Consider the following 908809-nt stretch of genomic DNA (forward strand, 5'->3'; position numbering starts at 1 on the left):
GCGGCTTAGGCTCGCCTCATGATCAGTCCGCTGAGTGCGGCGCTCACCCTGACCCTGCTGCTGGGTTCGGCGCCGAGCGCGTCCGCCACCACCACCACCACCCGTGATCCGGTTGCCTCGGACGTCGTGACCCCCGTGTCCGCAGGCAAGAACGTCGGCCCGGCCACCGCCGTGTCCGGCCGCGTCTACCTCGCCGGCCGCGATCCCGAAGGCCTGGCGGCCTATGCCGCGGACGTGTCCGATCCGGACTCGAACAACTACGGCCACTACCTCTCGGCCACGCAAGCCCTGCAGCGCTTCGGCCCCACGACACAACAAGCCGACCGGGTCACCGGCTGGCTGACCTCGAACGACCTGCACGTCACCGCCCGGACGCAGAACTACGTCACGTTCGAAGGCCCGGCGTCGGCTGTGGACACCGCGTTCGCGGTCAAGCTGAAGAGCTACACCAGGCAGGGCAACACCTATCGCTCCGCCGGAGAGACGCCTTCGGTCCCCGCCCCGATGGCCCACGACATCCTGGCTGTCACCGGACTCGACAACACCCCGCGGCGGGCCGCCCCGTCGACACCCGGCAGCACCCTGCCGGCGAACCCGTCCGCCGTCGACAGTGCGCCGGCCCCGGTCATCACCGACACCGTGCTGCCCACCGACGCCAAACCCGAACCGGTCTTCCGCAACTCCGGCCCGTTGTCGGACTACTACGGCGAGAACGTCGCGACGACCCTCCCCGCGGTCGACGGCGCCAAGGTGCCGTACGCCGTGCGCGGTTACAACGGCCGGCAGCTGCGCAGCGCCTACGGCGCGACTCCGGGAATGACCGGCGCCGGCGTGAAAATCGCCGTCATCACCGCCTACGCCTCACCCACGCTGCTCCCGGACCTCTCCCAGTACACCGCCCGCAACGGCGACGCCGCCTACCGTCCCGACCAGGTCCGGCAGGTGACTCCGGCGGCCTACACCAACCTCGACATCTGCGACCCCGGCGGCCAGTTCGGCGAGCAGACGCTGGACACCGAGGCCGTGCACGCCATCGCCGTCGTCAGCTCCGCGTCCTGCCACAGCGAGGACTTCTACGACTCGATCGCGACGGTGGTCGACCACCACCTCGCGGACATCGTGTCGAACTCCTGGTACGCGGTCGATCCCGTCACCCCGGCCCAGCAGACCACTGTGGACAACCTGCTGCAGCTCGGCGCCGTGCAGGGCATCGGCTTCTACTCGGCGTCCGGTGACAACGGCGACCTCGGCGACTTCCGGCTCGACGGCACCCACACCGGCGAGGTCGACTTCCCCGCGCGCGACCCGTGGGTCACCGCGGTCGGCGGCACCACGCTCGCCATCGGCGCCGGCGACCACGAACTGTGGGAAACGGGCTGGGGTTCGCACAGCACGGCGCTGAGTGCCGACGGCTCGACCTGGGCCTCCCCGCCCAGTGGCTTCATCAACGGCACCGGCGGTGGCGCCGTCCCCGGCACTCCGCAACCGGCTTACCAGCGCAGCATTGTCCCCGACGCACTGTCCCATCCGGACGGTTCGGCCACCCCGGTCCGGGTCTCGCCGGACATCGCCGCCGTCGGTGACCCCACGACCGGCTTCATCACGGGTGACACCCAACTGTTCCCCGACGGCACCGCGCAGTACAACGAACACCGCATCGGCGGGACCTCGCTGGCCGCACCGGTGATCGCCGGCATCCAGGCGCTGGCGCAACAGCTCACCGGCAAACCGCTCGGCTTCGCCAACCCGTTGATCTACCAGAAGTACCGCAGCCTGCTGTTCCGCGACCCGAACGGCAACCCGTTGGGCACCAACCGGAACCCGGCCGTGGTGCGCGTCGACTTCTCGAATTCCTTCGACGCGAGCCAAGGTCTCGTGACGACGCTGCGCACGGCCAACCTGGACACTTCACTGACCACGACTCCGGGCTACGACACCACCACCGGCGTCGGCACTCCGACCGCCGCGTACCTCGCGTCGTTCGCCCGCAGGTGACCGGGCCGGCCCCGGAAGCGGCATCCGGGCCGGCCCGGTCAGCTCGTCGGCAGGGTGATGCTCGTCAGGTCGGGCTGACGGCCACCCGTGAGCACCGGCGGCCGCGGGCTGCCCACCGAACCGTCGGCGGCCAGCGGGTAGCTCGTGACGCTGCCGTCGCCGTCGGTGTTGAAGTTGGCGTTGTAGAGGCTGCGGCCGTCGTGGGACAAGGCAATGCCCTCGGCGCCGTTGCCGCCGGTCGCCAGTGCCGGGCCCGCCAGGCTGATGCCGGTGGCAGTCACCCTGAACGTGGTGATGTGGCCGGGGCCGGTACCGTTCGCGAAATTGGCGACGTAGGCGCGGTCGCCTCGGGCGGTGAGGACGATGCCGCGGGGCTCGTCGGCCGGATTGGGTACGGTGCTGACCGGCGTGGGCCGGGAATCCGCGCCCAGGTTGAGGAAGCTGATGCTGTCGGCCAGCGAGTTTGTGACCAGGACGTGCGAGCTGTCCGGCGTGATGGCGGCGAAGAACGCGCCCTTGCCCGTGGCGACGGTCGCCACCCACGTGAGGCTGCCGTCGGCGGCGATGGTGAACGTCGAGACGTCACCCGAAGCGCTGTTGGCCGTGACGAGTGTGCGGCTGTCGGGTGAGACCGCCAGTGCCGTCGTGCCCCGTCCGTGGGCGGGGATCGTCGCGACGCCGTGCGGCAGGCCGTCGGCCGAAACGCGGTAGTGCGAAACGGTTCCGTCGCCGCCGTTGCCGAAGTTGGCCGTGTATAGGTTCTTGCCGTCCGGGCTCAGCGCGATGCCGGACGGGGTCACGGGCTCCGGCGCCGGACCGTGCGCGGCGGGAAACGCGGTGAGGCGCCCGTCGGCTTCGATCCGGAAAGGAGCGACGTCCCGCGTGCCCCAGTTGCCTACGTAGAGCCATTTTCCGTCGTGCGAACGGATCGACGCCTGTGGGTGGGTGTCGCCCTTCCCTACCGGCAGCGAAATCGCCGGTGCCTTCAGCGAACCGTCTTCGTTGAAGCCGAACTCGGCGACGGTGTCGGAAGCCCAGTTGGTGACGTACACCGCGCGGGGCCCCGGGGCCGCGGGCGCGGCGGGCTCGTCCGACGAACAAGCTGCGAGCCCGACCGCGACCACGGCCGCGAGACCGCCGGCCACCACGCGTTTCACCATGAATTTTTCCTTCGTCTTGGCCGGGCTGATCGAAACCAGACTAATCGCCGACGAAGGCGTGGCAGTAGTTTCCGATTCCTTACGGCACCGGAACCCTCCACTTCGGACGCGTCAGTGCGTGAGCGCGGTCGGCGCGTCTTCCGGGCGTTCGGCCAGCGGCTCGAACTCGTTCACGCCCGCGAGATCCGCGCCCATCGAGATGTTCGTGACCCGCTCCAGGATGACCTCGACGATCACCGGCACGCGGTACTCGGCCGCCAGCTGCCGCGCCTTCTCGAAGCCCGCCCTCAGATCCTCGGGCCGGCGCACGCGAATGGCCTTGCAGCCCAAGCCTTCGGCCACCTTGACGTGGTCCACTCCGTACCCGGCCGTCTCGGGCGAGTTGACGTTCTCGAACCCCAGCTGCACGCAGTAGTCCATGTCGAACGACCGCTGCGCCTGCCGGATCAGGCCGAGGTAGGAGTTGTTGACCAGGACGTGGACGTACGGGCGGTTGAACTGCGCGCCGACGGCCAGCTCCTCGAGCATGAACTGGAAGTCGTAGTCCCCGCTGATCGCCACGACCTCGGCGTCGGGGTCGGCGGTGGCCACGCCCAGCGCCGCCGGGACCGTCCACCCGAGCGGCCCGGCCTGTCCACAGTTGATCCAGTGCCGCGGCCGGTACACGTGCAGGAACTGCGCCGCGGCGATCTGCGAAAGCCCGATGGCCGAGACGTAGCGGGTCTCCTTCCCGAACACCTGGTTCATCTCTTCGTAGACACGCTGCGGTTTGATCGGCACCTCGTCGAAGTGCGTCTTGCGTTCCATCGTGGACTTGCGGCGCGCGCAGTCACCGGCCCACGCCGAACGATCCGGCAGGGTTCCGGCCTCGCGTCGCTCACGGGCCACCGTGACGAACTGCTCCAGCGCGGCCTTCGCGTCGGACACAATCCCGTAGTGCGGCGCGAACACGCGGCCGATCTGCGTTGGCTCGATGTCGACGTGGACGAACGTGCGCTCGCCGCGGTAGACGTCGAGGTCACCCGTGTGCCGGTTGGCCCAGCGGTTGCCGATGCCCAGCACGCAGTCGGCTTCGAGCATGGTCGCGTTGGCGCCGCGGTGGCTCGTCTGGATCCCCGCCATCCCGGCCATCAGCGGATGGTCGTCGGGGATGGTGCCCCAGCCCATGAGAGTGGGGATCACGGGAATGCCGGTCAGCTCGGCGAACTCGACCAGCAACTCGGCCGCGTCGGCGTTGATGATTCCGCCGCCGGCCACGATCACCGGCCGCTCCGCCGCGCCCACGAGGTCCAGCGCGCGGTCGACCTGGGCCCGCGTCGCCGCCGGTTTCGCGACGGGCAGGGGTTCGTAGGAGTCGATGTCGAAGTCGATCTCGGCCAGCTGCACGTCGATCGGCAGGTCGATCAGCACCGGGCCGGGCCGGCCGGTGCGCATGAGCCAGAACGCCTTCTGGAACGTGCCCGGCACCTGCGCCGGCTCCATCACCGTCACGGCCCACTTGGTGACCGGAGCCGCGATGGCCGAGATGTCGACGGCCTGGAAGTCTTCCTTGTGCAGCTTGGCCACCGGCGCCTGGCCGGTGATGCACAGGATCGGGATCGAGTCCGCGCTGGCCGAGTACAAGCCGGTGATCATGTCGGTGCCCGCCGGGCCCGAGGTGCCGATGCACACACCGATGTTCCCCGGCTGGGTCCGGGTGTAGCCCTCGGCCATGTGCGAGGCGCCTTCGACGTGGCGGGCCAGCGTGTGCGCGACGTTTCCGTCCCGGCGCAACGCGGCGTAGAACGGGTTGATGGCGGCGCCGGGCAACCCGAAAGCAGTTGTGATGCCTTCGCGGCGCAGCACTGCGACGGCGGCGTCGGCTGCGGTCATTCTGGGCATGAGTCCACTCCTGACAAGTGACTGTCCTACTGGGTCCGGCCCGCGAGCTCTTCGGTGAGCTTGAACAGACCGGAATGGTCGAGCCCGCCGTCGCCGCGAGCGACGAGGGAGGCGATCAACTGGGCGACCGCACTGCCGAGAGGGATCGCCACCCCGGCTTCCCGTGCGGCCGCGGTGACGATGCCCATGTCCTTGTGGTGCAAGGAGAGGCGGAAACCGGGTGTGAAATCGCGCTTGAGCATGTTCTCCGACTTGCGGTCGAGGACGGTGCTGCCGGCCAGCCCGCCGCCGAGCACCTCCACGGCGATCACCGGGTCCACATCGGACGCCTCGGCGAGCACGAGCGCTTCGGCGAGGAGCTGGAGGTGGCCGGCGACCATGAGCTGGTTGGCGGCTTTGACGGTCTGGCCGGCACCGTGCGGACCGACGTGCACGATGGTGCGCCCGACGGCTTCCAGTACCGGCTTGGCAGCGGCGAAGTCCTCGGCGGCGCCACCGACCATGATGGACAGCACACCCTCGACAGCACCGGCTTCCCCGCCGGACACCGGCGCGTCGAGAACGCGCACCTCCACTTTCGCGCCGGCTTCGGCGACCGCGCGGGCCGTGGCCGGCTCGATGGTGCTCATGTCGATCACCAGCTGACCGGAGTGCGAGTTCTCGAAGATGCCGTCTTCGCCCATCGCGACAGCCACCACGTCCGGCGAGTCCGGCACCATCGTGATCACGACGTCCGAGCCCTTGACCGCCTCGGCGATGCTCGACGCGCCACGGCCACCCGCGGCGACCAGCGCGTCGACCCGCCTCGCGCTGCGGTTGTAGCCGACGACGTCGTACCCGGCCTTGACCAGGTTCTCGGCCATCGGCAGACCCATGATGCCCAGGCCGATGAAACCCACCGTGCTCATGTGAAATCTCCTGTGAAAACGACGCGGTGAATCAACGCCGGGACAATCGGCGCTGCGAAACGAAGCTATGAAGAACTGCGAAAAACGACGCTCAGGAACGCGTCTGGGGTGGATCGAGTGGATCTACGTCACGAATGGACGCGTCGAGCAGCTGGATCGGGTGCACCACCGGGATCCCCTGGTCGAGGAACCGGCGGATCTGCAGCAGGCACCCGGCGTTCGCGGTGGCCACCACGTCGGGTTCGACGTCCGCGAGGTGCTTCGCCTTGCGGCGACCGAGTTCTTCGGCCGTTTCGGGCTCCACCAGGTTGTAGATCCCGGCCGATCCGCAGCACAGCTCCGCCTCGGCGATGTCGTGCACGGACAGCTCCGGGATGCTGCGCAGAAGTTCGCGCGGTTGCCGGCGGATTCCTTGGGCGTTGGCGAGGTGACAGGCGTCGTGGTAGGCGACTTTGGTCTTCATCGGGTGCCGGGTGGCGCGCGCGGGGAGGTCCGCGATCAGTTCGTTGATGTCCCGCACCCGCGAGGCGAAGGTCCGCGCTCGCTCGGCGTACTCGGGAACGTCCGCGAGGAGGTCGCCGTACTCCTTGAGCGTGGACCCGCAGCCGGCCACATTGGCGACGACGACGTCGAGGTCGTAGCGCTCGAACATCTCGATGGTCCCTTTGGCCCGGGTGAGGCCGTCTTCCTCTCGTCCCGCGTGGACCGACAGCGCACCGCAGCACTGGTTGTCCTGCGGAACGTAGACGTCGCAGCCTTCGGCGGCGAGCACACGGATGGTGGCGGCGTTGACGTCACCGAAGAAGACGCGGTTCGCGCAGCCTGCGAGCAGCCCCACCCGCAGCCTCGCCTCGCCGGCCGGCTTGAGGGTGCGTTCCGGCGTCTTCGTCAGCAACGCCCGCAGCGTCACCGGCGGCAGCAAGGCTTCCAACGCACTGAGGCGGGGCGGCAGCCGCTTCAGGATGCCCAGCCGGTGGACGAGCGCCCGAAGGCCGAGCCGGGTGTAGAGCAGACCGCCGAACGCCGCGAGCCGCAACCGGCGCGGATACGGGAACAGCGAGAAGACGAACGCGCGGAACACCTTGTCGAAGAAGCCGCGCGGCACCTGGCGCTCGACCTGCGGGCGGACCGACTCGATGAGCTTGTCGTACTGCACTCCCGAGGGACACGCGGTGGTGCAGGCCAGGCAGCCGAGGCAGGTGTCCATGTGGTGGCCGAACGTCTCGTCCAGGCCGATCTCGCCCTTGGCGGCCAGGTCCATCAGGTAGATGCGCCCGCGCGGCGATTCCATCTCCTGGCCGGTGACCACGTAGGTCGGGCACGTCGGGAGGCAGAATCCACAGTGGACGCAGTCGTCGAGGAGCTCCCGTTTCGGCGGGTGGTGCTCGTCGAAGGAGCTGCCGAGTGTCGACGTCATGACGCACGCTCCTCGTCTTCGAGCCAGGGTGAGAACCGGCCGGCACCGAACCGACCGGCCGGGTCGAACTGCCGCTTGATCGCCCGCATCACGCGCACCGGCGCCGGTGGCGGACCCCATCCGCGGCCGGCCGAGAGGCCGTCGCGGCGCAGCACGGTCACGGCCGCGCCGAACTCCTGGTGCAACTGGGCGAGGAGCTCGTCGTGGTCACCGCCGTTGAACTGCACGGTGTGGACGCCGATCGCCATCGAACTGGCCACCGAGGCTCCCGCGGCCACCATCCTCGTCACCAGAGCCGGCCCGGCGACCGGCATTGTCCCGATTCGCACAACTGTTGTCCCTCGAACACCATCCGCGCTCGCGGCAACACCTGCCCAGGCCGCGGCCGCCTCCTCGACCGCGAGCACCCGGGCCGTGGTTCCCCCGAGCCGGCACAGCTCACGTTCACGCTGCTCGACGCCCTCCGGCGTCCCTTCGAGCTTCACCAGCAGCCGCCCACCGGACCATTCGAGGGCGGACGCTTCCAACCCGGTCATGACGACCTTGCCGGCCAGGTCGAACGCCTCGCCCGCGTCGGCCTCGACCGCCACCGTGCGCACCGCCAGGGGAAGCGGGTGCAACCGCAGCACGACTTCGGCCACGACCCCGAGCGTCCCGAGGGAACCGTGGAACAGCTTCGCGAGGTCGTAGCCGGCGACGTTCTTGATCACGTGCCCGCCGGACCGCGCGACCGTGCCGTCACCCAGCACGACGGTCGTCCCGATGACCAGGTCACGCAGGCTGCCGAACGCCGTGCGCAGCGGCCCGGCATCCGCCGTGGCCAGCAGCCCGCCGATCGTGGCACCCCGCCAGGCCCGGGCCGGGTCGAGCGCCACGCGCTGGCCCCCCTCCGCGAGCGTCTCCTGAACGGTCGTGAACGGCGTGCCCGCCCGAACCGCGATCGTCAAGTCCGAAGGCGCGTACTTCAGCACCCCGGTCAACGACGTCGTGTCGATGACCGCGTCGGCCGGCGCGGCAGGCGCGCCCCAGCCCGAGGCGGTCTCCGCGCCGGTCACGAGCAGCCGAGGGTGGCTCGCGCGGGTGTCCGCCACCGCGGCGCGCACTTCCTCCACAGTGGACGGAGCGAACGTGGTCTCCTGAGTCACGCCGTCACATCCGCTCGATCAAGCCGGCGGATTCGAGGGGATGCGGCTTGTAGACGCCCGGTCGTTCCCCGCACAGCCGCGGCGTCGGCAGCAACTTGCCCGGGTTGCAGATCCCCGAGGGGTCGTACGCGTGCCGCAGCCGCGCCATCGTCGCCAGGTCGTCCTCACTGAACTGCCGCGGCATCGAACACGCCTTGTCCGTCCCGATCCCGTGCTCCCCGGACAATGACCCGCCCAGGTCCACGCACAGTTCGGCGATGGCCCGCGAGAGCGCCTCCGCCCGCTCGTGCTCACCGGCGGCCTCGCTGTAGAGCACCAGCGGATGCAGATTCCCGTCGCCGGCGTGGAACACGTTCGCCACGCGCAGCCCGGCCCCGGCGGCCAGCTCGGAGATCCGGGTCAACGCCGTCGCCAGCTGGGTGCGCGGGACAACCCCGTCCTGCACGAAGTAGTTCGGGCTGATCCGCCCCACCGCGGCGAACGCGGCCTTGCGGCCCTTCCACACCAGCGCCCGCTCCTCGGCACTCGCCGGAATCCGCAGCTTCGTCGCCCCGAACTCTTCGCACAGCTGCTTCACCTGTGCGAACTGCGCGTCGACCTCCGCCTGCGGCCCGTCGAGCTCCACCACGAGCGCGGCGGCCGCGTCGCGCGAGTAACCGGCGTCGACCGCGGCTTCGACAGCCTCGATGGCCAGCGCGTCCATCATCTCCACCGCCGCGGGCACGATCCCGGCCTCGATCACGGCGCTCACCGTGTCACCCGCCTGCTCGACGGACGGGAAGTCGGCCACGAGCGTCTTCACCGCGGCCGGCTTGGCCAGCAGTTTCACGGTGATGCGCGTGGCGATGCCGAGCGTGCCCTCGGACCCGATGAACGCGCCCAGCAGGTCGTACCCGCCCAGCTGCGGGCTGTCGCCGCCGAGAACCGTGGTCGTGCCGTCGGGCAGCACGACTTCGGCCGAGTGGATGTGGTGGACGGTGAAGCCGTACTTGAGACAGTGGGCGCCCCCGGAGTTCTCCGCGACGTTGCCGCCGATCGTGCACACCTGCTGCGACGACGGGTCCGGCGCGAAGTACAGCCCGTACGGCGCCGCCGCCCGGCTGATGTCCACATTGGTCACTCCGGGCTCGACGATCGCGCGCCGGTTCACCACGTCGATCTCGACGACGGACCGCAGGCGCTGCAACGAGATCACGACCCCGTCGGCCACCGGCAGCGCACCGCCGGACAACCCGCTGCCGGCGCCGCGGGCGACGAACGGCACGTCGTGCTTCGCGCAGACCCGCACGGCCGCGGCGACCGCCTCCGCCGTGCGCGGCACCAGCACCAGCGACGGGACGACGCGGAAGCCGGTCAGCCCGTCGCATTCGTAGGACCGCAAGGCGACCGGGTCGGACACCACCGCGTCGGCGCCCACGGCTTCGACGAACTCGGCGTGCAAGCCCTGCGGCACCGTGCCACCTCCACCAGGTCATCCAGACCTCCTCCTGTGCTCGGAGGAGGTCTGGAACATGACTGAGATACAAGTCGTAGCCCGACCAACGCTAACTCTCAGCCTACCGGGCCACAAGCCCTGAAGGCCAGAAATTTCCACCAAGTGTAATTGATCTTCCGTATAGTGGAAGTTATCGAACGGCCGCGCCGCCCTTCGCCGCAGCGCGCAGCCGGCCCGCGAGGTCGGCGAAGCTCACCGCGCTGAGGTCGCAGTCCGTGGTCTCGGCGGTGTCGACGGGCCGGTCAGGGCCCTTTTCCCCCGGTCGCTCGACGAAGGCCGTGCGGAACCCGGCGTCGCGCGCGCCGTGGATGTCCCAGGTGTGGGCGGCGACCATGAGGATGGTGCGGGGCTCGACGTCCAGGAGCTTCGCGGCGTTGGTGTACGCGCGGCGGTCCGGCTTGTACGCACCCACGTTCTCGGCCGACAGGATCGCGTCGAACCCGAGGCCGGCGCCCTTCACCACGTGGATGAGCTGGGCGAACCCGCCGTTGGACAGCGCGACCACCACGAAGTCGCGGCGCAGCTCGGCCAGCCCTTCGACGGCGTCCGGCCACGGCGGCAGCGCGTCCCAGGCCCGGACCATGCGCTCGCGCGCCTCGGCGCCGAACTTCCCGGCGACGCCGAACAGCTCCAGACACTCGTCGAGCGCCTCGCGGTGCACGGCGTCGAGGTTCGCCCATTCGCGCTCGCCGCGGTTGATCTGCCCGACCGCGGGCAGGTAGCGCTCGCGCCACGCGTCCACGAGGGCGGGGCAGTCGAACTCGGTCTCGTGGTGTTCGGCGATCGCGGCCACGCCGTCGATCACGCCGGTGCGCCAGTCCACAGTGGTCCCGAAGACGTCGACGGCGACCACCGCCACCTCGCTGACATCGAACATCTCGCTCCGATCTGGCGTTGAACAGCAACACTTACGCCGGGTCGACACCCAGCCACTCGCGCAGCTCACGCCGCCCGGCCTCGGTGAGGTCGACGGCGCGGCTCGCCTCGAGCAGGTCGATCCAGCCCAGTTCGAGCAGCCGGCTCTTCACCGCGGCGCCGAGGCTGCCCGCGAGGTGGTGCCGGCGTTCGCTCCAGTCCATGCACGGCCGCGCCAACGGCCGGGCGCGACCGCGCAACCCGTCGACGTCGATCCCGTGCACCGCCAGTTCGGCGTGGCCTTTGGCCGAGACGCCGTAGGAATCGTGGTCCTCGATCAGAAACCCCTTCGCCAGGAAGGCGTCGTTGATGGCCACGCCGACGCTGCCCGCGAGGTGGTCGTAACAAACCCTGGCCTCGCGCAGCTTGCGCCCGCGCGTCGCCTGCCGCAACGACTTCGCCGGCCCGGGCGGCGCGAGCAGCAGCAGGCCCTCGATCGCGTCGGCGACAGGGCTCGCGAGCCGGTACAGCCGTTGACGGCCGGACACCTCGACGACGACCAGGCCGCCGTCCTTCAGCTTGCGCAGGTGGGTGCTCGCCAGCGACGCCGAGATGCCGACCTCCGCCATCAACGCCGAAACCGGCTGCGGCCGTCCGTCGAGGAGCAGCAACAGCATCGCGGCACGGTTTCGGTCGGAGAGAAGGAATCCGATCCGGGCGAGATCCGCGTCACCTGCCATGCGGCCACGATAACTCCGGAACAGTTGAGCCCCGGTTGAACAATGGCCGGGCTTTCTACAGCCCCGCGTCCTCGGTGACGCCCAGGGCCCGGCGGGTGCTGGACAAATGCACCCGGACCGTCTCGCACGCCCGTTCGCCGTCCCCCGCGTGAACGGCTTCCGCGATTTCCCGGTGCTCCTCGAGGATCACGTCGAGGCGGTCGCGCGCGCCGTCGCGGCCGTTCACGGTGGACTCGCCGACCATCCGCATCTGCCGATCGCGCAGCGAGCCGTACACCGAGCCGAGGATCGGGTTCGCGGCCGCGTCGACCAGCACGGTGTGAAACGCGCGATCGGCCTCGAGGAACTCGCCGAGGCCGGCCGCCGCCTGCTGCTTGGCCCGCTGCTCTTCCATGCCCGCGAAGACGGCTTCGCGCACCTGCGGCCCCGCGGCCGCGACCTTGCCGGCCGCGAACTGCTCCAGCACGAGCCGCGCCTCCAGCACCGCGCGGACCTCGTCGGGCGAGACCGGCACGACCAGCGCGCCACGCTGCGGGTACAGCCGCAGCAGCCCCTCGCCTTCCAGCCGCAGGAACGCCTCGCGCACCGGCGTCCGGGACATGCCCAGCGCCTCGGCGACCTCGCCCTCACTGATCAGCTCGCCGCCCGGGAACCCGCCGGACAGCACCTGCTCCTTGACGTAGGCGAGCGCACGATCCTTCGCGCCGACGCGCTCGCTCGCCATCGATCCCCCGTGAGGTCGGAAGAAATTCCAGTCGTATCTTAGCGGCCGGTCAGCCCGGGACGAGCGCAGCACGGAAGGTGGTCCGGTAGCTGCCCGCAGTGGTGCCGACCTGGCGTTCGAAGTGACGACGCAGGGTTTCCGCGGAGCCGAACCCCACCATCGCGGCGATTTCGGAGATGCGGTGCTCGGTGGTTTCGAGCAGCACCTGCGCGCTCGCGACGCGTTCGCGGTTGATCCAGTCGAACACGGTCATCCCGGTGGCGTGGCGGAATTTCCGCACGAGGCTGCGCTCACTCAGGTGCAGGTGGCCGGCGAGCGAGCTGAGGGTGAGCGGCTCGTGGAGGTGCTCCCGCAGCCACGCCAGGAACGACCCGAGCGCCGGCTCGCCCGCGATCCGGATGGAGTCCTTCACGAACTGAGCCTGCGCGCCCGGCCGCCGCGGCGCCATCACCAGCAGCCGGCCGACGTCGCCGGCGTAGGCCTGGCCCAGGTCTTCGGCCAGCAGGTGCAGCGCCAGGTCGGTGGCCGAGAAGACCCCGCCCGAGGTGTGCACGGGACCGTCGTCGAGGTAGAGGCAGCCGGGTTCGAGGCGGACGTCGGGGAACTCGCGGCGGAACTCCTCGGTGAACAGCCAGTGCGTGGTCGCGCGGCGTCCGTCCAGCAGCCCGGCGCGAGCCAGCAGGAACGCGCCGCCGCAGAACGACACCAGCCGCGCGCCGTTCCCGGCCGCGCCACGCAGGGCCGCCAGCACCGGCAGCGGGCGCTCGGCCAGCGGATCGTCGACGCCGGGGACCATCACGGTGTCGGCGGTCAGCAGCGTCGCCAGCGGCGCGAGCTCGCCGAAGTCCACGCCGGAGGGCAGCACTTGCCGGGGCTGCTCGCCGCACAGCACCACCTCGTAGGCGCTCTCGGCGTCGTCCGTCAGCTCGACGATCGCGGACATCCGCGGCCCGAAGACCTGGTGCACCACCGCGACCTCGAGCGCCACCGAATCGGGCACCACCAGCACCGCGATCACGTGCTTGGCGCGGCCACGCGAGGTGACGGGCGTCTTGGCGGGGTGCACGAGTTCACGGTAGCGAGCGTGACTTGAACATTCAAGTCATTACCGTCACAGTTCACCGGGGTCGTTCCGCACGACGAATCAGCTCTCGGTGCCGAAGGCGCTGCCCAGGACGCCTGACCGCAGTTCGGCGAGTACGACATCGGCGGTCTCAGCCGGCAACTCGGGCTTCGCGCCCGTGCCGCTCGCGACTACGACTGTGGCGACGTGGTGCAGTTTCACGTTCGTGTGCTGCGAGACTTCGCGCAGGGCCTCGAAAGCCTCGTCCTCGGTCCAGCTCCGCACCAGCATGAGCATGCCCTTGGCCTGCTCGATCACCGGGCGCGTCGCGAGCGCCGCCTCCAGCTGCTCAACCTTGGCAGCCTGCCCCACCGGCTCCCGATCAGAACTCACGGCAAAATTCCACCACAAGATGGTGGGACCACACCACTTCCGGCCGCCGCCGGTCACCCTCACGAACCGGTGCCGGTGCCCGACCCCAGCCCGAGCTCGGCCCACACGGTCTTGCCGGTCGCCGTGACGTGCTGACCCCACGCCACACACAGCGCGGCGATGAGGTGCAGTCCGCGGCCACCCTCGTTGTCCGGCGGCCGCGGCGCCGCGCGGACCGGGGTGCTGTCGTCGACCTCGACGCGGACCAGGCCGGGCAACCGCAGCAGGCGCACGCACTGCGGCGGCCCGCCGTGGGAGAGCGCGTTGGTGGCCAGCTCGTCGACCACCTGCACGACGTCGATCAGCACGTCGGCATCGACGTCGAGCAGGTGCTCGCGCGTCCAGCACCGCACCTGGTGCAGCTCACCGCCGGCGCCGGTCAGCGGCAGCGCCGTCATCGCCGCGTCCGGCTCGAGCGCACGGGACAGTCCACCAGCGGTCAGCGCTCCTTCTCCGAACTTCGGCATGATCCAACGTCCTCATACCCCGATCCGCAGGAGTTGAAGCATCGCCAGGCCGGAGCGCCCTTCGGCGCCCGTCACCGGTCGTTGGTGATGGCGGTGTCCGCCCGGTGACGCCGAATGGTCGAAAACGAACGCAAGAGGATGGGCTCCCACCACGCCTAGGCCGCCCACTCGTTCTCCGCGCAGAGCAAAGCCACCAGACTCCCTCGGCGAGCCCGGTGGATCCACTGTGGATCATCAGCTCTTGCTGGTCCCCGGCGTGGCGTTCTTCGTGGGAATGTTGCCGCAGAGGATCTTGGCGCCGTTCACGGTCATGTTGTCACCAATGCCCTCGATCTTCACCGGGCCGCCGGCGGTGTTCAGCGACATCACCGAGCCGGCTGACGCGAGGCCCTGGACGTCGTACCGCTTGCCGCACTCTCAGCCGAAGCCCTCATCGCCTCAACGAATGCCGCCACGCCGCTGCCCGCCGCGACGACAGCCCTCGCCCCGGTGTGATCCCCATCGCGACCAGCCGACCAGCGGCGCCAGGACAGTAGGGTCGACCGCCATGGGGTTTCGGCGGGGGTTGGCGCTGCTGGTGGCCGCCACGTTCTTCATGGAGATCGTCGACGCCACGATCATCGCGCCCGCGGCGCCGCTCATGGCGGCCGACCTCGGGGTGAGCTCGGTGGACGTCAACGTGACCATCACGGCCTACGTCCTCACCCTCGGCGTCCTCATTCCGATCAGCGGCTGGCTCACCGATCGCTTCGGCGCGCGCCGCGTGTTCGCAACCGCACTGATCCTGTTCACACTTTCATCATTGGCGTGCGCACTCGCACCAAACCTTGTGCTGCTGACAACAGCGCGAGTGGTGCAGGGCGTCGGCGGCGCGATGATGGTGCCCGTCGGCCGGCTGGTGGTCCTGCGCGCCACACCTAAGAAAGACCTGGTCAAAGCGGTCGCCTACCTGACGTGGCCCGCGTTGCTCGCGCCCGTGGTGGCGCCGGTCGTCGGCGGGTTGCTGGCGCAGTACGCATCGTGGCGGTGGATCTTCGTGATCAACCTGCCCCTGGGCATCGCCGCGCTGGCCGTGGCGTGGGCGATCGTGCCGGACCTGCGCGCGGAGCGGCCCGCGCAGTTCGACCGGGTCGGGTTCGGGTGGGTGGCCGTCGGCACCGCAGCGCTGGTCGTCGCGCTTGAAGGTCTCGGCTCGGGCTTCGGCCCGGCAACGGCCGTGGCGCTGATCGTGGCCGTCGTCGGCCTCGGCTGGGCGATCCGGCACCTGCTGCGCGCACCGAATCCCCTGCTCGACCTGCGGATCCTCCGCATCGCGACCTACCGCATCACCGCCGCCACGGGCTCCGTCTACCGCGGCGTGATCACTGCCATCCCCTTCGTCCTCCCGCTGCTCTTCCAGCTCGGCTTCGGCTGGAGCCCCGCCCGCGCCGGCCTGGTGGTCATCGCGCTGTTCGTCGGCAACGTCGGCATCAAACCCGCCACCACCCCGCTCATGCGCCGCTTCGGCATCCGCACGGTGCTGCTCGCGTCGATCCTCGTCGGCGCCGCCTGCCTCGTCGGCCTGGCCTTCGTGCGGGCCGACACCCCGTTACCCGTGCTGCTCGCCCTGCTCCTCATCAGCGGAATCTCCCGCTCCACCGGCTTCACTGCCTACAACAGCGTCGCCTTCGCCGACGTCGACGAGCCCCTGATGAACCACGCCAACACCCTGCTCTCGACCCTGCAGGAACTCGGCGCGGGCCTGGGCGTGGCCTTCGGCGCACTGCTCATCCGCGCCGGCGGCCTGGTCGCCACCGACGCGCCCGGCCCGTTCCGCGTGGCAATGGCGCTGCTGGCCGTCCTGCTGGCGATCCCGCTCGTCGCCGCGATCCGGTTGCCCCACACCGCCGGCAACGCCGTCACCGGGCGCGAATCCCGGCGAGGATGAGGTCGATTCCGGTCAGGAACTGCTCGCGGTCGTCGTGTTCACGCGCCTGGCGGGCGACGGCCCGGGTGAAGGGGTAGTCGTCCGGGTCGAGCTCTTCCCAGGCCGCCGACACCGCGTCGAGGAACTCCTCCCGGTCCGCCACTGACCCGGCGACGCGGGCGTTCGAAGCGTTCTGCGCGGCGGAGCCGAGGATGTAGTGCATCAGCGCCGACGCCACGGTGAACCAGCTGTCCTCAGGCACGCCCAGCGCGCCGACGTGCCGGCCGATGCCTTCGAAGATCCGCAGCGGCACCGACTTCGTCGGACCGTGCGACAGCTGCAGCGACACCTGCGTGGCGAGCCACGGGTGCTCGGCGATCGCGTTGAACAGGCCCAGCGCGACCGCGCGGATCTCCTCCCGCGGTGACCCCACGGCTTCGGTCGGCTCGGCCAGCGCGGCGGCGACCACGGCATCGGTCGCGGCCTCGAGCAGCTCGCCCTTGTTCGCCACGTGCCAGTAGATCGCCCCGGGCCCGGTGGCGAGGTGCTCGCTCAGGGCCCGGAACGTCAGCCCGCCCTCGCCGGACGCGTCGAGCAGCTCGACGGCGGCCTCGGTGATGCGCTCGCGGGAGAGCGCCTCTGTACGCCGCTGAGCTCGGCGGGTCCGCGCAACCATACGTCCATCTTGACACATCTGGAATCTCGTTCCAACATTGGAACGACATTCCATAGCGCTTCGGAGGAGTCATCTTGAACACCGTCACGATCATCGGCGCCGGCCTCGGCGGCCTCACCCTCGCCCGCGTGCTGCACGTCCACGGCATCCCGGCCACGGTCTACGAAGCCGAGGACTCCCCGTCGTCCCGCGCACAGGGCGGCATGCTCGACATCCACGACTACAACGGCCAGATCGCCATCGAAGCCGCCGAACTCTCCGACGAGTTCCGCGGCCTGATCCTCGAGGGTCGCCAGCAAATGCGGGTCCTCGATCCCGACGGGACCGTCCTGCTCGACCAAGCCGACGACGGCACCGGAGGCCGACCCGAAGTCCAACGCGGGGAGCTGCGGCAGCTGCTGCTCGACTCGCTCCCCGCCGGCACCGTCCGCTGGGGCGCCAAGGTCGCCGACGCCCGCCCTGTGGGTGAGGCTCGCCACGAGGTGACCTTCACCGACGGCAGCGTTGTCGCGACTGACCTGCTGGTCGGCGCGGACGGCGCGTGGTCCCGCGTGCGACCGTTGCTGTCGGGTGCGGTCCCCGAGTACGCCGGCACCTCGTTCGTCGAGGTCTACCTCTACAACGCAGACACCCGCCACCCGGCGGCCGCGAAAGCTGTCGGCGGCGGATCACTCATCGCACCGGCACCCGGCCGCGAAATCCAGGCGCACCGGGAAAGCGGCGACACGCTGCACACCTACGTCGTCCTCACCCGGTCACAGGAATGGTTCGCCGCCATCGACTTCACCGACGCCGACGCGACGGCCGCGCGCATCGCCCGGGAATTCGACGGCTGGGCCCCGGAACTCACCGCCCTCATCACCGACGGCGACACCGCACCCTTGCTACGCCCTCACTTCACACTGCCCCTCGACCACCGCTGGGACCGCGCGCCGGGCGTCACCCTCGTCGGCGACGCCGCCCACCTCATGCCGCCCAACGGCGAAGGCGCCAACCTCGCCATGCTCGACGCAGCCCGGCTCGGCCAAGCGCTCGCCGCCCACCCGGACAACGTCGAGACAGCCCTGTCCGAATACGAACAGGAAATGTTCCCCCGCAGTCAGGCGGTCGCAGTCGAGGGCGTCGAGATGCAGGAGCTCTTCGCGGGCAGCAACTCGGCCCGCGATCTCGTGGCCATGTTCACGGGCGCCGAGTGAGCGGCAACGGTTCCGCCGGCTTTACCGCCGCGGCACACCAAAGCCGCAGCCGAGCCGCCGGCGGAACCGGCGCCAACACCGTCCGCGTGGTCTCGGTATCAGCAGCACCCGGCGTTTCCGGACAATTTGACCGAAGACAAACCGGCCAACGCGACGCGGCAAGCACCGGCCGCGTCGGCTCGCGGAGGCGGCGTCTAACGTGAGTCTGCCACCGGCCGCTCGCTGAGAGCACGACCGCGTTCCGACTCCGGGAACCGCTCCAGCATCGCCCGCAGCTCGACGGCCTCGACGTTCGCCCCGAAGGTCTCCGCGCCCGGCTCCAGCCGCACACCTTCGGCCAGACCGCCGGCCGGCACGGGATCGAAGCCGAGCGCATCGACCACAGTGGACACTTCCGCCACGGCCGCGGGGTCGTCGCCGACGAGGGCGATGGCCTTGCGGCCGGGCGTCCCGGCGGGGCGGGCCTCGTCTTCCAGGTCGTGGTAACCCATGTGGTTGAACGCCTTCACAACGCGCGCGCCGGGCAGGAACTTCTGCACCGTCTCGCTCGTGGAGACCTCCAGGTCGGCGCGGTGACCGTCCACTTCCCACCAGTAGTTCATGGCGTCGATCACGAGCTTGCCGTCCAGCTCCGCCGCCGGGATGCTGCGGTACTTGCCCAGCGGCAGCGCCAGGATCACGACGTCGGCCGAAGCGGCGTCGGCCGGCGTCGTGGCGACGGCGCCCGGCGCGAGGACTTCCACGGTGAGCGCGATCTTCTCCGGCGCGCCCGAGCCGGCGATGAGCACGCGGTAGCCGGCCGCCACTGCGAGCCGCGCGAGGACGGTGCCGACTTTGCCCGCGCCGAGGATGCCCAGCGTCTCCGTCATTTCCCCTCCGCCAGCAGGTCCCGCACCATCGGGATCACCTTCGTGCCGTACAGCTCCACCGCGTGCATGCGCGCGCTCGCCGGCTGCGAACCGCTGGAGTAGATGAGGTCGAACCGGCCGACGTCGAGGTCTTTCACCGCGCCGGCGATCTTGCGCGCGACTGTTTCCGGCGAGCCGATGTACATCGAGCCGTGCTCGATTTCGCTGTCGTACTCGGCGCGCTGGATCGGCGGCCAGCCGCGCAGCCGGCCGATGCGGTCGCGGATCACGCGGTAGCGCGGCCAGAACAGTTCACGCGCTTCCTCGTCGGTGTCGGCGATGAAGCCGGGCGAGTGCATGCCGACGGGGTGCGCGGTCGTGCCGAATTCGGCGGCGGCGCGGCGGTAGAGGTCCACGTACGGTGCGAACCGCTTCGCCGGCCCGCCGATGATCGCGAGCATCAGCGGCAGCCCGTAGTGGGCGGTGCGGATCACCGACTGCGGCGAGCCTCCGACGCCGACCCAGGTCGTCAGGCGACCCGACTCCGTCTTGGGGAAGACGTCAGCCGCGTCCAGCGCCGGACGCAGTGAACCACTCCACGTCACGGGCTTCTCGTCGAGCAACTGAACGAACAGGTCGATTTTCTCTTCGAACAACTTGTCGTAGTCGGAGAGGTCATATCCGAACAGCGGGAACGACTCCGTGAACGAACCACGTCCGAGAATGATCTCCGCGCGGCCGTTGGAGAGTGCGTCGACGGTCGCGAAACGTTGGAAAACGCGCACGGGATCGTCGGAACTCAACACGGTCACCCCCGACGACAGGTGGATCCGCGACGTGCGCGTGGCGATGCCAGCCAGCACCGTCTCCGGGGTAGTGATCGAGTACTCCGGCCGGTGGTGCTCACCGAGCGCGATCACGTCCACGCCGATCTCGTCGGCGAGCACGGCCTCGTCGAGCACGTGCCGGATCGCCGCGGCGTAGGACATCGGCGTGCCGGAGTCGTCCTCCGGGACGTCGCCGAAGGTGTCGAGGCCGAAAACCAAGTCAGACATGGGAAGGCGCCTTCGTGAGCAGTTCGCGAACCCGCGGCGCGACCTCGCGGCCGAACAGCTCGATCGACCGGGCGCGAGCTTCTCGGGGCAGGTTCATGATGTCGTACTTCAGGTCGAAACGGCTGAGGCGCAGGTCACGCGCCACGGTCGCGATCTTGCGCGCGACGGTGTTCGGCGAGCCGACGAACAGCGCGCCGCCGTCGATCTCCGCCAGGTAGCGGCGGCGGTCCGGCTTGTAGAAACCGCGCTCGGCCGCGAGGTTCGCGACCACGGGCTGCCAGTACTCCCACCACGTCTCGACGGCTTCGGAGTCGGTGTCCGCGATCAGGCCGAGCGAGTGCTGTCCGACGGGCAACACCGGCTGTTCGAATTGCGCCAGCGCGCGGTGATAAAGCTCCACGTGCCCGGCGAACCGCTGCGGTCGGCCACCGATGATCGCCAGCATCAGCGGTAGTCCGTACTTCGCGGCGCGCACAACGGAATCCGGGCTGCCGCCCACGCCGATCCACGTCGGGATCCCGCCTGGGCGCATCCGCGGGTGCAGCGTCTGGTCCACCAGCGGCGCGCGCACGGTGCCCGACCACGTCACGGACTCCTCGCGTTGTAAGCGCATGAACAGTTCGAGTTTCTCTTCGAACAGGTGCTCGTAATCGGCGAGGTCGTATCCGAACAACGGGAACGACTCCGTCGCCGACGCCCGGCCCAGCACCAGCTGCGCGCGGCCGTTGGAGACGGCGTCGACGGTGGAGAAGTCGTGGTAGAGGCGGACGGGGTCGTTGGTGCTCAGCACCGTCACGGACGTGCCGAGCTTGATGCGCTCGGTCGCCGTCGCGACGGCCGCCAGGAGCACCGGCGTCGCGCTGTCGTTGTGGCCTTCGCGGTAGTGCTCGCCGACGCTGAAGACATCGAGGCCGGCTTCTTCGGCGAGGCGTGCCTCGTCGACGAGCAGGCGGACGGTCTCCGCGTCGCTCAGTGTCCGCGCTCCGTCGGTGGCGACTTCGCCGAAGGAGTTCAGCCCGAACTCGAAGCCGGGGTTCTTCGTCATGCCACCAGGATGCGTCGGCGCGGGGGCCGCCTGCCGCTCCCTCTCATGGAGACCTTCAGCCATCGGCTTCGATGCGCCGGGTGATCTTGTCGGCCGCCGTGCGCAGGGTGCGCAGCTCCGTTTCGGACAGCACGTCGTACACGAGCTCGCGCACGCGCTCGACGTGGCCGGGCGCGGACTCGAGCACGTGCGCGTAGCCGGCTTCGGTGAGCACGGCGTGGGTATAGCGGCCGTCCTCCGGGTCGGGCTCGCGGTAGAGGAACCCGCGTTTCTCCAGCCGGCTGATGAGGTGCGACAGGCGGGAGAGCTCGGCGTTGGTCAGGATCGCCAGCTCGCTCAGCCGCATGCGCCGACCGGGTTCCTCCGACAGCCCGGCCAGCGCGTAGTACTCGACGTAGCTGAGCTGTGAGTCTTCCCGCAGCTGCTTCTCCAGCTCGGTCGGCAGCCGGTGCAGCAGGTACGTGAACGAGCGCCACGTCTGCAGCTCTTCGGAGTCGAGCCACCGCGGGGCGGCCTGCCGGTGTGTCATGCGTCCCAGTCTAGCGCGTGACTTGAATGTTCAAGTTCGGGTGTTCATTATTTGACATGAAGATTCAAGTCATCCTCGGAAGGAAACCGGCAAGTGAGTGACCTCAAGATCGCCGTCATCATCGGCAGCACCCGCCCGGGACGCAACGGCAAGCAGGTCGCCGACTGGGTCTTCGCCAAGGCCAAGGCCCGCACCGGCGCGGACTACGAGCTCGTCGACCTGGCCGAGTTCCCGCTGCCCCACCTCGACGAGGCCCTGCCGCCCACCCTCGGCCAGTACGCCGGCGAGCACACCAAGGCGTGGGCCGCGAAGATCGACTCCTACGACGGCTTCATCTTCGTGACGCCCGAGTACAACCACTCGACGTCCGCCGTCCTGAAGAACGCCATCGACTACCTCTACGCGGAGTGGAACAACAAGGCCGCGGCCTTCGTGTCCTACGGCTCACTGGGCGGCGCCCGCGCGATCGAACACCTGCGCGCCATCTGCAGCGAGCTCCAGATCGCCCACGTGCGCCAGCAGCTGTCGTTCTCGCTGTTCACGGACTTCGAGAACTTCGCGTCCTTCACCCCGGCCGCCCTCCACGACGACGCGGCCACCACGCTGTTCACCCAGCTGGAGACCTGGTCGGGCGCCCTCAAGGCGATCCGGGACTGAGGTCTTTTTCAGGTGGCGCCGCGCCGGTATTCCTCCGGCGTGGCGCCCACTGTCCACAAGACACTGACGGTCGGCTCTTCTTCCAGGCGCACCCACCGGAGGATTTGAAGAACTCGCCCTTCTTCAAGGTGATTCGCGTAGGTCCGGCGATGTTGTCGTCGGCGATGATCGCGTGACCGTGTCGGCGAGCCGGTGCTCCGCACAGCCGCGGGAGTGGCAGGCGCGCTGCGGGTCGCGCCGCGACAGGCACCTGTTACACGCAAAGGGACACGATTCGGACGAGCGCCCGTCCGCCGCCGCCCATGGCGACGGTGTTGGCAGCTGGGGTTACTCCAGGTTTACGCTCACGACCATGCGATTCGCCATCAAGACTTCGCCCCAGAACACCGTCTGGGAGGACATGCTCGCGGTCTGGCAGGCGGCCGACGAGATCGAGCTGTTCGAATCCGGCTGGACGTTCGACCACTTCTATCCCATTTTCTCCGATTCGACCGGCCCCTGCTTGGAGGGCTGGGTCACGCTGACCGCGCTCGCGCAGGCCACCAAGCGGCTGCGCCTGGGCACGCTCGTCAGCGGCATGCACTACCGGCACCCCGCGCTGCTCGCGAACATGGCCGCGACGCTCGACATCGTGTCCGGCGGGCGCCTGGAGATCGGCATCGGCGCCGGGTGGAACGAGGAGGAGTCCGGCGCGTACGGCATGGAGCTGGGCACCATCAAGGAACGCAGCGACCGTTTCGAGGAAGGCTGCGAGGTCCTGATCAGCCTGCTGACTCAGGAAACCACCACCTTCAAGGGCACGCACTACCAGCTCACCGACGCCCGCAACGAACCCAAGGGCGTCCAGAAGCCCCACCCGCCCATCTGCATCGGCGGCAGCGGCGAAAAGCGCACCCTGCGCACGGCCGCGAAGTACGCCGACCACTGGAACTTCACCGGCGGCACGCCCGAGCAGTTCGCCCACAAGCGCGACGTCCTGCACCGCCACTGCGCCGACATCGGCCGCGACCCCAGCGAGATCACGCTGTCCTCGCACGTGCGCCTCGAACCCGACCTGGACTACGCCGCGGTCGCCAAGCAGACCGAGGGCCTCGGCGAGGCCGGCCTCGACCTGGCCATCGTCTACCTGCCGCCGCCCCACACTCCCGCGGTGCTGGAGCCGCTGGCGAAGGCGCTCGAACCGCTGCGCTGATCTTTCACCGGGGCCGCGCATTCACTTGTGCGCGGCCCCGTAGTGGGAGATCGAGGCTTCGGGATACCGGGCCTTCACCACTCGATCCTTGACTGTCCACAGAAGATCTTTCTGCAGCGTTTCGAACACATCCGAAAGCACTCACTCGCTCGATCCATTCAGGACGGATGAGCGCCGCACTTCAGAATCCGGAACACGCATCACGCGATGCTAAAATTCCACCATGCCCGCTGACGAAAACGAAGACCTCCGGAAACGAGCCCGCATCGTCATGGCGGACCTCGCGCGTGAAGGCAACACGAAAGAGCTCGCGGAGTTCATCGAGCACGGCCTGGACGTCAACGCGCTCGACGAGGCCGGCAATTCACTCCTCATGCTCGCCGCGTACCACGGGCGGGGCGAGACCGTGGAGTACTTGCTGCAGCACGGCGCCGATCCCGACATCTGCAACGCCCGCAACCAGTCGCCGATCGCGGGCGCGTTGTTCAAGGGCGAGACGGAAATCGTCGCGGCGCTGAAAAGGGCGGGGGCCGATCTGGACGCCGGGACGCCGAGTGCGCGGGAAGCCGCGAAAATGTTCGGGCAGAGCCTGTAGAAAGCCGTTGCCCCCGTCGCGACAACGAGCGACGGGAGCAACAGCCACAAAGGACTTAAAGAGCGCCCAGGGCCTCGCAGGCCTTCTGCACACCCTCACCGTAGGCCGGGTCGGCCTTGGCGCAGTTGTCGATGTGCCGCTGGACGGTTTCCTTGCGCGCACCCTTGATCGCGCGCGCCGTGTTCTCGAACAGACGCTGTTGTTCGTCCGCGGACAACAGGCGGAACAGGTTGCCCGGCTGGGTGAAGTAGTCGTCGTCGTCTTCGCGGAAGTTGAAGTGGTCCGCGGTCGAGCCGACGGCCTGCGCCGGGTCGGCGTACGCGGGCTGCTCCTGCCAACGGCCGAAGTTGTTCGGCTCGACGCCCGGGACGCCACCCTGGTTGCCGTCGACGCGCATGGCGCCGTCGCGGTGGTAGGTGTTGACCACCTTGGCGCCGCGCGGGTAGTTGACCGGGATCTGGTGGTGGTTCACGCCGACGCGGTAGCGGGCGGCGTCACCGTAGGAGAAGAGGCGGCCCTGCAGCATCTTGTCCGGGCTGAACGAGATGCCGGGGATCAGGTTGGCCGGGGTGAAGGCGGCCTGCTCGACGTCCTGGAAGTAGTTGTCCGGGTTGCGGTTGAGCTCGAACTCGCCGACCTCGATCAGCGGGTAGTCCTTCTTGCTCCACACCTTCGTGAGGTCGAACGGGTGGAAGCGGTAGCTCGCCGCGTCGGCATCGGGCATGACCTGCACGAACAGCTTCCACTTCGGGAAGTCGCCACGCTCGATGGCGTCGAAGAGGTCGCGCTGGTTCGACTCGCGGTCGGCGGCGATGACGGCGCCGGCTTCCTCGTCGGTCAGGTTCTCGATGCCCTGCTGGGTACGGAAGTGGAACTTGACCCAGTTCCGCTCGCCCGCGGCGTTGATCAAGCTGTAGGTGTGCGAGCCGAAGCCGTGCATGTGCCGGTACGACTTGGGGATGCCGCGGTCGGTCATGATGATCGTGACCTGGTGCAGCGCCTCGGGCAGGTTCGTCCAGTAACCCCAGTTGTTCTCCGGGTCACGCAAGTTGGTGCGCGGGTCACGCTTCACCGCGCGGTTGAGATCAGGGAACTTCAGCGGATCGCGGTGGAAGAACACCGGCGTGTTGTTGCCGACGACGTCCCAGTTGCCCTCTTCGGTGTAGAAACGCAGCGCGAAACCACGGATGTCGCGCTCGGCGTCGGCCGCGCCGCGCTCACCCGCGACGCTCGAGAATCGCGCGAACATCTCGCACTCGTTGCCGACCTTGGCGAAGATCGCGGCCTTCGTGTACTGCGAAATGTCGTGCGTGACGCGGAAAGTGCCCCACGCGCCGGAGCCCTTGGCGTGCATGCGGCGCTCCGGGATGACCTCGCGGTCGAAGTGCGCCAGCTTCTCGATGAGCCACAGGTCCTGCAACAGCACCGGGCCCCGCGGGCCGGCGGTGACGCTGTTCTGGTTGTCCACGACCGGCGCACCCGCCGCCGTCGTCAGCGGTTTGGTGTTTTCCTCGAAAGCCACTTCATCTCCTTCAGGTGGTGGACAGTCAGTTTTCGTTGCAGGAAGGGCAAAGGCCCCAGTAGGTCACTTCGGCTTCGTCGATGACGAACCCGTTGGTGCTCGCGGGTGCGAGGCAAGGCCGCTCCCCCACCGCGCAGTCGATGTCGGCGACCGCACCGCAGCGGCGGCAGACCACGTGGTGGTGGTTGTCGCCCGTGCGCACCTCGAATCGCGCCGGCGACCCGGCCGGCTCGATGCGCCGCACCAGCCCCACCTCCCCCAGCGCGGCGAGGATGTCGTACACCGCCTGCGTCGACACGGCGCCGAGTTCGGAGCGCACCGCTCGGACCACCGCCTCGACGTCCGTGTGCGGCCGCTGCGCCACGGCGTGCAGCACAGCGGTCCGCTGCTTGGTGACTCTTAGTGAGACACCCCGCAGACGGTCCGCAGGATCAGTGGCCGGCATGAGGGCATCAGACCATGTTTTCTGGAACAAGTCCAGACTAGAGACTGGACACGTTCAAGTGAACTGAAGTGCTCATCTGAGCAAGGCGTGTGACTTCAGCAACGCCTTGACCAGGCAGGACTGTGCGCCAGTGATCAAGGGTTAGTGTTTTGGCGACGGAGCCGTGGTCGGATTCGCACATCCAGTGAGATGGTAGTCACAGAATTTGATCACTGACGAGAGCTGAGTGTGCGTCTTCGCGCCTGATTACATAAAGTGATGATCGTACTGACGGTGTGTGCGCCCGTCGGACGGCCGCACCCTCCACCAGCGGCGACGCCCTACGACGCCGTGATTCGCTGCTTGGCGATCTCCGTCGCCCAGGCCAGGAACGCCACCGGGACAGCGCCTCGACTGGGATTGATGGTCACGGACGCGTCGGTCCACGAGCTACCGCGCGGCACGGAAACGACGAGAACGGCCGCGTCCTCACGCCAGGCGGCATCGCGGAACTCGATCAGGCGTTCCCCCGCGGTGACGACATCGAACAGTTTGATTTCGCTGCCGTTGAACGTTTCCTTCGTCGCGGTCACCGTTCGGAAGTCTTCGCCCCGCGCCGGCCGGTCGATCCGTTCAGCTCCCTCGAGCAGAAACTGGGGAAGTTTGCCCCGAGCATCCAGCACCTCGACACCCAGGACACGACCGTCCGCCAGGAAATCGAGATTGATCATGCCGCCCACACCGATGGGATCGCACGGATACATGTGCACCGACCGCGGCTCCGTAGCCGGGTCGGTGAAGTAGACGTACGCCGCATTCGCTGAAGCGTCGTAGGTGACCTTGAGGTTCGCCACTGTTCGGCGTGTCCCTTCCCGAACATTCCGCGCGCCACGACGACCGCGCCTGCTCAAGGTAGCGGCAACCGGCCGTCTCCATCAGAACCCTTCAACCTCCCCCTTCAACGCCGCCGCGCGAAAGGCCTCCGCGAGACGCACCGCGGCGTCCGAAGGGCGGCCCGGGAGGCGGGCAAGCAAGATGCGCCGCCGTTCGGAAGGCCCTCCCCGGACGGGAAGGACGCGGACGCCGGACGGGAGGACCGGAGTGAGGACGGTAGGCACGGTCGTGATGCCGCAACCGGCGGCGACGAGGTGGAGCTTGGCGAGCCAGTCGCGCGCGGTGTGGGCGATGTCGGGGCGCTCGTCGAGGCCGGGCCAGACGCCCATGACGTGCTCGTTGCGCGAGCCGGCGATCCAGCGCTGGCCGGACAGGTCGGCGACGTCGATGAACTCGCCGCGTGCGAGGGGGTGGGTGGTGGGCACGGCGACGCACAGGCTGCGCTCGGCGAGGGTCTGCACCTGCAGCGCCGGGGTTTCGCTGTCCGGCGGGCGGAAGGGCGGCGTCGACGCGATCAGCGCCAGGTCCAGCGTGCCCGCGCGCAGTGCGCGGACCAGCGCGGGGGTGCTGCCTTCGCGCGTGGTCACGGTGATGCCCGGGTGCGTGCGACGCAGTTCCGCCAGCGCGCGGGGCACCAAGGCGGCGCCGGCGCTGGCGAACCAGCCGAGCCGGACGCTGCCGTGACCGTCGGGCAAGCCGACGAGGTCGCGCGCCGCGGCGTCCACCTCGTCGACGACGGTGGCCGCGCGGCGCACGACCAGCCGACCGGCGGGTGTGAGGCGCACACCGTCGTGACGGCGTTCGACGAGCGGGGTGCCCGCGGCGCGCTCCAGTGACGCGATCTGGCGGGAGACGGCGGACTGCGTGTAGCCGAGGGCGGCGGCCGCGGCGGTGAACGAGCCCCGCTCGGCCACCTCGCGGAACACCCGCAGCGCGGTGAGCGACGCGTCGGTGAAGGCCATGACTATTACGCATAGCAGACTTGACGAACTTTCGCTGGCAGCATGCCCGGTGACTGCTTAGCGTGAAAGTATGACCTTGATCCAGACTCCCTTCGGCTTCGCCAGCACAGCGGCGGACGTGGCCGAAGGCATCGACCTCAGCGGGCGACGCGCGGTGGTGACCGGGGCGTCGTCCGGAATCGGCGTGGAGACCGCTCGCGCCCTGGCCTCGGCCGGCGCCGAGGTGACCCTTGCCGTCCGCGACGTCGCCGCCGGCGAACGCACGGCGAAGGACATCGCCGCGAGCACCGGCAGCACCGCGGTGCGCGTCGCGGAGCTGGACCTCACCGACCCGGCCTCGATCGCCGCCTTCACGTCCACTTGGGACGGTCCGCTGCACATCCTCGTCGCCAACGCCGGCGTGATGGCGAGCCCCGAGCAGTACACCGAGCACGGGTGGGAGTGGCAGTTCGCCACCAACCACATCGGACACTTCCTGCTCGCCACCGGACTGCACCCCGCGCTGGCCGCAGACGGCTCGGCGCGCGTCGTCGTGGTGAGCTCGAGCGGGCACCAGCTCTCCCCGGTGGTGTTCGACGACGTGAACTTCGCCTTCCGCCGCTACGATCCATGGCTCGCTTATGGACAGTCCAAAACGGCCAACGTGCTCTTCGCCGTAGAGGCCACGCATTGCTGGGCTCGGGACGGCATCACGGCGAACGCCGTCATGCCGGGCGGGATCTTCACCAACCTGCAGCGCCACACGAGCGGACGCGGCAGTGGGACCGTCCCGCCCGAACTGATGAAGACCCCCGAACAGGGTGCGGCGACGTCGGTCCTGGTCGCCGCGTCACCGCTACTGGAGGGAATCGGCGGTCGGTACTTTGTGGACTGCGCGGAGACCCCGACCATCGACCGGCGCGGGGAAGCACCGCAGTTGCACGGTGTCGCGCGCTACGCCCTCGACCCCGATGGCGCCGCGCGGCTGTGGGAGCTCACGGAAGGTCTGGTGCGAGCATGACCGTCGCACTGGTCACCGGAGCCACACAAGGGCTGGGCCTGGCGCTCGCCGAGGGTCTCGCGCAGCGTCTGTCCACCCAGGACACCGTCTACCTCACGGGACGGGATCTCGGCCGGGTCGGTGAGGCCGTGGAGTCGCTGCCCGCGGGCGGGGCGACGGTCCGAGGCGAACTGCTCGACGTGGCCGATCCCGCGTCCGTCACCCGGCTCGCCAAGGTGCTGAGCGATCGCTACGGCGGGGTCGACGTCGTGTTCGGCAACGCCGTGATGCGCGTCGGTCCCGACGACGACCCGCGGGAGATCGTGGGCCCCTACACAGAAGTCAACAACTTCGGTACGACGAGGCTGTTGCGGGCGTTCGCCCCACTGCTGCGGGACGGCGGCAAACTGCTCGTCGTCGCCAGCTCGCTCGGCACGCTGCACTACCTGGCGCCCGTCCTGCACGATCGCTTCGACGGCCTGGCCTCGCTGGACGACGTCGACAAGGCCGTCGCGAGCTGGCGCGACGCGGTCGCGGACGGCAGCGCCCGCGCCGGTGCGTGGCCCGGGTTCGTGAACATCCCGTCGAAGATCGGGCAGGTCGCGGCTGTACGTGCGCTCGCCGCGGTGCACCGCGCGAGCGACGCGGAGCGCGGGATCCTGCTCGCGGCGGTGTGCCCGGGGATGATGAACACGCCGACGTCGGCGCTCTGGTGGGACGTCAGCACGGCGCCCACTCCGGCCGCGGCGGCGGTGCCGCTCCTCGACCTCGCCCTTTCGCCCACGGACCCCGATCACTACGGCCAGTTGATCCGCTACGGAGCCGTGTTGCCGTGGGCGCCGGGCTAACGTGGTCGTAAAGCGACAGCGGGATTCGCGCCGACGAAGGGCGCGCGCGCCGCGTGGTTGGCCGATAAGCAGGCGAAGAGCGCCGAGCCGATCGACCTCGTCGGGCACGACGGGGGTGCGCTGCTGGGGCGCTGTCACAGGATCGTGACGTTCCGGTCGAGGTGCGCGCACACAGGGTGAGGAGTCTGAGCGGGTTCTGTGATCCACAGGTGAGAGGGAGCCCGGTGAAACTCCGAAGTGTGCTGGCCGTCGTGGCGGCAGCGTTGTCCGTGACCGCGTTGGGTGTTGCTCCGGCATCAGCGATTGTTGGCGGAGTCCCATCGCCGCGTGCGTATCCGTTCACCGGGTCGCTGAACCGGCCGGCCGACTCGCCGCGGCCCGACGGGCACGTGTGCGGGGTGACGCTGGTCGCGCCGCAATGGGTGGTGACGGCGTCGCACTGCGCGCGCAACGATCTCGAGACCCAGGTCGGTTACCCGCACGACTGGTCGGTGCGGCTGGGCTCGGTGAGCGCGACGTCCGGCGGTGAGGTGATCGCGGTCGAGAAGTTCGTGCGACGTTCGAACGGCACCCTCCCGCACATCTTCGGCAAGGACATCGCGCTGCTGAAGCTGGCACACCCGGCGAAGGCTGCGCCGATCAAGATCAGCGCGAAGGCCCCGGCGCCGGGCACGGGCGCGCGCATCATGGGCTGGGGCATGACCTGCGACCAGTCCGCCCCGCAGTGCTACCCCGACCACCTGCTCGAGGCCGACACTGTTGTCCAACCAACATCGACGTGTCTGGTTTCGCTCAGCGACCTGTGCATCGGCGCACTCGACGGCAAGGTGGGCCCCACCAACATGGACTCCGGTGGCCCGGCGCTCGTTAAGGAAGGCGGCGCTTGGACGTTGGCCGGTGTCGTCAGCGGTGGCGACAACGGGCCGGGGATCTACACGAACGTGCCCGCGTATGCCGACTGGGTGCGCGAGACCATCGCGGAACGCCACCCGACGCTCGAGGGCGCCGTGAACCTGGGCTCGTGCGCGGGGTCGCTGGTCCGCAAGGCCGGCGCCAGTCCGGACGACCCCGGCCTGCTGCTGACCAACGGCCACTGCATTACCGGCGACCACCCCGCCGTGGGCTCGGCGGTGACGGAGCGCACGGAGGCCCGCGATGCCGCGGTGGTGTCCGCGTCGGGCGGGATCAAGGCGACCCTGCGCACCACGAAGCTGTTGTACGCCACCATGACCGGCACCGACGTCGCCCTGTACCAAGTGGACAAGACCTACGCGCAGCTCGCCGCCGCCGGCGCAAAGGTCTTCGAGCTCGGCACGCGCGAACCCCAGCAAGCCGACCAGCTCGACGTGCTTTCGGGCACACACCTGAAGGCCTGGGCGTGTTCGGTCGCGAACATCGTCCCGGAACTCCGCGAGGGCGGCTACACGCAGCACAACGCGATCCAGTACAGCGAAGACTGCACCCCCGGCAGCGGCGACTCCGGCTCGCCGGTGCTCGACCCGCACACCGGCAAGGTCGTGGGCATCCACAACACGTCCAACAGCTTGGGCAAGGTGTGCGATGTGGACAACCCCTGTGAGGTAGACGAAAACGGCATCATCACCGTCCACATGGGCCGGTCCTACGGGCAGCAGACCGCCGGGATTCCGGCTTGCCTCGGGGCTGGGTCGACGGTGGATCTTTCGTTGGCGGGATGTGGGTTGACGAAGCCGAAGGCATGAGTTGCCGGGGTGGCCCCGGGCCTTTCATGGCGCGGGGCCACCCCCATTTTGCGGTGGGATCCCCGCATTCGACGGTCACGGAACCCTGCCGCAACGCGATTTCGTGGGAACACCCGGTGTCGGTCGGCAGGATCTCGTCGAGGAGGACCGCACCGAGGAGCTCCCGGGTGGACCTGGTGGAGAACGACAGGCCGGTGACTCTCGTCCCAACGCAGCGAAACAAACCTCATCAACGAAGCCTTCCTGCCTGGCCGAGGCGCTTCCTCGGGAGCCCGGATCACCCTACAGTGCTCCAAAAGGGACAATTGGGATGATCGCGAGTGGATCTCCGAGACCGGGATCTCCCCGAAGAGCGGGCAGGATTCGGGACATGCGTTTACCCAGGAGACTCATCGCCGTCGCCTTCGCGGTGGCGGCCGCCGCGGGGTGTGCCGCCGGCGGTGCGGCGACCACACTGGAGGGACCCTCCACGACGTCGTTCGTGGCGGCGTCGCCGGAACGGCTCAGTGCGGCGTGTCCGTTTCTGGACTCGGGCGAAGTCCAGCACGCACTCGCGGACGGCAACAGCTTCGAAAGCACTGAGGAAGAACCCGATACGCAGAGTGGTGTCACCCTGTACGCCTGCTCGTATCACCGCGCCCTCGATTCGCATGCCACCCTGGTGGAGCTGGGCGTCGGCGATGCGCCGGGTTTCGACTCGCCGAAGGCTGCTTTCCAGGGTTCGGCCCGAGGCTGCGCCGACGAGCCCAAGCCGTTCACCGACGACGCCGTCTACTGCACCACCTCCCAAGGCAGTACCACCATCACCATCGCCAAACGGAGTCACGGCCGGATCCGGGTCGCCCAGCTGGGATTCCGCCGCGCTCCCAGCGACGCGTTCCTCGACGCCTACGCCGCGCTGGCGAAGACCGTCGCCGGGAGGTTGTAATCAGCGGAGCGCCGGGGCCAGCGACACGAGGTGGTCGATGCCCGGGCCGAATTCCGTGCCCACTGGGGAAAGCAGGGTGACGTGGTCGGCGCCGGCGTCGAGGTGGGCTTGGACGGCGGCGGCGACGTGGTCCGGGCCCTCGAACGCGACAAGGGTCCGGACCAGGTCGTCGGTGGGCTCGGCCGGGTAGCCGAGGTCCGCGAGTGTTGTGCGGAAAGCGGTGCGGCTGAGCCAGTTCGAGACGGTTTGGCGGGCCGTCTCGAACGAGTCCGCGATCGATTGCGCGACGACGAGGAGTTTGTCCGGGCCCAGGACCCGTCGGGCGAAAGCCGTGTGCTGCGGCGGCAGGCCGGCGGGGAGCGCGCCGTCGGCGAGGTCGGCGGCGAGGGTGAGCATCTTGGGGCCGTTGGCGCCCAGGATGAGTGGGTACGGGGCATCCGCGGCGGGTGGCCGGGTTTCCGCCGCCATACCCTCCACATAGGACCGCATGGTGGCCAGCGGAGTCCCGAACGGACGGTCCACACTCGATGCCTGCTGCGGGTAGCCGACGCCGAGGCCGAGCGTGAACCGGCCGGGGAAAGCCTGCGCCAGGAAGGAAGCGGCTGCGTGCGCGGTCTGGGACGCCCGGGCCCAGATGTTGGCCACGCAGGTGCCGAACGCCAGCGTCTCGGTGGCGCCGAGGAGCACCGCCAGCTGGGCGAGGGCGTCTTTGCCGATGACCTCGTTGGTCCACGCCGCGTGGTAGCCGGCGCGTTCCAGGCGGCGCACGGCGGTGCGCTGGTCGTCGGCCGAAGGGGTGCTGGTGAAGGTGACCGGCAGGCACACGCCGACTGGGCCGGCTCCGAACGTCGCCATCAGCGGGAGAAGTAGTGGCCGGCGTCCAAATCGGACAGCAATCCGGGATGAGCGGGGTGCCAGTCGAACAAGTCCTGGGCGCGGGCGCTCGACGCCGGCATGTCCACGGCGAAGATCGGCCCCAGCCAGCCGAAGTGCTCGGCCGCCTGCTCGACCGGGACGGACTCGACTGGCAGGCCGAGGTGCTTGCCGATGCGCTCGGCGATCTCGCGCACGGGGATGCCCTCGTCGCCGACGGCGTGCAGGCGCGTGCCCGCCGGGGCGTGCTCGAGGGCCAGGCGGTAGAGGCGCGCGGCATCCAGGCAGTGGACGGCAGGCCAGCGGTTGGCGCCGTCGCCGGGGTAGGCCGAAACCTCTTGCGTTCGAGCGGTTTCGATGAGCAGGGGGACGAAGCCGTGGCGGTCCTCGTCGCTGTGGACCGACCGCGGCAGGCGCACGACGGAGCCGCGGACTCCCTGCGTTGCCAACGAAACCACGATCTCTTCGGACGCGAAACGACCAGCCGCGATGCTGCCGCCTTCGGGGATGGTGTCCTCGGTCGCCACGCCGTCGGGGGTGGCCGGGGTGCCGGAGCTGATCACGAACGGGCGGCCGGTGCCGGCCAGGGCTTCCCCGATCGTCTCGATCGCGAGGCGGTCGGTGCCGACGGAGCGCTCGAAGTCGCTGAAGTCATGGACGAACGCGGTGTGGACCACCCCGTCCGCCGCGGCGGCGCCGGTGCGCAGGCTGTCGAGGTCTTCGAGGCTGCCGCGGTGGGCCTCGGCGCCGGCCGCGGTCAGCTTGGCGGCCGACGCGTCGGAGCGGGCCAGGCCGAGCACCTGGTGGCCGGCGCCGAGCAGCTCGCGAACGACCGCGGAGCCGATGAACCCGGTCGCTCCGGTAACAAACACACGCATGGTGTTGCTCCTCAAACAAGGGATGTTCTGGTCCTTCCACCCTGCCGTCGTATTCCGCACATCGGCCAATGAAACCTTCGTATCGCGCAATACGCTTCGTGCATCACCGCAGGTAGAATAACCACATGCCCGAACATCCGGTCGACCTCGACCTCCGGCTGGTGCACTGCTTCACGGTCGTCGCGGAGCACAAGCACTTCGGCCGCGCGGCCGAAGCCTTGCACGTGACGCAGCCTTCGCTAAGCCGTCAGATCCGCCGTCTCGAGCAACAGCTCGGCGCGCGGCTGCTGGACCGCACGCCGCAGGGCAGCCGGCTCACGGAGGCGGGTGAGGTGTTCCTGCCGCAGGCGAAGGCGTTGCTGCGCACCGCGGCCCAGACCATCGCGCGCACGCGGGCCGCCGCGCAGCCCAGCCGGCTGGCCGTCGGGTACGCGGGCGGGCTCATCGTCACGCCCGCCGTGCGGGAGATGCGCCACCGGCATCCGGACGCCGACGTGCAGACGCTGCACGTCGCGTTCGACGACGTGCCGACTGCGCTGCTGGAGCACCGCGTCGACGTCGTCGTGAGCCGGCTGCCGTTCGCGACCGAGGGACTGCACGTCACGGTGCTTTACGACCAGCCGCGTGTGGTTATTCTCCCACTGGATCACCGGCTGGCCGGCAAGGAATCGGTGAGCATCAACGACATCGCCGACGAACCCCTGCCCCGCGTGCGCGACTCCGATCCGGCGTGGAGTGCGTACTGGCGCGTCGAACCGCGGCCCGACGGCCGGCCGGCGCCCGACGGGCCCGTGATCGAAGCCCTGGAGGACAAGTTCGAGCTCGTCGCGGCCGGTCAGGCCGTGGCCATCTCCGCAGGCCACGACGTGCGCTTCCTGCGTCCCGACCTGACGTCGGTGGTGCTGGAGGACGTCGAACCGGCGCACGTCGTGCTCGCCACCCGCGCCGACGACCGCAGCCGCCTCGTCGCCGCTTTCCGGAAGTACGCGCAAACACACCTCACGGGCCGCTAAAGTGAACGGGAGTTGAACGAAAGGGTTGCCACCGTGCGCTGACTCCCCGCTCTCGCGGCCGGACCGCCGCTCTCGCGACACGACCCCGTTCCTGCGCACCCCGAGGGACCCCGATGAGCACCGAGAACGACACCGTGCGGCAGTGGCGAGCGCCGAAAACGGTGGCAGAACTGGTAGCCGGCCCGGCCTGGACCGTCGAGCGCAGCCCCACGACCGGCCAGTGGAGCACCGCGGAGTGGCGCCACGGCTCCTGGCAGATCGGCCTGACGCCCGTGCGCCAAGGCGTGGTCGCGGCCATGCTGTGGTCGCAGGACAAACTGGTGGAACACACGCGCGGCGGCGAGGCCACGATCTGCGCGACGGTGACCGGCTGGCTGGAGGAGATCGCGCGCAAAGCGTGACTCGGGAGTTGCCGCGGCTGTCGCTATACGCCGGATGCGGCTCGTGGATGTCGGGGGCGGGCGGGGGCGTAAACGGCAGGCCCTCAGCCAGGCAGTCGCGCTTTCTTCGCTGTGCCCCGCACAGGTTCGCTCGCGACTCATGGAACCCCATCAAGCAGCGGGGTGAACGTCGGAACTTCAGCGAGGCAGTTGTGCCGGCTTCCTGCGCCTGGGGCCAGTTCGCTCGCGGTTCACGGAATCCGATCAAACGGAGCGGTGAACGTCGGAACTTCAGCGAGGCAGTTGCGCCCTCTCCAGCGGCGCCCCACGCAGGTTCGCTCCGAGCCCGCGGAACCCGACCGAGCGGCGGCGGGAACACCGGGACCGCGACGAGAAGCGGTTACGCGGGCTCTCCCGCGCCACACGCCAGTCCGAGGCCTGGCTCGCCGCGCGGCGCTGACCGCGTCAGCCGGGGAGGGTGGTGCGGGAAACCCCGCACCACCTCCACCTCAGCGGTCGCCAGCGGTTCTCAGTACGCCTCGGGGTCGTCGACCACGTGGACGGCGGCTTCCTCCGCGGAGGCGGCGCCGCCGTCGATGCCGACGTCGGAGGCGTACAGCTCGTCGTCGGAGTCTTCGCCGGAGCCCTCGTCGGCGGCGACGAGGCGGCCCGCGCGGAAGTCGCCGAGTTCGCCGTCGATGAGTTCGCCGTCGGTGTCCTCGCTGTCGCCGAGGTCGTCGCCTTCCTCGGGCTGCACGTCGGGCACCTCGCGGGCGAGGCGGCCCTCCCAGCTTTCGCCTTCGCGCTCTTCCTCGGGCGTGGTGCCGAACTCGTCGACCTCGTACGGCTTCTCCGGCGGCGAGTAGCCCTCGTCGTACGGATCGCCGTCCTCGAGGGTGTCTTCAGGGTCGAGCACGCCGGTGTCGGCGTTGTCCTCGATGTCGTCGTCCACGGACGGCTCCTCTCTCCGGGCGCACCCAGTCTCGCGCCCGAGTCGGGAAGTTACCAGGCGAGCCCGCGGGCGCTTGTTCAGCGCGGCTGGAGGATGCCGGACGAGATCGTCGACGCGGTGAGGTGCTTGTAGCCCACGCTGGGGAAGTAAACGAGCAACTCGTGTTCGTCCTGGGACAACAGTTGTCCGTCTCCCCACAGACGGTGGTGCACGGGGGCACCACCGGAGACCTCGGCGCGCTGGCGTTCGGTGGTGTGTGCCGCACGGTCGTTGTCGCAGTTTTCACACGGCGGTGTGTAGTTCTCACCGAAGTATGCGAGAAGTTCCGCACGACGGCACCGCGTGCTTTCCGCGTATGCGCGCGCGGCCTCGATCCGGCTGGTGAGCACGGCCTGGCGGCGCCGGTCGAGGTCGACGAGCTGGTCGGCGAGCTCGGCCGGTGGTGTGAGTTCTTGTTCGCACTCCACCACGCGGTGGTGGCCCGACCCCGTGACGCCGACGAAACCCAGCTCCGCCAGCTCGTTGACCACCCGCTCGACGGCGTGGGCGGCCACCCCGGCGCTGGCGGTCAGGTCGGTGAGCGTCGCTTGCCGAGGCGAGTTCTCGACCGCGTCGACCACCAGGTGCACGGTCTCCTCACTCAGGTGTGTGCGGGCGGCGAGCAGGCGTGGGATGCGGATGGTGCGCGGGTCGTGCACGAGGACGGCCACGGCGGGCTCCCCGTCGCGGCCGGCGCGGCCGATCTCCTGGTAGTAGTCGTCGATGCTCGCGGGCACACCGGCGTGCACGACCGTGCGGATGTCGGGCTTGTCGATCCCCATCCCGAACGCGCTCGTGGCGACGACGACGTCCAGCTTGCCGGCGAAGAAGTCGTCCTGCACCTGCGCGCGGGCGGCCGCCGTCATGCCGCCGTGGTAGGGCGCGGAGCGGAAAGCGTCGAGGCGCAGGCGGTCGGCGAGGGACTCGCAGCGGGCGTGGGTGAGGGCGTAGACGAGCGCGGGGGTGTCGTGCTGGATGAGGACGTCGACGCACCGGTCGTCGACGGCCCGCGCCTCCGGTTTGCTCGGCTGCGTCGGGCGCATCGAGAGCGAGATGTTGGGCCGATCGAAGTCGGCTACCACCACCTGCGCGTCGCGCATCCCCAGCCGGCGCGTGATGTCCGCCTGCACGGGCGGCGACGCCGTGGCCGTCAACGCGAGGACCGGCGGCCGGCCGAACTCGGCGATCGCGTCGGTCAGCCGCAGATACTCGGGGCGGAACTCCTGTCCCCATTCGCTCACCAGATGTGCTTCATCCACCACGAACAACGTGACATTGGTGATCGCCGCACGCGTCTCGGCGTTGGTGAGCTGCTCGGGGCCCAGGAAGACGAAGTCCAGCTCGCCCTTCTCCAGCCGCGCCAGCGTCTCGCGGCGCTCGTGGACCTTCTGGCTGGAGTTGAGGAGCTCGGCGTTGATGGTGCGGTCGCCGTAAGGGCGTCCCGCGATGGACCGCAACTGGTCGCGCTGCAACGCGATGAGCGGAGAGATGACCAGCGTCAACCCACCGAGAGCGAGGCCGGCGACCTGGTAGATGGCGCTTTTTCCGCTACCCGTGGGCAGCACCGCCAACGTGTCCTGCCCCGCCACGACCGCGCCGGCCGCCTGCACCTGTGAGGGCCGAAGTGCGAAATCGAACAACGCATCCGCGACGTCGGTGGGATTCGGACGTGAGCTGGTCATGGTGTCGAAGGTACTGCCCGCCCGAGCTGCCCGGCCGTCACCACGATCAGGCAGCCCGGAACCCGGTCAGTGAAGCTGCTCGGCCCAGTTCGCCGGCAGGCGGTCGGCCGGGCCGGGGGCGGCCTGCGTGAGCGGGTGGTGCGTCGGGGCGGCCAGTTCGGGGCCGCGTTCGTACATCACTTCCTCGACGTAGTCCCAGAACCACTCCTCGCCGGGCTCGTAGCTGCGGACGATGCGGTGGCCGGACGAGGCGGCGTGCGCACTGGCGTGCTGGCCGGGCGACGAGTCGCAGCAGCCGATGTGGCCGCACTGCGCGCAGCGGCGCAGGTGGAACCACCAGCCCTGCGGACTGGCCGCATCACACTCGGCGCAGCCGTTGCCGCTCGGCGCCACCGCGGGGTCGACACCCTCCACGTGTTTCTCCTTTGCGCGAAAAGTCCTGTGGCACCAGCTTAATCACAACCGCGGCGCCTGCTCGGCCAGTTGCCAGAGGTACAGGCACGCCAGCGTGCGGTACGGCCGCCACGGCTCGGCCAGGCGCGTGAGCTCCGCGGGCGTCGGCCGGGCGGCCAGCCCGTAGGCCCGCTCGACGCTGCGGCGCAGCTCGAGATCACCGGTCGGCAGCACGTCAGGCCGGTGCAGGTGGAACATCAGGAACATCTGCGCGGTCCACACGCCAATGCCCTTGACCACATCGAGCTGCGCGATGACGTCGTCGTCGGGCAGCTCGTTCAGCGCGTCGAGGTCGAGGCGGCCCGCCAGGATGCAGTCGGCGAGCGAGCGCAGCGACACCGTCTTCGCGCGCGACAGGCCGGCGGCCGGGCGCAGCTGCTCGGGATCGTCGGCCAGCAGCTCCTCCGGCGTCGGCAGCCGGCCACCGAAGCGGTCCTTCAGCTTGCGGAAGATGGAGCGCGACGCGTGGATCGAGATGTTCTGGCTGACGATCGCGCGCACGAGCACGCCGTAGTTGTCCTTCGGGATGTCCGGGTCGCCGGCCAGCGCGGGGTCGGGCGGCAGCTGGGGCGGCGGCCCGACGATCTCGTCCATGACCCGGCCGAGGACCGGGTCGGCGTGGCGCAGGTGCTCCTCGGGTGTCATCAGCGGGATGTTACGCCAGGTCAGACGGGGTCTAGATCGTCTGCGTCATGCCGCCGTCGAGGATGATGTCGGCGCCCGTGAGGTTGCCGATGCGACCACTGGCCAGGAACGTCACCAGGTCCGCGACCTCCTCGGGCCGCGTGAACCGGCCGGTCACGGAGTCGGCGGCCGCCTTCGCCGCGACGTTGCCGGGCTCCGCGCCCACGGCGCCCCCGACCGTCTCGGCGACGCCGCCCTTGCCCAGCCACAGGTCCGTGGCGACCGGGCCCGGGCTGACCGTGTTCACGCGGACGCCGCGCGCGCCGACTTCCTTCGACAGGGACTTGAAAAAGCTGAGGCACGCCGCTTTCGCCGCGCTGTAGTCGATCACCAGAGGGTCGGGCAAGGTCGCGTTGACCGAGCACACCGTGACGATCGCGCCGGTCCGCTCCAGGAGCGACGGCAGCGCCGCCCGCGTGGTGCGCACGGCCGACATGAAGTCGAGGTTCAACGTCGCCAGCCAGTCTTCGTCCGTGACGGAGGCGAAGCCGTCGGGCCGGGGCCGCACGGCGCCGACGTTGTTGACCAGGATGTCGATCCCGCCCACGCGCGCCACGGCCTCCTCGACCACCCGCGCCGCGCCGTCCGGCGTGCCGAGGTCGACCGCCACGGTCTCGGCGGGCAGTTCCTTGAGGTCCCCGTCGACGCTGCGCGCCGCCGCGACGACCTGAACGCCCTCCTCGACCAACGCCCGCGTCACCGCCAGCCCGATCCCCCGGCTCGCACCGGTGACGAGCGCCGTCTTGCCGCGCAGCAGCAGGTCCATCGGAGACTCCTTCAAGCGTCGGTCGTGCTTCTCGGGCTTAGCCTAGGCGGGGTGCCAAGCCGGGGGCCACTGCTGCTGAATACCCGCTGCAATCGTTCACAATGGGAAGGGCAACGGCAATTCGGGTCAGTTCGTGCGCAAAGGCGCCGTGGAACGCCGGTTGACCAACTCGACCGGCAGCACGATCGACCGGGGACCCTGCTCGGGGTTTTCGAGGTTGTCGACGAGAAGTTTCGCGGCTTCGCGACCCAAGTCGTACTGCGGAATGCGGATGGTCGTCATCGGCGGGGAAACGTGGTCCATGAACGGGGTGTCGTTGAAGCCGATGATGCTCACGTCGTGCGGGCACGTCATTCCGTGTTCGCGCAACGCGTCGTAACAGCCGAGCGCGATCAGGTCGTTTCCGGCGACGATCGCGGTGAAGTCGATCTTCTCGTCGCGCAGGAGTCCACTGAGGGCACGGTGACCCTCGCGTTGCGACCACGCGTCGCACTGCGCCACACGTTCGGGCCCGCGGTCGAGGCCGTGATCGGCGAGGCCCTGCACGAATGCGCGCTTGCGGTGCACACCGGTCGACAGATCTTGCGGACCCGCCAGGTGGACGATCTTGCGGTGGCCCAGCTCCACGAAATGACTGAGCGCGAGGCGGACGCCGTGGTCGTCGTCGGCCGTGACCGACGGGATGTCGCGGCGGTCGACGGTGCGGTTGACCAGCACGAGCGGGTGGCCCTGGCCGGCCATCTGCTCGACGGTGTCGTCGTGGAGGCGCGACCCGGCGGAGATGAACCCGTCGACGCCGCGCGAGAGGAACGCTTCGATCGACGCGGCCGTGATCTTCGGGTCGTCGTCGGTGTTGGCGATCCACGTGCTGTAGCCGCGCTCGCGCAGGATGTCCTCGGCGCCGCGCACGATCGGCGGGAAGATCGGGTTGGTCAGGTCCGGCAACAGGATGCCGATCGCCATCGACCGGGCGGTGCGGAGCGTGCGGGCGCTGAGGTTGCCGGAGTAGCCGAGCTCGGTGGCGGCGCGGAGCACGCGGTCGAGCGTCGCGCTGTTCACCAGGTGGCGACTGGTCTCGTTGAGGGCCCTCGACGCGGTCGCGACGTGGACCCCGGCGCGCGCGGCCACGTCCTTCAAGGTCGCTCTTCGCACGACGGCAGTATACGCAGAGGTGCCGAGCGGCCCGCCCATTTCGGGTGCGATTTCCGCGCCGGTCTCGACGCAACGGGCGCGAGTGCCGCACATTGCCCTGCAAACGATTGCAGTCAGCGTGGAGTGCTCGCCCAGCGCGCCGACTCGTTGATCAGCCGTGCACTGATGAGGCCAGCCGCGTTGGTCACCGACGCGCGGGCCGACGCCACGACGGCCGTGGTGAACATCGTCGCGGGGCCGGCCAGCGAGACGCCGCCGACCGCGTGGCCCGACGCGTCGAAAATCGCCGCCGCGACGGACATCCGGTCCTTCTGGAACGACCTCGACGCGAGAAACCCGTCTTGCCGCGCGCGGACGAGCTCGGCTTCGAGCTCGTCGAGGTCGGGCGGCGGCGTCGAGCTCTCCGCACAGCACTTCTCCACGTGGGCCACGACCTTGTCGAACGGCAGCCACGACAGCGCCGCCTTGCCGCACCCGGTGAGGTGCGCGGGGGCGCGCTGGCCGACGCGGTTGTGCATCGGGACCTTGCAGGTGCTGGCGTTGCGATCGAGGTAGACGACCCAGCCCTGCGTGAGCTGGCCCAGGTGCGCCTCCTGCTCGGGCGCGCGGACCAGGCGGTCGAGGATGCCTTCGGTCGCGCGGACGAGGCCGGTGCGTTCGATGATCTGGCCGGCGAGCTCCAGCAGCAGCGGGCCGAGCTGGTAACCGTTGCCGGAATCCTCCAGCATGCCCTCGGCGACGAGGGTGCGGCACAGCTCGTGGGCGGTGCTCCGCGGGATGTCCGCGCGGGCCGAGACCTGCCGGACCGACAGGACACCCACCGTGGGCGAGAAGGCGCGCAGCACCTTGCAGGCCTTCACCACCGAAGCGACGCCACCACGCGTTTCATCCATCTGCCCACGATAGGTGGGGTGCCGGTGTTTTCGCCGGGAAGTGTCCGGCTCTGCCGGACTGCTTCGGCAGTGTTCGCCGATCACAACCAGGTGTTCATTCCCGAACGCCAGATGTCCCCATCGCACCATTCTTGGCGGAGACACCACAAGGAGCCGCATCGCTGTCACAGATCGCGGCCACGTCTTGTCTCAGCTCTCGGAAGGACAACCGATACCAGGTCCGTGAAGGAAGCTCATGAGCGTGGAACATTCGCACCACCTGCCGAACCCCAAGTCGAGCGCGCCGCCGCCGAAGATCGAGCTGGTGGCGACCGCGGAGGGGGCCCCGGCGGCGCCCGAGGGGGCCGTGCCGATGACCATCCTGGTCACATTGCCACCCGGGAGTGACGGGGCACCGCCGCACCGGCATTCCGGGCCGGCCTTCGGGTACGTACTCAAGGGTGAGATCATCTTCGAGCTCGAAGGTGACCCGGAGCGCGTCGTCAAGGCCGGGGAAGCGTTCTGGGAGCCCGGGTTCGACGTGATCCACTACCAGGACGGCAACAATCTCGACGACGCCGAGTCCCAGTTCGTCGTTACGATGTTCTGCGCGCCGGGACAGCCGATGCTCATCCCGGTGAGCGACGAGGAGCTCGAGCAGCGCAAGCACCTGCGAGCGCCCCGCCCGTGACCTGGAACGGGGGTCGGCCATGAAGCCGGCCCCCCGCGGCAAGGAGCACCATGAACCTGATCACCCTCGCCAAGACCCACGCCGGGCTCGCGGCGCAGGCGTCCTCCGGGCGCAGCGCGGTGACCGTCCACGGTGGACACGAGCACGCTCTGCGCCAGACCGTGATGGCACTGAGCGAAGGCGAACAACTGCACGAACACGAACACCACGGCGGCGAGACCACCGTGCTCGTCCTGCTCGGGCACATCCGCCTGGTCACCGGTACCGAAAGCCAAGGCGCGGCACCCGGCGATTTCCTCGTGCTCCCCGAGGGACGGCACCGCATCGAAGCCGAGACCGACGCGGCGATCCTGTTCACGAACGTCGTGCAACCCCAGTAAAAAAGGGGCTCTCCCGACCGGGGAGAGCCCCCTCAGGTCACTCGACCAGTTTCCCTTCCGAGGAAACCTCCCGCATCAACGCGGCGATCTCCGCAGGCACCGGCGGCAACGCTTCCCGGTCGATCCGCCCGGGCCCGGACCACACGAGGTTCACCCGCATCGACTCGTCCAGCTCCGGATAGTCCGAGCGGTTGTGGCAACCCCGCGTCTCGCGCCGTTCCACCGCGGCCTCCAGGGTCGCGCGGCAAGCCAGCGCCGAGGACTTCAGGTCGAACGCGTGCGCCAGGTCCTGGAACCCGGCCAGGTCCGGGTGGACCCCGACGTTCTTCATCCGATCCTCGAGCGCGTCCAGTTCGGACAGTCCCGCGAGCAGACCCTCCTCGTCACGTACGACACCCGCGTGCTCGGTCATCGTGTTGCGCAAGGAACGCTGCAGGGCCCGGACGTTCTCCGGACCGTCGGCCGCCAGGAGCTCGTCGACCTCACCGCGAGCCTCCGCCAGCGCGCCGGCGGAACGGCGTTGCGCGGAAAGCGAAGCCGAGTACTCCGCCGCCGCCTCGCCGACGATCCGGCCGTACACCAGCAGCTCGATCAGCGAGTTGCCGCCGAGCCGGTTGGCGCCGTGCAGACCGCTCGCCGCCTCACCGATCGCGTACAGGCCTTCGACACCCGTGCCGTGGTCGGACGAGCGCACCCAAACGCCACCCATCGAGTAGTGCGCCGTGGGCGCGATCTCGATCGGGCTCTTCGTGATGTCGAGCATCTGCAGTTCCAGCAACGTCTGGTACACCCGCGGCAGCCGCTGCATGATCGTCTCGCGCGGCAGGTGCGACACGTCGAGCCACACGCCACCGTTCGGCGTGCCACGGCCCGCCTTGATCTCGGTGTACGCGGCCAAAGCCACCCGGTCGCGTGTGGACAGTTCCTTCCGCTCCGGGTCGTAGCGGTCCATGAACCGCTCGCCCAACGCGTTGCGCAGCTGCCCGCCCTCGCCGCGAGCGGCTTCCGACACGAGTGTGCCCGCCGCGTTTTCCGGCTCCAGCAACCCGGACGGGTGGAACTGCACCAGCTCGGGGTCGCGGATCCGGCCGCCGGCCAGCACGGCGAGACGGAACGAGTCGCCCGTGTTCTCGTCGCGCCGCGAGGACGTGCGGCGCCAGATGCGTGTGTGCCCGCCGGCGGCCAGGATCACCGAGTCGGCGTGGATCACGTAGCGGGTGCCGTTGTCGAGGTCGAAGCCGTACGCGCCGAAGACCACGTTGTCCTGCACGAGGATTCGCGTGATGTAGACGTTTTCGAGCATCCGCACGTCGAGCTGCGCCGCCCGGTTCACGAGCGTCCGCTGGATCTCCAGCCCGGTGTAGTCACCGGCGAACGCGGTGCGCCGGTAGGTGTGCGCGCCGAAGAACCGCTGGGAGATGCGGCCGTCGGCCTCGCGGGCGAAGGGCATGCCCCAGCGTTCGAGGTCCTCGATGCCGCGCGCGGCGTTCTGCGTGACGACCTGCACCGTGTCGGGGTGCGCCAGGAGGTAGCTCTCCTTGATGGTGTCGGCGGCGTGCTGCTGCCAGCTGTCCTCGGGGTCCATCGTCGCCAGCGCCGCGTTGATGCCGCCGGCGGCCAGCGTGGTGTGGGCGTCGCCTTTGGACCGCTTGCCGACCACGAGCACGTCGACGCCCCGCTCGGCCAGCTCGATCGCGGCGCGCAACCCGGATCCGCCCGTGCCGATCACCAGTACCGACGTCGCGACCTGCTGTTCTGTCATCGAGTTCCCTCCTAACGGGATGCGCGGGTGGCACCGGAACGGGACCACCCGCGCGAGGAATCACTTCCTGGGCGGGTTGGCCGGGAGCCAGTCCGCGAACTTGATCTGCCCGAGCTGGGCCCCCGCGTCGGGCAGCAGGCCCTTCGGCCCCGGCTTCTCGCCGAAGTAGCGGGCCTCGGGGTCGACGGTGACCTCACGCGGGTCGTTGCGGAAGGTCAGGGCCTCGCGCACCCAGCTCTCCATGGTGAAGACCTCGGGCCCGCCGATCTCGGTCATGCCGTTGAGCGGCGAGCCGGCGGCGACCTTCGCGACGGCACCGGAAACCTCGGACGCCGCGATCGGCTGGATGCCCGCGGCGGGGAGCTTGACCACGTTGCCCTCGGTGCCGCCGTCGGCGATCGCGCCGACGAACTCGAAGAACTGCGTGGCCCGCACGATGGAGTACGGCAGGCCGGAGTCCTTGATCAGCTCTTCCTGGGCGACCTTCGCGCGCAGGTAGCCGGATTCGGGCAGCCGGTCGCTGCCGATCACCGACAGCGCGACGAAGTGGCCCACTCCCGCGCCCTTGGCGGCCTCGGTCAGGTTCGTCGTGGCCGCGCGGAAGAACGCCATCACGTCGTCGTCGGCGAACGACGGCGAGTTCGATACGTCCACCACCACGTCAGCGCCCTGCAGTACTTCCTTGACGCCTTCGCCCGTCACCGTGTTCACGCCGGAGTTGGGCGACGCCGGCACCGCCTCGTGGCCGTGCTCAGTCAGCAGGCTCACGACCCGCGAGCCGATCAGGCCGGTACCGCCGATGACGACAATCCTCATGATGCGCCTTTCGCTGGGTGTCCCCGGCCGGCCCGGGGACTTCGCACCAGCCTCGACAAGGCGGACCGCGGATCTGTGACAGTGCCGCCACGGATCACCTGATCGGGTCACCTCCGGACACGAACGCGTCGCGCGGGTGCTCGACCGAGGCGAGCGACACGATGTCGCGGCCGAAGAACGCCGCCGTGAGCCAGATCGCGAGCACGCGGACCTTGCGTTCCCAGCTCGGCACGGCCAGCACGTGGTAACCGCGATGCATGAGCCATGCCAGCACGCCCGTGATCACGATCCGGCGGTACTGGAAGATGCCCTTGCCGATGCCGAGCGTCGCGACGGAACCCAGCCCGTGGTGCACGTACGGCTTCGGTGTGCGCCCGCGAACATGCGCTGTGAGGTTTCGAGCAAGCAGCTTGCCCTGGCGCAACGCGTGTTGTGCGTTCGGCACCGTCCGCGCCCCCGCCACCGGCGACGCGAGGTCCGGCACGGCGGCGTCGTCACCCGCGCCCCACGCTCCGGGCACCGGGTCTGTCTCGGTGCCCACCCGCAGGTCGGCGCGCACGACCAGCAGGCCGCGCTCGTCGATCGGCAGGTCGGTGTGGTTGTGCACCACGGGGTTGGCGGCGTTGCCCGCCGTCCACACGATGAGTGCGGAATCGAACTCCTCGCCCGTCGAGAGCACCACGTGCCCGTCGACGGCCGAGCGCAGCTGCGTGTTGAGGTGCACGTGGGCGCCGCGCTGTTCGAGCGAGCGGACCACCCACCGCCCCGGCTTGTCGGTGACCTCGGGCAGGATCCGGCCTTGCGCCTCCACGAGGTGGAAGCTCAGCTCGTCGCGGCCGATCTCCGGGTACGACTTCAGCAGCGCCGTCGCCAGCGACAGCAGCTCCGCGAAGCCCTCGACGCCCGAGAAGCCGCCGCCGACGAACGTCACCGTGAGCAGCTTCCGCCGCGCCGGCCCCGGCTCGAGCGCCGACGCGCGGTCGAACGACGTCAGCAGCCGGTCGCGGATCGCGACGGCCTCCTCCACGTGCTTCATCCCGATCGCCTCCTCGGTGACGCCGGGGATCGGGAACTTGCGCGTGACGGCGCCGGCCGTCACCACGATCTCGTCGTACTCCAGCTCGAACTCCGGCCCCTCGACCGGCCGCACGACCACGCGGCGGTTCGCGTGGTCGATCTCCGTGACCGCCCCCGCCACGATCCGCGTGCGCTTGAGGTGCCGCCGCAGCGACACCGCCGCGTGGCGCGCCTCGATCGATCCGGCCGTGACCTCGGGCAGGAACGGCTGGTAGGTCATGTACGGCCGCGGGTCCACGACAGTGAGCTCCGCCTCCGAAGGCCGCAACCGCTTCTCGAGTCCCCAGGCCGCGTAGAAACCCGCATACCCGCCGCCGACCACCAGGATCCTGCGCATTTCGCTCCTCGCTCTCTCGCCCTGCACAGGAGAGACAAGACAGCGATGCCGGATGTGACAGGTTTGCCCCGTTCGAGTGGGCGCCGTCACGAGGTGGGCGCCCAACGGCGTCAGACCGAGGCAGGAGCCTCGGCGGCCAGGCCGGCGAGTGCGCCGTCCGCGATCGTCTGCAGGGTGATGCGGCCCGGGTTGGTCTTGGCGAGCACGTTCATGCCCTGCACGACGGCCACCAGCAGGGGCGCGGATTCAGGGCCCGCACCCCGACGGAGTTCGCCGGCGGCGCGGGCGCGGGTGAGGGCGCCGGCGAAGCTGGTGCGGAGGTTGGCGAGGTGCTGTTCGAACATCGCGGCCAGGGCGGGGTCGCGGTCGGTGAGTTCGACGAGCGAGTTGGTGACGAGGCAGCCCCAGCGGCGGCGGCCGTCGACCATGGCGTCGACGAGGTGGGCGAAGTAGTCGCGCAGGCCGTCCATCCCGCTGGGGGCGACGTTGAGCCGCTCGACGGCCTCGGCGGACACGGTTGCCGCGTAGGCGCGGAGTGCGGCGACGAACAGGGCGTGTTTGTTTCCGAACGCGGCGTAGACACTGCCGGGCTGGATGTCCATGGCCTGGCACAGCGCCTGGATCGACGTGGCGTCGTAGCCGCGCTGCCAGAAGATGTCCAGGGCGACGCCGAGGGCTTCGTCGACGTCGAAGGTGCGTGTGCGTCCCACGCCGTAATAGTAGAGTAAGCGTTCAAGAATATCGACAGCGCTGAACCAGCATGGTAGAAATCCAGGGCACGCAACTTGGATGAGCGACCAACTAAGGGGATCACATGCGGGTCGTGGTGATGGGCACCGGCGGAGTGGGCGGCTACTTCGGGGCACGGCTGGCCCAGGGCGGCCACGACGTGAGCTTCATCGCCCGCGGCAAGCACCTGGAAGCGTTGCGCACCAACGGGTTGAAGGTCGAGAGTGCCTTCGGCGACCTGCACCTGCCGAAGATCGACGTGACCGACGACCCGACACAGCTCGCCCCCGCCGATCTCGTGTTGTTCGGGGTGAAGCTGTGGGACACCGAGACGTCCGCGGAGCTCATCAAGCCGTTGCTCACCGAGCAGACGGCCGTGGTGTCGTTCCAGAACGGTGTGGTCAAGGACGACATCCTGCGCCGCGTCCTCGGGCCCGAGCACGTGATCGGCGGCGTCTGCTACATCGCCGCCACGATCGCCGAGCCGGGCGTCATCCGCCACACGGGCACGCTGCAGAAGCTGGTGTTCGGCGAGTACGACGGCACCATCTCGGCGCGTGTTCAGAAATTCCACGACGCGTGCGCGGAAAGCAACATCGACGTGGAGATCAGTACCGGCATCGAACAGACGATCTGGGAGAAGTTCGTGTTCCTGGTCGGCCTTTCGGGCACCACGAGCACCGCGCGCACCACGATCGGCCCGATCCGCGCCAACCCGCGCTCGCGGGCGTTCCTGCACGACGTGATGGCCGAGGTCGTCGAGGTCGCGCGCGCCCAGGGCGTGGCGCTGCCCGCCGACTACGCCGACGACCGGCTCGCCTTCACCGACGGTGTGCCCGAAGGCATGACCTCCTCGATGCACCACGACCTCGAACGCGGCAACCGGCTCGAGGTCACCTGGCTCAGCGGCGACGTCGTCGAGCGCGGCAAGGCGCTGGGCGTGCCGACGCCGTGCAACCGCGCCATCACCGACATCCTCGCCGTGCACAGCGAAGGCCACCGCTCATGAGTCTCACGGTCCGCTCGGTCGAAGCCACGCTCGTGCTGGTGCCGATGCGCCGGCCGCTCGGTACCAGCGCCGCGCGCGTCTCGGCGGCGCCGTTGCTGCTACTCGACCTGCACACCGAGGAAGGCGTGACCGGGCGGGCGTATTCGTTCTGCTACCTCGAAGCCGCCGGCCACGCCGCCGCCGCACTGGTCCGCGACGTGCACACCACGTTGGCCGGCACCGCGGCCGATCCCGCGGCCGTGCGGTCGACGCTCGAAGCGAGGTTCAAACTGCTCGGCGTGCAAGGGCTCGTCGCCGCGGTGGTGTCGCTCGTGGACACCGCGTGCTGGGACGCGCTGGCCGTCGCCGCGGGCCTGCCCCTGGCGCGGCTGCTCGGCGCGCCGCTGAAGCCGATCCCCGCGTACAACAGCAACGGCCTCGGCCTGATCGAACCGGCGGCCGCGGCCGACGAAGCCCTGGAACTCGTGGCCGAAGGCTTCCGCGCGGTCAAGATGCGGCTCGGTCGCCCGGCCGCCGACGATCTGGCCGCCGTGCGCGCCGTCCGTGCGGCGGTCGGCCCGGACATCGAGGTCATGGCCGACTACAACCAGGCCCTCGACCTGCCCGACGCCCTCGCCCGCTGCGGCGCGCTCGACGACGAAGGCCTGTCGTGGTTCGAAGAACCCGTGCGCCACGACGACTACGCGGCCAACGCCCAGCTCACCGCCACCCTGCGCACCCCCGTGCAGATCGGCGAGAACTTCGCCGGCCCACGCGCGATGGCCGTCGCTCTGGAGCACGACGCGAGTGACCTGGTCATGCCCGACCTGGACCGCATCGGCGGCGTCACGGGCTGGCGCGACGCCGCCGCCCTGGCCGGCACCCGCGGCATCCCGCTGTCGTCGCACCTGTTCCCCGAGGTCAGCGTGCACCTGCTCGCCGCGACACCGACCGCGCACTGGCTCGAGTACGTCGACTGGGCCGCCCCGATCCTGCGCGAGCCGCTGCGGATCGCCGACGGCCACGCAACGCCGCCCGACCGCCCCGGCAACGGCCTGGAGTGGGACGCCGAAGCGGTCGCGCGGTACCGCGTGGGCTGAGCTTTATAGTCCGGCCATGAACATCTGCGTCTTCCTCTCCGCCGCCGACCTCGACGAGCGCTACACCGAGCCCGCGCGCGAGTTCGCCGACCTCGTCGGCAAAGGCGGCCACACGCTGGTGTGGGGCGGGTCCGACCGCGGCCTGATGAAGGTCGTCGCCGACGGCGTGCAGGCTTCGGGCGGGCGCCTCGTCGGCATCTCGGTGGAGCTGCTGCGCGCCGCCGCCCGCAAAGACGCCGACGAGATGGTGATCACCGCGGACCTCGCCGAACGCAAGGCGCTGCTGCTCTCGCGTTCCGAAGCCGTGGTCGTGCTGGCCGGCGGCCTCGGCACGCTCGACGAGGTCACCGAGGTCCTGGAACTCAAGAAGCACGGGCTGCACCACAAGCCGATCGTGCTGCTCAACACCGACGGCTTCTACGACGGCCTGATCCTGCAGCTGCGCCGCATGGAAGACGACGGTTTCCTGCCGCTGCCGCTCGACGACCTCGTGCACTTCGCCGCCGAACCCGCCGACGTGCTGGCGTACCTCGAGTCCTGACTCAGACGTCGGCGGCGGTGCGAAAACCCGTGTTGCCGCTGGAAGAATCGGGAGTGTTGCCCGTCCGGGCGGCGACGCGGTAGCGGTTGCAGTAGGACTCGTGGCACAGGTACGACCCGCCGCGCATCGACCGGTTTTCGGGGTCGAACCGGTCGGCGCACCACTCCCAGACGTTGCCGGACACGTTGTACAGGCCGAAACCGTTGGGCGAGAACGCACCCACGCGCGCGGTGCCGACGTGGCCGTCTTCTTCCGTATTGTGCGCGGGGAACCGGCCCTGCCAGATGTTGCACCGGTGCTCGCCGCAGGGGGTGAGTTCGTCGCCCCACGGGAACCGCGCCTGGTCGAGCCCGCCGCGCGCCGCGTACTCCCACTCGGCCTCGGCCGGGAGCCGACGCCCGGCCCACGCGCAGTAGGCCAGGGCGTCGTTCCAGGACACGTGGACAACGGGATGGTCCCACCGGTCGTCGACACTGCTGTGCGGTCCTTCCGGCGCCCGCCAATACGCGCCCGCGACCCCGCACCACCACGGCGTCTGCTCCGGCCGCGGCGAGATCTTCCGCAGCGTACCGGGCACGAACTTCGCGAACACGTACGTCCAGCCGAAGTCCTCGGCTTCCGTCCGGTGCCCGGTGGCCTCGACGAACTCGGCGAAGCGTGCGTTGGTCACCGCGTAGGCGTCGATGGCGAACGGCGCCACCGTGACTTCCCGCACCGGGCCCTCCCGGTCGTCGGGGAAACCGTCGGCGTCGTCGGTCCCCATCCGGAAGCTGCCGCCCGGCAAGGTGAGCAAACCGTCCGCGTTGGTCGCGGGCCCGGCCGGAACCTCGGCGGCCACGGAATGGTGCGAAGAGCGCGAAGGCGGACAACATTCGGACACGGGATGGGAACCTCCTCACCCGCACAGTAACTTCCCGAACACCTGCCGACACTTCCCGCACAACCAACGGCAGCTTCCGCACATCCGCCGACTCGTCAGGCGCGGTACCCGATCTCCTGCACCACCCACGTGTTCCCGTCCGGATCCGCGAAGTCGAAGGCGCTCGCGTAGTCGCGGCGGTCGGCGTCGAGGCCGGGTGCCCAGTCGCCCTGCCAGTCGGCGAGGCCGGCCTTGTGGCGGAAGTCGCCGACGGGGACGCCGCGGCCGGCGAGCTCGCCGCGGGCGGCTTCGAGGTCGGTGACGACGAGGTAGGTGGTGCGCGCCGAGCCCGGGGCGGCGTCGGTGAGGCCGGTGCCGAGCTGGACGGAGCAGGCGGAGCCGGGCGGGGTGAGCTGGACGACGCGGTAGCCGTCCTGCGGGTGGTAGTCGACGTCGAGGGAGAACCCGGCCTGGTCGGTGTAGAACTTCAGCGATTTGTCGACGTCGCCGACGGCCAGGGTGAGGACCTCGAGAGCCCAGTTCATCGTGGTGTTCCTTTCGAGCACGGGGTTACATGTCCAGGACGAGATCGGCGCGCGGGGTGGAGCAGCACACCAGCGCCTGCCCCGGATCCGGCGGCTCCAGCGGCGAAGGTGAGTAGTCGACCGAACCGGAGAGCACGGGCGTCACGCACGTGTGGCAGACGCCGCTGCGGCAGCTCCAGCGCGCGGGCACGTCACACGCCTCGGCGAGCTCCAGCAGGCTGCCACCGGGGAACGGGGCCGAGATGCCGCTGCGCGCGAACGTGACAGTCGGCCCGGTTCCGGGCGGTCCCTCCGGCGCGTGCGGCGGGCGCGCGGTCTGGCCGACAAGGCCGGGGTTGATGGCGTCCAGCGCGCCGAACAGCTCGCTGTGGATGTGGGACGCGGCCAAACCCGCCGAGGTGAGGGCGGCGGTCATGTCCGTCATGAACGCCACCGGGCCGCAGAGGTACGCCGACGCGTCGGCGGGCAAACCCAGCTTCACCAGCGCGTCTTTGGTGAGCCGCCCGGAATGGGCTCCCGCCGCGGTCCGTTCCTCCGCCGTCGCCGCACTGTAGAAGATGTCCGCGCGGCCACCGGGCAACGCGGCGACCAACCCCCGAGCCTCGGCGGCCAGCGGGTGCTCCGCCGGCCCGCGCGCCCCGTGGATCCACCACACCGCGCGGGTGCTGCCCTGCGCGGCCAGCTGGTGCAGCATCGCCAGCACCGGCGTCGCACCGATCCCGGCGGACACGAGCAGCACCGGCGAAGAACCGTCGCCGAGCACGAAGTCGCCTCGCGGCGCGGCCACGTCCAGCACCGCGCCTGCCGCCAACCGCGCGGTCAGGAACGTGCTGGCCACGCCCTCGCGCTTCACGCTGATGCGGTAGCCCTCGGAACCGGGCGCGGAGGAAATCGAGTAGCTGCGCACCGGGGCCGGTGTGGCGGCGCCCGGGACCCGCAGCGTCAGGTACTGCCCGGGCCGGGCGGCGGGCAGCGCGCTGCCGTCCTCGGCCTCGAAGTACACAGACGTCACCGAGGTGCTCTCGGGCCGCACTGCCGTGACGCGCAGCGGACGGAAGCCGTCCCACGCGGGTCCCTGAGCGACGGTCCCGATACCCAGCAGCTCCTCGAACGACTGCCGCCATCCCGGGCTCAGCGCCGGGATCCCCGCGGCGACGCGCAGTTTCTCGCCGTCCTTCTCAGGCAGGTACAGCAACGCATCGGTATCGGCCACGCTCAGCGCGCCCGGCCCGGTGCGCGTCTTCACGATCGGGTCGCCGGCCGTGAGGTGGCCCTCGCGGATGACGCGGAAGTAGAACCCCGGCCGGTGGTGGGCCACGAGCAGCGCGGGCAGCTCCGGCTCGCCGAGCCGCATGCCGACGCGGTAACACGTGACCCGCGGCTGCGTGACCTCGAACTCGGCCTCGCCGATGCGATAGCGGTCGCCGATGCACACCTCGTCGTCGGGCAGGCCGTCGACGGTGAGGTTCTCGCCGAACGAGCCGTACTCCAGGCCGTCGCGGCCGAAGTGCTGCTCCCAGTGGCGGTACGAGCCGATCTGGTAGACGAACACGGCTCGCTGCTCGCCGCCGTGACCGCCCTTGTCTCCCTGGCCGTCGCCGTCGATGTTGAGGCGGCGAACCATGGCCGGGCCGTCGACGGAGTGCTTCCACACTCCCGTGTAGACGGTCTTGCCCTGCCAGGACACGTTTTTCGGCAGGCCCACGTTCACCGAGAGCACTTTTGCGGTCATGCCAGCACCTCCTGCGCCGCGACGACGTACCACTGTGACACGGTTCCCATCGGTTTCCCCGGCTCGTTCGGATTCGGTAAGGCTCGCCCGTCAGGCGGTGCGCTTCTCGATCTCGTCGGTGTCGAGGCCGCGGTCGACACCGTGCGCGATCACGGTCTGGCCGGGCTCCAGCGACTGCCGCACGCCGTCGAGGTAGACCTCGATCTTGTCCGGTTCGAAGGACACCAGGCCGGAGACGCGTTCGACCTCGGTCCAGGCCTGCTCGTACGACCAGGCGGCGCCGGCGTGGGAGCCGATGTCGTAGTAGCTCGCGAGTCCCTTGTACGGGCAGAACGTCTGTCCCTCGATCGGGGTCAGCGCTCCGTCCACGATGTCCTCGCGCGGCACGTACCAGCGCGGCGCGAAGCCGGACTCGTACAGCACCACCGGGTTGTGCGTGTCGGCGATAACGCGGTCACCATCGCGGACCACGAGGTGACGCGACGTGCTGCGGATGTCGTTGCGGTGGTAAAGGTCCGCGGCGTGGCCGACGATCCGGTCGTCCTCCTCGTAGAAGGCCTCCATGGCGCGCCACGCGAACGCGACGCGATCCTTCAGCACGTCGGCGTACTCCGGCAACCCGGTGTACTCCCACGCCGCGCGCTCGGCGCGGCCTTCGCCGGCGGCAACCGTGTACCACGTGGTGTCGCCCAGCTCGCGGTGCTTCGTCACGCGGCCGCTCGACTCCAGCACGCCGTCGGCGATGGCGGTCTTCGGGAAGAACGCCACCGGGTAATGGCCCGGTTCGTGCAGGAGAAGCACGTCTTCACTGTCGACGATCCACTCACCACCGAAGCGGACCCGCATCCGCCTGCGCAGCGGCTCCACGAAGAGCAACCGCTCGGGCAACGGCTCCGGGGTGAGGAACCTGCCGACCGACCTGGTCGAAAGCGGTCCCTGCTGCCATGCCAGTCCCATGACTTTCGCCTTCCTTCTCGCTAACGGATGTGCAGACTGTATATCCGTTAGTTCGACGAGCACAAGACCTCTTCAAAAACTTGTCGACGGCGATGACTAATGCGTACACTCATGCCATGAGCAGTAGTGTCAGCCTGGAGGACATGCAACGGGCCGGCTTCCCGATGGGCGGTGAGCCGCTGGTCGCGCTGGATCTCGCCGACACGCTCGCGGCCGAGACGGAGCCGGGCGACGGCGACCTCCTCGCCTCACCCGAGCGCAGCGCCGCCTGGTGGCGGCTGGAGCTGCCGCGGCTGCCGGGGTCGGCGGCGCCGGACCTCGTGCCCACGCGCCGGCTGCGGTCCGCGATCCGGGACCTGCTGGAAGCGCACCTCGACGGCCGCGGGCCCGCGCCCGCGTCGCTCGAGGAGGTCAACGCGGTCGCGGCGGCCGTGCCGACGAGCCCGCGGCTCGAAGCGCACGAGGCCTGGGAGACGCACACGCGCTGGCACAGCGAGCACGGCGGCAACGTCGCGCTGGCGGCCATCGCGCGCGAAACGATCGAGCTGTTCGCCGACCCCGCGCGCCTCGCCCGGCTGCGCCGCTGCGCGAACCCCGACTGCACGATGTTGTTCCTCGCCACGAACCGGCGTCGCCAGTGGTGCGCGGGCAACGTCTGCGGGAACCGCGTGCGGGTCGCCCGCCACTACCGCCGGACCCACGACCAGCAAGCCGGATGAAAGGGCACACATGACCACCCAACCGATCACCACCGGGTTCCACAGCGGTGAGCTGAGAGTGCAACGGCAGGCCGGGCTCGAGTTCGAAGCGGCGCGGCTCGAAGGCATGCTCGCGCCCGCGCACCTGAGCCGCGGGGCCGAGGGTTTCCTCGCGCAGCGCGAGTTCGCGGCCGTCACGGCGCGCGACGCCGACGGGACACTGTGGACGTCTCCCCTGCTCGGGCCCGCCGGTTTCCTGGAGGGTTTCGACACGACGTTGGTCGTGCACACGCGCCCCGGCGCCGGCGATCCCCTGCACGAGATGCCCACGGGCGAGCCGGTCGGCCTGATCGCCGTCGAGTTCGCGACCCGGCGCCGGCTGCGGGTGAACGGCACCGTCGTGGCCGAGGCCGAGGGCGGGTTCCTCCTCGACGTGGAGCAGGCGTACGGCAACTGCCCGTCCTACATCCAGCAGCGCCGGCTGGAGATCGACCCCGAGCCGGCACTGGCCGCCGTCGAACGATCGGACGCCCTGACCGACGCCCACCGCGCCCTCATCCGCCGTGCGGACACGTTCTTCCTCGGCACGATCCACCCGACGCGCGGCGCCGACTCGTCCCACAAGGGTGGCGAGCCCGGCTTCGTCCGCCTCGACGGCGACGACGTGTGGTGGCCGGACTACGCGGGCAACAACCTGTTCAACAGCCTCGGCAACATCACCACCGACCCCGAAGCGTCACTGCTGTTCCTCGACTTCACCACCGGCACCACGCTCCAGCTGACCGGCACCGCCGCGCTCGAATGGGTCACCCCGGGCACCGCCGGCGAGGACGACGCCACGGGCCGCCGCGTCCGCTTCCATCCGACGCGGGTGGTGTCGCGCACGGGAGTGCCGCTGCACGCGTCAGACGTGGTGCTGTCGCCGCACAATCCGCGAGTGACTACTTAAGAGTCCACAGTAGACACTGCCCGTTCCCGGAAGGCCGCCGCTTTGCTGCTGTTGCCACAGCGCTGCATGGAGCACCAACGGCGCGGGCGGCCGCCTGGAGTGTCGAGAAAAAGCATGCGGCACAACGGCGAGTCGCAGGCGCGGAGGTGGGTTCGGCGGGCCGAGTCGGTGACGACGTCGATGGCATCACGGGCGACGGTGGCCAGCACCTGGGCGGACGTGCGGAGGCGGGGGCTTGAAGCCAGGCGGCCGTCTGCGGCCAGCTCCAGACGCGGTGGTTCCGTGGCGAGGACGGCGTACGCCTCGACCGTCGCGGCCGCGGTGGGGTCTACCGGGGCGTCGGCCATGACGTCCGTGACCACGCCGAACACGGCTTCCCGCAAGCGTTGCGCGTCGGAAAGCGCGGCGTCGTTTGCCTCGCCCGGGAGCAGCGGCAGGCCGACGCCGGTGGCCCACGCGTCGAGGCGGGCGGTGTCCCCGAGGCGCTCGATGGCCGCGGTCGGGCGACGGCCGAGGGTGGCGACGAGGTCGAGGGCTCGGGAACCGGCGTCGAAGCGAAGTTCCTTGAGCTGGGCGGTCACGCGGACGCGGGGCTGGGTCACCGCGATCACCGCGCCACGCGAGCAGGGAAGGGCGCGGTGACGACGACCAGCACCACGCTCACTCCGGCGGCGACCACGAAGGCCACGGGCGCCGGGATCACGACATCGACCGCCGCGAACAGGTACGGCGCCGCGAAACCGAGGTACGCCAGGCAGTAGAACACCGCCGTCACGCCGGCGAGATCGGCTGCCTCCGCGACCGCTTCGACGCGGCTGAGCCCACCGACCAGCAGCATGCCGTAAGCCGCGCCCAGGACCACAGCGGCGGGGAGCGTCAAGAGAGCCCGCCCCAGCTCCGTCGACAGCGCGGCGAGCAGGAACCCCGCCACGGTCAGGCCGAGGCCGCAGGTCAGCACGAGCGGGCTGCGCCGTCGTTCCAGAGCGCGGGCCACGGGCTGGACGAGCAACCCGCTGCCCAGCGTCAGCCCCGCGATCACACCGCTGCTCGCCACGGGCGCGACCGGCGCGGGCAACAGCGTCGGCAGGACCGCGAAACTCGTCGTCGCCACGCCGAACACCAGCGGCGCGCTCGGCACGATCCGGCGGAGGAACTCGGGACTGGCCAGTGCGTGCTTGAGCTCGCGACGCCGTCCTCCGGAAGAAGCCGCGCCCGTCACGGTTTCCGGAACGTTCCACACCAGCACGCCGACCACCACCGTCACCGCGATGTGCACCAGGTACGGCACCACGGCCGGCGCCGGCAGCCACTGCGCGAGGACCCCGGCGACCAGCGGCCCGCTCCCGAACCCGACCGACAGCGAAATCGCGGCCCGGCGCGCACCCGCTCCCGGACCGGCGTCCGCGGACAGCTCCTTGATCCACGCGCTGCCCGGCCCGAACGCGGCACCCGAAGCGACTCCCGCGACGAGCCGGCCGAGCGCCAGCACCCACGTCGATCCGGCGCCGAACAGCAGGATCACCGAAGCCAGTGCCGAAAGCACCAGCACCGGGCGCATCACGCGGCGCCGGCCGAACCGGTCGGAGAACCTCGCGCCCAGTAGCAGTGCCGGAATCAGCCCCACCACGTACGCGCCGAAGATCGCCGTGACGATCGTCGGCGAGAGGTGCTCCTGGTCGCGGTAGACGATGAGCAGCGGCGAGAACTGGTTGGCTCCCCAGCCGACCGCGAGCACCGCCGCGCCGACCCTGGCCCACGGGCTCATGGCTCCTCCAGTCCGCTAGTAACCTCAGTATGAGTTACTAACAGCGCCCTGACCACCCCGCGACGGTGTGACGGATATCGTGGAGCCATGACCGCCGGACCGACCCTCGAGGACGTGCAGGCAGCCGGGTTCCCCATGGGCGGCGAGCCGCTCGTGGCCCTCGACCTCGCCGACACCCTCATGACGGCGGTGGACCCCGCCGTCGACCTGATCGAACCGACGGACGGTTACGAGACCTGGTGGCGGCTGCAGCTGCCCCGGCTGCCCGAGGCGAGCGTCCCCGCCGCGGCGGCGACGCGACGGCTGCGCGCGGCGATCCGCGACCTGCTGGAGTCGCACCTGGAGACCCGGGCGCCGCAGGCCGTTTCGATCGAAGACCTCAACGCGTTCGCCTCGGCCGTGCCGCGAAGCCCGCGGCTGGCCTTGGACGCCGAAGGCGCGCTGACCGCGACCACGCGCTGGCACACCGAACACGGCGGCAACGCGGCGCTGGCGGCCATCGCCACCGAGGCGATCGACCTCCTGTCTTCCCCGACACAGCTGGAGAAACTGCGCCGCTGCGCGAACCCCGCGTGCTCGATGCTGTTCGTCGCGGAGACCAAGCGGCGGCAGTGGTGCACGGGCAACATCTGCGGCAACCGGGCGCGGGTGGCGCGCCACTACCGGCGGACGCACGCGCCTTCGCCTTCGCCTTCGTGAGCACAGTGCCTTCCCAGGACACAGTTTCTTTCCAGGACACAAAAAGTCTTCCAGGACACAAAAAAACAGGCCCGGACCAAACGGTCCGGGCCTGTTTTCAGTTGGAGCGGTGGAACTCAGTGACCGAGCAGCGGCAGGTGGCCGAGCGCGTCGGTCGCGGTGTGCAGGTCGAGGCCGTGGGCCAGGTCCTGCGCGTGGGTCTCGACGCCACCCAGCGGCGAGCCGGCGTGGGTCGCGTCCGCGACGTCGGCGATCGGCGTGTGCTGGATGCCCGCGGTGTCGGCCTGGCCGACGGTGTCGAGCACGTGGTGCACGGTGTCGCCCACGACCGGGGCCTGCGGCGCGGCGGCCGACAGGGTGTGGGTCACGGAGCCGACGGTGCCGGTGACGTTCGGGACGGCCGGCAGAGCCGGGACGGCCGGAACACCCGGAACCGCCGGGAGGGCCGGCAGCGCCGGGACGGCGGCCGCGGCCGGGACGACGTGGTCCAGCGTGTGCGACAGGTCGCCCGCGGCACCGAAGTCGGCGCGCTCGTCGCCGTGGATGCCGACCGGGGTGGAGCCGATGGCGTCGTTGACGTGGCCGAGCAGGCCGGCGCCGGTGACGCGGACGTCCTCGACGAGACCGGACACCGGGCCGCCGACGAGCGGGACGTCGTTCAGCGCGGCCACGGCGGCCTTCGGCATGAGGGCGTCGCCCAGGTGGTTGGTGACCGCGTCGACCGCGGAGCCCACGAGCTTGCCGTCGAAGACGTGCTCGCCCACCGCGTCCACGGTGTGCTCGAGGTCGATCGCACCGGCGGCCACGACCGGGCCGGCGATCGGGACACCGTTGACCGCACCGGCCACGTGGTCCACGACGTTCGAGACGGTGCCGAGGGTGGAGTGGGTGAGGGTGTTGAGGCCGGTCTGGTCCGCGAAGTCGCTGACGGTCTCGAACACGCCGCTCAGGTTCGGCAGGCCGCTGGCCAGGCCGGTCACGTTCGGCAGGTCGGCGCGCTCGCCGGCCGCGTGCGAGAGCACGTTGCCGAAGACCGGCAGGCTCGGGGCGGCGGCCAGCGGGGCCGTGTCGGCCAGCAGCGGCATGATGTCCTGCACATCGGCCGGCGAAACGTCGGCCAGACCAGCAGTGTCGAGCAGGCCCTGCGGGTTGGCGGCGTAGGCGGCCGCGGCCTGCGGGTCGCTCAGCAGGGTCATGGCGAATTCGTGCAGGTTCTGCACCGCGTCCATAGTTTGTTGTCTCCTGTGCACTGATTGATTCGGCCGTCGTGGGCATGCCGCGAAGTCGAAGGGGTTCGGGACGAAGATAGGGCGCGGCCGTTCGGCGGCCATCGGGGGCCTCCCCGGGGGTTCGACGCATCGGCGTTAGGGATTTCGGGCCCCGCCCCATTAGGGGGACTAGGGAAATTCGCCACTGCGCGGCGATTAGCCGTGGTCAGCGAGGTGCGGCCGATTTCGCCCGCTTCGCCTGTGGGGCGGGGATCCTGGCCGCTCGTTCGGAGACACGCGGTACTCCTCGGAGTGATCGTCGGAGAAACCACCCGTTGGTGTGACAACCAGGCCCGATTTCACGGCCGCCAGACATCGACGACGAACTCACGCATCTGCTCACGGAACTTTCCGGATGGACTCGCGGCGGTGAGAAGGCTCCGCAATTCGGACTCGAAAGCGCCCACGCGATCGCCGAAGAGGTGCGGTGCGGAACTCGACAACGAGAACACCGTGGCGACGACGTCGTCGATATCCCGGACGACGGCGGAGCCGGGTACCTCGATCCGCTGGGGGCCGGTGAATCCGGCGCCGCGGTAGATCGCCGTCTCCCCTCCGGCCGTGCCTTCGGGGAGGACACCGCGGCCCGCGCGTCGGGTTTCGCCGAGGTATTCGCGCACGAGCTCGGTGATCCGCTCGTGGGGTGGCGCCGATTCGGTCGTGGTGCCGCGGTGGGTGGTGGCGTGCACGTGGAGGCAGGCGCCGCCGGGCTCGAGCATTCCGCGCACCGCCGCGGCGACGCGGGGGCGGTCGAGCCAGTGGAAGGACTGGGCGAACGTGACGAGCCGGAACGCGCCGAGTCCGGCCGGCAGGTCCTCGGCCCTTTCGTGGGCCCAGCGGGTGGTGGTGATTCCTTTCGCGGCGGCCAGCCGGGAGGCTTCGGCGAGCATGTCGGGGTCGGCGTCGAGGCCGACGGCTGCTTCGAAGCGAGTGGCGAGCAGCAGCGTCAAGGAGCCCGGGCCGCAACCGACATCGAGGAAGCGGCCGGAACCGTCGAGCCGCAATGCGTTGGCGAGCGCGTCGGCGAGCTCCGGCGGATACGCGACGCGGCCTCTCGCGTAGTAAGCCGCGCTGCCCGAGTACAGCGATTCGTCCCACTCCCAGCCCGCCATGGCCGTGAGCCTAGAGACGGGGATCAGTGCTGCACCGGGAAATACGTGAGCACCTCGCCCGTCGCCGGGTCGTGGTAGCCGGCGATCTCCAGGTCGGCGAAGGTGCCGGACCAGGCGCCCGTGGCGGGGTCGCGCAGGACGTCGGGCGAGGACCACGCGGCGGTGCCGGCCGCGGACACGGCCTCGGGCGTCCAGTCCGGCGGGAAGTAGGTGTGGTCGACGAAGGAGAAGCGGCCGTTCTTCAGGTTGCGGTACTCGGAGGCCCTGCGCGTGATCCCCGTTTCGGCCGGGGTCACGCCGGACGCGAGCAGGAAGCGGTGCAGGGACTCGAGTGCGGCGAAGAACACCTGCTGCGGCACGACGGCGCGTGGCCAGGTGCCGTAGAGGCTTTCGAGCACCACGCTGTCGCCGGTGAACGCGACGGAAGTGCCGTTGCCGAGCCAGGCCTTGGCTTCGCGCTGGGCTCGGCGGAGCAGGCCGGCGAGCTGCCCGACGGTATGGGCGTCGGCTTGCGCGTCGGTGTAGAGGAAGGCGGCCAACGGCAGCTGGTCGGCCGGCGCCGAGATGCGCAGCCGGCGGGACTCGTCGAAGGCGAAGGCGAACGAATCACCCGTGCCGAACAAAACCATCGTGGAGCGGCTTTCTGACTGGACCGATCGGCCGGGCGGGTGATCTTTGTGCCACGGTATCACCCGCACTGACCTGCGAAGACTTCTGTGACACGGATCGTGGCACCGGCCAGGTTCAGCCGAGAGACCCAGCCCACGCCACGAACCATTCACGGGGCCGCAACCCGCTGAAGCTCCGGCCGCCGGCCACCCAGGCGGGAGTGCCCTCGACTCCGTTCTCGTACGCGAGGATCGCCGAGCGGCCCACGGCTCGGTCCGCTTCGCCCGATTCCCAGGCGGCGCGGACGATCTCGGGGTCGCCGCCGGCTTGTTCGGTCAGCTTGAGCAGCAGGTCGCGCGATTCGAGGTCCTGGCCTTCGCCGAAGTACGCGTTGAACACGGATGTGGCGAAGCGGTCGGCGACTTCGGGATCGTCGAGCGTGGTGTACGCGCCCAGCGCCGGCAGCGAGTAGGCGATCCGGTCCGTCCACTCGAGGGGCAGGCCCGCGGCTTCGGCCTCGCGGGCGAGGAACTCGTAGGTCGGGCCCACGCGAGGGCCGGCCAGGCTGCCGCCGGGGCCGATCTCGGGGTGGATCTGAAGCGGGTGTTCGTTTACCACCACGCCGTGTTCGCGCAGCACCCGGTTGCGGTCCTGAGCGATGTAGCAGAAGGGGCAGAGGAAATCGAACCAGTGCTCCACGGTCGGGGTCGTGGACATCGCGGGCTCCTTCACGTTGTTTCGATACGTTCATGATCTGTAACGAAACGACCGGGCTCCTTAGTCCCGGGTGGTCACGGGTGCCGCAGCCGGCACTCGCGTGCGTTTGTCAGGCCAGAACGGCGCGCAGCCACGCCGCCGTGGTCGCGAGGTTCACGGGGCCGTCGAACGCGGCATCCTCGTGCCCGGCCCCGCCGAGCAGCACGAAACTGCTCCTCGCCCCGGCCCGCACGAGCGCGTCGTGCAGCGCCCGGCCCTCCCCCGGCGGCACGATCCGGTCGCGGTCGCCGTGCGCGATCAGGAACGGTGGCGCCGCCGCCGAAACCCGCGCCAGCAGCGAATGCCCCGCCGGGTCGGCTCCGCCGAGGAAGTCGGCCTCGAAGTGGAACGGCAGCAGCTTCGCCTCCAGCTCACTGCGCGCCGCCGTGGCCGCCAGGTCGGCTTGTCCGAACCAGTGCACCACGGCCTGCACGGCACTCGACTCGTCGACGTTGCCGCCGACCGTCCCCTCCAGCTCCTCATCATTCGGCGACAACGCCAGCAGCGAACCCAGATACGCGCCGGCGGACGCGCCCCAGACCCCGAGCCGCCCGGTCTCGAGGCCGAGGCGCGCGCCGTTCGCCCGCAGCCAGCGCACGGCGCCCTTGACGTCGTGCACCTGCTGCGGGAACACCGCCCCTGGTGCCAGGTGGTAATCGACGGACACCACGGTCACACCGTGCTCCGCCAAGGGTGCCTGCCGGCGTGCGGCCTCGCCGCGCCGGTCGCCGCGGGTCCACCCACCGCCGTGCAGGTAGAGCACGACGGGCGCCCCCGTGGTGGGAGCGTGGTGGATATCCACCATCAGCCGGGTGCCGCCGACCGTCGCGTAGACGAGATCGCGGTCGACCGTCACGCCGGTTCCACCTGGCGGGTCACGGCGGCGGACTCGTAGAAGGTGACGAAGGATTCCACCGGCTCCCGCGTTGTGCGATATCCACCAAGGCGGTGGTCGTCGTCGGCATACCCGAGCGCGATTCCGCACACCACTAGGTGGTCGTCCGGAATGACGAGGTGGCGGCGCAACACCGGGTGGTAATCGATGAACGAAGCCTGTGCGCAAGTGTGCAGCCCGGCTCCGCGCGCGGACAACATCAGTCCCTGGAGGAACAGACCGGCGTCCACCAGCGCACCCTGCAGTGGTGCCCGGCTCACCGTGAGCACCAGCCCCACCGGTGCGCCGAAGAAGTCGTAGTTGCGCCGGTGGTGGTCGCTGCGGCCGGCGGTGTCGCCGGCCGCGATGCCGAGCGTTTCGGAATACAGGCCTTCACCGAAGCGACGGCGGCGCGAGCGGAACGGCTCGGGCCACGAGTCCGCCGCCGGCTGGTAGGCGAACTCGCCGACGGCGCGGCGGCCCTCGTCGTAAGCGCACAGCAGGTCGGCCGTCAACGCGCGCTTGGCAGCGCCCGTGAGCACGTGGACCTGCCACGGCTGGCTGTTGGAATTGCTGGCCGACGACGATGCCAGCGCGAGCAGCCGTTCGACCTCCGCGCGCGGCACGGGCGTCGGCAGGAACGCCCGGCAACTGCGCCGCGTCGCCATCGCTTCCTCGATCGTGGACGCCGGGTTCATGGCGCTGGGCTCCCCGGGTTCAGGCCGCGGGCGGCTGGATGTCGTAGGAGATCCGGCCGGCGGGCAGGTAGAACAACGCGATCAGCGCGCCGTCCTTGACCTCCGGGTAGTGGTGGCTGCCGGGGCCGGGCGCGGTCCAGCCGGGGCCGCTCCAGCCGTTCGGGCCCATCAGCTTCGCGCCGGGGTCGAGCGGCACCACGAGGTTGAGCTCGCCGTACGGGTGCTGGTGGTACTGCCCGCGGAACGGCTCGACGCTGTCCATGTACACGGCCGTGATGCTGAAGTAGTTGAGCACATCCTGCGGGTCGGCGATGCGGCTGCGGCGGTACTTCTTGCCCTCGACCTCGATGTTGGCGGCCCAGCCGGCCTCGACGCCCTCGGTGATCATGCGCGCCAGGTCCTGGTAGAGCTCACTGTCCGGCCCGTAGCGGGTGTTGAGCCAGGACTCGAGCTCCCCGCCCGCGGTGCGGTTCTTCACCTCGTTGAGGAACGGGATACTGCGGTCGATCAGCTCCTGGGGCGTGGTCATCGTCGACTCCGTTCGGTCCGCTGTGGTTCGGCGTTCCCAAACCGTACGTCCACATTTAGTTACAGTCAAGTACTGTAACTAAACTTGCCGCATAACAACACCTTCGTGTAACGGATCGGATATGCTTCGCAGATCGGTTTTTTCTCGGCGAGGTGGAGCCATGGCGCGGACACGCGATACGACGGCGGACGAGCAGGTCAGCACCGAAGACGGACCCAGGCCGGGCGGGCGCCCCCGGGACGCCGCGCTCGACGAGGCGATCATCCTTGCCACGCGCCGGCGGCTCGTCCTCGACGGCTACTCCCGCATGACGATCGGCGACATCGCCACGGACGCGAAGGTCAGCCGCCCCACGCTCTACCGGCGCTGGGCCACGAAGTTCGAGCTCGTCGTCGACGCGCTCGACTACGGTTTCCGCAAGCAGCGCGACATGTACGCGTTCGACCTCAGCGGACTCGAGCCGCGCGAGGCGCTCACGGAAGCCGTCCGCCGGCTCGACCCCGCGTACTTCAACCCGGACGCCATGGTGCTCATGGGCAACTTCGCGGGCGAGGCGATCCGCACGCCGGAGCTGCTCGACATCCTGCGCAAGCACGCCGTCGAGCCCCGCGTGGAGCTCGTCGAAAGTGTGCTGACACAGCTACAGGACCGCGGCGCCGTGCGGGACGAGATCGACAAGCACACCATCGCGACGATGTGCTTCGGCAGCTACTTCGCGGCGTTCTACCGAGGGGAAGCCAAAACGGAGATCCCCGAGGCGGTCGTCGCCGTGCTCTGGCCGGCGCTGGAGAAGAAGCCCGCGCCGCGGCGGCGGGCGTCCACTTCGGGCAAACGGTGACAGGCATCCGTTCCGATCATTGACTGTAACGTAAATCGAGGCATAATCGGCTCCATGCCGCCTGTGCCCTCGATGGACGTCCACGAAGCCCTTTACACCACGCGAATGATGCGGCGCATGCATCCGGACGCGATTCCCCTGGACCTGCAGGCGCGCATCCTCGACGCCGCGATCCGGGCGCCGAACGGCGGCAACACCCAGCGCTGGCACTTCCTGGCCGTGGACGATCCGGGCATCAAGGCCGAACTCGCCCCGATCTGGCGGCGCTGCCGGGACAAGGAGTACGAGGACATCGCGGCCGGCACGTTCGCCCAGCCGATCCACGACCCCGAGAACCACCGCGAGACGATGAAGCGGATCTCGAAGTCCGCGGGCTTCCTGACCGACCACTTCACCGAGATCCCGCTGCTGCTGTTCGTCTTCTCCATCGACGACCACGGCGGAGCCAACATCTACCCCGCCATCTGGAGCGCGCTGCTCGCCGCGCGTTCGGAAGGGGTCGGCGGGGTGCTCACCACGATGCTGCGCCTGGAGTCCGATCGGGTCATGGAGTTGCTCGATGTACCCGAGGACGAGGGCTGGGAGCTCACGGCCATGCTCGCGATGGGTTATCCGCGCGGCAAGTGGGGCGTGGCCGCGAACCGCCGCCCCGTGCACGAGGTGAGCAGCCGCAACCGATGGGGCAGCGAGTTCGGCATGTCCGTTCCCGAACCACTCTGGTCCGAAAAGTCACACACCTGAGTCGTCCGCTGAGAGCGGGCCCACGGTGAGTTGCCGGGGTTCGCGTCGGCTCATTACAGTCGAGCTCGGTGACCGACCGCGCCGCCCGGAAGCCCGCCGGGTGCCGCGGAACCGGCTCGGCGTGTGCGCACCACGGGCGGAAATCCCGACTACGCAGGGGAAGTCTGAGCACAGTGCCCGACACCGTCACCACCCGCCGCCTCCCGCAAGGCTGGACGGCCACCGACCTCCGCGCCGTGGACACCGTCCGCGTGCTCGCCGCCGACGCCGTCGAGAAGGCCGGCAGCGGCCACCCCGGAACGGCGATGAGCCTCGCACCGCTGGCGTACACGCTGTTCCAGCGCGAGATGCGCCACGACCCGGCCGACCCGTCGTGGCCGGCGCGCGACCGGTTCGTCCTGTCCGCCGGGCACACCAGCCTCACGCTGTACATCCAGCTGTTCCTCGCCGGTTATGGCCTCAAACTGGAGGACCTTCAGCAGCTGCGCACGTGGGGTTCACTCACCCCGGGGCACCCCGAGTACCGCCACACCCAGGGCGTCGAGGTCACGACCGGTCCGCTCGGGCAGGGCCTGGCCAACGCGGTGGGTATGGCCATGGCGTCGCGCCGCGAACGCGGGCTGTTCGATCCCGAACCCGCGCCGGGGCAGAGCCTCTTCGACCACTTCGTGTACGTGATCGCCTCCGACGGCGACATCCAGGAGGGCATCACCTCCGAGGCGTCGTCGATCGCGGGCCGCCAGCAGCTGGCGAACCTGATCGTGTTCTACGACGACAACGACATCTCCATCGAAGACCACACCGACATCGCGCTGTCCGAGGACACAGACGAGCGCTACCGCGCGTATGGCTGGCACGTGCAGGTGGTGGAGGACGGCGAGGACGTCGCCGCGATCCAGGACGCGATCGCGGCGGCGAAGGCCGACCCGCGCCCGTCGTACATCCGGCTCCGCACGGTGATCGGCTACCCCGCGCCGACCAAGATGAACACCGGCAAGATCCACGGCTCCGCGCTCGGCGCCGACGAGGTCGCTGCGGTGAAGCGCGTGCTGGGCTTCGACCCGGAGCAGCACTTCGTGGTCGAGGACGAAGTGCTGGCCCTGACGCGCGAGGCCGTCGCGCGCGGTCAGGCCTGGCGTGCGGAGTGGCAGGGCGAGTACGACAAGTGGGCCGCGGCGAACCCCTCGCGGCACGCGCTGCGGCAGCGCCTCTCCACGCGTGCGCTGCCGGAGGGCTGGACCTCGGAGCTCCCGTCGTTCGAGGTCGGCGCTTCGCTGGCGACGCGCAAGGGATCGGGGGCGTTCCTCGACGCGGTGGCCGACGTGCTGCCCGAGCTGTGGGGCGGTTCGGCCGACCTCGCGGAGAGCAACAACTCCACGATGACGGGCGCCGACTCGTTCGGCCCGATCGCGGCGGCGACGAAGATGTGGGCCGCCGAACCGTACGGGCGGACCCTGCACTTCGGCATCCGCGAGCACGCGATGGGCGCCATCCTCAACGGCATCGCGCTGCACGGCGGCACCCGGCCGTACGGTGCGACATACCTCGCGTTCAGCGACTACATGCGCCCAGCGGTGCGGCTGGCGGCACTGATGCGGCTGCCGGTGGTGTACGTGTGGACGCACGACTCCATCGGCGTCGGCGGCGACGGACCCACGCATCAGCCGATCGAGCACCTCTCGGCGCTGCGGGCGATTCCGGGCCTGAACGTGGTGCGTCCGGGTGACGCGAACGAGGCCGTTGCGGCGTGGCAGGCCGCGATCGAGGACGTCGATCACCCGACCGCGCTCGCGTTGACCCGGCAGCCGGTGCCGGTTCTGCCGGGTACTTCGGCCGAAGGCGTCGCTCGTGGTGGCTACGTGCTGGCGGAGGCGTCGAATGGCGCGCCTGAGCTGGTGCTGATCGGGACCGGCTCGGAGCTGCAGCTCGCCGTTTCGGCGCGCGAGCGGCTGGAGGCCGAGGGCGTGCCGACGCGCGTGGTTTCGCTGCCGTGCTTCGAGTGGTTCGCTTCGCAGGACCAGGCTTACCGTGATTCGGTGCTGCCGCCGTCGGTGAAGGCGCGGGTCGCGGTGGAGGCCGGGATCGCGTTGCCGTGGTATCCGTTCGTGGGTGATTCCGGCGAGATCGTCTCGATCGAGCACTACGGCGCTTCGGCCGACTACGCGACGCTGTTCCGCGAGTTCGGGTTCACGCCCGAGGCCGTGGTGGCCGCCGCCCGGGCAACGCTGGCCAAGGTGGCCTGATGACCACGCCCGGCCGGGACGACAACGCTTTCGCACTTCACGTCATCCCGGCCGGGTCACCCCGACCCGGCGCGGGGCCGGCTCGAACGGGTGGGTGACATGGGCACGACTTCACACGCGATCACCGATCGCCTCGCGGCGCTTCTCGACGAGGAACACGACCTCCGCACCCGCGCCATGCACCACGGCGGCGGCCTCTCCCTCGACGAACAGGCGCGCCTGACCGAACTCGAGTCCGAACTGGACGCGGTCTTCCGCCTCCTCCGCCAGCGCCGCGCCCTGGAAGTCTTCGACGACGGCGCCGACGACACGGCGGACGCGTCGAACTGACCGGTTTGGACAGACCGCCTCAGTGGCTGGGCACGTCGAGGTCGTAACGCCGGACGACGTCGTCCAGCCAGTCGGGGATGCCGTAGGTCAGGCCGTACTTGGTGGCCAGGCGGGCGAACTCGTCGGTTTCGTGGAGGTTCTTCGCGTCGCCCAGGGTGCCGTCGGTGTGGGCGAGGAGGAGGTCGCTCAGTTCGCGGAAGTAGGTTTCGAAGCCGCCGGGGGTGATGACCTCGACGATGCGGCCCGGGGTTGTGCCGGCGTTCCACATGGCGTGCATCTCCCCGCGGGGCTTGGTGATGAAGCCGCCCGGGCCGAGGACCACTTCGGCGTCGTCGGAGCGGAAGCCGATCTGGCCGGCCAGCACGATGGAGTGCTCGTCCTCACGGGTGTGGCGGTGGGGCGCGGTGATGGAGCCGACCGCGAACGGGTGCTCGAGGATCGCGACCTCGCCACCGTTGTTCTGGTGCGTCAGCTTGAACACCGCGCCGAACCCGGGCAGCGCCACCTGGTCCGACTCGTCCCCCGGTTGCACCACGGCGACCTTCGTCCGGTTTTCCTCGCCCACCTGGTTTCCCTCCTCGTAGTACGGTTACAGGTCCAGTACGAGCTTGCCGCCGCAGGCCCGGCTCACGCAAGGGAAGAACGTCTTCCCGGCCGCGCGTTCGGCGTTGGACAGCACGACGTCGCGGTGATCGGGCGTTCCCTCCAACACCCGGGTTTCGCAGGTGCCGCAGTAGCCCTCTTCGCAGTCGGACTCGACGCCGACCCCGGCGTCGCGGATGGCCTGCAGCAGGGTGATGTCCGCGTCGGCCACGACGGTCAGGCCGGACTGGCGGAGTTCGAGTTCCACCGCGTCGTCCGCGGCCTCGTCAGGAGAAGGCGAGGCCGCGGCGAAGTGTTCGGTCTCGCACCGCACGCCGGCGGCCTCGCAGACTTCGGTGACGCTGTCGAGCAACCCGACCGGGCCACAGCAGTACACGGCCGCGGCCGGGGCCAGCCCGCCGATCAGCTCTTTCAGGTCCGGCCGTGGCTCGACCGCAGTGTCTACGAAGGACACCCGGTCACCACCGATCGCCGCCAGCTCCGCGCGGAAGGCCATGGTGGCGCCACCGTGTCCGCAGTAGACCACCGAATAGTCAACTCCACGCTCGGCCAGAGCCCGCACCATCGGCAACAGCGGCGTCACACCGATTCCGCCGGCGATCAGCAAGTACGACTCGGCATCCGCCAACGGGAAGTGGTTGCGCACCCGCTCGACCACCAGCTCACGCCCGACCAGCGCCGTGCCGTGGATCTCGGCCGACCCACCGCGGCCGGCGTCCTCCAACCGCACCGCGATGTCGTAATGCAGCCGGTCGGCCGGGTCCCCGCACAGCGAGTACTGCCGGCCCAACCCCGAAGGCAGCTTCAGGTCGAGATGCGCACCCGGCTCCCAGGCCGGCAAAGGAGAACCGCTGGACAGCCGAAGGCCTACCACCCCCGCGGCTTCCCAAGTCACGCGCGTGACCCGCAGCGACAGATCAGTAGAGGTCGAAGTACTCACGATGCTCCCAATCGGTGACCGTCCGCTCGAACCGCGCGACCTCGGCCCGCTTGATCGCGGCGTAGTACGAGACGAACTGCTCGCCCATCACCCGTCGCAGCCCGGCATCGGCCTCCAGGGCGTCGACGGCCGCGGCCAGGTTCGCCGGCAGCCGCCCCGCGTCGGTCGTGTACGGATCGTCGGCGGAAGGCGGCAACGACAACGACGTCTCGACGCCGTTCAGACCCGAATGCAGCTGCGACGCCATGTACAGATACGGGTTGGCCGCCGACTCCCCCACCCGGTTCTCGATGTGCGTCGAGCCGTCCTCGGCCGAGCCGACGAGCCGGATCATCGCGCCCCGGTTGTCCCGCGCCCACGCGATCCGGTCAGGCGCCATCGAATACGGCTGGAACCGCTTGTACCCGTTCACCGTCGGGTTCGCGAACACACACGCCGCGCTCGCGTGCTCCAGCTGACCGGCGATGAACTGCTTGCCCACCAGCGAAATGGCGCCCTCGCCGTCGGCCGGGACGAAGGCGTTGCGCCCACCGTCCGGCGAGACCAGGCTCTGGTGCAGGTGCCAGCCGCTCGACTTGCTTTCCGCGATCTGCGGCCGGCACATGAACGTCGCGTGGTAACCGTTTCGCCGCGCCACTTGCTTGACCGTGCTGCGCAACAACACCATCGCGTCCGCCGAAGCGAGACCAGCGGCCGGATCGAGCGTGACCTCCAGCTGGTTCGCCCCCAGCTCCACCTCGATGCTGCGCAGCTCGATACCCATCCGCTCCAGCACCTCGCGGATTCGCCGCGTGGCCGGCTCGACCTCGTCGCCCAGGTTCTCGCTCAGCAGCTGGTTGCCCTGGTTGATCGGCTCGACCGGCGTCGGCGTGGTGCAGCGGCCGATCCCGTCGTCGTTGGGGAAGTGCGAAGCCCGCCGGTAGAGGTGGAACTCGATCTCCAGCCCCGTCACGTAGGTGAACCCGGCGACGCTCGCGCGCTCCAGCGCCGTGCGGAATACGCCGCGGCTGCAGAACGGCACCTGCTCACCGTTCTGGAACCGCAAGTCGCACAGGATCCGCGCGGTGTCCTCGGCCCACGGCACCAAGTGGAACGTCGTGGGGTCCGGCACCATCACCACGTCGGCCGCACCGGCCATCTCGGCCACGCCGAGCCCGCCGTCGGCGTTGAAGGCCGAGAACACCGTGGTGCCGGACGTGTCCTTCGACAGCAGCGTCGACACACAACTCAACCCACTGCGAAACGCGGCGGCCAGCCCGCTCGCCGGGATCGTCTTGCCGTGCAGGATCCCGTGCTGATCCACAAAGGACACGCGAATCGTCCGCAGTCCCTCCGAGCCGACCCGCGCCAGGACGGCTCTCGCCGCTTCCTGCTGTTCCTCGGTCCACAGCCCGAACTTCTCGATGAACCCCATGGCCGGCCTCAGTCCCGCGCGCGGTCGTAGGCGTCGGGCGACGAAGAACGATCCGGCTCGACCGCCGAGCCCGGCACGCCCGCCGGCCCCGTCGCGAGCGCCGCCTGCAGATGCGAGGCCCACGGGCTCGCCTTGCGCAGGTCGGCGATCGAGTTCGCCCAGTAGTCCTCCCACTCGCCGGTGGGGCCGATGCCGTCGAGCGGGATGGGGCCGCGGCTCTCGACGTCGGCGGAGTCCTTGAGCAACAGGTCGGGGCTGCCGCCCTCGGCGACGGTGTCGATGGCCTGCAGCGCCATCCGCCGGTAGGTGACGATCGCGCGGTCGGAGCGGCTGAGGTTCTCGCGGCTGCGGTCGTAGATGAAGCCCTGGCCCTCGACCGCCATCTGGTCGTGGACGTTGATGTCGCGCCCCAGCCCGGTGTAGGTCTGCGTGCGCTGCTCCTCGAAGTCGAAGCGGTAGTTGTTCGCCCGGTTTCGCACCGGCTTGTAGTCCGGGAGCGTGATGCCGTCGAGGCGTTGCGCGCGCATGGTTTCGGAGTCCACGGGCTCGTCGAGGCTGGTGAACATCGCGTACCAGTAGCAGGAGACGTCGTCGATCGGCACGTGCCACTGCGTGATTGCCATGGTGGAGCTCAGCGGGATCGTGATGCCGTGCGGGAACACCTGGTGCGTGATGCGCACGTGGGTGGACGAGCCGTCGAGCCCATCCTTGTCGAGTGTGCGCAGGGCGACGATGCGCTGGCCGTATTCGGTGCGGGCGTTGAGGATCTCGGGCCGGCCGTACTCGCGCAGGATCTTCGTCATCGGCAGGTTCGTGCCGAGCGACGCGCCGCGGAACTGCTTGCCGTAGCTGTCACTCGTGTCCTCATCCTCGGCGAACCGGTGCAGGTAGGAGGCGTGCGCGGGGTCGATCCCGACCTCCAGCGCCTGCAGCCAGTTGCAGTCGAGGTAACCCTTGAACGCGAACGTGTACTCCGGCGGCGCCACGAAGCAGTCGAGCGCGGGCAGGTTCGGCGGCTCGCCGTCGCCGAGGTAACCCCACACGATCCCGTTGCACTCCCGCACCGGGTACGAGCGGATCTTGACCTTGGCCTTGAGCTTGCTGTCCTCGGGCTCGGCCGGAGTGTCCATACAGGACCCATTGCGGTTGAAGAGCCAGCCGTGGAAGTAGCAGCGCAGGCCGCCGTCTTCCAGGCGCCCCAGGGAAAGGTCGGCGCCGCGGTGGGCGCAGCGGCGGTCGATGAGACCCAGCGAGCCGTCGGCGTTGCGGAACAGCACGAGGTCTTCACCGAGCACCCGCAGCGGAACCACCGGACGTTCGGTGTCGAGCTCCTCGGTCAGCGCCACAGGCTGCCAGTACAGCCGCATCCAATCGCCGCCCGGAGTGCCGGGCCCGGTCTCGGTGATCTTCCGGTTGTCGTCCGCGCGCATGGCAGCGTTCTCCTCGCGACTTCGTCGTCCAGCGTGGTGGGGGCCGGCAGTCTTTTCACGTGTGTTCAATTAACGAACACTTGGTTCTGATGTGAGCACTGTAGGCAGCCGCGACTGGTCACCGCAAGGTCTTCGGCGGCGTTCGTGCTACATTTCGTGACAAGGTGTGCGTTAATCGAACGGAGCTGGTGGAGTGTCGAAGCTCAACGCGCGGGACGAAGCCCGCCGGGCGGCCCGCGAGGTGGACGGCACCAGCCGCTCGGACTACTCCGAAGCCCTCGAACGCGGCCTGCTCGTGCTCACCGCATTCGACGACACCGCCGAGCGGCTCACGCAGGCACAGCTGGCCCGCAAGCTCGAACTCCCCCGCGCGACCGTGCGCCGCGCCCTGCTCACCTTGGCGCACCTGGGTTACGTCGTCGCCGACGACAAGGCCTACCGCCTGGCCCCCAAGGTGCTCACGCTCGCGTCGGCCTACCTCACGACCAACCCGGTGAGCCAGGTGCTGCAGCCGCAATGCGACCGCCTGGCCGAGGTCTTCCAAGCCTCCTGCACCGCCGCGGTCCTCGACGGACCGGCGGCCGTGATGATCGCGCGAGCGCTGCCGCGCCACACGCTGCCGATCGGCGAGGGCATCGGGTTCCAGGTGCCCGCCGCGCAGTCCGCGCTGGGTCTCGTGCTGCTCAGCGGCCTCGACGACGAGCGCCGGCACCGCCACCTGGTCGACCTCGCCGGTCTCGACGACGCCCGCGTGGCCGCGCTGGAGAAGAAGGTCACCGAGGTGGCGGAGGCCGGGTGTGCCTACGTCGCGCACGAGGTCGAGGCCGGGTTCCACTCCGCCGCCGTGCCGCTGCGCCGCTGGGATGGCACACCGATCGCCGCGCTGAACATCGGGACCAGCGTGGAGCGGATCTCCGAGGCGGACATGTGGGAACGCGTGCTGCCCGTGCTGCGGGAAACCGCGGAAGAGCTGCAGCCGCAGCTCGTCTGAACCCCCGCCTTCGTTGGCGCGGTAGGACTTCCGCGCCGGCAAGCCGAGTACCGGACGTGCGGAACAATTACGTTGCAAGTGTTGACTGTAACGCAACTCCGACATACTGTCCCTCACACCGATCGCCAGGGCGCCGCGTGCGCCGCTCGACCGGCCACTTCGGACACTCCCGCTTCCTTCGGAGAACCCCACCACCGCGATGGGCGACAACGCCGTCGTGCCAGCGAAGGGAATCCCGTGACCACCTCAAGAGCCCCGGAGATCCCGCTTGTCACCGTCGACAGACCCGAGCCGCGCTACCGGCCGGTGATGGCGTGGACGGTGCTGCTCCTGCTCGCCGTCTTCATGGTCCTCAACTTCGCCGACCGCATCTCGCTCGCGCTCGCCGCCCAGCCGCTCATGAAAGAACTGCACCTGTCGGCGTCGCAGTTCGGGTTGATCAGCAGCTCGTTCTACTTCCTCTACAGCCTCAGCGCCGTCGGCATCGGGTTCCTCGCCACGCGACACGTGCCGTTGAAGTGGCTGCTGTTCGTGATGTCGCTGCTGTGGGCGGCCACGCAGCTGCCGGTGTTCTTCTTCGCGGGCGGCGGCGTGCTGCTCGCGACCCGCATCGGCCTGGGTGCCGCCGAGGGTCCGGCGACGGCGGTGGCCAACTCCACCGCGTACAGCTGGTTCCCGAAGCACCGCCGCGGACTGCCGACCGCGATCCTCACGTCCGGCGCGTCGCTCGCGAAGATCGTCGCGGCACCGTTGCTGACACTGCTCATCGTGCACTCCGGCTGGCGGTCGGCGTTCTTCGCGCTGGGTCTCGCCGGTCTCGTCTGGTGCGCGGTGTGGCTGTTCGCGGGACGCACCGGGCCGTTCGCGGTCACGCCGGAGGCACCGGACAAAGTGGACCGAGCCGCGCGGCGGCGCACGTTTCTGAAGGTGGCGCGGAGCCGCACGTTCATCGTGCTCCTGCTGGCCACGTATCCGATGTACGCGCTGATCTCCGTGGTGTTCAGCTGGTTCCCGTCCTACCTCGAAGCCGGACTGGGGTTTTCCACACTGACCTCGGGTGTCCTCTTCGGACTGCCGAGCGTCATCGGCATGGCGTTCATGCTCGGTTCCGGCTGGCTGACCGACCGACTGCTCGCGCGGGGTGTGTCCGCGCGCATCGCGCACGGCCTCGTGCCGACGCTCTCGCTCGCCGCCGGCGGGGTACTGCTGGCCGTGCTGCCGTTGGCGGGAAGCGCGCGCTACCTCGCCTACGTCATCCTCGTCGCCGGCTACTGCCTCACGCTCGTGGCGCAGCCGATCGTCTACGCGGCGATCGGCACGGCAGCCGCGCCTTCGCAGCGCACCAGTGTGCTGAGTCTGTTCATCGCTTTGCAGAGCACGTCGGGGATCATCGCGCCGTGGGCGACGGGCGCACTGATCGACGGCGCCGGCAACCAGATCGACGGCTACAACACCGCGTTCGTGGTGATCGGGATCCTGTGCGCGATCGGCGGGGTGGTCGCGGCGTTCTTCGTGGACTCCGGCCGCGACTCCGCGCACGACGCCTGAGCGCCCTCGCCGGTCTCGGCCGGCGAGGGCGCTCCGCGGACGGGTCAGACCCGCGCGATGAGCTTGATCTCCACGAGCTGCTCGGGGAAGGCGAGCCGCGTCGTGCCGACCAGCGTGCTGGCGACCTGCGGGTCCTCCCGTCCGTAGGCCGCCTTGCGCACGGGACCCGCCACGGCGAAGGCCGCGTCGATGTCGAGGACGTAGAGCACCTCTTCGACGACGTCGGCCAGCGTCGCGCCGAAGCGCTTCAGCAGCTCGGCGGCGTTCACATACGAGCGGCGCATCTGCTCTTCCATGGCGGAAAAGTCGGTGACGGCGCCGTTCTCGTCCACGGGCGCGGGCGCCACGAGCTGGTCGCCGTCGTGGGACAGCTGACCGGAGACGTAGATGGTGTCGCCGTGTTTCACGGCCTGGACGTAGCCGTAGATGCCTTCCCACGGGACCCCGAAGTTCGCGGTGGTCCTCTCGATCGGCTTGCTCATGGGGTTTTCAGCCTTCCTGCCGCGTGATCAAGACCGAACACTACGAGCCGGCAGACCGCTCTCACCAGCCGTTTCGATGCCAGAATGGGCAAGGATCGTGCCAGTGCGGGTAGCCTGGCGGCAGTTGGTTCCGGTGCGATCCGAGGAGACATCCGTTGCCCCGCACGCAGCTGGTCGTGGCGCTGCTGGCCGTGCCCCGGGTCATGGGGCTCGACTTCAGCATCCCCGCACACATCCTCGGCCGGCAAGAGGGTTACCACGTACTTGTGTGTGGCAAGGAGACCACGGGTTCGCCGCTGGGCATCACGCCGACGCATTCACTGGCCGACGCGCCGGAGGCCGACATCGTGATCGTGCCCGGGTACGACGAACCCGAGGTACCGCTGCCCGAGGAGTACCTCGACGTGATCCGCCTCGCCACCGACCGCGGTGCCCGCGTGGTGGCGATCTGCACCGGCGCGTTCGCGCTCGCGGAGAGCGGCGTGCTCGACGGCCGCGAGGCGACCACGCACTGGCGCTACCTCGCCGCGTTGCGCGAGCAGTACCCCGCGGTGCGCGTGCTGGAGAACCAGCTGTTCGTCGAAGACGGAAAAATCCTCACGTCCGCGGGGGCGGGCGCCGGCATCGACGCGTGTCTGCACCTCATCCGCACCGACTTCGGCGCGGCGGCCGCCCACGAGGCCGGCAAGGAGGTCGTGGCCTCCCCCGCCCGCGGCGGCGCGCAGCCACAGTACGTCGACGTGCTCACCGCCGCGCGCACGGATCTTTCGGCCACGCGCAGCTGGGTCATGGAGCACATCGGCGACCCGATCACCGTCGGGCGCATGGCCGAGCGCAGCAACCTGCCGCGCCGCACGTTCATCCGGCACTTCGAGCTCGAGACGGGCATGTCGCCGATGCGCTGGGTCGTCAACCACCGCATCCTCAGCGCGCGCCGGCTGCTGGAGACCTCCGACTGGCCCGTCGAGCGCATCGCGGCGGCCACCGGTTTCGGCACGGCGGCCAACTTCCGGACGATCTTCCGCCGCGAGGTTGGCACGACGCCGACCGGTTACCGGCGTACGCACAGCGCGCTCTAGATTTTCATCAACCATCTGTGTGCACTTGAATGATTGACAGCTTCGCGCTGCCCTGCCTACCCTCGCTTTCAAAGCACAATACTGTACTCTGAAATGAGGGAAGCCGATCGTGACTGCGCCCAAGGTCGCCATCATCTACTACAGCTCGACGGGCAGCGTCCACTCGCTGGCACAGGAGTACGCGGCCGGCGCCGAGGGTGCGGGTGCCGAGGTGCGCGTGCGGCGCGTGGCCGAGCTCGCGCCGCCCGAGGCGATCGCGGCGAACCCCGTGTGGCAGGCGCACTCCGACGCCGTGCGCGACGAGCCCGTCGCGACCGCCGACGACGTGCTGTGGGCCGACGCGGTCGTGTTCGGCACGCCGACGCGGTTCGGCAACGTGGCTTCGCAGCTCAAACAGTTCCTCGACACGCTGGGCGGGCAGTGGGCGCAGGGCCTGCTGGCGGACAAGGTGTACTCCGGCTTCGTCTCGACCGCGACGGCGCACGGCGGCCGCGAGTCGACGCTGCTCGCGCTGTACAACACGGTGCACCACTTCGGCGGCATCCTGGTGACGCCGGGGTACACGGACCCCGTGCAGTTCGCCACGGGCACGCCGTATGGGCCTTCGCACGCCGACGGTCAGGGCACCATCCCGATCAGCGATGAGACGAAGGCGTCGGCTCGGTATGCCGGGTCGCGGATCGCGAACGTCACGCGGGATCTGGTGAACGGCCGGGCTGCTTGAGTCCTGCCGGGACGGCACGGGTCTCCCCCGTGCCGTTTTTCCGTTGTCAGGGCGTGGTTTTCGCGGCGGCGACCATGGTGGCCATGAGCTTCGCGGCGTCGTTGGTGCTCAGGCCGGCTTCGCGCACGAGTGAGCGCCAGGTGTCGAAGGCCAGCGCGTGGCGCACCGCCGCGACCACGAACCGCTTGCGCCCGCGGGCCGGCGACCAGCCCGCGGAGAGCAGGCTCGTGGCGTCTTCGAGAAACGCCGCCATCGACTCGAGCGCGCGCTCGACGGCGGGCATTTCGACGGCGTCGCGCAGGGAGTTGACGAGCATCGGCTCCACTTCGGAGTAAAAGGCGTAGAGCTGCTTCAGCGCGTGCGTGATGCGCTCGGCCGGCTCGCCGACCGCCTGCCAGCTTTCGAGATCCGGGCGCGGGTGCAAGCCCCAGAAGTGCGCGGCGCACGCGGCGAGCTGGTCTTCCTCGGTCGGAAAGTAGCGGTAGACGGTGTGGCGCTGCACGCCGGCGGTCTCGGCGATACCCGCGATGGTCGTGCGCGCCGGGCCGATCGACCCGTGCAGCTCGACGATCGCCTCCGTGATCCGGCGGCGCGTGTCCTCCATGGCGTCGGCCCGCCGGCTCATCCGGTAGGTCCGGGTCGCCTTCTCCACAACCATCGTTTCGCTCCTCGCCGCACGGTCGTTCCAGGATAACCGCCGTTTCTGTCGGGGGTGGGTGGCACCATGGCGGGCATGTGGGGACGCAAGCAGAACGACCTGCCCGCCGACACCGCGGCCGAGGCCGTGGAGTTCGCGCGACCGCTGGTGCACGGCGGCTTCAGCACTCCCGACGACGTCGCGGTCGCGATCACGGAGTACCTGGAGCCCTCAGTGTCACTGCCGCAGGCGCGCTCCGTGGTCGACCGGCTCTGGCAGGCGCGGGTGGCGGAACAACGCACGTGGCCTCCGGTGACCGACCCGGATCGGGTGCTGGCGGCGTTCTCGGCTCTGGCGTCCGCGGGGGTGGTGGCTCGGGCGGACTTCGCGTGCTGCCAGAACTGCGGCCTGACGGAAATCGGCGCGGAAGCCGCCCCGGGCGACCGGGGGTTCGTCTTCTTCCACGAGCAGGACACGGCCCGCGCGGTCGAGGGAGGCGAACTTCTGCTGTCGTACGGCCGGCCGCCGGACTCCCCGGCCGACACGGCGGACGTGGGGCAGGTGGTGGCCGCGGCACTGCGGGCGCAGGAGCTGTCGGTGACGTGGGACGGGTCGCCGGAGGAGCGGATCCGGGTGGATCTGGAGTGGAGGAAGCGGCTGGGTTGAGGCTCACGGGCTGGTGACCACTTCGGACTCGCGGGTTTGCCGGGGAACGGATCCGATGTGTGCGAACCGCTTGCTGCTTTGGGCCGAGGTCTGGCCCGGGGCACGAATCCGAGGACGGAACGCGTGATGCCCGGAAGGTTCGCGCCGCCCAACGTCGGCCGCAAAAGTCGCGCCGCGCCACTCGCCTGTCTCTCGTGAGGGGCGGGTCAGTGGCATCCAGCCGCGGACTACGTCGCAACTCGACCCCCGGCGACCAAACGCGGCGGCAACTCCTTTCCAGAAGTTCCCACGTCCGGCCGACAAAGCGACCCCACCCCGACAATCACGCCGGACAACGCTCGTCCGGCCGCGGACTCCTGAGGAAGGCATCGGGACCCCTCCCGGGGTCCGTGGCCACAATCGGCGGCGGTCGTCGAGGGGTGCGGGAAGGGGTGCGATGGACGAGCCGCCGTGGGTGTCGGTGCGGCGGGCCAGTCCGGCCGCGGTGGCGGTCGGGAACGCGTCGTTTCTGGGGGTCGGGTACCTGCTGCTGGGGCGGCGGGGTCTGGCGGTCCTGAACGTGGTGGGCACGGTCGTGCTGGCGGTGCTGCTGGTGACGGCGTTCCCGACGGTGTGGTTCGAGATCGTGGTGCTGGTGTGGTGGGCGGCCGGGATCGTGCGCGGGTGGTTCCTCGCGGGCCCACCGGCGCGGAGCCGGTGGCGGGACTGGGTGGTGGCGCTGGCCGTCGCGGTGCCGGTGCTCGTGGTGGCCGCGCTGCTGAGGTTCGACGCCGTCTCGATTGCCCGCGACGTGGCCGACGCGCGCGACAGCGGCGACTGCGCCAAGGCCGAAGCGGCGCTCGACCGCGTGTGGTTCGGCCACCGCCTTGCCGACGCGCCGCTGGCCGCCGAGGGGGACGCGACAGCGGAGGCGTGCGGCCGGCTCCGCGCCGCGGCCGAGGCTCTCGCCGGCGGCCTGCCCGGCAACACTGGTCAGCTGAAGACGGGCTTCGACGCTCTGGCCGGGGTGCGCACCGACCTGCCCGGCCACGAGCGGATGGCCGACGTCGTGCTCGACGGGTTCCTGGCCAAGCTTCCGGCGCAGAACCCGTGCGACCTCGCCGTGGACACCGACTGGCTCCGGACCCGTCACGAGGCCGCCGACGTCGTCGACCGCACCCGGCCCGGCGCCCTCGTCGCGTGCGGCGACACCCTGCTGGCAGCCGGCGATTGGCAGAACGCCGGCACGCGGTACCAGCAGGTGCTCGACCAATACCCGCGCAGGGCCGTCGCCGCGAGGGCCACCGAAGGCGTCCGGAAGGCCAAGGTGGCGGGTGAGCTGGCGAACGTCCGCAGCCTCCTGTCGAACACCACCGCGCCCGAGTACTGCACCAAGCCCGCCCCGTACAGCGCCGCCCCGCCCTACGGCAAGGGCACGAACCACGCGATCTTCTCCGGCAACGACGACTTCACCAACCGCCTCCCCGCCGACTGGCGCGTGACCGACCCGACGAAGGCCGTCCTCATCGTCTGCGCCGGCGACGACACCAACGGCACCGCCGTCCGCACGTGCCAGTACGAGAACCACACGTTTCCCGAACTCCCCGACGACGTGACGTTCCACAAGATCGCCATCCCCCTCAAAGCCTACGAACTCCGCACCGGCAAGCTCGTCGCCGACACCAAAGTGGAGATCGGCGGCACAAGCTGTCCCCCGTCGGTCTCCTACACCTCCTACGGCTACACCGACCTGGGCCCGCCGTCCGACATGCCGGTCGACGCCTCGGACGCCGACGTGCGCGCCGCCTTCGCGTCCCTCATCACCCGCTGAACACGCGGAACTCACTTGAGGCAGGCGGATCCGCCCGCCAGACTCGGCTCGACGAATCTCACTGGAGCGCCAACCTCGCCGAGGTCGAGACGCTGATGCGGTTCACCCGGATCCTCCAGCGACTCGACTGGCCACAGTCCACAAGCGACTCATGAACCCTCCGGCCCCGCAACACTTTCCGGCAACGGCACATCCGGGTCGAGCGTGATGCCACCCGCGCGGAGGGCGTCGTCGAGGATGTGCCAGGTCCAGCGGGCCAGGAGGGTGGCCAGGTCGGCCTGGTCGAGGCCGCGGGGGTTTTCCAGCCAGCGCGCGGTGCTGGACTCGACGAGGCCGACGAGGGCGAAGGCGATCGTGTCGGCGACGCGCGTGTCCATGGCGTACGCGGCGAGGTAGCGCTCGAACACCACGGTCAGCTGGCGCGCGATCGCGGTTTTCACGTCGGCCACCACGTCGCGCGTGCCGGGGCGGCCCGACACCTGCGTCAGGTAGCGGTAGAGGTGGGCGTGGTCGGCGAGCCAGCGCGTGTGGGCGCCGATCGCGCCGCGGATCATCTGCATGGGGGTGCCGGGTGGGTCCCACAGGGGCGCGAACTCGGCGGTGATCAGCTCGCCCGCGCGGTCGGCGATGGCGCACTGCAGGTCGGTGGCGTCGGCGAAGTGCTTGTACAACCGCGTGCGCGCGACGCCCGCTTCCTCGGCGATCTGCTCGGTGGACACGTCCGGCCCGTGCCGCGCGATGGCGCGCAACCCGGCCTCGACGAACTCGCGACGGCGGCGTTCTCGCTGGCCCGCCCAGCGCGCCGCCCGGCCGTCAGCCTTGTGGGGGGTGCCCGGGGACGTCATCGGCGGAAAGTGTAGCGCTCCCCGCGATATCGGGTACACTTCTGTACCTGTTACTTTGGGTGCCTATTGAACACCGTCAGTATTCTTACGGAGAGTGTCCATACGATCTGGAGAACCGCGTGGGGAGTTGCGTGGACGACGAGCCGCCGGACCCGGTGCTGCTCGCGGCTGTCCGCGCCGGTGACCTCCACGCGAGCGGGGCGCTCTACCGCCGCCACGTCGAGCCGATGCGCCGCACGGCCGCGCGCTGGCGCCACCAGCCGGCGGAGTGCGAGGACCTGGTCGCCGAGGCGTTCACGCGCGTGATCACCACCGTGCGCGCAGGCGGTGGACCGCGTGACGACGCGCGGCCGTACTTGATCGTCACGATGCGGAACCTCGCCGCGAGCTGGAGCCGGCACGACAACCGCGTCGACCTGTACGAAACCGTCCCCGAGCCCGGCGGTGCGCGGGCGGTGGCCGAGGAAGAAGCGCTGCGCCGGTCCGACGTCGAACTCGTCTGGTCGGCTTACTGCACGTTGCCGGGCCGGTGGCGAACGGTCCTGTGGCGCACCGCCGCGGAAGGGGGCTCGACCGCGGAGGCGGCGCTGCTGCTGGGCGTCTCGCCGAACGGTGCCGCCGTGCTCGCCGGGCGGGCGCGCGAGGGCCTGCGCCAGGCGTACCTGCAGGTCCAGGTGCCGCACGCGGAAGATCCGTATTGCGCGGAGGCGCGCCGCAACCTGGGCGCCTGGGTGCGCGGCGGGCTGTCGCGGCGGCGTTCGACGGTGATCGGCGGGCACGTCGCGAGCTGCGCGCCGTGCCGGGTCGTGACCGCGGGGCTCGCGGAGGTCAACGACGAACTTCCGGCCTGAGAGGGAACGCAGGGGAACATCATGAGGAGGGGAACCATGGACGAGGAACCACTGGTGCGCGGCCACCGCGTCACCTACCTGCCGGGCAAGCGCAAGCCCGGCCCGCAACGCCTGTGCCGGCGCGGCATCGTGACCGGCCCGCCCGTGCTCGACACCGACACCGAGGTCACCTGGGTCCCCGTCCAAGCCGACGGCACCCACGACGCCGACGAATGGGTCCGCGCCGACGCGATCATCGACGTGGTGGCCCCGACATGACTCAGCCCGACACGCCGATCTTCGACACGCTGATCACGGAAGCCGGTCTCGACTGGCCGGAGGAGGCGCCGTCGGACGAACCCTCCTGACGCGGGAACCGGCGAGCGGTACGTTCTCGTTGCCAGGCAAGGAGAACGTACCGGGGAGGAACCCGCCGTGAAGATCGGTCTCATCGCGCCGCCGGATCTCGACGTCACCCAGTTCGTCGGGTACGCGCAGCTGGCCGAGCGGCTGGGGTTCGACGAGCTGTGGGTAGTCGAGGACTGCTTCTTCCGCGGCGGCGTCGCGCAGGCGGCGGTGGCGCTGGCGAAGACCGAGCGGGTCCAGGTCGGCATCGGGGTTTTGCCGGCCGGGGCGCGGAACGTCGCGTTCGCGGGGATGGAGCTGGCGACGCTCGCCGGGATGTTCCCGGGGCGGCTGCTGGCCGGAATCGGGCACGGGATGCCGGCGTGGCTGCGGCAGGCCGGGGCGTGGCCGGGGAGTCCATTGACGCTGCTGCGCGAGTATTTCACCACCGTCCGGGCGATCCTCGACGGCGAGCACGTCAGCTTCGACGGCGCCGGAATACAGCTGCGCGACGTCCGGCTGCAGAGCCCGCCGAAGGTCGTGCCGCCGTTGTACGCGGGGGCGCGCGGACCGAAGTCGCTTGCCCTCGCGGCCGAGGTGGCGGACGGGACGATCCTCGCGGAGCCCGTCACGCCGGAGTACCTGCGGGCCGTGCGCGAGATCGTCGGGGCGGAGCACGAGCTCATCGCCTACAACGTCGCGGCTGTCGACGACTCCCCCGACCGCGCGCGGGCGCTGGCCCGGCAGGCGCTCACGGCGATCGGCGAACCGGATTGGGCGCCGCACCTCGCGCCGTTGCCGTTCGCCGACGAGTTCGCGGCGCTGCGCAAGGCGGCCGGGTCACGGGAGGAGTTCGCGGCGGCGCTGCCCGACGAGTGGGTGGACCAGCTGGCGGTGGTCGGCACGCCGGCCGACGTCCGGGCCCGGCTGACCGAACTCGACGCCGCCGGCGCGGGCCACGTCGTGTTCATCCCCGCGGGGCCGGACCCCACGACGGCCGTCGAGGCACTGGCGCGGGTGCTGCCGTATCGCTGACCGGAACACAGTGGTCCCGAAAACGCCCCGGAAACGGTAAAGTGGGCGCCAGCTGGGCGCCAGCGCTCAGTTCACCCACGTTCCCACCAGCGGAACACAACCAGAATTCCGAGGACCACCGGTTTGAGCACCCAGAGTACCGCCGGGCGCAAGCCCGCAGCTTCGCCCGACAACGCCGGCACGGAAGCGGCCGCGCGCGTCGCCGACGTGCTGCTGCTCTTCACGGGCGGGCCCCGGTACCTGGGGGTGAGCGCGATCAGCCGGGAACTCGGGCTGGCCAAGGCCGTGGTGCACCGGATCCTGCAGTCGCTCGTCTCGCGGGAGATGCTCGCCACCGACCCTGGTGTGGCCGGTTACCGGCTCGGTCCGGCGGCGGTGGCGTTGGGGGCGAGTGCGTTGCGGAGGTTCGATGCGCGGACCGTCGCTACGCCGGTGCTGCGCCGGTTGCGGGATGAGACGAGTGAGACCACGACGTTGTCCGGGTTGGTCGGCGATGAGCGGGTGTATCTCGATCAGTTCGAGAGTCCTCGTGAGATCAAGATGACGGTCGATATCGGACGTCGGTTTCCGTTGCACGCCGGGTCTTCGGGGAAAGTGATTCTGGCGTTTCTGCCGGAGGAGCGGCAGGCGGCGGTGCTGGGGCGGGAGTTGCCGGCGTTGACGGAGAAGACGATCACGACGGCGGATGATTTGCGGGCGGTGCTGGCGGAGACTGCTCGTGAAGGGGTTGCGGTTTCGCTTGGGGAGAGGCAGCCGGGGGCGGGGTCGGTGGCGGCGCCACTGTTCGGGCCGGATGGGGAGATTCACGGGTCGATCAGTATTTGCGGGCCGCAGTATCGGTTCACGCCGGAGGCGGTGGGGCGGTATCGGGTGCTGGTGCGTGATGCTGCGGAGGAGATACGGCATAGCTGGGCTTGGCTCCGCGATTCGGGCGACACCAGCGGTCGCTGATTTTCGGTCGGCGGTTTTCCAGGTGGTGAAAGAAAGTGGGCCCTCCGTGCCGAAGCACGAAGGGCCCACGAACGGGGTGGGTCAGCGGCCGCGCTTGAGGTAGCGGCCGATCGGGTCGCCGGTGATTTTGCCGTCGGCGTAGACGTGGTGGCCGCGGACGAAGGTGTCGGTGACCTTGGCGGTCATGTCGAAGCCCTCGAACGGGGTGTACTCCTGGGTGGACTCCGAGTCGGCCGCGTGGACGGTCCAGCGGACGTCCGGGTCGACCAGGGCGAAGTCGGCGTCGTAGCCCTCGGCGATGGTGCCCTTGTTCAGCAGGCCGTAGCGGCGGGCGGGGTTCGTCGAGGTCAGCTGGGCGATGCGCTGCAGCGAAAGGCCCCGCTTGGTGCCCTCGCCGACGAGGCCGGGCAGCAGGTACTCGGCGCCGCCGAAGCCGGACTTCGCCAAGAAGACGTCGTCGCGGTCGGCGCCGAACTTGAGTTCGTCGCGGCAGCAGGCGTGGTCGCTGACGACCCAGTCGACGTCGCCGGCCAGGACGTGGCGCCAGAGGGCCTCGACGTCCTCACGTTCGCGCAACGGCGGGTTGACCTTGCCGCCGATGCCGGAGGCGGTGTCGACGTCGGCCAGCAGGTGGCCGATGGTCACCTCGCGCCGGAAGTCGATGTGCGGGAACGCCTTGCCCATGGTCAGGGCGGCCGAAAGAGCCTTCTCCGACGACAGGTGCAGCAGGTTGATGTTCGGCAGGCCCGTCTCGTGCGCCAGGTACGACGCGATGGTCACCGCGAGGCCCTCGGAGTGCGGCGGCCGCGAAGCGCTGTACGCGCGCAGGCCCGAGAGCGTTCCCTCCTGCTCCACCAGCTTCGTGTACGCGGTCATGATCTCGGCCGTCTCACAGTGCAGCGAGAGCGACAAGTGCGGCGCGTACTCGGTGAGGATCTCGCGCGCGTTCTGCACGCCGCGCATCACGAACTCGAAGTGCGCGATGTCGTAACGCTCGTCGGGCGGGATCATCAGGAAGTCGCTCTGGCTGGTCGAGCGGCCGTGCAGCCCGTGGCTGCCGTAGAACATGAAGATCTTGAACGAGGTGACGCCGTGTTCCTCGACGAGGTACGGGATCTCCGAGATGTGCTCGGAGCTCATCGGCGCGAGGTGGAACGCGTAGTCCACGTACGCGTTGCCCTGCGACGCCGAGAGGACCTCGGGGAAGAAGTCGCGGTAGCTGCCGCCCTTGTTCAGGTAGTACTGGCCCGTGCGCATGTACGTCAGCGATGTGGTGACGCCGCCCTGCGCGCTCGCCCGGCTCTCGGTGCGGGTGTCGGTGGCGAGCTCGTTGTAGATGCCCCAGTGCTGGTGCGCGTCGACCACGCCGGGGAAAGCCAGCAGACCGCGGCCGTCGACCACCCGGGCGGCGTCGTCCTCGGGCAGGTTCGGCGCCACCCGCGTGATCTTGCCGTCGTTGACGGCGATGTCCAGCAGTTCCGGCTGCGACCCGTCGGGGTCGTCGGGCCGGACGACCCGGACGTTCTTCACGAGCAGTTCCGTGGTTGCCATTCTTCTCCTCCGCTTGCGATGTAAGGGAAAGTCAGTGGTGACGGCGGGCGACGTCGCTCGCGGCCAGGTAGGCGAGGCCGAACGCGGGCAGCAGCCCGTTGCCCGGCAGGTAACCCGCGGCGCCGTGGCCGGAGATGCTCGCGGCCGCGCCGCCGGCGGCGTAGAGGCCAGGGATGCGTTGCCCGGAAGCGTCCACAACGGCCGCGTTCTCGTCGACCATCAGGCCGCCCTGGGTGTGGAACAACGCGGGCACCACGCGGACCGCGGCGTAGCGGCCGGAAAGCGGGCGTTCCCAGTTGGTGCGGCCGAACTCGTCGGGCCGCTCGCCCCGGGCGATCGCGGCGACACGAGACAGCTCGTCGGCCAGCGCCTCCGCCGGAAGCCCCGTCACGGCAGCCAGGCCGGCAGCGTCGTCGGCCCACACCAGCGCACCCGAGGCGACGGTGTCCTTGAAGTCCTGGAACGGCTGGCACTGCTCGAAAATCGTCTCGTCCAGCACGATCCAGCCGGTCGAACCTTCACGCGCGGCGAGCTCCGCGGCGTACTCCGAATAGCCGCGCGTCTCGTCGCCGAAGCGGCGGCCGCCGAGGTCGACGAGGAATGCGCCGTGGATGACCGTCGCCCAGCCCACGAGCGTGCCGGCGTTGGCCGCGACCGCGCCGTGGCCCTGGTACGCGTCGAGGAACCCGGTTGCGGCGCCCAGCTTCTCGCCGATGCGCAACGCGTCGCCCAGCGACTGGTCACTGCCCTGGTACAGCGCGCCCGCGATCTCCGGCAGGTGCCGGGCCACGAGGTCCTTGTCGGCGCCGAAGCCGTTGGTGGCCAGCAGCACCGCGCGCGTCGGGATCTCTTCCTCGGTCCCGTCCGGGTAACGCACCACGACCGCGCGCACACCGCCGGAATCGGACAGCACGTCGATCAGCTTGCCCGGCACCAGCAGCTCGATGTTCTCGTGCTCGGTGACGCGCCGGGCCAGGTGGTCGATCACGCCCGAACCGTGGCGGCCGGGGATCGAGTGGCAGCGCGTGACAGCGTGGCCGGGGTAGTTGAAGTCCGTCACCAAAGAAAGCGGCAACCCCGCCGAATCGGCGAGCCACTCGACGAGCGGTGCGCTCACCGAAGCGAGTGTCCGCGCCAGTCGCGGGTCGGCCTGCCCCTTCGTCTTCGCCATGATGTCGGCGACGAACTGCTCCGGCGAGTCCGCAACCCCCGCCGAAGCCTGCCAACGCGAACCCGCGCCGGGGAACATCGCCGTGGACATCGAGGTGTTGTTGCCCCGCCGGAAGTGCTCGCTCGCCTCGACGACGAGCACGCTCAGTCCCAGCTCGGCCGCCCGCAGCGCGCCCGCGAGCCCGCCACCGGCGCCGGCGACGACGAGGTCCGGTCCGTCGCTCACCGCACCCCCTCGACGGCCAGCAGCCGCATGGCCAGCTCCGTCGGGTCGACGATCCGCGCCGGCAGGTCGGCCGGCTCGACGTCGACCGCCGAGCAGCCGTTGATCACCGCCGTCGCGCCCAGCTCGGCCAGCTCGCGCACTGCCGAGCCCAGCGCCGCGTTCCACACCTCGGTCTCGGCGATCGCGGAGAACGGCAGGTCGAGCACGCGGATGCCGGCGAGGTACTCGTCGAGCCCGTACGCGGCGATCCGGCTGGCGAACTCGTCCTTGATCGCCTCGTTGCGCACCACGGCGCCGAACCGCACGCCCTTGCCCGCCAGGTGGGTCGCCGACAGCTTGAGGATGCCGTGCACCGGCAGTGCCGGGTCGGAGACGGCGTCGGGCACCGACGGGTCGAGCACGCAGTCCGGGAACGCGAGGTCGAAGCCGTCGGCGGCGGCCTTGAGCAGCGCGGCGACTTCCCGCTCCGAGTCGCGCATCGACCCGGCGGTGTCCAAAGTGGCCGGTGCGGTCGGGCCCACGTTGCGCAGCTCGATCTCCACGCCCGGCGGCGCGAGGCGGTCGTAGCGGGCCTGGCGCCGGGCGACCTCGTCGGGCGGCAGGTGGATGGGCGTCACCGCGAGGGCACGCATCAGTTCAGCTCCTTCTCGTCGGTCCCGGCCAGTTCGCGCAGCGCCGCGCCGACGCGGGGCAGGCCGGGCAGGTCGTGGCCCAGGGCGGCGGCCCGGTCCACGAGTTCGGGCTGCCGTGGCAGCCACGTCTTCAGCAGGCCGAGCACGTCCGGCTCGGTCAGCGGGTGGTGGTCGGCGTCACCGACCGGGTTGGGCACCTCGCTTGTGAGCGTGGCGCCGTCGTCGAAGCACACCTGCACGCGGGTCGCGCGCTCGTCGGGCAGGCGCGCGGTGAGGTCGGGCGCCTCGACGAGCCGCACGCGCCGCGCCAGCGCACGCACACCGGCGTCGTCGACGGCCGAACCCGGCCCGACCTCGCCGGTGAGCGCGGCCGTGGCCACCACGAACGGCGTGGAGAACATCGCCGAGAGCCGGTTCGACCAGTCCACTCCGGACAGTCCGGCGCCCAGCACGTGGCTCTCCACCACGATCTTCGTGATGCCTTCCGACCGGAACCGCGCATCAGAACGCAGCTCCAGCACGGCGTCGGCCGCCGGATGCGTGAAGGAACAGGACGCGTGCCGCTTGAAGTAGCCGCGCGTGATGTCCCACCGCGAGCCGAGTTCGGTGGTGAGCTCGGCCGCGTCGAACGACCCCAGCACCGTCCCCAGCGAGAGCGCGGCCGTGCCCGTCGTGCGCGCCATGCCCGCCGCCGCCATCCGCACGGCGGCGAGCCCGGACATCGCCGAGGCGCCCAGCCACGCGTTACGCACCGGGTTGCCCTGTGTCGCCGAGTCGAAGTGCCCGGCGATGGCCATCCCGGCCGCGGTGTCGATCGCCGCCGCGGCCGCGCCGGGCGCGAGGCCCAGCAGGCGCGCGCAGCCGGCCGCGGCGCCGGGCACGCCCCAGCTGCCGTGCGGGTGCGCGCCCGGGCGCAACGAGGTGGCCCGGCCGAAGCGCGACGCCACCTCGTACGCGGTCAGCAGCGCCGCCGCCGTGTCGGCGCCGGTGCTGTCCAGCTCGGCCGCGAGCGCGAGCACCGCGGGGAAGCCGTGGGCCGCAGGGTGACCCTTGGCGTACTTGTTGCCTTCGTCGAGCTCGAGCGACACGAGCGCCATCGCGTTGAGCCAGGCGGCGGCGTCCGTGGACACCCGCCGCCCGGCCCCGATCAACGGCGCAGGACCGTCCGGTGCCCGCCATGCGGCAGCCAGGGCTCGCTGTTCGGGCAGCGTTGCCCCGACCGCCGTCACGCCGATGACGTCGAGCAGCACCAGGGCGAGCCGGTCCAGCACGGCGGCCGGCACGGCCGTGACGTCCACTTCGGACACCCACCCGCCGAGAGCCGCGGTCGCCTCGGTGGCCTGTTCCGTTTTCACAGTCCCAAGTACGCCTTCCTGACCCGGCTGTCGTCCGCGAGCTCGGCGCCCGTGCCCGCCAGCACGGTCGACCCGCTCTCCAGAACGTACGCCCGGTCGGCGATGGCCAGCGCCTGCTTGGCGTTCTGCTCCACCAGCAGCACCGCCACGCCGGTGTCGCGGATCTGCTGCACGGCTTCCAGCATCGTCCACGTGAGCTTCGGCGACAGGCCGGTCGAGGGCTCGTCGAGCATCAGCAGCCGCGGCCCGGCCATCAGCGCCCGCGCGATCGCGAGCAGCTGCTGCTGCCCGCCGCTGAACGTCTGCGCGACCGTCGAACGGCGCTCGGCGAGCACCGGGAACAGGTCGTAGACCTCCTTCAGCGACTTCGTGGCCTGTGCCGCCGTGCGCGTCCACGCGCCCATGCGGAGGTTCTCCTCCACGGTGAGCGTGCCGAACAGCGCGCGGTCCTCGGGCACGTGCACGAGACGCTCGCGCACGAGCTGGTCGGGCCGCCGGCCCGCGGTCGGCTCGCCGTCGAGCGTGATCGTGCCCGACATCGGTTTCAGCTGGCCGCAGATGCTGCGCAGCGTCGTGGTCTTGCCGGCACCGTTCGCCCCGACGAGGGCCACGATCTCGCCCTCGGCCAGCTCCAGGTCCACGTCGTGGAGGATCCGCATGCGCCCGTAACCGGCGCAGACCTTGTCAAGCTTCAGCACGGGTCGGCTCCTCCCCGAGGTAGGCGTCGATCACCCGGGGGTCGCTGGTGACCTCTTCGGGCGACCCGACGGCGAGCAAGCGGCCCTGGTCGAGCACGAGCACGCGGTCGGCCAGCCGCATCACGGCGGCCATGATGTGCTCGATGAACACCAGCGTCACGCCTTCCTGCTCGCGCAGCGTGGCGAGCAGGTCGAGCACGGGTTCGCGCTCGGCGGGCACGAGCCCGGCGAGCACCTCGTCGAGCAGCAGCACCTTGGGCCGCATCGCGAGCGTGCGGGCCAGCTCCAGGCGCTTGAGCCCCGCCGTCGGCAGGTCCGGTGCCGCGCGGTGCGCCCACGGCCCGAGCCCCACGCGTTCGACGACGTCGAGCGAGTGTTTCCGCAGGTCTTTCGCCGCGAAGCGGTGGTGCTGCGCCGCCAGGCTCACGTTCTCCAGCACGGTCATGCTGGAGAACGGCCGCATCAGCTGGAACGTGCGCACCATGCCGGCCCGCGCGATCCGGTCCGGCGAGCGGCCCGTCACGTCGGCGCCCGCGAGGTGCACGCGGCCGGCGTCGGGCGTCAGCGCGCCCGACACCACGTTGAACAGCGTGGTCTTGCCCGCGCCGTTGGGCCCGATGATGCCGAGGATCTCGCCCTCGGCCACCTCGAAGTCCACATCGGACAGCGCGTGCAGCCCGCGGAAGGACTTGCCGACGCCCTTGACCTGAACCAAGTTCATCGCCGCCACCTCGTTACCAGAGTTCCGACGATGCCCTTCGGCAGCAACCGCACGATGAGGATCAGCAGCACGGCGTAGAGCACCACGTCGAGCCCGCTGCGGCCCTGCAGGAACCCGAGGAACCCGGGTGGGGTGCGCAGCAACGTCGCCGTGACGTCGGTGAGCGAGCCGACGATGATCGCGCCCACCACCGGGCCCCAGATCGTGCCGATGCCGCCGATCACCACGGGCACGATCGCCTGGATCGAGATCGCGGAACCGAACCCGAGATCGGGGTTCACGAACAGGTAGTACTGCGTGTAGAAGGCACCGGCCACGGCCGTGATCGCCGCCGAGAGCGCCACCGTCATCAGCTTGTGCCGCATCACGGGCGCCCCGAGCGACGACGCCGCCAGCTCGTCGTCACGGATCGCGGTGACGTACCGGCCTGCGCGCGAGTGCAGGAACCCGATGCTGACAGCGACCGCGGCCCCGGCCAGCACGAGCGCCACCCAGAAGTACGCGGGTGAGTCGGCCGGGAACTGGATCTTCCACAGCGACGAGCCCTGGATCAGCGGCACGCTGAAGCCCACCGACTTGTTGGCGAACGCGCTGCTGGTCACGATGAGCCGCAGCATCTCCGCGAACGCGAAGGTCGCCAGCGCGAAGTACGCGCCCTGCAGCTTGTAGCGGAACGAGAAGTACCCGATGAGCACGGCGACCGCGGCGGCCACCGCCATCCCGGCCAGCATCCCGATCCAAGGCGACACGTTCTGCTTCACCAGCAGGTACGCGCTGGTGTAGGCCCCGAGCCCGAAGTACGCGGCGTGGCCGAAGCTGAACATCCCGCCGAAGCCGCTCATGATGTTCCAGCCCACGGCCATGAGCAGGAAGATCAGGATGCGCACGGCGACCGCGCCCTGAGCTGCCGGCAGGATCAGCGGCAGCGGGATCGCGATGAGCACGAGCAGCGCGAGGATCGCGTACTGCCGGTTCTGCGGACGCAGCGGCGGTGCCTTGACCTTCTCTTTCGATGCCGGCGCCGCGATGGTGATGGTGCTCATGCTCGCCTCCCGAACAGGCCCTGCGGACGGAGGAACAGCACCAGCACGAACACCACGAACACGCCGAGCAGGGAGCTCTGGCCGCCGAGGTAGATCGTGGTGAGCTGCTCGACCAGCCCGATCAGCAGGCCGCCGACGAGCGCGCCGACGACGTTGCCCATTCCGCCGAGCACCACCACCACGAACGCGGTGATGTTGAACTGCTCGCCGAGCGTGGGCGTCACCGTGACGAGCGGTCCCGCCAGTGCCGCGGCGGCACCGGCGCAGGCCGTGCCGATCGCGAAGGTGACGGTGTGGATCCGCTTCACGTTGATGCCGACGAGCTCCGCGCCCGGGCCGTGGGCGGCGACCGCGCGGATCGCCGTGCCGAGCCGGGTGCGGCGCAGCAGCCAGAACAGCACCGCCCCGAGCAGGATCGCGCCGAGGAACGCGTACAGCCGCGAACCCGCGACGATCGCGCCCAGCAAGGAGAACTGGAAGTCGCCAGGCAATGCGATGCTCCTGGGCTCGGCGCCGAAGAACATCAGCAGCAGGTTCTCCAGCAGCAGCGAGAGCCCGAGCGTGATGAGCAGCTGGTTCTCCAGCGTCTTGCCCGCGGAACCCGACAGCAGCCCGCGGTGCACGGCGGCGCCGATGAGGAACAACGCCGGGACCGCGACGATGAGCGTGAGGTAGGGGTGCATGCCGGTGCCGGCCACCATGCCGAAGGAGATGAACATCGCGACGGCCAGCAGTGCGCCGTGGGCGAAGTTGACGATGTCGAGCACGCCGAAGATCAGCGTCAGCCCCATCGCGATCAGGCCGTAGAGCCCGCCGGTGAGGATGCCGGTGACCACCGACTGCCACACCACCAGGCCGCTGCCCGACTGCAGGAGCGCGACGACGATCGCGACCACGAGCACGACGGCGACCACGCCGGCACGCCCGAGGAAAGCCTTGCGCTGCTTGGCTTTGGTGTCGTCCGGAGGGGAGAATTCGGGGGCGAGTGTCGCCCCGGGGGAGAGTTCGCTCATGGCCGCCAGTTCACCGTGTAGTCGGGCCGGGATTCGGCTTTGTCCGGGGGGAAGACCTGCTTGACCTGACCGTCCTGGACCTGCATCAGGACGGGGAACGCGTTGCGGTTGTCGCCGTTGGCGGCGAAGGAGATCGGCCCGTGGCCCACGGTCAGGGGAGCGACCGCGGCCGGCATGGCACGCCACGGCATCACCGGCCCGCCGACCGTGCTGGAGGGCCGGTTCGGCTTCCTGCAGGCGTTCTGTGGAGACCAGGCCCACGTCGACGAGATCGTGACCGGGCTCGGCACCGACTGGGAGCTGCCCGGGATCTTCTTCAAACCGTATCCCTGCAACCACTTCACGCACGCGGGCATCGACGCCGCACGCCGGCTGCGGACCCGGGGCGTGGATCCGGCTTCGATAACCAGTCTGGAGCTCGGCGCTCCGACCGCCGTGCTGCGCACCATCGGCGAGCCGCGCGAGGACAAGATCCACCCGAAGTCGGGTTACCACGCGGCGTTCTCCGGCCCGTACACGGTCGCGGCGGCGTTCCTCGGCGGCGGCGGGCTGGGCGTGTTCCACGAGGACTTCACCGACTCCGCGGCGGCTGATCCCGCGCGGCTCGCGTTGGCGGCGAAGGTGACGTGCGTGCCGGACTCGCGGTGCGACGAGATCTTCCCGCACCAGTTCCCCGCCGTCCTGCGTGCGCGGCTGACCGACGGGACCGAAGTGGAGGAACGCGTGGACGTGAACCGCGGCGGGCCGGACAATCCGCTGTCGGCCGAGGAGCTGGCCACGAAGTTCCGTCTCAACGCCACGCGGGTGGTCTCCGCTGAGACAGCCGATCGGATCACGGAGCTGACCTACGGGCTGGCGGGCCTGGGCGACCTCTCCGAGCTGACCGGGCTGCTGCACTGATCCCCCGGCCGGGCGCGGCGGTTGCCGTCGCGTCCGGCCGGTTTCCAGTGTCCAAGGGCGGTGCTCAGCGCCGCTGGAAACTGCCGCGGTAGGCCTGCGGGCTGGTGCCCACGATGCGTTTGAAGCGGTCGCGGAACGACGTCGGCGAGCCGAAGCCGACCTGACCCGCGATGCGGTCGACGCCGTGGTCGGTGGCTTCCAGCAGGTGCTGCGCCTGGCGGATGCGGGCGCGCAGCAGCCACTGCAGCGGGCTGGTGCCGGTCTGTTCGCGGAAGCGGCGGTTGAGCGTGCGGCTGCTCATGCCGGCGTGGGCGGCGATGTCGTCGAGGGTGAGGTCTTTCGCGCAGTTCTCGTCGAGCCAGCGCAGCACCGGTTCGAGCACCGAGCCACGCGGGGTCGGCGGCTGGTCGTGGACGATGAACTGCGCCTGGCCGCCCTCGCGTTCGAGCGGCATCACGGACAGGCGGGCGGCGTCGGCGGCGACCGCGGAGCCGTGGTCGCGGCGGATGAGGTGCAGGCAGAGGTCGAGGCCCGCGGCGGCGCCGGCCGAGGTGAGGATGGTGCCGTTGTCGACGTAGAGCACTCCCGCGTCGACCTCGATCGCCGGGTAGCGGGCGGCGAGCTGCGGCGCGGCGACCCAGTGTGTGGTGGCGCGCTGCCCGTCGAGCAGGCCGGTGGCGGCGAGGATGAACGCGCCGGAGCAGATGGACGCGATGCGCGTGCCTTTCGCCGCGGCTGCACGCAGGGCATCTACGACGTCGGCAGGCACCTCTTCGAGCTCGTCGCGGCCGGGGACGATGATCGTGTCCGCTTCGGCGAGCGCTTCGAGGCCGTGCCGCGGCCGGATCGTGAAGGCGCCGGCGTCGATCTCCTCGGCCGGACCGCAGACGCGCACCTGGTAGGCGGCCCGGCCGTCGGGCAGGCGCGTGCGGGTGAACACCTCGATGGGCGTGGCCAGGTCGAACGGCACGACCTTGTCCAAGGCGAGGATCACCACGGAGTGCATGGCGGGATCCTAGTGGTCACCGGTGTTCTCGCCAAGCAGTGTGACTTCCCGAAGTTCACACCGGCTTCGCGGCGCGGGTATAGCGTGAGCCGCGTGACGCCGATCTTCCAGCTCTCCGACGAGCACGTGACCGCAGAAGCCGCCCTGGACCCCGTGGCCGCGACGATGCGCGGGATCACCACGCCCGACCCCGCCACGCTCACCGACTTCTCGCCCGACGGTTTCGACGCTCGCGCCGACCAAGCCCGCCGGACGCTCGAGACTCTGGCCACGCTCACGCCCGAGTCGGGCGAGGACCGCATCGGGGGCGCGCACCTGAAGGAACGGCTCGAGGCTCAGCTCGCGTGGCACGACCTCGGCGAGCCGCTGCGCACGGTGAAGGCGCAGTTCGGGGTACTGACTTCCTTGCGCGACACCGTGGACATGCTCCCGCGTACCGGCGACGACGACTGGCACGTGATCGGCGTGCGCCTCGCCGGCGTCGAGACGATGCTGGCGGCCTGGCAGACGTCGCTGCGCGCGGGCCTCGACCGCGGCCTCGTCGCCGCGCGCCGGCAGGCCCTGGAGACGGCGTCGCAGGCCGACCGGTTCGCCGGCGTGCACGAAGCGCTGGTGGAGGCGTACGGCGACGGCCCGCTCGCCCTCGACCTGCGCTCCGCCGCCGACGCCGCCCACCGCGGCTACGCCGAGCTCGCGCGCTTCCTGCGCGAGGACTACGCACCGCGCGCGACCTCTGTCGAAGGCGTCGGCGCCGAACGCTACGCGGCCGGCGCGCGCCTGAGCCTGGGCGCGGACATCGACCTGGCCGAGGCGTACGAGTGGGGCTGGGCCGAGCTGGAGCGCATCGAGCAGGAGCTGGCAGCGGAGGCGGCCCAGGTGCGTCCGGGTGCTTCGGTCGCGGAGGCCATGGCATTGCTCGACGAGAAGTACTTTGTGGACGGTGAACCGGCCTATGTGGACTGGCTGCGCGCCGCCCACGACGGCGCGATGGCCGATGCCGCCGCCCACTTCGACATCCCGGAACCGCTGCGCGCGATCGACGTGACCCTCGCTCACGGTTCGGCCTCGGGCGCGCCGTACTACACGGGCCCCAGCGAGGACGGCGTCCGCCCGGGCCGCACGTGGTGGCCGCTCGGCGGACGTTCGCGCTTCGCCGTGTGGTCGGAGCTGACCACGGTGTTCCACGAGGGCGTGCCGGGCCACCACCTGCAGATCGGCACCGCGAAGCTCGCCGCCGACCGCGTCAGCCGCTTCGCGCGCGTGCACTCCGTCAGCGGTCACGCCGAGGGCTGGGCGCTCTACGCCGAGCGCCTCGCCGACGAACTCGGCTGGTACACCCAGCCCGGCACCCGCCTCGGCATGCTCGCGGGCTCCGCCATGCGCGCCGCCCGCGTCGTCATCGACATCGGCGCGCACCTGGACCTGCCCCTGCCCGACGGGTCGCGCTGGGACTTCGACACGGCCTGCCGCGTGCTCCACGAACGCGGGCTGGCGGCCGAGCACCGCGTCCACCCCGAGGTGGTGCGCTACCTCGGCTGGCCGGGCCAGGCGATCGCGTACAAGCTGGGGGAACGCTCTTGGCTCGCGGCGCGCTCGGAAGCGGCTTCCCGCCCGGACTTCTCGCTGCGGCAATGGCACCACGACGCGCTCGCGGTGGGACCGGTGGGCTTGGCGGCTCTGCAGGACGCGCTGCGCTGATCACCCGGTGGACCCGGTGATCAGCGTGCGCACCAGCTCAGGCAAGGTGCTCGGCCGCCGAGGCGCGCACGGTGTCACGTTCGCCGGGATTCCGTACGCGCCGACGCCGGTCGGGGCACGGCGGTTTGCCGCGCCGGGGCCGCCGCCCAGGTGGGACGGCGTCAGGGGTGCGGCAAGGGCCACCGCGCCGCAGCGGATGCGGCCGTTCGGGCGGGCTGATCTGTCGCCGGTTCTCGGGACGACCACGGCACGAGGCGACTACCTCAGCCTCACCGTCTCCACGCCGGATCCCGGTACGAGGAACCTGCCCGTGCTCGTTTTCCTGCACGGCGGGGGCTTCGCCACCGGGACCGGCCACGCGCCCGTGTACGCCACCGAGGCCTTCCCCCGCGACGGGATCGTGTTGGTGACCGTGAACTACCGGCTCGGCGCGATCGGCTGGCTCGATCTGCCGGACGCGCCGGCCAATCGTGGACTGCTCGACGTGCTGGCCGCTCTCGGGTGGATCAACGAGAACATCGCGAACTTCGGCGGGGATCCCGGGAACGTCACCCTCGGCGGGCAGTCCGCCGGCGCCATGCTCGTGCTGGCGCTGATGACCACGCCCACGGACCTGTTCCGTCGCGGGATCAGCCAGAGCGGTCACGCCCTGTGCTGCTACCCGCCCGAACGCGCCGCGGTCACCACGCGAGCGTTCGGGGCAGCCCTCGGTCGGCCGGCCACGGCCGCCGCGCTGGCGGACCTCAGCGACGAGCGCATCCTCGACCTGACCGGGCACCTCGAGCCGGAGCACGACTTCCTCGACCCGTCGCTCGGCAGCAGCCCCTTCAAACCCGTCCTCGACGGCGAACTCCTGACGCGCCAACCCGCCGACGGCGTCCGCGGCGACGTCGATCTCCTCGCCGGCACCAACGCCGACGAAGCCAACCTCTACTCGATCCCCTTCGCGTTCGACACCACCGAAGCGAGCCTCCGCAAGGGTGCCCGACGACGCTTCCCCGACCCCGAGGCCCGCATCGCTCGGTGCCGGGAAACGCACCCCCACGACAACCCCGAGCAGCTCCTCACCCGGTTGATGACCGACGCCTTCAGAGAAGCCAACGAAAATCTGGGCGAATACACCTACGACTTCCGCTGGCGCTCACCCGCGTTCGACGGCCGCCTCGGCGCGTGTCACTGCGTCGAACTGCCCTTTGTCTTCGACTGCCTGGACCTACCCGGCCTGCGGGGCGAACACGCATTGCTCGGCCCCGGCGAACCACCCGCAGACCTCGCCCGAAGCACCCACAACGCATGGGTTTCCTTCATCGCCCGAGGAGACCCCGGCTGGACCGAGCCCGGCCCACACCGGATCGGCTGACCGCGTCACACAGTGCGTTTGCGCTGATGCTCCACTACATCGAACAGCACGGCCTTGAACTGCGTATAAACTTCACGCCCCAGCCGGCGCGCATGCCGCTCTTGCAAAGCCGTCATGATGCGGCCCGCCGCGCGCATCTCGGCCAGCCCGCGCTCCGTCGGGCAGATCAGCTTCGCGCGGCGGTCGGCGGGGTCCGGGCGGCGCTGGACGTACCCGAGGGCCTCCAGCTCGTCGATCATCGTCCCGATCACCTGTTTGTGCTGCCCCGAAAGGCGCGAAAGCTCGGTTGCCCGGACACCCTCGGTGTCCAGGTAGGCGAGCACGGCGCCGTGGCGCGGGTGGAGGTCGGCGAAGCCCTGGGCGGCCAGGGAGGTGAAGAGCTCGTGCTGCACGGCGAACAGCAGCCGCCCGGCGAGGACGCCCAGGTCGGGGTTCGATTCGTTCTTCTCGGCCCGGCTGACCAACCCTGCCGCCTCCTCCGCGTCGCCCCGGCGAGCCGCTCGCCCGGTGAGGAGGAAGTCTAGGTGAACGCGCTCACCCTCAGTCGCGGTCCTCGGGGTTGACGTACCCCTCTTCGAGCAGGCCGTGGCGCCGGACGACGGTGTCGAGCGCCGTCACCCAGTGCCGGTAGTACTCCCAGCGGCCCTTTTCGTCGTCGGGTGCGGACTGCCACGAGCCGATGGCCGCGATCAGCTCGCGCTGGAAGTCTTCCCACGCGTAGTGGCCGAACTCCGACAGCGCCACCGCCAGGCCGAACGCGCGCCGCTGCCACTCCGCGTCGAACACGGGCTGCTCGAGGTCCGTGGAGCAAGACGAGTGGAACTTGACGTGCCCGGTCTCGTCGTAGTCCAGCGTGCTGATGTCGATCGCCATGCCCGTCCTCACGCCGCCGGGCCCGCGAGGGCCACGCCGATCATCGACTCCGTCGTCACGAGCTCGGCGAGCTGTTCCTCGCTCCAGCCCTCCGTGCCCGAGGGCCGCGCGGGCACCACGAACCACCGCGAGTGCCCGCTCGAATCCCACACGCGCACCTCGGTGTCGTCGTCGAGCTCCACACCCAGCTCGGCCAGCACGACCCGCGGCTCGCGCGCCGCGCGGGAACGGAACACCGGGTCCTTGTACCAGTACGGCGGCAGCCCCAGCACCGGCCACGGGAAGCACGAGCACAGCGAGCAGATCACCAGGTTGTGCACACCGGGCTCGTTGACCACGGCCGCGATGTGCTCGCCCTCGGCGCCGGCCATGCCCTCGGGCAGGTCCAGCTGCGCGATCGCCTTGGGGGTGTCCGTGGCCAGCAGCCGCGCGAACTCCGGGTCGACCCACGCGCGGGCCACGATCTTCTTGCCGTTGAGCGGCGTCATCTCCGACTCGAAGTAGCCGAGTACCTTGTCCACAGTGGACCCGGTGATCACGCCCTTCTCGATCAGGAGCGCCTCGAGCGCCTTCACTTGCGCGGCGCTCGCCTCCTCGCGGTCGTCGGGGTAGGCGAACAGCTCGCTCATCGGTTTCCGTCCCTCGTCGATCCGGCGGACAAGTAGGTCTCGTACAGCTCGGCGTACAGCGGGCCGGCCGCGCGTTCGGTTTCCTCGCCCCACAGCTCCTCGGGCTCGAACCGCACGATGTACACCGACATCGGCTCCCCGAGCCCGTCGCCGCCGGTCGAGACGAAGTACGAGTAGTTGCCCTCGAACACGCGCTCCACCCGGCCACGGTGCCCGCGCAGGTACCCGGGCAGCCGCGTGTGCTCCGTGGCCGGCGGGTTGCGCACCACGACCTCGTCGCCCACCGCGAACGCCGGCGTGGCCGGGCCGCGCCTCGGTGTGTCGCCGCGGCGCAGGTAGTCGAGCACCTGGTCGTCGACGGCTTCGGCGGCGCGGTCCGGCAGCTGCGCCTGCGGCTGCTCGCGGAAGCGCTCCGTGGCGGCGTCCAGCTCCTCCTGCGTCAGGTAACCCTGCTCGACGAGGTACTCGCTGATGCCGCCCAGCCATTTCTCGTAGTAGCGGAACTTGAAGTACTCGAACGGGTGCATCGCCTCCGCGCCCGAACGCAGGTGGGCCCACGTCCACGTGGTGCGGAACGTGGTGGGCACCGCGTCGAGGTCGTAGCCGGCGACGGAGTCGCGCAAGGAGGCGCTCAGGCCCATCATCGCCGCGTGGATGCCGAAGATGCGCTTCTCCCAGTCTTCGACGAACACGCGCTTCTCGTAGTCCAACGGGAAACCCTCGAGGCCTTCGAGACCGCCGAGACCGTGTTGCAGCTTCATCCTGGGCACCGCCTTCGCGTCGACCGAGGAAAAGCTAACACCGGGTAACCGACCGGATGCGGACACGCAGCCCACACATCCGGCCCTTTCCTGTGACCGGGGGCCGCCGTAGATTCCCCGGGTGGGCCTGTCGAGACCGGATGTCCCGATCGCCGTCCTCGTGTTCGACGGCGTCCGGCTGCTCGACGTGACCGGGCCGCTCGAGGTGTTCGACGTCGCCGCCGAGCTCGGCACCGGCTACGTCGTCACGATGTGTTCCCCGGACGGGCGCGACATCACCACGTCGAGCGGCTTGCGCCTGGGCGTCGACCAGGCCGCGGCCGACATGACCGGCGTCGACACGCTGGTCGTGCCCGGCGGCGAATGCCTCGTGAAACCGGGGGCGAACGCCGAGCTGCTCACCTCGATCCGGCACCTCGCGCGCGGAGCCCGGCGCGTGACGTCGGTGTGCGCGGGCGCCTTCGCGCTCGGCGCCGCGGGCATGCTCGACGGCCGCCGCGCCACCACGCACTGGCGCCACGCCGACACGCTGCAGGAGCGTTACCCCGCGGTCGAGGTCGACCCCGAGGCGATCTACGTCCGCGACGGCCGCGTGCTCACCTCCGCCGGCGTCAGCTCCGGCATCGACCTCGCGCTCGCGCTGGTGGAGGAGGACGCCGGCGACATCCTGGCCCACGAGATCGCGCGCGAGCTGGTGGTCTTCATGCGCCGCCGCGGCGCGCAGCCCCAGCTCTCCGTGCCCGCCCGCACCCCGCGCCCGCGCCGTGACATCGTCCGCGCGCTGTGCGACGAGGTCGCCGCCGACCCGGCCGGCGACCACTGCCTGACGAGCATGGCGCAGCGCGCCGGACTCAGCACGCGCCACCTCTCGCGGCTGTTCAAGGAAGGCACGGGCCAGACGCCGGCAACCTACGTCGCCGCGGTGCGCCGGGAAGCGGCGATCGCGCTGGTGATGAGCGGCGAGACCGTGGCCGCGGCGGCGCGGCGCAGTGGTCTGGGCAGTGACGAGACGCTGCGCCGCCACCTACGGGCGCAGCCGGACGACTAGAGCCGGCGCCGCAGCGCTTAGCTGCTCCCGACAGAAGTGGTTCTTCCCGCGGGTGGAAACCCCGGGAGACGTGATGCCGCATGGCGTGGAGAGAAACTGACCGCGCGTGACGTGACAATACCGCCGACCCGGCGGCCGTCAGTCCGTTGTGGACGGAAGTCACTCAGCAGCGGAAGCGCACGCGTCGCACACGCCCCACCACGTCACCTCGGCCGATTCGACGCGGAAGCCCGGCGCGGTGACCGGTTCGAGGCACGGCGGGGTGCCGACGGCGCACGGCACGTCCTGGATCGCCCCGCAGCCGCGGCAGACGAGGTGGTGGTGGTTGTCGTGCCGCTGCGGTTCGAAGCGCGCGGGTGAGCCCGCGGGCTCCAGCGAACGCAGCAGATCGGCCGAAACCAGGTCTTCGAGCACGTTGTACAAACCCTGCCGGGAGAGCCCGCCGGCAACGCCGTCGGCTTCGAGGTCCACGGCGAGTTCGGCCGCCGTCGAGTGCGGGTGCCGCTCGACCGCGGCCAGCACCGCTCGCCGCTGCGGCGTGTTGCGCAGCCCTACCCGGCGCAACCGCACCCCGAACGCGTCCATGCCCGCAGCGTACCCCAGAATGGACTGCATCAACTCTGGCGTGGAGAAGCTCACAAATCACCCGCCGAACCCCTGCCCACCTGCCCTTACGCCGCTGCGCAACCCACACTTGACTCCATCTGACAATTGACTCCATCAACTCTAGGTACTAGAAAGGTCTTGTGCCCCCGACTCCCACGCTCCCCCAGCCGTCGCCCGGCCACATCGACGCCGGGGCCCGCCTGCGCCGCGCCGGCCTGCGCGTGACCACCGCCCGCCAGGTCGTGCTCGAAACCCTCGCCGAGCAGCCGCACACCACCGTCGCCGAGCTGCTCCCCCACGTCCGCGACCGCCTCCGCTTCGCCTCCACCCGCGCGATCCACGACGTCCTCGCCACCGGTGTGTCCGCCGGGCTCGTCCGCCGCTTCGACACCGTCGGCGTCGCCCAGCGCTACGAGCTGACCGGGCCCGAACACGGCCACCTGCTGTGCACGAACTGCGGCCGCCTCGACTCCGTCGGCACCGCCGAAGGCACGGGCGCGCCGATCCTCACCGGCGTGTGCTCGCACTGCGCTCCGGACGGGCACGCCCACCTCGAACCGGCCCGCTGAGCGGGATTCGGCCACAGCCCGTCGTCGCGCGGGTGCGGTCGGCCAGCGCGGGCGTTTCGAAACGATCTCGGCGCGCACTGAGGGGCAAACGCTTGTGTGAAACTCCTCGACATGCCGAGGAGGGGGTTGCCCACGCCGTGGTCGCGGGCCGTGCGGACGGGGTGGCGCAATCCGGCGGTGGTGATCGCCGTCGCGGCGGCCGCGGTTCTGGTGGCGCTGCCCGCCACGGCCGTCGCGTTGTTCCTTTCGGCGGCGGGCAATGCGACGCTGCAGCAGCAGACGTCGCTGGCGTGTGAATGGTCGGTCGGCGCGCAGTGGCAGGGCGGCCTGCCGATGCAGCAGCGCGACCCCGCCGTGGCCGAGCAGGTCGGGAAGAGCCTCTACGACACGCGCGCGAAGCTGGCCGGTCAGGCCACCGCCGAGGTGCCGCGGGCTTCGGCGCCGGTGTCGACCGTGGTCTCCGGCGCGTCGGTGGAAACGGCGACGGGCACGCCGGCGCACCCCGAGCAGACGGTCGTCAACCTCATCTCGCGCACCGGCTTCGAGAGCCACATCCAGGTGGTCCAGCGCGGGACCGGACCGGGCATCTGGCTGCCGGACCAGTTCGCCGCGCTCAAGAACCTCCACGCCGGCGACCTCGTGACCGTCCGCGGCGGATCCCGCAACGACCTCAAGCCCGCCGGCAAAGCCACCGCGCCGGAAGGCGGCAGCACGTCGACGATGCGCGTCGCCGGGATCTACCGCGACCTGCGTTCGCTGCCGGACCAGCAGTACTGGTGCAGCCTCGTCGGCCTCTACCGCGGCAGCCCGCTCTCCAACACCGGCACGTACCCGGTGGCGCTCGTGTCGCCGGACGATTTCTTCCACATCGCCACCCAGAACTCCGGCGTGCAGAACCTGGTGGAGAGCTCCGTCGACACCACGGGCATGACCACGGCGAGCGCGCCGCCCGTGGTGGCCGGGCTGGAGCACGTCCGGGCCCGCACCGAGAACCCCGGCGATCCGCTCGGGCAGGCGTTCCACCGCTTCGGCAGCACGGAGTACACGTCTTCGCTGGGCGGCATGGTGGTCCGCGCCGACCAGGTGGCCACGCAGCTGGCCACCACCGTCGTGCCGATGGGCGCGGTGGGCGCGCTGGCCGGGCTGGTGATCGCCGCGGCGGCGGGCTCGTTCTGGGTGGACCGGCGCCGCGCCGAACTGGCGGTGTTGTCGTCGCGTGGGGTGGGACCGCTCGCATTGGTGGGCAAAGCGGTGCTGGAGGTCGGCACGATCGTGGTGCTCGGCAGCGTCGCGGGCTGGTTCCTCGCGCGCTACCTCGTGGCGGCGCTGGGGCCGAGCCCGCTCGTCACGCCCGGCGCGCTGGTCGGATCGGTACTCGGCGCCGCCGCCGCACTGCTGGTGACGCTGGGGGCGATCGCCGTTTCCAGCGGGCGCCGGATCACCGCGTTGTTCGACGCGCGCACCACCCGCCGCCACAACTGGCCGTGGGAACTGCTGCCGCTCGGCGCCGCGGTGGTCTGTTATTTCGTGCTCGGTGACGATCCGGAGGCGGGTGTGGGTGCCTCGGGGACCGTCGCGCGAATCCCGCCGCGGCTGATCGTGGTGCCGCTGCTGCTGGTGATGGGCTTGGCGCTGCTGGCCGCGCGCATCGTGCGGTTCTCCGTGGTACGTCTGCGGCCGGTGTCACTGTCGCGCGCGGTCGCCTTCTTGTCCTGGCGGCGGCTCGCGTCCGCGCCGGCCGCCGCGGCCGTGCTGATCGGTGCGACGGCGATCCCGATCGCGCTGTCGGTGTACGCGACCACGGTCACCGGCTCGGTCGAGCGCACGCTGCACGCCGAGGGCCAGCTCGTGGTCGGCACCGACGTGGTCGTCGACCTGACCGGGCCCGCGCAGGCGCCGCCCGGGTTCCCGTCCAGCTTTGTCGAGCGCTACGACTCCGGCACCATCGGCCACACCACCGTCAACGTCCTCGGCGTCGACCCGGCGACGTTCACCAGCACCGCCTTCTGGGACAACCTCCTGCCCGGCCCGGCCCTCGACGACCTGATCGCCGGGCTGAACGCACCCGGCGCACCCGCCGGCGTGCTGGCCGGGATCCCCGGCACGTCCGGGCGGACGCAGGTGGAGATCAACGGCCACACCGTCGAGCTCTCCGTCACCAGCGTCGCGCAGCTGCCCGGGAAGAGCGCCGGGTTCCCGCTGATGTTCGTCCGCCGCGACGTGCTCACCCGGCTGGCCGGCGAGAACCTGCACCACGAGCTGTGGCTGCGCGGCGACCCGGCGCGGATCGTCCCCGCATTGTCGGCCGGCCACGTACCGGTCGGCACGCTGAGCCAGGCCCAGGACGTGACCGCGAACGGTGTCTACGCGGCCATCACCTACACGTTCCTGTTCCTCACCGCCGTGTCCGTGCTGGCCGGCGCGATCGTGCTCGTGGGGCTGTTGCTGTACTTGAACTCGCGGGCACGAGCGCGGCGCAGCGCGTACTTGTTGTTGCGGCGCATGGACATCGGACCCCGCGCACACTGGCGCGCCCTGCTCTACGAAGTCGGCGGCCTGCTCGCCACCGGCTTCGTCGCCGGCCTCGGCTTCGCCGCGATCGCCGTCGCCATCACCAGCGCCGGCTACGACCTCGACCCCGCCGCCGCGCCCGGCACCCTGATCGCCACTCCGTGGTCGCTCACCGCCCGCCTCGCCGCGGCGACCCTGCTGGCCGCCGTGCTCGCCACCCTCGCCGCCCAGCGCGCCGTCTCGCGCGCCCGCCCGTCGGAGGTGCTGCGTGACACGAACTGACGCACTCCGGTGCGAAGACGTGCACCAGACCTACCAGACCGCGACCCACGACGTCGTTGCCCTGCAAGAGGTTTCGGTGTCCGCCGCCCGCGGCCGCGTCACCGCGCTCGTCGGACCGTCCGGCTCCGGCAAATCCACCCTGCTACGGATCCTCGCCTGCCTCGAACGCCCCGTGCGCGGTCGCGTCGAGATCGACGGCGTCGACGCCACGGCCCTGTCCGCCCGGGGCCGGCGCGGACTCCGGCGCCGCCGCCTCGGCTACGTCTTCCAGAACCCCGTCGACAACCTGCTCGGTTACCTCACCGTCGACGAACACCTCGAACTCGCCACCCGCCTGCGCAGCACCGGCACCCCGTCGAGCGAGCTGCTCGCCACGCTCGGGCTCGGGCACCGCGGCGACAGCAAACCCAGCGGCCTCTCCGGCGGCGAACAGCAACGCGTCGCCCTCGCCTTCGCCGCTGCCGGCGATCCCGCCGCGCTGCTCGCCGACGAGCCGACGGCCCAGCTCGACCGCGCGTCGGCCCACCTCGTCGGCGACGCCGTTCGCCGGCTGGCGGCCCTCGGGCACGCCGTGGTGGTCGCCACCCACGACCCCGAACTGGTCGCCGTGGCCGACGACGTGATCGAACTCGTGGACGGACGCATCCGATGACCGTGCTCACCCTGACCGATGTTTCGAAGAGCTACCGCCGCACCCAAGTGCTGCGCCCGATCAGCTTCGAGCTGCATCCCGGCGAGCTCGTCGCGTTGACCGGCCCTTCGGGCTCCGGCAAAAGCACGCTGCTGATGATCGCCGGCGGCTGGGAGACGCCGGACACCGGCAGCGTCACGCCGGGGTCGTTGTTGCCGGACGTCCCCATGGCGCGAATGCCATGGCAGCACCTGGGTTTCGTGCCGCAGTCCATCGGCTTGTTCGACGAACTCACCGTCGCCGACAACCTCGCCTTCGCCGCCCGCACCGGCGGCAACGCCGACCTCGCCAAGCTGCTGGAAACCCTTGATCTCGCCAAGTTCGCCGACCGCCTCCCCACCGAAATCAGCCGTGGGGAACAACAACGCGCCGCCGTCGGCCGCGCCCTGGCCACCGCACCCACCCTCGTCCTGGCCGACGAACCGACGTCACACCAGGACCGCACCCACGCCGAAGTCGTCCTCGCCCGCCTGCGCACCGCCGCCGACGCGGGCGCCGCCGTCCTCGTCGCCAGCCACGATCCGCTGCTGGCCGCGCACACCGACCGCACGATCGCGTTGACGGGCGCCGCTCACTGAGGCCAGGCGAGCTCGCCGTCGCCGATGCGGTCCGCTGTGCGCCTCAGCCACTCGACGTCGTGGTGCAGCCGCGACAGCAGGTAGTGCGCCTCGATCATGTGGACCTCGAGCGTGGCCGCTTCGCGCGTGGCGGTTTCGAGCCCTGCGATCTCCTCGCGCACGAGCCCGATCCGCTTGCGCAGCACGGCTTGTGCTTCTGACGGCGGCAGAATCCCGAGGTACGCCAACGCCGTCACGAACGGCGGCCCACCGGTCAGATCCGCGCCGAGCTGCTTGCGCACGCGCTCGGCCAGCGCGGCCACGCCGTCGTCGGTCACCGCGAGCACGTCGCGCTCGGCCCCGCCCGTCGCGGCAACCCACCCCTCGGCCGTGAGCCGGTCCAGCAGCGTGTAGACGGTCGCGTTGCGCACTTCGAGGTAGCCGTAGCGGCTGCGGACCTCGCTGAACACCGCGTACGCGTGGCGCGGTTGTTCCACGAGCAGGCCGAGGATCGGCAGCACCAGCGGGTTGTCGAGCGCGTTCTTGGGCACGCTTGAACATTACCTCATTGCTCGTATACGGTTAGCCGTATACGGCTACGAGGAGGTACCTGTGATCTTCGGGATCTGGCCCGGTGTCGTCGACGCCGACCTGGTCGAGTTGAAGCCGCTGCCCTGCCCGCCGGAAGACCCCGGCGCGACGATGGCGGCCTTGAAGGAACTCCAAGGGGAAGCGCCGGAGTTCTACGTCCGCTGCTACCGGCACTTCGGGAACGAGTGGTCCCGCACACCCGAGCGGCCTGAGCTTTACGCGGGCGAGGGCCGGCTGATCGACCTGGTCGCGTGCTACCAGAGCTGCGAACCCGACCCAGAGGGCTTCGCCGGCTTCGTTCGCCAGGCCGTCCGCGACGTCGCCGCGTGGGGCGGCGGCAAGGTGCAGGTCGGCGAGGAGCTCAACGTGCCGGCCCCACTCGACGGCGGCAGCCCGGGTTGCTTCGAGGCCGTCGGCGCCGGCGTCGCCGCGGCCTTCGACGAACGCGAGCGCCTCGGCGTCGACGTCGGGATCGGGGTCAACTCCGCCGGCCCCGCCGATCCCGCGTTCTGGGGACGGCTGGCCGCGGCGATCGGCCCGGACCACTTGGCGCGCCTGGACTTCCTCGGCTTGGACGTCTTCCCCGACGTCTTCCGTCGCATCCCCCACGAGCAGCTCGCCGGCGCCGTGACGTTCCTGCTCACGGGATTCCGCTCGGTCACCACCGATATCGGCGTCCCCGAGACCACGCCCATCCACATCACCGAAACGGGCTGGCCCACCGGCGACGACCGCGACGAAGCCACTCAGCGCGTAGTGCTGGAAACCGTCGCGCAGGCCATTGTGGACTCCGACGTCGGCGTCGCTGCGTACGAACTCTTCGGCCTGCGCGACAGCCGCTCGGACGCCGGGTGGACCAGCGGCTTCGGCCTGCTCCGGGACGACTACTCGCCCAAGCCCGCGTTCGCCGCCATCCGCGACTTCATCCGCGAACACCGCGAAGGCTGATCTCTCACTTCCGTGAAGAAACCCGCAATACCAGCGCCAGCACTGCCGACAGACCCACCAGCACCACCGCGGAAACCACCGTGCCCATGCCCGCCACCGCTTTCTCGTTCAGGACCCTCAAGGTCTCCTGAACGACGGCGGGGCGGGCATGGGCACGACGAACGCTTGACACACCAACGCGTTTCCCTGATGTGCCCTTGACGCTCAGCTCTCCGCGGCCACGGCCTCACGCTGCTCGACCTCGTGGGCACGCGCCGCCGAACGCGACAGGCGATCCGACACCTTCGCCGTGGTCACGAAGGAAATCGCGATCAGGATCGCCAGCACCACGCCGATGCCGATGACGGTGCCGCTCAGCGTCGGGTCTTCGGGGTCGCCGGCCTCGACGCGTGCCGAACCGGTGAGGAACGAGAGCACGAACAGCACGCCGACGGCGAGCAGCACCTCGATCGTCACCAGCACGGGGAACGTGCGCAGCGCCAGGCGGAACACGGAACCCTCGGCGCCGGCCGCCCGGGCGCGGCCGATGCGCGGCATCATCACGAACTCATTGGCCGCGCCGATGCAGATCATCGTGAACACCAGCGACACCTTGATGACGAGGAACCGCCCGAAGCTCGTGGTGAACAGCTCCGACGGGCTGCCGACGAGCGAGTAGGCCAGCCACAGGCCGGTGATCAGGATGCAGCCCACGGCGACCATCGCCAGCGTCGAGAACCGCGTCCAGATCTGCGCGAACACGTCGCCGGCACCGAGGGAGAGCCTGCGCCGCGAGAACGCCAGGATCACCAGGCCCGCGATACCGCCGACCCACGTCGAGATCGAGAAGACGTGCAGGTGATCGAGCAGCGAGTTGGCGATGGTGTCGAAGGTGGCCTTGGAGAAGTTCGTCGGCAGCAACGTGACCTGGTAAGCCACGAAGTTGACGATGAGCGAGGTCAGTGTGAGCACGCCGAGCTTTTCCCGCAGCCGCGGCGAGAACGCCAGCATCAGCACGATCGCCGCGACGCCCCACAGCGCGTACTGGATCAACGCCTCGGCGCCGCTGGAGATCCAGTCGCCCTTCTTGCCCGGCACCGAGATGAAGCGCCAGATCGCCGCCGGCGACAGCGCGTCGCCGAACGGGATTTCCTTGCCCTTCACGCGGGCGCCCTTGCCGGCGATCTGGAAGTACAGCGCCACCAGGAACCACGTGCCGACGAGCGCGTAGTAGACGCCGGCGCGGCGTTGCAGCACTGCGCGGTCGGCGGGATCGACCGACGGCCGCCTCAAGACGGGTCGCAGCACGATCAGGTAAAGCATGCAGCCGCCGATCGAACCGATCAGGCCGGCGAAGTACGCCATTTTGGTGATGACCCGCCACACCTCGGGGGTCGGGTTCGCTTCGGCCGCGGACACGGCCTGGGTAAGCAGCAGGGACATCGGCAGCCATCTCCTCGAGCGGGGGGACGTGAGCCGTACAGGTGGGGAGGCTCTTGGCGGTCGAAGGTAGCTGATCCTACAACAGATGTGAAGACTGAAGCGTCCACTACATTGATGGTATATTGCTAGAGTGAAAAACCAGAGTCGGAACATCCGCAGTCGGAAGGAGTGTCCGTGAAAGTCCTCGTCCTGCCCGGCGACGGCATCGGCCCGGAGATCACGACGGCGACCCTGGACGTGCTCGGAGCCGCGGATCGGCGGCTCGGGCTCGGCCTGAGCTTCGAGATCCGCGACATCGGCCTGGCCTCGCTCGCGACCGACGGCACCACGCTGCCGTCCTCGGTCCTCGAGCGGGTGCCCGAGGTCGACGGCACGCTGCTCGGCCCGGTGTCGCACTACGAGTACCCGCCGCGCGACGAGGGCGGGATCAACCCGTCCGCCGCGCTGCGGACCACGTTCGAACTGTTCGCCAACGTGCGCCCGTGCCGGTCGCGCGAGGACCTGAGCATCCTGCGCAAGCCCATGGACCTCGTGATCGTGCGCGAGAACACCGAGGGCTTCTACTCCGACCGCAACATGTTCGCCGGCACCGGCGAGTTCATGCCCGACCCCGACCTCGCGCTGTCCGTGCGCAAGGTGAGCGCGCGCGGATCCGCCCGCGTCGCGCGGGCGGCGTTCGAGCTCGCGCGCGGCCGCCGCGGCAAGGTGACGGCGGTGCACAAGGCCAACGTGCTCAAGCTGTCCGACGGCCTGTTCCTGCGCGAGGTGCGCGCGGTCGCCCAGGAGTTCCCCGACGTGGAGCTGGAAGAGCTGATCGTGGACGCCGCCGCGGCGCTGCTGATCCGCGACCCGCAGCGGTTCGACGTGCTGGTGACCACCAACATGTTCGGCGACATCCTGTCCGACGAAGCCTCCGAGCTGTCCGGCAGCCTCGGCCTCGGCGGCTCGATCAACGCCGGGCACGACGTCTGCGTCGGCCAGGCGCAGCACGGTTCGGCCCCCGACATCGCGGGCCGGGGCGTGGCCAACCCGGCGTCGCTCATCCTGTCCGCGGCGATGCTGCTCGACTGGCGCGGCCGCCGCGACGGCAACGACGCACTCCTGGCGGGTGCGGAACTCGTGACCCGCGCGGTGGACACCGTGCTCGACAACCCGGCGACGCGCACCGCGGACGTCGGCGGAACACTCGGCACCGAAGCGTTCGCCGGCGCGGTTTCCGAGTCCGTCACCGGCCTTCCGGTGGGTGCTCGATGATCCAGTCCGTGAACCCGGCGACGGGCAAGTCACTGTCCACTTACGACTTGCACACGGCCGAAGAGGTCGACGCCGCACTGGATGCGGCCGTGGCCGCACAAGCCGAATGGCGCGAGAAACCGCTTTCCGAACGCGTGGAGCTGCTTCGCGAGCTGGCGGCGGTGCTGCGCGCCGGGAGCGCCGAGTACGCGCGGCTGATCACCGAAGAGATGGGCAAGCCGCTCGCCGAAGCCGAGGCCGAGATCGAGAAGTGCGCGCTCAACTGCGTGCACTACGCCGAGCACGCCGCGGAGTACCTGGCCGAGCGCCCGGTGCTGGCCGAGGCTTCCGTGGTGGCCGAACCGCTCGGCGTGGTGCTCGCCGTGATGCCGTGGAACTACCCGTTCTGGCAGTTCTTCCGGTTCGCCGCCCCGGCACTGGCCGCGGGCAACGGCGCGATCCTCAAGCACGCCACCAACGTGCCGGGTTGCGCGCTCGCCATCGAGGACGTGTTCCGCAAGGCCTCGGCGCCCGCCGGGCTGGTGCGGGCGCTGCTCGTCGACGTCGGCGAGGTCGCGAAGCTCATCGCCGACGACCGCATCGCCGCCGTGACGCTGACCGGTTCGACGCGCGTCGGCGCGCTCGTGGCCAGCCAGGCCGGCGCCGCGCTCAAGAAGCAGGTGCTGGAACTCGGCGGCTCGGACCCGTTCGTGGTCCTCGCCGACGCCGACGTGCCGGCCGCCGCCGAGACGGCCGTGCGCGCGCGGTTCCTGAACAACGGCCAAAGCTGCGTCAACGCCAAGCGGTTCATCGTGGACGAAGCCGTGGCCGACGAGTTCGCCGAAGCCTTCACCGCGGCGGTCGAACGGCTGCGGGTGGGCGATCCGGCCGAGGCGGGCACCACCGTGGGACCGCTCGCGCGCGAGGACCTGCGCGACGGGCTCGACGACCAGGTGCGCCGCACCGTCGCCGCGGGCGGCGTGCTGCGGACCGGCGGTGCGCCGGTGGCCGGGCCGGGCTACTTCTACGCGCCGACGGTGCTCGACCGCGTGAAGCCGGGCATGGCGGCGTTCGACGAGGAGACGTTCGGGCCGGTCGCGGCCATCGTGCGGGTCTCGGGCGACGACGAGGCCCTGGCACTGGCCAACGACACCGAGTTCGGCCTCGGCGCGGCCGTGTGGACGCGGTCTTCGGAACGCGCCCAGCGCTTCGCCAAGGGCCTGCAGGCCGGCGCGGTGTTCGTGAACAGCATGGTCGCCTCCGACCCGCGCCTGCCGTTCGGCGGAATCAAGAAGTCGGGCTACGGTCGGGAGCTGGGCGCGGACGGGATCCGCGAGTTCGTGAACGTGAAGACCGTGTGGTTCGGAGGAACCCGATGAGCGAGCAGAAGCCGTTCCCGTCCGTGGTGCTGCGGCCGGCCGAGCTGTCCGCGGCCGACCGCGGCGGCGGCGCGCGCACGATCCCGCTGGTGAGCAAGGCCCTGGGCGCCGAGGTGTTCCTCAACGGCCAGACCCTCTTCGACGGTGGTGCGGGAATCCCGCTGCACACGCACAACTGCCCCGAGAGCGTGGTGATCCTGGAGGGCGAGGCGATCGTGGAGATCGACGGCGCCGAGCACCACCTGTCCACTTGGGACACCACCTACGTTGACGCGGGCGTGCCGCACCGGTTCCGCAACGCCTCGGCGACGGCGCCGATGCGGATCCTCTGGACCTACGCCTCGGTGGAGGCCACCCGCACGATCGTCGCCACCGGCACCACCACCCGGGTGGATGCCGAGCACCGGCGCTAGCCTGGGTAAGTGGAACAGACCCCGACCCCGCTCACCCGGCAGGTCGCGGCGCGCATCGTGGGCTACATCCGCGAGACCGCGGCCGAGCCGGGCACGCGGCTGGTGGAGCGCACCCTGGCCGCGCACCTGCGTGTTTCGCGTTCACCCGTGCGCGCGGCGCTGCGCCTGCTGGCAGACGAAGGGGTGGTGGCCGTCGCCGAGCCCGGCGGCGGCCACACCGTGGCCCGCCCCGTCACCGAGCTCACCGTCGAGACCGGTGAGGAGGACGAGGAGCAGTACCTGCGCATCGCGTCGGACCGGCTCGACGGCGAGCTGCCCGACCGCGTGAGTGAGAGCGAGCTGGCGCGCCGCTACGCCCTCACGCCGGCCCAGGTGACGGCCGTGCTGCGCCGCATCTCCGGCGAGGGCTGGATCGAGCGGCTGCCCGGCTACGGCTGGGAGTTCCAGCCGATGCTGACGTCGCAGGAGTCCTATGAGGACAGCTACCGCTTCCGTCTCGCGCTCGAGCCCGCGGCGCTGCTGGAACCCGGCTTCGCCGTGGACCAGGCGGCCATCGAAGTCGTTCGCGCGCAACAACTCGAGCTCGCCGAGGGCGCCGCGCACACCGTGACCAACACCGAGCTGTTCGCCCGCAACCGCGCCTTCCACGAGGCCGTGGTGGCGTGCAGCCACAACACGTTCTTCATCGATTCGCTGCGCCGCGTGGACAACCTGCGCCGTCTGATCGAGTACCGGCGCACGCTCCCGCGCGACCGGGCCGCGGTGCGCTGCCGCGAGCACGTCGACATCGCGGACCTGCTGCTGACCGGCCGGACCGCCGACGCGGCGGAGTACCTGCGGAGGCACCTGAGCACCGTCGGCGTGGAGAAAACGGCCGGCCCCGGTTACTAATCCGGCCAAAAGTAGGCCGACCCCCGCGCGGCACGCAACCGATACCGCGAAAGCCATTCGGCCGTGACTGTGGCCGGATTAGTAACGATCGGCACTGCCAGCGACCCCGTCGCCCCGCGGCAAGCGCGGTGCGCGCAGATCACCGTTGATCAGGTCGGAACGCAGCGAAGTCAGCAGTTCCGACGTCTTCGTCGCGCGGTTTTCGTCGCGGGAGGCCAGGCGCAGCACCAACGCGTCGGTGAGCACCTCCGCGCTCAGCATCTCCCCGGTGAAGTTGCTGGCGCTCTGCGGGGCCGTGAGCGAGACGTCCACCCGGGAGCCGAACAACGGCCCCAGCGAGCTGGACACCAGCACCACGCTCGCGCCGACCTCCTCGGCGTGATCGAGCAGCACCTCGATCTCGCCGAGGATCCGGCCGGGGATGTAGAGCACGACGACGTCGTCCGGGCCGAGGCCGAGCAGGTCGTCGGCCAGCTGGAACCCCGTGGCGCCCGTGGAACGCGCACGTCGGCCCATCCGGACCAGGCGCATGGTCAGGTACCGCGCGACCAGGCTCGAGGCCCCCAGGCCGAAGCTGAGGACCTCGCGCGCGTCGTCCAACAGGTCGACCGCGTGCAGGAACTCGTCGGACTGCACGAGCCGCCAGGTGGCGGCCAGCCGCTCGGTCGCGTCGGTGAAGACCTTGTCCACCACGGCATCGCCCGCGGTGGCGCCGTCGGGCAGCTCGGTCAGCAGCCGGTGCGACGGGCTGGTCTCCAGCGCGACCTCGCGCGCCAGGCTGCGCCGCAGGTCCATCAGCCCCGCGAACCCCAGGGATTTCGCGGTGCGCACCACGGTCGCGTCGCTGGTCGCCGTCGCGCCGCCGATCTGCTCGGCCGTCGCGAAAATGGCGTAACGGCCGTGGTCGCGCAGGTACTCCGCGACGGTCCGCTCGGCCCGCGACATCTTCGGCAGGCATCGCGCGATCCGTGCGCGCAGCGACTCTTCCTCGTTCCCCATCCCACCCTCGTTTCCCGATCCACGTGCCCACGGGAAGGCCGCCACGGTGCGGCCGTGCCCCGTGAACCCGTCACGCGCTACGGCCGGCGCGCCAGCTCCCCGGCGATGAAGGCCTTCACCACCGGCTGGATCATCAGCCCGCGGTGCGCGACCCCTGGCACCACGTCGAACTGCACGTCGATCCCGTTGCTCTCGAAATTCTTGCGCAAGGTGGTCAGCCGCTCGATGCGCGTGTCACCACCGGCGTCGATCCCCGGCTCCGCGATCTCCCAGGTGTCCTTGTCCTCGCCGCCCACGATCATCTGCACCGGCAGCTTGCGCAGGCTCTCCACCTGCACGTCGGTGCCGAACAGCTCGCGCACGTCGGCGGTGCCCAGCCACCACGGGACGTCCGGGTCGATCCGCGTAACGCGGCCCGGAGCGCCGATGGACAACGCGGCCAGCCGGTCGGCGTGGAGGTAGGCGAAGCGGTGCGCGAACTGCCCGCCGCCGGAGAAGCCGTGCAGGTAGAAGCGCTCTGCGTCCACGCGGAAGCGCGCGGCGACCTCGGCGATGATGTCGAGCAGGATCAGGTCGTAGCGGATGCCTTCGAAGCTCAGGCGCTTGAAGCCGTGCAGGTCACCGGGCTGCGCGATGCCCGCCGGGAACAGCGGCGCGAGCACGATCGTGTCGTTCTCCTCCGCGAACTCGCGGTAGTCGTTGCGGTAACGCTCCGCGGTGCGCTGGGTGCCGTGCATCAGGACGAGCAGCGGCAGCGGCGTCTCGGAGGTGCGGTGGGCGCTGGGCACGTAGAGGCAGTAGGAAAAGCGCTGGTCGCTCTGCAGCGCGAAAAACGGCGTCGGCCCGCCGTAGTAGAACTCCGTCGGGTCGAGGACTCGGGCGGAGTCGGGCGTCGCTTGGGGGCTCGTCATGGAGCGGTTCTCCTTGGCATGGCGTGGGACCGTCCTGCACCGTCGTAACCATGTAGTAACGACGACAGGTGTTGACAACTTCGTAGCACGGTCTATCTTATCCGTAGCTGCCACTACAAGTTCCTGATGAATGTAGCGCAAACCTTCAACGAATCGCCAGCACCGGGAAAGAGGTATTCATGGCAGTCCGGTTGGTCCAGATCGAAGGTGGTCCCCGTGAGCGGGGACTCGCCTACGGAGAGGCCGCCAGGGCGGAGATCCGCACGTCGATCGCCTATTACCGCGAGGCCTTCCGGCTCTCGTCGGGTCTGGAGTGGACGGACGTGCAGGCCTCGGCCCGGCGCTGGCGCGCACCCGTCGCCGCCGTCGCACCGCACCTGCTCGAAGAGATGGACGCGATCGCCGACGGCGCCGGCGTGCACCAGGACGAGATCCTCGCGCTCAACGCGCGCGGCGAGATCGTCCGCAACCACGACAGTGCCTTCAACCCGGCTGTCGCCGAAGACGAAGAGCCCACCGACGGCTGCTCCTCCTTCGCCCTGCTGCCCGAGGCGACCGGCGACGGTCACGTCTACTGTGGACAGAACTGGGACTGGCGTGAAGGCACGCAGGACACCGTGGTGCTCCTGCGTGTGGTCCAGCCGCCCAAGCCGACCCTCATCATGCAGGTCGAGGCCGGCCAGATCGGCCGCCACGGCGCCAACTCCGCGGGCATCGCGCTCAACGGCAACGGGCTCAACGGCCGCTTCGGCACCCCGATCGGCATCCCGCAGCCGGTGCTGCGCCGCCTGATCCTCGACCACGACTACCTGAAGAACGCCCTGAAGGTGCCCTTCGACGTCCACCAGCACATCGCCACCAACCTGCTGGTGACCCACCGCGGCGGGGTCGCCGTGGACTACGAGACCACCCCGGTCGTGCACCGCTGGGGCGTGCCGCGCGACGGCATGCTGGTACACGGCAACCACTACCAGTACGGCATTCCCGAGCAGATCTCCGGCACGTACCGCGTGTCCCCCGTGGACTCGCTCTACCGCGTGCAGGTGATCGAACGCGGGCTCGCGGCCGCGCGCGCGGCCACCAGCTCCGCCGAAGTGCGCAAGGTCGTCGCCGCGACGATGAGCGACCACGTCGGGCACCCCGACGGCGTGTGCGCCCACGTGGACGAGCGGGCGCCGGAACTCAAGCGCTACAAGACGATCGCCTCGAGCCTGGTCGACCTGACCAGCGGCGAGTACCGCGTGGCGATCGGCAACCCCTGTGAGAACGACTACGAACTGCTGCCCTGGCAGCTCTACGACGGCCCCGGAGGTCACTGATGACCGGACCCGTGCTCGCCAGCCTGCGCGGTGTGAACAAGAGCTACGGCGAGGTGCAGGTGCTGTACGACGTCGACCTCGACATCCACCAGGGCGAGGTCGTGGTGATCCTCGGCCCGTCCGGGTCGGGCAAGTCGACGCTGTGCCGCTGCATCAACCGCCTGGAAAAGATCAACTCCGGCACCATCACGCTCGACGGCAAGCCGCTGCCCGCCGAGGGCCGCGACCTGGCGCGCCTGCGGGCCGACGTCGGCATGGTCTTCCAGTCGTTCAACCTCTTCGCGCACCGCAGCGTGCTCGAGAACGTGACGCTCGGGCCCATCCGCGTCCGCGGGATTCCCAAGCGTGAGGCCGAAGCGACCGCACGACGGCTGCTCGACCGAGTCGGGGTGGCCGACCAGGCCGACAAACTGCCCGCCGAGCTCTCCGGCGGCCAGCAGCAGCGCGTGGCCATCGCCAGGGCGCTCGCGATGAACCCCAAGATCGTGCTGTTCGACGAACCGACCAGCGCGCTCGACCCGGAAATGGTGAGCGAGGTCCTCGACGTGATGACCTCACTCGCCGCGGAGGGAACCACGATGGTCGTGGTCACGCACGAGATGGGCTTCGCCCGCCGCGCCGCCCACCGCGTGGTCTTCATGAGCGAAGGCCGCATCGCCGAACAAGGCACCCCCGAAGAGTTCTTCGACCGCACCGGCACCGCCCGGGCGCGGGACTTCCTGTCCAAAGTCCTCCAGCACTAGTCACTCCAGCACTAGTCCCTCCAGCACTGAATTCCGCACCGTAACAAGGAGAAAGCAATGAAGCTGACCAGAATGACCGCCGCCGTCGGCGCGGTGGTCGTCGCGGGCGCGCTGCTCGCCGCGTGCGGCAGCGCCCCGGCCACGGCCCCCGGCGGCGCCGCCCCGAAGCCGGCCGCCGCCGACGTCGCCAAGATGATCAGCCAGGACGACGCCGTCGCGGGTGCGCCGGTGGGCCAGAACCTGCCGCACTCGCCGATGCTGGACAAGATCCGCCAGCGCGGCGAGCTGGTCTGGGCCGGCAGCCGCAACACGCTGGGCTTCTCGCAGCTCGACCCGGCCACCGGCAAGATCTCCGGCTTCGACGCCGGGATCGCCGACCTGCTCGCGAAGTACCTGCTGGGCAAGCCTTCGGCGAAGATGCAGAGCGGTGGCTCCGACACCCGTGAGGGCCTGCTCGGCAACCACACGATCGACGTCGCGATCCAGACGTACACGATGACGCCCGAGCGCGCCAAGCTGGTGAACTTCTCCGGCCCGTACTACATGGCCGCCAGCGGCATCATCGTGAAGTCCACGGACACCACGATCAAGACCGCCAAGGACCTCGCCGGCAAGAAGGTGGCCACCGAGTCCGGCGCGGCGAAGACCGCTCTGGTCACCGAGGTGCCGACCGCGCAGCCGGTGCTGTTCGACACCACCGCGCAGTGCATCGCCGCGGTGGAGCAGGGCCGCGCCGACGCCGTGACGCTGAACAACGCTTCGCTGCTCGGCGCGATCCAGACGCGCTCGGACGTGAAGCTGCTCGACGCGACGTTCGGCTCCAACCCGTTCGGCATCGGCGAGCCCAAGGACGACCCGGTGTTCAAGCAGGTCGTCGATGAGTTCCTGCAGAAGATCGAGGCCGACGGCACCTGGACCAAGCTCTGGCAGGGCACCGTCGGCAAGCTGCTGAAGACCCCGCCGCCCACCCCGCCGAAGCTCGGCTCCGTCCCCGGCGTCTGACCCGAACCCCGAAATCGGAGACCCCATGTCCGTGCTCTTCGCGCACCTCGGTGAGCTGCTGACCGGTCTGCTGACGACCCTCGAGCTGGCCGCGATCGCGTTTCCGCTGGCGCTGGTGATCGGCACCCTGCTGGGTGTCTGCCGCGTCAGCCCGATCGGGCCGCTGCGGGCGGCCGCCGGGTTCTACGTGCACTGCCTGCGCAACTCGCCGATGCTGCTGGTGATGGTCATGGTGGTCTTCGGCCTGCCCTACCTCGGCGCGACCGTCCCGCTGTTCGGGTCGGTCGTGCTGGGGCTGGGGTTGTACTTCGGCGCCTACATCTGCGAAACGGTGCGCTCCGGCATTGCCGGAGTGCCGCTCGGCCAGATCGAGGCGGCGCGTGCCATCGGCCTCACGTTTTCCGGCGTCCTGCGGCAGGTCGTGCTGCCGCAGGCGTTCCGGTCGATGGTGCAGCCACTGGGAAACATCCTGATCAACGTGTGCCTCGGTTCGGCACTCGGCGCGGCGGTCGGCGTGCAGGAGCTCACCGGTTCGGCGCGTCAGTTCAACCTCGACTTCGCCCAGCCGATCCCGACCTTCATCGCCGCGGTCATCGGCTACCTCCTGATCACCCTGACGATCGGCCAGCTGACCGGCGTCGTCGAACGGAAGGTTCGCATCCGACGATGAAGTCGCGCTCCCCCGCCCTTTTCGACGAACTCGGGCCCCGAGGCCAGAAGCGGCTGAAGATCGCCACCGTCGTGGCCGTCATCGCGCTGATCGGTGCCGTCGGCGGCGCCATCGCCCAGCTCGCCCACGTGCAGCAGCTCACCGCGCGCCTGTGGGAGCCGCTCATCGAGTGGTCGAACATCCGCTACCTGCTGCAGGGCCTGCTGACCACGTTGGAGGTCGGCCTCACCGGCGCCGCGATCTCCCTGGTGTTCGGCACGCTGATGGGCCTCGGCCGGCTGTCCACGCACAAGTGGGTCTCGATCCCGTGCGCCGGGCTGATCGAGCTCTTCCGTGCGATCCCGCTGATCCTGCTCGTGTACTTCTTCCTCATCGGCCTGCCCATGTTCGGCTGGAACCTCCCGCCGTTCTGGGTGCTGACCATCCCGATCGTGCTGCACGCCGGGGCGGTCTTCGCCGAGATCGTCCGCGCCGGCGTCAACTCGCTGGACCGCGGTCAGTTCGACGCCGCCGCGGCGATCGGCCTGCGCCGCGGGCAGACGATGGTTCTCGTCGTACTGCCCCAGGTGTTCCGGGCGCTGCGGCCGGCGCTCGTCACACAGGTGATCCGCACGCTGAAGGAATCCAGCCTCGGCTACGTCGTCGGCTACCCGGAGCTGCTGCGCGACGGGCAGGTGATCGGCGAGTTCAACGCCAACTTCGTGCAGACGTACGCGTTCACCGCGGTCATCTACATCGTCATCAACTTCGGGCTCTCCCGCGTCGCCGAGCTGCTCGACCGGCCCAAGAAGGTCCGGCGCCGCCCGGACCGGCCGGCGCCAGAGCCCGACCCCGAACCGGCGGCCTCGCAGCCGGCCGGAACCCTCGTCTGATTTTTTCGAAGCGGAGAGAAATGTCCATCACCGGCGAAGAGATCGAACGCGCCGAAGCCGCACTGGCCCACAATTACCACCCGCTGCCCGTGGTGCTCACGGAAGGCAAGGGCGCGTGGGTGACCGACGTCGAAGGCCGGCGCTACCTCGACCTGCTCGCGGGCTACAGCGCCCTCAACTTCGGCCACGGTGACGACGAGCTGCTGGCCGTCGCCCACGCCCAGCTCGACCGGCTGACCCTGACCAGCCGCGCGTTCCACCACAACCAGCTGGGCACCTTTGCCTCCGAGCTCGCCGAGCTGTGCGGCATGGAGATGGTGCTGCCGATGAACACCGGCGCCGAGGCCGTGGAGACGGCCATCAAGACGGCGCGCAAGTGGGGCTATCGCGTGAAGGGCGTGCCCGCCGGGCGCGCGAAGATCGTGGTGGCGGGCGGCAACTTCCACGGCCGCACGGTGACCATCGTCGGGTTCTCCGACGACCCCGAGGCCACCGCCGACCACGGGCCGTTCACGCCGGGGTTCGTGACCGTGCCGTTCGGCGACGCGGAGGCGTTGCGGGCCGCGGTGGACGAGGACACGGTGGCGGTGCTCATCGAGCCGATCCAGGGTGAGGGCGGTGTGGTGCTGCCGCCTTCGGGGTATCTGCGTGAGGTTCGCGCCATTTGCTCTGCCGCTCAGGTGCTGTTCGTCGCCGACGAGATCCAGTCGGGCCTCGGGCGGACCGGGCGGACGTTCGCGTGTGACCACGAGGACGTCGTGCCCGACATGTACGTGCTGGGCAAGGCGCTGGGCGGCGGCATCATGCCGGTGTCGGCCGTGGTGTCCAGCCGTGACGTGCTGGGCGTGTTCCGGCCGGGCGAGCACGGCAGCACGTTCGGCGGCAACCCGCTCGCGTGCGCTGTCGGGACGGCGGTGGTGCGGAAGCTCAAGACCGGTGAGCCGCAGCGCCGGGCCGACGAGCTGGGCCGGGTCTTCGCTTCCGCCTTGGCCGAGTTGCCTTCGTCGGCTGTCGACGCGGTGCGGGTGCGTGGCCTGTGGGCCGGCATCGACGTGCGCGACCGCACGGGCCGTGACGTCTGCGAAGGCCTGCTTCGCCGTGGCGTGCTGGCGAAGGACGCGCACGGCAGCACGATCCGGCTGGCGCCGCCGCTCGTGGTGTCCGAAGAGGACCTGCGCTGGGGCGTTTCGCAGCTGGCAGCTGAACTTTCCTGACCCATCCCCCTGTGCCCGTCGCACCCTCTTCCGGGTGCGGCGGGCACAGTCATGTCCGCTTCGCATTTACATACAGACTGTACGTATGTATCTTGGTCGCATGACTTCCTCACTCGGACAGGACCACCGCATCCGCCTGCCGCAGGGCGAGGTGCGCTACTACGAACGCGGTGCCGGTCAACCGGTCGTCTTCGTGCACGGGGTGCTCACCAACGCGCTACTGTGGCGCAAGGTCGTGCCCGCCGTCGCGGAGGCCGGATTCCGTTGCCTGGCCCCGGATTTGCCGATGGGCGCCCACGAGATCCCGATGCGCGCCGACGCCGACCTGAGCGCCCCGGGCATGGCGACCCTGCTCGGCGATTTCCTCGAGACCCTCGACCTGCACGACGTCACGCTCGTCGCCAACGACACCGGCGGCGCGGTGACGCAGATCCTGCTTTCTCGCTACCCGTCGCGCGTCGCGCGGGTGGTGCTGACGCCGTCGGACAGCTTCGAGTACTTCTTCCCGCCGATCTTCAAACCGTTGCCGGTGGTGGCGAAGGTGCCGGGTTCGATGGCGGTGCTGGGGCAGCTGTTGCGGATTCGGGCGTTGTGGCCGTTGCCGCTGTTGTTCGGGTGGGTAACGAAGAAGCCGCTGCCTTCTTCCGTGGCCGAGTCTTACCTTCTTCGCCTGCGCGGGTCTTCCGGCGTGCGACGCGACCTGCGCAAGCTGCTGCGCTCGGTGCACCCCCGGCACACCTTGGCGGCCGCGGAGAAACTGCGGTCGTTTTCGCCGCCCGTTCTCCTGGCCTGGGCTTCGGAAGACAAGCTGTTCCCCGTGCGCTTCGCGTACCGGCTGGCCGAACTGCTGCCGGACGCTCGCGTCGTGGAGATCGCCGACTCGTACACCTTCGTCCCGGAGGACCAGCCCGACGTGCTCGCCGGGCACATCGTCGAGTTCGCGAGCGTCATGGCAGATTAGGCCGGGTGAGACGCACTCAGCAGGAACGTTCCGACAGCACGCGCGCGGCCCTCGTCGGCGCCGCCCGCGAGCTCTTCGGCACGCGCGGCTACCACGACGTGCCGGCCGAAGAGATCACCCGCACGGCCGGCGTCACCCGCGGCGCGCTCTACCACCACTTCGGCGACAAGCTGGGCCTGTTCCGCGCCGTGGTGGAAGAGGTGGAACGCGAACTGACGGCCGAGGTCTCCGCGGTGATGACAGCGTCTGCCGATCCCCTGGTCGGCATGACCACGGCGCTGGGGACGTTCCTGGAGGCCTGCCTCCGGCCGGAGGTCCAGCGCATCTCCCTGGCAGACGCCCCCGCGGTGCTCGGCTGGGACGTCTGGCGCGAGATCGAGGGCGAGTACGGGCTGGGGTTGCTGGTGTCGGCCCTGACTTCGGCACATGCGGCGGGGTTGATCGTGGACATGCCTATTCGCACTCTGGCGCAGCTGATTTTGAGCGCGGTGATGGAGGCGGCGCGGATGATCGCTTCGGCTTCGGATCAGGCTGCCGTGTTGGCTGAGACGCAGGTGGTTTTCGCGGGTTGGCTGGGTTCCTTGCTGCGGCCCGATCACCGGTAGGTAGTTACCGGAAGAGGATGTCGGCAGTCCTCGCTGAATAGTGCGACGACAATATCCTCCTTCGTCAACTTCATGGGGTCGATATAGCCGGGCCGCCCAAGAGGGACGGTGCAGAACGTCACGTTCCCCGTGAATTTATCGGGGTCGAGCATTGTCGGTCCAGCGGAGATATACGCAGCCATCCGGACGGCCGGCAAATCGTCGTTTTGTTGATGGAGGGCGGCCCAAGCGAACGCCACCCCTCTGCGGAGCAGGGGTGAAACCAGCGATTCGCCGATTTCAGTCAGATCAAGATCGGGAATACCGCGACCGTTGACCGCCGCCTCGTAGTCGATGACAGCAGAGAAGCGGTCCCGGTCGCCGAAATAACTTCGATACCACGCCTCGAGCAGGTGGGCATCATCCACTGTGATCCAGCCGCGTTCTATCACTCCACGAAGTTCCACGACTACGTCATTTTGCCTGAGGGCGTCAAGAACGTCCGACCCGGCAATTCGAGCGGCTTCCGAACTCATCCACGCCATGAAAAATTCCCATCCTTCGACATACGTCTCTCAATTCACCCACCTGGCAACCGTTCGGGGAACGGTCTACCGAAGTAACAGTCATTCCACTGATCTGGGGTTTTTGCGCCGATTGGCATTGAAGCGCGCCTTCTTCTCACGATTCCCGCACGTGTTCATGTCGCACCATTTGCGGGTGCGGCTTTGGCTGGTGTCGAAGAAGGCGGCTTGGCAGGTCGGCGATGCGCACAAGGCCAACTTTCCGTCTCGTTCGCCGGCGATGATGCTGATCGCGTCGGCGGCGATCACGCTGAGGGCATCTTCCACGCAGGAAGCCGAGCTGAGCTGCCATCGCCGCTTGCCCTCAGGCGTCAGGATCGCCGCGGCCCGGCCCTGAGCGCTGCGGTCGTTGATGACTTGGACAGCCGAGGCAGGGAGAGCGTCCTGGATCGCGGCCGCTGTCGCGGCGGCGTGAATCGACTCCCTCAGTTCCCGAGCGAGGTCGAGCTGGGCGGTGGTGCAGGAGTCCACGGCGAGGCCGTTCATCGCCAGCCAGTCGACGAGTCGGTGCGGCGCGGAAATGCGCTCCACAGCGTCGCCACGACGCTCCGTCAGAGTCGCCGTGAAGCTGGTCGCCAGCACGGTACCGAGGCGAAAGTCGGGGAACGCAGCACGCATGGAACCACCTTAGCTGGTTGCACGTCGGCCTGACGACATGCTAGAACCATCTAAGCCGGTTCCGCGATGGCCAGGAGGTCTCATGCCCCGTCCAACCAGCGACGTGCAAGCATTTGAAGCCCACGCACCTGACGCCGACCTCGACGATCTGCGCGCGCGGCTGGCCGCGGCGCGGCTGCCGGAGGCCGAGACGGTCTATCGCCCCGCGCCCGATCCTCGCCGATGGGAACAGGGTGTTCCGCTGGCCGACCTCGTCGATGTCGTGAACTACTGGCGCACCGGGTACAACTGGCGGTCGTTCGAAGAGCGCCTCAACCGGATCGGCCAGTTCCGCACGACCATTGATGATCTGGGAATCCACTTCCTGCACCGCCGATCCGCGCGCGCAGATGCCACTCCTCTGATCTTGACGCACGGCTGGCCGGACAGCATTACTCGGTTCATCGATGTAGTGGACGAGCTGGCAGATCCGAAAGATGCAGACGCGCCGGCGTTCCACGTCGTGGTTCCGTCGCTACCAGGCTTTGGTTACAGCGACAAGCCGGCCACGACAGGGTGGGGAACAGAAAAGATCGCGGCCGCATGGGTGGAACTGATGGCAAGGCTCGGCTACAGCCAGTTCGCAGCCCACGGCGGCGACTGGGGAGGCAATATCACCACGGTTCTCGCCGGCAGGTTCCCGGCGCACGTTCTCGGCATCCACACGACGTTCGCGGAGGGACCGCCCGGGTTGACAACGGACGGGCTGACGGCGGTCGAGCGCAAGTGGGCCGACGAAACCCGCGATTTCTGGCGCCACAACGCGGCCTACGCGAAGCAGCAGGCGACCCGACCGCAAACCATCGGCTACTCGCTCGTCGACTCACCGGTCGGGCTTCTTGCCTGGATCCTCGACAAGTTCGCCGAGTGGTCGGACACCGAAGACAGCCCGTTCGAGACGATTTCCCGAGACAGCGTTCTTGACGACGTCACCCTGTACTGGCTGACACACACCGGCGCATCGTCGGCCCGCATTTACTACGAAAGCCACAACTCGCTCGATCCCGAACTCCGGGTCGACGTCCCGGCGGCAATCACTATGTATCCCCGCGACCCCGAGAAGTGTCCGCGCCCCTGGGCACAGGAGCGGTACCGACAGATCGTCCGATGGAGCTCACCCGAAAGCGGAGGACATTTCCCGTCGCTGGAGGTTCCGGGGTATTTCGTCAAAGATCTCCAAGAGGGCCTCGCGGCAGTGCTGGCCGCGAATCGGTGATCGAGCCACTCGGCAAGTGGTTCCGAAAATCGACGACGCACCGCTACGCGGGGCAAGTTCGCAAATCAACTTCCCAATCGATCTTCTACTGTCGCGCGAATTTCATGCCAGGGGTCATATCGAAGAGATTCCAACGTCTCCCTGGAAGTGTTCTTATGCAGCGCAACCCTCATTCTAATCGACTCTTCTGCATCTTGAGCCAGGCGCTCGAGAAGACCCGATGTCAGCTTTCTCTTCATAGCCACCATGAAGCGTACGCGAGCATTAGGATCGTCGATAAGGACTTCCAGTACTGCGAGCGGAATAGTCTTGTTTAGGGCAACTCCCACTCGCCCTTCTGGATAGCGATCAACGATTTCCATCCACACTTGCTCGGATGCCTCCTCCAATGCGGCCCTGCGATACTCTCCTGGATCTAAACTCCTGCACAGTCGAACAAATTCATCAGCAGACTCGATCACCCCTTAACGCTCCTCAAATTGCCATTCGAAATGAACTTCCCCGTAGGATCTTTCACTTGTCGGTCGTATATTTGCCAAACTTGTCAGCATGCGCGGTCCAATCGCGTCAGTCCTACGTGAAGTACGGCTCACTCCGGTTGCTCAACGCGTGATCCATGCGGAGCCGGATCGACCGGTGGATGTTGAGCCCGGACAGGTCATCAGGGGTGACCCATGTGACTTCCTTGCTCTCATCGCTCGTCCTGAGCGTTCCACCGATGGCTCGGGCGCGGAAGCAGATCGAGAACTCCTGTCTCACCTCACCGTCGTCGTATGCCACCACGTGCTTGGGGTTCGAGTACAGCCCTACCAGGGAGATCACCTCGCACTCGATACCTGTCTCCTCGCGGACTTCGCGCACCGCTGTTTGCGACAGGGTTTCCCCAAGCTCCAGCTGACCACCGGGGATCGAGTAGAGGTCGTTGTCCGTGCGGCGGATCATGAGGATGTGGCCGCGCTCGTCCTGGATGAAGGCGGAGACGGCGACAGCGATGCTGTTCGCGGCGGGCGCATGGGGGTCGTCGAGGTAATCCGTGCGGGACATGTGGGCTCCTAGAACTGGGCGTCGCGGGAGAGGTTCCAGACGGATTCGAAGCTTTCGGAGTAGCTCTCGAAGAGGTCGCCGGCCGAGAGGCGGCGGAGGTGGAGGGCTGGGGCGTGGGCGCCTTGGGAGCCGAAGATGTGGGTGTTGACCACCATCTCGTCGTCGAAGCGGAAGATCGAGTTGTACAGGGTCGTGTTGTGGAAGCGGATTTGCACTCCGGGGACGCCGACGAGTGGCTTGTAGTAGGCGAGGGCGTTGCGAATCCGGGCTGGAAGGGTCCCGTCGCCCAGTTGCTCCTCGTCTCCACGGAGGGCGACAGAATCGCCTCCGGGGTCGCCGAACACGAGCCTGATGGATGTGCCGGAGTTGGCCTTCTTGGCGAGGTCCTTGATGAACCTCGGGCGCTCGATGAGAAACAGACCGGCGTGGACCAGGATCTCAATGTCGCTGGCGGCGTCGCCGATGATGCGGTCCCAGAGTTCAGCGGGCACAGCGTTGCGGTGCGGGAAGACTTGCACCAGCTCAGCCGTGGCGGTCGCCGCCTTGCGTTCCGGCGCGACCGCGTCCGGCCAGAGGTAGATCTCCGACTCCTTGATGAGCGCGGCCAGCTTGTGCCGGTACCTCGGGTACGGTGTGCGTCCCTTGCTGATCCAGCGCTCCACGGTCTTCTGGTCGACGTCGAGCGCCTTGGCCACCTGCTCCGGGTCGAGCCCGTTGCGCATGAGCGCGTCGCGCAGGCGTTCGTTCGGCAATGACCCTCCTCTGGACTTCTAGGGACGTCTTCAACGTACCAGGGACGTCCCCAGAGGTCCCGCCGTGAGGTGATCATGTCCCGGAGATTTCCGGAGAGTAGTGCCGGCAGCGCCGGAGTCCGTCCGGCCCGAGCAGGTTCGGGAGCAGCTATGACTGCGGAACAGTACGCGGCGAAAGACAGTGCGGCCGGGCCGACGACCCTCTACGGGGCGCACCAGTGGGCTCAGAGCCGGTACCCGCCGCCAGATGCGCCGCCCTCGACGGTGATCGCGTTCCACCAGGAGAACAAGCGGATGTACGAACGAATCGCGGACATGGATCGCGGGCACCACCACGAGGCGCTGTACTTCGTCGGCTACGAACAGCGGATGGTCGACGCGGCGCGTGAAGAAACGTTGCGTGGCGGGAAGATCCCTGCGGGGCAAGAGGCGCCTCCGGCATCCCGATGACCACCCGACACTTGAAACAGGAGACGGACGAGACCACGCAGCCCGCCAGGCCGTCCCGGACGAATCCGAGACGGCCTGACCAGGCCACGAATCACCACCCGGCAGCTCACAGCCGGATCGACTTCTTGTTCATGAACTCCTCGATCCCCAGCGGACCCAGCTCCCGGCCCATCCCCGAGCGCTTGATCCCGCCGAAGGGCAGGTCCGCCTGCGAGCCACCCGACTTGTTGAAATACACCATCCCCGACTCGATCCGGTTCGCCACGGTGCGCATGCGGGCCGGGTCGGTGCCGAAGACGCTGGCGCCCAGGCCGAAGGGGGAGTCGTTGGCGATGGAGATGGCTTCGTCGTCGGAGGAGGCGGGGAACAGCAAGAAGACCGGGCCGAAGATTTCGTCGCGGTAGGCGTCCATGTCGGGGGTCACGTCGGTCAGCACCGTGGCCTCTAGGTAGGCGCCCGGGCCGTCGACGCGGTGGCCGCCGGTACGCAGCACGGCGCCCTGGGAGATGGCGGTCGAGACCTGTTCGAAAACCTCGTCGGCGGCGGAGACCGAGGCCAGGGGTGGCAGCTTCGTCGAAGGGTCGGAAGGGTCGCCCGGCAGGTAGAAAGCAGCCACCCGCGCGGTCAGCTTCTCCACGAACGAGTCGTACAGCTCCCCCACCACGATGATCCGCTTGGGCGCGTTGCAGGACTGGCCGCAGTTGCGCATGCGGGCCGTCGCGACGGCGTTCACCGTCTCGTCCAGGTCGTCCGTGTCGAGGACGATCAGTGGGTCCGAGCCGCCCAGTTCGAGGACGCAGCGCTTGAGGTTCCGCCCCGCCTCGGCGGCCACCGAGATGCCGGCCTGTTCGCTGCCCGTCAGGGAAACCCCGACGATGCGCGGGTCCGCGAGGATCGACGGGACCTGGCGCGACGAGGCGAAAACGTTGACGTACGCGTCCTCCGGCACACCGGCGTCGCGCAGGACCTGCTCGATCGCGACGGCCGAGCGCGGGCAGATGGACGCGTGCTTGAGCAGAATCGTATTGCCCAGCACCAGGTTCGGCGCGACGAACCGCGCTACCTGGTACATGGGGAAGTTCCACGGCATCACGCCGAGCAGGGCGCCGATCGGCTCTTTCCGGATGACAGCGTCGCCGCCTTGAATTTTCAACGGCTCGTCGGCGATGAGGGACGGGCCGTGTTCGGCGTAGTAGGAGAAGATGTCCACGACGATGCCGACCTCGCCGCGGCCCTCGTTGACGCGCTTGCCCATCTCGAGCGTCATGATGGCGGCGAGCTCGTCGGACCGTTCGGCGAACAGCTCGCCCGCGCGCGCGACGATCTCGGCGCGTTCGGCGACCGGGCGTTCCCGCCAGGACAGGTAGCCGCGGTGGACGCGGGCGATCGCGTCGCGCACCTCCTGGTCGGTGGAGTTCTCGATCTGCTCGATCAGTTCACCCGTGGCCGGGTCGGTGACGGTGTACATCGCGGCGAGAGCCTCCGTGTTCGACGGAACGAAGCGGTCGGACGCACTCAGGCTACCAAATTGCATACAGTATGCACCAGTCCGGCGAAGGTCGTCCGACTGCTCCAGAGGTTTGCTACCTCTTGACCGAAACGCCCGGTTCACAGTATGGTCTAGACCACATTCTCCCTTTCCCCGCCCGCGCACCTCCCACGCGGTGGCTCGATCGCGCCCTCAAAGGCCATCCGTGGGAGCGGGCACCGCTGTCGAAGGAGCCCGGCATGAAAACGAACCGCAAGCTCGTGGCCGCCCTCGCCGGTGCGGCGATCGCACCCGTGATCGTGCTGGTCGGCCCCGTGGGCACGGCCAGCGCCCACGGCTACGTCAACGCGCCCGCGAGCCGGCAGGCGCAATGCGCGCAGAACATCGTGTCCTGCGGCGACATCAAGTGGGAACCGCAGAGCGTGGAAGGCCCGAAGGGCCAGCGCACCTGCAACGGCGGCGTCGCGCGCTTCGCCGAACTCAACGACAACAGCAAGCCCTGGCGTGCCACCGCGACCGGCGGCACGGTCACGTTCAACTGGACGTTCACCGCCCGGCACAAGACCAGCACCTACGAGTACTACATCGGCAACACGCGCATCGCGAGCTTCAGCGGCAACAACCAGGTGCCGCCGGCCACCGTGTCGCACTCGGTGGACCTGGGCAACCGCACGGGCCGCCAGACCGTGCTGGCCATCTGGAACATCGCCGACACGGCCAACGCGTTCTACTCCTGCGTCGACCTGCAGGTGAGCTGACGAAAGCGGCGGACGGGCCTCGAACACCCGTCCGCCGCTTCCGTCCACATCAGACTCGGCGATACGCCCCGGCCTCGGCGCTGCGCCGCCCCACCAGGAACCACAGCAGCGGTCCGAGGAACGGCGCGCAGAACGCGAACACGACCCACACCAGCTTCATCCCGCCGCCCAGCGGGCTCCCGAGCACGCTGACGAGCGCGGCGAGGAAGAACACCACCGGGATCAGGATCAACGCGATGATCCCGACTCCGACGGCGATGTTCGCGGCGTGGGGGCCGTCCTGGGCTGCGGCGGCCAGCGCGGTGGGGATGGTCATCGGTCCTCTCCCTGGTTCTCGTCGGTCCACATCGGACGCGATGGGTCCAGTATGAGAGCGTGCGCCGCCGGCCCGAATCGGCTCGACGGCTCGTCCCGCGTAATCCTTAAGTAGTAGCGGCGACGGGGATCACGCGCTCCAGCAGCCGCATGGCCAGCGCCGCGAACACGTTCACCACGCCCAGGACCAGCCACGGAAGCCAGTACCCGACCTCGAACAACGTGGTGAAAAACGCCGGCGCCACCAGGCTCGCGACCGTGAACGAGTACTGGAACACCGCCAGGTAACGCCCTCGCGCGCCGGGCGGCGACAGCTCCGTGGCCAGTGACTGCGACACCGGACCGTGCACGGTCTCCGCCGCGGTGAACAGGAACGTCGCGCCCAGCAGCACCGGCACCACCCACCCGAGCTGCCCCGGCACCAGCAGCGCGAACGCCAGGCACCACGCCGCCCACAGCACCGCCGAAGCCATCAGCACGCGCGTCCTGCGCAGCGGCGACACCAGCCGCACCGCCGGCGCGGTGAGGACCGTGAGCAGCACGGTGTTCCCCACCAGCATCGCGGGCGCGAGCCACGGCGGACCGTGCAGCCCCACGGTCACGAACACCGGCAACCCCAGTGCCAGCATCATGCTGGTCAACGCGAACACCGCGTTCAGCCCGGTGAACGCCAGGAACGGCCGCGCCCGCAGCATCCCCCGGTACCCGCCGGCGTCACCCTCCGCGCGCCGCGGCGCCCGCACGCGCACCGCGATCGCCGCGCCCGCGCAGAGAAAACAGGCCGCTGAGCCGTACGCGATCGCGCGATACGCCTCCGGGGTGCCGATCGTGACCACGACGCCGGTGATAAGGCCGCCGATGGCCAGCCCGGCGGTGCGGGTCACGTTCATCCACGCGAACCAGGAGTCCTTGCTCCGCGGTTTCGCGCTGCCGTCGACGAAATCCGCCACCGCGGTGAACACCGACGACCAGAAGAACCGCACCCCGATCGCCACGAACGCGGCGCTGAGGAAGATGCCGACGGGCCCGGTCACGCGCGTGAACAGCAGAAACCCGATCCCTTGCGCACCCTGCGCGGCAACCACCAGCACCCACGGACCCATCCGGTCGGCCAGCCGCCCGGCGATCAGCGGCACCGGCAGCGTCAGCGCGTTCGCCGCGCTGAGCAGCACGCCGATCAGCGCCAACGGCACCGTGGTCAGCTTCGCGAAGAACAGCACCGACAGCGGCTGGAACAACCCGTTGCCCACCGAGTCGACCACCAGCGCCGCCAGCAGCACCGCCCCACCACGGCTCCGCACGCCAGATCATCCCCCCGGGTCGGACGAGCCCCCGAGCGTAACGATCTTCAAGGCCGCGGTCGACGGAATTTCAGTGCCCTTCGAACACCGCAAGCACGCCGTCGGGCGCGTCCTCGGCGAACGACGTCACGAGGTTCTCCGCCGAACCCCGCGCGGCTTCCTCGCTGCGCGGGAACAGCGCCTTCTCGTACTGCGCAAGGGCCGCCTCGACGTTCCCGTCGGACTCGACCAGGGCCAACGCCAGCTCCGCACCGTCGATCATCGCCAGGTTCGCGCCCTCGCCGGCGAACGGCGACATCACGTGCGCCGCGTCGCCCACCAGCGTCACGCCGGGCACGCGCGCCCACTCGTGGCCCACCGGCAGCGCGTGGATCGGCCGCGGCACCAGCTCACCGTCGGCCGACTCGATCAGCGCCTTCAGTTCCGGGGCCCAGCCGGCGAATTCTTGCGACAGCTTCGCAGCCGCGTCCGACAAGTCGAGTGAGGAAACCCAGCCCTCGGGCACCTGGAGAGCGACGTAGACGTGCGCACTGCCGTCCGGCTCGCGGTGCGCCAGAATCCCCTTGCCCGGCCCGAGCGCCATGAACATTCCCCCGCCGACGAGCGCCGCGCTCTCCGGATGCTTCGCGGCGACGTCCAGCAGATCCAGTTCCACAAAGGAAATCCCGGTGTACGCGGGCACCTCGGCCGAGACGAGCGGCCGGATCCGCGACCAGGCCCCGTCGGCCCCGACGAGCACGTCAGTCTCCAGCGTCGAACCGTCGGCCAGCGCGACCTCGTGCCGGCCATCGCCCAGCGGACGGGCCGAAACCACCTTGGCGCCCCAGCGGACGGTGCCCTCCGGCAGCGACGAGAGCAGCAGGTCGCGCAAAGCACCGCGTTCGACCTCCGGCCGGGTCCCCTGGCCATCGTCCTCTTCGGACATTCGCACCACCGCGTGCCGGTCCAGCACGCGCATGGCCTCCCCGCCGCGGTGGATCAGCGGCAGGAACTCCTCGTACAGGCCGGCCGCACGTAACGCGGCCTGGCCCGTTTCCTCGTGGATGTCGAGCATCCCGCCCTGCGTGCGGGCCGATGCCGACGCGTCGACATCCAATACTGTGGCCTCGATGCCGTTGCGGTGGAGCACGGACGCGAGCGTCAGCCCGCCGAGGCCGGCTCCGATGACGGTGATCTTCATGGTCTTTCTCCTTCAGGTTCGTGGGGTGGCGGCGATTCCGGCGATCAGCGCGCGGAACGCCCAGGACAGCCGCTGCCCGGGCTCGCCGGACAGCAAGTCGGGCCCGGCGGCGGCCAGGTGCGGGTACTTCTCGGGTGACGCGTCGTGGATGACGGCCGCCAGTGCCCGCCATTCCTCGCGGTCTTCGGGGCGCTCGTCGGCGTGTTCGGCCGCCGTCGCCGTGGCGAGCTGGAGCAGCAGGTCGACGCCCCACGCCGCCTGCGCGCTCGGTACCCCGCCCTCGGCGAGCAACGCGAGCACCGTGTCCACCAGCCGCAGGTAGTTGTCCCCGCGCGGACGGGCCACGAGCGCCGACTGTGCCAGCCCGGGATAGCGGAACAAGACCGCCGTGTACGAGCCGAGCACAGCTTCGAGCCGCTCCGCCCACGTCCCGGCCGGCGGAGCCGGCTCGACCTCACCGAGCAGCTCGTCGAGCACCGCGGCGTGGAGCTCCACGGTGTTGCGGACGTAGACGTACAGCGACGCCGCACCGGTGTCGAGCTCCTGCGCGAGCCGGCGCATCGTCAGCCGGGACAGGCCTTCGGCGCGCAGGATCGCGAGCGCGGCGGTGATGATTCCGGCCCGGGTGAGAGCCGGCTTGGCCGGACGTTCCCGGCGGCTGCGTGGTGCGGTCATGACTTCACGATAACGAACATGTTCGTTCCGAACAAGGTCGTAACGAACATGTTCATCTTCACAGACGCCCAGCCCTTTCGAACGAAAGGGAGGTAAGTTCGGCAGTCATGCGAGGCAACCCCCGGCACGAACGCATCCTCGAGCGGCTCCGGCGCGACGGCCGCGTCGACGTCGGTGAGCTGGCCGGCGCGCTGGACACGTCGGAGGTCACCATCCGGCGCGACCTCGACTCACTGGCCGAGCAAGGCACGCTGCGCCGCGTGCGGGGTGGCGCGGTAAGCCTGCTGATGCGCGGCGAGGAGCTGCCGTTCGCGCTGCGCGAGGTGGAGTCCGCGGCGGCGAAGGACCGGATCGCGGCCGTGGTGGGCGGGCTGGTGCGCGACGGCGAGGCCGTGGTCGTCGACAGCGGCACGAGCGGGCTCGCGGTCGCCCGCGCCCTTGCCGGCCGGCGCTTGACGGTGATGCCGCTCGCCCTGCCGAGCGCGACGGTGCTGGCCGCAAGCTCGTCGGTGAACCTGCTGCTGCCCGGCGGAACCACGCGCTTCGGCGAGGGCTCGATGGTCGGACCGATCACCGAGGCCGCGCTCGCGGCGCTGCGGTTCGACACCTTCGTGCTCACGTGCTGCGGCCTGTCGCCCGACGACGGCGTGACCGCCCACGATCTGCAGGACGCTGCTGTGAAGCGCGCCGCGAAGCGGTCTTCGCGGCGCACGGTGCTGGTTGCCGAGAGTGCCAAGTTCTCGCGCACCGCGCTGGCGACCGTGTGCGGCATGGAGGACGTGGACGTGCTGGTCACGGACGCCGAGGCGCCTTCGGAGGCACTGGAACGGTTTCGCCGAGCCGGCGTCGAGGTCCGGGTGGCGTGAGGGGATCCGTCCACACTGGACGTCTCCCACTCTCAAGCTATAGCGCACCCCAGGGCTTGCCGCAAGACCCCCGTCGTGCCGCAGAATCGGCGGCCGTCAGCGAAATGGGGGTTCGAAGTGCACGACGTGATCATCGTGGGCGCCGGTGCGGCCGGCCTGGTCCTGGCCGCCGAGCTGCGCCTTGCCGGGGTCCGGCCGCTGGTGCTGGAACGGCAGCCGCGACGCAGGGAAGTGCCGCGGGCCAACGGTCTCGGCGGCCAGATCGTGGAGCTGCTGCGCTACCGCGGGGTGCTGGAGCGGCTCGAAGCTGCCGCCTCCCCGGCGCACGCGGCGCCGTCGTTGCCGTTCGGCGGGACGCAGCTGGACCTCTCACACCTGGCCGAACCGGCGTACTACGCGCTGAGCATCCCGCAGCCGGTGCTCGAACGCACGCTCGCCGAGTACGCGGCGGAGCTCGGGGTGCAGCTGCGGGAGGGGCACGAGGTTGTCGGCCTTCGCGAAGACGCCGCGGTGACAGTGGACGTGCGTGGCCCCGACGGGCCGTACCAGCTCACTGCTCGCTACGTCGTGGGGTGCGACGGCGGCCGCAGCCGGGTCCGCGAGTTGCTGGGCCTGCCGTTCCCGGGCACGACGTACCCGGAGGTGAACCGGCTCGTCGAGGCGACGGTGCCGGATTCGGTGAACCGGCTGGAGAACGGTGACCTGGACGTACCCGGACTGGGGTTGCTGCGCCAGGGTTTCACGCGGACTGACAGCGGGGTCTTCGCGTTCGGCGCGATCGGGCCGGAGGTTCTGCTGATCAACACCGTCGAGGAGGAAGCGACCGAGTACGACGACCTCAGCCCGATGACCGAGGCCGAGTTTCAGGCCAGCATCCGGCGCGTACTCGGCGGTTCGCTGCCCCTCGGCGAGGTGCGGCGCCTGTCGCGCTACCAGTGGCAGGGCCGGCAGGTCCCCCGGTACCGGGTTGGGCGCGTCTTCGTGGCCGGCGACGCGGCGCACCTGCTGGCTTCCTCGGGGGCGTCGCTCAACCTCGGCATGCTCGACTCGGTCAACCTGGCGTGGAAACTCGCCGCGGCCGCGCAGGGTTGGGCGCCGCCCGGCCTGCTCGACAGCTACCACGCCGAACGCCACCACGCCGGCTCCCGCGCCCTCCTGCAGACCAGCGCGCAGGCCGCCCTGCGCCGCGGCCACGACCCCGCCGCGGACGCGCTTCGCGCGCTGTTCCAGGAGCTCCTCACCGACGAACAATCGTTGCGCCGCCTCGCCGCCACCATCGGCGGCACCGACCTGCGCTACCCGGCTCCCGGTTCGGACCACCCCCTGGCCGGCACCTTCGCCCGCGACTTCCCTCTGACCACCGACGACGGCCCGTCGTCTCTCGCCTCGCTGGTGCGCCTGGGCCGGCCGGTGTTCGTCGACCTCGCCGGCCGCCCGGAACTCCGCGCGGTTGCCGAACCCTGGGCTCCCCGCGTGGGCCTCCACACCGCCAAGACCCACCTCCGCCCGGCCGACGCCCTCCTCCTCCGTCCGGACGCGCACATCGCGTGGGCCGCGCCGCTCGACTCGGCCGCCGATCCGGCCGGCCTCCGCGAAGCCCTCACGACATGGTTCGGCGCGCCTGAAGGGGCCCGAAACCGCCTCACCACACATGATCACCAAGAGTAAGTGTTCACCATGATCGATTCACCGTTTCGTGGACTGATCCTAGATCGACTTCTACCGCTAGTGTCACCGACAACCCGCTCAGCCTCGACATTCCCCCGACCGGGCGGCGGGCCAGGCCCCCTGGAAGCCCCCCTTCCGCGCCCAGGGGGCCACACAAACAACCACCCTCACTCACCCCCGGAGGAGAGCGCTTGCCACACGCGGTCGCCGGCTTTCGGCAGCAAGGTGAGCCACCTGCCGGTCGCGGTCTGGACCACGCGCAGCGCACCCGCCCGCTGCCGGCTGCGACGCGGGCCCGGCGCGCGTCGAAGGTCCCGAGCGGCGTGGCATCCGAGCACCCTTCGCCGACCGGAGTCACCTGGCCCACCGCCTGGCGAAGGTCTGCCAGCGCTCATTTCCCCTCTGCCGCCGCGACTTCCGCGTCCAGCCGCCCCTCATCGGCCGGCAGATGCAGCTGACCGACAGACATCTCCCACGCGAGTGGCAACGCCGGTAGCTCAACAAAGGGCGTCACCCGAACGGTCGCGATCCACATCACTCGCGGGCCGTGGAACATTCGGTGGCCGCCTGCGTTGTACTGGCTGTCGGTACGGAGGGGTCCCCGGGCTCCACAACTCACCTTCCCGGACAGCCGGTTCGCCGGCCCCGGGTTGCGTCACTCGCCGAGAGGCGACCCCCGTGCCGGCGCAAGACCACCCGCCCCGCTGCCCCGCGCTCCCCCAACGCGGTACGGGGCGGGCGCCAGTGCTCCTGCTCTCGCTCGCCGGACCCCCAGCCGGCGGAGCCGGGAGCGGGAGCACCCTCAGTACCCTCCATTGTGGATCATCGGGAATACCTCCGCACCGGCACTAGTTACAACCTTTGCCGGTGCGGTGGTGTCCCCGGGCTCCACCCACTGCCTTCCCGGACCGTCGCACAGACGCCGGGTCGCGCCAACCGCCGAGAGGCGACCCCCGCACCGGCCCGAACCCAACCTCCTCAGACCACCCCACCCCGCTGCGCCGCAGTTGCCTCGAGGCAGCGCGGGGCGGGCTCATGTGCTCCTGCTCCTGTCGCCGGACCCACTGCCGCGGCGGGAGCGGGGGCATCCAAACGTCCACAGTGGATCATGAAATCAGGATCATGCAAATCACCTGAGCGACCTGCGTCACAAGGGAAATCCGGAACACCGGCCACGCCCAGGCGTTGTACAGAGTGTCGGTACGGCGGGTGTCCCCGGGCCTCACCCACTGCCTTCCCGGGCCGTCGCAAGACGCCGGGTCGCGCCACTCGCCGAGAGGCGACCCCCCGTACCGACGCAAGCCACTCGAAGAGAAAGCTCCCGCCCGCACCCGCCGATCCCCCCATCGGCGCGGCGCCCGAGGCGGGAAACAGTGCCCCCGCTCCCTGTCCGCGCGAACTCCCTCTCCGCAGCGACGGGACCGGGGGCACGCCCTTATCCGGAGCCAGGCGCGGAGCCGGGCCAGGGCAGCGCGTCCTGCAGCAGCCCGAGCATCCCCGACACCAGCCGCATCTGCTCGACCGTGCGGATGTCGGCCTCGAGCAGATGCGGCGAACACACCAGCACCGCCACCGACTGCGCCCGCGACAGCGCGACGTTCAGCCGGTTGCGCGAGAGCAGGAAGTCGAGCCCGCGCGGGAGGTCGACGGCCGAGGACGACGTCATCGTCGTCACCACCACCGGCGCCTCCTGGCCCTGGAACCGGTCGACCGTGCCCACGCGGACGTCGCCGAAGCCGGCTTCGGCCAGCGCGCGCGTGACCACGCGGGCCTGCAGGTTGTAGGGCGCCACCACGAGGAAGTCGGCGTCCGTCAGCGGACGGCCCTCCCACGTGCGCCCGTGCAGCGCCGAGATCACCGAGACGACCTCGGCCGCCTCCTCCACCGAACGCGTCGTGTTCCCCCGGTGCTCCACCGACGCCAGGTACAGCCCCGACGCGAACCCGTCGACCGACCGCGACGCCGACGGGTGCGAGTGCAGCAACCCCGCGTAGGACAGCCGCGAAACGGGCGCGCACACCGCCGGGTGCATGCGCCGCGTCTGGTCGAGGAAGTAGCCCAGGTGCGCCGGCATGATGTCGGCGTCGCCGATCAGGTGCCCCAGCGCCGAGGCCTCCGCGCCCGCCGGGTGCGTGCCCTGCACCACCTGCGGCAACTGCTGCGGATCACCCAGCAGCACCACGTTCTTCGCGCACGTCGACACGGCCAGCGCGTCGGCCAGCGCGAACTGGCCGGCCTCGTCGATCACGAGCACGTCGAACGGCTCCGCGCGCACAGCCGCGTTGGCGAACGTCCAAGCCGTGCCGCCCACCAGGTGCCCGGTGTCGTGTTCCTCGCGCCAGCGCACCAGAGCGTTGTTGTTCTTCGGCTGTTCCCACGCCGCCGAGGGGTCCGGCGTCCGCTTCGCGCGTTTGGCACACGCCAGCGAAGGATCGTTGCCCAGCGCGGCGGAAAGCACGTTCTCCACGGCCTTGTGACTGTTGGACGTGACCCCGACCGTCCGGCCCGAACGCACGAGGTGCGCGATCAGCTTGCCCGCCAGGTATGTCTTCCCCGCGCCCGGCGGGCCCTGCACGGCGAGCACGGAACCGTCGAGCGCGTCGACGGCCTCGATCACCGTCGCGACCAGATCCTCACCCGCGGCAGGCAACGCGCCGCCGGTCCGCAACCGCGGCGACGTCCGGCGCAGGAGGTCCACACCAGGGTGCTTCGGCAGCACCGGCAGGGTTTCCCCGACGAGCCGGGCGAGATCGGCCACGGCCTCGTCCTTCGGCGACGGCCGCACCGGGCTGCCGGGCAGCACCGCGGCCGGACGGTCGTTCGACGTCGCGTCGGGCGCGCTGCTCTCCTCCAGCGTCAGCTCGACGGCCGAGGAAGCCACCACCTTCGCGTCGCGCGCTTCGGCGCCGTAACGCAGGCGCACGTCGTCGCCCGGTGCGAACGGGTGCGGCCGGTCCGGGTCGCACGCCACGACGAGCGTCCGCTTCGCCGTGCGCAGCCGGCCGGACGGCGGCACCCACTCGCCGACGGACACCGAAACGGGCACCGCGCACGTCGTGTCGATCTCCAGGTCACCGAGCGGCGCCGCCACCTGGCGGAAGAACTCCCACCATGCCGGGTTCGTCTCACGCCGGTGGTAGCCCACGGACGCGGCGAGCAGCGCACGGGCGTGGTCGTCCGGGGTGAACTCCGCCGGATCGTCGGGCAGGCCGTCGAGCAACGGGTCGACGAGCGCCGCCATCGCGGCCGCGCGCTCCGCCCGCCGTTGCGCCGCGACGTCTTCCTCCGTCTCCCGCAGCAGAGCGTCCACATCGGACTCGGGCGCCGGCTCGACGAGGTCGATGCCCTCGTCCACGCGCACCCGATGCAGGAACTCCAGCAGCCGCAGGGTGGACACGCAGTCGTACTCGTTGTACTCACCGATGCCGCGCAGCACTTCGTCGGCCCGCTCGGACTCTCCGGCGGCCGTGAGCGTGAGGTAGTCCTCGTACGCCTCGATGCTGGACGCGGCCGTCTTCACGTCGCCGTCGCGCGCGGCGGGCATGTAGAGCGGCTCGAGGTACTTGATCGAGTACGACCGCTGCCCGACCCGCAACGCCTTGCGCACCACCGCGTACAGGTCCACGAGCGCGCCGCACCGCAACAGCTCGTCCACGGCTTCCTCGCGTGTGCCGTGCACGGCGGCGAGACGCTTGATGGCGGTGACCTCATACGGCGCGTAGTGGTACACGTGCGCGCCGGGGTGTTCGGCCAGCCGCGCGGTGGCGAAGTCCACGAACTCCTCGAACGCGCGCTTCTCCTGCGCCCGGGAGTGGGCCCAGAACGGGGTGAACCGCTGACCGTCAGTGTCGTCGGGGGCGTCCGAGTCGTCCGTCACCGCACCGAACAGGTACTCGAGCCCGGAGCCCGCCAACGCGTACGGGTCGCCTTCCATGTCGAAGAAGACGTCGCCCGGGCTCGGCGGCGGCAGCTGGGCGAGCGCGGCGGGATCGATCACCTCGTAGGCGAGCTCGCCCGTCTCGTCCTGGCGCACCTGGATCGCGGCCTGCGCGCGCAACGTCGTGTACGTGGTCGCGGACATGTCGCGCGGCCGGTCGTCCGGCCCGGCGGCGGCGAGCTTGTCGATCGTCGCGAGACCGGCCGTCACGAGCTTGCGCCGCTGGTCTCCGCGCATGCCCGCGACGAGCGACAGGTCACGGTCCGCCTCCCGCGCCGTCGAGCAGTGCTGCGCGAAGCTGCAGGCTCCGCACGCCGGCCGTTCGTCGGCCCACAGCTGCAGCGGCAGCCGGGCCGGGCGGTCGCGCAGCCGCGAGCGCAGGCGGTCGAGCAGCGGGAGGAAGTCGTCGACGCGCAGCGTGCGCGTGGTGCCGTCGCCCAGCAGCAAGTGCATGTCCGGACCAGCCGGCCAACCCGCGCGGCGCAGCGCATCGGCGTACGCGGTCAGCTGGACCACCGCGGACGGCTTGGCGTGCCGGGCGAGCTTGGTGTCGTAGACCTCGTAGCGGCCTTCGTCGTCGCGCAGCAGGAAATCGGCGCGGCCGGTGAACTCGTCGTCGTGGAACACGGCCTGGTAGACCACGGGCGCGCCCGCGCGCAGCGCCTCCTCCGTCACCTTCGCGGCGACGACCGGATCACGCTCCTCGATCTCCACGACCTTGCGTTCGGCCCGCAGCCGCTCGAGCGTCGCCTCCTCGTGCGCGCGCCCGTGCTTCACGGCCAGCTGATCAGGTCCTGAACCGGGCCTCGGCGCGCCGGGCAGCCCCGCTGCCAGCGCCTGCGTGAGGACGCTCCGGTGCTCGCACTCGAGCAGATCGGCGAGATCGGACGGCGTGTACATCGCCCGGAAGTCTGGCACGACCGCCGGCGCGCCCCGCCCACCCCGGGCACCGACACGCCGACGGCCCAGGTCACGGCCGGTGAGCCGTCAGCGCCGGCGGGGCAGCGGAATCACGTCGAAGTCGCGCGCCACGTGGATCTCCCCGTCGAAGACCTCCGCCGCCTCCTCCCCGAACGCGTCGGCCTCCGCATAGGGGTAGCGCTGCGAGAAGTGGGTCAGCACGAGCTTGCGCACACCTGCCGCCGCGGCGAGACGGCCGGCGTCGGTGCTGGTGAGGTGGCCGTAGCGGGTGGCGATGTCGGCGTCGGCGGCGCGGAAGGTCGACTCGGCGACCAGCAGGTCCGCGTCGCGCGCGCAGTCCAGGGCTCCCGCGCACGGGCGCGTGTCCATGACGAACGCCACAACCTGTCCGGGCTTCGGCTCGCTGACGTCGGCGAGGTGAACAGTGCGGCCGTCGACCTCCAGCGAGCCTTCCCGCTGCAGCCGGCTGATGTCCGGACCTCGGACGCCGGCCGCGGCGAGGCGGTCGGGGAGCATGCGGATGCCGTCGGGTTCGGTGTAGCGGTAGCCGAAGCAGTCGATGCGGTGGTCGAGGACGTGGGCGGACATCGGGCCGTCGGTCCAGCCGTCGGCGAGCACCGGGCGCGGGACGACCTCGGCGCGCTCGTGGTAGACGGTGGAGTAGCGCAGGCGCTCGAAAAACGCCTGGCCGGAGGCCGGGTAGTGGCAGCGCACGGGCCGCGGCACGGCGTCGAGCGACAGCCGCTGCAGCACGGCGGAGAGGCCGAGGCTGTGGTCGCCGTGGAAGTGGGTGATGCAGATGCGCGTGAGCTCCGCGGCGGCAACGCCGGCGTGGGTCATCTGCCGCTGCGTGCCCTCCCCCGGGTCGAACAGCACGCCGTCGGTGTCGAAACGCAGGAGGTACCCGTTGTGGTTGCGGTGCCGGGTCGGCGTCTGGCTCGCCGACCCGAGCACCACGAGCTCACGTCGTGACATGCCGCCCATCTTCGACGATCACCGGCCGCCGGGAAAAGCGGACGGCCACCCGGTCCATTCCGGGTGGCCGTCATGATCGAAATTGCTGTGCGAATTCAAGCGGGCACTTTCCGCGTTATTCGATCTTCGAATCGCGTCATATTCCGCCGACGCGGTCGAAGAGCGTTTCGCGGTAGTACTGGGCCGCCTCGGCCAGACGCGCGACGAGGCCGGGCCCCGTCGGCACACCCGTGCGCGCCCAGACGCGGCTGCTCTCGTACCAGTGGTCTCGCGTGAGCAGGGAATACTGGTGATCGCTGAGCCACGGCAACGCTTCCCGCGTCCGCTCACGGTGTTCTCCGAGCGGCAGGTCCGCCGCGGGCAGCGGCTCGCCGAGCAGGTCGCACACGGCCGTGACCAGGCGCCGCATCCGCACCGGCCGCGGGTCGGCCACGTGGAAGACCTCCCCCGGCAGGCCCGGCCGGTGGATCAACGCGACGACAACCGCCGCGAGATCCGTGACCGAGACCACCGACGTCCGCGCGTCGCCGCCCGCCGCCCACGCCGGGACCGCGCGCAGCCACCGCACCAGCGCGGGGACCACGTGCCGGTCGCCGACGCCGTAGACCAGGTGCGGCCGAAGGACCGCACCGCCGGCCGCGCGCACGAGCCGTTCGGCCGCGAGCCGGCTGCGGCTCGTGGCCGATGCCGGACCCGTGACCAGCACCGACTCCGACGCGCCGCGGTGATCGCCGTCGCGGTAGACCGCGCAGGTGCTCAGGTGCAGCACCCGCGTGGTGCCGGCGCGCGCCGCCTCCGCGAGCAACGCGCGGGTGCCGTCCTCGTTGACGGTAGTGCACAGCTGTTCGTCCCCACCGACCTGCGCCGCAAGGTGCACGAGCGTGGTGACGCCCGCGCACACGCCGGCCAGGCTCGCCGGGTCGGCGAGGTCACCCGCCACGGGCCGCACGCCCGCGTCCGCCGGCCACGCCGCCGTCCCATCGGGCAGCGGCCGCCGCACGAGGACCCGCACGCGCGGGCCGCACCCGCTCGCGACGAGCTCCCGCACCACTGCGCAGCCGATGAAGCCGGTGGCGCCGGTGACCAGGATGTCTGTCGTACTGACCGCCCCCAGGTCGGCAGTCATGACAGACGCATCGCCAGCGTGGTCGTCACCGCGGTCTTGCCGTACTGCTCGAACTCCACGCGCACCAGGCGGCAGTCGTCCTCCGCCGGATCCAGCTCCGTGGCCACGACCCGGCATTCGGCCTCGAACTCCACGTAGGCGTGGAACTCGATCTCCGCCCGCAGCGGCAGCGCGTGCGGGTCGCCGACCGTGAGCAACGCGGCCTGCCGCGCGGCCTCGACCATGACCATGCCCGGCACGTGGTCCACCGTGTGGTCGAAGAGCACTGCGTGGTCCGGGTCGAACTGCAGCGCCCAGACGCCCGTCTCCGAAGTGGCCGCGACCAGCACGTCCTGCGTGTGGTTGCGCCCGACCTCGGCCGGTTCGACGGTGGGCAGCACCCTGACCTGGAACGGCGTCGCCGCGAAGTGCTCGCCGCGCAGCCGCCGGTAGACCGCCGACGAGACGCACCGCCAACGCTCCGAAGCCGTGCCGACGTGCGTGCCGTCGCGGAACATGTCGAACTCGTACCGCATGCCGCCGACGTTCTTGCCGCGGTACTGCACGTCGTGCGCGCTGACCTGCAACACCACGTTCACCGGACGGCAGTCGGTGGCCAGCCCCGCCTCGTCGACCTCGTACGCCTTGTGGTCGGAGAGGAAGTTGTGGCCGAGCGGCACCCCGTACGCGCGGTGGGCGAGCAGCATCGCGGCTTGGCGGCAGGTTTCGGTGTACAGCAACGGGTCGTGCGAAGCCGGGGTGCGCGGGCCGAAGAAGCCGTGGCGCCGCGGCCACTGCGCGCCGAGTTCGAAGCGGCCCGGCCCCAGGATGTTCAGATCGGTGACGAAGACTTCCGACACCGCCGCCCGGTGCACGAGGCTGCGCGGGATCGTCTGCTGGAAGTCGATCTGTCTCTTCGCCGGAATTTCATCGATCGTTTCAGTGGATGATCTTCCTACTGTCTCCGCTAGCAGTGTGCCGACCATGTCGGACCTCCCAGAAAGAAATTCCCCAGTTTCCCCAGTACTCCCCCGCTCAATTTCTAGCGGAATCCGAGAGGCAAAACCATACCTACCTACCGGTTTTTTTCGCTGGCTCTACGGCCCGCCGACCGGTACACTGGTCGCTTGCACCGGTCCACGACGGACCAGATCCCCTTGTGCACGAAGGAGTTAGGCGTGGCTCGCCAGGAACGCGCGGAGCAGACCCGGAAGACCATCCTCACCGCCGCGGCGTCGCGGTTCGATGCGGTCGGCTTCCTCGGGGCGAGCCTGTCCGACATCCTGGCCGAGGCCGGCGTCACCAAGGGTGCGCTGTACTTCCACTTCAAGTCGAAGGAAGACCTCGCCGACGCGCTGATGCAGGAGCAGTTCGCGGTGGCGGACTCGTCGCCGGCGCTGGCGAACCCGGGGCTGCAAACGGTGATCGACTGGTGCCACAGCCTCGCCGTCGGCCTGCAGAGCGACGTCTTCGTGCGCGCCAGCATCCGGCTCGTCATCGAGCAGGGTTCGTTCGTCACGCCGGCCGCCAGTGCCTACAAGCAGTGGATCGACCTCGTCCACGGGTGCCTGCTCGCCGCCAAGGCCGCGGGCGACCTGCGCAAGGAGATCAACACCCACGATCTCGCGCAGTACGCCGTCGGGTCGTTCACGGGGATCCAGCTGAGCTCCCAGGTGCTCACGGACCGGACCGACCTGCGCGAGCGCGTCACGTTCATGTGGGCGACGCTGCTGCCCTCGATCGTGCCGCCGCGCCGGCTGCACAGGTTCAACCCGGCCGGGAACCTCGAAGAGCAGCCCGCCTGAGCCGGCTCATCGCGCGGTGCTCGACACCGGCTCGGCCAGTTCGATCACGCGCCAGAGCTCGGAAAGCGTGCGCGAGAGGTCAGTGTCGGCCGAGATCGTGCCACTCGCGACCACCGACTCGAGGCCGACGCAGGTCACGACCACCAGCAGCGTCGCCATGTCGGGCAACACCTCAGCGCTGAGCTCGCCCGCGTCGTGTGCCTCGGCGATGTAGCGCCGCACCTGGGCGAGCCAAGCGCGCGTGAAGGCGACGTAGCGGGCATCCTTCGAACCCATCTCCCGCGTGAGCCGGAAACTGGCACCGACCTTGGGATCGGCGCCGAGCCAGTGCATGAGGGCCCGGCTGAGCTCGGCAAGCCTGCGCAGGGCAGGCACGTTGCTCGTGCGATCGACGCGGTCCACGTGCTCCTGGAGCACGGCGACCGCGGCGCCCTGGACCTCGTCGCAGACCTCGTCCTTCGAGGAGAAGTGGAAGTACAGGCCACCCTTGGTGACGCCCGCTTGGCGCGCGATGTCCACCATGCTCGTGGCCGCGTAGCCGTCGCGGTGCAGCAGCTCGGCGGCAGCGTCCAGCAACAAGAGCCGGGTCTGCTCCGCTCGCGCCTGCTTCGTCACCGTCGTCCCCATCCGCTCCGGCCGGGCACGTCCGCCCCGACCTGTTCAGAGTAAGATACCAACCGCCCGGTTTACAAGGATTCCGGGCACAATTCAGGGCCACTACCTGGACCGAGGCCCTTTTTCTTGATCAAAACAGACCGACCTCCCGGTTTTATCTTGAAAACCGACCTCCCGGTTTGGTAAGTTGCTCACGTGGGGCCAGGCAAGTCCGGCAGGCAGGGGCGCTGGGGGCGCCGCCGATGCCGGCCCCCCGACGACGCGGACACCGGAGGGCGTTCATATGAACTACGAAATTCTGGGGCAGATCAGAGTCAGCGGCCGGCCCGGTGTCAGCGCACCCAGGGCACGCAAGATCGAGACGCTGCTCGCCGCACTGCTGGCCAAGAACAACCAGGTGGTCACCACCGAGCACCTCATCGGCGAGATCTGGGGCGAAAACCCCCCGGCGCGCGCGAGCGCCGCGCTGTACGTCTACGTCTCCCAGCTGCGCAAACTCCTGCGCGGCACCCCGGCCGACGCCGAGGACAGCCCCGTGGTCACCAGCCCGCGCGGCTACTCCCTGCACGTCGGCATCGACGAACTCGACGCCGACCGCTTCACCCGCCTCTACCAGGAGGGCCGCGCCCTGCACTGGGACCGCAGCTACGGCCAGGCGGCCACCGTCCTGCGCCACGCCGCGGACCTCTGGCGCGGCCCCGCCTTCGGCGGCTTCACCGATTCGCCTGACGTGCAGGCGTACGCCACGCTGCTGGAGGAGACGCGCCTGGAGTGCCTCGAGCTGCTCATGGAGACCGAGCTGCTCATCGGCCGCCACCGCGAAGTCGTGGGCCAACTCTCGGCGCTGGCCAAGGAACACACCCTGCGCGAGACGTTCTACGAGTACCTCATGACGGCACTGCTGCGGTCCAACCGTCGCGCCGAGGCCCTCGAAACGTTCGCCTCCGCACGCCAGAACTTGGTTCAGCAGCTGGGAATCGAGCCCGGAGTGTCCCTACGCAAGCTTCACCAGAGCATCTTGGTGGGGGAAATGTCCGACGCGGTGTGATTCCGCACAGCAAGGAACGCCCGGCTACTGCTTTCGTTGCAGTAGCCGGGCTTCCTGTTGCTCGGTCTCTTTCGCTCGCCCGCAATACTTTCGTTCCGTCGCTCCAGCACACGCCGGCCGACGGAATACCGCTACCGCCCCCAATTGGGGCGCTCTGGCCCGTCATCAACTGCAGGCCGCCCACACAACCCGACACCCACCTGACTCCGGCGCCCCACCTCCCCAACCGCCGGCCGGCCACCCAACTCACCACCCCACCAACCCCTCCCCGAACCTTCCCCCGCCCGGCCCCCCGATGCTTTTCCACAACACGGTAGGGATCGGCTTGTCAAGGCACGCTTTCCCGCCTTGACAAGCCGATCCCTACCGTCGTAACAATCAAAAATCGGGGTTCCCCACCCGACACCCGGCAATGGTGTGCGCAGCACGCCGAGCCGGACCGAGCCGCAGTCGGAGCCGAGACCGCCCCCCTCAACTCCGATACACAGAAACCACCGGCCCACCACACTCAACCGGCTCCCCGTACCACCCACCCCACCGCGAATCCAACGCCAACTCCGCCAGCTCAGCCATCAAATCCAACTCAGCCGGCCACACATACCGCAACTCCGACCCACCCAACACCACAATCTGCCGAACACAATCCACCTCACGCACCCAAACATCCGAAGCCCACCGCCCCGGATCCGGCTGCCGCCCCTGCACCACCAACGCCCCACCCGGCCGCATCACTCTCGCCAGCGAACGAACAGCACGCACCTGCTCCCGCTGCCCCGAAAACCGTGACAACGCATCCCCACCGACGAAAACCGCGTCAAACCGCGCCCCCGACGGCAGCCCCCGGGAAGAAGAAGCCACCGTGACCGCGTAACCCTCCCCAGCCAACGCGTCCGCAACCGGCCCCCCACCCAGGACCAGCACCCGCCCATCCCCACGCCGACGAGCGACCCGATCGGTCACCTCGGCAAGGAATGCCACGGCTCCGGCCGGGTCGTCGGCCAGCGGGGCGAGCCACACGTCAAGAACGTCAGCCGGCAACTCATCGATGCGGGTCGGCATCACGCCACCTCACTTCACGCACTGGTCTTGTCTGCTCAACGCAGCGTTCCCGACCGACCTAAAGTCGACCTTGCACACGACGAAGGGGCGGCCCGCACCAGGCGGGCCGCCCCGAGAGAACAAGCTCAGACCGTCGCGCGCTGGTGGAACTTGCGCACCGTCAGGACCGCCGCGAGCACCGTGATCGGGATCCACCAGGCCAGCGCGAGCCAGCCCGTGGCGCCGAGCGCGGAGCCGTTCATCAGGTGTCGGGCGGCGTCGATCAGGACCGTCACCGGCTGGTTGTCGACGATGACCCGCAGGACGCTCGGCATCGACGCCGTCGGAACCAAGGCGCTGGTGGCGTAGGGCACGAAGACCAGGATCATACCCAGGCCGCTCGCGCCTTCCACCGTCTTGGCGATCGAGCCGAGCAGGGTGGCCAGCCAGAACACGCCGGTCGCGAAGAGCACCAGCAGGCCGACCGCGCCGAGCCAACCGAGGACGCCGCCGCCGGGGCGGAAGCCGATGGCGAGTCCGACGGCCACCATCACCACGAGCGAGAGCATGCTGCGCAGCACACCCGACACCACGTGGCCGACCAGCACGGCCGAGCCTGCCATCGGCATGGAGCGGAAGCGTTCGACGAGGCCGTTGGTGAGGTCGGCGGACACACCGACCACAGTGGACGTGGAGTTGAAGCCGACGCTGATCACGATCAGGCCCGGAATCAGGTAGTCGATGTAGTTCATGCCGGGCAGGTTGATCGCGCCGCCGAACATGAAGCGGAACAGCAGGAGCAGCACGATCGGCAGCGAAACCGCCTGGATCAGCATCTCCGGGTTGCGGGTGATGTGCTTGATGTTGCGCCCGATCAGCACCCGGTAGTCGGACACCGCGAGCGAGAGCGCCGAACGGGCGGGAGTGGCGAGGATCTGGGTCCCCTCCGTCTCCCTCGACAGGGTCTGGGTCATCTCACTTCTCTCCCGCGGTTGAGGTCAGGGTGTGGAAGACGTCGTCGAGGGTCGGCTCGGAGAGCTCGAGACCGGTGGTCTCGAGGCCCGCGTCGGCAACCTGGTTGAGCACCCGCCGGACCTGCGCGGGGTTGTCGATCGCGATGCTCACCGTCGTGTCGAGCAGCACGCCCTCGACGACGGTGTGCGCGCGTTCCGCCTCCACGGGGGTGGCGAAGGTGAGCTTGAGGCGTTCGGTGCCGACGCGGCGCTTGAGCTCGGCCGCGGTGCCCTCGGCGACCACACGGCCCTTGTCGATCACGGCGATGCGGTCGGCGAGCTGGTCGGCTTCCTCGAGGTACTGGGTGGTGAGCAGGATCGTGGTACCGCCGTCGAGCAGCTGCCGGATCGCGTCCCACATCGCCGAGCGGCTGCGCGGGTCGAGCCCAGTGGTCGGCTCGTCGAGGAACAGCACCGGCGGCGACGTGATGAGGCTGATCGCGAGGTCCAGCCGGCGGCGCATGCCACCGGAGTACGTCTTGACCTGCCGCGTCGACGCGTCCACGAGGTCGAACTGCGCGAGCAGCTCCGTGGCGCGCGCCTTCGCGTCAGCAGTCGAGAGGTGGAACAGCCGGGCCATCATCTCGAGGTTCTCGCGCCCGGTGAGCAGCTCGTCGACCGCGGTGTCCTGGCCGGTCAAGCCGATCTGCTCGCGCACCTTGCGCTTGGGGCCGTCGAGGTCGTGGCCGTTGACGGTCACCGTGCCGCCGTCGGCCTTCAGGAGCGTGCTGAGGATCCGCACGGTCGTGGTCTTGCCGGCGCCGTTGGGGCCCAGGAGCGCGAACATCGTGCCCCGCTCCACGCTGAGGTCGACGCCCTCCAGCACGTCGACGTCGCCATAGGACTTGCGCAGCCCCCGTGCTTCTATTGCGTAGCCGGTGACCATCGGTTACCTCTCCTCGTTCGGGTCAAGATCGATGAAGAACTTCTCTTCTCGGACACCGGCCGGGAGCCCGGTGAACTGTCCGTACCAGTGGGCCACAGGCGCCTTCGCAGCGGCAATAATGGCCGGGTGAAGCGGAGTTAGGGGTCGACTGCGCCTCAGTCGTCGTCGCTTCCCCCGATCGCCATGCTGATGAGGGCATCGGCGTCGAGCTCGTCGATCGCCGACGCGTCCAGCGCCGGCTGCTCGTCCTCGGGCTCAGGCTCGGGCACCGGCGTTTCGGCCCCCTGCGGCGCCAGCTCGCCGACGAGGTGCTCGGCCAGGATCCGCGGCGTCGGGTAGTCGAAGATGAGGCTCACGGGCAGCTTCAGCCCCGTGACGAGGCTCAGCTTGTTGCGGAACCCGGTGGCGGACAACGAGTCGAAGCCGACCTCGTTGAAGGAACGGTCCGCCTCCACCGCCTCCGGCCCGGCGTGGCCGAGCAGGGCGGCCGCGTGGGTACGCACCAGCGTCAGCATCGTCGGCACACGCTTGGCCACCGGCAGGGCCGAGAGCTTCTGCGCCAGCGACTCCGTGTCGTCCGCCGCGTCCTGCGCCGCCCGGCGGCCCGGCGCGTCGGCGAACTCGCGCAGCACGGCCGGAAGGTCCTCGACGCTCGAGGCCGCCAGCACGCGCGGTTCGAGCGCGATCGGCACCAGCAGCGGTTCCGCGGAACCCGCGGCCGAGTCGAGCAGTCGCAGACCGTCCTCAGTGGATAACGCGGTGATGCCTGTCTCGCCGATGCGGTGCGCGTCGGCGTCCTGCACGGCGTCACCCATGCCGCCTTCCCACAGGCCCCACGCGAGTGAGGTGCCGGTGAGCCCTTCGGCGCGGCGGCGGGCCGCCAGTGCGTCGAGGTAGGCGTTGGCCGCGGCGTAGTTGCCCTGGCCCGGTGCGCCGAGCACGCCGGCCGCCGAGGAGAACAGGACGAACGCCGTGAGGTCCGCGTCGCGGGTCAGCTCGTGCAGGGTCGCGGCGGCGTCGGCCTTGGGCCGCAGCACCTTGTCCAGCCGTTCGGGGGTGAGTGAGGTGAGCACACCGTCGTCGAGCACGCCGGCCGCGTGGACCACCGCCTGCAGCTCAACTCCCTGCAACAGCTCGGAAACCGCGTCCCGGTCGGCGACGTCGCACGCGGCGAGCGTGACGTCGGCGCCGAGGCCGGCCAGTTCCTCCCGCAGGTCCGCCGCGCCCGGTGCGTCCGCACCACGACGGCTGACGAGCAGCAGGCTCCGCACGCCGTGTTCGGTCACGAGGTGCCGGGCCACGGCGCTGCCCAACGCGCCGGTGGCGCCGGTGATGAGCACGGTGCCCTCGGCCCGCCACACCGGCGCGGCCGCTGCGTCGGTCGCCCGACGCAGCCGCGGCACGAGCACGGCACCGGTGCGCAACGCGACCTGGGGCTCGTCCGAAGCGGACACCGCGGCCAGCGTGCGGCCGGTCGGCGTGCCGGTGCCGAGGTCGACGAGCGTGATGCGGTCCGGGTGCTCGGCCTGCGCCGAACGCACCAGGCCGGCCACGGCCGACCCGACGGGATCCGGGTTCTCCCCGGCCTCCGTGGCAACCGCACCACGGGTGACCACGAGCAGCGAACCGTCCGGACGGGCCAGGAACTCCTGCAGGATGCCGAGGACGCGGTGCAGCTCGGCGTGGACGTCGTCCCCGCCGGCCGACACCACGAGCAAGCCGGACGCGTCGGCGAAGTCCACTGTAGTCTCCGCGCCGAGCTCGCCGGCGAGGCCGAACGGGTCGGCACCGACCAGCGTCCAGTCGGTGACCTCCGCGACGGCGTCGAGCTCCGCCGGCTCCCACACCACGCGGAACAGCGAGTCCCCGCCACTCGGCTCGGCCGCCTGCGGCACCGCCGACATCGGGCGCAGCAGCAGCGACTCGACCGAGACGACCGGCGCGCCCGTGCCGTCGGCGATGTCCAGGGCGACAGCCCCCGTGCCGACCGACTTCACGTGCACCCGCAGCGTCGTCGCGCCGACCGCGTGGAGCCGCACGCCTTCCCACGCGAACGGCAGCATCGGTTCTTTGCCGAGAGCACCGGAGACGCCGATGGTGTGCAGGGCCGCGTCGAGCACCGCGGGGTGGATGCCGTAACGGTCCACTTCGGACACCGACGCGGGTAGCTGGATCTCGGCGAACGCCTCGCCGTCGTGCTTCCAGGCCGCGACCAGTCCGCGGAACGCCGGACCGTACGCCAGGCCGTCTTCCGCCAGCTCCTCGTACGTGCCCTCCAGCCGCACCTGCTCGGCGTCGGCGGGCGGCCACTGGCCGAGCTCGAACTTCCCGGCCTTGTCCGCCTTGGCGAGCCGGCCGGTGGCGTGGCGGGTCCACGCGGTCCCGTCGCCCTCCGGTCGTGAGTGGACGGTGAACGTGCGCGTGCCGGTGGCGTCGGGCGCGGTGAGCGCGAACTGCACCCGCACGCCGCTGCGCTCGGGCACCACGAGCGGGTACTCCAGCGTCAGCTCGTCGAGCCGCGGGCAGCCGGCCTCGTCGCCCGCGCGGATCGCCATTTCGACGAACCCGGTGCCGGGGAAGAGGATCGAGCCGCCGACGACGTGGTCGGCCAGCCACGGGTGCGTGCCCACCGAGACGCGGCCGGAGAACAGGAGCCCGCCGGCGTCGGCCAGTTCCAGCGCCGAGCCGAGCAGCGGGTGGTCCTCCTGGCCCGGCGCCGACGCGGCGCTCTCCAGCCAGTAACGCTGCCGCTGGAACGGGTAGGTCGGCAGCGCGACCTTGCGCGCGCCGGTCGGCTCGTACACCGCCGTCCAGTTGACGTCGAGGCCGCTCACGTGCAGCTGGGCGAGCCCGGTCAACGCGGTGACCGCCTCGTCCTGGTCCTTGTGCAGCAAGGCGGCCAGCACCGGTCCTTCCGGTCGGTCGTCGAGGCACGCCGTGGCCATCGCCGTGAGCGTGGTGTCCGGGCCGAGCTCGAGGAACCGCGTGGCGCCGTCGGCCGCGGCGCGCGTGACCGCGTCGAGGAACCGGACGCCCTCCCGAACCTGCCGCACCCAGTACTCCGGCGAGGTGAGGTCCGCCGGCTCGCCGGTCACGGTCGAGATCACCGGGATCCGCGGCTCGGCGTAGGTCAGCTGCTCGGCCACCACGCGGAACTCGGCGAGCATCGGCTCCATGAGCCGCGAGTGGAACGCGTGCGAGACACGCAGTTGCTTCGTGCGCTCGAACTTCGCCGCAACCGCGGCCACGGCGTCGGCCGCACCCGAGATCACGACCGCGCTCGGGCCGTTGACCGCGGCGAGGTCCACCGTGCCATCCGCGGCTTCGCGCACCGCTTCGGGCGTCGCGTCGATCGCGACCATCGCGCCTCCGTCCGGCAGCGCCTGCATCAGCGCACCGCGGGCGACCACGAGCTTCGCCGCGTCGGCCAGCGAGAGCACACCGGCGCAGTGGGCCGCCGCGAGCTCGCCGATCGAGTGCCCGGCCAGCACGTCGGGCTTCACGCCCCACGACCGGACCAGGCGGAACAGCGCGACCTCCAGTGCGAACAGCGCCGGCTGCGTGTACCGCGTCTCGTCGAGCGCTTCGCCGCTGTCGATGACCTCACGGATCGGGCGGTCCAGGTGCTTGTCCAGCTCGGCGCAGACCTCGTCGTACGCGGCGGCGAACGTGGGCTGCTGCTCGGCGAGCCGCTTTCCCATGCCGGTGCGTTGCGAACCCTGGCCCGCGAAGAGAAACGCCGTGCGGCCCGAGGTGGTGACGCCGCTGACGACGCCGCGGGCCTCCTCTTCGTCGACCAGCGCCGCGAGGCCCCGCACGAACTGCGGCGACCGGCTGCCGATCAGCACCGCCCGGCGATCGAACGCGCTGCGGGCGGTGGCCAGCGAAAGGCCGATGTCCGCGAGGCTGCCTTCGGGCTCTTCGTCCACGTAGGACATCAGCTGCTCGGCCTGCGCCCGCAGCGCCGCGGCACCGCGGCCGGACACCGGCCACGCGACCGGGCCGTCGTGCTCGGGCACCCCGCCGCCGGAGACGACCTCGCGCCGGTCGCCTTCCTCCAGGATCACGTGCGCGTTGGTGCCACTGACACCGAACGACGAGACGCCCGCGCGGCGCGTGTGGCCGTTCGGCAGCCACTTCACCGGCTCGACGAGCGCCCGGACCGCGCCGGTCGACCAGTCGATCTCGGTGGACGGACGGCTGACGTGCAAGGTCGCGGGCAGCTCACCGTGCTGCATCGCCAGGACCATCTTGATGACACCCGCCGCACCGGCCGCCGCCTGTGTGTGACCGATGTTCGACTTCACCGAGCCGATCCACAGGGGGCGGTCGGCCGAAGTCTGCGTGCCGTAGGTCGCCAGCAGCGCCTGGACCTCGATGGGGTCGCCGAGCTTCGTGCCGGTGCCGTGCGCTTCGACCGCGTCCACTTCGGACGGTTCGAGGCCGGCATCGGCCAGCGCCGCCCGGATCACGCGCTGCTGCGCGGGACCGTTGGGAGCGGTGAGGCCGTTCGAAGTGCCGTCCTGGTTGACCGCGCTGCCCTTGAGGACCGCGAGCACCGGGTGCCCGTGGGCCCGCGCGTCGGCGAGCCGTTCCAGCACGAGCACGCCGGCGCCTTCGGACCAGGTGGTGCCGTCGGCGTCGTCGGAGAACACCTTGCACCGGCCGTCGGCGGCGAGCCCCTGCTGACGGCTGAACTCGACGAACGTCTCCGGCGTCGCCATCACCGTGACGCCACCGGCCAGCGCCAGCGAGCAGTCGCCGCCGCGCAGGGCCTGGGCCGCCATGTGCATCGCGACCAGGGAAGACGAGCACGCGGTGTCGATGCTGACGGACGGACCTTCCAGCCCGAGTGTGTAGGACACCCGCCCGGTGACGATCGAACCGGCACTGTTCGCGCCCACGTAGTCGTGGTACTGCACCCCCGCGTACACGCCCGTCGGGCTGCCCTTGAGCGACACCGGGTCGATGCCCGCGCGCTCCAGCGCCTCCCACGACGCTTCGAGCAGCAGCCGCTGCTGCGGGTCGATGGCCGGCGCCTCCTTGGGCGAGACACCGAAGAACGCCGGGTCGAAGTCGCCCGCGTCGTACACGAACCCGCCGCGCGCGACATACGTCGTGCCGGGGCGGCGGCCGGTCGGGTCGAGCAGACCCGCGACGTCCCAGCCGCGGTCGGCCGGGAAGTCACCGATGGCGTCGCGGCCCTCGGCCACGAGCTCCCACAGCTGCTCGGGCGAGGTCACACCGCCGGGCAGCCGGCAGGCCATGCCGACGATCGCGATGGGCTCGTCGGAGGTTCCCGATGCGACCGTGATGACCTCTTGCGCGGTGCCCGCCAGCTCGGCCAGCAGGTGCGTGGCCAGGGCCGACGGGGTCGGGTGGTCGAAGATGAGCGTCGCGGGCAGGCGCTGACCGGTCGCCGCGGTCAGGCCGTTGCGCAGCTCGATCGCGGTCAGCGAGTCGAAGCCGAGCGATTGGAACTGGGCCGCCGGCTCGATCTCGTGCGCGCCGCCGTAACCGAGCACGGTGGCGGCGTGGCCGCGCACCAGCTCCAGCACGGCGTCACGCCGGTCGTCCTCGGGCAGCCGCAACAGGCGTCCGGCGAACGAGTCCTCGGTCGCCTCGGCGTGCGCCGCGACGCGCCGGGCCGCGCGGCCGACGAGCTGCTCCAGCGTGCGCGGGATCCGGTCGAGTTTGCGCAGCACCGGCAGATCGAGCTTCGCCGGGACCGCGGTCGGCTGCCGGACGGCGAGCGCGCGGTCGAACAGCGCGAGACCGTCCGCAGTGGACAGTGGGACGATGCCGCTCGACGCGAGCCGCGTCACCTCCTCGTCGGTGAGCGTGCCGCCCATGCCGCCGACCTCGCCCCACAGGCCCCAGCCGAGCGAGAGGCCCGGCAAACCGTGGGCGACGCGGTGGGCGGCGAGGGCGTCGAGGAACGCGTTCGCGGCGGCGTAGCTGCCCTGGCCGGGTGCCCCGAGCACGCCGGAGACCGAGGAGAACAGGACGAACGCCGAGAGCGCGGTGTCGCGGGTCAGCTCGTGCAGGTTCACGGCGCCGTCGACCTTGGGCGCGAGCACCGTGTCGACGCGGCCGGGGGTCAACGCAGTGACGACACCGTCGTCGAGCACGCCGGCCGCGTGGACCACGGCGGTCAGCGGGTTCTCGGCCGGGATGTCCGCGAGGACCTGGGCCAGCGCGGCACGGTCGGCGACGTCGCATCGCGCGAGTCGCACATCGACGTCGAGCTCACGCAGGTCGGCGGCCAGCTGCTCCAGCTCCGGCGTGGTCCGGCGGCTGACGAGCAGCAATCGGCGCACGTCGTGCTCGGCGGCGAGGTGCCGGGCGAGCTTGCCGCCCAGCGCGCCGGACGCGCCGGTGACCAGCACCGTGCCGTGGGGGCAGAAGTACGGGCGCTCCAGCTCGGGTGCCGTGCGCACGAGGCGCGGCGCGAGGACCACACCGAGGCGGACGGCGGCCTGCGGCTCACCCGAGGCCAGAATCTGCGGGAGCACGTCCTCGGCCTGGGTTTCGGGATCGAGGTCGAGCAGCAGGAACGAGTCGGGGTTCTCCTCCTGCGCCGAGCGCACGAGACCCCACACGGCGGACGCGGCGAGGTCCGTGACATCGCCACCGGCCGCGACGGCGCCGCGGGTCACGATGACCAGGCGTTCGTGCTCCTCGTGACCTTCGGCGAGCCAGCTCTGCACCGCGGCGAGCACGCGGTGGGTCGGTTCGTGCAGGTCACCGGTGGTGGCGGTGCAGTCGAAGACCTTGAGGCCCGAGGTGTCCACAGTGTCCATATCGGACTCCGGAACCGCCGCCCGCTGCCATTCCACGCGGTACAGCGGCGCGGCCTGCTCGGACGCGATCGGGGTGGTGAACGCGCGGAACACGGTCTCGGCGACCGTCGCCACGGGGGCACCGGTGGTGTCGGCCAGGACGACCTCGAAGCCGTCGTCCGTGGTCGGGGTGAAGCGGACGCGCAGCGCGGACGCACCGGTGGCGTGCAGTTCGACGCCGGTCCAGCAGAACGGGACGCGGCCGACGCCACCGTCACCGCCGCCGGCGACGCGCAGGGCGTGGGTGCACGCGTCGAGCGCGGCCGGGTGCAGGCCGAACCGCTCGGCGTCGCTGTCCTCGGGCAGCGTGACCTCGGCGAACACCTCGCGGCCGCGCTGCCACACCGCGCGCAGCGACCGGAACAGCGGGCCGTAGGTGAGACCGGTGTCGGCGAAGTCCTCGTAGATCCCGTCGATCGCGACGGGCTCGGCGCCGGCGGGCGGCCACTCGGTCAGCTCGGTTCCACCCCGCGCGGACTGCGGGGCGACGGTGCCGGACGCGTGCAGCGTCCACTCGTCACCCTCCTCGGGTCGCGAGTGGACGGTGACCGTGCGGACGTCGTGCTCCCCCGCGGCACCGACGGTGACCTGCACTTGAACGCCACCGCGAGCCGGCAGCACCAGCGGGCTGCCCAGCGTCAGCTCTTCGATGCGGCCGGCGCCGACCTGGTCGCCGGCGCGCACGACCAGCTCCAGGAACGCGGTGCCGGGCACGGCCACGACGTCGCCGAGCCGGTGCTCGGCCAGCCACGCATGCGTCTCGACGGACAGCCGCCCGGTGAGGACGACCCCGTCGCTGTCGGCGAGCGCGACGGCCGCGCCGAGCAGCGGGTGACCCGCCGCGGTGAGGCCGGCGCCGGTGATCTCGTCGCGGTTGGCGCGGGCGGCGAGCCAGTACCGCTTGCGCTGGAACGCGTACGGCGGCAGGTCGACCCGCTTCGCGCCCCGGCCGGCGAAGACCTCGGCCCAGTCGGGCTCGAGGCCGCTGACGTACAGCTCGGCCAGCGCTGTGAGCGCGGCCTGCGGCTCGTCACGGTCGTTGCGCAGCATGGGAACGACGGTTGCGGCACCGGCCTGGCTGTTCTGCCGGACGAGCGCGGACAGCACGCCGTCCGGTCCGACCTCGACGAACCGGCCGACGCCGTGCGTGGTGAGCGTGCTGATGCCATCGTGGAACCGGACGGCGGCGCGAACCTGGCCGACCCAGTAGTCCGGAGTGGACATGTCGACATCCGCGCCGACGGTGGAGACGATCGGGATCGCCGGCGGCGCGTAGGTGAGCTGCTCGGCGACCGCGCGGAACTCGGCGAGCATCGGCTCCATCAGCGGCGAATGGAACGCGTGGGAGACCTTGAGCTTCGAGGACTTGCGGCCGTCGAACCGCGCGACCACGGCGGCGACGGCGTCCTCCGTGCCCGACAGCACGACGGAGTCGGGGCCGTTGATGGCGGCGATGCTCACGGAATCGGTCAGGTGCGGCGTGACCTCGTCCTCGGTCGCCTGGAGTGCGACCATCGCACCGCCGGCCGGCAAGGCCTGCATGAGCTTCGCGCGAGCGGCGACCAGCGTGGCGGCGTCGGCCAGCGACAGGATGCCGGAGACGTGCGCGGCGGCCAGCTCCCCGATGGAGTGGCCCAGCAGGTAGTCGGGCTTGATGCCCCACGACCGCAGCAGCCGGAACAGCGCGACCTCGATGGCGAACAACGCCGGCTGCGTGTACCCGGTCTGGTTGATCAGGCGCGGCTTCTCGAGCACGACCGTCTTGAGTGGACGGTCCAGGTGCCGGTCCAGCTCGGCGCACACCTCGTCGAAGGCCGACGCGAACACCGGGAACGCGGCAGCCAGCGAAGCGCCCATCCCCGCGCGCTGCGCACCCTGCCCGGAGAACAAGAACGCGGTCTGCCCCTCCGCCGACGAACCGGTGACCACTCCCGGCGCGGTCTTCCCCCCTGCCAGTGCGGCAATCGCCGTCGCCGGGTCTTCGGACAGCACCACAGCCCGGTGCGACAACGGCGACCGGGACGTGGCCAGCGAGAACCCGAGATCCAGCGCTGACACGCCGTCCACTTCGGACAGCCGAGCCGCCTGCGCCGTCAACGCGGCCGCCCCGTGTCCGGCCAGCGGCATCGGCACGGCAACACCGTCCGGCCAGCTCGGCGGGACAACCTCGGCCGCTTCGATCGAGGGAGCCTCCTCGACGATCACGTGCGCGTTGGTGCCGCTCACGCCGAACGACGAGATCCCCGCCCGACGCGGCCGTCCCTCCGCGGTCCAGGGACGCGCCTCCCGCAGCAGCTCCACGTCGCCGCAAGCCCAGTCGACCTCGGTCGACGGCTCCGTGACGTGCAGCGTCTTCGGCAGCAGCCCGTGCCGCAACGCCTGCACGACCTTGATCACGCCGCCCACACCGGCCGCCGCCTGCGCGTGGCCGATGTTCGACTTGATCGAGCCCAGCCACAGGGGTTTGCCCGCCGGCCGGTCCTGGCCGTAGGTGGCGAGCACGGCCTGAGCCTCGATCGGGTCGCCGAGCGTGGTGCCGGTGCCGTGGCCCTCGACGGCGTCCACGTCGGAAGCCGACAGCTGCGCGTTGGCCAGCGCCTGCCGGATCACGCGCTGCTGCGAGGGACCGTTGGGCGCGGTGAGGCCGTTGGACGCGCCGTCGGAGTTCACGGCCGAGCCGCGCACGACGGCGAGGATCGGGTGGCCGTTGCGGCGAGCGTCGGAAAGCCGTTCCAGCAACAGGGTTCCGGCGCCCTCGGCCCAGCCGGTGCCGTCGGCGCTGTCGGAGAACGCCTTGCAGCGGCCGTCGGCGGCGAGGCCGCGCTGGCGGCTGAACGCGAGGAACGGCCCCGGCCGCGACATCACCATCACGCCGCCGGCCAGCGCCAGCGAGCAGTCGCGCTGCCGCAGCGACTGCACCGCGAGGTGCAGCGCGACCAGCGACGACGAGCAGGCCGAGTCGATCGTGACGGCCGGGCCCTCCAGACCCAGCGCGTAGGCGATGCGGCCGGAGATGACCGAGCCGGCGTTGCCCGTGCTCAGGTAGTCCTCGACCTCACCGGCGAGCACCGCCGCCGGCAGCTCGTCGTAGTAGTCCTGCCCGCCACTGCCGACGAACACGCCGACCTGCTGCTTCGCTAGCGAATGCGGCGCGATGCCGGCACGTTCGAACGTCTCCCACGCCAGCTCCAGCACGATCCGCTGCTGCGGGTCCATGGCCAGGGCCTCGCGCGGCGAAATGCCGAAGAACGGCGCGTCGAACTCGCCCGCGTCGGCGACGAAGCCGCCCTCGCTGACGTAGCTCGTGCCGGGGCTGTCGGGGTCGGCGTCGAAGAGCGTGTCCAGGTTCCAGCCGCGGTCGGCAGGGAACCCGCCGATCGCGTCGCGGCCCTCGGCCACCAGGCGCCACAGGTCCTCGGGCGAACGGACGTCGCCCGGGTAGCGGCAGCCCATCGCGACGATCGCGATCGGCTCGGCGCCCGCGGCCTCGACCTCACGCAGCCGCTCGCGCGTCTCCTGGAGGTTGGCGGTCACCCGCTTGAGGTAGTCGACCAGCTTGTTTTCGTCAGTCATCGCCAGATTCCTCTTGTCGCTGCAGTGGGCGGGTGTCAGGCGCCGAGCTCGTTGTCGATGAGGGCGAACAGCTCGTCGGTGGTCGCGGCCTCCAGTGCGGCTTCCGCGCCACCTCCGCTGCCGGCCAGCGTCTTGTGCAGGGTGGTGACCATCGCCTGCAGCCGCGCGACGATGCGCGACCGGTCGATCTCCGCGGCGTCGAGCGAAGCGGCGACGGCCTCCAGGCGGTCGAGCTCCACCTCCAGCGGCACTTCGGCGTCGCTCTCGCACAGCTGTGTCCACAGGTGCTCGGCGAGCGCCTGCGGGTTCACGTGGTCGAACGCGACGGTCGCGGGCAGCTTCAGGCCCGTGGTGGCACCGAGCCGGTTGCGCAGGTCGACCGCCGTCACCGAGTCGAAGCCGAGCTCCTTGAACGCGCGGGCCGGCTCGACCGAACCGGCGCCGTCGTAGCCGGCGACGGCCGACACCTCGCCGCGCACCAGGTCCAGCAGGGTGCGCCGCTGTTCGGGGGCGGTCAGGCCGGCGAGCTTCCCGGCGAGGTCGCCGGTGGACTCGACCGGAGCTTCGTCGGCGGTGACCTCGGGCAGCGCGCGCAGCAGGGGCCGCGGCCGGGCCAGCTGGTAGACCGGCGCGAACGCGGCCCAGTCGATGTCCGCGACGACCAGGTGCGTCTCGTCGTGCGCGAGTGCCTGGCCCAGCGCCTCGACGGCGAGCTTCGGCGCCATCTCGGCCAGGCCCATGCGGCGCAGCAGGTCGCTCGCCTCGGCGTCGACCATGCCCCCGCCGCCCCAGGAACCCCAGGCGACGGCGGTGGCGGTGCGGCCGTTCGCGCGGCGGCGCCGGGCGAGGGCGTCGAGGTAGGCGTTGCCGGCGGCGTAGGCGGGCTGGCCTGACGTGCCCCAGACCGCCGCACCCGACGACATCAGCACGAAGGCGTCGAGCTCGGTGTCGCCGAGCAATTCGTCGAGCAGGGCGGCGCCGGAGACCTTGGCGTGGAGGGCTGCGGTGAACTGCTCGGGCGTGACGTCGTCGAGGGAAGGCTCGCGGGTGAGCACCCCGGCGGCGTGGACGACAGCCGCCGGCGGGTGCTCTTCGAGCAGGGCCGCAAGCGCTTGCGCGTCGGTGACGTCGCAGGCGGCGACGGTGACGCGGGTGCCGGACAGCTCCTCGACCAGCTCGCGCGCGCCGTCGGCGTCGAGGCCGCGGCGGCTGGTGAGCACGAGGTGTTCGGCGCCCTTCGCGGCGAGCCAACGAGCGACATGCACGCCGACCGCGCCCGTGCCGCCGGTGATGAGCACGGTGCCGCGCGGTGTCCACTCGGGAACGTCGCCGGTGAGCGGCGCGTGGACCATGCGTCTGGCGAAAACACCGGACGGGCGGATCGCGACCTGGTCCTCGTTGTCCACTCCGGACACGACGGCCGCCAGCTTCGCCGCGTCGCCGGGGCCGGTGAGGTCCACCAGGCCGCCCCAGGTTCCGGGGCGGTCGAGCGCGGCGACCGTGCCGAGGCCCCACACCATGGCGGCGGCCGGGTCGGCGTCGGAGAACGCGTCCACGGCGACGGCGCCCTGAGTGACGACCCAGACCGGCGCGTCGAGGTCGCCGAGGGCCTGCAGCAACTCGATCGTGGTGAGCGCGGGGTTGTCGGCGCCGAGGGCGAGCAGCGAGAGCACGCCGTCGAACGGCCGGACCGCGGTGGCCTCGGCGACCAGGGTCGCGAGGTCGTCGGTGCTCTCGACGAACACGCGGACGACGTCACCCTGGTCCGCGAGGGCGTCGGCCAGCTCGGTGGTGCCCGCGGGGGCGACGACCAGCCACGTGCCGGTGAGGCCGCCGGTGACGCCGCCGATCGGCGTCCACGACACGCGGTAGCGCCAGGAGTCCACGGTGGACAGTTCGGTGCGACGGCCGTGCCAAGCGGCCAGCGCCGGCACGACCTCGGCGAGCGGCTGCGCCTCGAGACCCAGTCGAGCGGCGAGCGCGTCGACGTCACCCTCGGCGATGTCCTGCCAGAACTCCTGGTCGGCGACCGGCGTGGTCGTCGGCTGGGTCGCGGCTTCGTCCTCGTGCCAGAAGCGCTTGTGCTGGAACGGGTACGTCGGCAGGTCGACGATCCCGGCAGCCGGGAGCAACGAGGGCCAGTCGACCGAACCGCCGCGGACCCAGTACTCGGCGAGCGAGGTCGCGAACCGCGTCAGGTCGCCTTCGTCGCGGCGCAGGGTCCCGGCGACGGCACCGGCGTGGCCCGCCTCGTCGAGGGTCTCCTGGATGCTCATGGTCAGCACCGGGTGCGGGCTGATCTCCACGAACCGCGTGTAGCCGGCGGCGGCCAGCTGCGCGACGACCGGCGCGAACCGGACTGTCCGGCGCAGGTTGGCGAACCAGTAGGCAGCGTCCACGGTGGAATCGCCGACGGGTTCGAGCGTCACCGTGGAGGTCATCTCGACCTCGCCGCGGCGCGGGGTGATCGGGCCGAGGTCGGCCAGCAGGCGGTCGGACAGGTGCTCGACGTGCGCGGAGTGCGACGCGTAGTCCACCGGCACACGCTTGGCGCGCAGACCCTCGGCAACCAGCTGGTCGCGCAGCTGATCGAGCGCGTCGCCGTCGCCGGAGAGCACGGCGGAGGTGGCGCCGTTGTCGGCGGCCACCGAGATCCGGCCCTCCCACGCGCCAAGGCGCGCTTCGAGATCGGTCACGGCCAGGCCCGCGGCGAGCATCCCGCCGCCGCGGCCGCCGAGGATCTCTCCGATGGCCTTGCTGCGCAGCGCGACCACGCGAGCACCGTCCTCAAGAGACAGTGCACCCGCGACACTCGCGGCGGCGATCTCGCCCTGCGAGTGGCCGATGACCATGTCCGGCTCGACGCCGTGCGCACGCCACACCGCGGCCAGCGACACCATCACGGCCCACAGCATCGGCTGCACCACGTCCACGCGGTCCGCGGGCGGCGTGCCCGGCTCACCGTGCAGAACGGCGAGCACCGACCAGTCGGTGAACTTGCGCAGCTCGGCGTCGCATTCGGCCATGCGCTCGGCGAAGGCCGGCGACTGCTTCAGCAGCCGCGTCGCCATCCCGGTCCACTGCGAACCCTGGCCGGGGAAGACGAACACCGTCTTGCCGCGGACGTCGGCGGTGCCGGTGACGACGTCGGACCGGGAAGTGAACTCCCGCAGTGCCTCCGCGGCCTGCTCCGGATTGTGCGCCAGGACCACGGCCCGCTGGTCCAGGCGAGCCCGGCCGGTCGCCAGCGTGTGCGACACCCCGGCGAGCCCGGCGTCCACGTGCGCCGCCAGCCGGCCGGCGGCATCGGCCAGCGCGGCCGAGTTCTTCGCCGACAGCACCAGCGGGTAGACCGGCGCCTCGGCCGGCTCGACGGCTTCGGTCTCCGGGGCCTGCTCCAGGATCACGTGCGCGTTGGTGCCACTGACCCCGAACGACGACACCGCGCCCCGTCGCTCCCGCGCCACCTCGGGCCAGTCGCGCGGTTCGGCGAGCAGCTCCACGGCGCCGGACGTCCAGTCGACGTGCTTCGACGGCGTGCCCAGGTGGATCGTGCGCGGCAGCTTGCCGTGCCGCAGGGCCTGCACCATCTTGATCACCCCGGCAACGCCGGCCGCGGCCTGCGGGTGACCCATGTTCGACTTGATCGACCCGAGCTGCAGCGGCTCACCCGACGTACGCCGCCCGTAGGTCTCCAGCAGCGACTGCGCCTCGATCGGGTCGCCGAGCGCGGTGCCCGTGCCGTGCGCCTCGACGGCGTCCACATCGGACACCGACAGTCCGGCGTCGGCCAGCGCCGCCTCGATCACGCGGACCTGCGAAGGACCGTTGGGTGCGGAGAAGCCGTTGCTGGCGCCGTCCTGGTTCACCGCCGAGCCCCGCACGAGGGCGAGCACACGGTGGCCGTTGCGCTGCGCGTCGGACAGTCGTTCCAGCACGAGGACACCCACGCCCTCGGCCCACGAGGTGCCGTCGGCGTCGTCGGAGAACGACTTGCTGCGCCCGTCGGCAGCGAGACCGCGGCGGCTGCAGAAGTCTACGAACATCTCGGGCGTGCCCATCACGGCCACGCCGCCGGCCAGCGCCAGCGTGCAGTCGCCGCGCCGCAGGCCCTGCGCCGCCATGTGGAGCGCGACGAGCGAAGACGAGCACGCCGTGTCCACCGAGACGGACGGACCTTCGAGCCCGAGCGTGTACGACACCTGGCCGGACACGAGGCTGCCGTCGGGGCTGCCGCCGCTGTAGTCGTGGTACATCACGCCCGCGTAGACGCCGGTGGGGCTGCCCTTGAGCGAGTGCGGGTCGAGCCCGGCACGCTCGAACGCCTCCCACGACGCTTCCAGCAGGATGCGCTGCTGCGGGTCGGCGCGGCGGGCGTCGCGGGGGCTGATGCCGAAGAAGTCGGCGTCAAACTCCGGGGCGTCGTAGAGGAAACCGCCGTGGCGCGTGTACGTCTTGCCCGGCCGTTCAGGAGTCGGGTCGTACACGCCCTCGACGTCCCAGCCGCGGTCGGCCGGGAACTCACCGATCACGTCGCGGCCTTCGTCGACGACGTCCCACAGGTCGTCCGGCGTGCGCACACCGCCGGGGTAGCGGCAGCTCATGCCGATGATCGCGATGGGCTCGGTGTCCCGGGCCTCCAGCTCGTGCACCCGCCGGCGGGCCTGCTGCAGGTCCGCGGTGGCGCGCTTCAGGTAGTCGCGGAGCTTGTCCTCGTTGCTCATGGTCTGCCTGTTCATCCGATGCCCAATTCGTCGTCCAGCACGGCAAAGAGCTCGTCGTCGGTGGCTTCGCCGAGGTCGGCGGTGGTTTCCCGGCCGGTGTGCGCGTCGGCCCACTTGCGCACGAGCGCGTCGAGGCGGGCGGTGACCTTGCCGGTCGAGCCGTTGAGCGAACCGGCGGCGCCCGAAAGCAGCGCCTCGAGCCGGTCGATCTCGGCCAGCACCGGGTCGGCCGGGCCGCGGCCCTCGCCCAGCAGGTCGTGCAGCCGGCGCGCGAGCGCGGCCGGCGTCGGGTGGTCGAACACGACCGTGGCCGTGAGCTTGAGGCCGGTCAGCGCGCCGAGCTGGTTGCGCAACTCCACGGAGGTGAGGGAGTCGAACCCCATCTCCTGGAACGCGCGCTCGGGCTCGACCGCGGCCGCGCTCGTGAAGCCGAGGACCGCGGCGACCTGCTCGGACACGACCTCCAGCAGGTAGGCCTCGCGCTCGCCTTCCGGCACCGTGGCCAGCCGGGCGGCGACCGCGCCGTCGGAACGGGCCGCTCGCTTCGGCGCGGAAGGGCGGACCAGGCTGCGCAGCACCGGCGGGAGCGCGTCTCGGCGAGCCTTCAGCGCCGCACGGTCGAGGCGCATGGGTGCGAGCACGGCGTCGTCGGCGGTGAGGCCGGCGTCGAGCAAGGCCAGCGCTTCGTCGGTCGCCATCGGCGGGGTGCCCAGGCGACGGAGGCGGCGCAGGTCGGCGGCGTCGAGCTCGCCGGCCATGCCGCCGTCCTCGGCCCAGGCGCCCCACGCGAGGGAGGTGGCGGGTTTGCCTTGCGCCCGGCGGTGTTCGGCGAGCTGGTCGAGGAAGGCGTTGGCGGCGGCGTACCCGGCCTGGCCGGCGGCGAGGACGGAGCTCGCGGCGGAGGAGAACAGGACGAAGGCGTCGAGGTCGCCGGTCAGCTCGTGGAGGTTCCAGGCGCCGTCGACCTTCGGGGCGAAGACGCGGTCGGTTTCCTCGTCGGTGAGGGTTTCGACGCGTCCGGCCGACGGGACGCCTGCGGCGTGGATGACGGCGGTGACCCGGGTGCCCTCGACGAGCGATCGCACGGAGTCGGGGTCGGCGACGTCGCAGCTTTCGATGGTGACGTGCGCGCCGAGGGCGGTGAGCTCGTCGCGCAGCTCTGCGGCGCCGGGTGCGTTGGCGCCGCGGCGGCTGGTGAGCAGCAGGTTGCGCACGCCGTGGTTCGTGACGAGGTGCCGAGCGACGACCGCGCCGAGCCCACCGGTGCCGCCGGTGATGAGCACGGTCCCGGTCCAGCCCAGCTCCCCGGGTTCCGGCGTGGCGGCGGTGAAGCGGGGCACGAAGGCCTGCCCGTCACGGAAGGCGATCTCGGGCTCGTCGGTGAGGACGATGGGCTCGCCGTCGACGAGGAGGAACCGGCCCGGGTTCTCGGCTTCCGCGGCGCGCACGAGGCCCCACGCCGTGGCGAGCGCCGGGTGCGAGTCCTCCCCTGCGACGGACACGGCGCCGCGCGTGACGACGGCCAGCCGGTCGGTGCCGTCGAGGGTTTCGCGGATCGCGGCGAGGACTTCGCGGGTGATCGCGCGGGCGGCGGCGGGCACGGGACCGTCTGGAATGGACAGTTCGAGAACTCGTACGCCGTCGAGCGCGGCCCCCGGAGTGGCCGGTTCCCACGTGGTCCGGAACAACGAGTCTCCGGCGAGTTTGTCGAGCGAGATCGGCCGCGCGGCGAGGGCGTCGACGGTGAGTACGGGAGCGCCCGTGGCGTCGGCGAGGTGCAGCGTGATGGTGTCGGGCCCGGTCGGTGAGACGCGCACCCGCACCGCGGCGGCCCCGGCGGAGTGCAGTGTGACGCCGGAGAACGCGAACGGCAGCATCGGCGCGGTGTCACCTTCGGGTGCGGGGCCGAGCAGCTGGGCGTGCATCGCGGCGTCGAACAGTGCGGGGTGCAGGCCGTAGTCGCGGGCTTCGGGGCCGTTGGGGAGCGTGACCTCGGCGTAGACGTCGTCGCCCTGGCGCCACACCGCGCGCAGGCCGCGGAAGGCTTCGCCGTAGTGGTAACCGAGGTCGGCCAGCGTCAGGTATGGATCGTCCAGCGCGACCTCGGTGGCGCCGGCGGGTGGCCACGCGGTGAGGTCGAACGCCGGAGCCGCGGCCGACGGCACGACGAAGCCGGTCGCGTGGCGGAGCCATTCGCCGTCGGAGCGCGAGTGCACGGCGACGGCGCGGCGGCCGTGCTCGTCGGCGGCCTCGACGGTCACCTGGATCGCGGCGCCACCGCGCTCGGCGAACGCGAGCGGGGCTTCGAGAGTCAGCTCCTCGACGGTGCCGCAACCGGCCTCGTCCGCGGCGCGGCGGACCAGCTCGACGAACGCGGTGCCGGGCAACAGCGTCGAGCCGAGCACGACGTGGTCGGCGACCCAGCCGGTGGCCGACAGACGACCGGTGAGCACGAGCGTGCCGTTGTGGGCCACGCGCACCACGGAGCTGAGCATCGGGTGCTCGCCGCGCTCCTGGCCGTGCTCGACTGGGTCGCCCGAGGCGGTGGTCGCGGGCAGCCAGTAGCGGGTGCGGCGGAACGCGTAGGTAGGCAGGTCGACGCGGCGGGCACCGGCGTAGAACGCGGCCCAGTCGACGTCGACGCCGCGGGTGTGCAGCGTCGCGACGGCGGTGACCAGCGCTTGTGCTTCGGGCCGGCCCTTGCGTTGTGCGGGGACGAAGGTGTCGTCGAGCGCGCTGAGGACCGCGGCGGGGCCGACTTCGAGGAACGTGGTGACGCCGTGGCTGATCAATGTCTGCACGCCGTCGTGGAAGCGCACGGCGGCGCGGACCTGGTGGACCCAGTAGTCCGGAGTGGACGGATCGCCGCCGGCCGTGACGACGATCGGGATCCGCGGTTTCGTGTAGGTGAGACTTTTCGCCACGGTCGCGAACTCGGCCAGCATCGGCTCCATCAGCGGCGAGTGGAACGCGTGCGAGACCTTGAGCCTCGTGGACTTGCGTGCGGCGAAGTTCGCGACGGCTGCGGTGGCGGCGTCCTCGGTGCCCGACAGCACGACGGAGTCGGGACCGTTGATCGCGGCGATGCTCACCCCGTCGGCGAGGTGCGGCGTGACCTCGTCCTCGGTCGCCTGCACCGCCACCATCGCGCCTCCGGACGGCAACGCCTGCATCAGCTTGGCGCGCGCCGAGACGAGCGTGGCAGCGTCCTCAAGGGACAGAATCCCGGCGACGTGTGCCGCGGCCAGCTCACCGATCGAGTGGCCCAGCACGTGGTCCGGCCGCACGCCCCAGGACTCGAGCAGCCGGGCCAGCGCCACCTCGAACGCGAACAACGCGGGCTGGGTGTATCCGGTCTGCTCCAGCAGGTCAGCGTCGTCCAGAGCTGCCTTTACTTCGGCGTCGAGCAGCGCACACACCTGGTCGAAGGCTTCGGCGAACACCGGGTAGGCGGCCGCGAGCTCCCGGCCCATGCCCGCGTGCTGCGCGCCCTGGCCGGTGAAGACGAACGCCGTGCGGCCCGTGCCCCGGACGCCACGCACACCACCGCCGGCCAGCAGCTCCTCGCGGTTCGCGCCGACGACAACGGCACGGTGGTCCAGCGCGGACCGGGTCGTGGCCAGAGAAAAGCCGACGTCGGCGATCGACAGCGCGGGGTCGAGGTGCTCGGCGAGGTGCCGTACCTGGGCGTCCAGTGCGTCCGAGGAATCGGCCGACAGCGGCCACGCCACCACCGGCACCGTCACCTCGGGCTCCGGCGAAGGCTCGGGCGACGGCTCTTCCGCCTGCTCGATGATCACGTGCGCGTTGGTGCCGCTGATCCCGAACGACGACACCGCCGCCCGCCGCGGCCGCCCGGTCTCGGGCCACTCGCGCGCTTCGGTAAGCAACTCGACCGCGCCCGAAGCCCAGTCGACGTGAGGCGAAGGAGCGTCCACGTGCAGCGTCTTCGGCAGCACTCCGTGGCGGATGGCCTCGACGACCTTGATGATGCCGCCGACGCCCGCCGCGGCCTGGGTGTGGCCGATGTTGGACTTGAGCGAACCCAGCCACAGCGGTTCCGTGCGGTCCTGGCCGTAGGTGGCCAGCAGGGCCTGCGCCTCGATCGGGTCGCCCAGCTTCGTGCCGGTGCCGTGGCCCTCGACGAGGTCGACGTCGGCGGGCGTGAGGCCGGCCGACGCGAGCGCGCTGCGGATCACCCGCTGCTGCGCCGGTCCGTTGGGGACGGTCAAGCCGCTCGAGGCGCCGTCGGAGTTCACCGCGCTGCCGCGGACCACGGCGAGCACGGGGTGGCCCAGCCGAACCGCGTCGGAAAGGCGTTCCAGCACGAGCATGCCCGCGCCCTCGCCCCAGCCCGTGCCGTCGGCCGCGGCGGCGAACGCCTTGCAGCGCCCGTCGTCGGACAGCCCGCGCTGCTCGGTGAAGTACACGAACGTCTCGGGCGTCGCCATCACCGTGACGCCGCCGACGAGCGCGAGCGAGCAGTCTCCGCGGCGCAGCGCCTGGCCGGCCCAGTGCAGGGCGACGAGCGAGGAGGAACACGCGGTGTCCACGCTGAGCGCGGGACCTTCCAGCCCGAGCGCGTAGGCGACTCGGCCGGACACCACGCTGCCGGCGGCCGCGTGGCCCGCGTAGTCGTGGTACATCACGCCCGCGAACACGCCGGTGCTGCTGCCGCGCAGGGTTTCCGGCACGATTCCCGCGCGTTCCAGCGCTTCCCAAGCCGTTTCCAGCATGAGCCGCTGCTGCGCGTCCATGGAAAGCGCCTCGCGCGGGGAAATGCCGAAGAATTCCGGGTCGAATTCGGCCGCGTCGTAGAGGAAACCGGCCTCGCGCGTGTTCGTGGTGCCGGGGCGTTCACCGGTCGGGTCGTGCAGGGTGTCGAGCGGCCAGCCGCGGTCCGCGGGGAACTCGCCGATGGCGTCGGTGCCGGTGGCGACGAGCTGCCACAGGTCTTCCGGCGTCCGGACTCCGCCCGGGTAGCGGCAGGCCGTGCCGACGATCGCCAGGGGTTCGCTGTCGCGGTCGCGCGATTCCTGCAGAGCGCGTTTGGTCTCGCGCAGTTCCGTCGTCGCGCGTTTGAGATAACCGAGCAGTTTGCGCTCATTCTCACCGGACGGGCTTTCGGTACTCACGGATTCGACCCACCTAACCGCGGAAAGGGGTGGAAGGTGCCACGTCGAAAACGCTACCGAGGCCCTGGTGGCCGCCCCACCCCTAACGGGGCCGGGCGGCCCCACAATCACCGGGTCAGCTCGGCCAGCACGGTGTGCGCGGCCGGCAGCGCGGCGATTTCTTCGCGCAGCGCCACGGCTTTGGCCCGCACCGCGTCGTCGGCCATCACGTCGGCAAGCCGGCCGGCGGCCCCGACGAACCCGGCGCCGGCTTCGGCGACGCGAGTCGTGAAAGCTGTGCTGGTCAGGGAAAGCTGCGGCAGGCCGTGGGCCACCGCCGCGAGCGCGAGGGCCGGATCGCCATCGTGGACGACCGCGGCGCACGTCGGCAGCACAGCGGCGGGCGGGGCCACGTCGACGAGCTTCACGTTGGCGGGCACCGTGGTCCCCGGGCCGAACGCGTCGGCGCCCGCCGCGCACAGCAGCTCGACGTCCACGGCGGCGACGGCGTCGAAGACCGGGCCGAACAGCGAGGTGTCGTCGAGTGAAAGCAGGATCCGGGCCCGCCGGGGCTTGCGGCGCAACCAGTTCGGCACCACGACGGGGCCGAAGTACGGCACGTGCCGCACGGATCGCACGCCCGAACCGTTGTCCCGCAATGAAGGCGGCACAACGTCGAACGTGGTGTCCACGTCGGAAGTGGACGGTTCGTCAACGGCGCCGAGCAGCCGCACCGCCACGGCCTCGCCCGCGCGGGCGGCGGCGGTGCCGGCGGGAGCCAGCGCGTCGGAGACCACGACGTCGGGCCGCCAGAGCTTCGCGAACTCGACCAGCGCGGCCGATTCGGCGAGCGTTTCCCCGTCACCCTCTTCGAGGTCCACGGCGACGCAGCCGGTGCTGAGGATCTCCTCGACGAACGAAGGCCGTCCGGCGATCTTCACGTCGTGCCCCGCGGTGCGCAGCGCCCACGCGAGCGGGGCGAGGGTGCGCAGACGGACGGGCGACGACGGCGCGGCCAGGAGTACTCGCATGGAAATCCACTCCAGAAAAGGGAAACCGGGCCGGCCCGGTGCGGATAGTCGAATTCGAGACTATCCACCCGGAACCGGCCCGCGTACCCCTAGAAACGTCACTGCCCGGGCAGCGACACCGCCTCGATCGGGCTGCGCCGCATGGCGAGCCGGGCCGAAAGCGCGGTGACCGGCCACACGATCACGAACACCGCCGCGATCACCGCGAAGAACACCCAGATCGGCCCGACCGGCACGATGGTCCCCGACGAGATCGCCATGGGCACCATGGTGAACAACGAGATCACCGTGCCGAGCACGATCCCGAGCACCGCCAGGATCCCGCCCTCGATCATGAGCATCGACCGGACCTGACGCCTCCCCGCGCCCGCCAGCCGCTGCACGCCGAACTCCCGCCGCCGCGAAAGCACCGCCACCGCAAGGGTGTTCACGGCCGCGATGGCCGCGTACGCGATCGCCAGCACGGCCAGCAGGTAGTGGATCATCGCCTCGACGTCGGCGCTGGCGGCGAAGCTCTCCGTCAGCGTGTCCGAGTCGCCGACCACGACCCCGGGCCAGTTGTGCGTGGCCGCAGTCACGGCCGAGACGACCGCCGAGGCGTCCTGCCCGTCCGCCGCGCGCACCAGCAGCCGGCTCGCGACCCCGGACGTCGTGTGCTGCGCGAGCAACGCCGCCGGCAGCACGATGCTCGGGTAACCCGAAGGGCTGTCCAGCAGCGCGACGATCCGCACGTGCGCCTGGCCACCGTCACCGAGGCGCATGGTGATGGTGTCGCCGAGCTTGAGGTCCAGGTCGTCCGCGATGTCCTCGGGCAGAGCCACGGTGTCGCCGGTGAGGTCGCGCAGCGTCCCGGACGTGACCGGAGTGGCGAGCACGCTGGTGTCACCCGCGTCGACGCCGAGCAGCCGGCCCGGGTCGCTGCCGTTGCCGTCGTAGGGCTCCTCGATCCAGCCCTGGCTCGTGACCAGCGGCGAAACCGTGCCCACGCCCGGCACCTGCTGCACGGCGCGCACCAGGTCGGCCGAGACCGCCCCGGTGCCGCTGTCGACCACCGCGTCGGCCTGCAGCTGCTCGGCGTAGGCGCCGACAATCGCGTGCTGCTGCGTGGTTTCCGCGTACACGTTGCCCAGCGCGACCGCGGTCGCGAGGGTGATCGGCGTGAGCACCGCGGCGAACGCCACGGCGCGCGTGCGCGAGTTGATCACGGCCAGCGTCGCGTCCCGGCCGCCGACCCGCCGGATCAGCGGGCCGAAGCGCGTGGCGACGTAGGCCATCAGCTCCGGGCCGATGAGCGCGACGGCGATCGAACCGGTGAGCACCGCCGGACCGCACGCGGCCGAGGCGATGTCCACGGGCAGGAACAGCGTCGCCACGGCCAGCAAGACCGTGAACCCGGCGAAGATCTTCGCGCCGAACTTGCGCACTTCGTTGACCTTCGCCGACGGGATCGACGCCTCCGCGAGCGCCTGCAGCGGACGCGACCGCGCGGCCGGCAGCGCGGCGAACCACGCGGCGGCGAACGAGATCCCGAGCGCCAGCACCAGACCGCCCGCGAACGCGATGATCCCCTGACTGAACTCCAGCTGCGGCGGCAGCACGCCGTCCTCGGTGGTGATCGCGAAGATCCGCGTGCCCACGAACCGGCCGAGGAACACCCCCGCGATCGCGGCCAGCACCGCGACCACCATGGTCTCCGAGAGCACCATGCGGTGCACCTGTTTCGGCGTCGCGCCGGTGGCCCGCAGCAATGCGAGCTCCTGCTGGCGCTGCCGCACGGTGAGGCTGATCGTCGCTGACACCACGAGCGCCATCACGACCAGCACCATGCCGCCGAAGACCCCGGCGAGCAGGATCAGCGGCAGCTGCGCGGCCTCGATGCCGGGGAACTCCGCGGAACCGCGGTCGGCGCCGGTCAGCACGGTCAGCCCCGGGACCTGCTCGGCGAGGCGGCCGGCCAGGTCGTCGGCGTCGACGCCGGGCGCCGGGAACACGCCGGCGAGGTCGACGGTGCCCGGGTGCGTGGCGAACTGCTGCACGTCACCGGCCGAGAAGAACAGCGCGGGTCCCGAAACGTCGGAGTGCGCGATGCCCGTGACGACGAAGTCGCGCGGCTGCGCGCCGTCCACGGCGATGGCCACCTGGGCGCCGACCTGGACCCCGGCGGCGGACGCCTCGTCCAGCACGACCTGTCCGGCGTTCTGCGGCGGCGTGCCGCTCGCCAGCGTGTACGGCGCGAGCGCGGCCGACTCCCAGCCGTGCCCGGCGAGCGCGTCGCCGCCCGCCTGCGGGCCGGCCGCGGTCACGAGGACCGCCGGGAACGAGACGTCGGGCACGACCTGGTCCACCCCGGGCACGCCGGCCAGCCGCGTCAGCTGGTCCGCGGGCACCCCGGCGCGTTCGCTGTAGGGCACGACTTGCGACTCTTCGTCGGGCAGCTTGAACCCGGCCGAACCGCCGACCACCACGGGCGCCGCGGCGAGGCGCTGAGGCTGTGCGTCGAGCGTGAGCGCGGTTTCGAACAGGCCGCCACACGCGATGAGCAGCGAGCAGCCGACGAGGATCGCGACGAACGTCGCCAGCGAGGCGGCGGCGCGGAACCGCAGGCTGGCCAGCGCCATCCGGAGCACCACGCGCCGCGGGCTCACTGCTGCCCCCTCGCCAGCTTGGCCTGGGCGCCGAGGCGCGCCAGCTCACCGGCCACGGCTTCCACGGCCGGGGCGGCCATGCGCGTCACGATCTGACCATCCACAAGGAACAGAACCGTGTCGGCGAAGGAAGCCGCGACCGGGTCGTGGGTGACCATCACGATGGTCTGGCCGGCGTCGGCGAGCTCGCGCAGCAGGCCGAGCACCTCGAGCGCGGTGCTCGTGTCGAGCGCGCCGGTCGGCTCGTCGGCGAACGTCACCTCCGACCGGCCCGCGAGCGCGCGGGCGATCGCCACGCGCTGCTGCTGGCCGCCGGAAAGCTCACCGGGACGGTGCTTCACGCGGTGCGTGAGCCCGACCCGCTCCACGACCTGCGCGATCCACGCCCGGTCCGGTTCACGACCGGCGAGCAGCATCGGCAGTGTGATGTTCTCCTCGACGTTGAGCGCCGGCATGAGGTTGAACGACTGGAACACGAACGCCACGTGTTCGCGCCGCAGCTCCGTCAGCTGCGTCTCGCTCTTGCCCTTGAGGTCGGTGCCGACGAGCGTGACGCTGCCCGAGTCGGGCCGGTCGAGGCCCGCCGCACAGTGCAGCAGCGTGCTCTTGCCGGAACCCGACGGGCCCATCACCGCGGTGAAGCTGCCGCGCGGGAAGTCGACGCTGACGCCGGCGAGCGCGACGACCTCGTTCTCCCCGCGCCCGTAGGTCTTCTTCACCGAGTCAAGCCGGACGGGCGACCCGGTGGCCGTCATCGTCGTCATGACCGGGTGGCCCTCTCCTTCGACCGGCCGCGGACCGCGAGCCACCAGGGCACCACGATCACGGCGCCGCCGATGAGCGGCCAGATAAAGAACGGCGAGTGGTTCAGGCTCAGCGTGACGGCACACATGATCAGCCAGATCAGCAGGTGCACACCGGTGGCTACCAGCCACACGATCGCCACCACCTTCAGAGCGGTGGTGCGCCCCCCGGCCGTCGAACTGTCTGTCGTTTCGGCCATCTCGGCCCCCGATCGTTGAACTGTGTATGGCTTGCACAGTTTAGCGGACCAGTTCGCCAAGGGGAACCCAGGACCCTTTTCACCAGGTCAGGGGTTGCGCGTCACTCGCCGGCGAGGCGCATTCGGCGGTCGCGCTCACGGGTGGACCACAGGCCGAGCACGATCAGGCCGCCGCCGAGCACGGGCCAGATCGGCCACGGGCCGTCCCAGTGGCCGCTGACCAGGCCGAGGATCAGGTAGACCAGCACGTTGACCACGCTCGCCACGGCCCACACGGCAGCAGCGACCCGCGGCGCGGCCTGCAGGATCGCCGGCACCGCGGCTTCCGCGCGGCCGGCCACCCCGGCGGTCAACGTGGCGTAGTCACCGGCCGATTCGACCCGGGCGAGCCGTTGCGCCGCCTCGGCTTCGTCGTACTGCCCCTCATCTCGTGCGTGCTCGATCCGCGTGACCGCGAGCTTGCGGTCCAGCTCAGTGACCTGCGTACGCTCCGGCCACAGCAGCCTGCCGATGGCCGAAGCCACCGGCTTGGTCTCGATCACGTCCGCTCGCCCTCCGCCCGAATCAGTGCAAGACTCTCACAGTTTACTGCCGGAGTACTCGCCAGGGAAGATGCGGACCATGCTGGACAGGGACACGACACCCGAACGGCCCCCGGGGCTCACACTCGCCTGGGGCGGCGCCCCGCCGCCGCGGCGCGGACCGCGGCCCGCGCACACCGTCGAACAGATCGTCGCGGCGGCCGTGGAACTCGCTGACGCCGAGGGCGCCGCGGGCGCCTCCCTGCCGAACATCGCGCACGAGATCGGCGTGACGACCAACGCGCTGTACCGCTACGTCAGCTCGAAAGAGGAGCTGACGGTGCTGCTCGCCGACGCCGGCTGGGGCCCACCGCCGCAGGCTTTGGTCGCCTCCGGCGACTGGCGCGCCGACGTACGGGCCTGGGCTCGCGCCGTCGTCGACCGGCTGCTGACCCGCCCGTGGCTGCTGGACCTGCCGCGCAGCGGCGACGCGATCACGCCGAACCGCCTGGCGTGGACCGAGCTCCTCCTGGCCGCCCTCACCCGCGCCGGCGTCCACAAAGGACACCTCCTCGGCTGCGTCACGATGGTGACGGGCTTCGCCCACGCGGCCGCCGCGCGCCTCGCGACCCCGGCCGGCCCGGGGGAGGCCGCCGCTGTGCGCGATCACCTGCTGCCCCACCTCGACCGCCTCGGCTCGACGCACCTGGCCGGCCTGGTCGCGGAAGGCCAGTACCCCGCAACACAACCGGAGGCGGAAGCTTTCCTCGAGGCCGGCCTCGACCACGTCGTCGCCGGGGTGTCGGGGTTCGCCGAGACCCGCTGACGAAAGAACTCCCGGCCGGGGCATCGAGGGCACCCGGCCGGGAGCAGGGGGTCACGCGAGTTCGGTGAGCCACTCCGAGACGGCGTGGGCGGTGGTCGGGGCGTCGGTGTCGATGAGGGTGAAGTGGTGGCCCGGGACGGTGCGGGTGGTGCCCGCGTGGGACCAGGTGGTCTGCCACGTCGTGGCGGCCGGGTCGAAGGGATCCGTGGGCCGCACGAGCAGCGACGGCGTGGCGAGGTCCGCGACGGTGATCTGCGGCAGCAGGTCCATGTAGCGGGCCATCGCCGTGAGCTTCGTACGGTCGAAGGAACCGTACTGCGATTCGTGGCGCAGCATGCCCTTCGCGAGGTCCGCGGCGGCCTCCTCGCTGGCGCGGACGTCTTCACCCACGCCTTCGTGGATCACGTAGGTGTCCAGGAGCACGGCGCCGGCGGCCGGGGTGCCCGTGCGTTCCAGAGTTTCGGCGACGGCGTGGACGAGGATGCCCGCCGACGAGTAGCCCAGCAGCGCGAACGGACGATCGCCCGCCGCCTTGCGCAGACTCTCCGCGAGGACCTCGACGATCGCCTCCGGGGTCGACGGCAGCGCCTCGCCGGGCAGGAAGCCCGGCATCGGCACCGCGTGCAGCTCGTGGTCGCCGGGGAAGCCGGCGGCGAGCTTCGCGTACTGGTACACCCCGCCCGTCGCGACCGGCGTCGCGAAGCAGAACAGCTGTGTGGCCGCCGAACCCTCCTTCAGCCGCACCGGTGCGGGCAGCCGGTCGACGTCGGCGGGTGAGGTGAACGCGGGACGCAGGTTCGCGACCGCGCCCAGCATGCTCAGCCCGTCCTGTACCCGGCCGGCCCGGACCGCGTCGGCGAAGAGCTCCTGCAGGGAATCGTCCTCCGCCGGAGCCGCGACCGTGGTGTCCAGTTCGGACAGCAGGTGCGTGGCCAGGCCGGCCGGGGTCTGATGGTCGAACACCACCGTGGCCGGCAAGCGCAGCCCCGTGTCGTCGTTGAGGCCGTTGCGCAGTTCGACGGCCGTGAGCGAGTCGAGGCCCGACTCCAGGAAGTGCCGCGACGCGTCGATCGCGGTGCCGCCGGCGTACCCGAGCAGCGCCGCCGTCCGGTCCAGGATCAGGTCCAGCACGGCCCGTTCGCGCTGCAGCGGTTCGAGCCCGGCCAGCCGCTGCTTCAGCCCCTCCGAGTCGCTCGCGGCCCGCGACGCCGTGCGCCGTGAAGGCGTGACGAGCGCGCGGAACACCGGCGGCACGTCTTCGGAGTCGCCGGTGAGCACCTTCATCGGCACGAGCAGAGCCTCCGGCCGCGCGAGGGCGGCGTCGAACAGCGCCATTCCTTCCTCAGTGGACAGAGGCGAGATTCCGTTGCGCACCAACCGGTCTCGGTCGGTATCGGAGAGTCCGGCGTTCTCCCACAGACCCCACGCGAGCGACTGCGCGGGCAGCCCGCGGAACCGCCGGTGCGCGGCGAGGCCGTCGAGGAACGTGTTGGCCGCGGCGTAGCTGCCCTGGCCCGCGTTGCCGAGCAGCCCGGCGACGGAGGAGAAGAGCACGAACGCCGAGAGATCCAGGCCTTCCGTGAGCCGGTGCAGGTTCAGCGCCGCGTCGGCCTTCGGCCGCAGCACCGCCGAGAGGCGCTCGCGGGTCAGCGACGGCACTGTCGCGTCGTCGACGACGGCGGCCAGGTGCACCACCGCGGTCAGCGGGTGCTCGGCCGGGATCGCGGCGAGCACTTCGGCCAGCGCGGTTTCGTCGGCGGCGTCGCAGGCCGCGACGGTCACCGAAGCACCCAGCTCGGTCAGCTCGTCGACCAGGCCGGAAGCCGAGCCTCGCCGGCTCACGAGCACCAGCCGCCGCACGCCATGTTCGGTCACCAGGTGCCGCACGAGCTGCGAACCGATCGCACCGGTCGCCCCGGTGACGAGCGTCGTCCCCTCAGGACCGAACGCGGCCTCCGGCTCGGCCGACGGTGCCGGCCGCGTGAGCCGCCCTGCGTACGCAACGCCCGAGCGGAGCACGAACTGCGGTTCTCCGGAGCCGGGAAGACCCGGCAGCAAGCTCAGCGAAGCCTCGTCGGTGTCGACGAGCACGAACCGGTCCGGGTTCTCCGACTGCGCCACGCGCACCAGGCCCCACAGCGCGGCCCCGCCGAGATCCGTGACGTCCTCACCACCTTCGCGCGCCACCGCACCGCTGGTGAGCACGACCAGCGTGGCCGCCGCGAACTCAGGCCGCGAAAGCCAGTTCTGCACATCCTCCAGCGCGTCGCCGACAACAGCCGAGGTACGGCGATCGAGCACCACGACGTCCGGCACCGGCCCGGTGGCAAGCACCGCGTCCAGGCTCGGGAACAGCGCGGGCACGTCCGCACCACCGGCCACCGGCACGGGCAACCAGGCCCAGCCGAACAGCGACTCCGGCGCCCGCGTGACCGCCGTGCCACCGGCACCCGCCCGCAGCACCAGCGAGTCCACCGACGCGACCGGACGCCCGGTCTGGTCGGCCAGCTCGATCGCCACGGAGTCCGCGGCCAGCGGCGTGATCCGCACCCGTAGCCGGCTCGCGCCCACCGCGTGCAGCCGCACGCCGGTCCACGCGAACGGCAGCCCGCCCTCGACCGTCACGCTCTCGGCGAGCCCGATGGCGTGCAGCGACGCGTCGAGCGCGGCCGGGTGCAACCCGAACCGCTCGGCGGCCGGGTCCTCCAGCACAACCTCCGCGAATACCTCGGCACCCGATACCCAGGCGGCCGTGAGCCCCTGGAACGCCGGCCCGTAACCGAGGCCTGCGGCCGCGAAGCCTTCGTAGAACCCGTCCAGCTCAACGGGTTCCGCACCCGCAGGCGGCCAGACGGACAGCCCGGCGGGCTCGGCCCCCGTCTCGGGAGCGAGCACCCCGGCGGCGTGGCGCACCCACGGCTCGGCGGCGTCGGCCTGCGAGAACACCGACACGGCGCGGCGACCCGAGCCGTCCGGCTCGTCCACGACCACCTGCAGCCGCACCTTGCCGAGCTCGGGCAGCACGAGCGGCGCCTCCAGCGTGAGCTCGTCGATCCGCGGGCAGCCGGCTTCGTCCCCGGCCCGCACGGCCAGTTCGACGAAAGCCGCGCCCGGGAACAGGATCGCGCCGCCGACGGTGTGGTCGGCCAGCCACGGGTGCGTGTGCACCGACACCTGGCCGGTCAGCACCACCTGCGCGGACCCGGCCACCGTCAGCGACGCGGCCACGACCGGGTGCTCCGTCGCGTCGAGCCCGGTCGTCACCAGGTCACCGGTGGCGTGCAGGGCCTCCATGTCCACCTCGGGCCAGAACCGCGTGCGGCAGAAGGCGTACGGCGGCAGCGGCACCTGCTCGGCGCCGCGGAACAGCCTTGCGGGCGCGAGACCGAGGCCGTGCGCGAAGAACCGGCCGGCGGCCAGTTGCGCACCCCGCAGCTCGCCCTGGGCTTTGGCGCGCAGCGGGATCACCACGACGTCACGCGGGTCGCCGGCGAGGCAGGTCTGCGTCATCGCTGCGAGCGTGCCGTCGGTGCCCAGCTCCACGTACCGCGCGGCACCGAACTCCTCCAGTGCCCGCACGCCGTCGAGGAACCGCACGGACCGGCGGCAGTTCGCCACCCAGTACTCCGGGTCGCACCAGCGCTCCGGGTCGACGACCGCACCGTCCACGGTGGACACCACGGGGAGCCGGGCCGGCTCGTAGGTGAGCTCTTCGGCGATCTCGCGCAGCTCGTCGAGGATCTCGTCGAGCAGCGGCGAGTGGATGGCCTGGCTGATCGCGAGCCGCTTGGTGCGCCGGCCTTCCGCCTGGAAGTGCTCGGCGATGCCCAGCACGTCGGTTTCGGCGCCGGAGACCACGAGCGAGCGCGGGCCGTTGATCGCGGCGATGCCGCAGGCCGGGGTGAGCAGCGGCGTCACCTCGGCTTCGTCGGCTTCGACCGCGAACACCGCACCGCCGGAGAGCTCCTGCATGAGCTGCCCGCGGTGCGCGACGAGCTTCGCCGCGTCCTTGAGCGACAGCACGCCGGCCACGTGCGCGGCGGCGATCTCGCCGACGGAGTGGCCCAGCAATACCCCTGGCCGCAGGCCCCACGACTCGACCAGCCGGTAGAGCGCCACCTGCATGGTGAACAGCGCGGCCTGCGTGAACGCCGTGCGGTCGAGCAGCTGCGCGTCGACCGAGCCCTCTTCGGCGAACATCACCTCACGCAGCGAGCGACCAAGGTGGTCGTCGAACAACACGCTCGCCTGGCTGAAGGCGTGCTCGAACACCGGGAACGCGGCGCACAGCTCGCGGCCCATCCCCGGCCGTTGCGTGCCCTGCCCCGGGAAGAGGAACGCGGTCGTCCCGCCGCGGGCGATGCCGCGCACGACGGCCGCCGAGTCCTCCCCCGCGGCGAGCGCGGCGAGGCCCGCCACCAGTTCGGCCCGATCGTCGCCGGCCACGGCCGCGCGGTAGGACAGCACCGGTTCGCGCACGGCCAGCGAGAACCCGACGTCGAGCGGGTCCAGGTCCGGGCGCTCTTCAAGGTGTGCCAGAAGAGCGGCAGCCTGCAGCGGCAAGGCTTCCTGCGTGCGCGCGGTGAGCAGCCACGGCGGAAGAGCCGAGCCACGCTCACCGGCGGCCCGCACCGGCTCGGGCTCGGCGACGGGCGGCGCCTGCTCCACGATCACGTGGGCGTTGGTGCCGCTGTACCCGAAGGCCGAAACGGCGGCGCGGCGCGAACGGTCCCGCTCGGGCCACGGGATCGTCTCGGCGAGCAGCCGCACGGTGCCCGGCGACCAGTCGACGTGCGGCGACGGGTCGTCGCCGTGGCGGGTCATCGGCAGCTCGCCGTGCCGCATGGCCAGGATCATCTTGATGACCCCGGCCGCACCCGCGGCGGCCTGCGTGTGCCCGATGTTCGACTTCACCGAGCCGAGCCACAGCGGGTCGTCGGCCGGGCGCTCGCGGCCGTAGGTGGCGAGCAACGCGTTGGCTTCGATCGGGTCGCCCAGCGTGGTGCCGGTGCCGTGGCCCTCCACGACGTCGACGTCCGCGCCGGTCAGCCCCGCGAGCTTGAGCGCGCGGCGGATCACGCGTTCCTGAGAAGGCCCGTTGGGCGCGGTGAGGCCGTTGGACGCGCCGTCCTGGTTGACCGCGCTCGCGCGGACCACCGCCAGGACCTCGTGGCCGTTGCGCTGCGCGTCGGCGAGGCGCTCGACCACGAGCAGGCCCACACCCTCGGCCCAGCCCACGCCGTCGGCCGCGGCCGAGAATGCCTTCGTGCGCCCGTCGGAGGCCGTGCCGCTGTTGTCGAAGTGCACGAACGGTTCCGGTGAGACGAGCGCGGACACGCCGCCCGCGAGGGCGAGTGAGCAGTCGCCCTGGCGCAGCGCCTGGATGGCGAGGTGCAGGGCCACCAGCGAAGACGAGCACGCGGTGTCGACCGAGACGGCCGGGCCCTCCAGCCCGTAGGTGTAGGCGACGCGGCCCGAGACCACGCTGCCGAGTGCGCCGGAGCCGCGGAACAGGCCGTTGTGCGCGAGCGTGCCGAGCGGGCCCGGGTCGTAGTCCGACTGCATCACGCCGGCGAACACGCCGGTGTCGGTTCCCTTGAGCGACAACGGGTTGATGCCTGCCGACTCGCACGCTTCCCACACGGCCTCGAGCAGCATGCGCTGCTGCGGGTCCATCATCACGGCTTCGTTGGGGCTGATGCCGAAGAAGCCGGCGTCGAAGTCGGTGGCGTCGGTGACGAAGCCGCCGTTGGGCTCCTTTCCCGCGGCTGCCGACATCCCGAGCCAGTAGTCGAGGTCCCACGCACGGTCCTCGGGGAAGCGCGACGTGCCGTCGCCGCCGTTCGCGACGAGCTGCCAGAACTCCTCGGGCGTGCGCACGCCGCCGGGGAAGCGGCAGGCCATGCCGACGATGGCGATGGGTTCATCGGCACCGAGGGTGACGACGGTCTGCTCGGGCTCGGCAGCGTCCCCGAGGTCGCCGAGCAGCGATTCGTGCAGGTGCGCGGCCAGGTCGCCCGCGGTCGGGTAGTCGAAGACGAGCGTGGCCGTGAGGCTGAGACCGGTGGCCTCGTTGAGCGTGTTGCGCAGCTCGACCGCGGTGAGCGAGTCGAACCCGAGGTCCTTGAACGCGCGGTCGGCGTCGACGACGTCGGCCGAACCGTGCCCGAGCACCGCGGCCGCGTGGGCGATGACCAGCTCACGCAGGTGGTCGAGCCGCTTGTCCGCGGGCAGCCGGATCAGCTTGCCCAGCAGGGAGTCCGCGCCCGCCTCGCGGTCGGAGACCGTGCGCCGCGCCGCCGGGACGAGGCCGCGCAGGAGGTCGGGCACGCCGCCCGCCTCGCGCCACGCGGGCAGGTCGAGCTTGATCGGCACGAACACGTCACCGGCCGAGCCGACGGCCGCGTCGAAGAGCGCGAGGCCCTCCTCCGCCGTGAACGCGCCGAGGCCGCGCTTGCCGTGCGTCTCGCCGGCCATGCCCGCGGCCGACTCCCACATGCCCCAGGCCAGCGAGTGCGCCGGCTTGCCTTCGGCCCGGCGGTGGGCGGCGAGGGCGTCGAGGAAGGCGTTGGCGGCGGCGTAGTTGGCCTGGCCGGGTGCGCCGAGCACGCCGGCGGCCGAGGAGAACGTGACGAACGCGGCGACGTCGCCGGCCAGCTCGTGCAGGTGCCAGGCGGCGAGAGCCTTGGGGTCGAAGACACCGTCGATGCGCTCGGGCGTGAGCGAGGGCAGCACGCCGTCGTCGAGGACGCCGGCCGCGTGGACCACGGCGTGGACCGGGTGCTTCTTCAGCAGCCGTTTCACGGCGGCCGCGTTGGCGAGGTCGCACGCGGCCACGGTGGCCTCGGCACCCAGCTCGGCCAGCTGCGCGACCAGCTCGGCGACACCCGGCGCCTTCTTGCCGCGGCGGCTGACCAGCAGGAGCTTCTTCGCGCCCTGCTGAGCCAGGTGCGTCGCGACGATCCGGCCCAGCGCGCCGGTGCCGCCGGTGAGCAGCACCGTCCCGGCCGCCCAGTCCACGGGTTCGGCCGGCTCCGGCACCGCGCGGGCCAGCCGCGGCACGCGCACGTCGTCGCCGGACACGCGCACGGCCGTCTCGTCGGCCACCGCGATCGCGGCGAGTTGCTCCGGGGTGGGCTCGCCTTCGACCAGCACGATCCGGCCGGGGTTCTCGACCTGCGCCGAGCGGACGAGACCGGCGACGGCGGCACCGGCGAGATCGCCGCGAGTCACCACGACCAGCTTGTCCTCGGCCGTCGACTGCAGCTCCGCCAGTGCACTGTGGACAGCCGCCCGGGCGCTCTCCGCGTCGTTGCCGGTGCCGGCTTCGTACACGGTGTAGTCGGTGCTGCTCGCTTCGGGCAGTGTTGTGGAGACCCAGTCGAGGGCGTACAGCGAGTCGGTGCTGCTCGGCGTCGAGCGCGCGGCCGCGAGCTGCTCCTCGCTGATCCGGCGCAGCGTCAGGCCGCCGACGCGGGCGACCGGCGCGCCGCTGGTGTCCGCGAGCCGGAGCTCCACGGTCTGCTCGCCCGTCGGGTGGACCTGTACCCGCAGCGCCGAAGCACCGGCCGCGTGAAGCTCCACATCGGACCACGCGTACGGCAGCGTCGTGCCTTCACCGGCCGCGCTGCTGAGGCCCACGGCGTGCAGAGTCGCGTCGAACGCCGCGGGGTGCAGGCCGAACGCCTCCGCGCTCATGCGGTCCTGCTCGGGCAGCGCGACCTCGGCGAAGACGTCGTCACCACTGCGCCACGCGGCACGCAGGCCGCGGAAGACCGGGCCGTAGGCCATGCCGTGGTCGGCGAGCAGGTCGTACATCCCGTCGAGGTCGATCACCTCGGCGCCGGCCGGCGGCCACGCGCTGAGATCGAACGCGGCGCCTGCGGAACTCGGGGCGAGCGTGCCGTCGGCGTGGCGGGTCCACGCGCTCGCCGTGGACAGGTCGTCGGGTCGCGAGTGGACACTGATCGGCCGCGTACCGTCGGCGGCAGGAGCGCCCACGCGGATCTGGATCCGTGCGGCGCCCTTCTTCGGCAGGACGAGCGGCGCGTGCAGCGTGAGGTCCCGGACACGGCCGCAGCCGACCTCGTCGCCCGCGCGCACGGCGAGCTCCACAAAAGCCGTGCCAGGCAACAGGATCGCGCCGCCGACGACGTGGTCGTTCAGCCACGGGTGCGTGGTCGCCGAGATCCGGCCGGACAGGACGAGACCCTCGGCGTCGGCGAGCAGCGTCGCCGCGCCCAGCAGCGGGTGGTCGACCGGGTCGAGGCCCATCGACGTCACGTCAGCGGAGTCGGACGAGACCTCCAGCCAGTAGCGCTGGTGCTGGAAGACGTAAGTGGGCAGTTCGGCGCGCGCGGCGCCGCGAGCGGTGAAGTGTGCCGCCCAGTCGGGCGAGATCCCGCGGACGTGCAGGGTCGCGAGCGCCGTGACCAGCGCGACGTCCTCGGCGACGTCCCGACGCTGCGCGGCCACCGCGACGGAACCGTCCGAAGAGGACTGCGGCACGACGGCCGTCAGCGGCGCGTCCGGGCCCAGCTCCAGGAACCGGTTCACGCCCTCGGCCGACAGCGCGCGCACGGCGTCGGCGAACAGCACCGGCCGGCGCACGTTGCGCACCCAGTACTCGGGATCCGTCAGCTCGGCGAACACCTCACCGCCAGTGACGCTGGAAATGACCGACAGCGTGGGCTCGGTGTAGGTGATGCTCCGGGCCACCGCGCGGAACTCGGCCAGCATCGGCTCCATCAGCCGCGAGTGGAACGCGTGCGACACCTTCAGCTTCGTCGTGCGACGCCCCGCAAACTTCTCCGCCACGGCGAGCACGGCGTCCTCCGCACCGGAGATGACCACGGACCGCGGCCCGTTCACCGCGGCGACGTCGACCGTCCCTTCGGGATCGTGCTCCGCGACCTCGTCGGCCATGCCTTCGATCGCCACCATCGCGCCGCCGGCGGGCAGCGCCTGCATCAGCTTGCCTCGAGCAGCGACGAGCTTCGCCGCGTCGGCCAGCGAGAACACGCCGGCGCAGTGGGCGGCCGCCAGCTCGCCGATCGAGTGCCCGCACACCGCGTACGGCACCAGACCCCACGACTCGACCAGCCGGAACAACGCGACCTCGAACGCGAACAGCGCGGCCTGCGTGTACCCCGTCTGCGCCAACTCGTCCTCGTCACCGGCCACGACCTCGCGGATCGGCCGGTTCAGGTGCCGGTCCAGCTCCTCGCACGCGGCGGCGTAAGCCTCGGCGAACACGGGGAACTTCGCGGCAAGCTCAGCGCCCATGCCGACGCGCTGCGAACCCTGACCGGAGAACAGGAACCCGAGCGTCGCCTCACCCCGCGCCAGCCCGCTGACGCCACCGGGCTCGCCGTTCGCCAGCGCGGTCAACGCCGCCAGCAGCTCGCCGGGCGTGTGCCCGATCACCGCGGCGCGGTGGTCGAGGTGCGTCCGGCCGACGGCCAGCGTGCGCGCCACGTCGAGCGGCAACGCGGGGTTCTCCACCAGGTGCTCCGCCAGCCGCGCGGCCTGATCCCGCAGCGCCTGCGGCGTGCGCCCCGACAGCACGAACGGCACCGCCGCGTCATCACGCGAAGGCCCGTCAGCGGCTTCGGGCTCCGGCGCCTCTTCGAGGATCACGTGTGCGTTGGTGCCACTCAGTCCGAAGCACGACACCGCCCCCCGACGCGGCCGGTCCCCTCGCTCCCACGGCCGAGATTCGGTCAGCAGCTCGACGCGCCCGGCGCTCCAGTCGACGTGCCGGGTCGGTTTGTCGACGTGCAGCGTCTTCGGCAGCACGCCGTTGTTCAGCGCCAGCACCAGCTTCAGCACCCCGGCGACACCGGACGCGGCCTGCGTGTGCCCGACGTTCGACTTGATCGACCCCAGCCACAGCGGCTCGGAGCGGTCTTGGCCGTAGGTCGCCAGCAGCGCCTGCGCCTCGATGGGGTCACCGAGCTTGGTGGCCGTGCCGTGCGCCTCGACCACGTCGACCTCGTCGGGGCTCACCCGCGCGTTGGCCAGGGCCTGGCGGATCACGCGCTGCTGGGCCGGGCCGTTGGGCGCGGTCATGCCGTTGGAGGCGCCGTCCTGGTTGATCGCGGTGCCGCGCACGATCGCGAGCACGGGGTGGCCGTTGCGACGCGCGTCGGAGAGCTTCTCGACGAGCAGCATGCCGCAGCCCTCGGACCAGCCGGTGCCGTCGGCGGAGTCGGCGAACGTGCGGCAGCGCGCGCTGCGGGCGAGCGTGCCGTCGAGCGAGAACTCCACGAAGGTGCGCGGCGTCGACATCACCGAAACCCCGCCGGCCAGCGCGAGCGAGCACTCGCCGCTGCGCAGGGCCTGAACCGCGAGGTGCAGCGCGACGAGCGAGGACGAGCACGCGGTGTCGATCGTGACCGCGGGTCCTTCGAGCCCGAAGGTGTAGGCCAGGCGCCCGGAGATCACGCCCGACGAGCCGTAGCTGCCCTGGTAGTTGTGGTACATCGTGCCGGCGAACACGCCCGTGGGGCTGCCCTTCACCGAGTGCGGCGCGATGCCGGCGCGTTCGAAGGCCTCCCACGACGTCTCGAGCAGCAGCCGCTGTTGCGGGTCCATCAGCAGGGCCTCACGCGGGCTGATGCCGAAGAGGTCGGCGTCGAAGTCCAGCGCGTCGTGCAGGAATCCGCCTTCGCGCACGTAGCTGGAGCCCGGGCGTTCGCCGCTGGGGTCGTAGAGGCGCTCGAGGTCCCAGCCGCGGTCGGCCGGAAACTCGCCGATGGCGTCGACGCCGCCGGCCAGCAGCCGCCACAACTCCTCCGGGGTGTCGGCGCCGCCCGGGAGCCGGCAGGCCATGCCGATGATCGCGATCGGCTCGCGCGCGGCCTCGGTGAGCCGGCGGTTCTTCTCGCGCAGCCGCTCGGTTTCCTTCACCGAGGCTCGGAGCGCACCGACCAGTTTTTCTTCGGAGTTGCCCACGTGTCCTCGTTCCTTCCCGGTGACGCTGTGTTGTTTGGTACCGATCCGGCCACAGTCACAGCGGGAACAGTTGCCCGATGCGGCAACGCCCGGCCGAGTCCCCGCCTACTTTTGGCCGGATCGGTAAGGCCAGACAGGCCGACGATAGAAGCGCGAGCGCGGCCGGACCCACCCCTAAGAGCCCCTGCACCAGGCTCTCCGCCGGGCACCAAGGTCCGCTTTAGACGGTCTTTAGGGGTTGTCGGTCGCGGCGGCCGGATGACAGATTTTCCCCACGTTCACAGCAATTCTCTCGCTCGTTTTCGCCCGAGGTTCGCCCGCTGGACTGAGACTGGGGATCGGTTATGCACAGGAAGATTCGGAAGCTTCTGGTCGTGGGGGCCCACGGCGACGACGAGACGCTCGGCGCCGGCGGCACCATCGCCCGCCTCGCCGACGACGGCGTCGTCGTGTCGCTCTGCATCCTGACCAACGACGACGGTTCGCGGTCGGTGAGCGGCACCGGTGTCGTCGACCGCACCGCCGCGATCGAGCTGGCCGCGAAGACGCTCGGCATCGAGCGCGTGAGCATCCACGAGTTCGGCGACAACCGCCTCGACACCGAACGGCACCTGGACCTCAACCGCGTCGTCGAGCAGGAGGTCCGGGAGTTCGAGCCGGACACGGTGTTCGCCACCAGCATGTGCGACCTGTCCACCGACCACGCGCTGGTAAGCCGCGCGGCTCGCGTCGCGGGCCGGCCGGGCCGCGGGCCGGTCAAGGAGGTCCGCACGTTCGAGATCCGCTCCGCCACCGACGTCGGAGAAGCTTCGGGGCTGCCCAACGCGTTCCGCCCGAACTACTGGCAGCTGCTCGACGAGTCGCACCTCGACCGCAAGATCGACGCGCTGCGCGCCTACGGCAAGGAGCTCGAGCCGTGGCCCAGCCCCCGCAGCGAACGCGGCGTGCGCGCCCTGGCCGAATACCGCGGCTCGCAGGTCTCGGCGGGGCTCGCCGAGGCGTTCGAAATCGTGCGGATCGTGCATTGAGCGCGTTTTCCCCAGCCTTCTTTCCTGCCTTTACCCTGCCCTGCAAGAAACGGGTGACGAGAAATGACCACAACTGTCGCTGAATTCCGGACCACCTCCGAGCTCACCAAACTGACCTCGGTCGCCGTGATCGGCATGGGTTACGTCGGGCTGCCGACGGCGCTCGGCCTGCACGCCGGCGGCGTCGAGGTGATCGGCATCGACCTGTCGCAGAACCGCCTCGACGCCATCCGCTCGTGCGAGGTCGACCTCATCGAGTCCGACCACCGCCGGCTCGAGAAGGCCGTGCACCAGGAGGACTTCCAGCTCACCGCCGACTCCGCGCGCATGGCCGAGGCCGACGCGGTGCTGGTGTGCGTGCCGACCGGGCTCGACGAGTACCTGATGCCCGACCTGGGCCCGCTGGAGAGCGCGTGCGCCGCCCTGATCTCCCACGCGCGGCCCGGCCAGACGCTGATCCTCACCTCGACCAGCTACGTCGGCACGGCGGAGCGGCTGCTGGTGAAACCGTTGACTGCCAAGGGCTTCACCGTCGGTCGTGACATCTTCGTCGCGTCCAGCCCCGAGCGCATCGACCCCGGCAACGTCACGCACACGCAGGCCGAGACGCCGCGCGTGCTGGGCGGGGTCACGCCGGTGTGCACCGCGATGGCGCAGCGCGTGATCAACGTGCTGACCCCGGCCGTGCACTGCGTCAGCTCGCCGGAGACGGCCGAGATGACCAAGCTGTTCGAGAACACCTTCCGCGCGGTGAACATCGCGCTGGCCAACGAGTTCGCGGAGATCAGCGACGGCTTCGCCATCGACCCCATCGAGGTCATCGACGCGGCCGCCAGCAAGCCCTACGGGTTCATGGCCTTCCACCCCGGCCCCGGCGTCGGCGGCCACTGCATCCCGTGCGACCCGCACTACCTGCTGTGGCAGCTGCGCGCGACGCAGAGCAACGCGCCGCTCGTCACGCAGGCCATGCACGCGATCGCCGAGCGCCCGAAGCAGGTCGTGGACCGCGTGCTCAACACGCTTTCCCGCGACGGCAAGGGCATGTCCGGCACCCGCGTGCTCGTCGTCGGCGTGACCTACAAGCCGGGTGTGCAGGACGTGCGTTCGTCGTCCGCGCTCGACATCCTGGACCTGCTGGCCGCGAAGGGCGCCAAGGTCGGCTACCACGACCCGCTCGTTCCGAACGTCCGCGTGACGGGTGGCTCGCTCGACAACGTCATCGACCCGAACGGCGGCGACTGGGACGTCGCCCTGATCCACACGATCCAGCCCGGGCACTCCTACGAGTGGCTCGCCCAGTGCGGCACGGTCATCGACGCCACCTACCGCTTCGACCGCACGCTGTTCGCGAACTGAGAGGACTCCTGACGTGCGTTACCTGATCACCGGCGGCGCCGGCTTCATCGGCTCCCACCTCACCGAGCACCTGCTGGCCCGCGGCGACGAGGTCGTCGCACTCGACAACCTCAGCACCGGCACCCTCGACAACCTCACCGCCATGGCCGGGCACCCCGGCTTCCGCTTCGTCCGCGGCTCCGTGACCGACCCGTCGGCCGTCGAATCGTGCATGGCCGGCGTCGACGCGGTGTTCCATCTCGCCGCCGCGGTCGGCGTGTTCACCATCCTCGACAAGACGCTCGAGAGCCTGCGCACCAACCTGCACGGCACCGAGAACCTGCTCGACGCCGCGCTGCGCCACGACGTCCCGATCCTCGTGGCGTCCACGAGTGAGATCTACGGAAAGAACACCGCCGACGGACTGTCCGAAGAGGACGACCGCATCATCGGCTCGCCGCTGAAGAACCGCTGGTCCTACGCCGAAGCCAAGGCGCTTGACGAGACGTTCGCCTACCTGTACGCCAAGGAGCACGGCCTGCGCACGGTGATCGTGCGCCCGTTCAACACCGTCGGCCCGCGCCAGACCGGCCGCTACGGCATGGTCATCCCGCGCTTCGTCACGCAGGCCCTGGCGGGCGAACCCATCACCGTCTTCGGCGACGGCCAGCAGACCCGCTGCTTCTGCCACGTGCACGACGTCGTGCCCGCCCTGATCGACCTGCTCGCCGACGAGACCGCGTACGGCAAGGTGTTCAACCTCGGCAGCAACGAGCAGACCACCATCGCGCAGCTGGCCGAACGCGTGATCTCCGCGACGGGCTCGACGAGCACCATCGCGAAGGTCCCGTACGAGCAGGCCTACGGCGAGGGTTACGAGGACATGCAGCGCCGCATCCCCGACTGCACCCGCGCGTACAACCAGATCGGTTTCGTCCCCACCCGCACGCTGGACGACATCATCGCCGCGGTTGTCGCCGACCGCACTGCTTGACCCTCGTCGTCACGCCACTCACCAGCACCGAAGGCCACCAGGTTCCGCACCTGGTGGCCTTCGTCGTGTTCACGTGCGCGACGTCAGGCAAACGCGAGCGGGGCGCCGAGCGCCACCCGGCCCGAGGTGAGTACCCGGGCCAGCGCGCCGAGGCGGTTGTCGTGCACGGCGGCGATCGTCTTGAGCACCTGGGAGGATCGCGGCAGGTCGGGCTGAGCCTCGTTGACCATGACGCAGCGTTCGCTGGACCGAACGAACTCGATCAGCGTTCCTCCGCCGAGCACGGCGGTTTCGCCGAGCCACTCGTCCTCGACGAAGGGCGCGGTGCCGGGCGGGGTGCGCAGCAGGATGTTCGGCCTGAACCGGCGCTCGTCGACGGCCACACCGGGCAGGGCCCGCCGGGCCCAGTCGAGGGTCGCCGTCGTCAGCACGCTCAGCGGCAACTCGTCGAAGTGCGACACTTCTCCCTCGCGTGCCAGCACCACGTCGTCACGGCGCAGGTACGCCCGCAGAAACGCTTCGCTGTCGGTCACCGCCTGTCCGGCCGGATCGAGCAGGTGCGGTTCGCCGAGTCCCTCCGGACAACGGGAACCCAGCAGGAGCAGCCCCGGCATGCGGCGGAACCGGCGGGTGTTCTTGCCGGACCCCAACTTCCCGTCGGCGTCCCGCACGGCCCACCCGCGGTCACCCGCGAACCCTCGTGACTCGACCACGACGTCGTCCAGCCGCTCCCCGCCGGTGGACTTGATCGGATACCGCCACAGCCGCTCGACCACTCCCAGCACCGCCTCACCCTATCCGGCCGAGGCCCGCTCACCCCCACGTGAAGTTCAGGCCACCGCCGGCCCGAGCTTGAGGTACACGGCCGTGAGGTGGTCGGCCACCGCGTTCGCGGAGACTCCCAGCAGGTCCGCGATCGCGGGGACACTCGTGCCGTGCGCGGCGAGGTCCGCCACCCGCAGCTCGATCTCGGTCAGCACCACCGGATCCCTCACTGCCCGCTGTCGGCGCCGGCGAGCTCGCCGGCCAGTGCGGCGCGCCCGGCGACGCCCAGTTTGCGGTAGACCCGGGTCAGGTGTTGCTCCACCGTGCTCACGGTGATGTAGAGCGTCTCCGCGATCTGCCGGTTGGTGCGCCCGTGGGCCGCCAGCTCGGCGACGCGCAGCTCGGCTTCGCTGAGCGTCGTCTGCGCGGGCGTCACCTCCGTGCGCGGGGCGACGGGCCGGGGCGGCATGGGTCTCGACGTCGCCGCGCGCGTGGCCTGGCGCGGCACGTGCACCGGCTTGACCAGGCCCGCGGAGCGTTCCGCGCGCTGGCCGAGCTGGTTGAGCGCCCGCGTCGTGCGGGCCAGCTCCAGCCGGTCGCCCGAGGCCTTGAACGCTTCGGCGGCCCGGTTGAGCAGACCCGCCCGGCCGGCGGAATCACCGGCGAAAGCCAGGACCCGCAAGGCCGAACCGCGCGAGTACGCGTCGGTCGGCGCCGCGCTCGCGAGCTGCTGCTTGGCCAGCTCGACGGCGAGCGTCGGGTTGCCCAGCTTCAGGTTGGCCTCGGCGAGGTCGGTGCGCCACGGCACGACTGTCGGCAGGTCGAGCTCCTGCTCACGCAGGATCCGTTGGCACTGCTGGAAATCACTGACCGCGGCCAGACCACGGTTGGTGGCCAGGTGGAACTGGCCACGGGCCCGCAGGTAGCGCACGCCACCGAGCGTGGCGAACACCGCCTCCGGCAACGGCTGCCGAAGCACGGCCGCGGCGGCCTTGAACGCTCCGGCCGCGGTGTGCGCCGAGAGCAGCGTGGCGAGCGGGTAGCTGATCGCGACGCCCCAGTTGGGCGCGTCGAGCAGGGCCAGCGCCCGGTTCGCCCGGTCCGTCGCCGCGGCGACGTCACCCCGGCGCAGCACCAGGCTCGCGCCGAGCGCGTCGAGCATCGCCTTCCACGTCACCGCGCCGCGGTATTCGGCCTCTTCGCTCAGCGACGTGCACCAGCCTTCGGCGCGGTCGGCTTTGTCGGCGTAGGCGAGCGCGACGATCGCGGTGCCCAGCGCTTCGAGCGAAGTGTCCGAAAGCCGGCAGTTCTGCAAGATCTGCTCCGCGCACGCCGACGTCGCCTCGGTCGCGCCCGTGTGCCACACCGAGGCGAGCGTGTTCGCGGTGTGCAGCCACGGGTCGTCGGCGCTCGGGGCCGCCGGGGCGACGCCGTAGTGCCAGTGCCCGGCCAACGTCAGCTCGGCGGCCGTGCGCGGGTCGAGCGGTTCGACGTCGGCGTCCAGGGCCGCGAAGGCGCCCTCGAAGGTGTCCCGCTCACCGAACCACAGCGACTGCCGCGCGAGCGCGATCCGGTCGGACAGGTCGAGCGCGTCGCCCGCCGCGCGCAGTGAAGCCAGATGCGGCGCCGCCGCGGCCGGGTTGACGCGCCAGGTGATCTTCGCGAGCAGCTGGGAAATCGTCTGCTGCTCCCACGCGGCGGTGGTCACGGACGCCGCGAGCTTGAGGCAGCGGGTCGCGAACTCGACGTCGTCGCCGAGCATCACCTGCTCCGCCGCTTCCACCAGCACCGGCAGCGCCCACTCGGGTTTCGCCTCGTCGGCGGCCACGAGGTGGCGGGCGACGTCGGCGGCCGGCAAGCCCCGGGCGTGCTTCACCTCGGCGGCGCGGGCGTGCAGACGCACCTTCTCCGAGCCGCGCAGCCCGCCGACCACGGCGGCCGCGGCCGGCTGCTGCCGGAACCGCACGCCGGCGACCAGGCCCGATTCGGCCAGCAGCCCGGCCGACGTCTCCGCGTCGAGCGGGTCCACGCCGGCGACGGTGGCCACGGCTTCGGTGGTGACGTCGGTGTCCAGCACCGCGATCGCGGTCGCGACCTCACGCATCGGTGAGCCGTAGCGGTGCAGCAGCCGTTGCACGGCCTCGGAGTAGGCCGAGCCGGAGTCGGTGCTGCTGCGGAACGCGTCCACGAGCGCGGTGACCAGCAACGGGTTGCCGGCGCTGAGCTCGTGGATCTGCTCGGGCAGCCCGTCATACGCACGGGGTCCGCCTTCCGCCACGAGTTCGGCGATCGCCGCGATCGACAGCGGCGTCAACTGCACGTGGCGATGCGGCTGCGACGCGAACTCGAGGCCGCCGTCGGCGTACCACGTGTCCGGCTGCGTCAGCACCAGCAGCAGTGCGGCCGAACGGGTGCGCCGCTGCAACCTCAGCAGCAGCCGTGCCGACGTCTCGTCCACGTGGTGGAGGTCGTCGACAGCCACCAGCACCGGCCGTTCGCGGGCCACGCTGTGCAGCGCGCCGCACAGCTCGGTGATCTTGTCTTGTTGTTGTGCCACGGCTTTCGGCAGCGCGGGACCGGCCAGTAGCTGGTCGATCACGCCGCCGTCCACCTCACGCTCGTCGGCCGCGCCGGTCGCGGTGAGCGTGAGGATGCCCAGCTCCTTCGCCCGTGCCACCACCTGGTTCAGCACCTGTGTCTTGCCGCTGGCCGGACCGCCGCCCACCAGCACGGTCTCCCCCGCACCGGCGTCGCATTCGATCAGCAGGCCTTCCAGAAACCCCACTGCCTCCTGCGGATCGGTTCGGCGGTTCTGCCCCCAGTTCACGCCCATCGCAAGCTCCTCGACCCACTGGTCATCTTCCTGCGACTCCGAGACTCGCAGTGACCCCCTAAGGGCAACCAACCCCGATCTAAAGTCACCCGAAGGGGTGATCACGTCACGTTCTGTCGCTGCGGGTTTCCTTGCGCCCCAACCACTTCCCGGGGCGGTAGGGGTTGCCCACGCGCGCGCCGGCCCGAACACTTCCTGAACTGTGACTGCCGTGAACGAAAAAACCAGTCGTTGGGTCCGGCGCTTCCACCCGGTCGAGGACGCTTGCGTGCGGCTGGTGTGCCTGCCGCACGCCGGCGGCTCGGCGACCGCCTACTTCCCGTTCTCCCGCGCGGCCATCGCCGCCGGGCTGCCCGCCGACGTCGTCGCCGTGCAGTACCCGGGCCGCCAGGACCGCCGTGGCGAACGCTGTTTCGACGACCTGGCCGCCATGGCCGACGCGCTCGCCGACGACCTCGGCCCGTGGTTCGACCGGCCCGTGGCGCTGTTCGGCCACAGCATGGGCGCGACGCTGGGCTACGAGGTCGCCCGCCGGCTCGAGGCCCGCGGCGCGGAGCTGATCGGCCTGTTCGCCTCGGCCTGCCGCGCCCCTTCGGCCCAGCGCATCGAGTACGTGCACCAGCGCGACGACGACGGCCTCATCGCCGCGTTGAAGGAGCTCAGCGGCACCGACACCGCCGTGCTGGGCGACGACGAGCTGCTCCGCATGGTGCTGCCCGCGGTCCGAGGCGACTACACGGCCGTGGAGACCTACCGCCACGACGCCGGTGCCGAGTTGCGGTGCCCCATCCACGTCCTCGTCGGCGACACCGACCCCGTGACCGACCTCGACGAGGCCGGCGCCTGGCGCGCCCACACCACCGCGAGCTGCGACGTCGTCGTGTTCCCGGGCGGGCACTTCTACCTCAATAGCCAGCTCGACGACGTCGTGGGCTCGGTCGCCACGACCCTGGCTCGGTGGCAGCGCGCAACCCCCGATCGGGCACCGCGGTAGGGGTGGGTAAACCCCACCTGGCGTTCAGGTGCCGACCCCATGGTCCGGCGGGCCCGGTTCCGCGAAACTAGGTACATCAAGGAAACACCCGGAACCACTTCCCTCGGAGGTAGTCATGATGGCCATCCAGACCGCTCCCGGCGTCACCCAGCGGATGCTCCCCAACGGCCACCTCGAGCTCACCTGCCGCGCCACCCGCCGCCAGATCGAGTGCGAGCCCGTCGCCGCGGCGATGTGGATCGCGCTGAAGCAGCAGAACGGTGACGTCGACCGGGCCGCGGCCGTCCTGTCCGCCCTGTGGGGCACCGACGAGGAGGACACGCGCTACGACATCATCGCGCTGGCCGGCTCGCTGTGCTCCCTCGGCCTGCTCACCGAGGCCTGAGCACCAGGGCGGCCGCGGCTGCCGTCGCACTTCTCCAAGCCGCCCCCTCCGGACGCGTCAGAACGCCCTGGGACACCACGGTCCCAGGCCCGCGATCCGCGTCCTTCCCCGAGCGTCGAGCGCTTGCCGCTCCGCTCCCCGGACACACGAAACGGGCCGCCCACAGCATCCACTGTGGACGGCCCGCTTCTCTCGGCTGATTACCGCGCGCCGAGCTCCTCGTCCAGCATCGCGAACAGCTCGTCGGCGCTGGCGTCTTCGACCTCGTCGTCCTCGGAGAACTCCCCCACGACGGTCTTCAGCCGCTCCAGGACCTTGCCCCGCACGTCGGCGTCGGCGCTCCGCAGCGCCGCCACCAGCTCCTCCACCCGCACCTCGACATCGGACGGGCCGTCCTCCACTGACTCCGCGAGGAACTCGGCCAGTACCTCCACCGAGGGGTAGTCGAAGATCAGCGTGGCCGGCAGCCGCAGCCCGGTCACCACGTCGAGGCGATTGCGCAGCTCGATCGCCGTCAACGAGTCGAAGCCGAGCTCGATGAAGCCCTTGCGCGGGTCGACGGCACCGGCGTTGTCATGTCCGAGCACCACCGCGGCGGTCCCGCAAACCAGCTCCACGACGGCCCGCGGACGTTCTCCGGCGGGCAGCGAGGAAACGCGGCCCCACGAGTCGTCGACCACCTCGACCCGACGCCGCGTCGACCGTTTGACCAGCCCCCGCAGCATCGCCGGCACGCTGTGCGCGTCGGCTCGCAGCCCGGACATGTCCAGCCGCACCGGCACCAACGCGGGTTCCGTCGTGCCGAAAACGGCGTCGAACAGCTCCAGACCGTCCGCAAAGGACAGACCGAAGACGCCGGAGCGGGCCATGCGGATGAGGTCGGTGTCGCCGAGCTCGCCGGACATGCCGCCCTCGGACCACAGCCCCCAGGCCAGGGAAACGCCCGGCAGCCCGGCCGCGACGCGGTGTTGCGCCAGCGCGTCCAGGAACACGTTGGCCGCCGAGTAGTTCGCCTGACCGGCCGCGCCCAGCGTGCCGCCGGCCGACGAGTACAGCACGAAGGCCGCCAGGTCCATCGACGCCGTCAGCTCCGACAGGTGCCACGCGGCGTCGACCTTCGGCCGCAGCACCGCGTCCATCCGCTCCGGAGTCAGTGACAGCAGCACGCCGTCGTCGACCACACCGGCCGTGTGGATCACCGCGGACAGGGAAACGCCGTCCAGCAGCGAAACCACCGCGGCACGCGAAGCCAGATCGCACGCGACCAGCGAGACGGAAGCTCCCAGCTCCTCCAGGGAAGCCACGAACTCCAGCGCACCAGGCGCATCGAGTCCCCGTCGGCTGGTCAGGAGCAGGTCCCGCACACCGTACGACGTCACCAGGTGCCGCGCGATCAGCTTGCCCAGCACGCCAGTCGCCCCGGTGACCAGCACGGTTCCGTCGAGGTGCACCGGCTTTTCGTCCGGCACGAACTTGGCCAGCCGGTGCACCAGCACCTGGCCGTCGCGCACGGCCACACCGGGCTCGTCGGCGTACATCGCCCCGAGGGCCTCGGCGACCGGCACCGGTCCGTCGTCCAGGTCCAGGACCATGAACCGGTCCGGGTACTCCAGCTGCGCGGTCCGCACGACACCCCAGAGCGCCGCGTGCGTCAGGTCGGCCACGGCCTCGTCCGGGCGGGTGCCGATCGCGCGGCGCGCCACGACGACCAGCCGCGACGCACTCAGCATTTCTTCTCCGACCCACGCCTGCGCCAGCGCCAGCAGCCGGTGCACGGCTTCGCGTGCTCCTGCCGGTGTGGCCTCCCCGGGCTCGGCAAACGGCACGAACACCACGTCCGCGACCGCGTCGCCACCACGGATCCCGGCAACCAGCGATTCGAGGTCCGCGAATGACTGTCCACCGAGACCGAAGACGTCCTCACCGAGCACCGCCGACGTCACGGCGGCGGCCGGCTCACCGGACCACGCCGGCCATTCGACGCGGAACAGCGAGTCGTCCACCGCCGAACGCCCGGCCGGCGCGAACGCGTCGTCGGCGATCGGCCGCAGCGCCAGCGCTTCGACGCTCAGCACCGGCGAACCGCTCGGGTCAGTCGCCGTCAGCGACACCGTGTTCTCGACGTCGGAGGAGATCAGCACCCGCAGGCTCGACGCGCCACCGGCGTGCAGCGACACCCCGGACCACGCGAACGGCAGCACCGGCTTGTCCTCCGTCGGTCCGGCGAGGCCGATCGTGTGCAACGCGGCGTCCAGCAACGCGGGGTGCAAGCCGAAGGCCTCGGCGTTCGCGTGCTCCGGCACGGCCACCTCGGCCGCGAGCCGGTCACCCACCTGCCAGACGCGGTGCAGTCCGGCGAACACCGGCCCGTAGTCGAAGCCCTGGGCCGCGAGTTCGTCGTAGCGGCCGGTCACGTCGATCTCGACCGCCCCCGCCGGCGGCCACTCGGCGGCTTCCGGAATCGCGTCCACAGTGGACGAAAGACGGCCGCTACCGTGCTGAACCCACTCGTCAGCGCCGTCGGCCTGCGAGTAGATCCCCAGCGACCGCGTGCCGTCTTCGTCTTCCGCGCCGACCGTGACCTGCAGCCGCACGCCGCCCTGCTCGGGCAGGATCAGCGGCGCGGCCAGCGTCAGCTCGTCGAGCCGGGCGCACCCGACCTCGTCGCCGGCCCGCACGGCCAGCTCCACGAACGCCGTGCCCGGGAACAACGCCGCTCCCTGCACCACGTGATCGCCCAGCCACGGCTGCGCGCTCAGCGAAAGCTTGCCCGTGAGGACCGCGCCACCCGAGTCCGCCGCGACCACGACGGCACCCAGCAACGGGTGCCCCGCCTCGCGCTGGCCGACCTCGGCCACGCCACGCACGCGGGCGCCGGTCGGGTTGTCGAGCCAATAACGCTTGCGCTGGAACGCATACGTCGGCAGCTCCACGCGGTGCGCCCCGGCGTAGAACGCCTCGAAGTCGACGGGCACGCCGGCCGTGAACAGCGTCGCGACCGCCGTGGCCGCGCTTTCGGCCTCCGGCCGGTCCTTGCGCAGCACCGGCACAAACGTCGCCCGCTCGTCGCCGGCCAGGCAGCTCTGCCCCATCGCCGTGAGGACCGCGCTCGGCCCGACCTCGACGAACGTGCTCACGCCGTCGTCCAGCACCGCGCGCAGGGCGTCGGCGAACCGCACCGCCTCACGCACCTGCCGCACCCAGTAGTCCGGAGTGGACAGATCGCCACCGGCCGTGGACACGACCGGAATCGCCGGCGCCGAGTAGCTCACCTCCGCCGCCACCGCGGCGAACTCGGCCAGCATCGGCTCCATCAACGGCGAGTGGAACGCGTGCGACACCCGCAACCGCGACGTCCGCGCGAACTTCTCCGCGACCGAGAGCACCGCGTCCTCGACCCCGGACAGCACGACCGAATCGGCCCCGTTGACCGCGGCGATCCCGACGCCGTCGGTGAGCAGCGGCCGGACCTCGTCCTCCGTCGCCCGCACCGCGACCATCGCGCCGCCGCGGGGGAGCGCCTGCATCAACCGCGCCCGCGCGGCCACCAGCCGGCACGCGTCGGCCAGCGAGAACACCCCGGCGCAGTGCGCGGCCGCGAGCTCGCCGATCGAATGCCCGACCAGCCGGTCCGCCCGCACCCCCCACGCTTCCAGGAGCCGGAACACCGCGACCTCGACCGCGAACAGCGCCGGCTGTGTGTAGCCGGTCTCGTCGAGCTTCGCCGCGTCCGCCAGCAGTTCGCGCAGCGGCGTGTCCAGGTGCGGGTCCAGCTCGGCGGCAACCTCGTCCAGCGCGGCGGCGAAGACGGGATACGCCGACGCCAGCTCCAGCCCCATCCCGGCCCGCTGCGCGCCCTGGCCGGTGAACAGGAACGCCGTCTTCCGCGGCGCCGCGACACCTTCGACAACTCCGGCCGGCGCGCGCCCGGCGGCGTACTCCGTCAACGCCCGCACCGCACCGACGCGATCGGCCGCCACGACACCGGCCCGGTACTCGGCCAACGTCCGCGTGGTCACCAGCGACAGCCCGACGTCCGCGGCCGAGCCCGAAACCTCCGCCAGCCGGCCCGCCTGCGCCCGCATGGCGTCGGGCCCGGTGGCCGAGAACAGCCACGTCACGGGCCCGCCCTCGGCCGAAGGCTCCGGAGCCGGGTCGCCCTGCTCCACGATCACGTGCGCGTTCGTGCCGCTGATGCCGAACGACGACACCGCGGCCCGCCGCGCGCGCCCCGTCTCCGGCCACGCCCGCTCGTCCGCGAGCAACGCGACCGTGCCGTCGGACCAGTCGACGTGCGGCGACGGCTCCGCGGCGTGCAGCGTGCGCGGCAGGACACCACGCTGCAGCGCCTCCACCACCTTGATCACACCACCGACGCCGGCCGCGGCCTGCGTGTGCCCGACATTCGACTTGAACGAGCCGACGTACAGCGGCCGATCGGGCGTCGTCACCTTGCCGTACGTCGCGATCAGCGCCTGCGCCTCGATCGGGTCACCCAGCTTCGTGCCGGTGCCGTGCGCCTCGACGAAGTCCACATCGGACAGATCGAGGCCACCGTCGGCCAGCGCCGCGCGGATCACGCGCTGCTGCGCCGGGCCGTTGGGCACGGTGATGCCGCTCGACGCGCCGTCGGAGTTCACCGCGCTGCCGCGCAGCACGGCGAGCACGTGGTGACCGTTACGGCGGGCGTCCGAAAGCCGCTCCAGCAGCAGCATCCCGGCGCCCTCGGAGCAGCCGACGCCGTCGGCGCCGCTGCCGAACGCCTTGCAGCGCCCGTCGGAGGACAGCCCGTGCTGCTCGCTGAAGTACACGAACATGTCCGGCGTCACCATCACCGTCACGCCGCCGGCCAGCGCCAGCGAACACTCGCCGCGCCGCAGTGCCTGCGCCGCGAGGTGCATGGCGACCAGCGAAGACGAGCACGCCGTGTCCACCGACACCGACGGTCCTTCGAGCCCGAGCGTGTACGAGACACGCCCGGAGATGAGGCTGCCGTCGCTGCTGCCCGCGCCGTAGTCGTGGTACATCACGCCGGTGAACACACCGGTGCTGGTGCCGCGCAGCGTCGCCGGCACGATCCCGGCGCGCTCCACGGCTTCCCACGCCGTCTCCAGCAGCACGCGCTGCTGCGGGTCGAGCGTGAGCGCCTCACGCGGCGAGATCCCGAAGAACTCGGGCTCGAAGTCAGCGGCTTCGTGCAGGAAACCGCCTTCGTTCGAGTACGTCGTGCCGGGCCGGGAACCACTGGGGTCGTGGATCGACGCGGTGTCCCAGCCGCGATCGGCCGGGAACTCGCCGATCGCGTCGACACCGCCGGCGACCAGCTGCCACAGCTCGTCCGGAGTCGTGACACCACCGGGGTAGCGGCAGCCCATGCCGATGATCGCGATCGGCTCGTGCAGCTGGGCGGAGAGCTTCTTGTTTTCCGCCTTGAGCCGTTCGTTGTCCGTCATGGACTGCCGCAGCGCGGCGACGATCTGCTCGGTCGACGGGGACTGGGTCACCGGGACTCACCTCGTTCGTCGGTCTGGTCGCCACCCATCGCGGAGCGGACCAGGTCGGCCAGGTCCATCGCCGCGACTGCGGACGCGGCTTCGTCGTTCTCCTCGATCGCACTGTCCTGTTCGGACTCCGGCAGCAGCTCCGCCAGCAGGTGACGGGCCAGCGGGAGCGGGCTCGGGTAGTCGAAGATCAGCGTCGCCGGCAGCCGCAGCCCCGTCGCCGCCCCGAGCCGGTTGCGCAGTTCCAGCGCCGCCAGCGAGTCGATGCCGAGGTCTGTGAAGCCCTTCTCGACCCCCACTGCGGACGCGTCGTCGTATCCCAGGACCGCCGCCGCGTGCTCACAGACCAGCTGCAGCGCCGCCGCTTCCCGCTCGCTCGCCGGCAGCGCGGCGACCCGATCGACGAAACCGGCTTCCGGCGCGGTGGTCACCGCGGCCGTCGCCGCTCGCCGGGACGGCGCCGCCACCAGGCCACGCAGGAGCGGGGCCACGCGGTCGGCTTCCTTCAGGTCGGCCAGCTCCACCGGCACGAGTGCCGGCTGCCGGGCCGCGAGCGCGGCGTCGAACAACGCGAGCCCGTCTTCCGCGGTCAGCTCCGCGACGCCGTACCGGGCGATGTGCGCCAGGTCGACCTCGCCGTCGGTGCCTTCCCACGGACCCCAGGCCAGGGAGGTCGCCGGCAGGCCCTGCGCCGCCCGGTGCTCGGCCAGCGCGTCGAGGAACACGTTGCCCGCCGCGTAGTTGGCCTGCCCCGCGGCCAGCAACAGGCCGCCTGCCGACGAGTAGAGGACGAACGCCGCCAGGTCACGTGACGCCGTGAGCTCGTGCAGGTGCCAGGCCGCGTCGACCTTCGGCCGCAGCACGGTCTCGACCTGCTCCGGGGTGAGGGCACCGAGCACCGCGCTGTCCATCTGCCCCGCCGCGTGGACCACGGCGGTGAGCTTCGGCAGCGTCTCCAGCAGCCCCGCCAGCTCGGCGCGGTCGGTGACGTCGCACGCGGCCACCGTGACGTTCGCGCCTTGCCCGGCGAGTTCCTCGACCAGCTCCCGAGCGCCCGGGGCGTCGAGGCCCCGCCGGCTCGTGAGGACGAGGTCCCGGGCGCCGCGAGCGACCAGGTGCCGGGCCAGCAGCCCGCCGAGCAGACCGGCGCCACCGGTGATGAGCACCGTGCCGTCCGGGTTCCACTCGAGCGATTCGCCGATCTCGGTCACGCGCACCAACCGCGGCACGCGCACCTCACCGGCACGGACGACCGCCTCGGGCTCACCCGAAGCCGCCACCGCGGGCAGCGCCTGCGCGGACTCGGCCTTGCCGTCCACGTCGACCAGCTGGATCCGGTCCGGGTTCTCCGCCTGCGCGGCTCGCACCAGACCCCAGACCGGCGCCTGCGCCAGGTCCGGCGTGTCCGCCTCGACCGCGCCGCGGGTGACGACCAGGAGCTTGCCGTCGTCGAACCGGCCGAGCCAGTTTTGCAACAGCGCCAACGTTTTCTGCACGGTCGCGTGGACGCGGGCCGGCACGTCGCCGTCCTCGGTCGCAACCGGCAGCACCAGCACGTCGGCCGCCACCGGCTCGGCGTGGACCGGCAGGCCGAGGCCGAGTTCGTCAGAAGCGCTGTCGTCGGCGCCGAGCACGGCCCAGCCGTCGATCGACGGCGCCAGCCGCACGCCCGACGCGGGCACCCAGTCGATGCGGTAGAGCGAGTCCGGCACCTTCGCGCCGAGCTGGCTCTCCGACACCGGCCGAGTGACCAGCGACTCGATCCACGCGACGGGCGCACCGGCCGCGTCGGCGAGCGCCAGCTCGGAACCGCTCTCCGTCTTGCGCACCCGCACCCGCAGCGCCGTCGCACCGGCCGCGAACAGCGAGACGGTGTTCCACGCGAACGGGATGGTCGTCTCGGTCAGCGCCTTCGGCCCGCCCGGCACGAGGAAGTCCGTCGCGCCCAGCGCGGAGTCGAGCAGCCCCGGGTGGAGGCCGAACTCGCCGGCCGCCGTGCCCTCGGGCAGCGCGACCTCGGCGAACACCTCACCTTCGTGCAGCCAGACCGCGCGCAGGTTCCGGAACGTCGGACCGTAGCCGAAGCCCAGGCCCGCGAGGTCGTCGTACAGCCCGGTCAGGTCCACAGCTTCCGCGCCTGCCGGCGGCCAGGCCGCCAGGTCGAACTCCGCGGCCGGTGTTCCGGTGGTGAGCGTGCCCGCCGCGTGCTGCGTCCAGGCGCCGCGTTCGGCGGCCCGCGAGTGCACCGAGAACTGCCGGCGGCCGGTCGCGTCCGGAGCCCCGACGACCACGCGCAGGTCCACGCCGTCCTCGGGCAGGAGCAGTGGTGCCTGCTGGGTCAGCTCTTCCAGCACCGCGGCCCCGACCTGGTCCCCGGCGTGCGCGGCCAGCTCGACGTACGCCGTGCCGGGCAGCATCGTGCGGCCCATCACCACGTGGTCGGCCAGCCACGGCTGCGTCGCCGTGGACAGGCGGCCGGTGAGCACCGCGCCACCGTCGGGCAGCTCCACCAGCGCGCCCAGCAGCGGGTGCGCGGCGGACTTGGCGCCCAGCGAACCCACGTCGCCGGTGCCCTTGGTCGCGTCGAGCCAGTAGGACTTGTTCTGGAACGCGTACGTCGGCAGGTCCACAGTGGACGCACCGCGGCCGGCGAACAGCGCCCGCCAGTCCAGAGTCGCTCCGCGCGAGTACAGCGTGCCGAGCGCGGTGAACAGCGTGGTCACCTCGTCGCGGCCGCGCCGCATCGCCGGCACCTGCACCACGCGGTCCGGCCGCTCGGCCGCCGCGGTGTCGCTCTCGCGGGCCATGCCCGTGAGCACCGCGTCCGGGCCCAGCTCCACGAACCTCGTGACGCCGGCGCCCAGCAACGTCGTGACCCCGTCGGCGAACCGCACGGCTTCCCGGACGTGCCCCACCCAGTAGGCGGGCGAGCACAGCTCGGCGGCCGTGGCGATCTGCCCGGTCACGTTGGACACCACCGGGATCGCCGGCGCGGAGTAGGTGAGGCTTTCGGCCACCTTCGTGAACTCCGCCAGCATCGGCTCCATCAGCGCCGAGTGGAACGCGTGCGACACGACCAGCTGCTTCGTGCGGCGGCCGGCGTCTGCGAACACGGTCATGGCCGCCCGCACCGACGCTTCCGGCCCGGAGATCACGACCGAGCGCGGGCCGTTGACCGCGGCGACGTCGACGTCGGACGGCAGTGCGGCTCGCACCTCGTCTTCCGTGGCGGCGATCGCGGCCATCGCACCTCCGCTCGGCAGCGCCTGCATGAGCCGGCCGCGAGCGGCGACCAGCGTGCAGGCGTCGGCCAGCGACAGCACCCCGGCCACGTGGGCCGCGGCGAGCTCGCCGATCGAGTGCCCGGCCACGTAGTCGGGCGCGGCGCCCCACGACTCGACCAGGCGGTAGAGCGCGACCTCGATCGCGAACAGCGCGCACTGCGTGTAGGCGGTCTGGTTGAGCAGCTTCCCGTCGTCGGAGCCCTTCTCGGCCCAGATCACCTGCTTGAGCGGTACGTCCGTCTCGGAGAGACTGCGAATGTCGCCGTCGAAGAGACCACAGATCTCGTCGAACGCGCCGGCGAACACTCCGAAGGCCTCATAGAGCCCGCGGCCCATGCCTGGCTGCTGCGCGCCCTGGCCGGTGAACAGGAACGCGGTCAGGTCGGCCGCGCTGATCGTGCCGGTCACGGTGCCCGCCGGGGTCCCGCCGGTGGCGAGTCCGTCGAGTGCCTTCAGCGCTGCCTCGCGGTCGGCGGCCAGCACCACCGCGCGGTGGTCGAGCGCCGCGCGGCCGGTGGCGAGCGAGTACGCGACGTCGGTCAGGTTCAGCTCCGGGTCGGCCCGCAGGTGCTCGGCGAGCCGAGCGGCCTGGTCGGCCAGCGCCTGGCCCACCGAACCCGCGAGCGGCAGCGGCACCACCGGCAGCGCCGGAGCACTGGCCCGCGGCGCCTCCACAGTGGACGGCGGCGCCTCCTCGATGATGATGTGCGCGTTGGTCCCGCTGATGCCGAAGGACGAGACACCGGCACGCCGCGGTCGCCCGTTCGGCAGCCACGGCCGGGCCTCGGTCAGCAGCTCGATGTCCCCCGTCGTCCAGTCGACGACCGGCGACGGCGCGTCGACGTGCAGCGTCCGCGGCAGCAGGTTGTGCCGCAGTGCCTGCACGACCTTCATCACGCCGGCCGCACCACCGGAGGCCTGCGCGTGGCCGATGTTCGACTTCACCGAACCCAGGTACAGCGGGTGTCCCTCGGGCCGGTCCTGGCCGTAGGTGGCCAGCAGGGCCTGCGCCTCGATGGGGTCACCCAGCTTCGTGCCCGAACCGTGCGCCTCGACGGCGTCCACTTCGGACGGACGCAGCCCACCGGCGGCGAGCGCCGCGTGGATCACGCGTTCCTGCGAAGGGCCGTTCGGGGCGGTGAGCCCGTTGGACGCGCCGTCCTGGTTCACCGCGCTCGAACGGACCACGGCGAGCACCTCGTGGCCGTTGCGCTGCGCGTCGGAGAGCCGTTCGAGCAGGAGCAGGCCCGCGCCCTCGGCCCAGCCGACGCCGTCGGACGCGGCGGAGAAGGACTTCGAGCGACCGTTGGGCGAGAGCACGCCCTGGCGGCTGGAGTCGACGAACAGGTCCGACTGCGAGAGCACCGTCACGCCGCCGGCCAGCGCCAGCCCGCACTCGCCCGCCCGCAGCGCCTGCACCGCGAGGTGCAGCGTGACCAGCGAAGACGAGCACGCCGTGTCCACCGTCATGCACGGGCCCTCGAGCCCCAGCAGGTAGGAGATGCGGCCGGAGACGACCGCGCCCGAGCTGCCGTTGGGGATGTAGGCGGCGACGTCGGCGGGCGCGCCGGGGGCGCGGCTGCCGTAGTCGTCGTACATGGCGCCGGTGAAGACGCCGGTCAGGCTGCCACGCAGCGCCGTCGGGTCGATGCCGGCGCGCTCGATGGCCTCCCACGCCGCCTCCAGCAGCAGGCGCTGCTGCGGGTCCATCGCCATGGCCTCACGCGGGCCGATGCCGAAGAACGCCGGGTCGAACTCGGCGGCGTCGTGCAGGAACCCGCCCTGGTTGGCGTAGGTCTTGCCGCGCTTGCCGCGTTCGGGGTCGTAGATGCCCTCGGTGTCCCAGCCGCGGTTGGTCGGGAAGCCGCTGACCGCGTCGACCTCGTCGACGAGCAGCCGCCACAGGTCCTCGGGCGACCGCACACCACCGGGGTAGCGGCAGGCCATGCCGACGATGGCGATGGGTTCCTGCATGGAAACACCGGCGGCGTTGGTGCGCGTGGTCGGCTTCTTGGTGACCGCGCCGAGCAGCTTGCCCTTCACGAAGTCGGCGACGGCCTTGGCGGTCGGGTGGTCGAAGATAAGCGTCGCCGGGAGCGACAGGCCCGTGGCGGTGCCGAGCAGGTTGCGCAGCTCCACCGCCGCCAGGGAGTCGAACCCGAGCTCCTTGAACGCGCGGGTTCCGTCCACTTCGGACTTGTCCGCGTAGCCGAGGACGGTGGCGACCTGCGTGCGGACGAGGTCCAGCAGCACGCGGTCGCGTTCGCTCTCCACCAGGGCGGCCAGTTCGTTCGCCAGGGCGTTGTCCCCGCTCGCGGCCTTGGTTTTGGCCACACGGCGTGCCTTCGGCGGGACGAAGCCGCGCAGCAGAGCCGGCAGCTCGTCCGTGCGCGCCTTGAGCGCCGAAATGTCAACGCGCAGCGGCGCGACCACGGCGTCTTCCGTGGCCACCGCGGCGTCGAACAGTGCCAGCCCCTGCTCCGCGGTGACCGCGGGCAGGCCGAGCCGGGCCATGCGGGCGAGGTCGGCTTCGGCGAGGTCGCCGCCGAGGCCGGTGTTCTCGGCCCATAGACCCCACGCCAGCGCGGTCGCGGGCAGGCCCGCCGCGTGGCGGTACTGCGCGAGACCGTCGAGGAACGCGTTGGCCGCGGCGTAGTTCGCCTGGCCCGCGGGCAGCACCTGGCCACCGGCGGAGGAGAACAGCACGAACGCGGACAGCTCACGCGAAGCGGTCAGCTCGTGCAGGTGCCAGGCGGCGTCGACCTTGGGCTTGAGCACGGAGTGCAGCTGGTCCGCGGTGAGCGAGTCGAGGACCCCGCTGTCGGCCGTGCCCGCCGCGTGGACCACGGCGGACAGCCGCGGCAACGCGTCGAGCAGCTCCGCGACAGCCGCGCGGTCGGCGACGTCGCACGCCGCGACCGTGACCGTGGCGCCGAGGTCCGTGAGGTCGTCGGCCAGCTGCGCGGCACCCGGGGCGTCGAGGCCGCGGCGGCTGGTGAGCACCAAATCGCGCACGCCGTGCTCGGCGACGAGGTAGCGCGCCAGCAGGCTGCCGAGCCCGCCGGTGCCGCCGGTCACCAGCACCGTTCCTTCGCCGAACGGGGAGACCCCGGTGGTCTCGGTGCGTGCGTACCGCGGCACGAGCACCGAACCCGCGCGAACCGCGGACTCCGGCTCCCCCGACGCGACCGCGGCCGCGATGTCCTCGGGTGTGGTCGCGGTGTCGGCGTCCACGATGAACACCCGGCCCGGGTGCTCGGCCTGCGCGGCGCGAGCCAGGCCCCAGAGGGCGCCTTCGGTGACGTCGACTCCTGCGTTTCCGGCTGCCGTCGCGGAGTGCGTGACAACCGCGAGCTTCGTGCCCGCGAACCGCGATTCGGCCAGCCAGGCCTGGATTTCCGCCAGCAGCCAAGCCGCGTTCTCGCGGGACACCTCGGGCACGTCGCCGGCGCGTTCCGGCACCGACAGCGTCACCAGCTCAGGCACCGGCTCACCGCGGTCGACGGCCCCGATCAGGTCCGCGAACCCGGCGTAGGTGGCGGCCACGCCGACCCGGCCGCGGCCGACGGCCACAACGGTGGTGTCGGCGGCGGGCGAGGTGACGGGCTGCCAGGCGATCTTCAGCAGCGAACCGTCCACAGTGTCCGGTGCGACCGAAAGCTCCTTCTGCACCGGCCGCGACACGAGCGACTCGATCGTCGCGACCGGCCGTCCCTCGCTGTCGGCGACCTCGATGGCCGAGAGCTCGTCGCCGTCCAGGCGGACGATCCGCACGCGCAGCACCGCGGCGCCGACGGCGTGCAGCGTCACGCCGTTCCACACGAACGGCAGCAGCGTCGCACCACTGGGGTCGCCGAGCAGGTCGGCGTGCATGGCGGTGTCGAGCAGTGCGGGGTGCAGGCCGTAGGCGCCGGCCGTGGCCGCGGCCGGTTCCGGCAGCGCGACCTCGGCGAACACCTCGTTGCCACGGCGCCACGCGGCCTTCAGACCCTGGAACGCCGGGCCGTAGCCGTAACCGCGGTCGGCGAGCAGCTCGTAGGCGCCCTCGACCGGGATCACGCTCGCCCCCGGCGGCGGCCACTCGGTGAGCCCGGCGGGCTCGGGCCGGCTGACGGCCGAGAGCGTGCCGAGCGCGTGCTGCGTCCACTCGCCCTCGGTGTCGGCCGGGCGGGAGAACACGGTGACCGGACGACGATCGTCAGCGGTCGGGCCGACCACGACCTGCAGCGCGACCGCGCCGTCGGGCGGCAGGACGAGCGGCGCCTGCAGCGTCAGCTCCTCCACCACCGGCAGGCCCACCTGGTCGCCGGCCGTCGCGGCCAGCTCCAGCAGACCGGTGCCGGGCACGAGGATCGCGCCCTTGACCACGTGGTCGGCCAGCCACGGCACCGACGCGGCCGAGAGGCGGCCGGTGAGCACCGTCGTGTCCGAACCGGACAGCGGCACGACCGCGCCCAGCATCGGGTGCGCCAGCGGCTGCTGGCCGACGGCCGTGACGTCGCCGGACGGCGTGGCGTCGAGCCAGTAACGCTTGTGCTGGAAGGCGTACGTCGGCAGGTCGAGCCGCACCGGGCCGTCGCCGAGCAACGGGCCGAGCTTGGCCGCGCCCCTCGTGTGCAGGCGGCCGACGGCGGTCAGCGCCGTGCGGACCTCGTCCTGGTCACGCCGGTTGAAAGGAACGAACACAGTGTTGGCGTGGCTGTCCTCGGCGCTCTGCGGACCGAGCACCGACAGCACGCTGTCGGGCCCGAGCTCGAGGAACGTCCGGACGCCGCTGCCGGCCAGCGTTTCGACCGCCGCGCCGAAGCGCACGGTCTCGCGGACGTGCGTGACCCAGTACTCCGGCGAGCGCAGCTCCTCGTCGGTGGCCGCGCGGCCGGTGACGGTGGAGACGATCGGGATCCGGGGCGCCGCGTAGGTGAGCCCGGCGGCGACCGCGGCGAACTCGTCGAGCATCGGGTCCATCAGCGGCGAGTGGAACGCGTGGCTCACGCGCAACCGGCGAGTCTGGATGTCGCCGGCCAGGCGCTCGATCTCCGCGACCACGTCGGCGTCACCCGAGATCACCACGGCGGCGGGCCCGTTGACGGCGGCGATGCTCACGTCGTCGTGCCCGGCCAGCAGCTCACGCACGGTGTCCTCCGGCGCGGCGAACGCGACCATTGCGCCCGGCCGCTCGGACAGCGCCCCCATCAGGCGGCCTCGGGCGGCGACCAGCTTGGCGGCGTCGTCGAGGGAGAGCACCCCGGCGACGTGCGCGGCGGCCAGCTCGCCGATGGAGTGGCCGGCGAGCGCGTCGGGAACGATCCCCCAGGACTCGGCGAGCCGGAACAGCGCGACCTCGACGGCGAAGAGGCCGGTCTGCGTGTACTGCGTCTGGTCGAGCAGCCCGCGGTCGGCGAGCGCGGTGGTGCCGAAGACGACGTCGCGCAGCGGCACGTCGGTGTGCCGGTCGACGGCGGCACACACAGCGTCGAAGGCTTCGGCGAACACCGGGTAGGCCTCGGACAGCTCACGGCCCATGCCCACGCGCTGCGCACCCTGGCCGGAGAACAGGAAGGCGAGCTTCCCGTCCGCGACCTGGTCCGGCTCGGCCGCTCCGGTGGCGACGGCGTCGAGCCCGTCGGCCAGCTCGGCCGCGGTCGCCGCGACGACCACCGCCCGGTGCTCCAGCGAAGCCCTGGTCGCGGCCACCGATCGCGCGATCTCCGCGACTCCGACGTTCTCGTGCTCGGCCAGCCACGTCCGCAGCCGCGCCGCCTGCCCGCGCACCGCGGCGGCGGACCGGCCGGACAGCGCGACCGGCACGACCGCCTGCGTCTCCGCCGGCTGCTCGCGCTCGATCTCGGGAGCCTGCTCCAGGATCACGTGGGCGTTGGTGCCACTGATGCCGAACGATGACACAGCCGCGCGACGCGGGTGGCCGTTGGCCGCCCAGTCCTGCTGCTGCGTGAGCAGCCGCACCGAACCCGCGGCCCAGTCGACCACAGTGGACGGACGGTCGACGTGCAGCGTGCGCGGCAGCTGCTCGTGCTGCATCGCCAGGACCATCTTGATGATGCCCGCGACACCGGCCGCGGCCTGCGTGTGGCCGATGTTGGACTTGATCGAGCCCAGCCACAGCGGCTCTTCGCGCTCCTGGCCGTAGGTGGCCAGTAGCGCCTGCGCCTCGATCGGGTCGCCCAGCGTGGTGCCGGTGCCGTGGCCTTCGACGGCGTCCACTTCGGACGGCGTCAGGCCCGCGTCGGCCAGCGCGCGAGTGATCACGCGCTGCTGCGAGGGACCGTTGGGTGCGGTGAGGCCGTTGGACGCGCCGTCGTGGTTCACCGCGGAGCCGCGCAGCAGCGCGAGGACCGGGTGCCCGTTGCGGCGGGCGTCGGACAGGCGCTCGACGAGCAGCATGCCCGCGCCCTCGCCCCAGCCGGTGCCGTCGGCCGCGTCGGCGAACGAGCGGCAGCGGCCGTCGGCGGAAAGCCCGCGCTGGCGGGAGAAGTCGACGAAGGTGTCCGGAGTGGACATCACCGTGACACCGCCGGCCAGGGCCAGCGTGCACTCGCCGCGGCGCAGCGCCTGCGCCGCCCAGTGCAGGGCGACCAGCGAAGACGAGCAGGCCGTGTCGACCGTGACCGTCGGGCCCTCCAGTCCCAGCGCGTAGGACACGCGGCCGGAGACGACGCTGGCGAGGCTGCCGTTGCCGAGGTATCCGGCGATGTCGTCGGACACCGTGCCGAGGCGGGTGCCCCAGTCGTGGTACATCACGCCGGCGAACACGCCGGTCGCGCTGCCGCGCAGGGAAACCGGGTCGATGCCCGCCCGTTCGAACGCCTCCCACGACACCTCGAGCAGCAGCCGCTGCTGCGGGTCCATGGCGGCGGCCTCACGCGGGCTGATCTCGAAGAAGTCGGCGTCGAACTCGGCGGCGTCGTGCAGGAAGGCGCCGTGCTTGACGTAGGAGTGGCCGGGTTTGCCGGGCTCCGGGTCGTACAGCGCGTCGACGTTCCAGCCGCGGTCGGCCGGGAACGGGGTCAGTGCCTCCTCGCCCTCGGCGACCAGCCGCCACAGGTCCTCCGGCGTGGTCACGCCACCCGGGTAGCGGCAGGCGATGCCGACGATCGCGATCGGCTCCTCCGGATCCACCGTGGTGACCGGCGCGATCGGCCGCGCCGGCGCGAGTCCGGCCAGCCGGCCCACGAGGTACTCGGCAAGCGCGCGCGGCGTCGGGTAGTCGAAGACGAGGGTGGCGGGCAGGCGCATGCCGGTGACGGAGTCGAGGATGTTGCGCAGCTCCACCGCGGCCAGCGAGTCGAACCCGATCTCGCCGAACGGACGGGCCGGGTTGATGGCGTCCGCGCTGTCGTGGCCGAGCACGGCCGCGACGTGCGTGCGCACCAGGTCCAGCACCGCGCGGTCGCGGTCGGCCTCACCGAGGTGGGCGAACCGGCCGGCGAACTGCTGCTCCGGCGTGAGTTCACCCGACACGACCGTGGCGGCAGCCCGGCGACGGCCGGCCGGCGCGAGGCCCCGCAGCACGGCCGGGACGTCCTCACCCCGGGCCCGCAGCGCGGAGCGGTCGATGCGCGTCGGCACCACGGCCGGCGCGCCCGAGGCCAGCGCCGCGTCGAGCGCGGCCAGGCTTTCGGTCACCGTCAGCGGCGCGAGACCCAGCCGTGCGATGCGGTTGCGGTCCACTTCGGACAGTGTGGCGCCCATGCCCAGGGCTTCGCCCGCGTCCGGCGCCCACAAGCCCCACGCAAGCGACGTGGCCATCTTGCCTTCGGTGCAGCGGTACTCGGCCAGCGCGTCGAGGAAGGTGTTGCCCGCCGCGTAGTTCGCCTGGCCCGCACCGTCGGCGAGGCCCGCCGAGGACGAGAACAGCACGAACGCGGAGACGTCACCGACGAGCTCGTGCAGGTGCCAGGCCGCGTCGACCTTCGGTGCCAGCACGGCGTCGAGCCGCTCTTCGGTCAGCGAGCCGATCATGGCGTTGTCCAGCACGCCGGCGGTGTGCACGACGGCGGACAGCGGCTGCTCGGCCTTCTTCAGCGCGGCGGACAGCGAGCGCTTCTTGCTCACGTCAGCCGCGGCCACCGTCACGCTCGCACCCAGCTCCCGCAGGTCCGCGACCAGCTCGGCCGCGCCCGGAGCGTCGGCACCGCGGCGGCTGACCAGCAGGAGGCTGCGCACACCGTGGTTCGTCACGAGGTGGCGCGCGACCTGCGCGCCCAGGCCACCCGTGCCGCCGGTGATGAGCACGGTGCCCTCGGCCGACCACGTCGGGCGCTCGGCGTCGGCGGTGAGCCGCACCAGGCGGGCCGCGTGCACCGCGCTGCCCTCGATCCGCAGCTCCGGCTCACCCGAGCCGAGCGCCGTGGCCAGTGTCCCCGGCGTGACCGCGCCTTCGATCAGCACCACGCGGCCCGGGTGCTCGGCCTGCGCCGAACGGACCAGGCCCCGCACCGCGGAGTCGGCCAGCTCACCGCGGGTCAGCACGACCAGCCGCGAAGAAACGTAGCGCTCGTTCTCCAGCCACGGCCGCAGCACGGCGAGCACCCGGTGCGCGGCCTGCTTGGCGGCCGTGGCGACGTTCTTGCCCCGCACCGAAACCGGCAGCAGCACGGCCTGCGGAACGTCCACCAGCGACACCAGCGCGTCGGCGACCGGCACGTCGAGGCCGGCGACGGAGCCGAGCGCGGCGAGCGTCGGAAGCTCGGCGTCGGACGTGACCGGCGTCCACTCCACGGTGTAGAGCAGGTCCCGCGCCTGAGTACCGAGGTCGGCGCCGCGGACCGCCCGCGAACGGAACGACTCGACCGACAGCACGGGCGCACCGGCCGGATCGGCGATCTCCAGCGTGACGCCACCGGTGGCGGGCGACGTGATGCGCACTCGCACCTCGGTCGCGCCCGACGCGTGCAGCCGCACGCCGGTCCACGCGAACGGAAGGCGGATCTCGTCGGCCTCCCTCGCTTCGCCCGGGGCGAAGTCGGTGGCGTGCAGCACTGCGTCGAGCAGCGCCGGATGGATCCCGAACGCGGCATCCTTCTCCGCCGGCAGCGCGACCTCGGCGTACACGACGTCGTCTTGTCGCCACGCCGTGCGCAGGCCTTGGAACAGCGGGCCGTAGCCGTAACCCTGCTCGGCCAGCTCGCCGTACAGCTCGGCGGTGGCGACGACCTCGGCCCCGGCGGGCGGCCACTCGGTCAGGCTCGCCGGTTCGACGACCGGGCCGGTCGCGAGGACACCCACGGCGTGGCGGGTCCAGGCGGCATCGGCGTCGTGGTCGGGACGCGAGTGGAACTCGATGGTGCGGCGGCCGTCGTCCTCCGGGCCGACGACGACCTGCAGCGCGACCCCGCCGGTCTCCGGCAGCGCGAGCGGCGCCTGCAGCGTCAGCTCGTCGAGCACGCCGCAACCGGCCTGCTCGCCGGCGTGCAGCGCCATCTCGACGAACGCCGTGCCGGGCAGCACCGCGGTGCCGGCGATGGTGTGGTCGGCCAGCCACGGGTGCGTCCTCAGGCCGACGCGGCCGGTGAACACGAGCCCGTCGCCCGCGAGGCCGATCTCCGCGGCCAGCAGCGGGTGGCTCGACGCGAGCTGACCGAGGTCGGCCGCGTCGCCGTGCGAAACGGGAGCGGTGAGCCAGAAGTGCTTGCGCTGGAACGCATACGTCGGCAGGTCGACGCGGCGGGCCGGGCCGAAGAACGCGGTCCAGTCGACCGCCACCCCGCGCGTGTGCAGCTTGCCGAACGCGCCGGCGAGGGTCGTGACCTCGGCGTGGTCGCGACGCTGCGCGGCGGTGAAGGCGATGGTGCCGGCGTGCGGACCGGTGGCGGCCATCGCCGAAAGGACGGCGTCGGGACCGACCTCGATCGCGGTCGTCACGCCGGCCTCGGCCAGCGTCGTCACGCCGTCGGCGAACCGCACCGCGCGGCGCACGTGCCACAGCCAGTAGCCCGGTGAGCACAGCTCCTCAGGCTTCGCGAGGCGGCCGGTCACGTTGGACACCACCGGGATCGTCGGCGGCGCGTAGTCCACCACCTCGAGGATCTCGCGGAACTCGGCCAGCATCGGCTCCATCAGCGGCGAGTGGAACGCGTGCGACACGCGCAGCTCGCTCGTCTTGCGGCCCTGCAGCCGGAACACGGCGGCGACGTCCTCGACGGCGGCGCGCTCACCGGAGACCACGACGGACGACGGACCGTTGACGGCCGCGATGCTCACGCGGTCGTTGAGCAGCGGCTGAACCTCGTCCTCGGTCGCGGCGAGCGCGACCATCGCGCCTCCCTCCGGGAGCGCCTGCATCAGGCGACCGCGCGCGGCGACGACCATGCACGCGTCGGCGAGCGACCAGACGCCGGCGATGTGCGCGGCGGCGAGCTCGCCGATGGAGTGGCCCAGCAGGATGTCGGGCTTGACGCCCCACGACTCCAGCAGCCGCGCGAGCGCGACCTCGACGGCGAACAGGGCGCACTGTGCGTACTGCGTGTGGTTGAGCTCCTCGGCGTCGTCACCGAAGAGGACGTCGCGCAGCGGCTGGTCCATCTGCACGTCGAGGTTGTCGATGGCCTCGTCGAAGACCTCGGCGAACACCGGGTAGGCGAGGTAGAGCTCCCGGCCCATCGCGAGACGCTGCGAGCCCTGGCCGGTGAACAGCATCGCGAGCTTGCCCGGCGTGCGCTCGCCGGTGACGACGGCGGCGTCCTGCTCCCCCGCGGCCAGCGCGGTGAGCCCGCGGACGGCGTCGGCGGCGTTCTCGGCGACGACGACGGCGCGGTGGTCGTGCGCGGCGCGCGTGGTGGCGAGGGAGAAGCCGAGGTCGGCCAGATTCTCGGCATCCACAGTGGACACCAATTTGGCGGCCTGCGCGCGCAGTGCGTCCTCATCGCGAGCGGACACAACCAGCGGCACCACCGGCAGCTGCTCGGCCGGCGTCTCCTCGGCGACCAGCGCTGGAGCCTGCTCGATGATGACGTGCGCGTTGGTGCCACTGACACCGAACGACGACACCCCCGCGCGACGCGGACGCTCGACCAGCGGCCACTCGCGCGTCTCGGTGAGCAGCTCGACGGCACCGGCGGTCCAGTCGACGTGCGGGGTCGGCGCGTCGACGTGCAGCGTCTTCGGCAGCACGCCGCGGCGCATGGCCTCGACCATCTTGATCACGCCGGCCACACCGGCGGCGGCCTGCGTGTGGCCGATGTTGGATTTGATCGAACCGAGCAGCAGCGGCGTCTCGCGCTCCCGCCCGTAGGTGGCCAGCAGCGCCTGCGCCTCGATCGGGTCCCCGAGCCGCGTGCCGGTGCCGTGCGCTTCGACCGCGTCCACTTCGGACGGAGTCAACCCGGCGTCGGCCAGCGCTCGCGTGATCACGCGCTGCTGCGAAGGGCCGTTGGGCGCGGTGAGCCCGTTGGACGCACCGTCGGAGTTGATGGCCGAACCGCGGACCACGGCGAGCACGGTGTGCCCGTTGGCCACGGCGTCGGAGAGCCGTTCCAGCACGAGCACACCGACCCCCTCGGCGAACCCGGTGCCGTCGGCCGCCGCGGCGAACGCCTTGCACCGCCCGTCCTCGGCGAGGCCACGCTGGCGGCTGAAGGCGGTGAACGTGCCGGGCGCGCCCATCACGGCCACACCGCCGGCAAGAGCGAGGTGCGTCTCCCCGCGACGCAGCGCCTGCACGGCGAGGTGCAGCGCCACCAGGGAACCCGAGCACGCGGTGTCGACCGTCAGCGTCGGGCCTTCGAGCCCCAGCGAGTAGGCGACGCGGCCGGAGACGACGCTCGGCGCGTTGCCGGTGAGCAGGTAGCCGTCGAGGCCGTCGGGAGCTTCGTGCAGGCGCGGGCCGTACTCCTGGGCCTCGGCGCCGATGAACACTCCGGCGGGCGTGCCGCGCAGCGTGGACGGGTCGATCTTCGCGCGCTCCAGCGCTTCCCACGCCGTCTCCAGCACGAGCCGCTGCTGCGGGTCCATCGCCGACGCCTCGCGCGGCGCGATGCCGAAGAACCCGGCGTCGAACTCACCGGCGTCGGGCAGGAAGCCGCCGGAGGCGACGTAGCTGCTGCCGGGCCGGTCGGGGTCCGGGTCATACAGACTGTCGAGGTCCCAGCCGCGGTCGGTCGGGAAGCCGCTGATCGTGTGCACCTCGTCCGCGACCAGCTGCCACAGCTGCTCGGGCGAAGCCGCGCCACCCGGGTAGCGGCAGCCGATGCCGACGATGGCCACCGGCTCGTCGTCGTCGCGGCCCCGGGCGATCAGTCCACTGTCGACAGTCTCCTCCCCGAACACCCGCGCGTGCAGGAACCGCGCGACCGCGGCCGGGGTCGGGTGGTCGAACGCGAGCGTCACCGGCAGGTCGAGCCCGGTGGCGTCGGTGAGCTGCGCGTGCAGCTCCACCGCCGCCAGCGAGTCGAACCCGTGGTCGGAGAACGCCTTCTCCGGGTCGAGGACGGCCGGCACCTCCGGCAGCACGGCCCGCAGCGCGGCCCGCGTGGCGCTGTGCACCACGTCCGCGACGAGCGCCGCCCGATCGCCCGGCGGCAAGTGCGTCAGCCGCTGGCCGAAACCGGATTCCGGATTCTTGTCTAACTCACGCATAACGCACTCCACCGCTGTAGCAAGGCAGCATTCATGGTCGTCGAACGGATCGTAAGTCGGCTCAGCGCCGCCGCGGATCCCCAGAAAAAGCCGCTAGGGGCAGGGAAATCACCACGCGAGGCGCAGGAGCGAAGGCCCGCGCACGATCACGCCGTATTCCCACTTCACGCCTTCGCGACCGTCCGCGAGCCGCATTTCCGGGAAGCGCGCGAGAATCGCCTTGAGCGCTTCCTGGAGTTCCAGGCGCGCCAGCTGCGCGCCGATGCAGTGGTGCGGGCCGTGCCCGAACGCCACGTGCGGGTTGGGGCTGCGGGTGAGGTCGACGGTGTCGGGGTTCGCGAACACCTCCGGATCGCGGTTCGCCGCGTGCAACGCCGGCAGCACCGGGTCGCCCGCGCGCACCACGACGTCGCCGAAGCGCACGTCTTCGGTGGCGTAGCGGGCGAACATTGCCGCGGTGTTGATCGGCACGTACCGCAGCAGTTCCTCGACGGCGGTCGGCATCAGCTCCGGGTCCGCCCGCAGCTGCGCGAGCAGCTCCGGCTGCGTCAGCAAGGTGAACAGGAAGCTCGGCAGCGCCGTGGACACCGTCTCTACACCACCGGTGAGCAGGCCCGCGCCGGCGATGGAAATCAGCTCGTTCTCGGTGAGCTTGTCGCCGGCGTCGCGCGCGTAGACCAGAGCGCCGAGCAGGTCGTCGGTCGGCTCCTCGCGCCGCTGCGCCACGAGCCCGGCGACGTAGTTGTCGAGCTGGTCGCCGTAGACGTCGAGCACGTCGTCCTTGGCCGTGGCGTCGCTGACCAGCGCCTGCGTCCACTCGCGGAAGATCTTGTGGTCTTCCTGCGGCACGCCGAGCAGGTCGCAGATCACGGTGACGGGCAGCGGACGCGCGAGTTCCTCGACGACGTCGGCCGAGCCGCCGCGCGCGACCATCCCGTCGAGCAGGTCGTTCACGAGCGTCTGCACGCCTTCGCGCATCTGCTCGAGCCGGCGCGCGGTGAACGCCTTCGACACCAGGCGGCGCAGGCGCGAGTGGTCGGGCGGGTCCATGCCCATGATGCCGTCGCCCATCTGCTGGCGGCGCATCCGCGGCTGGTCGAGGCCCTGCGCCAGCTCCCGGCTGAAGCGCTGGTCGGTCATCACGAGCTTCACGTCGGCGTACTTGGTGGCGAGCCACGCCGGTTCCCCGAAGGGCATCTGCACCCGGCTCATCGGCTCTTCGCGCTGCAACATGTGGTACAGCTCGGAAACGGAGATCTCCTGCATGTCGAACGGGTAGGCCCGGACGGTCCGGCGCGTACTCATCGCGAATCCCCTCCAATCGCGGTCATCGGCTGCTCCAATGCCTGGGCGTCGTGGGTGTGCTGGACGTACGAGAGCGCCGACATCAAGGTCGACGAGGTGATCGCACCGCCGTGACCGCGCTCGACCACGCGGCGCAGCGGCAGGGAACCGAGGTCGGACCAGCAGAGCCGGCCGGCCGGGTCGAGATAGCTGCGGGCCTGCCCGGCGTTGTCCGGGTGCAGGCAGAACGGCACGTCGAGCAGGCCGCGCTTGAACGCGACCACGATCGCGCGGCCGAGATCTTCGTGGCTGTTGAGCACGGCGTCGACCAGCGCGTAGGCCTCGCGGTAGACCTGGTTGTCCGCCTCCACGGTGACCTTCTCGGTGGCTCGCACGGCACCCGCGTGTTCGAGCGCCTGGACGTTTTCCGCGACGGTCGGGATCCGGTGTGCCTCGGCGACGGTCTTCACGATCAGCCGCTCCGAGCCGGTGCTCAGCGCCAGCTCGGCCGCCTTGCCGAGCAGGCTCAGCGAGCCTGCCGGCGTACGCGGGAACAGGCCCATGTAGGCGTAGATCACCACGTGCCACGACGCGCCGGGCAGCAGTTCCGTGCACAGCCGGCGCAGCGCCGCGACGGCTTCCTGGTCCTGGCGCAAGTTGGTCTGCTGCGCGTAGCTCACCGAGATGCTGCGCAACCCCTTGCGGTAGAAGAACAACGCCTCCAACGCGCTCAACGCCACGAGCTCGCTCGGTGGGCAGAGCTGGCCCATCATGCAGCCGCCGAACGTCTCCAGGTGCGCGCGTCCGCCCGGCAGCTCGGCGCCGGCCAGCAGTTCGCAGCAGGCGGACCAGTTGCGCACGGACTCGTCCAGCGGCGTGCGGCTGTAGGGCAGGCAGTACGACACCGGCCCGCCCTCGGTGGTGTGCAGGCCGGCGGCGAGCATCGCGCGGAAGATGTCCGCGGGCCGCGCCGAACCGTGGCGCACCTGCACCGGGAAGTCCGGGCCTTCGAGGCCGTCGAGCATCGCGCGCGTGACCTCGGCTGGGTGATTGACGATGGGGTAACCGTTGAGCGCGATGCCGTGGGCCAGGGCGTGCGCGACGGAATCGGTGTCGCAGACGCGGGTGTAGCTGTCGAGTGTGACGGTGCCAACGGTCGTGGCGGCGGCGTTCTTGGTCGCCGCCAGCCCTGCGCGCATCACGACCGGGTCGGCGAACCCCATACGGGGCTGCACGACCAGCTGCCCGGCCGCGTGCCTGCTCGCCACGAACTCTTCGAAGCTCACACCCCCTCCACCCGCACGGGGAGCTGGGCGGCACCGGCGGTCAACGTCGCGGCGAACCGGCGGAAGGACGCGTTGTTCTGCTGGTCGTCGAAGACCGCGTCGAAGCCGGCGAGCAGCAGCCGCGCCGTCTCCTCCTCGGTCAGCGGGCCGCCGACGCCGAGCTTGCCGCCGATCACCACCGGCAGCGCACGCAGCTCGGGGAAGGATCGCAAGCGCTGGATCACGCGCAGGCCGTCCTGGTAGCCGTGGCCGTTGACGCTGCTGATCACGAGCATCGTCGGGCGCCGGCTGAGGCATTCGGACTCCAGCAGCTCGTCGGGCACGCACGCGCCGAGGTTCACCACGTCGAAGCCGAGCTCGCCGACCAGCAGCTCCAGGTACACGAGGTTCCACGTGTGCGAGTCCGACGCCATGCTGCTCACGATCACCGTGCGCGGCGGTTCCGTGACCACGCCGCCGCGGTAGGCGTTCATCTCCTCGCTCACGGCGAAACCTCGTAGGCACGCTGGTAGTCCAGCCGCGACACGGACACGACCTCGTCACCGCGCACCATGACCTCCGTCGGCGCGGGCCGGCCGAGGAAGCTGATCAGGCTGGCGGTCACGCCGTACGCGCCGACGTTCGGCACAGTCACCACGTCGCCGGGCGCCAGCTCCGGCAGGCGCGCGGCCTTCGCCAGCGAGTCACCGGGAGTACACAGTGGACCGACGAGGCTGCCGGTCTCGCCGAACGGAGCGGTGTCTTCGATGCCGACGGCCGCGGGCAGCAGCCGGCCGATGCCGGACAGCCCGCCGACGACGTTGATGCCCGCGTCGAGAATCACGAACTTGCTGCCGCGGCTCTCCTTGACGTTCACGACCCCGGCGAGCAGCGAGCCACAGCTGCCGGACAGGTACCGGCCCGACTCGCAGGCCAGCTCGACCTCCCCCGTTCGCCATTCCGGCAGGTACAGGTCCAGCAACTGCTCCAGCCCCGCCCGCAGCTTCGGGTAGTCGGTGCGGGGGCCCGGGACCGCGTACGGCGAGGAGAAGCCGCCGCCGATGTCGAGCAGCTCCAGCGGCAGGCCCGCTTCCTGGTGCAACTGCGCGGCCGACTGCAGCACGAACTCGTACTCACCGAGCAGGCTGTCCTCGTCCTTGGCGTTGCTCATGGTGAAGAAGTGCGCACCGGCGACGCGCGTGCCGGCCACCGCCTTGAACACGGGCATGAGCGAGGGCAGCGTCTCGGCGTCGATGCCGAACTGCGAGGGCCGGCCCATCATGCGGATGCCGGTCGACGCGCTGCCCTGCGTGGTGTTCACGCGCAGCAGGCACGAAGCGACCACGCCGTGCTTCTCCGCTGCCGCACCGACGTGCTGCAGATCGGTGAGCGACTCGACGGAGAACAGCCGCACGCCGGTCTCGGTCGCCTGCTCCAACTCAGCGCCGGTCTTGCCGGGACCCGTGTAGAGGATCTCGCTCGGGTCGAAACCCGCCTCCAGCGCGTTGGCCAGCTCACCGGTGGAGCTGATCTCGGCGCGGCAGCCACCGTTGTGCAGCTCGCGGGCGATTTCCGGGTGCGGGTTGGCTTTCAGCGCGTAGAAGACCTGGAAGCCCTCGGGCAGCAGGCCGAAGAGCTGGTCGCGGGACTGTGCGACGACGTCGAGGTCGTAGACGTAGGTGGGGGTGCCGAAGCGTTCGGCGAACTGCTGGGTCATTTGTGCGCGCCTTCCACGAGCAGGGCCAGTTCCTTCGTGGCGTTCTTGCCGTGCGCCGTGAGCGGGAACTCGTCGACGACGTGACACAGGGACGGGACCTTCTGCGGTTCGAGCCGCTTCGCCAGCTCCCGCAGCACGGTGGTGGGCGGCAGGTCGCTCTCGACGCAGATGGCGAGATCGCGCGTGTCGCCCGGCGGGATCGCGCCGGCCGCACGGACGCCCGGGATGTCCATGGCGGCGGCCTCGATTTCCAAAGTGGACATCCGGATGCCCTTGCGCTTGAACATGTCGTCGCGGCGGCCTTCGAAGTAGAGGTACCCGTCGGCGTCGAGGCGGCCGTAGTCGCCGGTGTGCAGGCGCAGCTCGCCGGTGGCCTCGTCGCGCCTGAACGCGCGGGCGGACAGCTCCGGCGCGCGCCAGTAACCCGGCATCACGTGCGGGCCGGCGGCCACGATCTCACCGATGTCGCCGGCGGGCAGCTCCGTGCCGTCCGCGGCGAGGATGAGCACGGACGTGCCCGGCAGCGGCAGCCCGGACGCGCCGGGACGCTGGTCGTCCTCGTCGGGCGGCATGATCGTGATGCGCTTGCACTCGGTCTGGCCGAACTGGCGCACCACGCGGGTGCCGGGGAACGCGGTGCGCAGCTGCGCGATCGTGCTCTCGGGCAGCGCGGCGCCGGTGTTGGTGAACAGGCGCACGGGCGCGGCCGGTTCGGTCTCGCGACCGGCGAGCGTGGCGATCATCGTGGCGAGCGAGGGCACGATGGGCACGATCGTCGCGCCGACCTCGCGCATCCGCCGCAGCAGCCGCAGGTCGGACTCCGCGTCGGCGAGCACGATCTCGCTGCGCCCGAGCGTCGAAAGCAGGACCTTGTAGAGGCCGTAGTCCCAGGACATCGGGAAGCGGCAGAACACCACGTCGTCGCCGCGGTAGCCGAGCACGGCCTGGATCGCGCCGGCGGCGAAGGTGACCTGGCGGTGCGGGCCGATCACGCCCTTCGGCGCCGCGGTACTGCCGGAGGTGTAGATGAGCACGGCGACGTCGTCGGGGTCGACGTCCGTGGCCTCGATGCGTTCGCCGTAGGCCGCTTCGACCTCGGTCCACAGTGGAATCATTTCTTCCGGCGTGACCACGAGCACCGGCTCGGCGTTGCCCACCACCGAATCGAAGTGGAACGCCTTCATCGCCGGGTTCACCGGCACGAACACCGCGCCGCGGCGGGTGGTGCCGAAGAACAACGCGACCAGCTCACGCGTGGTGGGCAGCTGCACGACCACGCGGTCACCGCGCCGCACCCCGCGCCGGGCGAGCACCACCTCCACCGCATGGCTCCACGCGGCCAGCTCGGCGTAGGTCCACGCGCCGGCCCGGTCGCGCACCGCCGTCGACCCGGGTGCGTCGGCCACCGCCTCGTCGAGCAGGGAATGGACGAGCGAAGTACCGTTCACGACTGCTCCCACCAGAACTCGAGAACCGGGGCCTCGATCCGCCCCTCGACCCCGGGAAAACTAGCCGCGGCGGCGCGCGTGGCCACACCCCTAACCGCCCCTAAGCGCGCACGCGAAAACGGCCCGCCCCGCCCGGAAACCCAGGCGTAGCAGGCCGTTTAAGACAGGCTTCAGCTCAGTGCTTCGAACCCCGCGACCGGCACGACCCCGTCGAGGTCACGGGCGAGCTGCTCGTCGAGCGTCACGAACGCGTCGCCGTGCAACCGCGTCAACGCCACGTACTCGGCCACGAACGTGTCGGCCCACCCGAGCTCCTCGGCGACCTGCCACGCGGTCGCCTGCAGCACCCGATCACCGAGCAACCGGATCTTCAGCGCCCGCACGCGGTCGAGTCGCGCGGCGGCGTCCTTCTTGGTCAGCTTCCCCTCGCGCACCTGCGCGTAGAGCAGAGACAGCGCGTGCGACCGGATGAGCGTGGGCGCCAGCAACTGATGGCCCACCACGGCCCGCTCCTCGGCCAGCCGCAACGCGACCTCCGGCCCGATCACGTACTTCGCCACGCAGCTCAGCCTACCGGCGTGAGCAGCACTTCGGCTTCGACCGCGAGCGCCTTCCGGTCGATCTTCCGGTTGGAGTTCAGCGGGAACTCGTCGACGTGGCGGTAGTGGCGCGGGATCACTCCCTCCGGCAGGACCTTGCGCAGCGCGCGCACGAGCTCGATCGCCGGGCGCTCGCCGCCGGTGTAGAACACGAACAGCTCCAGACCGGCGTCGCCGCGCACTCCCAGGGCCACGGCGTCGCGGACGCCGGTCGCGCGCAACGCGTGCTCGACCTCGGTGAGCTCGATGCGCCAGCCCAGCACCTGCACCTGGGAGTCGAGGCGGCCCAGGTACGCCAAGTCGTCGCCGAGCCGGCGGACGCGGTCGCCCGTGCGGTAGAAGCGGCGGCCCTCGCGGTCGAGGAACCGGCCGCGTTCGTCAGCCGGGTCGAGGTAACCCGGCGTCAGCTGCGGGCCCGCGATGGCCAGCTCGCCTTCTTCGGCTTCCTCGACGTCACCCTCGCCCAGCAGCAGGTGGTCGTGCCCCTCGTGCACGGCCCCGATCGGCACCACCCCGTTGACGGCGATCCTCGGCGTTTCCTCGTCGTCCCAGCGGTAACCGGCGACGGTGATCGTGAGTTCGGTGGGGCCGTAGAGGTTCTCGGCGAGCGAGTTCACCGCCGCCGCGCGCCAGTCCGCCGTGTCGCGCACGGTGAGCGCCTCGCCCGCGAAAAAGCTCCACCGCAAGCCCGGCAACGCACCCGGCGTGAGCCCACCCGTGCGGCGCACCAGGTCGATCGCGCTCGGCGTGGAAAACCACACGGTCAGCCCGCTCTCCGCGGCGAACGCCGGCAGGTCGCGGTAGGCGCGACCGGGCAACACCACTGCCGGCGCCCCCGCACCCCAGGCACAGAACAGGTCGAACATCGCGCAGTCGAAGTTCAGGTCGAACGTCTGGGAGAAGACGTCGTCGGGCGTGAAGTCGTAGCGCGCGTCGAGCAGGCCGAAGTAGTGCTCGGTCGAACCGTGGCCGATGCGCACGCCCTTGGGCCGACCGGTGGAGCCGGACGTGAACAGGATGTACGCGGAATCCTCCGGCCGCACCTGCCGCGGCTCGACCAAACCCTGCACCCGCGTCTCCGGGGTGAGCACGGGAACCCGCCGCTGACCGAGCACGTCCGCCAGCAGCGCCTGGCCGCGATCGTCGACCACCAGCGCGTCGACCCCCGCCGCCTCGACCATCTGCGCGGTGCGAGCCGCCGGGAAGTCCGGCCGCAGCGGCACCACCGTGGCGCCCGCGTAGAGCCCGGCCAGGATCCCCGCGTACGCGCTGATTCCCTTGCCCGCCAGCACCCCTACGGTGCGCGCGCCCGCTTCGGCCAGCGCGCCGCCCCAGAGCAGCGCCTGCTCGTGAAGCCGGCCGTAGGTCAGCTCCTGGTCGCCGACCCGGACGGCGGTGCCGTTCTCGGAAAGGGCCAGGCCACGCAGGAAGCGCGAGTGCAGCCCGCCGGTGAAGCTCGTGTCCATCGTCGTCCTCCTCCTTGCTGTGCCGTTCGTTGCTAATCCGACCACAGTCACGGCGACGGCCCTCGGAGCAACTGTTACGTAGTGCCCGGGGGTCCGCCTGCTTTTGGTCGGATTAGCAATAGGGGTGCCGATGCGTCGATCCGGAACGACGACGCGCGGTAGAGTCCAAAACCGAACCGGGCGGTCGGTTTTCCTGCCTGGTAGATACCGATCTAGCCATCCGGAGTAGTCATGTGGGACAGCTCTTTCGACGAGACCCTTCGCACGTTCCTCCCGTTCCTCCCCGCCGAGGAGGCACTCACCGCCGAGACCCCGCTGCGCGAGTACGGCCTCGACTCGCTCGCGACCGTGGAACTGCTCGCCGTGCTGGAGCAGAACTACAACGTGCGCTTCGAGGACGACGCCCTCAACCTCGAGACCTTCGAGAACCCGGGCCGGCTCTGGGCGACGCTGGCCGAGCTGCAGCCGGCTAGCTGACCCGCGAAGGTCCTGCGCCCCGCCTCCGGGGCTGCAGGGCCAGCCGCGGGTTGACCGTCACCACCTCGAAGCGGCTCGTGGTCGCGCGGACGCGCCCGAACAGCGTGTCCGGACCGGCCACCCAGAGCTTGCGCACGCCCAGCTGTTCCAGGGAGGAGACGACGTGCGGCCACCGCAGCGGCTTGACGATGCTGTCGAGCAGCATCGTGCGCACCTGCTCCCCGGACCGCAGGATCGACCCGTCCTGGTCGGCGACGATCGGGAGCAGCGGATCGTGGAAGTCCAGACCGCCGATGACCTCGTCCTCCGCTTTCCGGCGCAGCGCGGCGAAAGCACGGGAGTGCAGGGGCGGGCGCATGGTGTACAACGACAACCCGCCCATGCTGCGCACCGCTTGCTTGAGCCAGTCGAGGTTCCGCTCGCGCAACGAGACCATGTAGAAGTCGTGGTCGATGTAGCACGAGATGTCGGACCACTCGCCGCGTCCGTCGAGGTCGTTCAGCGCGTCCAGGAGCTTCTCCTCGGGCGTGCGCACGAACGAGTGCGTGACCACGTCGGTGTACTCCGTGGCGAAGAACTCGGTGAGACAGCGCGCGAGCTCCGCCGTCATCCACACGGCGTCGGGGAACGTCAGCGCTCCGGCATACACACTGGCCGGCTTCTCGCCGAAGCTCGGGCCGGTGCAGTAGTCGGGGCTGATGTCGTACTCCTGCTCGGCCCACTCGGCGAGCGCGAGGCACGTGAGCATGAACCCGACCTGCGCGTATTCGGAGTAGTCCCCCTCCGTCTCGCGGAAGCGGTCGACCAGCGAATAGCCGAGCCGGTCGTTGGCTTCTCCGATCAGGCGGCGGGCGAACGGGTTGATGAGCAGGAACTTGCCGAAGTCGGCGAAGCGGCAGGGGCTCATCCCGGGGAAGACCACCGCCGATCCTCTGGCCTCATCCATGGCTGGTTGCCTCACTTTCGGCGTTGGCGGCGGGGTGGACTTCCCGCAGGAAGCTCAGCAGGACCTCGTGGAACCGTGTGGGTTCCTCGAGGTGCGGAACGTGGCTGGAGTCGGAGAAAACCTCCCAGCGCACGTCGTGGATCCGGTCGAAGTAGGGCTGGACGGTCTTGGGTGTGGCTTCGTCGTGCCGGCCGGAGATGAGCAACGTCGGCACCTCGATGTCGTCGAGGTCGTCGACCACGGAGTAGTCCCTGAGCGTGCCGGTGACGGTGAACTCGCTCGGCCCGTTCATCACGGAGTAGACGGTGTTGTTGTCCGCCATCTCCATGAACGAGGCCAGGTAGTCGCCCGGCCACGGGAGCACGCGGCAGACGTGGCGGTCGTAGAACACGCGCATGGCGTCGAAGTACTCCTGCGTGTCCGTGGTGCCGGCCGCTTCGTGCGCTCGCAGCTGCTCGTCGACACCGGGCGGGAGCCGGTCCCGGAGCACGTCCATTTCGGAGCGCCAGAGCTCGTAGGAGGCGGGCGAGTTGGCGATCACGAGCCCGCGCAATCCCTCGGGCCGCTGCGCCGCGTGGCGCGCGACGACCAGGCCGCCCCACGACTGTCCATACAGGACGTAGTTGTCCTCGATGCCCAGCCGGTGCACCAGGTTGTCGAGCTCGTCGCCGAACAGCTCGGGCGTCCAGAAATCCGCGCGCTTGTCCGGCAGCCGCGTGGAACCGCCGCTGCCGAGCTGGTCGTAGTGCACCACCGGAAACCCGTGCTCGGCGAGCGAACAGAGGTTCAGCAGGTAGTCGTGTGTGCTGCCCGGTCCCCCGTGGACCACGACGACGGCGGGCAGCTCGCCGCCGACGACACCGGTGACCCGGTACCACGTGCGGTGCTCGCCGAAGGGAACCCAGCCCTTCGCGGTGGGCGCCACGGCCATGCTCATCACCTCGTTCGTATCCCTCGCCCGGCGGGTGGTTGCCGCCGGACCCACGTTCATGTCTAGCCGCAGGGGCGCCGTCGTCACCAGCCCCTAAGGGGCGTCTAAAGCCGGTCTAAGTCCGCCCTGTCCTCTCTAGTCCGGCGGGCTTTTCGAGGGAAGGGCGCTAGGGGTGCACGACCCCTAGCGGCGCGTTGCCGGGTCGGCCGCGCGAGTTGTCCGCACTAACGTTTTTCCCGCCAGCAGGTCGAGCCAGTTCGGAGAGTGCGTCCCATGCGAGTCATGTTGATGGTCTTCCCGACGAGGACGCACGTCTACAGCATGGCGCCGGTCGGCTGGGCGCTCGCGGCCGCGGGCCACGAGGTGCGGTTCGTCGGCCAGTGCAACCCGCGCGAGGTGGCCTCGTTCGCCGAGACCGGCCTCGACGCGATGTGGTTCGGCACCGAGCTCGACATCGCGCGCCACCGCCAGTTGCAGGTCGAGGGAAACAACGCGATGCAGGGCGACTTCCGCATCTCCGAGAGCCGGCCCGAGCGGTACACCGAGGAGTACGTGCGCAACGTCTACGAGCACTGGGTCGACGTGTTCCGTTGGACCACGCCCGATTCGCTGCTCGACGAGCTCGTGCGCTTCGCACGGCAGTGGCAGCCGGACCTCGTGGTGTGGGACCCGATGATCTACGCCGCGCCGATCGTCGCGCACGCCATCGGGGTGCCGCACCTGCGGATGATGTACGCGATGGACCAGACGGCGCGCATCAACGCGCAATACCGCGATCTCCGTTCCGACGCGCCGGATCCGTTCGTGGAGTGGATGTCGGGCGCGGTGGCGCGCTTCGGTGCGGACTACGACGAAACCCTGCGCCACGGCGTGAAGACCATCGACTGCCACCCGTCCTACCTGCGTTACGACGGCGTCGACGTCGACTACCTGCCGGCGCGGTTCATCCCGCAGAACAAGCCGATGGCCATCCCGCGCTGGGTGCTCGAGGAGCCGGCGCGCCCCCGCGTGATGCTCACGCTCGGCATCTCCAACCGGCAGGTGCTGGGCGTCGAGGAGACGTCGGTGTCCGACCTGCTCGACGGCCTCGCGGACCTCGACGTCGAGGTGATCGCGACGCTCAACGCGAACCAGCTGGCGTCTGTGCGGAAGGTGCCGGACAACGTGCGCGCGGTCGACTTCGTACCCATGAACGAGCTGCTCGCGAGCTGTTCGGCCATCATCCACCAGGGCGGCGGGGCGACCATCGGCAACGCCGTGGTCAACGGCGTGCCTCAGCTCGTGATCCCCGGCACCACGTGGAGCGAGCGGGGTTCGGCCGTCGCGCAGGTGAAGCGGGGCAACGGGTTGCTGGTGGACCTGGAGGCCGTCACGCCGGGGAATGTCCGAACAGGACTGCTGAGACTCCTGGAAGAACCCTCGTTCCGCAGCTGCGCCCTGGAAGTCCGCGACGAGATGCTGGCGACGCCGACGCTCGACGACCTCGTGCCCGAGTTCGAGCGGATCGCGCGATGCCGATGACGCGGCGGCCCCACGCGATCCGCACGATCGGGTTCCTCATCGGGAACTTCCCGATCCGGATCTTCGCGTTCGTGGTCGTCCTCGTGTCGATGATCGTCGGGGTCGCGACGACGATGCTGTGGGTGGGCATCCCCCTGTCGCTGATCGCGACGGGCGTGATGCGTGGCTTCGCGGACCTCGAACGGCGGTCGGTGCGGAGGTTGCTGGGAGTCGAGGTGGCCCAGCCGCGGCGCAAGCAGCCCAACGGCAACGGTCTGCTGGCCGTGTGGCAGGCGCGGCTGGTCGACCCGGTGACGTGGCGTGAGCTGGTGTTCGTGCTCGTGGCGATGCCGCTGGGGATCGTCGAGTTCGTGGCGGGCATCGTCTCGGTGGCGGTGCCACCGTTCGGGATCTTCGTGGCGCCCCGGATCGGGGCGTTGCACGCCGAGTTCACGCTGTCGATGCTGGGGCCGGACCGCACGGCGCAGCTGGAGGAGCGCACGCAGCACCTGCAGCACTCGCGGGCGCGCGGCGTCGATGCCGTGGAGGCCGAGCGCAAGCGCATCGAACGCGACCTGCACGACGGCGCGCAGCAGCGGCTCGTGGCCGTCGCGATGAGCCTGGGGCGGGCGCAGCTGAAGCTCGACTCCGACGATTCCGCGGCCGTGCGCGAGCTCATCGGGGCCGCGCACGCCGACGCCAAGCTGGCCGTGTCCGAGCTGCGTGACCTCGCCCGCGGGATCTACCCGCCGGTGCTGCAGGACCGTGGCCTCGACGCCGCCCTGTCGTCGCTGACCGCCCGCATGCCGATCCCGGTCGACGTCGAGGTCTCCGTGGACCCGCGCCCGCCGGCGCCGGTGGAGACCACGACGTACTTCATCGTGAGCGAGGTGCTCACGAACATCACCAAACACGCCGGCGCCGACCGCGCCTCGGTGCGAGTGAGCCGCGACGACGACACCGTGGTCGTCGAAATCATGGACAACGGCCGCGGCGGCGCCTCGGTGCGCCCCGGCGGCGGCCTGGCCGGCCTCGCCGACCGCGCCGCCACGATCGACGGTGTGCTCACGGTGGTCAGCCCCATGGGTGGGCCGACTGTCGTGCGCGCCGATCTCCCTGTCCGCTGGTGATGCTGTTAAGGAGCCGTTTCATGCGTGTCGTGATCGCCGAGGATTCCGTGCTCCTGCGCGCGGGCGTGCAAAGCCTGCTCGCCGACGTCGGCATCACCACGGCCGCCGCCGTCGACAACCCGGACGCCATGCTCGTCGCCATCCGCGAGCACCGCCCCGACCTCGTCATCGCCGACGTCCGCATGCCCCCGACCTTCACCGACGAGGGCATCCGGGCGGCGATCGCCGCCCGGCAGGAGATCCCCGGCCTGCCGGTCCTGGTGGTCTCGCAATACGTCGAGGGCAGCTACGCGGTTGACCTCATCGCCGAAGGCACCTCCGGCGTGGGCTACCTGCTGAAAGAACGCGTCGCCGACGTCGCCGACTTCCTGGAATCCGTCCGCCGCGTGGCCGGCGGCGGCTCCGCCATCGACCCCGACGTGGTCGCCCAGATGCTCTCCCGCAGCCGCGATCCCCTGGACGCCTTGACCGCGCGCGAGACCGAGGTCCTGGGCTTGATGGCGCAGGGCCTGTCGAACGCCGCCATCGCGAAGACCCTGGTGGTGACCCAGGGCGCCGTGGAGAACCACATCAGCAACATCTTCGCGAAGCTGGGCCTGGAAGCCAGCCGGGACGAGAACCGCCGGATCCGCGCGGTGCTGACCTATTTGGACAGTACCGCCGTGCGCGCTTGATTCACTCGATCGATATCGTGCGCATGTTCGAGTGGGGTCGGTAGCTTGGGGGTATGGATCTTTCGCCTGCCGGCCCTGTTCGGATCTCGACCATTGTGGACGGTGTGCTCGCCACGCTGTGGAGAGCACACCTCGCTTCGGTGCGCCCGCGAAGACGGGTGCGGCTCAGTACTGCTTTTGTTGCACTGAGCTGCAAACCTGCGCTGCCCTCAGCGCTGATGCCTGCTCCTGACCCGCGAGGCGTCTTGGGCACGCCCTCGCCAGGTCGCGAGCCCACGCGCCCCGGCCGAAAGAGGACCACCGCGAGTGCTCAGCCATCCATGTCGCAGAAGGCAGCCGCACCCGTACCACCCGCGCGTCACGCATTCCGCTCACGCCAGACAGCCGCACCCGCGGGCACTTACCCATCCACCGCACAGGAAAAAGCCGCACCCGCGCCACCACCTCGTGGCACAGATGCGGCTCCCAGCACCGCTCTCAGCGCACCCCTTGCCAACTCGTCGCCGGCACGAATCGCACCGGCCGGCGCGGCCGCGGCACCGTCACCTCGGCCACCGGCTCGGCCGGCGCCTGCACCGCAGCCAGCACAGCCACCAAAGCCGCGAGCTCCTCGTCCGTCGGGTTGCCCCGCACGACCCGCACCACCGGCGTGCCCATCACACCGGCGGGTTTCCGTGCTTGCGCGCCGGGATGTCGACGTGTTTGGTGCGCAGCATGGTCAGCGCGCGGATCAGCACCTCGCGCGTCCGGGCGGGCTCGATCACGTCGTCGACCAGGCCGCGCTCGGCGGCGTAGTACGGGTGCATGAGCTCGGTCTTATACTCCTTGATCTTGAGCCGCCGGACGGTCTCCGGGTCGTCGGCCGCCTTGATCTCGCGGCGGAAGATCACGTTGGCCGCACCCTCGGCGCCCATCACGGCGATCTCGTTCGTCGGCCACGCCAGCGACACGTCGGTGCCGATCGAGCGCGAGTCCATCACGATGTACGCGCCGCCGTAGGCCTTGCGCAGGATGAGCTGCACGCGCGGCACCGTGGCGTTGCAGTAGGCGTAGAGCAGCTTGGCGCCGTGCCGGATGATGCCGCCGTGCTCCTGGTCCACGCCGGGCAGGAAGCCGGGCACGTCGACCAGCGTCACGAGCGGGATGTTGAACGCGTCGCACGTCTGCACGAACCGCGCGGCCTTCTCGCTGGCCTCGATGTCGAGCACGCCCGCGAGCGTCGCCGGCTGATTGGCCACGATGCCGACCACGTGCCCGTCGAGCCGGGCGAAGGCGCACACCACGTTCGTCGCCCAGCCGGCGTGCACCTGGAGGAACTCGCCGTCGTCCACGATCTCCTCGATCACGGCGCACATGTCGTAGGCGCGGGCCGAGTCGGTCGGCACGAGGTCGAGCAGCCGGTCCGTGCGGCGGTCGATCGGGTCGGTGGTCGGCTCGACCGGCGGGGCCTCGTTGTTGTTGGCGGGCAACAAGGACAGCAGGTACCGCACATCCTCGATGCACGACTGCTCGTCGTCGTACACGAACGCGGCCACGCCCGAGGTCCCGGCGTGCACGTCGGCGCCGCCGAGGCCGTTCTGCGTGATCTCCTCGCCCGTCACGGCCTGCACCACGTCGGGGCCGGTGATGAACATCTGCGACGTCTCGCGGACCATGAACACGAAGTCCGTCAAGGCCGGCGAGTACGCCGCGCCGCCCGCGCACGGGCCGAGCATCACGGAGATCTGCGGGATCACACCCGAACAGCGGGTGTTGCGCTGAAAGATGCCGCCGTAGCCGGCGAGCGCGGTCACGCCCTCCTGGATCCGCGCGCCCGCGCCGTCGTTCAGCGACACGAGCGGCGCGCCCGCGGCCGCGGCGAGGTCCATCACCTTGTGGATCTTCTGCGCGTGCGCTTCGCCGAGCGCGCCGCCGAAGATGCGGAAGTCGTGCGCGTACACGAAAACCGTGCGCCCGTGCACGGTCCCCCACCCGCACACCACGCCGTCCGAATACGGCCGGCGGTGTTCGAGCCCGAAGCCCGTCGCGCGGTGGCGCCGCAGGGCCTCCAGCTCGGTGAAGCTGCCGGGGTCGAGCAGCAGTTCGATGCGCTCGTGAGCGGTCAGTTTGCCGCGCTCGTGCTGCCGGACGGTGGCCGCGTCGTCGGGACCGCGCCGAGCTGCCTCCTTGATCTCGCGCAGCTCCACGAGCCGGTTGCCGAACGCTCCCTCTACGGCCAGTGCCTCAGACATGTACACGCCCCTTGTCGACGAGCCGATCAGCCAGATACCGGAGAATCACGTCTTGGTGGCGGGTCAGGAAGAAGTGCCCGCCCTGCAGCGTCACCAGCTCGAAGCCCGCCGCCGTGTGGTCGGCCCACGAGCGGACCTCGGCCACGGACGCGACCGGGTCGTCGGTGCCGGTGAACGCGACCACCGGCGCGGCGAGCGGAGTGCCCGGCACGTGCCGGTAGGTCTCCACGGCACGGTAGTCGTTGCGCACGACGGGAAGGATCATGCGCACGACGTCCTCGTCGCCGAGCAGGTCCATCTCGGTCCCGCTCAGGCGGCGCAGCTCGTCGAGCACGCCTTCGTCGGTGCGCGTGTGCACGCTCTCGTCGCGCTGCCGCGAAGGCGCGCGCCGCCCGGACACGAACAGCGTGTCCACCGAGCCGCCCGCCGATTCCAGCCGCCGCGCCACCTCGTAGGCGACCATCGCGCCCATGCTGTGCCCGAACAGCGCCAGCGGCCGGTCCGTCTTGTCCCCCAACAGCTCGGCGACGGCGTCGGCCATGGCGTCGATCGTGGTCAGGAACGGCTCGTGCCGCCGGTCCTGCCGCCCGGGGTACTGCACGGCGAGCACCTCGACGTCCGGCGCCAGCGCCCGCGAAACCGGGAAGTAGAAGCTGGCAGACCCGCCCGCGTGCGGCAGGCACACCAACCGCTCCCGAGCCTCCGGCGCCGCGTGGAACCGCCGAAACCAGGCGTCTTCCGCGTGGGCGACCATGTCGTCCCACCGCCTTTCCGTCTGTCACAACGGGACGAGGTCACGCCGACCGGGTCCCCCGACGCACCAAGCTAGCCCGGCCGGAAGCCGCCCAACGACCCCTAAGCGCCCCTAAAGGCGATCTGAACGGAGACCCTCCACAATGGACATCAACCCTGATCGGCTCCGGTTTGGAGCTGCTCCAGGAACGCCCGTGCGGCCGGCGACGCGCTCGCACTCACGGCCACCGCGACGGTCCGCGGCGTCCGTGGCACCAACGGCCGCAGCACGGTGCCGTCGAGACGCGGCACGCCGACCGACGGCAGGATGCTCACGCCCAGCCGCGCCCGCACCATCTCCAGCACGGCCGACATCTCGCGCGCCTCGAACGTCGCCTCCAGGTGAACTCCGGCTTGCTCCGCGGCCGCCGCGAACACCTGCGCGCAGCCGCCGGTCGGGCGGACGAACGGCTCCTCGGCGAGATCCGCGTAGGACACGGCCTCGCGCTCCGCCAGCCGATGACCGGCGGGCAGCACGGCGCACATCTCGTGGCTGTCGAGCAGCACCGTCCGCAGGCCGGGCGCGGGCAGCGTGACCACGGCGGCGTCGGCGACACCCAGGTCGAGCCAGTCCCGCACCTCCTCGTCGCTGCCCTCGATGAGCCGCACCGCGACGAGCGGGTGGCGTTCGGTGAACGCCCGCAGCTCGGCGGGCAGCCGGGTCCCCGTGGCAGTGGGCAGGCTGGCGATCCGCAGCGTCCCGGTGATCTGCCCGGCCACCTCGGCGACCTCCGCGCGCAGCAGATCGACCTGGCGCACGGCCTCGCGCGCTCGCCGGACGGCGCGTTCGCCGGCTTCGGTGAGGGTGACGCCCGTGCGCCGGCGGGTGAGCAGCGGTGCGCCGAGCTCGGCTTCCAGCGCGGCGACCGAGCGGCTCACCGCGGGCTGCGCCATCCCGAGGCGCTCGCCCGCGGCCGTGAAGCCGCCGTGGTCGGCCACGGCCAGGAGCACTTTGAGCTGCTGCATCGTCGTCACGAGGACCTCCCGCCATATTCGCCGCGGCATGCCGCCATAACGCGAAGGACATTTCCCACGGCTCACCCAGAACATTACCGTCATGGTGCAACCGAGCAAGACAAGAGGAGTCACCAGTCATGCGAGTGCTGATCACCGGGGCGTCCAAGGGCATCGGCCGGACGGTCGTCGACCGGCTGGCCGCCGAGGGCCACCACCCGATCGGCCTGGCGCGCACCGCGCCGGCCGAATTCCCCGGCAGCTTCCACGCCGTCGACCTCGGCGACCGCGACGCCACCGCCGCGACGCTCGAGAAGGTCCTCGCAGAAGGCCCCGTCGACGCGGTGGTGAACAACGTCGGCTTCGCCAAGCTGGCGCCGCTCGGGTCGATCGACCTCGACGACGTCGCCCACGCCTACGACCTGAACTTCCGCACCGCGGTGCAGGTGACCCAGGCCGTGCTGCCCGGAATGCTCGCCGCCGGGCGCGGCCGGATCGTGAACGTCACCAGCATGGTCACGCTCGGCACCGCGAACCGCACCACGTACGCGGGTTCGAAGGCGGCGCTCGAGACCGCCACCGCCATCTGGGCCGGGGAGCTCGGGACCAGCGGCATCACCGTCAACGCGGTCGCGCCTGGGCCGACGGAGACCGAGCTGTTCCGTCGTGGCACCCCCGCCGGCTCCGAAGGCGAAGCCCGGTTCCTGGAGAAGCTGCCGGTCGGCCGGCTCGGGCGTCCGGCGGAAATCGCCCACGCCATCTGCTTCCTGCTCTCCGAGGACGCGGGGTTCATCACCGGCCAGACCCTGCGCGTCGACGGAGGAGGCAGCATCGCCGCGGCCTGAAATCCTCCGCGGACCGAGCAAAACCGCTACGGCGACCTGACCGATTCGGGCAGAATCGCCGAGATGGCGCCCACCTTCGTCCTCGTCCACGGTTCCAACGCCACCAGCCGCTGCTTCTCCGTGCTGCAGCGCGAGCTCGCGCTGCGCGGCCACCGCTCGCTCGCGGTCGACCTGCTCGGCCATGGCGCGGCCGGGTTCTCGGCGGCGTACCAGGCGCAGGACCTGGCGAAGTTCGCCACCGAGCCGTCACCACTCGCGGAGGTCACCCACGCCGACGTGGTGGCGGCGGTGACGGACGTCGTGCGGCAGGCGCACGACCACGGTCCGGTGATCCTCGTCGGGCACAGCCGCGGCGGGCTCACCGTCACGAGCGTCGCCAACGCCGTGCCGGAGCTGGTGGACCGGACCGTCTACGTGTCGGCCTGGTGCTGCGTGGATGACACCCCCGCCGGCTACCTCCAGAACCCGGCGTACGCGTCGACGGCGCTGGCCGAAGCGGCGAAGGTCATGGTCGGCGATCCCGCGCAGCTCGGCGTGATCCGCATGAACTGGCGGTCCGCCGACCCGGCGCACCTCGCCGCCCTGAAACAGGCGATGCTCGCCGACGGGACCGACGCCGAGCTGCTGTCGTTCCTCTCCGGCATGGACCCGGACGAGTCCCTCGACGCCGGCAACGACCGGGCCGACGCCGCCACGTGGGGCCGGGTGCCCCACACCTACGTGCGGCTCACCCGCGACGAAAGCCTGCCGCTCGCGTTGCAGGACCGGTTCATCGAGGAGGCCGACGCGCTCACGCCGGCCAACCCGTTCGACGTCCATTCGCTGGACGCCGGCCACGTCGGCCCGTTGGTGCGCGCCGCGGACCTCGCCGACGTACTGGGGAGCCTCACACCCCGGTAGACGAACCCGGCCGCACGATCATCAGCACCGTGACCACAGCCCACAGCAGGTTGAACACCCCCGTCGTCATGGCCAGCCGCCCGGCGACGCGGGTGTCCAGCGCGGTCGCCACCGAAGACTCAGCAGACTCGGCCGGCACCGCACCGTCGCCCGAGGGTCCCGCCAACGCGGCCCGCTGACCCGGCAGCACGAACACCAGCAGCACCACCGCGGCCACCGCCGTCAGCGCGATCGAGACGAGGACCCACGTCTGGCCCGTCACCTTCATCGTCCCCGCGACGGCGAAGCCGAACACCGGCACGGCGATCGACACCCACGCGTACACGCGGCAGATGCGGTGCAGCAACGCCAACGTCGAGCGATCACCCCGCTTCAGCGCGGCGGGGAACATACTGGCGGCCACGGCCACGGGCCCGACGGCGAGGATCGCCGCCAGCACGTGGATCGACAGGAAGACTTTGCTCACGGCCCTGACGCTAGACCTCGCGTTTCACCGCCCGGAACCGGCTGGATCGCCGTGTTCCACCGGATTCTCGCCAGTCGCCGGAAACTAGCGCTTGTCCGCTTCGGGCACCTGCACCGCGAGGAACACCAACGTCCGGTTCAGCCGGAAGCCCAGGTGCTCGTACAGCCGGATCGCGCCGACGTTCGACGCGGCGGCGTGCAGGAACGGCAGCTCCCCGCGCTCACGAATGCCCGCCGCGACCGCGCGGATCAGCCGCGCCGCCAAACCCTCGCCGCGGACCGCCGGGTCGGTGCAGACCGCGCTGATCTCCGTCCAGCCCGGCGGGTGGAAGCGTTCGCCGGCCATCGCGATGAGGGCGCCGTCGCGGCGGATGCCCAGGTAGGTGCCCAGGGAGATGGTGCGCGGCAGGAACGGGCCGGGCTGCGTGCGGGCGACGAGGTCGAGCATCTCGGGCACGTCGGCTTCGGTGAGGCGGACGGCTTCCGCGTCGGGCGCCACCGTCAGGCCGGTGCCCTCGAGCTGCACGCCCGGCGTTTCCCCGAGCACGGTCCAGCCCGCGGGCGCGGGACCCGTCGCGCCGGCGATCACGGCCGTGGCTCCGGGCCCGGCGAGGTCGGCGACGTCACGCCAGACGTGCTCGTCCGGCTGATCCGGCAGGGCCACGAACGGCGCGACGTCCGCGGGGTAGCGCAGGACCTGGCCCTTCTGCTCGGCCAAGTGCGCGTGCGGTCCGGTCAGCGCTGCCCACACCGGGTTGTCGAGCGGCGACGAGCTCATCCTGCCTGCCATTTCGTAGACGGAGCGACACTCCAGAATGCGGCGGCGGCCAGGCGTTCTGCCACCCGATCCCACATGCTGGGTCTGGTCCGCCGAACTACGCGCGCAACGCCTCGAACGACTCCTTCAGCGCCGGGTAGTAGTCGTCGAACGACGGGCGGGGGGTGTCGTCGCGCGCGGCGACCAGCAGGTCGAGGTAGTACTCCCAGCCGGGCCCGATCTCGCCGATGCCGTCGGTGCCGGTCAGGTGGTGCACGAGGCGCAGCTCGGTCCCGTCCTCCACTTCGGACACCAGCAGTTCCAGCGGCCACCCGCCGGCGTCCTCCATGCCCAGCAAGGCCAGCCGCCGCGGCGCTTCACAGGCTTCGATGCGCATGTCGGTCCACGGCTTGCCTTCCTCGAACGCCAGCTGCACCCGGATCGTCTTCCCGGGTGCGCCCTCGCCTTCCCACGGCCCGAACCACAACGCCGTGCGGTGCGGCCGCGTCACGTCGGCCCACACGTCTTCGGGCGACGTCGCGAACGTGCGGCGCAGCACGAGGTCGACCCCGTCGTCGGTGCGCACCAGCTCTGCCATGAGGGACTCCTTCCGCTTCGAGGACGACAGGGTAGCCGCGAACCGGGCAAATCAGGCCGGAAACTGACCGGAGCGGGTTCTACCGTTCGAAACCACGACGTCGAAAGGATTCCGATGAGCCCCGTCGAGACCAACCAGCCGCTCGGCACGCCGACCTGGATCGACCTGGCCGTGCCCGACCTCGACCGCGCGCGGGCCTTCTACGGCGCCGTCTTCGGCTGGGACTTCGACGGCGGCGACTGCCTGCTGCGCGGCCTCCCCGTCGCCGGCCTGCACCACGCGGCCGACCCCACGCCCGGCTGGCAGGTCCACCTCGCGACGGACGACTGCGCCGGCACCGCCGAAGCCGTCACCGCGGCCGGCGGCACGCTGCTGCGCGAACCGCACGACGTCGGGGACCGCGGCCGCGCCGCCCTCGCCGCGGACCCGTCCGGCGCTCGATTCGGTCTGTGGCAAGGGCGCGCATTCCCCGGCGCGCGCCTGGTCAACGAGCCCGACACGCTCGTGCGCAACGACCTCATCACCCCTGCCGCGGCCGGCGCGCGCAAGTTCTACTGCACCGTCTTCGGCTTCACGCTCGACGGCAACGACGACCTGCCCGACGCCGACTTCACTTTCCTGCGCCGCCCCGACGGCCACGAGGTCGGCGGCATCTTCAACCTGCGCGACGCCCCGGCCTCGGCCTGGGCCACCACCTTCGAAGTAGCCGAGGCCGACACTTCAGCCGCCAAGGTTCGCGACGCAGGCGGCGAAGTCGCTTCAGTCGCGGGGACGCCGTACGGGCGGATGGCGACCGTGACGGACCCGTTCGGCACCGGCTTCACGATGATCGCGCGCCCCTGACCAGCTCGCGGCGCACGTGCTCCGGCACCCAGTTCGCGCCGGCCGGGCTAGCCCACCCGCGCCGCACGAACGCGACCAGCTCGGCCAGCCCGCGGTGACCGGTCCCCGGGCGCCACACCAGTGACCACGGGTAACACGGCACCGGCTCGACCACCGGAATGCGCTGCAGATCGTGCCGGTCGGGCCACGCGATGCGGATCTTCTCGCCGACGAACGTGAACAGCGTGCGAGACTCCGCCAGCGTGTCGAGCAGCGCTTCGAGCCCGAAGTTCGGCCCGGTCGGGTCGACGTCCACGCCGAACTCCGCCGACAGCTCCGCGTAGAAGCCCTCCCACTCGCTGCCGCGCCGGATCCCCGGCACCCACGCGCGGTGCTCGGCGACCTCGGCCAGGCGCACCTCCCGCCGTCCGGCCAGCGGGTGCCCCGGCCCGACCACGATCTGCAACGGCTCGAGGTATGCGTACACGTGCTTCAGCCCGTCCGGCGGCTCGCGCAGGTACGTGAACCCGGCGTCGACCGCGCCCGCGCGCAGCTCCCGCAACGTCTCGGCCGCGCCGCTGGAAGTGAGCATCTCCATCGGCACCTCGCGGTGCTCGCGGTGGAACTCCCGGAACAGCTCGGCGGCCGCCAGCCGCCGCCCCAGCACGTCCACGCGCAACGGCCGCGTCTCGCGCTGCACCGACTCCACCGCGTCGGCCACCGCACTCAGCACCGCCTTCGCGCGCGGCAGGAACGTCCGCCCGTCCACCGTCAGCGACGCCCCGGCCGCGACCCGCTCGAACAGCACGACACCCAGCTCGCCCTCGAGCCCCGCCACCCGCTTCGACACGGCCTGCTGGCTGATCCCCAGCCGCCCGGCCGCGAGCCGGAACTGCCCCTCCTTCGCGACCGCGACGAAGGCACGGAGTGCTTCGAAGTTCATGCCCTCCAGTGTCGCCTTCCCTGCGGCGTGACCCGTCCGGCCGTCACCGGTCCGCCAAGGGATAACCCATGCCGGCCTCCTGGATCTCGTCGAAGTCGTCCACCGTGAGCCCCCGGCCGGTGAACCGCTCGACGGCCACCAGGCCCTTCGCATACCGGTCCCACCAGTCGTCGAAGTCCAGCCCCTCGACGGCGGCGGCCACTTCCGGATCGGCGCCGAGCGGCCGGCCGATTTCGTCCGAAGCGAGGAGTTCGCCGTCGCGGGCGAAGGAGAGCCTCGTGACGGCGTTGACGTTCCAGAACATGCTCGCGGCGCGCCCTCCCCGCGACAGTTCGGCCAGCACCTCGCCCTGCACGCCGCGACAGCCGTTCTCCTCGACGGCCAGCACGATTCCGTCCACTTCGGACACCGCTACCCACGGGCCGAACTCGAGGTCGGAGTCGAGCAGGTCTTCGATCGGTTCCGGCTCCCGGATGTCCGCGCCGAACGCGTGCAACACCTCCCGCAGCGTCGACCCGGCGACCACAGTCACGGTGGCCGCCTCCGACAGCGCGCTCTGGCGGATCCACCGATACGCCGCCTCGGGCAGGTCGGCCACCGCGGGCTCCGGCTCGCCGCGCAGCCTGTGGCCCAGCCGGTCGGCTCGCGCGTGGACCACAGGCGGCGCCGGCGGCGCTTCCCACACGACCAGCTCGTAGGTCTCGGTCTCGACGTCGTCGCGGCCGTAGGCGAACACCCGCACCCGCAGGTCACCCGGCCGCGGCGGCGTCGCGATCCGGCGGTGGTTGTAGTGCTTCGGTCCCTCGAAGGTCGCGTCGCCGCGGCGAGCCGGCCAGCTGACCTCCACGACCTCGTGCCAGCCCTGCGTGTCGATTTTCACCGGCGGTTCGGCGAGCACCCGCATCCGGACCTCCAGCACCCCGGTTTCCCGGCCGGTCCGCACGAGCACCCCACCGTCGACGACTTCGACCAGTCCGTTGTCGGCGAATTCCCCAGGCTCGGGGAGCGATCCCTCGGTCAGCGCGAACACGTGCTCGCGCACCGCCACTTGCATGGAGCCGAAGGCCGGCAACCGGTACTCGACGCGTTTCTCGGCGAGCACCGCTTCCTCGTACACCACGGGCATGCTCCGGCTCGACAGGAGAGCCGACGCCACGCCCAGCCCGAGCCCGACCTGCGCCGCGACCTTGTCGCACCCCGCGTCGCCCAGCACCGCGGCCGCCGCCACCACGGCCACCGCGAGGTACGCCGCCCCGTGCGCCGCGGCGACGGCCTCTTCGTCTCCCACCGCATCGGCACCCAGCAACCCGGCGACGGCCTCGTCCCCGACCAGCCGCGACACCAGGCCGGCGATCACCTCGGCCGCACCCGGCCACCGCGCCTCGAAGAAGCGAGCCTCACGCAACGCCTCAGCCTCGGTAGACGCGGAGGCAAAGGCGAACGTGCCCGAAACACCGCTGCCCAGCCCCACCGACGCCCCCGCCACCGGCGGCAACGCGCGCACGGTCAGCTCCAACGCCCCGTGCACGCGTTCCACCAGCCACCCCGGCAGTTCCCGCAGGGCCCGAATCGCCTCGGGATCCGGAATCCCGGGCCGTACGCGACGGTCCGGCCGCCACCGCCCCAGCGCGGCCGCTGCCGTCACCGGAACAGCGGCCGCGACCCGCGGCGCCCGCCCGACAATCGCCTCCACCACAGCCGCCGTCACACTGTCTTCAGGATCCCCCATGGCGTCCATCCTGCCCGAACCCGGCACCGATCAGAACGGCACGACCTTCACCAACCTCGACGCGTGCGGAGCCAACGTCGCCGAGAAAGAACCTCGCGCGACACCCAGGTCGCGGTGGGCCCAGAGATCCCGGACCAACGCCGGCCCACGGACACCGAGGTCACTCCAGTTCGCGGTGACCGTCGCGGACGTGCTGCCCAGGTTGAAGAGCGCGACGGTGTAGCCGCCGTGGCCGTCGGAGCTCACCCACGTCTGCTGCGGCGTCGCCTGCGAGACCGGGTGGGCGGGGCGGCCGGCCTGGTCCACGGCGATCACCTCGCGGTTGGTGATGAGCGGGAGGTCGGCCGGGTCGAGCTTCGTCAGGTCCGTGCCCAGCAGCAGCGGCGCGGCCTCGATGGACCACAGCGTGACCACGCTCTGCTTCTCGTCGGCGGAAAGCCCGTCACTGGCACCGTTGCCGACCTCGACGGAATCGAGGTCGTTCCAGTGCCCGGGGCCGGCGTGGGGCACCCACTTCGGCACGTCGGTGAACCGCTGCTTCACCCGCACGTCCCAGTTGGTCAGTCCGACGCAATGGCTGTAGCACTCGATGTCACCCTCGATGCGCCAGCCGTTGCTGTAGCGCTGCCACGTGTCGACGTCGGCGAAACTGAGCGAATTGGACAGTTCCAAGTGGACCGGCCGACCGGTGGCGCGCAAAGCGGCCTGCCAGTGCTGGACGTCCGGGCGGTTGTCCGCCACGACGTTGCCGCCGCCGGGCCCGACGAAGTCCATCTTGATGTAGTCGACACCCCAGGAAGCGAGCAAGTCGGCCTGCGAGCGAACGTACGCGTCGGCGCCGGGCTTGCTGAAGTCGATGCGTGCGGACCCGTCGTCGGCTGTGTTGCCGGGCACGCTCGGGTCGGCGATATCGCCGACGTGGTACGGAGTTCCCTTGATCGCCGAGTTCGCGGCGACCGCCGCTTCGGGGACGCCGGGGACGAGGTAGATGCCGAACTTCAGGCCTAGCCCGTGCACGTACTTCGCGACGGCCGCGATGCCGTTCGGGAAGCGGGTGGCGTTGGCGGCGTTGCGGCCGTACTCGTCGACGTGGTCGGACCAGCCGGCATCGATGTTGACGTAGTCGTAGCCGTAACGCGCGAGCGAATCGTGCATCACCTTGGCCTGGGCTTCGATGGCCTGCTCGTTGATGGCCGTGCGCAGCGAACTCCAGCTGCTCGAGCCCATCGGTGGCGTGGCCGCGACGGGTGGCCGGTAAGCCGCGACGGCCTCGGGCGCCGCGACGACCCCACCCGCCAGAACCGCCATGACAGCGGCCAGGACTCTCACCTTGGTAACTCGGTTCATGCCGGACGACCCCTTCCGGATCCCCGGCGGCCCCGCGGCCGCACCGGGTTGAAAGCGTTTACCGTTGTACGCCCGCCGCAGTCGAGCGTCAACGATTCATCCGATGACTGGGCCAGCCAAACGCTCGAGCACGATGCGAATCGGTGACGTTTTCCCAGAACAACACCACCAGTTCACGCACCCGAACACCCTTTCACATATGGGAATTCCCGCGGAATCGGTCAAGGACCAGTAGACCAGTCGAGTTCATTCGGAAAGAGCCTCACCAAAAGCCCTCGACAATCACCGCGCAGAGATCCTATGTTTGCCCTGCCCACGGCTCGGTACATCACCCAGCTCGACGGAGGCCACGATGACCCGCCACACCACCACTCTCGCCGCCACGCTTCTCCTCGGCGCCGCCTTGCTGGGCCCGGGAACCGCTGCCGTGGCGCAGCCCGGCCGGCAGGACGTGTACGTCGCGCCCGGCGGTTCCGACAGCGCGCTGGGCACGGCCGCCCACCCGATCCGCACGGTGGCCCGAGCCCAGCAGCTGGCCCGGGACCGTGCACCCCACCTCACCACCGACCTCACGATTCACCTGGCCCCCGGCGTTTTCCGCCTCGACAAGCCGCTCACCCTCGACGCCCGCGACTCCGGCACCGGCGGCCACCGCATCATCTGGCAGGGCTCCGGGCGCACCGTGCTCAGCGGCGGCCGTCAGGTCACCGGCTGGCGCCCCGTGCCCGGTCACGCCGGTCTCTTCGCCGCGCCTGAACCCGCCGGCATGGACAACACGAGACAGCTCTACATCGACGGCGTCCGCGAACAACGCGCGCAAGGCCAGCTCCCCGTCAAGCTCACCGCCACCGACACCGGGTACACGGCGTCCGCCGACACGCTCGCCCACTGGCACGACCCGAGCGACATCGAACTCGTCTACACCGCGGGCGAAGCGCTGTGGAACGTCCAGCGCAACGGCCTCGGCCAGTGGACCGAACCCCGCTGCCCCATCGCGTCGGCGACCGGCACCACGATCACCATGGCCCAGCCGTGCTGGGACAACTCCACCCGGCGCGTCGAGTTCCCCGACATCCCCGGCCGCACCGTGAACATGGTCGGCCCGGGTGATCTCACCAACGGCCGTCAACCGTCGTTTGTGGACAACGCCCGCGAGCTCCTCGACACCCCCGGCGAGTGGTACCTCGACCGCTCCGCCCGCACGATCTACTACCTCCCGCGAGCGCACGAGGACCTCCGGCACGCCGACGTCGAGGTCCCGGCGCTGGAGAAGCTCGTCGACGGCCGGGGCACCGCCACCGCGCCGATCCAGGACGTCGCCTTCCGCGGGATACAGTTCTCCTACGCGACCTGGCTCACGCCGTCGTCACCGGAGGGCTTCTCCGAAATCCAGGCGGGCTACACGAACACCGGCGTGGGCGCGTACGCCACCCAAGGCCTGTGCGGGTTCGTGACCGGCGGCACCTGCCCGTACGCGAGCTGGACGAAGGAACCCGGCAACGTCTCGGTGTCGCAGAGCCGGCGCGTCGAGTTCAGCGACGACGTGTTCACCCACCTCGGCGCCGCCGGCCTCGACCTCGGCGACGGCGCGCAGGACGCGACGGTGCGGGCGAACGTCTTCACCGACATCTCCGGCAACGGCGTCGAGGTGGGCGGCGTCGACCAGCCGCAAGGAGGTGAGATGACCAGTGGCGTGCAGGTCACCGACAACCACCTCTACGGCCTGCCGCGCGAGTTCCACGGCGGCGTGCCGATCGTCAACGGCTACACGCAGCACGACACCATCGCGCACAACGAGATCGACCACGTCGCCTACTCCGCCATCTCCGTGGGCTGGGGCGGCTGGCCCGACAAGATCATGCAGCCGGCGACGCCGAACGTCTCGCACGACAACGTGATCGCGGACAACGCGATCCACGACTACATGCTCGCCCTCGACGACGGCGGCGGCATCTACACCCAGGGCATCACCGGCACGTCGCTCACCGACGGCGAAAAGGTGACCGGCAACGTGATCCACGGCCAGTGGGGCCTGGGCAAGGCCGTGTACACCGACAACGGCAACACCTACGAGACCATCTCGGGCAACGTCCTCTACGGCGCCGCGTACTTCGACGTCGGCACCCCGCACGTCGACTACCGCGACGCGCTCGGCAACAACGACCCGACGCTCATCCAGGGCAACTACTGGGAACAGGGCGATCGCGACGGCACCAACAAGGGCGTGATCACGACCGGCAACCACCTGCTGAGCACTCCGGCCGCGGCGCCGGCGTCGATCGTGTCCGCGGCGGGGATCGAGCCCACGTACCGGTGGGTGCTGCAACGACCGGTCGACGGTCGTTCCGCGCCAGACGCGCCTTCACGAGTGGGTACGTTCGCCGTGGCGGGGAAGCTGTACGTCACCTGGAACCCGACCGTCGCAGAGAACGGCTCACCCGTGACCGCCTACGTCCTCACCACGACGGACGGCACGCATCGGGTCACCACGACCGTCCCGGCGGCGGACTTCCTGCGGACCGGCTACGCGACGGTGCCAGGCCTCACGGACGGCCGCGCGTACACGGTCACAGTCGCGGCCCGCAACGCGCTCGGCGCGGGCTTCGCGTCGCTGCCATCGGCTCCGGTGACCGTCGGCGCACCCGCCGATTCACTCGCCGCGGCCCCGACCGGCGCGAAGGCCCTCCCGGCCGCCGACGCCGTGAGCCTGCACTGGACCCCGCCCAAGAACACGGGCGCGACCCCGGTGCTCGCGTACCGCATCACGGTCTCCGACGGCCGCACGATCACCGCCGTCGGCCGCGACGCCCTGGTGAGCCAGCCGACGGCCAAGGGCATGACGCGCGTGATCGACGGCCTGACCGCCGGCACCGCGTACACGTTCACCATCGCGGCGGTGACGGGCAACGGCGCCGGGGCGCCGGTGTCGGTCACGGCGAAGACCACCGGCTGAACTCGATTGCGCCGCCGGCCTCCCGGGCGCTAGACAGGCACCGTGGACATCCGCCTGCTCGAAGCGACCGCCGACGACGCCGCCGAACTGCTCGTGCTGCAGCGGTGTTGCTGGGTGCAGGAAGCCCTGCTCAACAACACTCTCGAAATCCCCGCGCTGCACGAAACGCTCGACGAGGTCCGCGAGGGCATCCGCACGTGGCGGGTGTGGGTTCTGCGGCAGGGCCCGCGCCTGGTCGGCGCGGTCCGCGGGCGGCTCGAGGACAGCGCCTGGGAGGTGGGCCGCCTGATGGTCGCGCCCGACCTCACCGGGCGCGGCCTCGGCCGGCGGCTGCTGGAGCATGTGGAGAGCGAGGCGCCCGCGCCGGCGGAACGCTTCGAGCTCTTCACCGGCGCCGCGAGCAAGCGCAACATCGCGATGTACGAACGGGCCGGATACCGGTTGACCGACCAGCCCGGCCCGGTCGACGGCCACATCCGGCACGCGGTTTTCCTGGTCAAGCGCCGGGCGTGATCGCTCACCCCGTGTGCAGGTGCGCCGCCAGCCGGATCCGCAACCCGCGCACGTCGGCCAGCGCCACCGAGACCGTCTCCACCGGCCGGTGCCCCGCGGTGTTGTTCCACCGTCCACACGGTCCGGTGACGTACGTGAACCCGTTACGCGTCAGGGGAACCGACCAGATCTGCTCGCTCCCGCGCCCCGCGCCGGAGCCCCGCGCGTGCCAGAACTGCGACGTCGCCATCACCTCACCCAGCGCCGCCACGAACGCAGGCACGTCCTCGTCGCGCAGCCCGAGCCCCCGCCCGGCCCACACGCGCGGCAGGTCCGCCTCGCCCTCGCCGGGCCGCAGCGTGCGCCCGAAGACCACCTCGGTGTCCCCGACGTGAACACTCCAACCCCGCGCGGTGATGGTCACCATGGTTCGACTCGCTTCCTGAGTTCCGGCGCCGAGTGAACCACGCCCCCACCGAACCCGACTGAGCGATCACCGCTTCAGGAAGCGGGTTCTCCCTGGTGCCCCCGCCCGCGGTGGCGCCGCCGCTTGCGCAGCTCCTGCCGCGGTGCCTTCGCGCCCCCGCGCCCACCCGCGCCTCCACCTCGGCCGCCGAGGGGCCTCACGACTGGGGTCGCAGTTACCGACCCGCACCTCCACCGCGCCACCGACGGACCTCACCACTGGGGCCGCGACTGACAGCTCGCGCTTCCACCCGACCGCCGCTGACACAGCCCCGCCCGAACACAGCCCCGCCCGAACACAGCCCCGCCCGAACACAGCCCCGCCCGAACACAGCCCCGCCCGAACACAGCCCCGCCCGAACACAGCCCCGCCCTCCCAGGGGGGCGTGCCCATGCCCAGTCTATCGGCCCCCACCGACAAAACCCCTTGGCGCAGCCGAGTTATCCACAGGCGCGCCCGAATCCGGCACCACTGTGGACAACTCGGCGAGAGCCATCACCGAGCCCACCCAGAACCACCCCTGCTGCAAATCGGAGACTCCTCCGGTCACCCTCCACACCGAGACAACCGGAGGATCCTCCGAACAGCAGAACGGAACCGACAATTCCCATCACCACCCCGTTCACCCCGGGACTCCACCGCCGCCGAGGTGCTCGACGGCGTCGATCTCACCGGGCGCCGGGCCGTCTTCCGCATCCTCGTCAACAACGCCGGCATCACGGCCCACCGGAGCCACACCGAAGCCCCGAAGCCGAACGGTTCGAGCGGCCCACGACGGCAGCCCCGAACGCTCCAGCGTCGCACCCGAAGCCCTCGACCCCGAAGCCGCGAGCCGCGAGTCGCTTGTGGACGGTTTCCGAACAGCTCATCACAACCTAAGGCACCAGCACGACCTTCCCCGGCGCATGACCCTGGGCCAGCAACCGCTGCGCGTCAGCCGCCTGTGCCAGAGGGAAAGTCCGCGCCACGCGCACCGAGATCGTGCCCGCCTCGGCCAGTTCGACCAGCGCCAGCAGGTCCCGCTGGTCGAGGCGAGCGAACACCGGAACCGTGCCGGGAAAGGAAAACTCCGCGATCGACGCCACCCGCACGTCCGGCGAGGCCAAGTCCGGAGTGGACGAAAGTGCACCCCGCCCGACAGTGTCGAGCACCGCGTCGACTCCGGAAGGAACCAACGCCCGAACCCGCGAGGCAAGACCGGAACCATAAGAAACCGGCAACGCACCCAATGACCGCAGGTACTCGTGATTGGCCTCCGAAGCCGTCCCGATCACCCGCACTCCACGCGAGACCGCCAGCTGCACCGCGAGCGAACCCACGCCACCCGCGGCCGCGTGCACCAGCAACGTCTCACCCGAGGACAACCCGAGAGCCCGAACCGCCTGCAACGCCGTCAGCCCGCCGAGCGGCAACCCGGCTGCCTCGGCCCATGACAGCCGAGAAGGCTTGCGCACCAACGTTCGCACGTCGACTGCCACCTTCTCCGCATACCCGCCGTTGCGGTGTGCGACCTCTCCGCGAATGAACCCGATCACCTCGTCGCCCGGCGAGAACTCGGGCGCCGCCGGCCCCGCGCGTTCCACCACGCCGGCGACGTCCCACCCCGGCACCGCGGGAAAGTACGTCTCCTGAGCCTCGGCCAGCGCGCCCGCCTGCACCCCGAGATCCGCGGGGTTCAAGGCCGCCGCCTTCACCCGCACCAGCACCCCGTCGAGGTTCATCTTCGGGTCCGGCAGCTCCGCGAGCTCCAGCACCTCCGGACCACCGAACCGGTGGTGCACCACGGCTTTCACGACTGCAGCCCCGCCGGGAGCAGGTCGTTCAGCACGTCGTGGCGCGAGATCTTCCACTCACCACCGACACGGCGCAGCTCGGTGTCGTAGTAGCCCGACTCGATCGGCCGCACCACCGGCGACGGCAGCGTCCGGGCCTCGAACACCACGTACTGCGCCGACAGGTGCGCCCGGTCGCCGTCGACCTCGATCAGGTGATCCGAGGTCACGTGGTGCCCGGAACCGCCCTCGGGGTGCGGGGGCATGAACTGCTCCACCGCGTGCCGCACACCGGCGCCGCCGATCAGCGGTTCGCCGACCTGGTCGTACGTACCGGGACCGGTCCGGACGAGGATCCGGACCACGGCGTCGTCGGTGAACAGCGTGCCCTGCGCGGCGCCGTCTCGCCGGTCGGCCGCGCGGACTTAGCGGGCCAGGACCTCCTGGACCGCGCGTTCGTCACTCATGGAAATGGCCTTTCTCTGGGGGACTGCTTCCAGAGAACGCCCCCGTGACCCGCGGAACGATGACCGTCCGGGCGACGATCATTACCCTGGAGGTATGGATCGCCTGGAGACGCGCGAGCTCGCCTACTTCGTCGCGGTGGCCGAGGAGCTGCACTTCGCCCGTGCCGCCGAGCGGCTCGGCATCGCGGCGCCGCCGCTGTCGCGCGCGATCGCCCGGCTCGAGCGGCGCATCGGCGTGCGGTTGTTCGACCGCACGAGCCGCCGCGTCTCCCTCACCGAAGCCGGCAAGGTCTTCTTTGCCGAAAGCCGCGCGGCGCTGGCCGCCGTGGACACCGCGGTGCGGCGAGCCCAGCGCGCGGCCCGGCCGGCGCGGCTCGTGGTCGCCGTCCGCTCCGGCACCGGCGCGGGTCTGCTGTCCGACCTGCTCGAGGCCTACGCGCACCGCCCCGCCGCCGCGCCGGTCGAGCTGCTGTTCACCACCGACCAGACCCAGGCGCTGCGCGAAGGCACCGCCGACGTCGCCCTGCTCTGCGCGTCCTCCGACGCCACCGGGCTCACGACCACGGAGCTGGCCGTCGAGTCGCCGGTCGCTCTACTGCCGGTGTCCCACCCGCTCGCGACACGCGCGGCCGTCCCGATCGAGGAGCTGCGCCGGATCGATGTCTACCGCGCGACGTGCCCGCCGGTGTCGCTCGACGAGATCGTCGATCGCGTCGCGCTCGGCCAGCTCGTGGTGGTCGTCGGCGAGAGCGCCGCGAGCCGGATCGGCGACGCCGTGGTGGCCGTCCCGGTGGTCGGCCAGGCGGGCACCACGCTCGTACTGGGCCGTGCCGCGGGCGCCCCGACGCCGGACCTGAAGGCCTTCGAGCGCACCGCGAAGGACGTCGCCGCGCGCCGCCTCGCCACCGCCGGCACGGCGTAGCCCGAACCCTCGAAGATCACCCCAAACCCTCTGGACCTGCACTTATGCACGTTCGTCGCGAAATCCTTGACTTCAAATTGAGCAAGTGATTTAGTCAATTCACTCGCAGAACGGAGTCACCGATGACCGAAGCGCACCCGAAACACGGGCTGTCCGAACAGCTCGTGGACGGGCTGCTGGAGCTGATCGCCGACGAGCGACTGGCGCCGGGCGACAGCCTGCCGACCGTGCGCGTGCTGGCCGAGCGGTTCTCCGTGACCACGCCGACGATCCGGGAAGCGCTGCGCCGGCTGCAGACCACCGACGCGGTGCGCATGCGGCACGGCTCGGGCATCTACGTGGGCGACGGCATCCACCGCACGCTCATGCCGAACCCGAACTCCGCGCCGATGAAGGACGAGCTGATCCTCCAGCTCGTCGACGCCAGGCTCACGATCGAACCCGGCATCGCGGCGCTGACCGCGGTCAACCGCAGCGAAGAAAGCCTGCAGCGATTGGAACTCGCGCTCGACACGGCCAAGCGCGACAAGACCGACCACCGGCCGCACCTGAACTTCCACCGCGAACTCGCCGGCGGTTCGGGCAACCAGGTGCTCTTCGAGGTCGTCGATTCACTGCTCGCCGCGCGTGGCCGGGAGCAGAAAGCCCTGCGCGCCCTCATCGAGGACCGCCGGCGCGACTACGAGGAGCACCTCGCCATCTTCGACGCCGTGCGCTCCGGCGACGGGGCCGCCGCGGAGGAACACACCCGCCACCACCTCGAACAACTCCGCACCGAAGTGGCCCGCCAGCTCGGGCGGGCCGAATGACCCGGAAAGACACCATGCCGATCGCACCACGTTCACACCGCCTCGCCGACCTCACCTGGCCCGAGATCGACGACCTGCGCCCGCACGCCCCCGTGGCGATCGTGCCGCTCGGAGCCACCGAGCAGCACGGCCACGGGCTCGCGCAGCGCACCGACACCACCCGGGCCGAGGTCGTCGCAGACCTTGTGGCGCAACACCTTTCGCCGAAGGTCGTGGTGACGCCGGTGATCCCCGTCGGGGTCTCCGAGCACCACATGGCCTTCCCCGGCACGCTCACGCTGTCGCCGATCACGCTGCAGCAGGTGATCGTGGAGCTCGTCACCAGCCTGCACCGCCACGGCTGGCGCAAGGTCTACGTGCTCACCGGCCACGGCGGCAACAACGCGACGGTCGAGGTCGCCGTCACGCGGCTGCGCACCGACCTGCCCGACCTGCACATCGCGTGGAGCGGGATCACGCCCGTGGTGTCGGACCTCGTGTCGAAGCTGTCCGAAAGCAGGATCGGCGGCCACTCCAGCGAAATCGAGACCTCACAGGCGATGTTCGCCGACCCGGACCTCGTGCTCCCCGAGCGGCTCACCCCCGGCAGCTCGACCTTCGACGACCTCGACCAGGCGGGCAAGCTCAGCCGCTCGCGGCCGGGGATCCACTTTCCACAGTCCTATCACGACCTGAGCAAGACCGGCACGCTCGGCGACGCCACCAAGTCGTCCGTCGAGATCGGTGCTCGGCTGGTGGAAGCCACCGTCGAGCGCATCAGCGGCTTCCTGCAGGAGTTCCTCGACCTGCCGGAACGCCAGTCCGCCCCCACCCTCACCCGCATTCCCCAGGAGACGCCATGACCGCCCCGACCCGACGCCGTCTCGGAGTGGCCACCCTCGTGCTCGCGGCCGGCCTCACGCTGACCGCCTGCGGTGGCAGCGACAACCAGGCCGCCAACCCGCTCGGCACCGCCACCCCCGGCAAGGTCCACTTCGCCTTCCGCTCCGACGACAAGCCGACGTCGTTCATCGACGGCGGCAAGCCCACCGGCTTCCTCATCGAACTCACGCAGGCGATGGCGCAGAAGATGAACTTGACCGCCGACTACACGGCGACCGACTTCGCGAGCATGCTGCCCAACATCCGCAACCACAAGTACGACTCCGCCGCGTTCGGCACGCTCGTCACGCCGCCGCGCCAGGAGGTCACCGACTTCACCACCGCGGTGAACTACGGGCAGGCGCAGCTGATCTCCCGCAAGAGCGCGCCACTGGCCACTGTGGACGCCTCGGGCGGCAAGACCATCGCGATCACCCGCGGCAGCGAGCTGATCCCGCTCGTGAAGAAGCGCGTGCCGACCGTGACGGTCAAGGAGTTCCCGAACATCGCGGCCAGCTCCAACGCGCTCACCGCCGGCCAGGTCGACGGGCTGTTCACCGGCGTCGCGACCACGAACGACCTCCTCGAGAAGCACCCCGACTACCAGGCCTCGCCGGCGATCACCAGCGGCATGACCGCGTTCCCCGTGGCCAAGGACAAGCCCGAGCTGAAGAAAGCGCTCGACGACGCGCTCAAGGCCGTGATCGCCGACGGCACGTACACGAAGCTGTTCGACAAGTGGAACCCCAAGGGCGTCGCGATCCCGTCGGACATGCTCAAGGCCTACCCCGGCATGCAGCAGCGCCCCGGCGTCACCGCCGCCGACGGGTCCTGAAAGGACAGCGCCATGGACGGTCTGAAACAAATCTGGGACACGTTCTTCGACCTCGACCTCATCGGCAGCACGCTCCCCACGCTGCTGAAGGAGGGGCTGCTGAACACGCTGTTCCTCACCGTGCTCGCGAGCGCGATCGGCCTCGTGGTCGGCATCTTCCTCGCCAGCGGCCTGATGTCGCGCTTCCGGGTGCTGCGCCTGCCGTGCCGCTGGTACGTCGACATCCTGCGCGGCCTGCCCCACATCCTGAGCATCTACCTCATCGGCCAGGGCCTGCCGCTGGCCGGGCTCACGATGTTCGGCAACTGGACGTACGGCTACGCGGCGCTCGCGATCGGGCTCATGGAAGGCGCTTACATGGCGGAGATCTTCCGCTCGGGCTTCCAGAGCGTCGACAAGGGCATCGTCGAAGCGTCGCGCAGCCTCGGGATGTCGCACACGAAGACCATGCGGCTCATCGTGATCCCGATCGGTTTCCGCCGCGTGCTGCCGGCGCTCACCGGCCAGTTCATCCTGGTCATCAAGAGCACGGCGCTGGTCTACCTGCTCGGCCTCGCCGCCGGGCAGCGGGAGATGTTCGCGATCGCCCAGGACACGTCCACCAACAACGCTTCGCTTTCGCCGCTGGTCGCCGCTGGCCTGTTCTACCTCGCGATCACGGTGCCGCTCACCTACGTGGTGAACAAGTGGGACAAGCGGATGCGCGAAGGCCGGCCCGCCGAGGCGACCGCGCCGGCGGCCGTGCGCACCGAGGAGGCACTGGTATGACGCAGGCGAGCACCGCGGCGACAGCTTCGTCGTCGACCGCCCGAACCACCGGGACGACCGTCCGCTACGAACACATCGACAAGACCTTCGGCAACACCCCGGTGCTGCACGACATCGTGCTCGAAGCCCCGGGCGGCACCACGACGTGCATCATCGGCCCGTCAGGCTCTGGCAAGTCGACGCTGCTGCGCTGCACCAACCTGCTGGAGATCCCGACAGCCGGGCGCATCTTCATCGGCGACCAGGCCATCACCGACAAGGGCGCCGACGTCGACCGCATCCGCACCCGCGTCGGCATGGTGTTCCAGAACTTCCACCTGTTCCCGCACCACACGGTGCTCGACAACGTGACGCTCGCCCAGCAGCAGGTGCTCGGCGTGTCTCGCGACGAAGCTGTGGAGACCGCGCGGGCGAACCTTGCGGCGGTCGGGCTCGCGGCGTACGAGAACCGCCGGCCCTCCCAGCTCTCGGGCGGCCAGCAGCAGCGCGTGGCCATCGCGCGGTCGCTGGCGATGAACCCCGAGGTGATGTTGTTCGACGAAGCGACGTCCGCACTCGACCCCGAGCTCGTGAAAGGCGTGCTCGCCGTGATGCGCGACCTGGCTTCCCGCGGCATGACGATGATCGTGGTGACGCACGAGATGCGCTTCGCCCGTGAGGTCGCCGAGCAGGTCGTGTTCCTCGACCAAGGACGGCTCGTGGAAGCCGCCCACCCCACCGAGTTCTTCGAGTCCCCCCGCAGTGACCGGCTCCGGTCCTTCCTCGACGAGGTGCTCTGAATGAGATTCGCCAAGCTCGCCGCTGTCGCCGCGCTTGCGCTGACCGCCACGGCGGTCGTGCCGCAGACCGCGTCCGCGACCCCCTCCGTGCGCAACTACCCCAAGGTTTCGATGGGCTGCACCGCGCAGTCGACCACCCTGCCGCTCGGGCAGACGGTCACGCAGACCATCACCTCCGGCGGGCTTTCCCGCGACTACCTGATCCACCTGCCCGCGAACTACCAGCCCGGCCACCCGAAGCCCGTGGTCATGGCGTTCCACGGCCGCAAGGGCGACGGCAGCGACATCGAAGAGTTCTCCGGCATCGACGGACTCGACACCATCGCCGTCTACCCGGTGGGCGCCAAGGGTCTCGACGACCAGCGCGCCTGGCAGAGCGCCCCGTACGCCGCGGAAGGCGTCGACGACGTCCGCTTCGTCGGCGACCTGCTCGACCACCTGCAGGCGACGCTGTGCGTGGACCCGCTGCGCATCTTCGCCACCGGCAAGTCCAACGGCGCCGGCTTCGTGTCGCTGCTGGCCTGCCAGCTGCCGATGCGCATCGCCGCGTTCGCGACGATCGCCGGCGCGTTCTACCCGGGCACCACGGTGGGCTGCTCGTCGAGCGTCCCCGCCCCGATCGTCGACTTCCACGGCACCGCCGACCCGACCATCGAGTACAACGGCGGCACCAGCCACAGCGAGCCCATCCCCTACCTGATGGACTGGGCCCAGAACTGGGCGAACCACAACCATTGCGCTGCCACGCCGGTCAGCACCCCGATCGGCTCCGACGTGATCCAGTTCTCGTGGCAGAACTGCGCCGTCAACGCCTCGGTCACCCACTACCGCATCCTCGGCGCCGGCCACACCTGGCCCGGCGAGCTCGTGGACAGCGGCCCGGGCTCGGCGACGCAGACGGTGAAGGCACAGCAGGTGATCTGGACCTTCTTCAACGCCCACACACTGGGTTCCGGCTTGTTCTGAGTTGTCTGCCCCGGCTCCGCCGAGGCGTGCGAGATCGCTTCAAGCCGACTTCTTCCCTCCCGGTTTTCGCGCGGCCCAGGGGCCGCGCGAAAACCGCTCAGTCCAGAAGTCGGCGCGATCTCGCGGCTGTGGTAGCCAGTGCGACGCTGTCTTGCGGGGGTGGTGGCCAGGCCGCCACCCCTGCGAAGGCTTACTCCTCCATCAGGTCGCGAACCATCGGGGCCACGCGCGTGCCGTACAGCTCGATGTTGCGCAGCACCGAGCCGCGCGGCAGGCCGGCCAGCCCGTACTTGAGGTCGAACCGCGTGGCCCCCACCGTCTTGAGCGACGCGGCGATCTTGCGCGCCACCGTCTCCGGCGAGCCGACGTGCCAGGCGCCGCGTTCGGAGACCTCCTCCAGGAACTGCTCCCGCGACGGCGGCCGGAACCCCCGCTCGCGTGCGACGCGGGTGAGCACGTCGACGTAGTGCGGGTACAGCTCCTCCATCGCGTCCTCGTCGCTGTCGGCGATGTGGCCGGGCATGTGCAGCCCGATCGCCTTCTGCGGTTTGTCCAGGCGGCGCTGCACGTCGCGGAACAGGTCCGCGAACGGCTTGAACCGCGCGGCCGGGCCGCCGATGATCGCGAGCATCAGCGACATCCCGTACTTCGCCGTCCGCAGCACGGACTCAGGGCTGCCGCCGACGCCGATCCACGCCGGGATCGGGCCCGTCTCCGTGTGCGGCACGACTTCCTGCCCGCTCAACGAGGGCCGCAGCCGGCCGGACCACGTCACGGGCTTCTCCTCCAGCAGGCGGGAGAACAGGTCCACCTTCTCGTCGAACAGCTCGTCGTAGTCGCCCAGGTCGTAGCCGAACAGCGGGAACGACTCGGTGCTCGACCCGCGCCCCAGGATCACCTCCGCCCGCCCGTGCGAGAGCGCGTCGAGCGTCGAGTAGCGCTGGAAGACGCGCACGGGGTCGTCGGAGCTCAGCACCGTGACGGCGGAGCCCAGCCGGATGCGCGACGTGCGCGCCGCCACCGCCGCCAGCACCACATCGGGAGCCGAGAGCGGCATGTCCACCGTGTGGTGCTCGCCGATGCCGAAGAAGTCGAGGCCCACGTGGTCGGCGAGCACACCGTGCTCCACCAGGCCGCGGATGGTCTCGGCGTGGCCGACGGGCGTACCGCCGTCGTCGGAAAGCACGTCCCCGAACGTGTCGAGTCCGAGGGTGACCGAATACTTCGTCATGCCCCGATGTTGTAACCACCACGGCAACCGCACCTCGCCACACGCTGGGTACCCACACGAGGGGACGGCAGCGCGCCAGCTCGCGGAGGAGGATGGACTCAGGTGAGGCCGCCGCGAGGTCGCGCCGGCTTCTGGACTGAGCGATTTTCGCGCGACCCCTGGGCCGCGCGAAAACCGGGAGGGAAGAAGCCGGCTTGAAGCGATCTCGCACGCCTCGGCGGAGCCGAGGCAGAAAACAGGGGATAGTCATGAGCGAGCAGCGCAACACCGAACTCGGGGACTTCCTGCGCGCCCGCAGGGCGGCGCTGACGCCCGCGGACACCGGGGTCCCGACCTACGGCACCCCGCGCCGCGTCCCCGGGCTGCGGCGCGAGGAGGTCGCGCAGCTCGCCGGCGTGAGCGTGAACTACTACACCCGCATCGAGCAGGGCGAGAGCCACCAGATGTCCGACTCGGTGATGGAGGCCATCGCCAACGCGCTGCGTCTCGACGAGAGCGAGCGGATGCACCTGCTGCGCCTGGCCTGGCCCGCCCAGGTGATGCGGCGGGAGGCAGGCCCGGAAATGGTGCGTGACTCGGTTCTCGCGCTGGTCGAGAGCAACCTCGACCAGGCGGCGATCATCGTCGGCCGGCGGACCGACCTGCTCGGCGGCAACCGGCTCGGCTTCGCGTTGCTCGGCATCGACCGCGACGCGCGGCCCAACCTGACCAAGCACATGTTCCTCGAGCCGGCGATGCGCGACCTCGTCGTCGACTGGGAGCGCCAGGCCCACAACGCGGCCTCCTACCTGCGGATGACCACCGGCGAGCAGACCGACGACCCGAAGATGGCGGAGCTGATCGGCGACCTGAGCATCCAGAGCCCGGAGTTCGCACGGATCTGGGCTGCGCACCCCGTGGCGCAGTGCCTGCACTCGGTGCGCGAGTACGACCACCCGCTCGTCGGGCGGCTCACCCTCAACGAGGAGAGCCTGCGGATGCCCGACGACTCCGGTCAGCGCATCATCTTCTCCGGTGCCGAGCCCGGCTCGCCGTCGGCCGAGCGCCTGAAGCTGCTCGACTCGCTGGTCTCTTGAGGCCTTACAACCTGAGGCCTCACAGCTCGTCGAAGACCAGCACGGTGTGCGTCGAGAGCACGTCCTTCATCGCCTGAAGCCGTTCGAAGACCAGGTCGCGCAGGCTGTCGGCGTCGCTCGTGCGCACGAACAGGATGAGGTCGTTGTCCCCCGAGACGAGCCCGCCGTGCTCGATCTCGGGGATGCTCTTGAGCGCCGCGCTCACGGTGCGCCACGAGTTCTGCGTGACCTTGAGGTAGACGTACGCCGCGAGCCCCTGCCCCATCCGGCGCGGATCAGTGACGGCGGCGTACCCGGTGATCACGCCTTCGCGGTGCAGCCGCTCCACCCGCGTGTAACAGCCCGCTCGCGAAATGTGCACGCGCTCGGCCAGCGCGCGCATCGACGCGCGCCCGTCGGCCTTCAGCTCGGCGATGAGTTTCAGGTCGACCTCGTCCAGGGCCGCCGCCATTCGTCCACCCGGCTCGGACATCCCCACACCTCTCGAAGCCAATCATCCGGCTCTTCTCGGCCGGTTGAGCCATTGTTCCACACTTGCCGTCGATACCTGGATCCCTGATCGGCGTGGAGCGAAGATCGGCGTTAGACGTCTTCCTCTGTCCCCCGTCGATCGGAGCTGCCGGTGACCACCACGGAACGCACCGCCGCGTCGTTCTTCCTCCCGAGCGACGAGCCCCTGGGCCTCATCACCGCCGACGGCGCACCCGTCGCCGACGCCGCCCTGGAGATGCCTGCCGACGACGTGCTGCTGCGCCTGCACCGCGCGATGGTGTCGGGCCGCCGCTTCGACGCGCAGGCCACCGCCCTGACCAAGCAGGGCCGCCTCGCCGTGTACCCGTCCGCGCGCGGCCAGGAGGCCGGCGAGATCGGCTCGATCCTCGCGCTGCGTCCGCAGGACTGGCTCTTCCCGACCTACCGCGACTCGATGGCCGTGGTCGCGCGCGGCGTCGACCCGGTCGAGGTGCTCACGCTGCTGCGCGGCGACTGGCACTGCGGCTATGACCCGTACCGCGCCAACGTCGCGCCCCAGTGCACGCCGCTGGCCACGAACACGCTGCACGCTGTCGGGTTCGCGCACGCCGCCAAGACCAAGGGCGAGGACACCGTCGCGCTCGTGCTGCTCGGCGACGGCGCCACCAGCGAGGGCGACACCCACGAGGCGCTGAACTTCGCGGCCGTGTGGCAGTCGCCGGTGGTGTTCCTGGTGCAGAACAACGGTTACGCCATCAGCGTCCCACTCTCGAAGCAGACCGCGGCGCCTTCGCTCGCGCACAAGGGCGTGGGCTACGGCATGCCGTCGGTGCTGGTGGACGGCAACGACGCGGCCGCCGTGCACGCCGTGGTGGAGCAGGCCGTCGCGCGCGCCGCTGCGGGCGGCGGGCCGACGTTGATCGAGGCCCTCACCTACCGCATCGAGTCGCACACCAACGCCGACGACGCCACGCGCTACCGCGACCGCGCCGAGGTCGAGGCCTGGCTCACCCGCGACCCGATCGCGCGGCTCGAGCGTTACCTCACCGACCGCGGCCTGCTCGACGACGTGGCGCGCGAGGAAATCGCCGTACGCGCCGAGGCCGAAGCCGCGTCGTTGCGCGAGCGCATGAACGTGGACACCGTGCTCGACCCGGCGGACCTGTTCCGCCACGTGTACGCCGAGCCGACGGCCGCGTTGCGCCGCCAGGCCGAAGACTTCACCGCCGAACTCTCCTTCGGAGCCGAAGAATGACCGCGACCCTGGAGTCCACTTCGGACGCTTCTGCCGAACCGGACACCGTCACCATGGCGGGCGCGCTCAACCGCGCCCTGGCCGACGCGCTGGCCGAGGACGAGCGCGTGCTCGTGTTCGGGGAGGACGTCGGCACGCTCGGCGGCGTCTTCCGCGTCACCGACGGGCTCGCCGCCCGCTTCGGCGAGACGCGCGTGTTCGACACCCCGCTCGCCGAGTCGGGCATCGTCGGCACGGCCATCGGCATGGCGATGAACGGCCTGCGGCCCGTGGTGGAGATGCAGTTCGACGCGTTCGCCTACCCGGCGTTCGAGCAGATCACCAGCCACCTCGCCAAGCTGCGCAACCGCACGCGCGGCGCCGTCGAGCTGCCCATCGTGATCCGGATCCCCTACGGCGGCGGCATCGGCGGCGTCGAGCACCATTGCGACTCCTCCGAGGTCTACTACACGCACACGGCGGGCCTGCGCGTCGTCACGCCGGCTTCACCTGCCGACGCATACGCGCTGCTGCGCCAGGCGATCGACAGCCCGGACCCGGTGATCTTCCTGGAGCCCAAGCGGCGGTACTGGGAGAAGGAGACCGCGCGGCTCGACCACCGATCGTCCACTCTGGACCGCGCGGTCGTCCGGCGCCCCGGCACCGACGTTACGCTGATCTCCTACGGCGGCGCCCTCGGCACGACCCTGGAAGCCGCCGCGGCGGCCGAGGAAGAGGGCTACAGCGCGGAGGTGATCGACCTGCGCAGCCTCGCGCCGTTCGACCTCGAGACGGTCGCCGCTTCGGTCCGGCGCACCGGGCGTGCGGTCGTGGTGCACGAGGCGAGCCGGTTCTGCGGCTATGGCGCCGAGGTCGCGGCCCAGCTGTCGGAGACGTGCTTCCACTACCTGGAGGCGCCCGTGCTGCGCGTCGGCGGGTTCGACATCCCTTACCCCGCCCCGAACCTGGAGAAGCACCACCTGCCGAACGTCGACCGAGTGCTCGACGCGATCGAGCGGCTGCAGTGGGACGACGCGACCCCGCTCGCGGGCGGAGGTGCGTGATGGCCGTCTTCAAGCTGCCCGACCTGGGCGAGGGCCTGACGGAGGCCGAGATCGTCGCGTGGCACGTGACGGTGGGCGACACCGTGACCGTCGACCAGACGGTGGTGGAGGTCGAGACGGCCAAGGCGAGCGTCGAGGTACCGGTGCCGTTCGCGGGCCGCGTCGCGACGCTGCATGGCGCGGCCGGCGACGTGCTGACCGTCGGAAGTCCGCTGATCACGGTGGAGGAGGCGCCGGCGTTTCTCGAGCCTGGAGTGGTGACGCCTACGCCTGTTTCTTCGGAGGGCAGTGGCAATGTCCTGATCGGGTACGGCACCGGCACGGCTCAGGCGCGGCGGACCCGTCGTGCTCGGGGCACTCGGCGTCCCGAGGCTGCGGTCGCGTCTGCGCCGCGGCCGGTGAACGAGCGCTTGCGCGTGGTGTCACCGCTGGTGCGGAAGCTCGCCAAGCAGTCCGGTGTGGACATTCACGCGCTCGCCGGTTCGGGTACCGACGGGATCATCAGCCGGGCCGACGTCGAGCGAGCAATCGCGGCGACCGTCGAGCCTGTTGTTCCTGCCACCTCTGACGAACGCCGGATCCCGTTGCGCGGCGTCCGCAAGACCGTCGCCGACAAGCTCACCCGCTCGCGCCGCGAGATCCCCGAGGCCACGGTGTGGGTCGACGTCGACGCGACGGCCCTGCTCGAAACCCGCGCCGCCCTCAACGCCGACGCCGCAGCCCCGAAGATCAGCCTGCTCGCGCTGCTGGCCAAGTTCACCGTCGAAGGCCTGCGTCGCTTCCCCGAGCTCAACGCGCACCTCGACGGCGACGAGATCGTGATCCCCTCGGCCGTGCACCTCGGGTTCGCCGCGCAGACCGACCGCGGCCTCGTGGTCCCCGTCGTGCCCGGCGCGCACGATCTGTCCGTGGAACAGCTCTCCGGCGCTCTCGCCGAGCGCACCGAGCGGGCCCGCTCCGGCTCGCTCGCCCCCGCCGAGCTCACGGGCGGCACGTTCACCATCAACAACTACGGCGTGTTCGGCGTCGACGGTTCCGCCGCCATCATCAACCACCCCGAGGTCGCGATCCTCGGGATCGGCCGGATCATCGACCGCCCGTGGATCGTCGACGGCCAGGTCGTGCCGCGCAAGATCACCGAGCTGACGCTGGCGTTCGACCACCGCGTCTGCGACGGCGGCACGGCGGGCGGGTTCCTGCGCTTCATCGCGGACTGCGTGGAATCACCGCTGCGGCTCCTGCGCGGCTTGTAGTGTTCCTCAGGCGAACGTGATCTCACTGAGGTCGATCGACACCAGCAGCGGTTCCGGGACCGGCCTGCCGTCCTCCCCGACGGGGTAGACGCGGCGCTTGGTCGGAACCACGATGCCGTCGACCTCGCGGTGCTCCGACGAGTAGTGCGCCGCGAGGCCGCCGGCGACCACCTCGGCGTCGTAGTCGTGGCGGCGGATGAGGCCGTCGGCGTCGAAGTAGAACGTCTGCACCTTGTTGTGCGTGGTGAGGTCGTCGGGGAACTCCACACGCAGGCGGCGCCACGTCTCGCCGTCCTCCTGCCACGGCTCGAGCTCCTCGGTGCGGAAGCCGGGGCGCGTGAGCGTGAACGGCGTGGTCAGGTAGGTCCACATCGCGTAGCCCGCGAAGTACGCCGTCTGCAGCCGGTCCCACTGCGACTCCAACGTGTGGCCGGCGAAGGACGCGCGGGTGTTGTCGCGCTCCTCCACGACTTCGCCGGCCTCGTTCTCGATCGCCACGTGCTCACCGCGGAACGCCGTGCGCAGCCCGGGCCCGCCGAACGGCGCGTGGCTCGTGAACTGTCGGTGCAGGTCGACGCGGACGGTGATGTCGTCGAGCAGCCCGGCTTGGCCCTTCAGCGGGAACACGACCCCGCCGTTGCTCAGGTGCGCGGTCACGCTGTTGAGCTCGTTCCAGCGCTTCAGCCCACCGTGCGCCTCGACGGCGATGTCCAGCAAGTCGCTCATTGTCCGTTCACTCCGATCCGGTCCCTGGGTGGCGCGGCTCCCGCGCCACTCGATGAATATGACCGGTCGTCTTAGTCCTTGTCAACCCCCTCCGAACTGGAAGGGGTCACTCTTCGCTACCGGCGACCGGCGAAGAACTCCCGGCCCGCCGGCACCCACAACAGGACCACGGAGGCAATCTGCAGCAACCCGACCACCGGGATGACCGCGTGGAACATCGCCGAGGACGACCACGAGAACACGCTGAACACCAACCCCAGCGGCTGCGAGACGGTGACCAGCCGGCGCACCCACGGCCGCCCGCCGCCCAACTTCCACGCCGGCACCAGGCACAACACCAGCAGCACCACGTGGAACACCACCGCCGACCCGACCGCGATGTCGGCCGAGCGCGCCACCTCGGCCGCACCGAACTCCGGATGCGCGGCCACGATCTCGTTGCGCAGCACCGCTTCCCGCGCCCACATCACCAGCGGCACCACGACGTGGCCCACTGCCACGATGACCAGCAGCACCCGCGAAACTTGAACGACGGTGGGCACTCGGGCCGGAGCTATCGCAGTCATTCTTGATCCTCCCCCTCGATCGGTTGCCGCTTCCTCCGCCACCGCGGCCCAGCCCCTCGCTGAGCCGCCGACGCCGCGTCACCGCGCGTCGCCCAGGCCTGGTTCAGCCGGGTGATCAACTCCCGCGCTTTTGCGACGTCTTCGTCCGACCAGTCGGAGATCACGTCGGCGAACACCGCCGCCCCGACGGCGACCGTGGCCTCGGCGTCGGCGCGGCCGCTTTCGGTCTGCCGCACCAGGAACGTCCGCGAGTCCACCGGGTCCGGCTCCACCGCAATCTGCCCGGCTTCCTCCAGTGCAGCCAGGTGCCGGCTGGTCGCCGACGCCGTCAGCCCCAGCTCGGCCGCGATCGCGTTCGGCCGCACGGGCTGCCGTGCCGCGACGGTGCCCAGCACGCGCACCCGGGTCAGGTCGAGGTGCCGCGAGATCCGGCGGTGGCCGGCGTCGATGAGCTCCATGACCGCGCGGGCCAGATCAGCTCTTTCATTTCGTTGCGGCATGAAACGACCCTAGCACGCACCATCGGCCCCGGGCACCAAAAAGCCCGAACCCGCTGGTCAGCGGGCCCGGGCCGGCAGCTACCGAAGGGTCACTCGACGCCGAGCATGACCTCCGTCGACTTCACCAGCGCGGTCACCGGCTTGCCGACCTCGAGCTCCAACTCCTCGGCGGCGTCCTTGGTGATCGAGGCGGTGACGGACTGGCCGCCGTCGAGCTGGACCGTGACCACGGTCATGACCGCGCCGGGCTTCACGGCCGACACGGTGCCGACGAGCTGGTTGCGGGTTGACAGACGCATGTGGACAGTCCTTTGTGCGGTGTGTGGAAGTGCGACAACGCCGCCACAGTAACCCTTTTCCACCGTCTCCGTCGCCGCTCCGATCACCCGCCGAACTGACCTGCGGCACCACTCATCCCCTTGACACCGCACTTGCACGCCCAGCGCCCCCGCCGAGCAGCACCCGCATTCCCCTGTGAATTTCACCGCCCGCGTGTCGCGCTCTCGCGGCCCCCAACCCGCGCCGCGAGCCTTCCACCACCGGACAAGCCCCCGCCTCCACGGCGATCGTCTGATCGGCCGCGTCGCCCCGCGGATGGATCGCGGGCGCGGGGTGCTCGAACTCGAAGGCGTCTACGCCGAACCCGGCGCGCCGGCCCGCGCGGGTACCGCTGTCCGGCGCGCGATCGCGGAGCTGGCGACGTTCACCGGCGCCGAACGTGTCGAGTATTCCGGTCCAGTACCCGAACCGTGGCGGGCGGCACTGATCAGGAATTGACGTTTTCCTTGCGCGACTTGATCATGCGCAAAACACCCGGTCCGTCGTACGGTAAAGCTTAGCTTTGACAAGCATTACCGCGAGAAAGGACCACCCGCCATGTGGGCGCCCCTCACCGTTGCGCTGCTGATCGGCTTCTTCGGGAACCTGACGCTGGACCGGACGGGGGCCGCGATCGTGTTCCTCGTGCTCGCGGCGGCCACGATCGCCACCACGGTGGCGTTGCGCAGGAACAAAGCCGCCTGAGTCAGGCGCGAACAGGCTTGCCGGGCAATGCGTCGGGCACGATGGAGCCGGCGCGGACCACCGGGGTGCCGTTCACGAGCACGTGCTCGATCCCCACCGAGGGTCGCGTTCCGTCCACATAGGACGCCTGGTCGGCGATCCGCGCGGGGTCGAACGCCACCACGTCGGCATCGCTGCCGGCGCGCAGGCGGCCCTTGCGCCGCAGGGCAGGCACGGCTTCGTCCAGGACCTGCGCGGGCAGCAGCGAGCAGCGCGCGACCGCTTCGGACAACGTCAGCTTCCCGCTTTCGCGGTAGAGCCGGCGGATGGCGCGAGAGAAGGTGCCCGCGCCACGCGGGTGGCCGAGCGCACCCGGCGGCAGCGGCCACGTCAGGGGGTCCGGCCGCCCACCCGTCCACGTCAGCGGCATGGCGTCGCTCGCGATGGCGGTGCCTTCGAAGAGCAGGGCGCGCTCCAGCGCCGGGTCGTCCTCGTCAAGGAAGTGCAGCAGCGCGAGCGCGCCCGGCGTGCTCGCACGGACCTCGGCGAGGCGCGCGGCGTCCGCGATGCGCTCCCCCGTGCCGACGAGCACGAGCGAGTCGGGCCGGATGCCTTGGCGCGCCAGGACTTCCGGGGCCAGGAACGCCGCGCCGATGGCCGTCGAGCCGGCGCCGTAGGGATAGGCCTCGGTGGTCACCTCGGCGCCTTCCATCCGGCAGCGCTCCACGAGCCCGAGCACGCGGTCGACCTGGCGCCCCGACGTGCTGTTCACGTGGCAATAGTGCAGGTGCACGCCGGTTTGCCCCGCGACGCGCGCGATCTCCTCGGCGCCGTCGACGGGCACGTCCGGGTCGGCTTCCACGAGCGGGCGCGCGTGCGTGAACGCGGGCAGCCCGGCCTCGGCGGCCAGCTCCGCCACGGCGACGAACTCGGCCGGGTCGAGGTGCGGCGCGTAGCCGGCGAGCACGCCGATGCCCAGCGCGCCGTCGGCCAAGTCCCGGGACAGGTGCTCAAAGATCCGCGCACGCTCGGCCGCCGACGCCTCGGCGCGCCACGCGGGCACGCCCAGGTGCGTGAGCACCGTGTCGGGCGGGCCGTCGAGCGGCGCGCCCGCGAGCACGGCCATGCGCGCCAGCGCCCACGACGTCGAGTAGCCATAGTTGATCGGCCGGCCCTCCGCGGCAGCCCGCGCATACGCCGCGCCGACCGGCGTGATGCCGGCCTCCAGCTCCAGCGCCGTGGTGACGCCGTCGAGCGCCTGCAGCCGTTGCTCGGGAATCGCCTGGCCGTGGCTGTGCAGATCGACGAACCCGGGCGCGACTACGAGGCCGGTCGCGTCGATCGTCTGCTCGCCGCGAAGCGGTGTTGCGGATACCACACTTACGGTGCCGCCGGTGATCCCGACGTCGGCCACCGCGTCGAAGCCGCTCTCTGGGTCGAGCACGCGGCCGCCGCTGATCACGAGCGGATAGCTGTCCTGTGAAGTGGTCACGATTCGCTCCTGGGAGTGGGCGACGGCACGCACAAGGTACTGCTGATTCACCCGGCCGTGGGAATGGCCCTCACCCCCGGTTTGTTGACACGTCCGCAGAGCTGAGACTAAATTGCGGACGCGTCATCAAACACCTCTGGATCAAGCCCTGACCAGTGCGACTGATCCGATGACCGTCCCCTCGAACCAGGAAAGTCGGACATGACCAAGATTGCGATCATCCTCGGCAGCACCCGTCCGGGCCGCAACGGCGAAGCCGTGGCGAAGTGGGCCCTCGACATCGCGAAGCAGCGCGGCACCGCCGAGTACGAGCTCCTCGACCTCCTCGACTACGAGCTCCCGCACCTCGACGAGCCGCTGCCGCCGGCCATGGGCCAGTACGCGCAGGCGCACACCAAGCGCTGGGCCGAGAAGATCGCCGAGTTCGACGGCTACGTCTTCGTGACCGCGGAGTACAACCACGCCATCCCGGGCCCGCTGAAGAACGCCATCGACTTCCTGGGCGCCGAGTGGAACAACAAGGCCGCCGGCTTCATCAGCTACGGGGCCAACCAGGGTGTTCGCGCCGTGGAGCAGCTGCGCCTCGTGCTGAGCAACCTGCAGGTCGCCCACGTGACGAGCCAGGTCGCGCTGTCGCTGTTCACCGACTTCGAGAACATGTCGACGTTCAAGCCGGCCGAGATGCACACCGGCTACCTCAACACCACGCTCGACCAGGTCGAGGCGTGGAGCAACGCGCTCGCCGGCCTTCGCAACGCCTGAGTCCCGTGTTTGGCTTCCCCGAAGCCGGGTAGCCGGTGGGCAGCCGACAAGGGAGGCGACACCATGACCGACAAGGCCGAGAACAAGGCGGAAGAGCTCAAGGGCCGAGCCAAGGAGGCCGTCGGCGACGCCACCGGCAACGAGCAGTGGCAGGCCGAAGGCAAGGCGGAGCAGGGCAAGAGCAACTTGAAGCAGGCCGCCGACAAGGTCAAGGACGCCGTGAAGGGCGTCAAGGACTGAGTTCGGGAAAGCCCAGGGTCACGTGACCCTGGGCTTTTCTGTACCCACCGAACTTGCGCATTACGCAGACTTTGCGTGATGCGCAAGTTTGCGCTAGCTTGGGGGCATGATCGAACGACCGAGCCTGCGTGAACGGCGCCGCCAGGAAACGCGCTCAGCGATCTCCTGGGCCGCGATCCGGCTCGCCGTCGAACGCGGTCTGGCGCACGTGACCATCGAGGACATCGCCACCGAGGCCGGCGTTTCGCCGCGCACCGTGAACAACTACTTCTCCAGCAAGGCCGAGGCCATCGCGGCCCGGCACCACGACCGCGCCCAGGGCATCGCCGACCTGCTGCGCGCGCGGCCGGCCGACGAACCGCTGTGGACAGCCATCACCGAAGCCGCGCTCGCCCGGTTCGAGGCCGACGGCGCCGACCACGCCGAGCGCACTCCGGATCCACTGTGGACGCAGGGTGTGCAGCTGATGGTGGCCGAACCCGCGTTGCAGGGCGAGTTCCAGAAAGCCAATGCCGCAGCCGAGATCGCACTCGCGCAGGCGATCGCCGACCGAACCGGCACCGACGTCGACCACGACCTCTACCCCGTGCTAGTCGCCACCGCCGCCGGCGGCGCGATCCGCGCGGCGACGGTCCACTGGCTGCAAGCCGAACCACCCGTGTCCTTCGGCTCGGTGCTGCGCACCGCTTTGGGCGCGGTAACCGTCTCACTTCCCTGATCTCCCAGCTTTTCCGATCCGCCAAGGAGAAACCATGCCCGCGATCGACGTTGTGATCGCCGGCGGTGGGCCCAACGGGCTCATGCTGGCGTGCGAACTCAGCCTGGCCGGAGTCCGGCCGCTCGTACTGGAACGGCTCACGGAACGCGGGGAGGAGCAGCGTGCCAACGGGCTCGTCGGCCAGGTCGTGCGGCTGCTGCACCGCCGTGGCCTCTACGATCGGCTCACCGGCCAGGCCGAGCCGGCACCCGCGCCGCAGTACATGTTCGGCGCGTTCCCCCTCGACCTCGCGCGGTTGCCGGTCAATCCCGTTTACGTCCTGCCGATTCCCCAGCGCGAGCTGGAACGCGCACTCGAGGAACGGGCGATCGAGCTGGGCGTGGAGATCCGTCGCGGGCACTCGGTGACCGGCTTCGAGCAGGACGGCTCGGTGCGCGTCACCGTGACCGGCCCCGCCGGCGAGTACACTATGGACACCCGATTCCTGGTCGGCGCCGACGGCGGACGAAGCACCGTCCGCAAGCTCGCCGGCATCGATTTCCCCGGTGTCACACGGGACAACGCCGTTTCGTACTCCGGGCACGCGAGTGTGCCGGACTCGCTGCGCGACCCCGCGACCGGCGGCCTGCGCCTCGACGGCATCGGCGTCATCCCGCCGTTTCGCCACTTCCGCACGGAGACGGGCCTGTTCGTGTTCGCCCCGTTCCCGAACGCGGCGCCGCTGATCGCTTCGTCCGAACGCGACCGTCCCAAAACACCCGACGAAGTACCGCCGACGCTCGACGAGCTTCGCGCCAGCGTCCGCCGAGTCCTCGGCGTCGATCTGCCGCTCGACGCGCCGACGGGCCCCGGGCCGCACCAGCTGCGCCGGGTGTCCAGCGGCAACACGCGGCTGGCGTCGACGTTCCGCGCCGGCCGCGTGCTCCTGGTCGGCGACTCCGCCCACGTGCACTCCGCGATCGGCGGGCCGGGCCTGAACCTGGGGCTGCAGGACGCCGTGAACCTGGCGTGGAAACTCGCCGCCGAGGTCCACGGCTGGGCACCGGCAGGCCTCCTCGACACCTACGACGCCGAGCGCCGGCCGGTCAGCCGCCGCGTCGTGATGCACACGCAGGCACAGGGCGCACTGACCGCGCCCGGCCCGGAGATCACGGCGCTGCGCGAGCTGTTCGACGAGCTCCTCGACTACCAGGACGTGACCCAGCACCTCGCGGATCTGTTGTCCGGCGCGGACATCCGCTACGGCGACGACCCGCACCCGCTCGTCGGCCGCTGGGCACCGGACCTGTCTTCGGACGCCCTCGCCAAGGCGTACCTCGCGGCGCGGCCGGTCCTGGTCGACCTCACCGCGGACGCCTCGCTCGCCTCCGCCGTAGCCGATTTTCAGGACCGCGTCGACACGGTGTCCCTCACCGCCGCGTCGATCGAAGCGACCGCGTTGCTGATTCGCCCGGACGGCTACGTCGCTTGGGCATCGTCCGATCCCGAACCCGACGTGGCCGGTCTGCAGCAGGCGTTGGCTCGCTGGTTCGGCGCCGTCACCGCAACCGCGTGACGGCCACGTCGACACACGCCGACGCGGCCAGCCGGCCCTCGGGCGTCACCAGGTTGCGCGTGGCCACGGTGAACGCGGTGCGCAGGCCCTTCCGGTGCGTGTCGTCGAGGGTGACCATCTGGTAGTAGGTGTCGTGGCAGGTTTGCCAGACCTCGTCGGGCGTGCCGCCGAAATCGACGACCATCCGGTCCCACGCGACGGGTTCGAAGCCGGCCGGGCCGAGCAGCTCGTCCAGACCTTCGCGCGTACGGGTCCGAGGATCGCCGGCCGCCGGCACCCGGCGTTCCTCCGGCACCACGGCGAACAGCGGCCGCGCGACCTTGAGGAAGATCTCCATCGCCTCCCGCCCGCCACCACCGACGCCGATCGCCAGCGTGCCGCCCGGGGCCAGCACCCGGGCGGCCTCGGCGACGACCTGCTCGACGTCGGCCATGAGCATCAACGCCATGAACGACACCACCGTGTCGAACTCGCCGTCCTCGAACGGCAGCTTCTGCGCCCGCCCTTCGCGCAGATCGGCTTCGGCCAGCTCGGGCCGGCGCCCGGCCGACGCCAGCTGCCCGGGCGAAAGGTCGACGCCCGCCAGCTTCGGCACCCCACGGCTGCCGAGTTCGGCGAGCAGCGCGCCGTCACCGCAGCCGAGGTCGAGCACGGCCTTGGCTGTGCTGACGCGGTCTGCGAACACCTCGTACACGGTCCGCCCGTCGCCCGTCACGCGCCCGCGCCCGGCCAGCTCGGACGCGGCGTCCGGGCGGGCGTCATGGTAGCTGCGCAGGAACTCCTCGGCGGACGTCATGGCGAGACGTTAGCGCGAATCGTCACTCCGCCAGGCGCGTTCGGGCGATGTTGAGCGGCACGGCCGCGGGCAGGATCCCGTCTGCGGTCACCAGCCCGCGCGTCGCCTCGGCGAACTCGGCGCGCAGTTCGGCGAGGTGCGCGTCGTCCAGCGTCGAGGCGGGGTAGAGCGTCTCGCAGCACGTGCCCCACACTTGTTCCGGCGGCGCGGCGAAATCGACCACGATCTGTTCCCACGCAACGGGTTCGAACCCCAGGGAGAGGCGGGGGCTGTCTGGCCGTCGCGGGCTGTCTGGGCCGGAAGACAGCGCCGGGCGAAGGGCGCTCACCTGGTGCCGGAATCAGGAGCACACCGGGCCGGCCGAAGATTCGCCCCGGTGCGTTCCCTGCGACCAGGAGTCCCGTCGCCGACAAAGTCGTCGCCGGTCCCTCGACGCCCCACGTGGAGATCGCCGCCGCCGACGGCGAGGACCTGGCAGGCGACCGATCACACGCACACAACCCGGCCAGACCAGACACCACCCCTCACAACGAACAACCCCGCATCCTCCAACGAGTGTCCCCACCAGACGACCACAGCGGGATTTGATACATCTCTCCCCATGAACGACAACCAGGTGGTCCTGGGCATCGACATCGGCACAACCGCCGTGAAAGTCGCCGCGTTCGGCACAGACGGCCGGGCGCGCGCGGTGCACAGCGAGGCCTACCCGATCACCCGGCCGCGGCCCGGCTGGGCGGAGCAGGACCCCGAGGACTGGTGGCGCGGCTGCGTCACCGCGATCAGCGCCGTCCTCGCCGAAGTGCCCGACGTCGTCGTGCGCGGGGCGGGGATCGTGAGCCAGGTCAACACGCACCTGCTCGTAAAGCAAGACCTCACCCCGCTGACGCCCGCCGTGATCTGGCAGGACCAGCGGTGCGCCGACGTCGCGCGGGAGCTGGACGCGCGGTTCACCCCCGAGGACAAGCTGCGGATCTGGGGCGGGCCGGTGGCGCTGGACGCGTCGTTCGTCGGGGCGCGGGCGGCGTGGTTCGCGGAGCACGAACCGGACAAGTGGGCGCGGGCGCGGTGGATCCTGAGCCCCAAGGACTTCATCGGTGCGCGCCTCACCGGCCGCGTGGCCACGGACAAGCTGTCCGGCGTCCGGATCGCGGGCGCCCAGGGTTATCTGCCCGAGGCCGTCGCCCTCGTCGACGGGCTGGGTGAACGGCTGCCGGAGCTCCTCGAGCCCGAAACTCCGTTGGGGCCGGCAAAACAACTCAACGGCGCGCCCGTCGTCGTGGGGACGATGGACGCGTTCGGCGCGGTTTTCGGCACGCGCACGACGGAGCCGGGCCGCGGCATGATCTCGTGCGGCACGTCGCTGGTCGTCGCGGGTGCGTCGCGTCACCGCGCCACTCAGCAGGGCATCGTGACGTTCCCGCCGCGCGGCGACCTCTACGTCCACGCCGGTCCGACGCAGGCCGCGGGCGAGGCCGTCAGGTGGTGGGCCCAGGCGTCGGGACAGACCGTGCCCGAAGTGTTCGATTCAGCGGCCGACGGTGCGGCCGGGATCGTCTTCACGCCGTACCTGCAGGGCGAACGCGCGCCCCTGTGGGACGCCGACGTGCGGGGCAGCTTCCTCGGGCTGACCTCGTCGGCGACGCGCGCGGACCTCTCGCGCGCGGTGCTGACGGGCGTCGCGTTCTCCGCGCGGCACGTACTGGAGCACGTGGAGCAGGCGTGCGGCTTCCGGCTGCCCTCCCTCACGTTCTCCGGCGGCGGCGCGCGCAGCGACCTGTGGACGCAGCTGCACGCCGACGTGCTCGGCCGCCCCGTCGAACGCCTCCGGGTGCACGACAGCGCCGCGCTCGGGGCCGCGCTGCTGGGGGCCGTCGGCGTGGGGCTGCAGCCGGACGTCGAGACGGCGGCCGCCGCGACCGTCGCCGTTGAGCGCGTGTTCGAGCCGCAGACGGACCTGACGCGGCTGTACGAGGCGTACCGCGCTTCGTACGAGGGGCTCGCGAAGGTGCACGAGCTGCTGCGGTGAACCAGCACCACGTCGGGTCCGTGTCCTCCGGCATGGACGAAGAACAGCCGGCCCCGGACTACGAGGTGCTAGCCGCGATCATCGGCTTCCCGCCCCGCGACCCTGATGTAATGGAGAAATGAGGACGATCCGCTACGGCGGCGAACCCAGCCAGTTCGTCGAGCTGCACGGCGACAACCCCGTGCGCGGCACGGCTTTCCTGCTCCACGGCGGCTGGTGGCGCGCCCAGCGCGACCTGCACCTGATGGACGCGCTCGCCGACGACCTCGTCGCCGCCGGCTGGCTCGTCGCGAACCTCGAGTACCGCCGCATCGACGGCGACACCGGCGGCTGGCCCCAGACCCTCGACGACGTCCTCGCCGCCATGGCCGCGGTGCCCGTTGCCGAGGACCTGCCGACGATCGCGGTCGGCCACTCCGCGGGCGGTCACCTTGCCCTCCTTGCCGCGGCGTCCGTGAAACCGTCCGCCGTCATCGGCCTCGCCCCCATCACCGACGTCCCCCGCAGCGCCGCCGAAGGCCTCGGCGAGGGCGCCGCTCGCCTGTTCCTGCCGTCCCCCGACCCGGCCGCCTCGCCCCTCACGTGCCTGCCGATCGGCGTGCCCCAGCTGATCCTCCACGGCGACGCCGACGTCCGCGTGCCCGTCGACCACAGCCGCGTTTACGTCGAAGCCGCCCGAAAAGCCGGCGACGACGTCACCTTCACCGAGCTCCCCGGCGTGGACCACTTCCGCGTGATCGACCCCGCCGACGACCCCTGGCAGCACGCCCGCACCTGGCTCACCACCCGCTTCGACTGAGCGGCGACAAAATCGGTGGGCACGGCGACGCCGCACCGCTATCGTTCCGGGGACCGTGACTCGACACCGGGAGGTGAGACCCATGAACGCTGTTTCGATGTGGGTGCTCCCCTCGTCGTCACGGTCGGGCGACTGACGTAGGGGTTGCCGGGAGCGCCTTGATCAGCCACTCCCGAAAGGTGACCACCATGAACACTCTGCGTTTCACCGCGGGCGAACCCGCGGTGAAGATCACCCACGTCGCACCGAGGCTGTGGCACGCGCTGGACGACGACCGGGTCACCGGCCGCGCCGAGGCCACCACGCGCCCCGACGGGCGGGTCTTCCTCAGCGTCGACGCCTGGCACCGCTCGGTTTTCGACCAGCTCGTCCACACGATGCTCACGACCCTGCCGGAACCGCTCCACACGGTGGTCGACGAAACCGACCACGAACTGCTGGCCGCCTGGCGCCAGGCCGGCTTGACGATCCGGCGGCGCGAGTGGGAGTACGTCGTGCCCACCGATCCGCGTGTCACCGGGCCGGCGCTCCCACCACCGGGCGTCACCCTCGTGCCCGCCGGGACCGTCGAAGACGGCCCGCTTCGGGAGGTGGACCGCGTCGTCCGCGCCGAGGTCGAAGCGAGCGTCGGCTGGCAGGAGATGCCGGCCGAGGTACTGGTCCGGCCCGGCGACACCATTGTGGACCCGGCGAGGTATGCCGTGGCAGCCGAAGACGGCGAGTACGTGGGCCTGGTCCGGGTCGTCCAGATGACGCGCCTGCCCCGGATCGGGCTGGTCGCCGTCCGCACTGCCCGGCGGCGCCGTGGCATCGCCCGCGCGCTGCTGGCCCACTCGCTCGGCGTCCTGCACCGGGCGGGGATCGAGGCGGCGTCGGCCGAGGTGAACGAGGCCAACGAAGCGGCGACGGCGTTGTTCGAGAGCATCGGCGCCCGGCGGGCGAACAGCACCTTGGAGCTGGTGCGCCATGGCCGGTAAGGGCGGGATCGAAGTCGAGGGAACCGTGGTGGAGTGCCTGCGCGACGCCCGGTTCAAGGTCGAGCTGTCGAACGGGCACCACGTGCTCGCCCACATCAGCGGCAAGATCAGGAAGAACTTCATCAAGATCGTGCCGTACGACCGGGTCCTGGTGGAGCTGAGCCCGTACGACCTGAGCCGGGGTCGGATCCTGTTCCGGTACCGGAACTAGGGCCGGGACGTTCCTGTCGGCGAGCTGGTGCACCTCGGTGCGCCGGCCGCTGCGGGACCGTCCGAAGTGGACTCCCTGCCCCGGTTTGCCCGAACACACCACCGACCGGGGCAGGAAGCGCCCGAAGGTCAGACGTTCGCTTCCACGAACTGGCGGCCCTCGGTATTCTCGACCACGATCGAAGCGACCTGAGAGGGGTCGACGAGGGCGGAACCGTTGAGGTCCGCACCGTCGTGGACAGCCTTCTGGGACACGAGCCAGCCACCGGCGATTTCGCGGTCGCCGTTCTTGCTGACCACGATCAGGCGGCACTTCTCGCCCGCCGGAATGCCCGTCACGGCGGCCTCGACGCGAACCCAGCCTGCGGCCGGGACGATGCTCGCGGTGAGCCGCGTTTCGCCCGAGGTGCCGCTGAGGAACTTGGTGCCGGGCACGGTGCTGGACGCGGTCGTCGGCACGGGCGCGGGCGGCGGCGGAACGGCGACGGCCGGGCCCGCGGGCGAACCCGCCTTGCCCACCACGACACCGACGCCCATCGCGGCGGCGGCGACCACGACGGCGGCCGTCGCGGCCAGGAACCGGCCACGGCCGGCCGAGCTGCGCGCTTCCGAACGCACCTGGCGCAGCGTGCGCTGCAGCAGCAGGTCGCCGCCCTCGGGTGGGCCGTCGAGCAGTGCCTCGGGCGGCACTTCGCCCAGGAACTCCTGCATCTCGCGCAGCGACTCGACCTCCGCGCGGCAGTCCGCGCAGCCGGCGAGGTGCGTCTCGATCGTCTGCTTCTCCTCCGCGGAGACTTCACCGGCGACGTAGCCGGCGAGGTCCGCGTGGTCGGGGAAGTCGCTGAACCCACTCATCTACGCCGCCCCCACCCGCTGATCCGCGAACTTCTCCCGCAATGCCCGTAACCCGTAGTACGAGCGGGATTTCACCGTGCCCGCCGGGATTCCCAGCTGCTCGGCGGCCTCGGTCACCGTACGGCCGTGCAGGTACATCTGTTCCAGGACTTCGCGGTGCTCGGGCGAGAGGCCCTCGAGCGCCGACAGGACCACCATCGAGTCCACGACGTGGTCGGCGTGGTCGTGCTCCACCGGCACGGTCGTAGGCGACTCCGCGACCTCCGCCGGACGCGCGTCCCGCGCGCGGACCTTGTCGATCACCAGGTTGCGGACGACGGTCAGCAGCCAGCCGCGCACGGAACCCTTGCCGTTGACGAGGCTGTCCGGGTTGCGCCAGGCGCGCACCAGGGCCTCCTGCACCACGTCCTCGGCGGCCGCGCGGTCGTTGAGGAGTCTCGTGGCGTAGGCGAGCATCGCCTTTCCGTGCTCCTCGAACAACGAGCGGACGAGCGCCTCGTCGGCCACCTGTTGGCGGTGACGAGTCCTCAACCCGGCCATTCCGGACCACCCTCCCCGAACCGGCAAGATCACCCTTGCCCTGCTGCGCAGAACTGTAGGACAGCACCCGAGGCCGTCCGCACGAGGTGCGCGATCGGCGACCACCACCCACAGTGGCCGCTTTGCACCCCGCGACAGTCAACCCTTCCCCTGAACGGACGATTGCCATCACGGGGGGCAACCGACACCTTCGGCCACGGACGGTGCCCGTTCGTCCCCCGTCGGACCCGGTTTCGGTGCGCTCACCGACCTCGCCACCACGTTCAGTGACGAAGGCGACCCGCTCGTCCGGCCAGGCCCCGGCCGTCGCACTCAGCCGATCGGACCACTCACCGGGACGAGCGTCACCGTGGCCGTTTTGCCGCCTTGACCGGCGACCGTGACGCGCAGTTTGTCGCCCGGGTGGTGGGTGTCCATGAGGGCGATCAGCGCCGTCGCCGAGGTGACCGGTTTGTCGTCGATGCCCACCACGAGCAGGTTGGCCTTCAGGCCCAGTTTGGCCGCCGGCCCGCCCGCGACCACGGACTTGATGAGCGCGCCCGTGCCGTTGCCGCCGTCGACCACGGTGAGGCCGACGAACGCGCTGGGTCCGATGTGGATGGTGTCGGACGCCTTGCCCTCGAGGATGCGCTTCGCGATGTCGGCGGCTGTCGTGATGGGGATCGCAAAGCCCTCGTGCGGGCGCAGGCCCTCGTCGAACACGTAGCCGGCGTTCGCGGCCGTGTCGACGCCGATCACGTGGCCCTGGGTGTCGGCCAGCGGTCCGCCGGAGTCGCCCGACTGGATGTCGGCGTCGACCTGCAGCAGGCCGGTGAGCGTCTCAGTGGCGCCGGTGATCTCGTCCGCCGCCGTGACCTGCCGCCCGAGCGCCGTGACCTTGCCCGGCGACGCGCTCGGCGGCCCACCCAGGCCGCCCGCGTTGCCGATCGCCACCACTCCGTCGCCGATCTTCACCGCGCCGGACTCGCCCAGCGTCGCCGTGACCAGTCCGGACGCGTCTTTCAACTTGAGCAGGGCGATGTCGTGGCTGCGGTCGTAACCCAGCACGGTGGCGTCGTAGCCGCGGCCGTTGCCGACGTCGGTCACGTGCATCGAGGTGGCGCCCTCGACCACGTGGTTGTTGGTGAGCACCAGGCCGTCGTCGCTCAGCACGATGCCCGTGCCCGCCGCGCCGCCGCCCTCGAGCCCCAGCTCCACATCGATGTCCACCACGGCGGGGCTGACCTTCGCGACCACCGACGCGACGTCGAACGCCGGCTGCGCCCGCACCGGGGCCGCCGGCGGCGCGGGCGGCGTCTTCGGCCCCCAGGCGTAGTGCCCGACGGCGACGCCGACGAGCGCCAGCAGCACCACCAGTCCGAGTGAGATCAGCACGGCGCGCAGGGGCCGCTTGCGCTTCGGCGGCTCCTGCGGGTTCGGCGGCGGCGCCGCGACCTGCGGGAGTGCCTCTTGCTGCTGGTGCGCCCACGGCGCACCGAGGGGGGCGTCGGTGTTCTGGCTCATCTTCGGTTCCCTGCCGCTCGCATCGGACAGCACACGTGCATTGTTCACACCGCCTCGATCGGGGAACAGTACTGGCAGGCCCGCCGGGGCGTGGGTTACGTTCGAAGTGATCTTCCCAGCCTGCTCCTCTCACCAGGTCGGCACACGCCGGCGGCTGTGCACTGGGATCACCGCCTCCGGCGCCCGACCGCCCGGCCGTCGGGAGTGCGGTGCGCTCACCGCTCTCCCGGCGGCCCCGGGTCGCCAACGTCCTTTGTGGACACTTTCGCCGATCCGCTGAATCCGCGGGTCTGGTGCCTCCTCGGGTGCGGACGTACCGTCCGAAGCGAGACCGAGGAGAGGTGGGCCATGCCCGAACACTTCAAGATGCTCATCGGCGGTCACGCCGTCGACGCGATCAGCGGCAAGACGTTCGAATCCCGCAACCCCTACACCGGCGAACCCTGGGCCGTGCTCCCCGACGGCGGGCCCGAGGACGTCGACGCCGCCGTGCGCGCGGCCCGCGCCGCCCTCGACGGCGAGTGGGGCTCCGCGACGGGCTTCACCCGGGCCGCACTGCTGCGCCGGCTGGGTGACCTGATCGGCGAGAACGCCGAACGGCTGGCCCGCCTCGAGGTCAACGACTCAGGCAAGCTCCTGCGCGAGATGCTCGGCCAGCTCACCGCCCTGGGCGGCTGGTACCACTACTTCGCGGGCCTGGCGGACAAGATCGAGGGGCGGCAGATCCCGTCGCCCAACCCGAACTACCTCGTGTACACGAAGCGTGAGCCGGTGGGGGTGGTCGCGGCGATCACTCCGTGGAACTCGCCGTTGTTGCTGCTGACGTGGAAGCTGGCGCCGGCACTGGCCGCTGGCTGCACTGTGGTGGTGAAGCCTTCGGAGCACGCACCGGTGTCGACGCTGGGGTTCGCCGCTTTGGTCACGGAGGCCGGTTTTCCACCCGGGGTGGTGAATGTTGTCACGGGCCTTTCGCGCGAGACGGGTGCCTCTCTGGCCGGCCACCCCGGCGTGAACAAGGTCGCGTTCACGGGATCGACGGCGACGGGCCGGGCGGTTGCCCGGGCGGCGGCCGAGAACCTGGTGAAGGTGACCTTGGAGCTGGGCGGGAAATCGCCTCAGGTCGTGTTCCCCGACGCGGACCTGGAGGCGGCCGCGAACGGGATCGTGGCCGGCGTTTTCGCGGCCACCGGGCAGACGTGCATGGCGGGTTCGCGGTTGATCGTGCACGCGGATGTCCACGACGAGCTGGTGCGGTTGGTGGCCCGGCGCGCCGCCGCGATCCGGCTGGGCGATCCGACGGCGGCGGAGACCGAGATGGGGCCGGTGGCCAATGAGCCGCAGTACGAGAAGGTGTTGTCGTACTTGGAAACCGCGCGAGCCGAGGGGGCGACGGTCGCGTACGGCGGTGTCGCGGATCCCGGCTTGGGTGGGTTGTTCGTGCAGCCGACGGTGCTGACCGGGGTCACACCGGAGTCGACGGTTTACCGGGAAGAGGTTTTCGGGCCCGTTTTGGCGGCGTTGACCTTCACCGATGAGGACGAGGCGGTGAAGCTGGCCAACGACACGCCCTACGGGTTGGCGGGGGCGGTGTGGACCAAGGATGTGCACCGGGCGCATCGGGTCGCGGGACGGATCCGGGCCGGCACGGTGTGGGTGAACGCCTATCGGGTGGTGGCTCCGTCGGTCCCGTTCGGGGGCTTCAAGAACTCCGGGCTGGGGCGGGAGAACGGGGTGCACGCGGTGGACGAGTACCTGGAGGAGAAGGCGGTCTGGGTGGAGCTCACCGGAGGGACGCGGGACCCGTTCACATTGGGCTGAGTCCATTGTGGATTGCGCTTCGAAAACCCGGTGCGCCGGGGACTCGGGCCTGGCAGGATCTTCGTGGTGTCCGGGACGATTGCGTGCGACGAGTCCGGCTCCGAGGGCGTGAACCTCATCGGGGCGAACACGGACGTCTTCGCGCACGCCGGCGTGCGGGTGGGCGTCGGGGCGGCCGCGGACTGCGTCGGGGAGCTTCGCGAACGAATCGGGTCACCGGCGCTGGAGTACAAGGCAAACCACCTGCTGCGGGCCAAGAACCGGGCGGCGCTGGTGTGGCTGCTGGGACCGTCGGGGCCACTGGCGGGGCGGGCCGGGGTCGTACTGGTGGACAAGGCGTTGTTCGTCACCGGGAAAGTGGTGGACCTCCTCGTCGACCGGGTGCCTTACCCCGACTGCCTCGCGCGCCGGCCGGACTCCCGAGCGCTGGCGCTGCACCACGACGGCCCGCGGCTTTTTGGGCCGCGGTGGAGTGAGTTCCTGCAGTCGTTCACCGCTCTGCTGCGAACCTCACAGCGGCGCGGCCCTGGGCTGGCGCCTTCGGAGTTCTTCGCTCAGTATGACGTGCTGAGTTCGCTTGCCCAGGTGCCGCAGTGCAGCGCTCATCTGCCAGCTGCCCCTTCGTCGGCGCAGCAGTGCTGGTCGCCCCATCTCGAGCACCCGCACATCCAGCCTCAGCAGCAGCGCTACTCAAACCACCTCGGGCACCCTCAGATCCGGCCTCCGCAGCGGCGCGAGTCAGCCCACCCGCGGATCGACCCACCGCCGGCCCGCGAGCACCTGACCGCACTACGAGAACAGCTGCGCGCGGACCCCTCGCTGGTACCACCACTCGACCCGCTCATGCCGGCCCTCGTCGACACGGTCACCCACTGGCACCCCACCACCGTCATCCACGACGAACAGCCCTCACTCACCCCCGCGCGCCTCGCCACCCTCCTCGGCCCCACTCGCGACATCCACTTCGTCGACTCCCGCGCCGACCCGCGCGTCCAACTCGCCGACTTCCTGGCCGGCGTCACCCGCCGCCTGGCCGAAGACGCCCTCCACCACCGCGGGGACCCCGAGCTCACGGCCCTGCTTCACCCCTACCTGCTCCCGACCTCAATCTGGGCCGGCCCGCGGTGAAGGGCAACGTCGTGGAGACTTTCGGACACTTCGCGAAGATCAGTCGGCCGGCCCGTGAGCGAACATCACCCGCCGCTGCTGTCTCGGCGGCTCGGTCGAGCGTCCCTTAACGACACCATCGACTACACAAAGTCACGCCTCTGCGCAACGCCCACTGGGACTCTGCCCACCAATCCGCGCGCGCCACGAAGGGACCGTTCGCGACAGCCAAGTCCGGCCGCGAAACCAACCCGACCACCTGCCAAGACCAGTCAGCAACCCGAGCCCGTCGTGACCGGTCCAGTCACCGCCCGGATCAGTCGCGCGGCGTGACGATGTGGACCGCGGCCTCTTCGGCGGACGCGGCGCCGCCGTCGATGCCGGCGTCGGAGGCGTAGAGCTCTTCGTCGGTGTCCGGGCCGAAGCCCGCGTCTTGGGCGACAAGGCGGCCCGCGCGGGCGTCGCCGACTTCGTCGTCGAGGAGTTCGCCGTCGGTGTCGGTGGTGTCGCCGAGGTCGTCGCCGTCGTCGGACGCCAGGTCCGGCAGCTCGCGCGCGAGGCGGCCCTCCCAGCTTTCGCCGGCGAGCTCCTCCGCGGCGGTCATGCCCCACTCGCGCACGGCCAGCGGCTTCTCGGGCGGCGAGTAGCCCTCGTCGTACGGGTCGCCGTCCTCGAGGGTGTCTTCGGGGTCGAGCACGCCGGTGTCGGCGTTGTCCTCGATGTCGTCGTCCACGAACGGCTCCTCTCTCCGTACCCTGCGCGTGCAGATTACGCACCGCTGCCAGTGTCCCTCGACCGGTGGGTCCCGGCGAAGATCGCTACTCTCGGGCGCGCCTACGGAGGTGGAGGGGTCAGTGACAGAGTGGAGCGGGCCGACGTTGCTGGCCCTGTTCGCCGGGTTCGGGCTGGCATTCGTGCTGGTGGTGCCCTACGCCGTGGTCAGCTACCGCCGCCGGGGCGAGTTCGGCCCGGGTCGCGCGATCGCGGCGCTGGGATTCCTCGTCTACTGCTGCGCGCTGATCACGTACACACTCATGCCGACGCCCGTCGTCGACGCCGCCTTCTGCGCGAGCCACGAGTCGCTGCGGCACCCCGTCGTGAACCCGCTGCAGTTCCTTTCGGACATGAAGCAGTTCCACACCGGACTGCTCAGCAACCCGGCACTGCGGCAGGTCCTGTTCAACATCGCGCTGTTCGTGCCGTGGGGCGTGTTCATGCGCCGCCTGTACCGGAAGGGCCCGGCCTTCGCGATCGCCACCGGGTTCCTCGTGTCGCTCTTCATCGAGACCACGCAGCTCACGGGCGTCTGGTCCCTCGTCGACTGCCCCTACCGCCTCTTCGACACGGGCGACCTCCTCTCCAACACCATCGGCGCCACGGTCGGTGCCCTGGCCGCCCCGGTGCTCGGCCGCCCCCACGAACGCCTCGACGCGAAGGCCCCCCGCCCCGTCCGCAGCGGGCGTCGCCTGTTCGGCATGCTGCTGGACCTCATCGCGGTGACGCTGCTCGGCGTGGCGCTGAACGTGGCTGTGGTCGCTATCCAGCTCCTGCGCGACCCGGACAGCCTTCGTGGTCCTGGCAATCCCGTTGTGAACGCGGTGCTCGGTGAGTGGTTGCCTGCGTTGGTCTTGCTGTTGGCGGTCCCCCTGGCAGGGAATGGCGCGACTCCTGGGCAGCGCGCGGTGCTCCTGACCGTGGTGAACGCTGCTGACGAGAAGTCTTCTGTGCTGCAGATGGTGGTGCGGTTCGTCTTCGGGTCGGGCGGGTATTTCGTCGCGCTGGGTGTTGCCACGGCCAGCGCGCAGCCGTCGACGTCGACTGGCGTGTGGATCGTGCTGAGCGGCCTGTTCGCGATCTTCACGCGCGGGCATCGCGGGCTGACGGGGTTGTTGGCGAGGCTGCGGGTTGTGGATGCCCGGCGTGAGAGGGAACGGGAGCGGGTTTCGGCCTGACTCGCTCAGCCCCGCCTGCAGCCCCCAGCCCCTCGACCGAACCGAGCGGGTGGCAAACACCACCACGCCCGGCTCCACCGCGACTCGACGAAACCTCGCCCACGTCGCGCGGCACATCCTCGAGCGACATGCCGACTTCCGCCGGCTCTTCCCGGGAAATTCGGTGTCACTGCTCGGCTCCAGTGTCACCACCGTCGCAGTGCCGCTCGCGGTCGTGCTGACGCTCCACACGTCGTCCGTCTACATGGGACTCCTCAAGGCGGCGTCCGCCGCCCAGACAAGCCGGATCCGGGATCTGTGAGCAGTCAGCTGGAGTAAGCCTCCAGTTCCACAATCCGCGAATACGCATGATCATTCGAATCCAACGCCACGATCTGCACCCCATCAGCCTGCACCGCCGGGAACGTGGACGTCACCGAACCCGAAGTGTTGCCCCGCACCGAAGCCACCGTCACCCAGGCGCCGGCCACGTGGGCCTGGACGTCGAAGTCGCGGAGGCCGTACTTCGCGGCCGGGTACTTCGTGGAGTCCAGGGTGTCGGTGACGACGCGGCCGACCGCGCCGACAGCGGGCAGGGTCACGGCATAGTTGTCCGGGAAGGCCGATTTCGTGCCGTCGTTCCAGCCGGTGGTGGTGGACCAGTGGTCGCCGTCCGCGTCGCCGTCGACGGCGCCGCACGGGGAGAAGCTGCCGTTGGTCGACGACGGGGTGGCTTGTTCGCCGAGGAGGAGGTTGTCGCCGGGGCCCTTGGGAGGTAAGGGAAGGACGTCTACCGGGACGGACAACCGGGCGCGGTCGGAAGACAAGCCCACCGTGTAGTGGCCGGGGCGAGCCGACCGCGGCACGGTGACGCCGACCCGAACCGAAACCGGCTGGCCGACCGGCAGCCAGGACGAGAACACCCGTCGGTCGAGAACCAGAGGCCGCGGCGCGGAAAGCTCCATGTCCGCGTACACCGGGCCGCTTCCGTTGTTCGTCATGCCGACGGTGAGGGCGCTCGGCAGGCAAGGCAGGCCGACGACCTGGATCTGCCCAGGGGTGGCGGACAGCGCCAAAGCGGGCGTGGCCGGGCTGCTCTGGGCGGCGGTCGCCAGTGCCACGCCGAGCACGACAGCGCCGGCGGCCACGGCGAGGTGACGTCGCTGCATGGGGGAACTCCTGTCAGTGGACGTGGATGGCGGGGACGCGGTCTTCGACGGTGAGCTTGGCGCGCGTGGTGACCTTGCCGTCGCGGATGGAGACCTTGTCGACCACGCGGTAGTCGGCAGTCCACTCGCGCGGGGTGACCTCGCAGCGCACGTAGCCGCGCTGGAAGTTGCCGAACTTCACGTGCGGGTTCTCGTCGAGGATCACCCTCCCCCCGGCGTCGAGGTCCATGCCGTCCTGACCCGACGTGATCGACGTGCCGACGAACTCCGTCGCCACCACCGGCGAGCTCGGGTCCGCGTAGTCCGGTCGCAGCTCCGAAGCGACGCTGCGGTGCAGGTCGCCCGCGATGCTCACCAGGTTGCGCACCTCGCGATCCTGCGCGCCGCCGAGGATGCGCTTGCGGGAGGCGACGTAGCCGTCCCACGTGTCCATCGGCACGAGCACGGGTGGGCCGGCGGCGGTGTCGAGCTGCGCGATCGCGGTCTGGTGCGCGAGCACCTCCCAGCGCGCGGAGTGCTGCGCCATGCCGTCGAGCAGCCACTTCTCCTGCGCGGCACCGGTGATCGTGCGGTTCGGGTCGAGCGAGTCCGGGTTCGTGGCTTTGGTGCCGTCGCCCGCGGCCTGGTCGTCGCGATACTGGCGCGTGTCGAGCACGTTGAAGCGGATCAGGTCGCCGTACTGGAACCGGCGGTACATCTGGATGTCCGGGCCGTTGGGCAGCTGCGTCGTGCGCACGGGCTGGTGCTCCCACCACGCGCGGAACGCGTTGGCGCGCCGCACGAGGAACTGCGCGACGGGGTCGTTGTTCTCGGAGATGTCGCCGGCCCAGTTGTTCTCGACCTCGTGGTCGTCGATCGTGACGATCCACGGCGCGGCGGCGTGCGCGGCCTGCAGGTCGGGGTCGGTCTTGTAGAGGGCGTAGCGGCCGCGGTAGTCGTCGAGCGTCGTGGTCTCGCGCTGGAAGTCCACGGCCATGTCCTGCTTGCGCAGCCCTCCGTCGGCACCCACGCCGTACTCGTAGATGTAGTCGCCGAGGTGGAACACGACGTCGTGGTCCTTCGCCGCCATGTCGCGGTAGGCGGTGTAGAAGCCCTCGTACCAGGCCTGGCAGCTCGCGTACGCCAGCGAGACGGCGGGCATCGACTGGTGCGCGGTCGGCGACGTGCGGGTGCGGCCGACCGGGCTGGTGTGCCCGCCGACGTGGAAGCGGTAGAAGTAGTGTCGCCACGGCCGCAGCCCGCGGACGTCCACGTGCACGCTGTGCGACTCCTCGCGTCGGGCGAGTGCGTTGCCGGAGCGCACGACGCGGCGGAACCGTTCGTCCTCGGCGACCTCCCAGCGCACCGACACCGGGCGGTCGTTCATGCCGCCGAACGGTTCGAGCGGCTTCGGCGCCAGGCGCGTCCAGATCACGACCGCGTCGGGCAGCGGGTCGCCGGAGGCGATGCCGAGCGTGAACGGGTAGCCGGGCACGCGGTCGGTGTCCACGGTGGTGGCGCCGGAGGCGGTGATGCCGGGCAGCGTGCCGGCGAGCGCCAGAGCGGCGGCGGCTCCGGTGACGGTGAGGAACTTGCGTCGCGTCGGGTTTTCCACGTCGCTCCGATCCAGTGCGGTCCCGGCGGCGCTCGTGCCCGCGGGAGGGCGGACGGCCGCACGGTGCGGCACGTGAGTTGTGCTCACCGTCGGCGGCTTCCCCAGTTCGCTTCCTCGCCGGTGGAGCGGGTTTTGAAACGTATCAAGACGGGACGGTTCGTGCGTGGTTCGTCCCGCGCTGGGCACGTTATCCGGCTGCCGGCGCGCCGTGAACGATCACGGCGGTGAATTCGAGCTGAAGTCTGGGGAAGGTTGTCAGGGGTAGCGCTGAGTGACCATCGGAGACGACAAATAGTGCCACCAGAATTGTTATCCGGTGACACTATTTGTGGTTCTGTCAGATCAGACGAACAACACGCAGCTGGCCTTGTTGTCGAAGTTGTTGTTCGAGAAGTCGGTGTCCACCGAGTTCTTCTTGGCCTCGTAGCCCTGGTTGCCGCCGCAGTTGCTCGAGTCGTAGAGTTTCACGACGTGGCTCGTGTTGTTCTTCATCGAGCTGGCACCGTTGGTGACGAATCCGTTGCCGCCCGCCCACGCGGTCTTGGACAGGTCGATCGCGCCCGCACGGTAGGCGAACTCGATGTGCTGGCCCTTGTAGTCGTCGTCCTCGAACAGGCAGAAGTGCCCGGAGGCGCAGGTTCCGGCCGCACTGGCGGACGGCGCCAGCGCGAGCATCGAGCCGGCGCCCACGAGCACGCCGAGGACCAGCGAAATGTGCTTCTTCATTCAATCGCCTTTCGATGGATAAACCCGGCCGACGGGCCGGATCCGAACAGGCGGGAACGTCCCCAGACGCGTATGGCGAACTTCCCCAGAACTCCCGCCAGTGCGAAAACTATAGCGATCGCTGTTCGGCACACACCGCCGAAGTGGTGATCGTCACCGACCAGTCGGTATGGTGTTTCGGTGATCGGGAAAAGTGCTCCGCCGCCTTCGCCGAGTGTGACGCTCGGTGGGGTGGTGTCGCATTCCCGCCAGGTTTTGTCGGTGCCGCCGGGCAGACTGGCGGGCGTGTACGAGGACATCGAACGCTGCGTGCGCGCGGTGCAGTCGAAGGACGCCCGGTTCGACGGGTGGTTCTTCACCGCCGTCGTCACCACCGGTATCTACTGCCGGCCGAGCTGCCCGGTCGTGCCGCCGAAGGTCGAGAACATGCGCTTCTACGGCAGCGCGGCGGCGGCGCAGACGGCCGGGTTCCGCGCGTGCAAGCGCTGCCGGCCCGACGTCACGCCGGGATCGCCGTTGTGGAACGAGCGCGCCGACGCGGTCGCGCGCGCCATGCGGCTGATCGCCGACGGGGTGGTCGACCGCGAGGGCGTGGGCGGGCTCGCGGCGCGGCTCGGGTACAGCGTGCGGCAGGTCGAGCGGCAGGTGTACGCCGAGCTTGGCGCCGGCCCGCTGGCGCTCGCGCGAGCCCAGCGCGCCGAAACCGCGCGGCTGCTGGTCGAGACCACCGAGATGCCGATGGGCGACATCGCGCACGCCGCGGGGTTCTCGAGCATCCGGACGTTCAACGACACCGTGCGCCAGGTGTTCGCCCTGACACCGAGCGAGCTGCGGTCGCGGGCGTCCGGCGCGCCGTCGTCGCCGGGGGCGCTGTCGTTGCGCCTGCCGTTCCGCGCGCCGCTGTGCCCGGACAACCTCTTCGGCCACCTGGCGGCCACCGCCGTGCCGGGCGTCGAGGAATGGCGCGACGGCGCGTACCGGCGCACCCTGCGCCTGCCGCACGGCCACGGCATCGTCTCGCTGGCGCCGACACCCGACCACATCGCGTGCCGCCTCAGCCTCACCGACCTGCGCGACCTGTCGGCCGCGATCAGCCGCTGCCGGCGCCTCCTGGACCTCGACGCGGACCCCATCGCGGTCGACGCCCAGCTCTCCTCGGATCCGGCGCTGGCCCCGTTGGTCGCGAAGAACCCCGGACGCCGGGTGCCACGCACGACGGATCCGGCGGAGTTCGCGATCCGGGCGGTGCTGGGGCAACAGGTGTCCACCGCCGCGGCTCGCACCCACGCCGCCCGCCTGGTCACGGCTCACGGCACGCCCGTCGACGACCGTGAGGGCGGCCTGGGTTTTCTCTTTCCCACTCCGGCCGATCTTGCGGATCTGGATCCTTCGTCGCTCGCGATGCCACAGTCTCGCCGGCGGACGCTGCTGGGCCTCATCGCCGCCCTCGCCGCGGGCGACCTCGACCTTTCGCCGGGCGGGGACTGGGCTCGCGCCCGGGCCGAGCTGTCGGCGCTGCCGGGGTTCGGGCCGTGGACGGTGGAGACCATCGCGATGCGGGCGCTGGGCGATCCGGATGCGTTTGTGCCGACGGACTTGGGGGTGAAGCTGGCGGCTGCGGCGCTGGATCTGCCGACGTCGCCTTCGGCGCTGACGCGGCATGCTTCCGTTTGGCAACCATGGCGGGCCTACGCGGTGCAGTACCTGTGGGCGACGGGTGATCATCCGATCAACTACCTGCCGGCCTAGGGGTGCCTATTCCTGCGGGGCGAGGAAATCCAGGAGGGCTGTGGCGACGGCGTCGGGAGCTTCGAGCCAGGGGACGTGGCCGACGCCCGGCAGCGTCACGCGGGTCGCCGTCGGGAGCGCGGCGTGCAGGGAGTCCACCGCCCAGCGGGGGCGGATGTCCTGGTCACCGTCGACGATGAGGGTGGGAGTGGGCAGGGCGCGGCAGGCTGCGATGAGCTCGGATTCGGTCGGGGCGTGGTGTTTTTCCTCGGCGTTGATGGCGGCGTTGCAGCCGTAGTTGATCGAGAACCAGGGCGTGGCCATCTGCTCGGCGTGGGTGAGGGCGGTCGAGGGATCGGGGAAGTCGGCGGACCATTGCAGGACAGCCAATTCTCGGTCCTCGGCCGGGGTTCGGGCGCGGGAGTTCAGCTCCCTGAGCCGTGAAAGGTCCTGGCCGAGGCGGCCGGCGAGGTTGCGTTCATACGACGGATGCCAGGCGCGACCGAGGCCGGTTCCGGACACGTAAACCAGCTTGGTGACGTAGGCCGGGTGGTCCAGGGCGTAGTGCAGTGCCAACGTCGCTCCCCAGGAATGGCCCAGAACGGCGGCACGGGTCAGCCCGTAGTAGCGACGGACGGCGTCCAGGTCGGCGATCGTCTGCGCGAGCGAGTACGGCCCGCGGCGTTCCGAGCGGCCGCACCCGCGCTGGTCCCAGCGGATCACGCGCAGACGAGTGGCCAGCGCGGCGGCGAGGCCGCCGAACATGTCCCACAGGCCCGGGCCGCCGTGGCACAGGATGAGCGGCTCGCCCCCGCCGACGGCCGTCGTCCAGAGGCGAGAGCCGTCATCCGCCGAGATCAGGTCCCCAGGGTGATCCGTAGGATTCAGTCTCGCGGGATCCACCTGGTTCGCGTCCGGATACTCCACGCCGGTCAGCCTCGCATCATCCACGTGCTTCGGCACCGGGCGAACCACGCCGCTCAGCTCCGCATCGTCCATGCGATCCGAACCCGCACCATCCAGCCTCGCGTGACCGGCGCGATCCGAACCCGCACGATCCGCGCGGTCCGGTCCGCAAGATCCATGCGGTTCAGTTTTGTCCCCAGCCGCGCCGAAACGGGTGGGGACAGAGCGTGGGTTACACGGCAGTCAGCTCCACACAGCCGAAGGCCCTCACTTGAACAAGCCGTTCAAAGCGCCGAAATCCATCGCAGAGTCCAGTTCGTCGTAGGTGCCCGCGCCGAGCATTTCCTGGGCCGCGCGGAGGGCCACGGCGTAGGCGCCCTGGGCCAGCGCTGTGCCGACGGTGACGCGGCGGACGCCGGCAGCCGCGAAGTCCGACGCCGAGGGCGCGCCCGGCCCGGCCATGGCGGCGACCGGCAGAGGAGAAGCGGCCGTCAGCTCGCGAAGCAAGGCCAGGTCCACCAAGCCCGGCACGAAGATGCTGTCCACGCCGGCCTCGGCGTACGCGTGGGCGCGCGCCACCACGTCGCCGAAGCGGGCCTCCGGCTTGCCGACGCCGAAGAGGTACACGTCCGTCCGGGCGTTGATCCACAGCTCCGGCAAGCCGGCCGATGCAGCGGCCGCACGGCCTGCCGCCAGGCGTGCGGCCTGGACCTCCGGAGAGAACAGCGAGAGTGTGCCCGCCCTGGAGTCCTCCAGGTTGACGCCGACCGCGCCGGCGGCGATGACCTCCTCGACGGTCGCGGCGACGTCCGCGGGATCGGGGCCGTAGCCGCCTTCGATGTCGGCGGTCACCGGCACCGAGACGGCCCCGACGATCTGCCGCACGGCAGCCGTCATCTCAGAGCGCGTCAAACCCTGGCCGTCACTGCGACCGAGCGCCCACGAGACCCCGCCGCTCGTGGTGGCGATGGCCTTCGCGCCGGCGTGCTGGATGACGGCCGCGCTGCCGGCGTCCCACGCGTTCGGCAGTACCACCATCGGCTGAGCGTGCAGCTCTCTGAACGCCTTTGCCTTGTCCTGCAACGATTCCATGCGATTCCTCCCAGTCGAACCCGAACAAGGGAGGACGCTAGCAGCGGGCACCGACAAAAACTCAGCTCAACGAGATCTCGCTCAGATCGATCGACACCATCACCGTCTCCTCCCGGTACGCGCGCCGCCGCGTCGGGAAGCTCAAGCCCGAGAACACGGCGTGGTCGTACACGTACTGCACCCCGGGAAACCCGCCCGCCACGTCGACGTTGTAGTCGTGCCGGCGCAGCAGCCCGTCCGGCCCGAAGAAGAATCGCTGCACCCGCGAGTGGCTCGCCACCGAGTCCGGGAACGTCGCCTCCAGCACGTGCCACCGCTCACCGTTCACGACCACCAGCGCGGTCTCCACGACCGAAAACCCCTCACCCGCCAGGAGGAACGGTGTCGTCAGGTACGTCCACAACGCGTACCCGTTGAAGTACGCGCGGTGCAGCGGGTCCCATGGCGTCGTCAGCCCGTGCCCCGCGAACGACTCGCGCGGGTTGTCGCGCGAAGCAACGACAGTGCCGTCCAGCTTCTCGATCGCGATGCGCCCCGGCTCGAAGCGCGTGCGCTGGTCGGGCGCGCCGAACGGGTGCAACGAACCCTCCTCGCGCACCAGCGACACCGTCATCCGCCGCGGGTTCGGGTCCTGCACGAGGCCCTTCATCGCCCAGAACTCGCCACCGGTCACGATCGTCGCGGTCAGCGAGGTGAACTGGCGCCAGCGGTCGAGGCCGCCGTGGGCATCGAGGACGTCGTCGAGCAGTGCCACGTCAGGCCGCCAGGTCGAGGACGACACGGAAGCGCGCCTGGCCGGACAGCATGCGCTCATACGCCTTCGGGGCGTCGGTCCACGGGACGATCTCGTTCATCGGCCGCACGCCGCGGGCCTCGGCGAACGCGAGGCTGTCCTCGTTCTCGACGGCCGAACCGGTGAGGCTGCCGGACACCGTGCGCGTGCCGAAGATCAGGTCCGTAGTGCCGATCGACAGCGGGTCGGGCGCCGCGCCGACGACCACCAGCCGCCCGCGCGGCGCGAGCCCCGCGACCAGCGGCGACATGGACGTGCCACTCGAGGCCGTCGCGACGATCGCCGCCGCGCCGCCCAGCTTCTGCAGCTGCGCGCCGGGGTCGGCGGCGGTGCTGTCGACGTACTCGTCCGCACCGAGGCGGGTGGCGAGCTCGGCCTTGTCCGTGCCACGCGCGATCGCCGCGACGCGGTAGCCCAGCGCCTTCGCGTACTGCACACCGAGGTGGCCCAGCCCGCCGATGCCCTGCACCGCGACCAGCGAGCCCGGACGCGCGTCGAGCTTGCTCAACGCGCTGTACGTGGTGATCCCCGCGCACAGCAACGGTGCGGCGTCCGAAGAGGACAGTCCACTCGGGACGCGGACTAGGCCGGTCGTACGGGCGTAGGCGTATTCGGCGTAACCGCCGTCGACGTGCGTGCCGGTCCACGGCTGGTCGGTGCAGTTGACGAAGTCGCCGCGCCGGCAGGACTCGCACTCGCCGCAGTGCCCGCCCAGGTAACCGATGCCCACGCGCTCACCCACGTGCCACGCCCGCACACCCTCGCCGACGGCGTCGATCACCCCGACGATCTCGTGGCCGGGCACCCGCGGCACGTCCGGGTCGGCGCGCATCCCCTCGACCGCCAGCACGTCGGAGTGGCAGACGCCGCAGTACTCCACTTTGACCCGCACCTGCCCGTGCGACGGCGCGACGAGCTCCCGCTCGCTGAGCGCGAACTGGCGGGTGCCGGTGACTTCCAGAGCTCGGTAAGTTGTCATGAATTGAATATGACCGGTCGTCTTACTCGCTGTCAAGGGTCACACCCGAATCGAGCACCCGCGTTTTTCAGGGCAGGTCGAAGCCCAGTTCCTTGGCGGCGTCGACCGGCGTCGGCTGCGCCCACCGCTGCGCGACGGACTGGTGCGTCGACAGCGAACGCAGCTCCGCACGGTCGAGATAGAGCACGCCACCGAGATGGTCGGTCTCGTGCTGGACGATGCGCGCCGGCCAGCCCGCGAACTCCTCGTCGACGGCCGCGCCCGTCTCGTCCTGCGCCTCAAGCCGGACGCGCAACGGCCGCGCGACCACGGCCTGCCAGCCGTTCACGCTCAGGCAGCCCTCGAAGAACGCGACCCGCTCCGAGCCCAGCGCCGTGTACCGCGGGTTCACCAGCACGCGAAACGGCAACGGCCCGATCCCCCGCACTGCCAGCACCTCGGGCGGCGTGTTCGGCCGCTCGTAGTCCTCGACCACGGCGAGCTGCACCGGGAGCCCGATCTGCGGCGCGGCCAGCCCGACGCCGGGCGCCGCGTGCATCGTCTCCTTCATGCCCTCGATCAGCCCGGCGAGCGCGGCGTCACCCAACTGGCCTTCGTAGGGCGCCGCGGCCGTGCGCAGCACCGGGTCACCGGCCTGGACGATGGGCCACGGGAGCGGCTGGGCGAGCAGTTCGTCCACCAGGTCGGCGAGCACGCTGGGGGCACCTTCCTACAGCAGGGAGCCGAACACCACGTCGAAGAAGTCGTCCAGCGGGGCGACGCTCTTGGCCACCTTGGTACGGATGATCGCACCCTCCCACGCGTCGAGTACGAACCGCCCGAGCAGCTCCGGGTCCTTGTCGCCCTTGACCTCGCCGGCGGCCTGCGCCTGGCGGATGGAGTCGGTGATGCTGTCCGACCAGTGCGTGAGGCTCTCCCCGACCTGCTTGCGGATCACGGGACTGTGGTCGGCGCGCTCGGAGCCCATGTTGCCGATGAGGCAGCCGCGGGTGAACTCGTTGTCCACCAGCACGTCGCGCATCACGGTGAACCGCGCGCGCAACGTTTCGAGCGGACCGAGGTCGCCGTGGCCGTCGCGCCAGCCGGAGCTTTCGGCGTAGCGCGCGACGACCTCCGCGCCGAGGTCTTCCTTGCTCTTGAAGTGGTTGTAGAACGACCCCTTGGGCACGCCGGCCGCCCGGGTGATGGTGTCGACCGAACACGCGGCGAAGCCGTAGCGGTGGAACTCGGTGACCGCGGTGTCGACGATCACCTCACGAACGCTGGGACGTGGCATCTGTCGATTATATGACCGGTCGTCTCAGCTGTCGACCAAGCTGCCCTGACCAGGGTCGGAGGCGGGATCCACGGCCGATCTCGCACCCGCCTGATCGCTTCCGGCATGCTGGGCTCCGTGGCCTATGACGTGAACGCGATCCGCAAGCATTTCCCCGCCCTTACCGAAGGGGCTGCGCACTTCGACGGGCCCGGGGGCTCACAGGTGCCGGACGTGGTGGGGGAAGCCGTGGCGGCCGTCCTCTGCTCCGCGATCGCCAACCGGGGAACCGTGACGCCGGCCGAGCGGCGCGCCGACGGGGTCGTGCGCGAGGCGCGCCAGGCGGTGGCCGATCTGCTCGGCGCGAAGCCCCAGGGCGTCGTCTTCGGGCGCAGCATGACGCAGGTGACGTACGACTTCTCGCGCACGCTGGCCAAGACGTGGGAGACCGGGGACGAGGTCGTGGTCACGCGGCTCGATCACGACGCCAACATCCGGCCGTGGGTGCAGGCGGCGGCCACGCGTGGAGTCACCGTGCGGTGGGCCGACTTCGACCCGACGACGGGTGAGCTGCCGGTCGAGGCGGTCACGGCGCTGCTGACCGACAAGACGCGGCTGGTGGCCGTGACGGCGGCGTCCAACCTGCTCGGCACGCGGCCGGACGTCGCGGCGATCACGGCGAAGGCGCGCGAAGCCGGGGCACTCAGCTACGTCGACGGGGTGCACCTCACACCGCACGCCACGGTCGACCTCAAAGCACTCGGCGCCGACTTCTACGCGTGCTCCGCGTACAAGTTCCTCGGCCCGCACCTCGGCGTGCTCGCGGCCGCGCCCGAGCTGCTGGAGACGCTGCGGCCGGACAAGCTCGTGCCGTCCAGCGACGCCGTGCCGGAGCGCTTCGAGCTGGGCACGCTCCCCTACGAGCTGCTCGCCGGCACGACCGCGGCCATCGACTTCCTCGCCAATCTGGTGCCGGCCGAGGGCACGCGACGCGAGCGCCTGGCCACGTCGCTGGCCGCGCTCGAGGTCCACGAGCAGGAAATGCTGCAGCGCCTCGACGACGGGCTCGCCGCGCTGCCCCGGGTGGTCCGCTACGGCTCCCCGAGCCGCGAGCGCACGCCGACCGTCCTGTTCTCCGTGAAGAACCACGAGCCCAAGGCCGTGTACGAACACCTCGCGAGCCACAACGTCAACGCGCCGGCCGCGAGCTTCTACGCCATCGAGTGCTCCCGCCACCTCGGCCTCGGTGACACGGGCGCGGTCCGCGCGGGCATCGCTCCGTACACGACAGCGGCCGAGGTCGACCGGCTGGTCAGCGCGGTAGCGGAGCTGTGACCGCCGTCCCGCGCACGTAGACCGCGCGGATGTCGTGGATGGCCGCCGGGTCGGTGAACGGGTTGCCGCCCACCGCGAGCACGTCGGCGTCGAAGCGCCAGGCGGCCCTTGCGGTGGCCCAGCCCGCACACCCCGGCGGCCACAGACGTCGCGGCACGGAAGGTGTCCACTGTGGACATCCCGGACAGTTCCAGCATGTGCGCGCACGAGTTGCCGGAACGGCCAGTACGGCGGATACCGGCAGTCGCGCCACCCCAGGCCTCGGCAGCCCGGCCCGGCGCACGACCTCGGCGGCCAGCCGGCTCTTGCCCACGCCCGGCTCGCCGGGCGATCAGCACGACGCGCCCCGATGCCGTCCGCTGTGGCCCGGGCGTGCGCGTCGAGCACGGACGGCTCCCGCTGCCGCCCCACGAAGCCGGCTTCGTCTGTGTTGCCTCCCGAGGTAACCGTCCACCCCGTCGATCGTCACCGCCGTGAGGAGTGTGTCAGTTTTCTCCGGTTTCGGGTCACGCGTCGGCGACGGTCCGGCGCACGGTCGTGCGCCGGTCGTCGACCGAGCCCCACTGGTCGCCGTACGTGCTGGCCTTGATCCGGTCGCTGCGCAGCACGTCGTGCGGGAAGCCGAGAGACGGCCGGCTGAGCTCGTCGAGCCGAGCAACCCGAGACGCGTCCAGCACGACGTCCGCGCTCGCCAGGTTGTCCCGCAGCTGCGCCTCCGAACGCGCGCCGATGAGCGGGATGATCCCGCGCTGCCGCAGCCACGCCAGCGCCACCTGCGCCGGCGACCAGCCGCCTTCCCGAGCGATGGCGACGACCTCCCGCACCACGGCGTCGTTGTCCTCGCCAGGTCGGAACGTGCCGCCGAGGTCGAGCCGGCCCGGTTCGCCACGCAGGTACTTGCCCGTGAGCCGCCCTTCGGCGAGCGGTCCCCACGCCAGCACCGGCAGGTCGAACACGTGCGCCATCGGCAGCAGCTCGCGCTCCGGCGTGCGTTCCAGCAGGTTGTAGCGGATCTGCAGGGCGACGAACGGGGACCAGTCGCGCAGCTCGGCGAGTGTGTTGGCCTGCGCGACCTCCCACGCGGGCCAGTCGGAGACACCGACGTAGAGGACCTTGCCCGCGCGCACCTGGTCGTCGAGCGCGCGCATCACCTCGGGCACCGGTGTGAGCGTGTCTCGCACGTGGACCCACAGCAGGTCGACGCGGTCCGTCCGCAGGCGGCGCAGGCTCGTTTCCAGGGAGTCGACGAGGTTCTTGCGGTGGTTGCCCGCCGAGTTCAGGTCGCCCGCGCGGGTCTGGGCCGTGTACTTCGTGGTGAGCACGAACCGGTCGCGGCGGCCGTCGAGCAGCTCGCCGAGGATGCGTTCGGACGAGCCCTGTGTGTAGGTGCTCGCGGTGTCGAGGAAGGTGCCGCCGGCCTCGGCGTAGAGGTCGAGCAGCCGCGCGCTGGTCTCGCGCGGCGCGCCCCAGCCCCAGTCCTCGCCGAAGGTCATCGTGCCCAGGGCGAGCTCGGAGACCCGCACGCCCGTTTTGCCCAGCAGTGTGTAGCGCATGCGTCCACGGTGCGGCGGCCGCGAAAGCCGGCGCCACGGCGCGTTCGTCCGTAGGACCACCAGTACCAGGCTGGCCGGTTCTCGCGCGGGCGCCGGCCGGCGTGATACTGCCGGACATGACCGAGCTCGCCGACTTCCTGCGCGCCAGCCGCTCGCGCGTGCACCCGGGCGACGTCGGGTTCGCCGCCGACGCCAAGCCGCGGCGGGTGCCGGGGCTGCGGCGAGAGGAGGTGGCGCAGCTGGCGAACGTGAGCGTCGACTACCTCGTGCGCCTGGAGCAAGGCCGCACCACCAACGTCTCGCGCGGGGTGCTCGAATCGCTCGCCGACGCGTTGCAGCTGGCGCCCGACGCGCGCGAGTACCTCCTGACCATCGCCGGCCCGGCCGACCCCGCCCCACCCGTCGGGGAGGTCCGGGACCAGACGCGGCGGCTGCTCGCGTCACTCGACCTGCCGGCGCTCGTGGTCGGGCGCGCGCTCGACGTGCTGGCCTGGAACCCGGTCGCGGCCGCGTTGTTCGCCGAGTTCGGCGCGCTGGAGCCGGAGCGGCGCAACATGGTGCGGATGGTGTTCCTCGACCCGGACTACCGCGCGATGGTCGCCGACTGGCCGCAGGTGGCGCGCGAGTGCGTCGCCTGTCTGCGCCGCGACGCCGGACACTATCCGGACGACCCGCGGCTGGCCGCGCTCGTCGAGGAGGTGTCGGCGGCCGACCCGGACTTCCGCACGTGGTGGGTCGATCACCGCGTGCGGATGGCGGGGTTCCGGCGCAAGACGTTCCTGCATCCGCGCGTCGGGCCGGTGACGGTGGACTCGCAGCGCCTCGGGGTGGAGACCGACCCCGGTCAGTTCGTGGTGGTGTACTCGGCCGAGCCCGGTTCGGCGTCGGAAGCCGCGTTGCGCAGCCTCGCCGAGATGGCGTTGACCGGCTGAGTTCCGTTGTGGAACTCTCGGGGGCATGAGCATCGACGTCGTGGCCGGCGAAGCCGTCACCACCGTGACGATCAACCGTCCGGACAAGCGCAACGCGCTGACCACGGCCCTGTACTCGGCCCTGGCCGAAGCGCTGGAGACCGCGGCCACACCGATCGTCGTCCTCACCGGCGCCGGCGGCACGTTCACCGCGGGCAACGACCTGGGCGATTTCCTCGCGCCCGACGAGGGCAGCGGGGACGACACACCCGTGCGGCGTTTCCAGGAGGCGCTGCTCGCCACGCGCGCGGTGGTGGTCGCGGCCGTCGACGGCCCGGCCGTCGGCATCGGCGCGACGCTGCTGCTGCACTGCGACCTCGTGTACGCGACCGAGCGCAGCTACCTGCAGTTCCCGTTCACGTCGCTGGGCCTGGTGCCGGAGTACGGCAGCAGCTTCGTGCTGCCGCGTCTGCTCGGCCCGCAGCGCGCCGCCGAGCTGCTGCTCTTCGGCGGCCGCGTGCCCGCCGCCGAGGCGCACCGGCTGGGGCTCGTCAACGAGGTGCTGGCCGACGCGGCGGCGCTGGAGGCCCGCGTCGCCGACCGGACGGCCGCGCTGGCCGCGCAGCCGGCTTCGTCGCTGGCGCTGACCCGCGAGCTGCTGCGCGATACCGAGAACACCAGCGTGCGCGCGCGGATGGACGTGGAGTCGCAGCACTTCGCGAAGCTGCTGCACGACCCGGCGACGGTCGCCAACCTGCGCGCGAAGCTCCGACGCCGTTACCAATCCGACCAGAAGTAGGCGGGAATCCAGCAGGACGTGACTGCGTCCAGCAACCGTTCCCGCCGTGACTGTGGTCGGATTGGTAACCGACAACGCATCAGGCGAGCTTGCGGCGGCGCTTGTCCACGGCGCCGTCAAGCAGCGGCCGCAGCTCCTCGACGATCGAGTCGAGCGGGGCGACGTCTTGCTCGGCGCGCGCGAGCACGATCGCGCCTTCGAGCGAGCTGATCATCAGCACGGCCAGCGAAGCCGCGCGCGTGGGAGATACGCCCATCTGCTCCAGTGCTTCCACGAGCGGTTTACGCCATTCGGCGAATGCGCCGGCCGTACTCTCCCGCAGCTTTTCGCTCATCGCGGCGGAATCGGCGACCGTGGCGACGATCGGGCAGCCGTTCCCGAATCCCTGATCGGCGAATTCGGCGCGCCACGGCGCGACCATCGCGGCGAAGAGGTTGCCCGGCGTCGCGTCTTCCAGCGATTCGGCGTTGCGGCGCACGCGGCGCGCGGCGTACCTGCCGGCCCAGGCGACCGCTTCGGCGACGAGCTGCTCCTTACCCCCGGGGAAGTAGTGCTGCAGCGACCCCCGCGGTGCGTTCGCGTGGGTCACCACGTCCCGCAGGCCCGTACCGCCGACGCCCTGCGTCCGCAGCAGCTGCGCGGCGCTGAACACCATCCGGTCCCGCGCCGGCCTCTCCGACTCCGCCACCGACAACCTCCTTCATGACGCTGGTCATGCTAGTCGGCACGACCCGTTCGAACTCCTTCTCGCCCCGCTCGAATGTCGCGACCGGGCGGAAGCCGTGTGCGCGCAGCAGGCCCTCGGCCGGCGCGTTGCCGACCTGGACGGTGGCGTGCAGCGTCCAGCCCGCCCATCGGACGTCCTCGGTCAGGCTGCGCACGAGCGCGCTCGCGATGCCGCGGCGGTGCCAGGCGTCGGCCACGAGCACCGCGAGCTCGGCCCGGCGCTCGCCTTCCGGCACGAGGTTGACCAAGCCGACCGCAGCGTCGTCGACCTTGGCGACGAGGGCCGCGCCGGCGAGCAGGAACGCGCGGTAGCGCACCAGGACCCAGTCGGGCGCCGGGCGCACGGGCAACGTGAAGCGCCACGCGAGGCTCTCCGGCGAGCACGCTCGCACGAGTCCCTCCACGGCACCGGCGGTCGCCGGCTCGACGGTCACTATGACAGCTGTCATGGCCCATGGGTAGCACGGTTTTCCTGATCGACTCACTATGACGGACGTCATAGTCGTGCTCACGCTACCGACACGGCCGGCCCCGACCGAGACCCACACCGCCCAGTCGAACGGTGGGACATGACCGGTTCTGGGTAATCCGATTTCACTTCCCGTGTGCGCCATCACCCAGTGCGCTGAAAAATGCCGGCAATTCATGCGTGGAACACAATCTGTCGCGCCGTGAGCCTTATCGGGTGAAAACCGTTCCCGAAACCTTCCGACCTCGTGATTCTTCTCTATCTTCTAATCTAATCTTCTCGAAACAGTGCACGAAGGGGACGCGGTCATGACCCAGTCGATCGAAGCTCCGGCGAAGGAATTCTGCGTCGACTGGGAGATGGAGGGAAACGACGGCGGCCGTGTGAACGTCACGCTGTCGGGTCACGTGAGCCTGCTCGACGGCAGCCGCTTCTACAAGGTCGACGGCGTGCTCTACATCGCGGAAGGCGCCGAGTACTGCCGCGAGGTCGGCAACCCGCGCCTCTACGTCCGGCGCAACGGCGTGGAAGCCAGCGGCCGGCACTGGGGCTGGGAGACGATCAGCTCGCGCAAGACCGCCAACCGCCTCTGCACGATGGACGGGTACTTCGTGCGCACCGGTTACTGGGCCCCGTCCGACCGGTCGATCCAGCTGAGCATCGTGGCGGAGCACGGCATCACGCGACGCAAGTCATACAGCGGTACGGCGACCGTCCGGCTCGTGGACTGACGCAGGTTTCCGGGCTCCGCATTCAACGCGTGGCGAGCATCGGGCAAGTCGATCACGACGTGAAGTGACGGCGTTCACCCACAAGTGGGGTGAAGACCTTGAGCGTGCTGAGGAACACACCGTTTTCCCAGGAAAATCAAAGAAAACGTTGTGCTGGACACAGCGCGCGCGGGCGTGTACGAGGACCATGGAGCCCATGCGGAACAAGGCTCGGGCTGGCAGACCACCTCTTCTCTTCACCCGTTTCCTACGACGACTGGGATTCGCGCGGAATCCGCTCGTGCGGCGCTCCGACCGGATCGAGGGTCTCCTCGCCGGCCTGGCCGCGCTGATCGCGATCTTGGCGCTCCCGCTCGTGGTACTGCTCGGCAATGCCGACGTCTCCCACGAGACCGCGGCGTCGGACGCGCAGCTGCACGCGCGCCACCAAGTCACCGCGACCGTGCTCGCGCCCGCGCCGAAGACGGCGTCGATGGGCGACAGCGCCCCGATCGCCCACAGCTCTCGAGTAACCGCCAACTGGCAGCTGCCGAACGGCTCGCCGCAGACCGGCGTCGTGACGGTGCCCGCGGGCGCCGGCAACCCCGGTTCGCAGGCGCCGATCTGGCTGGACGACAACGGCAAGCAGACCACCGCCCCGCTCACCCACGCCGACGCGGTGACCAACGGCGTGCTCGTGGGCACCTTCACGTGGCTCTGCGCGATCGGCCTGCTGGCCGGCGCGTTCTGGATCGCCCGGCGCGTGCTCGACCACCGGCGAGCGATCCGCTGGGCCGACGAATGGGCACAGCTCGCCGGCCCGGAGGCAGTTCGCTGAAGCCGGCTGCCTCCGGGCCCCGGCCGGCGGACCGGCGGAGCGACACCCCCAGCGCCGCCCCGCGGCAGTGCAACGCCTACCGCTAAGCCTGTGTTGGCGAGTTAACTAACAGCTAACTCGCACTGCTCACAGTCTTGTGTAGGGGAGCCCTGATTGTCAACTGTCAGCTAATCTGGGATAGTCGACCTAGCTGAGAGCAATCAGTCGCTGACCGGAGGGGGCGGACATGTCCAGTGACTCGAGTGATGACACTCGGCCGACGTTGGCCTCCAGGCTCGACGATCTGTTCCGCACGGTGCGCCCGCAGGGCAAGCACTGGACGAACGCCGAGGTCGTGACCGAGCTCAAGCGCGTGTCGCCGGAGCTGAAGGTCGGCTCGGTGTACCTGTCGCAGCTGCGGTCGGGCAAGCGCACCAACCCGTCGCAGGAGCTGTTGGCGGCGCTGGCGAAGTTCTTCGGGGTGTCCGTCGCGTACTTCTTCGACGAGAAGGTGGCGGGCGACGTGCTGAGCGAGCTGGCCGCCATCGAGGCGATGCGGCAGGCGGGCGTGCGCGCGGTCGCGATGCGCGCGGCGGGGATGCGCGAGGAGAACCTGCAGGCGATCACCACGATCATGGACCAGTACCGCCAGATGCAGGGCCTGCCGCCGGTCAGCGACGAAGCGGCGGGCTGAGCATGGCGGAGGAGCGTCGCGACCAGCTCAAGCGGATGCGCGAAGAGGGCGCCCGGCGGATCGCCGAGCTGGATCTGCCGAAGGGCTGCGACCTCCCGACTCTGTGCGAACGGCTGGGCACCATCCGCGAACGGCCGATCACGCTCGTGCCGATGCCCATGCCGGCCTCCCACCCGTGCGGCATGTGGGTTGCGGCGCAACAAGAAGACCTCATCTTCTTCGACGCCAACACCACCGGCGCACACCAGGAGCACATCATCTTGCACGAGCTCGGTCACATCATCTGCTGCCACCGCGGCTCGGGCCTGCTCGACGACGAGAGCGCCCGGTCCCTCTTCCCCAACCTCGACCCGGACATCGTCCGCGACATGCTGATGCGCGCCACCTACGACGACGCGCAGGAGCAGGAGGCGGAGATCATCGCGTACCTGCTGTCCGAGCGGATGGGCGTGGTGCCGGCTCCCGCCCCGGCCGCGAAGGTCCCGGCGGCGGAGGAGAAGCCGATCGACCGGATCGAGCGGATGCTGCTGTAGAGCTCACTTCTCCCGCAGCCGGGCGAGTTCCGTGGCCACCGTTGTCGTCGTGTATTCCAGCTGCGCCGCCTCGTGGTCGCTGGTGAGGAAGAAGCGCAGGCGGGTCTGGGATTCGTCGACGGCCGGGTGGAGGATCGGGTCGACGATGATGCCGCGGTCGTAGAGGGTGCTGGCCAGGCGGAGGGTCGTGGTGGAGTCGCCGATGACGCAGGGGACGATGGGCGTCGCGGAGGCGGAGCCGGTGGGCAAGCCGGCGGCCTGGGCCAGCCTCAAGAAAGACGCGGAGTTTTCGCGGAGGCGAGCCAGCCGCGAGGGTTCTGCGCGCAGGACGCGCAGGGCGGCCAGGGAAGCGGCGGCGCTGGCGGGCGTGAGGCCGACGCTGTAGACGAAGCCCGGCAATGAATACCGCAGCCACTGGACCGTTCGCGACGAGCCGGCCAGGTAGCCGCCGCAGCCGGCCAGGGACTTGGACAGCGTGCCCATCCAGAGGTCGACCTCGGATCGCTCGACGCCGAAGTGTTCGCCGACGCCGGCGCCCGTGGCGCCGACCGTGCCGATGCTGTGGGCCTCGTCGACCATCAGCAAGGCGCCGTAGCGCTTCTTGACCTCGATCAGGCCCGGTAGGTCGGCGAGGTCGCCGTCCATGCTGTAGGCGCCCTCGACCACGATGAGCACGCGGCGGAACCGAGCGCGCGTGCGGCGCAGGATGTCTTCGAGCTGCGCGACGTCGTTGTGCGGGAACGGGCGGCGCGTCGCTCCGGAGAGGGTGCAGCCCTGCAGGATGCTGTCGTGCGCGAGCGAGTCGTGCACGATGAGGTCGCCGGGGCCGACGAGGTGGCCGATGGCGCTGACGTTGGTGGCGTGGCCGCTCACCAGCGCGAGGCAGTCGTCCGTGCCGAGGAACGTCGCCAGCTCCGTCTCCAGCCCACGCGTGAGGTCGCGGTCGCCCGCGAGGAGGCGGCTGCCGGACACCGAGGTGCCATAGCGTTCCACGGCGTCGTGCACCGCGGCCGTCACGGCCGGGTGGCCGGAGAGACCCAGGTAGTTGTAGCTGGAGAACGACAGGTACTGCCGGCCGCCGACGGTCGTCGTGCTGGTCAGGAGACCTTGGTGCTTGCGGAAGTACGGGTTCGGCACGCCGAGGTCCGAGAACTCCCGCAGCCGCGCGTCGATCGCCGCGGCCTCGGGGAAGTCGTCGATCGACGCCGTGGCGGGGTCGAACGCGACGGTCTCCGAAGGCAGTGGCACGGGCACCGGCACGGCGGGCGTGATGAGCCCCGCCACCGCACCGGCCGTGACACCGCGCTCCTGCTCGATCTCGAAGCGCTGCCCGGGGAAGCGCTTGCGGAGGTTGGCTTCCAGCTCCGTCAGCATGAGGGAGTCGAACCCGAGATCGTCGATCAACGCGTGCCCGGCGCACAGGTCACCGACCGGGAACGCACTCGTGCGCGCGACCTCCTCCAGCACCACGGCCAGCACGTCCCGCGACGACGGAAGTCCCTGTGGCTCAACGGGTTCCGCGGACGAGACAGCACTCAGCGGCGGCAACGACTGCGCCTTCACCCGCTTCGCCTCGTCGACGACCCAGTGGTGACGCGGGCTGAGCGGGCTCGGCGGCAGCGTGCACGGCGGCGTCCGGCCGATCGCGGGCCGCAGCCCGGCGCCGGTCACGGCCAGCGCGGCCAGCTCCAGCAGCGGCAGTTCCGGCGCGGGCACCTCGGCGCCCGGCGCCACGACCCCCGCGTACGTCGCCGGCGCCAGCTCCCCCGCCGTCCCGGATTCCAGTGCGACGGACGCCGCCACCAGCTTCGACACCGCGTCGCCGGCATCGTCGGCCACCACGGCGAGCCGTTCGGCGAACAACGCGCGACGCGCCAAAGTGGACGCCACCGCGGCCAGCGGCAGCGGATCGCGCGAGAGCACCTCCGCGACCTCACGCGCGTGCCGGGCCAAGCCCGCCCGGTCGCGCGCGGTCAGCAGCAGCAACTGCGGACCATCAACAGAAACCGTTGGCACCGCAGGGGATTCCTCGAGCACCACGTGCACGTTCGTCCCACCGAAGCCGAACGCGCTCACCCCCGCGCGGCGCGGACCGTCGGCAGTCCACGGCGTCACCTCCCCGGCCACCCGCAGACCGGCCTCGTCGAGCGCCAGGTGCCCGGCCGGCTCGAAGTCCGGCTGCGGCAGGATCTGTCCCTTGTGGACCGACAACACCGACTTGATCAGCCCGGCGATCCCCGCGGTCCCGAGCGAATGCCCCACCACGGACTTCGCGGCGCCGAGGTACGCGGGAGTGGTCGCGTCGCGACGCAGCTCGCCCAGCGCGTTGATCTCCACGTCGTCGCCCACCGACGTCGCCGTGCCGTGCGCTTCCAGGTACCCGACGGAGCCAGGCTCCACGTCGGCGTCGCGGTACGCGCGGCGCAACGCCAGCAGCTGGCCCGACTCCTGCGGCATCATGCCGCCCTTGACCGTGCCGTCGTTGGACAGCCCGACGCCGCGGATCACCGCGTAGATCCGGTCGCCGGCGGCCTGCGCGTCGGCCAGCGGGCGCAGCACGAGCACGCCGGCACCTTCACCCAGCACGAACCCGTCGGCCCGGCTGTCGAACGGCCGGCACTCGCCGGTGCGGGAAACCGCACCGATGCGGCACAAACCCACCAGCAGGTCCGGCGTGAGCACCAGCTGCGCACCACCGGCCACGGCGATGCGGCAGCGGCCCGCCCGCAGCGCGAACACCGCGTTGGCCACCGCCGTGAGGCCGCCGGAGCAGGCTGCATCGAGCGCGTAGCTTTCGCCGTGCAGGTCGAACACGGAGCTGATCGAGCTCGGGCCCATGTTGAGCAGCAGCCCGGCCATGGCCGTGGCGTGCAGACCACCGACGGCCGAGCCCGCCTCCGCCAGCTCGGCGCCCGCCGAGCGGCCGAACTCGCCGCCCGCGAACTGGCGCAGGCGAATGTGAAGCGTGCTCATCTCGCGGTAGCCGCTCTCGGACAGCGACATGATCACCGACGTGTCTTCGCGCTCGAAGCCGCCGGCCTCCCAGCCGGCGTCCTGCAGCGCTTCGCGCGTGAGGTCGACCAGCAGCCGGTGCTGCGGGTCGAGTGATTTCGCGCGGCGCGGCGGGATGCCGTAGTGCCCGGCGTCGAAGTCGCCGACGTCGTCGAGCAGCGCCATCTTGTCGGAGTACGCGGCCGAGGTGTCCCGGAAATCGTCGTTGTAGAACGAGTCCCGGCACCACCTCGAATCCGGGACGGTCCTGAACTGAGGCTTCGGCTCACTGAGCAGATCCCAGTACTCGTTCACGTTCCGCGCACCGGGAAAACGGCACCCGATGCCGACAATAGCGATGTCCGGTCGATTTCCGATTTCTTGCGCAGCAGATCCCCAAGACGCCATGACAGAACTTCCTCGCGCCGATCGCCCACCCAGTAGGTGAGAGATTGCCCCGTGGCGATCGGATTTTCAAGAGCGTCCCGGAATTCGTGCGAAAATCCCCGACCGCAGGTCAACCCACGGTAGCCGACCGATCACGCCACCAGCTCACCGTCGCCGCCGCCTGCTCGCCGAGCGGGGTGGCTTCCTCGCCTGAGAATTCCGTGAACGCACGGGAATCCACCACGAACGGGCGGTCGAACTGGTAGCGAACCTCCTGCAGTTCTCGCAGCAAAGGCGAAAACGCGGCCGCCATCCGCAGCAGCGGCGCCGGAAGCCGTTGTACGCCGACCGGCGGCACACTCGCTGCTTCGCACAGCACGCCGACCATCACGCGCGACGAACGCGCCGGCAGCGTCGGCACGTGCCACGCGCGACCCCACGCCTTTTCCTCCGCGGCAACGCGCACCAGCGTGCGCGCCACGTCGGGGATGTAGGTCCAGCTGTGCGGCGCGTCCGGGTCGCCCATCACCTGAACCTTGCGTCCCTTCAGCACCGCCGGCACCACTCGCGCGCCCAGGTGCCCACCGTCGGTCACGCCGGGGCCGAAGAAGTCCGACGCCCGCACCTCGGCGGCGCGAATCCGGCCCTGCTCGTGCAGATCGTGCAGCTGCTTCCACAGCTGCACGCGCACGCGGCCCTTGGGGCCCGTCGCTTCGAGCGGCAGGTCCTCGGTGATCGGACCTTCGACGGGCCCGTAGGCGTACAGGTTCCCGAGCGCCACGAGGACGGCGCCGGTCGCCTCGGCCGCCGCGGCGGTGGCGGCGGCCAGCGGCGGCCAGTCGCGCGTCCACCGGTGATAAGGCGGGCTCGCGCACTGGTAAATCGCGTCAGCACCCTCAGCTGCGGCGGTCAGTGCGGCGCTGTCGGTGGCGTCGAGCACCACGTGCTCGATCCCCGCTTCCTCCGGTCGCGGCGACCTGCCGATCACCTTCACCCGCTCGCCCCGTTCGGCGAGCAGCCTCGCCGTCGCCGCCCCCGCCGGGCCGAACCCGATCACCACGTGAAGACTCATGCGCCACACCATAGTCAGCCCGGTGAGCGGGATTGGCTTTTCAGGTATCCGTAACTTCGGGTTCACCGCGAACTTCTTCGGACAGTTGTCCGTAAACCTCTCGGATGCCTCACGACACCCTCGTGAAATGACTCGCGATTAATCGGATTCACAGGGACTTCTCAGTGGTCTTCACTCAAGTCTTCACTGTGGCCGGAGCCGCTTTTCGGACCCTAGGCGGCCGACTGGCGTTGGTGTAAGGTCGCCGATCATGGACAGTTCCGACAAGGATGCCTATGTCTTCTGAAGATCTCCCCCGGCTCGTCAAGGACACGGCTCGCCGTCAGCTCGCCGAGACCGGTGCGACCGGTCTGACGCTGCAGACGGTGGCCGTCGAAAGCGGCGTGACCGTGGCCGAGGTGCAACCGTTTTTCGGAGATCGTGACGATCTCCTGACCGCATTGATCATCGACGCTTACAACGCCTCCGGCGGGGCCATGGAACAGGCCGATCCCGGCGAGCGGGAAACGGATCCCGGCGCGCGCCTGCTGGCCGTCACCCGCGCATTGCGCGAATGGTCGCTCGCGAACCCGGCCGAGTTCGCCTTGCTCTACGGCTCGCCCGTGCCCGGCTACGCGGCACCGGAGACCACCGTGGGCCCGGCTTCGCGCACGCCCGCGGCGCTCGCCGCGGTGCTGCGTTCCGCGCTGGCGGCGGGATCCCTCACGCCGCCGAGCCGGCCGCTGCCCGGTCCGACGCTTGTGACCGCCGAGGCCGTCGCGCTCTTCGGCGGACAGCCCGAGGCTCCGTACGGCGATCTGCTCGAACGCGGGATCGTGCTGTGGAGCAACCTGATCGGCCTGCTGGTGTTCCAGGTGTTCAGCCGTACGCACGACAGCGTCGCCGACCAGTCGGCCTTCTTCGACTACGCGGTGGCCGTGGCGGCGGAAGCCGTCGGCCTGGCCGTGCCGCTCGAAGGAAGCCGGCGCGAGGCCGTGAACGCCTGAATCTCGAGTTACTAATCCGGCCAAAAGCAGGCCGACCCCCCACGCGGCGCGTAACCGTTGCTACGAAGCCATTCGGCCGTGACTGTGGTCGGATTAGTAACAATCGATACAGAACACAACTGGGGTGGTCTGGTGTGAACGCGCTGAAGATCGTGCTCTTCGCGTCGTCCGCGGTGTCGTCGTACGCCGCGTTCCTCTACAAGCTCGCGTCGATCCGGCGCGGCTGGGGTGACATCGGGTACGTGACGATGATGGTGACGCTGGTACTGCAGTGCCTCACGTTCACGATGGGGGCGGTGTCGCTCAGCATCGTCACGTTCTTCGGCGTGCAGAACCTGGCCATCCTCGTGCTGCACCTCTCGGCGGTCGCCTACTGCATCAGCGCGCAGATCCTGCTGATGCAGTGGGCGAACCCGCTCTCGGAGGTGCGGCGCGCGATCCGGGCGTGGATCATCGCCGGCGTCGTGCTGTGCGTGGTGCTCACAGCGTTGTTCTTCATCGGCAATCGCCCCGGCACGCCGGCGTCGGCGTTCGGCACCGGCAGCAGCAATCCGGTCATCCTCGTCTACCTGCTGCTGTTCATCGTCTCGCAGGCGGTGCCGTGCGTGACGATCTACCGCCAGTGCATCCCATACGCGCGAAGCACCACGAAACCGTGGCTGCGCCGCGCTTTGCGGATGCTCGCGGTCGGCGCGGTGGTGCTGTTCCTCTACTGCGCCGCGCGCACGGTGAACATCGTGAGCCCCATGTTCGGCCTGTCGGTCGGACCGTGGGCCATCGCGGCGTCGCTGTTCAGCGCGCTCGGCATCGTGATCGTGTCGCTGGGGCTGACCATGCCGTCGTGGGGCGGGCACGTGTCGAACCTCCTTGCGTGGGGCCGGAACTACAGCTCCTACCGCGCGCTCTACCCGCTGTGGCACTCGCTGTACGAGTCGTCGCCGGGCATCGCGCTGGAGCCGCCGTCCGGTGCCGACCGCCAGTGGTCCGACCTGCACTACCGCCTGCACCGCCGCGTGATCGAGATCCGCGACGGCTGGCGGGCGCTGCGGCCGTACATGGACCGCGCCGAGTCCTCCCCGGCCGAAGCGCCGGACCAGGCCCTGATCGAGGCCACGAAGATCAAGCACGCGCTGCGGGCGAAGAACTCCGGCGTCACCCCCGCACACAGCCAGGACAACGGCAGCTTCGGCGACCACGACGCCAAGACCTTCGCCGCGGAAGTCGAGTGGCTCACGCAGGTTTCGGCCGCCTACGGCCGACTGGACTGAACCACTTTCGTCCGAAGTGGACCGCGGCTCAGGCCTGGACCAGTTCGCTGCGGTCGTGCGGCAGGTCGGCCAGCAGCGCGTCGCCCTTCACCAGCCACGAGACGCCGAACGCGATCACTGCGAGGGATTCCAGCCACACCGTCGGGTGCAGTGAAGCCGTGGCCGCGTCGAAGAAGAGCCCGTTGATCACGATCAGCACCAGTGCCACCAGCATCACGCCGCCACACACGCGGTAGACGACGTTGCGCACGGCTTTGCGCGAGGTCGGCGACGTCTCGTCGGACTTGGTGAACAGGAAGAAGCAGAAGAACGCCAGCGTGAGGAAGAAGATCGCGGCGAACACGAGGTGCGCCACTCCCACAGCCCGCTCGGTGCCCGTCGGCGAGGCCGGGCTGGTCGGGAAGAGCGCGACGCCGATGGCGGCGACCGCCGCGACGTTGCCGGCGATGTCGTCGATCCGCCCGTAGCCCCGGTAGGAGACGAGGAAAACGCCGATGGCGCACATCGTGCCGACGAAGACGTCGCGCAGGTCGCTGTAGTAGTAGCCGCTCAGCGAACCCTGCAGGCCGCCGCCTTGCAGCAGCTCCTTGCCGATGATCACGACGAACGGCAGCGCGAGGCCGAGCACCCCGATTGCTCGGCGGAGGAAGAGGAACGAGCGCACGAGGGTGTTCACGGTTGCCTCCCCGGTGTGGTCCACACTTATTTTTACCGGGTCGGCCTGGTTTTCACAGGGTGACTGGAGTCGTTCCCAAAACGTTGTCGAGCTCGGCGAGCAGCCGGGCCTTCGAGCGGGCTCCGACGATGGTGTGCACCGGTTCGCCGCCGCGGAACAGAATCAGTGTGGGCAGCGACATGACCTGGTACTTCCGCGCCGTCTCGGGGTTCAGGTCGCTGTCGATCTGGCGCACCGTCAGGGAATCCGCGCGCATCGCCGCGATCTCGGCCAGCATCGGCGCGATCATCCGGCAGGGCGGGCACCACTCGGCCCAGAAGTCGACGAGCACCGGCTTGTCGTGGTCGAGGACGTCGGCGGCGAAGGTCGCATCGGTGGTCATCGGATCTCCTCGGCAACACAGGGGTCGTGCCGGGCCGAAGCCTCGGCGAGCTTGTCCATCAACGCGGTCCGCACGGCGCCGAGGTCGGCCAGGCACTTCTCGACTTCCTCGAGCTTGCGCCGGTACACCTCGACCGAAGCCGGGCAGGCGTCGCCGGACTTGTGGCCGGTGCGCAGGCAGTCGACGAACGGGCGGGTGTCTTCGAGGGTGAACCCGACCGTGCGCAGCGTCTGGATCTCGCTGACCAGCCGTAGATCGTTCTCGTCGTACTCCCGGTACCCGTTCGCCGACCGCCCCGCCGGCAGCAGCCCCTGCGCCTCGTAGAAGCGCAACGCCCGTGGTGTCGTCCCCGCCCGCCGGGCGAGCTCGCCGATCCGCATGCGTCCGACGGTAGACCTTGACGTGCGCGTCAAGGCCACCTCTCAACCCGCGAGCTTGCCGGTGTACTCCTGGTACTGCACCGCGTTCGCCGCCCGGGTGCTCATGTAGTCGAACACCTTCCCGAACACCGGGCCGGTCAGCATGCGGTACATCCGGTTGCGGCTGCGCAGCTTCTTCTCGTTCTCCGGCACGAGGAACCCGCCCGAGCCGGCACCGTTCTTGTGGCCGATGTGCGCCGGCTTGCGCAGGCGCTGCTCGTACTTCTCGAACGCGGTCACGTGGTCGCCGTTCGCGGCCGCCAGCTCACCGGCGAGGATCTGCGCGCCCATCATCGCCAGGCCCGTGCCGGAGCCGCCGGGGCCGGCGCACCACGCGGCGTCGCCGAGCAGCACCACACGGCCCTTCGACCACTTGTCCATGCTGATCTGGCCGATGGTGTCGAAGTACAGGTCCGGAGCGTCGTCGACCGCGCCCAGCAGCCGAGGCAGCTCCCAGCCCGCGCCGGCGAAGACGTCGGCCACGATCTCCTTCTGCCGCTCGAGGTCCGGGCGGCCGTAGCCGCGCGGGTCGCCGCGGAAGAACAGGCCGACGTTCACGGTCTCGGAGTCGCGTCCGCTGTAGACCATCGCGCCGCGGCCCGGCTCGCTGTAGATCAGGCCGCTGTGGTCCAGTCCGAGGTGGTTCCGCGCGGTGAAGCCGGCGACGTGGTAGCCGAGGTCCTTGCGAAAGCGCGACTCCGCACCGAAGGCGGCCGTCCGCACGCCCGAGTGCACGCCGTCGGCGCCGACCACCAGGTCGAACCGGCGGGGCGCGCCGTGGCGGAAGGTCACCTCGACGCCGTCGGCCGTCTCGGTCAGCGACGTGACGCGGTCGCCGAAGACGTACTCGGTGTAGTCCACGGTGCGGTCGTAGAGGATGCGGGCGAGGTCGCCGCGCAGGATCTCGAGCTCGCCGCTGGCGAACGAGCTGGGCACGGTCACGATCGGCTTGCCCGCCGAGTTCAGCAGCAGCTGGTCGCCCATCGCGGTCTCGTACTTGCGCAGCTCCTCGGTGAGCCCCATCGCGTCGATCAGTTTCATCTGCTCGCCGCGGAAGTCCACGGCCTGGCCGCCGGGCCGCAGCGCCGGCGCCGCCTCGACGACGGTCACGGAGTAGCCGTGGTGGTGCAGCCAGAAGGCGGCCGACGGCCCTGCCACGCTGGCACCGGAAACGAGCACGGTCTTGGTCATCGCTGGAGTCCCTTCTCGGGGTTCGGCGTTTCGATGACGCAAGACTGCGGCCCGGCGCTGACCACGCCCGCACGGTGCGCTGACGGGGGTGGTGCGCGCTCGTCAGCAGGGGTCGAGGCGACCGTCAGCGCAAGCCGCGAACACCCGAAACCAGCAGGTCGACGCCTCGCTCGAAGTACGAGTCCTCGTCGCCGCACACGGCCAGCGCGTCAGCGGCGGCCGCGACGTTCGGGAAGCGCTCGGGCGGCAAAGCGGCCAGCGCGACCCGCTTGCGCTCCACTGCTTCGTCGCGCGAAGACGCGGGGTGGACGTCGGTGGCGCCGGGCTCGGCCGTCACGAGGGTGACGCCGGCGCACAGCAGGTAGCCGCCGAGCTCCGCGGCTTCTTCGGCGGTGAAGCCGGCTTTGCGCAGCAGGCCGAGCACGTGGTCGGCCACGGTGAGGCCGGCGTCGGACTCGAGGATGCGCGGCGGGACGAGGCCGGCGACCGCGGGGTGGGGGCGCACGGCGGCCAGCACCGCCACGAGCGCGGCCCGCAGCCGCGTGTCCCAAGGCCCGTCGGAGTCCGGCAGCGAGACGTCCGCCAGCAGGCGTTCGGCCAGGCCGGCCACGAGCTCGTGCTTGTCCTTGAAGTGCCAGTACAGGGCCATCGGCGTGACGCCGTGGTCCTGCGCGAGGCGGCGGATCGTCAGCGCGTCGAGGCCTTCGCGATCGGCGAGCGCGAGGGCGCCGTCGACGATCGTTTCGCGGCTGAGCTTCTCGCGAGTTTTGGCCACGAACCCGACTTTACCTCGTACAGGGGCCGTCTTCGTCGTCCGCGTTGAGGCGCGAGACCATGCGGTCGAAGACGCGTTCCAGCACCTCGAGCTCGTCGGGTTTGACCTGCTCGAAGAAGTACCGCCGCACGGTCTCCACGTGCTCGGGCGCGGCCGCCTCGATCGCTTCGCGCCCGGCCGGCGTGAGGCGCACCATGGCGCCGCGCGCGTCGTCCGAGCAGTCTTCGCGCGTGACGAGGCCGCGTTTCTCCATCCGGCTCACGTGGTGCGACAGCCGGCTGCGGTCCCACCTGATCTGCATCCCGAGGTCGCGCATGCGCAGCACGTCGCCGGGCGCCTCGGACAGCGGCACCATCAGCGTGTAGTCCGGGCCCGAAAGCCCCGCGTCGCGCACGAGCTGCCGGTCGATGGCGCCGTTCAAGGACCGCTGGAGCAGGTGGAACAGCTTCCAGACGTGCAACTCGCGCTCGTCGAGCCAGCGTGCGTCCGTCATGAAGTGAGTCTACCCAATTTGTTGACGTATCACTCTATTGTTTGCCCCGCCTCCGGCGGGGCGTGCGAGATCGCCTAGGAGCCGGCGTCTCGATCGGGCGGTCGGATCGGCCGGGGGCCGATCGCACCGCCCGATCGAGACGCCGGCGCGATCTCGCGGGTTGCCTCAAGCAGTGAGGGGCGGTCAGCCCGCGTCGCCCGATCGAGACGCCGGCGCGATCTCGCGGGTTGCCGGGCGGTCAGCCCGCGACGATCACCGCGGCGTCCGGTTCACCAGCGTAAAGACGCTCGACGAACGCCACCCGCCGGGCCAGCACGCGGCGCTGGTTGAGGTAGCCCTTGTCCGTGATCTCGCCCGCGTCGAGGTCCGGCGGCTCGGCCAGCACCACGAGCCGCTCGACTCGGCCCGCCGACCCGGCCGCCGCGTTCATCGCGGCCAGCAGCTTCCCGACGTGCGCGCGCAGCTCGGCGTGGACCACACAGCCGTCCGAGGCATCGAGCGAACCCGCGAACAACGCCCGCGCTTCGGCCTGGTTGAGCCAGGCCAGCGCACTGACGTACGAGCGGTTCTCCCCCGCGATCACCGCGTCGGACAGCAGCGGCACGGCCGAGAGCAGCGCCGTGCGCAGCGCGCCGACGCGGACGAACGTGCCCGTGTCGAGCTTGAAGTCCTCCGCGATGCGGCCACCGAACAGCAGCCCGGCGTTCGGGTCGGCCGAGGCCGGCACGGCGGCGTCGCCGGTGCGGTAGAAGCCTTCCTCGTCGAACGCCGCGTCCGTGAGGTCGGGCCGGTGCAGGTAGCCGGGCGTCACGGAGGCGCCGCGCACGCGGATCTCCCGCGCCTCGCCCACGGGCGCGAGCTTGACCTCGAGCCCCGGCAGCGGCACGCCGATGCACCGCGCGTCCTCGAACGGGAAGTGCGCGCTCGTCACCGCGGGCGCCGTCTCGGTCGCGCCCCACGAGCTCGTCAGCGGCACGTCGACGCCGGCTGCCCTGGCCGCGTCCGCCAGCCGCGTGCGCAACGCCGCCGGCAACGCGGCCGCCGCGTTGAACAGCAACCGCAGCCGCGAGAAGAACACGCGCGCGAAGTCGGGGTCCTGCTCCAGCACGGGTACGAGCTGTGCGTAGCCGGCGGGCACGTTGAAGTAGAGCGTGGGCTGCGCCGAACGCAGGTTCTCCAGGCTGCGGCCGAACAGCTGCGGCGCCGGCTTGCCGTCGTCCACGTAGAGCGTGCCGCCGTTGTGCAGCACCAGGTCCACGTTGTGGTTGCCGCCGAAGGTGTGGCTCCACGGCAGCCAGTCGACGAGCACAGGCCGCTCCTCGCCCAGGAACGGCCACGCCTGCCGGATCGACTGCTGGTTCGCGCACAGCATCCGGTGCGTGTTGAGCACGCCCTTCGGCGAACCGGTCGAGCCCGACGTGAAGAGCACCTTCGCTAGCGTGTCCGGTCCCGTCGCGGAGTACGCGGCTTCAAGCTCCGGGCCCGGCGAAGTGGCCAGCAGGTCGTCGAGGGATTCCGCGCCCGGCACAGTGTCGACCTCGCGCGCCAGCACAACACTGGGCCGATCAACACCGGGCGCCTCGACGGCGGCGAGCGCCTTCGCGAACGGACCACCGGCCTCGGCGAACACCAGCCCCGGCTTCAGTACCTTCGCGATCTCCCGGATCCGCGCGTGGTCGCTGCTGAGCAGGGAGTACGCGACGCTGATCGGCGCCACCGGCACGCCCGCCGTCAGCGCGCCGAGCGTGAGCACGAAGTGCGCGACGGAGTTGCCGGAAAGGATCATCACCGGCCGGTCCGGCCCCAGACCGCGGTCGAGCAGCGCCTGCCCGAGCGCGTCGGCGCGACGGCGGACCTCGCCGTAGGTCAGCGTCGCCCAGCCGTCGCCGTCGCGCTCGGCCACCAGCGGGTAGCCGGGGTCGACTCCGGCCCAGTCCCGCAGCATCGCGGCCACGCTGCGCGGGTAAGCACCCAGCGGGTCGCGGGAGCGGAAGACGACGCTCCCGTCCGGCCGGTCCTCGCGTTCGACGTCGGGTTCAGCGAACATTCGACCGTCTCCTCCTCGAGACCCGCTGTGTCTCCATCTGTGCTGCTGGTTATGAAGCCGACCACAGCCACGGCGGGAGCGGTTGCCAGACAAGGCGACCGCCGGTGAGTACCCGCCTACTTTTGGTTGGCTTCATAACTATTGCGGGCCGCGAGGAATTTGTCGAATGTCAGTTTCCGCGCCGTCGGTCATCCGGCGCAGCACCGCGCCCGCCTTGAGCAGCAGCTCGACCTCGTCCTGCTCGAGATCGCCGAACCGCTCCACGAGCACCCGAGACTCGTCGCGCACCACCGCGCCCAGCCGGCGCCGGCCCAGCTGGGTGAGGTGCACGTAGCTCACGCGCTTGTCGCCGGCGTCGGCCGCACGCGCGACGAAGCCGGCCTCCTCCATGGCGTGCACGACCTTCGTGGCCGTGGGCTGGGAACAGCCGACCTCCTCGGCGAGCGTCCCGATGCGCAGGGGTCCGGAGCGGGCCAGCTTGGCGAGCACCAGTAGCTGCGTGCGCGGGAGGTTGTCGGGTGGCGCCGCCCGGTGCAGCTCGCGCAGCAGCCGGTGCAGCGACAGCACGAACTGGAACGCTTCGTCGGCGTCGACGTCCGGCGACTCGCCCACCATGGCCCGCTCCTCACCCCTCGTGGTCACCTCACCGGATGCGCAGCTCCGGTGAGTACAGATCGAACCAGGTCGCGAAGTTCAGCACACGCTCCACGAGTGGCCGGAGGAAGGGCACGGTGTCCTCCCGGGCAAGCAGGCCCACGAGCAGGCCGCGGTCGAACAGGTCGAACACGGGGTGCGCCGGCGCGGCCAGCAGGTCGCCGACCTGGTCGCGCAGGGCTTCGAGGTACTTCGGGTCCTGCGTCGACGGGTACGGGCTTTTCACCCGTTCGGCCACCGACACCGGCAGCACGTCGCGGGCCGCCGCGCGCAGCAGGCTCTTCTCGCGACCGTCGAACGTCTTCGTCGTCCACGGCGTGTTGTAGACGTACTCCACGAGCCGGTGGTCGCAGAACGGCACCCGCACCTCGAGGCCGGTGGCCATGCTCAGGCGGTCCTTGCGGTCGAGCAGGATGCGCACGAACCGCGTGAGGTGCAGGTAGCCGATCACGCGCATGCGACGCTCATGCTCGGTCTCGCCGGGCCGTGTGCCGGCCTCCGCGACCGCCGCCGAGTACGAGTCCCGCAGGTGCGTGGCAAGGTCCAAAGAGGACCGCACACTCTCGGCGAAGATCCGGCTCACCCCGCGTTCGCCCGACTGCAGCCGCCGCGCGAGCCACGGGAAGGTGTCGGCCTGCTGCACCTTCGGGTCGTGGAACCACGCGTAACCACCGAAGACCTCGTCGGCCGACTCACCGGACAACGCGACGGTGGAGCGCTCGCGGATCGCGCGGAACAGCAGGTACAGCGAGCCGTCCATGTCGCCCAGCCCCGTCGGCAGGTCGCGAGCGCGCACCACGGCGCGGCGCACGGCCGGGTCGGCGAGCTCCGCCGAGTCGAGCACGATGTCCTGGTGCATCGAACCGACGTGCTCGTGGACGTCACGCACATACGGCGCGTCCGGAGTGGACCGCAACGCGTCCGGCACGAAGTTGTCTTCCTGCCCCACGAAATCCACCGCGAAGCTGCGCACCCGCTCGTCCTGATCGGCCAGCTGCCGTGCGGCCAGCGCGGTGATGACACTGGAGTCGAGCCCGCCCGAGAGCAGCACGCAGCGCGGCACGTCGGCCACGAGCTGACGGCGCACGATGTCGTCGAGCAGCTCGCGCACGTGCTGCACGGTCACGCCGATGTCGTCGGTGTGCTCGGCCGGCTGCAGCTGCCAGTAGCGGCGCACCTTCAGGCCGGTCCGGTCCAGCGTCACGACGGTGCCGGGCTCGACCTCGCGCATGCCCGCCCACACGGCCTGGCCGGGGTTCTTGGTGAACGACAAGAGCTCACGCAGGCCGTCCGTCTCCACGACGGGCCGGATTTCGGGGTGCGCGAGGATCGCCTTGGGCTCGGAGCCGAACAGCAGCCCGTCGCCGTGCGGCGAGTAGTACAGCGGCTTGATGCCCATCCTGTCGCGGATCAGGACCAGGCGCTCCTCACGCGGGTCCCAGATCCCGAACGCGTACATGCCGTTGAGGCGTTCGGCCAGGCCGGTGCCCCATTCCAGGTAGCCGCGCAGGACCACCTCGGTGTCGCTGTTCGTGGTGAAACGGTGCCCACGCGCCTGCAGCTCCGCGCGCAGCTCGGCGAAGTTGTAGACCTCACCGCTGTAGGTCAGCGCGACAGTGCCGCCGGCCTCGGCCGTCATCGGCTGCGTGCCCAGCTCGAGGTCGATGATGGCCAGGCGCCGATGGCCGAACGCCACGTGACGGTCGAACCACATCCCGCTCGCGTCCGGCCCGCGGCACGCCATGGTGGCCGTCATGGCCGCCACCGTCTCCCGCTCGGCCGCCAGGTCGCGGCCGTAGTCCACCCATCCCGTGATCCCGCACATGTCCAGCCCCCGGAACATCTTCAGAGAGAAACATTCATAGGGAATGAAACTGGCTCACGGGCGCGGACGCCACCCGGACGAATCGGACTTGCGCGTGCCGATCCGGCCGGGGCGCCGACGTTTGCGCTGCTGGAGCGAGCGCGGAACCGAGAGGGGTGACCTGCGTCACGAAGTGGGGTAGAGGCGGCCCATCAGCTCGAGGACCTCCTCGATCATCTGCCCCGCCTTCGCCTTCGACCCAGCGGCCGCGACCTCGCGGCCCGCCTCCGTCGACATCGCGGTGAGCGAGAGCACGAGCATGTCCGAAAGCGGCCGGGTGTGGCCGTTGACCAGCGTGGCGTTGGCCGTGAGCCACTCCCGGAACCGCTCGCGCGTGAGCAGGCCGAAGCCCGCCGGGCCGTTGCCGGACAGGAACAGCCGGGCGAGCTTGCGCTCCTGCCAGCACCCTTCGAGGTAGGCGCGCGCTCCGGAGATGTAGAGCCGGAGCGCGTCCTCCTCACCCTGCGCCAGCGCCGTGCGGAACGCCTTGGCGGACCGGTGCTGCTGGCGGCGGTTGTATTCGTTGTAGAGCGTGATGTACAGATCGGACTTCGCGACGAAGTGGTGGTACAGACTGCCGATGCTGGCGCCGGCCCGTTCGGCGATGGCGGCCATGCTCGCCTGCTCGTACCCCGACGCGGTGAAGACCTCACCGGCCGCCTCGAGCAGCGCCGCGCGGGTCGCTTGCGCCCGCTTGCTCCCTGTCGCCTCCGTCATGGCGTGATTGTGCCGGACGGACTCACGCCGCGGGGATGCCGTTGGCCGGAGCCGGAGGTTGCGGTTGTGTGTAGGGGGTCACGGGACCGTCACCGTCGTCCGTCGTGAGCGGCGTACCGGACGCCACCTGCTTGCCGTCCTTGATGGTCGCGATCTGCCCGCCGGTGTAGCCGGCGTGCGAATCCGCGCCGTAGCGGAACGGCACCAGGCCCGGCCCGGTGAGGCCGCCCTTCTTCAGCGCGTCGACCACGCCCTGGCGCGTCGGGTTCTGCCCGGCGCGGGCGAGCGCCTGCGTGAAGGTGTAGGCGTAGGCCATGGCGTAGTAGACGTTGCCGTCGAAGGGCACATTCGGGATGTACTGGTCGTGGATCTTCTTGAACAGCGCGGTCCACGAGTTGCTCGTGTCGTCGAGCGGCGGCAGGTAGGCCGACGTGACCAGGCCTTCGATGAGGTCCTGGCCCTTCACCGACGAACCCGCCTGCTTGGCGAAGTTCTCCAGCAGCCCCGACACCGTGATCGGGTCGGCGCCCACACTGGACGCGACGAGCGTCGGCGAGTAACCGAGCTTCAGCGACGTCAGCTTGAACAACGCGGTGTAGGCCGGGATCGCCTCGAGCACCACGACGTCGGCCTTCGACGCCGCGATCGCCGACACCTGCGCGGCCACGTCGGTGTTACCCGGCTGGTACGGCTGGCGCGAGACGACGAGGCTCTGGTCGATGTACTTGTCGAGGCCCTTCATGCCGTCGCGGCCGAAGTCGTCGTCCTGGTAGAAATACGCGACCTTCTTGCCGGCCAGGTTCTTCTTCACGTAGTCGCCGAGGATCTTGCCCTCCACCGTGTAGTCCGGCTGCCAGCCGAACGTGTAGGGGTTCTTCTGCGGCTGGTCCCAGCACGTGCAGCCGGACGCGACGAACAGGTCGGGCACGCGCGAGGAGTTGAGGAAGTCCACGACCTTCGTGTGCGTCGGTGTGCCGAGCGAGCCGACGATCGCGAACACCTTGTCCTGCAACACGAGCTGCTTGGTCAGCGTGACGGTCTGGGCCGGGTTGTAGGCGTCGTCGAGGTACTTGAGGGTGATCTTGCGGCCGTTGATACCGCCGTTGGCGTTGATGTAGTCGAAGAACGCCTTCGCGGCCGGACCCTGCTCGCTGTAACCCGGCGCGGCCGTGCCCGTGAGCGGGATGGTGGACCCGATGGTGACGGTGTCGGCGGTGATCCCGGGCGTGGACTCCGCGGCGTCGTCACCCGAGGCACAGGCGGTGGCCGTGAGGGCGACCACCGCGGCCAAGGCGACCGCGACGGATACTGGTCGGCGTACGGTCATCTTCTCGTCTCCTGACGGGTCTGGAGTGGACGGACGAAACGAGCCTGGAGCAAGGCGCCGAGTTTGCGGACTCCCGACTGGATGCCGCCGGGGAACGCGATGATCACCACGATCAGCACCAGCCCGTAGAGCACGAGCGGGATGTTCGCGTAGATCGCGCGGGGCAGGTCGGCCTGCTGCGCGAGGTCGGCGGTCCAGTTGGGCAGCAGGGTCACGATCACCGCGCCGTACACCGCGCCGGCGAGGCTGCCGAGCCCGCCGAGCACGGCCGCGGTGAGCAGGGACAGGGAAAGCGACAGCGTGAACGCACCCGGCGCGGCCAGGCTGTTGACGATCGCGAACAGCCCGCCCGCCAGGCCCGCGAACGCCGCGCTGATGCCGAACGTGACGATCTGCGTGCGGGCCACGTGCACGCCCGACAGTGCGGCGGCCTGTTCGTCTTCGCGCACCAGCCGCATGTCCCGGCCGATGCGGCTGCGCGTGAGGTTGGCGAGCAGGAACAACGTGACCACCAGGCAGAGGCCACAGATCCAGGCCTGCCAGCGTTCGAGCGGGAAGGTCTCGCCGAGGGAAAGCGGCGGCGGGTCGGAGGTCACGATGAGGCCGTTGGCGCCGCCGAGCAGGTCGCGCAGGCCGTGGTAGTCGGCCAGCGAGGGCAGGCCGACGGCGAGCGCGAGCGTCGCACCCGCCAGGTACGGGCCGCGCAACCGCGCTGCCGCCACGCCGACGAGCGAACCCAGCGCGCCGCCGACGACCACCGAACCGAGCAGCACGAGCACGAGCGGCCAGTCGAGGTGTTCCAGCAGCAGCGCCGTGGTGTAGGCCCCGACGGCCACGAACGCGCCGTGGCCCAGGGAGATCTGGCCGGACAGTCCGGAAAGGACGGTCAGGCCCGCCGTCGCGATAGCGGTGTAGCAGATCTGCGCGAACTGGAGGTTCGCGAACGAGTCGAGCGAGGTCGTCACGAAGTACAGCACGATCAGCCCCAGCACCGAGAGCGTGAGGTGGCGGACCAGCGTGGACCGCTGCCAAAAGCGGACCGGTGCCGCCGCGGCGAGCGCCGTCATACCCGCCTTCCCTTCGTCGATCCGAACAGCCCTTGCGGACGCAGCATGAGCACCCCGATGAGGACGACGAGCGAGGCCAGCGTGACGATGTCGGACCCGAGGTAGCCGGCCACGTAGCTGAGCACGATGCCGAGCGCGAGCCCGCCGACGACGGCGCCCGGCGGGCTGTCGAGGCCGCCGATCACCGCCGCGGTGAACCCGAACACCAGCACCGCGTCGAACGCCGTGGGGCTCACGAACGTGCTGGGCGCCACGAGCACACCGGCGATCGCACCGACCGCCGCGGCCAGGGCCCAGCCGACCGTGAGCATCCGCCCGACGCGCACACCCAGCAGGCGGGCGACTTCCGGCGCGAAGGCCGAGGCCCGCATCCGCAGGCCGAGGTTCGTCTTGCGGAACACCAGCGCCAGCACGGCCATCATGACCAGGACCACGAGCACGATCCACAGGTCGTTGGGCGCGAACAGCAGCTGCCGATCGCCCGCCTTGAACCCGGCGATGCCGAACGCCGGCGGGTACGAGCGCGGGGTGCCGCCGAAGAGCATGCCGGCCACACCCTGCAGCAGCACGAGCAGGCCGAAGGTGACCACCACCGCGTCGAGCGGCGATCTCTTCTCCACCGGCCGCACGAGCACACGTTCCACCACGGCGCCGAGAATCAGTCCACTGAGGACGGCCACGATCAGCGCCAGCCAGTACGAGCCGCCGTGGGAGACGATCGTGTAGGCGATGAACGTGGTGATCATCAGCATGCCGCCCTGCGCGAAGTTCACGATCCGCGTGGAGCGCCAGATCAGCACGAGCGCCAGCGCGACGGCCGAGTACACGGCCCCGCTGGTGAGCCCGGCGAGAGTCAGGTCGAGGAAGCGGCCCATCACACCTCCAGGTAGGCGCGGCGCACGCGGTCGTCGGCCGCGAGGGTGTCGGCGGTGTCGTCGGCGACCTTGCGGCCGAGGTGCAGGACGACGGCCCGGTCGGCGACCGACAGCGCGGTCGCCGCGTTCTGCTCCACCAGCAGCAGCGTGAGGCCGTTCTCCTCGCGCAGCGTCCGCAGCACGGCCACGATCCGGGCCGAAACCCGTGGCGCGAGGCCGAGTGAGGGTTCGTCGAGCAGGAGCAGCTCGGGCCGGCTCATCAGCGCGCGGCCGATGGCGAGCATCTGGCGCTCACCGCCGGAAAGCGCTTCCGCACGCTGGTGCCGACGGTCCGCCAACGGGGGGAACAGGTCGTACATCTCGCCGGTGCCCGCTTTGAGCCACTTGCGCTCGCGTCGCCAGAGCCCGCCGAGACGCAGGTTCTCCTCCACCGTCAGCTCGGCGATCACGCCGCGGCCCTCGGGCACGTGCGCGACCCCGAGGCGCACGAGATCTTCGGGCGCCAGGCGGGTGATGTCGCGGCCGTCGAGCTGCACGGCGCCGTCACGCGGGCGGTGCAGACCACTGAGCGCCCGCAGCAGCGTGGTCTTGCCGGCACCATTGGAGCCCAGCACGGCGGTGATGGATCCCTGCTCCACCACCAGGTCGACGTGGTCGAGCGCCCGCACCGGCCCGTAGTCCACGACGAGCCCGCTGACGTCAAGCATGCGCACCGCCCTCTCCCGCGGCGGCCGCCACGGGGTCGCCCAGATAGGCCCGCTGCACCTGCGGGTCGGCCCGCACCTGCGCCGGCGTACCTCGGGCGATGACCTCGCCGAAGTCGAGCACCACCAGCCGGTCGCACAGGTTCATCACGAAGTCCATGTGGTGCTCGACGAGCATCACCGTGGTGGTCGGCGCCAGGCCTCGGACGATGTCGGCCAGCTCCCCGACCTCCGTCGCCGACAGGCCGGCCGCCGGTTCGTCGAGCAGCAGCAGCCGGGGCTCACTCACCAGGACTCGCGCGAGGGCGACGCGTTTACGCACCCCGTAGGGCAACCCGGCGCAGATCCGGCCCGCGTCACCGTCGATCCCGAGCTCGCGCAGCACCTCCCTCGCGCGGCCGGCGAGGGCTCGTTCGTCGCGGTCGGCCCAGGGCGACGCGAGCAGCGCGCCGCCGAGGCTCGTGCGCGAGCGGTGCGTGGCGCCCGCGACCACGTTGTCCAGCACCGTCAATCCCGCGAACAGACCGAGTCCTTGCAACGTGCGGGCGATGCCGTGACTCGTGAGCCGCTCGGGCCTGGGCCGTTCGAGGGCGTGGCCGGCGAAGGTGATCGTGCCGGAGTCGGGCCGCACGAACCCGCAGATCGCGTTGAACAGCGTGGTCTTGCCCGCGCCGTTCGGGCCGATGACGCCGAGCACGCACCCGGCGTGAACCTCCAGCGAAACCTGCCTGAGCACCTCGAGCCCGCCGAAGGAGACACAGAGTCCCTCAGCGCGCAGGAGTACAGGATCCTCGACCACGCTCACCCCACCGCCTCGTTGCAGTGACACCGGCAAAGCAGAATCCGATTCGGACGCGACGAACAGTACAGACATCTCCCTTGCTTGCCCAGACCTGTTATCGGGCCGAGTTCGCGGTTACCGAAGCTTGATCGGGCAGACCTTGATCAACTGATGCGGCCGAATGTTGTTCTGGCTAAGTAATGCGTGCTATACCCGGCACTTGCGTGGCACCGCACCCGAGCGGTGCCGTGAGCAACGAGGTGCGAAGTTGAGAAACCGTACTTGGCGCTCGACCGCGGTAGTGGCCGCTCTGGCCGTGCCGATCCTCCTCACCACAGCGGCGACCTCGGCCGTCGCGCAACCCGATCACCACTCCCGGTTGGGAATCACGACCGTCTCCAACCCGCGGCCCGATCTGGTCAGCGGAGGCCAGGTCCTGGTCAGAGTCACGCCGCCGGACGCTCGCGCGGCTGTTCGCGTGTCCGCCGGCGGCCACGACGTCACGCGGTCGTTCCACGCCGAGCCCGACGGCAGCCTGCTCGGGCTCGTCACGGGGCTGCGAGACGGCTCGACCGACCTGGTCGCGACTGCCGGACATGATCGCGCGAGCGTGCGCGTGGTGAACCACTCGATCACCGGCCCGGTGTTCTCCGGGGCGCAGCAGAAGCCGTTCTACTGCGAGACCACCGCGTTCGGCCTGCCGCCGGCGACCATGCCGCTGTGCAGCGCGCCAACGCAGGTTACCTACCAGTACAAGAACACCGCGGGCAAGTTCGTGGCGCTGGCCGACCCGGCGAGCCGCCCGGCCGACCTCGCCACCGCGGCCGGCGGCGTGCCCTACATCGTGCGGATCGAACGCGGCACGATCGACCGCGCGGTGTACGAGATCGCCGCGCTGGCTTCCGGGCCGGCCACGCCGTCACCGTTTGTTGCCACTCCGGGCTGGAACGACAAACTGGTCTACACCTTTGGCGGCGGCTGCAACTCCGGCTACCACCAGGGCAATGGCACCGGTGGTGTGGTCAACGACCTGTTCCTCTCGCAGGGCTACGCGGTCGCGTCGTCGAGCCTGAATGTGCTCGACAACAACTGCAGCCCGATCATCTCGGCCGAGGCCGCGATGATGGTGAAGGAACACTTCGTCGAAACCTACGGCCCTGTGCAGCACACCATCGGCTGGGGCGGTTCCGGCGGGGCCATCCAGCAGTACGACATCGCCGAGAACTACCCCGGCATCGTCGACGGCATCATCCCCGGCGTGTCCTTCCCGGACCCGATCACCACGGCCGGCCCGGTGGCGGACTGCCGTTTGCTGAACCGGTACTTCGCCTCTGCCGCGTTTACTGATGCCCAGAAGCTCGCCGTGGCGGGCTGGAACTCGTACTCGAGCTGCCTCTCGTGGGACGCCACCTTCGCCAGCCGCGCGACCGCCACGGACAGCTGCAACTCGGCCATCCCCGTCGACGTGCGCTGGGACCCGGTGACGAACCCGCACGGCGTGATCTGCAATTCGAATGAGCAGTTCGCGAACCAGCTGGGCCGCGACCCGCGCACGGGTTTCGTGCGGAACACGCTGGACAACGTAGGTGTGCAGTACGGGCTGGACGCCTTGAAGGCCGGGAAGATCTCGGCGGCGCAGTTCGTGTCGTTGAACGCGTCGATCGGCGGGTTGGACTACACGGGTAAGCCGGTGGCCGCCCGGTCGTCAGCCGACCCGAAGGCCCTGGATGCTTTGTACCGCGACGACATCTTCAACACGGCGTCGCAGGGCTTGGCGTCGACGCCGATCATCGACCAGCGCACGGACCTCGACCTGGCGGGCGCCGGGAACGACATCCACACTTCGGAGTGGTCGTTCGTGCTGCGGCAGCGGTTGCTGTCCGCGAATGGGACCGCGGCCAACCAGGTGATCATCGCCAACCATCCGACTGGTGCGGAGCAGGCCGCGGCGAGCGCGTATGAGCTGGACGCGATGGACCGTTGGTTGACGGCGATTTCTGCTGACCACTCGAACCGCAATGCCGCTTCGAAGGTCATCGCGGCTCGCCCACACGACCTCTCGGACGGCTGCTACCTCTCAGCGACCCAGCGGGTGCAGGAGAAGCTGACCGACCCGTCGTCGGGCCAGTGCGGTGCGCTGTACCCGGTGGCGGAGAACACCCGGATGGCGGCTGGTGAAGGCTTGGCCATGGATGTGTTGAAGTGCCAGACACGCCCGCTGGACTTCGGCTCCTACCCGGTCAAGTTCACGGCGGCCGAGAAGGCTTCGCTGAAGCAGACCTTCCCGACGGGGGTTTGTGACTACCACCGCGACGGCGTCGGCGAGCGCGAGCCCGCCGGCGTGTGGCGGAACTACGGCAGCCGCGCGTAGGTACTGCTCGAAGACGGCTCCTCGCCAAGGTTCACGCCCTGACGAGGAGCCGTTTTCGTTCGTCGAGCAGGAGTGGGTCAGCCTCACGCAGCCGGCACGGTCCGCCGGCCGGCTTCGACGCCGAGCGTCATGCCATCGGCGACAACGACACCGAGGCCGGCCGCGCCTCGCGGACCGAGCGCGACGTCGGACGCGACGATGGCGTCGGACCTCAAATGCGATGGCAGGCGGCGAAATCCGCGTCACATCGAGCGGACCTACCGTGGGCACAGACGTGTTTGAACGGCTCCTCGCCAGGAATCACACCCCGGCGAGGAGCCGTTTTGTCGGTTGAGCGGTGTCAGAACAGCTTGCGCTTCGCAGCCTGGCTGATCAGCGTGCGACCGTCCTCCTGGAGGAGGAAGTGCTGGGTCTCCAGCCGTTGCACGACATCGGCCACCTGCTGCCGGTAGTCGTTATTGCTGTAATACAACGACTTCAGCTGAGCAGCGTCGAAGTCGCGGTGGGTGCCGTAGAGGACGCAGAAGGAGCTGAGCGGGTTGTCGAGGTTGGCGGGTGAGTTGATGCCGTCGTTGACGCCCGTGGGGACTTCCACGTCGGGCAGGCGGATGCCGCCCTGGGCGAGGCCGTTGGCGTCACGGGCGATACTCGCGGGCGGGCCCGGATCGATCAGAGCCAGCGGCGCAGCGCGGCGAGGCGCAATGCCGCGGCTGACCCATTTGTCGAGCGCGTCGTAGGCGGCGTGGAAGACCGTCCAGGATTCGACCTGGCTCGGGCCGGGGTTGGTGCAGGAGAATGGGGCCTGCTCGCCGAACTCGCGGGACTGGATGGCGCCGAGCGTGGTGCGGAAGTCGTTCGGGTCGGTGCCGGTCGAGTAGGCGGGCACGTGCGAGGCGCCGGCGATTTCCCATGTGCGCAGGGAATCGCTGTCGGGCGCGGTCTTGCTCGGCACGCCGGCGCCGCGGTAGACGTCGTTTTCGGTGTAGACGCGGATGGCCTTGGTGCCGACGCCCTCGCGCGGCGGCAGGGAGCTGTCGGAGAGGGCGAAGAGGAAGCCGTCGTAGACGTGGCGCAGGGGCTGCACCGTGTTGTAGTACACGCCGAGGTAGCGGCCGGACTGCGACGCACCGCCGGCGTACACGCGGTCGATGCCGAGGTCTGCCAGCGGGTTCTTCTTGCCGCGGCCCTTGAGCAGCTGCGCGATCTGCGTGTAGATGTCGAACGACTGCGAGTCGTCGAGCACGGCGCCGCCGTGGGTGACGTCGAGCGAGCCGTAGCGCTGCGGGCTCCACTGCGTGAGGCCGAGGCCGGCGGTCCCGCCTGTGGTGGCGCCGTTGACGCCGACGCGCTGCACCGAAGCACCCACCCACGTCCAGCCGTTGCGGACGTAGTAGTCGGCGCTCGTTCCCCACTCGGTGTCGATGTCGTGCCCGGCGGTCACGTTCTGCCAGTCGACCACCGCGACGCCGGCCGATTTCGCGGGCTTCACCGGGCGCCGCACCACGATCCGGGTCGTGTACGGCGTGGTGCCCAGCGGGGTGGCGACCTGCTTCTGCTCGTCGACGGTCGGGTTCGGGTTGTACCGCGTGGCGGTGCCGGAGATGAAGAACTCTTCCTCCTCGTAGCCGGCCTTCTTCAGGTCGTACGGCGTCGAGTAGAAGACGTAGTCGTGCGCAGAATCCCCAGGTTTGCCCTGCGCGGGGATGGGACCGGTGATCTTCGCCGGGCCGTTGCCCGGAGCGGAGGTCGGGGGCTTCGACGGCGGGGCCTTCGCGGCGGGAGCGGCGGGAGCGGCTGGAGCGGCGAGCGCCGGTGTCGCGGCGAGCAAGAGGGTGAGCGGTGCCAGGAGGATGGTGGTTCGCAGTCTTCGTTGAGTGCGGTTTCCGGACATGTACGTCCCTTCACGAGGGTGACAGCCTCTTTCCGGCGCCAGCCAGTGAACGCCCGCTTAGTCGGCCATGTCAAGAATCTGATTCGGTTTTGACCGGCGGTCACGGCCGCGCCGGCACCGAGACGAGCGGACACCCACCGCCCGGACCGGCGAACACGTTCCGTCACCCGAACAGGTACAGCCCGTCGCAGGGCACGGAACCCCTGTTATGTTTCGAAGGGAAGCGTGCTCACTGCCGAGCCCGATTCCCGCGGCGTTTCCGCCGCCTTCACTGAAAACAATTCAAGTTCCTCCCCGTGACCACAACTGCGGGCGGAAACCTGTCATTTTCCGGGGAGCGCTTGTTCGGAGGAACGGGAGAGCTCTGTGGCAAAGGCATACCTGGTGGGTAGTGGGATTGCGGCGCTGTCCGCAGCGGCTTTTCTGATCCGGGAGGGCGGTTTCTCCGGCTCGGACATCACCATTCTGGAGGAACAGGACCGCACGGGTGGCAGCCTCGACGCTGCGGGTTCACCCGACAGCGGCTACACGATGCGCGGCGGCCGCATGTTCGAGGTCCATTTCGACTGCACCTACGACCTCCTTTCCTCCATCCCTTCCCTCGGCGATCCGAGGAAATCGGTCACCGAGGACACTTTCGAGTTCCACGAACACTTCGCGTGGGACGACCACGCCCGCCTGATCGACAAAGACGGCAAACCCGTCGACGCCCATTCCATGGGATTCTCCGAACGAGAACGCCTCGAGCTCGTCAAGTGCGTGTCGACGCCGGAAAGACTCCTGGACGGCAAGCGGATCTCCGACTGCTTCCACCCCGAATTCTTCACCACGAACTTCTGGTACATGTGGTGCACGACGTTCGCGTTCGAGCCCTGGCACAGCGCGATCGAGTTCCGCCGGTACCTGAACCGGTTCGTCCACCTGTTCAAGACCTTCGACACGATGTCGGGTATCTACCGAACGAAGTTCAACCAGTACGACTCGATCGTGCGTCCCCTGCTGGCCTGGCTCGACGCACAGGGAGTCACCATCCAGCTCGGCACGACCGTCACCGACCTCGCGTTCGCCGCTGGTTCCGAGGTCACCGTCCAGGCACTGCAGTGGACCCGCAAGGGCGCCACCGAGCAGATCGCCCTCGGTCCCGACGACCTCGTCTTCGTCACCAACGGCTCGATGACCGCCGACTCCACGCTGGGCTCGACCACCACACCCCCGGCACTGGACACCACCCGTTCAGCGGGCGCGTGGAAGCTGTGGCGCACGCTGGCGGCCAAGAACGACGGCTTCGGCGACCCGTCGGTGTTCGACTCCAGCATCGACGAGTCGACCTGGACCTCGTTCACCGTCACCACCAAGGATCCGACGTTCTTCACGCTCATGGAAGAGTTCAGCGGCAGCGAAGCCGGCAAGGGCGGCCTGATCACGTTCAAGGACTCCAGCTGGCTGCTGACCATCGTGCTCAACCACCAGCCGCACTTCCACGAACAACCCTCGGACACGTTCGTCTGGTGGGGCTACGCGCTGTTCCCCCACAAGAAGGGCGATCACATCGGCACGACCATGGCCGAGAGCTCCGGGCGCGACATCCTCGCCGAGGTACTCGGCCACCTGCACTTCGACGACGTCCGCGACCGGATCCTCGACAGCTCCATCGTGCTGCCGGCGACCATGCCGTACATCACCAGCCAGTTCCTGGTCCGCAAGGCCGGCGACCGCCCGCAGGTCGTCCCGCCGGGCTCCACCAACCTGGCCTTCATCGGCCAGTACGCCGAAGTCCCGGACGACGTCGTGTTCACCGTCGAGTACTCCGTCCGCACCGCGTGGACGGCCGTCGCCCAGCTCCTGCACCTGGACCGGCAACCACCGGCCGTCTACAAGGGACAGCACAACCCCAAGGTGCTCGTCGAAGCGCTCGAGACGCTGCACCGCCGCTGACGCCCTGGCTCGCCGAGCTCCCCCGGTACGACAGGGGGACTCGGCGAGCCCCTTCTCACCGGGCCGGGACGACGTTCTTCTGGCAAGATCCACGCCCGAACGGTTGATCTTCACCACCGGAAGGCGTGGCGCATGGCCCTGGGCAGAAGGCTGACGGTCGTCACCGCGGCGGTCACCACACTCGCGGCTCTGCTCGCCGCCCCGGCCGGCGCCGCGCGCGAGACCGTCGACTGGAAACCGTGCCCCACCGCCGCCGGCGTCGACTGCGGCACGGTCACCGTCCCGATCGACTGGGCGAATCCCGGCGACGGCACGATCCAGCTCGCCCTCGCGCGGCGCAAGGCCACCGACCCCGCCCACCGCATCGGCTCCATCCTCATGGACCCCGGCGGCCCGGGCGGCGAGGGCGCGGGTGAGGTGCAGGACGGCTGGACCCTGTCGCCCGCCATCACCGCCCGCTTCGACACCGTGGGCTTCGACCCGCGCGGCGTCGGGCAGAGCAGCCCCGTGCGCTGCGGCCTCACCGAGGTGACGGCCCCGAACCCGCAGCTGCCGAAGAGCGTCGCCGAGTTCCGCCAGCTGGCCGCGCGCAACCAGGCTCTCGGCACGAGCTGCGCGAAAACCACCGGGCCGCTCGCCTCGCACGTCGACACCACGAGTGTGGCCCACGACATCGACGCCATCCGCGTCGCGCTCGGCGAAAGCAAGCTGACGTACTACGGCACTTCCTACGGCACGCTCATGGGCCAGGAGTACGCCGAGGCCTACCCGGACCACGTCCGCGCGCTGGTGCTCGACGGGACGATGGACCACTCCGTGCGCAGCACGTGGGAGTTCCTGAGCTCGCAGACTCGCGCGACGCAGGAGATGTTCGGCCAGTTCGTCCACTGGTGCGCCACCACCACGACGTGCGCCTTGCACGGCCAGGACGTCCGCTCGGTCATGGCCCAGCTCTACTCCCGCGCCGAACACGGCACCCTCGGCACTCCCGACGACACGCTCGACCCGGTCGCGCTGATGGGCATGATCACCCACGCCTTCTACGGCCCCGACTGGTCCGGCCTCGCCACGAGCATGGTCAACCTGCGCGACGGCAAACCCGCCGAGTCCGGGTTCGGCGACATCACCGTGCCCACCTCGTTCAGCAGCATCTTCTGCTCCGACTGGCGCCTGCCCGTCAGCGGCTACGGCGAGCTCGAAACCTTCCGCCGCTCGCTGGGCGCGATCGCCCCGGACATCCGGTTCTCACCCCTGGCCTGGACCTCCGCCACCGGCTGCCTCGGCTGGCCCGGCACCGTCCGCGACCCGCAGCGCGCACCCGGCTTCCTGGGCAACCTGCCCGTGCTGCTCCTGAACAGCCGCTACGACCCCGCCACGCCTTACTCCTGGGCCCAGCACGTCGCCCGCCAAACCGGCGCACCCCTCCTGACCTACGACGGCTGGGGCCACAGCGCATACTTCAAGAACAGCGACTGCATGGTGTCCACCACGGACAAGTTCCTCATCGACGGTGTGCTTCCCGCCCGCGGAACCCACTGCGCCGCCGTGACTCCTGGTCCATCGAAGTCCAGAATGGACGGACCTACCTACTGAACCGAGAAGGGCCTCCCAGGTTTCCTTGGGAGGCCCTTCTTCGATTGCCGGTCAGTAATCGTCACGTCCGGTGAACTGCTGCTCCAGCAACTCCGCCGACCCGGCCACCAGCTCCAGCGGGTCCGTGAACTCGTTGATGTCGAGGTTCACCAACGGCAACGAATGCCGCAGGACAACGTGCTCCCCCATCACCACGATCCCCCCGACCACGAGCGTGTGCCCCACCTCGGTCAGCACGTCGAGCAGGTCCACCTCGTCCACCCGCGCGAACGGCGTCGCGATCTGCACCCAGTCTTCCTTCTTGTCGAAGACCTCGTGCGCGACCACCACCACCTGCGCGCGCCCGGTCGTCTCCGCATCCTCCCCGAACGCCATGCGAATCCGCACCTCGTCGGGCTCCTCCCGGATCACCCGGTACTCCTGCCTCATGAACGCGACCAGATCGGCCCATCCCGCCACGCGGCTTCCTCCGTTTCGTGAGCGAACAGGGGGAAGCGTAGTGAAGGTCCGACGGTCGGGCTGGGAGTGTCTCCAATGTCCGTTTCTAGGCTGAGCGCTTCGGCTCGTACTTCATCGCGACCGCACCGGACTCGAACTCCGCCCGGTCCACCAGCCGCAGGTCGAGGTACTCGGGCAGCCCTGCGAACAACGTCGGCCCGTGGCCCGCCACGCGAGGATGTACGACGAACTCGTACTCGTCGATCAACCCCAGCTCTGCCAGTGCCATCGGCAGCTTCACGCCACCCGTGTAGATCCCTTCGCCCGGCTCTGCTTTGAGACGCCGGACTGCCTCACCCAGATCCCCGCGCACAAGCTCGGCGTTCCAGTCCACCTGCTCCAGTGTGCCCGACACGACGTACTTCTTCGCCGCACCGATCGTCTCCGCAAACGGCAACATCCACTCCGGCATCGCCGGATCCGGCTCCCGCCAGGCGGCTTCCATCATCTCGTAGATCACCCGCCCGAAGAGCAGCGCATCCGCCCGCGCGATGACCCCAGTCGCATGCCGATGGATCTCCTCATCGGGCGTACCCGCCCGATGATCACAACACCCGTCGAGGGTGATGTTGATCGAATACCTCAAAGGCCTCATCACGACAACCTACCCCCGGCCGACCCAGACGAGCGCGTAGTTTCTTCTAAAGAAGCTTCCAAGCCCCTGTCAAAGTCTCGCGGAGGATTTGTTCCATCTCGTCGAATTCCTTCTGACCGCAGATCAGCGGCGGAGACAACTGGATGACTGGCTCAGCGCGGTCGTCGGCACGGCAGTAAAGGCCTGCTTCGAAGAGGGCGTCGGAGAGGTAGCCTCGCAGGACCCGTTCGGATTCCTCCGACGTGAAGGTTTCCTTCGTGGCCTTGTCCTTCACCAGCTCGATCCCATAAAAGAACCCCGCACCTCGGACATCACCGACGATCGGGAGATCCAGCAGCCGGTCAAGCGTGGAACGGAAAGCTGATTCCTGAGCAAGGACATGACCGTAAATGCCCTCACGTTCGATCAGATCCAGGTTGGCCAACGCCACAGCACACGAAACCGGATGGCCACCATAAGTGGAGCCATGCATGAACGTCGTCGACCCGGTCTCAAACGGCTCCATCAACCGGTCACTCACGAGCACCGCACCCAGCGGAGCATAACCGGACGTGAGCCCCTTGGCCGTGGTGATGATGTCGGGCTGATATCCATACCGCTTGGCCGCGAAGTCATACCCGACCCGGCCGAACGCACAAATCACCTCATCCGAAACCAGCAACACATCATGTCGGTCACAGATCTCTCGAACCCGCTCGAAGTACCCGGGCGGGGGGACAAAACAACCACCGGTGTTCTGCACCGGCTCGAGGAACACCGCGGCAACCGTATCCGCACCTTCGAACTCGATGGCCTGCTCGATCTGATCAGCCGCCCACCGACCATAAGCCTCGTAGTCATCAGCATGCTCAGGAGCACGGTAGAAGTTCGTATTGGGCACCCGCAACGTACTAGGCACCAACGGTTCGAAGTCCGCCTTCGCACCAGGAATGCCGGTGATCGACAACGCCCCCTGGGAAGTGCCGTGATACGCGAGCGCGCGGCTGATCACCTTGTGCTTGGTCGGCTTGCCGACGATCTTGAAGTACTGCTTGGCCAGCTTCCAAGCCGTCTCCACGGACTCACCACCGCTGACGGTGAAGAAGACCCGGTTCAGATCCCCGGGCGCGGCAGCCGTGAGACGCTCGGCCAACTCGATCGCCGGCGGGTGAGCGTGACCCCACAGCGGGAAGTACGCGAGTTGCTTCGTCTGCCGGGCCGCCGCTTCCGCAAGCTCGTCACGGCCGTGACCGACCTGGACGGCAAACAGACCGGCGAGCCCGTCGAGGTAACGCTTGCCGCGGGAGTCCCAGATGTACGCACCTTCCCCACGCACGATCACGGGGACCTCCGAGGACTCGAAGCCCGAGTGGCGCGTGAAGTGCAGCCAGAGATTCTCGCGCGCGGACTCGGCCAGGCCGGTCGCGGCGGCGGCGTTGGGTTCGGCGGTGGTGGTCATGGCTCCTCGCAAGCGGACCTCGAAGTACCGGGCACGCATGGCGGTGCGAACCGGCCGGACCTATTCGTTATCGCACGAGTTGACCATTGGATGCAAGCGGATCAGTCGCCAAGAAGACCAATGTCGACTAATTCTAGGCCACCTACAACGCCAGACCTTCGGATTTAGTCGTCCGAGATCAGCGAGTGCCCCACTGGTACGACTGCTTGCGCAGCTTCAGGTACACGAGCGTCTCCGCGGTGCGGACGCCCGGGAGCGTGCGGATGCGGTTGGAGATCAAGTCCAGCAGGGCCTCGTCGTCGGCGCACACGGCTTCGCACAGCACGTCGAAGCGGCCGGCGCAGAGCACGACGTAGTCGATTTCCGCCATCTCCGCGAGCGCGTCCGCGACGGGCTCGAGCGGGCCGTCCACGGTGATCGCCACCATGGCCTGACGCAAAAGCCCTACCTGCAAGGGATCCGACACCGCGACGATCTGGATCACCCCGGAATCGGACAGGCGCTGCACGCGCTGGCGCACCGCGGCCTCCGACAGGCCGACGGCCTTGCCGATCGTCGCGTAGGCGCGGCGGCCGTCCTCCTGAAGCTGAGCGATGATCTTCTTCGAGATGTCGTCGATCACCGGCGGCGCGGGCCGGGGGTGGTTCGGTTCCTGGCTGGTCACCCCCCGGATCATCCCCGACCCGCCCGACGCCCGGCAAGCCAGTGCGTGAGCCGTTTAACGCGACCGTCCACAGTGCGACAGGCGACGGATTTAGTCGTCTTGACGGCGTTGACAACACCGAATCAGTGCTGTTCCATCCGTCGAAACATTGCGCCGCCGACGGAGGGACATCGCCCCAATGCCCCCTGATCCGGCTCTCGCCGAGTCCACCACGACGGCCGATTACCTCGCCCCGATCGTGCACCTCGACCCCTCGCCGGCCGGCGCCGCGGTGATGCTGGCGTCGACTGTCATGGGGCTGGCGAACCTGCGCTCCAACGCGTGGATCACCGGCGTGTTCCTCGCCATCGAGCTCATCGCCGTGGTGGTCGTGTCGGTGCTCGGGTTCGCGCACGCCGACCGCTCGCCCGCGGTGCTGTGGACGCTCGGCATCAGCGCGCTCGTCATCCTCGTCCCCGTCGTCGCCATCACGCTCGCCGACACCGGCTCCCTGGGCGACGTCGACCTCACCGCCCTGGTCGTGAGCCGGAGCGGCTCGACGCTCGGCACCGTCATCAGCCTCTGCATCGCCGCCGCGATCGTGAACGCGGTGATCGTGATGGTCATCCAGAACTCGCGCGTGCTCTACGCGTCGGGCCGCGACCGCGCCTGGCCGGACCCGGTGAACCGTGCCCTGAGCGTGGTCAGCTCCCGCTTCGGCTCGCCGTGGGTCGCGACGCTCGTGGTGGGCCTGTCGGAGGCTGTGCTGTGTTTCGTCCCGGTCGAGACGCTGAGCGGCGTCACGGGTGTCGCCGTGGTCGCGCTCTACCTGGCCATCGCGATCACCGTGCTCGGCGCCCGCCGCGCTGCCCACCGCGGCCCGCACGTCTGGCGGATGCCGGGCTGGCCCGTGATCCCGGTGGTCGTGGTGCTGGCACTGGGGTACGTGCTCGTCGAGCAGACCGCGCTGGACCTGGGCATCACGGCCGCTGTGCTCGTGGTGTCGGGCGTGTACTGGCTTTGCTACCTGCGTCGGCGTTCCGGCCGGTGGCTGGTGACGGTTCCCGGCCACTGACCCGTCAGGTGATCGGGAAGTTCCGGTTGAAGACGCCGTCCGGGTCCCATTCCGCCTTGAGCGCGCGCAGTTTCGTGAGCACCGGCTCGGGGAACGCGTCGAGGAGGCGTTCGGGGCGGGTGTCCGTCTCGAAGCTCAGGTACATGCCGTCCAAGTGCGCGCGGAAGCCGTCCCAGTGGCGGTCCATCCTCTCGCGCAACGCGGGGGCGGTAGTAGCCAGCACGGAGAAGTTCTGCGTGCGGTGCGAGTAGGCCATGGCGTCGGCCGGCTGGTCGTTCACCGCGCCGCCGGCGGAGCGGAACTGGACCATGAGGATGTCACCCGAAGCCAGGAGATCGGCGGCGGCGTTCGCGACCGGCGAGGTCACGTGCGTGAGCAGACCGCTGCGGGTGTCGGACAGGCCTTGGCCGTGGTGCGGACTGTGGTGGGCCACCATGATCGCCGCGTACGGCACGAGTTGCGCCTGCTGTGCGAGCACCGGGCCGACGTCGAGGAAACGGCTGAAGACCTCCTGTGCGGCTTCGACGTCGTCGTTGGAGTAGATCAGGGTGATCTGCGCGGTGGGCGCGCCTCGGCGGCGCCCGGGCAGCAGAGCCAGGAAGCTGCTCAGCTCGCGCGGCGCGTTCTCGACGGTCGTGGCCCAGGCTTCCAGCAGGCCCGCGGTGTCGGTCGCGTCCACGGTGAGGTTGGCGAACGCGACATTGTCCACTTCGTACGCTTCGAGCTCGAACGCCGTGACCACACCGAAGTTGCCGCCCGCGCCGCGGAGGGCCCAGAACAGGTCCGGGTAGTGGGCGGCATCCACGCGCAGCACCCGACCGTCGGCGACCACCAGCTCGGCCGCGACGACGTGGTCGATGGTGAGCCCGTACTTCCGCGCCAGGTACCCGAGACCGCCGGCGGTGGCGAGGCCGCCGACCCCGACGTCGCCGTAGTCACCGGAGCTCATCGCGAGGCCTTCACGCGCCAGCACCTGCGCGACGTCGCCCCACCGCGCGCCCGGCTCGAGGCGCACCAAGCGTTTCGCGCGATCCAGGACCTCGACGGCGTTCATGCGGCCCAGGTCGAGCACGATCCCGCGGTCGAGCGTCGACCGACCACTGATGCCGTGGCCACCGCTGCGCACGGCCAACGTCAGGTTTTGCCTACGCGCGAAGGCCAGTGTGTCCACCACGTCCTGTGTGGACCGAGCGCGGACCACCAGGCTCGGCGACCCCGTGCGCACATACGTGTGCCGCACCTGCTCGTACGCGGAATCCCCCGGCTCTACAGCCTTGCCCGCCAACGATGACGGCATCGCGTCGTAGTCCACCCCGTGGTGCCGCTGAGCCAACGCAGCCGCCGAGCGCACCCCACTGCGTTCCTTCTCCACGGCCTCCCGCACCGCCGGCACGACCTCCTCGCCGAGGATCCGCATCACGCGCGGATCGTCACCCCCGAAGAGGAAGCCGGTGATGCCGACGTCGAGGATCAGCGGCAGCAGCTCGTCGACCCACTGTTCGGGCGGCCCCTGCAGAAACCCTTGCCGTGTGGGCGAGAAGCCGACGTTCATCACGTTCAGCAGCCGCCGCACCGCCGCCGGGTCGCGCCCGGCTTCGGCGGCGGCGTGGTCGATGCGCTTGATCGCCTCGGTGAGGCCGGGGTTCCGGAGGTACTCGTAGGTGGGCAGCCAGCCGTCGGCCGCGCGGCCGGTGAGGGCGAGCATGCGTGGCTGGTACGCGCCGAGCCAGATGCCGATGTCGTGCGCCGGCCGCGGACCGCGCTTGAGGCCCGGGACCTGGTAGTGCTTGCCGTCGTGGCGCAGCGGGCCGGAAGCGCCGGTGTCCCAGATACCGCGCATGACGTCGATGGCCTCCGTCAGCGCCTCGATCGACTCGCCCGTGCTGCGGCGCTGGCCGGTCATCCGGAACGCGGCGTCGGCGAACGCACCCGCGCCCAGCCCCAGCTCGAAACGCCCACCGGACAACAAGTCCAACGACGCCGCCGCCTTCGCCAGCACCTGCGGCGGGCGCAGCGGCAGGTTGGTGACGTTCGCCGCGACCCGCAGCTTCGTCGTCCTCGCCGCGAGCCAGGTCAGCAGCGTTTGCGTGTCGAGGTGGCCGGCGTTGTAGGGGTGGTCCTGCACGGTCACCAGGTCCAGCCCCGCGCGTTCGGTCTCGATCGCCAGGTCGACGACATGCTCGGGGTGGTGCGCGTCGGGCGTCAGAAAGGTCCCGAACAGCAGGTCGTGCATGGGTTGCCGCCTTCTCGTCTGTGCTGCAACTTATCTAACCCACAACTCATCTGTTTGACAACCTATTCCCAGGCAAGCGTCAACCAGGCAAGGAGGGCGAGAAGGATCAGCGCAGAGCTTCGGAGACGGTGCGGCACGAGTCCGCCACCGGGTCTTGCTCGTGGATCAGGCACGCGGCCTGGTAGGTGAGGTTCTGGAACAACGCACGCTGCTCAGCGGTCAGCCCGCCCAGCACGTCTTCCTCCACGGCGGCGACGCGGCGCTCGGCGTCGGCCAGCGCTTCGCGGCCCTGGGCCGTGGCGACGATGCGGCGCACCCGGCGGTCTTCCGGCGCGGGCTTGCGTTCGACGAGATCCGCGGCGACGAGCTCGTCGATGAGGTAGGTCATCACCGTGCGGTCGATGCCGAGGTGTGCGGCGAGCGCGGCCTGGGTCGGGATGTCGGCGTGGACGACGGCACCCAGGACCTGGAAGCCGCGCGGACCTTGGGGCAGGCCGGCGAGGACGTGGTCGACCTCGCCGTTCCAGCGGCGCAGCACCGTGCCCAGCGCCCAGCCCAGGTTGCCGGCCGGCCGGTCTTCGGGCCCGTGTGTCGCCATGTTTCGAGATTACCTCTCGCGCTCACGCGGCGAGCGCGGCCGGCGTGCCGAGCGACGCGGCGACCCGGGCGACGAACTCGGTGTTGGACTTCGTGGTGCGGACCTGGTCGAGGAACTGCTCGGTCGCGCGCTTGGGGTCCTGGCCGGACAGGGCGCGGCGGACCTCGTTCATGACCTGCAGCTCCGCGGCCGGCACGAGCAGCTCGTCGCGGCGGGTGCCGGAGCCGAAGAGCTCCACGGCGGGGAACACGCGGTTGTCGGCCAGCACGCGGTCGAGCCGCAGCTCGGAGTTGCCGGTGCTCTTGAGCTCCTCGAAGAACACGGTGTCGGCGAGCGAGCCGGTGCCGACGAGCGCCGTGGCGATGATCGTGAGCGAACCGCCGTCCTCGATGTTGCGCGCGGCGCCGAGGATCTTCTTCATCGGGTGCAGCGCACTGGCGTCGACACCGCCGGAGAGGACACGGCCCGACGTGCGAGCGGCGAGGTTGTAGGCGCGGCCGAGGCGGGTGAGCGAATCGAGCAGCAGCACGACGTCGCGGCCGCGTTCCACGAGCCGCTTGGCGCGCTCGACGGCCAGCTCGGCCACGGCCACGTGCTCGGCCGGCTTGCGGTCGAACGTCGACGCGACCACTTCACCGCGCACCGACCGCTGCATGTCGGTGACCTCCTCGGGCCGCTCGTCGGCGAGCAGCACCATGAGGTGCACGTCGGGGTGGTTCACGGCCACGGCTTGCGCGATCGCCTGCAGCACCGACGTTTTCCCGGTCCGGGGCGGCGCCACGATCAGCGCGCGCTGCCCCTTGCCGACGGGCGCGACGAGGTCGAGCACGCGGGTGGTGAGCTGATGGCGGGTGGTTTCGAGGACGAGGCGCTGGTCGGGGTGCACCGGCGTGAGCCGTTCGAACTCCGGGCGGTTCTGCGCCGGAGGAGCACCGTTGACCGAGACGACCTGCTCGCCCTCTACGACGATCTCGTCGCCGCGCCGCAGGTTGTGCTTGCGGATCAGTCCAAAGGGGACGGACGGACCGCCCGGCGTGTAGCCGAGGGCGGCGGTCTTGCCCTGGATGTCGAGAATTCCTTGGTATGACATGGTTTTGACTCCTTGAAGGATGGAAAGCGTCTCTCGGTGAGATCGCGAAACGAGCGAACGCCGCATCGAGGCGACGCAGCTTTCGTGAAAGTTGAGAACTCCCCCGGGCGGCCGTGCCGGCATCCATGGGGATCGAGGTGAGCATAGCGCAAGGGCGCCGAGGACCACAACACGCTATAATCGCGGCGACGGAGAAACGGGGACGTCGCCATGTACACGCTGCTGCACCTTGCTTCACCACTGCATCTGGCGTTCCCCGCCGTCCACGTCTTCGACCAAGCCGGCCCGGCCGCGATCCTCGCGTTCGCCTCCGTGGTGGCCGCGAGCCTGCTCGTGGTCCTGGTCGTCAGCAACGCCAACCGCGGTGAGCTGGCCGCGTGGACCATCCCGGTCCGCGCCCGCCGCACCGCGCTGAACCAGCGCGCCCGTCGCGCGGCTTTCCTGCGGCTGCGCGATCCCGGCGCCCCCGGCCGAAGCCGGCCCCGCGCACCCGGGTGGCACTCCCCGGCTGCGTAACCCCTTTCCAGGTCAGTCCGATCAGGACGGTCCGCAGCCGATTCCGCCTGCCCTGAACCGACTTTCCCCTGGAGTGCTGTCATGCCTGAAATCTTCGACGTGCCCGTCGCCGGCGCGTACCACCTCGTCCACTGGCTCGCCTCGGCGACCGAACCACTCACCGGCTCGTTCGCGGCCGCCGCCGCGATCGTGCTGTTCACCGTCGCCGTGCGGCTGCTGCTCGTACCGTTCGCCCGGGCAGCGGCTCGCGGTCAGCAGGCCCGCACCGCGTTGGCCCCGGAAATCCGCAAACTGCAGGAGAAGCACGGCAAGAACCGCGAAAAGCTCGCCGCGGAGATGGCGAAACTCCAGCAGGAGTCGGGCACGTCGATGTTCGTCGGGTGCCTGCCGATGCTCGCGCAGCTGCCGTTCTTCTGGGTGATGTACCACCTCTTCAGCACGGCCGTGATCTCCGGCGCACCCAACGCCCTGCTCGGCAGCACGTTGTTCGGCATCACCCTCGGCGCCCACGGACTGGCGGCGGCACCGGTCGTGTTCGTGGTGGCCGGCCTGCTCGCCGTGGTGGCGTGGTTCTCGATCCGGTGGCAGGACCGCCAGCGCGACCTCACCGCTCCCGGCGCTCGGTTCCTGCGCCTCCTGCCTTATGGAACAGTCGCGGTCACCGCTTTTGTTCCCTTGGCCGCTTCGCTGTACCTGCTGACGACTACGACGTGGACGGTGGTGGAGCGAGCGGTGCTGTATCGGGTGGGCTGAACTCACGACGCCGGGGTCCCCTGGTGCGGGGTCGCATCAGGGGACCTCGGGGTTCGTGGCAGTGCTTAGGCAGCCCGTCGAGGGCTGGCCTTAAGGCATCCGAGAAGTGCGGCGAAGCCGGCGGCCGGTACTTCGAAGAATCCTCCGTCAGGGTCCTTGCTGTCCCGGATGAGCCGCAGCTCGGCTTCTTCGGCCACCTCGACGCAGTTGTTGGTCTCCCCGCCGGAATACCTACTCTTCCGCCACTTTCGTTCGTCCATTGCCTTCTAGCGCCCTTACACGTCGATGGAGAAGGTCCCTCGTGTCATCGGTCGACAACGCGAGTTTCCGGGCGTCCTTGTGACTGGCAGTGAAGCGCCCGGTGTCTTTGGGGTTCTCGTACCATCGTCCGCCACCGGGAAACTCGATGTACAGGCCAGGAGGGGCGTCGGACTCCTCGTAGTAGACGATGTTGTAGCCGCCCGAGAGCAACCCGTACGCGCCCTGCTTGTGCTCGATCACCCGAATCGTGACGTTCGGGTACTCCATCACAGCGACCACATGGCGTAGCTGTTCCGCCATTGTCTGTGGACCGCCGACGTACCCGTTGACGACGGCCTCATCAACCAGGAACTCGGCTTTGAGCGGCTTCGGGTCGTTGGGCGCCAAGCGTTCCTGCCGTTCCAGGCGGCCCTTGATCACATTCTCGACTCTGGCGTTCGAGTCGTTGAAATGCGGAGCGGCGTCGAAGAGGGCAGAGGCGTAGGCCCGAACCTGAAGCAGACCAGGCCACATGGTTCGCTCGCACGCCCAAAGCTCGACGCCATCCCGCTCGGCAGCCAAGTAGCGGCGGAACTCGTTCGGCGCATCCGCGGGCAGCCGAACCGGAGGCGGCTCGTCATCGGCGATCCTGAACAACCGCTCCGCCTCGACGAACTGGTCGTCACTGGCGCCGTAGTGCCTGCACATGTCGCGGACGACGGAGATCTTCATGAGGACGTCGCCGTTCTCGTACCTGGTGACCGACGGCGCCGACATGCCCAGGTACTCAGCGACCTCCACGACCGTGCGCTTGCCCACGTCCTTGCGCAGAAACGTCAGGTAGGCACCCAAGAGGCGCCTCGCGCGGGTGCGGGTTTGAGCCATTCGCGCAGCATATCGCCGGGTCGTGGTCATTCATGTACATGAGCTTGCACCCATGAACATGCACGTGTTTAATGTGCACGTGTTGGTCCGGTCACCGCCCGTGAAGAGCTGCTTCCGATCCCGGCAGTGAAGAGCAGCTCTTCATCGTCACCGGCCAGCCGACGGCAGGCGGGTCCACTGTTCACAAGGTGGGCCTCGCCTGCCCGACCACTCGACGAGCAGCGTGGGAAGGGACAAGGCATGACCATCTCCGTGGACGACTACACAGTTGGTGTCCGAAGAGCTGTTCGAGCAGCTCACGCGACGGATCGTCAAGGAACAGGGGATGTCCGCCGAGTTCGCGGCCCGCATCGTGGACCAAGTCTTGGCGTTCCTCGCGGCCTGTGCCCGGTCGGAGGCACCGCTCTCGCCGAGCAGCACCGTCGACATCGGATGGCACGCGTTCATCCTCTACACGAAGGAATACGCGGATTTCTGCGACGGGATCGCCGGGCACTTCCCGCACCACGACCCGACACCGCTCGGCGTGACACCGAAGGGTTTTTCTCCGCAGAAGAACGTCGACCGCTCGATCCGGGCAATGCGTGACGCCGGGTTCGCGGTCGACTTGGCGCTTTGGGATGCGTCGGCGAGGTGCTCCCAGCGCCAGCAGGGCTGCACCCACTCCGGGGGCAACACCGGGTGCCATCACCGTTCGGTGCAAACGGAGACAATCACCTCGTGATCGAACGGTACGGATGGGACGCCCTACCGGAGCCTGTCCGGGGTGTGATCCGACAGCACCTCGGACAGCCAACGGTTCTTCGCGAAGTCGAGCAGGGGCAGAACTGCAATCTGGCGCTCGTCGTCAAAAACGACCGCGGGACTGCCTTCCTCAAGGGCGTGCGGGGTGTCAGTCCCCGGATGCGGTGGCTGCGCAACGAGGCCACGGCCGGCGAGCTGGCCACCGGGCTCGCCCCGGCGACCCGGTTCTGTGAGGACGTCGATCCGGACTGGCTCGTCGTGGGCTTCGAGTACCTTTCCGGCCGCCCGGCCGTTCTGGTTCCCGACTCCGCCGATCTGCCGCTGATCGCGGAGACTGTGACCAGGATCAGCGAGTTCGACGGCGGCACCGCTCAACCGCTCAGCGCGCGGTGGGCGGCGGCGGACTGGTGGACCAAGCTGGCCGAGGTCGCTTCGGAGGACGTCGTCGGCTGGGACCTCGACGAGGTGACGGAGTGGAGCCGGCGAGCGGCCCGGCTCGTCAGCGGAAGCGCGTTGCTCCACACGGATCTCCACGAGCACCAGTTCATGATCGACGACAAGACCGGCCGGGTCCGAGTGATCGACTGGGGTCGGCCCGCTTCCGGCGCGGCCTGGGTGGATGTCGCCTTCCTGGTCATCCGTCTGATCGCCGTAGGTCACCGACCAGCTGACGCAGAACAATGGGCGACCGACATGCCGAGCTGGAAGACCGCGACGAAAGAAGCCTTGACGGCGTTCGCGTGCTACGTCGCTGGTTTGTGGACCTACCGCGGTGTCACGAGTCCCTTCACCGGCTCCACCGAGCTCAGTTTCGCGGCGAAAGACTACGCCGCCCACAGGTTGGCCGGCTGGAATGAGCGGCCGCGCCGTGTGTAGAAAGAAGGTTCGTCGTGCGGGACACGCAAACTCTCAGCCCACGGGTCAGGATCCTCGGCGCCAGCTTGCGCGAAGCTCGCCAGGCTGCCCGGTTCGGCCTGCGTGAACTGGCGCGCCGCCTGGACGTGAATCCTTCGATCCTCGCGCACTGGGAGCACGGCACCCGAACTCCCGATTCGGAAGAGGTGTCACGGGTGCTCGGCGCGCTCGGCGTGCGACGCGACCAGGCCCGGCACATCCTCAACCTCGCACGCGGACTCTCCGACCCGAACTCGATCACCTTCGGGTCGAAGGCCGCCCTGGGCCACCACCTGGCCGAGACCGCGCACGAGGCCGTCGCAACCGCGATGACGATCTGGAGCCCCCTGCTCATCCCGCCTCTGTTGCAGATCCCCGATTACCTCCGCGCAACGGTGAAGGCCGCGCTGCCGACCGTCGTCGCCCGTGAGGCCTACCTCGCCGAATTCCTCGAACGACGGACGTCTTCTCCGGCAGGAACCCGCGTGCCTGTCGACGTGTTCGTCGGGGCGGCCGCGTTGCAAGAGACCGTCGACAACGACGACACGATGGTGCGCCAGCTGCGGTTCCTCGGTGACACCACGGCCATCAACGCCGCCGTGACCATTCGACTCGTGCCGAGCGACGTTGGTTTCCACCCCGGGCTGGCGGGCGCGTTCACCTTGTTCACGATGCCGCAAGGCGATCCCATCGTCCGGTGCGACGCCTATGACACCTCGGTCTTCCTCGTCGACAAGCGCGGCCACTATCGAACCGCCGCCGAGAACCTCGATGCGCGAGGACTTTCGCGCGAAGACTCAGTTGCAGCACTCGAAGCGTGCGTCGCGGAGCGGGAATCGCGCGTGCGACAGGATATTTCCGAAGTGTCGAGCAACGCGGAAGACGAGTTGTGGGCGCAGTTGATGACGAGGTAGGGATCGGATCAGCCGAGCCGCAGGCCCGGCGGCAGTCGCAGGTCCGTCACCGTCCCGTCGGCGGCCACAGTGACGTCCAGCGTGCCCCCGGCCAGCGGCAGGTCCGTTACGCGCAGGGCGCCCACCGGGCTTGGCCGCGGCGGGTCGAGGGTGACCACGCCGGCGGGCACGTCGACGCGCAGGCCCAGGAACGTGACCAGCAGCGTCACCGCGGAGGCCGCCGCCCAGGCCTGGGGGCGGCACGACGCGGGGTAGGGCAGCGGAGACGACACGTCGTCCGAGCCGTAGCCCGAGAACAGCTCCGGCAGGCGGTTGTCGAAGCCGCCGGCCGCGTGCACGAGCTGCAGCCCGAGCGAAGCGGCGCGCGATGACTGGCCCGCCGCGTGCAGGCCGCGGACGACGACGGCCGTGTCGTGGGGCCAGACGGAGCCGCAGTGGTAGCTCAGCGGCGAGAAGCCGCCCGCGGTCGAGGACATCGTGCGCAGGCCGAAGCCGGCGGCCATCGACGGGTGGAGCAGCAACTCGCCGACCGAAGCGCTCTCGGCCGGGTCCAGGATGCCCGTGCCCAGGAGGTGCCCGATGTTGCTCGTCAGCGAATCCACCGGTTGCTTCGCGCCGTCCAGGGCCAGGGCCGGGAAGTGGCCGTCCGAAGTGGACACCCAGAAGTGCGAGCGGAAGCGCGAGCGCAAGGCCTCGGCCCACGAAAGCAGCCCGTCGGCCGGTTCGCCGAGCGCGGCGAGCAGCTCGGCGGCGTGTACGGCGGCCTCGTATTGATAGCCCTGCACCTCGGACAGCGCGACGGGCGGTTTGGCGATCGTGCCGTCGGCGAAGCGCACGGCGTCGCCCGAGTCCTTCCAGCCCTGGTTGGCCAGGCCGCGGCCGCTTTCGTCGAGGTACTCCGCGAAGCCGTCGCCGTCGGTGTCGGACAGGCCGGTGATCCAGAACAACGCGGCGCGCAGGTTCGGCAGCAGCGCGCGGACCTCGGCCTCGGGCAGGCCCCAGCGCCAGGCGTCGTACAGCAGGCCGACCCACAGGGCGGTCGCGTCGACGGTGCCGTAGTAGCGCGCGGGCAGCGACATGCCGTGGACCTCGAAGCCGGCGCGACGGCGTTCGTGCAGAATCTTGCCGGGCGCCTCGCCGGTCGCCGGGTCGTGGCGCTCGCCCTGGGCCCGCGCGAGCGTGCGCAGCGTGCCGCCCGCCAGCGAAAGCGACAGCGGCAACGCCAGGCGCGCGGCCCAGAGGCTGTCGCGGCCGAAGAGCGTGAAGAACCACGGCGCACCCGCACCGGCGAACACGTCACCCGGGTGCTCGCGTTCGGCCAGCAGCAACGCATCCAGATCGTCGAGCGAACGGTTGAGCAACGCGGTGAACCGCCGGTCGTCGGCCTCCACCACGGGCGTCGGCAGCCGCGCGGCCGAGCCCGGCACGAAGGGCGCTTCCGGGTCCGTGGCGGTCAGCGTCCAGTGCAGCTCCACGCGGTCCTCGACGCGCACCCGCCACTTCACCAGAACGCGAGCACCGTCCACAGTGGTCCCGCCGTCGGTGGCGACCACGGCCTTGACCAGGCCCTGCTCCCACCGCACGCCACCGTCGACGCGCACCGGCTCCAGCGGGACCGTCGAGCCGCCGGACTTGATCACCTCGATCGACGCGAAGTCCGCCGCCAGCGCGAGCTCGACCACGCACTCCACGGCCTCGGACGCCGACGACACCAGCTCCAGCTTCTCCGTCACCCCGCTCGCCGTGACGCGGCGGTGGCGGCGCAGCCACACCGTCGGGTCCGGGCCGGGGTTGCCGAGGTGGCGCACCAGCCCGGTGAAGGTGCCGCGGTCCGCCGCCGGCTCCTCGAAGCCGATCGGTTCGGGCTCGTGACCGTCGACGGTCACTACCGCTTCGCTCACCAACCGCAGGTCACCGTGCAGCAGACCCTGCGTGCCGTTGCCGCGGATCTGCCCGTCGCGACCGGAGAGGACGACGGTCGGCGCGCGCAGGGCGATCGCGAGGTCGTGGAGCAGCGGCTGCATGGAAACGTCCTCCGGTGGGGTCGGGTGCCTTCGATTTGATCGATCAAACCGGGTTCGTGTCAAGTTGGATTGAAGTCTTGACAGGTCAGCGGCCAACGTTCAGAGTAGCCGCCAGATTGAACGTTCAAATCTGCACCTCGATCGAGGTGCGGGACCAGGTCACCAGGAGGCGGGATGGCGCAGCGGGCCACGCTGAACTCGGTCGCGGAGGCCGCCTCCGTCTCGCGCCAGACCGTGTCGAACGTGATCAACTCGCCCGAGCTCGTGAGCCCGGAGACCCGCGAACGCGTGCTCGAGGCCATCGACCGCCTCGGCTACCGCCCGTCCACCGCGGCCCGCCAGCTGCGCACCGCGCGCTCGCAGATCATCGGCATGCGCATCGCGCCGGTGGGCAACGGCGTGAGCGGCGTGGTCCTCGACCAGTTCCTGCACTCGCTCACGGCCACGGCCGAGGAGTACGACCACCGGATCATGCTCTTCACCGCCGCCGACGACGAAGCCGAGACGCGCGCGTACGCCGATCTCATCGCTTCGGTTGGCGTCGACGGCTTCGTGCTCACCCACACCCACCACGACGACCTGCGCACCCGCTGGCTCAAGGAGCGCGAGCTGCCGTTCGTCACCTTCGGGCGGCCGTGGGGCGACGAGCGGGCGCACGGCTGGGTCGACGTCGACGGCGCCCGCGGCACCCGCCTGGCCACCGAGCACCTCGTGCGCCAGGGCCACCGCCGCATCGCGTTCGTCGGCTGGCCCGCGGGGTCCGAGACCGGTGACGACCGGCGCGCCGGCTGGGAGGCCGGGCTCGCCGCCGCCGGACTGGCGGACCGGCCGCAGATCCCCGTGTTCGACGGCGTGGAGGGCGGGCGCTCGGCCGCCGCCCGGCTGCTCGACGAGCCCGCCGCGCCCACCGCGTTCGTGTGCGCCAGCGACTCCCTCGCGCTCGGTGTGGTCGGCGAGCTGCGCGACCGCGGCCAGCGCCCCGGCGCCGACGCGTCCGTGATCGGTTTCGACGACACCCCGACCGCCGCCGTGCTCGGCCTGAGCTCCGTGGCGCAGCCCATCGCCGAAGTCGCCGCCGAATGCGTGCGCCAGCTGCGCGCGACGCTGCGCGGCACCGCCGGCCCCGAACCCGCCTCGACCCTGCTCGCCCCCCGGCTAGTGCTGCGCACAACCTGACCGCACGACCTGACCTCTCCCCACCTGCACGATCAAGGAGGATCGATGCGTCACCCCCGTTCCCTCCCGCGCACGGCTGTCGCCGCTGCCGGCCTGTTGCTCACGCTCACCGCGTGTGGCGGCGGCTTCGACGACTCGACGGCGCCCGCCACCCAGCAGTCCGGCCCGGCGTCGCTCAAGCTGATGATCGCCTCCAGCGGCGGCGCCGAGCTCACGGCGGTTCAGGACGCCACCGCGAAGTGGGCGGCGGCCTCCGGCGGCTCGAAGGTGCAGGTGATCGCCGCCAACGACCTGCCGCAGCAGCTGAGCCAGGGCTTCGCCGCGGGCAGCCCGCCCGACGTGTTCGCCGTGGACGCCACCAAGTTCCAGAGCTACGCCGACGAGATGCTGCCCTACGGCGATTCGGTGTCCTACAAGGACGATCTCTACCCGACGCTGCGCACCACGTTCACCAAGGACGGCAAGCTCTACTGCGTCCCCAAGGACTTCTCCACGCTGGCGCTGGCGATCAACACCGACCAGTGGACCGCCGCGGGCCTGACCGACAACGACATCCCGAAGAACTGGGACCAGCTCAAAGCCGCCGCGCAGAAGCTGACCACCGGCGGGCACACCGGGCTCGTGTTCAACGACACCCGCGACCGCGTCGGCGCGTTCCTGGTCCAGGCCGGCGGCTGGCCGCTCGACGCGGACCAGAAGAAGGCCACGGCCGACACCCCGCAGAACCTGCAGGGGCTCACCTTCGTGCGCGACCTGCTGGCCTCCGGCGTCGCCAAGTACCCGAAGCAGATCGGCGCGGGCGACTCGGGTGAGGCGTTCGGCCAGGGCAAGGCCGCGATGAGCGTCGACGGCAACTGGATGGTCGGCGGGATGACCAAGGACTACCCCAACGTGAAGTACCGCGTCGTGCCGCTGCCGGCCGGGCCGGCGGGCGCGGGCACGCTCTCGTTCACGCAGTGCTGGGGCATCGCCGCGAAGAGCAAGTTCCAGGACCAGGCCAAGCAGCTCGTGGACGCGCTGATGCAGCCGCAGCAGGAGCTGGCGTTCGCGAAGACGTTCGGTGTGATGCCCTCGCGGCAATCGGCGCGGACGCAGTACCAGCAGGAGTTCCCGCAGCAGGCGGCGTTCCTCGCCGGGGCCGACTCGGCACACGGCCCGGTGACGCTCACCAAGATGGACCCGGTGCTCACCGACTTCGACGCCCAGATCCAGCAGCTGCCCGGCGCGGACCCGAAGCAGATCCTGAAGCAGCTGCAGACCAACACCACCGCCGCGCTCGGTCAGTGAGCTGGGCATGACGACCCTGCTCACCACCACGAGCACCCCCGCCGCGCCACCATCCCCGGCGCGGCGGGGGAAGGGCCCGAGCCGGCGTGAAGGCCGCGTGGGCTGGCTGTTCCTGGCGCCGACACTGGTGGTGCTCGCCCTGTTCTTCGTGCTGCCCATCGGGATGGCGCTGTGGGTGAGCGTGAGCGACTGGACCGGCAACGGCAGTCCGTTCTCGTCGCGCGTGCACTTCGTCGGCGGCGACAACTACGCCGCACTGCTCACCGAACCCGGTCTCACGCAACGCAACTTCGCCACGAGCATCCGCAACAACGGCTACTTCGTGCTGTTCGTGGTGCCGCTGCAGACGGCGCTCGCGCTGTTCCTCGCGATGGTGCTCAACCAGCGCCGCCTCAAGGGCAAGCAGTTCTTCCGCACGGCGTTCTACTTCCCCACCGTGACCAGCTCCGTCGCGATCTCGGTGGTGTTCCTGTTCCTCTTCTCCAGCACCGGCACGGTGAACGCCGCGCTGAAACTGTTCGGAGTGGACGGTCCCAGCTGGTTCGCCGATCCGCGCGGCGTCTTCCAGATCGTCCTCAACGGACTCGGGGTGCCGAAGAACCCGGCCGCGCTGACGTCGCACGGTTTCCTCGGACTGACCTGGTGGGACTGGCTCTCGGGCCCGAGCGTGGCGATGTGCTCGATCATCGTGCTCGTGGTGTGGACGACCACCGGCGGCTTCATGCTGATGTTCTACGCGGCGCTGCAGAACCTTCCGCCGGGCATCGACGAGGCCGCGTTGATCGACGGTGCCAACGGGTGGCAGCGCTTCTGGCGCGTGACCCTGCCGCAACTGCGCCCGACGTTGTTCCTCGTGCTCACCCTCGGCCTGATCGGCACGTGGCAGGTCTTCGACCAGATCTACGTGCTCAGCCGCGGCGCCCCCGCCAACACCACGCTCACCCCCGCGTACCTGTCCTATTCGACGTCGTTCATCGGCAAGGAATGGGGCCAGGGCTCGGCGATCGCGTTCCTGTTGTTCTTGGTGATCGTGGTGCTCACGCTCGTGCAGCGCTGGCTGCTGAAGGAGAAGGACGGAAAACGGAGGAGCCGGCGGTGAAGCGACGCGGATATCTGCGCTGGGTCGGCCTCGGCGTGCTGCTGCTGGTCGCCGTCGCCTACATCTACCCGTTCCTGATCCAGCTGGCGACGGCGTTCAAGACCGACGCCGACGCGACGGCCCACCCGCTCACCCCCTGGCCGCACGAGTGGTCCGTGGCCGTGTTCAGCACCCTCGCCCAGCAGGACTTCCCGCGCTGGGCGCTGAACTCGATCTTCATCTCGGTCACGATCACCGTCGGCCGGGTGGTGTTCAACTCGATGGCCGGTTACGCGCTGGCGCGGCTGCGGTTCCGCGGCCGGAGCGCGGTGTTCGGCGCGATCGTGGCCGTGCTCGCCGTGCCGAGCGTGGTCCTGCTCATCCCGAAGTTCCTGGTGCTCAACCAGTTCGGCATGTACGACACCTACGCGGCGATGATCATCCCCCTGCTGGCCGACGCGTCGGGCGTGTTCATCATGAAGCAGTTCTTCGAGAGCGTGCCACTGAGCGTGGAAGAGGCGGCCCGCATCGACGGCGCCGGACCGCTGCGCACGTTCTGGTCCGTGGTGCTGCCGATGTCGAAGCCGGCGCTCATCACCATGACGATCCTGGCGTTCCAGGGGTCCTGGAACGAGCTGCCGCACTACATCGTGTCGCGGCAGGACCCGGCACTGAACACGCTCACCACCGGCGTCGCCTCGCTCGTGTCCGGCGAGCTCGGGCAGGGCAACCAGTTCCCGCTCAAGCTCGCCGCCGCACTGCTGATGACGGTGCCGGTGGCGATCGTGTACTTCGTCTTCTCGAAGCGCTTCACGCGAGGCACGTACGAGGGTGTCGACAAGTAGTCAAGGCCCGATCGATTACGGCATCGCCCACGGCGCGTTCGGCAGCACGTGGCCGGTCTCCAGCAGCGACTTGAGGTTCGCGAAGACCGAGGGCCAGCCGCGGCTGATGTCCCGGTGCGCCTGCTCGTCGGCGAGGTCCTCGTGGGTCACGGTGAGCCGGACGATCGCCTCGTACTGCTCGATGTCGAACGTCACGCGCGAAGGCTGCTGGGTGTCCTCCTTGTTCGGGTCGAACCAGCGGGTCACGAGCCGCTTCGGCGGCACGGCCTCCACAACGTCGCCGTAGACGTCGGTGACGCCGGAGCCGTCCGTGCGCACGTGCTTCCAGCTCGAGCCGGGCTGCCAGTCGGACTCGTTGCGGTGCCCCCAGTACTGCCCGGTGAGCTCGGCGTCGGTGAGCGCCTCCCACACCTTCTCCGGCGTGCTTTCGATGTAAGTGACGTAGACGTAACTCGGCTTGTCGGTCATGGCTTCCTCTGCTCGGCGTTTGACGGCGCTCAGCGCGCGCAGCCGGGGGCGCTCGAACTTGTCCACCCAGCGTTCTTGCATCTCGTGCAACGGGACCGGGTTGAGGTAGTGCAGCTTCTCCCGCCCACGGCGCACCGTGCTGACCAGGTTCGCCGCCTCGAGGACGGACAGGTGCTGCGTGACCGTCTGGCGCGTCATGTCCAGGCGGGCGCACAGCTCGTTGAGCGTCTGTCCGTTGTCCTCGTGCAGCTGGTCGAGCAGGTGGCGCCTGGTCGGGTCGGCCAGCGCCTTGAACACCGCGTTCAAAAAACCCTTGTCCAGCTCCGGTTGCACACCCACAGTAAGGCAGTCAAATGACTGCATGTCAAGCCCTCGGGCATACTGGCCTGGTGAAGAGCGTGGTCAAGGCTTGGACAGTGGCAGCGACCGGTAGCGGGCTGCCGTCGACCCTGCACGCGGTGATCACGCGTGGTGATCCGCTGGCGGCGACGCGCGCGGCGGGCACGCTGGCGCCCGGCGGCAAGGCCGGGCTGGTCCGCGGCGCCTTGGTCCACGGGCTCGTGTCCGCCGGCTGGACGGCCGCGCTCGCCTACGTGGACCGCCGCCGGCCGCTCTCGGTCGCCGACGGGGTGGCCGCGGGAGCGGCCATCGCCGTGCTGGACCTGGAGATCGTCGGCCGGCACAACGCGGCGATCCGGGCGTTGCCGCGCGGGGCGCAGTGGCTTGACCACCTGGCCTTCGGCGCGCTGACGGCCGTGGCGCTCAGAGCAGCTCGGGCTTCAGCTGCGGGTCCGCCATCTCCGCGTCGAAGGGGAACATCGGCCGCTCGATCCCGGCGTGCCCGAGGCGCAGCAGGTCTTGGTCGACGCCCCCGGGCGTGAGGGCGAGCAGCCAGTCGGCGGCCATGTCGTACAGCTCCGGTTCCAGGTAGCCGATTTTCACGATCACCACGTCGGCTTCACGCGGGCGCAGGCCGAGGGCGAGGAAGTCGGACTCCAGGTGGTAGGGCTTGCGCCGTGCGGTGACGATCACGCGCAGGCCGCCGACGGCGAACACCACGGCCGTGCCCGCGACCGGGTCTTCGACGTCGATCGCCTCGACCCGCGCGGTCACCGGCACCGGGCCGTGCGGGCCGGAGTCGACCTTTCCTCCCAGTGCCACGGAAACCGTGGCACCCACCCCGGCCGATACCGCCGTGGCGACGGCTTCCGGGTCCACGATCGCGGCGTACAGAGTAGTGAGCGCGGAGTCCACAATGGCCGGAGTGCGCAGGAGGACGTCGAGGCTCCAGGAGGTGTCTCCGGCGCCACCGGCGGTCGGGTTGTCCCCGGAGTCGCTGACGAAAAACGGCCGCGCGGTCGAGGCGACGGCTTGCTCCAGGCATTCGGTCAGGGTTCCTGTCGGGGCGACGAAGGCGAAGTCGCGTCGTGCGTCCCAATAGGACTTCGCGAGCCGCTCGGCCTGGTGCACGAGCACGTCTTCGTCGTCGCCGGACACGACCACGGCCGCTTGGCAGCGCGGTTCGTCGGCCCAGGCGTAGCCGACCCAGATGGCGGCGTCGAGCACTCCGTCGAGCGCTTCGACCTCGTCGACCGCCGCGTAGACGCTCTTCGCGGGTTCGAGGCGGGTACTGGTCTTCTCGCCGGGCAGCAGCACCGGCACCTGCACCCAAGCCTTCTTCGGCTTGCCCCCGCGCCGCAGGCGAGCGGCGAGGTTGCGGGCCGCGCGCTCGCGCGTGTCCCATGCGTCGGTGTGCGGCGCCTTGCGGTAGCAGGTGATCAGGTCCAGCGCCGTGGCCAGCTCGCGCGAGACGTTGCCGTGCAGGTCCATCGACGCCGAGATGAGCACTGAAGGCCCGAGGATCGAGCGGATCTCCGTGGCCAGCGCGGCTTCGACGTCCGTCCGGCCGACCACACTCATCGCGCCGTGGATGTCGAAGAACAACCCGTCGAGCTGCTCCGCCGCGCGCACCCGCTCCAGGATCTCCCCCGACAGCTCCGCGTACGCCTCCTCGGTCACCGCGCCACCGGGCAGCGAACGGGCGTGCACGAGCGGCACCCATTCGACGTCGTCCGTCCACGAAGGACGGTCTTCACGCAGGAACGGGTAGCGGGCCAGCAGTTCGTCGCCCCGGGTCACGTGGAAGTCGGCCACGGTCGAGCGGTGCGGGGAGAACGTGCTCGACTCGATGGCGATCCCCGTGATCCCGATCCGCACCTTCGTCATCGTCTGCTCCGTATCGCTTCGTCGAAGACCTCGTCCAGCACCAGCGCGCCCGCGCCGTACAGCCCGGCGTCCGGGCCGAAGCGCACCCGATCGATGCGCAGTTCCCTGGTGGCCAGGGGAAGACAGCGTTCGTAGAGCGCACCGCGCACGGCGGCCACGAACGCCTCCGAACCCGACAACGCGCCGCCGAGCAGCACTTCGTCGGGGTTGCCGAAGTTCACCACCGTGGCCAGCACCTCGCCGAGCTGCAGGCCCGCGCGCCGCACGGCCGTGGTCGCGTCGGGGTGCCCGTCCTCCGCCGTCGCCATCACCTGCGCGGTGCTGTTCACGTCGACGCCCTGCTCGCGCAGCTGCGCCACGAGGGCCGCGCCGCTGGCCACCGTCTCCAGGCAGCCGCGGTTTCCGCAGGTGCACGGCCGATCTCCGGCCGCGGGCACGCGCACGTGGCTGATGTCGCCCGCGACGCCGGCCCGGCCGCGGTAGAGCCGGCCGGTGACGACGAGGCCCGAGCCGATGCCCGTGCCCGCCTTCACCACGAGCAGCGTGCGCCCGGGCGCCCCGGCGACGGATTCGCCCAGCGCCTGCAGGTTCGCGTCGTTGTCCACCGCCACGGGCAGGTCGAAGTGCTCGCGCAACGCGTCGCGCACCGCGAACCCGCGCCAGCCCGGCATGCGCGAGGGCAGCGTGATCGTGCCCGCGCCCACGTCGACCGGTCCGGGGAACGCGACGCCGATGCCCAGCTGCCGACCCGGGCACCGCGCCTCGGCCGCGACTTCCCGCACGGTGCCGGCGAACGCCGCGACAACCTGCGCCGGCTCGCGGTTGATGTCCAGCGGCCGCTCGGCGACGTGCAGCAGGTTGCCCGCGATGTCGAGCGCGCCGATGCGCACGTGCCGCGAACCGACGTCGGCGGCCCAGACGTGGCCGAACCCCGCGTTGACGGACAACAGTTTCGGCCGCCGGCCACCCGCCGAGCTGCCTTCGCCGGACTCGACGAGCACCCCGGCGGAGATCAGCGCCTGCGTCCGGACGGACACCGTCGACTGCGGCAGACCGAGCACGCGCGCGAGGTCCATTCGCGAAACGGCGTGCTCGTGGGCGACGAGCCAGAGCAGCCGCAGCAGACCGGCGGGATCCTGGGCCACGGCCGTCACCTACTTACTTCATGTCTGATGTAACTGTCCGGAAACTTGCCCCCGAAATCACCTCTTGGCAATTTCCAACACGCATGCGACATTACACGGCAACCAAGAACACGCCCAGTCCCTCGACATCGACTTACACCAAGGATGTTGGAAGTGATGCGGATGGCTCGACACCGGTGGCGCGCCGCGCTCGGGGTCACGCTCGCCGCCGCGCTGGCGCTCTCCGGCTGCGCGACGAGCCGCGAGCAGCACGGCGGCGGTTCGGGCAAACCGGTGACCGGTGGCAGCGCGCGGATCGCACTGCCCCCGTCGGCGACCCCGAACTGGATCCTGCCGATCTCGATCCCCGGCTACGGCGCGAGCTACAACGGCGCCATCCGGGCCGAGCTGTACCTGCCGCTGTACAACTACGACGGCACCTCGGGCTCGGTCGCGCTCGACGACCCCTCGAGCGCCGCGAACCCGCCGAGCTACTCGGCCGACGGCTTGACCGTGACGATCACGCTCAAGCCACTCACGTGGTCGACCGGCGATCCGCTGACCAGCCGTGACGTCGAGTTCTGGCTCAACCTGCTGCGCGCGGGCAAGGACAACTGGGGCAAGTACTCCGAAGGCCTGATGCCCGACAACATCAAGGCCTTCCACGCGCAAGACGACCACACGTTCACGCTCACCCTGGACAAGCCGTACAACGCCGACTGGTTCACCGCCAACCAGCTCAGCCTGGCGGTGCCGATGCCGCAGAAGGCGTGGGACCGCACGAGCGCGGGCGGCCCGGTCGGCGACTTCGACCGCGACCCCGCGGGCGCGAAGAAGGTGTTCGACTTCCTGGTGGCGCAGGCGAAGCAGCTCGGCACGTACGCGACGAATCCACTGTGGAAGGTCGTGAACGGGCCGTTCACGCTCGCCGGGTTCACCGCGTCGGGCCAGGTGACGCTGACCAAGAACCCGAAGTACACCGGCCCGGACCCGGCGAAGCTCGACACCGTGCAGTTCCTGACCTTCACCAGCTCCTCGGCGGAGTACAACGTGCTGCGCGCCGGCGGCGTCGACTACGGCTACGTGCCCACGTCGAACCTCGGCCAGCGCCCGAAACTGGAGGCGCAGGGCTACCGGATCGAACCGTGGAACGGCTGGTCGATCACGTACTCGCCCTTCAACTTCAACAACCCCCAGCTGGGCGCCGCGTTCAAGCAGCTTTACGTGCGCCAGGCCCTGCAGCACGCCGTGGACCAGGACAGCATCACCTCGGTGATCTGGCGCGGCACGGCCCGCGTGGACTACGGCCCCGTGCCGCAGGACAACGACGTGAAGTACCTGTCGGCGCGGCAGAAGACCAACCCGTACCCGTTCGACCTCGTCGCCGCCCGGAAACTGCTGACCGGTCACGGCTGGAAACCCGGCTCCGACGGCGTCCTCGAGTGCGCGTCGCCCGGCAACGGACCCGCGCAGTGCGGCGAGGGTGTCAACGCCGACACGAGGTTGTCGCTCACGATGCTGACCGAGTCGGGCTCCGACGAGACCGACGGGACGATGCAGGAGCTGCGCTCGGAGCTGTCGAAGATCGGCGTGGAGATGAAGATCAATGCGCAGCCACTGAACACCGTGCTGGCCAACGGAACCGCGTGCAAGCCGGAAGAACCGTCGTGCTCGTGGCAGCTGTCGTACTTCGGCACGCAGGGCAGCTGGTACTTCCCCGCCAACCCCAGCGGCGAGGACCTGTTCGCCACCGACGCCGGCACGAACTTCGGCAGCTACGCCGACAAGCACGCCGACGACCTGATCACCGCGACCAACCTGGCCACGGGCGATCAGCCGATGCTCGACTACAGCGCCTACCTGGCCGAGCAACTGCCCGTGCTCTGGCTGCCCAACCCGCCATACCAGGTGTCGGCGATCGACACCGCGCTGCGCGGGGTGACCCAGGATCCGCTGGCCGGGATTCAGCCGCAGCGCTGGTACTGGACGAGGTGAGGACATGACCCGCTACCTCCTCAAGCGGCTCGTGCTGGCCGTGGTCGTGGTGCTGCTGGTCACCGTGGTCACGTTCGTGCTGCTGCACCTGCTGCCCGGTGGTCCGGCGCGCGGCGTGCTCGGTGTGAAGGCCACGCAGGAGCAGATCGACGCGTTCAACAAGGCCCAGGGCTTCGACCAGCCGCTGCCCGTGCAGTACTGGGAGTACCTGGTGCGCTTGCTGCACGGCGACCTCGGCGACTCGTACACGCAGAACTCCCCCGTCTCGACGCTGCTGGAAGAGCGCGTGCCGAAGACGCTGCTGCTCACCGCGATCTCGACGCTGCTCGCGATCGTGGTGGCGCTGCCGGTGGGTGTGTGGCAGGCGGTGCGGCGCGGCAAGGCCGCGGACCACGTGACCACCGGCGTGACGTTCCTGCTCTACGCGACGCCGGTGTTCTTCCTGTCGCTGGTGCTGATCATCGTGTTCGCGCAGGTGCTGCCGTTGTTCCCGGCGCAGGCCGCGCAGGGCGACACGATCGGTGAGCTGCTGTCGCAACCCGGCTCGCTGGTGCTGCCGGTGGTGGCGGGTATGGGGGCGGCGCTGGCCGCGTTCAGCCGGTACATGCGGGCGTCCACTCTGGACAACCTCGCCGAGGATTACGTGCGCACCGCCCGTGCGAAGGGCACGCCGGAACGCACGATCATCTGGCGGCACGTGTGGCCGAACTCGCTGACGTCGGTCGTGTCGATGCTCGGCTACTACGTGCCGGTGGTGTTCAGCGGTTCGCTGGTGGTGGAGTCGATGTTCAACTACCCCGGCGTCGGCCTGCTGTTCTGGACGGCCGCGCGCAACGCCGACTTCCCCGTGCTGCTCGGGGTGGTGCTGGTGATCGCCGTGGCGACCGTGATCGGCTCGTTGCTCGCGGACGTCGTGCAGCTCGTGATCGATCCGCGCGTGCGGGTGAAGGGAGTGCGGTCGTGACCGTCCTTTCGCGAGTGTTCGCGCGGCGTACGGCGCTCGTCGGCGCGATCCTGCTGCTGGTGGTGATCCTGTTCTGCTTCTTCGGCCCGCTGCTCTACGGCACCGACCAGTCGCACACCGATCTCGCGGCCGCCCGGCTCGGGCCCGGCAGCGGCCATCCGCTGGGCACCGACGACCTCGGCTACGACGTGCTCGGCCGGCTGATGGTGGCCGGGCGGACGTCGCTGATCATCGGTGTGCTGGCCGGGCTCATCGCCACCGCGATCGGCGCGGTGTGGGGCGCGCTCGCCGCCTACACCGGTGGCTGGCTCGACACGGTGCTCATGCGCGTGGTCGACACGGGCGTCGCGATTCCCGCGCTGTTCCTGCTGCTGGTGGCGGCCACGCTGGTCACCCCGAGCGTCGGGGTCTTGGCGCTGATCATCGGCTGCGTGTCGTGGCTGGTGCCGGCGCGGCTGATGCGCGCGGAGACGGTGAGCCTGCGCGAACGCGACTACATCCGCGCGATCACGGTGCTCGGCGCGAGCCGCACGCGCGTGGTGTTCCGGCACGTGATCCCCAACGCCATCGGCACGGTGATGGTGAACGCGACGTTCCAGATCGCCGACGCCATCCTGCTCGTGGCGTACGTGAGCTTCCTCGGCCTCGGCGTGCCCGCGCCGGACACCGACTGGGGCGCGATGCTGTCGAAGGGCATCACCTACACGTTCGACGGCGCGTGGTGGCTGATCCTGCCGCCGGGCATCGCGATCGTGCTCGTGGTGTGCGCGATCAACTTCCTGGGCGACGGACTGCGCGACGCGTTCGCGGTGAAGGGACGGCGATGAGCGAGCCGGTGCTCGACATCCGTGGCCTGCGGGTGTCCTACGGGGACGGTGATCCGGCCGTCAACGGGCTGTCGCTGACGGTCGAGCCGGGTGAGATCGTGGCGGTGGTCGGCGAATCGGGCTCGGGCAAGAGCACGGCCGCGCTCGCGGTGCTGGGACTGCTGCCCGAGTCAGCCTCGGTGTCCGGGGCGATCGAGCTGGACGGGCAGAACGTGCTGGAGCTGCGGGGCGAGGAGCTGCGTAAGCTGCGCGGGCAGGGCGCGGGCATGGTGTTCCAGGAGCCGATGACGGCGCTGAACCCCTTGCTGCGTATCGGTTTTCAGCTCGCGGAGGCGATCCGCAACCACGATCCCCGGAAGCGGCGGCACAAGCACTACTACCCGCGGTGTCTGGAGCTGCTGGAACGCGTTGGGGTACCAGAGCCTGAGGCGCGGCTGAAGCAGTACCCACACGAGCTCTCCGGTGGGTTGCGCCAGCGCGTGATGATCGCGATCGCGCTGGCCGCACGGCCGAAGCTGATCATCGCGGACGAGCCGACCACCGCGTTGGACGTCACCGTTCAGCAGCAGATCCTGGACTTGCTCAGGGACATCCGTTCGACGGAAGGTACGGCGACGCTGCTGATCACGCACAACATGGGCGTGGTGGCGGACGTCGCCGACCGCGTGCTCGTGCTGCGGTCCGGACGGCTGGTGGAAGAGGCTCCGACGGCTGAGCTGTTCTCCTCTCCGCGGGCCGCGTACACGCGTGAGCTGCTGGCCGCCGTGCCACGGTTGGGTGCGGGCGAGCACGCCGACGCGGTGGCGGCGCCGGGCAAGCCGGTACTGGCGTTGACGGACATCGTGGTGGAGTACGGCGGGAAGCGGGCCGTGGACTCGGTGTCGCTGAGCGTCGGGCCGGGCGAGATCGTGGGGCTGGTCGGGGAATCGGGTTCGGGCAAGACGACGCTGGGCAACTGCGCGCTGGGCCTGGTCACGCCGAAGTCGGGCCGGGTGGAGGTGCTCGGCGGGCCGCTGCCACGCGGTACCGGACGCTCGGCGCGGGCGGTGCGGCGACAGATCGGGGCGGTGTTCCAGGATCCGGCGTCTTCGCTGGACCCGCGGATGACGGTGGCCCAGACCGTGGCCGAGCCGCTGATCATGCACACCTCGGCCGGGGGGTCCGAGCGGCGACGGCGCGTGCGCGAGCTGCTCGACGCCGTGGAGCTGCCGGAGTCGCTGATGGAGCGCTACGGCCACGAGCTGTCCGGCGGGCAGCGGCAGCGCGTGAGCCTCGCGCGGGCGCTCGTGCTGGGGCCGAAGCTGCTGATCGCGGACGAGCCGACGAGCGCGCTCGACGTGTCCGTGCAGGCCGTGGTGCTGGACGTGTTCAAGCGGCTGCACGAGGAGTTCGGGTTCGGCTGCCTGTTCGTGAGCCACGACCTCGCCGTGGTCGACAGCCTGTGCGACCGCGTCGCCGTGCTGCGCGGGGGCGAGCTCGTGGAGCAAGGGCCGGCCGCGCGGGTGCTGCGGGAGCCGTCGCACGCGTACACGCAGGCGTTGCTGCTGTCCTCGCCCGTGCCGGACCCCGCGGTACAGCGCGGCCGTCGGGACGCGCTGGCGGACGTGGATCCCGCGGCGTGAGCGAAGTGTGGGCCGGGGTCGACATCGGCGGGTCGAAAACGCTCGTGGTCGTGTGCGATGCCGACGGCCGGGAGGTGGCGTCGGCATCGGCGGACTCGGGTGCGCACCTGGGCGGCGCGGCGATCCTGGACGGGGCGGCCGCGTTGGTGTTGTCGCTGGCGCCCGGCGAGCCGGCGGGGGTCGGCGTCGGCGCGGCCGGCGTAGTGGAGCCGGAGACCGGGACGATCGTGGTCACCGGCGATTCGTTCACGGGCTGGGCAGGCACGGCCGTCAACGCGGGGCTGTCCGCCCGGCTGGGTGGCGTGCCGGTGGTGACGGAGAACGACGTGAACGCGTTCCTGCTGGGCGAACTGTCCACAACGGACCGGCACGTGCTCGGCGTCGCGCTGGGCACGGGTGTCGGCGGCGCGCTGTACGTGGACGGCACCCTGCTGCACGGCGGCGGCACGGGCGCCGGCGAGATCGGCCACGTCGGCACCTACGGCCCGGCGCCGTGCACCTGCGGGCAGACCGGCCACCTGGAGGCCTACGCGTCCGGCCGGTCCCTGGCCCGCCGCTACACGGAGGCGACGGGGGTTTCCCTGCGGGCCGAGGCCGTCGCGGCCGCCGCCCTGGACGGTGACGAGGCCGCGTTGGCGGTGTTCAGCGACGCCGGGCGTTTCCTCGGCGAGGCGATCACGCACGCGTGCGGCCTGCTCGGCATCGCGACGGCCGTGGTCGGCGGCTCCGTGACGAACTCGTGGGCGCTGCTGGAGAAGCCGATGCAGGAGGCGCTGACCGAGCACCCCCTGCTGTCGGGCTCTCCGGTGGACGTACGGCTGGCCCGGGGCGGCGCCAAGGCGGTCGCGCTGGGTGCGGTCGCCCTCGCGCGATCGACGTTCAGCCGAGGGTGACCTCAGCGCCTGGCTTGAGCAGGTGCAGCCGGGTCTTGCCGTTGGCGGCAAAGGCTTCCGCCAGCGTGTCCGGTCCCTGCGTGAAGTGTCCCCAGCCCTCGAAATGCAGCGGCACCACGTCGTCGGCGCCCAGGATCTCCGCGGCTTCGGCGGCGGCCGTGGACTCCAGGGTCAGGTAGGCGTCGATGAGCGGCGTGCGCGCGGCACCGGCGAAGAGGACAGCGATGGGCACGGGCCCGAAGCGGCCGGCGATTTCGCGGACACGGTCGAGCGAGGCGTTGTCACCACTGACGTAGACGGACGGCAGGCCGTCTTTCGACAGCAGGAAACCCGTGACCTCACCGACCTTGGCCTCGGCGCCTTCCGGCCCGTGTAAAGCGGGCAGTCCGGTCACGCGCACTCCCCCGACGTCCGCGTGCGTCCAGTTCGGCAGCGCCCGCGCCGTGCCGCCGAGCCGCTCGGCGCCCGACGTCGTCGTGAGGGTGAGCGGCGCCGTCGCGAGGTACTCGCGCCCGCCGCGGTCGAGGTTGTCCGCGTGCTGGTCGTGCGACAGCAGCACGGCGTCCACGGCGCCGACCTCGGCGGGGCTCGCCACCGGCTCGGTCGTCTTCACGAGCACACGGTTGCCGATCGGATACTCCCCCGGCTGGTCGAACGTCGGGTCGGTCAGGAACCGCACCCCGCCGTAGGTGATCAACGACGTCGGTCCGCCCAGGTGGCGCAGCGAGAAAGTGGTCATGCCGCCATCCTGCCCCGGTGCGCCGGCGAGGGGTGAGTGGCAGTCAAGTCGTTCATCGATGAGATCCTGCCAGTACTGTGGAGCCGTGCAGAAGATCGCGCTGGTGCTGTTCGACGGGGCCCGGCTGTTCGACACGGCGGTGGTCGACGAGGTGTGGGGCGCGCGCAGCGGGCCCGGGGCGGAACTGCGCCGGTGCGCGGCCACGAAGGAGCCGGTGGAGCTGGCGGGCGGGGCCGTGCTGAAGCCCGAACGGACGTTCGCCTGGTTGCGCACGGCGGACGTCGTCGTGGTGCCGGGCCTGGCGAACGTCGATGCCGAGCCCTCGCCGGAGCTGCTGGCCGCGTTGCGCGCCGCGCATCGGGCCGGGGCGCAGGTGGCGGGGTTGTGCCTGGGCGCGTTCGTGTTGGGTGCGGCGGGGTTGCTGGACGGCCGGCCGGCCGCCACGCACTGGCGCTTCACGACCGAGCTCGCGCGGCGGCATCCGTCCGCGCGGGTCGACCCCGGCGTGCTGTACGCGGGCGGCGACGGCGTGTGGACGTCGGCGGGCGTCGCGGCCGGCATCGACCTCTGCCTGCACCTCGTGCGGATCACGCAGGGCGCGGACGTCGCGGCGGGGATCGCGCGGGCCATGGTCACGGCGCCGTTCCGCTCGGGCGGGCAGGCGCAGTTCATCACGGTTCCCACGCCGCCTCGCGACGAGGAACCGCTGGCCGCCGTGCGGGAACGCGCGTTGCGGGAACTGCGGCGGCCGTTGACGGTCGCGGAGCTGGCGGGCTGGGCGTCGATGTCCGAGCGCACGTTCGCGCGCCGGTTCGTGGCCGAGACGGGCACCACGCCCGTGCGCTGGCTGCTGGACCAGCGCATCGCCCGGGCGCAGCAGCTGCTGGAAAGCTCCGACCTGCCCGTCGCCGAGATCGCGGGCTGTTGCGGGTTCGGCTCACCGGTGTCGTTCCGGCAGCACTTCACCCGCCACGTCGGCGTCGCGCCCAGCCGCTACCGCACGGATTTCCGGCCCTCGACCACGACGTCGGACCGGTCCGCCCTCGCTTCCGCCGGAAACCGGACGACGTAAGTCTTCCCCGGCGCACCCAGGCGGCCGGTGCGCAGCCGCGAGTGCAGCTCTGAGTTTGGTCCTTCGCCTGGCCACGACCCGACCCTGGGGCAGCCCTCCGAGACCGGTCCCGGCGTCACGACGTGAGCGCCCAGGTGACGGTGTCCGTGTACGAGTGTCCATTGCGGACTCCGGTCACCTTCACGACGTTCTTGCCGGGCTCGAGGGTGACCGGCCAGGTGTAGATGTGATCGGGTGACGCGGCGGGCGTGCCGACTGGGGTTCCGTTCAGGGTGAGCGAAACCGTGTCCACTCCGTTGCCGTACGCCTTTACCGTGGTGGCCGCGGTCGTGCGGTCGGTCCAGCGGCGGCTGGTCAGGTAGACGAACGGCGTGGTGGTCCAGTTGGCCTTGTACCAGTAGAACGCGTCCTTGCGGACCTGGCGGTCATAGGTGACCAGGCCCTTGTCGTTGCGGCCCAGGGTGTCGCCTTCGGTGCGGCCGTCGGAGGCGAAGTCGAACATGTTCCACACGAACGTGCCCCACAGGTAAGGCCGCGTCTCGATCTGCTTCCACGAGTTCTCGTGCACGAAGGTCTCGTACTCCTCCGGGTGCACGCGCGACGGGATCACCGGCGGCTTCACTGTGGAGTTCTCGACGTGGTCGTAGATGCTGCCGCCGGCGCCGTACTCGCTGATCGCGATCTTGCGCGCGGGATCGGCCGCGTGCAGCTGGTCGGTCCACGGGCCGGGGCCGGGCGCGGACAGGTCGTACCAGCCGTAGTACTTGTTGTAGGCCGCGAGGTCCGCGTGGCCGGAGACGGCGTCCTGGCCGCCCTTGTGGTTGGCGTACACGGAAAGCCGCGCCGGGTCCTCGGCCTTCACCTGGTCGGCGAGACTTTGGAGGATGCCGTTGGTGACGTCGTCGTTCTTGGCCTGCTCGTTGCCGATGCCCCAGAACGCGATGGACGGGTGGTTGTAGTTCTGGCGGATGAGCTCGGACATCTGCTGCGTCGCGTTGGCGCGGAACGCGGCGCTGTCGGTGATGCCGTTGACCAGCGGGATCTCCGCCCACACCACGTACCCGCGCTGGTCAGCGAGGTCGTAGACGTGCTGCGACTGCTGGTAGTGCGCCGTCCGCAGCGCGTTGACGCCCATCTCGTCCATGAGGTCGAAGTCCTGGTCGCGCTGCCGGTCGGCCACGGCCCAGCCCTCGTCGAGGCGGTCCTGGTGCGCGTTGACGCCGTGGAGGGCGACGTGCTGTCCGTTGAGGAAGAAGCCCTCGTCGGGGTCCACTGTGGATTCCCGGAGCCCCAGCGGTTGGCTCACAGTGTCGGTGACGCGACCGGTGCGCGCGTCCAGGACGTCGACGGTCGCGTGGTAGAGGTACGGGTCGGCTTTGCCCTGCCAGAGGTGGGGCTTGGTGATACTCAGCTGCTGCTTGATGTCGGTGTCGCCGGTGAGCTGCCGCGGCTCCGACGTGGCCTGCGCGACGACGTGACCCCGGGCGTCGGCGACGGTCGTGCGCACGGACGCCTCGCGGCCGGCGCCGGAACTGTTGCGCACCTTGGTGACCACCCCGACGGTCGCCGCCTCCGCCGTCACTGCGCTCGGCGTGAGGTAGACACCCGGGCCGCCGAAATCGTCCATCCGCACGGCGAGCGGGTCGACGGCCACCAGCGAGACGTCGCGGTAGATGCCGCCGAAGAACGTGTAGTCCGCGCTGAGCGGGGCGACATCGGCCGGCGCAGAGTTGTCCACGCGCACCGCGATCACGTTGTCGCGACCGGGTTTCAGGGCGTCAGTGGCGTCGAAGCGGAACGTCGCGTAACCCCCGCGGTGCTGCCCGAGGTGCACCCCGTTGACCCACACGTCGGCGACGGTGTTCACGCCGTCGAACTGCAGCCACAGCCGCTTGCCCTGCGCGGTTCGCGGCGGCGTGACGTGCTTGCGGTACCAGCCGGCGCCCCGGTAGTAGTTGCCGCCGCCATCCTGTCCGTCGAGCGCGTTCCACGTGTGCGGCACGCTCGTGCGCTCCCACGACCCGTCGGCGAACCCGGGCTTCTCCGCCCCGGGCACGTCGGCCCGCACGAACCGCCACCCCGCGTCGAGGTCCGTCTGCACCCGCCCCGCGTCTTTCGCGGCGCTCGAAACCGCCGGCGTGAACGCCAAACTCAGAGCCACGGCCAACACCACGGGCAACCAGCGCCGCACGACACACCTCGTCATTCACAGATATGAACGGGGTTCAACAGATTGAACGGACTGTAAGCGGCCGGTCACCGGGGAGTCAACGCGCGAAGCGGACAAAGGCGGGTCAAGCGCCGGAAGCAGTACCAAAGTTCTGGACCGCGCCCACGAACTGGTCCGAAAAGGCCTCACGGAAAGTGACCACATCATCACCACAAGTCGCCGACCTGAGGGAAGTCCGAACCGGAGGTATGGTCTGCCCGTCGGCGTAGGGAGGAATCGGCCTGGGCTGTGCGACGTAGCACACGGTGGGCTCGCAGCCTGCTGACATACGCCCACTTGGTCTATACCATTCAAAAGGTCAGTGATCCACTACCATGCAGTGGTCCGGGATCACGGCGGCGCAGCCCACGAGGGGGACCCCATGCCCGCCATCAGGCGAAACATCGTGCCGCTCAGGTACTCCGACCCGAGCGTGGTCGCTTACGTCCGCAGCCCGACCGACTGGCTCGTGTCCAACTGCGGCTGGATCCGCGGCCGGTCCGGCGTGATGCTGGTCGACACGTGCGGCACTGAGCGGGACACGCTCGACCTGGTCAAGGACGTCCGCAAGTACTCGACCGTCGAAATGCCGCTCACGCTCGTGCTTACCCACGCCCACGGCGCGCACCACAACGGCGCCGGCGTGGCGTTGCGCAACGGCGGGCGCATCCTCGCCGCCGAGTCGGCCGTGTCCGCGGTGCGGGCGGGGCCGCAGCGGTACGAGGACACGTTCGACTGCAAGAACTGGGGCACGCTCGAAGCGCCGAAACCCGAGGCCGTGCACGCCGTGACCACGCCACGCGAGGTCGATCTCGGCGGGGTGGTCGTGGAGGTCGTGCCCTTCCCCGGCGTGGCGCACACCGACGGCGACCTGGTGGTCTTCGAACCGAAGACCGGCACGCTGTTCACGGGCGACCTGCTCTCCGTCGGCTCCACGCCGATGGCGCTGCACGGCTCGATCCCCGGCTGGCTCGACGCGCTTTACTGGCTGGACAAGACTTTCCCGACCGTCCGCACGTTCGTGCCCGGTCATGGCGCGCTCAGCCACCCCGGCAGCTTCCCGGTCGCCGTGCTGCGCACGTACCTCAACTGGCTGCTCGACGCGACCACTCCGGAAACCCCCGACTTCGCCGAACTGGCCACGATCGCGCGCCGCCGGTGGCCGAACTGGAGCAACCCCGAGCGCCACATCGGCAACCTCATGCGCGCGCACGCCGACCAGCACGGCAGGCCGCTGCAGGAGAAGACGGCGCTGCGCGCGATCCTCGACGCGGTGGGCGGCAAGATCGACCTCGACGCGCGACTGGGCCTCTAAGACCCGGTCATCCGCCGCCGCAGCCCCGAAGGCGTCACCCCGTACTCCGCCCGGAACGCCCGCGAAAGCCACGGCTGGTCCGTGATCCCCCAGCGCGTCGCGACGGCCGCGATGCTGCGCCCCGCCAGCAGCGGATCGGTGAGATCCCGGCGCACGGCCTCGAGCCGCAGCCTGCGGACGGTGCCGCCGAACGTCTCGCCGGAGTCCTCGAACAGCCGGTGCAGCGAGCGCGGCGACATGTGCAGCGCCGCGGCCACCGTCGCCGGCGACAGGTGCGGGTCGGCCAGGTGCCCGCGGACGTGGTCGAGCACGCGCTCTCGCAGCGCCAGGTTCGTGTGCCCCGCCGGGAGGCCGGCGCCGCTGCCGAGCGTGGCCGCGAGCAGCGCCACGGCGGCCTCGCGCAGACGCACCGGCGAGCCGTCGGACAACGTCTCGCGCTGGTCGAGCGCGCTGCGCAGGCAGGAGGCGAAGACCTGGCCCACGCCGGTGCCGGTTACAAACCGGCGCTCCATCATCACCTCGAGCGCGGAGTCCGGCAGGCCGAGCGCCTCGCGCGGGAACGTCATCACCGCGCAGCGGAACGCGCCCTGCAACGTCAGCTGGTACGGCCGCCGCAAGTCGTAGAGCGCGAGGTCGCCGACCTCCAGCGCCACGCGCCGCCGGCCCTGCTCGACGAGCGCGCCCCCGCGTTCGATCAGGCAGATCTTCAGCTGCTCGGCGGTGTCCGTCCGCGCCGTGCGGGAGGTGCGGCGCACGATCTGCGTGGTGCCGCGGACGTCGTAGATCCCGACGTCGTCCAGCTGCACCGCGTCGAGCGTGCCGAGCGGGAGCAGGCCGTCGCGCCGTTCGGCGTGCAGCCCGGCGAAGGCGCGCGCGAGCTCGTGGCTCCAAGCGTCGGCCGGCTGACTTCGCCCCATCAGCATCTCCCAGCTCGTTCTGGGTGCGGTCGAGCGAGCATACGCCGAGGAACAACAAGTCTGGCGCGCTGCGACAACTGTTGTGTAGAACTTCGGTCCACCCTGTGGTTCGCGCCGCAACGGGGCGGCGCCGAAGTGGCCGAGGAGTTTTGCAGGTGAAGCACGTACACGACGCGCTGTTCATCGGCGGCGAATGGACCGCACCGTCCACCGACGCCACCATCACCGTGCTGTCGGCGAGCACGGAAGAAGCCATCGGGCAGGTTCCGGAAGCGGGACCCGCGGACGTCGACAAGGCCGTGGCCGCGGCACGCGCGGCGCTGCGCGACCCGCAGGGCTGGGCCCACTGGGAGCCGGCGAAACGAGCCGACGTCCTCGACCGCTTCGCCGCCGTGATGGCGGAGCGCAGCTCGGAGTTCGCGCGGCTGGTGAGCGCCCAGAACGGCATGCCGATCGGCAGCGCCGCGATGCAGGCGGAGACCGGCTACCCGGCCGGGCTCCTCCAGATGTACGGCGGGATCATCCGCGAGCAACCCGTGGAGGAGATCCGCCAGGGCGCCTTCGGCGGCAGCGCCGTGGTCCGCCGCGAACCGGTCGGGGTCGTCGCGGCGATCGTGCCGTGGAACTTCCCGCAGACGCTGCTGTTCTTCAAGCTCGCCCCGGCTCTGGCGGCCGGCTGCCCGATCGTCATCAAGCCGTCGCCGGAGACGGTGCTCGACACGTTCCTGCTCGCCGAGGTCCTCAAGGACCTGGGCCTGCCGCCGGGGGTCGTGAGCATCGTGCCGGGTGGCCGCGAGCTCGGCGCGTACCTGGTGAAGCACCCCGGCGTGGACAAGGTCACGTTCACCGGCTCGACGGTGGCCGGCCGCGCGATCGCCTCGGCCTGCGCCGAGCTGCTGCGCCCGGTCACGCTGGAGCTGGGCGGCAAGTCGGCGGCGATCATCCTCGACGACGCGGACGTCGCCGGCAGCGTCGAGGGCCTGTTCGTGGCCACGATGATGAACAACGGCCAGACCTGCTTCCTCGGCACCCGAGTGCTCGCGCCGCGCAGCCGCTACAGCGAGGTCGTGGACGTGCTCACGGACATGGCGTCGGGTGCCGTGATCGGCGACTCGCTCGACGAGAGCACCACGATCGGCCCGATGGCCAGCTCCGCGCACCGCGCCCGCGTGGAGGGCTACATCGCGAAGGGCAAGGCCGAAGGCGGCCGGGTGACCACCGGCGGCGGCCGCCCGAACGGCCGGGACGTCGGCTGGTTCGTGGAGCCGACGATCTTCGCGGACGTGGACAACTCCGCCACGATCTCGCGCGAGGAGATCTTCGGGCCCGTGCTGTCGGTGATCCCCTACGCCGACGAGGCTGATGCGATCGCCATCGCCAACGACTCCGACTTCGGGCTCGGCGGCACCGTCTGGACCACCGACCCCGACCGCGGCATGGCCGTGGCCCGGCGCGTCGAGACGGGCACGATCGGCGTCAACACCTACCTGCCCGACCCGGTCGCGCCGTTCGGCGGGGTGAAGGCCAGCGGCATCGGCCGCGAGCTGGGCCCGGAGGCGCTGGGCAACTACCAGCAGTTCAAGACGATCTACCGCGGCGCCTGACGCCAAAATCGGACAGGCCTCCCCGGGTTCGCCCGGGGAGGCCTGCTCGGTGTCCTGGCTCTCGGCGAAACGGCCTCAGCCGAGGTACTTCTTCAGGTCGTCGAGCACGTGGTCGGCGCCGATCGGGCCGAGCCCGAGGAACCACACCTCGTCGGAGACGCGGATGGCGTGCTGCGACTTCACGGCGCTCAGGCCGGCCCACAGCCCGCTGCTCGTCACGGCCTTCTCGTCCGCGTTCGGGCCCGCGCCGTAGCTGGAGTAGAAGATCCAGTCGCCGTTCGCCTCGTCGATGCGCTCGCGCGAGATCTGCTTGGCCAGCTCGTTGATGTGCTGGTTGTCCGGCCGCTGCAGGCCGACATCCTTGAAGATCACGCCGATGAACGACAGGTCGCCGTAGATCCGGATGCCCGTGGAGTGGAAGCGCAGCAACGAGATCTTGGGGTTGCCCTTGATCCCGGCCTTCACCTCGTCGGCCTTCTTCTGGTACGCGTTCAGCGCCGCCACGGCCTTGTTCTCCTGGCCCAGCGCCGCCCCCACCAGCAGCAGGTTCTCCTTCCACGGGAAGCCCGGGCGGATGCTGAACACCGTCGGCGCGATCTTCGACAGCTGCGGGTACAGATCGTTGGCGCGCAGCTTGCTGCCGAGGATCAGGTCCGGCTGCAGCGAAGCGATCTTCTCGAGGTTGAGGTTGTCGGTGTTGCCGATGGTCGGGATGCCCTTGGCGCGGTCGGCGAGGTAGCTCGGCACACCGGTCTGGCCGGCCGTGGTGGCCATGCCGACGGGCGTGACGCCCAGCGCCAGCACGTCGTCGAGCTCACCGCTGTCGAGCACGACCACGCGGGTGGGCGCCTTCTCGATTTTCGTCTGGCCCAGCGCGTGGGTGACCGTGCGCGGGAAGACGCCGGGGCCGACGTCGGCCTTCAGCTTGGCGGTCTCGGTGTCGGCGGTGGAGAACAGGCGGCCGCCGGTGGCGACGTCCTTGTCCCCGACGCCCGAAGTCGTCGTGTTGGCGGGCTGGCTGCACGCACCCAGGAGCGTGGCGGCGGCGAGAACGCCGACGACCTTGGTCCATCTGGCCATCGTGGGGTGTTCCTTCCTAGGGCTGGGTGGTGGGAGTAGCGGCGCGGTGGCGGCCGATCGGGACGACCATGGGGGTGCCGGACACGGGATCGGCGATGATCCGGCAGGGCATGCCGAACACGTCCTCGACGAGCTCGGCGGTGAGGATGTCGCCGGGAGCTCCCTCGGCGGCGATCGACCCGTTCTTCATGGCGATGAGGTGGTCGCCGTAGCGGGCCGCGAGGTTGAGGTCGTGCAGCACGATCACGACGGTGGTGCCGTCGTTGTGGTTGAGGTCCGCGAGCAGGTCGAGCACCTCGACCTGGTGGCTGATGTCGAGGAACGTGGTGGGCTCGTCGAGCAGCAGCAACGGCGTGCGCTGCGCGAGCGCCATCGCGATCCACACGCGCTGGCGCTGCCCGCCCGACAGCTCGTCGACGGGCCGGCCGGCCAGCTCCACGGTGTCGGTGGCCAGCATCGCGCGCGCCACGGCGTCGTCGTCCTCGTCGTTCCAGCGGCGGAACACGCCCTGGTGCGGGTAGCGGCCGCGGCCGACGAGGTCGGCGACCGTGATGCCCTCCGGTGCCGTCGGCGACTGCGGCAGCAGACCGAGCACCCGGGCGACGTCCTTGCTGCGCAAGGAGGAAATGCGCTCGCCGTCGAGGAACACCGCACCGGCCGAGGGCGCGAGCAGGCGCGCCAGTCCGCGCAGCAGCGTCGACTTACCGCACGCGTTGGTCCCCACGATCATGGTGACCTTGCCCTCGGGGATGCGCACCGAGAGGTCCTTCACCACGGTCACGGGCCCGTAGCCGAGCTCGAGACCTTCGGTGTGCAGGGTGGGTGTCGTCGGTTTCACGCGCCTTCTCTCTCAGACTCGGCCGGCCCGGTTCGCCGTGGCGAGGAGGTACAGCAGGTACGGCGCGCCGACGGCCCCGGTCACGACGCCGACCGGCAGCTGCGTGCCGAGCAGGTGCTGCGCGACGAAGTCGCCGAGTAACGTCACGAGCGCGCCGGTGAGGGCCGGCGCGACGAGGCCGACGCGGGCGCCGCCCACGAGCCGCGTCGCCACGGGATTCGCCACGAACGCCACGAAACTCACGGGCCCGGCCGCCGCCGTGGCGAACGCGGCGAGCGCGGTGGCGACGAGGAGCAGCAGCAGGCGCATGCGTTCCACGCGCAGGCCGAGCCCGGCCGCGGTGTCGTCACCCAGCTGCAGTCCGGTGAGCGCGCGGCTGAGGAGCAGCGCCGCCGGCCCGAGCACCACGAGGGCGATCGCGAGCGGCACCACCTTGTCCCAGCTCGCGCCGTTGAGGTTGCCGGTGAGCCACACCAGGGCCTGCTGCGCCAGCGTCACGTCGGCCCAGGTCATCAGGTACGACACGATGCTGGCGAGCACCGCGCCGACTCCGACGCCGATGAGCACGAGCCGGTAGCCGTTCACGCCGCCGCGGCGCGAGAGCACGTAGATGATCACGCCGGTGAGCAGCGCGCCGACGAACGCGGCGGCCGAGAGCACCGGACCGGACACTCCGAACAGGACCAGGCAGATCACCGCGGCGGCGCTGGCACCCTGCGTCACGCCGATCACGTCGGGGCTGGCGAGCGGATTGCGCAGCAGGCGCTGGAAAAGCGCGCCGCCGAGTCCGAACGCGACACCCACGAGCACGGCTGCCACAGCGCGCGGGAGCCGCAGCTGCGTGACGACGTAGGCGCCGCCGCCCGTACCGTCGCCGAAGAGGATGCCGGGCAGCTGTCCCAAGGGGACGTCGAAGTCACCGACAGCCAGGGACAGCGCGAAAACTCCGACCAACAGCACGAAGAGCACGATCGACACGAGCCACACCCGCGCCGCGCCCTGGCGGCGGGCGGCCGAGACCGCCTTCAGCGCGTCGGGGAGCGCCTGCGGCGGGTTCACACCTTCACCAGCTTCCGGCGCCGCACCAGCACGATGAACACGGGCGCGCCGATCACGGCGGTCACGATGCCCACCTGCACCTCGGCCGGGCGCGCGATGACCCGGCCGATCACGTCGGCCACGAGCAGCAGCAACGGCGCCAGCAAAGCGGAGTACGGCAGGAGCCACCGGTGGTCGGGCCCGGTGATCAGCCGCGCGACGTGCGGCACGGTCAGCCCCACGAAGGCGATCGGGCCGGCGATGGCCGTCGCCGATCCACAGAGGACGACCACGGCGAGCGCGCAGACCGCCCGCGCCACGGCGACGTTCTGCCCGAGCCCGCGGGCGACGTCCTCACCCAGCGCCAGCGCGTTGAGCATCCGCGCGGACACCAGCGCGAGCACCACGCCGACCACGATGAACGGCACGGCCTGCGTGATCGTCGACACGTCGCGCCCGGTCAGCGAGCCCACTTGCCAGAAGCGGAACTGGTCGAACGTGGTGGTGTCGGTGAGCAGCAGCCCGCTCGTCACCGATTGCAGCGCCGCGGTCACCGCGGCACCCGCGAGCGCCAGTTTCACCGGTGTGGCACCGACTCGCCCGAGCGCGCTGATCCCGTAGACGACCACGGCCGCGGCGGCCGCGCCGGCGAAGCCGAACCAGACGTATCCGGTGACGGTGGTGATACCGAGCGTGCTGATGCCCAGCACCACGAACAGCGCGGCGCCCGCGTTCACGCCCAGCAGACCCGGGTCGGCGAGCGGATTGCGCGTGGCGCCTTGGATCACGGCGCCGGACAGTCCCAGTGCGACACCCGCGAGCACGCCCACGAGCGTGCGCGGCAGGCGCAGCTCGTGCACCACGAGGTGATCGGGATTCGAGGCGTCGTAGTGGAACAAGGAGTCGAGGACGGTGGCGAACGACAGCCCGCGCGATCCGACGGCGATGCTCAGCGCGGCGGCGAGCACGAGCGCCACCAGGAGCACCACGAGCCCCGCCGTCAGCGAGAGTGTTCTCGGGCGGGCTCTCTCGGCCACAGTCGGTTACCTTCACTCACAGGACATTTAGGCTTGGCTACCCTACCCCGCGCGTGGCGCCGTCGTCGTGTGGCCATCACCACGGTCGTCGTGTGTCATCACCGCTACACCGCCTGGTGATTCCGCCATGGCGGGCGAAGCACCCGCGAAAGCCGAAAGGGGTCCGTCACCGTGATGACGGACCCCTTTGACGGAAAGCTCAGCTCAGGCGTTGGCCTTCTTGCGCGGCGCACGCTTGCGGGCCGGCTTGGCGGGAGCCTCTTCGACCTCGTCGATCTCTTCTTCACGCTCTTCGAACGCCTTCACGATCTCCGCGGGGAGCCGGCCCCGGTCGGACACCTTGAAACCGTTGACCTCGGCCCACTCCCGCATGAGGCGGTTGCGCTCCCGATCGGCGGCGGACGACGTCGCCCGCGGCGCCTGCCCGGCGGCCATGCGCACCTTGCGGCCCCCGACGCGGCGGGAAGCGGTGACGTAGCGCGCGAGCTCATCACGAAGCGCGGCGGCGTTGTCTTCGGACAGATCGATCTCGTAACTCACACCGTCGAGGCTGAAGGGGACGGTCTGATCGGCAATGCTGCCGTCGATGTCGTCCACCATCTCGACGTGAACCTTCTGCGCCATGGTTCGTCGTTCCTTCACCTTCTACAGGACGTGCCTGGGGGAACCCTATCGTGTCGACTAATGTCGCGCGGTGCTGGACACCCATTCCTCTCTGGACAGCGCGTACTCGACATCGCCGTGTTCCGCGCCTTCCAGGTATTCCGGCCACTCGAGGAAGAAGGTGCGCACGAGCTTGAGCCCCGCCTTCTCGAGCACGCGACGGGAACGGGTGTTGACCGTCATCGTCGTCGCGACGACCCGCTCGGCACCGAGTTCCGCGAATGCCTTGCGGAGCACCGCTTGCAGCCCTTCCGTCGCGAACCCGCGCCCCCACACCGCCGGCAGCAGGCGGTAGCCGACTTCGGTACCGCCTCCCCCGAGTTCGCGGCTCGCCGCCGGCCGCACCGAGAACCACCCGGCGAATTGGTCCGTCCCCGAATTCACGGCGGCGAAACACCCGAGTCCCGCGGGCAGATCCCGGTATTCCGCGAGGAAACCCGGAAGTGTCGTGTCCTCGACGACTTCACGCGACACCGGACGGCCGTCGTCGATGAAGCGCATCACCTCGGGATCACCGTGGAGATCCGCGAGCGCGCCGGCGTCGGCGGGCGTGAACCGGCGCAGCCGCAGTCGCGGCGTTTCGGTCCACGTGGCCATGGCGGGGATTGGACCAGTGCGGCCGTCCGAACGCAAGGGGCATTTCCGAACTGTGGCCCCCTGCCGGAAAAATCGTCGCGAAAATGTGTTCAGTCGCGCGTGAAGCCGCCCAGGTGCTGCGGGAAGACGGTGATCGGCACGCCCGCGCCGGCCAGGTCGCGCAGCATCGTCAGGATCGCCTCGGTGGGCGTGCCGTGGACGCGGATGTTCGTGGTGGCCGTGAGGTTCTCGCGGAACTCCGGGTCGGCGTGCTCGGTGAGCACGCGCATGTGGTGCTCGAACGAGTCGGTGTCCGGGTGGACCTGCACGAACTCGACCTCGGTGCCGTCGGCGCTCGCGTACTCGTGGAACGCGATCAGCCGCGGCTCGTGATCGTCCACGAACCGGGCCCAGCCGGGCGCGCGGCCCGACTCGGCGTCGAACCTGCCGGGGACCACGCTGTTGGTGGCGATGAAGACGAACGGTCCGGTCACGGTGACCACCTCCACCTACTATCCAACCAGTTGGTTACTTGATTCGCCACTGGGACGACCGTCGCGTCGGACACAGCAGGCAGGCCAGGAAACGGCCGAAGGCCACCGGGTTCGGAAACCCGGTGGCCTTCGGAACTGGGTACTACTGGTGTTCGGTCCTACGCGATGTTCAGTGGTGCCCGTTCTTGACGACCGCACCCGTCTTCGGGTCCAGCGGCAGCTTGCTCGCCTGCGGGTACCAGAAGTTGAACATGTTCCACAGCCCGCCGGCGCGGGAGTCGAACGACGACCCCCCGACGCGACCGGTGAACCAGTTGTCCTCCACGAACTGCAGCACCGAGGTCTGGTCGGTGCGGGTGTGGTCGACGAAGTTCACCTTGCTGTAGGGCGAGATGACCTGCAGCGGCAGACGCGGGCCGTAACCGCAGCGGTCCGCGGTCGTGCCCAGCTTGGTGTTGGTGCCGGTGCAGACCGACTGGTCCTGCGCGGCGTCGTTCGACCCGTTGATGATCGTGGACTTCTGGTGGTCGTACCAGCCGTCCGAGTCGTCGTAGGCGAGGACGATCGCGGTGGACTTCCACTCCGGCGACTGCTGGATCTTGTTGATCTCGCTGACCACGAACTGCTGCTCGTCGAGCGGGTCGGAGTTGGCCGCGTGCGCGTCCTCGTAGGCCGGGGCCTTGAGGTAGCTCACGGCGGGCATCGAGCCGGCCTTCAGAGAAGCGTCGAAGTCGCTGATGTCGTACTGGTGGTTGGCCTGGTCGGTCTGACCGATGGCCTGCACCGAGGACGGCGGCAGGTGGTGCGGGTTCGACGTCGACTTGTAGTACGAGAACGCGTTGTGGTGCGGGCTGTAGTCCGTCACCGGGATGCCGCCGACGTTGTTGTGTTGCTGGCCGCAGACCGCGAACCCGTTCTGGGTGCCGGTCGGCTTGAAGCCACCCTGGAACCAGCCCCAGGTCACGTGGCGCTGGTTCAGCATGTCACCGATGTTCTTGCCCTGCAGCGAGGCGAGGTTGTCGGTGGCGGTGTGGTTCTTGTCCGAGCAGTCGTCGTACGCCGGGTCCGGGTCGTTGATGACCGTGCCGATCCCCTTCTTGTCGGGGGAAACGACGGCGTACGAGTCGGTGGTCGGCTGGTGCGTCACCGAGGTGAGCGCCTGCGCCCCGCCCGTCTGCCCGGAGATCAGGTTGAGCGCACCGGGGGTCGACGGGCCGAAGTTCGTGTTGTAGGAGTTGTCGCTCATCGCGTAGTTCTGAGCGTAGTTCCACATGCCCGTGACGGTGTTGCCGTCGTAGTAGTCCATGACCAGGCCCGGCTCGCCGAAGAGGATCGGCTGCCCCGTGCACTTGTCGGTCTCGGTCTTCTCGACGAACTTGTCCATCTTGCCGCCGTTGAACGCCGCCTGCTCAGCACCGTAGCTGTGGTTCTGGTCGCAGGTGAGCGCCTGGTCGGGGGAAAGGCGCTTCGGGTCGTAGGCGTTGGGGTTGTTGTTCAGCAGCTTCTTGTCGAGGCCGTTGACCTTCGGGGTGTTCTTCGCGGCCTTGAACGGCGTGCCGTCCTGGTTGGTCGCGTTGGGATAGGTGCCGAAGTAGTGGTCGAACGAGATGTTCTCGCCGAAGATCACCACGACGTGCTTGATCGGGGTGAGCGTCGGCAGCCACGACGCCGGCAGCGTGTGCAGCGCCTGGGCGTCTGCGGTCGACGCCGCGGAGCCGGTGACGATCGCCAACACGGCGGCCGAAGCCAGCGCACCCGCGCCGATCAGCCCGCGTGAACGGCGACGCCGTCTGCCGATTCCTTTGTCCACTGGGGAATCCTCCTGATTTCGATGACTTCGTGGTGGGAACTGCAACTGCGGGAACACGGTCAGGCCAACAAAGCCCGGCCGTAGTGGTCGTCGGGACCGGTCACCCCCGGCAGCGCCAGGAAGTAGCCGCCACCGAACGGGGAGATGTAATCGACCAGCGGCTCGTCGATGAGCCGCTTCTGGACCGCCTCGAACTGACGCTCGAGGTCCTGCTGGTAGCAGGCGAAGATCAGGCCCATGTCCAGGTTGCCGTTGGTGTCCACGCCGCGGTCGTAGTTGACCGCGCGGCGCAGGATCCGGCTGGAATCCGTCTCCGGCTTGCGAGGGTTCGCCATGCGGATGTGGCTCGTGAGGGGGATGACGGTGCCGACGGGGTCGTCGGCGTACTTCGGCACGTCCTGTTCTTCGGCGCCGTCGAGGGGCGCGCCGGTGTCGCGACGGCGGCCGAACATGTTCTCCTGCTCGGTCAGCGACACGCGGTCCCAGAACTCGACGAGCATCCGGATCAGCCGCACGACCTGGTAGCTGCCGCCCTTGGTCCACGCGGGCTCGCCGCTGCCCTCGCCGAGCCAGACCAGCTTGTCGTACTCGGCGTCGGTCGGGTTCGAGATGCCGTCCTTGAAGCCCATGAGGTTGCGCGGGGTGCCGGAAGGCCGCGGCTGCGAGGCGAAACCGTTGATCTTCCAGCGCAGCTGCATCCCGCCGCGGGTGGCGCGGGCGATGTCGCGCAGCGCGTGAAGCACGGTGTCGGTGTTGTCCGCCGAAAGTACGAGCGACAGGTCCCCGTCGCACTGCGCGGCGTCGAGCGCGTCGTTGGGGAACATCGTCATCGGCTTGAGCTTCTTCGGCTTGAGCGCCGCGAGACCGTAGCGGTCGTCGAACAGCGACGAGCCCACGCCGAGCACCACGCCGAGGTTGCCCGCCGGCACGACCGGGCCCAGCACACCGGAGTCGGCGGGCGGCGCGGTGATGCCGAGCGCCGCCGGGGCGCCGCCGGTGGTGAGGAAGCGGGCGCGGTCGGTGATCTCCTTGAACAGGTCCGTGAGCTCGGCCTTGTTGTCGGCGACGACGTCGAACGACGCCACCACGCTCTGCGCGGGCGGCCGGCGCACGATCGCGGCCTGGCGGTCGCCGTGGAACGCGACGGAACCGGAGTCGGCGGCGCTCGCGGCGACCGAGCCGACCCCCACGCCCGCGGCGGCGGTCAGGCCGGCGCCGACGACGGTGCGGCGCAGGAACGTCCGGCGGGAAGACTCCCCCGGCTGGGCTGGTTTGGCGGTCACGAAACCCTCCTGGGTTCGGCGATGGCCGCGATCGGGGCGAGCCGCTCGGTGAGCTCGCTGACGTCGGCGTTGATCTTCTGGCGTTGCGGCGCGGTGAGCGCGGACACGGGCGTCCACGAACCGTCGGGCTTCCGGGCGCCGTCGAGGGTCGCTTCGGTCCGCTTCATCCAACTGTCCACACCGGACAGTTCGGGGTAGCGCGGGGCGAGCACCGGACGCAGGACGTCGAGCACGGTCTGCACGCCGTCGAGATTCGCCCGCGTGGTGGCGAGGTTGGTGCCGCTGCCGTAGTCGGTCTTGGCGGTGAGCTCGAACTGCAGGGCGTTCTCCACGATCTCGTGGGCGCGCAGGCCGAGGTCGTTCGAGTCGACCTGGCTCTGGGGGAAGGCCGTGCGCAGGTTCTGCACGTCGGAGGCCAACTGGTCGACGACGCCGCCGAGCGAGCCCATGTCCTCGTTGTGCCAGAGGCCGTACTCGAGGCGGTGGAAGCCGGTGAAGTCCGGGTCGGAGGTGCCGCCGGGCAGGCCGGCGGTCGTGCCGTTGATGGCGCCGTCGGAGTCGCCGAACGCGTCGTACGCGGCGCCGAGGCGCTCGTAGGTCAGGTGCGCAGTGAGCCAGGTGGACTCAGCGGCGCCGCGGTCGCCGCGGTGCACGGCGTCCTTGAGCGCGCCGACGTCGGTGACCAGCGTGTCGAGCCCCTGCGTCACCTTGGCCTCGTAGACCTTGAGCGGCTGCAGGAGGTCGTTCTGCGTCACCGCCGCGACACCCGGGCCGCGCTCGGCGCCGCCACTGACGGTCGTCGTCGGGCCCACGATCGCGGAGGAGTCCTCCGGAAGGCACCGGAAGGCGTACGGTCCATTACCGAGCGTCACTGACATCGGCCTGATCGTCCCCGTGCCGAGACCCTCGACCTCGCCGTAGATCACGCCGGTCTTCGGGTCGATCAGATCGACCTCCGACGTGACGGCGCCAGTGTTGTGGAGGTTGAAGATTTGCGGGCCCGGCTTGGGGTCCGTCCAGCCCTGACCACAGGCGGAGCGGGAGATCTGGATCTCCGGATCCTGCGCGGACGCCCCGTCGGGCCAGACCGCGAAGGCGATTCCCACGGCAGCGGCGGCGACCACGACACCCGCGGCCCCCACTACCCAACGGGCACGTACAGACCCCGGCACGCGCACACTCCTGCCACTCGATCGGACTACCGGGAGGGAATTATGCGTGCGGAACGTGAAGAAACAGGGGGTCGAGACCACCTCCCGCCCGGGAATTCACCAGGACTTCAACCAAAAACCGATGAAATCGGATATAAGGACCAAAGCACCGAGCGACGTTAAGTCCTTTTCAGCACATATGGTGGATTTCTGCGGCACGTGAACACCGCCACCACCGTCTCTGAACCAAGCGGCCTCCTCGCCTCGGCCACGCAGCCCAGGAATGGGTCCCTTTCCCGGAAGGTCAGAGAGCCACGGCAGGCGCACCCGCCAAAGCCGACCCACACGCGAGATCGCGCCGGTTTCCGGATTGGGGCGGTGCGATCGGCCGGCGGCCGATCCGACCGCCCCAATCCGGAAACCGGCTCAAAGGCGATCTCGCACGCCCCGGCGGAGCCGGGGCCAAAGACATTGCGCGCGCGTCGCGGACGCGGTTGGCTCGGGTGGTGACCCCGCCACCCGGCAACGTCTTCCAGCTCGCTGCGAGAAAGGCCTGAAGGAAATGAAAAACGACGAGCTGCGGCGCCGCTTCGAAACGCTCACCACCGCGCACCTCACCGACGGCTGCATCCGCGCGCGGCTGCAGGTGCGCTGCGCGCCGGCGGGGACACGGGCCGCGGTCAGTGGGCGCGTGGCCGGGCGGGTGTTGCCGGCGCGGCACGCGGGCAGCGTGGACGTGTTCCTGGAGGCGCTGATGAGCGCCAAGGAGGGCGACGTGCTGGTGGTGGACAACGGCGGGCGCCTCGACGAGAGCTGCGTCGGCGACCTCGTGGCGATCGAGGCCGCGACGGCGGGCGCGTCCGGCATCGTGATCTGGGGCCTGCACCGCGACACCGCCGACCTGCGCGCGATCGGGCTGCCTGTGTTCAGCCTCGGGTCCCTGCCGACCGGACCGTTCTCGCTCACCGACCGCGCCGCGAACGCGCTCGAATCCGCGCGCGTCGGCGAGTGGGAGGTCACGTCGGACGACCTGGTGTTCGGCGACGAAGACGGCGTGGTCTTCGTGCCCGCCGCCGAGGCCGAGGACGTGTTCCGCCTCGCGGAGTCCATTCGCGACACCGAGCGGCGCCAAGCCGAGCTCATCCGCGGCGGCAAGACGCTGCGCGAGCAGGTGCGCTTCGCCGAGTTCCTGCGTGCCCGCGAGGCCAACCCCGCGCTGACCTTCCGCGAGCACCTGCGCGCCGTGGGCGGGGCCATTGAAGAGTGAGCGCCCGGTCGCCCTGGTCACCGGTGTCGGCCGACGCGCGGGCATCGGGGCGGCCATCGCCGAACGCCTCTCGGCTGACGGCTGGCTAGTCGCGTGCACACACTGGCCGGCCTACGACGCCCGCATGCCGTGGGGTGCGGATCCGGTGCGGGCCGGGGATTTCTCGGTCGAAGCGGACTTGGCCGATCCCGCGGCGCCGGCTTTGCTGTTCGACCGCGTGGCTTCTTCCCTTGGCGACGTGACGGCTTTGGTGCTGGCGCACTGCGAGTCCGTCGACTCCGGTTTCCTCGACACGTCACTCGAAAGCTTCGACCGGCACTTCGCGGTGAACACACGCGCGAACTGGCTGCTCATGCGCGAGTTCGCAGTGCGCTTCGGCGGACCCCACGGCACCGGCCGAATCGTCGCCCTGACGAGCGACGCCGTGGTCCACAACGTCCCGTACGGCGCCAGCAAAGGCGCCCTCGACCGCCTGATCGTGGCCGCCGCCGCGGAACTCGGCCCCCGCGGCATCACCGCCAACGCCGTCAACCCCGGCCCGACCGACACCGGCTGGATGGACGGCCCCCTGAGCACCACCCTCCGCGACCGCACACCGCTGGGCCGCCTCGGCACCCCGCGCGACTGCGCCAACCTGGTGTCCTTCCTCTGCGGCCCCGACGGCACCTGGGTCACCGGCCAGCTCCTCACCTCCAACGGCGGCTTCTCATGACCACCAAGCTCCTCGCCTACGTCTGGCTCCCCCGCGGCGCCACGGTCCTGCTCCTTCGCCGCGCGCCCGGCACGTTCCTCGGCGAGCACTGGGAGCTCCCCGGCGGCACCGCCGAGCCCGGCGAAGCCCCGGAGACCACCGCGGTCCGCGAGGTGGCCGAGGAAACGGGCCTGCACGTCCACCTCCTCGGCGAACGCGCCCGCCTCTCGTGGCCCGACCTCGACGGCCGGCCGCTCACGATCCACGCCCGCGTCTACGACGCGACCGAACCCACCCCCGGCACGGTCACCCTCAACCCCGCCGAACACGACGACTTCACCTGGGCGACAACCGAAGAAGCCGCGGCACTCCGTCTGTCGCCCCACCTCCACCTGCTCGGGTAGGGCGGGCGTTGGCGGCGGCTGGTCACCGGGTGCCGCCGAGGGTGGTGAAAAGCGGGCGAATCCGGGGAAGAAGAAGCCGGTGCACCGCCTGCCCCGGGGGTCGCGATCGCGCTGAGATGGGTGTAGGCAGAGGTTGCGTCGAGACCGACAGTGTGTGGAGGTGTCGGGTGGGCACAGCTGAGCTACCGGGCCGAGATCCGGAGACCCGGGTCTCAGTACTTCGCGAGGACGCGCGCACGCGGATCGTCCGGCTGTTCCTCCCTGATCGCACCGTCGTCTGCAAACAGCCGCTCGGGCCGGACGCGCCGGGACGGCTGCGGCACGAGAAGGCGGTGCTGGAACAGCTCCGCGGGGTCTCGGGCGTGGCGCAGCTGGCGGACGCGCCGCAGTACGCGGGGGCGATCGTGCTGGCGGACGTCGGCGGCACGATCCTGTCAGGACTGTCGAAGCCGCTTCCCGTCGATGTCCTGGTCGGCGTCGCACTGGGGCTGGCCAGAGCCGTCGCGGCCATGCACCGCCGCGGAGTGCTGCACCGGGAAATCACCCCCGCGAACATCGTGATCTCCCGCGACGGTGCTCCGTACCTGGTGGACTTCACGTTGGCCACCTCGCTCGCCGACGCCGGCCGGCCGTTCTCCGATCGCAGCGAGATCGTCGGGACTCTCGCGTATCTCGCGCCCGAGCAGACCGGGCGGACCGGCCGTTCCGTCGACCAGCGGGCCGACCTGTACTCGCTGGGTGCGACGCTCTACGAACTGGCGACGGGGGCACCGCCGTTCGGCTCCGGCGATCCGCTTCGCCTCACCCACGACCACCTGGCGCAGGTCCCGGTGCCGCCGGACGAGGTGAATCCGGCTTTGCCGGCGGCCCTGCCCGAGATCATCCTTCATCTGCTCGAGAAGGAGCCGGACAGCCGGTACCAGACCGCGGAGGGCGTGGTCCACGACCTGGAGCGGCTGCGGGACGCCCGTGCGGGACCGGTCCGGGTCGGTGAACACGACTTCCCGCTCCGGCTGGTCGCGCCACCGAGACTGGTCGGGCGCGAAGCCGAGGTGGCCGTGCTCCACGCGGCGCTCGAGGACGCGCTGACGGGCCGGTGCCAGGGAGTCATGATCAACGGCGCGGCGGGGGTGGGCAAGACGGCGTTGGTCGACGAGCTGCGCCCGGCCGTGACGAGCCGGGGCGGCTGGTTCGTGGCGGGCAAGTTCGACCAGTACCGGAGGGATCTGGAGTTCGACGGGGTGCACCAGGTGTTCCGGGCGTTGGGAAGGCTGCTGCTGGCCGAGCCGGAGAGCGGGCTGACCGAGGTCCGGCAACGCATCTTCGCCGCGGCCGGCCCGAATGTGGGCCTGCTGACCGCGGTGGTGCCGGAGTTCGCCGCGCTGCTGAAGGTGCCGCCCGATCCCGGCGATCCGCTCACCGCGCAATCGCGGGCTCAGCACAACAGCGTCCAGATCCTGCGGGCGATCGCGTCGCCGGAACGACCGGTGGTGCTACTCCTCGACGACCTGCAATGGGCCGGGCGAGGCCCGCTCGGGTTCGTCGACCTCCTGCTCGACGAGGAGCCGATCGCCGGCCTGCTGCTGGTGGGCGTGCGCCGCGACGACGACGTGGCTTCGGCAGAGCAACCGGCAGGATCGGAAGACCGAGCCGGTGTGCGGTACCTGTGGCTGGGCAACCTGCCCGTCCCGAGTCTGGTCGCCATGGTCGCCGAGATGCTGCACGCCGACGAGGTCGCGGCGGCGGGCCTGGTCGAGGTGATCGAGCCGCGCACGTCCGGCAACCCGTACGAAACCGTGCAGCTGCTCAACGCGCTGGGCCGCCACGGTGTTTTCACCGCGAACGCCTCGGGGTGGCGGTGGGATCCGGCGCGGCTGCGAGCCCGGCTGGGTCCGTCGGAGGTCGGCGACCTGCTGGCGGCGCGGATCGAGGCCGTGCCGCCGCGGTCCCGGCGGCTGGTGGAGGCGATGGCCTGCCTGGGCGGGCAGGTCGAGGTCTCGGTGCTGCGGACTGCCACGGGCGAGCCGGACGGCGGGGTGGAGCGGCACTTGGCGCCGGCGCTGGACGAGGGACTTCTCGCACTGGAGAGCGGTGCCCACGGCGCGGTGCGGTTCCGCCACGACCGCGTCCGCGAGGCGATCCTGTCCACGCTCGATCGGGAGCGGCGCCGGGTTCTGCACCTGGCCATGGCGCGACGGCTGGCCGGGGTGCCTGACCTGTTCGCGGCCGCCGCCGACCAGTACCTGCCGGTGATCGACGCGGTCGACGATCCCGCAGAGCGCCGGCAGGTGACGAAGCTGCTGCGGCGCGGCGCCGACCAGGCCGCGTTGACGGGTGACGATGTGCAGGTGAACGCGCTCCTCTCGGCGGCGTTGCGGCTGGTCGACCCCGCCGAGATCGCCGTGGTGGTCGAGCTGCGCACTGCTCGCCAAGCGGCTCTGTTCGGTTCGGGGCGCTTGGCAGAGGCCGACGCGGAGTACCGGGTGATCGAGCGGCTCTGCGAGAGGATGCCGGACCGCGCGGGCCCGACGGCGATCCAGGTGCGCGGCCTCACGCACCAAACCCGGTTCGCCGAGGCAATCGCGCTGAGCCTGGAGTCGCTGCGGGAGTGCGGCGTCGTCGTACCTTCGGGGGATCGGCTCCCCGCCGACGTCGACCAGCGGTTCGAGCGCCTGTACCGGTGGGCGGCCGACAGCGACCCAGCGGATGACCTGGCCCGGCCGGACCTTGCCGACGCCACCGCGCTGGCCGTGACCCACTTGATCGACGCTGCCCTGCCGGCTGCCTACTTCGTCGCCGACCCGGCCTTGATCTCGTGGCTGGGTCTGGAAGCCTTCCGGATCTGGATCGAGCACGGTCCTGGCCCGAGCGTGATCGGCCCGGCAAGCCACGCCGCCTACCACGCGGGGGCGCAGCGCGGTGCCTACGAGGCCGGATACCGCGCGTTGCAGCGGATCGTGGCGCTGGGCGAGGCCCGCGGCTACGAGCCCGGCACCTCGCAGGCACGGCACATGTTCTCCGCTCTCAGCGGCTGGTTCGAGCCGATCGAGAACGGCGCCCGCGCGGCGCAGGAGGCCAGGACGGGGCTGATCGCGGGCGGTGACCTGGCCTACGCCGGTTACACCTACCAGCTCTCGGTGCCGTACCTGGCGGAGTGCGCGCCGTCCCTGGAGAATTTCGTCGCCGAGGTCGACCGGGGGTTCGCCTTCCTGCGCCGGACCGGCAACGAGCAGACCGGCCAATGGCTCGACAGCTACCGGTGGCTGGCCGACGTGCTGCGCGGCGAGAGTCCAGCCTCGAGCGCCGACCCGATCCCCCTCGACCGTTTCGCCGACAATCCGCTGGCGCTGTTCTACGCGCACCTCTGTCACGCGCTCGCCGCTGCCTGCTTCGGTGATCCAGTTCGCCTGGCAGAACACAGTGCGGCCGCCATGGCCCTTCTCCCGGCCGCCGCCGGCTTCTACTCCACCGCCGTGGCCCGCTTGCTGCACGGGCTCGCCCTGGCCGACCAGGCCCGCGCGGCCACTGCCGACGAGCGCGGAGCTCCACTGTCCGAATTGGACGAGGTGATGCGGTGGCTGGCCGCGCGGGTCAGGGACGCACCGGAAAACTTCCTCCACCTGGTGCGGTTGCTCGAGGCCGAGCGGGCCTGGGCGGTCGACGACTTCCGCGGTGCCGTGCGGGCGTTCGACGCCGCGCGGCGCGAGGTCGTCCAGCGTCAGCGCCCCTGGCACCGAGCCCTGATCGCCGAGCGCGCGGCGCGCTTCCACCTGGCACACGACATCGACCACACCGGCTTCGACCTGCTCGCACAGGCCCGCGACGACTACGCCGCCTGGGGCGCGACCGCGAAGGTGGCGCAGCTCGACTGGGCGTACCCGGCTCTGCGATCAGGAGCCGGCGCGACGGCCGGTCTCGAGGAGGCCCGACCGGCGGGTGCCGTCCGCCAGCGCTCAACGGTCACCACGGGCACCCTCGACCTGCTCGGCGTCCTGTCCGCGTCGCGGGCGCTGAGCTCCGAGACGAGCATCGAACGCCTGCATTCGCGGGTCGTCGACGTGCTCAGAGCGATGACCGGTGCCACCGTCGTCCGCCTCGTGCTGTGGAGCGACGACCGGCGGGACTGGCTCCTGCCCGCCTCCGCTCCCCCGAACACAGCGACAGGCGCCGATCATGACCACGCGGTGCCGATGTCCGTGCTGCGCTACATCCGCCGGACCGAGGCACCACTCGTCGTCGACGACGTCACCCGCGACGACCGCTTCGCCCACGACCCGTGCTTCGCGGGCCTCACGCGCTGCTCCTTCCTCGCCGTGCCCGTCCTCAGCCGCGGCGCCCCGCGGGCGGCGCTGCTGCTGGAAAACCGGCTGATCGGCGGCGCGTTCACCGCCGAGCGGCTCGACGCCGTCAAGCTCATCGCGGGCCAGCTCGCCGTCTCCCTCGACAACGCCCAGCTGTACGCCCAGCTCACCGCGTCGCGGGCGCGGATCGTCACGGCAGCCGACCAGGCACGCCGGCGCATCGAACGAGACCTGCACGACGGCGCTCAGCAACGGCTGGTCTCTCTCGCGCTACGGCTGCGCGCGGCACAGGCGCAGGTGCCACCGGAACTCACCGAACTCGCCGCCGATCTCGGCGACCTCGCCGCCGAAGCCACCAGCCAGCTGGACGAGCTGCGCGAGATCGCGCGCGGTATCCACCCGGGGATCCTCGACACGGGAGGACTCCAAGCGGCCGTGCGCACGCTCGGCCGCCGCTCGCCCATCCCGGTCGAGGTCGACCAGCAGCCGGGACTGTCGCTCCCCAAGCACGTCGAGGTCAGCGCCTACTTCGTCGTCGCGGAGGCGCTGACCAACGCGGCCAAGCACTCACGAGCATCTTCCGCCTCGGTGACCATTCATCTCGACGCCGCGAAGGCCCTCTTGCACGTCACGGTCCTCGATGACGGAGTCGGTGGCGCCGACTTCACCCGGGGCACCGGGTTGCTCGGCCTCAAAGACCGGGTCGAAGCGATCGGCGGCCGGATCGTCCTCCAGAGCCCGCCCGGAGCCGGAACCAGCCTCCACGCGGAACTTCCGCTCGCCGACCCCAGCCGATCCTCCGCGCTGGACCGTTGAGGCGTGGTCGCGGGCCAGGCGTTCGGCGAGGCGGCGCAGCAACGGCCCCGCGTTCGTCATGCAGCGCGCCGGGTCCGGTTCGAGGTCGGTGAGGGCGTGGACGGCGGTGAAGCCGGCCGCGCGCCACTCGGCCGGGGACAGCAGGCAGCGGCCCGCCACGGCAACCGTCGGGACGCCGGCGCCCGTGGCCGCACGCAGGACGCCGACGGGGGCCTTGCCGTGCAAGGACTGCGTGTCCAGGGAGCCCTCGCCGGTGATGACGAGGCGGGCGTCGCGGACCGCGATGGAGAAGCCCAGGAGGTCGAGCAGCAAGGAAATACCCGGCCGCAGGCGAGCGCCCAACGCCGCCAGCGCCGCGAAGCCCACCCCGCCCGCCGCGCCGGCGCCCGCGGCCGAGGCGGACGAAGGACCCAGCACCGAAGCCCAGTGGCGCAACCCGGCTTCCAGCACGGCAACATCCTCAGGGCTCGCACCCTTCTGCGGCCCATACACCGCCGCCGCACCCGAAGGACCCAGCAGCGGGTTGTCCACGTCGCAAGCCAGGTCGATGTCCACAGCAGACACACCGGACAAGTCCACAGCAGACACCGAAGCCAACCCGATACCGCCGAGAGGCACCGCGGCGCCGGAAGAATCCAGCACCCGCGCCCCCAATGCCGTCAGCATCCCGGCACCACCATCCGTGCACGCACTCCCGCCGACGCCCAGCACGATCCGCGCCGCCCCGGCCGCCCGCGCCGCCGCGATCAGCTCACCTGTGCCATAACTCGACGCAGTCAGCGGCGCAGGCAGCCCACCCGGCAACCGCTGCAAACCGGAAGCCTCGGCCAGCTCCACCACGGCAACGTCACCCCGCAGCGCGAAGAACGCCGTGATCCGCCGACCCGTCGGCCCGGACACGCGCACCGGCACCCGGCGGAACCCGGCGGCGACGGCGGCGGCCACCGTGCCGTCACCGCCGTCCGCCACCGGGAGCTCGACCACCGGCTCGTCGCGGGACACCGCACGCAAGCCGGCAGCGACCGCCGAAGCGACCTGCGCCGCCGTGAGCGAGCCCTTGAACTTGTCGGGCGCGACCAGCACTGTCATGACTGAGACCGGAACGACCGCCAGTCACCGATCTCGGTGATGTCGCGCAGCTGCACGTGGGACGTCTGCGGCCGGCGCAGCAGCATCGCGAACGCCGAGCTCCCGTCCGCCAGCTCGATCACGCCCAGCTCCAGCTCGGGCGGTTCCGCCGGCAGTACCCGGTCCCGCAGCGCGTCCAGGGACACCTCGTACACCTCGCCCGCAACCGCACCGCCGCCGTGGGCGACCGGGACCAAAGCCGGGCACTGGCCACCCACGGAGTAGAAGCGGTACTTCGGCGCGGTGGTCGTCGACGCGACGAGAGGGGCGCCGTCGAGCAGGTGGTGCAGCGGTTCGCCGCGCATGGCGCCGCCGTTGAGGAACATCAGGGTCACAGCAGTTCCTTTCCTTCGAGCTACCACAGCTACAAGATCGCCTTGACGACGTCGATTCCGAAGTAGACGGTGAACACCAGCGCCAGCACCGTGAGGATCCAGCCGGCCTCGCGCCACTTACCCTTGCACGTCTTGATGAGCACGAACGCGATCAGGCCCGCGCCCACACCGTTGGTGATGGAGTACGTGAACGGGATCAGCGCGACGGTGAGGAACACCGGGATCGTGTAATCACTGTCCTGCCACGGGATGTTGCGGCACTGCGCCACCATCATCCCGCCGATCACCACGAGCGCCGGCGCCGCGGCCTGCGCGGGGACGATGCCCGCGATCGGCGTGAACAGCAGCGTCGCGGCGAACAGCGCGCCGGTGACCACGCTCGCGAGCCCGGTCCGCGCGCCCTCCCCCACGCCGGCCGCCGACTCGAGGAACACGGTGTTGGGCGAGGAACCCGAGAGCCCGCCGGCGATCGCGCCCGCGCCGTCGACGAACAGGATCCGGCCCATCCGCGGCACGCGGCCGTCCTTCGACAGCCCGGCTTCGGCCGACACGCTGGTGATCGTGCCCATCGCGTCGAAGAAGCCGGACAGCACGAGAGTGAACAGGAAGATCGTGGCGGTCAGCGCACCCGCTGAAGCGAAGCCGCCGAACAGGTCGATGTGGCCCAGCAGCCCGAAATCGGGTACCGCCACCACGTGGCTCGGCAGCGTCGGGGTGGTCAGACCCCAGTTTCCCACATGGAATCCGTCGTGCAGCACCACGGCGAGCACGGTGGACACCGCGATGCTGATCAGCACCGCGCCCGGGACTTTGCGCGACATCAGCACCGTCATCAGCAGCAGGCCGAAGCAGAACACCGCGATCGGCCAGCCGTCGAGGTGCCCGTCGAAACCGAGCCGAACGGGCACAGTGGACTCGGCCGAGTCCGGCGTACGCGTGACGAACCCGGCGCTGACCAGGCCGACGAGCGCGATGTAGAGCCCGATGCCGACCGTGATCGCCATCTTGAGCGGCGCGGGGATCGCGTTCATGATCCGTTCCCGGATCCCGCTCACGGCCATCAGCACGATGCAGACGCCTTCGAGCACCACGAGCCCGAAGGCCTGGGGCCACGTCATCGCCGGCGCCATCTGGAACGCGACGATGCCGTTGATCCCGAGACCCGCAGCCAGCGCGAGCGGCGCGTTGCCGACGAGTCCCATGAGGATGGTCATCACCGCGGCCGCCAGCGCGGTGGCCGTGGTGACCTGGGCGGCGCTGAGCTTCGCGCCGGTGATGTCGGCGGAAGCGCCGAGGATGAGCGGGTTGAGCAGCACGATGTAGGCCATCGCGACGAACGTGGTGATGCCGCCGCGCACCTCGCGGCCCACGGTCGTGCGGCGGGCGGTGATGTCGAACAGTCTGTCCGCAATGGACTTGCGGGCCGGTCCTGGAGCCGGGGTCACAGCGTCGTCGATGTGGACCTGGATCATGCGTCCTCCCCTTGCCGGTGGGCGTGCTCGGCCGCGCCCCGCATTCGGACGGGGCGGGCAAGCCGGACGAATTTGCGTTTTTGTGGTGCTCCGGTCAGCACCGGGATGTGCCCGGGTACGGGCTTCCGGTGTCGGGCGTGTCTGTATCGGGCCTGTCTGTATTGGGCCTGTCTGTATTGGGAACTGCGGGGCCGGACCGGGGAGAACCGCCGGCCCCGAGTGCCTAGTAGTCGACGCGGTCGGGCCGGTCCAGCCAGGCGTCGAACGGTGCGAAGCCGTCCTTGAGGGACAGCCGGGAAACGGGTACTTCCCAGGTTTCGCGGGGCTTGTCGAACAGTTCGTAAAACGCGCGGTCGTCGAAACCGGCCTTGGCCGCGTCGTGGCGGTCGGCCGCGTAGACCACGCCGTCCACCCGCGCCCACAGCGCGGACGAAAGGCACATCGGGCACGGTTCGCAGGAGGACACGAGCACGCAGCCGGTGAGCTTGAACGTGCCGAGCGCCTGGCAGGCCGCGCGGATGGCGACCACCTCGGCGTGGGCCGTGGGGTCGAGCGAGGGGGTGACGCGGTTGACACCCGTCGCGATGATGTCACGGCCCTTGGCGACGAGCGCGCCGAACGGGCCGCCGCCGTCGGCGACGTTGCGGGTCGCGATGCGCACGCTCTCGAGGAGCCATTCACGCTCGAGGTCGGCGTCGAGGGAGAGGGTCATTTCGCTTGCGCTCCAGACAGTTCCAGTGAGTCGGCTCAGGTTCCGGTGATGTGCTCGGGCCGGATCGGGACGCGGGGCAGTTCGAGGCCGGTCGCCGCGCGTATGGCGTTGGCGACCGCCGGCGTCGAGGAGATCGTGGGCGGCTCTCCGACGCCGCGCACGCCGTAGGGCGCGTGCGGGTCGGGCCGCTCCAGCACGTCGATACGCATCGGCGGCATGTCCAGCACGGTCGGGATGAGGTAGTCGGTGAACGACGGGTTGCGCACCTTTCCGTCCAGCACCTGGATCTCCTCCATCACGGCCAGGCCGAGACCCTGCGCGGACCCGCCTTGGATCTGGCCGAGCACCGCGTCGGGGTTCATCGCCTTGCCCACGTCCTGCGCGCAGTCGAGCTGCACGACCTTGACCAGGCCCAGCTCCACGTCGACGTCCACCACCGCGCGGTGCGCGGAGAAACCGTACTGCACGTGGGCGTCGCCCTGGCCGGTCTCCGGGTCGAGCGGGTAGGTCCTGCGGTGGTGGAACTCCCGGGTCTCCTCGACAATCTCGTCGCCGAGTAGGTCCACAAGGGGCGTGACGACCTCACCGTCGCCGGCCACGATCTTGCCGCCCGCCAGCGACATCCCTTTCGCATCACGGCCCAGCCGGCGTTCGGCCAGTGCATAGACCGCGTCGGCCACCGCACGGCACGCATTGCGCACGGCACCACCGGTCACGTAGGTCTGCCGCGACGCCGAGCTCGAACCCGCGTCGCCGACGCTCGTGTCGGCCGGGTGCACGGTCACCCGCGGCACGCCCAGCTCGGTGCGCGCGATCTGCTGCTGCAACGTGACGAGCCCCTGGCCCACCTCGGCCGCGGCCGTGTGCACCATCGCCACCGGCTCGCCGCCGATCACCTGCAGCCGCACGCGGGCGGTCGAGTAGTCGTCGAGGCCTTCGGCGTAGGAGATGTTCTTGATGGTCACGCCGTAACCGACCCCGCGCACCACGCCTTCGCCGTGGGTCACATTGGACGCTCCGCCGGGCAGGTCGCGGATGTCCGCGTTCTCACCACGTTCCGGCGGCAACGGCATGTCCTTCAGCCGCTGGATCAGCTCGGCCACGGGAGCCGGGAAATCGACGAGCTGGCCGGTGACGTTGGTGGAGCCCTCGCTCATCGCGTTGCGGATCCGCAGGTCGGCGGGGTCCATGCCGAGCGCCGTGGCGAGTTTGTCCATTTGGGACTCGTACGCGTACGTCGGCTGCACCGCGCCGAGGCCGCGCATGGCGCCGCACGTCGGGTTGTTGCTGTACACGCCCCAGCCCTCGATCTTCGCGTTGGGCACGTTGTACGGGCCGACGCTCAGCGTCGTGCCGTTGCCGACCACCACCGGTGTCTTCGACGCGTAGGCGCCACCGTCGAAGTACAGCCGGGCGCGCACGTAGACCAGATCGCCCTCGCGTGTGGCGCCGTGTTCGTAGTACATCTTCGCCGGGTGCCGGTGTACGTGGCCGAAGAAGGACTCCTCGCGGTTGTAGACCATCTTCACGGGCCGGCCGGTGCGCAGCGCGAGCAGGCACGAGTGGATCTGCATCGACAGGTCCTCGCGCCCGCCGAACGCGCCACCGACGCCGCTGAGTGTGAGCCGCACCTTCTCCAGCGGCAGGCCCAGTGCCCGCGCAGTCTGCTTCTGGTCCACGTGCAGCCACTGCGTGGCGAGGTAGAGGTCCACGCCGCCGTCGTCGTCGGGCACGGCAAGGCCGGACTCCGGGCCGAGGAAAGCCTGGTCCTGCATGCCGATCTCGTAGACGCCGGACACGACCACGTCGGCCTTCGCGGCCGGGTCACCCTTCACGATGCGTTGGTAGCGCACGAGATTTCCGCCAGGGTGCAGCTTCGGCAGGGTCTCGTCGTGGGCCGCGCGCTCGGGATCGGTGACCGGTTCGAGCACCTCGTACTCGACCACGATGTGCTTGAGCGCCTGCCGCGCGATCTCCGGGTGGTCGGCCGCGAGGATCGCCACCGGCTCGCCCTGGTAGCGCACGCGGTCCTCGGCCAGCGCCGGCGTGTCCTGGTACTTGAGGCCGTAGAGGTTCTCGCCGGGCACGTCCTCGTGCGTCAGCACCGCGTGGACGCCAGGCTGCGCCAACGCCCGGGAGACGTCGAGGCGCACGATTCGCGCGTGCGGGTGCGGGCTGCGCAGCGTGGCGCCCCACAGCATGTCCTCGTGCCACAGGTCCGAGGAGTACGCGAACTCGCCGCGCACCTTGAGCGTGCCGTCGGGTCGCAGCGGGCTCGTGCCGATGCCGCCGGTGACGGTGTCGGCCAGCTCCTGCGGTGAGCGGGCCGGGGCCGGGCGCGTCATGCGTGCTCCTTCCGCGCGGCCGCGAGCCGGACCGCGTCGAGGATCTTCTCGTACCCGGTGCAGCGGCACAGGTTCCCGGCCAGGGCCTCACGAATCTCGGCGTCGCTCGGGTTTTCGGTGCGCGCCACGAGATCGTGGGCGGTCACCAGGAGCCCGGGTGTGCAGAAGCCACATTGGACGGCGCCGCATTCGACAAAGGACTCCTGGATCGGGTCCAGGTTCTCACCGTCGGCGAGACCTTCCACCGTGCGCACCTCGCGGCCCTCGGCCTGCCCGGCCGCGACCAGGCAGGCGCACGCCGGCACGCCGTCGAGGTACACCGTGCACGAGCCGCACTCGCCCTGCTCGCACGCGTTCTTCGAGCCGGCGAGGCCGAGCCGTTCGCGCAGCACGTAGAGCAGGCTTTCGCCTTCCCAGACGTTGTCCGTCTGGCGCTGCTCGCCGTTGACGATCACGTTCACACGCATTCCGTGCGCCTCCCTCCGCAGTATTCGGTCCAGGCCCAGCCGAGCGTCCGCCGCGCCAGCACCGACAGCGCATGGCGGCGGTAGTCGGCGCTGCCGCGCACGTCGTCGATGGGCGCGGCCGCGGCGGCCACCAGCTCACCGAAGCGGCGTTTCACCGAGTCGGCGAGCGCACGCGGCCGGTCCCACTGGTCGTCGGCCGCCAGCTCGCTCGCGAGGAACTCCTCGGCGTCGAACGCGCGGCGCGGTGTCGGGGCGGCCGAGCCGACACCCGTGCCCACGCTGCGTTCGGCCGGGTGCACCGCGAGGCCGAAGGCGCAGACCGCGATCACCATCGCGTTGCGGGTCCCCACCTTGCTGAACTGCTGCGGCCCGCTCGCCGGTGCCAAGTGGACGGCCGTGATCAGTTCGTCGGGTTCGAGCACATTTCGCTTCACACCAACGTAGAAGTCCTTCGCCGCCACGCGCCGGGTGCCGCGGGTGGACGCGATCTCCACCTCCGCGTCGGCCGCGAGCAGCGCCGGGTGCGAGTCACCCGCGGGCGACGCCGCGCCGAGGTTTCCGCCGACGCTGCCGCGGTTGCGGATCTGCGGCGAGCCGACCGTGCGGGCCGCCATCGCCAGTCCCGGCAGCCGGTCGCCCAGCTCCGCGATGATCCGCGTGTACGGCGTCGCGGCCGCGATCCGGATGCGGCCTTCCTCGACGTCGTAGCCGTAAAGCTCGCTGACGCGGTTGAGGTCGAGCAGCGCCGACGGGCGGCGGTGGTCGAAGTTGATCTCCACCATCACATCGGTGCCGCCCGCGATCGGTACGGCGTCGGGGTGCGCCGCCTTGGCCTCGAGGGCCTCGGCGAGCGTGGTCGGGCGCAGGAACTCCACTTCGGCCTCCGTCTCAGGACCAGGCCGGTCCGGCGGGCGGCGCGTCGTCGCGCAGCACGGTGCCCTCGATCAGCCCGTACGGCCGGTCTGCGGCGTGGAAGACCTCACCGGGGTTGTCGAGGCCGAACGGCGACAGGTCGGTGAGGAAGTGGTGCTTGTTCGGCAGCGCCAGGCGCACCTCCACGATCTCTGGCACCGTCTCGAGCACGCGCGAACCCATCGCGTAGAGCGTCTGCTGCAGCGACTGGCTGTGCGTTCCACCGAAGGCGTCGAGCAGCGAGGCCAGGGCCGTGTCGTGCGCACCGGCCCAGTCAACGTCTTCGCCGGAGAAGCGCCAGCTCGCGTTGACGGCCGTGGCGAGGATGCGGTCCTTGGTCTCCGGCAGCGTCGTGTAGCCGTCGCGTGGGAAGCCCCAGAACTCCGAGCCGGTGGTGTTGAGCACCGTGAGGTCCTCGACGCCGCCGAGCACCCAGGCCTGCGCGCCGTCGTAGTGCACGGTCGTGGTGCGCGTGCCGCCGCCCGAGCGCGCGAACGAGTGGTGGGCCGGCTGCCCGCCGACCGTGAGCCGCTGCCACGGGTACGACTCCACGTGGACGCGGGCGCCGTGGATGCTCTCCTGCGTGGTGACGAAGTGGCGCGCGAGGCGCAGCGCGTAGTCCTCGATCTCGCCGACGCCGTCGCGGGCGAACGCGAACACCGTGTTCTTCTGCGTGTCGGTGGCCAGCACCTTGTCGTTGGCGCCGGTGAGGTGAGTGTCGCTCATGTCGCCGGACAGCGAAACGCTGACGTTGAGGTCGGTGATCCGGTGCTCGTCGCCGTCGCGGTCGACGCGCACGACCCGGTTCTCCGCCTTTCCGTAGCGGTTGTCGCCCAGAACGATCGCCATGGTGTTCCTTCCCTTCGCTCGTCGGTCAGTAGACACGCCGTGACGTGGCGCGGACCACGGCAGATCCACCGAAACCGGGTGGGCGTCGAGGGTGGTTTTTCGTAGGTTCCTCCAAACGACGGCGGCCCTGGCGTGTGCGCTACTTGAGCCTGGAAGGAGGTGCCGCGTGCGGCTGGGTGCGCTGCTGGACACGCCGGAGCTCGGGCTGACCCTGCTCACCGGCGAGTCGGCGCTGGACCGCGAGTTCGGACGCGTCTTCCAGGCGACACTGCAGGACCCGACGCGGTACCTCAGCGGCGGGGAGATCGTGCTGTGCGGCATGCGCTGGCTGCCCGGGCCGTCCGAGGCCGAGGAGTTCGTGGGCGTGCTGGCGGCGGCGGGCGTGGTCGCGCTGGGTGCCGGGACGGCGGAGGTGGGCGGGCCCGTGCCCGAGCACCTCGTGGAGTCGTGCCGGCGGGTCGGGCTGCCGCTGTTCGAGGTCCCGCTGTCGGTGTCCTTCGCGACGGTGACCGAGCGCGTGATCCTCGGCCTGGCCGCCGAACGTTCCGCCCCCGCGCACGACTCGCACCGGCGGCTGGTCGCGGCCGTGACCAGCGGTGATGGCCTTCCCGCGCTCGTTTCCGCGGGCGCTTCCGAATTGGGCGTGGACTGCTGGGTGCTGAGCGCGACCGGCCGGCTGATCGCCGGCACGGGTTCGCCGCCTTCCGATGCGCGCCGGGCCGCCTTGGCGCGCCGGTTCCTCCGCGCGGAACGCCTCCCGTTGACCGTCCCCGGCGACGACGGTCCCGTCACGCTGCTGGCCGCCGCCAGCCGCTCGGGCCACCGCGTGGCGAGCTGGTTCCTGGTGGCCTCCGGCGACATCGGACGGTGGGCTGTTTCCCGGCGCGAACTCGCTCTGGAGCTGGCTCCGTTGATCGGGCTGGAGCGTTCCCGCGTCGACGAGGCCAAGCGCATCGAGAACCGGGCGGCCGAGCCGCTGTTGCGGTTGGCCCTCTCCGACGACGCTTCCCCGGCTTCGTTGTCCGCGCGGCTCGCGGCGCTGGACTTCCCACCTTCGGCGCACGTCGTGACCCTCTCCGCCGCAGTCGACGGCGGCGGCCCAGGCCTCACCCAGGTGCTGGTGGAGGAGCTGCTCGCTTCGGCCCCCGCCCCCACGCTGGTGGCCACCGTCGACGGCGAGACCTTCGGGTTGTTCCCGGCTCACGACCGCCTGGGCCGCCTCGCCGAGACCCTGCGCGAGTCCGTCCGCGCGGTCGAACCCGCCCTCGGCTCCGCCCGCCTGTCCGTCGGCCTCAGCCGCGCGCCCGACGCGGCCGGCCTGCGCTCCGGCCTCCAGGAGGCGCGCCACGCCCGCACGCTGGCCGCCCTTTCGCCGGGCCGCGCGGCCGTGCTGGCGGGTGACGAGGTGGCCTCCCACCTGCTGCTGCTGGCCGCCGTCCCCGACGACCTGCGCCGCTCCTTCGGCGAGAAGGTGCTGGGGCCGGTGCTGGCGTACGACGCCGCCCACGGCTCGGAGCTTCTCCCGACCCTGAAGGCTTTCCTCGAGCACTCCGGCTCCTGGACCCAGACCTCGGGCACGCTGCACCTGCACGTGAACACCCTGCGGTACCGGATCTCGCGCGTCTCGGAGCTGACCGGCCGCGATCTGGGCCGTTTCGCGGACCGGGTGGATCTCTACCTGGCGGGGTGTTTCACGCAGGACTGGGGTTGGTCGTGATCAGCACTTCCCGCTCCCAGACGCCCTGCGTGTGCAGGCGCCAGTAGTGCTCGGCGACGACGTCCGGGTCGAACGCCGTGCCCTTCTCCACGGTGCCGCCGACAGTGACCGTGGCGAAGTGCAGCGTGGGGTACTGCTCGGCGAACAGCGCCGTCACCGTGCGGAGGCCGGCCTTGCCCAGCGAGAGGCTGGTGTAGGCGGCTTTAGGCTCGGGCATCCCGCCGGTGGTGAGGAACGTCCCGTGGCCGCGCTCGGCCATCCGCGGCGCGAGGTGCGCCGCGGCGAGGTAGGCGCCGAGGACGTTGACGCGCCACAGCCTGAGGTGCTCTTCGGCGCCGAGCTCCCCCGGCGCGTCCCTGCGGATGACGGCGGCGTTGTAGACCACGACGTCGGGCAGTCCTTGGTCTTCGATCACCGCGTCGAGCGCCTGGCGCAGGGACTCCTCTTCTCCGACGTCGGCCACGTGGGTCACGGCGTCGACCCCGAGGTCCTTGGGCTGCCGCGCAACGGCCGCCACACCGAACCCCTCCCGCGCGAACCGCCGCGCGACCGCCGCCCCGATCCCCGGCCCCGCCCCGATCACGACGATTCCTGCCATGAGTCGACGGTAGCGCCGTGAAGCTCAGGCCTCGTCGATTTCCACCACGCTCGGCCGCCGCCCGGACGCGATGAACTCGTGCAGCCCGCGCCGCACGGTCGCCATCGGAACCACGACACTCGCCGGTACCCCGCTTCACGCCGGCGACCGACACCTGAACCATCGGCGGCACGACGTGCCCAGCCGTCTCCGCCACGATGCGATCAACGAGTTCATCCAGCTCGGCGACGGTGGGCACGCGGATGGCGACGTTGTCGTCGCCGCCGTTCGGCGTCCGGTCGTACCAGATGTCGAGCACTACCACTGATCGACTCCCAACTCGACGGGATCAAGCTCGCCGGGACTCGCCCGCATCTTCGCATCGGACAAAGCCGGCCGGCTGCCCTCTGAAGATGCGGGTTTCCGGCCTGCAGTGCCCTGCATGCTCAGGGTCAGGGCGCCGTGCCATGGCGGAGAGTTTGACCGGCCTGTTCGACGCGGCCGGCCGGCAGCTTGCCGAGCTCGACACTCACCCTTGCGTACGACGTCCTCGACCTGCACGCGCGTGACGTGGACGACCAAAACTCAACTCACCGACCAGTTGGTTGGTAACCTCACCGGATGGCGCGCGACGCGGAACAGACCAAGCAGCGGCTGCTCGAAGCCGCGATCAGCGAGTTCGCCGCATACGGGATCGCGGGGGCGCGGGTGGACCGGGTGGCCGCGGCGGCGGGGTGCAACAAGGCGATGATCTACTCGTACTTCGGCAGCAAGGAGGGGCTGTTCGACGCCGCGTTCGATGAGCGGACGGCGGCGTTCTTCGAGGCGGTGCCGTTCGACGCCGGGGATCTCGCGGGGTACACCGGGCGGGCGTTCGACTACTTCGACGAGCATCCCGAGACGTTGCGGCTCTCGACGTGGTACCGGCTCGAGCGGTCGGAGGCCGAGCACCTCGCGGCCATCACCGAGGTCAACGACGTCCGACTGCGGGAAATCGGGCGGGCGCAACGCGAAGGCGAGATCTCCGGGCACTTTTCGCCCGTGCAGCTGCTCGTGCTGATCCAAGCGCTTTCCGCGGCGTGGCACAGCACCAACCCGGAACTGGGGCCGCACCTGCCGAGCGCCCGCGCAGGGAGGCGGCGGACGCTCGTCGAAGCGGTTCAGGGATTGCTTGCACTGAAATAGCCAGCGGGGCTTTTCCCGCGAATTAACGAAAAAACAACGGTGCCGGCCAGAACGAGAGACGCCGAGGCCGAGAGCGCCAGTAAGAACCAAGGCGCGGCGAAGGGCGGAATTCCCGCGAAGGCCTCGACGCCGATCACCGCGGTGAGCACGGCGTCGGCGGCCACGGCGAGCCAGACGACGCGCAGGCGAGCCCGCTCGGGCAACGCGGTGAAGCGCAGCAGCCACGCGAGCCCGGGCAGTACGAGGATCGCGTGCATCGCCACGGCGTGCAGTGGTTTCAGCGAACCGGCGGTCGTGTAGGCCAGCTCAGGGGACCCGCCGCGTGCCTCGACGACACCGCGGGCGATCATCACCGCGCCGGTGGCGAGGGCGACCATCAGCACCAGCAGGCCGAAGCGCACGGCGACCAGCATGCTCGGCGCCATGCTGCCCGGCGAACGGAAAGCCGCAGCCGTGAAGCCCAAACCCGTCACCACGATCACGCCGCCGCCGGCCGCGAGCGACATCGACACCACCGTGTCGAAGCCGGTCTCGAAGTTGAAGTGCGACGGGACCCTTCGCCACGCCTGCATGGTCACGAGCACGACCTCCGCCACGCACGCCACGACGAACGCGCCGAGCAACCCGGCCCGGGCCCGCGGCCGCAGCACGACGTACGACGTCGCCCACGCCACCGACGCCAGCGTGAGACCGAACGACAACCCGAACGTGACCGCCTTGCGCAGCGACACCGGCCCGAGCCACGTGCCGCCGCTGGCCAGCAGCACCACCGCGTTCACGACGCCGCTCGCGAAGAGCACCGCCCCCACCACGTACGCGACGCGTTCCACGCGCCTGCCGTCCCGCCAGATGCGGCTCACGGCGTCCATCACCGGCTGAGTCATGACGTCAGTTTGGTGCTGTGACAACGTTTCGTCGTCCGCTCGGTGTCGACACCCGCGTACGCAGATTTACGTACACCGTCCATTGGGAAAACGCGAAAAAAGAGCACGTAAAGAACACATTGCAATTCCGGGATAACGCGTGGGCGCCGCCACTCGGCAGGAGGATGCGACTGCCGTGAGTGAGTTCTACTCTGAAGACATGTACATAGCCTTGCTCGCCTACACGGCGCCTCGAAACGAAGTCGACTACGCACTGGCAGAACACGCGGAGTGGTTGCGCACGCACTTCTCCCGCGGATTGTTCCTGGTTTCCGGAAAAGGGGACACCGAGCACGACCAGGTCATCCTCACCCGCCCCTGCGTGCGCGGCAAGCTGGACGCCGTGCTCGCCACCGACCCGCTCGTGGTCCAGCGCCTCGCGCACTACACCGTGATCGAATTCTCCGCCACTCGCACCTCCCACGAATTCCACGCCATCAACGAGGCACTCGCCTCCTGAAGTCGCCGGCCCGGGAGCAGGTGGCCTTCGGCGGTGTTGCCCGCCACCTGCCCGCCGTATCACCGTCGTGCGCTCGCCTATGATCGCGGGAACCGACGTTCCGGTACGGGAGAAGCCATGCACACGCCCGACCTCGTCTTCCGAGGCCGCCGCCTCACCAGCGATCGCGCGCTGGTGATGGCCATCATCAACCGCACCCCCGATTCGTTCTACGACAACGGTGCGACCTACCTCGAGACCCGCGCGCAGGACGCCATCCGCCGCGCGTGCGCCGAGGGCGCGGACCTCATCGACATCGGCGGCGTGCCGGCCGGCAAGGGCCCCGAGGTCACCACGGCGGAGGAGATCGCCCGCGTGGTGCCGACCGTCGAATGGGCGCGCGAGACGTTCCCGGACCTCGTGATCAGCGTCGACACCTACCGCGCCGCGGTCGCGGACGCCGTCTGCCGCGCCGGCGCCGACATTGTGAACGACAACTGGGCGGCCTTCGAGCCCGAGATCCTGGACGTCGCGGCCGAGCACGGCGCGGGGTACATCTGCTCCCACACCAACGGCCTCACGCCGCGCACCGAAGCCGCGAAGCCGCAGTACGACGACGTGGTCGGCGCCGTGATCGACGGCACCACCGAGCTCGCGAAGCGCGCGCTGGAGCGCGGGGTGCCGCGCGAAGGGATCATGATCGACCCCTGCATCGACTTCGGCAAGAACTCCTACCAGTCGCTGGAGCTGATGCGGCACACGCAGGCGCTCGTGGACACGGGCTGGCCGGTGCTGATGGCGCTGTCGAACAAGGACGTGATCGGCGAGACGCTCGACGTGCCCGTCGGCGAGCGCGTGATCGGCACGCTCGCGGCCACGGCCGTCGCGGCGCTGCACGGGGCCGCGATGTTCCGCGCCCACCAGGTCGTGGAGACGCGGCAGGTGGCGGAGATGGTGGCCAGCATCGTGGGCACGCGCCCGCCCGCGCACGTGGTGCGGTCGGTCTGATGCGCGAGATCTTCCCGGGCGCGCGCGACCTGGCCGAGGCCGACCTGGAGGCGCTCTACGCGTACCCGGCGCCCGGCAAGTGGCTCGCGGTGAACTTCGTGTCGAGCGCCGACGGTGCCGTCACCGTCGAGGGCCGCTCGGCGTCGCTGTCCACGCCCGCCGACCGCGTGATCTATCGGCTGGGCAACGACCTCGCCGACGTCGTGCTGGTCGGCGCGGGTACCGCCCTGCTCGAGGGCTTCAAGGGCATACGCCCCGACGAGCACTCCGCCGACCGGCGCCGCCGCCACGGCCTCGCGCCGATCCCGCCGGTCGCCGTGGTCACCGGCGGCGGCTCGCTGCGCGCGGACGCCCCGGTGATCACGAACGCCTTGGTGCCCACCATCGTCATCACCCACGCCGGCACCGACCCCGACCTACGCGCCGCCTGGACCGCCGCGGGCGCCGACGTGCTCGTGGCCGGCACGGACGCCGTCGACCTCCGCTCCGCCGTCTCGGCCCTCGTCTCCCGCGGCCTCACCCGCATCGACTGCGAGGGCGGCCCGCGCCTCTTCGCGTCCCTCCTGGCCGCCGACGCCGTCGACGAGCTCCGCCTGACGATCTCCCCCTTCCTCATCGCGGGCCTCGCCCCGCGCGCGGCTTTCGGCGACACCATCGACCCCGCGCGGCTCCAGCTGGCCTCGGTCCTGGAGGACGACGGGACGTTGATGCTGCGGTACCTGCTGCACTGACTCAGTCCACAGTGGATCGTCGACTTCACGCCAACAGCTCGAAATCCGCCTTCCCCAACGAAGTTCCGTTCACCTGGATCTCCAGCGCGTGCGCGCCCGGGTGGTAGACGCGGGTGGTGATGACGCGGAAGGAGTGGGTGCGGTCCAGGAGCAGCTCCGCGCCCGGGTCGAGGACGCGGGTGGTGAGCTTGAAGACCTTCGGTGTGGTGGTGCCGTTGGCTTTGCGGTGGTGCACGACGTAGTCGACGACCAGGTTCATCGGCGTGTCGCCCGTGTTGCGCAGCGTGCCGGTGAAGCCCAGTTCGGCGCCGATGGTCACCGAAGGCGCCGAGAGCACGAGACCGTCGAAGGTGATGCCGGACGGTGGCGCGAAGCCGAGCAGCGCCAACGCACCCGGGTCGCCTTGTTTGATCAGGGTGCGCAGGCCGTGTCGGACGAGTTGCGCAGTCTGTTTGTCACCGGAAGCACCCACCCAGCGGCCGGCCGCGGCCACCGCCGCCTCGGGACGCGCGCGGCTCAGATCGTTGAGGTGGTTGGCAACCGAACGCCGCACGTACGCCGAAGAGTCGCGGTGCAGCGCGTCGAGGATCGGCGCCGTGACGCCCGGCCGGGCGGTGATCGCCCCCACCCGGCGCGCCCACGGCAGCAGCGGCCGCGTGCCCTCCGAGGCCAGGCGGCGGACGTGCTCCGACGGGTCGGAAGTCCAGGTCAGCACCTTCGGCAACGCCCGGTCGAGATCCGCGTCGAGCAGCGGCCGGATGGCGAACTCCGCCGTGAGCCGCGGGGTCAAGGCGGCGAGCAGATCCAACGCGGCGTCGAACGCGACCGGCCCGCCGTCCGCCAGAGCCCGCGCCGAAGCCGCCTCCGAGACGGGCCAGATCATCCAGCCGGAGAACGATTCGTCGGCCAACGCCCGCTCCACGACGTCCGACAGCTCGCGGTAGCCGCCCGGCAGGTCGGCCAACAGTGCGTCGCGCACCGCGTCCGTGCGTTGCCGCAGCCCGAGCCCACCCAGGCGGACCCGGCGGAGCTCCCCGAACGCGACGCCGGGCGCGGCTGCCTTCATCGACGCGAGCAGCCCCCTGACGACCGCGTCGTTGAGCATCTCGTCAGCCAGCGGCATCCGCTTCTCCCCTCCATCAAGCGCTACATTCGTTACATGCCCATCCAGAACACCAGCGCCAAGGACCGGCTGCTCCTGGCAGCAGCCCAGCTCCTCGACGCGGCGGCCGGCGGACCGGTCTCGACCCGCGCGATCTGCGAGCGGGCCGGCGTGCAGGCGCCGACGCTGTACCACCACTTCGGCAGCAAGCAGGGACTGCTCGACACGGTGGTCAACTTCGGCTTCACCCAGTATGTGGAGAGCACCGACAAAAACCGCGCGGACGCCGATCCGGTCGAGCAGATCCGCGAGGGCTGGGACCGCCACGTGGACTACGGCCTGACCCACCCCGCCTTCTACGTGCTGCTCTACGGCCAGATCCAGCCCGGCGTCCCCTGCACCCTCACCTCCAGCGCCGAGGCGATGCTGCTGGAGCTGCTCACGCACGCCGCCCGCCAGGGCCGCCTGCGCGTGACCCCCGCCGAGGCCGCGCGGCAGATCGCGGCCGCCAACTCCGGCGTCACGCTCAGCCTCATCGCCCAGCCCGAAGACGCGCGCGACCTGGCGATGTCCCACCAGGTCCGCGACGCGCTGCTCGCCAAGCTGATCACCGACGAGCCCGCCGACGCGCCGTCGACAGTCGGCGCGCTGGCCGTCGCCCTCGCGACGGCGCTGGACGGGAAGAGCGAGCAGCTCACCCCGGTCGAGCAGACCATGCTGCGCGAGTGGCTGGACCGCCTCGCCTCCTAAGGCGACCCAGGTCACCTGGGCGACCTCATTTCACCCGAGTCGTGTCCAGCGGCGCCGGAGTTGGCCCGATGGATGCGGCAGGCCAGGGGCCGTGAACGAGGTGTTCCGCCTGATTAGGCGGTGAAACGGTCAGGCCGTGGCTGGATCGGCAGCTTTGGCCGCCCGCTCGATTTCCGCCCGCCGGCTCTCCCAGAAGGCTGCATCCTGCCCCCGCCGGGCCATGCCTGCCGCGTCCATCTCGACTTCGCCGTCCAACTGTTCGCGCAGGATGTCGGCGTGCCCGGCGTGCCGGCTGGTCTCCGTGAGCATGTGGACCAGGACGTTGAACAGCATCACGTCAGGACGTGGCCACCAGGGCACGTAGCCGGGCGAGTCGCCCCGACTCGCAACGACCTCTGCTGCCTGAACGTCCGCAAGGTTCAGGCCGGGTGGGGGACATCGAGGCCAGATCTATTGACCGCGGGCCAGATCCACTGACAAGGCTGGACCGCCTCGCTTCCTAACGTCGATACATTTGCTACAGTCCTCTATATAACAAATATAGAGGAGGATCCGGCATGCCAGCAGCACTCGGCCGGTACGGCGCGTGGATGAGCCCCGCCACCGACGACAAGACCCGCAAGAAAGTGGCCGTGGAAGCCGAAAAACTGGGCTACGCCACGGTGTGGTTCGGCATCGGCGCGAGCTCCGTCGAGGATCTGGGCTACTTCGAGGAAGTCCTCGACGCCACTGACCGGATCACCGTCGCCACCGCGATCGTGAACATGTGGACCAACGACGCCGGTCGCATCGCCGCCGCCTACCACCGCCTCACCGAGCGGCACGGTGAGCGGTTCGTTCTCGGCGTCGGCGTCGGGCACCCGGAGTCGATCACGACGTACCAGAGTCCGTACCAGAAGATGGTCGCCTACCTGGACCAGCTCGACGCCGAAGGCGTGCCCGCCGAAGCCCGCGTGCTCGCGGCGCTGGGGGACCGTTCGCTCGAACTCGCCGCCACGCGGACGCGCGGCGCGCACCCGTACCTCGTCGTGCCGAAGCACACCGAGCACGCGCGGGCGGTCCTCGGCCCGAGCGCGCTGCTGGCGCCGGAGCACAAGGTCGTGGTGGACGACGATCCCGTGGCCGCCCGCGCGATCGGCCGTCCGTTCGTGCACAAGCCCTACCTCGGCCTGCGCAACTACGTGAACAACCTGCGCCGCCTCGGCTACACCGATGCCGACGTCTCCGGTGAGGGCAGCGACCGCCTCATCGACGACCTCGTCCTCCACGGCACGCCCGCCGCGATCCACGGCCGGCTGGCCCAACACCTGAACGCCGGCGCCGACCACGTCGGGGTCCACGTGCTGGGGCCCGACCCGTTGACGGGCTACCGCCGGCTCGCCGAAGTGCTTTTGTGAGCGAACTGCTGCACGGCCTCGTCGGCCTTGTCGAACGCCGCCCGCGCCGCCGAGAGGTCCTCGGCCGCGCGGGCGGCTCGGGTTTCCGCGTCCGCCAGGCGTTCGCGTAGCTCGGCCAGGCGAGCGTCGGCCAGTTCGGCGATGCGTTCGGTGCGGACCAGGGTTCGTGAGGCTTCGGCTCGTTCGCGCGTGGCGGCGGAAGCCTTGCGCTGCCACTCTTCGCGGGCGACGCGTTCCCGTTCGCGGTCCGCATGGTCCTTTTCGGACTTCTCGCGCGCGGCCTTCTCGTCGGCCTGCTTGCGGCGGGTGTTTTCCTTGGCCGGCGCGGTTTTCCGCTCCGGAGCGGGCTTCTTCTTCCGTGGACCCGAAGCAGCGGGCAACGACAGCCACTGGTCCACATCCTGGTGCGCCACCGACGTCAGCCGCCCCGCCAGCACGAGCCGCGCGACGTCCGGGTCCGCCACGACCGTCTCCAGCGTCTCCTCCACCTCACGCGCGACGGAGTCGCTCAGGTCCGGCGCGTCGCGCAGGACCCCGCGCACCAGCTCGGCCCGCCGCTGCGCCAGCTCCCGCAGCTGCTCGCCGGCGAGGCTCGCGTGCGCGGCACGCAGCCGGTCGCCCAGCTCGGCCAGCTCCTCGAGCGCCGAGGAACCGTCGCGAGCCAGCCGGTTGACGAAGAAGGCCGCGGTCGTCGGCTTGCGCAGTGCCTGGATGCGGCGCGCGAGCTCGGCGTCGCCCGCTTGTTTGGCCGCACGGGCCGCGGCTGAGCGCGACGCGACGAAGTCCGCGGGCTCGCCCGCGTAGAGGTCATCGGCGACGGTGTCGAAATCCGGTGCTGCCACCGCACCACGGAACCACACCGGTAGTCCGAACGCGACGTATCACGTACGGTGGACGCCTCGGCAAAGCCGAAAGCCGCAGGTCAAGCGAGACAGGTCCAGGGACGGTGCCCATGACGCCATCGGGCAGGCTCGCGCTGACGGCCAGCCCCCTGGTCGCCGGCGCGCTGCAGGCGCTCCAGCGCGTGACCGGGCTGCCGGTCGCGATGGGCGGGCCCGTGTCGGCGGGGTCGAGGACGCTCGTGATCGACCAGCTGCGCGGCACGGCCACGGGCTCGCTGCAGCACCTGCGCGTCGACACCGGCGCCGGGCTGGGCGGCAAGGCCGTGGCGCTCGGGCGGCCGTCGACGGTCATCGACTATCTCAACGCGCAGGGCATCACCCACAAGTACGACCGAGCCGTTGCGCCGGAGCAGCTGCGGGCGATGGTCGCGCTGCCGGTGCGCGTGGGCGCGTCGACGCGCGCGGTGCTGTACGCGGCGACGCGCGATTCGATCACCTTCGGCGACCGGATCCTGCGCGCGGCGAGCGCGGTCGTCGCACGGCTGGAGCGCGACATCGAGGTGGAGGAGGAAGTCCGGCGCCGGGTGGCGACACCGCCGCCGGGTGAGCGCCACGACCTGCACGCCGAGCTCCTCGCGATCGCCGGTTCGATGCACGACGACGAGGCCCGCGCGCGGCTGCTCGAAGTGTGCGAACGCCTGCGTCCGGCCGAGGCACCGCCGGGGATCACGCTGTCGCCGCGCGAGCTCGACGTGCTGCGGCTCGTGCGCGAGGGCTGCACCAACGACGAGATCTCCGAGCGGCTCGGGCTGCTGCCCAACACGGTCAAGTCGTACCTCAAGCACGCCATGCGCAAGCTCGACGTCAGCAACCGGATCCAGGCGGTGAACCGGGCCCGCGCGGCCGGCCTGTTCGGCTGAGCACCCCCTTTGTGGGGTGGCCGGGTGGTCACCGCGCGGGCATCATCGCCGCACGGGCAGCGCTGCCCGTTCGACGCGAAGGGATCGGCACGTGTTCTACGACCTCGCTGTCCGCGATTTCCTCGACCGCGCGGAAACGGTGTACCCGGACCGGATCGCGGTGGTGGACGAACCCGACCAGCCCGCGGCCTCGTGGGGCGCGATCACCTACCGCGAGCTGGCCCGGCGGGCCCGCAAGCAGGCCGCGAACCTCGACGCGCTGGGCGTGCCCGTCGGCGGGCGCGTCGCGATCGTTTCGCACAACTCGGCGCGGCTGCTCACGTCGTTCTTCGGGGTTTCGGGGTGGGGCCGCATCCTGGTGCCGGTGAACTTCCGGCTCGCCCCGGCGGAGGTGCGCTACATCGTGGAGCACTCGGGCGCCGAGGTCGTGATGGTCGACCCGGAGCTGAAGCCGCTGCTGGACTCGGTCACCGCGAAGCACGTGTTCGTGCTCGGCGAGCACGACGAGCAGATCTTCGGCGGCGACGGCGAACCGCGCCCGTGGACGCCCGACGAATCGGCCACCGCCACGCTCAACTACACCTCGGGCACCACCGCGCGGCCCAAGGGCGTGCAGCTGACGCACCGCAACCTCTGGCTCAACGCCACCACGTTCGCCTTGCACACCACGCTCAACGACAACGACGTGCTGCTGCACACCCTGCCGATGTTCCACTGCAACGGCTGGGGCATGCCCTACGGCGTCACCGGTCTCGGCGCGCGCCACATCGTGCTGCGCAAGGTCGACGGCACGGAGATCCTGCGCCGCGTGGAGGAACACGGCGTCACGATCATGTGCGCCGCCCCCGCCGTGGTCACCGCGGCGCTCGACGGCGCCGCGAAGTGGGACGGCGAGATCCCCGGCCGCGACCGCGTGCGAATCGTCGTGGCGGGCGCGCCGCCGCCGACCCGCACCATCGAACGCGTGCGCGCCGAGCTGGGCTGGGAGTTCATCCAGATCTACGGCCTCACCGAGACGTCGCCGCTGCTCACGGTCAACCGCTTCCGCTCGGAGTGGGAAGACCTCGACACTCACGAGCAGGCGAAGCTCCTGGGCCGCGCGGGCGCGCCGGCGCTGGGCGTGCGCGTGTCGATCGACACCGACGGCGAGGTGCTCGTCCAGTCGAACATGAACCTCGACGGCTACTGGGAGAACCCGGACGAAACCGCCCGCGTGCAGGAGGGCAACTGGTTCCACACCGGCGACGGCGGCCGCTTCGAGGACGGCTACCTCTCCATCGCCGACCGCAAGAAGGACGTGATCATCACCGGCGGCGAGAACGTGTCCTCCATCGAGGTGGAAGACGCCCTGAACTCCCACCCGGCCGTGCGCGAGGCCGCCGTGATCGGCATCCCCGACACGAAGTGGGGCGAGCTCGTCACGGCCCTGGTCGTCACGGACGGCACCCCCGTGACGGCGGAGGACCTGATCACGCACTGCCGCGGCCACCTGGCCGGCTACAAGTGCCCGAAGCGTGTGGACTTCCTCGACGAGCTCCCCCGCACGGCGACGGGCAAGATCCAGAAGTTCAAGCTGCGCAAGCCGTTCTGGGAAGGCCAGGACCGGCAGGTGCACTAGGGCATCTCTGAAAAAGCCTTTTGTTTCAGAGTTCCGTTGCGGCTTCCCGCAGGTACGTCTCGAGCCGTCTGATCGGCGCGGTCACACCTCGCGTATCGAGTCGGCAGGTGTACAGACGACGGACGAGTGTGGGCTGCCGCATCGGGATAACCACCACGCTCGGGGGAGCGTCCGACAGCAACAACCGCGGCAGCAGTGCGACGCCGAGGCCCGCCGCGACAAGATTGAGTGCGGTGCGGAAGTCCATGCCGTCGAAGTCCAAACGATGTCCGCTTCCCCGGACGCCGCCGACGGGCGACGCGGCCAAGTCGCGGACGTCGACCGCGGTGTTGATCCACGCATCCGACGGCAGGTCGGCCGGGGTGACGCTGTCGGCTCCGGCCAGGGGATGACCGACGGGAACGACGACCATGATCGGATCGTCCATGAGGTGCTCTTGCCTGAGTCCGGCGGGCACTGGCTCGGGAGCGTGTTCGTAGTCGAAGGTGATGGCCAGGTCGATCTCACCCCGGAACAGCAGCGCATGCGTTTCGCGCTGCTCGAGTTCGCGGAGTGTGATGTGAACTGCCGGACGGGTCGACCGCAGGCGCGCGAGCGCAGCAGGAACGATGGAGGCTGCGGCGGAGATGAACGCGCCGAGCCGCACCTCGCCGACGGTTCCGTCCGCGAGCGCCGCGAGCTCGGTGGCGGCGTGGCTCATCGAGGTGGTGATCGCGGCCTCGGTGTCGAGAAGAACTTTCCCGGCCTCGGTCGCACGGACGGGCCGCCGGACCACGACTCGCGCACCGACCCGTCGTTCCAGTTCCGCAATCTGCTGCGAGACCGCGGACTGGGTGTAGCCCAGCTCGTCGGCGGCAGCGGCGAACGAGCCGAGCCGTACGACGGCCGCAAGGGTCACCAGATGCCGCGGATCGAACAGCCAAGACATGAAGTTAAGCGTAGCTTATCGACCGAGAAGAGATCATCGCTTGCGCTAATCCAGAGGCGTCGGTGACGCTGGACGCATGGACTTCACGCACTTCGACACCGCCATCGACACACTCCCCCGACGTCGGGTCGGGTTCTATCCCACTCCGTTCCACGCCTTGCCCAACCTGTCGGCGGCGTACGGGATCAACTTCTTCTTGAAACGTGAGGACCTGGCCGGCCCCAGTGCGATCAGCGGAAGCAAGATGCGTCTGGCCGAGTTCATCCTGGGGCGGGCGATCGAGGACGGGGTGACGCACGTGATCACCCAGGGCGCATACCTGACCAACTCGGGGCTGCAGTTCGCCGCCGCCTGCCTGAGCGCACGGATCACGCCGATCCTGGTGCTGACGCGGAACGTGCCCCGGCACGGTGAACTCGGCGAGCTCCGCGGCAACTACCTGCTCAACAAAACAATGGGGGTCGAAACCCACGTCATCAACGTCACCGGCAGCACCGGAGACGCCCCGCGGATCACCGGCACCATCGCGAACCGCAAGGCCGAGCTCGAGGCACAGGGGCACAAGGTCCTCGTCGTCGGAGCCGGCGGTGCACACCCCGACGGCTTCATCGCGCACGCCCTGACCTTCCGGGAGATGCTCGAACAGTCCGACGCCGCAGGGGCCGAGCTCGACTTCGTCTACCACACGATCGGTACCGGGACCGCGCTGCCGGGGATGCTGGCAGCCAAGCTGAGCCTGGGCCACCCGGTGAAGTTCCGGTCGATCTCCATCCTGAAGTACAACGACGAAGACTGGATGAACCCCGGCGTGATCGTCGAACGGACCAAGGCGGTTCTGGCCACCTTGGGTGCGCCCGTACCCGACGACGCGACGATCCGTGCCGAGATCGACATCGACCAGCGCTTCATCGGCGAGGACTACGCCGTCGCGTCCCCCGAAAGCTCGGCAGCCATCCGCGAGCTGGCCCGAGCAGAGGGCGTCTTCGTCGGCCCCGTCTACACCGGCAAGGGACTCGCGGGATTGCTCGACCACGCCCGCAGCGGGCGGATCCCCGCCGACAGCAACGTCGCGTTCCTGCACACCGGAGACACCGGCAACCTGTTCGAAATCCCCCAAGTCGTCGGCCACATCACCGATTGACCCCGTGGCCCCCCGATGTCGGCGAGTTCGATCGGAGCGGCAGGTGAACTAGCCGCGCGGCTCGGCCGGCCGGTAGACGAGCTGCACCACCCCGTTGCCGAACACCTTCGACCGTTCCAGCGCGAAGTCCAGGTGCGGACCGTCGGCCGGGAACAGGCGGCGGCCCGCGCCGACGACGACGGGGTGTTGCAGGAGGACCAGCTCGTCGACGAGGCGGCGGGCGAGCAGCCAGCGCACGAGCGTCGCGCTGCCGCTGGTGAGGATGGTGCCGCCGGGGGCGGCCTTGAGGTCGCGGATCGCGGGTTCTAGGTCGCGCGGCAGGAGGGTGGTGTGCTGCCAGCCGACGGCGGTGAGCGTGGTGGAGGCGACGTACTTGCGGACGTTGTTCATGAACTCCGCGCCGGGGTCGTCCGTGCGGCCGGGCCACGCTTCGGCGAAGCCCTCGAACGTCACGCGGCCCAGCAGCATCGCGTCGGCGTCGGACATGCCGGCGCCGACGATGCGCTCGAGCTCGGGCGTCCAGTGCGAAAGCGACCAGCGGTCCGGCGCTTCGACGACGCCGTCCAGCGACACGAACAACGTGGACACGATCTTGCGCATCGGAGGGCTCCTCGTTCGGGGAGCCCCACTATCCCGGAGACGACCGGGATCGCGCAGACAAACCGAACGATCAACCCACTTGCCGCACCAGGTCGAGCGCGCGGCCGAGCGTCGACAGCCGCGCGTCGAGCGAGTCGCCCGCCGGGTAGAGGCGGACCGTGTCGACGCCGGCGTCGCGCCAGACGCGCAGCCGCGTGCGGACCATGTCCTCGGTGCCGATGAGCGTGGTGCCCAGGACCATCTCGTCCGTCACGAGCGAAGCGGCGCCGTCGCGGTCGCCGGACTGCCAGCGGTCGCGGACCTCCGCGGCGACCTCGGCCCAGCCCTGGCGGCTGTAGGCGTCGTTGTAGAAGTTGGTGCTCGCGGAACCCATACCCCCCAAGGAAAACGCGAGTTCCTTCTTCCGAGATCCCACCATGTCGCGCAACTCGTCATCATTTGCGGCGAACGCGACTTCCGCGCCCTGGCACACGTCGAGGTCGCCCCGCACGCGGCCGGACTTCGCGAGGCCGGCGTCGAGGTGGCTGAAGTACGCCGAAGCGCCTTCGGGCACGAAGCTGGTGCCGAGCCAGCCGTCGGCGACTTCGCCGGTGAGCTCCAGCATCTTCGGCGACAGCGTGGCCAAGTAGATGGGGATGTCCTCGCATGCTTTCGACGACAGCCGCATCGGCCGCGCCTCGCCCGGCAGCGGGATCTCGAAAGCCTTGCCGGAGAAGGAGATCTTCTCCCCCGCGAACGCGCTGCGCACGATCTGCACCGTCTCGCGCATCCGCGTGAGCGGCTTCGCGAACGGCACGCCGTGCAGTCCCTCCATCACCTGCGGCCCACTCGGTCCGAGGCCCAGTGAGAACCGGCCGCCGGACATGTCGGCGAGTGTCAACGCCGCCTGCGCCACCGCGACGGGCGTGCGCACACCGACCTGCATGATTCCGGAGCCGAGCTGCAGCCGCGAAGTGCGCCCCGCCAGGAAGCCGAGCACCGACGGCGCGTCCGAACCCCACGCCTCGGCGACCCAGCACACGTCGAGACCGAGTTTTTCAGCCTCCAGCACGAACTCCAGCGTCTCCGCCCAGCCGCCCGAGGCCTCGACCGTGGTCGCGGTGCGCATCAGCGCGCCGCCTCGACCCGGTCCTTGATCGCCGCGACGGTCGCGATCATCGCGTTCTCGAACTCGCGCATGCGCACGAAAACGATCTTCTCCTCCTTGTCCGGCATGCGGTCGATGGCGAACGACAGACCCGATCGCGCCGGCCCCATCTGCATCCACTGCGTGAGCTTCGTGCCGCCGTTCTCGGGCTCGAGCGTGAAGCGCCAGGTCGCCGTGGGCGTCTCCGCGTCCGCCACCGCCCACGCGAACACGCGCGGCTCGTCGTACTCGACGATGAACGACGTCGTCGACCACTCGCCGAGCGCGTCGTGCTTGCTGTAGCCCACGAAGGAGACGCCGAGCTTCGGGCCGGTCGCCCCGTCGCACCACTCGACACGCTGAAGCTCAGCGCTCATCTCGGGCATGCGCTGCACGTCGGACACGAACGGCCACACCGTCTCGGGAGCGCTGTCGATCCAGGTGGCCGCCTCGGCCGTGGGCTTGTCCGCGTACCGCGCGCCGGTCCACTCCATCGTGGTGCGCCTCCTCAGCTTCGACCGTCAAGGTGCCTCTGACCACGATAGTTTCGTAGTGAGACCCTCGTGTCAACGCGAGGTCGGCTCAGTGCGCGGCTTCCTGCTTCGCGAACCGCGCCTCGACGTCGGGCCGGTGCGCGATCTTCTCGGGGAAGCCGGGGCCGCGGCGCATCCGCGTGTCCTCGGAGGTGAGCGGCTCGCCGCAGTGCGCGCAGACGACCTCGGCGTGCGTGTCGTGGCCGCACTTCTCGTGGTGCGTCGTGATCGGCGGGCCGGCCTCGCCGGCGAGCCAGCGGTCCCCCCACGCCGTCATCGCGATGAGGACCCCGAAGAAGTCCTTGCCCTTGTCGGTGAGCACGTAGTCGTAGCGCACCGGCTCGGTCTGGTAGGCCACCTTCTCCAGCAGACCCTCGTCGACCAGCCGGCGCAGCCGGTCGGCGAGGGTGTTGCGCGCGATGCCGAGCGCCTGCTGGAACTCGTCGAAGCGCGTGACGCCGTAGAACGCGTCGCGCAGCACGAGCGGCGTCCACCAGTCCCCGAGCAGGTCCATGGTCCGCGCGATGGAGCACGGCCACTGCGCGAAGGAAGTCCGTTTCATGGACGGGAGACTACGCCGTCTCAGTCTGAAACTCAGCTGTTGGAAGCTGTGATCAGGCGATTTCCACGCGGTGGCCGACGGTCACGTCCACGTGATCGGGCACCTCGTCGTGCTCGTCGCCGACCGAGAGCGTGCCCGCGGGCTCCACGAGCAGCACGGCCGCGCCTTCCTTCGAAGACGGCTTGTGGAACGTCCCGCGCGGCACCACGAACACCGAGCCGCGCCCCACGGTGACCACGCGCTCACCGGCGGGCTCCCGCAGGCCGATCCGGATCTCGCCGTCGAGGACCAGGAAGAACTCGTCGGTGTTCTCGTGGACGTGCCACACGTGCTCGCCGGAGAAGCGGGCGAGGCGGACGTCGTAGTCGTTGATGTTCGCGACGATGCGCGGGCTCCACACGGCGTCGAAGCCGTCGAGCACGGTCTGCAGATCGATGGGCTGGTTCATGCGATCGATCGTCGTCCTGTCGCCAGGCCACCGGGAGTGCTAGGAATAGCACATGTCGCAAGGATCCTCGCACCGCGTGGTGATGGTCGTGGACGACGGCTCGAATCCGTTCGAGATGGGCGTCGCGACGGAGCTGTTCGGCCTGCGCCGGCCGGAGCTCGGGCGGCCCTGGTACGAGTTCACGCTGGCCTCGGCGCGCGAGCGCGTGGGCATGCACCTGGGGATGTTCACGCTCTCGGGCATCGCGGGGCTCGGCGCGGTCGACGAGGCGGACACGGTGATCGTGCCGAACCGGCCGGATCCGCAGGTGCCGGCGGATGCCTCGGTGCTGTCGGCGATCCGGCGGGCGCACGCGCGCGGCGCGCGGCTGATGAGCTTCTGCACCGGCGCGTTCACGCTGGCCGAGGCGGGTGTGCTGGACGGGCTGCGCGCGACGACGCACTGGCGGTGGGCGGCCGAATTCACCGAGCGCTACCCCGACGTGCGGCTGGAGCCCGACGTCCTGTTCGTCGACGAGGGCACGGTGCTCACGGCGGCGGGCAGCGCGGCGGCGATGGACCTTGGCCTGTACGTGATCCAGCGCGACCACGGCGCGGAGATCGCCAACGCCGTGAGCCGCCGCCTGGTCTTCCCCGGCCACCGCGACGGCGGTCAGCAGCAGTTCGTGGAACGGCCGGTGCCCGTGGTGCCGGACGCGTCGCTGGCGCCGGTGCTGGAGTGGGCGCGCGCCAATCTCGACCGGGCGTTGACCGTCGCGGACCTGGCCACGCGGGCGGCGACCAGCCAGGCGACGCTGCACCGGCGGTTCCGTGGCGAGCTGGGCACGACGCCGCTGGCCTGGCTGACGACGGAGCGGGTGAGCCTCGCGTGCCGGCTGCTGGAACGCGGCGAGCTGCGGCTGGACCGCGTCGCCACCGAATGCGGGTTCGGGACGGCCGCCAACCTGCGGGCGCAGCTGCGGCGGCACACGGGGCTGAGCCCGTCGGAGTACCGGCGGCGGTTCGGGCCGGCCGCCTGATCAGTTCTCGAGCTCGCGCAGGGCGGCGGCGATCGCGTCGCGGTGAACGGCCGGCGGGTAGGTGGCAGGGTCGGCCGCGGTCAGGGCGTTGAGGCCTTCGACCAGGGCGATCAGGCGTTTCGCGGTCCGTTCGCGGCGCGGGTGAGCCCAGCGGGGGTGGCAGGCGCCGACGAGCCGCGTCACGCGGATGACGAACGAGCGGTTGTGCGCGCGGTGGCGGTCTGCCAGCTCGGGGTCGGCCAGGGCGGCGGCGAGGAAGCCGACCCAGACCCGGGCCTCGTCGGCGGCTTCTTCGGTGAGAGTGGCGGCGTGGCAGAGGACGTCGCGCAACACGGCGGTGGGTGGGCCGCCGACGGCTTCGGTGGCGTCGGCGCGTTCGGCGGTGCGCTGGTGCAGCTGGTCGCGGGCGTGCAGCAGCAGGGCCCGCTTGGTCGGGAACGCGTGCATGACCAGGCCCGTGGTGCAGCCCGCGCGCTCGGCGACGGCGCGCACGGTGAGACCGGGCAGCCCGTCGACGGCCAGCACTTGCCACACCGCGCCGGAGAGCAGTTCGCGCTGAGCGTCGACGTCGCGCTGTCTTGGCATGCGAGCCTCCTTTCCGTAACATCGGTTACGGTAACACTTGTTCCGAAACCACGCGTGAATTTTTGGGGGGTGGCGGTGATCGAGATCCTGCGTTCGGAGTGGGACGCGCCGGAGGCGGTGGCCCTGCGGACGGCACAACGGGCCGAATTGGACACCCGGTACGCGACCAGTGATCACGAAGCCGGCCCGGCGCCAACCGCCGAAAGTATGGCCGTTTTTGTCATCGCGTGGTCCGACGGCACCGCGGTCGGCTGCGGTGGCCTGCGGTTCCTCGGGCCGGGTGAGGCGGAGATCAAACGCATGTACGTGGTGCCGGCCTCGCGCGGCACCGGCGTTTCGACGGCGTTGTTGCGAGCGCTCGAAGAGGAGGCCGTGTCGCACGGCATCACGCGGCTACTGCTGGAAACCGGCGTCCGCCAGCCGGACGCGATGCGCTTCTACCAGCGGGAAGGCTACGAACCGATCCCGGCCTTCGGCGCGTACGACAGTGATCCACTGGCCCGATGCTTCGCGCGATTACTCCATTCGGCGCAGTCGTTGGAAAACCAGTCTGCACCTCCTGTTAAACCCCGGTGAAAATGTCCGATCGGCCAACTACGGATTTAGCGTGGATGGACGAGACCTCGCCGTCTCGACAGATTTGGCGCAGGCTCACAAAAGGCGGCCGTCTTCGGCTAGCTTGACGGAAGAGAGGGTCCGAAAGGCGAAACGGGGAGCGACGATGGCGAAACACCGGCCACGCCGGAGGTCTGTCCGCGGCAAGGCGGCAGCCGCCCTCGCGGGTGGCGCGCTCGTGGTGCTGCCGACGATGGCCGCTTCGGGTCTGCCTATTCCGCTCGCCGCCGCCCCGGCCCCCACGGCCGCGGGCACCTCGCAGTCGCCGATCGCCGCGCCGTGGCTCCCGCCGAACATCGAGCTCCCGCCGGTCGCCGTGGACGGCAGCCTGCCGCAGCCGCCGACCCCGTTGCCGCTGACCGTGCCGGGCTTTCAGGTGAGCACGGGTTCGGCCACGCCGTCCGGTCCACTGGGGATTCCGGGCAGCATGCTGAAGGCGTACCAGAACGCGGCCGACATCATGTCCCGCGAGCAGCCCGGCTGTCACCTCGACTGGGAGCTCATCGCGGCCATCGGGCGCATCGAGTCCAACCACGCGCGCGGCGGTTACGTCGACGCGCAAGGCAACACGCTCGAGCCCATCCTCGGTCCGGTGCTCGACGGTTCCGGCCCGTTCGCCGCCATCGGCGACACCGACGGCGGCAAGTACGACGGCAACGCGGTGTGGGACCGCGCCGTGGGCGCCACGCAGTTCATCCCGTCGACCTGGGCGGGCTACGCCTCCGACGGCAATGGCGACGGCGTGTCCAACCCGAACAACATCTACGACGAAACCCTCGCCACGGCGCGCTACCTGTGCTCCGGCGGCTTGGACCTTTCCAGCGACGCGATGCAGCGCGTGGCCGTGCGGCGCTACAACAACTCGCAGTCCTATGTGGACACGGTCATGGCCTACGCGGCGGCCTACCGCGGCGGCGTGTCGCAGCTGCCCGACAGCCAGGTCCCCATCGGCGCGCCCCCGGGCCCCGGCGCCATCGCGGCCGCCGCCGGCAGCCCCCTCGGCGACCCGGCCCCGCCGCCGCCCCCGGTCGTCACCCCGCCGGGCTCCCCCACGCAGCTCCCGGCGTCGACGACGCCGAGCTCAACCCCCACGACTCCGGCGGAATCCAGCACCACCCCGTCGGACTCCAGTACCACGCCGCCGCCATCCGACGGGTCGACCCCGCCGTCTTCGGACAGCTCGACTCCGCCGCCTGCCGAGAGCTCGACCCCACCGGCCGGCTCGACGACGCCGACCACCACCACCCCGTCGTCGTCCGGCTCGGACTCGTCTTCCTCCACGGGCTCGGACACCACCTCGCCCCCGGAGACGACGAGCACCACGCCGACCAGCTGATTCCCGTGGCGTGAGTGGTGAAGCCGGGCTCCACCACTCACGCGTCCGGCTGCGTCAGGAAGCGCGGGCCTCGTCGTAGGCGTCGCGGGCTTCGGTTACGGCGGGGAGCCTGCGCTCGACCCAGTGGGCCAGGCCGCGGACCTGTTCGGCGGCCTCGCGGCCCATCGGGGTGAGCGAGTAGTCGACGCGGGGCGGGATGACGGGTTTGGCGTCGCGGTCGAGGAAACCGTCGCGTTCGAGGGTTTGCAGCGTCTGCGCCAGCATTTTTTCACTCACGCCGCCGATTTCGCGGCGGAGCTCGCTGAAGCGGTATGAGCGTTCGAGCAGGGCGGCGAGCACGAGGATGCCCCAGCGGCTCGTCACGTGTTCCAGCACGATGCGCGACGGGCAAGTCGCGCGGTTGACGTTGGGCGCCTCGGGCAGTGCTGCGGTCATGTCACCCTCCTGGTTACCGGGCAGCTGGGCCGGCAGGTCGTCGCCGACCTCCTCGCGGCCGGCGTGCCCGCGGGTGAGATCACGGCCGTGGCGCGCAGTGCGGAGAAGGCGGCCGACCTGGGTGTGCGCGTGCACGTCGGCGACTACGACCGGCCGGAGACGCTGGCCGGGGCGTTCGCCGCCGGGGACCGCGTGCTGCTGGTGTCCGGCACCGAGCTCGGCAAGCGCGTCGGCCAGCACACCGCCGTCATCGACGCCGCGAAGGCCGCCGACGTCGCACAAATCGCGTACACGAGCGTCTTCGGCGGCCAGGACGCCGACTTCACCCTCGCCGACGACCACCTCGAGACCGAGCAGCGCATCCTTGACTCCGGGCTGCCGTACACGTTCCTGCGCAACAACTGGTACTCCGAGATGGTGGTCCTCGACGTCGCCGGGTCGCTCGCCCGCGGTGCCGTCGTGAACAGCATCTCCGCCGACGCGCGCATCGCCAGCGCGCCGCGCGAGGACTACGCCGCGGCCGCCGCCACGGTCCTCCGTACCGACGGTCACCTCGGCGTCGCCTACGAGCTCGGCGGCGACACCGCGTTCACGTACGGCGAGTTCGCCGCGGAGCTCGCGCGCCTCGGCGGCCGCCCGGTGGTCCATACCACCATCCCCGGCGCGGAGTACGAAGCAATCCTGACCGGCGCCGGTGTGCCGGCATTGATGGCGACGGTCCTGGTCGACGTCGACGACGCCATCTCGCGCGGCCGCCTCGCCGGCACCCCGGGCGAGCTGGCGAAGCTCCTCGGCCGCCCGCCGGCACCGATCAGCGAGACGATCGCGAAGCTGCTCGGCTGAGCCCGATTCCCCGCGCTCCCGCCTCAGGGACCGGCCGAGATCGCGCTATAAGCTGCAGGCGGTCCGAGCCCGAGGAGCGAACGTGTCCTGGAACCCCCAAGCGCTGCCCGATCTGTCCGGTCGCACCTATGCCGTGACGGGCGGGAACGCGGGGATCGGCTACTTCATCTCCGAACAGCTCGCCGGCGCCGGCGCACACGTGGTGATCCTCGGACGCACCCCGGCCCGGCTGGCGACCGCGGCCGACGCGATCAAAAACCGCCACGCGCAGGCCGAAATCAGCACGATCCGCCTGGATCTGGCCGACCTCGAGTCCGTCGCGGAAGCCGCCGATTCGCTCAATCGTCTCGGGCACGTGGACGGGCTGGTCGAGAACGCCGGCTCCACCTCCCCCGGCCGCCGACGCCGGACCACGCGCCAGGGCTTCGAACTCGCCGTCGGCACCAACCACCTCGGCCACTTCGCCCTCACCGCGCTCGCGATGCCGGTGCTCACCGCGTCCCACGCCCGCGTCGTGCCCATGGGCAGCCTGATCACCCGGCTGCAGCCGTTCGACCTCGACGACCTGCAGACCGAACGCAAGTACTCCGAGTTCCGCGCCTACGCCCAGTCCAAGCACGCCGTGCAGTCCTTCGGCTTCGAACTCGACCGGCGGCTGCGCGCGGCCGGCTCGAAGGTCACGTGCGTGGTGGCCCACCCCGGCTTCAGCCTCGACAGCGCCAGCCCGCGCCGCGACGGCATCACCGACCCGAAGCCGCTGATGCGCCTGTTCGCGCCCCTCACGCAGGGCAAGGACCGCGGCGCCTGGCCCGCCGTCCGCGCCGCCGTCGACCCGGAAGCCACCGGGGGCCAGTTCTACGGCCCCGCCCGCGGCGGCGTCGGCCGCCCCGCACCGAAGACGGCCGTCAAGGTCGACCGCGACCCCGAACGCGCGGCCAAGCTGTGGGCCCTGTCGGAAAAGCTGACGGGCACGACGTTCGACGTCCACTGATCAACCCGGCGGTTCAAGCCCTGTCGCCGGCATCCACCGCCTGGCCCAGCAGCACAGCCAGCTCGGATCACTGCCAGAGCTGCCAGCCTTAGGTCGCCGACACGGCACCAGCGCTCGAACGCCGCCGGGTTCAGTAACAAGTCGCCGGCCCTTGCCGGAGAAACTCGCCGGCGCTTTCTGCGCCCGGCTGATCAACCCGGCGGTTCAAGCCCCGAGTCGAGCGCGTCCATCGCCCGATTCAGCAGCGCCACCAGGTCCGGGTCGCTCCCCGGGTACCAGCACTTGAACGCCGCCCGGTTCGCGGCGAACGCGGTCTCCACCGTGAGCCGCACGTAGAGGTCGTCGACAGGTTGGCCGGTCCGCGCCGCGATGGACTCCAGGGCGGCCTCCTCCACGAGCTTGTTGACGTGCGCGAGCCGGCCCCACAACTCGGGGTATTCGCGCAGCATCAGGGCCCGCTCGCCGAAGGTGGGGTCGGCGGAGGCTTCCGTGAAGCGCTCCGTGAAGACCGCGCGCAGGGTCGCGAGTGGACGTTCCGAGGCAGGCCGCGCGGCGACGCCCGACCGGATGCCGTCGGGGGTGAGCGCCAGGGAGAAGACCGCGGCTTCCTTGCTGTCGAAGTAATTGAAGAACGTGCGCGCCGAGACGCCGGCCTTGTCGCAGATCTGGTCGACGGTCACCTCGTGCGGCCCGCGCGATCGGTACAGCGCGACGGCCGCCGAGCGGATCGCCTGTCGCGTTGCTTCCTTCTTGCGCTCGCGAAGCCCCGCCCCTGTCATCTTTCTTACACTACTGCACTTTTGCAGTACTGCAAGATAACGTGACCGCCATGGCGGAAGAACTGGCCAAACCCTCGACCACTCGCACCCTTGCCGAGAACCTTTGGTTCCCCGTTGTCCTTTTTCTCGGTTTTGCCGTGGTCTACCTGGCCGCCTTCCACCGGCCGCAGCCGCACGAGGTGCCGGTGGCCGTCGCCGACCCGGTGGCCGCGACCCGGGTCCAAGGCCGGCTCGACGAGGTCAGCCCCGGCGGGTTCCACGTCGTCGCCGTGCCCGACGCGCAAGCGGCCCGTGAAGCCGTGCTGGACCGCACCACCAGCGGGGCCTTCACCCCGGACGCAAAGCACCCCGTGCTCTACGTCGCCAAAGCCAACGGCTTCACCCTCCAGTCCCTGCTGACCCAGACCTTCACGCCGCTGGCCAACGGGAAGCTCACCGTCGTCGACCTCGCCCCGACCGTCGCCGGCGACCCGCTGGGCAACGGGCTGTTCTACCTGCTCCTCGCGTGGGGCCTGCCGAGCTACTTCGCCGTCATGATGCTGCTGCGCGCGGTCGGGCTCAGCCGTCGCGCGCGGATGGTCACGTTCGTCGGCTGGGCCGCGTTCCTCTCCGTGGCGGGTTTCCTCATCGCCCACGCCATGGACGTGATCCCCGGCAACCCGGTCGCGATCCCGCTCGCGTTCCTGTCGAGCCTCGTGGTTTCCCTGGTCTCCCAAGGCCTCGTGCCGATCTTCAAGCAGTTCTTCCCCGGCGTCGCGGTCATGCTGTTCGTCATCCTCAGCTCCGCGTCCAGCGGCGGCACCGTCCCGCCGCAGATGCAGCCCGCGCTGTTCCGCGCCCTGCACCCGATCCTGCCGATGGGCAACCTCAACGACGCACTGCGCGGCGTCTTCTACTTCCACGGCGCCGGCGTCGGCGGGCACGTCCTGGTGTTGTGCGCCTGGCTCGCGCTCGGCATCGCCCTCAACGTGGGCCACGCGCTGTGGCTTCGCCGGAAGCACACGCAAGACGAAGCACCGCCCGTGGAAGATCCCGTGCTCGAGATGCCGCGGCCCACCGCGCTCCCGACCCACGGCCACCGGTTCGGCGAGCTCGTGCCCATGCTGATCGGCACCGTCCGCTCCACCACCGGTGACCGCGTCGGCGGCGCGATCCTCACCGTCACCGACGGAAAAGGCCGGCAGCTCGTGCGGACCACCGCCGACGACGAGGGTGCTTTCGCCGTCGGCGGACTGCCCGAGCAGTTCGTGGACCTCGTGGTGACCGCGCCCGGCCGCCAACCCACCGCACGCCGGACGTTCTTCCGCGAAGGCGTCTTCCGGCGCGAAGACTTCGTGCTCGCCCCGGAGCCGGCGCTCACGCCGTCCAGCCACCGTCCACAGTGAGCGTCGAGCCGGTCGTGTACGAAGACGCGTCCGACGCCAGATACACCGCCGCACCACCGAGCTCCGGCGGCGAGGCCACGCGGTTCTGCGGGATGTTCGCCAGGATCCGCGCGCCCCACTTGCTCGTGACCAGGCCCTCGGACAGCTCGGTGTGGAAATAGCCCGGCGCCAGCACGTTCACGCGCACGCCCTTCGGCGCCCACTCCACAGCAAGCACGCGCGACAGCGCCTCGACACCACCCTTGCTCGCGGCGTACGCGGCAAAGCGGTCGAACCCGGTGCGCGCGTGCACCGACGACACCGTGATGATCGACCCCGCTCCCTGCGTGAGCATCTGCCGCCCGGCCGCGCGGGCGCAGTAGTACGTGCCCGACAGGTTGACGTCGAGCACGTGCGCCCAGTCGTCGTCGCTGCCCTGCTCGCTGCGCCGGAACGTCGGGCTGATCCCGGCCGCGGTCACGCACACGTCCAACCGCCCGAGCGAAGCCACGATCCCCGATACCGCACTGTCCGCAAAGGACGGATCCGACACCGAACCCGGGAGCACCAGAGCACCACCGACCTCCGCCGCCAACGACGTCAGGTCGTCCTCCGTCCGCGACGTCACGGCCAGCGTCGCCCCGGCCGCGGCCAACGCCACCGCGATCGCCCGGCCCAGGCCCTTGCCCGCGCCCGTGACCCAGACGACCTTGCCCGTCAGATCGAAGCTCATCCGCGAAGGTTCCTCTTCAGCACCTTGCCCGACGGCGTCCGCGGCAGCTCGTCGAGGAACACGAGATCCGCCGGCACCTTGAACTTCGCCAGCCGTTCGCGGCAGAACGCCACCAGCGCGTCGCGGTCCTGTGCCGCGCCCGGGCGCAGCACGACGAAAGCCTGCGGCACCTCACCCCACCGCGGGTGGCCCATGCCGACCACCGCCGCCTCGACGACGTCGGGGTGCTCGTACAGCACGCGCTCCACCTCTGGCGTCGCGATGTTCTCGCCGCCCGACACGATCATGTCCTTCTTGCGGTCCTCGACGTAGAGGTACCCGTCCTCGTCGAGCCGCCCGACGTCGCCGGTGTGGAACCAGCCGTCGCGGAACGCCTTCGCCGTCGCGGCCTCGTCGCGCCAGTACCCGATGCTCACCTTGGGCCCGCGCAACGCGATCTCGCCCAGCTCGCCGGTGGGCAGCGGCGCCCCGGTCTCGTCGACGATCCGGACTTCGAGGTGCACCACCGGCCGCCCGACGGAACCCACCTTGGCCAGCATGTGCTCGGGGTCGTTGAAGGTATCGCCCGACACGGTCTCGGTGAGCCCGTACGCGTCGGAGAACCACGCCTTCGGGAACGCGGCGAGGATCTTCTCCACCAGCGGCACCGGCATCTTCTCCCCGCCACCGATGATGAACCGGATCGACGACGTGTCACGTTCCAGGATGTCGGGCAGCTGCAGGATCGCGTTCATCATCGACGGCGCCAGCCAGATGTTGCTCGGCCGCTCGCGCTCGATCGTGTCCACGACCTCGGCCGCGTCGAACTTCCGCAGCACGATCAGTGAGCCGCCCGCGTGTAGCGTGCCGACGCCGGGCAGGTCGAACCCGCCGACGTGGTACAGCGGCCCGCACACCAACGTCGCGTCCTCGGCGGTGATGCCGAACTCGACGAGGTGGCCGAGGTTCTTCCACGCCAGGTTCCCGTGCGTGATCTGCACGCCCTTCGGCCGCGACGTCGTGCCGGACGTGTACATCAGCCGCTGCAGGTCATCCGCGCCGACCGACGCCGGCGTCACGGAACGGCCGAGGTTCGAGCCCACCAGGTCTTGGTACGACGTCCAGCCCGAAGCACTTCCACCCAGCAACAGCCGCTGCTTCAGACCCGGCAACGGCAGAGTGTCCACCGACGACTGGAACTCCGGCTCCGTCAGCAGCGCCACCGCGCCCGAATGCTCGAGGACGTAACGCCATTCCTCGGGCGAGAGCCGGTAGTTGAGTGGCAGGAACGCGGCCCCGATCCGGTTCACCGCGAAGACCGCCTCCAGGAACTCGAGGTGGTTGTACAGCAGCAGCCCGACGACGTCACCGCGGCCGATGCCCAGCTCCGTGAGCCCGGACGCCAGCGCGTCGACCCGGGTGAGCAGCTCGCGGTTGGTCAAGGACCGCGAACCCTGGCTGAGCACCACCTTGTCCGGATACCGGCCGGTGTTGTGGTCGAGGATCGTGGCGAAGTTCGACATCAGCGCTCCTGTGCGTGGAAGCTGTGCAGCTCGCCCCCGGCCGATCCCCAGTGGATGGTGCTGATCATGCCGCCGTCGGCGACCAGATCGGTGCCGGTGACGTAGTCCGCGCCCGGCCCGGCCAGGAACGCCACCACGCGCGCGATGTCGTCCGGCTCGCCGATGCGGCCCAGCGGTGTGTTCGCCACCGTTGCCGCGCGGATGTTCTCGTTGCCCAGTGTGTCGCGGTTCAGTCCGCTGTGGACGACACCGGGACTCACGGAGTTAATGCGGATCCCGTCGACGGCCAGCTCGGCGGCCAGCTGCTTCGTCAGCGCCAGCACCCCGCCTTTCGCCGCCGTGTACGACGAAAAGCCGTACCCGGCGTGCCCGGCGATCGACGCGATCTGCACGATCGAGCCGCCGCCACCCGCGGCCATCGCCGGAATCACCTGCTTGAGCAGGATGAAGTACCCGGTGAGGTTCACATCGAGCACCCGCCGCCACTCGCCCACAGTGGACTCCAGCAGCTTCTTGCGGATGATGATCCCCGCGGCGTTCACCAGTACCTTCGGCGGACCGAACCGTTCGACGGCCTCGCTCACCGCGTCGGCCACGGCGTCTTCGTCGGTGACGTCGACCGCGAACGCCGCCGCGGCCACGGAAAGTTCCTTCGCCGTGCGCTCGGCCGCGGCTCCGTCGGAGTCGAGCAGCACGAGCGGCCGGCCGTCCTCGGCGAGCCGCAGCGCGCAGGCGCGGCCGATCCCGGAGCCCGCCCCGGTGACGACCGCGCAGCCTGTCTTGTCCACAGTGGACCTCCTTCCGCGGGGCGCTCAGCCCATCGCGTAACCCCCGTTGACGTCGACCACCGCACCCGTCATGTAGCTCGCCGCGGGCGAGGCCAGGAAGGCCGCCACGCGCGCGATCTCCTCGGGCCGCGCCAGGCGGCCGAGCGGGTTGTAGTCGTCGGAATACCCCTTGCCCACGATCATGTCCGTGTCCACCACGCCAGGAGCCACGGCGTTGGCGACGATCCCGTTGCGGGCCTCGGTTTTCGCGAGCCACTTCACCACCGCGTGGACCGCGCCCTTGCTGGCCACGTAGTGCGGGCCGGCGAGCACGCCGCCGACCTTGCCCGCCACCGAGCCGATGCAGACGACCCGCGCGTCGTGACCGCGCAGGAACGGCAGCGCGCCGCCGATGCACCACAGCGTGCCCTTGACGTTCACGCCGAGCACCGCGTCCACTTCGGACTCCGGCAGCTCGTCGAGCCGCATCGTCTCGCCGTAGACGGCCGCGCACGTCACCAAGGCGTCGAGCCGGTTGCCCGGCCCCGCCGCCTCGGCCATGGCCGAGGCGGCGGCGGTGCGGTCGGTGACGTCGAGGACCAGACCCGCGGCGGAACCGCCGGCCTCGGTGATCTCGGCGACGGTCGCGGCGGGATCCCGGGCGTCGAGCACCGTGACGTGGGCCCCGGCGAGCGCGAGCTCGACGGCGATCCGGCTGCCGATCCCGCGCGCCGCACCGGTCACGACCGCACGCGCCCCGGCCAGGGATGCCGGGCCACGCGGGTCGAGAACTCCGTGGCTCACGCCGACTTCTGCTCGTGCGCCGCCAGTTCCTCCATCAGCACGGGGACCCCGAGGGTGCAGGTGTGGATCCCGAGCACGCTCGTGAGCTCCAGCACCTCCATGATCTCCTCCTTGGTGGCCCCGTAGCCGAGGGCATTGCGGATGTGCTGGCGCAGCCCGGGCTCGTAGAGGTGCGTGGTGGAGGCGTCGATCGCGGTGTAGATCAGCTCCTTGACCTTCGGCTCCAGCACCCCCTTGCGCCACGGCACCGCCGAGAAGTTCAGGTACGCCTCGAAGAAGTCCGGGTCGAGGCTCAGCAGCCCTTCCCAGAACGTGTTCCAGTACCCGCGCTCGGCGAGGAACGTCTCCCGCAGCTTGTTCTGCCGGTCGACGTCCGTCCCGTTCTCGGACAACGGTTCCTCCCCTACTTCGCGGCCAGCTCGGCGCGGCGCTTGGCGGTGGCTTCCTGGTCGATCTTCAGGTTCTCCGGGTCGCCGTGCGGGTCGCCGGAGATCACCACGCCGTAGTCGCGGTACGCGCCCTCGATGGTCACGTACTCGTCGCGCACGTCGCGGCACACGCGCTCGGGATCGCGCTGCAGCGGTGAACCCCAGCCGCCGCCGCCGTTGGTGAGGTAGCGGAACACCGCGTTGGGCTTGGTGTGCCACACCGGGGTGCTGGCGAAGTAGAAGTACTCGCCGTTCGGGTCCACGGTCTTGGTCTTCGGGTCGAGCATCCCGGCGACGGGCGTCGCGCCCGAGTAGACCTCGGGTTCGGTGCCGATGAGGTCCTTGTCCTTCGTGACGTTCTTGTAGTCCGGGTGGAACACCCAGGTCGCGCCGAGCGCGCCGGCCTCACCGCCGTAGACGCCGACGCCACTCGCGGTCTTGGTGTGCAGCGGGCTCGACCAGTGTTCCGCGTCCGTCAGGTACAGCGTGTCCTTGAGCACGGCCGCGCCACCGCGGTTGTCGCCCGCGCCGCCGCTGTCCGGCGCGTACTCCTTGCGCAGCACCACGGCCGGCAGCTCGGACTCGATGGCTTCCGTGGCCGGGTCCAGGTTGTTGGCCTGGTAGACCACGGAGTAGCTGTCGGCGTCGCCGTCCTGCGTCGCGCCCCAAGGCCCGTGCTCGCCGCCGCACTGCGCGGTGGTGACCCACGGGGTGCCATCGGGCAGGACTCCGTTGGCGTTGTGGATGTTCAGCGAGCCGTAGTCGCCGCCGACGGCCTTGCGGCCCAGCGCCTTCTCCAGCGCGCGGAACACCGCGAGCAGTACCGGCCCGGTGCTTTCCCAGTACAGGAACACCGCGCCGTCCGGTGGCGTGGCGCTGATGAACGTGCCGGCCGGCAGGACGATGTCGATCGGCCGGTACGCGCCGGAGGTGAACGGCGTGGCCGGGTCGATGAGGAACTTCAACGCGACACCGACGGCGGTCTTCGTGTCGAGGATGCCGGCGTTGATCGACGTGCGCGCCTGCGGCGAGGTGCCCGAGAAATCGAGCTCCATCCGGTCGGCGGCCTTGGTGATCCTCAGTCGGATCTTGTACTCGACGGTGTCGTCGACGCCGTCGCAGTCGATGCCTTCCTCGGCCTCGTACACGCCGTCGGGCAGCTCGGCCAGCGCGGTGCTCATGGACTCGGCCGACACGTCGGTGGAGTAGCGGATCGCGCCGAGGTACGCGTCGACGCCGTAGCGCTCCACGCTCTCGTTGATCAGCTTCTCGCCCAGCAGCAGGTTCTGGTAGATCGTCTTGATGTCGGGCAGCAGCAGCGCGCAGTAACGGGCGTTGTCGAAGATCAGGTTGAACGCCGACTTCACCGGCTTGTCTTTCTTGTACAGCTGCATCGGCGCGATCACGAGGCCGTTCTCGTACACGTTGCGCTTGGTGCCGGAGAAGCCCGCCGGGATCACGCCGCCCATGTCGAGCTGGTGCGCGCGCAGCGTGACGAGCGAGATCAGCTTGCCCTCGTGGAACACCGGGCGGATGAAGCAGATGTCGTTCACGTGGTTGCCCGCGCGGTACGGGTCGTTGCAGATCACCACGTCACCCGGTTCGAGGTTCTCCGGGCCGTACTCCTCGATGGTGTTGCGCACGGCCTCGGACATGGTGCCGAGGAACATCGCGAGGCTGTTGCTCACCGAGGACATCGGGTAGTTCTGTTCCGGCGGGCCGGAGATCGTCGCCGCGAAGTCGTACCAGTCGCGCAGGATGAGCGAGAACGCGTTGTTGAGCAGGCCGGTGCACATGTGCTGCACGATGTAGCGCATGCGGCTCGACAGGACCGACGCGGTGAAGCGGTCGGAGCCGTACAGCTCGGCGAACTGGGCGTCGTCGAGGTCCTTCAGAGAGGTCATGGTTCACGCCTTCCGGATGCGCAGCTCGCCGTAGGTCCCGACGGTCGCGACCTGACCCGGGACGAGGAACGTGGTGGACAGCGGTTCGCGGACGACCGCGGGGCCGGGGACCTTGTCGCCGACGCGGAGGTCGGCGCGCTGGTACTCGCCGGCGTCGAGCACGTCGTCGGTGAGGTAGCGGATCTTCAGCGTGCGCGTCGGCTGCAGGGTGTCGCCGGACGCGCGCTCCGGGATCTTCGGGTACTCGACCTTGTCGGCCTTCGCGACGGCCTGGACGCGGTAGGTGACGCCCTGCACGGGCAGGGCCTCGAACTTGTTGCCCGAGCGCTCGGCGTAGGCCTCGTGGAAGTTCGCGACCATCGTGGCGACGGCCTCCGCGTCGATCGTGCCGGCGGGCACGCCGATGAACGGCGTTTCCCACGTCTGGCCGGCCAGCCGTCCGTCGAAGCTGCGGACGAACTCGATGTTGTCGCGGTCCTTCTCCTGCAGGCGTTCGCGCAGCCGCTCCTCCATGGAGTGGTAGACCTTGTCGACCTGTTCGGCCGCCTCGGACGTGAGCAGCGTGTAGGCGCTGCGGCTGTCGGCGTAGACGAGGTCGGAGCTGACAAGGCCCAGCGCGGAGAACAGCCCCGGGTGCGGCGGCACGATGACCTCGGCCGCGTGCACCAGGTCGAGCACCGCGGGCAGCAGCATCGGGCCGGCCGCACCGTAGGCGACGAGGCTGTAGTCGCGCGGGTCGACACCGTGCTGGATGGCGATGTTCACGACGCCCTCGGCGATGTTGTTCACGCCGATGTTGAACGCGTAGCTCACGCGCTGCTCGAACGACAGCTTCGAGTCGAGCGCCTCGAAGGCTTGCCGGGAGAGGTCCGGGTCGAGCTTCATGCGGCCACCGGCGAACCCGTCGGGGTCGATGATGCCCATCAGCAGGCAGGTGTCGGTGGTTGTCGGCTGCCGGCCGCCCAGGCCGTAGCAGGCCGGGCCGGGGTCGGCGCCCGCGCTGCCCGGGCCGACCTTCAGCTCGCCCGCCGGGTTGATCGTGACGAGGCTGCCGCCGCCGGCGCCGATGCTGGAGACCTCGTTGGACAGTGCGTTCACGATCAGGTCGTGTTCGAGTTCGAACGTCGTGTTCACGAACGGCTTGCCGTCGCTGACCATGCTGATGTCGCACGAGGTGCCGCCGACGTCCGCGCACAGCAGGTTGCCGGCGCCGATCAGGCCGCCGAAGTGGGCGCTGGACACGGTTCCCGCCGCGGGGCCGGCGAACACGATGCGGAACGGGTGCTCCATCGCGACGTCGGAGCGCACCAGCTGCGCGGCGCAGTCGGCGAAGTTGAGGTCTCCGGTGAAGCCGAGGTCGCGCAGGCCGGCGTCGAGGCGTTTGGTGTAGGCGTCGTAAGTCAGGCGCATGAAGACGTCGATGACCGTGGTCGACGCGCGCGCGAACTCCTTGGCGAGCGGGGAGACCTCGCTGGAGATCGACACCGGGATGTCGCCGAGCTCTTCGTGCACGAGCTGGCGCAGGCGCTCTTCGTGATGGTTGTTCACGTATGCGTTGATGAGGCAGATGGCCACACCTTCGACGCCGCACTTGCGCAGCACCGCGAGCTCTTCGCGCGCGTGGTCCTCGTCGAGCTGGATCAGGATGCCGCCGTCGGCGGTCAGCCGCTCGCGGATGCCGCGCCGGAGGTACCGGGGCACGAGCGGCCGGTTCGCGTCGCCGTAGGAGCGGCGCCACGCCGGGTTCGTCAGGCCTTCGACCGGGCGCCAGGTGCGGCCGATGTCGAGGATGTCCCGGTGTCCCAGCGTGGTCAGGAAAGCGATCTTCGGCAGCCGCCGCGTGATGATCGCGTTGAGGCCGTGGGTGCTGGCGTGGTTGAAGACCGCGGACGCGCTCACGCCGACTTCTTCGGCACCTCGCAGCACACCGCGTTCGGTGGTGCGCACGTCCGTGGCGACCTTGACGGTCTTGATCTCGCCATCGGCGATCGCCACCACGTCCGTGAACGTGCCGCCGACGTCTACTCCGATCATGGAACTACCCGCCTTTCGGTGATTCGTGGTCAGTAAACGTCGAGGCCGTCGGAGGTGAGGACGATGGGGCCGAGCAGCGGGCCGGTTTCACGGCTCACCGATTCGAGCGTTTTCTGGTGCTTGACGACGGTGAACCAACCGCCTTCCGAGAGCACCGGGTAGCGGCGGAAATCCGCTGCGGTGGAACCGGGGAAATCCCGCTCGAGGTTCACGCCGAGCGCCTGCAGATCGGCGTCGGTGACCTCTTCCCGGGCTACCGAAAGTCCTTCGGGGACGGATGATTCGACTGCGTCCATGGGCCATCACTCCGGTGTGTTGTGCCGCTGCCGAGTTTCGTGTACCAATCGGTCTAAGAAACCGTGATGGGAAGCACTGTAGGACCCTGATCGCGGCCTGACAAGCCCGGACCGGGTGAGGTGAGGAGCTTCAGTGATGACGGAACGGGTACACGTCGAAACCACCGGCCGGGTCGTGACGGTCCGCCTGGACCACCCGCCCCTCAACGCCTTCGACACCGAGATGCGCCACGCACTGGCCGACACCGCGGCGCGCTTGGCGGACTCCGACGACGTCCACGCGGTGGTGCTCCACGGCGGCTCGCGGGTGTTCGCTGCGGGCGCGGACATCAAGCAGCTGGCCGGGTTCTCGTTCGAGGAGGTACTCGGCTGGAACCGCGCGCTGCAGAAGGCGTTCACCCGGTTCGCCGAACTCCCGATGCCGGTTGTCGCGGCGGTCAACGGATACGCCCTCGGCGGCGGCATGGAACTCGCGCTCGCGGCCGACTACCGCATCGCGGCTCCCGACGCGGTGTTCGGCCAGCCGGAGGTGCTGCTCGGCATCATCCCGGGTTCCGGCGGCACGCAACGGCTGGCGCGCTTGATCGGCCCGTCGCGGGCGAAGGAGCTGCTGATGACCGGACGACGAGTGCGTGCTCCGGAAGCGCTCTCCCTGGGGCTCGTGGATCGGATCGCTCCGGATCCCCTTGCCGCGGCTCTGGAGTACGCACAGGTTCTCGCGGCGGGCCCCCGGTTCGCGATCCAGGCGGTGAAGGAGGCCGTGGACCACGGGCTGGATTCGTCGATCGCCGCGGGCCTGGCCCTGGAACGCTCGCTCATCGCCGGCCTGTTCGCCACGCGCGACCGCGACACCGGCATGGCGTCGTTCCTGCGCGACGGACCGGGCAAGGCCACGTTCGACCGTGACGCCTAGAGTGGTGTGTCTGCCAGCAGCGGAGGGGAAAAATGCCGAGACCACCGGGACACGGCCCCGGCTACGAGGTCAAGCGCCAGGAGATCATCGACCAGGCCGCCGCGCTGTTCGCCAAGCAGGGCTATGCCGCCACCGGGATCGCCGAGATCGGTCAGGTCGCGGGCCTCGCGAAGGGCGCGCTGTACTACTACATCGGGTCCAAGGAGAACCTCCTGGTCGAGATCCAGGACCGCGTGCTGCGCCCGCTGCTCACCGCAGCCCGCCGCATCGCCACCCTCGACGAGGACCCGGTCCTGCGGCTGCGCCTGCTGTCCGAGACGCTGCTCGACATCATCCTCGAGCGCCTCGACCACATCTGGGTGTACGAACACGACTACCGCCACCTGCGCGGCGCCAACCGCGCCCGCCTGCTGCGCCAGCGCCGCGAGTTCGAGCGCATCGTGCTGGAGCTGTTGACGGCCGCGATGGACACCGGCGCGTTCCGCCGGCTGGACCCGCGGCTGGCGATGCTGCAGTTCCTGAACTTGCACAACCACACCTACCAGTGGGCACGCCCGGACGGACCGTGGGACGCGGCGTTCCTGTCGCGGGAGTACTGCGCGACGTTGATCTCGGGGTTCTGCAGTCCGGGTTACGACGTGGCTGATCTGGAGGAACGGGTGGCCGCGTTCAGAGCGCGGGTGCCGGTCTGACCTGCTCGGTTCGCTCGGTCACGCGCGGGCGGGTGCCTCCTCATCCGGCCCCGCCGTGATCTGCAAGGCCTCGCGGACTTGCTGGCGCAGCCCGAGCAGCAGCACACCCAGGTAGCGCTGCTTCTTCACGGCCGCACCCAGGTCCCGCAGGCCCAGCGCGTAGTCGTGGCTCTGGCGGAACTCGAGGTAGACCTCGTCGGCCGCGGCGGCGAGAGCCTGCGGACCGAAGATCATCAGTCCGGACAGCACCTGCTGTACCTGCTCGTCGAGTGCGCGCAGTTCGTCGACGCCGGCCGGCTCGTGGCCGGCCTCGCGCGCCGCGACCGGCTTCTCCAGCGCGCGTTCCCAGTCGCGGAAGGCGGTGAGCACCGCGATGTGCACGTCGAAGCGCTTCTCGCGCCAGTGGGCGTCGAGGTCGCGCCGGCGTTCCCGCGCCCAGCGCTGGTCTTCGCGCACGGCTTCGCGCGCCCACCGGCGCTCCTCTCGCCAGACGTTGATCAGCTGACCGCTCACCACCCCCAGGATGCCGAGCACCGCGACGACGATCGGGACCCACACCGAGACCTGGCCGGACTCCATGCGGGCAGCGTAGTCACGCGCGGGCGGATTCCCGGACAGCGGCAGCGATCCGTTCCTTCGACGGCAGCCACACCCGTTCCAGCGAAGGCGCATAAGGCGCCGGCGTCCCCGCCGCACCCACCCGGATCACGGGCGCGTCCAGCGTCCAGAAGCCCTCGCGGGCGGCCACGGCTGCCAGCTCGGCGCCCACGCCGAAGTCGCCGACCGCCTGGTGTGCCACCACAAGCCGGCCCGTCTTGGCCAGCGACTGCAGGACCGTGGCGGTGTCCAGCGGTGCGATGGTCCGCAGGTCGATCACCTCGACGCTGATCCCCTCGGCCGCCAGCTCCTCAGCCACGTCGACACAGTCGTGCACCAGCTTCGAGTAGGACACCAGCGTCACGTCTGTTCCCGGTCGGCGGATGGCGGCGCGGCCCAGCGGAACCAGGTGCGTGGGCGGTGGCTGCGGTCCCTTTCGCCCGTACATCAGGCGGTTCTCCACGAACACCACCGGATTCGGATCGCGAATGGCGGCCCGCAGGAGGCCGTACGTGTCCGCAGGCGTCGACGGCATCACCACGGTCAGGCCGGGAATGTGCGCGAGCAGCGCCTCCAGGCTCTGCGAATGCTGGCTCCCCGACGACTTCCCCGCGCCGAACTGCGTGCGCACGACCATGGGCAGGCTGACGGCGCCGCCGGTCATGAAGCGGAGCTTCGCGGCCTGGTTCATCAACTGGTCGAGGCACACGCCGACGAAGTCGAAGTACATCAGCTCCACCACGGGCCGCAGCCCGGCCATCGCGGCGCCCACGCCGGCGCCGATGATGGCGCTTTCCGAGATCGGCGTGTCACGCACGCGGCCGGGGTACTTCTCGGCGAGTCCCCTGGTCAGGCCGAAGACGTTGCCGCCGGCGCCGACGTCGATGCCCGCCAGGAACACCGACTCGTCGTGAGACAGCTCGTACTCCAGCGCCCCGCGGATCGCGTCCATGGTCCGGAAGATCTCGCCCGTCGCCTCGGCCGGCTCCGGCACGGGCTCCCGCGGCACGCCGACGTAGTGGTGCAGCGTGTCCGGCGACGGTTCGGCCGCGGCGCGCGCGGCCTCGACCGCCGCCTCGATCCGGGCGTCCACCTCGGAATCGATCGGGGCGACGTCCGTGCCCAGCTCACGCAGCCGCGCCGCCAGCCGCACCAGCGGGTCGCGTTCCTTCCACTCCGCCAGCTCCTCCGGCTCCCGGTACTTCTCCGGGTCGCCCTCGTAGTGGCCGTGCCAGCGGTACGTGTCGGCCTCGACCAGCACGGGCCCGCCGCCCTCACGCAGCTCGCGCACCAAACCGTCGACGAGCGAGGCAACGGCGGCGACGTCGTTGCCGTCCACGTGGTGGTAGTCCATCGCGTACCCCGGCGCACGATCTTCGAGCGAAGCGCGCGTCTGCGTGGCGATCGGCGAGAATTCGGCGTACTTGTTGTTCTCGCAGAAGAAGATGACCGGAAGCCGCCACACCGAAGCGAGGTTCGCCGCTTCGTGGAACATGCCCTGGGCCACGGCGCCGTCGCCGAAGAACGCCAGCACCACACCGCCCTGGGCACGCAGCTGCGCGGCCGTACCGGCGCCGACGGCGATCGGCAGCCCCGCGGCGACGATCCCGTTGGCCCCGAAGATCCCCTTGCGCGGGTCGGCGATGTGCATCGACCCGCCGCGGCCCCGGCACGTGCCGGTCTCCTTGCCCATCAGCTCCGCGAACATGCCCTCGACGTCGAGGCCTTTCGCGATGCAGTGGCCGTGCCCGCGGTGTGTGGACGTGATCACGTCGCGGTCGTCCAGCGGCCGGCACGCGCCGACGGCCGAGGCTTCCTGCCCGATGGACAGGTGCAGGAAGCCGGGGATCTCGTTGTTCCGGTACAGCCTCGACGCCCGGTCCTCGAACTGCCGGATCAGCCGCATCCGCCGGTACATCTCGGCCAATGCGCTCGGGTCACCGTCGAATGCCGTTGCCAGGTCGCTCACCCGGGTGGAAGTCATCACGCTCCTGCCCTTGCCGTTCACCGGTTTTCTCCCCGGCCCTTGACATCGCGCCGGGAACCACGATTCTTGTACCGACTGTTCGAAAAAACAACTCCAGTTCGGAGGTGGTCGCGTGCACGCGCTGCGCTGGCACGCCAAGGGCGAGCTGCGCCTCGACGACGTGCCGGAACCGCCGGCACCGGCGCCGGGTCAAGCGGTGATCGCCGTGTCGTACTGCGGCATCTGCGGCACCGACCTGCACGAGTTCGCGCACGGCCCCAATCTCATCCGCACGGGGCCACACCCGTTGACCGGCCTCGAACCGCCGTTCACCCTCGGCCACGAGATGAGCGGCACGGTCCTGGCGCTCGGTTCCGACGTGCCCGGTGTGAACGTCGGCACACGCGTGGCCGTCGACCCGTGCCTGCGCTGCGGCGTGTGCCGCTGGTGCACCCACGGCGAGTACCACATCTGCGCCAAGGGCGGCTCGATCGGCCTCGCCGCCGACGGCGGGTTCGCGTCGAAGGTGACCGTGCCCGTCGAGGGCCTCGTGCCGATCCCCGACGGTGTCTCCGACGAGCTGGCCGCCCTGGCCGAGCCGCTCGCCGTGGGCCTGCACGCCATCCGCCGCGCCGGCGTCCAGCCGGGTGACCACGTCCTGTTGCTCGGCGCGGGTCCGATCGGGATCGCCGCGCTGCTGGCCGCGAAGCTCGCGGGCGCCGCGGGCCTGTATGTGAGCGAGCCCGTGCCCGACCGCGCGCGCAAGGCCGCCGAGATCGGCGCGACCGAGGTCTACGACCCGGCGAAGACCGACGTGCGGCGTGAGGTCTTCCTGCGCACCGGCCGCGTCGGGCCCGACGTGGTGGTGGAGGCGACCGGCCGTCCGGAGCTGGTGGAGCTGGCCGTGAACACCGTGCGCCGGGGCGGGCGCGCGGTGCTGTGCGGGATCAGCGGTGCGAGCGCGTCCTTGCCGATCACGCAGATCGTGCCGTTCGAGCGCACGGTGCTGGGCTCGCTGGGCTACAACTTCGACATCCCGCGCGTGCTCGACCTCATGGCCACCGGCCGGCTCGACGCGACGCCGATGCTCACCGGGGTGCGGCCGCTCTCGGCCGGGCGCGACGCGTTCGCCGAGCTCGAAGCCGACCGCGGCAGCCACCTCAAGATCCTGCTGAAGCCGGAGGAGCACTGATGGACTTCGACCTGCCCGAGGAAACCGTCGCACTGAAGCAGCTCTGCCGGGATTTCGCCGCGAAGGAGATCGCGCCGTACGCCGCAGATTGGTCCGAGCGCAGCCACTTCCCCACGGAGGTGTTCCACGACCTGGGCAAGCTCGGGCTGATGGGCATGCTCGTGGACGAAAAGTACGGCGGTGCCGACGCCGGCTTCGTGTCCTATGTGGCCGCGATGGAGGAGCTGGGCGCGGCCGACCAGTCGATCGCGTCGGCGTGGAACGCGCACTCGACGATCGCGACGCTGCCGCTCGCCACGTTCGGCACCCACGAGCAGAAGGAACGCTGGCTGCGGCCGCTCGCCTCGGGAGAAGCGATCGGTGCCTTCGGCCTCACCGAACCCACGGCCGGCTCGGACGCGGCCGGTATCCGCACGCGCGCGCGACAAGCCGACGGCGGCTGGCTGCTCGACGGCACGAAGATGTTCATCAGCAACGCCGGCACCGAGATGAGCCTCGGCGTCACCGTGCTGGCCCTCACCGGCGAGAACGACGGCGGTGCGAAGCGCTACGGCACCTTCTTCATTCCCGAAGGCACCCCCGGCTACACCAAGGGACAGCCGCTGAAGAAGCTCGGCTGGCACGCGCTCGACACGCGTGAGCTCGTGTTCTCCGGCTGCTGGGTGCCCGACGACCACCTGATCGGCGAGGAGGGCAACGGCCTGCGCCAGTTCCTGGAAGTCCTCGACGGCGGGCGCATCAGCGTGGCCGCGCTGTCGTTGTCGCTGGCGCAGAAGGCCCTCGACCTCGCGGTGCGCCACGCGGGCGAACGCGAGCAGTTCGGCCAGCCGCTCACGCGGTTCCAGGCCGTGGGGCACAAGCTCGCGGACATGGCCACGGAGATCGCGGCGGCGCGCTGGCTCGTGTACAACGCGGCGTGGCTCGGCGACCAGGGCCGGCCGTTCAGCACGGCGGCCGCGATGGCGAAGCTGTACGCGTCGGAGGTCGCGAACCGCGCCGCCAGCCAGAGCGTGCAGATCCACGGCGGCTACGGCTTCATCCGCGAGTCCACCATCTCGCGCTTCTACGCCGACGCGAAGATCCTCGAAATCGGCGAAGGCACGAGTGAGGTGCAGCGCAACGTCATCGCCCGGGCTCTGGCGCGCGGCACCGCTTGACCTGCAGCTCGATGCCGTCGAGCAGCCGGTCGAGGCCGAACTCCCAAGCCTCGGCCGCCTGCTCGCCCGCGCCCTGGTCGAAGCCGCCGCCGAGCCACGCGCGGTTCATCGCCGGGTGCGCGGTCAGGTCGAAGTACTTGCCCCAGAAGGAAGAACGCTGGTCCCACCACGCGTCGTTCGACTGGCCGGTACTGCGTTCGAGGTGGATGCTCTCGGCTTCGAGCGCCGCGTTGGCGTCCACGTAGGCCGTGATGCTGTTCGCGGCGGCCACGGTTTCGCGCGGCGCGAGCCCCAGACCGTCCACGGTGGACAGCACGTACTCCTGGCCGGCGAGCTGACCCGGGCCGAGCGCAGGGCGCACTCGCGACATCTCGCGCAGCCACGGGTGGCGGCGGTGGGCTTCGCGCGTGCGCTCGGAGTAGAGCCGGATCTGCGCGCGCCAGTCGCCCGTCCGGGGCTGCCCGGGGCCGGGCAGGCCGCGCTCGACGAGGACGTCGTCCACCATCAGGTCGACGAGCTCGGTCTTGCCGGGCACGTACGTGTAGAGCGTCATGGTCCCGGCGCCGAGCTCCTTGGCGACCCGGTGCATCGACGTGGCCACAAGCCCGTCGGCGTCGGCGACCGTGATGGCCGCGGCCACGATCTGCCCGACGGTGAGCGTCGGCCGGCGCCCGCGCGCGGGTTCGGCCGCGGGCGTGGAACGTTCGCGCCACAGCAACGCGAGCGTGCGGTCGATCTGCTCAGCCTCCGCGGCGCGTTCGTCGCTGTTCTGCTCGACGGTCATCGTCGCAGCCCCCTCCCCTGCCCCGGCGGTGATCGGTTGCCGGGGATCCTACCTGCCGGTTCGGGACCTTCGACCCATCCGCGAGGCTCCGGTCGCGGCTACGCTGGGTGGGGATCGGAGGTGTTGGAGTGACCGAGCGCAAACCCCCCGGCGTGTCCTTCGGCTCGTGGGTCGACCGCCTGATCAACGCCGCCCAGTCGCGCGGCGAGTTCGACGACCTGCCCGGCGCCGGCAAGCCGCTGCCACCCGCAACGGGGCGCGACGCCGCCACGGACTGGGCCCTGCGCCGCGCCCGCGAAGGCGACCTGGACACGGGCTCGTTCCTGCCGCCGTCACTCGCGATCCCGCGCGAGATCCAGGACCTGCCGGCGAAACTCGCCTCGGTGCGCACCGAGAAGCGCGTGCGCGAGATCGTGGAAGACCTCAACGAACGCATCCGCGAAACGCACCGCCGGCCGCAGGAAGGCCCGCCGTTGCGCGCGATGCCGTTGGACGTCGACGAGATCGTGGAGAGCTGGCGCGTCACCCGGTGAACGCCGTGAGCGGCGCCAGCGGCAGCGTGATCGACGACGCGGGCGTCTTGACCTGGTAGATGCCGCCGAGCAGGCGGGGCAGCTGGGTGAGCGTCGGCGTGAGGTGCGGGGTGTCGGCCGTCGTCAGCACCACGCGGATCCGGTGCCCGGCCGCGAGCTGCGCGAAGGTGGGGAACACCTCCACGTCGTAACGCGTGATTTCGTTGGGTACCACCCACTTCTCCGACTGGCGCGTGTACGGGTGGTAGGGCATCAGGAGCTTCCCGTCGGGGCTGTACCAGCTGCGCGACGTGTCGGTTTCCCGCTGCGAACCGACCAGCGCGCCTTCGGTGAGCGGCTTGGACGAACCGTCCGGGCCGACGTCGGTCACGGTCACCACCCACATCGTGTCCAGGGTGTTGGCCTGCGCTGAGATCGACGCGGTGATCGGCCCGGCGAGCACGCTCGGCTGTGTCAGCGGCGCGGACGTGTAGACGAGCGAGCCGGGACCGTGTTCGCGGTCGAGGTTCGTGGTGTCGCACGCGGGGTTCGGCAGGAATCCGCCCAGCCACTGGGCGGTGGACCGCGTGCAGGTGCTCGACGTCGGCGTCCAGGTGATCCAGTCGGTGCCGCTGCCCGAGGGCGGGCTGGTCGTCAGCGTGCCGTCGTTGGCCGACCGCGGTGCGGTGCCGGTGCGTCCGCCGCCGAGGTAGTAGGTGGTGGCTTGTGCGCCGGCGAACGGGTACGTCGTGGTGTCGACCCAGTTGTCGGTGCCGAACACGTTGGCGTGCAAGGGTTTCGTGGTGTCGGTGATCCCGGTGTCGACGCCCTTGAGCCAGTGGTCGTACCAGGCCAGCTCGATCGGGTGCAGGTCGATGTCGCCGGTCGGATCGTGGTACCACGGGCCCATCATGAGCTGGTAGCGGCTGGTCGCCGTCTGGCCGGCGGCCATCGGCGCGTTCACGGGACGGCCGGCCCACGCGTTCTGCAGCGCCGCGTAGTTCATCAGGGCACCGCGCTGGAAGAGGTCGTTCCAGCCGCCGACGAGGTACGCGGGGATGCCGTTCGCGACGACGTCGCCCAGCACGTTGGCGGGGTTGCGCGACTGCCAGTAGTCCTCGTCGAACGCCTGCTCGCCGCCGGTGAACTCGCCCGTGAGCAGGGGCAACGTGCCCGCGCCGAGGCCGCCGAGGTGCTGCAGATCGGTGGTCAGCGCCGCCAGCAGTGCGGCCGGTGAACCGCTGTTCAGTGCGTCGAGCACGGGCTGGGTGACCGTGCGCAGACCGGTGAGCAGCTCCCACAGCGGCATGAACTCGGCGTTGGGCAACCCGCCCATCGCGGCGAGGTCGCGGTAGAGGTCGTTGCCCGCGACCACGGGGAAGATCGCCTTGAGCGGTGAGCCAGGGCCGACGGCGGCCGCGGTTGTCAGCTGGTTGATGCCGACGTAGGAGCCGCCGTTGAGGCCGACGTCGCCGTCGCTGCCGGGCAGCGCCGCGGCCCACCGGACCAGGGCGGCGCCGTCCTGGCGTTCGATCGGCGCGAACGGCACCCACTGCCCGCCCGAACCGCCGGTGCCGCGCACGTCGGAGATCACGGCGACATACCCGCGCTGGACGAAGTAAGACAGGTCTTCGTGCAGGTCAGCGCGACCATACGGCGTCTGCGCGAGCAGCACCGGGTACGTGCCGGGCGCGTCGGGGCGCAGGACGTCGGCCTTGATCACGGTGCCGTCCGCCATGGTGACCGGCACATCGTTCGTCTCGGTCACGGCGAACTGGGCCGGGCCCGGTAACCAGGTGGCCGCTTGTGCCGGGGAGACGAGCTGGGTCAGGAAGAGGACGAGCAGGCCGAAGAACGCCGTCGAACGCCGCATGCGGCCAGTCAACGCCGGCGCCCGTCGACGGGGCACCGCCGCCGGGGTGAGCCGTCGTCGACCGATCGTGGGCGGCAGTTTTCCCGCCAGGGCAACGGATCCGATGCTTTTCACCCGACCGCACCCGCCGTCGACCGGCGGGCATCCGGTCGAGCACCCGTCGAGCACCTGTCGAACCCGCCGCCTGTCGGCTGCAAACTGTTGACAGCAGACAGGCAACTACCTATCGTTCTCGCATCCGAGTCCCCCCGGTTCTGCCTGGAAGGCGGAAATCATGGAAAACCGCACGTCAGCGGTCGGCGTCGCCGCCCCCGCAGGCCCGGCGAGCATCGACCGCCGGGTCGTGGCCGCCGGGTTGGTCGGCTCGATCGTCGAGTACTTCGACTTCGGCATCTACGGCTACCTCGCGACCGTGCTCGCCGTCGTCTTCTTCGCCTCCGGCGCCGACCCCACCGCGTCCCTGCTGGCCACGCTCGCGACCTTCGCCGCCGCGTTCGCGCTGCGTCCGCTGGGCGGCCTGATCTTCGGTCACCTCGGCGACCGACTCGGCCGCAAGCGCATGCTGGCCACCACAGTGCTCGCCATGTGCGCCGCGACGTTCGCCGTCGGCATGCTCCCCACGTACGCGGCGATCGGCAGCGCGGCCGCGTTCCTGCTGGTCACGGCCCGGTGCGTGCAGGGTGTCGCGGCCGGCGGCGAGGTCGGCGGTGCCGCGTCCTACGTCGCCGAATACGCCCCGGCCCACCGCCGCGGCTTCCTCTGCTCCACCGTCCAGTTCGGCGCACTCGGCGGCGCGCTGCTCGCGTCCGCCGTGGTCACGACGCTGACGACCGTGCTCACCAAGCAGCAGATGACCGACTGGGGCTGGCGCCTGCCGTTCCTGCTCAGCCTGCCGCTGGGCGCGGTCGGCGTGTGGATCCGGCTCAAGCTCGAAGACTCGAAGCAGTTCCACAACCTGGCTGCCCAGGGTGAGGTCGCGAAGGCGCCGGTGCGCGAGCTGTTCGCTTCGCACCGCGGGGCACTGGTGCGCACGCTCGGCCTGTCGATCCTGCTGTTCGCCCTCTACTACGTGGTCTACGTGTACGCGTCGATCCACCTGCAGCGCGTGGGCGGGTTCAGCCCGAAGCAGGCCTTCTGGTCGACCACGGTCACGCTGATCGTCTCGTGCGCGGCCATGCCGTTCTTCGGCGCGCTGTCGGACCGGATCGGGCGACGCCCGATGTTCCTCGGCGCGACGATCGCGACGCTGATCCTCACCGTGCCGGTGTTCATGGTGATGAACGCGGGTCACTACGTGCCGGCTCTGTTCGCCCAGATCGTGCTGGGGCTGCCCGAATCCGCGCTGATGGCGGTGGCGTTCTCGACGTTCGCGGAGCTGTTCACCACCCGCGTGCGCTACAGCGGCATCGCGCTCGGGTTCAACCTGGCCAGCACGGCCGTGGGCGGCACCGCGCCCTACATCTGCACCTGGCTGATCGCCCGCACCGGCAGCAGCCTGGCCCCGGCCGGTTTCCTCCTCGTGACAGCGTTGATCACACTTGCGGCAGCAGTGCGGATGAAGGAGACCCGCGGCACCGCGCTGCGTGACAGCTGAACCACGACAACCGAAGAAGGCAGGACATGGCGACACCGCCCCCTCTGGAACGACGCACCGACACCTACGCCGGCCGCAGCCTCGACGTGCTGCGCGGCATGGTGCGCGACGGGCAGTTGCAGCCCGGGCAGCGGCTCAACGAGGTCGAGCTCGCCCGCGCGCTCGGCATCAGCCGGGGTCCGCTGCGCGAGGCGATCCAGCGGCTGGCCAGTGAGGGCCTGCTCAACGTCGTGCCCCACCGCGGTGCCTACGTGCGCACGTTCGACGCCGACGAGCTGCGCGATCTCTACGAGCTGCGCACCGCGTTGGAGACCCACGCCGTGCGGCTCGCGGCCCGGCGCGCGGACAACGAGGACCTGCGGGACCTCGACGACCTTCTGCGGGCCACCGAAGAGGTCCTGGAGTCCGATGTGGACACCGCGTACCCGGGCGAGTTCGACTTCCACCACCGCGTGGTCGCGCTGTCGGGCAACCAGTCCATCCTGCGCGCCTTCGCCGACGCCAACAACCAGATCCAGCTGGCCCGGTCGCGTTCCGGTCGCCAGCCGCGCCGGGCCCGCGACGCGTTCAAGGAGCACCGCGAGGTCCTGCGCGCGCTGGCCGCCGGCGACGCCGACGTGGCCGCGCGCCTGATGGACGAGCACCTGCAGCATTCGCTCGAAAATGCCCTGTCCCTGTTCGAAAACACCGTGCCCGACAGCCCGAAGGGGCTGGCGGGGCGGGGAGAAGACGAGGAGTTGTAAGCCCTGTGACAAGCTCTCTGGGTGCCCGGTTGCGCGAGCGGGTGGCGGCACGCGACCAGGCGCCGTTGCTCCTGGCGGGTGCGCCCAACGCGCTCACCGCCCGGGTCGCGGAAGAGACCGGGTTCGAAGCCGTCTACCTCTCCGGTGCCGGGATCACCAACACCTACCTCGGTGCCCCCGACGTCGGCCTGCTGTCCCTGCCCGAGCTGGCCGGCCACGTCGAGGCCACGCGTGACGCGGTGTCCCTGCCGCTCGTGGTCGACGCCGACACCGGCTTCGGCAACGCGCTCGGCGTGCAGCGCACCGTGCGCACGCTCGAACGCGCCGGCGCCACCGCGATCCAGCTCGAAGACCAGGTCTCCCCCAAGCGGTGCGGCCACTTCACCGGCAAAGAGGTGATCGAAGCGTCGGAGATGGTCGGGAAGATCCAGGCCGCCGTCGACGCTCGTGCCACCGAGGACTTCCTGATCGTGGCGCGCACCGACGCGCGCGCGGTGGTGGGACTCACCGCCGCGTGCGAGCGCGCGAACCTCTACCGCGAAGCCGGCGCCGACATCCTGTTCGTCGAAGCGCCCGGTTCGCCGGAGGAGCTGGCCGAGATCACCCGCACCGTGCCCGGCCCGCACATCGCCAACATGGTCGAGGGCGGGCTCACGCCCATCCTGCCGCTGGAAGAGCTGCGCACGCTGGGCTTCTCGGTCGCCCTCTACGCCAACACGGCCATGCGCGGCGCCGTCGCGGGGATGCGGATCGCGTTGCGCCACCTCAAGGAACACGGCGACACCACCGAGATCGGCGACAAGATCATCAGCTGGGCCGACCGGCAGAACCTGGTGCGCAAGCCGCTGTTCGACGCCCTCGACGAGAAGTACGCGGGAAGGACCACCGAATGAAGCCCTACGATCTGCGACTCCACGGCGGCCGGGTCGTGCTGCCCGGCACCGGCCTGAGCGAGGTCGACGTGTGCGTGCGCGACGGGAAGATCGCCGCGATCTGCTCGCCGTCCGACGAACTGCCCGCCACCGAGACCGTCGACGTCACCGGCCGCTGGGTCCTGCCCGGTGCCATCGACGCCCACGTGCACCTTGGCCAGGACCTCTCCGTGCCCAAGACCGTGGAGGACGCCGCACTCGAGACGGCTTCGGCCGCGGCGGGCGGCGTCACCACGATGCTGGCGTACCTGATGAGCCCGCGGCCCTACGACGAGCTGTTCCCGGCCGCGCGCGACCTGATGGCCGAGCACGCGCACACCGACTTCGGCTTCCACTTCTGCGTGGTGACGCCCGAGCACGTCGAGTCCATCGGGCACTACACGCGTGACCTCGGTGTGTCGAGCTTCAAGGTGTTCACCAACTTCCGTGGCAACGAGGGCGCGTACCTCAACCTGCCCGGCAACGACGACTCGTTCCTGTTCGACGCGCTGCAGGCCGCCGCCGACTCCGGCGCGATGATCGCGCAGCACGCCGAGAACATCGAGCTCGTGTGGCGGCTGCGCGAGCGGCTGAGCAAGGACCCCGACGCCGGCCTGGACGCGTGGCACGCCGTGCGTCCGCCGTATGTGGAGGCCGAGGCCGAGGGGCGGGTCGCGTACCTCGCGAGCGTGGTCGGCGCGTCCAGCTATGCGGTGCACGTGACGAGCCGGGAAGCGCTTTCGGCGTTGGAGCGCCAGCGGGCCGAGTACCCCGACGTGTTCGTGGAGACGTGCCCGCACTACCTCACGCTCGGCATCGACTCCGGGCTCGGCTCGCGCGGCAAGGTGAACCCGCCGCTGCGTACGCGTGACGACCGCGAAGCGTTGTGGGAAGCCGTGGCCGACGGCCGCGTCGACGTGATCGGCTCCGACCACGTGCCGCGGCATTTCAGCGCGAAGGACAAGGACCTGTGGAGCGCTTCGGCCGGTTTCCCCGGCACCGGAACGCTTTTGCCGCTGCTGCTGAGTGAAGGTCACTTCAACCGGGGCATTCCGGTGGAGCGGCTCGTCGACCTCACGGCCACGCGTCCGGCGCAGCTGTTCGGCCTGTGGCCGCGCAAGGGCGCGATCCGGATCGGCGCGGACGCCGATTTCGCTGTCATCGACCCGAACCGGCCGAGCACGGTCGCCGCGGCGACGCAGCATTCCGGTGCCGAGTACTCGGTGTGGGAGGGCTGGGAGTCGAAGGTGAGCGTGCAGCACACCATTCTCGGCGGCGAGTTCACCGTGCGCGACGGTGAGGTGCAGGGCCCGCGCGGGCGGTTCCTGTCCCGGCGCAACAGCGGGCGTGCCGCGCTGGCTGCCAGTGCGAAGCAGGAGGTTTCGGCGTGAGCGACCGTCCGTGGTCCGACGTGATCACCGCCGACGACGAAGCCCGCTACGAAGCCGCGGGGTTCGGCAAGCCCGCCGGCCTCGGCGAGCGGCCGGCGTTGCTGATCATCGATGTGCAGTACCGCACCGTCGGGAACTCGCCGAAGCCGTTCTTCGAGTCGGTGGCCGAGGACTACCGCACGAGCTGCGGCCAGGCCGGCTGGGACGCGGTGGCGAACATCAGCCGGCTGCTGACGACGTTCCGGGCTCGGGGCTGGCCGGTTCTCTACCCTTATGTGGCCCCGAAAGCCTCGTACGACTCGGGTCGGCTGGGGGCGAAGGTGCCGTCCATCATGGACGTTCCTTCGCAGGGATATGAGTTCGTGGCCGAGGTCGCGCCGGCCGAGGGTGACGTGCTGCTGCCGAAGCGGCACCCGAGCGCGTTCTTCGGGACGCCGCTGGTCAGCTACCTGATCGACCGGGCCGTGGACACACTCGTGGTCACCGGCTGCACCACCAGCGGCTGCGTGCGGTCCAGTGTGGTCGATGCGTTCGCGTACAACTTCCGCGTCGCCGTACCGCACGATGCCGTGTACGACCGCACGCCGACCGTGCACCAGGCCAACTTGTTCGACATGGCGCAGAAGTACGCGGACGTCGCCAGCACGGACCGGATCCTCGCGGCCCTTTCGGAGGTCTCGGCGTGACCGACGTCGACGTGATCGTGGTCGGGGCCGGCGGTGGCGGGCTCACCGCCGCCCTGGCGGCCCACGACGCCGGCGCCAGCGTGGTCGTGTTGGAGAAGGCGGAGCACGCGGGCGGGAACACCGCGTTGTCCACGGGCTCCGTGCCGGGCGCGGGAACGCGCTTCCAGGCCGCGGCGGGCATCGACGACTCCGCCGCCCGCCTCGCGACGGACCTGCTGGCCCAGTCGGGCAGCCACGACGCCGACGACCTCGCCCGCCTGCTCGCCGCCGGTTCGGCCGGGCTGGTGGAGTGGCTGATCGACACGCACGGCGTCGACCTGCGCCTGATCACCGACTACAAGCACGTCGGCCACTCCGTGCCCCGGCTGCACGCGCCGCCTTCGCGCAAGGGCCGCGACCTCGTCGCCGACCTGCTCGGCGCGGTGCGGGCGACGGACACCGAGGTGCTCGTGCACACGCCGGTGGCCGCGTTGCTCCACGACGAGGGCCGGGTCACGGGCGTGCGGGTCTCCGGGCCGCGCAGTGGCACCTACGAGATCACCTCCCACGCCGTCGTGTTGGCCGGCAACGGCTTCGCGGCCAACCGCGCCCTCCTGCGCGAGTGGGCCCCGGCGATCGCCGGCTTCGAGTACTTCGGCGCGCACGGCAGCACGGGCGAGTCGCTGCAGTGGGCCCTCGACCTGGGCGCCCGGCTGGGCAACCCGACGGCGTACCAAGGATACGCGGCCGTCGCGTATCCCCACGGCTCCATCACCTCGTGGACGACGGTGGAGATGGGCGGCGTGCTCGTGAATGGCGCCGGCCGGCGCTTCGGCGACGAATCCCGCGGCTACTCCGGCTACGCCGACGCCGTGCTCGGCACTCCCGGCCCGTGGCACGTCGTGTTCGACACGAAGATCCGCGACTACGTGGCGAGCCACGAGGAGGAGTTCGCGGACCTCGTCGCCATGGGCGGCGCGCGGGAGTGCGCGTCGGTGGAGGAACTGGCCACCTTCTGCGGCGTCTCCCCTTCGGCCCTCTCCACCACCCTGGCCTCCGCCGCGACGGTGGCCTCCGGCGACGACAAGGACGAGTGGGGCCGCACGGACTGGGGCTTCGGCCCGCTGCACGCGCCCTACGTGGCCGTCCGGTCGGTGCCCGGTCTCTTCCACACCCAGGGCGGGCTGCTCGTCGACGGGCACGCCCGGCCGACCACCGACACCGGCCCCATCCCGGGCCTCTACGCCGTCGGCGGCGTCGCCACCGGCATCAGCGGCCACACCGGCGGCGCCGGCTACAGCTCCGGCAACGGCCTCCTGGCCGCCCTCGGCCTCGGCCACCTCGCCGGCACCCACGCCGGCTCCCTCCTGCGATGAGGAGTTCGCCTGCCTTCCCTCCCCACCGCTCGGCCTGACCCTGCTGACACAGCCGCGGAGCGAGCGATGGCCCGGGACCTGCTCGGTACTCCCGTGTGGACAGTGCGGCCGGGCCCAAGTGTCCACAAGAGAGTGTCCGCGCCAGGACCTAAGTGACCCAGCGCCATTCGTGGCGGCCGGGGGTGAGTATTTCTGTGGCGAGGTGAGCTTGGGTGGCCGAGACGAAACCGGCGAGATAGGCGAGGCCGGCGGCGGTGATGATGTCGATGGTGCCGTTGCGGAGGGCGGTGAGAGTGGTCGGCAGATGTGACGCGAGGGCGGCGTGAAGAGCCGTGACGGCTTCGGTTTCGGTATGGGACAGGGCCAGACGGCGGGAGATCTCGGTGGCTGTGTGAGCAGTGGAGGACTTCATGCCAAAAACTGTATCGAACACCTGATCGACAACGCAGTCGCTGAATCGGGTGGTCTCGGCGCGGGTCACTGAATCAGCAGCGACGGCGATCGCGCAGTCGACTCTCACGACTGCCCTGACTCGGCCCACCGACACGGTTCGAGTAGCGGGGTCCTCTGACACGGCCCGCTCGCCCGCTCGCCCAACCCGGCTCGCTCGACCAACCCGGCTCTGGTTGCCAGCTCGGTCAAGCCGAATCGTTCGGCTCGCGGCCCTCCGGCTCGGTTCCGCCAACGGACTCAGCTCGACTCGCCTCGGCTACCGCACTCGGCAGGCCCGGCTCGATTCGGCCCGCCCGGCCGGGCTCCGTTCGACTTCCGGATCCACTGAGCCAAGCCTGCCCCAGGTCGAGCCGAGGCCGGCCGGCCTCGGCTCGACTGCCTCGGCTCAGTTCGACTCCGGCTCGGCCACAGGACTCGACCGACCTGGTTCGGTTCGACTCAACCAGCTCGACTCGGCCAGCTCGACCCGGTTCCGCTCGACTCGACCAGCTCAGCTCGGCGACTCGAAGCAGCCCTAACAGCCCATTGGGCCGTTAGCTTCAAGAGTCCGGCTACTCTGGGTAGACCATGTCGAAGGGATGGCGACCGTGATGCGTCGGGTTCGTCGGGCGGCCGCCCTGGTTGTTGCGTTGCTGTTGTTGTTCGGGGAGCCCTGGTCGGTGTTCGTGTTGTTGCCGGGGTGGCCGGTGGCGGGGACCGTCGCGGGGACGGTGGTGTTCGCGGGCGCGATGGTGGCGTTCCCGGTGCTGATGTTCCAGGGCCACGGGCCGAGGCAGAGCGATGCGGCGGCGCGGGCCGGGGACGTCATGCTGGGCACCGCCTGGGTGCTGTTCACCTGGAGCGTCCTCGGGCACGTGTTGCGGCTGGCGCTGCTGGTCGCGGGTGTCGACGACCCCGCGCGGCCGCGGATCGTGGCGGCGGCGAGCCTGGTGGTGTCGGTGGTGTTGCTCGTGGTCGGCAACCGGATCGCGATGCGGGTGCCGCCGGTGAAGGAAGTGGACGTGGTGATCCCGCGGCTGGGCGCGGGCGTCGACGGGCTGCGCGTCGCGGTCATCACCGACACGCACTACGGCCCCCTCGACCGCACCAAGTGGTCGGAGAAGCTGGTCGCCGAGGTGAACCGGCTGCAGGCAGACGTCGTCTGCCACGCGGGCGACCTCGCCGACGGGTCGGTCGCCAAGCGCCGCAAGCAGGTCGACCCGCTGGGCGGCGTGCAGGCCGGCCTCGGCCGTTTCTACATCACCGGCAACCACGAGTACTTCGGCGAAGCCCAGGCCTGGCTCGACCACATGGCGAGCCTCGGCTGGGACACCCTCCACAACCGCAGCACCCTCGTCGAACGCGGCGGCGACCGCATCCTCTTCGCCGGCATCGACGACCCCACCGGCGCGGCCTCCGGGCTGCCCGGCCACGGCCCCGACCTGCCCGCCGCCCTCGCCGGCGCGGATCCGGACGTCCCCGTCGTCCTCCTCGCCCACCAGCCCAAGCAGGTCAAACAGGCCCGCGAAGCCGGCGTCGACCTGCAGATCTCCGGTCACACCCACGGCGGCCAGATCTGGCCGTTCCACCTGCTCGTCCGCCTCGACCAGCCCACCCTCTCCGGCCTCACGCCCCACGGCCCCCGCACCCAGCTCTACAACAGCCGCGGCTCCGGCTTCTGGGGCCCTCCGTTCCGCGTGTTCGCCCCCAACGAGATCAGCCTCCTCACCCTCCGCCGCGCCGCCTGACCTGGGCACCACCGGCCCTCGACCGCCCGGCCTGACGCGAGCAACGACAGGCCGGGCGAGCGCTTCGAAGCGACCCGGCCAGGCCCGCCGTCGACGACCTCAACCCGGCCACCACGCCTGACCTGAGCACGGCCGACCGACTGGCCTGACGCGAGCAACAGCAGGCCGGGCAAGTGCTTCCACGGGACCCAGCGATCCGCCGCGCCGCCCGACCGGCCCCGCTCGCCCAAAAACTGGCCTGACCCCAACCCGGCGAGCACGCCTGACCTGAGCACCGCCGACCCTCGACCTCCCGGCCCGACTCGATCACCGACAGGCCCGGCGAGAGCTTCGGCGCGTCGCACGCGACCTCGTCAGGCTCAACCCCGGCGCACCTTCGCCTGAAATCACCAACGCCAACCCCCACGGCACCTCCTCAACTCGCTCCACCGACTAATTTTTTTGTCTTGACAACAACAACGATCGGTGACAGCCTTCTCCCCAAGCGACCAACCGAGGAGTCCCCACCAAGCGCACCATCAACCACTGAAGGAGGCAAAACCCATGCCCACCACCGCTTCCGCCGACGGCACCACCCTCGGCTACACCCGCGTCGGCACCGGGCCGTCGCTCGTGCTCGTCGACGGGGCGATGTGTTACCGCGGCTCGACGCCCAACGACGCCATCGCGAAGGAACTCGCCGGCCGCTTCACCGTCTTCACCTTCGACCGCCGCGGCCGGGGCGAAAGCGGGAACACGCTGCCCTACGACGTGGAGCGCGAGGTGGAAGACGTCGCCGCCGTCGTCAAGGAGGCGGGTGGCGAAGCCGGCCTCTTCGGGATCTCCTCGGGAGCCGTGCTCGCGCTCGAAGCAGCACAGCGCGGGGTGCCGACGAACAAACTCGCCGTGTACGAGCCGCCGTTCGTCGTCGACGGGTCGCGCAAGCCCCTCGAACGCGACTACACCGAGAAGCTCGAGCAGGCCGTCAAGGACGACAACCGAGCGGAAGCCGTCCGCCTCTTCATGCGCGTCGGTGTCGAACTGCCCGCGCCCATGGTCGCGATGATGCGCCTCATGCCCGCGTGGCCGAAGCTCAAGCGCGTGGCCCACACGCTCCCCTACGACAACGCGGTGATGGACGGCAACCAAGCCGGCCGGCCGCTCCCCGAAGGACGCTGGTCAGGCATCGCCGCGCCCACACTGGTCATCGACGGTGGCAAGAGTCCCCAGTGGATGCGCGCCGGCGTCTCGCAACTCGCCCGTACCCTGCCGGGCGCCACCTACCGCACTCTCCCGGGCCAGACCCACCTCGTGAAGGCCAAGGCGCTCGCCCCCGTGCTTGCGGAGTTCTTCACACCTCGCTGACACCGCGAACGGCCGTACGGCAAGCTGACCGGGTGGCCACGCGAGCGCTGATCTTCGACTTCGACGGAACGCTGGCCGACACGGAAGCCGCGGTGCTGCAGTCGTGGCAGGAGATGTTCCGCGACCACGGCACGGAGCTCCCGCTGGAGGTCTGGCACACCGTGATCGGCACGCAGAACACGGCCGCCACGATGTTCGAGCTGCTGGCCGAGCGCGTCGCGAACATCGACCCCGAGCAGCTGCGCCCGGGGATGCGCGCCCGCGTCCACCAGCTGCTGGAAGCCGAAGGCCCGCGCGAGGGCGTGCTCGGCTACCTCGACGAAGCCGCGAGCCGGAACCTCAAGCTCGGCGTCGCGTCCAGCTCCTCGGGCACCTGGGTCCACGGCCAGCTCGCCCGCCTCGGCCTCGCCGAACGGTTCGGATCCGTCGAGACCGGCGACCGCCACGCCGCCAAACCGCGCCCCGACACCTATCTCGCCGCGCTGGCCACGCTCGACGTCGTGGCCGACCAGGCCATCGCCTTCGAGGACTCGCCCCACGGCGTCAGCGCCGCCAAGGCCGCGGGCATTCCGACGGTCGCCGTGCCGAACGCCATCACCACCGTGCTCGACTTCGGTCACGCCGACCTGGTGCTGCCGTCGTTCACGGCCAAACCGCTGGCCGAGGTCCTCGACCTCCTGGGCTAGACCAATTCGGACAGCCGGTCGAGGAACGCCCGCTGCCCCTTCACGAGCTTCACCCGCGCGTCGTCCAGCCCGAACCACTCGACGCGGTCCACCTCCGGGAACTCCTGCTTGCGCCCCGAGCGCGGCGGCCACTCCAGCTCGAACGTCCCCGGCACGACCGCCGCCGGGGCCAGGTCCGCCTCCACGGCCCACGCCGTGACGACCTTCCCCGACTGCCGCACGTCACCCAGCGCGAGCCACTCTCCGTCGGGCGCGGGCAGGCCGAGCTCCTCCGCGAACTCGCGCCGGGCGGCGGCCACCGGCTCCTCGCCGTCCTCGAGCTCGCCCTTGGGCAGCGACCATGCGGCCTCGTCCTTCTTTGCCCAGAACGGCCCGCCCATGTGCGCGAGCAGCACCTCGACCTCGTCGCGCCGGCGGAAGAGCAGCAGCCCAGCGCTGTGTTTGGCAGCCATCGCGACAGTCTGCCGGAACCCCTCCGAAAAAGTTTCCGCACCCGTGTCGATCCGCGTCGAGCCGGTTCGACGCATCGGCAAAAGGGAAAAACACTCGGAGGGAACCGGAAAATGACCACCATCACCCGCACCCAGGCCACCCCGTCCACCGCGTCGGCCACGAAGCCGCAGCTCGTCGAGCGCGTCCGCCCGATCGTGCTGGCCCTGTTCCGAGTCGTCACGTCCGCCCTGTTCCTGATCCACGGCCTGGCCGGCTTCGGCTTCTTCGGCGGCATCGACGGGCAGGGCGGGGCCGTGCCGTTCGGCAGCTTCCCCGGCTTCTGGGCCAGCGCGATCGAGGTCGTCGGCGCCGTGCTGATCCTGCTGGGTGTGGCGACGCGACCGGCCGCGATCGTGCTGTCCGGTGTGATGGCCTACGCCTACTTCACCGTCCACGCGCCGTTGGGCCTGCTGCCGATGCAGAACATGGGCGAGCCGGCCGCGCTGTACTCGTGGATCTTCCTGACGATCGCCTTCACCGGTCCGGGCGCGTTCGCCCTGGGCAGCCTGCGAAACCGGGCCGAGAAAGCGCGTCAGTAGCCCGCGGCCGCCAGGTCGCTGTACTTCACCACGTGCTCCATGAGGATCGTCAGCACCTGCTTGGTGGACTCCCGCTCACGGGCGTCGCACAGCAACAGGGGAACGTCCGGGTCGAGGTCCAACGCGGCCCGGACCTCTTCCGTGCCGTAGCGGTACGCGCCGTCGAAGCAGTTCACACCCACGATGAACGGCAGGCCGCGCCGCTCGAAGAAGTCCACCGCGGCGAAGCACGATTCCAGCCGCCGCGTGTCGGCCAGCACCACGGCACCCAGCGCGCCCTCGGCCAGCTCGTCCCACATGAACCAGAACCGATCCTGCCCGGGCGTGCCGAACAGGTACAGGATCAGCTCGGGGTTGATGGTGATGCGGCCGAAGTCCAGCGCGACGGTGGTGGTGGTCTTCTGCTCCACGCCCGAGAGGTCGTCGACGCCCTCGGAAGCGGTGGTGATCACCTCTTCCGTGCGCAGCGGGGGGACCTCGCTGACCGACCCGACCATCGTGGTCTTGCCGACCCCGAACCCGCCGGCGATCAGCACTTTGACCGCGGTCGCGGTCAGCGCGCGCCGGGGTTCAGAGTTTCCGGATGCCATCGAGAACCGCCTGGAGTACGTGTTTGTTCGGGGCTTCGGTCGGTGGTGCAGCGGTGCGGAACAGCACCAGGTTCTGCTCGATCAGATCACTCAGCAGAACCTTGACCACAGGCAGGGGCAGGTCCACGCGCGCGGCCACCTCGGCGACCGACGTCGGTTTCTGGCACAGGCTCAGGATCTGCGCGTACTCCGGCTCGATCGCGGCCACCTCGCGCGCGGTGCGCATGGCGACCACGAGCGTGATCAGGTCCAGCCCGAGCGTGTCCGAGCGGGTGCGCCCGCCCGTGACGGCGTAGGAGCGGACCAGCGGCCCGGCCTCGTCGTCGAACCAGGACTCGTGCCGGCCGCTCATGGCGAGGTCCGCTGGACCACTCCGGCCCGCGGTGCCGCCGTGAGCACCGCGCCGACCCGCTTGACCATCAGGTTCATCTCGTACGCCACGAGCCCCATGTCCGCGTCGGCGCTCGCCAGCAGCGCGAGGCACGCGCCGCGGCCGGCGGCCGTCACGAAGAGGAACGCGTGATCCATCTCCACCATCGTCTGCCGCACGTTGCCGCCGCCGAAGTGACGTCCGGTGCCCCTCGCGAGGCTCTGGAACGCCGAAGCGACCGCCGACAGGTGCTCACCGTCCTCTTCGGACAGGTTGCTCGACCGGCCGATCAGCAGCCCGTCGGAAGAAAGCACCACTGCCCGCTCGGCACCGGCGACCCGCTTGACGAGGTCGTCGAGCAACCAGTCGAGCTCGTTGACGCCGTTGTTGGCCATCAGTCGCGATCTCCGTACCTGTTGTCGTCGTAGTCGACTTCCGTCTCCCGGGCGCGCCGGGTGCCCTGCTGGAACGCCGTGAGGCGGTTGCGGGCGAGTTCCGGCGTGTCCTCCCGGGCATCCTGGAGCTCGTGCGCCGGACGGTCCTCGCGCAGCTGGGGCACGAGGTTCTGCTGACGCCGGCGCTGAGGCAGCGCCGGGCGTCCGGGTGCTTCCGGCCGGTGCGGCTGCTGGGGGCGGCCGTTCTCCGGTGCCGGCCGCGGCTCGTGCGCGGGCCACGCCGGCTGGGGCGGGCGAGGCGGCCGGGCGGCACGCGGCGGAGCGGGCTGCTCGACCGGCGGCGCGGGCGGCTCGTACGCGGGCTGTTCCACCGCCGCGACCGGAGCCGGCTCGGGACGCAACCGGGCCGCCCGCCGGCCGACGCGGCTCATGCGCACCGGGTCCTGCACCGGCCGCTCGGGCACCGGCGCCGGGGCCTGCTCCTCGGCGACGTCCGGCGCCGCCTCGGCCAGCGGGGCCAGCAGATCCCTGCGCACCAGCACGATCGCGCGTGTGCCGCCGTAGGCCGACTCCCGCAGGTGCACGGAGATGCCGTGGCGCGACGCGAGCCGCGCGACCACGAACAGGCCCAGCCGGGGCTCGTCCGACAGCGCCATGATCCCGAAGTCCGGCGGGTCGGCGAGCATCGCGTTGAACTCGTCCGACTGCTCCTTCTCCAGCCCGAGGCCCTGGTCCTCGACCTCGATCACCACACCCTTGCCGACGATGTTGCCGCGCAGCTCGACGCGCGCCTCGGGCGGCGAGAACGACGTCGCGTTGTCGATCAGCTCCGCCAGCAGGTGCACGAGGTCGCCGACCACCGGCCCGCGCACGGCGATCGACGGCAGCGCGGCCGTCTTCACGCGCGAGAAATCTTCGGTCTCGGCCGCCGCGCCCCGCACCAGCTCCGCCAGGCCGACGGGGTTGCGCCACTGCCGGCCGGGCTGGCCACCGCCGAGGATGATCAGGTTCTCGGCGTTGCGACGGGCGCGCGTGGACAGGTGGTCGAGCTGGAAGAGCGTGTCCAGCTGGTCCGGGTCCTCCTGCTTGCGCTCGGCCGCGTCGAGCACCTTCAGCTGCCGGTGCACGATGACCTGGCTGCGGTGGGCGATGTTGAGGAACACCGTCTTGGTGCCCTCCCTCGTCTTCGCCTCTTCGACCGCGGCGGCGATGGCCGCCTGCTGTGCCTTGTTGAACGCCTCGGCGACCTCGCCGATCTCGTCGTCACCGTGGTCGAGGAAGTGCCCGCCCTCCTCGAGGTCCACGGGTTCGCCCGCCCGCACGCGCTCCACCAGCTCCGGCAGCCGGACCTCGGCCGCGTCGAGCGTGTCCTCCCGCAGCCGCGCGAGGCGCGCGATGAACCGGCGCGACAGGCGCAGTGCGATGAGCACCACGATGATCGCGATGAGCACCGCGGCGGCGCCGGCGATGATCGAGTTGGTGAGCGTGGTGTCGGCGTCGGCGATCGCCGCGTTGGTGGCGGCCGCGCTCTGCGTCACGAACATCGTCATCAACGTGGTGGCGACCTGGTGCGCGGCGTCGCGCCACTGCTGCTGCGGCACGGGCAGCTGCTTTTCGCCCGCCAGGAACGCGTTTTCGACCTGCGTGACGGTGCGCCAGTCCGGTCCGGCCACGAGCTTGTCGTAGCTCGCGCGCACCTGCGGCAGCATCTGCGGCACGGACTGTTCCAGCTGCGCGTGATACGCGCCGATCTGCCCGATGTACGCGCGCTGCTCGTCGCCGTTCAGGCCGCCCGAGGCGAGCCCGGCCGCCGACAGGGCGTCGCTGCGCTGCATCTCCTCGGCGGCGTTGAAGATCGGGATCGCCGACAGGCGCGCGAACGCGTTCTCCGCACCGCGCGCGGCCTGCGCGAGCCCGGCGACGCCCTGCGTGAACTGGTCGATGATCTGGTTGTAGAAGGTGAACGTCTGCAGCAGCGGCAGCTGCCCCGCGTCCACCTGCTGACGCACCTGCGGCACCTTCGAGTACAGCCCGGCGAACGTGGCGATGTTCTGCTTCACGCTCGCGGGCACGGTGTCGTCGTCGGCGAAGTTGCCTTCGAGGATCGAGCTGATCTGCGCGGCCGCCGCATCGGTCTTCGGCCGCGCGGCCTGCAGCGCCTGACGCGCGCCGCTCTGCCCGGCGAGCAGGCTCATCGACAGCTGCCGCTCCTGCTCGGCGGCGACGATGAACGGGATGCCCGGGCCTTCCGAACTGCGGATCTTCCGCGCGTAGTCGCGCGCCTGCAGCGCGTCGGTGATCAGGTAGCCGGCTAGCGCGACGCCGACGATCAGGAGAGCGAGACTCGGAATCAACGCGATCGCGAGCACGCGTGATCGAATCGACGAGCCGCGGTTGCGACGAACAGAATTCTGCTTCACCGTGGTCCGTTTTCCTTCCGGCAGTACAAGGTATTCGGGTCTCCCAGGGTTTTCTCACCCGGTTCCGACCAGCCGGATCAACTCACCGTGGTCCATCGCCCGCGACGACGTTAGGCAGGCCGGGCAGACACGTCAAGTCCGGATGCGAATCCAGGTCACGTTCCCGTGATCCACTCACAACTTCCCGCGGTACTTTGGAAAATCCGCCACGCTAAGGGTGAGCTTGGTCGCACGAGTAATGGGCCGGACGGCGGTGCCGCCGCGACCTGCAACGCGCTATCGGCGAGGTGATCGACGCGTGAGGAACACGAAATCATTCGGTGAGGTCCATCACGGAAGGCACGGACAGTCCGTGACGGTCACCTTACGCGCGGCCCTGAACTCCACGCGAGGACGAAAAGGCGTGAAATGGACTACACCGGCCGCGGAATCGCTGTTCGCACCGGCGCGATTACCACTTTTCAGCGCCGAACGCCGTTCGGATGCGAGTCGCCGTCGCGGTGCAGGATCAAGCGCGGCACGTCGGGCCAGTCGGGGTCGTCTTCGTGGTCGGCCCGGCGAGCGGAGCCGCCGGGCCGGCCCCGGCGGAGGAGGTCGTGCAGCATCTCCCGGCACGCCCAGCCGAGCACGGCCACGGAGCAGACCAGCACCAGCACGAGCACCGACTCCACCGGGAAGCGCACGAACAGGTCGCCGAATTCGGCGAGCAGAATTCCGATGATTACCCCGACCAGGAGTGTGCCGACATACGAAATCGGCACCTCGCGAACCCGTGCACCGGCCATCGCCGCCCCCTTCGCCCGGCAACCGCGCCGACGTTTCCCCGTGCCGCACGAGCACGGGATCGCGCCGGTCCGCGGTGCGCCCACCAGCGGAAAAGCAGGGTCCGATCATAGCGGGCAACCACGCGGAACTGTCCCGGTCGCTCACCCGAAGGGGCTATGCGTGGATCCATTCAGCCACGAAAACCGCGATTTTCCGTGAATTCAGTTCGCCTTTTCGTTCAGCTCAGCTCATGCAACGCCGTGACTGCGCGCAGCACTTCCTCGTACCTCGCGTAGAGCGGCGCGAGCCCGAACCTCAGCACGTCGGGCGGACGGAAATCGCCGAGCACGCCGCGTTCGTGCAACGCCGCCATGGTCCGTGGCGCGTCCGGCACCCGCACCGAAATCTGGTGGCCGCGCGCGTGGTCGCGCGGCGTCGGCACGTCGGCGCCGGGCAGCAGTACGTCGAGGCAGCGCAGGAAGAAATCGCCCAGTGCCAAGCCTTTCGCCCGCAACACGGCAAGATCGACGTCGTCCCACACGTCCAGCGCGGCGTCGAGCGCGAGCAGCGACAGGATGTCCGGAGTGCCTGCCCGCGCCCGCGAAATCCCCGCGCCCGCGCGGTAGCCGGCCTCCATCGCGAACGGGTCGGCGTGCCCGGCCCAGCCCGCGAGCGGTTGGTCGAACGACTCCTGGAGCCGGCTCGCGACGTAGACGAACGCGGGCGCGCCCGGCCCGCCGTTGAGGAACTTGTAGGTGCAGCCCACCGCGTAGTCGACCTCGTGCTCGTCGAGCCGCACCTCGATCGCGCCGACGCTGTGGCAGAGGTCCCAGACGACGGCGGCGCCGGCCGCGTGCGCGGCGGCGGTGATCGCGCCCATGTCGTGCAGCCGGCCCGACACGTAGTCGACGTGGTTCACGAGCACCGCCGCCGTCGCCTCACCGCACGCGGCGGGCAGCTCGGCGACCGGCACGCGCCGCACGGCGTGTCCGGTGAGGCCCCCGACCTGCTCGGTGACGTAACCGTCGGTCGGGAACGTCGCGGCGTCGAGCAGGATCTCGCTGCGGCCCGGGTTCGCGCGCACGGCGGCGACGAGCACCTTGAACAGGTCGACACTCGTCGAGTCGGCGACCACGACCTGCCCGGGCGCCGCGCCGACGAGCGGCGCGATGCGCATCCCGACCCGCTCCGGCGCGTCCCACCAGCCGTCGGTCCACGACCGGATCAGCCGGCCGCCCCATTGCTCGCGGACCACGTCGGCGAGCCGCTGCGCGACGTGCCTCGGCGGTGCGCCGAGAGAGTTGCCGTCGAAGTACGCGACGGCCGGGTCCAGGTCGAACTCCGCGCGCTTGGCGGCCAGCGGGTCGGCGGCGTCGAGCTCGGCCGCTTCTTCGGCGAGGGTCATGCCGGGAACTCGTCGGCGAGGGTGTCCCAGAACATCAGCTCGTAGCTCTGGAACAGCCGGGCGTACGTCCGCGCGCGATCCGCGTCGAGCCGCCCGGCGTCGAGCCCGGCCTGGATCGCGGCGAGCGCCTGCTCTTCGATTTCCGGGACGTCGGCGGCGAAGAAGTCGAAGAACGCGCACGCGTCGTCGGAGAAGCCGCCGTCCTCAAAACAGTAGTGCTCACGCATCCCCGCGGCGATGGCGGCGCAGTACCGGCCCCACGCGGTGAAGTTCGCGAAGATCGCGACGGCGACTTCAGCCGCTTCGCCATTCAGCGCCAGCCAAGCGAAGTACGCCGGATATGCCTGACAACCCGCACGCGGCAACTCGGTCCCCGGATCATCTCCGGCCGCCGCCGCCAACGCGTCGAGCTTGCCCAGCGCGAGCTGCTCCCCCGGCGCGAGGCCACCGAAGAACTCGCGCGCCCGCGGTTCGTCGGCGCGGGCGGCCAGCGCGTGGAAGCTGCGCCAGTCGCTGCGCACGATCCATCGCTCCTCGGCGGCGATCGCGGCGAACACCTCGCGCGGTGCACGGCCGGACACGACGAGCGGCACGAGCCGGTTGTCGTCGTCGCGCGGCGCGAGCTCGCGCTGGATCGCACTCAGCAGTTCACGAGCGGACTGATCACGAGCGGGCACAGGCTCTCCTTCGGCGGGGGCTTCCATTCAAGCAGGATCCGCCGAAGTGGATCTTTTGCTCGAGGCGTGAGGAATAGACCGTTTTGCGTAGTTCACGGTCAGGTCCACGCAGGCACGCGGAGTGGCCGCGATTCTCTATCCACACCGGCCGGGAGCCCCTACAGTGGTCGGTCATCCGCACCACTGGAGGAGGGCCAGCGTTGACCACCCCGCAGTCCGCAGCCGCACAGGCCGAGGGTCAGACGATCCCCCGCCTGCTGCACCACAACGCCACCGAGTACGGCGATCACCCCGCCGTCACCTCGCTCGACCTCGAGGGTCACCCGACGCTGAGCTGGAGCGAGTTCTGCACCGCGATCGCCGAGTTCTCGCGCGGCCTGGCCGGGCTCGACCTCGGCAAGCGCGACCGCATGCTGATCATGGCTGCGAGCAGTCCCGACCACCTGGTCGCCGACCTCGCCGCCGTGCACCTGGCCGCGATCCCGTGCACCGCATACGCGACGCTGAGCCCGGACCAGATCCGTTACGTCGCCCTCCACAGCGCCGCGCCCGTGGTCGTCCTCGGCGGCGCGGGTGAGCTGGAGCGCTGGCTGCCGGTGCTCGACGATCTCCCCGCACTGCGCCACGTCGTCGTGATGGACGCGGCCGCCATCCCGGCCGGCGACGAAAGGTTCGTTTCGTTCGCGGAAGTGCGCGCGGCCGGACGCGCGGCGCTCGCCGAAGACCCCGCCGCGTTCGAAGCCGCGTGGCAGGCGATCCAGCCGGACGACCCGCTCGCGATGATCTACACCTCCGGCACCACCGGCGACCCCAAGGGTGTCGTGCTGTCGCACCGCAACGCCGTCCACGAAGGACTCGCGGTGCAGAACCTGCACGACGCGCCCATGCACGCCAAGAACATCGCCTACCTGCCGCTGGCGCACATCGCCGAGCGCGAGCTGTCGATCTACCTGCCGCTGCTGTGGGCGGGCCACGTGCACACCGTCGCCGACGCCGCCGGTGTCGTCGCCGCGCTCGGGCAGGTGCACCCGGAGAGCTTCTTCGGCGTGCCGCGCGTGTGGGAAAAGATGGTGGCGGGCATGAAGAACATGCTCGGCGGCGTACCCGAGGACCGGCGCGAGGCGCTGCTCTCGGCCAACGCCCTGCTGCAGGAGGGCTACAAGCTGCGCTCCGACGGCAAGGAGGTGCCGGCCGAGCTCGCCGAGCGCATCGCGAAGACCGACGAGGCCGTGCTCGCCCCCGTGCGCGCGCTGCTCGGTCTGGACAAGGTGCTCGTCGCCTCCAGTGGCGCGGCGGCCCTGTCGGTGGAGGTCCTGTACTTCATCGCCGGCCTCGGCGTGGAGATCCAGGAGGTCTGGGGCCTGTCCGAGACGACCGGCGCGGCCACGTCGAACAGCGCCGGCGGCTTCCGCGCGGGCACCGTCGGCAAGCCGCTCGAGGGCGTCGAGGTGAAGGTGGCCGAAGACGGCGAGCTGCTCGTGCGCGGCCCCATCGTGTTTCTCGGCTACCTGCAGGAAGACGGCTCCATCGCCGACGCCACCGACGCCGACGGCTGGTACGCCACCGGCGACATCGGCACCATCGACGAAGACGGTTTCGTACGGATCACCGACCGCAAGAAGGAACTGATCATCACCTCGAGCGGCAAGAACATCGCCCCCACCCGCATCGAGGGCCTGCTCAAGGAACACCCGCTCATCGGCCAGGCCGTCGCCATCGGCGACGACCGCCCGTACGTCACCGCCCTGATCGTCCTCGACGACGAGATCGCCCCCGGCTGGGCCACGGCCCACGGCATCGAGGCGTCGGGCATCGACGAGCTGGCTGCCCACGACCAGGTGCTCGCCGAGATCGAACGCGCGGTGGAATCCGCCAACAGCCGCCTGGCGCGCATCGAGCAGATCAAGCGCTACCACCTGATCACGCAGGCGTGGACGCCCGAAACCGGCGAGCTCACGCCCACGCTGAAGCTCAAGCGCCGCGTCATCAACGAGCGCTACGACGCCGCGATCAAGGACCTCTACGCCGCCACCACCCCGGCGTCCTGATCCCCGGCCCCGGGCGGTTCGGATGAGCACCGCCCGGGGTGGGTCGTCAGGCGATCCGGCTGCTGTCCGTCCACTTTCTCAACCGCGGTGGCACCCGCTTCTCGAGCCCGTAGTTCTCCAGGTGCGCCGAAAACACCTCGTCAAAGGCGTTCTGCACTGTCTCCGTGTCCCACACCTGCCGCTCGAGGATCGGCTGCTTCAGGAACGGCTGCCCCATCACATGCAGCTGTGGCCCGTTGCACCGGATCATCTGCCCGGTGATCCCCGCCGACCCATCCCCGAGCAGGAACAACACCACCGGCGCGATCCGGGACGGCGTCCGCTCCGGCGGACAAGCCCGCAACGCCCGCTCCGACTTCCACACCATCCGCGTGTGCGCCACCGGGCAGACCGCGTTGGCCCGGATCCCGTGCTCCTCCAGGTCCAGGGCCCACGAATACGTCAACGAAGCGACCGCGCCCTTCGAAGCCGCGTACACGCCGAGCTTGCGCTGCCCCAGCGAAGCGCCCGACGAAATATTCACGATGGACCCGTGAATCCCCCCGGCGACCATCGCCTTGATCGCCGCCAGCCCCGTGTACATCACGCCCAGGACGTTGACCTCGACCAGCTCCCTGGCCTGGTCGACGTTGTCGTCCCACGGCAGGGACTCGTAGTTGAGCCCGGCATTGTTGACCAGGCCGTCGATCCGCCCGAACTCGCCCACGCACAGGTCCACGATCGCCTGGGCCTGCGCCGGGTCGGCCACGCTGTGTCCACTCGCGACGGCCCGGCCGCCGTGCTGCCGGATCGTCTCGGCCGTGCGCTCGGCGAGCCCGGCGTCGACGTCGTTGACCACCACGGCCCCGCCCGCGCGGGCCACGTGCACGGCGAACGCCTCGCCGAGTCCCCGGCCTGCGCCTGTGACGACCACGGCCTTGTCCTGCATGAGCCTGTCCATGACTATCTCCCCACTGCCAGGCACCGGCGGGGCGAGGGGTCGCTCCGCCGGGCTCATTTCCAGTGTTGGGCCATTCGGCACGGGATACAGGGCGACGGCGACGAACGGTGTCCGTCATGCGACGAGCGAGTTACGCACGATCAGTCCTCCGGTACCTCCGGACTGGTCAGCACCGACCGGGAATGGGTTCCGCCCGGCCTGGTCCGGGCCCCCTTGAACAGCCCAACCCGGGAGAACGCTGGTTCTACTGTTCGCCCGCGCGTAATCAGCGGCATACTGATTGTTGTCCCACTGCCGGGAACTGTGACTCCCTCGGGGTCGCCGTCACAGTCCAGGCAGAATGCCCACCGGACACGTTCACCCGATCGGGGAGGGGGAAGTGGTCACCCTGTGACGACCCACGCCACGCCACGGCTGACGGCGCCACTGCGGAACGTCGAGTACCGCGTTCTGTGGGCGGCCGAGGCCATTTCGAGCGCGGGCGACCAGCTGGCGAAGGTGGCGCTCGCCATCCTCGTCTACAACCGCACCGGCTCGGCCCTCTGGGCCGCCGTCGTCTACGCCCTCACGTTCCTCCCCGCGCTGGCGGGCGGGCTCGGGCTGTCCTTCCTCGCCGACCGCTACCGGCGCCGCGCGGTGCTGAGCGTGAGCGCCGCGGTGCAGGCGGTGCTCGTGGGGCTGATGAGCCTGCCGGGCATGCCACTGGCCGTGCTGTGCAGCCTGCTCGTGGCCGTGCAGCTGGCCGCGTCACCCGCCAACGCCGCGCAGAACGCCATCACGCGCGAAGTGTTCACCGACGATGAAATCTACCTGCGCAGCCAGGACCTGCGCGGGATCACCACCAACACGGTGATGCTGGTGGGGCTCGCGGGCGGCGGCCTCCTGGTGACGTTCGTGGGCACGTCGTGGGCGCTGGCGATCGACGCCGTGAGCTTCGCCGTTGCCTCGCTCATCGTGCGCGTGTGGGTGCACGATCGCCCGGCCGCGGGCGGCGAGCAGACGACGTGGTTCGGGGCCACGCGGTTCGTGTTCGGACAGCGCAGGCTGCGGGTGCTGATCGCGCTGTCGTGGCTGGTCGGGCTCGCGGTGGTCCCCGAAGGGCTCGCGGCTCCGCTGGCGGAGCAGCTCGGCGCGTCGTCCACGGCCGTCGGCTGGCTGCTGGCTGCCGACCCACTGGGGTTCGTGGCCGGTGCCTACTTGCTCTCGAAGTTCGCGTCCGCCCAGGTCAGGCTGCGTCTGCTGGGCATCCTCGCGACGACGTCGCTGGCCCTGCTCGCGCTGTTCCTGCTCCAGCCGAACCTGGCGCTGGCTCTCGTGCTCCTCGCACTGGCGGGTGCGATGGGCGCGTACATCATCACGGTCACCGCGACGTTCGCCACCTGGGTGCCGAACGAGCTGCGCGGCGGCGCCGGCGGGCTCTACCGCACCGGGCTGCGGGTCGCGCAGGGAGTCGGGGTCGCGCTGGGTGGGGTGGTTGCCCAGGTGACCGGGTCCGCGGTCACCGCCATCGCGCTCGCCGGTCTGCTCGGCGTGGCGCTGGCCATCCCCACCGCCTTCTCATGGACCCGGGTGCGGCACGCGGTCGCAGCCGATACCGGGCTCTGAGTCGTGGCCGGCTCGTTCACCGGCCGGGGCGATCCGGTTCTGACCTCCGGATCGAAGTCTCGGGGAGCGTCTTGTTCTCAGGCTTCGCGGTCACGCATCGCGACTCTCCTTTGCTCACGCTGTCACGAACTCTTGGTTGCCGGTCACCGGAATCACGCCTCGCGGTCACGCACGGTCGGACACCTCCTCGAACTGAGTGCACTGACAATTTCCGGGCAAACAGACAAGAACGATTCAGGCTTCGCGGTCACGCATCGGGAAAACACCTCCTGGAGGGCACGGCTCAGCGACTGGTGTTGCAATTCGCATTCAGGGTTCACCAGCCATCGGGGGAAGGCACCTCCGGGTAAGAGGCACACGGTTGGACGGAACACGAATTCAGCCCTCGCGGAGGGCCCACCGCCGGGAAGTCGGTGAGTGCGATGATACCGGTAAGCGATAACAGCACCACAGTGGATACCACCAGACCCGCACCACCCGAGAGACCGGAGGAGGCCGAGCCCGATGCCCGAGAACGGACACGCGCACGGTGAACCGACGGACTCCAATCGCGGGGTACCCACACCCTCCCATGATCACGCACCGAAGTCCCAAGATTCTTCCGGGGATGCACACAGTGCTACACAAAAAGCAACCGCGCGATCGCAGGGTGTCGGCAAACGGCTCGGTGAGTTGATTTCCGGCAATCCCGTGCGGTCGTGGGATCTGTGGACCAAGCCGCGGCCGATGATCGTTTTCCTGCTTTCCTGGGAAGCGCTTGCCGTCGGCCTGCTGACGTACGGGATCGTCACCGGCGGGCCCACCACGGCTCTGGACTGGGCCCGGTTCGGCATCCTCGCCGTGTGCGCCACGGTGCACATCCAGCTCACGCGCCGGCAGGAGGAGCGGCGGCGCAACCGCGTGACGGCCGTCCACATCGACCTGTCGGGGATCTGGGTGTTCCCCGGCGCACTGCTGCTGCCGATCCACTTGACACTGCTGCTGATCGTCATCGTCCGCGGGCAGCGGTGGTTCAACTCGCGGCGGCCTCCGCACAAGTTCGTGTTCACCTCGTTCACGCACGCCGTGTCGGCCTTGGCGGCGCACCAGCTCTACCAGACTTTCGCCTCGGCGGAGCTCGAGAACCTCTCCCCGGGCAATTCACTGAGGCTCTTCGGCATCCTCATGCTGGTCGGCTTCTGTTACGCGGCGCTGCAGGCGATCGTCATCGGCAGCTTGCTCGCACTGGGCGGAACTTCCGCCCCGACGCTGAGCAACGTGCTGGGCACCAAGGATGACAACCTGCTGGAGCTCTCGACAATCGGTCTCGGCACGATCGCCACGATCCTCCTGGTGAACTTCCCACCGGCGATCGTGATCCTGGTGCTCATCACCGTGCTGGGCAACCGGCTCGCCGAGATCAACCAGCTGCAGTCCGAGGCGCGCACGGACCCGAAGACCGGCATCTTCAACGTGCGCGGGTGGTCCGAATCAGCCGACCGCGCCTTGACGCGAGCCGCACGCAGCAACGAAATGCTGGCGCTGCTGATGATCGATCTGGACCATTTCAAGTGGATCAACGACACCTACGGCCACCCCGCGGGCGACGACGTCCTGCGCACCGTGGCCCAGACCTTGGACGACATCACGCGTCCCAGGGACATCATCGGCCGCTTCGGCGGCGAGGAATTCCTGATCCTGCTGCCGGACGTGGACCAAACGGCCGCCAAGGTCGCGGCCGAACGGATCCGTCTCGCGATCGCCGAACAGCAGATCGTGACCACCGACAAACGCGGCGGGCGCGCCCGCATCACCGGTCGGACCACCTCGATCGGAGTGGCACTGCTCGGGCCGAACGGATCGACGGTGGAACAGTTGCTGCACGCGGCCGACGCCGCCGTGTATACCGCGAAGGAAGGCGGCCGGAATCAAGTCCGGTTCGCCGACGCGGATCCGCCGCCGCGCGTGGCCTGAGCGAAATCGCCGCCCGCCACCAATTGCGATTAATCGCGTTGGACCGGCGACCCCCCGAAAACGGACGGCGAATTCAGTCGGAGCTCGCTCTCCGTGACCGAAAGTCGCGAAAAAGGGACTGTGATGCAATTCACCATCCCCTGAAATATGGTGCCCGGCCCGAACCCGGGGAGATCCCCACCCCTTCCGGGGGTCATCCCCATGCCGCCGCACGGGCGGGGCTGGCACCCTTGAGCGCATGCCCGCCTCCGACGACCGTCCTCCGGCCGCCGCTCGCGCCCGCCGTCCCTGGTCGACGTCGGGCTGGCTGCTGCTGGTGCTCTTCGTCGTCTTCGGCTTCGGGCTCATCGCCTCGCGCCCGGCGTCACCGCCGGACCAGGGACCGCCGACCGGCGACGTGCTGGCCGCGCAGAACGCCATCGCCGCGCTGACCCACCCCGGCCCGCAGCCCACCGCGCTGGCGCTCCTGCCCGAGGACTTCACCGCCGTCAGCGGCGTGACGCCGGGTGCGCTGGCGGCGCGCGACGGGACCGTTCGCGCCGTCCACGTCGACGGCGGGTGCTCCACCCCTTGGGGCGACGACAACACCAAGTGGGACTACGCGGTGCCGTGCAAGGCCCACGACCTGGGCTACGACCTGCTGCGCTACGCGGACAAGAAGGGCCACCCGCTCGACCAGAGCGTGCGGGCCTCACTCGACGCGCGGCTGTCGCAGGACATGCACCACGCGTGCGTGGTGAACCCGATGGGCTCGCCGGGCACCTGCCAGGTCGTCGCCACGCTCTACTCCGCCGGGCTCGTCGTGAACTCGTGGCACCAGCGGTGGGGACCGCCGGTCGCGGACCCGATCGGGCCGATGGTCGCCGGCGTCCTCGTGATCGGCTGCCTGCTCGTGTTCCGGCTGCGCGGCTGGCACACGGCCCGGCGCGTCACCCCGCGACCCGCTCGCGCCGCGACCGGTCCTCCCACGCGCTGGGCCGTGCTCGGCGCTGCCTCGGCCGTGCTGCTCGTGCTCGGCGAATCGGCGACGGCGCTGGCCGACTGGGCGGGCGCGCCCGAGTCCGCGTGGTGGCCGCTGACGTGGCTCGCGCAGCTCACGCCGCTGCTGTTCTTCGCGGGCGGCTACGCGAACGTCACCGGCTGGCTGGCCGAACGCGACCGCGGCTACCGCCACTACCTCGCCGAGCGCGCGAGCCCGCTGCTCCGCCCCGCGTTGATCTTCGCTGTGGTCGCCCTGCTCGTCCCGCTGGCGCTGGAGCTGCTCGGCATCCCCGCAGGCACGAACGCGACGGTCATGCGGATCGCGCTGCACCCGCTGTGGCTGCTGGGCGTGTACCTGCTGACGATCGTCTGCGCGCCCGCGCTGCTCGCGCTGCACCGCCGCGCCGGGCTGTGGTCGGTGGCCGGCCTGCTTGCGCTCGTCGTCGCGGGCGAGGCCGTCGCGGCCTGGTCCGGCTCGCCGCTGCCCGGTTACGGCGCCACCCTGGCGCTCGCGCTGCTGGCCCAGCAGGTCGCGTTCGCCCACGCCGACGGGGTGCGGCTCCCCCGGCCGGTGCTGGCAGGCGCCGCCGTGGCCGGGGTGGGCGCGCTGGCCGTGGCCACCTTCGCGCTCGGCGCGTCGCCGATCCTGCTGGGTAGCCCGGGCGCGCCCGCCGCGTTGTCAGCGCCGCCGTGGGAAGTCCTGCTGCTCGGCGTGACCCAGCTCGGCTTGGCGGGCCTGCTCGGCGGACGGCTGGTGCGCGTCGCGGCGCGGCCGCGGGTCAGCCGCGCGACCGGGTTCGTGCTGCGGGCGCCGATGAGCCTGTACCTGGCGTTCCTGGCGGCGATGCTGCTGCTCGTCGCCGTCGTCTACCTGCCGGGCCCGATCGCCGACGGGCTGAGTTGGCTCGTAAAGCCGCGCACCGCGATGGCGATCGCGCTGCTGCTCGTGCCGGCGGGGTGCGTGTTCTGGTGGTTCGAACGCCACCCGCGCGGCCACGGCGAACCCGCGCCGCCCCCGCCGAGACCCCGCACGGCCACCGGCTGGCGGCCGGTGCTGCTCACGAGAGCGGCCGCCGCGCTCGGCATCGGCTTCGCGACACTCGGCGTCTTCGGGCTCGCGCTGGCCCGCTTCGGCGACGTCGCCGCCGATGCCGATTTCCTCGGCCTGCACCTCGACCCGGTGCAGAGCCTCGTGCACCTGCTTCTCGGCGTGCTCCTGCTGCACACCGTCCGCACGGGCGCCACCGCGTCGGCGGGCACGTGGTTCGTCTGCGCGCTCGCCTGTGGCCCGGCGCTGATGGTCTCGTCGGCCGGCCCGCCGACCGTGGTCCTGCACGCGGCGACGGCGGTGTTTGCGCTGGTCGCGGCCGTTTCGTGCCTGGTTCCCCGGCGCCGCGCTGCGAGCGCGACTTCTTGACGAGAAACTCGAAACGCGACACGCACACAACCGGCCAGGCGAACGCGCCCGGTTTGGCGGACCATGGGTGGTGCAGGCCACACCGGCCGGGGGAGGTGCGAACCCGCCGCAACCCCGTCCCGGCACCATGCGTCTTCAAGGTCCGGGGAACCGGACAGTGACAGGCAGAAGGACGAGCAGAAGGAGCGGACCGCGTGGATCACCCGCCTCGGAACGGGCAAGGCGACCGACGCCCCGCCCGCCCCTGGCAGGACCCGCCGGGGCGCGCGAGCGGACGCCGGGTGCCGCCTCCCGCCCGTGACCGCGCCGAGCCGCGCGGCCCCCGCGACGCCGAGCACCGCCCGTCGCGTCCGCCGCAGCGCCGGTCCGGCCCGCCGCCGCGGCGCTCGAGCCGGCGCGGCTCGCACCGCGGCGCGAAGATCACCCTCGCCGTGGTGTCGCTGCTGGTCATGGCCTTCACCGGCTACGCGTGGGCGTCGCTGCAGGGCCTGGTCAACGGCCTGAACTACGCCGACGTGATCAATCCTCAGTCAGGCGGTGACCAGCCCGCCGACGGCGCGCGCGACATCCTGATGGTCGGTCTCGACAGCCGCACCGACGCACAGGGCAACCCGCTCTCCCCGCAGCTGCTCGCCCAACTACACGCGGGCGAGGCCGACGGCGAGCTCAACACCGACTCGCTGATCTTCGTGCACATCCCGAACGACGGCAGCAAGGCCGTCGCGATCTCGCTGCCGCGCGACTCGTACGTGAACATCCCCGGCTTCGGCGAGCACAAGATCAACTCCGCGTACCCCCGCGCGATGCTGCAGGCGCGCAAGGACCTGCAGCAGCAGGGCGTGACGGACCCGAAGGAGCTCGACGTCAAGGCCAACCAGGCCGGCGCGAAGGAGCTCATCACCACCGTCGAGGCGCTCACCGGCTCGACGATCGACAACTACGCGGCGATCAACCTGCTCGGCTTCAGCGAGATCACGCAGGCCATCGGTGGCGTCGACGTGTGCCTCAACAACAACGTCGACGACTCCTACTCCGGCGCGAAGTTCACCAAGGGCGTTCACACGATCTCCGGGGTGCAGGCGCTGGAGTTCGTCCGGCAGCGCCACGGCCTGCCGCGCGGTGACCTCGACCGGGTGGTGCGCCAGCAGGTGTTCATGGCCGGGATGGCGCGCAAGGTGCTCTCGGCCGGCACGCTCACCAACCCGGGCAAGCTCAACGCGCTCATCGACGCCATCAAGAAGTCGGTGGTCCTCAACCAGAACTGGGACATCTTCAGCTTCGCCCAGCAGATGAAGGGCCTCACCGGCGGACAGCTCGAGTTCCGCACGATCCCGGTGGAGAACGTCGCGTACAAGACGCCCAGCGACGGCGACGCCATCAAGGTCGACCCGCAGGCCGTGAAGATGTTCGTGCAGGGCCTCGCCGGTCCGCAGCCCGGCCAGCAGGCTGGTCAACAAGAACAGGCGCCGCCGGCGAACGACGCGAACAAGGGCACCACCGTCGACGTCCGCAACGCTTCGGGCCGCACGGGCCTGGCCGCGAGCGTGTCGAAGCAGCTCACCGGCAAGGGCTTCACCGCGGGCGACACGGCCAACGCGACCTCGCGCAAGACCACCGTGATCTGGGTGCCCTCCGGCGGCGAGGACTCCGGTAACGCCGTGGCCGACGCGCTCGGCACCAAGGCCACGGTGCAGGAGGACAAGAGCGTCGGCGCCGGTCACGTGATGGTGTTCCTCGGCTCGGACTACCAGCCGAGCGCCGACAACGCCGGCTCCGGTGCGCCGGCCGGCTCGGCCAACGCGCCCGCGTCGTCCCCGGCACCCCCGCCGGCCGCCGGCGACGACCAGAAGCCGATCACGGCCGACGGCGTTCCCTGCGTCAACTGACCTGTTCAGCGCACCGCGGTTCCTCCGTTCGGAGCAGTCTGCGAAATCGTCACCAAAGACTTGCCCGAAACCGCGTAAGGAAAAGCGCACTGCCCACTTTCATACACGTGAGACGTGCACGCGTTCGCAGTCACGAGAGCGGACGCCGCGTGTGAGAGCGTGAGCAGGGCAGGGGACGAGGAAGTGGTGATCGACGCTGAGCACTACCAGCGGATACTCGGTGACGAGCTCCGCAAGCTCCGGCGCAGGCGAGGCTGGACGCGCAAGGAGCTGAACACGCATCTGCAGAGTGAGATCTCCCTGCAGACGCTGGCGACGTACGAGCTGGGCACGCGGCAGTGTTCTGTGGTGCGCCTGGTCGAGCTGTGCGTCGCGATGGACGAGCTGCCCCAGGACCTGCTGGCCAAGGTCCACCGGCGCGTGTTCGTGGAAGAGCCCGGACGCGTGCGGGTGGACCTGCGGCGAGTGGTGGCCGAGGCCTCGCCCGAGCTGCTGCCGCTGCGCCGCTGGGCCGAGGACCGGCTGCGCCGCGGCGATCCGGGAGCCGGCGCGACCACGGTGAGCTCGGGCCCGGCCGAGGTGTCGCTCGACCTGGCCGCGCTCGAGCGGATGGCCGAGCTGTGCGACCTGCAGGTCGTCGACCTGATCAGCCATCTGCGCAAACTCGCACCCGCCTGAGCCACGGGCGGAGCTGACCCGGGCCGGTTCGCCGGTCCCGGCCGGGGGCTTTCGCGTTGTCGAGGGTCGCGAAAGCCCCCGCCCCCTCATCCCTGACCCGAGCACGCCCACCGCCGTCCGTGGGCTTGTTCGGCGCGCCCTCCTGCCCTCCCCACAAGCTACGAAGGGGACTTTCGCGCCTCCTCCCCTGCCGCGAAAGTCCCCTTCGTACCCCTTTTGTGCCCTGCCTTGTCAGCCCAGCAGCTCGTAGTCCTCCCGGCGGACCGTGCGCGTGTCGAGCCAGTACCGCCACGTGAAGCCGGGCCAGATCGTGCGGTTCACGCCCTTCGCGTCGAGGTACCAGCTCTTGCAGCCGCCCTGCGTCCAGATCCCCTTCGCGAGCTTGCGCTGCACGTCGGTGTTGAACGCCTCCTGCGCCTGTGGCCGCGGGTCGATCGCGCGGTCGCCCGCCAGTCGCAGCGCCTGCGCGATGTAGGAGATCTGGGACTCGATCATGAACACCACGGAGTTGTGGCCGAGTCCGGTGTTCGGGCCGAGCAGGAAGAACAGGTTCGGGAACCCGTTGACGGTGATGCCGAGGTGCGTGCGCATCCCCTCGGCCGCCCACTCCTTGGCGAGGTTGCGCCCGTCGCGGCCGACGATCTCCAGCGTGTCGAACGCGTCGGTGACGTGGAAGCCGGTGCCGTAGATGATCACGTCGACCTCGTGCTCCACGCCGGCGGCGTCGACCACGCTGTGCTCGCGGACCTCGGTGACACCCTCGGTGACCAAGTCCACGTTGTCCCTGGCCAGGGCCGGGTAGTAGTCGTTGGAGATCAAGACGCGCTTGCAGCCCATGGTGTAGTCGGGCGTCAGCTTCGCGCGCAGAGCCGGGTCGGCCACGGCCTGGTTGATGTTGCGCTTGGCGATCCGCTGGCCGAGCTGCATCACCCACGGCTGGCCGTTGAAGCCGATGGCGCGGGCCTCGAGCATCCAGTACAGGACGTCGCGATAGGCGCGCTGCGCGAGCGGGACCGCCCTGAACAGGCCGCGGGCCCAGCCGGGCATGTCGTGGTCGGCTTTCGGCATCACCCACGGCGGGGTGCGCTGGAAGAGCGTCAGGTTCTCGACCTGCCCGACGATCTGTGGCACGAACTGCACCGCGCTCGCGCCCGTGCCGACCACGGCGACGCGCTTGCCGGTGAGGTCGACGCCGTGGTCCCACTGCGCGGAGTGGAACGCCGGCCCGGCGAAGTTCTCGATGCCGGGCAGGCGCGGGATCTGCGGCCGGTGCAGCGCGCCGACGCCCGCGACCAGGGCCTTGGCGACGAACTCGTCGCCCGACTTGGTGGTGACGTGCCAGCGGTTCTCGTCGGCGTCCCAGCGTGCGCCGGTCATCTCCTGGCCGAAGCGCAAGAAGCGGCGCAGGCCGTACTTCTCCGTGACGCCGCGCAGGTAGCTCCAGATCTCGGGCTGCGGCGAGTAGGCGCGCGACCAGCCGGGGTTCTGCTCGAAGGAGAACGAGTACATGTGCGACGGGATGTCGCAGGCGCAGCCGGGATAGCTGTTGTCGCGCCAGGTCCCGCCGACGTCGTCGGCCTTCTCGAGGATCACGAAGTCTTCGCGGCCGTCCTTGCGCAGCTGGATGGCCATGCCCAGGCCGGAGAACCCGGTCCCGACCACGATCACCCCGGTCTCGGTGCGGTTGCCCATGCGCCCTCCTGTTTAGTGTTACTCGGAGTCCATCCTACTTGGAGTAGGTTACTGGCGGTAGAGTGTTCTCGTGACCACCGCGAAACGCAAGCGCGTGCCCCGGGCCGAGCGCGAACGGCAGATGATCGAGGTCGCCGAACGAGTGTTCACCGAGCGCGGCTACGGTGCGGCGTCGATGGACGAGATCGCCGAGCTCGTGGGTGTGTCGAAGCCGATGCTGTACGAGTACTTCCACTCCAAGGAAGGCCTGCTGCTGGCATGCATCCGGCAGTCGCGGGCGGCGCTGCGCGAGGTGACCGAACAGGCGACAGTGGGCGCGGTTTCCGCCGAGGACGCGCTGCGCCGCGGGCTGCTGGCGTTCTTCGTCTTCATCCGCGACCGCCGGGAGGCCTGGTCGCTGCTGCGGCACGAGATGGCACTGATCGGCACGCCTGCGGCCGACGAGATCGAGCAGACACGGCGGCAGCAGACGGACCTGATCGCGGCGTTGATGAGCGGCCACTTCGACGACTCGGACGAGCTGCGCGCCGAAGCCTCGGCCGAGTTCGTGGTCGGCGCGTGCGAGCGTCTCGCGATCTGGTGCGAGCGCTTCCCGGACGTGACACCCGAGATGGCGACCGACTACGCCATGAACATGCTCTGGTCCGGACTGTCACCGCGCGCCCGCTGAGGTGCGCGTGAAAATGCACGCGCGCTAGGCCATTCGGTCGTCACTCAGTGCGAATCCCCTCCCGTGTCTTGTGACACAGAGTTTCTTTACGGTATCGAGAACCCTGTAGAAAGACTGATGGACAGTCGCGGGTTGCGCGGGGGCGCAGAAATCACGTCATGAGTGTGCGGTGGCCGAGTCTCGGCCAGTGACGCATGCTGATGGCGAGAGGGGTGAGGTAGTGGAGACGATCACAGCGACGTACGCGCACGAAAACGACGACTGGACGATCACCGTCAGCGGCCGCGGCGGGGCACGGACCGCGAAAGCGCCGGGCATCATCGCCGCGCGTGACCGCGCGGACCAGCTCGTCGACGAGCTCGCCCCGGACGGGCGACCCACGGTCGTGCACCTGCTCAACGGGAGCGCCCTGGAGTTCACCAGCTCCTACATGACCGCGCGGCTCACCCTGCCGGACATCGAGCCGCTGGAGGTGCCGCCGTCGGGATCTTCGAAGCCGGCTGTTGCCGCCGCTTCGGCCTCGACTGGTGCTTCCTCCTCGGCTGGCGTTCCGGCTGCGGCTGCGGCCGGCGTTCCCGCTGCGGCCAAGCCTCAGCTTCCGCCGAGCAAGCAGCTGCCGAAGGAAGTCGAGGACCGCAAGGCCGAGGAGACGCCCGCCGTCCCCACCTCGAAGCCGACGGTCTCCCCGCGCGCCTGACACCGCCGTTCCTTCACGCCGGGCCAGTTGTCGCTTTGTCGATCTTTCATACCTGCATACGTCTGAGCGGACCCGTCTCCGGGCCCGCTCAGACGTATCGGTGGATCAGCGGAACAGCTTGCGGACCAGCAGCGCCAGGATCAACGCCCCGACGCCGATGAGCGGGTACTTGACCTTGGGGTTGTCCAGCTTCGCGCGGATGCCGTTCTTGGCTTGGTCCGCGAGCTTCTGGGGGTTGGCCTTGGTGCCCAGCTGGTCGAGCGTCGCCGTCAGAGCCGTCCTGGCCTGCTCGATCTCACGCTCGATGGTCTCGGGGTCGCGAGCCACGTGCCCTCCTCGCCGCGTCGGACTGTAGGCGCCCACGTTAGAGGACGACACCCCCCTCACGGCCACTGGCCACGCCGAGCCACCCCGAACGTGGCGCGCGCTACGATTCACCAGGCTTTCGCGGGGCCGTAGCCCAATTGGCAGAGGCACACGGTTTAGGTCCGTGCCAGTGAGAGTTCGAGTCTCTCCGGCCCCACAATCGAGACAGCACCCGAACACCCGCCTCCTTGGACAGGCGTGCTCGAGATGCGTCCCGATCGAAACGCCAGCGGTCATCGTCGCTGTATGCGGCGGTGGGCCTGGTCAGACGACGGGGCTGCGGCGTTCGAGGAAACGGTGTCGCACCAGGCGCCATCGCGTTGGGCGGAGTGTTCGTCCCGGCGCACTGGCCCAGCCGGAATCCCCAGCGGACCCTGGGCGTCGCGCTGGTCGAGGGTGCCGAACCGTACGACTGGCTCGACGCGGCCATGGAGCAGCGGATCCGCAAGCTGTTCAAGCGGATGAGCTGGTTCATGCCGCTGGTACGCCCGACCGGCCTGACCCCGAAGATGACCGCCGAACAAATGGCGACCTGCAACATCGAGCTCGGCCGGTTATCCCGCGAACGCGAACTCGGCCCCGTCCTCGACGCCATCACCGTCCCGACGCGATACGTCCTCGCGTCAGGCTCATCCTTCGGCAGCAAGGGCGACGAGCAGGAACGCATCCGCGCCGCCGTCGGCGCGGTCACCGCCCGCAACCCGACCATCCAGGTGAGCGCGAAGGTCACCAGCAACCACGCCGCGATCCTGAAGAAAGACTTCCGGGCCGTCGCCAAGGCCGTCCACGAAGTCGCCGCCATCGATGGTTGACAATCAGCGCCGAGGCGTCTTCGACAGCAGCCACCGTCAAGCCGGCTTCTGCGCGTCGAGTCGCGGACGACGTCGGGATTGTGGCCGTAGGGCGAACACGACGGTACCTGCCGCGGTGTTCAGAGCGAGGGAGATCGCGGCGAACAATCTCCGGTTCTCGGCCTGGGCGTGGAGATACTCGCCTGCGGTGATCGGGAAGTCACCGGTGCGGGTGTCCATGATGTAGCCGCCAGGGGTGGTCTCGGGGACACCGTCGGGCACCTGCGGGCCGGTGAGCACAGCGACGATGGCGGCGCCCACGATGACGACCGGAGCACCCCACCGCAACGCAGCAGGAAGCAGCCGCAGAAGGCGAGGCGCGATCGTCGCGACAGGCAACTCGGAGCGACGCAGGGCAACTGTCGCAACGACAATCGCGACCACGGGAAAGATCCCGACGACAGCCGTGAACAACACCGGACCCGGCAGATGCGGCGCGCCGGAGAGGAACGAGTCGACGAAAACGGCCAGGGAGGCGCCCAACGCCAGCGCGCACCACAGCGCGATCAGGCGCACGGCCAGCCCCCCGCAGTCGATCGATACGATGTTTTTCTCGGTCATAGACGGGTTTTCCGCGGTCGTGGGATTCCGTCGCCGATGCGGATGTCCCAGCCGACCCCGAACAGGCCGCCGTTGTTCGGATTGATGATCCGGACAGTGACACCGCGGGCCGTGGCATGGGTGTCGAGAGCATCAAGCAGGATCTGACGCGAATTCGCGCCAACCCACGCAGTCGCCGCGGAGGTCGGCGAGAGCGTTCCGTCGGCAAGCTCGAACGCGATGCCGTGTTTGCGGCCATACGTACCGAGCCCGATCGGGAGCGTGGCGGCGACTTCGTCGGCGGCGGTGATGCGGGCACCCCAGCGTTTGATCGTCACGGCGCTGAGGTCGTTCCAGGCGTAGCTCCGGCTGCGAAACAGATTGCGGAACCGGACACCGCTGTCGTCGACCGTGATCCGGACCCGGGACGAGAACGCCACACCGGCAAGCGCGAGCACCACTGCCAACGCACCGGCCGCGATGTTCGTGATGCCGGGCGACGCGCCGAAATATGTCACCATGGCGGCCAGTTTCACCACGAGTGCGCTCGGGCCGAGACACATACCCAAGGCCACGAGCCTCGAGCCCACAGGGTGGAAAGTCGTCATCGCTGGTTCACCCACCGAATAGTAGCCAGGTGTAGGTGGGCCCGTTCCAAAAACCCATCCCTAAGAGCGTGTCTTACGTGGTGATCGGTCGTTGGTGAGTGATGATCTTGCTGTGGTTGATCGGTTGTCGTTGCGGTTGGTGCCGGATGAACTGTGGGAGCTGGCGGAGCCGTTGATCCCGGTGTTCGGGCCGCGTCCGCAGGGCGGTGGCACTGCCCCGGTGGACGCTCGCGCGGTGTTCACGGCGATCGTGTACGTGCTGACCAGCGGGTGTGCATGGCGGGATCTGCCGCCGTCGTTCGGGGTGGCGTTCCAGACCGCACACCGCCGCTTCGGCCAGTGGACCAAGGCCGGGCTGTGGCGGCAGTTGCACCACGCGCTCTTGGATGAACTCGGCAGCGAGGGCCTCATCGACTGGAGCCGCGCGATCGTGGATGGTGCCTGCGTGCGGGCGAAAAGGGGGGATCTATGACCGGTCCCAGCCCGGTGGACCGCGGCAAGCCCGGCTCGAAGATCCACGCCCTGTCCGACCGCGCCGGGCTGCCGCTCGCAGTCGCGGTCTCCGCCGCGAATACGAACGACTCCCATGCGCTCAAACCACTGGTGATGGCGATCCCGGCGATCAAATCCCGCCGCGGTCCCCGTCGGCGCAAGCCGGCCAAGCTGCACGCCGACAAGGCCTACGACCAGCCCGGCTTGCGGTGCTGGGTCCACGACCGCGGCATCAAGGTCCGCATCGCCCGCAAAGGCGTCGAATCCAAGGACAAGCTCGGCAAGCATCGCTGGGTGATCGAGCGGACCATGGCCTGGTTCACCGGATACCGACGCCTGACGCTGCGCTACGAACGCAAAGCCGAGCACTTCCTCGCCTTCCTCATCCTCGGAGCCAGCCTCACCTGCCACAAGAAACTCCGCAAACTCACCACATGAGACACGCTCTAAGCCGAAAGCGAGGCCGAACACGTTGACGAATCCGTCGTCTGAGGGACCCCACGAATAGGAGGCACCGAACGGTCCGAGGCCGGATCCGGAGACGGACCCGAAGCCCGCCTTGAGATCGCTGATTTTCTTGGCGTTCGAGGTGAACCCCGTGAGACCGACTTCCTCGCTGACGCCGAAAATGATCCCGCAGCTTGCGGTGACTCCGATACTGGACCCCGTGGCCGCGAGGCAGACGCTGCCAGTGACTCCCACCCCGGCAGCGAGGGTGCCACCCAAACAGACGCCGCTGGTGCCTTGGCTGAAGGGGTGAGCCTGGTTCCAGGCCGCGTCCGCGCACCCGACATCGGCGTTGAATCGCGGGCAGCGGTTCGGGTCCGGCGTCTGGGTGGGCGCCTTGCAATCTCGGGCGATCAGAGCCGGGTCGTGCTTCTCTTGCGCGTACGTGCAGAGGCTGGCCAGTCCTCCGGGGTCGCTGGCGTTGACGGGGTTGTCGCCGGCGTAGGCGTAGGCCGCGTGGGTGGTGTCGACGTCGGGGTCGACGGTGAGGAACGTGGCGCTGGTGGGGTCGTAGTAGCCGGCGTGCAGGTAGAGGAATCCGGATTCGCTGTCGAGGTACTGGCCGGTGTACTGCAGCGAGGTGGTTGCGGTCCCGGTGTGGGAGGGCGTGCCGTAGGGGCTGTAGGCGTAGGTGGCACCGACGGTTCCGGTGTTGGTCAGCAGCGCGACGGTGGAGCCGATGTTGTTGTGCACGAACCAATTCGTGCCCGTCGGTCCGGTTTGTTCGATCGGCAGTCCGTCAGGGCCGTAGAGGTAGGCCGTCGTGCCGTCGAAGAGCAGGTTGGGGCTGGTTGATCCGTCCCACGTGAACTCGGTGGTCGAGGTCGCTGTGCTTTTCGAGGTGCGTTGTCCGAGCCCGTCGTAGTTGTAGGTGGAGGTCCCGGTGGGGCCGGTGAAGGTGGTGAGGTGTCCGGCTTGGTCGTAGGATGGTGACCTGCGCGGTACTGCTGCCGGGGTTCGAACCCGCGCTCGATCGACCGCTGGCCCGGCGAGCGGAGCGACCCGGCCTTGCGTACTCAGCCGAAGGCCCAAGTCTGAGGCGCTGCCGAAACCGAACCAGAAGACCCGCCCAGCCGAGCGCACGATGACCGTGTCAGCACCGGCCACAGTTGCCGGCTCCATGCCAGACGGTGCGGGCCAGACGATTGTCACACCGGTCATCAGGCGTCACCGCCCGGTCGCCCGAACGGAGCAACGCCCGTCGGCATCCGCCGCGAATTCACCCTCTTGATCACGATCTCCGGCCCCTCGACGAGGATCGAAGAGTTCGGATTGTGTTGCGTTAGGCCCACAACCCCGAAGCATCGGTAGCCCCTTCGAGCCTCTTGACCTGCGGATTTACGGCTCGAAGGGGTTACCGATCGCAACTCGCGAAGTGTGACACAACACGAAGGCCACACCCGACAAGCCTGACTCGGCCCACGGCATAGGCGTCGGATGTCGTGCTGGACTCCTGAGTCCTACTGCGAGCGCAACACCCAGATGTCGGTGTCGTTCACCGCGACGAGGTCGGTATCGCCGTCACCGTCCACATCGGCCGTGAGGGTGTCCCTGGTGCCGGAGAACGAGCCCGCGTACCACACTTCGGGCGCGGAATAGCCTGCACCGGTGGAGCGCATAACCTGCACGTCGGTGTCGTTGACGGCGATGAGGTCGGCCTTGCCGTCGGCATCGATGTCCCCGGTGAAGGTTTTCTTGGTGCCGTGGAACGGCGCGGTCGACCACTGCTGCGGCGAGGTGACGAACCAGCGGGTCTCGGTGGTGGCCGGCACCACGCGCGTACCGCCCGAGTCGACGAGGATGCAATCGGCCAGGCCGTCACCGGTCGCGTCCGCCGCCAGTGTCGCCTTCTCTCCGCGGAGGGTGTCCGGACCCCACGCTGTCAATAGCAGCATCGTGGTGCCGTTCGACCTGGCCGCCAGTGCTGGGGTCCCGGCGGACAAGCCGATCACGTCGGTACCCCCGTCGCCGTCCAGGTCCGCCGTCAGGTTCGCCTGGTCGCCGGCGATGTTGTTGTCCAGCCACTGTGTGGGGAACTCGAACCGTTCGTCGCCGGGGTAGTAGATGCGCGACCTCGCCACGAAGATGCCCCGCACGCTCGGGGTCGCAATCGTGTGCGGCCGGACCGTGATGGCGTCCGCGCGGCCGTCGTTGTCCACGTCGCCGAGGAAGTATCCGTAGTACGGACTGTCGTCGAGGCTATTCGCGCACAGGCTCCAATCCTGCTGCGGCTGGAAGCCCGAGCCGGTCGACAGCTTCACGTAGCACGCGTTCTGGAAGGCGTTGAAGCCGGCGAGGTCGTCCTTGCCGTCGCCGTTGACGTCCCCGGCCCTGACCGCGACCTGCGCGGTGAACGGTCCGGTCGACCACTGCTCCGGCACGCCGGACGCCGCCGCCGGCGTGGTGAGGGTCAAGGGCAGCAGACCGGCGACACCGGCCATTACAAGAGCTCGCATCACGTCCCCTTCGTGTCGGCTTTGCCGTATTGAGGTCGCGCGCGCAGCCGGGAAACGTTACTGCGGCACGCTGTCCGCGCCAATGTCACGTTCTCGGGGTTTACGGTCTGGACCATGCGGATCGGCTACGGACACATCCACGGGGCCGACTCACCGAGCAGGCCTGGTGGGTAGGTCGAGGAATGCCAGCAGCCGCAGGACTCCGGCCAGGTGGTCGAGGTCGTGCCAAAGCGCGATCACGTCTTGTGGTCCGCGCTGGGCCGCGGCTGTCACTTCGGCAAAGTCGTCGCTGCTCTGGCCGCAGTCGAGGTGCGCTTCGGGACCTTGGTGGATGTCGAACGCGGCGGCCAGGTCCACGTTCCAGTAGTAGTCGATGGGCACGTCAGCCAGGTTGATCTGATCGCCGAATCGGCGCTGTATCTCGTCCAGCAGCAGGGAACAGGTCTGGCGGAGGTCGGCGAGTTTGAGCACTGGGTTTCTCTGCGTCACGCGCATCATCATCGTTCTCCTCACCCCCCGGCAATCACCGGGTCCACATCCGTCGCGGCTGCCGCGGCCCGGCAACGCAGGCCCGAGTGGGCCTGCATGGGCCCGATGACAGGGCCCCTGCCTTGGGAGGGGAGTCCGGCCGGCCCCGCAAAGGGAGCAGATTGACCCCGATGCCGCCAGGCCAGAGTAGGAACCGAAGTTGATCGCCGTTACCCTCGCGGCATGAGCGAGGAGATGAAGCTCGCGGAGGCACTGGCGCTGCGTGCTGACGCGGCAAAGCGGATCGAGCAGCTGCGCACGCGGATCGTCGCGAACGCCCGCTACCAGGAAGGCGAGCCACCGTCCGAGGACGCGGCCGAGCTGCTCACCGAGGCCGGGACCGTCCTCACCGAACTCGAGGCGTTGATCCGCCGCATCAACCGGACCAACGCGCAGACCCCGCTCGGCGACGGCACCGTCACCGACGCCCTCGCCCGCCGCGACATGCTGCGCCTGCGCCACTCCGTGCTCACCGGGGCGGCCGACGCCGCAGCTGGACGCGGGCAGGCTATGGGGCGCCAGCTGCGGTCCGAGCTGAGGCAGCTGGCCGCCCTCCCGGTGGCCGAGCTGCGCGAGCAGGCCGACCGCGTCGCCCTCGAGCTGCGCCACCTCGACATCGACATCCAGCGCACCAACTGGGAGGCCGACCTCCTCCACTGACCGGCGGCACGGAAGCAGGTAACCGCCCGGGGAAAGCGAGCACAAGCCGAGGGCCGGCGGCCAATCCGGCTCCTGGCGCGTGGCGGGCAACGCAGGGGTTCAATTCCCCATCGGACAGCGCAGCCCAGCACCGCGCACAGGTGACCGCGCACGCGGCACACCTCACCACCACGTGCTGGTTCCCCGGGAAGGCGAGGGCGGGTAAGGGGTATTCCGTGTCAGGACAGTGCCAGGGGGTCGGCGACCCGGCATGGTGCATGGATGCGTGACTGCCCGGGAGAAGGCAGGGCTTCTCCCGGCTGCCCTCCCCCGGCTACAACTGCCGTGTCATACGTCGATCTGCTCGAAGATGTGCGGGTACGACACGATGTCGTCTGGGAACTCCGCCGCCATGCGCTGGAATTCGGGGCTGCCGAACGCCGTGGCGAGAGCCTCGGTCGACTCCCAGGCCGCGACGTTCATCAGAAGTCGACTGTCCGCCGTTCCCTTGTGCATCTGCAGGGAGACGAATCCCGGCTGAGCCTTCATGAACTCCGCCTGCCTCCGAAAGAGGGCCAAGAACGCTTCAGCCCCCTCCTTCGGAACGAAGAAGGTGTTGACCAGGACGATGGGTCCGGTCTTCTCCTTGAACTGCGCGAACATCGGCGTATTCGGGTCCAGGCTCTGCAGCTTGGCCATTCTCGGCACTTCCTCTCTCTATCATCGGTCAGTGGGTGTCGCCGGCGCCCGCGTCCTGGGGTTAACCGGGCGGGTGAGCCCGCAGGCTCAGGTGAGAGCGGCGACCAGCAGGGCGAAGGCGGCGATGATGACGGCGACGCGGACGTAGTGGTAGCGGTCCCAGCGGTCCATCTGCTGCTTCCAGTCGGCGGGCCGGTTGTCAGCGGTCCACGTCTTGCCCCGATTGTTGATCGGGACGAGCAGCAGCAGCGACATGATCACGCTCACGATCAGCAGCGCGGCGGCGATGACGACGAGACCGGTTCCAGGGTGCTGCCATCCGGTAATGGTCCAGACCGCGCTCAGGACCAGCGAGCCGATGTACCAGAACGGCATGAGCGCGCCGAGCATCCGGCCCCCGTGGGAGCGGGCGGCCTGGTTGCTGTCGTCGGGGAGTCCGCTGAAGATCCGGTTCATGACGAAGGCGACGGAGAATTCCACCCCCACCATCACCCCGACCACCACGATGGTGACGACCTCGAGCGTGCCGAGCATGATGTCCCTCCAGAAAATCTAGTGTTGCTAGCTGCTGAGGCAACGCTAGTACTACTGCCGCTCGATTGTCTAGCGGTGCTAGACTTCAACCATGTCGGTACAGGAACGCAAGCAACGCGAACGGGCGGACCGCGAACGCCTCATCGTGGCGACGGCCCGCGAACTCGCCGAGCAGCAGGGCTGGGACGCGGTCACCACCCGCCTGCTCGCCGAGCGCATCGAGTACAGCCAGCCCGTCCTCTACAGCCATTTCCGCGGCAAGCGCGAGATCATCGGCGCCGTCGCCCTCGAGGGAGCCACCGAGATGGCCGCGGCGCTGCGGGCCGCGACCTCCGCCGCGGACGGCCCGCGCGCCCGGGTCACCGCACTCGCCCGCGCCTACCTCGACTTCGCCGAGCACAACCCGGCGGTCTACGACTCCATGTTCCAGCTCGACGGCGGCCTGATGTTCGCGAACGAGGACACCCCGGAGCCGCTGAAGGACGCCTTCGCCACTCTGCTGGAGACTCTCGGCAAGGTCGCCGGGGACGGCGTCCACCCTGGACTGTTCACCGAGGCGTTCTGGGCGGCCCTGCACGGGCTGGCCACCCTGACCCGAGCGGGACGGCTGCCGCCGGAGGACACCGAGCCGAGGGTGGAACTGCTGGTAGACCGGCTCGCTGTGCTTTGACGCGCGGTCCCGACGGGCACCCAGCCGACGGAGGCGTGCGCCTGAGCTTCGTTGAGACCCAAGCCGTCCACGTACCGGAACCAGCTGCGTTCATCGTCCACTGCTTGACGGTGCACGACCGCACACGGCCTTGATGATGATCGCCGACCCCTCGACCAGGACCGAAGAGTTCGGATTGTGTTGCGCTAGGCCCACTCCCCCGAAACACCCGAACACCTGCCGCTTTGGACAGTCGTGCTCAAGACGCGCCCCCGTCGACACGACAGTGTTGTGGGCGTCGCCGACGGCGGTGGTGGGCTGGTCAGCTGACGGGGCTGCGGCGTTCGAGGAAGACGGTGTCGTGCCATTTGCCGTCGCGCTGGGCGATGCGTTCGCGGATGCCGACGGTGCGGTAGCCGGCCGAGTGGTGCAGGGCGAGGCTGGCGCGGTTCTCGGTGAAGACCGACGTTTGCAGGGTCCAGATGCCGGCGTCGTCGGCGGCCATGACTTGCTTGCGCAGCAGGGCTTTCCCGACGCCGCGGCCGCGGTGGGTTTCGGCGACGTAGACCGACGTTTCGGCGACGCCGGCGTAGCAGTCGCGCGACGACACAGGGCTGGCGGCGGTCCAGCCGACGACCTGGCCGTCGGCTTCGGCGATCCAGCGGTGCTCGGGCAGCCACTTCGCGTCAAGACTCGCGCGCGTGGGGACGGTGGTGTCGAAGGTGGCGATGCCGGTGGCGAGGCCTTCGCCGTAGATGCGGCGCACGGCGGCCCAGTCGCCGGGTTCGAGGGCGCGGACGGTGACGTCGGCCGGGATGTCGTCAGGGCAGCAGGGGCGGGGGCCGAGCAGGCCCATGACGGCGTCGGCGGCGTGCGGGAGGCCGGAGCAGCAGGCTTCGTTGACGGTGACGACGGTGGCGGTGCCGATCTTCTCCAGGTGCACGAACTCGACGTCGGCCAGCTTGCGCACGTGGTGGGACGTGGTGGATTGGCTGGTGCCGAGGATCTCGGTGAGTGCGCCGACTGTCAGGCCGCGCGGGGTGGTCGCCACCGCGTGCAGCAGCCGCACGCGCACGGGTTCGGCCAGGCAGGCGAACCACTCGGCGTAGGTGGCGGCGTCCGTAGTGGGCAGGACCTGGGCCCGGGGCAGCGCGATCGGCATGCCCGTCAGTGTATCGATCCGAATCGATGGTTGCATCCATCGATTTGCGTCGATACAGTCCGAACCGTATTAATCGAGCCCGATCGATGGAGCGTGGTGGGGATGAGCGAGTTGCCGGTGGTGGTGGTCGGCGCGGGCCCGGTGGGGCTCGCGGCCGCGGCGCAGGTGTTGGAGCGGGGGCTGGAGCCGCTCGTGCTGGAGCGGGGGGATCGTGCGGGGGCGGCGGTCGCGGCGTGGCGCCACGTGCGGTTGTTCTCGTCGTGGTCGGAGCTGGTCGACCCGGCGGCGGGCCGGCTGCTGGAACCCACCGGCTGGATTCGCCCGGACAGCAGCGGTTACCCGACCGGCCACGAGTGGGCCGAGTCGTACTTGCGGCCGCTCGCCGACGCGCTCGGTGGGCGGGTGCGGTTCGGCGCCGAAGTCGTGGGCGTCGCGCGCCGTGGCCGGGATCGAGTTGTCGACAGCGGTCGCGACGCCGAGCCGTTCTCGGTGCACGTGCGGGCAGCCGACGGCGCCGAGGAGCGCGTCTTCGCGCGGGCGGTGATCGACGCGTCCGGCACGTGGGTGGGCGTGAATCCGCTGGGCGGTGAAGGGTTGCCGGCGATCGGTGAGGCCGCGGCGGCAGACCGGATCGTCTACCGCGTCCCGGATCTGGGTGATACGGCGACGCGTGACCGCTATGCCGGTCGGCACATCGTGGTGGCCGGCAGCGGGCATTCCGCGCTGACAGCGTTGGTGGCATTGTCCGGGCTGACCGAGCAGGACTCCTCGACGCGGATCAGCTGGGTGCTGCGACGTGGTGGAATCGGGAACACCTTCGGCGGCGGTGAAGCGGACCAGTTGCCGGCGCGGGGCGCGCTGGGGAAACGCGCGCAGGCCGCGGTGGAGGCGGGGCTGATCACGGTGGTGACCGGGTTCCGCACCGAGACCGTCGAGCGCGACGCCGCGGGCCGGCTGACGCTGGTGTCGGCGGCCGGGCAGCGGCTCGAGGAGGTGGACGAAGTCGTGACGCTGACCGGGTTCCGTCCGCAGCTGGCGTGGCTTTCGGAGATCCGGCTGGAGCTGGACCCGACGTTGCAGGCACCGGTGCGGCTGGCGCCGTTGGTGGATCCGAACGTGCACTCGTGCGGCACCGTCTACCCACACGGCGCCAAGGAACTCGCGCACCCGGAGCAGGATTTCTACCTGGCCGGGATGAAGAGCTACGGCCGCGCGCCGACGTTCCTCGCCCAGACTGGCTACGAGCAGGTCCGCAGCATCGCCGCCGAGTTGGCCGGGGACCACGAGGCCGCCGCGCGGGTGGAGCTGATCCTGGCCGAAACCGGGGTGTGCGGCGGCGCCGGGCTGTTCGACGATGAGGATTCCGCCGCTGGTGGCTGCTGCGGTCCGGCAGAGCCGGAGGTGCTGACGCTCTCGGCGCCGCCCGCGCACGGGAACTGAACCCGGTGACGACCGAGTCCACCACGCACCCGGGCACGTTGCCGGCGTCGGGACTGCGCCGCGTGCTGGCGGTCTTGTGCCTGACCGAGATCACCAGCTGGGGCATCCTCTACTACGCGTTCCCTGTGCTCGCCCCGGATATCGCCCGCGACACCGGGTGGCCGACCACGGCGGTGATCGCCGCGCTCTCGGGGGCGCAGTTGGTGTCGGCGCTGGCGGGGATCCCGGTCGGGCGGTGGCTGGACCGGCGGGGCCCGCGGGCGGTGATGACCGCGGGCTCCCTGCTCGCGGTTCCGGCGGTGATCGCGGTCGCGACGGCGCAGTCGCTGGCGTGGTTCATCGTCGCGTGGGCCGTGGTCGGGGCTTCGATGAGCGCGGTGCTCTACGCGCCCGCCTTCGCCGCCCTGACCCGTTGGTACGGGCCGCGGCGGGTGTCGGCGCTGACCGTGCTGACGCTGGCCGGCGGACTGGCCAGCACCGTGTTCGCCCCGTTGACCGCGCTGCTCGCGGCAGATCTGGATTGGCGCCGGACCTATCTCGTGCTGCTGGTAATCCTGGCGGTGATCACGGTTCCCGGGCACTTCTGGGGGTTGCGCGGGCCCTGGCCACACGCCGAGCACCACACCGAGCAGCATCAGCACGCCGATCCTTCACAGGTCGCGCGCAGCGGGGCGTTCCGCACGCTGGTGGTGGCGATGAGCCTGGCGACGTTCTCGGTGTTCGCCGTCGTGGTCAACCTGGTGCCGCTGCTGACCGAACGTGGCGTCAGCGTCGGCACCGCGGCGCTCGCGCTCGGCCTCGGCGGCGCCGGGCAGGTGCTGGGCCGGCTCGGCTACGCCACCCTCACCCGGCGCACCAGCGTTCGGACCCGCACCGCGCTGATCCTGCTGGCGACCTCCCTGACCACCGCCCTGCTCAGCGTGCTCACCTCCACCGCCGCGCTCATCGCGGCCGCGATCGTGGCGGGCATGGCGCGCGGGATCTTCACCCTGCTGCAAGCCACCGCGATAACCGACCGGTGGGGCGCCACGCACTACGGCCGCCTCAACGGGCTGCTCTCGGCGCCGATGACCATCTCCATGGCCCTGGCCCCGTTCGCCGGCGCCGGCCTCGCCACCCTGTTCGGCGGCTACACCCCGGCGTTCCTCGTCCTCGCCGCGGTGAACGTCGCCGCGGCTGTCCTGGCCCTCGCAGCCACCCCGGCTCGGAGAACTCCCTGATCTCTCAGGATCCAGGTGCTGCCAGCCGGCCGGCCAATCCGTCCAGCGCCGCGCCTCGCGGCCGGTAGTGGATCGAGGTGCCGCGGCGCGACGCCTCGATCAGGCCGGCTTCGCGCAGCACCTTCAGGTGGTGCGAGATCGTCGGCCCGGACAGCGTGAACGCCGCGGCCAGATCACTCACGGACGTATCGCCATTCGACGCGCAGATCAGCGACAGCAGCCGCAGCCGAACCGGGTCGCCCAGGGCCTTGAACCCGGTCGCCAGGTCTACGGCGTGCTCGGCCGACAGCGGCGCCTTCGCCAACGGCGCGCCGGAGGCGGTGGGCGGAGGCGTCGAGTCGGGCATCAGGTGATCTTCGCAAGGCGTTGTCAGTCGCCGTGCTGCTGGGTCCAGGCGTGGGTGGCGACCTGGACCGCGTCGTACGGGCTACCCAGGGGCGGGGTGTAGGAAAGGTCGAGGTCTTCGACGTCGCTGACGGTCATGCCGTGGTGGATCGCCGTGGCGAGGACGTCGACGCGTTTGTGCACCGAGCTGTCGCGGTGCCCGACCAGCTGTGCGCCCAGCAGCCGGCCGGTCGTCGCGTCGCCGGTGATGCGCAGGTGGATCGGGCGGGAGCCGGGGTAGTAGGCCTTGTGGTCGTCGGCGACCGTCTCGTGGGTGACGGGGCGGAAGCCGACGGCGTCGCGGTCGCGGACGCCGGTGCGGGCGATCGCGAGGTCGAACACCTTCACCACCTGCGTGCCCAACGAGCCGGCGAACCGGCGGGCGGCGCCGAGTGCGTTTTCCCCGGCGACACGGCCTTGTTTGTGCGCGGTGGTGCCCAACGGCAGGTAGGTGTCGGTGCCGAGGAGGCGGTGGTAGGTCTGCACGCAGTCGCCGGCGGCGAAGATGTGGTCGACGGTGGCGCGCATCCAGCGGTCGACGGCGATCGCGCCCCGCACGCCGAGCTTGACTCCGGCAGTTTCGGCGAGCGCGGTGTCCGGGTGGACGCCGACGACCACCAGCACCACGTCGGTGGTGCGGATGAAGCCGTCGCTGCCGTGCACCCGCAATCGGCCCGCGTGCCGTTCGACGCGGTGCACCGTGGTTCCGGTGTGCACGTCGACGTCGTGGGCCCGAAGTTCGGCGCGCACAAGAGCACCCAACTCGGAGTCCACAGTGGACAGAACTTCGGGAAGCGTTTCGACCAGGGTGACCGCGATTCCGCGGGCGCGCAGTGCATCGACCATCTCCAAGCCGACGTAGCCGGCACCGACAACCACGGCCGACTCCGGCTGACGGGCCAGGGTGTCGGTGAGGGTGAAGGTGTCCTCCATGGTGTGCAGCAGGTGCACCCCGTCAGCTGGGCCGAGCGTGTCGATCCCTTCGATGCGTGGACGGATCGGGACCGCGCCGGTGCCGATGATCAGCTCGTCGTAGGGCAGTTGGTGGCGGCCGTCGTGGTCCACGACGGTGACGGTGCGGGCGAACGGGTCGATGCGGGTCGCGCGGGTGTTCAGCCGCAGGCCCAGACCCGCGGTTTCGAGGTCGGCGCGGGTGCGGTGCGCGAGAGCGCGCCAGTCGGGGACCTCGCCGGAGACGTGGTAGGGGATGCCGCAGATGGAGAAGTTCGGGTAGGCGTCGGCCACCACGAGCGTGGGCCGCACGTTCGGGTCCAGTTCCTGGATGCGCAGACCCGCGCTGATCCCGGCATCGCTGCCGCCGATCACCAGCACGCGGGTCATGGGTGTTCTCCTTCAGCCTGCGGGGTCGGATCGGCCCAGCGCCGGCGCAGCCACAGGCTCACGTACACAAGGCCGACGAGCACCGGTACTTCGATCAACGGCCCGACCACCCCGGCCAGCGCCTGCCCCGAGGTCACCCCGAACACCCCGATCGCGACGGCGATGGCGAGCTCGAAGTTGTTGCCCGCGGCGGTGAACGCCAGCGTCGTCGTGCGCGAATAAGAGAGCCCCGCAGCTTTGCCCAGCAGGTAGCCGCCGCCCCACATGATCGCGAAGTAGGCCAGCAGCGGCAGCGCGATTCGCGCGACGTCCAGCGGGCGCGAGGTGATGTTGTCGCCCTGCAGCGCGAAGAGCATGACGATGGTGAACAGCAGCCCGTACAGCGCGATCGGCCCGACCTTGGGCAGGTACTTGCCTTCGTACCAGGTGCGGCCCTTGGTCCGTTCCCCGATGCGGCGGGACAGGTAACCGGCGGCAAGCGGGATCCCGAGGAAGATCACCACCGACAGCGCGATCTCCCACGGAGAGAACGAGATGCTCTGACTTTGCAGGCCCAGCCAGCCGGGCAGCAGGTCGAGGTAGAACCAGCCCAGTACCCCGAACATGATCACCTGGAACACCGAGTTGAGCGCCACCAGCACCGCGGCGGCTTCGCGGTCGCCGCAGGCGAGGTCGTTCCAGATGATGACCATGGCGATGCATCGGGCGAGGCCGACGATGATCAGCCCGGTGCGGTACTCGGGCAGGTCCGGCAGCAGTAGCCAGGCCAGCGCGAACATCAGCGCCGGACCCAGAATCCAGTTCAGCAGCAGGGAGAGCACCATCGTGCGCTTGTCACGCGTGACGGTACCGACCTTGTCGTAGCGGACCTTCGCCAGCACCGGGTACATCATCAGCAGCAGCCCGAGCGCGATCGGCAGCGACACCTGCCCGATCTTCACCGCGTCCAGCACGCCTTGCAGGCCGGGAATCACACTGCCCAGCAGCAGCCCGAGCGCCATCGCGACGATGATCCACACGGGCAGGAACCGGTCCAGAAAGGACAGTTGGCGCAGGACATCGCCCTCGGCCGGTGTTGTTGTGTTGTCAGCGGTCTGGGTCACGGACCGGGCCTCCAGAAGTCGGGACGGGGATGTCAGGCGTCGAGCAGTTCGGCCATCAAGGCGCGGACACGGCGGTCGATCTCGTCGCGGATCGGGCGCACGGCGTCCACGACCCGGCCGGCCGGGTCGTCCAGCGGCCAGTCCTCGTAGCGCTTGCCAGGGAACACCGGGCACGTGTCGCCGCAGCCCATGGTGATCACCACATCCGACGCCTCGACGTCCTCTGTGGACAGCTTCGTCGGGATCTCGGCGGCGATGTCCAGCCCCCACTCGGCCAACGCCTGCGCGGCGGCCGGGTTGACCTTGTCCGCCGGCTCCGAGCCCGCCGAGCGGACCGCGACCCGGCCCAGGGCGTGGTGCTGCAGCAGCGCCGCCGCCATCTGCGAACGGCCGGCATTGTGCACACACACGAACAACACTTCGGGCACTCGGGTCACCGTGTTTTTCCTTTCAGCACAAGGGAACGTCAAGACGACAGCTCGCCGAGCAGTCCGCGCACGCGGGCATCGAGCCCGTCGCGGATGTGGCGCACCACCGCCAACGGCTGCCCGTCCGGATCTGGCACATCCCAGTCGAGGTAGCGCCGGCTCGGGTAGATCGGGCACGCGTCGCCGCAGCCCATCGTGACCACCACGTCGGCCGCGCGGACCACCTCGTCGGTCAGCGGCTTCGGGTACGCGCACGTCAGCGAGATGTCCAGCTCGGCCATCGCCTCCGTGACCACCTCGGGAATTCCGCGCGACGGCCGTGAGCCGGCCGAGCGCACCGACACCCGCCCGAACGCGTGGTGATCCAGCAGCGCTGCCGCCATCTGAGAACGGCCTGCGTTGTGCACACACACGAACAACACCTGCGGCACCTCGACCCGCACCAAACCCGTCGCGCGCCCACGATCCAGCAGCCGCTCCCGCGCGAACCGGGCCGTGAGCGTCGGCAGATGGGTCTGCACCGTCGCCGTCGCCTCCAGCAACGTGTACGACTCGTGCACGAACCGGGCGACCATTTCCCGCGCGAACGTCCCGCGGAACCGGTCGGCCAGCTCGTCCACGATCCGCTCGACCTGGGCGTCCGCCTCGTGCGCGGGCAGGCCCCGAGCAGGCTGCACCATGACGCTCTCCTTGGATTGACTTATCTCGATCCAAGTGAACGCGATTGGATCGAACTTTGTCAATCCACGCGGTATGGTCAGATGGGAGACACGCACGACACGACGGGAGGGCGCATGACGATCGAGCACCGGACCCCGGTCCCGGTCACCCTTCTGCTCGCCGAGCCCGCCGCCGTCGTCGCCGAAACCGACGCCAGCGACGCGGCCAAGCTCTTCAAAGCCCTCGCCGACCCGCTGCGCATCCGGCTGGTGTCCCTCATCCGCCATTCACCCGGCGGCGAAGCCTGCTTCTGCGACCTCGCCGAAGAGTTCGACATGCCCCAGCCGACGCTGAGCCATCACCTGCGCGTCCTCGTGTCCGCGGGCATCCTCACCCGCGAACGCCGAGGCACGTGGAGCTGGTACAGCCTCGTCCCCGAGCCGCTGGAAACACTTCAGGCACTGCTACGGGCCGGCGGCCCACTGGTGGACCGCATCGCGCCCGTCGACGGCTCGGAGCGCGCGCGCCGCTGCTGACAGCGTCCCGACTTCCGCACCGGAATCGAGAATCTCGGAGGGTGCGGTCGCGATCGTCGCGTGGTTGCACCCTTGAGCGCATCCGAGGGCTCGTCGGCCGCCGCGAGCTTGGCCGCGTTGTACTCGCACGCGGCAGGGAAACCATCTCAGCTCTTGATGAACTCCAAGATATCGGCGTTGAGTTGTTCAGCGTGGGTGACGTACAGGCCGTGCCCGGCAGTGGGATATTCCCGGTAGACGGCATGGGGCACCAGTTTCCGGGTACGACGGCCGGTGACGTCGATGGGTGCGGACTGGTCGGCCACTCCGTGCACAACCAGCGTCGGAATGGTGATGTGACGCAGGTCAGGGCGGAAATCGGTGTGGAAGTTCGAGTTGAACATCGCGGCCGTCGCGAACGGCGATGGCGACAGGCAGCGCCGGATCTCATGCTCGATCAGTGCCGGTGAGACGTCGTTGCCCAGATGCGTGGCGAAATACCCCTGCGCTCGATCGGCGAACCACTTCGGCCGGTCCTTGCGCAACTGTGCCAGCGTCGCCTCATTGAGCGCCTCGGGAATTCCCTCGGGATTGTCCTCGGTCAATTTGAGGTACGGCAACGTCGACGCCAGGAACGCGACACGGGAGACCCGCTCCTCACCGTGCCGGGACAGATAGCGTGCGGCCTCGCCACCGCCGGCCGAGTGGGCGACGAGCGTGATGCCGCGCAGGTCCAGATGCTCGATCAGAGCGGCCAGATCGTCGGCGCCGGTGTCCGCGTCGTAGCCGGAGGAGGGGCGGTCGGAGCGGCCATGCCCCCGCCGGTCCAGCAGGACACACCGGAATCCCTGTTCGACGAAGAACGGGATCTGATACTCCCACATTTCGGCGTTCAGCACCCAGCTGGAGACGAACACCATCGGCGCGCCCGCACCGTAATCCTCGTATGACAGGCGGGTCCCGTCACCGGCGTCGAAGAAAGGCATTTTCAGCTCCTCACCATTGGTTTATGACCCAATGTTCGCTGAAGCCGAGAGGCCAGTCGATTACCTGGCAGGTAATGATTCCTGCGGCTGGTCCCGGGCCCGGCGGAGCCTGACGAATACCGCGGGTTCGGTCGAACGGCTGCAACGGGCCAAAGCCGCCCGTGCCGGACTCGGTCGGGCGGCACTGTTCTTAAGCTCGGCCTGGTTTGAGTGGGGTGAGCTGCTCGATGTCGTGGCGGAACCGCAGCGCTGCGATGGCGGGCTGGTCGGGAGGCCCGTCGGCGGTGAGTAGCTCGGCGAGTTCGCGCAGGTACCGCTCGTGGCCGGCCGGCGTGACGAGGAAGAGCATCCTGGCTGGTGCCGGGCAGGGGTTGGCGAAGGCGTGCGGACAGCCGGCGGGCACGTACATCAGGCTGCCCGGACCGCCCCGAACGACTCGTTGGCCGCTGGCGGACTCCCAGCGTTGCCAGTCGCCCGCGGTGCGAATTCGCGGCTCGAATGCGAGCAGGTCGAGTTCGCCCTCGATGATGTAGAACAGCTCTTCGGCCTCACCGTGCCGGTGCGCGCCCACGTCGAACCCCGGCCCGACGTCCGCTTCGAACACCGACCACCGGGCCGACTGGTCGGCACCGACTTTGAGTGTCATCCCAGCGGAAGTGATCGACTGCCCGGATCCGCTTGGCAGCACCAGTCCATCGGTCATCTCGTCTCCCCCACCGACTGGAAACGTCGAGGTCCCACCCCTGCTTCGCTCTAGGCGCCCGACCGTACAGAGTCGCCGAAGACAGCGCCGTCGTTACGCCTCGGCAACCACCCTGCTCGCGCTCACTCCTATGTCCGACGGCGGACTGCGCACCGACCCGGTTCCGAAGCCACCGTCCAACACCGGCTTCGGCTACGGCGGTGGCGCCCCGCCACCACTTACAACCCACTCCTGCGATCCTTCTCGGTCGCAACGGCGGAGGCGGAGAGGAGCGTCGCGGCGGAGAGGCTGCTCCAGAGGGCGGCCGAGCCGTGGGAGGCGAGCGCGGTGATGGCCGCCGGGGAGACGGCGAGGCCGAATCCCGTGGAGAGCTGGAAGCGGGCGAGGGCGCGTCCCAGGACAGGGGCCGGGGCGAGGGCGGTGACGAGCGCGGTGGCGCTGCCGGCATAGATGATCTCGCCGATGGTGCAGACCACGGACACCGCGGCGATGGCAGGGGCGCCCCAGCCGTGTCCCAGTGAGGTGGCCGCGAGGAAGCCGAGGTAGGACGCCGTGAGTACCACGCCGGCGAGAGTCAGCACGGTCCGCCTGGGGAAGCGGGACAGCAGGACGGTGACCGGAACCTGCAGGGCGACCACCAGCACCGTGTTGGCCACGAAGATGGCTGCCGACCACACCGGGGATGCGTGCAGCTTTGTCACCAGGACCAGCGGCAGCGCGATTTCGGGGACGTTGAGGCAGAAGACGTAGACCACGTTGGCGGCCAGCAACGCGCGCATCCGAGGTGCGGGCTCGCCGGCCCTGTCCTCGGCCGGATCAGCGGCCGGATGTGTGCGCAGGTGGACCGACCATGCCAAGGCTGCCGCGGCGAGATAGGCGAGCCCGGTGACGGCTGCCAGCGCTTGCAGTGCGTTGGTGCCGCCCGTCAGGCAGGCGGTGGCGAGGAGGCCGCCCACGCCCAGGCCGGCGTTGCGCAGGGCGCGGCCTCCCGCAAGCGCCGCGTCCCGTTCCCGGCCGTGGGCGACCGTGGCCACCAGGGCCGCGTGGGCGGCCGGCCACGCCTGGTTGCCGATGCCGAGGAAGAGCGCCGCCGTCGCGAACAGCCAGACGTGCCCCGCCGGGGCGGCCAGCAGCAGCGCCACGCCCAGCACCCGCACCAGCATCGACGCTGCCACGACCGTGCTGCGGGCACCCCGGTCCAGCCAGCGGCCGACAGCGGGCATGCACACCAGACCCGCGACGGCGCCGACCGTCATGGCGATGCCGGTGACGGGCGGGGAGAGCCTGAGCACCGTCACCCCGTAGAGCAGCAGAAAGGGCCGCAGCAAGCCGGTGCCGAGCGCGTCCACGGCCAGGGCGACGGCGTAGCGGGGGCCTCCGGAAGCCCGGACGAGGGCACGCGGCTGGATCTTGGTGGTGGTTCCCATGGCGTCAACGGTGCGTCGCGTCTTCCAGCTCGCCACGTCGGTTGACGGACACCGTCAATCGACTCGGTCGCCGGCCATCCGACCAGCGATGATGGGGGGATGACGTTGAGGATCGACATCGGAGGTCTGCCGTCCGGGCGACTGCGGTTCGCTGCCTCCCCGCTGGCCGAGCTGACCGCGATGCTGCACGTGCTGGCCGAACCCGGGCATCACCCGCGGCTCGCCGGCTGGGCCGCGGACGTCTGGGCCGGGCTGCGGCCGGAGCTGGCCGAGCGGCTCAGGGAGGCGGAATTCCTCTGGCGTTCCTCACGAGCCGACTTCCTGGTCCCCGCTCGCCCCCGGCCGACCCTCGCCGAGGAGCTGGACGAGGTGGACCGGATCGACGACGAAACCTATGTGAACGCCGCGCTCATCACCACGTGCGGCAGCAACCGGGTCCACTTCGCCGCGCCGTCACCGCTTGCCGACGCGACGGCGCGACGGCAAGCCCTGGACCGCGCCCAGGCCCGCGGCGCGCTCCAAGAGGCCTTCGCGGAACGGCTTCTCGCGGACCCCACAGCCGTCCGGGCGCGGGCGCGCCACACCCTCGAACAGTGCGGCGAAGCCTTCTTCGACGCCGCCTGGACGGGCATCACCGCGCGGCTCGCCAGCGACCTGCGCCTGAAGAACGACCTGCTGAAACGCCAAGGCATGGGGGCGGCACTCGCGTCGGTCTCCGGCGCCGTGACCCTGGCACCGGACGGCAACTGCATCATCGTGGACAAACTGCAGGACAAGACGACCACCGCCCACGGCACTGGGATCACCTTCCTCCCCAGCGTCTTCGGCCGCCCGCACCTGGTGGCGATCCACGCGCCCGGATGGCAGCCGGTGGTGCAGTACCCCGTGGCCGAGGCGAGCCCATCGGAGCCGGTATCGCTGGAAACGGTCACCCTACGGCTGGAGGCACTCGCGCATCCGGTACGGCTGCGGCTGCTGCGCACCCTGGCCCGCGGCCCGCACACCACCGGCGAGCTGGCCCACGCCTGGGAGCTTTCTCCCCCGGAGGTCTCCCGCCACCTCGCCGTCCTGCGTCGCGCGGGCCTGCTCACGACCCGCCGGCACGGTCGTTACGTCCGCTACACCCTCAACCTCCCCGATCTGACGGCGCTGGGGGCCGACCTGCTGGCGGCCGTGCTGCGCTGAGCAGCCGAGGTACGGGAGCGCGAAGCCGAGAAGCTCACACTCGGCGGTGCCGCGCCGCTTCGCGTTGTCGAGGGCCGGTCCGGCGTTCCTGAACAGAGCATGGGCCGACCCGCGCGCACCCGCGCCTCAAGCCTCCACAAAGGAGGGTCAGGGCACAAGTTCCGCGTCGTGGCCGTAGATCCAAGCGTTGGCGGCCAGCGGATCCTGACCGGACAACGACGCGTCGCGGGCTTGCTGGTCCGGCCCGTCGGGCAGGTGGTTGAGGTGGGCGCGCTCGTGCGACACCGTCTGGAGCCGGGCGGTGCGGGCGCGGCGGGCGGACTCGTAGCGGCGCAACGCGCGGGCCGGTGCGGTGGCATCGGCCGCCAGGCACAGCGCGAGAGCGGCCGCGTCTTCGACCGCCTGCGCGGCGCCCTGGGCGAAGAACGGGAACATCGGGTGCGCGGCGTCGCCGAGCAGGGTCACCGGGCCGTGGCTCCACTGCGCGAGCGGGGCGCGGTCGAGCAGTGCCCAGCGGCCCGGGGTGCCGGCCGCGTCGATCAGCTCGCGCAGCCGCGAGTCCCAGCCCTCGAACTCGGCGGCGAACTCCTCGTGGGTCGCGGTGGCGCTCCAGGATTCGACGACGTCCTCACCGGCCGGGGCGAACGCGACGATGTTGATCAGCCTGCCCGCCGAGATCGGGTAGTGGACGAGGTGGTGGTCGGGGCCGAGCCAGAGCGTGTGGGCGTTGCGCAGCGCGAACGCGGGCGCGTCGGCGGCCGGCACGAGGGCGCGGAAGGCGCACAGTCCCGAGAACGTCGCGGGTGACGGCCCGAGCAAGGCGTTGCGGATGGTCGAGTGCACGCCGTCGGCACCGATCGCGACGTCGGCGGTCGTAGCGGTGCCGTCGGCGAACGACAGGACCGCGCCGTCGTCGGCGATCTCGACGCCCACGCACTTCGCGCCGAGCCGGAGCACGTCCGGCGCCACCGCGGCCCGGACGACGCTCAGCAAGTCGGCGCGGTGCACCGTGTATGTGCGCTCGCCGTAGAGCTTTTCGCACGACTCGGCGAGGTTCTCCGCCGACAGCACGGTCCCGTCCGCCCAGCGGCGGAACTCCCACCCGACGTCGATCGCCACGGCTCGCGCGAGCAGTTCGTCCAGGACACCGAGACGGCGCAGCAGGCGCACGAGGTTCGGGCCGGCGACGAGTCCCGCCCCGACCTCGCCGAGCTCGGCGGCCTGCTCGTAGACCGTGCACGCGAGCCCCGCCCGGCCGAGGAACGCGGCGGCGGCCAGTCCCCCGATTCCCCCTCCGACGACGGCGATTCGCAGTTCAGGCACCGGCGTTGCCTCCTTCGTTGGGTGTCGATGAGCATGACCGCACGCTAGGCGTTCGAGGAACGTCGATGTTCATCCAATGGACATCGACGTATGCTGCGAGCACCATGCCGCGCACGAACGAGCCCGGCCGAAGCGTCAGCTCGCGGCTGTTGCAGGTGCTGTTCACCTTCACGCCCGAGGACAGCGCACTGACCCTCGCCGACCTGACCCGCCGCACCGGGCTCCCGCACGCGACGGTCCGGCGGCTCGTCCACGAGCTCCTCAGGGCCGGCGCCCTCGACCGCACCCCGGACCGCCGGTTCACCGTCGGCCTGCGCCTGTGGCAGCTGGGCACACTCGCGCCGCTGTCGGTTCCGCTGCGCACGGTCGCGCTGCCGTTCCTGGAGGACCTGCACGCCGCGCTCCACCAGCACGTGCAGCTCGCCGTCCTCGAGGGGCACGAGGCCGTGGTGATCGAGCGCTTCTCCGCGCGCGACGCCGTCGACTTGGCCTCCCACGTCGGCGGCCGGTTGCCGCTGCACAGCTCGGCCGTCGGCAAAGTGCTGCTCGCGCACGCCGGCCGGACGCTGATCGAGGCCTACCTCGCGGCCGGGCCGGCGCGGTTCACCGCGCGGACCGTGACCGACCCGGCGGACCTGCGGGCCGAGCTGACGGCGTGCCGGCGGTCCGGCACCGCCACGGTGCGCGGCGAGATGACCGAGGGCGCGGACTCGGTGGGCGCCCGCATCACCGACGGCCACGGCCGGGTCGTCGCGGCGCTCTCGGTCGTCGTGCGCACGGGCTCGCTCGACCTGGCCACGGTCGTCGCGCCCGTGCTCGCCAGCGCGTTCAGCATCTCGCGCCGCCTGGGCTGGCGGCCCGGGATCGGCCTGCGCGACGCCGACCTCCCCATCCCGGGCGCCGGGCGGCCGGCCCTTCGAGACGCCGATGAGCAACCCGGTACCGTGCCATACCGATGACCGTGAACCTCGCCCGTCCGGTGCTGTCCGGCAGCCGCGCCGCTGTGCGCGAGAACTGGGTCGGCCGGCAGGTGCGGTTGCGCGAGATCCGACCCGACGACCGGCGGGCCCTGGTCGGGTTCGATCGCGACGGTGGCGGTGGTTACCGGCACTGGGCGACGCACCGGGCGGAGGTGGCCGGGTCCGGCGGGGATCGCCACCTGGCGATCGAGACGCTGCACGGCCGGGCGCTCGTCGGGTCGATCTGGGTCCGGACGGACCCCGCGGCGAGCCGGTTCAGCTACGGCGTCGGGATCGGCGCGCAGCACCGGCGGTGCGGGTACGCCGAAGACGCCGTCACCACGCTGCTCGCCGCGATGTTCGGGCCGGCCGGCTACCGCAAGTGCGAGGTCAGTGTCCACGGCCGCAACTTCGCCTCGCTCGCGCTGCACGCCAGGCTCGGGTTCCGCGAAGAAGGCCGGGTGCGCGACACCGAGGCGCTCCACGGACAGATCACGTACCCGGTGCTGATGGGTCTCGGCGCGGACGCGTTCGCCGCCCTGCGCCTGGACGTCGCCGACAGCCCTTGGACCGGGCGGCACTCGCGGACCCGGCGACGCGGGCGGCACTGGCGTACTCGCGTCCGGTACTGATCCCGGCGGCAGACCGGGCCGCCGGGAAACGCGACTCACGCCGACCGATCGCGTCTCGTCAGAACCACAAGGGAACCCCTCCCCCTCGCTCGGCGAGGATGACGTGGTTGCCTGCCCGGCCGCCGTCGGACGGCGGCCGGGCAGGCAACCACGTCAGTGGCCACCCGTGTCCACGACGTAAATCTGCTGCGTAGTGTCGCGTTGACCCCGAACAGCGTTACGGTCCGTGACGAAAGCCACGAGGCCCGCGGACACCGCGGGGTAGGTCGCGTTGCCCGCTTTCGTGAGCTGTACCGGAGCCGACCAGCCGGCCGGCGTGAGGCGCGCCGTGAAGACCTTCCAGCGCCAGTCCGTGGCGCGGGAGTCGTACCAGACGGCGCGGACGGTGCCGTCCGGGTCGTGGCTCAGACGCGGGCGCTGGCTCATCGCCGCCGACTCGAGGGCGAACGGCGTGCCGGCCGACCAGGTGCGGCCGTCGGCGGAGCGGGCCGAGCGCAGGGACAGGTTCGCTCCCGAGCTCTGCAAAACGCCGCTGTCCCAGGCGACGACGAAGGCGCCCGAGTGGTCGACGGCCGCGCTCGGGTGGCGGTCGGCGCGGTCGGTGGCGGCGCTGACCTGGGCCGAAGCGCCCCAGCCGCCGCGGGTGCCCGCGCGGGTGGTGGCGAGGATCTGCCAGTTGTCCGGGTCCGTGCCGCCGGACGCGGCCTGGCCTGCGGGCGGAGTGTGGCCCGTCCACAGTGGATCCGGGTCGAAGCGGTCGTCTTGCCACGCAACGAGAATGCGGTCGCCGTGGCCCACCGCGACGGTCGGGAACACCGAGGCCGGGTAGCGCGGCGAGCGGGCGTCGACGGCGCGGTTGCCGGCGCTGACCGTCTTGCCCGCGGCCGAGAGGTTGACCGGCTTGCGGTCGACGCCGACCACCTGGGCGTAGACGTCGAACGCGCCGGCGGTGTTGTCGGCCCAGGTGACGACGGGCTGTCCGCCGGAAAGCAGCGCGATCGCCGGGTGCACGGCGCGGCCGGTGCCGGCGTCGAGCCGCACGGCAGGGCCGAAGAGCAGGCCGCCGGTGCTGCTGTGGCGCAGGTAGATCGCGGGACGGTGGGGCTGCTCGTGGCCGCGCTCGTCCTGCCAGACCACCCACACGTCGCGCCCGGAAGCGGCGACGCGCGGCGCCGTGGCCGGGCCCGAACCGCTGGAGAGCTCGACCTCGAAGAGACCGAAGCCGCGCCGGTCCACGCGCTTGTAAACGATCCGGCTGCGGCCGTCGGAATGCCGCTGCGCGACCACGTGCACGTCGTTGCCGGCGACCGCGACGTCGGCGAACCCCGTGAACTCACCGGTCCCACCGAGCACCGCGGTCGCGTTGTCGTGCCCGGATTGCATGGCGGGCAACGGGATCTCCGGCGCGGGCGTGGCCACGCAGCCGACGGAGACGAACACGGGTGACGTCGCCGCGCGCAGCTGGTCGGGCAGCGTCGGGTCGGCGTCGGCGCCGGACGCGCTGCCGGGCGAGCGCACCTCGGCGCGGAACCACACGTGGTCGCTGGACAGGGTCAACGGCAGAGTGCGGGTGTCGTCGTTGCCGCGCACGGTGGTGTCCAGCAGGGCCTTGGCCGAGCGGCCCGGCGTGCCGTACACGAGCAGGTGTGTCCCGGCGCCCTGGCGGACCCGGACGCGCAGCGCCGCACGCCGCGGCAGCTTCCGCGAACCGACCACCGTCTCGTCGCCGCCGATGGCCTCGAACCGGCCGTCGCCGTCGAGGTCGGCTTCGATCGTCACGAACGGTCCCGACACGCCGGAGGACACCGTGGTCCGGCCGGCCTTCAGCGCGTCGAGGATCGAGCGGACGCTGCGGTCGCCGGCGAACACGCGCGTGGCCGGCTGGCCGGGGCCTGCGATGTCCCACAGCTCACGGAAGTGGCAGTCGCTGGCGGCGGTGACGCCGGTGACGTAACCGCGGTTCCAGCGCGTCTCGGCGAAGTCCATCTGCGCGTCGGGGTTCGTCGAGACGTTGAGCACCTCGATGTTGTGGATGCCCTGCACGCTGGCGTTGTCGTTCGGCCCGGCCGCACGGGTGTACTCACCGTCGTCGGGGTGCGCGATGTGCCACACCGCGTCCTGCGAACGAGCGTCCCAAATGGACTGCTGCACGTGCCGGAACGCCGCCGAGCCAGGCGGGTTCGCACCGTCGACGACGTTGTCCACCGCGCCGAGCACGATCGCGTGCGGCGAGCCGTTGGCCTCTTCGCCGGGAATCAGCAGCAGTCGTTCCGACGTCCACTGTGGATCCCAGTGCTGGTCGTACGTGCGGTGGTCGGTCAGCGGCAGGAAATCCAGCCCGGTCTTCTCGGCCTGGCCGATCTGGTCGCCGACGGGCAGGTTGCCCGGCAGCGCCTGCTTCGACGTCTGGCGCGGCAGGCTGCCGTCGGCCGAGTGGTCGTCGTGCACGTGCGTGTCGCCGACGAGCCACTGGCCCTTCGGTTCGCCACTGCCGAAGGGAAACCCGCCGAGCGGGAGTCCCTGGGTCGCAGCGACGGCCGGCGTGGCCACGAGGCCGGACGCCGCGATCGCGCCGCCCGCCACCATGAACTGTCTTCGAGTGAGGCCCATCTCTGTCCTTCTTCCGGGCACCGGCGCCGATGGTTCGGCGCGGTGGAACTCAAGGGAATTCAGGGGAGGGAAATCCCGTGCACGACACCGTTCTGATCGCCGGCCACGAGCGTCCGGCCGTCGATCACCGGGCGGCCGAAGGTGTAGACGAGGCTCTGCTGCAGCCAGCCCAGCCGGGCGCCGTCGGCGAGCCGCACGCCGATCACCTTGCCGTCGACTGTCAGGACCCACGCCGTGCCGTCGCTGATCGCGACACCGGCGTTGAACACGCGCAGCGCGAGGTTCGTCGTCCACAACGGTTTCCCCGTGGCGAGGTCCACGCGGGTCAGCACACCCCACTCCGTGGTCAGCAGCACACTGGTGCCGACGATCAGCGCGGGCGCGTACATCGCGCTCCCGGCCACCGTCCAGCGCAGCGCACCCGTGGCCCGGTCGAGCGCGATCGCACTCGAAACCGTGGCCAGGACGACCACGTCACCCCCGAGCGCCACCACGGCGTCCCACCCGCTGTACAGCGCGACCCGGTTCTCGACACCGGACACCATCTGGTAAGCCCACAATTCCTTGCCTGTCCGCGCGTCGTGTGCCCGCGCGTAACCGTCGGCCGCCGAGGTGTACACGCGCTCGCCGTCGCTCGCGGCCTGACCGGACGAGAACCCGCGCGCGGGCACGGACCAGCGGCGGCGGCCGTCGGTCCCGACCGCGAACAACGCCTGTCCGGCGGAGAACACGATCTGTTCGTTTCCGTCCACAGTGGAGACCAGTGGCGCGCTGACGACCGGAGCCTTGGCGTCGAACGCCCACACCCGCCGTCCATTCCGGACATCCAGCGCGTACAGGTGGTGGTCGGCCGAAGGGACGAAAGCCAGCGTCCCGTGTACCGCCGGACGCCGGTACACCGGGCCGAGCTGCGTACGCCACTCACGGTGGCCGCCGCGCCGCAACGCGGTCACCTCACCAGCCGACGAAGCGGCGAGCACCAGGCCGCTGCGCGCGTCCGCGAGGGTCACGCCGCCCTGCACCGAACCCGAGAGCTGCTGCTGCCACCGGTCGACGGGGTCGCCGGCCACCGCGGGCACCGTGAACAGCGCGACCTGCTCCCACCAGCTGCCGTCGGCCGCGTTCACGCGCACCTGAAGCCGCTGCCGCCCCGGCGCCAGCGCCGAGACGTCGACGCTGCCGGTCCAGCGGTCGCCCGAACCCGCGAGCGACTGCCACGCGCCGGGGCTCGTGCCGCCGAATACAGCCTGCGGGTACGGCTGCACGCCGACCTGCGGCGTGGCCGACGCGCGCACCTCGACCGGCAGCGAGCCGCCGGAAACCTTGCCCACGTGGACGTATCGCGGCCGCTGCTCGCGACCCTGCCCGCCGCCGGTCAGCGGCACGGTCGCGAACGGCGCCTCGGTGTCGGTCCCGTCCGCAGCGACGGTGACCCGCCGCACGTCGAGCACGGCGGTGCCGTCGGCGGCCGTCGTTTTCTCGGCCCAGTAGTAGATCGGGCCGTTGCGCACGGCGTTCAGCGTCACCTGCGTGAGCCCGTTGAACCGGGTGACGTCCTCGCGGTGCACGTGGCCCGCGATGACACCGCGCAGGTTGTGCTCCGCCAGCACGTCGAGCACCGCCGGCTGGTCGTCGACGTAGTAGAACTGGTTGCCGAACGGGAAGTGCTGGAACAGCACCACCGGCGTGTCCCGGTGCACGCGGCTCAGGTCGCGCTCGAGCCAGTCGAGGCCGGCGGGCCCGTAGTGCCCGGGCTCCTGCAGCACCTGCGTCGGGTCGAAGCCGACGAAGTGGACACCGCCGGCGTCGAACGAGTACGGCGTCGGGCCGAAGTGGCTGTGGAACTCCTCCTTGGCCGACGGGTCCCACCGCGTCTCGTGGTTTCCCGGCGAGTAGTGGATCTTCCCGCGCAGCGCGGCGGGCAGCACCTTGCCGTACTGCTCGTACTCGTCGGGCAGGCCGGTGTCGGTGATGTCGCCGCAGTGCAGCACGAGGTCGGGGTCACGGCGCGCGATCGAGGCGTACACCTGCGTGAGCCAGGTGGTCGACTGAGGGCTCGTGGTGTTCACGTGCGTGTCCGACACGGCGGCGAACGTGAACTTGCGGCCCGGCCGGCCGGGCGTGGCGCCCGCCGGCGCGGCGCCGAGCAACGTGGCCAGCGCCGGAGCCGCCACCGCCCCCGCGGCGAGCCCGAAAAACGCCCTTCGGTGCAATCCATCGTGCCGGCAGGGCTCGTCGACCATCGGGTTCCTCCATTCGAGAAGCTGAACCCTCAAACCTTCACCCGTTCGGGTAACGCCGATCTGACGCACCGACATGGGGAGGCTGAACGCCGGACCAAGCTCTGCCGGCGTCGTCGGTGTTACTGATCCGGCCAAAAGCAGGCCGACCCCCACGCGCCACGTAACCGTTGCTGCGAAGCCATTCGGCCGTGACTGTGGTCGGATTAGTAACGATCGGCACAGTACGTGAGACTGATCGCGTTTTTGGCGCGATCCACCGACTCCTCGGCCGCCGGACCGCCGGGGTTCTCCGTCGCCAGCGCCTGGTTCGCGGCGACGAACGGCCGCAACCGGGTCTCGTAGGCGGCGAACGCGGCTGTGTGGTCGTCGTGGCGGGCGAGCTCGTCGGCGAGCACGTACGCACCGACGAGCGCGAGGCTGGTGCCCTGGCCCGAGAGCGGCGACGCGCAGTAGCCCGCGTCCCCGAGCAGCGTCACCCGGCCGGCACTCCAAGAGTCGAGGTGGATCTGCTGCATCGCGTCGAAGTAGAAGTGGGGCGCACCGGCCATTTCAGACAGCAGACGCGGCACCTCCCAGCCCGTGCCGGCCAGCTGCTTCGCGACAATTTCCTTCTGCGCCAAAACATCGCGGTGGTCGTACGACAGCGGCGGCGAACCGAACCCGAGCGTGACCCGCAGTTCGGTGTTGTCCCGCACCGGATAGACGGCGCCGCCGGTCTCCGCGTCGCGGAACCAGACCTGCCAGTTGTCGAGGCCGAGGACGTTGGGCGCCGGGAAGATCGCCAGGTACTGCCCGAGGTGCTGCGCGAACCGCTCCTCCGGGCCGAACGCCAGCCGCCGGATGGCGGAGTGCAGACCGTCGGCGCCGACGACGAGGTCGAACGTGCGGAAGCCGCCGCGCTCGAACTCCACGCGCACGCCGTGCTCGTCCTGGTCCAGTGCGGTGACGGAATCGTCGAAGATGTACTCGACGTCGTGCTCGGTTGCCTTGTACAGCAGGGAAACCAGGTCATCGCGGACCAGCTCCACGTCGGGGCTGTCCAGGCGGCCGCTGCTGTAGGTGTGCTCCTCCGAGCGGAACAGCTCGGTGCCGGAACCGTCCACCACGGACATTCCGCGCATCCGCGTCCGCATCGCGCGCACCTGCTCGCCGAGCCCCATCCGGTCGACCACGTCGAGCGCCACCCCGCGCACGTCGACCGCCTGCCCGCCCTCCCGCAGGCCGGGCGAGCGCTCGACCACGGTCACGGAGAACCCGGCCCGGTGGAGCCAGTAGGCCAGCGTCGGGCCGCCGATGCCGGCGCCGGAGACGAGGACGTTACGCATGGTTTCCTCCAGGTGTTCGTCGTATCCTCACGGACCACACACTGGCTTCGGCCAGGCAACCATGCCAAAACTGACCTAGTACAAATGGTCAGCTGTACTGGTACAGATCGGAGCCGGGGATGGCCGAGCAGCGCTACCTGGAGATCGCCGCGGAGCTGCGCCGCCGGATCACCGACGGGGAGCTCGTGCCGGGCGCGAAGGTGCCGTCGACACGCCGGATCGCCGTCGAGTGGGGCGTCGCGACGGCCACCGCGGCCAAGGCGCTCGCCGCGCTCGGCCAGGAAGGGCTGGTGCGAGCCGAACCGCGGTCCGGAACCGTCGTCGCAGGCCGGAAGGCCGAGCCGAAGGCCCGCCCGCGGCCGCCGGGCCTCTCGCGCGAGCGGGTCGTGCGGACGGCCATCACGATCGCCGATGAGGAGGGGCTGGCCGCGCTGTCCATGCGGGGAGTGGCGGCGCGGCTCGGTGTCGCGGCGATGGCGCCGTACCGCTACGTCGCCGGGCGCGACGAGCTGGTACTGCTCATGGCCGACGCGGCGTTCGGCGAACGCGGTTACCCCGCGCGCCTTTCAGGCGACTGGCGAGCGCGGCTCGAGCTCACCGGGCGCACACTGTGGTCGCTGTACCGGCGGCACCCGTGGCTCGCGCAGCTGTCGCCGATCACGCGGCCGTTGCCGCTGGCCAACCTGGCCACGCACGCGGAGCAGGCGCTTTCGGCGCTCGACGGCTTCGGCCTGTCCGCGACGCAGCTGTGCGACCTGCACGTGCTGTTCTTCAGCTACATCCAGGGCATCGCCATCCACCTCGAACGCGAGCGGCACGCGGCCGGCACGTCCGGGCTGACCGAGGACGAGTGGCTGGCCACTCAGGCGCCCGGCCACACGGCGATCATGGCGGGCGGCCGCCACCCCGTCTTCACGCGGATGCTGACGACGTTGGAAGAGGACGGCTACGACCTGGATCTCGACGAGCTGTTCGAGCTCGGCCTGCGCTCGCTGCTCGACGGCGTCGCACTGCGGCTGACATGAGAAGGCCGGCATGAGAAAACGCGCCCACCCCCGGGGGAAGAGTGGGCGCGTTTTCGGACCGAGGCGTCAGTCCGCGATCTTGAGCACGACGCGGATGTTGGCCTTCGGCATGTGCTGGTAGGCCTCCTCGGCCTTCTCCAGCGGGAAGACCTCGTACACCGGCCGGATGCCGCGCAGCACGGAGAAGTTCAGCGTGTCCTCGCTGTCGCGGGCGACGCCGCTGTACCAGCCGGAGAGATTCAGCCGGTAGTCCGCCAGCGTGTGGCCGGTGACCTGGATCGGGTTCTGGCCTTCGAGCACGATCACCTGGCCGTTGGGGCGGATGCCGTTCATCAGCTCCGACTGCATCTCGGCGCGGTCGACGGTGCCGAGGATCACCGACGCGCCACCCATCTTCTTCAGGGACTCGCCGACACTGCCTTCGTTGCTGTCGATGTACTCGTCCGCGCCGAGCTTGCGGGCCAGCTCTTCCTTGGTGCGGCCGCGGTTGATCGCGACGGTGCGGAAGCCCATTTTGTTGGCGAACTGGACGGCGAGGTGGCCGACGCCGCCCACACCCTGCACGGCGACGAGATCGCCGGGGCCGGCCTTTGCATGGCGCAACGCGTTGAAGGCGGTGATGCCGGCGCACATCAGCGGCGACGCCTCTTCGAACGAGAGGCCTTCGGGGATACGGGCGACCGCGTCCTCGGGGGCGACCATGTACTCGGCGTAACCGCCGTCGAAGGACGTGCCCGTGATCGTGCGGCTGTCACAGTTGACGAAGTCACCGCGGCGGCAGTACTCACACGTGAAGTCGACGCCACCGGACCAGCCGACCCCGACCTTGTCGCCGACCTTCCACAGGGTCACGGCGTCGCCGACCGCGTCGACGACACCCGCGATCTCGTGCCCGGGCACCCGCGGCAACTTGGTGCCGAACAGGGCCATCCGGGGGATGATCTCACCGCCGCACACGCCGCACGTGTGCACCTTCACCCGCACCTGGTTGGGCTTCGGCTCGGGGATCGGCAGTTCGACCTGCACGAACGGGCCGCCCGCTTGCTGAACCTGAGCCGCGCGCATTGTCCCTGTCATTTTCCCACAATTCCTTTCGGTGGTCAGTGCATTCCGCCGTCGCAGACGAGCTGCTGTCCGGTGATCAACGCAGCTTCGTCTCCGGCGAGAAATGCCGTTACACCCGCGACGTCTTCCGTGGTGCCCAGTCGCCCGATCGGGACCATTTCGATCAAACTGCGCTTGTAATCGTCGTTGGCCGGGTCCGTGAAAATCCCCGCGCCGTCGATCGGGCCGGGCACCACCGTGTTCACGGTGACGCGGCGCGGGCCGAGCTCCATCGCGAGCACCTTCACGAGGTAACCGGTGGCCATTTTGCTGGTGCCGTAGAGGCCGACGCCCAGCTGCGGAACCGTCGTGGTGTTCGACGAGATGGTGATGATGCGGCCACCGTCGGCGATGCGGCGGGCGGCCTCTCGCAGCACGAAGTACGGGCCCTTGGTGTTCACCCGGAAGAGGAGGTCGAAGTCCTCTTCGGTGACGTCCGTGACGGGGATGTTGACCTTTTCCATGCCCGCGTTGGCGACGACGATGTCGATCTTGCCGAACTCGGCGACGGCCGCGTCGTAAAGGTCGACGATTCCGTCCACCTGAGACACATCGGCCGCGTGCACCAGTGCCTTCACACCGTGGGCCTCGGCCGCCTTTTTCACCTCTTCCGCGGCGGACGCGTCGCGGGAGTAGTTGATGACCACGTCGGCGCCCTGTTCCGCCAGCCGCAGCACGATAGCCCTGCCCAGGCCTTTCGACGAGCCCGTGACGAGGGCCACTTTACCGCTGAGATTCATAGGTGCTCCCCTGTGTCAATACAGCTATGGTCCGGCCGGGGTGCGGGAAAGGGAAACACCGGATCCTTGTGGTTGCCACAACGAACCGTTGTGACGAGGATCGTGCGGTGGACCTGAATCTGCGCCTGCTCAAAGCCCTCGAAGCCGTGGCCGACGAGGGCAGCATGACCCGCGCGGCCGGGCGGCTCATGATGACCCAGCAGGCGGTCAGCGGGCAGATCCGGCAGCTCGAGCGCGTGGCCGGCACCCCGCTGGTCCGGCGCCGGTCCAATGGCGTCGAGCTCACCGCGGCGGGGCAGGTGTTCCTGAAACAGGGGCGCGAACTGCTCACCGCGTGTTCGGCGATGGTCTCGGAAGCGCGGCTCGTCGGCTCGGGACTGTCCGGGCGGCTGCGGATCGCGTTCAAGGCGCAGAGCACCGCGCACTTCCTGCCGGACGTCGAGTCGTCGCTGCGCCGGGTCGCGCCCGACGTGGAGGTCGACGCCCTCGCGGTCCACACGCTGCCCGACGAGCTCGACGCCCTGGCCGCGGGCACCGCCGACGCCGCGTTCCTGTGGCTGCCCATCGGAGACGACCGCCGCTTCGTCACGCACTGGCTGCTCGACGAGCCACGCTGGGTCGCGCTGCCGCCGGGGCACCGCCTCGCCACTCGGGCGTCGCTGAAGGTGTCCGACCTGGCGTGCGAGCCGATCGTCGGGCCGCGCGACGGGATGCCCGAGGCGGTGGTGAAGTTCTGGTTCATCGACCCTCGGCCGGACGGCACCCGCGCGGTCTACGGGCCGCAGGGCCGGACGCCGGAGGAGTGCCTGCACCACGTGGCGGCCGGGCGCGGGTCTTGGATCGCGCCCGCGTCGACGGCCGCGTACTTCCCGTACCCGCGGCTGGTGTGGCGGCCGTTGGAGGACGCGACGCCGTTGGGGCTGGCGTTGATCTGGCTGCGGGAGAACTCGAACCCGCTGCTGGATCTGCTGCTGGAGGAGAGCAAGCGGGTGACGCGGCCGACGCCGGTGTGAGTCAGCCGGCCAGGACGGCGAAACTCAGCGCTGCCAGCGCGACGAACGCAGCCGCCAGCCTTGTCGCGATCGCGGTCAGTCCTTTTTGGACTGTGTTGCCCACCCAGTCTCTCAGGCGATGGCCTTGCCACAACAGGAGTGCCAGTACGACGAGGCCGGCGAACAGAAGCACGAACCAGCGTGGGGCGCCGGCCCAGTCGATGCCGTCGTTGCCGGCGAGGAGGACGGTCGCCGTCGAGGTACCGGTGTCGCGCGCTTCTTCGCGGACGGCGTTGACGGCGCCGACGACGACCAGGACGGCGATGGCGAGCGCGGTCAGCCGTCGGAGGATCTTGGTGGCCCGGCTTCTGCGGCGGTGCTTCTCGGGGATTTTCGCGACGTCGGCGACGAGGGCGATGGTGACAGTCAGGAGGACGAGACTGCCCAGGAGCCCCCACCACTTCACGGCGAGGCCCCAGAGGTACGCCTCGCGCAGGCCCGGGCTGCCGCCGGCCCACCACGCCCAGGCGTCGACGAGGTCGATCTGCATCGGCGCCCTTCCGGTCGGTTCTCGCCCAGCGTAGGGGCGTCTTCCGGGCGTCCGACGGGGCCGCGGCGAGAGTTCTCCCGGCTGCGACCGCCTCGTGATCGCGCTGGATTGTCGGGGGTGGCCTCTATGCTGTGCGTGTCCGGTTGATGACGGAGGGGGATCGGGCGTGGTTCACTCACCGACGCCGCAGGGGCGCGTGCTGGCTTTTGTGCTCGCGGGTGTTGCCGGGGTGTGCGAAGTGCTGCTGGTGTGGAATGAGGTCGCTGAGCTGAGCCGGCGTTTCGATCTGAATCCCGGCCCGTATTTCCACCTGGTGATCGCTTTGCTCGGCCTCGGCGTGCTCGTGGGCGCGGCGCTGCTGGCCGCGCGACGGCCACGGGTGGCTCGAGTGTTGATGCTGGGTGCGGTTGTGCAGGTGGTTCTCGCGGTACCCGGGTCGATGCGGATCTTGGGGATTCGGCGGTCGGGTGCTTTCGAGGACGTGTTCCTGCCGGCCGGCTTGGCGGCGGTGATCGCGGTACTGCTGTGGCTGCCCGCGGTGGCGGTGGCTTTGCCGGAGGTGATGCCGCGGTTCGCCGGTGGGCCGGGTTGGCAGCCGGGATACGGCGGGCCGGCCGGTTGGCAGGGTGCGGGGATGCCGGGGGCGGTTCCTGGGCAGCAGTGGCAAGGGGTTCCGGGGATGGCCGGGCCGGTTCCTGGGCAGCAGTGGCCGGGCGCTGGCGGGGCCGGCCAAGCCTGGCCGGGCGCGGTTCCGGGACAGATTCCCGGAGCCGCGATGCCGGGCCCAGCTCCCGGACTGCAGTGGCCGGCTGCCGTTGACCCCGGCCAAGCCTGGCAGGGCGGCGCGGTGCCGGGGCAGGTTCCTGGACAGGCGATGCCAGGGTCCGTTCCCGGGCAGCAGTGGCCGGGCGCTGGCGGGGCCGGCCAAGCCTGGCAGGGCAGCGCAGTGCCAGGACAGAACCCCGGACAGCCGATGCCAGGGTCCGTTCCCGCGCAACAATGGCCGGGCGCCGGTGAACCCGGCCAAGCCTGGCAAGCCGGCGCAGCGCCGCCCGGGCCGGCGTCGCAGGGGTCTGTGGCACCCGCTCAGGCGTGGTCCGGTGCCGTCCCGGCGCACGGTCAGCCCGGACAGCCTTGGCCGGGTTCGATGCCGCCAGGACAGCCGATGCCGGGTTCCGATGCGCCGGGGGCTCCGCAGCAGCAGTACCCACCGGCAGGGCCGTATCCGCCGGCGCCCCACTGAGCGATGTCCGGTCGGGGGCGGGAAAACCGGGGTTCGCCAAGCGGAGTGAGGCCTTAAGGTTCAGGACATGGGTCAGGTGCTGCCCGTCGAATTCAGTGACGGCGAGGTGCGGGAGCTCGAGCGACAGGCGGCCGCCGAGGGGCGGAGCCTTCAGGAGTACGTGCGGGAGACGCTGATGACTGCCGTGACTTCGCGGGCCCGCCAGCGCGCGACGGTGCTCGACCACGTGCTGGAAGCGAGCGCCGGCCTCAACGAGCGGCTGGCGCGATGACCGAGTACCTGACGATCCACGACTTGATGGTCGTCGCGCGCCGGGTGGTGCGGGGTGAGCTCGCGGTGCGCGACACGGGCATCCTCGCGGCCGCCGCGGCGCGCCCGCGCACGTCGGTCTTCGGCGAGGACGCCTATCCCGGCGTGTGGGAGAAGGCCGCCGCGCTCATGGAGTCGCTCGGCCGCGGCCACCCCCTCATCGACGGCAACAAACGCCTCGCCTGGACCGCCACCTGGTTCTTCCTCGGCCTCAACGACAAACCCCTCCGCACGCCCCTCGACGAGGACGCCGCCGAACCCTTCGTCCACGACGTCGTCCAGGGCCACCTCGACCTGCCCCGCATCGCCGCACGCCTGGCCGACTTCGCCTAGCCGCCCGGCAACGTCTCGCCGAGCAAGTCACCGACGTCGCCCATCGGCCCGAAGGCAGGAGCTCCGCGAGGCAGGCACGAAGCAGCCGTGCCCGACTCATGAGCGGGACCGAACCCTCTCGGTCGAACGAAACCCTGCCCCTGCAGCCAGGCGGATTCGCGGAAGTCTCACCGCGAAACCGCCTCCCACTGTGCCGTTTGCGCGTCGACCAGAGCCGTCAAGTCGCCCAACGTCAGGGAGAAGTCGTCGACATGGAGGCCGAGGCCGCCGCTGCTCGGAGGGCCCACCAGGGCGTCGCCGCCGGAGAGCTGGAGCCAGGACGCGGTGCCGCCGGGGACGGTGCGGAACTCGCACGCGCCGGTGAACTCGTCGGGATAGCGGGCGAAGCCGGTGGGGAACACCGGCAGCGAGGTGCCGAGGAGGACGGCGGTGAGGTGGCCGTTGGGGAGAAGAGCGTTGCCCTGCACCAAAGTCCGGGTGGGGAGCCGGGTGTCGAGCGGGGTCGTCGCGTCGGGCGCGGCGCCGGTCAGCAGGGCGGCCGGGTTGGTGCAGAGGATGCGGTGGCCGGGCGTCGAAGAGAGGCCGAAGGTGGAGCCGGGCGGCGGGACCGTTCCGGCCGGTTGCTTGTACGACGAGTAACTGGCCACGCAGCCGACCGGCACGGGCGCCGCGGCCGAAGCGCGAGCGCACACGGGCAGGTGCTGGAAAGCCGCGTCCGGATCGGAGCCGCCGCCGGCCGGGCGGTCGGTGGGGACCTGGACGTTGCCGCCGAGAAGCAGCGCGCTCACCAAGGAGGGCTGCACGTCGGGGTGGCCGTCCACGCGGTCGCGCAAGAGCGAGGCCGCGTCGGCGGCGCCCTGCGAGTGGCCGATCACGACCACCCCGCGGCGACGGTGCGTGACCGGGTCGATGTTGTAGTCGCGCCAGTACGTGTCCCACGCCTGTTCGACGTCTTCGAGGCCCAGCGCGTAGTCGGGTGCCGTTCCGGTGAGCACGCCGACGATGTGCGCGGCCAGCGGCGCCTGCCGGTACGCGGGCACGAACACGCGGCAGTGGTTGAGCAACGGACCGACCTGGGCGTAGGTCACGGCGGGCGCGGAGTCGTCCGGGCCGGGTGGCAGCGAGCCGATCTGCAGCGTCGGATTCGAGAGCAGGTCGACGGTCGGGTAGACGAAGAAGCAGTCCACCGGAGGGGCCGCCGGCGGCTCGAACGGTTCCACCACACTCGCGCCCGACTCCACCCGAGTGGTGTCGAACGTCACCCGACCCGGCGACGCGGGGTAGCCGACCGTGAAGCCGCCACCGGGCGTCGCGATCTGCGGGTCACCCGCCAGGTTCTGGTTGCACGGGTTCGCGGCCATGCCGGGCAGGCACACCCACACCGGGTGGTCGAGCGGCGCCGTGCCCGGCGGGGCGACACCAGACGCGGCGACGGCCGGGACGGCGGCCGCGAGGCCGAACACGGTCGTGAGAGCCAGCAGGATCACGCTTTTCCGCACGCTCGACGCTCCTTCACCGGGTGGGCGAGTCCCCCGTAGGCTGGCAGGAGCAAAGCCGATCCGGGAGGTGAGTCGTGCCGTCACGCAATCCGCTGCGCTTGCTGCGCAAGTGGACGGACTGGTTCGAAAACCGCGGCGTGTACATCCCGGGCGAGGAGAGCCGCGCGGTCGACCCGGTGCGTGACTTCGGGTGGCTGATGGTCGCGTGGGGCGCCGGCGTGGCGATCTTCATCCTGTTGTTCGCCTTCGCCGTTTAAGTGGCACATCGGTGACGACTGTCACCCGGAGTGCCCTTTCGGTCACGGATCGGCCACGGCTGTACACCAGGTCCGCGTCTTCGTGCGCGCGCACGTGCACATGCAGGGACAGTGGAGCGGGTCGCCTTCGGTCACTACGCCGAACGGCCTGAGCCCCCGCCCCGACTGGAGTAAACCGAGATGGCGCCCGCGCGCACCCCCAAGCTGTTGCTTTCCGCCTGTTTGCTGATGGCGGTGGCGGCCTGCGGGGTCGACGCGCAGGAAGGCACAGCGACGCTCGGCGGTGGTGGCGGCCCTGCGAAGGCCGCGGCCGCGCAGACGTCGCGTGACCTGCAGTTCGGCGCGGAACACCGGTTCGCCAGCGGCATCACGATCTCGGTTTCCGCCCCGCAGTCGTTCCAGCCCAGCCCCGCCGCGTACCCGCGCAGCTCGCGGGCGGCGTCGTTCGGCATCGAGATCACCAACAACGGCGCGGATTCCTACCGGCTTTCCGGCTTCACGGTCGCCGCGATGATCGACGGACGCCCGACCAAACAGGTCGTCGACGCCACCCAGGGCCTCGGCGGAATCACCGACGCGGGCAAAGACCTGCAGCAGGGCCGCTCCGCGCAGCTGACGCTCGCGTTCGCCGTGCCCGACGGCACCACGCAGCTCACGGTTCAGCTGCGACCCAGCGCGACCGAGCCCGCCGTGGCCACGTACTGCGGGGCCGTCTGAATTACAAATCCGGCCAAAAGCAGGCCGACCCCCGCGCGGCACGTAACCGTTGCTACGAAGCCATTCGGCCGTGACTGTGGTCGGATTGGTAACGATCGGCACAGTACGCTGCGTTCATGACCGAGCAGCGACTCTCCTCCGGCGACGCCGCCCCCGACTTCGCCCTGCCCGACAGCACGGGCAAGAGCGTCTCCCTCAGCGACTTCCGCGGCCAGGCCGTCGTCGTGTACTTCTACCCGGCCGCCGGCACCCCCGGGTGCACCAAGCAGGCCTGCGACTTCCGCGACAGCCTCGCCCAGCTCAACGACGCCGGCTACCAGGTCCTCGGCATCTCCCCGGACAAGCCGGCGAAGCTCGCGAAGTTCGTCGAGAACGAGCAGCTGACCTTCCCCCTGCTCTCCGACGAGGACAAGCACGTCCTCACTGCATGGGGCGCCTTCGGCGAGAAGAAGAACTACGGCCGCGTCTACCAGGGCGTGATCCGCTCGACCTTCATCGTCGACGCGGAGGGCAAGATCGCGAACGCCTTCTACAACGTCCGCGCGACCGGTCACGTCGCGAAGCTGATCCGCGACCTCGGCATCGCCGCCTGAGCCGCGAAGCCGGCCGCCCGGGTGAGCGGTTCACTCGGGCGGGCCGGCGGCCGGGAAGCGCAGCGTGAACGTCGAGCCCTCGCCCAGCGTGCTGCGCACCGAGACCGTGCCGCCGTGGGCGGCCGCCAGGTTGCGGACGATGGCAAGGCCCAGGCCGCTGCCGCCGCTCGCGCCGCGGGTGCGGGCTTTGTTCGCGCGCCAGAAGCGGTCGAAGACGTGCGGCAGATCGTCGGCGGCGATGCCGACGCCGGTGTCGGCCACGGAGAACACGACGTCCGAATCGGCACGCGTGGCGCTGACGGTGACGGAGCCGCCGCGGGGGGTGTGGCGGACAGCGTTGGACACGAGGTTGTCGATGGCCTGCCGCAGGCGCACGGGGTCCGCCGTGACGGCCGGGTCGGCCATCGACCGCACCACCAGCTGAACGCCCGCCGCGTCGGCGCGGGCGGCGTGGGCCGCGGCGAGCTGGGTGAGCAGGGAGTTGGCGTCGATGGGCTCGGGATGCACGCGCAGCGCGCCGGCGTCGGCGAGAGCGAGGTCCTGCAGGTCGTCGACGATGTGCTGCAGGTGCAGCGCCTCTTCGAGCAGCGACACGACGAGCTCGTCGTCGAGCCGACTCACGCCGTCCTGCGTGGCCTCCAGCCAGCCGCGGATGTTGGACAGCGGCGTGCGCAGCTCGTGCGCGATGTCGCTGACCATGGCCTTGCGCGCTATCTCCAGCTTCTCGCGCGCCTCGGACATGTCGTTGAACGCCCGCGCCAGCCGCGCGATCTCGTCCTTGCCCTTGACCTTCACGCGCGCCCCGGCCTCGCCCGCCTCCATGCGCTGCGCGGCGCCCGTGAGCGCGTGCAGCGGCCGGATGAGTCGGATCGACGCGAGCCCGGTGGCCACGACCGTGAGCACGAGGATCGCGCCCGCCACCTCGGCCAGGCGCACCTGGTTGTCCGACGACAGCGTGAACCCGCTCGGCGGCTGGTCACTGCCCTTCTCCGTGATGTAGAGCCACGCGGGGGGCGCGACATACGACGCCAGCTGCTCATGACGCGCGGACGTCACGCAGTTCTGCGCCGTCGTGTCCGTCGCGTCTGTCGCGCCGGTCTCGGGCCCGATGAACGTCCACGACAGCGACAGCTGCGCCGCCGGAGCGCTCTGCGCGCTGCGGCCGAGGCAGGCGTTCACGAGGTCCTGCAGCTTGTCGAGCGCGGCCTGTTCGGTGTCGGTGGGTTGCTCGAGGCTCGTGCCGTTGCACCGCGTCAGCGCGTACGGGTCGTCGGCCACCACTCGCGGGTGCCCACCGGGCGACACCTCGATGCTGCCGACGCTCCCGCGCTCTTGCACGCACCGCAGCACGCGCTGCGCGACGCCCGTCAGCCTCGCCTTTTCGTCCTGCGGCAACGCATACGGCCCCACCGCCTCCGGGTCGATCCGGTCCGGTGTGGACTGCACGCCCAGCCCTGGGTCGACCGACAACGGGTCGACCACCACCGAAGGCTGCGGCGGCAACCGTCCGGGGTCGGGGTCGGAACTCGCGATCACCTTGCCCTGCGGGGTCGCCAGCACCACGCGGCGGCCGGTGCTCTCGGCGTAGGTGGTCACGACCTTGCCGACGCCGTCCCAGTTCGGGTGCGTGGCCGCGTAGCCGAGCAGGCCCTGGTAGATGGTGCCGTCGTCGGCGAAGACCTGGCCCTGCTCCTGCCGGATCGCGCCCGTGGTGGTGCGCGCGGCGAGCCACGCCGTGGCCGCGATCGCGCACACCGCGACCAGCGCCGACACCGCGATGAGGCGGACCAGCAGGCTACGCCGCATCGGGCGGCCCAGCCGTAAGCTTGTAGCCGACGCCGTACACGGTCAGCAGCCGCTTGGGTTTGCGCGGCGCCGCCTCGATCTTCTTGCGCAGGTTCATCACGTGGACGTCGATCGCGCGCTGGGTGATGTAGCGGTCGAAGCCGTGCAGGTGCTCCAGCAACTGCCCGCGCGTGAACACCTGGTCCGGGTGCGCGGCCATCACCTCGAGCAGCCGGAACTCACCCGGAGTGGTCTCGATCAGCTGCCCGGACACGACCACCTCGTGCCGGCCGACGTCCACGGTCAGCGCGCCGACGCGCAGCGGGCCATCCGGGGGAACGGCAGTTTTGGTGCGGCGCAACAAAGTCCGCACCCGAGCCATCAGCTCGCGGGGGCTGTACGGTTTGGTGATGTAGTCGTCCGCCCCGAGGTCCAGACCACGCAGCATATCGTCCTCTGTGGACCGTGCGGTCAGCATCAGCACGGGCACGTCGGACTCCGCGCGCAGGATCCGGCACACCTCGAGCCCGTCCATGCCGGGCAGCATGACGTCGAGCACGAGCAGGTCCGGCGGGCGGCGGCGGACGAGGTCGAGCGTCTCGCGGCCGTCGGGCACGACCACCACCGAGTGGCGTTCCCGCTCGAGGTAGCGGCGGACGAGCTCCGCTTGCTTCGGATCGTCCTCCGCGAGCACGATGTCTGCGCACATGCTGCGAGCATAAGGATCTCCGCCGACGCGGGCGACCCAGCGCCGCGGGAACACCGGATCAGCACCGCTTCCTGACGGCTTCCTGACAATTCGCCTCGATAGTGGCCTCCGGACCCGCCGGATCAGTCCACTTCGGACGCGCCGGGTGAGTGGAAGCGGAGAAACGATGATGGAGGCCGTCAGTGGCCGGTAAGTCCCGGCGGCGCGCGATCGCCGTCTCAGCCTCGGCCGCCGTTGTGGTGCTGCTCGGCGTCGGCGCGTACGTGGCCATCGACCACGGCCGCGGCACGGCGGAAGCCGCGGCTCCCCCGCCCGCCGTGACCACCGTCGCCGTGGCCAGGACCGACCTGTCGAACACGCGGACGTTCACCGGCACCCTCGGCTTCGGCACGCCCGAGCCGCTCAAGGGCGCGGGCGCCGGCGTGGTCACGCAGCTGCCGGACGTCGGCACCGTGGCCCAGCGCGGGAAGCCGCTGTACTCCGTGAACGGTGTGGGAGTGCCGGTGTTCTTCGGCGACACCCCGCTGTTCCGCAAGCTCGACAACCCCGACCTGACCGGCCCGGACGTCGCCACGGTGGCCGACAACCTCGCCCGCCTCGGCTACTCCGTCGGCACGCGCGCGAAGGATCCGCAGAAGGCGAAGTTCACGTTCGCCGACGCGCTGAAGAAGTGGGAGAAGAAGGCCGGCCTGCCGGACACGGGCACGCTCGACGTCGGCCAGGTCGTGGTGCTGCCCGGCGAGGCGCGCGTGAACAGCGTGACGGCCCAGCTCGGCGACCCCGCCGCAGACCCGCTGCTCACCACGACGCCGACGGCGAAGGTCGTGATCGCGCCCGTGGACGCGGCCGAGGTCGGCTCGGTCAAGACCGGCATGGCCGTGACGATGGTGCGCCCGGACGGCAAGGAAATCCCGGCGAAGGTCACTTCGGTGAGCACCGCCGTGACCGGCGGCGACCCGTCGGGCGGCGACCCGGCGCAGGGGCCGCCGAAGATCAACGTGACCGTGGTGCCCGTGAACGCCTCGGACGTCGGCGACCTCGACTCGGCGTCGGTGCAGGTCCAGGTGGCCACCGAGACCCACGCCGGCGTGCTGGCCGTGCCGCTCGGTGCGCTGGTCGCCTTGCGCGAAGGCGGCTACGCCGTGCAGCTGCAGGGCGGGAAGCTCGTGCCGGTGAAGACGGGCATGTTCGCGCGTGACCAGGTGGAGATCAGCGGCCCGGGTATCACCGAGGGCCTGCGGGTGGTGACGACCTCGTGACGCCGGTGCTGGCTCTGCACGGGGTGAGCAAGCACTACCCCGGGGGTGTGAAGGCGCTCGACGACGTGTCGCTGGCCGTCGCCGAGGGTGAGCTGCTGGCGATCGTGGGACCGTCCGGTTCGGGCAAGTCGACGCTGCTGAACATCGTCGGCACGCTCGACCTCCCGACTTCCGGCACCGTCGAGCTCGGCGGCCAGGATGTGACGCAGCTGAGCGACCGGCGGCTGTCCGCGCTGCGCGGGCGGTGGCTCGGGTTCGTGTTCCAGCAGTTCCACCTCACCGACGGCCTCAGCGCGGCGGAGAACGTGGCCACCGGCCTGCTGTACGCCGGGGTGCCGCGCAAGCAACGTCGTCCCCTCGCTTTGGAGGCTTTGGGCCGGGTCGGGCTCGCGCACCGCGTGGACCACCGGCCGCACGAGCTTTCCGGTGGTGAACGCCAGCGGGTCGCCATCGCGCGGGCCGTGGTGAACGACCCCGCGCTCGTGCTCGCCGACGAGCCGACGGGCGCGCTCGACACCGCCAACGGCCACGCCGTCCTGGAGTTGCTCCACGGCCTCAACGCCGAAGGAACGACCATCGCGATCATCACGCACGACCGCGACATCGCGGCGAGCCTGCCGCGGCGCATCGAGTTCCGCGACGGCCGGATCGTGCAGGACCTCGTGGTGATTGCCGCGTGAGCACAGCACTCGACACGCGCCCGGTGCGCCTGGGCCTGCGCGACGTCCTGCGTCTCGGCCTGCTCGGGATCAGCACTCGGCGGCTGCGCGCGGCGCTGTCGGCGCTCGGGATTTCGCTCGGCATCGCGACGATGATCGTGGTCACGGGGATTCCCGCCTCCAGCCAGGCCGCGCTGCTGGACAAGCTGACGGCGCTGGGCACGAACATGCTGCGCGCCGAACCGCAGCCGAACCAGACGCCGCCGGTACTGCTGCCGGAGTCGTCCGTCGGCAGCGTCGCGCGGATCGGCCCGGTGACCACGGCGGCGGCCGTCGCGAACACGCACCAGACCGTGCGGCGCTCCGATCTGACCGACCCGCTCGACGGCTCGGGTCTCGCCGTGCTGGCGAGCAGCCCGGACCTGCTGTCCGCGCTCAACGGCACCGTGCAGAGCGGCAAGTTCCTCGACGCGGCAACGCAGAACCTGCCCGCCGTCGTGCTCGGGTACGTCGCGGCGTCGCGGCTCGGCATCCCCGCGGTGACGCCCGGCCGGCCCGCGCCGATCGTGATGATCGGTGAGCAGTGGTACACCGTGACGGGCGTGCTGGCGCCGATGCCGCTCGCGCCGGACATCGAGCGCGCGGTGCTCGTCGGCTGGGGTTCGGCCAAGCAGTTCCTCGGCTTCGACGGCCACCCGACGGTGATCTACGTGAAGGCGCGCGAAGACGCGATTCCCGACGTCCGCGCGGTGTTGCCCGCGACGCTGTACCCGCAACTGCCGGGGTTGGTTTCGGTGAGCCGGCCGTCGGACGCGCTGGCGGCCAAGCAGGCGAGCCAGACGACGTTCTCCGCGCTGTTCCTCGGGCTGGCGGGGGTCGCGCTGCTGGTCGGTGGTGTCGGCGTGGCCAACACGATGTTCATCTCGGTGCTGGAACGCCGTCGCGAGATCGGCTTGCGGCGCGCGTTGGGGGCGACGCGGGGGCAGATCCGCGGGCAGTTCCTCACTGAGGCGGTGGCGTTGTCCGGTCTCGGCGGTTTGGCGGGGACGGTGCTGGGGATCGTCGTGACGCTGCTTTACACGACGTACCAAGGGTGGCCGCCCGTGATCCCGCCACTGTCCGTGGTCGGCGGCGTGGCGGGCGCGCTGGTGGTGGGCGCGCTGGCGGGGATTCATCCGTCGATCCGCGCGTCTCGGCTCACCCCGACGCAGGCGCTGGCAACGACATGAGGGAGCTTCGAATGTCCAAAGTGGTCTGGCTCGCGGGGCTGGCACTGGTTCTCGCGGCGTGTTCGTCGCCCGTGCCGTCCAGCCCTCACGTCGCTTCGCTGGGTACGCCGTCGGTGACCGCGTCGTCCTCGGCGCCTGCCTCGACCGACGCCGATGGCGGCCGCCCCCGCCACCGCGTCGACGAATCGCCGGAAGACTCCCAGCGGCTCATCGAACCGTGGCGCACCTGCATGAAGGACCACGACGCGGACGTCGACCAGCAGCCCCACAGCATCGCGGGCGCCGAACAGTGGTCCAAGGACCACCAGGCCGCCGGCGACGCGTGCCGTTCCAAGCTGCCCCTGCTGCCGTGGGGCGAGGACCCGGCGAACCCGACGTACAAGGACAACCTGCACCGCTGGGTCGAATGCATGACCTCACAGGGCATGCACGTCGCCGAAGACCCGGACGACGACGAGTCCCCGTGGCACTACACGAGCAACAACCAGCCGCCGAACTCGGACAAGATCGAGCAGGGGTGCGAAGTCCAGGTGATGGGACCGAGCGACAAGTAGCGGCCCTGGTGTGGCGTTGGTTTCCTCAACCGCCACACCAGGGTCGGTACCGTTCGTCAGGCCTTGGCGAGGTCGCGTAGCGCCGGCAGCAGCGCCCGCAACGCGCGGCCCCGGTGGGAGGCCGCGTCCTTTTCGGACGGTTCCAGTTCCGCCGACGAACGGGACTCGCCGTCCGGGAGGAAGATGGGGTCGTAGCCGAAGCCGTTGGTGCCGCGGCGTTCGCGCAGCAGGGTGCCGCGCCATTCGCCGCGGACGATGGTTTCCTCGCCGGACGGAAGGACGAGGGCGGCGGCGCAGACGAAAGCAGCGCCGCGGCGGTCGTCGGGGGTGTCGGTGAGCTGGGCGAGCACCAGGTCGAGGTTGGCGTCGTCGTCGCCGTGACGGCCGGACCAGCGGGCGGAGAGGATGCCGGGCATGCCGTTCAGCGCGTCGACCGCCAGGCCCGAGTCGTCGGCGACGGCGGGCAAACCCGTGGCCGCGACCGCGTCGTGGGCCTTCGCGACGGCGTTGCCCTCGAAGTCCGGCGCGGTTTCCGGGGCCTCGGGGAACTCGTCGACGTCGGCGAGGCCCAGCACCTCGATGCCGGAGATGCCCTCGGCCTCGAGGATGCGCCGCAGCTCGCCGAGCTTCTTCTGGTTGCGCGTGGCCAGCAGCAGCTTCGTCACTTGGCGCCCTTCTTCCTGTCCGGGCGCGGCTGCGGCAGCTCACCCGGGTACGGCAGCGCCAGTGCCTCGTTCTGCAGCTGCGTGAGCGTCGCGCAGCCGGCGAGCGCCAGGTCAAGCATGGTGTCCAAAGTGGACCGTGCGAAGGTGGCGCCCTCGCCCGTGCCCTGCACCTCGATGAGCGTGCCGGCGTCGGTGGCGACCACGTTCATGTCGACCTCCGCGCGCGAGTCCTCCTCGTACGGCAGGTCCAGGCGCACGCGCCCGTCGACCACGCCGACACTCACCGCGGCGACGGAGGACGACAGCGGCTGCGGGTCGTTGAGCCGGTTGGCCGCGCCGAGCCACGTGATGGCGTCGCGCAGGGCGACGTAGCCGCCGGTGACCGCGGCGGTGCGGGTGCCGCCGTCGGCCTGGATCACGTCGCAGTCGATCACGATCGTGTTCTCGCCCAGCGCCGCGAGGTCGATGCACGCGCGCAGGGACCGACCGATCAGCCGGGAGATCTCGTGGGTGCGGCCGCCGATGCGGCCCTTCACGGCTTCGCGGTCGCCGCGGGTGTTGGTGGCCGACGGGAGCATCGCGTACTCCGCCGTGACCCAGCCGAGCCCGGACCCCGCCCGCCAGCGCGGCACGCCCTCGGTGACGCTGGCCGCGCACAGCACGCGCGTGTTGCCGAACTCGATGAGCACCGAACCGGCAGGCCACTTCTGAAACCCGCGGGTGATCTTGATGTCGCGGAGCTGGTCGTCGTTCCTGCCATCTTTCCTCGTCACGGGGTGCACTCTAGAAGGTGCGCCCGACAGTCCGCCGCTCAGATGTCGTAGACGGCGCCCTGCGTCACGAGCTCGCTGTCCGGGAACACCGCCGTGGCCTCCGCGAGCACCGCGCGGCTGTCGGTCCACGGCGCGATGTGCGTGAGCAGCAGCCGCCCGACGCCTGCGTCCTTCGCCAGCTCACCGGCCTGTTTTCCGGACAGGTGCACGCCATCGGGCCGGTCGGCGGCGTCCGTCCAGGAGGCCTCGGACAGCAACACGTCGACGCCGTCGGCCAGCTCGCCCAGCGCGGCACACGGGCCGGTGTCGCCGGTGTAGGCGAGGATGGCGCCGCCGTAGGAGATCCGCAGGCCGAACGCGGGCGTCGGGTGCTGCACCACGGCTGCCGTCACGTCGAACGGCCCGATCCGCACGGTTTCCTCACGCAGCGTGTGGAAGGCGTAGACGTCGGACAGGTCCACGGCGGCGCGCTCGTCGGCGTCGGCGGCGTACGCGTGGGCCAGCCGCGCGGGCGCGTCCGCCGGGGCGTAGAGCGGCAGCTGCCGCGGCCGGGCCGGGTACGGCGGCGCCGGGTGATAGCGGCGCAGCACCGTGAGGGAGTTGACGTCGGCGCAGTGGTCCGAGTGCAGGTGCGACAGGACGAGCGCGTCGAGGTCGAACGGGTCGAGCACCGTCTGCAGCTGCGCGAACGCGCCGTTGCCGAGCTCGAGGCCCAGCCGGAACCCCTCCGCTTCCAGCAGGTACCCGGACGCGGCGGCGTTCGGGCCGGGGACGCTGCCCGAGCAGCCGAGGATCGTCAGTCGCACGTGGTTCAGCCTAGGCGCTGGTCGGCGCGAGGACACCCGGCGCGAATCCCATGAACCGCGCCGCCAGCCGCGTGAACGGCTCCGGCGATCCCGTGGCCAGGAACTCGTGCTGCGGCGGCGTGTCGCGCTCGGCCAGGAGGTCGAGTTCGGTGAGCACGCGGTAGAGGTCCTTGGCCGTCTCGTCCGCGCTGGAGACGAGCGTGACGTCCTGACCCATCACGATCTGGAGCACGCCGGAAAGCAGCGGGTAGTGCGTGCAGCCGAGCACGAGCGTGTCGACCTCGGCTTCGAGCAGCGGCTGCAGATAGCCCTGCGCGAGGCCCAGGATCTGGCGCCCGGACGTGATGCCGCGCTCCACGAAGTCGACGAACCGGTGGCACGCGACGCTCGTGAGCTGCACGTCGGGCGCTGCGGCGAAAGCGTCGTCGTACGCACGCGAGCGAACGGTCCCCTCGGTCCCGATCACGCCCACGCGGCCACTGTGCGTGACCGACGCGGCGCGACGAGCGGCGGGCAGGACGACCTCGATGACGGGGACGTCGTAGCGCTCACGGGCGTCGCGCAGGCAGGCGGCCGAGGCCGTGTTGCACGCGATGACCAGGGCTTTCACGCCGCCTTCGACGAGGTCGTCGAGGGCTTCGAGGGCGTACTGGCGGGCCGTCGCGATGGGGAGGGGGCCGTACGGGTTGCGTGCGGTGTCGCCGACGTAGCGCAGCTGCTCGGCCGGCAGCAACTCGAGGATCGACCGGGCGACGGTGAGACCGCCGACGCCGGAATCGAAAACCCCGATGGGCGCGTCGGCGGTCGGGGTGCTCACACCTCGAGGCTACCGGCCGCCTTCTTCTTGGGACGGTCGCCCCGCGCCGTCAGCCAGGCCGCGAGAACACCGGCGAGCGCGCCGAACAGGTGGCCCTGCCAGGAGATGCCGGGGTTGCCCGGCAGCAGGCCCCACAGCATCCCGCTCCACACGCCCAGCAGCACGACCGCCACCACGATCTGCCCGAACGCCCGGTTGAAGATGCCGCGGACCAGCAGGAACGCCAGCCACCCGAACGCCAGCCCGGACGCGCCCACCGTGTAGGTGTTCGACGGCCCGACCAGCCAGACCCCCAGGCCCGACACGATCCAGATGATCGCCGTGACCACCGCCCAGCGCCCGATCCCCGCCGCCATCGCCAGGAACGACAGCACGAGCACCGGCACGGTGTTCGAGAACAGGTGCCCCCACCCGGCGTGCAGCAGCGGCGCCCACAGGATCCCGTCGAGCCCTGAGGCCTGCCTCGACACGATGCCCCCGTGGTCGAGGTTCGCGGGCAGGATCACGTCCAGCAGCTCCACCAGGTAGAGCACGAGCGTGAACCCCACCGCGACGATCGCTGCCGCCTTGGGGTTGGGCGGCAGGATGCGCTTCGCCACGTCGGTGGCTTTCGCCTTGTCCGCCGGCTGATCCCCGAACGGCATGGGCTGCGGTGGGAGTGTGCTCACGGGTTCCAGGCTACGTTCGTCCGGTCCGGGTGGCCTCGGGTGAATTCCCTGATGTTCGAGTTCAGGGCCGTTCTCACGACCGCCGCGACGGCCGGCTGATCATGTTTGCCGGCCCGCACAGCCGTTGCGGCAAGTAGTGGTGAGAAGCCGTCGTCCTGCCGTTGCGGATCGTGTCTTTCTCGTCATGTCCATTGCCGCGGTGAAGCACCGGGCGATGTTTCTCGCACGCCGTTCTCGACCGGAGCCGCCCGAAGCCACCCGCGCTCGACCGCTAGTGGCTGTGATCGAACGGGCTCTCCCCCGGCGTGAGTTCCGAGAAGACCTTGATGAGGTGCTCCGCCGTGGCCTCCTCGGTCTGGCCGGCCGTCGCCTCCTCGAACTCGGCGCTGCTGATCGCGATTCGGGCGCTGCGCGGGAACATCGCCTGCTCGTACTCGGACAGCGCGGCCTCGACGTCGCCCGGGTGGGCGGCGAGGGCCTGGGCGAGTTCGGCGGCGTCGAGCATGGCGAGGTTGGCGCCTTCGCCGTTGGGGGGCATGAGGTGGGCGGCGTCGCCGATGAGGGTCACGCCCGGCACGCGGTCCCAGCAGTGCTCGAGGGGCAGGACGTAGTGCGGGCGCAGCACGGGTGGGGTGTCTCCGTCGGTGATCAGTGCCGTCAGTTCCGGGGCCCAGCCGGTGAACTCCTGCGCGACGTGGGCGGCGGCACCGGCCGGGTCGGTGAAGTCGACGGCCGCGAACCAGTCGAGCGGCCGCGTCAGTGACACGTACGTGTGGATGGTGTCACCGCTTTCGCGGTGGGCCATGATGCCCTTGTCCTGCCCGATGGCACCCATCGAGCCGCCGCCGACGGCCTTGGCGGTGGCGGGGTGGCGGGTGTCGGCCTCGTACAGGTAGGTCTCGACCATCGCCGTGCCGGAGTACACGGGGACGGCGGACGAGAGCAGCGGCCGGACGCGCGACCACGCGCCGTCGGCGCCGACCAGCAGGTCGCTGACGACCACGCTGCCGTCGGTGAAGGTGGCTTCGTGCCGGCCGTCTTCCCGGGTGCGGGCCTCGAGAACCTTGTGGCCCCAACGAACCGTGCCGGCGGGAAGCGAGTCGAGCAGCAGCTGCCGCAGCTCCCCGCGTTGGACTTCGGGCCGGCCTCCGGTGCCGTCGTCGGCCTTGTCGAACAGCACGGTGCCCTCGCGGTCCAAGAACCGCGTCTGCTGGCGGCCGTCGAGGATGAGGCCGCGGAACTCGTCGGAGAGTTCGGCGGCTTCGATGGCGATCTGACCGTTGTAGTCGTGGATGTCGAGCATGCCGCCCTGTGCGCGGGACGACGGGGAGTCCTCGGCTTCATAGACCGTGGCCGGGATGCCGTGGACGTGCAGCACGCGGGCGAGGATGAGGCCGCCGAGGCCGGCGCCGATGATCGTGACGGTGTTCATGATGGCTCCTTCGGGTTCGGAGCAGCCGTTCGAGCTGCCCTCGAACCGAAGGTTGCCGTGATCCACTGGCACGGCGCGCACACCGCGCTGCCACCCACCTGGCACGCCCTGCCAGCACGCTGCCAGAAGCTCAGGCCGGAGCCGGTGGCAGCTCCCGAAGCGCCAACGCCCAGTCCACCGCGGCCTCCGCGTGCAGCCGCGTGGTCGGGAAGACCGGGACCGAGCTGTCGGACTGGTCGACCAGCAGCTCGATCTCCGTGCAGCCATAGATCACGCCCTCGGCTCCCGCGAGAACCAGCCGCGCGATCACCTCGCGATACGCCGCCCGCGAAGACGGCCGGACAACGCCGTGCACCAGCTCGTCGTAGATCACCCGGTGCACCAGCTCCTGGTCCACTTCGGACGGAACCAGCACCGAGAGTCCATGTGCCGCAAGGCGTTCACGGTAGAATGGCTGGCTCATCGTGAACGCGGTCCCCAGCAGGCCCACCGAGGAAATCCCGGCGGACAGCACCGCCGCGGCCGTCGTGTCCCCCAGGTGCAGGAACGGCACCCGCAGCCGCAAGGCCGAAGCCACCTTGTGCATCGTGTTGGTGCACAACACGATCACGTCCGCGCCCGCCGCTTCCAAGGCCGAAGCGGCGGCGGCCAGCAACTCCCCCGCCGCCGCCCAGTCACCCGAAGCCTGCAGCGCTTCGATCTCCGCGAAGTCTACGGAGTACAGCACCACCCGCGCGGAGTGGTACCCGCCCAGCGCCGACCGCACGCGCTCGTTCACCAGGCGGTAGTACTCCGCCGAAGACTCCCAGCTCATGCCGCCCAGGAGCCCGATCATCTTCACGCCCAGAGCTGCCCGTCCAGCCGCGCGGCGGCTTCGTCGAGCGAACCCGCGTACGCGCCCGTGGACAGGTACTTCCAACCGGCGTCCGCCACGACGAAGGCGACGTCCGCGGCCTCTCCGCGAGCGGCGGCCTTCTCGGCGACGGCCAACGCGGCATGCAGCACCGCGCCCGTCGAGATACCCGCGAAGATGCCCTCGTTCTCCAGCAGCTCACGCGTCCGCCGAAGCGCGTCGTACGCGCCGACGGAGTAGCGCCCGTTCAGCACGCTGGGGTCATACAGCTCCGGCACGAACCCCTCGTCGAGGTTGCGCAGGCCGTACACGAGCTCGCCGTAGCGCGGTTCGGCCGCGATGATCTGCACACCCGGCTTCGCCTCGTGCAGGTACCGCCCGACACCCACCAAAGTCCCCGTCGTGCCGAGGCCGCCGACGAAGTGGGTGATCGTCGGCAGGTCCTTCAGCAGCTCAGGGCCGGTACCGCGGTAGTGCGCGTCGGCGTTGGCCGGGTTGCCGTACTGGTAGAGCATCACCCAGTCGGGGTTCTGCTCGGCCAGTTCCTTGGCCCGCCGCACGGCTTCGTTCGAGCCGCCCGCCGCCGGTGAGAACACGATCCGCGCGCCGTAGGCCTGCAGCAGCTGCTTGCGCTCGGTGGAGGTGTTCTCCGGCATCACGCACACCAGGCCGTAGCCCTTGAGCTTCGCGGCCATGGCGAGCGAGATACCGGTGTTGCCCGAGGTCGGCTCGAGGATCGTCGAGCCACGCCGCAGGCGGCCCTCACGCTCGGCGGCCTCGATCATGGCCAGCGCCGGCCGGTCCTTGATCGAACCGGTCGGGTTGCGGTCCTCGAGTTTCGCCCACAACCGCACGTCGTGGGTGGGCGAGAGCCGGGGCAGCCCCACGAGCGGCGTGCCGCCGAGCGCGTCGAGCAGGGACTCGTAGCGGGCCATGGGTTTAGCGCGCGCCGCCGGCCACGGCGGGCAGGATGGTCAGCGTGTCGCCGTCCTTCACCTCGGCCGCGAGGCCGCCTGCGAAGCGCACGTCCTCGTCGTTGACGTAGACGTTGATGAAGCGGTGCAGCTTCTCCTCCTTGACCAGGCGCGCCTTCAGCCCGGAGTGGCGCGACTCGACGTCGTCGATCACCTCGAGCACGGTCTTGCCCGCCGCCTCGACGGACTTCTCGCCGCCGGTGTGCGTGCGCAGGATGGTCGGGATGGAGACGGTCACGGCCATGGTTTTCTACCTCCGAAGTGGGTTCTGTGAAGCTGACGCGCGGGACGCAGCCCTTATTCCGGCAGCTCAGTCGACGATCTCGACCGGCTCCTCGGTGATCTCGGCGTCCACGATCCGGTACGAGCGGAACTCGTGCGAATCGGGGTCCTTCGTGGAGACGAGCACGTAGTGCGCGTCGGGTTCGGCGGCGATGTTCGCGTCGGTGCGCGACGGGTAGGCCTCCGTCGCGGTGTGCGAGTGGTAGATCACCACGGGCACCTCGTCGTTCGCGTCCATCTCGCGGTAGAGCTTGAGCAGGTCACCCGAGTCGAACTCGTAGAACGTCGGTGACCGCGCCGCGTTCAGCATCGGGATGAACCGTTCGGGGCTGTCGGAGCCCACGGGACCGGCGATCACCCCACACGCCTCGTCGGGGTGGTCACGGCGGGCATGGGCGACGATCTCGTCGACGAATTCACGGCGGATCCGGAGCACATTCGACATCTTAGGTGGTGGACCCACCCTGTCCAGACTGTGAGACCTTCCGCTCAGGCACCTGGTCGGGGACAATTTCAGGCGTGCCTGTACCGCCGAAGGTCCGCGACCGCTGCCTGCCGTTCCTGCCCGACGGCGACCGGATCCAGTACGTGTTCGCCGGCAACTCGCTCTACCTCAACGGGATGGCGGCGCTCTACGGCTTCCTGGTGGTGGTCACCGATCGCCGCGTGGTCGTGCTCGCCTGCGGCCGCTTCAGGCGGCTGCGGCCGAAGTCGGTGTGGGAGGTACTGCCGCGCTCCACGGAGCTCGGGCCGGTGGAGGAACACCCCTCGCTGGGTCCGACGGTCTCGTTCGCGGACCTCGTGCTGGAGATCGACGAGGCCGACATCGTCGCGATCCGGGCCGCCGACCTCGAACGCGACGGCGTGTGGGCCCCGCAGGACCCGCTGCCGGACCTCTAACCCTCGAACGCCTCGGGCCACACGTCCCGGTACGCCGCCACCCCACTGGCCGCGGTGGCCGTGAGCAGCCCGTGGACCATCGCGCGGGCGAACACCCGCGCGGCTGCCGAGCACAACGCGTCGAGCGCCGCCGCGCGCTGCCCGTCGGCGAACGTGCCGATGCCGGCGGGCAGCTCGCGAGCCCCCGTGGCCAGGGCGAAGACCGTGTCGCCGTCGAACATCGTGTGGGCCGGGCGCACGGCGCGGGCCAGGCCGTCCTGCGCCGCCACCGCGAGCCGGCGCGCCTCGGCCTTCGACAGCGCCGCGTCGCACGCGACCACGCCGATCGTGGTGTTCAGGTCAGTCCGTGCCGGTGGCACCGCGCCCGGCCGCGAAGGCCAGCGGACGCCGAACTCGCCCGCGACCTCGTGGTCCGCGGCGAACGCGCGCCCGGTCGCGAAGTCCACGGCTTCGCCGCCGGCGTTCACGGCCGCCAGCGCCCCGACGGTCACGCCGTCGACCACCTCGCTCGCCGAGCCGATGCCGCCCTTGAGCGACCCGACCACGGCCCCGGTGCCGGCACCGACCGTGCCCGAGGCGAACGTCTTCGAGGCCGCTTCGCAAGCGGCGTAACCGAAAGCCGCGTCCGGCCGGTTGCCCCAGTCGCTGCGGGGAAGATCGAACAGCACCGCGCCGGGCACGATGGGCACGACCTCGTGCGGCTGGAGCCCGACGGGGAAGCCCAGGTTGCGCTCGGACAGCCAGCGCATCACGCCGTCGGCCGCGGCCAGCCCGTACGCGCTGCCGCCCGACAGGCACACGGCGTTCACGCGCTGCACCAGGTTCTCCGGCTCCAGCAAGTTGGTCTCGCGCGTGCCAGGCGCGCCGCCACGCTGGTCGACCGCGCCCGTCGCGCCGTCCGGCACGAGGACCACGGTGGTGCCGGTGGCCCAGCCGTCGCCGAGGCGGTGGTGGTGCCCGACGAGGACACCCGGAACGTCGGTGATCACGCGGTCAGCGCCTGGATCAGCGTCTCCTGCACCCAGGTCAGCCAGTGGTAGACGCCAAGGTGCGGGGCGCGCGGGTCGTCGTCGGGCAGCTCGTCGGGCATGTCCTCGGTGACGTCGAGCGCCGTGCCCAGCGCGAGGCGCACGTCGTTGAGCGCGCCCAGCCACGCGTCGGCCTGCTCGACGTCCAGGTGCACGTCGCCGCCGTCGCGCGGCAGCGTGTCGAGCACGACCTTCGCCACGCCGACCTTCGTCTCCAGCAGCTCGGGCTCGTGCAGCGAGCGCATGGCCGCCGCGGAGTCGAGGTCCTCGCGGGAGGGGTTGTCGGGGTCGAGCTTGTGAAAATCGGGCAGCAGCCTGGAGAGCACCGGGTCGTCGGGCGACTCCGACGGGCCGGTACGGATGCCGGTGAGCTCGGCCAGCTCGTCCTGCGGCGCTTCCTCGGCCCGCGCTTGGAGCATGTCCTCGAGCTGGCTGACCAGGCCGCGCAGCACGGCGGCCTCCTGCTGCTCGAACCCGGCGAGGATCACGTCGCCCTTGCGGCGCCACGCCTTCACGAGGGCTGCTCCATCGTCGCCCACAGCCCGGCGGCGTGCAGCTTCGCCACGTCCGTCTCCACCTTCTCCTTGGACCCCGACGACACGATCGCCTTGCCCTTGTGGTGCACGTCGAGCATCAGTTTCGTGGCGTGGTCCCGGCTGTAGCCGAACAGCTTCTGGAACACGTACGTCACGTACGACATCAGGTTGACCGGATCGTTCCACACGACGGTCCGCCAGGGCTTGTCCTCCTCGGCGACCTCTGCCCCGAGTGGATCAACCTGCGTCTGTTCGGATGCGACAGGCGTGGACATGCACCCCATGGTGTCACGGGGGTCACGGGGTACGCCGCGCCAGGTCCGGCCATGTGGGTGAATAGGCTGGCCCCATGGGTGCACCCGAGCCGGTAACCAGCGCCAGCACGGCGCTGCTCACCGACCACTACGAGCTGACCATGCTGGGCAGCGCGCTGGCCGACGGGACCGCGGAGCGGCCCTGCGTGTTCGAGGTCTTCGCGCGCCGGCTGCCCGACGGGCGGCGCTACGGCGTCGTCGCCGGAACCGCGCGCGTCCTCGACGCGATCGCCGACTTCCGGTTCACCGACGCTGAGCTGACCGTGCTGGAGCAGACGGCGGTGGTCGACGACGCGACGCTGTCGTGGCTGGCCGGCTACGAGTTCTCCGGCGACATCGAGGGCTATCCCGAGGGTGAGCTGTACTTCCCGGGCTCGCCGATCCTCACCGTGAGCGGCACGTTCGCCGAGGCCGTGGTGCTGGAGACGCTGGCGCTGTCGATCCTCAACCACGACAGCGCCATAGCCTCCGCCGCCGCCCGCATGGCCGGCGCCGCGCACGGGCGCCCGATCATCGAGATGGGCGGGCGGCGCACCCACGAGTACGCCGCCGTCGCCGCCGCGCGCGCCGCGTACATCGCGGGCTTCGCGACCACGTCGAACCTCGAGGCCGGGCGCCGCTACGGCATTCCCACGCGCGGCACCGTCGCCCACGCCTTCATGCTGCTGCACGACAGCGAGGAGCAGGCGTTCCGCGCGCAGGTGGACAAGATGGGCCCGGACACGACCCTGCTCGTGGACACCTACGACATCACCGCCGGCATCGAGACCGCCGTCCGCGTGGCCGGGTCCGAGCTCGGCGCGATCCGGATCGACTCGGGCGACGTCGGCCCGCTCGCGCGCAAGGCTCGTGACCAGCTCGACTCCCTCGGCGCGAAGGACACCCGCATCGTCGTGTCCGGCGACCTCGACGAACACGCCATCGCGGCGCTGCGCGCGGAGCCGGTGGACGCGTACGGCGTGGGCACCTCTGTGGTCACCGGCTCGGGCGCGCCGACCGCCGGCATGGTCTACAAGCTGGTGGAGGTCGACGGCCGGCCCGTTGCGAAACGCAGCGCGCACAAGGAATCCCGCGGCGGGCGCAAGCACTCGCTGCGGCGGCACCGCTCCACCGGCACGGCCGTGGAAGAGGTCGTGTGGACGGAGGCATCGGGCCGCCCGAAGCCCGAGGAACACGATCTTGACCTGCAGATCCCCCTGGTGCGCGGCGGCCGCGCGGTGGATGATCTGCCCACGCTGGACGACGCGCGGGCCCGGTTGCGGCGCGCACAGATCAGCCTGCCGTGGGAAGGGCTCAAGCTCTCGCACGGCGAGCCCGCGATACCGACGACGTTTCTGTAGAGGGAGCCGAGAAATGGGAACCGCGCTGATCGTGGTGGACGTGCAGAACGATTTCTGCGAGGGCGGCTCGCTGGGCCTGCCCGGCGGCGCGGCCGCCGCGGAGGCCATTTCGCGCCAGGCCGCCGAAGGGGGCTACGACCACGTGGTCGCCACCCGCGACCACCACGTCGACCCGGGCGACCACTTCAGCGACACGCCGAACTTCTCCACGAGCTGGCCGCGCCACTGCGTCGCGGGCACCGCGGGCGCGTCGTTCCACCCGTCGCTCGACGTCGTGCCGATCACGGCCGTGTTCTCGAAGGGCGAGTACACCGCGGCGTACTCCGGCTTCGAGGGCAAGTCCGGCGACGGCCGGTCGCTCGAGGAGTGGCTGCGCGCCAACGACGTGACCGAGGTCGAGGTCGTCGGCATCGCCACGGACTTCTGCGTGCGCGCCACGGCGCTGGACGCCGCGCAGGCCGGGTTCGGCGTGAAGGTGCTGCTGGACCTCACCGTCGGCGGTTCGCAGCCGACCGTGGACGCGACGCTGGCCGACTTCGACAAAGCCGGTGTCACCTACTCCGGCACCGCGGTGGTGCCCGCCGCGTCCTGAGTGGACGCTCAGCGCGTTCAGGCAGGCGGCTGCGGCGCGCCGCCCTTGCCGAACGGGTTGCAGGCAGCGGTGCCGAGGTAGATGTCACCGCTGGCCGGGCCGCCCTGCGGGAACAGCTGGATGTGCACGGCGTGCGTCACGAGGCTGCCGTCGGCGGGCTGCGGGGTCACGGTCTCGTTGATCGTGACCGCCGCCAGCGCCGTGCCCGCCTCACCGCCGGGAATCAGCACGCGGTAGTTCGCGGGGATCGACGACGGCACGGTGAACCCGCCGACCTCGCCGATCGAGACCGTGCCGCTGCTGCCGTTCTTGGTGGTCGAGCAGCCCGCGGAGTAGGTGCGGACGGTGATCGCCGGGCCGCCGAAGCGCTTGAGCACGTCGGCCTCGAACCGCTGACCACCCGTCGCCACGGTGGCCACGGCGCCGTTGCGGCCGCACGTGGTGGCGCCGAGGCCGAACACCGCGACGTCGCCGGTGTCGCCGCCGCTGGTGCGCGCGGTGGTGGGACCGTCGGCGTCGCAGCGGGCGAGGTCGCCGGTGACCACGTGCTGGTTGTCGACCAGGACGTCGACGCTGCCCGACGAGCCCCAGCCGGTGGAGGTGGGGCCGTCGGCGAGCGCCGGGGCCGGTAGCCCCGCGGCGGCCGCGCCCAGCAGTGCCGTCGCCGTGACCAAGACCCGTCCGCGCATCACCCGTGCTCCCTTCGACCTGTGGTTGCATCCTCGGCAGCAGGGCACCCCCACGAAACGTCACAACCCCTACACCACCCGGACGAGTGGTGTGGTGAGGAACGCAACTTGTCGGGGAAACCCGGGGTAACGAGCGTTAACCTCCTCGAACGTCCGTTTTCGATCGTGGGAGGTCTCCGTGTCGTCGCTGTCCCTCACCGGCCGCCGCCAGGTGCTGGCCGACCTCGTGCCCGGCGCCCTGGTGCGCGACCTGACGCTGGTCGCCGGCGGCGCCCTGCTCACCGGCGTGGCCGCGCAGCTGGTCATCCCCGTCCCGGGCAGCCCGGTGCCGATGACCGGCCAGACGTTCGCCGCGCTGCTCGTGGGCGCCTCGCTCGGCATGCGCCGCGGCGCCGCCTCGATGCTGCTGTACCTGCTCGTCGGCGCGGCCGGCGTGCCGTGGTTCCAGGGCGCGACGTCGGGGCTGTCCGGCGCTTCGGCCGGGTACGTCGTCGGGTTCGTTTTCGCCGGTGCGCTCGTGGGCGCGCTCGCCCGCCGCGGTGGTGACCGCACTCCGCTGCGCACGGTGGGGACCATGGTGCTCGGCAACGTCGTGATCTACGCGTTCGGCGTGCCGTGGCTGATGGCCGCCGCCGGCTTCGACTTCTCGACGGCGTTCGCCAAGGGCGTGGTGCCGTTCCTGATCGGCGACGCGCTGAAGATCGTGGTCGCGGCGGGTGTCCTGCCGCTCGCGTGGGCCGCGGTGGCGCGCCTGCACAAGGAAGACTGAGTGCGCGGCGCTCCGGCACGAGCGGCCCGTTCGTGCCGGAGCGCCAAACCTGTCGGCCCCGGCGGCTATCGTGTATCGCTGTGCCCGCTCGAAGTGATTTCCCCGGCGTCCTCGAACTCCTCACCCATGCTGTGGAGTCCGTGGGCGGAGCCGAGCGGCCGGGCCAGGTGAAGATGGCCGACGCCGTCGGCCACGCCATCCGCACCGGTGAACACCTCGCCGTGCAAGCGGGTACGGGAACCGGGAAGTCGCTGGCGTACCTGGTGCCCGCGATCCGCCACGCGGTGGAGAAGGAAGCCACCGTCGTGGTCTCCACGGCCACGATCGCGCTGCAGCGCCAGCTCGTGGACCGCGACCTGCCGCGCCTGGCGAAGGCGCTGAAGAAGCCGCTGGGCCGCGAACCGACCTTCGCGATCCTCAAGGGCCGCCGCAACTACCTGTGCCTGCACCGGCTCGACACGGGCGCGCCCGACGAGCCCGAAGACGCGCAGCTGTTCGACCCGTTCGCCGTTTCCCGGCTGGGCAAGGAGGTCACGCGGCTGCACGAGTGGTCTTCGGACACCGAGACCGGTGACCGCGACGAGCTCGTGCCGGGTGTCTCCGACCAGGCGTGGCGCCAGGTTTCCGTGACCGCCAGGGAATGTCTCGGCGCGGCACGCTGCCCGATCGGCACCGACTGCTTCGCCGAACGCGCGCGGGCCGAGGCCGGGCGCGCGGATGTGGTCGTGACCAACCACGCGCTGCTCGCCATCGACGCGTTGCAGGGCTACCAGGTGCTGCCCGACCACGACCTCGTGATCATCGACGAGGCCCACGACCTGGTCGACCGCGTCACGTCCGTCGCCACGGGCGAGCTGACCAGCGCCATGGTGTCCGCGGCCGCGCGCCGCTGCGGGCGGCTGATCGACGCCGACGTGGCCGACCGCCTGCTGGAAGCGAGCGACGGCCTCGCGCTGATCCTCGACGATCTCCCGGCCGGACGGCTGGATACGCTGCCGCAGGCGCTGAACGGCGCGATCCCCGCGGTGCGCGACGCGGCGAAGGCCTGCCTGACGGCGCTGGGTTCAGACCGCAAGGAAGACGTCGACGGGGCCACCGCGCGCAAGCTGGCGCGCTCGCTGCTCGAAGAGGTGCACGACACCGCGGCGCGCCTGCTCGACGCGTACGACGAGGATCTGGCGCACCAGCGTGACGTCGTGTGGCTCACGGGCGACCGCTACTCGGCGAACCCGAGGCCGCCGGCGTTGAAGGTGGCACCACTGGGCGTCGCGGGGCTGCTGCGCGAGCGCGTGTTCAACCTCAACACCACTGTGCTCACCTCGGCGACGCTGACCCTGGGCGGCGAGTTCGACACCATGGCGCGGCAGTGGGGCCTGCCGCCGGGCGGCGCGCGCGTCACGAAGGCGCCCGGTACGGCCACGGACAAGGAAGCGCCGGCCGACGAGGACAAGGGACCGAAGTGGACGGGCCTCGACGTCGGCTCGCCCTTCGACCACCGGCGCAACGGGATCCTCTACCTCGCCAAGCACCTGCCGCCGCCGGGCCGCGACGGGCTGGCGGAGTCCACAATGGACGAACTCGCCGGATTGGTCGAGGCCGCGGGCGGGCGCACGCTGGGGTTGTTCTCCTCGATGCGCGCGGCCAAGCAGGCCGCCGAAGCGATGCGCGAGCGGCTCGACTACCCGATCCTGTGCCAGGGCGACGACTCGATGCCCACGCTGGTGCGCCAGTTCACCGACGAGCCGCGTACGTGCTTGTTCGGCACGCTCACGCTGTGGCAGGGCGTCGACGTGCCGGGGCCGTCGCTGCAGCTCGTGGTGGTGGACCGGATCCCGTTCCCGCGCCCCGACGACCCGGTGCTGTCGGCACGCCAGCGAGCCGTGGAAGCTCGTGGTGGCAACGGGTTCCTCACGGTCGCGGCCACGCACGCGGCGCTGCTGCTCGCGCAGGGCACGGGTCGGCTGCACCGCTCGATGACCGACCGCGGTGTGGTCGCGGTGCTGGACTCGCGCCTGGCAACCGCGCGGTACGGCGGTTTCGTGCGCGCGTCGCTGCCGCCCTTCTGGCCCACCACGGATCCCCAGGTCGCACGCGACGCGCTGAAGCGGCTCGACGCGGCGGCGCCCGCGTGACGGCGCGCACAACCCGGGCGGGTACGGTGAAGAGAACGAACACGACAGGGAGCACCGGTTGACCCAGGATTCGTCCAGCGCACGATCCCGGACCGTCAGTGTCGACGACACCGGGGTGCGGCGCCGTCTCGCCGATGGCAGCGAAGAGGCCGTCCAGTGGGCGGAGCTCTCGTCCGTGATGGTCAGAGTGATCCCGGACGGCCCGTGGAACGAGGACGTGTTCTTCATGCTCGTCGGCAACGACGGCAGGGGCACGGCCGTCCCCAGTGGAGACCCGGCGGCCGACGCCCTCATCGAGCGCCTCCAGTCGCTGCCCGGCTTCGACAACGAGAAGTTCATCGAGGCCATGACCACGGACGCCGACCAGGCGTACGTGGTCTGGCAGAGCTGACTTTCCAGCACAGAGCAGAGCCGAGGCCCTCGCGTGGGGCCTCGGCTCTTGCTGCGTCAGGCGGTCGGGAAGGACTCCGTGACGGGGATGGCTTTCTTCAGCGTCCGGCTCACGGTGCACAGGCGGTCGATCGCGCGGTCCACCGCGGTTGCGAGGGCTTCGCGCTGTTCCGCGTCGAGCGAAGACACGTCGACGTCGAAAGTCACGTGCACGCCGTCGAGCTCCGAAGCACCTTCGCGGCGATCAGCCGTGACGCCGACGCGGAACTTCGAGTCCTCGCCGATGCGGCGCGTGATCAGGTTCTCCGCGGTCACGGCGGAGCAGCCCGCGGTCGCGATCTGCAGCAGTTCGGCCGGCGAGAACGAGCCTTCCGCGCCCTTGCGCCCGATTCGCACCTCCGCGCCGCGCTCGTTGCGTCCCACGAACTGGTGCTCGCCTTCGCGCTGCACTTCCAGGGTCATCGCCCGCTCCTCACGACGTCGTCTACTGATCAAAACCGCAAGCGGCACACCGGTGTTCCGCGTCGAGACGCACCGCACTCACGCCGGGTACTGCGCCAGCACCGTGATCGTGCCGGGATCGACCTCGGTGAACCCCGCGTCCCGGACGGCGATCACGCGGTCCTCGCGCCAGCCGGCCTCGGGGTCGTCCACGGGGCACAGTTCCTTCCACCGCGCGGGCGACGGCGTCCGCACGGCCACGCGGTAGTCCTGCGCCGCCCACGCCGCCAGCTCGGCTTCCGACAGCAGGGAGGCCAGGATCATCGTCCCGTGCCCGACCTGCGCGGAGGCCTTGCCGACGGTCATCGGCACCTCCGGGTTGAGCAGCAGCAGCGGCACGCCCTCGGGTGCCGGACCCGGGGTGTCGGGCGGCAGCTCACTGCCGGAGATCTGCAGGCGCGACACCTCCTTCGGCGTCTCGCTGACCAGTCCGGGCACGAGCGCCCGTACCTCGGCGCCGTCGACCTCGACGGTGATGCCCGGCAGGTCGAGCACGGCCTGCCAGTGCGTGCCCCGGGCTCGCCGCGCGACCTTGCGGATGCGGTTGTCCAGCCACGCGTGCATCGGCTCGGCCCATTCGCCGCCGGGCTCGGAGCGTTCGTCGAGGCACACGGCCAGCGCCGCGGCGGCGGCCGCCTCGAGCAGGGGCGTGCGTCCGGGCGGCTCAGCGCGTTCGATGCGCAGGATGACCGGCATCGCGCGCACCTGGGCCGGGTCCTCGTCCGAGGTGTCGGACGTGTCCTCCGCGGGCAACCCGAGCCAGTAGGCGTAGCGGCTGCCCAGCGGCTCCAGCACGTGGTTCACGGCCTGACCAGCTCCAGCCCGTCGGCGGCGTCGGCCGCCTCGACCTCGGCGCGCGTGACGCCCAGGACGAACAGCACCGCGTCCAGGTAGGGGTGCGAAAGCGCGGTGTCCGCGACCTCGCGCAGCGCGGGCTTCGCGTTGAACGCCACGCCCATGCCGGCCGCCGCCAGCATGTCGATGTCGTTCGCCCCGTCGCCGACGGCGACGCACTGGCCCAGCGGGATGCCGTAGTCCTCGGCAAAGCGGCGAAGCGCCTTCGCCTTGCCCGCGCGGTCCACGACCTCGCCGACTACGCGGCCGGTGAGCTTGCCGTCGACGATCTCCAGCTCGTTGGCCGCCGCGAAGTCGAGGCCGAGTTCGTCCACGAGGTGGTCGATGACCTGCGTGAACCCACCCGAGACCACGCCGCAGCGGAAGCCCATGCGCTTGAGCGTGCGCACGGTCGTGCGCGCGCCTGGCGTGAGCTCGATCGAGGCCGCGACCTCGTCGAGCACCGTCGCGGGCAGCCCGGCCAGCAGCGAGACGCGCTGTTCGAGCGACTCGGTGAAGTTCAGCTCGCCGCGCATGGCGGCTTCGGTGATCTCGCGAACCTGCGCCTCGACGCCGGCGTGCGCGCCGAGCATCTCGATGACTTCGCCCTGCACCAGCGTGGAGTCGACGTCGAACACCACCAGCCGCTTCGCGCGCCGGCTGATGCCCGCGCGCTCCACCGCAACGTCCACGGCAGCCGTCGAGGCGGCGTCGGCCAGCGCCGACCGCAGCTCGGCGTCGGCGGCCTCGGTGTCTTCGCGGACCGAGACGTACAGCTCCAGCCCGGTCACCGGGTAGTCGGCGACGCTGCGGATCGAGTCGATGTTCGCGCCGAGGGCGGCCAGCCGCGCCGCGACCTCGGAGAACGACCGCGCCGTCACCGGACGGCCCAGCATCACCAGCACGTGGGACGAGTCCTGCTTGCCGAGGGCGAACGGGTCGGCGCCGATCTCGTCGCCGATCTTCACCTCCACCTGCATGCCGACGGTCGCCATCGCCTGCTCCACGGACTCCTGCAGGCCCTCCGGGTCGCGGTAGACGCCGGCGAGAACCCCCAGCACGAGCTGTCCGCGGATCACGACCTGCTCGACGTCGAGCACGTCGACGTCGTGGCGAGTGAGCACGGCGAACAACACGGAGGAGACACCGGGCTTGTCGGGACCGGTCGTGGTGATCAGGACGGGCGTCTGGGTCACTGGGCTCTATCCCTCGTTCGGCGCTGTGCGAGCACGCTCAGTCTGGCGCGGATGACCGAGCGCAAAAAGGGCGCGTGCCCGGCTTCACACAAGCCGGGCACGCGCCCTGATGATCAAACGGGCTTTTACTGCTCGCCCGAGTTGTCCTTGCCGTGGTCGCCCGGCATGGTCGCGTCGACCAGCTTCTGCGACGGCGCGGCCTGGTGGCGCGGCTTGCCGAAGAAGCCGATCTCACCTTCGGCGTGCATGCGCTCCACCATGTGCGGGTAGTGCAGCTCGAACGCCGGGCGCTCGGAGCGGATGCGCGGCAGCTCGGTGAAGTTGTGCCGCGGCGGCGGACACGACGTGGCCCATTCGAGGGAGTTGCCGTAGCCCCAGGGGTCGTCGACCGTGACGATCTCGCCGTAGCGGTAGCTCTTGAACACGTTCCAGATGAACGGCAGCGTGGACGCACCGAGGATGTACGCGCCGATCGTGGAGATCGTGTTCAGCGTGGTGAACCCGTCGCTGGCCAGATAGTCGGCGTAGCGGCGGGGCATGCCCTCGGCGCCGAGCCAGTGCTGGACCAGGAACGTGCCGTGGAAGCCGATGAACGTCGTCCAGAAGTGCCACTTGCCGAGCTTCTCGTCCATCATCCGGCCCGTGATCTTCGGGAACCAGAAGTAGATGCCGGCGAAGGTGGCGAACACGATCGTGCCGTAGAGGACGTAGTGGAAGTGCGCCACCACGAAGTAGCTGTCCGACACGTGGAAGTCGATGGCCGGCGCGGCCAGCAGGATGCCGGTCAGGCCACCGAAGAGGAACGTGACGATGAAGCCCATCGAGAAGATCATCGGCGTCTCGAAGGACAGCTGGCCCTTCCACATCGTGCCGATCCAGTTGAAGAACTTCACCCCGGTCGGGACCGCGATCAGGAAGGTCATGAAGGAGAAGAACGGCAGCAGCACGGCGCCGGTGGCGTACATGTGGTGCGCCCACACCGCCACGGACAGGGCCGCGATCGCCAGCGTCGCGAAGACCAGGCCCTTGTAACCGAACACCGGCTTGCGGCTGAAGACCGGGAAGATCTCCGACACGATCCCGAAGAACGGTAGGGCGACGATATACACCTCTGGGTGACCGAAGAACCAGAACAGGTGTTGCCAGAGGATCACCCCGCCGTTGGCCGGGTCGAAGACGTGCGCTCCTAGATGCCGGTCCGCCAGCAGGCCGAACAGGGCCGCGGTCAGGATCGGGAACGCGAGCAGGATCAGGATGCTGGTGACCAGGATGTTCCAGGTGAAGATGGGCATCCGGTACATCGTCATACCCGGGGCGCGCAGGCAGACCACGGTGGTGACCATGTTGACCGCACCGAGGATCGTGCCCAGACCGGAGACGATCAGGCCGGAGATCCAGAGGTCGGCGCCGACGCCCGGCGAGTGGATCGCGTCCGACAGCGGGGTGTAGGCGAACCAGCCGAAGTCGGCGGCGCCACCCGGCGTCAGGAATCCGGAAAGGACGATCAGCCCACCGAAGAGGTAGAGCCAGTACGAGAACGCGTTGAGCCGCGGGAACGCGACGTCGGGCGAACCGATCTGCAGCGGCAGCACGAAGTTGGCGAACCCGAAGAGGATCGGGGTCGCGTACAGCAGCAGCATCACTGTGCCGTGCATGGTGAAGAGCTGGTTGTACTGCTCCTGCGACAGGAACTGCTGGCCCGGGCGGGCCAGCTCCGTGCGGATCAGCATGGCCATCGCTCCGCCCGCCATGAAGAAGGCGAACGAGGTGACCAGGTACATGATGCCGATCTGCTTGTGGTCCGTCGTGCGGAACAACCGCAGCAGGTACGAACCCTTAACCGTCTCGCGCGCGGGGTATGGGCGCGTTGCGATCGGCTTGGGGGCTACGGCCGTCACTCCTGCCTCCAACACTGAAACCTTGTGGTGGTCATCGTCCGGGTCGCCGCGGGTCGGGACAGGCCCGATCCGACGGCTAGAGGGATGGTAGCCCTCGCTACCCACCGTCGCTCGCACCGGCTGGTTAGATCACCGCATGGCCGACCCGTACACGGCTTCCGCGCTCCACGCGGCCCTCTCGGCGGCCCGCCGCCTCGGCCTCGCGACGGGGTCGGCCGAGGTCCTCCACGAACGCTCGAACGTGCTGGTGAGACTGGGTTCCGTCGTCGCGAGGGTGCCCGGGACGACACGCTTGCTGCGGCCCGACGCGACGGCCTGGCTCGAGCGCGACGTCGCCGTTTCGCGGCACCTCACGCAGAGTGGTGTGCTCGTCGTCTCACCCACCACGGATCCCCCGGCCGGGCCCCATTTCGCCGACGGGCTGCCGGTGACGCTCTGGCACTGGACGCCGCACGATCCGGACCATCGGCACACGCCGGGAGAAGTCGCGAGTTCACTCGCGACCGTCCACGCGGCACTGCTTGCCTATCCGGGTGAACTTCCCGTGCGCGGGCCCGTCGACGAGCTGCTGGGCGCGCTCGACCGGCACGGCGCCACGATGGACGGTGCCGCGGATTCCCTGCGCGCCGAGGCGTTGCGGCTCGCGGAAGCGCTGCCGGCGGACCGGATCCAGGCCCTGCACGGCGATGCGCACCCGGGCAACGTCATCGCGACCGCGGAAGGGCCGTGCTGGCTCGATTTCGAGGACACCTGGCGCGGACCGCTTGCCTGGGACCTCGCGATCCTGGCGAAACAGGGCGGACCGTCGTTCCTGGCGGCTTATCCGGACGCGGTGGATTCGGCTTCCGTCGAGGCGTGTCTGCGGTTGCGCGAGCTGTTCGTGGTGGTGTGGCGGTATTTGCTCGCGCTGCGCTGGCCCGCGCGGCTCGGCGAAGCGCGGGCGGCGCTGGCGGACTACTTCTAGGCGAACCAGCCGAGGATCGCTTCGACGACGCCCGCCGGGTCTTCGAGCGGCGTGAGGTGCCCGGCGCCGGGCAGGACGACGAGCCTGGCCTCGTCGAGGGCGTCGATCATCTTGCCGGCTTCCTCGACGGGGGTGAGCTTGTCCTCCTCGCCGACGATGACGAGCGCGGGCACGTCGGACTTGCGCAGCACGTCCAGCGAATCGGGCCGGTTGCGCATCGCGCGTGCCGCCCACGCGACCCCGGCAGGCGGCTGCGCGTCGATGAGCTCGCGTACGCGTTCGGCGGGTTCCTGGTTGTGCAGGAGGTTCGGCAGGTTCGCGTCGGCGAGCCAACCCTGGACGCCCTCGGCCTCGGCGCGCTCGGCGACCTTGAGGCGGTTCTCGGCCGCTTCGGGCGAGTCGGGCGTGGCTTTGGTGTCGATGAGCACGAGCCCCGCGACGCGCTCGGGGGCTGCTTTCAGCGCCGCGAGGGCGAGATAACCGCCCATGGAACAGCCGCCGAGCACCACTTCGTCGAGTTCCAGCCGGTCGAGCAGCGCGAGGACGTCGCGCGCGGCGTCGTCGAGGCTCGGCTCGCGGTCGGTCTCCGGCAGCGGGCTGCGGCCCAGGCCGCGCTGGTCCGGCGTGATCAGCCGCAGGCGCTCGGCCAGGGGCGCGCGGACGGGGTCCCACATGCGGGCGTCGAGGGGGAAGGCGTGCAGCAGGAGGAGCGGCAGTTCGGTCATGACGGCGATTCTGTCGGACCCCGCCGCTAGCGTGCCGGGTGTGCTGAGGGAGATGCCCAGGAAGATCGAGACCTCGCGGCTCGTGCTGCACCCGTTCACCGAGGAGGACCGCGCCGCCGTCGTCGCCATCCAGACGGACCCGGCGACGCACCGCTTCAACCCGGACCCACCGGACACCCCGACCGGCGACCTGCTGTTCGACTCGTGGCTCGCCCACTGGGCCGAGCACGGGTTCGGGTACTGCGCCGTGCGGGAGCAGGGCGGGGCCGAGGTGCTGGGCCTGACGGGGGTGCGGCTGCGGCTGTTCCGGGGCGAGCGGGTGCTGAACCTGGCGTACCGCTTCGCGCCGTCGGCGTGGGGCCGGGGGTACGCCGTGGAGGCGGCGAGCGCCGCCGTGGAGTGGGCTGAGCGGGAGCTGCCGGAGATTCCGGTGCTGATCAGCGTGAACTCGACCAACGCGCCATCGCTGCGGGTGGTGGAGCGGCTGGGGTTCACGCAGTTCGAGGAGGAGGTGTACGAGGGGGCGGTTTCGCGACATTTCCGCCGGTGAGCTTCGGTGTGCTTCGAGGTCTTAGAGGGTTCCGGCACCGGTTCCCCGGCCGTCACCCGTTGCGGTTTCGGGCTACCAGCGCCGGTTCGGGCGCCGCCGGGCACGGGCGTCCCAGCAGGTGCGGTGCCAGTGGCGGCGGTCGGCGACGGAACCGGTTTCGTCGGCGGGCCACACGACGACGTGGGGCGTGCCGGGCCGGATCTCGTGGTCGCAGCCGGGGCAGCGGTACGTCTTGGTCGCGTGCGAGCCGGGCACGGTGCGCACCAGCCACTCGCCGTCGGGGCCGGACTCGGCGTGTGCCCAGCCGCTGGCCGCGCCGAGGTCGGGCTGCTCGTCACGACCATGCCGGTCTCTGCCGGGGCGATTGTGTCGGGGCACGGGAAACACGTTAACCGGCGGGATCGGTGGGCTGCAGAGCGTGGTCCACCTTGCCGCTCCGGCCTGACCGCGGCCGGCTGATGCGAGCCACACCGCTGGATCTGGTCCGGCCAGATCGGCTTCCGCTCCGACGACGCCGAAGTGGTCCTCGGCCCGGGCGGCTTGATCACCAAGCCTCGCGGCGAGATGCACACCATGTGGATCGCCCGACCAGGTCTGCTGCGTGCCAGACCCGGTCGATCTGGCCGGCCTGGCGTGGTGCCGGTCGAGCAGCCCTCGCCGAACGCAGCCACACCGACCGATACTGGTTCGCTCCGCGCGACAAGCGGTTGCCGGCTGGGTATGCCAGGCCGGCAAGTGAAGCTGGAAACACGTTGCCGGGTTTCCCGATCGCGGCCTTCGGGGCTCGGATCAGGTTGGCCGGCCCGGCAGGCTCAGGTTTGCCGCGCCGGCGACAAACCCAGACCGAGTCGGCTCAGCCGTGCGCGGGCCGCGGGTACCAACTGATCGCCCTGCCCGAGTGCCAACGCCATGAACCGCGTCAGCCCTGCGCGAGGGCCAGCGGCACCAGTTGCTCAGCCTCCGTCAGCGAGCCGTGCTGGCCGATCAGGGACGTCTCGACCGCTTCGGCCAGGCCGCGGACCATGCCGAACGTGCCCTGGGCCGCGGCGACGACGTCGCCGATGCGGGGGCGCACGCGGTCGCTCACGGTGCCGAACCAGCCTTGCGCGATGGCCTCGTCGCGGGGCAGGACCCAGGCGGACGGGCCGAGGACGGACTGCCAGGCCGCCAGGACATCGGCGGCCGCGCCCGATTCGGTGTAGACGTGGCGGGCGCGGACCTCGCCGCCGAAGGCGCGGACGCCGTCCAGCAGCTCCGGGGTGTCCTCGAGGTCGAGTTTGTCGTCCACGGTCACCATGCCGTGGTCGGCGACGACGGCCAGCAGCGCGCCCGCGGGGAGGCCGTCCACAATGGACTCGACAAGGCGGTCGACGTGCCGAAGCTGCATACGCCAGGCGGTGGAGCCGGGGCCGTAGAGGTGGCCGAGCAGGTCGAGTTCGCTGTGGTAGGCGTAGCAGAACGACCGTGCCGCGAGCACCTCCAGCGTCCGCGCGGCGAGGTCGCCCAGGGCGTGGACGCCGGCGTAGCGGGCGCCGCTCTGGGTGGCGCGGGTCAGGGCCGTGTCGGAGAACTGGGCGGAGGACACGACGACGGCGTCGAGGCCCGCCGCGGCAGCGCGTTCGAAAGTCGTCGGAAGCGGCTGGACCGAGCGAGGCGGGAGGGCGCCGCGCAAGTCGCTGCCGTCTTCGTGGGAGCGCCAGCGCAAGGCGTTGAGCACGCCCGTGCCCGGCACCTCGAACGTGTACCCGACCATCCCGTGCTCCCCCGACGCCAGGCCGGTGCCGATCGCGGCGACGCCGGCCGCCGTCGTCGACGGGAAGCCGACGCGCAACGGGCTCTTCGCGAGCTCCGTGAGCACCGGCGCGTCGGCCGCGTGCTCGGCCAGGAGCTGCCAGCCGAGGCCGTCGATGAGCAGCACGCACGCACTGCGCGCCTCCGGCAACGCCAGCGAACCCGCCTCGCCCGGCACGCCGAGCGCGCCCAGCACCGCGGGGACGACCTGGCCGAGGTGCGGGAGGTCGGTGATCTGGGGAACGTCCACGAACACAGCTTCCCACCCGCCTGCGCGGCAGCGATAATCGACGCATGCCCACTTACGCCTACCGCTGCCGCGACTGCACCGACACGTTCGAGCTGCAACGGCCGATGAGCGAGTCCGGCGCGCCGGCGCCGTGTCCCGAGGGGCACACCGACACCGTGAAGCTGCTGACCACCGTCGCGCTCACCGGCTCCGCCGCGAGCCCCGCACCGTCGGGTGGCTGCTGCGGCGGCGGGTGCTGCGGCGGCTGACGGTCAGCAGGCCTTCAGCGCCTGGTCGAGGTCGTGCCAGAGGTCCTCGACGTCCTCGAGCCCGGCCGAGAGCCGGATCAGCCCGTGGGTGATGCCCGCCTCCTCGCGGTCGCTCTCGGCGACGACCCGGTGCGTGAGCGACGCCGGGTGCTGGATGAGCGTGTCGACGCTGCCGAGACTCACCGCCGGCGTGACCAGCCGGACGGCGGCGATCAGCGCGTGCGGATCGCCCGCCACCTCGAACGCGACGAGCGGGCCACCGAGCGTCGGGTAGTGCACGGCGGTCACCGCTTCGTGCTGCGCAAGGCGTTCGGCGAGCACGGCGGCGGTCTCGCTTGCCGCCGTCACGCGCAGCGGGAGCGTGGAAAGCCCGCGCAGCAACAGGTACCCCGCCAGCGGGTGCAGCACGGCGCCCGTGGCGAAGCGGATTCCCCGCAGCCGCGCGGCTTCCTCCGCGTCACACGCAACGACGCCACCCATCACGTCGCCGTGGCCGCCGAGGAACTTCGTCGCGCTGTGCAGCACGAGGCGCGCGCCGTGGCGGCCGGGGCGTTGCAGGACGGGCGTGGCGAAGGTGTTGTCGACGAGCACGGGCACGTCGCCGCACGCGTCGACGAGGGCTTTGACGTCGAGCTCGGTCAGCGTCGGGTTGGCGGGCGTCTCGACGAAGACCAGGCCCGTGTCCGGCCTGAGCGCCGCGGCCACCTCGCCGGGCGCCGCCCACGTGACCTCGATGCCGAGCAACCCGGACGTCAGCAGGTGATCCGTCGACCCGTACAACGGCCGGACGCCCACGACGTGCCGCTTTCCTTGCGACGCGGCGGAAAGCAGGCACGCGGACACGGCCGCCATCCCGCTCGCGAACGCCACCGCGTGGTCGAACCCCTCCAGCTCGGCCAGCGCGCGCTCGAACCGCTCGACGGTCGGGTTGCTGACGCGGCCGTAGATGCCCGAGACCTCGCCGCCGGTCGAGAACTCGTCGATCCGCAGGGCCTCGGCCGCGCTGTCGCGGGACGGGTACGTCGTCGAGAAATCGAGGGGTACGGCGTGCAGGCCCAGGTCGGTCAGGTCGTCGCGGCCGGCGTGGACGGCTCGGGTGCGCAGCGCGTTCGTCATGGCGTTGAGCGTCGGCCATCGTGCGATTTTGCCGCAACGGTTTCGGATATCATTCGCGGATGAGCGATTCCGTCGAACTGAGCACGGTGGACCTTGAGATTCTGCGCGTGCTGCAGAACGATGCGCGGACGTCGAACAAGGACCTCGCGGCCGCCGTCGGCGTCGCGCCGTCCACCTGCCTCGACCGCGTGGCCCGCCTCCGCTCGACGGGCGTGATCACGGGCCAGCACGCCTCCGTCGACGCCGCCAAACTCGGGCGGCCCCTGGAGGCGTTCCTGTTCGTACAGGTCCGGCCCCACCGGCGCGAGCTGGTGGACCCGTTCGTGTCCGACCTGCTCGCCCTGCCCGAGGTGCGCGCCGTCTACCACCTCACGGGCCCGGACGACTTCCTCGCCCACGTGGCCACCAGCTCCGCCGCCGAACTCCAACGGCTCGTGCTGGACGAGCTGACGGCCCGCGACGAGGTCGCGCGCGTGCACACGAACCTGGTGTTCCAGCACTGGAGTGGCGGGCCGCTGTTGCCGCCTACTCCGTCCGCACCTTGACGGGGTGCCGCGGGTCGGTGGGGCACAGGAAGATGTTCAACGCGCCCTGCTCGCCGAACTCCCAGCCGGCTTCCTCGTCGTCCCTCCGCTCGCACCCGCAGGGCACCTCGTCCTCCTGCGTCGCCAGCGCGATCGCCTGACGCAGGCGCGCGCCGCACTCGCGGCAGCTCAGGTCTTCCGGATCCCCTGCATACCAAGCCGTCCAGCCGCCGACTTTCGAGAACTGGCCGAGCTCGTAGTCGACGTCATCGCCGCTCGCCGGCAACCCGAGCTCCACGCGGCGGTCCAGGGGGAACTCGTCAACGTAGGGGAATTCCTCGAGCCGGCACGGATTGAGGACGCGTGGCTGGGGCAGGAACATGTCGTCCGCTTCTTCGGGCGGCTCCGGCGCTTCGGCGACTTCGCCGCCCGTTTTCGAGTCCCGCCAGACCAGGCGCACGGCGGGGCCGTAGTGGCGCTTGCTCGTGTGAAATGTCGGGCACAACAGCACCTGCGCGAGATCCGTGCCGTCGGGGAACGGCAGCTCCGGGAAGTCCCGGCGGTAGAACTGGGCGGCGCCGACCATCGCGGGCACCGGCTCGTCGTCCGGGTGCCCGCCGGTCCAACCATCGTCGGTCGCCTCGGCCTTCGGCGGCCAGGTGACGGGACACGTCGGCCACGGCTCACTCGCGGGCCACAGCAGGGGGCCGCCGAGATGGCTTTCGCCGACGGCGGGCTCGCCGTCCACGGGGTGGAGGCGCACCGCGGTGCGCGCGCGCTCGATCAGAGCGCTGAACTCGGTGGGGAGGTTCACCGCGCGAGGGTATCGCTCAGCACCGACAACTCCGGAGGACAGCGCGAATACCGACCGCGACGATTCCTTTCGATCGGGAATCGGTCAAAAACCCGGTCGTCGATTCCGGTAACGGACAACGCGGCCGGCCCGACGTCCGGACCACAAAGGATTTGCCGGTCGAGGGACGGAGGTAGCGCCATGACGAGCACGACCGGACCGGCCGCACAGAATTCCCAGGACTACTGGGGACCGCCGACGCAACCGATGCGACTGCCGCGCCAACCGGGGCAGATCAGCACGGTGATGTTGCTGCTCGCGGCGCTGTGCGGGGCGGCCGTGATCGGGGCGATCTGGCTGGGGATCGCACTGGCGGCGTGAGGGGATTCCGGTTTGTGAATTGCCGGAATGCACGAGTGGGCGGTGGCGGAGAACGCCCGGATCGCCTCAGTTGTCCACAGGCATGCCGAGTTGTGGACAACTGAGGCGATCCGGCGCTCAGTCGCCGAATTTGTCGGAGTGGGCCGATAGAATGGACATGGGCACGCCCCCTTGGGAGGGCGGGGGTGTTTTCCCGGCCGCCGCTACTCCCCGAAGTTCGACTCCACCAGACCGGTCACCTTGGCGAGCGCGTCCGAAGCCTCGGGCCCCCGGGCGCGCACCACGATGTGGTCGCCCTGGCGGGCGCCGAGGGACATGAGGGCCAGGACGCTGTGGGCGTCGGCTTCCTGGTCGCCCAGGCGGATCGTCACCTCGGCTTCCAGGGAGGCCAGGCTGCGCACCAGGACGGCGGCGGGGCGGGCGTGGAGGCCGACCTCGTTCGTCAGCGTGAGTTCCTTCTCCTGGGCATCACCAGGAGAGTCCACTGCGGCGAGGTCTGGAGCCAGGCCGGCACCCGCAGCGGCAGAGGCCACCGCCTTGCGGTCCGCCCCACCCTGAGCAGCGACGGCGGCCGCGATGGCGCCCTCCACCAGTGGACCGTCGGCGACCACGGCGGCAAGGCCGCCGGAAAGCGACTCCACCGCGAGCTCCGCCGTCATCTGCGCGCTGCCCAGGTCGTAGAGCAGCACCACGCCGTCGCCGGAGTCGGCGCGTTGGGTGGCGGCCACGACTTCGTCGTAGTCGGTGCCGATGCCGCCGTCGTCAGGGAGGCCGCCGGCGGGGATGATGCGGACGTCGGGGGCCATTTGGGCGGCCAGGTCGGCCAGGCCTTCGGCCAGTTTGGCGCTGTGCGAGACGAGCACGATCCCCACGGTCACCGGGCGGCCTCCGCGAACGCGCGCAGCAGCAGCGCCGTGGAGCGGGCGCCGGGGTCCATGTGGCCGACGGCGCGTTCGCCCAGATACGAAGCCCGGCCCTTGCGAGGCACCAGGTCCACTGTGGACTCGGCGCCGCGGTCGGCCGCGTCGGCCGCCGCGGTCAGCACGTCCGCGATCGAAGCGTCCGCGGGGCAAGCGGCGGCCGCGGAGACGGCCGGGATGAGCGCGTCGACCATCGTCGCGTCACCGCCCACCGCTTTGCCGCGCGCCTGCACACCGTCCAAAGCGGCCTGCAGAGCGGCCACCAGCAGCGGCACGTCGATCGAAGCCGCGTCGCCCAGTTTCGTCGACGCGCGCAGGAAAGCCGTGCCGTACAACGGACCCGCCGCGCCGCCGACCTTCGAGATCAACGTGGTGGCCGCCAGTTTGGCGACGCCCGCCGGGGTGGCGGGCACCTCCGTCTCCAGGGCGGACACGATCGCGGTGAACCCGCGGCTCATGTTCTCGCCGTGGTCGCCGTCGCCGATGGCGCGGTCTAGCTCCACCAGTTCGGAGCGGTGCTCGGCCACGACTTCGGCCGCGGCTCGCAGCGCGGCCGCGACTCCTTCGGAAGAACAACCCATCAGATCCCCCACCGCAGCGCGGACGTCCACACGGGCGCGTCCCACAGCTCGGTCAGCTCGTCGTCCAGCTTCAGCAGCGTCAGGCTCATCCCCTGCATCTCGAGACTCGTGATGTACGGGCCGACCAGCCTGCGCTCGACCACGATCCCACGCTCGGCCAGCAGCCGCTCGGCGATGCCGTGCGCGAGGTAGAGCTCCAGCAACGGCGTGGCACCCATGGAGTTCGTGAACAGCAGCACCTTGTCGCCCGCCTCGTACGGCAGATCCGACGCCACGGCCTCGACCATCCGCGCCACCAGCGCGTCGGCGGGCTCGGCCGGGATGCGCTCGCGGCCCGGCTCGCCGTGGATGCCGATGCCGAACTCGATCTCGTCTGGTCCCAGGTCGAAGCTCGGCTCGCCGACGTGCGGCACGATCGGAGCGCTCAACGCCACCCCGATCGACCGCACCTGCCCGACGACCTTGCGCGCCAGCGCCTCCACGGCGTCGAGCGAGTCGCCCCGCTCCGCGGCGGCGCCCACGATCTTCTCCAGCAGCACGGTCCCGCCGACGCCACGGCGGCCGGCGGTGAACGTGGAGTCCTTCACCGCGACGTCGTCGTCGATCACGACGCTGCGCACGTCGAGGTCCTCAGCCGCGGCCAGCTCGGCGGCGGTCTCGAAGTTCAGCACGTCACCGGTGTAGTTCTTCACGATCAGCAACGCACCGGACGGCCCGGTCGTCGCGGCGACCGCGGCCTGCACCCCGTCCGGCGTCGGGGACGTGAACACCGCGCCGGGCACCGCCGCGTCGAGCATGCCCCGCCCGACGAACCCGCCGTGCAGCGGTTCGTGGCCGGAGCCGCCACCCGAGATGACGGCGACCTTGCTCGGCACCGGCGCGTCGGCCCGCACCACGACGGCCGGATCGTCCTGGACACGGAGGATGTCGGCGTGGGCCACGGCGAGGCCTCTCAAGGACTCCGCGACCACTGTCGCCGGATCGTTGATGATCTTCTTCATGGCAGACCTCCGACACATCGGCGTGGTGGATGCCACCAACCTAGCCGCCGACACCGGCCCACCGCCAAGCTTCAGGCCCGCGGCAGGTTCCCCGCGACGCTTTTCGCCAGCGTGGTCGCCGTCGCACACGGGTCGCCGGTACCCGGCTTGAGGTCGTAGTCGGTGAACCCCACCTGGACGACTTCCACGTGGTCGCCCTGCCACGCCCGGTGCTGCCACTCGACCTTGCAGTCCGTCCCCGCCGTGCCCTTTTTCGCGTACGCCTGGTTCGCGCCGCCGACGTCGGCCTTCAGCCAGCCGTCGCCCTCCAGCGGTGGGAGGGCCGGGAAGAACATCACCGTGACGTTCGGGCTGTCGCCCCATTGGCAGCTGTGGAGCCCGGTCGCCCCGCCCTTCGTGCCCTTCAGCACTGCGTCCACGGCGGACTGGTCGAGCACCGCGCACGCGTCGGCTGTGAGCACGGATCCCTTGACGTCCGGGTATTTCAGCGGGGAGTTGTGCACCTTGTCCACGGCGGGAGCGAGCAAGGTTCGTCCCGCACGACACGGATCGCCACCCGGGTAATCGATCTCGAACGCGATGCCGAGGCTCGGATCGCGCGAGGTGAGCGCACTGACCTCACACGAACCGCCGGTGGTGTCGGGCACCTCGACCTGCGGCAGGCCGCCGACCTGGCCCGTGGTCTTGTCGGAGGCGAACAGCACGATCGCGCCGAGCTGCACGTCGACCGAGAGCTCCTTGCCACCGGCGTCGCGCACTTTGGCGCTGCACTCGTCGAACCGGACGCTCGACGCCGTGGGCTCGCCCTCGGGAGTGCCCAGCGCGGAGAGCGACGCCTTGTCGAGGAACTGGCACGGCAGCACCTGGCGCAGGGAACCCGCCGCGACCGCGGCATCGGTGATCGGCCCGCTGCCACCGTCCCCGCTCGCGGCGGGGACGGTGGTCCGGGGGAAGTTCTCCTTGCCCAGCTGCGGACCGCCACAGGCAGTCAGGACGAGGACACCGGCCACCACCAGGGGAAACAGCCGGCCGAGTTTGAGATCGCGCGCCACGCGGAGCACGGTAGCGGCAGCCGGCCCCGGCTGTCCGGACAACCCGCCTATCCGGCTGCCGGCGGTTCGGTGGTCTCGTCCTCGTCGGGCTGCTCGGTCTGGTCCAGCACGACGATCGGCCGCAGCCGCGCCCACAGGATGAACAACGCCGTGAAAATCAGCAGGGCGATGCCCGCCCACAGGTTGATGTTCACCCCGGACGACTTCACGCGGTCGGCCTCGGTCTCGAACGCCGCGCCCATCACCGTGAGGATGATGCCGTACACGCCGGTCAGCAGGGCGATGATCAGGCGGATGTCGAACGCGCCGGCCTTGCGCGCCCGCGGTGTGGATTCGGTTGCCATGGCGGCCGTCCTCCTAGAAGACGAAGTTCAGGACGAGGGTGAGGACTGCGGCGATACCGGCCAGCAGCACCGGCTTGCGGTACCAGCCCGCGTCTTCGCCGGTGGTCTCGTGCTTGAGCGAATCGCGCGGCGTGAGCGAGTAGACCAGGCCCACCAGCTCCGACTCCGGCTTGGGCGGCGTCAAGTACGTGACGCCCACGCTCACCACGATGTCGACGACGAACGCCGCGATCGCGGCCACGAAGCTGGCGCCCTGCCCGGGCAGGGAAAAGACGTCGGTCTTGTCGAGCACGAACACCACGATCGCCGCCGCCGTACCGAACACCAGGCCCGACCAGCCGGCCGCCTTGCTCATCCGCTTCCAGAACATGCCGAGGATGAACGTGGCGAACAGCGGCGCGTTGAAGAACGAGAACAGCGTCTGCAGGTAGTCCATCAGGTTCGCGTACGTCGACGCGATGAACGCCGTGCCGATCGCCAGGACGGTCGCGACCATGGTCACCACGCGGCCGGTGTTCAGGTAGTACTTGTCCGGCCGGTTCTTCACCATGTAGGTCTGGAAGATGTCGTAGGTGAACACGGTGTTGAACGAGCTCAGGTTCGCCGCCATGCCGGCCATGAATGACGCGAGCAGCCCCGCGATCGCGACGCCGAGGATGCCGTTGGGCAGCACGTCACGCATCAGCAGCAGGAGCGCGTCGTTGAACGTCGCGCCGCTGGGGGCGGGTTTGCCGTCGAGCAGGGCCTGCTTGTTCGCGCCCTGCAGCTCGGTCACGGTCACCGCGGCAACCATGCCCGGGATGATCACGAGGAACGGGATGAACATCTTCGGGAACGAGCCGATGATCGGCGTGCGCCGCGCGGCCGACATGCTCTTCGACGCCATCGCGCGCTGGACCTCGACGAAGTTCGTGGTCCAGTAACCGAACGAGAGCACGAACCCGAGGCCGAACACGAGACCCAGCACGGACAGGAAGTTGCTGCCGAAACCGGTCAGCTGGTTGCCAGGCCACGAGTGCGTCTGCGCGGCGCCGCCCGGGCTGTTGGTCACCTTCTCGATGAGGCCGTTCCAGCCGCCGACCTTGTACAGGGCGACGATCGTGAGCGGGATCAGCGCCGCGAGGATGACGAAGAACTGCAGCACCTCGTTGTAGATGGCCGCGGAGAGGCCACCGAGCGCGGTGTAGGTGAGCACGATGACGGCCGCGATGATGATCGAGACCCAGATCGGCCAGCCCAGCAGCAGGTTGACGACACTGGCCAGCAGGTACAGGTTGGCGCCCGCGATGAGGATCTGCGCGAGCGCGAAGCTGCTGCCGTTGACCCAGTGGGCGGCGGGGCCGAAGCGCCGGAGCATGAACTCGGGAACGCTGCGCACCTTGGAGCCGTAGTAGAACGGCATCATCACGACGCCGAGGAACAGCATCGCGGGGATCGCGCCGATCCAGAAGTAGTGCGCCGTCGGCAGGCCGTACTCGGCGCCGTTGGCGGACATACCCATGACCTCGATCGCGCCGAGGTTGGCCGAGATGAACGCCAGGCCGGTCACCCACGCCGGGAGCGAGCGCCCGGAGAGGAAGAAGTCGAGACTGCTCGACACCTGCTTGCGGGCGAGATAGCCGATGCCCAGCACCAGCACGAAATAGAACGCCAGCTCGATGTAGTCGATCGCACTCGCGTCGAGCCGCAGGTTCGCGTCGGCAAGGACCTCCACGCGAGCCACCTCCGAATTCAACAATTTCCCACAGGAAACACCAGCGTCCTGTTAGATCCGGACAGTACTGCATGGATTCCGGAGCGGCACCCCGACACGGGCGATCTTGGAAAACGCCTTCTCGCCACGGCGATGAGCTGGGGAAACGCGGGCGTTCGCGGAGTGTGATCTTGACGGCTCGGGCACCGGTGACCGGAACCTCACGAACGCGCAGATGCGCTCACAAGGCACCACATCGTCCACTCAGGACGGTCGTCGGGGGTTGCGCCGGCGGCTCAGAACAGGCGGAACTCGTCCGATTCGATGCCGCGCAGGGCGTCGTAGTCCAGGGTCAGGCAGCGGATGCCGCGGTCTTCCGCGAGGGTGCGGGCCTGGGGCTTGATGATCTGCGCGGCGAAGACGCCCTGCACGGGGGCCAGGAGCGGGTCGCGGTTGAGGAGTTCGAGGTAGCGCGTGAGCTGCTCGACGCCGTCGATCTCGCCACGGCGCTTGATCTCCACGGCGACGGACTTGCCATCCGCGTCGCGGGCCATGATGTCGACCGGGCCGATCGCGGTGGGGAACTCGCGGCGCACGAGGGTGTAGCCGTCGCCGAGGGTCTTGATGTGCTCGGCGAGCAGTTCCTGCAGGTGCGCTTCCACGCCGTCCTTCTGCAGGCCCGGTTCGGCGCCCAGCTCTTGCTCGTGGTCGTGGTAGATCTCGTCGAGCGAGATCACGAGCTTCTCGCCCTGCTTGTTCTCGACGATCCACAGGTTGCCGTCCTCGATGAGCCAGCAGGGCGGGCTCATCCAGTTCAGGGGCTTGTACGCGCGGTCGTCCGAGTGCACGGACACCGAACCGTCCGACTTGACGAGGAGCAGGCGCGTGGCCATCGGCAGGTGGGCGGTGAGGCGGCCGGCGTAGTCGACCTGGCAGCGAGCGATCACGAGACGCACCCGCCGAGGGTAGGACAGGCTCGGCGATACTGGGCGAGTGGACCCCATTCAGCGTGTCGCGACCCACGAGGTGTATCGGAACAACTGGATGACGGTGCGGGAGGACGCCATTCGCCGCACCGACGGCAGCGAAGGCATCTACGGCGTGGTCGACAAACCGACCTACGCCCTGATCATCCCGATGGACGGCGACCGCGTGCTCCTGGTCGACCAGTTCCGTTATCCCGTCGGCGAGCGCCGCTGGGAGTTCTGCCAGGGCACGGCCCCCGACCTCGCCGAAACGCCGCCCGCCGAGCTCGCGCGCCGCGAGCTGCGCGAGGAAACGGGCCTGCGCGCCGAAACCGTCACGGAGATCGGGATGCTGGAAGTCGCGCCCGGCATGTCGAGCCAGCGCGGCCACGTCTACCTCGCCACGGACCTGACCGAGGGCGAGCCGGAACGCGAGCTCGAGGAACAGGACATGACCACGGCGTGGTTCACCCGCTCTGAGGTCGAGAAGATGATCTCGACGGGCGGCATCACCGACGCGCAGTCGATCGCCGCGTACGCGCTCCTGCTGCTGCACGAGCGTCGTTGAACGCGGCTGGGACTTCTCAGTCCGGCCACTCGGCCTTGCGCTTCTCCAGGAACGCCGCCATGCCTTCCCGCGCGCCCGGCAGCTGCGACGCCGAGGCCATGACCTCCAACGCGATGGCGTAGGCGTCGGCTTCCGGGCGGTCGAGCTGCGCGTACAGCGTCTGCTTGCCCATGGCCTTGCTCGCGCGGCTGCCGCGCGTGGCCCGCGCGAGCAGGGCGGCGACGGCGTCGTCCAGCTCCTCGTCCGGGACGACGGAGTTGACCAGACCCCAGTCGAGCGCGGTGGCGGCGTCGACGACGTCGCCGGTCAGAGCCAGCTCCATCAAGCGTTTGCGGCCGATCGAGCGCGCCACCGGGACGGCCGGGGTGTGGCAGAACCAGCCGCCTTTGCCGCCGGGCAGGGCGAAACCCGCGGAAGACGCGGCGACGGCGAGGTCGCACGAGGCCACGAGCTGGCAGCCCGCCGCGGTCGCCAGGCCGTGCACGCGTGCGACCACGATCTGCGGCAGCGATTGCATGGTGCGCATCAGCTCGGTGCACAACGTCAGCAGCTCGCGCACGCCCATGAGGTCGCGCGCGGCGACGTCGCCGAAGTCGTGGCCCGCGGAGAAGACCGGGCCGGCGCCGGCGAGGACGATGCCCGTCGCGTCGGTGGTGCCGGCTTCGCGGAACGCCGCGAGCAGCTCGGTCAGGTGGTCGGCGGACAGCGAGTTGCGCCGCGCGGCGCGGTTCATCGTGATGGTGATCGTGTCTCCGTCGCGCTTCACGAGGATGTGCTCGTACTCGGCCATACCCCGACCGTAACGCCGCCGGGCGCGGAACGGAACGTGCGCCGGTACGAATCGGGCCCGACGCCGACCTCCGCGCGCAGCCGACGGCGCAGGTTCGCGGCCGTGCCCAGCCCCGACCGCTGTGCGACGCGCTCCACCGGCAGCTCGGTGGTCTCCAGCAGGCGTTGCGCCAGCCGCACCCGTTGCACGCGCAGCCACCGCCCCGGCGTGACGCCCGTGGCCGCGGCGAACTCGCGGTGGAACGTCCGCTCGCTCATCCCGGCCTGGCCGCACAGGTCCGCCACACCGATCTCCTCGGCCAGCCGCGCCAGCGCCCAGTCCATAGTGGACGACAGACCCGGCCGGGCAGGCGCCGCGGGCAACGGGTTTTCGACGTACTGGCGCTGGCCGCCCTCGCGCGCGGGCGGCATCACGAGGCGCCGCGCGAGTTTCGCCGCGACGTCCGCGCCGTGGTCGCGACGCACGAGGTGCAGGCAGAGGTCGAGACCGCCGACCACGCCCGCCGAGGTGAGCACGCCGTCGGACTCGGTGTAGAGGACGTCGCGCTGCGGTTCGGCCCGCGGCGCCGCGACGGCGAGTGCGTCGAGGTCCCACCAGTGCGTGGTCGCGGGGCGGCCGTCGAGCAGGCCCGCGGCCGCGAGGGTGAACGCGCCGGAGCACAGACCCGCCACGGTCGCGCCGGAACGGTGGGCCCGGCGCAACGCGGCCGACGCGGCGGGCGGCACCGGGGCGTGCGGATCGTCGCGGCCGGGCGCGAGGACGAGGTCGCAGCCGTCGAGTCCGGTCAATCCGTGCGTCGACGTGACTTCTCCGAACGGGGACAACGGGGTGCGCCGCCGGCCCGCCCCGCACAGCCGCACCGTGAACGGGCCGATGCCGCTCTCGCTGCGGTCCTGTGCCCAGACCTCGGCGATCACCCCGAGGTCGAACGCGCGCGTACCCGGCAGGAGCAGCACCCCGATCGTCCGCATGGCAGAAAAGTACCGGATCGCGCGCCTTCTGCCACTCCCCTCGGCGCCCGCGGCCCGGCGAGACTCACCGGTATGACCGCACTCATCCTCATCGACGTCCAGCGCGGGTTCTCCGACGAGCAGTTCTGGGGCCCGCGCAACAACCCCGGCGCGGAGGCCAACATCAAGGCCCTGCTCGACGCGTGGCAGCAGCGCCGCCTGCCCGTGGTGCTCGTGCACCACGACTCCGTGCACGCCGATTCGCCACTGCGGCCCGGCCAGTCGGGCAACGACTTCATGCCCGAGCTCGACGGCGCCCGCCCCGACCTGGTCTTCGGCAAGAAGGTGAACTCGGCCTTCCTCGGCGACGTAGACCTCGACGCGTGGCTCAAGACCCACGGCATCACGAGCTTCGTCCTCGCCGGGATCCAGACCAACTTCTGCTGCGAGACCACGGCCCGCACGGGCGGCAACCTCGGCTACGACGTGACCTTCGCGCTCGACGCGACCTTCACGTTCGACCTGCCCGCCCTCGACGGCACGACCGTGACGGCCGACGAGCTTTCCCACGTCACCGCGGCGAACCTGCACAACCAGTTCGCCACCGTCCGCAGCACCCAGGAAATCCTCGGCTAGCGCCGGTCGATCACCGCCCGCAGGAACTCCTTCGTCCGCTCGTGCGAAGGAGCGGTGAACAGCTTCTCCGGCGGCGCCTCCTCCAGCACCCGGCCGTGGTCGAACATCATCACCCGGTCCGAAACGTCCCGCGCGAACTGCATCTCGTGCGTCACGCACAGGATGGTGATGTCCGTGGTGGTCGCGATGTCGCGCAGCACTCGCAGGACGTCGGCGACGAGCTCCGGGTCCAGCGCCGAGGTGACCTCGTCGAGCAGCAGCACGTCGGGCCGCATCGCCAGGGCCCGGGCGATCGCGACCCGCTGCTGCTGCCCACCGGAGAGCCGCGTCGGATGCGCGTCGGCCTTGTCCTCGAGCCCGACCAGGCCGAGCAGCTCACGCGCCCGCTGCTCGGCCTCGGCCGCCGGCACCCCGAGCGAACGCACCGGCGCCTCGGTGATGTTGCGCAGCACGTTCATGTTGGGGAACAGGTTGAACTGCTGGAACACCATGCCGATGTGCCGCCGCATCAGCCGCAGGTGCTTCTCGTCCGCGGGCACCAGCCGGTCGCCGCGGCGAGTGTGGCTCAGGCACTCGCCGCCGACGTCGATCGTGCCGCCGTCCACCTTCTCCAACGTCATCAGCAGCCGCAGGATCGTCGTCTTGCCCGATCCGCTGGGACCGATCAGCGAGACGAACTCCCCCGGCGCCACGGTGAAGCCGAGGTCGTCGAGCACGACGTGGTCGCCGAACTTCTTGACCACACCGGAAAACCGGATCATCGCGGTGTCAGGCTCGTTCGGCACGGCGTTCCAATCGTCGGGCCAGCAGTGACGAGGGCAGGCTCACCAGCAGGAACAGCACCCCGGCCAGGGTGTAGGGCTCGACGACGCGGAAGGTCTCCGCACCGACCTCCTTGGCGCGGTTGAGCACGTCCAGCACGCCGATCGCCAGCAGCAGCGGCGTTTCCTTGAACATCGAGATCGTGTAGTTGCCCAGCGCCGGCACCACCCGCGGGATCGCCTGGGGCAGCACGACCGCCGTCCACACCCGCTGCCGTGGCAGGTTCAGCGCCACCGCCGCCTCCCACTGTCCTTTCGGGACGGCTTCGATCCCGGCCCGGTAGACCTCGGCGGTGTAGGTCGCGTAGTGCACGCCGAGCGCCACGACGCCGGTGACGAACGCCGACATCGTGATCCCCGTCAACGGCGGAACGAGCCAATACAGTACGAAGACTTGGATCAGCAGCGGCGTGCTGCGAATGAACTCGATGAAGAACAACACCAAGCGCGAAAGCACCGGGATCCCGGCCCGGCGCAGCAAGGCCAGCACCAAGCCGAGCGCGTACGCGACGGCCGAACCGAGCAGCGTGAGCTCGACCGTGACCAGCAATCCCTTCAGCAGCAACGGGATCGCGTCGGCGGCGGCCTGCCAGTCCCAGTTCATCCGGTACCTCCGCCCCCGACCGAGAGCACCGGGGCCGTGCTCGCCACCGGTGCGCGGCCGAGCCGGCGTGCCGCCCACCGCTCCAGCGCGCGCATCCCGGTCGTGATCAGGATGGCGAGCAGGAGGTAGAGCACCAGCTCGGTGCCGTAGATCCAGCCGATGTCCGCGCCGAACACCGGCCGCAACAGCTCACCGCGTTCGGTGATCTCGCCCGCGGAGATGAAGGACAGCAGCGCGGTGCTCTTCAGCAGCTGGATGAACAGGTTGTTGAAGGGCGGCAGCATCTCGGCGAACGCCTGCGGCAGGAGCACTCGCACCATCCGCTGCGCCGGCGAGAAGTTGAGCGCGACAGCCCCTTCGTACTGCTCCTTCGGCACCGACCGCACGGCGCCGCGCACGACCTCGGCCCCGTATGCCCCGTGGTTCAGGCCAAGGACCAGGATGCCGGCGAACAACGGCACCAGCTGGAGCCCGACGAGCACCGGAAGCACGAAATACAGCCAGAACAGCTGGACGACCTCGGACGTTCCGCGGAAAACCTCGACGTACACCCGCGCGACCGCGCGGACGGGCCACCTCGGTGAGAGCAGGGCGAGTCCGGCGATCAGCGCGACGACAATGGTGACGACGATCCCGCCGACCGCGGCCTCGATTGTGGTGCCCAGCCCGGCGAGGATGGACGAGATGATGTGCGGCACGTTCGACACGGCGCGCCGCCCGTCACGCGGCGCAGAGCTTCTCGGTCGTCACGTCCGGCTTCGGCAGGTTCGCCTGCGTGAAGCCGAAGGGCGCGACGATCCTCGTCCACTCCCCACTGTCGTGCAGCTTCTTCAGCTCGGTGTTGAACGCGTCGACCAGCGGCTTGTCGGCCGTGCGGAAGACGAACCCGCCCGCCGAGATCACCGGCACGCCGTTTTCGACCGGGTCGAACCCGGGCGTCACCTCGGCGGCGGCGCCGGGGTTCTTCTTCAGCACGTCCTTCAGCGAGATGTCGGTGAGCGCCGCGGCGTAGACGCGGCCGTCGGTGACCGCGCGCAGCATGTTGTCCTGGGAGTCCAGCGTCTGGATCTGGTCCTCGGACACACCGGCGCTGGTCGCGTAACCCTTCTCGACCGCCGCGGACAGCACCGCGACCTTGACCTTCTTCGCCGCGATGTCCTGGAACGTCAGCACCTGCTGCGGGTTGCCCTTCGGCACGAGCAGAGCGGTCAGCGCCGAGTAGTCCGGGATGGAGAACGCGGCCTGCCCGCAGCGTGCCGCGGTGATGTTCATGCCCGCCGCCACCACGTCGTACTGCTTCGCGTTGAGCGCCGGGATCAGCTGATCGAACGAAACAGCGCTCGCTTCGACGTTGTCGATCCCCAAGTTCCGGAATACGACTCGCGCTACTTCAGGGGCCTCGCCCGTGACTTTTCCGCTTTGATCGGTGAATCCGTAGGGGGATTCGTTCGCGATTCCGATTTTGATCTTCTTGGCGGACTGAGCCGCCTGCAACGCGTCACCGGACGACGTCGACGTACATGCGGAAAGAAGCACCGGACCACCCAGTACGGCTGCTCCCACCAGTGCGGATCTCCGGAACAACTGCCGTCGCGACCATTCGTCGTGCTTCATCACAGCACCTCGTTTCGATCACATTTCCGTGCGTCGAACGTAGGTGTCGACCGGGTACGAGGCACGCCGAGCACAGCCGATAAGCGCCAGCCGTTACCGTAAATTGACCGGCCGGAACAATGCGTGTTCGAGAGCTTTCAGTCCGTGGCCCGTTTGTCCTGGTTCGCGGGACGCACGATCGCCACGCCGCGGTCCAGGTCGATCATCCCCAGCGGCGGCGCGCCCTGAGCGTCCTGGTCGAGGGTCATCTCCACCGAGTCGCGGTGCTCGAGCTCGTTGCGCTTGGTGCCGTAGAGGAACGAGGTGACCTCGTCGAGGTACGTGGAGGACAGCCGCCGCTTCAGCCGCGACGGCTTGCGGCCCGGCCGCACTTCCCACGCGCCCACGATCACGAGCAGCAGCGTCGCGGCGGGCAAGGCGATCGACATGATGACCTGCACGTCTCACCCAACGTGCGACGGGCGGGCCGCGTTCCGCGCGATCAGGTCGGCGAGCTGGGCGGCATCGCGGACGGCGACCAGTTCCGGCAGCATCGGGTGCCACGCGGGCCGGGGCCGGTACTCCTGGTCCTTGACCCACTCCCACCAGGTCGGGCGGAAGTCGATCGTCCCGAGGCCGTCGCCGAGGTCGTGCACGCGGGGCGCCCGGAGAGCCGCGAGCGGCACCCAGCGGAACTCCGAGCCCGACCCGCCGTGGGCGACGAACACGAGCCGGCGGTCGGTGACGAAGTAGGTCGTGATGGCGAGCAACGCGCGGCGTTCCTTCGGGCGCTCGACCGCGAACCCGGCCACGAGCGCGAGCACGATGATCCACGCGTAGAAGGCCGCGTTCAGCACGTCGAACCAAGCGATCACGAAGCTGCCGCCGAACGCGAGGACGGCGAGCACCACCCACCAGTAGTAGTCGCGGAACCGCCGGTGGTAGCGCTGCGGCCGGCCGGACCACAACACCGTCTCGCCCTCTTCGATCGGAAACATCGCGCCCTCCCAGTCCTGAAATGAGCACGCTGCCCGGTTCGCCGAGGTTGCCCCGCGCGGCGAACTCACCCGACGACCGAGGAGTGTCCCGAGTTGCGCGAGATGAGCTCGGCGACCTCCTGCGCGTCGCGGATCCCCATCAGCTCGGGCAGCTCCGGGTACCACACGGGCCGCGGCCGGTACTCCTGGTCCTTGAGCCACTCCGACACGGTCGGCCGGAAGTCGACGATGCCGAGCTCGCCCCCGATGTCGCGGACCCGCGGCCGACGCAGGTACGCCAAGGGAATCCAGCGGAACTCCGCGCCCTGTGGCCAGTACACGACGAACACCAAGCGCCGATCAGTCACGACGTACGTGGTCGCCCCCACCCGGCTCGCCCGCTCCCGGTGCCGCGCGATCGCGGAGCCGACGATGCCCGACACCGCCACGGCCATGACCGGGATGCCGTACTCCGGTGCGTCGAAGATGCCCGTCAGGACGACGCCGACCACGATGATCACCACGACCACCACGAACCAGTGGTAGTCGCGGTAACGCCAGTAGTACCGCTGCGGCCGTCCCGTCCACAACACCGTCTCGTCCGGCTCGATCGGATGCATCGCGCTTCCCCCGCTCCCCGGAATGAGTACGTCGTCCGGTTCGCCGGGGTTGCCCCACGCAGCGAACTTCCGGGATTCACCCGACGACCGAGGCGTGCCCCGCGTTGCGCTCGATGAGCTCGGCGACCTGCCGCGCGTCGCGGATGGCCACCAGTTCCGGATGGATCGGGGCCAGACCGGGGGGCCGCCACAGGTCCCGCCGGCGCATCCAGTGCGTTACCGACCGGTCGAAGTCGACGGTGCCGACCCCGTCGCCCAGCTCGTGCACCCGCGGCAACCCGAGCAGGCCGATGGGGCGCCCTCCCTCTCCCGGAATGAGTACGTCGTCCGGTTCGCCGGGGTTGTCCCCCGCGGCGAAGTGCTGTGACCGAAATCCGCGAGACTCCGCCGTGAGCGGCGATTACCGTGGAACAACGTGACTTGGAGTGGGTACGGCAGTTATCTCGTCATCGTTGTCCTCATCGTCCTGGCGCCGGGACCGGACACGATGGTGATGCTGAAGAACGCGCTGTCCGGCGGCGCCCGCGGCGGGCTGCTCGCGACGGCCGGCATCTTCGCCGGCAACGCGTTGCAGGGCACCGCCGCGGCGCTCGGGCTCGGCGTGGTCATCGCCCGGTCCCAGCCGGTGTTCATCACGCTCAAGTGGCTCGGCGCGGCGTACCTCGTGTTCCTCGGGTTCCAGGCCCTGCGCGGCGCGTGGCGCGGCAACTACGCGCAAGTCGAGGAGACCCAGCGCAAGCGCACGAGCGGCTTCCGCCGCTGGCGCGAAGGGTTCCTGTCCAACGTGACGAACCCGAAGGTCCTCGTGCTGTACCTGTCGGTGCTGCCGCAGTTCCTCGACCCCGTGCGCACCACCACGTGGGACGCGCTCGTGCTTGCCTACACCGTTGCGGTGCTGGGCACGGTGTGGCTGCTGGTGCTGCTGTTCTTCGTGCACCGCGTGCGCGCGTGGCTCAAGCAGCGCAAGGTGCGCCGCGCGCTCGACGGTGTGACCGGCACCGCGCTCGTCGGCTTCGGGGCGGCCCTGGCCCTGGAGTCCTGACCCGGGTTAACGTTCGCCGCATGACGTGGGGTGTGTACGGCGGGTTCCTCGCCATGATGGTGGTGCTCGCCGTGGCGCCCGGGCCCGACAGCATGGTGGTCCTCAAGAACGCGCTGTCGGGCGGTGCCCGCGGTGGCGCGTGGGCGTGTGCCGGGATCGCCGTGGCCAACTTCCTGCAGGGCACCCTCGCCGCGCTCGGCCTCGGGGCCGTGATCACGAACTCGCGCCCGATCTTCGAAACCGTGAAGTGGCTCGGTGTCGCCTACCTCTGCTACCTCGGTTTCCAGGCGCTGCGCGGCGCGTGGCGTGGTGACTACCAGTCGCTCGCCGAGGCGAAACGCGCCCGCCAGAGCGCGTTCCGCCGCTGGCGCGAGGGGTTCCTCTCCAACGTGACCAACCCGAAGGTGCTGGTCCTCTACCTCTCGGTGCTGCCGCAGTTCCTCACGCCCGGAGTCACCACCACCGGCGACGCCCTGCTGCTCGCCTACACCGTCGCCGCCGTGGGTGCGGTCTGGCAGGTCCTGCTGCTCCTGCTCGTGCACCGCGTCCGCGGCTGGCTCGAGCGCCGCCGTGTGCGCCGCACTCTCGACGGCGTGACCGGCACGGTCCTCATCGGCTTCGGCGTGGGGCTGGCGCTGGAGGCCTAGAGCGTCTCGTCGAGCCAGTCGAAGACGCGGGCCGTCGCGAGCCGCTGCGCGCCGACGTGGCAGTGGGCGTCCGCGCCCTCCTCGGCGGTGAACGAGAGCAGCGTCTTCGGGCCGGTGAGCCGCTCGTAGAGCCGGCGGGGTTCGGGCTGCGTTTCGCCGTCGCCGTTGAAGAACAGGTCGTCGGCGGCCTCGCAGACAAGTGCCGGGCACTTGATGCGCTCGGCCACGCCGCCGTCGAGCGTGTAGGCCAGGTACTTCGCGAGGAACTCGCGGTCGGTCGCCGCGCCCGTCACGTACCGGCCGTGGTCGGTGGCCCAGCGCAGCGTGGGGCTCGCGGCGCGGCCGGCGGCCAGCAGATTGTCGAGCTCTTCGTCGTGCGGTGCGTTGGCGCGGCGTTCGATCTCCGCGCGGTCCCACGGCAGGAAAGCCGTGACCGCCGAGCCGGCGTCGAACACCCCGTCCACGGCGACGACCGCCTTGATGCGCTCGTCGAAAGCCGCGGCGCGGGGCGCGAGCATGCCGCCGAGGCTGAGGCCCAGCAGCGCGACCTTGTCCGGGTCGACGCCCGGGTCGGCGAGCACGAAGTCGAGCACCGGGCCCACCACGTGCTCCCAGTCGGGCCGGAAGACGAGCCCGTCGCGGTGGATCGCGCGCGGCTGGCCGGGGCCGTCGAACGCCAGCACGTGGTAGCCCCGCTCCTGTCCCCCGGCCGCGCCGAAGAAGTGCACCTCCTCCGCGCTGCCGTCGAAACCGTTGTGCGCCACCAGAATCGGGCAACGGCCAGTGCCGGGCGCGCGGTAGAAGTAGCCGCGCAGCACGTGTCCTTCATACGGAATCTCGACACGCTCGACGCCCGCGAAACCCTCGATCGCGCGGTGGAAGCACTCGACGCTGCGGTCGTAGGCGTAGGCGATGCGCGGGTCGGCGGGATTGCCGTGCAGGAAGAACTCCGCCGAGCGGTAGTAGGTGGACGCGCGCAGGTACGCGTCACGGGCGCTGATCGGGTGCGCAGCGGCCACCCCGTCGGCCTCGGCCGCCAGGCGCTCCGCCGCGGCGAGCCACTCGTCGTGCCAGCTGTCGTAGTCGCCGGGCTTGATGCGCGAGGCGGTGGCGACGACCTCGCCGAAGTCCGAACCGCCGTAGCTCGCGTGGCCGAACACGCGGAGCGTCTCGAACCAGAACTGGGGGTCGTCCTCGAACAGCAGCTGCTTCATCGAGCCCTCCTCATGACCGGACGATACGGTACCGTCCCGACGTCAAGCTACATGGAACGATACCGTCTCGTCCACCCGCTAGGATGCGATCATGACAACTCGCCGCACGCCCACCGGGGCGGCTGTGCTGCAGCCCGACGTCACGCAGGCGATCACGGAAGCGGTGCTCGACGAGCTCGCGGAAGTGGGTTACGGCCGGCTGTCGATGGAGGCCGTGGCCAAGCGCGCGGGCGTCGGCAAGAGCGCGCTGTACCGCCGGTGGCGCTCGAAGCACGAGATGATCTCGGCGGTGGTTTCGGAGTTCAGCGTGAGCCGCGCGCCGGAACCCGACACGGGCACACTGCGCGGTGACCTGCGCGAATCGGTGCAGGCGGTGTACGACTGGCTCGCGCACCCGCGGTTCGCCCGGATCCTGCCGGACCTCATCGCTCAGGGCGTCCGCGACCCGGAGCCGGCCGACGACCTGCGCACTCGCATCGGCGGCCCTCGCCGCGACGCCGCGCGGCCGCTGTTCGAACGCGCCGTCGAGCGCGGCGAGCTTCCGGCCGGTGTGGACGTGGAGCTGGGGCTCGACCTGCTCGCGGCGCCGATCTACTGGCGTCTGGTGGTACGCCGGGAGCCCCCGGGCCCCGAATTTCTGGACCGGGTCGTCGAGCACGTGCTCCGCGCACTCGACGCCCGCCCCGTGGACTGACTACGCGCGCTCGGGCTCCCCCGCCACGCGCTCGATGCGCGCGCCGAGGCGGTTGAGGTTCTCGACGAAGTGCGGGTAACCGCGGTCGATGTGGAAGACATCCCAGACCTCGGTGACGCCCTCGGCGCACAGGCCGGCGAGCACGAGGCCGGCGCCGGCGCGGATGTCGGAGGCCCAGACCGGCGCGCTGGAGAGCTGCTCGACCCCGCGGACCACGGCGTGGTGGCCGTCGGTGCGGGCGTCGCCGGAGAGCCGCATCATCTCTTCGATGAAGCGGAACCGGGCCTCGTAGACGTTCTCCGTGATCATCGACGTGCCCTCGGACACGGCCGACAGCGCGACCGCGAACGGCTGCAGGTCCGTGGCGAAGCCGGGGTAGGGCAGCGTCACCCAGTCGACCGCCTTCGGGCGCTCGGGCTGCACGACGCGGAAGCCCTTCTCGTCGAACGTGGTCACGTCGGCGCCCGCGAGCCGCAGCTTGTCCAGCACCAGGTCGAGGTGGTGCGGGTTGACGCCGCGCACGGTCAGGTCACCTCGGGTCATCGCCGCGGCGAAGGCCCAGGTGGCGCCGACGATCCGGTCGCCGATCACGCGGTGCTCGGTCGGGCGCAGCTGCTCCACGCCGTGCACGGTCAGCGTCGACGTGCCGGCGCCCTCGATCTTCGCGCCCATCTCGATGAGCATCGTGCAGATGTCGACGATCTCGGGCTCACGCGCCGCGTTGTCGATCACGGTCGTGCCCTCGGCCAGCACCGCGGCCATCAGGATGTTCTCGGTGGCGCCGACGCTCGGGAAGTCGAGCCAGACCTGGGCGCCGACGAGGGACTCGGCGTTGGCGACCACGCAACCGTGCTCGATCGTGCTCGTGGCGCCGAGCTTGCGCAGGCCGTTCTGGTGCATGTCCAGCGGCCGCGAGCCGATCGCGTCACCGCCGGGCAGCGCGACCACGGCCTTCTTGAGCCGTCCGACCAGCGGCCCGAGCACGCAGACGGACGCACGCAGCTTGCCCATCGCCGCCGAGTCCGCGCGGTGCGACAGCTCGGCGGGCGTGGTGATGCGCGCCGTGTCGCCGTTGATCTCGACCTCGCAGCCGACGCTGCGCAGAACGTCGCCCATCAGGGGCACGTCGAGGATCTGCGGGCAGTTCGTGATGGTGGTGGTGCCCTCGGCCAGCAGGGCCGCGGCCATCAGCTTCAGCACGCTGTTCTTGGCTCCGACCACGTCGACCTCGCCGACCAGCCGTGCCCCGCCGTGCACGTCGAAGTGCTCGCTCATGGCCGCCAATCATGCCCTCTCGCCCAGTTTCGGCACACGCGGGGCCGGTAGAGTCGAAGGCATGGTCGTTCGCATCAACCGCGTCTACACGAAGGTCGGCGACAGCGGCACCACAGCGCTCGGCGACGGCTCGCGGATCCCCAAAACCTCGCCCCGCCTGGGCGCCTACGCCGACACCGACGAGGCCAACTCCGTCATCGGGCTGGCCGTCGCGATGGGTTCCCTGAGCGACGAGATCGCCGGCGTGCTGAAGCGTGTACAGAACGACCTGTTCGACGTCGGCGCCGACCTGTGCCTGCCGATCCAGGAAAATCCCTCGTACGAGCCCCTGCGCATCACCGAGGCCTACCTCGAGCGCGTGGAGGGCTGGTGCGACGAGTTCAACGAGCGGCTGCCGAAACTCACGTCGTTCATCCTGCCGGGCGGCACGCCGGGCGCGGCTTACCTGCACCAGGCGCGCACGGTCACACGGCGTGCGGAGCGTTCGGCGTGGGTGCTCGTGGAGGCGGAGCCGGACACGACGAACCCGATCGCCGTGAAATACCTCAACCGGCTGTCCGACCTGCTGTTCATCCTCGGCCGGCTCGCCAACCCGGACGGCGACGTGCTGTGGAAGCCGGGCGGCTAGGGAGAGCGCGTCAGAGCCGCTCCTGGGCGGCCCAGTACCGCTCGTAGTCGACGTCCCACGTCGAATCGCGGCCTGGGTCCACGTCCTGGGTGGTGCTCATGTCCGCGAGCCGCACGGGCTCGGGCAGCTCGGCCCACCGGCGCTTGCGCTCGGCCTGCTCCCGGGCGTCCATGGTCCCAGGATAACCGCAGTTCAGGACGCGTGCGGCAGCATTCGTCCCGGCGGAGCCGACTCCAGCCAGGACAGGAACCCGGTGAGCGCACCGGGCCCCATCGCGATCTCGATCGCTTCCTGCGTGGGCGACTCACACCGCAGGACAGTGGAACCTTCAGGCACCGCGTACGCCTCTGTGCCGGACGGGTCCCGCCGGTCGGCGATCTGCATGCTCTCGCGCTGGAACACGCGGTCCGGGCCGGACCGGAGGCTCCAGACGCGATACCAGACGAACTCGTCGCCCTCGTAGCGCCCGAGACCGAGGTGCCAGCTGGCGCGCGGGTTGTCCGGACGCCACCGCAGCGCGACGCTCACGCCACCGCCGCGGCGCATCCGGATCCACCGCTGGCCGTACCAGGCCGCCAGCACGGCGAGCACGATCAGGAGCCCCAGCACCACGATGGCGATCTTCACGGCCCGGCTCCTGCTCGTCGCTCGATCAGACTGTCTGACCGGCCGCGCGGAGCTGGGCCGTTGCCCTCGTGCGCTCCGCCTCGTCGTCCGCGGTCAGGGCCGCCTTGGCCGCGTCGATGTCGATCTCGTCGGAGAGCTCGGCGCTCTCGGCGAGCACGCTCACCCCGGTGGCGGTCACCGACAGGAACCCACCGTGCACGGCGGCCGTGAGGATCTCGCCGCCAGTCGTGTTCACCTTCACCACGCCACCCTCGACGAGCTGGCCCAGCACCGGCTCGTGGCCGGGCATGATGCCGATCTCGCCCTCGGTGGTCTGCGCCACCACGAAGGTGGCGGTACCCGACCAGAGCCGGCGCTCCACGGCCACCAGCTCCACGGACATCTCAGCCACGTAGCACTCCTTCGCTCGGGGTGTCACCACCGAGTGTAATAGGTCCGGCTTCGGTTACGAGAACGGCGGGGGCGGGTGTCCACAGTGGACCCAGCCCCCGCCGCGCTCAGAGAATCACTTCTTGGTGATTTCCTTGTACTTCTTCTCGAGGTCCTCGAGGCCACCGATACCCAGGAACGCCTGCTCCGGGTAGTGGTCGAAGTCGCCCTTCGCGATGCGGTCGAACGACTCGATCGTCTCCGCCAGCGGCACGGTCGAGCCCGGGATCTGCGTGAACGCCTCGGCGACCAGCATGTTCTGCGACAGGAACCGCTCGATGCGGCGCGCGCGCTGAACGGTGAGCTTGTCCTCTTCCGAGAGCTCGTCCATACCGAGGATCGCGATGATGTCCTGCAGTTCCTTGTACTTCTGCAGGATCCGGATGACCTCGGAAGCCACGCGGTAGTGGTCCTCACCGACGATGGCCGGGTCGAGGATCGTCGACGTCGACGCCAGCGGGTCCACCGCCGGGAAGATGCCCTTCTGGAAGACACCACGCGACAGCTCGGTGGTGGCGTCCAGGTGGGCGAACGTCGCGGCCGGGGCCGGGTCGGTGTAGTCGTCCGCGGGGACGTAGATCGCCTGCATCGAGGTGATCGACCGGCCTCGGGTCGAGGTGATCCGCTCCTGCAGCTGACCCATCTCGTCGGCCAGCGTCGGCTGGTAACCCACGGCCGAAGGCATGCGGCCCAGCAGGGTCGACACCTCGGAACCGGCCTGGGTGAACCGGAAGATGTTGTCGATGAACAGCAGCACGTCCTGGTTCTGCACGTCGCGGAAGTACTCCGCCATCGTCAGCGCGGACAGGGCGACGCGCATGCGCGTGCCCGGCGGCTCGTCCATCTGGCCGAACACGAGGGCGGTGTCGTTGATGACGCCGTCCTCGGACATCTCCAGGAAGAGGTCGTTGCCCTCACGGGTGCGCTCGCCGACGCCGGCGAACACCGAGGTGCCACCGAAGTTCCGGGCGACGCGGGTGATCATCTCCTTGATGAGCACCGTCTTGCCCACGCCGGCACCGCCGAACAGGCCGATCTTGCCACCCTGCACGTACGGGGTGAGCAGGTCGACGACCTTGAGGCCGGTCTCCAGCATCTCCGTCTTGCCCTCGAGCTGGTCGAAGGGCGGCGGGTTGCGGTGGATGCCCCAGCGCTCGAGGTCGTCGCCGTAGCCGGGCTCGTCGAGGCACTCGCCGAGGGCGTTGTAGACGTGGCCCTTGACCTTGTCGCCCACCGGCACGGTGATGGGGCCGCCGGTGTCGGTGACCTCGGCACCGCGGACGAGACCGTCCTGCGGCTGCAGCGAAATCGTGCGGACGAGGTTGTCACCGAGGTGGCTGGCGACCTCGAGGGTCACGGTCTTGCGCAGCTGCTCGAACTCGATCTCGACCTTGAGCGCGTTGAACTGGTCGGGCACGGAACCACGCGGGAACTCGACGTCGACGACCGGACCGGTCACCGACACGATGCGCCCCTTGGCGCGCGGGGTTTCAGTACTGGTCATCAATCATCACTTCCTGCTGCGGTGAGCGCGTTCGCGCCACCGACGATTTCGGAGATCTCCTGGGTGATCTGCGCCTGGCGGGCCTGGTTCATTTCCCGCGTCAGGTTGCCCACCAGGTCGTTCGCATTGTCCGACGCGGCCTTCATCGCGGTGCGGCGGGCTGCCAGTTCGGACGCCGCCGACTCCAGCAGCGCCGAGTACAGGCGCGTGTTGATGTACTTCGGCAGCAGCGCACCCAGCAGCTTGTCGGCGCTCGGCTCGAACTCGTAGCTGGGGAGCAGCTCGCCCTCGGGCTTCTGCTCCTCACCCTCGGTGTACTCGACCTCGAGCGGGGCGACCCGCTTGGCAATCGGGCGCTGCGTCAGCATCGAGACGAACTCGGTGTAGACGACGTGGATCTCGTCGACCCCGGCGAGCGCGCCGGGCGCACCCGCGTCGGTGCCGGAGAGGAACGACTCCACCAGCGTCTCCGCCGCCGCGACCGCGTCGGTGTACGCCGGCTGGTCGGAGAAGCCCGTCCAGCTGTCGACGACTTCGCGGCCCCGGAACCGGTAGTAGTTCAGGCCCTTGTTGCCGGTGACGTAGACCTCGGGCTCCTTGCCCTCCTCACGGAGCAGGGCGAGGAGTTCCTCGGTCGCCTTCAGCACGTTGGTGTTGTACCCACCGCACTGGCCCTTGTCGCTGGTGACGACGAGGACCGCGGCCCGCTTCGGGTTGGGGCGCTCGACCAGGAGCGGGTGGTCGAGGTTCGCCGCCGCACCGGCCAGCGCCGAGAGCACCTTGGTGATCTCGTCCGCGTACGGCCGGGAAGCGGCGACCTTCGCACGCGCCTTGGTGATACGCGCGGTGGCGATGAGCTCCATCGCCTTCGTGATCTTGCCGATCGACTTGGTCGCCTTGATGCGCGACCGAAGTTCCCGGAGTTGTGCGGCCATGAGCTATCAGCTCACTTCTTCGGGGCGGGCTTGTTGACCTTGACGGTCTCCTGCCCGACCTTGTCGGCGTCCATCGCGTCGGCGTTCGACTCCAGGGGCTTGCCCTCGGAGGTGGTGAACTCCTTCTTGAACTCGTTCACCGCGTTCACGAGCGCGTCGCGCGTGGCGTCCTCGAACTTGCCGCTGTCGCGGATCGCGCCGAGGACCTCGGTGTGCTTGCGGCGGGCCGAGTCGAGGAACTCGTGGTTGAAGCGGCGCACGTCCTCGGTCGGGACCGAGTCGTAGTGGCCGTTGGTGCCCAGCCACACCGTGCAGACCTGCTCCTCGACCGGGATCGGCGAGTACTGCGGCTGCTTGAGCACCTCGTACAGGCGCGCGCCACGCTCGAGCTGCGCCTTCGACGCGTCGTCGAGGTCCGAGGCGAAGGCGGCGAACGACTCCAGCTCGCGGTACTGCGACAGGTCGATGCGGAGCGAGCCGGAGACCGACTTCATCGCCTTGACCTGCGCGGCACCACCCACGCGGGACACCGAGATGCCCACGTCGATGGCCGGGCGCTGGCCGGCGTTGAACAGGTCCGACTGGAAGAAGCACTGACCGTCGGTGATCGAGATGACGTTCGTCGGGATGTAGGCCGACACGTCGTTGGCCTTCGTCTCGATGATCGGCAGGCCGGTCAGCGAGCCGGCACCCAGCTCGTCCGACAGCTTGGCGCACCGCTCGAGGAGACGGGAGTGCAAGTAGAAGACGTCGCCGGGGAACGCCTCGCGGCCCGGCGGGCGGCGCAGCAGCAGCGAGATCGCGCGGTAGGCGTCGGCCTGCTTGGTCAGGTCGTCGAACACGATCAGGACGTGCTTACCCTCGTACATCCAGTGCTGGCCGATGGCCGAGCCGGTGTAGGGGGCGATCCACTTGAAGCCGGCCGAGTCGGAAGCCGGGGCGGCGACGATGGTCGTGTACTCCATCGCGCCCGCGTCCTCGAGCGACTTCTTGACCGACGCGATCGTGGAGCCCTTCTGGCCGATCGCGACGTAGATGCAGCGGACCTGCTTCTTCGGGTCGCCGGTCTCCCAGTTGGCCTTCTGGTTGATGATCGTGTCCACGGCGACGGCGGTCTTGCCCGTCTTGCGGTCACCGATGATCAGCTGGCGCTGGCCACGGCCGATCGGCGTCATCGCGTCGATGGCGGTGATGCCGGTCTGCAGCGGCTCGGACACCGGCTGGCGCTCGACCACCGAGGCGGCCTTGAGCTCCAGCGGACGCCGGGTCGTGGTCTCGATCTCGCCGAGCCCGTCGATGGCCGCGCCCAGCGGGTCGACGACCCGGCCGAGGTAGCCGTCGCCGACCGGCACGGACAGGACCTGGCCGGTCCGCTTGACCTGCTGGCCCTCTTCGATCGTCTCGAAGTCGCCGAGGATGGCCGCACCGATCGAACGGGCGTCCAGGTTCAGCGCCACACCGAGGACGCCGCCCGGGAACTCGAGCAGCTCGTTGGCCATGGCCGAGGGGAGGCCCTCGACGTGGGCGATACCGTCACCGGCGTCGGCGACCACGCCGACCTCTTCCCGGTTCACATCCGGGGCGTAACTCGAGACGTAGTTCTCGATCGCACTGCGGATCTCGTCCGAGGAGATCGTCAGCTCCGCCATTTCGTTCCCGCTCTCGCTTCTGTTCTGTCCAGTGTGCAAAGTCTGTGGTGCGGGCGCACCCGTCAGGCGCGGCTCAGCCTGCGGCGCACCGCCGCCAGCTGGCCGGCCGTGCTGCCGTCGATGACCTCGTCGCCGACGCGGACGACGAGCCCGCCGCCCAGCCGGGGGTCCACCTCGACGTGCAGCGCGAGGGTCCGCCCGTAGATGCCGTTGAGCTTCGACCCGAGCTGGGCCTGCTGCTCGTCGGTGAGAGCGTTGGCGCTGGTCACGTACGCGACCGAACGCTCACGCCGTTCCGCGGCCAGCGCGACCAGCTTGTCGAGCCCGTTGCCGACCCCGCGCCCCTTGGCGCGGCGCACGACCTGCTCGACGAGGGTCTCGGTGACCACGTCGACCTTGTCCGCGAACAGCCCGCGGACCAGGGTCCGCTTGGCGTCGGCGGGAGCGGCCAGGTCGGACAGCGCGGCCTCGAGCTCCGAGGAGCCCGAGACGATCCGTGCAACCTGGAACAGCTGGGACTCGACGGTCTCGACGTTCCCGGTCTTCTCGGCGGAGGTGAGCAGCGCCGAGCGGCCGAGGGACTCGATCCCGTCCACCAGCTCGCGAGGGCTTGACCAGCGGCTGCCCGCCACGGCGTCGAGCACCTTCAGGGCCGGTTCGCTCAGCTTTCCGTCGAACAGCCGGCGGACGAGGCCCTGGCGGCTCTCCGGGCTGGCCGAAGCGTCGCTGACCGCCCGGCGCAGGCCGATTTCGCGGTCAAGGAGGTCGACGACCGAGAGCAGCTCGTCCCCGGCCGTCGCGGGGTCGGTACCCGCGTCGGCCAGAACCTCGCCGAGACGGGTCTCGGCGAGGTCGAGCGCTTCACGGCTCGCAGCATGCAGCGTCATCTCTGGTTACTTCCCCGCTCCATTGGTGGCCGACGCGGTCTCGAGCTCCGTCAGGAACCGGTCGACGGTGCCGCGGCGGCGCGCCTCGTCTTCGAGCGACTCGCCGACGATGCGGCTCGCCAGCTCCACCGCGTTGCGGCCCATGTCGGCCCGCAGCTCGGCGATGATCTGCGCCCTCTGGGCCTGCAGCTGGGCCTGCCCCTGCGCGACGATCCGCTGGGACTCGGACTCGGCCTCGGCCCGCAGCTCCGCCTTGATCTGCTCGGCTTCGAGCCGGGCGTCGTCGCGGATCTTCGCGGCCTCGGACCGGGCCTCGGCCAGCTGGGCCTTGTACTCGGCCAGCGCGTTTTCGGCCTCGGCCTGGGCCTTCTCGGCCTTCTCGATGCCGCCTTCGATCTTCTGCGCCCGTTCCTCGTACGCAGTCTCGAAACGCGGGACGACGTACTTCTTCAGGATGAACAGCAGGATCAGGAAGGCGACGATGCCGAGGATCAGCTCCGGGATGTCCGGAATGATCGGGTTGGTGTGCTCTTCGGCCGCCAACACCAAGTCACTCTTCAGCACGACGTCTCCTTAGTGATGAGAGATGAGCGGTTCGCTCAGGAGGCGATGAAGAAGATGACGATACCGATCAGCGCGAGGACCTCAGTGAGCACGAAGGTCGAGAAGCCGATGCCCTGCAGCTTGCCCTGGGCCTCCGGCTGACGCGCGGTGCCGTTGATGACCGCGGCGAAGATCAGGCCGATGCCGATACCCGGGCCGATCGCGCCCAGGCCGTAGCCGATGGCGGCGAGGCCGGGGTTGATGTTGGTCGCGGCGTCGGCGGCCTGGGCGAGAACGATGTTGGCGCTCACTTGCGTTTCCCTTCACTTCGGTCCGCGCACTCGCGCGGATCGGGGGCTTGTGTGTTTCTCAGTGCTCCGACGCCAGCGCGGCGCCGATGTACCCGGCTGACAGCAGGGCGAAGATGTAGGCCTGCAGGACCTGGATGAAGGCCTCGAGGAAAGTCATCAGGATCGCCAGGACCCAGCCGAGGATCGACACCGGCTTGAGGGCCCAGCCCGTGGTCTCCGTGAGCAGGAAGGTGCCGCCCAGGGTGAACACGATGATGATCAGGTGGCCGGCGAACATCGCGGCGAAAACACGGATGGCCAGCGTGATCGGGGTGATGAAGAACTTCTGCATGAACTCGATCAGGCTGTACAGCGGAAGCACGAACTTCGGGATCCCCGCCGGCGTCAGCTGGTTCTTCAGGTACCCGCCCAGCCCGTACTTCTTGATGCCCACGTAGTGGTACACCGGGTAGACCACCAGAAGCGACATGGCCAGCGGGAAGCCGATCCGCGCCATGGTCGGGAACTGGAAGAAGGGAATGATCCCGAAGAGGTTGTTCACCAAGATAAAGGTGAACAACGCGAGAACCAGCGGGATGAACGGCTTGAACTCTTTCGAGCCGATCTGCTGCCGCGTGATGTTGTTGCGGCTGAAGTCATAGACGGACTCTGCGATGAACTGTCCCTTGGTGGGCACGATCTTCAGCTTGCGCGAAGCCACCAAGAAGTAGCCGGCGACGATGATCAAAGCGATGATCACCAGCAGCTTCGGCTTGTTCAAGCCCCAGTCGCCAGACCCCAAAAACGGCGGCAGCTCGAAGGCATCAGTACCAGGGGGCGTGAAAACAGCACCCTCGGTCAGTACCAGCGCGATCACTGCGCTCCTCCCGGTTCTCCCGGCCGGCGTTCACTCCGCCGGGGGAATCGTCACGATCTGGACTTAACGTACCCGATACGCACGAGCACGCCGGAGGCGGCCAGCCCCACCGCGCAGTGAATGATTCTCATGCCCTGCACAGAGGTTGGCTCGCAAGAGCACTGCCCTGCAATCCACTTCGGACCAGCGGCTGAGGGGCGGAACCATCGGGTCGCCACACTGCTGGTCGCGGTTCGTTTGAGGGAGTGCGCGGGCGAGGCCGCCACCCTTGAAGCGGACCCTACCAGCAGGTCAATCGGTGCCGTACACGCGTACTTCATACCAACCGATCAGCTCAGGACTTAGGTCCCGAGTCCATCCAGGACCCAAGTCCGGGACGCGCGCGACCGGTTTCGCAACACCACAGGTGAGCGCCTCGGCGAGGTGCGCCACCCACCCGAAAGTCGGCTGGTGTGTTTCAGGTCACACGCGGATGCCGCAGCGCGCTCTCACTGTTGGTAGCCGAGGGTGCCGGGTTCGCGTCAGGACGGGATGATCGTCGGGATCTTCGTCTTGCGGAAGGCCACGAACTCGGCCGCGGCGGACACCATGATCGCCACGATCATCGTGATGCCGAGCGACAACGGGTGCAGCTCGGTCACGCCCTTGAGCAACTTGAGCGCGATGAACAGCACCACGACCTTGATTACGTACCCACCGAGCGCGATCACCATGACGAACATGGGGTCCTGGCCCGCGCTGAAGCGCATGAGCCCGAGTGTCGACAGGGCCGCCAGGATCGCGAGCACCGCGCCGACCAGCGAGCCGAGGAAACCGTGCAGCCCGTAGATGATGCTGAACACCGCGATGCACACGATCACCGCCGGCAGCGTGACCAGCAGCGAAGCCTTCGTCATCGCGCGAGCAGCCTGCAGCACCACCTTGGCGTGCGGGTTCTCCGTCGCGTCGGTCGAGGTTTCGGTTTCGCTCACAGCTGGGCTCCCTACTCGGTTCGGCATCGAGTGTAGAGAACCTGGTGACCTGGTCTCCTGACCCCCGGCCTGCGGCCAGCAGCACAAGCGGCTGCCCCGGGTCCACGCCGGCGCGAACCCGGGGCAGCCGAATTCATTTTCGCGACAGAATGATCGGTCGCGGAATTGAACAAGAATGACCCGCGAGACAACTGCCGCGGCGAATTCATCGGAAACGGTTCACGCGGCCCGGGGACGGCAGGGATTGGTGCACGCCAGCGCGATCCCGCCGAGACTGGTCGCGGTCACGATGCCGACCGAAACCGTCCGATGGGGACTGACGTGGCCGAACGCGTTGCGGGCTGGGAAAAGCGGACCGAGAACCCGCACCGAGCGGCCGTCGTTCGGGCCGTGCCGGCGGCACCGAGTCCGACCACTTCAGCGCGAGCGACTCGCGTGCCCGATCGAGGACGCCTGGTCCACAGCACCGTTTTTCGTGATTCGGCCGGACTCGCCCCCGTCGGCTCGGCAGCGACGCCAGCCCCGGGAAAGGTCGCCATCATCGAACCCGCAGCCGACAGGACCACCGCGATTTGGCGCATTTTCACCTCGATTCCTCGCCCCACCGGACATTCACAAGGAGGCGCCGGAGACGTCGAGAGGAGGTGAACCGGAATTCGCGAACACTCAGCCCGCGGAACGGCGCCGCGCCCTCAACCGCGGCACCAAGGACACCAGCACGGCCACCACCAGACCCGCCCCGATGACCCAGAACACGGCCGTGTCGTCGAAGAGCGTCACGGACACCGCGCCGAAGGCCAGGATGCCGGCCCACAAGTAGATGAGCAGGACGGCGCGGCGCTGGGAGTGGCCGATCTCGAGCAGGCGGTGGTGGAGGTGCATCTTGTCGGCCGCGAAGGGGCTTTCGCCGCGGCGGGTGCGGCGGATGACGGCCATCACGAGGTCCAGGACGGGCACGAAGAGCACCGCCACGACCACGACCAAGGGCGACAGCAGGGCGAGCGCGTCGGAGGCCGAGAAGCGCGTGTAGCTGACGCGGCCGCTCGCGGAGGTGGTCGCGCCGGCGAGCACGAGGCCGATCATCATGGAGCCGGAGTCGCCCATGAATATCTTGGCGGGTTGGAAGTTGTAGGGCAGGAAGCCCAGACACGCGCCCGCCAGCGTCGCCGCAATGAGGGCCGGCGGGTAGGTGCCGAAGTCGCCGCCGGTGCTGTCGAGCAGGCCCAGCGAGAACGCGCACGTGGCCGTCGCGGCGATGAAGCCGAGGCCGCCCGCGAGGCCGTCGAGGCCGTCGACGAAGTTCATCGCGTTGACCATCACCACGACCATCACCACGGTCAGCAGCGCGCCCTGGTTCTTGTCCAGCACGAGCACCGAACCGAACGAGTCGCCGGTGCCGCCCCACGGCACCCAGAACGACACCCACTGCACGCCGAAGAGCACGAGGATCCCCGCACACATGACCTGGCCGGCCAGCTTCGTCCACGCGTCGAGCTCGAACCGGTCGTCCAGCGCGCCGATGAGCGAGATGACGCCGGCCGCCAGGAGCACGCCCACGGAGTCCAGCGAAGCGTCGAAGCCGTGGCTCAGCGCGGGCAACTGGTGCGCCAGGCCCATCGCCGCGGCCACGCCCAGGTAGATGCCGACGCCGCCCATGCGAGGGATCGGCGTCACGTGGACGTCGCGGGCGCGCGGGTTGGCGATCGCGCCGATGCGGATCGCGACGCGGCGGACCACGCCGGTGAGCAGGTAGGTCACCGCCGTCGCGGTCAGCGCGACGAGGAGGTACTCCCGGATGGGGAGAAGTCCTTGCACAGGGGGCATGACCGCGTCACGCCTGCCGGGGGGTCCGAGTCACCGCGTCACGCTACCGCGACCGGATGTGACGCGGTTTGGCGGAGCCTCCCCTGTGGACCGCTCAGGCGAGCGACTCGGCGGGCACGCCCATGACCTCGGCGATCGCCGCGCGCGTGACCGCGCCTTCGCGCAGCACCACCGGATTCTCGCCCGTGAGGTCCACGATCGACGACGCCACGGCCTCGCCGCTCGAACCGCCGTCGAGGTACACCGACACCGAGTCGCCCAGCTGATCCTGCGCCTCGGCCGCGGTGGACGCGGGCGGGCGGCCGGAGACGTTGGCGCTCGACACGGCCATCGGGCCGACGTCGCGCAGCAGCTCCAGCGCCACGGGGTGCAGCGGCATCCGCAGCATCACGGTGCCGCGCGACTGCCCGAGGTCCCACTGCAGGCTCGGCGCGTGCGGGAGCACGATCGACAGGTCGCCCGGCCAGAACGCCTCCACGAGCGCCCGCGCCTGCGGCGGCAGGCCGAGCACAAGACCGTCCACTGTGGACCACGAACCGACGAGCACACCCACGGGCATGTCCGGGCCGCGGTTCTTCGCGCGCAGCAACGCCTGCACGGCGCCCGCGTCGAAGGCGTCGGCACCGATGCCGTAGACGGTGTCGGTCGGCAGGACCACCAACCTGCTCGACCTCACCGCTGACGCCGCGGTGGCCAGCCCTTCGGCCCGGGACTCGCGCTTGCTGCAGTCGTACACCGCACTCATGCCGCGAAGCCTAGCCCTCGTCCCCGGCACCTGAATGCGGTGGTCAGGTGCCGGGGACGCCGGGTCAGAACCCGATGGCCGTGCAGGTGGTGGTGCTCGTCTTCGCCGGATCGCTCACCGACGTGGCGGTGAGCTTGACCCGCGCCGTGTACGGCGCGCCCGGTGCCCGTTTCGCGTAGGCGGCGATCTGGGCGGTCTGCCCGAACTTCGCCGTCGCCAGCTCGTTGGGCAACCGGACTTCCCAGCCCTTCGCGTCGGTGCTCGCGCTCAGCCGGTAGGTGTCGCTGTCGTACGGCGCCTTCGCCCCGCGCGGGGAACCGGTGTTGAGCAGCCGGAAGTCGCACGTGGCGAGCCCGCCCTTGGTGAACGCGGGCAGCGCCGGCCACAGGTGCGCACCGCGCGCCTGCGGGCCCGCACCGTCGAGCGAAGCGACGGTGACCGTGTACGACAAGACACCGCTGCGGTCACGCGCGAGGTCGGTGACCAGGAAGTGCAGCCGGTTGGCCTCGTCGGTGTACTCGTACGCGCCCGAGGAGCCCGTGCCGGCCTTGAACGCCGCGTCGTTGAGCTGCCGGTAGTCGCCGACGGTGATCTTCACCGGCGTGCCGTCCGGCTTCACGTAGTCGGTGAGGCCGATGTCCTGCGGGTTCGCGTCGACGATCCACTCGAACGGCGCCGCGTCCTTGTTCTTGGTCTTGGCCAGCAGCACGCCGGAGTCGGGCGCGAAGGAGTCCGAACCCATCCGGTCGACGACCTCGAGCGTGTAGTTGTCGTAACCGCCGCCGTCGCACAGCGGGTCGGTGTTGCGGTCGCACTTCGGGGATTTGTCGCCGCCCGGCAGCGCGATGTTCAGCCCCGTGTACGCGCCCGGTTCCGGTGCCGCCTCCCGCGCGGTGATCCGCGCCGTTACGGGACCGGTTTTCGCGAGCTGGTCGCGGTCGAGCTGCAGCACGTCGGCGGGGTCGACGATGCCGAGCTTGAGCTTGTTGCGCAGCATGTGGTGCGCGCCCATCGAGCCGCCTTCGGTGGCCGGGATCTGCCAGCGCGTGTGCGGGCCGCCGGGACCGTTGAAGCTGCCGCGCGAAAGCATCTCCCACGGGCCGGTGTACGCGCGCTGCGGCGGGACGCCGAACGGGTTGTTGTAGTTGTCGCCGATGCCCAGGATGTGGCTGAACTCGTGGGCGTAGGTGCCCTGGCCGGACGATTCGGCCTGCGTCGACGAGCCGTTCTGCGCGTTGGGCCAGATGCTCGACGCCGAGGCCCACGACGTCCACGGGACGTAGCGGGTGTCGGCCCAGTTGGGCAGGCTCTCGTCGCCGGGCGGGCCGAACTCGTCCGGCACGGCGTCCTGGCTGCCGAACTTCATCTCGCCGAACTCCTGCCACGTCGAGCTCTCGTCCTGGCCCGCGGAGAGGAAGAAGACGAAGTCGAACTGGTCGGCCAGGGCGCCGACGTCGGCCTTCCACGCGGCGCGCGCGTCGGTGCGCAGGTCGCGGTCGCACGTCGAGCCCTGTGGGCACGCGTTGTCCTGGAACTCCATGCCGTACTCGAAGGACTTGCCCGGCATGCGGTAGGGCCCGAACGCGGTGAGGTCCACGCCGAAGCGGCCGCCGGAGTCCTCCATCCAGTACTCGTTGATGGTGTGGCCGTGGTTGAGGGTTTCCGGCTTGTTGAGGAAGTCCTGGTAGTACTGCGCCACGTTCTCGCGCGCGAGGTTGCTGGCGGACGGACCGGGGTTGCCGAAGACGGTCGAGTGCGGCGCCTTCGTGACCACGAAGTCCTCGTCCGGGTAGTCCGCGAGCACCACGGCGCCCTTGAACGTGCGCTCGGTGGGCTCGAGCGACGGGTCGGCCCAGTTTGTGCCGGGGACCTTGCGGTAGTCGTTCCACGTCATGGCCGCTTGGTCGGCCCAGTGCGCGGAGTTCAGCGGCGCGGGCCAGCCGCGGGTGAACGTGTCGGCGTTCGCCGTGCCGGCGGTCAGCCCGGGCAGCAAGGCGACGGCCGCGACGACGGCGGCCACCTTCGAGACGCGCCTCGTCGTGCGCCGGACAGGGATCCAGGAGGGTCTCATCCACACTCCCCTTCACGATCGGGCCGCCCGGGGCGGGCGGGCCCGAAGATCGACGGTATTCAGTCGACCGCGGATCGTTAGGGTTGCGAACGAAATCCGCCCCATTGCCTCACGACGAAAGTCGGACAGAGGTGGCGTACCGGCCGAACCTGTCGTTCGAACGGCAGACGGGACGAGCCGGGCGCGGGTTCGAGATGGCCGCTCCAGCTCGGTTCAGCCGGCGGTGCTCGGGCTGCCCACCGCGTCGACCCGGCGGCGGAGCAAGCAGAACTCGTTGCCCTCCGGGTCGGCCAGCACGTGCCAGGACTCCTCGCCCGTCTGCCCGACGTCGGCCGGGCGCGCGCCCGCGGCGAGGAGGCGCTCGAGCTCCGCGTCCTGGTCGCGATCAGTCGGGTTGACGTCGAGGTGCAGCGGCAGTTTCCCGCGCTTGGGCTCGTCGCTGCGGCTGAGCACGAGGGTCGGCAGCGGCCCGCCGAAGCCGCCGGGCGGGCCGATCTCCAGGTCGGCGCCCTCCCAGCCGAGCTCGACGTAGCCGAGGACCTCGCACCAGAAGTTCCCCAGACGCTGGGGGTCGGCGCAGTCGATGACGAGTTCGGTGATCCGGCAGGCCATGCGCGAGAGACTACGGCGAACCGCGCGGTTTCGGCCCGGCTTCAGCCGAGGCGGCGGGCCGTGACGTAGCGGGCCCGGCCCGTGAAGTCGGGGTGGTCCTCGACCGCGGTGAGCACGCGGCGCGCCCGCACGAGCGCCGGCACGGCCGACCCGTGGGTGTCGTCGTGCTCGATCGCCAGGCCACCGCCGGGACGCAGCAGGCGGGCGCCGGCCGCGATGGCGTGGCGGATCACCGCCAGGCCGCTCTCCTCGGCGAACACCGCGCGCGCCGGGTCGTGCTCGGCGACCTCCGGGGGCACGGGCGTGCCTTCGGGGACGTACGGCGGGTTGCAGAGCACCAGGTCGACGAGGCCGTCGAGCTCGGCGAACATCGTCGGGTCGGCGATGTCGCCCGAGTAGAGGCGCACGGGGGTGTCCCCGGCGTCGGAGTGCACGTCGGCGTTGTGTCGGGCCCACGCGAGCGCCTGGGGGTCGACGTCCACGGCGTACACGACGGCGTCCGGCCGCTCGTGCGCCAGCGCCAGGGCCAGCGCGGCGGACCCCGTGCACAGGTCGACGACCACGGGGAACTCGCGTCCGTGGAGGAACTTCAGGCCCCAGTCCAGCAGCAGCTCGGTCTCCGGGCGCGGCACGAACACGCCGGGGCCCACGTTCACCGTGATGTTGCCCAGCGCGGCCCACCCGGTGAGGTACTGCAGCGGGATCCGCTTCGCGCGCTGCGCCACGAGCTGCCCGATCGCCTCGATCACGGGTGGGTCGACCAGCGGCACCATCGGCAACCGCCCGCGATCGACCCCGAGCACGTGCGCGGCGATCAGGTCCGCGTCCGTCCGCGGCGACTCCACGCCCGCCTCGGTGAGGATGCGGGTGGCCTCCATGATGGCCAGGCGCAGCGGCTGCCGATTCACAAGTTTTCCCTCACGTCGAAAATCCTCCGCCCAGCGTATCGACCTCCGGCGCGCTTCCGGAGCCGCCTGGCCGCAGGCGGGCCCGGATGCGGGCCCGAAGAAGCACCGTGAGCGTGATCTCTTAAGATCCTCAGGTCCTCCGGGCCGCGGATCAGCGCGTTCGCCCGATCCATTGAGTCAAACGGGAGTCCCGTCATGATTGGCGTGTCTTCGGAGCCCTCGAGCGACAGACGCCGGATCGCGTTCGTCTTCCCCATCTTCAACGAGGAAGGCAACATCGACCTGCTCCACCGGACCGTGGACGAGGTCACCAGGCCGCTGGCCGACCGGTACGAACTCAGCTTCCTCTACGTCGACGACGGCAGCCGCGACAGCTCGCTCGTTCTGCTCACCGAGCTGTCCCGCCGCGACGAGCGGGTGACCGTGATCGAGCTCGCGCGCAACTTCGGCCACCAGATGGCCGTGACTGCGGGCCTCGACCTGGTCGACGCCGACGCGACGATCATCATGGACAGCGACCTGCAGGACCCGCCGCGCGTCGCGCTCGAGCTGATCGAGCGGTGGGAAGAAGGCTACGACGTCGTCTACGCGCAGCGCCGCTCGCGGCAGGACAGCGCGTTCAAGAGGTTCACCGCCGGCGCGTTCTACTGGTTCCTGCGCAAGATGGCGGCCGTCGACATCCCCAAGAACACCGGCGATTTCCGGCTGATCGACCGCAAGGTCGTGGACGAGCTGCGCAAGTACCGCGAGCGCGACCGCTTCCTGCGCGGCCTGGTCTCCTACATCGGGTTCCGCCAGACCGCGGTGCTGTTCGACCGCGACAAGCGCCACGCGGGCGTCACCGGCTACCCGCTGCGCAAGATGCTGCGCTTCGCCGCCGACGGCATCCTCGGCTTCTCCGTCACGCCGCTGCGCATGATCAGCCGTCTCGGCTACCTGATCTCCGCGCTCAGCTTCGTCGGCGTGCTCTACGTGATCGGCGTGAAGCTGTTCGCGCCGGCGACCGCGGTGCCCGGCTGGGCGTTCATCACGATCGCGATGTTCTTCCTCGGCGGCATCCAGATCATCATGCTCGGCGTGCTCGGCAGCTACATCGGCCGCACGTACTCGCAGGTGCAGAACCGGCCGCTGTACGGCGTCGCCTCGGTGCGGACGGGTCTCGCCTCCGACGCTCGCGTCACCTCGAACCCGACCGGGCGCGCTGTGGACCCCATGGACACAGTCGACACCGTCGATGCGGTCCAGGCGGAGAGCCGGGCCTGATGAAGCTCCTGACTCCGCAGCAGATCCGCTTCGGTGTGGTCGGCGTCGCCAACACGCTCGTCGACGCGGTGGGCTTCGCGCTGCTGTACTCCAGCGTCGGGCTGCCGCTGTTCGTCGCGAACCTGTGCTCGACGACCGCGGGCATGCTGCTGAGCTTCGTGCTCAACCGCAACTTCACCTTCCGCGCCAAGGAAGGCGACGTCCGCAAGCAGGTGCTGCTGTTCTTCGCCATCACCGCGTTCGGGCTGTGGGTGGTGCAGGCGGCGGTGATCTTCGCGGTCGGGTCGCTGCTGCCCCACGTCACGGTGCTCGTGCCGAAGTTCGCCGGCATCGCCGTGGGTCTGGTGTGGAACTACGTGCTCTACCAAAAGGTCGTCTTCCGGCAGCGGACCCCGGTCCCGGTTGCCGCCACCGAACAGCCGGGAGGCACGGTATGACCGCCACGGCGACCGCCGAGGAGCTCACCTCCGAGGACGAACCGAAGCAGCCCGTCGCGGTTTCGCGCGTGCCGCGCTGGCTCACGGGCGACTTCGCCCGCGTGCTCGCCGTGGTGCTCGCGTGGAACGTCGTGCTGATCGCGGTGGCGTGGCTGTTCGGCCCGTCGTCCCCGGTGAGCGAGGGCGTGCCGAAGACGGGCATCGGCTCGACCTGGAGCCTGCTCGCGCACACCTACCGCTGGGACGCCGGCAACTACGGCGACATCGCGCAGCACGCCTACACCAGCAGCTACGTGCCCCTGCGCGCGTTCTACCCGGTGTTCCCGATCTGCGTGTGGCTCGTGCAGACGATCAGCTTCCACCTGATCGGGATCCTCGTCGCGGGCTTCCTGGTGAACGTGGTCGCGACATGGCTCGCCACCACGGCTCTGCTCAAGATCGCCCGCTTCTACTTCACCGGCGCCCGCGCCCAGTGGCTCGTGGTCGCCGCGTTCCTCACCGCGCCCACGGCGTTCTTCCTGCACTCGTTCTACAGCGAAGCGGTCTTCTGCGCGCTGGGCTTCTGGGCCTACCTGTTCGCTCTGCGGCGCCAGTGGCTGTGGATGGGCCTGTGCCTGATCCCGCTCACGGCCTCGCGGATCACCGCGGCGGTGTTCGTGGGCCTGTGCTTCCTGGAGTTCTGGCGCTCGAAGGACTGGAAGGTGCGCGGCCTGCTGAACTGGCGGCTGCTGTGGTTCCCCGCCGCGTTCCTCGGCCTCGGCGCGCACATGCTGTACATGAAGATCCAGACCGGCAGCGCCATGGCGAGCTTCAACGCGCTCAAGGGCGTGGCGACCTGGTCATACCACAAGTTCAACCCGAACATCTTCGCCACCGGCTGGACCGAGGCGAAGCTGACGGCTCACGCGCTGCTCGGCGACATCCCGATGGACGGGTGGACGCTGATGAGCCACGTGCTGCCCACCATCGGACTGGTGCTGCTGCTCGTGTCCTCTGTGTACATCTTCATCGCCTTGCGCGCCAAGGGAATCCCGCTCGCGCTGTTCGGCATCGCGTCGATCGTGATGCTGACGATCAACAACAACGTGGTGTCGGTGCACCGCTACCTGTTGCCGTGCCTGGTGATGTACGTGGCGCTGGTGCTGTTCGCCGAGCGCAGGCCGAAGCTGCGCGGCGTGGTCTACGGCGTGCTGTACGCGAACACGACGATCGGCGCGCTGATCTTCCTGCGCTTCGTGTCGGGGTACTGGGCCGGCTGAGCACGACGGGCGCCCCGGCACCGGCCTGGTGGCGGTGACCGGGTTGCCCGCACACACTGCGGCCCGGCACTCCCCTGCCTACACTCGGCCGGGTGCGAACCAAAGACCTCCGCTTCGGTCTCGCCATCTTCGGCGCTTCCCTCGCCCTGCTCCTGGTCCGCTTCCTCGTCCCCAGACCCATCGGCATGGCCGACAACGGCGACGGCTGGCGGCTGCTGTGCAAGCTCGGCGGCAAGCAGCTCGACCGCCCGGCGGAGGGCTTCGTCCGCTTCAACTACGGCGCCGGGGTCCCCTGCACGAGCGACTACGTCTCGAGCCAGAACTGGCTCGACTGGCTGGCGAGCAAAGCCGGCCACCTCTTCGGCTCGAACGCCATCCTGAACCTGATGGTCCTCGGCATCGGCACCTGCGTGCTCGTCGCGGTCGCCATCACCGCCGCCGTGGCCGGGCTCGACCTGAAGCGCCGCGGCCAGGTCATCGCGGCGGTCCTGCTGCTGCTCGTCATGGGCGACTCCGCGTTCTTCGGCTACTTCGCCTCCACGCTCAGCGAGGGCGCGGCCTTCCTCGGCATGCTGCTGATCTGCGGCGGCCTCCTGCTGATGCACCGCGACCGAGGCCGGCGTTACGCCGGCGCCGTCATCACCGTCCTCGGTGGACTGATCGGTATCAACGCGAAATCGCAGACCCTGTTGCTCATCCCCCTTTTCGTGCTCGCCGTTCTGCTGGTGAAACCCAACGGCGCGCACGGCAAGGCCCGCTGGTCGCTGCTGCTCGCGGTGCTCGTGTTCGTGGGCGCCGGGACGCTCGCGGTGCAGTCGCACGGCGACCCGGCCAACGCGGAGTACCGCGAGGCCAACGTGTACAACGCGATCTTCGACTCCATTGTGGACGGCAAGCACGACACGAACGCCGACCTGGCGGCACTCGGACTTCCACAATCGTTCGCGAAGTACGTCGGCACCGGCTGGTGGACTCCGGGCGCGGCCAAGACCGACCCGCTCTACCCGCGGTACCGCGACAAGATCAGCCGCCGCAACGTGGTGCGGTACTACTCGACGCACCCCGAGCGCGTCGCGCAGATCCTGCAGCAGGGCGGCGTGAACACGCTCACCGCACGGCCGGACAACCTCGGCAGCTTCGGTGAACTCTCCGGCCAGCCGCGGCTGTCGAAGGAGTACCGCGTGCCGGTGTTCTCGGGACTCGCCACGCTGGCCGCGCCCGCGGGGCTGTTCGTGCTGGTTCCCCTGTGGCTGCTGATGATCTGGGCCGCCGCGCGCGCGTTCCGGAGGGGGCGGCGCGAGTACGGCCTCGTGGTGCTGATGCTGACGTTGTTCGCCGTCGGGCAGCTCGGGCTGTCCGCGCTGGGCGAAGGCGTGGAAGGCGTGAAGCACCAGCTGCTCACGTTGTTCCCGACCGTGCTGGCGCTCGCGTTCGCGATCCTCAGCCTGCTGCCGCGCGCCGAAGAGGCGCCGACGCCGCAGGGGGAACGCGAGGACGACGAGCCGCTGACCGAGGAGATCGCGGCCGTCGTCTGAGCCGGCGTCGCTCAGCCGGACTGGCTCAACCCGACTGGGCCGCGAGCCGCTCTTCACGGTCGGCCGTCGCCAGGGCGTCCAGGACGCCGTCGAGGTCGCCGTCGAGGACCTGGTCGAGGTTGTAGGCCTTGTAGTTCACCCGGTGGTCCGAGATGCGGTTCTCCGGGAAGTTGTACGTGCGCACGCGCTCGGAGCGGTCGACGGTGCGGACCTGCGAACGGCGGGCGTCCGAGGCCTTCGCGGCGGCCTCTTCCTCGGCGATGGCCTGCAGGCGCGCCTGCAGCACCTGCAGCGCGCGGGCGCGGTTCTGGATCTGGGACTTCTCGTTCTGGCACGAGACGACGATGCCGGTCGGCAGGTGCGTGATGCGCACGGCCGAGTCGGTGGTGTTCACGCTCTGGCCGCCGGGGCCGGACGAGCGGAAGACGTCGATACGCAGGTCGTTCGGGTCGATCTCGACCTCGACCTCTTCGGGCTCGGGGTAGATCAGCACACCGGCGGCAGACGTGTGGATGCGGCCCTGCGACTCGGTCGCCGGCACGCGCTGCACGCGGTGCACGCCGCCCTCGAACTTCAGGCGCGACCAGACGCCGTCGACGTCGGCGGTCTTGCTCTTGATCGACAGCGTGACGTCCTTGAAGCCGCCGAGGTCGGACTCGGTCGAGTCGAGGACCTCGGCCTTCCAACCGTGGCGCTCGGCGTAGCGCAGGTACATGCGCACCAGGTCGCCCGCGAACAGGGCGGACTCCTCGCCGCCTTCGCCGGACTTGACCTCCATGACCACGTCGGAGCCGTCGTACGGGTCGCGCGGCAGCAGCAGCTCCGTGAGGCGGGACTCGAGGTCGGGGATCTTCGCGGCCAGCTCGTCGGCCTCTTCCGCGAACGTCGAGTCCTCGGCCGCCAGCTCCCTCGCCGCGGAGAGGTCGTCGCGCGTCTGGTCGAGCTCACGCACGGCGCGCACGACGGGGCTCAGCTCCGCGTAGCGGCGGCCCAGCTTGCGGGCCTTGGCCTGGTCGGCGTGCACGGCCGGGTCCGCCAGCTGCTCTTCCAGCTGGGCGTGCTCGGCGAGCAGCCCCTTGAGCGAAGTCGAATCCACTTCCGCGCCTTCTTCCGGGCCTAGTACCACCAACGACAGAATTTCACCGACGGACAGCAAACGGCGCCCACTCGCACGTGCGAGTGGGCGCCGTGGGCGAAGCTACTTGGCGTCGTTCTTCTGCCGCTTGCCGTAGCGCTTCTCGAAGCGCGCAACCCGGCCACCGGTGTCCATGATCTTCTGCTTGCCGGTGTAGAACGGGTGGCAGTTCGAGCAGATCTCGACGTGGATCGCGCCCGAGTCCTTGGTGCTGCGGGTGGTGAAGCTGTTCCCGCAGTTACAGGTGACCTGAGTCGTCACGTACTCAGGGTGAATGCCGCTCTTCATGGTGTCCTCTCTTGTTGGCCCCGGGTCCCCAGGATCGGGGTGAACCGGTGCCGGACTTCAGCGGGTCATTGTGCCAGACGGGCTGACGGTGAGTTCAACCAACCCGCCTGGCCTGGTATTCCTCGCCCCAGGAGCTGTCAGCCCCAGAAGCCGTGAAGGGCACCGTGGGGGAATCGGATTCCCTCACAGTGCCCTTCACGGACGGTGAAACGGTGGAGCTCAGTCCTCGTCGTTCGCGCCGAGGGCCGTCTTCGAGACCTGCATGAGGAACTCGATGTTGGTCTTCGTCTTGCGCAGGCGCGAGATCAGCAGGTCGATGGCCTGCTGCGAGTCCAGCGCGTGGAGCACGCGGTGCAGCTTGTGCGTGACGGCGAGCTCGTCCGGCGAGAGCAGCAGCTCTTCCTTGCGGGTGCCGGACGGGTTGACGTCGACCGCCGGGAACACGCGGCGCTCGGAGATCTTGCGGTCGAGCTTGAGCTCGGCGTTGCCGGTGCCCTTGAACTCTTCGAAGATCACCGTGTCCATCGTGGAGCCCGTCTCCACCATCGCCGTGGCGAAGATGGTGAGCGAGCCGCCGTTCTCGATGTTGCGCGCGGCACCCAGGAAACGCTTCGGCGGGTACAGCGCCGTCGAGTCGACACCACCGGACAGGATCCGGCCCGACGCGGGCGCGGCCAGGTTGTAGGCGCGGCCGAGGCGGGTGATCGAGTCGAGCAGCACCACCACGTCGTGGCCCATCTCGACCAGGCGCTTGGCGCGCTCGATCGAGAGCTCCGCGACCGAGGTGTGGTCGGCCGGCGGGCGGTCGAAGGTCGAGGCGATGACCTCGCCCTTCACGGACCGCTGCATGTCCGTGACCTCTTCCGGCCGCTCGTCGACCAGCACGACCATGAGGTGGCACTCAGGGTTGTTCGTGGTGATCGCGTTGGCGATGTCCTGCATGATCGTGGTCTTACCGGCCTTCGGCGGCGACACGATCAGGGCGCGCTGCCCCTTGCCGACCGGCATGATCAGGTCGATCACGCGGGTGGTGAGCTTGTGCGACTCGGTCTCGAGACGCAGGCGCTCGTTGGGGTAGAGCGGGGTCAGCTTGGTGAAGTCGGGGCGGCGCTTGGCCTCGTCCGGCTCCAGGCCGTTGATCGAGTCGACGCGCACCAGCGGGTTGAACTTCTGCCGCTGCTGCTCGCCGTCACGCGGCTGGCGGACGACACCGGTGATGGCGTCACCGCGGCGCAGGCCGTACTTGCGGACCAGCGAGAGCGACACGTACACGTCGTTCGGCCCGGCGAGGTAGCCGGACGTGCGCACGAACGCGTAGTTGTCGAGCACGTCCAGGATGCCGGCGACCGGCAGCAGGACGTCGTCCTCGCGGATCTCGGTGTCCGGCGAACCGCCTTCGACGCGACCGCCCCCGCTGCCCCGGCGACGGCGGTCGCGGAAGCGCCGGCCGCGACGGCCGCCCTCTTCGTCGTCCTCCGGGCCCTGCGAACGGTTGTCCTGCTGGCCGCGGTTGCCGCTGTCCTGCTGGTTGTTGCGCTGGCGGTTGTCGCGGCTGTCCCGGTTGTCCGAGCCGCCGCGGTTGTTGTCGCGGCCGCCCTGACGCTCGGCGCGGTCACCACGGTCGCCACGCTGCTCACGGTCACCACGCTGCTCACGGTCGCCACGCTGGCCACCGTCACGCTGCTGGCCACCGTCACGCTGCTGGCCACCGTCACGCTGCTGGCCACCGTCACGCTGCTCACGCTGCTCGCGCTGGCCGTCGGGCGCGCCCGCGGCACGGTTCGAGCCGCGGCGACGACGGCTGCGGCCGCCTTCCTCCTGCTGCCCGTCGGAGTTCTGCTGGCCGCCGTCGCGGTCCTGGCGCTCCTGCTGCGCGGGCTTCTCGGCCGGCGCCTCGGCTGCCGGAGCCGAACCGTTGGTCTCGGCCTTGGGAGCCGACGCCTCGGCGCTCGGGGTCTCCTCGCGCTTCTTCTCGGCCCGGGCCGGCTCTTCGGTCTTCGCGGCCTTCGAGGCCTTGGGAGCCGGAGTGTCGCCGACGCCGTCGAGCGGGAGAGTCTCCGCCGTGGCGGTGCGCTTCTTGGTCTTGCCCTGCCGCTCGCGGATCGCGGCGATCAGGTCACCCTTGCGCATCCCCGTGGTCTCGCCCACACCCAGTTCGCCCGCCAGCTGGCGGAGCTCGGCGATGACCATCCCCGACAGGCCCCCGGTGCGGCGCTTCGGAGCGGCCGCGGCCCCATTCGTCTCAGCGGCCGCGGCGGGGGTCTCCACGTCGCCGCTCAACAGATCGGTGTTGCTCACACATGTCCTTCCTGACCGATCCACGCCTCCAGGTGGATCAGCGGACTGCCGCCGATCGCGTCTGATCGCGAAACGGCATTTGCTTCCGATGCGGGCGAGTCGCGCCTAGCCGTGCGGAACACAGCGAGAGCGTCGCCAGCACAGGGATGTTTGCCTCCCCCAAACGGAGGAAACGGAATTCGGCACCGCCGAAACCGGAAACCCGCCTGCGTCCCTCCGCGTCCCGCTTGCCAGGCGGCGCAGAGCTGGCGGATCGACGAAGGATGCGGACCGGAGGCTCGCGAGGAGCGAACAGGACCGGCATCGGGTGCGGAAACGCACGGTGATCGAACGCCCCCGAGGGTAGACCGCCCTGTGGGCGGGTGCAACAACCACCCCCCGCGTGGCGCACGTTCCGCCCGCCACGTGACCGGGGCTTTACTGAGCCGCAACCTGAACACCCGTCAGGTCCACGCCCAGCTCGGCGACGTCGAACCCTTCAACGTCGCATTCCGGCGGCAATATTCCCGTCGTGGTGAGGGCGAGCACAGTGGGACCGGCGCCGGAGATCGTCGCCGCCACGCCGTGAGCACGGAGTGTGCGTACCAATTCGGAGCTCGCGGGGTACGCGCTGGCCCGGTACTCCTGGTGCAGCCGGTCTTCCGTGGCCGCCAGCAGCAGCTCGGGTCTGGTCGTCATGGCGAGCACCGAAAGCGCTGTGCGGCCCGCGCTGTGCGCCGCGTCGGCGTGCGGAACGTGCTGCGGCAGCAGGCCGCGCGTGGCGTCCGTGGACGACTTCAGCGCCGGGATCGCCACCACAGGACGGATCTTGGTGCTGGGCTCCACTCGTTCGGCGTGGAAGCGCCCGTTGTCGCACCACGCCACCACGAGCCCGCCGAGCAGGCTGGCGGCCGCGTTGTCCGCGTGGCCCTCGAACTCGGCCGCGAGCTGCAAAGCCTCGTCGTCGAGCGCGACGCCCGCCAGCGCGTAACCCAGCGCCACGCCGGACACCACGGCGGCGGCCGAGGAACCGAGCCCGCGTGCGTGCGGGATCTTGTTGAAGCAGCGCAGGTGCAGGCCCGGCGGGCGCACGTCGAAGTGCGCGCACGCGCGGCGGATCGCCCGCACCACGAGGTGCGTCTCGTCGGTGGGGACGTCGGCGACCCCGCCTGCGCCGGCGTCGACCACCTCGACCTTGAGGCCGTCTTCGATCACCTGCAGCTCGACGACATCGCGGCGCGCCAGGGCCAGGCCCAGCGCGTCGAACCCCGGGCCGAGGTTGGCCGTCGAACCCGGCACCACGGCCCGGAACGACGCGCCCGCCGACCGGCCCGAGGAGCTCGTCACCGCAGGTCCAGGGCCGCTGCGACCGCCGTGGGATCGACGGCGAGGGGCTCGACCTCGACGTTGCCCTCGAGCGCGGTCGCGGGGTCCTTGAGGCCGTGGCCGGTGACCGTGCACACGACCGTGCTGCCCTTCGGCAGCCGGCCGTCCGCGGCGGTGGCGAGCAGGCCGGCGACGCTGGTGGCCGACGCGGGCTCCACGAACACGCCCTCGCGTCCGGCCAGCAGGCGGTAGGCCTCGAGGATCTTCGCGTCGGTGATCGCCTCGAACAGGCCGTCGGACTCTTCCTTCGCCTTCACCGCGCTCGTCCACGAAGCCGGGCTGCCGATGCGGATCGCCGTCGCGATGGTGTCGGGGTCCGCGACCGGTTCACCCAGCACGAGCGGCGCGGCGCCGGCCGCCTGGAAGCCGAACATCCGCGGGGTGTTCTTCACCACACCGTCTTCGGCGTACTCCGAATACCCGGCCCAGTAGGCGGTGATGTTGCCCGCGTTGCCCACCGGCAGGCAGTGGATGTCGGGCGCCTGGCCGAGCGCGTCACAGACCTCGAACGCCGCGGTCTTCTGGCCCGCGATGCGCACCGGGTTCACGGAGTTCACCAGCGTCACGGGGTAGTCGGCCGAGGTCTTGCGCGCGAGCTCGAGGCAGTCGTCGAAGTTGCCGTCGACCTGCAGGATGCGCGCGCCGTGCAGCACGGCCTGGGCGAGCTTGCCCATCGCGATCTTGCCCTGCGGCACGAGCACCGCGCAGGTGAGCCCGGCGCGCGCCGCGTAGGCGGCCGCCGAGGCCGACGTGTTGCCCGTCGACGCGCAGATCACGGCCTTGAGCCCGCTCGCCAGCGCGTGGGTGATGGCCACGGTCATGCCGCGGTCCTTGAACGAGCCGGTGGGGTTCGCGCCCTCCACCTTGAGGTACACCGTGCAGCCCGTGAGCTCCGACAGGTGCGCGGCGGGCAGCAGCGGGGTGTTGCCCTCGCCGAGCGTCACCACCTGCGCGCCGTCCGGCACGGGGACGCGATCGCGGTACGCCTCGATGATTCCCGGCCAGGCAGTCAATCCGGCTGCATTCACTGGTCTTCACCCTCCACCCGCATCACGCTGACGACTTGGTGCACCACATCGAGTTTCGCGATCTCGTCCACAGTGGACTGCAGCGCCGCGTCGGGCGCCAGGTGGGTGACCACCACGAGGCTCGCCGTGTCGTTGGCGTCGCGCTGGCGCACGGCCGCGATGCTCACGCCGTGGCCCGCGAACGCCTGCGCCACCTGCGCGAGCACGCCCGCGCGGTCGGCGACGTCGAGGCTCACGTGGTAGCGCGTGGGCGTCTGGCCCATCGGCCGCATGGGCAGGGCGGCGTGCGCCGACTCGCGCGGGCCGCGGCCGCCGATCACGCGGTTGCGGGCCACGGCGACGAGGTCGCCCAGCACCGCGCTCGCCGTGGGGGCCCCGCCGGCGCCCTGGCCGTAGAACATCAGCTCGCCCGCCGCGTCGGCTTCCACGTAGACGGCGTTGAACGCGCCGCTGACCCCCGCGAGCTGGTGGCTGCGCGGGATCATCACCGGGTGCACGCGCGCCGACACGGACTCGGCGCCGTCGTCGGCCGTCACGCGCTCGCAGATCGCCAGCAGCTTCACCGTGCGGCCCAGCACGCGCGCGGCGACCAGGTCGGCCGCGGTGACGTCGGCGATGCCCTCGCGGTGCACGTCCTTCGCCGTCACGCGCGTGTGGAACGCGAGCGAGGCGAGGATCGCGGCCTTGGACGCGGCGTCGTAACCGTCGACGTCGGCCGTCGGGTCGGCCTCGGCGTACCCGAGGCGGCCGGCCTCGTCGAGGGTCTCGGCGTAGCCCGCGCCCGTGGTGTCCATGGCGGAGAGGATGTAGTTGGTGGTGCCGTTGACGATGCCCATCACGCGCGTGATGCGGTCGCCGGCCAGCGATTCGCGCAGCGGGCGCAGCAGCGGGATGGCGCCGGCCACGGCGGCCTCGAAGTACAGATCGACACCCGCGGCGTCGGAGGCCTCGAACAGGTCCGCCGAGTGCTCGGCGAGCAGCGCCTTGTTGGCCGTGACCACGGCCTTGCCGGCGCCCAGCGCCGCGAGCAGCCAGCCGCGGACCGGCTCGATGCCGCCGACCAGCTCCACGACCACGTCGACGTCTTCGCGGACGACGAGCGCGGCCGCGTCGTCGGTCACCAGCTCCTGCGGCAGCTCGGGGTGCTTGTCGGGGCGGCGCACGGCGATACCCGCCAGCTCCACCGCGGCCCCGGCGCGCGCCGCCAGTTCGTCCGCCTGCTCGGTGAGCAGCCGGACGACCTCGCTGCCGACGGTGCCGCAGCCGAGGAGGGCGACCCTGATCGCTCGTCCGTCCGATGGAGACACTGTGGACACTTCTCAAACCTCCAGGCGCAGCATGTCGTCCGTCGTCTCCCGCCGCAGCAGCACGCGGGCGCTGCCGTTGCGCACGGCCACCACCGCCGGGCGCGGCTGCCGGTTGTACCCACTCGCCATCGAGTAGCAGTAGGCACCGGTCGCCGCGACGGCCAGCAGGTCGCCGGGAGCAAGAGTGTCGGGTAGCCAGCAGTCTCGGACGACGATGTCGCCGGATTCACAGTGTTTTCCCACGACTCGGGACAGAGTGGCGAGCACGGGCTCGTCACCTTCGCTCGCGGAGCGGGAAACCACCCGGCAGTCGTACACGGCATCGTAGAGCGCCGTGCGGATGTTGTCGCTCATGCCGCCGTCGACGCTCACGTAGCGGCGGGTGCTGTTGTCACCCAGCGCGACGTCCTTGATGGTGCCGACCTCGTACAGCGTGATGGTGCCCGGGCCGGCGATCGCGCGGCCCGGCTCCCCCGCGATGCGCGGCACGGGCAGGTCGGCGTACGCGCACTCCTTGCGCACGATCTCGCGGATCTGCGTGATCATCTGCGCGGGCGGCGGCGGGTTGTCCTTCTCGGTGTAGGCGATGCCGAAGCCACCGCCGAGGTCCACGAGGTCGAGCTGGTCGAGCAGCTCACGGCCGTGCTCCTTGGCCAGGTCGCCCAGCAGCCCGACGACGCGGCGTGCGGCGACCTCGAAGCCGTCGGCGTCGAAGATCTGCGAGCCGATGTGGCTGTGCAGGCCCACGAGCTTGAGCGACGGCGCGTTGAGCACCCGGCGCACGGCCTCGGCCGCGTCGCCGGAAGCCAGCGAGAAGCCGAACTTCTGGTCCTCGTGGGCGGTGGCGATGAACTCGTGCGTGTGGGCCTCGACGCCGACCGTCACGCGCACGAGCACCGCCTGCACGACCTCGCGGCGCGCGGCGATCTCGGCGAGGCGGGCGATCTCGTAGTACGAGTCGACCACCACGGTGCCGACGCCGGCCTCGACCGCCGCGTCGAGCTCCGCGATCGACTTGTTGTTGCCGTGGAAAGTGATCCGCTCGGCCGGGAAGTTCGCGCGCTGCGCCACGGCGAGCTCGCCGCCGCTGCACACGTCGAGGCTCAGGCCCTGCTCGGCCACCCAGCGGGCGATCTCGATGGACAGGAACGCCTTCGACGCGTAGTGCACCAGCGCCGGGTCGTCGAACGCCTCGGCGTAGTCGGCGCATCGGGACTTGAAGTCGGCCTCGTCGACCACGAACAGCGGCGTGCCGTAGGTCTCGGCGAGGTCGCGCACGTCCATGCCGGCGATGCGCACGATGCCGTCGCCGGCGCGATAAGTGTTGCGCGGCCACACTTTCGCGGGCAGCTTGTCGAGTTCCTCTGCGCTCGCGGGCGGGAACCCGGAGGCGTCGGCATGGGGGTAGACGTCGGCGTGGCGGGGGCCCGCGGGGTGCGCCATTTCTTACATCCGTTCCGGAGCTGAGACACCGAGCAAAAACAGGCCGTTCGCCAGCACCTGGCGGGCGGCCTCGCACAGGGCGAGCCGGGCGAACGTGAGAGGGGTGGCCTCTTCGTCGCCCTGCGGCAGCACCCGGCCCACCGTGTAGAACTTGTGGTACGCGCCGGCCAGCTCCTCGAGGTAGCGGGCGATGCGGTGCGGTTCCCGCATCTCGGCGGCGCGGCGGACGGTGGCGGGGAACTCGCCGATGGTGCGGATCAGGTCACCCTCGGCGGGCAGGGTCAGGAGTCCGAAATCGACGTCCGCCGCGTCCTTTTCGGACCGCAGGCCGAGATCGGCGGCGTTGCGCTGCAAGGAAGACAGCCGGGCGTGCGCGTACTGCACGTAGTAGACCGGATTGTCGTTGCTGTGCTTGCGCAGCAGGTCGAGGTCGACGTCCAAAGTGGAGTCGACGGAGTAGCGGATGAGCTCGTAGCGCGCCGGGTCGACGCCCACGGCCTCCACGAGGTCCTCCATCGTGATCACGGTGCCCGCGCGCTTGGACATGCGCACCGGCTTACCGTCGCTCACGAGGTTCACCATCTGGCCGATGAGGACCTCGACGGTGTCCGGGTCGTCGCCGAACGCGGCCGCGGCGGCCTTCAGGCGCGCGATGTAGCCGTGGTGGTCGGCGCCGAGCATGTAGATGCACAGGTCGAAGCCGCGGTTGCGCTTGTCCTTGAAGTAGGCGAGGTCGCCGGCGATGTAGGCCGGGTTGCCGTCCTTCTTGATGACGACGCGGTCCTTGTCGTCGCCGTACTCGCTGGACTTGAGCCACCAGGCGCCGTCGGCGAGGTAGAGGTTGCCCGAGTCCTTGAGCTGCTGCACGGCGGCGTCGACGGCGCCGGACTCGTGCAGCGAGTTCTCGTGGAAGTACACGTCGAAGTCGGTGCCGAAGTCGTGCAGGCTCTGGCGGATCTCGGTGAACATCAGCTCGATGCCAACGCTGCGGAACGTCTCGTGCCGCTCGGCCTCGGGCTTCGACAGCGCGCTGGGCTCCTGCTTGAGGACCTCGGCGGCGATGTCGTTGATGTAGCCGCCGGCGTAGCCGTCCTCGGGAGCGGGCTCGCCCTTGGCGGCGGCGATCAGGGACCGGACGAACCGGTCGATCTGGGCGCCGGCGTCGTTGAAGTAGTACTCGCGCGTGACGTCGCCGCCCTGCGCGGCCAGGACGCGACCCAGCGCGTCGCCGACCGCCGCCCAGCGCGTGCCGCCGAGGTGGATCGGGCCGGTCGGGTTGGCGGAGACGAACTCGAGGTTGATCTTGCGGCCGGTGAGCGTGTCACCGCGGCCGTAGGCCTCCCCCGCGGCGAGCACCTGGCGCACGACCTCGCCCTGCGCGTCGGCGGCGAGGCGGAAGTTGAGGAACCCCGGGCCGGCGACCTCGGCCGCGTCCACGCCGTCGGCGGCCGCCACGACCTCCGCCAGCGCCTCGGCGAACTCGCGCGGCTTCAGCCCGGCCTTCTTGGCCACCTGGAGCGCGAGGTTCGTCGCGTAGTCGCCGTGGTCGGGGTTGCGCGGGCGTTCGATGGTCACCTGCTCCGGCAGCACGGCGGCGTCGACGCCTCGGGCGTCGAGCACCTGCACGGCGGAGGCGCGGACCAGGTCGGCGAGAGCGGCGGGAGTCACTCGCTGAATTCTAGGTGTGCCCAGGTCGGACGCTTACGCCGGTCCGACCTGCGGTTGTCGCACATCACCCTGAAGTGATCGTGAGAGGCGTTCACGGTGATCAGACGTCCGGTCTCTACACTGGCCGACGGGCAGGGTCCGTCCGGATCCCTCCATCATCTCACGAGGAGATCGCGGCAAACCATGGCGAAAGGGACAACCAGTAAGAAGGGGACGTCCGCCGGCGGAGCCCGCGGCAAGTCCGCGAACGCGGTGAAGGCCGCGCGTGGCAAGTCCGTCGTGGGTAAGAAGGGCACTCCGTGGGGCACCATCGTCGGTGTCGTCGTGGTGGTGGCCCTCCTGGCCAGCGTCGTCACCTACTACATGGTGAAATCCGCTCCGCAGCGCGACCAGAAGTCCCGCGAGGAGGCGGCCTCGTCGTTCGCGCCGACGGCCAGCGACCCCGACCCGTCCAAGAAGATCCCGGGCGTCATCACCGCGACCTACACCGGTTCGGTGCACGTGCTGCCCACCGAGCGCGTGGCGTACGACCACAGCCCGCCCTTCGGCGGCCCGCACGACGGCAACTGGGCGGCCTGCAACGGCGTCGTCTACCCGACCGCGGTGCGCACCGAGAACATGGTCCACACGCTCGAGCACGGCGCCGTCTGGATCGCCTACAACCCGGACCTCGTCAAGGGTGACCAGGTGGACCTGCTGGCCGCTCGCGTCAAGGGCAAGACCTACATCTCGATGTCGCCCTACCCCGGCCTGGACAAGCCGATCTCGCTGCAGTCGTGGGGCCACCAGCTCAAGCTGGACAAGGCCGACGACCCGCGCATCGACGAGTTCATCGCCGCGCTGCGGACGAACCCCAACGGCGTGTACCCCGAGATCGGCGCCTCGTGCGACGCGCTCGGCCCGGGCCAGTTCGACCCGAGCAACCCGCCGCCGTTCGACCCGAGCAAGCCCGGCCCCGACGCGAAGCCGATGAACTACGGCGGCAGCTCCGGTGCCGTGCCGGAGGGCGGCATGCCGGGCACTCCCGGCCAGCCCAGCGCTCCGGTGACGGCGCCGTCGGCTCCGGCAGGACAGTGATCTCGCGGTGAGCACCGAAGCCGACCTCGAACCGGACGTCGACGAGCCCGGCGAGCGCCCCACGTGGTCCCGCTGGGTCGTCATCGGCGGGTCGATGCTCGCCGTGCTGCTCATCGGCGTGGCGATCGGCGTGTTCGCCGCGCGGCTCACCGACGGCAGCGACGCCGCGCCGGCGACCCCCGGCGCGGGTTCGGTCGAGGTCGGCTTCGCGCAGGACATGTCGACGCACCACCTGCAGGCCGTGACCATGGCCAACTGGGCCCGCGACCACAGCACGGACCCCGAGGTGCGGCAGCTCGCGTTCGACATCGAGTCGTCGCAGACCGAGCAGGTCGGGCGCATGAAGGGCTGGCTCATGCTGTGGGACCAGCCCGAGCAGGCGCCCGGCGCGTACATGACGTGGATGACCGAGCCGATGGGCCACGCGGGCATGCAGATGCCCACCAGTTCGCCGGCCAACGGCGCCCCGATGCCGGGCATGGCCACCGACGCGGAGATCGCCAAGCTGCGTTCGCTGACCGGCCGCGCGATGGACGTCGACTTCCTTCAGCTCATGCTGCGCCACCACCAGGGCGGCACGGCGATGGCGGAGTACGCGCAGGACCACTCGAACCTGCCGGCGCTGAAGGCGTTGTGCCGCAGCATCCTCGTGTCGCAGGGCGCGGAGATCAACCAGATGAAGCTGATGTTGCAGGCGCGCGGGGCGGCTCCGCTTCCGGCGTCCTGAGGTATTTCTTGCCGGGGGCCGCTCCTTCTTGGGGCGGCCCCCTTTTTTCAGCGCTTGTCCCAGTCGGCGAACCGGACGCGCGGGATCTCCTTTACGTCGCCGACGGTGCCCCACTCGTCGCCGCCGAGGCGCGCCAGCGGCCGCAGCCGGCCGATCACGGGGTGGTCGCCGTCGAGCACGTCCTCGGCCACCGCGACGTGCACGACCCGGCCGAACACCACCGTCGACGTGCCGAACCCGACCGTGCTGTGCAGCTCGCACTCGAACGCCACCGGCGACTGCGCCACCCGCGGCGGCTTGACCTTCGTGCTGGGCTCGCGCGTGAGACCCGTGGCGTCGAACTCGCTGTGGTCGGGCGGGAAGTCGGTGCCCGTGTCGTTGATCTTCTCGAAGAGGTGCTCCGGCGCGAGGTTCACCACGAACTGCCCGGTGGCCTCGACGTTGCGCAACGTGTCCTTCCGCCCCACCGACGTGAACTGCAGCACCGGCGGCGCGGCCGAGGCCACCGTGAAGAACGAGTGCGGCGCCAGGTTGTCCACGCCGCTCGCCGAGGTGCTCGACACCCACGCGATCGGCCGCGGCACCACGGTCGCGGTCAGCAGGCGGTAGAAGGCGAACGGGGCGACGTCGGCGGGATCGAAGTCCTTGCGCATGCCCTTTGGTCTACCAGGTGGCCACGGTGGACGAGGTGCGCACCTCATCCACCGCTACCGGCTCCTGTGCAGAGGAAGAAGACGTCAGGACTGCTTCCCCACGACGTTCCACTCGCCCGGTTCGGCCAGCGCCAGGACATGGGCCAGACCGGCGTCGTCGAAGGCGGGGCGGAACGTGTCGATGCCCTCGGAGAAGTGGGCCCAGCCCTGGATGTGGGCGGGCAGGACGGTTTTCGCGCCGAGCACCGCGGCCACGGCGGCGGCGCGTTCGGAGGTGAGCGTCAGGGGGCGGCCGTCGAACTTCGCCGCGACGCGGGCGGCGCCGGCGAAGAGGACCGCGACGTCGATGGGCCCCACCTTGCTCGCGATCTCGGCCGCCACGCGGACGGAGGCGTTGTCGCCGCTGAGGTACACCGTCGGCAGGCCGGTGCCCGAGAGCACGAAGCCGATCACCTGGGAGTTGATGTGGCCGGTGTCGTCGCGGTCGCCGTCGGCGGGGCCGTGTTCGGCCGGAACGGCCTGCACAGTCAGGTCGCCGCCGCCGTCGCCGCGCGGGATGGTGATCGTCTCCCAGGCCTCGAGGCCCTTGGCGGTGGCGCCGAGCAGCTTCGCGGAGTTGGCGCCGGTCAGGAGCGTCTTGGCGGCCAGGGCGTATTCCTTGCCCCTGACGTCCAGGTTGTCGGGGTGGGCGGCGTGGCTCACGAGCACGACGTCGACGTCGCCGAGCCCGGCTTCGTCGACCGCCGGGCCCTCGAGCTTGGTCAAGTAGGCGCGCGGACCCGGTTCGTCGAACGTCGGGTCCATCACGAACCGCAGGCCCGCGATGTCCACGACGGTGGTCGGCCCCCCGATCACGCCGATCCCGAATTCCTGCCGCTGCGAACTGATGCGCTCACTCACGAGCATTCCCCTTGGTGGTCTGTTCGGCAGGCGCGCTCATTCCCGCCTGCTTATCTGTTGCGCCGCTTGAAGATTGCCTCGAACGCGGGGAACCGGCCACCGGTGAACGGGTCAGATCCCGCCGGATTCGGCTCAGCGCCAAGGCAGGCGTACGCCCATCCCGAGTCAAACCGGGCTACCAGGACAGTTCCTGGCACCGGCGCGCGCACTGCGGTCCTTCGACCTGCAGCGTCGCGTGGTTGATGGAGTACCGGGCGGACAGGAGGTCCTGCGCCTTGGTGAGCACGGTGGACTGCTCGGCCTCGTCGCTCATCGTGAGGTGGGCCGAGGCGACCTCCATGCCGGAGGTGAGGGTCCAGACGTGCAGGTCGTGGACGTCGGAGACGCCCGGCAGGGCCGCGAGCTCCGTGCTGATCGCGCCGACGTCGACGGTGTTCGGGGCGTGCTGGAACAGGATGCGCAGCGCGCGCCGGGCCAGGGTCCACGTGCGGGGCAGCACGAACAGGCCGATGGCGACACCGATGATCGGGTCGGCGTAGCGCCAGCCCGTGGTGAGGGTGATCGCGCCGCTGATCAGCACACCGACGGAGCCGATCAGGTCGGCGAGCACCTCGAGGTACGCGCCGCGGACGTTGAGGCTTTCGCGCGCGCCCGAGCGCAGCACGAAGAACGACACGATGTTGGCGACCAGGCCGGCTCCCGCGGCCAGCATCACCGGCAAGCCCGCCACCTCGGGCGGGTCGGTGATGCGGCCGATGGCCTCCACCAGCACGTATCCGGCGACGCCGAACAACAGCACCGCGTTGCCCAGCGCGGCCAGCACCTCGGCGCGGTACATGCCGAACGTGCGGCTGAGCGTCGGCCCGCTGCGGCGCGCCAGGACGATCGCGGTGAGCGCCATGCCGACGCCCAGGACGTCGGTGAACATGTGGGCGGCGTCGGAGATCAGGGCCAGCGAGCCCGTGGTGAAGCCCACCACGAACTCGAGCACCATGAAGCCCGCGCCGATGACGAGGGCGATCAGCAACGCGCGCAGGTAGCGACCGGACGCGCTCGCCGGGGCGGCGGTGTGCCCATGTCCGTGTCCGTGGCCCATGACTCCGCCTCCCATCGTTTCCGCAGGTCACCACCGGTGCAGGGCCCGTCGCAAGGTCCCCTTGGCAATATATAGTCGCATGCGCATATGTGCAATACAGGTAAGCCTAAGTGCACTGTAATCGGGCACACAGGCCGATACCCATCCCCCGGATGAGCACTCCCGCCTGGTGGGATCAGCGCACCAGGCGGAAGAACCCGCGCACCTGCTCGACGAGCGACTCCGGCTCCTCCATTGCGGCGAAGTGGCCGCCGTGCGACAGCTCTTCAAACCAGCGCAGGTCGGTGAACCGCAGCTCGGCCTCGCGGCGCGAGGGTCGCGTGATCTCCTTGGGGTACAACGAGATCCCCGAAGGCGCGGTGATCTTGTTCCGGAACCCCGTGCCGAAGCTCTCCCAGTACAGCCGCGCCGACGACGTGGCCGAGGCCGTGAACCAGTACACGGAGATCGCGTCGAGGATCTGCCGGCGGGTCAGCGCGTCTTCCGGGTGGCCGTTGTTGTCGGTCCACGCCCAGAACTTCTCGGCAATCCAGGCGGCCTGACCGGCGGGCGAGTCGGTGAGGCCATAGCCGAGCGTCTGCGGACGGGTGGACTGCTGCCCGGAGTAGCCGCGCCCGGTGCGGCCGAACTCCTGCGCCGCGGCGAGCGCGGCCTGCTCCTCGGGCGTCGGGTCGTCGAACTGCCCCAGCGGCGCGGCCGCCATGTTCACGTGGACGCCCGCCACCCGCTCCGGCGCGACCTCGCCGAGCGCTCCGGTCACGGCCGAGCCCCAGTCGCCGCCCTGCGCGCCGTAGCGCTCGTAGCCCAGCGAAACCATCAGGCTGTCCCACGCCCGCGCGGTCCGCTCCACACCCCACCCGGCCTTCGCCGGCTTGTCGCTCCACCCGTACCCGGGCAGCGACGGCGCGACCACGTGGAACGCGTCCGCCGGGTCTCCCCCATGGGCGCGCGGGTCGGTGAGCGGGCCAAGCACGTCGAGGAACTCGAGCACCGAGCCGGGCCACCCGTGCGTGATCACCAGCGGGAACGCGTCCGGCTCGGGTGAGCGCACGTGCAGGAAGTGGATCCCGAGCCCGTCGACGGTGTCGCGGAACTGCGGGAACTCGTTCAGCCTCTCGGCGAAGCCGAAGTCATAGTCCTCGGCCCAGGTGCGGCACAGCTCCTGCGCGTAGGCCAGCGGCAAACCCTGGGACCAGTCGTCCACCGTCTCGGCCTCGGGCCACCGCGTGCGGCGCAACCGTTCCCGCAGGTCCGCGATGTCGGCCTCGGTCACGTGGGCCTCGAACGGTTCCGCTGCCACCCTTGCTCCCTCCGTCGGCAAGATCAACGCTAGCAGTGTCGGCCCCGAAGGTGACCCCCTGCGGAACACCGGGCGAACCGGGGTGCGCTAAGCTGACGTCGTTGCGCAGCGATGCGCCCTTGTAGCTCAGGGGATAGAGCACTGCCCTCCGGAGGCAGGTGTCGCAGGTTCGAATCCTGCCAAGGGCACATTCTTCACGTAAACGAATCGGCGGTTCTCACTCGCGAGTGAGAACCGCCGATTTCGTTGTGGCGTCATTGTGGCCGGCTCGGCTCAGCTGCCGCTGATCAGTTCTTCCGGGAACGTGCCCACGAGGGTGTCGGTGAGGTTGCCGATCGTCGAGAGGGCTTGCGACATGCCCGGGATCGGGTCCTGGTTGTCGCCGAGGCCGGGGACGACGTTGCTGCTGCGCTGAAGCAGCGCGATGGCCGGGACGGCGGCTTGCACGACCGCGGCGTTGACCGCCCGTGCCGCCAGGCTCGGGGTGGGGTTCGGCGGCGTGGGGACGGGCGCAGCGGGACCGGGCGCGCTGTCGTGGACCGCGGTGCCGGCCCCGACGTACTTGTCCGCGAAGTCGAGCATGCGCGCATTGCTGTCCGGCGCGCTCTTCTCCAGCTGGAGGTCGTGGGCGGTGTTCGGGACGACGTCGGCGAGGACTGTCGCGTCAGGACCGTAGAAGGGGCGCTCGAAGTCGGCCAGGGCCGCGGAATCCGAGCAGCTCGGGCCGAGCAGACCGCAGATGAACGGGTCGTGCTGTCCGACGACCGTGTAGACGGGGATGTTCAGCGTGCGGTCGACGTTGAGGACGTTGTAGCCGGCCAACGTCGCCAGTTCGACGAGGTTGCCGGTTTCCTTGAGCTGCTCGTCCTTCGCGACCACACCCGGGTCGGTCGAGGTCGCGTTGCCCAGGTAGAAGCCGCGGCGGGTGTCGGGGTAGCTCGTCAGGTACGCGGGGTCGAGGCCGGCGCCGGAGAACTTCGGGTCGAGTGACGAGGGGTAATCGTCGGCGATGATCTTCGTGACGACGTTGGCGTAGTTGAGCGAGTGCGCGATGCCGGTCGGCATGATGGCGTCGACGTCCTTGTACAGGCCCGCTTCCGTCATCGTGAGGATGCCGCCCAGGCTGTGCCCGACCTCGATCACCTTGTCGAAGCGGGTGCCGAGCTTGCCGGCGCGCAGGGCGGTGATGACCTGGTGGACGGTGCTGACGTCGGCATAGAAGTTGTCGAACGCGCTCAACGGGTGGGTGGACTGGCCGTCACCGAGGCGGTCGATGTTCATCGTCGCGTAGCCGCGCCGGTTGGCCGCCCGCACGTAGGAGTAGGTGTCCGGCTCATACGGCAAGTCCCAGTAGTACCGCGCGTAGGACCAGCCGTGAACGAGGATTTGCACGGTGGTGGCGCCGGGCGGGACGCACAGCGTGCCGGCGATGGTGGCCGGCTGACCGGCCGCGGTCACCGCAACCGTGACGTTCTTGCAGTCTGTGGCTGGGTTTTCCGCTGCCGAGCCGGGCGTCACGACGCTTCCGGTGGCCACGAGAAGGGCGGCCAGCACGGTCGCTGCGCGCCGGCGCCGTAGTGAATTACCGTTCTTTACGACGGGCATGGTTGACCTCTTTGTCATCCTGAACCATGGACTTCTGCACAAGAAACCCTCTGAAGAGCATGAAAGCGGAGGGTTTTGGGAGGTGCGGCTAGCTAGTGAACTGTCATTCACTAGCTAGCGGACAGTACCACGCTCGAGCCCGGGCGCGATTCACGTGATCGGGTTGTTCTGCCCGGCAAAGCAAGAGTGACGCTCGCCCTGCGGCGGCTTGGGGCGCGCGTGTGCGAGGTACGATCGGAAAGTCAGCCGTGGAGGGAGGTACCGGTGAAAGAGGCGCAACGGCCTCGGCGCGATCCCGCGCGCAAAGCCCGGATCCTGACCGCGGCCGCGGAGCTGATCTCGCGCAACGGTTACCACACCGTGGGCATGGCCGAGATCGGGCAGGCCGCGGGGATCGTGGGATCGGGCATCTACCGGCACTTCGACAGCAAGTCGGCGATCCTCGCCGAGCTGCTGGAGCAGGTGATGGACCAGCTGTCCACCGCCGCTTCGTCCATCGTGGACGAAGCAGGCGACGACCGGCGCGCGGTGAGCGAGCTGATCGGCAACCACGTGCGCATCGCCATCCACGACCGCCGGATCCTCCAGGTGTACCACCGCGAAGCGCGCAACCTGCCGGAGAACGACCTCCGGCGCCTGCGCCGCGCCCAGCGCCACTACATCGAGGAGTGGGTCGGCGCGGTCGCCCCACTGCGCACCGACCTGGCCGACGGCGAGATCCGCGTCCTGGTCCACGCGGCGATCGGCAGCATCCAGTCCATTTTGTTCTTCAACTCCGGCCTGCCGGTACCGCAACTGGCCGCGTTGCTGGTCGGCGCGGCCCACGCCTGTCTCGGCATCGACGCGGCCTCGCCCGCGGTCGTCGTCGAGGCGGGCGACGCGGGCGAGGAATGGCCGGACGAGCAGGGCGCCTGAGCTACGCGGGTGGGCGTTCGCGCTCGCGGAACTCTGTCAGGCCGGCGCGGATTTCCGGGGAGTGCACGTAGGCCGCGAAGGTCTCGTACTCCAGGTCGAGGGCTTCGGCGGTGGGCAGGTCGCGGGCGGCGTTGGCGACGCGTTTGACTTCGGCCAGGGCGAGGGCGCTGTGGGTGGTGAAGCGGCGGGCGAGGGCGAACGCCGCGTCGAGCAAACCCTGCGCCGGCACGACTTCCTCGATGAGGCCCCAGGCGTGGAAGCGTTCGGCGGGTTCGAGGTCGCCGGTCAACAGCAGGCGGCGGGCGACGTTGGCCGGGAGCTTGCGTTCGATGCGGACCGCGCCGCCTCCGCCGGGCAGCATGCCGTAGCGGACGTGGCCGTCGCCGAGGAGGGCGCCCTCGGCCGCGACGACGGCGTCCGCGGCGAGGACCAGTTCGAAACCGCCGGCGACGGCGTGACCGTTGACGGCGGCGATGACCGGCAAGGGTGAGTTTTCCCAGCGGCTGAACAGGTTCCCGGCGCGCCGCACGAAAGCCAGCAGGTCCTCCTGGCCGCCGTCCAGCCGGTCGAGCACCTCGGGCAGGTCCGCGCCGACGCAGAACGCGCGCCCGGCACCGGTCACGACGATCGCGCGGCACGCCGAGGCGGCGATGCGGTCGAGCGTGGTCTCGAGGTCGGTCAGGAGCTGCTCGGAGAGGGCGTTGAGGCGGTCCGGGCGGTTGAGGCGCACGAGGGCGATCGAGTCCTGGTAGGTCAGGTCGACCAGGGTCATCAGGGTCCTCCACAAAGGACAGTGAAACGTCGGAGATCACGAAGAGGCAAGCGGGTCCTCAGCCGCGCGACCCGTAGAGGCCGGCGTGCCGGCCCCTCAGCTTGTACTTGAGGACCTTGCCGCCGACGGTCTCGGGCAGGGCGTCCTCGAAAACGACCGCCTTCGGGGTCTCGTAGCCGCCGAGCGCGGCGCGGCAGTGCGCGATGAGCGACGTCTCGTCGGCCTCAGAGCCAGGCCGCAACACGACGACCGCCGTCACGGCTTCGCCCCAGTGCTCGTGCGGCAGGCCGATCACCGCGGCCTTCTCGACGGCCGGATGCCGGTGCAGCACTGCCTCCACCCGCAAGCTGGACACGTTCTCACCGCCGGACTTCACGATGTCCTTGAACCGGTCGACCATCACGCGCAGGCCGTCCTCGTCCACCACAGCGCTGTCACCTGAGTGGAACCAGCCGCCGCGGAAGGCCTCGCGGGTCGCGTCCTCGTTGAGGTAGTACCCGGCCGTGACGGTCGGGCTCCGGTACACGGCTTCGCCGGGCACCTGCGGCTGGTCGCGCAGGGAGGTACCGGTCTCGTCGACGACGTCGGAGGCGAGCAGCGGACTCGGCACCCCGACGTAGTTCAACGCGGGAGCCGTGCGTTCATAGACCTCCGGCCACTTCGCCGGCCAGAACCGGTGGCACGCGATCGCCTCGGTCTGCCCGAAGATACCGAGCACGACCAGGCCGGGCGCTTTCCGTTGCAGGGTCTCGTAAACGGCCGGTTCGAGCGCACCCCAGCCGTAGACCAGCACGGTGAGGCTGGAGAGATCGCGACCGGATTTCTCCGCCTCGACGGTCAACGCGGCGACGAACTGCGGCGAGCCGGCCCACAGCGCGGTCGGCCGCTCCTCGTCGATGGCCAGGGCGACCTGGTCGGGCACCGGCCGGCGGCCGAGGACCAGCGAACCCCCGGCGAGGAACGCCGAGAAGGTGAACACCTGGTCGCCGACGTGGTAGATCATCGGCAGGTAGGTCATCACCTTCACCTCGGTCTCCACGCGGAGCCCGCGCGTCAGCGAGACGGAGAAGTTCAGCGCCGCCAGGTGGCTGGCCGAGTGCGAGATCATCGCGCCCTTCGGCATGGCCGTGGTGCCGGAGGTGTAGAGCAGCTGCCAGATGTCGTCGCCGTGGATCTCGACGTCGGGCTCGGTCACCGGCCGGCCGGCGAGGAAGGCGCCGAACGTCGGGCTGCCCGCGACCGCGCCGCCGCCGATCGTGATCGTCGCGGCGACCGGCAGCCCGGCGGTCTCGAAGGCCGCCCGAGCCCGCGGCCACAGTTCGGAGTCGACGATGGCCGCCTCCGGTTCGGCCTGGCCGATCAGGTATTCGAGCACGTCGGTGGCCAGTGCGGGGTTGATCGGCATGGCGACCATCCCGGCCTTCGCGATGCCGATCTTCGCCAGGTACGCCTCGACGGAGTTCTCGCAGAAGAGCGCGACCCGGGCGCCCGGTTCGAGCCCGCGCGCGGCCAGGGCGTGGGCGAGCTGGTTGGCGATCTCGTCGGCCTGGCGGAAGGTGACCGACGCGAACCGCTCCTCGCCGTACGCGCCAGGCCGGCCGGTGATCGCGACCTCGTCGGGGTAGCTCCACGTCAGGCGTTCGAACACGTCGCCGACGGAGGTCCGTTCCCAGCGGTTGACCGCGCGGCGGCCTCGCAACGTCGTGACGTCGATCTTCCCGAACAGGTCCACACCAGCCTCCTTGCCGAATGCCAGACGCCGCACAGCATCCAACTTGATGCGCGCACTGGCAAGACCAAAGTCACTAGCCATTCACATCGTTACCCGATCAGTGCAGCTTGCAAGGAAGCCGCGAGTGAACAACGATGCACTCACCAAATGCGCGTTCAGGAGGCCACCGAAATGCCGATCCCCGTGGGTGTCAACGTCGGCCAGTTCTTGCGCGGGTTGCCGGCGCGGTGGGACGAGCGCGTCCGGGAGATCGAGGACCTCGGCTTCGACGGGATCTGGTTCGCCGAGGCCTACGGCTCGGACGTGTTCACCCCGCTCGCCTGGTGCGCCGCCCGTACGACGCGCGTGCGCCTCGGCACGGCCGTCGCGCAGATCCCCGCCCGCTCCCCCGCGGCCACCGCGATGGCGGCGGCGACCCTCGACCACCTCTCCGGCGGACGCGTGGTCCTCGGCCTCGGCGCCTCCGGCCCGCAGGTGTCCGAGGGCTGGCACGGTGTCGCCTTCCCCCGTCCGCTGGCTCGCACCCGGGAGTACGTCGAGGTCGTCCGCCAGGTCCTGGCCCGCGAAGCCCCGCTCACCTACGACGGGGAGTTCCACCGCCTTCCGCTGCCGTCGGGCACCGGGCTCGGCAAGCCGCTGCGCTCGACGCTGCACCACCGGCGACCGGACCTGCCGATCCAGCTGGGTGCCGAGGGCCCGCGCAACGTCGCGCTCGCGGCCGAGATCGCCGACGGCTGGCACGCGATGTTCTTCTCCCCCGAGGCCGACGCGTTCTACCGGGCCGCGCTCGACGCCGGCTTCTCCCGCCGGCCCGGCGGTCGCCCGGCGCGCTTCGAGGTGATCGCCACGGTGCCGGTCGTCGTGGACGAGGACGTCGAGCGCGCGGCCGACCACGTCCGGCCGGAGCTCGCGCTGTACATCGGCGGCATGGGCGCCCGCGAAGCGAACTTCCACCACGACGTTTTCACCCGCCTGGGTTACGCCGACGTGGCGGCGCGCGTGCAGGAATTCTACCTCCGCGGCGAGAAGCAGGCCGCCGCGGCCGCGATCCCGACCGCGCTCGTCGAGGAGGTCGCCCTCGTGGGTCCGGTGGGCAAGATCCGCGAGGAGCTGTGCCGGTGGGAGTCCACTGTGGTCGATTCGCTCGCTGTTCAGGGACTGCCGGACGACCTCGCGCTCGTGGCCCGCGCCGTGCTCGGCTGACCTCGGCACGGCCACGCGCTCCCGGCTCACCCGCTCGCCTCCGGTCCGACCGGCGGCACTCCCAGGCAGGCGTGCGCCGCACCGCGCAGCAGCTCCGTCAGCCGGTCCGCGGGCAGGCCCGATTGGTGGAACAACACCGACTGCACGCAGCCGATCGCCGAGTGGACCAGCACCCTCGCCTCGCCTTCCGCCAGGCCCGGCCGCAGTGGCCGCACCGCCGCCGCCCAGCCCTCCAGGTACTCGCGCTGGGCCCGCTGCAGCCGGCGCAGGTCCTCGGCCGGGAGGTTGCGCGCCTCCAGGTGGTACACCTGCAGGATCCGCCGCTCCTCCACGGCCACGCGGACGTGGTGGCGCACCAGCTCGGTCACCGCGGTCCGCTCGTCCGGCGTGGTCGCCAGGATCTCGGCGGCCGCCGAGTCCAGCAGGTCCATCACCCGGTACAGCAGCGCGGTCAGAATCGCCGCCTTGCTCGGGAAGTGGCGGTAGACCCCGGTGCTCACGATGCCCGCCGCCGCGCCGATCTCGGCCAGGCCCACCGCGTGGTAGCCGTGTCGCGAGATCAGGTCGGCCGAGACGGCCAGGATCCGCTCCTTGCGGTCAGGGTCACGTCTCGGCGTACGCACATCGTCCACTGTGGACTCAGCTCCGCAGGAGGTGTTCCGGGACGTCCGCGAGCCGGCTGCGCAGGTACTCGCCCAGCCCCTTCGCCTGCGGGTCGGGCCGCGTCGCGGAGGCGACGCCCGCACCGAGGATGCCGACGACCACGAGGTTCACCGCGCGCAGGTTGGCCAGCTCGTAACGCCGGATGTCGAGCTCCGCGGCCTCCGGGAGCAGTTCGCGCACGCGCTCGCCGGTCAGATAACCGCGCAGCCACGCGTACTCCTCGTCGGTGCGGACCCACACCCCGATGTTGGCGTTGCCGCCCTTGTCCCCGGATCGGGCTCCCACGATCGTCCCGAGCGGCAGACGCCGGGTCGGCCCGGCGGGCACCTCGGCCACCACCGGCTCCGCGACCTCAGGAGCGAGCGCCGTCACCGCGCTGTGCGGGATGGTCCGCACGGTCCCGTCGGGCAGCGTGACGCGGTGCTCCACTTCGGACGCGGGGATCAGCGTCGGCCAGTAGACGCCGTACGCGCTTTCTGTGGACGGCGGCGTCGTGGTGTGGAAACCCGGGTAGCCGCCGAGAGCGAGCTCCATGGTGGTGTTGGAGAACGCGCGGCCGACCTTGCGCCGGTCGGGATCCTTCACCGTCACGCGCAGGTGCGCGGTGGCCTCGGCGTTGGTCGCCGCGTCGGAGTGGTCGAACCGCAGCAGCCGCACGTCGAACTCCGCGAACCGCTCCCGTCCGCCCAGTAGCTCGACCAGCTGCTGCTCGGCCCACGCCGCTTTCTCCTCGATGCGGGTGCCGGTCAGCACGAGCGTCATCGTGTTGCGGTACCCGCCCTCGTAGTTGAGCGCCACCTTGAGCCGGTCGGTCGGCGCGCTGCCGCGCACGCCCCGGATGCGCACGCGGTGCTCGCCGTCGGGCACGAGCTCGAGGGTGTCGAAGTGGGCCACGGCGTCCGGCCCGAGGTACGCCGGCTCGGCGATCTCGTACAACAGCTGCGCGGTCACGGTGCCCACGGACACGAGCCCGCCGGTATCGGCGTGCTTGGTGATCACGCTCGAGCCATCGGCGTCGACCTCGGCGATCGGGAAGCCCGGGTACCGGCGGTCGGTGACCTCCTCGAAGAACGCGTAGTTCCCACCCGTGGCCTGGGGCCCGCATTCGATCACGTGGCCGGCGGCCATCGCGCCGGCGATCTTGTCGTGGATGTCCGCGTCGTCGCGGGTCCAGCCGTGCCACCACGCCGCCGGGCCGACCACCACCGACGCGTCGGTGACCCGCCCGGTCACGACCAGGTCCGCGTCCGCCCGCAGGGCTTCGGTGATCCCCCACGCGCCGAGGTAGGCGTTGGCCGAAACCGGGCGCACACCGGCGTCGGCGAGCTTGCGGCCGGTGTCGAGGTGCGCGAAGGCGTGGCCGGCCGCCTGCAGCTCGTCGAGCCGGGGCACGAGGTCGTCTCCGTCGACGTACGCGATGCGTGGGTGCAGGCCGAGCCGTTCGGCCAACGCACCGAGTTCGGCCGCCAGCCCGGCGGGGTTGAGGCCGCCGGCATTCGACACGATCCGGATGCCGCGGTCGAGGCAGGTGCCCAGCACGTGCTCGACCTGCGTGAGAAACGTCTTCGCGAACCCCGTCGCCGGGTCCTTCTGCTTGGCCTTCCAGAGGATCAGCATGGTCAGCTCGGCGAGGTAGTCGCCGGTGAGCACGTCGATCGGGCCGCCCTCGACCATCTCGCGGGCGGCCTGCAACCGGTCGCCGTAGAAGCCGGAGCAGTTGCCGATGCGCACGGCGCGGCCGCCGGTCGTGGTCACGATGGTCCTCCCGTATGGCTCAGGGGCGCTCGCCCGGTTCCGGGGCTGCCGGCGAAGGTCTGGGCAACGGACAGCCACTCGGTCGCGACCGGGCCCGCCACCTCGAGATCGGTGTCGTCGCGGTGGCGGCGCTGGGTCACGACGAGGCAGAAGTCGAGCGCGGTCCCGGTGACGCGGTCCGCGGCCTCGGCCGGACCCCACGTCCACACGGCGCCGGACGCGGCCGTGAGCTCGACCCGGATCGGCTCGGCCGGTGCGGGTTTTCCGTTCAGGGCGAAGGAAAACGCGGCAGTCTGCACGCCGAGGTGCGCGATGTGGCGCAGCCGGTCGGTCGGCTCGCGGTCACGGCCCAGCGCGTCGGCGATGTCTTGTCCGTGCGCCCAGGTCTCCATCAGCCGCGCGGTGACCGAGGACAGGGCACTCATGTCCGGGCCGTACCAAGGGAGCCGCGCTTTCGGGTCGAGGTGGCGGAAGGCGGTGACGAACTCGTGGCGCGTCCGGTCGAACCAGGTGCGGACTGCTTCCGCGGGCAGCGTCGCGTGTTCGGCCGCGACCCGGTCGGGGAAATCCATGCCGCCGGCCACGAGAGCGTCGGCGGCGAGCCGGAACGCGGCCGGGTCGACCGCGGCTTGTGTCGCCGTCTCGTCGAAGTACGCGAGGTGCGTGAGCTGGTCGCGGACGGTCCAGCCCACCGCCGGGGTCGGCCGGGAGATCGCCGCGTCGTCGAGGTCCGCCACGAGGTCCTGCAGCACCCGGGTCTCGGCGACGAGGTCGTCGAGCACCTGCCGCATCGAAACGGCCACGTCAGCGGCCCTGCCAGACCGGCATGCGCTTTTCCTTGAAGGCCAACGGGCCTTCCTGCGCATCTTCGGACAGGTACACGGGTTCCCAGATCTCCTCGGCCAGGTCGTAGGCCTCGGCCCGGCTGTGGCCGGCCGACAGGTACGCGGTGCGTTTGGCGGCGAGCACGGACAGCGGCGCGTTGGCCGCGATGCGCTCGGCCAACTGCTGCGTGCGTTCGCGCAGGTCGGCCGCCGCGACGACGTCGTTGACCAGGCCGTGCTGCTGCGCCCGCGCGGCGCTGATCGGATCGCCGGTCAGCAGGATCTCCAGCGCGACCCGCGGCGGCACGAGCCAGGACAACGGCGCCGCCCACGGCGAACCGCGGCCGACCTTGACCTCCGACACGGCGAAGCGCGCGTGCTCGGCGGCCACCACGAGATCACACTGCTGGGCGAGCAGGAACCCGCCACCGTAGGCGATCCCGTTGACCGCGGCGATCGTCGGCTTCGGCACGTCGACGTTGCGCCCGAACTGGGGAAGGAAGTCCGGGGGCGGCACGGTCAGCGCGGTCTCGTTCATCTCCTTGAGGTCGCCGCCGGCGCAGAACGCCTTGTCGCCGGCGCCGGTCAGGACGAGGACTTTCGCGTCGTCGTCGGCGTTGAAGCGGTGCACGCCGTCGAACAGTCCTTTTCGGACCGCCTCACTCAACGCGTTGCGCGCCTCGGGGCGGTCGATGGTGAGCCAGGCGACGCCGTTGGTCACCTCGTAGCGCACGGGGGTCATCCGGCCTCCTCTTCGGTGATGACGGCGACGATCTCGCCCGATTCGACGGTCTGTCCCAGCTCGACGGACAGCTCGGCCACGAGCCCGGCGACCGGCGCGCGCACGGAGTGCTCCATCTTCATCGCCTCGAACACCACGATCACCGCGCCGGCCTCGACGTGCTGTCCTTGTTCCGCGACGACCCGGACGACCGTGCCCGGCATCGGCGCCAGCAACGAGCCGGGCGCGGCGTCCGTGCCGGGCTCGGGCAGCCGGGGTCGTTCGGTAAAGGTGGTGGCGCCCAGCACGCTGTCGCAGTAGACGGTGTCGCTCACCTGGTGCACGTGGACCGTGCGCCGGATTCCGTTCACGCGCAGGTCCACCCGGTCCGGACGCGCGTCGAGGACGGCGAGGCCGTCCACAGGGGAACCGTCCACCCGCGCGTCGAGTCCCTGGCGGGTGAAGCGGTAGGTGACGTCGACGTCGGTGTCCCCGAGGCGGTACTCGGCGCGCTGCGGGGCGCTCGCGACGTTGCGCCATCCCGTCGGCACGACCCGCTGCACTTCGGCCCGGCCCCGCCGGTCGGCCTGACTCGCGACGGCGGCCGCCAGCGCGTGCACGGTCACCGCCTCCTTGCCGGGCACGCCGATCAGCGCGGCGGGATCGTGGCGCGTGAGGTAACCGGTGTCGGTCGCGCCGGCGGCGAAGTCGGGTTCACGCAGGATCGCCACGAGCAGGTCGCGGTTGGTGACCAGACCGTGGATTTGCGCTTCGGCAAGGGCTCTGGCCAGTTTCCGCACGGCTTCGGCGCGGGTGCGACCGTGCGCGATGACTTTGGCGAGCATGGGGTCGTAGTGCGTGCCGACCACCGAGCCGTCGCGCACCCCGGTGTCGACGCGCACCCCCGGCAGGGCCGGGATCCGGAAGCGGTGGAGCGTTCCGCTGCCCGGCAGGTAATCGGCCGCCGGGTCCTCGGCGTACAGGCGCGCTTCGACCGCGTGGCCGGTGATCTCGGCTTCCGTCGCTTCCACCGGCAGCGGCTCGCCTTCGGCGACGCTCAGCTGCAGAGCGACGAGGTCCAGCCCGGTGATCTCCTCGGTGACCGGGTGTTCCACCTGCAGGCGCGTGTTGACCTCGAGGAAGAAGAACTCCCCGTTCGGCGCCATCACGAACTCGACGGTGCCCGCGCCGGTGTACCCGATCGCGGCACCCGCCGCAACCGCCGCGTCGCCGAGCTGCTTGCGCAGGGCCTCGTCCACGGCCGGCGACGGCGCTTCCTCGATGATCTTCTGGTACCTGCGCTGGATCGAGCACTCACGTTCGAAGAGGTGCACGACGGTGCCGTGCGCGTCCCCGAAGATCTGGACCTCGACGTGGCGCGGGTTCTCCACGAACCGTTCCAGGAACACGGTTCCGTTGCCGAACGCCGACGCCGCTTCCCGCCGCGCGCTCGTCACGGCTTCGACGACTTCCGCGGCCTCGCGCACGATCCGCATCCCGCGCCCGCCACCGCCAAAGGCCGCCTTGACCAGCAGCGGGAAGCCGATGTCCTCGGCCATCCCGGTCACGGTCGCGGCATCCACGTCGGCGGTGTCGTCGATGGTGGCACCGGGCAGAACGGGAACGCCGGCCTTCGCCATCAGCTCCTTGGCCGCGATCTTCGACCCCATGGCCTCGATCGCCGCGACCGGCGGCCCGACGAAAACCAGCCCCGCGTCGGCGCAGCGGCGCGCGAAGCCGGCATTCTCGGACAGGAACCCGTAGCCGGGGTGAATCGCGTCCGCACCCGTGGCCAGCGCGGCTTCGACGATGAGCTCGCCTCGCAGGTAGGTCTCGGCGGAGGACGAGCCGGGCAGGAGCACGGCTTCGTCGGCGGCCTCGACGAACAACGCGTCGGCGTCCGGATCGGAGTGCACCGCGACGGTGGCGATGTCCAGGGCTCGCGCGGAGCGGATCACCCGTTCCGCGATCTCGCCGCGGTTGGCCACGAGCAGCTTCCGGATCGGGCGGGTGCCCGGCGGGGTCCAGCTGGATTTCAAGGTGGTCCTCACATCCGGAAGACGCCGTAGCCACGCTGGCCGGCGACGGTGTTGGAGTGCGCGGCGGACAGCGCGATGCCGAGCACGGTGCGGGTGTCGCGCGGGTCGATGAGGCCGTCGTCGTAGAGCCGCGCGGTGACGAAGAAGGCGTGCGATTCCTTCTCGATCTGCGCCTCGATCGCCGCGCGGTTGCGCTCGTCTGCTTCGAGGTCGAACTCGCGCCCGTTGGCCGCCGCCGACTGCTTCGCGACGATGGACATGACGCCGGCCAGCTGCGCGGCACCCATCACCGCCAGCCGGGACCCGGCCCACGCGAACATCAGCCGCGGGTCGTACGCGCGGCCGGACATGCCGTAGTTGCCGGCGCCGAAGGACGCGGCGAGGTTCACCGTGATGTGCGGAACCTTGCTGTTGGCAACGGAGTTGATCATCTTGGAGCCGTCCTTGATGATCCCGCCCTGCTCGTAGTTCTTGCCCACCATGTAACCCGTGGTGTTCTGCAGGAACAGCAGCGGCGTGTCGGTCTGGTTCGCGAGCTGGATGAACTCGCTGGCCTTCTTGGCTTCCTCGCTGAACAACACGCCGCGCGCGTTGGCCAGGATGCCCACCGGGTAGCCGTGCACAGAGGCCCAGCCGGTGACGAGGCTGGTGCCCCACAAGGGTTTGTACTCGCCGAAGCGCGACCCGTCGACCACCCGCGCGATGACCTCACGCGGGTCGAAGGGCACCTTGATGTCCGAAGGCGCGATACCGAGCAGCTCCTCCGGGTCATACAGCGGCTCGTCGGCGGGCAGCGTCGGGCCGGGGCCGAGCTTGCGCCAGGTGAACTCGGCGACGATCTGGCGCCCGATCCGGATGCAGTCGCGCTCGTCGGCCGCGAAGTAGTCGCACAGCCCGGATACCTTGGCGTGCATGGCCGCGCCGCCGAGCTCCTCGTCGTCGGCGTCCTCACCGGTGGCCATCTTCACCAGCGGCGGGCCGCCGAGGAAAACCTTGGCTTGGCCGTCGACCATCACCGCGTAGTCGCACATGCCGGGCACGTAGGCGCCGCCCGCGGTCGAGTTGCCGAACACCAGCGCGACGGTGGGGATCGCCAGCGACGACAGCTCGGTGAGGTCGTGGAAGATCTTGCCCGCGTGCACGAACAGCTCCGACTGCGTGGGCAAGTCGGCACCGCCCGATTCGACCAGGTTGATCACCGGCAGGCGGTTGATCCGGGCGATCTCCAACGCTCGCAACGTCTTCTTCAGCGAGTACGGGTTCATCGCCCCGCCGCGCACGGTCGGATCGTGCGCGATCAGCACGCACTCGACCCCGGAGACGACGCCGATCCCGGTCACCACCGAGGCCCCGACCGAGAACTGCGTGCCCCACGCCGCCAGCGACGACAGTTCGAGGAACGACGCGTCGCGGTCGAGCAGCAGCTCGATGCGTTCGCGGACGAGCATCCGGCCGCGGTCGCGGTGGCGCTGCTGGTAGCGCGGCCCGCCGCCGGCGATGGCCGCCTGGATCTGCTCGGCGAGCTCGGCCAGCACCTGTTTCTGGTGCTTCAGGTTGGTCTGGAAGGTCTCGTCCGCGGTGTTCAACGCGGACCGCAACACGGTGGTCATCTCGCGGTGGTCCGTTTCTCTCGGCTCGCTTGTCTCGGGCTCAGTACGAACGGGGCAGCCCGAGGCTGTGCTGGGAGACGTAGTTCAGGACCATCTCCCGGCTCACCGGCGCGACCTGCAGCAGGCGCGCGATGCCCCAGTACGGCAGCAAGCCGTATTCGGTGGCGAACCCGTTGCCGCCGTGCGTCTGGATCGCCGCGTCCACGGCGGCGGCGGCCGCCTCGGCCGCCGCGTATTTGGCCATGTTCGCGGCTTCGCCCGCCGGTTCGCCGTGGTCGTGCTGCCAGGCCGCCTTCGCCGTCATCAGTGCGGCCAGATCGGTCTCGATCTTGGCCTTCGCGAGCGGGTGCGCGATGCCCTGGTGCTGCCCGATCGGCGCGTCCCAGACGGCCCGCGTCGACGCGTAGTCCGCGGCTTGGGCCAGCACGTGGCGGGCGATGCCGACGCACACGGCCGCACCGGTGATGCGCTCCGGGTTGAGCCCGTGGAAGACCTGGTGGAAGCCGTTGCCCTCTTCGCCGACCAGGGCGCTCGCGGGCAGGCGCAGGTCGTCGAAGTGCAGCACGAACTGCTTCTCGGGCAGCTTCGCCGACACCGGCAGCCGCGTCGCGACGAACCCGGGGGTGTCGGTGGGCACGAGGAACAGCGACAGCCGGGCGCGGCCGGTGGTCTCGTCGCGGCCGGTGCGCGTGACGAGCAGGACGGCCTCGGCCTCGTCGACGCCGGAGATGTAGTGCTTGGTGCCGTTGAGGACGAAGTCGTCGCCGTCCCGCACCGCGACGGTCGAGAGCCGGTGGGTGTTGGACCCGGCGTCGGGTTCGGTGATGCCGAAGACGATCTTCGTCTCACCGGAAGCCATGCGCGGCAGCCAGTGCTCTTTCTGCTCGGCGGTGCCGTAGTCGGAGATCATCTCGCCCGAGATGGCGGCGGACACCATGAGCAGCAGCAACGGGCAGCCCGCGGCCGCGGTCTCCTCGCACACCATCGCCAGCTCGGCCAGGCCGGCGCCACCACCGCCGTACTCCTCCGGCAGGTTGATCCCCAGGAACCCGTTGCGGCCCAGCTCGGCCCACAACTCGGCGGTGGGCTCGCCGGCCTCGGCGCGCGGGACGTAATACTCCGGCCCGAACTTCGCGGCGATCGCCCGCACCGTGTCCCGGAGATCCCTGTGTTCCGAGGCCTCCTGAAAGTCCACACCGACTCCTTCGTCCGTCCAGCGCCCTAGTGCATAGTGGTTCACTAGGGCGGCTTTGGCAAGCGAAGACATCGAAGTGCACTTGACCAGCTGGCGATCCAATTCGGTGATGGTCCAGCCTGTTCACCCGCCGTCGAATTCAGTGAATGACGGATAACTTGGGTGCGAAGTGGCTACGTTGGGCTGACCGCCTAGCCGCCGAGGGTTTCGAGCACGGTGCGCGCGACGCCGGTGGCCTTGTCCAGCACCGCGCGGGTGAGCGCAAGCATGTCCTCACCGGACGCGCGGGCCGGGCCGACGCCGGCTTCGAGGGTTTCGAGCATCGCGGTGCGGAGTTCGGTGTTGACGTTCACCTTGCCGACGCCGGCGGCACCGCAGCGACGCAGGTCGGACGGCGGCAGACCGGACGCGCCGTGCAGGACGAGCGGGACGGTGCCGGCCTCGGCACGGACGCGGGCCAGCCGCGGCCAGTCGAGAGCGGGCGCGCCGCGGTAGCGGCCGTGCACGTTGCCGACGCCGCACGCGAGCAGCTGGGCCCCCGAGGCGGCGAGGAACGGCCGGACCTGCGCGGGGTCGGTTTTGCCGGACACCTCGACGGCTTCCGCTCGGTCTTCGTCGCCGGGAACGCTGCCGAGCTCCGCTTCCACGACGACGCCGCGCGGCGCGGCGAAAGCCCCGACCTCGCGGACGAACGCCGCGTTCGCGTCCGGCGGCAGGTGGGAGCCGTCCGCGAGCACGGCGTCGACACCGTGCTCGATCGCCATGCTGATCAACGCCGCGTCCTTCGCGTGGTCGAGCTGCACGCACACCGGGACGGCCGCCGCGTCGGCGATCGCGCGCAGCGTCCGGATGAGGCGCGGCTCGGCGGCCGAGGGCGCCACCAGCAGGATCACGGGCAGGCCCGCCTCTTCCGCCGCGCTGACCACCGCCAGCGCGGTATCCGCCCCGTAGCAGGTGAACGCGGGAATGGCCGCCTGGTCGGCGAGTCGCCGGGCGACCAGGTCGTCGAGTGCCGCTCGCATCGGTCGAAAACTCCACTTCCGGGAGAGAGGTGCCGGGACCGTCCACGAAGGACGGTCCCGGCCGGGTCAGCGTCCGAGGTCTTCGAGATAGGCGTGGACGATGTCGTCGAACGAGAGCTGTTCCAGGCCGAGTTTTTCGGCGCGGGGCGTGTGGAACCGGGCCGGCCAGCTGCCCACGATGGCGCCGACGCCCGCGTCTTCGGTCCAGTCGATGAGGTCGCTCGTGCCGACACCCGCCACTCGGTCGAGTGCCGCGGCCATTTCCTTCGGCGTGGTGGTGAGCGCGGGCAGGTTCATCGCGGTGCGGCTGCCCCAGGTGGGGTCGTCCGCTTCCGCGGCGAGCAGGAGGCCTTCCAGGGTTTTGCGCGGCGACGACAACGCGATCGGCGTGTCCGGCGGCACCGGGCAGGCCGCGCGTTTCCCCGGCCAGCGGTTCGCGGATGATGCCGGACAGGAAGCTCGACGCGGCGGCGTTGGGCTTGCCCGGCCGCACCGACACCGTCATCAGCCGCACGGACCGGCCACGCACGAAGCCCTTGCGCGTGTAGTCGGCCACGAGCTGCTCGCCGATGAACTTCTGCACGCCGTAGCTCGCCTGCAGGCGCGGGAGCGTCGTGTCGTCGACGTCGCCGACCGGGCCGATCGCCGGGTCGCTGCCGAACACGGCCAGCGAGCTGGAGAACACCAGTACCGGCTGCGTTTGGAGACCTCGCGCGTATTCGAGCAACGCACGCGTGCCGTCGAGGTTGGTGCGCATGCCGAGGTCGAAGTCGGCCTCGGCCGCGCCGCTGACCACGCCCGCCAGGTGGAAGATCGCGTCGACCGGGCCGAGCCCGGGCAACGCGGTGGTGAGGTCGCCGCTGACCACGCGCACGCGCGGGTCGGCGACGAGGTCGGCCGGCGGCGGGAAGAGGTCGACGAGAACCAGTTCGCCGAGTTCTTCGGGGGCCGCGCCGCCGAGCGCGATCGGGGCCGCGAGCAGCCGGCGGGCGAGGACGGCGCCCAGGGAACCCGGCGCCGCCGGTGATGACGATGCGGGCGCTCATGCCGTCTCCAGACGTTCGATGACCTCGGCGAGTGCCGTCTCGCCGCCGACATTGCCCGCGAAGACCACGTACGGCAGTCCCTGCGCCGGCCCGGAAGCGGGCTCCCACAGCGAGACGATGCCCGGCAGCAGCGAGCCCCGGATCCAGGCGCGGGTCGATGCCGAGTGACTCCGTGGCGACGTCGGAGGAAGTGATGCCGCCCTTGCCGACCACATAGGACGGTCGGCGCGCGGCGACGGTCGAACCAGGGTGTGGGTGGTGCGCGGCCACGCGAACCGGCCGCCGGGCGCTGTCAGCCGCGGTCGGCGTTCGTGTCGTCGTCGCTGGTCGCACCCGGTCTCCTGGTCGTCGCCGCCGGCGAGGCAGCTGCGTCGTCGGCCGTGGTGGCCTGGCTCAGTACATCCTGTCGGCATGTCGACAGTCCGTCAAGCAACAGTTTTCCGCTAGACTGCTACCGGCCGCCCGCGATCGCACGTGGTGCTGGTTCGAACGGGGAGAGTGGCGTGTCCATCAACATCACGAGCAAGCCGATCAGGACCACGCTGCGCGAGTCGACCGTCGACCTGCTGCGCACGGCGATCTTCGGCGGGGACATTCCCGCGGGGACCCATCTGGCCGAGGTCAGCCTCAGCACTTCGCTGGGGGTGAGCAGGGCAACGCTTCGCGAGGCGCTGCGGCAGCTCCAGCAAGAGGGGCTCGCCGTGCAGGACTCGCGCGGCCGGGTGTCCGTGCGCGAAGTCTCGACCCAAGAGGTGGAAGAGCTCTTCGAAGTCCGCCTCGGCCTGGAAACGATCGCCGCGCGCCGGCTGTGCGAGCTGCCCGACCGGTCCTCGGCCGTCACCGAGCTGACCGAACGCCTCGACCGCCTGCGCCGGCCCGAGTCACTGGCCGCGGACCTCGACGCCGACCTGGAGTTCCACGGCACCATGTGCCGGCTGTCCGGCAACCAGCTGCTGTTGCAGTCGTGGGAAGGCATCAGCAGCCTGGCGCGCATCACCATGCTCGCGGCGGGCCCGGACTCGGCGCGCGCGAACATGGCCTACGAGCGCCACGCCCCCATCGTCGACCTCATCGCCCGCGGCGATTCCGCCGCGTGCAGCGAGTTCCTGGCCGACCACATGGCTTCGGCGCGCGACCGGCTCATCCGGAGCATCTCGACCTCTGCCGCGGACGAAACCGAGGTTCGTTCGTAGCGAGGGAAATCACGACACCTGCCCGTGACGCGCAAAACGGCGCCGCCGGGCGATTTTGCCCCGGCGGCGCCGTTTTCCGAACTGGTCAGCTGTGCGAGATCGTCAGCCCGTAGAAGGCGACGCGAGCGCCCTTCGTCGTGCTGCTCGACGAGGACTGGTTGTACGAACCGGCTTTGAAGTACTGCTTGTACGCCTTGAACGACGACGGAATGCTGTAATGCGTCGTGCTGCCGTTCACGGTGAGGTCGATGGTGTTGCCACCGGAGATCCCGATCGTGTAGGTCCAGGTCTTGCCCACCGCGACGTGGCCGACGGTGTGCAGGGTCTGGCCGCCGTCGGGCGAGTTCTCGGTGCCCAGCACGATGTCGCCGCTGGAGCGGTAGTACAGCTCCAGCAACGGTTTCGTCGACGAGCCGCCGGTGCCGAGGTGGACCTGGCCGACGCACACGTTCGACGTCACCGACACCACGCGCAGCGTGGCGCTGAGCTTGTGCGATCCGCTCAGCGACCAGTTGGCGGCCGAACCGTCGCGGTTCATCTCCCTCAGCTCGGATCGGGCGTAGTTCGAATTGGGGGTGGTGACGCCCTTTTCCGGCGCCCAGAACGTCATCGCGCCGTCGCGCGTGTCGGTGTAGAAATAGCTGTCCTGGAACCCGTTCGGCCCTTGCAGCCGAGACGACGAGATGGTGGTCGGCGAGCCCGGTGAGCCGACCGGCTCCTGGAGCTGCCAGGTCGACAGGTCGAAGTTGCCGCCAGGAGCCACGGACGGGCTGCCCAGCACGGATTGGCCGGTGGCCGGCGCTGCCTCCGCGGACAACGCGGTTGCAGCCACGAAAGCGGGAATCGCCAGCACGACGAGCGCGGCGCGCATGCGCATCGCAGTTTCCTTTCGCACGGTGGGGACCTCTGTGCCATTTATTCAGATATGTGAATTAATGTTGCGGAAACCCGGCGGCGAAAGGAAACGTTAAGGTTGCGGTCGCATCAAGTCAAGGATTGACATGATGCTCGACGTGCTTCGGCGGCCCGTCACCGCGAGGCGACGGACCGCCGAGTTCCGATTACCGGAACGAACTAGAACGCCTTGCCCGCGTCACGGGCGGCGGTCAGGGCCGCGGCGCGGTCCTGGTCCGGGGTGCCGGTGAGGATGGTCGGCTGGAACCGGACCTCGGTGACGTCGGTGACGCCGACGAAGCGCAGCCAGTCCTTCACGAACGTGGAGTGGAAGTCGGCGCCGAACTGGATGGGGACGCCTTCGGAGTAGACGCCGCTGGTGTAGATCGTGGCGGCCTTCTTGCCGTGGACCAGGCCCGAGTAGCCTGCGGCCGGGTCGAAGCCGAAGACCATGCCGGGCTGGGTGATGATGTCGATCCACTGCTTGAAGACGTAGGGCACGCCCGAGTTCCACATGGGAATGCTGAAGACGTAGGCGTCGGCCGAGGTGAACTGGTCGGCGAGCGTCTGGGCCTGCGCCCACACCTCGGCCTGCTCGCCTTCGGGTGCGCCGCCGGCGAACACGGCGAGCTTGGCGCTCGCGCCGGCCGGTCCGAACTGCGGCAGCGAGCCGTCCCAGAGGTCCAGCGTCTTCACGACCGTGCCGGGGTTGGCGTCCTGGTAGGACTCCAGGAACGCCGCGGCCAGCGCACCCGAGTCCGACGCGGCACCTCGCGGGCTGGCCGAGATGTGCAGAACGGTTGTCATGACAAGCCTTCCTGATGTGATTGCCCACCGGTTCGGGGCGACGACTGTAACCGGTAAAAGTGCAGATCAACAGTTACAACGCGCCCGGTAGCCTGTCAACGAACGCGGAACGGACGGACAGGAAAGGAGGGCCGATGGAACCGGAATTGCCCCTGCTCGGGCTGAGCGACCATCCGGCCCTCGCGTTCCTCAACACCGCGGCCACCACCGAAAGCGCCGAGCTGATCCCCGACGGAGCGGGTTACCTGCGGTGGCTCGAGCTCACCGGGCTGATCGACGAGCAGGACCGGGGCGCGGTGCTCGACCGGTTCGGTGGCGCCGAGCTCGACACCGCGGCTCTCGAAGCCGTCGAGTTACGTGAACGCCTGCGTCCGGTGGTTCAGGCCTGGGCGGACGGCGATCCCACGGCACCGGACGAGGTGTTCCTGGCCGCGTTGAACGCCACCTTCGCCGAAAGCAGCCTCAGCCGGCAGGTCCACCGGTCCGGCGCCGACCTCGATCTGGAGGACCGGTGGACGTGGACTACGCCCCGGTCGCTCCTCTCACCCGTCGCGGAAGCGGCGGCTGACTTGTTCGTCCACGGCGACCGGTCCCTGGCTCGCAACTGCGAGGGACCCGAGTGCCCGCTGTGGTTCTACGACCGCACCAAAGCGCACCGCCGCCGCTGGTGCTCCATGGCGACGTGCGGGAACCGCGCCAAAGTGCGCGACTTTCGGGCGCGGGCCACGAAAGACGTTTCGTAGCCCCGGATCACCGACGAGCGAACGGTTTTCAGCGCTCGACCGGCGTGATGCGGGTGTTGCGGAGGTGTTCGTAGACGATCGACGTGCGGACATCGGCCACTTCGGGGCGCGCGGTGAGCTTGTCGATCACGAAGGCGTAGAGGCTGGCGTTGTCGGGGACCGCGACGTGGAGGATGAAGTCCTCGGTGCCGGTCGTGACGTAGAGGCCGAGGATGTCGGGCAGCGTGGTGACCCAGTTGCGGAAGCCTTCGATGACGCGGCGCGACGGCGGGCGCACGCGGACCGCGACGAGGGCCTGGACCGAGCGGCCGATGGCGGGCAGGTTCACGTCGAGGGTCGCGCCCTGGATGATGCCGCGCTGGCGAAGCGCGCGGGTGCGGTCGAGGGCCGTGGTGGGTGAGACGCCGACGGCGGCGGCGACGTCGCGGTTGGTCTTCCGGACGTCCGACTGCAGTTCTCGCAGGATGGCCTTATCAAGTTCGTCCACGTCCGCCTCCAGGAAGCCAAATCCGATACTTGTACGGATCGTAGGCGACTCTGCTGGTTGTTCGTCTAGCTTCATGAATCAACCGCAGTACGAACAGGCAGGGAGGTCCGGCTTTGGCCGAGGAAAGTTCGCCGATCGGGTTCGCCCCGGACGAGGTCGATCCGACCGTGTCGACGCGGGCGGCTCGCTTGAAGTGGGTGGTGGTCGTCGACAGCAGTCTGCCGCCGGGGCGCGCGGTGAACGCGGCGGTCTGCGCAGCCGCGGCGACGGCGCCGAACATCACGGGGCTGCTCGGCGACGACGCCGTGGATGCCGACGGGCAGGCGCATCCCGGGTTGCCGCGGACGGGGTGTTCGGTGCTGGCCGCCGACGGTCCGACGCTGCGCACCATCCGCGCCAAGGCCGCGGCGTCGCCTGGGTGCTTCGTGGCGGACATGCCAGTGGTGGCGCAGCACACGCTGGTGTACGCCGACTACCTCGCCGGCGTGAAGGAAACCGCCGGCGAGGAGCTCGACTACTACGCGGTGAGCATCGTCGGGCCGCGCAACCGGGTGGGCAAGATCGTCGGGAAGCTGCCGTTACTCCCCTGATCCGCTAGCGCACAGCCGCCGAGGCGTAGTCCCACAGGCGGTCCGCCGCGACCGGGTCGAGGGCCCAGCGCGCGACGCCCACCATCGCGTCCACGCCGGCGGCGGCGAGGTGCGCGCCACCGTCGATGGCCGGCGATTCCTGGTTGTCCTCGAAGTATCGGCCGGTCACGCCGTCGAGCAGCGGCGACGCGGCGAGCAGCGTGGGTGTGGCGGCGCCCTGTTCCGGGGTCTTGAAGTAGGCCGGGGTGGTCGCGTTGCCGTCGGCGTCGAGGGCGCCGAGCAGGCGCAGGGCCTCGGGAGTGAGGTGGCGCAGGAGGTTCGTGCGGATGACCCCCGGGGCGCACGCGTTGGCGTGGATGCCTTCGCCGGCCCAGTGGCGGCTGATCCCGACGGCGAGCAGCACACTGGCGGTCTTCGACTGCCCGTAGGCGACGAGCGGGTCGTATGGCCGCTGCTCGAAGTGCGGGTCGGAGAAGGAGAAGTCCGTCAGCAGGTGCGCGCCGGAGCTGAGGACGACGACGCGCGCTCCGCCGCCGGAGCGCAGGGCGTCGCGCAGACCGGTGACGAGCGCGAAGTGGCCCAGGAAGTTGATGCCCAGGTGCATTTCCCAGCCCTCGGCGGTGACCTCGCGCTCGGGCAGCGCCATCACTCCGGCGTTGGCGACCAGCGCGTCGACCGGCCCTTCCCACTGCGCGCAGAACGCGCGCACCGAACCGAGGTCGGCGAGGTCTAGCGCGACGACGTCGACGTGCGGGAACTGTTCGACGAGCTGCTTGGCGTGCGCCGGTGTCCGGGTGGCGATGGTGACGTGCGCGCCGGCCGTGGCGAGCGCGCGGACGGTCTCGGCGCCGAGCCCTGAAGCGCCGCCGGTGACGATCACGCGGCGGCCGGTCAGGTCCACTCCGGCGAGGACCTCGGCGGCCGTGGCTCGCGCACCGAACGGGGTGGTGATGGTGGTCATGGGGTCCTTCGCGGGAAAAGTCCAGTGTGGACAGTGAAAGAGCTCGCTTCCGCGGGGAAGACGGAAGCGAGCCGGTGCGTCAGGACGCGCTGGGCGTGTAGTGGCCCGGCACCATTCGAGTCGACACGCCGAAGCGGTTGAACGCGTTGATCGTGGTGATCGCCGCGATGAGGTGGGCGAGCTCGGTCTCGTCGAACTGCTGCGCCGCCTTCGCGTAGACCTCGTCGGGCACGAAGCCGTCGGTGAGCACGGTGACGGCCTCGGTCAGCTCGATCGCCGCGATCTCGCGCGCGGTGTAGAAGTGCTTCGACTCGGCCCACGCGTCCAGCTGCAGGATGCGTTCGGCCGACTCGCCGGCCGCCAGCGCGTCCTTGCTGTGCATGTCGAGGCAGAACGCGCAGTGGTTCAGCTGCGACGCGCGGATCTTGACCAGGTTCACCAGGCCCTCGTCGAGGTGCTTCTTCGCCGCGGTGTCCAGGCGCAGCATGGCCTTGAACACGTCGGGGGCGAGCTTCATCCAATCCAGGCGCGGGGTGTGCTCGGGCAGGCGTTCAGTCGTCATGAGATCACGCTAAGCGCCGCTGCCCGCGCGCACGTGGTCCAATTCCGGCCGCCGATCGTGGGCCAATCGCCTATGGCGCAGTGCACAGTGGACAGCCCCGCGAACGTCCCTACAGTGGGAAGAACCGACTCCCCTGGAGGATCCCCGTCATGACCGCACCGTCCTGGAAGGACACCGGACCGTGGCTCGTCGCGCTGGACATCGACGGCACACTGATCCACGAGGACGGCTCCCTCAGCGACGCCGTGGTCACCGAGGTCCGCCGGCTCGACGCGGCCGGGCACCACGTCGTGCTCACCACCGGCCGGTCGGCCGTGAGCACCATCCCCGTACTCGACCGCCTGGGCATCACGCCACGGTTTCTGGTCTGCTCCAACGGCGCCGTCACCCTGCGCCGATCCGGATCCGGCTTCCGGCGCCACCACGTAGAGTCGTTCGACGCGGCCGAGGTCCTGCGCGCCATCCGCACGCACCTGCCGAACGCCCGCTTCGCCGTCGAGGACGAGCTGGGCCGCTACCGCTGCACCGAACCGTTCCCCGACGGCACGACCGGCCTCGACGACGCGCAGGCCGCGGTGCCGTTCGAGGCGCTGCTGACCACGAAAGCCACCCGGGTCGTCGCGTTCGCGCCCGGCCACGACATGGACGATTTCCTCGCTCTGGTAGCAAAAATGCACCTGCGGAACGTGAGCTTCGCCCTCGCCTGCACCCCGTGGCTCGACCTCGCCGCCGAAGGTGTGAACAAGGCCGCCGCGGCCGAACGCGTCCGCGCCGAGCTCGCGGTCCCCCGGCACCGCGTGCTCGCCGTCGGCGACGGCCACAACGACATCGAGCTCCTCGCCTGGGCCGCCGAACGCGGGCGCGGGGTCGCGATGGGACAGTCTCCCGCCGAGCTGATCGCCGCCGCGGGCGAGCTCACCGGTACCGTGCTCGAAGACGGCCTCGCGCAGGTACTCGCGACGCTATGACCGCGGCAGCACCGAGCACAACGCCGCCAACGCCCCCGACCACGCGCTGTCCGACGGAGTCGCGTACCCGACGACCAGCCCGTCGCGCCCACTGTCCTCCTGCAAAGACGGGTGCGCGAAATCCCCCAGCCCGTCGAGCGCCAGACCCACCCGCGCACCCGCGGCGATCACCGACCGCTCGGTGCCCGGCGGGAGGTCGAGCACCGCGTGCAACCCGGCCGCGATCCCCGAGACGCGGATGCCCGGCGCGTGCTCCGCGACGGCCGCCACCAGCTGGTCCCGGCGCCGCCGGTAGCGCAGCCGCATCGCCCGCACGTGCCGGTCGTAGTCGCCGGACGTGAGGAACTCGGCGAGCGTCAGCTGGTCGAACGAACCCGGCGCCCAGTCGACGTGGCCCTTCGCGGCGATCACCTCGTGCGTCACCGAACGCGGCAGCACCAGCCACCCGAGCCGCAGCCCCGGCGCCAGCGACTTGCTCGCCGTGCCGAAGTAGCAGACGCGCTCAGGATCGAGGCCCTGCAACGCACCGACGGGCTGGCGGTCGTACCGGAACTCCCCGTCGTAGTCGTCTTCGAGCACCAAACCGCCCGTCGACCGGGCCCAGTCGACCCCGGCCGCACGCCGGTCCGGACGCAACGCACCGCCGGTCGGGTACTGGTGCGCGGGCGTGAGCAGGACCGCGCCGGCGTCGAGCGAACGCAGCCCCTCGGTGCACGTGCCGTCCTCGTCCAGCGGCAGAGCCGGTGTCTCCAGGCCGGTTTCGGTGAGCAGGTCGTAGTACTGCGGCACGCCGTAGGTCTCGACGGCGACGGTCCGGACCCCGCGCGCCCGCAGCACGCTGCCGATCAACCGCAGCCCGTGCACGAACCCCGCGCAGATCACGATGCGCTCGGGCGACGCGTAAACGCCGCGGGCGCGCGCGAGGTAGTCGGCGAGCGCCGTGCGGAGTTCGACGCGGCCGCGCGGGTCGCCGTAGCCGAGAGCTTCGTGCGGCGCGGCCATGATCGCGCGCCGGGACGCCGCGAGCCATTGCGCGCGCGGGAAACTCGCCAGGTCCGGGTTGCCGGGCAGCAGGCTGAACCGCGTGTCCGACGTGCGGATCGGCGTCGGCCGGCGGAGCGCGACGCGGTCGGAGCCGGGCGTCGGCGCGCGGCGGGGCTCCGCCCGGCGGGCGACGCGCGTGCCCGAACCCTGCCGCGCGGTGAGCCAGCCTTCGGCCACGAGCTCGGCGTACGCGTCAGCCACGGTATTGCGCGCGATCGACAGGTCCGCCGCCAGCGTCCGCGACGACGGCAGCTGCGCGCCGGGCACGAGGCGGCCCGTGCGCACGGCTTCGCGCAACGCGTCCATCAGCGACGTCCGCAGGCCATGGTGGCCGCGAAGGTCCAGGTGGTCGAGGTGCAGATCGGCGCCGAGGCCCTCGGCGGAGCGTCTGCCCTCGGGTGAAGTGGCCCGTGTTCCCACCATGGAAATGGACCATACTCCTGACCCAATCGCAACCTAGCGTGGGTTTTGAGCCCAGCGCGCGGGCCACCAATCCGGTTGCCATTTACTACCACTACGGCCCGATATCCCTGAGGAACGCCATGACTTCCCTCGACGTCCGGGAAACCCCCGGACCACCACGCCCCGGCATCAGCACCGGGTTCGCCGTCCTGCTCGCCGTCGTCTGCGGCGTCGCGGTGGCCAACATCTACTACGCCCAGCCGCTACTGGAGGACATCGGCCACGACCTCGGCGTCGGCGCGGCCGGGCTCGGCTTCGTGACGACCGTGACCCAGGTCGGCTACTTCGCCGGCCTGATCCTGCTGGTGCCGCTGGGTGACCTGCTCAACCGCCGCGTGCTGATCCCCGTCGGCTCGGTGATCGCCGCGCTGGCGCTGCTCGGCGTGGCCGTGTCGCCCGGGCCGGTGCTGTTCTTCATCGCCAGCGGCGTGGTCGGCCTCGCGACGGTGGTGCAGCAGGTGATCATCGCCTACTCCGCCGTGCTCGCCAGCCCCGAATCCCGCGGACGCGTGCTCGGCATCGTGACCAGCGGCGTGGTGATCGGCATCCTGCTCGCGCGAACCGTGGCGGGCCTGCTCGCCGACGCGTTCGGCTGGCGCTCGGTGTTCGTCGTCTCCGCGGTGCTGATGCTCGGTGTCGCGGGCCTGCTCGGCCTGCGGCTGCCGCCGGAGCTGCCGGACCGGCCGTCGGTCTCGTACCGCAAGCTGATCACGTCGATCGTCACGCTGACCGCGCGCGAACGCGTGTTCCGCGTGCGCAGCCTCATCACGCTGTTCATGTTCGCCGGCTTCGGCGCGCTGTGGGGCTCGATGGCACTGCCGCTTTCGGCTGCGCCGTGGAACTTGTCGACATCGGCGGTCGGGCTCTTCGGCCTCGTCGGCGCCGCGGGCGCGTTCGGCGCCGCCCGCGCGGGCGCGCTGGCCGACCGCGGCCGGGCGCAGTGGGTCACCGGCATCACGCTGGTGCTGTTCGCGGTGTCCTGGCTGCCGATCGCCTGGCTGCCGAAATCGCTGATCCCGCTCATCGTCGGCATCATCGTGATCGACTTCGCCGGCCAAGCCATCCACGTGACCAACCAGCACCTCATCGTGGGCCTCGACCCGAACGCGAGCAGCCGCCTCATCGGCAGCAACATGGCGTACTACTCCGTAGGCTTCGGCGGCGGTGCCGTCGCGGCGACCACGGTGTACAGCGCGTGGGGCTGGACCGCGGTCTGCGTCCTCGGTGCCGGGTTCAGCCTGGTGGCCCTGCTGGTGTGGGGCGCGGACCGCCTCTCGGTGGCGCGCTCGGCACGCCTCACTCCGGCGGCCGCCTGAGTGTCCGCTGTGGACGGACGGGCCCGGGGAACACTTTCCCCGGGCCCGGTTTCACGCGATCCCCCCGGGCGGCGCCGAGCTGCCGTGCGCGGCGACCTCGTAACGCTGGCCCTGGTGGTCCAGGATCCGCACGCTTCTGCGCACGGCGTCAAGCGCCGCGCGGAACGGCTCGGACGCGTGGAAGCGGTCCACGGACTCCTGGTCCACCCAGCCTTCCGACAGGTGGATCGTTGCCGGGTCCAGCAGGTCCGCCGCGAAGACGTAGAACAGGCAGCCGGGCGATTCGGCGGCGAAGCTCAGGTGCGGCACGACCGCGTCGACGAACTTCTGGCGGTCGTCCGGGTGCACCCGGTAGTAGGCGTTGAACACGATCTTGGTGGGCGTGTCGCGGCTCGGCGCGGTGGTCATTCAGTCCTCCGGGTTCAGGGTCGACGCCGCGGCTTCCAGCGCCGGGGCGAAGTCGGTGCGCCAGGCGGCGGTGAGGATGACCTCGGTGGCGCCGGCGTCGAGGTGGTGGCGCAGGGACTCCCGCACGGTTTCGGCGTCGCCGAGGGCGCAGAGTTCGTGGATGAAGCCTTCGCCGATGGCGAGTTTCTGAGCTTCGACGTCGGTGGCCTTGTCGTACGCGGCGAGGTCGGCCGCGTAGCCGGCGGCGGCGAACATCGTGCGGTAGAAGGGCAGGCCGAAGTAGCGGTGGAGCTCGCTGCGGACGCCGTCGAGGGCACCGTCGCCGAGGGCCGTGGGGACGGCTGTGGCGATCGTGAAGCCCGTGAGGTCCTTGCCGGCCCGGGCGCGGCCCGCCCGCACCTCGGGCACGACCACGTCACGGACGTAGCTCGCCGGGCACGCCCACAGCACCACGCCGTCGGCGATCTCGCCGGCCAGCCGCAGCATGGCGGGCGACAGGCCCGCGAGCACGAGCTCGATGCCAGGCCTCGGCGTGAACCCCGTGAACGCGAACGTCGAGTTCCAGCGCTCGCCCGGCGGCGGCTGCTCGCCCGCGAGAACGGCGCGGACGACGCCCGCGTACTCACGCATTTCCGCGACCGGGCGGCCGATCTCCTGGCCGTGCCAGCCACCCATCGTCGAGCGGTGGCCGACGCCGAGCCCCAGACGGAACCGGCCGCCGGACAGGTCGTCGACGGTCGCGGCGGTCTGGGCCATCGACGCGGGCGAGCGGTGGTAGATCGGCGCGACGGCCGTGCCCAGCGTCACCGAGGTGGTCTTCATCGCGAGCGCGGCCAGCAGCGTGAACGAGTCGCGCGCCGCGATGTGCGAGCAGTTGATCGAGCCGAAGCCCAGGTCGTCGGCGAGGCGGGCCAGCCGGACCGCCTCGCCGAACGGCGCGAACGCCGGGATCTGGCAGCTGATCGTCATGCGTTCTGTTCCTTCTCGGTCCGGGTGCGCCGGTAGTGCTCGAAGACCGCGAGCAGGCCGGCGTCGTCCACCGAGCCCGGGTCGGCCACCTCGGCGGCCGGCGCGCCCTGCAGGACGCGTTTCACCGGCACCTCGAGCTTCTTGCCGGTACGGGTGTGCGGGAGCGCGGGGACGGCGACGATGTCGTCGGGAACGTGCCGCGGCGACAGCAACCGCTTGATCTCCGAACGGATCTTCTCGCGCAGCGCGTCGTCGAGCACGCCGTCGGCGGTTTTCACGAACAGCGGCATCCAGTAGCCGCCACCGGGACGTTCGGCGCCGATCACCAGCGCCTCGTCCACTTCGGACAGTCCTTCCACGATCTGGTGGATGTCGGCACTGCCCATGCGGATGCCGTTGCGGTTGAGGGTCGCGTCGGAACGCCCGTGCACCACCACGGAACCGCGCTCGGTGATCGTGATCCAGTCGCCGTGGCGCCAGACCCCGGGGTAGGTCGAGAAGTACGCCTCGCGGTAGCGGCTTCCGTCGGCGTCGTCCCAGAACCGCAGCGGCATCGACGGCATCGGCTTCGTGACGACCAGCTCGCCCTGCTCTCCGACCACCGCGTGGCCCTCGGCGTCCCACGCCTCCAGCGCCACGCCGAGGCACGGCCCGGAAAGCTCACCCGGCCACACCGGAAGGTTCGGCGCGCCGCCGGCGAACGCGCTGACGACGTCCGTGCCGCCGCTCGTCGAGACGACCTGCACGTGCGGGCCGACGTGCTCGGCGACCCAGTGGTACGCGTCGGCGGGCAGCAGCGAACCCGACGAGCCGATGGCCCGCAGCGCACTCAGGTCGTGGTCCCGCGCCGGCTCGAGGCCCGCCCGCGCGCCGGCGGCGAGCAGACCGGGGCTGGTGCCCAGGAACGTCACGCCGTGCTCGGCGGCCAGCGCCCACTGCAGATCGGGTCCGGGGTGGGTCGGGCTGCCGTCGTAACAGACGACCGTCGCGCCGACCAGCAGCACGGAGACGAGGTAGTTCCAGACCATCCAGGACGGGCTGGTGTACCAGAAGAACACGTCGCCGGGACCGAGGTCGCTGTGCAGGCGCAGCACTTTCAGGTGCTCGAGCAGGACGCCGCCGTGGCCGTGCACGATGCCCTTCGGTCGGCCGGTGGTGCCCGACGAGAACAGCACCCACAACGGGTGGTCGAAATCGACGGGCGCGGGATGGACGTGATGATCGCCCGCGACCGCACCGGCCCAGTCGACGACACCGTCCATAGTGGACTTCTGCGCAAGCCGGTTCACCACCACCGTGTGCTTCACGCTCGGCAACAGCTCGCGCAGCTGGGCGACCTCGGCGGACCGGCTGCGCTCACGGCCACCGAAGCGATAACCGTCGGCGGCGACGAGCACCACCGGTTCGAGCTGACCGAAGCGTTCCGCCGCCGCGTGAGGCGAGTAGTCCTGACCGCACGCGGCCCACACCGCGCCGATGCTCGCAGTGCCGAGGAAGGCGATCACGCTCTCCGCCGTGTTCGGCAGGTACCCGGCCACGCGGTCACCGGCCTGCACGCCGAAGCCCCGCAGCGTCCCCGCGAACGCGGCCACGTCACGGGCGAGATCGGCCCACGTGAGCTCGCGGCGCAGGCCGCTCTCCGTGACGTCGATCAGGGCCACGCCGTCGCCCGGCCGGTCGCGGAAGACGTGCCACACGTAGTTGACCGTCGTGCCGGGGAACCAGCGCACGCCGGGCATCTCGTCGCCGACCAGCACCGGACCGTCGCCGACCACGCCGAAGTACTCGCCGACAGCGCCCCAGAACTCGGCCAGCTCGTCGACGGACCAGCGCCACAGCGCTTGGTAGTCGCCCGTGATGGCGGCCGGCGCGCCGCGGTTGGTGACGCACCAACGCGCGAAGTCGGCGAGGGTCGTGTCCTCGTCCATCGGCGTCCAGATCGGCACACGCTCGCTCACGAATTCTCCCTCACGCCTCGGTCAGCCGAGTATCGGCCACTCGCGATCGTCAAGGCAAGACTTTATCGAAATTATCGAGTTCTATCGCTCGAACGTTGACCTCACGACTTTTTCTTGCTTCAGTGAAAGAGCCCGGGCACCGCCGCCCGGAACCCTCGGGGACGAAGGAGAAACCCATGCCGACGATGCCGCGAGAGGTCCCCGTGCTCGTGGTCGGCGCCGGTCCGGCCGGGCTGACGACGGCGCTCGCGTTGAGCCGCTACGGCGTCGGCCACCTGGTCGCCGAGCGGCACGCCGGCACCGCGCACACGCCGCGGGCGCACATCGTGAACCAGCGGACCGTCGAGATCCTGCGCCACCTCGGCGTCGAGGACCGCCTCCACGCGGTCGCGACCTCACACGAGCTGATGCGCGACAACCTGTGGGTCACGAGCCTCGCCGGGCGCGAGGTCGCGCGCTCGGAAGCCTGGGGCACCGGCCTCGCGCGCGCCGGCGAGTACGCCGTGGCGAGCCCGGCGCCGATGGCCAACTGCCCGCAGACGGTGTTCGAACCCCTGCTGCTCGACGCCGCTCGCGAGGCGGGCAGCGACATCCGGTTCGAGCTGGAGTTCGAGTCGGCCACCGTCGACGAAGACGGTGTCACCAGCACGCTCGTGGACCGCACCACCGGCGAGCAGCACGTGGTGCGCTCGCGCTACCTGCTCGGCGCCGACGGCGCGCGCAGCAAGGTCCTCGCCACCGCCGGCCTCCGCGTGGAGGGCCCGGCGGGCTGGCGCACGCGGTGAACGTGTGGTTCAAGGCCGACCTCACCCGCTATCTGGCGCACCGGCCGGGGGTGCTGATCTGGAACGTGATGCCCGGCCCGCTGCCCCCGTTGCGGCTGGGCGGGCTGATCTGCCACAAACCGTTCGAGGAGTTCGTGTTGTGCTTCATGCACGACCCCGCGCAGCGCTCGCTCGAGGAGTGGAGCGAGGACGAGCTCGTGGCGCGGGTGCGGGCAGCCGTCGGCGACCCGGCGCTCGACGTCGAGGTGAAGGGCGTGGCCGGCTGGCAGGTCAACGCGCAGGTCGCCACCGCGTACGCCGCCGGCCGGCTGCTGTGCCTCGGCGACGCGGTGCACCGCCACCCGCCGACCAACGGGCTCGGCCTGAACATGTCCGTGGCCGACGCGTTCAACCTGGCGTGGAAGCTCGCGCTCGTGCTGGCGGGCCACGCGGGACCGGAGTTGCTCGACACCTACTCGCAGGAACGGCAGCCGGTCGGCGACGCGGGCGTCCGGCGCGCCATCACCAGCCTCGGGGAGCTCGCGGCCATCGACGAGGCGCTCGGCTTCACGCCCGGCCAGTCCACTGAGGACGGCTGGGCCGCGCTGGAGCTGCTCGACGCGCCGGGCCCCGAGGGCGACGCCCGCCGCCTGGCCCTCAAGGAGGCCGTGGCCCTGACCGACCGCCAGTTCAACGCCCACGGCATCGAGCTCGGCTATCGGTACACCACGGGCGCGCTGGTCGCCGACCACCTGCCGCCCGTTCCGGAACCGCCGGACCCCGTGCTCCAGTACGTGCCGACCACCGCACCCGGCGCCCGCGTTCCCCACGCCCGCCTGGAACAAGACGGCCATGCACTGTCCACCTTGGACCTCGTCGAAGGGCTGGGGTTCGCGCTGCTGACGGGCGTCGGCGGCGAGGCGTGGCACACCGTGGCCGACGACCTCACCACCCGCACCGGCGTGCACGTCGACGTGCACGTGATCGGCGGGCACCGGCCCGGCGACCTCGCGGACCCGCTCGGCGAATGGGCGGACCAGCGCGAGGTCGGCACGAGCGGCGCCGTCCTCGTGCGGCCTGATCGGCACGTCGCCTGGCGCGCACCCGAGTGGTCCGCGCCCGAGGCCGCGAAGCTGTGCGCCGATTTCGACCGGATCTTGGCCGTGAGTCCACTGCATCCCCATCAGACAGGAGACCGATCGTGACCCCACCGACCCGCACGACCGTCGAGAAGTTCTACGAGCGCGTCGGCGCCGGGGACATCGCCGGCGTCGTCGCCCTGCTCGCCGACGACTTCCACTGGGACATCCCGGGCGACACCGAGACCGTTCCTTGGCTGGGCAAGCGAAACACGCCCGAAGCGGTGCAGGAGTTCTTCGCGCACATGGGGAACCACGTCGACCGCAAGTCGTTCGACATCGACCGCATCGTGGTCGAGGGCGAGGACGCCGTGGCGCTCGGCCGGGCGTCGGTGCTCGTGCGCGCCACCGGCAAGCTGATGGACACGCTCTTCGCCGTGCACGTCGTGGTCGGCGAGGACGGGCGCATCCGCCGGTTCGTGATGTTCGAGGACTCCTGGCACGTCTCGGCCGCCATGCGGCCTTGACCGAGGATGACGGCCGAAGGCGAGTATTGCCCGATTGGCCCACGGTTCTGGGGCAGTAATGGACCACGAACACGTGCCACATGACACGTAGCGTGGTTGCTGTCAGACAGTTCGCAGAACCAGGAGAAGTGATGAAGGTATTCCTCGCCGGCGCCTCCGGAGTGCTCGGGCAGCGGCTGATCCCGCGGCTGGTCGAGGCCGGGCACGAGGTCGGCGCCATGACGCGGTCGGCCGCCAAGATGGAACCGTTGATCGGCCTCGGCGCCGTCGCGATCCTGTGCGACGTCTTCGACCGCGACGCGCTCGTGCAGACCGTCCGCGACTTCAAGCCGGACGTCGTGCTCAACGAGCTCACCGACCTGCCCGACGACGTCACCAAGATCGGCGAGCACGCCGAGCGCAACGCCCGCATCCGCACCGAGGGCAACCACAACCTGATCGAGGCCGCGCGGGCGGCCGGCGCGCCGAAGATCCTCGCGCAGAGCGTGGCGTGGCAGCTGCCCGACGGCCCCGACGCCGTCGCGGTGAAGGACCTCGAGCAGTCGGTGCTGGCCGAAGGCGGCGTGGTGCTGAGCTACGGCCAGTTCTACGGCCCCGGCACCTACAACGAAGGTGCCTTGCCCGCCGAGCCCCGCGTGCACATCGACCGTGCGGCCGAGCTCACGGTCGAAGCGCTCGACGCGCCGACGGGTGTCGTGACGATCGTCGATTGATCCGGGATGACGCCGGCCGGGTCAGCCCGGCCGGCGTCATCCATGGAAAGTCACGCGAACGACGAGTCCAAGCCGTTTTCCTGCGCGTAGGCGATCAACGCCTGCGGCGCGCGTTCGATGTGCGCCCCGAGGAGTGCCACGGCCTGGTCGGTGTCGCGGTCCAGCGCGAAGTCCTTGAGGCGGCGGTGTTCGCCGGCGATGTCGCGCTGGTGGTCGTCGGTCAGCGCCCAGTACCAGCGCCGGTAGAGCTCGGCGCTGTCACGCAACGACGTGGCGATCGCCTCGAGCCGCGGGCTGCCGCAGCCGGCCAGCAGCGCGCGGTGGAAGTCGCGGTGGGCCAGCGTCCAGCCTTCGTTGTACGAACCGTCTTCGAGGATCACCGGCGTGCGTTCCAGCGCGTGGTGCGTGCCGAGCACCGACGTCTCCCAGCTGATGTCGCCCAGCTCGAACGACTGCCGCAGAGCCAAGGACTCGATCTGCACGCGAACCTTCGTGAGGTCGGCCAGATCGTCGACGGACAGCGGGCGCACGGTGAACCCGCGTTGCGGCGTGGAAACCAGCAATCCCTGCTCCGCCAGCCGCGTCAGCGCTTCGCGCACCACGGACATGCTCACGCCGAAGCGCGTGCTCAGCTCCTGGGACTTCATGCGCTGCCCCGGCTCGTAGCGCCCGCCGAGGAGGTCGGCTCGGAGCGTCTCGAAGACTTCCTCGGTCCGGCTGGCAGTAGGTTTCGTCACCACCCGAACATTCTACTATAAAATCGATATTTCACGACCATAACGGCGGTCCCGGCCGGGTGAGCCGGGACCGCGGCCGGCCTCAGTCGGCGACCAGGTCGTTGCGCAGCCGTCCGATGCCCTCGATCTCGCTGACCAGCGTGGTGCCGGGAACCAAGTAGCGCTGGGGGTCCCGGCCCATCCCCACGCCCGCCGGCGTGCCGGTGAAGATCACGTCACCCGGCAGCAACGGCAGGATCGACGACAGGTACGAAACCAGCGCCGGCACGGAGAAGTTGAGGTCGCGCGTGCGCCCGTCCTGCAACACCTCGTCGCCGACGGAGCAGCTCAGCGCGAGGTCGTCGCGGTCGGCGAGCTCGTCGGGCGTCACGATCGCGGGGCCGATCGGGCTGAAGCCGGGGTAGGACTTGCCGAGCGAGAACTGCGGCACCGGGCCGGCGAGCTGAACGTCGCGTTCGGACAGATCCTGCCCGATCGTCAGGCCCGCGACGTGGTCCCAGCCCTGTTCCTTGGTCACGTCCTCGGCTCGCTTGCCGATCACGACCACGAGCTCCACCTCCCAGTCGACCGACGCGCTGGGCAGCCGCACCGCGTCGTACGGACCGGTGATGCTGGTGACGAACTTCGTGAACACCGCGGGCCGGGTGACCGACGCCTCCAGGCCCGCTTCGGCCGCGTGCGCGTCGTAGTTCAGGCCGATGCCGAAGATCTGAGCGGGGCGCAGCACCGGCGGGCCGACCTCGACGTCGGTGAACGGCACCGCGTCCTCGAAGGACTGCCCGCGCGCCCACGCGGCGAACTCGGCCCAGTTCTCGAAGACGCCGTCGGGGTCCGGGCCGAACAAGCCGTCGCTGGCCTTCTCGACGTCGAGGGCGAGGTCACCGGAGATCAGGGCGGCCCGGCCGTTGATGTTTCCGTAGCGCATGGTTTTTCCTTGTCTGCGAAGAAGGTCAGCGAGGGCTGTGCGTGCCGGTCATGAGCGCGGCGAGGTCTTCGGGCTTGATGAACGAGGGCGGCAGCGGCGGGCCCCAGTTGTAGATGCCGCGGGTGCCGTCGACGACCGAGGGCTTCCACAGTGCGTCGTCGACGATGCAGTCGAGATCGCTGTAGTACTCGGAGAAGTTGCCGGCGGGATCCTTGAGGTACCAGAAGAAGTTGGACCCGATGTGGTGGCGGCCCAGGCCCCAGACGTGACGCTCGGGGTTGCCTTCGAGCATCTCGGTGGCGCCGCGGCCGACCTCGTCGACGTCGTCCACCTCCCACGCGGTGTGGTGCAGGAAGTCGACGGGCGCCTTCTGGATCAGCAGGTTGTGGTGGTCGGTCGAGCAGCGCAGGAAGCTCGCGAGGCTCGGAACGTGGTCGCTGGCCTTGAACCCGATGCCCTCGGTGAAGAACCTCTGCGACGCGTCCTGGTCCTTCGACCCGATCACGACGTGGCCCAGCTTCTTCGGCCGTACTTTGTTCGTGCGCTCCACGCCGGGCGCGCGGCCGTTGGGCCGCGAGGGCCGGCCGGGGCCGTTGTAGAGCACCTGCTCCACGGGCGCCTGCACGAGGTGCGGTGCGATCTCCAGCACCACCAGCGTGTTCGAGTTCGGGTCGAGCACCCGCAGCGACGTTTCGTCGCGCTTCCCGGCCACGTCGAGCTTCGCGAGGCTCGCCTCGATCCGGTCGAGGTCGTCCGGGTCGTCGACCCCCACGCCCAGCTCCACCAGCCGGCGCAGCGGCGAGTGCGTGATCTTCAGCTGCTCGCCCCCTTCGGCGGTGGCGAGCCGGTTCTCCACCTTCTCGCCCACCGGCGTCAAGCCGAAGTCCTCGTAGTACCCAGCGGTCGCGTCCACATTGGGCACACCCAGCGTGATCGACGTCAAACGATGCAGCGGCATGGCTTGCCTTCCTCTGTCCGGGACGACTCGACGGCTCCATCGCTAGACTAGCAAAATATCGATACTTTGCTAGTCTGTCGCTGAACCCAGTGACCGACGGCACCCTCGTTCGCGAGGCAGGTCCTCGTCAGCCGGCGGGCAGCGAAACCGTGACGGTCGTGCCCGCGCCCGGCGTGCTGGCGACGGTGACGATGCCGCCGTGGGCTTCGGTGAGGTGCTTGACGATCGCGAGCCCGAGACCGCTGCCGCCGGTGCTGCGCGAGCGTGACTTGTCCGCGCGCCAGAAGCGGTCGAACACGTGGGGCAGGTCCTCGGCGGCGATGCCGGCGCCGCGGTCGACCACGGAGAGCTCGACGCGGGCGCCGGCGCGGGCGCCGCGCAGCACCACGTGCTCCCCCGGCGGCGAGTGGCGCAGGGCGTTGGTGACGAGGTTGCCGATCAGCTGCCGCAGCCGCACGCGATCGGCCCGCACCGGCAGCGCGCCGGACACCTCGGCGACCAGCACGTCGGGGCGCGCGGCCGCGATCTGGCGCAGCACCTCCCCGGCGTCGACGTCTTCGAGGGACATCCGCAGCTCACCCGCGTCGGCGTGGGCGAGGTCCTGCAGGTCGTCGACGAGGTGGCGCAGCACCTCCGTCTCCTCCAGCAGCGACTCGATCAGCGCCGGATCGGGCTTCGCGAGGCCGTCCTGCGTCGCGATCAGCCAGCCGCGCAGGGTGCCGAGCGGGGTGCGCAGCTCGTGCGAGACGTCGCTGACCAGCTCGGTGCGCTGCCGCTCGGTGCGTTCGACGTGTTCGGCCATGTCGTTGAACGCCTGGGCCACGTCGGCGATCTCCCATTTCGCGGCGACGTCGGCGCGGGCCGTGCGATCGCCGCTCCGCATGCGCCGCGCCGCGTCGGCGAGCGTGCCCAACGGCCGCAGCACCCGGTTGGCGAGGAAGAAGCCGACCAGCAAGGTAAGGGCGAGCACGCCGACGGCCGCTGCGACGATCCGGAGCGCGCCCGCGGCGGGCAAGCCGACCACGGTCGGGCCCGGAGTGCCGGGAGCGGAGACGTAGAGCAACGCCGCGGGAGCCACGTAGGGGGCGAGCTGCCGGTGCCGCGCCTCGGTGAGGCAGATAGCGAAGCCGGCCGAATCGGAAATCGTCGCCGCGGGCACGAGCTTGCCCGCCGCGGAAAGTACGGCTTTCACCTGGTCCCGCTGTCCTTCGATGCACGGAATCAGCAGCCGGTTGAGCTCGCCCAGCGCCGCGGTTTCGGTGGGGGTGGGGTCCTGCAGCACGTCGTCTTCGGCCGGGCCGCCGATCACCGCGAGACCCAGCTGGTCGCAGATCCGGCGGGTCTTCGGATCTGCTTCGACGAATACGCGTCCGCCGGACGTCTCGACGATCTTCGCGGCGGCGGGCAGCTTCCCCGCGCACACCACTTCGTCGTCGGCGCGCTTGCGCACCACCTCCCGTTCCGCGGCGGGCAGGGTGAACGGCCCGATCACGCGCGCGTCGATCCGGTCGCCGGGGGCGTCCGGCTGCAAGGCCGGGTCGACGGCGAGCGGGTCGACGACCGTGGCGAGCTTGCGTTCGTCCACCGGCACGCCGTCGCCGCTGGCCGCGATCCGGGCGCCGGACGTCGTGGCCAGCTCGAGGTCGAGGCCGGTCGTGCGGTGCAGACCCTGCAATGTGTCAGCGACACCGGTCCACGTCGCGTGGCCGGCGGCGTAACCGAGCAAAGCGTTGTAGCTCAACGCGGTGCTCGCTGCCGTCTCGCCCTGTTCCTGCCGGATCGCGCCGGTGGTGGTGCTCGCCGCGAGCCACGCGGTGGCGGCGATCGCGCACACGGCGACGAGCACCCCGCCGGCGAGGAAACGCAGCCGAATGCTGTGCTGCCAGGAGGATTCAGCGGCCATCGCGGACCTTGTACCCGACGCCGAACACCGTGAGCAGGTACTCGGGGTTGCGCGGATCCACCTCGATCTTCTTGCGAAGGTTCTTGATGTGCACGTCGATCGTGCGCTCTGTGATGAACGCGTCGATCCCGTACACCCGCTCCACGAGCTGCGCCCGGCTGAACACCCGGCCCGGCGCCGAAGCCAGCGCCGTCAGGATGCGGAACTCGGCGGCCGTGCACTCCACCGGACGGTCGCCGACGCGCACCTCGAACCGCGCCGGGTCGAGCACGAGGTCGCCGACGCGCACCGGCGGCTCGCCCTGGTCGTCCGGATCCGCGCGGCGCAACAGAACCCGGGCCCGCGCGACGAGCTCGCGCGGGTCGTACGGCTTCACGAGATAGTCGTCGGCGCCCAGGTCGAACCCGCGGAGCCGATCGTTCACAGTGGACTTCGCCGTGACCATCAGGATCGGCACGGCCGACTCGCGCCGCACCTGCGTGCACACGTCCAGACCGCTCACCGAAGGCAGCATGAGGTCGAGCACGAGCAGATCGGGGCAACGGCGGCGAACCTCGTCGAGCGCGGCCTGCCCGTCGGTCACCAGCTGCACCGAATGGCCATCGTGGCGCAGGTAGAGCCGCACGAGTTCGGCCTGCTTCACATCGTCCTCGGCGACCAGGACGTAGGCGCACACCCGGTTTCTCCTCACCCCCGCGTCCACTTGGGAATCGCAGGCACCCATCGTATCCCGGCCCCGCGTGGTTGTCCCGGCGTCGATCACGGCCACCACATCCTCTTCACATCTGTCGGTCATCCTCGCCGCCATGACCCTTCGACCCCTCCTGGCCGGGACCGCGCTGGCGGCCGCGGCCCTGGTCCTCGCCGGCTGCGGCGGCGCACCGAGCGCCGGCTCCGCGCCGTCGGTGGCCGCGCTCCCGAGCAGCGCCTCGGCGGCCAGTCCGTCCGCGACGACGTCCGCCGACGACGCGCGGCCGCTGATCCGGCCCGACACCGACCCGGCGGAACGCGACCGGCTCACCCGGCTGTGGATCCAGTGCCTGACCGACCACGGCATCCCCGACTACAAACGCGACCACGACAACCCGAACCCGAAGTTCGCGGGCGCCCGCGAGGCCTGCGCGCCGAAGCAGCCGGAGGACCTCAAGGACCGCTTGGCGCGCAAGGACCCCGCGGCCTACCAGGACGGCATGCGCGACCTCGCCAACTGCATGCGCTCCCACGGCATCGAGGTCAAGATCGACGCCACCGGCTACACCTACGACCCGAACGGATCCGTGCCGATCGCGGACGCGATGGTCATCTCCGCCGACTGCGAGAAGGTGGCGTTCGGTGCGCGGTAGTCGTCGGCTGGTGCTCGCGGCGGTGTGCGTCGCCGTGGTCGCCGTCGGCGTGGTGGTGCTCCTGCAATCGCACGGCGACGGTCCCGCTCCGGCGAACGCGACCCCGGCCGCCGCGACCGCCGAGGTGACCAGAACCGACCTCACGTCCACGGTCACCCTGCAGGGAACCCTCGGCTATGCCGACGAAATCGCCGTCAAAGGCCACAGCGGAGGCCACGTGACGTGGTTGCCGACGGTCGGCACCACCGTGTCTCGCGGCGCGACGCTCATGCGCGTGGACGACCGCGCGGTGGCGGTGTTCTACGGCAGCACACCGTTGTTCCGCGCCCTGGACACCCCTGGGCTGGTCGGCCGCGACGTCCGGGTGGTCGCCGACAACCTCGCCGCGCTCGGCTACCGCATCGGCAGCCAGCCCAAGGCGGGCACCGTCGTCGACCTGCCGGCCGGCACTCCCGCACCACCTGCGTCTTCGGCCGCACTACCAACTTCCGACGCCCCGGCCAGTCCCGCGCCTCGCTACACCGTGAGCAAGGACGACGCGGTGCTCACCCCGGCCTTGACCGCCGCGATCCGCCGCTGGCAGCAGGACACCGGTCGCCCGCACACCGGCGAGCTCGGCGCCGACGACGCCGTGGTGCTCGCCGGTGAAGCCCGCGTCACGGCCACCAGCGCACAGCTCGGCGACGACGCCGGCAACGGCGTGCTGTCGGTCGCGTCGACGACGAAGGTCGTGCACGTGCCGCTGCAACCCGGTGACGCGCAACAGATCCAGAAATCCGGCCAGGTCACCGTGGTCCTGCCCGACGGCGCCACCGCGGACGCGACCATCGGCTCGATCAGCACCACGACACCCGCGCGCAGTGCCGGCAACCCGGCGGACGGCCAGCCGGCGCAGCAGACCGTGACCGTCGTGCCCACCGACGCGGCCGCGGTGCAGCACGTCGACCCGGCGCCGGTGCAGGTGAACTTCACTGGAGAGACGCGCAAAGGCGTGCTGGCCGTGCCGATCGGGGCGCTGCTGGCGCTCAGCGGCGGCGGGTACGGGCTGCAAAAGCCGGACGGCACACTGCTCGCGGTGACCACCGGCCTGTTCACGAAAGGCATGGTCGAGGTCACCGGCACCGGCGTCGCGGCGGGCCTGAAGGTGGTGACCACGTCGTGACGCCCGTGCTCGCCGTCCGCCACGCGGTGCTCGCCTATCCCGGTGGCGTGCGGGCGCTCGACGACGTCTCCCTGACTGTCGACGAAGGTGATTTCGTCGGCGTGGTCGGGCCGTCCGGATCGGGGAAATCGAGCCTGCTCAACATCATGGGCACCCTCGACCGCCCCACCGCAGGCACCGTGGAGCTGTCCGGGCACGACGTCACGACACTGTCGGACCGCCGCCTGTCGGCGTTGCGCAGCCGGCAACTGGGGTTCGTCTTCCAGCAGTTCCACCTGTCCAACGGCCTCAGCGCGGCCGAGAACGTGGCCACCGGCTTGCTGTATGCCGGGGTTCCGCGCCGCCGGCGCCGGCCGTTGGCCCTCGAGGCGCTCGCCCAGGTCGGCCTGGCCCACCGCGTCGACCACCGGCCCACCGAGCTTTCCGGTGGCGAACGGCAGCGCGTCGCCATCGCGCGGGCGCTGGTCAACAACCCGGCCGTGGTGCTCGCCGACGAACCGACCGGAGCGCTGGACACCGCGACCGGCCAGGCGATCCTGGAGCTGTTCACCACGCTCAACCGCGCCGGCGCCACCATCGTGATCATCACGCACGACCGCGACATCGCCGCGCGGCTGCCACGCCGGATCGAAATCCTCGACGGCCGCGTCACCGCCGACACCCGGATCGGAGCCCGGCGATGACGCGCGCGCAACCGATCCCCGTCGTCCGGCTCGCTCCCGGTGACCTGCTCCGCCTCGGTCTCGTCGGGCTTCGTACGCGCCCCGGCCGCGCCGTGCTCTCGGCGCTCGGGATCGCGATCGGCATCGCCACGATGATCCTCGTGACGGCGATCCCCGCGTCGAGCGAACAGGCGCTACTGGAACAGCTCACGCGGCTCGGCACCAACATCCTGCAGGTGACGCCCGTCGTGTCGGACCCTCCGGTGAAGCTGCGGCCCGAATCCGTCGCCATGGCGCAGCGGATCGGTCCGGTGACCGTCGCCAGCGCGGTCGCGAACACGAACACGCCGGTCGGGCGCAACGACCTCGACGACGACTACTCCGGCCTCACCGTGCTGGCCGCCAAACCGAACCTGCCGGAGGCGATCAACGCCCACGTCGGCTCGGGCCAGTTCCTCAACGCTGCCAACGAACGCTTCCCCACCGTCGTCCTCGGCTCGGTCGCGGCGAGCCGGCTCGGCTTCACGCGCGTCGACGCCGCCCGGCCCCAGCAGGTGTACGTCGGGCGGTCGTGGTTCACCGTCGTCGGGATCCTCGACAAAACGCCGCTGTCGCCGGACATCGACCGCTCCGTGCTCGTCGGCTGGGCGGCGGCGCAGGCCGAACTGCACTTCGACGGCAGCCCGACGGTGATCTACGTGAAAGCCGACGAGGCCCAGGTCGAGGCCGTGCGCAAGGTCCTGCCGGCCACTGTGGACCCGGAGCTGCCGGGCCTGGTCCAGGTGAGCCTGCCGTCTGACGGCCTGCTGGCCAAGCGGGCCACGCAGGCGACACTGTCCACTTTGTTCCTCGGACTCGCCGGTGTCGCGTTGCTCGTCGGCGGCATCGGTGTCGCGAACACGATGGTCATCTCCGTGCTGGAACGCCGCCGTGAGATCGGACTGCGCCGCGCGCTCGGCGCGAACCGCGGTCAGATCCGCGTGCAGTTCCTCACCGAGGCCGTCACGTTGTCGGCGATCGGTGGGCTGGCGGGGGTTGCGGTCGGGGCTTTGGCGACGCTCGCATACGCGACTTATCAGCGCTGGCCGGTCGTGATCCCGCCGGCCGCGGTCGTCGGGGCGTTGGTGGGCGCGGTCGTGATCGGCGTGGTCGCGGGGGTCTACCCGTCGGTCCGCGCCGCGCGGCTCACGCCGACCGCGGCGCTGGCGACGACGTGACCACCGGTCACGGGTGTGGGTGCGGGTGGTCGTGGCCGGCCGGGCGCAGGGCGAGCGCCTCGGCGCGCGAGGCGACCTCGCCGCCGGGCACCGCGCCGGTGTCGACGAGCACGTCCTCCAGCGCGGCGAGCCAGTGGTGGTAGTAGCTCCAGTCGCCGACGCGGTCCGCGTCCCACGCACCGATGCGTGCGATCAGCGCGGCCTGGAACCGCGGCCAGTCGAACGCGCCGGCTTCGTAGAGCGACACCGCCAACCCGAATGCGCGGCTCTCCCACGGCGCCGCGAAGAGCAGCTCACCGTTGGCGCGCGGCGGTGCTGCGATCCCGTCAACGCTCAGTGGCGCGCTCACGGGGCCGCCACCTTCGCGACGCCCACCATCGCGTCGCGCGTGACGAGCTCGACGAGTTCGTCTTCGGAAAGGCTTTCCGTGCCGGCCGGGCGCTCCGGCAGCACCAGCCAGCGCACCTCACTGCTGGAATCGCGGACGGTGATGCGCACGTCCGCGTCGAGGTCCAATCCCATCTCCGACAGCACCGTGCGCGGCTCACGGACCACGCGCGCACGGTAAGCCGGGTCCTTGTACCAGCTCGGCGGCAGGCCCAGCAGCGGCCACGGGTAGCAGGAGCACAGCGTGCACACCACCACGTTGTGCTCCTTCGCGGAGTTCTCGACCACCACGATGTGCTCGCCCTGCGGCCCGCCGAAACCGAGTTCCTTCGTGGCCGTCGTGCCGTCGGCCAGGAGGCGTTCGCGGTACGCCGGATCAGTCCACGCCTTCGCGACGACTTTGGCTCCGTTGAGCGGACCGATGTTCGTCTCGTACGTCGTGATGAGCCGGTCGACCACCGCCGGGTCGATCAGGCCGCGTTCGACGAGCAGTTGTTCGAGCGCCTCAGTGCGCAGCGCGGCCGACGGCCGTCCGGCGGTTTCCTCAGCAGTCACGCGATTTTCTCCAGGTACGATTCGAACAGGTCCACGGTGACGTCGAAGGGCTCGCTGTCCGCGCCCCAGAGTTCGCGCGAGGCGAAGCGCACCGTGTAGACGTACTGCGGGTTCTCCGCGACGAAGTGGGCGTTGGTGTCGGGCAGCACCGAGGCCGGCTGCACGGCCTCGACGACGCCGACGTGTCCGCGCACGTACTTGGCCAGCCGCGTGTGCCCGGGCGGTGCCATCGTTTTGGTGCGCACGTGGTCGCCGGCCGCCAACGCGGGCGGAACATCGAGGACCCGCAAGGAACCTTCGGCCGTGGGCGCGTAGCCGGGTTTGTGCGGCTCGGGAATCGGGGGCTCTTCGGCGGGGTCACCGGCGAGGCGGCGAGCGCGCGCGTCGACGGCTCCGGGCGCGAGCAGTGCGCTGTCGAGCAGCACGAGCTCACCGGCGTTGAGCCAGCGGCCCCAGTAACCCTCGCCGAGATACGCGTCCCGGTCCTGGCGTTCGAGGCCGTGGCGGAAAGCGTCGAGGTTGGCGCCGGCCGCGCGCCAGGCCAGCGCGCCCAGCGCGAAAGCCCGGGCGTTCCAGCGTTCGGGGAACACCGGCTCGTCACGCCGCGTCGGATGCACCGGACCCCAGCCTTCGGTGCCGCCCAGGTCGGCGATCCCTTCCAAGACACCACCTCTCCAACCAGTAGTAAACTGCAACCAGACTAGCCAGAGTGGTTTCAAACAGCAACCGGAGGTGGCTGCGGTGAGCGAGCGCACGTGGACGAGCCCGCGGTGCCCCGTGGCGCGGACGGTGGACCTCGTCGGCGACAAGTGGTCGCTGCTGATCATCCGCGACGCGTTCGACGGGATCCGCCGCTTCGGGCAGTTCCAGCGCAACCTCGGGGTGGCCAAGAACATCCTCACCGACCGGCTGCGCAGCCTCGTCGACGCCGGCGTGCTGTCCGTCGAACCGGCCTCGGACGGCAGCGCCTACCGTGAGTACGTGCTGACGAAGCGCGGCGAGGACCTGTTCGACCTGGTGGTGAGCCTGCGGCAGTGGGGCCAGGATCACACCTACGGACCCGGTGAAGACCACGTGCTGCTCGTGGACCGCGAGACGGAAGAGCCGATCCCGCGGCTCACCTACGTCACACCCGACGGCACGCCGATCCACGCCGACGACACGCGCGTCCTCAAGTAGCACCGTCCGCTTCGGACGGATCAGTACACCTCGGCCAACCCGGCGAGCACGGCGTCGAGGAATCCCGGGAACCGCGCGTCGAGATCCTCGCGGCGCAGGCACACGAAGTAGTTGCGGCCTTCGAGCTTCGTCCGCGTCAGCCCGGCCTCGCGCAGCACCTTCTTGTGGTGCGACAACGTCGACTTGTGCAGCGCGGCCAGCAGACCTTCCGGCCCGCACGGGTGGAACTCGCCGTCGGCGAGGGTGACCAGCACACGCATGCGCGCGTCGTCCGCGATCGCGTTGAGCACGTCGTCGAACCGGATGTCGGCGACAGCCGGTTCCTCCAGGTAGCGAGCCACAGCACCTCCTCGGCGACCTCAGTCACAATGGTACCAGATTCATCAAACCGTCCTTGACGCGAGCGGTTTCACCTTCTTATGGTTTGACGTACATCAAACCTTCCTCGAAGGGATTCTCCCGTGTACCGACGCCTGCTCGTTCTCGCTCTGGGGACGTTCGCCGTGGGAACGGACGGCTTCGTGATCGCGGGCATCCTGCCCGAGATCTCGCGCTCGTTGCACACGAACGCGGCCGCGACCGGCCTCCTGGTGACGATGTTCGCCTTCACCTACGCGGTGTCGTCGCCGATCATCGCCGCCACCACCGCGCACTGGCCGCGCAAGCGGCTGCTGATCGCCGGGCTGTTGATCTTGGCGGTCGGCAACGTCCTCACCGCCACCCTCCCGCTCTACGGGCTGGTGCTCGCCAGCCGCGTGATCGCGGGCCTCGGCGCCGGAATGTTCACCCCGACCGCCAGCGCGACGGCGGCGTCCCTCGTCGAGCCCCACCAACGCGGGCGCGCGCTCGCCGTCGTCATGGCCGGCCTCAGCTCCGCGACCGCGCTGGGCGCGCCGATCGGCACCGTGATCGGTTCGCAGACCAACTGGCAGACGACGTTGTGGTTCGTCGCCGCGCTCGCCGTGCTGGGTGCCGTGGGCGTCGCCGTGCTCCTGCCCGCGATCCCCGCCGCTCACGTCGCCGGGCTGCGCGAGCGACTGGCGACCATGAAGGACGCGCGCATCGGCTTCACGCTGCTCACGACGTTGCTGGTGTTCACCGGCCTGTTCACCGACTACACGTTCGTCGGCGAGTCGTTCAACCGGGCCACCGGCGGCAACGGCATCGCGCTCGCCATCCTGCTGTTCCTCTGGGGCGCGGGCGCCACCGTCGGCAGCGTGACGGCCGGGCACCTCACCGACCGCATCTCCGGCCAGCGCATCATCGCGGTGGCGGTCGTGGTCGTCGGCATCGACTTCGCGCTGCTCCCCTTCAGCAGCCGCACCTTCGCGACGGCGGCCGTCGCGCTGTTCGTCTGGGGTGTCTGCGGCTGGGCGACGCTGGTGCCGCTGCAGCACCGGCTGATCGAGGTTTCGCCCGAACACGCGCCGGTGAGCATCGGCCTCAACGCCTCCGCCACCTACCTCGCGACGGCCGCTTCGGGCCTCACCGGCGCAGCGGGGATTGCCGCGTTCGGCGCCTACAGCCTCGGCCCGTTCGGTTTGATCTTCCTCGTGCTGGGCCTGGTCGCGTCGATCGTGTCGGCCCGGTTCGTCCACACTCGCCGGCCGGCCCCGGCAGGTCCGGTTCCCGCGGCGGCCGAGCGCTGAGACGTCCGAGTGACCCCGCGACCATCCGGGGTCACTCGGGCTTCTCGGCCTCCTGCGACTCCACCGCGTCGAACGCCGCCTGGTTCCCGCGGATCCGCGCCTGGTGCTCGGTCGACCACGTGCCCAGCGCCAGCACCGCCGACAGCAGCGACGAACCCAGCTCCGTGAGGGTGTACTCCACGCGCGGGGGCACCTCCGGGTGCGAGGTCCGTTCGACGAACCCGGCACGCTGCAGCTGTTTCAACGTCAAGGTCAGCATTCGCTGTGAAATGGCCGGCACGGCCGCGATCAGGTCCGAGTAGCGCAGCGGGCCTCCCGCGAGCGTGCCGAGCAGCAGCACGCTCCACTTGTCACCGACGAGGTCGAGCACCTCGCGCACGAAGTCCGCGTCGCGGTTCGCCCAGTGCACACAGGGCTCGGGCACTTGCGCGACCCTCAGCCGCACGTCGGTTCCCACAGTTCTCACCCCTCCAGAGTAGCTCGCCGTCCGGCCTGGTCACGCACATTGATGTGCCTTTTGTAAGCCCTTCGAATCTGTTGCACCATCGGTGGAAAGCGGATCTCGAAGGGACCACAGTGGACGTCGAATTCTGGTCGGACGTCGTCTGCCCGTATTGCGGGCTGATGGACCACCGGCTGCACACCGCGCTCGAGCGGTTCGAGCACGGCGCCGAGGTGCGCCTGGTGCACCGTTCGTTCCAGCTGCACCCGGACCTGCCCCGCGAAGGCGTGACCCAGCGGCAGCTCCTCGTCGAGCACGGTGTTCCGCAGGTCGAGCACGACGTCCTGCGGCCGCTGGAACTCCTCGCGCAGGCCGAGGGCCTCACGCCGTACCACGTCCTCGACCGCACGCTCGGGCCGACGGACCTGGCGCACGAGCTGCTCGCCTTCGCCACCGAGCAGGGACGCGGTGCCGAGATCTGGACCGCGATGTTCCGGGCGCACTTCGGCCACGCCCGCAAGCTGTGGACGCGCGCGGAGGTCCTGGACTTCGCCGCCGAGGCCGGCCTGGACGTCGACGCCGCGGCGGACGCGCTGGACAGCCACCGCTACCGCGCCCGCGTGCTGGCCGACCAGGAGATGGCCCAGCGACTCGGCGCGCGCGGCACGCCCTTCCTCGTCCTCGGCGGCACCCACGCGCTCGCCGGCGCCGTCTCCACCGACGACCTCGTGTCGGCCCTGCGAACCGCCTGGGACGCCCGCCGGACCACGCCACTGGGTGTGGGCGACGTGTGCACGCCCGACGGCTGCGCCGCTCCGTCCGCCTGACACCCCACCTCTGGAGAGACCATGTCGTACCTCTTGCGCGTCAACGCCTCCGCCACCCCGGACACGTCGTTTTCCCGGCGCGTGGCCGACACCTTCACCGAGACCTGGACCGGCGACGTCGTGACCCGCGACCTCGCCCACAGCCCGGTCGCCCACCTCGACGCCGCCGGCATCACGGCGCGCGCCACCGCACCCGCCGACCGCACCACCGAACAGGCCACCGCGGCGGCACTGCAGGACGAGCTCGTCGAGGAGTTCCTCGGCGCGAGCACCTACCTGTTCGCGGTGCCGATGTACAACTACTCGATCCCGTCGGTGTTCAAGGCCTGGCTGGACCACGTCATGGTTCCCGGCCGCACCATCGGGCTCGGCCCGGGCGCCGCACCCACGGCCGGGCGCACCGCTGTCGTCGTCTCCGCCCGCGGCGGCGGCTACGGCCCGGGCGCGCCCCAGCACGGCAAGGACTACCTCGTGCCCGCCTTGCGGACCATCCTCAGCGACACCGTCCTCTTCGGACTCGAGGTGCACTTCATCACTCCGGAGCTGACCTTCGCCCCCACCGTCGACCAGCTGCGTCCCTTGCTGCACCTGCACAAGGAGTCCCTCGCCGCATCCCACGACCTCGCCCGCCGGCACGCCGAGAAGCTCAACCAACCGGTCCGTCACGGGTAGCCGGTTCGTCGGCTGCACCGAGAATTTCAGCGACAGCACGAACGGATTCTGCGCCTCGTATGGCATCGGCCCACCGGGTGGGTCCTGGTCCGCCCCGAACGGAGTGGTCGCGTGGCGCGCTTCGGGCGACACTCAGGACGCACCCGGCGCCCACCCTCCGGAGAGGAATCCCATGACCCACATCGAAGGCAGCCACCACGTCACGCTGTCCGTCGGCACCGCGCAGGAAGACGTCGACTTCCACGTGAAGACGCTCGGGATGCGCTTCATCAAGCGGACCGTGCTGTTCGACGGCTCGACGCCGATCTACCACCTCTACTACTCCAACGCCGCCGGCGATCCGTCGTCTGTGGTGACGTCGTTCCCATGGGCCCAGGCCGGACTGTTCGGGAAGCGCGGCACCAACCAGGCGCGGGAGGTCCAGCTGTCGGTGCCCTCGACGTCGCTGTCCTACTGGCACCAGCGGCTCACCGAGCACAAGGTCGAGGTGCACGACGCCGAGGTGTTCGGCGACCGCCGCCTGCTCTTCCGCCACCCCTGCGGCATCGAGTACGTGCTGGTCGGCAACGACGGCGACCCGCGCGTGGGCCACCCTGGCAACGGCGTGCCGCCCGAGCACGCGATCCACGGCATCCACGGCGTCGGCGTGCACGTGGCCACGCCGGACCGGATGGTCGAGTTCAGCCAGGAGACGTTCTTCGGCGACAGCGCGCTGACCGAAGAAGGCGACCGCGTGGCGCTGCGCATCGGCGGCGAGAAGATCGGCAACAACGTCGAGCTGATCGTCAACAACACCGACGAGCAGGGCACCTGGCGCTACGGCGCCGGCACGATCCACCACTTCGCGTGGAACCTCGGCACGCTGGCCAACCAGGACGAGGTGAAGTTCCAGGTCGAGGGCGCCGGCTACACCGACATCAGCGAGCTCAAGGACCGCAAGTACTTCAAGTCGGTCTACGTCCGCACCCCCGGCGGCGCGCTGTTCGAGCTCGCCGTGACCCACGCCGAAGGCGGCTGGACCTGCGACGAGTCGCCGCAGGAACTGGGCACCGCGTTCCAACTGCCCGAGCAGTTCGAGTCCCGCCGCGCGGAGATCTTCGAAAAGCTCGAGCACATCGAGGTCTGACGCGCCGACCCTCCGGCGAGACCTCCGCCGGAGGGCCGGCGCGGTCTTCAGAGGTGCACTTCGGGGCGAGAGGAACGAACGGCGTGTTCGACGACAAGCACCTGACCCACGCGCTCGCGGCCGTGCGGGCCACGCTCGCCGCCATCGAGGCCGACGGCTTCGACCGGCGGCGGATCGTGCTGTGAGGCTTCTCGCCGGGCGCCTGCCTGCTCGCGCAGTTCGCCGTGCACGCCCACCCTCGGGTGGGCGGCCTGGTCCTGTTCACCGGCGGCTATCTGAGCCCGGTCGAGGTCGACGGGCCGGTCACGGTCGGCGGCGGCTCGACGACCGGGACAGGCAAAGCCGTCGCCCTCACCACCGGGCTTCCGCTGGTCTGCGTGCCGACGACGTACGAGGGCCGTCGGAGGTGACGCCGGTCTGGGGCACGACGAGCGCGGCCCGGAAACAGACAGGGCGCGACGACCGCGTGCTCCCCCGCGCCGTCGGCTACGACCCGGACCTCACGGCCACGCTGCCGCGCCCGGTCGCGGTGTCCTGGGCGCTCAGCGCACTGGCGCACTGCGTCGAGGCGTTCTGGGCCGCCCGGCCGGCGGTTTTCGCCCCGCGCCGGCCAGCCCGTCCGGGCCCTGGCCGGTGTCGCCACCCGAACCCCTTCGGGCCCCGCACGGGGTCCGCCGGACCGCGGCGCGGCGGGAGGGTGGCCCCCGTGACGGGGCCCGGAAGGGGTTCGCTAAGCTGGTTTCCCGACAGCGCGCGATTAGCTCAGCGGGAGAGCGCTTCCCTGACACGGAAGAGGTCACTGGTTCAATCCCAGTATCGCGCACGTAGTCCGATGTGGACTCACCTGGAGGGCGATTAGCTCAGGGGGAGAGCGCTTCGTTCACACCGAAGAGGTCACTGGTTCGATCCCAGTATCGCCCACCACCACGATGGCCCCGGATCACTCGATCCGGGGCCATCGTGCTGTCCAGGGCCGTGCTGTCCAGGGCACCGGCGGGCTGGCCGCCGGCGCGATGTTGTGGTTGACGCGGAACAGGTTCTGCGGGTCGTGGCGCCGCTTGAGCTGCGCGAGCCGCTCGTAGCGCGCGGAACCGTACGCGGCGCGCACCTCGGCGGGAGTCGTGGCGTCGCCGGCGGCCAGCAGGTTGGCGTTCCGCTCGTCCTGCGACCACGGGGCGAGCGCCTCCACGAGCGAGTCCAGCCGAGTCCCGGCCTCCTGCCCACCGGACGCGACGAGGGCCCACGGCGCACCGCGGCCGGCGACGGCGTTCGGCACGGCGGGCTCGTCGGCCAGCGCCCCGCCCAGCGCCCGCAGCTCCACGAAACCCGGCTCGGTGCCGGAATCCGGGCCGGCCACGGCGAGCAGCGCGTCGGCCGCCTCGGCCGGGAACGACCGCAGCGCCGCCGAGCGCTCCAGCCAACCCACCGGCGCCGATGGGTCCAGGTGCAGGCGGTGGCCGTCGCGGTACGCGGTCTCGGCGACGGTGTCGCGCACGGCCGGGGCGAGCGCCCGCAGCGGCGCGAGCGCGGCTTCCGCCTCGGCGGGCGAACCGAGCGCCGAGAACCGCACGTGGACCGCGAACTCCGCCGGCCGAGAGCGATGCCGGAAGGCGATCGACGACGACATCTGCCGTGGCAGCGCCGTCACCCACTCCCGCCAAGTGTGCAGGACCGTCGAGGCGTGCTCGCCCGCGAAGAACAAGCCGCCGCCGTAGAAGGACTTCACGGCGAACAGTGCGAACTCCATCGACGTGACCACGCCGAAGTTCCCCTTGCCACCCCGCACGCCCCAGAACAGCTCGGGTTCGGCGTCAGCGGTCACCTCGCGCAGTGCACTGTCGGCAGTGACGAGCCGCAACGCGCGCACGTGATCGGCGGCGTATCCGTGCGTCCGCCCGAGAATCGGGCTGTGCCCGCCACCGAGGTGGTAGCCGGCGACCCCCACCGTGGGTGACGCGGCGCTCACCCCCGCGAGCCCGCTTTCGCCGGCCCGTTCGGTGACCTGGCTCCAGCGCGCGCCACCCTGCACACGAGCGATCCCAGCCACCGGGTCGACCTCCACGGCGTCCATTCGCGACAGTGTGATCAGCACCGCGCCGCGCGCTCGGTTCACGACCTGGTGCCCGGTGGTGAGCACGGCGATCGGCAGCGCCCGCTCGGCCGCGAACCCCACCGCCTCCCGCACGTCGGCCACTGTGGTCGCCCCGATGGCCACGGCGGGCCGCACCGGCGTGGCCAGGTTGAAGGTCGCACACTCCGCGTCGAAGCCCGCGTCGCCGGGCAACACGACCGGACCGGTGAGCCGCCTCGCCAGCCCGGCGACCTCGGCCGGGCTCAGCGACTCCGACGCCGCCGTCTCGTAAGGGCTCATCCGCTTCGCCTTTCGCGCTTGACGGACCCAGCCTCACCGGGTCCGTGAAACGCGAATCAGACTTGCGACGCAGGTCACCGTCGCGAGGGGACGATGGGGCACCTCACCGGGCCGGGACATCCCGCGGCAGCGGCGCCGTCCAGGAGCTGCCCAGGTCGGCACCTTCGGGGTCCCACTCGTGCGACGCCCTGCTGTAGAGCCGGATCGGCACGCCGTCGGGGTCGGCGGTCGCGACGAGCCAGCCGGTGATTCCCCGCAGCACTCCGGAGTTCGCCACTTCCAGCGCGTCGAAGTGCCGCGCCCACGCCCGCACCGCGGCCTCGTCCGCGACGGCCAGCGTCAGCGGGTCGAACCCCGCCAGGGCGGCCGCCGAGCCGGGCGCCAGCCGCAGCTCCACCGGGTCGGCCAACCCCGGCACCCGAAGCAGGTACGCGAACAGCACCCCCTCGGGCGTGCGGTGGTCCCATTCGGGCTGCCGCCGCGCGCCGAACACGCGCTCCCACCACGCCAGGCTCCGGGCGAGGTCGGTGACCGGGTACTTGTGGTGGTGCACGCCGTCGAGCGCGGGGAAAGTGCTCATGGCGCGGATCCTGCCAGTGCGCCCCGACCCCGGCTGAGCAGGCGGCTTGTATCCTTCACCCGGAGTTCGTCCGTATCCGGACGACCAGTCCGCGGGCGGGGGTGTTCGGCGATGGCGAAGTCCGATCCGGTCGAGTTCGACCTCTACGGGATGATCGGCCACCTGCTGCGCACCACGCAGCAGCTGCACGTCGCCATCTGGTCCGACGTGTTCCCCGGCGGCCTCACCTCGCCGCAGTTCGCGGTGCTGCACGCGCTGGCCCACGAGGGCCCGCTGACGCAGACGACGCTGCGCTCCCGCGCCCGCCTCGACCGCTCGACGGCCGCGGACGTGATCCGCCGGCTCGTCGCCCGCCGACTGGTCAGCCAGGTGAAGGACCCCGAAGACGCCCGCCGCCGCGTCGTGCGGCTGACGAGCGCCGGCCGGGCCCTGTACGCGGAGGCGGCCGAGCGCGCGGTGGAGGTCAACGAGCGGATGCTCGAAGGCCTCGACACCACCGAGCGCAAGCAGCTCGTCGACAGCCTGAAGTCGTTGCTGGCGCACCACCGCGGGCTGCTCGACTACCAGGACTGAGCGCTCAGAGCAGCTCTTCGCGGTACAGGCCGAGCGCCCGCACCACGGGCTCGTTGGAGTACGAGAACAGCACCGCGTCTTCCGATTTCGACGAGTTCACATGCTCATACGTCGCCCACGACGGCACCACGAAGATGTCTTTCTCGCCCCACGTGATCTCCTGGCCGTCGACGATCGTGGTGCCCTCGCCGCGCACGGCGTGCAGGATCGTGCCGGCGGTGTGCCGGCGGGCCGCACCGCGGAAGCCGGGGACGAGCCGCTGGATGCGGCACGACACCGTCGGCATCACCGGGCCGCCGGTCCACGGGTTCGTGTACTCCAGCACCATGCCGTCGACGTCGCTGCCGTCGGCGTTGTCCGCGATCGCGTCGAACGCGCGCTTGGTCTCGGCCCACGGGTAGTTGCCGATCGGCGAGTTCGCACTGCGCTCGCCGATCCACGCGGGGTTCAGACGGCCGTGGATGAACTGCGCCGAGGAAAGCCCGTCGGGCACGGAAACCTTCTGCGCGGTCTCCGAGTGGAGCTCGAAGAACTGGGTGTCGAGCGAGTTGACGAGCGGGAAGTCGAGCCCGTCGAGCCACATCATCGGGCCCTCGCCCTCGTGGTAGTGGTCGTGCCAGTGCCAGCCGGGCGTGAGCAGGAGATCGCCGGGGTGCATGTGGACGCGTTCGCCCGACACGGTCGTGTAAGCGCCGGAGCCCTCGATGATGAAGCGGAACGCGTTGGCGGAGTGGCGGTGCGCTTGCGCCTGCTCGCCGGGCAGGATGATCTGGATCCCGGCGTAGAGACCGGTGACCGTCGCGGATTCCTGCTGCAGCCCCGGGTTGATCAGCATCAGCACGCGCCGCTGCGCTTCCTCAATGGACAGTGCGTCGGCGAAGTGCAGCATGTAGGGGCGCAGAGCGCGGTAGGCCCAGTGGAACGGCACTGCGCGCTTGGTGGGTTCGGCCGGGAACAGGTCGCCGAGGTGGCGCCAGAGCGTGCCGACGCTCTGCGCGGCCAGCTGCTCGTAGGCCTCGTCGGTGGTCACGGTCATGAGGCCCTCCCTGGAGCCGCCGCGAGGGCTGGCTGGGTGCTGGTGGGGTCGAAGCCGTAGAGCCAGTCGACGATCTCGAAGTCGTCGGCGGCCCGGGGCTTGAGCGCGTGCGCGCGCAGCAGTGCGCCCACGCCGTCGAGGTGCAGGAGGTCGCCCCAGGTGCGGGCGGTCGTCTGCACGCGAGCGGTGCGCGGGGCGCGGATGTGTTCGTAGGCAAGGAAAGCCGTCTCGACGTCGGCGTGCGCGGCGAGGCTGTCCGCGAGTGCGACGGAGTCCTCGATCGCCTGGCACGCGCCCTGCGCGAGGTACTGCAGCATCGGGTGCGCGGCGTCGCCGACGAGCGTCACGCGGCCCTGGCTCCAGCCTGTCGCGGGCGGCCGGTCGAGCATGGCCCAGCGCCGGGAGCGGTCGATCAGGGCGATGCCGCGTGCGACTTCGGGGCAGGTGCCGCGGAAGGCGTCGTCGAGCTGGCGGCTGAGATCGCCGTGCCGCGCGGGGTAGCGGCGGGTGTCGAAGGTGGCGACCTGGTTGCACAGCTTGCCGTTGCGCACGGGGTACTGCACGAGGTGCAGGCCGGGGCCGACCCAGATCACCATGCTGTCGGGCTCGGTCAGGCCCCCGGTGACCTCCTCGACGGGCACGGTGCCGCGGTGGGCGACGTAGCCGCAGTCCTCGGGTTCGCCGTCGCCGATGAGCAACGCGCGGGTCGGTGAGCGCAGGCCGTCGGCGCCGACGAGGGCGTCGGCTTCGAATCGGGTGCCGTCCGCGCACTCCACAGTGGCGTCGTGCCGGACGGTGACGACTTGCTTGTCCGCCAGGAGCTCGACTTTTCCGGTGGCCAGGCAGGCGTCGAGGAGGGCCCGGTGCAGGTCCGCCCGGTGCGTCACGAAGTAGCGGTGGCGGAAGCGGCCTTCGAACGACGCTTCGGTTTCGAGCGACGTGATGCGCCCGCCGGTCATCGCGTCGCGGAGCACGAGGCTGCGGGGGAAGAACGCGTCGCGCGTCACTGCTTCGAGCACGCCCAACCGGTCGAGCACGCGGGACGCGTTGGGGCCGACCTGCAGGCCGGCGCCGATCTCGGCGAACTCGGGTGCCTGCTCCAGCACCCGCACCGCGTGGCCGTCGCGGGCCAGCGCGAGCGCGGCGGCCAGACCCCCGATGCCACCACCCAGCACCAGCGGCCCGCCGCGTCGCGAGGAAGTCTTCGTCAGCATACTGATGAATGTCGCAGACGTCTTCTGAGCCTGTCAACGGCTTGACTCTTGCCTGGCCAGGTCATACCGTCCGTATACAGATGGAATTCTCATCGGGCGGCTACTCGGTCGCCCCCGGGCACGGAACGGACACGCATGCGACTGGTGACCTACGACGGCGGACGGGTCGGCTACCTCGCCGACGACCGGGTGGTCGATCTCGGCGGTCTGGTGGGCGGTCATGGCGAGCCGGGCGCGATGCGCCGGCTGCTCGCGCGCTGGACCGAGGTTCGTGACTCGCTCCCCCCGCCGTCCGCGGCCAACAGTGTGCCGCTGGCGGACGTTTCTCTTGAGGCGCCGGTGCCCGACCCGTCGAAAATCGTGGCCGCGCCGGTGAACTACCGCGACCACAAGTCCGAAATGGAGCTGAAGGTCGATATCAGCGACCTGGCGGTGTTCCTCAAGGCGCCGTCGTCGATCATCGCGCACGGCGGCGTCGTACGGCTGCCCTACGCCGACCGCCGCGTGGACCAGGAGGGCGAGCTCGCGGCGGTGATCGGCAAGCAGGCGCGGAACGTGAGCGAAGCCGAGGCGCTCGACCACGTCGTCGCGTACACCGGCCTGCTCGACATCACCATGCGCGGCGGCGAAGACCGGTCCACGCGCAAGTCGTTCGACACGTTCACCCCGCTCGGCCCGTGGCTCGTCACCACCGACGAGGCGGACGCGGCCGACGCGATCGACCTCGACTGCACGGTCGGCGGCGAGCACCGGCAGTCGTCGAACACTCGCCACCTGATCTGGGGCGTCGCGAAGCTCGTGTCCTACATCTCGACGGTGATGACGCTGGAAGTCGGCGACGTGATCGCCACCGGCACGCCGTCGGGCGTCGGGCCGTTGACCGCCGGCGACAAGGTTTCCGTGACGCTGTCGAGCATCGGCACGCTCACTGTGACCGTGGCCGGTTCCGACGGCACGGTTTCGCCCACCGGTACCCGTCCGTCTGGAAAGGACTGAAGTGCCCTCGATCACCGACGTCACCACGGCCTGGTCGCGCCTTCCGCTCGGCGCCGGCCGCGGCGGGTCCGGCGCGACCAAGGTCGACCTCCTGCTCGTCACCGTCACCGACGACGAGGGCGCGACCGGCACCGGCTTCACCTACGCGCTCACCGGCGGCGCCGACGGCGTGCACGCGGTGCTCACCGGCACGGTCCGCGACCACGTCGTCGGCGCGGACCTCGACCACTGGCCGCGGGTGTGGCAACGCGTGCGCGACGACACGCACCGGCTCGGCCGCGGGCTCGCACTGCCTGCACTGTCCGCTGTGGACATCGCGGTGTGGGACCTGCGTGCACGCCGTGCCGGCTCGCCGCTGTTCCGCTTCCTCGGCGCGCACCACGACGACGTCGAGATCTACGGCAGCGGCCGGGCCACGCACGCGATGCCGGTGGAGCAACTGGTGGACGGCACGCGCGCGTACCTCGACGAGGGTTACCACGCCGTGAAGCTGCGGATCGGCGCTCGGCGGGCCGAGGAAGACGTGGCCCGCGTGCGCGCGGTGCGCGAGGCCGTGGGCGACGACGTGCGGATCATGGTCGACGCCAACGAACGCCTCGACCTCCCGACCGCGCTGTGGACCGGTGCCCGCCTGGCGGACTTGGGCGTTTACTGGCTGGAGGAACCACTCTCGTCGGACGACGTCACCGGACATGCGACGCTCGCCGCCGCCGTGCCGATGCCCGTCGCGGTCGGCGAGCACCTGCACGGACGTTTCGAGTTCGCCGCGTACCTGCACGCGCGGGCCGCTTCGGTGCTGCAGCCGGACGTGCCGCTGACGGGTGGCGTCACCGAATGGCTGCGGATCTCGGCCATCGCCGAGGCGTTCGGTGCGACGTTGAGCCCGCACTTCCTGCCGGAGCTGCACGTCCACTTGGCTGCGGCCGTGCCGAACTGCCCGTACGTGGAGCACTTCCCGCTGATCGACGATGTGCTGCAGGAGACTTTGACCGTCCACAACGGACGCGTAGCCCCTCCCGACCGGCCGGGTCACGGGATGTTGTGGGACCTGTCCGCTTTGGATGACCTGCGCGTCCGGTGAGGCGTGGTCAGAAGACGAGGACACCCTGGGTACTGGGCTGCAGTGTGCCGACCTTGACCGAGGTGACGTCGAACTCGGGGTAGCCGACCTTCTTGCCGTCCGTGCCGATCACGTCGACGACCGTCGCGCTCGTGCTGTGGGGCGGCGTGAGCTTGAGGGTGGTCGCGACGAACGTGTCGGTGCTGCCCTTGTCGCCTGTCTCCCACTTGACGCCGGCGAACGCGTTGGTGCCCGGGCGCAGCGTGATGGACGGGCCCGCGCCGGGGATGTCGACGTTCTGCGTCGGCACCTCCAGCGGTGAGTTGTCGGCGGCGAGGAACTGCAGCGCCGGCCAGCCCTGGATCGTCACGGGGTCCTTGCCGGTGTTCTCGAGGGCGAGCAGGCCGAGGCCCTGGTCCTGGATGGTGAGCTCGGCGTGGAAGGACTGCTGGACGTCCTTGTCTTGCTGGGTCTCTTGATGGACTGCCGGTTTTTCCGCGTTCACCGCCGACGACACGGGCGCGTTCTGGGCCGGCTGCGGCGCGCCGGCCGACGGTGGTGTGGTGCTCGAACAGGCCGTCAACGCGAACAGCACCGCGATACCCGGGACGATCGTCTTACCCCGCATGTTGCACTCCCCTTCGTGGGCGGCTCCCACGCCGCCTCCTCACTACCCAGGACGGCCGACCCCCGAAACAGGTTCCGGTGCTTCGAGGCATTTTCCGTGCCCTGTTCACTCCATAGAGGACACGAGCCGGGTCACCAAGGCCGTGAGGCTCTCCTCGTCAAGCGCCGCGAGCTCCGGCAGCGCACCCGACGTCCGCCCGATCAGCACCCCGACGAACGCCGCTGTCAGCAACTCCGCACGCGCCTGCGCCTGCTCGACCCCCTCAGAGGTCAGCCGACGCGCAAGCGGCGTCACGATCCGGCGATGCAGCTCTTCCCGCGAAAACTCGTTGGCTTTCACATCGTCGTGCGGCTGGAGCGCAACCTGGTACAGCGGCCCCGGCCCCTGCCTGACCGCCCGCCCGACCAGCCCGCGCAACCGCTCGGCGTCCCCCAGATCCGCGAGCTCCTCGTCCCCCGTCTCCTCCTGCAACACGGCGACGTACAGCTGCGCCTTCCCCCCGAAATACCGCGCGATCATCGCCGGATCGACACCCGCCCGCTCGCCGATGTCGCGAATCGTCGCCTGCGCATACCCGCGCTCCGCGAACAACTCCGCCGCGGCCGCCAGTAAAGCGGCCCGCGTCCGCCCGGCATCCCGACGGCGCGGTGTGGGTCGGTCCGTCATCCGCGCGCTCCTTCGGTCGTTTTTCCGGGCAGCAGCATGCCGAACACGGCGGCCAGCACCCACACCGCCACCCCGGCGAAGGCGGCGACCGTGTAGCCGAGGGCGTTCGGGAAGTGTCGGCCGCCCGGCGTGTGCCCGACGAGGATCGCGGCGCTGAGCGCGCTGCCGGTGGAGTAGCCGACGTAGCGCAGCACCTGGTTGAAGCTCATCGCGCTGCCGGTCTCGTGCGCGGGCGTCCCGCGCGTGATCATGCCGGGCAGCACGGCGAAAACCGTGCCGACGGCGAGCCCCGTGGCCGCCATGACGACGATGAGCACCACGTAGTCGTGGCGCACGAAGCCGAACACGCCGACGCTCACCAGACCGACCAGCGAAGCCCCGGGGATCAGCACGCGCCCCCGCCCCCGCCGGATCACCGGCGGCGCGATGCGGCTGGCGAGCAGGCTCCCGATCGAGAACGGCAGCAACACCAGCCCGGCCACCACCACGGACCCGCCGAGCCCGCCGTCGGCCGGCGGCGTCTGGACGAACTGCACCATCAACGACGTCAGCAGATACATCCCCGTGCCGGACAACAGCGCCGCGACGTCGGCCGCGAGCACCCCCGGCAGCCGCAACAACCGCAGCTCCACCAGCGGGTGGCTGCTGCGTCCCTCGTGCCACACCCACGCCACCAGCGCGCCCACCGCGATGATCACCGATCCGACCGACGCGCCCGAACCCCAGCCCCACTCCTCACCCTTGCTGATCCACAGCAGCAACGCGCCCAGCCCCACCCCCAGCAGAACCGCCCCCGGCACGTCGAGCCGCTTCGCCTCGGCGTTCACGGCATGGGGCACCACTTTGATGGCCGCCACCAGCGCAACCGCCGCCACGACAGCCCCGAACCAGTAAGCGGCCTGCAGCCCACCCAGCTCCGTGATCAGCCCGGTCACCGGATACCCGAGCCCGACCCCGGCGACCGTCGTGATCGACAAGATCGCCATCGTCGGCCGCGCCTTCGCGGGCACCAACGCTTCCCGGGCCGCCACGATCGTCAGCGGCGTCAGCCCCAGCCCCGCGCCCTGCAATCCGCGCCCCACCAGCAACGCCACGAACCCGAACGGCAACGCCGCCAGCACACACCCCAGCACCACCAGCCCCAGCCCGACCAGGATCACGCCCCGCCGCGCCGGCCCGTCGCCGAGCCGCCCCATCACCGGCGTGACCATCGCCCCGACCACCAACGTCACCGTCAACGACCACTGCGCATCCCCCAGCGACACCCCGTGCACCACGGCCACCGCCGGAATCAGCGGCGCCCCCAGGCTGCTGATCACCGCCACGACGAGCCCGAGGAACACCAACGTGGGCACCAACCCACGCGCGGCTCGCTCAGCCGCGCGACTCTCGGCTACTTCCCTTGTGGCGCGCACGGACCTCGCGGCCGGCACGTCAAGAACGGGCCCGCCCAATCCCGACCTCGGACCGCGCACCTGCGAGGCAGCCTCGCCCGCGCCGCTCGCGGAGCACTGCGGTGCGTCGCCAGACCCGGGCGCAGGGCACTCGGGCATCTCGCCCGACGCGCGTACAGAACGCTCGTGCTGCCCGCTCACAAAAGCCCCGCAGCGCGCACACCGAACGCCCGACGGTCCGCCAATTCACCCGCAGGCAAGTCGCCGAGACCGCACCCGGATCGCCCAGGCGACCGCTGCCCGCCAGGCAAGAACCCGCGCGACGTCACCTCACACGCCCACCCGGACGGCTCCCAGTTCGGGAGCCGCCAGGGTGTCCCACGCAGTTCGCCCATCTCGGACATCGCGACACACCTCAGTCATCAGTTGATGTCATCAGCCGATGACTTACTCTACTCCCGAGCCTGCCGCGCGGCGGCTGTGATCCCTGTCAGCCGAAGTGGACCACCTCGCTCGAGGCCAGAGAGGCGCCCGCGGTGGCCAGTTCGGCGGTAACCGCCGCGGAGGTCTCCGCAGCGGGGACGGAGCCGTCGTAGGTCGCGTGGGCGTCGGTGACCAAGGTGACCGGGTGGCCGCGCCGGAGGGCTTCCAGCGTCGTCTCGCGCACGCAGAAGTCGCTCTGCATGCCGGCGACGACGAGGGGCGCGCCGGCGGGCACGAGGGTCGACAGAGGGGTGTCGGCGAAGGAGTCGGGTGTGGTCTTGTCCACCACGTGTTCGCCCGGAAAGACGTCGTGGATCAAGGTCCAGCCCGGCGTTCCGGGCACGTCGGGATCGTCGCCGGTGCCGTTGTTGCGCACGTGCACCACCGGCGCGCCGGCGGCACGCGCGCGGGAAAGCACCGCGGCGATCGCCGGGGCGACGGTGGCCGCGGAAGGCACCGGTTCGGGCGGGAGGAGCATGTTGTTCTGGACGTCGATCAACAGCAGTACGGGGACCATGCCGGAAGCATCGCACCCACCCCCGACAAAAACGCGTCAGTCACGTCGGCGCACACTCGCGGTCGTTCTGCACGGCGAGGAAGCTGCGTGCCGCCGCAAACCGTGTAGTACAGCGGAAACCCGACCCACCCGGTGAGTGCGTCGAACGCCTCCCCGCGACCGGTCCGTTCGCGCTCGTACAGTGCCGGCGAGCGCGGGCACGCCGGTTTCCCACTGCACCAACAGGTCGTAGGCCCTCTTGTCGCGGTACAGCCCGGTGCCGTAGCCGGAATGCCGCAGACGATCAACCGCCGGCAACCGTCGCGCCAGGGTTACCTCAAGGAAGGCACATCAGCCGATCGGCCGGGTTTGTGACCCGATCGCCCGAGGCAGCCCACCTCCCGCGCCGCGATCATGATCATCATGAAGAAGCTCGTCCCGTTGCTGGCGGTCGCCATCGCACTGCCTGCGGTCGTCGCGGCCACGCCCGCGCACGCGGCCCTCGCCTGGACCCCGTGCCGCACCCTGATCAAGGAGTGGGACCAGACCGACGCGCGCACCGAGTGCGCGAAGGTCTCCGTTCCGCTCGACTACGCCCACCCCGACGGCCGCCGCCTCGACCTGATGGTCAGCCGGCTGAAGGCGACGTCGCCGGAGAAGCGCCAGGGGGTGATCGTCGTGAACCCCGGCGGGCCGGGCAACTCCGGGCTCGACATGCCGCTCACCCTGAGCCACACGACCGTGGCGGGCATGGGCGTGGACCACGACATCGTGGGCTTCGACCCGCGCGGTGTCGGGTTCAGCGGCGGCAAGGAGTGCGACGTCGCTCCGGAGGACGGCCCGAATCCCGACCCGAGCGCGCCGCCCGCCGAGCAGTACCGGCAGGGCTACGAGCAGACGGCCAAGCAGAACGCCCGCTGCACCGCGTACGACCCGGAGTTCATCGCGAGCCTGTCGACCGACGTCGTCGCTCGCGACCTCGACCAGATCCGGATCGCGCTGGGCGAGCAGAAGATCAGCTTCTACGGGGTGTCCTGGGGCACCGCTCTCGGCGCTGTGTATCGCAGCCGCTACGACCAGCACGTCGATCGCATGCTGCTCGACTCCGTGATGCCGCCCGACTTCAGCCTCCGCACGATGAACAACGGCCAGGTCGACGCCGCCGAAGCCAACTTCTCCCGCTTCGCCGCCTGGCTCGCCGCGCGCGACGGCCAGTACCACCTCGGCACCGACGCCGCGAAGATCCGCACCGACGTCACCGCCCTCGCCGCCGACCTCGACGCCCACCCGCGCCAGGTCACCGCCGACGGCAAACCGCTCACGTTCAGCGGCGGCAACCTCCGCACCGTGCTGACCTACCAGCAATCCCACTGGCCCGACATGGCCGACACCCTCACCGCCCTGCGCGACGGCAAGAACCCGCCGCTCGTCGGGAACGAGCCGGAGTTCACCGGGCTCGGCCTCGAGGACAGCCACTTCGCCGGCTTGCTCATGCAGGTTTCCGTGCTGTGCAACGACCAGGGCGCCGACCCGAGCGAACCCGCCATGTGGCGCGAGGAGCAGCAGCGGCAGGCTTCGTCACCGCTGTTCCACGGCATGGCCGGCTACCAGCACTGGTGCGCGGGGTGGCCGTTGCCGAAGCAGCCGTGGCACCTGGTTCGCGGGACGAGCCCGCTGCAACTGGTGGCCCACCGCACGGAGACGACCACCCCGGCGTCTTGGGCGCAGGACATGCGCCGCCACCTCGGCGGTTCGCTCCTGACCGTCGACAACGGCGCGCACGGCTCCCTCGACCTCGTGGCGTGCGGGTCGAAGGCGGTGGAGTTCTTCAGCACCGGGCGGACTGCCACGGGCAGCTGCCCGGGCGAGCCGGCGATTTAGTCCACACAGGACTGTGGCAGGGCCGGGCCCCGCAGTCGGGGCCCGGCCCGCGCCCGCCGCCGCAGAGGTGGGGGGAGGGACCACAGCGGCGGGCTATCCCTTACGTACCCGGCGGTAGCGCCCGTCAATCGTCCGGGTGACTGCGATCTCCGGAGCCTCGGGTCGCGACGGCTCTGATCTCGGCTGACCTCCATCACGACGCCGCCGAACACCGAGCGATTCCGATTCCTACCAAATCACGACGACCCTGATTCCGGCCGCCGTCAACCGCCGGAACTGCTCCGATCTCCGCGGCACCCGGACCAGCGCGGATCACCGAAGTGGCATGCAGCTCCACGGCCCCGCTCCGAAGCCGGGGTCGCCACGATCATCGTTCCGAAGTCAGATCTTCGTGGCTGGGAAACCGTCGTCAATCGTCGGGGCGGTCGCGGTCGCGGTCGCGGCGGGGCGGCCAGGCGCGCGGTTCCCGGTCCCGTCCGGACGGATCGGGAGCCGCCGGGCGGGACCGGGAAACCGGGGGCCCCGGCCAGGCCGGGTCGGTGATGATCTTGCCGGGGCGGGTGCGCCGACGGGTCGGCGGGGTCGGGCGCGGGGGCGCGGCTGCGGGCCAGTTCCGCGAGTCGGTGCCGCGGTTGCGGGGCTGCGGGAGCGCGAACGGTTGCGTCAGCGTCGAGTCCGGGCCGCCGAGGCGCTGGGCGACGGCGTTGGGCACCGGGCGTTGCCGCGCCATGGGGTAGCGCGCCAGAGGGTCGACCTCACCGCGGGAGCGCGCGGCCGGCTCCAGGCGGTGGCGGGCCCCGCCGCGCGGCGCGACCGCAACAGGCGGTTCAGGCGACAGCAGCCGCCGGGCCGAAGGCGCCTCGGCCGGCTGCCTGGGGCCGCGCGGCAGGGCCGAGCGGCGGAGGTGCACCAGGGCGAGCGCCGCGAACACCGCGGCGACCGTCGCGAGGGGCCACCAGGCCTGCATACGAGCTGCTCCCGTCGTGGAGGGTCCGCAGCAAGAGTGCCCGTTCCTCCCGGCGCCGAGCGGATGACCACACGCGTGGGTGTCACCCGGATCGGGGGCGCTTACTCATACACGACGTACGCGGGTTTCGGCGTGAGCGCGAGTACCTCGGACGGGGTCATCAGCGCTGCGCCGTGACGCGTGTCCTCCTCGTAGAACAACTTGAAGCCGGCCAGCACGTGCGCCGGTTTGGCCGCCATGAGCGTGCGCCAGGTCGCCTTCTTCGCCGCCGCGCTGCCGATGCCGTCGACGACCTTCACGATGGACACGCCCGGGTGCGGCCCCAACCCGGCCTCGTCGCGGACGATCGAAGCCGCGACCTGGTGGTAGGCCATGATCTTGTCGGGCAGCTGACGGTCCTGGGCGCGCTGTGCGAGGTAGGCCGCGACGCCGTCGAGCTCCGCGCCCGTCGTCCGCCCGAACTTCTCACCCGGCACCACCCCCGGCTCGACGGCCCACTCCGGGTCGAGCGCGACACCGACGTCCGGCTCGGCCAGCCACCGCTCGTACGCCCGCACCTCGGGCAGGAAATCCGCGCGGCCGGGCTGGATGTTGAGCAGCAGCACACCCTTGAGCGCCCGCGCTTCGGCGAGGTAGCCGGCGATCGTGGCGTCGGACGCGCGGGTGCGGTACATGCCGTCGGGCCCGGGCGTGCGGTGGGCGGCCGTCGCGATGAGCTCGACGACGGGCGTCACCGCCTGCCGGTACGCCCCCGCCTGCCCGACAAGCCTGCGCCCGGCCGCCGCGAGATCACCGGTCATCTCGCCGAGGGCTTTCGCGTGCGGCGCACCGCAGTAGCCGACGAGCAGGCTCGTGGCCAGCGCGTTCGGCGGTGGAGGGGGTGGCGGCGGTGGCGACAGTGGTGGCAGTGGCGGCTGCGAAGAGGACGGCGGTGGCGCCCCCGCCGGCACCCGTCGCGACACCGCCCCGCACGCGCTCACAACCATCCCCGCGAACGCCGTCGTGAACACCGCTCGACGGGTGAACCTCGGCTCGTGACGCATGCATCCTCCAAGCCGGCAGCGGTGGGGAATCCTTTGCCAGCGCCGGAAAAGTACCCGCGTGATCGACTTCCGAACCGGCGTTGAAACACGAGATTTCCCTTGAACCACAACGAATCGGCCAATTTCCCAGCCAGCGGAACACCTTCGTCCGAACGGCCCAATTACAACAGTACTTATATAAGTCCTGTTACACTCCCCCTCATGCCCGAGTTCACCGATCCCACCGAGCAGAGCCTCTGGCGCCCCATGCGCCTGCTCCAGCACGCGATGGACGACGACATCGGCCGCCTCTACACCGAGCGCGGCATCGAAGGTCTCAAACCGAGCTTCGTCATGGAGCTCCTGCGCCTGCACGCGCGCGGGCCGATGACGATCACCGAGCTGGCGGCGTCGGTCGAGCGGACGCACTCGGCGTTGAGCCAGAAGGTGGCCGCCATGCGCAAAGCGGGCCTGGTCATCACCACCACGGGCGACGACGCGCGCAGCAAGAAGGTGGTGCTCACGCCCAAGGCCGAGGAGATCGTCGGCCGGCTCGCGGCGGAGTGGCGCGCGACGGAGGCGGTGCTGGCCGACCTCGAGGCCGAGATCCCGTACCCGTTGAGCAAGGTGGTCGTGGACGTCGAGAAAGCGTTGGCGCGCAAGAGCTTCCACGACCGCATCGCCGAGAAGCTCGAAAACGACGAGGCCTGGCGATGAGAGCGCAGCTGCTCGACGTGACGCCGTTGCGCACGTCGCCGCAGTTCCGGCGGCTGTGGATTGGGCGCACGTGCTCGGTGCTCGGCGCGCAGCTGACGCTCGTGGCCGTGCTGTTCCAGGTGTGGGAACGCACGGGCAGCACCGTCTGGACGGGCGCCGTCGGTCTGGCGCAGGCGTTGCCGATCGTCGTGTTCGGGCTGTTCGCGGGCACCCTCGTGGATCGCGTCGACCGGCGGCGGTTCTATCTGGTGATGACCGTGGCGCAGGCCGCGTGCTCGGTGCTGCTGGTCGCGCAGAGTGCGGTGCCGGGGTTCCCCGTCGGCGGGGTGCTGGCGATCCTCGCGGTGCAGTCGTGTTTCGTCGCGGGCAGCGGGCCGGCGTCGCGCACGTTCATCCCCCGGCTGCTGCCGCGCGAACAGCTCGGCGCCGGGCTCGCGCTCAACCGGATTTCCTTCCAGGGCTGCATGTTGGTCGGCCCCGCGATCGGCGGCGTGCTCATCGGCTGGGTCGGCGTGACGGGCTGCTACGCCGTCGACGCCGTGACGTTCGGCTGCGCGTTCTACGGCGCCTTCGGCCTGCCGGCCATGCAGCCCGACGACTCCGCGCGCCCCGGCCTGCGCGGCATCGCCGACGGCCTCGCGTTCCTCGTCCGCACCCCCGCCGTCCGCGGCGCGCTCCTCACGGACCTCGCCGCGATGGTCCTGTCCATGCCGACGAGCCTCTTCCCGCTCGTCAACGCCGAACGCTTCGGCGGCAACCCGCGCACCCTCGGCCTGTTCCTCACCGCGATCGCCGTCGGCGGCGTGGCGGCGTCCGTGTTCTCCGGCGTCTTCACCCGCCTGCCACGGCCGGGGGTGGTGATGCTGGTGGGGTCGGCTGCTTGGGGTCTTGCGCTGACGCTGTTCGGGCTCACCACGGATCCGTTGCTGGGCCTGGGTTTCCTGGCACTGGCCGGCGCGGCGGACACGGTGTCGGTGGTTTCGCGGAGCACGGTCGTACAGCTGCACACGCCCGACGAGCTGCTCGGGCGGGTTGCCGCGGCGGAGCAGATCGTCGGACAGGCGGGGCCGGACCTCGGCAACCTGCGCGCGGGCTTGGTGGCGGCGCCGACGTCTGCGCTGGCGTCGCTCGTCAGCGGCGGGCTGTTGTGCGTGGCCGCGGTCGCCGCCGTCGCCGTGACGACGCCGAGCTTGCGGCGGTTCGCCGTTCGAGGCTAGGACAACCCCTTGCGCAGAGCCGAAATGCGGTCCACCGACGCCGTGAAGTCCGGGATCGAGCCGAGGTTCTTGGCGAGCGCGTCGGCAGCCGCGTCGCCCTGGTTGACGTCGCGGCCGGAGGCGAGGATGAGGTCGACGCCCGCCTTCGCGGCGAGCACGGCGCGGTTGCCGGTGTCGCCGTAGTCCTGGAGGGCGCCGGCCTCGAGGGCGTCGGTGATGGTGACGCCGCGGAAGCCGTCGCGGCGGCGCAGTTCTTCCTGCACGACCGTCGGCGAGAGGCCCGCCGGGCGGCTCGCGTCGAGCGCCGGGTACACGGCCCACGACAGCATCACGAGATTCGCGGCCGTCCCCGCGTACGGCGCTTCGTCCTTCGTACGCAGCTCCGGAAGCGGCACGTTCAACGTCACCGGCGCGACGTCCGTGTTGCTCCCCGCCGGCGCCGCCCCCAGCCCGGGGAAGTGCTTCGCCGTCGACGCGACGCCCGCGGCCTGCTCCGCGGCGACGAAGTCCCGGCCCAGCGTGCCCGCCTTGGTGGCGTCGCTCGAGTACGAGCGGCCGTATTCGTCGATGAAGTTCCCGGCCTGCCGGTAGACGTCGAGCACGGGCGAGAGGTTGACGTTCATCCCCACGCCCGCGAGATTCTTCCCGGCGCCCGTGCCGGCCGCTTTCGCCGCCGCCTCCGGGTTCGCCGACTGCCCCACCTGTTTCTCCGACAGCGTCGGCTCGCCCGGCAGCCGCCGGACCTGCCCGCCTTCCTGGTCGGTCATCAACAGCAACGGCCCGCGCACGGGACTCTGCGCCGCCGCGTCGCGAAGCTGCTTCACCACGCCCGCGATCTGGCTGCTCGACGAGATGTTCTCGCCGAAGAAGATCACCCCACCCGCTTCACCCGCGCGAATCCGCTGCAGCAGCTGCACCGGCGGCGTCAACCCGGCGTAGGAGTAAATGACCCGCTGCCCCGCCAGCTGCCTCGGCGTCAGCTCCCGGGCGCCGGCCGCCCCAGGCACCGCCCCCACCGTCACCACGGCCACCGCGACGGCGGCCACCACCTGCACGACACGCTTCATGGCACTCCCTCCAGTGGGCCCACGGTAACGCCTGCGCGTGACGGGCGAAAACTCTCCGACCGAAGGGTGCGCGATGTCCGAAATCTGCCAGTGCGGCGCCCTGGCCGAGTTGCCCCGATAAGCGCCCACCACCGACAATCGCGCCTGCACCGATCCGGCAACCCTGAATCGGCCGAATGGACTCACCGAAACCCCCGCCCTCCCGTCTTCGCCGCAAGGGTCGCCGGATCCGTCGCCGCAGGGGTTGCTGCCGCACCGCATGGGCCGGAACATCAGCAGATAGGGCTACCGTGCCGCACGTGAGCTACTTCCTGACCCGCGTCCTCACCATGCTCGACCAGGGTGGCGACACCGTCCTCTTCCACCACGAAGGGCGCGCCACGACCTACAGCGCGGCAGCCGACACGCTCCGCCGGATCCACACCGGCCTCAGCGGCACAACCGGCATCGTGGCGATCGACTCGCCCAACCGGCCCGAAGTGATCCTCGCGCAGGTCGCCGCCCAGTTGCGGGGGCTCGAAGTGCTGCTGGTGGCAACGTCAGCCAGCAAGCCGGCCAGGGAAGCGGCCCTCGAGCAGACCGGCGCCGCCCTCCTCGACCTCGACGAGCTCACCACTGGCAAACCGTCCACTCCGGACACCACCCCCGACCGGGTCACCGCGATCTTCCCCACCGGCGGCACCACCGGCACCCCCAAGCTCATCCGCCACACCGGCATCTACGACGGCATGGCCCACATCTTCACCCCCGACGGCACCCAAACCGTCCTCATCACCGCCCCGCTCACGCACATGACCGGCAACGCCGCCGCGCTCGGAGCACTCCTGAGCGGCAACAAAGTCGTGCTCCGCACAAGCTTCGACGCCGAAGAGCTCCTCCGCGACATCGAAAACCACCGCGTCACCAGCCTCTCCCTCACCCCACCACGCCTGGCAAAAGTCCTCGACAGCCCGGCGCTGGCCGGCACCGACGTCTCCAGCCTGAAATCCCTGTCCCTCGGCGCTGCCCCGCTTCCACCGAAAAGGCTCAGACAGGCGCTCGACACGTTCGGCGCAAAAGTCGGCCAGGGATACGGCCTCACCGAAGCACCGATGATCGCCAGCATCTCCGCCGAAGAGCTCACCCGGGACCACCGGCTCGGCTCCGTGGGCCGCATCGTCCCCGGCATGGAGGCCCGCACGGAGAACGGCGAGATCCTCGTCCGCGGACTGTCCATGATGGACGGCTACCACGGCGAACCCCCGATCGCCGACAGCTGGCTCCCCACCGGCGACCTGGGCCACTTCGACGACGAAGGCTACCTCTACCTCCACGACCGCATCGCCGACGTGATCATCACCGGCGAGCACGGCACCAAGGTCGCCTCCACCGCCATCGAGCACACCCTGCTCACCCACCCCGCCGTCAAAGCCGCGGCCGTCTTCGCCGTCCCGGGAAAGAACGGCGAGGGGGAACTGATTCACGCCGTCGTCGTAGCCCGAACCACAGAAGCCGAACTCCGCCACCACGTTCGCGAAGAACTCGGCGGAGACCACTTCGTACCGTCCACCGTGGACTTCACCGACGAGCTGCCCCTCACCCCAGTGGGCAAAGTGGACAAACGAAAGCTGGCCGAACCCTTCTGGTCCGGCCACTCCCGCCATATAGCTTAAACAGCGCCCATAAAAAGAAGAGCCGGTGTGTGCACCCCCCGTCGGTGCACACGCCGGCTCTTCGGCTACGGGTTACTTCACTTGTCGCCGAAGCGGATCGAGGCGACCTGCTTGTCGAAACCGATCTTGCTCAGGTCGGGCACGCTGGCCGTGATGACCATCGACTGACCGGTGCAGTTCGGGCCCTTCCAGAGCTTCACCGGGCCACCGCTGAGCTGGATCGAGGAAATCTGCGTCGGCTGCGGGTTGGCGACACAGCCCGGGCCCGCCACACCGAAGGAACCGTTGGGCTCGGAGAAGTTGATGCCGCTGTCGAGGATCGCGCTGCCGTTGCCGAGGGTCACGCCACCGGGAGGAGTCGTGGTGCTCGAGGACGGCGGCGTCGCGGTCGAGGAAGAGGACGCGGGCGGGGCGGCCTGGCCGCTGGAGGCGGGGGCGCCACCCTTCGGCAGGACCTTGCCACCGGTCGGCGAGATGGCGAACCAGGTGCCGCCGACGCCTTCACCGTTGATGTCGCCGGCCTTCTTGTCGCCGGAGAAGCGGTAGAGCGCCCAGCCGCCGATGGTGACCTGGCGGGTGCCGTCGGCGCGGGTCAGGATGCCGATCTTGGCGGCGGGAACACCGTTGACGAAGATGCGCGAGCCCGGCTTCACCAGCACCGGCGGCCACTTCACAGCGCAGTCACCGTTGCAGTTGGACGTCGGCGGCTTCGGGCTGTCCTTGTCGAAGCGGTAGAGCGTCATGCCGGCACCGTCGTGGACGATCGGGTTCAGGCCACCGGCCGAACCGCGGGTCAGCTGCACCCACTTCATCGCGGCGTCGTCGGTGCGCGGGCCCTTGTAGTCGTCGCCCTGGCTCAGGTCCGCGCCGTTTTCCTTGGCGGTACCGGTCTTGTAGTCGACGCCGGTCGTCGGGTCGGTGCCTTCCTGCGAGGCCTGGGCCTTGCCGCCCTCCGGCGTGACGCCGAACCACGTGCCGCCCACGCCCTGGCCCTTGGCCTGGCCCGGCTGCGAGTCGCCGCTGAACTTGTACACCGGCCAGTTGCCGATCGTGACCTGCAGCGTGCCGTCCTGGCGCTTGACGAAGCCGACGTCGTTCTTGTCGATACCGTTGAGGAACACCTTGCCGCCCGCCTTCACCGTCACCGCCGGCCAGGTCTTGGCGCAGTCACCGTTGCAGTTGGACGTCGGCGGCTTCGGGCTGTCCTTGTCGAAGCGGTAGAGCAGGAAGCCCTTTCCGTTCAGCACCACCGGGTTCAGGCCGGACGCGGACCCGGCGTCGAGCTCCACCCACTGCTCCGCGGCGTCGGTGTCGGACGGGTCGGCGAAGTCGCCGGTGTTCTGCGGCGCGCCGTTCTCCTGGGCCGTCCCGGTCAGGAAGTTGACCGACGACGCCGTGTCGGTGCCCCCGGCACCGGCCGGAGCGGCACTCGGCGTGCCGGCGGTGGAACCGCACGCCGTCAGCGCCGCCACACCCGTCGCCACCAGGGCGGCGAGCATCGCAACTCGAGTACGCAACATTTCGGGTTTCTCCCTGTCAGAGCCGGCTGCCGGAGATGGCGAGCCTTTGATGACCGGTACACGGGTGTGGTCCCCGTGAGGGTTCACCGAAGTTTCGTGACGGCGGTCACACGCAGCCAAAACGCGAACTCCGTGCCAGGACAGCAAAAAAGCGCTGCCCGTTCATCCAGTCCACACTGGACGAACGGGCAGCGCCCTTCGAAGAACCTACAGCGAGGCCGACACGAACTGGTGCCCGTCGGTGTTCTCCACGAGCACCGACGCGACGTTCGCCGGGTCGACGAGCGCCGAACCGTCGAGGTTCACGCCGTCGCTCGCGGCCTTGTCCGACACCAGCCAGTTGCCGGCGATCTCACGGCTGCCGTCCTTGCCGACCACCACGAGCCGGCACTTCTGCCCCTCCGGGATGCCGGTGACGGACGCGTTGAGCCGCACCCAGCCGACCGCCGGCGTGACGGCGACGTTCAGCCGCGCCCCGGAGGCGGACTCGCCCGCCGCGTTGCGGGTTCCTGGTGCCACAGTGGCCGGCGCGGACACCGTTGGCGCGGCGACGGCCGAACCTGGCCCACTGTCGCCCGACTTACCCACGAGCACGCCCGCGCCCAGCGCCGCCGCGGCGACGACGACCGCCGCCGACGCGGCCAGGATCCGGCCCCGGCCGCGGGCACCCGCCGACTCCGACCTGATCTGCCGCAACGTGCGTTGCAGCAGCAGGTCCGCGTCGTCCGGCGGCCCGTCGAGCAGCGCCTCGGGCGGCAACGCGCCCAGGAACTCCTGCATCTCACGCAATGACTCCACCTCCTCCCGGCACTCCGCGCAGGTCGTCAGGTGCTGCTCGACGTCCTGCTGGTCGGTTGTGCCCGCCTCGCCGGCCACGTAGGCCTCGAGGTCGAACCGGTCGCTGTGCGAAGTGTTCATCAGGCGGCCCCCACTCCCAGTCGCTGCGACCGGAACTGCTCACGCAAAGCGCGCAACCCGTAGTAGGAGCGCGATTTCACCGTGCCCGGTGGTATGCCCAGTTTCTCGGCGGTCTCGCCGACCGTCCGCCCGTGCAGGTACACGTGTTCCAGGACTTCGCGGTGCTCGGCGCTCAGGTCGTCCAGCGCCGCGAGCACCACCATCGAGTCCACGACCTGGTCGGAGTGGTCGCGCGCCACCGGCACGGTGGTCGGCGACTCCGCCACCTCTGTGGGCCGCGCGGCCCGCGCCCGGATCTTGTCCGTGACCAGGTTCCGCACCACGGTCAGCAGCCAGCCCCGCACCGAGCCCTTGCCGTTGACCAGGCTGTCGGGGTGTCGCCAAGCGCGCACCAATGCCTCCTGCACGACGTCTTCCGCCGCCGCTCGATCACCGAGCAGCCTCGTGGCGTACGCCAGCATCGCCTTGCCGTGCTCCTCGAACAGCGAGCGCACGAGAGCCTCGTCGGCGACCTGCTGGCGATGACGGGTCCTCAACCCGGCCATCCGCTACCACCCTCCCGAGTCCCGCAAGGTGCGGGATCTCCTCACCTCCACGAGGGGCACACGGATGGCGAGCGGGGTTCAGTTCAGCGGATACCGAACCGTGACCAACGCCACTGTCCGGCCTCGGGCGTCAGGCAGAGCAGTGCTTGCCGGAGTTCACGCAGTCGACGACCGTCGCCATCAGGGCGTCCGGCATCACGTCGATGAAGTCGGCGTGGTCGGAGACGGGGTTGTTCAGCTCCTCCGGGAACGAGTCGATCGCGTACTCCGCGCCGGCCGGCACGGTGTAGGAGATCTCCAGGTGCAGGCGCGGAACGGCGAACGTGCCGGCCTGGCACGCGCCGTTCGGGGCCGGGAAGACCAGGTGCGACTTGTGGTTGGCGCTGTCGGTGGTGCGGCCGTTCCAGCAGCTCGGGAAGTCGAAGAGCCGCACGACCTGCTGGCCGGCCGGGCAGCGCGGGTACTGGCGCCCGACGTGGTCGCGGCTGCCAGAGCACGTCCACTGCACGTGGTCGGTGCCGACGCCGCCCTGGGTGTACCCGTGCGGGTTGCCGGTGTTGGCGCGCAGGAAGCGGGGCATCTGCACGACGTTGGTGACCGGGCTGCCCTGGTACTCGATCAGCACCGAGTCCGGCACGAGGATCCGCCCGAACACGGTCTGGCGCGCGTCGCCGTGGGGCAGGCGCAGCACGGGCCAGTAGTAGGTCGACTTGTCGCCGGCCTGGCAGGTGGTGCCGGCGGCGGCGAGGGAAGCGTCGGTGGAGAACGCCGTGGTGGAGTCGTTGCCGACGTAGTCGTGCAGGTGGTGCGCCCCGCCGGCGACGCCGGGGCTGATCACGACGTTGTCGGAGTTGTGGCGCCCCTCCTCGTCACGGCCGCAGCCGATGCGCCAGGTGCCGCTCGACCCGCCCGGCTGCACGGCGGGCGCCGGCGGCGCGACGGGCAGCGCCGAGACGTCGGCGAAGTAAGCGGGGGAGACGGTGTGCTCCTCCTCGTGCGCGCCGGCCGTGAGCGTGTTGTAGCCGAACACGCTCGCCGGCACGGCGATCAGCACCAGGACGATGGTGAACACGATCCACCCGGGCGACCAGCGCCGCCGCGATTGCGAACCCACGTGGATCATTTTCACACTGTCAAGATCGCGACGTGCGCGGGGCTGTCAGTCCGGGACCACGACCCGCATCGGCAGCACGCGCTCGCGATGGTGCTCCTCGTGCAGGTCACGTCTGCGCGCGTGCAGCAGCTGCGCGAGCGTGACGACGCCGAGCACCTTTTCCGGGTCTTCGCGGTCCACCACCCTGGCGCGGGTGACGTGGCCGAGCGCGAGCTTGTTGGCAACCTCGCGCAGCGTCTCGTCGGGGAACGCGGTGACGCGCGCGGGCGCGGCCGGCCCCGGCGTCATCACCTCGTGCACGAAGAACGTCTCCAACGGGTCGGTCGTGTACTCGCGCGTGAGGTGCAGGCGCCGCCGCGCGATCTTCTCCGTGAGCACGGAACGCTTGAGCAGCAACACGGACAACGCGTACGCCGACACCGAGGCGACCACGAGCGGCAGCAGGTAGCTCCACGCGTGGGTGAGCTCGAGCGTGAAGACGATGCCGGTCAGCGGCGAGCGCATCACGCCACCGACCACGGCGGCCAGACCGCACGTCGCCCAGAACCCGGCTGCGACGTGCGGCAGCAGCGCCCCCTCGGCCGCACCCAGCGCGGCGCCGATCATGAACACCGGCGCCAGCACGCCGCCGGACGTGCCGGAGCCCAGTGACAGGGCCCAGATCAGCGTCTTGACCACGAGGATGCCCACGATCAGCTGCGTGGTGGCCTGGCCGGTGAGCAGCTGGTCGATCACGTCGTACCCCACGCCCAGCGCGTGCGGCTCGACCAGCCCACCCGCGCCGATGATCAGGCCACCGATCGCGGGCCACCACATCCAGTGCACGGGCACGCGCGCGAACAGGTCCTCGGCGAAGTAGACGAGCGCCGTCGCCCCGATGGCCAGCAGGCCGCCGGTGATGCCGGGGATCAGCGCCAGCCCGTCGGCCAGCGGCCCGGTGCTCTGCGGCGCCTGCACCCCGAACACCGGCCCGGTGCCGAGGAGGTAGCCCCTCAGTACGGTGCTCACCGCGACGGCCCCCGCGACCGGCACGAGGCTGCGCGGGCGCCACTCGAACAGCAGCAGCTCCACCGCCAGCAGGATCGAGGCGAGCGGCGCGTTGAACGTCGCCGCCATGCCACCCGCTGACCCGGCAACGAGCAACGTTTTGCGCTCGTCCGCACTGAGTTTCAGCAGCTGCGCGAGGATCGATCCGACGGCGCCGCCGGTCATGATGATCGGCCCCTCGGCCCCGAACGGTCCCCCCGTCCCGATGCTCACCGCCGCCGACACGGGCTTGAGCAACGCCACCCGCGGCGCCACGCGGCTCTCGCCCGTGAGGATGGCCTCGATCGCCTCGGGCATGCCGTGGCCACGGATTTTTTCCGAGCCGTACCGCGCCATCACGCCGATCACGAGCCCGCCGACGACCGGCGCGGCCAACACGAGCCACCACGGGTGGTGCACCGCACCCGGCGCCACCAGGTCCGTGGCGACGCGCTGGTAGAAGACGAGATTGGTGATCAACCCGATCAGCTTCAGCAACGCGAACGCCGCCACCGCGCTCGCCGCCCCCACGAACAGCGCGAACGCCGTGATCAGCAACATCCGCGGCCGCACACTGAAGTCCCCCAGGTGCGCCGCCCGCCCCGGCGCGCTCACAGCCGCCCCGGCCCGGCCGACGGCACCAGCGGCGCCTTCTCCGCTGCCGCCAGCAAGTCCTCGACGCTTGCCGCTGCTTGCTGACGTTGCTTCGGATCGAGCTGCCCCAACAACTCCCCGAGCGCCTCGTGCCTGCGCGCGAGCACGTCATCCACCACAGCCTGCCCCGCCTTCGTGACCTCAACCGTGACGACGGTGCGCCGGTGCTCGTCCTCCCCGCGCCGCACATAGCCGTGCGCCTCGAGCTTGTCCGCCAACCGCGTCACCGACGACGCGTTCACGCCCATCGCCGCCGCCAACCGCGAACACGGCACCCGCCCCACACTTGCCAACACGACCAGCAACCTCACCTGCGGAAACGTCACCCCCCGCGGCGCGGCGTGCGCACTGTCCCACGCCACCGCCACGAGCACCCGCGTCAGCCGCTCCAGGCGATCGAGATCGGAATCTTGCATAGGGCAAAACTTGCTATAGGCAAGGTCTTGAGGTCAAGAGAGTCCGCGCGTGGCCCGTGTCACCCACCGGAACACACCAGGTGAACGACCTGCCCGACCCCGAAGATCTCGTGCCGCCGCCCGCTGGCCCTGAACCCCACACGCCGATACAACGCGAGCGCCCGCTCATTGGCGACACCGGTCCACAACTGCAGCCGGCTCTGTCCCCTACCCGCAGCGCACGCTTTCAGCACACCCAGCAACGCCGCGCCCACTCCCGCACCCCAGCGCTCCGGCCGCACGAACACCATCGAGACGTGACACAGCCCCGGCTCCACCGGCCCCCGCCCGTCTTCCGCCCGCCCCGCCTCGGCCAACACCATCCCGACGACGCACCCGCCCTCCACCGCCACGAGCACCAGCGCTTCAGGATCCGCCAACTTCTCCCGCACCCGCTCCACCCGCTCCGTCCCAGGCACCTTGCCGCGCGCAACATTGGCCGCACGCCAACACTCCCGCGCCTCTTCAAGCTCAGCGACAGTCACTGCGACCCGAACTTCGACCATGGCCTCATCGACTCCACGTCCCATCAGCACCTCCCACCGCAACCCGACCACACCCCACCGCTGCCCATCACACAACGCCGGCCGGCGCCGCCCTTGCCACCCCTCAACCCCCACCCGGCAACACAACTCACCCCCCACCCACCCCTCCCCGCACCCTTCCCCCGGCCGGCCCCCGATGTCTTTCCAAAACGCGGTCTGACAATCAAAAATCGGGGTGCCCACCACCCACCAATCGGGCGCAATGGTGTGCGCAGCACGCCGAGCCGCCACCCGCTTCCCCCAAAGCCCCTAAACTCGACCACCGGCGACGCGGGAGGTGAGCCCGGTGGAGAACCACCCCTTCCGGGGCAACCCCGGAACGCACCACATCACCCGATCACAGCGCCCCACGCGAGGGCGGCACGCTGCGCGTACAAGACCGCGCGGATGAACGGAGAAAGAGTCACCCCCGCGTCGCCGACCAACCCAGCCAACCCAGCCGAGCACACAAAGCCGTTCGGCCCCCAAGAACCATCCCTCCTAGACCCCCTCCCCCCGATCTGGCGCTGGCAAGTCCCCCACTGGCCCACCTTCGAATCCTGCGCCGCAGCCCTGGACCTCACCCCAGGCGAACTCTCCTGGTTCTCCGACCCCCGCCACTGGAACGACCGCGCCAACCACACTCTCCGCCACTACCACCACCGCTGGATCCCCACCTCCACCGGCGGCCTCCGCCTCATCGAACGCCCCAAACCGCGCCTGGCGGAACTCCAACGGCGCATCCGCCGGCACGTCCTCACCGCCCTGCCGGTCCACGACGCCGCCCACGGCTTCCACCCCGGCCGCTCCATCCTCACGTGCGCGCAACCCCACGCGGGCCAGGACAAAGTCATCCGCATGGACCTCGAGCACTTCTTCCCCACCGTCTCCGCCCGCCGGATCCGCTCACTGCTCGAACTGGCCGGCTACCCACCCGCCGTCGCCCAGGCCCTGGCCGGAATCCTCACCACGACCACGCCACCGGTCGTCCTCAAAAACGCACCCAGAAAAGTCCGCGACCAACTCAAAAAACCGCACCTTCCGCAAGGTGCACCCTCATCCCCAGCCGTCGCGAACGCCGTCACCAACCGCCTCGACCGAAGGCTCTCGGGCCTGGCACAAAAACTCGGCGCGAACTACACCCGCTACGCCGACGACCTCGCCTTCTCCGGCGAAGCCACCCTCCCCCTCCACCGCCTGTTCCCCGGCGTCCGCCGAATCGTCGAAGACGAAGGCTTCCGCCTGCGCGACGACAAAACCTCCGTCGCAGCCAAGCACCAGCGCCAGCGCGTGGCCGGCCTCGTCGTCAACACCAAACCCGCGGCCCAGCGCACCTACTACGACGACCTCCGCGCCACTCTCCACAACTGCGCGACAACCGGCCCCCAGGCGCAGAACCACGCCGGCCACCCCGATTTCCAGGCCCACCTGCGAGGCCGCATCGCCTGGATCTCCGCGACGAGCGCGCCCCGAGGTGTCAAGCTGAAAGAGCTCTTCGACCGAATCGATTGGAGCTGACCGTGGAAAACGACAACGTGTTCGACGTCCTCGCCGCCCTGGACCGGCTACCCGACACGGCCGACACGATGCTGGTCGACGAGTACTTCGTGGACAAACCCACGGCCAGCGCGCGGATCTTCCGCATCTACCGCGAGCTGCCGCTGCACTACCACACGGAATGCGACGAGCACCTCTACGTGCTCAGCGGCCGCGGCACGTTCCACCTCGACGGCGAAGAGTTCGAAGCCCGCCCGGGCCTGCTGCTGCACTTCGAGAAGACCAAGGTCCACGGCTTCCCGCGGATCGGCGAGCACCCACTCGTGGTGCTGTCGGTGGACGTGCCGAGGCGGCGCCCGGACGACGTGGTCTTCGTGGACCCGTCGCAGGGCGACGCCGGCACGTTCATGGCGCGCAACGCGCCGGAACCACCGCGCTAGGCAGGCGTCACGCCAGCAGCGGGCAGAGGGTCCGCTCGAGCTCGGCCCACGAACCGACCGGCGCCGCGCCGGGGTCGACGTCACGCGCCTGGATGTCGCCGGCGCGCTGCGCCAGGTCGAAGCGGTTCTCGCGCCACGCGTAGGCCAGCAGGTCGTCGTACTGCGTGCGGGGCAGCCAGCCCTGCTCGCGCCCGACCTCGAGGCGCATCAGGTGGAACACGAGCTCGACGCTGCCCGGGTCCAGACCACGCAATCGTCGCGCGAACCCCTGCGCCGCGTCGAGGTTTCCCTCTTGGAACGCCGTGTAGGCCAGGAAAAGCGCCGTCGCGGCCATCACGTCGGAACGGTGCAGGCCACCTTCGGCTGCGAGGTGCTCGGCGATCCGGAAGCTGCGGCCGCCCTCACCGAAACCCCCGTCGGACTCCACCGCCTCGGCCAGCGCACGCTGCTGGCGCGTGAGGTAGTCGTCCGCTAAATCCACCCTGCTTGCATTCATCATCGAAACCCCTCCCCTCAGCCGAGCTTTCACCCGACTGCTCCTCTGCACAAGATGTTACGGCGGAGTGGCAGATACATCGAATGCCCCAACGCCTTCCTCCGTTAGAAGGTTGGGGAGTCACGAAGTGTGCTCAGAGGCCCGTGATTTGGCCCCTCCGGCCGACCGGATGGGGTAACTTCGGGCAAGATCAAAGCGAGCGAGGGCACCATCCCGGACGAAACGTTCACTTCCGCCGAAGTGGTCATCTCGCTGGTCGGTTGCAAGATCGGTCCTCTTCGGAACGCACAGATGGTTCGCAGGGGCAACGAAAATTCCCCATCCGACCCGGAGTCCTCCGTGGACTCGCCCGGCTACCGTGCAGTAATGACGACCACGGTGTTCCGCAGCGGCCGCGTCTTCACCGCCGACGCCGCGGGCACGATCTGCTCGGCCGTCGCCGTGTCCGGCGGCCGGATCGTCGCCGTCGGCGGCGACCGCACGGTGGAGCCGTTCCTGCGCGAAGCCGACGACGTCGTCGACCTCGCCGGAGGACTCCTGCTGCCGGGTTTCGGCGACGCCCATGTGCACCCCGTGCTGGGCGGGCTCGAACGGATCCGCTGCGACCTTTCGGGCGCCGCGACCGCCGACGCGTACGCACGCATCATCGGCGAATACGCCCGCGCCCACCCCGACCGGGAATGGGTCCTCGGCGGCGGCTGGGCCATGGAAGCGTTCCCCGGCGGCCGCCCGCACCGCGCCGCGCTCGACGCCGTCGTCGGCGATCGCCCGGTGCTGCTCCCCAACCGCGACCACCACTCCAGCTGGGTCAGCACGGCCGCCCTCACCCGAGCCGGGATCGACCGCGACACCCCCGACCCGGTCGACGGCCGCATCGAACGCGACGCCGACAGCGAACCCACCGGGCTCCTCCACGAAGGCGCCGCCGACCTCGTCGCCCGCGTCGCACCGGCCGACACGCAGGAAGACCTCGACGCCGCCCTCGCCGAAGCCCAGCGCTACCTGCACTCCTGCGGTGTCACGAACTGGCAGGACGCCTGGGTGGCCGTGCCGGGCGAAGGGCCGAACGTCCACGAGTCCTACCTGCGCGCCGACGCCGCCGGCACGCTGACCGCGAAGGTCACCGGCGCGCTGTGGTGGGACCGCTCGTGCCCGCCGGAAGCCGTCGCGGACCAGGTCGCACGCCTCGCCGAGATCCGCGCTGCCACGGCGGCGCGGTGCCGCAACTACCGCACGCCGTCGGTGAAGGTGATGCAGGACGGCGTGGTCGAGACGTTCACCGCCGCCATGCTCGAGCCCTACCTCGACGCCCACGGCCACCCGACCGGCGACCGCGGCCTCGGTTTCCTCGACCCCGCCCTGCTCCGCGCCGTCACCACCGCCCTCGACGCCGCCGGCTTCCAGGTCCACTTCCACGCGATCGGCGACCGCGCGGTCCGCGACGTCCTCGACGCGCTCGAAGCGGCTATCGCCGACAACGGCACGTCCGACCGCCGCCACCACCTCGCCCACCTGCAGGTGGTGCACCCGTCCGACGTCGCGCGCTTCCACCGCCTCGGCGCCACGGCCAACCTGCAGGCGCTGTGGGCCGCGCACGAACCGCAGATGGACGAGCTCACGCTGCCCTTCCTCGGCTATCCCCGCGCCGCCTGGCAGTACCCGTTCGGCGATCTCTTGCGCACCGGCGCCGCGCTCGCGATGGGCAGCGACTGGCCGGTCAGCAGCCCCGACCCGCTGGCCGCGATCCACGTCGCCGTGAACCGCGTCCTGCCGGGCGCGACCACTCCGCCCTTGGGTCCGGAACAAGCGTTACCGCTCGCGACCGCGTTGCGCGCCTACACCGCGGGCAGCGCCGCGGTGAACCACCTCGACGACATCACGGGCGCGCTCACCGTCGGAAAGGCCGCCGACCTGGTGGTTCTCGACCGCGACCCGTTCGACGGACCGCGCCAGGAAATCGGCGCGACGCGGGTGGTCCGGACGTACGTGGCCGGAACCGAGGTCTATCGGGCCTAGACTGCGCAGCCGGAGCTGTCGTTCTACCCAGGGTGAACCTGTTGCACCGAACGGGTGACAACCGCCGCTGCCGCGTCTGAGCTGCGGCCAAACGGGTTAGCCCGACGCCACCCGACTCCGCCAGAGGAGAGCCCGATGCCGATCCGCGTGCTGATCAGCCACGAGAGCACCGCGATTCCCTGCGAGAAGTGTGGTTACCCCACGTTGCACGTCGCCCACCTCGTGACCCCCGAAGGCCAGTGCATCGGCCAAAAGCTCGTGTGCACGCTGTGCCGAGACCGGGAAAGCCAGGAGCGGGAGACGCCCGAGAAGCAGCAGCTCTCCGCCGGCTGAGGTCAGGCCACTTCTCCGCGCCGGCTGTCCGCCGTGTGCAGCCCCAGCATGTCCAGCAGCAGCGCGCAGTCGTCGCCGTTGCGCGAGTTCGACGCCACGGCGAGAGTCGCCTTGCGGCGCACTTTTTCCTGGTGCGCCAGGTTTTCCTCGGTCATGAGGTCCGCGGCCGGGTGCAGCCCGGCGCTGATGTCACGCATGCCTGTTCTCCCCGAAGTGCAAAATCCCTTCCGTTGCAGATCTACCCGGGTGCGCGCGGGGTGAAACGCGATCAGAGCCAGTCGCGGCGCTTGAACGACGCGTAGAGGCCTACCGAGAGCAGCACAATGGCCACTGTGGACACCCAGAACCCGGACGTGGCCTGGAATCCCGGGTACGGCACGTTCTGCCCGTAGAAGCCGGTGACCGCCGTGGGCACCGCGATGATCGCCGCCCAGCTCGTGACCTTCTTCATGATGGTGTTGAGCCGGTTGCCCTGCAGGTTCAGCTGCGTCTCGCGCACGGTCGCCACCAGGTCGCGCAACGACTCCGTCCACTCCGACGCGCGCAGCACGTGGTCGTAGACGTCCTGGAAGTACGGCATCATCACGCTGTCGACCAGGTGCTGGTCGCGGCGCATCACCGTGTTCACGACCTCGCGCATCGGCAGCACCACACGGCGCAGCGCCGTGAGGCTCTTGCGCAGCCGGAACGAGCGCCGTTGCAGCTCACGCTGGTCGGGCCGCTCGTCGAAGACCAGGTCCTCCAGCGCTTCGATCTGGTCGTCGAGCGCCTGGACGCTGTCGAAGTGCCCGTCGACGATGTAGTCGAGCAGGCCATGCAGCAGGAACGCGACGCCGGACTTCGCGAGATCGGCCGAGGAGTCCCACCGCTGCGCCACGGCTTCGATGTCGAACCCGTCGTCCTTGCGCACGGTCACGAGCGCCTGCTTCGTGACGAACGCGGCGAGCTCCGATTTCGCGACCATGCCGGTGTCGACATCGAAGTGCGCCGAGTACGCGATGAGGAAGGAATGCGTGTCGTAGCGGTCGAACTTGGGCCGCTGGTGTTCCTCGGCCGCGTCCTCGACGGCCAGCGCATGGAGGCCGAGCTCTTCGGAGATCGAGGCGAGGTCGCCTTCGGTCGGCTCGCAGAAGTCGAGCCAGACGGTGGTGGCCGGGTCCTGCAGGTAGTCGGAGACCTGCTCGACCGGGAAGTTCTCTTCGACCAGCACGCCGTCGCGGTAGACCCGCGTGTGCGCCACGCCGTGCCACCTTCCGCCGGGGGTTGAACGTTTCGCCGAAAAGTACCCGCCGGCGACCTCCGCCGAACCCGCCCGGCTTCCACCGAAGGTGTTGTGTGGCTGGCGTCACCACGCCGGCTGCGGCACTGTTCACGCCGTGCGATCAGCCCGAGATCCCCGCCACCCCGTCCGCACCGCGCTGGTGGGGCTCACGGTGCTGGTGCTCGGCATCGTCACCGCGCTCAACGCCCGGAACCTGCCCGTGCTCGGCGACGGCACCACGTACGTCGCCGAGTTCACCGAAGCCGCCGGGCTGCAGAACGGCAACGACGTGCGCATCGCCGGCGTGGCGGTCGGGCGCGTGTCCGCCGTGACGCTCGACGGCGCTCGCGTGCGGGTGTCGTTCAAGGTCAAGGACGCGTGGCTCGGCAACAGCACCACTGCCGCCATCAAGCTGAAAACGGTGCTGGGCCAGAAATATCTCGCGCTCGACCCGGTGGGTGCCGGCTCGCTCGACCCGGACGTGCCGATCTCGAGCTCACGCACCACCGTGCCCTACGACGCGCTCGACGCGTTCCGCGATCTCTCGGCCACCGTCGACCACATCGACACGACGCGGCTCGCGCACAGCTTCGACACGCTCGCCACGACGTTCGCCGACACTCCCGCCGACGTCCGGACCGCGGTCGGCGGACTCTCCCGCCTGTCGGACACCATCGCCTCCCGCGACGCGCAGCTGACCGCGCTGCTGGCCAACACCCGCACCGTGTCCTCGACGCTCGTCGACCGCGACGCGCAAGTGCGGCGCCTGCTCGCCGACGGCAACCTCCTGCTCGACGAGGTGGCCCGCCGCGAGTCCGCCATCTCCACCCTGCTCGACGGCTCGCGGCGCCTCGCCACCCAGCTGTCCGGCCTCGTCGCCGACAACGACCACACCCTCGCGCCGACACTCGCCGGCCTCGACCAGCTCACGTCCTTGTTGCAGCGCAACCAGGATTCCCTCGCCCACGGTGTGAAAGCGCTTGCCCCGCTCCTGCGCCTCGGCACCAACCTCGCGGGCAACGGCCACTGGATCGACGGGTACCTGTGCGGTCTGGTCCTGCCGTCGATCGGGCCGCTGAACGAGCAGGGCTGCCACCCGCGTTAGGGCGTGATCTTCCGCAAGCCTTTCGATCCTGTCCGAAAAGGTCGACGGGAAAGGGAAAACGCCGGACCCGCCCTCGAGAACAGGCGAATCCGGCGTTTCTCGCGGCAAGCGTCAGGCTTGGTCCGCGGACACCTCGTCGTGTGAGGGAGCCTCGTACCCCGGCACGTGCGTGATCCGCACCGTCACCTGGTTGTCGTTGTACGTATAGGCCTCGTACGTGAACTCGATGCCCGTCTTCTCGATGTGTTCCATCCACGCGCGGTACTCGTGGCGCTTCCAGCCGGGAAAGTTGAAGAACTCGTCGAAGTGCACGATGCTGCCCGGGCGCAGGCGCGGGCCGACGTTGTCGAGCACGGTTTTCGCGGAGCTGTAGAGGTCGCCGTCCACGTGGAGGAAATCGACGTGACCCGGGTGCTTCTCCAGGAATCCGGGGAGGCTGTCGTTGAAGAGGCCGACGACGAGTTCCGCACCGGGGACGTCCGGCAGGTCCTCGCGGGCGAAGGCGCCGGCGGGCATGCCGTTGAGCCACGCCTCGGGCAGGCCTTCGAAGGAGTCGAAGCCGTAGACCTCGACGCCGCCGCGCGCAGCGGCGATGGTGCGCAGTGTGTTGCCTGACGCGACGCCGAACTCGAGCGCCATCCCACCCTTCGGGGCCAGGGACAACGCGAACTTCAGCGTCTCGGGCGGGCTGCCGAAGTGGCGGGCGCCGATGAGGTTCTCGCGGGCGAAGACGTTGCTCTCGAGCGCCGCGTCCTGGTCGCCGGCGTACACGATGTCGCGGCGGCTGCGGATTTCGAACTCCACCACCCGGTCGAGCAACCGGTCACCCTGGCGGACGATCTCCTCGCGGAGCTCGTCGCGGATCTGGTTCAACTGTTCGGTGTACGGGTCATGCAGGCGGGTGGCCACCCGGCGCAGCACCAGGCCGGCTTTCCGCCGCAGCGCCCCGCCCAAAGTCTTTGCCGTGAAACGATCTTGGTGCGGCTGGTTCATCCCGGGACGATATACAACAACCGGGCACTCTATCGAGGCGGCCGGTTTACCAGCCGGTAACGGCAAGCGTCCACTGTGTACCGATCAGCGGGCGAGGTGGCTGCCCGTGGCCCGAACGTCACCCGCCGCACCCCTACGGGCAGCTTGCCCGAAACCCCCAGGGCCGATCATGGGATGGTGGCGACCATGACGACACGAATGTGGTGGGCCTGGCAGACGGTCCGCTCGGCCGCGATCGCGTATCGCACCGGGCGCAGACGGGCCCGCGACTGAGACCGACGCCAGCGGGGCACCCGCCGGCGCGTCAGCGTTCCGGTGAGTCCCCGCCCTGCTCGGCCAGGAAGCGTTCGAACTGCGAACCGAGCTCCTCGGCCGTCGGCATGTGCTCCTGCGACTCGGCCAGCAGGCTGTCGCGGCCCGAGGCTTCGACGAACGTGTCGTACTGGCGCTCCAGCGCGCGCACGACGTCGGCGACCTCGTCGGACTCGGCGACCTGGCGGTCGATCTCGGCGGTGGCAACCTGCGCGGCCACGCGCAGCTCACCGTCGGGCAGGTGCAGGCCGGTTGCGCGCTCGACGGACTCCAGCACCAGCAGCGCTGCCGACGGGTAGGCCGACTGCGCGAGGTAGTGGGGCACGTGGGCGGCGAAGCCCATCGCGTCGTGACCCCACTCGCCGAGGCGGTACTCCAGCAGCGCGGAAACGCTCCCGGGCACCTGCATGCGGTTGGGCAGCGGCTGGTGGTCGCCGCCGATGAGGCTCTCGCGCGTGGCGTGGGCCGTGACGCCGAGCGGACGGGTGTGCGGGGCGCCCATCGGGATGCCGTGGAAACCGACGGTCAGGCGCACGCCCCAGCGCTCCACCAGGCTTTTCACGGCGGTGGCGAAGCGCTCCCACTCGTGGTCGGGCTCGGGGCCGGACAGCAGCAGGAACGGCACGCCGTCGGTGTCGTGCAGGAGGCGAACGGCCAGCTCAGGGGCCTCGTAGTCCTCCCAGTGGTCCACCGCGTAGGTCATCGGCGGGCGCCGGGAGCGGTAGTCGATGAGGCGGTCGACGTCGAAGCGCGCGATCACGCGGTTCTCGACCTCGTTCGTCAGGTGGTCGGTGACGAGCCTGCCGGTGGAGCCCGCGTCCATGAAACCGTCGAAGAAGTGCAGGAGCACGGCTCCGTCCAGGTCGGGGACGTCCGAGTCCACCTCGTACAGTTCCTCGGGATCGAATCCCACCGGAATCCTCCTGCTGCTCGCTGTCGTGCACAGACGTACTGTGTTGTTCGTTGGCGATCCGACCACAGTCACGGCCGAAACCGCCCGCACGCCCGGTGACGTCACCTTGGGCATCCGCCTACTTTTGGTCGGATCGCCGACGGGTTTCAACGCGACATCACCGCGAATCCATCCCGCCCGCGGCGGAAATAGTAACGCCACGCACTCACCGGGGCCCCGGATCGGGGCACAGTGACACTTGTCGTGGCCACGGTCACCGCGGTTCAGGCACGCTGAGCAGGTGACCGCACAAGAACTGAGCCTCAGCCTTCGGCCACCCGAGCATCGGGTGAGCCGCAAGGCGATCGGCCACTGGACGGCGTCGGCCGCGATCGCCTGGCTCGTCGTGATCGGCGTGCAGGCGGTGGTGGTGGCCACGAGCGACGACCCGCCGTCGTGGCTCTCGGTGACGCTCGTGCTCTGCTGCGTGCTCGGGCCGCTGCACCTGCTCGTGATGCCGCAGTGGCGCTACCGCGTGCACCGGTGGGAGGTCACCTCCGACGCCGTGTACACGCAGTCGGGCTGGCTCAAGCAGGAGTGGCGGATCGCGCCGATTTCGAGGATCCAGACCGTGGACATCGAGCGCGGCCCGCTGGAACAGCTGTTCGGGCTGGCCCGGATCACGGTGACCACGGCGTCGGCCGCGGGGCCGCTGCGGATCTCCGGCCTCGACCACGACCGCGCCGTGGCGCTGGCCGACGAACTGACGCGCACCACGCAGGCCGTGCGCGGGGACGCCACGTGAGCGCGGCGTTGCCGGCGACCACGCAGGCGTACGAAGGCACAGCGGAAGCACCTTGGCACCGGCTCGACCTGCGAATGCTGCTGATCCGGCCGGTGCTCGACCTCGTGCGGTCGCTGCCGGTGCTCGTCGGCGCGCTCGTGCTGGGCTCCGGCAACAGCTGGCAGTGGATCGGGCTCGCGTTCACGGCGTTGACGATCGCCACCGGCATCTCGCACTGCCTCACCTCGCGCTACCGCGTCACCGCGACGCAGGTGGAATGGCGCACCGGGCTGCTGCTGCGCAAGCAGCGGGCGGTGCCGCGCGACCGGATCCGCACCGTCGACGTGGTGTCGGAGCCGAAGCACCGCCTGTTCTCCCTGGCCGCGGTGCGGATCGGCACCGGGCGGCATTCGCACGGGAAGGGCCCGGGCAAGGACGAACTGGTGCTCGACGCCGTCACGCGCGAGGAGGCGCAACGGCTGCGGACCCTGCTACTGCACCGGAAAACGGTGCCGGCCGACGTCGTGGCGCCACCGGAGCAGCTGGTGGCGGCCGTCGACCGGAAGTGGCTGCGGTACGCGCCGTTCACGCTGTCCGGGATCGCCGTGGTGGGGGCGATGCTCGGCACCGTCTACCACTTCGCGCACGAGCTGAACCTCGACCCGGTGCGCTACGGGCCACTGCGCGAGCTGGCCGATCGCGTGACGCAGGAACCCCTGTGGCTCACCGTGGTCACGGCGGCGATCGGCCTGCTGCTGCTCGTGTCGGTGCTTTCGGTGGGCGGCTACGTGCTGTCGTTCTGGAATTTCCGCCTCACGCGCGAGCCTGGCGGCACGCTGCACATCCGGCGGGGGCTCATCACCACGCGGTCGGTGTCGATCGAGGAGGACCGGCTGCGCGGCGTCGAGCTGAAGGAACCGTTGCCGCTGCGGATCGCGGGCGGCGCGAAGTGCGTGGCGGTGGCCGCGGGCCTGCGCGAAGGCAAGGGCGCCGACAAGGGCGGCGGGCTGCTGCTGCCGCCCGCGCCGCTGGGACGCGCGCAGGAGGTGGCGGGCGAGGTGCTGGGCGAGGACGTGGCTCGCGCGGCGCTCGTGCGGCACCCGCGGCAGGCGTTGAACCGGCGGATCACGCGGGCGTTGACGAGCGTGCTGATGCCGGCGGCGGCGCTGTTCGGGCTGGCGTGGGCCGGCGCGTTGCCGGACTGGCCGTGGCAGCTCGCGCTGGTGCTGGCGCCGTTCGCGGTGCTGGTGGGCTGGGACCGTTACCGCACGCTGGGCCACGCGCTGGCCGGCCGCTACCTCGTCACGCGCTCGGGTTCGCTGGCTCGCACGACGGTCGCGGTGCGGCGCGACGGGCTGACCGGGATCGTCGTCGAACGCTCGTGGTTCCAGCGGCGCGCCGGGCTCGTCACGGTGGTCGCGCCGATCGCGGCGGGACGCGGCCGCTACCACGTGGTGGACGTCGGAGAAAGCGCCGGACTGGCACTGGCCGACGCGACGGTGCCGGGGTTGCTCACGCCGTTCCTGGTCACCGGGAAACGGGCCGAATAGCCGACCGTGATCATTCCGGTGAATTCGCCGCGCGCGATTGTTCCGGCCATGTGGTAATTTACTGACCTGTCGTGTTCGCGAGTCGGGTCGCAGACCACGAAGAGGATTCGAATGCCGCCTTCCGAAGAAAGCTCCGCGGGCCCGCGCCGAACGGCAGGCACAAGCAGTTCGCGCAAGGTTCTGCAGGTGCTGCTCGCGTTCTCCGAGCACCGGTGGGAAGCGAGCGTCGCGGAGCTGGCCGAGGTGATCGGCAGCCCGGTCGCCACGACTTATCGCTACGTGCAGTTACTGAAGGAACTTCAGCTGCTCGAAGAGGCCCGCTCGGGCCGCTACCACGTGACCAGCCAGGTGATGCCGCTCGCGCGCGCCGCGCGGCTGGCCAACGACGTCGCCCGGATCGCCCGCCCGACCATGGAGGAAGCGTCGCGCGAGCTCGGCGAGACGATCTTGCTGTTCCAGCACTTCGGTGACCTGGCCGTATGCACCGATCGGGTCGAATGCGACCGCGCCATGCGGTTCACGTTCCAGCCCGGGCACTCGATCCCGCTCGGCGCGGGCGCGACCGGCAAGATGCTGCTCGCGCTGCTGCCCGACGGCGAACGCGAGCAGCGCGTCGCGGAGATCGCGCGCGAACACGGGATCGAGGTGCGCGAGGAGCTGAAGCTCGCCCTGGCGAACCGCTACGCGCAGAGCTGGGGCGAGATCGAAGACGGTGTGTGGGCGTGTTCGGTGCCGGTGGAAACGGGGCGGACGCGGCCGAGCGTGCTTTCGCTCGTCGGGCCCGCCGCGCGCATCAGCGACGCCGCCCGGGCCGAGGCGATCAGCGCGTTGCAGGTGTATGCCGAGCGCATCAAGAAAGCAGTTTCGTCGTATTCGGTGTAGCGGGTAGGAATGGGGGATGATCCGGCTCGCCACTGCTGTTGACCTGCCGCTGCTGGGTGAGCTCGAACGCGCGGCCGGGGAGCCGTTCCGCGACCTGGGGATGGCGGCCGTCGCGGATGACGAACCGTTTTCGGTGGCAGAACTGGAGCCGTACCAGGTCGACAGGCGGTGCTGGGTGGTGGATGTCTCGGGTGTCGTGGCGGGGTATCTGGTGGCGGACGTCGTGGACGGCAATGGTCACGTCGAGCAGGTGTCGGTGCTGCCGTCTTTCGCGCGCCGGGGGCTGGGACGGCAGCTGATCGAGACGGCCGCCGCTTGGGCTGGTGCCCGTGGTCTGCCGGCACTGACTTTGACGACTTTTCGTTACGTGCCGTGGAACGCTCCGTACTACGCGCGGCTGGGCTTCCGGGAGCTTCTCGAGTCATCGTGGGGACCCTCGCTGCGCACCATCCGCGAGCACGAGGCCGCGCTCGGGCTGGACCACTGGCCGCGTCTCGCGATGATTCGCTGACCAGCGGTGTTACCCCTCCGGGGGACATACGTCGCCCACGAGGGGGACCCGATTTGCGAGCGCCTTCGAACACGTGTTCTACTGGTCGGGCCGGCCCCGGAGGGGGAAGCTCCGCGGGCCGGCACTCTCGGTTTTCAGCGTTTGGAGGCAGCGTGGCAGTCAAGATCACCCACCTCACCAACGGCCAGCAGGTGCGCTTCGCGAACGCCGACGGCGCCCGCCGCTACGCCGAAATCATGGGCGGCGGCGTGGACAAGTGGGCGTTCACCGACGTGCCGGGCGAGTCCGAGCTGCCGAAAATGTCGGGGTCGGTCGTTAATGTCCCGGTATGGCGTATGACTTCCAGGTGACCGTGGACTCCGCGGAACCACACACCCAGGCCGACTGGTGGGCCGAGACGCTCGGCTGGGCTGTCGAACCCAGCGACGAGGCCTTCATCCGCGAGATGATCGCCAAGGGCTACGCGTCGGAGGACGAGACCACGGTGCACCGCGGCGCCCTGGTCTGGCGCTCGGGCGCCGCGATCTCACACCCGGAGACGTCGCGGCGGGTCTTGTTCCAGGAGGTGCCGGAGGGCAAGACGGTGAAAAACCGCCTCCACTTCGACGTCCGCGTCGGCGGCTCGGAGAACATGGAGGAGGAGTTCGCCAAACTGCAGGCCAGGGGTGCGACGTTCCTGCACCGGGGGTCCCAGGGGCCGAACCGCTGGATCACACTGGCGGACCCGGAAGGCAACGAATTCTGCATCGGCTGACGGTCTGGCCGGCTTCTTTCGGGAACATGCCGGCCACCTTGGCCCTACCCACCTCTGGCCTCGGCTCGGCTCGGCTGGCGCGGGGCAGCCGAGCCTTCGCGGTAACCGCGCCCTTGCCACGCGGACCGCCCTTGCCACTCCGCGCGGAACTTGCCACTCCACACCGGTCCACACCACCGCGCGGCGCCATGCCTTCTGGCGCGCGCCATGCCATCTCGCGCAGCGCCTCGCCAACCTGCACAGCACCTCGCCACTCGGACCGCCCAAGCCATCCCGCGCGGGCACATGCCGCTCCACGCCGGCCCATGCCACTCCACACTGCACCTCGCCACCTCACGCCGCACATCGCCACAGCGACGGCACATGCCAAGCGCACTGCACTTGCCACCGCCTCCCTGCCGACCACCCGATCGGGACGTTTGAGGACGCATGCTGCGGCCATCCAGCATGCGATCAACAATTTTCGAATAGACGCTATTTCGGAAATCAGGACTTAGCTTCAGGTGTCCCGTGAGGCCACACGCAGGGAGAACTGACTCCAATACTCAGGCGACCGAGGACGTTTCCAGTCGTCGTGGCGGTAAGGCTCATAAGGTAGCCTTCTTTACTGCTCGCGTTGACGAAATGCTTATTTAGCCAGGTATCGGCGCGGACCGACCAACCATTGTCGGACCACCATTTCACAAGCTTCCCATAGTAGTCGTTGTTGTGCGCACGATCCGGCCCGTCAACCCAGTAGGTTATTCCGACGCTGACCTGACCGGTCTCATGATCGAAATTGTCCGTGCATGGCATCGGCTGGAGTGGCAGCTCAGTTAGCTTATATCCCGCAGGGAAGGAAGCCGCCGCTGCAGCATGCACGAAATTCAGCACGCTTTGCTGAGCTTGCTCGGCCGACTGGGTGGTTTGCATGGGCGCGCCTCCACAGGAAATCGAGGTGAACAGCAACACTCCAAAGACGGCGAGCAAGAGCAGTCGTGGAGATTTTCGTACGGTCTTGTTCATCATGGCTTGTTCCCGGCGATGATCTTGCCCATGGCGGCGAGTGAGTCTGAATCCCTGTTCCAGTAGTCACTGTGAGAGGTGAGAGGGTTGCCGGGGTTGGAATCGAATCGTTGCCCGCCGAACCATCCGGTGGTGGGGTCGGGGCCGAGGGGGTCGATTCCGTCGGCCATGGGGTTGTCGAAGTTGGTGGCGATGGGGATGGGGTCGGTGGGCGCTTTGGTGGAGTAGATGTGCTGGCCGACTTGGTCTTGTGGCATGCCGTCGAGGTGGAGTTGGCTGGCATGTTCAACGCCGACGCCGGGGCTGGCGACCATGACGACGTTGTTGGCGGGCAGGCCGAGGTCACGGGCGGTTTGCCCGACGACGGTCGTGCCGTAGCTGTGGCCGATGACGGTGGTGTTCATCGGCCCCTGGTGCGCAGCTCCGAGCCCGTCTTGGAAGTGCCGGAGCGAGGGTTCGGCCTTGTCTGCGAAACTGGTGCTGGCCGCGTCCGGGATGATGCTCTGCGGCGCGTCATACCCCACCCAGGTGATCACGGATGTAGACGGCGACCCCATTTGGGTCGCCGTGTGCATCATCGAATCCGATCGGTAAATATCCGTAGACATGCCGTCGTTGAGTCCGGCGGTGGTGCCGCGGACGTAAGTAGCGACGTTGACCGCATGGTCGGGGTTGCCGATGGCGACGATGGCCTGCCCGGAATTGGCAGGGTTGATGCCGAGCAAATAGGCGGGCGGCTGCCCGGGCAGGGAGTGGTCCAGGCGGCTTGTGATCTGGTCCATGCCGGTGAGTTTGCCGTTCAGCGTGTCGAGCTGTTTTTCCAGATCTTCGTACTCTTCCTGCTGCTGCGGGTCGCTGCGTTTCATTCCGTCCAACCGATGGCGGATGTCGTCCCGCTGATGTTGCAGGTCCGCATAGTCCCGGTCGAGCACGACCCGGTTCGCCCGGTCGCGATCGGTGGCGGGCAGTCCGTCCATCGCGCCGATCGCGCCGGGGCGGTCCCGGATCAGAATGTCCCGGCCGGCGTTGGAGAGGGTGGCCCACCAGGCGGCGTTCTGTGCGGGGGTCGCGTTCGGTGGCGGCTCGGGCAAGGTCAGACCGGGGTCTTTCACCCCGTCGGCGGCGGCGGCGACGGTGGATTCATCGCCGGTGCCGAATTGGCCCGCCGCTGCCCGGTCCAGCACCGACGCCAAATCGGCGTCGATATCGTTCGCGGTGCGCAGGACCTGCGCCAGGTCGATCGTCAGTTGCGAATGGACACGGTCCCGGTCTGCCGGGTGCAGGTCGGGTGGCACCTGCTTGCCGGCGAAGGTGTCGACGACGCCACCGGCGTCGGTGATCTGATACCCGTACTTGCCGGCCAGTTCCTCGGCGTCCGCCAACGCGTGCTGAACACCCGTAATCGCATCGGATGCCTGCCCGAGCGTCTTTCCCAGGATGGACACGCCACCGGCGATCGTGTCCAGGCCACGCATCAGCGCGCGATGCTGAGCCGCCGCATTATCGGCAGCCGGTCCGCTCCACCCCTCAACCGGCAGTGTCTTCCCATAGTCGTCCCCGGAATGGACCAGCATTTGGGCCCGGACCTGCAGGACCGAGAAAATCTCCCCCAACGCGCCGGGGTTCCATCGCCTGATATCGGCCAGCGACACCATCAGCGAGGCCCGCGCATCGGCGGCGCTGCGGCCGGGAACACCCCGGCCGCAGCATGGTCACCCTGTTGGTACCGATCAGCAGCGGTGATCAGACCGTCGGCGAATCGCTGAGCCTCGGTGCACCACTCGGTGAACGTCACGGCCCAGGCCTCGCGGAACCGACCCGCAGCAGCCGCCGCTTGCCCTCCCGGCACAGCCCCGGCCACCTGCCCCACCGGTTCTGCGCAGTCCGCGCCCCGCAGGCCGACCACCTTCTCACCAGCGGATCTGCCCGCCGTCCTCAGCGTGTCCGCCACCGCCGTGAAGCTCACTTGCGACCCCTCCCCGTGATCATTCCGTCACAGGCTACGGGACCAAGGCCAGCGGATTCCACCAAAAGCATCCCCACCGCGCACGTGCCACTCAACGTTGGTCCATGCCATTCAGCACGGAAACATGCCACTCCGCGCTGGCCCATTCCATTCCGCGAGGCGCCTCGCCAATCAGCACGGCACCTCGCCACCGCAAGCCGCACATCGCCACAGCAACGGCACATGCCAAGCGAACAACACTTGCCATCCACCTCAGCGCCACGCCACCGGCGCGACCTCTTGCCACTTGACGCGGCACCCTGCCAATCCGCGCGGAACCTCGCCGCTGCCCGCCGCGTCTTGCCACGACAAAGGCAGTGGCGGTGGCTGTGGCTGTGGCACACCTCGATGTCATGCCACATCCATGGCGCCTTGCCAATCGGTGCGGAACCTTGCCACCGGATGTCGCACGTTGCCGAGGCAATGGCAGGGCAAGAGGCGCGAGGCTTGCCATCTCGCCTTCAGGCTTGCCACAAGTCCGGCACCTTGCCATCAGGTGCGGCAACTCGCCCATCGGACCCACAACTTGCCGCCCACCGTGGCAAGTTGTGGGCGGTGTGGCTGAGGATCTTGCGGTCAGACCCGCTTGTGTGGGGTGATGCGTGTCGTCCGTAGGCCGGAGACAATGACGACCGGCCCGAAGCGTCCAGTGGCAGGAGGCCCGCACACCCATGACGTCCCGGCGAGAGACCCAGCTGCTTTCCCGAGCCGCCGCGTACAGCGCGGCCGCCCTGCGCAACATCAGGAAAGAGTTCCCCAACGACATCCGCAGCACGATGCGGTTCCCAGGGGACTTCCCGAACCGTCCGCGCGACCTGTACCCAGCCTTCTACGGCTGCTACGACTGGCATTCCTGCGTCGAGATGCACTGGCTCCTGGTTCGGCTGCTCCGCACAACCCCAGACGCAGTACCCACCGACGACATCCGGACCGCACTCAACGAGCACCTCACCGCCGACGCCCTCGAAGGCGAAGCCGAGACGTTCCGGACCAAGGGATCACGGGCCCGCCCCTACGGCTGGGGCTGGGCCCTCATGCTCCACCACGAAATCGCCACCTGCGACGACCCCGACGCCCAAACCTGGTCGGCCAACCTCGCACCCCTGTCGGCCGCAGTCACCGACGCCTTCCTGCAATGGCTCCCCAAACAGACCTACCCCATCCGCACCGGCGCGCACAACAACAGCGCCTTCGGTCTTTCCCGTGCCCTCCCCTACGCCAGAAGCCAAGCCGCAGCCGGCGACGGAGCCCTCCTCACCGCCATCCAAGACGCCGCCACCCACTGGTTCAGCACCGACGCCGACTACCCCGCCAACTGGGAACCCTCCGGCGCCGATTTCCTGTCGCCCGCCCTCACCGAAGCGGAGCTGCAGGCCGGCCTCCTGCCACCAAAAGACTTCGCAGCCTGGTTCGACCGGTTCCTCCCCCAGCTCCCGGCCGCGCTCCTCACCCCGGCCACGGTGTCCGACGACAGCGACGGCCAGATCGCCCACCTCCGCGGCCTCAACCTCAGCCGCGCCTGGTGCTGGCTCCGCCTGGCCGACAGCCTCCCCGCCGCCGACCCGCGCCAACCCCTCCTGGCCTCCGCCGCCGAAGCCCACGCGGACCCGGAGCTCGACCACGTCAGCGGCAGCGACTACATGGTCGAACACTGGCTGGCCTGTTACGCCGTCCTCTACCTGACCGCCGGCGAACGCGACCACGCAGGAAAGGGCGCCCCAACGCGGAACGCCCCGCAACGAGCGGAAACCTAAGCCTGCAGCCGAGAAAGTGCCGCAGGAATGGCCGCCGCCAGCAAATCCAGCTCCTCGTCCCCCGCCACCAGCGGCGGCGACATCGCAATCCCCTTCCCCAACGGCCGCACCAAAACCCCCTCGTCCCGCACCAGCCGCTGCAACTTCCCCGGCGCCCCGGGGTCCGCCGCCAGTACCTCCGCCGACAGCTCCACCGCGGCCAAGAACCCCAGCCCAGCCCGAACCTCCGCGACCAACGGATGCTCAGCCGCCCCGGCCAGCGCGTCCGCCAACGGCTTCTCCAGATCCCTCCCCCGCGGAATCAACCCGTCCTTCTCATAAATGTCCAACGTCGCCAACGCAGCAGCACAACCCACCGGGTGCCCCGCATAAGTAGCCCCATGGCGCAAAACAGGAGCCCCGGCAGAACCCGTGAAGAACGGCGCCGCCACCTCCGGCGAAACCAGCAACGCGGCCAACGGAATGGTCCCACCGGTGAGACCCTTGGCAGTCGTCACCATATCCGGCCGAACCGCCCACCGATCAATCCCGAACCACGTCCCCAACCGCCCGAACGCGGCAATCACGCAATCCGCCACGAAAAGCACGCCGTAACGGTGACAAACCTCCACCGCGGCCTCGAGATACCCCTCCGGCGGCAACAACACGCCCCCGGCACCGATCACCGGCTCACAGAAGAACGCGGCAACCCGATCCGCCCCCACCCGCAGGATCTCGGCCTCCAACGCCGGAACACTGTCATACGCCACATGCGAAAACCCCGAAGGCATCGGCCCGAACCCCTCGGCATTCACCGGGATCCCGCCCACGGCCGTACCGAACCCGTGCGTCCCGTGGTACCCCTGCGTCCGCCCGATGATGTGGGTCTTCTCCGGCCGTCCAGTGTGGACGAAGTGCGCCCGAGCGATCTTCACCGCCGTGTCGACGACATCACCACCGCCGGAGCCGAGGAACACCTTCGAACCCGGCACCGGAGCAAGCGAAGAGAGCCGCGAAGCCAATTCCAACGCCGGCTCGTTCGCGTAATACCCGAACAGGTTGTACGAATCCAGCTTCTCCAGCTGCGCCGTCACGGCCTGGGTGATCTCAGGCCGCCCGTGGCCGAAGTTCGCGTACCAGAGCGAAGCCGTGGCGTCGAAGTAGCGGCGGCCGGCGTCGTCCCACACGTACGAGCCCGAGCCGCGCGTGATCACGAAGCGGTCGCCGTCCACGGCGCCCATGTCCGCGAACGGGTGCCACAGCGGGTTCTCCATGTAATCCTCCTTGTGTCACAACGAAAGGAACTCGGCGATCTCCGACTCCGAGTACCCGATTTCCGCGAGCACCTCCGCCGTGTGCTGGCCCAGCACCGGTGGCGCCGACGTCGGCCGCGGCTGCGTGTCCGAGGCCTTCACCGGGAAACCCGTGCCGAGGTAGGTGCCGACGGTTGGGTGCGGCAGCCGCACGACCTGGTCGCGCGCGGCGGTCCACGGGTCGGCGTACACGTCGTCGATGTCGTTGATCGGCGCGGCCGGGATGCTCGCCGCGTCGAGGGCCTTCGTCCAGTCGTCGACGGTGCGCGTGACCAGCACTTCTTCCAGCAACGCGTTGAGCTCGTCGCGGTGCGCGGCCCGCGCCGCGTTGGTCGAGAACTGCGGGTCCTCCGCGATGTCCAGGCCGAGAACCCCGCAGAACGCGCGCCACAGCTTCTCGCTGCCGACGGCGATGACGAGCCAGCCGTCGGACACGTGGTACGCCTGGTACGGGACGATGCTCGGGTGCGCCGAGCCCATCCGGCGCGGCCGCGGGGTGTCGTAGAAGTGCGCACCGGCGGCGTAGATGTGCCAGGCGAGCTGCGCGTCGAGCAGGGAGACGTCGAGGTACTGGCCGCGCCCGGTGGTGTGGCGAGCCTGCAGCGCCATCAGCACGCCGATGATCGCCCACGTGCCCGCGTTGAGGTCGGCCACGGGCAGGCCCACCTTGGCGGGCGCGCCGTCAGGCTCGCCGGTCAGCCCCATCACGCCGCCGAGCGCCTGCGCGACGAGGTCGTAGCCCGGCCGGTCGCGGTACGGCCCCGTCTGGCCGAAGCCCGTGATCGACACGTGGATCAGCCGCGGGTTCAGCTCGGACAGCGAGGCGTACGACAGGCCCCACCGCTCCAGCGTGCCCGGGCGGAAGTTCTCGACGAGCACGTCCGCGTCGGCCACGAGCCGGCGCACGGCTTCGCGGCCGCGTTCGGACTTGAGGTCGAGCACGATCCCGCGCTTGTTGCGGTTGGCGGCAAGGAAGTACACGGCTTCGTCGCCGACGAACGGCGGGCCCCACAGGCGCGTGTCGTCGCCGTGGCCGGGCGGCTCGACCTTGACGACGTCGGCACCCATCTCGCCGAGGTACTGCGTGCAGTACGGCCCAGCCAGGATCCGGGAGAGGTCGACGACCTTGAGACCGTCGAGCGGGCGGACCTCGGGCATGGGGCGGCTCCTCGGGGCGTCGTCGCGGACCTACGCCTCCTTTCTACCTCCCGGCCAACGGATTACCTACCAACGGCCCATTGACGTGAACCGTTCACTCCTGTTGATTCTTGAGGAAGTATGTGCCGCTTTGAGTAGTTGAGTTGTGCACTCCGGGAGGAATTCATGCGTCGTCTTGTGGGCCTGCTGGCGGTCGCCTGCCTGACCACCGGCCTGGCCACCACCCTCACCCCGGCGAGCGCGGAAGCGGCCCCCGCCGCCCCGCACGCCGTCCAGCAGGAAACCGGCGCGCTGCCGCCGATGGGCTGGAACAGCTGGAACAAGTTCGGCTGCAACATCAACGAGACCCTCATCCGCGAGACCGCCGACGCGATCGTCAGCAGCGGCCTGCGCGACGCCGGCTACCAGTACGTGAACATCGACGACTGCTGGGCCGAGCAGAACCGCAACGCCGAGGGCAAGTTCGAGCCCAACCACGAACGCTTCCCGAGCGGTATCAAGGCGCTGGCCGACTACGTGCACGCCAAGGGCCTCAAGCTCGGCATCTACACCAGCGCCGGCACGCAGACCTGCGCGAAGACCATGCCCGGCGCCCTCGACCACGAGGACGTCGACGCGCAGACCTTCGCCGACTGGGGCGTCGACTACCTCAAGTACGACAACTGCAACAACGAGGGCCGCCCGGCCATCGAGCGCTACACGAAGATGGGCGACGCGATCAAGAAGACCGGCCGCTCGATGATCTACGCGCTGTGCGAGTGGGGCGAGAACCAGCCGTGGCTGTGGGGCAAGACCTCCGGCGCGCAGCTGTGGCGCACCACCGGTGACATCAGCGACAACTGGACCAGCATGACCGGCATCCTCGACCAGCAGGTGGGGCTCGAGAAGTACTCCGGCCCCGGCGGCTGGAACGACCCCGACATGCTCGAGGTCGGCAACGGCGGCATGACCGACGCCGAGTACCGCTCGCACTTCGCACTCTGGTCGCTGATGAACGCGCCGCTGCTCGCGGGCAACGACGTCCGCTCCATGCCGGCCGCGACGAAGGCGATCCTGGCGAACAAGGACGTCGTCGCCCTCGACCAGGACTGGGCGGGCGTGCAGGGCCACAAGGTCCGCGACGACGGCGACACCGAGGTGTGGACCAAGCCGATGTCCGACGGTTCGGCCGCGGTGGTGCTGTTCAACCGCGGGATTTCCGCCGCGACGATGTCGAGCAACGCGTCGGAGATCGGTCTGTCCGGGCGCGATTTCCGGGTGCGTGACCTGTGGACGGGTGCGGAGACGGAGAGCGCCGGGACGCTGCGGGCGACCGTGCCGAGCCACGGGGCGGCGGTGTTCCGGGTGTGGCCGGCCAAGTTCCCGGCTGCCGCACCGGCGGCGACGTTGTCTCTTGACGCGGGATCGTACTTCCCTGCTGGGAAGCCGTTCACGGCTCACGTCCGACTGACCAACGACGGCAGCACGCCGCTCGCCGCGGCTCGGGTGACGGTGTCGGCGCCGTCCGGCTGGCAGCTCGACGGGCGTGGTGACGTGCTCGTGCCCGCAGTTGCGCCGGGTAAGTCGTGGGAACGGTCGGTGACGGTGAAGCCCGTGAAGCCGGGCGCACAGGTCGCGATGTCGGCGAAAGCCACCTACTTCACGGGCTGGGGGCGGCGTTCGTTGTCGGCTGACGCGAGTGGACCGGTCGTGACACCGTTCGCTGCCGGAGTGACGCCGATGTCGAAGGCGCCGTTCTTGCTGACTGAGAACGGCTGGGGCCCGGTCGAGCGGGGCACCAGCAACGGCGAGAACCAGGCCGGCGACGGGAACCCGATCACGATCAACGGCCAGGTGTATTCGGATGGCCTTGGGGCGCACGCGCCTTCGCTGGTCCGGGTGTATCTGGGTGGGGGTTGTCAGACGTTCCATTCGGTCGTCGGACTCGATGACGAGTTCGCCACGGGGAGCGTGACGTTCGAGGTCCGCGGGGATGGGAAGACGCTGGCTTCGACGGACGTGTTCCGCCATGGCTCGGCGGCGCAGGCGCTCGACGTGCCGTTGGGTGGGGTGCAGGTGCTGGACCTGGTCGTGACGGATGGCGGGGACGGGAACAACACCGATCACGCAGACTGGGCTGACGCGGCGGTGAGCTGCTGAATCGGTCCGAACCATTCACACACGCCAGGCCGCGGCGGGAGAATGCGGCATGGCGTCGACGGAGGCCCTGCCGGCTGAGCACTGGATGATCACTGGAACCCGCAACGGGAAACCGCTGCCGGAAGTGGTCGTGCGGCGGTGGGCGTGGTTCTGCGACCACGCCCGCCGCAGCCGCATCCACTACGTGACCACGGAGTTCGTCGGCGTCGCCTGCGCGGCGGCGGTGCCGGTGTTCGCGGCGTTGCGGTGGGACGTGGCGTTCAGCGCGATCGCCGGAGCGCTGGTGTTGATCGCGACGACGATCCGGACGGTGCTGGGGTTCCATGACGACTGGATCGAGTACGTGCGGCTGCGGTTTTCTTTGGAAAGGGATGCGACGGCGTATTTGTACGGGATCGCGCCGTATGACGTTTCCGATGAGGAGGCGGTGAGGGTGCTGGTCACCCGGCATGAGGAGCTCGGTGCCGAGTTGAGGGATGGGTGGTTTGCGAGGAGGAAGAAGTTGGGGAATGGGGGGCACGCGATCAAACCGCCGGCGTAGGGGTGTTGGGGTTGGGTGTGCACCCCGAAGCTGGATTGCGTTGACGGTCGGCCACGTACATCGACCGATTCGGACCAGAGCTGATCACGCTTCACGACAAATGCGAGCCGACCGCAGAACTCGCTCGCCTGAGGTGAGCGCTATCGCCGAAGGTTGGTGACCGATTGGCGCGCCGGGCGGCTTAGCTGTCTGTGCACGAGGGCCATGTGTCTACCGCCCACTCCGGCCAGCTCGGCCAGCCCGCCGGTGGGGCGGGAATCTTGCGCCCGTCGAGTTCGGCGGCGTCAGGCACCTGGAACTGCTCCCGCCACGCATCCAGATCGGCCTCGCTCATCGGGAACGTCTGATGCGGTGTTGTTTCCTGGCGGCGCGCGATGCGGGCGAGCTGGACGTCCTTGTCCACGGGCAGGTAGACCACCTGGCATGCTGCCCCGACCGACCGGGCAAGCCAGCGCAGTGCCGACCGTTCGTCGCGGCTCCAGAGCCCGAAGTCGAGTACGACGCTGGTCCCCAGCCGCAGCGCCTGTAGGGCGACCGAGATGAGCCGCCCTTCGAGCACCCAGCGCTTTCCGTCGGCCATCGAATCGCCGAACAGCGGGATCATCCAGTGATCCGGGGTCAGCCGCAGTGCCCGGTGGGTTGCGGCAAGCTCTTGGGCGCGGGTGGTTTTCCCGGCCCCCGGGAGCCCGACCATCAGGAGCAGGGTGGCGGCACGCGGGTGTTGTGAATCGAAACGCTGCGACTGAGACATGACTTCCCTGATCAGGCGGGACGACCCGGCGTCACAGGAATATGAGTGACTGCCGGCAGGACACTGATCCGGCGGTACGTCCTGGCACTGCCCCACGTGGGGCAGGCAATGACCGCGGTTACGGGAACCGCGATACCGCCGCTAAGCGGCGGTTGTAGTCATGGATGCGCAGCAGCACATGCCTTGATCGTAGCGGACCGTCGATACCTGTGGGGACGGATATCTGTCCTGCGCTTGAACGTCAGCACTGGAGCCAGCGCTGTCCTGTTCAGCGGCCACTACGGCGCCCCGCAACGCGGCGATGGTTTGCGAGACGTCTTCACGGCGACCTCGGAGCACGACGGGGGAACAGCAACGCGCGCGCCGAGGACGGGCACAACCAACGCCGCGTTGGGGCCGGCGGTCAGCGGACGCCGAGGTCGAAGTCCAGGCTGTAGCGGTTCGAGGGCATCGCGCCGGCGGACTTCGCGCCGTCGATGGGGAGGACGGCGCCGTTGATGAAGCGGGATTCGTCGGTGGCCAGGAAGAGGATGGCCTTGGCGACTTCTGTGGCCTCGCCGACGCGGGCTGCGGGTGTGCTGGCCACGAGCTGGTGCTGCTTGGTCTCGAAGTCGTCGGGGGAGGCCAACGTCGAGCGGAGCATGTCGGTGTCGATGGCGCCCGGGTTGACGGTGTTGGCGCGGATGCCCTGGTGAGCGTGGGCGACGGCGAGGGACTTCGTGAGGCCGACCAAGGCGTGCTTCGTCGCGTTGTAGACCGGGTCGCTCGGACGGCCCATCACGCCGCCGTTGGACGACGTCGTGATGATGCTGCCGGAGCGTTGCGCGAGCATGTGGGGCAGCACGGCGCGCGTGCCGAGGAAGGCGGTGCGGACGTTGAGCGCGAAGATGGTGTCGAAGTCCTCGAGCGTGGTCTCCGTGAGGGGTTTGGCGAGGTGGACGCCGACGTTGTTCACCAGCACGTCGACGCGGCCCGTGTCCTCGATGACGCCCGCGACGAAGTCGTTGACCGCGGTCTCGTCGGTGGCGTCCACGAGTGAGTGGCGGTAGCCGTCCAGCTGAGCAGCCGGCTCGCGGATGTCGCTCGCGAAAACCACGGCGCCCTCGGCCAGGAACTCCTTCACGGTGGCGAGGCCGATGCCCCGCGCGCCCCCGAAGATCACCGCGACCTTGCCGGCCAACCGAGCCATCGTTCAGTCCCTCCCTCGAAGTTCGGCCACCTCGTAGTCCTCCGGCAGCCTGACCAGCGCGTCCGGCGCGCCGGTGTACCGCACCACTACGCCGTAGACGGACTCCGCCGCCTCCGCGGAAACGTACCCCGCCACCACGTCGGCCAGCACGTCTGCCACGGCGCGCCGCCGCGGGTCGCCGTAGCCGCCGCCACCGGGCAGGACGACGTCGACCTCGGCGTCCGGAGCCAAGGCGATGCGGCTCTTGACGGGCAGATCAGCTCCGGAAACCAGCCCGAACCGGCCGAGGGCGCCGGGAGAACCACCGTCCACACCGGACGCAGCGGCCCGCACCCGGTCGACGTTCCCGTTGACACTCCAGGGAAAATCGCCCCGCGGACCCATGGTGGTCCGCTGCCCCAGCCCGCCGCGGAACTGCCCGGCGCCACCCGAGTCTCGAGCCGCCGCCGACGCCGATCTCGATCATGTCGGTCACCGGCACCTTCACCGGCAGCCCCGAGCCGGGCAGCAGCCGGTATTCGCGGCCGACCTCGAACTCGTGCGTCACCAGAGGCGCGCCGTCGGCGACCAGGCAGAGTTTCGCCGTCGTGCCGCCCATGTCGAACGCCAGCAGCTCGCGTTCCCCGGCCCCGACGCCGAACGCGGACGCGGCGAGCGCTCCGCCCGACGGACCGGATTCGAGGATGCGGATCGGGTACCGGCCCGCGGTCTCGACGGTCGCGATCCCGCCGTGGGACAACATGATGTGCGGCGCGGGCCGCACCCCCAGCTCGTGCAGCCGGCGCGCCAGATCCGCCAGGTACCGCTCGGCGAGGTCCTGCACATAGACGTTGGCGACCGTGGTCGACGTCCGCTCGAACTCGCGGATCTCCGGCACCACTTCGGACGAAAGCGCCACCCGCAGCCGCGGCGCAACGCGTGCGAGCACCTCGGCCGCGCGCCGCTCGTGCGCGGGATTGGTGAAGGAATGCAGGAAACACACGGCGACTGCGTCGATGCCCCGCGCGTCGAGCTCGCGGCCCAGCCGCGCGACGTACTCCTCGTCCAGTCCCGTGTGGACGGTCCCGTCGGCCAGGATCCGCTCCGGCACGTCGAAGCGCAGGTACCGGGGCACCAGCGGTTCGGGCAGTTCGAGGCTCAGGTCGTAGAGCTCGTAACGGTGCTCGCGGCGCATCTCGAGCACGTCGCGGAACCCCGCCGTGGCGAGCAACGCCGTGCGCGCGCCCTTGCGTTCGATCAGCGCGTTCGTGACCAGCGTGGTGCCGTGCACGAGCTGCTCTACGTCGCCGAAGTCCAGCCCGGTGCGCGCGAACACCCCGGCCAGGCCTTCGGCGACCGCGAGAGCCGGCTCACGGTGGGTGGTGAGCACCTTCCCGACCGCGACGACCCCGGATTCGCCGAGCACACACAGGTCCGTGAACGTGCCGCCGATGTCGACGCCGACCCGCAGGCCCGCCATCAGCGCGGCTTCCGCGGCCACCGTGGGGACGTGTTCACCGGAGGCTTCAGCTTCGCCCGCACCACCAGCACGTTGGGCTCGTCCGACTCGATGAACTCGCTCAGCAGCCGCCGGAACGCCCGTCCGAACCCGGACACGCGGTCGGCGTGCACTCCGAACGACCGCGCCAGGCCGACGAAATCCGGGCTGTCCCAGTCGACGCCGCGGTGCGGCAGGCCTTCCTGGTCCTGGTCGTAGCGCAGCATGCCGTAGCCGCCGTCGTCGACGACCACGACCGTCACCGGCAGCTGCTCCTCCGCGAGCGTCGCGAGGTCGCCCACCGCGTAGAGGAAACCGCCGTCGCCGGTTACACACACGACGCGCCCGGTTCCGGTGGCGGCGGCGCCGAGCGACGCGGGGAAGCCGTAGCCGAGCGTGCCCCAGCCCATCGGGTAGGCCAGCCGGCGCGGCGCGCGCACGCGGTGGAAACCCCCGATCCAGTACCCGGCCACGCACATGTCGGTGACCAGCATGGCAGGTTCCGGGAGCACTTCCTCCAAAGTGGACAGGAAGTCGGCCGCCTGCGGCTCCTCGGTGCGGATGCGCTGGCGCACGCGGCGGCCGATGGACGCCAGCCGCACGGTCAGCTCGTCGAGGCCCGGCCGGCTGGCCGGGCGCAACGACTCGACGACGCGGCGGGCGTCACCTACCAACGTGATGTCCGGTTTGTAGTTTTTCCCCGCGTCGAACGCGTCCACGTTCACCGCGATGAGCTTGGGCGGCGCGGGCATCAGCCAGTTCTGCGTCATCAGGCCGTCGAAGTCGGTGCCGATCGCGAGCACCACATCGGCCTCGTCCCACAGCTCGCCGACCTCCGGGGCGTGCACCGGATTCGGGGCCAGGCAAGGGTGATCGAGCGGCAGCAGCCCGCGCGCGGCGAACGTGGTGATCACCGGAGCGGCCAGGCGTTCGGCGAGTTTGCCGATGGCCTCGCCCGCCTCCGAACGCAAGGCGCCGCCGCCGGCCCAGATCAACGGACGCCGGGCGCCGGAGAGGAGCTCGGCGGCGCGGGCCAGATCCGGCAGGTCGAGCACCCGCTCAGCCAGCGGCTTCGGCGGTCCGCTCGGCTCCGAGATCTCACGCAGGTAGTCCGTCGGGATGCCGAGGTACACCGGGCCGGTCTGCGGCATCAGCGCCAGCCGCGACGCGCGGTGCACGGTGGTGCCGATCTGGTCGGCGCGGTGGACGGTGAACCCGGCCTTGGTCACCGGCGCGAACATCGCCTGCTGGTCGGACGTTTCGTGGAGCACGCCGCGCACCACGCCGGGGCGCTTGAGTGTGGACGGGATGTCGGTCGCGACCACGAGCACCGGCGCGGCCGAGGCCATCGCCTCGCCCACGGCGCCGAGCGTGTTGGCCGCGCCGGGCCCGGTCGTCACGAGCGCGACACCGAGTTTTCCCGTGGCGCGGGCATAACCGTCGGCCGCGAACCCGGCGGTCTGTTCGTGCCGGACACCGACGATCCGGATTCCCGCTTCCGCCAACGCCTCCCACAGCGGCAGGTTGTGCACTCCCGGGAGCCCGAACACGACTTCGGTCCCGAGTGCCTTCAGCGCGTCGCCCAGATGCTGAGCACCAGTCCGTCCTGCCACAGCTGCCACTGTATCCACCGTGCGGAAAGCACCGCACGGTCGTCACCGGACACCGTTTGCCACCAGCAATTATGTGGTACTGGCCAGACAACGCCGCATCGTGCGTAGACTCGGGCTCCGGGGAGCGCCGATGCCCCCTGCGTGGCGGAAGGTGGTCGGAAAATGCCGTTGATGCCCGTGACCGACTCGATGTTCCTGATGGTCGAGACCCGCGAACACCCCATGCACGTCGGCGGCCTGCAGCTGTTCCGCAAACCGGAGAACGCGGGCGAGAACTACCTCAGTGATCTCCGCCAGAAGATGCTCGCCACCGACAACATGCGCAGCGTCTTCCGGCGCCGCCCCAGCCGGCCCGTGAACACCGCCGGGTACGTGCGCTGGGCCGCCGACGCGGAGCTCGAGCTCGACTACCACTTCCGCCACTCCGCGTTGCCGCAGCCGGGCCGCATCCGCGAACTGCTGGAGGTCACCTCCCGCTGGCACAGCACGCTGCTCGACCGGCACCGGCCGTTGTGGGAGATCCACCTCATCGAGGGCCTGCAGGACGGCCGGTTCGCGATGTACTCCAAGATCCACCACTCGCTGATGGACGGCGTCTCCGCGCTGCGCCACCTGCAGGGCACGCTGTCCGACGACCCGAACGATCTCGACTGCCCGCCGCCGTGGGGCAGCCGGCAGAACGGGACCAACGGCAACGGCCACGCGCAACCGTCGCTGTTCAGCCTCGCGGGCAAGACGTTCGACCAGGTCGCGGGCATCGCGCCGGCCGCGGCGAAGGTGGCGCGTGAGGCGTTCCGCGAGCACACGCTCACGCTGCCGATGCAGGCGCCGAAGACGATGCTGAACGTGCCGATCGGCGGCGCGCGCCGGTTCGCCGCGCAGTCGTGGTCGCTCGACCGCGTGCGCGCGGCGGCGACCGCCGCCGGCGTCTCCCGCAACGACGTGGTGCTCGCCATGTGCTCCGGCGCGCTGCGCGACTATCTCATCGAGCAGAGCGCCCTGCCGGACGCGCCGCTGATCGCGATGGTGCCGGTGTCGCTGCGCCGCAAGGCCGACGCCGGCGAGGCCAGCGGCAACAACATCGGCGCGCTGCTGTGCAACCTCGGCACCGACCTGTCCGACCCGGCGCTGCGGCTTTCGGCGATCCACACCTCGATGACCAACGGCAAGAAGCTCTTCTCGGAGCTCACGCCGTTGCAGACGCTGCTGCTCTCGGGCGTCAACGTGGCGCAGCTGGGCGCGTCGCCGATCCCGGGCGTCGTGAACAACACGCGGCCGCCGTTCAACCTGGTGATCTCCAACGTACCGGGCCCGCGCAAGCAGATGTACTGGAACGGGGCCGCGCTCGACGGCATCTACCCCGCGTCGGTGCTGCTCGACGGCCAGGCGCTGAACATCACGCTGACCAGCAACGGCGACAACCTCGACTTCGGCATCACAGGTTGCCGGCGCAGCGTGCCGCACCTGCAGCGGATCCTCACGCACCTGGACACGGCGCTGGCGGAGCTGGAAGGCGCGACGGGCGTCAAGTAGGGCTTACGCGATGCCTTCCGGGCTGGCGCCGCCGACCTGGATGGCGCCGGCGGTGATGCGCTCGATCTCGGCGAGGTCTTCGGGCGTCAGGTCGAGGTCGGCGGCGGCCGTGCTGGCCTCGATGTTGCGCGGCTTGCGGGCTCCGACGATGGCGACGTGGACGCCGGGCTGGGCGAGCGTCCAGGCGATCGCGAGCCGGCTGACCGACGCGCCCCGCTCGGCGGCGAACTTGGCGAGCTCGTCGACGATCTCCAGGTTGTGCCTCAGGTTTTCACCTTGGAACGCCGAGGATTTCGAGCGCCAGTCGGACTCGTCGAAGACCGAATCGGCTGTGAAGGTGCCGGTGAGCAGGCCGCTGCCGAGCGGGCTGTAGGCGAGCACACCGATGTCGTGCTCACGAGCGTAGGGCAGCGGATCGGTCTCGATGCCGCGGCGGAACAGGTGGTACGGCGGCTGCAGCGTCTCCACCGGGCGCGTCTCGTCGAAGGCGGCGAGCTCGGCAGCGGTGTAGTTCGAGACCCCGATGTGGCGCACCTTGCCCGCGTCGACGAACTCCTGCAGCGTCGCCGCGACCTCCGCCGCCGGCGTCTCGGGGTCGGGCCAGTGGATCTGGTAGAGGTCGAGGTGGTCGACGCCGAGCAGGCGCAGACTGTTGTCCACACCCTGGGTGAGCCACTCGCGGCGGGAGTCGCGGGCCCGTTCGGCGCGCGGTTTCGTGCCGCCCTTGGTCGCGATGACGACGCTGTCGCGGTCGTGCTCGAGTTCGCTGCGCAGCGCCTTGCCGAGGAGCTGCTCGGCCGCGCCGGCACCGTAGGCCTGCGCGGTGTCGAAGAGGGTCACGCCGAGCTCACGCGCGTGCCGGATCGCCGCGATCGCCGTGTCCTCGTCGAAGGAACCCCACTGCCCGCCGAGCTGCCACGTGCCGAAGGCAATCCTCGATACTTCGAGGCCGCTCCTGCCCAGAATCGTCGTACGCATGATCCTTAGGAGAGCACACGGGCCACGGCCCCGCACCACACCTGTGGCGTGGGTCCCGGCCAGCGGATATCGAGTTGTGCCGGATGTGCCGATGATCGGATACTCGCTCGCCGTGAGCCTCCTCGAGCCCCTGCGCGGCCGCAGTTTCCGCGCGCTCGCCACCGGACGGACACTCGCCACCTTCGCCAACGCCGTCGCCCCCGTGGCGCTCGCGTTCGCCGTGCTCGACCTCACCGGTTCGGCCGTCGACCTCGGGCTCGTGGTGGGCGTGCGCTCGGTCGCGAACGTCGCGCTGGTGCTGTTCGGCGGCGTGCTGGCCGACCGCCTGCCCCGCTCGGTGATCATGCAGGGCACCGAGGCGGCCGCGGCGATCACGCAGGGCGCGCTCGCCGTGAGCGTCCTTTGTGGATTCGCGTCGATCCCATTCCTCGTCGGGCTCAGCGCGGTGAACGGCGCGGTCGCGGCGATCTCCCTGCCTGCCGCGGCGGCCATCACGCCCCAGACCGTTTCGCGGGGCCGGCTGAGCCAGGCCAACGCCCTGCTCCGCCTGCTCACCAACACCGGCCGCGTCGCGGGCGCCGGCGTCGCCGGGATCGTGGTCGCCGTCGCCGGCTCGGGCTGGGCGGTCGCGGTGAACGCGCTGCTGTTCCTCGCCGCCGCCGTCGCCTACCGCGGCATCCGCCTCCCGCGCGGCGCCCGCGTCGAGGCGAGCCACCCGATCGCCGACCTCATCGCGGGCTGGCACGAGTTCCGCTCGCGCGCGTGGGTGTGGATCGTGGTGGTGCAGTTCGCCTTCGTCAACGCCGCCGGCCTCGGCACGCTCGTCGTGATCGGCCCGGTCGTCGCCGACGAGACGTTCGGCCGCACGGGCTGGGGCCTCGCCCTCGCGATCGAGACGGTCGGCTCCATCTTCGGCGGCCTCATCGCCGCGCGCTGGCAACCCCGGCGCGCGATGTTCGTCGGCGTGCTGCTGGTGATGACGGAGGCCCTGCCGATGTTCAGCCTGGGCCTGTGGCCCGCGCTGGTGCCGCTCCTGCTGACGATGGCCCTGGCCGGCTTGACGATGGAGCAGTTCAGCGTCATCTGGGACGTGTCCCTCCAGGAGAACATCCCCGAGGACCGCCTCGCCCGCGTGTACTCCTACGACGTGCTGGGTTCCCTCGCGGCCATGCCCATCGGCCAGATCGCGGCGGGACCGCTGGTCGAGCACCTGGGCCGCGAGCCCGTGCTGCTGGGCTGCGGTGTGCTGATCGTGATGGCGACTTTGCTCGCGCTGTCGAGCCGGCAGGTACGCGGGTTGGTGCGCCGGCGCCCGGTCGCCGCGGACACGGCGCCGGCCACCTGAAGCCGCCGCGAAACGGCTATTTCGGGCGTACCGCCATGAAGTTGATGGCGTGGGCGGTCATCACGACCTCGTCGTCGGCGTTGAAGAGCTCGATGTGCGTGCGGAGCAGGCCGCGGTCCGGCTTGGACTTCGAGAGGCGCGCCTCCTCGATGGTGGCGCGCACGTGGAGCTTGTCCCCGGGGCGGACGGGGCGGGGCCAGCGCAGGTCGTCCATGCCGGGGCTGCCGAGGCTGGACACCGAGGACAGGAAGTGGTCCACGAACATCCGCATCATCACGCCGGCCGTGTGCCAGCCGCTGGCGACGAGGCCGCCGAAGGGGCCGTGCTCGGCTGCGGCCGCGTCGGTGTGGAAGCTCTGCGGGTCGAAGCGCCGCGCGTACTCGACGATCTCTTCCGCGGTCACCACGGCTTCGCCGAACTCGTACACCGCGCCTTGCGGGTAGTCCTCGAACCAGCGGTCGTCGATCGGCGTCGTGAACTCGGTCATGGCTCGCAGCTAACCACAACAACAATTCGCTCCGCAGCGAACTGTCAGCGGGCTAGTCTCGGCCGATGACGGCCGGACCGGACATCGCGACCGTCGCGCAGGCGATCGGCGAACCGGCGCGCGCGGCAATGCTGCTGCAGCTTATGGATGGTGACGCCCACACCGCGCGCGTCCTCGCGACGGTCGCGGGTATCGCCCCGTCCACGGCGAGCGCGCACCTGCGCAGGCTGTGTGACGCGGGCCTGGTACGAGTGACGGAGTCCGGCCGGCGGCGGCTGCACCAGCTCGCCGGGCCGGAGGTCGCCCAGCTCGTGGAGGCCCTCGCCGCGCTCGCACCTCCCCGGCTGCCCGCGAACCTGCAGCCGGACCCGCCGACGGACGAACTGATCGAGGCCCGCGCTTGTTACGGCCATCTCGGCGGCCGACTCGGCGTCACGATCGCGGCACGGCTTCAGGAAGACGGTGTCGTCGGCGCGCTCCGCCCGGGCGACACCGACGCCGTACGCACCTTCGACCACCCGTTGCTCACCGCACTCGGGATCACCGGAGTCACCGCGGCTCCACCTGTCCGCGCCTGCCTCGACTGGTCACAGGGCAGGGTCCATCTCGCCGGCGCGCTCGGTGCCGCACTGCTGAGCGGCCTCCTCGACGCGGGCTGGGTGCGCCGCCGCCCGGCCGGGCGAGCCCTGCGGATCACGCCGATCGGCCGGGACCACTTGGCGCGGCTCGGTTTCCGGTAGTCAGGGTTCCCGGTAGCGAGTGTTTCCGGTAGTCAGGGTCTCCGATAGTCAGGGTCTCCGGAAGTCAGCGCCCGGGAGAACGCGGCTCCGGCGCGACGTCACGGTGCCCGTCGAGCTTCCACCAGCTCTCGAGGGTCTGGCGCAGCGCCTTGAGCAGCTCGCCGCCCGTTTCGAGCGGCACCAGCGCCGTCGGGCCGTCTTCGATGCGGAGGGCGGCCGAGAGACGGTCGTCGTGTTCGATGAGGCCCACGATCACGCGGGTGGGTTGACCGGTCATGTCGACAGTGGCGATCGCCTGCTCGTACCGCCAGCCCGTGGAATGCACGCGCCAGACCCTGACACAGTCTCCGGCGCTCGCGGCCGGTTTTCACCCCAACGTGCGTCGGGTCAGCGCACCACCCAGGGCCGCACCTCTTCGAGCAGCTTCGCGACGGCCAGCACGAGGTCGTCGGAGTGCCGCGGGCCCACGATCTGCAGCCCCACCGGCAATCCGGCCGACGTCCGCCCCGCCGGGACGCTGATCGCCGGCTGCTGCGTCATGTTGAACGGGTAGGTGAACGGCGTCCACTCCGGCCACTCGCTCAGCCCGCTGCCCGGCGGCACGTCGTGCCCGGCCTCGAACGGCGGGATCGGGATGGTCGGGGTGATCAACACGTCGTAGCGCGTGTGGAACTCGCCCATCAGGATGCCGAGCGCCGCGCGCGCCGCGGTGGCGTCGAGGTAGTCGCTCGCGCTGTAGGTCTTGCCCTGCTCCCACACACGGCGCAGGCCCGGGTCGACGCGGTCCTCGCTGCCCGGTGGGAACGAGTCCAGCAGCTTCGCCGCGCCGGTGGACCACAGAATGTCGAACGACGGCTTCGGGTCCTCGAATCCCGGGTCCGCCTCCTCGATCTGCAGCCCCGCGTCGTCGAGCGCCTTCACGGCCGCCGCGACGATCGCCGCCACTTCCGGGTCGACGTCCACGTAGCCGAGCGTCGGCGAGAACGCCGCGATCAGCCCGCGCACGTCGCGCCGCACGGCCTCGCGGAAGGTGGAAACGGGCGGCGCCAGCGCGGCCGGGTCACGCGGGTCGGGGGTGGCGATCACGTCGAGCAGCAGCGCCGTGTCGTCGACGCTGCGCGCCATCGGGCCGGCGTGCGAAAGCGGGCCGAACGGGCTCGCCGGGAACAGCGGGATCCGGCCGTGGGTCGGCTTCATCCCGACGATCCCGCAGAACGACGCCGGGATCCGCACCGAACCACCGCCGTCGGTGCCCACGGAGATCGCGCCCATGTCCGCCGCGACGGCTGCCGCGCTGCCGCCGCTCGACCCGCCCGCGGTCATCGCCGGGTTCACCGGGTTGCGGGTGATCCCGGCGAGCGCGCTGTCGGTCACGCCCTTCCACGCGATCTCGGGCGTGGTCGTCTTGCCCAGCACCACCAGGCCGGCCTCGCGCATCCGCGCCATCACGGGGCTGTCGACGTCCCACGACCCCTCGGCCGGGATGCTCGTCGAGCCGCGCCGCGTGGGCCAGCCGGCGGTGAGGAACATGTCCTTGATCGACGAGGGCACGCCGTCGAGCCAGCCGATCGGATTGCCGTCGCGCCAGCGGATCTCGGCGCCCTTCGCCTGCTCCAGCGCGCGGTCGGCGTCGACGAGGCAGTAGGCGTTGAGTTCGCCGTCACGTTCCTCGATGGCCTGCAGCGCGTCCTCGGTCGCTTCCACCGGCGAAAGCTCCCCGGTGGCGTAGGCGGCGACCAGTTCGCTGGCGGTCAGTTCCCGGTGGCTCATCCGGCTGCTCCCTGCGATTCCGACGGCACGTATCCGAGCCGTTTGTCCACGACGTTGTGCAACGGCTCCCCGGCCACCCAGCGGCGGAAGTTCGCCGCGAACACCTCTACCAGGGTGGTTCGCCAGCCGAGGAAGTCCCCCGACATGTGCGGCGACAGCAGCACGTCCGGCATGGTCCAGAGTGGACTGTCGCCCGGCAGCGGCTCGGTGTCGAACACGTCGAGGGCCGCGCCCGCGATCTGCCCGCCGCGCAACGCCGCCACCAGGTCGGACGTGACCACCAGCTCACCGCGCCCGACGTTCACGAACCGCGCCGACGGCTTCATCGCCCCGAACGCCGCCGCGTCGAACATGCCCTTCGTCTGCTCGGTCAGCGGCGCGACGGCCACGACGTAGTCGAAGGCGGGCAAGTGTTCCGTGAGCTGCGCGGAGTCGTGCACCGTGCCGAAGTCGGGGTCGCCCGTGCGCGGGCGCCGCCCGGCCCCGGACACGCGCAGCCCGGCCGCGCGCAGCAGCCGCGCGATCGAGCGGCCGATGGGCCCGGTGCCGACCACGAGCACCTCGCGCCCGGCGACGCGTTCGGTCTCGCGGTGCTGCCACGTGCCGGCACGCTGCAGGTCGAGCGAACGCGCGAAGTCCTTGGCGAAGGCCAGAACCACGCCCAGCACGTACTCGGCGATGGCGTCGTCGAAGACGCCCCGCGAGTTCGTGAGCACGACGTCGCTCTCAACCAGGCCGGGGAACAGCACCGGGTCGACGCCCGCGCTCGCGATGTGCAGCCAGCGCAGGTCGCCGGCCGCGTGCCATGCTCCGGGCACGGCCGTGGAGAGGAAATCGTAGACGAACAGCCCCTGGGCTCCGGTAAGCGCTTCGGTCAGTCCTCGCGCGTCGGTGTAACGAACTACCGCCACGTTTTCGATAGCGGCCATGTCCGGTGGTGGAGCCGACCCGCACAGCACCGCCAGCACGGGAAATTCCGAGGCGATCACATTGACACCGTAAAAGTGGCTCGTATGATTGTCAACAATCCGAGGACGACCCCCGGAGCACCGGACGTGTCATCTGCACAGGCGTATTCCGGAGGCTGAGCCTTGGATCTGGACATCCTCGCGTTCGAGGGCCCGCTAGCCCAGCGCGGCATCGGCGTGATCGCACCGTTCGACCTCGCCCTCGAACGCGAACTCTGGCGGTGGGTACCGATGGAGGTCTCCCTCCACCTCGCCCGCACGCCGTACGAGCCCGTGCCCGTGAGCATGGAGATGGCGCAGCTCGTGAGCGACAGCCGGCACCTCGCGGCCGCGACCCGCGACGTGCTGCACGTCGAGCCCGAGGTCGTCGCCTACCTCTGCACGTCGGGCAGCTTCGTGAACGGCATCGACTACGAACGCTCCCTCACCAAGGCGATCTGCGACGCGGGCGCACCCGACGCCGTGACGACCTCGGGGGCGCTGGCCGAGGTGCTGCAGCAGCTCGACCTGCACCGGATCTCGGTGCTCACCCCCTACGACGCCGACCTCACCGGCAAGCTCCACGACTTCCTCGCCGAGCTCGGCGTGACCACGGTGTCCAGCGACCACCTTGGTCTGGGCGGCGGCATCTGGAAGGTCAGCTACCGCACCATCGCCGAGCGCATCCTCGCCGCCGATCACAGCGACGCCGAAGCGATCTTCGTCAGCTGCACCAACCTCCCCACGTTCGACTTGATCGAGCCCCTCGAGAAAGCCCTGGGCAAGCCCGTGCTGACGGCCAACCAGCTGACCATGTGGGCCTGCCTGCGCCGCATGTACCTGCCGATCGTCGGCCCCGGCAAGTGGCTGCGGGAGGTCTCTTGACCCACCTGTCTAAGATTGTCGACAATCTGCGTATCCCGGAGGTTTTGTGACCACGATCGGCTTCATCTACCCCGACCACGCGGCCGAGGACGACTACCCGCTCGCCGAGCAGCTGCTCGGCGGGTCGGACGCCGACGAAGGCGACATCCGGCTGCCGGTCGAGCACATCTACGGCACCGACCTGCACGCCGTGCCGGAGCTGCTCGACCTCGGCAGCGAGGCCCGCCTCGCCGACGGCGCCGCCCAGCTCGCCAAGCACGAGCCCGACGCCGTGATCTGGGCCTGCACCTCCGGCAGCTTCGTGTACGGCTGGGACGGCGCGCGCGACCAGGCCGACCGCCTCTCCGCGGTGGCAGGGGTCCCGGCATCGAGCACGTCGTTCGCCTTTGTGCACGCGGCGCAGGCCCTCGGCGTGAAGCGCGTCGCGGTGGCCGCGAGCTACCCCGACGACGTCGCGCGCCTGTTCGTGGACTTTCTCGCCGCCGGCGGCGTCGAGGTGCTCACGATGGCGAGCGCGGGCATCGACACCGCCGCCGAGGTCGGCCGGCTCGAGCCCCAGGCCGTGGTGCGCCTGGCCGTGGCGAACAACCACCCCGAGGCCGACGCCGTGCTCGTGCCGGACACCGCGATGCGCACGCTCGGCGAGATCAACACCATCGAGACCGCGCTGGACAAGCCCGTGCTCACGGCGAACCAGGTGACGATCTGGGAAGGCCTGCGGCTCACCGGCACCACGCGCCTGGTGCGTTCGCTGGGCGCGTTGTTCCGGGTGAGGAGCTGAACCGTGGTCGTCCTGCCCGACATCGAACCGGTCAGCCGGGAGTCGACCGCCGCCGTGATCGCGCGCCAGCTGCGCGACGCGATCATGACCGGCGCGCTGCCTCCCGGCACACAGCTCGGCGAGACCGACCTCGCCTCCCGGTTCCAGGTCTCGCGCGGCCCGCTGCGCGAGGCGATGCAGCACCTCGTCTCCGAAGGACTGCTCCGCAGCGAGCGCCACCGCGGCCTGTTCGTGATCGACCTCGAGCCGAGCGACGTGTTCGACATCTACCTCGCCCGCTCGGCCGTCGAGCGCGCCGCCCTGCTGTGCGCCCTGCGCGGCGACCGCGAGCTCATCGCGGCCTCGCTGGAGCAGTCCGTGGCCGACATGGCCGCCGCCGCGAACGACGACGACCCCACCGCGCTCTCCGCCGCCGACCTCGCCTTCCACGAGGCCCTCATCAACGCCTCCGGCAGCAAACGCCTCGTACGCATGGCCCGCACCCTCCTCATCGAGACGCGCATGTGCCTGACGCTGCTGCAGAGCACCGAGCAGGGCGTGGAAGACCGCGTGGACGAACACACGCGCATCATCGACGCACTGCGCACCGGCGACGCGGACGCGGCCCTGCACCTGCTGGACGCGCACATGGAGGACGCGATCGGCCGACTCGTGCCGGGGACGAGCCTGAAGGAAGGCGGAGCGCCGGCTCCCGCGTGACCGTGACCACGAGCCGCGACCGCAACCGCGCAGGCGTGACAACGCCGGCCGAAGACCGCGCCACACCCGTTCAGTCATCGGACCGCGTCCCCAGCACCGGCTGGCCGCCGAGGCCGTCGCGGTAGGACGGGGACCACGGGAAGCGGCCGGCTTCGTCGGCGTGGACGAGTTGCAGGGCGCGGATGTCGTGGCCGTACAGGGAAACCGCGACCGACAGGTGCGCCGACGGTGACGTGAGGGCGACGACCTCGACGGAAGGCAAGCCCCGCAAGGAAAAGATCTCGCCGGGCTGCGGTGGACCGGAGTTGAAGGAGCGTTCGGCGGCGGCGCCCAGCAGCAGGATGGACGGGTGCGGCGGCAGACCGGTGACCACGAGCTCCGGCAGGCCGTGGGCCGTCAGGCCGACGGTGTAGGCCCAGGGCGGCCGGGGACCTGTGCCCAGCACGCCCTGGACGCACCAGCCGTACTCCTGGATCCGCTCGAGGACCTCCGCCAGGTAACGCTCCCCGGGTCTGGCCGTGTTTTCGCGGTCCTCACACTGCTCGCACATCGGTGCTCCCCCTCGTTCGACGAAACCGGTCCGGCGGGAGCCGGTCGGTCGAGGAGAAGTGAAGCGGGGAGCACCGACGAAAAATCAGCGGAGCGCTTCGGCCACCGCCGTGCCGAGGCGAGTTGTGGTAGCGGTGCCGCCGAGGTCGGGGGTGAGCTCGGCGCCGGCCGTGAGCACCTCGTCGACGGACGTGCGGATCGCCTGCGCGGCAACGGTTTCGCCCAGGTGTTCGAGCAGCATCGCGCCCGCCAGGATCTGGGCCACCGGGTTGGCGATGCCCTGGCCGGCGATGTCCGGAGCGCTCCCGTGGACCGCTTCGAACATCGACGGAAACTCACCCGATGGGTTGATGTTTCCGGACGGCGCCATGCCCAGTCCGCCCGTGACGGCGGCCGCCAGGTCACTCAGGATGTCGCCGAAGAGGTTCGACCCGACGACCACGTCGAGCCGGTCCGGCGCCTGAACCATGCGCGCGGCCAACGCATCCACGTGCATCTGTCCACTTTCGACGTCCGGGTACTTCGCCGCGACCTCGGCGAAGATCTCGTCCCAGAACGGCATCGAGTGGATCAGCCCGTTGGACTTCGTCGCCGACGTCACGCGAGAAGAACGCGTACGCGCCAGCTCGAACGCGTACCGGATGATCCGTTCCACCCCGACCCGCGTGAACACGGATTCCTGCAGCACGAACTCGTCCGGCCGCCCGGAGTTGTGCCGTCCGCCGATCGCCGAGTACTCGCCCTCGGAGTTTTCGCGGACGATCACCATCTCCAGCTCGTCGGCCGTCCGCCCCGAAAGCACCGACGTGGTGCCCGGCAGCAGCCGTACCGGCCGCAGGTTCACGTATTGCTGGAACGCGCGCCGCAGCGGGATCAGCAAGCCCCACAACGAAATGTGGTCCGGCACGCCGGGGAACCCGACGGCACCCAGCAGGATGCCGTCGAACGCCGCCAGCTGCGCCACGCCGTCGTCCGGCATCATCGAGCCGGTCTGGGTGTAGCGCTCGCAGCTCCAGTCGAACTCGGTCCACTGCAAGGAAAAGCCATGCCGAGCAGCGGCCGCGTCCAGGACCTTGCGCGCCTCGACCGTGACGTCGACGCCGATCCCGTCACCCGGGATGCTCGCGATGCGGTACTCGCTCACAGGCTCACCGCGATGTACTTGGTCTCGAGGAACTCCTCGATGCCGACCGTGCCACCCTCACGCCCGAGCCCCGACTGCTTGATGCCGCCGAACGGCGCCGCCGGGTTCGACACGATGCCCTGGTTCAGCCCGATCATCCCGGCCTCGAGCCGCTCCGACACGCGCAGCGCCCGCTTCACGTCGCTGGTGAACAGGTACGAAACCAGGCCGTACTCCGTGTCGTTGGCCTTCGCGATCGCCTCGTCCTCGGTGTCGAACTGGGTGATCGGCGCGACCGGCCCGAAGATCTCCTCCGACGCCATCCGCGCGTCGACCGGCACGTCCGTGAGCACCGTGGCCTGGTAGAAGTGGCCGGGCCCGTCCACGGTCGCGCCGCCGGTGAGCACCCGCGCGCCGCGGTCGGTGGCGTCCTTGACCAGCGCGGTCACCTTCTTCACGGCGGCTTCGTCGATCAGCGGACCGACGACCACGCCCTCCTCCGTGCCCCGCCCCATCGCCAGCGCCTGCATGCGCTCGGTCAGCCGCCGCGAGAACTCGTCGGCAACGCCGCGCTGCACGTAGAAGCGGTTCGCCGCGGTGCACGCCTCGCCGATATTGCGCATCTTCGCCTGCATCGCGCCTTCGACGGCGGCGTCGAGGTCCGCGTCGTCGAAAACCAGGAACGGCGCGTTGCCACCCAGCTCCATCGACGTGCGCAGCACCTTCTCCGCGCACTGCTCCAGCAGCTTGCGCCCCACCGCGGTCGACCCCGTGAACGACAGCTTGCGCGCGCGTCCGTCGCGGATCAGCGGCTCCATCACGCCACCCGCGTCGGTGGTCGTGACGACGTTCAGCACACCCTCGGGCAGCCCCGCCTCGGCCAGGATCGACGCCAGCGCGAGCATCGACAACGGCGTCTGCGCGGCCGGCTTGATCACCATCGTGCAGCCGGCGGCAACGGCCGGGCCGATCTTGCGCGTGCCCATCGCCATCGGGAAGTTCCACGGCGTGATCAGCAGCGTCGGGCCCACCGGCTGCTTGGTGATGAGGAAGCGGCCGACACCGTTGGGCGCTGTCGCGTACCCGCCGTCGATGCGCACGGCCTCCTCGGCGAACCAGCGGAAGAACTCGGCGGCGTAGGTGATCTCGCCGGCGGCCTCGGCCAGCGGCTTGCCCATCTCGAGGGTCATCAGCAGCGCCAGCTCGTCACGGCGCTCGATCAGCTTGTCGTAGGCCCGCCGAAGGATCTCGCCTCGTTCACGGGGTGCGACGGCGGCCCAGCCGGCCTGCGCCGCGACGGCCGCGTCGAGGGCCGCCATGCCGTCCTCGGCGCCGGCGTCGGCCACCTCACACAGGGCGGTGCCGGTGGACGGGTCCTGCACCTCGAAGGTCTTCCCGCTCTTCGCGGGCACCCACTTGCCGCCGACGAAGAGTTCCTTGTCGACCGCGCCGACGACGCCGGCTTCAGTGATCGCGCTCATCCAGCTTGCTCCTCCGTGTTGTCCCGAGGCCATGCTATGGATATTGTCAACAATCGACAACCGCCACAGTGCTTTCCCCAGCAACCTCACACCAAGAACCAGGAGCGCCGCATGGCCGAGCTTTCCCCGCTGCTCAAGCAGGCAACTCCCGTCGTGGTCGACCACGGTGAAGGGGTGTACCTCTACGACGTCGACGGGAAACGTCACCTCGACTTCACCGCGGGGATCGGCGTGACCAGTACCGGCCACTGCCACCCGCGCGTCGTCGAGGCCGCGCGCGACCAGATCGGCAAGCTCATCCACGGCCAGTACACGACCGTGATGCACAAGCCGTTGCTGGAGCTCACCCGCCGCCTCGGCGAGGTGCTGCCGACGGGTCTCGACTCGCTCTTCTACGCCAACTCCGGCAGTGAAGCCGTCGAAGCCGGGCTGCGCCTCGCCCGCCAGGCGACCAAGCGCCCCAACGTGATCGTCTTCCAGGGCGGCTTCCACGGCCGCACGGTCGCGGCGGCCACCATGACCACGTCCGGCACGCGGTTCAGCACCGGCATCGGCCCGCTGATGGGCGGCGTGCACGTGGCCCCGTTCCCCTACGCCTTCCACTACGGCTGGGACGAGCAGACCGCCACGAAGTTCGCGCTGCGCGAGCTCGACTACCTGTTCCAGACCGTCTCCGCGCCGAGCGAGACGGCCGCGTTCTTCGTCGAGCCCGTGCTCGGCGAGGGCGGCTACGTGCCGGCCAACACCGAGTTCATGGCCGGCCTGCGCGAGCGCGCCGACCGCCACGGCATCGTGCTCGTGGTCGACGAGGTGCAGGCCGGGTTCGGCCGCACCGGCAAGTTCTGGGGCCACGACCACTTCGGCATCACGCCCGACGTCGTGCTCATCGCGAAGGGCCTCGCGAGCGGTTTCCCGCTGTCGGGCATCGCCGCTTCGCACGAGCTGATGACGAAGGCGTACCCGGGTTCGCAGGGCGGCACGTACGGCGGCAACGCGGTTTCGTGCGCCGCGGCGATCGCGACGCTCGACGTGATCCGCGACGAGAAGCTGGTGGAGAACGCCGCCGAGCGCGGCCGTCAGCTGCTCGAGGGCGCGCGGCTGATCGCGGACAAGACGCCGGCGATCGGCGACGTCCGCGGCCTCGGCCTGCTCGTGGGCACCGAGTTCACGACCGCCGACGGCGAGCCGGACGGCGCGACGGCCGCGGCGGCCCAGCAGCTGGCGTCGAAGAGCGGCCTGCTGCTGCTCACCTGCGGCGCCTACTCGAACGTGGTCCGCATGGTCCCGCCGCTCGTCGTGAACGCCGAGCAGGTCGACGACGCACTGAAGATCTGGGGCGACGTGGTCGCCTCCGTCACCGTGGGGGGCTGAGGAATGGCGCGCTACATCACGATCAAGCTCGACAAGCGCGGCGTCTCCTGCCGCGCGCGGCTGCTCGACGCCGAGGCGCCGCGCACCTGCCAGGCCGTGTGGGACGCGCTGCCGCAGAGCGGTTCGGCTTACCACGCGAAGTACGCGCGCAACGAGGTCTACACGCTCGTGCCGCCCTTCGCGAACCCCAAGCCGGGCCGCGAAAACCCGACGATCACGCCGATCCCGGGCGACGTCGTGTACTTCGGGTTCGAGGCGTGGGAGATCGGCAACCCCGCGTACGGCTACGACGACGGCAGCGAGGCCCACGGCGACCAGGGCGCCACGGACCTCGCGATCTTCTACGGGCGCAACAACCTCCTGATCAACGGCGACGCCGGCTGGGTGCCGGGCAACGTCTTCGCCACGATCGAAGAGGGCCTCGCCGACATGGCGGCGGCCGCGCAGGACCTGTGGCTGCGCGGCGTTGAAGGCGAGACGCTCACCTACGCCCGCTCGGAGTAAGACCCCCAGCGAAGGCCTCCGCGTCCGGTGTCCGGACGGGCGCGGAGGCCTTCGTCGTCCCCCAGCACCCCCGGCTCAGCCGGGGCCGTTGACGTAGTTCTCGTACAGCGCCGTCCACACGTCGAGGTCGGCGAGCTCGTCGGCCAGGCACCGGCCTTCTTCGGTGAGCGCGAACCGCGTGTCGGGCGCCGGGCGCTCGTCCCACGAACCGGTCCCCCGGACGAGCCCCTCCGCGGCGAGCACCCGCAGCACCCGGGCGAGCCAGTGACGCGACAGTCGGGTGCGCCTGCGCAGTTCGGTGAAGCCCGTCTCACCCTCGGTGAGCACGTCGATCACCTCGACGGCCTTGCGGTAGCCGGTCACGTGCAGCGGTCCGGGCACGGCACACCTCCTTCGCACGCGACGCTAAAGCGGTCGGGCACAAGGAACTCGAGCCGTTGACGAAGCTTTGACGCGGCCGCCGCGGGCGTTGACACCACGCCTCCGTCACCCGGGCGTGTGAACCTCCGAGACTCACCATTCGTGGCAGCCCCATCACCGGTTCGGGTAACGACGACGCCCGGTTGTCGCAACGGCAGTCTGCTACCCAGAGTGATCAACTGATCTCGCGGCTACCTACGGTGGCCGTCCGTCCACAATGGCACCCCGCCGAAGAACACGAAAGCCTTACGCGTTTACGGTGGAAGATTCGTGACGCCCACCCCAGCCGGCGAATGGCTTTTTGACACCACGCCAGGGCGGTGAAAATCTTCGTTCGCTCCTCGCGAGAGCACAACTGAACACAAATCAGAACAAGGAGCCCCTCAATGCACACGTTCATCCAGCACGCGCACCACGGCCACGACCTGATCACGGGTCTGCTCGCCCACCTGGCGCACGTGCTCGGCTGGCTTGTCTGATCTGGCGGCAAGGTTTCACCGGGGGCCGGCCTGTTGGCGCGGGCCGGTCCCCTCGGTCACCCTTTCTCCGAAACACCAGTTCCGAATCACCCGCCACGCCGTGCGCAACGGCGTGGCCCAGTGTTCTTTCCGGCCATTTTTCGGCGGCTCGCGGGGCGTCGCCGAAATGGTCGTTTTTTCATTTCCAGGTGAAGGGGACGGGGCACCGAGGCCACCGGTCGCCACAGGGGCGCGAACGGTCCCTTCGCGACACCCCTCCCGTCAACGTGAAGAAGTTTCATAGCGAGCCCTCCACGCGACGTACTACGCTTCGGTAACCAGGCACCGGCGCGTGAGGGAGTGGCAGCTGATGGGTACCGTCGCGGCACGGCTGGCGGACATCGTCGGGGCGGAGAACCTGCTGGTCGGCGACGCGATCTCCGACGATTACGCCCACGACGAAGCGCTGAGCGTGCAGCAGCAAAAGCCCGCGTACGTGGCGAAGCCGCACAGCGCCGAGGAAGTCGCGGAGCTGCTGAAGGCCGCGACTGAAGCCGCGCTGCCCGTGACCGCGCGGGGCTCCGGCACCGGGCTCTCCGCGGCCGCGCGACCCGTCGAAGGCGGCCTGCTCGTGTCGTTCGAGCGGATGAACGCCGTCCTCGAAATCGACACCGTGAACCACGTCGCCGTGGTGCAGCCGGGCGTCACGCTGGCCGAGCTGGACCAGCGCACGGCCGAGGCGAACCTGACCTACCCCGTGTACCCCGGGGAGCTCAGCGCGAGCATCGGCGGCAACGTCGGCACCAACGCTGGCGGCATGCGCGCGATCAAGTACGGCGTGACCCGCAGCAACGTCCTGGGCCTGCAGGCCGTGCTGCCCACCGGCGAGATCATCCGCACGGGCGGGCGCACGTCGAAGATCTCCACGGGCTACGACCTCACGCAGCTGATCGTCGGCTCGGAGGGCACGCTCGCGCTCGCCACCGAGGTCACGGTGAAGCTGCACCCGCGGCTGCCCCACGGCGCCACCGTGCTCGCGCCGTTCGACGACTTCGACCAGGTGATGGCCGCGGTGCCGAAGATCGTGACGAGCGGGCTCGCGCCCCACATCCTCGAGTACATCGACAACCTCACGATGGCCGCGATCGTCTACAACGAGAAGCTCGAGCTCGGTGTCCCCGACGCGATCCGCGACAAGGTGCAGGCGTATCTGGTGGTGGCGCTGGAAAACCGCGACACCGGCCGGCTGGGCGAGGACGTCGAGACGCTCGGCGAGCTGCTGGGCGAACTCGGCGCGATCGACGTGTACGTGCTCGAAGGCGGCTCCGCGCGCAAGCTCATCGAAGCGCGGGAAAAAGCGTTCTGGTCGGCCAAATCCGCGGGCGCCGACGACGTGATCGACGTGGTCGTGCCGCGCTCGTCGATGTCGCCGTTCCTCACCAAGGCGCGCGAGCTGGCGCTGGCCGCGGGCGCCGGCGCGATCGGCTGCGGGCACGCCGGCGACGGCAACGTCCACCTCGCGATCTTCTGCAAGGACCCGCAAACGCGCTCGAAGCTCCTCACCGACATCTTCACGTGCGCCATGGACCTCGGCGGCGCGATCTCCGGAGAGCACGGCCTCGGCCGCACGAAAACCAAGTACCACAAGGAACTCGAAGACCCGGCGAAGCTCGAGCTGCTGCGGCGGATCAAGCAGGGGTTCGACCCCGCCGGCATCCTCAATCCCGGTGTCCTCTTCTCCTGAGCCCTGAGCCTGACCCAGAAAGTGAGCAGCATGAACGGCGCCCAGTCCCTGATCCGCACCCTCGTCGACGCCGGGGTGGAGGTCTGCTTCTCGAACCCCGGCACGTCGGAGATGCACTTCGTCGCCGCGCTCGACTCCGTGCCGGAGATGCGCGGGGTGCTCGGGCTGTTCGAGGGCGTGGTGACCGGCGCGGCCGACGGCTACGCGCGCATCGCAGAGAAGCCCGCCGCGACCCTGCTGCACCTCGGCCCGGGCCTCGGCAACGGGCTCGCGAACCTGCACAACGCGCGCCGCGCGCACACGCCGGTAGTCAACGTCGTCGGCGACCACGCGACCTACCACAAGCAGTACGACGCGCCGCTCGAATCGGACATCGACGCGCTCGCGGGCTCGCTCGAAGGCTGGGTACGCCGCTCTTCGCACACGAAGGACGTCGGTGCCGACGCAGCGGCAGCCGTCGCGGCTTCGCAGGACGCGCCGGGCCGGGTGGCGACGCTGATCCTGCCCGCCGATTCGTCGTGGGGCGAAGGCGGCGAGACGTGCGCGCCGATCCCGCCGCGCGCGCCGCAGGCCGTGGACGCGACCACGGTGAAGAACATCGCCGAGGTGCTGCGCAGCGGTGAATCGGTGGCGCTGCTCATCGGTGGTCCCGCCTGCCGCGAGGCCGGGCTGCTGGCCACCAGCCGCATCGCCGCCGCGACGGGCGCGAAGGCGCTGATCGAAACCTTCCCGGCGCGCCTCGAACGCGGCGCGGGCCTGCCGAACATCGAGCGCCTCGGGTACCTGTCCGAGCAGGCGATGTACCAGCTCGACGGCGTGAAGCACCTGATCGTGGCCGGCACGCGAGCGCCGGTGTCTTTCTTCGCCTACCCCGACAAGCCGAGCGTGCTCGTGCCCGAGGGCGCCAAGGTCCACGTGCTGGCGGAGGTCGGGCAGGACGTGGCCGCCGCGCTGAGCGACGTCGCCGCGATCGTCGCCGCCGACGTCGAGCCGGTGCTGCAGGAGGCTTCGCGTCCGGCGTTGCCGAGCGGTCCACTGACGGCGCAGAACTGGGTCGCGGTGATCGGCGCGCTGCTGCCGGAGCAGGCGATCATCGCCGACGAGGCCAACACGTCCGGCCTGCTGCTGCCCGGGGCCACGGCGGGAGCCCCGCGCCACGACGTGCTGACGCTGACCGGCGGCGCGATCGGCTACGGCATGCCGGTGGCCACGGGCGCCGCGATCGCCGCGCCGTCGCGTCCGGTGATCAACCTCCAGTCCGACGGCAGCGCGATGTACACGATCTCCGCGCTGTGGACCCAGGCGCGCGAAAACCTCGACGTCACCACGGTCATCCTCAACAACCACGCCTACGCGATCCTGCGCATGGAGCTGCAGCGCGTGGGCGCGGCGTCGGACGGGCCGAAGGCCAAGGAACTGCTCGACCTCAGCCGGCCCGACATGGACTTCGCGAAGATGGCCGAGGGCATGGGCGTGCCTGCCACGCGCGCGACCACGGCGGAGGAGCTGGCCGAGCAGTTCAGCCGGGCGCTGGCGGAGCCGGGGCCGCACCTGATCGATGCCGCGGTGGCGCCGCTGCTCTAGTTTCGCTAGACCGCAGCGGGTTCCCGTGCGGCCGTCTTCGCGCGGACCCGGGGCACGAGGGCCGTGAGGCCCAGCCCGATCACCGCGGCGACGGCCGCCACGGCGAACGTCGTGCGGAAGCCCGTGAGCGAAGGGACCGTCAGCGCGCCGACGGTGATGGTCAGGTTGGCGAGCAGCGTGGCCATCACGGCGCTCGACGTCGAAGTGCCGACGGAACGCATGAGGGCGTTGAGGCCGTTGGCGGAAGCCGTTTCCGTCACCGGCACCGAACCCATGATGAGCGCGGGCATGGCGGCGTACGCAATGCCGACGCCCGCGCCGATGATCACGGACGCCGTGATGAGCTCGACGACGTTGTCCATCAGCAGGATCGCGAAGACGTAACCGAGGGCGATCACGACGGACCCGGTCATGAGGGTGACGCGCGCGCCGTGGCGGTTGGTCAGGCGCGCGGAGACGGGTGAGAGCGCCATCATGACCAGGCCATTGGGCGCGAGGCAGAGGCCGGCCTGGACCATCGTCTGGCCGAGTCCGTAGCCGGTGGCCGACGGTGCCTGCAGCAGCTGCGGGAACGACAAAGCCATGGCGTACATGGAAAACCCGACGAGGATCGACGCCAGGTTCGTGAACAGCACCGGCCGCCGCGCCGACACGCGCAGGTCGACGAGCGGGTCACGGCGACGTAGCTGGTACCAGCCCCACGTCAGCAGCACGACGATCGCCGCCGCGGCGGTGGCCAACGTGCCCGCGCTGCCCCAGCCCCATTCGGCGCCCTTGACGATCGGCAACAGCAAGCACGTGAGGCCCATGACCAGGCCCAGCGCGCCCACGTAGTCGAACGGCGCGGGCGTGTGCACGGGCGATTCGCCGACGTAGCGCAGGATCAGCCCCGCGCAGATCACGCCGAGGCCCGCGGAACTCCAGAAAAGCACGTGCCAGTCGGCGTTCTGCGCCACGACGGCCGCCAGCGGCAGCCCGATCGCACCGCCGACGCCGAGCGTCGCACTCATCAACGCGACGGCCCCGCTCACCTTCTCCGGCGCCAGCTCGTCACGCATGATGCTGATCCCCAGTGGGATCACACCCATCGCGCACCCCTGCAATCCCCGGCCGACCACCATCAGCGCGAGCTCGCTGGTGAGTGCCGAGACGACCGAGCCGACGACCAGCACGGCCAGGCTCGCGAGCAGCACGCGCCGCTTGCCGTAGAGGTCACCGAGCCGCCCCGCAACGGGCGTGATGATCGCGCCCGCCAGCAACGTCACCGTGACCACCCACGCCGCGTCGGTCGGGGATGCGTTGAGCAGCTTCGGAAACGCCGGGATCAGCGGCACCACCAACGTCTGCATGAAAGAAGCGACGAGGCCGCACGAAGCGAGCACCGGGACGATCGCTCGTCCGCTTGTCTGACCCACGTTGCGCCCCCGGTTTAGTCGTACGCAGTACCGGAAGGGACGCTACCGCTTAGACCGTCCTTGTCGGGAGGTACGTGATTGATCCGACTTAGCGGACTGGGCTGAATGGAGCAGTCAAATCGGGCGCGAGCCTGGCGACGCCCGTCCGATTTCGGGCGGGAGCGCGCGGTACTGTGTCGACGGGCCGGGGGAGCGCCCGGAACGACGGAGGCGACGGGGGCCAGTAGGTGGGGATTTTCGACAAGATCCGCGGCGAGTTCATCGACATCATCGAGTGGACCGACGACAGTCGTGACACGATCGTGTGGCGCTTCCCGCGCTACGAGAACGAGATCAAGATGGGCGCCAAGCTCACCGTCCGCGAATCGCAGGCCGCGGTCTTCGTCAACGAGGGCCAGGTCGCCGACGCCTACGCGCCCGGCATGCACACGCTGCAGACGCAGAACATGCCCATCATGTCCACGCTCAAGGGCTGGAAGTACGGGTTCAACTCGCCGTTCAAGGCCGAGGTCTACTTCGTCAACACCCGGCAGTTCACCGACCTCAAGTGGGGCACGCAGAACCCGATCATCCTGCGCGACCCGGAGTTCGGCATGGTCCGGCTCCGTGCGTTCGGCGGGTACGCCGTGCGCGTCATCGAGCCGGTCGCGCTGCTCAAGGAGCTCGCGGGCACCGACCCGCAGTTCCGCACCGAGGAGGTCTCCGAGTACCTCCGGCAGATGATCATCGGCAAGCTCGGCCCCGCCATCGCCGCGGCCAAGGTGCCGATGCTCGACCTGGTCACCCAGCAGGACCGGATCGGCGGCGCGATCGCCAACGCGCTGAACCTCGAACTGCACGCCAACGGCATCGAGATCTCGAAGTTCATCATCGAGAACATCTCGGTCCCGCCCGAGGTCGAGGCCGCGATGGACAAGCGGACCCAGATGGGCGTGGTCGGTGATCTCGACCAGTACACGAAGTTCCAGTCCGCCAACGCGATCGAAGCGGCCGCGAACAACCAGGGCGGCGCGGGTGAAGGCCTGGGCATCGGCCTCGGCATGGCGCTCGGCCAGCGAGCCGCGGGGCCGCAGGGCGCGCCGCAGCAGTACCAGCAGCCGCAGCAGTACCAACAGCCCCAGTACCAGCAGCAGCCGCAGCAATATCAGCAGCAGCCGCCGTCCGCGCCGACGCCGCAGATGCCGCCGCCGCTGCCCCAGTCCGAGCAGTGGTTCCTCGGGGCGAACGGTCAGCAGCTCGGCCCGTTCGACCGGAGCCAGCTCGGGCAGCAGATCTCGTCAGGCACGCTGACCCGGGAGACCCTCGTGTGGAAGTCCGGAATGCCGCAATGGACGCCGGCCTCGCAGGTGCCGGAGGTCTCGCCGCTGTTCGGCGCGACCCCGCCGCCGCTGCCGCCGCAGTCCTGAGCCGTCCAGACTCGTCCTGCGGAGGGGAGCCGCCATGACCAACCCGAACTACCCGCACCACGGCCCGATGCCGAGCGGACCCATGCCCGGAAGCCCGGGCCCGATGCCGGGCGCTGCCATGCCCGGCGGATCCACGTCTGGTGGCCCGATGCCGAGCGGACCCATGCCCGGAAGCCCAATGCCCAGCGGCCCGATGCCGGGCGGTGCCATGCCCGGCGGACCCATGCCTGGTGGCCCGATGCCGAGCGGACCGATGCCGGGCGCACCCATGCCCGGCGGTCCCCTGCAGTCCGGTCCGCCACCCGCGTTCGCTCCGGCGCACACGGCCGCGACCACCTACCCGTGCGGCGGCTGCGGAGCTCGCCTGGAGTTCGCGCCGGGGTCGACCTCGATGCAGTGCCCGTATTGCGGGTACCGCCAGGAGATCACGGCGGGCGACCGGCAGATCCGCGAGATCGCGTTCGCCGACCTGACCGACCTGGCGCGCAAACCGGTCGCCACGATCGGCCAGTACGTCTTCAAGTGCCAGCGCTGCGGCGCCACCACCGAGACGAACGAAACAGCCAGTCTGTGCCAGTTCTGCGGTGCCCCCTTGGTGATCGACGCGCACGCGTCCGGGCAGCTCGTGCCCGAAGGCGTGCTGCCGTTCCAGTTCGACAAGGGCGCGGTGAGCACACACCTGAAGAAGTGGACGAATTCGCGCTGGTTCGCGCCCAACGCGCTGAAGAAGGTCGGCACCGCCGAGTCCACCAAGAGCACCTACATCCCGCACTGGACCTACGATTCGCAGACGGACACCGTCTACTCCGGACAGCGCGGCGAGCACTACTGGGTCACCGAGACCTACTACGACAACGGACAGCAGAAGACCCGCCGGGTACGGCACACGCGCTGGTATCCGGCGGGCGGCCGGGTGGGCCGGTTCTTCGACGACGTGCTGGTGCCGGGCAGCACCCAGCTGCCGTCGAAGGAACTCGACAAGCTCGCGCCGTGGCCGTTGGAGCAGGCCGAGCCGTATCAGCCGCAGTTCCTCGCCGGGCATTTCGCGCTGCGCTACGACATCGAGGCCGAATCCGGCTTCGAGGAAGCGAAGCGCCGCATGACGCCGGTCATCGAGGACGACTGCCGCCACGACATCGGCGGCGACGAGCAGCGCGTGCAGTCGATGAACACGCAGCACCGCGACGTCACCTTCAAACTGATGCTGCTCCCGGTCTGGGTCGCCACCTACGTCTACGCCGGCAAGAACTGGCGGATCCTCGTCAACGGCCGCACCGGCGAAGTCCAGGGCGAACGGCCCTACAGCAAGGCGAAGATCGCCATCGCGGCCCTCATCGCGCTGATCGTCATCGCCGCGATCGTCTACTTCGTCGCGATCCGCGGCCACAGCAGCGGATCAACGCATTCGTCGACAACCAACTCGACCAGTCACCACACCACGGTCACGCACCACCATTGACGCGGGCCCGCGCGACGGTCGCGGTGTGAAATCAGGTCGCGGGGCGTGCGATCCAGGTGAGGACGCCGCCGTGGCCGGAGCAGGTGCCGGAGCGGTGCTGGCTATAGCTGTAGCTGCCGTCTTTGCACTTGGCGGTTGCACCGGCGGGGTTGGAGGACGGGCGGTGTACGCAGACGCCGGAGGAGTTGCGGTAGTAGTCGCCGCTGCAGGCGGCCGTGTTGGTTTTCGGCGGGGCCGCAGTGGTTTTCGGAGTGGTTTTGGCTTTCGCCGTGGTTTTCGGAGCCACCGCCTTTGAGGCAGTGGTTTCCGGCGCGACGTAAGGCGGCACCGAAGTGGTCGAAACGGGCGATTCGGTCGTCGGCGTTGCGGAAGTCGTTGCCGGCGAAGAGGAAGTGCTCGGCAGCAAAGCCGTGGTGACCGGCGGCACGACACCACCGCTTCCGGTCGGCGCCGGTGTCGCCCCGCAGCCCGCGACCAGCAGTCCGGCAGCCAGCACCATTCCCAGTTTTCGCAACACCCTGTGCCTCCTCGGAAAAAAGACCGTGCGCCGCCTTGTCGAGGAATAGCCGCACCGCGTTACATTCGTGAACAAATACGTAGAAGGGTGCGAAATCCGTTGCCGGGCAACGAAATTCGGCCGGCACCTTTCCCGGGTTGTCACGCCACCGTTTCCCCGAGGAAGATGTGCGCGTGCGAAAACGAGCGGTGGTGGCCGGGGGCGGCGTTGTCGGGCTGACGACGGGGCTCGCGCTCCGGCGGGCGGGGTTCGAAACCCTGGTGTGCGAACAGGAATCCGAGATCCGCGGCGTCGGCGCCGCGCTGGGGCTGTGGGCAAACGCGCTCGCGGTGTTCGACCGGCTGGGTGTGGGTGGTGACATCCGCGCGGCCGGCGTGCCGAGCGCGATCCGCTACCAGGACCCGGCCGGGCAGGTCATGGACGAGTACTACGGCGACCTCGCCGACGTCGATTACCTCATGGTCACGCGCCAGCGCCTCAACGAGCTGCTCGCCGCCGCGCTGACCGCCGACGAGCTGCGCACCGGCGCCCGCGTCACCGGCTACCGGGACCACGACGGCGGCGTGACCGTGGAGTTCGCCGACGGTTCCACCGAGGAAGCCGACCTCCTCGTCGGCGCCGACGGCGTGTATTCGCGCGTCCGCGAGCAGCTCTCCCCCGGTTCGGCCGCGCAGGAGTACCCGGGCCACCTGGCGTGGCGCGGGATCGTCGCCGAGAGCGCGATCCCCGAAATCACCGTGGAACGCTTCGTCGTCGGCCGCGAACGCACCCGCGGCGGCGTGGTCCGCAGTGGCGGCGGTACGGCGTTCTGGGTCCTCGCCCAGCTGGGCGCGCCGCCCACCACGCGTTCCGCGAAGGAGGAAGCCCTCGCCCGCGTCGACCACCTCTACGACGGCGGCTGGCCGTTCCCCCTGCGCGAAGCCATCGAGGCGACGCCGGAGGACCGCGTGGTCAGCAACCGCGTGATGGCGCTGCCCCTGCAGTCCCGCTGGGTCTCCGCCCACGTCGCCCTCGCAGGCGACTCCGCGCACGCCGTCTCCCCGCACATCACTTCCGGCGCCTCCCTGGGCATCGAGGACGCGCTGGTTCTCGCCGATCACCTGACGGACGCGGACGTCCCTGCGGCATTGCAGGCTTACGAAGCCGACCGGCTCCCGCGGTACGCCGAGGTGTACCGCTGGGTCGACGAAGTCGCCGCCGCGGCCGACGAACCGCACCTCTACGCCAAGGAGTTCTTCGACTTCGTGAGGTGGATGCTCGGCCGATGAGTTTTCAGGCGCCCGCCGGTCAGTACGGGCACACCGAAAACGAACGGAGACCCCCATGGGCAACGTGCGCTGGCACCTCATGATGTCGCTCGACGGCTTCGCCGCCGGCCCCGGCCACTCGATGGACTGGATGTCCGGCATCAAAGTCAGCCCCGCCACCCACCACGACGCCATCGCCACCCTCGGCGCCGTCCTGGGCGGCCGCCGCGGCTACGACGCCCTCGCGCAGCGCTTCCCCGGCCAGGCCAGCCGTCAGCCCTACGGCGGCGGGTGGACCGGCCCGGTGTTCGTGCTGACCCACCACCCCGACGACGCGATCCCGGACGCCGGCATCACCTTCCTCGACTGCGACCTGGCCGAGGCCGTCGAGATCGGCCTGGCCGCCGCGAAGGGCAAGGACCTGGAGATCCACAGCCAGGACATCGCCCGCCAATGCCTGGAGCTCGGCCTGATCGACGAGTTCCACGTCCACCTGGCCCCCGTGATGCTCGGCTCGGGCGTGCGCCTGTTCGACAGCCCGGGCACGGCGCCCGTCCGCTGGGCCCGCATCCACGACGTACCATCGCCGGCCGCACGGCCTCCGCCGCCCTCGCCGCGGTGACCCCCGGCCCGGACGACACGGTGCTGATCGGCGGCGCGGGGGGGCGGGGTCGGGGTCTTCGCCGTCCAGCTGGCCCGGATCGCCGGAGCGCGCGTGATCGGCACGGGATCAGCGGCATCGGCCGAGTTCCTGCGCGAGCTCGGGCTTTTTCTCGCGGGTGTGGCGGTCCTCGCGCGCCGACGTTCAGTACAGACTGCGCCTTCCGCGAGCGGCTCAGTCCCGGCGGCACGTTGCCCGAAACCTACGTTCGCCACTGGCCTTCCGAGTAACTCTCACGAATCCGCCGGACACCACCCATCCGACGTCCGCCCCGCCGCCATTCCGCAGAAGCCTTGCAACCCCCGCACCACCTCGCCGCCCTCGACGCGCAGGACCGAGACGGGCTTGGCTTCCGGGACGTGGCGGCCGATGTCGCCGCCGTAGTCGATGGTGCCGGTGACGCCTTCGATGTACTTGTTGGTCTGGCGGTCGTCGGGGCGGGAGGTGTGTATGGCGGTGATCTCGCGCCACACCGCGCCCGGCGTCACGGGGATGTCGGCGGACGTCTCGCGCAAATACGCCGTCGCCGTGATCATCACCAGCGCGGCGTCGTAGGACAGGGCGGCGTGGCCGTCGAAGGAGCGGCCGCGTTCTGTTTGCTCGAACGGGAACAGCGTGCGGTCCAGCGTGGTGTAGAAGTCGCGCGCCAGGCCTTGCGGGTCGGTTGCCGGTTCGCTGGCGAAGGACAGGTAGTAGTACGGCAGCGCGCGGTTCTGCTCGCGCGCCACTTGGTCGGCGACGTACCGGGACACGTCGTCGTCGCCGAGGATCGTGGCGGTGCTGCCGCATTGGGCGGCGCCGGTGGCGAAGTCGCCGAAGTCCGGGACGCCGCGGCCGGCGAAGAGGACAAAACCGTTGTAGGAGCACGTGTCCCGGCCGGCCGCGGCGGCGTTGCCGACGAGGCGTTCACCGTAGCGGTCATGCGATGACGGCGCCTGCTGCCCGCCGTCCGGGGAGAAAGCCCGGGCCTCGACCGAAAATCCCTTGTCCTTGAACGACTTCATTACGTCGTCGCGCAGGTTGGTGCTGTAGGTGTCGGAGTCGTCGTCCGAGTAGTACACGCGCAACACTCGCGGGCCTGGACGGGTGGCAGCGAACGCCGCGGCCACCGCCGCCTCGCGACGGTTCTGCGGCGCCACCTGGAAGTACACCGGGTTCTGGTCGGCGAGCCCGTCGGCCGACAGCGTCGACGCCACCACGGGCAGCCCCGCGTCGCCGAGTGCGCGGATGGTCTGTTGCGTCGGCAGGCTGCTCATGTCCAGCCCCACCACGCCGACGATGCTGCGGTCCTGCTCGGCCATCCGGCTCAGCTGCCGCGCGACGGCCACGCCCTGCCGCATCCCGAGCCCGCCGTTGGCCACGAGCACGCGCACGATCGGCTCGGCCGTCGCCGTGGCGGTGAGCTGCCGAAGCTGCGCGACCGCGACGCCTTCCAGCGACTCGCGTTCCGCCGTGAGACCTTCGGGTGTGCCGTTGGGCGACGTCAGCGCTTCGAGGTCGACGAGCGTGATGTACGGCCGTTCCGGGTGCGCGGCGTGCAGCTCGGCCGCGCGCCGGTTCTGGTCCGTGATCACGGAAAGCACCTGCCGGATCGTGTCGTCGGCGGGCTGGTACACCGAGAACGAGCCGTCGGAGATCCCCACGCACTCGGTGCCCGTCCACGTGAGCCACTCGCTCGACGTGCCGCAGTGGCTGGTCCGGTAGTCCTGGTACCGCACGCCGACGAAACTCGCCACCAGCGCGACGATCACCAGTGGCACCCCCAGCCGCATCCACCGCGTCGCCCACCACGGCGGCCTCGACTGACGGCGCCGCAACACATACGTGTCCCCCAGCGACTGCAAGTGCTTGCGCGCCCTGCTCCGCTGCTCGGGCGTGCCCGGGTCGAGGCCGATCGGCAGGTACCACGCGGCGGCGTCGCGGGCGCGGCGGTCCCGCAACAGTTCGTGCTGCCACGAGCGGTACGCGTCGCCCGCGTCCGCAGCGGTCCACCGTGGACGGTCCTGGCTCGGCCGGTCCTCCGGCGGCGGCGCGTCGCTCGTGCTGACCACCAGCAACGGGTCGAACAGGCCCGTCTGGTTGCGCACGTCGTTGATGAGCTCCAGCAGCCGGTAGCCGCCGTTGGTGGTGGTGACGTGGTCGAGCAGCAGCACCGGGTACGTCATGCGCCGGCGCCGGAAGAACTGCAGCCGGTAGCCGCGGCGCAGGTCTTCGAGGAACGCGTTGACCAGCAGCCGCGCGACGAACTCCGGCGACTCCTGCTGCCACTCACCGTCGGTGAGGCGCACCGCGAAGCGCACAAAGCTGCCCGACATCTCCGGCGCGAGGTGCGGCTGGCGCAGGAACCAGCGGTACCGCCCGGAAAGCAGCGGCACGCGGCCCGTGACGGCGAGCCGGAACGTCGCCATCGTCAGCAACCGCAGCACCAGCAACGGGTACTTCCACGCGTCGTTGGACGGCACCAGCTCCTTGCCGACGTTCTCGATCGCCGAGCGGAACCGCACCAGCAAGCCGTTGTCCTGCAGCTTCCGCAGCAACGTCCGCTCCGGCGGATCCGACGCGGGCAGCTTCTCGGCCATCAGCTGCACGACGAGCGTGAACAGCCCGAACCGCAACCCCGACCCCCGCGAACGCGGGCTGCGCAGCAACTCGGTGCGCGCTTCCCACAGGATGTCGCGGATCGCGTGCACGCTCGCCGCGGTCGCGGCGCCTTCGGTGTCGTTACGCCGGTCAAGCGGGAGGTACGCGTACCGCACGCCGCCGCTGGGCCGCGCCGTGCTCAACCGCCGCTTGAACTCTTCGAGCACACCCTCGGCCGGACCCACCAGGCAGACCATCGGCAAACCCTTGCGGCCCGCGCGTTCCTGCTGGTAGCCAGGCTCCCACTCGACGTTCACCGAGTGCAACGACCGCGGCAGATCGCCCATCCGCGGCCGTTGATACAGCGCGCCGACGAGCTTCACCAGCTTGTCGGACCCCGCGAACGCGAGCGGGTCTTCACGCTCCTCGATGGGCGTCGTCGTGGTCTGGTCCATGAACCAGTTTCACATGCGACGAGCGGGAGGGCTCCCGGCATTTCTGCCGACACAGCAGCGAATGGCCTAGTCGGCGGGCCATTCGTAGGACAGCTCGTAGCGGTCCGCGGCCAGGACCATGTCGTTCATCTCGAGCGGCGTGCCGTCGGTGCCGTAGGCCACCCGGGTGACGGTGATGACGGGGACACCATCGGCGAGCTGCAACAACGATGCTTCATCGGGAGTCGGCATCCGAGCGCCGACGTGCTCGACGAACGAGCCGAGGGTGTGACCGGCTTCCTCCAGCCGCGCGTACGCACCACCGGAGCCGGTGTCGACTTCTTCGATCGCGGTGCCGCGCGTGAACTGCCGGGGCAGGCGCGACACCGCGAGTTGAACCACCAGCCCATCGGCACGCATCACCCGATCCCTCACGGTGATCTCGGTGCCTTCGTCGATCGCCAGGTGCGCTGCGGCGCGGGCATCAGCCTGTTCGAACCGGATCTTCACGGAGGAGGACGGAGTGAAGCCGCGCGCCGCTGCGTCGGCGAGGAAAGCACCGCGGTTGCGTTCACGCGCTTCGCGGGACAACCGGGAACGGCCGATGCGCTGGATGCTTGCCGGCGGCCGGACGAACACTCCGCGCCCATGCTCAGATGTCACCAAACCCTCGGAGCGCAACATGTTCACGGCTTCACGAACCGTCGGCCGCGACACCCCGTAGGCATCGACCAGCTCACGTTCGCTGGGCAGCTGCTCGCCCGGCGCGTACTGGCCGGCCGTGATCTTCTCGCGCAGGTCTGCCGCTACCTGCCTGAACGCGGGTACGCCGCTTCTGCGATCCACCATGCCACTATTGTCGCACTCGTAAGCTTGTCTTGACCAGACGCCCACCTTGTGTCACCGTTAGTGGCCAGGACATCATAACAAGTCAAGGGCGGGCTGGTCATGGATTCGTTGACGGAACAGATCGAGGTCGCACGGGCGCGGCTCGAGGAAGTCCGCTACTCCCGCGGCTGGACACTCTCGAACATCCAAGAGATGACCGGCCTCCCCAACCGCGTCACCGCCGCCCGCTGGTGGTTCCGCGCCCCGCACTCGAAAAGCGCCCAACGGTTCGCCGAGTACGCCCACGAACTTGGCTGCGCCATCCGCCTGCTCGTCATCGAGGACGACCCCGCCGAACGCCCCCTGCCCTGGCGAGAACGCATGCCGCACACCGACTTCACGACCCCAGACCCCGATGCCGACGCGATGGCCGAACCCCAACGCCTGCAAGAGAAACTCCGCCGCGCCCGGATGGCCGCCGGTCGATCGCGCACCGACCTCGCCGAGGCCCTCGGCACCAGCCCCATCCACATCTGGTGCCTCGAGTACAGCCCGACCGTGCACGACTTGGCGCTGTGCGAATTCCTGATGTACGCCCGTTTCCTCGGCTACACCATCCGGCTGGACCTGGTGCCCGAGCACGACTCCGTACCCGAAAGCGAGAGGGGCTCTTCCCCGGAAGAATCCGGGAAAGAGCCCCTCTCGGTCAGTGCGTACTAGCAGCCGGGTTTATTCGTAGATCTCGCCCTTGGCCGCCTTCGCCACCAGCGACTCCGGCGGCAGGAAGTGGTCGCCGTACCGGGCCGCCAGTTCGCGGGACCGGTCGACAAAGCCCTGCAACCCACCGGCGTACTGGTTGATGTACTGGATCACGCCACCGGTCCACGCGGGGAAGCCGATGCCGAAGATCGAGCCGATGTTGGCGTCGGCCACGGTGGTCAGCACGCCCTCGTCGAAGCACTTCACCGTTTCGAGAGCCTCGGCGAAGAGCATGCGCTCCTTGAGGTCTTCGAAGGGGACGTCGCCGGTGCCCGACTTGAACGCGTCGCGCAGGCCGGGCCAGAGGCCGGTGCGCTTGCCGTTCTCGTCGTACTCGTAGAAGCCGGCGCCGGTGCTGCGGCCCTTGCGGTCGTACTCGTCGAGCATGCGGTCGATCACGGCTTCCGACGCGTGCGGCGTCCAGGTGCCGCCCGCGGCCTCGACCGCGGCCTTCGTCTCGACGCGGATCTTGCGCGGCAGCGTGAGCGTGAGCTCGTCCATCAGCTGCAGCGGCGGCGCCGGGTAGCCGGCCTGCGAACCCGCCTGCTCGATCGACGCCGGCTCGACACCCTCGCCCAGCGCGGCGACGGCCTCGTTGATGAACGTGCCGATCACGCGCGAGGTGAAGAAGCCGCGGCTGTCGTTGACGACGATCGGGGTCTTCTTGATCTGCAGGGTGTAGTCGAAGACCTTCGCGAGCGTCGCGGGCGAAGTCTTCTCACCGCAGATGATCTCGACCAGCGGCATCTTGTCCACCGGCGAGAAGAAGTGGATCCCGATGAAGTCCTCGGTCCGCTTCACGCCCTCGGCGAGGGTGGTGATCGGCAGGGTCGAGGTGTTGGAACCCAGCACGGCATCGGAGTTGACGATGCTCTCGATCTCGCCGAACACTTTGTGCTTGAGCTCGACACTCTCGAACACGGCCTCGATCACGAAGTCGACGCCCTCGAAGTCAGCCGCGTCGCCGGTCGCCTTGATGCGGCCCAGCAGCTCGTCGGACTTCTCCTTCGTGGTCTTGCCACGGGAAAGAGCCTTCTCCTCGAGCTTGGCCGCGTAGCCCTTGCCCTTGTCGGCGGCTTCCTGCGAGACGTCCTTGAGCACGACGTCGATGCCGGCCTTCGCGGAGACGTACGCGATTGCCGCGCCCATCATCCCGGCGCCGAGGACACCGACCTTGCGGGCGGTGTACTTCTCGAAACCATCGGGACGCGAGCCGCCCGAGTTGATCGACTGCAGGTCGAAGAAGAACGCCTTCGTCATGTTCTTCGAGACCTGCCCGGTGGCCAGGCTGACGAAGTAGCGCGTCTCGACCTTGATCGCGGTGTCGAAGTCGACCTGCGCGCCCTCGATGGCCGCGGCCAGGATCGCGCGCGGCGCCGGCATCGGCGCGCCCTTGAGCTGCTTGCGCAGGTTCGCCGGGAACGCGGGCAGGTTCGCCGCGAAGCTCGGGTTCGACGGGGTGCCGCCCGGGATCTTGTAACCCTTGACGTCCCACGGCTGCACGCCGCCTTCGGGGTTGGCCTTGATCCACGCCTTGGCGGCGGGCACCAGCTCCTCGACGGTGTCCACGACCTCGTGGACCAGGCCCAGCTCCAGCGCCTTGCGCGGCTTGTGGCGCGTGCCCTGCAGCAGCACGTTCAGCAGCGCGCTCTGGATGCCGAGCAGCCGCACCGTGCGCACGACGCCGCCACCGCCGGGCAGCAGGCCCAGTGTGACCTCGGGCAGGCCGATCTGGCTGCCCTTCGCGTCGGCCGCGATGCGGTGGTGCGTGGCGAGCGCGATCTCGAGGCCACCGCCCAAAGCGGCACCGTTGATGGCCGCGACGACCGGCTTGCCGAGCTGCTCGATGCGGCGCATCTGCGTCTTCATCAGCGTGCTGGACTCGGTGAACGCGGCCGCGTGCTCCGGCTTGGCCTGGATCAGGTCGCGCAGGTCGCCACCGGCGAAGAACGTCTTCTTGGCCGACGTGATCACGACACCGGTGATGTCGTCCTTCTCCGCCTCCAGCCGGTCGACAGTTACGCCGAGCGACTCGCGGAACGCGGAGTTCATGGTGTTGGCCGACTGGTTGGGGTCGTCCAGCGTCAGCGTGACGATGCCGTCCGCGTCCTTCTCCCAGCGGATGGTCTTGCTTTCAGCCATTGGAGGTCCTCACACCCGCTCGATGATGGTCGCGACGCCCATGCCGCCGCCGATGCACAGGGTCACCAGGGCGCGGCGCGCCTGGCGGCGTTCCAGCTCGTCGACCACGGTGCCGACCAGCATCGCGCCGGTGGCGCCGAGCGGGTGGCCCATGGCGATCGCGCCGCCGTTGACGTTGACCTTCTCCTCGGGCAGGTGCAGGTCCTTCATCCACTTGAGCACGACGGAGGCGAAGGCCTCGTTGAGCTCCCACAGGTCGATGTCGTCCGGGGTCAGGCCCGCGGTCTTGAGCACCTTCTGCGTGGCCGGCGTGGGGCCGGTGAGCATGATCGTCGGCTCCGAGCCGATGGCGGCGGTGGCGACGATGCGCGCCTTCGGCGTGAGGCCGAAGGTCTTGCCGACCTCTTCGCTGCCGACGAGCACGATGGCCGCGCCGTCGACGATGCCGGAGGAGTTGCCGCCCGTGTGGACGTGGTCGATCTTCTCGACCTGGTGGTACTTCTGCAGCGCGACGGCGTCGAAGCCGCCCATGTCGCCGATCGCGGTGAACGCGGCCTTGAGCTTGCCCAGGCCCTCGACGGTCGAGCCGGGGCGACGGTGCTCGTCGTGGTCGAGGATCGTGACGCCGTTGATGTCCTTCACCGGCACCACGGACTTCGCGAAGTACCCGCCTGACCAGGCCGCCTCGGCCTTCTCCTGCGAGCGCACCGCGAACCGGTCGACGTCCTCGCGGCTGAAGCCCTCCATCGTCGCGATGAGGTCGGCGCCGATGCCCTGCGGCACGATGTACTCGTCGTACGCCGTGGTCGGGTCCATGAACAGCGCGCCGCCGTCGGAACCCATCGGCACGCGCGACATGGACTCCACGCCGCCGGCGATGATCAGCTGGTCCCAGCCCGAGCGCACCTTCTGGGCCGCGATGTTGGTGGCCTCCAGGCCCGACGCGCAGAAGCGGTTGAGTTGCACGCCCGCGACCGTCTCCGGCAGGCCGGACACGAGGGCGGCGGTGCGCGCGATGTCGGCGCCCTGCTCACCCACCGGCGAGACCACGCCGAGCACGATGTCGTCGATCGCCTTCGGGTCGAGGTTCGGGTGGCGGACCTTGAGCTCTTCGATCAGCCCGACCACCAGGTCGAGCGGCTTGGTGCCGTGGAGGGCACCGCCCTTGTTCTTACCTCGAGGCGTGCGCATCGCCTCGTAGATGTAGGCCTCGCTACTCACTGAACACTCCTCCGCGCAGCGGCGTGGTTGGACACTTCGGTGTATCTCACGGCCGAGCATACCGAGCCATGGGTGCTAATGCCCATTAACATAAGCCTGGCGAACCCGATGGTGTCAATGGGTTGCCGGTGTTCCGATTAGCGCTATCGTCGGTTCACCATGAGTACTCCAGCCCGCGGGTCGCGCCCCCGCGACCGCAAGGCCCAGCTCGCCGCGGTCGCGGCCGGGCTGTTCCGCGCGCGCGGCTTCCACGGCGTCGGCATCAACGACATCGCGGCCGCGGCGGGCGTCACGGGGCCGGCGCTGTACCGGCACTTCGCGGACAAGCAGGCGATCCTGGCGTACGTCGTGCTGGCCGGGATCGACGACATGGAGGCGGTGACCGCTTCGGCGTTGTCGGGTGGGCCTGACCAGCTGGAAGTGCTGCTGACGGGGCTGGCCACGCAGGCTGTCGAACGGCGCGAGATCGCTGCTTTGTGGCGCTGGGAAGGCCCTCATCTGCCACGCGACGAGCGGCGGGAGATCCGGCGGCGGTCTGGTGCGGTACTCGACGCGTGGACGAAGGCGCTGCTGGAAGTCCGCCCTTCGCTGACAACCGACGACGCCGAATTTCTCTGTTGGGGCGCGCTGTCGGTGTTCGGCAGCGTGGCTGTACACCACACGACGGTGGCCCGTCGCCGGTTCGTTCCGCTGCTCGTCGAGCTCGCGTTGGCTGTGCTCAACACCACACTGCCGTCGGCCGGTCTGGTGGAGCCCGTCCGCAACGGCCTCGGCACCCCGTCCCGCCGCGAACAGGTCCTGGCCGCCGCGACCACACTGTTCGCCGAACGCGGCTTCCACGCGGTGAGCATGGAGGACATCGGCGCAGCGGCCGGGATCGCCGGACCCAGCGTCTACCGGCATTTCCCCAGCAAAGCGGCCCTGATGGTCGCCATCGGACACCGGGCGGCGGACCGGCTCGCCCTGGCCGCCGAGCAGGCGATGCGCGCCCCCGACGAACGCACGGCACTGCGCCGGCTGGCGGCTTCGTACGTCCACACGCTCCTGCACACGCCTGAGCTACTGGTCTCCTTCACGGGCGACCGCGTCACCATGCCGGACCGCGACAAGGCCGATTTGCTGCGCGTGCAGCGGGACTACGTGGACTCCTGGGTGGCACTGCTGTCGACGATCTCGCCCACCCTGCCGGCCCGCGAGGCGAAAATCCGGGTGCACGCGGCGCTGACGATCGCCAACGACCTCACGAGAACCCGGCGGGTGAGCGGGCGGCCGCGGTTCGAGGCGGAGTTGACGGCGTTGCTGCACGCGGTGCTGGAGTACTGAAGAAGCTCTAGGCGAAATCGCTCCCCCTCACCGCATCGGCGTGCGAGCATGCCGAGTGCCCACCGGACGAAGGCTGCACCTGGTCACGGCGGACGAAGGACATCGGGTGTCGACGCTCGAACTGTTCTTCGACCTCGTGTTCGTGTACGCGATCACGCAGACGACCCAGCTGATGGCCGACCACCTGAGCCCGCTCGGCGTTGTCGAGGGGCTGTTGGTGCTGGCGGTGCTGTGGTGGTGCTGGTGCTGCTACGCCTGGCTAGGCACGACGATCCACGTGGACCACGGCATCGCGCGGCTCGCGATGTTCGGGGCGATGGGCGTGATGTTCCTGCTTTCGCTCACGGTGCCGGAGGCGTTCACGGACCGGCCGGGTGGGCTGGACGGGCCGTTGCTGTTCGTCGGGTGTTACGCGATCGTGCGGGTGCTGCACGAGGTCGCGTACCTGGGCGCGGCGCGGCACGACCCGGAGTTGCAGGGCGTGCTGCTGCGGATGTTGCGCGGGCTGGTGCCGAGCATCGGGTTGCTGGTGCTGGCGGCGTTCCTCGCCGGGCCGTGGCAGCTGGTGCTGTGGGTGGTCGCGCTGACCGTGGACTACGTGAACGTCTACTTCTCCGGCCCCGCCGGCTGGCGGCTCAACTCGCCGGCGCATTTCGCGGAGCGGTTCGGGCTGATCGTGATCATCGCGCTCGGCGAATCGATCGTGGCGATCGGGATCGGCATCGGGCCGGTGCCCATGACGTGGCTGATCGCCGGCTGCGCGCTGTGCGGCGTCGCACTCGCCGCGGGCATGTGGTGGACCTATTTCGACGTGGTCGCGCGCGTCGCCGAGCGCCGGCTCGCGGGCGCGAAGGGCGTGGAGCGCACGAAGCTCGCGACGGATTCGTACACGTTCCTGCACCTGCCGCTGATCGCGGGGATCGTGCTCGTGGCGCTGGGCCTGAAGAAGGCGTTCCTCTACCTGTCCGACACTGCGCACCACCTACCCGGCGAGGCGCTGCACGGCGTGCCCATCTGGGCGCTCACCGGCGGGCTCGCGTTGTATCTCGTGGCGCTGAGTGCGTTGCGGCGGCGGAACGTCGGCAGCTGGAACGTCCAACGGCTCGTACTCGCCGCCGTGCTGCTCGGGGTCACGCCGCTGCTGGAGCACACCCCCGCGGCGGTGGCTGTGGTCACCGTCGCCGTGGCGGTGCTGGGGCTGGTCGCGTTCGAGCGGATGGCCTGGGTGCGGCGGCAGGTCCCCCTGCCGCCGCGTTGACCAGCGAGCCTCAGCTCACCAGGTAGTTGCCGGCGACGTCGGGTTTGGTCGGGTGGTAGTAGTCCACGATGCCGTCCGACCAGACGGACACCGCAATTCGATCTTCGGCGTCCGGGCCGAATACGTCGAACAAGGCGTCGATGTTGGCCGGACTGAAACCGATGGCGAGCATCAAAGCGGTGAAAAGCGGACGTTCGATAAGGCCGTCGCCGTCGGGGTCGCCGAGGGCGGACAACGCGTGAGCGAAGTCGGTGACGGTGTCGTCGAACTTTTCGGGAGACAGGACGCACGCGGTGAACTCGTCGTAGCTCACCTTGCCGTCGCGGTTGGCGTCGAGCTCGCGCTCGACGGTGGTCCACCACTTGGCAAAGGAGGCTCTCAGCGCCGCCTTCGCTTCGGGACCCGAGCCGTCGGCCACCTGCTCGACGCGGTCGGACATAGCCGTGAAGTCGCTCCCCTCCAAGAATCCGCTGTGATCGACATCGAACAATTCGAAAACGACCTTTACCCGATCTTCGGCAGTGACGGTCATGACTCCCCATATGATTCCGGCGGAAATTCCACACCGAAGTGTGCCGAGACCCAGGTAACCATGAAACCGTTTCCACACTAAAGAGTGCAATTGCCGTCACCCGGCGAATTCACCGGAGAAGCGCAGCAGTTCGGCCGTTCGAACCGGCACCGGTGACGCACTGCCACGCGAGGCCCGCCGGCCCGTGCTAACCTACTCGCGAGTAGGTAACCCGAGGGGGAGGCCACATGGCTGCGGCGAGGAAACGAGACGCGATGGGCTTCGGCCTGGCCGCGCTCACCCGGCTGGCCGGGAGCAGCGTGATCGACAGGGCCGGGCTGCGCGGGCCGGTGCAGAACCTGGTCAAAGCGGGCACCCGCAACGGTTTCCGCGCGGCGGGGGCGGCCACGCGGTCGTTCAAGTCGGTGCGGCGGCTCGGCAAACCCGCGCGGCTGGCCCCCGCGCAGGAAGTCACCGGGCTGTTCGACCTCACGCCGAGCGAAGACCAGCAGCTCATCGTGGAGACGGTGACCGAGTTCGCCGCCGAGCAGCTGCGGCCCGCCGCCGCGGACGCCGACGCCAAGCTCGCGGCGCCCGAAGGCCTGCTCACGCGTGCGGCCGAGCTCGGCATCAGCCTCGTCGGCATCCCCGAGGAGCTGGGCGGGGCGGGCACCGAGCGGTCCGTCGTCACCAACGCGCTCGTCGCCGAGGCCCTCGCGCACGGCGACATGGGGCTGGCCGTGGCCGTGCTCGCGCCGTCCGCGGTGAGCACGGCGCTCGTGGCCTGGGGCGACGAGCAGCAGCAGGCCGACTACGTGCCCGCGTTCGCCGGCGACCAGGTGCCCGCGGCGGCACTGGCGCTGCTGGAGCGCACGCCGCTGTTCGACCCGTTCAAGCCCGCCACGAAGGCCAAGCGCACGCCGAAGGGTTACCAGCTCGACGGCGTGAAGTCGCTGGTCCCGCGCGCGGCGGAGGCAGAGTTGTTCCTCGTCTCGGCCGATCTCGAAGGCCGCGGCCCGGCGCTGTTCCTCGTGGAATCGTCGTCGGCGGGCGTCACGGTGGAGGCCGAGCCGGCGATGGGCCTGCGTGGCGCCGCGACCGGCAAGCTGCACCTGGAGAAGGTCGCGCTGCCGGCGGGCGCGTTGCTGGGCGGCGGGAAGGCCGACGTGTTCACCGAGGTCGTGCGCCTCTCGCGGCTGGGCTGGGCGGCGCTCGCGGCGGGGACGGCGAAGGCCGTGCTCGACTACGTGGTGCCGTACGTGAACGAGCGCACCGCGTTCGGCGAGCCGATCAGCCACCGGCAGGCGGTGGCGTTCTCCGTCGCCGACATCGCCATCGAGCTCGAGGGCCTGCGCCTGGTCACGCTGCGCGCGGCGGCGCGGGCGGAGCAGGGCAAGGACTACGCGCGGGAGGCCGCGCTGGCGCGCAAGCTGGCCGTGGACAAGGGCATGCGCATCGGCAACGCGGGCGTGCAGTTGCTGGGCGGGCACGGCTTCGTGAAGGAGCACCCCGTGGAGCGCTGGTACCGGGACTTGCGAGCGATCGGCGTGATGGAAGGCGCCGTCCTCCTCTAGAAAGGCTTTCGATGATCAACCTCGAAGTTCCGAAGAAGGCCGGCACGCTGATCAACCAGGCGTACCAGGCCGCGGCCCAAGTGTTCCGGCCGATCTCGCGCAAGTACGACCGCGCCGAACACACCTACCCCGCCGAGCTCGACATGTTCGCGGCCCTGCTCGACGGCCTCAACTCCTCCGGCGAGGGCGGCGCCGGCGCGGCGGGCGTGCGCCGTTCTCGTGACTCGGCTGGCGACGGGAACCGCAACGGCGCCAACCTCAACGTCGTTCTCGGCACGATCGAGATGTGCTGGGGTGACGTCGGTTTGCTGCTGTCCATGCCACGCCAGGGCCTGGGCAACGCGGCCATCAGCTCCGTCGCGACGGACGAGCAGCTCTCCCGTTTTTCCGGCTTGTGGGCCGCCATGGCCATCACCGAGCCCGACTGCGGCTCCGACTCCGCCGCCATCACCACCACCGCCGTCCTCGACGGCGACGACTACGTGCTCAACGGCGAGAAGATCTTCGTGACATCGGGCCAGCGCGCGGACGCCGTGGTGGTTTGGGCCACTTTGGACCGTACGAAGGGCCGCGCGGCGATCAAGTCCTTTGTGGTCGAGAGGGGCACGCCGGGCTTCGAAGTCGTTCGCGTGGAACACAAGCTGGGCATCCGCGCGTCCGACACGGCCGTGCTGCGCTTCGAAAACTGCCGCGTCCCCCGCGAGAACCTGTTGGGCACGCCGGACATCGACACCGCCAAGGGCTTCGCGGGCGTCATGCAGACGTTCGACAACACGCGGCCGCTGGTCGCGGCCATGGCGGTGGGCGTCGCCCGCGCCGCACTGGAGGAGACCCGCCGGATCCTGTCGTCCGCAGGCGTCACGATCGACTACGACCGCCCCCCACAGCACCCGGCCGCCGCCACCTGGCTCGAACTGGAGGCCGACTTCGAGTCCGCGTACCTCCTGACGCTGGAATCGGCGTGGATGGCGGACAACCGCAAGCCCAACTCCCTGCAGGCCTCCATGGCGAAGGCCAAAGCCGGCCGGACGGTCGTCGACGTGACCCTGAAGTGCGTCGAGCTGGCCGGCGTGTACGGATACACGGAGGAATCGCTGCTGGAGAAGTGGGCTCGGGACGCGAAAATCCTGGACATCTTCGAGGGGACGCAGCAGATCCAGCAGCTGATCGTGGCTCGGCGAGTGTTGGGGAAGACTTCGGCGCAGCTCAAGTAGGCCCACATCCGCTCAGCCCTGCTCCGGCTTCAGCGTCACATAGTCTACCAACAAAGGGAAGCCTAAGCTAACATCCGCGGCAGGACGACGATGCTCCTGGAGCGCCCGAGATCCGCCGCGACCGCGATCGAAGACGCGCTCACCCGGCGAGGCTTCCTCGCCGGCGGGATCGGCGTGGGTGCTTTGTTCACTTTGCCCGCCTGCTCCGCGCAGCCGGCCGCGCCCGCCACCACCAAGACGCGCCGGGTGTCCACTGTGAACGGTCCCGTGGACGTTCCCGAGCAGGCGCAGCGGGTGGTGACGCTCGGCAGCTTCACGATGGGCGCCGCGTTCGATCTCGGGCGGACGCCGGTCGGGGTGTACAGCGCGGGTGAGCAGTACGTGGAGCCGCAGTTCGTGGAGAAGTGGCGGCCGATCACGAAAATTTCCAAGGGCACCGTCGGTGGTTCGATCGACCTCGAGAAGGTCGCGACGCTCAAGCCCGACCTCATCCTCGGCATCGACGGCGCCAAGCCGCCCTACGAGCAGCTCAAGCAGATCGCCCCGACGGTGATCCTGCCGTTCAACAACTCGAAGGTCCCGTGGCGCGACATGAGCGACGCGAGCGCCGAAGCGCTCGGCCTCGGCAACGCGCTGCAGGGCCTGCAGCAGCGCTACACCGACCGCACCGCCGCGATCAAGCGCGACCACGCCGACGTGCTCGCCCGCGTCCACTGGGGCATCATCCAGGGCGGCTTCGACCAGGGCCAGTTCTGGGTCTACGGCCCGAAATCCCCCATCGGCGGCATCCTCGCCGACGCCGGCGTGCAGTTCGCCACGGCGTCGACCAAGGCGGTGCAGCAGCAGACCGTTTCCTACGAGCTCATCGAAGACCTGCGCGACGCCGACGCGATCTTCTACTACTCCACCACCGCCGACAAGCCCGCCAACCTCGGCCCGGAACTGTTCGACCAGACGGCTTTCACCACGCTGCCCGCCACGAAGGCCAACCACCTCTACGGCTCGGTCTACTTCCTGCCCAACTGCTACAGCGACGCACTCGGCGCCCTCGACGCATTCGAAAAGGCACTCACCGCGCTTATGTGAGTTTTTCCCCAACCCAACCCAAAATTCGCGGCTTACGAGCAGAATATCGGATTGATCTCCTGCCGATCGATTTCGACCCGTTTGCCTTAACCTTCCCGGCATGACGAATCCTGGGGAGTACGGCCCACCCAAGGGCCTGGGACAGGCGCGGATCTTCATGTGGATCCAGGTCGCCTTCAGCGTGCTCGGCTCGATCCTGATCGGGGCCGTCGCGGGCGCCTCCGCCGGGGGTTTCGCCGGGGTGCTGCTGGTGATCGTGGTGATCAACATCGTGATGGCGATCGCTCTTGCCGCCTGCGCGATCGTGCTCCCGCAAGGCAAGCAGTGGGCGTTCGTGACCGCCATCGTGGTCGAGGCCGTGATCATCATCAACGGCATCGTCACGCTGATCAGCAGCGGCTTTTCCGGCGTTTTGCCGCTGGTGTTCGCAGCCCTCGCCCTGCGTGGTCTGCTGCAGCGTGAAGTGCGTGATTGGATCACCGCTCGCAACGGTCAGGCGCCGGCGGTCTGAGCCGACGAAAAAGGGGCACCGGTTCCAGCCGGTGCCCCTTTTTTGCCGTCAGATGCGATCGTCGAGGAATTCGTCCAGATAAGTCCACGTGGTGCCCCGCGCTTTTCGCCCGGTCAGCACGCCGAGGTGGCCGCCGGGCGCGGTGCGGAAGCGCACTTCCGGCGCGTTTTCCAGCAGCCGCACCACGCGTTCCACCGAAGCCTGCGGGGCGATCGTGTCGTTCTCACCCGCGACGACGAGTACCGGAGCCTTCACGTCCGACAGGCTGATCTTGCGCCCGTTGAGGTCGACGGTGCCCTCGGCGAGGTCGTTGGTGCGGAAGAGCCGGTGGTAGAGCTGCCCGAACGTGCGGCCCGGGTAGGCGTACATGTTGTCCATGAAGTGGTCCACGGCCTCGATCTGCGCGAGGTAGTCGCGGTCGTCGAGGTGCGAGAGGATCGCGATGGGCTTCGTGATCTCCTTGCTGATGCCCGTCGCGCGGAACACGCGGGTGACCAAATAGGACGGTGCGCCGCCGAACGCGCGGTAGATCGGCGTGAGCAGGTGGCCGCCGGTGAGGTCGACGAGCGGGCGGAACGGCGCCACGATCGGGATCGCCGCGAAGTCGACCGGCGACGCGATGGCGGTGACGGACTCGATCGGCAGCTCGGGCTGGTCGGCGTTCACCAGCAGCGAGAAGATCCCGCCCAGCGACCACGACACCAGGTGCACGCCCTCGCCGCCCGCGTCCTCACTGACCTTGCGGATCGCGCGCGGCAGCACCTCGTCGATCCAGTGCTCGATGCCGAGGCGCCGGTCGGAGAACGCGACGTTGCCGTAGTCGACGAGGTAGACGTTGCGCCCGGCCTCCACCAGGTGCTCGATCAGGCTGCAGCCGCGGCGCAGGTCGAAGCACAGCGCGGGCGCGGCCAGCGGCGGCACGAGCAGGATCGGCGGCCCCGACACCGGCGCGCCGCTGTGGGTCATCCGGTACAGCGAGCGGTTCGGGCCCTGGTCGATGAGCACCCGGGGCATCGGGCGCAGGTCGGCGACGCCGCCGTGCAGCACCTTCCCCACGACGTTCGACGCCGCTGCGGCCAGCCGTGCCGTGGGTGAAACCATGTGTGCCTCCTGAGCTCGACCTCTCGGAGGCAATCTTGCCCGTGGCCGGGGGTGGCATCAACACCGCCACACTTGCAAGCACCCGGCAAGCACGTCCATTTCGGACAGTCTTCGGTGACCGGGAACCCTAGTTCCCCGCGTCGGCCGCCGGAGCGCTCTGAGCAGCGCGGGACTCGTATTCCGCCCGCGCCGGAGAATGCGCGGCCGACGCCAGCAGCTGATCACCGCCGAGCGCGCGCACGAACCATTCGCCGAACGCGCGCGGGAACAGCCGCGTGATCCGGCCAGTGAAATCCAGGGATTTCGGCACGAAAACATCGAACTTCGGGTATTTCAGGGCATCCGCGATCGCCGCCGCGACGTCTTCGGGCCCCACGGACTTGATGAACTTCGCCTCGCCGAGCCCGGACGCCAGCTCCGTGCGCACCACCGCCGGCATCACGCACGACACCGACACGCCCGTACCGCGCAGCTCGAGGTGCACCGCCTCCGACAGCCCGACCACGGCGTGCTTGGTCGCGCAGTACGTGGCCGCGCCCGGGAACCCGGACTTCCCGGCCATCGAAGCGATGTTCACGATGTGCCCGGTCCGCCGCGGCTTCATCCGCTTCACGGCTTCGCGCGTGCCGTGGATGACCGCGTGCAGATTGATCTCCAGCATCCGCCGCGTCGCCGCGTCGTCCTCCTCGTCGAGCGGCGCCAGCGGCATGATGCCGGCGTTGTTGATCAGCACGTCGATGGGCCCGACCTGGCGCTCGACCTCGTCGAGGAACTCGGTGAACGCTTTCGTGTCGGTCACGTCCAGCGCCAGCGCGACGGCCTCCGGCCCCAGCTCACCGGCCGTCTTCTCCGCGCGGACGTGGTCGAGGTCGCCCAGCACCACCCGCGCGCCGAGCCGCTTGAGCGCGGTGGCCGTTGCGGCCCCGATGCCCTGCGCGCCACCGGTGATGACGATGACCTTTCCGGACAGCGTTCGCGGCTGCTTGGCCATGGCTGGCTCCTCTTGCTTCGGGGCACTGTTGGCGTCGTGTCAATATCGTGCCCCGGCGCGGCACCGAGCGCCAGCCGACTGCCCCGATCAGAGGCGTCGCTCGAAGACCTGACCGATCCAGCCGTCGACGTCGAAGCGGACCGTCGGCGTGAAGCCCTGGCCCTCGTAGTAGCGCTGCAGCTCACCGTCGCCGCCGGCCCAGCAGTCGACGCGCACGAGGCCGATGCCGCGTTTCCGGGCTTCCTCCAGCGAGTGCTCCAGCAGCCGCGCGCCCACCCGGTGACCCGCGAACCGGCGCGACGTGATGAGCAGCCCGATGTACAGCTCCCGCTCCCCGGCCGGCGGCACGTACTTCGGGCATTCCTCGCGGACGATCAACGCCCCCGCGGGCTCACCGTCGACCTCGGCGATGCCGAGACCCGGCTCCGTCGCCATGTCGGCCACGCGCGAGCCCCGGTGCGGAATGCCGCTCCACGGCTGATCACCCCACTGACCGGCGCTGCCGCGCGCGACCAGCCACTCGACCGCCTCGTCGAAGAAGCGCAGCAACGTGTCGGCGTCGCCGGGTTCGCCTGGGCGGATCGTGAAAGTCCCCATCCTCGACGTTGTACCCCTAGGGCAGTGTCAGGACCAGCGGCCCGGCCTCGGTGATCGCGACGGTGTGCTCCGAGTGCGACGCGCGGGTGCCGTCGGTGGTGTGGACGGTCCAGCCGTCGTCGGCGTGCCGGTAGTCGTCGAGGCCGCCGCGGGTGAACATGGGCTCGAGGGCGAGGACCAGGCCGGGCCGCAGGCGCGGGCCGCGACCGGGGCGGCCGTCGTTGGGCACCGGCGGGTCCTCGTGCATCGCACGGCCGATGCCGTGGCCGCCGTGGTCTTCGGTGACGCCGTAACCCGACGCGCGGCCGATCGAGGCGATGGCGGCCGAAATGTCGCCCTTCTTCGCGCCGGGCCGCGCGGCCGCGATGCCTGCCGCGAGCGCCTTTTCCGTCGCGGCGATCAAGGCGAGGTCGGCCGAGTCCGCTGCGCCGACGACGAAGCTCACCGCGGCGTCGCCGTGCCAGCCGTCGATGGACGCGCCGCAGTCGATGCTCAGCAGGTCGCCGTCGCGTAGCCGGTACCGGCCGGGGATGCCGTGGACGACGGCGTCGTTGACGCTGGCGCAGATCACGCCCGGGTACGGCGTCGGCGCCCAGTTCGGGTGGTAGCCGAGGAACGACGGCTTCGCGCCGGCGTCGGCCATCACCTGAGCGGCGACGGCGTCCAGCTCGGCCAGCGAAACGCCGATGTCCGCGGCCTCCCGCACCGCAACCAGCGTCTGGGCCACCACGCGGCCCGCCTCCCGCATCACCGCGAGCTCGGTCGCGGTCTTCAGCTCCACCATGCGGATAACTATACCGGTATTACTATCCCAGCCCGTACGCTCCCGTCGTGCACATCGAAAACCGCCTGGCCGAGCTCGGCCTGCAGCTGCCGGAGCCGATGAACCCGCCGCCCGGCGTCACGCTCTCGTTTCCGTGGGTCCGCGTCTTCCGGGACCGCGCTTTCGTTTCAGGCCACGGCCCGTTGCTACCCGACGGGTCCCTCGCCGGCCCGTTCGGCAACGTCGGCGCCGAGGTCACCGAGGAACAGGCGTATGCGGCCGCCCGCCTGACCGCGCTCGCGGTGCTCACCTCACTGAAGCGCGCGCTCGGCGACCTCGACCGTGTCACGGCGTGGCTGCGCGTGTTCGGCATGGTCAACACCGCGCCCGGGTTCGCCCGCACTCCAGCCGTGGTCAACGGTTTTTCCGACCTCATCGTGCAGCTGTGGGGCGCGGACGCGGGTGACCACGCGCGCTCGGCGGTCGGCCTCGCCGAGCTGCCGTTCGGCATTCCGGTGGAGATCGAGGCGGAAGTGGCGATCGACTAACCGCCGGCGTACCCGAATCGCACCGGGGTCCCGTTCGTACCGCGGGCGGCGATGTAGCCGTCAGGACGCACGAGCAGCCAGCCGTCGCCGAGTTGCAGGTCCTCGGCCACCGGATCGGCCACGGGGCATCCGGTCAGCCCGGGCGCCGCGGGACTCGCCGTGGCGCGGTGCACGAGCAGCCAGCGCGGATCACGCAGCCGGTCGAGAAAATCGCGCCAGCCGGGCGTCTTCGCAGCCGAAGGGCCGACGCGGGTGACGCGCTCGCCGGGCGCCGGAGTTCCGGGACCGGGCGAGGTGAGCGGGCTGTCGGTATAGCGCGACGCGAGCGCCTGAGTACGGCCGATGATCTCGCGGCCCGCACTGTCCACTCCGGACTGATCGGAGAGGTCGCCGTGCATCACATAGTCGGTGATCATCGCGGTGGCGTCGAGCAGTGCGGAGCCGACCGGGACGCGTTCGAGCGAGTACGTGTCCAGCAGGGCCTCGCCGGCGTCGCCCGCGCAGGCGGCCGCCAGTTTCCAGCCCAGGTTGAACGCGTCCTGCAGCCCGGTGTTCATGCCCTGACCGCCGGCCGGACTGTGGACGTGGGCAGCGTCGCCCGCGACGAAGCAGCGGCCGGACTGCATGGTGGGGACCGCGCGTTGCCGGATGGTGAACGGTTTGATCCAGTCGCGGATCCGCACTCGCGGCCGGGCGCCCGTCGCCGCGGCGAGGCGGCCGCGGAAGCGTTCGGCGGCGGCGGCCGGAGTCTCGTCGCCGCTGGCGGTCCATGCGGTGTCGGTCAGGCGCCAGCGCCCCGGCTCCGGATGCCGACGTGGTCGCGTCGATGCGGGAAACCCCGCAGTGGCAAGAAGATCTCGCGCTCGCGCACACCACTGCGTACGACGCGGCGATCGTCGAGGCGGGGTTACCCGAGGTCTCCGTGCCGGCGCGGTTCGTGCTGGGTGGCGCCAGCCCGACCCGCATGGTTGACGGGGTGCGCCGCTACGCCGCCCGGCTGGGTGCGGAGGTGCGCGTGCTCGACGACCAGCAGCACTTCGCCCAGCGCACCGCACCCGCCGCGCTGGCCGCGGTCATCGTGTCTTGACCAGCGCCGCGATCCGCGTCGCGAAGTCCGCCCACAACTCGCGCGGCAGGCTGTGCCCCATGCCGGGCACCACCACGAGCTCCGCCCCGGGAATCGCGTCCGCCGTTGCGCGGCCGCCGCTGAGGTCGCACATGCGGTCGGCGTCGCCGTGGATGACCAGGGTGGGCACGTCCAGCCCTCGCAGCCGGTCCGTGCGGTCGCCCGACGCCACCACGGCGACGGCTTGCCGCGGCATGCCCAGTGCGGGGTAGCCCCGGTCGAACGTCCGCCCCGCTCGCTCGGCGACGGCAGCTTCGTCGAACTCGAACCCCGGCGACCCGGTGATCCGCGACGCTCGCACCTGCCACGCCACGAACGCCTCCCGCTCGCTCGGCGGCTGTCCCATCTCGGCCAAGATCGACGGGTCGGGCGCACCCACACCCGGGGCGCCGGTCGTGGACATGATGGACGTCAGCGTCCGCACCCGATCGGGGTGCTCGATGGCGACCATCTGCGCGATCATCCCGCCGAGCGACGCTCCGACGAGGTGTGCGCTCTCCAGCCCGAGCAGATCAAGCAGCCCTACCGTGTCACCCGCGAGGTCCGACAGCGTGTAGGACGCCGTCGCGAAATCCCCCGCGAGAACGGCCGGGAAATCCGGCACGGGCGCGTCGTCGAAATGCGTGGACCGGCCGGAGTCGCGGTTGTCGAAGCGGATCACGTGCAGGCCGCGGTCCACCAGTTCCCGGCAGAACTCCTCAGGCCAGTTGATCATCTGCGCGCCACCGCCCATGATCAGCACGACCGGCGGCATTCCGGGGTCACCGAAGCGTTCGTACGCCAGCTCGATTCCGGACGGGCCGACGTTCAGTGCTTGTTCCTCAGGCATGCCGACCACAGTAATCATTCGGCGGTGCCGAAACATCGCCCCGCGGGCCGATGTTTCCGGCTTGCCACCCGGGTTATGGTGAAAGGGGATCGACCGGCAGTCCGGCGTTTTCTGCCATGATCGATCGCATGACTCCGGACAATCAGACACTGCCGGCCAACGACTACAACAGCTTCGCCGAGGCGTACGCGGCTCAGAACGAGAGCGGCATCCAGAACGCCTACTACGAGCAGCCCGCGATGCTGGAGCTCGCCGGCGACGTCACCGGAAGACGGATTCTCGACGCCGGCTGCGGCGCCGGCCCGCTGTCCGAGGCGCTGCGCGATCGCGGCGCGATCATGTCCGGGTTCGACCTCAGCGCCGGCATGCTGGAGCTGGCCCGCCGCCGGCTCGGGCCCGAAGCCGACCTGCGCGTCGCCGATCTGGCCGAACCGTTGCCCTACACCGACAACGCGTTCGACGACATAATCGCGTCCCTCGTGCTGCATTACCTGGAGGACTGGGGCCCTTCGCTCACCGAGCTGCGGCGCATCCTCAAGCCGGGCGGCCGCCTGCTGATCTCGGTCGACCACCCCTTCGCGATCCACGCCCTGCAGCGCATGGAAGGCATCAAGACCAACTACTTCGAGACGTACAACTGGACCGAAGAGTGGACGTTCGGCAGCCAGACCATCCCGATGTCGTTCTGGATGCGGCCGCTGCACGCAATGACCGCCGCCTTCACCGCGGCGGGCTTCGAGATCTCCGTGATCAGCGAACCCATGCCCGCGCCAGAGGCTCGCGAGCTGTGGCCCGAGGACTACCGCCTGCTCACGATCAGCCCGAGCTTCCTGTTCTTCGTGCTGACCGCGAGCTGACGTACTAGCCCGCGACGCCGAGGTGGCGAGCGATGAGCATCCGCTGCACCTCGCTCGTCCCCTCGCCGATCTCCAGGATCTTCGCGTCACGGTAGAAGCGGCTGACCGGGTATTCGTTCATGAAGCCGTAGCCGCCGTAGATCTGGGTGGCGTCGCGGGCGTTGTCCATGGCGGCGTCGGAGGCGACGAGCTTCGCGATGGACGCTTCCTTCTTGAAGGGTTCGCCGCGCAGCATCTTCGACGCCGCCTGGTAATACGCGAGGCGCGCGGTGTGGGTGCGCACCTCCATGTCGGCGATCTTGAACTGGATCGCCTGGTACTCGCCGATCCGGTGGCCGAAGGCGACGCGATCCTTCGCGTACTTGAGGCACTCGTCGACGCAGCCCTGGGCCAGACCCACACTCAAGGCGGCGATCGCGACCCGGCCTTCGTCCAGAATGGACAGGAACTGCGCGTAGCCGCGGCCGCGGATGCCGACGAGGTTCTCCGCCGGCACGCGAACGTCCGCAAAGGACAGCTCGTGCGTGTCCGAGCAGTTCCAGCCGACCTTGGAGTACTTGGGCGCCACGGCGAAGCCCGGCGTGCCCGAGGGCACGAGGATCGCGGAGATCTCCTTGCGGCCGTTCTCCATCACGTCGGTGACCGCCGTGACGGTGACCAGCCGCGTGATGTCGGTGCCGGAGTTGGTGATGAACGCCTTGCTGCCGTTGATCACCCACTGGTCGCCGTCGAGCTTGGCCCGGGTGCGCGTGGCGCCGGCGTCCGAACCGCCGCCCGGTTCTGTGAGGCCGAAGCCGCCGAGGGCCTCGCCGGAGCACAGGGCGGGCAGCCAGGTTTCCTTCTGCTCCTGCGTGCCAAAGCGGTAGATCGGCATCGCGCCGAGGGAAACGCCGGCCTCCAGCGTGATCGCGACCGACGAGTCGACCCGCGCCAGCTCCTCCAACGCCAGGCACAGCGCGAAGTAGTCGCCGCCCATGCCGCCGAACTCCTCGGCGAACGGCAGGCCGAACAGGCCCATCTCCCCCATCTTGGCGACGAGCTCGTACGGGAACTGTTCCTTCTCGTACATCGGCCCGATCACCGGCGCGACCTCGTTGTGCGCGAAGTCCTCGACCGTCTTGCGCAGCGCCTCGTACTCTTCGTCCAGCCGGAAGTCGATCATCGTTGCTCCTCGCTCGGGCTCACCACGGCCAGGGTTTCGTCCAACGCCACCTGCTGGCCCGCGCGCGCCGAAAGCTCGCTCACCACGCCGTCGATCGGCGCGGTCACGGTGTGTTCCATCTTCATCGCTTCCACGACCAGCAACGGTGTGCCGGCCGCGACCACGTCGCCCTGGGCGACCTTGACCACCAGGACCGTGCCCGGCATCGGGCTCTTCACCGGCCCGGCGCCCGCGGCTTCACCACGCGCCGCCAGCCGCACTTCCTGGTCCGCGAACGCGAAACCGAAGCCGTCGCGCGCGAGCCAGACCGTCCGTTGTGGACCTTCGGCGCGGCGGTAGCGCTCGATCCCGCTGTCGCGTCGAACTTCCAGCACGTCGCCGACGCGGGCCGCGGTGGCCTCGACCGGTTCGTTGTCGTCGACCTGCACGGTGGCCTTGAAAACGGGCCCCGTCACCCGCACCACGGCCTGGACCTCGCCGACGCGCAGGCGGAACGTGACCCCGCCTCCGCCGCCGATGCGCCACCCGGTGGGCACGTCCCACGGGTCCACCACGGAACCCTGGGGTTGCAACGAAAGCAACCGGTCGAGCGCCGCTGCCACGAAGAACCCTTCGGGCACCTCCGACGACACCAGCGACGACAGCCGCCGGTCCACCAGCTCCGTGTCGAGCCGGCCCGCGCGCACGTCCTCGTCGGCGAGCAGGGCGCGCAGGAACGCGATGTTCGTGCCCAGCCCCAGCAACGCCGTGTCCGCCAACGCGCGGTCGAGCTTGCGCAACGCCGCCGTGCGGTTGGGGCCGTAAGCGATCACCTTGGCCAGCATCGGGTCGTAGTTCGACCCGACCACCGCGCCCTCGGTCATCCACGAGTCCACGCGCACGCCGTCGCCCGACGGCTCGTGGACGCCGAGCACCGTGCCGCCGGTCGGGATGAAGCCGCGCGCGGGATCCTCCGCGTACACGCGGGCTTCGACGGCGTGGCCTTCGAGACGCACGTCCTCCTGCTTCACCGTCAGCGGCTCACCTGCGGCCACGCGGACCTGCCACGCCACGAGGTCGAGCCCGGTCACCATCTCCGTGACGGGGTGCTCCACCTGCAGCCGCGTGTTCATCTCCATGAAGAAGAACTCGTCCGCGTCGTGCGCCGACATGATGAACTCGACGGTGCCCGCGCCGACGTAGCCCACGGACCGCGCGGCCTCGGCCGCGGCGGCGCCCATCTTCTGGCGCGTGGCCTCGTCGAGCAGCACCGACGGGGCCTCTTCGATGATCTTCTGGTGCCGCCGCTGCAGGCTGCACTCGCGTTCGCCGAGGTGCAGGACGTTGCCGTGCTTGTCGGCCAGCACCTGGATCTCGATGTGGCGCGGCGTGGTGACGAACCGCTCCACCAGCAGTGTGTCGTCGCCGAACGAACCCCGGGCCTCGCGGCGCGCGGACTCGATCGCGGCGGCGAGCTCCGACCCCTCGTGCACGAGCCGCATGCCCTTGCCGCCACCGCCCGCGGACGGCTTCAGCAGCACCGGGTAACCCACCCCTGCCACCGCCTCGGCGAACCCGCCCTCGGGAATGTCCATATCGGACACTCCGGGGACGACGGGCACGCCGGCCGCGGACACCGTGGCCTTGGCGCGGATCTTGTCGCCCATCTGCTCGATCGCGGCGACGGGCGGGCCGATGAACACCAGACCGGCCTCTTCACAGGCACGCGCGAACGCGGCGTTCTCGGCGAGGAAGCCGTAACCCGGGTGCACGGCCTGCGCGCCCGTCACCTGGGCCGCAGCGACGATGGCCGGTATCGACAAATAGCTTTTCGCCGCCTCGGCCGGGCCGAGGCGCACCGCGGTGTCGGCCTCGCGCACGTGCTTGGCGTCGGCGTCCGCGTCGCTGTAGACCGCGACCGAGCGGATGCCCAGCTCCCGCAGCGAGCGGATCACGCGGACCGCGATCTCGCCTCGGTTGGCGACCAGGACCGTGGTGAACAAAGAACCGTCAGACACGCTCATCACATCCGGAAAACGCCGTAGTTGACCTCGGGCAGGGGCGCGTTGGCCGCGGCCGACAGCGCGAGCCCGAGCACCGTGCGGGTGTCCGCCGGGTCGATCACGCCGTCGTCCCACAGCCGCGCGGTGGAGTAGTACGGGCTGCCCTGGTGCTCGTACTGGCCGCGGATCGGCGCCTTGAACGCGTCCTCGTCCTCGGCCGACCACTCGCCGCCGCGGGCCTCGATGGCGTCGCGGCGGACCGTCGAAAGCACCGAAGCCGCCTGCTCGCCGCCCATCACGGAGATCCGCGCGTTGGGCCACATCCACAGGAACCGTGGCGAGTACGCCCGGCCGCACATCGAGTAGTTGCCGGCGCCGAACGAGCCGCCGATGATCACGGTGAACTTCGGTACCCGCGCACACGCGACGGCCGTGACCATTTTCGCGCCGTGCTTCGCGATGCCGCCGGCCTCATACGCCTTGCCGACCATGAAGCCGGTGATGTTCTGCAGGAACACCAAGGGAATCGAGCGGCGGTCGCACAGTTCGATGAAGTGCGCGCCCTTCATGGCCGACTCGGCGAACAGCACGCCGTTGTTGGCGATGATGCCCACCGGGTGGCCGTGGATGTGCGCGAAGCCGGTGACGAGCGTGGCGCCGTATTCCTTCTTGAACTCGGAGAACCGGCTGCCGTCGACCACGCGCGCGATCACCTCGCGCACGTCGTACGGGGTGCGCGAATCGGTGGGCACCACACCGTAGAGCTCGCGCGGGTCTGCCGCCGGCTCCTCGACGGGCCGCACGTCCCACGGCCGCGGCGTGCGCGGGCCGAGCGTGGAGACGATGTCGCGGACGATGCGCAGCGCGTGGGCGTCGTCGTCGGCGAGGTGGTCGGTGACGCCGGACTGGCGGGAGTGCACGTCGCCGCCGCCCAGCTCTTCGGCCGTGACGACCTCACCGGTCGCCGCCTTCACCAGCGGCGGGCCGCCGAGGAAGATCGTGCCCTGGTTGCGGACGATCACCGCTTCGTCGCTCATGGCCGGCACGTACGCGCCGCCCGCCGTGCACGAGCCGAGCACGGCCGCGATCTGCGGGATGCCGCGCGCGGACATGGTGGCCTGGTTGTAGAAGATGCGCCCGAAGTGCTCGCGGTCGGGGAACACGTCGTCCTGGCGCGGCAGGAACGCGCCGCCGGAGTCGACGAGGTAGATGCACGGGAGGTTGTTGTGCAGCGCCACTTCCTGGGCGCGCAGGTGCTTCTTGACCGTGAGCGGGTAGTACGTGCCACCTTTGACGGTGGCGTCGTTGGCCACGATCACGCACTCACGCCCGGAGACGCGCCCGACGCCGGTGATGATCCCGGCGCTCGGCGCCTCGTCGTCGTAGAGGCCGTTGGCCGCGAGCGGCGAGAGCTCCAGGAACGGCGAACCCGGGTCCAGCAACGTGTCGACGCGGTCGCGCGGCAGCAGCTTGCCCCGTTCGACGTGCCGGATACGGGACTTCTCGGGCCCGCCGAGGCGGGCGGCGTCCAGGCGCTTGCGCAGGTCCTCGACGAGCTCGCCGTGCGAGGTGACGCTGCGGGCGAACGCGTCGCTGCGCGGATCCGCGGAACTGCTCAGTACCGGCGTGTCCATGACTCCCCGTCGAGACGTTGGTGATCCAAGACGTCCGTGATCCAGACGTTAGCGGTCGTTAACTCACCTTCGGATGTTAGCGACCGCTAACCGGAGTGTCCAGCCAGGGTCCGGGGGCTCACACCCGCGTCATCCCGGCCCGTCGCCGGTGGCTGCGAGCAGTGGAACCACGACGTCGCTGACGGGTGTCGGGATGCCGTGGTGGCGCCCGCGGCGCAGCACGACCCCGTTGCGGACGTCCCATTCCAGCGGCCGGCCGGCTTCCCGATCAGCCAGAATCGACGTGCCCATGTCCGCCGGATAGGCCCGGAACGTATCGATGATTTCCCGGGGCACCTCGTCATCGAGGTCGGCACCCTCGGCCCGGGCCACGGCGAGACACTCCCGCAGGTAGGCGAGCCCGAGCTCGGCGATATCGGCCCGTGTGAACATGCCGGCCCGCCGGCCGGTGAGGGCCATGAGCCCCGCGAGCGCGTTCTGCATGAGCTTGCGCCAGGCCAACGAGCGGAAATCGGCCGCTGCCTCGACGGTGCACAAGCTCCCGGCCAGCGCCTCGGACACCGCACGGCCCGGCTCGGTGTCCGGCACCGTCAAGCGGGCCTGGGCGCGCAGCCACACCGACCCGTCGGCCCGGGTCTGCGCCGGGAACCACACGACACTGGGCAGCACCCGGCCGAGGCGGGTGTGTTCCGCGACGACAGTTTCCTGCTCGACCCCGTTCTGGAGAACGCAGACGATCGTGTCCGCTCGGCACAGCGCGGCCAGCCAGGGCGCTGCCGCCTCGACCTGCGTCGCCTTGACTGCCAGGAAAACGAGGTCGACCGGGGTCACGTCCTGGGTGACGTCGACCTGGACCGGGCCGGGCACCACGAGGTGACCGGCCGGTGCGTGCAGCTCGAGCCGGTCTCGAGCGGTGCGGCCGCACAGCCGGGGCGTGCGTCCGACCTGGTGGAGTGCGGCCGCGATGGTCGTCCCGATCGCTCCCGGGCCGACCACAGCGACGGTCGAGGTTCCGGACGTCGTCATCCTTGGCTGTCTCCCGCTGACCGTGGCCGGCGTCAGGCCGACTGCCACAGCTCGATGCGGTTGCCCTCAGGGTCGGTGACCCAGCCGAAGCGGCCGACGCCGTCCATCTGCTGCGTCTCCTCGGCCACTTCGGTGCCCTTGTCGCGCAGCTGGGCGAGCATGGCGTCGAGATCGCGGACGCGGAAGTTGAGCATGGCCTGCTGCGACTTCGAGCCGAAGTAGTCGGTGCCGGCCTCGAACGGCGCGAAGACGGTGGGGCCGGGTTGTTGCTGCCACACCCCGTTCTCGTCGGCGTCGAGGCCCAGGCAGTCGCGGTACCAGGCGCCCAGGGCCGCCGGGTCCGCAGCGCGGATGAAGTAGCCGCCGATGCCGAGCACGCGTTCCATGGCCGTGATCCTGCCAGCGCGGCGGGCGTTTGTCCGGGACCCGCGACTCAGTCGGTGACGGCGTCGGAGATCCAGTCGGCGACGGGGAGATCGCGGTCGAGGCACTCGACCGACAGCCGGATCGTCCAGCGCAGCGCTTGGAGCACGAGGCTGTCGACCTCGTTGGGCGCGGCGTTGGCCAACGCGATCTCCACCTGCTCGCGCGCGGCGGCGGTGTTGCCGTGCACCTCGGCGAGCAGCGTGCGCACGGCGGTGCGCACGGGTGGGTCGGCCTGGTCGATGGAGACCTCTTCGCCGTCCTCGTCGAAGACCTGGACCTTCACAGGGGCCGTGCCGCCGTCACCGAGCGTGGACACCATGGCGCTGCACTCGCCGAACAGCAGCAGCATGAGCTCCTTCGTCTCCTCCGAGCGCGCCTGCGGCTCGTCGGACGACGGGGTGACCTCTTCGAGCGCCTCGGCGTCCTCGCCGAGGCTGATGGCGACGAGCGCGCGCTGCGCCTTCTCCACGAGCCGCTGCTCGTCCTCGCTCCGGTCCGGGGTCACGTGCCTATCAAACACCAGCACCGGCTTCCGTGGGGATACCCCGAATCCGGGTGATCAGCCCGCTGCGGAAAGTGCGCCCAGAGCGAGCCGGCACAGCAGCTCGGACAGCTCTGCGTCACCGAGATGGCGGTTGTACGGCGTCGAGTTGATCAAGCCGAACACGGCGTGTGCCGCCGAGCGGGCTTCGCGCTCTTCGAGGCCAGGGATCGCGTCGCGGATCGCGCGCACCCACACCTCGACGTACTGCCGCTGAAGCGCGCGCACCTGCTTGCGGTCACTGTCGGTGAGATTCGCGAGGTTACGTTCCTGCACGGTGATCAGCGCCGGGTGATCGAGCGCGAAGCCGACGTGGAAGCGCACCAGCGCTTCGAGGAGCTCGAGCGGCGTGCCGCCCGTCTCGGCGCGGTCGGTGCCGCCTTCGAGCAGGTAGTGGCTGATCGAGTTCAGCATCTCGCCGAGGATGGCGTCCTTGCTGCGGAAGTGGCGGTAGAGCGCCGGGCCCGAGATGCCGACGGCCGCGCCGATGTCGTCGATCCCGACACCGTGGAAGCCGTGGTGGGCGAACAGCTCGGCGGCCGCGGCCATGATCTGTTCACGCCTGTTCGCCTTCTCGCCGTTCACGAGTGGGGTGAGGTTCGCCGGCATCCGCTCATAGTAGGGCGGCGGGTTAGCGACCGCTAACTTCCGGCCCTACTTAGTGCGTGAGCCAAGTGGGGTCACCTGGGATTTCTGGGGTGCCGGGTGGGGATTCCACCTGGTATTTGTTCTTCTCGTCGAACCGTCACGACTGGAGTGACCATGGCTGAAGCCGCTCGTCCCACCTCACGTACGTTCCTCCGGATGTGTGCGGCCCTGGGGGTCGCTGTTCTCGCTTCACTCGGCCTGGTGAGCACCGCCAACGCCGCCACCAGCTACGTCGCGCTCGGCGACTCCTACTCCTCCGGGGTGGGCGCCGGGAGCTACGGCAGCTCGGGCAGCTGCAAACGCAGCGCCAACGCCTACGGCCAACTGTGGGCCAACGCCCACGCCGGCACGTCGTTCACCTTCCTCGCGTGCTCGGGCGCGAAGACCGGCGACGTGCTCAACCAGATCAACTCGATGCCCTCGGGCGCCTCCCTGGTCACCCTGACCGTGGGCGGCAACGACGCGGGCTTCACCGACGTGATCACCACCTGCACCCTCAACAGCGACTCGACCTGCACCGCCCGGGTCAACACCGCCAAGACCTACGTGCAGAACACCCTCCCGGGCCTGCTCGACAACGTCTACCGCGCCGTGAAGTCCAAGGCGCCCAACGCGAAGCTCGTGGTGCTGTCCTACCCGCGCTTCTACACCGTGCCGGGCTCTTGCAGCGTCGGCCTGAGCGACACGAAGCGCTCCGCGATCAACTCCGGCGCGGACACACTGGCCTCGGTGCTGGCTTCCCGCGCCGCGGCCGCGGGTGCCCAGTTCGTGGACGTGCGCTCGGCTTTCGTGGGGCACAACATCTGCTCGTCGGCCAGCGACTACCTCCACAGCCTCACCTGGCCGGTGGACGAGTCCTACCACCCGACGGCGGCTGGACAGCGTGGCGGGTACTACAACCCGTTGACGTCGGCGATCGGCTGATCTGCGGTTTTTGGTGATACAGAAGGGGCGTCCCTTGGTGGGGCGCCCCTTTCTTGTTGTGGTTGCTGTGATCGGCTGCGGTCGGAGTCGGGGTGTCCGGTTCACCGGGTTGTGCGTTTTTGCTGTCGGTCTGATCAACTGCGTTTCGCGGCTCGCTGAGGATGACCCGACTCACCGGCGCGCGGCTTGTTCGCCTCGGCGGCATCGACCTCGGCTCATCGAGGTGGTGCGTCGCGGTCCACTAACGAGTGCTGTGAACAACTTGGGCTGGGCACGGCGCACTGTGGACAACTCCGGCTGAGCACGGGGTTTTGTCGCCGGGCGCCGGTAGAATGGATCATGGGCGGCCCCCTTGGGGAGGGTGGGCTCTGCCGTCGCGCGGGGGTTGTACCGGAGCGATGGGTGGATAGGTGTCTCGCAACGCGAGGATTTCGCCCAGGCGCGAACGAACCAGCACGACAGCCCCGCCGCGGCCCGAACCTTGCCACCTGCATCGCGGCAGCCGTGCCGAGGCCTGAACCTTGCCGGCTCGGGCAGACGGCCCCACCCGAGCGCCGGTGTCCTGGCGAGTGAGCATCTGCCGTGGCGCGAGAGGTCCGCACGGCTGGTGCATCGCGGCACGGGTGCGCCGATGTGTCACAGGTAGGAGCCGATCAGGCAGGACCAGGGCGTGCGGTCGTCGGCCCACAGTGCCTCGCCGTCGTGGAGGAGGGCGTGGGCCGTGCGGGCGGTGCCGGGGACCGGCGGCAGGCCGATGCGGAGGTGCTCGACCACGAAGTCCTGCAGGCGGTCCGCGGCGGCGGCCAGGCGGGAGGCTGCGGGTCCGTCCGGGATCCCGAAGCCGAAGGAACTGCCGTCCGGGACGGAGCCGGTGACGGTGACCATCGAGTCGCGAAGGTGGGCGGTCCAGGTGAGGCCGGTCAGCCAAGCCTGGTGTGAAGCGGAGTCGGTGGAGTGGGCGAAGTCGCGCAGAATCGGGTGCAGGTCCAGGGAGACCGGCGGGCCAGTCTCGGCCCCGAGCCCACCGGCGAAGCCAACCGACCCAACCGGGTCGACTAGTTCAGCCGGACCGTAGGTGATCTCCAAGCGTGAGGTGAAGGCGTCGTCCACCACCCCAGCGTGCCTCGGATCGCCGCCCCACACCCGGTCAACCCAGCAAGGACTTCACCAAAGCCGCGATCTGCCCGGTCTCGATCAAAAACGAATCATGCCCATACGGCGACGAAACCACCGCCGCCTCACCACCGACGCCCTCCGCGATCTCCACCGACTGGTACAGCGGATAAAGCCGGTCGCTGTCCACGCCGGCGACCACGGTCCGCGCCCGGACCCGGGACAGAGCCGAACCCACCCCACCACGGTCACGGCCCACGTCGTGGGTGTTCATGGACTCCGTGAGGACCACGTAAGAGCCCGCGTCGAAGCGGCGCACCAGCTTGTCGGCGTGGTGGTCCAAATAGGACTCCACGGCGAAGCGGCCGCGGCGAAGCGGGTCCTCCGAACCCTGCGGCCGGCGGTCGAAGCGTTGCGCCAGTTCGGGTTCGCTGCGGTAGGTCACGTGGGCGATCCGGCGGGCAACGCCGAGACCGGCGTGCGGGCCCTCGCCCGGCGCCAGCGAGTAGTAGTCACCGCCGTGCCAGCCCGGGTCGGAGCGGATGGCGTGCAGCTGCGGCGCGGCCCAGGCGATCTGCTCGGCCGACGCGCGGGCCGTCGAAGCGAGAACCAGGACGGACGCCACCCGATCGGGCAAAGTTACCGCCCATTCGAGGGCCCGCATGCCGCCCATCGAGCCGCCGACGACGCCTGCCCAGCGGTCGATGCCGAGCGCGTCGGCGAGCGCCGCCTCGGTCGCCACCTGGTCCCGCACGGTGACGGCCGGGAAGCGGCTGCCGTAAACCCGACCGTCGGGATCGGGGGACGACGGGCCCGTGGAGCCCTGGCAGCCGCCGAGCACGTTGGGCGCCACCACGAACAGCGAGTCCGTGTCCAGTGCCTTGCCGGGCCCGACGAGGCCGTCCCACCAGCCCGCGCTGGGGTGGCCGGGCTCGGCGGGGCCGGCGAGGTGACTGTCGCCGGTCAGGGCGTGCTCGACGAGGACCGCGTTGGAACCGTCGGAATTGAGCGTGCCCCACGTCTCGTACGCGAGGGTGTAGGACGGCAGCGACCCACCTGCCTCCAGCGACAGCGCGCCGGGACCGGTGAACCACTGCCGCCTGCCGGGTGGGTCCCCTGCCCGCCACGCACCGGTGACGGGCAGGGGACGCGCACCGGAATCCGTCACAGTTCCGCCTTGGCGGCGCGGAAGCCCGCCTCGAGGTCGGCCTTGAGGTCCTCGATGCCCTCGAGCCCCACGGCGAGCCGCACCAGGCCCGGCGTGACGCCGCTCGTGAGCTGCTCCTCGGGGTTGAGCTGGCTGTGCGTGGTCGACGCCGGGTGCACGATCAGGCTGCGCACGTCGCCGATGTTCACCAGTTGGCTGTGCAGCTCCGTGCCGTCCACGAACTTGCGGCCGGCCTCGACGCCGCCGCGCAGGTCGAACGACAGCACCGCGCCCGCGCCGCGCGGCAGGTACTTCTGCGCGGCCGCGTAGAACTTGCTCGACGGGAGACCGGCGTAGTACACGGTCTCGACCTCGTCGCGCTGCTCCAGCCACTCCGCAAGCGCTTGCGCGTTCGCGACGTGGCGCTCGAGCCGCAGCGACAGCGTCTCGATGCCCTGCAGGATCAGGAAGCTGTTGAGCGGCGAGATGGCCGCGCCGGTGTCACGCAGGATCTGCACGCGCGCCTTCGCCGCGTACGCGCCGGGGCCGAGAGCTTCCCAGTACTTGAGACCGTGGTAGCTCGGATCGGGCTCGGAGAAGCCCGGGAAGCGCGACGGGTCCTTGCCGAAGTCGAACGTGCCGCCATCCACGAGCACGCCCGCCACCGTGGTGCCGTGGCCGCCGAGGTACTTCGTGGCCGAGTGCACGACGACGTCGGCGCCGTGCTCGATCGGGCGCAGCAGAAACGGCGTGGGCACGGTGTTGTCGACGATCAGCGGTACGCCGGACTCGTGGGCGACGTCGGCGACAGTGCGGATGTCGAGCACGTTGCTGCCCGGGTTGGCCAACGTCTCGGCGAAGAACGCCTTCGTGTTGGGCCGCACGGCCGCGCGCCACTGCTCGGGGTCGTCCTGGTCGTCGACGAACGTGACCTCGATGCCGAGCTTCGGCAGCGTGTAGTGGAACAGGTTGTAGGTGCCGCCATACAGCGACGGGCTGGACACGAAGTGGTCGCCCGCGCCGGCCAGCGTGAGGATCGCCGCGGTGGTGGCCGCCGAGCCGGAGGCGAACGCGAGCGCCGCGACGCCGCCTTCGAGAGCGGCCAGGCGCTGCTCCAGCACGTCCTGCGTCGGGTTCATGATGCGCGTGTAGATGTTGCCGGGCTCGGCCAGGCTGAACAGGTCTGCACCGTGCTGCGTGTCGCGGAAGACGTACGACGTGGTCTGGTAGATCGGCGTCGCGCGGGCGCCGGTCGCTGGGTCCGGTGCCGCGCCGGCGTGGATCTGCTTGGTCTCGAAGGACCAGGCCGAGGTGTCTTCCGGCATCAGTTTCTCCTTGCGGCTCAAAGGGATCGGCTCCTCGGACGAAGCTAGCTCCCCTGAACGGCCCACCCAAGGGCTCCCACGGGCTGGGAGTACTCCGTCAACCTACCGTGCAAGTCGATCACCCGAGCGGGTGCCCGCGCGCGCCCGTTCGGGTGACCGTCCATAACGGACTCAGTCACGCTGTTGCAGCGCGAACCGGTTGCCCTCGGAGTCGGTGAACATCGCCCACCAGCCCCACGGCTGCCGCTGGGGCTTCGCGGGGAAATCCACGCCTCGCTCCGACAGCTCTTGGCAGGTATTCACGATGTCGTCGGCGTGGAAGAAGACGTTCGACGTCGGCAGCTCGTCGCGGCCCTCGAAGTGCCGCCGGTCCTCCGGCGCCGCGCTCAGCACCAGGATCGTGCCGTCGGGCGCGGTGACCTCGACCCAGCGGTTGCCCTGGTCGTCGTAGGGCACGTCGGTGGTCACGGTGAACCCGACGGTGTCCGCCCAGAACGCCTTCGCCCGCGCCTGGTCCTCGACGCCGACGACGACCTTGCCCACACCCACGATGGCCATCGTCATCCTCTCCGGCGGCTGCCCGGTTCCGTCGAAGGCTACCCGCGCCGAGCGCCGCGAACGCGTCTCGGCGAGGATGTATCACGTGGTCTCGGTGCGCAGCGTGGTCGACCGGGTGGGGCCGACGTTGCTCCACGCGCTCCAGCTGCCCGACGACTGCCCGGCGGCGGGCGACGTGGTGATCGCCGAGCCCGGCGTGCCCACGGGCATCGCGGCGGGCGACCTCGTGCTGGGCGTCGCCACGGTGGATCCGGCCGACGCGGCCGAACTGCTGCGCGTGAGCGCCGCGCAGGGCGCCGCCGCGGTCCTGCTGAAACCACCGCTGGCGGCCAAACCCACCGTGCGCCGCGCGGCGAAATCCGCCGGAATCGCGCTCATCCAGGTCCACTCGGCGACGTCGTGGGCCCAGCTCGTGTGGCTGCTGCGCACGGTCCTCGACGCGCTCGGCGACGAATCGGAGTCTCTCGAAGACGGCGGCGACCCCGGCTCAGGCGATCTGTTCCGGCTCGCCGATGCGGTGGCGTCCGTGGTCGACGCGCCCGTGACCATCGAGGACACGAACTCGCGCGTGCTCGCCTACTCCGCGCGCCAGGACCTCACCGACCCCGCGCGCGTCGCCACGATCATGGGCCGCCGGATCCCCGACGACGTGCTCGCGCGGTTCCGTTCGCGCGGCGTGTTCCGCGAGCTCTCGCGCGGGCGGCAGACGATCTTCGTGCCCGCCCAGCGCGACGGCACGCTGCCTCGGCTGATCGTGCCCATCCGGATGGGCGGCGAGCTGCTGGGGTCGATGTGGGCCGTCGTCGCGGGGCCGGTTTCCGAAGAACGCGCGGCCGCCTTCGCCGACGCGGCACCGGTGGTCGCGCTGCACCTGCTTCGGCGCCGCGCGCACACGGACGCGCAGCGCCGCGCGTCGGCCGAACTGCTGCGGGCCGTCCTCGAAGGCCACCCCGGCCAGCGGCGCGTGGTGGCCGAGCTGGACCTGTCCGACGAGCCCCACCGCGTCGTCGCGATCGAAGTGACCGGCGGCGACGGCCGCGACGCCGAGGGCCTGCGCCTGGCGCTGCTCGAACGCATCTCCCAAGGCATCGGCCGCCGCCCCGTCGCCACGGAACTCGGCGGCCTGCTCTACGCGGTCGTCCCCGACGGCGGCGCCTGGGCCGAACTGCGCGACGCACTGGCCGCTCAACCCGCCTCCCGCCGCGGCGGTGTCCCCCGCGCCGCCGCCGGCGCCCCCGTGGCCGTCTCCGCGCTGGCTACTTCTCGCACGCAGGCCGACGAAGCACTGGGCCTGCTGCGCGCCGGCTTGGTCGAGGGACGCGTCGTCGCGTACGAGGACGCCTGGACTTCGCTGGTGCTGCACCGCGCCGCCACGGGCTCGGCCACCGCGCGCGTCGCGGACCTCGGCCCGCTCGGCCTGCTGCGTGCCCACGACGAAACCACGAAAGCCGGCTACGTCGACACGCTCTACGAATGGCTCCGCCACCCCGGCGACCCCCGCGCGGCCGCCGCGGAGCTGCGCATCCACCCGAACACGTTGCGGTACCGCATGAAACGCCTGCTGGACCTCGTGCCGCTCGATCTGGATGATCCTGATGTGCGGTTGGCGTTGCTTACGCAGTTGGTGGCGTTGCGGTGGAGTTGACTTTCGAGAGGTCTTTCCTGCGAAGGGTTTCCGGCGTCAGTCGGATTCAGACGGTGCCGCGTTTGGTCTCGTTCAGGTAGGAATCGCGGGGCCGACCGCTGCTCGTCAGGCCCTGGGTACCGCACCAGTTTCCGCTGCCCGCGCGGTACGTCGAACGCCAAGACCTCCGCGGGACCGTTCGGGACAACCAATTGGCGGGTTTGGTTGTCTGGTTGTCCACAGGGAAGTCGTCTTCGGCGGAGTTGTCCACAGATTGCGCTGCAGCCGTTTTTCGAGGCCTGGTGGCGATAGGATGGAACAGGGACGTCCCCCCCCCCGGTGGAGGGTGGGGGCCTGTCTGGTGGGGCCGGGGTCTGGCGCAATGCGCTGAACCAGGCCCGACGCGTCTCGCATCGAACGCTACGACCCCGATGTGCGGCTGGCTTTGCTTATACAGCTGGCGGCTCTGCAGCGGCGTTGACTTCGTAGGAAAGGTCTTTCGCACGAAGGGTTTCCGGCGTCAGACGAACCCAGACCGTGCCGCGCTCGGCCTCGTTCAGGTAGGCCCGGAATCGCGGATCCCACCGCTGCTCGTCAGGCCCTAGGTACCGCACCAGCTTCCGCCGCCCGCGAGGCACGTCGAAAGCCACGACCGCCGCGGGACCGCTCGCGACGACCTGGCGCACCAGGCCGGTCGCGAGGTCGCAAACGTCGACCGTCAGGGCGAGCCGTGGCGAAGCGCGGACGTGGGCGGGCAGGTGGGACCACTGGCCGCTGAGGATCCAGAACGTGTGGTCCTCCCAGAGGTACCAGGTCGGGCGCACGGTGGGACCGTCAGTGGCGACGCGTGCGGTGAGCGGCTGCGCGAGGTACTCGTCGACGTCGAAGGGCGTCATGCGACCAGCAGCGTCTTGCCAAAAGTGCCGCGCGCTTCCATCGCCGCGTGCGCGTCGGCGGCCGCTGCGAGCGGAAACCGTTGCCCGATCACAGGAGTGAGGTGGCCGGACGAAGCCGCGTCGAGGGCGGACACCGTGAAGGCACGCAGCGCGGCCGCGTCGCCGAGGGAGCGGATCACCGTGACGCCGCGAACGCGAGCGTCCTCTTCGGACACTTCTGCCCACGCGCCGCTCGCGAGTCCGTACACCGCCATGCGGCCGCCGGGACGCAGCAGGGAAAACGCCGTCGTGCCGATGGAGCCGCCCACCCCGTCGAAGACCACGTCGAGCGGTCCGACCACCGAAGCCCAGTCGGCAGCCGTGTAGTCCACCGCCACGTCCGCGCCGAGTTCCCTGGCGCGCGCGAGTTTTTCAGCGCTGCCGGCCGCCGCGACGACGATGGCGCCGGCCGCCTTCGCGAGCTGCACCAGCAGGCTGCCGACGCCACCGGCGGCAGCCTCGACGAGCACGCGGTCGCCCGGCGCCACTGCCGCGGTGTGGACGAGCCCGGTGGCCGTCCGGCCGTCGGCGAGCAACGCGACCGCGGCGTCGAGCGAAAGTGCGTCGGGCACCGGGAAGACCAGGGCCGCGTCGACCACCGCGCGCTGGGCGTAGCCGCCGCTGCCGCCGGTCGACGTCACCACCCGCCGGCCCACGAGCGCCAGGTCAACGCCGTCGCCGACCTTGCTGATCACGCCGCCGACGCCGTTGCCGGGGATCATCGGCAGCTCCGCCGCGGAAGGGCCGAAGCCTGACGCCCGGAACTGCGTCTCCACGAACGTCACGTTCACGAACGCCACCTCGACCAGCACCTGACCCGGCCCCGGGACCGGGTCGGGCGCCTCCCCCGCCACCAGCACCTCGGGTCCGCCGAACTCCCTCAACCACACCGCACGCATGCACGCCCTCCTCCATGACCAGGTGCGACAGCCAACAACCTCGAGCGCGGTCGAGGTCAAGCTATTTGTGCCCGTGGAACCATGAAATGGCGAAAGAACTGTTCTGCGCGCATGATGACACCGCCGTCCGGGTGCATCACCGTGAGTGGCAGCACCTCGAACCAATCCGCCGCCAGGAGGCCGCCGTGCGTATCGCCGTTCCCCGTGAGATCAAGAAGCACGAGTACCGGGTCGCCCTGACCCCGGCCGGCGTGCACGAGCTGGTGGGGCGTGGTCACGACGTGTTCGTCGAGACCGGCGCCGGGGTGGGTTCGTCGATCAGCGACGAGGAGTACGTGGCCGCCGGCGCGAAGGTGCTCGCCACCGCCGACGAGACGTGGGCCGAGGGCGAAGTGGTGCTCAAGGTGAAGGAGCCCATCGCCGCGGAATACCCGCGGCTGCGCAAGGACCTGGTGCTGTTCACCTACCTCCACATCGCGGCCGACCGGCCCCTGACCGACGCCCTGCTGGCGGCGGGCACCACTGCGATCGCGTACGAGACGGTGCAGACGGCCACTGGCGCCCTGCCCCTGCTCGCACCGATGTCCGAGGTCGCCGGCCGGCTGGCGCCGCAGGTGGGCGCGTACTCCCTGATGAAGCCGAGCGGCGGCCGCGGCGTGCTGCCCGGCGGCATCCCCGGCGTGCACCCGGCGCGGGTCGTAGTGATCGGCGGCGGAGTCGCGGGCATCAACGCCGCCCGCGTGGCACTGGGCCTGGGCTCGGACGTCGAGATCCTGGACACGAACGTCGACCGCCTGCGCCAGATCGACAACGACTTCGGCGGCCGCATCCGCACGGTCACCTCCAACCGCCTGTCGGTCGGGGAGTCCGTGCTGGAGGCCGACCTCGTGATCGGCGCCGTGCTCGTGCCGGGTGCGAAGGCCCCGAAGCTGGTCTCCAACGACCTCGTCTCGCGCATGAAGCCGGGCTCGGTGCTGGTCGACATCGCCATCGACCAGGGCGGCTGCTTCGCCGACTCGCGCCCGACCACGCACGACGACCCGACCTACCGCGTCCACGAGTCGGTGTTCTACTGCGTCGCCAACATGCCGGGCGCGGTCCCGCGGACCTCGACCTACGGTCTCACCAACGTGACGCTGCCCTACGCCGTGCAGCTCGCCGAGCGCGGCTGGCACGCGGCCCTGAACGCCGACGCGTCGCTCGCCAAGGGCCTCAACACCCACGACGGCGCCCTCACCAACGAGCCCGTCGCCACCGCGCACGGCCTGCCGCACACGCCCCTGGCGACCGCCCTGGCGTGACCTTTCCGAACCACCTGGCGCCTCGAGGGGCCTCCGCGAACCAGCGGGGGCCCCTCGTGTTTCTTTCGGGCACCGCGCGGCGACCGAAGAGGAGCCCCTGGCCGGAGCGACGTTCGTCACGCTGCGCGTCCCGTTCAGCGGTACCCATTCGGCGATCGAAGTGCCCGTGACGAGGGGTTTCATGATCCTGAACGTGCTTCTTCACCGGTTGCGGGCTCACTCTGTGAAGAAGTAATCGATGTTCGTTGAAGACCCCGAGGAGCGAACTCGCCACTTATTACCTAAGCTGGTACTCGGCGGCCCGCTCCCAGTGACCCCCAGGCTGGTTGAGCGGGTCGCCCCTTCTTCCCCTTCCTGTTCGCACTTCGTGCTCCCCTGGACGGCGCGATGTATTGCCCGGGGGCCGAGCCCCCGGAGCCCCGCGGTGCGATCGGTGACCGACCCAGTGTGGTTGAGGTGGGCCGCGATGTGTTGCGGCACAAGCGCTTTTCTTTGCCGACCCGCGGTCGTGCGGCGGCGGCTGAAGGGGTGAAGGGACCCGTCACCCCTTCAAAGCGGAATAAAAAGTCGGTCCCCGTGCCTAGATTGAGAACGTGACCACCACTGCGACGCGTGCGCGTCAAGACCGCCCGGCTGCTGAGACGCCGGCTCCTCCCGTCGGCTGGGTCCGACGGCTCTCGGCCGCGTGCTGGGAGCACCGGGGCGTCGTCGTGCTCGCGATGGCCGCGGCGATCCTGTCCGTGGGCGTGCAGGCGGCGAGCCCGCTGCTCGTGCGCGCAGCTGTCGACGACGCGGTGGCCGGGCACACCGCGGGCCTCGGCGGCATCGCGGCCGCGCTGGTCACGCTGCAGGTGGTGGCGTTCGGCTCAGCGTTCCTGCGCCGCTACGTCGGCGGCCGGCTCGCGCTCGACGTGCAACACGACCTGCGCAACCGCGTGTTCGGCTCCGTCTCGCGGCTCGACGGCGGCAAGCAGGACGCGCTGCGCACCGGCCAGGTGGTCTCGCGGGCGATCTCCGACCTGCAGCTCGTGACCGGGCTGCTGATGCAGGTGCCGCTGTCGGCGGGGTCGGTGATCTTCGCCCTGCTCGCGCTGGGGGCGATGCTGTGGATGTCGCCGCTGCTCACGCTGATCGCGCTGGTGGTGGCGCCGGCCGTCGGCATCATCGTCACGTTGAGCCGCAAACGGCTCTTCCCGGCCACGTGGTCGGCGCAGCAGCGCGCGGCCGACGTGGCGCAGCAGGTGGAGGAGACCGTCACCGGCGTGCGCGTGGTGAAGGGCTTCGGCCAGGAGTCGCGTGAGGTCTCGCGGCTGGAACGCACGGCGCGGCGGTTGTTCGCCGAGCGGCTGCGCGCGGCCAGGCTGTCCGCGGTGCCCACGGCCACGACCACCGCGCTGCCGGCCGCCGGTCAGGTCGCGGTGCTCGCGATCGGCGGCGTCCTGGCGTTGAACGGCCAGATCAGCCTCGGCACTTTCCTCGCGTTCGCCACCTACCTCGCCACGCTGATCGGGCCCGCACGGATGCTGTCCGGCCTGGTGGTGCAGGCGCAGCTCACGCGCGCGGGCGCCGAGCGCGTGTACGAGCTCATCGACGCACAGCCCGACGTGGTGGACCGCCCCGACGCGCGGCCGCTGCCCGAGGGCCCGCTCGGCGTCGAGCTGGAAGACGTGAAGTTCGGCTACACCCGCAGCGAGCCGGTGCTCGACGGCCTCACGCTCACCGCTCGGCCCGGCGAGACGCTCGCGCTCGTCGGCACGGCGGGATCGGGCAAGTCGACGATCTCGCTCCTGCTGCCGCGGTTCTACGACGCGCACGCCGGCGTGGTCCGCATCGGCGGCCTCGACGTGCGCGATGTTCCGCTCAAACAGCTGCGGCAGGCGATCGGCGTGGTGTTCGAGGAGGCGTTCCTGTTCTCCTCGTCGGTGCGCGATAACATCGCCTACGGGCGGCCCGACGCGAGCGATGAAGAGGTGTACGCGGCGGCGCGCGCGGCCGAGGCCGACGAGTTCATCCGCGCCCTGCCCCACGGCTACGACACGGAGGTCGGCGAGCGCGGCCTCACGCTCTCGGGCGGGCAGCGCCAGCGCCTGGGCCTCGCGCGGGCGCTGATGACCGACCCACGCGTGCTGATCCTGGACGACGCGACGTCGGCGATCGACACCGTCACCGAGGCCGCGATCCACGACACGCTGCGCTCGGTCACGGCCTCGCGCACCACCTTGCTCATCGCGCACCGCCGTTCCACGCTGCAGCTCGCCGACCGGATCGCCGTGCTCGACCAGGGCAAGGTCGTCGACGTCGGCACGGAGGAGGAGCTGCAGGCGCGCTGCCCGCTGTTCCGCGAACTCGTGGCGGGCCCAGGCGACGACGTCGAGAAGCCGCACCGCTGCGAGGGCCTCGAGCCCGACGCCAGCGGCGTCACGCCGGTGTTGTGGCCACGCGACGACCGCGACGAGGTCGACGCGCTCGCCGAAGCCGCCGCCGCACGCGGGGGCACACCGGGCGGTGGAACCGGTTTCGTCGGGGGCGGCGGTGCGGGAGCCGACGTACCGCCGACGCCGGAGCTGCTGGAGGGCGTGCGCAAGCTGCCGCCCGCCGACGACCGGCCACGACTGTCCGATGTGGACATCACAGCCGCCGACCCGGGGTTCCGGCTTTCGCGGCTGCTGCGGCCCGTGCGGTGGCCGCTGGTCGCGGTGATCGCGCTGGTGGCGGCCGACGCGCTGGCGTCGCTGGCGCTGCCCGCGCTGTACCAGCGAGGGGTGGACCACGGCGTGCAGCCGGGTGTCGTCAGCGTGATCTGGCTGATGGCGGGCATCGGCGCGCTCGTGGTCGCGGCCGACTGGTTCGTGGTGCGCGGTCAGACGCGGCTCACCGCGCGCGTCGGCGAGACGGTGCTGTACTCGCTGCGCGTGCGCAGCTACGCGCACCTGCAGCGGCTCGGGCTCGACTACTACGAGCGTGAGCTGTCCGGGAAGATCATGACCCGGATGACCACGGACGTCGACGCGTTGTCCACGTTCCTGCAGACCGGCCTCGCCACCGCCGTGGTGAGCGTGCTGACGCTGGTGGGCATCACCGTCGCGCTGCTGGTCACCGACGCGTCACTGGCGTTGTACGCGCTTGCCCTGCTGCCCATTCTGCTGGTGTCGACGGTGATCTTCCGAAGGGTCGCTTCGCGCGCGTATTCCGAAGCGCGCGAGAAGGTCAGCGTGGTCAACGCCGACCTGCAGGAGAACGTGAGCGGTCTGCGGGTCGCCCAGGCGTACACGCGCGAAGAGCGTTCGGCGGAGGCGTTCGCTTCGCGCAGCGACGCGTACCGGCGCTCGCGGCTGCGGGCGCAGCGCTACGTCGCCACGTACTTCCCGCTGGTGGCGCTGATGTCGGACCTGGCGACCACCACGGTGCTCGTGGTCGGCGCCAACCGCGTGGCCGCGGGCACGCTGGAGGCGGGCGTGCTGCTCGGGTTCCTGCTGTACCTGCAACAGTTCTTCTCGCCGATCCAGCAGCTGTCGGCGGTGTTCGACGGCTACCAGCAGGCGGCCGTCGGCCTGGCCCGCATCGGCGACCTGCTGCGCACGCCGACGTCGGTGCCGCCCGCCGCGCACCCGATCGCGCTGCCGGAGCACCTGAGCGGCGAGGTGACGTTCAAGGACGTCGACTTCTCCTACACGGGCGCCGAGCAGCCGGCGCTGGAGAAGCTGTCGCTGGACGTGGCGCCAGGCGAGACCGTGGCGCTGGTCGGCGCGACGGGCGCGGGCAAGTCCACGGCGGTGAAGCTGGTGGCGCGCTACTACGACGCCACGGGCGGCGCGGTGCTGATCGACGGCGTCGACGTCCGCGAGTACGACCTGGCCGGCCTGCGCGCCCGCATGGGCGTCGTGCCGCAGGAGGCGCACCTGTTCTCCGGCACCGTCGCCGACAACGTCCGCTACGGCCGCCCCGGCGCGACCGACGCGGAGGTCGAGGCGGCCGTCCGCTCGGTCGGCGCGCTCGACGGCGTCGCCGCCCTGCCCGCCGGCTTCCTCCAGCCCGTCGGCGAACGCGGCCGGTCGCTGTCCGCCGGCCAGCGCCAGCTCGTCGCGCTCGCCCGCGCCGAGCTCGTGAACCCCGACGTCCTGCTGCTCGACGAGGCCACCGCCGCCCTCGACCCCTCCACCGAGGCGGCCGTCCTGCGCGCCACCGAACACCTCGCGCGCCGCCGCACCACCTTCGTCGTCGCGCACCGCCTGGCCACCGCCGCGAAGGCCGACCGCATCGTCGTCCTCGCCCACGGCCGCATCATCGAACAGGGCACCCACGCCGAACTCCTGGCGGCCGGCGGCCACTACGCCCGCTTGTGGTCCCTCGGCTGACGTCGGCGGAAAAGCCTTCGCCAGGCACCGGCGCACGACACGAGAATCAGGAGGGTGTTCGAAGAGACGGTATTCGAAGAGGCCAGGGTCCCGGCCCATCAGATCCGCGCGCGCCACGACGACCGGACGATCCGCGTCTACCAGGCGTACTCACCGGAGATCGCCGACGCGGCGCTGGCGGCGGGCACGTTCGTGGCGCCGTTCAAGCGGGAGCGGATGACGTGGATCAAGCCGTCGTTCACGTGGATGGGCTACCGCTGCGGATGGGCGACCAAGCCCGGCCAGGAGCGCGCGCTGGCGTTGGACCTGACGCGCGAGGGCTTCGCCTGGGTGCTCGCCCACGCGGCGCTGAGCCACTTCGACCCGCGGGTGCACCGCGACGAGGCAGCGTGGAAGGCCGCGATGCGGACCAGCCCGGTCCGCGTGCAGTGGGACCCCGAGCGCGACGTGCACCACCGGCCGCTGCCGCACCGCTCGATCCAGCTCGGGCTGAGCGGCGAGGCCGTGGACCGGTACGTGGGCGAGTGGATCACCGCGGTCACCGACGTCACGCCGGTCATGCGCGCCATCCGTGAGCACCTCGCGAACGGACGCGTCACCGAAGCGCGGGCGCTGCTGCCGGCCGAGCCGCCGTACCCGTTGTCCGCCGAGTTGGCCGAGGCCGTGGATGCGACCAAGGAGAACGCGACCGAAGAGAATTAGGGCAGCTCACGCCAGGCCAGCTCGCCCCACCCGGCCGACGTGACCTCCGCCTCGGAGGCCCAGCGGACCGTGCCCGGGCGGACGTGGCTGTCCTGGTCGATGGACCAGTCGGGTTCGCAGGGTGCGACGTGCTCGAAGTCGTCGATGCCGGCGGGGGTGTGCCAGACCACACCGCAGGAGTCGCACATGAGGACGACCTTGCCGTTCTCGACGACCAGGGGGCGGATGAGCCCCTGGTCCCAGAACGAGGGACATTCGACGAGCCACATCGTGCTGCACCACCTCGGAGCGCCAGGGCGGCCGCACAGCCGACGTGGGCCGCATCCTTCCGACAGTGCACCGGGTGGGCGTGAACGCGTGCGGGCGCCTCGGCGAAGGAGGCACCAACGTTGCCCGAAATGGTCGTGACCGGCGAATCTCCTCTACCTCAAACGTCCGCTCCTCGGGACACTTGATCGAGTCAGTGATCGATCCCCTAGTGCGCCAGGCCTCACAGAGGGCGGTTCCATCACACGGCCGTCACAGAGGGGGTTAGCCTGGTAGACGCATTAGCACAGACAAGATCGAGACGGATAGAGGCGAGCCCAAGCCGTGTCCAGCAGCAGCCCTGCGTCACAGTTCGGCCCTAACGAGTGGCTGGTCGAGGAAATGTACGACCAGTTCCTCGCGGACCCTTCCTCAGTCGATGCCGCCTGGCACGACTTCTTCGCAGACTTCAAGCCGACGCAGACGGCACAGGCGAAGGCCGACAGTGCGCGCCAGAGCGCGGCCACCACTGCGGCCAGCGGAAACGGCCACGCGACCGAACCGTCCGCCAAGGCGGTCCAGAACGCCGAGTCGGCCGCCCGGCAGACGGCGCCGACCAAGCCGGCCGCGGCCCCCGCGCCGGCCCCGGCCCCGAAGAGCGCGCCCGCGAAGCCGGCTCCGAAGGCCGCCGAGAAGGCGCCCGCCGCCACGCCGGCGGCGAAGGAAGAGCCGGAGACCAAGCAGCTGCGCGGCGCTGCCGCGGCGATCGCGAAGAACATGGACGCGTCGCTGACGGTGCCCACCGCGACCAGCGTGCGCGCCGTCCCGGCGAAGCTGATGGCGGACAACCGCATCGTCATCAACAACCACCTCAACCGCACCCGCGGCGGCAAGATCTCCTTCACGCACCTCATCGGCTACGCCATGGTGCGGGCGCTGAAGGACTTCCCGAACATGAACCGGCACTACCAGCTGATCGACGGGAAGCCGTTCTCGGTCACGCCGGAACACGTGAACTTCGGCCTCGCCATCGACATGAAGGGCAAGGAGGGTGCGCGCACTCTCGTCGTGGCCTCGGTCAAGGGTGTCGAGGACATGTCGTTCCTGCAGTTCTGGCAGGCCTACGAGGACGTGATCAAGAAGGCCCGCAACAACAAGCTCACCGCCGACGACTTCGCCGGCACCACCATCTCGCTGACCAACCCGGGCGGCATCGGCACCAACCACTCGGTGCCGCGCCTGTCGGCCGGCCAGGGCGCGATCATCGGCGTCGGCGCCATGCAGTACCCGGCGGCGTTCGAGGGCACGAGCGAGAAGACGCTGGTCGACCTGGCCGTCAGCAAGATCATGACGCTGACGTCCACCTACGACCACCGCATCATCCAGGGCGCCGAGTCGGGCGAGTACCTCAAGCGCATCCACGAGCTGCTGCTCGGCGGCGACGGCTTCTACGACGACGTCTTCACCAGCCTGCGCCTGCCGTACGAGCCGATCCGCTGGGTCGCCGACATCCCCGAGGGCCCGGTCGACAAGACCGCCCGCGTGATCGAGCTGATCGACGCGTTCCGCACGCGCGGCCACCTGATGGCCGACACGGACCCGCTTAACTACCGCCAGCGCAGCCACGTCGACCTCGACGTCATCTCCCACGGCCTCACCCTCTGGGACCTCGACCGCGAGTTCCCGGTCGGCGGCTTCTCCGGCCAGGAGCGCATGACCCTGCGCGACATCCTGGGCGTGCTGCGCAACTCGTACTGCCGCACCGTCGGCATCGAGTACACGCACATCCTCGACCCCGAGGAGCGGCGCTGGATCCAGGACCGCGTGGAGATCCCGCACGAGAAGCCGGACTCCACCGTCCAGAAGTACGTGCTGTCGAAGCTCAACGCCGCCGAGGCGTTCGAGACCTTCCTGCAGACGAAGTACGTCGGCCAGAAGCGCTTCTCGCTGGAAGGCGGCGAGACGGCGATCCCGCTGCTCGACACGCTGCTGGACAAGGCCGCCGAGCACGAGCTCGACGAGGTCGTGATCGGCATGCCGCACCGCGGCCGCCTCAACGTGCTGGCCAATATCGTCGGCAAGCCGATCAGCCAGATCTTCCAGGAGTTCGAGGGCAACCTCGACCCGGGCCAGGCCCACGGCTCCGGCGACGTGAAGTACCACCTCGGCGCCGAGGGCAAGTACTTCCGGATGTTCGGCGACGGCGAGACGAAGGTGTCGCTGGCCTCGAACCCGTCGCACCTCGAGACGGTCGACCCGGTGCTCGAGGGCATCGTCCGCGCCAAGCAGGACATCCTCGACAAGGGCGACAGCGCCACCGGGGGCTACTCGGTACTGCCCGTCCTGATGCACGGCGACGCGGCCTTCGCGGGCCAGGGCGTCGTGGCCGAGACCCTGAACCTCGCGCTGCTGCGCGGCTACCGCACCGGCGGCACCGTGCACGTGATCGTGAACAACCAGGTCGGCTTCACCACCGCGCCCGAGCACTCGCGCTCGTCGCAGTACGCCACCGACGTCGCGAAGATGATCGGCTCGCCGATCTTCCACGTGAACGGCGACGACCCCGAAGCCGCCCACTGGGTGGCCAAGCTGGCCGTGGAGTACCGCCAGGCGTTTCACAAGGACGTGGTCATCGACCTGATCTGCTACCGCCGCCGCGGCCACAACGAGGGCGACGACCCCTCGATGACGCAGCCGGCGATGTACGACATCATCGACACCAAACGCTCGGTCCGGAAGACCTACACCGAGTCGCTGATCGGCCGCGGGGACATCTCCGTCGAAGAGGCCGAAGCCGCGCTGCGCGACTTCTCCAGCCAGCTGGAGCACGTCTTCAACGAGGTGCGCGAGCTCGAGAAGCACCCGGCGAAGGCGAGCCCCTCGGTCGAGGAAGAGCAGCAGGTGCCGGCGAAGGTCACCACTGCCGTCTCGCAGGAGGTCGTGGAGCGGATCGGCGACGCGTTCGTCAACGTCCCCGAGGGCTTCACCCCGCACCCGCGCGTGAAGCCGGTCATGGAGCGCCGCCACAAGATGTCGCGCGAAGGCGACGTCGACTGGGCGTTCGGCGAGCTGCTCGCGTTCGGCTCCCTGGCGATGGAGGGCCGCCTGGTGCGACTGTCCGGCCAGGACTCGCGCCGCGGCACGTTCACGCAGCGGCACTCGGTGTTCATCGACCGCAAGACCGGCCAGGAGTACTCGCCGCTGCAGAACCTGGCCGAGGGCCAGGGCCGCGTGATGATCTACGACTCGGCGCTGTCGGAGTACGCGGCCGTCGGCTTCGAGTACGGCTACGCCGTGGCGAACCCCGAGTCGCTGGTCATGTGGGAAGCGCAGTTCGGTGACTTCGTCAACGGCGCGCAGACCGTGATCGACGAGTACATCTCCTCGGGCGAGGCCAAGTGGGGCCAGCGCTCCGACGTCGTGCTGCTGCTGCCGCACGGCCACGAGGGCCAGGGCCCGGACCACACGTCCGGGCGCATCGAGCGCTTCCTCTCGCTGTGCGCCGAGGGCTCGATGACCGTCGCCGTGCCGTCGACCCCGGCGAACTACTTCCACCTGCTGCGCCGCCACGCCCTCGACGGCATCCAGCGTCCGCTGGTGGTCTTCACGCCGAAGTCGATGCTGCGCAACAAGGCCGCGACGTCGGCGGTCGACGACTTCACCGGCCAGAGCCGGTTCATGTCCGTCATCGACGACACCACCCAGAACCCCGACGGCGTCCGCAAGGTGCTGCTGACCTCGGGCAAGCTCTACTGGGAGCTGGTGGCCGAGCGCAACAAGCGCGAGGCGAACGACGTCGCGATCGTGCGCATCGAGCAGTACTACCCGCTGCCGAGGCGCAAGTTGCTCGCCGCCATCGAGCGCTACAGCAACGCGACGCAGATCGCGTGGGTCCAGGAGGAGCCGGAGAACCAGGGCGCGTGGCCGTTCTTCGGTCTCAACCTGCCGCGGAAGTTCCCGGAGGTCTTCGCCGGCCTGCAGGTCGTCTCGCGCCGCCCGATGGCCGCGCCGTCGGCGGGTTCGTCGAAGGTGCACGAGGTGGAGCAGAAGGCGCTGATCGCGAAGGCGTTCGACTGATCGCTGGTTTTCTCCGGAGGCCACCACGGTTCGCCCGTGGTGGCCTCCGACCGTTTGGTGGTATTTCTATACCGGCCAGTGTTAAGGTGGCGGTATAACTATACCTTTCGTGCTGCGAGGTTTTCGTGATCGAACTGAAGACGCCTGCGGAGATCGACCGCATGCACGTGACCGGCCGCTTCGTCGCGGAGGTCCTCACCGAGGTCGGCCGGCTCGCCGACGTGGGCGTCAACCTGCTGGACCTCGAGCACCACGCGCGCGGCATGATCAAGCGGCGCGGGGCGGAGTCGTGCTACTGGGACTACGCGCCTTCGTTCGGCGAGGGGCCGTTCCGCAACGTCATCTGCCTTTCGGTCAACGACGCGGTCCTGCACGGCCTGCCTCACGACTACGTACTACGCGACGGCGACGTGCTCACCGCGGACCTCGCGGTCAGCATCGACGGCTGGGTCGCCGACTCGGCGCGCACGGTCATCGTCGGGGCTCCGGCCGAGGAGGACCTGCGGATCATCCGGGCCACGGAGGAAGCGCTGGAGGCGGCGATTTCGGCGGCTCTGCCGGGCAACCGCCTTGGCGACATCTCCGCGGCGATCTACGCGGTGGCCGGCTCTCATGGCTACCCGGTCAACACGGAGTTCGGCGGCCACGGCATCGGCCGCACCATGCACGAGGACCTGCACGTCTCGAACAAGGGCACGGCGGGGCGCGGCTTGAAACTGCGCCCGGGTCTGACGCTCGCGCTGGAGCCTTGGTTCGCGCGCACGACGGACCGCATCGTGTACGACCCCGACGGCTGGACGATCCGCTCGGCCGACGGCTCCCGGACGGCGCATTCCGAGCACACGGTGGCCGTCACGGAGGATGGGCCGTTGGTGCTTACGCGACGTGAGTCAGAGGTTTCTGGCTTCACGTCGAAGGGTTGACCCGGCGGCCAACTCGTCAATCGGGGTCACCGGTGCCGTCGGTACCGGAGTACACCAGAACGTTCGGCGACCCCGTGCCCGCGTCGGTGATCTCGTCCTTCGTCCCCGCGTCGACCAGCGCGTCGCGGACCTCTTCGGGTGTGGCCGACGGGTGGTCCGCCAGGTACAGCGCGGCGGCGCCGACCACGTGCGGAGTCGCCATCGACGTGCCGCTGATGGTGTTGGTCGCGGTGTCGCTGCCGATCCAGGCGGACGTGATGTCGGACCCCGGCGCGAAGAGGTCGAGGCACGAGCCGGTGTTGGAGAAGGCGGACCTGGCGTCGGTGTCCGTGGTGGCGCCGACGGTGATCGCCTCGGGTACGCGGGCGGGCGAGGCGTCACACGCACTGCCGCCGTAGGAGTTGCCGCCCGCGATGCCATACGTGACACCCGCGGCGATTGAGCGCTGCACGGCCTCGTCCACCACAGTGGACACGGGGCCGCCGAGGCTCATGTTCGCCACGGCCGGCAGCTCGGCGTTCTCGGTGACCCAGTCGATGCCGGCGACGACCTGGTCGAGCGTGCCGCTGCCGGTGCAGTCGAGCACGCGGACCGCCGTCAGGCTGACTTCCTTCGCCACGCCGTAGGTCGTGCCGCCGATCGTGCCGGCCACGTGGGTGCCGTGGCCGTAGCAGTCGGTGGCGTCGGAATCGTTGTCCACAAAGTCGTACCCGGAGACGGCGCGACCGTCGAACTCGGAGTGGGTGCGGTTGATCCCGGTGTCGATCACGTACGCGTGCACGTCGGCCGCCGTCGTGCTGTAGCTGTAGTCCGCGTCCAGCGGCAGTTCACGCTGGTCCACCCGGTCGAGGCCCCACGACGGCGGGTCCGGCTGGTCCGTCATGACGTGGACCACGCGGTTCTGCTCCACAAAGGACACATCGGGGTCGGCGGCGGTGCGCTTGGCCTGCGTCTCGGACATCGTGCCGGTGAAGCCGCGCAGCGCCTTCGAGAACGTGCGCTCGACCGAGCCGCCGTGGCGGCCGGTGACGTTCTTCGCCGTCGACTCCACCGAGGCGCCGTCCTTGAGCACCACGAGGTAGCTGTCCTTCACCGCACCGGCACCACCCGCACCGACGATCGCGCCCTCCTGCGCGGCCGCCACGCCGCTCCCGAACACGGTGACGGTCGCGATCGAGGCGACACTCCCCAGGATCGTCAGGCTTCTGGTCACTGTTCCCCGAGATTTGCGCACAGTTCGTCCCTCCTCGACCAGCGCGAGCACCAGTTGGCCTGAGGCTAGGTGCGCGGCCCTGCTCGCAGGAAGAAGAGTCGCCTCGGAGGTTTTCACCGCGTTGCGCTGTTCGGACCATTCGCGTGAGCGGAAAAGAGTTTTACCCGTGCACGCGCGGCCAGGAAGAATTCACCCCCATGCTGATCCGCCAAGCCGTTCGCGGCGACGAGACCGCGATCCGCGCCGTGCACACGGCCGCGTTCGCGCAGCCCGGGCTCACCACGGTGCCCGAGGCCGTGCTCGTCGACGGACTGCGGGCGGACGGGGACCTCATCCCCGCGTTGTCGCTGGTCGCCGAGCACAACGGCGAGGTCGCAGGCCACGCGTGCTCGAGCCCGGCTTTGCTCGGGGACGATCCGAAATCCGCGCTGGGCTTCGGGCCGCTCGGGGTGCTGCCGGAGGTTCAGCGCCGCGGGGCGGGGTCGGCGCTCGTGCACGCGACGCTCGCGGCCGCCGATGCGCTCGGGTTCGCACTCGTGGTCCTGCTGGGCGATCCGGGGTACTACCGCAGGTTCGAGTTCGTGCCGGCCGAGCGGCTGGGCATCACACCGCCGGTGCCCGAGTGGGCTCAGCACTTCCAGGCCCGCACGCTGACCGCGTACAAACCGGAAAACCGGGGCGCCTTCCGGTACGCGCCCGCGTTCGAACGACTGTGAAGGGAAGCCGATGACCATCCTCTGGCGACCCACCGGACCGGTGGAGCTGGAGCTCGTGGGTGCCGGCCGAGGAGCTGGAGGAGTTCAACCGGCACCTCATCGGTGAGATCGAGGTCGTGCACGAGTTCCGCTGACGGCTCAAGCCTTCAGGTGGTTGCGCGCCAGGAAGTCGTCGGCGACGTCCAGCGGGTTGCGCTTCTCGTCGGTGAACTGGACGTTCAGCTCGGTCAGCTGGTCGGTCGTCAGGGCGGCCGAGACGCGGTTCAGGGCGGCGACCTCGGCCGGTGACAGAGTCCCGCGGGCGACGAGCGGCACGATGTTCTGCGCCGGGAACATGTTCTTGTCGTCGTCCAGCGGGACGAAGCCGTTGGACTTGATCGTCGACGACGTGCTGAACAGGTCGGCCACCTGGACCTCGCCGGACTTCAGCGCGGCCACGGTGACGGGGCCGCCGGTGTCGGTGGTGCGGATCTCCTTGAAGGAGCAGCCGTACAGCTGTTCGATGCGGTCCTTCCACCTGCTGCTCCACTGGCCCGGCCCGCCCATCACCAGCTCGCCGCAGCGCCGGCCCAGGTCCGAGAACGTGCGGACGCCGGAGGCCGCCAGTTCGGGGCGCACCACGAGCAAGTCCTTGTCCTGAGCCGGAGCCTGGTCGAGGACCTCGAACCCGGCCGGAAGCTTCTGCTTGAGCTGCGCGTACACATCGTCCGAAGTGGTCGCCTGTGTGTCCTTGTCGAAGTAGCGCAGGAGGTTGCCGCTGTAGTCGGGCACCACCGAAAGGGACTTGTCCTGCAGGGCCTTCACCACGACCTCGCGGCTGCCGACCGGCGGGCGCACCGTCACGTTCTGGGCGCCGGCGTCGCGCAGCGCGCCGGCGTAGATCTGGGCCAGCAGGAGGCTTTCGCCGACGTCGGACGCGCCGATGATGATGTCGCCCGTCGTGCCGCCCTCGCCGCCGCCGGCGAGCGGGTTGCCGCAGCCGGCCAAAACCAAGACGGCAGAAGCGAAAACCAGACCCCAGCGCCTCACGCCACACCTCCCGCCGCCGCGGCCGAGCCGGTGGTCGCCTGCGCGGCGAGTCGGACGCCCTTCGGCACGAGTGCGCGCTGCACCGCGGCGAGCACCAGGTCGAACGCGATCGCCAGCAGCGCCGTGACGATGGCGCCCGCGACGACCTCCGTGTAGTCGAGGATGGCCAGCCCGTCGAGCAGGAACCGGCCGAGGCCGCCGAGGCCGACGTACGCGGCGACCGCCGCCGTCGCGATCAGCTGCAGCACGGCGTTGCGGATCCCGCCCAGCACCAGCGGCAACGCGATCGGCAGCTCGACCTTCCACAGTTGCTGCCAGCCGGTCATGCCGATGCCCTCGGCGGCGTCGACCACGTCGTGCTCGGCCGCCTGCAGGCCCGCGTACGTGCCGGCCAGCACAGGCGGGATCGCCAGCACCACGAGGCCGATGATCGTGGCCGTGGTGCTCTCGGTGAAGAGCAGGAACAGGAACGTGACGAGCCCCAGCGTCGGCAGCGCGCGGATCGCGTTGCCCGCGCCCACCAGCACCACGGCGCCGCGGCCGGTGTGCCCGACCCACAGGCCGAGAGGGAACGCGATCACGACGGCGATGACCAGCGCCAGCAGCACGTACCCGATGTGCTCGCCCAAGCGCGTGGCGATGCCGTCCGGGCCCTGCCAGTTGGCTGCGGTGGTGAACCAGTCGAAGACGTTCACGCGGTCGCCTCCGCGAGCACGGGTGCACGGCCGGCGCGCTCCCACGGGGTCAGGACGTTGCGCAGCTGCACGAGCACCACGTCGACGACCAGCGCCAGCAGCAGCGTGAGCACGATGCCGACCACGATCGGCGAGAAGTACTCGCGCTGGAAGCCGTCGGTGAACAGCACGCCCAGCCCGCCGGTGCCGATCAGCGCGCCGACGCTCACGAGGCTGATGTTGCTCACCGACGCCACGCGCACGCCCGCGGCGAGCACCGGCACCGAAAGCGGCAGCTCCACGCCGAGGAAGCGCCGCGGCGCCCGGTAGCCGATGGCCGTGGCGGCGGCGATGATGTGCGACGGCACGGCCTCGAGCGCGTCCAGCACCGGGCGTACGAGCAGCGCCGTGGTGTAGATCGTGAGCGCGACGATCACGTTGATGCTGTCGAGGATCTTCGACCCGATCAGGCCCGGGATCACCACGAACAGCGCCAGCGACGGGATCGTGTACAGCAGGTTCGCCACCACCAGCAGCACACTGCGCACCGGCTGCCAGCGGTGCCCGAGCCAGCCCAGCACGATGGCGAGCACGATCCCGATCACCAGCGGCACCAGCGCGAGGTAGATGTGCTCGCCCAGGTCACCGAGGATCTCGCCGCGGTTGTTCGCGCTGCCCAGGTAGCGCCCGAGCTCGTCGAAGAAGCCGCCCATCAAGACGCCTGCGGAGTGGCCTCGATCACGTCCAGGACTTGGTGGGCCACGACCGTGCCGATCACGCGGTGTTCCTCGTCCACGACCACGCCGAGGCTGGCGGGCGACGACAGGGCGGCGTCGAGCGCGCCGCGGATCGGCGTGCCCTGCACGTAGAGGGATCCGCCGGCCACGATGTCGCCCTCGGCGAGCTCACCGTCCACAGTGGAGTTCGGCGGCAGCCAGCCGCGGGGCTGCTTGTCGGAGTTCACGACGAGCAGCCAGTTCTTCGACGGCTCCGGCACCTTCGTGCCGAGCTCCACGACGTCCGCAGGGGACACCTCGACGCCGCTGGCGGACACGAAGGACAGACCGCGGTAGCCGCGGTCGCGGCCGACGAACGACGCCACGAAGTCGTCCACCGGGTGGCGCAGCACGTCGGACGGGGTGCCGTACTGGGCGAGCACGCCGCCCACGCGCAGCACCGCGATCTTGTCACCGAGCCGCACGGCCTCGTCGATGTCGTGCGTGACGAACACGATGGTCTTGCCCAGCTGCGACTGCAGCCGCAGCAGCTCGTCCTGCAGCTCCTCACGCACGATCGGGTCGACCGCCGAGAACGGCTCGTCCATCAGCAGCACCGGCGAGTCGCCCGCGAGCGCCCGGGCCACGCCCACGCGCTGCTGCTGGCCGCCCGAGAGCTGAGCCGGATACCGCTTGCCCAGTTCCTTCGGCAGGCCGACGGTCTCCAGCAGCTCGGCCGCGCGGGCGCGGGCCTTGCGCTTGTCCCAGCCGGACAGCAGCGGCACGGTCGCGATGTTGTCGAGCACCGTCCTGTGTGGAAAGAGGCCGGCGTGCTGGATCACGTAGCCGATGCCGCGGCGCAGCAGCGCGGGGTCGCCCTCGCTCACGTCCTTGCCGTCGAGCAGCACGGCACCCGACGTGGGCTCCACCATGCGGTTGATCATGCGCAGCGACGTGGTCTTTCCGCAGCCCGAAGGGCCGACGAGCACGGTGATGGTGCCGTCGTCGACGGTGAGCGAGAGTCCGTTCACCGCCACCGTGCCGTCCGGATAGCGTTTGGTCACATCGCGGAACTCGATCGTCACGGACTTCTCCCCACGTCAGATGCAGATCGACCGTAGCCCACTCGGCGGGCCTTGGCAGCCTTTCCCGCACTGTGGCCCCTTACCGATCCGGCCAAAAGAAGGCGGGTACCCAACCGGACGTGACCGCGTCTGACGACCATTCCCGCCGTGGCTGTGGCCGGATTGGTAACGAGCAGCACAGTAGGCTGGGCGCTCGTGACCGCTCTCGACGACCTCCTGACCGCGCACGGCGCCGGCGTACGCCCGCTGTACGAGGTGATCGACCTGCTCCGCACGGGTCCCCGCGAGCTGGCCGACCTGGTGCGCCTGGCCGCGGCGCCCCGGCGCAGTGTCGAGGACGTGCTGGCCGCGCTGGAGCGTGATTTGGAGCGTTCCGCCGCAGGTATCCGGATCGCACCCGCCGCGCTGCCCGAGTACGAGGCGTACCGCTTGCCGCGGTTGCCCGATCCGCTCGACGACGCCGTGGCCGCGCATTCCGAGCTGCTCGCGTCGATTTCCGGCTGGGTCGCCGGTGTGCCGGCGCCGCTCGCCGCCCTCGACCACGTGCAGGCGACGCCCGAGACGGTGCTGCGGCGTGCTTTGTGGCTCAACGCCCGCTACGACCTGCGCCGCTCCCGCCTGCTCTTCCTCGGCGACCACGACCTGACCTCGCTGGCCGTGCACGCCGTGTGCCCCGAGGCCGAGCTGACCGTGGTGGACCTCGACGAGCGCGTTCTGTCCTACCTGGACTCCACCAGCGACCGGAAGGTCGCCACCGCGCACGCCGACCTGCGGGTCGGCCTGCCGCCCGCCGTGACGGGCCGCGCGGACCTCGTCTTCAGTGATCCGCCCTACACCCCGGACGGCATGGGGCTGTTCGCCGCTCGCGCCGTGCAGGCGCTGCGCGAGCCGACCGAGGGCCGCATCCTGCTGGCCTACGGCTACAGCCCCCGCCACCCCGCACTCGGAGCCCAGGTGCAGCGTTCGCTGGCGACGCTCGGGCTCACGTTCGAAGCGATCCTGCCCGACTTCAACCGCTACGACGGCGCCCAGGCCATCGGCGCCGCCGCCGACCTCTACGTCTGCCAGCCCACCGCGAAGGCCCGCAAAACGGGCCGGGGCAAGGGAAAGTCGGCCATCTACACCCACGGGCCGCAGTCCGTGGAGGCCACCGGCACGAAACCGACGCTGCTGTCCGCGTTGCGCGACATCGCCTCCGAAGGCGGTCTGGCCCTGGAAACCCGGCCCGTCGACTGGTCGATGTCCGCGCCCGAGGGTGACGCCGTCGCCATGGACCTCACCGCGGACCCCGGCCCGTGGCTGCTGCGCACCCTGCTCGGCACCAACGCCCGCCGCCTGGCCCTGCTCGTGCCCAACAACCACCCGGACCTCGCCGACGCGGCCTCGCAGGCGGCACTCACCGACCTCATGGCCGGCAAGTACCGCCTGCGGTTCCTGCGCAGCACGCCGGACAACCGCCACGCCGTGGTCACCGCGGACATGGTCGACGACCCGTCGGAGGTCCTGACCCGGGCGCACGCGCGGCTGGCGAACGTCGCGCTCGACGTGCCGGGCGAGCTGGTGGACCTCCGGCTGGTCGACGTGCCGCGGCACCGGCTGGTGGAACTGCTGCGCTGAAGCCGGGGACCGCAGTGGCTCAGAACAGTTCCGCGGCCAGTGCCTTGTAGACACTGAAGACCTCGTCGTCGTAGACCTGCAGTTCGACGTCCGGAATGGCCGGGTGGGTGGCGTGGCGGGTGGTGATCACCTGGATGGCGACATGGTTCGCGCCCTGATTGTGGTGTTCGCCGAGCTGCCCGGCGATAGCGGCCGCGTCGCCGTGGGCGACGACGGCGTCGATGAGGCGGTCGCTGCCGTCGCCGGTCAGGTCTTCGTCGGTGAAACCCAATCGACGCAGGTTGCTGGTGTAGTTGGTGAGGCCCAGGTACGGGTGTTTGATGCGCGGCCGCGCCGTGTCACGGGCGCGAGCCGGGTCCGTGTCGAGCACCACCTTCTGCTCGGGCGCCAGCAGCGCGGAAGGGCCGAGCGCCGCACGCGAAAGCCGCGTGTGCGACGGCGGCACGAGGTAGGGCACCGACCCGCCCGCGCGCGAAGCCGTGAGCTCCAGCATCTTCGGCCCCAGCGCGGCGATCGCGCGGCCCTCCACCGGAACGCCGCCCTCGTCGAGGCCGTCGAGGTAGCTCTTCATCGCGGCGAGCGGCTTGGTGAACTCCCGCGTCTGCTCCGGGTGACCCGCGCCGATGCCGAGCCAGAACCGGCCGGGGAACCGCGAAACCAGCCGGTGGTACGACTTCGCGGCGACGGCGGGGTCACCGTGCCAGATGTTGAGGATGCTCGTGCCGACCACGAGCGTCGAGGTGGCTTCGAGGAGTTCGTCGAGGCCCGCGAGGTCGGTTGGTGGGCCGGCGGCCCACAACGTGGAGAAGCCGAGCTGCTCGATCTCCTTCGCCATCGCCGGGGTGGTCAGAGCGGCCGGTTGCCAGACGCCGTAGGCGCCGAGGTCGATCGTCATGCCCCCCAGCGTGGCGACAGAAAAATGGACCGGCAAGTCCAGAGCGTCAGAAGAGCTCGGCCGCCAGCGCCCGGTAGACGGCCAGGATCTCGTCGTCGTAGCTCGGCAGCTCGATCCCGGGGAAGTCGGGATGCTCGACGGTCGCGCCGGTGATCACCTGGATCGCGACGTGGTTCGCGCCTGCCGCCAAGTGCTCGCCGAGGCGAGCCGAGATGGTGGCCGCGTCGCCGTGCGCCACGAGGGAGTCGAGCAGCCGGTCGCTGCCGTCCCCGGAGAGGTCCTCGTCGGTGAAGCCCAGGCGGCGCAGACTGTTGGTGTAGTTGGCCAGCTTGAGGTACGCCGCCGTGACCCGCGGCCGGGCCGTCTCGCGCGCCCGCGCCGGGTCCGGGTCCAGCAGCACCTTCTGCTCGGGCGCCAGCAGGAGCGAGGGACCGAGGGCCTCACGGGCGAGCCGCGTGTGCTCGGGCGTCACGAGGTACGGCACGGCCCCACCCGTGCGCGAGGCCGCGAGCTCGAGCATCTTCGGGCCCAGCGCGGCGAGACCGCGGCCTTCCACGGGCACGCCCGCGGCGTCGAGGCCGTCGAGGTACGCCTTGGTCGCCGCCAGCGGCTTGGCGAACTGCTGCGTCTGCTCGCGGTGCCCCACACCGAGCCCGAGCCAGAACCGGCCGGGGAACCGCGTGCTGATCCGGTGGTACGCGGCAGCGGCGGTGGCCGGGTCGCCATACCAGATGTTGAGGATGCCCGTGGCGACGACGAGCGTCGACGTCGCCTCGAGCAGCTCGTCGATGCCCGCCAGGTCGACGGGCATGGCCGCCACCCACAGCGTGGTGAAGCCGAGCGCCTCGATCTCCTTGGCCATGTCGGGAGTGGTCAGGGCGCCGATCTGGAAGATGCCGTACTGACCGAGTTCGATCTTCATCACCTCAGCATGGCCCGGAAAAAATGGACCGGCGAGTCCAAAAAAGGGGCTCCTCACCATAGAGGAGCCCCTTTTCGGCAGGAAGAACTCAGCCGGTCACACCGTCGACCACCGCGGCCTTGGCGACGGCCGCCGCGACCTCAGGGGCGACGCGCGGGTCGAGCGGGCTCGGCACGATGCGGTCGGGGCCGAGGTCGTCGGTCGCGACGGAGACGATGGCGTCGGCCGCGGCCAGCTTCATGTTCTCGGTGATCGCGCGCGCACCGGCGTCGAGGGCGCCGCGGAAGACGCCGGGGAACGCCAGGACGTTGTTGATCTGGTTCGGGAAGTCGCTGCGCCCGGTGGCGACGATCGCCGCGTAGCGCGCCGCGTCGGCCGGGTGCACCTCCGGGTCCGGATTGGACAGTGCGAACACGATCGGGTCGTCGGCCATCGAGCCGAGCAGCTCGGGGTCGATCGTCGCGCTGGACAGGCCGAGGAACACGTCGGCGCCCTTCAGCGCGGCTTCGAGACCGCCGGTGAGACCGGAGGAGTTGGTGGTCGTGGCCAGCTGCTGCTTGATCGGGTTCAGACCCTCGCGTCCCGAGTGGATGATGCCGCGCGAGTCGAGCACCGTGACGTCGCCGACACCGGCCTCCTGCAGGATCTTCGCGCAGGCCACCCCCGCCGCGCCCGCACCCGAGATGACCACGCGCTGGTCGGCGATCGCGCGGTCCAGCACCAGGTTCGCCCCGCGCAGCGCAGCGAGCGTGACGATCGCGGTGCCGTGCTGGTCGTCGTGCATGACCGGGCAGTCGAGCGCGGCCTTGAGCTTGTCCTCGAGCTCGAAGCACCGCGGCGCCGAGACGTCCTCCAGGTTCACCGCGCCGAACGACGGGCGAAGGCGCACCAGCGTCTCCACGATCTCGTCGACATCGGTGGTGTCGAGCACCAGCGGAATCGAGTCGAGGCCGCCGAACGTCTTGAACAGCACCGACTTGCCCTCCATGACGGGCAACGACGCGCTCGCGCCGATGTCGCCGAGGCCGAGCACCGCCGTGCCGTCGCTGACGACCACCACGAGACGGTCGGCCCAGGTGTACCGCTTCGCCTGGGCGGCGTCCTCGGCGATCGCGCGGCTCACCTTCGCCACGCCGGGCGTGTAGGCGATCGAGAGGTCGCGCGGGTCGGAGATGGGCCGGGTGGCCGCCACGGAGAGCTTGCCGCCCTCGTGCCCGGCGAAGATCTCGGCGTCCGTCACCGGCGCGGCGGTGGCGGCGGTGCTGGCCTGGTCGGTCATCGGGGTTCCTGTCGTCGTTTCCGGCGTTCGCCCCTCGGCGATCGCGGAACTCGCGGGGTGGATCTGCGTCACTGAATTACTCCTGGGACTGCGAGCGGGGGACCACTGGCAGCGGGCGAAGGCGCACCCGCGCACCCTTGGAACTTGTCCTCCGGACGGCAGCCCAGCGCGGTAGCGCCGGCCTGTCGGCGAGGCGTCACAGCGGCCATCCGATCCGTGGGGTGTGGCTGATGGCCGCGGACGCTGCGGTCTCCCAATCATGACAGGAGCCCCTCCGGAGGCGGACCCTCGGTGCGGCTCATGTCACAGATTCAGTGGACTTCCCGAGGAAAACCGCCGAAAATCCCCTATTCCCAAGACGTCCGTCCGGTTTTGTTGAATGGTTCCGAACCGATTCAGTGACCACGACGGACCGCGGCCACCCGCATTTCGCGCCGCGCGGCACTCGATAAGGTGAGCGCATGCAATTCCGCCCACTGAAGGTCGCCGACGCCTACGAGTTCACCCCCCGCGCGTTCCACGACGAGCGCGGACTCTTCGTGGCGCCGTTCCAGGAAGAGGCGCTGCTGAGCGCCACCGGGCACCCGATGCGCATGGGCCAGACCAACCACAGCGTCTCCCGCCGCGGCACCATCCGCGGCGTGCACTTCGCCGACGTACCGCCGGGCCAGGCGAAATACGTCTACTGCCCCGCCGGTTCCCTGCTCGACGTGATCGTCGACGTGCGCACCGGCTCCCCCACCTTCGGCCAGTGGGACTCCGTCCTGCTCGACGCCAAGGACTTCCGCGCCGTGTACGTCGCTGAGGGCCTGGGCCACGCGTTCGTGGCGCTCGAGGACAACACGGCGATGGCGTACCTGTGCTCCGAGCCGTACAACCCGTCGGGCGAGCACGGCATCAGCCCGCTCGACCCCGCGCTCGACCTGCCGTGGCCCGCCGATCTGACGCCGATCGTGTCCGAAAAGGACGGTTCCGCCCCGACACTGGCGGAGGCCGAGGCACAGGGGCTGCTGCCGTCGTACGCGGATTGCACGGCCTACTACGAGAAGCTGCGCTCGGCTCACCACTGAGTTCCGGCCGACCCACGGCCGATTCTCGCTGTTGCGCCTTTAATATGCGTGCATATAATATGCCCGCATGGCACTGTACGAGTACGAGCACGCCGAGACCACCACCGCGCCCGCGTCGTCCGTCTGGCCACTGTGGACGGACACGTCGCGCTGGCCCGAATGGGACGCGGGCCTGCGGGAAGTCGTGCTGGACGGCCCGTTCGAGGCGGGCACCAGCGGCACCATGACGATGCCGGACCAGCCGCCGATCCCGTTCACGCTCACCGCCGTCGACGACGGCCGCGGGTTCACCGACGAGACCCGGCTGCCCGACGCCACGCTCGTCTTCGAGCACTGGCTGGAGGACGCCGAAGACGGCACGCGCATCGTCTACCGCGTGACGGTGGACGGACCACCGGAGCTGGGCCCGGCCGTCACCGAGGACACCCCGGACGCCGTGCGCGCGCTGGCACGGCTGGCCGAGGCATCCTTGCGGGCATGACCGCTCCGGAGTCCCGCCTGCCCGGTCCCGACGAGAGCCCCGGCTTCCTGCTGTGGCGCGTCACGCTGGCCTGGCAACGCGTGATGCGTGCCGCGCTGGCGCCGCACGACCTCACGCACGTCCAGTTCGTGCTGCTCACCACCACGTGGTGGCTCACGCGCTCCGGCGAGCCGCCCACGCAGCGGCAGCTCGCCGAGCAGGCCGGCACGGACACGATGATGACCAGCCAGGTCGTGCGCAAGCTCGCGGACCGCGGCCTGCTCACGCGCGCCGACGATCCGGCCGACGCGCGCGCGAAGCGGGTGCAGCTCACCGAAGCCGGCTCGGCGCTCGTCGCGAAAGCGTTGCACGACGTCGAAGACGCAGACGCACGGTTCTTCGGCGGGCTCGGCGAGCGGACCGGTGGGTTCGTGTCCGCGCTGGCCGAGCTCGGGACATGAGAGCTCAGACCAGCACGTCCTCCGCCAGCACCCGTTCGACGTTGCGCTCGGCCAGGGCCGTGATCGTGACGAACGGGTTCACGCCCGTGCTGCCCGGGATGAGCGAGCCGTCCGTCACGTAGAGGTTGCGGTAGCCCTTCACGCGCCCGTAGTCGTCCGTCGCGTCGCCGAGGACGAGGCCGCCGAGGGGGTGATAGGTGAACCGGTTCTCGAACGGGCGGGTGTCGCCAAAGAGGTCGTAGCGGTAGATGGCGACGTTGGCCGCGTTGATCTTGTCGAACATCGCCTTCACCGCATCGATCGACGGCTGGCCTTGCGCGGCGGTCCGCTGCAGTTTCGCCGAATCCGAAGCCACATCGTAGGTGAAGTGCCCACGTTCCGGGTTCTTCGTGATCGCCAGGTACAGGCTCACCCACGTCTCGAGCCCGGCCGGCACGGGCGCGATCTCCGCGAAGACCGGGTGCACGGGGTCGTTCCAGTTGTCGATGCCGAGCGCGGGCATGCCGGACTGCAGGCTGCCCGTGGTGTCCCAGACGTGGTTGGCGCGCCCGAGCATCACGTTGCCGTTGGTGCCCCAGCCCTGGCCCACGGCGTCAGGCAGGTCCGGCAGGCGGCCGGTTTCCCTTGCCCGCAACAACAGTTCGGTGGAACCGACACTGCCGGCGCCGAGGAAGAGGTGCTTCGTGCTCACGCGCTTGGTGGCCACGACCGCGCCGTACGGGTCGATTTCGCGCACCACCAGCGTGTACGCGCCGTCGGGCTGCTGGATGATTTCGCGGACCTCGTGCAGCGTCTGGACCGTCACGTGCCCGGTGCCCAGCGCGGCCGCGAGGTAGGACTTGTCGAGCGAACGCTTTCCGTGGTTGTTGCCGTAGATCACTTCCGACGCGAGCGCGGAGCGTTCGACGGTGCCGGCCTCTTCCTGCTCCAAGTATGAGAAGTCGTAAACGCTGGGCACGAAAGTCGTCGTGAAACCGGCTTTCTGCGCGGCTTTCCGCGAAACGCGCGCGTATTGGTAGGAGCGGCAGGCCTCGAACCACTGCTCGTCCACGGAGTTCACGCCGAGCCCGGCCCGCGCGCGCGGGAAGTACATTTCGTACATCTCGTCGGCGTCCACGCGCGGCAGAATTTCCTCGAAGTACGAACGTTTCGGCGTCACGGCCATCGCGCCGTTGACCAGCGAGCCGCCGCCGACGCCGCGGCCGAGGTACACGGACATGTCGCCGTAGTTCACGCGGTCGAGCACCCCGGCATACGGCTTGATGTCGTGGTTGGCGATGTCGAGCCACAGGAACGACGCGAGCGGCGCCTGCGTGCGGTTCTTGAACCACATCGAGCGCTGGTCGGGGTTCAGCATCTCGCAGAAAACTTGCCGTCAGGCCCGGGATCGTGCCATAGCTGCCCCATTTCGAGCATCAGCGTGGGCACACCGGCCTCGCCGAGGCGCAACGCGGTGGCCGCGGCGCCGTAACCGGTCCCGATGATCACGGCGGGCGAATACCCGGGCAGGGGCGTGTTCACGGTGGCGCCGCACGTCCATCCCCTTGGGCAGCCAGCGGTGCGACGGCGGCACGGTCGCCTCCGCGAGCATGCCCATCGCGATCTCCGCGAGGTTGCACGCGGCGATCGCGTGAAAGGTCCGGATGTGGTTGTGGACACCCCACCACTTCGGCGCGGTGACCGAACAGTGCCCCGGACGCAGCTGCCGCACCGACGGCAGCACGGTCGGCGAAATAGGGCACGCGCAGGCACATCGCCGCGGAAAACAGCTGCTTACCGCCCGGTTTGCCGGCCAGCCGGCGCCGCAGCGCGAACGTCGGGCTCGTGCCCATCGGAACCTCCCCATCTACCTACTCGTCAGTAGGTAAACACAGTACGCGACCTGCCCACAAACGGGAGCGGGGCTATATTCGGGCTCGTGGCACATCGGCTTTTCCTCCTCAGACACGGCCAGACCGAGTGGTCCGTCAACGGCAGGCACACCGGACGCACCGACATCCCGCTCACGGCGGCGGGTGAGGACCAGGCGCGCGCGGCGGGCGGCACCCTGCGCACCCTGCTTGGCGGCCCCAAGCTCGTGATCTCGAGCCCGCGCGAACGCGCGAAGCGCACGGCCGAGCTCGCCGGCCTGCGCGTGGACGAACTCACCGAAGACCTCGCCGAGTGGGACTACGGCGAGTACGAAGGCCTGACCACGCCCGTGATCCGCGAAACGGACCCGGGCTGGACCGTGTGGACGCACGCGATCCCCGGCGGCGAGAGCGCCGCCGACGTCGCCGCGCGCGCCGACAAGGTCCTCGATCGGGCACGCCGCGAAATCGACAACGGCGACGTGGTCCTGGTGGGCCACGGGCACTTCAGCCGCGTGCTGGTGGCGCGCTGGGTGCGCCTGTCGTCCACCGCGGGTGTCCACTTCGGACTGGACCCGGCCGGCATCGCCGTGCTGGGCGACGAACGCGGCGAGCCCCAGGTCGAGCACCTGAACCTGCTGCCCGCACTGGAAGGCTGAGCGCTTGCCCGACCCCCGCATCCGGCGGATCCGGCCCGAAGACGTCGACGCCGTGGTGGAACTGGTCTACGCGCTCGCCGAGTTCGAGCGCGCGCCGGACGAATGCCACCTCGAAGCGCCGCAACTGCACAAAGCGTTGTTCGGCCCCGCGCCGGCGTTGTTCGGCCACGTCGCGGAAGTCGACGGCCGGGTCGCCGGGTTCGCGTTGTGGTTCCTGAGCTTCTCGACCTGGCGCGGCACGCACGGCATCTACCTGGAAGACCTGTTCGTGCGCGCCGAGCTGCGTGGCTCGGGGCTGGGCAAGGCGCTGCTCGCGGCGCTGGCCGCCGAGTGCGTCGAGCAGGGTTACCAGCGACTGGAGTGGGCAGTGCTGAACTGGAACCCGGCCGTCGGGTTCTACCGGGCACTCGGTGCGCTGCCGCAGGACGAGTGGACCACCTACCGGCTCACGGACGCGCCGCTGAAGGCGCTGGCCTCCGAAAGCTGACGCAGCCAGGCCCGTCAATCCTCGTCGTGGCGCTCGCGTTCCTCGCGGCGCCCGGCGAGGCCACCGCGTTCGGCTGCTTCTTCCTCCGTCTCGCCTTCGCGCAGGCCGAGCGCCCACGCGCGGGCCGGGCGGCGGAAGAGCAGCACGAGCGCCGCGAGGCCGCACACGCCGATCGGCACACCCCAGGCCGGCTGGCCGGACGGGCCGAGCACGTACCAGCCGATGCCCATGAGCAGCAGCGCGACCACGACACCGGGCGAGCGCGCCCACTGCCGGCCGAGGACCAGCCCCGCCGAGGCGGCCAGGAACGCGATCGCCAGCACCGCGTAGGTGCCGAACTCGGCCCAGATGTTGTTGCCCGGCTGAGAAGGTTCCTGCAGGCCGCGCACGAGGATCACGACGCCCAGCACCAGGAGCCCGAGACCGGGCAGCGCGGTGAGGATCCCGGCCAGCCGGACCTCGAACGGGGTGGGCGGCTGGTTCTCGTCGAGCGACACGGGTGCGGCCTTCCAAGCTGCTTTGCGGGAGCACAGCGACCCGACCTGCACGGGTCACGGTGGGTGAGCGGTTTCGATCGTATGCCACCCGGTCGGCCGTTTTCGCGGGGCGCCGGGCACGTGAAAATCGGGGTTGTCGTCGATGAGCGGGCGGTCGGCCCGGGTGCACTTGTCACGACGAGCGGATGTTCGCCGTACGCAAGGGAGGATCGCCCGGCACAGGGTCACCGGACGCAGTACTGGCGCACTCCTTCGGTGCATCTGGAGCGCCGTTCCCCGTGTTGAGCTTCGCGTCACCTTGTGCCGTCGAAGGTTCTCCACCCGGGCGAACGTCACCTACGGTGGGGAAGTGCGCGCCATCCTCGTCGTGAACCCCCAGGCCACCTCGACCACCGCCGGTGGCCGGGATGTGCTGGCGCACGCGCTGGCCAGCCAGGTGAAGCTCGACGTCGTCGAGACGGACTACCGCGGCCACGCGATGGCCGTGGCGCGCTCGGCGGCCCGCGACGGTTTCGACCTGGTCGTGGCCCACGGCGGCGACGGTACGGTCAACGAGGTCGTCAACGGTCTCCTCGCGGACTCCACCGGCGACCCGGGCCGGCTCGGGTGCGTCCCGATGCTCGGCGTGGTGCCCGGCGGCTCGGCCAACGTGTTCGCGCGCGCCCTCGGCCTTCCCGTGGATCCCGTCGAAGCCACGCACCAGCTGCTGATCGCGCTGGAGAACGACCGGCGCCGTCGCATCGGGCTCGGGCTCGCCGACGGGCACTGGTTCACCTTCAACGCCGGGCTCGGCTGGGACGCCGACGTGGTGGGCCGCGTGGCGAAGCGGCGGGGCAAGGAAACGAGCGCCGCTCTCTATCTACGCGCTTCAGTGGGCTCCTACTTCCGGCCGCCGATGGGCCGGCCCGCCCTGACCGTGCGGATCCCGGGCGAGGAACCCGCCGAGGTGGTGACCGCGTTCGTGTCCAACACCGATCCGTGGACCTACCTGGGTGATCGCGCCGTCCACCTCAACTCGGGTTGCTCGTTCGAGACAGGATTGGGCCTGTTCGCGTTGAACGGTCTGCGGTTGCCCACCGTGTTCACGCATGTACGCCAAGCTTTGCTCACGAAGAGCGACCAACACGGGCGTCGTCTGATGCGCCGCGACGACGTGCCGATGATCCGCATCGACGCAGCTGAACCGGTGAACTTCCAGGTCGACGGGGACCTCGTCGGGCAGCGGACGCGAGTGGAATTCCAGAGCGTGCAGGATGCACTCACAGTAATCGTGTGACGGTGCGACCACTGATCGCCTGCGGCAAAGTGCATCTTGCCGCTCGTCGACCCAGAACCTCCGCTCACCGCATCGCGCTTCCGCCGGGCGGTCTGTTTCGGACAGAAACCGCAGGTCAGAGGCGTCGCTCGGCCGGGTGAGCTGACTCACCGATCTTCGGGAAACCCTTGTCGAACGCGGTGCTTCGTGAAAGCATTCACAAGCACCCAAAAACACGACCGCCATGACGACTGTGGCGCGGCCCTCCCGCGCCACTATGAAGGAGCTCACGAACATGGACTGGCGCCACGACGCGTCCTGCCGAGACGAGGACCCCGAGCTGTTCTTCCCGGTGGGAACCAGCGGTCCGGCTCTGCTGCAGGTCTCCGAGGCGAAGGCCGTGTGCCACCGCTGCACCGTCGCTTCCGACTGCTTGGCCTGGGCTCTTGCCAGCGGCCAGGACGCCGGCGTGTGGGGCGGCATGAGCGAGGACGAGCGACGCGCGCTCAAGCGCCGCCGTACGCAGATCGGCACGCGTACCATCGCCTGAGCCTGAAGGCTCAGAAGCACCACAACCCTGAACTGGATTCGTCGCAGGGGCTTTTCTTTGTCCTCTCCGCCTGCGACTTGGGGCGATACCCATCCGGTTTAAGCGTAACAACCGAGGTGAAACCACCCGCACCCGGGTGCACTGCACCTCACCAGGACTGAACAAGTCCTCCCGCGGAACGTCGTGAGGGCCGGTACCGATTCGTTCGGTACCGGCCCTTCGGCGTGTCCGGGGTTCTTTCGGCGTCGCCCTCTTCCGTGCCGCCGACCCAGTCGCCCGCCGGCCGTCCGTTGTGGACCGACCTCCGCGGCCGATTGCCCTGGGGTAGAAGATCTTTCGCGTTTGACGCGCCTTGCCGCCGTCGTGAGCTCGCTCCGCCGGCCGCGTTCCCGATGAACGGCTACCCGTCGGTTGAACGTTTGCCGAACGACTCCTGAACGCGACGCGACCCGAGCTTGCGTGGCACCCCCTCTCGCACACCCTGCCGCCTCGCACAGCATTGCCATTTGACGATACTGTGTCTCGCACACTATCGTGGCAAGCGTGAAAGACACCGACTTGCTGGACGCGCATCGGCAGGAGCTGTGGCGAGGGACGGTCGTGCTGGCGAGCCTGCTGGCGCTGCAGAAGCCCGGGTACGGCTACGGGCTGCTCGACGCACTGGAGCGCGCGGGGGTGCCCGCGCCGGCCAACACGCTGTACCCGCTGTTGCGCCGCCTGGAGGGTCAAGGGCTGCTGACCAGCGAGTGGGACACCTCGGGCACCCGGCCGCGGAAGTTCTACCGCACCAGCCGCGACGGGCTGCGGCTCGCGCGGGAGCTGCAGAAGGAGTGGCAGGCCATCGACACGGCGCTGAGCCTGCTGGACACCGAAGCGGACCCGGAGACGAAGACCGAAGAAGACACCGAACTGGGGGAACAACCATGAGCACCACACTCACCGACCGATATGTGGCCGCCGCCGTGCGGCATGTCTCGGGCAAGCACCGCGGCGAGATCGACCGCGAGCTGCGGGCCGCGATCGCCGACGACGTCGACGCACGGGTCTCGCTCGGGGAGAGCCCGGGCCAGGCCGAGTACGCGGCGCTGGCCGAGCTCGGCGACCCGGCGCAACTGGCGACGCGGTACGCCGACAAGGCGACCGCGCTGATCGGGCCGGCCACCTACCCGGACTACGCCCGGGCGGTGCGCCTGCTGAGCGCGACCGTCCTGCCCATCACCTACGTCGTGAACGGGATCGGGCACTGGGTGCGCGGCGAAAACGTTGCGGCGGCGATCTTTTCGCCGCTGGGCGCCACGTTGACCGTCGCGATGTACCTGCTCGTCGCGATCACTGTCCTTTATGTACTCGTCGAGCGCTTCGGCAGCGAGCGCGGCCCCGGCGAACCCGACGAGGACTGGAAACCCGACCAGCTCCCGTTCTCCGACGCCACGGCGACCACCACGTGGAACGAAGTCGGCAGCGGCATCGTGCTGGCGGTCCTGCTGGTGGTGGCGCTGTTCGTGCAGCGTTCGGCCACGCTCGTGACAACGGCTTCCGGCGCGCGGGTGCCGGTTCTCGACCCCGCGTTGTGGGGGTTCTGGGTGCCGTTCTTCGTTGTCGTGCTGGTGCTTTCGCTCGCACTGGCGGTGGCGAACCTGCGACTGGGCCGCTGGACGCCCGCGACGGCCGTCGCCGGCACCGTGCTCATCCTCGCGGCGACGGGACCGCTCGCGTACCTGTTCTTCGAGGCGCGCGTACTCGATCCCGCGCTCGGCAGCGGCTTCGCCGAGACCGGCAGCTGGATCGGCTGGCTCGCCCTGGTCGTTCTGGCTGCCGTCACCGTCGCCGTGCTCGCCAAGACCTGGCGCCACCGCGACCGTCAGCGGATCGAGGTCCGATGACGACCACGCTCGCCCCTCCCGAAAAGCCCACCACTCCCCCGGAACTGCGCCGGGAGCTGATCGTCAACCTCGCCATCAACCTCGTCGCCCCGGCCGCGCTCTTCTACGGCCTGCGCGCGCTGGGCGTCAACCAGTGGCTGGCGCTGCTGGCGGGTGTCGTCCCGCCGGCCGTGCGCGCCGTGCAGACGGTGGTCACGAAGCGACGCGTGGACACGCTCGCGGTGTTCACGTTGAGCATCCTGGTGCTGAGCGTCGCGACGTCGTTCCTGTCCGGCAGCCCGCGGTTCCTGCTGGCCAAGGACGGCTGGATGACCGCGGCCGCCGGGCTCTGGATGCTGGCGACGCTGCTGCGGACACCGTTCCTGTACCAGGTGCTGCGGTCGTTCCTCGGCCAGGAGGCGCGCGACCGCATGGAGCGCAACTGGCTCGGCTCGCCCACCTACCGCCACGTGCTGCGCGTGACCACCGCGATGTGGGGTGTGGTGCTCGTGCTCGACGCCGGGGTGCGCGTGGTGCTGGCCTACACGCTGTCCGTGGACCGGGTGCCGCTGATCAGCGGGCTGCAGTACGTGGCCGTGTACCTCGCGCTCGAGGTCGCCACGCGGGTCTACGCCCGTCGCAAGAGTGTCATCGCCGCCATCGCGGCCGAAGTCGGAGAGGAATCACCTGCATGACCGTCGTTCTGATCACCGGAGGTTCGAGCGGCATCGGTGCCGCCGTGGCGCGGCACTTCGCGGCCGAGGGCGCCCGGGTGGTGGTGGCCGACGTCGACGAGGCTGCCGGCGCGGAGGTCGCCGCCGAGGTCGGGGGCCTGTTCGTGCGCACCGACGTCACGCGGCCCGAGGACAACGAGGCCGCCGTGGCCGCGGCGGTGGCCGAGTACGGCGGGCTCGACGTCGTGCACCTCAACGCCGGCACCGGCGGCGCGGGCGGCCTCGACGACTTCGACCTGGAGCGTTATCGCCGCACGTTGGCGGTGAACGTCGACGGCACGATGTTCGGCCTGCGCGCCGCCGTCCCGGCGCTGCGGGCTCATGGCGGTGGCGCGATCGTGGTGACGTCCAGCCTCGCCGGCATCTCGCCGGCCACGTTCGACCCGGTGTACTCGGCGAGCAAGCACGCGATCATCGGCCTGGTGCGGTCACTGGCCCCGGCCTGTGCCGATTCGGGGATCACGCTCAACGCCGTGTGCCCGGGGTTCGTGGAGACGCGGATGATCGGCGGGCTCAAGGACACGCTCGTGGCGAACGGCTTGGCCGTGGCTTCTCCGGCGGAAATCGCGTCCGCGGTCGCGACGATCGCCTCGGGTGAGGGCACTGGAGAGGCGTGGATGCTGCAGGCCGGGCGCGCTCCGGAACGCGTCGAGTTCCCGGTGGTCGAGCTCAGCCAGGCGTGACCGAATCGCGCAAGGTGAGGTAGGCGTCGAGCTGGGCGGCGCCGGCGAGCAGGGCGCGGCTGCGGGCGGTGAGCCGATGCTGCCAGGCGTCGAGGAAGGCGCTCAACGCGTCGGCCCCGCCCGCCTCGCGCAGTGATTCGAGGAACTGCGCGACCTGGCGCAACAGGTAACCGCCACGGCGGAGCTGCCGGGCGATCTCGGCGTCACGCACGCAGTCCGGGCCGTATTCGCGATAACCGGTGGCCCGATTTCGTTCAGGACGCAGGATGCCCTCGGTTTCCCAGGCGCGCAGCGTCGCCGGGTGCACGTCGAGCCGTCGCGCGAGCTCGCCGACGGTCAGCGGCGGGCCTTGCAACGGTGCCGGCGCCGTGGACAGGGTGCCCAGGGCCGCCGCGACTTCAGTGCGGGTGTCGCGTTCGGCGAGCAGAGCGACATGCGCGGCGTCGATGAGCCGGTAGGCGGATTCGGTGTCACCGCGGTGGATCGAGCGCATGATCTCCACTGCCGGCTGGTGCCCGTGGCCCGCGCGCAACGCTAGGAAGGCGCGCAGGCCCTGCGCGTGCAGCGGCGTGTAGCGGCGGTAGCCGCTGTCGCTGCGTCCGGTCGGCGGGAGCACGCCGGCGTCGTCGTAATTGCGGACCGCTTGGGCGGACAACCCGTGCTCCCGCGCGAGGTCGATGGGTCGCAGGGTGAACCTCCGTTTGAGGCTTTCGGCCTTGAACTGCAGGTGGTTCGCATCGAAGTTTCACTCGATTCTTCAACGATACGGTCGAGGACAGGTTTCTCTGGAAGGGGTTTTCCATGTCCACTGCCACCACCCTGCGCGGGGCCGGCCGCGAAATCGGCGACGCGGCGAGCCTGGGCCGCACCGTCGACGAGCTGCTCGCCCAGGCCCGGCCCGCGCTGCTCGCCCTCGGCGAGCCGACGCACGGGATCCGAGCGTTTCCCTTGCTGCGCAACGAACTTCTCGCCCACCTCGTCGAGCGGGGCTACCGGTCGATCTCGCTGGAGACCGACGTTTTCGCCGCGTCCATCGTCAACGACTACGTGACCGGCGGCGCCGGTGACCTCGACGAGGTGCTGAAAACCGGCTTCAGCCACTGGTTCGGTCGCGTGCCGGGCAACCGAGAACTCGTCGAGTGGCTGCGCGAGCACAACGCCGGCCGCGCGCCCGAGGATCAGGTGCGGTTCCACGGCTTCGACGCGCCGACGGAGACCACCTCCGCGCCCAGCCCGCGGCGCGCGCTGACCGCCGTGATCGACTACCTGCCCACAGCGTTGTGTCCGGCCTCGATCCACGACCTGGATTCGTTGCTCGGCGAAGACGACGACTGGACGAACGAGCAGGCCATGTACGACGCGGCCGCGTCGATCGGCGGCTCCGACCGCGCCCGCGCGTTGCGCATCGTCGCCGACGACCTCGCGAGCGCCCTCCACCGCGCGGCGCCCGTGCTCCAGCCCGCCGATCCCCCCGGCTACGCGCTCGCCGCCGCGTACGCACGCACCGCCGTGAGTCTGCTCCGCTACCACGCGGCGATGGCCTTCGCCGCGCCCGATCGGTTCGGGACCCTGCTCAGCCTGCGCGCCGAGATGATGGCCGACAACCTGCTCGCGATGCTCTCGCAGGAGCGGGACCGCGGGCCGAGCCTGGTGTTCGCGCACAACGTGCACCTGCAGCGCGTGCCGTCCACCCTGCAGATGGGCCCGGAGGAGGCGACGTGGGGCAGCGCGGGCGCGCTCGTCGCGTTGACGCTGGGCGAGCGCTACGTCTTCGTCGCCGCCGACGCCAACCCCCACGCGGAACCCGGCACGCTCCAGGGCGAGCTGGCCGCGGCCACCACCCGTCGCGCGCTGTTCCCAGCGCAAGCCCTGCGCGGCGCGCTGCCCGCGTCGACCGGCACGGGCGAGCCGATCCTGCCCGGCCACCTCCCGCTGAGCCCGGCCCAGATCGACGGCGCTGACGCGGTCGTCTTCGTGGCCGACACCGACGGGCAGCGCGTCGAGTACTGGCGTTAGAGCCGGCGGGAGAGGGGGATGCGCAGCGCGGCCTCGGTGCCCGGCACGCGCGCGCCGGTGGAATCCGTGCGCACCTTGCGCAGCGACAGGGACCCGCGCAGTTCCGACTCCACCAGCGTGCGCACGATCTGCAGGCCGAGGCCGTCGCTGCGTTCCAGCGAGAAGCCCGAAGGCAGGCCGCGGCCGTTGTCCCGGATGAGGACGTCGAGCCAGCGCGCCGAGCGTTCCACGATGATCTCGACCTTGCCCGGGCGGCCCTGCGGGAACGCGTGCTCGATGGCGTTCTGCACGAGCTCCGTGAGCACCATGACCAGCGGCGTCGCGATCTCGGCGATGACGATGCCGAACGAGCCCTTGCGCGTGAGCCCCACCTGCGACTCCGCGGTGGCGACCTCGCCGACCATCGGCAGGACGTTGTCGAGCAGCTTGTCGAGGTCCACGCGCTCGTCGACGGAGATCGACAGGGCCTCGTGGACCATCGCGATCGACGAGACGCGCCGCACGGACTCGCCGAGCGCGAGGCGGGCCTCTTCGCTCGTGGTGCGGCGCGACTGCAGCCGCAGCAGCGCCGCGACGGTCTGCAGGTTGTTCTTCACGCGGTGGTGGATCTCGCGGATCGTCGCGTCCTTGGACAGCAGGGCGCGGTCGCGGCGCTTGACCTCGGTGACGTCGCGGACCAGCACGAGCGCGCCGGCCGCCTGACCCGACGGGCGCAGCGGCAGCGCACGGAACAGCACCACGGCGCCGCGGCGGGAATCGGCCTCCGTGCGGGTGGAGGGCTTGCCGTCGAGGGCCTCGATGATGCGGTGCGAGACCTCGGTGGCGTCGAACGGGTCGCGGATCAGCGACCGCGTCAACGGCGCCAGCCGCTGCCCCACCAGGTCGGACTCGTGGCCCATGCGGTGGTAGGCGGACAGGCCGTTGGGGCTGGCGAACACGACGGTGCCGCTCGGGTCGAGGCGGATGAGGCCGTCGCCGACGCGGGGGCTGGTGTGGGTGTCGGCCTGGTTGCCGCCCGGGGGCGGGAACGTGCCGTCGACGATCATCTGGCACAGGTCGCCCGCGCTGCCCAGATACGCGATCTCCAGCGGGCTCGGCACGCGCGGCGCGGCCAGGTTCGTCTCGCGGCTGAGCACGGCGATCACCTCGCCGCCGAAGCTCACCGGCACGGCTTCGCGGCGCATCGGCAGGTCGCGGTACCAGTGCGGGTCTTCCTCGCGGCCGATCTTCCGCTCGCGCACGGCCTTCGCCAGCTCCGGGTGCTCGGCGACGGTGAACCGCGTGCCGACGACATCCTCGGGGTGCGCGGTGGGCGCCGTGGTGGGCCGGGCGTGTGCGACGCACACGAAATCGCCGCCCTCGGGCTGCAGGTCCCTCGCGACGGGGACCCACAGCAGGAAATCGGCGAACGACAGATCGGCCAGCAGCTGCCACTCCGCGACGACGGTCTGCAGATGGTCGGCGGCCTCACCGGGGAGACCGGTGTTCTCGGCGAGCAGGTCGGAAAGGGTGGACACGAGCTACTCGACGACCACGAGTGCGTGGTGCGCGGTTCCTCCGGTCATCCGCCCATCAAACCAGAGCGGACGCCGATCAGCACGGGCGCCGCAGGTGAGCCGGGGCACGCATGACACACTGGAGCGGTTGACCCGAGCCCGGCAGGTGCTCCGGCACCCCGCACCCGGGCCATCCCGCGTGAATACGAGGAGTGAAGCATGTCGAAGCGCGCCCGTAAGCGTCGCGACCGCAAGAAGAACGGCGCGAACCACGGCAAGAAGCCCAACGCCTGATTCCGGCGTCCGGACGCGACACGGCCCCCGCACCACTGGTACGGGGGCCGTCGTCGTCGGAAATCCCGGAAAAGCGTGAGCTCGGGTGTTACTCGCCGGTGCGCTGCTCGACGGTGATCTCGGTGCGCTCGACCGTCACGCCGCCGCGCGTGGCGACGGTCTGGCGGATCGAGGCGCGCAGGCGGCTCTTCAGCTCCGCCGGCGCCAAGTCACCGCCGCACTTGCGATGCAGCAGCTCCTTGATCTGCTCGTCGATGCCGTACTCCTCGAGGCACGGCGGGCAGTCCTCGATGTGGCGGCGCAGCTCGGCGTCGCGCAGGGGGCTGCACTCCTTGTCGAGGAGCAGGTAGATCTCCGAAAGCGCCTCTTCGCAGCGGACCTTGTCCTCGGTCCCCGGCGCGTCACCCGTGCTCATCGCTTCGCCACCTCCTCGCGGTCACCGCGGATGAAGCCGCGCTCGCGCGCGACGTCGGCCAGCAGGTCGCGCAGCTGGGCGCGACCGCGGTGCAGACGGGACATCACGGTGCCGATGGGCGTGTCCATGATCTCGGCGATCTCCTTGTACGCGAAGCCCTCGACGTCCGCCAGGTAGACGGCCAGCCGGAACTCTTCGGGCAGCTTCTGCAGCGCCTGCTTCACGTCGGCGTCGGGGAGGTTGTCCATCGCCTCGACCTCGGCCGAGCGCAGCCCGCTGGAGGTGTGACTCTCCGCCTTGGCGATCTGCCAGTCGGTGATCTCCTCGGTGGGCTGCTGCACCGGCTGCCGCTGACGCTTGCGGTAGCCGTTGATGTAGGTGTTGGTGAGGATGCGGTACATCCACGCCTTGAGGTTCGTGCCGGCCTTGAAGGAGGCGAACGCCGCGTATGCCTTGAGGTAGGTCTCCTGGACCAGGTCCTCGGCGTCGGAGGGGTTCCGCGTCATCCGCATCGCGGCCGAGTACAGCTGATCGAGCAGGGGCATCGCGTCGCGTTCGAAGCGCTCCGCCAGCTCCAGCTCGTCGGCCGCCGTCTCCGGCGCGGTGTTCGGGGTGCTCGGCAAACCGTTCCCTTCCCGTTCGGCGTCGATGCGCTTCTGCGCATACGGCAACGCCGAGTTTACGCGGGGGCTCGGAAGGCCCTGCTCGGTGCTGCGCCTACGAGGGCGGGCAGTGGTAAGCGTCGTGGTCACGTTTCTTTCAACAGAACGTGGCGGGCGTCCATTCCCGACGCCTTCGTAGACTCCGATCCCATGGCGGGCAAGGGAACACCGGCGACGGCGCTGCTCACGAAACACAAGGTGGCGCACACGCTGCACTCGTACGACCACGACCCGCGGGCCGAGTCGTACGGCCTGGAGGCGGTCGAGGCCCTGGGCCTGGAGGCGGCGCGCGTCTTCAAGACACTGGTGGCGGACGTCGACGGCAAGCTGACGGTGGGCGTGGTGCCGGTCACGGGGTCTCTGGACCTCAAGGCGCTGGCCGCCGCGGCCGGAGGCAAGAAGGCGCGGATGGCGGATCCGGCAGCTGCCCAGCGGGCAACCGGGTATGTGCTCGGGGGGATTTCGCCCCTGGGGCACCGGAGCCGTCTGCCGGTGGTGGTGGACGAGTCGGCTTCGGGGTTCGCGACGGTCTACTGCTCGGCCGGGCGGCGGGGGCTCGAGGTGGAGCTGGCGCCTGGGGACCTGGTGCGGTTGACGGGGGCTGTGGTGGCTTCGATCGCCGGCTGAGCACTGTGCACGCCTAGCTGTCCACAACTGGGGGAAGCGTGTGGACAACTACCCGCAGACGCGGCCGAAGTCCTGCCGCGACGAAGTCGCCAGTACTCCAGGTACCTGATGTACTTGACGTACTTGAGGTACCTCCGCATACTGGTCCCCCAAGGCGAGCTGCGGCTGACGCGCGCCGTCGATTCACCACGCGGCTCGGGAGGGAGCGGAAGTGAGCACCTCGGTCCACTACGAAAGCTCGAGTGAAGCCCGCAAGAACCTGAAGAGCCTCTTCGACGCCGCCGGACAGGGTCGCGTGGCCACGATGCGCCGCGACAACGACACGGTGGCGGTCGTGGACGTGGAGCGCCTGCGACACTTCCTGGCGTCCGTTGTCCCCTCGCGCGCCGAGGTGGTGTCCGAGGCCGGCGGGTGGTCGGTGTTCATCCCCGGGCTTCCGGTGGCGGCCGATGCCGAGACCTTCGACGACGCCGTCGCCGACATGGTGGGGGCGCTGCGGGAGTACGCGGACGATTGGCAGGACCACCTGCGCGACGCGCCGAACCACCGGGACAACTGGGGTCTGGTCCAGCTGATCGAGCTCAGCAGCGACGTGGACCTGCAGGCTTGGCTGGTGAACAGCAGCCGATGACGTGGCCGGCACCGACCCGGGCCGATCACGACGCGTTCTGCCGAGCCGAGGGATGGCAACTGGTGCGGGATGCGCGGGGGCGCTCCGTCACGCACCACGTGACCTACGAGCTGCACCTGCCCGACGGGCGCGTGCTGCGGACGAGGATTTCCCGCCCGCCGAACCGGTCGACCTACGGACCGCAGATGTGGCGCGCGATCCTGCGTGACCAGCTCTGCGTGACCGAAGCCGATTTCTGGGCGTGCGTGCAGGACGATGTGGTCCCGGAACGATCCATCGCGCGTCCGGTGGCCGAGGCCGGCGTGCCGGCACAAGTCGTGCACACGCTGATCCACCAGGTCGGCATCCCCGACGCCGAGGTCGCCGCGATGAGCCGCGAGGAAGCGATCGCGCGCGTCAACCAGTTCTGGACCGAGGGCGCCTGACCACTCAGAGGTGCGGCCTCAGCACCCGCCCCAACCACTCCGCCGCCGCGCGCGACACCGCGTCCAAGTCGGCCGACAAGGTGTGGTCCCCCGAGACCATCACCACCTCGTGGTGCGGCCCCGCCGAAGGGCGGCCGAACGGGTCGCGCTCGCCCTGCACCACCAGGGTCGGCACTTCCACCGCATCGAGCTCCGGTTGCCGCGTCTTTTCCGGCCGGCCGGGCGGGTGCTCGGGAAACGCCAGGCACAACACCGCCACAGCCTGGCCGGCCGAAGCTGTCCGGCAGGCAACCCGCGCGCCCGAGGAACGGCCGCCGAAGACCAACGGCAGGTCGTCGAAGTGCGCCGACAACTCGTCCGCCACAGCCAGCCAAGCCGTGTCCAGCTGATTCGCCGGTGCGGGCGCCCGGCGCCCCGCCACCCGGTACGGCTGCTCCACCAAAGCCACGTGCACCCCGGCGGCCTTCGCGGCCCGCGCGACCGCCACCAGGTCCTTGGCCCCGATGCCGCCACCCGCGCCGTGACCGAGCAGGAGCACGGCGGCGCCGTCCTTGGCGCAGTGGAGCTCGGCGCGCGCGGGGCCGTGGGGAGTGTCGATCTCGAGGGTGGTCATGGCGCGTCGAACAGGGTTTCCGAGGCGGCGGGCTCGGCGCGCGTGAGCAGCTGGGGGCCGTTGTTGCGGACGTTGTTGACCAGCGTGGAAATCGGGCGCAGCTCGAGCGACTCGACGAAGTCCGGCGGCGTGGGCACGAGCAGACCGTCCACGGAGGACTGGTCCGGGTCGAGCCAGCCGTCCCAGTGCTCGCCCGGGACGATCAGCGGCATGCGGTCGTGGATGCCCCGCAGCTGGCCCTCGGCGTCGGTCGTGATGATGGAGAACGTGATCAAGGGCTGCTCGTCCGACGAGCCGTCCTTCGGGCGCCAGCTCTCCCAGATCCCGCCGAACGCGAGCGACGAGCCGGAAGGATCCGTCATGTAGAACGGCTCCTTCTCCTTGCCCGTGCGGCGCCATTCGAACCAGCCGTCGGCCGGGACCAGGCAGCGACGCGACTTCAAAGCGCGTTTGAAGGCCGGCTTTTCAGCCGCCGTCTCCGCGCGCGTGTTGATCATGCGCGAGCCGACGGAGGGGTCCTTCGCCCAGAACGGCACGAGGCCCCACTTCATGATCCGCAGCGACCGCTCGGCGGGCTCGTCCTCGAGCACCTGCCCCTCGGCGTCGCGGGGGTGGCGCTGGACCACGGTGACGACGTTCTTGGTCGGCGCGACGTTGTAGTCCTCGCGCGCGGCACCCTCGGTCAAATCGACCGCGGCGAACTCGTCGATCAGCTTCGCCGGGTCCTTCGTCGCCGCGTAACGGCCGCACATGCCAGCCTCCTCGCACCTCTCAAGACGCCATCGTTACACGCAGGCCGGGCCGGGCGCGACCGGCATGGGATCATTTCGACCAGGCAGGACGAGCGGGAGGACGGTGGGCGGTTTGGCGAGAGGCGACTGGAGCAAGCTGGACGAATCCGACGTGCGGGTTCGCCCCGGCAAGGGCACCAGGCCCCGGACCAAACGCCGGCCCGAGCACGCCGATGCCGTCACCGCCATGGTGATCGGCAAGGACCGCGGCCGCTGGACGTGCGCCGTGGACGCCGACCCCGAACGCGTGGTCACGGCCATGCGCGCCCGCGAGATGGGGCGCGTCTCCGTGGTCGTCGGGGACATGGTCGCCCTGGTCGGCGACGTCTCGGGCCTGCAGGACACGCTCGCACGCATCGTCCGCGTCGACGAGCGCACCAGCGTGCTGCGCCGGACCGCCGACGACACCGACCCGTACGAGCGCGTGGTCGTCGCGAACGCCGCCCAGCTGCTGATCGTCACGTCGCTCGCCGATCCCCCGCCGCGGACCGGGTTCATCGACCGCTGTCTGGTCGCCTGCTACGCGGGCGGGCTCGAGCCCGTCCTCTGCCTCACGAAAGCCGACCTGGCCAGCCCCGACGAGCTGCTCGCGAGCTACGCGGGCCTCGACGTGCCGGCCATCGTCACGCGCCACGACGAGAAGCCCGAAGGCCTGGCCGAGCGCCTCGAAGGGCGCGTGTCCGCGTTGGTCGGGCACTCCGGCGTCGGCAAGTCCACGCTGGTCAACCGCCTGGTGCCCGACGCCGAGCTCGCCACGGGCGTCGTCAGCTCCGTCGGCAAGGGACGCCACACGTCCGTGGCGGCCGTCGCGCTGCCGCTGCCCCTCGCGGGCCGCGGCTGGGTGATCGACACGCCGGGCGTGCGGTCGTTCGGGCTGGCGCACGTGACCGCCGACGACATCGTGAACGCCTTCGAGGAGTTCGCCGAGGCCGCCGAGGAGTGCCCCACGAACTGCGGCCACCTCGGCCCGCCGGAGGACCCGGACTGCGCGCTCGACGCCGTCGTCACCGAAGGTCGCGCAAGCGCCGAGCGGCTGGCGTCGCTGCGTCGGCTGCTCGTTTCACGCGCGGGTGGCGCGGAGTGACTCTTGATCACGGGAAAAACGGGCGCTGACGGCGGCCGGAGGTTGGCAACCGCGCGCGGAGCCGATGGGGTGGGAATCCCCACCACAAGGAGCCGCCGCCCGTGCCGACCGACCCCGAGGCCTACCCCCTCGACATCGAGTACGTCCAGAATCCCCACGAGATCGAAGCGAAGCTGCGGATCGAAGCACCCGTCCGGCTGGTGCAGACGCCGCGGGGAATGCGGTCGTGGCTCGTCACCAGGTACGAGGACGTCAAGCAGGTCCTGACCAGCCCGGACGTCCACAAGGACGAGGGCAGGCGCGCCCAGATCATCGCCGAGCGGCACGGCCCGTCGTTCGCGATGCTGTCCCCCGCCTTCCGGCTGCTCGAAGACCACATGCTCAACAGCGACCCGCCGGACCACACACGGCTGCGGCGGCTCGTCGCGAAGGTGTTCACGACCCGCGCGATCGCGCGCCTGCGGCCGCGGATCGAGAGCGTGACCGCCGAGCTGCTCGACGCGATGGCCGGACAGGATCGGGTCGACCTGGTCGCGAGCTTCGCAGCGCCGCTGCCGATGATCGTCATCTGCGAGCTGCTGGGCGTGCCCGAAACCGACCGCGAGAAGTTCGGCTCCTGGGTCGAGGTGATCACGTCGGCCGGTGACCAGCGGCTCGTCGAGGCGTCCGAGCTGTTCCTGGCCTACCTGCGTGACCTCGTCACAGCCAAGCGGGCCGAGCCGGCCGAAGACCTGCTGTCCGACCTGGTCGCCGTGACCGACAGCGGCGACCGCCTGTCGGAGCAGGAGCTCGTCACCATGGCCGAGCTGCTCGTGATCGCGGGGCACGACACCACGGTCAGCCTCATCGCCAACGGCACGCTCGCGCTGCTGCGTGCCCCCGCGCAGCTCGCGGCACTGCGGGCCGACCCGTCGCTCGTGCCGAACGCCATCGAGGAGCTCCTGCGCTACGACGGACCGGTCCACATCGCAACCACGCGGTTCACCACCGCCCCGATCACGGTCGGTGGCATCGAGATCCCGGCGAACGAGTTCCTCTCCGTGTCGCTGCTTTCCGCGAACCGCGACGGCGAGCGGTTCGCGGATCCCGATGAGCTCGACGTGACCCGACCGGTCGGTGGGCACCTGGCGTTCGGGCACGGCATCCACCACTGTCTCGGCGCGCCGCTCGCCCGGTTGGAGGGAGCGATCGCGCTCGGCGCGCTCATCGAACGGTTCCCGGCGCTTCGGCTCGCCGACGGTGCCGATCCGGCGCGGTGGCGGTTCTCGACACTGATGCGCGGACTCGAGGAGCTTCCCGTCGCGACCCGATGACTTCAGCGGGAACCGGCGACGGTCACCGTGCGTCCCATGATTACTCCGCAGGTGGACGACACAACGGGTGATTGATTACCCAAATCGTGATCGAAAGGGCGTAACTGTTGCCCCGATCCAGCGATACTGCGGGTGGAGTAATGACCTTCCTAGGGGGATTGCATGCGCAAAACCACTTTCGTCGTCGCCGCGGGTGCCGCGCTGGCGCTCGTGCTGACCGGCTGTGGTTCGAAGTCTGAGAACGGGACCGCGGCGCCGGCGGGCGACAAGGCCTCCTCGGGGATCGCCTCGCCGTTCGCGAACGTGCTTGAGCTGGCGAAGGCGTCCAAGCAGGGCACCGCGAAGTCGAAGTCGTCGAAGATGTCGATGACCATGTCGGTCGGCGGAAAGAACGTGACCGCCGAGGGACTCATGTCCTACGACCCGGCCAACTTGAAGATGTCGATGACGATGACCACCGACGGTGAGCAGAGCGAGATCCGGCTCATCGACAAGACGATGTACATGAAACTCCCGGCGTCTGAGGCCTCGCAGATGGGCACCGACAAGCCGTGGGTCAAGATCTCGCCCGACGCGAACGACCCGATTTCGAAGGCCCTCGCCGGGAGCATGTCGCAGGCTTCCGAGCAGAGTGACCCGACGAAGATCCTCGACCAGATCAGCGAGGCCGGCCGGATCGTCAGCTCCGACCAGACCACGCTGGACGGCCAGCCGGTGAACCACTACAAGTTCGAGATCGACATCGCCAAGTCGATCGACAAGATGCTGGCCAGTGTTCCGGCCGAGTCCCAGGCCCAGGTCAAGGAATTGCTCAAGGGCAAGGACATCAAGATGCCGGCCGAGCTCTGGGTCAACAAGGACCAGCTCCCGCTCCAGATCACGATGGACGAGAGCGAAATGATGAAGGCGATGGGCGTGCCGGCCTCGGCCGCGGGCTCCGGCAAGATCGTCGTCAAGTACAGCGATTGGGGCGCTCCGGTCGAGGTCACCGCGCCGCCGGCCGACCAGGTCGCGGACCTGGGCGAGATCGCGAAGCACATGGGCGGCTGACCGCTCGCTGCTTGACCCGAAGGGCGCCTCGACAACCGTCGGGGCGCCCTTCGCGCTACTACGGGTAATTCCACTTCCCCCGAACGGGTCTTCGGAGCCGTCTGTGCTTTTGTAGGGTCTCTTTCCGCCGGTCAGGACGGGGTTTTCCGGATGCGCAGGACGGCTTTGGCGTGCGCCGCGCTGCTCGTGATCGGCGGGTGTTCGGCTTCGCCCGAGCGGTTCTCCGACGCGCGTGCCCTGGCCGACGCGGCCGTCGCGGCGACGAACGCCGGTCACTCCGCGAAGTTCACCACCGATGTCGCCGCGGGTGCGCTCGTGTCCCACGGTCAGGGTGAGGCCGTGTTCGGCCCCGGCGGGACGGCGCTGCAGATGACCACGGACTACGTCGGCGAGCCGCTGGAGCTGCGCCTGGTCGCGCAGACGCTGTACGCGAAGGTCCGCCCGAGCGCCCTCGACCAGGTGACCGGCCGCAAACCCTGGGTGAAGGTCTCGCCCGACGGCAGCGACCCATTCTCCCAGGTCCTCGGCGGCAGCCTCGCACAGCTCGCCGAGCAGAACGACCCCGCGCGCACGCTCGAACAGGTCCGCACCGCGGGCACCCTCACTGCCAGCGACGCGACCACCCTCGACGGCACCGACGCCTCCCACTACCGCGTCGACGTCGACTTGGCCCACCTCGGCGCCGAGCTGCCCGCGGGCCTCCCGGCCGACGCGCAGCTCGGTGGCACGAAGGTCCCCCTCGACCTGTGGCTCGACGAGGACAACCGGCCCCTGCAGCTGGTCCTCGACCTGTCGCCCATCCTGCGCGGCTCAGGCGGCCAGGGCAGCGCCCGCATCACAGCGCGCTACTCGGCGTGGGGCTCGCCGGTGAACGTCACGGCCCCGGCAGCCGACCAGATCGGCACGCTCATCGGTGGCTGACGCAGGCGGTGGTTCAGCCCACCTGCGCGGGTTCGGGTGAGGGCGCGCCGGCCCACTGGTGCAGGACCGTCGCGAGATCGGCGGGGTCGGGGGTGACCGTGGCCCAGGCGACGACGCCGTCCGGGCGGAGCAGGAGGCCGGTCGGGGTCGTGGGGGCGTCGGGGACGACGGTGACGCGGGTGGACCACGGGGCGGCGAGAGCCGCGAAAGCGCCGTCGGGAGTGCGGTCGAGCAGGACGAACCCGCCCGAGTGGGTGTGGTCGGCGAGGCGGGAGCCGTCGGACAGCCACACGTCCGGGGCGTAGCGGCCGATCAGCGGGTGGTCGCCGGGCAGGTCGAGGCGCTGGGTGACGCCGGAGATCTTCTTGACGACGTGGGTGGCGCCGTCGGGGGTGGCGAGCAGGTCTGCGACGACGGTGCGCAGCGCGGCCGACTTGGGGTCGCCGCGCAGGACGCCGATCTGGGCGCGCGTCCAGTCCAGGACCCAGGTGCCGAGGGGACGGCGTTCGGCGTCGTAGGTGGTCAACAGGCCGTCGGGAGCCCAGCCGGCGATGACGGCGGCCAGTTTCCAGCCCAGGTTCATCGCGTCGCCGACGCCGAGGTTGAGGCCCTGGCCGCCGAAGGGCGGGTGGACGTGGGCGGCGTCGCCGGCCAGGAAGACGCGGCCGGAGCGGTAGGTGGCGGCCTGGCGGGTGTTGTCGGTCCAGCGGGTGGCGGTGCCGCGCAGGGCGGTGAGGGTGACGTCGGTGCCGGAGACGCGGCGCAGGCTGCTCTGCACCTCCTCCAGGGTGACGGGCACCGTGCGGTCGGCGGGGCCGCCGTCGAACTCGACGGTGGTCACGCGGCCGGGCTGCGGGCCGCAGCGATAGGCGCCCGCGGCCGACCAGGCCCAGCTGTCGGCGAGCTTCTCCGGGTCGGCGATGTCGGCGACGGCCAGGCGCCCGGTGAGCTCGGGGGCGGTGCCGGGAAAGTCGATGCCGGCGAGGCGGCGGACGGCGCTGTGCCCGCCATCGCAGCCGACCAGCCACGCCGTGCGCACCGGGCCGGCCGTGGTTCCGACGAGCACGCCGGCGCCGGTGTCTTCGAGCGACGTGACCTCCACCCCGCGCCGCACCGGCACGCCGAGCCGCGCGACGTGCTCGGCCAGCAGCGCCTCCAGCTCGCGCTGCGGCACCAACCGCGCACCGTCGACGGCGGTGTGGGCGGCGAGGTCGGGATCGGACCAGTCGACGAGGTCGGCGTCGAGCACCATGCCCGCGAAATGGCCGGTGAACCGCGGGCCTTCCCGTTTCTCGACCAGGCGCGCGAACGACCCCACCTGCCCCAGCAGCTCCCGCTGCACCTGCTCGGCCGCCGGCAGCAGGCCGCGGCGGTCGAGGGCCTCGGCCGTCGGCACGTTGATCGCGCCGGCCTTCACCGCCTCGTCCGGCTCGGTCAGCCGCTCCAGTACCTGCACTTTTGCTCCGGACAAGGCCAGCTCGGCGGCGAGCACGAGGCCCACCGGCCCGGCGCCGACCACGGTCACGTCTACGCGTTCGTCAGACACGAACAATGTTCTACTTACGAACGTTGTTCGTGTCAAGCTAGGGTGGTCCCCGTGAACCCGCGAGAGCGACGCGCGGCGCGCCACCAGCCGCCGAACCTCCAGGCCGACACCCGACCGCGGCGCCGTCGCAAGACCCCGATCGTGGAACAGGTCGTCGACACGGCCCTGGACGTGATCGCCCGGGAGGGCTACGAGGCCCTGACCATGCGGCGCCTGGCCGACGCCCTCGACACCGGACCCGCGTCGCTCTACAACCACGTGGTCAACAAGGCCGACCTCGGCGAGCTGCTCATCGGACGGCTGTGCTCCGAGCTCGCGCTGCCCTGGCCTTCCGCCGAGGAGTGGCGCGACCAGATCCGCAGCGTGTGCGAGCAGCTGCGCGACCAATACCTGCGCTACCCCGGCATCTCCAGCGCCGCGTTCGCCATGGTCCCCACCGACCTGGAAGCCGTGCGCGTCAACGAAGGCATGCTCGCGATCCTGCTCACGGGCGGCGTTGCGCCGCAGACCGCCGCGTGGGCCATCGACGCGCTCCTGCTGTACGTCGCGTCCTACTGCCTGGAGCTCTCCATCGCCCGCCAACGCTCAACCCGCGACGACACCGCCTGGGTCCTCGACCGCGACGAACTCCGCCGCCGCCTCACCGCCCTGCCCGCCGAGACGTTCCCCCACACGACGCGCCACGCCACGGAACTCACGGCCGGCGAAGGCCACGATCGGTTCGACTTCACGGTGGGGTTGATGATCGACGGTCTCGGCCGCCGCTAGCCCCGGTTCAGGCGGCGAACAGCGCGGACAACCGCGGCAGCCGTTCCCGAGCCGAATCCGGGTCCTCGACGTCGAAGTCCGGGTCCAGCGGCGGCAGCGAGACGGGCGGGTCCTCAGGAAGTGGTTCCCCGGTAGCCGAGAGATAGGCCGCTGCGGTGAAGTACAGGATCTCTTCGCACTCCAGCTCCTCGCCCTCGGCGGCGGCGGCGCGGACGGCCGGCACGTCGGCCAGCGAGTCGGGGTCGGCGAGGGCGCGGGTGAAGACCTCGCGGCCCTGGGTGAGGAGCCAGCCGCGGAAGTAATCGAAGCCGTCGTCGGAGCAGCCGCCGTTGACGACGTACGCGGCGGCCCACAGAGGACTGCGGTAGGACTCCGTGAGGAGTCCGCCCAAAACCCTGTGCGCGGCAACGATTTCCGCGCGCGAGCGGGCCGCGAGCAGCTCGCCGGCGCGGGCGGCCACGTCGGCGTGGGAGGAGTCGATGAGCTGCCAGAAGTCGAGTTCGGTCACGAGTCCGAACTCTGCCAGCCGGGTCCGACAAAAACGGGGACTACATCAGCTCCAGCAAGAACGGCAGCTCCTGCGGCGCATACCAAGCCAGCTCATGATCCTCCGCATCACCCAGCACGAACTCGGCGTCCTCGTCGCCAAGGTCGGCGGCGTCGATCACGGCGGCGGCCGCGGAGACGGCGTCGGCAGCTTCGGCGGAGTCCACGTGGATCGCGGCGATCCGGCTGAGCGCGACAGGGCCGTCGAGGCGGACGACGGCGGCGTCGAGGTCCGCGCGCAACGTCACGTTGTCCACGTCGGCCGAGACGACGGCGCGGCGGGGCTCGCCCTTTTCCTCCGCGTTGATCAGGCGAAGCGACGCGCGGGCGGCGTCCAGCAACGCGGCGTACTCCAGCTCTTCGTCGGAGCCGCTCACGTACGCCTCGCGCAGCCCTGGCGTCAGCGCGAACGCCGTTCCGCTGCGGGCCCGGAACTCGCCGTTCGACTCGAGTTCGCGAAGCATCGCGATCGTCGCCGGAATGTAGACCCTCACCAGTGCGCACCCTTCAGCTCTTCCAACGCTTCTTCGATCATCCCGCCGAGCAGGTCGACGTCGAACGCGGCCTTGCGGTCGCCGTTGAGTCCGAAGTAGACACCGCCGCGGTAGGACGTGACCCCGATCGCCAGCGCTTGGGTGCGCATCAGCGGCATCACGGGGAACATCTCGATCAGTTTCGCCTCACCCGCGTACACCGGTTCCTGCGGCCCCGGCGAGTTGGTGATCATGAGGTTGAAAATCCGGCCCGACAGCGAACCGCCGGCCCGCGCGCCGAGCGAATGCAGCGTCGCCGGGGCGAAGCCGCTTACCTTCAGCAGCCCGCGCGCGGCGACGGAACGGCCGGAGTCGAGGTGCGCGCTCATCGCGTGGCCGACGTGCTGCAGCCGCAGCACGGGGTTCGGCTCGCCCACCGGCAGGTCGACGAGGTAGGCCGCCACCTGGTTGCCGACGAGCGCCGGTGTGGAGTACTCGGCCGTGTCCTCGTCGCGCACGGCCAGGGGCACCAGCGCGCGCACGGTGGCCGTGGACGTGAGGTTCACCCCGCGCGAAAGGAGCCACTCGCGCAGCGCGCCGGTGATCGCGGTGAGAATCACGTCGTTGACGGTCCCGCCGTGCTCAGCGCGGACCTTCCGGTAGTCCTCCAGCCGCGTGCGCACCACGGAGAACAGCCGGCCGCCGGAGACACGCACGTTGAGCGGGCCCTGCGGCGCCGGGTTGACGACGGTGCGCAGCGTGGACGCCACCTCTCCCAGCGTCTCGGCGACCTTGCCGACCGACGCCCACGCGTCGTTGGCTGCGGAGCGGACGTTCTCGACCAGCTCACCCGGGCGTTGCACGGCCTCGCTCACGGCGTCGATCATCAGCTGCGCGCGGCTCGGCTCGCGGCGCGGTGTCCAGGTGTCCTCGTACGGCTCGGGCGGCGCCGGGGCGTCGTCGAGGATGAGCTGGCCGAGGTCGATGGTGCCGATACCGTCCACAACGGACTGGTGCGTCTTCGTCACCAGCGCCACGCGGTCGCCGACGAGACCCTCGACGAAGTAGGCCTCCCACAGCGGGCGTTCGGGCGCGAGCCGGCGCGACATCAGGCGCGCGACCAGGTCGAACAGCTGCTCGTCGGTGCCCGGCTGGGGCAGCGCGGAGCGGCGGACGTGGTAGTTGAGGTCGAAGTCGACGTCGTCCACCCACACGGGCCGGGCGAGGTGGCCGGGGACGTCGAGCACGCGCTGGCGGTAGCGCGGCAGGAACGGCAGGCGCGAGCCGACGAGGTCGAGCACCTGCGCGTAGTCGAGCCCGCCGCGCGGGCGCTCGAAGATGGCCACGCCGCCGACGTGCATCGGGGTCGCGTGGTCCTCGACGTACAGGAACGAGGCGTCGAGCGCGGACAGGCGGTCGGGCATGAGCCGATCCTTACACAGTGCGAGACTGACCGGCGTGGGTGATGAGGCGGAGGTTTCTCCGAAGGACCGGTTCCTGACCGTCTACGGGCGCAAGCCGGTGCTCGAAGCGCTGGCCGACGACGGTCTGCAGGTGGACAAGGTCATCCTCGCCGACACCGCCCGCGGCCCCGCCGCGGTCGAGATCCAGCGCGCCGCGAAGGACGCCGGGGTGCCGGTGCAGCGCGCGAGCGCCCACCGCGTGAAGGTGCTGGCCGGCAACGGCAAGCAGGACCAGGGCGTGCTGGCCGACGTCGTCGCGCCGCGGATGCGCTCGCTCGCCGCCGCGCTGGACGACCGCCGCCCGCCCGCGCGAGTCCTGCTGCTCGACGGCATCACGACGCCGGCGAACGTCGGCATGATCCTTCGCACGGCCACCGCCGCCGGTCTGGAAGGCGTGATCGTGCCGCGGCGGGGGGTGGCCGCGTTGGACCCGATGGTGGTCAAGGCTTCGGCCGGCGTGGCGTTCCGCGCGCCGGTGCTGCGGTGCGGCAGTGCTCGTGAGGCGGCGGAAATGCTGACAGACGCCGGGTATGGCCTGTACGCGCTGAGTGCGTCGGGCAAGTCGACGGTGTTCGACGTTTCGCTGCCTCAGCGGGCGGCGTTCGTGCTGGGCGGGGAGACGGAAGGCGTGGGCGCGGCCGTGGCCGAGCTGGTGACCGAGTGGGTCTCCATTCCGATGCCCGGCGACGTCGAGTCGCTCAACGTCTCGGCGGCGGCCGCGGTGCTGTCGTTCGAGCTGGTGCGACGGTCTAGCTGAACAGAGCGGCCAGCTCTCCGAGGGTGTTCTCCATCGTGACGTGGTGGATGGCGACCATGCCCGCCTCGGCGGCGCCGCGGACGTTGCGGGCGGCGTCGTCCACGAACGCGCAGGTGGCGGCGGCGAGGCCGAGGCGTTCGGCGGCCACGAGGTAGATCTCGCGATCGGGTTTGGCCACGCCGACCTCGCCGGAGAAGACCAGCGTGTCGAAGTAGTCGGCCAGCTCGTGGCGGACGGCCGGCGTGGCACCGGGCGCGTTGGAGACCAGGCCGGTGCGCGTGCCGCCGGAGCGGATGGCGCGCAGGTAGTCGTAGAGCAGGTGGGCGTCGGGGTCGGTGAGGACGCCGGCGTAGTCGACCAGCAAGCCTTTGAGCACGGGCTCACCCTAGCGATCCGCGTGCGCGGCAACGGGCGTAGCGCATCTTGCAGATCGGAATGGGCGGATTCGCGGATTTCGCCGGATCAGGCGCAGGCGGTCCCGGTTTCGGCTTTGTCCGGGCACTACCTGCAGCGGATCGTCCGCGTTTCAGGGGAGGAACACATGACGACCCACCGCCTCCGGGGCCTCGCGGGCAGCGAGCCCGCAGCCCGGCCCCGCCCTGTCCGCCACGTCACGCGGCACCGCCCGCCGGTCCGCGACCTGCCACCCACGGGGCACAACGTGGTTCAGCTCCTGGGACCCCCGAGCGAACGCCAGCTCACCGGCCGCCTCAACGCCATCCTCGAAGTCCTCGGCGGCCGCCGCGCCGCGGCGCAGGTGCAGAACCTCGTCGACCCGGCCCTCTTCGCGCGGCTTCTGACGCACAGCCGCCTGCCGAGCACGCGGCATCGGGTCGGGACGCTGCACCTGTGTCACCCGACGGATCTTGCACTGGAGGCCGCGACGACCATTCGAAACGGTCCTCGGGTGCTCGCTCTGGCCGCGCGGTTCGAGCGGACGCGGACGGGGTGGGTTTGTACGCGGTTCCACCTGCTGGCGCCGCGTCTGGGTCCGGCGCGTGCGGTGCCGGCGCGTCCGTCGGCTGCTTGATGGGACGGGTGTCCCAAACAGCGGGTCACGGCGTCAGCCGATCGCTACCGGGAGCTGGGACAGGCCGCGCATGGTGATGGTCGGGTTCCAGGTCGGGGGGCCGGCCAGGTGCAGCGCCGGGGTGCGGACGGCGAGTTCGCGCAGGGCGGTCTGGCCTTCGAGGCGGGCCAGGGGTGAACCGAGGCAGAAGTGGATGCCCTGGCCGAAGGCGAGGTGGCGGGAGGGCTCGCGGGTGGGGTCGAAGGTGTCCGGGTCCGGGTGGGTCGCGGGGTCGCGGTTGGCGGCGCCGATGAGGACGATCGCCTGGGCGCCGGGGGCGACGTCGGTGGTGCCGACGCGCGTGGGCTTCAGGGCGACGCGGCTGGTGAGCTGCACCGGGGAGTCGTGGCGCAGGACTTCTTCGACGGCGTTGGGCGCGAGGGCGCCGTCGTCGCCGAGGGAGCGAAGGCCGGCTTCGGTGCCGAGCAGGGCCAGAACTCCGTTGCCGATGAGGTTGGTGGTGGTCTCGTGGCCGGCGACGAGCAGGAGGGTGAGCGTGACCAGGAGCTCGGCTTCGGTGAGCTTGTCGCCCTGATCGGTGACGGCGACGAGGTCCGACAGAAGGTCCTCACCAGGGTTGCGGCGGCGTTCCGCGGCCAGTTCGCGGAAGTAGGCGTTGAACTCGCGGCCGGCGTCGCCCGCTTCTTCGAGCACGGAGTCGGCGACGAGGAACGCCGGGTCGAGCGCGCGGGCCAGCGCGTGCGACCACTCGGCGAAGCGCGACCGGTCGGCCATCGGGACGCCGAGCATCTCGCTGATGACCTCGACCGGCAGCGGCGCGGCCAGCGCGGTCATCAGGTCGGCCGAACCGGCGTCGATCAGGTCGGAGATCAGGCGCGCGGTGATGTCCTCAACGCGCGGGCGCAGGCGCTCGACCATCCGCGGCGTGAAGGCCTTCGACACGAGCCGGCGCAGGCGCGTGTGGTCCGGCGGGTTGAGACCGAGGAACGACACCACCGGGCGGCCCTCGGCGTCGACCAGGTCGTCCGGGTGGCGGGCGGCCGGGTCAAGGACCTCGGGCTGGGGGTGCCCGAACGCGGGATCACGCACAACCTCCGTCGCCTCCGCCAGGCCGCTCACCACGAGGAACCCCGGCGCGATCTCGGCGACGGGCTCGGCCTCACGCCACTTGCGGTAAAGCGGGTACGGGTCCGCTTTGTACTCGGGCGCGAACATCTGCGTGAAGGTTTCCAGGTCAGCCACGGCTCTCCCCCTCGACGGCACCACCGACCACGTTAGGCGCGTCGGCGGATCCCGTCACGTGAAGGCACTCAGCGACCCGCCCTTCGAAGAACCGCGTCAACACAGGGGTGTGCTTCGCCGACTGAACCCGACCCCGGGCGCAGCACACAAAAAGGGCGGGCCGCACGAATGCGACCCGCCCCGGAAAAACCTGCGTCAGCGACGCGGGCCCTTCTTGCCCTTCTTCGCCTGTGCGCGCTCGGCGGCGCGGCGTTCGCGTCGCGTGTTGCCCGCGCCGGCGCCGTCGGAGTCGGCGCTGTCCGAATGGGACTCAACGCCGCCGCCCTCGGCGGGGCCGGACATGGTCAGTCCGGATTGGACACCGCCGCCGACGCCCTTGCCACGCAAGGCCGACGGCACCGACTCGGTGTCGGTCGTGGGCGGTTGGGGCGGGGTCGGGCGTGAGTGGCGGCCGCCGTCGTCGCCGAAGGAAGCGGCCGCGGCGCCCGTGGCCGACGTGATCCCTGCGGGCAGCGCCGACGGGTCCAGCTGCGGCGCGGGTTCCGGCTCGCTGCGTTCGACCTGGAGGTTGAACAGGAAGCCGACGGCCTCCTCCTTCAGCGATTCGAGCATCGCGCGGAACATGTCGAAGCCCTCGCGCTGGTACTCGATCAGCGGGTCGCGCTGAGCGAGCGCCCGCATGCCGATGCCCTCCTTGAGGTAGTCCATCTCGTAGAGGTGCTCGCGCCACTTGCGGTCCAGCACGGTCAGCATCACCTGGCGCTCGAGGCGGCGCATCGCGCCCTCCTCGCCCACCAGCTCGTCGATCTCCGCCTCGCGCTTGTCGTACGCGTCGATCGCGTCGTTGACCAGCGCCTCGCGCAGGCCTTCGGCGTCGAGGTCGCCGTTCTCCACCAGGTCGTCCCAGTTCAGGCCGACGGGGTAGAGCGTCTTGAGGGCGGTCCACAGCTGCTCGTGGTCCCAGTCCTCGGCGTAGCCCTCGGAGGTGGCTCCGTCGACGTACGCACCGACGACGTCCACGCTCATGTGCTCGATCTGCTCGCGCAGGTCCTCGCCCTCGAGCACGCGGTGGCGCTCGGCGTAGATCACCTTGCGCTGCTCGTTCATGACCTCGTCGTACTTGAGGACGTTCTTGCGCGTCTCCATGTTGAGCTGCTCGACCTGCGTCTGCGCGCTCTTGATGGCCTTGGAGACCATCTTGTGCTCGATCGGCACGTCGTCGGGCAGGCGCATCGTGGTCATCACGCGCTCGACCATCACGGCGTTGAACCGGCGCATGAGGTCGTCGCCCAGCGACAGGTAGAACCGGGACTCGCCCGGGTCGCCCTGACGGCCGGAACGACCGCGCAGCTGGTTGTCGATGCGGCGCGACTCGTGGCGCTCGGTGCCGAGCACGTAGAGACCACCGGCCTCGCGGACCTGCTCGGCCTCTTCCTTGGCACCGGTCTTGATCTCCTCGAGCACCTTCGGCCACGCGGCCTCGTACTCCTCGGAGTTGTCCACCGGGTCGAGCCCGCGCTCGCGCAGCACCTGGTCGGCGATGATGTCCGGGTTGCCGCCCAGCACGATGTCAGTACCGCGACCGGCCATGTTCGTGGCGACGGTGACCGCGCCGACCTTGCCGGCCTGCGCGACGATCAGCGCCTCCCGGCCGTGGTACTTCGCGTTCAGCACCTCGTGGGGCACGCCCAGCTTCAGCAGCAGCTTCGAGAGGTGCTCGGACTTCTCGACGCTCGTGGTGCCGACCAGCACCGGCTGGCCCTTCTCGTGCCGCTCGGCGATGTCCTCGGCGACGGCCTCGAACTTGGCCTGCTCGGTCTTGTAGATCAGGTCGGCGCGGTCGGCGCGCACCATCGGCCGGTTCGTCGGGATCGGCACCACACCCAGCTTGTAGGTCTGGTGGAACTCCGCGGCCTCGGTCTCGGCCGTACCGGTCATGCCCGAAAGCTTGTTGTACAGCCGGAAGTAGTTCTGCAGCGTGATCGTGGCGAGCGTCTGGTTCTCGGCCTTGATCTCGACCTTCTCCTTGGCCTCGATCGCCTGGTGCATGCCCTCGTTGTAGCGGCGGCCCACCAGGATGCGGCCCGTGAACTCGTCGACGATCGTGACTTCACCGTCGCGGACGATGTAGTCCTTGTCCTTGTTGTAGAGCTCCTTGGCCTTCAACGCGTTGTTCAGGTAGCCGACCAGCGGCGTGTTCGCGGCCTCGTAGAGGTTCTCGATGCCGAGCTGGTCCTCGACGAACCGCACGCCCTTCTCGGTGACCGCCACGGTGCGCTTGCGCACGTCGATCTCGTAGTGGTACTTCGAGTTGATCAGGTTGGCCTTCTCGACGCGCTCGCGCGAGCCCATCGTGGTGGTGTCGATGCCCTGCATCAGCGGCCCGAGGCGGGCGAACTCCGTGTACCACCGCGACGACTGGTCCGCCGGGCCCGAGATGATCAGCGGCGTGCGCGCCTCGTCGATGAGGATCGAGTCGACCTCGTCCACGATCGCGTAGTTGTGCCCGCGCTGCACGCACTCGTCGAGCGACCACGTCATGTTGTCGCGCAGGTAGTCGAAGCCGAACTCGTTGTTCGTGCCGTAGGTGACGTCGGCTTCGTAGTGCCGGCGGCGCTCCTGCGGGTCCTGCTCGGCGAGGATCACCCCGACCTCGAGCCCGAGGAAGCGGTGGATGCGGCCCATCCACTCGGCGTCGCGCTTGGCGAGGTAGTCGTTGGTGGTGACGACGTGCACGCCCTCGCCCGACAGCGCGTTGAGGTACGCCGCGAGCACGCAGGTGAGGGTCTTGCCCTCACCGGTCTTCATCTCGGCGACCTGGCCGAGGTGCAGCGCCGCGCCGCCCATGATCTGCACGTCGTAGGGCCGCTGGCCGAGCACCCGCTTGGCAGCCTCGCGGGCGACCGCGTAAGCCTCGGGGAGCAGCTCGTCGAGCGTCTCCCCCTTGCCGTACCGCTCTTTGAACTCGCCGGTCTTCGCCTGCAGTTCGGCGTCCGACAGGTCCTTCACGTCGTCTTCGAGGGTGTTGACGTGATCGGCGATGTTGCGCAGCCGCTTCACCATCTTGCCCTCACCCGCGCGGAGCAGGCGGTTCAGCACCATCCGGTCGACCTCACTAGCTGATCATGATCGCACCCGAGCCGGTCCCGGGCTTGTGGGCACGGCGCGCACTCGTAGTGCGGCGCCGCCGTCTCACCACATCGTAGGGAACACACAGTGGTCCGCGCACGCACGTGCTCGCAGAAGGTCACGAGAGGCCCCTTCGCACGCTACTCCCGGCACGCGGGTGGCCCGCACGCGCTCGCGTGCGGGCCACCCGTGGCACCGGCCGGCTCCCCCTCCGGCCGCGCCGGCTTGGCGGGCTCAGCCGCCGAGCCGGATCACGCCGTAATCGAAACCCTTCCGCCGGTACACGACGCTCGGCCGCCCGGACTCGGAGTCGTTGAACAGGTAGAAGTCGTGACCGACCAGCTCCATCTCGTAGAGAGCCTGGTCCACCGACATGGGGTCCGCGTTGTGGTTCTTCTCGCGGACGACGCGGCCGGGCTGGTAGCCCAGATCGTCGTCTTCCCAGCGTTTCTGCTGGGGCAGGGTGATCTCACCGGAGCTGACGGCCGCGAAACCATCGGTGATCGGTTCGGCCGTGTCAGCGGCGGGTGCCTCCAGCACTGCCGTGCTCGCGGTGGGACGGGCGACGGCGTCCGGCGATCCGCCGGCCATCGCCATCGAGGTCGCCTCGGCGACCGACTCCGGGCGGCTGCGCCCGTAGTGCACGCGCCTCCGGTCGTGTGTTCGCCTCAGCCGGTTCTCCAGCTTCGTGACGGCGGAGTCGAGCGCTGCGTAGAAGTCCGCGGCGCACGCTTCGGCGCGCACGGCCGGACCGCGGCCCTTTCCGGTGATCTCGACGCGCTGGCAGCTCTTCGCCTGCCGGCGGTTCGGCTCGTGGAACAACTCCACGTCGTACCGGATGACCTTCTTGTCGTAGCGCTCAAGACGGGCCAGCTTTTCGCTGACGAGTGCCCGGTAGTGGTCGGGCACCTCCACGTTGCGGCCCTTTACGACGATGTCCATACACGACCTCCCTCGCTGAGATGTCTGCGAGCTGTTGTGTGTTCACACGGCGCCGGTAGTGCGGGGACGGAGCCCGGATCTGGCGGGCTGAGAAGAACTCGATGGCCGGTCACGACGTCTCGTGGCGGATGCTCGAGCGCGGACTCAGCGCGCCTCCGGCGCCAGGGACATGGGCTGCACACCTCCCTGCCTGCGGGGATTGCTGATAGCGGAGCACGTTAGCTTCATCACGCCGCTCGCAACAGCCCCCGGGCCGGGGGATGTCACGATTCGGGAACCCGTTACGGCGCGCAGCGAAACGCCCGTGCGCAGCCCGAAATCCCGCCCCTGACGGTCGAACGCGAGCGATGCATTTTCACGCGTACGGCGCAACGGCGCGGGAGCCCGGAAGCCGAGAGTCACGGCCCGCCGCGCCACAGCCGCCACCCCGGTGGAGTGTTCGGCCGCCCGCGTGATTCCGAGCCAGACCCTCATGTCCCGACAACGGGCGGCCGTTGCGTCGCGTTCCCTGTTGACATCACTCGTGTAGGTGACGTCTGCTCACCCTGCGGCGAGCAACGCGACCACAGCCGACACGGCGACCCCGGCGTCGGCGAGTACTCGCACGCACGCGGCCGCCGTGGCACCCGTGGTGACCACGTCGTCGAGCACCACGACCCGGCTGCCCGGCGGTGGCCGGCCCGCGGGCACGAACCGCAACCGCCCGGCCAGGTTGGCGACGCGCTCCGCCCGGTTGAGACCCACGGCGTCACGGGCGCCCTTCAGCGCGAGAGCGGGCGCGACGAAGGCCTCGGCGCCCGTCTGGGCGAGACAGCGCGCAGCGGCCTCGGCGAGACGCTGCACGTGCGAGCCACCACGGAGGCGTGAAGCCGAGCGACGGCTCGGTGCCGGGACGAGGCACCACGGCCCGGCGCGCGCGGAATCCCCGGCGGCTGTGCCATTCCTGGGGACGGTGGAATCCCTGGAGACGACGGGCTTTTCGAGGCGGAGACCGGTGCCCGAAGACCCGACGAAGGTCGGTTCACCGAACGAAGGTCCACCGAGTGAGTGTCCCTCGCGGCGCGGGCCCGCGCGGGGAGCATCGGCGCGGGGCAAGGCGGTCAGCGCGGACGCGAGCACCCGGCCGAGTGCCGGCGCGACATCGCGGCGCCCGCGCTCCTTGTAGGCGATCAGGACGCGCTTGGCGACGCCCTGGTAGCGGGCCAGCGCGTACGCGGGCGCGAGACCGGTCAGCGGCGCGCGGACCACCTCCGTGAGTGACCCCCACACCCGCGAACACTCCGCGCAGCACGGGACACCCCGGGCACCACAGCCGGCGCAACGGGCGGGGACGAGCAGATCGAGAACCATGACTCGCAGTGTGCACCCGGGCACCGACAGTTTCGGCGCTCTCGAGTCCCGCCGGGCGAAAACGAGCGGAAAACCCTCGTCAGCCCGGGTAGAACGGCGTCGCGTTGAGCATCGTGTGGGCCTGGGGCCGCCAGACCTCACCCAGTTCGGTGGCGTTCCACAGCCCGCCCGGGTCGGCCACCACGATGGGCCGGTTGGGCGCCGCCGTGACCGCCGTGACCGGCGCGGTCAGGTTCGAGCCGTTGAACGCGTCCATCCGGCGCCCGTCCACGGAAACACGCTGCACGGGCTGGGAACTGGACGACGTGACGACCACCAGCGAGTCCGCCGTCGAACCCCAGTCGAGGTCCACGACGTCCGAGAGATCACCCGGCTGGAGCACGCGCGGCTCCCGCAGCGTCACCGTGTCGCCGTTGCGCACGACCGCCGCGACCACGAGCTGGCCGTTGACGATCGCGGCCACGCGGGCGCCGTCGCGCGACAGGCGCAGGGCGTCGATGTCGGTGCCGAGCGCGAGCAGGTCGTTGGCGTTCACGCTCTGGCGCAGCCAGTGCCCGGTCGGGTCGAGGACCATGCGGGCGACGATCGAGTGGTCCACCACCGTCCACACCTCACCCGACGGACCGGCCTCGCTCGGCGCCGGCCGCCAGGTCGGGCGGCTCAGCGAACCGCCGGAGAGGTCCACCAGCGGCAGGTCGCGGCCGAGGTCGCCGACGCGCAGCTGCACGCGGTCGCCGCTGCGCTCCACCACCGCGAGCCGCTTGCCGTCGATCGACTGCGCGGCGCTGACCACGGCGTACCCGCCGTTGCCGGCCGGCCCCGCCACCGGCGCGCCGTCGCCGAGCGAGCGGATGCGCCCGTCGACCGTCATCAGGCCCAGCAGGTCGGCGCTCGGCGACGAGGCGGCGCTGTAGGACGGAACGTCGCTGCTGCGCCAGTACTCGTGGCCGCGCACAAGCGGCTGGCCGTCGGCGAGCAGCCGGACGCGCGTGGACGTGACGGCCTGCATCGACAGCATGATCTGCGCCGCGATCAGCGTTCTCGTCTCCGGGCTCGCCCCGGTGAGCCCCGAGAGCTGCACGAGCAGTGAGCCGTCGTCGCTGTTCTTGACGTTGGTGTCGAGCGCGACCTGGTCGCCCAGCAGGTTCTTCACGGCCCCGGCCAGCCCGGCCGACGGCCCCTGCAGGATCAGGTCCATCACCCGCCCGGGCAGGCCCGACTGCGGTTTCGCGGGCACGTAACGCAGGTCGGGCACGAAGGCGCCGGAGTCGGGCGAGTAGAAGCTCACGGCGACGCGGTTGTAGTTCGCCTCGAAGTCGTCGTCAGTCACGAAAAGCGTGGGCGGCGCGCTGGAGATCCGCCACTGCCCGTTCGCCTGCTTGCGCACCTGGATCGTCTGCTCGGCCGGGCCGGAGCCGGGGATGAACGCGCTGTCGGCGCTCAGCGTGCCGAGGGTGAACCCGCGCAGCCCCACGTTGCGCACGTTCGGGTCCGGCGGCGTCGAGGTGGACGGCGACGGGGGCGGCGTTTCGTAGACGGTGCTGAACGTGTTGTCGATGATCGTGATCGCACGGCCGGGTTTCCACGTGCTGCGCTGCTGGTCGTCGAGGTACGCGCGCGCGGCCGCGTTGTTGGAGCGCGGGTCGCCGTTGTTCCGGATGAACTCCCGCACCAGCGAGAGCGGGTCGATGTCGTTTCTCGGTTCCGGCGCGTCGTTGGCCAGCGGCGGCGTCGAGTCCACGGACACGACCAGCGGCTGCGACTCGAGCGGCACGTTGGCGCAGCCGGCGAGCAGCAGCAGACACGCCAGCGCGGCGAGAACGCGTCTCACCTGCCGACCTCCTCGCGGTCGGAGTTCCGCTCGGCGTCGCGGTCGGCGAGGATCGCGTCGGGCGCGGGCTGCACCTCGAGCACCGACGACGGCGACAGCGTGATCTCCGCCGTGGCGTCGGGTGGCGGCAGGCGCAGCGGGTTCTCCTCGATCGGCACGTTCTGGTGCCGGGGCAGCAAGAGCCGGAAGCAGGCGCCCTGGCCCAGCTCGCCCCACGCGTCGAGGACGCCGCCGTGCAGCCGCGCGTCCTCCTGGCTGATTGCCAGGCCCAGGCCGGTGCCGCCGGTGCGCCGGTTGCGCGACGGGTCGGCGCGCCAGAACCGGTTGAACACCAGGTCGGCTTCGCCCGAGCGCAGGCCCACGCCCTGGTCGCGCACGGTGATGGCCACCGCCGTCTCGTTCACGGCGACGGTGAGCTGCACCGGTTTGCCCTCGCTGTGGTCGACGGCGTTGCCCAGCAGGTTGCGCAGGATCCGCTCCACGCGCCGGGCGTCGACCTCGGCGGAGGCGTCCTCCTCGGGCAGGATCAGCTCGACCGAGCTGCCCGCGGTCCCGGCGATCACGCGCACCTGCTCGACCGCGCGCGTGGCGATGGGCCGCACGTCGATGTACTCGGCCGACAGCTCTTCGACACCGGCGTCGAGCCGGCTGATCTCCAGCAGGTCGCCGAGCAGTGCCTCGAAGCGGTCGAGCTCGTCGACCAGCAGCTCTGTGGACCGCGCGAGGCCGGCGGGGAACTGCTCGCGAGACGCGTGCAGCACGTCGGCGGCCATGCGGACCGTGGTGAGCGGGGTGCGCAGCTCGTGCGAGACGTCGGAGGTGAACCGGCGCTGCAGCCCGCCGAACTCCTCGAGCTGGCGGATCTGGCGCTGGATGCTCGCGGCCATGCCGTTGTACGACACGGCGAGCTTCGCCAGGTCGTCTTCCCCGACCACGGCGAGGCGCTGCTCCAGGTCCCCGCCCGCGAACTGCTCGGCCGCCGCGGCGGCCTGGCGGACGGGCCGCACCACCTGCCGGACCACCAGATTCGTGATGCCGGCCAGCAACAGCAGCAGCACCAGCCCGCCCACGAGCAGCGTGTTCTGCACGGTCGACACGGTGTTCTGCTCGCTGGTCAGCGGGAACAGCAAGTACAACTGCAGCGGGCTCGCCACCGAGCTCAGCGGCGTGCCCACGATGAGGTAGGTGGTGTTCGCGTTGTTCTCGGAGACGGTGTGCTCGACGCGTGCGAGGTTGCCGCCCTCGACGAACTGGCGCAGCCGCACCGGCACCGACGTGAACGGACCCACGAACACCGGGTCGGCGTCCGACTGATCACGCCCGACGCTCGCGAGCACCGGCTCGAACGTGCCCGCCGTGGACCCTGCGGGCGACGCCGACGTCGTGGAGATCTTTTTCAACGCGTTCTCGAGCCGCGTGTGCAGCGCGTCGGGCGACTCGCCGCCGACGCCCACCAGCTCGCGCGCCGCGGTGTCGGCCAGTGCCTGCGTCTGCTCGACGGCGGCCTTGCGCTTCGTGTCGAGCAGGCGCTCGGTGATCTGGTTCTGCAGCACCATGCCCAGCACGAAAACCACGGCGGCCGACAGCGCGAGCGTCGAGATCGTCACGCGGAACTGCAGCGAGTGGCGCCACAGCTCGTTGAACGCCACCACTCGGCGGCGCGCCAAGACCACGAGGCGCCGCACGAAGCGCATCGTGGCTCGGGCGAAAGCGGTCAGCCGTCCCACCTTCGGGTGACTCTTCGTCCCGGCGGGTGGGCCGGCTGCCGCGGAAGCGGTCATCGCCTCATCACGGCGGGCCGGCCTTGTAACCGACGCCGCGCACCGTCAACACCACCTCGGGGTGCTCCGGGTCCTTCTCGACCTTCGACCGCAGACGCTGGACGTGCACGTTGACCAGCCGCGTGTCCGCCGCGTGGCGGTAGCCCCACACCTGCTCCAGCAGCACTTCGCGGGTGAAGACCTGGCGCGGCTTGCGGGCCAGCGCCACGAGCAGGTCGAACTCCAGCGGCGTGAGCGGGATGGCCTTGCCCTCGCGGGTGACCTCGTGGCCCGGCACGTCGATCGCCAGGTCGCCGATGGTCAGCGACTCGGCGGGCTCGGCCTCGGTGCGGCGCAGGCGGGCGCGCACGCGGGCGACGAGCTCCTTCGGCTTGAACGGCTTGACCACGTAGTCGTCGGCGCCGGACTCCAGGCCCAGCACTATGTCGACGGTGTCGCTCTTGGCGGTCAGCATCACGATCGGCACGCCGGACTCGGCGCGGATCGCTTTGCAGACGTCGATCCCGTTCATGCCGGGCAGCATCAGGTCCAGCAGGACCAGGTCCGGTTTGAGCTCGCGCAGCGCCGGCAGCGCACGCGAACCGTCCGCGACCACCGCGGTGTCGAACCCCTCACCGCGGAGCACGATGGTGAGCATCTCCGCCAGCGCAGGGTCGTCGTCGACCACCAAGACACGTGCCTTCATGAGCACATGTTCGCACTACTTGCGCCGCCGTCGAGCACGACCCGCGCGTTTGACCACCAGAAAGATCAAGATCGCGAGCTCGGATTGCTCCATCCGGGCGCTCCCGCGCAGGTGTTGGACGGCCCGTGAAGGCTCCCGGGCACGCGCTCGGGAACCCCCACGGGCCTCGGGTGGGAAGAGCTAGGCGGTGAACTGGGCGCTGCCCTCGCCGACGACCGCCGGCACCGGCGCGTCGACGAACACCACGCCGTCGGTGACCACCACGGCGTAGGTGCGGACGGGGCTCTTCGCCGGCAGGCACGTCGGCGCGCCGGTGCGCAGGTCGAACTGGGCCGCGTGCAGCGGGCACTCCACGAAGCAGCCTTCGAGCCAGCCGTCGGCGAGCGAGGCGTCCTGGTGGGTGCAGGTGTCGTCGATGGCGTAGAAGCCGGTGGCGGTGTGGAAGACGGCAATCGGGGTCGGGCCGTCGATGCGGAGGGACTCACCCTCGGGCAGGTCGGCGACGGCGCAGGCACGGATCATCGGGAAGCCTCCGGGAAACGGGTCACGGGAACCGGGAGCGGTTCGTGAATGTTGCGCATGACGCGTCGATGTGCACTGTGCGCAACAGTGCGGCCCGGGTGCCCCCGTCGTCAAGGGATTCGCCCGCTCAGCCGAACAGATCGCCGCCCAGCCGTTAGTGTTGCGCTATGCGGAACCAGGACTCGGGCAACGCAACGGGAAGCCAAGTTCAGTCGGTCGACCGCGCGATTTACGTGCTGGAATTGCTCGCGCGCAACGGGGAGTCGGGGATCACGGAGATCGCCGGTGAGCTCGGGGTGCACAAGTCGACGGCGTCCCGACTGCTGAGTGTCCTGGAACAGCACGGGCTTGTCGAGCAGCTGGGCGAGCGCGGGAAGTACGCGATCGGCTTCGGCATCGTCCGCCTCGCCGGCGCGGCCACCGGCCGCATGGACCTCGCGAAACTCGGCCGCCAGACCTGCCAGGCCCTGGCCGAGGAGCTGGGCGAGACCGTGAACATCGCGATCGCCGACGACGGCGTGGCCATCAACATCAGCCAGGCCCGCGGCGCGGCCGCCATCACCACGCAGAACTGGACCGGGCAGCGCACCCCTCTGCACGCGACCTCCAGCGGCAAGGTGCTGCTGGCCGCGATGACCGAGGCCGACCGCAAGCGCGTGCTCGGCCACGGCCTCGAGCAGTACACGCCGCGCACGACCGTGGACCCCGACGAGCTCGAGTCGGAGGTCGAGCGCGTGGCCGAGGACGGCTACGCAGCCTGCTTCGAGGAGCTGGAGCTCGGCATGCACGCGGTCGCGGTGCCGATCCACGGCCCGGGCGGCGAGGTCGTGGCGGCGATGAGCGCCTCGGGGCCGTCGTACCGGCTGTCGAAGCAGCGGATCAAGCAGATCGTGCGGCCGATGACCGAAGCGGCGAAAGAACTTTCGGCGCAACTGGGCTACTACGCCAGCTGATACTCCCCCGGCGTCGGATCGCCTCTGCCGACGTTCGCGTTACGGGCTTCACCTGCCTGGGCGCAAGCGAAAAACCCCTTCCGCGCGCAGTCTTGACACGTACCCCCGCGATCCCGCACTTTGTTGCAGAAGACGGAACACACACCCCCATCCGCAACCTGGCCCGTGCCCGGCGGGTCGTTCGGCGCGCCCGGTGAACCCCGGCCAGGAGGTACCGCGATGGCAGCCCGACCGCGAGTGGTCGTCATCGGGGCCGGGCTGCTCGGCTGCGCGCTGGCCGACGAGCTCACCGAACGCGGCTGGACCGACGTCACGGTGCTGGACCAGGGCCGACCGGCGAGCGCCGACGCGCCGGGCCTGGTGTTCCAGACCGATCCCGACCGCACGCTGACGCGGTTCGCCCAGTACACCGTGGCCAAGTACAGCGCGCTCACGCTCGACGGCGGCTGGTGCTTCCAGCCCGTCGGCGGCCTGGAGCTCGCGACCACGCCGGAGCGGCTCGCCGAGCTCAAGCGGCGCCACGGCTGGGCCACGTCGTGGGGCGTGCGCAGCTACCTGCGCTCGCCGGCCGAGTGCGCCGAACTGCACCCGCTGCTCGACGCGGCGAAGGTGCTCGGCGGGCTCCACACCCCGGGCGACGGCCTGGCGAAACCCCGGCGCGCGGCCGAGGCGCAGGCCCGCCGGGCGACCGGACGCGGAGCGCGTTTCCTGACGGGACAACGGGTTACGGCCGTCGAACGCAGTGCCGGGCGCGTGACCGGCGTGGTCACCGGGACCGATCGCTTCCGCGCCGACGTGGTGGTCTCGTGCGCGGGTGTGGGCGCGCCGGAGATCGGACGACTCGTGGACCTCACCGTGCCGCTCGTGCCCGTGGCGCAGCACTACGCGCGCACCACTGCGCTGCCCTCGCTCGCCGGTGACAACGATGACTTCACCGAGGCGGGCAAGCCGGTCCTGCGCCACGGCGGGCTGACCGTGCGCGAGCACGTCGACCGCCTCGGCATCGGCCACGCCGCGCCCCGCACGGCCGAGCCGTTTGCCCGGGCCGACTTCGAGCAGCCCTGGGCCGAGGCCGCGCGCCTGCTGCCCGCGCTGGGCGACGCCAAAGTCGAACACGGCGTGACCAGCCTGGTCGCGGCCACCCCGGACGGCAGGCCGCTGGTCGGCGAGCACCCGGACCTCGACGGTTTCTGGATCGCCGAGGCCGTGGCCTTCTCGCATACCGCCGGCGTCGCGCGTGAGGTGGCGCGCTGGCTCGTCGACGGACAGCCCCGGCTCGACCTGCACACGAGCGATCTCGCCCGGTTCGAGCGGGTGCAACTCGCGCCGGACCACGTTCGGGAACGCGCGATCCGGACGTTCGCGGGGACTCGGCACGACGAGCCGCGGCGGCCGTTGCGCACTTCGCCGTTCTACGAGCGGCACGTCGCCTTGGGTGCGTGCTTCGCGGAAACCGGCGGCTGGGAGCGCCCGGTTTGGTTCTCCGCCAATGAAACCTTGCCTGAGCTCTCCCGCGTGCCGTCAGCCGAAGCGCGGACAGCGGGTGCCGAGGCGATCGTCGCGCGCGAACGGGTGGCGGTGTTCGACCTGACCCCGGCGACCCGGCTGGAGGTCACCGGACCGGGTGCGCTGCCGTTCCTGCAGACGATGACCACCAACCAGATCGGCCACGCTCCGGGCGCGGTCACGTACACGTTGCTGCTCGGCGAAGACGGCGGTGTTCGCAGTGATCTCACGGTGGCGTGTCTGGACGCCGACCGGTTCCACGTCGGGGCGAACAGTGCACTCGACGTCGACTGGCTGCGCCGCCACCTGCCCGGCGACGGCACGGTGCAGATCCACGAAACCACCGGCGGCACGTGCTGCCTCGGCCTGCGGGGACCGCTCGTGCCGCAGGTTCTCCCGGCACTGTCCACAGTAGACGAAGGCGCCTTGGACACGTACGTCGGCAACGTGCCGGTGCTCGCGCTGCGCTCGCCCTACGAACCCGACTGGGAGCTGCACACCAGCGCGGACCTCGGCCGGCTGCTCTGGGACACCCTGTGGGAAGCCGGGCAACCGCACGGGATCGTCGCGGCCGGGCACGAGGCTCTCACGAGCCTGCGGCTGGAGGACGGCCGCCGCACGTGGGGCGTCGACTTCACCGCGGAGCACGATCCGTACGAGGCCGGGCTCGGGTTCGCCGTGCGGATGGACAAGGGCTACTTCCTCGGCCGCGACGCCTTGCTCGGCCGGTCGGCCACCACCGTCGGGCGCGCGCTGACGTCCCTGGTCACCGAGGATCTGGTGCGGGGCAAGGAACCCGTGTACTTCGAGGGCCATCCGGCGGGCTACGTGACGAGCGCGGCGCGCGGCCACACCGTCGGGGAGAACCTCGCGTACGCATGGTTGCCCATCGAATGCGCGAAACCTGGTACACCGGTGGAGATCGAATACTTCGGCGAACGAGTGTCCGCGGTGGTGGCCGATTCGGCGGAACGGACGAGGAGAACCGCTTGACGCACTACGACGTGATCGTGATCGGCCTCGGCGGCATGGGCAGCGCCGCGGCGTACCGGCTCGCGCAGCGCGGGCAACGGGTGATCGGCATCGACCAGTTCGCGCCCGTGCACAACCTCGGCTCCAGCCACGGCGGTTCGCGCATCACGCGCCAGGCCTACCTCGAAGGCCCCGACTACGTGCCGTTGCTGCTGCGCGCGCACGAGCTGTGGGACGAGGTCGAACGCGACACCGGCCGGCACCTGTTCACGCGCTGCGGCGGGCTGATGGCCGGGTCGCCGGACTCGCGCACGATCACCGGCAGTGTGCTCTCGGCCGAGAAGTTCGACATCCCGCACGAGCTGCTCGACGCGCCGGAGATCCGCCGCCGTTTCCCCACGATGGCCCCGCGCGACGACGAGGTGGCGCTCTACGAGCCGGGCGCCGGGTTCGTGTCGCCGGAGGGCAGCGTCGCCGCGCACCTGCAGCTCGCCGCGCGCCACGGCGCCGAGCTGCACCACGAGGAGCAGGTGTTCACGTGGAGCACGTCGGAGTCGGGCGTGCGCGTGGGGACGGCGTCGAGCTACTACACGGCTTCGCGGCTGGTGCTGTGCCCCGGCGCGTGGGCGCCGTCGCTGCTGGCCGACCTCGGCGTGGACTTCGAGGTGCAGCGGCAGGTGCAGTACTGGTTCGAACCGGCGGACGCGGCGGCGTTCGCGGCCGAGCGGCACCCGGTGTACCTGTGGGAAACCGAGCAGGGCGAACAGTTCTACGGCTTTCCCGCGCACTCACCGCAGGGCGTGAAGGTGGCTTCGCACCTCGCCGGCACGCCGTGCACCGCCGACACGATCGACCGCCGCGTGCACGACGAGGAGGTGCGCGCCGTCACCGATCTCGTCGGCTCGCGGTTGCCGGCGCTGGGCGCGTTCCGCCGTGCCGCGACCTGCCTGTACACGAACACGCCCGACGAGGACTTCGTGATCGCGCGGCACCCGGCGCACCCGCGTGTGGTCGTGGCGTGCGGGTTTTCGGGGCACGGCTTCAAGTTCGTGCCCGTGGTCGGCGAGATCGTGGCCGATCTGATCGTCGACGGGAGCACGACGCACCCGATCGCCCTCTTCGACCCGGCACGATTCGAACCCGCGCGCTTCGACGAACGCTGACCGCTCAGGACAGCAGCGACTTGGCCAGCATCGGCAAGTCGACACCGGCCACGCCGTCGAGCACGTGCCACGGCGCGAGCCAGCCGGCCGCGGCCAGCTCGTCGTACACGGCGGCGCAGCGCTGCTGCAGGGCGTCGTCGGATTCGAACGCGTCCCGCGCGCGCTCGCTGTCCGCGGCGGCGCGGCGGACAGCGCGTTCGGCGGCGACCTCCGGGGACACCCGCAGCAGCAGGTGCGCGTCGGGCCGCGGGAGCGCGAAGCGGTCGACCTCGATGCCCCACACCCAGCGCACGACGTCGCCGTCGGCGTTCTCCCGCAAGCGTGCGGCTGCGTACGCGGCGTTGGACGCCACGTAGCGGTCGAGCAGCACGACGTCGTTGTCCGCCAGCAGCGCACGGATCTCGTCTGCCGCGCCGCTGCGGTCGAGGGCGTAGAGCAGGGCCATGCCGTAGACGGAGTCGGCGAGGTCGCCGTGGCCGCGGTGCAGGGCCTCGCGCACGAGGTCCGCGTGGATGCTGCGGCCGTAACGCGGGAACGCCAGGCTGCCGACCCGCGCGCCCCCGCGCTGCAGCTCAGCGGTGAGCCCGTCCGCGAGGGTGCGCTTGCCGGCACCGTCCAGACCTTCGATCACGACCAGTCGCCCCACGGGGCTCACCCTAGGACAGCCGCTACCGGGACATCGGCGGGGTGACGCCGTAGGACCAGTTGTGGTCCAGTGCGACCTCGCGCTCACCGGTGACCGTCAGCGCGTCGAGCCGCTTCAGCTCGTCGCCGGCGAGCTCCAGCGACGCGCCGCCGGCGTTCTCCGCCAGCCGGCCGACGTGCAGCGTGCCCGGGATCGGGACCACGTCCGGCGCCTGCGCGAGCAGCCACGCGAGCGCGACCTGGCCGGGCGCGGCGTCGTGGGCCGCGGCGATGTCGCGAACGGTCTCCACGGCGGCGAGGTTGGCCTCGAACACCTCCCGTGCGAACCGCGGCATCTTTCGCCGGTAGTCGTTCGCCGGCAGGTCGTCGAACGAAGTGAGCTTGCCCGTCAGCATCCCGCGGCCCAGCGGGCTGTACGGGACGACGCTGATGCCGAGCTCGCGGCACAGCGGGAACACCTCGTCCTCGATGTCGCGCGACCACAGCGACCACTCGGTCTGCACGGCGGTGATCGGGTGCACGGCGTGCGCGCGGCGGATCGTGTCGGGCGCGGCCTCGCTCAGGCCGAGGTAGCGCACCTTGCCCTCCGCCACGAGCTCGGCCATCGCGCCGACGGTCTCTTCGATGGGCGTGTCCGGGTCCACGCGGTGCTGGTAGTACAGGTCGACGTGGTCGGTGCCGAGCATCCGCAGCGAGTGCTCGATGCGCTCGCGCACGTACTCGGGACGGCCGTTGATCACCGGTCGCGTGTCCGCGGTCGGGCCCTCGACGATGCCGAACTTGGTCGCCAGCACCACCTTCTCGCGGCGGCCGACGATCGCCTTGCCGATGATCTCCTCACTGGCGCCGTACCGGTCGGAGGTGTCGATCAGCGTGACGCCGAGGTCCAGCGCGCGGCCGATGAGGGCGTCGGCCGTGTCGTCGGTGGCGTAGTCCTCGGACTGCCCGTACGGGCGCGCGAAGCCCATCGCGCCGTAGCCGATGGCGCCGACGGCGGGACCGGTGGAGCCGAGCCGGCGCTGGGGAAGGGGGCCCTGGGATGCAGGCATGGAAGGAATCCTTAGTCGCGGTGGTAAACCTCGTCGGTGCGGTCAAGTCCGCACCTGTGGACCACCATAAGTCCACGACTGCGGACTTAGCAACCCGCACTTGTCCCGGAGCCGGGGCCCGGGCTCGTACGCTGGCGACCATGAGCCCTGATTCGACGCCGAAGCGCCGGGACCCCGTGGCCACGCGCGCGGCGATCCTGAACGCCGCCCGCAAGGCGTTCACCGAGCACGGCTACGACGGCGCCGGCGTCCGCGAGATCGCCGGCGCGGCCGACGTGGACGCGCGGCTGATCGGCAAGTACTTCGGCTCGAAGGAAGGGCTCTTCGCCGAAGTCGTGGAGGCCGCGTTCGAGAAGTCGATGATGATGACGCCCGACCTCAACGCCGAGGCGGCGCGCGCCCTGCTGACCGGCGACGACCAGCACGCGTCCGACGGGCTGCTGCTGACCCTGCGCTCGGTCGCCAACCCGCGCGCGGCGGCGATCATGCGCGAGAGCATCGAGCGCAACTACCAGAGCCGGCTCGCCGACGCGCTCCCCGGAACCGACGCGACCGGCCGCTCGGCACTGCTGATCGCCATCTGCGCCGGGATGCTGCTCAACCGCATGCTGCTCGGTTCGACCGTGTTCACCGGGCCCGACGCCGAAGGCCTGATCCCGTACCTGCACGCGGCGCTCGACGCCGTGGCCGTGGCCCCGGACGAGACGGTGGTCGACCGGCGGCCCGGCGGGAGGGACGGCACCGCCGGGCCGGCCGGTACGCCTTAGGCGGCCTCGCGCCGCGCGTGCAGCAGGTAGCCCCCGCCGCCGGTGAGCAGCAGGCCCGCGAGGATGAGCAGCGGCAGCCAGCCCGAGTCGTGGTCCTCGGGCGGCGGGGTGTCGCCGCGCGGCAGGACGTCGGCGACGAGGCGGACGGCGTGCGCCTCACCGGAGGCCGACTGCGGAACGAGGTGGGCGTTGCCGACGCCGGAGGGCTGCGCCGCGCTCGCGCCCGGTGCCGACGTCAGCAACGCCATGCCGACGAGCACCACGAGGGCCAGGACCCGGCCTGTGGTGCGTACTCTCTCGATCCGGACCCGGCCACGGTGGACGGCCGCCCGGGTGGTGACGTGTAACTGCTCGGCGAACACCGGCATGGACCTCCCCACCCCCACGACGTGACCCTCGGTCGTCACAACGGTGAACAGTGCGGTCACGCGGAGCAAGATGCTCTTCCGGTGATCAACGCGTTCCGGGTCAGTCCTGGAACACGGAATGGGCACCCTTGCGTGGCCAACCACCCCGAACGGGGGTCGGAGCGGCTACCGTGCGCTGCTAACGTGAACGTTCCGCGGTGTTCACGGCCGGCGCACGCAGTGATCTCCACACTGGTCTGGTGAAGGGACAAGCGGTGTCTCGAGACGGGGAAGGCGCACTGATCATCGAACCTGTTCGCCGTGGCTCGGGCGATCTGCCCGCGGAGCTGGCCGACGCGTTGCGCACCGGCGAGTTCCACCACGCCCTGCGCACGGCCATCTCGCACCGCGGACTGTCGCTGGCCCGCCTGCGCGCCCACCTGGCGCTGCGCGGCGTCCAGATTGGACAGTCGACGCTCAGCTACTGGCAGCGGGGGCTGCGCCAGCCCGAGGTACCCAAAGCGTTGCCGGCCGTGCGCGCTCTGGAGTCGGTGCTGCAGCTGCCGTCCGACTCGCTGGTGGTGCTGATCGGCCCGCGCACCTCCCGCCCGCGCGGCCACCAGGCCGCGGTGTCGTTCCACGACCTGCGCTCGGGCGACATGGGCTCGATCGTCGACCAGCTGCTCGCCGACCTGGGCGTGCTGCCCTCGTCGAACCACTCCAACGCCGACCTGGAACTGCTCTCGGTCCACGACCGCATCACGGTCGACGAGCGCCGCCGCCAGGTCAGCATCCGCACGCGCTTGGTCACGCGCGCACGGCGGCACGGCCCCGACCGCTACGTGACCGTGTACAACGGCGACCCCGGCTGCAAGATCGACGACGTCGAGCTGATCACCGCCGAGGGCTGCCGCGTCGGGCGGATCCGGCGCCACCCCGGCGGCGAGACGATGGCGACCGAGCTGCTCTTCGACCGCAAACTCGGCGAAGGTGACATCCACGTCTTCTGCTTCGAGGTGCGCGACGACTCCAGCGCGTTGTTCCCCGGCTACTACCGCATGCTGCGCGACCAGGCCGCGAGCTACCTGCTGCAGCTGCAGTTCGCGCCCACCGCGATGCCCGCGCGCTGCACCCGCCAGGTCCGCGCGCGCGACGACGCCCTGCCTGTCGAGGCCGAAGAGCTCCCGCTCGACACGGGCGGCGTGACGAGCGGCTATTTCCGCGACGCGGGACCGGGGCTGGCCGGCATCGCCGTCGAGTGGAACTGACGCGACCGGTGAACAACGGGGCCCCCGACCTGCGTTGACGGGCCCCGGTGCCGCGCGCACGATGAGTTTTCGGGGCAGCCTCACCAGGAGCCGGATATGAGTTTCGTACAAGTCATCGAGTTCAAGACCTCACACCCGGACGAGCTGAACGAGCTCATGGACGAGTGGAAAACCGCGACGCAGGGCAGTCGCACGGCCACCCACGCGGTGGTGATGAGCGACCGCGACAACCCCGGGACGTACATGGAGTTCGTCGAGTTCCCGTCGTACGAAGAGGCGATGCGGAACTCGGAGCTGCCGGAGACCGCGAAGTTCGCCGAGCGGATCGGCAAGCTGTGCGACGGACCGCCGGTGTTCCACAACCTCGAGGTGATGCGGGACGAACGGCTCTGAGCGGCCGGGCGCCGCGCGGGCGACCCGGCCGCCACCGCGTCAGAGGACGATCAGATCCGTGACGCTGTAGGACAACGAGCCGCGGAAGCCCGCGCCGGTGCGCTGCGGCGCCAGGTCGGCCAGCTCCTCGGCCTGCGCCGGGAAGAACGACAGCTCACCGGTGCCGGTCCACGTACCGGCCACCTGCGGAGTGTCCAAAACGGACTGCGTCAGCTCGTGCACGGCGGGGTTCTGCTGCTGCCCGGCCGTGAGCCGCGGGAAGTAGCGCAGGTTCACGATCGGCCGCCCCAGCGCCGGGATGGTCGGCGCGGTCTTCTCGAGCGTCACGCGCGCTTCGGCCAGCTGCCGGCCGTTCGACGACAGCGTGGCACCGAACCGGCCGCCGGGGCCGACCACCGGGCCGGCCTGGCTCGGCACGCCGAACGCGCGGGTCTGGTGCACGGCCCCGATCTTCTTCGGGAAGCCCTGGATCCAGCCACGGGCCAGAGCCTCGTCGTTGTCCACGTAGATGAACGGGCACCACGCCACGGGCGAACCCTTGTGCACGGCGTCGAGCAGCACGAGGAACTCGCTGTACTGGCTGCGCACCGGGTCGAGGTACTCGTTGTCACTGGCGGAAAACTGCCAGTCGATGAACAGTGCGTAGCCGTGCCCGGAGCTCGTCGGGTCCGGGTCCAGACCGGTCGGCAGCGACGCGGCCGCCGCAGCCGGCGTGGTCCAGAACTCGACGCCGACCACGTCACCCACGTAGTGCCACGGCGGCGTCGGCACGAGGTTGGCCACCCCGCGGGCGCTGAGCGGATAGCTGTAGCCCTTGAGCCGTTCGTTCACCGGCGTGGTCGTGGTCCCCTCGGCGAACGCGGGGGTGGTCATCGCCCCCGCCGCCACCGCGGCCAGCCCTCCGGCGAGTACCCCTCTTCGGCCCACTTCTCCTGCGGACAAGGCAGATCCCCTTCACTTCGACAATCCCCCGGCCGCCGTACGCGGCCGCTCCTCTTCGAAGGAACCACGGGAGGGCTCCGGACGGGTCCGGACGCGAAGAGGCCGGAGCCCAGGAGGCAGAACCGAAGCGGATCTTCGGGCACATCGGGCGTCGTGGACTTGTCATCGATCGGGGAACCGGAGTGCACTACCGGGTGGTCCGAACCAACCGGGCGTCCACTATGGATGGCCGGCGCTCCCGGAACACCGAAGCGGCACCCGGAAACACTCCGGGCGCCGCTTCGGCTGTGCTGAACGCTCAGTAGCGGTAGTGATCCGCCTTGAACGGGCCTTCCACGTCCACGTCGATGTACTCCGCCTGCTCCTTGGTGAGCTTGGTCAGCTCGCCACCCAGCGCCTGGAGATGGATGCGCGCCACCTTCTCGTCGAGCTTCTTGGGGAGGCGGAACACCTCCTTGTCGTACTCCTCGTGCTTGGTGAACAGCTCGATCTGCGCGATGACCTGGTTCGAGAAGCTGTTGGACATCACGAACGACGGGTGCCCGGTCGCGTTGCCGAGGTTGAGCAGCCGGCCCTCGGACAGCACGATGATCGTGTTGCCGTTGGGGAACACCCACTCGTCGACCTGCGGCTTGATGTTGATCCGGTGGATGCCCGGGTAGCGCGCGAGGCCGGCCATGTCGAGCTCGTTGTCGAAGTGGCCGATGTTGCCGACGATCGCCTGGTGCTTCATCTTCGCCATGTGCTCGACCATCACCACGTTCTTGTTGCCGGTGGTGGTGATCACGATGTCGGCCTCGGGCAGGACGTTCTCCAGCGTCTTGACCTGGTAGCCGTCCATCGCCGCCTGCAGCGCGCAGATCGGGTCGATCTCGGTGACGATCACGCGCGCGCCCTGGCCGCGCAGCGACTCGGCCGCGCCCTTGCCGACGTCGCCGTAACCGCAGACCACGGCAACCTTGCCGCCGATGAGCACGTCGGTGCCGCGGTTGATGCCGTCGATCAGCGAGTGGCGGATGCCGTAGCGGTTGTCGAACTTCGACTTGGTCACGGCGTCGTTCACGTTGATCGCCGGGAAGAGCAGCTCACCCGCGGCGGCCAGCTGGTAGAGCCGCAGCACGCCGGTGGTGGTCTCTTCGGTGACGCCGCGGATGCCCGCGCCGATGGTGGTCCACTTGGAGTTGTCGGCAGCGACGGACGCACGGACCAGCTCCAGGAAGACCTTCCACTCGTCCGAGTCGTCCTCGTCGGCGGGCGGCACGACGCCGGCCTTTTCGTACTCGGTGCCCTTGTGTACGAGCATGGTGGCGTCACCGCCGTCGTCGAGGATCATGTTCGGACCCTCGCCGTCCCAGGTGAGCATCTTCTCGGTGCACCACCAGTACTCCTCCAGCGACTCGCCCTTCCAGGCGAACACCGGTACGCCCTTGGGCTCCTCGGTGGTGCCGTGCGGGCCGACGACCACGGCGGCGGCCGCGTGGTCCTGCGTGGAGAAGATGTTGCACGAGGCCCAGCGGACCTCAGCACCCAGCGCCACCAGCGTCTCGATGAGGACAGCGGTCTGCACGGTCATGTGCAGCGACCCGGAGATCCGCGCGCCCCGCAGGGGGTAGACCTCGGCGTACTCACGGCGCAGCGACATCAGGCCCGGCATCTCGTGCTCGGCGAGGCGGATCTCCTTGCGGCCGAACTCGGCGGCCTCGAGGTCGGCGACGGCGAACTCGATGCCGCCCCGGGTGTCGTGCCGCTTGGCAACGCTTTCGGGGGTCATAGTGCGGTTCCTCCAAGGATTGATGGCATCTGAACAGTACCGTTGTCGGCTTGACGTGCCCCCGACCGGCTTAGGAGACCCTTACCGTGCCCGCCCCGCTGCCCGGCCCCGACACCCGCATCGTCGAGCTCAGGGTGGCCGGACTCGCGGGCACGAGCGGCGAGACGCTGCTGGACGCCGTGGCCACCGTCGACGTCGCCGGCGACGGGATCGGCAGGGTCGTGCGCCCGGCGGACCGGCTGCGGCGCCCGGCCCCCGGTCCGATGGTGCCCGCGCTGGGCCGGTCCATCCCACGCACGCTCGAAGGATACCTGTGGAGCCGCATGACCTCGGGCGGCGCCGCCAAGGCCACGTGGGCGCTGCTGTTCCCGTTCTCGCTGGCCAACGTCGCGTTCTGGATGCTGCCGCCGGTGCACCGCGCCCGGTGGCTCGGCGGGCTGTGCCGTGGGTTGCTGCGCGTGGTCGCCGTGCTGCTCACGATGCTGCTGATCGGGCAGGTCGCCGCGACCGCGCTCGACCTGTTCGCCACACAGTGCCTCGCGCCGGGCAGCGGTTGCCAGCTGTGGGTGCCGTCGTGGCTGCGCTCGGACCCGGCGCGGCTGACGATCGGCGTCGCCGTGCTGTTCGCGGTGATCCTCTTGCTGCACCGGATCTCGTCGTCGAACTGGCAGGTCAAGGCTCCTGAACCGCGCGCCCGGCGCGGCTCGCCGCTGCAGCTGCTCGCCGACCCGGAGGCACCCGGGATGTCCGCGACGCACACGGTCGCGGCCCTGGCCTGCGTCGCGTTGCTGCTGCTCGGCGGACCACTGAACGTGCCCGACGACGTGCCCCGGTTGATCGGCTGGATCTGCGGGCTGGGGCTGGTGGTCGCGGTGATCGTCGGCGCGGCGATCGGGAGCGACCCCGGACGCATCGCCCGGCGCACGCTGATGACCTTCGCCGCGGCGCTGGTGGTTTTCGCGGCCGTGCTCGCCGCGCCGCTGCCCGCGCATGGAGGCCTGCGCGGCACCGACGGCATGGTCGAAGGACTCGGCGCGGCGCTGGTCGCGATCACCGTCCTGTTCGCACTGGCCCTCGTGCCGATGGCGCTGCTCGCGCGAACGACCTGGAAGACGCGGCCGAAACGGCTGCGTCCGTGGCTCGGCGGCTGGGCGGCGGCTCCCGTCGTCACTCTCGCGGGCTTGCTCGGCGGTGGCTTCGGCGCCGGGCTGGGCATCGCCGTCCGGCGGCTGCTGGGCACGAGCGGGCTGCGGCTGCCCGACACCTACGAGCTGATCACCGTGCTGTGGGGCGCCGGGCTCGCGTTGATCGCGGTGCTCGCCGTGGCCGGATACGCGATCGCGGTGCCGCTGCGCCGGCGTCGCCGCGGGATCCCGGCGCTGGTCGAGCTGGTGCAGCCCGACGCGAAGCAGGAGGAGGTCGCAGCTCGCGCGTGGGCCCGATCTGCGTGGGAACGCCGGCACCTGCACCAGCTGGCGATGATCGTGGCCATCGGGCTCGGCGTCGCCGGGCTCACGTTGCTGGTCGTGCGCTTCGGCTTCGACCTGCGGCCCGCGTGGTTCACACCGGTGTCGGCCGTCGGCGTGTTCGCGCTCGGCGCGTTCGCGGCGGGCCTGCTGCGGGTGGTCTACTCCGCTGCGCGCACACCGGAACGCAACCGGCACCTCGGCGCGCTGTCGGACCTCGTGTCGTTCTGGCCGCGCGCGGCGCACCCGACCGTGCCGCCGTGTTACGCGCTGAAGGTCGTGCCCGAACTGGCCGAACGAGTGAAGGAACACCTCACCGAACCGGGGACGCGCGTGGTCCTGTCCGGACAGAACCTCGGCAGCCTGCTCACCGTGCTCACGGCCGCGCGCCTGTTCACGGAGCTGACGCCCGAGGAACGCGACCGCGTCGGCCTGCTCACCGCGGGGTCGCCCCTGCAGTGGGGTTACCAGCGCGCGTTCCCCGCGGTGCTGCCGCAGGATTCGCTCGCGACGCTGTTCGGCGACCTCGACGGCCGCTGGCGCGCACTGTGCCGCGGCACGGACATCTTCGGCGGCGGCGTCACAACCTGGCGGCACAACGTCTCCGGCCGCCACCTCATCGGCGACGGGTACCTGCCCGAAGGCGGCTCGGGCGCGCTCGAAGCGACGCCCGAGGAGTCCGGCGTGCTCGTGCTCGGCGGCGACCACTGGCTGCCCGACCCGCTGCGCGCGCCCGACGGCCGCCACCGCTGGGCCCCGGGCGTACTCAAGCACACCGACTACCTGGCCGACGCCGAATGGGACCAGGCGCTGGCGATGGCCGCGGGGCTCGGCCGCCCGAACGGACGCTCGCGGCTGCTCGGCGAGCAGGGCTCACTGTTCGGCGACCTGCCGCGCCCGCGTTGAAAACCCTTGCCCCTGTAACAAAAAGACCGGAGGGGATCCCCACCCGTGGGCAAACGGGCGAGGATCCCCTCCGGCTTCAGGAACCCGAAAAGCAGATCAGTTGGCGCTGCGGCGACGGAACTTCAGCAGCGCGAGCAGGCCACCACCGACGACGAGCAGCGCCGCGGCGATGTAGAACAGCCACGCGTTGTCGAAGCCCGTGTTGGCGAGCTGGCCGCCGGTGCCACCGGTCTCGTTGCCGGCCGGGGCGGCGGCGACAGCGGTGGTGCTGGTCGGGGCCTCAGTCGGGGCGTGCGACGTGGTCGGGACCGACGAGGCCTCGGTCGGCTGTGTGGTCGGGGTCTCCGCCGGCTTGGTCGGCTGCGTCGTCTCCGGCGCGGTCTTGGTGCCGCAGGCGTACCAGCTGTCGATCTTCGGCTGGCTGCCGTTGTAGTTGTGCGGCGCGATGAGGTTGTTCCAGGGCAGGTCCTGGGTCAGGTTCTTCTTGCCCGGGACGTACACCGCGTAGCCGTCGTCGCCGCCGGCGACGACCAGCGCCTCGACCTTGACGCCTTCCTTGGTGGCGGTGATGTTGAGCGACTTGCTCTTCTCGCCGCCGGTGAACGTGAAGTCACCCTGGTCGAGCTTCTTGCCGCTGACACCCTTGATCTGGGAGCAGTCGGGGGCGTGGCCCTGGATCGGGTTCGCGCGGCCGTCGTCGGAGGTGCACGCGAGGGCGGACGTCGCGGTGCCCAGCAGGGCGAGTCCGGCCACCGCGGTGACCGTGAAACCCGCACGCAGTCTGGTGATGGTGGGCATTCAGAGAACTCCTGTACCGAACGGGGGATATACAGCGAAGATCAGTGCACTCCCAGTGAGGATCGAAACCACTTACCGTATGAATCACACACGAGTGATTAACCCGTCAGAGGGAAGCCGAAGCGGACGGTATCGCAAACGGCTCACCCGCTCACCCTGCGTTCGAGAGCGTGATCCAAACCGAGACGCGGAGGTGACCTTATCGTGATCATTCTGACTTAGGTGACAACTCGGCAACCTCACGCAACCTTCGCGCGCCCCGGCGAATCCCCAGGTCAGGAGCGCGAAAAGGCCCGCCGCCCCGAGCGGGACGACGGGCCGTGACGAGCAGTGGTTCAGTCCTCTGTAGGCGCCGAAGATTCCGACGAAGCGGACTTCGCGGCCGGTTCCTCACCCGAGGCGATCCGCTTGCCGAGCAGCGAGTGGCGCCGGCTGTAGACGAAGTAGATGACGACCCCGAGGACCATCCAGACGATGAACCGCAGCCAGGTCAGCACCGTCAGATTCAGCATCAGCCACAGGCACGCGAGGATCGCCAGGATCGGGATCAGCGGCACCGCCGGCACGCGGAACGCGCGCGGCAGGTCCGGTCGCGTCCGGCGCAGCACCAGCACACCCGCGGACACGAGGATGAACGCGAACAGCGTGCCGACGTTCACCATCTCCTCGAGCTTGTCGGCCGGGAAGAACGTGGCCGCCACGGCCACCAGGCCGCCGACGAGCAGCGTCGCGCGCTTCGGGGTGCCGTGGCCGCCGGTATTGGCCAGCCCGCGCGGCATGAGGCCGTCGCGCGACATCGCGAAGATGATCCGCACCTGGCCGAGCATCAGCACCATCACCACGGTCGTGAGGCCCGCCAGCGCGCCGACGGAGATGATGTTCGCGGCCCAGTCGACGCCGTTGACGGAGAAGGCCGTGGCGAGCGTCTTGTGGCTGCCGTCGCCCGCCTCGGTCGCCAGGTCGGTGTAGGGCACCATGCCGACGACCACGAGCGACACGGCCACGTACAGCACCGTGACGATGGCCAGCGAGCCGAAGATGCCGCGCGGCACGGACTTCTGCGGGTTGCGCGTCTCCTCCGCGGTGGTGGCCACGATGTCGAACCCGATGAACGCGAAGAACACCAGCGACGCACCGGCCAGCAGACCGAAGATGCCGAACACGCTGCCGCCGCCACCCAGGATCACCGAGAACAGCGACTGGTCGACCCCACTGTCGCCCGGGCCGCCGGGCTTGGCCTCCGGGATGAACGGCGTGTAGTTCGCGCCCTTGATGTAGAAGACGCCGAGGATGATCACGAACAGCACCACGGCGACCTTGATCCCCGTGATCACCATGGAGAACCGCGAAGACAGCTTCGTACCGATGGCCAGCAGCGTCGTCAGCGCGACCACGACCACGAGCGCACCCCAGTCGATGGTGACCCAGCCGAGGTCGAACGTGGTCTTGGCGCCCTCGCCGAACAGGTAGCCGAGCACCGTCTCGAGGTAGACCGACCAGCCCTTCGACACGGCGGCCGCGCCGACGGCCAGCTCCAGGATCAGGTCCCAGCCGATGATCCACGCCATGAACTCGCCGAACGTGGCGTAGGAGAAGGTGTAGGCGCTGCCCGCGACCGGCACGGTCGAGGCGAACTCGGCGTAACACAGCGCCGCCAGCGCGCACGCGATCGCGGCGCACACGAACGCGACCGACACTGACGGGCCGGAGAAGTCACCCGCCGTACGCGCGGTGAGCGTGAAGATGCCCGCGCCGATGACGACCGCGACGCCGAACACGGTCAGATCCCAAGCGCCCAGGTTTCTTCGGAGCTTGGTATCGGGCTCGTCGGTGTCCGCCATGGACTGCTCGATCGACTTCGTGCGCCACAAACCGTGCCCGGGCACCGCGACCTCCTCGGATGACCTGCGTCAAAACTGGGTGAATCACCCTAACGCGGCATACCCGGAGTGGCGCGGTGGAAGTTGATCACCGCGCGTCGCGGTCGAGGTCCGGTTCGAGGTAGATGAGCGACGCGACCGGGACCTTCGCGCGCACGCGGGCCTCGGCGTCGTCGATGGCCAGTGCGACCTCGGACGTGTCCAGGCCGGGCACCAGCGCGAGCTTGGCGGCCACGAGCAGCTCGTCGGGGCCGAGGTACTGCGTGCGGATGTGGATCACGCGCTCGACCTTGCCGGCGGCCAGCTCGTCGACGATCTTCTCCAGATCGGTGTCGGTCGCGCCCTCGCCGATGAGCAGGCTTTTCATCTCGACGATGAGGATCACCGCGATCACGCCCAGCAGCAGGCCGATCATCACGGTCCCGATGCCGTCCCACACCGGGTGGCCGGTGAGCGTGGACAGGCCGACGCCGAGCAGTGCGAACACCAGACCGATGAGCGCGCCCGTGTCCTCCAGCAGCACGACCGGCAGCTCGGGTTCCTTGGCCTGGCGGATGAAACGCCACCAGCCGGCGTTGCCCTTGATCTTCCGCGACTCGCCGATGGCGGTGTAGAAGCTGTAGCCCTCCAGGCAGATCGCGACCAGCAGGATGATCACGGCCACGATCGGCGATTCCAGCGGCTCGGGCTCGATGATCTTGTGGATGCCCTCGTACAGCGCGAACGCGGAACCGAGCGTGAACAGCATCAGCGCGACGATGAACGAGTAGAAGTACCGCTCCCGGCCGAAACCGAAGGGGTGTTCCTTCGTGGCGCGCCGGCGCGACGTCTTCTGCCCGAGCAGCAGCAGGCCCTGGTTGGACGTGTCGGCCAGCGAGTGCACCGACTCCGCCAGCATCGACGACGAGCCCGTGACCAGGAACCCGACGAACTTCGCCACCGCGATCCCGGCGTTGGCAGCGAGCGCCGCGATGATCGCCTTGGTACCGCCACCTGCTGACACGGCGTGCTCCCCTGCCTGTTGCGCAATGGATTCCCGAAATGCCCGATCGGGAGCCTAGAGGACCGATCACCACGCCGTCGCTTCGGCCACGTGAACGTTTTGTGCTCGAACCCCGCGAACCGTGAAGGGCACCTTGCGGGACCCGGAGTCCCTCGAGGTGCCCTTCACGGAACGTCGGAACTCAGTCTTCGCAGGTCCCGGCGGTGGCGCGGAACAGCTGGGCCGGCCGGCCCGCGAGCGGGCGAACCGAGACGGCCGGGTCGGCCGCGGGGAGCCACACCGACTGGCCGCGCAGCAGCTCGACCTGCTCCCCGTCGTCGGCCGTCACAAGCAGGTCGCCGTCGGTGCAGAGCAGGATCTGCGGGCCGGTGCAGTCGACCACGAGCTCGGTGTCGTCGTCGGCCTCCCAGCGCACGCGCGAAAGCTCGAACTCCGGCGCGTCCGTGTGGTAGACGGCCATGCGCTGACCCGCGCATTCGCCTTGCTGCACCGGCATCTCGCCGCACGCGAAGTCGACCACACGCAGCAGCTCCGGCACGTCCACGTGCTTGGGCGTGAGGCCGCAGCGCAGGATGTTGTCGGAGTTGGCCAGGATCTCCACGGCGGTGCCGGACAGGTAGAGGTGCAGGTTGCCGGCCGGCAGGTAGATCGCCTCGCCCGCGCGCAACGTGAGGCGGTTGAGCAGCAGCGCGGCCAGCACGCCTGCGTCACGCGGGTGCGCTTCGCCCAGCTCCAGGATGGTCCGGCACTCCACGCCGAACTCACCGTGGTCGGCGATGTGGCGCACGCACGCGTCGAGGACCTCGGGCAGCAGCTCGTCGAGCGAGGCCTGCGGCAGCGTGATCCACGTGGTGAACAGCGCACGCAGCCCCGCCGGGTCCGGCTGCGCTTCGAGCAGTCCGGTGTACTTCGCCAGCCCCGGCGTCTCGACGGCCTTGAGCAGTTTCACCGTGCGCTGCGGGTCGCGGAACCCGGCCAGCGCGTGGAACTCCGTGAGCGCGCAGACGAGCTCGGGTTTCGCGGTCGGGTCCGGGTAGTTGCGGTTGGGCGCGTCGCGCGGGATACCGAGGCGCTCCTCGCGTTCGTGCCCCTCGGCGGCCTGCGCGGCCGACGGGTGCGCCTGCATCGACAGCGGCTCCTCGGCCGCCAGGATCTTCAGCAGGAACGGCAGGCGGCCACCCCAGCGCTTCGCGCAGCGTTCGCCGAGCTGGCCGACCGGATCGGCGTCCACGAGCTCCAGCAGGCTCCGTTCGGTGCCGTCCGGGGCGAGCACGCGGGACGGGTCGCCCGGGTGGGCACCCATCCACAGCTCGGCCTCGGGGTGCGGCGCCGGCACCGGACGTCCCTGCAGCTTCGGGATCGCGGTGCGCGATCCCCACGCGTAGGGCCGTACGGCGTTGCGCAACAGCTCCACTGTCACCTCAACTCCCAATCCTTCCCATCGGCCGGAGCCGATGTCGTGCAGGCGGTGCCGTCCCCACGGCGCCCGTCCGCACTTCCTCCCCCTGATCCCGTGAGCCGTCAAGCGGTGGCCGGCTCATACCTCCCGGCGCCACCGATGCGGCCCGCCGCGAGCCCGAGGTACACCGCGGCGAGCTCGAACCGCAGCGCGAGCACCGCGGCCCGGACGATCTCGTCCGCTTCGAACTCCTCCGCGGGGGCGATCACGTCCACGTCCGGGAGGAACTCCTCGGCCTGGAAGCGGGCCGCCTCGGCGGCGGGCCCGGTCCGCACCGAGAGCAACAGCACCCTCGTGGCGGTTCCACCGGGTGAGTCGTCCGGATCGGCGAAGATGTCACGCTCTTGGCCGCCCGATTGCACCAATCGGCGAAGAGCGGGCCGCGCGAGCGCCTGCCGGTAGTCCTCCGCGTCGCACACCATGCCCGCGTGAGCCCCGAAAGCGTGCGCCGCGTGCTCGGCGACGGCCACCGCCACGGGGTCGAGACCCCACAGCAGCGGCACGCGGTCGGCGACCCTCAGCGCGAGCGCCTTGGCCGGGTTCGCGAACGACTCGCGCGCGAGGTAGTCCTTCTCGGCCTCGAGGTCGAGCTGGTCGGCCAGCGTCCGGACGTCGGCCACCAGCAGGCCCAGCGCATTGGCCGTGAGCAGCCCGGCCGCGAGCCCGCGCGGGAACGCGAGCTCGGGCGGCACGAGGATGCGCGGCGCGAGCAGCACGCCCTTGCCGGCCACCGAAGCGGCGACGGGGCCCTCGGCCGGCGCGGAGAGCACCACCGTCGCGCCGAAGCGGGCCGCGCGCTCCAGCGACGCGGCCAGCTCGCGGTCACCGGCGTCGTCGGTGTGCGCGAAGACCACGTCGAGCGCACCGATCCACGACGGCACCGTCTCGGCCACCACCACCGGCACCGGGCACGCGGGCGCGAGCAGCGCAGCCAGCAGGCGCGTGAGCGTGCGGCTGACCCCGGGCCGGTCGATGAGCACCAGCGAACGCGGGCGCCCCAGGTCGAGCCGGTCGCTCAGCTCCAGCTCGGCCGCGGCCTCGGCGGTGGCCCGCACCTGCGCCCCGGCCATGGCGGCGGCACGCAGCAGCCCCCCGCTGTCGGCCTCGGCCAGGCGCGCGGGGTCGTCGAGCAGCGAATCGTCAAGCACTGTCGGCATGGCTGTCATCCGGCTCACCGGGAGTGTGGTCACCACTGAGTACCGCTTCGTCGAGAAGCAGCACGGGAATCCCGTCACGGACCGGGTACACCCGGCCGCACTCGGTACAGGTCAGCGCTTCGGCATCCGCGTCGTCCGGCGTGCCGGGACGCAGCGGTGCGTGATCCGGCGACGGGCACGCGAGGATCTCGAGCAGCTGGGCGTCAAGCGTGATGGCCATGGTTCCTCCATACCACGCGTAGGTGGGTCGCAACGGCACCTTCCGGACACAGTTCGCCTCGGTCGGTCCCCATCAGCGTGGCTTGCTCAGCCTCGGACAATTGCCAGTACATCGTCGGTCAGCGCCTCGACGGCGGCGCGGTCGGCGGCCTCGACGTTGAGCCGCAGCAGCGGCTCGGTGTTCGACGGGCGCAGGTTGAACCACGCGCCGCCCGGGAGCTGCACGGTCAGGCCGTCGAGCTCGTCGATCTCGACGCCCGACTTGTCCGCATACGCGTCCTTCACGGCGAGCATGCGCGCGACCTGGTCGGACACGGTCGAGTTGATCTCACCCGAGGCCGCGTAGCGCGAGAAGTCCTGCGTGAGCGCGGACAGCGGGCCGTCCTGCTCGCCCAGCGCCGCGAGCACGTGCAGCGCGGCCAGCATGCCGGTGTCGGCGCGCCAGAAGTCGCGGAAGTAGTAGTGCGCCGAGTGCTCGCCGCCGAAGATCGCGCCGGTGCGGGCCATCTCCGCCTTGATGAACGAGTGGCCCACGCGCGTGCGCATGGGCTTGCCGCCGTGCTCGGAGACGATCTCCGGCACGCCCTTCGACGTGATCAGGTTGTGGATGACCGTGCCGCCCGGCTCCTTGGCCAGTTCGCGCACGGCGACCAGCGCCGTGATCGCGCTCGGCGAAACGGGCTCGCCGCGCTCGTCGACCACGAAGCAGCGGTCGGCGTCGCCGTCGAAGGCCACGCCGGCGTCGGCGCCGACCTCGCGGACCTTGGCCTGCAGGTCGACGATGTTGGCCGGGTCCAGCGGGTTGGCCTCGTGGTTCGGGAAGGTGCCGTCGAGCTCGAAGTACATCGGCACGATCTCGATCGGCAGCCCGGCGAAGACCGTGGGCACGGTGTGGCCGCCCATGCCGTTGCCGGCATCGACCACGATCTTCAGCGGCCGCGAGTGCGTGAGGTCGACGAGGTTGCGCAGGTAGGCGGCGTAGTCGCCCAGCACGTCGCGCTCGCTCACGCTGCCGGTCTTGCCCTCGAACTCGGGCACGCCCCGCTCGACGGTGTCGCGGATCTCCGTGAGCCCGGTGTCCTGCCCGACGGGGCTGGCGCCCGCGCGGCACATCTTGATGCCGTTGTACTTCGCGGGGTTGTGGCTGGCGGTGAACATCGCGCCCGGCATGTTCAGCGAGCCGGAGGCGAAGTACAGCTCGTCCGTGCTGCACAGGCCGATCGACACGACGTCGAGACCCTGCGAGGTCACGCCTTCGGCGAACGCCGCCGACAGCTGCGGGGACGAGTCACGCATGTCGTGGCCGATCACCACCGAGGGCGACTCGGCCTTGATGAGCAGCGCGAACGCGGCACCGAAGTCTCGTACCAGTGACGCGTCGAGCTGTTCGCCGACCACGCCGCGGATGTCGTAGGCCTTCACGATGCCCGAAAGATCTGGCACGCCGTCTCCCCGCCGTCAGTTTCTCGTCGCGGCGCCGGTCGCGCCGCGCGGAAAGCCTACCGGCGGGAGCGGTGCTCAGGCGCGCCCGGGGAGCACGCGGAGGTGGCCGCGCCTGCCGGACGGGCCCTCCGGCTCGGGCGGCGGCGCCGGCCGGTCCGAGCGGCCCGCCTCGCGGACGGCCTCGGCCAGCGCGGTCAGCTCGTCGGCCGACTGCTCAGGAGTGGCGAACGTGCCCTCGTGGCGCACGACTTCCCAGCCCTTCGGCACGGTCAGCCGCAGCGCGTGGGCCTCGCACAGGTCGTACGAATGCGGCTCAGAGGCGGTGGCGAGGGGACCGACGACGGCGGTGGAATCGCTGTACGCATACGTGAGCGTGGCGACAGCGGGCTCTGGACAACCCGTTCGCGAACATTTCCGTACGCTCCGCACGATCCAGAACGATAGCGCGTCGCCGCAAGGGGGCCCCGGCGACACGCGCGTGACCCCGGCGACCGCATAGACTTGCGCGGTGGCAACGGCTCGTGATTACCGACAGCGGCAGCGAATGCGGAGGGACCGGCACGGCCGGGGCCTGCGCGGAGCGCTCTACCCCGCGTCCCTGCCCGCCGCCGCGAGCCGGGCGGAGAAGTTCGACGCGCTCGTGCTCGACGCGCTCGAACCGATCGAAGCGCGCTGGCGCCACGAGCTGACCAAGCTCGACGTGGCGGTGGACGAGGTCCCCGAGGTCCGCCCGGACGGCCGCGCGCCGGCCGAAGGCGTGCTCCACGACGGCTCCGTGCCCTTGTCACGCCTGGTCCCGGCCGGGGTCGACCGAGCGGGGCTGCCGACTCGCGCGCGGATCGTGCTCTACCGGCGGCCGCTCGAGGCGCGCGCCAAGGACCCGGGTGAGCTGGCGGAGCTCGTGCACGACGTGCTGGTGGAGCAGGTCGCGGGCTACCTCGGCGTCGAACCGGACGTGATCGAAGGCGATTGAGTCGATGGGGGCTGGTGCCCCGTCGTAGATGGTCCGGTTCCGCTGCCCGACCTCCCGGCTCTGCTGCACGGCGGCTCGGTTCAGGGGCGAGGGGCGCGGCGGCGTGAGGGCACCGCGGTGAGCGCAGTGAAGAGCACCGCGGCGAGCTGGGCGAGCAGCAGCAGGCCGCGCTCGGTGCCCGGGAACGCGAGCGAAACCTCCGATGACTGCGGCGGGATCGACACCGCGACCTGGTGACCCCACGCGGGCACGATCGGCACGGCCTTGCCGTTCACGCTCGCCGTCCAGCCGGCCTCCTGCTCGGCGGCCAGCACCAGCAGCCGGCCGGTCGGGCCGTCGGAGGCGCGCACGCGGACGTCGGGCAGCCGCGCGTCCACGGGTGAGACCCCGGGCGACGCGCCGGGCGCGCCGCCGCCCGTGACGGCCGCCTTGGCCAGCTCCGGGGAGATCAGCGTGACCTCACCGGCCTTCGGCAGGAGCCTCACCACGGGCCGGCCGTCGGACATCGGAGCCGCCGGCGCGACGAGTTCACCGGCGAGCGAGACGAGGGCCTGCGGATTGCTGCCGGGCGGGAGGATCACGTACTCGACGCCGGACACCGCGGCCGCCGCGACGGCTGATTTGACCGCGTTGGCGTCGCCCGTGAGCAGGTCGCGGCGCCAGTTCGCGAGCCGCTCGGGCGTGCCCGGGGTCGGGGCGAGCTGGTCGTCGCCGAAGACGGCGAGCCGGCCGCCGGTCTGCCGGGTGAGCTGACCCAAGTCGAGCACCGCGCGGCCGCTGCCGACGAGGTCGGCGGCCACCTCGGGCGCGAGGGCGGGGCGCGGCTGGGCGGTGAGCGGGCCGTTGTGGCCGGTGCCGACGGCGCTGACGCCCAACGCGATCAGCACCACCACCCCGGCGACACCCGCGACCTTGGGCAGCCACGGCGCGGGCACACTCGCCGAGCCGCCGCGTTGCCAGGTCGCGAGGACCGCCCACAGCAGCCCGGCGCCGACGACCAGCAGCGGCACGCCCGTGTAGCCGGTGGCGGCGGGACCGCCCTGCATCGGTGTCACCGGAACCTGCCGCACGAGCACCACCGCGGCGACACCGAGCACGGCGAGTGCGAGGCCGCCGGCCACCTGCTTCGTCGGCCGGACCACGAGCGCGACGAGCGTGGCCGCCAGCACCCCGACACCGATGGGCCACGCACCCGGGCCACCCGGCGTCAGCCCGGCCAGGTCCGCGCCGGACGCGGGCGCGGCGGGACCGCCGAGACCGTGCAGGAGCAGTTCGGGGTATTTGAGCAGCACCGTCGGCCACGGCAGGAGCAGCACGAGCGGCAGGATCACCACGATCCCGACCGACGCCGCGCGGCGCGCGAGCCCCGTCGGCGCCGGCAGGACCACGAAGCCGAGCAACAGGCCCACGAGCGCGAGCGCGTGCGCGAGCGGCGAGAACGCGCCGAGCACCGCGACGCCGAAGGCCGAGAGCGCCGACACGTGCAGCCAGCGTGTGCCGGGGCGCGTGAGCAACCGCGCGATCCCGGCGACGACGAGCGGCAGCACGAGGTGGACCACCACGACGTCGAGGCGCCCCTGCGCGACCGACGCGGTGGCGGCGGGCAGCAGCGCGTACGTCGCCGCGACGACCGCGCGCACCCAGCGGCGCACGGGCAGCTTGCGCGTGGCCGCGTACGCGCTCAGCGCGGCGAGCGGGATGTCGCCGATGAGCAGGATCGCCACGAGCGCGGCCGGGCCGCCCAGGGGCGCGAAAATCGCGCCGATGGTGCCGAGCACGGGCAGCGTCGCGGGGGCGGGCGCGCCGGTGCCGCCCGCGACCGCGTGCCACGGCGCGAGGTAGGTGGACCAGATATCGCCGAGACCGCCGACGGGCAGCAGCCCGCCGCCGGAGAGGTCCAGACCGAGGCGGCCGCGGTTGACCACGAAGGCCAGGGCCGTCAGCACCACGACGAGGACCACGGGCGGGGCGAAGATCGTCGCGGCCAGCACTCGGCGGCGGTTCACCTCGACGAAGACGAGTCCGGGTTCACGGGCCGGCGCCGGTCGCGGTGTGGGTGAGGGCTTCGGGCCGTCGCCGGGCTCGACGACGGTTTCCTCCGGCACTTCCTCGCGTTCCGGCGCTGTGTCTTGTTCCAGCGCTGTGTCTTGTTCCGGCGGCACGGCGACGGCCACGACCGTGCCCGTGCCCGGCCGGCGCAACCCCGAACCACGGGAACTCAAGCCGCGCAAGGCTCCTGCGGGCAAAGCTTCGGGTCCGACGGGCCGGCGATCGGCGGCGCCGAGCGCTTCCGGCGCGATCCAGGCCGGCTCCTCGGTGAGGCCTTCGGGGACCGTGCCGAGCGCGACGTCGCTCTCGACGCCACGGCGCACGAGCCCGACGACGCCGGCGCGTAGGGCGTTGCGCAGCCGCGTGTACCGGCCGACGAACAATCCCCGCACCGTGCCGGGACGCGGTGATTCCCGCCGGTTCGCCCGCGCTGCCCGGAGTTTTCCGCGGCCGCCCGTGAGGTAGGCGAGCGCGGAGAGTTCTGCGCGCGCTTCGGGAGCGCGCCTCAGGACGAAGAAAACGAGCACGCGCAGCAGCAGGAGCAGGGGCAGCCGGACGAGTCCGAACCAGAACGAGAACGGCGAGCAGTTCACGAGGAACACGCGCAGCCCGTGCGCGCGGTTCACGGCCGCGAGCGAGCGGCCCGCCGCGTCGGGCGCGCGCCGGCCGGTCGAGAGGGCGCGTGCGTGGCGGACGCGGGCCGCGGGCACCGAGAGCACGAGCGCGCCGGTGGCGTTGGCGCGCCAGCCGAAGTCGAGATCCTCGCGCAGCAAGGAGAAGTCCTCGTCGAAGCCGCCGAGGGCGTCCCAGAGTTCGCGCTGCACCAACGATCCCGCGCTCGGCACGGCGAGCACCTCACCGGGCTCGTCGCCGGGCGCGGCCATCTGCTGGCGGTGTCCGGACGCGTCCGTGGACAGCCCCGCCTCCACGATCAGGCGTGGCTCGGCCCAGTCGAGCCCGAGCGGCCCGAGCACCTTCGCCGACGGCGCCGCTTCGGCGGCCTGCAGGAGCTCCTCGAGGCAGTCGGGTTCGGGCGCGCAGTCGTCGTGCAGCAGCCACAGCCACGCACCCGGGTCGCCCCACCGTTCCACCGCGTGGGCCACGGCGGCCGCGATCGCCGCAGCGAAGCCAATTTCACTCGAAAGAGTGATGACGCCGGACAGCACCGGCTGCGAATCGGGCCCCGCCGCGACCCCGCCGGGCTCGGCCGCCTCGGCGAGCAGCTTCGCGGTCAAGTCGGTGGACCCGGTGTCGACCGCGAGCACGTGCCGCGGCCGGACCGTGCTGCGCCGCAAGGAAGAAAGCGCCAGCGGCAGCCACTCTTCGCCGTCGTGACAGACCACAATGGCCAGAACGGGCAGCGTCCTCACGAGCGACGGTGCGACGGTGCGGGTCAACAACCACTCCTGGTCAGGCTGCGGGCGGGTGCGGTCACCCTACGGCTTGACCCGCGCACGCGGCGCCGGACCCGCACCCACCTTTTCGCCGTCGCGGCGTCGAACGTTTCGCGCCGAACGCCGTGTGGATCACACTGACGTCTCCACCACACGCGTCCACGCCTCGGGACGCACCGACCACATGCGACACACGACGACGGCACAACTACCGTCGTCGCCCACTTCGATCCCCACCGCCAGGCTGGGATTGATCCGCGCCGAAACCCCGCCACAGCGGCAAGTTCCCCACGCACACTCCATTGACGCCTGGCTACCCACGCGGTTGCGCGCCCAAACCTCGAAGTTTCGCCGAAGATCGAAAACCGTGGTCGCGAACTTGCCCCACGTCGGGCGCAACCCGGCCACACGCGGGCGCCCGCCAGCCTAATCCGGTGCTATACCAGCAAAAACGCCACGAAAGCGAGAGGGCCCGTGCCGCGCACGGACCCACCTCACCCCTCGCAAAACCAGTCAAGCCCGCAGCACACGCCGAACTCGAAAGGCGACCACAGTCGGGGGTCCGGGGGCTTGCCCTCGGGCGGGGTCTGGGGGTTGCACCCCCAGAAGACACTGACGCGCGACGTGGTTCGCGCTTTCCGCGAACACACCGCACCCCCGAGCAAGCGTTAGATCGCTCGCTTTTTCAGCTTCCGCCGCTCGCGTTCGGACAGACCACCCCAGATGCCGAAGCGCTCGTCATGCGCCAGGGCGTACTCCAGGCACTCGTCCTTGACCTCGCAGCCGAGGCAGATCCGCTTGGCTTCGCGGGTCGAGCCGCCCTTCTCGGGGAAGAACGCCTCGGGGTCCGTCTGCGCGCACAAGGCGCGCTCCTGCCAATCCTGTTCCTCCTCGGTGGCATCGAAGAGGTCGGTCAGATCCCCCAGCTCCTGCTCAGGGTTCTCGCCCCAACCCACGACGTGCCCCCACTCCCTCTTTTCAGGCCTCGAGTCGGTCCTCGAGCCTTCCGCTTCCAACCGCACGTCCGCCTCCTCGCTCCTACGCACTCCCCAGGCTGGCGGTGGTGAAACGTCATCCGCTGTCCCCTCTCGACAGCGAATGACATCACTGTGATTACACCCGTGTAGTGCGGTCAGGTCAAGCGGAGTAGCGAGTTCGGGGGATACCTCTCGCGCGTTGCGCAAGGGGACACGCCGAAGACTTCACACCGGGCATACGGAAGACTGGTGGAGTGCAGAGATCAGCAGTGCGGCCCAGCCCGGTCTTCATCGGCATCCTCGCGGTCGCCGTCCTCGGCGGAATCCTGGCCGCGTACGGTGATTCACTGAGTCTGACGGGTGACAAGGACCCGCTCTACGTCACCGGTGTCGTACTCCTCGTGGCCGGCGGATGGATCGCTTCGCTGACCCTGCACGAGTTCGGCCACGCCTTCGTGGCCTATCGCGGCGGCGACGCCGGGGTCGCCCAGAAGGGCTACCTCACCCTGGACGTGCGGCGCTACACCGACCCCGTCCTGTCGATCCTGCTCCCGCTGATCTTCCTCCTCATCGGCGGCATCCCGTTGCCCGGCGGCGCGGTGTGGATCAACCGCGGCGCGCTGCGCAACCGCGCAACGTCGTCGTGGGTCTCGCTCGCCGGCCCGCTGTCGAACCTCGGGGTGGGCGCCGCGCTGTGCCTCGTGGTGGCGCTGGTGCCGATGTCGACCGGCCTGTTCTTCGGTCTGTCCTACCTGGCGCTGCTGCAGGTGATGACGTTCCTGATCAACATCCTGCCCATCCCCGGCCTCGACGGCTGGGGCGCGATCGAGCCGTACCTTTCACCGCAGGCGCGGGCGTTCGGCGCACGCGTGCGGCCGTGGGCGCCGCTGGTGCTCTTCGCGTTGTTCTTCGCGTTCCGCCCGCTGTCCGACGCGCTCTGGTACGTCGCGGGCCTGATCTTCGACGCGTTCGGCGGCAGCGGCCTGGCCGCGCAGTTCGGGCAGTCGGCGTTCCTCTTCTGGCGCTGACGGCCGCGGTCCGGCTCAGGGTTCAGGCGGTTGAGCTCAAGAAAAAGAAGCCCAGTGCGAGTTGGCCATCAGCCACCCGTGCGCGCGCTTCCAGATCTGCTTGAGCCCCCAGCGCTCGCCGAGGTAGTCGCCCGCCGCGCCGACCACCGGGATCAGCCCGAGGGCCCGGTGGTAGAAGCGGCCTCGCGGGCGCTTCTCCAGCTCGTCGGTGATCCCCCACAGTGACCGGCCGAGCCGCCACAGTGTCCCGGCGACGGCCTTCACCGTCACCTTGCCGTGGGCGCGTTCGGATTCCGTCAGTTCTTCGGTGAGCTGCGCGGCCGCACTGTCCTCTGCGGACTCGTCGGCCGGCTTGCCCGCGGCGAGCACCGGGTCGAGGTCTCGTTCGAACAGCACCGACGCGATCAGCCGCACCCGGCTGCCGACGTCGGTCACGCCGTACTCCCCCGCGATCGCGCACAGCAGCAGCCCCTGCGACGCGGCACCGAGCGTGTCCTGCACCGGCAGCCGGTCGGCGAGCGCGCCGCCGAGGCCCGGGATCGAGGTGAGCGCCGCCGTGAACCGGCCGACCCGGTTGACCCACCAGCCGCAGCGCTCGTCGATGTCCATGCGGGCCCACGCGGCGGTGCCGGGGACCTTCACCGACGTGAGCGCGCCGAGCACCTTCTCTTTGAAGCCGTCGTCGCCGAACTCCTCGGCCGCCTCGGTCTTGCGGGCCCGCGCCCGCAGGCCGAACGGGTCCGACTCGCGCAGCGCGTCGAGCATCGGCGCGCAGGCCCGGACGAATGGGCGCAGCACCGCCACGACCTGACGGTCCGAAATGGGCTCAGCCACGGAGCTTGCCCTTCGCCGAGGCCGCGCGGCCGAGCCCGCCGCCGAGCACGAGCGCCGCCGGCAGCGCGCTCGCGCCGAGCAGCAGGATCGCCCGCCAGTCCTGAACGAGCACGAGATCGCCGCCGGGTCCGGCCAAGCCGATGACGAACACCACGACCACCCACACCACGAGCGGCACCCACGACAACCCTGGGCGCACGAGCTTCGCGGTCGTCAGCACCAGCCACGGCGTGGTGACCACGCCGACGAGCACCGTCAGCGGCAGCGGCACCTCCCCGAGCGTGCCGACGCGCAGCGGCAGGAAGAACACTTCAATCAGCGCCAGCAGCAGCGCGTCCAGGCACAGCACCACCAGCATCAAGCGCTGATCGAGGCTCAGCGGGGCCGGCACGTCACAGCCCTCCGAACAGGTCGGTGTCCGCGCCGGCCGCGTCGCCGTGGGCGAGCACGAAGTGCTCGGCGGGCGGGATCGGCTGTGCGATGTCGTTGGTGAGGGCGAAGTGCACGATCTCTCCGTCGACGACCGTCAGCTGCGTCTCGTGGGCGCGCAGGGCCGCGATCTTCGCCGGGAGGTGGGCCGAGGTGTCGAGCACGGTCGTGACCTTCTCATCCGCGGTGCCGGGGAGCTCGTCGTCTTCGGGTACCCGGAAGGGTGAGCCGCCATTCGCGCGCAGCCGCGCGAGCCCCGCGTCGACCGCGGCCCGGGAGTGCACCACGTGGAAGACGCGCTCGACCGAGGCCGCGCGCGGTGCCGCCGCCATGGTGACGTCGTGGGCGCGGATGTGGTCGGGGTGGCCATAGCCGCCGAAGGAGTCGTAGGTGACCACGACCTGGGGTGCCACCTCGTCGAGCAGCTCGGCCAGCTGGGCGGCCTGCTCGTCGAGGCTGCCGCCGGCGAACGCGCGCGGGTGCTCGGCCGCCGGCGTGCCCGCCATGCCCGAGTCGCGCCAGCGGCCCATCCCGCCGAGGTACTCGTGGCGCGTCACGCCGAGGGCGGCGCAGGCGGCCGCGAGCTCGCCCGAGCGGTAGCCGCCGAGCTGGTCCGCGGCGTCCGAGGCCAGCAGCGCCAACCGCGGCGGCACGATCTCGCCTTCCTCGCCGAGAGTGCACGTGACCACCGAGACCTCGGCGCCCTCGGCGGCGTACCGGGCGATGGCGCCGCCGGTCGTGATGGTCTCGTCGTCGGGGTGCGCGTGGACGAGCAGGAGCTTTCGGATCACGGCACCAGGTTAATGAACTCCGGCCGCGGGGCCGGGGACCCGCCGTTCCCGATCCCGGAACGTTCCGCGGCAGGGGTTCCGCCCACCCCGCGGGACCGCCCCGGAAAGGGTGGGACACGCCCTCCGGCCCGCACTCCGGTAAACGGTCGCCACCGTTCACGAGATCAGGTTAATTCCTTGTCACTTCCGGTTTGTCACGGCTGTGTGACTAGTCCATTCGCGGGGTCCTCAAAGAGGATGGCGTCGGTTATTGTCCCCCGAGCCGAATGACCCACCGAGCCGTGGCCGTCCCCGGACGAGGACCGCGATGATCGAAGATTAGCTACCGTGAGTAGTCGATCAACCGCAGAACCCGTGGTGGAGATAGGCAAGACGAGATTGCTGTTCCATCACAATCTCACTCAGAGTGTCCGGATCGATAGTTTTGACGGCTGTCCACTGCCTAGGTTGCACGACTACGGTGAGCTAACTCGATTACATCGAAGCTCGCGGTCAGGAAGAGGTCGCCTCGCAAACCCGCGACGGCGTCGAGCAAGGAGAATGAATGTTAGTGACGACAAGGTCGCGCGCCGCGAAGCTCGGTGCCTTCGTCGCGGGTGCGGCCCTTCTGCTCTCCGCGTGTGGCGGTGGCGGCGGCGGCAACAGCGCGGTGCAGACCGGGCAGGCATTCGCCGACTGCGACAAGAACCCGAACAGCTGCAACTCGGTCCAGGCTGACCAGCTGCAGCAGGGCGGCGACGTCACGTACGCCATCGAGAAGAACATCCCGAACTGGAACGTGACCTCGGCCGAGGGCAACGTTTTCGAAACGGGCATGGTCACCAAGGGCATCCTGCCCTACACCTTCTACGCGACGCCGGACCTCAAGCCGGTCCTGAACAAGGACTTCGTGGAGTCCGCGGACGTCACCAGCACCAACCCGCAGGTGGTCGTCTACAAGCTCAACCCGAAGGCGTCCTGGGACGACGGCACGCCGCTGTCGGCCGACGACTTCATCTACAACTGGAAGGTCCAGAACGGCAAGGACTGCCCCGACTGCGCCCCGGCCTCGACCTCCGGTTACGACCAGGTCTCCTCGGTCGTCGGCTCGGACAACGGCAAGACGGTGACCGCCACCTTCTCCAAGCCGTTCACCGACTGGCGCCAGCTGTGGAGCTCTTCGGGCGCGATGTACCCGGCGCACCTGGCCGCCCAGCACGGTGACACCGCCACCCCGGCCGGCCTCGCCTCGTCGTACAAGTGGTTCGGCGACACCGTCCCGACCTGGTCCGGCGGCCCGTTCAAGATCTCGAAGTTCGTGAACAACCAGTCGGTGACCGAGGTTCCGAACGACAAGTACTGGGGCACCAAGCCGCTGCTGTCGAGCGTGATCTTCCGCGTCATCACCGACGCCACGCAGGAGCCGACCGCTCTGCAGAACAACGAGGTCCAGGTCATCTACCCGCAGCCGCAGGTCGACCTCGTGAACCAGGTCAAGAACATGCCGAACATCTCCTCCTACATCGGCCTCGGCCTGACCTGGGAGCACTTCGACTTCAACCTGAAGTCGCCGGGTCTCGACAACAAGGCGCTGCGTCAGGCGATGTTCACGGCGATCAACCGCAAGGACATGATCGCGAAGACGGTCGGCCAGTTCACCAACAAGGTCGAGCCGCTGAACAACCACAACTTCATGCCGCAGCAGTCGGGCTTCAAGGACGTCGTCTCGTCGACCGGCCAGGGCACCGGTGACATCGACAAGGCGAAGAAGCTGCTCACGGACGCCGGTTACAAGCTCAACGGCACGCAGCTGCAGGACCCGTCGGGCAAGAACGTCGGCCCGTACCGCATCCGCTACACCGTCGGCAACCAGATCCGCCAGGACGAGTGCGAGCTGTTCGCCGCGGCTGCCAAGCAGCTGGGCATCACCGTGAACGTCTCGCCGACCGACGACCTCGGTGACACCACCACCAAGGGCGACTACGACATCATCGTGTTCGCCTGGGTGTCCTCGCCGTTCCCGTTCGCGGGCGCCGTCCAGAACTGGGTCACCGGTCAGGGCAGCAACTACGGCAAGTACTCCAACCCGCAGGTCGACAGCCTGATCGCCGAGGCCAACGCCGAGACCGACCAGGCCAAGGCCACGGACCTGCTGAACCAGGCCGACCAGATCATGTCCGACGACGCGTACGTGCTTCCGCTGTACCAGAAGCCGACCTTCATCGCGTCGTCCGACAAGATCGGCAACATCCGCAACAACTCGACGCTCGACGCCCCGGTCTACAACATGGCGGAGTGGGGCCTCCGCAAGTGATCACCACCCGGTAGATTCGCGGGTAGATTCGCGCAGGACAACCGGTGAGGGGCCGGCACACAGCCGGCCCCTCACCGCATGTCCGAACCGTCAAGTCCGCTTCATCCCGAACTCCAGATTTGCCTCTCTCGTCGCCTCGGCCCTGCCACCACAAGCGGCGGGCCACGGCAGAACCACCAGAGCAGGAAGACCTCCATGCTTGCCTTCGCACTGCGCCGGCTCTTCGTCTCGGTGCCGATCCTCATCGTGTCGACGTTCCTCGTCTTCGTGATGGTGTCGCTCTCGGCCAACCCGTTGAGCTATCTGATCCAGAGAAACCCGCCCCCGCCCCCTCAGACGATCGAGCTCGAGCGGATCCGCCTGCACCTCGACCAGCCGATCTTCGAGCGGTACTGGCACTGGATCACCGGGGTCTTCAGCGGTGACTTCGGCCCGTCGGTGCAGTCGAACCTGAACATCGGCCACGAGGTCTTCGTCCGCTTCGGCGTGACCCTGCGCCTGATCGCGCTGGCCATGATCGTGGCCCTGATCCTCGCCGTGGTCATCGGCGTGATCAGCGCGGCCCGCCAGTACTCGAAGTTCGACTACACCGCGACCTTCTTCGGCTTCCTGTTCCTGTCGATGCCCTCGTTCTGGTTCGCCATCGTGCTGAAGCAGATCGGCATCGGGATCAACACCTCCGTGGGCGACCAGATCTTCTACACGATCGGCTCCTCGTCGGTGATCACACCCGACGGGTTCGGGGCACAGCTCGGCGACGTCGCCGGCCACCTGATCCTGCCGACCATCTCGCTCGCGCTGACGAGCTACGCGGCCTGGAGCCGCTTCCAGCGCGCGTCGATGCTCGAGGTCCTCAACTCCGACTACGTGCGCCTCGCCCGTGCGAAGGGGCTGCCCCGCTGGACGGTGACCCGCCGGCACGCGCTGCGCAACGCGCTCATCCCGCTGACGACAGTGACCGCGCTGGACGTCGGCGCGATCCTCGGCGGTGCCGTGGTGACCGAGACCGTGTTCCAATGGCAGGGCGCAGGCACGTTCCTGCTGAACGCCATCCGGCAGAGCGACGTCTACGCCGTGGAGGCGTGGCTGCTCATCGCCGCCACGTTCATCATCCTGCTCAACCTCATCGCCGACCTGCTCTACGGCCTGCTCGACCCGAGGATCCGCTATGCGTGACGAATCGACGACCGAAGAACTACCGACCGGCGCGGACTCCCGCCTCGACGTCGCGACAAAGCCCGACACGGTTCCCGAACGCGAGTTCACGGTCAAGGAGCGCAGCCAGGCTCAGGTTGTCTTCAAGCGCTTCCTGCAGCACCGGCTGGCGATGATCAGCCTCGTCGTGTTCATCCTGATCGTCCTGTTCGCCTACATCGGCCCGCTCGTGTGGAAGTTCACCCCTGGTTACATCTCCGAGGACAACTCCGCGCCGCCGTCGGGCACGCACCCGTTCGGCACCGACGCCGTCGGCCACGACACGCTGGCCCAGGTGATGCGCGGGACGCAGATCTCGCTGCAGATCTCCGTGCTCATCGCGATCTTCGCGACGATCGTCGGCACCATCTGGGGCTCGATCGCCGGGTACTACCGCGGCTGGATCGACACGGTCCTGATGCGCATCGCCGACCTGATCCTCACCCTGCCGCTGCTCGCAGTTGCCGCGGTGCTCGCCCACCAGGTCGGTGGCACGTGGTGGCTGATCGCGGTGGTCATCGCCGGCCTGTACTGGGCCTACGTCTCCCGTGTCGCCCGCGGTGTCGTGCTGTCGCTTCGCGAGAAGGAGTTCGTCGAAGCGTCGAAGGCGCTCGGCGCGAGTGACGCGCGGATCATCTTCCGACACCTGGTGCCCAACGCCCTCGGCGCGATCATCGTGAACCTGACGATCCTGGTGTCGATCGGCATCCTGCTCGAGACCGCGCTGTCGTTCATCGGCTTCGGCGTGCAGCCGCCCGACACGTCACTCGGCCTGCTCGTCAGCACCGCGCAGACGGCTGTCGACACCCGCCCGTGGCTGTTCTACTTCCCGGGCGTGTTCATCATCCTGATCGCGCTGACGATCAACTTCATCGGGGACGGCCTGCGCGACGCGTTCGACCCCCAGCAGACGAAGGTGCGCGCATGACCGAGTACGACACCCGTGGCGGCGACCCCGTCCTCGTGGTGGAGGACCTGACCGTCCAGTTCCCGACCGACGACGGCGTGGTCAACGCCGTGCGCGGCGTGAGCTACCACCTGCAGCGCGGCGAGGTGCTCGGGATCGTCGGCGAGTCCGGCTCCGGCAAGTCCGTGACGTCGATGGCCGTGATGGGTCTCCTGCCGCGCACCGCCAGGATCTCCGGCTCCATCCGCTTCGGCGGCGTCGAGCTGCTGAAGGCCAGCGAGAAAGAGCTCAACAAGGTCCGCGGCAAGGGCATCGCGATGGTCTTCCAGGACCCGATGACCTCGCTGAACCCCGTGTACACCGTGGGCGACCAGATCGCCGAGGCGATCACCGCGCACCACAACGTGCGCAAGGACGTGGCCAAGAAGCAGGCGATCGACCTGCTCGACCTGGTCCGCATCCCGAACCCGAAGCAGCGCGCGGACGAGTACCCGCACCAGCTGTCCGGTGGTATGCGCCAGCGCGTGGTCATCGCAATCGCCATGGCCAACAACCCGGACGTCATCATCGCCGACGAGCCCACCACGGCGCTCGACGTGACCGTGCAGGCCCAGATCCTCGAAGCGCTGCAAGCGGCGCAGAAGGAGACGGGTGCGGCGATGGTGCTGATCACGCACGACCTCGGCGTGATCGCCGGCCAGGCCGACCGCGTGCACGTGATGTACGCCGGCAAGGTGGTCGAGTCCGGCACCGTCGACGAGATCTTCTACACACCGCGGATGCCGTACACGCTGGGCCTGCTGGGCAGCCTGCCCCGCCTCGACGTGAAGACCGAACGGCTCACGCCGATCACCGGCTCGCCGCCGGCCACGCAGAACATGCCGCCGGGCTGCCCGTTCAGTCCGCGGTGCCCGATCTCGCAGGACATCTGCGATAAAGAGGAACCGCCCCTGGTGGCGGGCCCCGGCTCGCAGTTCGCGGCCTGCCACTTCACCGAGCAGGTCATCGGCCGTGACCCGGCCGAGCTGTTCAGCCCCACCTCGGCCGACACGGCAGCCGTCCCGGTCACCGTCGACGCCGCGATCGACACGGAGACGATCTGATGAGCGAGACCACGGCGACCCGGACGCCCGTCCTCTCCGCGCAGAACCTGGTCAAGCACTTCCCGATCCGCGGCGGCGGAGTCATCCGCCGCACGACGGGAGCGGTTCAGGCCGTGTCGGGCGTGTCGTTCGACATCTACCCGCACGAGACGCTCGCGCTCGTCGGCGAGTCGGGCTGCGGCAAGTCGACCACTGCCCGCATCGCGCTGGCCTTGCAGCCGCTGACCGACGGCAAGGTCACCTACGAAGGCCGCGATCTGGCGAAGATGTCGAAGCGCGAGCTGCAGCGCCTGCGCCGCGATATGCAGATCGTGTTCCAGGACCCGTACGCGTCGGTGGACCCGCGGCTGCCGGTGAACGAGATCATCGCCGAACCGCTGCGCATCCACGGCCTCTACGACAACGGCGGCCGCCAGCAGGTCCGTGACCTGATGAAGACCGTAGGCCTGCGCCCGGAGCACGGCAACCGCTTCCCGCACGAGTTCTCCGGCGGCCAGCGCCAGCGCATCGGCATCGCCCGCGCGCTCGCGCTCAAGCCGAAGGTGCTGGTGCTCGACGAGCCGGTGTCGGCGCTCGACGTGTCGATCCAGGCCGGTGTGCTCAACCTGTTGAAGGACCTGCAGGCAGAGTTCGGGCTGTCGTACCTGTTCGTGTCCCACGACCTGTCCGTCGTGCGCCACGTGTCCGATCGCATCGCGGTGATGTACCTCGGCAAGATCGTGGAGACCGCGGCCTCCGAGGACCTCTTCACCAGCCCGACGCACCCGTACACCCAGGCGCTGATCTCGGCGATCCCGGTGCCGGACCCGCGCAAGGAACGCACCCGCCAGCGCATCGTCATCACCGGCGACGTGCCCAGCCCGGCCAATCCGCCCTCGGGCTGCCGTTTCCGCACCCGCTGCCCGAAGTTCGCCAACGAGATCGACGACGCGGGCCGCAAGAAGTGCAGCACCGAAGAGCCGCTGCTGGTCGACCACGGCCAGGGCCACCCGACGGCGTGCCACTTCGCGGAGAGCCTGCAGTTGATCTGAGCCCGTCTTGACGAGAAACGCCCCGGTGCCGCTTGCGCGCGCCGGGGCGTTTTCGTTGTGAGGCAAAGGAGAAACCCGTGATCACGGACCCCACGCTCACCCGGATCGGCGAGGCGGTGCGGCTCGGTCACAGCGGCGACCGGGAAGGCGCGCGCCGGGGTGTTCGGCGAGATCTGGGCCGAAATCGGTGGTGTGCAAGGGGATCCGCTGCACCGGTGCACGCTCGCGCACTCGATGGCCGACGTCCAGGACGACGTCCGGCAGGAACTGCTCTGGGACGAGCGCGCGCTGGCGGCCGCCGGGCAGCTGACCGACGCCCGCATGGCGGAGGCCGGACTGACGCTGTCTGCGGCCGGGTTGTCTCCGTCGTTGCACCTCAACTTGGCCGAATGCCACCGCAAGCTCGGCGACCTCGACCGAGCCCGTGAGCACCTGCGCGAAGCGCAAGCGACGATCAGCGCGCTCGGCGACGACGAGTACGGGCAGCTGATCCGGCAAGGCCTCCAGCAGATCGCGGACCGGCTGCGCTGACCGGCGGCCGCCAGCGTGCTCAGCTCGTGCCGCGCGTCCAGTTCACCGCGGAGCCGAAGGGCCCCAGCATCGGCGGCCCCGGCGTCAGGCCCGAGATGCCCTTGCCGATGGCCAGGGTCTCGGCTTCCTGGAAGAGCGGGATCACCACGTTGGCCGACCAGAGATCGGGTTCCAGCGTCTTCAGCGCGTCTGCCAGCGTCGTCGAGCCGGTGAGGGCCGAGTCGATCGAGGCCTGGCGGCTTTCGTCGCACAGGCCGGCCGAGTTGGCGGGCACGATGGCCTTGGTCGGGTCCGGCGTGGCCTGGTCGGGGGCGCAGCCGAAGGTGGACGCGAGCACCGTGGCCGGGTCTCCGCCGACGGGCTGCCCGACCACGGCGATGTCGACGCCGACGTTGCCGTTGGCGTCGGGGCCGGCCTGCTGCTGGCCGTTGAGCACGGGCATGGCGAGCAGCGTCGAGAACAGGTCACGCGGCTCGGGGTTGATGGTGTTGACCTGCACGCCGCCCGCGATGAGCTCGTCCGAGAGCTCCTTCGCGATCGACGCGTAGGGCTCCTCTTCGCCCGGCGACGCGATGACCAGCGACAACGTCTTGGTGCCCTTGCGCCACACGCCGGCTTCCTTGGTGTAGCCGGCGGCCTTGAAGTAGCCCTCGGCCTTCGCCAAGTCCGGTGTGGCGGGCGGGCCGGCCGGGATCGTGGGCGCGTAGCCGGCGCCGGTGGGCGGGATGACCTGCGCGTCGGCCTTCAGCGCGGCGGCGGGGCCGCCCATGGCCCCCGCCGTGATGAGCTTGCCGCGGTCGAGCAGGGCCGCGACGCCCTGGCGTACCTGCTTGTCCGACAGCACCGCGCTCACGGGCCGCAGCAGGACGGTGGCCTCCATGGGCCGCGGCAGCGTCGTGAGCTTCACGGCGGAGCCGAGGTCGTTGAGCAGCTGCAGGCCGTTGGCGTCGGTGCGGGTGAGGGAGAACTGGTCGTTGCCGCTGCGCAGCGCGGTCGCGATGCCCGACGGGTCGGAGCGGCGCAGGATCAGCGTGTCGACGGCCGCGGGCTTGTCCCAATAGCGGTCGTTGCGCTGCAGCGTCACCTCGCCGCGGGCGGTGTCGATGGTCTTGATCGCGAACGGTCCCGCCACGGCCGGGAAGCTCGTCGCCAGCGCGGCCTGCCAGCCGCCCGGTGAGTCCTTGAGCAGGTGCTGCGGGAGCAGGTTGTCGAACAGCGTCTGCCAGGCCGGGTACGGCTTGCTGAAGGTGACCTCGACGCCCTTGCCACCGTCGCGCGACTCGATGTCGCTGATGAGCCGATAGCCGGCAGGCTCGATCACGCCGGGCTGCGACTTCATGGCGTCGGCGAGGTAGGTGAAGTCCTCGGTGGCGATCGGCGCGCCGTCGGACCAGGAGGCCTCGGGGCGGATCTCGTACTTCACCGTGAACGGCATCTGCGACACGACCTCGGCCGAGGTCATCAGCGTCTTGTCGAGCGTGCGCTTGCCGTCGTCGGACTGGCGGAACACCGAGGGCAGCAGCAGCTGCGACAGCGCCGAGGTGACCGTGGACGAGTCCGCGAGCGTGTGGGGGTTGTAGCCGCCCACCACGTCGTCGACGCCCACCACGATCTGCGACGCCGTGGGCTGCGCCGGGGTGCTCGACGTCGGCGCCGAGGTCACCACCGGAGGCGGTGGCGTGTTCGAGCACGCGGCGAGGAGCGCCCCCGCGAGCGCCAGCACCGGCGCCGCCTTGCGTCCCATCCGCACGCGTACCCTCCCGATTTCCCGCGGTCCGAGCCGACATGCTGCCACGCCGGAGGCTGCTCGGCACCGAGATTCCCACATCCGGCCGGACCGGCCGACACCGGAGTGGATACCGCCAACCGGTGGACGTGCGGGAACCCCGCCTGGTTCCCGTTCGTGATCAGCGGCGCGGCATCGTGACCGGCGCGCGACCCGCCCGTGAACGCCGAAGGGCGCCCCGCCCCGGCGAGGGGAGAGGCGCCCTTCGAGAAAAACCGTCAGCCGTTTTCGCGGCTCTTGGCGCGCGAACGCTCCTTGGCCCGGGTGCCGATGTCCAGCGTGACCTTGCGGACGCGGACGACCTCCGGCGCGACCTCGACGCACTCGTCGACCGAGCAGAACTCCAGGGCCTCTTCCAGGCCCATCTTGCGCGGGCGGGCCAGCGTCTCCATCACGTCGGCGGAGGACTGACGCATGTTGGTCAGCTTCTTCTCCTTGGTGATGTTGATGTCGAGGTCCTCGAAGCGCGGGTTCTCGCCCACGACCATGCCCTCGTACACCTCGGCGCCCGGCTCGACGAAGAAGGTGCCGCGGTCGGCCAGCTGGATCATCGCGTACGCGGTGACGGGGCCTGTGCGGTCGGCGACCAACGAGCCGCTGTGGCGGGTGCGGATCTCACCCGCCCACGGGAAGTAACCCTCGAACACGTGGTTCGCGATGCCGGTGCCGCGGGTCTCTGTGAGGAAGTCGGTGCGGAAGCCGATGAGGCCACGCGCCGGCAGCACGTACTCGAGCTTCAGGCGGCCGGAACCGTGCCCGCCCATGTGCTCCATGCGGCCCTTGCGCGAGGCCAGGAGCTGCGTGATCGCGCCGAGGTGCTCTTCCGGCGAGTCGATCGACAGGCGCTCGAACGGCTCGTGCAGCTTGCCGTCGATGACGCGGGTGACCACCTGCGGCTTGCCGACGGTGAGCTCGAAGCCCTCGCGCCGCATCTGCTCGACGAGGATGGCCAGCGCCAGCTCGCCACGACCCTGCACCTCCCAGGTGTCGGGGCGCTCGGTCGGCAGCACGCGGATCGAGACGTTACCGATCAGCTCCTGGTCAAGACGCGCCTTGACCAGGCGCGCGGTGACCTTGTCGCCGCCGTTGCGCCCCGCCAGCGGCGAGGTGTTCACGCCGATGGTCATCGAGATCGCGGGCTCGTCGACGGTGATCCGGGGCAGCGCCACCGGGGTCTCGGCGTCGGCCAGCGTGTCGCCGATCGTGATGTCGGGGATACCCGCGATGGCCACGAGCTCGCCGGCGCTGGCCTCGAGGGCGGGCACGCGGGTGAGCGCCTCGGTGACGAGCAGCTCGGAGATACGCACGTTCTGCACCGAGCCGTCCTCACGCATCCAGGCCACGGTCTGGCCCTTGCGCAGCTTGCCGGCGTGGATGCGGATCAGCGCGATGCGGCCGAGGAAGTTGGACGCGTCGAGGTTGGTGACCAGCGCCTGCAGCGGCGCGTCGAGGTCGGCCGCGGGCGGCGGCACGTGCTGGAGCAGCGTGTCGAACAGCGGGTCGAGGTTCTCGCTGTCGGGGACCTCACCGTCGGCGGGCTGCTCGAGGCCGGCCTTGCCGGCGCGCGCGGAGGCGTAGACGACGGGCAGGTCGAGGATCGCGTCGTGGTCGGCGTCCTCGATGTCGCTCGCGAGCTCGAGCAGCAGGTCGTGGGTCTCCTCGACGACCTCGGAGATGCGGGCGTCCGGGCGGTCGGTCTTGTTCACGACCAGGATCACCGGCAGGCCGGCCTCGAGGGTCTTGCGGAGCACGAAGCGGGTCTGCGGCAGCGGGCCCTCACTCGCGTCGACGAGCAGCACCACGCCGTCGACCATCGCCAGGCCGCGCTCGACCTCGCCGCCGAAGTCGGCGTGGCCCGGGGTGTCGATCACGTTGATCGTGACCTGGCCGTCGGGCGTTTGGCGGTGGATGGAGGTGTTCTTCGCGAGGATGGTGATGCCCTTTTCGCGTTCGAGCTCACCGGAGTCCATGACGCGGTCGACGAGCTCGGCGCGTTCGGCGAAGGCGCCGGACTGCCTGAGCATGGCGTCGACCAGGGTCGTCTTGCCGTGGTCGACGTGTGCGACGATGGCGACGTTGCGCAGGTCGGGCCGGGTCTTGCCGGACGCGCGGCCGGTTTCGACTGCGGTGGCGCTGGCTGCGGGCACGCGAAGACTCCTGAACTACGAAGGCGGGTGGGTGGCCGCGTCGCGGGCGGAGCGGTGACCTCTGCCAAAACGGCTTCGCCACCTCAACCGGCATCGTGACCGGCTTTGGCCACACGCGGACTTCATAAGGATACCTGTTGCCGAAGTGTGAGGACCGCCACGCCCCATGATCGGTTAGGCTCACCTAACCTGAACCTCAGGAAGTGCCGCCGAGGACGTGGGAGCCCACCGTGGGCAAAAAGGACAAGAAGCAGCCGGACACCCCTGCTGGGGTCGTCCGCAAGCTGATGAAGGCCGGCAAGGTGAAGAAGAAGTGCTGCCGGTCGTCCTCGAGGTGCAAGAAGTGTCCGGTGCTCGCGTTGAAGAAGGCGAAAACGGACCTCGCGAAAGCGGCTTGAGCGCCACTTTCGCAGCGGCAAGTGTTCCGAGAGGCTTCACCCGCCGTTCGCGGCCCGGCTTCTCCCCGCGACGGCCCGTTCGCCCCGGTTCAGAGTGACCGAAATCTCCTGCCGCCGAACACCCTGATCAGTGCGCCACGGCCTCGTTGACCAGGCGCAACTCGGGTGCCGTCTTCGTCGGTGAGAACTCGATCACCTCGTAGTGCGCGAGGTGCTGCGTCGCGAAGGGGTCCGTGGCCAGGATGGCGTCGAGCTTCCCGCGAGCCATCGGGCGCGTGATGATGACGCCGCCCGTGCGCGGGTTTTGGCGGCCGGAGGCCAGGAAATGACCGTGGTCGTACTGCTTGCCGAGCCACTCGGCGTGGTCCGGCAGCGCCAGGTCGATCTCCTCGATGGGCGCGGTGTAGGTGAGCAAGACGACGAACATGTCTCGACGGTAAACCCGGTTCCGCGCCACGGCACCCGCAAGTGTTCTAAGGTGTTCACCATGTTCGCGCACAGCACCCAGTGGTGGCCGCCCTCCGGCGGCCCCGTTGCTCTGCGCTGAACTCCAGCGAAGGCCGCCCCGGTGGGCGGCCTTCTCGCTTGTCAGGCGGGTCTCCTCCCGGGGCACACACCCAGGAGAGGAACCCCAGTGGTCCAGTTATCCGGCATCACCCCGTCCGGCCACGTGCACCTCGGCAACCACCTAGGCGCGTTGCGCCGCTTCGCGTCCGACAGCGAGCCGGACGACCTGTTCTTCGTCTCCGATCTGCACGCGATGACCACCGCGCACAACCCCGCGAAGCTGCGCGCCCTGGCGACGGAGCAGCTGGCCGTGATGGTGGCGACAGGCGTGGACCCCGAGCGTGTGTTCGTGCAGTCCGACATCGCGAAGGAGCTGGGCGCGCTGACGTGGATCCTCGAGTGCACCTGCTCCTACGGCGAGGCCGCGCGGATGATCCAGTTCAAGGAGAAGGCGAAAGGCCAGGCCGGCGTCCGGCTGAGCCTGCTCACCTACCCCGTGCTGATGGCCGCGGACATCCTGCTGCAAGGCGCGTCCGACGTGCCGGTCGGCGAGGACCAGAGCCAGCACGTGGAGCTCGCCCGCGCGCTGGCCAAGCGGTTCAACTCGACCTACGGCGAGGTGTTCACCGTGCCGCGGGCCGTGCTGCCGCCCACAGGTGCGCGCGTGAAGGACCTGGCCGAGCCGACGCGCAAGATGTCCAAGTCCGCGCACGACGCCGCGGGCGTGGTCTTCGTGCTCGACGAGCCGGACCCGGTGCGCCGCAAGATCCGTCGCGCACGCACCGACGGCGGGTCCGTGCCGGCGTACGCGCCGGAAAGCCGGCCGGGCATCGCGAACCTGCTGGACATCCTCGCCGCCTGCACCGGCCGCGATCCGAACCGGCTGGCCGACGAGTACCCGTCCTACGGTGTGCTCAAGGACGCCGTCGCCGACGCCGTGATCGAAGAGCTGCGCCCGGTTCGTGAACGCACGATGGCCCTGCTCGCCGACACGGCGGAGCTCGAACGCGTCCGCAAGGCGGGCGCCATCCGCGCCGCCGAACGCGGCGACCACCGGCTGTCCTCGGCGCTTCGCCTCATCGGCGCCGGCTGAAGAGCTCGGGCGGGTTTTCCTTGACTCCCAAGGGAAACCCGCCCCCGGCCGTGGGTGAAAGTCAGCCGATCAGCAGCGCGCGCAACGCCGGGATCAGCCCGCGATCCGCCGGCAGCCAGTCGACGTCGTCGAGCTCGTCCGGCCCGACCCAGCGCAAGGCCGTGTGCTCGACCGCCCGCGGTTCGTCGCCCGGGGAGATCAGCGCGGCGGAGTACACGCGCAGCACCTTCCCGCCCGGCAACGGCACCTCGTCGCCGACGCGCCCGCCCACCGTGACGGCGACGTCGAGCTCCTCCTGGCACTCGCGAGCCAGCGCGTACGAGTCGGTCTCACCTTCTTCGACGCGCCCGCCCGGCAACTCCCACTGTCCCGCGTGGTGCGGCGGCCACGCCCGCTGCTGGGTGAGCAACTTCCCGTCACGCACCAGCGCCGCCCCGACGATGACCCCGTCCATCGGCCCAGTGTCCCGCACGGCGTTCACCCGGTTGCCGCGGCCCGATCCGCACGCCACCTGACCTCGAAGCGCGCACCGCCGTCCGGCGACTCCCCCACGCGCACGCGCCCGCCCCGCCGGCGCACGGCCTCGGCGACCATCGCCAGGCCCAGGCCGGTTCCGCCGGACGAGCGGGCGCGGTCGTCGGCCACGCGGTAGAAGCGGTCGAACACCTTGGCGCGGTGCTCGGGCGCGATGCCGGGCCCGTCGTCGTCCACCACCACGCGCACGTCCGACCGCGAGGCGAGCACGGACACCACGATCTGGCCGGTGGCGTAGCGGCAGGCGTTGCGCAGGAGGTTGTCGAGCACCAGCTCCACCTCCGAGTGCGTCGCGAGCGCCCACGCCTGCGCGACGGCGGCGCTCACCCGCGCCTCGGGCGCGCCGGCCGGCAGCCGGTGCACGGCCGCCCGCACCTCCGTGACCAGCTCCACCGGCTCGGCGGGCGGCACCTCGCCGGCGTCGGAACGGGCCAGCGACAGCAGGCCGTCGAGCAGGGCCGACAGGCGTTCGGCCTCGGCGAGGATGTCCGTGAGCGTCTCCTGTGCCAGCTCCGGATCCGGGTTCGTCACGGCCACCTCGGCCTGCACGCGGATCGACGCGACGGGCGAACGCAGCTCGTGCGCCGCGTCGCCGGTGAAGCGGCGAAGCCGGCTACTCACTTCTTCTTGTCGGGCGAGCAACGCGTTGAACTCCTCGGCGAGCGCGCGCAGCTCGTCGTGCGAAGTCGGCAGCGGCAGCCGCGAACCCGGCGGTAACGAACGCACCAGGCCACGCATCCGGGCCACCGGCCGCAGCGCGAAGCGCACCAGCAGCCAGGTCGCGAGCCCCGCCACCACGGCGCCGACCAGCGCGACGATCACCAGCCACAACCCACCGGAGTGCACGGCCGCGGCGAACCCGACGAGGCCCGCGCCCGCGACGACCAGCCGCTGGCTGCCGTCCGGCCCGCTCACGACCTGGCCTCGCCAGCGGTCGCCGTCCGTCTGCACGGGCACGCCCGCCTTGAGCTGCCCGATCGCGTCGCCGCTCAACGGTGGCCGCGGCTGACCGTCGACCGGCGCGCCCGAGATGTCCAGCACCCGCACCGAAACCGGGTCCGCGCCCGCCGGCGGCCGGCCCGCCGCGACCGAGGCCGACGCGGGTCCGAGCGCGGCCGTGAGCTCGTGGTCCACGGAGTCGACGAGCAGCGGTTCGAGCCGGCTGGCGGCGAGCGTGGCGAGTCCGAGCAGGCAGGCCAGCGTGATCGTGGTGGCCAGCACCGTGATCCGGACCTGCAGCGAACGGCCCCGCCACCAGGACGGTGTGCCGATCACATGACCTCGTCCAGCTGCGCGTCGGACGCGAGGTAGCCGTGGCCGCGCACGGTCCGCAGCAGCGCGCCGGCGCCGACCGCGTCGAGCTTGCGCCGCACGTAACCGACGTAGACCTCGACGAGGTTGCGCGTCACGGCTTGCTCCTCGCCCCAGACCGCGCGCAGCAGCTCGTCCTTCGTGACGACCGTGCCGGCGCGGCTCACGAGCACCTCCAGCAGCCCGAACTCCCGCGGCGACAGCGGCACTTCGGTGCCGTCCCAGCGCACCTGCCGCAACGCGCGGTCCACCTCAAGCGAGCCGAGCCGCAGCGTGCCGCGCGAAGCGTCGGGCCCGGCGCGCCGCAGCACCGCGCGCACCTGCGCGACCAGCACGACGAACGAGAACGGCTTCACGAGGTAACCGTCGGCACCGAGGTCGAGCCCGTCGGCCTGGTCGATCTCGCCGTCCTTGGCGGACACGAGCAGTACCGGCGTCGTCACGTTCTCCGCGCGCAGCTGCTGCAGCACGCGGTAGCCCGACAGGCCGGGCAGCATGATGTCGAGCAGCACGACGTCGAACGCGCCGGTGCGCGCCAGCCGCAGCCCGGACGGCCCGTCGGCCGCCGTGACCACGTCCATGTCCTCCGCTCGCAGGCCGCGTTGCAGCGCCTTGAGCACGCCCGGCTCGTCGTCGACCACCAGCACCCGAGGTTTCACGAACTTCATCATGGCCGGTTTGCGCAGGTCGTGCGCGAGCTCTCAGCGCGATCTCAGCCGCGGAGGCCGAGCATTCAGGGGTATCTCAGCCTCGAGAGGGAAGCGTCGGTTCCGGGAGCCGAGCACACTGGGGCTCGGAAACACAGGGAGAGACGACATGGATCCGAAGAAGAAGGCCATCACCGCGGCCGTCGTCGGCACCGCTCTGGGGGTCGGGGGGCTCGTGGTGGTCGCGATGCCGGCTTCGGCCGGAGACGCGCCGAAGCTGCCGGCGATCAGCGCCGAGGACCTGGTGCAGTCGGTGATGACGGCCGACCCCGGTCCGTTCGACGGCACCGTCAGCGTGAGCAACGACCTCGGCCTGCCGGCCGTGGGCGGCGCGATCCCGGGGATGAGCGCGCTGAACGTCGACTCCGCGCACGTGTTCAGCGACGGCACCGGCAAGGCCAAGATCTCGCTGACCAACGGCGCTTCGCAGGAGACGATCGTCCGCGACGGCACCACCGTGTGGGACTACCACTCCAGCAACAACTCGGCCACGAAGACGACCATCCCGGCCGACGTCGCCACCCAGCACGACATGGGCGCGGGCGAGCTGGCCGACCCGGCCACGGCGACCAAGGAACTGCTGGCCAAGGTGCGTGAGAACAGCACCGTCTCCGTGGACGGCACGGCGAACGTCGCCGACCGGCCGGCCTACGAGCTGGTCTTCACCCCGAAGCCGACCGAACGCACGCTGCTGCGCGAAATCCGCGTGGCCGTGGACTCGCAGACGCGCATGCCGCTGCGGCTTTCCGTGCTGAGCAACGGAACCACGGCGCCGGCGCTGCAGGTGGCGTTCACCGACGTGAAGTTCGCGCCGCAGTCGGCCGACCTGTTCACCTTCACGCCGCCGCAGGGCGCCAAGGTCACGGAGAAGACCGCGAAGGTCGACGACCAGACCAAGGCGCTGGCCGACGAGGCCAAGCAGGACACCAAGCTCGTCGGTGACGGCTGGGACACCGTGATCACGGGCAAGGTGCCGGCCGATGCGCTGTCCGGCAAGAAGCCGGCCGGCGCCTCCGGGGCCGAGGGCCGAAACGCCGACCCGCAGCAGCTGCTCAGCCGCTTCGCCAAGCGCGTGAACGGCACCTGGGGCAGCGGCTACCTGTTCACCACCAAGGTCGGCGGCGCGGTGCTGACCGACGACGGGCGGTTCGCCGCCGGTGCGGTGCCGGAGCAGGTGCTGTACGAGGCGCTGGGCCAGAAGTGACCGACACGACCAGTGCGCTGGTAGCCGGGGCGGGCATCTCCCAGGAGGTGTCCGCCCCGGCGGTCCCGCTCGCCGCGCGCACGCGCGGGCTGCGCAAGGTCTACCGCGGCACGGTCGCGGTGGACCACGTCGACCTCGACGTGCCCGAAGGGGCCGTGCTCGGGATGCTCGGCCCCAACGGCTCGGGCAAGACGACCACGATCCGCATGCTGCTGGGCCTCGTGCGGCCCACCGAGGGCGAGGTCGAGCTGCTCGGCCGGCCGATGCCCGACGGCGCGCCGCACGCGCTGCCCGACGTCGGCGCGCTCGTGGAGGGCCCGGGCTTCCACCCGTTCCTCTCCGGGCGCGACAACCTGCTGCGCTTCGCGGCCGCCGAGCCGCGGCTGGCGTCGGGGGCGATCCCCGCGGCCGTGGACGGGGCGCTGGAACGCGTGGGCCTCACGGTCGCCGCGCGCCGCCGCTACAAGGGCTATTCGCTCGGCATGAAGCAACGGCTGGGGCTCGCCGCGGCGCTGCTCGTGCCGCGCCGGATGGTGATCCTCGACGAGCCGACCAACGGCCTCGACCCCGCCGGCACGCGCGAGATCCGCCGCATCATCAGCGAGCTGCACGCCGACGGCTGCACCGTGCTCGTGTCTTCGCACCTGCTCGCCGAGGTGGAGGCGACGTGCACCCACGTCGCCGTGCTGCAGTCGGGCACGGTCGTGGCTCAGGGCGAGCTGGCGGAGCTGCTGGAGTCGGGCAACGCGGCGCTGCTCGTGCGCACGCCCGACGCGGAACACGCGGTGGAAGTGTTGCGGGAGAACCGGATCGGGGCGCGGCTCACGCCCGACGGCGTCCGCGCGGACCTCACCGCCACGCCCGCGCCGCGGGTGCTGCAGGTGCTCGTGGGCGCCGGCGTCGAGGTGCACGAGGCGACTCGCGCGCGAACCGGGCTGGAGGACCTGTTCGCGCGGCTCACCGAAGGCTCTGACGGGTCGGTCGGCTCCGAATCCGAGGGGGAAGCATGACCACCGCGACGCTCACGGCGCCCGTGAGCCGCACGGGCCACGACACGGTGCCGCTGCCGCGCCTCGTCGCGGCCGAGCTGCGCTGGATCTTCCGGCGCCCGCGCACGCTGGCCGTGCTCGGGCTGCTGGCCGTGGTGCCGATCGTGATCGGCATCGGCCTCACGCTCGTCGGCGACAGCGGGCCCGACGGCGGCCCGGCCGACGGCGACGCGGCACTGCTCGCGTCGGCCGTGAACAACGCGTTGGTGCTGCCCATCGCCGCGCTGACGATGACGCTGGCCCTGCTGCTGCCGCTGGCCTCGGCCATGGCCGGCGCCGACGCGCTCGCCGGCGAAGCCGCCCACGGCACGTTGCGCGCATGGCTCGTCGCGCCCGTCAGCCGCGGCCGGCTGCTGGTGGTGAAGGCCATCGGCGTGGCGGTCGTGTGCGTGGTCGCGGTGCTGGCCATGTGCGTCACGGGCGTGGTGACGGGGCTGATCATCAACGGCACCGGATCGCTGTTCACGCTGTCGGGCACGACGTTGTCGCTCGGGGCGGCGCTGGGCCGGATCCTGCTCGTGGCGGGCTGGATCGTGCTGCAGCTGTGGGCCGTCGGCGCGGTCGCGCTGGCCGTGTCGAGCTGGACGGAACACCCGATGCTCGTGGTCGCCTCGGTGCTGGCCGGCGACATCGTGTTCACGATCCTCGGGTTCCTGACTTCGCTCGACTGGCTGCACCCGTTCCTGCTCACGCGCAACTGGAGTGAGGCCCCGACCGAAGTGCTGACCGACCCGATCTCGGGCTCGATGCTCACCGAAGGTGCGTTGCGGGCGGCTTGTTACATCATCGTGGGGCTGTCGCTGGCTTACGGCCGGCTCGCCACTCGAGACGGCTGAGTTCGAGGGGTTTCAGCCGACGATCGCGATCCCGTCCGGGTCCAGTGCGAGCCGGACGGGATCGCCCGCACGCAAGTCGGCCGTGACGGGGGCGACGGCATCCACGGTGTCCTTTTCGGACAGTCGCACGACCAGCCTGAGGTGCTCCCGGCGGTGCACCGCGGCCGTCACCTCGCCGGTCACTCCGGTTTCGGCCACCCGCAACGCATGTGGCCGCAAACCGAGCCGCACCGGACCGTCTTCGGGCTCCGGGAGCACGACGTCACCGAGATCGGTGTGCACGACCCCGCCCGCGGCCACCCCGTCGACGAACGACGTGGCGCCGAGGAACTTCGCGACGTCGTCGTCGGCCGGGTTGCGCCACACCGACCGCACGGCGCCCTCTTGCCGGATCTCGCCGGCGTCGAGCACGGCCACGCGGTCGGCGAGCGTGAACGCCTCTTCTTGATCATGTGTGACCAGCAGCGCGGTGATTTTGCTGCGCCGCAACAGGTCCGCGAGGTCGATGGCCAGCTGCTCACGCAGCCCCGCGTCGAGGCCGGAGAGCGGTTCGTCGAGCAGCAGCAGCCGCGGTTCGGGCGCGAGGGCGCGGGCCAGGGCCACGCGCTGGGCCTGGCCGCCCGACAGCTCGGTGACGCGCCGACGCTCGAATCCCTTGAGCCCCACCAGTTCCAGCAGCTCTTCGACGCGCGCTCGGTGTTTCGCTTTGGGGATCCCGTGCATGCGCAGGCCGAACGCGATGTTCGCGGCGACGTCGCGGTGCGGGAAGAGCTGGCCGTCCTGGAACACCAGCCCGAACCCGCGCCGGTGCACGGGCACGGTGGCGAGGTCGGTGCCGTCCCAGCTCACGGAACCGGACGTCATGGGCTCGAGGCCGGTGATGGCGCGCAGCAGCGTCGACTTGCCGGAACCGGACGGGCCGAGCAGGGCCAGCACCTCGCCGTCGGTGATGTCGAGGCGCGCGTCGCGCACCGCGGCGAACGAGCCGTAGTGGACCGTGAGATCCCGCACTGTGAGCGCCATCTAGAACTCCCCCACCGTGCCGTGCCCGCGAACCGAGCCGAACCGGTCGATCAGCGCGACGGCCGCCACCGTCACGATCATGAGCAGCGCGCACGCGGCGTACGCCATCTGGTTGTTGAGCTCGCCCGGGCGCGAGATGAGCGTCGCGACGGCCACGGGCAACGTCGGCGCGTCGGGCCGGGCGAGGAAGCTCGTGGCGCCGAACTCGCCGAGCGCCACCACGTAGCCGAACCCGGCAGCCGCGACGAGCGAACGCGCGGTGAGCGGCAGGTCGATCTCACGCCACACGCGCGCCGGGCTAGCCCCGAGCGTCGACGCGGCCTGGCGCAGCCGCACGTCGACGGCGCGCAGCACCGGCAGGATCATCCGCACGACCAGCGGGATGATCACCAGCGCCTGCGCGAGCGGAACGAGCAGCGGTGACGTGCGCAGGTCGCCGGGCAGCGCGTCGAGCGTCACGAGGTAACCGAAGCCGACCGTCACGGCGGAGACGCCGAGCGGCAGCATGAGGGCGGCGTCCATCGTCTCGCCCATGCCGCGGGCGAGGCGGCCGGGTGCGCGGCGCAGGGCGACGAGCACCACGCTGGCCAGCACGCCGACGGTCATCGCGAGCAGCGTCGCGTCGGTGGCCGCGGCGAGCGAGTTCTTGGCGGCGACCCAGCCGCTGACCTGCAGCGCGTCGTCCGTGCCGGTGCCGGCGAGCGCGCGGAACCCGGCGAGGCTCCACCCGTCCGGTGTGGACACCGACTCCACCAGCAGCGCGGCGATCGGCGTCATCAGCAGCGCGATCACGACCGTGGCGGCACCGACCGTCCACCATTCGCCTTTTCTCGGCCGCCGGGGAGCGGACTGCTTGAGCTTCACGGCGTTCTCGCGGCGCTTTCGGGCGATCGCGCCGAGTGCGAGCGCGGCGAGGACGGCGGCGAACTGGATGAGCGACAGCGCAGCCGCTCCGGAGAGGTCCAGCAGGTCGACCGTGCGCAGGTAGATCTCGGTCTCGAGCGTGCGGTAGCGGCCGCCGCCGAGGATGAGCACCACGCCGAAACTGGTGGCGCAGAACAGGAACACGACCGCCGCGGCCGACGCGACGGCCGGACCGAGCGCGGGCAACGTCACCGTGCGGAAGGCCCGCCACGGCGAGGCACCCAACGCGCGGGCGGCCTCCGTCGCCCGCGGGTCGAGGTAGCTCCACAGCCCGGCGACGGTCCGGGCGACCACGGCGACGTTGAAAAACGCGTTGGCCAGGACCAGCGGCAACACGCCACCGTCGGGCCACAACGCGCGGAACGCGAGCCCGACGACCACCGTCGGCAGCACGAACGGCACCAGCACCAGCGTGCGCGCCAGCCCGACGCCCGGCAGCTTCACACGCGCGAGCACGTACGCCACCGGCAGCCCCGCGACCACGGCGACGACCGTCGAAGCGGCGGCGCTGACCAGCGTGAACGCGGCGAGCTGCCAAGTCTGCGCGTCGGCCAAGACCGTGTCGACGCCGCCCGCCGAGAAGCCACGGCCGAGGATCGCGACGACCGGCCAGGCGAAAAACACGACCAGGAACGCGACGGGCAGCAGGCCGAGCAGCGCCAGGCCCGCCGTGCGCGCGGTCTGCGCCTGCGTTACGCGCCCATGAGCGAGCGCCATTCACCGATCCACTTCTCACGGCCGGCCTGGATCTGGTCGGCGGGCAGAGTCGCGGGGTCCTGCGGCAGCGGCGCGGCCGCGGCCCAGCCGGCGGGCAGGTCGACGCCCTCGCGGGCCGGGTAGACGTACATGTTGGCCGCGACCGTCGACTGGAACTGCTGCGAGAGCAGGAAGTCGACCACCTTCTGGGCCTGCGGTACCTGCTTGGTGTTCGCGAGGACGCCGGCGTACTCGATCTGGCGGAAGCACGTGTCGAGCAGGGCCTTGGTGCGCGGCTTGCCGTCGTCGCCGATCTCGGCGGCCGGCGAGGACGCGTACGAGACCACGATCGGGCGCGGGCCCTTGCCCGAGGAACCGGAGAAGTCCTTCGTGTAGGCCTCTTCCCAGCCGCTGTCGACCTTGACGCCGTTGGCCTTGAGCTTGGCCCAGTAGTCGTGCCAGCCCTGCTCGCCGTACTTCGCCACGGTGCCCAGCAGGAACGCCAGCCCGGGCGACGCTGTGGCGGGGCTCTCGGCGACGGTGAGGTCCTTGTACTTCGGGTCGGCGAGGTCGTCGTACGTCTTGGGTTCCGGCAGGTGCTTGCTCGCGAAGTACGCGGGGTCGATGTTGACGCAGACGTCGCCGACATCAACGGCACTCAGGCGGTGCTGTGGGTCCACCGAGTACCGCTGCGGCCCGCGGTCGGCCTCGGGGCTCGTGTACGCCTGGAAGACGCCTTCGTTCAGTGCTCGCGAGGCGAACGTGTTGTCCACGCCGAACGCGACGTCGCCGATCGGGTTCGCCTTGGTGAGCACCAGCTTGTTGGTGAGCTCCCCCGCGTCGCCCGACTTGAGGATCTTGAGCTTGATGCCGGACTGGCGCTGGAACGCGTCGAGCACGTCCTGCGGCGCGACGAACGAGTCGTGGGTGACGAGCGTGACCGTCGGGGTCTGCTGGGCGTCGCCGCCCGAGCTGCCGCCGGACAGCGAGCAGGCACTCGCCAGTGCCGTGACCGTGGCCAGGCCCAGCACCGTGCGTGCGGTCCGCGGAATCATCTGCCCTCCTGCACTTCGCCGTGAGCAAGGAGAGCAGGCCTCCCTGCGCCGGCATGATCCGGATTCAGGTGCGAACGGTCGCGGGTCTCGGGCACCCGCCTCTCAGCCCGGCGTACCGGACTCCCGTGGCAACCGTGCAGCGTAGCCCAAACGGGTTCACCATTGGACACATGGCGCAACTACTGAGCGACTCCGAGATTTCATCCGCCCTGACCACCGTCCCCGACTGGCAGCGCGACGGCGCCACGATCACCCGTTCGGTGACCCTGTCTTCCTTCCCGAACGCCGTGGCCTACGTCGTCCGCGTCGCCGAACTCGCCGAGGCCGCCGACCACCACCCGGACATCGACATCCGCTGGCGCACGGTGACCTTCCGCCTCTCCACCCATTCGGAAGGCGGCCTCACCTCGAAGGACTTCGCCCTCGCCGCTCAGATCGACGCCGCGCTCACCGTGTGACGCGCCCTACTGTCGCGACACCTTCCGCGGGCTGACACGTCCCCCTTTCGTACGTTCCACGAGGAGGGACCCCTTTTCATGACCCAGGCAATCGTCGTCGGCACCATCGCGTTCACCCTGATGGTGGCCTCCGCCGGCGCGGTCCTGTGGCGCACTTTCCGCGCCCACCGTGATCTCGACCACAGGCCGTAACACCACCCTTGATCAGCGCGCTATTCCAGCGGAATCCGCCCGCCCCGCCCCCGCTAGGACACGCGATGAACAACTCGCCCACCACCCTCTCGCCCACCCAGCGCGCCTGGATCACCCTGCTCGCCACGGCGTTCACGCTGGCGGTTCTGGTGGTGCTCGGCCTGCTGGGCTGAGCCTTCTTTTCACCCTTCGAAACACCGGACGGTTCGGTGCCGACGACTCGGCATGAACCGTTCGTCCGTCGCGTGCGCGGCAGCCGTGGTGTTCCTGGCTGCCGCGTCCTGCGCACGGCCCACTGACCCGCCGCCGGCGCCGGTGTCGACCTCGGCGCCTCCTGCCGCTCCGGTTTCGCCGACCTCGCTGTCACCTTCGCCGACCCCACCGGCGCCTACGACGGCCCCGCCGACGTCGACCTCCACGCCACGGACCACCCGGACATCGCCCAAACCCCGGATCCGCGACACCAGCCCCGGCTGCGGTCAACGAGCCGTCAACGCACGCAAGTTCAACCCCAGCTGCAAGGAATACCAGGGCTACCTCGACCCCGGCGGCCCCGGCCGCGGCAAAACCTCCGGCGAAACCCAGCGCGACTGGCTGTGCGAACAGGGCCTGCTGCCGAAGAACGAATGCTGAACCACTTCACCGTCGCGGGAACCACGACAACTGAAAAGACCTACGCCACTTCGACGTACTCGCAGTCACCCTGCCCACGACAACGCCTGAAGGTCTGCACCTCAAGCTCAGCCGTTGAACTCCACGAGATCACGGAAGCCGAGCATCGGCACGCTCCTTCATGCGCTTGAACGCGAGATCGGCAATGCGCAGGAGGCGTTCGTAATACGGCCGACCCGCTTCGGGGAACTCGGACAGCGAGTCCTGCAACCTGGCCTCGCAGTCCGCGAGAAAATCCCACTGCTGATCCGGCAGCGTGTGCCCGTCGGCCACCGCCTTCGAGAGGAAGTAGATGTTGGCGTCGATCATCACCGCGCAGACCGAGCCGTAGTCCGCGCCCCGACGGACCGCCGGAGAAGGAAATGGCGTCGCACGATGGTCTTCGAGTGCGGCAGCCAGTTCGTCGATCACCCGTCCAGATTACGGTCGGCGAAGCTCAGACGTTGAACCTGAACTCCACCACATCACCGTCCGCCATCAGATAATCCTTGCCCTCCATCCGCACCTTCCCCGCGGCGCGCGCGGCGGCCATCGAGCCCGCCTCCATCAAATCGGCGTACGACACGATCTCCGCCTTGATGAAGCCGCGCTCGAAGTCCGTGTGGATGACGCCCGCGGCTTGGGGGGCGGTGGCGCCCTTGGGGATCGTCCAGGCGCGGGATTCCTTGGGGCCGGCGGTGAGGTAGGTCTGCAGGCCGAGGGTGTGGAAGCCGGCGCGGGCGAGGGCGTTGAGGCCCGGCTCGGCCTGGCCGACGGACTCCAGCAGCTCGCGCACGGACTCCTCGTCGTCGAGCTCGAGCAGTTCGGATTCGACCTTCGCGTCGAGGAAGACGGCGTCGGCGGGAGCGACAAGCTTCTCCAGCTCGTCGCGGCGACCGGAGTCCGTCAGCACGCCCTCGTCGGCGTTGAAGACGTACAGGAACGGCTTCGTCGTCAGCAGGCTCAGCTCACGCAGCGCCTCGAAGTCCACTTCCTTCTGCGCCTGGAACAGCGTGCGGCCCGCGTCGAGGATTTCCTTGGCGCGCTGCGCGTTCTCGAGTGCCGGGCGCGCTTCCTTCTTGGTGCGCGCCTCCTTCTCGAGGCGTGGCAGGGCCTTGTCGAGCGTCTGCAGGTCGGCGAGGATCAGCTCGGTGTTGATGGTCTCGATGTCGCTCGACGGGTCGATGCGGCCGTCGACGTGGACCACGTCCGGGTCGTCGAACACGCGGATGACCTGGCAGATCGCGTTGGCCTCGCGGATGTTCGCGAGGAACTTGTTGCCCAGCCCGGCACCCTCGGACGCGCCCTTCACGATGCCCGCGATGTCCACAAAGGACACCACAGCCGGCACGATCTTCTCCGAGCTGTACATCTCCGCCAGCTTGTCGAGCCGCGGGTCCGGCAGCGGGACGACGCCGACGTTGGGCTCGATCGTCGCGAACGGGTAATTCGCGGCGAGCACGTCGTTGCGCGTCAGCGCGTTGAACAGGGTGGACTTGCCGACGTTGGGCAGGCCGACGATACCGAGGGTCAGACTCACGACAGTTGAGTCTACGTGCCCGGCAAACGCCCCGGCCGACCCGGTAACGCCGTGTCGGATTCCCGCCAGCCAAGCCCCCGACCTGCTGGCACCATCGACCACATGGCCACCCAGACCGCCCCGCTCTGGCGCGACACCGAGCGCTGCTACCGGGCCGTCACCGCCCGCGACCAGCGGTTCGACGGCCAGTTCATCATGGCCGTGCGCACCACCGGCATCTACTGCCGCCCGTCGTGCCCGGCGATCACGCCGAAGGCCCGGAACGTGCGGTTCTTCCCCACGTCGGCCGCCGCCCAGGCGAGCGGCTTCCGCGCGTGCCGGCGCTGCCTGCCCGACGCCGTGCCGGGTTCGCCCGACTGGAACGTCCGCGCCGACCTGGCCGCCCGCGCCATGCGCTTGATCTCCGACGGCTTCGTCGAGCGCGAAGGCGTGCCCGGCCTGGCGCGGCGGCTCGGCTACTCGGACCGCCAGCTCGGCCGCGTCCTCACCGCCGAGCTGGGCGCCGGCCCGCTCGCGCTCGCCCGCGCCCACCGCGCCCACTCCGCGCGGCTGCTCATCGAGCTCTCGGCGCTGCCGCTGACCGACGTCGCGTTCGCCGCCGGGTTCTCCAGCATCCGGCAGTTCAACGAGACGATCCGCGAGGTCTTCGCGACGACGCCTTCGCAGCTTCGCGCGGCTTCACTGCGTCGCGGCCGCCGCGCCGAACCAACCGGCTCGACGCGGCTGAGCCTGCGCCTGCCGTTCCGCGCGCCGTTCGACGCACAGGGCGTGCTGCGTTACCACGCATCGCGTGCGTTGCCGGGCGTCGAGGCCGTCGAGGAGAGCGCCGACGGCATCACCGGCTACGGCCGCACGCTGCGGCTTTCCCACGGCCCCGGCCTGGTCTGGCTGAGCCCGCAACCCGACCACGTCCGCTGCGACCTGGCGCTGACCGACCTGCGCGACCTCGGCAGCGCGGTCTCCCGCGTCCGGCGGCTGCTCGACCTCGACGCGGATCCGGAGGCCGTCGCACGCGTTCTCGGCGCGGATCCGGTGCTCGCGCCGCTGGTCACGAAGGTGCCGGGCCTGCGCGTGCCCGGCGCGGTCGACGGGCCGGAGCTGGTCCTGCGCGCCGCGCTCGGCCCGTCCGCCGCCTCCGTCGCCGCGCTCGGCCCCCGGGTGCCGCCCGGTGAGCCGCCGATGGACACCCTGACGACGCTGTTCCCCACGCCCGAGATCGTGGCCGCCGCCGAGGTGAAACCGCACGTCAAGGCGGTCGCCTCGGCATTGGCGGACGGCAGTCTCGACCCGCACGTCGGCCGGGATCCGGGTGAGCTGCGGGCGGAGCTGCTCTCGTTCGGCATCGACGCCGACTACGTCCTGATGCGCGTGCTCGGCGCCCCCGACGTCCTGCTCATCACCGACCCCGCCGTGCGCCGCTCCGCCGCCGCCTTCGGCCTCGACCTGCCCGGCGCGGCCCGCGGCTGGCGGCCGTGGAGTTCGTACGCCACCCGTTACCTGCAGGTCTTCGACCCCGAGGAGAACCGCTCGTGAGCACCGCCTTCTGGTCCACTGTGGACACCAAAATCGGCCCCTTCACCGCCGTGGTGGCAGGCGACGGCGCCGTCCTCGCCTCCGGCTGGACCGCCGACGTCGCCGAGCTGACCACGCTCATCTCCCCGTCCCTGTCCCCGGCCACGCTCACCCAGCGCCGCGACCTCGGCCCCGTCACCACGGCCGTGCGCCGCTACCACGCGGGCGAACTGGACGCCGTCGACGACATCAAGGTCCGCCAACGCTCCGGCGCCTTCCGCCAGCACGCGTGGGACATGCTGCGCAAGGTCCCGCCGGGCCGCCCGGTGAGCTACGCCGAGTACGCCACGCTCTCGGGCAGCCCCACGGCCGTCCGCGCCGCCGCGTCGGCCTGCGCCCGCAACGCCGCCGCTCTCTTCGTCCCCTGCCACCGCGTCGTCCGCACCGGCGGCGCGGTGGGCAACTTCCGCTGGGGCACGGACGCGAAGCGCTGGCTGCTCACGCACGAGGCCACTTGACCTACGCCGGCGACCCACCAGCCATTCGCGACCACGGCAGCTGCCTGGGCTCGGAATGCGGCCGTTCGGTTGACCGGCTGGCACATCAGCACCTTCCGCCAGGCCCGGGCGCCAGGCGCCGCCTGCTCACGAGCGACTCTGCCTGAGCAGGCAGGCCGAACTTCCTCGTCCTCAGCCCCACGGCCCTCCGCGCCGCGGTGCGGAGGCCAACTCTCGCCCTGAGTTACGCCGTGCGGAGTTCGATCCGTGAGCCGGTGCGGGACTTGTGCACGCGCAGGCGGGTCGGGATGCGCTGGCGGAGTTCTTCGACGTGCGAGACGAGGCCGACGACCCGGCCGCCCGCGCGGAGCTCGTCGAGGATGTTCATCACGACGTCGAGGGTTTCGGCATCGAGGGTGCCGAAACCCTCGTCGACGAACAGGGTGTCGAGCAGCGCACCGCCGGTTTCGCCGGCGACGACGTCGGCCAGGCCGAGCGCCAGCGAGAGCGAAGCGAGGAACGATTCGCCGCCCGACAGGGTTTTCGCGGGGCGGACGGCGCCGGAGTAGTCGTCGAGCACGTCGAGGCCGAGGCCGCCGCGAGTGCCGCGTGCGCCGGCCGCGTCGGAGTGCACGAAGGAGTAGCGGCCCTGGCTCATGGTGCGCAGGCGGGCGGTGGCCGCGAGCGCGACTTCCTCCAGCCGGGCGGCGAGCACGTACGACCGCAGTGACATCTTGCGCGAGTTCTGGCCGCGGCCGTTGACCACTTCAGACAGTGCGCGCAGCTCGTCGTATTCCTTCTGGACGGGCTCGAACTCCGCGAGCGCCTTGCCCATCCGCGCGGCCAGCTTCTTCAGCTCGCCGTGCTGTGCCGCCACGGATTTCAGTGCCGCGAACGCCGTGTCCGCCCGTTCGCGCGCGGCCTTCGCCACTTCACCCAGTGGCGCGACCTCGACGACGTCGTCGGGCGAGATGCCGAACAGCTCGGGCTGCGCCAGCAGCTCGCGCGCCCCCGCGGCCGTCGCCTCGGCTTCGGAGAGACCTTGTTCGAGCTTCGAGACCTGCTCGTCGGAACGGACCGCGCCGCGCATCTCTTCCGACGTGGCGAAACCCTTGGCATGCAAGGAGATTTCGACCAGGCCGTGCTGCTCGGCGAGCCGGGACTCCGCACCGCCCACTGCCGTGCGCGCCTCCGCGACGGAATCCAACGCACCCGCCAACGTGAGCAGATGCCGCCGGCGCGCGGTGACGTCGGGGAACTCACCACGCCCTTCGAGCAGCCGCTTCGAGCGTTCGGCCAGCCGTTCCTCCAGCGCGCGGACCTCGGCCTGCGTCTCCGTGACGGCCTGGTCCGCCCGCCGCCGGTGCTCCGCCAGCTGGTCGGCTTCCTGCTCCAGCTTGACGACCTGCCGCGCGAGCTGGTCCTTCCGCGCGGACTGCTCGGACAACGCCCCCACGCCCGCGCGGGCCTCCGTCAGCTCCGCGGCCACGGACTCGGCCGTCCGCTCGCCCAGCCGCTCGCGCAACGCGTCCAGTCGCGCCTTCGCCTCCTCCAGCGCGGACACCACGCGCTGCCGCAGCGCGCCGGCCTTCTGCTCCGACTCCTCCGCGGCCCGTTCCTCGGCGGGGTCCACGAGCTCAGCCCCGTGCCGTGCCGGCGCCGGGTGCTCCGCCGACCCGCACACCGGGCACGGCGCGCCGTCGGCCAGGCTCGCGGCCAGCTCGGCGGCCATGCCCTCCAGCCGACGTTCCCGCAGGTCAAGCCGATGCTGACGAGCCGCCTGGTGCGCGTCCACGACCTCGCGCAGCTTGGCCTCACCGCGCCCGACCTTCGCGACGGCTTCCGGCAGCTCGGCGGCCGCGCGCGAAACGACAGTCAGCTCCTCGACCCGCGCCTTCGCACCGTCCAGCTTCGCCGCTGCTTCGGCCGCCGACGCGGCTTCGCCCCGCACAGCCGTGAGCCGCTCCGGCAGCTCCGCCAGCCGCGTCTGCAGCTTGGTCACCCGCTCGGCCGCCGCACCGGCCGCGGCCTTCCGCTCGTCTCGCCGCTCGGTGTCGACGCGTTGCTGCTCGGCCTCCGCGACCAGCTCGGCGAGCGCACCCGCCTCCTCGCGCAGCGATCCGGCGCGCTCACGCAGGTCCGCCGACGCGAGGCCGACAGAGTCGAAACCCAGCCCCCCCAAGGCCCGCGTGTGATCGGCCTCGGCGAGCTGCGCGTCGCCCAGCTCTGAACTCCGCCGTTCCAGCAGCTCGACCTCGGGCACCACGGCCGACGCCCGCCGCGCCGCCGCGATCTCCTCGGTCCACTCCACGCGCTCGGCCGCCGTCTCGGCGATCTGCGCGAGGCGCGTGTGCGCGGTGCGAACGCGGCGGATGCGGTCGGCGTCCTCCTCGGCTTCCCGCAGCGTGGTCTCCGCCTTGGTCGCGGCCGAACGTGCTTGTGCCCCTTCGGTTTCCGCCGCTTCGGCGCGTGCGGCGACCTCCGCGAGCACGGCGTCGACCCACTCCGCCTGATCTTCTTCCGGCGGCTCCTGCTGCGCTTCCTGGGCGTAGCGCGCGACGAGCTCCCGCAGCTCCTGCTGCCGCTTTTCCACCGCCCGCCCTCGTTCGGCGCGCAGGTCTGCGAACCAGCGCTCGACGTCGGAGAACCGCTCGGTGCCGAAGAGGCGCTCCAGCAGCTTCTCGCGCTCGGTGGTGTCGGAGCGCAGGAATTTCGCGAACTCCCCCTGCGGCAACAACACGACCTGGAAGAACTGCGCGGCCGTCATCCCCAGCAGCCGTTCGACGGTGCGCGCGACCTCGTCGATCCGGATGACCCCGTCGGGCGGCAGCCCGGCGGGCGGCTCGCCGACCCAGGTCAGCGACACCTTCGCCTGCTGCGTGGTGAACCCGTCGCCGCGTTTCTTGGCGCGCTGGTACTCCGGGCTGCGCACGATCCGCAGCCGCTGGCGCTGCACCGTCAGCTCCAGCACGACCTCGGTGAGCTGCTCGGGCGCGGCGACGTCGCACCGCAGCCGCTTCACGTCGCCGCGCGCGCCCGGGACCACGCCGAACAGCGCGAAGGCGATGGCGTCGAGCAGCGTGGTCTTGCCGGCGCCGGTGTCGCCGTGCAGCAGGAAGAGGCCGTCCGCGCCGAGCGCGTCGAAATCGACCACCTCGCGGCCCGCGTACGGACCGAACGCCTCGACCTCCAGCAGGTGCAGCCTCACAGCTTCGCCACCGCCGCCCGGTTGGCTGCCTCGAGCGCGAGGAACACCAGCCGTTCCTCGGTTTCCGTGGGGAGCGCGCCGCGGCAGTCGTCGAGGAAGCTGCGGGCGATCTCGATGTCGGTGCGCCCGCGGACGGCGTCGGCGTACTTCAGCTGCGCGCCGGCGAGCCCGCCTTCCGGCTCCCAGTCGAGGTGCACGGCGTACGGAAAACGTTCGCGCAGGCGGCGCATCGCGTCGACCGGGCGCACGCGGTCGGTGACCGTGACCGAGAGGAAGTGGTCGCGCCATTCCTCGTGTTCCGGCGTGTCCAGCAGCTCCTGCAGCTCGCCGCGCAACATCGCGAGCGGGCGCGGCACGGGCAGTTCGTGGCGGCGGACCTCGGCGAGCCCGGCCGCGTCGAGGTCGACGAGCCAGACCGATTTCCGTTGGCGCGCTTCGGAAAACGAGTAGGCCAGCGGGCTGCCGGAGTAGCGAAGGTGCTCGGCGAGGGTCTGCGGGCCGTGGAGGTGGCCGAGTGCGACGTAGTCGACGCCGTCGAAGACGTCACCCGGAACCTGCTCGACGCCGCCGACGGCGATGGTGCGTTCGGATTCGCTGCTCGCGCCGCCCGTGACAAAGGCGTGGGCCAGCAATACGGACCGCGTTTTCGGCCGCGTGGCAAGGTCTTCGCGTACCCGGCGCATGGCTTCGGTGAGCACGCCGGTGTGGCCGCGCGCTTCAGGCACACCGAGGGCGTGGCGCGACGGCTCGGGTTCGAGGTACGGGATGCCGTAGATCGCGACGTCACCGTGTTCGTCGTTCAGCAGCACGGGTTCGGCGAGGCCGGCGATGGTGGCGCGCAGGTGCAGACCGCCGGCCGCCGCGAAGTCCGCGAAGGCACCCAGCCGCGCCGCGGAGTCGTGGTTGCCGGGCGTGATCACGAGCTGCGCACCGGCCTGGCGGATGCGGCTCATGGCCTTGGTCGCGACTCGGACCGCTTCGGCCGAAGGGACCGCGCGGTCGTAGATGTCGCCTGCCACCACCACAACGTCGACGTGCTCGCTCGTCACGAGCTCGGCGAGGTGGGTGAGGACGGCCTCCTGCTCGGCGAGCAGGTCGGCGCCGTGGAACGTGCGGCCGACGTGCCAGTCGGAGGTGTGAAGGAGTCTCACGGCAACCACGGTAAGAGGCGATCACGACGAAACCGCGGAGACTCGCCGGAGAGCCACTCGAACGTGTGTACGAACCCCATCAGGGCCCTGGTGGACACGCCGACCACCGAACCGGTGAACGCGCTGGTCAGCTACGCACCGCGACCGAGCGTGCCGGTTTTTGTCGGTGCGGTCCGCCATGATGTCCGCGTCGATCGGCACCGGCCGTTCCGACCGGTCCGGGTGATGTGGCAGGGAAAGGAGACTCGGGTGGAGACGGTGATCACGACCGCGGCCGTCGTGCTCGCGCTGCTCCTGTGCGTCGCGGTCGCGCTGCTGTGGCGGCTCTACGGCGACGGCATGCGCCGGGCCGACGCGGCGGCGCGACTCGTGGCGGCCGAGCGCGCGAAGAACGACCAGCAGCAGCTGGCGTTGCGGCGGTACGAGGTGGCGTTCGCGTCGATCAGCGGACGCGGCGAGCTCGGTGAGCAGGTGCTGGTCGAGACCGCGCGCGCGTTGGGGCTGCGCGAAGAACTGCACTTCACGCTGCAGACCGACCTGGCGGGCGGCGGCAGTGCGAAGCCGGACATGGTGCTGCGCGTGGGCGGCGGCCGCACCGTGCCCGTCGACGCGAAGGCCAGCATGGCGATCTGGGCCGAGGCCGTGGAGACCGACGATCCCGAGGAACGGCTCGACGCGTTGCGCGCCCACGTGCGCCAGATCCGTTCCCGCGCGGCCGAGCTCGCCGGCAAGGGTTACCAGCGCTGGGCCGACGCGATCTACGGCACGATCATGTTCGTTCCGTCCGACGCGGCCGTGGTCGCCGCGCTCGACACCGATCCGGAGCTGCTGCGCTGGCTGATCGACCGCCGAGTGTTCCTGTGTGGACCCACGGGGTTCGGGGTACTGGCGTCGGCCGCCCTGTTCGCGGCGAGCGACCGGGCGCTGGTGGAGGACGTCGAGCAGGTCCGCGCGGGGGCGGCGGCCGCGCACCGTTCGGCGGGGAACGCGGTCGAGGCGCTGAACCTGACGAGCACGCACCTGCAGCGGTTCCTCTCCGCGCGACGGCGGGAGCTGGAGGCGCTGGAGAGCTTCCGCGCGACGGTGGCACCCCTGACGGACGCGTCGGGGAGCCCTTCGCCGGTGCCGGAGGTACGGAGGGGGGACGAGCTGGCGGCTAGCTGACGATGGTTCCTTCGCGGCCTTTCGCCGGGCAGCCCCTGCCGGATGGTGGCCGATGGTCTGCGGCTCTGGTGGTCACGCCCGCACGACCTGCAGCGCCCCGACGGACGCGGCCGGCAGCTCATCGCCGGGCCGTCAGTCGTAGCTGCCGGGCCACGGCAACTGGCGGCTGAGCCGGCGGCAAGACGAGGCGAGTGCCTGCTCAGTGCACGCCAGACAGCGTCTGGTGCGCGCGGCTGGTTGCCTGGCGGCTGGGCTCGCACGACCCGCGGCAGGCACCTACCAAGACGCGCCCGGCAGTGCGCCGGACGTACCAAGGGAGCCGAGGCGGCAGCAAGCCGAGACAGCGGCAGCCTGCCCGGCGTGGCTCATGGCCGCGGCAGCTGGGGCCGCACGACTCGTCACGGTGCGTGCCGGTCGTGGCCGGTTCGGGGTCGATGGGGCATTTGCGCTGCCCCGGGTTTGGTTCCGTCGCTGTGAGGCTTCCGGGGAGCGGGAACGTTCCGCGTCGACGACCGCCGCGGCGGGTGCGCGACGGGGCGGCTGGCGTCGAAGCGCCGACGGGACGGTGAGTCGGACCAGACCAGTGGGCTGTATCCGCAGGTCAGGTCACCAGACCACGGACCGGGTGCGGTCCGCGTCGCGACGGCCCGCGAGACACCACGTGTTCCGGCGGCCGGCAACTCACGTCACGCTGCCGGGTGGCTGGTCAGGGCGGTCTTCGGCAGTGGCAGCAAGATCGTGACAAGTAACGGCTACGGTGTTGCCTCGTGACCGCGATACGCGATCGCCAGAGCGATCCTGATGCCGAAGACGCCACCGTGCCCTGGGACGAGCGTCTCGTCGTCGGCGAGAGGCGCGGCCTGCCTTGGTGGGCAGCTGTCCTCGTGGGCTTCGGCCTGGCCGTGCTGGGCGCCATCATCGACGAGAAGACCAAGGGCAGCCTCGACTTTATTTTCAAGGCGGGCTACTTCGTGGGGGCCGTGCTCGCGGTGGGCGCGGTGCAAAGACGCGCTCTGTTCGGACCGATGGTGCAGCCGCCGCTGGTGCTGGCCGTCACGGTGCCCGGTGTGGTGCTCCTGACCGGCGGGTCCAGCTCGGGCAACGACACCCTGTCGAAGCTGCTCAACATCGGCACGCCGCTGATCAACGGCTTCCCGACGATGGCGATCACCACCGGTGTCACGCTGCTGTTCGGGTTCTTCCGCATCTTCCGCGAACGCGACCCCGACGCCGCCGTGAAGCTCAAGGACGGCAAGCCGCCCCGTGGCCGCGAAGACGGCGACGAGCCGCCCGCCCGCCCGCGCACCCGCCCGCCGGGCTCGGGTCGTCCCGCGAGCGCCGGCCAGGCGCCGCCGCCCGCCGGTGCGCGCCGCCCGCCTCGCGACCGCGACCTCGACGGCCCGCCCCCGCGCCGCCCCCGGCCGCCCGCGGACCCCGGCGCCCGCCCGCGCCGCGAACCCGGCGACCCCGCCGCCCCCCGCGGCGCGCGCAAGCCCCCGCCGGACGGCCGCCGCCCCCGCCCGCCCGAAGGAGACCCCCGTCGCCGCGACCCCCGCGGCGACGCGCCCCCGCCCCGCCGCCGCCCTCGCGCCGACGAACCCCCGCCCGGCCGGCCGCGTCCCCCGCGCCGCGAACCGCCGCGCCGCCAGCGCCCCTGGGACGACGAGTCCTGACTCGACAACGTCGGCAGCTGGGCCTCAACACCCGGACCACGCCGAAGGCCGCCGATCCATCCCGGATCGGCGGCCTTCGTGCATCCCGGCTTCTTCAAGTCGGCCACACGAAAAAGCCGCGGCGCCCGCCGGAAAATCCGGCGACCACCGCGGCCTCAAAGCAGAAAACCCTGTCAGGACTCCGACTTCGCAGCCTTCCGAAGCTCCTTCGGCAACGCGAAGGCGATCTTCTCGTTCGCGGTCGTCACTTCGTCAACCTGCCCATAACCGCGCTCGGCCAGCCAGGTCAGCAGTTCCATCACCAGCACATCCGGCACCGAGGCGCCCGAAGTGACCCCCACCGTCGACACCCCCGAAAGCCAGGCCTCGTCGACCTCCGAAGCGAAGTCGATCAGGTACGACGACCGCGCGCCCGCTTTCAGGGCGACCTCGACGAGGCGCTTGGAGTTCGAGGAGTTCGTCGAGCCCACCACCAGCACCAGGTCGCACTCGGGCGCCATGGCCTTCACGGCCACCTGCCGGTTGGTGGTGGCGTAGCAAATGTCGTCGCTGGGCGGGTCGGCCAGGCCGGGGAAGCGTTCGCGCAGCTGGTCGACGCGTTCCATCGTCTCGTCGACCGAAAGGGTGGTCTGGGAGAGCCAGATCACCTTGGACGGGTCGCGCACGTCGACCTTGTCGACGTCCTCGGCCTTGTCCACGAGCTGCACCTTGTCGGGTGCCTCCCCCGCGGTGCCCTCGACCTCTTCGTGGCCTTCGTGGCCGATCAGCAGGATGTCGTAGTCGTCCTTGGCGAAGCGGTTGACCTCTTTGTGCACCTTCGTCACGAGCGGGCAGGTCGCGTCGATGGTGCGGAGGTTGCGGTCGGCCGCCTCGGAGTGCACCGCCGGCGAAACACCGTGGGCCGAGAACACGACGAGCGCGCCCTCGGGCACCTCCGACGTCTCGTCCACGAAGATCGCGCCGCGTTCGCGCAGGGTCTCGACGACGTGGCGGTTGTGGACGATCTCCTTGCGCACGTAGACGGGCGCGCCGTAGAGCTCCAGCGCCTTCTCCACGGCGATCACCGCGCGGTCCACGCCGGCGCAGTAGCCGCGCGGCTTCGCGAGCAACACGCGTTTGGCGGCGCCGGACTGGGAGATCGTCGGGGTACCGGCGGGCTCGGTTCCGGGACTCGCAGAAGTCATGCCCCCAGGGTACGGGCTGTGCCGTACCGGCTTCGAAGTCCTCTTTCGGATGACGTCGGCGGCCATCCGGGCTGTGCCGGGAGTCACGTCCTGTGCCCCAACCCACCCGTTCGGTTGGGCAGGATGGCCCACATACGGCACGCTAGACGGCATGAAGCCACTCCCGCTCCCCCTCCGGGTCGCCGCGGGCCTCGCCGTCACCACCGCCGAGCGGGTTCGTGAGCTCCCGAAGCAGATCACCGGCCTGCCGGTGACCGTCGTCAGTCAGGTCCTCCAGCTGTCCATGCGTGTCCAGCAACACGTCACCGAGCTGGCGATCAAGGGCGACGACGCGCTGTCCGGCCTGCGCCCGGTCGAGGACACGCCCAGCTGGGCGACGTTCGACGAGGACGTCGAGCCCGACCTGCCGACGCGTCCCACGCTGGTGCCCGTCGAGGACCTGCCCGAGCCGCGGGCCAACGGCCACCGCCCGAACCTGCCCGGGCTCACGGACGAACCCGAAGACCCGTGGACGCAGGAAGAGCGCGCTCTCGCCGAGGACCACGCCGACGGCGAGAACGACAGCGCCGGCGGCCCCGCGGGCCTGGCCGGCTACGACGACCTCACCCTGCCCCAGCTGCGCGCCCGCCTGCGCCGCCTGACCGTGCCGCAGCTCGAGGAGATCCTCGACTACGAGAAGGCCAACGCCGACCGCGCGTCGTTCACCGGCATGCTCGCGCGGCGCATCGGCAACGCGCGCAAGGCGGAAGAAGAGGCGAGCCAGCAGGGCGACGACGCGGAAGGCCAGTGAGCAGCGACCCCTCGACCAGCGCCGAGAACCCCTGGCCCGTCCGCACCGTAGCGCGCAAGATCGGCGACTGGATCCACCGCCTCGGCGCCGTGTGGGTGGAGGGCCAGGTCACGCAGATCAACGCGCGCCCCGGCACGCAGACGGCGTTCCTGACGCTGCGCGACCCGTCGGCCGACGTCTCGATGTCCGTGACCGCGCCGATGTGGCTGGTGCGCGAGCTCGCGACGCCGCTGCGCGAAGGCGACCGCGTGGTGGTGCACGCGAAGCCGTCGTTCTTCTTCGGGCGCGGCACGCTCAGCCTGCGCGCCGACGAGATCCGCGCCGTCGGCATCGGCGAGCTGCTCGCGCGCATCGAACGGCTGCGCAAGCTGCTCGCGGCCGAAGGCCTGTTCTCCCCCGAGCGCAAACGGCCGATTCCCTTTCTGCCCCAAGGCATCGGCCTCATCACGGGCCGCGCGTCGGCGGCGGAGCGAGACGTGCTCGTCAACGCGCAGGCCCGCTGGCCGCACGTGCTGTTCAAGGTCGTGAACACCGCCGTGCAGGGCCCGCAGGCCGTGCCGCAGATCCTCCGCGCTCTGTCCACATTGGATAAAGACCCGGAAGTGGACGTAATCGTGATCGCCCGCGGCGGCGGCAGTGTGGAGGACCTGCTGCCGTTCTCCGACGAGGCGCTGTGCCGGGCCGTCGCGTCCGCGGGCACGCCGGTGGTGAGCGCCATCGGGCACGAGCCGGACACGCCGTTGCTCGACCACGTCGCCGACCTTCGCTGCTCCACGCCGACGGACGCGAGCAAACGCATCGTGCCCGACGTGCGCGAGGAGACCGCCCGCGTCCGCCAGATGCGCGACCGCGGCCGCCGCGCGCTGCACGGCTGGGTCGACACGCAGACGCGGCTGCTCACCCAGCTGCGCAGCCGCCCGTCGCTCGCCGACCCGCTCGGGCCGATCCAGCGCCGCCTCGACGATGTCGAGATCCACCGCGAACGCGGCCGGCGCGCCATGCTCGGCCTGCTCGCGAAGGACCAGGCCGAAATCGCCGGCGCGCGCGGCCGGCTGACGGCCCTCGGCCCGGCCGCGACGATGGCCCGCGGCTACGCCGTCGTGCAATTCACCGACGACGCAGGCAACCTCCAGGTGCTGCGCTCCGTCTCCCAAGTCGAGGACGGCGCGCGCCTGCGCGTGCGGATCGCCGACGGGGCGATCCACGCCGTCACCGAGTCCACCGCGTCGAGCCAGGAAGGAGACGGGCCGTGACCACCAGGGCACCGGCGTTCCTCCCGCTCACCGTCGACGCCGCCGCCCGCCTCGACGCCCGCGCCCTGCTCCACCAGGCGCGCGTCACCGACAGCGCCGCCAGCGAATGCTGGACCGCCCTGCTCGCCGGTTGCGGCACCGCCGCGCGCGGCCAGCTCGGCCCCCAGCTGCGCCGCCTGTCCGAGGCCACGTCCGTCCACGTCGGCACCCGCTGGTGGTTCGCCGAGGGCGCCGACCACCGCCGCCGCGTCGCGGGCGCCCAGGAAACCCTCGAGGACGCGATCGCGGACGGTGACGGCCAGGAGTTCGCCCTGGCCTTCGTCGGCTACGACAACGCGATGGCCAGCGCCCTCGTCTGCCGCGAACAGACCCGCAACCCCCCGCCGACTCCACCACCCCCGCGAACGGGCGGACGGCACCGGGTCGATCACCGGTCGTGACAGCACTGACCGACACCAGCGCGGTACTGTGCCCGGACAGCCCCGTGCATCGGAACATCGGAGAGCGTCGAGCGTGAGCGAAGCAGGCAGCGAAACCGCCGGACTCGGTTACGAGCAGGCGCGCGACCGGCTGGTCGAGGTGGTCAGGGAGCTCGAAGCCGGCGGCCTCAGCCTGGAGCAGTCGCTGGCGTTGTGGGAAAAAGGCGAGGAGCTCGCCAAGGTCTGCGAACGCCACCTGGAGGGCGCGCGCGAGCGGATCGAGGCCGCATTGGCGTCCGTGGAGAATTCCGACGACGCACAGTGATGTGCACCATGCGCAACTGAATCGTTCAGGTGACGCGATCATCTGAGACACTGTCCTCCCGCCGAATTCCGCGATCCGGGAGGCCCGCATGAGCACCGCCAGTGACCCACGTCGCGAAGCACCCGACCGCAACCTCGCCATGGAGCTGGTCCGCGTGACCGAGGCCGCGGCGATGGCCGCCGGCCGTTGGGTCGGCCGCGGCGACAAGATCGGGGGCGACGGAGCCGCCGTCGACGCGATGCGCCAGCTCGTCTCCACCGTCTCGATGCGCGGCGTGGTCGTGATCGGCGAGGGTGAGAAGGACGAAGCCCCCATGCTGTTCAACGGCGAGGAGGTGGGCAACGGCGACGGCCCCGACTGCGACGTCGCGGTCGACCCCGTCGACGGCACCACCCTGATGGCCAAGGGCATGCCCAACGCGCTGGCCGTGCTGGCCGTGGCCGAGCGCGGGGCGATGTTCGACCCGTCGGCCGTGTTCTACATGGAGAAGCTGGCCGTCGGGCCGGACGCCGCGGGCAAGGTGGACCTGGCCGCGCCGATCGCGGAGAACATCCGCCGCGTGGCGAAGGCGAAGAACTCCAGCGTCGGCGACGTGACCGTGTGCGTGCTCGACCGGCCGCGCCACGAGCAGATCATCAAGGAGATCCGCGAGGCCGGCGCGCGCATCCGGTTCATCTCCGACGGCGACGTCGCCGGTGCCATCGCCGCGGCCCGCCCGACGACCGGTGTCGACATGTTGATCGGCATCGGCGGCACGCCGGAAGGCATCATCGCCGCGTGCGCGATGAAGTGCCTCGGCGGTGAACTGCAGGGCCGGCTGTGGCCCAAGGACGACCTCGAGCGAGAGAAGGCCCTGGCCGCGGGCCACGACCTCGACCGCGTGCTCACCAACGACGACCTCGTGCGCGGCGACAACATCTTCTTCTGCGCCACCGGCGTCACCGACGGAGACCTGCTGCGCGGCGTGCACTACCGCGCCGGCGGCGCCACCACGCAGTCGATCGTGATGCGGTCCAAGTCCGGCACCGTCAGAATGATCGACGGTTACCACCGGCTGGAGAAGCTGCGGGCCTACTCGTCCGTGAACTTCGACGGCAACCTCGACGTGCGCGAGGACGAAGACGTCGTCCCGCCTCTGCCCTGACCCAAGGAGTCGCCAGGTGCCCAAGCGGTTGTTCGCGCTGCTGCTCACGTTCGTAGCCGCAGTGACCGCAGCGGCGCTCGCCGCCGGCAGCGCGACCGCCGGGCCGGCGCTCGTCGGCGGGACCGGCGCCGACGAGCCCTACCCGTTCGCGGTGTCGATGCACACCGAATCGGGCACGCTCTTCTGCGCCGGCTCGCTGATCACACCCACGTGGGTGGTCACCGCCGCCCACTGCATGTCCGGAAAGGACCCGGCGACGCTCACGTTCCGCTTGGGCACCAACGAAAGCGACTCCGGCGGCGAGACGGCCCAGCCGGCGGAGATCGTGCTCAACCCGCACTTCAACGCCTCGACGCAGACGGGTGACATCGCGCTCGTCCGCCTCGCCGCGCCCGCGAAGACGGCGCCGATCACCGTCGGAGGCGCCGCCGCGCCGGGCACCCCGACCCGGGTGCTGGGCTGGGGCCAAACCTGCGCCACGCCCGGCTGCGGCGACCCCGTGCCGACTTTGCAGCAGCTCGACACGCACCTCGTCGAGGGCGCCAAGTGCACGTCGTCCTTCGACGGCACGGCCGAGCTCTGCACCGACAACCCGTCCGGCAAGGCCGGCTCCTGCTACGGCGACTCCGGCGGCCCCGAGCTCACCCGCGACGGCGACCGCTGGTCCCTCATCGGTGTGACCAGCCGCCCCGGCAACGGCTCCCCGACGTGCGCGACGGCGCCGTCGATCTACACGTCGGTGCCCGCGTACGCGCCGTGGATCGCGTCGAAGACCGGCTGAGTCACTCGGCGTTGCTGGAGTGGCCCGGGAACAGATGCGCGTCCGGGTCGAGCGCCACGGCGATGTTGTTCACCGCCGTCGCCGCTTCGCCGAAGCCGGTGGCGATGAGCTTCACCTTGCCCGGGTAGTGGGCCACGTCCCCGGCCGCGTAGACGCGCGAGCGAGCCGTCGCCATCGTCGAGTCGACCGTGATGGCGCGGTGGTCGATCTCCAGGCCCCAGCTCTCGATCGGCCCCAGATCGGCCGTGAATCCGAGCGCGGCGACCACGGCGTTGGCCGGCAGCGCGAGGTCCTCGCCGCCCTTCACCGACACCTCGATACCCTCCAGCGCACCTGAAGGCGACTCGACGAACCGCGTCACCTCGGCGTCGGTGACCAGCGGCACGCCCAGCTCCCGCACCTGCCGCACGATCGACTCGGCCGCGCGGAACTTCCCGCGCCGGTGCACCAGCGTCACGCTCGCCGCCACCGGGTGCAGCGCCAGGCACCAGTCGAACGCCGAGTCCCCACCGCCGACCACGACCACGTGTTGCCCGGCGTGGACCTGCAGCGACGGCACGAAATGAACCATTCCGCGCCCCAGCCAGCCGTTGCCCGCGGGCAACGGGCGGGGCGTGAACTCGCCGATCCCGGCCGTGATCAGCACGGCGCCGGCGCTCAGCACGTCGCCGCCGTCGAGGGTCAGCTCGACGCGGTCTCCCACCGTTTCCAGCTTCTCGGCCTTGCGGCCCAGCAGGTACGTCGGGTTCCACGGCGCGGCCTGGTCGACGAGGCCTTGCACCAGGTCGCGGCCGCGGACCGCCGCGAAGCCGCCCACGTCGTAGATCATCTTCTCGGGGTACATCGCGGTGATCTGCCCGCCCGGCTCCGGCAGAGAATCGACGACGGCCATGGAAAGGCCGCGGAATCCCGCGTAGTAGGCGGCGAACAGCCCGGTCGGCCCGGCGCCGATGATCACGAGGTCGTAGTCCATTTAGCTCGCTCCAGCCAGTGGTGGTTGGCGGTGATCGAGAACACAGCCATCCTAGTGCTATCCGGCGGGTGAATTACCGGATCGAGGTGGGCGACGCCACGACGCCGGATGCGCGAAACAGGGCCAGAATCGGGGGCATGGCAGAACAGGAATACCGGATCGAACACGACACGATGGGTGAGGTCCGCGTCCCGGTCGACGCGCTCTACCGCGCGCAGACGCAGCGTGCCGTGGAGAACTTCCCCGTCTCCGGCCGCGGTCTCGAACGCGCTCAGATCCGCGCGCTGGGCCTGTTGAAGGCCGCCGCCGCGCGCGTGAACCAGAAGCTGGGCGTGCTGGACGCCGACCTCGCCGAGGCCATCGCCACGGCCGCCGACGGCGTCGCCGAGGGCAGGTACGACGACCAGTTCCCGATCGACGTGTTCCAGACCGGCTCCGGCACGTCGTCGAACATGAACGCCAACGAGGTCATCGCGACGCTCGCCACCCGCGCCCTCGGCCGCGACGTGCACCCGAACGACCACGTCAACGCCTCACAGTCGTCCAACGACACGTTCCCGACGACCATCCACGTGGCCGCCACGGAAGCCGTGCTCACCGACGTCATCCCGGCCCTGGAGCACCTCGCCGGAGCGATCGAGACGCGCGCGCAGGAGTGGGCCGGCGTCGTGAAGTCCGGCCGCACGCACCTGATGGACGCCGTGCCGATCACGCTGGGCCAGGAAGCCGGCGCGTGGGCCGCGCAGATCCGCTTCGGCATCGAGCGCCTGCAGTCCGGCATCGGGCGTCTCGGCGAGCTGCCCATCGGCGGCACCGCCGTCGGCTCCGGCCTCAACGCCCCCGACGGCTTCGGCGCGGCCGTTTCCGCGGAGCTGGCCGCGCTCACGGGCCTGCCGCTCACGGAGGCCCGCAACCACTTCGAGGCGCAGGCGACGCAGGACAGCGTGGTCGAGACGTCCGGCCACCTGCGCACCATCGCCGTGTCCCTCAACAAGATCGCGAACGACCTGCGCTGGCTCGGGTCCGGCCCGCGCACCGGCCTCGCCGAGCTGGCCCTGCCGGACCTCCAGCCGGGCTCCTCGATCATGCCGGGCAAGGTCAACCCGGTCATCCCGGAGGCGACGCTGCAGGTCGTGGCCCAGGTCGTCGGCAACGACGCGGCCGTCGCCTTCGCCGGCGCGGCGGGCAACTTCCAGCTCAACGTGAACCTGCCCGTCATCGCCCGCAACGTCCTCGAGTCGGCCCGCCTGCTGGCCGCCGTCTCGCGCCTGCTGGCGGACAAGGTCTTCAACGGTGTCACCGCCAACGTCGAGCGCACCCGGCAGTACGCCGAGGGCTCGCCGTCCATCGTGACGCCGCTGAACTCCTACATCGGCTACGAAGCCGCGGCGGCGGTGGCGAAGCAGGCCCTCAAGGAGCTCAAGACCATTCGCGAGGTCGTGATCGAACGCGGCTTCGTCAAGGACGGCAAGCTGACGGAAGAGCAGCTCGACGAAGCTCTCGACGTCCTGCGTATGGCGCGCGGCGGCAAGTAGGGATTTTCCGCCTTACGGCCCGCTTCCCGGCTCTTCCGGGAAGCGGGCCGTTCGTCGTTTCACTGCGCCGTGCGGCCGACGAACCCGTCACCGCAAGTGGACAAGGCGTATCTCTACGCACAAATTCATTCCGGCGTATCGCTTCGTTGTGCCTGAAACACAGGGCTGGTAACGTCGCTCACCGCTCTGATTTCCTTTTCCGCAGCGCAGTTTGATCACAGCGCGGTTTGATCAATTCCGCCGCGAAGAGAGAGCAAGCAGTTGGGAGGCTGCGATGGCGACGTACCAATATCGATGCGCCCGGGACGGTGTCTTCGAGGTGCGCCTGCCGATGGGGACGGCCTCGCCGAGCTCACAGTGTCCGGCCTGCGGTGGCGAAGCGGCCCGGAACTACTGCGCGCCGATGCTGTCACTCGCGCCGCGTGAGCTGGTCACGGCCATCGACCGGACCGAGAAAACTCGCGACGAGCCGGCCGTGGTGTCCGCGGTACCTCCCGTTCGCGGCCGGACGCGCGGGCCGGCACCGACATCGAATCCCGCGCTGCGACGTCTGCCGAGACCGTAGGCGAACGCGGCCCAGCCTGCGCCCTGCCGGGCAATGGCCCGCTCGCTGGGCCGGCGAAGAACAATTTGCGGCTGATGCCCGGAGTGCTCTGCGGAGCCGCCACGCTCGGCGTTGCGGAGGCGCACAGCACGCACATTGCCGGGTCGGTCACCCACCAAGCTGTCGGGAGATACCATGCCGCAAGTTGTTTTCTCACTCGATTCCTCAAAGAAATTCACTGAACAAGCAATTGTCGGCCACAACCGGTGGCACGGGGATATTCCCGCCCAGGTTCAGGTCAAGCCAGGAGACTCGTTCCGCGTCCACTGCCGCGAATGGTTCGACGGCGCGATCCACAACGACGATTCTGCCGCAGACGTGCTGAACGCGCCGCTGCCCAGTGTGCACGTGCTCAGCGGGCCGATCGCGGTCGAGGGCGCACAGCCGGGCGACCTCCTCATCGTCGACATCCTCGACGTCGGCCCGATCCCGCAGGAGGACTCGGGACCGCTCGCCGGCCAGGGCTGGGGCTACACCGGTGTCTTCGCCACCAAGAACGGCGGCGGCTTCCTCACGGAGTGGTTCCCCGACGCGTACAAGGTGATCTGGGACTTCATGGGCGGGGTCGCCACCTCGCGGCACGTCCCGGGGGTCTCGTACACCGGCATCGTGCACCCGGGCCTGATGGGCACGGCTCCTTCCGGTGCGCTGCTCGCCAAGTGGAATGCGCGCGAACAGGCGCTGATCGACACCGACCCGGACCGGGTGCCACCGCTGGCGCTGCCCCCGCTGCCGGATTCCGCGATCCTCGGCAGCCTCACCGGCGCCGACTTCGACCGGGTCGCGGCGGAGGCCGCACGCACCGCGCCGCCGCGGGAGAACGGCGGGAACCAGGACATCAAGAACTTCACCAAGGGAACCCGGGTGTTCTACCCCGTCTTCGTCGACGGCGCGAAACTCTCGATGGGCGACCTGCACTTCTCGCAGGGCGACGGCGAGATCACCTTCTGCGGCGCCATCGAGATGGGCGGGTTCATGGACCTGCACGTCGACCTGATCAAGGGCGGGATGGAGACCTACGGCGTCTCCGAGAACGCGATCTTCATGCCCGGCAACGTCGACCCGCAGTACAGCCAGTGGCTCGCGTTCTCCGGCACCTCGGTCACGCTCGACGGGGTCCAGCACTACCTCGACTCGCACCTGTCGTACCAGCGGGCCTGCCTGCACGCCATCGACTACCTGCAGAAGTTCGGCTACAGCGCGATCCAGGCGTACATGATCCTTGGCTCCGCGCCGATCGAGGGCAGGCTCTCGGGCGTGGTCGACATCCCGAACTCGTGCTCCACCGTGTATCTGCCCACTGCGATCTTCGACATCGACGTGCGTCCTTCGGCTTCCGGCCCGGCGCAGGTCGAACAGGGAATGAGCGTGCCGACGGCGAGTTTCTGACGCCTGCACCGGCTCGGTGACCGGGCGGGAGGCGGCCTGTCTCCCGCCCGGTCCGGCACGTCGAGAAAGCACCCCACCCGCCGGAGGAGGCGGTCATGACCACTGCACCACCTGAACGCGGCCACCACGGGCCGTGGCGATGGATCAACGGCACCATGCCCGAGGTCGACGAACGGGCGCTGAAGGTGCCCGTAGTCGGGTTCGTCGAGTACTGCCTGCGCGGGATCGGGCAGGTGGTGTTCATGAACAGCCCGATCACGGGCGCCTTCATCCTGCTGGCCGCTTGGCTCCAGGAGCCGTGGCTCGGATTCGGCGCCACAGTGGGGGTACTGGCCTCGACCCTCGCCGCACTGGCACTGGGGTTCGACCGAGACGCGATCCACGCGGGTCTCTACGGGTTCAACGGCGTGCTCGTCGGGCTCGGACTCGCCTTGTTCCTCTCACCGCAGTGGGACGGGATCGTGATTCTGTGGATCATCCTGCTGAGCGCGGCATCGTCGATCCTGATGGCAGCACTCGCGGCCGCGTTCGGCGGCGCGTGGGGCGTGCCCCCCTTCACGCTGGCCTTCAACATCATCACTCTGCTGTTCCTGATCACCGCACTGCACATCACGCGCGGGCGGCTCAGCGACGCGATCGCCCCGGCTGCACCCGAGGTGAACGGGCCCGCTGTGCGGACGTCACTCCGGGCGAGCGCCGACGCGGTCGGCAACACCGACGTGGTGGCCGTGATCAACGCGATCTTCCGCGGCATCGGCCAGCTGTTCTTCTGCAACAGCCTCCTCGCCGGTGTGCTGATCATCGTCGGCATCGCGTTCTGCTCCCGGATCGCCGCCATCTTCGCGCTGGTCGGCTCGGCCGTCGGGATGCTGACCGGCATGGCCCTCGGTGCCGACGGCGTGCTGATCTACAACGGCCTGTGGGGCTTCAACTCGTTCGACGCCGCGCTGGCGATCGCCGGCGTGTTCTACGTGCTGACCTGGCGCTCGGCGATACTCGGTGTGCTGTGTGCGATCTTCACCGCCTTGCTCTTCGGCGGCATCGCCTCGATCTTCGTGCCGTGGGGCCTGCCCGCACTCACCCTGCCGTTCGTCTTCGGGACGCTCACGTTCGTGCTGCTGAAGAACACGTCGAAGTACTTCGAGTGGGTGCCACCCTCGGAGGTCGTCACCCCTGAGGAACACCTGCGGCGCGCGCACCGCGAACACGCCATGGCGGCTTCCGGTAACCCGCAGCGGCAAACCGACACCGCATGACTTGTCCGGTCACTCAACCGAAGGGACTCTCGTGGCGAAAGTACTTTGTGTGCTCTACGACGACCCGGTCGACGGCTACCCGAGCTCGTATGCGCGGGACGGGGTTCCCCGTGTCGACCGCTATCCGGACGGCCAGACCACCCCGAGTCCGAGCGCGCTCGACTTCACCCCGGGAGAGCTACTCGGGAGTGTGTCCGGGGCGCTCGGGCTGCGCCGCTTCCTGGAGGCCGCCGGCCACGAGCTGGTGGTGACCTCCGACAAGGAGGGGCCCGACTCGGTGTTCGAGCGGGAGCTCCCGGACGCGGAAGTGGTGATCTCGCAACCGTTCTGGCCGGCATACCTGACCGCTGAACGCATCGCGAAGGCGCCGAAGCTGAAGCTCGCGATCACAGCGGGGATCGGCTCGGACCATGTCGACCTCGCCGCCGCGATCGAACACGGGATCACCGTCGCGGAGGTCACGTACTCCAACAGCGTCAGCGTGTCCGAACACGTCGTGATGATGATCCTTTCCTTGGTGCGCAACTACCTTCCGGCGCACCAGTGGGTGCTCGACGGCGGGTGGAACATCGCGGACTGCGTCGCCCGCTCCTACGATCTCGAGGCGATGAACGTCGGCACCGTTGCCGCGGGCCGGATCGGGACCGCGGTGCTGCGCCGGCTGAAGCCGTTCGACGTCCGGTTGCATTACACCGACCGGCACCGGCTCCCGGCGGAGGTCGAGGCGGAGTTGGACGTCACCTACCACCCGGACGCCCAGTCGCTGGTGCGGGTGTGCGACGTCGTCACGATCAACGCTCCGTTGCACCCCGAAACCGAGAACATGTTCGACGACGCCCTGATCGGCCAGATGAAACGGGGCGCCTACCTGGTCAACACGGCGCGGGGAAAGATCTGCGACCGGGACGCGGTCGTGCGGGCCCTGGAATCGGGTCAGCTGGCCGGGTATGCCGGCGACGTGTGGTTCCCGCAGCCCGCGCCACAGGACCACCCGTGGCGGACGATGCCGCACCACGGCATGACCCCGCACACGTCCGGCACCTCGCTGTCGGCGCAAGCCAGGTATGCCGCCGGGGCGCGGGAGATCCTCGAGTGCTACTTCGCGGGCCACCCGATCCGCGACGAGTACCTGATCGTCGAAGGAGGCAGCCTGGCCGGGACCGGCAAGCATTCCTACAGCTCGAAGTGACTGCCCTTCCTGCCTGGATGTTTCAGGAGATGACCCGGAGCCGCCCTGGTGGCCGGAGGCGGAGTTCCGCGACGACCCGAGCCGTTTCTTCGTCGTCCGGCAGGAAGACGACCAGCTGCTGCGCGTCCTCCGCGAGTTCCAGGGTCTCCCTGTTCAGCCGCAACGAACGTCCGCCCGGGTGGTTCAGCCGCAGAACTCCACGTCGTGGCACGACGGTCGAGTTCAGCCGGCTGGTGAACTCCGGACCGGCGACGGGCGCGAGTTCCGCCGTGAGCCACTCCGAGTTCTCGACCGCGGGGCCCAGCCACAGGTCGAACGCCCGCTCGTCCGCGACCTCGGCCCAGTCGGCGAAGAACGCGCGGGCACGGGGGTCGGTGAAGACGTAGCGGGTGAGGTTCGGGGCCTCGGCGTCGAGCAGTCCCGTTCCGCTCGTCACCGCGGCGAAGCCGCTGGTGTGGGCGAGGATGTCGCCCAGCCGGTTGGTGACCGCGGCGATGCCGGGTTCGAGCAGCCGGAGCGTCTGGAGGACCTGGGCACGCACATCCCACCGCACGGGTGCGGGCCGGACGTGGGCCGTGCACTCCCCGCCGGTGATCTTCGTGAGGTAGCGCAGGTGGGTGCGCTCGGCGGCGGCCAGGCTGAGCGCGTCGGCGAGGGCGTTCACCACCGACACGGACGGGTTGCGGTCGCGGCCCTGCTCGATTCGCGTGAGGTATTCGACGCTGATGCCGGCCCGCGCGGCGAGGTCGGACCGCCGCAGGCCGGGCGAGCGGCGACGGCCGTGCGAAGGCAGGCCCAGCGTGTCCGGCTGGGTGCTGTCGCGCTTGGCCCGGATGAAGTCCCCCAGCGGCGTCCCCATGTCACCGAGCATAAGCCGATCCGGGCGTGCTCAGCGTGGCCGTACGGGGGCCAGCCTGAGCGCGGTCTGGTTGCCGGCCCTGCTGAACCCCACGGTGGTGACCATGGCGAACAAACTAGTGATCATCGTCGGCAGTGTCCGCGACGGCCGGTTCGGCCCCACCGTCGCCTCATGGGTGGCCGAGCAGGCCCGGGAACACGGCGGGTTCGAGGTCGAGGTCGTCGACCTGGCGGACGTCGAGATCCCGCTGTCGCTGCCCGAGGCATCCCCCAAGTACGCCGGCGACAGCTACCCGCGCCCCGCCAGGATGGCGACGCTGACGGCGGCACTGGAGAGCGCGGCCGCGTTCATCGTGGTCACCCCGGAGTACAACCACAGCTATCCGGCGTCGCTCAAGGCGGCCATCGACTGGCACTTCTCGC

At 70.4% G+C, this 908809-nt stretch carries 853 protein-coding genes, 4 tRNA genes, 16 pseudogenes and 1 riboswitch (1 of these 874 cut by a window edge); of the genes and pseudogenes, 365 read left to right on the forward strand and 508 right to left on the reverse strand.

The features are described 5' to 3' along the window. Positions 1–18: 18 nt before the first annotated feature. Entirely contained in the window at positions 19–1995 is a 1977-nt protein-coding gene (locus tag K1T34_RS06250) for a protease pro-enzyme activation domain-containing protein (protein WP_220243335.1), read from the forward strand. 38 nt (positions 1996–2033) lie between these two features. Here the strand turns inward: K1T34_RS06250 and K1T34_RS06255 are convergent, their stop codons facing one another. From K1T34_RS06255 to K1T34_RS06315, 13 genes and pseudogenes are all read right to left on the reverse strand, one after another. Next, a complete protein-coding gene (locus K1T34_RS06255; RefSeq protein ID WP_220243336.1) occupies positions 2034–3155 on the reverse strand; it encodes a beta-propeller fold lactonase family protein in 1122 nt (373 codons plus the stop codon). Positions 3156–3266: 111 nt separating this feature from the next. Next, positions 3267–5036, reverse strand: coding sequence for a glyoxylate carboligase (gcl, locus tag K1T34_RS06260; RefSeq protein ID WP_220243337.1), 1770 nt, complete (start codon positions 5034–5036; stop codon positions 3267–3269). Positions 5037–5062: 26 nt separating this feature from the next. Further along, positions 5063–6067, reverse strand: a complete 1005-nt coding sequence (locus K1T34_RS06265) for a 2-hydroxy-3-oxopropionate reductase (RefSeq protein WP_370643800.1) — start codon at positions 6065–6067, stop codon at positions 5063–5065. Further along, positions 6036–7361 (reverse strand): (Fe-S)-binding protein, encoded by a 1326-nt coding sequence (locus tag K1T34_RS06270; RefSeq protein WP_220243339.1) that lies wholly within the window; start codon positions 7359–7361, stop codon positions 6036–6038. The genes K1T34_RS06265 and K1T34_RS06270 overlap by 32 nt, the downstream gene beginning before the upstream one ends. Beyond that, positions 7358–8506 carry an FAD-binding oxidoreductase gene (locus K1T34_RS06275; protein ID WP_220243340.1) on the reverse strand — a complete coding sequence of 383 codons (1149 nt, stop codon included), beginning with the start codon at positions 8504–8506 and terminating at the stop codon, positions 7358–7360. The genes K1T34_RS06270 and K1T34_RS06275 overlap by 4 nt, the downstream gene beginning before the upstream one ends. A 4-nt stretch (positions 8507–8510) precedes the next feature. Further along, a complete protein-coding gene (locus K1T34_RS06280) occupies positions 8511–9959 on the reverse strand; it encodes an FAD-linked oxidase C-terminal domain-containing protein (protein ID WP_220243341.1) in 1449 nt (482 codons plus the stop codon). A gap of 172 nt (positions 9960–10131) precedes the next feature. Then, a complete protein-coding gene (locus K1T34_RS06285) occupies positions 10132–10878 on the reverse strand; it encodes a haloacid dehalogenase type II (protein WP_220243342.1) in 747 nt (248 codons plus the stop codon). 31 nt (positions 10879–10909) lie between these two features. Continuing rightward, positions 10910–11596, reverse strand: a complete 687-nt coding sequence (locus K1T34_RS06290; RefSeq protein ID WP_220243343.1) for a helix-turn-helix transcriptional regulator — start codon at positions 11594–11596, stop codon at positions 10910–10912. 55 nt (positions 11597–11651) lie between these two features. After that, on the reverse strand, positions 11652–12320 hold the full coding sequence (locus K1T34_RS06295) for a GntR family transcriptional regulator (protein ID WP_220243344.1): 669 nt from the start codon (positions 12318–12320) through the stop codon (positions 11652–11654). A gap of 49 nt (positions 12321–12369) precedes the next feature. Further along, the gene (locus K1T34_RS06300; protein WP_220243345.1) at positions 12370–13386 is read right to left on the reverse strand and encodes a GlxA family transcriptional regulator; all 1017 of its coding nucleotides are present in this window, start codon (positions 13384–13386) and stop codon (positions 12370–12372) included. Positions 13387–13464: 78 nt separating this feature from the next. Next, on the reverse strand, positions 13465–13776 hold the full coding sequence (locus K1T34_RS06305; protein ID WP_220243346.1) for an ANTAR domain-containing protein: 312 nt from the start codon (positions 13774–13776) through the stop codon (positions 13465–13467). A gap of 59 nt (positions 13777–13835) precedes the next feature. After that, entirely contained in the window at positions 13836–14282 is a 447-nt protein-coding gene (locus K1T34_RS06310) for an ATP-binding protein (protein ID WP_220243347.1), read from the reverse strand. Between the two features lie 234 nt (positions 14283–14516). After that, positions 14517–14693, reverse strand: a pseudogene (locus K1T34_RS06315) (fasciclin domain-containing protein); the annotation flags it as partial. 136 nt (positions 14694–14829) lie between these two features. On the opposite strand from K1T34_RS06315, the gene K1T34_RS06320 reads away from it, so the two are divergent. Next, complete coding sequence (locus tag K1T34_RS06320) at positions 14830–16209, forward strand: MFS transporter (RefSeq protein WP_220243348.1); 1380 nt, start codon at positions 14830–14832, stop codon at positions 16207–16209. Here the strand turns inward: K1T34_RS06320 and K1T34_RS06325 are convergent. Further along, positions 16181–16864: a TetR/AcrR family transcriptional regulator gene (locus K1T34_RS06325; RefSeq protein ID WP_220243349.1), complete on the reverse strand. Its 684-nt coding sequence runs from the start codon at positions 16862–16864 to the stop codon at positions 16181–16183. The two genes, K1T34_RS06320 and K1T34_RS06325, sit on opposite strands and share 29 nt — an antisense overlap. Before the next feature lie 71 nt (positions 16865–16935). On the opposite strand from K1T34_RS06325, the gene K1T34_RS06330 reads away from it, so the two are divergent. Further along, positions 16936–18060 carry an NAD(P)/FAD-dependent oxidoreductase gene (locus K1T34_RS06330; RefSeq protein WP_220247026.1) on the forward strand — a complete coding sequence of 375 codons (1125 nt, stop codon included), beginning with the start codon at positions 16936–16938 and terminating at the stop codon, positions 18058–18060. A 194-nt stretch (positions 18061–18254) separates the two neighbouring features. Here the strand turns inward: K1T34_RS06330 and K1T34_RS06335 are convergent, their stop codons facing one another. The 4 genes from K1T34_RS06335 to K1T34_RS06350 are packed head-to-tail and all read right to left on the reverse strand — an operon-like array spanning position 18255 to position 21537. Next, on the reverse strand, positions 18255–18929 hold the full coding sequence (locus K1T34_RS06335) for an NADPH-dependent F420 reductase (RefSeq protein WP_220243350.1): 675 nt from the start codon (positions 18927–18929) through the stop codon (positions 18255–18257). Further along, complete coding sequence (locus tag K1T34_RS06340) at positions 18926–19963, reverse strand: LLM class flavin-dependent oxidoreductase (RefSeq protein WP_220243351.1); 1038 nt, start codon at positions 19961–19963, stop codon at positions 18926–18928. The genes K1T34_RS06335 and K1T34_RS06340 overlap by 4 nt, the downstream gene beginning before the upstream one ends. Further along, positions 19956–21008: an LLM class flavin-dependent oxidoreductase gene (locus tag K1T34_RS06345; RefSeq protein WP_220243352.1), complete on the reverse strand. Its 1053-nt coding sequence runs from the start codon at positions 21006–21008 to the stop codon at positions 19956–19958. Before K1T34_RS06345 ends, K1T34_RS06340 begins: the two co-directional genes overlap by 8 nt. Before the next feature lie 55 nt (positions 21009–21063). Then, a complete protein-coding gene (locus K1T34_RS06350; protein ID WP_220243353.1) occupies positions 21064–21537 on the reverse strand; it encodes a MarR family winged helix-turn-helix transcriptional regulator in 474 nt (157 codons plus the stop codon). A gap of 93 nt (positions 21538–21630) precedes the next feature. On the opposite strand from K1T34_RS06350, the gene K1T34_RS06355 reads away from it, so the two are divergent. The 3 genes from K1T34_RS06355 to K1T34_RS06365 all read left to right on the forward strand — a co-directional run bounded on the left by K1T34_RS06355 (position 21631) and on the right by K1T34_RS06365 (position 23981). Then, entirely contained in the window at positions 21631–22194 is a 564-nt protein-coding gene (locus tag K1T34_RS06355; protein WP_220243354.1) for an NADPH-dependent FMN reductase, read from the forward strand. 352 nt (positions 22195–22546) lie between these two features. Continuing rightward, the gene (locus tag K1T34_RS06360; protein ID WP_220243355.1) at positions 22547–23386 is read left to right on the forward strand and encodes an LLM class F420-dependent oxidoreductase; all 840 of its coding nucleotides are present in this window, start codon (positions 22547–22549) and stop codon (positions 23384–23386) included. A 223-nt stretch (positions 23387–23609) separates the two neighbouring features. After that, entirely contained in the window at positions 23610–23981 is a 372-nt protein-coding gene (locus K1T34_RS06365) for an ankyrin repeat domain-containing protein (protein ID WP_220243356.1), read from the forward strand. Positions 23982–24036: 55 nt separating this feature from the next. Here K1T34_RS06365 and K1T34_RS06370 read toward each other — a convergent pair whose 3' ends face one another. The 4 genes from K1T34_RS06370 to K1T34_RS06385 all read right to left on the reverse strand — a co-directional run bounded on the left by K1T34_RS06370 (position 24037) and on the right by K1T34_RS06385 (position 27783). Next, entirely contained in the window at positions 24037–25503 is a 1467-nt protein-coding gene (locus tag K1T34_RS06370; RefSeq protein WP_220243357.1) for a catalase, read from the reverse strand. 25 nt (positions 25504–25528) lie between these two features. Then, positions 25529–25948 (reverse strand): Fur family transcriptional regulator, encoded by a 420-nt coding sequence (locus tag K1T34_RS06375; RefSeq protein ID WP_220243358.1) that lies wholly within the window; start codon positions 25946–25948, stop codon positions 25529–25531. Between the two features lie 320 nt (positions 25949–26268). Next, positions 26269–26781, reverse strand: a complete 513-nt coding sequence (locus K1T34_RS06380; RefSeq protein ID WP_220243359.1) for a DUF2283 domain-containing protein — start codon at positions 26779–26781, stop codon at positions 26269–26271. An 81-nt stretch (positions 26782–26862) separates the two neighbouring features. After that, positions 26863–27783, reverse strand: a complete 921-nt coding sequence (locus K1T34_RS06385) for a LysR family transcriptional regulator (RefSeq protein ID WP_220243360.1) — start codon at positions 27781–27783, stop codon at positions 26863–26865. 70 nt (positions 27784–27853) lie between these two features. Between K1T34_RS06385 and K1T34_RS06390 the strand changes: the two genes are divergently transcribed. The 4 genes from K1T34_RS06390 to K1T34_RS06405 all read left to right on the forward strand — a co-directional run bounded on the left by K1T34_RS06390 (position 27854) and on the right by K1T34_RS06405 (position 32259). After that, positions 27854–28783: an SDR family NAD(P)-dependent oxidoreductase gene (locus K1T34_RS06390; protein WP_220243361.1), complete on the forward strand. Its 930-nt coding sequence runs from the start codon at positions 27854–27856 to the stop codon at positions 28781–28783. Then, the gene (locus K1T34_RS06395; protein WP_220243362.1) at positions 28780–29610 is read left to right on the forward strand and encodes an SDR family NAD(P)-dependent oxidoreductase; all 831 of its coding nucleotides are present in this window, start codon (positions 28780–28782) and stop codon (positions 29608–29610) included. The genes K1T34_RS06390 and K1T34_RS06395 overlap by 4 nt, the downstream gene beginning before the upstream one ends. 224 nt (positions 29611–29834) lie before the next feature. Next, entirely contained in the window at positions 29835–31331 is a 1497-nt protein-coding gene (locus K1T34_RS06400; RefSeq protein WP_220243363.1) for a trypsin-like serine protease, read from the forward strand. Between the two features lie 370 nt (positions 31332–31701). After that, positions 31702–32259: a hypothetical protein gene (locus K1T34_RS06405; protein WP_220243364.1), complete on the forward strand. Its 558-nt coding sequence runs from the start codon at positions 31702–31704 to the stop codon at positions 32257–32259. Here K1T34_RS06405 and K1T34_RS06410 read toward each other — a convergent pair whose 3' ends face one another. Both K1T34_RS06410 and K1T34_RS06415 read right to left on the reverse strand, forming a co-directional pair. Continuing rightward, complete coding sequence (locus tag K1T34_RS06410; protein WP_220243365.1) at positions 32260–33114, reverse strand: LLM class flavin-dependent oxidoreductase; 855 nt, start codon at positions 33112–33114, stop codon at positions 32260–32262. Continuing rightward, the gene (locus K1T34_RS06415; RefSeq protein WP_220243366.1) at positions 33114–34010 is read right to left on the reverse strand and encodes an SDR family oxidoreductase; all 897 of its coding nucleotides are present in this window, start codon (positions 34008–34010) and stop codon (positions 33114–33116) included. The genes K1T34_RS06410 and K1T34_RS06415 overlap by 1 nt, the downstream gene beginning before the upstream one ends. 125 nt (positions 34011–34135) lie before the next feature. On the opposite strand from K1T34_RS06415, the gene K1T34_RS06420 reads away from it, so the two are divergent. Further along, the gene (locus K1T34_RS06420) at positions 34136–35023 is read left to right on the forward strand and encodes a LysR family transcriptional regulator (protein ID WP_220243367.1); all 888 of its coding nucleotides are present in this window, start codon (positions 34136–34138) and stop codon (positions 35021–35023) included. Positions 35024–35136: 113 nt separating this feature from the next. Further along, on the forward strand, positions 35137–35424 hold the full coding sequence (locus K1T34_RS06425) for a hypothetical protein (RefSeq protein ID WP_220243368.1): 288 nt from the start codon (positions 35137–35139) through the stop codon (positions 35422–35424). 508 nt (positions 35425–35932) lie between these two features. Here the strand turns inward: K1T34_RS06425 and K1T34_RS06430 are convergent. From K1T34_RS06430 to K1T34_RS06460, 7 genes are all read right to left on the reverse strand, one after another. Continuing rightward, entirely contained in the window at positions 35933–36355 is a 423-nt protein-coding gene (locus tag K1T34_RS06430) for a DUF5709 domain-containing protein (RefSeq protein ID WP_220243369.1), read from the reverse strand. Between the two features lie 77 nt (positions 36356–36432). Beyond that, on the reverse strand, positions 36433–38076 hold the full coding sequence (locus tag K1T34_RS06435; RefSeq protein WP_220243370.1) for an ATP-dependent DNA helicase RecQ: 1644 nt from the start codon (positions 38074–38076) through the stop codon (positions 36433–36435). Positions 38077–38142: 66 nt separating this feature from the next. Beyond that, complete coding sequence (locus K1T34_RS06440) at positions 38143–38490, reverse strand: UBP-type zinc finger domain-containing protein (protein ID WP_220243371.1); 348 nt, start codon at positions 38488–38490, stop codon at positions 38143–38145. Between the two features lie 42 nt (positions 38491–38532). Beyond that, positions 38533–39174, reverse strand: a complete 642-nt coding sequence (locus K1T34_RS06445; protein ID WP_220243372.1) for a DNA-3-methyladenine glycosylase — start codon at positions 39172–39174, stop codon at positions 38533–38535. Positions 39175–39205: 31 nt separating this feature from the next. Continuing rightward, on the reverse strand, positions 39206–39979 hold the full coding sequence (locus K1T34_RS06450; protein WP_220243373.1) for an SDR family oxidoreductase: 774 nt from the start codon (positions 39977–39979) through the stop codon (positions 39206–39208). Between the two features lie 126 nt (positions 39980–40105). Next, entirely contained in the window at positions 40106–41131 is a 1026-nt protein-coding gene (locus tag K1T34_RS06455; RefSeq protein ID WP_220243374.1) for a LacI family DNA-binding transcriptional regulator, read from the reverse strand. Between the two features lie 113 nt (positions 41132–41244). Then, positions 41245–42024, reverse strand: a complete 780-nt coding sequence (locus K1T34_RS06460; RefSeq protein ID WP_220243375.1) for an IclR family transcriptional regulator — start codon at positions 42022–42024, stop codon at positions 41245–41247. A gap of 235 nt (positions 42025–42259) precedes the next feature. Between K1T34_RS06460 and K1T34_RS06465 the strand changes: the two genes are divergently transcribed. Then, positions 42260–42694 (forward strand): cupin domain-containing protein, encoded by a 435-nt coding sequence (locus K1T34_RS06465; RefSeq protein ID WP_220243376.1) that lies wholly within the window; start codon positions 42260–42262, stop codon positions 42692–42694. 50 nt (positions 42695–42744) lie between these two features. Continuing rightward, positions 42745–43074, forward strand: coding sequence for a LuxR family transcriptional regulator (locus K1T34_RS06470; protein ID WP_220243377.1), 330 nt, complete (start codon positions 42745–42747; stop codon positions 43072–43074). A 37-nt stretch (positions 43075–43111) separates the two neighbouring features. Here K1T34_RS06470 and K1T34_RS06475 read toward each other — a convergent pair whose 3' ends face one another. The 4 genes from K1T34_RS06475 to K1T34_RS06490 form a co-directional block, all read right to left on the reverse strand. Next, a complete protein-coding gene (locus K1T34_RS06475) occupies positions 43112–44836 on the reverse strand; it encodes an L-aspartate oxidase (RefSeq protein WP_220243378.1) in 1725 nt (574 codons plus the stop codon). Between the two features lie 60 nt (positions 44837–44896). Further along, a complete protein-coding gene (locus tag K1T34_RS06480) occupies positions 44897–45652 on the reverse strand; it encodes an SDR family oxidoreductase (protein WP_220243379.1) in 756 nt (251 codons plus the stop codon). A gap of 94 nt (positions 45653–45746) precedes the next feature. Next, the gene (locus K1T34_RS06485; protein ID WP_220243380.1) at positions 45747–47066 is read right to left on the reverse strand and encodes an NAD(P)/FAD-dependent oxidoreductase; all 1320 of its coding nucleotides are present in this window, start codon (positions 47064–47066) and stop codon (positions 45747–45749) included. Between the two features lie 110 nt (positions 47067–47176). Beyond that, complete coding sequence (locus K1T34_RS06490) at positions 47177–47776, reverse strand: TetR/AcrR family transcriptional regulator (protein ID WP_220243381.1); 600 nt, start codon at positions 47774–47776, stop codon at positions 47177–47179. A gap of 104 nt (positions 47777–47880) precedes the next feature. Here K1T34_RS06490 and K1T34_RS06495 point away from each other — a divergent pair, with 104 nt between their 5' ends. Genes K1T34_RS06495 through K1T34_RS06505 form a run of 3 tightly spaced genes read left to right on the forward strand, consistent with a single transcriptional unit; the run spans position 47881 to position 50424 of the window. Continuing rightward, positions 47881–48804 (forward strand): ketopantoate reductase family protein, encoded by a 924-nt coding sequence (locus tag K1T34_RS06495; protein WP_220243382.1) that lies wholly within the window; start codon positions 47881–47883, stop codon positions 48802–48804. Next, entirely contained in the window at positions 48801–49883 is a 1083-nt protein-coding gene (locus K1T34_RS06500) for an enolase C-terminal domain-like protein (protein ID WP_220243383.1), read from the forward strand. Before K1T34_RS06495 ends, K1T34_RS06500 begins: the two co-directional genes overlap by 4 nt. A gap of 16 nt (positions 49884–49899) precedes the next feature. Then, positions 49900–50424 carry a TIGR00730 family Rossman fold protein gene (locus K1T34_RS06505; RefSeq protein ID WP_220243384.1) on the forward strand — a complete coding sequence of 175 codons (525 nt, stop codon included), beginning with the start codon at positions 49900–49902 and terminating at the stop codon, positions 50422–50424. Position 50425: 1 nt separating this feature from the next. Here the strand turns inward: K1T34_RS06505 and K1T34_RS06510 are convergent, their stop codons facing one another. From K1T34_RS06510 to K1T34_RS06525, 4 genes are all read right to left on the reverse strand, one after another. Further along, positions 50426–51262 (reverse strand): formylglycine-generating enzyme family protein, encoded by an 837-nt coding sequence (locus K1T34_RS06510; RefSeq protein ID WP_370643643.1) that lies wholly within the window; start codon positions 51260–51262, stop codon positions 50426–50428. A 137-nt stretch (positions 51263–51399) separates the two neighbouring features. Beyond that, the gene (locus K1T34_RS06515; RefSeq protein WP_220243385.1) at positions 51400–51828 is read right to left on the reverse strand and encodes a VOC family protein; all 429 of its coding nucleotides are present in this window, start codon (positions 51826–51828) and stop codon (positions 51400–51402) included. Positions 51829–51853: 25 nt separating this feature from the next. Next, positions 51854–53560 (reverse strand): MOSC and FAD-binding oxidoreductase domain-containing protein, encoded by a 1707-nt coding sequence (locus K1T34_RS06520; RefSeq protein ID WP_220243386.1) that lies wholly within the window; start codon positions 53558–53560, stop codon positions 51854–51856. Positions 53561–53650: 90 nt separating this feature from the next. Further along, complete coding sequence (locus tag K1T34_RS06525; protein WP_220243387.1) at positions 53651–54517, reverse strand: DUF427 domain-containing protein; 867 nt, start codon at positions 54515–54517, stop codon at positions 53651–53653. 116 nt (positions 54518–54633) lie between these two features. Between K1T34_RS06525 and K1T34_RS06530 the strand changes: the two genes are divergently transcribed. Together K1T34_RS06530 and K1T34_RS06535 are read left to right on the forward strand one after the other, a co-directional pair. After that, positions 54634–55236, forward strand: coding sequence for an ABATE domain-containing protein (locus tag K1T34_RS06530; protein WP_255638352.1), 603 nt, complete (start codon positions 54634–54636; stop codon positions 55234–55236). A gap of 10 nt (positions 55237–55246) precedes the next feature. Continuing rightward, positions 55247–56164, forward strand: coding sequence for a pyridoxamine 5'-phosphate oxidase family protein (locus K1T34_RS06535; RefSeq protein ID WP_220243388.1), 918 nt, complete (start codon positions 55247–55249; stop codon positions 56162–56164). Here the strand turns inward: K1T34_RS06535 and K1T34_RS06540 are convergent. Together K1T34_RS06540 and K1T34_RS06545 are read right to left on the reverse strand one after the other, a co-directional pair. Next, on the reverse strand, positions 56161–56766 hold the full coding sequence (locus K1T34_RS06540; RefSeq protein WP_220243389.1) for an ABATE domain-containing protein: 606 nt from the start codon (positions 56764–56766) through the stop codon (positions 56161–56163). The genes K1T34_RS06535 and K1T34_RS06540 overlap by 4 nt on opposite strands. A gap of 5 nt (positions 56767–56771) precedes the next feature. Beyond that, positions 56772–57929, reverse strand: a complete 1158-nt coding sequence (locus K1T34_RS06545) for an MFS transporter (protein ID WP_220243390.1) — start codon at positions 57927–57929, stop codon at positions 56772–56774. A gap of 87 nt (positions 57930–58016) precedes the next feature. On the opposite strand from K1T34_RS06545, the gene K1T34_RS06550 reads away from it, so the two are divergent. Beyond that, complete coding sequence (locus tag K1T34_RS06550) at positions 58017–58628, forward strand: ABATE domain-containing protein (protein ID WP_255638353.1); 612 nt, start codon at positions 58017–58019, stop codon at positions 58626–58628. 116 nt (positions 58629–58744) lie between these two features. Here the strand turns inward: K1T34_RS06550 and K1T34_RS06555 are convergent, their stop codons facing one another. From K1T34_RS06555 to K1T34_RS06585, 7 genes are all read right to left on the reverse strand, one after another. Further along, the gene (locus tag K1T34_RS06555) at positions 58745–59857 is read right to left on the reverse strand and encodes an IniB N-terminal domain-containing protein (RefSeq protein ID WP_220243391.1); all 1113 of its coding nucleotides are present in this window, start codon (positions 59855–59857) and stop codon (positions 58745–58747) included. 338 nt (positions 59858–60195) lie between these two features. Then, positions 60196–61008, reverse strand: coding sequence for a class I SAM-dependent methyltransferase (locus tag K1T34_RS06560; protein WP_220243392.1), 813 nt, complete (start codon positions 61006–61008; stop codon positions 60196–60198). Positions 61009–61031: 23 nt separating this feature from the next. Then, positions 61032–61637 carry an EndoU domain-containing protein gene (locus K1T34_RS06565; RefSeq protein WP_220243393.1) on the reverse strand — a complete coding sequence of 202 codons (606 nt, stop codon included), beginning with the start codon at positions 61635–61637 and terminating at the stop codon, positions 61032–61034. Between the two features lie 115 nt (positions 61638–61752). Further along, a complete protein-coding gene (locus K1T34_RS06570) occupies positions 61753–62334 on the reverse strand; it encodes a DsbA family protein (protein WP_220243394.1) in 582 nt (193 codons plus the stop codon). A gap of 109 nt (positions 62335–62443) precedes the next feature. Continuing rightward, complete coding sequence (locus tag K1T34_RS06575) at positions 62444–63229, reverse strand: alpha/beta hydrolase (protein WP_220243395.1); 786 nt, start codon at positions 63227–63229, stop codon at positions 62444–62446. Next, entirely contained in the window at positions 63226–63945 is a 720-nt protein-coding gene (locus K1T34_RS06580) for a nitroreductase (protein ID WP_220243396.1), read from the reverse strand. The genes K1T34_RS06575 and K1T34_RS06580 overlap by 4 nt, the downstream gene beginning before the upstream one ends. Positions 63946–63964: 19 nt before the next feature. Further along, positions 63965–64474, reverse strand: coding sequence for a DUF4863 family protein (locus K1T34_RS06585; protein WP_220243397.1), 510 nt, complete (start codon positions 64472–64474; stop codon positions 63965–63967). Positions 64475–64634: 160 nt separating this feature from the next. On the opposite strand from K1T34_RS06585, the gene K1T34_RS06590 reads away from it, so the two are divergent. From K1T34_RS06590 to K1T34_RS06605, 4 genes are all read left to right on the forward strand, one after another. Then, the gene (locus K1T34_RS06590) at positions 64635–65312 is read left to right on the forward strand and encodes a TetR/AcrR family transcriptional regulator (RefSeq protein WP_220243398.1); all 678 of its coding nucleotides are present in this window, start codon (positions 64635–64637) and stop codon (positions 65310–65312) included. Between the two features lie 54 nt (positions 65313–65366). Continuing rightward, positions 65367–66053, forward strand: coding sequence for a nitroreductase family protein (locus tag K1T34_RS06595; RefSeq protein WP_220243399.1), 687 nt, complete (start codon positions 65367–65369; stop codon positions 66051–66053). Between the two features lie 173 nt (positions 66054–66226). Beyond that, complete coding sequence (gene tkt, locus K1T34_RS06600; RefSeq protein ID WP_255638354.1) at positions 66227–68296, forward strand: transketolase; 2070 nt, start codon at positions 66227–66229, stop codon at positions 68294–68296. A gap of 99 nt (positions 68297–68395) precedes the next feature. Then, positions 68396–68626, forward strand: a complete 231-nt coding sequence (locus K1T34_RS06605; RefSeq protein ID WP_220243400.1) for a DUF2630 family protein — start codon at positions 68396–68398, stop codon at positions 68624–68626. A 19-nt stretch (positions 68627–68645) separates the two neighbouring features. On the opposite strand, the gene K1T34_RS06610 is transcribed toward K1T34_RS06605, so the two are convergent. Genes K1T34_RS06610 through K1T34_RS06625 form a run of 4 tightly spaced genes read right to left on the reverse strand, consistent with a single transcriptional unit; the run spans position 68646 to position 73013 of the window. Beyond that, complete coding sequence (locus K1T34_RS06610) at positions 68646–69191, reverse strand: cupin domain-containing protein (RefSeq protein WP_220243401.1); 546 nt, start codon at positions 69189–69191, stop codon at positions 68646–68648. 24 nt (positions 69192–69215) lie between these two features. Next, a complete protein-coding gene (locus K1T34_RS06615; RefSeq protein WP_220243402.1) occupies positions 69216–70169 on the reverse strand; it encodes a PDR/VanB family oxidoreductase in 954 nt (317 codons plus the stop codon). Beyond that, complete coding sequence (locus K1T34_RS06620; protein ID WP_220243403.1) at positions 70147–71583, reverse strand: glutamine synthetase family protein; 1437 nt, start codon at positions 71581–71583, stop codon at positions 70147–70149. Before K1T34_RS06620 ends, K1T34_RS06615 begins: the two co-directional genes overlap by 23 nt. 8 nt (positions 71584–71591) lie before the next feature. Next, positions 71592–73013 (reverse strand): aromatic ring-hydroxylating dioxygenase subunit alpha, encoded by a 1422-nt coding sequence (locus tag K1T34_RS06625; protein WP_220243404.1) that lies wholly within the window; start codon positions 73011–73013, stop codon positions 71592–71594. A gap of 193 nt (positions 73014–73206) precedes the next feature. On the opposite strand from K1T34_RS06625, the gene K1T34_RS06630 reads away from it, so the two are divergent. Together K1T34_RS06630 and K1T34_RS06635 are read left to right on the forward strand one after the other, a co-directional pair. Continuing rightward, complete coding sequence (locus K1T34_RS06630; protein WP_220243405.1) at positions 73207–74004, forward strand: helix-turn-helix domain-containing protein; 798 nt, start codon at positions 73207–73209, stop codon at positions 74002–74004. A 237-nt stretch (positions 74005–74241) separates the two neighbouring features. Further along, positions 74242–75552, forward strand: a complete 1311-nt coding sequence (locus tag K1T34_RS06635) for an MFS transporter (protein ID WP_220243406.1) — start codon at positions 74242–74244, stop codon at positions 75550–75552. A 44-nt stretch (positions 75553–75596) separates the two neighbouring features. On the opposite strand, the gene K1T34_RS06640 is transcribed toward K1T34_RS06635, so the two are convergent. Next, on the reverse strand, positions 75597–76034 hold the full coding sequence (locus tag K1T34_RS06640; protein ID WP_220243407.1) for a Rid family hydrolase: 438 nt from the start codon (positions 76032–76034) through the stop codon (positions 75597–75599). A gap of 155 nt (positions 76035–76189) precedes the next feature. Here K1T34_RS06640 and K1T34_RS06645 point away from each other — a divergent pair, with 155 nt between their 5' ends. Both K1T34_RS06645 and wrbA read left to right on the forward strand, forming a co-directional pair. Continuing rightward, entirely contained in the window at positions 76190–77113 is a 924-nt protein-coding gene (locus K1T34_RS06645) for a GlxA family transcriptional regulator (RefSeq protein ID WP_220243408.1), read from the forward strand. 109 nt (positions 77114–77222) lie between these two features. Next, on the forward strand, positions 77223–77837 hold the full coding sequence (gene wrbA / locus K1T34_RS06650) for an NAD(P)H:quinone oxidoreductase (RefSeq protein WP_220243409.1): 615 nt from the start codon (positions 77223–77225) through the stop codon (positions 77835–77837). Positions 77838–77883: 46 nt separating this feature from the next. On the opposite strand, the gene K1T34_RS06655 is transcribed toward wrbA, so the two are convergent. Further along, complete coding sequence (locus K1T34_RS06655) at positions 77884–78495, reverse strand: TetR/AcrR family transcriptional regulator (protein WP_220243410.1); 612 nt, start codon at positions 78493–78495, stop codon at positions 77884–77886. Positions 78496–78570: 75 nt separating this feature from the next. Between K1T34_RS06655 and K1T34_RS06660 the strand changes: the two genes are divergently transcribed. Together K1T34_RS06660 and K1T34_RS06665 are read left to right on the forward strand one after the other, a co-directional pair. Then, positions 78571–79140, forward strand: coding sequence for a hypothetical protein (locus K1T34_RS06660; RefSeq protein ID WP_220243411.1), 570 nt, complete (start codon positions 78571–78573; stop codon positions 79138–79140). 436 nt (positions 79141–79576) lie between these two features. After that, the gene (locus tag K1T34_RS06665; protein WP_220243412.1) at positions 79577–80950 is read left to right on the forward strand and encodes a hypothetical protein; all 1374 of its coding nucleotides are present in this window, start codon (positions 79577–79579) and stop codon (positions 80948–80950) included. A gap of 149 nt (positions 80951–81099) precedes the next feature. On the opposite strand, the gene K1T34_RS06670 is transcribed toward K1T34_RS06665, so the two are convergent. Beyond that, on the reverse strand, positions 81100–81795 hold the full coding sequence (locus K1T34_RS06670) for a TetR/AcrR family transcriptional regulator (RefSeq protein WP_220243413.1): 696 nt from the start codon (positions 81793–81795) through the stop codon (positions 81100–81102). A gap of 131 nt (positions 81796–81926) precedes the next feature. Here K1T34_RS06670 and K1T34_RS06675 point away from each other — a divergent pair, with 131 nt between their 5' ends. The 4 genes from K1T34_RS06675 to K1T34_RS06690 all read left to right on the forward strand — a co-directional run bounded on the left by K1T34_RS06675 (position 81927) and on the right by K1T34_RS06690 (position 84956). After that, positions 81927–82646, forward strand: coding sequence for a sigma-70 family RNA polymerase sigma factor (locus tag K1T34_RS06675; RefSeq protein ID WP_255638355.1), 720 nt, complete (start codon positions 81927–81929; stop codon positions 82644–82646). Between the two features lie 36 nt (positions 82647–82682). Then, complete coding sequence (locus K1T34_RS06680; protein ID WP_220243414.1) at positions 82683–82904, forward strand: hypothetical protein; 222 nt, start codon at positions 82683–82685, stop codon at positions 82902–82904. Between the two features lie 156 nt (positions 82905–83060). Continuing rightward, a complete protein-coding gene (locus tag K1T34_RS06685) occupies positions 83061–84005 on the forward strand; it encodes an LLM class flavin-dependent oxidoreductase (RefSeq protein ID WP_220243415.1) in 945 nt (314 codons plus the stop codon). A 123-nt stretch (positions 84006–84128) separates the two neighbouring features. Further along, on the forward strand, positions 84129–84956 hold the full coding sequence (locus tag K1T34_RS06690; RefSeq protein WP_220243416.1) for an IclR family transcriptional regulator: 828 nt from the start codon (positions 84129–84131) through the stop codon (positions 84954–84956). Between the two features lie 81 nt (positions 84957–85037). On the opposite strand, the gene K1T34_RS06695 is transcribed toward K1T34_RS06690, so the two are convergent. The 9 genes from K1T34_RS06695 to K1T34_RS06735 are packed head-to-tail and all read right to left on the reverse strand — an operon-like array spanning position 85038 to position 93541. Continuing rightward, complete coding sequence (locus K1T34_RS06695; RefSeq protein WP_220243417.1) at positions 85038–86507, reverse strand: dihydroorotase family protein; 1470 nt, start codon at positions 86505–86507, stop codon at positions 85038–85040. 31 nt (positions 86508–86538) lie between these two features. Then, a complete protein-coding gene (locus K1T34_RS06700; protein WP_220243418.1) occupies positions 86539–87903 on the reverse strand; it encodes an FAD-binding protein in 1365 nt (454 codons plus the stop codon). After that, a complete protein-coding gene (locus K1T34_RS06705) occupies positions 87900–88535 on the reverse strand; it encodes an aspartate/glutamate racemase family protein (protein ID WP_220243419.1) in 636 nt (211 codons plus the stop codon). The genes K1T34_RS06700 and K1T34_RS06705 overlap by 4 nt, the downstream gene beginning before the upstream one ends. Continuing rightward, positions 88535–89890 carry an MmgE/PrpD family protein gene (locus K1T34_RS06710; protein ID WP_255638356.1) on the reverse strand — a complete coding sequence of 452 codons (1356 nt, stop codon included), beginning with the start codon at positions 89888–89890 and terminating at the stop codon, positions 88535–88537. Before K1T34_RS06710 ends, K1T34_RS06705 begins: the two co-directional genes overlap by 1 nt. Then, positions 89887–90588: an ABC transporter ATP-binding protein gene (locus K1T34_RS06715; RefSeq protein WP_220243420.1), complete on the reverse strand. Its 702-nt coding sequence runs from the start codon at positions 90586–90588 to the stop codon at positions 89887–89889. The genes K1T34_RS06710 and K1T34_RS06715 overlap by 4 nt, the downstream gene beginning before the upstream one ends. Further along, positions 90575–91309: an ABC transporter ATP-binding protein gene (locus K1T34_RS06720; RefSeq protein ID WP_255638357.1), complete on the reverse strand. Its 735-nt coding sequence runs from the start codon at positions 91307–91309 to the stop codon at positions 90575–90577. Before K1T34_RS06720 ends, K1T34_RS06715 begins: the two co-directional genes overlap by 14 nt. Continuing rightward, positions 91306–92352, reverse strand: a complete 1047-nt coding sequence (locus tag K1T34_RS06725) for a branched-chain amino acid ABC transporter permease (protein ID WP_220243422.1) — start codon at positions 92350–92352, stop codon at positions 91306–91308. The genes K1T34_RS06720 and K1T34_RS06725 overlap by 4 nt, the downstream gene beginning before the upstream one ends. Then, positions 92349–93365: a branched-chain amino acid ABC transporter permease gene (locus K1T34_RS06730; protein ID WP_255638358.1), complete on the reverse strand. Its 1017-nt coding sequence runs from the start codon at positions 93363–93365 to the stop codon at positions 92349–92351. Before K1T34_RS06730 ends, K1T34_RS06725 begins: the two co-directional genes overlap by 4 nt. Beyond that, complete coding sequence (locus K1T34_RS06735; RefSeq protein ID WP_220247895.1) at positions 93362–93541, reverse strand: hypothetical protein; 180 nt, start codon at positions 93539–93541, stop codon at positions 93362–93364. The genes K1T34_RS06730 and K1T34_RS06735 overlap by 4 nt, the downstream gene beginning before the upstream one ends. On the opposite strand from K1T34_RS06735, the gene K1T34_RS06740 reads away from it, so the two are divergent. Next, a complete protein-coding gene (locus K1T34_RS06740; RefSeq protein WP_255638359.1) occupies positions 93540–94265 on the forward strand; it encodes an MmgE/PrpD family protein in 726 nt (241 codons plus the stop codon). The two genes, K1T34_RS06735 and K1T34_RS06740, sit on opposite strands and share 2 nt — an antisense overlap. A gap of 64 nt (positions 94266–94329) precedes the next feature. On the opposite strand, the gene K1T34_RS06745 is transcribed toward K1T34_RS06740, so the two are convergent. Then, positions 94330–95271, reverse strand: a complete 942-nt coding sequence (locus K1T34_RS06745) for a GlxA family transcriptional regulator (RefSeq protein ID WP_220243423.1) — start codon at positions 95269–95271, stop codon at positions 94330–94332. Positions 95272–95364: 93 nt separating this feature from the next. Here K1T34_RS06745 and K1T34_RS06750 point away from each other — a divergent pair, with 93 nt between their 5' ends. Next, entirely contained in the window at positions 95365–96969 is a 1605-nt protein-coding gene (locus K1T34_RS06750; protein WP_220243424.1) for a DUF885 domain-containing protein, read from the forward strand. A 25-nt stretch (positions 96970–96994) separates the two neighbouring features. Beyond that, the gene (locus K1T34_RS06755) at positions 96995–98329 is read left to right on the forward strand and encodes a carboxylesterase/lipase family protein (protein ID WP_255638360.1); all 1335 of its coding nucleotides are present in this window, start codon (positions 96995–96997) and stop codon (positions 98327–98329) included. Positions 98330–98334: 5 nt separating this feature from the next. On the opposite strand, the gene K1T34_RS06760 is transcribed toward K1T34_RS06755, so the two are convergent. From K1T34_RS06760 to nthB (K1T34_RS06775), 4 genes are all read right to left on the reverse strand, one after another. After that, the gene (locus tag K1T34_RS06760) at positions 98335–98793 is read right to left on the reverse strand and encodes a MarR family winged helix-turn-helix transcriptional regulator (protein WP_220243426.1); all 459 of its coding nucleotides are present in this window, start codon (positions 98791–98793) and stop codon (positions 98335–98337) included. 76 nt (positions 98794–98869) lie between these two features. Further along, a complete protein-coding gene (locus K1T34_RS06765; RefSeq protein WP_220243427.1) occupies positions 98870–99202 on the reverse strand; it encodes a nitrile hydratase accessory protein in 333 nt (110 codons plus the stop codon). A gap of 8 nt (positions 99203–99210) precedes the next feature. Next, positions 99211–99831: a nitrile hydratase subunit alpha gene (gene nthA, locus K1T34_RS06770; protein ID WP_220243428.1), complete on the reverse strand. Its 621-nt coding sequence runs from the start codon at positions 99829–99831 to the stop codon at positions 99211–99213. After that, entirely contained in the window at positions 99828–100592 is a 765-nt protein-coding gene (gene nthB / locus K1T34_RS06775; protein WP_220243429.1) for a nitrile hydratase subunit beta, read from the reverse strand. Before nthB (K1T34_RS06775) ends, nthA (K1T34_RS06770) begins: the two co-directional genes overlap by 4 nt. A 121-nt stretch (positions 100593–100713) precedes the next feature. Here nthB (K1T34_RS06775) and K1T34_RS06780 point away from each other — a divergent pair, with 121 nt between their 5' ends. Continuing rightward, positions 100714–101640 carry a GlxA family transcriptional regulator gene (locus tag K1T34_RS06780; RefSeq protein ID WP_255638361.1) on the forward strand — a complete coding sequence of 309 codons (927 nt, stop codon included), beginning with the start codon at positions 100714–100716 and terminating at the stop codon, positions 101638–101640. A 159-nt stretch (positions 101641–101799) separates the two neighbouring features. Here the strand turns inward: K1T34_RS06780 and K1T34_RS06785 are convergent, their stop codons facing one another. Continuing rightward, the gene (locus K1T34_RS06785; protein ID WP_220243430.1) at positions 101800–102225 is read right to left on the reverse strand and encodes a Fur family transcriptional regulator; all 426 of its coding nucleotides are present in this window, start codon (positions 102223–102225) and stop codon (positions 101800–101802) included. Positions 102226–102386: 161 nt separating this feature from the next. Here K1T34_RS06785 and K1T34_RS06790 point away from each other — a divergent pair, with 161 nt between their 5' ends. The 4 genes from K1T34_RS06790 (at position 102387) to K1T34_RS06805 (ending at position 106877) form a co-directional block, all read left to right on the forward strand. Beyond that, positions 102387–102815 carry a Fur family transcriptional regulator gene (locus K1T34_RS06790; protein ID WP_255638363.1) on the forward strand — a complete coding sequence of 143 codons (429 nt, stop codon included), beginning with the start codon at positions 102387–102389 and terminating at the stop codon, positions 102813–102815. 111 nt (positions 102816–102926) lie between these two features. After that, positions 102927–105608 (forward strand): ABC transporter permease, encoded by a 2682-nt coding sequence (locus tag K1T34_RS06795; RefSeq protein ID WP_255638364.1) that lies wholly within the window; start codon positions 102927–102929, stop codon positions 105606–105608. Then, positions 105595–106260, forward strand: a complete 666-nt coding sequence (locus K1T34_RS06800; RefSeq protein ID WP_220243431.1) for an ABC transporter ATP-binding protein — start codon at positions 105595–105597, stop codon at positions 106258–106260. Before K1T34_RS06795 ends, K1T34_RS06800 begins: the two co-directional genes overlap by 14 nt. Then, positions 106257–106877 carry an ABC transporter ATP-binding protein gene (locus K1T34_RS06805; protein ID WP_220243432.1) on the forward strand — a complete coding sequence of 207 codons (621 nt, stop codon included), beginning with the start codon at positions 106257–106259 and terminating at the stop codon, positions 106875–106877. Before K1T34_RS06800 ends, K1T34_RS06805 begins: the two co-directional genes overlap by 4 nt. On the opposite strand, the gene K1T34_RS06810 is transcribed toward K1T34_RS06805, so the two are convergent. Continuing rightward, entirely contained in the window at positions 106871–107407 is a 537-nt protein-coding gene (locus K1T34_RS06810) for a PadR family transcriptional regulator (protein ID WP_220243433.1), read from the reverse strand. The genes K1T34_RS06805 and K1T34_RS06810 overlap by 7 nt on opposite strands. A gap of 61 nt (positions 107408–107468) precedes the next feature. Between K1T34_RS06810 and K1T34_RS06815 the strand changes: the two genes are divergently transcribed. Further along, on the forward strand, positions 107469–108395 hold the full coding sequence (locus K1T34_RS06815) for a hypothetical protein (RefSeq protein WP_220243434.1): 927 nt from the start codon (positions 107469–107471) through the stop codon (positions 108393–108395). 204 nt (positions 108396–108599) lie between these two features. Here the strand turns inward: K1T34_RS06815 and K1T34_RS06820 are convergent, their stop codons facing one another. Further along, positions 108600–109817 (reverse strand): copper resistance D family protein, encoded by a 1218-nt coding sequence (locus tag K1T34_RS06820; RefSeq protein WP_220243435.1) that lies wholly within the window; start codon positions 109815–109817, stop codon positions 108600–108602. A 174-nt stretch (positions 109818–109991) separates the two neighbouring features. Between K1T34_RS06820 and K1T34_RS06825 the strand changes: the two genes are divergently transcribed. The 4 genes from K1T34_RS06825 to K1T34_RS06840 are packed head-to-tail and all read left to right on the forward strand — an operon-like array spanning position 109992 to position 113733. After that, positions 109992–111071 carry an isocitrate/isopropylmalate dehydrogenase family protein gene (locus tag K1T34_RS06825; RefSeq protein WP_220243436.1) on the forward strand — a complete coding sequence of 360 codons (1080 nt, stop codon included), beginning with the start codon at positions 109992–109994 and terminating at the stop codon, positions 111069–111071. Continuing rightward, positions 111068–112429: an NAD-dependent succinate-semialdehyde dehydrogenase gene (locus K1T34_RS06830; RefSeq protein WP_220243437.1), complete on the forward strand. Its 1362-nt coding sequence runs from the start codon at positions 111068–111070 to the stop codon at positions 112427–112429. The genes K1T34_RS06825 and K1T34_RS06830 overlap by 4 nt, the downstream gene beginning before the upstream one ends. Continuing rightward, entirely contained in the window at positions 112426–112842 is a 417-nt protein-coding gene (locus K1T34_RS06835) for a cupin domain-containing protein (RefSeq protein WP_220243438.1), read from the forward strand. The genes K1T34_RS06830 and K1T34_RS06835 overlap by 4 nt, the downstream gene beginning before the upstream one ends. 9 nt (positions 112843–112851) lie before the next feature. Then, the gene (locus K1T34_RS06840; RefSeq protein WP_220243439.1) at positions 112852–113733 is read left to right on the forward strand and encodes a GntR family transcriptional regulator; all 882 of its coding nucleotides are present in this window, start codon (positions 112852–112854) and stop codon (positions 113731–113733) included. 78 nt (positions 113734–113811) lie between these two features. Here K1T34_RS06840 and K1T34_RS06845 read toward each other — a convergent pair whose 3' ends face one another. Both K1T34_RS06845 and K1T34_RS06850 read right to left on the reverse strand, forming a co-directional pair. Continuing rightward, positions 113812–114732 carry a MurR/RpiR family transcriptional regulator gene (locus K1T34_RS06845; protein WP_220243440.1) on the reverse strand — a complete coding sequence of 307 codons (921 nt, stop codon included), beginning with the start codon at positions 114730–114732 and terminating at the stop codon, positions 113812–113814. Between the two features lie 77 nt (positions 114733–114809). Then, positions 114810–115643 carry a PHB depolymerase family esterase gene (locus K1T34_RS06850; protein ID WP_220243441.1) on the reverse strand — a complete coding sequence of 278 codons (834 nt, stop codon included), beginning with the start codon at positions 115641–115643 and terminating at the stop codon, positions 114810–114812. A 179-nt stretch (positions 115644–115822) separates the two neighbouring features. Here K1T34_RS06850 and K1T34_RS06855 point away from each other — a divergent pair, with 179 nt between their 5' ends. From K1T34_RS06855 to K1T34_RS06890, 8 genes are all read left to right on the forward strand, one after another. Next, positions 115823–116962 carry a C45 family peptidase gene (locus K1T34_RS06855; RefSeq protein ID WP_220243442.1) on the forward strand — a complete coding sequence of 380 codons (1140 nt, stop codon included), beginning with the start codon at positions 115823–115825 and terminating at the stop codon, positions 116960–116962. Next, positions 116962–117705: an amino acid ABC transporter ATP-binding protein gene (locus K1T34_RS06860; RefSeq protein WP_220243443.1), complete on the forward strand. Its 744-nt coding sequence runs from the start codon at positions 116962–116964 to the stop codon at positions 117703–117705. The genes K1T34_RS06855 and K1T34_RS06860 overlap by 1 nt, the downstream gene beginning before the upstream one ends. Positions 117706–117762: 57 nt before the next feature. Beyond that, positions 117763–118707 (forward strand): transporter substrate-binding domain-containing protein, encoded by a 945-nt coding sequence (locus K1T34_RS06865; RefSeq protein ID WP_220243444.1) that lies wholly within the window; start codon positions 117763–117765, stop codon positions 118705–118707. A gap of 25 nt (positions 118708–118732) precedes the next feature. Then, entirely contained in the window at positions 118733–119377 is a 645-nt protein-coding gene (locus tag K1T34_RS06870) for an amino acid ABC transporter permease (RefSeq protein WP_220243445.1), read from the forward strand. Continuing rightward, complete coding sequence (locus K1T34_RS06875) at positions 119374–120249, forward strand: amino acid ABC transporter permease (RefSeq protein WP_220243446.1); 876 nt, start codon at positions 119374–119376, stop codon at positions 120247–120249. The genes K1T34_RS06870 and K1T34_RS06875 overlap by 4 nt, the downstream gene beginning before the upstream one ends. A gap of 20 nt (positions 120250–120269) precedes the next feature. Further along, positions 120270–121463: an ornithine--oxo-acid transaminase gene (gene rocD / locus K1T34_RS06880; protein ID WP_220243447.1), complete on the forward strand. Its 1194-nt coding sequence runs from the start codon at positions 120270–120272 to the stop codon at positions 121461–121463. Positions 121464–121563: 100 nt separating this feature from the next. Next, positions 121564–122424, forward strand: coding sequence for an alpha/beta fold hydrolase (locus K1T34_RS06885; protein WP_220243448.1), 861 nt, complete (start codon positions 121564–121566; stop codon positions 122422–122424). Between the two features lie 5 nt (positions 122425–122429). Continuing rightward, on the forward strand, positions 122430–123029 hold the full coding sequence (locus K1T34_RS06890; protein ID WP_220243449.1) for a TetR/AcrR family transcriptional regulator: 600 nt from the start codon (positions 122430–122432) through the stop codon (positions 123027–123029). On the opposite strand, the gene K1T34_RS06895 is transcribed toward K1T34_RS06890, so the two are convergent. After that, positions 123020–123544 carry a hypothetical protein gene (locus K1T34_RS06895; RefSeq protein ID WP_220243450.1) on the reverse strand — a complete coding sequence of 175 codons (525 nt, stop codon included), beginning with the start codon at positions 123542–123544 and terminating at the stop codon, positions 123020–123022. The two genes, K1T34_RS06890 and K1T34_RS06895, sit on opposite strands and share 10 nt — an antisense overlap. A 90-nt stretch (positions 123545–123634) precedes the next feature. Continuing rightward, entirely contained in the window at positions 123635–124210 is a 576-nt protein-coding gene (locus K1T34_RS06900) for an ABATE domain-containing protein (protein ID WP_220243451.1), read from the reverse strand. An 82-nt stretch (positions 124211–124292) separates the two neighbouring features. Here K1T34_RS06900 and K1T34_RS06905 point away from each other — a divergent pair, with 82 nt between their 5' ends. After that, positions 124293–125465: an epoxide hydrolase family protein gene (locus tag K1T34_RS06905; protein WP_220243452.1), complete on the forward strand. Its 1173-nt coding sequence runs from the start codon at positions 124293–124295 to the stop codon at positions 125463–125465. A gap of 65 nt (positions 125466–125530) precedes the next feature. On the opposite strand, the gene K1T34_RS06910 is transcribed toward K1T34_RS06905, so the two are convergent. The 3 genes from K1T34_RS06910 to K1T34_RS06920 all read right to left on the reverse strand — a co-directional run bounded on the left by K1T34_RS06910 (position 125531) and on the right by K1T34_RS06920 (position 127261). Then, positions 125531–125926 (reverse strand): hypothetical protein, encoded by a 396-nt coding sequence (locus tag K1T34_RS06910; protein WP_220243453.1) that lies wholly within the window; start codon positions 125924–125926, stop codon positions 125531–125533. A 112-nt stretch (positions 125927–126038) separates the two neighbouring features. Next, a complete protein-coding gene (locus K1T34_RS06915) occupies positions 126039–126509 on the reverse strand; it encodes an NUDIX hydrolase (RefSeq protein ID WP_220243454.1) in 471 nt (156 codons plus the stop codon). Positions 126510–126517: 8 nt separating this feature from the next. After that, complete coding sequence (locus K1T34_RS06920; protein ID WP_220243455.1) at positions 126518–127261, reverse strand: DUF5919 domain-containing protein; 744 nt, start codon at positions 127259–127261, stop codon at positions 126518–126520. A 150-nt stretch (positions 127262–127411) separates the two neighbouring features. Here K1T34_RS06920 and K1T34_RS06925 point away from each other — a divergent pair, with 150 nt between their 5' ends. Then, positions 127412–127711 carry an AMED_5909 family protein gene (locus K1T34_RS06925; protein ID WP_255638365.1) on the forward strand — a complete coding sequence of 100 codons (300 nt, stop codon included), beginning with the start codon at positions 127412–127414 and terminating at the stop codon, positions 127709–127711. A gap of 106 nt (positions 127712–127817) precedes the next feature. On the opposite strand, the gene K1T34_RS06930 is transcribed toward K1T34_RS06925, so the two are convergent. Beyond that, on the reverse strand, positions 127818–129179 hold the full coding sequence (locus tag K1T34_RS06930) for an NAD-dependent succinate-semialdehyde dehydrogenase (protein WP_220243456.1): 1362 nt from the start codon (positions 129177–129179) through the stop codon (positions 127818–127820). Positions 129180–129439: 260 nt separating this feature from the next. Here K1T34_RS06930 and K1T34_RS06935 point away from each other — a divergent pair, with 260 nt between their 5' ends. Then, positions 129440–129958: a lytic polysaccharide monooxygenase auxiliary activity family 9 protein gene (locus tag K1T34_RS06935; RefSeq protein WP_220243457.1), complete on the forward strand. Its 519-nt coding sequence runs from the start codon at positions 129440–129442 to the stop codon at positions 129956–129958. Between the two features lie 49 nt (positions 129959–130007). On the opposite strand, the gene K1T34_RS06940 is transcribed toward K1T34_RS06935, so the two are convergent. The 4 genes from K1T34_RS06940 to K1T34_RS06955 form a co-directional block, all read right to left on the reverse strand. Beyond that, positions 130008–130274: a PLD nuclease N-terminal domain-containing protein gene (locus K1T34_RS06940; RefSeq protein WP_220243458.1), complete on the reverse strand. Its 267-nt coding sequence runs from the start codon at positions 130272–130274 to the stop codon at positions 130008–130010. Positions 130275–130380: 106 nt separating this feature from the next. Beyond that, a complete protein-coding gene (locus K1T34_RS06945) occupies positions 130381–131574 on the reverse strand; it encodes an MFS transporter (RefSeq protein WP_220243459.1) in 1194 nt (397 codons plus the stop codon). A gap of 70 nt (positions 131575–131644) precedes the next feature. Beyond that, positions 131645–132754 carry an NAD(P)/FAD-dependent oxidoreductase gene (locus tag K1T34_RS06950; protein WP_220243460.1) on the reverse strand — a complete coding sequence of 370 codons (1110 nt, stop codon included), beginning with the start codon at positions 132752–132754 and terminating at the stop codon, positions 131645–131647. Between the two features lie 12 nt (positions 132755–132766). After that, the gene (locus tag K1T34_RS06955; RefSeq protein ID WP_220243461.1) at positions 132767–133429 is read right to left on the reverse strand and encodes a TetR/AcrR family transcriptional regulator; all 663 of its coding nucleotides are present in this window, start codon (positions 133427–133429) and stop codon (positions 132767–132769) included. A gap of 107 nt (positions 133430–133536) precedes the next feature. On the opposite strand from K1T34_RS06955, the gene K1T34_RS06960 reads away from it, so the two are divergent. Both K1T34_RS06960 and K1T34_RS06965 read left to right on the forward strand, forming a co-directional pair. Then, positions 133537–134295: a DeoR/GlpR family DNA-binding transcription regulator gene (locus K1T34_RS06960; protein ID WP_220243462.1), complete on the forward strand. Its 759-nt coding sequence runs from the start codon at positions 133537–133539 to the stop codon at positions 134293–134295. A 117-nt stretch (positions 134296–134412) separates the two neighbouring features. Further along, on the forward strand, positions 134413–135963 hold the full coding sequence (locus tag K1T34_RS06965) for an FAD-dependent monooxygenase (RefSeq protein WP_220243463.1): 1551 nt from the start codon (positions 134413–134415) through the stop codon (positions 135961–135963). Between the two features lie 1435 nt (positions 135964–137398). Here the strand turns inward: K1T34_RS06965 and K1T34_RS06970 are convergent. The 4 genes from K1T34_RS06970 to K1T34_RS06985 all read right to left on the reverse strand — a co-directional run bounded on the left by K1T34_RS06970 (position 137399) and on the right by K1T34_RS06985 (position 143887). Beyond that, entirely contained in the window at positions 137399–140800 is a 3402-nt protein-coding gene (locus tag K1T34_RS06970; RefSeq protein WP_220243464.1) for a TM0106 family RecB-like putative nuclease, read from the reverse strand. Positions 140801–140887: 87 nt separating this feature from the next. Beyond that, positions 140888–141796: a ribonuclease Z gene (locus tag K1T34_RS06975; protein ID WP_220243465.1), complete on the reverse strand. Its 909-nt coding sequence runs from the start codon at positions 141794–141796 to the stop codon at positions 140888–140890. A 136-nt stretch (positions 141797–141932) separates the two neighbouring features. Further along, positions 141933–142922, reverse strand: a complete 990-nt coding sequence (locus tag K1T34_RS06980; protein ID WP_220243466.1) for an NAD(P)-dependent oxidoreductase — start codon at positions 142920–142922, stop codon at positions 141933–141935. Then, positions 142919–143887, reverse strand: coding sequence for a ScbA/BarX family gamma-butyrolactone biosynthesis protein (locus tag K1T34_RS06985; protein WP_220243467.1), 969 nt, complete (start codon positions 143885–143887; stop codon positions 142919–142921). The genes K1T34_RS06980 and K1T34_RS06985 overlap by 4 nt, the downstream gene beginning before the upstream one ends. A gap of 192 nt (positions 143888–144079) precedes the next feature. Here K1T34_RS06985 and K1T34_RS06990 point away from each other — a divergent pair, with 192 nt between their 5' ends. Next, positions 144080–144706: a ScbR family autoregulator-binding transcription factor gene (locus K1T34_RS06990; RefSeq protein WP_220243468.1), complete on the forward strand. Its 627-nt coding sequence runs from the start codon at positions 144080–144082 to the stop codon at positions 144704–144706. Positions 144707–144712: 6 nt separating this feature from the next. On the opposite strand, the gene K1T34_RS06995 is transcribed toward K1T34_RS06990, so the two are convergent. Further along, positions 144713–145321 (reverse strand): ScbR family autoregulator-binding transcription factor, encoded by a 609-nt coding sequence (locus K1T34_RS06995; protein WP_255638366.1) that lies wholly within the window; start codon positions 145319–145321, stop codon positions 144713–144715. A gap of 283 nt (positions 145322–145604) precedes the next feature. On the opposite strand from K1T34_RS06995, the gene K1T34_RS07000 reads away from it, so the two are divergent. After that, entirely contained in the window at positions 145605–146369 is a 765-nt protein-coding gene (locus tag K1T34_RS07000; RefSeq protein WP_220243470.1) for an AfsR/SARP family transcriptional regulator, read from the forward strand. Positions 146370–146840: 471 nt separating this feature from the next. Here the strand turns inward: K1T34_RS07000 and K1T34_RS07005 are convergent, their stop codons facing one another. From K1T34_RS07005 to K1T34_RS07055, 11 genes and pseudogenes are all read right to left on the reverse strand, one after another. After that, positions 146841–147428 carry a hypothetical protein gene (locus tag K1T34_RS07005; protein ID WP_220243471.1) on the reverse strand — a complete coding sequence of 196 codons (588 nt, stop codon included), beginning with the start codon at positions 147426–147428 and terminating at the stop codon, positions 146841–146843. 125 nt (positions 147429–147553) lie between these two features. After that, entirely contained in the window at positions 147554–148381 is an 828-nt protein-coding gene (locus K1T34_RS07010; protein WP_220243472.1) for an ABC transporter permease, read from the reverse strand. Position 148382: 1 nt separating this feature from the next. Continuing rightward, positions 148383–149306, reverse strand: coding sequence for an ATP-binding cassette domain-containing protein (locus tag K1T34_RS07015; RefSeq protein ID WP_220243473.1), 924 nt, complete (start codon positions 149304–149306; stop codon positions 148383–148385). Between the two features lie 155 nt (positions 149307–149461). Beyond that, complete coding sequence (locus K1T34_RS07020) at positions 149462–159760, reverse strand: SDR family NAD(P)-dependent oxidoreductase (RefSeq protein ID WP_370643801.1); 10299 nt, start codon at positions 159758–159760, stop codon at positions 149462–149464. Next, positions 159757–164472 (reverse strand): type I polyketide synthase, encoded by a 4716-nt coding sequence (locus tag K1T34_RS07025; RefSeq protein ID WP_370643802.1) that lies wholly within the window; start codon positions 164470–164472, stop codon positions 159757–159759. Before K1T34_RS07025 ends, K1T34_RS07020 begins: the two co-directional genes overlap by 4 nt. Beyond that, positions 164457–169562 (reverse strand): annotated as a pseudogene (locus K1T34_RS07030) (SDR family NAD(P)-dependent oxidoreductase); the annotation flags it as partial. The pseudogene K1T34_RS07030 and the gene K1T34_RS07025, both read right to left, overlap by 16 nt. Before the next feature lie 125 nt (positions 169563–169687). After that, a complete protein-coding gene (locus tag K1T34_RS07035; RefSeq protein WP_220243476.1) occupies positions 169688–170590 on the reverse strand; it encodes a nucleotide disphospho-sugar-binding domain-containing protein in 903 nt (300 codons plus the stop codon). 98 nt (positions 170591–170688) lie between these two features. Beyond that, positions 170689–173235 carry an FtsX-like permease family protein gene (locus tag K1T34_RS07040; protein WP_255638368.1) on the reverse strand — a complete coding sequence of 849 codons (2547 nt, stop codon included), beginning with the start codon at positions 173233–173235 and terminating at the stop codon, positions 170689–170691. Next, the gene (locus K1T34_RS07045) at positions 173232–173990 is read right to left on the reverse strand and encodes an ABC transporter ATP-binding protein (RefSeq protein ID WP_220247039.1); all 759 of its coding nucleotides are present in this window, start codon (positions 173988–173990) and stop codon (positions 173232–173234) included. The genes K1T34_RS07040 and K1T34_RS07045 overlap by 4 nt, the downstream gene beginning before the upstream one ends. Before the next feature lie 5 nt (positions 173991–173995). Next, on the reverse strand, positions 173996–174238 hold the full coding sequence (locus tag K1T34_RS07050; RefSeq protein WP_220243477.1) for a hypothetical protein: 243 nt from the start codon (positions 174236–174238) through the stop codon (positions 173996–173998). A 101-nt stretch (positions 174239–174339) separates the two neighbouring features. Next, a complete protein-coding gene (locus tag K1T34_RS07055) occupies positions 174340–174780 on the reverse strand; it encodes a hypothetical protein (protein ID WP_220243478.1) in 441 nt (146 codons plus the stop codon). A gap of 79 nt (positions 174781–174859) precedes the next feature. Between K1T34_RS07055 and K1T34_RS07060 the strand changes: the two genes are divergently transcribed. Then, positions 174860–175585, forward strand: a complete 726-nt coding sequence (locus tag K1T34_RS07060) for a TetR/AcrR family transcriptional regulator (RefSeq protein WP_220243479.1) — start codon at positions 174860–174862, stop codon at positions 175583–175585. A 51-nt stretch (positions 175586–175636) separates the two neighbouring features. Here K1T34_RS07060 and K1T34_RS07065 read toward each other — a convergent pair whose 3' ends face one another. Then, entirely contained in the window at positions 175637–186541 is a 10905-nt protein-coding gene (locus tag K1T34_RS07065) for a type I polyketide synthase (protein ID WP_220243480.1), read from the reverse strand. 344 nt (positions 186542–186885) lie between these two features. Between K1T34_RS07065 and K1T34_RS07070 the strand changes: the two genes are divergently transcribed. The 3 genes from K1T34_RS07070 (at position 186886) to K1T34_RS07080 (ending at position 189898) form a co-directional block, all read left to right on the forward strand. Beyond that, positions 186886–187569, forward strand: coding sequence for a PIG-L deacetylase family protein (locus K1T34_RS07070; RefSeq protein ID WP_220243481.1), 684 nt, complete (start codon positions 186886–186888; stop codon positions 187567–187569). A gap of 63 nt (positions 187570–187632) precedes the next feature. Then, on the forward strand, positions 187633–188925 hold the full coding sequence (locus K1T34_RS07075; RefSeq protein ID WP_220243482.1) for a nucleotide sugar dehydrogenase: 1293 nt from the start codon (positions 187633–187635) through the stop codon (positions 188923–188925). A gap of 13 nt (positions 188926–188938) precedes the next feature. Beyond that, positions 188939–189898, forward strand: a complete 960-nt coding sequence (locus tag K1T34_RS07080; RefSeq protein ID WP_220243483.1) for an NAD-dependent epimerase/dehydratase family protein — start codon at positions 188939–188941, stop codon at positions 189896–189898. A gap of 83 nt (positions 189899–189981) precedes the next feature. On the opposite strand, the gene K1T34_RS07085 is transcribed toward K1T34_RS07080, so the two are convergent. Genes K1T34_RS07085 through K1T34_RS07095 form a run of 3 tightly spaced genes read right to left on the reverse strand, consistent with a single transcriptional unit; the run spans position 189982 to position 193496 of the window. Further along, the gene (locus K1T34_RS07085; RefSeq protein WP_255638369.1) at positions 189982–190683 is read right to left on the reverse strand and encodes an MOSC domain-containing protein; all 702 of its coding nucleotides are present in this window, start codon (positions 190681–190683) and stop codon (positions 189982–189984) included. Positions 190684–190728: 45 nt separating this feature from the next. Further along, entirely contained in the window at positions 190729–190878 is a 150-nt protein-coding gene (locus K1T34_RS07090; protein WP_220243484.1) for a LuxR C-terminal-related transcriptional regulator, read from the reverse strand. Positions 190879–190889: 11 nt separating this feature from the next. Continuing rightward, positions 190890–193496 carry a LuxR C-terminal-related transcriptional regulator gene (locus K1T34_RS07095; RefSeq protein WP_220243485.1) on the reverse strand — a complete coding sequence of 869 codons (2607 nt, stop codon included), beginning with the start codon at positions 193494–193496 and terminating at the stop codon, positions 190890–190892. Positions 193497–193707: 211 nt separating this feature from the next. Here K1T34_RS07095 and K1T34_RS07100 point away from each other — a divergent pair, with 211 nt between their 5' ends. Then, positions 193708–194490, forward strand: coding sequence for a thioesterase II family protein (locus K1T34_RS07100; RefSeq protein ID WP_220243486.1), 783 nt, complete (start codon positions 193708–193710; stop codon positions 194488–194490). Positions 194491–194608: 118 nt separating this feature from the next. Continuing rightward, the gene (locus K1T34_RS07105; RefSeq protein WP_255638370.1) at positions 194609–194875 is read left to right on the forward strand and encodes a hypothetical protein; all 267 of its coding nucleotides are present in this window, start codon (positions 194609–194611) and stop codon (positions 194873–194875) included. A gap of 200 nt (positions 194876–195075) precedes the next feature. On the opposite strand, the gene K1T34_RS07110 is transcribed toward K1T34_RS07105, so the two are convergent. From K1T34_RS07110 to K1T34_RS07150, 9 genes are all read right to left on the reverse strand, one after another. Next, positions 195076–200379 (reverse strand): type I polyketide synthase, encoded by a 5304-nt coding sequence (locus tag K1T34_RS07110; RefSeq protein ID WP_220243488.1) that lies wholly within the window; start codon positions 200377–200379, stop codon positions 195076–195078. Next, positions 200376–216254 (reverse strand): type I polyketide synthase, encoded by a 15879-nt coding sequence (locus K1T34_RS07115; protein ID WP_220243489.1) that lies wholly within the window; start codon positions 216252–216254, stop codon positions 200376–200378. Before K1T34_RS07115 ends, K1T34_RS07110 begins: the two co-directional genes overlap by 4 nt. Before the next feature lie 108 nt (positions 216255–216362). Continuing rightward, on the reverse strand, positions 216363–217559 hold the full coding sequence (locus tag K1T34_RS07120; RefSeq protein ID WP_220243490.1) for a cytochrome P450: 1197 nt from the start codon (positions 217557–217559) through the stop codon (positions 216363–216365). Further along, positions 217556–218824, reverse strand: coding sequence for a methylaspartate mutase (locus K1T34_RS07125; RefSeq protein WP_220243491.1), 1269 nt, complete (start codon positions 218822–218824; stop codon positions 217556–217558). The genes K1T34_RS07120 and K1T34_RS07125 overlap by 4 nt, the downstream gene beginning before the upstream one ends. Then, the gene (locus K1T34_RS07130; RefSeq protein ID WP_255638372.1) at positions 218821–219309 is read right to left on the reverse strand and encodes a cobalamin B12-binding domain-containing protein; all 489 of its coding nucleotides are present in this window, start codon (positions 219307–219309) and stop codon (positions 218821–218823) included. Before K1T34_RS07130 ends, K1T34_RS07125 begins: the two co-directional genes overlap by 4 nt. After that, complete coding sequence (locus K1T34_RS07135) at positions 219306–220520, reverse strand: type III PLP-dependent enzyme (RefSeq protein ID WP_220243492.1); 1215 nt, start codon at positions 220518–220520, stop codon at positions 219306–219308. The genes K1T34_RS07130 and K1T34_RS07135 overlap by 4 nt, the downstream gene beginning before the upstream one ends. After that, positions 220517–221968 (reverse strand): AMP-binding protein, encoded by a 1452-nt coding sequence (locus K1T34_RS07140; protein ID WP_255638373.1) that lies wholly within the window; start codon positions 221966–221968, stop codon positions 220517–220519. Before K1T34_RS07140 ends, K1T34_RS07135 begins: the two co-directional genes overlap by 4 nt. Positions 221969–222138: 170 nt before the next feature. Continuing rightward, entirely contained in the window at positions 222139–222528 is a 390-nt protein-coding gene (locus K1T34_RS07145; RefSeq protein WP_220243493.1) for a type II toxin-antitoxin system VapC family toxin, read from the reverse strand. A gap of 5 nt (positions 222529–222533) precedes the next feature. Next, complete coding sequence (locus tag K1T34_RS07150; RefSeq protein WP_220243494.1) at positions 222534–224033, reverse strand: AMP-binding protein; 1500 nt, start codon at positions 224031–224033, stop codon at positions 222534–222536. A gap of 231 nt (positions 224034–224264) precedes the next feature. On the opposite strand from K1T34_RS07150, the gene K1T34_RS07155 reads away from it, so the two are divergent. Then, entirely contained in the window at positions 224265–224510 is a 246-nt protein-coding gene (locus K1T34_RS07155; RefSeq protein ID WP_220243495.1) for a phosphopantetheine-binding protein, read from the forward strand. Here the strand turns inward: K1T34_RS07155 and K1T34_RS07160 are convergent. Further along, positions 224503–225456, reverse strand: coding sequence for an ACP S-malonyltransferase (locus K1T34_RS07160; RefSeq protein ID WP_220243496.1), 954 nt, complete (start codon positions 225454–225456; stop codon positions 224503–224505). The genes K1T34_RS07155 and K1T34_RS07160 overlap by 8 nt on opposite strands. Further along, entirely contained in the window at positions 225449–226387 is a 939-nt protein-coding gene (locus K1T34_RS07165) for a proline iminopeptidase-family hydrolase (RefSeq protein WP_220243497.1), read from the reverse strand. Before K1T34_RS07165 ends, K1T34_RS07160 begins: the two co-directional genes overlap by 8 nt. 273 nt (positions 226388–226660) lie before the next feature. Between K1T34_RS07165 and K1T34_RS07170 the strand changes: the two genes are divergently transcribed. The 3 genes from K1T34_RS07170 to K1T34_RS07180 are packed head-to-tail and all read left to right on the forward strand — an operon-like array spanning position 226661 to position 229691. Next, positions 226661–227908 (forward strand): nucleotide disphospho-sugar-binding domain-containing protein, encoded by a 1248-nt coding sequence (locus tag K1T34_RS07170; protein ID WP_255638374.1) that lies wholly within the window; start codon positions 226661–226663, stop codon positions 227906–227908. Then, complete coding sequence (locus K1T34_RS07175; protein ID WP_220243498.1) at positions 227899–229017, forward strand: sensor histidine kinase; 1119 nt, start codon at positions 227899–227901, stop codon at positions 229015–229017. The genes K1T34_RS07170 and K1T34_RS07175 overlap by 10 nt, the downstream gene beginning before the upstream one ends. Before the next feature lie 20 nt (positions 229018–229037). Beyond that, on the forward strand, positions 229038–229691 hold the full coding sequence (locus K1T34_RS07180) for a response regulator transcription factor (RefSeq protein WP_220243499.1): 654 nt from the start codon (positions 229038–229040) through the stop codon (positions 229689–229691). 477 nt (positions 229692–230168) lie between these two features. Here K1T34_RS07180 and K1T34_RS07185 read toward each other — a convergent pair whose 3' ends face one another. The 4 genes from K1T34_RS07185 to K1T34_RS07200 all read right to left on the reverse strand — a co-directional run bounded on the left by K1T34_RS07185 (position 230169) and on the right by K1T34_RS07200 (position 233680). Next, entirely contained in the window at positions 230169–230348 is a 180-nt protein-coding gene (locus K1T34_RS07185) for an acyl-CoA carboxylase epsilon subunit (RefSeq protein ID WP_220243500.1), read from the reverse strand. After that, positions 230348–231949 (reverse strand): acyl-CoA carboxylase subunit beta, encoded by a 1602-nt coding sequence (locus K1T34_RS07190; RefSeq protein WP_220247044.1) that lies wholly within the window; start codon positions 231947–231949, stop codon positions 230348–230350. Before K1T34_RS07190 ends, K1T34_RS07185 begins: the two co-directional genes overlap by 1 nt. Then, positions 231915–232676 (reverse strand): thioesterase II family protein, encoded by a 762-nt coding sequence (locus K1T34_RS07195; protein WP_220243501.1) that lies wholly within the window; start codon positions 232674–232676, stop codon positions 231915–231917. The genes K1T34_RS07190 and K1T34_RS07195 overlap by 35 nt, the downstream gene beginning before the upstream one ends. Before the next feature lie 149 nt (positions 232677–232825). Then, the gene (locus K1T34_RS07200) at positions 232826–233680 is read right to left on the reverse strand and encodes a LysR family transcriptional regulator (protein ID WP_255638739.1); all 855 of its coding nucleotides are present in this window, start codon (positions 233678–233680) and stop codon (positions 232826–232828) included. 128 nt (positions 233681–233808) lie between these two features. Here K1T34_RS07200 and K1T34_RS07205 point away from each other — a divergent pair, with 128 nt between their 5' ends. Together K1T34_RS07205 and K1T34_RS07210 are read left to right on the forward strand one after the other, a co-directional pair. Beyond that, a complete protein-coding gene (locus K1T34_RS07205) occupies positions 233809–234513 on the forward strand; it encodes an SDR family oxidoreductase (RefSeq protein WP_220243503.1) in 705 nt (234 codons plus the stop codon). Between the two features lie 63 nt (positions 234514–234576). After that, the gene (locus K1T34_RS07210) at positions 234577–235413 is read left to right on the forward strand and encodes an alpha/beta fold hydrolase (protein ID WP_220243504.1); all 837 of its coding nucleotides are present in this window, start codon (positions 234577–234579) and stop codon (positions 235411–235413) included. On the opposite strand, the gene K1T34_RS07215 is transcribed toward K1T34_RS07210, so the two are convergent. The 3 genes from K1T34_RS07215 to K1T34_RS07225 all read right to left on the reverse strand — a co-directional run bounded on the left by K1T34_RS07215 (position 235400) and on the right by K1T34_RS07225 (position 237233). Further along, positions 235400–235879 (reverse strand): hypothetical protein, encoded by a 480-nt coding sequence (locus tag K1T34_RS07215; RefSeq protein WP_220243505.1) that lies wholly within the window; start codon positions 235877–235879, stop codon positions 235400–235402. The two genes, K1T34_RS07210 and K1T34_RS07215, sit on opposite strands and share 14 nt — an antisense overlap. Before the next feature lie 84 nt (positions 235880–235963). Then, complete coding sequence (locus tag K1T34_RS07220; RefSeq protein WP_255638375.1) at positions 235964–236668, reverse strand: GNAT family N-acetyltransferase; 705 nt, start codon at positions 236666–236668, stop codon at positions 235964–235966. An 85-nt stretch (positions 236669–236753) separates the two neighbouring features. Then, positions 236754–237233 carry an SRPBCC family protein gene (locus K1T34_RS07225; protein ID WP_220243506.1) on the reverse strand — a complete coding sequence of 160 codons (480 nt, stop codon included), beginning with the start codon at positions 237231–237233 and terminating at the stop codon, positions 236754–236756. 114 nt (positions 237234–237347) lie between these two features. Here K1T34_RS07225 and K1T34_RS07230 point away from each other — a divergent pair, with 114 nt between their 5' ends. Continuing rightward, positions 237348–238076, forward strand: coding sequence for a VOC family protein (locus K1T34_RS07230; RefSeq protein ID WP_220243507.1), 729 nt, complete (start codon positions 237348–237350; stop codon positions 238074–238076). Here K1T34_RS07230 and K1T34_RS07235 read toward each other — a convergent pair. From K1T34_RS07235 to K1T34_RS07245, 3 genes are read right to left on the reverse strand one after another with little or no spacing between them, the layout of a single operon-like run. After that, on the reverse strand, positions 238054–238998 hold the full coding sequence (locus K1T34_RS07235) for a LysR family transcriptional regulator (protein ID WP_220243508.1): 945 nt from the start codon (positions 238996–238998) through the stop codon (positions 238054–238056). The two genes, K1T34_RS07230 and K1T34_RS07235, sit on opposite strands and share 23 nt — an antisense overlap. A gap of 43 nt (positions 238999–239041) precedes the next feature. Next, the gene (locus K1T34_RS07240) at positions 239042–240727 is read right to left on the reverse strand and encodes a DUF6461 domain-containing protein (RefSeq protein ID WP_220243509.1); all 1686 of its coding nucleotides are present in this window, start codon (positions 240725–240727) and stop codon (positions 239042–239044) included. A gap of 30 nt (positions 240728–240757) precedes the next feature. Next, positions 240758–242074, reverse strand: a complete 1317-nt coding sequence (locus K1T34_RS07245; protein WP_220243510.1) for a glycoside hydrolase family 27 protein — start codon at positions 242072–242074, stop codon at positions 240758–240760. 352 nt (positions 242075–242426) lie between these two features. On the opposite strand from K1T34_RS07245, the gene K1T34_RS07250 reads away from it, so the two are divergent. Together K1T34_RS07250 and K1T34_RS07255 are read left to right on the forward strand one after the other, a co-directional pair. Further along, a complete protein-coding gene (locus K1T34_RS07250) occupies positions 242427–245027 on the forward strand; it encodes a fibronectin type III domain-containing protein (RefSeq protein ID WP_220243511.1) in 2601 nt (866 codons plus the stop codon). Positions 245028–245069: 42 nt separating this feature from the next. After that, complete coding sequence (locus K1T34_RS07255) at positions 245070–245540, forward strand: GNAT family N-acetyltransferase (RefSeq protein ID WP_255638376.1); 471 nt, start codon at positions 245070–245072, stop codon at positions 245538–245540. A gap of 4 nt (positions 245541–245544) precedes the next feature. Here the strand turns inward: K1T34_RS07255 and K1T34_RS07260 are convergent, their stop codons facing one another. The 3 genes and pseudogenes from K1T34_RS07260 to K1T34_RS07270 form a co-directional block, all read right to left on the reverse strand. Then, positions 245545–245946: a hypothetical protein gene (locus tag K1T34_RS07260; protein ID WP_220243512.1), complete on the reverse strand. Its 402-nt coding sequence runs from the start codon at positions 245944–245946 to the stop codon at positions 245545–245547. A gap of 914 nt (positions 245947–246860) precedes the next feature. After that, entirely contained in the window at positions 246861–247778 is a 918-nt protein-coding gene (locus tag K1T34_RS07265) for an NADP-dependent oxidoreductase (protein WP_220243513.1), read from the reverse strand. Beyond that, positions 247775–248167: pseudogene (locus K1T34_RS07270) on the reverse strand (nuclear transport factor 2 family protein); the annotation flags it as partial. The pseudogene K1T34_RS07270 and the gene K1T34_RS07265, both read right to left, overlap by 4 nt. Positions 248168–248318: 151 nt before the next feature. On the opposite strand from K1T34_RS07270, the gene K1T34_RS07275 reads away from it, so the two are divergent. From K1T34_RS07275 to K1T34_RS07305, 7 genes are all read left to right on the forward strand, one after another. Further along, positions 248319–249146 (forward strand): LysR family transcriptional regulator, encoded by an 828-nt coding sequence (locus K1T34_RS07275; protein ID WP_220243514.1) that lies wholly within the window; start codon positions 248319–248321, stop codon positions 249144–249146. 122 nt (positions 249147–249268) lie between these two features. Continuing rightward, on the forward strand, positions 249269–249955 hold the full coding sequence (locus K1T34_RS07280; protein ID WP_220243515.1) for a FadR/GntR family transcriptional regulator: 687 nt from the start codon (positions 249269–249271) through the stop codon (positions 249953–249955). Positions 249956–249969: 14 nt separating this feature from the next. Next, positions 249970–250797 (forward strand): creatininase family protein, encoded by an 828-nt coding sequence (locus K1T34_RS07285; RefSeq protein ID WP_220243516.1) that lies wholly within the window; start codon positions 249970–249972, stop codon positions 250795–250797. Beyond that, on the forward strand, positions 250794–251651 hold the full coding sequence (locus K1T34_RS07290) for a transporter substrate-binding domain-containing protein (RefSeq protein WP_220243517.1): 858 nt from the start codon (positions 250794–250796) through the stop codon (positions 251649–251651). The genes K1T34_RS07285 and K1T34_RS07290 overlap by 4 nt, the downstream gene beginning before the upstream one ends. Before the next feature lie 12 nt (positions 251652–251663). Beyond that, on the forward strand, positions 251664–252419 hold the full coding sequence (locus K1T34_RS07295; protein WP_220243518.1) for an amino acid ABC transporter permease: 756 nt from the start codon (positions 251664–251666) through the stop codon (positions 252417–252419). Further along, positions 252416–253198, forward strand: coding sequence for an amino acid ABC transporter ATP-binding protein (locus tag K1T34_RS07300; protein WP_220243519.1), 783 nt, complete (start codon positions 252416–252418; stop codon positions 253196–253198). Before K1T34_RS07295 ends, K1T34_RS07300 begins: the two co-directional genes overlap by 4 nt. Beyond that, the gene (locus K1T34_RS07305) at positions 253199–254164 is read left to right on the forward strand and encodes a PHB depolymerase family esterase (RefSeq protein WP_220243520.1); all 966 of its coding nucleotides are present in this window, start codon (positions 253199–253201) and stop codon (positions 254162–254164) included. Positions 254165–254354: 190 nt separating this feature from the next. On the opposite strand, the gene K1T34_RS07310 is transcribed toward K1T34_RS07305, so the two are convergent. After that, positions 254355–255395, reverse strand: coding sequence for an Atu2307/SP_0267 family LLM class monooxygenase (locus K1T34_RS07310; RefSeq protein ID WP_220243521.1), 1041 nt, complete (start codon positions 255393–255395; stop codon positions 254355–254357). A gap of 248 nt (positions 255396–255643) precedes the next feature. Between K1T34_RS07310 and K1T34_RS07315 the strand changes: the two genes are divergently transcribed. Next, positions 255644–256471 carry a helix-turn-helix transcriptional regulator gene (locus K1T34_RS07315; protein WP_220243522.1) on the forward strand — a complete coding sequence of 276 codons (828 nt, stop codon included), beginning with the start codon at positions 255644–255646 and terminating at the stop codon, positions 256469–256471. Between the two features lie 19 nt (positions 256472–256490). Here the strand turns inward: K1T34_RS07315 and K1T34_RS07320 are convergent, their stop codons facing one another. Further along, a complete protein-coding gene (locus tag K1T34_RS07320; RefSeq protein ID WP_255638377.1) occupies positions 256491–256943 on the reverse strand; it encodes an Lrp/AsnC family transcriptional regulator in 453 nt (150 codons plus the stop codon). Between the two features lie 150 nt (positions 256944–257093). Here K1T34_RS07320 and pdhA point away from each other — a divergent pair, with 150 nt between their 5' ends. From pdhA to K1T34_RS07335, 3 genes are read left to right on the forward strand one after another with little or no spacing between them, the layout of a single operon-like run. Next, positions 257094–258197: a pyruvate dehydrogenase (acetyl-transferring) E1 component subunit alpha gene (gene pdhA / locus K1T34_RS07325; RefSeq protein WP_220243523.1), complete on the forward strand. Its 1104-nt coding sequence runs from the start codon at positions 257094–257096 to the stop codon at positions 258195–258197. Next, complete coding sequence (locus K1T34_RS07330) at positions 258194–259240, forward strand: alpha-ketoacid dehydrogenase subunit beta (protein ID WP_255638378.1); 1047 nt, start codon at positions 258194–258196, stop codon at positions 259238–259240. Before pdhA ends, K1T34_RS07330 begins: the two co-directional genes overlap by 4 nt. Beyond that, a complete protein-coding gene (locus tag K1T34_RS07335; protein ID WP_220243524.1) occupies positions 259240–260493 on the forward strand; it encodes a dihydrolipoamide acetyltransferase family protein in 1254 nt (417 codons plus the stop codon). The genes K1T34_RS07330 and K1T34_RS07335 overlap by 1 nt, the downstream gene beginning before the upstream one ends. A gap of 6 nt (positions 260494–260499) precedes the next feature. Here K1T34_RS07335 and K1T34_RS07340 read toward each other — a convergent pair whose 3' ends face one another. The 4 genes from K1T34_RS07340 to K1T34_RS07355 all read right to left on the reverse strand — a co-directional run bounded on the left by K1T34_RS07340 (position 260500) and on the right by K1T34_RS07355 (position 262584). After that, positions 260500–261219 (reverse strand): hypothetical protein, encoded by a 720-nt coding sequence (locus tag K1T34_RS07340; RefSeq protein ID WP_220243525.1) that lies wholly within the window; start codon positions 261217–261219, stop codon positions 260500–260502. Positions 261220–261335: 116 nt separating this feature from the next. Further along, the gene (locus tag K1T34_RS07345; RefSeq protein ID WP_220243526.1) at positions 261336–261785 is read right to left on the reverse strand and encodes a hypothetical protein; all 450 of its coding nucleotides are present in this window, start codon (positions 261783–261785) and stop codon (positions 261336–261338) included. Further along, positions 261782–262285, reverse strand: a complete 504-nt coding sequence (locus K1T34_RS07350) for a MarR family winged helix-turn-helix transcriptional regulator (RefSeq protein WP_220243527.1) — start codon at positions 262283–262285, stop codon at positions 261782–261784. Before K1T34_RS07350 ends, K1T34_RS07345 begins: the two co-directional genes overlap by 4 nt. A gap of 89 nt (positions 262286–262374) precedes the next feature. Continuing rightward, on the reverse strand, positions 262375–262584 hold the full coding sequence (locus K1T34_RS07355) for a molybdopterin-binding protein (protein WP_220243528.1): 210 nt from the start codon (positions 262582–262584) through the stop codon (positions 262375–262377). A 313-nt stretch (positions 262585–262897) separates the two neighbouring features. Between K1T34_RS07355 and K1T34_RS54620 the strand changes: the two genes are divergently transcribed. Both K1T34_RS54620 and K1T34_RS07365 read left to right on the forward strand, forming a co-directional pair. After that, positions 262898–263062, forward strand: coding sequence for a hypothetical protein (locus K1T34_RS54620; protein WP_360589575.1), 165 nt, complete (start codon positions 262898–262900; stop codon positions 263060–263062). Between the two features lie 99 nt (positions 263063–263161). Further along, positions 263162–263308 (forward strand): hypothetical protein, encoded by a 147-nt coding sequence (locus K1T34_RS07365; protein WP_220243530.1) that lies wholly within the window; start codon positions 263162–263164, stop codon positions 263306–263308. Between the two features lies 1 nt (position 263309). Here K1T34_RS07365 and K1T34_RS07370 read toward each other — a convergent pair whose 3' ends face one another. Continuing rightward, entirely contained in the window at positions 263310–264812 is a 1503-nt protein-coding gene (locus K1T34_RS07370; RefSeq protein WP_220243531.1) for an amidohydrolase family protein, read from the reverse strand. A gap of 168 nt (positions 264813–264980) precedes the next feature. On the opposite strand from K1T34_RS07370, the gene K1T34_RS07375 reads away from it, so the two are divergent. The 4 genes from K1T34_RS07375 (at position 264981) to K1T34_RS07390 (ending at position 268054) form a co-directional block, all read left to right on the forward strand. Then, entirely contained in the window at positions 264981–265541 is a 561-nt protein-coding gene (locus tag K1T34_RS07375) for an NADPH-dependent FMN reductase (RefSeq protein WP_220243532.1), read from the forward strand. A 63-nt stretch (positions 265542–265604) separates the two neighbouring features. Then, the gene (locus K1T34_RS07380; protein WP_220243533.1) at positions 265605–265781 is read left to right on the forward strand and encodes a CsbD family protein; all 177 of its coding nucleotides are present in this window, start codon (positions 265605–265607) and stop codon (positions 265779–265781) included. Between the two features lie 106 nt (positions 265782–265887). Beyond that, entirely contained in the window at positions 265888–266499 is a 612-nt protein-coding gene (locus K1T34_RS07385) for a TetR family transcriptional regulator (protein ID WP_220243534.1), read from the forward strand. Positions 266500–266533: 34 nt separating this feature from the next. Further along, the gene (locus K1T34_RS07390; protein WP_220243535.1) at positions 266534–268054 is read left to right on the forward strand and encodes an FAD-dependent monooxygenase; all 1521 of its coding nucleotides are present in this window, start codon (positions 266534–266536) and stop codon (positions 268052–268054) included. Here the strand turns inward: K1T34_RS07390 and K1T34_RS07395 are convergent. Both K1T34_RS07395 and K1T34_RS07400 read right to left on the reverse strand, forming a co-directional pair. Then, on the reverse strand, positions 268038–268850 hold the full coding sequence (locus K1T34_RS07395) for a class I SAM-dependent methyltransferase (protein WP_220243536.1): 813 nt from the start codon (positions 268848–268850) through the stop codon (positions 268038–268040). The genes K1T34_RS07390 and K1T34_RS07395 overlap by 17 nt on opposite strands. Before the next feature lie 22 nt (positions 268851–268872). Next, positions 268873–269073 carry a hypothetical protein gene (locus tag K1T34_RS07400; protein ID WP_220243537.1) on the reverse strand — a complete coding sequence of 67 codons (201 nt, stop codon included), beginning with the start codon at positions 269071–269073 and terminating at the stop codon, positions 268873–268875. A 378-nt stretch (positions 269074–269451) separates the two neighbouring features. Here K1T34_RS07400 and K1T34_RS07405 point away from each other — a divergent pair, with 378 nt between their 5' ends. The 5 genes from K1T34_RS07405 (at position 269452) to infA (ending at position 272866) form a co-directional block, all read left to right on the forward strand. Continuing rightward, a complete protein-coding gene (locus K1T34_RS07405) occupies positions 269452–270879 on the forward strand; it encodes an FGGY-family carbohydrate kinase (protein ID WP_220243538.1) in 1428 nt (475 codons plus the stop codon). Then, a complete protein-coding gene (locus K1T34_RS53140; RefSeq protein WP_255638380.1) occupies positions 270876–271001 on the forward strand; it encodes a hypothetical protein in 126 nt (41 codons plus the stop codon). Before K1T34_RS07405 ends, K1T34_RS53140 begins: the two co-directional genes overlap by 4 nt. Continuing rightward, positions 270998–271678 carry a S9 family peptidase gene (locus K1T34_RS07410; RefSeq protein WP_220243539.1) on the forward strand — a complete coding sequence of 227 codons (681 nt, stop codon included), beginning with the start codon at positions 270998–271000 and terminating at the stop codon, positions 271676–271678. Before K1T34_RS53140 ends, K1T34_RS07410 begins: the two co-directional genes overlap by 4 nt. 188 nt (positions 271679–271866) lie before the next feature. Beyond that, a complete protein-coding gene (locus K1T34_RS07415) occupies positions 271867–272655 on the forward strand; it encodes a GNAT family N-acetyltransferase (RefSeq protein WP_220243540.1) in 789 nt (262 codons plus the stop codon). Continuing rightward, the gene (gene infA, locus K1T34_RS07420; RefSeq protein ID WP_220243541.1) at positions 272645–272866 is read left to right on the forward strand and encodes a translation initiation factor IF-1; all 222 of its coding nucleotides are present in this window, start codon (positions 272645–272647) and stop codon (positions 272864–272866) included. Before K1T34_RS07415 ends, infA begins: the two co-directional genes overlap by 11 nt. Positions 272867–272994: 128 nt before the next feature. Here the strand turns inward: infA and K1T34_RS07425 are convergent, their stop codons facing one another. From K1T34_RS07425 to K1T34_RS07435, 3 genes are all read right to left on the reverse strand, one after another. Next, positions 272995–273720, reverse strand: coding sequence for an anti-sigma factor (locus K1T34_RS07425; protein ID WP_220243542.1), 726 nt, complete (start codon positions 273718–273720; stop codon positions 272995–272997). After that, complete coding sequence (locus K1T34_RS07430; RefSeq protein ID WP_220243543.1) at positions 273721–274260, reverse strand: sigma-70 family RNA polymerase sigma factor; 540 nt, start codon at positions 274258–274260, stop codon at positions 273721–273723. Between the two features lie 312 nt (positions 274261–274572). After that, positions 274573–275763, reverse strand: coding sequence for a S1C family serine protease (locus K1T34_RS07435; RefSeq protein WP_220243544.1), 1191 nt, complete (start codon positions 275761–275763; stop codon positions 274573–274575). Positions 275764–276111: 348 nt separating this feature from the next. Here K1T34_RS07435 and K1T34_RS07440 point away from each other — a divergent pair, with 348 nt between their 5' ends. Together K1T34_RS07440 and K1T34_RS07445 are read left to right on the forward strand one after the other, a co-directional pair. Next, on the forward strand, positions 276112–277581 hold the full coding sequence (locus K1T34_RS07440) for an aldehyde dehydrogenase (RefSeq protein ID WP_220243545.1): 1470 nt from the start codon (positions 276112–276114) through the stop codon (positions 277579–277581). A 66-nt stretch (positions 277582–277647) separates the two neighbouring features. After that, complete coding sequence (locus tag K1T34_RS07445; protein ID WP_220243546.1) at positions 277648–278709, forward strand: DUF3800 domain-containing protein; 1062 nt, start codon at positions 277648–277650, stop codon at positions 278707–278709. A gap of 295 nt (positions 278710–279004) precedes the next feature. Here K1T34_RS07445 and K1T34_RS07450 read toward each other — a convergent pair whose 3' ends face one another. Further along, on the reverse strand, positions 279005–279421 hold the full coding sequence (locus K1T34_RS07450; protein WP_220243547.1) for a DUF5709 domain-containing protein: 417 nt from the start codon (positions 279419–279421) through the stop codon (positions 279005–279007). A 121-nt stretch (positions 279422–279542) separates the two neighbouring features. On the opposite strand from K1T34_RS07450, the gene K1T34_RS07455 reads away from it, so the two are divergent. Together K1T34_RS07455 and K1T34_RS07460 are read left to right on the forward strand one after the other, a co-directional pair. After that, complete coding sequence (locus tag K1T34_RS07455) at positions 279543–280640, forward strand: VanZ family protein (protein ID WP_220243548.1); 1098 nt, start codon at positions 279543–279545, stop codon at positions 280638–280640. A gap of 49 nt (positions 280641–280689) precedes the next feature. Further along, positions 280690–280941, forward strand: a complete 252-nt coding sequence (locus K1T34_RS07460; RefSeq protein ID WP_220243549.1) for a hypothetical protein — start codon at positions 280690–280692, stop codon at positions 280939–280941. A 4-nt stretch (positions 280942–280945) separates the two neighbouring features. Here K1T34_RS07460 and K1T34_RS07465 read toward each other — a convergent pair whose 3' ends face one another. From K1T34_RS07465 to K1T34_RS07480, 4 genes are all read right to left on the reverse strand, one after another. After that, a complete protein-coding gene (locus K1T34_RS07465; protein ID WP_220243550.1) occupies positions 280946–281788 on the reverse strand; it encodes a hypothetical protein in 843 nt (280 codons plus the stop codon). 13 nt (positions 281789–281801) lie between these two features. After that, positions 281802–283469 carry an alkaline phosphatase gene (locus K1T34_RS07470; protein ID WP_255638381.1) on the reverse strand — a complete coding sequence of 556 codons (1668 nt, stop codon included), beginning with the start codon at positions 283467–283469 and terminating at the stop codon, positions 281802–281804. A 255-nt stretch (positions 283470–283724) separates the two neighbouring features. After that, entirely contained in the window at positions 283725–284108 is a 384-nt protein-coding gene (locus K1T34_RS07475) for a peptidase inhibitor family I36 protein (RefSeq protein ID WP_220243551.1), read from the reverse strand. Next, positions 284105–284407, reverse strand: coding sequence for a hypothetical protein (locus K1T34_RS07480; RefSeq protein WP_220243552.1), 303 nt, complete (start codon positions 284405–284407; stop codon positions 284105–284107). Before K1T34_RS07480 ends, K1T34_RS07475 begins: the two co-directional genes overlap by 4 nt. Here K1T34_RS07480 and K1T34_RS07485 point away from each other — a divergent pair. After that, positions 284394–285857: an AlkA N-terminal domain-containing protein gene (locus tag K1T34_RS07485; RefSeq protein WP_220243553.1), complete on the forward strand. Its 1464-nt coding sequence runs from the start codon at positions 284394–284396 to the stop codon at positions 285855–285857. The genes K1T34_RS07480 and K1T34_RS07485 overlap by 14 nt on opposite strands. Before the next feature lie 6 nt (positions 285858–285863). Here K1T34_RS07485 and K1T34_RS07490 read toward each other — a convergent pair whose 3' ends face one another. The 6 genes from K1T34_RS07490 to K1T34_RS07515 form a co-directional block, all read right to left on the reverse strand. Then, positions 285864–286835 carry an alpha/beta fold hydrolase gene (locus K1T34_RS07490; RefSeq protein ID WP_220243554.1) on the reverse strand — a complete coding sequence of 324 codons (972 nt, stop codon included), beginning with the start codon at positions 286833–286835 and terminating at the stop codon, positions 285864–285866. Positions 286836–287009: 174 nt separating this feature from the next. After that, a complete protein-coding gene (locus K1T34_RS07495; RefSeq protein WP_220243555.1) occupies positions 287010–287834 on the reverse strand; it encodes an isocitrate lyase/phosphoenolpyruvate mutase family protein in 825 nt (274 codons plus the stop codon). 61 nt (positions 287835–287895) lie between these two features. After that, positions 287896–288615 (reverse strand): hypothetical protein, encoded by a 720-nt coding sequence (locus K1T34_RS07500; protein WP_220243556.1) that lies wholly within the window; start codon positions 288613–288615, stop codon positions 287896–287898. Further along, entirely contained in the window at positions 288590–289606 is a 1017-nt protein-coding gene (locus tag K1T34_RS07505; protein ID WP_220243557.1) for an alcohol dehydrogenase catalytic domain-containing protein, read from the reverse strand. The genes K1T34_RS07500 and K1T34_RS07505 overlap by 26 nt, the downstream gene beginning before the upstream one ends. Before the next feature lie 67 nt (positions 289607–289673). Then, complete coding sequence (locus K1T34_RS07510; protein ID WP_220243558.1) at positions 289674–290300, reverse strand: peptide deformylase; 627 nt, start codon at positions 290298–290300, stop codon at positions 289674–289676. 15 nt (positions 290301–290315) lie between these two features. Next, positions 290316–290882, reverse strand: a complete 567-nt coding sequence (locus K1T34_RS07515) for a TetR/AcrR family transcriptional regulator (RefSeq protein WP_220243559.1) — start codon at positions 290880–290882, stop codon at positions 290316–290318. 117 nt (positions 290883–290999) lie between these two features. Between K1T34_RS07515 and K1T34_RS07520 the strand changes: the two genes are divergently transcribed. Continuing rightward, on the forward strand, positions 291000–292196 hold the full coding sequence (locus tag K1T34_RS07520; RefSeq protein WP_255638382.1) for a cysteine desulfurase-like protein: 1197 nt from the start codon (positions 291000–291002) through the stop codon (positions 292194–292196). Here the strand turns inward: K1T34_RS07520 and K1T34_RS07525 are convergent. Continuing rightward, the gene (locus K1T34_RS07525; protein ID WP_220243561.1) at positions 292174–292353 is read right to left on the reverse strand and encodes a hypothetical protein; all 180 of its coding nucleotides are present in this window, start codon (positions 292351–292353) and stop codon (positions 292174–292176) included. The two genes, K1T34_RS07520 and K1T34_RS07525, sit on opposite strands and share 23 nt — an antisense overlap. 349 nt (positions 292354–292702) lie before the next feature. After that, entirely contained in the window at positions 292703–293749 is a 1047-nt protein-coding gene (locus K1T34_RS07530; RefSeq protein WP_220243562.1) for an aldo/keto reductase, read from the reverse strand. A 116-nt stretch (positions 293750–293865) separates the two neighbouring features. Between K1T34_RS07530 and K1T34_RS07535 the strand changes: the two genes are divergently transcribed. Both K1T34_RS07535 and K1T34_RS07540 read left to right on the forward strand, forming a co-directional pair. Continuing rightward, on the forward strand, positions 293866–294681 hold the full coding sequence (locus K1T34_RS07535) for a helix-turn-helix transcriptional regulator (RefSeq protein WP_220243563.1): 816 nt from the start codon (positions 293866–293868) through the stop codon (positions 294679–294681). A gap of 25 nt (positions 294682–294706) precedes the next feature. Continuing rightward, positions 294707–295459, forward strand: coding sequence for an enoyl-CoA hydratase-related protein (locus K1T34_RS07540; RefSeq protein WP_220243564.1), 753 nt, complete (start codon positions 294707–294709; stop codon positions 295457–295459). A 79-nt stretch (positions 295460–295538) separates the two neighbouring features. Here K1T34_RS07540 and K1T34_RS07545 read toward each other — a convergent pair whose 3' ends face one another. Continuing rightward, on the reverse strand, positions 295539–296111 hold the full coding sequence (locus K1T34_RS07545) for a TetR/AcrR family transcriptional regulator (RefSeq protein ID WP_370643805.1): 573 nt from the start codon (positions 296109–296111) through the stop codon (positions 295539–295541). Beyond that, positions 295993–296634: a GNAT family N-acetyltransferase gene (locus K1T34_RS07550; RefSeq protein WP_220243566.1), complete on the reverse strand. Its 642-nt coding sequence runs from the start codon at positions 296632–296634 to the stop codon at positions 295993–295995. The genes K1T34_RS07545 and K1T34_RS07550 overlap by 119 nt, the downstream gene beginning before the upstream one ends. Before the next feature lie 328 nt (positions 296635–296962). On the opposite strand from K1T34_RS07550, the gene K1T34_RS07555 reads away from it, so the two are divergent. From K1T34_RS07555 to K1T34_RS07570, 4 genes are all read left to right on the forward strand, one after another. Next, the gene (locus K1T34_RS07555) at positions 296963–297385 is read left to right on the forward strand and encodes a hypothetical protein (RefSeq protein ID WP_220243567.1); all 423 of its coding nucleotides are present in this window, start codon (positions 296963–296965) and stop codon (positions 297383–297385) included. 280 nt (positions 297386–297665) lie between these two features. Then, entirely contained in the window at positions 297666–298202 is a 537-nt protein-coding gene (locus K1T34_RS07560; RefSeq protein WP_255638383.1) for a hypothetical protein, read from the forward strand. Between the two features lie 226 nt (positions 298203–298428). Beyond that, positions 298429–298875: a helix-turn-helix transcriptional regulator gene (locus tag K1T34_RS07565; protein ID WP_220243569.1), complete on the forward strand. Its 447-nt coding sequence runs from the start codon at positions 298429–298431 to the stop codon at positions 298873–298875. Positions 298876–298877: 2 nt separating this feature from the next. After that, on the forward strand, positions 298878–299408 hold the full coding sequence (locus K1T34_RS07570) for a toxin (protein ID WP_220243570.1): 531 nt from the start codon (positions 298878–298880) through the stop codon (positions 299406–299408). Between the two features lie 3 nt (positions 299409–299411). Here K1T34_RS07570 and K1T34_RS07575 read toward each other — a convergent pair whose 3' ends face one another. Together K1T34_RS07575 and K1T34_RS07580 are read right to left on the reverse strand one after the other, a co-directional pair. Beyond that, positions 299412–302807 (reverse strand): aminotransferase class I/II-fold pyridoxal phosphate-dependent enzyme, encoded by a 3396-nt coding sequence (locus tag K1T34_RS07575; protein WP_220243571.1) that lies wholly within the window; start codon positions 302805–302807, stop codon positions 299412–299414. A gap of 109 nt (positions 302808–302916) precedes the next feature. Continuing rightward, a complete protein-coding gene (locus K1T34_RS07580; RefSeq protein WP_220243572.1) occupies positions 302917–303858 on the reverse strand; it encodes an NAD-dependent epimerase/dehydratase family protein in 942 nt (313 codons plus the stop codon). Positions 303859–304133: 275 nt separating this feature from the next. Here K1T34_RS07580 and K1T34_RS07585 point away from each other — a divergent pair, with 275 nt between their 5' ends. Further along, positions 304134–304844 (forward strand): TetR/AcrR family transcriptional regulator, encoded by a 711-nt coding sequence (locus K1T34_RS07585; protein WP_220243573.1) that lies wholly within the window; start codon positions 304134–304136, stop codon positions 304842–304844. 134 nt (positions 304845–304978) lie between these two features. After that, a complete protein-coding gene (locus K1T34_RS07590) occupies positions 304979–306112 on the forward strand; it encodes an MAB_1171c family putative transporter (protein ID WP_220243574.1) in 1134 nt (377 codons plus the stop codon). Positions 306113–306140: 28 nt separating this feature from the next. Here the strand turns inward: K1T34_RS07590 and K1T34_RS07595 are convergent, their stop codons facing one another. The 15 genes from K1T34_RS07595 to K1T34_RS07665 form a co-directional block, all read right to left on the reverse strand. Next, entirely contained in the window at positions 306141–306788 is a 648-nt protein-coding gene (locus tag K1T34_RS07595; protein WP_220243575.1) for a DUF998 domain-containing protein, read from the reverse strand. A gap of 52 nt (positions 306789–306840) precedes the next feature. Then, positions 306841–307170 carry a thioredoxin gene (gene trxA / locus K1T34_RS07600; protein ID WP_220243576.1) on the reverse strand — a complete coding sequence of 110 codons (330 nt, stop codon included), beginning with the start codon at positions 307168–307170 and terminating at the stop codon, positions 306841–306843. Next, complete coding sequence (locus K1T34_RS07605; RefSeq protein ID WP_220243577.1) at positions 307167–307550, reverse strand: MerR family transcriptional regulator; 384 nt, start codon at positions 307548–307550, stop codon at positions 307167–307169. The genes trxA and K1T34_RS07605 overlap by 4 nt, the downstream gene beginning before the upstream one ends. 42 nt (positions 307551–307592) lie before the next feature. Next, positions 307593–308780 carry an FAD-dependent monooxygenase gene (locus K1T34_RS07610; RefSeq protein WP_220243578.1) on the reverse strand — a complete coding sequence of 396 codons (1188 nt, stop codon included), beginning with the start codon at positions 308778–308780 and terminating at the stop codon, positions 307593–307595. 124 nt (positions 308781–308904) lie between these two features. Continuing rightward, positions 308905–309555: a TetR/AcrR family transcriptional regulator C-terminal domain-containing protein gene (locus tag K1T34_RS07615; RefSeq protein WP_220243579.1), complete on the reverse strand. Its 651-nt coding sequence runs from the start codon at positions 309553–309555 to the stop codon at positions 308905–308907. Positions 309556–309565: 10 nt separating this feature from the next. Further along, on the reverse strand, positions 309566–310048 hold the full coding sequence (locus tag K1T34_RS07620; RefSeq protein WP_220243580.1) for a MarR family winged helix-turn-helix transcriptional regulator: 483 nt from the start codon (positions 310046–310048) through the stop codon (positions 309566–309568). A gap of 238 nt (positions 310049–310286) precedes the next feature. After that, complete coding sequence (locus K1T34_RS07625) at positions 310287–312095, reverse strand: feruloyl-CoA synthase (RefSeq protein ID WP_220243581.1); 1809 nt, start codon at positions 312093–312095, stop codon at positions 310287–310289. A 138-nt stretch (positions 312096–312233) separates the two neighbouring features. Beyond that, complete coding sequence (locus K1T34_RS07630; RefSeq protein WP_220243582.1) at positions 312234–312710, reverse strand: MarR family winged helix-turn-helix transcriptional regulator; 477 nt, start codon at positions 312708–312710, stop codon at positions 312234–312236. Between the two features lie 28 nt (positions 312711–312738). After that, positions 312739–314574, reverse strand: coding sequence for an asparagine synthase (glutamine-hydrolyzing) (gene asnB, locus K1T34_RS07635; RefSeq protein ID WP_220247051.1), 1836 nt, complete (start codon positions 314572–314574; stop codon positions 312739–312741). Between the two features lie 165 nt (positions 314575–314739). Continuing rightward, the gene (locus K1T34_RS07640; protein ID WP_220243583.1) at positions 314740–315330 is read right to left on the reverse strand and encodes a TetR/AcrR family transcriptional regulator; all 591 of its coding nucleotides are present in this window, start codon (positions 315328–315330) and stop codon (positions 314740–314742) included. Between the two features lie 22 nt (positions 315331–315352). After that, positions 315353–316657: an ABC transporter substrate-binding protein gene (locus K1T34_RS07645; protein WP_220243584.1), complete on the reverse strand. Its 1305-nt coding sequence runs from the start codon at positions 316655–316657 to the stop codon at positions 315353–315355. Next, positions 316654–317724, reverse strand: coding sequence for a branched-chain amino acid ABC transporter permease (locus tag K1T34_RS07650; protein WP_255638384.1), 1071 nt, complete (start codon positions 317722–317724; stop codon positions 316654–316656). The genes K1T34_RS07645 and K1T34_RS07650 overlap by 4 nt, the downstream gene beginning before the upstream one ends. Then, positions 317721–318599, reverse strand: coding sequence for a branched-chain amino acid ABC transporter permease (locus K1T34_RS07655; RefSeq protein WP_220243585.1), 879 nt, complete (start codon positions 318597–318599; stop codon positions 317721–317723). The genes K1T34_RS07650 and K1T34_RS07655 overlap by 4 nt, the downstream gene beginning before the upstream one ends. Beyond that, complete coding sequence (locus K1T34_RS07660) at positions 318599–319306, reverse strand: ABC transporter ATP-binding protein (protein ID WP_220247053.1); 708 nt, start codon at positions 319304–319306, stop codon at positions 318599–318601. The genes K1T34_RS07655 and K1T34_RS07660 overlap by 1 nt, the downstream gene beginning before the upstream one ends. Continuing rightward, a complete protein-coding gene (locus K1T34_RS07665; protein WP_304504308.1) occupies positions 319299–320108 on the reverse strand; it encodes an ABC transporter ATP-binding protein in 810 nt (269 codons plus the stop codon). The genes K1T34_RS07660 and K1T34_RS07665 overlap by 8 nt, the downstream gene beginning before the upstream one ends. A gap of 244 nt (positions 320109–320352) precedes the next feature. Between K1T34_RS07665 and K1T34_RS07670 the strand changes: the two genes are divergently transcribed. Beyond that, on the forward strand, positions 320353–322455 hold the full coding sequence (locus tag K1T34_RS07670; protein WP_220243587.1) for a DUF6351 family protein: 2103 nt from the start codon (positions 320353–320355) through the stop codon (positions 322453–322455). Positions 322456–322795: 340 nt separating this feature from the next. Here the strand turns inward: K1T34_RS07670 and K1T34_RS07675 are convergent, their stop codons facing one another. Next, a complete protein-coding gene (locus K1T34_RS07675; RefSeq protein ID WP_220243588.1) occupies positions 322796–324346 on the reverse strand; it encodes an alpha/beta hydrolase domain-containing protein in 1551 nt (516 codons plus the stop codon). A 366-nt stretch (positions 324347–324712) separates the two neighbouring features. On the opposite strand from K1T34_RS07675, the gene K1T34_RS07680 reads away from it, so the two are divergent. Continuing rightward, positions 324713–326281 (forward strand): oleate hydratase, encoded by a 1569-nt coding sequence (locus tag K1T34_RS07680; RefSeq protein WP_255638385.1) that lies wholly within the window; start codon positions 324713–324715, stop codon positions 326279–326281. A 132-nt stretch (positions 326282–326413) separates the two neighbouring features. After that, positions 326414–327874: an alpha/beta hydrolase gene (locus K1T34_RS07685; protein WP_220243590.1), complete on the forward strand. Its 1461-nt coding sequence runs from the start codon at positions 326414–326416 to the stop codon at positions 327872–327874. A gap of 51 nt (positions 327875–327925) precedes the next feature. Here the strand turns inward: K1T34_RS07685 and K1T34_RS07690 are convergent, their stop codons facing one another. From K1T34_RS07690 to K1T34_RS07705, 4 genes are all read right to left on the reverse strand, one after another. Beyond that, positions 327926–328333, reverse strand: a complete 408-nt coding sequence (locus K1T34_RS07690; protein ID WP_220243591.1) for a YbjN domain-containing protein — start codon at positions 328331–328333, stop codon at positions 327926–327928. Positions 328334–328418: 85 nt separating this feature from the next. Beyond that, complete coding sequence (locus K1T34_RS07695; protein ID WP_220243592.1) at positions 328419–328967, reverse strand: dihydrofolate reductase family protein; 549 nt, start codon at positions 328965–328967, stop codon at positions 328419–328421. A gap of 46 nt (positions 328968–329013) precedes the next feature. Then, positions 329014–330405, reverse strand: coding sequence for an aspartate aminotransferase family protein (locus tag K1T34_RS07700; RefSeq protein WP_220243593.1), 1392 nt, complete (start codon positions 330403–330405; stop codon positions 329014–329016). Positions 330406–330583: 178 nt separating this feature from the next. After that, on the reverse strand, positions 330584–331081 hold the full coding sequence (locus K1T34_RS07705) for an Lrp/AsnC family transcriptional regulator (protein WP_220243594.1): 498 nt from the start codon (positions 331079–331081) through the stop codon (positions 330584–330586). 166 nt (positions 331082–331247) lie between these two features. Between K1T34_RS07705 and K1T34_RS07710 the strand changes: the two genes are divergently transcribed. Beyond that, positions 331248–332123 carry an amino acid permease gene (locus tag K1T34_RS07710; RefSeq protein WP_220243595.1) on the forward strand — a complete coding sequence of 292 codons (876 nt, stop codon included), beginning with the start codon at positions 331248–331250 and terminating at the stop codon, positions 332121–332123. A 4-nt stretch (positions 332124–332127) separates the two neighbouring features. Here K1T34_RS07710 and K1T34_RS07715 read toward each other — a convergent pair whose 3' ends face one another. The 3 genes from K1T34_RS07715 to rho (K1T34_RS07725) form a co-directional block, all read right to left on the reverse strand. After that, positions 332128–334356, reverse strand: coding sequence for an LLM class flavin-dependent oxidoreductase (locus K1T34_RS07715; protein WP_220243596.1), 2229 nt, complete (start codon positions 334354–334356; stop codon positions 332128–332130). 106 nt (positions 334357–334462) lie between these two features. Continuing rightward, complete coding sequence (locus K1T34_RS07720) at positions 334463–334954, reverse strand: MarR family winged helix-turn-helix transcriptional regulator (RefSeq protein WP_220243597.1); 492 nt, start codon at positions 334952–334954, stop codon at positions 334463–334465. A gap of 22 nt (positions 334955–334976) precedes the next feature. After that, positions 334977–336044, reverse strand: a complete 1068-nt coding sequence (gene rho / locus K1T34_RS07725) for a transcription termination factor Rho (protein WP_220243598.1) — start codon at positions 336042–336044, stop codon at positions 334977–334979. A 210-nt stretch (positions 336045–336254) separates the two neighbouring features. On the opposite strand from rho (K1T34_RS07725), the gene K1T34_RS07730 reads away from it, so the two are divergent. Both K1T34_RS07730 and K1T34_RS07735 read left to right on the forward strand, forming a co-directional pair. Beyond that, complete coding sequence (locus tag K1T34_RS07730; protein WP_220243599.1) at positions 336255–336560, forward strand: DUF6412 domain-containing protein; 306 nt, start codon at positions 336255–336257, stop codon at positions 336558–336560. Positions 336561–336641: 81 nt separating this feature from the next. Further along, the gene (locus tag K1T34_RS07735) at positions 336642–337313 is read left to right on the forward strand and encodes a membrane protein insertase YidC (protein WP_220243600.1); all 672 of its coding nucleotides are present in this window, start codon (positions 336642–336644) and stop codon (positions 337311–337313) included. Positions 337314–337378: 65 nt separating this feature from the next. On the opposite strand, the gene K1T34_RS07740 is transcribed toward K1T34_RS07735, so the two are convergent. Both K1T34_RS07740 and K1T34_RS07745 read right to left on the reverse strand, forming a co-directional pair. Beyond that, on the reverse strand, positions 337379–337573 hold the full coding sequence (locus K1T34_RS07740; RefSeq protein ID WP_220243601.1) for a DUF397 domain-containing protein: 195 nt from the start codon (positions 337571–337573) through the stop codon (positions 337379–337381). Next, positions 337545–338405, reverse strand: a complete 861-nt coding sequence (locus K1T34_RS07745) for a helix-turn-helix transcriptional regulator (protein ID WP_220243602.1) — start codon at positions 338403–338405, stop codon at positions 337545–337547. Before K1T34_RS07745 ends, K1T34_RS07740 begins: the two co-directional genes overlap by 29 nt. A 304-nt stretch (positions 338406–338709) precedes the next feature. Between K1T34_RS07745 and K1T34_RS07750 the strand changes: the two genes are divergently transcribed. From K1T34_RS07750 to K1T34_RS07760, 3 genes are read left to right on the forward strand one after another with little or no spacing between them, the layout of a single operon-like run. After that, entirely contained in the window at positions 338710–339162 is a 453-nt protein-coding gene (locus K1T34_RS07750) for a hypothetical protein (RefSeq protein WP_255638386.1), read from the forward strand. Beyond that, positions 339159–340058: a phosphotransferase gene (locus K1T34_RS07755; protein WP_255638387.1), complete on the forward strand. Its 900-nt coding sequence runs from the start codon at positions 339159–339161 to the stop codon at positions 340056–340058. The genes K1T34_RS07750 and K1T34_RS07755 overlap by 4 nt, the downstream gene beginning before the upstream one ends. A gap of 14 nt (positions 340059–340072) precedes the next feature. After that, a complete protein-coding gene (locus tag K1T34_RS07760; protein ID WP_220243603.1) occupies positions 340073–340990 on the forward strand; it encodes a Scr1 family TA system antitoxin-like transcriptional regulator in 918 nt (305 codons plus the stop codon). 8 nt (positions 340991–340998) lie between these two features. On the opposite strand, the gene K1T34_RS07765 is transcribed toward K1T34_RS07760, so the two are convergent. Continuing rightward, positions 340999–343014 carry a glycogen debranching N-terminal domain-containing protein gene (locus K1T34_RS07765; protein WP_220243604.1) on the reverse strand — a complete coding sequence of 672 codons (2016 nt, stop codon included), beginning with the start codon at positions 343012–343014 and terminating at the stop codon, positions 340999–341001. Positions 343015–343188: 174 nt separating this feature from the next. Between K1T34_RS07765 and K1T34_RS07770 the strand changes: the two genes are divergently transcribed. The 4 genes from K1T34_RS07770 to K1T34_RS07785 are packed head-to-tail and all read left to right on the forward strand — an operon-like array spanning position 343189 to position 347400. After that, positions 343189–344190: a LacI family DNA-binding transcriptional regulator gene (locus K1T34_RS07770; protein ID WP_220243605.1), complete on the forward strand. Its 1002-nt coding sequence runs from the start codon at positions 343189–343191 to the stop codon at positions 344188–344190. A gap of 45 nt (positions 344191–344235) precedes the next feature. Further along, complete coding sequence (locus K1T34_RS07775; protein ID WP_220243606.1) at positions 344236–345477, forward strand: sugar ABC transporter substrate-binding protein; 1242 nt, start codon at positions 344236–344238, stop codon at positions 345475–345477. A 7-nt stretch (positions 345478–345484) separates the two neighbouring features. Further along, on the forward strand, positions 345485–346576 hold the full coding sequence (locus K1T34_RS07780; RefSeq protein ID WP_220243607.1) for a carbohydrate ABC transporter permease: 1092 nt from the start codon (positions 345485–345487) through the stop codon (positions 346574–346576). Beyond that, positions 346573–347400: a carbohydrate ABC transporter permease gene (locus tag K1T34_RS07785; RefSeq protein ID WP_255638388.1), complete on the forward strand. Its 828-nt coding sequence runs from the start codon at positions 346573–346575 to the stop codon at positions 347398–347400. Before K1T34_RS07780 ends, K1T34_RS07785 begins: the two co-directional genes overlap by 4 nt. Before the next feature lie 15 nt (positions 347401–347415). On the opposite strand, the gene K1T34_RS07790 is transcribed toward K1T34_RS07785, so the two are convergent. Continuing rightward, positions 347416–348207 (reverse strand): metalloregulator ArsR/SmtB family transcription factor, encoded by a 792-nt coding sequence (locus tag K1T34_RS07790; RefSeq protein ID WP_360590590.1) that lies wholly within the window; start codon positions 348205–348207, stop codon positions 347416–347418. A gap of 50 nt (positions 348208–348257) precedes the next feature. On the opposite strand from K1T34_RS07790, the gene K1T34_RS07795 reads away from it, so the two are divergent. Next, on the forward strand, positions 348258–348749 hold the full coding sequence (locus K1T34_RS07795; RefSeq protein ID WP_220243610.1) for a hypothetical protein: 492 nt from the start codon (positions 348258–348260) through the stop codon (positions 348747–348749). Here K1T34_RS07795 and K1T34_RS07800 read toward each other — a convergent pair. Continuing rightward, a complete protein-coding gene (locus tag K1T34_RS07800) occupies positions 348631–350094 on the reverse strand; it encodes a M81 family metallopeptidase (RefSeq protein ID WP_220243611.1) in 1464 nt (487 codons plus the stop codon). The genes K1T34_RS07795 and K1T34_RS07800 overlap by 119 nt on opposite strands. After that, positions 350091–351239 (reverse strand): ROK family protein, encoded by a 1149-nt coding sequence (locus K1T34_RS07805; RefSeq protein WP_255638389.1) that lies wholly within the window; start codon positions 351237–351239, stop codon positions 350091–350093. The genes K1T34_RS07800 and K1T34_RS07805 overlap by 4 nt, the downstream gene beginning before the upstream one ends. A 162-nt stretch (positions 351240–351401) precedes the next feature. On the opposite strand from K1T34_RS07805, the gene K1T34_RS07810 reads away from it, so the two are divergent. The 5 genes from K1T34_RS07810 to K1T34_RS07830 are packed head-to-tail and all read left to right on the forward strand — an operon-like array spanning position 351402 to position 357519. Next, the gene (locus tag K1T34_RS07810) at positions 351402–353213 is read left to right on the forward strand and encodes a peptide ABC transporter substrate-binding protein (RefSeq protein ID WP_220243612.1); all 1812 of its coding nucleotides are present in this window, start codon (positions 351402–351404) and stop codon (positions 353211–353213) included. A 4-nt stretch (positions 353214–353217) separates the two neighbouring features. After that, positions 353218–354177, forward strand: coding sequence for an ABC transporter permease (locus tag K1T34_RS07815; RefSeq protein ID WP_220243613.1), 960 nt, complete (start codon positions 353218–353220; stop codon positions 354175–354177). Next, positions 354174–355004 (forward strand): ABC transporter permease, encoded by an 831-nt coding sequence (locus K1T34_RS07820; protein WP_220243614.1) that lies wholly within the window; start codon positions 354174–354176, stop codon positions 355002–355004. The genes K1T34_RS07815 and K1T34_RS07820 overlap by 4 nt, the downstream gene beginning before the upstream one ends. Beyond that, positions 355001–356626 carry an ABC transporter ATP-binding protein gene (locus K1T34_RS07825; RefSeq protein ID WP_220243615.1) on the forward strand — a complete coding sequence of 542 codons (1626 nt, stop codon included), beginning with the start codon at positions 355001–355003 and terminating at the stop codon, positions 356624–356626. Before K1T34_RS07820 ends, K1T34_RS07825 begins: the two co-directional genes overlap by 4 nt. Further along, positions 356623–357519: an ROK family protein gene (locus K1T34_RS07830; protein WP_220243616.1), complete on the forward strand. Its 897-nt coding sequence runs from the start codon at positions 356623–356625 to the stop codon at positions 357517–357519. Before K1T34_RS07825 ends, K1T34_RS07830 begins: the two co-directional genes overlap by 4 nt. On the opposite strand, the gene K1T34_RS07835 is transcribed toward K1T34_RS07830, so the two are convergent. Beyond that, positions 357506–358258, reverse strand: coding sequence for an MBL fold metallo-hydrolase (locus K1T34_RS07835; RefSeq protein ID WP_220243617.1), 753 nt, complete (start codon positions 358256–358258; stop codon positions 357506–357508). The two genes, K1T34_RS07830 and K1T34_RS07835, sit on opposite strands and share 14 nt — an antisense overlap. Positions 358259–358343: 85 nt before the next feature. Here K1T34_RS07835 and K1T34_RS07840 point away from each other — a divergent pair, with 85 nt between their 5' ends. Continuing rightward, a complete protein-coding gene (locus tag K1T34_RS07840; protein ID WP_220243618.1) occupies positions 358344–359330 on the forward strand; it encodes a GlxA family transcriptional regulator in 987 nt (328 codons plus the stop codon). 115 nt (positions 359331–359445) lie between these two features. Here the strand turns inward: K1T34_RS07840 and K1T34_RS07845 are convergent, their stop codons facing one another. Beyond that, the gene (locus K1T34_RS07845; protein ID WP_220243619.1) at positions 359446–361491 is read right to left on the reverse strand and encodes a glycoside hydrolase family 2 TIM barrel-domain containing protein; all 2046 of its coding nucleotides are present in this window, start codon (positions 361489–361491) and stop codon (positions 359446–359448) included. 430 nt (positions 361492–361921) lie between these two features. Here K1T34_RS07845 and K1T34_RS07850 point away from each other — a divergent pair, with 430 nt between their 5' ends. Beyond that, a complete protein-coding gene (locus K1T34_RS07850; RefSeq protein ID WP_220243620.1) occupies positions 361922–362854 on the forward strand; it encodes an MBL fold metallo-hydrolase in 933 nt (310 codons plus the stop codon). On the opposite strand, the gene K1T34_RS07855 is transcribed toward K1T34_RS07850, so the two are convergent. After that, positions 362851–363771: a helix-turn-helix domain-containing protein gene (locus K1T34_RS07855; RefSeq protein ID WP_220243621.1), complete on the reverse strand. Its 921-nt coding sequence runs from the start codon at positions 363769–363771 to the stop codon at positions 362851–362853. The two genes, K1T34_RS07850 and K1T34_RS07855, sit on opposite strands and share 4 nt — an antisense overlap. Positions 363772–363926: 155 nt before the next feature. Here K1T34_RS07855 and K1T34_RS07860 point away from each other — a divergent pair, with 155 nt between their 5' ends. Next, complete coding sequence (locus tag K1T34_RS07860) at positions 363927–365375, forward strand: aldehyde dehydrogenase (protein ID WP_220243622.1); 1449 nt, start codon at positions 363927–363929, stop codon at positions 365373–365375. A gap of 75 nt (positions 365376–365450) precedes the next feature. Here the strand turns inward: K1T34_RS07860 and K1T34_RS07865 are convergent, their stop codons facing one another. From K1T34_RS07865 to K1T34_RS07910, 10 genes are all read right to left on the reverse strand, one after another. Next, complete coding sequence (locus K1T34_RS07865) at positions 365451–366455, reverse strand: ABC transporter substrate-binding protein (RefSeq protein ID WP_220243623.1); 1005 nt, start codon at positions 366453–366455, stop codon at positions 365451–365453. A 16-nt stretch (positions 366456–366471) separates the two neighbouring features. After that, positions 366472–367293: an ABC transporter ATP-binding protein gene (locus K1T34_RS07870; RefSeq protein ID WP_220243624.1), complete on the reverse strand. Its 822-nt coding sequence runs from the start codon at positions 367291–367293 to the stop codon at positions 366472–366474. Positions 367294–367305: 12 nt separating this feature from the next. Beyond that, positions 367306–368352, reverse strand: coding sequence for an iron chelate uptake ABC transporter family permease subunit (locus tag K1T34_RS07875; RefSeq protein WP_255638390.1), 1047 nt, complete (start codon positions 368350–368352; stop codon positions 367306–367308). Next, the gene (locus tag K1T34_RS07880) at positions 368349–369368 is read right to left on the reverse strand and encodes an iron ABC transporter permease (protein WP_220243625.1); all 1020 of its coding nucleotides are present in this window, start codon (positions 369366–369368) and stop codon (positions 368349–368351) included. The genes K1T34_RS07875 and K1T34_RS07880 overlap by 4 nt, the downstream gene beginning before the upstream one ends. Positions 369369–369572: 204 nt before the next feature. Continuing rightward, positions 369573–369992 carry an Lsr2 family protein gene (locus tag K1T34_RS07885; protein ID WP_220243626.1) on the reverse strand — a complete coding sequence of 140 codons (420 nt, stop codon included), beginning with the start codon at positions 369990–369992 and terminating at the stop codon, positions 369573–369575. A 57-nt stretch (positions 369993–370049) separates the two neighbouring features. Then, complete coding sequence (locus K1T34_RS07890) at positions 370050–370628, reverse strand: GNAT family N-acetyltransferase (protein ID WP_220243627.1); 579 nt, start codon at positions 370626–370628, stop codon at positions 370050–370052. 89 nt (positions 370629–370717) lie between these two features. Then, positions 370718–371101 (reverse strand): hypothetical protein, encoded by a 384-nt coding sequence (locus K1T34_RS07895; protein WP_220243628.1) that lies wholly within the window; start codon positions 371099–371101, stop codon positions 370718–370720. 169 nt (positions 371102–371270) lie between these two features. Beyond that, on the reverse strand, positions 371271–372911 hold the full coding sequence (locus K1T34_RS07900; RefSeq protein ID WP_220243629.1) for a phospholipase C: 1641 nt from the start codon (positions 372909–372911) through the stop codon (positions 371271–371273). 59 nt (positions 372912–372970) lie between these two features. Beyond that, the gene (locus tag K1T34_RS07905) at positions 372971–374194 is read right to left on the reverse strand and encodes a Dyp-type peroxidase (RefSeq protein WP_220243630.1); all 1224 of its coding nucleotides are present in this window, start codon (positions 374192–374194) and stop codon (positions 372971–372973) included. After that, the gene (locus K1T34_RS07910; RefSeq protein ID WP_255638391.1) at positions 374191–375336 is read right to left on the reverse strand and encodes an EfeM/EfeO family lipoprotein; all 1146 of its coding nucleotides are present in this window, start codon (positions 375334–375336) and stop codon (positions 374191–374193) included. Before K1T34_RS07910 ends, K1T34_RS07905 begins: the two co-directional genes overlap by 4 nt. A 571-nt stretch (positions 375337–375907) precedes the next feature. On the opposite strand from K1T34_RS07910, the gene K1T34_RS07915 reads away from it, so the two are divergent. The 4 genes from K1T34_RS07915 to K1T34_RS07930 all read left to right on the forward strand — a co-directional run bounded on the left by K1T34_RS07915 (position 375908) and on the right by K1T34_RS07930 (position 382824). Further along, positions 375908–376612, forward strand: a complete 705-nt coding sequence (locus tag K1T34_RS07915; RefSeq protein ID WP_220243632.1) for an RraA family protein — start codon at positions 375908–375910, stop codon at positions 376610–376612. Further along, entirely contained in the window at positions 376602–377324 is a 723-nt protein-coding gene (locus K1T34_RS07920) for an SDR family oxidoreductase (RefSeq protein WP_220243633.1), read from the forward strand. Before K1T34_RS07915 ends, K1T34_RS07920 begins: the two co-directional genes overlap by 11 nt. After that, complete coding sequence (locus K1T34_RS07925) at positions 377321–377707, forward strand: NUDIX hydrolase (RefSeq protein ID WP_220243634.1); 387 nt, start codon at positions 377321–377323, stop codon at positions 377705–377707. Before K1T34_RS07920 ends, K1T34_RS07925 begins: the two co-directional genes overlap by 4 nt. 116 nt (positions 377708–377823) lie before the next feature. After that, positions 377824–382824 carry an AAA family ATPase gene (locus K1T34_RS07930; protein WP_255638392.1) on the forward strand — a complete coding sequence of 1667 codons (5001 nt, stop codon included), beginning with the start codon at positions 377824–377826 and terminating at the stop codon, positions 382822–382824. Here K1T34_RS07930 and K1T34_RS53150 read toward each other — a convergent pair. The 8 genes and pseudogenes from K1T34_RS53150 to pucL form a co-directional block, all read right to left on the reverse strand. Next, positions 382822–383913 (reverse strand): annotated as a pseudogene (locus tag K1T34_RS53150) (glycerate kinase); the annotation flags it as partial. The gene K1T34_RS07930 and the pseudogene K1T34_RS53150 sit on opposite strands and share 3 nt — an antisense overlap. Beyond that, entirely contained in the window at positions 383910–384287 is a 378-nt protein-coding gene (locus tag K1T34_RS07935; protein WP_220243636.1) for a gamma-glutamylcyclotransferase, read from the reverse strand. The pseudogene K1T34_RS53150 and the gene K1T34_RS07935, both read right to left, overlap by 4 nt. A 29-nt stretch (positions 384288–384316) precedes the next feature. Beyond that, positions 384317–385759 (reverse strand): NCS2 family permease, encoded by a 1443-nt coding sequence (locus K1T34_RS07940; protein ID WP_220243637.1) that lies wholly within the window; start codon positions 385757–385759, stop codon positions 384317–384319. A 223-nt stretch (positions 385760–385982) separates the two neighbouring features. Further along, a complete protein-coding gene (locus K1T34_RS07945) occupies positions 385983–386471 on the reverse strand; it encodes a nucleoside deaminase (RefSeq protein ID WP_220243638.1) in 489 nt (162 codons plus the stop codon). Positions 386472–386506: 35 nt separating this feature from the next. Then, complete coding sequence (gene pucD, locus K1T34_RS07950; protein WP_220243639.1) at positions 386507–388816, reverse strand: xanthine dehydrogenase subunit D; 2310 nt, start codon at positions 388814–388816, stop codon at positions 386507–386509. Beyond that, positions 388813–389283 (reverse strand): (2Fe-2S)-binding protein, encoded by a 471-nt coding sequence (locus K1T34_RS07955; RefSeq protein ID WP_220243640.1) that lies wholly within the window; start codon positions 389281–389283, stop codon positions 388813–388815. Before K1T34_RS07955 ends, pucD begins: the two co-directional genes overlap by 4 nt. Further along, positions 389274–390158, reverse strand: coding sequence for a xanthine dehydrogenase family protein subunit M (locus K1T34_RS07960; RefSeq protein ID WP_220243641.1), 885 nt, complete (start codon positions 390156–390158; stop codon positions 389274–389276). The genes K1T34_RS07955 and K1T34_RS07960 overlap by 10 nt, the downstream gene beginning before the upstream one ends. Positions 390159–390171: 13 nt before the next feature. Then, positions 390172–391044: a factor-independent urate hydroxylase gene (pucL, locus tag K1T34_RS07965; RefSeq protein WP_220243642.1), complete on the reverse strand. Its 873-nt coding sequence runs from the start codon at positions 391042–391044 to the stop codon at positions 390172–390174. Between the two features lie 166 nt (positions 391045–391210). On the opposite strand from pucL, the gene K1T34_RS07970 reads away from it, so the two are divergent. Next, a complete protein-coding gene (locus K1T34_RS07970) occupies positions 391211–392761 on the forward strand; it encodes a helix-turn-helix domain-containing protein (RefSeq protein WP_220243643.1) in 1551 nt (516 codons plus the stop codon). Here K1T34_RS07970 and K1T34_RS07975 read toward each other — a convergent pair. From K1T34_RS07975 to K1T34_RS54625, 3 genes and pseudogenes are all read right to left on the reverse strand, one after another. Next, complete coding sequence (locus K1T34_RS07975; RefSeq protein ID WP_220243644.1) at positions 392736–393359, reverse strand: SDR family NAD(P)-dependent oxidoreductase; 624 nt, start codon at positions 393357–393359, stop codon at positions 392736–392738. The genes K1T34_RS07970 and K1T34_RS07975 overlap by 26 nt on opposite strands. Positions 393360–393383: 24 nt before the next feature. Continuing rightward, positions 393384–393479 (reverse strand): annotated as a pseudogene (locus K1T34_RS07980) (Imm1 family immunity protein); the annotation flags it as partial. 25 nt (positions 393480–393504) lie between these two features. Then, positions 393505–393663: pseudogene (locus K1T34_RS54625) on the reverse strand (hypothetical protein); the annotation flags it as partial. Between the two features lie 296 nt (positions 393664–393959). Between K1T34_RS54625 and K1T34_RS07985 the strand changes: the two are divergent. Then, positions 393960–394523: a TetR family transcriptional regulator gene (locus tag K1T34_RS07985; RefSeq protein WP_220243646.1), complete on the forward strand. Its 564-nt coding sequence runs from the start codon at positions 393960–393962 to the stop codon at positions 394521–394523. On the opposite strand, the gene K1T34_RS07990 is transcribed toward K1T34_RS07985, so the two are convergent. Then, positions 394499–395392, reverse strand: a complete 894-nt coding sequence (locus K1T34_RS07990; RefSeq protein WP_220247057.1) for a hypothetical protein — start codon at positions 395390–395392, stop codon at positions 394499–394501. The two genes, K1T34_RS07985 and K1T34_RS07990, sit on opposite strands and share 25 nt — an antisense overlap. 214 nt (positions 395393–395606) lie before the next feature. On the opposite strand from K1T34_RS07990, the gene K1T34_RS07995 reads away from it, so the two are divergent. The 3 genes from K1T34_RS07995 (at position 395607) to K1T34_RS08005 (ending at position 397624) form a co-directional block, all read left to right on the forward strand. Further along, a complete protein-coding gene (locus K1T34_RS07995; protein ID WP_220243647.1) occupies positions 395607–395906 on the forward strand; it encodes a YciI family protein in 300 nt (99 codons plus the stop codon). A 117-nt stretch (positions 395907–396023) separates the two neighbouring features. After that, positions 396024–396893 carry a dihydropteroate synthase gene (gene folP, locus K1T34_RS08000; protein WP_220243648.1) on the forward strand — a complete coding sequence of 290 codons (870 nt, stop codon included), beginning with the start codon at positions 396024–396026 and terminating at the stop codon, positions 396891–396893. Continuing rightward, a complete protein-coding gene (locus tag K1T34_RS08005; RefSeq protein ID WP_220243649.1) occupies positions 396893–397624 on the forward strand; it encodes a pyrimidine reductase family protein in 732 nt (243 codons plus the stop codon). Before folP ends, K1T34_RS08005 begins: the two co-directional genes overlap by 1 nt. Positions 397625–397649: 25 nt before the next feature. Here K1T34_RS08005 and K1T34_RS08010 read toward each other — a convergent pair whose 3' ends face one another. Continuing rightward, a complete protein-coding gene (locus K1T34_RS08010; RefSeq protein WP_220243650.1) occupies positions 397650–398747 on the reverse strand; it encodes a DNA alkylation repair protein in 1098 nt (365 codons plus the stop codon). A gap of 36 nt (positions 398748–398783) precedes the next feature. Here K1T34_RS08010 and K1T34_RS08015 point away from each other — a divergent pair, with 36 nt between their 5' ends. After that, entirely contained in the window at positions 398784–399476 is a 693-nt protein-coding gene (locus K1T34_RS08015; RefSeq protein WP_220243651.1) for a TetR/AcrR family transcriptional regulator, read from the forward strand. Positions 399477–399605: 129 nt separating this feature from the next. Here K1T34_RS08015 and K1T34_RS08020 read toward each other — a convergent pair whose 3' ends face one another. Beyond that, on the reverse strand, positions 399606–399926 hold the full coding sequence (locus K1T34_RS08020) for a DUF664 domain-containing protein (protein ID WP_370643806.1): 321 nt from the start codon (positions 399924–399926) through the stop codon (positions 399606–399608). 107 nt (positions 399927–400033) lie between these two features. Here K1T34_RS08020 and K1T34_RS08025 point away from each other — a divergent pair, with 107 nt between their 5' ends. Next, positions 400034–400873 (forward strand): LLM class F420-dependent oxidoreductase, encoded by an 840-nt coding sequence (locus K1T34_RS08025; RefSeq protein WP_220243652.1) that lies wholly within the window; start codon positions 400034–400036, stop codon positions 400871–400873. Here K1T34_RS08025 and K1T34_RS08030 read toward each other — a convergent pair. Further along, positions 400843–401715: a hypothetical protein gene (locus tag K1T34_RS08030; protein WP_220243653.1), complete on the reverse strand. Its 873-nt coding sequence runs from the start codon at positions 401713–401715 to the stop codon at positions 400843–400845. The genes K1T34_RS08025 and K1T34_RS08030 overlap by 31 nt on opposite strands. Before the next feature lie 110 nt (positions 401716–401825). On the opposite strand from K1T34_RS08030, the gene K1T34_RS08035 reads away from it, so the two are divergent. Further along, entirely contained in the window at positions 401826–402635 is an 810-nt protein-coding gene (locus tag K1T34_RS08035; RefSeq protein ID WP_220243654.1) for a helix-turn-helix transcriptional regulator, read from the forward strand. A 91-nt stretch (positions 402636–402726) separates the two neighbouring features. Further along, entirely contained in the window at positions 402727–404253 is a 1527-nt protein-coding gene (locus K1T34_RS08040) for an AMP-binding protein (RefSeq protein ID WP_220243655.1), read from the forward strand. A 25-nt stretch (positions 404254–404278) separates the two neighbouring features. Here the strand turns inward: K1T34_RS08040 and K1T34_RS08045 are convergent, their stop codons facing one another. Continuing rightward, positions 404279–405181 carry a LysR family transcriptional regulator gene (locus tag K1T34_RS08045; RefSeq protein ID WP_220243656.1) on the reverse strand — a complete coding sequence of 301 codons (903 nt, stop codon included), beginning with the start codon at positions 405179–405181 and terminating at the stop codon, positions 404279–404281. Positions 405182–405257: 76 nt separating this feature from the next. Here K1T34_RS08045 and K1T34_RS08050 point away from each other — a divergent pair, with 76 nt between their 5' ends. Further along, positions 405258–406322 carry a 1-aminocyclopropane-1-carboxylate deaminase/D-cysteine desulfhydrase gene (locus tag K1T34_RS08050; RefSeq protein WP_220243657.1) on the forward strand — a complete coding sequence of 355 codons (1065 nt, stop codon included), beginning with the start codon at positions 405258–405260 and terminating at the stop codon, positions 406320–406322. A gap of 48 nt (positions 406323–406370) precedes the next feature. On the opposite strand, the gene K1T34_RS08055 is transcribed toward K1T34_RS08050, so the two are convergent. The 5 genes from K1T34_RS08055 to K1T34_RS08075 form a co-directional block, all read right to left on the reverse strand. Beyond that, a complete protein-coding gene (locus K1T34_RS08055; protein WP_220243658.1) occupies positions 406371–406922 on the reverse strand; it encodes a dihydrofolate reductase family protein in 552 nt (183 codons plus the stop codon). 70 nt (positions 406923–406992) lie between these two features. Next, entirely contained in the window at positions 406993–408030 is a 1038-nt protein-coding gene (locus K1T34_RS08060) for an LLM class flavin-dependent oxidoreductase (RefSeq protein ID WP_220243659.1), read from the reverse strand. Next, the gene (locus K1T34_RS08065; protein ID WP_220243660.1) at positions 408030–408542 is read right to left on the reverse strand and encodes an SRPBCC family protein; all 513 of its coding nucleotides are present in this window, start codon (positions 408540–408542) and stop codon (positions 408030–408032) included. Before K1T34_RS08065 ends, K1T34_RS08060 begins: the two co-directional genes overlap by 1 nt. Before the next feature lie 88 nt (positions 408543–408630). After that, the gene (locus tag K1T34_RS08070; RefSeq protein WP_220243661.1) at positions 408631–409143 is read right to left on the reverse strand and encodes a helix-turn-helix domain-containing protein; all 513 of its coding nucleotides are present in this window, start codon (positions 409141–409143) and stop codon (positions 408631–408633) included. 52 nt (positions 409144–409195) lie between these two features. Further along, positions 409196–409591: a cupin domain-containing protein gene (locus K1T34_RS08075; RefSeq protein ID WP_220243662.1), complete on the reverse strand. Its 396-nt coding sequence runs from the start codon at positions 409589–409591 to the stop codon at positions 409196–409198. A 52-nt stretch (positions 409592–409643) separates the two neighbouring features. Here K1T34_RS08075 and K1T34_RS08080 point away from each other — a divergent pair, with 52 nt between their 5' ends. Continuing rightward, the gene (locus K1T34_RS08080; RefSeq protein ID WP_220243663.1) at positions 409644–410609 is read left to right on the forward strand and encodes a helix-turn-helix domain-containing protein; all 966 of its coding nucleotides are present in this window, start codon (positions 409644–409646) and stop codon (positions 410607–410609) included. Here K1T34_RS08080 and K1T34_RS08085 read toward each other — a convergent pair whose 3' ends face one another. Then, positions 410610–411194 carry a TetR/AcrR family transcriptional regulator gene (locus tag K1T34_RS08085; RefSeq protein WP_220243664.1) on the reverse strand — a complete coding sequence of 195 codons (585 nt, stop codon included), beginning with the start codon at positions 411192–411194 and terminating at the stop codon, positions 410610–410612. Between the two features lie 69 nt (positions 411195–411263). On the opposite strand from K1T34_RS08085, the gene K1T34_RS08090 reads away from it, so the two are divergent. Both K1T34_RS08090 and K1T34_RS08095 read left to right on the forward strand, forming a co-directional pair. After that, entirely contained in the window at positions 411264–411770 is a 507-nt protein-coding gene (locus K1T34_RS08090) for a GNAT family N-acetyltransferase (protein WP_220243665.1), read from the forward strand. Between the two features lie 145 nt (positions 411771–411915). Further along, positions 411916–413145 carry a lytic transglycosylase domain-containing protein gene (locus K1T34_RS08095; RefSeq protein ID WP_220243666.1) on the forward strand — a complete coding sequence of 410 codons (1230 nt, stop codon included), beginning with the start codon at positions 411916–411918 and terminating at the stop codon, positions 413143–413145. Positions 413146–413199: 54 nt separating this feature from the next. Here the strand turns inward: K1T34_RS08095 and K1T34_RS08100 are convergent, their stop codons facing one another. Next, complete coding sequence (locus K1T34_RS08100) at positions 413200–413580, reverse strand: helix-turn-helix domain-containing protein (RefSeq protein WP_220243667.1); 381 nt, start codon at positions 413578–413580, stop codon at positions 413200–413202. On the opposite strand from K1T34_RS08100, the gene K1T34_RS08105 reads away from it, so the two are divergent. Together K1T34_RS08105 and K1T34_RS08110 are read left to right on the forward strand one after the other, a co-directional pair. After that, positions 413509–414423 (forward strand): SDR family oxidoreductase, encoded by a 915-nt coding sequence (locus tag K1T34_RS08105; RefSeq protein WP_220243668.1) that lies wholly within the window; start codon positions 413509–413511, stop codon positions 414421–414423. The two genes, K1T34_RS08100 and K1T34_RS08105, sit on opposite strands and share 72 nt — an antisense overlap. Before the next feature lie 82 nt (positions 414424–414505). Continuing rightward, positions 414506–415414: an SDR family NAD(P)-dependent oxidoreductase gene (locus K1T34_RS08110; RefSeq protein WP_220243669.1), complete on the forward strand. Its 909-nt coding sequence runs from the start codon at positions 414506–414508 to the stop codon at positions 415412–415414. A 191-nt stretch (positions 415415–415605) separates the two neighbouring features. On the opposite strand, the gene K1T34_RS08115 is transcribed toward K1T34_RS08110, so the two are convergent. Then, positions 415606–416193, reverse strand: a complete 588-nt coding sequence (locus K1T34_RS08115; RefSeq protein WP_220243670.1) for a TetR/AcrR family transcriptional regulator — start codon at positions 416191–416193, stop codon at positions 415606–415608. Between the two features lie 50 nt (positions 416194–416243). Here K1T34_RS08115 and K1T34_RS08120 point away from each other — a divergent pair, with 50 nt between their 5' ends. Beyond that, positions 416244–417578 (forward strand): carboxypeptidase regulatory-like domain-containing protein, encoded by a 1335-nt coding sequence (locus K1T34_RS08120; RefSeq protein WP_220243671.1) that lies wholly within the window; start codon positions 416244–416246, stop codon positions 417576–417578. On the opposite strand, the gene K1T34_RS08125 is transcribed toward K1T34_RS08120, so the two are convergent. Genes K1T34_RS08125 through K1T34_RS08160 form a run of 8 tightly spaced genes read right to left on the reverse strand, consistent with a single transcriptional unit; the run spans position 417550 to position 426025 of the window. After that, positions 417550–418290 (reverse strand): SDR family NAD(P)-dependent oxidoreductase, encoded by a 741-nt coding sequence (locus K1T34_RS08125; RefSeq protein WP_220243672.1) that lies wholly within the window; start codon positions 418288–418290, stop codon positions 417550–417552. The genes K1T34_RS08120 and K1T34_RS08125 overlap by 29 nt on opposite strands. Continuing rightward, positions 418287–419792: a long-chain fatty acid--CoA ligase gene (locus tag K1T34_RS08130; RefSeq protein WP_220243673.1), complete on the reverse strand. Its 1506-nt coding sequence runs from the start codon at positions 419790–419792 to the stop codon at positions 418287–418289. The genes K1T34_RS08125 and K1T34_RS08130 overlap by 4 nt, the downstream gene beginning before the upstream one ends. Beyond that, positions 419792–420580, reverse strand: coding sequence for an SDR family NAD(P)-dependent oxidoreductase (locus K1T34_RS08135; protein WP_220243674.1), 789 nt, complete (start codon positions 420578–420580; stop codon positions 419792–419794). Before K1T34_RS08135 ends, K1T34_RS08130 begins: the two co-directional genes overlap by 1 nt. Positions 420581–420604: 24 nt before the next feature. Beyond that, the gene (locus tag K1T34_RS08140; protein WP_255638393.1) at positions 420605–421363 is read right to left on the reverse strand and encodes an SDR family NAD(P)-dependent oxidoreductase; all 759 of its coding nucleotides are present in this window, start codon (positions 421361–421363) and stop codon (positions 420605–420607) included. Further along, on the reverse strand, positions 421360–421755 hold the full coding sequence (locus tag K1T34_RS08145) for a carboxymuconolactone decarboxylase family protein (RefSeq protein ID WP_220243675.1): 396 nt from the start codon (positions 421753–421755) through the stop codon (positions 421360–421362). Before K1T34_RS08145 ends, K1T34_RS08140 begins: the two co-directional genes overlap by 4 nt. Positions 421756–421766: 11 nt before the next feature. Further along, positions 421767–423695, reverse strand: a complete 1929-nt coding sequence (locus K1T34_RS08150; RefSeq protein WP_220243676.1) for a hydantoinase B/oxoprolinase family protein — start codon at positions 423693–423695, stop codon at positions 421767–421769. 3 nt (positions 423696–423698) lie between these two features. Continuing rightward, on the reverse strand, positions 423699–425729 hold the full coding sequence (locus K1T34_RS08155) for a hydantoinase/oxoprolinase family protein (protein ID WP_220243677.1): 2031 nt from the start codon (positions 425727–425729) through the stop codon (positions 423699–423701). A 29-nt stretch (positions 425730–425758) separates the two neighbouring features. Continuing rightward, complete coding sequence (locus K1T34_RS08160; RefSeq protein ID WP_220243678.1) at positions 425759–426025, reverse strand: hypothetical protein; 267 nt, start codon at positions 426023–426025, stop codon at positions 425759–425761. Positions 426026–426161: 136 nt separating this feature from the next. Here K1T34_RS08160 and K1T34_RS08165 point away from each other — a divergent pair, with 136 nt between their 5' ends. Further along, the gene (locus K1T34_RS08165; protein ID WP_220243679.1) at positions 426162–426938 is read left to right on the forward strand and encodes an enoyl-CoA hydratase/isomerase family protein; all 777 of its coding nucleotides are present in this window, start codon (positions 426162–426164) and stop codon (positions 426936–426938) included. Positions 426939–426970: 32 nt separating this feature from the next. After that, complete coding sequence (locus K1T34_RS08170) at positions 426971–427630, forward strand: TetR/AcrR family transcriptional regulator (RefSeq protein WP_220243680.1); 660 nt, start codon at positions 426971–426973, stop codon at positions 427628–427630. 18 nt (positions 427631–427648) lie between these two features. Here K1T34_RS08170 and K1T34_RS08175 read toward each other — a convergent pair whose 3' ends face one another. Beyond that, positions 427649–428209 (reverse strand): hypothetical protein, encoded by a 561-nt coding sequence (locus tag K1T34_RS08175; RefSeq protein ID WP_220243681.1) that lies wholly within the window; start codon positions 428207–428209, stop codon positions 427649–427651. A gap of 13 nt (positions 428210–428222) precedes the next feature. Then, positions 428223–430211, reverse strand: a complete 1989-nt coding sequence (locus K1T34_RS08180; RefSeq protein WP_220243682.1) for a pyruvate dehydrogenase complex E1 component subunit beta — start codon at positions 430209–430211, stop codon at positions 428223–428225. Positions 430212–430326: 115 nt separating this feature from the next. Between K1T34_RS08180 and K1T34_RS08185 the strand changes: the two genes are divergently transcribed. Next, positions 430327–431385, forward strand: coding sequence for an alcohol dehydrogenase catalytic domain-containing protein (locus tag K1T34_RS08185; RefSeq protein ID WP_220243683.1), 1059 nt, complete (start codon positions 430327–430329; stop codon positions 431383–431385). Beyond that, positions 431385–432542: an acyl-CoA dehydrogenase family protein gene (locus K1T34_RS08190; RefSeq protein WP_220243684.1), complete on the forward strand. Its 1158-nt coding sequence runs from the start codon at positions 431385–431387 to the stop codon at positions 432540–432542. Before K1T34_RS08185 ends, K1T34_RS08190 begins: the two co-directional genes overlap by 1 nt. Here K1T34_RS08190 and K1T34_RS08195 read toward each other — a convergent pair. Next, complete coding sequence (locus tag K1T34_RS08195) at positions 432508–433326, reverse strand: TetR/AcrR family transcriptional regulator (RefSeq protein ID WP_220243685.1); 819 nt, start codon at positions 433324–433326, stop codon at positions 432508–432510. The genes K1T34_RS08190 and K1T34_RS08195 overlap by 35 nt on opposite strands. A gap of 128 nt (positions 433327–433454) precedes the next feature. Between K1T34_RS08195 and K1T34_RS08200 the strand changes: the two genes are divergently transcribed. Further along, entirely contained in the window at positions 433455–433859 is a 405-nt protein-coding gene (locus K1T34_RS08200; protein WP_220243686.1) for a DUF1992 domain-containing protein, read from the forward strand. Here K1T34_RS08200 and K1T34_RS08205 read toward each other — a convergent pair. Further along, a complete protein-coding gene (locus K1T34_RS08205) occupies positions 433849–435711 on the reverse strand; it encodes a CocE/NonD family hydrolase (protein WP_220243687.1) in 1863 nt (620 codons plus the stop codon). The two genes, K1T34_RS08200 and K1T34_RS08205, sit on opposite strands and share 11 nt — an antisense overlap. 274 nt (positions 435712–435985) lie before the next feature. On the opposite strand from K1T34_RS08205, the gene K1T34_RS08210 reads away from it, so the two are divergent. The 6 genes from K1T34_RS08210 to K1T34_RS08235 are packed head-to-tail and all read left to right on the forward strand — an operon-like array spanning position 435986 to position 442391. Then, entirely contained in the window at positions 435986–437305 is a 1320-nt protein-coding gene (locus K1T34_RS08210) for an MFS transporter (RefSeq protein ID WP_220243688.1), read from the forward strand. Positions 437306–437331: 26 nt separating this feature from the next. Then, positions 437332–438048 carry a GntR family transcriptional regulator gene (locus K1T34_RS08215; protein WP_220243689.1) on the forward strand — a complete coding sequence of 239 codons (717 nt, stop codon included), beginning with the start codon at positions 437332–437334 and terminating at the stop codon, positions 438046–438048. Positions 438049–438053: 5 nt separating this feature from the next. Then, a complete protein-coding gene (locus tag K1T34_RS08220; RefSeq protein WP_220243690.1) occupies positions 438054–438941 on the forward strand; it encodes an oxaloacetate decarboxylase in 888 nt (295 codons plus the stop codon). Beyond that, positions 438938–440350 (forward strand): dihydroorotase family protein, encoded by a 1413-nt coding sequence (locus K1T34_RS08225; RefSeq protein ID WP_220243691.1) that lies wholly within the window; start codon positions 438938–438940, stop codon positions 440348–440350. Before K1T34_RS08220 ends, K1T34_RS08225 begins: the two co-directional genes overlap by 4 nt. Beyond that, on the forward strand, positions 440347–441036 hold the full coding sequence (locus K1T34_RS08230) for an isochorismatase family protein (RefSeq protein ID WP_220243692.1): 690 nt from the start codon (positions 440347–440349) through the stop codon (positions 441034–441036). Before K1T34_RS08225 ends, K1T34_RS08230 begins: the two co-directional genes overlap by 4 nt. After that, complete coding sequence (locus tag K1T34_RS08235; protein ID WP_220243693.1) at positions 441033–442391, forward strand: FAD-dependent oxidoreductase; 1359 nt, start codon at positions 441033–441035, stop codon at positions 442389–442391. Before K1T34_RS08230 ends, K1T34_RS08235 begins: the two co-directional genes overlap by 4 nt. Positions 442392–442539: 148 nt before the next feature. On the opposite strand, the gene K1T34_RS08240 is transcribed toward K1T34_RS08235, so the two are convergent. Then, positions 442540–442872, reverse strand: coding sequence for a hypothetical protein (locus K1T34_RS08240; protein ID WP_220243694.1), 333 nt, complete (start codon positions 442870–442872; stop codon positions 442540–442542). Positions 442873–443434: 562 nt separating this feature from the next. On the opposite strand from K1T34_RS08240, the gene K1T34_RS08245 reads away from it, so the two are divergent. The 3 genes from K1T34_RS08245 (at position 443435) to K1T34_RS08255 (ending at position 446601) form a co-directional block, all read left to right on the forward strand. Continuing rightward, on the forward strand, positions 443435–444571 hold the full coding sequence (locus K1T34_RS08245; protein WP_220243695.1) for a metallophosphoesterase: 1137 nt from the start codon (positions 443435–443437) through the stop codon (positions 444569–444571). Positions 444572–445114: 543 nt separating this feature from the next. After that, the gene (locus K1T34_RS08250; protein ID WP_220243696.1) at positions 445115–445915 is read left to right on the forward strand and encodes an alpha/beta fold hydrolase; all 801 of its coding nucleotides are present in this window, start codon (positions 445115–445117) and stop codon (positions 445913–445915) included. Positions 445916–445947: 32 nt separating this feature from the next. Then, on the forward strand, positions 445948–446601 hold the full coding sequence (locus K1T34_RS08255) for an HAD family phosphatase (protein ID WP_220243697.1): 654 nt from the start codon (positions 445948–445950) through the stop codon (positions 446599–446601). Here K1T34_RS08255 and K1T34_RS08260 read toward each other — a convergent pair. After that, the gene (locus K1T34_RS08260) at positions 446598–447053 is read right to left on the reverse strand and encodes an NUDIX domain-containing protein (RefSeq protein WP_220243698.1); all 456 of its coding nucleotides are present in this window, start codon (positions 447051–447053) and stop codon (positions 446598–446600) included. The two genes, K1T34_RS08255 and K1T34_RS08260, sit on opposite strands and share 4 nt — an antisense overlap. A 111-nt stretch (positions 447054–447164) precedes the next feature. Between K1T34_RS08260 and K1T34_RS08265 the strand changes: the two genes are divergently transcribed. After that, entirely contained in the window at positions 447165–447632 is a 468-nt protein-coding gene (locus tag K1T34_RS08265) for a DoxX family protein (protein WP_220243699.1), read from the forward strand. Here K1T34_RS08265 and K1T34_RS08270 read toward each other — a convergent pair. From K1T34_RS08270 to K1T34_RS08300, 7 genes are all read right to left on the reverse strand, one after another. Next, entirely contained in the window at positions 447626–448222 is a 597-nt protein-coding gene (locus K1T34_RS08270; protein ID WP_220243700.1) for an ATP/GTP-binding protein, read from the reverse strand. The genes K1T34_RS08265 and K1T34_RS08270 overlap by 7 nt on opposite strands. Next, positions 448203–448574, reverse strand: a complete 372-nt coding sequence (locus tag K1T34_RS08275) for a DUF742 domain-containing protein (protein ID WP_220243701.1) — start codon at positions 448572–448574, stop codon at positions 448203–448205. The genes K1T34_RS08270 and K1T34_RS08275 overlap by 20 nt, the downstream gene beginning before the upstream one ends. Beyond that, positions 448571–448987, reverse strand: a complete 417-nt coding sequence (locus K1T34_RS08280) for a roadblock/LC7 domain-containing protein (protein ID WP_220243702.1) — start codon at positions 448985–448987, stop codon at positions 448571–448573. Before K1T34_RS08280 ends, K1T34_RS08275 begins: the two co-directional genes overlap by 4 nt. Then, positions 448987–451407 (reverse strand): nitrate- and nitrite sensing domain-containing protein, encoded by a 2421-nt coding sequence (locus K1T34_RS08285; RefSeq protein WP_255638394.1) that lies wholly within the window; start codon positions 451405–451407, stop codon positions 448987–448989. Before K1T34_RS08285 ends, K1T34_RS08280 begins: the two co-directional genes overlap by 1 nt. A gap of 461 nt (positions 451408–451868) precedes the next feature. Next, positions 451869–452192 (reverse strand): hypothetical protein, encoded by a 324-nt coding sequence (locus K1T34_RS08290; protein ID WP_220243703.1) that lies wholly within the window; start codon positions 452190–452192, stop codon positions 451869–451871. Between the two features lie 218 nt (positions 452193–452410). Further along, positions 452411–453577: a kynureninase gene (gene kynU / locus K1T34_RS08295; protein ID WP_220243704.1), complete on the reverse strand. Its 1167-nt coding sequence runs from the start codon at positions 453575–453577 to the stop codon at positions 452411–452413. Further along, positions 453574–454254 (reverse strand): transcriptional regulator, encoded by a 681-nt coding sequence (locus tag K1T34_RS08300; RefSeq protein WP_255638395.1) that lies wholly within the window; start codon positions 454252–454254, stop codon positions 453574–453576. The genes kynU and K1T34_RS08300 overlap by 4 nt, the downstream gene beginning before the upstream one ends. A gap of 200 nt (positions 454255–454454) precedes the next feature. Between K1T34_RS08300 and K1T34_RS08305 the strand changes: the two genes are divergently transcribed. Beyond that, complete coding sequence (locus K1T34_RS08305) at positions 454455–456302, forward strand: long-chain fatty acid--CoA ligase (protein WP_220243706.1); 1848 nt, start codon at positions 454455–454457, stop codon at positions 456300–456302. A 46-nt stretch (positions 456303–456348) separates the two neighbouring features. Here K1T34_RS08305 and K1T34_RS08310 read toward each other — a convergent pair whose 3' ends face one another. Continuing rightward, entirely contained in the window at positions 456349–457242 is an 894-nt protein-coding gene (locus tag K1T34_RS08310) for an SDR family NAD(P)-dependent oxidoreductase (protein ID WP_220243707.1), read from the reverse strand. Between the two features lie 390 nt (positions 457243–457632). On the opposite strand from K1T34_RS08310, the gene K1T34_RS08315 reads away from it, so the two are divergent. From K1T34_RS08315 to K1T34_RS08335, 5 genes are all read left to right on the forward strand, one after another. Then, positions 457633–458847, forward strand: coding sequence for an MFS transporter (locus K1T34_RS08315; protein ID WP_255638396.1), 1215 nt, complete (start codon positions 457633–457635; stop codon positions 458845–458847). A 726-nt stretch (positions 458848–459573) separates the two neighbouring features. Then, the gene (locus tag K1T34_RS08320) at positions 459574–460800 is read left to right on the forward strand and encodes a GGDEF domain-containing protein (protein ID WP_220243708.1); all 1227 of its coding nucleotides are present in this window, start codon (positions 459574–459576) and stop codon (positions 460798–460800) included. Between the two features lie 238 nt (positions 460801–461038). Beyond that, positions 461039–463198, forward strand: coding sequence for a phospholipase A2 (locus K1T34_RS08325; protein ID WP_220243709.1), 2160 nt, complete (start codon positions 461039–461041; stop codon positions 463196–463198). A gap of 449 nt (positions 463199–463647) precedes the next feature. Then, the gene (locus K1T34_RS08330) at positions 463648–465084 is read left to right on the forward strand and encodes an LCP family protein (RefSeq protein WP_220247061.1); all 1437 of its coding nucleotides are present in this window, start codon (positions 463648–463650) and stop codon (positions 465082–465084) included. 183 nt (positions 465085–465267) lie between these two features. Next, a complete protein-coding gene (locus K1T34_RS08335; RefSeq protein WP_220247062.1) occupies positions 465268–465762 on the forward strand; it encodes a helix-turn-helix transcriptional regulator in 495 nt (164 codons plus the stop codon). Between the two features lie 231 nt (positions 465763–465993). On the opposite strand, the gene K1T34_RS08340 is transcribed toward K1T34_RS08335, so the two are convergent. Continuing rightward, entirely contained in the window at positions 465994–467454 is a 1461-nt protein-coding gene (locus tag K1T34_RS08340) for an NAD(P)/FAD-dependent oxidoreductase (RefSeq protein ID WP_220243710.1), read from the reverse strand. A gap of 70 nt (positions 467455–467524) precedes the next feature. On the opposite strand from K1T34_RS08340, the gene K1T34_RS08345 reads away from it, so the two are divergent. Both K1T34_RS08345 and K1T34_RS08350 read left to right on the forward strand, forming a co-directional pair. Next, positions 467525–468124, forward strand: a complete 600-nt coding sequence (locus K1T34_RS08345; protein ID WP_255638397.1) for a TetR/AcrR family transcriptional regulator — start codon at positions 467525–467527, stop codon at positions 468122–468124. 220 nt (positions 468125–468344) lie between these two features. Next, positions 468345–468821 (forward strand): hypothetical protein, encoded by a 477-nt coding sequence (locus K1T34_RS08350; RefSeq protein WP_255638398.1) that lies wholly within the window; start codon positions 468345–468347, stop codon positions 468819–468821. Between the two features lie 105 nt (positions 468822–468926). Here the strand turns inward: K1T34_RS08350 and K1T34_RS08355 are convergent, their stop codons facing one another. Next, positions 468927–469148: a DUF3618 domain-containing protein gene (locus K1T34_RS08355; protein ID WP_220243712.1), complete on the reverse strand. Its 222-nt coding sequence runs from the start codon at positions 469146–469148 to the stop codon at positions 468927–468929. A 122-nt stretch (positions 469149–469270) separates the two neighbouring features. Here K1T34_RS08355 and K1T34_RS08360 point away from each other — a divergent pair. Together K1T34_RS08360 and K1T34_RS08365 are read left to right on the forward strand one after the other, a co-directional pair. Further along, positions 469271–469344 (forward strand) — tRNA-Leu (locus tag K1T34_RS08360). A 271-nt stretch (positions 469345–469615) separates the two neighbouring features. Further along, positions 469616–469999, forward strand: coding sequence for a hypothetical protein (locus K1T34_RS08365; protein ID WP_220243713.1), 384 nt, complete (start codon positions 469616–469618; stop codon positions 469997–469999). A gap of 36 nt (positions 470000–470035) precedes the next feature. Here the strand turns inward: K1T34_RS08365 and K1T34_RS08370 are convergent, their stop codons facing one another. Together K1T34_RS08370 and K1T34_RS08375 are read right to left on the reverse strand one after the other, a co-directional pair. After that, positions 470036–470599, reverse strand: a complete 564-nt coding sequence (locus K1T34_RS08370; protein ID WP_220243714.1) for a hypothetical protein — start codon at positions 470597–470599, stop codon at positions 470036–470038. Continuing rightward, entirely contained in the window at positions 470596–471114 is a 519-nt protein-coding gene (locus K1T34_RS08375) for a PH domain-containing protein (RefSeq protein WP_220243715.1), read from the reverse strand. Before K1T34_RS08375 ends, K1T34_RS08370 begins: the two co-directional genes overlap by 4 nt. A 184-nt stretch (positions 471115–471298) precedes the next feature. Between K1T34_RS08375 and K1T34_RS08380 the strand changes: the two genes are divergently transcribed. Next, a protein-coding gene (locus K1T34_RS08380; protein ID WP_220239981.1) for an IS5 family transposase occupies positions 471299–472116 on the forward strand; the annotation gives its coding sequence in 2 pieces (ribosomal slippage) (positions 471299–471641 and positions 471641–472116; 819 coding nt in all). Positions 472117–472596: 480 nt separating this feature from the next. On the opposite strand, the pseudogene K1T34_RS53155 reads toward K1T34_RS08380, so the two are convergent. The 3 genes and pseudogenes from K1T34_RS53155 to K1T34_RS08400 all read right to left on the reverse strand — a co-directional run. After that, positions 472597–473346 (reverse strand): annotated as a pseudogene (locus K1T34_RS53155) (RHS repeat-associated core domain-containing protein); the annotation flags it as partial. 299 nt (positions 473347–473645) lie between these two features. After that, positions 473646–474641 carry a VCBS repeat-containing protein gene (locus K1T34_RS08395; RefSeq protein ID WP_220243716.1) on the reverse strand — a complete coding sequence of 332 codons (996 nt, stop codon included), beginning with the start codon at positions 474639–474641 and terminating at the stop codon, positions 473646–473648. A gap of 150 nt (positions 474642–474791) precedes the next feature. After that, positions 474792–475142, reverse strand: a complete 351-nt coding sequence (locus K1T34_RS08400) for a hypothetical protein (RefSeq protein ID WP_220243717.1) — start codon at positions 475140–475142, stop codon at positions 474792–474794. 210 nt (positions 475143–475352) lie between these two features. Between K1T34_RS08400 and K1T34_RS08405 the strand changes: the two genes are divergently transcribed. Further along, positions 475353–475829 carry a DIP1984 family protein gene (locus K1T34_RS08405; protein WP_255638399.1) on the forward strand — a complete coding sequence of 159 codons (477 nt, stop codon included), beginning with the start codon at positions 475353–475355 and terminating at the stop codon, positions 475827–475829. A gap of 327 nt (positions 475830–476156) precedes the next feature. Here K1T34_RS08405 and K1T34_RS08410 read toward each other — a convergent pair whose 3' ends face one another. Next, positions 476157–476507: an antibiotic biosynthesis monooxygenase gene (locus K1T34_RS08410; RefSeq protein WP_220243718.1), complete on the reverse strand. Its 351-nt coding sequence runs from the start codon at positions 476505–476507 to the stop codon at positions 476157–476159. Positions 476508–476594: 87 nt separating this feature from the next. Beyond that, positions 476595–477041 (reverse strand): DUF1772 domain-containing protein, encoded by a 447-nt coding sequence (locus tag K1T34_RS08415; protein ID WP_220243719.1) that lies wholly within the window; start codon positions 477039–477041, stop codon positions 476595–476597. A gap of 91 nt (positions 477042–477132) precedes the next feature. Here K1T34_RS08415 and K1T34_RS08420 point away from each other — a divergent pair, with 91 nt between their 5' ends. Continuing rightward, positions 477133–477711, forward strand: a complete 579-nt coding sequence (locus tag K1T34_RS08420; RefSeq protein ID WP_220243720.1) for a TetR/AcrR family transcriptional regulator — start codon at positions 477133–477135, stop codon at positions 477709–477711. Positions 477712–478012: 301 nt separating this feature from the next. Here K1T34_RS08420 and K1T34_RS08425 read toward each other — a convergent pair whose 3' ends face one another. Then, entirely contained in the window at positions 478013–478852 is an 840-nt protein-coding gene (locus K1T34_RS08425; protein WP_220243721.1) for a GNAT family N-acetyltransferase, read from the reverse strand. Between the two features lie 102 nt (positions 478853–478954). Here K1T34_RS08425 and K1T34_RS08430 point away from each other — a divergent pair, with 102 nt between their 5' ends. Continuing rightward, on the forward strand, positions 478955–480292 hold the full coding sequence (locus K1T34_RS08430; RefSeq protein WP_220243722.1) for an NAD(P)-binding domain-containing protein: 1338 nt from the start codon (positions 478955–478957) through the stop codon (positions 480290–480292). A gap of 5 nt (positions 480293–480297) precedes the next feature. Next, entirely contained in the window at positions 480298–481512 is a 1215-nt protein-coding gene (locus K1T34_RS08435) for an MFS transporter (protein ID WP_255638400.1), read from the forward strand. Positions 481513–481516: 4 nt separating this feature from the next. Here K1T34_RS08435 and K1T34_RS08440 read toward each other — a convergent pair whose 3' ends face one another. The 5 genes from K1T34_RS08440 to K1T34_RS08460 are packed head-to-tail and all read right to left on the reverse strand — an operon-like array spanning position 481517 to position 485448. Next, positions 481517–481858 (reverse strand): helix-turn-helix transcriptional regulator, encoded by a 342-nt coding sequence (locus K1T34_RS08440; protein WP_220243723.1) that lies wholly within the window; start codon positions 481856–481858, stop codon positions 481517–481519. Positions 481859–481881: 23 nt separating this feature from the next. After that, on the reverse strand, positions 481882–483237 hold the full coding sequence (locus K1T34_RS08445; protein WP_220243724.1) for an FAD-dependent oxidoreductase: 1356 nt from the start codon (positions 483235–483237) through the stop codon (positions 481882–481884). Then, on the reverse strand, positions 483234–484340 hold the full coding sequence (gene arsB, locus K1T34_RS08450) for an ACR3 family arsenite efflux transporter (RefSeq protein ID WP_304504309.1): 1107 nt from the start codon (positions 484338–484340) through the stop codon (positions 483234–483236). Before arsB ends, K1T34_RS08445 begins: the two co-directional genes overlap by 4 nt. A 32-nt stretch (positions 484341–484372) precedes the next feature. Beyond that, on the reverse strand, positions 484373–484777 hold the full coding sequence (locus tag K1T34_RS08455; RefSeq protein WP_220243725.1) for an arsenate reductase ArsC: 405 nt from the start codon (positions 484775–484777) through the stop codon (positions 484373–484375). A gap of 29 nt (positions 484778–484806) precedes the next feature. Beyond that, on the reverse strand, positions 484807–485448 hold the full coding sequence (locus K1T34_RS08460; RefSeq protein ID WP_255638401.1) for an arsenate reductase ArsC: 642 nt from the start codon (positions 485446–485448) through the stop codon (positions 484807–484809). A 114-nt stretch (positions 485449–485562) separates the two neighbouring features. Between K1T34_RS08460 and K1T34_RS08465 the strand changes: the two genes are divergently transcribed. Next, complete coding sequence (locus tag K1T34_RS08465; protein ID WP_220243726.1) at positions 485563–485964, forward strand: helix-turn-helix transcriptional regulator; 402 nt, start codon at positions 485563–485565, stop codon at positions 485962–485964. A gap of 146 nt (positions 485965–486110) precedes the next feature. Here K1T34_RS08465 and K1T34_RS08470 read toward each other — a convergent pair whose 3' ends face one another. The 3 genes from K1T34_RS08470 to K1T34_RS08480 form a co-directional block, all read right to left on the reverse strand. Next, positions 486111–486929 carry an alpha/beta fold hydrolase gene (locus tag K1T34_RS08470; RefSeq protein ID WP_220243727.1) on the reverse strand — a complete coding sequence of 273 codons (819 nt, stop codon included), beginning with the start codon at positions 486927–486929 and terminating at the stop codon, positions 486111–486113. Positions 486930–487119: 190 nt separating this feature from the next. Continuing rightward, positions 487120–487632, reverse strand: coding sequence for a cupin domain-containing protein (locus K1T34_RS08475; protein ID WP_220243728.1), 513 nt, complete (start codon positions 487630–487632; stop codon positions 487120–487122). Positions 487633–487850: 218 nt separating this feature from the next. Beyond that, the gene (locus tag K1T34_RS08480; RefSeq protein ID WP_220243729.1) at positions 487851–489059 is read right to left on the reverse strand and encodes an MFS transporter; all 1209 of its coding nucleotides are present in this window, start codon (positions 489057–489059) and stop codon (positions 487851–487853) included. Positions 489060–489158: 99 nt separating this feature from the next. Between K1T34_RS08480 and K1T34_RS08485 the strand changes: the two genes are divergently transcribed. Then, entirely contained in the window at positions 489159–490244 is a 1086-nt protein-coding gene (locus tag K1T34_RS08485) for a helix-turn-helix domain-containing protein (protein ID WP_220243730.1), read from the forward strand. Between the two features lie 147 nt (positions 490245–490391). Here K1T34_RS08485 and K1T34_RS08490 read toward each other — a convergent pair whose 3' ends face one another. Continuing rightward, positions 490392–491567 carry an FAD-dependent monooxygenase gene (locus K1T34_RS08490; RefSeq protein ID WP_220243731.1) on the reverse strand — a complete coding sequence of 392 codons (1176 nt, stop codon included), beginning with the start codon at positions 491565–491567 and terminating at the stop codon, positions 490392–490394. Positions 491568–491671: 104 nt separating this feature from the next. Between K1T34_RS08490 and K1T34_RS08495 the strand changes: the two genes are divergently transcribed. Then, positions 491672–492526 (forward strand): IclR family transcriptional regulator, encoded by an 855-nt coding sequence (locus K1T34_RS08495; protein ID WP_255638402.1) that lies wholly within the window; start codon positions 491672–491674, stop codon positions 492524–492526. Positions 492527–492597: 71 nt separating this feature from the next. Beyond that, on the forward strand, positions 492598–493158 hold the full coding sequence (locus tag K1T34_RS08500; RefSeq protein WP_255638743.1) for a GNAT family N-acetyltransferase: 561 nt from the start codon (positions 492598–492600) through the stop codon (positions 493156–493158). A gap of 153 nt (positions 493159–493311) precedes the next feature. Here K1T34_RS08500 and K1T34_RS08505 read toward each other — a convergent pair whose 3' ends face one another. The 3 genes from K1T34_RS08505 to K1T34_RS08515 all read right to left on the reverse strand — a co-directional run bounded on the left by K1T34_RS08505 (position 493312) and on the right by K1T34_RS08515 (position 499336). Continuing rightward, positions 493312–495768 carry a CehA/McbA family metallohydrolase gene (locus tag K1T34_RS08505; protein ID WP_220243734.1) on the reverse strand — a complete coding sequence of 819 codons (2457 nt, stop codon included), beginning with the start codon at positions 495766–495768 and terminating at the stop codon, positions 493312–493314. Between the two features lie 59 nt (positions 495769–495827). Further along, complete coding sequence (locus K1T34_RS08510; protein ID WP_220243735.1) at positions 495828–498011, reverse strand: PQQ-binding-like beta-propeller repeat protein; 2184 nt, start codon at positions 498009–498011, stop codon at positions 495828–495830. 203 nt (positions 498012–498214) lie between these two features. Continuing rightward, positions 498215–499336, reverse strand: coding sequence for an FAD-dependent monooxygenase (locus K1T34_RS08515; protein WP_220243736.1), 1122 nt, complete (start codon positions 499334–499336; stop codon positions 498215–498217). Between the two features lie 119 nt (positions 499337–499455). On the opposite strand from K1T34_RS08515, the gene K1T34_RS08520 reads away from it, so the two are divergent. After that, complete coding sequence (locus K1T34_RS08520) at positions 499456–500361, forward strand: TetR/AcrR family transcriptional regulator C-terminal domain-containing protein (protein ID WP_220243737.1); 906 nt, start codon at positions 499456–499458, stop codon at positions 500359–500361. Between the two features lie 66 nt (positions 500362–500427). On the opposite strand, the gene K1T34_RS08525 is transcribed toward K1T34_RS08520, so the two are convergent. Together K1T34_RS08525 and K1T34_RS08530 are read right to left on the reverse strand one after the other, a co-directional pair. Then, positions 500428–501438: an alcohol dehydrogenase catalytic domain-containing protein gene (locus K1T34_RS08525; RefSeq protein WP_255638403.1), complete on the reverse strand. Its 1011-nt coding sequence runs from the start codon at positions 501436–501438 to the stop codon at positions 500428–500430. 23 nt (positions 501439–501461) lie between these two features. After that, positions 501462–502205, reverse strand: a complete 744-nt coding sequence (locus K1T34_RS08530) for an SDR family NAD(P)-dependent oxidoreductase (RefSeq protein ID WP_220243738.1) — start codon at positions 502203–502205, stop codon at positions 501462–501464. Between the two features lie 107 nt (positions 502206–502312). Here K1T34_RS08530 and K1T34_RS08535 point away from each other — a divergent pair, with 107 nt between their 5' ends. Beyond that, positions 502313–503218, forward strand: a complete 906-nt coding sequence (locus K1T34_RS08535; protein WP_220243739.1) for a LysR family transcriptional regulator — start codon at positions 502313–502315, stop codon at positions 503216–503218. 1 nt (position 503219) lies between these two features. Here K1T34_RS08535 and K1T34_RS08540 read toward each other — a convergent pair whose 3' ends face one another. Further along, on the reverse strand, positions 503220–503747 hold the full coding sequence (locus tag K1T34_RS08540; RefSeq protein WP_220243740.1) for a hypothetical protein: 528 nt from the start codon (positions 503745–503747) through the stop codon (positions 503220–503222). A 1310-nt stretch (positions 503748–505057) separates the two neighbouring features. Here K1T34_RS08540 and K1T34_RS08545 point away from each other — a divergent pair. Continuing rightward, on the forward strand, positions 505058–505261 hold the full coding sequence (locus K1T34_RS08545) for a hypothetical protein (RefSeq protein WP_220243741.1): 204 nt from the start codon (positions 505058–505060) through the stop codon (positions 505259–505261). Beyond that, entirely contained in the window at positions 505258–505632 is a 375-nt protein-coding gene (locus tag K1T34_RS08550) for a type II toxin-antitoxin system death-on-curing family toxin (protein WP_220243742.1), read from the forward strand. Before K1T34_RS08545 ends, K1T34_RS08550 begins: the two co-directional genes overlap by 4 nt. A 167-nt stretch (positions 505633–505799) precedes the next feature. On the opposite strand, the gene K1T34_RS08555 is transcribed toward K1T34_RS08550, so the two are convergent. Continuing rightward, positions 505800–507131, reverse strand: coding sequence for a DUF3089 domain-containing protein (locus K1T34_RS08555; protein WP_220243743.1), 1332 nt, complete (start codon positions 507129–507131; stop codon positions 505800–505802). A 74-nt stretch (positions 507132–507205) separates the two neighbouring features. Here K1T34_RS08555 and K1T34_RS08560 point away from each other — a divergent pair, with 74 nt between their 5' ends. The 3 genes from K1T34_RS08560 to bcp all read left to right on the forward strand — a co-directional run bounded on the left by K1T34_RS08560 (position 507206) and on the right by bcp (position 508698). Then, a complete protein-coding gene (locus K1T34_RS08560) occupies positions 507206–507388 on the forward strand; it encodes a hypothetical protein (protein ID WP_220243744.1) in 183 nt (60 codons plus the stop codon). Positions 507389–507568: 180 nt separating this feature from the next. Further along, on the forward strand, positions 507569–508105 hold the full coding sequence (locus K1T34_RS08565; RefSeq protein WP_220243745.1) for a hypothetical protein: 537 nt from the start codon (positions 507569–507571) through the stop codon (positions 508103–508105). Between the two features lie 116 nt (positions 508106–508221). Then, a complete protein-coding gene (gene bcp / locus K1T34_RS08570) occupies positions 508222–508698 on the forward strand; it encodes a thioredoxin-dependent thiol peroxidase (RefSeq protein ID WP_220243746.1) in 477 nt (158 codons plus the stop codon). 30 nt (positions 508699–508728) lie between these two features. Here bcp and K1T34_RS08575 read toward each other — a convergent pair whose 3' ends face one another. Both K1T34_RS08575 and K1T34_RS08580 read right to left on the reverse strand, forming a co-directional pair. Next, positions 508729–510504: a cell wall metabolism sensor histidine kinase WalK gene (locus K1T34_RS08575; protein WP_220243747.1), complete on the reverse strand. Its 1776-nt coding sequence runs from the start codon at positions 510502–510504 to the stop codon at positions 508729–508731. After that, complete coding sequence (locus K1T34_RS08580; RefSeq protein ID WP_220243748.1) at positions 510494–511192, reverse strand: response regulator transcription factor; 699 nt, start codon at positions 511190–511192, stop codon at positions 510494–510496. Before K1T34_RS08580 ends, K1T34_RS08575 begins: the two co-directional genes overlap by 11 nt. A gap of 182 nt (positions 511193–511374) precedes the next feature. On the opposite strand from K1T34_RS08580, the gene K1T34_RS08585 reads away from it, so the two are divergent. The 4 genes from K1T34_RS08585 to K1T34_RS08600 are packed head-to-tail and all read left to right on the forward strand — an operon-like array spanning position 511375 to position 514893. Next, entirely contained in the window at positions 511375–512451 is a 1077-nt protein-coding gene (locus K1T34_RS08585; protein WP_220243749.1) for an HlyD family secretion protein, read from the forward strand. Continuing rightward, complete coding sequence (locus K1T34_RS08590) at positions 512448–513131, forward strand: ABC transporter ATP-binding protein (protein ID WP_220243750.1); 684 nt, start codon at positions 512448–512450, stop codon at positions 513129–513131. Before K1T34_RS08585 ends, K1T34_RS08590 begins: the two co-directional genes overlap by 4 nt. Further along, positions 513128–514339, forward strand: coding sequence for an ABC transporter permease (locus K1T34_RS08595; protein ID WP_220243751.1), 1212 nt, complete (start codon positions 513128–513130; stop codon positions 514337–514339). Before K1T34_RS08590 ends, K1T34_RS08595 begins: the two co-directional genes overlap by 4 nt. Positions 514340–514350: 11 nt before the next feature. Further along, complete coding sequence (locus tag K1T34_RS08600; RefSeq protein ID WP_220243752.1) at positions 514351–514893, forward strand: hypothetical protein; 543 nt, start codon at positions 514351–514353, stop codon at positions 514891–514893. 56 nt (positions 514894–514949) lie between these two features. Here K1T34_RS08600 and rdgB read toward each other — a convergent pair whose 3' ends face one another. The 10 genes from rdgB to K1T34_RS08650 form a co-directional block, all read right to left on the reverse strand. Then, positions 514950–515558, reverse strand: coding sequence for an RdgB/HAM1 family non-canonical purine NTP pyrophosphatase (gene rdgB, locus K1T34_RS08605; protein WP_220243753.1), 609 nt, complete (start codon positions 515556–515558; stop codon positions 514950–514952). Continuing rightward, positions 515555–516331: a ribonuclease PH gene (gene rph / locus K1T34_RS08610; RefSeq protein ID WP_220243754.1), complete on the reverse strand. Its 777-nt coding sequence runs from the start codon at positions 516329–516331 to the stop codon at positions 515555–515557. The genes rdgB and rph overlap by 4 nt, the downstream gene beginning before the upstream one ends. Positions 516332–516369: 38 nt before the next feature. Next, positions 516370–517137 carry an MBL fold metallo-hydrolase gene (locus tag K1T34_RS08615; RefSeq protein ID WP_220243755.1) on the reverse strand — a complete coding sequence of 256 codons (768 nt, stop codon included), beginning with the start codon at positions 517135–517137 and terminating at the stop codon, positions 516370–516372. 10 nt (positions 517138–517147) lie between these two features. Then, on the reverse strand, positions 517148–517954 hold the full coding sequence (gene murI, locus K1T34_RS08620) for a glutamate racemase (protein WP_220243756.1): 807 nt from the start codon (positions 517952–517954) through the stop codon (positions 517148–517150). Continuing rightward, complete coding sequence (locus tag K1T34_RS08625; protein WP_370643648.1) at positions 517951–518622, reverse strand: rhomboid family intramembrane serine protease; 672 nt, start codon at positions 518620–518622, stop codon at positions 517951–517953. The genes murI and K1T34_RS08625 overlap by 4 nt, the downstream gene beginning before the upstream one ends. A 271-nt stretch (positions 518623–518893) precedes the next feature. Then, the gene (locus tag K1T34_RS08630) at positions 518894–520054 is read right to left on the reverse strand and encodes an NAD(P)/FAD-dependent oxidoreductase (protein WP_220243757.1); all 1161 of its coding nucleotides are present in this window, start codon (positions 520052–520054) and stop codon (positions 518894–518896) included. Between the two features lie 130 nt (positions 520055–520184). After that, positions 520185–520895: an aspartate/glutamate racemase family protein gene (locus K1T34_RS08635; RefSeq protein WP_220243758.1), complete on the reverse strand. Its 711-nt coding sequence runs from the start codon at positions 520893–520895 to the stop codon at positions 520185–520187. Next, positions 520892–521842 carry a PLP-dependent cysteine synthase family protein gene (locus tag K1T34_RS08640; RefSeq protein WP_220243759.1) on the reverse strand — a complete coding sequence of 317 codons (951 nt, stop codon included), beginning with the start codon at positions 521840–521842 and terminating at the stop codon, positions 520892–520894. Before K1T34_RS08640 ends, K1T34_RS08635 begins: the two co-directional genes overlap by 4 nt. A gap of 4 nt (positions 521843–521846) precedes the next feature. Next, positions 521847–522125 (reverse strand): MoaD/ThiS family protein, encoded by a 279-nt coding sequence (locus K1T34_RS08645; RefSeq protein WP_220243760.1) that lies wholly within the window; start codon positions 522123–522125, stop codon positions 521847–521849. 66 nt (positions 522126–522191) lie between these two features. Further along, positions 522192–522608 carry a Mov34/MPN/PAD-1 family protein gene (locus K1T34_RS08650; protein ID WP_220243761.1) on the reverse strand — a complete coding sequence of 139 codons (417 nt, stop codon included), beginning with the start codon at positions 522606–522608 and terminating at the stop codon, positions 522192–522194. A 74-nt stretch (positions 522609–522682) separates the two neighbouring features. Between K1T34_RS08650 and K1T34_RS08655 the strand changes: the two genes are divergently transcribed. Further along, complete coding sequence (locus K1T34_RS08655; RefSeq protein ID WP_220243762.1) at positions 522683–523063, forward strand: hypothetical protein; 381 nt, start codon at positions 522683–522685, stop codon at positions 523061–523063. Here K1T34_RS08655 and K1T34_RS08660 read toward each other — a convergent pair. Genes K1T34_RS08660 through clpS form a run of 3 tightly spaced genes read right to left on the reverse strand, consistent with a single transcriptional unit; the run spans position 523060 to position 524902 of the window. After that, complete coding sequence (locus K1T34_RS08660; protein WP_220243763.1) at positions 523060–524052, reverse strand: P1 family peptidase; 993 nt, start codon at positions 524050–524052, stop codon at positions 523060–523062. The two genes, K1T34_RS08655 and K1T34_RS08660, sit on opposite strands and share 4 nt — an antisense overlap. Then, positions 524049–524606 carry a DUF2017 domain-containing protein gene (locus K1T34_RS08665; RefSeq protein WP_220243764.1) on the reverse strand — a complete coding sequence of 186 codons (558 nt, stop codon included), beginning with the start codon at positions 524604–524606 and terminating at the stop codon, positions 524049–524051. The genes K1T34_RS08660 and K1T34_RS08665 overlap by 4 nt, the downstream gene beginning before the upstream one ends. Further along, complete coding sequence (gene clpS / locus K1T34_RS08670) at positions 524603–524902, reverse strand: ATP-dependent Clp protease adapter ClpS (protein ID WP_220243765.1); 300 nt, start codon at positions 524900–524902, stop codon at positions 524603–524605. Before clpS ends, K1T34_RS08665 begins: the two co-directional genes overlap by 4 nt. A 74-nt stretch (positions 524903–524976) precedes the next feature. On the opposite strand from clpS, the gene K1T34_RS08675 reads away from it, so the two are divergent. Together K1T34_RS08675 and K1T34_RS08680 are read left to right on the forward strand one after the other, a co-directional pair. Next, complete coding sequence (locus K1T34_RS08675; RefSeq protein WP_220243766.1) at positions 524977–526281, forward strand: nicotinate phosphoribosyltransferase; 1305 nt, start codon at positions 524977–524979, stop codon at positions 526279–526281. Between the two features lie 13 nt (positions 526282–526294). Then, positions 526295–526873: an isochorismatase family protein gene (locus K1T34_RS08680; RefSeq protein WP_220243767.1), complete on the forward strand. Its 579-nt coding sequence runs from the start codon at positions 526295–526297 to the stop codon at positions 526871–526873. A gap of 17 nt (positions 526874–526890) precedes the next feature. Here the strand turns inward: K1T34_RS08680 and K1T34_RS08685 are convergent, their stop codons facing one another. Beyond that, positions 526891–527562 carry a hypothetical protein gene (locus K1T34_RS08685; RefSeq protein WP_220243768.1) on the reverse strand — a complete coding sequence of 224 codons (672 nt, stop codon included), beginning with the start codon at positions 527560–527562 and terminating at the stop codon, positions 526891–526893. Between the two features lie 178 nt (positions 527563–527740). Between K1T34_RS08685 and K1T34_RS08690 the strand changes: the two genes are divergently transcribed. From K1T34_RS08690 to K1T34_RS08700, 3 genes are all read left to right on the forward strand, one after another. Further along, positions 527741–528331, forward strand: a complete 591-nt coding sequence (locus tag K1T34_RS08690; RefSeq protein ID WP_220243769.1) for a biotin transporter BioY — start codon at positions 527741–527743, stop codon at positions 528329–528331. 80 nt (positions 528332–528411) lie between these two features. Continuing rightward, positions 528412–530463: an ATP-dependent DNA helicase gene (locus K1T34_RS08695; RefSeq protein ID WP_220243770.1), complete on the forward strand. Its 2052-nt coding sequence runs from the start codon at positions 528412–528414 to the stop codon at positions 530461–530463. Positions 530464–530521: 58 nt separating this feature from the next. Further along, positions 530522–530854 (forward strand): hypothetical protein, encoded by a 333-nt coding sequence (locus K1T34_RS08700; protein ID WP_220243771.1) that lies wholly within the window; start codon positions 530522–530524, stop codon positions 530852–530854. Positions 530855–530910: 56 nt separating this feature from the next. On the opposite strand, the gene K1T34_RS08705 is transcribed toward K1T34_RS08700, so the two are convergent. The 4 genes from K1T34_RS08705 to ctaD form a co-directional block, all read right to left on the reverse strand. Next, complete coding sequence (locus tag K1T34_RS08705; RefSeq protein WP_220243772.1) at positions 530911–531315, reverse strand: OsmC family protein; 405 nt, start codon at positions 531313–531315, stop codon at positions 530911–530913. A 78-nt stretch (positions 531316–531393) separates the two neighbouring features. Beyond that, a complete protein-coding gene (locus K1T34_RS08710) occupies positions 531394–532158 on the reverse strand; it encodes a peptidyl-tRNA hydrolase (RefSeq protein ID WP_220243773.1) in 765 nt (254 codons plus the stop codon). Continuing rightward, on the reverse strand, positions 532155–533384 hold the full coding sequence (gene serB, locus K1T34_RS08715; protein ID WP_220243774.1) for a phosphoserine phosphatase SerB: 1230 nt from the start codon (positions 533382–533384) through the stop codon (positions 532155–532157). Before serB ends, K1T34_RS08710 begins: the two co-directional genes overlap by 4 nt. Positions 533385–533509: 125 nt before the next feature. After that, the gene (gene ctaD / locus K1T34_RS08720; protein ID WP_220243775.1) at positions 533510–535282 is read right to left on the reverse strand and encodes a cytochrome c oxidase subunit I; all 1773 of its coding nucleotides are present in this window, start codon (positions 535280–535282) and stop codon (positions 533510–533512) included. A gap of 136 nt (positions 535283–535418) precedes the next feature. Between ctaD and K1T34_RS08725 the strand changes: the two genes are divergently transcribed. Continuing rightward, on the forward strand, positions 535419–536246 hold the full coding sequence (locus K1T34_RS08725) for a phosphotransferase (protein WP_220243776.1): 828 nt from the start codon (positions 535419–535421) through the stop codon (positions 536244–536246). On the opposite strand, the gene K1T34_RS08730 is transcribed toward K1T34_RS08725, so the two are convergent. Then, positions 536243–536971, reverse strand: a complete 729-nt coding sequence (locus K1T34_RS08730; RefSeq protein WP_220243777.1) for an alpha/beta fold hydrolase — start codon at positions 536969–536971, stop codon at positions 536243–536245. The genes K1T34_RS08725 and K1T34_RS08730 overlap by 4 nt on opposite strands. Here K1T34_RS08730 and K1T34_RS08735 point away from each other — a divergent pair. Beyond that, positions 536970–537521 carry a GNAT family N-acetyltransferase gene (locus K1T34_RS08735; protein ID WP_220243778.1) on the forward strand — a complete coding sequence of 184 codons (552 nt, stop codon included), beginning with the start codon at positions 536970–536972 and terminating at the stop codon, positions 537519–537521. The two genes, K1T34_RS08730 and K1T34_RS08735, sit on opposite strands and share 2 nt — an antisense overlap. Before the next feature lie 72 nt (positions 537522–537593). Here the strand turns inward: K1T34_RS08735 and K1T34_RS08740 are convergent, their stop codons facing one another. Both K1T34_RS08740 and K1T34_RS08745 read right to left on the reverse strand, forming a co-directional pair. Beyond that, positions 537594–537899 carry a hypothetical protein gene (locus K1T34_RS08740; protein ID WP_220243779.1) on the reverse strand — a complete coding sequence of 102 codons (306 nt, stop codon included), beginning with the start codon at positions 537897–537899 and terminating at the stop codon, positions 537594–537596. 541 nt (positions 537900–538440) lie between these two features. Beyond that, complete coding sequence (locus K1T34_RS08745) at positions 538441–539562, reverse strand: alkaline phosphatase family protein (protein WP_220243780.1); 1122 nt, start codon at positions 539560–539562, stop codon at positions 538441–538443. A gap of 44 nt (positions 539563–539606) precedes the next feature. Here K1T34_RS08745 and K1T34_RS08750 point away from each other — a divergent pair, with 44 nt between their 5' ends. Continuing rightward, entirely contained in the window at positions 539607–539810 is a 204-nt protein-coding gene (locus K1T34_RS08750) for a zinc ribbon domain-containing protein (protein ID WP_220243781.1), read from the forward strand. Positions 539811–539813: 3 nt separating this feature from the next. Here K1T34_RS08750 and K1T34_RS08755 read toward each other — a convergent pair whose 3' ends face one another. Next, positions 539814–540926: a PLP-dependent aspartate aminotransferase family protein gene (locus tag K1T34_RS08755; RefSeq protein ID WP_220243782.1), complete on the reverse strand. Its 1113-nt coding sequence runs from the start codon at positions 540924–540926 to the stop codon at positions 539814–539816. 59 nt (positions 540927–540985) lie between these two features. On the opposite strand from K1T34_RS08755, the gene K1T34_RS08760 reads away from it, so the two are divergent. Next, positions 540986–541471 (forward strand): Lrp/AsnC family transcriptional regulator, encoded by a 486-nt coding sequence (locus tag K1T34_RS08760; protein ID WP_220243783.1) that lies wholly within the window; start codon positions 540986–540988, stop codon positions 541469–541471. Here the strand turns inward: K1T34_RS08760 and K1T34_RS08765 are convergent. Next, on the reverse strand, positions 541452–542264 hold the full coding sequence (locus K1T34_RS08765; RefSeq protein ID WP_220243784.1) for a hypothetical protein: 813 nt from the start codon (positions 542262–542264) through the stop codon (positions 541452–541454). The two genes, K1T34_RS08760 and K1T34_RS08765, sit on opposite strands and share 20 nt — an antisense overlap. A gap of 180 nt (positions 542265–542444) precedes the next feature. Here K1T34_RS08765 and K1T34_RS08770 point away from each other — a divergent pair, with 180 nt between their 5' ends. Continuing rightward, on the forward strand, positions 542445–542624 hold the full coding sequence (locus K1T34_RS08770) for a hypothetical protein (protein WP_220243785.1): 180 nt from the start codon (positions 542445–542447) through the stop codon (positions 542622–542624). Positions 542625–542827: 203 nt separating this feature from the next. Here K1T34_RS08770 and dhaM read toward each other — a convergent pair whose 3' ends face one another. The 7 genes from dhaM to nucS form a co-directional block, all read right to left on the reverse strand. Further along, entirely contained in the window at positions 542828–543502 is a 675-nt protein-coding gene (dhaM, locus tag K1T34_RS08775) for a dihydroxyacetone kinase phosphoryl donor subunit DhaM (RefSeq protein WP_220243786.1), read from the reverse strand. Next, entirely contained in the window at positions 543499–544125 is a 627-nt protein-coding gene (gene dhaL, locus K1T34_RS08780) for a dihydroxyacetone kinase subunit DhaL (RefSeq protein WP_220243787.1), read from the reverse strand. The genes dhaM and dhaL overlap by 4 nt, the downstream gene beginning before the upstream one ends. Further along, a complete protein-coding gene (dhaK, locus tag K1T34_RS08785; protein WP_220243788.1) occupies positions 544125–545126 on the reverse strand; it encodes a dihydroxyacetone kinase subunit DhaK in 1002 nt (333 codons plus the stop codon). The genes dhaL and dhaK overlap by 1 nt, the downstream gene beginning before the upstream one ends. 71 nt (positions 545127–545197) lie before the next feature. Continuing rightward, the gene (locus K1T34_RS08790) at positions 545198–546178 is read right to left on the reverse strand and encodes a DUF3558 domain-containing protein (RefSeq protein WP_255638405.1); all 981 of its coding nucleotides are present in this window, start codon (positions 546176–546178) and stop codon (positions 545198–545200) included. Positions 546179–546225: 47 nt separating this feature from the next. After that, a complete protein-coding gene (locus K1T34_RS08795; protein WP_220243789.1) occupies positions 546226–546522 on the reverse strand; it encodes a hypothetical protein in 297 nt (98 codons plus the stop codon). 13 nt (positions 546523–546535) lie between these two features. Next, positions 546536–548236 (reverse strand): sodium:solute symporter family protein, encoded by a 1701-nt coding sequence (locus K1T34_RS08800; RefSeq protein WP_220243790.1) that lies wholly within the window; start codon positions 548234–548236, stop codon positions 546536–546538. Between the two features lie 275 nt (positions 548237–548511). Then, positions 548512–549171 carry an endonuclease NucS gene (nucS, locus tag K1T34_RS08805; RefSeq protein WP_220243791.1) on the reverse strand — a complete coding sequence of 220 codons (660 nt, stop codon included), beginning with the start codon at positions 549169–549171 and terminating at the stop codon, positions 548512–548514. A 37-nt stretch (positions 549172–549208) separates the two neighbouring features. Here nucS and K1T34_RS08810 point away from each other — a divergent pair, with 37 nt between their 5' ends. Next, entirely contained in the window at positions 549209–549748 is a 540-nt protein-coding gene (locus K1T34_RS08810; RefSeq protein ID WP_220243792.1) for an NUDIX hydrolase, read from the forward strand. Between the two features lie 16 nt (positions 549749–549764). Here the strand turns inward: K1T34_RS08810 and K1T34_RS08815 are convergent, their stop codons facing one another. Together K1T34_RS08815 and K1T34_RS08820 are read right to left on the reverse strand one after the other, a co-directional pair. Further along, positions 549765–550538, reverse strand: coding sequence for an enoyl-CoA hydratase-related protein (locus K1T34_RS08815; RefSeq protein WP_220243793.1), 774 nt, complete (start codon positions 550536–550538; stop codon positions 549765–549767). Further along, complete coding sequence (locus K1T34_RS08820) at positions 550511–551509, reverse strand: GlxA family transcriptional regulator (protein WP_220243794.1); 999 nt, start codon at positions 551507–551509, stop codon at positions 550511–550513. The genes K1T34_RS08815 and K1T34_RS08820 overlap by 28 nt, the downstream gene beginning before the upstream one ends. A gap of 72 nt (positions 551510–551581) precedes the next feature. Here K1T34_RS08820 and K1T34_RS08825 point away from each other — a divergent pair, with 72 nt between their 5' ends. Then, entirely contained in the window at positions 551582–552124 is a 543-nt protein-coding gene (locus K1T34_RS08825) for a cysteine hydrolase family protein (protein WP_220243795.1), read from the forward strand. Here the strand turns inward: K1T34_RS08825 and ehuA are convergent. The 8 genes from ehuA to K1T34_RS08865 all read right to left on the reverse strand — a co-directional run bounded on the left by ehuA (position 552121) and on the right by K1T34_RS08865 (position 557007). Further along, on the reverse strand, positions 552121–552885 hold the full coding sequence (ehuA, locus tag K1T34_RS08830) for an ectoine/hydroxyectoine ABC transporter ATP-binding protein EhuA (protein WP_220247071.1): 765 nt from the start codon (positions 552883–552885) through the stop codon (positions 552121–552123). The genes K1T34_RS08825 and ehuA overlap by 4 nt on opposite strands. A 7-nt stretch (positions 552886–552892) precedes the next feature. Further along, a complete protein-coding gene (gene ehuD / locus K1T34_RS08835) occupies positions 552893–553549 on the reverse strand; it encodes an ectoine/hydroxyectoine ABC transporter permease subunit EhuD (RefSeq protein ID WP_220243796.1) in 657 nt (218 codons plus the stop codon). Beyond that, complete coding sequence (gene ehuC / locus K1T34_RS08840) at positions 553546–554256, reverse strand: ectoine/hydroxyectoine ABC transporter permease subunit EhuC (protein ID WP_220243797.1); 711 nt, start codon at positions 554254–554256, stop codon at positions 553546–553548. Before ehuC ends, ehuD begins: the two co-directional genes overlap by 4 nt. 13 nt (positions 554257–554269) lie before the next feature. Next, on the reverse strand, positions 554270–555163 hold the full coding sequence (gene ehuB / locus K1T34_RS08845) for an ectoine/hydroxyectoine ABC transporter substrate-binding protein EhuB (protein WP_220243798.1): 894 nt from the start codon (positions 555161–555163) through the stop codon (positions 554270–554272). Positions 555164–555300: 137 nt separating this feature from the next. Further along, a complete protein-coding gene (locus tag K1T34_RS08850) occupies positions 555301–555591 on the reverse strand; it encodes a DUF6191 domain-containing protein (protein ID WP_255638406.1) in 291 nt (96 codons plus the stop codon). Between the two features lie 15 nt (positions 555592–555606). Continuing rightward, positions 555607–556140, reverse strand: a complete 534-nt coding sequence (locus tag K1T34_RS08855; RefSeq protein ID WP_220243800.1) for a hypothetical protein — start codon at positions 556138–556140, stop codon at positions 555607–555609. Positions 556141–556205: 65 nt separating this feature from the next. Then, entirely contained in the window at positions 556206–556739 is a 534-nt protein-coding gene (locus tag K1T34_RS08860) for a hypothetical protein (RefSeq protein WP_220243801.1), read from the reverse strand. Between the two features lie 76 nt (positions 556740–556815). After that, positions 556816–557007, reverse strand: coding sequence for a hypothetical protein (locus K1T34_RS08865; protein ID WP_220243802.1), 192 nt, complete (start codon positions 557005–557007; stop codon positions 556816–556818). A 147-nt stretch (positions 557008–557154) separates the two neighbouring features. On the opposite strand from K1T34_RS08865, the gene K1T34_RS08870 reads away from it, so the two are divergent. Continuing rightward, positions 557155–557781: a LysE family translocator gene (locus tag K1T34_RS08870; protein ID WP_220243803.1), complete on the forward strand. Its 627-nt coding sequence runs from the start codon at positions 557155–557157 to the stop codon at positions 557779–557781. Between the two features lie 20 nt (positions 557782–557801). Continuing rightward, the gene (locus K1T34_RS08875; RefSeq protein ID WP_220243804.1) at positions 557802–558428 is read left to right on the forward strand and encodes a LysE family translocator; all 627 of its coding nucleotides are present in this window, start codon (positions 557802–557804) and stop codon (positions 558426–558428) included. Here the strand turns inward: K1T34_RS08875 and K1T34_RS08880 are convergent. Continuing rightward, entirely contained in the window at positions 558425–559642 is a 1218-nt protein-coding gene (locus K1T34_RS08880; protein ID WP_220243805.1) for a S9 family peptidase, read from the reverse strand. The genes K1T34_RS08875 and K1T34_RS08880 overlap by 4 nt on opposite strands. Before the next feature lie 91 nt (positions 559643–559733). On the opposite strand from K1T34_RS08880, the gene K1T34_RS08885 reads away from it, so the two are divergent. Next, the gene (locus K1T34_RS08885) at positions 559734–560336 is read left to right on the forward strand and encodes a TetR/AcrR family transcriptional regulator (protein WP_220243806.1); all 603 of its coding nucleotides are present in this window, start codon (positions 559734–559736) and stop codon (positions 560334–560336) included. Here the strand turns inward: K1T34_RS08885 and murA are convergent, their stop codons facing one another. Further along, on the reverse strand, positions 560337–561611 hold the full coding sequence (murA, locus tag K1T34_RS08890; protein WP_220243807.1) for a UDP-N-acetylglucosamine 1-carboxyvinyltransferase: 1275 nt from the start codon (positions 561609–561611) through the stop codon (positions 560337–560339). Positions 561612–561672: 61 nt separating this feature from the next. Here murA and K1T34_RS08895 point away from each other — a divergent pair, with 61 nt between their 5' ends. Continuing rightward, a complete protein-coding gene (locus K1T34_RS08895) occupies positions 561673–562239 on the forward strand; it encodes a cob(I)yrinic acid a,c-diamide adenosyltransferase (protein WP_220243808.1) in 567 nt (188 codons plus the stop codon). A gap of 10 nt (positions 562240–562249) precedes the next feature. Here the strand turns inward: K1T34_RS08895 and K1T34_RS08900 are convergent, their stop codons facing one another. The 16 genes from K1T34_RS08900 to prmC all read right to left on the reverse strand — a co-directional run bounded on the left by K1T34_RS08900 (position 562250) and on the right by prmC (position 577111). Then, a complete protein-coding gene (locus K1T34_RS08900) occupies positions 562250–562411 on the reverse strand; it encodes a hypothetical protein (RefSeq protein ID WP_220243809.1) in 162 nt (53 codons plus the stop codon). Between the two features lie 20 nt (positions 562412–562431). Next, a complete protein-coding gene (locus tag K1T34_RS08905) occupies positions 562432–562866 on the reverse strand; it encodes a DUF2550 domain-containing protein (RefSeq protein ID WP_220243810.1) in 435 nt (144 codons plus the stop codon). 25 nt (positions 562867–562891) lie between these two features. Next, positions 562892–563257 (reverse strand): F0F1 ATP synthase subunit epsilon, encoded by a 366-nt coding sequence (locus tag K1T34_RS08910; RefSeq protein WP_220243811.1) that lies wholly within the window; start codon positions 563255–563257, stop codon positions 562892–562894. A 114-nt stretch (positions 563258–563371) separates the two neighbouring features. Next, entirely contained in the window at positions 563372–564799 is a 1428-nt protein-coding gene (gene atpD, locus K1T34_RS08915) for a F0F1 ATP synthase subunit beta (RefSeq protein ID WP_220243812.1), read from the reverse strand. Next, positions 564799–565734, reverse strand: coding sequence for a F0F1 ATP synthase subunit gamma (locus K1T34_RS08920; RefSeq protein WP_220243813.1), 936 nt, complete (start codon positions 565732–565734; stop codon positions 564799–564801). Before K1T34_RS08920 ends, atpD begins: the two co-directional genes overlap by 1 nt. Positions 565735–565745: 11 nt before the next feature. Next, positions 565746–567383, reverse strand: a complete 1638-nt coding sequence (atpA, locus tag K1T34_RS08925; protein WP_220243814.1) for a F0F1 ATP synthase subunit alpha — start codon at positions 567381–567383, stop codon at positions 565746–565748. Positions 567384–567445: 62 nt separating this feature from the next. Next, the gene (locus K1T34_RS08930) at positions 567446–568270 is read right to left on the reverse strand and encodes a F0F1 ATP synthase subunit delta (protein ID WP_220243815.1); all 825 of its coding nucleotides are present in this window, start codon (positions 568268–568270) and stop codon (positions 567446–567448) included. A 6-nt stretch (positions 568271–568276) separates the two neighbouring features. After that, positions 568277–568834: a F0F1 ATP synthase subunit B gene (locus K1T34_RS08935; RefSeq protein ID WP_220243816.1), complete on the reverse strand. Its 558-nt coding sequence runs from the start codon at positions 568832–568834 to the stop codon at positions 568277–568279. Positions 568835–568869: 35 nt separating this feature from the next. Then, a complete protein-coding gene (locus tag K1T34_RS08940; RefSeq protein WP_304504310.1) occupies positions 568870–569124 on the reverse strand; it encodes an ATP F0F1 synthase subunit C in 255 nt (84 codons plus the stop codon). A 58-nt stretch (positions 569125–569182) separates the two neighbouring features. Continuing rightward, a complete protein-coding gene (gene atpB, locus K1T34_RS08945; protein ID WP_220243817.1) occupies positions 569183–569980 on the reverse strand; it encodes a F0F1 ATP synthase subunit A in 798 nt (265 codons plus the stop codon). A gap of 521 nt (positions 569981–570501) precedes the next feature. Beyond that, the gene (locus tag K1T34_RS08950; protein ID WP_220243818.1) at positions 570502–570978 is read right to left on the reverse strand and encodes a hypothetical protein; all 477 of its coding nucleotides are present in this window, start codon (positions 570976–570978) and stop codon (positions 570502–570504) included. A gap of 639 nt (positions 570979–571617) precedes the next feature. Next, positions 571618–572775 (reverse strand): glycosyltransferase family 4 protein, encoded by a 1158-nt coding sequence (locus tag K1T34_RS08955; protein WP_220243819.1) that lies wholly within the window; start codon positions 572773–572775, stop codon positions 571618–571620. A 94-nt stretch (positions 572776–572869) separates the two neighbouring features. Beyond that, a complete protein-coding gene (locus tag K1T34_RS08960; RefSeq protein ID WP_220243820.1) occupies positions 572870–573520 on the reverse strand; it encodes an L-threonylcarbamoyladenylate synthase in 651 nt (216 codons plus the stop codon). A gap of 64 nt (positions 573521–573584) precedes the next feature. After that, a complete protein-coding gene (locus tag K1T34_RS08965) occupies positions 573585–575591 on the reverse strand; it encodes a M6 family metalloprotease domain-containing protein (protein ID WP_220243821.1) in 2007 nt (668 codons plus the stop codon). Positions 575592–575804: 213 nt separating this feature from the next. Further along, positions 575805–576203 (reverse strand): VOC family protein, encoded by a 399-nt coding sequence (locus K1T34_RS08970; RefSeq protein ID WP_220243822.1) that lies wholly within the window; start codon positions 576201–576203, stop codon positions 575805–575807. Positions 576204–576244: 41 nt separating this feature from the next. Continuing rightward, a complete protein-coding gene (gene prmC, locus K1T34_RS08975) occupies positions 576245–577111 on the reverse strand; it encodes a peptide chain release factor N(5)-glutamine methyltransferase (protein ID WP_220243823.1) in 867 nt (288 codons plus the stop codon). Between the two features lie 204 nt (positions 577112–577315). Between prmC and K1T34_RS08980 the strand changes: the two genes are divergently transcribed. From K1T34_RS08980 to K1T34_RS08995, 4 genes are all read left to right on the forward strand, one after another. After that, positions 577316–578374 (forward strand): glycosyltransferase family 2 protein, encoded by a 1059-nt coding sequence (locus K1T34_RS08980; RefSeq protein ID WP_220243824.1) that lies wholly within the window; start codon positions 577316–577318, stop codon positions 578372–578374. Continuing rightward, positions 578374–578811 (forward strand): GtrA family protein, encoded by a 438-nt coding sequence (locus tag K1T34_RS08985; RefSeq protein ID WP_220243825.1) that lies wholly within the window; start codon positions 578374–578376, stop codon positions 578809–578811. The genes K1T34_RS08980 and K1T34_RS08985 overlap by 1 nt, the downstream gene beginning before the upstream one ends. After that, positions 578808–580070 (forward strand): hypothetical protein, encoded by a 1263-nt coding sequence (locus K1T34_RS08990; protein WP_220243826.1) that lies wholly within the window; start codon positions 578808–578810, stop codon positions 580068–580070. The genes K1T34_RS08985 and K1T34_RS08990 overlap by 4 nt, the downstream gene beginning before the upstream one ends. 92 nt (positions 580071–580162) lie before the next feature. After that, a complete protein-coding gene (locus tag K1T34_RS08995; RefSeq protein ID WP_220243827.1) occupies positions 580163–581605 on the forward strand; it encodes a hypothetical protein in 1443 nt (480 codons plus the stop codon). A 25-nt stretch (positions 581606–581630) separates the two neighbouring features. Here the strand turns inward: K1T34_RS08995 and prfA are convergent, their stop codons facing one another. From prfA to argS, 8 genes are all read right to left on the reverse strand, one after another. Next, on the reverse strand, positions 581631–582701 hold the full coding sequence (gene prfA / locus K1T34_RS09000; RefSeq protein ID WP_220243828.1) for a peptide chain release factor 1: 1071 nt from the start codon (positions 582699–582701) through the stop codon (positions 581631–581633). Between the two features lie 102 nt (positions 582702–582803). After that, on the reverse strand, positions 582804–583028 hold the full coding sequence (gene rpmE, locus K1T34_RS09005; protein ID WP_220243829.1) for a 50S ribosomal protein L31: 225 nt from the start codon (positions 583026–583028) through the stop codon (positions 582804–582806). Positions 583029–583247: 219 nt separating this feature from the next. Beyond that, entirely contained in the window at positions 583248–585326 is a 2079-nt protein-coding gene (gene rho, locus K1T34_RS09010) for a transcription termination factor Rho (protein WP_220243830.1), read from the reverse strand. A 417-nt stretch (positions 585327–585743) separates the two neighbouring features. Next, the gene (gene thrB / locus K1T34_RS09015; protein WP_255638408.1) at positions 585744–586652 is read right to left on the reverse strand and encodes a homoserine kinase; all 909 of its coding nucleotides are present in this window, start codon (positions 586650–586652) and stop codon (positions 585744–585746) included. Then, entirely contained in the window at positions 586649–587704 is a 1056-nt protein-coding gene (gene thrC, locus K1T34_RS09020; protein WP_220243831.1) for a threonine synthase, read from the reverse strand. The genes thrB and thrC overlap by 4 nt, the downstream gene beginning before the upstream one ends. 11 nt (positions 587705–587715) lie before the next feature. Then, complete coding sequence (locus K1T34_RS09025; protein WP_220247074.1) at positions 587716–589026, reverse strand: homoserine dehydrogenase; 1311 nt, start codon at positions 589024–589026, stop codon at positions 587716–587718. A gap of 12 nt (positions 589027–589038) precedes the next feature. After that, positions 589039–590469, reverse strand: a complete 1431-nt coding sequence (gene lysA / locus K1T34_RS09030; protein ID WP_220243832.1) for a diaminopimelate decarboxylase — start codon at positions 590467–590469, stop codon at positions 589039–589041. Positions 590470–590472: 3 nt separating this feature from the next. After that, positions 590473–592137 carry an arginine--tRNA ligase gene (gene argS / locus K1T34_RS09035; protein WP_220243833.1) on the reverse strand — a complete coding sequence of 555 codons (1665 nt, stop codon included), beginning with the start codon at positions 592135–592137 and terminating at the stop codon, positions 590473–590475. Positions 592138–592389: 252 nt separating this feature from the next. On the opposite strand from argS, the gene K1T34_RS09040 reads away from it, so the two are divergent. Next, positions 592390–593214: a DUF3105 domain-containing protein gene (locus K1T34_RS09040; protein WP_255638744.1), complete on the forward strand. Its 825-nt coding sequence runs from the start codon at positions 592390–592392 to the stop codon at positions 593212–593214. Positions 593215–593221: 7 nt separating this feature from the next. Next, positions 593222–593941: a DUF305 domain-containing protein gene (locus K1T34_RS09045; protein WP_220243835.1), complete on the forward strand. Its 720-nt coding sequence runs from the start codon at positions 593222–593224 to the stop codon at positions 593939–593941. 47 nt (positions 593942–593988) lie between these two features. Here K1T34_RS09045 and K1T34_RS09050 read toward each other — a convergent pair whose 3' ends face one another. The 4 genes from K1T34_RS09050 to K1T34_RS09065 form a co-directional block, all read right to left on the reverse strand. Then, positions 593989–594594: a flavin reductase family protein gene (locus K1T34_RS09050; protein ID WP_220243836.1), complete on the reverse strand. Its 606-nt coding sequence runs from the start codon at positions 594592–594594 to the stop codon at positions 593989–593991. Positions 594595–594678: 84 nt separating this feature from the next. Next, positions 594679–595494 carry an MBL fold metallo-hydrolase gene (locus K1T34_RS09055; RefSeq protein ID WP_255638409.1) on the reverse strand — a complete coding sequence of 272 codons (816 nt, stop codon included), beginning with the start codon at positions 595492–595494 and terminating at the stop codon, positions 594679–594681. A 175-nt stretch (positions 595495–595669) separates the two neighbouring features. Beyond that, on the reverse strand, positions 595670–596590 hold the full coding sequence (locus tag K1T34_RS09060) for a cation diffusion facilitator family transporter (RefSeq protein ID WP_220243838.1): 921 nt from the start codon (positions 596588–596590) through the stop codon (positions 595670–595672). 175 nt (positions 596591–596765) lie between these two features. Continuing rightward, complete coding sequence (locus K1T34_RS09065) at positions 596766–597890, reverse strand: epoxide hydrolase family protein (RefSeq protein WP_220243839.1); 1125 nt, start codon at positions 597888–597890, stop codon at positions 596766–596768. Between the two features lie 115 nt (positions 597891–598005). Here K1T34_RS09065 and K1T34_RS09070 point away from each other — a divergent pair. Beyond that, positions 598006–598078 (forward strand) — tRNA-Arg (locus K1T34_RS09070). Between the two features lie 85 nt (positions 598079–598163). Here the strand turns inward: K1T34_RS09070 and K1T34_RS09075 are convergent. Further along, positions 598164–599495, reverse strand: coding sequence for an alpha/beta hydrolase (locus tag K1T34_RS09075; RefSeq protein WP_220243840.1), 1332 nt, complete (start codon positions 599493–599495; stop codon positions 598164–598166). A gap of 264 nt (positions 599496–599759) precedes the next feature. On the opposite strand from K1T34_RS09075, the gene K1T34_RS09080 reads away from it, so the two are divergent. Beyond that, positions 599760–600410 carry a TetR/AcrR family transcriptional regulator gene (locus K1T34_RS09080; RefSeq protein ID WP_220243841.1) on the forward strand — a complete coding sequence of 217 codons (651 nt, stop codon included), beginning with the start codon at positions 599760–599762 and terminating at the stop codon, positions 600408–600410. A gap of 1 nt (position 600411) precedes the next feature. Here K1T34_RS09080 and K1T34_RS09085 read toward each other — a convergent pair whose 3' ends face one another. Together K1T34_RS09085 and K1T34_RS09090 are read right to left on the reverse strand one after the other, a co-directional pair. After that, the gene (locus K1T34_RS09085) at positions 600412–601182 is read right to left on the reverse strand and encodes an enoyl-CoA hydratase/isomerase family protein (RefSeq protein ID WP_220243842.1); all 771 of its coding nucleotides are present in this window, start codon (positions 601180–601182) and stop codon (positions 600412–600414) included. Positions 601183–601240: 58 nt separating this feature from the next. Further along, positions 601241–602914: an AMP-binding protein gene (locus tag K1T34_RS09090; RefSeq protein WP_220243843.1), complete on the reverse strand. Its 1674-nt coding sequence runs from the start codon at positions 602912–602914 to the stop codon at positions 601241–601243. 177 nt (positions 602915–603091) lie between these two features. On the opposite strand from K1T34_RS09090, the gene K1T34_RS09095 reads away from it, so the two are divergent. Then, on the forward strand, positions 603092–604117 hold the full coding sequence (locus K1T34_RS09095) for an LLM class F420-dependent oxidoreductase (RefSeq protein ID WP_370643808.1): 1026 nt from the start codon (positions 603092–603094) through the stop codon (positions 604115–604117). 26 nt (positions 604118–604143) lie between these two features. On the opposite strand, the gene K1T34_RS09100 is transcribed toward K1T34_RS09095, so the two are convergent. The 10 genes and pseudogenes from K1T34_RS09100 to K1T34_RS54630 all read right to left on the reverse strand — a co-directional run. Beyond that, entirely contained in the window at positions 604144–604740 is a 597-nt protein-coding gene (locus K1T34_RS09100) for a TetR/AcrR family transcriptional regulator (RefSeq protein ID WP_370643655.1), read from the reverse strand. A 16-nt stretch (positions 604741–604756) separates the two neighbouring features. Continuing rightward, positions 604757–606454 carry an acyclic terpene utilization AtuA family protein gene (locus K1T34_RS09105; protein ID WP_370643810.1) on the reverse strand — a complete coding sequence of 566 codons (1698 nt, stop codon included), beginning with the start codon at positions 606452–606454 and terminating at the stop codon, positions 604757–604759. Between the two features lie 77 nt (positions 606455–606531). Further along, on the reverse strand, positions 606532–607338 hold the full coding sequence (locus tag K1T34_RS09110) for a TIGR03084 family metal-binding protein (protein ID WP_255638410.1): 807 nt from the start codon (positions 607336–607338) through the stop codon (positions 606532–606534). Between the two features lies 1 nt (position 607339). Next, the gene (locus K1T34_RS09115; protein WP_220243848.1) at positions 607340–608101 is read right to left on the reverse strand and encodes an enoyl-CoA hydratase/isomerase family protein; all 762 of its coding nucleotides are present in this window, start codon (positions 608099–608101) and stop codon (positions 607340–607342) included. Then, positions 608098–610119, reverse strand: coding sequence for a biotin carboxylase N-terminal domain-containing protein (locus K1T34_RS09120; RefSeq protein ID WP_255638411.1), 2022 nt, complete (start codon positions 610117–610119; stop codon positions 608098–608100). Before K1T34_RS09120 ends, K1T34_RS09115 begins: the two co-directional genes overlap by 4 nt. An 8-nt stretch (positions 610120–610127) precedes the next feature. Beyond that, positions 610128–611729 carry an acyl-CoA carboxylase subunit beta gene (locus K1T34_RS09125; protein WP_220243849.1) on the reverse strand — a complete coding sequence of 534 codons (1602 nt, stop codon included), beginning with the start codon at positions 611727–611729 and terminating at the stop codon, positions 610128–610130. 40 nt (positions 611730–611769) lie between these two features. Beyond that, positions 611770–612924 carry an acyl-CoA dehydrogenase family protein gene (locus K1T34_RS09130; RefSeq protein WP_220243850.1) on the reverse strand — a complete coding sequence of 385 codons (1155 nt, stop codon included), beginning with the start codon at positions 612922–612924 and terminating at the stop codon, positions 611770–611772. 191 nt (positions 612925–613115) lie between these two features. Next, positions 613116–613946, reverse strand: a complete 831-nt coding sequence (locus tag K1T34_RS09135; RefSeq protein ID WP_220243851.1) for a class II fructose-bisphosphate aldolase — start codon at positions 613944–613946, stop codon at positions 613116–613118. 66 nt (positions 613947–614012) lie between these two features. Further along, on the reverse strand, positions 614013–614324 hold the full coding sequence (locus K1T34_RS09140) for a hypothetical protein (protein ID WP_220243852.1): 312 nt from the start codon (positions 614322–614324) through the stop codon (positions 614013–614015). Between the two features lie 94 nt (positions 614325–614418). Next, positions 614419–614820 (reverse strand): annotated as a pseudogene (locus K1T34_RS54630) (NAD-dependent epimerase/dehydratase family protein); the annotation flags it as partial. 190 nt (positions 614821–615010) lie between these two features. On the opposite strand from K1T34_RS54630, the gene K1T34_RS09150 reads away from it, so the two are divergent. Together K1T34_RS09150 and K1T34_RS09155 are read left to right on the forward strand one after the other, a co-directional pair. Next, complete coding sequence (locus K1T34_RS09150; RefSeq protein ID WP_220243853.1) at positions 615011–615160, forward strand: hypothetical protein; 150 nt, start codon at positions 615011–615013, stop codon at positions 615158–615160. Positions 615161–615495: 335 nt separating this feature from the next. Further along, positions 615496–616185 (forward strand): GntR family transcriptional regulator, encoded by a 690-nt coding sequence (locus K1T34_RS09155; protein WP_220243854.1) that lies wholly within the window; start codon positions 615496–615498, stop codon positions 616183–616185. An 85-nt stretch (positions 616186–616270) separates the two neighbouring features. Here the strand turns inward: K1T34_RS09155 and K1T34_RS09160 are convergent, their stop codons facing one another. After that, positions 616271–617080: a polysaccharide lyase family 7 protein gene (locus tag K1T34_RS09160; protein WP_255638413.1), complete on the reverse strand. Its 810-nt coding sequence runs from the start codon at positions 617078–617080 to the stop codon at positions 616271–616273. A 179-nt stretch (positions 617081–617259) separates the two neighbouring features. After that, complete coding sequence (locus K1T34_RS09165) at positions 617260–617886, reverse strand: FMN-dependent NADH-azoreductase (RefSeq protein ID WP_220243855.1); 627 nt, start codon at positions 617884–617886, stop codon at positions 617260–617262. A 134-nt stretch (positions 617887–618020) separates the two neighbouring features. Here K1T34_RS09165 and K1T34_RS53165 point away from each other — a divergent pair, with 134 nt between their 5' ends. After that, the gene (locus K1T34_RS53165) at positions 618021–618629 is read left to right on the forward strand and encodes an ABATE domain-containing protein (RefSeq protein ID WP_255638414.1); all 609 of its coding nucleotides are present in this window, start codon (positions 618021–618023) and stop codon (positions 618627–618629) included. Between the two features lie 28 nt (positions 618630–618657). Here the strand turns inward: K1T34_RS53165 and K1T34_RS09175 are convergent, their stop codons facing one another. After that, positions 618658–619116 (reverse strand): Lrp/AsnC family transcriptional regulator, encoded by a 459-nt coding sequence (locus K1T34_RS09175; RefSeq protein WP_255638415.1) that lies wholly within the window; start codon positions 619114–619116, stop codon positions 618658–618660. A 113-nt stretch (positions 619117–619229) separates the two neighbouring features. Here K1T34_RS09175 and K1T34_RS09180 point away from each other — a divergent pair, with 113 nt between their 5' ends. Beyond that, a complete protein-coding gene (locus tag K1T34_RS09180; protein ID WP_220243857.1) occupies positions 619230–619706 on the forward strand; it encodes a DUF2000 domain-containing protein in 477 nt (158 codons plus the stop codon). Positions 619707–619710: 4 nt separating this feature from the next. Here K1T34_RS09180 and K1T34_RS09185 read toward each other — a convergent pair whose 3' ends face one another. Together K1T34_RS09185 and K1T34_RS09190 are read right to left on the reverse strand one after the other, a co-directional pair. Further along, on the reverse strand, positions 619711–620667 hold the full coding sequence (locus K1T34_RS09185) for an SDR family NAD(P)-dependent oxidoreductase (RefSeq protein ID WP_220243858.1): 957 nt from the start codon (positions 620665–620667) through the stop codon (positions 619711–619713). Positions 620668–620746: 79 nt separating this feature from the next. Beyond that, positions 620747–621229, reverse strand: a complete 483-nt coding sequence (locus K1T34_RS09190; RefSeq protein WP_220243859.1) for a carboxymuconolactone decarboxylase family protein — start codon at positions 621227–621229, stop codon at positions 620747–620749. A 149-nt stretch (positions 621230–621378) separates the two neighbouring features. On the opposite strand from K1T34_RS09190, the gene K1T34_RS09195 reads away from it, so the two are divergent. Then, positions 621379–622197, forward strand: a complete 819-nt coding sequence (locus K1T34_RS09195) for an HAD family hydrolase (RefSeq protein WP_220243860.1) — start codon at positions 621379–621381, stop codon at positions 622195–622197. Here K1T34_RS09195 and K1T34_RS09200 read toward each other — a convergent pair. After that, a complete protein-coding gene (locus K1T34_RS09200) occupies positions 622192–623664 on the reverse strand; it encodes a PLP-dependent aminotransferase family protein (protein WP_220243861.1) in 1473 nt (490 codons plus the stop codon). The two genes, K1T34_RS09195 and K1T34_RS09200, sit on opposite strands and share 6 nt — an antisense overlap. A gap of 119 nt (positions 623665–623783) precedes the next feature. Here K1T34_RS09200 and K1T34_RS09205 point away from each other — a divergent pair, with 119 nt between their 5' ends. After that, entirely contained in the window at positions 623784–625019 is a 1236-nt protein-coding gene (locus K1T34_RS09205; protein ID WP_220243862.1) for an MFS transporter, read from the forward strand. 51 nt (positions 625020–625070) lie between these two features. Here the strand turns inward: K1T34_RS09205 and K1T34_RS09210 are convergent, their stop codons facing one another. From K1T34_RS09210 to K1T34_RS09220, 3 genes are read right to left on the reverse strand one after another with little or no spacing between them, the layout of a single operon-like run. Beyond that, positions 625071–625427 carry a putative quinol monooxygenase gene (locus tag K1T34_RS09210; RefSeq protein ID WP_220243863.1) on the reverse strand — a complete coding sequence of 119 codons (357 nt, stop codon included), beginning with the start codon at positions 625425–625427 and terminating at the stop codon, positions 625071–625073. After that, a complete protein-coding gene (locus K1T34_RS09215; RefSeq protein ID WP_220243864.1) occupies positions 625428–626396 on the reverse strand; it encodes an LLM class flavin-dependent oxidoreductase in 969 nt (322 codons plus the stop codon). Continuing rightward, the gene (locus K1T34_RS09220) at positions 626393–628354 is read right to left on the reverse strand and encodes an acetoacetate--CoA ligase (RefSeq protein WP_220243865.1); all 1962 of its coding nucleotides are present in this window, start codon (positions 628352–628354) and stop codon (positions 626393–626395) included. The genes K1T34_RS09215 and K1T34_RS09220 overlap by 4 nt, the downstream gene beginning before the upstream one ends. Positions 628355–628539: 185 nt before the next feature. Here K1T34_RS09220 and K1T34_RS54635 point away from each other — a divergent pair. From K1T34_RS54635 to K1T34_RS09240, 4 genes and pseudogenes are all read left to right on the forward strand, one after another. Next, positions 628540–629576: pseudogene (locus K1T34_RS54635) on the forward strand (FAD-dependent monooxygenase); the annotation flags it as partial. A 336-nt stretch (positions 629577–629912) separates the two neighbouring features. Further along, the gene (locus tag K1T34_RS54640) at positions 629913–630323 is read left to right on the forward strand and encodes a hypothetical protein (RefSeq protein WP_370643811.1); all 411 of its coding nucleotides are present in this window, start codon (positions 629913–629915) and stop codon (positions 630321–630323) included. Next, positions 630320–630724: a nuclear transport factor 2 family protein gene (locus tag K1T34_RS09235; RefSeq protein ID WP_220243868.1), complete on the forward strand. Its 405-nt coding sequence runs from the start codon at positions 630320–630322 to the stop codon at positions 630722–630724. The genes K1T34_RS54640 and K1T34_RS09235 overlap by 4 nt, the downstream gene beginning before the upstream one ends. Positions 630725–630855: 131 nt before the next feature. Then, positions 630856–631437 carry an SDR family oxidoreductase gene (locus K1T34_RS09240; RefSeq protein ID WP_255638416.1) on the forward strand — a complete coding sequence of 194 codons (582 nt, stop codon included), beginning with the start codon at positions 630856–630858 and terminating at the stop codon, positions 631435–631437. A gap of 50 nt (positions 631438–631487) precedes the next feature. On the opposite strand, the gene K1T34_RS09245 is transcribed toward K1T34_RS09240, so the two are convergent. The 5 genes from K1T34_RS09245 to K1T34_RS09265 all read right to left on the reverse strand — a co-directional run bounded on the left by K1T34_RS09245 (position 631488) and on the right by K1T34_RS09265 (position 636636). After that, on the reverse strand, positions 631488–632174 hold the full coding sequence (locus tag K1T34_RS09245) for a GntR family transcriptional regulator (RefSeq protein WP_220243870.1): 687 nt from the start codon (positions 632172–632174) through the stop codon (positions 631488–631490). A gap of 82 nt (positions 632175–632256) precedes the next feature. Further along, positions 632257–633099, reverse strand: a complete 843-nt coding sequence (locus K1T34_RS09250) for a fumarylacetoacetate hydrolase family protein (protein ID WP_220243871.1) — start codon at positions 633097–633099, stop codon at positions 632257–632259. A gap of 25 nt (positions 633100–633124) precedes the next feature. Further along, positions 633125–634057, reverse strand: coding sequence for a VOC family protein (locus tag K1T34_RS09255; RefSeq protein ID WP_220243872.1), 933 nt, complete (start codon positions 634055–634057; stop codon positions 633125–633127). Positions 634058–634184: 127 nt separating this feature from the next. Beyond that, on the reverse strand, positions 634185–635960 hold the full coding sequence (locus K1T34_RS09260; protein WP_220243873.1) for a cell wall metabolism sensor histidine kinase WalK: 1776 nt from the start codon (positions 635958–635960) through the stop codon (positions 634185–634187). Further along, positions 635950–636636 (reverse strand): response regulator transcription factor, encoded by a 687-nt coding sequence (locus tag K1T34_RS09265; RefSeq protein ID WP_220243874.1) that lies wholly within the window; start codon positions 636634–636636, stop codon positions 635950–635952. Before K1T34_RS09265 ends, K1T34_RS09260 begins: the two co-directional genes overlap by 11 nt. Before the next feature lie 130 nt (positions 636637–636766). Between K1T34_RS09265 and K1T34_RS09270 the strand changes: the two genes are divergently transcribed. Genes K1T34_RS09270 through K1T34_RS09285 form a run of 4 tightly spaced genes read left to right on the forward strand, consistent with a single transcriptional unit; the run spans position 636767 to position 640344 of the window. Then, complete coding sequence (locus K1T34_RS09270; protein ID WP_220243875.1) at positions 636767–637303, forward strand: hypothetical protein; 537 nt, start codon at positions 636767–636769, stop codon at positions 637301–637303. Then, a complete protein-coding gene (locus tag K1T34_RS09275; protein WP_220243876.1) occupies positions 637293–638465 on the forward strand; it encodes a hypothetical protein in 1173 nt (390 codons plus the stop codon). The genes K1T34_RS09270 and K1T34_RS09275 overlap by 11 nt, the downstream gene beginning before the upstream one ends. Next, the gene (locus K1T34_RS09280; RefSeq protein WP_220243877.1) at positions 638462–639148 is read left to right on the forward strand and encodes an ABC transporter ATP-binding protein; all 687 of its coding nucleotides are present in this window, start codon (positions 638462–638464) and stop codon (positions 639146–639148) included. Before K1T34_RS09275 ends, K1T34_RS09280 begins: the two co-directional genes overlap by 4 nt. After that, entirely contained in the window at positions 639145–640344 is a 1200-nt protein-coding gene (locus tag K1T34_RS09285; protein WP_220243878.1) for an ABC transporter permease, read from the forward strand. The genes K1T34_RS09280 and K1T34_RS09285 overlap by 4 nt, the downstream gene beginning before the upstream one ends. Positions 640345–640351: 7 nt before the next feature. On the opposite strand, the gene K1T34_RS09290 is transcribed toward K1T34_RS09285, so the two are convergent. The 3 genes from K1T34_RS09290 to nthB (K1T34_RS09300) are packed head-to-tail and all read right to left on the reverse strand — an operon-like array spanning position 640352 to position 641948. After that, entirely contained in the window at positions 640352–640693 is a 342-nt protein-coding gene (locus K1T34_RS09290; RefSeq protein WP_220243879.1) for a nitrile hydratase accessory protein, read from the reverse strand. After that, on the reverse strand, positions 640690–641286 hold the full coding sequence (gene nthA, locus K1T34_RS09295) for a nitrile hydratase subunit alpha (protein WP_220243880.1): 597 nt from the start codon (positions 641284–641286) through the stop codon (positions 640690–640692). Before nthA (K1T34_RS09295) ends, K1T34_RS09290 begins: the two co-directional genes overlap by 4 nt. Beyond that, positions 641283–641948, reverse strand: coding sequence for a nitrile hydratase subunit beta (gene nthB / locus K1T34_RS09300; protein ID WP_255638417.1), 666 nt, complete (start codon positions 641946–641948; stop codon positions 641283–641285). The genes nthA (K1T34_RS09295) and nthB (K1T34_RS09300) overlap by 4 nt, the downstream gene beginning before the upstream one ends. 79 nt (positions 641949–642027) lie before the next feature. Between nthB (K1T34_RS09300) and K1T34_RS09305 the strand changes: the two genes are divergently transcribed. Next, positions 642028–642465 carry a helix-turn-helix domain-containing protein gene (locus K1T34_RS09305; protein WP_220243882.1) on the forward strand — a complete coding sequence of 146 codons (438 nt, stop codon included), beginning with the start codon at positions 642028–642030 and terminating at the stop codon, positions 642463–642465. Between the two features lie 20 nt (positions 642466–642485). Here the strand turns inward: K1T34_RS09305 and K1T34_RS09310 are convergent, their stop codons facing one another. Continuing rightward, positions 642486–642806 carry a helix-turn-helix transcriptional regulator gene (locus K1T34_RS09310; protein WP_255638418.1) on the reverse strand — a complete coding sequence of 107 codons (321 nt, stop codon included), beginning with the start codon at positions 642804–642806 and terminating at the stop codon, positions 642486–642488. 120 nt (positions 642807–642926) lie between these two features. Between K1T34_RS09310 and K1T34_RS09315 the strand changes: the two genes are divergently transcribed. Continuing rightward, positions 642927–644114 carry an MFS transporter gene (locus tag K1T34_RS09315; protein WP_220243883.1) on the forward strand — a complete coding sequence of 396 codons (1188 nt, stop codon included), beginning with the start codon at positions 642927–642929 and terminating at the stop codon, positions 644112–644114. A 31-nt stretch (positions 644115–644145) separates the two neighbouring features. Here the strand turns inward: K1T34_RS09315 and K1T34_RS09320 are convergent, their stop codons facing one another. Then, positions 644146–644580, reverse strand: a complete 435-nt coding sequence (locus K1T34_RS09320) for a helix-turn-helix domain-containing protein (protein ID WP_255638419.1) — start codon at positions 644578–644580, stop codon at positions 644146–644148. Between the two features lie 110 nt (positions 644581–644690). Here K1T34_RS09320 and K1T34_RS09325 point away from each other — a divergent pair, with 110 nt between their 5' ends. From K1T34_RS09325 to K1T34_RS09350, 7 genes and pseudogenes are all read left to right on the forward strand, one after another. Continuing rightward, complete coding sequence (locus tag K1T34_RS09325) at positions 644691–645383, forward strand: DsbA family protein (protein WP_220243884.1); 693 nt, start codon at positions 644691–644693, stop codon at positions 645381–645383. A 21-nt stretch (positions 645384–645404) separates the two neighbouring features. Then, entirely contained in the window at positions 645405–646055 is a 651-nt protein-coding gene (locus K1T34_RS09330; RefSeq protein ID WP_220243885.1) for an FMN-dependent NADH-azoreductase, read from the forward strand. Between the two features lie 172 nt (positions 646056–646227). After that, entirely contained in the window at positions 646228–647181 is a 954-nt protein-coding gene (locus K1T34_RS09335) for a VOC family protein (RefSeq protein ID WP_220243886.1), read from the forward strand. Positions 647182–647405: 224 nt separating this feature from the next. Beyond that, positions 647406–647591 (forward strand): hypothetical protein, encoded by a 186-nt coding sequence (locus K1T34_RS53170; RefSeq protein WP_255638420.1) that lies wholly within the window; start codon positions 647406–647408, stop codon positions 647589–647591. Further along, positions 647588–647704: pseudogene (locus tag K1T34_RS53175) on the forward strand (maleylacetate reductase); the annotation flags it as partial. The gene K1T34_RS53170 and the pseudogene K1T34_RS53175, both read left to right, overlap by 4 nt. A 228-nt stretch (positions 647705–647932) precedes the next feature. Beyond that, positions 647933–648004: transfer RNA gene (locus K1T34_RS09345), tRNA-Val, on the forward strand. A 26-nt stretch (positions 648005–648030) separates the two neighbouring features. Continuing rightward, positions 648031–648105 (forward strand) — tRNA-Val (locus K1T34_RS09350). Positions 648106–648121: 16 nt separating this feature from the next. Here K1T34_RS09350 and K1T34_RS09355 read toward each other — a convergent pair. Together K1T34_RS09355 and K1T34_RS09360 are read right to left on the reverse strand one after the other, a co-directional pair. Next, positions 648122–649552, reverse strand: a complete 1431-nt coding sequence (locus K1T34_RS09355; protein WP_220243887.1) for an FAD-binding oxidoreductase — start codon at positions 649550–649552, stop codon at positions 648122–648124. A gap of 103 nt (positions 649553–649655) precedes the next feature. Then, entirely contained in the window at positions 649656–650132 is a 477-nt protein-coding gene (locus K1T34_RS09360) for a VOC family protein (protein WP_220243888.1), read from the reverse strand. Positions 650133–650243: 111 nt separating this feature from the next. On the opposite strand from K1T34_RS09360, the gene K1T34_RS09365 reads away from it, so the two are divergent. After that, positions 650244–650705 (forward strand): MarR family winged helix-turn-helix transcriptional regulator, encoded by a 462-nt coding sequence (locus K1T34_RS09365; RefSeq protein ID WP_220243889.1) that lies wholly within the window; start codon positions 650244–650246, stop codon positions 650703–650705. 4 nt (positions 650706–650709) lie between these two features. On the opposite strand, the gene K1T34_RS09370 is transcribed toward K1T34_RS09365, so the two are convergent. Together K1T34_RS09370 and K1T34_RS09375 are read right to left on the reverse strand one after the other, a co-directional pair. Next, positions 650710–651741, reverse strand: a complete 1032-nt coding sequence (locus tag K1T34_RS09370; protein ID WP_220243890.1) for a cupin domain-containing protein — start codon at positions 651739–651741, stop codon at positions 650710–650712. Then, entirely contained in the window at positions 651738–652955 is a 1218-nt protein-coding gene (locus tag K1T34_RS09375; protein WP_220243891.1) for an FAD-dependent monooxygenase, read from the reverse strand. The genes K1T34_RS09370 and K1T34_RS09375 overlap by 4 nt, the downstream gene beginning before the upstream one ends. Positions 652956–653090: 135 nt before the next feature. On the opposite strand from K1T34_RS09375, the gene K1T34_RS09380 reads away from it, so the two are divergent. Together K1T34_RS09380 and K1T34_RS09385 are read left to right on the forward strand one after the other, a co-directional pair. Next, positions 653091–653951 (forward strand): fumarylacetoacetate hydrolase family protein, encoded by an 861-nt coding sequence (locus K1T34_RS09380; protein ID WP_255638421.1) that lies wholly within the window; start codon positions 653091–653093, stop codon positions 653949–653951. A 1-nt stretch (position 653952) separates the two neighbouring features. Then, positions 653953–655032, forward strand: coding sequence for a mandelate racemase/muconate lactonizing enzyme family protein (locus K1T34_RS09385; RefSeq protein WP_220243892.1), 1080 nt, complete (start codon positions 653953–653955; stop codon positions 655030–655032). 7 nt (positions 655033–655039) lie between these two features. On the opposite strand, the gene K1T34_RS09390 is transcribed toward K1T34_RS09385, so the two are convergent. The 4 genes from K1T34_RS09390 to K1T34_RS09405 all read right to left on the reverse strand — a co-directional run bounded on the left by K1T34_RS09390 (position 655040) and on the right by K1T34_RS09405 (position 658699). Next, on the reverse strand, positions 655040–655669 hold the full coding sequence (locus tag K1T34_RS09390; RefSeq protein ID WP_220243893.1) for a DUF4232 domain-containing protein: 630 nt from the start codon (positions 655667–655669) through the stop codon (positions 655040–655042). Between the two features lie 75 nt (positions 655670–655744). After that, the gene (locus K1T34_RS09395) at positions 655745–656305 is read right to left on the reverse strand and encodes a TetR/AcrR family transcriptional regulator (protein ID WP_220243894.1); all 561 of its coding nucleotides are present in this window, start codon (positions 656303–656305) and stop codon (positions 655745–655747) included. Next, the gene (locus K1T34_RS09400; RefSeq protein ID WP_220243895.1) at positions 656302–657660 is read right to left on the reverse strand and encodes an MFS transporter; all 1359 of its coding nucleotides are present in this window, start codon (positions 657658–657660) and stop codon (positions 656302–656304) included. Before K1T34_RS09400 ends, K1T34_RS09395 begins: the two co-directional genes overlap by 4 nt. Positions 657661–658189: 529 nt before the next feature. Continuing rightward, on the reverse strand, positions 658190–658699 hold the full coding sequence (locus K1T34_RS09405; protein WP_220243896.1) for an isochorismatase family protein: 510 nt from the start codon (positions 658697–658699) through the stop codon (positions 658190–658192). Between the two features lie 402 nt (positions 658700–659101). Between K1T34_RS09405 and K1T34_RS09410 the strand changes: the two genes are divergently transcribed. Further along, positions 659102–660559, forward strand: a complete 1458-nt coding sequence (locus K1T34_RS09410; protein ID WP_220243897.1) for an alpha/beta fold hydrolase — start codon at positions 659102–659104, stop codon at positions 660557–660559. Between the two features lie 409 nt (positions 660560–660968). On the opposite strand, the gene K1T34_RS09415 is transcribed toward K1T34_RS09410, so the two are convergent. Beyond that, on the reverse strand, positions 660969–661526 hold the full coding sequence (locus K1T34_RS09415) for a hypothetical protein (RefSeq protein ID WP_220243898.1): 558 nt from the start codon (positions 661524–661526) through the stop codon (positions 660969–660971). A 101-nt stretch (positions 661527–661627) separates the two neighbouring features. Beyond that, positions 661628–662569: a hypothetical protein gene (locus tag K1T34_RS09420; protein WP_220243899.1), complete on the reverse strand. Its 942-nt coding sequence runs from the start codon at positions 662567–662569 to the stop codon at positions 661628–661630. A gap of 201 nt (positions 662570–662770) precedes the next feature. Between K1T34_RS09420 and K1T34_RS09425 the strand changes: the two genes are divergently transcribed. Both K1T34_RS09425 and K1T34_RS09430 read left to right on the forward strand, forming a co-directional pair. Next, entirely contained in the window at positions 662771–663265 is a 495-nt protein-coding gene (locus K1T34_RS09425) for a MarR family winged helix-turn-helix transcriptional regulator (RefSeq protein WP_220243900.1), read from the forward strand. Beyond that, complete coding sequence (locus K1T34_RS09430; RefSeq protein WP_370643813.1) at positions 663256–664482, forward strand: MFS transporter; 1227 nt, start codon at positions 663256–663258, stop codon at positions 664480–664482. The genes K1T34_RS09425 and K1T34_RS09430 overlap by 10 nt, the downstream gene beginning before the upstream one ends. Here K1T34_RS09430 and K1T34_RS09435 read toward each other — a convergent pair. Next, entirely contained in the window at positions 664479–665549 is a 1071-nt protein-coding gene (locus tag K1T34_RS09435) for a glycoside hydrolase family 3 N-terminal domain-containing protein (RefSeq protein ID WP_220243902.1), read from the reverse strand. The two genes, K1T34_RS09430 and K1T34_RS09435, sit on opposite strands and share 4 nt — an antisense overlap. Before the next feature lie 299 nt (positions 665550–665848). Between K1T34_RS09435 and K1T34_RS09440 the strand changes: the two genes are divergently transcribed. Continuing rightward, positions 665849–667201, forward strand: a complete 1353-nt coding sequence (locus tag K1T34_RS09440; RefSeq protein WP_220243903.1) for a class I adenylate-forming enzyme family protein — start codon at positions 665849–665851, stop codon at positions 667199–667201. 77 nt (positions 667202–667278) lie between these two features. On the opposite strand, the gene K1T34_RS09445 is transcribed toward K1T34_RS09440, so the two are convergent. The 7 genes from K1T34_RS09445 to K1T34_RS09475 all read right to left on the reverse strand — a co-directional run bounded on the left by K1T34_RS09445 (position 667279) and on the right by K1T34_RS09475 (position 673939). Beyond that, complete coding sequence (locus K1T34_RS09445; RefSeq protein WP_220243904.1) at positions 667279–668721, reverse strand: hypothetical protein; 1443 nt, start codon at positions 668719–668721, stop codon at positions 667279–667281. Positions 668722–668928: 207 nt separating this feature from the next. Further along, on the reverse strand, positions 668929–669639 hold the full coding sequence (locus K1T34_RS09450; RefSeq protein ID WP_220243905.1) for an anti-sigma factor: 711 nt from the start codon (positions 669637–669639) through the stop codon (positions 668929–668931). Further along, complete coding sequence (locus tag K1T34_RS09455) at positions 669639–670184, reverse strand: sigma-70 family RNA polymerase sigma factor (RefSeq protein WP_220243906.1); 546 nt, start codon at positions 670182–670184, stop codon at positions 669639–669641. The genes K1T34_RS09450 and K1T34_RS09455 overlap by 1 nt, the downstream gene beginning before the upstream one ends. Before the next feature lie 130 nt (positions 670185–670314). Further along, positions 670315–671298: a DUF1996 domain-containing protein gene (locus K1T34_RS09460; protein WP_220243907.1), complete on the reverse strand. Its 984-nt coding sequence runs from the start codon at positions 671296–671298 to the stop codon at positions 670315–670317. 45 nt (positions 671299–671343) lie between these two features. Beyond that, complete coding sequence (locus K1T34_RS09465) at positions 671344–672885, reverse strand: chloride channel protein (RefSeq protein ID WP_220243908.1); 1542 nt, start codon at positions 672883–672885, stop codon at positions 671344–671346. A 50-nt stretch (positions 672886–672935) separates the two neighbouring features. Continuing rightward, the gene (locus K1T34_RS09470) at positions 672936–673394 is read right to left on the reverse strand and encodes a MarR family winged helix-turn-helix transcriptional regulator (RefSeq protein WP_220243909.1); all 459 of its coding nucleotides are present in this window, start codon (positions 673392–673394) and stop codon (positions 672936–672938) included. Positions 673395–673453: 59 nt separating this feature from the next. Next, complete coding sequence (locus K1T34_RS09475; protein ID WP_220243910.1) at positions 673454–673939, reverse strand: GNAT family N-acetyltransferase; 486 nt, start codon at positions 673937–673939, stop codon at positions 673454–673456. A gap of 426 nt (positions 673940–674365) precedes the next feature. On the opposite strand from K1T34_RS09475, the gene K1T34_RS09480 reads away from it, so the two are divergent. Together K1T34_RS09480 and K1T34_RS09485 are read left to right on the forward strand one after the other, a co-directional pair. Then, positions 674366–675475 (forward strand): reverse transcriptase family protein, encoded by a 1110-nt coding sequence (locus K1T34_RS09480; RefSeq protein WP_220243911.1) that lies wholly within the window; start codon positions 674366–674368, stop codon positions 675473–675475. A 2-nt stretch (positions 675476–675477) separates the two neighbouring features. Next, positions 675478–675894 carry a cupin domain-containing protein gene (locus K1T34_RS09485; RefSeq protein WP_220243912.1) on the forward strand — a complete coding sequence of 139 codons (417 nt, stop codon included), beginning with the start codon at positions 675478–675480 and terminating at the stop codon, positions 675892–675894. A 7-nt stretch (positions 675895–675901) separates the two neighbouring features. Here K1T34_RS09485 and K1T34_RS09490 read toward each other — a convergent pair whose 3' ends face one another. Beyond that, positions 675902–676375 carry a hypothetical protein gene (locus K1T34_RS09490; protein ID WP_255638422.1) on the reverse strand — a complete coding sequence of 158 codons (474 nt, stop codon included), beginning with the start codon at positions 676373–676375 and terminating at the stop codon, positions 675902–675904. A gap of 381 nt (positions 676376–676756) precedes the next feature. On the opposite strand from K1T34_RS09490, the gene K1T34_RS09495 reads away from it, so the two are divergent. Next, positions 676757–678406, forward strand: a complete 1650-nt coding sequence (locus K1T34_RS09495) for an amidohydrolase (RefSeq protein ID WP_220243913.1) — start codon at positions 676757–676759, stop codon at positions 678404–678406. Between the two features lie 135 nt (positions 678407–678541). Further along, complete coding sequence (locus tag K1T34_RS09500) at positions 678542–678739, forward strand: hypothetical protein (RefSeq protein ID WP_220243914.1); 198 nt, start codon at positions 678542–678544, stop codon at positions 678737–678739. A gap of 2 nt (positions 678740–678741) precedes the next feature. Here K1T34_RS09500 and K1T34_RS09505 read toward each other — a convergent pair whose 3' ends face one another. Together K1T34_RS09505 and K1T34_RS09510 are read right to left on the reverse strand one after the other, a co-directional pair. Next, positions 678742–678936 (reverse strand): hypothetical protein, encoded by a 195-nt coding sequence (locus tag K1T34_RS09505; RefSeq protein ID WP_220243915.1) that lies wholly within the window; start codon positions 678934–678936, stop codon positions 678742–678744. A 71-nt stretch (positions 678937–679007) separates the two neighbouring features. Continuing rightward, positions 679008–679979: a magnesium transporter CorA family protein gene (locus tag K1T34_RS09510; RefSeq protein WP_220243916.1), complete on the reverse strand. Its 972-nt coding sequence runs from the start codon at positions 679977–679979 to the stop codon at positions 679008–679010. 136 nt (positions 679980–680115) lie between these two features. On the opposite strand from K1T34_RS09510, the gene K1T34_RS09515 reads away from it, so the two are divergent. Next, positions 680116–681105, forward strand: a complete 990-nt coding sequence (locus K1T34_RS09515; RefSeq protein ID WP_220243917.1) for an MCE family protein — start codon at positions 680116–680118, stop codon at positions 681103–681105. 111 nt (positions 681106–681216) lie between these two features. Here K1T34_RS09515 and K1T34_RS09520 read toward each other — a convergent pair whose 3' ends face one another. Both K1T34_RS09520 and K1T34_RS09525 read right to left on the reverse strand, forming a co-directional pair. Beyond that, positions 681217–682098, reverse strand: coding sequence for a class I SAM-dependent methyltransferase (locus K1T34_RS09520; RefSeq protein WP_220243918.1), 882 nt, complete (start codon positions 682096–682098; stop codon positions 681217–681219). A gap of 304 nt (positions 682099–682402) precedes the next feature. After that, positions 682403–683323 (reverse strand): proteasome assembly chaperone family protein, encoded by a 921-nt coding sequence (locus K1T34_RS09525; protein WP_220243919.1) that lies wholly within the window; start codon positions 683321–683323, stop codon positions 682403–682405. 280 nt (positions 683324–683603) lie between these two features. Here K1T34_RS09525 and K1T34_RS09530 point away from each other — a divergent pair, with 280 nt between their 5' ends. The 6 genes from K1T34_RS09530 (at position 683604) to K1T34_RS09555 (ending at position 687783) form a co-directional block, all read left to right on the forward strand. After that, positions 683604–684107 carry a PH domain-containing protein gene (locus tag K1T34_RS09530; protein ID WP_220243920.1) on the forward strand — a complete coding sequence of 168 codons (504 nt, stop codon included), beginning with the start codon at positions 683604–683606 and terminating at the stop codon, positions 684105–684107. A 74-nt stretch (positions 684108–684181) separates the two neighbouring features. After that, the gene (locus tag K1T34_RS09535) at positions 684182–685636 is read left to right on the forward strand and encodes a PH domain-containing protein (protein WP_220247082.1); all 1455 of its coding nucleotides are present in this window, start codon (positions 684182–684184) and stop codon (positions 685634–685636) included. 186 nt (positions 685637–685822) lie between these two features. Then, positions 685823–686518 carry an IclR family transcriptional regulator gene (locus tag K1T34_RS09540; protein ID WP_255638423.1) on the forward strand — a complete coding sequence of 232 codons (696 nt, stop codon included), beginning with the start codon at positions 685823–685825 and terminating at the stop codon, positions 686516–686518. Between the two features lie 16 nt (positions 686519–686534). Next, positions 686535–687029 (forward strand): GNAT family N-acetyltransferase, encoded by a 495-nt coding sequence (locus tag K1T34_RS09545; RefSeq protein WP_220243922.1) that lies wholly within the window; start codon positions 686535–686537, stop codon positions 687027–687029. Between the two features lie 152 nt (positions 687030–687181). Then, positions 687182–687379: a hypothetical protein gene (locus tag K1T34_RS09550; protein WP_220243923.1), complete on the forward strand. Its 198-nt coding sequence runs from the start codon at positions 687182–687184 to the stop codon at positions 687377–687379. After that, complete coding sequence (locus K1T34_RS09555; protein ID WP_220243924.1) at positions 687358–687783, forward strand: VOC family protein; 426 nt, start codon at positions 687358–687360, stop codon at positions 687781–687783. Before K1T34_RS09550 ends, K1T34_RS09555 begins: the two co-directional genes overlap by 22 nt. 486 nt (positions 687784–688269) lie before the next feature. Here K1T34_RS09555 and K1T34_RS09560 read toward each other — a convergent pair whose 3' ends face one another. Both K1T34_RS09560 and K1T34_RS09565 read right to left on the reverse strand, forming a co-directional pair. Continuing rightward, positions 688270–688791 (reverse strand): hypothetical protein, encoded by a 522-nt coding sequence (locus K1T34_RS09560; RefSeq protein WP_220243925.1) that lies wholly within the window; start codon positions 688789–688791, stop codon positions 688270–688272. Then, the gene (locus K1T34_RS09565) at positions 688788–690443 is read right to left on the reverse strand and encodes an alpha/beta hydrolase (RefSeq protein WP_220243926.1); all 1656 of its coding nucleotides are present in this window, start codon (positions 690441–690443) and stop codon (positions 688788–688790) included. The genes K1T34_RS09560 and K1T34_RS09565 overlap by 4 nt, the downstream gene beginning before the upstream one ends. A 1021-nt stretch (positions 690444–691464) precedes the next feature. Here K1T34_RS09565 and K1T34_RS09570 point away from each other — a divergent pair. After that, positions 691465–692547: a DUF2891 domain-containing protein gene (locus K1T34_RS09570; protein WP_220243927.1), complete on the forward strand. Its 1083-nt coding sequence runs from the start codon at positions 691465–691467 to the stop codon at positions 692545–692547. Here the strand turns inward: K1T34_RS09570 and K1T34_RS09575 are convergent. Both K1T34_RS09575 and K1T34_RS09580 read right to left on the reverse strand, forming a co-directional pair. After that, positions 692544–693800, reverse strand: coding sequence for an aspartate aminotransferase family protein (locus tag K1T34_RS09575; protein WP_255638424.1), 1257 nt, complete (start codon positions 693798–693800; stop codon positions 692544–692546). The genes K1T34_RS09570 and K1T34_RS09575 overlap by 4 nt on opposite strands. Before the next feature lie 15 nt (positions 693801–693815). Beyond that, positions 693816–694997, reverse strand: a complete 1182-nt coding sequence (locus K1T34_RS09580; RefSeq protein ID WP_220243928.1) for a CaiB/BaiF CoA-transferase family protein — start codon at positions 694995–694997, stop codon at positions 693816–693818. Positions 694998–695162: 165 nt separating this feature from the next. Between K1T34_RS09580 and K1T34_RS09585 the strand changes: the two genes are divergently transcribed. Then, a complete protein-coding gene (locus tag K1T34_RS09585) occupies positions 695163–697136 on the forward strand; it encodes an NPCBM/NEW2 domain-containing protein (RefSeq protein ID WP_220243929.1) in 1974 nt (657 codons plus the stop codon). 85 nt (positions 697137–697221) lie between these two features. Further along, on the forward strand, positions 697222–697677 hold the full coding sequence (locus K1T34_RS09590; RefSeq protein WP_255638745.1) for a DUF4231 domain-containing protein: 456 nt from the start codon (positions 697222–697224) through the stop codon (positions 697675–697677). Between the two features lie 181 nt (positions 697678–697858). Here K1T34_RS09590 and K1T34_RS09595 read toward each other — a convergent pair whose 3' ends face one another. From K1T34_RS09595 to K1T34_RS09615, 6 genes and pseudogenes are all read right to left on the reverse strand, one after another. Next, complete coding sequence (locus tag K1T34_RS09595) at positions 697859–698428, reverse strand: ATP-binding protein (RefSeq protein ID WP_220243931.1); 570 nt, start codon at positions 698426–698428, stop codon at positions 697859–697861. A gap of 403 nt (positions 698429–698831) precedes the next feature. Next, on the reverse strand, positions 698832–699617 hold the full coding sequence (locus tag K1T34_RS09600) for an SDR family NAD(P)-dependent oxidoreductase (RefSeq protein WP_220243932.1): 786 nt from the start codon (positions 699615–699617) through the stop codon (positions 698832–698834). 3 nt (positions 699618–699620) lie between these two features. After that, positions 699621–699848 (reverse strand): hypothetical protein, encoded by a 228-nt coding sequence (locus tag K1T34_RS54645; RefSeq protein ID WP_370643869.1) that lies wholly within the window; start codon positions 699846–699848, stop codon positions 699621–699623. Next, positions 699849–700001 (reverse strand): annotated as a pseudogene (locus K1T34_RS54650) (hypothetical protein); the annotation flags it as partial. Between the two features lie 52 nt (positions 700002–700053). Next, positions 700054–701076: pseudogene (locus K1T34_RS09610) on the reverse strand (hydantoinase/oxoprolinase N-terminal domain-containing protein); the annotation flags it as partial. Then, entirely contained in the window at positions 701076–702707 is a 1632-nt protein-coding gene (locus K1T34_RS09615) for a thiamine pyrophosphate-binding protein (RefSeq protein WP_220243933.1), read from the reverse strand. The gene K1T34_RS09615 and the pseudogene K1T34_RS09610, both read right to left, overlap by 1 nt. Positions 702708–702869: 162 nt before the next feature. On the opposite strand from K1T34_RS09615, the gene K1T34_RS09620 reads away from it, so the two are divergent. Further along, positions 702870–704240, forward strand: coding sequence for a wax ester/triacylglycerol synthase family O-acyltransferase (locus tag K1T34_RS09620; RefSeq protein ID WP_220243934.1), 1371 nt, complete (start codon positions 702870–702872; stop codon positions 704238–704240). 3 nt (positions 704241–704243) lie between these two features. Here the strand turns inward: K1T34_RS09620 and K1T34_RS09625 are convergent, their stop codons facing one another. Beyond that, on the reverse strand, positions 704244–705218 hold the full coding sequence (locus K1T34_RS09625) for an aldo/keto reductase (RefSeq protein WP_220243935.1): 975 nt from the start codon (positions 705216–705218) through the stop codon (positions 704244–704246). Between the two features lie 91 nt (positions 705219–705309). Between K1T34_RS09625 and K1T34_RS09630 the strand changes: the two genes are divergently transcribed. Beyond that, positions 705310–706563, forward strand: coding sequence for an MFS transporter (locus tag K1T34_RS09630; protein WP_220243936.1), 1254 nt, complete (start codon positions 705310–705312; stop codon positions 706561–706563). Between the two features lie 16 nt (positions 706564–706579). Here the strand turns inward: K1T34_RS09630 and K1T34_RS09635 are convergent, their stop codons facing one another. Continuing rightward, positions 706580–707050: a MaoC family dehydratase gene (locus K1T34_RS09635; protein WP_220243937.1), complete on the reverse strand. Its 471-nt coding sequence runs from the start codon at positions 707048–707050 to the stop codon at positions 706580–706582. Positions 707051–707115: 65 nt separating this feature from the next. Between K1T34_RS09635 and K1T34_RS09640 the strand changes: the two genes are divergently transcribed. Further along, positions 707116–707790, forward strand: coding sequence for a helix-turn-helix transcriptional regulator (locus tag K1T34_RS09640; protein ID WP_220243938.1), 675 nt, complete (start codon positions 707116–707118; stop codon positions 707788–707790). 64 nt (positions 707791–707854) lie between these two features. Here the strand turns inward: K1T34_RS09640 and K1T34_RS09645 are convergent, their stop codons facing one another. The 3 genes from K1T34_RS09645 to K1T34_RS09655 all read right to left on the reverse strand — a co-directional run bounded on the left by K1T34_RS09645 (position 707855) and on the right by K1T34_RS09655 (position 710549). After that, a complete protein-coding gene (locus K1T34_RS09645; protein WP_220243939.1) occupies positions 707855–708115 on the reverse strand; it encodes a hypothetical protein in 261 nt (86 codons plus the stop codon). Positions 708116–708177: 62 nt separating this feature from the next. Beyond that, the gene (locus K1T34_RS09650; RefSeq protein WP_220243940.1) at positions 708178–709560 is read right to left on the reverse strand and encodes an amidase; all 1383 of its coding nucleotides are present in this window, start codon (positions 709558–709560) and stop codon (positions 708178–708180) included. Then, positions 709557–710549, reverse strand: coding sequence for a D-2-hydroxyacid dehydrogenase (locus tag K1T34_RS09655; protein ID WP_220243941.1), 993 nt, complete (start codon positions 710547–710549; stop codon positions 709557–709559). Before K1T34_RS09655 ends, K1T34_RS09650 begins: the two co-directional genes overlap by 4 nt. Before the next feature lie 102 nt (positions 710550–710651). Between K1T34_RS09655 and K1T34_RS09660 the strand changes: the two genes are divergently transcribed. Genes K1T34_RS09660 through K1T34_RS09670 form a run of 3 tightly spaced genes read left to right on the forward strand, consistent with a single transcriptional unit; the run spans position 710652 to position 712872 of the window. Further along, the gene (locus K1T34_RS09660) at positions 710652–711392 is read left to right on the forward strand and encodes an Asp/Glu/hydantoin racemase (protein WP_220243942.1); all 741 of its coding nucleotides are present in this window, start codon (positions 710652–710654) and stop codon (positions 711390–711392) included. A gap of 46 nt (positions 711393–711438) precedes the next feature. Further along, a complete protein-coding gene (locus K1T34_RS09665; protein WP_220243943.1) occupies positions 711439–712173 on the forward strand; it encodes a maleate cis-trans isomerase in 735 nt (244 codons plus the stop codon). Between the two features lie 3 nt (positions 712174–712176). Further along, a complete protein-coding gene (locus K1T34_RS09670) occupies positions 712177–712872 on the forward strand; it encodes a GntR family transcriptional regulator (RefSeq protein ID WP_220243944.1) in 696 nt (231 codons plus the stop codon). A 70-nt stretch (positions 712873–712942) separates the two neighbouring features. On the opposite strand, the gene K1T34_RS09675 is transcribed toward K1T34_RS09670, so the two are convergent. From K1T34_RS09675 to K1T34_RS09685, 3 genes are all read right to left on the reverse strand, one after another. Then, complete coding sequence (locus K1T34_RS09675) at positions 712943–713422, reverse strand: DUF4262 domain-containing protein (protein WP_220243945.1); 480 nt, start codon at positions 713420–713422, stop codon at positions 712943–712945. Between the two features lie 84 nt (positions 713423–713506). Next, positions 713507–714565: a tartrate dehydrogenase gene (locus K1T34_RS09680; protein ID WP_220243946.1), complete on the reverse strand. Its 1059-nt coding sequence runs from the start codon at positions 714563–714565 to the stop codon at positions 713507–713509. After that, complete coding sequence (locus tag K1T34_RS09685) at positions 714562–716025, reverse strand: NAD-dependent succinate-semialdehyde dehydrogenase (protein WP_220243947.1); 1464 nt, start codon at positions 716023–716025, stop codon at positions 714562–714564. The genes K1T34_RS09680 and K1T34_RS09685 overlap by 4 nt, the downstream gene beginning before the upstream one ends. A gap of 111 nt (positions 716026–716136) precedes the next feature. Here K1T34_RS09685 and K1T34_RS09690 point away from each other — a divergent pair, with 111 nt between their 5' ends. Further along, positions 716137–717396, forward strand: a complete 1260-nt coding sequence (locus K1T34_RS09690) for an aspartate aminotransferase family protein (protein WP_220243948.1) — start codon at positions 716137–716139, stop codon at positions 717394–717396. A 3-nt stretch (positions 717397–717399) separates the two neighbouring features. Next, a complete protein-coding gene (locus K1T34_RS09695; protein WP_220243949.1) occupies positions 717400–717900 on the forward strand; it encodes a DUF3830 family protein in 501 nt (166 codons plus the stop codon). Between the two features lie 75 nt (positions 717901–717975). On the opposite strand, the gene K1T34_RS09700 is transcribed toward K1T34_RS09695, so the two are convergent. Continuing rightward, positions 717976–718281, reverse strand: a complete 306-nt coding sequence (locus tag K1T34_RS09700) for a winged helix-turn-helix transcriptional regulator (RefSeq protein WP_220243950.1) — start codon at positions 718279–718281, stop codon at positions 717976–717978. Positions 718282–719148: 867 nt separating this feature from the next. On the opposite strand from K1T34_RS09700, the gene K1T34_RS09705 reads away from it, so the two are divergent. Both K1T34_RS09705 and K1T34_RS09710 read left to right on the forward strand, forming a co-directional pair. Next, positions 719149–720522 (forward strand): FAD-binding oxidoreductase, encoded by a 1374-nt coding sequence (locus tag K1T34_RS09705; protein ID WP_220243951.1) that lies wholly within the window; start codon positions 719149–719151, stop codon positions 720520–720522. Positions 720523–720552: 30 nt separating this feature from the next. Beyond that, complete coding sequence (locus K1T34_RS09710; RefSeq protein ID WP_220243952.1) at positions 720553–722106, forward strand: acetolactate synthase large subunit; 1554 nt, start codon at positions 720553–720555, stop codon at positions 722104–722106. A 5-nt stretch (positions 722107–722111) separates the two neighbouring features. Here K1T34_RS09710 and K1T34_RS09715 read toward each other — a convergent pair whose 3' ends face one another. Next, a complete protein-coding gene (locus K1T34_RS09715) occupies positions 722112–723521 on the reverse strand; it encodes an MFS transporter (RefSeq protein ID WP_220243953.1) in 1410 nt (469 codons plus the stop codon). Positions 723522–723748: 227 nt separating this feature from the next. On the opposite strand from K1T34_RS09715, the gene K1T34_RS09720 reads away from it, so the two are divergent. Beyond that, positions 723749–724927, forward strand: coding sequence for an SPFH domain-containing protein (locus K1T34_RS09720; RefSeq protein WP_220243954.1), 1179 nt, complete (start codon positions 723749–723751; stop codon positions 724925–724927). A 238-nt stretch (positions 724928–725165) separates the two neighbouring features. Next, positions 725166–726386 carry a hypothetical protein gene (locus tag K1T34_RS09725; RefSeq protein WP_255638425.1) on the forward strand — a complete coding sequence of 407 codons (1221 nt, stop codon included), beginning with the start codon at positions 725166–725168 and terminating at the stop codon, positions 726384–726386. 31 nt (positions 726387–726417) lie between these two features. Here the strand turns inward: K1T34_RS09725 and K1T34_RS09730 are convergent, their stop codons facing one another. After that, entirely contained in the window at positions 726418–726903 is a 486-nt protein-coding gene (locus K1T34_RS09730; RefSeq protein WP_255638426.1) for a DUF3761 domain-containing protein, read from the reverse strand. A gap of 173 nt (positions 726904–727076) precedes the next feature. Between K1T34_RS09730 and K1T34_RS09735 the strand changes: the two genes are divergently transcribed. From K1T34_RS09735 to K1T34_RS53180, 3 genes and pseudogenes are all read left to right on the forward strand, one after another. After that, positions 727077–728171, forward strand: a complete 1095-nt coding sequence (locus K1T34_RS09735) for an NAD(P)/FAD-dependent oxidoreductase (protein WP_220243955.1) — start codon at positions 727077–727079, stop codon at positions 728169–728171. Positions 728172–728226: 55 nt separating this feature from the next. Continuing rightward, on the forward strand, positions 728227–728772 hold the full coding sequence (locus tag K1T34_RS09740; RefSeq protein ID WP_220243956.1) for a dihydrofolate reductase family protein: 546 nt from the start codon (positions 728227–728229) through the stop codon (positions 728770–728772). After that, a pseudogene (locus K1T34_RS53180) lies at positions 728730–728916 on the forward strand (NADP-dependent oxidoreductase); the annotation flags it as partial. The gene K1T34_RS09740 and the pseudogene K1T34_RS53180, both read left to right, overlap by 43 nt. A gap of 128 nt (positions 728917–729044) precedes the next feature. On the opposite strand, the gene K1T34_RS09745 reads toward K1T34_RS53180, so the two are convergent. Both K1T34_RS09745 and K1T34_RS09750 read right to left on the reverse strand, forming a co-directional pair. Then, on the reverse strand, positions 729045–731846 hold the full coding sequence (locus K1T34_RS09745) for a hypothetical protein (RefSeq protein WP_220243957.1): 2802 nt from the start codon (positions 731844–731846) through the stop codon (positions 729045–729047). Positions 731847–731912: 66 nt separating this feature from the next. Beyond that, the gene (locus tag K1T34_RS09750) at positions 731913–732674 is read right to left on the reverse strand and encodes a GntR family transcriptional regulator (RefSeq protein WP_220243958.1); all 762 of its coding nucleotides are present in this window, start codon (positions 732672–732674) and stop codon (positions 731913–731915) included. A gap of 99 nt (positions 732675–732773) precedes the next feature. Here K1T34_RS09750 and K1T34_RS09755 point away from each other — a divergent pair, with 99 nt between their 5' ends. After that, positions 732774–733373 (forward strand): helix-turn-helix transcriptional regulator, encoded by a 600-nt coding sequence (locus K1T34_RS09755; RefSeq protein WP_220243959.1) that lies wholly within the window; start codon positions 732774–732776, stop codon positions 733371–733373. A gap of 9 nt (positions 733374–733382) precedes the next feature. On the opposite strand, the gene K1T34_RS09760 is transcribed toward K1T34_RS09755, so the two are convergent. Further along, entirely contained in the window at positions 733383–735554 is a 2172-nt protein-coding gene (locus K1T34_RS09760) for a 3-hydroxyacyl-CoA dehydrogenase NAD-binding domain-containing protein (RefSeq protein WP_220243960.1), read from the reverse strand. Positions 735555–735563: 9 nt separating this feature from the next. Then, entirely contained in the window at positions 735564–736775 is a 1212-nt protein-coding gene (locus K1T34_RS09765) for an acetyl-CoA C-acetyltransferase (protein WP_220243961.1), read from the reverse strand. Between the two features lie 159 nt (positions 736776–736934). Here K1T34_RS09765 and K1T34_RS09770 point away from each other — a divergent pair, with 159 nt between their 5' ends. Together K1T34_RS09770 and K1T34_RS09775 are read left to right on the forward strand one after the other, a co-directional pair. After that, positions 736935–738098 carry a TetR/AcrR family transcriptional regulator gene (locus tag K1T34_RS09770; RefSeq protein WP_220243962.1) on the forward strand — a complete coding sequence of 388 codons (1164 nt, stop codon included), beginning with the start codon at positions 736935–736937 and terminating at the stop codon, positions 738096–738098. Between the two features lie 55 nt (positions 738099–738153). Next, on the forward strand, positions 738154–739356 hold the full coding sequence (locus tag K1T34_RS09775; RefSeq protein WP_220243963.1) for a low temperature requirement protein A: 1203 nt from the start codon (positions 738154–738156) through the stop codon (positions 739354–739356). 10 nt (positions 739357–739366) lie between these two features. Here the strand turns inward: K1T34_RS09775 and K1T34_RS09780 are convergent, their stop codons facing one another. Continuing rightward, entirely contained in the window at positions 739367–739888 is a 522-nt protein-coding gene (locus tag K1T34_RS09780; protein ID WP_220243964.1) for an EF-hand domain-containing protein, read from the reverse strand. 254 nt (positions 739889–740142) lie between these two features. On the opposite strand from K1T34_RS09780, the gene K1T34_RS09785 reads away from it, so the two are divergent. From K1T34_RS09785 to K1T34_RS09800, 4 genes are all read left to right on the forward strand, one after another. Further along, the gene (locus K1T34_RS09785; protein WP_220247087.1) at positions 740143–741441 is read left to right on the forward strand and encodes an acyl-CoA dehydrogenase family protein; all 1299 of its coding nucleotides are present in this window, start codon (positions 740143–740145) and stop codon (positions 741439–741441) included. Between the two features lie 11 nt (positions 741442–741452). Further along, entirely contained in the window at positions 741453–742655 is a 1203-nt protein-coding gene (locus K1T34_RS09790) for an acyl-CoA dehydrogenase family protein (protein ID WP_220243965.1), read from the forward strand. A gap of 90 nt (positions 742656–742745) precedes the next feature. Continuing rightward, a complete protein-coding gene (locus tag K1T34_RS09795; RefSeq protein ID WP_220243966.1) occupies positions 742746–743741 on the forward strand; it encodes an ABC transporter substrate-binding protein in 996 nt (331 codons plus the stop codon). Positions 743742–743841: 100 nt separating this feature from the next. Further along, the gene (locus K1T34_RS09800) at positions 743842–744252 is read left to right on the forward strand and encodes a hypothetical protein (protein ID WP_220243967.1); all 411 of its coding nucleotides are present in this window, start codon (positions 743842–743844) and stop codon (positions 744250–744252) included. Between the two features lie 48 nt (positions 744253–744300). Here the strand turns inward: K1T34_RS09800 and K1T34_RS09805 are convergent, their stop codons facing one another. The 4 genes from K1T34_RS09805 to map (K1T34_RS09820) form a co-directional block, all read right to left on the reverse strand. Then, positions 744301–745353, reverse strand: a complete 1053-nt coding sequence (locus tag K1T34_RS09805; protein ID WP_220243968.1) for an alpha/beta fold hydrolase — start codon at positions 745351–745353, stop codon at positions 744301–744303. A 127-nt stretch (positions 745354–745480) separates the two neighbouring features. After that, on the reverse strand, positions 745481–746344 hold the full coding sequence (locus K1T34_RS09810) for an SDR family oxidoreductase (RefSeq protein WP_220243969.1): 864 nt from the start codon (positions 746342–746344) through the stop codon (positions 745481–745483). 87 nt (positions 746345–746431) lie between these two features. Then, positions 746432–746941 carry a GNAT family N-acetyltransferase gene (locus K1T34_RS09815; RefSeq protein WP_220243970.1) on the reverse strand — a complete coding sequence of 170 codons (510 nt, stop codon included), beginning with the start codon at positions 746939–746941 and terminating at the stop codon, positions 746432–746434. 16 nt (positions 746942–746957) lie between these two features. Beyond that, positions 746958–747725 (reverse strand): type I methionyl aminopeptidase, encoded by a 768-nt coding sequence (map, locus tag K1T34_RS09820; RefSeq protein ID WP_220243971.1) that lies wholly within the window; start codon positions 747723–747725, stop codon positions 746958–746960. Positions 747726–747772: 47 nt separating this feature from the next. Between map (K1T34_RS09820) and K1T34_RS09825 the strand changes: the two genes are divergently transcribed. After that, positions 747773–748252 carry a RidA family protein gene (locus K1T34_RS09825; protein WP_255638427.1) on the forward strand — a complete coding sequence of 160 codons (480 nt, stop codon included), beginning with the start codon at positions 747773–747775 and terminating at the stop codon, positions 748250–748252. Here the strand turns inward: K1T34_RS09825 and K1T34_RS09830 are convergent. Beyond that, complete coding sequence (locus tag K1T34_RS09830; protein WP_255638746.1) at positions 748249–749037, reverse strand: FAD-dependent monooxygenase; 789 nt, start codon at positions 749035–749037, stop codon at positions 748249–748251. The two genes, K1T34_RS09825 and K1T34_RS09830, sit on opposite strands and share 4 nt — an antisense overlap. A gap of 41 nt (positions 749038–749078) precedes the next feature. Here K1T34_RS09830 and K1T34_RS53185 point away from each other — a divergent pair, with 41 nt between their 5' ends. Then, positions 749079–749339, forward strand: a complete 261-nt coding sequence (locus tag K1T34_RS53185) for an alpha/beta fold hydrolase (protein ID WP_255638888.1) — start codon at positions 749079–749081, stop codon at positions 749337–749339. Here K1T34_RS53185 and K1T34_RS09835 read toward each other — a convergent pair. After that, a complete protein-coding gene (locus K1T34_RS09835) occupies positions 749326–750207 on the reverse strand; it encodes an alpha/beta fold hydrolase (protein ID WP_220243973.1) in 882 nt (293 codons plus the stop codon). The two genes, K1T34_RS53185 and K1T34_RS09835, sit on opposite strands and share 14 nt — an antisense overlap. Positions 750208–750335: 128 nt before the next feature. On the opposite strand from K1T34_RS09835, the gene K1T34_RS09840 reads away from it, so the two are divergent. Next, positions 750336–751064: a class I SAM-dependent methyltransferase gene (locus K1T34_RS09840; protein WP_220243974.1), complete on the forward strand. Its 729-nt coding sequence runs from the start codon at positions 750336–750338 to the stop codon at positions 751062–751064. Positions 751065–751068: 4 nt separating this feature from the next. On the opposite strand, the gene K1T34_RS09845 is transcribed toward K1T34_RS09840, so the two are convergent. The 7 genes from K1T34_RS09845 to K1T34_RS09875 all read right to left on the reverse strand — a co-directional run bounded on the left by K1T34_RS09845 (position 751069) and on the right by K1T34_RS09875 (position 758444). Then, entirely contained in the window at positions 751069–752226 is a 1158-nt protein-coding gene (locus K1T34_RS09845; RefSeq protein WP_220243975.1) for an acyl-CoA dehydrogenase family protein, read from the reverse strand. Next, positions 752223–754208, reverse strand: coding sequence for an acetyl-CoA carboxylase biotin carboxylase subunit (locus K1T34_RS09850; protein WP_220247089.1), 1986 nt, complete (start codon positions 754206–754208; stop codon positions 752223–752225). Before K1T34_RS09850 ends, K1T34_RS09845 begins: the two co-directional genes overlap by 4 nt. Before the next feature lie 20 nt (positions 754209–754228). Continuing rightward, positions 754229–755842 (reverse strand): carboxyl transferase domain-containing protein, encoded by a 1614-nt coding sequence (locus K1T34_RS09855; RefSeq protein ID WP_220243976.1) that lies wholly within the window; start codon positions 755840–755842, stop codon positions 754229–754231. Between the two features lie 129 nt (positions 755843–755971). Continuing rightward, positions 755972–756868, reverse strand: coding sequence for an oxidoreductase (locus K1T34_RS09860; RefSeq protein WP_220243977.1), 897 nt, complete (start codon positions 756866–756868; stop codon positions 755972–755974). Between the two features lie 32 nt (positions 756869–756900). After that, positions 756901–757254, reverse strand: coding sequence for a VOC family protein (locus tag K1T34_RS09865; protein WP_220243978.1), 354 nt, complete (start codon positions 757252–757254; stop codon positions 756901–756903). Positions 757255–757301: 47 nt separating this feature from the next. Then, a complete protein-coding gene (locus tag K1T34_RS09870; RefSeq protein WP_220243979.1) occupies positions 757302–757799 on the reverse strand; it encodes a hypothetical protein in 498 nt (165 codons plus the stop codon). 54 nt (positions 757800–757853) lie between these two features. Further along, positions 757854–758444, reverse strand: coding sequence for a TetR/AcrR family transcriptional regulator (locus K1T34_RS09875; RefSeq protein ID WP_220243980.1), 591 nt, complete (start codon positions 758442–758444; stop codon positions 757854–757856). Positions 758445–758639: 195 nt separating this feature from the next. Between K1T34_RS09875 and K1T34_RS09880 the strand changes: the two genes are divergently transcribed. Continuing rightward, positions 758640–759407, forward strand: a complete 768-nt coding sequence (locus tag K1T34_RS09880; protein WP_220243981.1) for an SGNH/GDSL hydrolase family protein — start codon at positions 758640–758642, stop codon at positions 759405–759407. 636 nt (positions 759408–760043) lie between these two features. Here the strand turns inward: K1T34_RS09880 and K1T34_RS09885 are convergent. From K1T34_RS09885 to K1T34_RS09900, 4 genes are all read right to left on the reverse strand, one after another. Further along, the gene (locus K1T34_RS09885) at positions 760044–760517 is read right to left on the reverse strand and encodes a hypothetical protein (protein WP_220243982.1); all 474 of its coding nucleotides are present in this window, start codon (positions 760515–760517) and stop codon (positions 760044–760046) included. 37 nt (positions 760518–760554) lie between these two features. Next, on the reverse strand, positions 760555–761688 hold the full coding sequence (locus K1T34_RS09890) for a homoserine O-acetyltransferase (protein WP_220243983.1): 1134 nt from the start codon (positions 761686–761688) through the stop codon (positions 760555–760557). Further along, on the reverse strand, positions 761685–762992 hold the full coding sequence (locus K1T34_RS09895) for a bifunctional o-acetylhomoserine/o-acetylserine sulfhydrylase (protein WP_220243984.1): 1308 nt from the start codon (positions 762990–762992) through the stop codon (positions 761685–761687). Before K1T34_RS09895 ends, K1T34_RS09890 begins: the two co-directional genes overlap by 4 nt. Before the next feature lie 171 nt (positions 762993–763163). Then, entirely contained in the window at positions 763164–763550 is a 387-nt protein-coding gene (locus tag K1T34_RS09900) for a VOC family protein (protein WP_220243985.1), read from the reverse strand. Positions 763551–763635: 85 nt separating this feature from the next. Between K1T34_RS09900 and K1T34_RS09905 the strand changes: the two genes are divergently transcribed. Continuing rightward, positions 763636–765195, forward strand: coding sequence for a CdaR family transcriptional regulator (locus tag K1T34_RS09905; RefSeq protein ID WP_220247090.1), 1560 nt, complete (start codon positions 763636–763638; stop codon positions 765193–765195). Between the two features lie 428 nt (positions 765196–765623). On the opposite strand, the gene K1T34_RS09910 is transcribed toward K1T34_RS09905, so the two are convergent. Beyond that, positions 765624–766070 carry a pyridoxamine 5'-phosphate oxidase family protein gene (locus K1T34_RS09910; RefSeq protein WP_220243986.1) on the reverse strand — a complete coding sequence of 149 codons (447 nt, stop codon included), beginning with the start codon at positions 766068–766070 and terminating at the stop codon, positions 765624–765626. Next, the gene (locus K1T34_RS09915) at positions 766067–767008 is read right to left on the reverse strand and encodes a zinc-binding dehydrogenase (protein WP_220243987.1); all 942 of its coding nucleotides are present in this window, start codon (positions 767006–767008) and stop codon (positions 766067–766069) included. The genes K1T34_RS09910 and K1T34_RS09915 overlap by 4 nt, the downstream gene beginning before the upstream one ends. A 185-nt stretch (positions 767009–767193) precedes the next feature. Between K1T34_RS09915 and ald the strand changes: the two genes are divergently transcribed. The 3 genes from ald to K1T34_RS09930 all read left to right on the forward strand — a co-directional run bounded on the left by ald (position 767194) and on the right by K1T34_RS09930 (position 773366). After that, entirely contained in the window at positions 767194–768309 is a 1116-nt protein-coding gene (gene ald, locus K1T34_RS09920; RefSeq protein WP_220243988.1) for an alanine dehydrogenase, read from the forward strand. Positions 768310–768902: 593 nt separating this feature from the next. Then, complete coding sequence (locus K1T34_RS09925; protein WP_220243989.1) at positions 768903–772664, forward strand: ABC transporter ATP-binding protein; 3762 nt, start codon at positions 768903–768905, stop codon at positions 772662–772664. Positions 772665–772718: 54 nt separating this feature from the next. Continuing rightward, positions 772719–773366 (forward strand): DUF4291 domain-containing protein, encoded by a 648-nt coding sequence (locus tag K1T34_RS09930; protein WP_220243990.1) that lies wholly within the window; start codon positions 772719–772721, stop codon positions 773364–773366. On the opposite strand, the gene K1T34_RS09935 is transcribed toward K1T34_RS09930, so the two are convergent. Next, complete coding sequence (locus tag K1T34_RS09935) at positions 773363–773635, reverse strand: hypothetical protein (RefSeq protein ID WP_220243991.1); 273 nt, start codon at positions 773633–773635, stop codon at positions 773363–773365. The genes K1T34_RS09930 and K1T34_RS09935 overlap by 4 nt on opposite strands. 322 nt (positions 773636–773957) lie before the next feature. On the opposite strand from K1T34_RS09935, the gene K1T34_RS09940 reads away from it, so the two are divergent. Then, positions 773958–777689 (forward strand): multifunctional oxoglutarate decarboxylase/oxoglutarate dehydrogenase thiamine pyrophosphate-binding subunit/dihydrolipoyllysine-residue succinyltransferase subunit, encoded by a 3732-nt coding sequence (locus K1T34_RS09940; RefSeq protein ID WP_220243992.1) that lies wholly within the window; start codon positions 773958–773960, stop codon positions 777687–777689. A gap of 125 nt (positions 777690–777814) precedes the next feature. Next, positions 777815–778612 (forward strand): type I methionyl aminopeptidase, encoded by a 798-nt coding sequence (map, locus tag K1T34_RS09945; protein WP_220243993.1) that lies wholly within the window; start codon positions 777815–777817, stop codon positions 778610–778612. Between the two features lie 19 nt (positions 778613–778631). Here the strand turns inward: map (K1T34_RS09945) and K1T34_RS09950 are convergent. Further along, positions 778632–779846 (reverse strand): annotated as a pseudogene (locus K1T34_RS09950) (S8 family peptidase); the annotation flags it as partial. Between the two features lie 176 nt (positions 779847–780022). Here K1T34_RS09950 and K1T34_RS09955 point away from each other — a divergent pair. Then, positions 780023–780541, forward strand: a complete 519-nt coding sequence (locus K1T34_RS09955; RefSeq protein WP_220243995.1) for a GNAT family N-acetyltransferase — start codon at positions 780023–780025, stop codon at positions 780539–780541. A 138-nt stretch (positions 780542–780679) separates the two neighbouring features. On the opposite strand, the gene K1T34_RS09960 is transcribed toward K1T34_RS09955, so the two are convergent. The 4 genes from K1T34_RS09960 to K1T34_RS09975 are packed head-to-tail and all read right to left on the reverse strand — an operon-like array spanning position 780680 to position 784045. Continuing rightward, positions 780680–781570 (reverse strand): ABC transporter substrate-binding protein, encoded by an 891-nt coding sequence (locus K1T34_RS09960; RefSeq protein ID WP_220243996.1) that lies wholly within the window; start codon positions 781568–781570, stop codon positions 780680–780682. Beyond that, complete coding sequence (locus K1T34_RS09965) at positions 781567–782265, reverse strand: ABC transporter permease (RefSeq protein WP_220243997.1); 699 nt, start codon at positions 782263–782265, stop codon at positions 781567–781569. Before K1T34_RS09965 ends, K1T34_RS09960 begins: the two co-directional genes overlap by 4 nt. After that, positions 782262–782957 carry an ABC transporter permease gene (locus K1T34_RS09970; protein ID WP_220243998.1) on the reverse strand — a complete coding sequence of 232 codons (696 nt, stop codon included), beginning with the start codon at positions 782955–782957 and terminating at the stop codon, positions 782262–782264. Before K1T34_RS09970 ends, K1T34_RS09965 begins: the two co-directional genes overlap by 4 nt. Further along, on the reverse strand, positions 782957–784045 hold the full coding sequence (locus tag K1T34_RS09975; RefSeq protein ID WP_220243999.1) for an ABC transporter ATP-binding protein: 1089 nt from the start codon (positions 784043–784045) through the stop codon (positions 782957–782959). The genes K1T34_RS09970 and K1T34_RS09975 overlap by 1 nt, the downstream gene beginning before the upstream one ends. A gap of 195 nt (positions 784046–784240) precedes the next feature. Between K1T34_RS09975 and K1T34_RS09980 the strand changes: the two genes are divergently transcribed. Further along, entirely contained in the window at positions 784241–785662 is a 1422-nt protein-coding gene (locus K1T34_RS09980) for a bis-aminopropyl spermidine synthase family protein (RefSeq protein WP_220244000.1), read from the forward strand. Positions 785663–785681: 19 nt separating this feature from the next. Here the strand turns inward: K1T34_RS09980 and K1T34_RS09985 are convergent, their stop codons facing one another. The 3 genes from K1T34_RS09985 to K1T34_RS09995 form a co-directional block, all read right to left on the reverse strand. Beyond that, complete coding sequence (locus K1T34_RS09985; protein WP_220244001.1) at positions 785682–786557, reverse strand: LLM class F420-dependent oxidoreductase; 876 nt, start codon at positions 786555–786557, stop codon at positions 785682–785684. Between the two features lie 46 nt (positions 786558–786603). Continuing rightward, complete coding sequence (locus K1T34_RS09990; RefSeq protein ID WP_220244002.1) at positions 786604–787479, reverse strand: LLM class F420-dependent oxidoreductase; 876 nt, start codon at positions 787477–787479, stop codon at positions 786604–786606. 88 nt (positions 787480–787567) lie between these two features. Next, entirely contained in the window at positions 787568–788758 is a 1191-nt protein-coding gene (locus K1T34_RS09995; RefSeq protein WP_220244003.1) for an NADP-dependent malic enzyme, read from the reverse strand. 461 nt (positions 788759–789219) lie between these two features. On the opposite strand from K1T34_RS09995, the gene K1T34_RS10000 reads away from it, so the two are divergent. The 3 genes from K1T34_RS10000 (at position 789220) to K1T34_RS10010 (ending at position 790749) form a co-directional block, all read left to right on the forward strand. Beyond that, positions 789220–789828 (forward strand): dTDP-4-dehydrorhamnose 3,5-epimerase family protein, encoded by a 609-nt coding sequence (locus tag K1T34_RS10000; RefSeq protein WP_220244004.1) that lies wholly within the window; start codon positions 789220–789222, stop codon positions 789826–789828. 67 nt (positions 789829–789895) lie between these two features. After that, a complete protein-coding gene (locus K1T34_RS10005; protein ID WP_220244005.1) occupies positions 789896–790309 on the forward strand; it encodes an SRPBCC family protein in 414 nt (137 codons plus the stop codon). Next, positions 790306–790749 (forward strand): MarR family winged helix-turn-helix transcriptional regulator, encoded by a 444-nt coding sequence (locus K1T34_RS10010; RefSeq protein ID WP_220244006.1) that lies wholly within the window; start codon positions 790306–790308, stop codon positions 790747–790749. The genes K1T34_RS10005 and K1T34_RS10010 overlap by 4 nt, the downstream gene beginning before the upstream one ends. Positions 790750–790753: 4 nt before the next feature. Here K1T34_RS10010 and K1T34_RS10015 read toward each other — a convergent pair. Together K1T34_RS10015 and K1T34_RS10020 are read right to left on the reverse strand one after the other, a co-directional pair. Next, a pseudogene (locus K1T34_RS10015) lies at positions 790754–792270 on the reverse strand (GMC oxidoreductase). 10 nt (positions 792271–792280) lie between these two features. Then, positions 792281–792581 (reverse strand): annotated as a pseudogene (locus tag K1T34_RS10020) (hotdog fold domain-containing protein); the annotation flags it as partial. An 86-nt stretch (positions 792582–792667) separates the two neighbouring features. Between K1T34_RS10020 and K1T34_RS10025 the strand changes: the two are divergent. Both K1T34_RS10025 and K1T34_RS10030 read left to right on the forward strand, forming a co-directional pair. Then, a complete protein-coding gene (locus tag K1T34_RS10025; RefSeq protein ID WP_220244007.1) occupies positions 792668–793258 on the forward strand; it encodes an acid phosphatase in 591 nt (196 codons plus the stop codon). A 4-nt stretch (positions 793259–793262) separates the two neighbouring features. Continuing rightward, positions 793263–793745 (forward strand): GNAT family N-acetyltransferase, encoded by a 483-nt coding sequence (locus K1T34_RS10030; protein WP_220244008.1) that lies wholly within the window; start codon positions 793263–793265, stop codon positions 793743–793745. A gap of 14 nt (positions 793746–793759) precedes the next feature. On the opposite strand, the gene K1T34_RS10035 is transcribed toward K1T34_RS10030, so the two are convergent. Further along, positions 793760–794242 carry a hypothetical protein gene (locus tag K1T34_RS10035; RefSeq protein ID WP_220244009.1) on the reverse strand — a complete coding sequence of 161 codons (483 nt, stop codon included), beginning with the start codon at positions 794240–794242 and terminating at the stop codon, positions 793760–793762. Between the two features lie 349 nt (positions 794243–794591). Here K1T34_RS10035 and K1T34_RS10040 point away from each other — a divergent pair, with 349 nt between their 5' ends. The 6 genes from K1T34_RS10040 (at position 794592) to K1T34_RS10065 (ending at position 799326) form a co-directional block, all read left to right on the forward strand. After that, positions 794592–795518: a diacylglycerol kinase family protein gene (locus tag K1T34_RS10040; protein WP_220244010.1), complete on the forward strand. Its 927-nt coding sequence runs from the start codon at positions 794592–794594 to the stop codon at positions 795516–795518. A 274-nt stretch (positions 795519–795792) separates the two neighbouring features. Next, positions 795793–796047, forward strand: a complete 255-nt coding sequence (locus K1T34_RS10045) for a WhiB family transcriptional regulator (protein ID WP_220247091.1) — start codon at positions 795793–795795, stop codon at positions 796045–796047. A 543-nt stretch (positions 796048–796590) separates the two neighbouring features. Further along, the gene (locus K1T34_RS10050; RefSeq protein ID WP_220244011.1) at positions 796591–796974 is read left to right on the forward strand and encodes a PadR family transcriptional regulator; all 384 of its coding nucleotides are present in this window, start codon (positions 796591–796593) and stop codon (positions 796972–796974) included. Further along, positions 796971–797930 carry a permease prefix domain 1-containing protein gene (locus tag K1T34_RS10055; protein WP_220244012.1) on the forward strand — a complete coding sequence of 320 codons (960 nt, stop codon included), beginning with the start codon at positions 796971–796973 and terminating at the stop codon, positions 797928–797930. Before K1T34_RS10050 ends, K1T34_RS10055 begins: the two co-directional genes overlap by 4 nt. Further along, a complete protein-coding gene (locus K1T34_RS10060; RefSeq protein ID WP_220244013.1) occupies positions 797927–798604 on the forward strand; it encodes a VC0807 family protein in 678 nt (225 codons plus the stop codon). Before K1T34_RS10055 ends, K1T34_RS10060 begins: the two co-directional genes overlap by 4 nt. Then, positions 798601–799326, forward strand: a complete 726-nt coding sequence (locus K1T34_RS10065; RefSeq protein ID WP_220244014.1) for an SDR family NAD(P)-dependent oxidoreductase — start codon at positions 798601–798603, stop codon at positions 799324–799326. Before K1T34_RS10060 ends, K1T34_RS10065 begins: the two co-directional genes overlap by 4 nt. Here K1T34_RS10065 and K1T34_RS10070 read toward each other — a convergent pair. Further along, positions 799313–800014, reverse strand: coding sequence for a MerR family transcriptional regulator (locus tag K1T34_RS10070; RefSeq protein ID WP_220247092.1), 702 nt, complete (start codon positions 800012–800014; stop codon positions 799313–799315). The two genes, K1T34_RS10065 and K1T34_RS10070, sit on opposite strands and share 14 nt — an antisense overlap. A gap of 113 nt (positions 800015–800127) precedes the next feature. Between K1T34_RS10070 and K1T34_RS10075 the strand changes: the two genes are divergently transcribed. Then, positions 800128–801342 carry an erythromycin esterase family protein gene (locus K1T34_RS10075; protein WP_220244015.1) on the forward strand — a complete coding sequence of 405 codons (1215 nt, stop codon included), beginning with the start codon at positions 800128–800130 and terminating at the stop codon, positions 801340–801342. Here the strand turns inward: K1T34_RS10075 and K1T34_RS10080 are convergent. Then, positions 801339–802859: a sensor histidine kinase gene (locus K1T34_RS10080; protein ID WP_220244016.1), complete on the reverse strand. Its 1521-nt coding sequence runs from the start codon at positions 802857–802859 to the stop codon at positions 801339–801341. The two genes, K1T34_RS10075 and K1T34_RS10080, sit on opposite strands and share 4 nt — an antisense overlap. Positions 802860–803057: 198 nt before the next feature. Here K1T34_RS10080 and K1T34_RS54655 point away from each other — a divergent pair, with 198 nt between their 5' ends. Next, the gene (locus K1T34_RS54655; protein ID WP_098515123.1) at positions 803058–803132 is read left to right on the forward strand and encodes a 50S ribosomal protein bL37; all 75 of its coding nucleotides are present in this window, start codon (positions 803058–803060) and stop codon (positions 803130–803132) included. A gap of 88 nt (positions 803133–803220) precedes the next feature. Here K1T34_RS54655 and rsrA read toward each other — a convergent pair whose 3' ends face one another. Next, a complete protein-coding gene (gene rsrA / locus K1T34_RS10085) occupies positions 803221–803547 on the reverse strand; it encodes a mycothiol system anti-sigma-R factor (RefSeq protein WP_220244017.1) in 327 nt (108 codons plus the stop codon). Then, positions 803544–804170, reverse strand: coding sequence for a sigma-70 family RNA polymerase sigma factor (locus tag K1T34_RS10090; protein ID WP_220244018.1), 627 nt, complete (start codon positions 804168–804170; stop codon positions 803544–803546). The genes rsrA and K1T34_RS10090 overlap by 4 nt, the downstream gene beginning before the upstream one ends. A 189-nt stretch (positions 804171–804359) precedes the next feature. Between K1T34_RS10090 and ybaK the strand changes: the two genes are divergently transcribed. The 3 genes from ybaK to K1T34_RS10105 all read left to right on the forward strand — a co-directional run bounded on the left by ybaK (position 804360) and on the right by K1T34_RS10105 (position 805892). Then, positions 804360–804836, forward strand: coding sequence for a Cys-tRNA(Pro) deacylase (ybaK, locus tag K1T34_RS10095; protein ID WP_220244019.1), 477 nt, complete (start codon positions 804360–804362; stop codon positions 804834–804836). Between the two features lie 211 nt (positions 804837–805047). After that, on the forward strand, positions 805048–805467 hold the full coding sequence (locus K1T34_RS10100) for a prevent-host-death protein (protein ID WP_220244020.1): 420 nt from the start codon (positions 805048–805050) through the stop codon (positions 805465–805467). Between the two features lie 62 nt (positions 805468–805529). Beyond that, positions 805530–805892: a cytotoxic translational repressor of toxin-antitoxin stability system gene (locus K1T34_RS10105; RefSeq protein ID WP_255638428.1), complete on the forward strand. Its 363-nt coding sequence runs from the start codon at positions 805530–805532 to the stop codon at positions 805890–805892. 4 nt (positions 805893–805896) lie between these two features. On the opposite strand, the gene K1T34_RS10110 is transcribed toward K1T34_RS10105, so the two are convergent. Together K1T34_RS10110 and K1T34_RS10115 are read right to left on the reverse strand one after the other, a co-directional pair. After that, entirely contained in the window at positions 805897–806505 is a 609-nt protein-coding gene (locus K1T34_RS10110) for an alpha/beta family hydrolase (RefSeq protein ID WP_220244022.1), read from the reverse strand. Beyond that, a complete protein-coding gene (locus tag K1T34_RS10115) occupies positions 806502–807257 on the reverse strand; it encodes an SOS response-associated peptidase (RefSeq protein WP_220244023.1) in 756 nt (251 codons plus the stop codon). The genes K1T34_RS10110 and K1T34_RS10115 overlap by 4 nt, the downstream gene beginning before the upstream one ends. 112 nt (positions 807258–807369) lie before the next feature. On the opposite strand from K1T34_RS10115, the gene rsgA reads away from it, so the two are divergent. The 4 genes from rsgA to K1T34_RS10135 all read left to right on the forward strand — a co-directional run bounded on the left by rsgA (position 807370) and on the right by K1T34_RS10135 (position 811664). Further along, positions 807370–808380: a ribosome small subunit-dependent GTPase A gene (gene rsgA / locus K1T34_RS10120; RefSeq protein ID WP_220244024.1), complete on the forward strand. Its 1011-nt coding sequence runs from the start codon at positions 807370–807372 to the stop codon at positions 808378–808380. Positions 808381–808481: 101 nt separating this feature from the next. Next, entirely contained in the window at positions 808482–809693 is a 1212-nt protein-coding gene (locus K1T34_RS10125; protein WP_255638429.1) for a cytochrome P450, read from the forward strand. A gap of 162 nt (positions 809694–809855) precedes the next feature. Then, a complete protein-coding gene (locus K1T34_RS10130; RefSeq protein ID WP_220244025.1) occupies positions 809856–810743 on the forward strand; it encodes a hypothetical protein in 888 nt (295 codons plus the stop codon). Positions 810744–810893: 150 nt separating this feature from the next. Continuing rightward, entirely contained in the window at positions 810894–811664 is a 771-nt protein-coding gene (locus tag K1T34_RS10135; RefSeq protein WP_220244026.1) for a hypothetical protein, read from the forward strand. Positions 811665–811677: 13 nt separating this feature from the next. Here the strand turns inward: K1T34_RS10135 and K1T34_RS10140 are convergent, their stop codons facing one another. Then, positions 811678–813210, reverse strand: coding sequence for an FAD-dependent monooxygenase (locus K1T34_RS10140; RefSeq protein ID WP_255638430.1), 1533 nt, complete (start codon positions 813208–813210; stop codon positions 811678–811680). A gap of 51 nt (positions 813211–813261) precedes the next feature. Between K1T34_RS10140 and K1T34_RS10145 the strand changes: the two genes are divergently transcribed. Next, complete coding sequence (locus tag K1T34_RS10145; RefSeq protein ID WP_220244027.1) at positions 813262–813978, forward strand: TetR/AcrR family transcriptional regulator; 717 nt, start codon at positions 813262–813264, stop codon at positions 813976–813978. 7 nt (positions 813979–813985) lie between these two features. On the opposite strand, the gene K1T34_RS10150 is transcribed toward K1T34_RS10145, so the two are convergent. Genes K1T34_RS10150 through K1T34_RS10160 form a run of 3 tightly spaced genes read right to left on the reverse strand, consistent with a single transcriptional unit; the run spans position 813986 to position 816421 of the window. After that, positions 813986–814486 carry a DUF4240 domain-containing protein gene (locus tag K1T34_RS10150; RefSeq protein WP_255638431.1) on the reverse strand — a complete coding sequence of 167 codons (501 nt, stop codon included), beginning with the start codon at positions 814484–814486 and terminating at the stop codon, positions 813986–813988. A gap of 40 nt (positions 814487–814526) precedes the next feature. Then, positions 814527–815018: a hypothetical protein gene (locus K1T34_RS10155; RefSeq protein WP_220244028.1), complete on the reverse strand. Its 492-nt coding sequence runs from the start codon at positions 815016–815018 to the stop codon at positions 814527–814529. After that, entirely contained in the window at positions 815015–816421 is a 1407-nt protein-coding gene (locus K1T34_RS10160; protein WP_220244029.1) for a wax ester/triacylglycerol synthase family O-acyltransferase, read from the reverse strand. The genes K1T34_RS10155 and K1T34_RS10160 overlap by 4 nt, the downstream gene beginning before the upstream one ends. A gap of 34 nt (positions 816422–816455) precedes the next feature. On the opposite strand from K1T34_RS10160, the gene K1T34_RS10165 reads away from it, so the two are divergent. After that, positions 816456–817217 (forward strand): RNA methyltransferase, encoded by a 762-nt coding sequence (locus tag K1T34_RS10165; RefSeq protein WP_220244030.1) that lies wholly within the window; start codon positions 816456–816458, stop codon positions 817215–817217. On the opposite strand, the gene K1T34_RS10170 is transcribed toward K1T34_RS10165, so the two are convergent. Next, positions 817210–817593, reverse strand: a complete 384-nt coding sequence (locus K1T34_RS10170; RefSeq protein WP_255638432.1) for an HAD-IA family hydrolase — start codon at positions 817591–817593, stop codon at positions 817210–817212. The genes K1T34_RS10165 and K1T34_RS10170 overlap by 8 nt on opposite strands. Before the next feature lie 165 nt (positions 817594–817758). Here K1T34_RS10170 and K1T34_RS10175 point away from each other — a divergent pair, with 165 nt between their 5' ends. After that, positions 817759–818247 carry an Rv3235 family protein gene (locus K1T34_RS10175; RefSeq protein WP_220244031.1) on the forward strand — a complete coding sequence of 163 codons (489 nt, stop codon included), beginning with the start codon at positions 817759–817761 and terminating at the stop codon, positions 818245–818247. A 33-nt stretch (positions 818248–818280) separates the two neighbouring features. Here the strand turns inward: K1T34_RS10175 and K1T34_RS10180 are convergent, their stop codons facing one another. From K1T34_RS10180 to K1T34_RS10215, 8 genes are all read right to left on the reverse strand, one after another. Continuing rightward, entirely contained in the window at positions 818281–819489 is a 1209-nt protein-coding gene (locus K1T34_RS10180; protein ID WP_255638433.1) for a cytochrome P450, read from the reverse strand. Between the two features lie 195 nt (positions 819490–819684). After that, positions 819685–822591, reverse strand: coding sequence for a preprotein translocase subunit SecA (gene secA / locus K1T34_RS10185; RefSeq protein ID WP_220244032.1), 2907 nt, complete (start codon positions 822589–822591; stop codon positions 819685–819687). 261 nt (positions 822592–822852) lie between these two features. Further along, a complete protein-coding gene (hpf, locus tag K1T34_RS10190) occupies positions 822853–823560 on the reverse strand; it encodes a ribosome hibernation-promoting factor, HPF/YfiA family (protein ID WP_220244033.1) in 708 nt (235 codons plus the stop codon). Positions 823561–824100: 540 nt separating this feature from the next. Further along, complete coding sequence (locus tag K1T34_RS10195) at positions 824101–824910, reverse strand: ComF family protein (protein WP_220244034.1); 810 nt, start codon at positions 824908–824910, stop codon at positions 824101–824103. Positions 824911–824989: 79 nt separating this feature from the next. Further along, positions 824990–826741, reverse strand: a complete 1752-nt coding sequence (locus tag K1T34_RS10200) for an LpqB family beta-propeller domain-containing protein (RefSeq protein WP_220244035.1) — start codon at positions 826739–826741, stop codon at positions 824990–824992. Beyond that, positions 826738–828435 carry an MtrAB system histidine kinase MtrB gene (gene mtrB, locus K1T34_RS10205; protein WP_220247098.1) on the reverse strand — a complete coding sequence of 566 codons (1698 nt, stop codon included), beginning with the start codon at positions 828433–828435 and terminating at the stop codon, positions 826738–826740. The genes K1T34_RS10200 and mtrB overlap by 4 nt, the downstream gene beginning before the upstream one ends. A gap of 94 nt (positions 828436–828529) precedes the next feature. Continuing rightward, positions 828530–829207 (reverse strand): MtrAB system response regulator MtrA, encoded by a 678-nt coding sequence (gene mtrA, locus K1T34_RS10210; protein WP_139099890.1) that lies wholly within the window; start codon positions 829205–829207, stop codon positions 828530–828532. 180 nt (positions 829208–829387) lie between these two features. After that, positions 829388–829729 (reverse strand): bifunctional 3-phenylpropionate/cinnamic acid dioxygenase ferredoxin subunit, encoded by a 342-nt coding sequence (locus tag K1T34_RS10215; protein ID WP_220244036.1) that lies wholly within the window; start codon positions 829727–829729, stop codon positions 829388–829390. 167 nt (positions 829730–829896) lie between these two features. Here K1T34_RS10215 and K1T34_RS10220 point away from each other — a divergent pair, with 167 nt between their 5' ends. The 3 genes from K1T34_RS10220 to solA all read left to right on the forward strand — a co-directional run bounded on the left by K1T34_RS10220 (position 829897) and on the right by solA (position 834323). Continuing rightward, complete coding sequence (locus K1T34_RS10220; protein WP_220244037.1) at positions 829897–830682, forward strand: IclR family transcriptional regulator; 786 nt, start codon at positions 829897–829899, stop codon at positions 830680–830682. 219 nt (positions 830683–830901) lie between these two features. Further along, positions 830902–833181, forward strand: a complete 2280-nt coding sequence (locus K1T34_RS10225) for an FAD-dependent oxidoreductase (RefSeq protein ID WP_220244038.1) — start codon at positions 830902–830904, stop codon at positions 833179–833181. Next, positions 833178–834323 (forward strand): N-methyl-L-tryptophan oxidase, encoded by a 1146-nt coding sequence (gene solA, locus K1T34_RS10230; protein ID WP_220244039.1) that lies wholly within the window; start codon positions 833178–833180, stop codon positions 834321–834323. The genes K1T34_RS10225 and solA overlap by 4 nt, the downstream gene beginning before the upstream one ends. Positions 834324–834327: 4 nt before the next feature. Here the strand turns inward: solA and K1T34_RS10235 are convergent, their stop codons facing one another. Together K1T34_RS10235 and K1T34_RS10240 are read right to left on the reverse strand one after the other, a co-directional pair. Then, positions 834328–834978, reverse strand: coding sequence for a dTMP kinase (locus tag K1T34_RS10235; protein WP_220244040.1), 651 nt, complete (start codon positions 834976–834978; stop codon positions 834328–834330). Positions 834979–834991: 13 nt separating this feature from the next. After that, positions 834992–836017: an aldo/keto reductase gene (locus tag K1T34_RS10240; protein WP_220244041.1), complete on the reverse strand. Its 1026-nt coding sequence runs from the start codon at positions 836015–836017 to the stop codon at positions 834992–834994. A gap of 140 nt (positions 836018–836157) precedes the next feature. On the opposite strand from K1T34_RS10240, the gene K1T34_RS10245 reads away from it, so the two are divergent. Continuing rightward, positions 836158–836784, forward strand: coding sequence for a TetR/AcrR family transcriptional regulator (locus tag K1T34_RS10245; protein ID WP_220244042.1), 627 nt, complete (start codon positions 836158–836160; stop codon positions 836782–836784). Here the strand turns inward: K1T34_RS10245 and K1T34_RS10250 are convergent. Beyond that, entirely contained in the window at positions 836781–837047 is a 267-nt protein-coding gene (locus K1T34_RS10250; RefSeq protein WP_255638434.1) for a hypothetical protein, read from the reverse strand. The genes K1T34_RS10245 and K1T34_RS10250 overlap by 4 nt on opposite strands. A gap of 359 nt (positions 837048–837406) precedes the next feature. On the opposite strand from K1T34_RS10250, the gene K1T34_RS10255 reads away from it, so the two are divergent. Further along, positions 837407–838399, forward strand: coding sequence for a hypothetical protein (locus K1T34_RS10255; RefSeq protein WP_220244043.1), 993 nt, complete (start codon positions 837407–837409; stop codon positions 838397–838399). A 96-nt stretch (positions 838400–838495) separates the two neighbouring features. After that, the gene (locus K1T34_RS10260) at positions 838496–838792 is read left to right on the forward strand and encodes a hypothetical protein (RefSeq protein ID WP_220244044.1); all 297 of its coding nucleotides are present in this window, start codon (positions 838496–838498) and stop codon (positions 838790–838792) included. Between the two features lie 39 nt (positions 838793–838831). On the opposite strand, the gene K1T34_RS10265 is transcribed toward K1T34_RS10260, so the two are convergent. Both K1T34_RS10265 and ahcY read right to left on the reverse strand, forming a co-directional pair. After that, complete coding sequence (locus K1T34_RS10265; RefSeq protein ID WP_220244045.1) at positions 838832–839719, reverse strand: acetoacetate decarboxylase family protein; 888 nt, start codon at positions 839717–839719, stop codon at positions 838832–838834. Between the two features lie 313 nt (positions 839720–840032). Continuing rightward, entirely contained in the window at positions 840033–841505 is a 1473-nt protein-coding gene (gene ahcY / locus K1T34_RS10270) for an adenosylhomocysteinase (protein WP_220244046.1), read from the reverse strand. A 98-nt stretch (positions 841506–841603) separates the two neighbouring features. On the opposite strand from ahcY, the gene K1T34_RS10275 reads away from it, so the two are divergent. Beyond that, entirely contained in the window at positions 841604–843877 is a 2274-nt protein-coding gene (locus K1T34_RS10275; RefSeq protein ID WP_220247100.1) for a hypothetical protein, read from the forward strand. A 96-nt stretch (positions 843878–843973) separates the two neighbouring features. Here K1T34_RS10275 and K1T34_RS10280 read toward each other — a convergent pair whose 3' ends face one another. From K1T34_RS10280 to K1T34_RS10315, 8 genes are all read right to left on the reverse strand, one after another. Then, positions 843974–844675, reverse strand: a complete 702-nt coding sequence (locus K1T34_RS10280) for an LPXTG cell wall anchor domain-containing protein (RefSeq protein WP_220244047.1) — start codon at positions 844673–844675, stop codon at positions 843974–843976. 335 nt (positions 844676–845010) lie between these two features. Continuing rightward, positions 845011–846561 carry an amino acid permease gene (locus tag K1T34_RS10285; protein ID WP_220244048.1) on the reverse strand — a complete coding sequence of 517 codons (1551 nt, stop codon included), beginning with the start codon at positions 846559–846561 and terminating at the stop codon, positions 845011–845013. 82 nt (positions 846562–846643) lie between these two features. After that, positions 846644–847558, reverse strand: coding sequence for a cation diffusion facilitator family transporter (locus K1T34_RS10290; protein ID WP_220244049.1), 915 nt, complete (start codon positions 847556–847558; stop codon positions 846644–846646). 181 nt (positions 847559–847739) lie between these two features. Next, a complete protein-coding gene (gene manA, locus K1T34_RS10295) occupies positions 847740–848972 on the reverse strand; it encodes a mannose-6-phosphate isomerase, class I (RefSeq protein ID WP_220247101.1) in 1233 nt (410 codons plus the stop codon). A 107-nt stretch (positions 848973–849079) separates the two neighbouring features. Next, the gene (locus K1T34_RS10300; RefSeq protein ID WP_220244050.1) at positions 849080–850174 is read right to left on the reverse strand and encodes an SIS domain-containing protein; all 1095 of its coding nucleotides are present in this window, start codon (positions 850172–850174) and stop codon (positions 849080–849082) included. After that, a complete protein-coding gene (locus K1T34_RS10305) occupies positions 850158–850394 on the reverse strand; it encodes a Trm112 family protein (RefSeq protein WP_220244051.1) in 237 nt (78 codons plus the stop codon). Before K1T34_RS10305 ends, K1T34_RS10300 begins: the two co-directional genes overlap by 17 nt. Positions 850395–850480: 86 nt before the next feature. After that, complete coding sequence (locus K1T34_RS10310) at positions 850481–851836, reverse strand: phosphomannomutase/phosphoglucomutase (RefSeq protein ID WP_220244052.1); 1356 nt, start codon at positions 851834–851836, stop codon at positions 850481–850483. Positions 851837–851911: 75 nt separating this feature from the next. Next, positions 851912–852265, reverse strand: coding sequence for a DUF3499 domain-containing protein (locus K1T34_RS10315; RefSeq protein ID WP_204093559.1), 354 nt, complete (start codon positions 852263–852265; stop codon positions 851912–851914). A gap of 115 nt (positions 852266–852380) precedes the next feature. Here K1T34_RS10315 and K1T34_RS10320 point away from each other — a divergent pair, with 115 nt between their 5' ends. Next, entirely contained in the window at positions 852381–852809 is a 429-nt protein-coding gene (locus K1T34_RS10320) for a metallopeptidase family protein (protein WP_220244053.1), read from the forward strand. A gap of 80 nt (positions 852810–852889) precedes the next feature. Here K1T34_RS10320 and K1T34_RS10325 read toward each other — a convergent pair whose 3' ends face one another. Further along, entirely contained in the window at positions 852890–856255 is a 3366-nt protein-coding gene (locus K1T34_RS10325; RefSeq protein ID WP_220244054.1) for a glycosyltransferase family 2 protein, read from the reverse strand. A 665-nt stretch (positions 856256–856920) separates the two neighbouring features. Further along, positions 856921–857178 carry a WhiB family transcriptional regulator gene (locus K1T34_RS10330; protein WP_220247102.1) on the reverse strand — a complete coding sequence of 86 codons (258 nt, stop codon included), beginning with the start codon at positions 857176–857178 and terminating at the stop codon, positions 856921–856923. Between the two features lie 320 nt (positions 857179–857498). Here K1T34_RS10330 and K1T34_RS10335 point away from each other — a divergent pair, with 320 nt between their 5' ends. Next, the gene (locus K1T34_RS10335; protein ID WP_220247103.1) at positions 857499–858257 is read left to right on the forward strand and encodes a site-2 protease family protein; all 759 of its coding nucleotides are present in this window, start codon (positions 857499–857501) and stop codon (positions 858255–858257) included. Between the two features lie 36 nt (positions 858258–858293). On the opposite strand, the gene K1T34_RS10340 is transcribed toward K1T34_RS10335, so the two are convergent. From K1T34_RS10340 to mshB, 3 genes are read right to left on the reverse strand one after another with little or no spacing between them, the layout of a single operon-like run. Then, a complete protein-coding gene (locus K1T34_RS10340; RefSeq protein WP_220244055.1) occupies positions 858294–859091 on the reverse strand; it encodes a hypothetical protein in 798 nt (265 codons plus the stop codon). Continuing rightward, positions 859084–859449, reverse strand: coding sequence for a hypothetical protein (locus K1T34_RS10345; protein WP_220247104.1), 366 nt, complete (start codon positions 859447–859449; stop codon positions 859084–859086). The genes K1T34_RS10340 and K1T34_RS10345 overlap by 8 nt, the downstream gene beginning before the upstream one ends. 34 nt (positions 859450–859483) lie before the next feature. Further along, positions 859484–860311 carry an N-acetyl-1-D-myo-inositol-2-amino-2-deoxy-alpha-D-glucopyranoside deacetylase gene (mshB, locus tag K1T34_RS10350; RefSeq protein ID WP_220244056.1) on the reverse strand — a complete coding sequence of 276 codons (828 nt, stop codon included), beginning with the start codon at positions 860309–860311 and terminating at the stop codon, positions 859484–859486. A 544-nt stretch (positions 860312–860855) separates the two neighbouring features. Between mshB and K1T34_RS10355 the strand changes: the two genes are divergently transcribed. The 6 genes from K1T34_RS10355 (at position 860856) to K1T34_RS10380 (ending at position 867370) form a co-directional block, all read left to right on the forward strand. Continuing rightward, positions 860856–862604 carry an ABC transporter family substrate-binding protein gene (locus K1T34_RS10355; RefSeq protein ID WP_220244057.1) on the forward strand — a complete coding sequence of 583 codons (1749 nt, stop codon included), beginning with the start codon at positions 860856–860858 and terminating at the stop codon, positions 862602–862604. Positions 862605–862799: 195 nt separating this feature from the next. After that, positions 862800–863780 carry an ABC transporter permease gene (locus tag K1T34_RS10360; protein WP_220244058.1) on the forward strand — a complete coding sequence of 327 codons (981 nt, stop codon included), beginning with the start codon at positions 862800–862802 and terminating at the stop codon, positions 863778–863780. Beyond that, a complete protein-coding gene (locus tag K1T34_RS10365; protein WP_220244059.1) occupies positions 863773–864726 on the forward strand; it encodes an ABC transporter permease in 954 nt (317 codons plus the stop codon). The genes K1T34_RS10360 and K1T34_RS10365 overlap by 8 nt, the downstream gene beginning before the upstream one ends. Continuing rightward, the gene (locus tag K1T34_RS10370; RefSeq protein WP_220244060.1) at positions 864723–865808 is read left to right on the forward strand and encodes an ABC transporter ATP-binding protein; all 1086 of its coding nucleotides are present in this window, start codon (positions 864723–864725) and stop codon (positions 865806–865808) included. The genes K1T34_RS10365 and K1T34_RS10370 overlap by 4 nt, the downstream gene beginning before the upstream one ends. Further along, positions 865808–866839, forward strand: coding sequence for an ABC transporter ATP-binding protein (locus tag K1T34_RS10375; protein WP_220244061.1), 1032 nt, complete (start codon positions 865808–865810; stop codon positions 866837–866839). The genes K1T34_RS10370 and K1T34_RS10375 overlap by 1 nt, the downstream gene beginning before the upstream one ends. Before the next feature lie 159 nt (positions 866840–866998). Then, complete coding sequence (locus K1T34_RS10380; RefSeq protein WP_255638435.1) at positions 866999–867370, forward strand: tetratricopeptide repeat protein; 372 nt, start codon at positions 866999–867001, stop codon at positions 867368–867370. Between the two features lie 19 nt (positions 867371–867389). Here K1T34_RS10380 and K1T34_RS10385 read toward each other — a convergent pair whose 3' ends face one another. Together K1T34_RS10385 and typA are read right to left on the reverse strand one after the other, a co-directional pair. Next, the gene (locus K1T34_RS10385) at positions 867390–869114 is read right to left on the reverse strand and encodes an ABC transporter family substrate-binding protein (RefSeq protein WP_220247105.1); all 1725 of its coding nucleotides are present in this window, start codon (positions 869112–869114) and stop codon (positions 867390–867392) included. 260 nt (positions 869115–869374) lie between these two features. Further along, positions 869375–871303, reverse strand: coding sequence for a translational GTPase TypA (gene typA, locus K1T34_RS10390; RefSeq protein ID WP_220244062.1), 1929 nt, complete (start codon positions 871301–871303; stop codon positions 869375–869377). Between the two features lie 230 nt (positions 871304–871533). Here typA and K1T34_RS10395 point away from each other — a divergent pair, with 230 nt between their 5' ends. Further along, positions 871534–871701 carry a hypothetical protein gene (locus K1T34_RS10395; protein WP_220247896.1) on the forward strand — a complete coding sequence of 56 codons (168 nt, stop codon included), beginning with the start codon at positions 871534–871536 and terminating at the stop codon, positions 871699–871701. Between the two features lie 127 nt (positions 871702–871828). Here K1T34_RS10395 and K1T34_RS10400 read toward each other — a convergent pair whose 3' ends face one another. Next, entirely contained in the window at positions 871829–872128 is a 300-nt protein-coding gene (locus K1T34_RS10400) for a YciI family protein (protein ID WP_220244063.1), read from the reverse strand. Between the two features lie 207 nt (positions 872129–872335). Between K1T34_RS10400 and trpS the strand changes: the two genes are divergently transcribed. Then, positions 872336–873301 (forward strand): tryptophan--tRNA ligase, encoded by a 966-nt coding sequence (gene trpS / locus K1T34_RS10405; protein ID WP_220244064.1) that lies wholly within the window; start codon positions 872336–872338, stop codon positions 873299–873301. Between the two features lie 61 nt (positions 873302–873362). On the opposite strand, the gene K1T34_RS10410 is transcribed toward trpS, so the two are convergent. From K1T34_RS10410 to K1T34_RS10420, 3 genes are read right to left on the reverse strand one after another with little or no spacing between them, the layout of a single operon-like run. Next, the gene (locus K1T34_RS10410) at positions 873363–873755 is read right to left on the reverse strand and encodes a (deoxy)nucleoside triphosphate pyrophosphohydrolase (protein ID WP_220244065.1); all 393 of its coding nucleotides are present in this window, start codon (positions 873753–873755) and stop codon (positions 873363–873365) included. 23 nt (positions 873756–873778) lie between these two features. Then, entirely contained in the window at positions 873779–875110 is a 1332-nt protein-coding gene (locus K1T34_RS10415; RefSeq protein WP_220244066.1) for a cell wall metabolism sensor histidine kinase WalK, read from the reverse strand. Beyond that, entirely contained in the window at positions 875107–875817 is a 711-nt protein-coding gene (locus K1T34_RS10420; protein ID WP_220244067.1) for a response regulator transcription factor, read from the reverse strand. Before K1T34_RS10420 ends, K1T34_RS10415 begins: the two co-directional genes overlap by 4 nt. Before the next feature lie 145 nt (positions 875818–875962). Between K1T34_RS10420 and K1T34_RS10425 the strand changes: the two genes are divergently transcribed. From K1T34_RS10425 to K1T34_RS10435, 3 genes are read left to right on the forward strand one after another with little or no spacing between them, the layout of a single operon-like run. After that, positions 875963–877057 (forward strand): sigma-E factor regulatory protein RseB domain-containing protein, encoded by a 1095-nt coding sequence (locus K1T34_RS10425; protein ID WP_220244068.1) that lies wholly within the window; start codon positions 875963–875965, stop codon positions 877055–877057. Beyond that, positions 877054–878067, forward strand: coding sequence for an ABC transporter ATP-binding protein (locus K1T34_RS10430; protein WP_220244069.1), 1014 nt, complete (start codon positions 877054–877056; stop codon positions 878065–878067). The genes K1T34_RS10425 and K1T34_RS10430 overlap by 4 nt, the downstream gene beginning before the upstream one ends. Beyond that, complete coding sequence (locus tag K1T34_RS10435) at positions 878064–878942, forward strand: ABC transporter permease (RefSeq protein ID WP_220244070.1); 879 nt, start codon at positions 878064–878066, stop codon at positions 878940–878942. The genes K1T34_RS10430 and K1T34_RS10435 overlap by 4 nt, the downstream gene beginning before the upstream one ends. A 12-nt stretch (positions 878943–878954) precedes the next feature. On the opposite strand, the gene K1T34_RS10440 is transcribed toward K1T34_RS10435, so the two are convergent. Genes K1T34_RS10440 through K1T34_RS10450 form a run of 3 tightly spaced genes read right to left on the reverse strand, consistent with a single transcriptional unit; the run spans position 878955 to position 882640 of the window. Next, complete coding sequence (locus K1T34_RS10440) at positions 878955–879965, reverse strand: ABC transporter ATP-binding protein (protein ID WP_220244071.1); 1011 nt, start codon at positions 879963–879965, stop codon at positions 878955–878957. Then, the gene (locus K1T34_RS10445) at positions 879966–881606 is read right to left on the reverse strand and encodes an iron ABC transporter permease (protein WP_220244072.1); all 1641 of its coding nucleotides are present in this window, start codon (positions 881604–881606) and stop codon (positions 879966–879968) included. Beyond that, positions 881582–882640, reverse strand: a complete 1059-nt coding sequence (locus K1T34_RS10450) for a thiamine ABC transporter substrate binding subunit (RefSeq protein ID WP_220244073.1) — start codon at positions 882638–882640, stop codon at positions 881582–881584. The genes K1T34_RS10445 and K1T34_RS10450 overlap by 25 nt, the downstream gene beginning before the upstream one ends. A 23-nt stretch (positions 882641–882663) precedes the next feature. Then, positions 882664–882777, reverse strand: a riboswitch (TPP riboswitch). A 33-nt stretch (positions 882778–882810) separates the two neighbouring features. Here K1T34_RS10450 and K1T34_RS10455 point away from each other — a divergent pair. Further along, positions 882811–883098, forward strand: a complete 288-nt coding sequence (locus K1T34_RS10455) for a 4a-hydroxytetrahydrobiopterin dehydratase (RefSeq protein ID WP_220244074.1) — start codon at positions 882811–882813, stop codon at positions 883096–883098. Positions 883099–883515: 417 nt separating this feature from the next. Continuing rightward, on the forward strand, positions 883516–883923 hold the full coding sequence (locus tag K1T34_RS10460; RefSeq protein WP_220244075.1) for a hypothetical protein: 408 nt from the start codon (positions 883516–883518) through the stop codon (positions 883921–883923). A 129-nt stretch (positions 883924–884052) separates the two neighbouring features. Here the strand turns inward: K1T34_RS10460 and K1T34_RS10465 are convergent, their stop codons facing one another. Together K1T34_RS10465 and ychF are read right to left on the reverse strand one after the other, a co-directional pair. Beyond that, complete coding sequence (locus tag K1T34_RS10465; protein WP_220244076.1) at positions 884053–884373, reverse strand: hypothetical protein; 321 nt, start codon at positions 884371–884373, stop codon at positions 884053–884055. Positions 884374–884398: 25 nt separating this feature from the next. Continuing rightward, positions 884399–885481 (reverse strand): redox-regulated ATPase YchF, encoded by a 1083-nt coding sequence (gene ychF, locus K1T34_RS10470; protein WP_220244077.1) that lies wholly within the window; start codon positions 885479–885481, stop codon positions 884399–884401. Positions 885482–885583: 102 nt separating this feature from the next. Here ychF and K1T34_RS10475 point away from each other — a divergent pair, with 102 nt between their 5' ends. Together K1T34_RS10475 and K1T34_RS10480 are read left to right on the forward strand one after the other, a co-directional pair. Beyond that, positions 885584–887014, forward strand: a complete 1431-nt coding sequence (locus tag K1T34_RS10475) for a DNA-3-methyladenine glycosylase 2 family protein (protein WP_220244078.1) — start codon at positions 885584–885586, stop codon at positions 887012–887014. Continuing rightward, entirely contained in the window at positions 887011–887511 is a 501-nt protein-coding gene (locus K1T34_RS10480; RefSeq protein WP_220244079.1) for a methylated-DNA--[protein]-cysteine S-methyltransferase, read from the forward strand. Before K1T34_RS10475 ends, K1T34_RS10480 begins: the two co-directional genes overlap by 4 nt. Before the next feature lie 223 nt (positions 887512–887734). Here the strand turns inward: K1T34_RS10480 and K1T34_RS10485 are convergent, their stop codons facing one another. Together K1T34_RS10485 and K1T34_RS10490 are read right to left on the reverse strand one after the other, a co-directional pair. Then, on the reverse strand, positions 887735–890698 hold the full coding sequence (locus K1T34_RS10485; RefSeq protein ID WP_220244080.1) for an AAA family ATPase: 2964 nt from the start codon (positions 890696–890698) through the stop codon (positions 887735–887737). Then, on the reverse strand, positions 890695–891849 hold the full coding sequence (locus K1T34_RS10490) for an exonuclease SbcCD subunit D (protein WP_220244081.1): 1155 nt from the start codon (positions 891847–891849) through the stop codon (positions 890695–890697). Before K1T34_RS10490 ends, K1T34_RS10485 begins: the two co-directional genes overlap by 4 nt. Positions 891850–892098: 249 nt before the next feature. Here K1T34_RS10490 and rmuC point away from each other — a divergent pair, with 249 nt between their 5' ends. Beyond that, positions 892099–893013, forward strand: coding sequence for a DNA recombination protein RmuC (rmuC, locus tag K1T34_RS10495; protein ID WP_220244082.1), 915 nt, complete (start codon positions 892099–892101; stop codon positions 893011–893013). Between the two features lie 767 nt (positions 893014–893780). After that, on the forward strand, positions 893781–894686 hold the full coding sequence (locus tag K1T34_RS10500; protein WP_220244083.1) for a DUF6542 domain-containing protein: 906 nt from the start codon (positions 893781–893783) through the stop codon (positions 894684–894686). Positions 894687–894859: 173 nt separating this feature from the next. On the opposite strand, the gene K1T34_RS10505 is transcribed toward K1T34_RS10500, so the two are convergent. Then, positions 894860–895870, reverse strand: a complete 1011-nt coding sequence (locus K1T34_RS10505; protein ID WP_220244084.1) for a 4-hydroxy-3-methylbut-2-enyl diphosphate reductase — start codon at positions 895868–895870, stop codon at positions 894860–894862. Positions 895871–896021: 151 nt separating this feature from the next. Here K1T34_RS10505 and K1T34_RS10510 point away from each other — a divergent pair, with 151 nt between their 5' ends. From K1T34_RS10510 to K1T34_RS10535, 6 genes are all read left to right on the forward strand, one after another. Further along, positions 896022–896660, forward strand: coding sequence for a lipid droplet-associated protein (locus K1T34_RS10510; RefSeq protein ID WP_220244085.1), 639 nt, complete (start codon positions 896022–896024; stop codon positions 896658–896660). After that, positions 896657–897913, forward strand: coding sequence for an exodeoxyribonuclease VII large subunit (gene xseA, locus K1T34_RS10515; RefSeq protein WP_220244086.1), 1257 nt, complete (start codon positions 896657–896659; stop codon positions 897911–897913). Before K1T34_RS10510 ends, xseA begins: the two co-directional genes overlap by 4 nt. After that, the gene (locus K1T34_RS10520; protein WP_255638436.1) at positions 897910–898353 is read left to right on the forward strand and encodes a hypothetical protein; all 444 of its coding nucleotides are present in this window, start codon (positions 897910–897912) and stop codon (positions 898351–898353) included. Before xseA ends, K1T34_RS10520 begins: the two co-directional genes overlap by 4 nt. Before the next feature lie 73 nt (positions 898354–898426). Further along, the gene (locus K1T34_RS10525; RefSeq protein ID WP_220244087.1) at positions 898427–898657 is read left to right on the forward strand and encodes an exodeoxyribonuclease VII small subunit; all 231 of its coding nucleotides are present in this window, start codon (positions 898427–898429) and stop codon (positions 898655–898657) included. Between the two features lie 88 nt (positions 898658–898745). Then, a complete protein-coding gene (gene glpX, locus K1T34_RS10530) occupies positions 898746–899801 on the forward strand; it encodes a class II fructose-bisphosphatase (RefSeq protein ID WP_220244088.1) in 1056 nt (351 codons plus the stop codon). 16 nt (positions 899802–899817) lie between these two features. After that, complete coding sequence (locus K1T34_RS10535; RefSeq protein ID WP_220244089.1) at positions 899818–900582, forward strand: trypsin-like serine protease; 765 nt, start codon at positions 899818–899820, stop codon at positions 900580–900582. 1 nt (position 900583) lies between these two features. Here K1T34_RS10535 and K1T34_RS10540 read toward each other — a convergent pair whose 3' ends face one another. Next, positions 900584–901555, reverse strand: a complete 972-nt coding sequence (locus tag K1T34_RS10540) for an NAD(P)/FAD-dependent oxidoreductase (RefSeq protein WP_220244090.1) — start codon at positions 901553–901555, stop codon at positions 900584–900586. 137 nt (positions 901556–901692) lie between these two features. Here K1T34_RS10540 and K1T34_RS10545 point away from each other — a divergent pair, with 137 nt between their 5' ends. The 5 genes from K1T34_RS10545 (at position 901693) to K1T34_RS10565 (ending at position 907528) form a co-directional block, all read left to right on the forward strand. After that, positions 901693–903090, forward strand: coding sequence for a class II fumarate hydratase (locus K1T34_RS10545; RefSeq protein WP_220244091.1), 1398 nt, complete (start codon positions 901693–901695; stop codon positions 903088–903090). Between the two features lie 274 nt (positions 903091–903364). Continuing rightward, positions 903365–903655, forward strand: a complete 291-nt coding sequence (locus K1T34_RS10550) for an FmdB family zinc ribbon protein (protein ID WP_220244092.1) — start codon at positions 903365–903367, stop codon at positions 903653–903655. A 174-nt stretch (positions 903656–903829) separates the two neighbouring features. Then, entirely contained in the window at positions 903830–905083 is a 1254-nt protein-coding gene (fmdA, locus tag K1T34_RS10555; RefSeq protein ID WP_220244093.1) for a formamidase, read from the forward strand. Between the two features lie 95 nt (positions 905084–905178). Further along, the gene (locus K1T34_RS10560; RefSeq protein ID WP_220244094.1) at positions 905179–906339 is read left to right on the forward strand and encodes an urea transporter; all 1161 of its coding nucleotides are present in this window, start codon (positions 905179–905181) and stop codon (positions 906337–906339) included. Between the two features lie 31 nt (positions 906340–906370). Continuing rightward, positions 906371–907528, forward strand: coding sequence for an NAD-dependent formate dehydrogenase (locus K1T34_RS10565; RefSeq protein WP_220244095.1), 1158 nt, complete (start codon positions 906371–906373; stop codon positions 907526–907528). 22 nt (positions 907529–907550) lie between these two features. Here the strand turns inward: K1T34_RS10565 and K1T34_RS10570 are convergent, their stop codons facing one another. Beyond that, positions 907551–908387, reverse strand: a complete 837-nt coding sequence (locus tag K1T34_RS10570; protein ID WP_220244096.1) for a helix-turn-helix domain-containing protein — start codon at positions 908385–908387, stop codon at positions 907551–907553. 103 nt (positions 908388–908490) lie between these two features. On the opposite strand from K1T34_RS10570, the gene K1T34_RS10575 reads away from it, so the two are divergent. Beyond that, a protein-coding gene (locus K1T34_RS10575; protein ID WP_220244097.1) for an NADPH-dependent FMN reductase crosses the window boundary here: on the forward strand, positions 908491–908809 show its 5' portion. The gene runs 269 nt beyond the window's last position; 319 of the gene's 588 nt are visible here — the first part of the coding sequence; the start codon lies at positions 908491–908493; the stop codon falls past the right edge of the window.

This window comes from Amycolatopsis sp. DSM 110486 (assembly GCF_019468465.1).
In the GTDB taxonomy this organism is placed as follows: Bacteria; Actinomycetota; Actinomycetes; order Mycobacteriales; family Pseudonocardiaceae; genus Amycolatopsis.

Excerpts from the sequence above, each read along its gene's own strand:
- K1T34_RS10455 (WP_220244074.1), top strand. The coding sequence starts at position 882,811 with ATGGCGCAACTACTGAGCGACTCCGAGATTTCATCCGCCCTGACCACC.
- K1T34_RS06605 (WP_220243400.1), top strand. The coding sequence starts at position 68,396 with ATGGGCACGACTTCACACGCGATCACCGATCGCCTCGCGGCGCTTCTC.
- K1T34_RS09495 (WP_220243913.1), top strand. The coding sequence starts at position 676,757 with ATGACGACCACGGTGTTCCGCAGCGGCCGCGTCTTCACCGCCGACGCC.
- K1T34_RS08855 (WP_220243800.1), bottom strand. The coding sequence starts at position 556,140 with ATGTTTCCGATCGAAGAGGGCGAGACGGTGTTGTGGTCCGGCCGGCCG.
- K1T34_RS09470 (WP_220243909.1), bottom strand. The coding sequence starts at position 673,394 with ATGCAAGATTCCGATCTCGATCGCCTGGAGCGGCTGACGCGGGTGCTC.
- pucD (WP_220243639.1), bottom strand. The coding sequence starts at position 388,816 with ATGACGCGCCCGGCCCCGGCCCGCTCACCGCAGGAGCTGGCCGACACC.
- K1T34_RS08115 (WP_220243670.1), bottom strand. The coding sequence starts at position 416,193 with ATGACAGGGGCGGGGCTTCGCGAGCGCAAGAAGGAAGCAACGCGACAG.
- K1T34_RS06915 (WP_220243454.1), bottom strand. The coding sequence starts at position 126,509 with ATGTCCCGCACGGATTACCTCGACGACCCCCATGCGCCCGCCGCGAAC.
- K1T34_RS07165 (WP_220243497.1), bottom strand. The coding sequence starts at position 226,387 with ATGGCCGTGGCGCCCACCGCGAAGGGCTGGGTTCCCTTCGGCGAGCAC.
- K1T34_RS09985 (WP_220244001.1), bottom strand. The coding sequence starts at position 786,557 with ATGACGATCGACCTCGGCGCCTACGGCGTCTGGCAACCGGCCGCTCTG.
- K1T34_RS06470 (WP_220243377.1), top strand. The coding sequence starts at position 42,745 with ATGAACCTGATCACCCTCGCCAAGACCCACGCCGGGCTCGCGGCGCAG.
- K1T34_RS07625 (WP_220243581.1), bottom strand. The coding sequence starts at position 312,095 with ATGTTCGCTGAACCCGACGTCGAACGCGAGGACCGGCCGGACGGGAGC.
- K1T34_RS09815 (WP_220243970.1), bottom strand. The coding sequence starts at position 746,941 with ATGGGGACTTTCACGATCCGCCCAGGCGAACCCGGCGACGCCGACACG.
- K1T34_RS08370 (WP_220243714.1), bottom strand. The coding sequence starts at position 470,599 with ATGACCGAGAAAAACATCGTATCGATCGACTGCGGGGGGCTGGCCGTG.
- rpmE (WP_220243829.1), bottom strand. The coding sequence starts at position 583,028 with ATGAAGAGCGGCATTCACCCTGAGTACGTGACGACTCAGGTCACCTGT.
- K1T34_RS07800 (WP_220243611.1), bottom strand. The coding sequence starts at position 350,094 with ATGACGAAGGTGCGGATCGGGATCACGGGGATCGCCATCGAGTCGAGC.
- K1T34_RS08510 (WP_220243735.1), bottom strand. The coding sequence starts at position 498,011 with ATGGTCGACGAGCCCTGCCGGCACGATGGATTGCACCGAAGGGCGTTT.
- K1T34_RS09840 (WP_220243974.1), top strand. The coding sequence starts at position 750,336 with ATGACTCCGGACAATCAGACACTGCCGGCCAACGACTACAACAGCTTC.
- K1T34_RS08895 (WP_220243808.1), top strand. The coding sequence starts at position 561,673 with ATGGTCGTTCGCATCAACCGCGTCTACACGAAGGTCGGCGACAGCGGC.
- K1T34_RS06270 (WP_220243339.1), bottom strand. The coding sequence starts at position 7,361 with ATGACGTCGACACTCGGCAGCTCCTTCGACGAGCACCACCCGCCGAAA.
- K1T34_RS06870 (WP_220243445.1), top strand. The coding sequence starts at position 118,733 with ATGTCCGTGCTCTTCGCGCACCTCGGTGAGCTGCTGACCGGTCTGCTG.
- ehuB (WP_220243798.1), bottom strand. The coding sequence starts at position 555,163 with ATGAAGCACGACGAATGGTCGCGACGGCAGTTGTTCCGGAGATCCGCA.
- ehuD (WP_220243796.1), bottom strand. The coding sequence starts at position 553,549 with ATGAACTGGGACTGGCAGGCCGCCGCCGACGCGATCCCGTTGCTGCTG.
- K1T34_RS09435 (WP_220243902.1), bottom strand. The coding sequence starts at position 665,549 with ATGAAGCGTGTCGTGCAGGTGGTGGCCGCCGTCGCGGTGGCCGTGGTG.
- K1T34_RS08705 (WP_220243772.1), bottom strand. The coding sequence starts at position 531,315 with ATGACCCTGGAAGTGCAGCGCGAAGGCGAGCACCAGTTCGTGGGACGC.
- K1T34_RS07955 (WP_220243640.1), bottom strand. The coding sequence starts at position 389,283 with ATGCGTGTGAACGTGATCGTCAACGGCGAGCAGCGCCAGACGGACAAC.
- K1T34_RS08530 (WP_220243738.1), bottom strand. The coding sequence starts at position 502,205 with ATGAATCTCAGCGGTAAAGTGGCCCTCGTCACGGGCTCGTCGAAAGGC.
- K1T34_RS08265 (WP_220243699.1), top strand. The coding sequence starts at position 447,165 with ATGACCACCATCACCCGCACCCAGGCCACCCCGTCCACCGCGTCGGCC.
- K1T34_RS06590 (WP_220243398.1), top strand. The coding sequence starts at position 64,635 with ATGGCGCGGACACGCGATACGACGGCGGACGAGCAGGTCAGCACCGAA.
- K1T34_RS06480 (WP_220243379.1), bottom strand. The coding sequence starts at position 45,652 with ATGAGGATTGTCGTCATCGGCGGTACCGGCCTGATCGGCTCGCGGGTC.
- K1T34_RS08415 (WP_220243719.1), bottom strand. The coding sequence starts at position 477,041 with ATGCTCGGCACGCTCGAGGTCGTCACCATCGTGGTGGTCGGGGTGATG.
- K1T34_RS06420 (WP_220243367.1), top strand. The coding sequence starts at position 34,136 with ATGCCCGAACATCCGGTCGACCTCGACCTCCGGCTGGTGCACTGCTTC.
- K1T34_RS06970 (WP_220243464.1), bottom strand. The coding sequence starts at position 140,800 with ATGTACACGCCGTCCGATCTCGCCGATCTGCTCGAGTGCGAGCACCGG.
- folP (WP_220243648.1), top strand. The coding sequence starts at position 396,024 with ATGCACACGCCCGACCTCGTCTTCCGAGGCCGCCGCCTCACCAGCGAT.
- K1T34_RS09060 (WP_220243838.1), bottom strand. The coding sequence starts at position 596,590 with ATGGGCCACGGACACGGACATGGGCACACCGCCGCCCCGGCGAGCGCG.
- K1T34_RS07155 (WP_220243495.1), top strand. The coding sequence starts at position 224,265 with ATGTGGGACAGCTCTTTCGACGAGACCCTTCGCACGTTCCTCCCGTTC.
- K1T34_RS07630 (WP_220243582.1), bottom strand. The coding sequence starts at position 312,710 with ATGGTGGGCGAGTCGCCGGACGTCGACGCCGACGAAGCGTTCCAGTTC.
- K1T34_RS06905 (WP_220243452.1), top strand. The coding sequence starts at position 124,293 with ATGCCCCGTCCAACCAGCGACGTGCAAGCATTTGAAGCCCACGCACCT.
- K1T34_RS09780 (WP_220243964.1), bottom strand. The coding sequence starts at position 739,888 with ATGACCGTCACTGCCGAAGATCGGGTAAAGGTCGTTTTCGAATTGTTC.
- K1T34_RS07550 (WP_220243566.1), bottom strand. The coding sequence starts at position 296,634 with ATGACAGCTGTCATAGTGACCGTCGAGCCGGCGACCGCCGGTGCCGTG.
- K1T34_RS09335 (WP_220243886.1), top strand. The coding sequence starts at position 646,228 with ATGACCCACATCGAAGGCAGCCACCACGTCACGCTGTCCGTCGGCACC.
- K1T34_RS06495 (WP_220243382.1), top strand. The coding sequence starts at position 47,881 with ATGCGGGTCGTGGTGATGGGCACCGGCGGAGTGGGCGGCTACTTCGGG.
- K1T34_RS06960 (WP_220243462.1), top strand. The coding sequence starts at position 133,537 with ATGCGAGGCAACCCCCGGCACGAACGCATCCTCGAGCGGCTCCGGCGC.
- K1T34_RS07990 (WP_220247057.1), bottom strand. The coding sequence starts at position 395,392 with ATGGACGCCGTGAGCCGCATCTGGCGGGACGGCAGGCGCGTGGAACGC.
- K1T34_RS07865 (WP_220243623.1), bottom strand. The coding sequence starts at position 366,455 with ATGGCCAGATGGACCAAGGTCGTCGGCGTTCTCGCCGCCGCCACGCTC.
- K1T34_RS10545 (WP_220244091.1), top strand. The coding sequence starts at position 901,693 with ATGGCAGAACAGGAATACCGGATCGAACACGACACGATGGGTGAGGTC.
- K1T34_RS08430 (WP_220243722.1), top strand. The coding sequence starts at position 478,955 with ATGAGCGAGTTGCCGGTGGTGGTGGTCGGCGCGGGCCCGGTGGGGCTC.
- rsrA (WP_220244017.1), bottom strand. The coding sequence starts at position 803,547 with ATGAGCACGGGTGACGCGCCGGGGACCGAGGACAAGGTCCGCTGCGAA.
- K1T34_RS07645 (WP_220243584.1), bottom strand. The coding sequence starts at position 316,657 with ATGACCGTACGCCGACCAGTATCCGTCGCGGTCGCCTTGGCCGCGGTG.
- K1T34_RS10540 (WP_220244090.1), bottom strand. The coding sequence starts at position 901,555 with ATGGACTACGACCTCGTGATCATCGGCGCCGGGCCGACCGGGCTGTTC.
- K1T34_RS08405 (WP_255638399.1), top strand. The coding sequence starts at position 475,353 with ATGAGCGAGGAGATGAAGCTCGCGGAGGCACTGGCGCTGCGTGCTGAC.
- K1T34_RS09535 (WP_220247082.1), top strand. The coding sequence starts at position 684,182 with ATGCTGCTGATCCGGCCGGTGCTCGACCTCGTGCGGTCGCTGCCGGTG.
- K1T34_RS08085 (WP_220243664.1), bottom strand. The coding sequence starts at position 411,194 with ATGCCAAGACAGCGCGACGTCGACGCTCAGCGCGAACTGCTCTCCGGC.
- K1T34_RS07655 (WP_220243585.1), bottom strand. The coding sequence starts at position 318,599 with ATGGGCCGCTTCCTCGACCTGACTCTCGCCGGGCTCACCAGCGGGGCC.
- K1T34_RS08215 (WP_220243689.1), top strand. The coding sequence starts at position 437,332 with ATGGCGACACCGCCCCCTCTGGAACGACGCACCGACACCTACGCCGGC.
- K1T34_RS06595 (WP_220243399.1), top strand. The coding sequence starts at position 65,367 with ATGCCGCCTGTGCCCTCGATGGACGTCCACGAAGCCCTTTACACCACG.
- K1T34_RS09595 (WP_220243931.1), bottom strand. The coding sequence starts at position 698,428 with ATGTCTCAGTCGCAGCGTTTCGATTCACAACACCCGCGTGCCGCCACC.
- K1T34_RS09750 (WP_220243958.1), bottom strand. The coding sequence starts at position 732,674 with ATGGTGGATCGCAGAAGCGGCGTACCCGCGTTCAGGCAGGTAGCGGCA.
- K1T34_RS07700 (WP_220243593.1), bottom strand. The coding sequence starts at position 330,405 with ATGACCACCACCGCCGAACCCAACGCCGCCGCCGCGACCGGCCTGGCC.
- K1T34_RS08815 (WP_220243793.1), bottom strand. The coding sequence starts at position 550,538 with ATGGCCGAGTACGAGCACATCCTCGTGAAGCGCGACGGAGACACGATC.
- K1T34_RS06320 (WP_220243348.1), top strand. The coding sequence starts at position 14,830 with ATGGGGTTTCGGCGGGGGTTGGCGCTGCTGGTGGCCGCCACGTTCTTC.
- K1T34_RS07430 (WP_220243543.1), bottom strand. The coding sequence starts at position 274,260 with ATGGCCGGGTTGAGGACTCGTCACCGCCAACAGGTGGCCGACGAGGCG.
- K1T34_RS09520 (WP_220243918.1), bottom strand. The coding sequence starts at position 682,098 with ATGAACCAGCCGCACCAAGATCGTTTCACGGCAAAGACTTTGGGCGGG.
- K1T34_RS06665 (WP_220243412.1), top strand. The coding sequence starts at position 79,577 with ATGGACGAGCCGCCGTGGGTGTCGGTGCGGCGGGCCAGTCCGGCCGCG.
- K1T34_RS07095 (WP_220243485.1), bottom strand. The coding sequence starts at position 193,496 with ATGGGCGTGAACTGGGGGCAGAACCGCCGAACCGATCCGCAGGAGGCA.
- asnB (WP_220247051.1), bottom strand. The coding sequence starts at position 314,574 with ATGTGCGGGATCACGGGATGGGTGGACTACGGCCGCGACCTGGCGGCC.
- K1T34_RS08005 (WP_220243649.1), top strand. The coding sequence starts at position 396,893 with ATGCGCGAGATCTTCCCGGGCGCGCGCGACCTGGCCGAGGCCGACCTG.
- kynU (WP_220243704.1), bottom strand. The coding sequence starts at position 453,577 with ATGACCCTCGCCGAAGAAGCGGCCGAGCTCGACGCCGCCGACCCGCTG.
- K1T34_RS09205 (WP_220243862.1), top strand. The coding sequence starts at position 623,784 with ATGACTTCCCTCGACGTCCGGGAAACCCCCGGACCACCACGCCCCGGC.
- K1T34_RS07710 (WP_220243595.1), top strand. The coding sequence starts at position 331,248 with ATGCCCCCTGATCCGGCTCTCGCCGAGTCCACCACGACGGCCGATTAC.
- K1T34_RS08725 (WP_220243776.1), top strand. The coding sequence starts at position 535,419 with ATGGCCGACCCGTACACGGCTTCCGCGCTCCACGCGGCCCTCTCGGCG.
- K1T34_RS10045 (WP_220247091.1), top strand. The coding sequence starts at position 795,793 with ATGGACTGGCGCCACGACGCGTCCTGCCGAGACGAGGACCCCGAGCTG.
- K1T34_RS07275 (WP_220243514.1), top strand. The coding sequence starts at position 248,319 with ATGGATCGCCTGGAGACGCGCGAGCTCGCCTACTTCGTCGCGGTGGCC.
- K1T34_RS08960 (WP_220243820.1), bottom strand. The coding sequence starts at position 573,520 with ATGAGTGCGGTGTACGACTGCAGCAAGCGCGAGTCCCGGGCCGAAGGG.
- K1T34_RS07290 (WP_220243517.1), top strand. The coding sequence starts at position 250,794 with ATGACCGCCCCGACCCGACGCCGTCTCGGAGTGGCCACCCTCGTGCTC.
- K1T34_RS09620 (WP_220243934.1), top strand. The coding sequence starts at position 702,870 with ATGCCGTTGATGCCCGTGACCGACTCGATGTTCCTGATGGTCGAGACC.
- K1T34_RS10365 (WP_220244059.1), top strand. The coding sequence starts at position 863,773 with ATGCGTGACGAATCGACGACCGAAGAACTACCGACCGGCGCGGACTCC.
- K1T34_RS06335 (WP_220243350.1), bottom strand. The coding sequence starts at position 18,929 with ATGACGGAGACGCTGGGCATCCTCGGCGCGGGCAAAGTCGGCACCGTC.
- K1T34_RS08275 (WP_220243701.1), bottom strand. The coding sequence starts at position 448,574 with ATGAGCGGCCGGCACGAGTCCTGGTTCGACGACGAGGCCGGGCCGCTG.
- K1T34_RS10130 (WP_220244025.1), top strand. The coding sequence starts at position 809,856 with ATGCGCAAAACCACTTTCGTCGTCGCCGCGGGTGCCGCGCTGGCGCTC.
- K1T34_RS07835 (WP_220243617.1), bottom strand. The coding sequence starts at position 358,258 with ATGACCACTTTCTCGCTGCGCCACCTGGGCGGACCGACGTCGTTGATC.
- K1T34_RS06550 (WP_255638353.1), top strand. The coding sequence starts at position 58,017 with ATGACCGCCGGACCGACCCTCGAGGACGTGCAGGCAGCCGGGTTCCCC.
- K1T34_RS09935 (WP_220243991.1), bottom strand. The coding sequence starts at position 773,635 with ATGTGGCTCGTCGAATGTCCCTCGTTCTGGGACCAGGGGCTCATCCGC.
- K1T34_RS10345 (WP_220247104.1), bottom strand. The coding sequence starts at position 859,449 with ATGCTGGTGGTGCTGTGCCTGGACGCGCTGCTGCTGGCGCTGATTGAA.
- K1T34_RS06410 (WP_220243365.1), bottom strand. The coding sequence starts at position 33,114 with ATGGCGACGTTCGGAGCCGGCCCAGTCGGCGTGTGCCTGCCGGTCACC.
- K1T34_RS06325 (WP_220243349.1), bottom strand. The coding sequence starts at position 16,864 with ATGGTTGCGCGGACCCGCCGAGCTCAGCGGCGTACAGAGGCGCTCTCC.
- K1T34_RS06375 (WP_220243358.1), bottom strand. The coding sequence starts at position 25,948 with ATGCCGGCCACTGATCCTGCGGACCGTCTGCGGGGTGTCTCACTAAGA.
- K1T34_RS10445 (WP_220244072.1), bottom strand. The coding sequence starts at position 881,606 with ATGGCGCTCGCTCATGGGCGCGTAACGCAGGCGCAGACCGCGCGCACG.
- K1T34_RS06830 (WP_220243437.1), top strand. The coding sequence starts at position 111,068 with ATGATCCAGTCCGTGAACCCGGCGACGGGCAAGTCACTGTCCACTTAC.
- K1T34_RS09425 (WP_220243900.1), top strand. The coding sequence starts at position 662,771 with ATGCCCGAGTTCACCGATCCCACCGAGCAGAGCCTCTGGCGCCCCATG.
- K1T34_RS09585 (WP_220243929.1), top strand. The coding sequence starts at position 695,163 with ATGCGTCGTCTTGTGGGCCTGCTGGCGGTCGCCTGCCTGACCACCGGC.
- K1T34_RS08400 (WP_220243717.1), bottom strand. The coding sequence starts at position 475,142 with ATGATGATGCGCGTGACGCAGAGAAACCCAGTGCTCAAACTCGCCGAC.
- K1T34_RS08495 (WP_255638402.1), top strand. The coding sequence starts at position 491,672 with ATGCCGCGCACGAACGAGCCCGGCCGAAGCGTCAGCTCGCGGCTGTTG.
- K1T34_RS10135 (WP_220244026.1), top strand. The coding sequence starts at position 810,894 with ATGCGCAGGACGGCTTTGGCGTGCGCCGCGCTGCTCGTGATCGGCGGG.
- K1T34_RS07405 (WP_220243538.1), top strand. The coding sequence starts at position 269,452 with ATGAACGACAACCAGGTGGTCCTGGGCATCGACATCGGCACAACCGCC.
- K1T34_RS10360 (WP_220244058.1), top strand. The coding sequence starts at position 862,800 with ATGCTTGCCTTCGCACTGCGCCGGCTCTTCGTCTCGGTGCCGATCCTC.
- K1T34_RS10510 (WP_220244085.1), top strand. The coding sequence starts at position 896,022 with ATGAAGCCACTCCCGCTCCCCCTCCGGGTCGCCGCGGGCCTCGCCGTC.
- K1T34_RS07530 (WP_220243562.1), bottom strand. The coding sequence starts at position 293,749 with ATGCGCTACACACTGCTGGGCAAAACGGGCGTGCGGGTCTCCGAGCTC.
- K1T34_RS07660 (WP_220247053.1), bottom strand. The coding sequence starts at position 319,306 with ATGCTTGACGTCAGCGGGCTCGTCGTGGACTACGGGCCGGTGCGGGCG.
- K1T34_RS07480 (WP_220243552.1), bottom strand. The coding sequence starts at position 284,407 with ATGTCCTCGTACACGCCCGCCAGTCTGCCCGGCGGCACCGACAAAACC.
- K1T34_RS07825 (WP_220243615.1), top strand. The coding sequence starts at position 355,001 with ATGAGCGAGCCGGTGCTCGACATCCGTGGCCTGCGGGTGTCCTACGGG.
- K1T34_RS08080 (WP_220243663.1), top strand. The coding sequence starts at position 409,644 with ATGTCGCAAGGATCCTCGCACCGCGTGGTGATGGTCGTGGACGACGGC.
- K1T34_RS07610 (WP_220243578.1), bottom strand. The coding sequence starts at position 308,780 with ATGACCAAGACCGTGCTCGTTTCCGGTGCCAGCGTGGCAGGGCCGTCG.
- K1T34_RS06625 (WP_220243404.1), bottom strand. The coding sequence starts at position 73,013 with ATGCGCGCGGACGACAACCGGAAGATCACCGAGACCGGGCCCGGCACT.
- K1T34_RS09570 (WP_220243927.1), top strand. The coding sequence starts at position 691,465 with ATGACGTCCCGGCGAGAGACCCAGCTGCTTTCCCGAGCCGCCGCGTAC.
- K1T34_RS07465 (WP_220243550.1), bottom strand. The coding sequence starts at position 281,788 with ATGCAGCGACGTCACCTCGCCGTGGCCGCCGGCGCTGTCGTGCTCGGC.
- K1T34_RS07555 (WP_220243567.1), top strand. The coding sequence starts at position 296,963 with ATGACCCAGTCGATCGAAGCTCCGGCGAAGGAATTCTGCGTCGACTGG.
- K1T34_RS06835 (WP_220243438.1), top strand. The coding sequence starts at position 112,426 with ATGAGCGAGCAGAAGCCGTTCCCGTCCGTGGTGCTGCGGCCGGCCGAG.
- K1T34_RS10240 (WP_220244041.1), bottom strand. The coding sequence starts at position 836,017 with ATGCCTGCATCCCAGGGCCCCCTTCCCCAGCGCCGGCTCGGCTCCACC.
- K1T34_RS09115 (WP_220243848.1), bottom strand. The coding sequence starts at position 608,101 with ATGACCCCCGTGCGCTACGAGGTGACCAACGGCGTCGCCTGGCTCACC.
- K1T34_RS08010 (WP_220243650.1), bottom strand. The coding sequence starts at position 398,747 with ATGCCGCTGGCTGACGAGATGCTCAACGACGCGGTCGTCAGGGGGCTG.
- K1T34_RS07105 (WP_255638370.1), top strand. The coding sequence starts at position 194,609 with ATGGCCATCCAGACCGCTCCCGGCGTCACCCAGCGGATGCTCCCCAAC.
- K1T34_RS07775 (WP_220243606.1), top strand. The coding sequence starts at position 344,236 with ATGCGTCACCCCCGTTCCCTCCCGCGCACGGCTGTCGCCGCTGCCGGC.
- K1T34_RS07320 (WP_255638377.1), bottom strand. The coding sequence starts at position 256,943 with ATGTCCGAGCCGGGTGGACGAATGGCGGCGGCCCTGGACGAGGTCGAC.
- K1T34_RS10370 (WP_220244060.1), top strand. The coding sequence starts at position 864,723 with ATGACCGAGTACGACACCCGTGGCGGCGACCCCGTCCTCGTGGTGGAG.
- K1T34_RS07940 (WP_220243637.1), bottom strand. The coding sequence starts at position 385,759 with ATGATCCAGGTCCACATCGACGACGCTGTGACCCCGGCTCCAGGACCG.
- K1T34_RS09710 (WP_220243952.1), top strand. The coding sequence starts at position 720,553 with ATGAACGGCGCCCAGTCCCTGATCCGCACCCTCGTCGACGCCGGGGTG.
- K1T34_RS06735 (WP_220247895.1), bottom strand. The coding sequence starts at position 93,541 with ATGCCGGCCGCGGTCGCTCCCCTGACCGTGGGCCACGGGCCGATCTCC.
- K1T34_RS06290 (WP_220243343.1), bottom strand. The coding sequence starts at position 11,596 with ATGGCAGGTGACGCGGATCTCGCCCGGATCGGATTCCTTCTCTCCGAC.
- K1T34_RS07380 (WP_220243533.1), top strand. The coding sequence starts at position 265,605 with ATGACCGACAAGGCCGAGAACAAGGCGGAAGAGCTCAAGGGCCGAGCC.
- ybaK (WP_220244019.1), top strand. The coding sequence starts at position 804,360 with ATGGCGGGCAAGGGAACACCGGCGACGGCGCTGCTCACGAAACACAAG.
- K1T34_RS09725 (WP_255638425.1), top strand. The coding sequence starts at position 725,166 with ATGCCGAGCGGACCGATGCCGGGCGCACCCATGCCCGGCGGTCCCCTG.
- K1T34_RS07345 (WP_220243526.1), bottom strand. The coding sequence starts at position 261,785 with ATGACTGCGATAGCTCCGGCCCGAGTGCCCACCGTCGTTCAAGTTTCG.
- K1T34_RS07060 (WP_220243479.1), top strand. The coding sequence starts at position 174,860 with ATGCTGGACAGGGACACGACACCCGAACGGCCCCCGGGGCTCACACTC.
- K1T34_RS07230 (WP_220243507.1), top strand. The coding sequence starts at position 237,348 with ATGAGCCCCGTCGAGACCAACCAGCCGCTCGGCACGCCGACCTGGATC.
- K1T34_RS06865 (WP_220243444.1), top strand. The coding sequence starts at position 117,763 with ATGAAGCTGACCAGAATGACCGCCGCCGTCGGCGCGGTGGTCGTCGCG.
- K1T34_RS10175 (WP_220244031.1), top strand. The coding sequence starts at position 817,759 with ATGACGACCCACCGCCTCCGGGGCCTCGCGGGCAGCGAGCCCGCAGCC.
- K1T34_RS10450 (WP_220244073.1), bottom strand. The coding sequence starts at position 882,640 with ATGATTCCGCGGACCGCACGCACGGTGCTGGGCCTGGCCACGGTCACG.
- K1T34_RS09860 (WP_220243977.1), bottom strand. The coding sequence starts at position 756,868 with ATGACGACGTCCGGAACCTCGACCGTCGCTGTGGTCGGCCCGGGAGCG.
- K1T34_RS07010 (WP_220243472.1), bottom strand. The coding sequence starts at position 148,381 with ATGACCCAGACCCTGTCGAGGGAGACGGAGGGGACCCAGATCCTCGCC.
- K1T34_RS06975 (WP_220243465.1), bottom strand. The coding sequence starts at position 141,796 with ATGTCACGACGTGAGCTCGTGGTGCTCGGGTCGGCGAGCCAGACGCCG.
- K1T34_RS07705 (WP_220243594.1), bottom strand. The coding sequence starts at position 331,081 with ATGATCCGGGGGGTGACCAGCCAGGAACCGAACCACCCCCGGCCCGCG.
- K1T34_RS10300 (WP_220244050.1), bottom strand. The coding sequence starts at position 850,174 with ATGCCGACAGTGCTTGACGATTCGCTGCTCGACGACCCCGCGCGCCTG.
- K1T34_RS08825 (WP_220243795.1), top strand. The coding sequence starts at position 551,582 with ATGACCGCACTCATCCTCATCGACGTCCAGCGCGGGTTCTCCGACGAG.
- K1T34_RS10160 (WP_220244029.1), bottom strand. The coding sequence starts at position 816,421 with ATGCCCGACCGCCTGTCCGCGCTCGACGCCTCGTTCCTGTACGTCGAG.
- K1T34_RS09600 (WP_220243932.1), bottom strand. The coding sequence starts at position 699,617 with ATGGCTCGGTTGGCCGGCAAGGTCGCGGTGATCTTCGGGGGCGCGCGG.
- K1T34_RS06505 (WP_220243384.1), top strand. The coding sequence starts at position 49,900 with ATGAACATCTGCGTCTTCCTCTCCGCCGCCGACCTCGACGAGCGCTAC.
- K1T34_RS09745 (WP_220243957.1), bottom strand. The coding sequence starts at position 731,846 with ATGGACCAGACCACGACGACGCCCATCGAGGAGCGTGAAGACCCGCTC.
- K1T34_RS06725 (WP_220243422.1), bottom strand. The coding sequence starts at position 92,352 with ATGAGCACCATCACCATCGCGGCGCCGGCATCGAAAGAGAAGGTCAAG.
- K1T34_RS07000 (WP_220243470.1), top strand. The coding sequence starts at position 145,605 with ATGAACTACGAAATTCTGGGGCAGATCAGAGTCAGCGGCCGGCCCGGT.
- glpX (WP_220244088.1), top strand. The coding sequence starts at position 898,746 with ATGAGCACCGCCAGTGACCCACGTCGCGAAGCACCCGACCGCAACCTC.
- infA (WP_220243541.1), top strand. The coding sequence starts at position 272,645 with ATGGCCGGTAAGGGCGGGATCGAAGTCGAGGGAACCGTGGTGGAGTGC.
- K1T34_RS07770 (WP_220243605.1), top strand. The coding sequence starts at position 343,189 with ATGGCGCAGCGGGCCACGCTGAACTCGGTCGCGGAGGCCGCCTCCGTC.
- K1T34_RS08820 (WP_220243794.1), bottom strand. The coding sequence starts at position 551,509 with ATGCGGACGATCGGGGTGCTGCTCCTGCCGGGTACGCGCGCGTTCGAC.
- K1T34_RS07075 (WP_220243482.1), top strand. The coding sequence starts at position 187,633 with ATGACCACAACTGTCGCTGAATTCCGGACCACCTCCGAGCTCACCAAA.
- K1T34_RS07985 (WP_220243646.1), top strand. The coding sequence starts at position 393,960 with ATGGCGCGCGACGCGGAACAGACCAAGCAGCGGCTGCTCGAAGCCGCG.
- K1T34_RS06570 (WP_220243394.1), bottom strand. The coding sequence starts at position 62,334 with ATGTCCACGACCCCGACCGTGGAGCACTGGTTCGATTTCCTCTGCCCC.
- K1T34_RS09560 (WP_220243925.1), bottom strand. The coding sequence starts at position 688,791 with ATGATGAACAAGACCGTACGAAAATCTCCACGACTGCTCTTGCTCGCC.
- K1T34_RS06395 (WP_220243362.1), top strand. The coding sequence starts at position 28,780 with ATGACCGTCGCACTGGTCACCGGAGCCACACAAGGGCTGGGCCTGGCG.
- K1T34_RS08060 (WP_220243659.1), bottom strand. The coding sequence starts at position 408,030 with ATGCGCACCGCGACCACGGTCGAGGCCTCGGGCGGCTGGGCGGAGACG.
- K1T34_RS07915 (WP_220243632.1), top strand. The coding sequence starts at position 375,908 with ATGAAAAACGACGAGCTGCGGCGCCGCTTCGAAACGCTCACCACCGCG.
- K1T34_RS08475 (WP_220243728.1), bottom strand. The coding sequence starts at position 487,632 with ATGACCGATGGACTGGTGCTGCCAAGCGGATCCGGGCAGTCGATCACT.
- K1T34_RS08420 (WP_220243720.1), top strand. The coding sequence starts at position 477,133 with ATGTCGGTACAGGAACGCAAGCAACGCGAACGGGCGGACCGCGAACGC.
- K1T34_RS08630 (WP_220243757.1), bottom strand. The coding sequence starts at position 520,054 with ATGAACACCGTCACGATCATCGGCGCCGGCCTCGGCGGCCTCATCCTC.
- K1T34_RS08210 (WP_220243688.1), top strand. The coding sequence starts at position 435,986 with ATGGAAAACCGCACGTCAGCGGTCGGCGTCGCCGCCCCCGCAGGCCCG.
- K1T34_RS09915 (WP_220243987.1), bottom strand. The coding sequence starts at position 767,008 with ATGCGTGCGGTGTGGTTGAGGGAGTTCGGCGGACCCGAGGTGCTGGTG.
- K1T34_RS07780 (WP_220243607.1), top strand. The coding sequence starts at position 345,485 with ATGACGACCCTGCTCACCACCACGAGCACCCCCGCCGCGCCACCATCC.
- nthB (WP_220243429.1), bottom strand. The coding sequence starts at position 100,592 with ATGAAGCTGCAACACGGTCTCGGCGGTCTCGAAGGCCTCGAGGGTTTC.
- K1T34_RS07650 (WP_255638384.1), bottom strand. The coding sequence starts at position 317,724 with ATGACGGCGCTCGCCGCGGCGGCACCGGTCCGCTTTTGGCAGCGGTCC.
- K1T34_RS06805 (WP_220243432.1), top strand. The coding sequence starts at position 106,257 with ATGACCGTGCTCACCCTGACCGATGTTTCGAAGAGCTACCGCCGCACC.
- mtrB (WP_220247098.1), bottom strand. The coding sequence starts at position 828,435 with ATGCGCTTCGTGCGGCGCCTCGTGGTCTTGGCGCGCCGCCGAGTGGTG.
- K1T34_RS09330 (WP_220243885.1), top strand. The coding sequence starts at position 645,405 with ATGTCGTACCTCTTGCGCGTCAACGCCTCCGCCACCCCGGACACGTCG.
- K1T34_RS10505 (WP_220244084.1), bottom strand. The coding sequence starts at position 895,870 with ATGACTTCTGCGAGTCCCGGAACCGAGCCCGCCGGTACCCCGACGATC.
- K1T34_RS08015 (WP_220243651.1), top strand. The coding sequence starts at position 398,784 with ATGCCCATCCAGAACACCAGCGCCAAGGACCGGCTGCTCCTGGCAGCA.
- K1T34_RS08520 (WP_220243737.1), top strand. The coding sequence starts at position 499,456 with ATGGCCGAGCAGCGCTACCTGGAGATCGCCGCGGAGCTGCGCCGCCGG.
- K1T34_RS08645 (WP_220243760.1), bottom strand. The coding sequence starts at position 522,125 with ATGGCCGTGACCGTCTCCATCCCGACCATCCTGCGCACGCACACCGGC.
- K1T34_RS07395 (WP_220243536.1), bottom strand. The coding sequence starts at position 268,850 with ATGACGTCCGCCGAGGAGTTCCTGCGCAGCTACCATGACGCCCGCCCG.
- K1T34_RS10475 (WP_220244078.1), top strand. The coding sequence starts at position 885,584 with ATGGCCACCCAGACCGCCCCGCTCTGGCGCGACACCGAGCGCTGCTAC.
- K1T34_RS07045 (WP_220247039.1), bottom strand. The coding sequence starts at position 173,990 with ATGACGGCCACCGGGTCGCCCGTCCGGCTTGACTCGGTGAAGAAGACC.
- K1T34_RS06295 (WP_220243344.1), bottom strand. The coding sequence starts at position 12,320 with ATGGCGAGCGAGCGCGTCGGCGCGAAGGATCGTGCGCTCGCCTACGTC.
- K1T34_RS07440 (WP_220243545.1), top strand. The coding sequence starts at position 276,112 with ATGCCCGAACACTTCAAGATGCTCATCGGCGGTCACGCCGTCGACGCG.
- K1T34_RS10410 (WP_220244065.1), bottom strand. The coding sequence starts at position 873,755 with ATGGACGGGGTCATCGTCGGGGCGGCGCTGGTGCGTGACGGGAAGTTG.
- K1T34_RS06955 (WP_220243461.1), bottom strand. The coding sequence starts at position 133,429 with ATGACCGCACCACGCAGCCGCCGGGAACGTCCGGCCAAGCCGGCTCTC.
- K1T34_RS10280 (WP_220244047.1), bottom strand. The coding sequence starts at position 844,675 with ATGCCCACCATCACCAGACTGCGTGCGGGTTTCACGGTCACCGCGGTG.
- K1T34_RS09355 (WP_220243887.1), bottom strand. The coding sequence starts at position 649,552 with ATGAGCCCTTACGAGACGGCGGCGTCGGAGTCGCTGAGCCCGGCCGAG.
- K1T34_RS08260 (WP_220243698.1), bottom strand. The coding sequence starts at position 447,053 with ATGGCTGCCAAACACAGCGCTGGGCTGCTGCTCTTCCGCCGGCGCGAC.
- K1T34_RS09415 (WP_220243898.1), bottom strand. The coding sequence starts at position 661,526 with ATGCAGGCCTGGTGGCCCCTCGCGACGGTCGCCGCGGTGTTCGCGGCG.
- K1T34_RS07605 (WP_220243577.1), bottom strand. The coding sequence starts at position 307,550 with ATGCGGATCGGCGAGCTCGCCCGGCGGGCGGGGACGACACCACGGGCG.
- K1T34_RS08325 (WP_220243709.1), top strand. The coding sequence starts at position 461,039 with ATGCCCGCCTCCGACGACCGTCCTCCGGCCGCCGCTCGCGCCCGCCGT.
- K1T34_RS07315 (WP_220243522.1), top strand. The coding sequence starts at position 255,644 with ATGAGCGAGCAGCGCAACACCGAACTCGGGGACTTCCTGCGCGCCCGC.
- K1T34_RS08050 (WP_220243657.1), top strand. The coding sequence starts at position 405,258 with ATGGACTTCACGCACTTCGACACCGCCATCGACACACTCCCCCGACGT.
- K1T34_RS06640 (WP_220243407.1), bottom strand. The coding sequence starts at position 76,034 with ATGAGCAAGCCGATCGAGAGGACCACCGCGAACTTCGGGGTCCCGTGG.
- K1T34_RS06980 (WP_220243466.1), bottom strand. The coding sequence starts at position 142,922 with ATGACTGCCGACCTGGGGGCGGTCAGTACGACAGACATCCTGGTCACC.
- K1T34_RS07695 (WP_220243592.1), bottom strand. The coding sequence starts at position 328,967 with ATGAGGCCTTTGAGGTATTCGATCAACATCACCCTCGACGGGTGTTGT.
- K1T34_RS06845 (WP_220243440.1), bottom strand. The coding sequence starts at position 114,732 with ATGGGGAACGAGGAAGAGTCGCTGCGCGCACGGATCGCGCGATGCCTG.
- K1T34_RS06940 (WP_220243458.1), bottom strand. The coding sequence starts at position 130,274 with ATGACCATCCCCACCGCGCTGGCCGCCGCAGCCCAGGACGGCCCCCAC.
- K1T34_RS09910 (WP_220243986.1), bottom strand. The coding sequence starts at position 766,070 with ATGACGCCCTTCGACGTCGACGAGTACCTCGCGCAGCCGCTCACCGCA.
- K1T34_RS06705 (WP_220243419.1), bottom strand. The coding sequence starts at position 88,535 with ATGCGTGCCCTCGCGGTGACGCCCATCCACCTGCCGCCCGACGAGGTC.
- K1T34_RS06515 (WP_220243385.1), bottom strand. The coding sequence starts at position 51,828 with ATGAACTGGGCTCTCGAGGTCCTCACCCTGGCCGTCGGCGACGTCGAC.
- K1T34_RS07570 (WP_220243570.1), top strand. The coding sequence starts at position 298,878 with ATGGCGGAGGAGCGTCGCGACCAGCTCAAGCGGATGCGCGAAGAGGGC.
- K1T34_RS07765 (WP_220243604.1), bottom strand. The coding sequence starts at position 343,014 with ATGCAGCCGCTGCTCCACGACCTCGCGATCGCCCTGCGCGCGCCGACC.
- K1T34_RS09580 (WP_220243928.1), bottom strand. The coding sequence starts at position 694,997 with ATGCCCGAGGTCCGCCCGCTCGACGGTCTCAAGGTCGTCGACCTCTCC.
- K1T34_RS10385 (WP_220247105.1), bottom strand. The coding sequence starts at position 869,114 with ATGGGACGCAAGGCGGCGCCGGTGCTGGCGCTCGCGGGGGCGCTCCTC.
- K1T34_RS08750 (WP_220243781.1), top strand. The coding sequence starts at position 539,607 with ATGCCCACTTACGCCTACCGCTGCCGCGACTGCACCGACACGTTCGAG.
- K1T34_RS09770 (WP_220243962.1), top strand. The coding sequence starts at position 736,935 with ATGAGTACTCCAGCCCGCGGGTCGCGCCCCCGCGACCGCAAGGCCCAG.
- K1T34_RS06520 (WP_220243386.1), bottom strand. The coding sequence starts at position 53,560 with ATGACCGCAAAAGTGCTCTCGGTGAACGTGGGCCTGCCGAAAAACGTG.
- K1T34_RS08955 (WP_220243819.1), bottom strand. The coding sequence starts at position 572,775 with ATGCCCCCTGTGCAAGGACTTCTCCCCATCCGGGAGTACCTCCTCGTC.
- fmdA (WP_220244093.1), top strand. The coding sequence starts at position 903,830 with ATGCCGCAAGTTGTTTTCTCACTCGATTCCTCAAAGAAATTCACTGAA.
- K1T34_RS06475 (WP_220243378.1), bottom strand. The coding sequence starts at position 44,836 with ATGACAGAACAGCAGGTCGCGACGTCGGTACTGGTGATCGGCACGGGC.
- K1T34_RS06660 (WP_220243411.1), top strand. The coding sequence starts at position 78,571 with ATGTGGGGACGCAAGCAGAACGACCTGCCCGCCGACACCGCGGCCGAG.
- K1T34_RS07120 (WP_220243490.1), bottom strand. The coding sequence starts at position 217,559 with ATGAGTACGCGCCGGACCGTCCGGGCCTACCCGTTCGACATGCAGGAG.
- K1T34_RS07295 (WP_220243518.1), top strand. The coding sequence starts at position 251,664 with ATGGACGGTCTGAAACAAATCTGGGACACGTTCTTCGACCTCGACCTC.
- K1T34_RS07390 (WP_220243535.1), top strand. The coding sequence starts at position 266,534 with ATGCCCGCGATCGACGTTGTGATCGCCGGCGGTGGGCCCAACGGGCTC.
- K1T34_RS07885 (WP_220243626.1), bottom strand. The coding sequence starts at position 369,992 with ATGGCGCAGAAGGTTCACGTCGAGATGGTGGACGACATCGACGGCAGC.
- K1T34_RS10420 (WP_220244067.1), bottom strand. The coding sequence starts at position 875,817 with ATGATGAAGTTCGTGAAACCTCGGGTGCTGGTGGTCGACGACGAGCCG.
- K1T34_RS07300 (WP_220243519.1), top strand. The coding sequence starts at position 252,416 with ATGACGCAGGCGAGCACCGCGGCGACAGCTTCGTCGTCGACCGCCCGA.
- K1T34_RS09705 (WP_220243951.1), top strand. The coding sequence starts at position 719,149 with ATGGGTACCGTCGCGGCACGGCTGGCGGACATCGTCGGGGCGGAGAAC.
- K1T34_RS07715 (WP_220243596.1), bottom strand. The coding sequence starts at position 334,356 with ATGCACGACCTGCTGTTCGGGACCTTTCTGACGCCCGACGCGCACCAC.
- K1T34_RS07355 (WP_220243528.1), bottom strand. The coding sequence starts at position 262,584 with ATGCGTCTGTCAACCCGCAACCAGCTCGTCGGCACCGTGTCGGCCGTG.
- K1T34_RS06445 (WP_220243372.1), bottom strand. The coding sequence starts at position 39,174 with ATGACACCCGAGGAGCACCTGCGCCACGCCGACCCGGTCCTCGGCCGG.
- K1T34_RS09445 (WP_220243904.1), bottom strand. The coding sequence starts at position 668,721 with ATGTTGCGTACTCGAGTTGCGATGCTCGCCGCCCTGGTGGCGACGGGT.
- K1T34_RS08875 (WP_220243804.1), top strand. The coding sequence starts at position 557,802 with ATGACGTGGGGTGTGTACGGCGGGTTCCTCGCCATGATGGTGGTGCTC.
- K1T34_RS08760 (WP_220243783.1), top strand. The coding sequence starts at position 540,986 with ATGAGCGATTCCGTCGAACTGAGCACGGTGGACCTTGAGATTCTGCGC.
- K1T34_RS09260 (WP_220243873.1), bottom strand. The coding sequence starts at position 635,960 with ATGGCCGCTGAATCCTCCTGGCAGCACAGCATTCGGCTGCGTTTCCTC.
- K1T34_RS08270 (WP_220243700.1), bottom strand. The coding sequence starts at position 448,222 with ATGGCATCCGGAAACTCTGAACCCCGGCGCGCGCTGACCGCGACCGCG.
- K1T34_RS07975 (WP_220243644.1), bottom strand. The coding sequence starts at position 393,359 with ATGGCAGGAATCGTCGTGATCGGGGCGGGGCCGGGGATCGGGGCGGCG.
- K1T34_RS09450 (WP_220243905.1), bottom strand. The coding sequence starts at position 669,639 with ATGAACACTTCGCACAGCGACCGGTTCGACCTCGAGGCCTACGTGGCC.
- K1T34_RS07890 (WP_220243627.1), bottom strand. The coding sequence starts at position 370,628 with ATGGCCACGTGGACCGAAACGCCGCGACTGCGGCTGCGCCGGTTCACG.
- mtrA (WP_139099890.1), bottom strand. The coding sequence starts at position 829,207 with ATGAAGGCACGTGTCTTGGTGGTCGACGACGACCCTGCGCTGGCGGAG.
- K1T34_RS06795 (WP_255638364.1), top strand. The coding sequence starts at position 102,927 with ATGCCGAGGAGGGGGTTGCCCACGCCGTGGTCGCGGGCCGTGCGGACG.
- K1T34_RS08125 (WP_220243672.1), bottom strand. The coding sequence starts at position 418,290 with ATGAGCTTCGATCTGACGGGCAAGGTCGTCTGGGTCACGGGCGCGGGC.
- K1T34_RS07185 (WP_220243500.1), bottom strand. The coding sequence starts at position 230,348 with ATGGGCACGCCGGTGGTGCGGGTCGTGCGGGGCAACCCGACGGACGAG.
- K1T34_RS08340 (WP_220243710.1), bottom strand. The coding sequence starts at position 467,454 with ATGGGCAACCGCACCGAGACCGGGGTGATCGTGGTCGGGACCGGGTTC.
- K1T34_RS08095 (WP_220243666.1), top strand. The coding sequence starts at position 411,916 with ATGGCGAAACACCGGCCACGCCGGAGGTCTGTCCGCGGCAAGGCGGCA.
- K1T34_RS09785 (WP_220247087.1), top strand. The coding sequence starts at position 740,143 with ATGGGCTTCGGCCTGGCCGCGCTCACCCGGCTGGCCGGGAGCAGCGTG.
- K1T34_RS07515 (WP_220243559.1), bottom strand. The coding sequence starts at position 290,882 with ATGCCACGTCCCAGCGTTCGTGAGGTGATCGTCGACACCGCGGTCACC.
- K1T34_RS10220 (WP_220244037.1), top strand. The coding sequence starts at position 829,897 with ATGCGGAACCAGGACTCGGGCAACGCAACGGGAAGCCAAGTTCAGTCG.
- K1T34_RS08070 (WP_220243661.1), bottom strand. The coding sequence starts at position 409,143 with ATGAAACGGACTTCCTTCGCGCAGTGGCCGTGCTCCATCGCGCGGACC.
- K1T34_RS06670 (WP_220243413.1), bottom strand. The coding sequence starts at position 81,795 with ATGACGTCCCCGGGCACCCCCCACAAGGCTGACGGCCGGGCGGCGCGC.
- K1T34_RS07310 (WP_220243521.1), bottom strand. The coding sequence starts at position 255,395 with ATGACGAAGTATTCGGTCACCCTCGGACTCGACACGTTCGGGGACGTG.
- K1T34_RS06785 (WP_220243430.1), bottom strand. The coding sequence starts at position 102,225 with ATGGACGCGTTCGGGGTGCGGTTGCGCCGGGTAGGGCTGCGCAACACG.
- K1T34_RS06465 (WP_220243376.1), top strand. The coding sequence starts at position 42,260 with ATGAGCGTGGAACATTCGCACCACCTGCCGAACCCCAAGTCGAGCGCG.
- K1T34_RS09255 (WP_220243872.1), bottom strand. The coding sequence starts at position 634,057 with ATGCCGCTGCATCGTTTGACGTCGATCACGCTGGGTGTGCCCAATGTG.
- K1T34_RS08685 (WP_220243768.1), bottom strand. The coding sequence starts at position 527,562 with ATGCGCGGACGGGTCTTGGTCACGGCGACGGCACTGCTGGGCGCGGCC.
- K1T34_RS06860 (WP_220243443.1), top strand. The coding sequence starts at position 116,962 with ATGACCGGACCCGTGCTCGCCAGCCTGCGCGGTGTGAACAAGAGCTAC.
- K1T34_RS08395 (WP_220243716.1), bottom strand. The coding sequence starts at position 474,641 with ATGCGAGCTCTTGTAATGGCCGGTGTCGCCGGTCTGCTGCCCTTGACC.
- K1T34_RS06935 (WP_220243457.1), top strand. The coding sequence starts at position 129,440 with ATGAAAACGAACCGCAAGCTCGTGGCCGCCCTCGCCGGTGCGGCGATC.
- K1T34_RS07245 (WP_220243510.1), bottom strand. The coding sequence starts at position 242,074 with ATGAACCGAGTTACCAAGGTGAGAGTCCTGGCCGCTGTCATGGCGGTT.
- K1T34_RS06620 (WP_220243403.1), bottom strand. The coding sequence starts at position 71,583 with ATGGGGTTCATCGAGAAGTTCGGGCTGTGGACCGAGGAACAGCAGGAA.
- K1T34_RS09185 (WP_220243858.1), bottom strand. The coding sequence starts at position 620,667 with ATGACCACCATCACCACCCCGTTCGGTGCGCGAGCCACGGCCGCCGAG.
- K1T34_RS08650 (WP_220243761.1), bottom strand. The coding sequence starts at position 522,608 with ATGTCGAATGTGCTCCGGATCCGCCGTGAATTCGTCGACGAGATCGTC.
- K1T34_RS09740 (WP_220243956.1), top strand. The coding sequence starts at position 728,227 with ATGGGCAACGTGCGCTGGCACCTCATGATGTCGCTCGACGGCTTCGCC.
- K1T34_RS08920 (WP_220243813.1), bottom strand. The coding sequence starts at position 565,734 with ATGGCCGCACAACTCCGGGAACTTCGGTCGCGCATCAAGGCGACCAAG.
- K1T34_RS10460 (WP_220244075.1), top strand. The coding sequence starts at position 883,516 with ATGAACCGTTCGTCCGTCGCGTGCGCGGCAGCCGTGGTGTTCCTGGCT.
- K1T34_RS07350 (WP_220243527.1), bottom strand. The coding sequence starts at position 262,285 with ATGCCGCAACGAAATGAAAGAGCTGATCTGGCCCGCGCGGTCATGGAG.
- K1T34_RS08165 (WP_220243679.1), top strand. The coding sequence starts at position 426,162 with ATGACGGAACGGGTACACGTCGAAACCACCGGCCGGGTCGTGACGGTC.
- K1T34_RS07495 (WP_220243555.1), bottom strand. The coding sequence starts at position 287,834 with ATGGAATCGTTGCAGGACAAGGCAAAGGCGTTCAGAGAGCTGCACGCT.
- K1T34_RS10115 (WP_220244023.1), bottom strand. The coding sequence starts at position 807,257 with ATGTGCGGCCGTTACGCGGCGACGAAGGACCCGGCGAAGCTGATCGAC.
- K1T34_RS07505 (WP_220243557.1), bottom strand. The coding sequence starts at position 289,606 with ATGACAACTTACCGAGCTCTGGAAGTCACCGGCACCCGCCAGTTCGCG.
- K1T34_RS07735 (WP_220243600.1), top strand. The coding sequence starts at position 336,642 with ATGCCTGAAATCTTCGACGTGCCCGTCGCCGGCGCGTACCACCTCGTC.
- K1T34_RS10570 (WP_220244096.1), bottom strand. The coding sequence starts at position 908,387 with ATGGGGACGCCGCTGGGGGACTTCATCCGGGCCAAGCGCGACAGCACC.
- K1T34_RS06285 (WP_220243342.1), bottom strand. The coding sequence starts at position 10,878 with ATGTTCGATGTCAGCGAGGTGGCGGTGGTCGCCGTCGACGTCTTCGGG.
- K1T34_RS08680 (WP_220243767.1), top strand. The coding sequence starts at position 526,295 with ATGGGAACCGCGCTGATCGTGGTGGACGTGCAGAACGATTTCTGCGAG.
- K1T34_RS07015 (WP_220243473.1), bottom strand. The coding sequence starts at position 149,306 with ATGGTCACCGGCTACGCAATAGAAGCACGGGGGCTGCGCAAGTCCTAT.
- K1T34_RS10060 (WP_220244013.1), top strand. The coding sequence starts at position 797,927 with ATGACGACCACGCTCGCCCCTCCCGAAAAGCCCACCACTCCCCCGGAA.
- atpD (WP_220243812.1), bottom strand. The coding sequence starts at position 564,799 with ATGACCAGTACTGAAACCCCGCGCGCCAAGGGGCGCATCGTGTCGGTG.
- K1T34_RS08730 (WP_220243777.1), bottom strand. The coding sequence starts at position 536,971 with ATGACCGAACTGCCGCTCCTCCTGCTGCACGCCTTCCCCCTCGACGCC.
- K1T34_RS06350 (WP_220243353.1), bottom strand. The coding sequence starts at position 21,537 with ATGACACACCGGCAGGCCGCCCCGCGGTGGCTCGACTCCGAAGAGCTG.
- K1T34_RS09455 (WP_220243906.1), bottom strand. The coding sequence starts at position 670,184 with ATGGCCGGGTTGAGGACCCGTCATCGCCAGCAGGTCGCCGACGAGGCT.
- K1T34_RS08025 (WP_220243652.1), top strand. The coding sequence starts at position 400,034 with ATGCCAGCAGCACTCGGCCGGTACGGCGCGTGGATGAGCCCCGCCACC.
- K1T34_RS09475 (WP_220243910.1), bottom strand. The coding sequence starts at position 673,939 with ATGGTCGAAGTTCGGGTCGCAGTGACTGTCGCTGAGCTTGAAGAGGCG.
- K1T34_RS06560 (WP_220243392.1), bottom strand. The coding sequence starts at position 61,008 with ATGGCGGGCTGGGAGTGGGACGAATCGCTGTACTCGGGCAGCGCGGCT.
- K1T34_RS08190 (WP_220243684.1), top strand. The coding sequence starts at position 431,385 with ATGGACTTCGACCTGCCCGAGGAAACCGTCGCACTGAAGCAGCTCTGC.
- K1T34_RS53185 (WP_255638888.1), top strand. The coding sequence starts at position 749,079 with ATGCGGGAAACCCCGCAGTGGCAAGAAGATCTCGCGCTCGCGCACACC.
- K1T34_RS06535 (WP_220243388.1), top strand. The coding sequence starts at position 55,247 with ATGACCACCCAACCGATCACCACCGGGTTCCACAGCGGTGAGCTGAGA.
- K1T34_RS07225 (WP_220243506.1), bottom strand. The coding sequence starts at position 237,233 with ATGGCAGAGCTGGTGCGCACCGACGACGGGGTCGACCTCGTGCTGCGC.
- K1T34_RS07240 (WP_220243509.1), bottom strand. The coding sequence starts at position 240,727 with ATGGGGGATCCTGAAGACAGTGTGACGGCGGCTGTGGTGGAGGCGATT.
- K1T34_RS09575 (WP_255638424.1), bottom strand. The coding sequence starts at position 693,800 with ATGGAGAACCCGCTGTGGCACCCGTTCGCGGACATGGGCGCCGTGGAC.
- K1T34_RS07425 (WP_220243542.1), bottom strand. The coding sequence starts at position 273,720 with ATGAGTGGGTTCAGCGACTTCCCCGACCACGCGGACCTCGCCGGCTAC.
- K1T34_RS06985 (WP_220243467.1), bottom strand. The coding sequence starts at position 143,887 with ATGGTCGGCACACTGCTAGCGGAGACAGTAGGAAGATCATCCACTGAA.
- K1T34_RS07195 (WP_220243501.1), bottom strand. The coding sequence starts at position 232,676 with ATGGTCGCCCACGCGGAAGACGCCTGGTTTCGGCGGTTCCACGCGGCG.
- K1T34_RS08795 (WP_220243789.1), bottom strand. The coding sequence starts at position 546,522 with ATGGCAACCGAATCCACACCGCGGGCGCGCAAGGCCGGCGCGTTCGAC.
- pucL (WP_220243642.1), bottom strand. The coding sequence starts at position 391,044 with ATGGCGATCGTTCTGGGCGACAACCGCTACGGAAAGGCGGAGAACCGG.
- K1T34_RS09955 (WP_220243995.1), top strand. The coding sequence starts at position 780,023 with ATGCTGATCCGCCAAGCCGTTCGCGGCGACGAGACCGCGATCCGCGCC.
- K1T34_RS08755 (WP_220243782.1), bottom strand. The coding sequence starts at position 540,926 with ATGACGAACGCGCTGCGCACCCGAGCCGTCCACGCCGGCCGCGACGAC.
- K1T34_RS06585 (WP_220243397.1), bottom strand. The coding sequence starts at position 64,474 with ATGACCACGCCCCAGGAGCTGATCGACCGCAGTATCCCGTTCCTCAAC.
- K1T34_RS07220 (WP_255638375.1), bottom strand. The coding sequence starts at position 236,668 with ATGGCAGGCAGGATGAGCTCGTCGCCGCTCGACAACCCGGTGTGGGCA.
- K1T34_RS08540 (WP_220243740.1), bottom strand. The coding sequence starts at position 503,747 with ATGCAGATCGACCTCGTCGACGCCTGGGCGTGGTGGGCCGGCGGCAGC.
- lysA (WP_220243832.1), bottom strand. The coding sequence starts at position 590,469 with ATGGCGCACCCCGCGGGCCCCCGCCACGCCGACGTCTACCCCCATGCC.
- K1T34_RS09105 (WP_370643810.1), bottom strand. The coding sequence starts at position 606,454 with ATGGTCGAGGGCGGCCCGATCGACGTGCTCACCGGCGACTACCTCGCC.
- K1T34_RS06885 (WP_220243448.1), top strand. The coding sequence starts at position 121,564 with ATGACTTCCTCACTCGGACAGGACCACCGCATCCGCCTGCCGCAGGGC.
- K1T34_RS08465 (WP_220243726.1), top strand. The coding sequence starts at position 485,563 with ATGACGATCGAGCACCGGACCCCGGTCCCGGTCACCCTTCTGCTCGCC.
- K1T34_RS09635 (WP_220243937.1), bottom strand. The coding sequence starts at position 707,050 with ATGACCGAGTTCACGACGCCGATCGACGACCGCTGGTTCGAGGACTAC.
- K1T34_RS07365 (WP_220243530.1), top strand. The coding sequence starts at position 263,162 with ATGTGGGCGCCCCTCACCGTTGCGCTGCTGATCGGCTTCTTCGGGAAC.
- K1T34_RS08990 (WP_220243826.1), top strand. The coding sequence starts at position 578,808 with ATGACCGCCACGGCGACCGCCGAGGAGCTCACCTCCGAGGACGAACCG.
- K1T34_RS06310 (WP_220243347.1), bottom strand. The coding sequence starts at position 14,282 with ATGCCGAAGTTCGGAGAAGGAGCGCTGACCGCTGGTGGACTGTCCCGT.
- K1T34_RS09405 (WP_220243896.1), bottom strand. The coding sequence starts at position 658,699 with ATGGTCCCCGTACTGCTGTTGATCGACGTCCAGAACAACATGCTCCTC.
- K1T34_RS09050 (WP_220243836.1), bottom strand. The coding sequence starts at position 594,594 with ATGCGCAAGGACTTCGATCCCGCCGACGTCGCCCCGTTCGCCTTCTAC.
- K1T34_RS08735 (WP_220243778.1), top strand. The coding sequence starts at position 536,970 with ATGACGGCGATTCTGTCGGACCCCGCCGCTAGCGTGCCGGGTGTGCTG.
- K1T34_RS06390 (WP_220243361.1), top strand. The coding sequence starts at position 27,854 with ATGACCTTGATCCAGACTCCCTTCGGCTTCGCCAGCACAGCGGCGGAC.
- K1T34_RS10010 (WP_220244006.1), top strand. The coding sequence starts at position 790,306 with ATGACCGCTCCGGAGTCCCGCCTGCCCGGTCCCGACGAGAGCCCCGGC.
- K1T34_RS10435 (WP_220244070.1), top strand. The coding sequence starts at position 878,064 with ATGACCACCGCGACGCTCACGGCGCCCGTGAGCCGCACGGGCCACGAC.
- K1T34_RS07475 (WP_220243551.1), bottom strand. The coding sequence starts at position 284,108 with ATGAAGAAGCACATTTCGCTGGTCCTCGGCGTGCTCGTGGGCGCCGGC.
- K1T34_RS09810 (WP_220243969.1), bottom strand. The coding sequence starts at position 746,344 with ATGGCCAAGCAGCCGCGAACGCTGTCCGGAAAGGTCATCGTCATCACC.
- K1T34_RS08880 (WP_220243805.1), bottom strand. The coding sequence starts at position 559,642 with ATGAAGCAGCTGCTGTTCGAGGACGACCCCCAGTTCTGGTTCGAGACG.
- K1T34_RS09420 (WP_220243899.1), bottom strand. The coding sequence starts at position 662,569 with ATGCGTCACGAGCCGAGGTTCACCCGTCGAGCGGTGTTCACGACGGCG.
- K1T34_RS07180 (WP_220243499.1), top strand. The coding sequence starts at position 229,038 with ATGCGTGTCGTGATCGCCGAGGATTCCGTGCTCCTGCGCGCGGGCGTG.
- K1T34_RS07200 (WP_255638739.1), bottom strand. The coding sequence starts at position 233,680 with ATGCAGCAGCTCAAAGTGCTCCTGGCCGTGGCCGACCACGGCGGCTTC.
- K1T34_RS09360 (WP_220243888.1), bottom strand. The coding sequence starts at position 650,132 with ATGAGCACTTTCCCCGCGCTCGACGGCGTGCACCACCACAAGTACCCG.
- K1T34_RS07005 (WP_220243471.1), bottom strand. The coding sequence starts at position 147,428 with ATGCCGACCCGCATCGATGAGTTGCCGGCTGACGTTCTTGACGTGTGG.
- K1T34_RS06850 (WP_220243441.1), bottom strand. The coding sequence starts at position 115,643 with ATGACGAGCCCCCAAGCGACGCCCGACTCCGCCCGAGTCCTCGACCCG.
- K1T34_RS06895 (WP_220243450.1), bottom strand. The coding sequence starts at position 123,544 with ATGAGTTCGGAAGCCGCTCGAATTGCCGGGTCGGACGTTCTTGACGCC.
- K1T34_RS10195 (WP_220244034.1), bottom strand. The coding sequence starts at position 824,910 with ATGGTTCTCGATCTGCTCGTCCCCGCCCGTTGCGCCGGCTGTGGTGCC.
- K1T34_RS09675 (WP_220243945.1), bottom strand. The coding sequence starts at position 713,422 with ATGTGCGAGCAGTGTGAGGACCGCGAAAACACGGCCAGACCCGGGGAG.
- K1T34_RS07415 (WP_220243540.1), top strand. The coding sequence starts at position 271,867 with ATGAACACTCTGCGTTTCACCGCGGGCGAACCCGCGGTGAAGATCACC.
- K1T34_RS08425 (WP_220243721.1), bottom strand. The coding sequence starts at position 478,852 with ATGCCGATCGCGCTGCCCCGGGCCCAGGTCCTGCCCACTACGGACGCC.
- K1T34_RS07340 (WP_220243525.1), bottom strand. The coding sequence starts at position 261,219 with ATGAGCGACTTGCTGGACATCGCCGTCGAGGCGCACGGTGGGCTGAAG.
- K1T34_RS08410 (WP_220243718.1), bottom strand. The coding sequence starts at position 476,507 with ATGGCCAAGCTGCAGAGCCTGGACCCGAATACGCCGATGTTCGCGCAG.
- K1T34_RS07490 (WP_220243554.1), bottom strand. The coding sequence starts at position 286,835 with ATGGACGATGCGGAGCTGAGCGGCGTGGTTCGCCCGGTGCCGAAGCAC.
- K1T34_RS10215 (WP_220244036.1), bottom strand. The coding sequence starts at position 829,729 with ATGATCCGTGCCTGCGCCGTCGCCGACCTGCCCGAGGGTGAGTCCCTC.
- K1T34_RS09250 (WP_220243871.1), bottom strand. The coding sequence starts at position 633,099 with ATGCGCTACGGAAACATCAACGGCCGGGCCGCCCTGATCTCCGGTGAC.
- K1T34_RS09370 (WP_220243890.1), bottom strand. The coding sequence starts at position 651,741 with ATGACCGTGACCACCGACGAGGCCTACGAGCAGCTGGCCGCGCAGAGC.
- K1T34_RS10355 (WP_220244057.1), top strand. The coding sequence starts at position 860,856 with ATGTTAGTGACGACAAGGTCGCGCGCCGCGAAGCTCGGTGCCTTCGTC.
- K1T34_RS08245 (WP_220243695.1), top strand. The coding sequence starts at position 443,435 with ATGCGTCGGGTTCGTCGGGCGGCCGCCCTGGTTGTTGCGTTGCTGTTG.
- K1T34_RS09500 (WP_220243914.1), top strand. The coding sequence starts at position 678,542 with ATGCCGATCCGCGTGCTGATCAGCCACGAGAGCACCGCGATTCCCTGC.
- K1T34_RS06435 (WP_220243370.1), bottom strand. The coding sequence starts at position 38,076 with ATGACCAGCTCACGTCCGAATCCCACCGACGTCGCGGATGCGTTGTTC.
- K1T34_RS53165 (WP_255638414.1), top strand. The coding sequence starts at position 618,021 with ATGGAACCGGAATTGCCCCTGCTCGGGCTGAGCGACCATCCGGCCCTC.
- K1T34_RS10225 (WP_220244038.1), top strand. The coding sequence starts at position 830,902 with ATGGCAGCCCGACCGCGAGTGGTCGTCATCGGGGCCGGGCTGCTCGGC.
- K1T34_RS09270 (WP_220243875.1), top strand. The coding sequence starts at position 636,767 with ATGACCCTTCGACCCCTCCTGGCCGGGACCGCGCTGGCGGCCGCGGCC.
- rocD (WP_220243447.1), top strand. The coding sequence starts at position 120,270 with ATGTCCATCACCGGCGAAGAGATCGAACGCGCCGAAGCCGCACTGGCC.
- K1T34_RS08065 (WP_220243660.1), bottom strand. The coding sequence starts at position 408,542 with ATGGAGTGGACCGGCGCGCGGTACGCGGACAAGCCCACGGCCGAGGCG.
- K1T34_RS06820 (WP_220243435.1), bottom strand. The coding sequence starts at position 109,817 with ATGTCCCTGCTGCTTACCCAGGCCGTGTCCGCGGCCGAAGCGAACCCG.
- K1T34_RS07995 (WP_220243647.1), top strand. The coding sequence starts at position 395,607 with ATGTACATAGCCTTGCTCGCCTACACGGCGCCTCGAAACGAAGTCGAC.
- K1T34_RS07285 (WP_220243516.1), top strand. The coding sequence starts at position 249,970 with ATGCCGATCGCACCACGTTCACACCGCCTCGCCGACCTCACCTGGCCC.
- K1T34_RS09085 (WP_220243842.1), bottom strand. The coding sequence starts at position 601,182 with ATGACCCTGGTCGACCTGACCTACCAGGACTCGATCGCCCTCGTGCGC.
- K1T34_RS09555 (WP_220243924.1), top strand. The coding sequence starts at position 687,358 with ATGGCGTATGACTTCCAGGTGACCGTGGACTCCGCGGAACCACACACC.
- K1T34_RS06745 (WP_220243423.1), bottom strand. The coding sequence starts at position 95,271 with ATGCACTCCGTGGTGATCCTCGCCTTGGACAAGGTCGTGCCGTTCGAC.
- K1T34_RS09690 (WP_220243948.1), top strand. The coding sequence starts at position 716,137 with ATGGCCGAGCTTTCCCCGCTGCTCAAGCAGGCAACTCCCGTCGTGGTC.
- K1T34_RS09790 (WP_220243965.1), top strand. The coding sequence starts at position 741,453 with ATGATCAACCTCGAAGTTCCGAAGAAGGCCGGCACGCTGATCAACCAG.
- K1T34_RS07035 (WP_220243476.1), bottom strand. The coding sequence starts at position 170,590 with ATGCGAGTACTCCTGGCCGCGCCGTCGTCGCCCGTCCGTCTGCGCACC.
- K1T34_RS10075 (WP_220244015.1), top strand. The coding sequence starts at position 800,128 with ATGTCCACTGCCACCACCCTGCGCGGGGCCGGCCGCGAAATCGGCGAC.
- K1T34_RS09210 (WP_220243863.1), bottom strand. The coding sequence starts at position 625,427 with ATGACCACCGCGCCGAGCCGCGACACGCCCACCAAGATCGTGTTCAAC.
- map (WP_220243971.1), bottom strand. The coding sequence starts at position 747,725 with ATGGTGGAGCTGAAGACCGCGACCGAGCTCGCGGTGATGCGGGAGGCG.
- K1T34_RS08770 (WP_220243785.1), top strand. The coding sequence starts at position 542,445 with ATGACGAGCACGACCGGACCGGCCGCACAGAATTCCCAGGACTACTGG.
- K1T34_RS06740 (WP_255638359.1), top strand. The coding sequence starts at position 93,540 with ATGGCACGCCACGGCATCACCGGCCCGCCGACCGTGCTGGAGGGCCGG.
- K1T34_RS06500 (WP_220243383.1), top strand. The coding sequence starts at position 48,801 with ATGAGTCTCACGGTCCGCTCGGTCGAAGCCACGCTCGTGCTGGTGCCG.
- K1T34_RS08470 (WP_220243727.1), bottom strand. The coding sequence starts at position 486,929 with ATGCCTTTCTTCGACGCCGGTGACGGGACCCGCCTGTCATACGAGGAT.
- K1T34_RS08320 (WP_220243708.1), top strand. The coding sequence starts at position 459,574 with ATGATCGTTTTCCTGCTTTCCTGGGAAGCGCTTGCCGTCGGCCTGCTG.
- K1T34_RS09895 (WP_220243984.1), bottom strand. The coding sequence starts at position 762,992 with ATGCCGGAAGACACCTCGGCCTGGTCCTTCGAGACCAAGCAGATCCAC.
- K1T34_RS10320 (WP_220244053.1), top strand. The coding sequence starts at position 852,381 with ATGCGGAGGGACCGGCACGGCCGGGGCCTGCGCGGAGCGCTCTACCCC.
- K1T34_RS07330 (WP_255638378.1), top strand. The coding sequence starts at position 258,194 with ATGACCGCGACCCTGGAGTCCACTTCGGACGCTTCTGCCGAACCGGAC.
- K1T34_RS08280 (WP_220243702.1), bottom strand. The coding sequence starts at position 448,987 with ATGGCCAACAACGGCGTCAACGAGCTCGACTGGTTGCTCGACGACCTC.
- gcl (WP_220243337.1), bottom strand. The coding sequence starts at position 5,036 with ATGCCCAGAATGACCGCAGCCGACGCCGCCGTCGCAGTGCTGCGCCGC.
- K1T34_RS08930 (WP_220243815.1), bottom strand. The coding sequence starts at position 568,270 with ATGACGCTGCATGCTGCGAGCCGTGAAGCGCTCGACCTCGCCGAGACC.
- K1T34_RS06555 (WP_220243391.1), bottom strand. The coding sequence starts at position 59,857 with ATGGACGCGGTGCAGAACCTGCACGAATTCGCCATGACCCTGCTGAGC.
- K1T34_RS08485 (WP_220243730.1), top strand. The coding sequence starts at position 489,159 with ATGACGTTGAGGATCGACATCGGAGGTCTGCCGTCCGGGCGACTGCGG.
- K1T34_RS10260 (WP_220244044.1), top strand. The coding sequence starts at position 838,496 with ATGAGTTTCGTACAAGTCATCGAGTTCAAGACCTCACACCCGGACGAG.
- K1T34_RS06530 (WP_255638352.1), top strand. The coding sequence starts at position 54,634 with ATGAGCAGTAGTGTCAGCCTGGAGGACATGCAACGGGCCGGCTTCCCG.
- K1T34_RS09990 (WP_220244002.1), bottom strand. The coding sequence starts at position 787,479 with ATGAAGATCGAACTCGGTCAGTACGGCATCTTCCAGATCGGCGCCCTG.
- K1T34_RS08505 (WP_220243734.1), bottom strand. The coding sequence starts at position 495,768 with ATGGGCCTCACTCGAAGACAGTTCATGGTGGCGGGCGGCGCGATCGCG.
- K1T34_RS08365 (WP_220243713.1), top strand. The coding sequence starts at position 469,616 with ATGGAGCAGCGGATCCGCAAGCTGTTCAAGCGGATGAGCTGGTTCATG.
- K1T34_RS07205 (WP_220243503.1), top strand. The coding sequence starts at position 233,809 with ATGCGAGTGCTGATCACCGGGGCGTCCAAGGGCATCGGCCGGACGGTC.
- K1T34_RS09760 (WP_220243960.1), bottom strand. The coding sequence starts at position 735,554 with ATGGCTGAAAGCAAGACCATCCGCTGGGAGAAGGACGCGGACGGCATC.
- K1T34_RS09855 (WP_220243976.1), bottom strand. The coding sequence starts at position 755,842 with ATGGACACGCCGGTACTGAGCAGTTCCGCGGATCCGCGCAGCGACGCG.
- K1T34_RS09755 (WP_220243959.1), top strand. The coding sequence starts at position 732,774 with ATGGATTCGTTGACGGAACAGATCGAGGTCGCACGGGCGCGGCTCGAG.
- K1T34_RS08850 (WP_255638406.1), bottom strand. The coding sequence starts at position 555,591 with ATGTCGATCGCCTTGCCCGCCGCGACGCTGCTGCTCGTGATCGTGGGC.
- K1T34_RS08120 (WP_220243671.1), top strand. The coding sequence starts at position 416,244 with ATGGCGGAAGAACTGGCCAAACCCTCGACCACTCGCACCCTTGCCGAG.
- K1T34_RS09075 (WP_220243840.1), bottom strand. The coding sequence starts at position 599,495 with ATGCCCGTCGTAAAGAACGGTAATTCACTACGGCGCCGGCGCGCAGCG.
- K1T34_RS07575 (WP_220243571.1), bottom strand. The coding sequence starts at position 302,807 with ATGGCGTCTTGGGGATCTGCTGCGCAAGAAATCGGAAATCGACCGGAC.
- K1T34_RS07435 (WP_220243544.1), bottom strand. The coding sequence starts at position 275,763 with ATGAGCCAGAACACCGACGCCCCCCTCGGTGCGCCGTGGGCGCACCAG.
- K1T34_RS06930 (WP_220243456.1), bottom strand. The coding sequence starts at position 129,179 with ATGTACACCGTCACCGACCCGGCCACGGGTGAACTGATCGAGCAGATC.
- K1T34_RS06680 (WP_220243414.1), top strand. The coding sequence starts at position 82,683 with ATGGACGAGGAACCACTGGTGCGCGGCCACCGCGTCACCTACCTGCCG.
- K1T34_RS09200 (WP_220243861.1), bottom strand. The coding sequence starts at position 623,664 with ATGGTGGGAACACGGGCCACTTCACCCGAGGGCAGACGCTCCGCCGAG.
- K1T34_RS08550 (WP_220243742.1), top strand. The coding sequence starts at position 505,258 with ATGACCGAGTACCTGACGATCCACGACTTGATGGTCGTCGCGCGCCGG.
- K1T34_RS09410 (WP_220243897.1), top strand. The coding sequence starts at position 659,102 with ATGAAGAAGCTCGTCCCGTTGCTGGCGGTCGCCATCGCACTGCCTGCG.
- K1T34_RS10245 (WP_220244042.1), top strand. The coding sequence starts at position 836,158 with ATGAGCCCTGATTCGACGCCGAAGCGCCGGGACCCCGTGGCCACGCGC.
- K1T34_RS08970 (WP_220243822.1), bottom strand. The coding sequence starts at position 576,203 with ATGGCCTGCCGGATCACCGAACTCGTCATCGACTGCGCCGACCCCCAG.
- K1T34_RS07210 (WP_220243504.1), top strand. The coding sequence starts at position 234,577 with ATGGCGCCCACCTTCGTCCTCGTCCACGGTTCCAACGCCACCAGCCGC.
- K1T34_RS09900 (WP_220243985.1), bottom strand. The coding sequence starts at position 763,550 with ATGGCCATCGTGGGTGTGGGCAAGGTCGTCGTCGGCGTCGAGGACCAG.
- K1T34_RS09640 (WP_220243938.1), top strand. The coding sequence starts at position 707,116 with ATGACGGCCGGACCGGACATCGCGACCGTCGCGCAGGCGATCGGCGAA.
- K1T34_RS09835 (WP_220243973.1), bottom strand. The coding sequence starts at position 750,207 with ATGCCTGAGGAACAAGCACTGAACGTCGGCCCGTCCGGAATCGAGCTG.
- K1T34_RS08330 (WP_220247061.1), top strand. The coding sequence starts at position 463,648 with ATGGCCTTCACCGGCTACGCGTGGGCGTCGCTGCAGGGCCTGGTCAAC.
- K1T34_RS09800 (WP_220243967.1), top strand. The coding sequence starts at position 743,842 with ATGACGAATCCTGGGGAGTACGGCCCACCCAAGGGCCTGGGACAGGCG.
- atpA (WP_220243814.1), bottom strand. The coding sequence starts at position 567,383 with ATGGCGGAGCTGACGATCTCCTCGGACGAGATCCGCAGTGCGATCGAG.
- K1T34_RS08075 (WP_220243662.1), bottom strand. The coding sequence starts at position 409,591 with ATGAACCAGCCCATCGATCTGCAGACCGTGCTCGACGGCTTCGACGCC.
- trxA (WP_220243576.1), bottom strand. The coding sequence starts at position 307,170 with ATGACCACCGATGCGACCTTCGCCGCCGACGTCCTCGACCACGACAAG.
- K1T34_RS06365 (WP_220243356.1), top strand. The coding sequence starts at position 23,610 with ATGCCCGCTGACGAAAACGAAGACCTCCGGAAACGAGCCCGCATCGTC.
- K1T34_RS06360 (WP_220243355.1), top strand. The coding sequence starts at position 22,547 with ATGCGATTCGCCATCAAGACTTCGCCCCAGAACACCGTCTGGGAGGAC.
- nthA (WP_220243428.1), bottom strand. The coding sequence starts at position 99,831 with ATGAGCGAGCTGTTCGCCTACCCCGACGACCGCGAGGAGGCGAGCGCC.
- K1T34_RS07720 (WP_220243597.1), bottom strand. The coding sequence starts at position 334,954 with ATGGCGACACACGGGCCCGAAGACCGGCCGGCCGGCAACCTGGGCTGG.
- K1T34_RS08225 (WP_220243691.1), top strand. The coding sequence starts at position 438,938 with ATGAAGCCCTACGATCTGCGACTCCACGGCGGCCGGGTCGTGCTGCCC.
- K1T34_RS09480 (WP_220243911.1), top strand. The coding sequence starts at position 674,366 with ATGAACGGAGAAAGAGTCACCCCCGCGTCGCCGACCAACCCAGCCAAC.
- K1T34_RS09805 (WP_220243968.1), bottom strand. The coding sequence starts at position 745,353 with ATGGTTTCACCCACGGCACGGCTGGCCGCAGCGGCGTCGAACGTCGTG.
- K1T34_RS08985 (WP_220243825.1), top strand. The coding sequence starts at position 578,374 with ATGAAGCTCCTGACTCCGCAGCAGATCCGCTTCGGTGTGGTCGGCGTC.
- K1T34_RS08150 (WP_220243676.1), bottom strand. The coding sequence starts at position 423,695 with ATGACCTCTCTGAAGGACCTCGACGACGCCCAGTTCGCCGAGCTGTAC.
- K1T34_RS09865 (WP_220243978.1), bottom strand. The coding sequence starts at position 757,254 with ATGGAACGCGTGCTCGGCATCGGCGGCTACTTCATCCGCGCTGCGGAC.
- K1T34_RS09125 (WP_220243849.1), bottom strand. The coding sequence starts at position 611,729 with ATGACCACCGTGTTGCGGTCCGCGTTGAACACCGCGGACGAGACCTTC.
- K1T34_RS09650 (WP_220243940.1), bottom strand. The coding sequence starts at position 709,560 with ATGAGCCACCGGGAACTGACCGCCAGCGAACTGGTCGCCGCCTACGCC.
- K1T34_RS09685 (WP_220243947.1), bottom strand. The coding sequence starts at position 716,025 with ATGAGCGCGATCACTGAAGCCGGCGTCGTCGGCGCGGTCGACAAGGAA.
- K1T34_RS08860 (WP_220243801.1), bottom strand. The coding sequence starts at position 556,739 with ATGCATCCGATCGAGCCGGACGAGACGGTGTTGTGGACGGGACGGCCG.
- K1T34_RS06525 (WP_220243387.1), bottom strand. The coding sequence starts at position 54,517 with ATGGGACTGGCATGGCAGCAGGGACCGCTTTCGACCAGGTCGGTCGGC.
- K1T34_RS07850 (WP_220243620.1), top strand. The coding sequence starts at position 361,922 with ATGCCCGCCATCAGGCGAAACATCGTGCCGCTCAGGTACTCCGACCCG.
- K1T34_RS08545 (WP_220243741.1), top strand. The coding sequence starts at position 505,058 with ATGGGTCAGGTGCTGCCCGTCGAATTCAGTGACGGCGAGGTGCGGGAG.
- K1T34_RS07135 (WP_220243492.1), bottom strand. The coding sequence starts at position 220,520 with ATGACCCAGCAGTTCGCCGAACGCTTCGGCACCCCCACCTACGTCTAC.
- bcp (WP_220243746.1), top strand. The coding sequence starts at position 508,222 with ATGACCGAGCAGCGACTCTCCTCCGGCGACGCCGCCCCCGACTTCGCC.
- K1T34_RS07115 (WP_220243489.1), bottom strand. The coding sequence starts at position 216,254 with ATGCGTGAGTTAGACAAGAATCCGGAATCCGGTTTCGGCCAGCGGCTG.
- K1T34_RS07930 (WP_255638392.1), top strand. The coding sequence starts at position 377,824 with ATGGGTGTAGGCAGAGGTTGCGTCGAGACCGACAGTGTGTGGAGGTGT.
- K1T34_RS08100 (WP_220243667.1), bottom strand. The coding sequence starts at position 413,580 with ATGACCGCAGCACTGCCCGAGGCGCCCAACGTCAACCGCGCGACTTGC.
- K1T34_RS06345 (WP_220243352.1), bottom strand. The coding sequence starts at position 21,008 with ATGACGAAGAACCCCGGCTTCGAGTTCGGGCTGAACTCCTTCGGCGAA.
- K1T34_RS09375 (WP_220243891.1), bottom strand. The coding sequence starts at position 652,955 with ATGCTGACGAAGACTTCCTCGCGACGCGGCGGGCCGCTGGTGCTGGGT.
- K1T34_RS06545 (WP_220243390.1), bottom strand. The coding sequence starts at position 57,929 with ATGAGCCCGTGGGCCAGGGTCGGCGCGGCGGTGCTCGCGGTCGGCTGG.
- K1T34_RS08885 (WP_220243806.1), top strand. The coding sequence starts at position 559,734 with ATGACAACTCGCCGCACGCCCACCGGGGCGGCTGTGCTGCAGCCCGAC.
- K1T34_RS08180 (WP_220243682.1), bottom strand. The coding sequence starts at position 430,211 with ATGACTTCCACCCGGGTGAGCGACCTGGCAACGGCATTCGACGGTGAC.
- K1T34_RS07925 (WP_220243634.1), top strand. The coding sequence starts at position 377,321 with ATGACCACCAAGCTCCTCGCCTACGTCTGGCTCCCCCGCGGCGCCACG.
- K1T34_RS06925 (WP_255638365.1), top strand. The coding sequence starts at position 127,412 with ATGACTGCGGAACAGTACGCGGCGAAAGACAGTGCGGCCGGGCCGACG.
- K1T34_RS10305 (WP_220244051.1), bottom strand. The coding sequence starts at position 850,394 with ATGGCCATCACGCTTGACGCCCAGCTGCTCGAGATCCTCGCGTGCCCG.
- K1T34_RS08035 (WP_220243654.1), top strand. The coding sequence starts at position 401,826 with ATGACGCCATCGGGCAGGCTCGCGCTGACGGCCAGCCCCCTGGTCGCC.
- K1T34_RS09215 (WP_220243864.1), bottom strand. The coding sequence starts at position 626,396 with ATGACGATCAGCTGCCAGATCCCGGCGTTCGCGCCGTTCGGCGAGGCG.
- K1T34_RS09590 (WP_255638745.1), top strand. The coding sequence starts at position 697,222 with ATGATCACTGGAACCCGCAACGGGAAACCGCTGCCGGAAGTGGTCGTG.
- K1T34_RS08640 (WP_220243759.1), bottom strand. The coding sequence starts at position 521,842 with ATGGCCCGCTACGAGTCCCTGCTCGACGCGCTCGGCGGCACGCCGCTC.
- K1T34_RS07855 (WP_220243621.1), bottom strand. The coding sequence starts at position 363,771 with ATGGGGCGAAGTCAGCCGGCCGACGCTTGGAGCCACGAGCTCGCGCGC.
- K1T34_RS08310 (WP_220243707.1), bottom strand. The coding sequence starts at position 457,242 with ATGGACAGGCTCATGCAGGACAAGGCCGTGGTCGTCACAGGCGCAGGC.
- K1T34_RS08460 (WP_255638401.1), bottom strand. The coding sequence starts at position 485,448 with ATGGTGCAGCCTGCTCGGGGCCTGCCCGCGCACGAGGCGGACGCCCAG.
- K1T34_RS07540 (WP_220243564.1), top strand. The coding sequence starts at position 294,707 with ATGAGCATCGACGTCGTGGCCGGCGAAGCCGTCACCACCGTGACGATC.
- K1T34_RS07150 (WP_220243494.1), bottom strand. The coding sequence starts at position 224,033 with ATGGACACGAGCTTCACCGGCGGGCTGCACTCGCGCTTCCTGCGTGGC.
- K1T34_RS07410 (WP_220243539.1), top strand. The coding sequence starts at position 270,998 with ATGAGGACGATCCGCTACGGCGGCGAACCCAGCCAGTTCGTCGAGCTG.
- K1T34_RS09165 (WP_220243855.1), bottom strand. The coding sequence starts at position 617,886 with ATGACAACCGTTCTGCACATCTCGGCCAGCCCGCGAGGTGCCGCGTCG.
- K1T34_RS07675 (WP_220243588.1), bottom strand. The coding sequence starts at position 324,346 with ATGTCCGGAAACCGCACTCAACGAAGACTGCGAACCACCATCCTCCTG.
- K1T34_RS09625 (WP_220243935.1), bottom strand. The coding sequence starts at position 705,218 with ATGCGTACGACGATTCTGGGCAGGAGCGGCCTCGAAGTATCGAGGATT.
- K1T34_RS06875 (WP_220243446.1), top strand. The coding sequence starts at position 119,374 with ATGAAGTCGCGCTCCCCCGCCCTTTTCGACGAACTCGGGCCCCGAGGC.
- K1T34_RS08950 (WP_220243818.1), bottom strand. The coding sequence starts at position 570,978 with ATGCCGAACCGAGTAGGGAGCCCAGCTGTGAGCGAAACCGAAACCTCG.
- K1T34_RS07945 (WP_220243638.1), bottom strand. The coding sequence starts at position 386,471 with ATGACCCTCTCCCTCGACGCCGACCTCGAGCGTGAATGGCTCCTCGAG.
- K1T34_RS09395 (WP_220243894.1), bottom strand. The coding sequence starts at position 656,305 with ATGACGGACCGACCCACACCGCGCCGTCGGGATGCCGGGCGGACGCGG.
- K1T34_RS09545 (WP_220243922.1), top strand. The coding sequence starts at position 686,535 with ATGATCCGGCTCGCCACTGCTGTTGACCTGCCGCTGCTGGGTGAGCTC.
- K1T34_RS08900 (WP_220243809.1), bottom strand. The coding sequence starts at position 562,411 with ATGGACGCCCGGGAGCAGGCCGAGCGCAAGCGCCGGTGGGCCGAGCTG.
- K1T34_RS07385 (WP_220243534.1), top strand. The coding sequence starts at position 265,888 with ATGATCGAACGACCGAGCCTGCGTGAACGGCGCCGCCAGGAAACGCGC.
- K1T34_RS06255 (WP_220243336.1), bottom strand. The coding sequence starts at position 3,155 with ATGGTGAAACGCGTGGTGGCCGGCGGTCTCGCGGCCGTGGTCGCGGTC.
- K1T34_RS09995 (WP_220244003.1), bottom strand. The coding sequence starts at position 788,758 with ATGACCGACCAGGCCAGCACCGCCGCCACCGCCGCGCCGGTGACGGAC.
- K1T34_RS08575 (WP_220243747.1), bottom strand. The coding sequence starts at position 510,504 with ATGCGGCGTAGCCTGCTGGTCCGCCTCATCGCGGTGTCGGCGCTGGTC.
- K1T34_RS06580 (WP_220243396.1), bottom strand. The coding sequence starts at position 63,945 with ATGAACCCGGCGTCCACGATCGAGGAAGCGATGGCGACGCGGCGCAGT.
- K1T34_RS08675 (WP_220243766.1), top strand. The coding sequence starts at position 524,977 with ATGGGTGCACCCGAGCCGGTAACCAGCGCCAGCACGGCGCTGCTCACC.
- K1T34_RS08290 (WP_220243703.1), bottom strand. The coding sequence starts at position 452,192 with ATGGCCGGTGCACGGGTTCGCGAGGTGCCGATTTCGTATGTCGGCACA.
- K1T34_RS08155 (WP_220243677.1), bottom strand. The coding sequence starts at position 425,729 with ATGATCGGAGTAGACGTCGGCGGCACGTTCACGGACGTGGTGGCGATC.
- K1T34_RS10550 (WP_220244092.1), top strand. The coding sequence starts at position 903,365 with ATGGCGACGTACCAATATCGATGCGCCCGGGACGGTGTCTTCGAGGTG.
- K1T34_RS07620 (WP_220243580.1), bottom strand. The coding sequence starts at position 310,048 with ATGACGGACGCACGCTGGCTCGACGAGCGCGAGTTGCACGTCTGGAAG.
- K1T34_RS09135 (WP_220243851.1), bottom strand. The coding sequence starts at position 613,946 with ATGCGAGCGGCACTCGACGACCTGGTCGCCCGGCGACTCGCCGACCAG.
- K1T34_RS08175 (WP_220243681.1), bottom strand. The coding sequence starts at position 428,209 with ATGGAGTCCGGCCAGGTCTCGGTGTGGGTCCCGATCGTCGTCGCGGTG.
- clpS (WP_220243765.1), bottom strand. The coding sequence starts at position 524,902 with ATGTCCACGCCTGTCGCATCCGAACAGACGCAGGTTGATCCACTCGGG.
- K1T34_RS10110 (WP_220244022.1), bottom strand. The coding sequence starts at position 806,505 with ATGACCACCCTCGAGATCGACACTCCCCACGGCCCCGCGCGCGCCGAG.
- K1T34_RS06340 (WP_220243351.1), bottom strand. The coding sequence starts at position 19,963 with ATGTCTGACTTGGTTTTCGGCCTCGACACCTTCGGCGACGTCCCGGAG.
- K1T34_RS08160 (WP_220243678.1), bottom strand. The coding sequence starts at position 426,025 with ATGGACGCAGTCGAATCATCCGTCCCCGAAGGACTTTCGGTAGCCCGG.
- K1T34_RS08965 (WP_220243821.1), bottom strand. The coding sequence starts at position 575,591 with ATGAGACCCTCCTGGATCCCTGTCCGGCGCACGACGAGGCGCGTCTCG.
- murA (WP_220243807.1), bottom strand. The coding sequence starts at position 561,611 with ATGAGCGAGCACTTCGACGTGCACGGCGGGGCACGGCTGGTCGGCGAG.
- K1T34_RS07050 (WP_220243477.1), bottom strand. The coding sequence starts at position 174,238 with ATGGCCGAAACGACAGACAGTTCGACGGCCGGGGGGCGCACCACCGCT.
- K1T34_RS07740 (WP_220243601.1), bottom strand. The coding sequence starts at position 337,573 with ATGGACGAACGAAAGTGGCGGAAGAGTAGGTATTCCGGCGGGGAGACC.
- K1T34_RS07580 (WP_220243572.1), bottom strand. The coding sequence starts at position 303,858 with ATGAGTCTTCACGTGGTGATCGGGTTCGGCCCGGCGGGGGCGGCGACG.
- K1T34_RS06460 (WP_220243375.1), bottom strand. The coding sequence starts at position 42,024 with ATGGATGAAACGCGTGGTGGCGTCGCTTCGGTGGTGAAGGCCTGCAAG.
- K1T34_RS09465 (WP_220243908.1), bottom strand. The coding sequence starts at position 672,885 with ATGTTGCTGATCACGGCGTTCGCGCTGTTCGTGGGGGCGGCGAGCGCG.
- K1T34_RS06385 (WP_220243360.1), bottom strand. The coding sequence starts at position 27,783 with ATGGCCTTCACCGACGCGTCGCTCACCGCGCTGCGGGTGTTCCGCGAG.
- K1T34_RS09795 (WP_220243966.1), top strand. The coding sequence starts at position 742,746 with ATGCTCCTGGAGCGCCCGAGATCCGCCGCGACCGCGATCGAAGACGCG.
- K1T34_RS09190 (WP_220243859.1), bottom strand. The coding sequence starts at position 621,229 with ATGACGACTGAACGCCTGCCCGAGCACACCCCGCGCCTGGATTGGATG.
- K1T34_RS09195 (WP_220243860.1), top strand. The coding sequence starts at position 621,379 with ATGACCGCACCGTCCTGGAAGGACACCGGACCGTGGCTCGTCGCGCTG.
- K1T34_RS09695 (WP_220243949.1), top strand. The coding sequence starts at position 717,400 with ATGGCGCGCTACATCACGATCAAGCTCGACAAGCGCGGCGTCTCCTGC.
- K1T34_RS09880 (WP_220243981.1), top strand. The coding sequence starts at position 758,640 with ATGTGTGCGGCCCTGGGGGTCGCTGTTCTCGCTTCACTCGGCCTGGTG.
- K1T34_RS07235 (WP_220243508.1), bottom strand. The coding sequence starts at position 238,998 with ATGAACTTCGAAGCACTCCGTGCCTTCGTCGCGGTCGCGAAGGAGGGG.
- K1T34_RS08580 (WP_220243748.1), bottom strand. The coding sequence starts at position 511,192 with ATGTGCGCAGACATCGTGCTCGCGGAGGACGATCCGAAGCAAGCGGAG.
- K1T34_RS06765 (WP_220243427.1), bottom strand. The coding sequence starts at position 99,202 with ATGGCGATCGACATCAGCACGCTGGACTACGACGAGACCGGGCACGTC.
- K1T34_RS08600 (WP_220243752.1), top strand. The coding sequence starts at position 514,351 with ATGTCCAAAGTGGTCTGGCTCGCGGGGCTGGCACTGGTTCTCGCGGCG.
- K1T34_RS10400 (WP_220244063.1), bottom strand. The coding sequence starts at position 872,128 with ATGTTCGTCGTCTTGCTCACCTACACCGCGCCCATCGAGGAGATCGAC.
- ehuA (WP_220247071.1), bottom strand. The coding sequence starts at position 552,885 with ATGATCCGGTTTTCCGGTGTGGTCAAGAAGTTCGGCGACCACGTCGTG.
- K1T34_RS06415 (WP_220243366.1), bottom strand. The coding sequence starts at position 34,010 with ATGCGTGTGTTTGTTACCGGAGCGACCGGGTTCATCGGCTCCGCGGTC.
- K1T34_RS07175 (WP_220243498.1), top strand. The coding sequence starts at position 227,899 with ATGCCGATGACGCGGCGGCCCCACGCGATCCGCACGATCGGGTTCCTC.
- K1T34_RS08525 (WP_255638403.1), bottom strand. The coding sequence starts at position 501,438 with ATGACAGGGACAATGCGCGCGGCTCAGGTTCAGCAAGCGGGCGGCCCG.
- K1T34_RS09875 (WP_220243980.1), bottom strand. The coding sequence starts at position 758,444 with ATGCCGGCGAACCTCACCCCACTCGTGAACGGCGAGAAGGCGAACAGG.
- K1T34_RS08565 (WP_220243745.1), top strand. The coding sequence starts at position 507,569 with ATGGCGCCCGCGCGCACCCCCAAGCTGTTGCTTTCCGCCTGTTTGCTG.
- K1T34_RS10000 (WP_220244004.1), top strand. The coding sequence starts at position 789,220 with ATGCAATTCCGCCCACTGAAGGTCGCCGACGCCTACGAGTTCACCCCC.
- K1T34_RS07260 (WP_220243512.1), bottom strand. The coding sequence starts at position 245,946 with ATGGTGACCATCACCGCGCGGGGTTGGAGTGTTCACGTCGGGGACACC.
- K1T34_RS09970 (WP_220243998.1), bottom strand. The coding sequence starts at position 782,957 with ATGGGCGGCTTCTTCGACGAGCTCGGGCGCTACCTGGGCAGCGCGAAC.
- K1T34_RS07685 (WP_220243590.1), top strand. The coding sequence starts at position 326,414 with ATGGCCCTGGGCAGAAGGCTGACGGTCGTCACCGCGGCGGTCACCACA.
- K1T34_RS06485 (WP_220243380.1), bottom strand. The coding sequence starts at position 47,066 with ATGCGCAGGATCCTGGTGGTCGGCGGCGGGTATGCGGGTTTCTACGCG.
- K1T34_RS09505 (WP_220243915.1), bottom strand. The coding sequence starts at position 678,936 with ATGCGTGACATCAGCGCCGGGCTGCACCCGGCCGCGGACCTCATGACC.
- K1T34_RS08055 (WP_220243658.1), bottom strand. The coding sequence starts at position 406,922 with ATGCGCAAGATCGTGTCCACGTTGTTCGTGTCGCTGGACGGCGTCGTC.
- K1T34_RS09845 (WP_220243975.1), bottom strand. The coding sequence starts at position 752,226 with ATGATCGACTTCCGGCTGGACGAAGAGTACGAGGCGCTGCGCAAGACG.
- K1T34_RS06250 (WP_220243335.1), top strand. The coding sequence starts at position 19 with ATGATCAGTCCGCTGAGTGCGGCGCTCACCCTGACCCTGCTGCTGGGT.
- hpf (WP_220244033.1), bottom strand. The coding sequence starts at position 823,560 with ATGGACATCGTCGTAAAGGGCCGCAACGTGGAGGTGCCCGACCACTAC.
- K1T34_RS06900 (WP_220243451.1), bottom strand. The coding sequence starts at position 124,210 with ATGCGTGCTGCGTTCCCCGACTTTCGCCTCGGTACCGTGCTGGCGACC.
- K1T34_RS10440 (WP_220244071.1), bottom strand. The coding sequence starts at position 879,965 with ATGGCGCTCACAGTGCGGGATCTCACGGTCCACTACGGCTCGTTCGCC.
- K1T34_RS08170 (WP_220243680.1), top strand. The coding sequence starts at position 426,971 with ATGCCGAGACCACCGGGACACGGCCCCGGCTACGAGGTCAAGCGCCAG.
- K1T34_RS06655 (WP_220243410.1), bottom strand. The coding sequence starts at position 78,495 with ATGGTTGTGGAGAAGGCGACCCGGACCTACCGGATGAGCCGGCGGGCC.
- K1T34_RS06950 (WP_220243460.1), bottom strand. The coding sequence starts at position 132,754 with ATGAAGATCACCGTCATCGGAGCCGGCCTCGGCGGGCTGACGCTCGCG.
- K1T34_RS10005 (WP_220244005.1), top strand. The coding sequence starts at position 789,896 with ATGGCACTGTACGAGTACGAGCACGCCGAGACCACCACCGCGCCCGCG.
- K1T34_RS08195 (WP_220243685.1), bottom strand. The coding sequence starts at position 433,326 with ATGACCGTCGAGCAGAACAGCGACGAACGCGCCGCGGAGGCTGAGCAG.
- K1T34_RS07730 (WP_220243599.1), top strand. The coding sequence starts at position 336,255 with ATGTACACGCTGCTGCACCTTGCTTCACCACTGCATCTGGCGTTCCCC.
- K1T34_RS10560 (WP_220244094.1), top strand. The coding sequence starts at position 905,179 with ATGACCACTGCACCACCTGAACGCGGCCACCACGGGCCGTGGCGATGG.
- K1T34_RS07280 (WP_220243515.1), top strand. The coding sequence starts at position 249,269 with ATGACCGAAGCGCACCCGAAACACGGGCTGTCCGAACAGCTCGTGGAC.
- K1T34_RS06720 (WP_255638357.1), bottom strand. The coding sequence starts at position 91,309 with ATGAACTTGGTTCAGGTCAAGGGCGTCGGCAAGTCCTTCCGCGGGCTG.
- dhaL (WP_220243787.1), bottom strand. The coding sequence starts at position 544,125 with ATGGGTTGTTCTTCCGAAGGAGTCGCGGCCGCGCTGCGAGCCGCGGCC.
- K1T34_RS07170 (WP_255638374.1), top strand. The coding sequence starts at position 226,661 with ATGCGAGTCATGTTGATGGTCTTCCCGACGAGGACGCACGTCTACAGC.
- K1T34_RS06450 (WP_220243373.1), bottom strand. The coding sequence starts at position 39,979 with ATGGACCTGCTGCTGCGCGGCAAGACGGCGCTCGTCACCGGTGCGAGC.
- K1T34_RS07565 (WP_220243569.1), top strand. The coding sequence starts at position 298,429 with ATGTCCAGTGACTCGAGTGATGACACTCGGCCGACGTTGGCCTCCAGG.
- dhaK (WP_220243788.1), bottom strand. The coding sequence starts at position 545,126 with ATGAAGAAGATCATCAACGATCCGGCGACAGTGGTCGCGGAGTCCTTG.
- K1T34_RS10055 (WP_220244012.1), top strand. The coding sequence starts at position 796,971 with ATGAGCACCACACTCACCGACCGATATGTGGCCGCCGCCGTGCGGCAT.
- K1T34_RS06730 (WP_255638358.1), bottom strand. The coding sequence starts at position 93,365 with ATGAGCGAACTCTCCCCCGGGGCGACACTCGCCCCCGAATTCTCCCCT.
- K1T34_RS07070 (WP_220243481.1), top strand. The coding sequence starts at position 186,886 with ATGCACAGGAAGATTCGGAAGCTTCTGGTCGTGGGGGCCCACGGCGAC.
- K1T34_RS09285 (WP_220243878.1), top strand. The coding sequence starts at position 639,145 with ATGACGCGCGCGCAACCGATCCCCGTCGTCCGGCTCGCTCCCGGTGAC.
- K1T34_RS10375 (WP_220244061.1), top strand. The coding sequence starts at position 865,808 with ATGAGCGAGACCACGGCGACCCGGACGCCCGTCCTCTCCGCGCAGAAC.
- K1T34_RS08205 (WP_220243687.1), bottom strand. The coding sequence starts at position 435,711 with ATGCGGCGTTCGACGGCGTTCTTCGGCCTGCTCGTCCTCTTCCTGACC.
- K1T34_RS08130 (WP_220243673.1), bottom strand. The coding sequence starts at position 419,792 with ATGTCGAACTTCGCCACGATCCTCGACCACAACACCGGCCGGTATCCG.
- K1T34_RS07305 (WP_220243520.1), top strand. The coding sequence starts at position 253,199 with ATGAGATTCGCCAAGCTCGCCGCTGTCGCCGCGCTTGCGCTGACCGCC.
- K1T34_RS08440 (WP_220243723.1), bottom strand. The coding sequence starts at position 481,858 with ATGCCCGACTCGACGCCTCCGCCCACCGCCTCCGGCGCGCCGTTGGCG.
- K1T34_RS06565 (WP_220243393.1), bottom strand. The coding sequence starts at position 61,637 with ATGGTTTTGTTCGGCACGGGTGATTCGTTCGCCTTCGCCTTCGACGAG.
- K1T34_RS07335 (WP_220243524.1), top strand. The coding sequence starts at position 259,240 with ATGGCCGTCTTCAAGCTGCCCGACCTGGGCGAGGGCCTGACGGAGGCC.
- K1T34_RS07815 (WP_220243613.1), top strand. The coding sequence starts at position 353,218 with ATGACCCGCTACCTCCTCAAGCGGCTCGTGCTGGCCGTGGTCGTGGTG.
- K1T34_RS10065 (WP_220244014.1), top strand. The coding sequence starts at position 798,601 with ATGACCGTCGTTCTGATCACCGGAGGTTCGAGCGGCATCGGTGCCGCC.
- K1T34_RS07535 (WP_220243563.1), top strand. The coding sequence starts at position 293,866 with ATGACCGAGCTCGCCGACTTCCTGCGCGCCAGCCGCTCGCGCGTGCAC.
- K1T34_RS09380 (WP_255638421.1), top strand. The coding sequence starts at position 653,091 with ATGCGACTGGTGACCTACGACGGCGGACGGGTCGGCTACCTCGCCGAC.
- K1T34_RS09365 (WP_220243889.1), top strand. The coding sequence starts at position 650,244 with ATGGCGAAGTCCGATCCGGTCGAGTTCGACCTCTACGGGATGATCGGC.
- K1T34_RS08445 (WP_220243724.1), bottom strand. The coding sequence starts at position 483,237 with ATGACCCGCGTGCTGGTGATCGGCGGCAGCGATGCCGGGATCAGCGCG.
- K1T34_RS07160 (WP_220243496.1), bottom strand. The coding sequence starts at position 225,456 with ATGGATGAGGCCAGAGGATCGGCGGTGGTCTTCCCCGGGATGAGCCCC.
- K1T34_RS07375 (WP_220243532.1), top strand. The coding sequence starts at position 264,981 with ATGACCAAGATTGCGATCATCCTCGGCAGCACCCGTCCGGGCCGCAAC.
- K1T34_RS07585 (WP_220243573.1), top strand. The coding sequence starts at position 304,134 with ATGTCTTCTGAAGATCTCCCCCGGCTCGTCAAGGACACGGCTCGCCGT.
- K1T34_RS09240 (WP_255638416.1), top strand. The coding sequence starts at position 630,856 with ATGAAGGTATTCCTCGCCGGCGCCTCCGGAGTGCTCGGGCAGCGGCTG.
- K1T34_RS06405 (WP_220243364.1), top strand. The coding sequence starts at position 31,702 with ATGCGTTTACCCAGGAGACTCATCGCCGTCGCCTTCGCGGTGGCGGCC.
- K1T34_RS09565 (WP_220243926.1), bottom strand. The coding sequence starts at position 690,443 with ATGGTGTCGCTGGCCGATATCAGGCGATGGAACCCCGGCGCGTTGGGG.
- secA (WP_220244032.1), bottom strand. The coding sequence starts at position 822,591 with ATGGTGCTGAACCGCCTGCTCCGCGCGGGTGAGGGCAAGATGGTGAAG.
- K1T34_RS06425 (WP_220243368.1), top strand. The coding sequence starts at position 35,137 with ATGAGCACCGAGAACGACACCGTGCGGCAGTGGCGAGCGCCGAAAACG.
- K1T34_RS08480 (WP_220243729.1), bottom strand. The coding sequence starts at position 489,059 with ATGGGAACCACCACCAAGATCCAGCCGCGTGCCCTCGTCCGGGCTTCC.
- K1T34_RS07810 (WP_220243612.1), top strand. The coding sequence starts at position 351,402 with ATGGCTCGACACCGGTGGCGCGCCGCGCTCGGGGTCACGCTCGCCGCC.
- ahcY (WP_220244046.1), bottom strand. The coding sequence starts at position 841,505 with ATGACCCCCGAAAGCGTTGCCAAGCGGCACGACACCCGGGGCGGCATC.
- K1T34_RS07250 (WP_220243511.1), top strand. The coding sequence starts at position 242,427 with ATGACCCGCCACACCACCACTCTCGCCGCCACGCTTCTCCTCGGCGCC.
- K1T34_RS06855 (WP_220243442.1), top strand. The coding sequence starts at position 115,823 with ATGGCAGTCCGGTTGGTCCAGATCGAAGGTGGTCCCCGTGAGCGGGGA.
- K1T34_RS07640 (WP_220243583.1), bottom strand. The coding sequence starts at position 315,330 with ATGACGGAGGCGACAGGGAGCAAGCGGGCGCAAGCGACCCGCGCGGCG.
- K1T34_RS10425 (WP_220244068.1), top strand. The coding sequence starts at position 875,963 with ATGGATCCGAAGAAGAAGGCCATCACCGCGGCCGTCGTCGGCACCGCT.
- K1T34_RS08045 (WP_220243656.1), bottom strand. The coding sequence starts at position 405,181 with ATGTCTTGGCTGTTCGATCCGCGGCATCTGGTGACCCTTGCGGCCGTC.
- K1T34_RS08250 (WP_220243696.1), top strand. The coding sequence starts at position 445,115 with ATGCCCACCACCGCTTCCGCCGACGGCACCACCCTCGGCTACACCCGC.
- K1T34_RS09630 (WP_220243936.1), top strand. The coding sequence starts at position 705,310 with ATGATCGGATACTCGCTCGCCGTGAGCCTCCTCGAGCCCCTGCGCGGC.
- K1T34_RS08515 (WP_220243736.1), bottom strand. The coding sequence starts at position 499,336 with ATGCGTAACGTCCTCGTCTCCGGCGCCGGCATCGGCGGCCCGACGCTG.
- K1T34_RS06695 (WP_220243417.1), bottom strand. The coding sequence starts at position 86,507 with ATGGCAACCACGGAACTGCTCGTGAAGAACGTCCGGGTCGTCCGGCCC.
- rho (WP_220243598.1), bottom strand. The coding sequence starts at position 336,044 with ATGTCATACCAAGGAATTCTCGACATCCAGGGCAAGACCGCCGCCCTC.
- K1T34_RS09150 (WP_220243853.1), top strand. The coding sequence starts at position 615,011 with ATGACCTCGGCGAGTGCCGTCTCGCCGCCGACATTGCCCGCGAAGACC.